The sequence below is a fragment of the Halobacterium salinarum DSM 3754 genome (assembly GCF_008124605.1).
Taxonomy (GTDB): domain Archaea; phylum Halobacteriota; class Halobacteria; order Halobacteriales; family Halobacteriaceae; genus Halobacterium; species Halobacterium salinarum.
Map to the genome: position 1 here is coordinate 111,483 of NZ_VRYN01000001.1, position 855,228 is coordinate 966,710.

Sequence of the window (855,228 nt, forward strand, 5' to 3'; positions counted from 1 at the left end):
CTGGCACCCAGAGCCTCGACGACGCCGTGAACTGGATCCTCGCCGGGCGCAACCGCGGCCGGGGCGCGCTCGTCATCGCCACCGACACCGCGCTGTACGCCCGGGACTCCTCGGGCGAAGCCACGCAGGGCGCGGGCGCGGTCGCGATGTGGATCACCGAGGACCCCGACATCGTGGAGCTGTCGACCGAGCAGGGCTACGGCTCCGCCGACGAAACCGACTTCCTGAAGCCCAACCAGCAGTTCCCGAGCGTCGACGGCAAGCGCTCGATGCAGGTCTACCTCGCGCGGATGCGCGAATCCCTCCAGGATTTCGAACGCGCGACGGGCGCGTCACACCCCGACGACTACGCGTTCATCCCGTTCCACACGCCGTTCCCGGGGATGGTGCGGAAGGCCGCCGTCCTGGGCTACCGCCACATGATCCGTGGCACCGACATCGAGGAGGAACTCGCCGCCGACATCGGCCGCCAGCCCCGCCGCGAGCGCTTCGACTCCGACGACGCCTTCGAGGACGCGATCAGCGAGTACGTCGACGGGCTCACTGACACCGACGCCTACCGCGAGTGGTACGACGCGGCCATCCAGCCGACGCTGTCGATCTCCAGCCAGGTCGGAAACTGGTACACCGGCTCCGTGCATCTCGCGCGGTTCAGCGCGCTCAAACACGCCGCCGAGAACGGCATCGACCTCGCGGGCAAGCGCCTCCTGGTGGCGTCGTATGGCTCCGGCGCACAAGCCGAGATCCACAGCGAAACCGTCCAGGACGGCTTCACGGAGGCCGTCGCGGCGTCGACGATTGACGAGCAGATCGAGCAGCGCTACGACATCAGCTTCGCCGAATACGAGCAGGTCCACGACCGCCACAACCACGAGAAAAGCGTGGAGCTTGAGCCGTTCACGCAGCCCGACGCCGAGTTCGTCTTCGACGGCTGGGGGCCGATGAACGAGCGCAAGTACACGTACGTCGAGTGAGCTACTGCGACGGCGACGCCCCGGCGGCGGTCAGCTCGGGGAACGACTCGACGTTGGCGTAGGCGACCGCCTGCTCGCCGAGCGTGCGGGCGCGGGCCGCGATGTCGTCGTCGGTGATCTCGCCGTCGCCGATCGTCGTGGCGGCGTTCGGGACGCCGACCTGGTGGGGCAGCGTCCACGCGTCGAGGGCATCACACACCCCGCGGAGGTGGCTCAGCGCCTGCCGTGGGAACCCGCCGCCGGCGACGCACACCAGCCCCACGGTCGTCCCGCCGAGTTCGTCGCGGCCGCAGTAGTCCAGGGCGTTCTTCAGCGGGGCGCTGTAGCTGCCGTGGTACATCGGGGTGCCGAGCACGAGCGCGTCGGCGTCGGCGACACGGGCGCGGAGCGCGGGCGCGTCGCCGGCGTCGCGGTCGTCGCCGTCCCGCGGCGGCAGCGACAGCTCCCGGAGGTCGATCAGGTCGGTCGTGACTTCCGTGTCGGTCACGGCGGTGGCACCGTCGAAGACGGTTCGCAGCGCGGTTCGCGTGCCGGAGTCGTCGCTGAGGCTTCCACAGATCGCAACGACGTGTGTGTCGACAGTCATCGTATCCCGCACGTACGGCGGGGGACGTATAAGCGCTCGCGGAACTGGGTTTTTGTAGCTCCCTAGGCGTGTTGGCGAAGCGACGCGAGCATGTCCTCGACCGGCATCTCGGTGACGGCCAGCGAGAAGCCGTCGCGCTTGGCGAGCGCCGGCGCGTGCTCCCAGAGGTCGTCGGGGGACAGCCCGTGGAGCAGGACGGCGCTGGGCGTTGGGTCCACGACCCGCATCGCGACCAGCGGGCTCTCCCCGCGGGAGACGTTCGTGAACCCGAGCACGCGGCTGGTCGACTGGCCGTAGAGCCGGTAGAAGCCGTCGCCGGAGAGGCGCTGGATGGCTTTGATCGAGTCGATGACGGTGTGCCCGGAGACCGTGTCCCGGTCCCCGGGAACGACTTCCGTGGCGTCGACGGCGTCGTAGAGGGCATCCAGTTCGACGGCGGCCGGGTATTCGCGGAGGTCGAGCACAACGTCGCTGTCGAAGCCCGCCGAGAGCACGCGCGCGAACTGCCCGATGTGGGTGCCGCCGCGGCGCTCGTCGATGTCGAGCAGCGCGTTCACCAGGCGGCTGACGAGCGCGATCCCGGGGCTCTCCCGGCGGCCGCTCTCGTAGTCCGAGATGACCGACGAGGACACGTCGAGTTCGTCCGCGAGCGCGGTCTGGGAGACGTCGAAGTCGGTGCGCCACTTCCGGAGCGTGGCCCCGGGGTCGTCGCTGAGCGTGACCTCCCCGGAGATGCGCACGGCAAGCCCCTCCCGTGGGTCGTCGTCGGTATCCATGCCCTCGGTTTGGCTGACGCCCGGGAAAAAACCATCCAAGACGACCCCAGCGCGGACAGCAACCGCTAACCCGCGGCGGCTGGAAGGCGCGGGCATGGTGGACGTGAGACCGTACACGCCGGCGGACGAAGCCGACCTCTGGGAGCTCAAACGGGCGTTCGAGCGCGGCCTGGGTGCCGGCACCGGGGACGAATCGAAAGCCAAGCAGTACGCGGACAAGCTCACCGCGGACTACCGGGCGCGGTGGCTGGACTGGGTGGCCGACTGCGTCGCGGAGTCCCCGGCGTGCGTGCAGGTCGCCGAGTCCGAGGACGGGCTGGTCGGGTACGTGTTCGTTCTGCCCGAGTCGTTGGCGTTCATCTGGGACGCCGCGGTTCTCAACGAGATTTTCGTCCGCGACGCGCACCGGGGACGTGGGGTGGCCGACGAGTTGCTGGCGGCGGCCCGCGAGGTGGTTGCCGGCCAGTCGCTGCCCCTGGACCGGCTCGTATTGGACGTGGACGGCGAAAACGAGCGCGCGGCGGCGTTCTACGAGCGCCACGGCTTCGAGCACTGGGGGGAGTTGGTCGCCCGGGACTGCTAGCGCGTGACGGCCGCGAGCGCGCCACCGGCCGCACCGAACACCGCGGGGTAGCCGATGCCGGCAACGAGCACGCCCAGCGCGTACTCGACGTGAACGGTTGCCGTGCCGGCGGTGAACCGGAACAGGGCGACCCCGAGCACCGCGGCGACGGCGTAGCCGGCGGTGACCCGCACGCCGACGCGCAACCCACGGTCCGCACGCGGGGTGCCGTCGTGTCGGCCGGCGATGAAGCCCGCGACGACCAGCAGGCCCGCGGGAACGAGGAGCAACACCAGGGGCGCGTTTCCGTCGATGATGAGGTTCCGAGAGAGCCGGCTGCCGCCGACCGCGGGTGTGGAGAACGCGACGGCGTGGGCGTTGTAGAACAGCCACCCGACGGCCGTCCAGGTGGGAATGGGGTCGCCGCCGAGCAGGGCGAGAACGGCGTTGTACGACTGGAGGGCGGCCCCGACGGCGTCGGACTGCCAGAGGTACGTGACAGCGTACCCCACCACGTAGGCGGTGATGCCGCCGATGGCGGCTGGGAGCGTGGCGGGGCGTGTCGTCGGCGCGGTTTCAACTGACTGCATACCAGCCCGTGGTGTCCCTGCCGGCAAGTCACTTCTGGGGACGGCGGGCTACGTGGTGGGTGGGGCGTCGGCGCGTGCGGTGATGGCGTCGGGGTGCAGCCGGAAGAACAGGAACTCGGTTTCGACAAGCGGCCGATCGAAGGTGTCCAAAAGCGGGATGTCGACGCGCCGGAGCGCGGAAAGCGCCGTGGTCGAGATGGCGTCGGCGTCCGTCGGCTGGAGGCGGCCGTGGGCCACCACGCTGCACCAGCCGTGGTCGGCCTCGTCGTGGACGACGAACGACACGTCAAGCGGCGTCGTTTCCGGGTCCGGCTTGTCGGTGTCGTCGCCGTAGGACAGCCGGAAGAAAAACGACTCGGTGTCGGGGTCGTAGCCGTACGAAACCGGAAGCGAGTGCGGTGGGCCGGCGTCCTCGCGTCCGAACGAGAGCACGCCGGTGCCGCCGGGCGCGAGGAACGCGTCGCGGTCGTCGGGCTCCAGGTGGACGGCGGTCGTGTCAGTCATGCCATGCGTAGCTACCGAGCGGTGGGGCAAAACTGTAGTGGCCGGTGCTCCGCAACACCTAACCCGAACTCCCGCGTACGGAGTGTCAATGGTAGATTGGACGGAGAAGTACCGTCCGGCGTCGCTGTCGGAGGTGCGGGGAAACGACACGGCCCGGGACGCGCTGGCGGAGTGGGCGGAGACGTGGCCCGACCACCGCGAGGCGGTGGTGGTTCACGGCAGCCCCGGCATCGGGAAGACGTCGGCGGCCCACGCGCTCGCGAACGACGCCGGCTGGGACGTCGTGGAGTTGAACGCCAGCGACCAGCGCACGGCCGACGTGGTCGAGCGCGTCGCCGGGGAGGCCGCCAGATCGGGCACGCTCACCGGCGGCTCGGGCGGCCGGAAGCTCGTGTTGTTGGACGAGGCGGACAACCTCCACGGGAACATCGACCGCGGCGGCAGCGCGGCGATCACGCGGCTGGTCGATGACGCCCCACAGCCCATCGTCCTGGTGGCCAACGAATACTACGAGATGAGTTCGTCGCTGCGCAGCGCCTGCCGGGAGATCGAGTTCCGGGACGTCTCGAAGCGGTCGATCGTGCCCGTGTTGCGCGACGTCTGCCGCCGGGAGGACGTGACCTACGAGGAGGACGCGCTGGCGGCGATCGCTGAGCAGAACGCGGGCGACCTGCGGTCGGCGGTCAACGACCTGCAGGCGCTCGCCGAGCAGGACCGCACGCTCACCGCCGACGACGTGGTGATGGGCGAACGCGACCGCACCGAGGGGGTCTTCGATTACCTGGACGACGTCATCGCGACGCACAGCGCCCGGGAGGCGCTGCAGGCGGCCTACGATGTCGACGAGACGCCCGACGATCTCCTGAGCTGGGTGGCGGACAACGTGCCCAAGGATTACCGCGGCGGCGAGCTCGCGGACGCCTACGAGTTCCTCTCGAACGCCGACGTCTGGCTGGGGCGCGTGCGGGCGACCCAGAACTACGCGTACTGGCGCTACGCCACGGACAACGTGGCCGCCGGCGTGGCGGCGGCGCGCCGCCACGACCACGGCGGCTGGACGCGGTACGGGCCGCCGAGCTACTGGCGGAAGCTCGGGAGTTCGCGGGCGACCCGGGAGAAGCGTGATTACGTCGCGCGCCACATCGCGGAGACCGCCGGCTGCAGCATGGCGACCGCGCGCAACGACGTCCTCCCGTTTCTCAGGGTGCTCACCCACCACTGCAAGAACCGCGAGCTGACGGTGGCGATGGCGGCCGCCTACGAACTGGACACCGAGCACGTGGCGTTCGTCACGGGCTCCGGGGAGACGACGAACAAGGTGGCGTCGATCGTGGCGGACGCCGAGGAGCGCCGGACGGACGCGGCGGTCGACCACTCGGAGGGGGCGTTCGCGGGCGCGGTCCGCGAGGACAACACCGACGAGGACAGCGCCGCCGACGAAACTACTGACGGCGACGAAGACACCGGAGCCGACAGCCAGCGCGGTCTCGACGAGTTCTTCTAGGCCGTGGCTGCCGTCGGCGGGGCGTGCGCGCGGATCCGCGCGGTCGCGACGAGGAGGGCAGCGATGACGACCGCGAGCGCGTAGTACGCCAGCTGGATCGTGGGGCCGAACGGGAAGAGCCCGACGCCCAGCAGCACCTGGGCGGTCGACAGGAGCGCGACACCGCCGGTGGCGGCGGCGCTGCGGGTGGCGTTGCGCCGGAGCGACCAGACGAACGCGGTGAACGCGGCCGTGAACAGCGCCAGCTCGAAGGTGTGGTGGATGATCTGGATCCAGGAGCCGTACACGGTGAAGATGGTGCCCCGGGAGAACGCCACCTCGAACGGGAGCACTGCGAGCGCCGCGAGCACGGCCGTTCTGACGCGTCCGAGGCCGATCCCGGCGGCGTCGCGCATGCGGAGCGCGGTGTAGGTGACGGTGCCCAGGATGGCCATGGCGGCGAGGTGGTGGACGGCTTGCGTGAGTGGCTGGTAGCCGCCGGGCACGAGCCCGCTGAACGTGACCGTCGTGCCGCCCAGGATCACTTGCAGGGGCAACAGGACGATCGCGAGGACGCCCGCGAGCTTGATGTCGCGGGCGTCGAAGTTCCGGTAGGCGGCCGCGCCGGTGCCCAGGATGAAGAACCCGACGACCATCGCGACCGAGCGGTGGAACTGTTCGATGAAGTCGTTGACTGGCAGGCCGAACGGGAGGAACTGGCCGCTACAGTCGGGCCATTGGAGGCCACACGTGGCTCCGGAGCCCGAGACAGCGGTGAACTCCCCGAGGAGAATGAGTGCGAACGTGAGCACGGCGGTCACGGCCGCGAGCTGGTAGGAGCGACGAGCCATATGGGAGGGTTTTGGGCGGCCGTACGTATGCGTGTCGGGTTCGTCGCCCCCGCCCCGAGTTCGACAGGTGACGAAGACGAATACGACGCGTTGGGACAGGTTTTTGCGGGACGCCAGCGCTGGGTCACGTATGGGACTCGATGATGACGCGCTGGACTACCACGCCAGCGATCCACCGGGCAAAGTAGAGATCTCGACCACCAAGCCGACGAACACCCAGCGTGACCTCTCGCTGGCGTACTCGCCGGGCGTGGCCGCGCCGTGTCGCGCCATCGCCGACGACCCCACGGAGGCGTTCACTCACACCACCAAGGGCAACATGGTCGGGGTCGTGTCCAACGGGTCGGCGGTCCTGGGGCTCGGCGACATCGGCGCGCAAGCCGCAAAACCCGTCATGGAGGGGAAAGGCGTGCTGTTCAAGCGGTTTGCGGACATCGACGTGTTCGACATCGAGTTGGATCAGGCGACCGCCGACGAGCTGGTTGCCACCGTCTCGGCGATGGAACCCACGTTCGGCGGCATCAACCTCGAAGACATCAAAGCGCCGGAGTGCTTCGAGGTGGAGCGCCGGCTCGGCGACGCCATGGACGTGCCCGTGTTCCACGACGACCAACACGGCACCGCCATCATCTCCGGGGCGGCGCTGTTGAACGCCGCCGAGATCGCGGGCAAGGACCTCAGCGACCTCGATGTCGTCTTCTCGGGGGCCGGCGCGTCGGCCATCGCCACGGCGAAGTTCTACGTCAGCCTGGGCGTCGACCGCGAGCACATCACGATGTGTGACTCCTCGGGAGTCATCACCGAGGACCGCGACGTCAACGAGTTCAAGGCCGCGTTCGCGCAGCCCGCCGACAGCGGCGGCGACCTCGCGGACGCGATGGCGGGCGCGGACGTCTTCGTCGGGCTGTCCGTGGGCGGCATCGTGAACCAGGCGATGGTGCGCTCGATGGCCGACGACCCGATCGTGTTCGCGATGGCCAACCCCGACCCGGAGATCGACTACGAGTCCGCGAAAGCCGCCCGCGAGGACACCGTGATCATGGCCACCGGGCGCTCGGACTACCCCAACCAGGTGAACAACGTGTTGGGGTTCCCGTTCATCTTCCGGGGGGCACTCGACGTGCGCGCGACCGACATCAACGAGGAGATGAAAGTCGCCGCCGCGACCGCGCTGGCGGACCTCGCCAAGCAGGACGTGCCCGACGAAGTGGTGAAAGCCTACGGCGACCAGCCGCTGCAGTTCGGTTCCGAGTACATCATCCCGAAGCCACTGGACCCACGCGTGCTGTTCGAGGTCGCGCCCGCCGTCGCGGACGCGGCGATGGAGACCGGCGTCGCGCGCACCGAGTTGGACCTCGTGGACTACCGGGAGGAGCTGGAGGCCCGCCTCGGGAAGAGCCGGGAGATGATGCGCATCGTCATCAACAAGGCCAAAAGCGAACAACAGCGCATCGCGCTGGGCGAGGGCGGCGACGAGAAGATGATCCGCGCCGCCCACCAGATGCACGAGGCGGGGATCGCCGACCCCGTGCTGTTGGGCGACCGGGACACCATCCAGGGCACCGTCGACGCGCTCAGCCTGGATTTCGACCCGGACGTCGTCGACCCCGACGAGGGCGACCACAGCGCGTACGCCGACACGCTCTATGACCTCCGCAAGCGCAAGGGCATCACGCGCAACGAGGCCGAATCCCTGGTCGCCAGGGACCCCAACTATCTCGGGTCGACGATGGTCGAAGCGGGCGACGCCGACGCCTTCCTCACGGGGCTCACGCACCACTACCCGTCGGCGCTGAAGCCGCCCCTGCAGGTCGTGGGCACCGCCCCGGACACCGACTACGTCGCCGGGGTGTACATGCTGACGTTCCAGAACCGCGTGGTGTTCTGCGCGGACGCAACGGTCAACCAGGACCCCGACGCGGACGTGCTCGCGGAGGTCGCACAGCACACCGCGGACCTCGCGCGCCGGTTCAACGTCGACCCGCGGGTGGCCGTGTTGTCGTACTCGAACTTCGGCAGTGTGGACAACGAGGGCACCCGAAAACCCCGGCGGGCGGCACAGCAGCTCCGCGAGGACGACGACATCGACTTCCCGGTGGACGGCGAGATGCAGGCCGACACCGCTGTCGTCGAGGACATCCTCCAGGGGTCGTACGAGTTCAGCGACCTGGACACCGCCGCGAACGTCCTGATTTTCCCGAACCTGGAGGCCGGGAACATCGGGTACAAGCTCTTGCAGCGGTTGGGCGGCGCGGACGCCATCGGTCCGATGCTCGTGGGCATGAACAAGCCGGTGCACGTGCTCCAGCGCGGCGACGAGGTCAAAGACATCGTGAACCTCGCGGCCGTCGCGGCGGCCGACGCACAGCAGCGCGAGGACTGACCGGCGGTCAGTCGCCTGCCGGGCGGTCCGAGCGCGACGGCGGCGGGATCTGTGGCTCCGTCGACGTGGTCGCGTCCGGCAGCAGGCAGCGGTCCGGTTCGTCGTTGACGTGGGCGTACTGGCTGGGCTCGTTCGCCAGCGCGTGCGCGGGGTTTCGACTGCTGTCGACTTGTGCCGCGCGTATCTCCGCGAACCCGGTGACGCGGGCGCGAATGCCCCGCCAGTGGTGGCGGGCGTCGCGTGGGGCCGAGAACGCACGCACCGGCTGGTAGTCGCGGCGTTGCGTCGCGAGCACGGCCGAGTTCACGTCGCCGGCGAGCGCGTCGTGGTCGACGAGTACGCCGACGCTTGCGTCCGGCGGGGTGCGCGCGGCCAGCGTGTCGAGGCCGAGATGCAGCGCCCGGTATTCGGCGACGTTGTTGTCCGGCGCGGTGTCGGGCACGGAGCGCCGCAGGACGCGGCTGCCGTCGCGGGTTTCGATGATCACACCCAGGCCGGCGCCGTCGCTGGCGTACGAGCCGTCGGTGGCGACGTAGAAGTCCCGCCGGTGGGTGTGTGGCGGGTGCGCGATGTGTGGCGTCGGCGCGTCGTCGAAGAGCTCTCGCAGGTTCGGTTGGCCCACAATGGCCATGCACGGTCTACCCGCCGCTGTGGTGTAAATCTGCCGGCGATGTCGGTGCCCGCGGCTGCTGTCGGCAAAACCGTACGCCCTCCGAAAGTATCAATCCGGTCTGGCGCGGAGTGCGGGCGTGACGAACCACCGGACTGCGGGCTTGTTTCTCGTGCTTGCGGGGCTGTGGGGGTCGGCGTTCGTCGCGATCAAGGCTGGGCTGGCGGCCGGCTTCCACCCCATCCTGTTCGCGGCCGTTCGGTACGACGTGGCCGGGGTTGTGATGGTTGCGTACGCCGCCCTCGTGGCCGACGACTGGCTGCCGCGGTCGCGGACCGACTGGACGACCGTGGGGATCGCCGCGGTGTTGATGATCGCGGCCTACCACGCGTTCCTGTTCGTCGGCGAGCAGACCACCAGCAGCGCCGTGGCGGCGATCGTCGTCAGCCTCAGTCCGGTGCTCACGGCCGGGTTCGCGCGTGCGGTCCTGCCCGGCGAACGCCTGTCGATCGGCGGCGTGGTCGGGCTCGGTCTCGGGCTGGCCGGCGTCGTCGTGCTCTCGAACCCGGACCCGTCGAACCTCGTCAGCTCCACGTCGCAGGGGGTGGGACTCGTGTTCGCCGCGACGGCGTCGTTCGCGCTCGGGAGCGTCCTCACCCAGCGGATCGACGACGCGCTCGACAGCGAGGCGCTCGAGGCGTGGGCGATGGTGTTCGGCGCTGTCGTGATGCACGTCGCCAGCATCGCGGCCGGCGAGCCACAGACGATCCCGTGGACCGCGGAGGCGGTGTTCGCCGTCGCGTACCTCTCGGTGGGCGCGAGCGCGGTCGGCTTCCTGATCTACTTCCGGCTGCTGGACAGCCTCGGCCCCATCGAGATCAACCTCGTCGGATACGTTGCGCCGGTGTTCGCGGCGGCCGTCGGGCTCCTGTGGCGTGGGGAGGCGATCACCACACCGACCATCGGCGGGTTTTGCATCGTCTTCACCGGGTTCTGTGTGCTGAAGCGGCGCGCGATCGCGGCGGAACTCCGGGCGCTGAGCGAGTGACCGGCGGCGCTGTCAGCGCCGGGCCGCGTCGGTGATGCGGTCGCGCTGGGTGGCGGTCAACTCGATGTTGGTGGCGGCCATGTTCTCGCGCAACTGGGCCGGCGTGCGCGCGCCGGTGATCGGGGCGGCCACCTGATCGTGGTGGCGCAGCCACGCCAGCGACACCTGCGCGGGCGTCGCGTCGACCGCGTCGGCGACGGCTTCGACGGCGTCCAGGGTGTCGAAGTTCGACGGCGTGAGATACGAGTCGACGAACTGCTGGTCGGTTGCGCCACGGCTGCCGGCGGGTGGCTCGGCATCCCGTTCGTATTTTCCGGTGAGGAAGCCGCCGGCGAGCGGCGACCACGGGACGACGCCGAGGCCGTACTCCCGACACATCTCCAGGTAGTTCCCGACGATCTCGCGGTTGACGGCGTTGAACCGTGGCTGTGCGACCGTGAACGGCTCGGAGCCGCGGCGGGCGGCGATCTCGTTCGCCTTCGCGATCTTCCAGGCGTTCGGGTGGAACGTCGAGGCACCCAGGTAGTGGACGGTGCCCTCGCGGACGAACCCGTCGAGCGTGCGCATGAGCGCGTCCGCGGGCGTGGCGTCGTCCCAGCGGTGGATGTAGAGGATGTCGATGTAGTCGGTACCGAGGCGGTCGAGGATGTTGTCGACGCTCGCCCGGAGGTGTTTGCGGTTCAGACCACGGCCGTTCGGGGCGGTGCTGGTCGGCCAGTAGACTTTAGAGGCGATGACGTAGCGGTCCCGGTCGCGGTCGGCGAGCCAGTCGCCGATGTACCGTTCGGCGCGGCCGCCGCCGTACATGTCGGCGGTGTCGATGAACCGGCCGCCGGCGTTGGCGTACGCATCGAGCAGTTCGTGGGCGCGCTGTTCGCCCACCTCGATGTCGCCGGCGTCTGTTTCGCGGCCGAAGCGCCACGTCCCGAACGCCAGCTCGGTGACGCGGAGTCCGGTGCGGCCCAGCGGCACAGCATCCAATCCCATGTGTCGGGGAACGGAAACGGGGCGGTTAAGCGACGCGGCTTCGCGTGGCACCGCCTCAGTTGGTTCGGTGCCGGTGGCCGACCAGCAGCGTGGCCGCGTGCACGCCGATCAGCGCGGCGAGTGCGGTTTGCACGGGAACCGACTGGGGGCCCATGATGATGAGGGGGAGATAGAGGAACGGGAGCGCGACGGCCAGCCAGAATCCGGCGACCTCCAGGGGCTTCAGCAGTGTTGCGGAGGCGGGCGTGGGGACGGCCCCGGTGGGCGACGACTGAGATGGGGTTGACATATGGAGTGGCACCTCGTGTACGCAACCGTATGTCCGCCCACCCCATATAGGGGGGCGACGGTTGGCCGCGTTTCACCATGGTTTATCGCGGTAAATGTAAAACAAACAACCCTTTATGAGGGGTTGAGATGTGCTTAGACACTTTATAGGTTGTTCTCGTGTCGTTACGGTGGGTCGCTGGTGAGTATGGGATGGGTGGTCACTCCACGGAGACATCACTCCAGTCATCGAAGACGTAGCTCCGGAGGTCGTACTCCGCGGCGAGCGACTGGGACAGCGTGTCACCACGGTAGTCGATGACGCCGTCTTCGAGCACGGTCACAGTGTCCGCGACGGTCAACCCGAACCCGACGTCGTGGGTGGCGATGACCGTCGTGATGCCGTCGGCGGCCAGCGAGGACACGAACTCCACGATCGTCCGGCAGCCGGCACCGTCGAGGCCCGCGGTCGGCTCGTCGAGCAACACGTACTCGGGGTCCATCGCCAGCACGCCGGCCAGCGACACGCGCTTCTTTTCGCCGCCGCTGAGCGTGTTACACAGCCGCTCGGCCTGCTCGCTGAGGTCGAACGTCGAGACGACGTCCTCGATGCGGTCGGTGTCCTCGATGCCGGCGTTCCGGGGGCCAAACGCGATGTCCTGTTGGACCGTCGGTGCGACCAGCTGGTCGTCGGGGTTCTGGAAGATGAGACCGACCCGGAGCCGGAGTTCAGTCAGCGAGTCATCGTCGTACGCGATCGGCGTGCCGCCCACCGAAACGGTGCCAGCGTCCGGCTCGAGCAGGCCGTTGAAGTGACGCAGTAGCGTCGACTTCCCCGCGCCGTTGCGCCCGAACAAGACGGTCACGTCGCCGGTTTCAGCAGTGAAATCCACACCGTCGAGCACGGTCGTGTCGCCATGCGAGAAGCGTAGGGTCGTTGTTTCAATCATGTGTAGAAGTCGGGTCCCGCGAACGGGGACTGGAGGCGTGCACGCCACCTGCGGTCACACGCCCCAACCGGTGACTGCCAACACCACAAGCACAGTTCCCACGTATCCGTAGCCCGTGTTTGGTGTTGTTGGTGTCGGCAGCGTCCCGTCGTAGGCGCGCGCCTGCATCGCGTCGTCGAGGGCGTCGGCCCGCGACAGCGAGCGCACGAACAGCGAGAACGCGAGGGCCTTCGACGTGGCAAGCGTCGTCCGGCGAGTGCGAAAGCCGAGCCGCGAGGACGCGGCCAGTTCGAGGCGCGCGAGTTCGTCGAACAGTGTTTGGATCGCGCGATACGTGAGCAGTGAGACGTCCACGACGAATCGGGGGCATCGAAGCGACTGGAGGGCCCCAACCACCTCCGGGACGGGCGTCGTCACGATCAGGTAGCTGAGGATCGTGACCGAGCTGAGCGACCGAAGGCCGGTCGTGAGCGTGCGCTGGATGCCCGGCCAGGACACCGCAAGCGGGCCGACACTGACGGCCGCCGGTCCGGGGGTGAACACTGCGATGAGCGCCAGCGTCGGGGCCAGAAAGTACACCGGCAGCCGGAGGACCCCGAGGTAGTCGCGGCCGCCGGCGTCGACGCCGAGCGCACCGAAGCACGCGAGCGCGCCGGCGTACGCCAGGCGGTGTGGGGCGGCGACGACCAACACGAGCGCGGCAACCGCGAAGTAGGCGTTCAACCGGCCGGTCACCCGGGGGGTTGCGGCGACCTGGATCTGTTCGATGGTCGTGTGATGCATGCGCTACGGCAGGTCGGAGCCCATGTCCTGTGACTGCCCGCGGGGCCGATCACGCCCGAGGTAGTAGCCGATGATGATGCCGCCGACGGCCGCCTGGATGCTGAACAGGAGGCTCTCGATCTCGCCGCTCGGGGGCGTCCACAGGCTCTGGAACCACGGCTCGTAGGACGGATTGATCGTCGTGATGGTGTCGCCGGCGACCCCGTCAGCACCACCCCACGCGCCGGCGCTCACGAACGAGAACACGACGAGCGCGCCCAACAGGATGCCACCGGCGGCGAGCCAGCGGTTCATGCTGTCACCCCCAGTCGCGTCTTGATGGACTGGCGCGACATGGCGATGTAGCCGATGAGACCGGCGGCGAGCGCGCCCTCAACGATGCCGATGGGGATCTGGGTGATCGAGAACACGCTGGCGAACCGGACGATGGAGTCGACAACGCCGGCGACACCGGGCCCGGACGGGAACGCGACGCCGAGTTGGATGGAGGTCACGAGATACGTCGTCCAGTCGGCGATGACCGCGGCCGCAAACGTTGCTTTCTGGAGGTCGAGATAGGGGTTCAGCGCGCGGAAGACGACCCAGCCGGCCACCGGGCCGACGACGCCCATCGAGACGACGTTCGCACCGAGCGTCGTGAGTCCGCCGTGACCCAACAGGAGGGCTTGGTAGAGCAACACGATCGCAGAGAGAAACGCCGTGACTGCGGGCCCGAACAGCACGACCGCGATGCCGGTCCCGGTGGGATGTGATGTGCTGCCCGTGACCGACGGGATCTTGAGGGCGGACAGCACGAAGATGAACGCGGCGGCGACGGCGATGTGTGATTTGTTTAGTTCGTCGTTGCGCGCGAGGCGTGCGGTTTTCAGCGCGCCGTAGCTGATGACGGGGATGGCGACGACGAACCACACGAGCGCCCAGATTCCGGGGAGGAATCCTTCCATGATGTGCATGTGTAGTGGTGAGTGGTTCGGCCCGACGCAAAACAATTATGGATTAGATAGAACAACTGAATTTGTATTCCAGTGGGTCCGTTCGGACCACGTCGCGCAGTACAAACACGAGGCCCTGTGATGACGTGCCGACGGCAAACCTACGCGTTTCCCACTCGTGCATATAATCACTGTGGCCGATTATGGGCGAGTGGCAACAGCCCAGGCGTGTTTCAACACTCACCCAGGTATGAGTGCTATGGGCCGCGCTCCAGACCGACGCACGTTCCTCCGTAGCGCCGTCGCCGGTGGGTTGGCCGCTATCGCCGGGTGTACTGATCGGACCACCACAGGGACGACTAACCAACAGCCAACGACAACCCACACCGAAACGCAGCCCTCGGAGATGAGTCTGCACGAATGGGTGACGAGCGCGAACACGCCGGAGAGCTGGACCGACCACCGCGGCGACGCCACAGTATCAATCGCAGTCGGTGGCCACGACCTCCCGTACGCGTTCCAGCCCGCGCTCACGCGTGTTGCACCTGGAACAACTGTTACGTGGGAATGGACCGGCTACGGCGGCGCCCACAACGTCATCGCTGTTGACAGTGCCTTCGATAGCGGGGACTCCACCGCCACCGAGGACCACACATTCACACACACGTTCACGGAGATAGGTACACACAGGTATGTCTCGGAGCCGGATCGTGAGTCCGGCATGAAAGGCATCATCGCCGTCGAAGAATATCCGACCAGTGGCTACCCGGACGTCGACCGCTGGCTTTCCCCGGTCCACGATTATGACGGAACGGTTGTCACCGACACCACGACAGTAACAGTGGGCGACACCAGCTCGGGCAGTACCCAGTTCGACCCGCTTGTGCTGAAAGTACCCGAGGGGACGACTGTCCAATGGAAGTGGGCGGGCGAGGAAAGCGGCGGCGCCCACAACGTTGCGTTCAAATCCGCGGCCATCGGGATTCAGGAGCTCCGATCTGAGCCCGGCGTTCACGTCACGCACACGTTCAACTCGACGGGTACGTATCGGTACTTCTGCTCGCCGCACTCGGAGCTCAGCGGCAGGGGGGCGATCATCGTCGAGTGACGGCTGGCGGCGATCTTCGAAATCAAACGGACGATGTTGCGACTACCAGGTTGCTGTATCGCAGGAGTGCCCGGGGAGGGTTTTGAACCCTCGATCTCCGCATGTCCCAGGTTCGAGGCTCGGCGGGCCTCGCGGACATGCTGAGCATCCACGTGGCAGTGGGATGCCGCACCGAAGCTCGATACCCTATGAGTGCGGCGCTATGACCAGCTAAGCCACCCGGGCTCGTCTTGCCGTATGGTGGTCCCGTTCTTTAACGTTCTCATCTGCGTCGACCACCCGCCGGGTTTAAGCCGAGCCGGTGGCTTCTGGCCTACATGGACGTACCTTCGCTCGTGCAGTCCTCACTCGGCGATGAGGACGTTGCAGCACACGTCTCGCTGAAGGGGGAAGACGCGCTGTTCGTGACGCCCACGCGCAGCCTGCTGTACACCGACGATGGGTTGCTGAGCGACGAGTCGGTCTCGGAGTATCCCCACGACGCCGAAGCGATCCGGGTCAGCGACGGCCGCCGCAAAGCAACCATCAGCCTTGACTACGGGCTGGACGGCGACGACTCCTTTTCGGTGCCGTCGGGCAGCCTCGACGACGTGTTGCATCCGATCCTCGCGGGCGTGCTGAACGCCGCCGACGTCACCGAAGCCGGGGAGACGGTGCGGCGGTCGTACCGGTTCAGCGAACTCACGCTCGTCGTCACCAGCAACCGCGTCGTCAAACACGTCGGGTCCGCCGTCTGGGGGCTCGACTTCGAGGAGATCGTCTTCGAGACGGTGACCGGGCTGTCGACCGAAGACGGCAACGTTTCGAGCCAGCTCGTCCTCGAAACGACCCAGCGAACGGAGCGCATCAAGGCACCCAACGACAAGTTCCGCGCCGTCCGTGAGGCCGTCGAGGACGCAGTGTTCGCGTACCACGACGTCACCAGCGCGGCCGAGTTGGCCGCCGCCAACAGCCCCGAACAGACCGACAGCGGCGGCGGAGAGGTGTCCTTCGGCAGTGGCGTGGACCCCATCGACACCAGCACCGTCGGCGAGGACGACGCCCCCGCGGCGGGCGCGAACGCGGCCCAGCAGGCCGGCGCTGCGGGCGCGATGGAACGCGCGGGCGGGACTGACGACACGGAACCCGCCGGCAACCGCAACGCCCGCGGGGCGAAACGCGGCGTTCAGGCCACCACCGACGACGCGGAGTTCGAATCCAGCGGGTTCCAGACGGCGGCCGCGAACGTCGAACCGGCGGTTGATCCGGACGAACTCGCGGCCGAACTCGCGGACATGACCGCGGTCGTCGACGAGTTCGCGGACACCATCGACAAGCAGCACGCGGTCATCGATGACTTCGCGGATACCATCGACCAACAGCGCGCGGTCATCGACGCCCAGCAGGCAGTCTTAGACGAGCAACGCGAACGCCTCGACGACCTCCAGGCGCTCATTCCCGACCAGTAACGATCCGGATACACGACGACCCGAACGGCCCGACTTCTCCCGCATCGAACTGGATGAAGTGTCCGGTCGACAGCGAGCACCCACAGCGCCGACACGAGAACGCCCCGTCTTTCCGGATCACGTCCGCGTCGAAGTCGACGTGTCCGCCACCCTGGGGGTAGATCCGCCCGGCGTCGCGTTCGATGAGCCCGCGCTGCTCGGCCGCGTCGAGGATCGCCCGCGTGGTCCGTGGGTTGGTGGTGACGGCTTCGATGCGGTCGACGGCGTCCGCCACGGACAGCGACTCGAATTCGAGGGCTGCGAGCAGTTCCACACCGACCTCAACCCGGTCGGTGTCCCCGTCTGATCCGCTGTGCCCGGGCATACCACCCACTCCGGGGACGGCGCACTTCAGGGTTGCCCGCTGGGGTGACACGGCAAGCCGGGCGCTTTTGTGTCCGTCACGGCTACCGCCTGGGGATGCGACGGTACGCAGCGTGGCTCGCGGTTGGCGGTGGTCTCGCGGCGGCTGCGGTGGTCGTCCGGCCGACGCGGGTGCTCGGTGCACTCCGACACGCGGCCGCCAGTCCCTGGTTTCCGGCTGTGTTGGTCGCGCTGTATGCGGTCCGGCCGTTCCTGGCGTGGCCGATCAGCGCGCTGTCCCTGCTCGTCGGGTTCAAATACGGACTGGTCGTGGGGGTTCCGGTCGCCCTGGCGGGTGCCGTCGCGACCAGCCTGCCGCCGTACCTGATCGGACGGGGTGCGCCCAGGGACGGGCGCGTGTTCGGCCGCCTCTCGGCGGGCAGCCGGCGGTATTTCGACGCCGCCGGCGGGCTGCGCGGGCTCGTCGCGGCCCGCATCGCACCGACGCCCGCGGAGCCGGTGTCGGCCGCTGCGGGCGCGGGCGGCGTCACCCCTCGCGTGTTCGGGATCGGGACACTGGTCGGGGAGTTGCCGTGGGTTGTCGGGGCGGTTGCGGTCGGCAACACGCTCGACGCGTTCGATCCGCTCGGCGCGTCGGTGACGCCGGCGTACGCGATCGCGGGCGGCGCGGTGGCGGCGGCGCTCCTCGCGCCGATCGCGTACCGGCGGCTCCGCCGGGCTTAGGACAGCCAGAACGTGTCCGCGCAGTCATAGACGACGCCGTGCTGTGGGCAGACGTACTTGCAGTGGCGCTTGAACAGGGCGGCGCTGCACCGCGGACACCCCGGAGCCTCGGTCGGCATACACGATCGCTACGTCGCGGCGAACAAAAGCGTGTTCGTCACACGCGGGCGGCTACTGCTGTGTCAGCACTCGCTCCAGCCACACGATTCACACGTCTTGCAGCCCTCGCTGTAGTACAGCGTCATCGCCCCACACTCGGGGCACTCCGGGCTCTCGCCGGCGTCGATCAGCGACTGGGTCGCGTCCTGGGACTGCTGCTGTGCGTCGGCGCTCTCGCCGGCACCGGTCGGTCCCTGGGGACCGCCCAGCGACTCGGCAGCGCCGCCGTCGGTCTCGTGGTGGGCGGCGTCGTCGGCGTCGATCTCGGTGAGGTGTTGTTGCTGGGGGTAGGCCGCACGGTCGACGTCGCCGTTGAGGTACCGCCGCAGCGCCGTTCCGAAGGCGTCGGGGATGGAGTTGACCTGTTCGCCTTTGTCCCAGGCCACTTTCGGCGACCGGATCCCTTGGAGTTTGTCCGCGATCTCGTCGGGGTCGACGCCGGACCGCAGCGCCACGGAAATGGTCTTCGCCAGCGCCTCGGTGAACGAGCCGGTGAAGCCACCGGAGTTGCCCGTGTTCGCGAACAGCTCGAAGGGGCGTTCGCGCTCGGGGTTCTCGTTGATGGTGACGTAGAGCTTCCCGTACCCGGTGTCGACGCGCTGCGTGACGCCGTGCAGGAGGTCCGGCCGGGGCTGCTTCTCGGCGAAGTCCTCCTCGTCGAAGGCGGCGTCGTCGCCGGTCGCGAACAGCTCGCGGAGGTCCGCGCCGAACGCGTCCTGGATGTCGTCGTTCTCCAGGAAGCCCTCGATGCCGCCGAACGTCTCCTGGATGGTGTCGACCATCGCGGCGGCGGCCTCCTCTTCGTCCAGCCCGGAGAACTCGGTGTTGTCCGCGCGCGTCGTCAACACCTGCTTGCTGCGGGTGCCGTCGCGGTAGACGGTGACGCCTTTCCCGCCGTTGTCGTAGATGTAGCGGTACACCTCGTCCATGTCCTCGACGGAGGCGTCGTTCGGGAAGTTACACGTCTTCGAGATGGCCGAGTCGACGCCGTTCTGGCAGGCGGTCTGGACGGCCGCGTGGTCCTTCCCGGAGAGGTCGCTGGTGACCACGAACAGCTCACCGATGGCGTCGGGCACCGTCGTCAGCCCGTCGACGCCGTCGAAGTCGTTGTTCGCCATCTGCGTTTGGGCCTCCTCTTTGACGGCCTGTACGTCGATGTCGTTGTCCTCCAGGGTGCGCAGGAAGTAGTCGTCGAACTCCACGAGCATCTCGTCGCCCTGCACGTCGTCGCTGACGTTCTTGTAGTAGGCGACGTTGTAGATGGGCTCACAGCCACCGGTGGTGTTGCCCACCATCGAGGTGGTGCCGGTGGGCGCGATGGTCGTCGTGTTGTGGTTGCGGATCGGGTAGCCGTCCGCCCAGTCGGCGGCGTCCTCGCCGGTGTGGTGTTCGAACCAGTCGGCGTACTCCGTGGGGGCCGCGAACTTGGAGTTGTCCCACTCGTCGAAGCTCCCGCGCTCCAAGGCGAGCTCGTGGCTCGCGGTCTTGGAGTCGTGGTTGATCGTCTGCATCAGCTGGCTGGCGATCTCGTTGCCCTCCTCGCTGCCGTACTTCACGCCGAGTTGGATGTACAGCTGGGCCAGCCCCATGACGCCCAGGCCGATCTTCCGCATCTCCGAGACCTTCTGCTCGATCTCCGGGACGGGGAAGTCGGACATCGTGACGACGTTCTCCAGGAACCGCGTGCCCATCTCGATGCGGCGCTGGAAGGCGTCGGTGTCCATGGCCTCGTCGAGGAACCGACTGACGCCCGCTTCGAGCGTGTCGAAGTCGTGGGTCTGGCTCCAGACCCGCCAGTCGGGGGCGTCCTGGGCGGCGAGCGTCGAGAGGTTGATGTGCCCGAGGTTGCAGGCCTCGTACTCTTCGAGGGGCTGCTCGCCGCAGGGGTTGGTCGCGAGGATGCGGTGGTCGGGGTGCTCCTCGACGTCGAAGGAGTGCTCGTCGTTGACGCGTTCGAGGTAGATCACGCCGGGTTCGCCGTTCTCGTGGGCACCCTCAACGATGCGGCTCCAGAGCTCCTCGGCGGGCAGCGTGAGTTCCTCGCCGGGCGTGACGTAGTGGCCCAGCCCGTACCGGGAGTACATCTCCTTGGTCTCTTCGGTGGCGATGTGGGCCTCGCCCGTGCGCGGGTTCGTGAACGTGTACTCCTCGCCGGCCTCAAGCGCCTCCATGAAGCCGTCGGTGACGCCCACCGAGATGTTGAAATTCGAGAGGTGCCCCTCGACGGCGTTCCGGAGGTGTTCGGGGACGCGGCCGTCCTCGTCGATGAGGTCGCGGGCCTCTTCGAGGGCCTCCGAGAACTCGGTGTACGTGTAGTCGTCGGGGTCGTTGAGCTTCAGCGTCTGGGCCAGCGAGACGTCCTTGTTCTTGGCGTGGATGAACTCCACGACGTCGGGGTGGCTGACGCGCATAACGGCCATCTGTGCGCCCCGCCGCGCGCCGCCCTGCGCGATGGTTTCGCACATCTGGTCGAACGTCTCCATGAACGTCAGGGGCCCCGAGGCGATGCCGCCGGTGGAGCCGACGGTGTCGCCGTACGGCCGGAGCTGCCAGAACGCGTACCCCATGCCGCCGCCGGACTGGAAGACCTCGGCGGCCTCCTTGGCGGTCTGGTGGATGTCCGTGATGTCGTCGTCCGGCGAGTCGACGAAACACGCCGACAGCTGCTGGAGCTCGTCGCCGGCGTTCATCAGCGTCGGCGAGTTCGGCATGAACGACAGCGACGCCATCAGATCCTGGAACTCCGCGGCGACGCCCTCAACGTGCTCGCGCACCTCGGGATCGTCGAGTTCCGGAACGACCGTGTCGTAGGCGAACTTGTTGATGTTGCTGTCGGTGAGCTCGACGGTCGCCGTCTCGCTGTCGGGATCGACGTCGGACCCGAACACCTCGGCGGCGAGTTCATCGCGGCGTGGGTGGTCGGGTTTGAGCTGGCTGGGCGTGGCCGTGACTGGGTCGTCTGACTCGAAGACGACCTCCGCGAGCGCGATGTTCTTCGCGACGCGCTCGAAGAGGTCCTCCTGGGATTCGACGTGCTCGCCGTCGGTGTCTTTCCGGAGATACCGCGCCGGGAGGATGTTGTGGTAGGCGTTCGCAGTGAGCCGGTCTTCGAGGCTGTCACCGGTGACACGCTTGACCGGCAGGGTGAGATCGTCCGCGGAGAGGTCCTCGGAGCTCATTGGCTATCACGCTGAACAACAGTCGGTGTTGTAGTGGATTCGGAATTCATGTATGACTGATCGTCGGGTTCGGGAACGACACACTGGTAGCCGGCACAGGGGGTTAGTAGTTGTGTTCTTTCGGCACCCCTGGCCGGGCCGCGTGCGCCACCCACTGCGGCGTGTCTCTGGCGTACGACGGGGCGGCCTATGAAGCCTCCCCAACCGGAGTGAAAGTGGTCGGTGTGTGCACCCACGAATCGGGTGACGGGACCACCCTTTCAGTTTCAACATCCACTCGAACGAAAGGGGTGTTCCCACAGACTTACGCCGACCCAGGTCGTGGCCCCCGGTATGTCCACTCCACTGTTGGCGCTGGCCGGGGTCACGAACTCGCCCTTAGGAACAGCGCTGCTGGCGTTGGGTGCGATGGCTGCCCTGGTGTTCATCGGACGGCTGCTGTTGAGTATCGCGTGGAAGCTGGTCGCCGCGGCGACAGTCGTCGTCGCCGGGCTCTGGGTGGTTTCGGTCCTCCTGTAGGCGTGTCAGTGAGCCGCGGCGGCGTCCAGGAAGTTCCCGATGACGTCGTGGCCCACGCCGGTGAGCACCGACTCCGGGTGGAACTGCACGCACGCCAGGGGGTGGTCGCGGTGGCGGATCGCCATCGGGAGCGACCCATCACGGGTCGTCGCCGTCACCGCGAAGCACGAGGGGATCGACGTGCAGACCAGGGAGTGGTATCGCGCCGCGGGAAAGTCCTGCTGGATGTCCGCGAAGATCCCCGTCTCATCGTGGGAGACGGGCGTCGTCTTGCCGTGCATCGGCTCGGCGGCGCGCCCGACGGTGCCGCCGTATTCGTGGACGGCGGCCTCCATGCCGAGACAGACGCCGAGCGTCGGCACGCGCGGGCTGACCGCGCGCAACACGTCGGTCGTCACGCCCACGTCGCGGGGCGTATCGGGGTGGCCCGGGCCGGGGCTGATGACGACAGCGTCGGGGTCGGCGGCCCGCACGGCGGCCAGCGACGCGGTGTTTTTCAGGACCGTCACGTCGGGGGCGTGGTCGTCGCGGGGCTGCGCGGAGAGGTACTCCACGAGGTTGTACGTGAACGAGTCGTAGTTGTCCACGACCACGACGTTCATCGGTGCACCGCCTCCCCGTCGTCGGTCGTCCGGAGTCGGTCCACGGCCGCGAGCACGCCGTCCATTTTCGCCTCGGTCTCCTCGTACTCGGCGTCCGGGTCGCTGTCGGCGACGACGCCCGCACCGGCCCGGACGGTGAGCGTGTCCTCGTCGCCGGTGTGGGTGATCGTCCCGGATCGGATGGTGATCGCGAGCTCCGCGTCACCGGTCCAGGAGAAATACCCCACGCCGCCGCCGTAGATGCCCCGCGGTGTGGCTTCGATGGCGTCGATGTGCTCCATGGCGCGGACCTTCGGCGCGCCCGAGAGGGTGCCCGCCGGGAACGCCGCGCGGGTCGCGTCGAAGGCGTCGGCGTCGGCGGCCAGCGTCCCGGTGACCGTGGATTCGATGTGCTGGACGTGGCTGTACTTCAGCACGCGCATGAACTCGGGCACCGAGACGGTGCCGGGCGCGCTCACGCGGCGCACGTCGTTGCGCGCGAGATCCACGAGCATCGTGTGTTCGGCGCGTTCCTTCTCGTCGGCGAGCATCTCCCCGGCGAGGCGGCGGTCCGCCACCGGGCTGGCGCCGCGCTGGCAGGTGCCCGCGATCGGGTTCGTGACGACGGTGTCGTCGTGGACCGCGACCAGCGTCTCCGGGCTGGCACCCACGACCGTGTGGTCCCCGTGCGCGAGCAGGAACATGTACGGCGAGGGGTTGACCGCGCGCAGCGCGTCGTAGAGCGCCCGCGGGTCGATGTCACCGTCAAGCTCGCGCGTGCGTGAAACCACCGCCTGATACACTTCGCCGTCCCGGACCGCGGTCGCGGCGGTCTCGACGGCGTCGGTGTAGGCGTCGCGGTCGCCGGCGCGCTCGGTGGTCACCTCGATGCCGGCGGTGGCGGGCGCGGTCGCGTCCCGAAGCACGGCCTGCACGCGCTTGGCTTCGGCTTCGAGGGCGTCGTAGACGTCCGTGGCGGTGTCCGCGTCGGCGACCGGCGTGCACACGAGCGAGACGGAGTCGGTGGCGCGGTCGAACACGAGCGTGCGCGTGGTCACGGCGAACTCCGCGTCCGGCAGCGGCGTCGGCGGACGCTCGACGCCGACCTCGTCGAGCCAGAGGTCGTAGACGGCGTCGTAGGCGAGGAACCCGACCAGGCCGCCATCGAGCAGCTGGCGGTCCTCGGTGGGGATGTTGCGGCGCGGGACCGCGGGCATCACCGACCGGAGGCGGTCAAGCACATCTCCGGTGGCGTGGTCGGGGGCGTCCAGCAGGTCGGTGATGGGGTCGTCGCGCAGCCGCGTGATCGTCGTGTCGTCGGGGTCGACGGTGACGACGGCCGCGGGGTCGTAGCCCACGAACGAGTAGCGGGCGTGGCGGGTCTCTTCGGTGGTCGTGTCGGGGGTAAACGCCCCGTCGGGGTCGCTGGCGGGGGTCTTTTCGGCGCTCTCAAGCAGGAAGGCGTGGTCGTCGGCGTCGGCAACGAGCGCGTCGTACGCCGTCAGCGGTGCCACGTCGATATCGAGGTCGGCGGCGACGCGCACGATCGCGGGGCCATCGTCGGCGAGTGCGGTGAACGTCTCGCGGTCGGTTTCGATCATGTGAGGGTGGGGTCGGGCGTGGCTGTGGCGCGCGCGACGAACGCCGAGACGGCCGCGTGGTCTTTCTCGCCGGGACGCGCCTCGACGCCGGAGGCGACATCCACGGCGAACGGGTCGACGGTGTCGACCGCGTCGGCGACGTTCGCTGGGGTGAGTCCGCCGGCGAGCACGACCGGCGTGTCGACACGGTCGGCGAACGCGCGGGTTGCGGCCCAGTCGTGTGTGCGGCCGGTGCCGCCGCCGGCACCGGCGTCGTCCGTCGGCGGGGAGTCGACGAGCAACGCGTCGACGACGTCGGCGTAGCGGGCGGCCGACTGGTCGCCCGCGGTGACCGCTTTGATCACCGGGCACGGCGTGTTCGCGGCGACGTACGCCGCGTCGCCGACTGGCAGATCGCCGTGCAACTGGACGGCGTCGGGCGCGACCGTCCGCACGAGGTCGACCGCGTGCTCGGGGGTGGCCGGCATCGTGACCAGGACACTGGTGACGAACGGTGGGGTGGCGGCGCGCAGCGCGGTGGCCGTCTCAACGCTGACCTCGCGGGGCGTCTCGACGGGGACGTCGGCGATGATGCCGACCGCGTCCGCGCCGGCTGCGACGGCCGCGGCGTGGTCGCGCTCGGTGGTCAGCCCGCAGACTTTCACGCGAGTCATTGCTGCACCGCGTGGGCGTCGGTGAGCGCGGCGAGCGTGTCCGCGGCGGCCCCGGAGTCGATGGCGGCGGCGGCGCGGTCGGCACCGGCCGCGAGCGAGTCAGCGCCACCCCCGACGTAGATGGCTGCGCCCGCGTTCGCCACGACGATGTCGCGTTTGGGGCCGGTGAGCTCGCCGGTGACGATGCCCCGGAGGTCGGCCGCGTTGGCCTCGGGGCCGCCGCCGGCGACAGCGTCGATCGGGGCCTCCGCGAGCCCGAACGTCGACGGCGAGACGGTGGTGGTGGTGACGGTGTCGCCGTCGACTTCCGCGACCGTGGAGTCGCCGTGGAGCGCGAACTCGTCGAGGCCAGCGCCGTGAACGACGAGCGCGCGGTCGACGGCCATGCGCGAGAGCGCACGCGCGAGCACGGGGACGAGGGCCGGGTCGTAGACGCCGACGACCTGGGCGTCCGCGCGGGCGGGGTTGGTGAGCGGGCCGAGGAGGTTGAAGATCGTGCGAACCCCGAGGTCACGCCGTGGGCCGATGACGGCCTCCATGCCGGGGTGGAACGCCGGTGCGTGCATGTAGCCGATGCCGTCGGTCTCGATGCGGGCTTCGACGGCGGCGGGGTCGGTGGCCAACTCGACGCCCAGGGCGTCGAGCACGTCGGAGCTGCCCGACGCCGAGGAGACGGAGTAGTTGCCGTGTTTGGCGGTCGGGATGCCCGCGCCGGCGGCGACCAGCGCGGCGGTCGTGGAGACGTTGATGGTGTCGTAGTCGTCGCCGCCAGTGCCACACGTGTCGACCAGCGGGGTGCAGTCGGGCGCGACGGTGATGGCGGCGTCGCGCATGCCTTGCGCGAAGCCGGCGATTTCGGCTTCCGTTTCGCCTTTCGCGCGCAGCGCGCCGAGCAGCGCGCCGATCTCGGCGTCGGTGGCGTCCTCGAACAGCGTCGTGACGGCGTCGCGGGCGGCGTCAAGCGAGAGGTCCTCGCCGGCCGCGACGCGCTCGATGTATTCCTGCATTGTGGTCACCAATGAACGATGTTGGGTTGTAGTGTACAAGACTGTACGCTAACTTAAGCGTGTCGTGGGGAACGGTACCGTGATCGCTCGGGGGGAGGACACCACGACGGAGCCCACGGCCGTCGTGCCTTCTGCGATTCGAAACCTTCAACTGTACCCCCGGGCTACGAAGGAATGCAGCGAGATGACGCGAGGGTTGGTGGTCTAGTCAGGCTATGACACCTCCTTGACATGGAGGAGGTCGGCGGTTCAAATCCGCCCCAACCCATTCACGCCGCGTTCGTTTCTCAAGGAATTGACCCCCGAGCCGCGCAGGGGTTCTGTCTAACTGTCGTTCTCAATTGAACCGCAGAACTGCTTTCCACACCCCATCACAGAACCGTGTGGCGATTCACTTTCAAGGACACGCTCCAACTCGTAGAATTTATCGGTTATTTCAACTGTAGGAACCTCTCCTTGCAGGTGTCGTTTTCGGAAGTGATGATATTGGTCGTTATACCAGGCGTTCCGAAAGAAGCGAATGGATGCATAGAGAGTGCTGATCATGTACGTGTTTAGCCCCAGTGAATTTCGGCACTGTCTCGTAGCAGGCGACCAATCGGGGAGATATGCACCCTCAGCAAGGGCTAATTGAACTTCTTCAGGGATGGTCTCCGCTCGGAGACCATCCCGGTGACCCTGCTGAGGTAACGCTGAGGTGGTCATAGTGGATAGGGATGACCTCAGCAAAGACGAACTTCTCTCACGGTTTCTCCAAATGGAAGAGCGAATCGACGAGTTGGAGGAGAAACTCGAGCAGAAGGACGAACGAATCGAAGAACTCGAAACACGTCTTCGCAAATACGAGAATCCACATACACCGCCGAGTAAGCGACGGTCGGGGACTGACGAGTCCCCGACCTCTCAAGACGACGAAGACGACGATGTCCGAACTGACGGCGGCACCCCCGGACGAAAAGACGGTCACGACCCGGAGTGGCGTTCTACAACTGATCCCGACGAAGAAATCGAAGTCACCTGTGACTGTTGTCCTGAGTGTGGCGACCACTTCGACGAGTCGGTGGGCGTCAGCCCCCGACTCGTCGAGGAGATCCCTGATCCGCAGCCCCCAGAAATCACCCGGTACAACCGCCACTACTACCAGTGCGATTCCTGTGGAACAGAGACAGTTGCGGCTCACCCCGACTGCCCCGATGAGGGGCAGTTCGGGGTGAACGTCATCGCTCAATCAGCTCTGTCACGGTACGATCACCGCCTTCCCTACCGGAAAATCGCTGACCGCTTCGAGCAACTGCATGAACTCGAACTCTCGGGTGCATCCGCGTGGCACGCGACCGAGCGCGCTGCGCGCGCCGGTCGCTGTGAGTACGAGCAGATCCGTCGAGAGATCCAAGATGCCGACGTGGTCCACATCGACGAAACAGGCATCAAACGTGACGGTGAGCAGGCGTGGATTTGGACGTTCAAGACCGCTCAGCATACGTTATACGCGGTGAGAGAGAGTCGCGGGAGTGATGTTCCCGCGGAAGTCCTCGGCGAGGACTTCGCGGGAACGGTCATCTGTGACGGGTGGACGGCGTACCCAGCTTTCAGCAGCAACCTCCAGCGGTGTTGGGCGCATATTCTTCGAGAGGCTGAAGACGCCGCCGAAAAGCAGGCAGAAGGTGAACCGATCTACCACGCTCTCAGACAGGTGTACGTCGCTCTCCAGGCCCGGCTGGAGAGCGACCCAAGTCCTCGTGAGAGAGCAGACCTCCAGCGTGTGGCGCGAAGAGAGCTTGAATCGCTGATTGAACGGTCAGTACCCGACGGACCAGTGGCAACACTGCTCGGGAAGATCGAAGGAGGTCTTGACCACTGGCTCACCTTCGTCGGTGAGCCAGCGGTCTCTCCGACAAACAATGCCGCAGAGAACGCGCTTCGTGAGCCAGTAGTTCTCCGGAAAATCATCGGAACGCTCCGCAATGACCGAGGAATGTTCGTTCACGAGACGGTCTTGTCCCTGCTGGCGACGTGGCGCCAGCAGGGACGCAATCCATACGAAGAGCTTCGTCGAGTCGTCAGCAGCAATGAGATGCTCTCACGGGCTCACGCTGTGCCGGCTGTCGAGACCTCGGGGTAAACACGTACCTGATCATAATACAACACAGAACTCCGTATCTCGGTTGTCCCACGAGTATGTGTGCTTAGCGTAACGTACCGAGTGGATACCCTATCGAGCCGGAAAGATTGAAACCGCCTCTATGAAGTAAACCAACTGGGTTGAAGAATTTCTCACTAACCGCGAGCAGATATAGGACAACTCAGCGTGCGAAATTTCCGGATGACCGTCAGCTTTCATCGAGTTATCCCAATATGGAAGAACCGTTGAAAAGTATGTTCGCAAAACCAGCGTGGAAGCAATAGCGCCTACCAATAGACCCCAATTGGTTTAATCTCGAACTCCACATCATCCTTTTTCTGCATATGGCCTTCCTCTCCAGTTATGATGTCCCAGAGAAGTTTGGCTTTCTCATCACTATCCATATCAACATTCAGTTCATCCAACACCTGTTCTAACTCTTCACGAGCTTCTGTGTACTCCTCAAACTCTGCACTTGGCGACATCCCGTCCGAAGTGAGTGATGTAAGATCGGAGCCGCCAAGTGTATGACCTCGACCCTCCAGGCCTTCTCGCAGATCAGACAGCATTTCTTCAAGGCTCTTCTCAACATCAATTGATATCTGCGACTTACCGCCCTCTTTCTCCAAGTTTAGGAGGGTAGTTTTCAACGCAATGTTCACTTGTTTCGCTTGATCCGGGAAGTGCTCTTCCAGGACTCGCGTAAGTCTGAGAGGGTTCCAGTCCACTTTATCTGTAATCACTCGACCGTATATCGTAAACTCGGTATCCTCTGAAAATACCGTTAGTGGGTCGTCCCACAGGGAATCCCTGTTGAGATACGCAACCATGGAAATCGGGTTGCCTTGTTCGACGGAATCAAGATTCTGAATATGTTCAACACGGTCCTCGTAAATCCTGTAGTTGACCGCTTCAACCGTTACTGGAATCTGATTACCGTATAATGAAGAGAGGAACCCGGAAATAGCTTCAAATTCCTCATTGGAGATGTCCTCAACAGAGTCTCCCAGTCCTTCCATGTCTTCAAATGTATCTACTAAATATTCGATGATTTTGAATATCCGGTACGATTTGGCTACGTTTACACAACCATCTAATTTGATTATTTCCCTTCTCTGAATGTCTTCACGATCAATCCCGTCTTCAGAAGGGAGAAGAAGTTGGTTCCTGCGGGATTCATAGAGTTCGTCAAACCGAGATTGAATTACTGACCTCTGGATGGTTTCAGATCCACTTCTTTCCAGTGTTTCCGACTCATTGACTCGGTTGTACCCCGTTCCTTTGACCGAGAGTCCCTTTTTACTCTTCCCCAGCTCCCGGTTTACTGACTCTGAACGAGTGATGAGACTCTCAGTAATCTCTCCCTCCAAAGAAGCAAGCAAACTCACAACGCTGGTTTCATCAAGATAAACAAACTCCCGTAAGTGGTCATTTTCTACTTCCTCCTCCTCCTCAGAAAATCTCGATTTTATCCAATCAATCAATCCCATATTACTCACCAGCCCCTTTGATAGCCCGAAAGAGGTCATCTTGCGTTACAAGATCCCCCTCTCGCCTTATCGATATCGTGACAGCACGGCTAATAACGCCTGATAGGTCAGCTCCCGTCCATCCATCAGTAGATTCAGCAAACAATTGTAGGTCAACTGACTCTCCGAAGTCAACGTCTTTTGTGATCTTTTCTATGATCTCCATTCTCTCGGTTTGAGTGGGCTTCGAGAACTTGATTTTTCGGTCAAAGCGTCCTGGACGGATGATTGCAGAATCGACTTCATTGAGGGCGTTGGTCGCGCCAATCACGACAACATCATTCAACGGTTCAAACCCATCTAGTTCAGTGAGAAGCTGAGCAACTATTTTTCGCTGAAATTGTTTTGTATCACCGCGGTCAGGGGCAATACTGTCTACTTCATCAATGAAAATGATTGCACGCTTTTTCTTCTTTGCATTAGAAAATATTTCTCTAATTATATCTTCCGTCTCCCCATACCATTTGCTTATTATTTCGGGCCCGTTGACAAGATAGATGCTGGAACCGGTTTCCTTTGCTACAGCCTTCGCAAGCAGAGTCTTTCCAGTTCCCGGTGGCCCGTGGAAAAGGATTCCCGTATCCGGTTCAACTCCGTGTTTGTTGAATCTATTTGTTTCCTTATCTGACTCTCGAAGTGGAATCTCCACCACATCTTTCACTTCCTCTATCGTGTCTGTTAATCCGCCCACATCATCATACCCTGAATCTACCTCGCTAATCTCCTCAGGGTCTTTTAGATACGCTTTTGATCGATTCTGTTCTCCAAACCGATCTTCTATCCCTTTCGGAGCGATTACTTCATCAGAAATCGTTGCCGTGACCTTGCCTCCGTATATCTTAACTGTCGCACCTTCCTCTGGATTCTCAGCGTCGAGAGATTCACATACCTCAACTCGACCATTTCGCTCAACAAGATATTCGTTTCCGCCAATCGCCTCCCGAATGACCCCAACGGAGGGCGATGCTCGGCCAACCTCTTCCACCGCCACTCTTCCGCCTTTATCGATCCAAACTTCCACAAGATCTCCAACAGATCTATCGCCCTCAGTATTGTCTTCTATTGTGACCGCCTGGCCGTCTATTAGAACATCTAATGTGCCTTCAGAGGAGTTTGTCGATCTAACAGTTGCAAAATGAACATCCATGATGAGGTTCTCGTAGGTGGATATATTTGGGAGGAATGCGTGAAGTAGTTTAGCATCCTATAGCTATCGAAGTGATAAACTCATGCTCTGCACGAAGGGATATGCGAATCTAACTCCCCGCTATCATACAACTCAATCATACCGGAAGAGAACACTTTACTCCCGAATGGTCCGACCCCCCTATGCAGCCCTACTCTGGTAGTTCTCGCCGTCCCGTTCTCACACACGGCCATCAGGGGAAGTCGTCGCGGAGATCATCGCAAGCACAGTCCTGGTGGTCCACTTCATGGACGACAGGGGTTTGCTCAGACGTCACTCCAGTTACTGCGCCACCGTCAGGGCGGAGTTTCTCCGATAATGGTTGCGTAGTGGTTTCTCCGGTGACCACGGTGGAGGTCTGATAGTCAACAGCAGCGTTGAGGACGACTGGACCGCCGACTAACGCAAGTTCAACCTTGTTCTTACAGTCGTAGTCCTCGCGGCACTGTCACCTTACACCCACACTCAGCCGGGACAGCGACGCCGCCGCGCGCCGTGCGCATGTGTGTTCCGCGGCGATTCTTGCTTCCGACGCTTCACAGCGAGCGTGTAGCGACGCAGATCCAAGCGCAACAAGCAACATCTCCCTGCGGCGCGGCTATGTTGCCGGCGCTATCGGTGTTCTCGACTGTCGTTGCCGTCACCGGTTAGCTTCCGCACGACGAGCGAGATGCCGATCCCGGTGGCGAGAAGGATAACGAGGTTGAACGCAGCGCGGAACAGCGCGCGGTACTCGCGGCCGACCCACTCGTTGATGACGGCGGTGGTGCTGGTGTAGAACTGGAAGAGCGCGACGATGGCGACGAACCCGAGCACCGCGAGCGCGCCCCGGAGGATGAGGCGACGAACGTCGCTCGTGTCGTCGCGCGCTCGGGTGTGGCGGCCACTCCCGGTGGCGTCGCTGGTGTTGGTGGTCGTGGTGTTCCTGTCGGTGTCGGTGGGCTGCTGGGCGTGGTCTGTGTCACTCATGCTGACTGCCTCCGTGCGGCGGCGATGGTGGTTGCGACGACGGCGATGAGGGCGACAGCCGGGCCGAACCCGGGGATGCCGCCGCCGGCTGACTGCTCGGGGTCGGTTCCGGAGTCCGGTTGTGTGTTGTCGGTTGTCTCGAAGTCTTCGACCTGCAGGCCGGTGTCTCGGACGGTCGTGTTCGCCTCGATTCGCTCTTGCGGGTCGAGATTGGCGGCGCTGCGCGCAGTGCCGACGATGACGCCGTCCTGTCGGAGGACCGCGTCGAGATAGTAGTTGTACGCCGATGGCACGTCGACCGTCGCGTTGGGCGTCACCGTCGCTCCGGGGGCGACATCGTCGACCGGAATGGTCGTTCGTGCGGCGACCACGTTCGAGTCGGCCTGCCGAACGACCAGCTCCACGGAGACGTCCTCCGAGGGCGCCGCACCATGGTTCGTGAGATACGTCGACACGTCCAGGGCCGTGGTGTCACCGTCGACACTGGCGACGGAGTACTGGACGGCGGGGAGGTCGGCACCGAACCGGTGGAAGGTCATGTGGCCACCGGACTGCACGCTGCCGACGCCGCGGACGGACTTGGAGACCGTGGCGACGCGCTGGCTGTCGGCGCGGAGCACAGTCTCGATCCGGTAGCCGCCGTCACGGGCAACCGGGATGTCGACCGTGACCGGGACTTCACGGTCGCCAGTAATGGTGTCGATGGCGGTGCTGCGGGTGGCCTCGACCAGTCCGGATTCCAAGCCCACCGCACGCACGGTGACGGTGACGTTCTCCGAGTCGCCGCCCCGGTGGCTGAGGTATGCGGTGGTCGAGAGGTCGACGGTTCCCGACGACGTGCCGTTGGCCGCGATCGTCGTTTCTTCGACATCGACGCGGCCGGGGTGGACGTCGTCGCGGTCAGCGTCGGCGACGACGCCGGGTATCACGACAGCTGTGACTGCTGACGCCAGCACGACGACGGCGATGCCGACGGCGAGCAGCCGTTCGCGGTCCATAGTTTCCTGTGCCGAGATAATAGTCAAGTATCTTGTGGTTCCGCAGGGGAAATAGATTGCTTCGGGCCGAGGCCATCGGGGGGTGTCGGCACGGGTAGACAGAAGACCCCTGCGTTCGTACTGCCTGGTATGTACACGGGGAAGACGGAGCAGCCGTGCTGTCTCTGCGACGACCCGGACACCGTCACCCGCATCGATCTCCCGCCGGCTGCTGTGCCCGAGATGGCGAACAGCGGCCCCATCGCGTGGCAGGACATCGAGGGGTCGGTCTCGATCCACTTCTGTGACAGCGATTGGGCGGTCGTGCGCGATCTCGTGCTCAACATGGGCCAGAACCCCCTCGGGAAGTGCAACGTGGCGCGGGCGTCGTTCGTCCTGCGGGAGGATTTCGAGGCGCTGTTGAACGACGTTCGCGACGAGCCCGATCACAGCGGCGTCGAGGCGGAGCTGCTGGCCGACAGCGAGCGTGTGCGTGCGGCGGCCGAGGAGGCGACCGATAGCGAGCGCGTGCAGGCGGCGCTCGTGCAGTGGGTGTTGGACGAGCGGGCCGAACCGCAGCGGGGCGACGACTGAGTCAGACGGCTTCCCCGACGTTCACGAGTAACACCGGGACGGGGGATTCGCGGACGACGCTTTCGGAGATGCTCCCGAGGAGGTCCCGGGATTCGCCGCTCCGGCCGGCGGTCGCCATCACCGCGATGTCGATCTCCATCTCGGTGACGTACGTCAGGATCTCCGTGGCGGGGACGCCGCGAGTGACCGTGGCTTCAACGGACGTTACGCCGGCGTCCTGGGCGCGCTTGACGATGCGATCGACGGCCTTCTGGCCGGCCTCCTGGACGCGGTGCAGCGGGTCGTCGTCGGGGGTCTCGTTCGAGCGCGTCGACTCAACGACGTAGAGGGTGTGGAGCGTCGCGCCGTACTGTTCTGCGATGTCGATTGCGTGCGTGACTGCTTCGTTGGTGCCCTCGGATCCGTCGGTCGGGACCAACACGCGGTCGTACATGTCGCAGGGTTGGGGGACCGTCCAGATCAGTTCGCGGTTACCAGACGTAATCACAGTTGGCGCTGTCGGCGTCCGTTTCGCTCCCCCAAAACATGTGTATAAATAACATACCACAAGAAGAGAGTGTTGCCGCTTGCTCGGCGCGAACCAGGCAATAGCTGTCAACTGTCCGTAGCAGGGCTTACAGTCGTTTTCATCCCTGAGAACTGCGGCCCCAACCTTATGGAGGGATCTGATAACTAGTGGCTATGACAATCGCATGGGCGCGCCGTCGATACGGCGTTAAACTCGGGCTGGGGTATATCGCCACCGCCGGCCTCCTGGTCGGGGTCGGCGTCACCACAAACGACGTCCCCTCGACCATTGTCGCCGGAATCGCCGGGTTACTCACGCTCGGATCGATCAACGCCGCCGAGACCGTCGCCAGCATCAAGGAGATCGCCGCACAGACCGAGCGCGTCGCCAACGGGAACCTCGAACAGGAGGTGACCTCCACCCGAACGGACGAGTTCGGATCGCTTGCCGACTCCATCGAACAGATGCGCCAGTCGCTTCGTGGCCGACTGAACGAGATGGAGCGCACCCGCGCCGACCTCGAAGAGACGCAGGCCGAGGCCGAGACGGCCCGCGAGGAGGCCGAGCAAGCCAAGCAGGAAGCCCAGGCCGCGGAGCGCGAGGCCCGCGAGCTGGCAGCCACCTACCAGGACACCGCCAAGCGCTACGGCGAAACCATGGAGGCCGCCGCCACGGGGGACCTCACCCAACGGGTCGACGTGGACACCGACCACGAGGCGATGGAGACGGTCGGCACCGCGTTCAACCAGATGATGGACGACCTCCAGGCGACGGTCCGAACGGTCACCACGGTCGCCGACGAGATCGAAGCCAAAACCGAGCGGATGTCCGAGACCAGCGCCGACATCGAGGCCAGCGCCGGTGACACCGTCGAAGCGGTGTCGAAGATCGAGTCGCAGGCCAACGACCAGCGCACGGAGCTCGACTCGGCGGCCGACGACGTCCAGCAGGTCAGTGCGTCCGCCGAGGAGATCGCCGCCACCATCGACGACCTGGCGTCCCGCAGCGAGGACGTAGCGACCGCCAGCGACGCGGCCCGCGACTCCTCGAAGTCCGCGCTCGACGAGATGTCCAGCATCGAGACCGAGGTCGACGACGCCGTCGGCCAGGTCGAACAGCTGCGCGACCAGGTCGCCGAGATCACCGACATCGTGGACGTGATCACGGACATCGGCGAGCAGACGAACATGCTGGCGCTGAACGCGTCCATCGAGGCCGCCCGCGCCGGCGGCAACGCCGACGGGGATGGCTTCAGCGTCGTCGCCGACGAGGTCAAGGACCTCGCGGAGGAAACGCAGGACCGCGCCAACGAGATCGCCGCAGTGGTCGAGAAAGTCACCGCCCAGACCGAGGACGTCACCGCGTCCATCCAGCAGACCCGAACCCGGGTGGAGTCCGGCAGCGAAACCGTCGAATCCACGCTGCGGGACATCCGCACGATCGCGGACTCCATCGCTGAGGTCTCGAACTCGATCGACGAGATCCAGCGCACGACCTCCGAGCAGGCCGAAACCGTCCAAAGCACCGCCACCTCTGTGGAGCGTGTCGCGGGACTGAGCGACGACACGACGGCGTTGGCGAGCGACGCCGAGTCCGCGGTGATCGGGCAACGCGAGAGCGCAGAGGAGATCGCGGCGTCCCTCGAACAGTTCCAGAACACGGCCGTCGAGCAGCTGCAGTCCCGCGTGGCGTCGTTCACCGTCGCCACCGAGGACAGCGAGACTGCGGGGGGTAGCGTGGAGCAGCCAGTCATGCGTGCCGGCGCTGACGGGGGTGGTGCGTGATGGACGCCGTCGCAACCGCCTACCTCGGCGGCGCGGTCGCGCTCATCGTCGGTGTGGCGTTCGTCTGGTTGCTGTACCGGTCGTTGGATGGCTCCCCGCATCAGTCGGCGCTCGCGCCGCTGGCCATCATTCCCGTGTTCGCGGGCCTGTCCTACGTGGGGATGGCGTACGACATCGGAACGGTGATCGTAAACGGGAACCAGATCGTCGGGCTGCGGTACATCGACTGGCTCGTGACGACGCCGATCCTCGTGGGGTACGTCGGCTACGCCGCGGGGGCGTCCCGTCGCAGCATCATCGGTGTGATGGTGGCGGACGCGCTCATGATCGCGGTGGGCGCGGGGGCGGTGGTGACTGACGGCACGCTCAAGTGGGCGCTGTTCGGCGTGTCGTCGATCTTCCACCTGTCGCTGTTCGCGTACCTGTACGTGATCTTTCCGCGGGTCGTGCCCGACGTGCCCGAGCAGATCGGGCTGTTCAACCTGCTGAAAAACCACATCGGGCTGCTGTGGTTGGCGTACCCGCTGGTGTGGCTGTTCGGCCCGGCCGGCATCGGGGAGGCAACGGCTGCCGGCGTCGCGCTCACGTACGTGTTCTTGGACGTGCTCGCGAAGGTGCCGTACGTGTATTTCTTCTACGCGCGGCGTCGCGTGTTCATGCACTCGGAGTCGCCGCCGGCTCCCGAGCAGGCGACCGTCGAGGCGACGGCGGCGGACTGACGGGCCGTCCCCGGTGGTGGTGTGACCCCGGCTCCGTCCAGCAGTCTGAGAGCCGCAACAAGGTTCAAGACACTGGTGGGCTTCTCTTCAGGTGAAGGTCCATGGATATCTCTGACATTGCGGCAAACGACTACGTGGAAGTCGACGCCGAACAGCGACTCGGGAAGGTGCGGTCGCTGTTCGAGCGTGAGAACCCCAAGGGCGTCATCGTCACCGAGGCCGGCGCGTACGACGGCGTCATCACGGAGCGCCAGCTCATCCAGTCGCATATCGGCGACGACACCAGGGTCGCGGCCATGGTCACGGACGCGCCGAAGGTCAGCCGGACCGAGGACGTGCGCGAGACAGCGCGCATGCTCGTCGAGGGCGGCACGAAGATCGCGCCCGTGTTCGAGGCCGGATCGCTGTGGGGCGTGATCACTGAGGACGCCATTCTGGACGCCGTGCTAGCGAACCTCGACGCGCTCGATGTCCGGGATATATACACCGAACACGTGGTGACGGTCGACGAGGACGACAGCATGGGCCGCGTGATCAATCTGTTGCGCGAGCACGGCATCTCGCGGCTGCCGGTCGTCGACGACGCCGGGCTGCTGTCGGGGATCGTCACGCGCTACGACATCGTCGATTTCGTCGTGCGTGACACCGAGAAGACCACCGTCGGGGATCGCAGCGGCGAGATCGAGCGCCTGCTCGATCTCCCGGTGTCCGACGAGATGACGAGCCCGGTCAAGACGGCGAGCTTCGACGACTCGGTGCGGGACGCCGTCGACGACATGCTCGCACACGACTACTCGGGGGTCATCGTCACGCCCGACGACGACGAGCGCGCGGTCGGCGGCATCCTCACGAAGACCGACGTGTTGCGCGCGCTGTCGTACACCGAGGAGGAACACCTCGACGTGCAGATCACGAACATCGACCTGCTGGACACGCTGTCCCGCCAGGAGGTCCGCGAGCGCATCGAGAACGTCGTCGCGAAGTACGGGGATATGGACGTCCATCACGCCCACGTCCGGCTCTCCAAGCACAAGGAGAAGCTCCGCGGGACGCCGCTGATTCAGTCACAGATCCGGCTGCGCACGAACAAGGGCCAGATCGCCGGAACCGGCGAAGGGTACGGCGCGGACAACTCCTTCCACGTCGCCCTGGACAAGCTCGAACGGAACGTGCTCGAGCTCAAGGGGATCGAGCACGACGAGGAGTACGAGGGCCAGCTCCTCCGGAAGCTCAACGACCTGTAGGCACCGCCGTCGGGCGTGCTTATATGAGCACGCCCGTCGTAGGGCATCGCGCATGAGGTTTGATTTCACACGCGCGGTCGGATTGCTCGCTGCGTTCGTGGCCGTCGGCATGATCGGGCTCTCGGCGGCGGACGTCATGCCGGCGCGCGTGATGTTCATGATGGTGTTGCCGTCGATGATCGTGTTCGCGGCGATCTCGTTTCTCATCGGCATGAAACACGGCGAGCACCGCATCACGGGGTGACGCGCCGTCAGTAGTCGTCGGCACTGGCGGCGTCGATGCCCCCGTCAGTGATCTGGAACTGGGCGTGTTCGCCGTCGGGCTTGGCGCGGTGTTTCTCCAGCGTCGCGCGCCGGGTGCCGCCGCGGAACCGGTCGAGCCGGAGGACGGTGCCCGTCCAGTGTGCGAGCGTGTGGCCGCCCAGCGGGCGGGCGCGGTCGCTGTCGTTGTCGACGTCGGTGAACACCTGGTTCGTGACGACGACCGCGAGGTCGTGTTTGCGCGCCAGCGACAGCAGGTGTGTGATCTGGTCGGCGACCTGGCGGAGCGCGTCGCCCGTGGTGTCGTCGCCGCCGCGGGCCAGCCGGTAGAACCCGGTCACGGAGTCCACCACGATGAGGTCCGCGCGGTCGGCGAAGTCGGCGGTGTCGCGGACGGCTTGGGCCTGTTCGTCGAAGTCGTGGGCGTCGGAGACGATGACGTTCGCGGACGCCGCCTCGGGGTCGGTGGCGCGCGCCTCCAGTAGCTGCTGGAAGCGCGCGAGCGAGAGGCCTTCGGTGTCGACGTAGACGGCGAGGCCGCCGGCGGCGGCGGTGGTCACGGCGGTTGTGAGCGCGACGTTCGTCTTGCCGGCGGCGGGTGGCCCGTACAGCTGCGTGACGGTGCCGCGCTCGACACCGCCGCCGAGCAGCTCGTCGAGTGCGCCACAGCCGGTCGGGAGGTGGGTGTCGTCCTCGCGCACGGGATGTCGTTGGCGCGCCGCTGGGTAAACACCCGTGGTCGATGCCCGGCGGGCGCGAGAACGAGAGGCGTGTTGGCGCGGTCAGCGGCCCGGAGGCCGGTTAGACGGCGTCCTGGGGCGGGCTGACAGTGGCGTCGAGGAGCTCGGTGAAACGCGGGCCCGCGAGCGACCGGTCGCGGGCGATCTCCGTGTCACTGGGGACGGCGGCCGGCGTGAGGTCGGTCGTGTCGACGCCGAGGGCAGACAGCACGCGTTCGTGGAGTTCGTAGACGCTGAGCCGCGGCCCGGGGGCGTGGAAGACGCCGGTGTGGTCGGTCTCCGCGAGCTCCGTGATGGCGTCGGCAACGTCGGTGACGTGGACCGGGCTCCGATAGACGTCGTCGTGGCGTTGACAGGCGCCGCCGTCGAGGGCATCCCGGGCGGCGGCGAGCTGGGGGGTGAGCGGGTCGGTCGCGTAGCAGCTGCTGACCCGGAGGACGACGCCGTTGTCGGTGTCGTGGCGGTCGACGTGGTCTTCGAACACTTGGATGCGGCGGCCGGTGTCGTCGCAGGGCGTGCGAACGTCGTCGGGGCGGTAGTCGCCGTCGGTGCCGTCGAACACCGCGCCGGTGGACGCGTAGACGAGGCGGCGGTCCGCGCAGGCGTCGACGAGCGCGCTGACGGCGTCGACGTACGCCGGGATCGGCACGTCGGCGGTGTGGACCGGTGCGGTGACGATGACGGTGTCTGGGTCGTGGGCGGCGATGTGGGCAGCGGGGTCGTCGGCGAACACGTCGAATTCGGTCGGGTGTGAGGTGGCCGTGACGCCGGCGCGTGCGGCGAGGGCGGCGTCAAGCGGGCCTGTGTCGCCGACGACGAGCGCGTCCATACCTCACGTCCACAACTGCAACTGTAAAAAGTTCTCTCTCAGGCCCGGGTGGCGGCGGTGGAATCCGGTACATCTTTCACCCATCGCTTAATAGTTATTCACACGGACGAGTGCGTGGCGGTTGACAGAAAGTACTTCTGTTGGGCCGCCGCACTCGAAACCAACCCCGGAGTCTCCAACCATGAACGAAGTCCAACTGGAGGTCGCGAAAGCCTACCCCAACGATTCGGGACGGGGGATCGCGCGCCTCGATCCAGACACGCTGTTGCATCTCAAACTCAGCCCGGGAGACATCATCGAAATCGAGGGGGCCGAAACCACGGCCGCGAAGGTCTGGCGAGCCGACCGCCAAGACTGGAACACGGACACCATCCGGATCGACGGGTTCACGCGCCAGAACGCCGAGGTCGGCATCGGGGAGCGCGTGAAGATCCGGAAAGCCGACGCGGAAAAAGCGGACACGCTCGTCCTCGCACCCCCCGAGGAAGCGAGCGTGCAGTTCGGCAGTGACGCCGCCGGCATGGTCAAACGCCAGATCCTCAAGCGGCCGGTCGTCGCCCGCGACATCGTTCCCGTGATGTCCTCGACGAACCACCCGTTCATGCGATCCCCAGGCCAGGCGATCCCATTGATCGCCGTCGAAACGGAGCCTGAGGGCGTCTGCCTGGTGACCGAGGACACCGACGTCGAGCTGCGCGAGGAGCCGATCAGCGGCTTCGAGCGCACCGGCGGCGGCATCACGTACGAGGACATCGGCGGCCTCGAAAACGAGATTCAGCGCGTCCGGGAGATGGTCGAACTCCCGATGAAACACCCCCAGATCTTCCAGAAGCTCGGCATCGAACCGCCACAGGGGGTGTTGCTGCACGGGCCGCCGGGCACCGGGAAGACCCTGCTGGCGAAAGCCGTCGCCAACGAGACGTCGGCGAGTTTCTTCTCGATCGCCGGTCCCGAGATCATCTCGAAGTATTACGGCGAATCCGAGCAGCAGCTCCGGGAGATCTTCGAGGACGCCAAAGACGACTCGCCGTCGATCATCTTCATCGACGAGCTGGACTCCATCGCGCCCAAGCGCGAGGACGTCACCGGCGAGGTCGAGCGCCGTGTGGTCGCCCAGCTGTTGACGATGATGGACGGCCTGGAGGGCCGCGGGCAGGTCATCGTCATCGCGGCGACCAACCGCGTCGACGCCGTCGACCCCGCGCTGCGGCGGCCGGGGCGTTTCGACCGCGAGATCGAGATCGGCGTCCCCGACGAGATCGGGCGCGAGGAGATCCTGAAGATCCACACCCGGGGGATGCCGCTGTCCGACGACGTGAACCTCTCGACGCTGGCCGACGACACCCACGGGTTCGTCGGCGCGGACATCGAGAGCCTCAGCAAGGAGGCCGCGATGCGGGCGCTGCGCCGGTACCTCCCGGAGATCGATCTCGACGAGGAGGACATCCCGCCGAGCCTGATCGACCGCATGATCGTCAAGCGCGAGGACTTCAAGGGCGCGCTCAGCGAGGTGGAGCCGTCCGCGATGCGGGAGGTCCTCGTGGAGCTGCCGAAGATCACGTGGGACGACGTCGGCGGGCTCACGGAGGCGAAAAACAACGTCAAGGAGTCCGTTGAGTGGCCGCTGAACCAGCCCGAGAAGTTCACGCGGATGGGCGTCGAGCCGCCCGCCGGCGTGTTGCTGTACGGGCCGCCGGGCACCGGGAAGACGCTGATGGCGAAGGCCGTCGCCAACGAGACGAACGCCAACTTCATCTCGGTGCGGGGGCCACAGCTGCTGTCGAAGTGGGTCGGCGAAAGCGAGAAGGCGATCCGCCAGACGTTCCGGAAGGCCCGCCAGGTCGCGCCGACCGTGATCTTCTTCGACGAGCTGGACAGCCTCGCGCCCGGCCGCGGGCAGACCGGCGGGAACAACGTCAGCGAGCGCGTCGTCAACCAGCTGTTGACCGAGCTGGACGGCCTCGAGGAGATGGAGGAAGTGATGGTGATCGCGGCGACCAACCGCCCGGACATCATCGACCCGGCGTTGATCCGCAGCGGGCGCTTCGACCGCCTCGTACAGGTCGGCCAGCCGGGGATCGAGGGCCGCGAGCAGATCCTGAAGATCCACACCCAGGACACGCCGCTGGCGGCGGACGTCTCGCTTCGGGAGCTCGCCGAGCGCGCGGACGGCTACGTGGGCAGCGACCTCGCGAACATCGCCCGGGAGGCAGCCATCGAGGCGCTCCGGGACGACGAGGACGCCGACGACGTCGGCATGGCGCATTTCCGGGCGGCCATGGAGAACGTCCGGCCGACGATCACCGACGACCTCATGGAGTATTACGACCAGGTCGAAGACCAGTTCAAGGGCAGCCAGGGCCCCAACGTGAACAGCCGCCAGGGCAGCGAGCACATCGGCTTCCAGTAGCCGACACGGCGGCGTGTTTCCGCCGTGCGGTCGCGACAGGCTGCGCTGGGCGATGCGAATACGGCACCCCCTGAGAAGACCAGCTACTCGTCGACGCGGGTGGCGTTCACTTGGCCGTCCTGGCCGGGGCGGGAGGTGACGCGGGCCGTGCCGGCGTCCGTTTCGATGATTGCGCCCTTCGTGATGATGTTTCGGCGGGCGTAGTTGGGGTTGGCGTCGTTGGCGCTGACGTCCTCGATGGTGGCGCGTTCGGCGCCGGAGTCGGTGGCGACGTTCACGACGTTCGTGGAGAGCACGCGCACTTTCTCGGCGTCGCCGCGCACGTCGACGGTTCGGAACCGGGGTTCGCCGACGGTCGTTTCGGTGGGTTCGCGGCCGAGTTCGCTTTTCGACTTCTTCGAGCGCGGTCGGAGTCGCGCGCCCGTCTTCGAGCGCTTCGAACGGCCTTGGTATTGCATACCCGAGACCAACACCAGGACGCACTTGAAAGGCTCGGTTAGGCGACAACGCAGGGTTTAGGCGCGTGCCGGCGCTACGCGCAGCCATGAGTCTCCGGGTTGCGACGGCCGCGCCGTTCAAGCAGAAGGGACGGACGCAGGTCGCCGAGCAGGCGTTCGTGGTGGCGTTGTCCCTTGACCGGGAGTGGATGAGTGCCGATCAGGCCAAGCGCCTGTTGGACATGGCGGACGCGGAGGGGCTCGTCGAGCGGGTCGCGGACGGGGACGTGGCCGCGACGTTCGATCCCGGCGCTGTCGAGATCCCCGAGGGGTTCGTGCCGGACGCGTCGTTGTTCCAGGAGCGGTCGGGTTTCGAGCGCGCGCTGGACGCGCTGGTTGCGGCGGGGTTCGACCGCCAGGAGACGGTGGCGGCGGTCAACGACCTCCAGCAGGCGGTGGGCGTGACCGCGGACGCGGCGGCAGTGGTGTACGCGCGCCAGCAGGGCGTTGCGGCGTCGGGTGCGGCGGAGGCGGCACAGGAGGGCGTGCTGGATGGTCGCTGACCGGATCACGGACGGGACGCGCATCGCGGAGCTGTTGGCGAGCGAGGTGACGGGCCACGAGCGTGCGCCCTACGACCGGACGAGCGTCGTGGACGCCGCGCCGGACGTGGAGCCGACGGCCGACGGCGCGCGCGCCTACGACGTGGCCCACGACGGGACGGTGGTGGCGCGCGTGTTCGTGCAGCCCGAGCGGATCCGGGTGGCGGTGTTCAGCGGGCTGGACGCCGCCGACGCGGCCGCCGAGGACGCCGGGCTGCGGGCGCGGCCGGTCGCGAGCGACCCCGCGCGCCTCGTGGTGTTCGTCGCGTCCGGGGCGGCGACCAAGCGCGCGCTGGACGTGCTCGGTGCGGCGGTCGCGGCCCGCGAGGACTGAGTGTCGGCTGGCGGGCACGCGGTGCAGGACGAACGCTGTGGTTTCGGTCCGTGCGGAAGCGAATCGCTTTTGCGGGTTTGCCGGCACGCGAACGTATGAGCTTCGTCGAGGAACTCGGGGCCCGCATCGAGGCGGCTGACTCGGTGGTGAGCGTGGGTCTCGATCCGGACATGGAGCGGCTTCCGGAGGACGTACAGGACGCGGAGCTGCCGCGGTGGGCGTTCAACCGCCGCATCATCGACGCGACCCACGAGCACGCCGCGGTGTTCAAGCCGAACGCGGCGTTCTACGAGGACAGCGACGGGTGGCGCGCGCTCCGGGAGACGGTGGCGTACGCCCACGGCAAGGGCGTGCCCGTGTTGTTGGACGCGAAGCGCGCGGACATCGGGAACACGGCCCGCCAGTACGCCGAGATCCTGGCGCACGTCGACGCCATCACCGTCAACCCGTACCTCGGGGAGGACGCCCTGCAGCCGTTCCTCACGCAGGACGAGGCGGGCGTGTTCGTGTTGTGTCGCACCTCCAACGAGGGCGGGATGGATTTCCAGCATCTCGAACTCGCGGCCTACGACCGCCGGCTCTACGAGCACGTCGCCGAGCGGGCGGCCGAGTGGAACGCCCAGTACGGGGATGTCGGGCTGGTGGTGGGCGCAACCGCGCCCGACGAGCTCCAGGCCATCCGGGAGCGCGTGCCGGAGCTGCCGTTCCTGGTGCCGGGCGTGGGCGCGCAGGGCGGCGACGCCGAGGCCGCCGTGGAGTACGGGCTCAACGACGACGGCGTCGGGCTGGTGAACTCGACGCGCGGCGTCATCTTCGCGGGCGAACACGGCTCAGCGTGGGCGGCGGCGGCCGGCGACGCGGCGCGGACGCTGCGCGAGCGCCTGAACCGCCACCGGTAGTCAGCGGCGGCCCGGAGCCGGGTGGTCGCCCGCGTCGGGAGCGCAGTCAGTGCAGACGCCGCGTGCGTCGTGGTGGGTGTCACAGACGACGCTCCCGCAGCGGTCACAGACCCGCTGTGCACCCGGGGCGCGACAGATCGAGCAGACGCCGGTCACGCTCATACCGGGTGTACGGGCCGGGCGGGCGTAACCGTGGGGGAGGCAAACACCCTTGATGGTGGACTGCGTACGACCCGGTGTGCGACCCAATCGGAGTCTCGTGTGGGGGCTGGCGGTCGTGTTCGGCGTGTGCAGCGTCGTTTTCGGTGTGCTCGCAGTGCTGTACAGCCCGGTTGCGTTGTCCGTTGCGGTGCCGTTCGGCGGGGTTGCAGGGCTGTTCTACTACCACGCCTCCGGGCGGCTTCGGCGGCGGACGTTCCGCCGGCAGGCGGGGCGGGCGCGGTCGGCGCGGCGTGGCCGGACCGCGGGCACCGGGCCACGCGGGGGGCGGTCCCGGGACCGCCAGCAGTCACGCGGGAACCGGGAGTTCACCGACGGCGTCGCCGACGACCAGCCGCGGCGCTCCGATTACCGGGTGTTGGACCTGGAGCCGGGCGCGGACGAGGAGGCCGTGACTGCGGCCTACCGGGAGAAGGCACAGGAGTTGCATCCGGACCGGGGCGGGGACACTGAGGCGTTCGCGCGCGTGAACGAGGCCTACGAGCGGCTCCAGGGGGACGCGTAGGTTTACCGTCCCGGGAGTGTAGGGGGAGTGTGCGCGCGATCTATTTCGATCTCGATCGGACGCTGATTCACACCGAGCCGTCGGTCACCGCTGCCCTGGAGGACGCCTTCGAGCGGGTGGCCGGTGAGAGTCCACGGGCGTGGCTGGAGGCGTACGGCGACGGGTTCGTCGAGCGGTTCCAGGCGTGTGCGCCCGCGCCGTACCGGGGCGGCGTCGAGCACGTGCGTGCGGAGACGGAGTTCGAGTGCGGTGTCGAGGAGACGGTGGGCGCGTTGCTGGACGCCGAGGTGGCGGCGACCGAGCCGACACCGGACGCGGCGGCAACGCTCGAACGCGTGGCGGCGGCCCATCCGGTCGGCGTGTTGACCAACGGTGTGCCGGAGTGGCAGCGCGCAAAGCTCGCCGCCGCGGGGCTGGCGGGCCACGTCGACGCGGTCGTGACGGCGTACGAGGCGGGCGCACACAAGCCCGCGCCGGAGCCGTTCGCACTGGCCGAGCGCCGCCTGCCGGCCGACGGGTACGCGCTCATCGGGGATTCCGACGCGGACGTCGACGGGGCGGCGAGCGCGGGGTGGCGTGGCGTGCGATACGACGGCGGGACGCTCGCCGACGCCGTCGACCGGATCGACTGGCCGCAGTGAGAGGGGTGCGTGTGGCGTCCGGACGGGGTGTCACTCGGAGAAAGCTTTTGGTCGGTAACGCCTAACCCCAGGGCATGGGACGCGACCGCGCCCGACTGGCCGCCGCACTGGAGCGCGGCGAACAGGAGGGCGGCAGCGTCGAGTTCAAAGAGCGGTTCAGTCGTGACATCCACCTCGCCGAGGGGCGCTTGGAGAGTCTCACAGCACAGCTCCGCCACCGCATTCTGTCGGGGGACGGGGAGGCCGAATACGTGCTCGGGGTGACCGACGACGGCGGGCTGGCGGGCGTCAGTCAGGCGACGTTCGCCGAGACCATGGACGTGTTGAGTCTGCTCGCCGACGAGGCGGGCGCACACATCGCGGACGTACAGACGTGGGGCATCGACAGCGTCGGTGACGCGCCCGCCGGCACCGACGGGATCGTGGGCGTCGCGACGGTGCAGGACGGCGACGGGCTTGCGGCCGGCGACGACCACATCATCGTCGGCACCGCCGGCCACGTCGACCACGGGAAGTCGACGCTCGTGGGCAGCCTCGTGACCGGTGACGCCGACGACGGCGACGGTGCCACGCGCGGGTTCCTGGACGTCCAGCCCCACGAGGTCGAGCGCGGGCTGTCGGCGGATCTCTCCTACGGGGTCTACGGGTTCGACGGCGACGGCCCGCTGCGGGTGCGCAACCCCGACCGGAAAGACGAGCGCGCGGCGGTCGTGGAGGCCGCCGACCGCGTGGTGTCGTTCGTCGACACCGTCGGCCACGAGCCGTGGCTGTCGACGACCATCCGCGGGCTGGTCGGCCAGAAACTCGACTACGGGCTGTTGACGGTGGCCGCCGACGACGGTCCCACGAAGACCACGCGCGAACACATGGGCGTGCTGTTGGCGACCGAGCTGCCGACCATCGTCGCGGTGACGAAGACGGATCTCGTGGACGACGACCGGGTTGCGGCCGTCGAGCGCGAGGTCGAGGCGTTGCTCCGGCGCACCGAGCGCGCGCCGCTGCCGGTCGCCCGCCACGGCGTCGACGCCGCCGTCGACGAGCTCGGGGACGGCGTGGTGCCGATCGTCCGGACCAGCGCGGTGACCGGGGACGGACTCGCGGTCCTCGATGAGCTGTTCGCGCGGCTCCCGAAGACCACGGCGGCAAGCGGGCCGTTCCGGATGTACGTCGACCGCACGTACAGCGTGACCGGCGTGGGCGCTGTCGCGTCCGGCACGGTGAAATCGGGGACCGTCGAGGACGGGGAGACGCTCCTGTTGGGGCCGTTTCCGAACGGCAGCTTCCGGACCGTTGAGGTGCGGTCGATCGAGATGCATTACCACCGCGTGGACAGCGCGCAGGCCGGCCGGATCGTCGGGATCGCGTTGAAGGGCGTCAGCGAGGAGGCGATCGAGCGCGGGATGGTGTTGCTGCCGGGGGACGCCGACCCCACGCCGGTCCGGGCGTTCGACGCCGAGGTGATGGTGTTGAACCACCCCACGCGCATCGACGCCGGCTACGAGCCCGTGGTGCACCTCGAAACCATCGGGGAGGCCGCGCGGTTCACGCCCGCGGACGGCCAGCTGCTGCCCGGGGATGCCGGCCACACCCGCGTCCGGTTCAAGTTCCGGCCGTATCTCGTGGAGGAAGGCCAGCGGTTCGTCTTCCGTGAGGGGTCCAGCAAGGGCGTGGGCACGGTCACCGATGTCGTGGAGTGACGGGGTTTTCCTGCCTCCGGCGTCCAGGCCGCGTATGAGCAGCCGAAACACCTTGGAGTTCGCGGTCGGCGTGGTGGTGGCGGGCGTGGTCGCGGGGGCGCTGTCGGTGCGCTTGCGGACGGCGTCCGCGCTCGTGCTCGGGCTCGCCGCGGCCATGCCGTCGCTCGCACGAACGAGCACGCACCTCGACCGAGCGGCCTACGAGGCGGGCGCGTCGAGCCGCCGCCAGATCATCGACGGCGCGCTGGCGGCCACCAGCACAGCCGTCGCCGGGGTCGCGAGCGGGTACGCCGCGCTCGCGGTGGCGGACAGCGCCGCGGTGACGATCGCGGCCGCGGCCACCGCCGGCGTGTTCGCCGGGCAGGCCGTGTTCTACGCGCGAACCCGCCAGTACGTGGCGTAGCGCGCTCACGCCCGCCGATAACAGGGGGTGTCGTCGACACGAACCGCCTGCCCGAACAGCGCCGCCCAGTCGAGGCGGCGGCGCACGCGACCGGTCCAGAACGCCTGCCAGTTGTCGCGTTTCGCGCGCTCCCAGGGCGGGACCTGCTCGCGCACGGCGTCGAAAACGTCGCGTGGCTGTGCCGGCGTGTCGTCGAGCGCGTCCACGACGTCGCCGCCGAGGAAGACGTTCTCGCGGAACCCGGCGGCGAGCGCCTCGCGGTCGTCGACGCCGACGTCGCCGCGGCGGGCGTATCCGGCGTCGTCGTCGACGAGCACGCCGACCGCGGACAGGAACACCAGCCACGCGGACGCCGTGCCGCGGTCCTCGACGCCGGCGCGCTCGATGAGGCGGCGACAGCAGTCGTCCTCGGGTTTGGGCACGAGCGGGGTGGCGTCGCGGACGTCCCCCACAGCCGCCAGCGAGGACGGTGCCGGCGGAACAGGCTTTCGCTGCATGCGCGGATGTCGGTGTTGCGTTGCCTTCAGTCGTTTGGAGGCGGACGACCGGGCAGCTTGCACCGTGTTTTTTCTTCTCTCAACGCATACGCACGTGCAATGACGACGGGGCGCGCCAGCAGCCCGCGTGCCGCGGGGAGTCCGCTACATGGTCGAGAAAACACACATCACGACGAGTAAGGCGATACAGCGCCGCACCGGGAAGACGTTCCACCTCGCGACGCGGTTGCTTCCCACGCGGGTGCGCCACGCCACGTACGTCCTCTACGCGTTCTTCCGCGTGGCCGACGACGTGGTCGACACGACCGCGGATCGCGATCCGGGCGTGCAACGCGAGGAGCTGGAGGGGATCCGGGCGGCCGCACTGGGGGCCCGCGACCCCGAGTCGGTCGCCGCCGACACCGAGGTGCTGGCTGCGTTCCGGGAGCTGGCCACCCGCCACGGCATCAGCGACGAGGACATCCACACGTTCATCGACGCGATGCAGGCCGACCTGGAGAAGACGCGCTACGAGTCACACGCCGAACTCGAGGAGTACATGCGGGGGTCGGCCGTCGCGGTCGGCTACATGATGATGGACGTCATGGAGGTCGCGGAGCCGGAGACGGCGGCTCCCCACGCCGCGGCGCTCGCGGAGGCGTTCCAGCTGTCGAACTTCCTGCGGGATGTCGCCGAGGACGTCCACGAGTACGACCGCGTCTATCTCCCCGCGGAGTCGCGGGCCGACCACGGCGTGACCGTCGAGCAGCTCCGCGCACGCACGGTGGATGCGGGGTTCCGGGAGGCGATGCGGGAAGAGCTGGCGTACACCGAGCGCAAATACCGGACGGGCGTCGCCGGCATCGAATACCTCCCCGAGGACTGCCAGTTCGCGGTGTTGGTGTCGGCCGTGTTGTACGCCGACCACCACCGGGCCATCCGGGAGCGGGACTGCGACGTGCTCACTGCGACGCCGTCGCTGTCGACGCCGCGGAAGCTCTGGCTGGTGGCGAAAACGCGGGCGTTGTGGGCGTTGAACTCCAGCCCGGAGGCGGTGTTCTATCGGGCGACGGGACTGGCGGAAACCGGCGATAGCCGCCGCCGCCACGGCGATCCGCAGCCGACGCCGTCACGGTAGCGCGGGGCTACTGCCGCGTGCCGGGGCCGCGATCACGCAGCACGGCGAAGTCGAAGCGGTCGGTTTGCAGCAAGCCGACGCCCAGAGCGGCCGCGGCGGCCGCGGGGAGGAGGTTGCCGAACGCGAGGTTCACCGTCCCCCAGAGGATGACGAAGCTCACGAGGTCGTCGAGGAGGTACTCGCAGTCCGCGACCCGCGCCTGGATGCCCGCCCGCGAGAACCCCCAGTCGAGCAGGCTCACGGAGACGACCGCCGACAGCACCCAGCCCGCGTAGTTCGACAGCGGCACGCCGTAGTACGGGCCGCCGGCGAAGTACCGCCAGAACCCGAGGCCGACGGCCGCCGGGTCGAGGACGACGTCCATCCAGACGACGGTGGCGGCGACGGCGGCCAGCCGCAGCAGCCGGTTGCGGGCGCGCGGCCCCAACAGCAACACGACGAGCAGGTAGCTGTTGACGACCAGTGGGAAGAAAAACACCGGCAGCCCCAGTGGCACCTTCCCGGCGAGCATCGGCCCGAGTTCGATGCGGTACGCGAACTCCCCGTACGGCCAGCCGGCGGTGACGCCGAGCAGTTCGATGCCGAAGGCGTAGGCGGTGAGCACCGCCACCGCGACGGCGGCGCGCCGGTCAACGAGCGGGGCCAGCCCGGCGACCAACGGCAGCCGCATCACGACGGTGCCGAACAGGATGAAGTAGGGGTTGAACGAGAGCGCGGGCGGCAGCCACCCCCAGGCGGAGGCGAGCAGCGTCACCGCGCCGACAACGGGGAACACCACGGCGATCTCGAAGCGGTAGGCGGCGACCAGTTCGTGGAGGCGGGCCTCGACGCGGGCGCGATCAGCCATGCACGACCCCCCAGAGTCCGCCCAGCGTGAACACCATGCCGACGAGCGTGTTCACCGCGGGATACCACCAGTACGCGCGCCCGACGGCCACCTGGAGGCGGCGAATCCCGAACACCAACACCGGGTACGCCAGCAACAACAGCCCGAACCGGACGTCGACGAGCGCGAAGACGGCGGCCGACAGCAGCCAGATGCCCGCGCAGTACGCCAGCGCGCGGTCCGCGCCCAGCGCGGTCGCAGTGGTCTGGATGCCGGCGGCGCGGTCCGGCTCGATGTCGGGGATGGCCGAGAACGTGTGCATCCCCATCGCCCACAGCCAGCCGCCCGCGACCGCCAGCAGCGGCGGGTGGGTGCCGGAGACGCCGGCGTAGGCGGCCGCGGCCGGCAGCACGTAGAGGCCGTTTGACAGCGAGTCCAACACCGGCGTGGTTTTGAACCGCAGCGGGGGTGCGCTGTACTCCGTCGCCAACACGAACCACGCAGCCAGGTACGGCCACGCCTCGGCCGGCAGCGGGGCGGCGACGAACCCCAGGAACACCCCGCAGACGGCGACGATGACCGCGACTGCGGCCCCGCCCCGGTAGCGCGACTCCCGGCCGTCCTTTTTCGGGTTCGTCTCGTCGACGTCGCGGTCGAAGACGTCGTTGATGCCGTAGAGGTAGATGTTCGCGGGCAACAGGAAGTAGCTGAACAGCACCACCGCGGGCGCGCTGAACAGCTCCCCGACGGTGGTCGCGCCGTAGGACACGCCGACCAAGACGGGGCCGGCGAGGTACAGCCAGAACCGCGGCCGGGACAACACGAACAGATACCGGAACATGGTGTGTCAGCGCGCGTCGGCGAGCACGTTGTTGGCGGTCACTTCGCCGCTGATCAGACACATCGGGACGCCGATACCGGGGGTCGTGTTCGCGCCCGTGAAGTAGAGGCCGTCAAGGGCGGTCGACCGGTGTGGCGGGCGGAACAGCGCGGTCTGTCGCAGCGTGTGCGCCAGCCCGAGCGCGGTGCCCTGGTGGCTGTTGTACCGGTCGGCGAACTCCGAAACCGAGAACCGCTCCTCGACGACGATGCGGTCCCGCAGATCGACGCCCGTGTTCTCGGCGATGTCGTCGAGCACGAGGTCGCGGTAGGACTCACGGACGGCCGGGGTGTCGTCCAGCCCCGGGGCGACGGGAACGAGCGCGAAGAGGTTGCTGTGCCCGTCGGGCGCAACGGTGTCGTCGGTCTTCGAGGGCACGCAGAGGTAGTACGCGGGGTCGTCGGGCCACGCGGGGTCGTCGAAGATCTGCGCGAAATGCGTGTCCCAGTCGGACGGCAACACGAGGGTGTGGTGGGCGAGTGGCTCCACGTCGCCCTCGACGCCGAGGTACAGCAGGAACGCCGACGGCGCGTACGTCCGGGCGTCCCAGTAGTCGGCGTCGTACTGGCGCTTTTGCGCGGGGAGCAACGCCTGTTCGGTGTGGGCGTAGTCGGCGTCGGAGACGACGACGTCCGCGAGCACGGCGTCACCGGGTTCGGTGTCCAGCTTGAAGCCCCCCCGGCGGCCCTTGATCGCCGACACCGGGTGGCCGGTGCGGAACTCGACGCCGAGTTCGCGCGCGAGGGCCGTGATCCCGTCGACGACACCCCCCATGCCGCCCTCCGGATAGTAGACGCCGAGCCCGAAGTCCACGTGGCTCATGAGGTTGTAGAGCGCCGGCGTGGTGTCCGGGGAGCCGCCGAGGAACACCAGCGTGTACTGCATCACCTGCTGGAGCTTCGGGTGGTCGAAGTACTGCTCGACGTGGTCCTGCATCGACCCCAGCAGCGTGAGGCCGCGGGCGTACTCCGCGAGCTTCGGGTCCATCCAGTCCCGGACCCGGGGGCGGTCGGTCTTCACGAAGTGCTCCATGCCGACCTCGTAGTTCTCCTTGGCCTGCGCGAGGTAGTCGTCGAGCACGTCCCCAGCGCCCGGCTCGTAGGCGTCGAACACCTGCTTGACCTGCTCGCGGTCGGGCGTCACGTCGATGGTGTCGCCGTCGGTGTCCACGTTCAGGCCGGGGGCGTCCCGGCCCGGCCGCCGCCCCTCGTTGTCCTTGAAGAAGATGCGGTAGTGGGGGTCGAGGCGCGTCAACCCGTAGTAGTCGCTGGGGTGGCTGTCGAACGACGCGAAGAACTCCTCGAAGACGTCCGGCATCAGATACCACGACGGCCCCATGTCGAACCGGAACCCGTCGCGTTCCAGGGTGCTCGCACGGCCGCCGATCTGGTCGGTTTTCTCCACGACGGTCACGTCCGCGCCGGCGTCGGCGAGATAGCAGGCCGTCGAGAGCCCCCCGAAGCCGGCACCGATGACCGCCACCGATGTCCCCGCGAGTTCGTCCATGGCAGTGCCGTGGGCCGGACGCCAGATAAAACGCCGCCTTCCGGCGTTACGACAGCCCGAACCCGTCGGCGAGCACGTCCTCGCGAACGGTGCCGAACGCGTGGGTGGGGCCGCCGACGACGTCGACGGTGAGCTGGGCGGGACCGAACACGCCGTTGTCCACGTCGCCCGCATCCCAGTCGTCGGTGCCGACGACCTCCGCGAACGGGTCGTCGTAGCGGGCCGCCGCCGAGGACACCACCGCGTCGAAGGCGTCGAAGTCCTCCGCGACCGTGAGGTGGACTCGGCCCCCGTGGGCGAGGGCGTCGTTGGTGCGGCCGATGGCCGTCTGTTCGTCGCCGGCGACCGGTGCGACCGGTGCACAGCCCGACGCCGAGAGGACGTCCGTGGGGTCGTAGCCGAGCTCGTAGAGGCGGAACACCGCCAACTCGACGGTGCGGGCGGCGGCGGAGACGCTGCCGGCGACGCTGGCCGTGCGGTACGTCGGCAGGAAGACGCTCTCCTCGGTGACGCCCGCCCGGGCGGCGACCTCACTGGCGGCGGCCGTCGTCGGGAGGCCGGTGCTCTCCAGGGTCAACACCGCGAACTCGAAGGCGTCGACGTAGTCGATGGCTTGGAACTCGCCCTCGGTGGCGACGAGCGCGCGGGCCGGCCCGCTGCCCAGCGCCTCGTAGTCATCGACGGCGAGCTCCCAGCCGGCTTTCTGCGCGCCGAGCATCGCCACGGCGGGCTGGTCGCAGGCGACCTCGACGTGGGGGAACGTCGCGTCGCCGACGGTGTCGACGCGCGTTTGCACAGTCGCCAGCCCCGCGGTCTGCAGCTCCGCCAACAGCAGCCCGGCCTCCAGGCCGCCGTCGTGCTCCACGCCGAAGTCGATGACCGTCGTGCCGGTGTCCAGCTCGAAGGCACCGATGTCGAGTTCCTCGGTGAACTCCAAGGCCTCGTCGGCGAGTTCCAGGGCCATCCGGTTGAGACTCTCCATACCGCGGGGTTTGGCGTCCCGATACAAGAGGGTTCGCAGTAGCGGCCGGCGCGCGGTGGTCACTCGCCGGGCGGCGGCTGGTAGTCCGCGCGGACCGGCGGCCGGAGCACCCACAGCAGCGCCGCCCCGACCAGGAACACGCCGCCGAGGATGGCGACGGCGTCCACGGCCGAGAACGCGTCGGCGAGCACGCCGCTGGCGAACCGGAACGGCGCACCGACGACCTGCCGCAGCATCGCCACCGCGGACAGCAGCGTTGCGCGCCCGACGGACGCGACGTTGTCGTTGAGGTAGCGGTTCTGGATGGGGCGCAGCAGCGACCCCCCGCCTTTCAGCGCGAAGAACATGGGGAACACGACCCAGGGAACCAGGCCCGCGAGGACGTACGTCGCGGCGATGGCGGCCGGGACGACGATGAGGGAGGTCCGGACGCCCAACAACCCTTCGAGGTCGCCGGCGTAATCGCTCGTGACCGCCGAGAGCAGCCGGAACGCGCCGTAGAGGCCGCCAACGAACAGAACGGCGGGCTGCGGGAGGGGGAGTGACTGCAGCAGCGGGAGGAACGTCGCCTCGATGGCGTCGCGGGCGATGGGCTGAATCCACATGTCCATCGTCCAGATGGTGCCGCTGATGAGCGAGACGTAGACGACGAACCACCGCAGCCGGGGGGTGGTCAGCTGGTCGGTGATGACCGGGAGCGCGTCGGCGACGGACATGCGGTCCTGTTCGACGGCGGCGCTGTCGTCGTAGGCCTCGTTCTGCGGGAGGCGGAGCACGAACGCGGCCGCGAGCGCGGCGGTCACGATGCCCGCAACGAACGGATACGAGCGGTCCACCGTGTACAGAACGGCCCCGAGAACGACGCCGACAGCGCCGACGTAGAGTCCGATGGCGCGCCCGCGCCCGCTGATGCGCGTGAACTCGTCGGCGCTGTCGTGCTCCTGGAGGGTGTCGTAGAGCCACGCGCTGGCGGAGCCGGAGATGAACGTGCCGCCGAACGAGAGCGTGACGAAGGTGAACGTGAACCCGATGAGGTCCGTGGCGACGAGGTAGCTGGCGTTCGACACGAGGAGGATGGCGGCACCGACCGCGAGGCTGTTCCGGCGGCCGATGCGGTCGCCGACGTAGCCCGTGGGGACCTCGGACGCGACGACGACGATCGACTGGATCGAGGCGATGAGTCCGATCTGGGTGTACGACAGCCCGTTGAACAGCAAGAAGAACGTGTAGATGGCGTAATGGAAGCCGGGGCGGGCGGTGGCTCTGTAGAGGTAATACCGGCGGATGACCTGTGACTTCGAGAGGCGACTCATGTCAGCGGGACAGCTATCGGTTCCCGTCGGCGTTCAAGTATGCTTCGAGACCGAGCGAGCGCACAGCCGACGGCAGGCTATCGGACACAACGACGGTGAGAAATGCGCTGGCTGGGATTTGAACCCAGGTTGTGACCATGGCAAGGTCACGTGATACCACTCCGGCGCAAGCGCCTGAAAGCGGCATCCTTTGCCGAGTAAGCCAGTTTTCGTCGTCTAATCTACGATAGAGCCACATCCTCTTATAACCACCTATACGTCGGTTCTTACAAGCGCTAAGAAATCGTATGACATGGCTACAACTTTGTCTTGGAATCCACTACCAGAACTCTCTAAATAACGTGTGAGAGACTCCTTACAATACCCATTATACAAAGTACGACCCCGACGCCGAGGAGAAGTCCAGTGATAATGCGGAGTCGGTTCGTACTTTCACGCTTTCCAAGTAGCTGTGTGAATCCATCTATACCACCCGGAATCAGGAGAATTCCGCCCAGAATAAGAGACGGTTCAGGATTGAGTGGAAGGGACCATACCAACGTAACCAGGACGGTAAGAATTCCACTTGTGTACATACCAGTACATCGGGCACACAGTCCGAAGTATCGCCCACGATAGCTCAGTGACCTATCTGGTCGGGAATGACAGAGCGGATATGGTCGAAGGAACTTATTTGAGAGGCGAAAAACGCTGTCGAGAACTTCAGCCATCAATCTCCGAGTTCCGTCCCACAATCTATGCAGTAGTTATTCGTCTGCTCGTTTTGCCAGCCGCAAGACGAACATATCCTTTTGCGCGAGGAGTTGACGGTTTGTGTATTAGTACTTGATTTAGAAGCTGAGTCCAGATTATTCAGCCACTCTAACCCAGATTCAGTGAGAATCGCCCAGAGAGGTACTGAAACAAGCCCGCCAAACACCATAAACGAAAGCCAATTGCTGTAAGGGACAAACAGCATACTGGCAATACCACCAGCGAAGAACGCACCAATCACAATAACCCAAGCAGATACAGTGTTTATCTTCTCATGGAGAGGACCGTCATCATCATAGCTCGTTTCAATTTTCTCCCCAGTCTCATCCTCCTCTGATGTGATGTCTCCTCCGTCTTTCTTGGAGTTGTTTCTATCACTCATTAGATGGTTTCAATTCCTTACCACAGTCGTTACAAAAATTATTTGATTGGAGGTTCTGCCAACCACAATTTTGGCAGATAGCGTTCCGCTTTGATGACTTTGAACCACTCTCCTGTTGTTGGCCTGCCACTCCGCCAGATTGCTGTTTAAATTCCTTCATAAACTGAAGGCCAGGTTTGGTCATATGTGCAGAAGCAACCAGAGTTATAATAACTCCAAATATAACTGCCCCAATAGTACTGAAACCAGCAAGACCAAAAACACCTGCACCAATAAGTGCAGAAATCAAACCGCTACCAAGAATAAATGCATATCTTTTGTAATCCTCCATTTCTTGTATATCCTCCTCCATCTTCTCCCATTTCGAATTATAATATTTTTCTCGGACTTCCTCTATTGCGTCTGCCGTCTCCGAGATTCCTCTGTCTGAGTTCCTAATGCGCTCAGCTTCTTCCTCAAACTTTTCTCTGCGGTCTTTATTGGTGTTCTCAGTCATCAGATTCCCCAGAGTCAGGCTTAAATGAGAAACCGCAGTCTCCACAGTGGTTTGCCTCCGAAGGATTCTGCATACCACAGTCCGGACAGATTCGTTTCGGCTTGGAACTACTGTTGTCAGAAACCGTAATCTGTTGTTGCTGTTGCTGCTTAGAGCCACAGCACCCGACCACCCCGACGCCGAGGAGTGCTAATAGGGCTGTTGTAGCTCCTGTAATCTCAATAAACATGACGTAGAGTGTGTCAACTCTCTCAGGAGTATGGATAAAGTCTACGATGGCGTTTCAGTTATCGAAATCGTGAAGACTACTCCCGAAAGAATGTCTGACAGATTGGGTTATCGTCAGGGCGTCATGTTTTGTTCGGCCTCCTGTTCATAGACGCGGTCGGGGTCTGGTTCCTTCTCTGGGTCTTCGTCGCCAATATCGCCGAGGTGTGCGGGGTCGCGTTCGAGCGCCATTACTGTCCCTCCATGTACTCGAAACAATCGAAGCACGGTAGGCTATCGCCGTTCGAGCCATCACACCAGTCGTTATCGCACTCTCCCCGTTTCGACGCATCGAGTGGCGGAGAATCATCGTCGGATTCGGCGACAATACCACCGTCTGCTGCGGCACGAACAGGATTGGTTGAGGTATGCGTGCCGAGCTGGGGGTCGATGGCGTCGGCGTTCGTCCACTCGGGAATGAGCGTTTCACCAGTCGCGTAACGTACACGGCGTTCGTGCTTACACGAGTCGTCGGCGGCGAGGTTATGGCGGGCGTCCGGACAGTCACACGCGCCCTCACGAGCGTCTACGAGGTACTCCGAACCGCTTTCGGATACGACGAGGTAGAGGTCGTCTGCGTCGTTGACTCTCCCTGTGTCGGGGAGAACGGTCATTTTCTCGGTGAGCGCGCGGATTGCACGCTTCGGTAGGTCGGTGGGATTTTCACCCGTCAGATTGTAGGCTGTCATGCTTCTGAGTCCCAGAAGCGCGGTCGTGTGTACCAGCACACGGCCATTTCTGCGATGGCGTGCCGCGCTTCCTACTCACAAGTATATGCGCCATGCACTTAATACTTCCCGTATATGGGAACGTTCCCTAATACGGACACCACTAAGTGTCGCACGCACGTAGGTTGGCGTATGGCGAGACGCGCCCTGCTAACCGACCGAGAGCGTGAACTCATCGAGGGCGGAGACGACGTTGATGAAGACCTCCGCTATCAAGCCATCTCCCGAGTTCGACGGAAGATTAACGAAGAACTCACGACCGATGTCGAAGTCCTACAGGAGCAGCACCCACAGTTGCTTGAAGAACTCCGAGAAGTAGTGTGTAGCCAGCCAAGTGAACAACCCGAGGATTCGAACGCATAGAGGTGCAGCGGGCTACAACACCCTCTATGCATTTAAACACCCGGCCAGAACATTAGACGGCGCACGCGAGCGTATGATAAGTGGCTTCGTCTGCGAAATTTCTCACTGAGAGCTGCGTTTCTACCACGTGGTATCGCGGTGAATCAACCGATAAGCAGACTTACGGTATCCTCGCCGTATGCCCTGCAATCCCAGTGAAATAAAGCAGAGACCGTTCCTGGTAGCTCGATAAAATGAACTGCGAACAGCTACTCCTTACGACCGGTCATCAACCGACCGCATCGCGTGGCTCTCCGAGCGAGTATCCCCTACCGACTGATTGTGTTTCCCATCGTGGTGAATCGGGATGTTCGGCTTGGACTTGTAGTTCGGTTTCGAGACAGGCGCTTGGTGCTTGAGGAGAGCCTGATAGTGACCGCCCTCATTACGCTTTACGACGAACTTGATTTCGTCACCCTTGCTGATGTCCGTGTCGTCGTCGATAATGACGATTACCTGAGCGTCCCACTCGTCGTCGGTAATCTTCGGGTTTCCCGCGTTACTGAAGTCGTTTACCCGACGTTCATACGTCGAACCGAGTGAGGGTTCTGACACGAATAGAACAAGAGAGAGTAAGCACTTAAACCCCAAACCTCACGGCAATCTGAAATCCTGGGTAGAGGTACACTTAACTGATTCCTCTTAGACCACTGATTGATGGGAGATAAACGGCATGTGGATGACACTGATTCTCCGATGGCAAATATCCACAACCGTCGCGATGGAGAACTACTCTCAAAAGAGGAAGCGGAGAAATCCGTAGAGGATGACTCCTCCGAGACCCACCGTCAGCGTGAACCGACTGAGGATGAAGAGGAATTAGATGAAGAGGAGAAGAAGGAGAAGATTGCAGCAAAGTATGCAAAACGATATTCTAAGCACTGGTAGGACGAGCAATTACGGGATTCTTCGGATAGCTAAACTCTCGGCTTGAGGGATATAATGGCGTCTCATCGTCCCTTCAAGTGCCATCGGTAAGTCCGATTCCCGTAGTCATCAACAGACACCTATTCGGCGGTTTTACAATCCAGCTGAGACGCCCTAATCACCAGCCAGGAATACAGCGAGACCCAGAGCATGGGGACTCCTAATAGCGTCCCTCAGCCACCTCACGGGGTTACACACCATACCGCCGGGGAATCATCACATAACATTTGAGCGGCGTGACCGGCCTACTGTTGGCGCGTGCGGACTGTGACAATCGACGTAGGATGTTGGACGCTGGAACCCCCGAATTCGTTTATAAGTAATATCGACAATCGCCATAGTTACCCCGACGCCGTGTTGCGTTCTCGCAACATAACTTAGTGGTCGGTGGCCGGTTGTTGTTGTGTGGGACGGGGAGCAAGGAGTGTAATCATTCATCGAGGTAGGGTAGAGTAGTCATGTTCTTCGGGGATGGTGAACGCACTCTATGTACTCGTTCACGAGAGTTGAAACGCGGGTGTCACGTGGGTTTGGGAGGAACGTCCACGTCGTCATACTTTTCGAAATCGGGGTTCTCGACAATCCCTTTCAGATTCCTCCACGTGACCTCTGGCTTGAACGTTGAGCCGAACTGCTCCTCGAACCACTCCCACGTTGGTTGCCAGCCATTCTGAAGGAAGCGGCACGCAAGACTCACCTTCTCCCCGCGCGAGAGCGTGTGAATGTCTCCCTGTTCGGCTTTCCACTGAAGGGCTTCCACGTCATTACCCTGATTCTCACGAGCGGGCCAAATCGTCCCAATTTCGTTGCTGTACTCGCCAGACCTCGATGCAGTTGTCTCCCTCGAGCTGGACGTGGCGGAACCAGACGCGCCAATATCGTATCCCTGCTCGGCGAGATAGTTCAGCGCCATATCTCGCCCGTCCTCATCGCGTCTGAGTGCGTGGCCGACCTCGGTGGCTTCCCGCGAGGAGACGCTGAATATTCGGGAACTCCCGCTTTTCCCACCGATAATGACGACCTTCTCCCCCGGTGAGTAGTCCCACTTTCGGTAGTCCATCTTCGACAACTGGAGCGGCGCGTGAACGTCGTGTTTCGTGAATCCGCCGTTGCATCCGATAGCACCGTAGAAGTACGCCGGCACCATCGTCGCCGCACCACGCTTATCTCGCCGTGCAAACGCTCCGTCTTTCACGCGAAGCGCCGCGACACTCCGCGGGTTTCCCGAGGCGAGAGCATACGGGGAGAACTCTTGAGTGTTGTACATCGACCACTCTGGAACGTCAGCAGGGTCTTCGGGATGCTCATCAACGCGCTCGATAAGGGGAGTCTCGATTTCGTCTTCCGACTCGTCAGGCTTGAACTCCAAGAGCGTCTTATCGGAGGCGTGTTCCTGAAGCAGATTCTTCGAGGCGTCCATGTCAGGGCCGCTTGTACCGGCGGTTAGGCGTGCCTGACCGAATACATCCCACAGTACATCCGCATACGTTGCAGGCGTGCTTGGGGTCGCTCCGTTCGCCTCACGGAAGATGCGGGTTCTGTCCCATTCCGTTTCAATTTCGACCTTCGGGATGCCGGTCTTCGCGTGTTCGACGCCCGGAATTCGGAATATGCGCTTCTCTGAGTACAGACCCAAATCGAGGTTTGCACCAGTCTCCCTGCAGTACGACTTAGCCAGTTCCTTCAGCCGCTCCCTGTCGGCTTCACCGGACACGAACCGAGGAACGTGAACGTGGATGGAGCGTCTGCCCGAGAAGTACAACGTACACGTGTCAAACGGAACGTCGAGGTAGTCCTCCACGAACTCTCGGAACCACGAGAGAAGCGTTTCAGGCCCCTCCTCATGGTACACGTCGGATTCGATGTGAATGGGGTAGAGGACACGGTCGTCAGCCTGACATTCATCCTGTATCTCTGTGGCCTTCATCTTGTAGCCGCCACCCACTCGGTAGGGATTTTCCATATCGCGTTGGTACTCGTACTGTTCTCTCGGGATTTTGTAGATAGGACTGACAGTCTCCGCACCATCGGGAATCGGCTCGGAAATCATCTGGAGTCTGGGCGCTCGATGTGGTCCCTTCCCGTCCGGGAATCCGTACTGAACGCACAGCAAGTCGTTGTTATTCGATGTTGTCGCTGTGCTGGTCGAAGACGTAGATGTATCTGTATTCATAGGTCAGAGGATAGCGAAGGCTCTCAGCGGAAAGTCAAATCTCGCCCTCCATGCGTTTAGTCAGCCGAGAGAAACGCGATGGTCACGACTGCTCAATTGTGGAGTCCCGCGAGAATCTGCCTTCACCGTATAGAGGGGTCCCAAGCGGAAATAGATGCCGATGTTCGCGTGATGGCGTCGAGGTCGGCCAAGAAGAATTAAAGAGATGCAGGGTGGTTCTCGGTGGTCAAACCCTGGGGGCCACAAGTCGAAACCCGCGTTAAACCGCTACCACTTCGAGTTGATTTTGTTGTGCCGGCTCTCCGTTCCCGAATGGGCGTACCCCAGCGTCGTCTCCACCTTCTTGTGGCGCAGCTGCTCCTGTGCGTCGTGGATGTTTTCCTCGTCAGCCCAAACCGTAGCACACCCATGCCGAATGGAATAGAATGAAAGGTCGCGACCAGCAGGCTGAATCCCTGCCGCGTCTATGAGTTGATTCAGCAGGTAGTTCAGCGAGGACGAACCGTAGGCGTTCCCTTTCTCGTTGAGCCATAACTCGTTGCGACCGTCATACTTCTCGTACCGGGAACGTTCATCGCTCCACCTCCGTAAGGCACGAACGCTCTTGTTCGACAGAACGCACTTCCAGTTGTCTTCGTTCTTGCTGGACTCCTCTTTCGGAATGTCAAGCGTCGAGTCCTTGAAGTTCACCCAACTGGTTTTCGCACGCCCAACCTCAATAGGTCGGAGTCCACAGTCCAGAGAAACAGAAACGAGAGAAGGTATCTTCATCGAGTTTGCTTGTCCAAAGTCCTCTGGCCCAACGTCTTCCTTCGACTTTTCGAGACGCTGTGCGAGGTGCGCCTTCAGTTCGTCGCGCTCCTCGGGAGAACACGAGTGGTAGTGTTTCACGGTTCCGTGCGCGAGTGCGGCCTCGTAGAGTGGGCGGAACTCCTCTTTCTTGAAGTAGTCCCGGTTGGTAACAGACGGTTCGTTTAGGTCGATGTTGCACTCCCACTCTATGTGCTTCCCCTTCTCGTGGTTGTAGTACGCGAAGATTCGCTTGATGGTCTTCACGAAATTGTTGAGGTTCGCATCGGTGTACTCGCTGTACCGACCGAGTTCCTTCATCAGTTCGTCGGCATCCTCCTCAGTGAGTTCCGTCGTATATTCATGCTGGTTCCACAGCCAGCGCATGATTTGGTCGATTTTGTAGTTGGAGTTACGGAGCGTTTCCTCTGAGTATCCGCGTAGCCGGTCGGGGTCCTTTCCCTCGAAGTAGAGCCACTCCAGAAGGTCGCACTTCCAAACTTCGTAATCATTCTGCGCGCGTGCGTGTTGATTAGAAAGCCGCTCTATGGTTTCGTCTGCGAGGATGGGAAAGTCGAAGTCAATATCCCGTGCTTCCTCCTCGAAGTTCATGCGTGGGCCTCCTGTCGCGTAATTACGGCTACTGGACGGTCGGAACGATTGAGTGGAATCGGGATAGTCATGGTCGTCTCTGTTTGGTTTTGGAGACGACGAAAACGGGTGCGAGAGGCGCTTTAGCGCCTGAAGTGCGCTGGCGGGGATTTGAACCCCGGTTGTGACCATGGCAAGGTCACGTGATACCACTACACTACCAGCGCCCTTCGCATTCTGAACAACGACGCGGGTGTATATAAATCCGTTCTTTGACGGACGCTATGAGTACGGTAGTCAGTCCCACGGATCGCGGATGCGACTGCCGCGGACGGATCAGCACGCGAACCGAAACGATCCGGGGCGTGAGTGCGTGCGACGGCGACACACGGCCGGTTCGGAAACGCCACCCTTTTTAGGGAGTGATCTGTACGTATGCTACAGTCTCGTGACGAGACACGGACGCGACACGGCATGACACGGAGCGTACTCGTGCCGTCGTCCCTCGTCCGGGAAGCCGAGGACAAACGCGAGGCAACTCGCAAGCTCGGTTACGTCGCCCGCGCGGCGGCGGTGTTCCGGATCGACCGCGTCGTTGTCTTCCCCGACGAAGACGGCGAGCGGCAGTGGGGCGGCGGGTTCGTCGAAACGGTGTTGCGGTACGCCGCAACGCCACCATACCTCCGAAAGGAGGCCTTCGATACGCGCGACGAACTGGCGTACGCCGGTGTCCTGCCCCCGCTCCGTCTCTCGTCATGGACCGGCTCAGACTCGAGCGGGTCTGGGTCGTTACGACAGGGAATCGTGACCCAGGTCGGATCTGAAGGGCGCGTTCGGGTCAATTGCGGCATGCAACACCCGATCTCCCTCCACGAACCACCAGGAATGGCGGTCTCGGAAGGAGAGCGCGTGACCATCAGGGTCTCTTCGCGACGACCGGTCCGTGCGAAACTGGTCGACGACCCCCTCCCGGGGTTTTCGGTCGAACGCACGGGTCTCGGTGACGCTTTAGACCGTTCCGACGCGGGCGTTCGCATTGCGACCTCCCGGCACGGGGAGCCGCTTTCGGTGGCTTCCCTCGGTGGGTACCGCGAACGCATCGCCAGGGACGGCGTGACCGTTGCGTTCGGAGCACCGGAACGTGGGCTGCCGCCCATGCTTGGTGTTTCGGCGGACGCGGTCAACGAGTCGGTCACCGACTCATCCGCAGACGCCCCCGCGCGATTCGACGCCTGGCTCAACACCATCCCCGATCAGGGGAGCGAGGTCGTGCGCACCGAAGAAGCGGTGCTCGCGACACTCGGCTCCCTGACGCTCACGGAGTGATACGATGCCACAGCCAAACCGACCACGCAAAGGCTCGATGGGGTTCAGTCCCCGCAAGCGCGCGGAGAGCGAAGTACCGCGCTTCAACTCGTGGCCCGCCGACGACGGTGAAGTCGGCCTCCAGGGCTTCGCTGGCTACAAGGCCGGCATGACCCACGTCGTCCTCGTTGACGACAAGGCCAACGCACCGACCGAGGGCATGGAGACGACCGTCCCCGTGACGGTCGTCGAAACGCCGCCCATGCGGGCGGCGGCCGTCCGCCTCTACGAGGACACGCCGTACGGCAAGAAGCCGCTAACGGAAGTCTGGGCGGACGACACCCACGAGTCGCTCGACCGCACGCTCTCTGTCCCCGACGAGGGCGGAGATACAGACGAACTGATCGAGGCGCTCGACACCGAGGAAATCGCCGACATCCGTGTCATCACGCACACGGTCCCCGGCGACACCGCAGGCGTCCCGAAGAAAAACCCGGACGTGATGGAGACTCGCGTCGGCGGCGGCACGCTCGCCGACCGACTGGAGTTCGCTGCCGACCTCATCGAGGACGGCGGCGTCCACGCGTTCGGCGATGTGTTCCGCGCCGGCGAGTTCACCGACGCCGCGGGCATCACCAAAGGCAAGGGCACCCAGGGCCCCGTCAAGCGCTGGGGCGTCCAGAAGCGAAAGGGCAAGCACGCCCGCCAGGGCTGGCGGCGCCGCATCGGTAACCTCGGCCCGTGGAACCCCTCTCGGGTTCGCTCGACGGTTCCACAGCAGGGCCAGACCGGCTACCACCAGCGCACCGAACTGAACAAACGCCTCATCGACATCAACGATGGGGACGAGCCGACGCCGGACGGCGGCTTCCCGAACTACGGCGAAGTCGACGGCCCGTACACGCTCGTGAAAGGCTCGGTGCCCGGCCCGGAGCAGCGCCTCGTGCGCTTCCGGCCGGCCGTCCGGCCGAACGAATCGCCGCGCCTCGATCCGGAGGTGCGGTACGTGAGCACCGCATCCAACCAGGGATAATTTATGCAGGTAACCGTACGCGACCTGGACGGCGACGACGCTGGCACGCTTGACCTGCCGCGGGTCTTCGAGGAACCGGTCCGCCCGGACCTCGTGAAGCGAGCCGTGCTCGCCGCTCAGGCCAATCGGACACAGGAGTACGGCGCGGACGAGTACGCCGGCCTGCGCACCACCGCCGAGTCACAGGGGAGTGGCCGTGGAATGGCCCACGTGCCGAAAGCAAACGGGCAGGGTGCCCGTGTGCCCCAGACTGTCGGCGGCCGGAAAGCGCACCCGCCGAAAGCCGAGAAAGACCACGGTCTCGACGTCAACGACAAGGAGCGCAAGGCCGCCGTTCGGGCCGCTGTCGCGGCGACCACGGACAGCGAGCTGGTGGCCGACCGCGGCCACAACTTCGACGACGACGTCGAGTTTCCCCTCGTTGTCAGCGACGACTTCGAGGATCTCGTGAAAACCCAGGACGTCGTTTCCCTCCTGGAGGCGCTTGGCGTCCACGCGGACATCGAGCGCGCAGACGAGGGCCGCACCGTTCGTGCCGGCCAGGGGACGCTGCGCGGCCGCAAATACCAGGAGCCGACGTCGATCCTGTTCGTCACGGCCAGCGAGAGCGGGCCGTCGACGGCCGCCCGCAACCTCGCGGGCGTCGACGTGGCGACCGGTCGTGAAGTGAACGCCGAGGACCTCGCGCCGGGCGCGGAGCCGGGCCGACTGACGGTGTGGACCGAAAGCGCCGTCGAGGAGGTGGCACAGCGATGAGTTCGATCATCGACTACCCACTGGTGACCGAGAAGGCGATGGACGAGATGGACTTCCAGAACAAGCTCCAGTTCATCGTCGACATCGACGCGGCGAAACCCGAGATCCGGGATGTCGTCGAGTCGGAGTACGACGTCACGGTCGTCGACGTGAACACACAGATCACGCCCGAAGCCGAGAAGAAGGCAACGGTGAAACTCTCCGCGGAGGACGACGCCCAAGACGTCGCCTCCCGCATCGGGGTGTTCTGAGAATGGGACGCAGGATCCAAGGGCAGCGACGCGGGCGCGGGACGTCGACGTTCCGTGCGCCGTCGCACCGATACAAGGCCGAACTGTCGCACAAGCGAACCGAGGACACGGACGTGCTGGCCGGCGAGGTCATCGACGTGGAACACGACCCGGCGCGCAGCGCGCCGGTCGCCCGCGTCGCCTTCGAGGACGACGACCAGCGCCTCGTGCTCGCCAGCGAGGGCGTCGGTGTCGGCGACACCATCGAGATCGGGATCTCCGCCACGATCGAGGAGGGCAACACCCTCCCGCTGGCGGAGATCCCCGAGGGAGTGCCGGTCTGCAACGTCGAAAGTCATCCGGGCGACGGCGGCAAGTTCGCCCGCGCGGGCGGCGTCAACGCCGACCTGGTGACCCACGAGCGTGACGCCACGATCGTGGAGCTGCCGTCCGGCGAGACGAAGCGCCTCTCCCCGGACTGCCGCGCAACCATCGGCGTGGTGGCGGGCGGTGGCCGGACCGAGAAGCCGTTCGTGAAGGCTGGCAACAAGCACCACAAGATGAAGGCGCGCGGGACGAAGTGGCCCCGCGTGCGTGGTGTTGCGATGAACGCCGTCGACCACCCGTTCGGTGGCGGTGGCCGCCAGCACCCGGGCCGACCGAAGTCGGTCTCCCGGGACGCAGCACCCGGCCGCAAGGTCGGAGACATCGCCTCCAAGCGGACGGGCCGCGGGGGCAACGAGTAAACCATGAGTACGGAATACCGAACCGGCCGTGAGGGGGAGTTCACCTACCGCGGCCACGACCTCGACGAGCTGCAGGAGATGAGCCTGGAGGACGTCGCGGAACTGCTTCCCGCACGCCAGCGGCGAACCATCACCCGTGGCCTCTCCGAGGAGCACCACAAGGTGCTCGCGGAGGCACGCGAGTCGGGCACCGAGGAAACGGCGAACAACCCGATCCGAACGCACCTGCGTGATATGCCGGTGCTGCCGGAGTTCGTCGGCCTGACGTTCGCTGTGTACACCGGCCAGGAGTTCGAGCGTGTCGAGGTCCAGCCCGAGATGATCGGGCATTACCTCGGCGAGTTCCAGCTCACGCGGTCGTCGGTCGAACACGGGCAGGCGGGCATCGGCGCGACCCGCTCCTCGAAGTTCGTGCCGCTCAAATAAACCATGGGAATCAGCTACAGCGTGGACGTGGACTCGGAGGCGTCGGCGAAAGCCATGCTCCGAGAGCGCTCCATCAGTCTGAAGCACAGCAAGGCCATCGCCCGCGAGATCAGCGGGGAAACGGTCGCCGACGCGAAAGAGTACCTCCAGGCGGTCATCGACGAGGAGCGATCCGTGCCGTTCAAGCAGCACAACAGCGGCGTCGGTCACCGGAACGACATCGACGGCTGGGACGCCGGGCGCTACCCGGAGAAGGCCTCGAAGGACTTCCTGAAGCTGCTGTCGAACGTATCGAACAACGCCGACCAGCAGGGGTTCGACGCCGACGAGATGGTGATCGAGCACGTCGCCCCGCACAAGGTCGGTGAGAGCCAGGGCCGCAAACCCCGTGCGATGGGGCGCGCGACCACGTGGAACGCGACGCTCTGTGACGTCGAGATCGTCGTGACCGAGACCGAGGAGGTGACCGCCTGATGGCGGACGAACTCGAATTCATCGAACAAGGACTTCAGCGCAGTCAGATCGACGAGTTCTTCGCTGAGGAGCTGGCACGCGCCGGCTACGGCGGGATGGAACTCGCGCCGACGCCGATGGGCATGCAGATCGTCCTGAAGGCCGAGAAGCCCGGGATGGTCATCGGGAAAGGCGGGAAGAACATCCGGAAGATCACCACACAGCTCGAGGAGCGATTCGACCTCGAAGACCCACAGATCGACGTGCAGGAGGTCGAGGAGCCCGACCTGAACGCGCAGATCGTCGCCGACCGGCTGGCGAACGCGCTCGAACGTGGCTGGTACTTCCGGAAGGCCGGCCACACCACGATCGACCGCATCATGGAGTCCGGCGCGCTCGGCGCGGAGATCGTGCTGAGCGGGAAGGTCACCGGGAACCGCGGTCGCGTCGAGAAGTTCAACCGCGGCTACATCAAGCACAACGGCGAGCCCGCCGAGGAGATCGTCGACCACGGCAAAGGCGTTGCCGTGATGAAGCTCGGCACCATCGGCGTGAACGTGAAGATCATCCCGCCGAACGCCGAACTCCCCGACGACTTCGAGATCCAGGAGGACGCGGACATCGAAGACCTCGTCGTGGACGAGGCCGAGGCCGGCGAGGACCTCGAAGAGCTGCTTGAGGGCGAGGACGCGGACGCCGAGGACGCCGACGCCGATGCGGCGGCCGAACCGGAGTCCGAGCCCGCCGACTTCGAGGACGAGGAGGTCATCGAGACCGACGACGACGTCGAAGAGGAACTCGACGAGCTCGCCGACGCGGTCGAAGGCGAGGACGAGGACGACGAGTTCAGTGACGTCGACGACGAGGCCGCCGACACCGCCGAGGACCTCCTCGATGAGATGGACGACGAGGACGGAGGTGCCGAATAATGGCGATCCTCTACACGAGCGAGATCCGTGACATGACGCCGGCGGAGCGTGAGGCCGAACTCGAGGAGCTCCGGACCGAGCTCTTGAACTCGAAAGCCGTGAAAGCGGCCGGTGGCGCGCCGGACAATCCGGGCCGCATCAGCGAGCTGCGGAAGACCATCGCCCGCATCAAGACGGTGCAGCGAGAGGAAGGCGACCTCGCGGACGACGAATAACGACAGATATGACGACCATCACACCCGAATCGCTGCCGCGACACGAGCTGCTGGGCCTGCACGCGCGGGTCGCTGCGGACACCGATCAGTCGCGGGTGGGGATCGCCGGACGCGTCGTCGACGAGACGATGCAGACGGTGGTACTCCGGACTGCGTCGGGTGTGGCACAAGTCCCCAAGAAGGGGGCGACATTCGAGTTCCGTCTCACAGATGAAGCTGCGGCCCCGGACAACGGGGTCGGGACCGCGTTCAAACCTGCAGGTGGCGAGACACGCCAAACCACTGGCGAGAGCGTGGCCTACGTTACGGTGGATGGAGGACGATTGCTCTCACGACCCGAGCGGCGCTCCGAAAACGGAGTTGATTCGAAATGGCGATAGGACTGAACGTAACAGAACCGGAGGGCACGTGCTCCGACGAGGACTGTCCGTTCCACGGGAATCTTTCCGTGCGCGGGCAGGTCTTGGAGGGTGAAGTGGCGTCCACAGACATGGAGAAAACCGTTGTCGTCGAACGCGAGTACGACGTGTTCGTGCCGAAGTACGACCGCTACATGAAGCGGCGGTCGCGCGTTCCGGCACACGCACCAGAGTGCTTCGACATCAGTGTCGGCGACACGGTGAGCATCGCAGAAACCCGACCGCTTTCGAAGACCAAATCCCACGTGGTCGTCGAGATCACGGACGGAGGTGACGCCTGATGGAAGCCATCAAGGCGGACATCACCCAGGGATTGGAGAAGGGCTCGCTGATCACGTGCGCCGACAACACTGGCGCACGCGAGCTCAAAATCACGAGCGTGATGGGGTATCAAGGACGAAAGAACCGCCACCCGAAGGCTGGACTGGGCGACACGATCACCGTCTCAGTCACCAAAGGGACCCCGGAGATGCGTCGGCAGGTGCTTGAGGCCGTTGTCGTGCGCCAGCGCAAGCCCATTCGACGCCCGGACGGGACTCGCGTGAAATTCGAGGACAACGCCGCGGTCATCATCGACGACCTCGGCGAGCCTCGCGGGACCGAGATCAAGGGCCCGATTTCGCGTGAGGTGGCCGAACGGTACGGGACCATCGCGAGTACCGCGACGATGATCGTATAGAACCATGAGCGAGCAACCACACAAACAGCGAACTCGCACGAAGCGCGCGTCGCTGCACGAGAAGCAAGACCAAGTGCGGGCAACGCTGTCCGAGGAGCTCCGCGAGGAGTACGGCCAGCGCAACGTCCGCGTGAACGTCGGCGACACCGTCGAGGTCATGCGTGGCGACGACGCCGGTGAGGACGGCGAAGTCACCGACGTCGACCTGCGGGACGCCGAGGTCTTCGTTGAGGGTGTCACGGTGGAGGCCGCCGACGGCGAGGAGACGCCGCGGCCGGTGGAGTCGAGTAACCTCCGCGTGACCGACCTCGATCTCGATGACGACATGCGCGTCGAGCGACTGGAAGGTGACAACGAATGACGAATCACCAGAAGCGACTTTCGGTACCGAAATCCTGGCCCGTCGAGCGGAAGACGGAGACGTTCACCGCGAAGGCCGGGGCCGGCCCGCACGGCGAATCCGGCGTGCCACTGGTCGTTGTGCTTCGGGACGTCCTGGAGTACGTCGACGACACGAGCGAGGCGCAGTACGCCATCAACACGGACGGCGTGCTCGTCAACGGCGACTCGGTCGGCGACGTCAACCGTCCGATCGGGATGTTCGACATCCTGGCGTTCCCGGACCGCGACGAGTACTACCGCGTGTTCCCCGACGAGGGCGGTCGACTCGGCCTCACGGAGATCGACGCGGACGCGGCCGGCAGCAAGCTGAACAAAGTCACTGACAAGACGACCGTGTCGGGCGGTCGCACACAGTTGAACTTCCACGACGGCTCGAACCTCGCCCTCGATGAGGACGCGTACGCGGGCGGGGACTCGGTCGTCGTCGACACCGACACCAACGAGATCGTCGCGCACTTCCAGTACGAGGAGGGCGCGCTGGTCACCGCGGTTGCCGGCCAGCACGCCGGCGACATCGGTGAGATCGCCGAGATCAACGTGCAGCCGGGCAGCGCGAGCAACACCGTCCGGGTGGACGACGAGAACGGCGGCTTCGAGACGATCGCGGAGTACGTCGTCGTCATCGACGAGAACTTCGTGGAGGAGGATGACGAATGAGCGAGACTGACAGCACTGACTTCCACGAGATGCGGGAGCCCCGCATCGAGAAGGTCGTCGTCCACATGGGCGTCGGCCAGGGTGGGGTCGAGCTCCAGAACGCCGAGACGATCCTCGAAGCGATCACCGGCCAGCAGACGGTTCGTACGAAGGCCAAAAGCCCGGAGCCCGAGTTCGGGCTGCGGCAGGGCGACCCGATCGGCGCGAAGGTCACGCTGCGCGACGACACCGCAGTGGATTTCCTGGAGCGCGCGCTGCCGGCCGCTGATCTCGACCGCCGGCAGTTCGACAACACGGGGAACGTGAGCTTCGGCATCGAAGAGCACACCGACTTCCCCAGCCAGGAGTACGACCCGAACATCGGAATCTACGGGATGGACGTGACGGTGAACCTCACGCGTCCCGGCTACCGGGTTGCGAAGCGCGACCAGGGTACGCGACAGATTCCGTCGAATCACCGACTCAACTCCGAGGACGCGGTGTCGTTCCTCGTATCCAACTTCGACGTGGAGGTCAACGAATGAGCGAGACGGACGGCGAAGCCGAAGAGACGGGTCAGACACACGAGTGCCGACGCTGTGGCCGCGAACAGGGCCTCGTCGGCAAGTACGACATCTGGCTGTGTCGACAGTGCTTCCGAGAGATCGCCCGTTCGATGGGCTTCAAGAAGTACAGCTAACAATGACGGCAAACGATCCACTGTCCGACGCACTCTCCGGCATCGATAACGCCGAGAGCGTCGGCCATCTCACACACACGGTAGCGCCCGCCTCGAACATGGTTGGCTCCGTCCTCGAGGTCTTCTACGACCGCGGGTACATCGACGGCTTCGAGTTCGTCGACAACGGGAAAGCCGGCCGATTCGAGGTCGAACTGAAAGGTGCCATCAACGAGTGCGGTCCGGTGAACCCACGCTACTCCGTGGGGGCGGACGGCTTCGAGCAGTGGGAGAAGCGATACCTCCCGGCTCGGGACTACGGCTCGCTCGTTGTGACGACCAGCCACGGCATCATGAGCCACTACGAGGCCCGCGAGGCCGGCATCGGTGGCCAGGTCATCGCGTACGTATACTGAACCATGGCACGAGTCGAAATCGAAATTCCGGATGACGTGACGGCCGAGGTCGACCACCTCGATCTCACCGTTGAAGGCCCCGAGGGGTCCGTAACACGGCGCCTCTGGTATCCTGACGTTGACGTGTCCGTCGAGGACGACGCTGTCGTCGTCGCCAGCGAGGTCGACGACGCGAAGACGGACTCGACGGTCGGGACCTTCGAGAGCCACGTGGCGAACATGTTCCACGGGGTTAGCGAGGGCTGGGAGTACAAGCTCGAAGTGCATTACTCTCACTTCCCGATGCAGGTCGACGTGGAGGGCGAGGAAGTCGTGATTCAGAACTTCCTCGGCGAGAAGGCAGCCCGTCGCACACAGATCCGTGGTGACACGGACGTGGTCGTGGACGACGAGGAGGTCACGCTCAGCGGCCCGAGTATCGAGGACGTCGGCCAGACGGCGGCCGACATCGAACAGCTAACGCGGGTCACCGACAAGGACACGCGCGTCTTCCAGGACGGCGTCTACATCGTCGAGAAGCCCGCGAAAGGAGGTGCCTGATAGATGAGCGACGAGAACGACACACCCGAAGAACTCGCCGATATCTCCGGCGTCGGGCCGTCGAAGGCCGAGGCGCTTGCGGAGGCCGGCTTCGAGTCAGTCGCGGACGTGCAGGCGGCCGACCAGAGCGAGCTCGCCGAGGCCGACGGAATCGGGAACGCGCTCGCAGCGCGCATCAAGGCCGACGTTGGTGGCCTGGAAGTCGAGGCCGACACCGACGCCGAAGTCGAGGAAGTCGGCGGCGACGACGAGGCGGACACCGACGCGGACGTGGAGACCGAGCTGCGGGCCCGCGGGCTGACCGAGAAGACCCCGGACCTCAGCGAGGACGAGCAGCGACTGCTCCAGAAGCGGCGCAGCGTCAACACGCCGCAGTTCAACCGCCAGGACTACCACAAGAAAAAGCGCACCCCGACGTCGTGGCGGCGACCGAAGGGCACGCTGTCCAAGCAGCGCCGCGGCATCAAGGGGAAAGGCGACACCGTCGAAGCCGGGTTCCGAACGCCGACGGCGGTTCGCGGCAAACACCCCAGCGGGTTCGAGGAAGTGCGCGTGCACAACACCGACGACCTCGCGGGCGTGGACCCCGACACCGAGGCGGCGCGGATCGCCTCGAAGGTCGGTGCTCGCAAGCGCGAGCGAATCGAAGAGCACGCCGAATCACAGGGCATTCGTGTCCTGAACCCGACGTACGTCGAAGTGGAGGTCGAGGACAATGAGTGATCTGAGCGCACAGAAACGCCTCGCGGCTGACGTGCTGGATGTCGGCGAGAACCGCGTGTGGTTCGACCCTGACGCCCAGTCCGAGATCGCCGACGCGATCACGCGCGAGGACATCCGTGAGCTGGTCGCGGACGGCACCATCGACGCCGAGGACACCCAGGGCAACTCTCGGGGTCGCGCGCGAGAGCGCGACGCCAAGGAGTCCTACGGGCACAAGAAGGGCGCTGGCTCCCGGAAGGGGAAAGCCGGCGCGCGGCAGAACGAGAAGCGCGAGTACGTCGCTGGCATCCGTGCCCAGCGACAGCAGCTCCGGGAGCTGCGCGACGACGGGACGCTGTCCCCCGCGCAGTACCGCGAGATGTACAACATGGCAAACGGCGGCGAGTTCGATAGCGTTCGGCGCTTGACGAACTACGTCGAAGAGAACTACGGTGATAGCTAATGGCGACAGGACCTAGATACAAGGTGCCGATGCGGCGCCGCCGCGAGGTCCGGACGGACTACCATCAGAGGTTGCGCCTCCTGAAGTCGGGGAAACCCCGGCTTGTCGCTCGCAAGAGCAACAAGCACGTCACGGCGCAGCTGGTCACGACCGGCCCGGACGGCGACGAGACAGTTGCAAGCGCACATTCCAGTGACCTCGACGCGTACGGCTGGGCGGCTCCCACGGGGAACCTGCCGGCAGCGTACCTGACGGGGCTGCTCGCTGGACAGCGCGCGGTGGACGCGGGCGTCGAGGAGGCGGTCCTCGACATCGGCCTGAACACGGCCACCCCGGGTTCGAAGGTGTTCGCCATCCAGGAGGGCGCGATCGATGCCGGCCTGGACGTTCCGCACAACGACTCCGTGCTGGCGGACTGGAGTCGCACCCGCGGCGAGCATATCGCGGAGTACGCTGAGAGTCTCGACGAGCCGCTGTACAGCGGTGACTTCGACGCAACGGCGCTTCCCGCGCATTTCGACGAAACACGGGAAGCCATCATGGAGGACTAACACATGAGCTACAACGACACCTGGCAACCGAAGACCCGCCTCGGCGGCCTCGTGCAGGACGGGGAGGTCGAGGACATGTCGGAGGCCCTCGACACCGGGCTGCCCCTGAAGGAGCCAGAGATCGTCGACCAGCTCCTGCCGGGGTTGGACGACGAAGTGCTGGACATCAATATGGTGCAGCGGATGACCGACTCCGGTCGCCGCGTGAAGTTCCGATGCGTCGTTGCGATCGGGAACCGCGACGGCTACGTCGGCTACGCGGAGGGCCGCGACGATCAGGTCGGCGGCGCCATCCAGAAAGCGATCGAGGTAGCGAAGCTGAACATCATCGACGTCTCCCGCGGCTGTGGGTCCTGGGAGTGTGGCTGTGGGCGTCCCCACACCGTCGCACTCAAGTCCACCGGCAAGGCGGGCAGCGTCGACGTGGAGCTGATGCCGGCACCCCGCGGCCTCGGGCTCGCGGGCGGTGAAACGGTCCAGCACGTGCTCGAGCTCGCTGGCATCGACGACGTGTGGACGCGGTCCTCGGGGAAGACGCGCACGACGGTGAACTTCGCGAAGGCGACGTTCAACGCGCTGCGTGAGACCTCCGAAGCGCGTGTGCCACAGCACGCACGCGAGGAACGCGAGGTGATCGAGTGATGCAGGCACTCGTTCAGGTTCGCGGTCCGGTAGACATGAGCCGCGACATCCAGGACACCCTGGAGATGCTGAACATCCACAGCGTGAACCACTGCGCGCTGGTCCCCGAGACCGACACGTACTCGGGGATGGTTGCGAAGGTGAACGACTACGTGGCGTTCGGCGAGCCGAGCGAGGCCGTGTTGACGGACCTCATCGAGAGTCGCGGCGAGCCCGCCAGCGGGGCGGGCGACGTCGACGACGCGTGGGTCGCCGAGCACACCGAGTACGACGATGTCGCCGACCTGGCGGGCGCGCTGCTCGCCGAGGAGACGACGCTTTCGGACGCCGGCCTCGCGCCGGTGATTCGGCTGCATCCGCCACGGGGCGGCCACGACGGCATCAAGACGCCCGCCAGCGACGGTGGGCAACTCGGGAAACACACGACCGAGGAGATCGATCACCTCCTCACCGACATGCGATAGAAACCATGACCGACAAGAAACGACGACAACGCGGCTCCCGCACGCACGGCGGCGGTACGCACAAGAACCGCCGCGGCGCCGGTAACCGTGGCGGCCGTGGCCGCGCGGGCCGCAAGAAACACGAGCAGCACAACTACGAGGACGTCGGCAAGAGCGGGTTCAAACGACCGGAGAAAACCGACCGCGACGTGGCGGTGCTCTCCGTGCAGGAACTCGACGAAGACATCCCCGTACTCAGCGAGTCCGGCGTCGCCGAAGAAACCGAGTTCGGCTACCGTGTCGACGCACGGGACGTCGTTGACGACGGCTGGGACGCCGACGTGGTGAAGGTGCTCGGTGGCGGCCAGCTCTACGAGCAGCTCGAAGTGACCGCGGACGCGTTCAGCGACGCGGCCGTCGAACTCATCGAAGGCGAGGGCGGCGACGCCGTCGTCTCCGAGCGCGCAAGCGAGGACGACGAGGAGTAACCCATGGGCTGGAAGGAGGCTGCTGCACCGGTTCTCACGCGGATGCCCGCGGTCGAACGCCCGGAGGGACACGTGCCGTTCCGGCGGAAGATGTACTGGACAGGCGGCGTGCTTGTGCTGTATTTCTTCCTGACGAACGTTCCCCTGTGGGGAATCCAGACTGCCGGCAACGACTTCTTCGGACAGTTCCGGAGCCTGCTCGCTGGCGGTCAGGGTACCGTACTCCAGCTCGGCATTGGGCCCATCGTCACGGCGAGTATCGTGTTGCAGTTGCTTGGCGGCGCGAACCTGCTTGGCCTGGACACGGACAACGATCCCCGTGACCAGGCGATCTATCAGGGCCTCCAGAAGTTCCTCGTGGGCGTGATGGTCGTCCTGACAGGGGCACCGATGGTGTTCCTGGGGAACTTCCTGCAGCCGAGCCAGCAGCTCGCGCAGTCGATGCCGGGCGGCGCGTTCGGCGTCGAAGTCCTGATATTCGCCCAGATCGCGGCCGGCGGCATCCTCCTCCTGTTCATGGACGAGGTGATCTCGAAGTGGGGCGTCGGCTCCGGGATCGGGCTGTTCATCGTTGCCGGTGTGAGCCAGAGCCTCGTCGGCGGGCTGGTCTTCTGGGAAGGCGGTGTTGGAAGCCAGGGGCTGCTCCCGACGTGGTTCGACATCATCGTCGGCAACGTCTCGAACATGCCGCCGCTGCTGTCCGGCAGCGGGATCGAGTTCCTGTTGATGCAGGCGGGCATCCTGGGACTGCTAACGACGTTGTTCATCTACGTCGTGGTCGTGTACGCCGAGAGCGTGCGCGTCGAGATCCCGCTGAGCCACGCGCGTGTGAAAGGCGCGCGTGGTCGCTTCCCGGTAAAGCTCATTTACGCCAGCGTCCTGCCGATGATCCTGGTGCGCGCGTTGCAGGCGAACATCCAGTTCCTCGGCCAGATCCTGAACTCGACGTTGGCGTCGATGCCGACGTGGCTGGGCGTCTATGGCGGGAACGGCCAAGTCACGGGTGGGCTGTTCTACTACCTCGCGCCCATCTACAGTCCGAACGCGTGGATGTGGTGGACGAGCGGCGCGACCGCCGCGAGGTGGCAGGTCCTGATCCGGATCGCGATCGACCTGTCGTTCATGATCATCGGCGGCGCCATCTTCGCGATCTTCTGGGTCGAGACCGCGGACATGGGGCCGGACGCGACCGCCCGCCAGATCCAGAACTCGGGGATGCAGATCCCGGGGTTCCGGAAGAACCAGGGCGTCATCGAGAAGGTGATGGAGCGGTACATTCCGCAGGTCACCGTGATCGGTGGGGCGCTTGTCGGGCTGCTCGCCGTGATGGCGAACATGCTCGGGACGATCGGAAACGTCTCCGGAACCGGGCTGCTGCTGACGATCTCGATCACCTACAAGCTCTACGAGGAGATCGCCGAAGAGCAGATGATGGAGATGCATCCGATGATGCGCGAGATGTTCGGCGGCGGCGATTAACGCCGTTCCACGACCCGTTTTTCTTCGGCGGCGTTGGATCCGAACGCTTATCCTGTTTTAGGCTAGCCTAAACCCATGGCCGGGGAAGCAACCAGACGCCGCTGCTTGGGGCACGTCGCGGCTGGAGCCGCACTTCTGGCCGGCTGCACCAGCCACAGCGACACCAGCACGTCAACCGAACCGCCCGCGAGCCACCACGCGGCAGTGGCTCCGGTCGGGGATCTCACCCTCACTGGGGTGCCCGACCGCGCGTTCGTGGTGTTCCCACAGTACGCCGACATGGCCGTGGCGCTCGGCCACGGCGATGCCGTCAACGCCATCTACGTCCCCGAGATGAGCGGCCCCACGATGAACGCCTACTACGACCGGCTTGACGGCGTTGACTTCGACTACGGTGGGCTCCCCGATCCGCTCACCGACGGCTTCACGCCCGAGGAGTGTTACGCCCTCGACAGCGACGTGCATTTCGTCGACCCGGCGTACGTCAGCACACAGGACGCCTGGGACGCGCGCGACATCGAAACCATTGCGTCCGACGTCGGCCCCTGGTTCGGGAACTTCTACAGCGGGACGCGTGCCGACCCACCACAGGGCTACCGAGACGGATACGACTACTACACGCTGTGGGAGTTGTTCGGGCGGGTCGCGGACGTGTTCCAGGAGCGCGCCAGGTTCGAGGCGTTACGTCGCGTCCACGAGACCCTCGTGGCGACCATCGCCGACCGCCTCCCGCCGAAGCGGGACCGGCCGACGGCCGTGCGTGTGACCTACGACGAGGGGTCGTTTTACACCTACCACCTCAACGAGCCGGGGTATTGGCTGGCGGACACCCGGCCGCTGGGCGCGCGGGACGCGTTCGCCGACGCGGACTGGGCGAGCCTCTGGGGGACCGTTGGCTACGAGACGATGCTGGACGCCGATCCGGACGTGATCCTGCATCTCTGGGGGGCGACGCCGAACTACGAGATGGACGCCGTCCGCAGCCGCCTCCGGGGTGACGCGGTCGGCGGGCGGCTGTCCGCCGTAGCGAACAACCGCGTGTACGCGTCGGGCATGCGGTATCAGGGCCCGATCATGAACCTCTTCCAACTGGAGATGACCGCCAAACAGCTGTATCCGGATGTCTTCGGTGCGTGGCCGGGGTTCGAGGACGGCGGATCGTATCCCGCGCTGCCGGCGTCCGAGCGGCTGTTCGACCGCAGCCGGGTCGCCGCCATCGTCACTGGAGACGCCCAGTAGCCGGGCGTGGGTCCCGCGGGGACGAACTTCGCGCTCGTCTGGCAGGCGCTCACCGGAGACGACGAGTTCAGGGTTTACGCGGGCGTCGTGGGCGTGTTCACGAGCGTCTCGAAGCTGGTGCTGGTGGGGTTAATGTGGGTGGGGCGGTTGGAGATCCTGCCCGTGCTCGTGTTGTTCACGGGGTCGTACTGGCGGGATTAGGGGTCGAGGCCGGAGATCGCGGCGCGCGCGAACACCAACACGGGAATGATCTCCAAGCGCCCGATCCACATGTTGAACAGGAACATGGCTTCTGCGATCGGTGACATGTCCGGGCCGGTGATGCCCGAGGACAGCCCGACGTTACCCTGGGCGCTGGCGACCTCGAACAGGGCGTCCGCGTAGCTGAACGACGGCCCCGCGAGGTTCACCAACACGAGGCTGGTGGCGAACAGCAACACCACCCACAGCAGCGCCACGATGGCGGCTTCGCTGAACTCCTGTTCCATGGCGTCCCGATCGAGCGTGCGGCCGTCGATGCGCGCCGTGACGACCGCGTTCGACGGCAGGAACACCCGGGAGAACTGCCAGATGAACCCGCGAACGGCGGTGTACGCGCGGATGATCTTGATGCCGCCGACCGTCGAGCCAGCGGCACCGCCGATCGTCATCGCGCCGACAACGAGGATCTTCCCGCCGGCGATCCAGTTGCCGATGGGAGCCGACTGAAAGCCCGTGCAGGTGAGTGCGCTCACCCACTGGAAGGTCGCATCGCGGGCGGCGTCGGCCTGTGCGGGGGACAACACCGGAACGTCACCGATCGCGGGCGTCCACTGCGTGACAGCGTCGGGCGTCACGGGCACGGCGGCAACGTTCTGTGCGGCGAGCACGACGACGCCGCCGCCGAGGAGCACGAACAGCCACCGCGTCTGGAGGTCCCCGCGGAGCACACCGTGGTCGCGGTCGGCGAGCAGCCGGTAATGGATGGGGAACGCGATCGCGCCGGCGACCATGATGGGCAGCAGTGCCGCCTCGATCACGGGGGCGTCGTAGGTCGCAATGGAGTTGTCGGTGACGCTGAACCCGCCGGTTGTGAGCCCGGTCATGGTGTGGTTGAGCGCCTGCCAGGCGGCGTCCCACACCGGAAGCGCCGCGCCGTAGTCGCTGGCGCGGATCGCGACGAACAGCACGGCCACGCCCACGACGGTGTATCCGACGACGAGCTTCCAGACAGTGCGGACGGTGGACACCACGCTGGGGTGGATCTTCTTCTCGCGGGCTTCGCTGCGGTAGAGCGCGTAGCTGCCGGATCCGGGCCGCGCGAGGATGGAGACGGTGAGCACGACGACGCCGACGCCGCCCACCCACTGGGTGAGCGACCGCCACCACTGGATGCTGCGGGGCAGGGAGGGCTCGTGGATCGCCATCGTGAGCCCGCTGCCGGTCCACCCGCTCATGCTCTCGAAGAGCGCGTGCAGCGGCTGGCGGAAGTACGCCAGACTCGACAGGGTGGTGGTGTTGCCGACGCTGACGGCCGTCCAGGTGGCATCGGTGGGCACGAACCGCGCCATGGCTGCTGGCGGCGTCAGCCACGCGGTAAAGAGGAACGGGAGCGCGCCGACGACCGCGATCGCGAACCAGCCGCCGGCCGCGATCACCATGCCGTGTTTCATCTTGGGAGCGGGGGCGTCCGCGAACCGGCGGCGCGCGAGCCCGCCAACGGTCGCGCTCAGGCCGCCTGCAAGCAGGAACCCGAGGGCGGCGTACCACTCCTGGAAGCCGGCGGCGACGAGCACGCTCGCGGACATCAGGCCCGCGGCGATGAGAACGAGGCCGCCGACGTCTCTGGCGATGGTGGCGAGGTCGCGTCTGCGGTTGGCGTTCGCGCGTGACATGCGTTGTGGGATGGCACCGCGGTGCGGATCGTGGCGTATGTCGACAGCGGGGATGGAAAAGTGCCCCGCTTGCGGTAGCGGCGGGCGTTGGCGGGGTGTGGCTCAGATTTCGACGGCCCAGAGCTCGAAGTCGGCGGGCAGTCCGTAGACCGCTTGGAAGACGGTGTCGACGAACTGCCCGACGCGATCGTCGTCGGCGCGCGCGTCGATGCGGACGTTCGTGCCGGGTGATTCCTCGGCGGTGTCGGGCTCCACGGTGGTTCGGTCGGCGATGGTGAACGCGCCGTACCGGCTGAGCGTCGTGTGCAGCGCCTCCAGTTCGCCGTCCGTGCAGTCGAGGTTCAGCGTGCCGTCGGCGAACTGCACCCACGGCGGGAGGGATTCGGGGGTGTCGCTGGCGTCGGCCGCGGCTTCGAGGGTGCAAAACTGGCTGTCGCGGTCGCGGTGTGCGGCAACCGTGTCGGCGACGAGTTCGATGCGGGCGGCTTCGGTGTCGGCGTCGAATCGAGTCATGGTGGTGTTTGCGGGCGCACCCACAAAGCAGGCGGGGTGTGGCAACCGGGAACGACACGCCCTTAATCGGGGCCGGTGAAAGAACGCTATGAGCCATCCGAACGTACTGCTGTTGGGTGCACCGGGCGCTGGAAAAGGCACGCAGAGCCGTCGACTGGTCGACGAGTTCGGCGTCGAACACGTGACCACCGGGGACGCGCTGCGCGCGAACAAGACGAAGGACATCACCCACCTCGACGTGGAGTACGACACCCCGGGCGCGTACATGGACGCCGGCGAACTCGTGCCCGACGCGGTCGTCAACGAGATCGTCAAGACCGCCTTGGACGACGCCGACGGGTACGTCCTCGACGGCTACCCGCGCAACGAGAGCCAGACGGAGTATCTGGACTCGATCACGGATCTGGACGTGGTGTTGTACCTCGACGTCGACGAGGACGAGCTCGTGGGCCGGCTGACGGGGCGACGGGTCTGTGAGGACTGCGGGGCGACGTTCCACGTGTCGTTCAACCAGCCCGAGACCGAGGGCGTGTGTGACGCGTGTGGCGGCAGCCTCTACCAGCGCGAGGACGACACCGAGGAGACGGCCCGCGAGCGCATCACGGTCTACGAGGAGAACACGGCACCGGTCGTGGAGTACTTCCGCGAACAGGGCGTGCTGGCGGAGGTCGACGGTGAACGGACACCCGACGAGGTCTGGACTGACGTGGCGGCCGCCGTCGACGAGCGCACGGCGTAGCGTCGGCGCCTGGGCCGGCGTTCCGTAAGCGATTCAAGCCGCCGTCGCTAACACGGCCACACGATGGCACGAACCGCGGAGAAAGTACAGTCGTTGGTTCGCGAGGACCCCGAGATGGCGACGATCCTCGAAGACCTCCTGGACCATGACGGCGACCTCCAGTGGCAGGACGTCAGCGACGACGTTTCGAGCGGCCAGTGGGGGCGCCTCCTGGAGAAAGACATCCTCGTCGAGGGCGACACGGGGTTCGAGGTCGGTGACCCCGACGGCGTCGAGGAGGGGCTTGCACCCGACGACGACGGCGACGACGACAGCCCCGAGGGCACGTCGTGGTCGACGTACGACAAGCTCGCGGGCGTCGGGGCCGTCGGCGCGATGATCGGGTACAGTTACTCGCCGATCAAGAACGCGATCGGCGGCACGATCAACGTCGTGTTGGGGCCCCTGGACTCGATCATGCCCTTCTACGTCGTGATCCTGGTGTTGGCGGTGCTGACTGGGTTGTACACGACGATCCTCCAGGCGAACCTCACGGACATGGAGAAGATGTCGAAATACCAGGAGCAAGCCCAGGAGCTCCAGGACAAGATGTCCGCGGCGAAAGAGCGCGGCGACGACGCCGCGGTCGAACGCCTCCGCGAGGAGCAGATGGAGGCGTTCGGCGATCAGGCCAGCATGATGAAAGAGCAGTTCCGCCCGATGGTGTGGATCATGCTGCTGACGATCCCGGTGTTCCTCTGGATGTACTGGAAGCTGGGCACGGGCACGATCCCGCAAAGCGAGCTCAACATGGTGTTGCCGTTGCTGGGTGAGATCGATCTCAACGGCGGCCGCGTGCTCGTGTTCCCGGCGTGGATCCTCTGGTATATGATGTGCTCGTTCAGCTTCTCGAACATCATCCGGAAGGCGCTGAACATCCAGACGACGCCCACGTAGCGCGCCGGCAGCCGCGGTTCAAAACCTCTTTGTCCCGGCCACCCCCAGGTCGGATATGTTGGTCACAATCTCCGGACCGCCGGGGAGCGGGAAAAGCACCGTCGCGTCGACGCTCGCCGATCACCTCAGTTACGAACACATCTCCGGTGGTGACATCTTTCGCGGACTCGCGGAGGACCGGGACCTGACGCTCGCGGAGTTCAACGAGCTCGCCGAGGAGGACCCCCAGATCGATAAGGACCTGGACCGCCGCCTCCGGGAGACCGCCCGCGGGCGCGACGACATCGTCCTGGAGTCCCGGCTGGCCGGCTGGATGGCCGGCGAGTACGCCGACATCAAGATCTGGCTGGACGCCCCGATGAGCGTGCGGGCGCGCCGCATCGCCGAGCGCGAGGACAAGACGCCGGCGGCGGCCCGCGCCGAGACGGAGGCCCGCGAGGAGTCCGAGACCCAGCGCTACGAGGAGTATTACGCCATCGACTTCGACGACATCACCATCTACGACCTGTCGGTGAACACCGCCCGCTGGGGGCCCGACGCCGTCACGGACATCGTTTTGGACGCCGTCGACGCCTACCAGGCCGAGCGCGACGAAGGCCCAACACCCATTGAGAACGTCCGCTATCAGTTCTAACATGGGGATTCGACCGCCACCCGGCGAGCGCAGCCCGGCGGCAGTGCTGTCGTTTGGCGTCGTGAACCTGGACAAGCCACCGGGGCCGTCGGCCCACCAGGTGTCGGCGTGGATTCGAGACCTCGTGGGCGTGGAGAAGGCCGCACACGCCGGCACGCTCGATCCGAAGGTCACGGGCTGTCTGCCCGTGTTGACCGGGACCGCGACCCGGATCGCACCCGCGCTCCTGGAGGGGTTCAAGGAGTACGTCGCCGTCCTGGAGCTGCACGACGACCCGCCGCGCATCCTCCCGGACGTGATCGAGGCGTTCACCGGCGAGATCTACCAGAAGCCGCCGAAGAAATCCGCGGTCGCGCGCCGCCTGCGCACCCGCACGGTCTACGACCTCGACGTGCTCGACGTGGACGGCCGCCAGGTCCTGCTCCGGATCCGGTGTGAGTCGGGCACGTACATCCGGAAGCTCTGCCACGACATCGGCCGCGCGCTCGGCACGAACGCCCACATGGGGCATCTGCGCCGCAGCGCCACCACGCCGTTCGACGACACCGACCTCGTCACGCTGCACGACCTCGCGGACGCGGTGGCGTGGCTGCGCGACACCGACGACACCGAGCCGCCGGACGCACCCGCGGACGCGCTGCGCGCAGCGGTCCAGCCCGCCGAGCGCGCGCTCACGCACCTGCCGCGGCTCACCATCGCCGACTCGGCAGCCCACGAGGTCGCCACGGGTGCGCCGGTGTACGCGCCGGGCGTCATCGACACCACGGCCCTGCCGACACCGCCGGCGGATGGGGCGCTGGTGGCGTGTTACACCGCAGGCGGGACGGCGGTCTGCCTCGGTCGGCTGGTCGGCGATCCGGACGCGGACGCCGGCGTGGTCGTTGCCCTCGAACGCGTGCTCGTGTAGCCCGCCGCCGAAACGAAGGTCTTAATGGTGGACCGCGCCTCCACCCAGATACGGGACCGTGGGGTAGCGGTATCCTCGGCGCATGGGGTGCGTCGGACTCGAGTTCGAATCTCGACGGTCCCACTCAAAATAAGGTCGGATTCCGGTACCGGCGTTCTTACCGGGTCCGCAGTTCAGTTTTCGCGTAGCTACGACGGTACACAAGTCGCGTCTTTATCAACGCGGTGGTCGGCGTGAGCGCCCCCACCGCAGACACCTCATATCTCGGAGAGGTCTGTGAATACTGCGGGTTCCACATCGACCACGAAGACAAACGCTACCCCGCCCTCGACAACGGGAGGTGCCAGCCCTGACGACGGGCTGTCTCGTCTTAATCCCGCTCAATCAGTGAGAGAGAGGTTTTACGCTGGAATTCTACTGTCCTCAAAATCTTACGCTGTTCTCGAATAGTTCGCCACCACAAGAGAACTTTCTCCAACGAGTTCGTATCTCACAGAACGATCTACTTGATCGAATAGTTCTGTGTCCCTTCCTGCGCCTCGGAAGCAGTCAACAAAGCCGCGACCCTCAAACCCAGAGGGTAACGCTTCGCACAAACGGCGACCATCATCGTGTCGCTCGTCGCCCGAACACAAACACTAGCAGGGCGAGGAGAACCACGCCAGCAGAGGTCTCGGAAATGGCGAGAATCTGTCCGATTTGGCTCGCTGGCCGAAAGTCGCCGTACCCGAGCGTCGTGAACGTCATGGTCGAGAAGTACATCGCGTCGAAGAGCGAAACCGGTGGCAACGACTCAGTCGGGGCTTGAGCTGTAAGGTCCGGCTGAATTAAGTCGAACCAGTAGTAGAGGCCGCCAAAAGAAAGCACGATAAGCGCAACCGTGGCGAGAACACGGTACGGGCTCTCCCCGTAGCGGGTGACGACATTCGACAGCCATGAAAGTGCCCACGAGACGGGTTGCCGACTGTTCCCCTCGCCTTCGCCGCTTGAGAGGCGCTTTCGCTCCATGTCCTTGCGCCACGTGAAACAGGTGCTTGCGAGCGACGAGGCGGCGTTATCTTCGGCAAGCGATTCGAGCTTCTGGTACACCGTGGCGGCACGGGTGACATTGCTGATTTCGTCCTCGTCCGCTTCACAGTGTGGTTCGGTACGCGGGTCGTAGATGACGGTCTGTGGCTCAGCAAAATCCACCTTCGGTAGCCTGTTGAGATATCCGACCACTCGTCGGTGAGATACCCACCTGTTACCTCGTTCGACGAACGTGGTGGCGTGGCTGATGTGGGCGTCCCCGAATATTGCCCCATGGAGGCGGGCGTCCCTGAAGTCCGCTCCGTAGAGCTGGGTACGGGTGAGGACAGCATTTTCGAGGTCCGCACCACTGAGATCTGCGTCCCGGAGATCCGCGCCCTCAAGCTCGGTGTTCCTCAGATAGCTGTTCGAGAGATTAGCGTCCTGAAAAACCGCCTCATCAAGTTCGACACCCATGAAATTCACCATGTCGTCGAATCTCGTGCTATTTAGGCTGGCGCTGTTGAAGGTCACTCCGCCGTTGAAGGCCGCATTCCGGAATGCCGCCCAGCCGTCGAAGGTCGCACTCTCGAAGAGCGCTTCGTCTCTGAAATTCACGCCATTGAAATCCGCACCGTCGTCGAAGGTCGCATCCCCGAAGATCGCCGTATCGTCGAAAGTCGCGGATTCGAAGATCGCCCTATCGTCAAAGGTCGCATCCCCGAAGAACGCCTTGTCGTCGAAGGTCGCACCCCCGAAAGACGCCGTATCGTCGAAGGTCGCATGCCAGAAAGACGCCGTATCGTCGAAGGTCGCATTTCCGAAGCTCACCACGCTCCGAAACACCACCTCTCGAAACTGGACACGGTCTCGAAAAGAGACGCCGTGTACGTCACAATCACCCTCAACCACGGCCCCAGCCGCGTCAAGCTGCGCGTCTACCCCCCGGATATCCCACTTCATCTCTTCAATCCGGGCGTGTCGCAGATCGATGGCCGCACCGTCTCCAATCTGTTCCCGGTCCAGATTGAGATTCTCGAACGTCGCGTCGATGAACCGCGCCGGTCGTCGTCCCTTACCCTCAACTACCTCGCGCTCACCCTGAACGATGGCGATGAACTCCTCAACGGGGTTGATTCCATTCGGCCGTTTCTCTTTTCGGAGATGAAAGATGCACCTATCTTCTCCGTCGTGTTCCTCAACGGCCTCGTGAGGGCAGCGCCACACCGTCTGGCCGTCGACCTCCTCCAAAATCTCGGCGTCATACTCTGGGTCGACCTGGCACTCTGCATTGTGTTCGCTCTCCCACGTTTCCGGATTGAGTGTGTAGCTGCACCGGCTCGCTTCTTTCATCCAACTGCCGGATCGTTGTAGCAGTGCTCCATAACGATGTTCCCTCAGGACAAGTGGATATATCCTCAGAAGCGCCTATCTGAATTCTAGTTGAAGCGAAGAGATTTTGCGACCGCTTCGCGTACCGAGTGTGTCCTCTGTCTGTATCAATTCGGCCGTTTCAGCTTCAAGGAGTCGTCTGAATGAAGAAATAGCGCTAGGGGCGTCAGTCGTCGGCTTCCAGTTCCGGGTTCGTCGTGGCGGGTCGTGACGTGTCGACGTCCAGTTCGTAGTCGTCGCTGTCGACGGTGAAGCCAGTGAGGACGTCCTGGAGGGTGTCCGCGCGATCAACGAGGCGCGTGACGCCGTCGGTGACATCCGACAGCGACGCGGTCTGCTGTTGGGCGGCGGCGGAGACGCTGGCGGCCTCGGAGCTGTTCTGCTCGCTGATGTCCTCGATCTCCTCGATCATCGAAACGGTGGTGTCGGCGGACGCCGCCTGTGCGTCGGTCGCGTCGTCGATCTGTTGGACGGCTTCGTTGACATCGGTGACGTGGTCGCCGATCTCTTCGAGCGCGGTCAGCGCGTTTTCGACGGTTTCGGTGCCCGAGGAGACGGTGGCGGCCATCTGCTCGGAGTCGTCGACGACCGACTGCGTGGACGACAGGAGGTTGTCCACGAGCGTCTCGATCTCGTCGGTTGCCTCGTTGGTCTCCTCGGCGAGTTCCTTGACCTCCGCGGCGACGACGGCGAACCCGTCGCCGTCCTGGTCGGCGCGCGCCGCTTCGATGCTGGCGTTCAGCGCCAGCAGGTGGGTTTGGTCGGTGATGTCGTTGATGAGATCGACCACGCGGCGGATCTCCTGGGCTTCGGCGGCAAGCGCGTTGGCCTCCGAGACGACGGCCTCGGTCTCGGATTGGATGTCGGTCATCTGTGTGACCGCCGCGGCGGCGTCGTCGCTGCCCTGGCGGCCGCGGTCGGCGGCTTGGTCGGAGACGTCGGCGACCTGGCTGGCCGAGGCGGCGACTTCTTCGACGGCGCCGGACAGCGATTGGAGTTCGTCCGTTGCGTCCGCGAGGCGGGTGTGTTCGCGGTCGGTGCCGGCCGAGATCTCCTGGACGGATTCGGCGACCTGTTCGCTTGCGGCTTCGATTTCGTCGACGCTGGCGTGTATGTCGCGGCTGTTGTCGGCGACGTCGCCGGCGAACTCGCGGGTGCGCGCAACCATCTCCTCGAAGGCGGCGATCATCTCGTTGAACGCCTGCCCGACTTCGGTCATCGCGTCGCTGTCGCTGCTGGAGTTCGCGCGCACCGTGAGGTCGCCGCTGGCTGCTTTCTCCATGACCGAACTGTATTCGGAGGCTTTCTTCGAGAGCTGTGCGTCGCGTTCGGCGGCGCGCTCTTGGAGCTTGGCGGCCAGCGTCTCGGCTTCCTCGCGGGCGTCTTGGGCTTCGGCTTTGGCTTCCTGTGCCTGCGCGCGTTGCTCGTCGGCGCGGCGTTTGGCTTGTTCGGCGTCCTTGCGGCGGCGGTGGGCGCGTGCGTTTGACGTTTTCAGGTCTTCAACGATCGAGATCGTGCCGGTGGACGAGATGGCGACGACGCCGATGAGTACGGCCAGCAGGGACGTGCTGAACGCGTCCATGACGGGGCCGGCGACGCCGATCCATTCGAGCGCGACGACCCCCGTCCAGAGGAAGCCGAGCCCGCAGATGTACGTGTAGTTCACCCAGAAGCCCGCGATGTCAGTGGTGTCGCGGTAGGTCTGGATGCCGACGCCGATGGCGGCGACGTAGGCGGCGACGGCGATGACGTCGAACAGCACGATGAGGTGGTTCATTGGTCGTCACCCTCGGCGGCCGGGGCGGCGTCGCCGGTGGCTGCGTCGTCGGACTGGGGGTCGAGGATGGTCTGGCGGCGGTAGTAGCCCGCGACGAGGAACGCGATCCCGGAGCCCATGAGTCCGAGGGCGTGTTCGGTGCCGTTGAGCACGTCCCCGAGCACGATGTTTTCGAGGTTGGTTGCGAGCGTCGCAACGGCCAGCAGGCCGTATCCGACGACGAACCACCGTGATTCGGTCCGGTATCGCGCCACAACGGGAACGAGTCCGATGAGTGCGATGAGTGGGAGCACAGCCTTCGGCGGATCAAGCACCTCCAGGATGCCCATCATGAACGCAGTATTATGTGATGTGAGTGAATAGTGTGTCGGCCGTACACATCAGGCAATACAATCGCTCTGACAGGCGCTCGTGGTGGAAAAATGGGCTGGTGCGTCGGAGCCCACCCAACAGTTATCACGGTGCCAGGCGTGGCGCAAGGAGATGGCAGCCATCGCGGGACTGTACGTGTATCCGATCAAAGGCCTCGACAGCGAGCACCGATCGACCGCAACACTGCGAACCCACGGGCAGCTACACCACGACCGGACGTTCACGCTGGTGGACTCCGACACGGGGTCGATCGTGACCGCGAAACGCCGCCCCGCGTTGCACGCGTTCCGCACCGACTACGAGCCCGAAACGGGAACACTGACTGTGACGGACCCCGACGGGCAGCGGGCGTCGTTCTCGCTTGGCGACGACGAGGGGCTGTCGGCGGCCGGCGACTGGTTCGACAGCCGGCTGGCAGTCTCAGTGTCGATGCGCAGCGATCCCACTGGGTTCGTGGATCGGTCAGACATGGGGCCGGCAGTGGTCAGCACGGCCACACTGGAAGCCATCGCGGACTGGTTCGACTCGATGACCGTGGCCGGCGCGCGGCGACGGCTGCGGGCGAACATCGAGATCGAGGGCGTCCCGGCGTTCTGGGAGGACCGGTTCGTGGGCGATGGTGCGCCGGCGTTCGAGGTGGGCGGTGTTCGCTTCGAGGGCGTGACCCCGTGTAATCGGTGCGTGGTTCCATCGCGGGACCCGGACACGGGTGAGCAGCTGCCCGAGTTCCGGAAAACGTTCTGTGCGAACCGCGAGCGGACGTTCCCCGAGTGGGCCGACGGCGACGCGTTCGACCACGAGTACGCTGCGATGATCCTGGCGCGGGCCCCCGACATCTCGGGGGGAGAGACGCTCGCAGTCGGTGACGGCGTTGCCGTCCTCGACGAGGCGGCGTGAGCGCGCCGGGAGCGGCGACCGAAACCGGCTTGCGTGCCCCGCAAGCACCCTCCGGCATGGACGCGACCGTCGCCGTCGTGCATTACCCGGAAGGGGCCGGCCACGCCACGCGGATGCTGGCGATCGCCCGCGAACTCCAGTCCCGGGGGGCGACCGTGGAGGTGGCGGGCGGCGGGCCGGGCGAGCGCTTCGCGGCGTTGCTCGGCTACGAGGAGTTCGTGCCGACGGCCGTGGACTTCATCGGCGATTACCAGGGCGCGGACGGCTCGCTGGCGGACGTGCTCACGGGAAGCGTGCCGGATGCCGTCCGTCGGGTGCGTGATGTCGCCCGGTGGCTGGGGCGGGTGGACGCCGACTGCGTGGTCACCGACGACATGTTCGCGTCGGTGGCGGCGCTGCTGGCGCGTGTCCCCCAGTACGTCTGCACGCACAACACGCCGGGTTACTACGACGACCGCGCGGAGCGCGCGGGGGCCGCGCTTCTGACCCGCCAGCAGGTCACCGCCAGCCGCACGTTCTTCTATCCGGCGGTCTGGCCGGCGCAAGCCGGTGATCCGCGCGGTGTCGAGCGCGTGCCGCCGCTGGCGTTGGACGTCCCCCTGGACGGTGCTGTGCCGGACGTCGACGTGTTGGTCTCACCGAGCACCTACTCCGACGATCTCGGCGCGGTCGCCGGGCGGCTGCGCGAGCGGGGGCGCAGCGTGACCGTCGTGGGCGGCGACGACTGGACGACCGTTCGGTCGATGCTGCCGGTGTTGCGCGAGGCGAGCGTTGTCGTCTGTCCGGGCTATTCGACGGTGATGGAGGCCGCCGTGGCGGGCACGCCGTGTGTGGTGTACCCGTTCACCAGCGAGCAACGCGGCGTCGCGGAGTTCCTCGCCGCGGGCGATGGGTTCGCCGTCGCCACGACGCCCGACGAGGCCGTGGCTGCGGTCGCCCAGCCGCCGGCGGCGCCGTCGTTCCCCAACGGCGCGCCCGTGGTTGCGGATCGGGTCATGGGAGACCGTGCGGCGTGGCAAAAGACGTAAGCGCAGACCGTGCGAGGGGCGTGGTATGGCGACGATACCGTTCGGGATCTCGCGGCTGGACAGCCGCATCGGGGGTGGGGCACCGGAGGGCAGTGTCGTGTTGCTGTCCGGGGAGGCCGGCGCGGGGGCGCGGGAGTTCCTGTACACGGCGGCGATGATGAACGCGGTTGCGACCGCGGACCCCGAGCTGTTCGACCTGCATTACGGCAGCCCTCACGGGAGCGCTCGACAGCCCGAGGAGATCCATTACGTGTCGTTCACCGCGAACGAGGCGGAGTTACAGCGCGAGATCGCGTTCACGATGGACGAGGAGATCGTGGCGGCTGGCGCGGACGCCGTGACGTTCGCCGACCTGTCACCGGAGTACTTCCAGTTGAGCCCGGTGCCGCGGTCGTGGTACGCCGACAAACACCAGACCGTGCGCGATCTCGGGAACACCGGCGAGGACACGCGGGACGTACTGGAGCGGTTCGCCGACTACCTCGACGAACACGCCAGCGGCAGCCTCGTGGTGGTGGATTCGTTGAACGACCTGATCGGGCGGCGGTCCTCTGACATGGCGTTCTCCGACGTGGTGATGACGCTGAAGGGACTGCGGAAGGCCGCGCGGGACTGGAGCGGCCTGATCCTGTTGCATCTGACGCGGGATGCGGTGCGCAGCGAGGAGTTCGGGAGCCTGATGTCGTCGGTGGACGGCACGGTGCAGTTCGCGTGGGAGAGCGGCGGCAACGAGCGGGTTCGAACGATGTTCGTGCGGGAGTTCCGTGGCGTCCTCGGGCGGCTCGAAGAGGACGACATCGTGCAGTTCGAGACCGAGATCCGTGACAGCGGCTTCGACATCAGCGACGTGCGGAAGATCAGGTAGGCTGCCCCGAACCGTTAAGACCACCGCACAGTAAGTTCGAACGAATGCCCGACGGCACGTCGGATGGCGTCGAGAGCGTGACTCTGGAGGGGCCGGCCGCCGCCTGGTTGGCCGCGCGCGCCGAGGAGCTGGGCCACGAGGAGGACGCGTTTCTGAAACGCGTGGTGGCCGCCTATCGGAGCGTCGAAGACGGCGAGCTGGCAGCCGACGAGGGGGTCGGTGACCGGCTGACGGAGGTGACGAGCCGCGTCGATGAGCTGGAGGCGCAACTCGACGACCACGAGGCGACAGTCGACGAGTTGGTGGAGGACATCCGGGAGCGCGTGGTGCAGGTGAAACGCGAGACCGACGGGAAAGCCGACGCTGGCCACGGCCACCCCGAGTTGGCGGCCGACATCGAGGCGGCGCTGGCGGCCGCCGAGCACGCCGAGGGGACCGTGGACGCGGTGGCGGAGGACGTGACCGCGGTGACCGAGCGCGTCGACGCGGGCTTCGAGAACTTCGAGGCGGTGGCCGAGTCCCTAGACGAGGAGGCAGCGGGGCTCTCGGAGAAGGTGTCAACGCTCGCGCAGGCGGTGGTGTCGATGCGGGAGGCCGTGCGGAGCGTCGGCGCGGCCGAAGCCCGGCGGGCGCGGGTGGACGCCCTGAAGCGTGCGGCGAACGTCGCGGGCGTGCGGACGGCGGACTGCGAGGGATGTGAGCAGGCCGTGGACGTCGCGCTGCTGACGGCCCCGGAGTGTCCGTTCTGTGGCGCGGCGTTCGCGGACGTATCACCGGACCCGGGCTGGTTCAGCAATCACACGCTGGAAACCGGCGAGACGCCGGCGCTTGCGGCCGGCGGCCCGCAGGGCAACGGCGAGGGGGAGGACTCCGATCAGTCGTGGCTCGGGGCGGAGACGGAGACACTGGAGCGGATGGCGTCCGCGGGTGATTCCCGCGGGGACGGCGACGGGCCGATGGAGCCGTCCGAGGTGCTCGACGCCGACGCCGAGGACGCCGGCAACGACGGTGGTGGGGCGTGAGCGACGACGAGACCGACGAGCCGCTGGCCGACGTGCGCCGACGGATCGACGAGCGCCGCGACGACGACGACGACGGCGGAGCCGATGTCGCGGCGTTGTTCGAGGAGATGTCGGTCGCCGAGATCGACGAGGACGCGGTGTGGACGGCGCTCGCGACGGACGCCGACAGCGCGGCGGCGGCACCGTGGAGTGCAGCCGCGACCGACAGCGCGGCGGCCGACGACGGGGAGACGACCGTCGTGGAGTCGAGTCTCTGTCATGGCTGTCCGCACTTTGCCGCGCCGCCGGAGATGGGCTGCACCCACGAGGGCACGACGATCGCGGCGATGGTGGACGTGGATCATTTCCGGGTGGTTGACTGTCCGATCGTCGCCCGGCGGGCGGGAGACGACCCGAGTGATTTTTCCGCCGACCACGAGTAATCGGGGTATGCAGTTCTGCGACGAGTGTGGCTCGATGATGCACAAACAGGACGGCGAGATGGTGTGTGCGTCCTGTGGCGCGAGCGCCGACAGCGAGGGCAGCGAGGGGTTCGTGGAGACCGCCAGCCAGGACACAAGCGATGTCATCGAGACCAGCGAGGACGCGGCCTCCGAGGGGAAGCCGACCGCCGAGGAGACCTGTCCGGAGTGTGGCCACGGCGAGGCGTGGTACACGATCAAGCAGACCGGAAGCGCCGACGAGCCGCCAACGCGATTTTTCAAGTGCCAGGACTGTGGCAACCGGTGGCGGGACTACAACTGACCGACCCGGAAGACGCCCGCAGTTGTCGGATTGGGGTGTAGCTACTGCAGGAGAACCCACGCCGCGGCGACCACGGCGGCACCGAGGCCGGTGGAGGCAACGGCGTGGAGGCGCAGGCGGTCGAGCAGGGCGTGGTCGTGGTCGTGGGCGGAGCGCGTGACCGCGTCGTGGACGTCGCTGCCGGTCTCGCAGTGCGGCAGGAAGTCCATCGCGACGTGCAGGAAGATGCCCGCGGCGAACCCGAAGACGACCGCCCGGAAGACCGGGGCAGTGGGGAACGAAACGACGGTGACGGCGAGCGCGGCGATGCCGACGCCGGCGGCGGGCAACAGCAGCATCGCCGGGGAGCGGTCGGTGCGGGCGAGGCGGCGGGCGGCGGCGTAGCCGGCGGGGCCTTTGTGCGAGACGATGGCGAGACCGAGGAGGGGGCCGAGGCCGGGCATGGCGGTGTAGACGACGCCGATGATGGAGCCGGCGGCCAGCGAGTGCGCGGAGAGTTCGGCGGTGGTGCGGTCCAGCGGGAGGTCGAGGTGCGAGAGCCGGTGGCCGATGGTGTGCGCGCCGAACCCGGTGAGGATGCCAGCCGCGACGCCGAACCCGCCCGGTTTGGCGGCGTAGCCGATGGCCTGCGGGAGGAGGAACGCGGCAGCGCTGGCGATCATTGCGCCGCTGGCGAGGCCGTACCCCCAGACGAGCCCACGGGGGTGGTCGGCGGTGGTGTGGCCGCCGAGCGCGGCGGCGCCGGCCATCGCGGTGAACGCCACCCAGGAGATGCCCACCAGTTTGGGGGCGTCTCCGGTGCGAGAGACGTACGCTGAGAGGGCGAGGAAGGCGATGGCGCTGGCTGCGCCGAGCCGGATCGTGCGGGCGCGTGCGCTCGACGTGGAGTGTGAAACCGACATTCGATTATTAAATCTGTACCCAGTATTAACAACCTGTCGGTTGGCGACAGCGCCAAGCTGCCGGCGCACGAACCCGCTGGTATGGACGTGCTATCCATGCGGTGGGCCGACGTCTTGGTGGCGAGCTGGCCGGTCGACCCCGAGGTCGTCGCCGACCGACTCCCCGACGGGGTCGACGTCGACACCCACGACGGCGACGCGTACCTCTCGGTGGTCCCGTTCGTGATGGAGAACATCCGTCCTCGCGGTCTCCCGTCGGGTGTCGGCCGCACCTTCGGGGAGCTGAACCTCCGCACGTACGTCACGGTGGACGGCCGCCCCGGCATCTACTTCTTCAACCTGGACGCCACCGACGCCCTGGGGGTCCGGGTCGCCCGCCGGCTGTTCGGGCTGCCGTACTACACCGCGGACATGCGGATCGAACGCCGCGCGGGCGGCGCGCTCGCGGTTCGCAGCACCCGCACGCACGCCGGCCAGCCGTCGCTTGCCTTCGACGCGACGTACGAGCAAGCGGGCGCGTGCTCGCGCGCCACCCCCGGATCGCTGACCGCGTTCCTCCTGGAGCGGTATCGGTTTTTCGTCGCCAGCGAGGACGGCACCGTCTACCAGGGAGCGGTCGACCACGACCCCTGGCAGCTCGCCGACGCCACCCTGGACGTCCGCCGGAACGACCTCTTCACCGCCAACGGGTTCGAGCAGCCCGCCGGCAGCCCCCACATCGCCTACAGTCCTGGCGTCGATGTCACCGCTGGCCTGCCCACGGTGGTCTGATCACCGGGTCGCCTGCTTCCAGTCTTTCAGCCCGACCACGCCGCCGTCGAGGGTGTCGGGGACCGACGCCGCCCACGTGAACAACCCCCCGACGTCGGCCGGATCGCGGCCCCCCATCCCGTGGAGTTCGGTGTCGACCGCGCCGGGATCGACGCAGCCGACAGCCGGCTCGCAGTCGACCGCGAACTGCCTCGCAACCCCCTCCGCGGCGGCTTTCGACACGGCGTACGCGCCGAAGCCGGGTTTCGGGTCGGTGGCGACGCTGCCGGTTGGGACGAGCACGCGGCCGTCGCTGTCCATGTGCGGGAGCGCCTCGCGCACGGTCGCGAACACCCCGCGCACGTTCGTCCGGATGGTGTCGTCGAACGTGCTGTAGCCCGTTTCCCCGAGCGGCGTGTGTCCGGCGTCGCCGTGGTAGACGGCGGCGCACGGAACGACCACGTCGATGCCGGAGGAATCACCCGCCCGGGAGGCCGTCTCCATCAGTCGCTCGGCGTCGAACTCGTCGCGCGCGTCGGCCCGCAGCCACTCCGCGCCGATCTCCGCGGCGAGCGTTTCGATGGCGTCCCGGTTCCGGCCGCCGAGCACGACGGTGGCGCCGTCGTCGGCGAACGCGTGGGCTGCTTCGCTTCCGATACCGCCGGCCGCCCCAGTCACGACGACTGTCTCGCTCATACGCCACCGTGGAGCGCCGCCAGCGTAAAAGCGCCGGTGCCACAGCGGTGGGTCTGTCCCGGGTTCGCATACGGGCCGCAGGTAGCAATCCGTTTAGGCGAGAACCCCCTGCCGGTGATCAATGAGCTATCGCGTCGGCCTGGTGGGCAAGCCCTCGGTGGGCAAGTCCACGTTTTTCAACGCAGCGACGAACAACGACGTGCCGGAGGGCGCGTACCCGTTCACCACCATCGACCCCGCGGTCGGCGAAGCGTACGTTCGTGTAGAGTGTGCCGCTCCCGAGTTCGGTGAGGAGTGCACGCCGGCAACGGGGTTCTGCGAGGACGGCACGCGGTTCGTCCCGACGAAGCTCGTGGACGTCGCGGGCCTCATCCCGGGCGCTCACGAGGGCGCGGGTCTCGGCAACCAGTTCCTCACGGACCTCAACGAGGCGGACGTGCTCATCCACGTGGTCGATTTCTCCGGCACGACGGACATCGAGGGCGAGGCGACCGAGGGCCACGACCCCCGCGAGGACATCGACTTCCTCGAAACGGAGCTCGATCAGTGGTACCTCGACGTCCTAGAGAAGGGCATCGAGCGCTACGAGGGCCAGCACATGGCGGACGCCACCCTCGAAGTCGAGTTGGCCGAGCAGATGAGCGCGTTCCGCACGAGCCCCGAGGAGGTCAAGCAGGTGCTGTTGGCCCTGGATCTGGCGTTCGACCCGGACACCTGGGACGACGCCGACCGCCTCGAACTCGCCCGCGAGATGCGCACCCGCACCAAGCCCATGGTGGTCGCGGCGAACAAGATGGACACCCCGGAAGCCCAAGCCAACTGGGCGGCGATCACCGACGACGACGAGTACGACCACTTGGAGTTCGTGCCCGTGAGCGCGCACGCCGAGCAGGCGCTCACGCAGGCCGACCAGGGCGGCGTGGTCGACTACCGGTCGGGCGACGACGCGTTCACGATCGTCGGCGAGCCAAGCGACGACCAGCGCGCTGGCCTGGAGTCGATCCGGGAGTTCGTCACCGAGTACGGCGGCACCGGCGTGCAGTCCGCGATCGAGGCGGCGCTGTTCGACGCGCTCGGCGTCAAGCCCGTCTTCCCCGGGTCGGCGAACGGCCTGGGCACCGCCGACGGGCGCGTGCTGCCCGACGTGTTCTTGCTTGAACCCGACGCGACCGCCGAGGACTTCGCGTACGCCGTTCACTCCGATGTCGGTGACGGCTTCCTGCACGCCGTTGACTGCCGGGCGAACCGCCAGATCGCCGCCGACCAGGACCTCGACTCGCGGGCGGTCATCGAGATCATCTCGACGAACTGACCGACGCCGGCGGCTACTGCGGGTCGACGGCGCGCTCGGAGTCGCCGACGGCGTACTCGTGGGCTGCGTCGAGCAGCGACCGGATGCGATCGTGGTCGGGGTCCGCCGACGCCATCTGGGAGATGGCGTCCTCGATGTGGGTGGCCGCGCCGGCGAGTCGGTGGCGGCGCTCGTAGGCCGTGGTGACGTCCGCAACCACGGTCAACACGGTGTCGGCGTCCGTGTCCGGGTCGTCGAACGGGAGCTTGTAGACTTCCTCGACGCGATCGTCGCCGATGACGCGGTCGTCGACGTGCTGTTCGGGGATGTGCAGCGCCTCGTCGTCGGCGATGACCTGTTCGTCCTCGCGGTGGAAGCGTTCCACGAGGTCCGGTGGGAGGAACTCGTCCTCGCGGTGCCCTTCGACGGCGTCGGGGTCCAGCCCGTAGTTCGACGCCCCCGAGTCGTTGACGAGGAGGTACTCGCCGTCGAGTGTCTTTTCGAGGACGCACTGTGGCAGCGAGTCGATCACCCGCCGGAGCCGGCGCTCGGTGTGTGACATCGACTCGCGGTCGCGTCGCCGCTCGACGGCGGTCCGAACGCGGTTCGCGAGCACCCGGGCTGTGTCCCCGTCCGGCCGGGCACGCACGTGGGCCGTCGCCCCGGCGTCGATGGCCGATCCGGCAGCAACACTGCCGTCGGGGTCGTCGACCACCACCACGGGAACGTCGGCGTCCGCGAGCCGCGCCACCACGGAGACGATGTCAACGCCGTGGAGACCGGTTTCGGCGACGACACAGCCGGCGTCGTCGGAGACCGACATCGGGTCGGTCGTGGGTGTGACGGCGATCGGGACGTCGCCGGCAACGCGTTCGAGGCGGGCCGCGGTGCGCTCGCCGGCCCCGCCGCCGCTGCCGAGGACGTACGTCACGTTGATCGCGTCCGTCACAGCCTGTCGTTCGTCCAACTCGTCTGTGCGGGAATCCATGTCTCGGGCCACACCGACGAGCCACAAATACGTTGGCCCCGACGCCGCGGTACTCAGTCCTCGGTGACCGGGACGGTCAACACGGGTGTTTCGGTCGACTCGACGACATCCCGGGAGACGCTGCCGAGCATGGACTGCTCGAAGTCGCCGCGCCGCGTCCCCATCACGACGAGGTCCGCGCCGTCCTCGGCGAGTACCGCGAGGATTTCATCCGCGGGGTCGCCGTCGCGGACGTACGTTTCGGTGTCAACCCCCGCCTCCGAGAGGCGGTCGGCGGCGTGTTCGACGGCGCGCTCGCCCTGCGTGCGGAGCTGCGCCGTGGCTTCGTCCTGCATGCCGTCGTCGAGCGTGAGGAACGCCCGATCGTCGAGGACGTACAGCACGTCAACGGTGGCGTCCCGGCGGCCGGCCACGTCGGCGGCGTGCTCAACAACGCGGTCCATCGAGTCACTGTCGTCCACCGGGAGCAGGATCCGGTCGTACATGGCTGGCGCTACGGGGACACGCGGTAAAACCGCCGCGGAATCAGCGTGTGGCCGCGGCCCGGATCACGCGTCCCCGTCCAGGGCCGCTTCGAAGACGCGCTGGGCGCGCTCGTAGGCGTGATCGCGGTCGACGATCGGGTGGTGGTAGTCGGGCGCGAGGCGTTCGCGCTGGGAGTGGCGCAGCGTCGGCCAGTCCACGATGGTCTCGGGGTCGACGCCGCGCAGCTCGGGGACGTACTCGGTGACGAACGCCGCATCGGAATCGTATTTCGCCATCTGGCTGACCGGATCGAAGATGCGGACGGCGACCGTGTCCGTGCCGGTGGAGGCGGTCCACTGCCAGTTCGCGGCGTTGTTCGCGGGGTCGTAATCCACCAGCCGGTCGGCGAAGTGGCGCTCGCCGCGCCGCCAGTCCACCAGGAGGTGTTTCGTGAGGAAGCTGGCGACCACCTGCCGGGGGCGGTTGTGGACGTACCCCTCCGCGCGGAGCTGGCGCATGCCGGCGTCCACCAGCGGGTAGCCGGTCTCCCCCCGGGTCCACGCCTCGAAGTGGTCGTCGCTGTTCTGCCACGCGATCGGGGCGTCGAAGCTGACGTAGTTTTCCGTCTGGAGGCGGGGGGTGTGGTACAGCAGGTGGTAGTTCTGCTCGCGCCAGGACAGCTCGTAGCGGTATTTCCCGATGTTCCGCGCCGCATTCCCGGTGGCGTCGTCGTAGGCGTCGGCGACGGCCGCCCACACCTCCCGGACGCCGATGTTGCCGGCGGCGAGATACGGCGACAGCCGGGAGACAGCGCTGGCGGGGGCGTCGACCGCCGCCGCGAGGTCGTCCCGGGTGTCGTTGTACGACGCGATGCCGTCGTCGAGGAACGCCGCGAGGCGGTCGGTGGCGGCCGCGTGCCCCGCATCCGGGAGCGGCGGCTCGGGGGCCGGGACCGAGAGCGTGTGGTCGTCGTGGACGTCGGCCAGCGCGTCGGCGTCCGGCGCGGGCACCGGGTCGGGTTTCGGTGCCTGCTGCCAGTCGTCGTAGAACTGGCTGTGAGAGGGGTAGGCGTCGTCGAGGGTCGCGGGGTCGACGAGCGTGTGGTCGACGTGGCCCGCGGTGTCGACGCCTGCGGCGGCGAGCGCGTCCGCGACCCGCGTGCGGCGGTTCCGCCGTGCGGCGTCGTAGTGGGCGGCGTGGAACACGGTGTCGGCGTCGAACTCGTCGGCCAGCGCCGGCAGCACGGATTCGGCGTCGCCCTCACGGACGAGGAGGTCGCTGCCGCGCTCGCGGTACGCCGCCCGCAGTGCGCGCACGCCGGCGGCGAGGAACGCGCGCTTGGGGCGGCCCACCTGGGAGAGCACGGTGTCGTCGAAGACGTAGACGGGCACGACGGTGTCGCCGTCGGTGGCGGCGTGGAGGCCGCGGTTGTCGGGAACGCGGAGGTCGCGTTGGTGCCAGTACAGGTGCATGGTCAGTCGGCCGTGGTCGGCGTGTCGAAGTTGAACTCCCCGGGGACGGCCAGCGGGTCGGTCGAGCCCGACGCCGCGGGATCGTCGTCGATAACGGCTTTGGTGACGTGCTCGCCGCTGATGAGACACATGGGCATGCCGATCCCGGGGTTCGTGTACGCGCCGACGTAGTAGTGGCCGTCGGGGCCGTCGCGCTTTCCCGGGCGCAACGGCCCGGTTTGGAACAGCGTGTGCGCCAGGCCAAGCGCCGTCCCGCCGGGGTCGCCGAACTGCTCGCTGAACTCCGAGACGCAGGCGGACTCCTCGACGACGATGCGGTCCCGGAGGTCGACGCCGGTCTGGGCCGCCAGCGTCCCCAGCAGGCGGTCGCGGTACTGCGCCCGGATCTCGGGGGTGTCGTCGAGGCCGGGCGCGATCGGGAGCAGGATGACCACCGCTTCGTGGCCGTCGGGCGCGACGGTGTCGTCGGTCTTCGACGCCACCGAGAGGTAGAACGCCGGATCATCGGGCCACCCCGGGTCGTCGAAGAGCTGGGCGAAGTGGCCGTCCCAGTCCGGGGGCAACACCAGCGAGTGGTGCGCGAGTGGCTCCACGTCGCCCTCGACGCCGAGGTAGAACATGAGCGCCGACGGCGCGTACGTCTGGTCGTCCCAGTAGTCGGGGGCGTGGTCGCGGCCGCCGGTGTCGAGGAGTTCGCGCTCGGCGTACGCGGGGTTGGCGTTGTTCACCACGAGGTCCGTGGTTCGTGTGCCGTCGTCGGTGGCGAGCGTGAACTCGCCGCGGCGGCCGCTGATGGCGTTGACGCCGACTCCGGTTTCGATCGTTGCGCCCTGCTCGACGGCAAGCTCGGCGAGCGCGTCGACGACCCCGGCGATGCCGCCCTCGGGGTAGAAGACGTTGCCGTTGAGGTCGACGTGGCTCATGATGGAGTACAGTGCGGGCGTGTTGTGCGGTGCACCACCCAGGAACACCAGCGTGTATTCGAGGAGCTGGCGGAGCTTGGGGTGGTCGAAGAACCGCGAGACGTAGTCGTCCATGTTCCCGAACAGCCGCAGCCGGGACGCCAGCGGGAGCATGTCGGTGCTCGCGTAATCCCGGAACGCCGTCCGGTCGGGGTAGACGACGCGGTTCATCGCGAGATCGTAGTTGGTGGCGGCGCGGTCGAGGTACGTCGCGAGCGCGTCGCCGGCGCCCTCTTCGTAGGACTCGAACAGCTCGTGGGCGTTGCGCCGGTTGGGTTCGATCGTCGCGCTGTCGCCGTCCGTCCAGAACACCCGGTACTGGGGGTCGAGGCGGGTGAGCTCGTAGAAGTCGTGTGGGTCGTGGTCGAAGTGGTCGAAGAACCGCTCGAAGACGTCGGGCATCAGATACCAGGACGGCCCGGTGTCGAACCGGAACCCGTCGCGTTCGAGGACGCCGGCGCGGCCGCCGACGGTGTCGTGTTGTTCGAGTAGTGTGACGCTGGCACCGGCGCGGGCGAGGTAGGCCGCCGCGGCGAGCCCGCCGAAGCCGCCGCCCACGACAGTCACGTCACGCTCACCGGGTAGGCTCCCCTGCATGGAGTGGTGTTGGATCGCCGGCAACAAAAAGCCGGGTTGTGACTGATGGGGCATCGCGGGGGACCGCGCCCTTTTACTGTGGCGGGCGCGTAGGCAGCGTGTGAGCGATGAGTCAGGGCGGCGGAACCTCCGAATGCCCAACGACGACGAAGTGTTTGCGGTCGTCAAGCGACACGACGGCGGGAACCACGTGACGCTGCAGTGCGAGGACGGCAAAGAGCGGATGGGACGCATTCCCGGCCGCATGAAATACCGGACGTGGATCAACGAGGGCGACGTCGTGCTCGCCGAGCCGTGGGACTGGCAGGACGAGAAGGCGAACGTCGAGTGGCGGTACTCCGACCAGGACGCCGATCAGCTCCGCGAAGAAGGCCACATCGAATAACCGCGCCCACAGCAGGCCGCGCCGCGACCGCTTCTCGCCCCGCATAGCTGTGCTTCTCGTCGCGCGATCGGAGAGTCCGCGCTGCGTGCCAGTCGATGCCACCTGATCCCGTGCACGCGTCCGGACGCAAAATCTTTCACTGGAACGTGTGTGAGAGAGTACCGTTCGGGTAACATTCCTACGTTCTCGGGAAGTAAGTGTGTGCAATGGCAGCAATTGGGGCGTTCGGTGTTCTGGAAGTCGTGGGATTGATCGTGGCCGTGCTGGGGTTGTTCCCGGTGGTGAGCCAGTACAAGGAGAGCACGAAGCTGTTCACGGTCGGCTACCTCCTGCTCGTGGTCGGGATGGTGGCGACCAACCTCGAAGCCGTGGTTCTGCCGGTCGTGTTGAACGCCACTGAGCACGTCGTCGGCATCGGGCTCGCGGGCGTGACGTTCCTGTTCGCGGCCTACCAGCGCCGGCAAGGGATGACGGCAACGGAGGACACGGCATGAGTGGTGCTGCCGTCTTCGTTGACGCGGTCGTTGCGCCCCTCGGCGACGCGGTCGGCGCGATCGGGTTCGGTGCCGCGGCCGCGCTCGGCTACCGGAACTACCGGGACACGGACGCCGAAGCGGCGTTCTGGATGGCGTTCACGTTCGCCTCACTGCTCGGCGTGACGTGGACGGTGTCGCTCATGCTGGAGAAAGCCGGTGTCGCCACGCAGATCTTCAACCTCGCGACGGGGCCGCTGATGGCGACGACAGTGGCGGTGTTCGCGATCGGCGGGACTGCGACGCTGGCCATCGTCGAGGACATGGAGGCGCTGGTCGAGGAGCGCGCCCAGCGCCGCCAGGAGGCCGAGGAAGAGCGCGCCGAGGCGGAGCGCGCCCGCGAGAAAGCCGAACAGAAACAGGCCGAAGCCGAGCGGCAAACGGCCGAGGCCGAATCGGCCAAACAGGACGCACGGGAACGCAGCGCGGAGATCGAGCAGTTGGCGGCGGACCTCGAATCCCAGGCGACCGAAGTCGGAGCGACGCTGGAAGCGGCGTCGGACGGGGATCTGACCGCCAGGGTGGATGCCACGACCGACAACGCGGAGATCGCCGAAGTGGCAACCGTCGTCAACGACATGCTGACGACGATGGAGCGCACGATCGACGAGATCCAGGGGTTCTCGACGAACGTCACGACGGCCAGCCGGGAAGCCACCGCCGGCGCGAAGGAGATCCAGGACGCCAGCCAGACGGTCAGCGAGTCCGTCCAGGAGATCGCCGCCGGCACCGACGACCAACGCGAGCAACTGGAGTCGGTCGCCGAGGAGATGGATTCATACTCCGCGACCGTCGAGGAGGTGGCGGCGACCGCACAGAGCGTCGCGGACACCGCAGCCGACACCACGGACGTCGCGACGGCGGGCAAACAGACCGCCGAGGACGCCATCGACGCGATCGACGCCGTCCAGGAGACCATGCAGACGACGGTCGCCAACGTCGACGCGCTCGAAGATCTCACGACCGAGATCGACGACATCGCGGAGCTCATCAGCGACATCGCCGAGCAGACGAACATGCTGGCGTTGAACGCCAACATCGAAGCCGCTCGTGCGGGATCGGGCGGCGGTAGCAACGGGGACGGCTTCGCCGTGGTCGCCGACGAGGTCAAAGAGCTGGCCACCGAGAGCCAGCGCTCGGCCAAGGACATCGCGGAGCTCATCGAGGAAGTGCAGTCACAGACGGCCACGACGGTCGAGGAGATCCGGGTCGCCGAGCAGCGCGTCAACGACGGGGCGGCGGCCGTCGAGGAGACCGTCGACGCGTTCGGGGCGGTGACCGAGAACATCCAGGAGACGACCGACGGCGTCCAGGAGATCAGTCAGGCGATGGACGAGCAGGCCCAGCGCTCCGAGCGCGTCGTTTCCAGCGTCGACGACATCGCCACGATCAGCCAGGCAACAGCCGATCGCGCCGAGAACGTGTCCGCAGCCTCCGAAGAACAGACCGCATCGATCACCGAGGTGACCAGTAGCCTGCAGTCACTGGCCGCGCAGGCGGACACCCTCGAAGACCGGTTGAACGAGTTCCGGACCGAGGCCACCGGCACGGCACACGGCGAAGCAACCGACGCGCCCGCCGGACAGTCGGACTGACCGGCTGCGGTCTGGTCAGTCGGTCTGCGTGGGCGTGACGTCCCGGTCGGCATCGACCTCGAACTCCGACAGCAGCGCTTTGAGCTGTTCGGCCTGGCCGCTGAGCGACTCGACGCTGTCGCTGATCTCGGACATCGACGCGGCCTGCTCCTCTGCGGCGGCGGAGACGCTCTGTGCCTCCCCAGCAGTGGAGTCACTGAGATCCGCGACCTCCTCGGTCATCGACACCGCCTCCTCGGTGCTGGCGGCCTGATCGTCGGTGGTGTCGCTGATCTCCTGGACGCCCGTGTCGGTCTCGTCGGCGTGGTCGGACACTGCGGTGAACGCGTCCACGACCTCCTCGACCGCGTCGATCCCCGCGTCCATGGACTCCTCGGCGGCCCTGGCTTCGGCGACAGTGGCGGTCGTCTGGGACTGCACCTCGGTGATGCGGCGCTCGATGTCGCCGGCTGACTCCTGGGTTTCCTCGGCGAGGTCCTTGACCTCGTCAGCAACGACCGCGAAGCCGTCGCCGCTCTTGTCGGCGCGGGCGGCCTCGATGTTGGCGTTCAACGCCAGCATGTTCGTCTGCTCGGCGATGTCCGAGATCAAGTCCACGATCTCGCTGATCTCCGCCATCTGGTCGTCGAGGGCCTCGACGTTCTGCACGGTCGCGTCGATTGCCTCCTGCACCGTCAGCGAGCGCTCGATGGCGTCCTCGGCGGTCTGCTCGCCGTCGCGCGCGATCTCGGCGGTCTGGTGGGAGTGCTCGGCGACCGAATCGGCGGACGCCGCCACCTCCTCGATGGCCGCCGACAGGTCGGTCATCTCCCCGGACACCGTGTCCAGCATGTTGCGCTGCTCGTCGGCCGCGCCGGCGATCTCCTGGACGGATTCGCTGACCTGGCCGCTGGCGCGCTCGGCGTCGGCGGCTCCGACTTCGGCCTCCTCGCTGGCGGTGGCGACCGCGTCGGCGAACTCCTGGATGTCGATGATGGTGTGCTCCCACTGCGCGAGCATCTCGTTGAACGACGCCGCGATCGCCGCCATCGCCTCGTTGTCCGTGTCGTCGGCGGGCATGCGGCGGGTGAGGTCGCCGTCGGCGCACGCCGCCATCACGTCGCTGTACCGCTCGGCCTGCGCTTCGAGTTCGGCCGCCAACGCTTCCGCGTCGGCTTTCGCGTCCTCGGCGCGCTCCCGGGCGTCCTCGGCGCGCTCGCGCTCCGCTTCCGCGTCCTGCTGGGCCTCCGTGGCCTGTTCGCGGGCGGCCTCGGCCTCGTCGATCTGGGTGACCAACGCGTCGCGCATGCTCCCGATGGACGCGAACAGTTGCCCGATCTCGTCCCGGCGAGAGCTCGCCACGTCAACGTCGTAGTTCCCGGCCTCGATCTCCGCTGCGGCCGCCGAGAGGGACTGCACCGCGGCCGCGGTGTTGCGCCCGATGGTGCCACCGACCAGGACCACGCCCACGAGCGCGACCAGAATGAACCCGAGGATCCCGGTGCGGATCTGGTTGCTCAACGCGAACGCGCTCTCGGAGGGCGCGTGCTTGACGACCACCCAGTTCTTCCCGGGCACGGTCGTGTACGCGGCGACGTACTCACGGTCGAGCACGCTGTCTTTCGTCGGGGTGTTCGTGAACTGTCCCTGCTCGGTGGCCGAGTCGAGCGCCGGGATCTCGGACTGCGACCGGTCCGGGATGTAGGGCTGCCCGACGGCGTCAGTTCCGGCGTCCGAGAACAACACCGCCGTCGCGTCCGAGGTCGGACGCACGACCTGCGTGAACGTGCCGTCGATGCCGGCACCGAACTGGTCGCTGAGATCCCCCGCGGTGTACTCCACGACGAGAACGTGTGTCAGGTCCGCTGCGACGCTCATCGAGCTGACGACCCGCTGGCCGCCGGCGGTCCGGTAGGGGTTCGTGGACACCACGGTGTCGCGGCCGATGGATCGCGTGCGGTCCACCCACGGGTGGGTGTCCGCCGATACGCGCGTGCCACGGGCGTCCTCGTCGGTGCTTGCAACGATGCGCGCGTCGCTCGCCCCGCCGACGGTGGGGTCAGCGACGTGGACGTCGGCGATCCGATCGGCGTCCAGTTCGGCCGCCACGAGCTGTGTCACGTACGCCTGTTTGTCGGCGGCCGTGGTGTTGAACCCGAGCCGCGGGTTGTTCGACGCGATGAGCACGGACTGCTCGTTGCGTTCCAGCCAGTCGCCGATCTCGGTCGCATCGGAGACGGCCTCCTGTTCGAGTTGTTGTTCGGTGTTCGCCTCCAGCGTCGCGGTGGCGTCGGCTTGCACCCAGAATCCGCCGGCCGCGATGATCACGAGGATCACCAGCAACGCGACCGCGAACTTCACCAGGTACGACCGCAGCGGCAGCAAGGCGATGGCTTTCACGCGATCCAGCGGGGCCGTGTCTGTGGACGACGGCGAGTTGTCGCCGGCGTCGGCCGTGGGTTCGGACATGGGGTCAGATGAAGTCGTTGTTCTGCAAGTGGTCGGCGGCCGCCTGCTGGTTCCCGCTCGCAGCGGCGCGACTGTTCAACGCCTGCATCGTCTCCGCGTCGGGGATCGCGTCGGGCATCGTGTTCAGCGCCGCCACCACCGCGTCGGTGGCAACGTCCTCGTGAACGACGCCGACGGGATGGAAGAACGGCCAGAAGTTCCGGTCGTCGTCGAGCACACGAACGCTGTCGACGTCGGTGAGCCAGGCGCTGGTGCTGTACCCGACCCCCAGATCGGCGTACCCTTCGTCGACCGCAGTGCCGGCGGCCTGTGCGGACGCGGTCTCCAGGAACTCGCGCTCGGACGCCCACGCGGTCACGCGCTCGGGGTCGAACTCGTAGTAGTCGAGCAGCGCGTCCAGGCCGTCACTCCGGGAGCGGAACCCGTCGCCGAACGCGGGCCTGATGTCGTAGTTTCGGCTGTTGACGTGCGCCGCGAGGTCGCTGATCGACTGGATGCCCGTACCTTCGACGGCGCGCTCGGCGACGAACACCGCCCACGTGTTCTGCCAGTCCGCGCGATCCAGGATGCGGATCGGGTGTTCGGATTCCATCTCCGATTTCAGCGCGTCGTACTGGGCGTCCGGCGTGTCGAAGTCGGCGCTGTCGTGTTTCGGCGGGTGCGACGACCACAGCGACCCCATGTAGTCGTAGTAGGCGTGGACGTTCCCGGTCCGGTACGCCTCGGAGATGGCTGCGTTCCCCCCGAAGCCGGTTTCGTCGACGAGGGTCGCGTTCGTGGTGTTTGCCAGGAGCTCGTAGGCGACGTATCCGAGCGTCACCTGCTCGCCGTACCCCTTCGAGCCGACAACGATCGACGACGAGCCACTGTCGCCGCCGCCGGTGGATGTGGTGTCACCACCCCCGGTGATCGTGGTACAGCCAGCGACTGCGGTCGTCCCCCCTGCCGCCAGCATCCCGAGCAGCTGCCGCCGGCTGCTGGTGCTGGCGTGTTCTGGTGTGTCCATCATGTCCGGCTCTAGCCGGACTGTGTCAAAAGTCCGTTGGCGATAGTATCAACGGTGATACTCCCATGTGACACAACAATTAGACCTCACAATGATCCGAGAAAGAATGACAGGCATGGACAGCCAGCGGATTGGATGCTTGACGCCGAGTCACATCTAGTGTCAGTCAGAGATCCCACGCCAGTGGCAAGCGATAGCGCGGGGACGGGCCGAAAGCTTCCTGACGTGCGGATCCACCACACACTCTCAGTCGGTTCTGCAGGACTGAACTCCCCTGCCTTGTGCTGGTTGCTGGAATACTAAAACTAATAGCCGGGTTGAACGGTGAAACGCACTGCAATAGCCATAATTCGATCATTGTGGACAAGTGAAGGGCAGTCCTTTTCATGCGACAGATGTCATCCCGTGACATTTGACGAACATCAGAGACCAAACCGGCGAACGGTACTGAACTCATTCGGCGTGGGTGCTGCAGGGATGGCAACGATTCCGGGATTTCGCACATGCACAGCAACAGGATGGCCTGGCAACGGAGATCCAAGCCGACACGAGAAAATATCAATTTCTGGTACCGCCACCGCGTCCAGCGAGGAAGATCGGGACGACTAGGTTCCCGACGGGAGTACGGATCGGTATCACGAGTTCCCGAAGATGGGTGGCTACAACGTGCGTCCGGGGAACGTGAAGTTCACACACGACGTACGGAAAGCACCTGATCGTCCACGTGGCGGAATCTCTGGGTCGGTTTGCTACAGTAGTAGAGCGTGTCATAGAAACCGTTCTCAGCGAAGGCAGCAGTTGCACTTGTGTTGGACACACTTCGCGCGCCCTGCTGCTTCGCACGTGCCGCTTTTCTATGACACGCTCCTGAAAAGGAAAACGAGGTCGTAAACTAGAACTACCGCCATACCAAGACCGACTGAGACGAATATTGTCCTTACAAAAAATGGGAGTGATATAAAAGTCTGGAACTGTGTCACGGCAATGATTGCAAGCCAACCGAGTATTTGGTACTCTGAAGGCGTTATTCCTCGTTTAGATCGTAATAAAATGACTACCGTCGGGGCGACGACGCTAAATCCAATTACGATCCCGTAGTTCATTGTTATCTCAATATCTGGAGTATATTGGTTCGGCGAAAAATCTATTCACTTACGAGAGTACGATAATCACTCACACTAGGGGACCGCAGTCGCTGTCATGCCTTCCGGATCGCTAATACCGGTGTCAGCGAATAGATACGCATAGCGGACAGTACAACCCACAGCATCCTTAGCGAAGTGGTTGATAGCCGCAGAGATCATACATCCCGCCGTAACTACCTGCAAACGTAATTGCGACCGGAGATGCAGCAGCGGCGACTGCCGACAAGCCCGCTCCGAGCGACTGCGAACAGGACGGAACGCAGAGAGAAAGGGTGGATCGAACGGTTCTGTGGACCTGGTTTGAGTCGATTGCCGGAGGATCATATCTCAGAATAGTTCGTCGGTTAGCCGGAGAAGAGTCGATCTCAAAGTTCGATCCGCAGGAAAGAACGTACCCAGGGACAGGCCACGCAGTTGACCCGAAGACAGCATGCGAATCTCAGAAGGTAGGATTCTAAAATACTGTTTATAACTCCGTTAGACAATAGTGCAAATCGCACGTAAGTTCCAACATTAGTTATGAGGCCTCGGCACTCATAGGGCTCGTCGTCCCACGGGAGCCACCCCGGGTCGGCCCGGTGGTGTCGTCATCGGCCAGTCGATAGCACGGCGGACAGCGGAAAGACGTTGCTGGTCTGGACCCGCTGGTCGTTAGTCGCCGTCCGGCGTTGGTTCCGCGGTGGCCGGCGCGGCGGCGTCGGCGGCGACCAGGCGGCTGACGGCGTCGGCACCGAGCACGGCGAACGCCACGAACGCGACCTTCGAGATGAAATCCAGGTAGACCACGACGATGGTGTACATCTCGGTTTGGAGGATGCCGATGCCGGCCGGGGACAGCAGCCAGACCACGGGGTACAGCGTCCAGAGGACGACCGTGATGTTGCGAAGCGTGACGAACAGCGAGCGCACGCGGGGGTCGTCGCCGAGCGCGCGCGGCAGCGTCCCCAGGAGGCCGTACAGGAGCGCGGCGTAGCCGGCAGCGCCGACGGCGAAAAACAGCCAGCGCTGCACGCCCGTGGTGAGCGCGGCGGCGATCCCGGCGGCGATGACGAACACGTCGGCGGCGAGCAGCCAGGCGGACGTGCGGTGGCCGGGGCGGGCGAGCATCGCGAGGTACAACACGATCAGTGGGGTTGTGACCAGCCAGTCGATGTACCGCGCGAGGTAGACGGTGCGGTCGCCGACGGTGGTTGCGGTGATGCCCAGCCCCATCGTGGTGTACGCGATGGCGGCCAGTCCGGTGATGCCGGCGAGTACGAGGTCATAGCGGCGATGCGATGGGTGTCGGATGCAGTCCCGGATCGGGAGGACGGTGCCAGCGAGCATGCCGACAGCGCCGACCCAAAACCATGTCGTGAGTGCCATATCAGTAGTCCTCCGGTTCGGTGTCGTCGTGGGCGTCGAACTCGGCGAGCAGGTCGTCGAGGGCTGCGGCGCGGTCCGCGAGGTCGGCGGCGGCGTCGTCGACCGACGACAGGGTGTCGGTTTGGGTGGCGGCCGAGTCGGCGACCGCAGTGGCCTGGGCGGCGGTTTCCTGGCTGATGCCGGCGACCTCGTCGACGGCGCTTGCGACGCGGGAGGCGGCGTGTGCTTGGCGGTCGGTGGCGGCTCGGATTTCGCCGGCGGCGGTGTCCGTGTCGGCGACGAACGAGACGACGTCGTCGAGTGCGGTTGCGGCGTCGCCGACCGTCGCTCGGCCGTCGGAGACGGTGTCGCTTGTGGCGCGCATCTCGTCGGCGACGTCGCTGACTTGGCCTTGGAGCGCGAGGAGCCGTGATTCGATGTCTTCGGCGGCGTCCCGGGATTCCTCGGCGAGCGTTTTGACCTCGTCGGCGACCACCGCGAACCCGTCGCCGTCAGCGCCGGTGCGGGCGGCCTCGATGGAGGCGTTCAACGCCAGCATGTTGGTCTGGTCGGCGATGTCGGCGATGACATCGACGATCTCCCCGATGTCGGCCATCTCGCTGTCGAGGGCGTCCATCGCGTCGGCGGCGGCTTCGGCGTCGTCGGCGACGTCGTCCATCGTCTCGACGGCGTCCTCCGTGGCCTGGCGGCCGTCGTCGACCGCGCTGGCGGCCTGCCCGGCGGTGTCGGCCAGTGAGGCGACCGTTTCGGCGACTTCTTCGGCGCTGGCCGAGAGGTCATCGACTTCACCCGCGACCTCGTGGAGGCGGTCGGTCTGCTCGGTTGCGCCGTCGGAGATCTCGTCGACGGCGGTCGAGACGTCCGTTCCGGCGTCGATGGCGTCGCCGGCGTCGGCTTCGACCCGTTGGGCGGCGTCCGAGACGTGATCCGAGAACGCCGTTGCGGCGGCGACGCTGGTTTCGATGTCGTCGAGCATGTCGTTGAGGGCGTGGCCGATGCGCGCCATTGCGTCGTGGTCGCGGCTGGCGTCGACGCGGCGCGTGAGGTCGCCGTCGGCGACCGCCGTGAGCGCCTCCTCGTAGTCGGCGGCCGCGGATTCGAGGGCGCGAGCCGTTTCTTGGGCGTCCTTGCGGGCGGCTTCGGCGTCTTCGCGGGCGGCTTCGGCGTCGGCGCGCTGCTGTTCGGCGTCCTCACGGGCGTCCTCGGCGCGTGCCGTCGCGCGTTCGGCGTCAGTCAGGGATTCCGACAGGGAGTCCCGCATGGATCGGAACGACTCCGCGAGGGTCCCGAACTCGTCGTTGCGGCTGGTGTCGATGTCGGTGTCGAGGTCGCCGGCGGCCATTTCGTCGGCGCGCCGGGAGAACTGCCGGAGCGCGGTGACCGTGGTCGAGCCGACAGTGACACCGATCAGTGAGAGGCTCACGATCGTGATGAGCACGAGACCGACGAGGCTGGACGCCACGAAGTCACCGAGCGCGAACGCGCGGTCGTGTGGAGCGCGCACTAGCACCGACCAGGGCGCGCCGTCGACGGGGGCGGCGGCCGTCACGGTGCCGTTGGCGTCGATGTAGGCGGGCTGTGTGCGCGACTGGTTGAGGAGCCGCGATGGGCCGTCGTGGCCGGTGAGAACGCGGTCCTGGTCGGGGTGTGAGACGTACGTGCCGTCGGCAGAAACGACGGTGGTGGTGCTTCCCGCGACGTTCTGCCCGAAGTCGTCGGTGAGCGTGTTCACGTTCACCATGTAGATGAGGGCCTTATCCGTGGTGCCAGGGATCGGCGAGAGCACCGAGAGCACGGGGAAGTCGGCCGCCGGAACGGTGAACGGTGCTGCGACGACAACGTCGCTGGTGGTCGCAAACGACGGCGGGTCGGTGGCGAACGGCGCGCCCTGCTCGCGGGGGTTCACGCCGGTGAACGCGTCGGCGGAGCTGGCCTCGATGGTTGTCGTCGAGGTGTTGTAGACGTGGGCGGCGACGACGCCATCGGGGCGTTCGTCGCTTGCCGCAAGCCCTTCGAGATAGCGTGTGATGGCCGTGTCGTTGCCGGATGCGAGCACGGGATGGCGTGATGCCAGTTGGGTCTGCCCGCGGGCGTTCGACAGCCACGCGTCGAGGTGATCGGCGCGGGCGTCTGCCGACCCGGTGAGGTCGGCCCGAACGTCGGTTTCGAGTTGCGTTGTCGTCTGCTGGTAGACGAACGTCCCCACCCCAACAGAGAGCACAACAACGACGACCAGCGCGAGGGTGAGCTTCGTGCCGTAGCTCCCCCTGATTCGTGCGACTAATCCGGACCCCATGTACTGGGTATTAGGTGTATACTGGCAAAAAGCGTTTACACTTCGTGTGCCGTCTCAGCGGCCACAGCCGGCAATATTCGCCGCGATGGCTACAGGCCCGTGGGGTGACTGATGAACCGGGTCTCGACTCCCCAGTCGTCGGCGACCGCTTCGAGCGCACGCACCCCACCCGTTTCGGTCGCGTAGTGGCCCGCCAGGAACACTGACACGCCGGCTTCGCGGGCCTCGTGGTAGAGTTTTCCTTTCCCCTCGCCGGTGACGAGCGCGTCCACCCCGTTGGCCTCGGCCTCCCGCAGCCAGTCCGCGCCGCTGCCGGTGACGACTGCCACGTCCGTCAACTCCGCCGGCCCGACGTCAAGCACCTGTACCGGCTGGTCGCCCGTGGGCAGCGCAGCGGCGAGCGACTTGGAGAGCGCGGGCGCGCTCGTCGGGTCCGGGAGCTGGCCCTGGAGACCGATCTGCTCGCCGCTGTGGTCGCCGAACGGCGAGCGCTGTGTGAGGCCGAGCACGTCGGCCACGTGGGCTGCGTTCCCGAGTTCCGGGTGCCCGTCGAGGGGGAGGTGGGCGGCGTACAGCGCGCACTCGCCGTCGACGAGCGCGGCGATCCGGTCGTACTCGCGGCCCGTCACCGCGTCCAGGCCGCCCCAAGCGACGCCGTGGTGGACCACCAGAAGGTCCGCCCCCCACTCGACGGCGTCGCTGATCGTGGCAGCGGCGGCGTCGACGGCGAACGCGATGCGCTCAACACTGCGATCCCCGGGGCCGACCTGGAGGCCGTTGGTCGCGGCGTCGGCGTAGTCGGTGACACGCAGTCGGTCGTTGTATCGGCTGGTGACGTCGGAAACGTCCATGCGAACCCAACCGGCCGCCGGGGTCTTTTACCCGTCGGCGTGGTGCGTGTGCACGAACTCGCGCAGCAGCTTCGCGCCGAGGGTGGGGGCCTGGCCGTCGTCCCGGTCGTTGACCTCCACGACATCGAACCCGACAGCGTGCGGGGCGACTGCGCGCACGGCCGCCCGGAGCTCCCGTGGCGACATCCCGAACGGCTCCGGCGTCCCGGTGCCCGGCGCGTACCCCGGATCGGCGGCGTCGATGTCCACGCTCAGGTACACGTCCGCGTCGCCGAACGCCGGCGTCCAGTCGGCGACGGCGCTCGGCTCGATCACGGTCACGTCAGAGTCGGCGGCGCGCTCCCACTCCTCCTCGGAGCCGGCGCGTGCGCCCACGACGATCGCTTCGTCGGCCACGTCGAGGGCGTGGCGCGTCACCGTCGAGTGGCTCAGCGGATCACCGTCGAGGGCAGCGCGCAGATCGAGGTGGGCGTCCAGGGCCACGAACACGTCCGGGTTCAGGGCGCGAACCGCCGCCACGGTCACCGTGTGTTCGCCGCCGACGAGCAGCGGCGTGGCGTCGTTCCACGAGATGTCGGTGACGACGCCGTTGAGGTATTCGAGGTACGCCGGCACGTCGTTCCACGCGCGCACGTCGCCGTAGTCAGTGACCGAGAGGGCGGAGAAGTGCGTGCCCGTCCGGTGGTGGTAGTCCTCGAAGGTCGCGGCGTACGTCCGGAGTTCACCGGGGCCGAAACGGGTGCCCGGCTGGAACGACGTCGACACGTCGAGGGGCGCCCCAACGACGACGTAGTCGGCGTCGGCTCCGGGGTTCGACTCGTCGGCGGTGCTGGCGCCAGGGAACATGCGCTACTCCTGGAGGATCTTGCGCTGCCCCTCGAATTCGAGGTATTCGATGTTCTCGTCGGCCTGAATGTCGAGCTCACCGGGGATCTGCATGGTCACCGTCTCGTAGGTTTCGAGGTCCATGACCTGCGCGACGGTGTCGGACTCCTTGGAGACGATCTGGCCCTGCTTTCGGTTGACGATCGGCACCCAGATCTTCGCGTCGACGGGCTGGCTGAGCGATCGCTTCTTGCCGTCGAAGACGCCCTCGGCTTCGATGCGGGCTTTCGCGCTGCCGTGCTTGCCGGGTTTCGCGGTGCTGTACGCGTTGATCTGGCAGGCGGCGTCCTCCATCATCACGTAGTTGCCTTCCTGCAGGTCACGCACTTCCTTCTGCTCTTTCGCCATGCCCCGGGATTCTCGCCTACGTAGTATAAACCTCTTGGAACGGACTGGCGACGGAGCGGGCGGCTACCAGGCGGTACACGCGATTCGGTGGCCGGCCGTGGTCACGTCGAAACGTGGGGCTCGGGCAGCAGGTCCGCGAACGCCTGTGCGTCCAGCCACTCGCAGAGCTGGACGAGCTGGTCGCTTGCGGCCTCGAACAGGCGTTCGCCGGTCTCGGCGGTGGCGTCCGTCTGGTCGCCGAGCACGCCGTTGTCGGTGTTGTCGATGGCGTCGTAGAACGTCCGGGAGCCGTGCTTGATCGTGTCGGCGTCGGCGACGCTGGCGACGCCGCCGTCCCGGGCGTCTTCGAGGCGGTCGTCGTGGACGTGCTCGCCGTCGAGGTACTGCATCAGCGCCGTCTCCTTGGGGCCGCCGTGGGGGCCGTTCTGGTCGAAGACCTCGTCGACGAGCTCGGGGATGGATTCGTCCCACATCCACTCGACCGCGTAGAGGGTGCCCTCGTCGCGCAGCCGGCGGCCGACCTCGCGGAGGTGCGAGACGTTCCCGCCGTGGGCGTTCACGAACACGACGCGGTCGATGCCGTGGAACGCCAGGTTGCGCGTGAACGACGCCACGTAGTCCCGGAACACCGGTGGCTCGACCCACATCGTCCCCGGGAACTGTCGGTGATGGGGACTGACGCCGACGTTCACGGGTGGCGTGCAGAGAACGCCAGTGCGGTCGGCGACCGTGCGGGCGAACGCCTCCGCGATCCGGTGGTCGGTGGACTCCGGCAGGTGGGGGCCGTGCTGTTCGGTCGAACCCAGGGGCACGAGCGCCAGCGATTCCGCGTCGAAGTAGTCACCGAGCTCGGGCCACGCCTCATCAGCAAGGTACACACGTTGTTCGGGGCTCGCTGGAAGCAAGTATCCAGCGCTCCCGGCGATCAGTCGCCGTTCGTCGCTGTGCCGGCGTCGTCGGCCTCGATCTGACTGCCGCTGCGCGCCAGCGCCGTCCCGCCGTCGTCTCCGTCGCCGTCGCGCTCCCGGAGGTTCTGGCGGGTGAACTGCGGGCTGGCCTGCAGGCCGTTGCGTCGCCGGAACGTCTTGTAGAGTGCGGCCCCGACGGCGGCGGTGAACGCCCCCGAGATGGCGGCGGCGGTCACGTCCGCCGTCACGTAGAGAAACGCCGTCGTGGGGACGCTGGTCGCCAACACGAGTCCGAGCACGACCCGCCGCGCCAGCGCGTCGATGACGCGGTTGCTGTCCTCGAGGTCGGCGCGCACGTAGAGGTCTTCGCGTTCGACCTTGTCGAGTGCGCGCTCCAGCTTCGGGGGCACTCGCAGCACCGACGTGGCCGCCGCCTGGAACTCCTCGGCGGTGCCCGCGGCGAACTGCCTGATGGACTCCTCCCGGTAGCCCTGTTCGGCGAGGTAGTCGGTGGCGACGGTGATGAAGTCGAACTCCGGGTCGAGCGTGACGCACACGCCCTCGACGACGGTCGCAACACGGAGCACGAGCGCGAGGTTCGGCGGCAGCCGCAGTGGGAACTCGTAGATGGTGTCCTCGACTTTCCCGACGATCTGCTGGACGCGGTAGGTCTCGATGTTCTCCCCGCGGGCGTCCTGGATGGCCAGCTCCATGACATCAGCCATCACCGCACGGTCGGCCTCCGGGGACAGCGTGCCCATGTCGATGAGCGCGTCCAGGATGGCGTCGATGTCCTGGTTCGCAACGCCCACGTAGAACTCCACGATCTTGTCCTGGATGAACGAGTCGACGCGCCCGCTCATCCCGAAGTCGTAGAACACGATGCTGCCGTCGTCCTGGACCGCGAGGTTCCCGGGGTGGGGGTCGGCGTGGAACACGCCGTCCTCGATGATCATCTGGAGGTACGCGCGTTCGAGCGTTTCCGAGACCTGCGAGCGGTCGACGCCGCGGCGCTCAAGCGTGTCTACGTCCGAGATCTTCGTCCCCTCGATGTACTGCATCGTCAACACGCGGTCGCTCGAGTACTCCTCGTAGACGGTCGGGATCACGATGTCGGGCTCGTCCGCGAAGTTCGCGCGGATCTCCGTGAGCATGCGGCCCTCGCGGCTGTAATCCATCTCCTCGCGGATGGTTTTCGCGAACTCGTCGGCCAGGTTCTCCAGGCTGAACGCCTGGCCTTGGCCGACGAACCGCACGACGATCGGGATCGACCACCGGATGGCGCGCAAGTCGGCTTCGACGAGCGATTCGATCCCGGGGCGGCGGACCTTCACCGCGACCTGCTGGTCGTCCACGTCGGCAGTGTACACCTGCCCGAGGCTCGCGCCGCTGATCGACTCCCGGTTGAACGCGTCGAAGACGTCGTCGACGGGGCCGAGTTCGTCCTCGATGACGCGTTGGGCCTCCGCCCAGTCGGCGGGTGGCACGCGGTCCTGCAGCTCCGCGAGTTCCTCGATGTACTCGGTGGGCAACACGTCCGGGCGCGTCGACAACAGCTGCCCGAGCTTGATGAACGTCGGGCCGAGCGTCAACAGCGCGTCGAGCAGGATCCGGGCGCGCTCGCGGCGCATCTCGGCGGTGACGCGGCGGCTCCCGCCGAAGGCGACGAACCGCCGTCGGTCGCGCAGCCACCCCCACAGCAGGGGGAAGAACTGCCAGACCACGACAACGAACCGTCGGTAGGACCTGAGTACCGCCACCGGTCACCCCTCGACTGGAACGTGGTGGTCCGACGACGAGCGCTTGGGCAGCGACACGGTGAGCACGCCGTTCGAGACGGTTGCCGTTGCGCCGTCGGCGGTCGTGTCCGACGGCAGGGGGAGCTCCGCGTCGACGAACAGCGACCGGTCCTCGCGGCGGTACTCGAACGCCGACGGCACCGATTTGCGGCGGTGGGCCTCGATAGAGACGGTGCGCCCGGCCACACTCACATCGACGGTCGACGGTGTCACACCGGCAACGTCGACGACGTAACGGTACGCGTCGGCGCCCTCGTGCACGTCGACGAACACGGCGTCAGGCAAGTTCCCCAGCGCGTCGCGCAAGCGGGACATGCCAGACGGTTAGAACGGCGAAGCGTTAAACCCGGTGGTATCGGCGGGTGCGCGCGCCACCCAGGCGGGGCGCTCAGGCGTCCCCATCGCCGGACGGGAACACGTCCGCGAACGACGACACGCGGTGATCGCCGAGCACGCAGTGACCGCGCTTCCCGGGGGAGTGACGTTCGACGTGAACCGCGTCCAGGCTGGCGTTTTTCGCCGCGCCAACGTCGCTGACGGCGTCACCGGCGTACACGCCGGCCGCGTCGGGCTGCGCGTCGAGGCCGCCAAGCGCTACCCGGAGCGGCTGTGGGTCCGGCTTCCAGCCGGTGTCGTCGGTGCAACTCACCACCACGTCGAACCAGTCCGCGATGTCGAGGTGATCGAGAACGGGGTCGGTGAGAAACGACTGGCAGTGGGTCACCACGCCGGTCGGCGCATCGAGGCCGCCAAGCGGGCGTGCGTCCTCGTAGAGATACGTGGCTTCGGCGCGCGCCATCGGATCCTCGACGGCGTGGAACGCCGGCCAGAACGCCTCGGGGTCGATCCCCCACGCCCGGAGGTAGTGGTCGCGGGTGCCGCCGATCCCGTGCCAGAGGCGTTCGGCGTGCTGGTCGGTGAACTCGACGCCCAGTCGGTCGCCGACCTGATCGAACACGGACCGGGTGTACGACCACTCCGTGTCGACGAGCGTCCCATCGAGATCGAACAGCCACACGTCGTAATCGTCGACTGGCGGTGCCATCGGAGCCGGGGGTATGGACCCACGCCCGAAGAGCGTTCCGGGGCCGGCTGTGGCTACCGGCGGTCGTCGGTTCGGCGCGCCAACTCGATGTCCTGGCTCGTGACCCCGCCGGCCTCGTGGTCGGTGAACCGCACTTCGACCTCGTCGTACCGGATCGTGATCTCGGGGTGGTGGAACGCCTCGTCGGCGAGGTCGCCGACCTCTGATGCGAACGCCACGCCGTCCAGGTACTCCTCGAACGTGTACGTGCGGGTGATCGCGTCGCCATCGTGGATCCAGTCGTCCGGCAGCCGGTCGCTGATCGTGTCGTCGTCGAGTCGGTCGGACATACGGATCGACGAACGCCAGCCAGCCCTATAACCCTACGCGGACAGGAGACCCACCAGACAGTGTCAGTCCTCGGATTCGGCGGACGCCGCGTCCCCGCCGCGCGACGCGTCGAACGGCATGCCGTCCTCGAATTCGGGGTTGAACAGTTCGAGCGCGGTCGCGATCGTCGACCAGTCGTCCTCGGCGGCGGCGTCCCGGAGGCTCTTCGTCGGGGCCGCAAGCAGCTGGCTCACCAGCGCGTCCGCCATCGACTCCACGACCTCGCGCTCGTCGGCGGACAGCGACCCGGATTCGGCCTCCAGGCGGTGGACCGCGGTCTGTACCTCCCGGCTTTTGAGGCGGTCGGCGCTCTCGTACATGCGCGCGATCACCTCGTCGGCGCGCTTGCGCTTGTACTGGGTGAGCAGCCGCTCGAACTCGGTTTCGATCATCGCCTCGACCTCGCGGGCGGCGTCCTCGCGGCGCTCGCGGGTCGCCGCCGTCACCGCCTCCAGGTCGTCGAGGTCGTGGACCGCAACGCCGTCGTGGCCGCCAGCGCCCGGCGCGACATCGCGGGGCTGTGCGAGATCGACCACCACGGTGTCACCGGCGTCCGCGAACGCGCTGGCGGGGAGCACGTGCTCGGGGCTGCCGGTGGCGGTGACCACGACGTCCGCGGCGTCGAGACGCCCGCGGGCGTCGGCCAGCGTCGTGGCTTCGGCGGGCACCGACACCATGTCCGCGACCCGGACGGCGCGGGCCGGCGTGCGGTTGGCGATCACGATCTCCGCGACGGTCGCGCTCGCGAACGCCTTCGCGGCGAGCGCGCCCATCTCGCCGGCACCGACGACGACAGCCCGGGCGTCGGCCAGCTGCGTCTTCCGCTCGGCGAGGCGCACGGCCGCCGTGCCGAGCGAGGTCGCGCCCTCGTTGATCGCGGTTTCGGTGCGCGCGCGCTCCCCGACGTGCATCGCCTTGGTCACGGCTTCCCGGAGCACGTGGTCGATGCCGCCCGCGTCTTTGGCGGCGTCGTAGGCGTCTCGGAGCTGTCCCAGGATCTGGTCCTCCCCGACCACGAGCGATTCGAGACCCGCCGCCACGCGAAGCAGGTGGCGGAGGCTGTCCTCATGCCCCATCGAGATCGCCCCGCCCCCCGCGGGGTTGAATCCGGCCCCACCGAGCGCACGGCGACCCGACGCCTGATCGGCGGTGACGACGTACGCTTCCACGCGGTGGCACGTCTGGAGCACGAACGCTTCCTCGACTGGTGGCTGCTCCAGCAGCGCGTCCAACGCCGCCTCCGTGGACGCGGCGCTGGCGGCAGCCAGTTCATCTAGTGAGGCCGTCTCGTGCGAGACGCGAACGCCAGAGACGACACCAGTGTTCCCATTCATGTCGACCAATCTACGTCGCCGACGGCTCGCGCAACGGCGGCCTCGGCTCTCACTCGAGGGTTGGCATCTCCCGTACGTAAAGCCTTCCAAACCGGCGTCGAGCGGACGACGGCGCGCACTGCGTCCCGTCGCTCAGCGGGTGATAACCCTGTCGACCGAAGGTCGTCCCGGATGCGCCCGGTCAACACCGCCATCCCGCCGGCCCCCGCGAACTCCTCGTCGATGCGCTCCCGCAGGTGCTTGGACAGCGCGGGGCTGCGCCCGCCGGTCGACACGGCGATCGTCACCGGCGGATCGCCGGCCGTCGCCGGGACGACCACGTCGCCGCTGTGGTCCCGATCCCCGGCGACGTCGGCGCGGTTCACGAGCGCGCCCGCGTCACGGGCCGCGGCTGCGAACGCCGCGTTCACGTCGCTGTCGCTGGTCGCCGCGACCACCAGCGCCGGGTCGACGCGGGCCACCCAGTCGGCCGCCCCATCGGGGTCGGGGGCGGCCCGGACGCGGTCGGCGTCCCCGAACTCGCGGTCGCCGAACGCCGGCGACACCACCACGACCCGGTCGGCTTCGGCGGCGAACCGCCGGGCCTTCCGGGCGCCGACGGCTCCGCCGCCGACCACCAGGACCGATGCCCCGTGGAAGTCGTGTAGTAGCGGGATCATGGCGCGGTCACTCCGTGTTCGCGTCCGCGCGCTCGTCCAGCCGGATGCCGGTTTTCTTCAGAATGCGCGTCGAAAAGAGGGTGTCCCAGTCGTCGTCAGTGACGTCCCAGTGGTCGTCCATCACCGACCGGACACGCTCGACGCGCGCCTCGCTTTCGGCCTCGCTGCGGCCGTGTGTCATCGCGAAGAAGTTGTACTCCCAGACGCCGTCGTGGCGGGGGCGCTGGTAGCAGTGGGTCACGAAGTCCAGCCCCGCGACCGCCGGCCCGACGTCGTCGACGGCGTCATCGGGCACGTTCCAGACGGTCATGCCGTTTTCCGTGTACCCCAGCGCGTAGTGGTTGGGGATCACGCCGACGCGGCGCACCATCCCGGATTCGTTGAACCGGCGCAGCGTCGCCACCACCCACTCGGGGTCGCGGCCGATGTCGTCGGCGACCGCACAGTACGGCGTCTCCACGACCGGCAGCCCGTCCTGAACGGCCACCACGAGGTCGCGCTCGGCGGGGGTGAGCGTGTCCCGGCCGGTCGGCTCGGGGGTCGTGCCGAGATGCGAGAGGTCGACGTCGCCGTCCGGGATGGGGCCGTCGACGAGGAACTTGGCTTCCACGCGGAACTCCTGTTGTTTCGGGAGGTTGTACGTCTCCTGGCCGGTTTCGGCTTCGATCTCCGCGAGCACGTCCGCGACCTCGCGGTCGGCGACCGACACCACGAACCACATGTTCAGGTGCGGGTGTTCGCGCTCGTAGTTGTGCGCCACCGCCTGGATGTCGTTGACGGTGTCCGCGATCTCGTCGAAGCGGTGCTCGGGCGCGTGCATCGCCACAAGCGAGGCCGCGCCGCCGATCTCCTCGGCGTTGATGAGCGCGCCGAACCGCGTCAATACCCCGTTCTCGTCGAGTGTCCGAACCCGGTCGCGGAGCTCCGTCGCGGAGAACTCAACCCCCCGGGACCGGAGCGCCTCGGCCGCGGGTTCGAACGGGCGCTGCACGACCGGGAACCCCCCCTGAAACGCGTTCAGGACGGCGCGATCCCGGTCGTCCAAATCCCCGATATCCATGCCCATACGTCAGGAGTCGCGGTAAATAAACAGCCCGACTCCATCCCGGATCGCTGGAATCGGCTACGCCTCGAAGCCGTCCTCGGTGACGGCGACGACGGACGTCACGCCGTCGCAGTCACGGATGCCGTCCAGGATGGCAGCGTGGTCGTCGGTGGCCTCCCAGTACAACACGACGGCGAACGCCCCGTCCCGGAGGAGTTGCTGGCACTCCCAGACGAACGCGTCGTCGTCGAGGATGCGGCCCTGGTGTTGGTTGACGCCGAAGTCGCTGTCGTCGTTGCCCGAGTACACGTACGTGTCGCCGTCCGCGACGTGGTCGGCGACGACCTGGCCGGCGTCGAGCGTGAGCTGGTGGAGCTTGCTCTCCTCGTCGTTGTCGTACGTGGTGTGGATGACTGCCCCTGCAAGCGTCACGTCGCCGGGCTGCAGCAACGCGACGGTGTCGCGGTAGAGGTCTGCGTTCGCCGTCTCGCTCATACCACACGTGTGCCGTGTCTCGGGCTTACGTGTGGCGGTTGCCGGCGCGCGCCGTGGTCGTCGGGCGACGCCACGCCCGGGCGTGTGGCGCAGCGAACAGAAGGCTCATACGTGAGAGTGCTGTCGTCTCTTGGTAATGCGAACTCGGCTGTGGGACGCCGCCAGCGCCGTCTACGAGCGTCTCCTGACCAGAGAGATCGACGGCGCGCCGGCCCACGTCGCGGTCATCCAGGACGGGAACCGGCGGTACGCCCGCGAGCACGGCGACGACCCGACCGACGGCTACCAGTCGGGCGCGCGGACGACCGAGCGCGTCCTGGAGTGGTGTTCGGACCTGGGCGTCGAGGAGCTCACGCTGTACGCGTTCTCCACGGAGAACTTCGAGCGCCCGCCCGACCAGCAACAACACCTGTTCGACCTGCTCGAATCGAAGCTCCGGGAGTTCGCGGACGCCGACCGCGTCCACGCCGACCGCGTGCGGATCCGTGCCATCGGCGACACCGGTCGCCTCCCCCAGCGCGTCCGGGACGCCATCACGTACGCGGAATCCCGGACGGCGGGCTACGACGGGTTCACGCTGAACGTCGCGCTGGCGTACGGCGGCCGCGACGAGCTGCTCACCGCCGCCCGCGGTGTCGCCGACGCGGTCGCCGCCGGCGACCTCGACCCCGCGGACATCGACGCCCAGGCCATCGAATCCCGGCTGCACACCAGCCCCGTCCGGGACGTCGACCTCATCATTCGCACCGGCGGCGACGAGCGCACGTCGAATTTCCTGCCGTGGCACGCCAACGGCAGCGAGGCCGCCGTCTTCTTCTGTACGCCGTACTGGCCGGAGTTCTCGAAAGTCGATCTGCTGCGCGCGATCCGCACGTACGAATCCCGGGCGGCGTCCTGGCGGCAGACCAGAGCGAAACGCGCGCTCGCACTGGTTCGCGCGCTCGGCAGTGAGGTGGGTGAGGCGCGCCGGGTCCTCGACCGGTTCAAGGGCGCGCTCCCGGATCCGCCCGAGGATGTCGAGGCGGAGACGCAGTCGGCGGACTGAGTGCGGCCGAGGGGGCGTTTCACCGCCCGAACCGCCGCTGGCGGTTCTGGTAATCAAGCACCGCCCGCAGGTAGTCGCGTTTCCGGAAGTCCCGCCAGTTGACGTCCGTGAAGTAGAGCTCCGAGTAGACGGACTGCCAGATCATGAAATCCGAGAGGCGTTCGGCGCCGGTCTTGATCACGAGGTCCGGTTCAGCCGGGAACACGAGTTCGGACTCGATCACGTCCTCGTCGATGGCGTCGGGGTCGAGGTCACCGGCGGCGACTGCGTCGGCGACGCTCCGCACGGCGGTCGCGAACTCGTGTTTGCCGCCGTGGCCGACGCTCACTTGGATCGGGGCGTCGGCGCGCTCGTCGTCGTCGGGGCCCCGCACCGCGACCTCGCGGGGCGCAGCGACGTTTCCAAGCTCGCGTTCGAGCGTCGGGACGGCGGCGGCGTCGAGCACGCTCACGTAGACGGTGATGCGGTCGACGCCGGAGTCGAACGCCCACGCGTAGAAGTCCGCGAGCGTGTCGTACGCGCCGGCCTCCAGGAGATCGCGTTCCGTGATGACGACCGCAGTGTGTGCGGGTGCCTCGGCGCTGTGGCGGCGCACGCGGGCGGCCAGATAGTAGTCGTACAGGCCCACGTGTTGGCCATGACGCGCCGCCGTGCAAAGCGTTGTGGGTCGCGGCTTCGGGGAAGTTAAGTGCGGGGCCGGCAAATCGGAGGCAGACGTGCATTGGAGCCTGCGGCGCGCACTGGCGTTCGCGCTGGTGTCGACGCTGTCACTTGCGGCCCCCGCGTTCGGCCGTGCAGCCGCAGTGCCGTTCGTGGCCGTCGCCGCCGGGGCGGCGGTGATCACCGACGGCTGGCTGTTCGACGTGTTGTCGACCGTGCGGGACCGCAACGCGGGGCGACTGCACACGCTCGTGGCGTTCGCACTGGCGGCGGCGATCGCCGCCGTGTTGCTGCCGGCGTTCGGCGCGCCCGCCGACGTGTTCGTCGCGGCCGTGCTCATCGTCGGCTACGGCGACCTCGGCCGCCGGCTCGTGTTGGCGGTGCGGGAGAACCGCACGCTGTCGATGTGCGGGTTCGTTGTCGCGGCCGCCGGCGCTGCCTTCGCGGGCCAGGCCGTGGTCGCCGCGAGCGCCGGTGCGCCGGTGGGACAGCCCCAGTTCGTGTTTCTGGCGGTGAGCGGGGCGCTGCTGGCGGGGATCATGCGGACACTGTTTGCGCTCCGGGACGCCCCGCTGGTGTTGGGATCGGTGGTCGTTGTGTTGTGGGTGGTCACGGCGCTGGCACCGCTGGCCGGCGTCCCGACGGTGGCGGCCTGGGAGCGCGTGCTCGTCGCGCTCGCGGTCACGACGGCGTTCGGGTGGGTGTCGCGTGCGCTCGGCGCGACGTCGATCGCGGGCATGCTCACGGGCGTCTTTCTCGGGTTGCTTGCCGTCGTGCTCGGCGGCTACGGCTGGTTCGTCGTGCTCGTTGCGTTCTTCGCGGTCGGCAGCTTGGCCACGAAGTTCAAGTACGAGCTGAAGGCCGACCGCGGTGTTGCGGAGCCGAACGACGGCGCGCGCGGCACAGCCAACGTCTTGGGGAACTCGGCGGCCGCGCTCATCGCGTTGGTGTTGTATGCGGCGCACGCACACGTGCCGTTCGCCGACACGGCGTTCCTGTTCGCGTACGCCGGCAGCGTTGCGACGGCGCTGGCTGACACGCTGTCCTCGGAGGTCGGCGGGCTGTTCGACACCCCGCGGCTGGTGACGACGTTCGAGCGCGTCGACCCCGGGACCGACGGCGCGGTCACCTGGCAGGGCGAGCTCGCGGGCGTCGTGGGGGCGACGATCATTGCGGTGCTGTCGGTCGCGGTGTTCGGCGTGACGCTGCGGGGCGGCGGCGTGGTGGTGGCGGCGGGCGTCGCCGGGATGACCGCCGACAGCCTCGCGGGCGCAACCATCGAAGGCCGCGTGCTCACCAACCAGGGAGTGAACTTCCTGGCGACGCTGACCGGCGCTGCGGTCGGCGGTGCGCTCGCGCTCGCTGTCGGCGTCGCGTGAGTCAGGTGCGGGCGTCGTCGAGGGTGCGAACGCGCGTGGCAAGCGGCTGTTTGACGAACTCGTCGGTGTCGGCACCGATCAGCGACGCGACGCCGCGCTGAGCGGCGACATCGAGCAGGCGCTGGGTGATCGTGGCGTCCACGACGACGACCGCCGGCACGGAGTCGGCGTCGGCGACGGCGTCGACGACCTCAGCCGCTGGGACCTCCCGGATGCGGGCGAGCGCGTCGTCGAGAAGGCGTGCGGTCTCGGTGTCCGCGACCGCGCGGGCGTGCTCGGCGAGCGTCGGCGGCGCGGCCGCCTCGGTGTCGTCGCCGTCGCTGTCCGGAGAGGGCGCTGTGTCCGGCGCCGGCTCGGGGGTGGGCGCCGGCGTTGCGCTGCCGTCCGTGGCGGCGGTTTCGGACTGGGTGGTGGCGATCGGGGCGGCGGCCGACGCCGGGGTTTTGTTCCGGAGCGCGGAGTCGACGGTCCGCCGGGAGAGGTCCTCGACACACTCCCCCATCGGGGCGCGCGCGACGAAGTCCAAGCTGCCGACCTGTCCGAGTTCGCGCAGGATCATGTCGCCGCCACGGTCGCCGTCGAGAAACGCCGTCGCGGTCTTCTCCCGGGAGAGCGCCGCGATGGCGTCGGGGATGTTGGTGCCTTCGACGGCGACGGCGTTCTTGATGCCGTATTTCAGGAGGGTGACGACGTCGGCGCGGCCCTCCACGATCACGACGGCGTCGCTGGAGTCGACGTTCGGGCCGGCCGGATAGCCGTCGTAGTCGGTGATGTCGTCGACGCGAACGCTCTCCCGGACCTCGTCGAGGATGTCGTCGGCGTTGATCGCGCCCTCGTCGAAGGCGGTCGCGAGCAGTTCTTTCGCGCGGTCGACGACTTCGCGGCGCTTGGCGGCGCGCACGTCCTCGATGCGGTCGACTTCGACGTCGGCGCGACACGGCCCGATGCGTTCGACGGCTTCGAGGGCCGCCGCAAGCGTCGCGGTTTCGACGCGGTCGAGACTGGATGCGATGGTGATGTCGCCAAACGACTGGCCGCCCTCGCTGTCCACGGAGACGTCGATGCGGCCGAGCTTCGCGGAGTCCTGGAGGTCGGGGATCGCGAGGTCGTCGCCGAGCAGCCCCTCGGTCTGCCCGAACGCGGCACCGACGACGTCGCTGCGCTCGACGACGCCGTCAACGACGAAGTCCGCGTGAATGAGGTATTTGGCGGTGTCTTCCATCGGTTTCGTGTTGCATTGTTGTATGACGGGGGTCGTCAAATACCTGTCGTGAGCGGCATGAAACCGGCGTCCTGGCAGCCACCCCCGGAACCCAATGATTAACCCGGGATGGGACGCGTACCATGATTCCATGCGAACATGGCGCGCGCTCGGCTGGGGTGGCTGTTTCGTCGTGTTGCTCGGGCTTGCCGTCCCGTGGTTCCTCTGGCGCAGCGACACGCTCGTCGCTGGCCTCCCGGTCTGGCTGTGGTGGCACATCGCCTGGATGGGCGTGACCGCGCTCGCGTTCGGGGCGTTCGCGCGCCGCGACTGGGGGTTGTTCGTGACGGGTGAGCGACAGTGAGCGGCGTGGCCCTGGAGCTCGGTGTGGTGGCTGGCTACATGGTGGTGGCGCTGGCGGTCGGTCTCGTCGCGTACCGCGTCACCGACCGGGACGCCGAGGACTACTACCTCGCCGGGCGTGGCCTGGGCACCGGCGTGCTCCTGTTCACCACGTTCGCCACGCTGCTGTCGGCGTTCACGTTCTTCGCCGGGCCGAACATCGCGTACGCCAACGGCCCCGAGTGGATCCTCGTCATGGGCCTCATGGACGGCGTGCTGTTCGGGCTGCTGTGGTACGTCCTGGGCTACCGACAGTGGCTGCTGGGCAAGGCCAACGGCTACGTCACGCTCGGCGAGATGCTCGGCGACCGCTTCGGCTCCCGGGGCCTGCGCGGGCTGGTCGCGGGCGTCAGCATCTTCTGGCTGTTCCCGTACGTGATGCTCCAGCAGATCGGTGCCGGGGAAGCGCTGGTTGGCCTCACCGGTGGCGCGGTCCCCTACTGGGCGGGTGCCGGGTTCATCACGCTGTTCATGGTCGTGTACGTCGCCATCTCCGGGATGCGCGGCGTCGCGTGGACGGACACCCTGCAGGGCGTGTTCATGCTCGGCATCACGTGGGTGGCGTTCGTCTGGGTGGCCGCCGAGATCGCGGGCACCACCGGCGGGCTGGCGGGCGCACTCCCCACCGAGTTCCGCGCGCTCGGCGGCGGCGCGTACTCCCCGCAGTGGATGCTCTCCCAGGCCATCGGCATCGCCGTCGGCGTCTCGATGTTCCCGCAAGTGAACCAGCGGTTCTTCGTTGCGGACTCCAAACGCACCCTCAAGCGCACGTTCGCGATCTGGCCGCTGCTGGTCGTGTTGCTGTTCGTGCCGGCGTTCCTGATGGGCGCGTGGGCCAACGGCGTTGGGCTCCCGCTGCCCGACGGCGAGAACATCGTCCCCATCCTCCTCAGCGAGTACACGCCCGGCTGGTTCGCCGCGCTCGTCGTTGCGGGCGCGCTCGCCGCGATGATGTCGTCCAGTGATTCCATGCTGCTGTCGGGGTCGTCGTACTTCACGCGGGACATCTACCGGCCGTTCGTGAACGCCGACGCCACCGCCCGCCGCGAGGACACCCTGGGCCGCGTCGGCGTTGCGGCGTTCGCCGTCGCGGCGTTCGGCGGCAGCCTCCTGCGGCCCGGCAGCCTGCTTGAGGTCGGCTCAACCGCCTTCGGTGGGTTCGCCCAGCTCGCGCCGCCGGTCGCGTTGGCGATGTACTGGCGCCGGACCACGAAAGCCGGGATGTTCGCCGGCGTCCTGGGCACCCAGGCGTTCTACCTCGCGACCGTCTTCGGGCCGCCGGTCACGCTGGCCGGCGTCCCGATCATCGCGTCGTCGTACTTTGGGTGGTTCGCGCAGGTCGTCGGCCTCCCCCTCGGCGTCGTGTTGACCGTCGGCGTCTCGGCCGTGACGGCGCCCAGCGACACGGAGAACGCGAGCGCGTACGTCGACGCGTTGCGCGCGGACTGAGTCAGTCGTCGAGGTAGTCGGCCACCCAGGCGTGGTGCTCCCGGAGCCGGCGCTGGCCGGCGTCGGTCAACAGCAGCCGGTCGTGGAGGCCGTCGCGTTCGCGCTCGATGATGCCCGCGGACTCCAGCTTGCGGATCACGCCCACGAAGCGCTGGGGGTCGATGCGGTCGTCGTGTTTGCGTTCGACGGCGCGTTTCACGGACTGCTGGGTGGGGGACCCCTCGCCAGCCACCACGACGCAGACATCGCGTCGCAGCCCGGACGCCAGCCACTTGCTCATGGTCGACGGTGGGAGCGCGCGGGTATTACTGCTGGCGGTGTCCGCCGCGTTCGCAGGCGACGACGCCAGCCACAAGATACACCTGGGTTGGGGCTCCGTCTCCGGACAGATGGACACGGACGACGACAGACGACTGACCAGGCGCCAGCTGCTCGGCGGCGGCGCCGCCGTCACCGCCGGCGCGTTCGCGTACGGCACCGACAACCCCGTCCACCGCTCGTCGGTAGCGGAGACGGCCGCGCGCTCGGCGGACGAGCCGCCGGAGCCGGGCGCGTCCTGGACCGCAGTCCACTCGCCCGACCTGCCCGGCGCGGACGTGACACAGCTGGTCGGTGTCCGGTACATCGGCGACGACGTCGGTTCCGCGAAGGAGGTGGGCGTCGACGTGCTCGCCGTCGCGGTCGGCCGGCGGTCGACACCGTTCGGGAGCGGCGGCCTGCTCGACACTCACCGCCTGGGCGTCCGTGGCACCGGTGCGTCGGGAACTCGTGGCATCGACTCCGGCCACGGCTGGAAGCTCGCGAGCGGCCCGGTACGGCCGCCCGACTCGGTGGCCGACGCGACGGGACTCGACCCGGCCGCGCTCGACGACCCGGATGCGGTCCGGGAGCGCGTCCTGCCCGACGGCGAGCCCAAAGCGGACCGCGACCTGGCGCTCGCGCGCCCGCTACTGGCGGCGGCCGAGGGCTCGCCGTCCGCGGACCGGCTGACACTCGCGGGCGTCGTCCACGCGGTCCAGACCGACGACACGAGAGCGCGCAAGGGAACCCGGAAATACGAGGGGGGCGGGGAGACCTACCGGTGGCCCCTCGACGGCGTGGTCGCGCACGCGGTCCGCTACCGCCAACTCTACGTCTACGTGAACGACGGGCGAGCCGGGCTGAAGGTGGCGTCAGCCGTCCCGCGACCGAGCCTGCTCGGGTCGCCCCGCATCGAGGGCGCGCTTAGCGTGTCGTTCCCGGCGTAGTCGCGCGGCCGCCACGGTAGCCTTTTGCCGCCGATGCTCCAAGCCGAAGGCATGCAGACGCACGTCGTCCCGGTCGGCTTCGACTACGACCGGCTGATCGCGCCACTGGTGCGCGAGCAGTTACAGGTCGACCGCGTGATTCTCCTGGAGGGGGCCGTGGGGAGTCAGGCGAACGTGGAGTACAGCCAGCGCATCTCCGAGAAACTCGAACAGGACTTCCGGAACCTACTGGGCGCGGACACCGACCGCGTGTCCGTGGTCGACGTGTACGACTACGACGCGGCCTTCGAGCAGGCGTTCGCGCTCATCGACGACGTTCTCGACGCCGACCCCGACGGCGAGGTGTGGGTGAACATCGCGTCGATGCCCCGCACCGTCTCGTTCGCGTTCGCGACGGCCGCCCACTCGATGATGGTCGAACAGCCCGAGGACCGCGACCGCATCCACACCTACTACACGGCCCCCGAGAAGTATCTGGAAACCGAGCTCGCCGAGGAGTTACGCGCCAGCGCCGCCCTGCTTGAGTCGGTGGCCGACGGCGACGTCGACGCGGACGCGGTCGACGAGCGCCTGACCGCGGCCCGCGATCTGCTCGCGGAGTTCGACGAGCGCGGCACCACCATCGGCGCCAAGGAGATCGGGGGCAGCCACATCGTGGAGTTGCCCGTGGCGTCGTTCTCGAACGTCAAGCCCTTCGAGGAGGTGATCCTGTTCACCCTCGGCGAGCACGGCACCTTCGAGTCGGTCAGCGAGCTGGCGGCGGCGCTGGCCGACGACCTCAACGAGGAGTACACCGACAGCTTCCGGTCGAAGGTGACCTACACCGTTGACAAACTCGGACCGGGCGGGAAGGGGTACGTCGAGCGCGAGGAACACGGGAAATCCTACCGGACGTGGCTGTCCCGCATCGGCCAGCTGTGGGTGCGCGCCCACGAGAACACCGGCACCGGGGAGTGACGGCAGGGTTATGCGGGCGTCACTCCAACCACGCGGTGTATGAGCAGTCAGTCCGGTGTCGTGGTGCATATCACGGCGGAGACGGTGTCGGGGTGGACGATGGCGTTGCAGAACCTCGCGAACCTCGTGCAGGACGCGAGCGTCGAAACCCCGCCGGAGGCCATCGAGGTGGTCGTCAACGGGCCGGGAGTCCGGTTCTTGCGCGCGTCAGCACCCGAAGCCGAGAACGTCGCGCAGATGCTCGCGGCGGGCGTCACCGTGGCCGTCTGCGAGCGCTCGGTGGCGCGCTTCGACTACACCAACGCCGAGTTCGTGTCCGGCGTCACCGTGGTTCCGTCCGGCGTCGCGGAGGTGCTGCGCGCCCAGGAGGACGGCGCACGGATGTTGAAGCTGCCGTGAGTCACCGGCGGTGCTCGGTGGCGTGGATGTGGGTGGCGAGCGCGAGGTAGGTCGCGAGCATGGTGAGCGCCACCGCGCAGGCGGCCGCGATGTCGTGGGCGTACAGGGCGTGGGGAGCTTCGGCCCCGAGTTCGGCGCGCAGGAGCGTGTGGTGGGGGCCACCGAGCACACCCAGGAAGTAATCGAGGAGGTCGTTGATGCCGTACCACGCCAGCGCCACCCCGACGGCGGGCACCGAGAACGTCGCGTAGCGGTGGACGATGAACGCCTCGACGGCCATCCCGAAGTGACTGAGCACCAGGAACCAGTACATGCCCCACCAGAGCGCGCCCTGGCCGTTCACGACGAGTTGGACGAACGGCGTCCACAGGCCGAGTTTGAGACAGCCGAAAAACGCCAGCGCGTGCAGCCAGTCGGCGTCCCAGTCGAGCTTGTACGCCACCAACGAGGCCGCGATGAACAGCGTTGCCGTCGGGCTGTCGGGCACGAAGATCCAGGCCGCCAGCGGCGTGTCCGCGAGCTGTATGCGGTAGTACCAGAACCCGAAGACGGTGCCTGCGACGTTGATCGCGGCGATGACCCACGCCAGCCGGAGCGCGAGGTCCTCCAGTCGCGTCGGGAGCGGGGCGACGTACCACGGGAGCGTGTCGTCGGGCGTCGTCTCGGCGGCGTCACGAGTCGGCATCGGTACGTGGCGACGGTCGCGCGGTCGCCGCATAGCGCTTGCGGTCCGGGCGGGTGCCAGTGGCGGTCACACGGCCGTCAGCGCCGGGGAAGCCGGCCGCCGGAGCGAGCGGTGTCGGGGGCGTGCTGGCGGCGTGACGCTGCGTTCAGGTCGTTCCGCAACCGGCCCAATTAAGCACTCCCAAACCAACGGTATGGTATGGCAACGGAAACCGACCTCGAGGAACTGCGGCGCGGCAGCGAGCTGGTGAAACGCGGGTTCGCGAAGATGCAGAAGGGCGGCGTCATCATGGACGTTGTGAACCGCGAGCAGGCGCGCATCGCTGAGGACGTGGGTGCGGTTGCTGTGATGAACCTTGAGGCCGTGCCGGCGGACATTCGGAAGCGCGGCGGCGTGGCGCGGATGGCCGACCCGGCGAGCCTGACCGGCATCATCGAGGAGGTGTCGATCCCGGTGATGGGGAAGTCCCGGATCGGCCACCGCAAGGAGGCCGAAATCCTGCAGGCGGTGGGCGCGGACATGATCGACGAAAGCGAGGTGTTGACGCCCGCCGACGACGAGTACCACATCGACAAGCGCGAGTTCACCGCGCCGTTCGTCTGCGGGGCGCGCAACCTCGGGGAGGCGCTGCGCCGCATCGACGAGGGCGCGGCGATGATCCGCACCAAGGGGGAGGCCGGCACCGGTGACGTCAACCAGGCGGTCCACCACCAGCGCAACATCAAATCCGCCATCCGCAAGCTCGAAGGCATGGATTACGAGGAGCGGGACATGTGGGCCCGCGACCACGAAGCCCCCCGAGAGCTCGTGCACGAGACCGCGGAGATGGGGCGGCTGCCGGTGGTCAACTTCGCGGCGGGCGGCATCGCGACGCCGGCCGACGCGGCGCTGATGATGCATCACGGCTGTGACGGCATCTTCGTCGGTTCAGGGATCTTCGGCGCAGAGAACCCCGAGGCCATGGGCCGGGCGGTCGTGGACGCCGTGAACAACCACGACGACCCCGAGCGCCTCGCGGAGATCGCGTCGAACATCGGGGAGGGCATGCAGGGCGACCCGAACGCCGACCTGCCCGAGGACGAGCGGATGCAGGACCGCGGGAACTAGGCGCCGCGGCTACTGCGAGGTCGCGTTCGAGCCGAGCACGGCGGCCGGCTCCGTGAGTGCCGTCGTCGTCGGCCGCGTGGGATCGCCGCCGAGGTTGTGTGTCCGGTCGGTGACCGGCGTCGTGGTGAATCCGACGGTCGTATCCAGTGCATCGGTGAGCGGCGCGAACCGCACCAGCGCGTCGGTGTCGGCCGCCGACCCGATGAGGATGACAGCGCCCCCGGCGTCGGCGAAGTCGGCGACAGCGCGGCGCTCAGCCGCCGTGAACGCGGTCGTGGGCGACGAGACGATGAGCGCGCTCGCGGCCGGCGTGCCGTCGTCGTGACAGAGCGCCGGCCCGGTGTCGTGGGGGAGGGTGGTGACGCCGTCCAGATCCACGCCGGCCGGCGACCAGCCTTCGAGGAACCGCTGGAAGTACGCCACGTCCTCCGCGGAGAGCGCGGCGTCGCTGCCGAACTGGCCGTGGCCGCCGTCGACGAGCACGGGCGCGGACAAGCCGTCCGCAGCGAGGCAGTCGATGAGCTCGGCGACGAACATCGAGACGTCGTGGCCCTCGTTCGTGGCGGCACCGTCGGACTCGGCGGGCTCGAACCCCTCGTCGATGAGCGGGCCGCCGACCGCGGCGACGCGGGCGGCAGCATCGGCGGTGACGAGGGGCGTGCTGTCGGCCGACGCGACCACTGTCTGGCCGCCGGTCACCGCGACCGGATCGGGGAAGAACAGCGACTCGACGGATCGACTGTCGGGGCCGTCGATGGCGGTCGGATCCGAGAGCTCCCACAGCCCGTCGCCGGCGGCCCGGGCTGTGGCTTCGGCCGCCCAGTAGTCGTCGTACTGGGAGAACGCGGAGGCGTAGACGCGCGCCATGCCGTCGGCGACGGCGCGGCGGTTGTACGTGGTGCCGTCCGGGAGCGTGAGATACCCCAGGAGGCGGCCGTAGTCGCCGCGCGCTGGCCCGCCCGCATCGAAGGACAGCGTGACCGTCTGTCCGCCGAGCGCGTCCCGTGCGTACGCGGTCGCGGCGTCGCCGCGGGCTTTCAGCGCGGCGGCGTCAGTGATGCCCTCGTATTCGGCGACCCGCTCGGTCGTCTGGCCGGTTTCCGGTGTGTCGATGCCGACGATGCGAACCGTGTCGGTCGTGCCGTCTCGGAACCGCACGTCGACAGTGTCGCCGTCGGTAACCCGAACCACGTCGACGGTGTACGTTTCGTCGGCGGTGATCGTGACATCGTCGGTCCCGTCAGTGCGAGCCGCCAGCAGCGACGCGTAGTCGTCGCTGGGGAACGTCGCCGTCGTCGGCGCGAACGCCGCGCCGGCGTTGTGCTGGTCGTCGGTGACCTGCGTGTCGTTGAACCGGATGGTGGTGTCGATGCCGTCGGCGAGGTCGTTGAGCGATGCCGTGGCGTCGTAGTTCTTATAGTCCGACTGGCTCATCAACACCACGAGCCCGCCGTCGGCGGCGAACGCCGCCAGCGCGTCCTGTTCGGCGGCACTGAACGGGTCGGCGGGGGACGTGACGACGGCCGCGGCGGCGTCCTCACGGGTGACCGCGTCGGCGATGTCGGTCGTCGCGGCGACCGTGTGGCCCGCGGTGTCGGCGCGCGCGGCCACCGCCGAGTGCGAGGCGCGGTCGTAGAACTGGTCGTGGCCGTCGTCCCAGTAGATCGTGCCCGCGTCGGCGTAGGCGTCGAAGACGTTCAGCAACACGTCCTCGTTGCCGTACGACCCGGCGTCGCTGTCGTCCGGGGCAAACGGCGCGGCGAACGCGACCACGGAGCCGTCGACGGCCATCAGTGGGATCGTCTCGCCGTCGGGGTACGCGGTGGTGTCGTCGTTGCCGTCGCGGTCGACGGTCGTTGCGGTCGGCTCGGCCGCGGCCACGATCTGGGCGTCCGGGAGGAATCCCGGATCGCCGCCGTCAGTGCGGGGGGCGGCCAGGAGGCCCGCCGACGAATCGAAGAGGAGTTCGTCGACACGGTCGTCGGCCGTCGCTGCGGTTGTGTCTGTGATGACTGTGCGCGCCCGGGTGGAAGACCCGACTGTGGCACCACCGAGGGAGATGCCAAGCCCGGTCAAGAACTGCCGTCTGTGCATTGGTGTGGATGTCTCTGTGTGGGCTGAGACGTGCCATCCGTCGTCGGCCCGGCTGCGATGCGCCGCCGCCCGGATACCAGTTACGCCGCTCCAAACCAACAAAAAACCCCGGTGTTTGGGTTGGGAATACGTCTCAAGAGTCGCTCATACCCGTGTTTTCTTGACAATATAACTATAGCGGACTCCGGAGCGCGCCCGTGGCTGCCACCAGTCACGGCGCGCGGTCGTCACCATCGGCTGCCAGCCGTGTGGCACCGTCGCCGATGCGCGTCTGGTAGGCCGACGCAGCGACCCCCGCCGAATCGAAGCCGTCCACGAGCGCGGCGGCGACGCGCTTGCGGTCGCGCCGACGACAGACCGCCACAACGCCCGGCCCGGAGCCGCTGATCGTCACGCCGGTCGCACCGGCGTCGCGGGCGGCCGCGGACGCCGCCTCGTACCCGTCCATGAGTCGGGCACGCGCCGGCGTGACGAGTGCGTCCTCGACGCCGCGGCCGACCCGCTGTGGGTCGTTTTCACACATGCCGAGCGTGAGCGTGGCGGCCGACTCCACGGTGGAGACAACGGCCTCCATGGCCGCCGACTCGGGGACGACGCCGCGCGCATCGCGCGTTGAGACGGTCGTCTCTGGCAGGCAGACCGCAAGCGCGAGGCTGGCGTCGACGTGCTCGATGCCGTCCTCGCGGACGATGGTGAACCCACCGAGAATGGCGGGAGCGACGTTGTCGGCATGCGCGACGCCGGACGCCGCCGCCTCCCCCTGGGCGGCCGCGCGAACGAGCGCGTCGTCGTCGAGCGGGCGGTCGTACAGCTCCGCGAGCGCGACGGTCGCGGCCGCCGCGCTGGCCGCCGACGACCCCAGCCCGGAGGACGGCCGCACGCCCTTGTTGATGTGGATCGTGGCCGGCGCGTCGAGCGCTGCGGCGACGACGCCGGCGGTGTTCTCCTGTGGGTCGGTGGGCACGTACTGTGCGCCCGCCCCGGTGACAGTGATTGTCGTTGTGTCGGCGCGCTCGACTCGAACGACATCGGCGGGCTTCGACAACGCGACCCCGAACACGTCGAACCCGCTGCCGAGATTCGCGCTCGTCGCGGGCGCACGCACCGTGACAACCATGCTGGCGTAACGTCGGCTGTGGGCGAGGAAAACGCTGACGGGGGGAACCAACGTCTCACACGGACGGCGGCGTGGCGGTCGACCGTAACGCTGACCCCGGTTGCCACGCGACCCCAAGGTATGATTGCTATCGTTGGCGGCGGCATCGCTGGCCTCTCGGCTGCGCGACGCCTCCAACAACACGGCGTCGACGCCCGCGTGTTCGAGGCGTCGGCCACCGTCGGAGGGCTGGCGGCCACGCACGAAACAGCCGGCGACCCCATCGAAGCGTTCTACCACCACCTCTCGGCCGCCGAGGAGACCATCATCGACCGCATCGAGGAGCTCGGGCTGGGCGACGACCTCCGGTGGCCCATCGGGAAGAACGCCTACTACGTGGACGGCACCGTCCACCCGATGGACACGCCCTGGGAGATCCTGGCGTTCCCGCATCTGTCCCTCTACGACACCGCCCGGCTGGCGATGCTGACACAGGAACTCGACGTGCGGGGCGGCCTGCCGTCGTTCGACACCTACGAGGACCTGACGGACTTCGAGCACGTCGGCGTCGAACAGTTCCTCTGCGAGCACACGACGCGGGGCGTCTACGAGCAGTTCTTCGAGCCGCTGTTGGAAGCGAAGTTCGGGAGCCGGATGGACGACGTGAGCGCGGCGTGGCTGCTGGGCCGCATCAAGTTCCGGGGCGAGCGCGACCTGCTGCGCGGCGAGCCGTTGGGCTACCTCGACGGCGGGTTCGGCCGGCTGCTGGACGCGCTCGTTGAGGACGTGGGCCGCGAACACATCGAAACCGGGGCGCGTGTCACCGCCATCCAGCGCGACGACGCGGGCGATGTCACGGGCGTCACTGTCGACAGCGAGGCGGGCACCGAGCGCGTCGACGCCGACGGCGTGATCGTGGCGGCGATGCCCACCGTGCTCGAATCCCTGACCGGCTACGAGTGCGACATCACCTTCCAGGGAACCGTCTGCTCCATCGTTTCGATGGACGAGGCGCTGACGGACACGTACTGGCTGAACATCGCCGACGACGCGCCCTTCGGCGCGCTCATCGAGCACACGAACTTCATCGACCCGGCCCGCTACGGCGGCGAACACCTGCTGTACGTCCCGAAGTACGTCCAGAGTCGCGACGACGAGGTGTGGCAGATGAGCGACGAGGAGGTCCGCGAGCACTGGCTGTCGGGCATCGAGGCGCTGTTCCCCGACTTCGACCGCGAATCGGTGAACTGGGTGGAGACGAACCGGAACCCCCGAACGGCACCGGTCTACGAGCGCGGCTACCTCGACATGGTGGTGCCCTACGACCTCGCCAGCGAGGGCCACGACGGCGTCTACTACGCGGGCATGGCGAGCCGCGCGCAGTACCCCGAGCGGTCGCTGAACGGCGGCATCGTCGCCGGCAACGAAGCCGCCGACCGGATTCTGGACGGCGCGTAGTCCCGCTCGGCCGACTGCACGAGCGGCGAACTCACACTGGTCTTTTTTATCGTCGCTGCCGTCCGCCGCCGTATGGTCCGACGCAGCCCCGACGACGGTCGACTCTCCGAGACGTGGCGGGACGCCCTGTTCGGCGGCGTCGCGTCGATGCCCGTGACGGCCGCGCTCTACTGGCTGTCCGGTGGCGGCCGCGAGTTCCCGCTGGACGCCGTCGCGGTCGCCGGACTCGTCGCCGGGTACCTGGCCGCCGGTCGCGCGTTCGTCGTCGGAGCCACCAGCGCGGCCGCAGCGCTCGCGCTCGCGCTCGCCGCAGTCGTCGGCGTCCTCGGCGCGAGAGTCGGCGGCTGGGTCGCGGCCCGACGCGGCCGACGAGTCGACCACGCCGGGTGAGCGCCGATTCCGCGGGGTGTGCCGGCTACCCGTCTTCGGCGAGCGCGTGGTGGTAGTCGAGCGTGCGGTACGCCACGTACAGAACCGCGTTCAGGACACCGACGAAGCCGAACACGACATCGAGCCCGGGGAACGCCGTGAGGCCGTACCGGAAGAACCAGGTCAACACACCCCAGACGAGGAGGATGCCGGCGATGCGAGCACCGTCTTCGAGGTACGTCGTGACGGTCTCCGGGGAGGGCGGGGCTGTCACGTCAGGCTGGTCGCCCGAACCCCACTTAGCTCTGGTGGCTTCGACACGGCTGACCGGCGACAGCGCCGGTGGCTTCGAGGTCGTCACGACCCCCAGCCCGGTCGGGCGGCGGTGCTCGACTACTCGGCGAACGGGCTGTCCTCGGGGTCGACGTCGTCGGGTTCGTCGACACCGCCCTTCTGGATGCCGTCGTCGGTTTCGACGTACACGTCGTCCTCGAAGCCGGCGGCGGCGTTCTCGAAGTCGGCGTCGGCGAGCTTCTCAGGGGTTGCCGGGGCGTCCGGGATGCCGTCGGCCGGCTGGAACGCGCCCAGCGGGTTGTCGATGGTGATGTCGTGCTCGTCGAAGAAGTCGGCGTGGCGGTCGTAATGGTCGCGGAGCTCGTCGCCGGGGAACTCCATCATCTCCGTCCAGCCGTGGTTGTAGAAGTCGAAGTTGGCGACGATATGCGTGATCTCTCGGGCCTGGGCCTCCGGAAGCCCGGACTGCAACGCGACGAGATACATCTCCATCGACGCGTCGAAGAACCCATCGAGGTGGGCTTCCCGCTCGTCGCGGCGCGCCTCGGTCGCCTTATCGAGGAAGATGCTCGTGTGGATGTCGACGAGCTTGTCGTGGACGACGTCGCGCAATCCCGGCACTTCAAGCGCCTTCTGTGAGGCGAAATGGCGAAGGTTCTGGCGGAGCTTCATGCACGCCTGTACGGCGGCCGGACTCAAGAACGTCCCGACACCGGTGGCCGCGCGGTCACTCGACGTACGCCACGTCGGCGTCGCGGGTGGGTTCGGCGAACGGCACACGGGTGACTTCCTTGAGGTATGTCACCCGTAACAGTCCTGGCGTGCTGGTTGGTTGCACAACGGGATCGGCTTCCGCTGGACACGGCAGGCTGTCGCCGGCGCGAACGAGTGTGGAGACGAGACGATAATCCTGTGACATCGGTACTCAGTAGGCCCGCGGTGACCGCGGCACCTAGCCCTACCCCCCATACGTGGTCAGTCACAAAGACCGTTTCGGGTCCCGGGGGATCGTGGCACGGTCGCCCGGAAAAAACGCGGCGTGTGGTCGGCTGGCTGGCTACTGGAAGGCGATCTCGTGTTGGCGCTCGGCCTCGTCTTTCGGCACAGTGACGTGACAGACGCCGTCGACGTGCTCGGCCGTTGCCTCCCCGGGATCGATGTAGTTGGGGAGCGTGATGGCGCGCTCAAGGCGATCCGGGCATTCCCGGAGCAACACGTTGTCGTCGCCCTCGATCCCCATCTGTGGGTCGTTCGAACGCTCGGCGGTCACGTAGAGGTTGCTCGCGTCGGCCTGGACCGTGATCTCGTCCTTGGAGAACCCCGGGACTTCGATCATCACGACGACCTCCGCCTCGGATTCGATGACGTCGACGTTGGGCGTGGCGGCGGGCGGTTGCTGGTCGATGGTGGCAGCCTGGCGCTGGCTGGCCCCGTCCTGCACCGGCTGCTGTTGGGGCATCTGGGGCTGCTGGCGGGGCATTCCCGCCGCGCCGACCGGTGCGGCCTGTTCGGGCGCGCTCCAGGTGGCGGCTGCACGCGGCGCGTCGTTGACGAGTCGGGGGTCGTAGCTCATTGGATTTCGGTGGTCGCGGACTCCGGCTGGCTCACTGGCTGGGGCGCGTCGGCGACGGACTCCGAACGGATCGGCTGGCTGTCAGCCGACCCCATCAGCTGTGGCTGGTGGCGCGACTGGGCGCTGCCGAGCGCAACGTCGAGTCGCGGAACGGCCTGTGAGAGCTGCTGGGTGGTGAGACCGAGCCGGCGCGCGAGCGTCTCCACCAGCAGTTTCGTGTTCGCTGATTCGACGGACTGCTGGGGCTGGCCGCGCATCGACGGGGCGCTTGCCGGTGCGGTGAACTGGCTGGCGGGTGCCTGCTGGGCGGGCTGGGACTGCGACATCGGGGACTGCTCGAACGCCGGCCGCTGGGGCTGGGCGCTGGGCTGCTGGATCGCAGGCTGGCTGAACGCCGACTGCGCGGGCTGTCGGAACTGTGGCTGGCGCGGCTGCGACTGCTGGGCCTGCCAGGTACTGGGGGTCCGCTGCGCGTTCGGGTTGGCGGCGGCTGACTGGGCAGGGATCGAGCGCGCCGGCTGTGCGGATGGCTGCTGGGCATAAGGCTGCCGTGGCGCTGCCATCTTCGAGTTCGGGGCGCGTTCGGCCGGCGGCTGCTGGCGGGGCTGCTTGTATGCCTGTTGTGCGGGCTGCTGTGCGGCGGGCTGTTGCTGGGCTACCGGCTGCGGGCGGGCCATGGGCTGCTGTTGGGCGATGGACTGCTGTGCCGGTTGCTGTTGGCGGACCGTTCCGGACTGGGCGTATCGTGCGTCGACCGGGCGTGCGCGCTGTTGGGCTGTCGATAGCTGCTGCTGGCGGAATCCTGACTGGTCCTGCATTGGTGGTCCGTCTCCGGTGTGGAGACATGCGGACTGTCGTCGGGACAGGTAATAAACTAGCATTATAGTTTATCTGAATTATGCGCAGGAATCGACACCAGAGTGCAGAACTGGCGGTATAGAGGGCGTGGGAACGCTATATAGCGGTCGGATGGGCGGCGTGTTCCCCGTGACCCCATCCGGCGGAACGGCGAGGCGGCGGTGTCGTGTGCTGGCGCTGCGGCGTGGGACTGCTGGGGCGACGATACGGCGGAATTCCGGCCGGCGAGGAGATGGCAACCCACATTAACCCTGGAGGCGTGACCCCCCAGTATGAGCGCATCGTACGTGATCATTGGAGACGGCATCGCGGGCAGCTCCGCCGCCGAAGCCATCCACGAGGAGGCTCCGGACGCCGACATCACTGTCCTCACAGACGAAGGGGAGACGTTGTACAACCGGATTCTCATCAAGGAGTACGCGAAGGGCAAGCTCCCGGAGGCCCCGATCAGCATTCACGATCCGGAGTGGTACGACGAGCGCGACATCGACATCCAGTTGAACACGCTGGTCACCCGGATCAACCCGGACGCCCACACGGTCGAAACCCACGAGGGCACCGAGATCGAGTACGACAAGCTGCTGGTGGCGGCGGGGGGCACGCCCAACGACCTCCCCGTCGAGAACGCCGACGCCGACGGCGTCCATCACTTCTGGACGTTCGAGGACGCGCGCCGCATCCGGGAGCACGCCGAGGCGGCCGACACCGGGGTTGTGGTCGGTGCGGGCCTGCTTGGGATCGACCTGGCGGCGATCTGTGGTGGCCAGGACGTCGACGCCAAGTATCTGATGCGGGGGAACCGCTGGTGGCGGTACGCGCTCAGCGAGGCGGGCGCGGAGATCATCCACGAGGGGCTCCGCGAGAAGGGCGTCGAGCCCGTCTTCGAGTCCGGCGTGGATCACTTCGAGGTCGACGACGACGGCGCACTCGCGGCCGCCGTCGACGGGAACGGCGTCCGCCACGACGCCGACTTCGCCGGGGTGGCTATCGGCCTGGATTTCAACGTGGAGATCCTCCAGGACACGGACGCGACCATCGAGAACGGCGTCCACGTCGACGAGTACATGCGGACCGAGGTGGACGACATCTACGCGGCCGGCGACATCACACAGTACTGGGACACGATCCTCGACGAGCGCGCGCAGAACGGGTCGTGGGGGTCCGCGAAGCAGCAGGGTGCGCTCGCGGGGCGGACGATGCTGGCTGACAGCGGCCACGACGTGGAGATCGAGCCGTTCCGCTGGGTGTCGTCGTACTCGATCACGCACTTCGACTTCCCGTTCCTCTCGTTTGGCTTCCCGACGATCGGCGACGAGACCTGCGAGCGGTCCTACGGGGACAACGAGTGGCGGCGGCTGGCGTTCAAGGACGGCCAGCTCGTCGGCGGCGTTCTGATCGGGAACCTGGCACCGCAGTCGAAGTACAAGCAGCTCATCAAGGAGGAGGCGGTCGTGGCGGACCAACAGGACGTGTTGCTCCAGGACAACTTCGAGATGGACGAGCTCGGCGCGGCGACACAGCAGTAGCGGGCGTCGCCGGTGCTGTGTCGTGTCCGACGGGGCGTTTCTGTGTGGCGGATGGCGTGTGAACGGCCAATAGAGTTAAGTCATTGAACTATGTATGGTAACTTGGCACACGCGTGCCGGTGACCGGATGAATCCAACGATCCACGCCACGAAAGCCGAGTCCCCCGGTGCAGCCGCCACCGACGGCGGTACGCACGCACCCGTTCGGGACTTCGACGAACTGGACGACCACGCACAGGACACGCTGCACGAGGCCGCCACAGGCGGCGCGGTCCACCTCGACGACGACGACGCAGCGGCGTTCACGGACGGCGAGGTCGTACGGTTCACCAGCTACTACCGGATCACCGTCGCGCGCTGACTGGTCCGAGCCACACCCCTACCCCAACCGAAGCCGTTTTTCCCGTCCGCACCCCATTCCCCGGCATGAGCCAATCCGGCGGGAGCACGGACATGACACTCGCCTTCGAGCTGTCTGCACTCAAGCAGCTCGCCAAACCCGGGACCGCGTTCGCCGGCGCTCGCCAGTGGACCGAGTACGTCGGCGTGGTCTCCGACGAGCCGACCTACGTCGTCACCAACTTCACCCGCAAGCGGCGCATCCGTCAGGACTTCTTCTCCGGGCCGAAGAGCCGCGCCGACAGCCTCCAGTCGGTCAAAGAGCAGTTCGACACGGAGCGACACGTTTTCGTCGGGATCGACGACGAGGACCGCGAGCTCGCCGAGCGGGTCGACTGGGAGTATCTCACCCTGGAGGCCGCCGCGGAGAACGCCGACTGGGAGATCGCCGAGGCAGACGAGCCCGACCCGATGCCCGACGAGCCCGAGCGCGACGACTGGCCGTAGCCCCTGTCCGGGCGCGGTCCGCGGCGCTTATTCGGTGCCGACGCCAACACCCACACGATGACGGAGCCACGCGTCCCCGGAACGGAGCAAGCCGACGACGACTGGGTGGACCTGCCGTGTGGTGAACAAGCGCACATGAAGGATTTCGACATGGGGATGCGGAACTACGCGTGTGCGTGTGGCGACACACACGCCGTCGTGATGGATATGCATCCGCCGTCGCGGTGGGTGCCAGAATCCATCGTGGACGTGCTCAAGGACGCCGTTGAGCCGGCTGACGGCGACGACTTCGAGGAGTTCGGCACCCCGCACTTGATGGGGGCCGTGCTCGAAGAGCTGCCCGAGGATATCACCGCTATCGACGCCAGCGAGAACGGCAGCGTTGGGTACGCGATGTGTTGGGTGACGGACCTCGACGCCCGCGAACTCCACCGGGTCGTCGTCGAGCTCGTCGTGGAGCTGATGGACCACGCCGTCAGCCACGCTGAGGTGGAGTCCTCGAAGACGGAGTTCCAGGAGCAACTGGAGGCGTTCGACGTCGAGGAGTTCGTGGCCATCTACCGCGAGCAGCGGGACTTCGAGGACGAGTACGACACGGCGGTCTGAGCCGCTGCTCTCGTCGCCGTCGGTGCCAGTCAGCCGGCTACTCGTCGAGCGGCCGCGCCCGGGTCGTCTCGGGGAGGAACGCGAGCGCGTCAAAGGCGACGGTGTAATCGTACGTGACGAGTTCGGCTGCGGGGCTGGTCGGGTCGAACGTTGCGCCGGTCTGGAAATGGGGCCGTTCGGCGAGCCAGCCGGCCAACCGGTCGTCCGCTCGGGCCTGTCGGAGCGACAGCACGGCGGGCGAGCCGACTGCGTCATCCAGCGCCGTTTCGATGGTGTCGTCCAGCGGGTCGTCGAGTTCGTGGCCGATGAGTTCGTTCTCGGTGTCTTCGGCAGTGTCGATGGCCTGGAAACCGCCGCGCGCGAAGGCGGACCCGATCGCCCAGTAGTCGTCGCCGTGGCGGGCGGCGAGGTGCTGGCCGAGCGAGGGGACGCGCTCGCCGTACTGGAGGCCGGTGCGGGCGATGTGCGCGTCGTGTGCCCAGACCGGAAGGATGTCGGTGCCGGTGAACTCCCGCACCCACTCGGCGTTCTCGGCCATCGCTTCGTCCCGGACTCGTGCGTGGGTCAGCGTGTCGGCCTCCCGGAGGGCGTCGGGAAAGTGGCGTTTGCGTTCGGTCGCCTGTTCGAGCACGCGGCAGTGCCGTCGTGCGAGTGCCACGCGGTCGGCGCTGGTTTCGGCGGCGTATTCGGTGCGGTGCGCATCGAGGCGGTTCCGAATTCGAGGAGCGAGGCGGTCTACTGCGGCGACCTGCGTGTCGATCGCGTCGTCTTGCTGTGGTGGGGTGCCGTCGTCGGCGGCTTCGTCGAGGTTGCCACGCACGGTGCCGAGGAACGCGGGGTCCACTGTGTCGAAGAACGCGCGGAGCGCATCGACCGCGCCCTGCGTGTACTGGGCGTCCACGCCGAAGAACCGAACCCGGTCGCCGACGGGGCGGTCGGCGTTGAACGCGCGCAGCCACTCCACGAGCGCGAGGACGCTCTCGACGTTCCACGTCCAGAAGTAGATGCCGTCGAGTGCCTCGCGTGGGTCGCCGTCCCCGTGGACGACGTAGTCGTCGATGGCGAGCGTCTCCGAGAAGTTGGCTTCGAGCGCGAACGCCCGGCAGCCGAGCGCGTCGACGAGGAATCGGACGATCCGGTGTTTGAATTGGAAGCACTCGCGAGTCCCGTGGGTAACCTCACCGAGGCCGACGAACCGGGCGTCGGTGAGGTGGGCGCGGAGTGCGTCGAGGTCGTCAATGGGCCTGGTGGGGTCTGTTCCGTGCAGTTCGGTCGCGTGGGCTGCGAGTGCGGTGGTTCGGTCGGTGTGCTGTGCCGTCGTCGTGGTGGTGTCGTCTGTCATCGTCGGTGGTGTGTGGTGTTACTGCGGCCACGGTAGCCGTCGCTGGGCGGGTGAGAACACGGGTGGCCGGTGCTACCGCGCCGTGCGGGCCCGGCGGGGCGACCCCAACGTTACCAACGAGCGACTTTCATCGCGTAGGTGTCACGGGTACAAGGTAAAGCCGTTTGGGTAGCGTGGTGAGATCCGACTCATCGTCACGAGGTCAATTCTACGATATTCGCAACTTGATTCCGATAGTCGAACGAGTCCGTGTGATTTATTACGATGACCGTACGCTAGCTGGGTAACACATGACCGAGGACAGCCGGACGATACTGCTCATCGGGAGCGGCCCCATCCAGATCGGCCAGGCAGCGGAGTTCGACTACTCGGGCGCGCAGGCTTGTCGCGCGCTCCAGGAGGAGGGCGCGCGGGTTGTGCTCGTGAACTCCAACCCAGCGACCATCATGACCGACCCCGAGATGGCCGACGCGGTCTACATCGAGCCCATCGAGCCCGACGCCATCGCCGAGGTCATCGAGCAGGAGGACCCCGACGGCGTCATCGCCGGGCTGGGCGGCCAGACCGGCCTGAACGTCACGGCAGCGCTGGCCGAGCAGGGCGTCCTCGACGAACACGACGTCGACGTGATGGGGACGCCGTTGGACACCATCTACGCGACCGAGGACCGCGACCTGTTCCGCCAGCGCATGGCGGACCTCGGCCAGCCGGTGCCGGCCTCGACGACCATCGCGCTCGGCGACGACGAGACGGCAACGGACATCGACGAGGGGGCGCTGCGAGAGCGCGTCGACGACGCGGTCGAGGCGGTCGGCGGGCTGCCGGTGATCGCGCGGACGACGTACACGCTGGGCGGCAGCGGCTCCGGTGTCGTCCACGACTTCGAGGCGCTCGTGGACCGGGTGCGCACGGGCCTGCGGCTCTCGCGGAACGCCGAGGTGCTGGTCACGGAGTCCATCACCGGGTGGGTCGAACTGGAGTACGAGGTGATGCGGGACGCCGGCGACTCCTGCATCATCGTCTGCAACATGGAGAACATCGACCCGATGGGCATCCACACCGGCGAGTCCACGGTCGTCACGCCCAGCCAGATCATCCCGGACGACGGCCACCAGGAGATGCGCAACGCCGCCGTCGCGGTCATCCGCGAGTTGGGCATCCAGGGCGGCTGCAACATCCAGTTCGCGTGGCGCGACGACGGCACGCCCGGCGGCGAGTACCGGGTCGTCGAGGTCAACCCGCGCGTCTCGCGGTCCTCGGCGCTGGCGTCGAAGGCGACCGGCTACCCCATCGCGCGGGTCACCGCGAAGGTCGCGCTCGGCAAGCGCCTCCACGAGATCGACAACGAGATCACCGGCCAGACCACGGCGGCCTTCGAGCCGGCCATCGACTACGTGGTGACGAAAGTGCCCCGGTGGCCAAACGACAAGTTCCCCGAGGTGGACTTCGAGCTGTCGACGGCGATGAAGTCCACGGGGGAGGCGATGGCCATCGGGCGCACCTTCGAGGAGAGCCTGCTGAAGGCGCTGCGCTCCAGCGAGTACGATCCGAGCGTCGACTGGGCGACCGTCAGCGACGACGAACTCGCCGCCGACTACCTCCAACGCCCGAGTCCCGACCGGCCCTACGCCGTCTTCGAGGCGTTCGAGCGCGGGTTCACTGTCGGCGACGTGAACGACCACACGGGCTTCCGGGAGTGGTATCTGCAGCGCTTCCAGAACGTCGCCGCGGCCTCCGCGGCCGCAAGCGAGGGCGACGTTGCGACGCCGGCCGCGCTCGGGTACACGAACAGCGCGGTCGCGGCGTTGGCGTCGGATGGCGGTGACGTGGCCGTCGACGACGTGGCGGCGACAGCCCCCGAGCGGACGTTCAAGCAGGTCGACACCTGTGCGGGCGAGTTCGCGGCCTCGACGCCGTACTACTACTCGGCGCGCTCGCAGGGATCGACGGGAAGCGACGTGCGGGCCGACCGGGACGCCCACAGCGTGGTCATCGTCGGGGGCGGCCCCATCCGCATCGGGCAGGGCGTGGAGTTCGACTACTGTACGGTGCACGCCGTGCGCGCGCTCCGCGAGGCGGGCATCGACGCCCACGTGGTGAACAACAACCCGGAGACGGTGTCGACGGACTACGACACCTCCGACGGGCTGTTCTTCGAGCCGATCACGGCGGAGGAGGTCGCGGACGTCGTGGAGGCGACGAACGCCGACGGCGTGATGGTGCAGTTCGGCGGCCAGACCAGCGTGGACGTGGGCGCGCCCCTCGAAGCCGAGCTGGAGCGCCGCGGCCTCGACTGTGAGATCATGGGGACGGACGTGGACGCGATGGATCTCGCGGAGGACCGCGACCGCTTCAATCGGCTGCTCGACGAGCGCGACATCAGCCAGCCCGACGGGGGGTCTGCGACCAGTGTGGCGGGCGCGCTGGAGCTCGCCGCCGAGGTCGGATATCCGGTGTTGGTTCGCCCGAGCTACGTGCTCGGTGGGCGCGCGATGGAGATCGTGCACGACGACGACGAGCTCCGCCGCTACGTCGAGGAGGCCGTCCGGGTCAGCCCCGAGAAGCCGGTTCTCGTCGACGAGTTCCTCGCCGACGCCGTCGAGCTCGACGTGGACGCCGTCAGCGACGGCGAGGACGTGCTGGTGGGCGGCGTGATGGAGCACATCGAGAGCGCGGGTGTCCACTCCGGGGACTCGGCGTGCGTGATTCCGCCACGAGGGCTCGGCGACGACATCCTCGCGCGGGTTCGGGAGGTCACCACCGAGATCGCGCGGGCGCTGGACACGGTGGGACTGTTGAACGTCCAACTCGCCGTCCAGGACGGCGAAGTGTACGTCCTCGAAGCGAACCCGCGGAGCTCGCGCACCGTTCCGTTCGTCTCGAAGGCGACCGGCGTCCCGATCGCGAAGCTCGCGGCGAAGGTGATGGCCGGCGAGTCGCTGGCCGACCTCGACGCAAGCGAGGGCGTACCCGAGCAGTACAGCGTCAAAGAGGTGGTGTTGCCGTTCGACCGGCTTCCGGGGTCGGATCCGCGCCTCGGCCCGGAGATGAAGTCCACGGGCGAGGTGATGGGCACCGCCAGCGATCCGGGGATGGCCTACTGGAAGGCCCAGGTGGCGGCGTCCAACGCACCCGTACCCGGGTCGACGGCGGTCGTCGACCTTCTGGTCGAGGGGCTTGGCGAGCGGTTCGAGGTCGTGACGGTCAAAGACGTGCCGGCGGCGATCCGTCGCGGCGAGGTCGAGTTCCTCGTCAGCGACGACCGCGACGCGCTGACCGCGGCTGTCGAGGCCGAGATCCCGTACGTCTCCACGGTGGCGGCCGCGGAGGCGATGCGTGAGGGGATCGCGGCGGCCGACGGTGCCCGTGAGGCCATGCCGGTCGCCGACCGGCCGGTCAACGACGAGACGTGGGGGTGACCGGTCGCACGGGGTGAGACCCGGCCGGTGGCGTGTTGAGAGCCGAGAAACGAGGGGCGCTGGGGCGGCCTCAGTCAGCGGTGGCGGGCGTGTAGGACGCGTCAGCCATCGCGAGCACGTCGTCGAAGAACCCGCGCGTGTCGTGGGGGCCGGGGTTGGCTTCGGGGTGGTACTGGCGGGTGAGAACGTCGAGGGGCGCGGAGTCAAGCGCCTCGGGCGTGCCGTCGTTGACGTTGACTTGCGTGACGGTGAGGTCGCCGGGGTCGGCGACGGTATAGCCGTGGTTCTGTGTGGTCATGACGACGCGCCCGGAGTCGTGGTCGAGGACCGGCTGGTTGACGCCACGGTGGCCGAAGTCCATTTTCTCGGTGTCGCCGCCGAGCGCGCGGGCGACGATCTGTTGACCCAGGCAGATGCCGGCGATGGGGACGGTGCCGATGTACTCGTCGACGAGGTGTTCGGCCGCGTCGAAGTTCGCGGGGTCGCCGGGGCCGTTGGAGATGAACAGCAGATCGGGGTCGACGGCAGCGATGTCGGCGGGCGTGGCGTCGTAGGGGAGCCGGTGGACGGTCGCGCCGCGGGCGACGAACGCGTCGATGATGGAGCGTTTCGCGCCGCAGTCGACGAGCGCGACGGTGGTGTCGCCGTTGCCGTGGGTTTCGGCGGTGTCGACGCTGACGTGGGCGCCGATCTCCGTGCGGGCCGAGAGCCGTGGGCAGTCGGCGAGTTGGGCGCGGGCGGTGGCGGGGCTGGCGTCGGGGCCGGCGGCGATGCCGACCTGCATCGCGCCGCCGTCGCGGATGTCCAACACGAGGTCGCGGGTGTCGATGCCGTCGACGGCGGGCACGCCCTCGGTGCGCAGCCAGTCGGCCACGTCGTCGGTGAGCTCGCGGGCGACGACGGCGCTGGGGTGAACGCGGTCGGATTCGGTGCGTTCGGGACGGACGCCGTAGTTGCCGATGAGGGGGTAGGCGAACGTGAGCACTTGGGCTTCGTAGGACGGGTCGGTGAGGCTCTCCTCGTAGCCGGTGTACGCGGTGGTGAAGACGAGTTCGCCGCGCGCCATCCCCGGGGCGCGGGCTGTGGCTTCGACCACGTCGCCGGTTTCGAGCGCGAGGTACGCGTCGGACATTACGACATTGCCACGTATTCGCCGAGTATAAATCTTTTCTTCGTAGCTTAGTTACGAAATTCGTAACTCTTTTGCGGTGCGTGGCACAACACCAGTCATGGACGACATCGACCAGCAGATCCTCGACACGCTGCGGCGCGACGCCCGCACCCCCTACACGGAGATCGCCGACGACATCGGCGTCAGCGAGGGCACCATCCGAAACCGCGTCGACCAGCTCGTCGACGACGGCGTCATCGAGCGGTTCACGGTGTCGACCTCGACGGGGAACGTCAAGGCGATGATCGAGATCGGGGTCGCGATGGACGCCGACACCCACGTGGTGGGTGACCGAATGGTCGAGTGGGACGCCGTCGACTTCGTGTGGCAGGTCTCGGGGGAAGACGACATCGTGCTCATCGTGGACGCCGCCGACACCAGCGGCGTCAACGATCTGATGCGGCGAGCCCGCGAGCAGGACGTGGTGGTGTCCACGCGCACGCGGCTGATCCTCGACGAGAAGCTGGGGTGAGTCGAAGCGCTATTAGGCAGGGTGGTCATGCGTGACAGCATGAGCGAAGCCGACCGAAGCAGCCCCGGGTCGGGGAAGACCGACCGCGAGGACGAGACCGCCGAAAACGCCACGCAGGACGTGATCGCAGTCACCCCCGACGACGAGCGCACGGGGCTGGCCAACCGCCTCGACGCGCACACCGGCGACGGCGTCCGGCATCGCGCGTTCACGTGTCTGCTGTTCGACGAGGACGGCCGCGTGCTGCTGGCCCAGCGCGCCGACCGCAAGCGCCTCTGGGACACACACTGGGACGGCACGGTCGCCAGCCATCCCATCGAGGGGCAGAGCCAGGTGGACGCGACCCGCCAGCGCCTCGCCGAAGAGCTCGGGATCGAACCACACCAGTACGACAAGTTGGAGATCACCGACCGGTTCGAATACAAGCGCCGCTACCTCGACGAGGGCCTGGAATGGGAGGTCTGTGCGGTCCTGCAGGCGACGCTGCACGACACCAGCTTCGACCGCGACCCCGAGGAGGTCGGCGGCGCGATGTGGGTCGACTACGAAGACCTCTACGAGAACCCCCGGTATTACCGCCAGCTCCGGCTGTGCCCGTGGTTCGAGATCGCAATGCGGCGGGACTTCGAGGGCGACGCCGACCCCGTCCCCGACGGCACCCGGGCGTAATCCCACACACCACCGCGACTTTTGTACTGGCGTGCCAAACGCGAGCCGTGTTCGTCCTCACGAGGGAGGGCTATGACTCAGTGCTCGATCACGCACAGGCGGACACGCCCCGTGAGGCGTGTGGCGTGTTCGTCGGCGAGCGCGACGGCGACCTGCGGCGCGTGACGGCGGTCCGACGGGTGCCGAACGTCGCTGACGCGCCCCGCGTGCGGTACGAGCTGGACCCCGAGGCGACGCTGGCAGTGTTCGACGAGGCCGCCGCAGTCGGTCGGGAGGTCGTGGGGTTCTATCACAGCCACCCGGTCGGGCCGGGCCGGCCGAGCGCGACCGACCGCGAGCACGCCCAGTGGCCCGACCGTGTGTACGTCGTGGCGTCGCTGGCGGCGCGGCCGCCGATACTGGACGCGTGGCTGTGGACCGGCGAGGCGTTCGAGCGCCAGGCGGTCGCCGTGCGCTAAACGGGAAGCCGGCCGATCCCGTGCCGGTCGAAGCGTGGCCGCGACCGTCGGGTCAGCCCCGAACGGCCGTCCAGACGCCGACCACACCCAAGAGGACGGCGGGAATCATCGGGATCGTGAGGTAGGTGTCACGGAACCCCAGCCCGAAGCTGCCCGCGCCGGCCCAGTAGATGAACGCGGGCGCAGCCAGCCCGCAAACGGCGAGCGCGGCGACGAGTAGCCACTGGGACCGCTTGCTCATGTCGTCTGTACCGGCGGCCTCCTGGGGTTCGTGGGTCTGGACCATCAGTCGAGTTCGTTGTCCGGTTTAACGACTACTTTCCCAAAGCCCTCTCGGTTCTCCAGCAGTTCGTGGGCGCGGGCAGTCTCACGCATCGGGAGCACGTCCCTGATCCGGACGTCGAAGGTGCCGTCCCAGACGTGTTCGAGGGCGGCGTCGGCCTCGCCCGGCGTCGCCATCGTCGACCCGAGGATGTCCAGTTGGTTCCAGAACACGCGCTGGACGTTGGTCTCCGGGCGGCCGCCGGTGGTCGCCCCACAGGTGACCAGACGGCCGCCCTTCGCGAGAGAGCGCAGGGAGTCGTCCCAGGTCGCCTCGCCGACGTGATCGACGACGACGTCGACGCCGCGCTTGCCGGTTCGCGCGCGAATTTCGTCGGCGAAGTTCGTCTCGGTGTAGTTCACGACGTGGTCGGCACCGAGCTCCGCGGCGTACTGGAGCTTCTGCTCGGTGCTCGCCGTCGCGAACACCTCGGCCCCGGCGTGGGCGGCGATCTGGACGGCGGCGTGCCCGACGCCGCCGCTGGCACCGAGCACGAGCACGGACTCCCCGGGGGACACGTCCGCCCGCGTGTTGAGCATGCGCCACGCCGTCTGGAACACCAGCGGTGCGGCCGCTGCCGTCTCCCAGTCGACGTGCTCGGGCACGGCGATCAGGTTGTCCGCCGGGACCGCCGCGCGCTCGCTGTGCACGCCCGGCACGTGCTCGCCGAGCACCCGAAACGACGCGCACAGCGCGGGCTCGCCGTGCCGGCAGAACTCACACTGCCCACACGAGACTCCCGCGAGCACCGCCACCCGATCCCCGGGTTCGAACCGGGTCACCGACGCCCCGACCGCCGAGACCACGCCGGCGGCGTCGCTGCCGGGGACGTGTGGCATCGAGAGGTCGATCCCCGGCATGCCGCGACGCGTCCACACGTCGAGGTGGTTGAGTGCGCCGGCGCGCACGTCCACGAGCACGTCGTCGGCCCCGAGATCGGGCTCCGGGACCGTCCGGTAGTCGATCACGCCGGTGCCGCCGTGGCCGTCGAAGGTGACTGCCTGCATATCGGCGTGGTCGCTCCCCCACGGCAAAACTGTACGCCCCGGCGACGCGCAGGCTCACAGTCTTATCACTGTGGCCGCCCACGTGGATGTATGGTCGACTTTCAGTCGCGGAACACGCGGCGCAACGATGACGACGACGACGCTGCAGAGAGCAGCGATGACGGCACGGCGGAGTCCACCCCCGACAACGAGGACTCCACTGACGCCCACCACGACGACGACGTCTCGCAGGTCGGCGTCGCCGTGGTGACGGTGTCGTCGTCGCGGTCGCTGTCCGACGACCCGGCCGGCGACGCCGTCGTCGCGGCCGTCGAGGCGGCCGGCCACGAAGTGGCGACGCGGGAGCTGGTGACCGACCGGTACGACCGCGTGCAGGGCGCACTCGACAATCTCACGGGACGTGACGACGTGGCTGCCGTGATCACGACCGGCGGAACCGGCGTGACCCCCGACGACGTGACCGTCGACGCCGCCCGCCCGTTGTTCGACATGGAGTTGCCGGGGTTCGGCGAGGAGTTCCGGCGGCGGTCGGCCGCGGACATCGGCACCAAGATCATCGGGTCGCGGGCCACCGGCGGCGTGGTCGGCGGGACGCTCGTGTTCTGCCTGCCGGGCAGCGAGCACGCGGCCACGCTGGGGACCGACGAAATCATTCTGCCCGAGCTTGCGCACCTCGCCGGACTAGCCGGCCACAACACTGACGCATGACGGACAAATACCGCCTCCGAGAGCGCGTCTGGGACGACCTCGAAGACAGCGGCGTGGCGCGGTTCCCGTTCCCGCCACACGGCCGCATCCCGAACTACGCCGGTGCCGATGAGGCCGCCGCCCGCCTCACCGAAACGGACGTGTGGCAGCGCGCTGAGACCGTGAAGGCGAACCCCGACGCCCCCCAGCTGCCGGTGCGGCGGGCGGCGCTGCGCGCGGGGAAGACACTGTACGCGGCGGTGCCGCGGCTGCGCGACGAGGAGTGTTTCCTGCGCCTCGACCCAACGACCATCGACGACATCGACGCCGCCACGACGGTGTCGGGGATCGAGGAGTACGGCGACCCGGTCGGTCCCGGGGACGTCGATCCCATCGACCTCATCGTGTCGGGGAGCGTCGCGGTCACCGACCGCGGCGAGCGCGTCGGGAAAGGGGAGGGGTACAGCGACCTGGAGTTCGCGCTGCTGCGGGCGTTCGGGCGCGTCGACGACGACACCGCGACTGTGACGACCGTCCACGAGCGCCAGGTCGTCGACGACGCTGTGCCGACCGCCGCCCACGACGTGCCGATGGAGTACGTGGTCACGCCGGACCGAACGATCACCACCACCCACGAGGATGACACGCCCAGTGGCATCGACTGGGACGCACTGGACGAGCAGCGCCTGGCGGAGATCCCGGTGTTGGACCGTCGCTCGCCGTAGGTCCGTCCCACGGGGCCGAATTTCAAGTGGGAGCGCGCCGTACCTGGCATGTATGTCGGGTTCACACGACGACGGTGCTCCGGCGGCGCTGTCGGCGGCGCTCGACGGCTGCGAGGGCGACCCCATCTGCGACCGCTGCCCGAAGCCCGCGGACTACTTCCTGTACGAACCGGGGCGGGTCGAGACGTTCGTCTGCTGGGAGCACGTCAGCCCGGTGTCGGCCGCCGTCGACGACCCCGCCGACGCCCACCCCGGGCGGCCGCTGGCGCTCTCGCTGTGAGACGCCCGTGTCACAGCCCGAAACCGTCGGGAGAGGAGTTAGGCAGCCAGCTCTTCGGCGACCGCGGTGGCGTCCAACAGGGCGGGATCGACGGTCAGATCCAGGACGCCCTTGATGAACTCGGGGACGCCGTCGCCCGTGTACGCGACAGTTCGGATGTCGGGGTTGTGCTCGTGGGCGACCGGGACCGCGGTCGCCTCGTTGCTGTCCGCGACCACCAACAGGTCGGCGTCCGCGACGCCGGCGTCTTCGAGGCGGTCGCCGGACACCACGCCTTCGAGGCGGGTCACGTCGACGCCCTCAGCTTCGAGCGCGTCCGCGATGTCGGTGCCAGCGCCACCGACGACGAGTGCGTGCATGCTGGTAGCTGGGGGCGGCGCGTTCAAGAACCTGCCGAGTCGCGGGGGCGGGTTACTCGTATTCGATCGTCGCCGGCGGCTTGTGGGTCACGTCGTAGACGACCCGCGACACCTCGTCGATGGTGCCGGCGATGCGTGACTGTAGCCGCTGGAGGGTCTCCCACTCCAGTTCCTGGGCGCGTGCGGTCATGCCGTCCCGTGACTCGACGGACCGCACGGCGACGACGTGGCCGTGCACCCGGTTGTCGCCCTTGACGCCGGTGGCGCGGCCGAGTACGGCGGCGAACGCCTGCCACGGCTCGTAGGCTTCGAGTTCGTCCTCGACGATGTGGGTGGCCTCCCGACAGACCGCGACCTTCTCAGGGGTGACCTCACCGATGACGCGCACCGCGAGCCCGGGGCCCGGGAACGGCATGCGCTCGCTGATGATCTCTTCGAGGCCGAGGTGGCGCGCGACCTCCCGCACCTCGTCCTTGTAGAGGTCGCGCATCGGCTCCACGATCCCCTCGAAACCGACGCGCTCGGGCAGCCCGCCGACGTTGTGGTGGCTCTTGATCGTGCCCTCGCTCTCGATGCGGTCGGGGTAGATGGTGCCCTGCACGAGCTGGGTGGCGTCGACCTCCTCGGCGACCGTCTCGAACTCCCGGATGAACTGCTCGCCGATGGCGTGGCGCTTCTCCTCGGGGTCGGTGACGCCGGCCAGTTCGTCGAAGAAGCGGTCGCTGGCGTCCACAACCCGGAGGCTGTCCATGTAGTCGAAGACCTCCCGGATCTCGTCGGTTTCGCCCTTCCGCATCAGGCCGGTATCGACGTAGACCGGGACGAGCTGGTCGCCGACGGCCTCGTAGGCCAGTGCGGCCGCCGTCGAGGAGTCGACGCCGCCGGACAGCGCGATGATGGCCGTCTCGTCGCCGAGCGCCTCGCTGATCTCCGCGCGGGCGTCCTCGACGAAGGAGTCGACGTCCACCATCAGTTCGTCACCTCCACGTCGGCGTCGCTGCCAGCAGGAGCCACGTCCGCCCGTTCGAGGACGGCGTCAAGCAGCCCGACGAACGGCGGGCTCGCTCGCGTCGGCCGCGACCGATACTCGGGGTGGAACTGCGTCCCGAAGAAGAACGGGTGGTCGTCGTGTTCGACGATCTCCATGCGGTTGCCGGCCTCGCCGGAGAACGTCAGGCCGTCGGCGGTGAGGTCGTCGATGTACTCGGGGTTGACCTCGTAGCGGTGGCGGTGGCGCTCCGTGCACGACGTGGCGCCGTACAGGTCGTGGGCCAGGGTTCCGGGTTCGATGGCGGTCTCGTGTGCGCCCAGCCGCATCGTCCCGCCGAGGTCTTCGAGGTCGTACTGCTCGGGCAGCAGGTCGATGACCGGGTACTCGGTGTCCTCGTCGATCTCCGCGGAGTGCGCGCCCGTCATCCCGAGAACGTTGCGCGCGTACTCCACGACCGCAAGCTGGAAGCCCAGGCACAGCCCGAGGAACGGCACGTCGTGCTCGCGGGCGTGCTGGATGGCGTCGATTTTGCCCGCCGTGCCACGCGAGCCGAACCCGCCGGCGACGACGATCCCGTCGGCGTCGGCGATGCGGCGCTCGTGGTGGTCGTGCATCTTCTCGGAGTCAACCCACAACACGTTCACTTCCACGCCGGCCTCCAGGCTGGCGTGCTTGAGCGCCTCGTGGATGCTCATGTAGGCGTCTTCCAGGGCGTACTTGCCGACGAGCGCGATGTCCACCTCGCCGGTGCGCTCGCGGGTGACGAGATCCCGCCACTCCGTCGACCGCTGGGCGGCCGGCAGGGCGTCCTCAACCATATCGAACTGTTCCATGACGTACTGGTCGAGGCCTTCCTCCTCGACGGTCAGGGGCACGTGGTAGATGTCCTCCACGTCGGGATTGGAGAACACGGCGTCCATGGGCACGTCACAGAACAGCGCGATCTTCTCGCGCACGTCGGGATCGAGGCGGTCCTCGCAGCGCCCGACCAGGATGTCCGGCTGGAGGCCGATCGACCGAAGTTCCTTGACGGAGTGCTGTGTGGGTTTGGTTTTCTGCTCGCCGTTTTTCGAGTACGGCACCAGGGTCACGTGTGTGAACAGGATGTCCTCGTCGTCCTGCTCGTGGCTGAACTGCCGGAGCGCTTCGAGGAACGGCATCCCCTCGATGTCGCCGACCGTGCCGCCGACCTCCACCAGGCAGACGTCGCTGCCTTCGGCGGCCTCGCGCACGCGGCGCTTGATGTCGTCGGTCACGTGCGGGATGATCTGGACGGTCTTCCCGAGGTAGTCGCCCGAGCGCTCGCGCTCGATGACGTCCTGGTAGACTTTCCCCGTGGTGACGTTGTGATCCGAGGTCATGTCCTCGTCGAGGAACCGCTCGTAGTTCCCCAGATCGAGATCAACCTCCCCACCGTCATCGAGGACGTACACCTCCCCGTGCTGGTAGGGGTTCATGGTGCCCGCGTCGACGTTCAGGTAGGGATCGATTTTCACCGCAGTAACATCGAACCCCGCGTTCGAGAGCAGTCGCCCGAGACTCGCCGCCGTGATGCCCTTCCCCAGCCCGGACATCACGCCGCCGGTCACGAACACGAACTTGCTCCCCAGAGAGGGGTCGTATTCGGTCTCTGTCGGCATACTGTGTGTGCGGCTGGCGCGGCAAAAACGGTTTCGGAGCGCACGTTGCGCGTCAGGAGGTGGCACAACGTGACTACGAGCGCCGTCTACTATTTCGGTGTGGCTTTGATTTCCGCGTTCCACCGGATGTCGTACGCCCGGTCTGCCGGCCACTTCATCACGCAGGTCGCGTTTACACCTTGGACGGAATCGTACGCGCCAGTCCACGTGGCCCCGTAGCCGCCGGCGTCCCCGATCTCCGTTTTTTTCGCCGCGTACTCAACTTTGCCAGCGTGCAAGGGGAATTCTATCGTCGGCCCATCGGGGCCAGGTGTAGCAGGTGTATTGAACGAAACGGGGACCGGCCCCTCGGTCGCGGTACTCGCAGGGTCGTATCGGCGCATGTCGTCCGAATCACGAACGAGATGGATCGACGGGCGGATGGCTTCGAGTTGGGAGGACGGTTCGGGCACTGCGCCACTCCAGAGCCACGCCCGATAGAACTGCTCACCGTCCAGTTGCAATCCGGGAAGCCGGTATAGAACAAGGAGGTGGTCGGACGTGAACGCAGGTTCGTCGTCTGTCCGGTGTCCGATCGCTGAATCCTGCCACGCACCGACGTATTCGAGTCCGTGATCGGGTTCGCTTGCTGCCAGCCCCCAGATACCGTTTTCGCCGTACGTCTCCCGAGTGTTGTCAACCGCTACCGCAAAATCACTGCGCGACATCGACCCAGATTCGGGAGAGAGCGATCGTTCAGTGCTCGCCGTGACCGGCTTTTTCGAAGGTAAACCGAACGCACTGCAGCCGGCTATCATCGTGGCTACTCCGATACCCCCGAGTGTCGTTCCGAATTGCCGCCGGGAACAGCAGTCGTCGTTTCTCATTTCCTAGCATAGATAAAAGGTCAATACGAAAGCGTGTCGGTTAGTGGACGACTGGACCAGCTCGAACTGTCTGATTCCGCCCCCGTCGGCGCTGGCGCTGGACTCCTGTTGGGTTCGACGGCGAGGCCACGACCGGTTCGACCGGAGTCGGTACGCGGCCGGAACCGGTGGCTCAGGGATAGCAGTGCGTGTAGCGGAATGGTCCCGTTCGCTGCCCGAGTTCCCGGATTGCGCCGGACGTAGGGCGAGGCGCTATCGACCCCGGCGATGCCCGACCAAGAACTCGCCGACCGTCGCGGCCACCGTTCCGTGCTTGCCGACGAAGAAGTGGTCGGCGTCGAGTTCGGCGACCGTCGTCTCGGGGTCGCTGCGGGCAGCCTCGACGACGGGCTCCCAGTCGGCGGTGGTGTCGCGGGTGGCGTACGCGACCTGGACGGGCGCGGGCACGTCCGTGAGCGCGGCCGCGGCGTCCAACCCCGCGGCGAGCTCGGCGGTGGGCGCGAGCAGCGACGCCGCCCACAGGTCGTGCTCGGTGGTTGCGGCGGCGAGCGCAGCGATGCTGCCGCCGAAGCTGAACCCGAACACGGCGGTGTGGGCGTAGCGCTCGCCGGCCCAGCGGATGGCGTTGCGGGCGTCCTCGCGTTCGCCCATGCCGCCGTCCCAGTCGCCGTAATCGAAGCGCAGACACGCCAGACCGTCCTCGACGAGCGCCGCCGCCACCGCCTGCAGCCGGTCGTCGCCGCGATGCCCACGGTGCTGTGGGTGGGGCGGACACGCCACGACGCAGGCCGTCGCGTCGCCGTCCGCCGGCTCGTCGAGGGTCGCTTCCACGTCCCGAGCGCCCGGCACAAGCACGGTTTCCTGATGCATGCAGCGGGGTTGGGGCTCCGAACGGTTAGCGCCACGGCTGTCTCCCGGCCGCGCCGGTAGCGTTATCAGCAATGACACAGATACACCGAGTATGCGCTGTGAGGGTGCACGCGCCCCCGCGTTCGAGCTGCCGGGCGTATCGGACGGCACACAGACGCGGTTGGGACTCACGGACGCGCTCGCGGACAACCGGGCGGTGGTGCTGTTCTTCTACCCGTTCGACTTCAGCCCGGTCTGTGCAACGGAGCTGTGTGCGATCCAGAACGCGCGCTGGTTCGACTGCACGCCCGGGCTTGCCGTCTGGGGGATTTCGCCGGACAGTACGTACGCACACGAGGCGTTCGCCGACGAGTACGCGCTCACGTTCCCGCTGCTCAGCGATCACGCGGGCGCGATCGCGGACGCCTTCGGCGTGCTCCAGGCGTCGGCCGAAGACCACGACCGCGTCCCCGAGCGTGCCGTGTTTCTCATCGATGCCGACCGCGTGATCCGGTACGCCTGGGCCAGCAGTGACCTCTCAGAGAGCCCGGATCTCGGGGCGGTGAAAGCCGCCATCGACGACCTCCAGCCGGACACCGCGGGCGTCGCTCCGCGAACCATCTCGGACGCCCACGACGACGGCACCACCGACGGCTGAGCCGAACGGAGCGCCGCCGACGGGGGGCTGTCAGTCGAGGAAGTCGGGTTCGGTGCGCTTGCCGTCGACCTCGCTGTCGAGGTGGGCACGGAACTCCGCGAGGTCGACGCCTTTGCCCTCGCGCTCCTGGCGGTCCCGCACCGAAACGGCGTCGGCGTCCTCCTCGTCGTCACCGACGACGAGCATGTACGGGACGTTGTCGTCGTGGGCCTGCTGGATCTTCTTGCCGACCGTCCAGTCGCGGTCTTCGACCTCGACGCGGTAGTCGCCGAGCTCGTTTTTCACGCGGTGTGCGTACCCGAGGTTGTCATCCGTGACCGGGAGGATGCGGACCTGCTCGGGCGCAAGCCAGGTGGGGAACCGGCCGTTGTAGTGCTCGATGAGCACCATGAAGAACCGCTCGTAGCTGCCGTAGAGGGCGCGATGGATCATCACCGGCTGGTGGGCGTCGTTGTCGGAGCCGGTGTACTCAAGGTCGAAGCGGTCGGGCATGTTGAAGTCCAGTTGGACCGTGGGGCCGTCCCACGAGCGGCCGAGCGCGTCCTCGAAGCCGAAGTCGATTTTCGGCCCGTAGAAGGCACCGTCACCGGGTTCGACGTCGTAGTCAACGCCCTGCTGGTCGAGCACCTCCCGGAGTTGGCGCTCGGACTGCTCCCAGATGTCGTCGCTGCCGACGGATTTCTCCGGGCGGGTGGCGAGCGCAACCTCGTAGTCGAGGTCGAAGGTGTCCAGGACCTCCGTGATGGTGTCCATGAGCCGCCGGACTTCCGCCTCGATCTGGTCGGCGCGCGCGAACACGTGTCCGTCGTCGATGGTGAACGCCCACACCCGGCTGAGCCCGGAGAGCTCCCCGCGCTGCTCCTTGCGGTAGACTTTGCCGTCCTCGAAGTACCGCACCGGGAGGTCACGGTAGCTCCACGACCCCTCGTTGAAGATGGTGGCGTGGCCCGGACAGTTCATCGGCTTCAGGCCGTACTCCTCGTCGTTGACGTCGAGGAGGAACATGTCGTCGACGTAGTTGTCGTAGTGGCCGGACTGCTTCCAGAGTTCCGTGCGGAACAAGTGTGGGGTTTCGACCTCGTCGTAGCCCATCTCGCTGTTCAGGCCCCGAACGTACTCCGAGAGCTCCCGCAGCACCGTCTTGCCGTTGGGATGATAGAGGGGCAGCCCCGGCCCCGTAACGTCCGGGATGGAGAACAAGTCCATCTCGCGGCCGAGCTTGCGGTGGTCGCGTTCTTTGGCCTCCTCGCGGCGCGCCAGATACTCCTGGAGGTCGCTCTCGGTGGGGAACGCCGTGCCGTACACGCGCGTCAGCGTCTCGCGCTCCTCGTCGCCCCGCCAGTAGGCGGCGGACGTCTCAAGCACCTCGAAGCCGCCGATCTCGCCCGTCGAGTCGACGTGTGGGCCCTTGCAGAGGTCCTCGAAGTCGCCCTGCGTGTAGAAGCTCACCGGCCCGTCGCCGGCCGCCTCCGCGTCCAGGATCTCGCGTTTGAACTCGTTGTCCGCGTAGTGCTCGCGGGCGTCCGCGCGGTCGTATTCGACGCGCTCGACGTCGAGGTCGTCGTCGATGATGGACGCGGCCTCGGCCTGGATCTCGTCGAGGTCGTCGGCGTCCAACTCGACGTTCGCGATGTCGTAGTAGAACCCCTCGTCGGTGTAGGGGCCGATGGTGAGTTTCGCGTCGGGGTGGTGGCGGCGGATCGCCTGCGCAAGCACGTGCGCGGCGGTGTGCCGGAGCACGTCGAGATACTCGTCGCTCTGGTCGGTGACGATCTCGATTTCGCAGTCCTCGGAGATCGGCTCCTCTTTGGCCACCAACTCGTGATCGATCTTGCCCGCAACTGTGTCACGGCCGAGGCCAGGCCCGATTTCGTGCGCTACATCCTCGACCGTCGCGCCGGACGCCACCTCAAGCGTGGAGCCGTCCGGCAGCGTCACAGTGACCGAACTCATGATATCACTGCTTCGCTCGGAGACATTCATAAGCTTGTTGTGACGGTGTGAACATGCCGCCCCACACGCGCGGAGCGGTCGCCGCGCAGGTGTCACAGTCGGCCGCTGCACCCGAGCGGGGTGGAGGCACTGCACAGCCGATGCTGCGATCCATGCTACCGTGACTCTCGGAAGTGTTATCCCGTAGTCGGCCCAACGGTTGATTGCAATGGCATCCGGTAAGGTTGACTTCTTCAACGACACGGGCGGCTACGGTTTCATTTCGACTGACGCAGACGACGTCGATGACGACGAGGACGTATTCTTCCACATGGAAGACGTCGGCGGTCCGGACCTGGAGGAAGGTCAGGAAGTCGAGTTCGACATTGAATCATCCCCGAAGGGTCCGCGCGCGACGAACCTCGTTCGCAACGAGTAACGCCGCCGCCCGTCGTATCTGACGACGGCTGACGCTTCACTATCACTACTCTTACGCTCCGGCGTCGTGGCGTTCGATTTCGGAGCAGCAATCACCCACCCCACAGCCGGTGGCTTCGCGGACGGCTGGTTATTCTCGTGCGCCAGTGCCGGGGCCGTCGATCGCGGCGAGGTCGATGTGGCCGGCTGGCATCGGGACGCCGTCGAAGTCGTCGTCGGCCAGCAACAGCGACCCATCGAGGTCCGCGTAGTCGAGCAGCGGCGCGAGGTGGGCGGCCGCGGCGATGCTGGCGTTCGATTCGATCATGCAGCCACACATCACGTCCAGGCCGTGGGCGGTGGCGGTGTGGATCAGCCGCATGGCCGCGCGGAGCCCGCCGGTCTTCATCAGTTTGAGGGTCACGATGTCACACTTGTCGGCGAGCTGTGGGATGTCGCTGGCGACCATGCAGGACTCGTCGGCGGCGATGGGGAGCGCGGCGCGCTCGTGGACGAACTGCAGGCCCGCCGGGTGGTCGGCCGGCACGGGCTGTTCGACGAATTCGACGCCGTAGTCGGCCAGCCGTTCGATGTTCCGGACGGCCTCGCGGGGTGTCCATGCTTCGTTGGCGTCCACGCGGATCGTCGCGTCCGGCGCGGCCTCCCGGACCGCTGACAGCCGCTGTTCGTCGCGGGGCGTCCCGAGTTTCACCTTCAGCGTGCCGAAGCCCGCGTCGACGGCCGCGCGAGTTTTTTCTCGCATCGTCTCGGCGTCGTCGATGCCGATGGTGTAGGAGGTTTCGACGGTGTTCGCCGGGTCCAATCCCCAGTACTGGTACAGCGGGCAGTCGGCGCGTTTCGCCACGAGATCGTGGCAGGCGATGGAGACGGCGGCTCTGGCGGCCGGATTGCCGCTGACAACGTCGCGCAGCCCCGCCTCGATGCGGGCGAGGTGCTCGGGGGCGTCGACGCGTTCGACGACCGCGAGCAGGTCCGGGAGCACGGCGTCGACGGTGGCCGCGGTTTCGCCGTAGTGCGCCGACGGTGCGGCCGCGCCGACGCCGGTGGTGCCGTCGTCGTCGCTGACGGACACGGTCACAACGGTGGCGGTGTCTTGGGTGCCGCGGGCGATGGTGAACGGGTGTTCGAGGGGGAACTGGCGGCGTTCGAAGTCGGTGTTCATCGGATCGCCTCCAGGACGGCGTCGGGGCCGAACCGCACGGGGTCGGTGGCGGGCGCGTCGATGGCGGTGGCGTAGTCGGCGACCGCGTCGTGGGCGTCGGCGTCGGCGTCGATGTGGCGAGTGTTCAGCATGCCGCCGACCACGTCGCTGTCACTGACCGGGGCGGCGAGTCGCTCGTAGCGCGCCGGGAACGATTCGATCGGGGGGAGCGTGGTGTCGTAGCCGTGGACCGACCCGCGGCCGGCCTCGTGGCAGAGCACGAGGTGGTCGGGGGCGGAGCCGTGGAGGACGCTCGTGGTCACGCCCGAGTACGCGGGGTGGACGATGCTGGCCTGTCCTTCGACGAAGACGTAGTCGTGGTTGGCGGCGGCGGCGGTCACCGCGTCTTCGACGGCACCGGCGGCGAAGTCGGCGACCACGCGATCAACGGGCACGCCATCGCTCTCGATGAGGATGCCGGTCTGGCCGGTGGCGACGAACCCCGCGTCGAGGCCCACATCGCGGGCGGCGGCGTAGAGTTCGCGGGTGGCGGTCATCTTTCCGACCGAGCAGTCGGTGCCGACGGTGGTGACGACCGTGGCGTCGACATCGCGTGCGGTTCCGTCGGCGACCCCGAGGTCGTCCGGTGGGCGGCGGATATCATGGAGTTCGCAGCCGTGCTCGGCTGCGAGGCTGGCGAACTCCTCGTCGTCAGCGAGGAAGGCATGGAGGCCGGCGGAGACGTCGGCCCCGCGTTCGAGGGCGGCCCGGACGTCGGGCCGCCAGGACGGATCGAAGCCGCCGCCGATGGGCGCGATCCCGATGATGAGCGCGTCGACGGCGGCGTCGACGGCCGCCATCGAGGCGACGATGGGGGCGTCCTGTGTGCCAGTAATGTGGTCGGCGACCTGGGTGCCCGCGGTGTCGCGGTCGAGCACGGCGGCCACGTCGTAGTCGGCGTACCGGAGCACGCCGACCGCGGTTTTCGCGCGGTCGGGGAACTGGCCGTGAGCGAGCAAGGCGACGCGCATGCCACGTGGGTGGCACTGTGGTGTGGTAAGTTTACTGCTGGGGTGATTCGTTGACGCCACAGACGTGGATCTTGTGAACACGCCACAGCGTATTTGATCGTGGGTGGTGTACTGACACGTATGGCAGCGACACAGCGAGGAACAACCGCGCTCGATCGGATGCGCAGCCGCCTCGAACGCGTCGACGTGACGTGTTCGGGCTGTGGCTACGAGGACGAGGCGGGGTGCTGGGAGTCCGTGACCGACGGGAGCCACATCCGGTACCGGCGCGTATGTCCGTGCTGCGGGCGCAGTCACGACGTGACCTATCGGCTCTGAGCCGCCGCTACAGCAGCGACAACGGGAGCGTCCAGAAGTCAGTGTGGGCGTCGGCCAGCGCGTCGGCGGGGTCGCCGGTGGCGTCGACGGCGGCGGTCGCGTCGGCGTCGAACGCGTCCAGCAGCGTGTCTTGGCCCACGACGAACAGCCGGTCGGCGTCGATGTCCGCGAGCGCGCGCTGGCATTCTTCGAGGTGGGCCTGGATCTGTTCGTCGCGCAGTCGCTCGAAGCGCGCCTGGGAGAACCCGCCTTTCGAGTGGTCGCTTTTCACGTTGCTGGTGAACCCGTCGAAGGAGCGGCGGTCGCCGTCACGGTAGACGCCAACCGCGAACAGGTCCGCGCGCACCACGGCCAACGCGTACCGGCCGGTGGGCGCGAGCCAGTCGCGTTCGATGCGCGCCGTCTGGCCCCACTCGCAGAACGGCTCGGGTGGGTTCGGCGGCCGGAGCGCCGTGGAGACGATGCCGTCGCGGTCGTGCACGACGAGGCAGGGCGCTGCGCGCGCGACCAGGGGCGCGCGATCTCCGAGGGCGTCCCGGAGCTGCGCTGGCGGGTCGTCGGCGACGTACGCCGTGAGCACGCCCTCCGGGCCGGCGTCGAGGCTCTCTAGGAGGGCGAGGACGCGGTCGCGGCGGCGGCCGGTGAGGGCGATGCGGTCGCGGAACTCGGGGGCGGCGTCGCCGGAGTCCGTGCGGTCGAGTCGGTCCTGGAGTTCCTCGATTTTCGTTTCCAGTTCGTTGGCGCGGCGCTCTGCCGCCTGGCGCTTGCGGGCCGCCTCGCTGCGGCGGTCGGCCTCGGCGTCCAGTTGCTGCTGGAGGGAGTCGGCCTCGGCTTCGAGGTCGTCGATCCGGGCCTTGAGTTCGGTGCGCCCGAGGAGGTCGTCGAGCATGGAGTGATCGCGGGGGGCTGCGAGTATAGGCGTTGCGCCGCGTGTCAGACGGCGCCGATGTCGAGCAGGCGGGCGGCGTGGTCGCGTTTCGCGAGCAGGACCTCCGAGAGCGTCGGCGGGTTGTCGACGTTCAGGTCGTCGAGGCGATCGGCAGGCACTGCAAGCGTCTGCTGTGGGACGTCCGCCTGGCCGTCGACCGCGAGGTGGGCGCCCCCGAGTTTCATCACGAGCGGGAGGTCGGTCCGGGAGACGCCGGCCGCGGTGGTGTACAGCTGTTCGTTGACCCGCTGGTGGTGCGACCGGTTGATGGCGGCCCGGCCGGTGTCCGCGGGTTCGACGTACAACCGTCCGAGGTAGTAGCCGCTTGAGAACGCCTCGAACATGCATGTGTATGTTTGTCACACTCACAGATAAGTGCATCGCCCAACCCGGCACAAATTGCTGGTTCAGCCAAGCAGACACCCTTTTCAGCGCCGGCGATCAACCAGGAACTGTATGGACTCAGGGGCATTGCTGGATCTGCTCGGCAACGAGAACCGCCGACGCATCCTCCAGTTGCTCGCACGCAAGCCCTGCTACGTCACGGAGATCTCCGAGTACATCGGCGTCAGCCCGAAAGCCGTCATCGACCACCTCCAGCAGCTCGACGACGCCGGCCTCGTCGAGTCCCGGGTTGACGACCAACGCCGCAAGTACTTCCACATCGCCGAGAACCTCCGCCTGGAGGTGCAGCTGTCGCCGTTCGGGTACGGCGCGAAGTCGGCATACCCCGCGAGCACGGACCTCGATCTGGCGCGGTGCCAGTACGTCTCGGTGCGCATCGAGGAGCGGGACTCGAACGCGGAGGTCAACGAGCTCGCCGCGAAGCTCAAGGAGCTGAACGAGCTCGAACGCGAGCTGTCGATGGCCCAACGATGGGTGCAGGGCCAGCTGGCCGACGTGCAGGCGGCGCTCGGCGACGCGATCGGTGACGGCCCGGACCGCCTCTACGCCGACGTGCTGGCGGCGCTCGCCGACGACTCGCGGACCGCTCGCGACGTCGCGGAGGCGCTGGAAGCACCCGTCCCGCTGATCGACGGCGTCCTGCAGACGCTGGCCGACCGGGGGTTGGTCGTGGAGCGCGCCGACGGCGAGTACGCGATCGCGGAGTAGCAACCTTTTCCTCCGGTGGTGCGGTACTGCGGCGTATGACAGCAGACCCAGGGGATCGCGTGCGCGTCACGCACGGTGACGCCAGCCACGAGGGCGTGTTGGTGCCGTCACCGTCGGACGACCATCTCGTCGTGAAACTCGACTCGGGGTACAACGTGGGCGTCGACACCGCCGACGCGGACATCGATGTCCTGGACGCCGACGCCGTCACCGTCGACGGCGACACCGGCGAGGACGCGGCGGGATCGACCGTCGAGTTCGACGACGACCTGCCGACGATTGCGCTCATCTCGACGGGCGGCACGATCGCGTCGACGGTCGACTACCGGACCGGCGCGGTCACCGCACAGTTCGACGCCGAGGACGTGTTGCGGGCGGTGCCGGACCTCGCGGGCCGCGCCAACTACCGGGGCCGCGTCGTCGCGAACATCCTCTCGGAGAACATGGAGCCCTCGATCTGGCAGGACCTCGCGGCGGCCGTCCGCGAGGAGATCGAAGCGGGCGCGGACGGCGTGGTCGTGATGCATGGCACCGACACCATGCAGTTCTCCGCGAGCGCGCTCTCGTTCATGCTTGAGACGCCGGTCCCGGTGGTGTTCACGGGCAGCCAGCGGTCCGCCGACCGGCCGTCCTCGGACAACGTGATGAACGCCGTCTGCGCCGTCGAAGCCGCGAAAAGCGACGTCGCCGAGGTCATGGTCTGCATGCACGCCACCGAGAGCGACGACCGGTGTGCGCTCCACCGCGGCACCCGCGTGCGCAAGACCCACACCAGCCGCCGGGACGCCTTCGAGACGGTGGGTGCGACCCCGCTGGGGTACGTCGACTACGACGCCGCCAGCGAGGCCGCGACCGCGGACGCCCGCGGGGTCACCGTCGAGGGCGCACACGCCGCCCGCGGCGACGCCACCCTGGACGTCGCGTCGGCGCTGGAGCCGGCGGTGGAGCTGGTGAAGTTCACGCCCGGGATGAACGAGTCGCTGCTGGCGGCCTGCGAGGGCAGCGCCGGCGTGGTCATCGAGGGCACCGGCCTGGGCCACGTCCACAGCGACCTCACGGACACCATCGGGTCGCTGGTGGATGACGGCACGACGGTCGTCATGACCAGCCAGTGTCTCGAAGGGCGGGTGTGTGACCGCGTCTACGACACGGGCCGGGATCTGCTCGCGGCGGGCGTCGTGGAGGCCGGCGACACCCTGCCGGGGACGGCGAAAGTGAAGCTGATGTGGGCACTGGCGAACGCCGACGACCCCGAGGCGGCGATGCAGGAGTCGGTCGCTGGCGCGCTCACCACGCAGTCCCGCCCATGGACGGCATGAGCGGGGAGTTGACCGTCCGGCAGGCGAGGCTGTCCGACCACGAGGCCGTCACGGCGTTCACCAGCGACACGTGGGCCGAGCGCCGCGACAACGGCGACTACATCCCCCAGATCTTCGAGGAGTGGGTGGCCACCGACGGCCCCCGCCAGCGCACGTTCGTCGCGGACGCCGGCGACGACATCGCGGGCATCGTGCAGTTCGTGCAGCTGTCGGCCCACGAGGCCTGGGCACAGGGGATGCGCACGAACCCCGAGTACCGGGGGTCGGGGGTCGGCCTGCAACTCGTGCACGCGGGCTTCGACTGGGCGCGCGAACAGGGCGTGGCCGTCGCCCGGAACATGGTGTTCGAGTGTGGGTGCGAGCAATACAGTGCAAAACAAGCCGCGTAACCACCCGACGGCTCCCCCGTCGTCTTTACCTCGCGGGTAGGTTCCCTACTCTCCACGACAGGGGGTGGGTGTCCCCGCCCCATGCGTGGGGAGTGAATCACGCATATATGGGGACGCCCCACCCCCGTATCTGAGCCTCAAAAACTGTTATTCGCTCAGATTCTCAGTAAGGTTGCCCTCCCGCCGACGGATACGGCGGGCAACCAGTGCATCTACCTCAGTGAACATTTTTGTCACGACCTTATAGGCTACAAACAGGTTGAGCGGGAGGGCGATTATCGCCCCAATCACGCCAAGAGCCGCGCCCAGTATGATATTCACAATTCCCACAAGAATCCCCAGTCCGACCGCATATATCATGAAATTCTTGACGTGAGGCTTTACGATTGAATCGTCCTCCGTCATGGGAGTATCCGCCCACAAGTCCCGCAAAACTTGTTTCGTGTCTGCCATACATAGAGCCGATAAGTCACATCATGAAATAAGTTCCCATACCGCCCCGCCTGTCGGGAGCGGTCGGGCTACGCCCTCCCTCCACAACGGAGTACAGCAACCCGTCTGAGCCGTCCCACAACTGTCCTACAATCATTCGTCAGTACGGTATACACGGGAGGAGTGACTCCGCTCCGATGACCAACTGGTTGCCTGTGCCTCAAGCGCCAGTGCGACCACCGAAAGGGAGTCTCCCATCCGACATTTGTCGGCGCGGCCCACGGGAGCCGACGTGTTGAAATCCCGCCGTACATCTCCCGTCTATTCTTTCGAGGTTTTCGAGGCAACCCCTTGGTACACTTCAACACCCGCCAGCCTTGGGTGTGTCAATCGCTACACGGGGGTGGGCCGCTATACCCTCGGCTACCCCTGATTAAATAACGTAAAAAGAGCCGCAGAGGGTGGTGAGACGCCGCTTATGCGAAGTCTTCGGCGTTCACCGTCAACCCGTCTGAGTCGCTACCCTCCGAACGGTCGAACGTGGTCCCGCCGATACGGCCGTCCTTCTCCGCAAAGGCTTCCTGCTGTTCCTCACGGGTACGACCCTCCAGTAACCCAACGGTCTTGAGAGTGTCCCGAACGTGGGCGGGCCGAACGTCCCCCTCTACCTCCTTGGTGAGGGTGTCCGCCACTTCCTCCACGGATAGGCCAAGGAGGTACAACTCCGCCACCAACACGGGGTTGTCAGGGCGTACCATGTCCTCGGGCGGGCGGTAGCCAAGAAGGGACGTGAGACGGTCCCCACCCCCTTGCTCCCGTTCGTCCTCACCCTTCGCCGTGAGGGTGTCCACATCCAGTCCGTGGGCGTCGGCGGCCGCTTCGAGGGTCCCCAACCAGTCCCCGAGGGTGGCTGTATCGTTCGCGCCAGTGAGTTCCTCCACGGCGCTATCCAGTCCATCAACTTGAGGGTGGGCGAGAAGGTCCCGAAGGAACTCCCCACGGTCGGGGTTGCTCAGTTGCTCCCTCGAAGGGTAATCGGCGTAAGCGTCGCCCACAAGCGGCTCCCCGACGCCGTACCCGAGTTCGGCCCCCTCAAGAGCCTCACTGATAGCCTCGGGACGGTCGGCGTCGGCGTCGCCACCACGGTCCCGCGCTTCCTCCACCGTATCGGGGTGAATATCCACCGTCATGCCTCACCCTCCACGCCGTAAGCGTCGGCGGGTACGGCCGCCACTACCACACCCTCACCGACACTCAAGACCACACTGTCGTTCGGGAGTTCGACAGTGGAACTCTCGCGGTAGTTGAAGACCGCAACGACGTACTCCACCGTATCCGCGTTCTTGGGATACACGGCCGTGAGCCGCCCATCGGCGTAGTTGACACGGCCGTCTGGCGCGAACTCTACGCGGCTCAGTGGCTCCACGCCAGTATCCACTACCTGAAGTTCGCTCACAGTCGGACACCCCCATCGGTGTCCTCAGTGTCCTCTACCAACTGCTCGCAGGCATACCGCGCGGCAAAACCGAGGGCTACCTCCCCCGAGAATTGTTCTTCTTTCACTTTCTTGATAGCCTCACGGTCCTTCGAGTTGATGCGTAGCCAACGGTCACGCGGCTCAGGCTCCTCAGACATCTTTCCTCTCATGTTAACCGTACTGACGAGTACGTACTACGTTCGTTGGACGCCGCCCATACTGGCGTACATCGGTGGTAGGCGCGTTCTCCCGCCAGTCTCGGCCGATTTTGGTACTGTCCTCCGTGCAAGGCCGAGATGGGGGCAACTGGGTATCGGCAACCGATTTTTGCGCGGGATACCTGACCAATCCACTGGGACGGCCTTGTCTTGTGCGCGTGCGCGTATAGGTTACCTTTGGGATAGGCGAAGTTATGCACAAACTTGTCCAAAATCTCGGATAGGCCCCGAGAAAGCCAAAATCGGGATTAGGGCGCGGGTACGCGGGTAGGAGCCGCAACCGAGGGACCGCATAGGGCCGTCGGCGTCTCACCGCCAGCGCGGGCGGTGGGAATCGGCTCTGCGAGCCGCCCGACCGCCCATAGGGGAGCCGTGTCAACTACCCGCATGGACCGCCCGCAGTGGTTGTGTAAGGAATCTGGTTATTCTGCAAAGATGGAATCGGCTAAGGCGTCTGGTATCGGCGGGAAGGGGCTTCAACACGCCCGTATCACTTCTTACGCGCGCAAATATATACGTCCGTGTAATATTCCCCACGTTCGTTGCCATGCGGTAATGCTACGAACGTGGACCGGAGACGCGCGTGTGCGCCCGCCCACGCCGCTCGAAGCGAACAGACGGCCCAACCATCGGCGTCACACCGAACGCGCTTGAGCCGCCCACACGTTCGTCTGAGCGGCCGTAGTATTACCGTGGCTCATGTTTCAGTCACGGCTCTCAACTACCTCCGATTACCCCGATATTGGGCCGTCGGCGTCTCTACCCGCCACAGACGGGCCGTAGAAGCGTTTTACCCTCACCCGACAGAGACGGCTTGAGACTGCGGATACTGAGCGGTAGAGACGGAGGGGTGTTTAGTCCGCGCTACCCCTACCCTCAAGGCGGGCCGATACCTATTCCTCGGGGTTTTAGTCTGAGCGATTCCGTCGAATAGTGGCGGCTTGAGTAGTTGAGTCGGCTACGAACGGCAAAAGAGCAACTGTGTACGGCGTCGGCGGCCTACCAAGTGTTCCGCGCTTTCTGTGCTAAGTCGTCGTCGCCCACGTCTAAGTACGTCTCAGTGGTCTTGATTGATTCATGCCCGAGTAGTTTCTGAAGCGTCCGCAAGTCGGCCCCGTTTCTCCCGTCGTCGTCGTCGCTCCACCGACGGACGGCCCCACTATGCCGCAGTGTGTGGGTAGTTATCTTCTTCTTCTCGTTGCCCTTGGCGTCGGTGTATAGCGTCTCTTGTAGGCCCGCGTTCTCTGCGGCTTGCCGAACGATGTCCCCGACGTGAAAACGGCTCAAATGCTCCCGCTCGTTGCTCAGGAACAGATACGGGGAATCACTGGCAAGCGCGTAACTCTCGCGGTCCACATCTATCCAGAGATTCATCAACTGGTCCAAGTCCCGCATATAGTAGACCGTCCGACTCTCGCCGTTCTTGGCTACCTCTGAGCGGATAGTGATACTCCGCGCCTCACGGTCTATATCGCTCAGTTTGAGCCGTGACACCTCTTTCCGCCGTAACATCCCTTGGTAGGTGAGTCGAACCAGTAGTTCGTTTCTGACAGTGGGCGACGGGACGGATTCGGCTAACTCATCCACCTTCTCGGGCGGGAGTCCGTGGCGGTCGTCTGTTCCCTCAAGCGCCTGTTCCTTCTTGGTTTTCGTCGTCGTCGTTACGTCGTTTAGGCTTACGTCGTCTACTGGATTCTCGGGCGGGAGGGTGGCGTCTAACCGTCCGCCGTCTTGCAGTTTCTCCGCCGTCTCAAAGAACTTGGAAAGGGCGGATTGATGGACACTCACCGTCTGATACGCGTACCCTTGGTCGTTGCTCAAGTGGAGAAGGTAATCCTCCACATCCAGTGGCGTCACGTCGAACGCATCATGTGGGCGGTCGTTGCACCACTTGGCATAGACACGGATAGAGCCACCGTAGCGGGAGGCAGAATCAGGCATGGTCCGCCCGATACGCTCAATCACGGCGTTAACGCGGTCCCCGACGGGTGAGGCAGTTTCAGACATGAGTTACACCTCCTTGAACCAAAGCGGGTTACGGCGTTTCACGGCGTCTCTCGCTCCCTCTATGGGAATCTCTCGGCCTTGCCACGTTGCCGTAACCGTCCCGTCGTCGTCTGGCTCCCCCAAGTCCTCGAACTCAATTCGTTTCACGGCCGCCGTCTCCGCCAGTTGCTCAAGGGCAACGCGGGCCGTCTCTGGCTCCACATCGGTCCCTGCGGCTACCCCCTCCGCAGTAGTGGCGTGTTCGGCCCCTTCGGGTAGCGCCGTCCATACCGCCGTAGTGGTTTCCTCAGACACGGACGTACCGCCAGCATACATAGCGTCGGTGGCGTCTGCCAGCGTACCCTCAAGGTCCTCTATACGTCCCTGCATCCCCTCCACGGCGGTTAGCAACTCACCCACGCGTTCGTCCGTCTGAGCCGTGGTTCCACCGCCGTCACTGTCGTAAGCGCCCGCAAGTTCCCGCTCCACAGACTTGCGGATAAGGTGGGTGAGACTGTCGTATTCCTCAGATTCCTCCACGGCGTCTTTCCATTTCTGTTTCTGTTCCTTGCTGTTAGCGCGGATAGCCACCGTCGGTTTCTCGCTCATACCTCACTGTCATGGAGCCACGACCTTAGTTGTTTTGCACTGTTTTGCTCAGAGTAGCACTTGAACATGGTGTTCTCCTGGAACGTGATGGGGCTGGGGCACTCGCGGGCGTCCGGGTTCGCGCCGGCGACCGAGTTCCGGTGGGTGCACCCCACGCCGGACGCCACGGCGACCCCGAGCCGGGCCGTGACCGGTGATGTCAACGCGGCCTGGCGGTTCTGGCAGTCGAGTCGCGCCCGCGACCGCCTCCAGGGGCTGGCGCTACACACCGACGAGTCGTGGGCGCTGGCGGAGCTCACGCGCGACCGGCTGGCGGCGGCCAGCAGCGAGCGCGACGCCCTCCTGGTGGTGCAAGACGACGCCGCCGGCACGGAGGGGTTCACCTTCCGGGCGCGAACCTACGACCGGGAGAACGCCGACGGCGTCACCGAGACGTGGGCGGAGTACGGCGTCGCCGGCTGGACTGACGCCGAGGCCTGCCGGGACATCCTGGCGGCGGTCGCGCGCGACGCCGCGCGCGTCGACGCGGATCGCACCCGGGTGTTGCTCCCCGAGGACGTGGGCATGGTCAGCGACGTGGCGGTGACCCGCACGGACATCGGCGACACGCCTGATTTCGTGCTGGCCGCCGACCTCACGAGCGACTACCGGGCGTAGTCACCACGTGGTGGCCACCACTCCGGGGTAGTCCGCGAGCACGCCGTCCACACCGGCCCGCCGGCAGCGCGTGGCGTCCAGCCAGGTGTCGACGGTCCAGGCGTTCACCGTCAGGCCGGCGTCGTGTGCGCGCGCCACGAGCGAGGTGTCCTCGATGCGGTCGACGGGCGGGTGCAGCGCCGCACAGTCGGCCGCGGCGGCGCGAGCCAGCCCGCGCTGGCCGTCGACGCACAGCGCCGCGCGCGGAACGCCGGGGGCGGCGTCCCGGGCCGCGGCGAGTGCGCCGTCGAAAAACGACGAGAACATCACGGGCGTGTCGGCGACCGCGGCGGCCACGCTGTCGACGAACGGCTGCCAGCGCGACTGCGGGGGGCCGTCGGTTCCGGGCGTGGTCACACACCCGGGGGATTTGAGTTCGACGTGCAGCGTGGTGTCGCCGGTGACGGCGTCGGCGATGGCGGCGAGCGTCGGCACGCCCGCCCCGGACCCGAGCACGTCGGCGTCGGCCAGCGCGTCCGGGGTGGCGTCCCACACGGCCCCGGTGGCGTCGGTGATCCCGCGGGCACCGTCGGCGTCGTCGAGGCGGTGGTCGTGGAAGACGACCGGCGTGCCATCGCGGGCGGGTTGGACGTCGACCTCGATGCCGTCCGCGCGGTCGACGGCCCCGCGAACCGCGGCGAGCGTGTTCTCGGGTGCGACGCCGGCGAACCCGCGGTGTGCGAGCAGGCGCATCAGCCCCCACTGACCGGCGGGAACATCGCCAGTTCGTCGCCGGCAGCGATCGCGGTGTCGAGGTCGTCGGCGTCGACGGTGACGCCGTTGACGAGCACGTTGACGTGTGCTGCGAGGCTGCCGTCGGCGGCGAGCACGCGGTCGCCGAGCGCCGGGTAGTCGGCCACCAGCGCGTCGAGGGCGTCCTGTACGGTGGGGTCGTCGGTGGGCACGGCGACGGTCACGGTGTCGTCGCCCGCCACCTCCGAGAGGTCGGCGAACAGCTGCCACTCCATACCACTACGTCGTCGGCCGCCCGGCATATGTGCTGCGGGGTCGCCACAGCCCGGCGGCGTCGCCGCGCTTATTACGTGGGGCGTCGGCGTAGCCGTATGGACGGCGCCGAGCGCGTGCCCGGGCGGCTCGCGGTGGCGTTGACCCTGGTGGTCGCGGTGTTGTCCGTCGCCACCGGCGTCGTCGGCATCATCGACCCCGGCACGGGGTTCGGGCCGGTGGCGGAGTACGTGCCGGCGTGGGTCAGCCAGGCCGCCGGGTTCACGGGCGCGCTCACTGGGTTCCTGTTGGTGGTGAGCGCGGGCGGGCTGCGGCGCGGGCTCCGGGCGGCGTGGTACTCGACGGTGGTTCTGCTGCCGGTCACCGCCGCCCAGGGGCTGTTGCAGGCGACGCCGTACTCGGTGCCGCTGGTGGTGGTGTCGGTGGGGTCGCTTCCCGTCGTCGGCGTCACCGCCGGCCGGTTCACGGGTCGCACGCCGCGGTCCACGAGCCAGCTCGCCGTCGGCACCGGACTCATCGGGGTGCTGGCGTACGGCACCGTCGGCACGTACGCGCTCCGCGGCGACGACGGCTTCCGGGCGGTGTCGACGGTGCTCGACGCGTTCTACTACACGCTGGTCACCGCCACCACAGTCGGGTACGGCGACATCACACCCACCACGCAGGCCGCGCGGCTGTTCTCGCTGTCCGTGCTCGTGAGCGGCGCTGCGAGCTTCGCGGTTGCGCTCACGACCCTGATCGGGCCGGCCCTGGAAGCGCGCCTCGCGAACGTCCTTGGACGCATGACACAACGCGACCTCGACGCCCTCAACGATCACGTGGTCGTTGCGGGGTACGGCGATCTCACGGAACCGATTCTGACAGAGCTCGACCGCGGCCCCGGCGAGTACGTCGTGGTGACCAGCGACGACCGGAGCGTGACCGCGCTGCGGGAGCGCGACCTGCACGTGCTCGTGGCGGAGCCGGCCGACGACGAGGCGCTGACGCGGGCGGGCGTCGACCGCGCTCGCGCCGTCGTCGCGGCGACCAACGACGACGGCGAGGACGCACTCGTGGTGTTGACCGTGCGGGAATCCCACCCGGATGTGGCGGTGGTCGCGGCCGCCAGCGACCAGGAGAACGAGGCGAAACTCCGGCGCGCGGGCGCCGACACCGTGATCAGCCCGGCGGTCATCGGCGGTCGGCTGATCGCGCAATCCGCGCTGGGCGACCGCGACGCCGAGCGCAAGGCCCACGACGTGGTCGGGGACGCCGCCGACCCGTAGCCGGCCGGGTCACCCCATGTGGACGAGCGCGACGTCGGTGTCGAGGTCCGCGACGCGCTCGTAGGTGGGCCGCGAGAAGAACTTCGAGGCGGCCGACCGGTCGGTGCTGGCGCCGAGCAACACCAGATCGTAGTGGCTGTCGTTGCGTTCGATGAACGACTCCACGGACGACCGCGAAACCCGGGTTTCGCAGCTCGTGTCGACGACGTCAGTGAGGCTGGCGAGCGACGACTCCGCCCGGCGGCGGTCGCGCTCGGACTCGACACACGAGCACGCGCTGACCGTGCCGTCGTGGCCGGCGAGGCGCGCGGCGTAATCCAGCATCGCGTGTGCGACGTCTGACGCCGACCGCACGGGCACCATGATGCGCTTCCAGTCGGTGGTGTCGTCGCCGGCCTGCAGCGCCACCACGTCGACGGAGGATCCGAACAGCGTCGTGACGAACGGCGACAGCCCGCCGTCGAAGTCGCCCGCGTCGTCGCCGGCGGCGAGCGGCGTCACGACCAGATCGCAGTTGGCCTCGTCGGCGGTTGCCAGCACGGTCTTGGCGGGGTCGTTGTCGGCGACCGCGACCACGACCTCACACTGCACGCCGACCGCCGTTTCGACGCGCGAGGCCTGGGTTTCGAGGCGCTGGGCGGCGGTTTCGGCGGCGTCCTGCTCGGCGGGCGAGGCGGCGTTCTCGACGCGCGCGTCGTCGTCGGGTGCGGTCCGGATGCAGTTGCGCCGCGCGGCCGCCACGTCCGCGTCGTCGACGATGTCGAGCAACACCACTTTGCCGGCGTCGTGGGCGGCCGCCAGGCGCGCGCCCAGCATCGCCGCCTTCGAAGCCCGAGGCCCGCGCATCGGGACGACGACGTGGTCGTCGGCCGCCGTGGTGTGGTAGAGGTAGCGGGCGCGCTCCTCGTAGACCTGTCTGCGCCAGACCACGAACACCACGGCGACCAGCGACGACGACAGCGCGACACCGGCCACGTACGCGACGCCGGCGTTCCCAGTGAACAGCGCGAGCAGCGCCGTCGAGAACGCCGTCGGGAGCTCCAGGCCCAGCAGCCACGTCGCGCCGCCGGTGGCGAGCACGGCGAGCGCCGCCGCCCCGGCGTCGACGCCGACCGCGGAGGGGGCCACGTCGTAGACGGCCGTGGCGACGACCGTGACCGCACCCCACCCACAGAGCGCGCCGACGGTCATGCCAGCCACGAACGTGACGGGGTCGGCGTACTGGCCGTCGGGGTCCGAGAACAGCGTGTACGTGCCCGACGCCAGCGGCGGGAACAACAGAAACGACACCGCGCCGATGGTGTTCGACAACAGCGTTACCAGCCCGACGAGCAGGGGCACGAACAACAGCACCGACGCGTGCAGGAGGTTGCTCGTGGTTTCCAGCCACCGCCGGAGCTGGCGGAGTTCGCGCCGCTCGATGCGCGCAACACGGCGGCGCGCGGCGGCGAGTCGACGGCGGACCTCCGGGAGCACAACACCACAGCAGTCCGGTCGGTGACTGTTTGTGTGTTTCGCTCCCGCACGCCCGCGAGCTACGACAGGGCGACGACCGCGTCGAGGGCGATGTCGATCGCCCGCGAGACGTTGTTCTGTGCCTTCTCGGGTAGCTCGTCGTCGCTGTCGGCGCCCTTCTGAGTGCCCGCGACCAGGTTGCCGTCGACGGTACAGATCGCGCCCGCGGCGAGGCCGCGCCGCCGCGCCAGCGAGAACACGGTCGCGGCCTCCATCTCGATGCCCAGCAGGTTCGCGGCCTCCCAGTCGGCGACGTAGTCGTCGCTCTCGTTGTAGAAGGCGTCGTCGCTGACGATGGGGCCGACGTGGACCGTCGCCCCGGCGGGACCGTCGGCGGCTGCGGACTGCTCGTGGTCGCCGACACCCTCGGTGGCTTCGGCGGCGTCGACGAGCTCCGCGAGCACACTGTACGCCGGGACCGCGGGGTACGTCGCGGACTCGTAGCGCTTGCTCGTGCCTTCGGCTTTGGCGGCGCCGTTGGCGACGATCATGTCACCGACCTCGACGCCGGCCTGGAGGCCCCCGATGGTGCCCACGCGGATGACCGTCTGGACGCCGACTTTCGCGAGCTCCTCGATGGCGATGGCGGCGCTCGGGCAGCCGATCCCGGTCGAGCAGATCGTGAGCGAAACCCCCTCGTAGGTGGCGTTGACGACCTTGTACTCGCGGTTCTCCGCGACGACCTCGCTGTCGTCGCAGTGGCTGGCGATGCGGTCGACACGCCCCGGGTCCCCGGGGAGCAACGCGACATCATTAACATCGCCGTCCTCGACGAGCAGGTGGGGTTGTTTGGCCATACGCGGGGTTGTGCTGGTGGCGAGAAAAAGCCGTGGATCCGGTGGCGGTCAGAACTGGCTGTCGAGAAACGACGCGGCGTCGGCGCGCGTCGGCGCGGTGCGCGCGCCCTCGTGTTGGGCGGCGAGCGCGCCGCAGGCGTTGCCGAACTCCAGGGCGCGCTCGTGGTCGCCGCCGTCAAGCACCACGGCGACGAACCCGGCGGCGAACGCGTCGCCTGCGCCGGTCGTGTCCACGGGATCGACCGCGAACCCGGGGTGGGTGACCGACCCGCTGGGGGTGTGGACGGTCGCGCCCTCGGAGCCGTGTTTGACGACGACGACGCGGTCGCTGTCGGGGGCGGTCGGGCCGCCGTCGTCGTCGAGGACGGCGCCGGCTTCGTTGTCGTTGACGAACAGGATGTCGGTGCGGGCGAGCGCGTCGCCGTAGTCGCGGTCGCGGAGCCGACGCCCCGGATCGAAGGAGACGGTGGCGTCGTGCTCCCGGGCGAGGGCCGTGAGGCGGGCGGCGGTGGCGGGGCGCTGGCTCGTGAGGTGGACGTGCTCGCAGTCCGCGCCGACCACCGCGGGGTCGAGGTCACCGGGCGCGACGGCCTCGTTTGCGCCGTCGTTGCCGAGCACCATGACCTCCCCACGGCTGTCCACCAGGAGGTATTTGACGCTCGTTTCGAGGCCGTCGACGACGCGCAGGCCGGCGAGGTCGACGCCGGCGGCCTGGAGTTCGCGCTGCGCGAGCAGGCCGTGTTCGTCGTCGCCGACGCTCCCGACGAGGCCGGCGTCGATGTCGAAGCCGGCGAGCGCGCACGCGACGTTGGCGGCGCTGCCACCGCCCGAGCGCCGCTGGGAGACGATCTCGGCTTCCCCGTCGGGTTCGGGGAGCGCATCCACGCGGAGCGTGACATCCCAGTTGACGTGGCCGGCGGCGACGACGCGGCTCATACCAGCGGCCAGCGGCCGCGGCGGCTAAAAGCCTGTGGGGTTGGCGGCGATGAACAACACTACGTTGTGCACGCCGGGGCCGAGCCCGACCGCGGCCACGAGCCCGAGGATCGCGGTGCCCTCCTGGGGGCGGTCGCGGACCGACTCCGCGAGCAGAACGACGACGCCGGCCGCCAACGCCAGTTTCACGACCACGAACAGCCAGCCGCCGCCGACGACGGGCGCGGTCGGCAGCGCCCGCGCGAGCTCGATGATGGCGGTCGACAGCGGGGTTTGTTCGCCGTACCCCAGGGCGTCGACGCCGACGGCCGTCGAGGTCGCGTCGAGGGCGTGCCCGAAGACCGCGAGCACGCCGGCCACGCCGACCGCGCGCGTGTCAGTGGGGCGGATGCGGGCCAGGAGCCGCCAGCTGCCGGCGGTGAGCACCAGCGCCGCGCCGACCGCGCCCAACGGCCACGCGAGCGTGAGCGTGCCGGCGGTCCAGCCACGCGCGAGCGCGGCGGTGATCGGGACGGCAGCGGCGACAGCGCCGACGCCAGCGAGCAGCACTTGCGGCCGCGCGCCGAACCGGCGGACGGCCAGCCACGTCGCGCCGGCGGCGGCGGCGGTGGTCGCGTAGACGATGGGCGACCCGAAGACGGGGGCGACGGCCGACGGATACAGCCCGAGTTGGTGGCAGGCGTAGAGGCTCGATCCGGCGACCATCCAGGGCGCGAGCGCGAGCACGGCCCGTCCGTCGACGGTTGGCGGGTCGCGTCGCAGCCCCACGAGCACGGCGGCCGCCAGCGCCGCGACGGCGAGGAGGTGTGGCAGCGGCGGGAGCGCGAACCCCGAGGGGAGCACGGCGATGGTGTCCATACGGGGTGGCGTCACGCTCGCGGTGAAAGTGTTGCCTTTCGGGTCAGTCCTCGGCCCACGGTTCGGTGGTGCCGTCGCCGTACAGCTCCCGCATCAGGGTGACGATGCTCTCGGGGGGGAACTGCCCGCGCTCGGTGACGATGGCGTCGACGTACCGCGGGGGCGTCACGTCGAACGCGGGGTTCTCGACGTCGGGCGCGCCGAGTTGGTGGCGGTCGGCGGCGGCCAGCACCTCGGTTTCGTCGCGCATCTCGATCTCGACGGTGTTGCCGGTGAGGGTGTCCGGATGCAGTTTCAGCGTTTGGGCCGCAACCATCACGGGCACGCCGCGCTCGCGGGCGACCACGGCGAGCATGCTGGTGCCGATCTTGTTGATGACCGAGCCATCGGCGGCGATGGAGTCCGCGCCCACGAGCACGTGGTCGACGGCGTCGAGGTAGCGACGCCCCGCGTTGTCGACGATCAGCGTCACCGGCACCCCCCACTCGCGGAGCTGGTCGGCGGTGATGTGGCCCTGCTTGCGGGGGCGGGTCTCCTTGACCACGGCTTCAATGTGTTTGCCGTCGTCGAGGGCGGCTTTCACGCACGCCAGGGCGTCCGTGGAGTGGCAGTGGGTCATCACGGTGTCGCCGTCCCGCAGCCGGTTGGCGCCGATCGCGCCCAGGTCGTCCTGGGCGCGGTCGAGTTGCTGGCGGAAGGCGTCGGCGGCGTCGGTGACCGACGCCCGCAGCGCGGCCACCGTCTCCCCGTCGGTGTTGCCGAGCACGTACCGGAGGGCGTTCGGGAGGCTCACCGCCGTCGGGCGGGTGTCCCGGAGGTGGCGGGCCGCCGCCCGAAGCTCCGCGCGGAACGCGGCGGGCGAGTCGGCGTCGCTGTCGGTGGCCTGGGATTCGAGCGCGTCGGCGGCCGCCCGCGCGATGGTTGCCGCGCCCCGGATCTCCATGTCGGCGATGTCGTCGGCGGTCGCCCGCACGTCCTCGGTGACCATACTCGGGCTACGCGCCCACGAAGAAAAGGGTTCGGCGACGCGTCAGTTCTCGTCGGTGTCGGCCGACGCCGCGCGCGCGTCGAACTGATCGAGCAGGTCGTTGAGCGTTGACACCTGGTCGTCGAGGTCGTCGGCGCGCCCGGCGACCTCCGAGACCGACGCCGCCTGTTCCTCGGCGGCCGCCGACACCTGCTGGGACTCGGTGGCGGTGCGGTCGCTGAGGTCCGTGACCTCGTCGATCATCGTGACGACCTCCTCGGTGGAGGCCGCCTGCTCGTCGGTGGCGTCGCTGATCGACTGCACGCTGCCGTTTGCGGCCTCGACCTGGTCGCCGATGTCGTCGAGCGCCGCCAGCGCCGCCTCGATGGTCTCGCTGCCGGCGTCGACGCGGTCGCCGAGTTCGGACATGTCCGCGACCGTGTCCGCGACGTCGGCCTGCACGTCGTCGACCAGCGTCTCGATCTCCGTGGCCGATTCTTTGACCTCATCGGCGAGGTCCTTGACCTCGTCGGCGACCACCGCGAAGCCGTCGCCGCTCTTGTCGGCGCGGGCGGCCTCGATGTTGGCGTTCAACGCCAGCATGTTCGTCTGCTCGGCGATGTCCGTGATGACGCCGGTCACGTCGCCGATGGCGTCGACGGCCTCCTCCAGGGCGGTCACGCGCTCGACGGCGCTGTCGGCGGTCGCCTCGATGCGTTCGAGTTCGGCGACGGCGTCCTCGCCGAGCTCCTGGCCGCGCTCGCTCTCGGTGGCGGCCTGGTTGACCGTCTCGGCGACGTCGTCGGCGCTGGCCGCGATCTCCTCGACGGTCGCGGACAGCGACGTGACCTCGTCGCCGACCGTGCCGAGGCGGTCGCGTTGCTGGTCGGCGTCCGCGGAGATGTCCTGGACGGATTCGCTGACCTGGTCGCTGGCGCTGCGGATCTCCGCGGCGCTCGTGGACACGTCGGTGCTGGCGGCGTCGACCGCGTCGGCGATCGACCGCACCTGTGCCAGCGTGGCTTCCACGTCGCCCATCATGTCGTTGAACGCCTCGGCGATGTCCTGCATCGGCTCGCTGTCGACGTCCTCGTCGAGGCGTCTGGTCAGGTCACCGGCCGCCGCGGCCGCCATCTCGTCGCTGTACTCGGCGGCGCGACGCTCCAGGCGCTCGTTCAACCGCTCCGAGGCTGCACGCGCCTCTTCGGCGTCTTTGCGCGTCTGCTCGGCGTCCTCGCGGGCCTCATCGAGGTCCGTGATGAGCGCCTCCAGGCGCGTGTGCATCTGTGAGAGTGACGCGCCGAACGCCCCGGGGAGATCTTCGTCGAGCACGTCCGCGTCGAAGTTCTGGTCGGCGAGCGCGTCGGCCTGGCTGGCGGCCGTGGTGAGATACGTCTGCATCTCCCCGAACGCCCCGACGAGCTGTCCGAGCTCGTCGGTGCGGTCGGTGTCGGGGATCGTGGTGTCGAGGTCGCCGTCGGCGATGGCGGCCGCGACGCCCGCCAGCTCGTCGAGGGCGCTGGACGTGCGCCGCCCGACAGTCAGCCCGACCAGCAGCAGGCCCACGAGTGCCACCACGACGAGGCCGGCGAGGTTCTGCGTGACCTCCGACTGGAGCGCGTACGCCTGCCCGCGGGGGACGTGGTAGGTCAACACCCAGTCGGTGCCGGCGACCGGCGTGTACGCAGTGGCGTACCGGCCGTCGTCCATGCCGGTGCGTTCGGGTTCGGTGTTGTAGACGGTCTGGCCGCTGCGCGCGGTCGCAACCGCAGCCGGAACGTTGCCCGCGGTGTCAGTGTACTGTTCCAGCAGCGCGCGGTTCCGGTTGTCGAGCGTGATGACGCCGTCGCCGTTGACGACTTTCACGTCGCCGGTGGCGATCGGGGAGTTGAACGACTGGGAGTGTTGGGCCAGCGACATGGTCATCACGAGCACCCAGCCGGGTTTGTCCGTGGGCGCAGTCATGGCGACCACGGGGGAGTCGTCGACCTCGTAGGGGTCGGAGACGGACACGTCGGTGGTGCCGTCCTCGATGGTGGACAGCCACGGCGCGTCGCCGGCCTGGAGTGTCGTCCCGGAGCGCGCGTCGTCGGTGCTCGCGACCACGGTGTCCTGGCTCGTGGACACCACGTGGATGGCGCGCACGTCCTGTTGGAGGGTTGCGAGCTGGCGTTCGAGCTGTGGTTTGACGTCGCTCGTCCGGACCGCATCACCCCCGATGTTCGAGGCCAGGAACGTCGTGGTTGATTCTTTCTGTGTGAGCCAGTCGTGCAGCGTTGCGGCCTGTTGTTCGGCGATACCCGACACGCGGCGCTCGGTGTTCTCGCCGACTGTCGACTGGGTTTGGAGGTGGATGTAGCCGCCGGCGGCCGCCACGATGATCACCACCACGAGCAACAACACGTTGAACTTCGCCGCGTAGCTGCCCCGGATGCGCGCGGGGAGCACGCGCTCGAAGAGTCCGCGGTCGATGTCGCTCACGCGTCACCACCGTCCGTGAAGTATCCGGATTTCAGCAGCTCGCGGGTCTCGATACCGGCGTCAGTGAGCTGTTGGATGAGGTAGCCGGTGACCGGTTCGAGGGCGGCGGTGAGGTCGACGTTCCCGGTGGCCCCGTTGTAGTTGAGTTCGCGGCCGGCGTCGATGAGGTCGGTCGCGCGCCCGAAGTCGCCGACGGTGATCGAGTGACCGACGCCGCCGGAGACGGACTGGAGCGCGCCGGCGACGGCGCGCGGAGTCGGGTCGCCGCTGTAGGACGCCGCGAGCAACGCGAGCGCGGCCGCGTCGTAGGCGTTCTCGGTGTACGGCTGCAGCGGGGTGGCGTCGCTGAGGGCGCGCCGGAGGCGCTTGGTACCGACGGTGCTGGCGCTGTTGACGGTCGCGGTGTAGGCGCCGTTCCAGCTGGGTGGCGAGGACGCCGACGCGAGCGCGGAGCTGAGTGCGATTTCGCCGCCGTATTCGCGGCCGACCAGCTCGTCGATGACGCCGCTCGAGGAGCCGGGCGAGCCGATGAACGCGACGGCGTCCGGGTCGGGCGCGAGCGCGTCGTCGACCGGCCCGCCCGGGGTGTCGGTCCCCCCCTGATAGGGGACCGACGCCAGCAGGTCGGCCCCGAGGCGGTCGGCGAGCACGTCGGCCAACGCGGCCCCGAACGCGTTGTCGACGTAGAGGATGGTGGCCGTGTCGGCGGCGGCGTACATGTCGTCGTCGACGATCTTCGCCATGACGGCGGCCTGCTGGCTGTCGTTGGGGCAGGTGCGGGCGACGAACTTCTGGCCGTCGCTGCGGCCCGCGGTGGCGATCGCGGGCGCGGTTGTGGAGGGGCTGACGAGGAGCTGTGCGTCCGCGGCGGCCTGCTCGGTGAGCGCCGTCGTCACGCCGCTGAGCACGGGGCCGACGATCGCCAGGGGGGACTCGTCGGCGGCGAGCGTGGCGTACCGGTCGGCCGCCACCGACGGGTCAGCTTCGGTGTCTTTCGAGACGTGGACGACATCGCGGCCGTTGATCCCGCCGCCGCGGTTGGCGTGCTCGACGGCGGTGTCGATGGCGCGCTGGTGGTCGGCGGCGAGGGCACCGAGTGAGCCGGGGCCGGACAGCGGGAGCAGCGAGCCGACGGTGACGGGCTGGCCTGCCCCCCCGACGCCGGCACAGCCAGCGAGCCCGGTGGCTGCGGTGGCTCCGATCGCGCCCAACCATTCTCGTCTGGTCGTGCTATGCATACTCAATCACTGCTAACTGTCGCATTTCAACCTTCGGGTGGCGTTATCAGCGAAGAGAGCCACGGAATATTTCCACGCGCCGGGCTGTTGTCCGGGTATGGACCGCGAGACACTCGCCGCCCGCATCGACCACACCGTGCTGGGACCGACCACGACACGCGCGGACGTGTTGAGCGTGGTCGACGACGCCGAAGCCCACGGGATGAACGTCTGTATCCCGCCGTGTTACGTCGCCGACGCCCGCGACCACGCGTCCGCCGACCGCACCATCGCCACCGTGATCGGGTTCCCACACGGCACGCAGGCAACCAGCGTGAAGGTCGCGGCCGCGGAGCACGCGCACGCCGACGGCGCGGACGAACTCGACCTCGTGATCCCCATCGGCCGACTGAAAGGCGGCGACCACGAGGCGGTGACCGCGGAGATCGCGGCCGTGAACGACGCCACGCCGCTGCCGGTGAAAGTCATCATCGAAACGCCGGTGTTGACCGACGCCGAGAAACACGCCGCCTGCGAGGCGGCGGCCGACGCCGACGCGGCGATGGTGAAGACGGCGACCGGCTTCACCGACGGCGGGGCGACGGTCCCCGACGTGTCGCTGATGAGCGAGTACCTCCCGGTGAAAGCCAGCGGCGGCGTCGGGACGTACGCCGACGCCGCGGCGATGTTCGACGCCGGCGCGGTGCGCATCGGCGCGTCTTCGGGGGTCGACATCGTGGCGTCGTTCGCGGAGTAGGCGCCATCACTGGCGACCGCATGCCTTTTTGCTGCGCGCGGGCAACACATGTACAGCGATGGCCCGCTACCACATCGAAACATACGGGTGCACCTCGAACCGCGGCGAGAGCCGCGACATCGAGCGACGCCTCCGCGACGCCGGCCACCACAAGGTGGAGACGGCGGCTGACGCGGACGTCGCGATCCTCAACACCTGTACGGTCGTCGAGAAAACGGAGCGAAACATGCTCCGGCGGGCCAAAGAACTCGCCGACGAGACCGCCGACCTCATCGTCACGGGCTGCATGGCGCTGGCCCAGGGCGAGGCGTTCGCCGACGCCGACGTGGACGCACAGGTCCTCCACTGGGACGACGTGCCCGAGGCGGTGACGAACGGCGAGTGTCCGACGACGACGCCGGACGCCGAGCCGATCCTGGACGGCGTGGTGGGCATCCTGCCCATCGCGCGCGGCTGCATGAGCAACTGCTCGTACTGCATCACCAAGCAGGCCACCGGCCGCGTGGACTCCCCGCCGGTCGAGGAGAACGTCGAGAAGGCGCGCGCGCTGGTGCACGCCGGCGCGAAGGAGATCCGGATCACCGGCCAGGACACGGGCGTCTACGGCTGGGACACCGGCGAGCGGAAACTCCCCGAGTTGCTGGAGCGCATCGCCACCGAGATCGAGGGCGAGTTCCGGGTGCGCGTGGGGATGGCCAACCCGGGCGGCGTCCACGGCATCCGGGAGGAGCTGGCGGCGGTGTTCGCCGAGCACGACGAGATCTATAATTTCCTACACGCGCCCGTCCAGTCCGGCAGCGACGACGTGCTCGCGGACATGCGCCGCCAACACGAGGTCAGCCAGTACCGCGACATCGTGGAGACGTTCAACGACACCCTCGGGGAGTGGACGCTGTCGACGGACTTCATCGTCGGCTTCCCGACCGAGGACGACGACGACCACGAGGCGTCGATGGACCTCCTGCGGGAGACCCGCCCGGAGAAGATCAACGTCACGCGGTTCTCAAAGCGCCCGGGCACCGACGCCGCCGAGCTGAAGGGGCTGGGCGGGCAGACGAAAAAGGACCGCTCGAAGGCGATGACGGAGCTGAAAATGGACGTGGTTGGGGAAGCCCACGAGTCGATGGTTGGCACCCGGCGTGACGTGCTCGTCGTCGAGGAGGGGACCGGCGACTCGGTGAAATGCTACGACGGCGCGTACCGCCAGGTGATCGTGCAGAACGCCACCGACCACGGACTGGAGCCCGGCGACTTCGCTACCGTGGAGGTCACCAGCCACCAGACCGTCTACGCGTTCGCGGAGCCCGTGGATGCCGCCGCGGTCGACGACGGCCCCGCCGAAACGACCGCGGACTGACCGTTCGCAGGCGGCGCGCTATTCGGGCGCGGTGTCCGCGTCCTTCCATTCGCCGAGTTCCTTCGGGTCGACGTGGACGAACACGTCGTCGACCTCCGGGATGGATTCGAGGTCGAGGATGAGGTCGGTCTCGATGTCGTGGGCCTCGTGCAGCGTCATCTCGCCCTCCACCTCGACGTGAAGGCTGACGTCGATCTCGGGGCCGACGTAGTGGGCAACCACGTCGTGTGCGCCTTCGACGTCCGGATTGTCGAGGGCGCGCCCGAGGATCTGCTCGCGGAGGTCGGCGGGCGGCGCAGCGCCGACCAGGTAGTTGACGTTGTCCCGGACGATCTCGTAGCCGGTGTGGAGGATGCCGGCGGCGACGACGAACGCCGCAAGCGGGTCCAAGACGGGGTAGCCGGTGGCGGAGCCGAGGACGCCGACCAGCGCCGCGCTGGCGGTGAGGATGTCGTTGCGGTTGTCGAGGGCGGTGGCGCGCAGCGCCGGGGAGCGATGATCGGCAGCGACGCCGAGGACGTACCGGTAGAGGGCGTATTTTGCGACTGCGGTGCCGACGAGCACGCCGACCGCGGGGAGGCCGGGAGTGGGGCCGTAGTCGCCCGCGGCCACGGTGGTGGTGGCCTGCCAGAGCACAGCACCGCCGGCGGCGAGCACGCCCAATGCGACCACCAGGGAGACGAACGGTTCGATGCGTTCGTGGCCGTGTGGGTGTTTGAAATCCGGGGGTTGCGTGGTGAGATAGAGGCCGCCGAGAACCACCAGCGAGTACGCCACGTCGGCGAGGCTGTTGATCGCCTCGGAGCCGACCGCGAGGCTGCCGGTCGCCCACCAGGCAGCGCCCTTGGCCGCGACGAGCGCGAGGTTCGCCGCGAGCACGAGCGCACCGACGCGCCGCACTGCGCGCTTGCGCTCCATTGGTCACGCGTAGTGTGGCGGGCAGTATCGAGGTTTCGATTCAGTTGAAATCAACGAACACAGCCCCGGTTGGGGCTTCGGTGGCGTCCGGGCGGGCGAGAAACGCGTCGTGGAGCCGGTCGTAGGTGTCGTCGAGCGCTTCGACGATGACTTTCGTGTCGCTGATGACGGGCATGAAGTTCGTGTCGCCGTTCCAGCGGGGCACGACGTGGGTGTGGAGGTGGTCGCCGATGCTGCCGCCGGCCGCGCCGCCGCCGAGATTCAGCCCGGTGTTGAACGCGTCGGGGCCGAGCGCGGCGTCCAGGGCGTCGAGGGTTGCCTGCTTGAGGCGGGCGTGGTCGAGCAGCGTGTCGGCGTCGAGGTCGCCGTAGTCGCCCGTGTGGACGTCCGGGATGACCATGCAGTGGCCGGGGTTGTACGGGTAGTTGTTCAGCATCACGGCGGCGTGGTCGGTGCGCGCGACGACGAGGTGTTGGCGGGCGTGCTCGCGGCCGGGGAACGCACAGAACACGCAGTCAACGTCGTCGTCGGTCGTGTCGTCGCGTTCGACCCACTCGATGCGCCACGGCGCGAACACCTGTTCCATACGCGGCCCTGTGCGTGGCTGGGCAAGGAGTGTTTCGGTGCCGGTATCAACTATCTATCATGGTAACGATCCACACACATATACGTTCGGGAGGTGTAGGTACTCACACGGGACTCACCGATGGCGAGCAAAACACCGGGCTTCGAAGGGGTGACGGAGTACTGCGAGCGCTGCGGTCAGACCACGACCCACCAGGTTGCGGTTGAGCTCCGAACGGAGAACACGAACACCGAGAACGCCGCGTTCTCCCGGGAGCCGTACCGGGTCGCGACGTGCTGTGAGTGCGACGCCGAACACGCACAACGAATGAACAACGCCTGACGGCCCCGCCCGTCGCACGGCCCGGTTCCAGTGGCGGCTACGCAGTCACGACCTCGCAGCCGTCCTCCGTGACGATGAGCGTGTGCTCGTCCTGCCCGACGAGTTCCCCATCTGCCTCCTTCAGCACGGGGTACGACCGCACGATGTCCGCGCGTTCGAGGCGCGTCAGACTCATCTCCGCGCGCGCGCCGTCGAGCCAGCGGGCCGCGAACGGCAGCCCGTCGAACTGTTCGAGGTCGTCGAGCAACTGGCGCGCGCGCCGGTCCCGGACGGTCCCCGAGGACACCACCTCGTAGATCTCCGTCGCCGCACCCTCGGTGACCTTCCCCGTGCCGGTGGTGACGAACGGCTCGATGGCGACCACGTCGCCGACCGCAAGCTCGGCCCCGGAGTCGACCCCGCGGTTGGGGACCGTCGGCCCCGTGTGGGCGTCGAAGACGTCCATCCCGTGGCCCGTGAGGTTGACCACCGGGTTGTAGCCGTAGGCCTCGACGACGTCCTGGATCTCCGCGCCCAGCGCGCCCGTCTGGACGCCCGGCTCCACCATGTCGATGGCGGCCGCCAGCGACTCCTCGGCGGCCTCCACGAGCTCGGGAGTGCCCGAGAGGTCGACCGTGGTGGCGGCGTCCGCGATGTGCCCGTCGACGTGCACGCCGACGTCGAGGCACACCATGTCCTCGCCGAACTCGGTGTCGTCGTCCGCCCCCGGCGCGGCGTGGCTCGCCTCCTCGTTGACGCTGATGTTCACCGGGAACGCCGGCTCGCCGCCGAGCTCGCGGATGCGCTCCTCGGCGAACGACGCGACCTCCAGGTGGGTCGCCCCGACCGTAACGCGGTCGGCGGCCTCGGACAGCACCGTCGTGAGGATGTCGCCGGCCTCCACGTACTGCTCGTAGGCGTCCGAACCAACCGTCACGCTGTCTGTCATACCAGGAGGTTACCCCGAACGCGGCAAAGAGGTTGCGGGTTGGGCGTGTTACTCGCCGGCGGTGACCGCCGACACCACGTCGCCGGCGGTCATCGCCACGGCAAGCACCACCGCGAGCACGAACAGAACCAGGGTTGCGATCACGTTCAGCTTGGGCGCGGTGCCGTACGCCAGCAGCGCGTACATCTCCGTGGTGAGCACGTCCGTGGTCCCGGACACGAAGTACGCGCGCACGAACTCCTCGAACGACCGCACCCACGCGAACAGGAACCCGGACGCGACCGCGGGCGCGATCGCCGGCAGCGTCACATCCCGGAACGCCACGAGCGGCGAAGCACCCAGGTCGCGGGCGGCGTCCGCGAGCGTGTCGTCGACGGCCGCCAGCCGGGCGGACACCAACAGCACCACGAACGGCAGCCCGTAGACGGCGTGGGTCAGCACCGTCGGCACGAACCCGGGCGTGATCCCCGGCAGCGTGCGGATGGAGATGAGGACGCCGATGCCAAGCACCACGCCCGGCACCACCATCGGGAGCACGACCGCGACCCGGAACGCGTTCGAGAGTGGCACGTCGTACCGAACGAGCGCGACGCTTGCGGGCACGCCAACGGCCGTCGCCAGCACCGACGCCAGGGTTGCGATGGTGGCGCTGTTGGCGACGCTGCCCAACAGCGCGCCGTCCTGAAGCGTGGCCTGGTAGTGCGCGAGCGTGACGCCGGTGAACGGCAGGATCGTGGCGGCGTTCTCCGCGACGGACAACACGATGATGACGACCAGTGGTAGCCACAGCACCGCGAGCACGGCGACAGTCCACGCCGACAGCGCGTGCCCCAGGAGCCGACTGCGGGTCGACGGCGACGCCATCAGTGGTCACCTCCGGCCGACGCGTCGGTGTAGCGCGCGGCGACGCCGAACGCGGCGGCGATCAGCACGACCACCACCGTCGCGGCGGCGCTCGCGCTGGCGATGTTGAACGAGTCGATGCGCCCCGCGATGAGCTGCCCCACCAACAACACGGTGGAGCCACTGAGGAACCGTGGCGCGACGAACGACCCGAACGCCGGCACGAACACGAACAGCGACCCGGCGACGACGTTGGGCAGCGTCAACGGCAAGAGCACGTCGCGGAACACCGCCCGCCGGGACGCCCCGAGATCGCGGGCGGCCTCCAGCACGTCGAAGTCGACGGCCTCGATGCCCGCGTACAGCGTCAACAGCATGTACGGGAACTGGGCGTGGGCAAGCCCCACGACGATGGCCGGCACCCCGAACCCGAAGGCGTCGACGGGGCCGACCCCCAGGACGGTGGCGATGTCGTTGAGGACGCCGCCGTCGCCGAACAGGAGATACCACGAGTAGACGCGGACCAGGTACATGGTGAAAAACGGCAACAGGACCAGGAAGAACACCACCCGCCGGCCGCGGTCGCGGCGCGCGAGCGCGTACGCCACCGGGTAGGCGGCCACCAGACAGACCACCGTGGTGGCGGCCGCGATGCCAACCGACAACAGCAGCGATGTGACGAACGGCGTCGACCAGAACGGCGTGGCGTCGACGAGCGCGGTGTAGTTGGCCGCGGTGGGGTGCCAGATGATCCGGGAGGCGTCGCTGACCCGCGCGAACGACACCGCGACCATGAACGACAGCGGCGCGAACAGGAGCGCGACCAGGAGGCCGCCGCTGGGTGCCAGCAGCGCCGCCAGGCGGGCACGGGGCGACCCGACGAGACGGCCGAGCACGGAGTCTGTGTCGCCCATCTCAGGCGGTCTTGACGCGCTCCCAGGCGGCCCGCCACGCGTCCTCGTTGGCGACGGCCTTCGACGGGATCATGTCCGCCAGGCGGGCCGGGTCGATCGCCCCGTAGAGCTCGGTGCGGCGCTCGGAGAGGTGGGCTGTGGTCTCCGGGTTGACGCTCGGCGCGTGCCCCTCACGGGCGAGCGTGGCCCCGGTCTCGGGGGCGATGTACTCGTTGACGACCTCCCACGCGAGGTCCGGGTGGTCGGTCTGCGTGGAGACCACGGCGGCCTCGAACCAGGAGAGCGCGCCCTCCGTGGGGGTCGCCATCTCGATCCAGTCGGTGCCGTCGGCGCGCATGTTCGTGACGTTCATGCGGCCGGTGTGGCCGACGTGGAAGTCGCCTTTCGTGATGCCTTTGACGAACGACGCGTCGCCCGCGATGTATCCCGAAAGCAGGGACTGCTTCTGGTCGATGAGGGCGTCCGTGACCGCGCCCAGCTGGGACTCGGAGAGGGTGATGCGGTCGCCGTCGAAGGCGTCCCGGAATCCAAGGTGGAGCGCCGCCGCGGACATGGCCTTGAAGTGGTTGTCGTAGAGCGCGACCGCGCTGCTGAGATCGACGCCGTCGATGCCGTCGAACAGCACGCTCCAAGAGGGGTCGTGGTCGGGGACGGCCCGCGAGTCGTAGCCGTAGCCGTAATACCCGAACCGGATCGGCACGCCGTACGGCGTGCCGTCGACGGCGAGTTGGGTGTCCATCGCGTTCTTGAAGAAGTCGTAGATCGCGGGGTAGCTGTCGAGGTCCGAAACCGGAACCGGGGCCGCAAGCCCGGCCGCCGCGAACTTCGGGACGTAGTTGTTGTTGGGGATGGCGATGTCGAACTGTTGGTCTTTCCCGGCCTGCCAGCCGGCGAACATCTTCTCCGAGGAGATCGACTTCGTGACGTTCACCGTGGCGTCAACGGCGTCCTCGACGGCGGCGGCCACGTCGTCGCGGGCGTAATGTTCCCAGGTGAGGACGTTGATCGTTGGGGTGCCCGTGGTGCCGCCGAGACAGCCGGCAAGCGTGGTGGCGCTGGCCGCAGCGCCGGTGGCGGCGAGAAACGACCGCCGGCCCACGGTCGAGTGGGGGTGGCCGGCGTCGCTGGTGGTGTCCGCAGGAGCGTCCGCGTCAGAAGCGTCAGGCTGGCGTGGAGACATGCGACTGTTCGACGGAAGTCGTGGTCGACTGAAAAACCGCGCGATACCCGCAGGTACCGCGGGAAGGCGGGGCCGCGAGTGGAACCGGCAATATCGACGGGATGCGTCGGCCCGATACCCCGGCCTGAGCTATGCCGGAGTAATGACTGCACGAGCGGGGGCCGAGACACCCCCATCTGGGGGCGGGCACGACGACGGGGAGGCGGCCGCGCTGGTGCGGCTGGACGGCGTCCGAAAGACGTACGGTGACACCACGGCGGTCGCGGATCTGACGCTGACGCTACGCCGGAACGAGCTGTTCACGCTGGTGGGGCCGTCGGGCTGTGGGAAGACCACCACGCTCCGGCTGATCAGCGGCTTCGAGTCGCCGACCGAGGGCACCATCCGGATCAACGGCGAGCCCGCGACCGGCGTGCCCCCGGAGCGACGCGACACCAACCTCGTGTTCCAACAGCACGCCCTGTTCTCGCACATGAGCGTCGCCGAGAACGTGGGGTACGGCCTGGAGAAAGACCCCGACGTGGGGGCCGACGAGGTGGCGCGCCGCGTCGAGTCGGCGCTGGACCTGGTGAACCTCACGGAGTCCGGGGAGCGATCGCCGGGCGCGCTGTCCGGGGGCCAACAGCAGCGCGTGGCGCTGGCGCGCGCGCTCGTCAACGAGCCGGCGGTGTTGCTGCTGGACGAGCCGCTGTCGAGTCTCGACCGCACGCTCCGCAAGCAGATGCAGGCGGAGCTTCGGCGGCTGAGCGACGCCGTCGAGGGGTCGTTCTGTTACGTGACACACGACCAGGAGCTCGCGATGGCGGTCTCCGACCGCATCGGCGTGATGCGGGACGGCGAACTCGTGCAGGTCGGCACCCCGGCAGCCGTCTACCGGAACCCGGCGTCCCCGTTCGTCGCGTCGTTCATCGGTGACACGACGCTCGTCGACGGCACCGTCGAGCCAGCGGCCGGGGGCGCGCCGACGCTCACGGTCGGCGACTGGGTGACCGTTCCCGTGGCGACGGACGCGACGGGCACGGTCACCGCCTCGATCCGCCCGGAGATGGTCGCCCGCACCGACGACGCTGCCGCCGACCACGCCTTCGAGGCCGTCGTCCGCGAGCGAACCTTCCAGGGGGAGGCGGTCCGGTACCGGCTCGCACCCGTCGGTGCCGCCGAGGGCGTGACGCTGGCGGCGTCGATCCGCGACACGGACGCTCCGCTGTCGGCGGGCGAACGCGTCACCGCCGCGATCACCGGCGATCCCGTGGTGTTCGACGCCTGACGCGAGTCAGTGCCGTGCGGTCTGCATCGCGGCGGCGTTGTGTGCTGTGCCGCACCCGCCGTCGCGGTCCACGACAATGACGCCGGCTGACGCCCCCGTGAGTTCGCTGAACTCCTCGATGGCGCGGTCGGCGGCCGCCTGCGCCCCCAGCCCGGCTTCGAGGTGCCGGACCGCGCGCCGCGAGAGCGTGGTTTTCGCGATGGCCTCGCCAGCGCCGGTGGCCGACGCCGCGCCCGCCGGGGCGGCGTAGAACCCGGCCCCGATCTGGGGCACGTCGCCGACGCGCCCGGCGAGCGCGAGCCACCGGCCGCCCGTCGAGGTCGCGGTTGCGAACCGGTCGCCGTCGGACGCCACCGCGCCCACGGTGTCGTGGTCGCCGGGCGGCGACTCGCGGCCGCCGGGGTCAGTGCGTCCGAACCGCTCCCGCACCCAGTCGCGGTGGTCGGTGGGTGACCCGTCGGGATGGGAGTCGAGGTCGTCCCAGCGGGCACGGGTGTCGGCGGTCCAGAGATCCGACTCGACAGGGATGCCGGTGTCGGCGGCGAAGTCGACGGCGTGCACGCCGCTCAACAGCACGTGCGGGGTGTCCGCCATGACCGCGCGGGCGACGGCGACCGCGGCCTCGACGCCGGGCATCGAGGCGGCTGCGCCGGCCGCGCGGTCGCTGGTCATCATGCCCGCGTCGGTGCGGATCACGCCATCCGATTGGGGTGTCGCGCCGGTGCCCGCGTTGAACGCGGGGTCGCGCTCCAGGACGCGAACGGCCGCCGTGACTGCGTCGACGGGCGTTGCGTGCGATGCGCCGGTGTCGGCTGCCGTCTCCAGGGTGTCTTGGCGGGGTGCGGGCGCGTCGGGGGGAGCCCCGGCACCACCGTGAACGAGCACGCGCATGCGCTCCCGTACCGCCGCCAGCGGGGAGTGCGTTGGGGGCGGCGGCGACGGCGCAAACAGTAGTCCTTTTAGGCGTCTCGCGTGAGGTGTAAACGACAATGAGCTACGACAAGATCGAAGTCCCCGAGGGCGGGGCGAAAGTCAGCTACGACGAGGCCGCCGACGAACTCGACGTCCCCGACACCCCGATCATCCCCATCATTCACGGGGACGGCATCGGCAAGGACGTCGGTCCCATCGCCCAGGACGTGCTGAGCGCGGCCGCCGAGGCCACCGGCCACGACATCGAGTGGATGGAAGTGTACGCCGGCGAGTCCGCCCGGGAGATGTACGACGAGAACCTCCCCGAGGAGACCGTCGAGGCCATCCGCGAGCACCGCGTCGCGATCAAGGGGCCGCTCACGACGCCGGTCGGTGCCGGGTTCCGCAGCCTCAACGTGGCGCTGCGCCAGACGCTTGACCTCTACGCGAACGTGCGGCCGACCTACTACCTGGACGGCGTCCCGTCACCCATGAAGGCCCCCGAGGAGATGGACATGGTGACCTTCCGGGAGAACACCGAGGACGTCTACGCGGGCATCGAGTGGGAGGCCGGCACCGACGAGGCGGAGCAGGTGCGTTCGTTCGTCGAGGACGAGATGGACTTCGACGACGTGATGCACGACGGCGACATCGGGATCGGCCTCAAGCCCATCTCGGAGAAGGGCTCCAAGCGCTTGGTACGGGAGGCCATCGACTACGCCATCGAGAACGACCGTGACACGGTCACGCTCGTCCACAAGGGCAACATCATGAAGTTCACCGAGGGGCAGTTCGGTGACTGGGGGATGGAGGTCGCCGAGGAGGAGTACCCCGACGACGAGGTGTTCGCCGCGCCCGATTCGCTGTGGGAGGAACAGGACGAGGTCGACATCCCGGAGGACGCCGTCATGGTCGAGGAGCGCCTCGCGGACGCCATGCTGCAGTGGATGCAGCTGCGCACCGACGAGTTCGACGTGCTCGCGATGCCGAACCTCAACGGCGACTACCTCAGCGACGCCGCGGGCGCGCAGATCGGCGGCCTCGGCATCGCGCCGGGCGCGAACTTCGGGGCGGGGCGGTGTCTCGCGGAGCCGGTCCACGGGTCCGCGCCGAAGCGCGCCGGCCAGGACAAGGCGAACCCGACCGCGCTCATCCTCTCGGGCCGCCTGCTGTTCGAGTACATCGGCTGGGACGACGCCAGCACGCTCGTGCGCGACGCCGTCGAGGACACCATCGAGTCGGGCACGGTCACCTACGACCTCGCGCGCCAGCGCGACGACGCCGAGGAAGTGTCCAGCACGACGTACGCCGAGGCCGTCATCGACCGCATCGAGGACCTCGCGTAACGCCGCCAGCGCCGAGCACCGACCACCGCGGGCCGGTTTTTTGAGCCGTCGTGTTTATCCTGGCCGACGCCCCATGATCGGGTGATGTCGTACGCTGTCGTCGGGTGTTCGGACTGCAACGCGCTGTGGGTGGTCGCGGGCCGCCCGGAGACCACCAGCTGTCCGCGCTGCGAGACGCGCCACCAGTTCGGGACGCTCAAACAGTTCGTCACCACCGACGACGAGGACCACGCCCGTGAGGTGCGGGCGTCGATCCTCGCGAACAAGGCGGGCTACGGGGAGGCGTTCGCTGACATGGACGGGTTCACGGCGCTCGGCGAGGACGCCATGGCGGCGGGCATCGACGACGACGACTACCTCGACGCGGCCGGCGTCGACGCGGCCGAGGCGGCGGCCGCCGGGGAGCGCGCCGAGGGCACCCGGCGCAGCCGCTCGCGACAGGACACCGTCAGGGCGGCGCTGCGGGAGTTGGACGAGCCGACGGAGCGCGAGGTGGCGGCGTTCGCCGCCGAGCACGGCGTCGGCAGCGAGTACGTCGCGGACGCGCTGGCGAAGTTGACGCGGGCGGGCGAGGTCGTCGACGCCGGGGACGGCTACCGGCTGCTGTGAGCGCGCCTAGCGCCCCAGGTCGGCGTGGGCCGCCGAGAGGCGGCGAGAGGCCAGCGCCGCCAGGAGGTTGATCTCGCCGGCGAGCGCGCCCACTGCGATGATCTCCGCGAGCGCGTCGGCGTTCGCGCCCGCGGGGTCGCCGCCGCCGCGGACGCCGAGCACGTCCAGTGCCTCGCGTTGGGTCGGGAGTGTGGTGCCGCCGCCGACGGTGCCGACTTCGAGGCTCGCCAGGTTCACCGACGCGTAGAGGGCGTCGTCGCGGGCTTCGACGGTCGTGATTGCGTTTGCGCCCTCGACGACCTGGGCGGCGTCCTGGCCGGTCGCGAGGAAGACGGCGGCGACGACGTTCGCGGCGTGGGCGTTGAACCCGAGGCTGCCGGCTTTCGCGGAGCCGATGAGGTTCTTGCGCGTGTTGGCCTCCTCGATGGCGGCCGGCGTCGTGTCGAAGCGCTCCTCGACCACGTCCTGGGGGATGGTCACGTCGGCCGTGACCGTGCGGCCCCGGCCCTCGACGGCGTTGATGGCGGCCGGTTTCTTGTCCGTGCAGAGGTTGCCCGACACCGCGACGAGCTCCGCGGGGGTTTCGTCCTCCACGAGCTCGCTTGCGGCCTCGGTGGCGATGGTGGCCATGTTCATCCCCATGGCGTCTTTGGTGTCGTACCGGAACCGGAGGTAGACGTTGTCCCCGACGACGTACGGCGTCACGTCGGTGAGTTCGCCGTGGCTGGTCGTCGATTCGGCGGCCGCCGCCAGGGCGTCGGTGTTGTCGTCGGCCCACTGGGCGACCTCCGCGCCCTCGGTCACGTCCGCGACGCGGAACACCGGGGCGCGCGTCATCCCGGTTTTGGTGACGCGGGCGTTCGCGCCGCCGGCCGCGGTGATCGCCGAGCAGCCGCGGTTCACGGACGCGACCAGCGCGCCCTCGGTGGTGGCCATCGGGAGGTAGTACTCGCCGTCGGCGGCGCCGCCGCTGAGGGCGACCGGGCCGGCGACGCCGAGCGGGAGTTGCGCGCCGCCGGTGAGGTTCTCGACGGCGGTGTCGGCTGCCTGATCGGCGTCGAAGGCGAACGCGCCGAGCGCGTCGGTGTCGGCGTCGGTTTCGCGTTCGAGGACCGCGCGGCGTGCCGCCGCGGCGGTGTCGGCGTCGGTCTCGTCGTCGAGTTCGTACAGCCGGAGGTCCCCGGCCTGTACGCGGTCGGCGAGGTCGCTGGCATCGTCGGGCATGCCCGGGAGTCGGCGGCCCGCCGCCCTGAAGGTTGTCCTTCGACACCGGGCACCGAACAGTGGGTTATATGAGTTGGTGATCGGCTAGCCGGGGTATGACAGTGACGGCGATGCTTTCGGTCGCCCCGGTGGACAGCCCCGGCGTCGATTTCGACGCACAGATCGCCAGTGCGGTCGACGCGCTGGAGGAGTTCGACGTGCGGTACCGAACACACCCGATGGAGACGACCATCGAGGCCGATGACATGGCGGAGTTGATGGCGGCCGTGACCGCCGCCCACCAGGCGGTCGACGCGCCCCGCGTGGGCACCACGCTGAAGATCGATCACTACCGCGAGGAGGACCTCGCCGTCGAGGAGAAAGTCGACCGCGTCGAGGATCGTCTCGGACGGACGGCCGCGAGCGACCGATGACCTCCCGGCGACGGTTCGTGGCGGCGGTCGGCAGCGCGACGGCCGCCAGCCTGGGGCTCGCCGGATGCGTGGGCGACCGGGAGACGACAACCGCGACAGAAGAAACGACAACCACGACAGAAGGGACGACAACCACGACAGGCGGAACGACCGCGACCCAGCAGGGGACGCCCCCACGGCTCAGAATGGGCGCGAGCGAGACGTACGTCAACGCCGTGTCGACGAGCGCCGGCAACTGGGTGAAAGACGCCGTGCAGTCGGAGTACACCGTCGATTTCGACTGGGTGGTGGCCGAGAACGGCGTCACGGAGTTCATGCGCCGCGCGCAGCAGGGCGTGGACCTGGGGGCTGACGGCTACGTGGGCGTGACGGCGGCGGATCTGGCGCGCGCCGACCGCGAGCTCTCGGCGCCGCTGTTCGCGGCCTTCGACACCGACGCCGTCGACAACACCGACAACGTCCACGACCGGTTCTGGATCGACGGGACGGACCGCATGCTCCCCACGGGGGCGTCGTACGTCACGATCATCTACGACGAGACCGTGGTGGACGCCCCGGAGACGCTGGCGGCGCTCACCACCGACGAATACAGCGACGGCATCCTGGTTCCGAACCCCCAGAACACCGCGACAGGGCTGGCGTTCGTGCTGTGGACCGTGGACGCGTTCGGCGAAGACGGGTTCCTGGAGTACTGGCGGCGACTCGCCGACAACGGCCTCCAGACGGCGGGGTCGTGGAACGCCACGTACAGTGCGTACTCGGGCGGGGAAGCGCCGATGGTGATGTCGTACAGCACCGATCAGGTGTACGCCAGCCAGGATCCGGACGTGGACATGGCGCGCCACCAGGTGGCGTTCCCGGGCGACAGCGCCTACACGTACGTCTCGGGCACGACGAAGTTCGAGAGTGCAACGAACCCGGCGCTCGTGGACACGTTCGCGTCGTTCATGCTGTCGGGGGACACCCAGCGCATCGTCGCCGAGAAGAACGTCGGCATTCCAACCGTGACGAACGCCAGCCTCCCCGCGGAGCTCCGGGAGTACGTCCACGTTCCGGAGGCGCCGATCAGCCACTCCGCCGAGACGCTGCGTCAGCACGCCGACGAGTGGCGGGCGGCGGTCACCCGCCAGATCGCCAGCCAGTAGGCGCAACCGGTTCCCGAACGCCTAAGCCGGCTGCGGTGTGGCGTACACGTATGACAGCGGCCGCAGACCTGATTCTCTACAACGGCGACGTGCACGTGCTCACCGACACCGCGACGCCCGCGGACCCGGCGCATTCGGCGGTCGCCATCCGGGACGGCCGCATCGTGGGGCTGTCCAACGATTACGACGCGGCGTTCCGTGCGGACACGGGCACCCGGGAGGTGGATCTCGGCGGCCGGGTGGTTGTGCCGGGGTTCGTGGACGCACACACGCATCTGGCGGTGCTCGGGAAGCACGGCGTCCACGCGGACCTCCGGGGGGCCGACAGCCCGGCGGCGGCGACAGCACGGCTGGCCGAGCGCGCCCGCGAGACCGACGCCGGCTGGGTGCTCGGGTTCGGGTACGACGACAGCCAGTGGAGCGCGGCGCTCTCGACGGCGGATCTGGACGCCGTCAGCGAGGCGCGGCCGGTGGCGGCGATCCGGGAGGACATGCACACCGCGACCGTGAACGGCGTCGCGCTGGCCGAGCACGGCGACGAGATGCCGGCCGCGGACGTGGGTGAGGACGGCCGCATCGTCGAGGACGCCGTGGAGGCCGTCTACGACGCCACCGATCCGGATCTGGCGGGGACGAGGCCGCTGATCGAGGCCGCACAGCGGGAGGCCAACGAGAGGGGGGTGACCGCTGTCCACGAGATGGTGCGGGACTCGCATGCGCCCCGGGTGTACCGCGAGCTGGACGCGGCTGGCGAGCTCTCCGTGCGGGTGCGGCTGAACTACTGGGCGGACCACCTCGACGCCGTCCTGGAGACGGGGCTGGTGACGAACCACGGCGGAGGGATGGTCACCGTCGGCGGCATCAAGACGTACACGGACGGCAGCCTCGGCGGGCGGACGGCGAAGCTGTCCGAGCCGTACGCCGACGCGCCCGGCGAGACCGGACAGTGGGTCGTCGATCCGTCGGCGCTGGCGGCCCTCGTCGAGCGCGCCGACGACGCGGGGTTGCAGGTGGTCGCGCACGCCATCGGTGACGCCGCGGTCGACGCGGTGCTCGACGCCTACGAGGACGCGGGCGAGCGCCGCCACCGCATCGAGCACGCCGAGCTCGCGTCCGACGACGCCATCGAGCGGATGGCCGACCTCGGCGTGGTGGCGTCGGTGCAGCCGAACTTCCTGAAGTGGGCGGGCAGCGGCGGGCTCTACGCGGACCGCCTGGGCACCGCGCGCCGGGAAGCCAGCAACCGATTCGCCGACATGCTCGACGCGGGCGTGGACGTGGCGTTCGGCAGCGACTGTATGCCGCTGGCCCCGCTCGTGGGCGTTCATCACGCGGTGACCGCGCCCGCCGACGCCCAGCGGCTGTCGGTCACGGCGGCGCTGCGGGCGTACACCAGCGGTGGCGCGCGCGCCGGCTGCCGGGAGGACGAGCAGGGCGTGATTCGGGAGGGCGCGCTCGCCGACCTCACGGTGCTTGACGCGTCGCCGTGGGAGCACGCCGACGCGATCGCCGACGAGGTCGGCGTGTCGATGACCGTCGTGGACGGAGCGGTGGTGTACGACGGTCGGTGAGGCGGGTGTCAGGCCGGCGTGTTGACTACGGTGAGTCTCCCAGTGGCAGTATTGAAGAACTAATCTTTTCATTGTGGAGTTCTGAAGTGGTTATTACACTGGTGAACTGAACGTGGCACAAATGGACACGTCGTCGTTCGAGACCGACCTGAGTCTCTTCAAATACGACGACCTCGAAGCACTTCCCGATGAGTACCGTGAGTTGACACCAACAGCGCGCACCGAGCGCATCGAGGCGGCGCGCGCCGAACTCGGCGACGACGTCGTGGTGTTGGGCCACAACTATCAGCGCCGCGAGATCGTCGAGCACGCCGACTTCGTCGGCGACTCCTACCAGCTCTCGAAGGAGGCCGCCAACGCCGACGCCGACTACGTCATCTTCGGCGGCGTGACGTTCATGGCCGAGAGCGCGGACATCATCACCGACGACAGCCAGTCGGTGATCCTGCCGTCGATGGAGGCCTCCTGCCCGATGGCGGGGATGGCCGAAGCCCTCCAGGTGGACGCCGCGTGGGCGGACATCACCGCCGCCGCCCCCGACGAGACCATCATCCCGATCACGTACATGAACAGCTACGCCGACCTGAAGGCGTTCTGTGCCGAACAGGGCGGGCTGGTCTGTACGTCCTCGAACGCGCACCGCGCCTTCGAATGGGCGTTCGAGCGCGGCGACAAGGTGTTGTTCCTGCCCGACAAGCACCTCGGCGAGAACACCGCCCACCGCCTCGGCATGGCGGACGCGACCGTCGAGTGGGACCCCTGGGCCGCCGAGGGGAAGACCGCCGAGGAAGTCGCCGACGCCGACATCGTGCTCTGGGACGGCTACTGCCAGGTCCACGAGCGGTTCACGCCCGAGCACGTCGCCGAGGTCCGGGCGGACCACGAGGACGCCAACGTGGTCGTCCACCCCGAATGCCGCCGGGAGGTCGTCGAAGCGGCCGACGTCGTGGGGTCGACCGCAACGATCACCGAGACCGTCGCGGACGCCGACCCGGGGGAGACGTGGGCCATCGGCACCGAGATCCACCTGGCCAACCACCTCCAGCGCTGGCACCCCGAGGTGAACGTCGTCCCGCTGTGCGGGGACGCCTGCATGGACTGCAACGCGATGCGCCAGATCGACCCGAACTACCTCGCGTGGGTCCTCGAAGAACTCGTCGAAGGCCGCGAGCGCAACGTCATCGAGGTTGACAGCGAGGAAGCGGAGTTGGCACAGGTGGGCCTCGACCGCATGCTTGAACTCTGACGATGACCGACGCCACCACCACCGACGTACTCGTACTTGGATCGGGCATCGCGGGGTGTGGGGCCGCGCTGGCCGCCGCCCGCGAGGGCGCGAGCGTGCTCGTCGCGACGAAGGCCCAACAGCCCGCTGACGCCAGCACCGACTGGGCACAGGGCGGCATCGCCACCACCCGTGACGACCCCGAGTCGCTGAAACGGGACATCCTGGCGGCCGGCGACGGGGAGGCCGACCCCGAGGCCGTGGACGCACTCGTGGGCGACGCCGCCGCGGCCGTCGAGGACGTGCTCGTGGACACGCTGGGCGTGCCCTTCGATGGCGAGGAGGGGTTCGACTACGCTCGGGAGGCCGCCCACTCGGCGGCGCGCATCCTGCACGTGGACGCCGCCACGGGCCACCACATCCTGGGGCCGTTCCTCCGACACCTCGACGCCCACGAGAACGTCGACATGCTGGAGGACGCCGCCGCCCTCGATCTGATCACCGACGAGGGGGCGGTGACCGGCGCGCTGCTCGACCGCAACCCCCGAACGGGCGACCGCGCCGAGACTGGGGTGCCGGTGTTCGCCGGATCGACGGTGCTCGCGACGGGCGGCATCGGCGACCTCTATCGGCGCTCGACGAACCCGCGCGGATCGACGGGCGACGGCGTCGCGATGGCCGCGCTGGCCGGGGCCGACGTCACCGACGCCGAGTACGTCCAGTTCCATCCGACCGCCTACGACGACGCCGACCCGTTCCTGGTCTCGGAGGCGGTGCGGGGCGAGGGCGCGCTCCTGCGGAACGCCGACGGCGAGCGGTTCATGCCGGACTACCACGAGGACGCCGAGCTCGCGCCCCGCGACGTGGTCGCGCGTGCCGTGGCAGCCGAACGGGACGCCACGGGCGAGGTCAGGCTGGACGTCTCCCCGCTCGCGTTCGCCGAGGAGTTCCCCGGGCTGGCGGAGGCCTGCGCGGACCGCGGCGTCGACTGGGAGACCGGCATCCCGGTTGCGCCCTGCGAGCACTTCCTTTGTGGCGGCGTGGCCGTCGACACGGTGGGACGGACGAGCCTCGACCGGCTGTTCGCGGTCGGCGAGTGCGCCCGCACGGGCGTCCACGGCGCGAACCGGCTGGCGTCCACGAGCCTGCTCGAAGGCCTCGTTTGGGGGTTGCGCGCCGGCGAGACGGCGGCCGGTGACGATCGCGCGCCGGCACCGAGCGAGCCGCCCGAGCTGCGGGACCGCGACCCCGACCTTCCCGACGGGTTCGCCGCCGAGAAGTTCCGGCGGCTGCGCCGCGTGATGGACGAACACGTCGGCCTCCGGCGCACCGGCGCGGACCTCCAGCGCGCGCAGGGCGTGCTCCGCCGGCTCAAAGGCGAGGTCGATTCGTACGCCCGCACGCGGACGAGTCGTGACCTCTACCAGCTCCGGAACGCCGCCGTCGTCGGGCTGCTGATCGCGCGGGCCGCCGGTGAGAACCCGGAGAGCGCCGGCTGCCACCACCGCAGCGACGAGGCTGCCGCCGAGGAGGCCCCCGATGCCGGTCACTGACGCCGACGTGGAGCGGTGGCTGCGCGAGGACCTCGGCCACCACGACGTGACCAACGACGTGCCCGGCGAAACCACGGGCCGACTGGTCGCCAAGCAGGCCGGCGTCGCCGCCGGCCTCGACGCCGCCGTGCGGGTCTTCGAGTATCTCGGCTGCGAGGCCGACGCCCCCGCGGCGGCCGGCGACCGGATCGACGCCGGCGACACCGTGCTCCGGGTTTCGGGGGCCGCACAGAGCGTGCTCCGGGCCGAGCGCGTCGCCGTGAACGTCGCCGGCCACGCGTCCGGCGTCGCGACGAAGACCCGGCGCGCGGTCGCCGCCGCCCGCGAGGCGAGCGACGACGTGGCGATCGCGGGCACCCGGAAAACCACCCCCGGGCTGCGGGGCGTCGAGAAGCGCGCGGTGGTCGCGGGCGGCGGCGACACCCACCGCCTGGACCTCTCGCACATGGTGATGGTGAAGGACAACCACGTCGCCGAGCTCGGCCTCGAAGGAGCCATCGAGCGCTTCCGGGCGGCGAAGAGCTTCGCGACGAAACTCGACGTGGAGGTCGAGACCCCCGAGGACGCGCCCCGGGCCGCCGACGCCGGCGCGGACATCGTCCTGCTGGACAACATGACGCCGGCGGAGACCGAGCGCGCCGTCGACCTGCTCGACGGCGCGGCGCTCGCGGAGGCCAGCGGCGGCATCACCGTCGACGACGTGCCCGCGTACGCGGCCACGGGGGTCGATGTCATCTCGATGGGGGCGCTGACCCACTCCGCGCCCACCCTCGATCTCTCCTTCCGGACGTAGTCAGCGGAGCGCGGACAGCGTCTCGGCGCGCTCCCACGCCCGCTCGAAGCGGTCCTGCAGCCGCGCCAGCAGGGCGTCGTCGCGGAGTTCCACCGCGCCGAGGCGCTCGCCCTCGTCGAGAGGGTGGGGCACGTGGAGGTAGACGCGGTCGTCGTCCACGATATCGAAGGTCGCAGCGAGGGCCGTGGTGACGCGCAGCGACACGGCCTCGCGGTCGAGGTACGCGTCGCGGACCGCCGCCGGAACCGTGTCGAGGACCGGCGCAGCCACGAGCACGCGCACCGACTGCTCGGTTGGCAGCGTCTCGTCGAACGCCGCGATCTCGGCGTCGTAGCGGTCCCAGGGCGCGCCGACGTAAGGGCGACTCATGGCCGACCGGACCTCGTCGCTGGCGTCTTCGAACACCTGGCGGGTGAGCGAGACGGCCGTCTCGCTGCCGAGTGGGGCGGTCCAGAAGCGGCTCTCGGTCGGCGGGACGGCCGCGAGTTCGTCGCCGAGGGCGGCCGCGAGGCGTTCGTAGCGGTCGGTCTGCTCGGCGAGTTCCCGCTTGCGCTCCGCCAGCAGCCGGTCGGCCGCCGTCTCGGGGTCAACCGCACAGTACCGTGTCGGCTCCCCCGGCCGCGTCTCGACGAGGTCGCGCGCCGCGAGGCCGTTCAGCACGTCGTAGACGCGTCCCATGGGGACGCCGCTGGCGTCCGAGACGGCGCGCGCCGTCGACGGGCCGCGCGCCAGCAGGGCGCGGTAGCACTGCTCTTCGTACCCCGAGAGCCCGAGTTCGGCGAGCCGCGACATACCGGGCTGCGGGCGGCCGGACCGCAAGTAGCTGCCGGAAACGCGCTACAAGTGGCACCACGTTCGGAAACGCACTTTCCCCGGCCGAACGACACAGCGGTCGTGCATCCATACGCGTATCTGGCGGCGGCGATCGCCGCGGAGGTGGCCGGCACGACCGCGCTGAAACTGTCCGAGGGGTTCTCGAACCCCGCGCCGAGCGTCGTCGTGCTCGTGGGCTACGTGAGTTCGTTTTACTTCCTCGGCCTCGTCCTGGAGGAACTCCCGGTCGGGGTGGTGTACGGGACGTGGGCGGCCGTCGGCATCGTCGCGACGGCGCTCGTCGGCGTGGTCGTGTTCGAGGAGTCGGTCGACGTGGCCGGTGTCGTCGGGCTTGCGCTCATTGTCGCGGGCGTCGTCGTGTTGAACGTCGCCTCGGACGCCTACACGCCGGCGCACTGAGGTCACTCCAGCAGCGACGCCCCCGTCATCACGGTCGGCCGGTCGATGCCGAGCACGTCCAGCAGCGTCGGCGCGATGTCCCGGAGCGCGCCGCCGTCGCGGACGGCCGCGGTGTCGCCGGACGCGGGCGGAAGCGAGACGAACGGCACGGGGTTGAACGTGTGGGCGGTGTGTGGGTCGGCGGGCGTCCCCAGGTCGTCGGCGTTGCCGTGGTCGGCCGTGAGGAAGGCGTGTGCGCCGGCGTCGTTGAGCGCGGGCACGAGGCGGCCGAGTTCCCGGTCGACGGCTTCGACGGCCTCGATGGCGGCGTCGAAGTCGCCGGTGTGCCCGACCATGTCGGGGTTGGCGTAGTTCAACACGAGCACGTCCGGGTCGTCGCCGGCCAGCGCGTCCAGCACGGTGTCGGTGACCGCGGGCGCGCTCATCGCGGGCTGCTCGTCGTAGGTCGGCACGTCCGGGCTGTCCACGATCGTCCGCGTTTCGCCGTCGAACGCGACCTCGCGGCCGCCGTTGAGGAAATACGTCACGTGGGCGTACTTCTCCGACTCCGCGACCCGGAGTTGGGTGTGGTCGTGGGCTGCGAGCACCGCCCCGAGCGTGTCCGTGGGCTCCGCGGCGGGGAACGCCACCGGGCAGTCGAACGTCTCGTCGTACTCGGTCATCGTCACCACCGGCACGGCCGGCGGGTTCGTCTCGATGCCGTCGGCGTCCCAGTCCGCGGGGTGGATGTCCGCGAGCAGCCGGGTGAGCTGGCGGGCGCGGTCCGCCCGGAAGTTCGCGAACACCACGGCGTCGCCGTCGCTGAGCGCGGCGCCGCCCTCGATGGTCGTGGGTTCGACGAACTCGTCGGTGTCGCCGCGCTCGTAGGAGTCGGTGACGGCGTCGACCGCGGCAGCGGCGTGATGGGCGACCCCGTCGGACCGCGTGATGGCGTCGTACGCGCGCTTCGTGCGCGCCCAGTTCTGGTCGCGGTCCATCGCGTAGTACCGCCCGGAGACGGACGCCACGTCGCCGGTGCCGTGCTCGTCGGCGACGGCTTCGAGGTCGGCGAGGTAGTCCTCGCCGCCGGTCGGCGAGGTGTCCCGGCCGTCGGTGAACGCGTGCACGGCCGCCTCGACGCCGCGTCCGGCGGCGCACTCCACGAGCGCGTGGATGTGCTGTTGGTCGGCGTGGACGCCGCCGTCCGAGACCAGACCCATGACGTGCAGCGTGCCGCCGGTGTCGGCGACGTGGTCGAGTGCGCCGGAGATGGCGTCGTTCCCGCAGAGGTCGCCCGCGGCGATGGCGTCCTCGATGCGCGTGTACGCCTGCTTCACGACGCGGCCCGCGCCGATGGTGAGGTGGCCGACCTCGCTGTTGCCCATCTGGCCGTCGGGCAACCCCACGTCCCGGCCGGACGTGGTCAGCGTCCCGAACGCGCCTCGTTCGGCGTACTCGTCGAAGGTCGGGGTGTCGGCGGCCCGGACTGCGTCGCGTCTGTCGTGGTCGCCGAGGCCCCAGCCGTCCAGAATCACAAGCGCGGCCTGCATGTACGGGGCTGTGGCAGCCGGGAGTATGTAGGTGTCGTGTCGCTGCCCGCCGCGAGCGTGGCCGCCCAGTCGACGCGGCTTCGGAACGGCGTTCGGGACGAGCGCGTCCAGCAATCGTTACGCGTCGTCAGCGGGGCGCTCGTCGTTGTCGAACTCGGCGCCACACTCGCCACACACCATGTGGTCGGTGGGGGCGGTGCGCTGTGGGGCGACGACGCCGCAGTCCGGGCAAACGCTGTAGGGGCGTTCGTCTGCGGGGGCGCCGGGGTCGACGTCGACGTGAATCCAGGCGTCGGGGTTGGTCTCGTCGTAGAGTTCGACGCCGCTGTCGGTGCGCCGCCAGTTCACCGAGTTCGCGCGGTGTTGCTGCATCCACCGCTGGCTACCACGTCCGAGTAGTTAACAATTCTGACAAAAGTTGCTTCGGTCGCGAGTAAAGGATAAGGAGCGCCCGGGTAGTGTTCACGCCCGTACCACGTTACGTCGTCTTGTTCACGTGACGAATCGCGGTTTCGTTCACGTGGTACAGCGAACGGACGGGAACGCCGTCGGCACTCCTGTCCGGTGTCCCATAGGAGTACGACCCGTCAATCCTCACGTAAAGACCACCATCACTTCGGTTTAGGACAGTTACGTTTACTGGCTGAAGATACCCCAGTTCGAAGTACGTAAGTTCGTATTGGTCTCGAAGTTCGTTCTGTAGTCGAGCCGTTTCGAATGCTACAACAGCCTGCTTCACGGTTTCATTGGTCGGGTTTTCCGGGGCATCAGGGTACGTCGCCTGTGGTATGGTGGTAGACGCAGTGGTGGTCGAGGCTGATGCAGTTGTCTGGTTCCGGACGGGTTCCATGATTGGAGAGCCCAGACAGCCTGCTGCCGCAAGTAGAGCGATCAGAACGAGGGGTATGGTTGCGGAGCGGACCATGTTTATACACCCTCGCGTTATCCTTAATAATTTTGTTATGATACAACTACTGATTTTACTCTTGTTTTCTTTCTATCTCCCACTGTATTATTTCTAGTTATAGCAAGTTATAATATAGGACGAGATTATTCACGACGGGACTTGTTGACGGCAACAAGTACTGCTCTAGCCGTTAAGCTAGCAACTGGAACTGCAACCGCAAAAGAAAAAGGCGGAGAAAAAGGGCCCGCGGCCCACCTTTCTGCCCTAGATGATATAATCATCAGAGGAAGCCCGGAGTCTAAACAACCCCTCAAAGTAAAATTATAAATAATCAAGAAGTGAAAGAAACCATTGAGAAAGGGGACAACGATCGCCAGAACGCTAAAATCTATTCCAATGGTTCAATCAAGGCACCTCAGGGTAGAAATAGAATCCAAGTGATTATCGGTTCATCATTAATTGCAAAAAAAGAATTCAGACTTCAAAGCTCAGGACTGCCAGATCACCTCGGTTTCTTAATGGATTATAACAAGGAGAGGGAAAAATGCAGAAATAATGGAACGAGAATCGTAATTAGTAATTAGCAAATTCCTATCCTAAACGAACTAAGTGTCAAATAAGGCCAGTACAGAAATAGCAATACTAAGGATGGTTTTCCGGGTGGCGGCGCCTATGATGAAAAATCGCTATGCGGAATTGAACGCGGAACAACCGTAGGACGATAAATATAGGAGTTGTCAATTATTTCCTCGGTGGGATATTGTTGTCTTTCGTGATGTTGTTAGTGAGTTGGCGTGATTTGAACCATCTAATTCAGAGGCTTATCAGTTGAAGACCCCATCAACATTCTTAGTTCGAGTAACACTGACCGATGGAATATTAGGAGGTCCGCCCCCGAGCCGTGAGCATGACTCTCGACCCCGTCCACTTCGACGGCATCGCGGCCCTCGCCGCGCACATCACACACGAGGTGGACGCCGAGGAGCACCGGGATCTCGCCGACGAAACGTTCCGAGAGTTCCTCGACCCGCTGTACGGCGACGACGGCCCCGTCCTCGAACCGCTGGACGACCTCGCGAAACACGCCGCCCCGATCGAGGACCTCGCGCTCCAGCCCGACGCCTTCGACACCGCCCACGGCCTCGACTCCGGCACGATCAACCCTCGGACGTTCACCAACGGCCTCGTTCTCGACCTCGCGCAGGCCGCGATGAGCGCGACCCCCTCGGAGTTGGACTGCCACCGCGCCCGCACCACCATCACCAGCGTCCACTCCAACGACGCCAGCGTCGACACGAGCACCGACTGGCAGACACACGACGAGGGCTACTGGCGGGGCCGCATCGTCCACACCACCCCGCTGGCCCGCGACCAGGAGCGCGTCGTCCACGGCCTGGCGCTCTACCTCGCGGAGAGCCATCACGCTCGCGAACACGCCCATCGCGTCGGGGACCTGCTGTTGCTCGACGGTCCCGTCTATCCCAAACAGCTCGTGAACTGGGCCGACCGCCACGCCAGCCTCGCGGACCTCGTCACGCAGAACGAACTCGTCGGCGAAGTGCTTGAGAACTACGTCCGGCTCGTCGAGGACTTCGCCGACCGGGGTGTCCCGCTGGCCGGCTTCGTGAAAAGCCCCGCGAGCCAGGCGCTCGTGCGCGCGCTCCGCGACCGCGGCCGCCCCACGCCGTGGGCCACCGACGCCGCGTTCTTCGGCCAGGTGCTTGAGCGCCGCGAGTTCGACGGGGACGACCACCACCGACGCACCGACGAGCTCACGTGGACGTGCTGGTTCACGTCCACGCTCGGCGCGGACGGCGTGTTCGCCGACGCCGACGCACTCGGCGTCGACCGCGAACTGAACGCCGCCTGTTACGAGGTGGCGTTTTTCGTCGTCTACGACCCCCGCACGGATCTCGTGCACAGGGTCGAGGTGCCCCGCGTGTTCGCCGACGACCCCGACTGCCGGGCGGCGGTCGAGCGCTACGTCACCAGCCAGGTCGCTGCCGAAGCCGGCCCCCCGAAACCAGTGGGGAAAGCCGACGAGCTCGCGCGCATCAGCAGCGACGAGAAACAGGAGCTCGTGCGCAAGCTCGAACGGGTCGTCGGCAGCCGCGAGGACCGGAACTACGACGACCACCGCTGGTAGCCGGCGGGCGGTTTTATACGGCCGGCCGGAGGACCGCCGAACGATGACCGACCGCGCAATCGAAGCACGCGCCCTCACGAAGCGGTACGGTGACACGACAGCCATCGAGCGGATAGATCTCGCGGTCCCCAGCGGCTCGGTGTACGGCTTCCTGGGGCCCAACGGGGCCGGGAAAACGACGACCATGCGGATGCTCACGACGCTCGTGGAACCGACCAGCGGCACCGCCACCGTCGCCGGCGTTGAGGTAACCGACCGAGCGTCGGTGGTTCCGAACATCGGCTACCTCCCCGAGGAGCCGCCGCTGCACGCCGAGCTCACGGCGCGCGAACAGCTCCGATACATCGCGGGGCTCCGGGATATCCCCGACCCCCGGGCCGAACAACGCATCACGGACCTCCTGGAGCGGTTCTCGCTGGGCGACGACGCCGACCGCCGCATCTCGACGTACTCCAAGGGGATGAAACAGAAAACCGGCATCATCCAGGCGATGCTCCACGACCCCGACGTGCTCTTCTTGGACGAACCCACTTCGGGACTCGACCCGCGCGCGGCGCGCACCGTCCGGGACACCATCGCGGATCTCACCGCCGGCGACGCCACCGTCTTCCTCTCGACGCACATCCTGCCGGTCGTCGACGACCTCGCGGACACCGTCGGCGTGCTCTACGACGGCAGCCTCGTCACCGAAGGCCCGCCGGACGCCCTCAAGCAGCGCGCCGAGGCCGGCGACGAGCGCACCCTCGAAGACGTGTTCCTCACCGTCACCGGCGGCATCGACGGGGCGGCGTAGATGCCCGGCGTTCCGAACACCCACCACGCCGCCCGCATCGCAGCCACCCAACTCCGCATCGGCTGGCGGAAACTCCGCGGGAAGAGCGTCACCCACCACTTCGCGGTCGGCCTCGCCGTCGTCGCCGTGACCGCCATGACCCCGGGGATCACCTGGGTGGTGTACGCCAATGCGCAGTCGGTTGTCGACGGGGCCAGTGCGATCGGCACCCTCGTGCCCGCGGGCATCGGCGTGGTCACCGTCGTGATGACCGCCTACCTCACCGTGCTCCAGATCGGTGACATCGATGTCCGTGACGGCTACCTCACCACCGTCCCCGCCCGCGACGTCGTGGGGGGGCTGCTGGCCGCGGGGTACGTCCGCGTCGCGGGCATGTTCGTGCCGCCGTTGCTCGTGGCCAGCGTCGGGCTTGCAGGCGGCGTGGGGCGGCCGCTGGCGCTCCTCTCCGCGCCGATCGCCGTGCTCGCGCTCACCACGACCGCGTACCTCGTCGGGTTCCCCATCGGCATGGTCATCGCGTACGCCCTCGGGCAGTCGGCGTTCGTCGACCGGTACAAGGGCGCGCTCGGTGCGGGGGCGTTCGTCGCGTACCTCGCGTTGCTGCTCACGGACTCCCTCTGGACCGTCGCCGGGCCGGTCATCGAGGCCGCGCGTGCGTCCCCAGTGGCGTGGTACACCGACCTCGCGCTGATCACGGTCCCAGGGGCCGACGCCAGCGCGCTCCGCGCCGGGGCTGTCCTCGCCGGATCGGTGGGTGTCGCCGCGCTCGGCGTGCTCGCAAGCGTTCGCGTCTCGGAGCGCCGCTGGTACGACGACGGCGCGCACGCCGACATCCGCACGACCGACTCCGCACGCGGCGGCCGCCTCGACGGCGTGCTCGGCCGCCCGGCGGCGTGGGTAGCACGCAAAAGCTGGCTGCGGGCGCGCCGCGCCCCGATCAAGCTCCTCTACGTCATCTACCCCGTGTTCGTGCTGTTCGGCCCCATTCAGAACAGCATCGCGGCGGGGCGGGTCACGGCCACGCTGCCCGCGACGCTCACCCTGTACGCCGCCTGGGCGACCGGCGCGCTGTTCGCCCTCAACCCGCTCGGCGACGAGGGCGCGGTTCTCCCGGTCACCGCCACCTCGGGCGTCGCCGGCCGTGAGGTCGTGGCCGGCCTGGTCGCCGCCAGCGCGCTCGTTGGCACCCCCGTCTCGATCGTGCTCGCGGTCGTGTTGGGCGTCCTCAGCCCCCTGTCGTCGGTCGCGGTCGCGTGCCTCGCCGTTGGCGGCGTCGTCCTCCCGGCGCTCGCCGCGACGGTCGCCGCCGGCGTCGGCGCGTCCTTCCCGAAGTACGAGGCCACAAGCATGACCCGCAGCCGGGAAGTCGTCGTCCCGTCGCTGTGGTCGTTCGGCGTCTACACGATCGTCTTCCTGCTGTCCGCGGGCATCGCCACCGGCGCTCAATCCCCCGCGGTCGGGAGCGTCCTCGGTAGCGTGCTCGGGGTCTCGACGGCGGTCGTCCACGTCGCCGGGCTCGCCGTCGGCCTGGCCGTCGCCGGTGCTTGCGCTGTCGTCGCCGGCCGCAACGCCGTCCGCGCCTTCGACGGCTACACCGCGGACGGCTGACCCGCGCTCAGAACTCGGCGTCGGCCTCGTGTTCCTGCACCACTGTCACGTCAACCGTCTCGGGGTCCACGCCGATGCGCGCGAACTGCGTGCGCACGTGCTCGCGGGCCGCCTCCAAGGCCGCGTCCCGCGTCTCGAACCCCCGGGGCATCGGCGACTCGAAGGCGACGTGCACGTCCTCGCCGTCGACGCGCTGGACCTGCCCGCCGCTGTCGACTTCGTAGAACTCGTCGCACACCCAGACGTAGGGTGCCGCCTCGTCGGGCGCTCCCTTGAACGACGGCGCGGTCTCCCCGCGCTCGTACAGCGTTCCCGTCAGGGCGGTTCCGCCCGCCGACCCACGAACCAGCAGCATGCCGGCGCTAGCACGGCGACACACAAAAGACCGCGGGCCACCGGGGGCTGAGCCGCGCGGGCAGGGGAAAGCGGTTAGTCCGTGCGCCGCCACGGCCCGTCCATGAGCGACCTCGGGGACTTCGCGGACCACGGCCGCGACGACGACGAGCGTGGTGGCGACGACGACCCCGCCCCAGCGGACGACGACTTCGACCGCCCGACACTCGAAGCCACCGGGAGCGACGACGGCCTCGGCGCGCTCGCCGTCTCGGAGGGGCTGCGCATCCACGAAGACGGCCAAGAGACGGCGTTGAAGGCGTACGTCACCGCCGGCAACCGGGCTGCGGTCCGGCTGGGAACCTACCTCGTCGCGCCCTATCCGGGCGGGGAGACGCTGTTCTGCAAGATCACGGGCCTCGAATACGTCCAGGCGTTCGAGAGCGACGACGCCACCGAGATCCACGCCCGGCGTGCGATGCGCTCGGACGGCGTCGACGAGGCGGACTACAAGTTCCTCGCTGAACTCGATCCGGTCGCCGTCCTCTCCGACGAGGGCGACGACATCACGCGCCGGATGCCCGACCGCGTCCCGAAACCCGAAACCGTGGTTCGGGCGGCCGACGACGCGGCCGAGATCAAGGCCGGGCTGAAAATCCCCGCCGACGGCGTGTTCCTCGGGCACCTCTCCGTCGGCGGGGAGAAGGTCCGGACGGCGGCCGACCCGCCGACCATCGACTACCGGGTGAAAGACGGCTACGAGGCGGGCGACCCGCTCGTGTTTCGTCACACCCTCATTGCGGGCGGCACGGGCTCCGGGAAGACCCACGCTGCGAAGAACGTGCTCCGGCAGTACCTCCACGAGGACCGCCGGTACCCCGTCGACTCCGGCGGCCCCGAACGCCGGATGGCGGTCGTCCAGTTCGACCCCCAAGACGAGTACGCCCAGATGCACGACGACAACCCCGACGCCGACGCCAGCGACCGGCGCCAGTGGGAGACACAGGGGCTGGCCTACGGCGGCCACGACGACACCGTCGCGTTCGTCCCGACGGTCGGCTCGGCGTCGTACGCCGCCGACCACCACGCCGCCGAACAGGTCGCGTTCACGGTGCCGTTCTCGATGGTGCGGGACAACCCCTGGCTGGTCGCCTCCAGCGGCCTCAACGACAACCAGTACGGCGCGCTTCACCTCCTGCTCGACCGCTTTTTCGGTCAGTACGGCGAGTCCGGCACCTACCGCGAGTTCTGTGCGTTCCTCGACGACCCCGCGCTGAAGGAGGAACTCGACGAGTCCGGGCGCGTCCACGAAGCCACCTACGAGGCCGTCCTGCGCCGGGTGAACGGCATGCCCAACGGCCTGTTCGACCAGGACGCGCGGTCCATCACGGCCCTCGTCGAGGACCGCGAGTTCGTGCAGCCGGGCCGCCTCTCGGTGGTGCCGACCTACCACATCAGCAACTCACGGGCCGCCGAAACGGTGGTGCTCGCGGTGTCCAGCCTGCTGGTCGATCAGAAGCTCTCGAACGACCCCCGGTACGACGCCATCAAGCGGACGCCGCTGCTGGTGGGGATGGACGAGGCGCACAACTTCCTCTCGGATGCCGACAGCGTACAGGCCCGGAAAGTGGTCGGGAAGTTCACCGAGGCCGCCAAGCAGGGCCGCAAGGAACGCCTGGGGCTGTTCCTCATCACCCAGGACCCCCAGGACATCGCTGGTCCCGTGTTCAAGCAGGTGAACACGACGGTCGTGTTGAACCTCGGCGACGAGGACGCGATCCAGGCGGTGAACATTCCGGCCACGTTGCAGTCGAAGGTGCCGTACATGAACACCGGGCAGATGGTGGTGTACTCGCCGGACAACTCCGAGCCCGTGGAGGTCCAGGGGCTGGCGACGTGCGTGACGCGCCACGGTCGCGACTGATAGGAACGAGCCTCGGTGTTTATGCGTTCGGCAGCTGAATCCCCATGCATGCCCCGAGTTTTGGTGCCGATCGATGGATCGCCGCAGGCGGAAACCGCGATCAATCACGCCCTCACGGAGTTCGATGACGCGACGATCACCGTGCTGAACGTCATCGACCCGATCGAGGCCGGATACACCTCGCAGGCGGCGGTACCAGGATACTCCGAGGAGTGGTTCGAGCAGTCGAAGGCCGCCGCCGAGGAGCTGTTCGCTGACGCGCAGGAGGCCGCCGACGAGTACGACACGACCCTGGAGACCGCCACGGAGGTCGGGCGGCCCAGTCGCACCATCGTCTCCTACGCCGAGGAAAACGACATCGACAAGATCGTGATGGGGAGCCACGGGCGCTCGGGCGTGACCCGGATCCTGCTTGGGAGTGTCGCCGAAAACGTCGTTCGGCGGTCGCCGATTCCGGTGACGATCGTCCGGTGACGCCGCGGCCGCCACGCCGAGGACCGCGGGCCCGCAGCTAGAAGATGTTGGCCTGCCGGTAGACCGAGATCCCCTCGTGGGTGATCTCGTAGGGTTTGGTCTCCCGGGAGTGGTTTGCGTCCCGGATCTTCTGAATCTCGACGGCCAGACGGGTTTCGCGGAAATCCTCCGGGCGGATGTAGCGCAACACCACGACGGCGTCAGTGAGGTACTCGATGACGCCGTACCGGGAGGCAAACGGGTTGTCCTCGCTGGCTTCGCTGGTGAGCATCGTGGTGACGCCCGCCTCCTTCAGCGCCGTGGTGAAGTCGTAGATCTCGGTGCGGCGCGTGGACTGGTCGTCGTACATCATCTCCAGCAGGGAGACCGAATCCAACACCAGCCGGCTGGCACCGAACTCCTCGACGAGCCGCGGGAGTTCGTTGCGGATGCTGGTGAGGGAGTTCGCCATCTCGATCGGGTCGATGTCCACGACCGCGAGGTTCCCGCGGTCGGCGTGCTCGGAGAACGCCCACCCCTTCTCGTCGGCGCTCTGAATGACCCGCCCCCGGGACTCTTCGAGCGTGATGAAGACCGCGCGCTCCCCGTTGGAGAGCGCCTCGTGGAGGAACTGCAGCCCGAACGTGGTTTTGCCGGTGCCGGCTTCGCCGACCGCAACCAGCAGCGAGCGCTCGGGGACGCCGCCCTGAACCATCTCGTCGAGCCCCTCGATGCCGACGTTGATGCGTGGGATGTCGGAGTCGAACTCCGGATCCTCGAAGTCGCCGCCGCCGCCGGGGGCGTCGGTGCCCTCGACGTCGAACCCGAACGTGCGCGTGCCGCCGCTGTTGTCGTCGGCCAGCCCGTCTGGGGGCTGTGCGGGCGTGCTGTCGGCACCGGCGAACGCGTCGGCGAAGTCGTCGTCGAAAAGCCCCTCCTCGCTGCCGGGGCCGTCGCCGCTGGGCGTGTCGTCTTCGGTCCCGAAGGCGGTCGCAAACGTCTCCGGGTCCGCCGAGTCGGCGTCCGCGGCGGTGCTGGGTTCGTCTCGGGCGCGCCCGATGTCGGCGTCCGCGGCGGTGCTGGGTTCGTCTCGGGCGCGCCCGATGTCGGCGTCCGGCGGTGCGTCGGCGTCCACGTCGCTTGCATCGTCGGTCTCGCTGGCGTCGTCGTCGTCGGCTGCGAACGCGGCTTCGAACCAATCGCCGTCGGACCCATCGTCGTCGTCGTCGTCGCTCCCGGCGGCGGTGTCGTCAGCCACAGTGTCGCCCCCGGGCCGTGCCCGAACGCACTGTCGGCGTCATGTTTCGGGCGAAGACGGGGAGGGAAAAGTAGTTTCCGCCGCCCGCGGGTTTTTCAAGTGCCGGCGTCCCAGGGAGACGTATGCACGTCGGCATCGTCGCCCAGCGCGGCAACGAGCGCGCAACCTCGCTTGCGGGGGAGATCCGCGAGCAACTGCGGGCGCTTGAGGTGACCGTCTGGGTTGACACGGCGACCGCGGAGGCGCTCGCCTGCGCGGGCGAGTGCGGGCGGGACACCACGGCGTTCACGGACTGCGATCTCGTGGTGTCGATCGGCGGTGACGGAACGTTTCTGTTCGCCGCGCGGGGCGCGGGGGCGACACCGATCCTCGGCGTCAACCTCGGTGAGGTCGGGTTCCTGAACGCGGTCGCGCCGGCCGACGCCGTCGAAGCGGTCCGAGAGGAGGTCAACCGCTACCGGGAGACGGGTGCGGTCCGATGCCGGGAGGTCCCCCGGGTCGTGGCGGCCGGCGACGGCTGGGCGAGCACGCCCGCGCTCAACGAGGTGGCGATCCAGGGCGAGCAGCGCGGCCACGGCCACGGCGTGGCCGTCGATGTGCGCGTCGACGGCTCCCAGTACGAGGCGACGCGCGCCGACGGCGTGCTCGTGGCGACGCCGACCGGCAGCACGGCGTACAACCTCAGCGAGGGCGGGCCGCTGGTGCAGCCCAGCGTGGACGCGCTCGTCGTCACGGAGATGTGTGGGGCTGACGCGCTCCCGCCGCTGGTGACCGGGCTGGACAGCGAGATCCGGATTCGCGTGGAGACACTCGACGACGGCGGCGAGGGGCGCGTCGTCGTGGCCAGCGACGGTGGGCGACTGACCCGCGTGGACCCGCCCGTGGAGATGACCGTGACGGCGGCCGACGAGCCGGCGCGAGTGGCCGGGCCGGCGGCGGATTTCTTCGAGGCGCTGAGCAAACTGGAGTGAGTGCCGGAACGGAAAGTGGTATTGAGCCTCCCGACGTACGCCCGGCCAATGAGTCAGCAGCTGCCGGACGTGCAGGCAACCGAGCCTGACGTATCAGTTGGCCTGAGCGAAGTCGGCGTCACGGGCGTGGAGAAACTCGTCGAGATCGCGCGCGAGGACGACCGCCCGATCGTGCTGATGGCGGAGTTCGAGGTGTACGTCGATCTGCCCCGGGGACGGAAGGGCATCGACATGAGTCGGAACATGCGCGTGATCGACGAAACGCTCGAAGACGCGGTTCGGGAGCCGATCTACCGCGTCGAGGAGATGTGTGGGGAGGTCGCCGAGCGGCTGCTTGAGAAACACGACTACACGACGACGGCGACCGTCGAGATGAACGCCGAGTTGATGCTGCGCGAGGAGACGCCGGCGTCTGACCTGCCGACCCAGGGCACCATCGACATCATCGCCTCGGCGACGGCCCAGGAGGACGCGCCCACCCGTGAGGAGATCGGCGCGCGCGTCGTCGGCATGACAGTGTGTCCCTGCAGCCAGCAGATGATGAGCGAGACCGCGCGCCGGAAACTCGCCGAGCTCGGCGTCGGCGAGGACGCCGTCCGGGAGTTCCTGCGCGACGTGCCGCAGGCGGGGCACAGCCAGCGCGGCCACGCCACGCTCACCGTCGAAGCCGGTGGCGATCCGGACGTGAACCTGATGGATCTCGTGTCGGTTGCGCGGGACTCGATGAGCGCGCGCATCTACAACACCGCAAAACGCCCCGACGAGGACCACATGACCTACGAGTCCCACGCGAACGCGAAGTTCGTCGAGGACTGCGTGCGGTCGATGGCCCGCGGCGTCGTCGAGGAGTTCGACCACCTCCCCGAGGACGCAGTCGTGACGATGAAGCAGTCCAACGACGAGTCCATCCACCAGCACAACGCCCACGCCGAGCGCGTCGCCGAGTTCGGGCAGCTCCGCGAGGAAGTCGGCAGCGGCGAGTAATCGGCGAGTCGGCCGGCAGCCAGTTCTACTTCGTCCGGTCGTCGGCCTCAGGTGAGTCGTTCGATGACGGACGCGGCCAGCGGGTACGACCACGGAGCCCCCATGGCTGCTCGCCACGTGGCGAAGGCCGCGAGGGGGATGGTCGCGACGACCGCCAGCAGCGCCACCACGACGAGCGCGACCGACCCGGTCTTGGCGGCCGCGTCGAGCGCCGGCGGGAACAGGGGCCCGGAGACTGTGTATCCGTAGAACTGGCCGTCCATCGCATAGAGGAAGCTCGGGACGGCCAAGACCGTCGCGAACGCGAGCACGGACAGCGACCAGTTCAGCGCGTTCCGGGCGTTCGCTCTCGTGAACGAGTGCTCGCTGGCCGCGAACACCACGGCGGCGACACCGCCGAACGCGAGGGCGGCGCCGGCGATGTCCGACGTCAGTACGTAGGCGCCAGCGGCGGCGGCGAGCGCGAGCACGTGGACGGAGACACCGGCGACGGAGCGGGCGGTGGCGTCGCCACCTGCAGCGGGTTCCGGCCCGGCAGCGGCGGTCCCGCGGGTGGCGGCATAGAAGCGCCGGCCGAGGTACGCGACGCCCACCAGAACGACGGCGGCAGTGGTGTTACTGGCCACCAGGTAGGCGGCAAGTGCTGCGAGTGCGCCACCGCCGACCCAGAGCCAGCGGGACGGCGACCACGGGTCCGCACTGGCGCGCGCGACACCGATGTCGACGTACAGCGCCGCGAAGAACACCGGCACGAGGAGCGTCTGCAGGACGACGAACAGAACGAAGCCGACGAGCGCGAACGGGCCCGCCGTGAAGATGTCCAGAGCCCAGTTGGCGCTGATCACGTCCAGGGCCAGCGAGAGCAGCGTGACAGCGGTGATGACGAACAGCGAGCGACTCGAACGCACGCGGGGAAGGTTCCCGCAGACTCCGATAAAACTTTCTTTGGAACACAGGGCGAGATAATCCGCCTCGGCGTGGCACCGGCCCGCGGGGTGTACCCGCCGACGGACTCAGCCGAGCGTCGTCGAATCGCCCCAACTCTCCTCGAAGGCGGCGCGGACGTCGGCGGCGAACTCGCGGTCCTGGAGGTCGATGGTGGCGAACGCTTCGCCGGGCTGGACGGGGTTCGAGACCTCAAGGCAGACTTCCGCGCCGTCGATGATGGTGACGTTGCCGTCGATGCTGTCGCCGATGCGGACCTCGTAGGTGGGGTCGTCGGCGAGCGCGTCGATGTATCGCTCGTTGACGTCGTGTGGCATGCAGTCCGCGAGGTCCGACGACAACAGCACCGAAACGTCGACGCCGCGCTCGACGGCGACCGCGAGCCGGTCGAACACCTGGCTGGATACGTCGTCGAGGTCGAACCCGGAGGCGGGCGTCCCCGAGACCAGCGTGATCGTGTCCTGGGCGGCGTCGATGCGCTCCAGCCACAGATCCAGCGCGGCCGCCGGGCCGAGTTCCGCCGTCCAGAAGCCGTCTTCGGGGGCTTTCGGGTGGTCGAGTTCGCGCGCCAGCGTGTCAACGACGTTCTCGTACTGGGTGGCTTTCTCCTGGAGCTCGCGCTTGCGGTCCTCAAGCAGTCTGTTGAGCGCCGTCTCGGGTTCGACGGCGACGTATTTCTTCGGCCGGCTGGCGGCCTGGCTGCGCACGAGGTGTTGGGATTCGATGCTGCCAAGCACGTCGTAGATGCGTCCCATCGGAACGCCGCTGGCCGACGACAACTCCTTGGCGGTTGCTGCGCCGATGCGCAACAGGGATCGGTAAGCGTTGGCCTCGTACTCCGAGAGCCCCAAGTCCCTCAAGTCGGACATGGTGCGTCAATTCAAGACACGCCGTGAAAAACGCTCCGACAGTTTATAATCGGCAGCACTTGCCGGGACTGGGCGGCGTATGCGGCGTCACGGCCTGGCGCGCCAGACAACGACGTACGGGAGATCACCGAGGAGTTCGTCAACGTCCGGGGCGGTGTCCGAGGGGGAGCCGGGCTCGTCGTGGGCCATCACGTAGCGGATCGGTCGCCAGCGACTTGAATCCCGCTCCAGAGGCCTATATAGCGGGCAAGAGACCGGAAACCGCCGGCGACCGCCGGGCGGCGGGATGGCTACTGCGCCGTGTCGGCAACGAGCGCCGCGAGCGCGCTCGGGGTGGCGACCGCGTCGGTGTCGCCGTCGGCAGTGTCGAGCCACGCGGTCCCCGGGTCGCCGTCCACACCGACGGCGACCACCTTCTCGTGGTCGGCCATGCGGAGCGCGGCCCGATGGAGCTCGCTGCCGGGGTCGTCGGCCACCCGGATCACCAGCGGGCGAGTGCTGAGGCGGGCGGCGGCGGTCGCGTACCCCGCAACTTGGACGCCCATGCGCTCGGCGGCCCCCGCGAACGCGGCGATGGCGTCCCGCGCGGCGTCCCGGTAGCGCGCCTCACCGGTGAGGTAGGAGAGGTCGACGAGCGCGTCCGCCATCGCGGCCGTGTCGTCGATGGGGCGCAGCGGCTCGTCGAGCAGCCCGGCACCCGTCTCGGGGCCGTCGACGAACGCGCCGGTGTCGTCCTGGAGGTCCGCGATCGCGCGGTCGGCGACCGCGCGTGCCGGCTCCAGGTACGCCGGATCCAACACTTGCCCCGCCGTCGTGAGCGCACCAGTGACGCGCGCGCGGTCGGCGAGCAGGCCCACGGGCGCGGCCGCTCCTGCGTAGTGTCGAACCGTGTCGTCCACGAGCAGTTCGTCGGCGATGTAGTCCAGGGTACGCTCGGCGTACCGGGTTGCACGGTCGTCGCCCGTGTACGCGGCAAGCGACAGCAACGCGTCGGCGGCCAGCGCGTTCCCGTCGGCGTACGCGGCGTCGTCGACGCCGCCGTCGGGGGTTTCGCCCGCGCCGAACGCCGCGCCCGTCCAGAGCGTTTCGGTGAGGTAGTCCAGGACGCCAGTGGCCGCCCCGCGGTACTCGTCGTCGCCGGTGGTGAGGTAGGCGTGCGCGAACGCCGCGAGCATGCCGGCGTTCACCGAGAGGGTGCGCTCCGTCTGGGGGTCCGACCAGTCGCGGCCGTGCGCGAACCGGAAACACCCGCCGTCGTCGCCCACGAGATGGCGGCGGATCGCGTCCAGGGTGCGCAGCGCGCGGTCCCGGTCGCGCTTCAGCGCGAACGACACCGTCTCGGGCAGGGGGAACTTCTCACTGGACCCCCAGCCGGCGTGCTCGCTGTCGTACTGGTCGGCGAGCTGGCCCGCGACCAGCCCCTCGATGTCGCCCGAAAGCGGCGCCGCCGGTGGCTCGCCACCGGACAGCGCGCGCGGCACGCTGCCCGCGTCCGCGCCCGCGTCGTCCCAGGTTTCGCGCACCCGCTGGAGGACCTGCCGGAAGCCATCCGGTTCGAGGAACGTCGCGCCCGCGATATGCTCGCCGTCGGGGGTGACGAACACCGTCGACGGGAACCCCCCCATGTTGTACCGCTCGCGCACTCTGGGGCGGCGGGCGGCGTTCACGCGCACCGGCACGAAGTCGTCGTTGATGTTCGCCGCGATCCGGGGTTCGGCGTACGTGCGCTGGGCCATCGCCCGGCAGGACTCGCTCCACGTGGCCACAACCGACACCAGCAGGGGCACGCCGCGCTCGCGGGCGTCCGCGAACGCATCACTCCCCCACTCGCGCCACTCCACGCGCGTTCGGTCGTCGCTGGCGTCGCTCATACGGCAGTACTCCGCGTCGCCACCGGGAAACGGTTTCGGACCGCCGAACGGCACCGGCGGGAGCAGAAAGGCTATCAGGCATGCCCGGCAACCCTCGGGCATGCCTCGCTTTCGGTCGGTATTTCTTGCGTTGCTGGTGGTGCCGCTCGTGGACGCCGTCTTTCTGGTGTTCGTGGCGGGTGAGCTCGGCTGGCAGCTGACCGTGGCGCTGGTGGTTCTGACTGCCCTGCTGGGGACGCTGTTCGTGCGGGCGGAGGGGCGTGCGACGCTGTCGCGGCTGCAAGCGTCGGTCGCGCGCGGCGACCCGCCGACGAACGAGCTCGTCGACGGCGGCCTGCTGATCGCGGCCGGTGCGTTCCTGCTCACGCCGGGCCTGGTGACCGACGCGCTTGGGTTCCTGATCGTGATCCCGGTCACGCGTGTGGCGTTCCGCTGGGGGGTCAAGCGGTACGTCACCCCGAAGCTCGACGCGAAAACCGGCGGGTTCGTCTCGGGCAACGTCTACACGTTCGGGTTCCCCGGGGGAGACGGCGGGGCCGGCGGCGACCCTCGATCCGGGTTCGGCGGCGGCGCGGGCGACGGCGACGACGACACCATCAACCTCGGCGACGACGCCTACGACGTCTCCTTCGAGGACGACGCTGACGGCGACCAGTGAGCCGTGGGACCGGCTGCCGTCGTCCGGTCGAAAGGAAACCCTTAATTGTACCACCGGACTACCTCGAAGTGCGCGGGTCAGTAGCTCAACTAGGTAGAGCGCCACTCTGATAAGGTGGAGGCTTGCGGTTCAAATCCGCACTGACCCACTAGCGGTTCGCGCGGCAGGGTTCTTCCGCCGGTGGTTCGAGTCCGTAGCGCTGTCGTTGGTGGCGTCATGCGGTGGGGTCCGCTGAACCCAGGGCTGCACAACTCGGTATCGCGTCCCGCTCGGGAGGTGTGGCCGCCGTCGGGGCGTGGGCACCGAACTGTTTTGACCGCGGGCGTCGATGGTCGTGGTATGAGTGACGGGGGCAACGAGTACGGGAGCGTGAGCGCGGTGGTGGACGAACTCCACGCACGGGCGGCGTCGCTGGCCGAGAACGGGGACGCGCTGGGCGTGGTGTTCCCGCCGTCGTTCATGCAGCGACACACGGACGCCGAGAGCTTCGAGGCGTTCATGGCGGCCAGCCAGTGGTCGGTGTCGTCGCGGGCGGAGTTCGCGGCGATCCCCGAAGCGGCGTTCGACGAGTACGTGGCCGCACGGACGTCGTTCAGTGATTTCGAGGCGATGCTGGGGCAGGCCGGCGAGGAGTGGATGGCGCGCCAACTCGGCGTGTGAACGGCGCGGCGTTTGCACGCGCTGCAACTGCGGCTGTGGGTTAACAACGGTCGGGGCGCCACGGTCTCGTGGGTTCCGCTCGGAGCCCGTGTCTCTGACCGCCCGGGGTGCCCAGTCCGTCAAGCGTGATCCCCCTGCCGACCCCGGTGCGGCTCCCCCTGTACGGAACGCACACAGTGCCATCGCGACCGGTCACGAACCGGGACATTCAGGCGGCTCGAGCCCGAACAGTGACGCGTGAACGACCACGTGAAACTCGCCGCAGTGCTTGCTGGTGGGGTTGTCCTCCCCGGGGTTGCGAGCTATCTGGTCGCGCAGTCCACCACGGGACTGGCCGACGAGGCGGTGTGGGCCGGCGGGTACGGATTGATGGTTCTGACGGTGTGGTACACGTGGATTCGCCCCCTCGATCTGTCCCGGACGGAGGGCGGAACGGAACCTTAAAGAGGATTTCGCGGCCAAATTCGTTCAAAGGATGGTGTTCACGCCCCTGCCGTTGGTCGACAACTTCCTACAGAACTACCACATCGGGCACGTGCTTGCGGTGTTGCTGATCGGCTCCGTGGTCGGAACGCTGCCGCTGGGCAGTCGGAAGATCGTCGCCATCAACACCACCCTGTTCGGGGTGTTGTTCCTGGCGACGCCGGAGTCGCTGCTCGGCGAGACGCCGTTCATGTTCCGGTTCGTCGGCATCGCGTTGCTCGTGATCGCGCCGATCCTCTTCGTGACGGCGCGCGAGTAACCGCCGAAACTACTCGGCGGCGTCAACCAGATCGTCGTAGCGAGCGCCGGTCTGTTTGAGCGTGCGCTTGCTGTACAGCCGCTCGTGTTCGAACGGGAGTTCGGTGGCTGCGAGTTCGTCTATTTTCTCGTCGACAGCGCTGCTTTCCCGACCGTGGATCATCGTGAAGAGGTTGTACTGCCAGTCCTGGTCGGGTCGCCGCGGCCGGTGGTAGCACAGCGTCACGTAGGGGAGTTCGCCGACGGCGACGCCGCGCTCGTCGAGTTCGTCGTCGGGGACGTCCCAGACGACCATGCAGTTGGCGTCGAACCCGGTGACGACGTGGTTGACGATGCAGCCGACGCGCTTGATGCAGCCGTCGGCCAGCAGGCGCTCGACGGCGTCGAGGACGGCGCTGACGTCCGCGTCGATGTCGGCGGCGATGTCCCGGTACGGCGTGGCGGACAGCGGGAACCCGTCCTGGATCGCAAGCAGGAGCTCGGCGTCGAGGGTGGCGAGGTCGCCGGTGGCGGTTTCGCTGATGCGTGTGGCGTCGACGGCGGTGTGGGCCAGTGACTCGCGGGCGAACCGGTCGGAGTTCACCACGGGGAACTCCAGGTCGATGTAGTAGTCCGTGAGCATCGGGAGGTTCAACACCGCACAGCCGGTGCGGTCGGCGATGTCCGCGAGGATGCTGTCGCGTGTCTCCCGGTCGCCGGCGGTCACGACGAACCACTGGTTGTAGCGGTGGGCGCGCTCGTAGTTGTGGTTCACTTGCTGGTAGCCGTTGATGACGTCGGCCACCTCGTCGAAGCGGTCGTCAGGCGCTGCGACCGCCGCCAGCGTCGAGGAGCCGATAACCGGCGGGTTCAGGACCGCGCCGAAGCGCCGGAAGACGCCGTCGTCACGGAGGCTGCGAACGCGGTCGAGGACGTCCGACGGGGTCGTATCGAGGTCGTCGGCCAGCGCCTCGAAGGGGCGTTCGCGGACCGGGAAGCCGCTCTGGTAGTCGTCGATCAGGCGTGCGTCGGTGTCGTCGATGTGGTCGCGCCAATCACCCGAAACCATCACGGGGAGCTACGACCGCCCGCGGTTACTGTGTACCGGTTCCGGTCGGGCGTACCACGATCTGGGAGGAAGTGCGTGGATTTACCCCGGTGTACGCCCAACCGGCGTGTATGGCAGACGAGTACGGCGAGTGGCCGCTGAAGCGCCTGAACACCGAAGTCGTTGCGTCCGGGCCGAAATCCGCGGGGGACATGGACCGCGAGCAGGCCCGCGAGGCGTTCCAGCGCATTCTGGACCTGAAACCGGATCAGACAACGCTCGGCGCGTTCTGGCTGGCGAACCGCTGGAAGAAAAACAACCCCGAGGAGCTCGGCGCGTACGTCGACGTGATGTACGAGGAGAGCCGGCACACGGCGGCCCCGGACGCGGACCCCGTGGACTGCGGGGCGAACTACGACGGGAAGGCGCGGTCGGCGGTGCTCGGCGTTGCTGCGGGCATCGTCGCCGCCGCCGCCGGAACGCCGATCGTCGTGCATTCCGGGGATCACGTCCCCTCGCAGAAGGAGGTCGCGTACAAGCACGTCCTGGACGCGCTGGGCGTGCGCACCGAGCTCACGCCGGAGGCGTCGGCGCGGATGGTCGACGAGCACGGCTTCGGGTTCTACTACCAGCCGGCGTTCAACCCGACCGTGGACGCCCTGTGGGATCGCCGGGATAAGATGGGCGTACGGACGTTCGTCAACACCGTCGAGACGCTTGCCAACCCCGCCGACGCGGCCGTCCACCTGGGGTCGTTCTACCACCTGGCGTTCGCCGAGAAGATGGTCGAAACCGTCCGGGAGAGCGAGCACGCCGGCTTCGAGCGCGTGCTCATGTTCCAGGGGCTTGAGGGGTACGACGACGTCCGCCCGGGGTCGACGACCGTCGCCGAGTGGGACGCCGGCAGCGACCTCGCGGATTTCACCATCGAAACCCCCGAGTACGGCATGGACTTCGAGACCGAGGACCTCCACGTCGAGGACGTGGCCGCCGATTCGGCGACGATCACCAAGGACGTGCTGTCCGGCGAGCGCACCGACCAGTTCCACGACGCCGTGCTGGTGAACGCCGCGCTGCGGCTGTACGCGCGCACCGACGTCGACACGCTCGACGAGGGCATCGAGGCCGCCGAGCGTGTCATTTCCGACGGCACCGCGGAGGCGCTGTTGGCCGACCTGCGGGCGTTCTGAGCGCCGCCACGCGGCGGCGGTCGAGTCGGGAGGGTTTTTCATGCGGCGCGCCGACTGTCGAAACACGATGCCAGTCGACGCCACGGTTCACACGAGCGAGGGCGAATTCGACATCGAACTGTACGACGAGCGGGCCCCCCGCACCGTCGAGAACTTCCTGAACCTCGCGCGCCACGAGCCCGCGGCGGACGCCGACCCGGCGCCGGACACCGTCACCTGGGAGGACCCCGAGAGCGGCGAGATCCGCGGGGATTCGCTGTACGCGGGGGTTTCGTTCCACCGCATCATCGAGGGGTTCATGATTCAGGGCGGCGACCCGACCGGCACCGGCCGGGGCGGCCCCGGCTACGAGTTCGCCGACGAGTTCCACGACGACCTCACCCACGACGGCCCCGGCGTGCTCTCGATGGCGAACTCCGGGCCGGACACGAACGGCAGCCAGTTTTTCATCACCCTGGACGCCCAACCGCACCTCGATGGCCGCCACGCGGTGTTCGGGGCGGTCACTGACGGCATGGACGTCGTCGAAACCATCGGCGATGTCGAGACCGACGCCAACGACGCGCCGGCGTCCGAGATCACCATCGACCGCGTCGAGATCCACGAGTAGACCGCCGACCGAAAGCCGAAAGACCGGTCACGCCCAAGTGTGACCCATGAGCGACGCCGACACCGCGCCGGACCCGAGCGACATCGGCGAAACCGACGCGCCGCCGATCGAGGACGCGCCGTACAAGATCATCTTCGAGGCGAACAAATGCTTCGGGGCGGGGAAATGCGCCGCTGTGTCGGCCAACTGGGAGATGGACATCGGCACCGGGCTGGCCGACCCGGTGGCGTACTTCTTCGACGAGGACGACCTCCAGCACAACATCGACGCCGCCGACGCCTGCCCCGCGAAGAAAGGCGACGGCGTCATTCACGTCGTCGACCGCCGCAGCGACGAGGAGATCGCGCCCGACCCCAGCGGGGACGGCAGCCTGTCCGTCGACTGGTAGCGGCGGACGCGGGCAGCGCCGTGCTCGCGCCGCCGCGTGACCGTAACCCACTTCTCCGCGCCCCCACACTACGGAGATGCGAGGGTGGCCGAGCGGCCAAAGGCGGCGGGCTTAAGACCCGCTCCCGTAGGGGTTCGTGGGTTCGAATCCCACCTCTCGCACTCGTTTTGCGAGCGCTGCCGGCGGCGAGCGCCCCAGCCTTCATCGGGGAGCGCTGCGACGGTGCCGACATGTGGAGCACGGAGCCCGAGGACGTGGTCGACCGCCAGATCGCGGCGTACAACGACGGTGACGTGGCGTCGTTCGCCGCGGAGTTCGACGACGACGCCGTCGTGACGACGTTCGACGCACTGGACGGCGACGGCGACCCGATCGCGGTGGGGACGGCGGCGATCGAGGCGGCGTACGGTGAGCAGTTCGCCGAGGCGGCCCCGGAGATCAGCGTCGTGGACCGGGTGAGCTGCGGGTCGTACGTCGTCGACCACGAACACATCACGAACACGGACGGCGGGGAGCGCGATGCGCTGTGCGTCTACACGGTCGTCGAGGGGCTGATCCAGCGGCTGTGGCTCGCCTACGAGTAGCGTCAGGGGATGGTGTCGATGAATCGGTCGGGGTCCTCGTGGAAGATGTCACCCACCACGACCGCGTCGGCACCGGCGTCGAGGATCGCCCGGGTTTGGGTGCCGTTCTGGATGCCGCCGCCGTAGAGCAGCGTGGTGTCTTCGAGGTACTGGGCTGCGGCCTCGACGTCCGCGGGGCCGCCGTAGGTGCCGGAGTATTCGACGTAGAACACGGGGAAGTCGAAAAACGACTCCGTGGCGAGGGCCGCGCCGGCGACCTGCTCGGGCGTGTAGAGGGTGTCGACGCCGGACTCGGCGGCGGCCTTCGAGTCGAGGTTCTGGACCACGTATCCCTCCGCGAGCACGGCGTCGGTGAGGTCGGTGACCGCGTCTCGGCCCTTGGACTCGACGATGTCGCCGACCAGCGGGAGGTTCGCCCCGGTGAGCTGCGCTGGCTTGCGGGCGGCCTGCGTGAAGAAGTCGACGTGTTTGTCGACGAAGTTCGCGGAATCGCCGTTGTAGACGGCTGGAACGGCGACGTTGTCGACGGCTTCGATGGTGTCTTTGGAGACGTGGCTGCCGCTGTAGGGCTCCTGCCACACCGGGATGTCGGGGGCTTCGGTGGCGATGCGTTCGATCGTCGCGAGCGTGTTCGACTCCGTGACGCCGTCGGAGCCGCCGACGATCACGAGATCCGTGTGCCCGAGCACGGACGCGTCGTCGGGCAGCGGATCCGCGGGGTCGACTTTCGTGATGTGGGTGACTGACCCCCAGTCGATGGTCATTACCGCGGGTTTGCTGGGGCGTGGGCTTCAGTCCTCCGACCGCGGGGTTGTCACGCGACCAGCAGCCACGCGAGCGCGACCGCGAGCCCGGCACCCAGGAGGTTGCCGAGGGCGTGGCCGGCGGCCGCCACCGGGCGGTCGGCGTCGACGAGCGCGACCACGTCGACGCTGAACGACGCGAACGTGGTGAACGCGCCACACGCGCCCGTGCCGAACAACAGCATGGTGTCGGCGTCGGCCGCGGCGAACGTGAGCGCGGCGAGCACGAACGACCCGACGACGTTCACCACGAGCGTGCCCGCGGGGTACTCCGTGGTGGGCGTGGCGGCGACGACGCGCCACCGGAGCACCGCGCCGAGCGCGCCGCCGGCGGCGACGAGCACCGCCGGCGGAGCCACCGCGCCGGTCATCGCCGATCACCCCGCGCTGTGGCGGCGATTGCGCGCCCAACGAGCACGCCCGCGAACCCGAGGGCGTATGTCGTGGCGACGTTCGCGGCCATCCAGCGCGGCGCGAGGCCTGCGGTCTGGACGGCGAACGTGCTGTACGTCGTGAACGCCGACAGGCAGCCGGTCCCAAGCAGCGTGTGGGCGTCGGCGGAAAGCACGCTGTCGGTGGCGGCGGCCTCGTAGGCCAGCGCGCCGAGCGCGAGGCTCCCGGCGGCGTTCGCGGCAAGCGTACCCAGCGGGCCGGCGATCGCCTGCGCGACGGTGTATCGGAGCACTGCGCCGACGGCCCCGCCAACGGCGACGAGCGCTGTCGACCGCGCGTCGATCCGGAGTGGGATCCCCATCGTGGTCCGATTGCGGGTGGGCGCGCGTGTAGCTGTCGAAGCACCGCGCCGCCAGCGCAACGTCCAAACGGCCCGGCACCGTAGGGGCGGCCAATGGACGAGATCGCCGGTGAGTTCGAGTCTCACGGTCGGTTCCGGGCGGTGGCGGAGAGATCGTTTGCGCCGACGACGAACGACTGGGAGGCGGTGGTTGCCGTGGAGCCGCCGGGCGTCGAGATCGCGGTCGTGGTGCCGACGCTGGACGCGGCGACAACCGAGCAGGTCGCGGACGTGGTCAGCGACGGCTGGTACGAGACCTTCGAGCGCCGCGTGCGGGACGCTGACAGCGTCACGCGCGCCGAGGACGTGTCGGTGTCGGCGGTCACGCGGGCGGGCGGCGAGATCACGGTGACGTTGACGATGGCACCGCGCTCCGGGATGGCCGCCGACGACGCGCTGGCGCTGGTGAACTACGTGGAAGGAACGTGGTTCCAGGGGATCGTGCCGGGCTACGACTACATCGAGGCGGTGCGGGCGATGCGCGAGCAGGCCGCCCAGAACGCGCAGGAAGCCGGCGGAACGCCGCTGTAGATGGGGTTGGCCGGCCTACATGGAGATGTAGGTTTCGGTGTCTTCGACGCCGCGGCGGTTCTGGATGGGGGCGGTGACGATTTCCTTGACGTCGGCGGGCGTGTCGACGTCGACTTTCGCGATGAGGTCGACGTCGCCGGCGACGATGTGGGCGTTGACGACGCCGTCGATGGTCGCGATCTCGTCGAGCAGTTCCTCCGCACGGCCGGTGTTGGCTTTCACGAGGACGTAAGCGACGACCATTCAGGCCACCTCCGTTGGCGGGGCGTTGCCGACGAGGATCTGGCGGACGCTGTCGAGGGTGTCGAACTCGGCGAGGACCGCGATCCGGTCGCCGGTTTCAAGCGTTTCGCTGGGCAGGGGTAACGCCAGCGAGGCGTCGTGTTTCCCGAACGCGAGCAGGCGCGCGCCCGCCGGGAGCTCCAGCTCGCTGATGCTGTAGCCGCGCATGGGGGCCTCGTCGGTGACCGTGAGCTGGACGACCTGGAGGTGTTCGGCGAGGTCGGCGATGGCGGTGACGTTGCCGCCCAGAAGGGCGTTTTTCGCGCCGATCGCGCCGAGGCGCTCGGGGTAGACGATCTCGTCGACCTCGTCGGCGTATTTGCGGTAGATGTCCTCGCGGTAGTCCTCGTCGATCCGGAGGACGGTGCGGCAGTCGTGGTGGTTGCCCACCATGCAGGCGATGAAGTTCGTGTTGAGGTCGCTGGTGAGCGCGCCGATCGCGTCGGCGGTGTCGATGCCGGCGTCCAGCAGGGTGTCCTCGCTCGTGCCGTCGCCCTCGACGACGTCGAAGCCCTCGGTGCGGGCGCGCTCTGCCCTGTCGTAGTCCTGTTCGATGACGGTGACGGCGTGGTCCTCGTTCGTGACGACCCGGGCGGTCCGGGAGCCGACGCGTCCAGCCCCGACGATAACGATGTCCATGTGTTCCAGTACGATGTGCCACAACAAATAAGTTTGTGTGATGGTCTCATGCAGCAATGCTTTTGGTGTGTGCCACGGTAAAGAGAGGCATGACACGCGCATTCGTCATGGTGAGCGCCGGTGCAGGTGCTGTCGCGGACATCTGCGACGCAGTCACGACAATGGAGGGCGTGACCGATGCCCGCGTCGTGGCGGGCAACTACGACGTCATCGCGGAGGTCGGTGGCGAAGACGTCGTCGATCACATCCTACAGAACGTGTCGACGGAGATCGGGACGATAACCGGCGTGACGGACACGAAGACGTACATCACGCTGGCGACGGCGTGAGCGCGGCGGACGCCGCGCTCAGAACTCCATCTCCTGTGGATCGTGGGTCTCCAGCCACGACTCCAGCCACGCCTTCTGGTCGTCGATGCGGGGCGTGCGCTCGGCGTAGACGTGATCGAACAGCTCGTCGACGGCGGGCGCGCCGGCTGCTTCGGCGGTTTCGACGGCGTCGTCGATCTCGTCGGCGGCCGCGTCGAAACACTCCTCGACGAACCCGGCGTCGATGACGCCCTGGTCGTGGAGGTAGTCGGCGTACCGGTCGACCGGATCGGCGGTCCGCCACGCCGGCAGGTCCTCCTCCTCGGGGCGGTACCGGTCGGGGTCGTCGCTGGTCGTGTGTGCGCCCTGCCGGTAGGTCAGGCTCTCGACGAGAATCGGGGTGCCGTCGCGGGCACCAGCCAGCGCGTCGGTCACCGTCTCGTAGACGGCAAGCGGATCGTTGCCGTCGACCTGCACGCCCTCGAAGCCGTAGGCGTCGGCCTTCGCCGCGATGGAGTCGCTTGCCGTCTGGCGTTCCCGGGGCAGCGAGATCGCCCAGTTGTTGTTCTCACAGAAGAACACCACGGGCGCGTCGAACACGCCCGCGAAGTTCATCCCCTGGTGGAAGTCCCCCTCGGAGGTTGCGCCGTCCCCGAAGTACGCCAGCGACGCCTGCCCGCTGTCGGTGTAGGACATCGCCATCCCCGCGCCGACCGCGTGCGGGATCTGGCTGGCGATCGGGACGGCCTGCGGGAAGACGTTGTGGTCGTGGTCGGAGTGGAACTCCGCGCGCCCCCGCCGGAAGAGCAACAGATCGCTTGCGGGGACGCCACGGGCGAGCTGCATGGCGTTGGAACGATACGTGGGGAACAGCCAGTCGTCGCCGGCGAGAGCGTGTGCCGCCCCGACCTGCGACCCTTCCTGTCCTTTGAACGGTGGGTATCCGGGCATCCAGCCGCGGCGTTGGAGGGCAAGCGCGCGCTCGTCGAAGTGCCGGGCGCGAACCATGTCCCGGAGAACAGCGCGCGCTTGCTCCTCACTCACGTCGACAGCGTGGAGATCACGGGCCCCGATGACGCGGTGCATATCCGGCCGGACTGTGGGCAGGTACTTACCGATAGCGAAAAGCCCCACGAGGCAGTACACCCGGTATGGTTTCGGCCGCCACCGCTGCCGGTGTTGCCCTCATCGTGGTCGTGCACGCGGCGATCGCGGCGTTCGCCGCGCGGTTCTTCCGCATCACGCTGAACACGCGACTGGGGGCGGTGATCTACACGCTCGTACTCGTGCCCGTTGTCTACGTCGTCACGACGATCCTGTTCGGAGTGCTGGGGGTTGGCGCGGGCACGTTTTCCGATCCCGGATCGCTGATCGTCACCACGTGGGCGTTCCCGTTCTTCCTGGGGTGGTCGGTGCATTTGTTCTGGCTGCCGCCGGTCGAGGAGTTCAGCGACCGCCCGGAGAACACCCGACAGTAGGGCGGCGCGCTCACGCCCAGGCGTCGTCCGGCAGCGCGTCGGCGAGCGCCGCTTCGGCGTCCGCGATCACGGCCTCCGGGGACTGTGTGGCGTCGATGCGGACGAACCGCTCGGGGGTGTAGTCGATGAGCTGCTCGTAGTTCGCCCGGACGTCGGCGAGGAACGCGGCGGTCTCGAACTTGTTGGTTGCGCCGGACCGCGCAGCCCCCGTGTCGGGGTCCACGTCGAAGTAGAGGGTCACGTCCGGGGGGCGCGTCCAGGGCTGGTGGATGCCCCGGACGTACTCCATGGCGCGCGGGACGGTGTCGGCCAGCGTCGCGCCCTGGTAGGCGTACCGGGAGTCCGAGTAGCGATCCGAGATCACGACATCCCCGCGGTCGAGCGCCGGAGAGACGACACGCGAGAGGTGGTCGGCGTGGTCGGCGGTGAACAGGAACAGCTCGGCGATCGGGTCGGCGTCGGCCGCGGATTCCGACCGCCGGACGGCCTGGCCGTACTGCGAGTCCGTCGGCTCGGCGGTGAACGTGACGCCGTCGTCGTGGGACGCTCGAAGCGACTCCCAGACCGTGGTCTTCCCGCTCCCGTCGAGTCCCTCAAGCGTGACGAGCATACCCGAGGTGACGACCAGCGGCGTACAAACGCCCTTCGGATCGGCGGTCGGCGGCGTCGTTGCATACTTTTACGATGGCCGCGTGTGTGTGTGACAGTATGGACGTGTTGGTTACTGGCGGGACGGGGTTCATCGGCACACACCTCTGTCGAGAGTTGGACGATCGCGGCCACGACGTGACGGCGTTCGCACGGGAGCCGGCTGACGCGGCCCTCCCGGCGGACGTCACCCGCATCGTGGGCGATGTCACGGTCAAAGAGACGGTCGCGAACGCGATCGACGGCCACGATGCGGTGGTGAACCTGGTGGCGTTGTCGCCGCTGTTCAAGCCCTCCGGCGGCGACAGCCGCCACCTCGACGTGCATCTCGGCGGCACCGAGAACGTGGTTGCAGCGGCGTCGGAGGCCGGCGTGGAGTACATCCTCCAGTTGTCAGCCCTCGACGCCGACCCCACGGGACCGACCGCGTACCTGCGGGCGAAGGGGCGCGCCGAGGAAGCGGTGCGGTCGTCGGATCTCCACCACACGATCGTGCGGCCGTCGGTCGTGTTCGGTGACGGCGGGGAGTTCGTCCCGTTCACGAAGCAGCTCACGACGCCCTACGTCACGGGACTGCCCGGCGGCGGCGCGTCGAAGTTCCAGCCGATCTGGGTCGGTGACCTCGTGCCGATGCTCGCGGACGCCCTCGGCACGGAGGCCCACTGGGGGGAGACCTACGACATCGGCGGCCCGGACGTGCTGACGCTGGCGGACGTGACCCGGATGGCGTATCGCGCGGCCGGGAAGTCGGTGCGCGTGCTTCCGGTGCCGATGCCGTTGGCTGCGGTGGGGCTGACGCTCGCGGACCCGCTGCCGTTCGTGCCCATGGGTGCCGACCAGTACCGGTCGCTGAAACTGGACAACACCACCAGCGCCAACGACGTGACCGCGTTCGACGTGGACCCGTCGACGCTGCGGACGCTGGCAGCGTACCTCGGTGTCGAGTGATGGGAGGACAGTTACATGAATGCCGTCTGATGCGGGGCGACGGCGGGCGACCAGAACGGGCGTGTAGCGGGCGTACTGGGCGTCCAAGCGGGCGTCTGACGCTCGTCTGCAAAAGCCTTATACAGCCGTTGGCGCTTTACCTTGGCAAGGATTCCGCATGAAACTGGCAATGATCGGGTTCGGTCAGGCGGGCGGGAAAATACTCGACAAGTTCATCGAGTACGACGAGCGCCACGGGTCGGACATCGTGCGCGCCGCCGTCGCCGTCAACACCGCCAAGGCTGACCTCATGGGCTTGGAGCATATCCCCGAAGAGAACCGCGTGCTGATCGGGCAGTCGCGCGTCAAGGGACACGGGGTCGGAGCGGACAACGAACTCGGCGCGGAGATCGCCGAGGAGGACATCGACGAGGTACAGGGGGCCATCGACTCCATCCCCGTCCACGAGGTCGACGCGTTCCTCGTGATCTCGGGGCTGGGCGGCGGCACCGGCTCGGGTGGGTCGCCGGTCATCGCGAAACACCTCAAGCGCATTTACACGGAGCCAGTCTACGGGATCGGCGTGCTGCCCGGGAGCGACGAGGGTGGCATCTACACGCTGAACGCGGCGCGGTCGTTCCAGACGTTCGTGCGGGAGGTGGACAACCTCCTGGTGTTCGACAACGACGCCTGGCGGAAGTCCGGGGAGTCCGTGCAGGGCGGCTACGACGAGATCAACGAGGAGATCGTCACCCGGTTCGGCATCCTGTTCGGCGCGGGCGAGGTCGAGCAGGGCGGCGATGTCGCGGAGTCCGTCGTCGACTCCAGCGAGATCATCAACACGCTGGCCGGCGGCGGCGTGTCCACGATCGGCTACGCCTCCGAGACCGTGGACAACAACAGCGGCGGTGCCGGCAGCGGGCTGTTGTCCCGGTTCACCGGCGACGACGACGAACTCGAGGACACCGCCTCAACGACCAACCGCATCACCAGCCTCGTGCGGAAGGCCGCGCTGGGGCGGCTCACACTACCGTGTGAGATCGAGGGCAGCGAGCGCGCGCTGCTGGTCACGGCCGGCCCGCCGAAGTACCTGAACCGGAAAGGCATCGAGCGCGGGCGGAAGTGGCTCGAAGACCAGACCGGATCGATGGAAGTCCGGGGCGGCGACTACCCGGTGTCGAACTCCGATCAGGTGGCCTCCGTGGTCCTGTTGTCGGGCGTCAACGACGTCCCGCGCATCAAGGAGCTTCAGGAGGTCGCCATCGAGGCCCAGGACAACATCGACGAGATCCGAGAGGAAAGCGAAGATAACTTAGAAGAGTTAGTCGAAGACGACGAGGATGAGCTCGAGCCATTATTCTGAGCTCGGGGCTGTCCTCGCTGTCGTGGCGCTGCTTGCAGTGGCGGCGACACCGGCGGCTGCAGTGTCGGTCAGCGGGGACGAGCCGAGCACGGCGCAGGTCGGCGAACAGCAATCGACGACGTTCGAGGTCGCGGAGCCGTTCAGCGACTACGAGGAGTGGACGCTGCGCGCGGAGACCGACCTCGAAAACGTCACGTGGACGATCCAGACGTTCGACAACGCCGGCAATCAGGTCGACGAGGAGACGCTGACCGGACAGGCCATAGAGTACGACTTCGACGCCGCGACGGCGGTGACGCGTGCGGACGTCCAGATCGAGGGGACGACACCGGGAACGGAGACGTTCCAGTGGAGTTACGACCCCGAGCAGACGGTGACCTACGCGTCCTTCGAGCAGACCCAGCGCGGGGGCTCGACGAGCCAGATCGGATCGGCCTTCGAGACGCGGCCGTACACGACCGACAGCCGGGAGGCTCGCAGGGCGATCGATGACGCGGAGGCCGCGGTCGAGCGCGCGACCGACGCTGGCGGAAGCGTCACGGGCGCGGAACGCGACGTTCGCGACGCCATCGAGTTCTACAACGCCGGCGAGTTCAACCAGGCGGTCACGAACGCCAACGAGGCCGAGAGCGCCGCGAGCAGCGCACAGAGTTCGGCCAAGCGCACCCGGCTGTTGATGTACGGCGGCGCTGCGGTTGTGGTGTTGCTGGTGCTCGGTGGGCTCGGCTACTGGTATCTCCAGCAGCGGGACACCTACGACAAGCTGGGGTGATGCGGACGGTCGTGCCGTTCGACCCTCGGGATCCGAAGTCGCGGCTTGCGGAGTTCTTTGCGGACGCCGAGGAGCGGCGTGGGTTCGCGTACGCAATGCTTGCAGACGTGCTTGGGGCGGTGCGGGACGCGGGCGGCGACCCGGTGGTGGTTGCGACGGCTCCGGTGTCGCGGCCCGTCGACGCCCCAGTGACCGTTGACGACCGCGCGCTGTCGACGGCGGTGGCGGCCGCGATCGCCGACGGGCCGCTCCCGACGGCGGTCGTGATGGCGGACCTCGCGCTCGCCACGCCGGACGCCATCCGGCGGGTGTTCGCCGCCAGCGGGGACGTGGTGCTCGCGCCCGGCAGCGGCGGCGGCACGAACGTGGTGCTCGCGCGGACGGCCGACGTGCCGGTGTCGTATCACGGCGTGTCGTTCCGGGATCACGTGACGGCGGCCGAGCGCGCCGGGTTGACGGTCACCACGGTTGATTCGTTCCGGCTGGCGGCCGACGTCGACGACGCGTCGGATCTCGTGGACGTGTTCGTGCACAACACGCGCCGGACCCGGGAGTGGTTGATCGCCGGCGGGTGGCGGCTCGCGGTGGACGACGGCACGCCAACCGTGGTCCGGGAACCCAACGACTAACCGCGCGACGGCCGGACGCGTTGGCATGAAGTGGCGTCTGGATGTGGGGGTGTGCCGTGACTGAGACACAGTTCGGCGGCGACGAGTACGACGTGTCAGTGTCGGTCTCCGAGGCCGCCGTGGAGCGCGCCCTCGACGTGCGTCCGGCGGACGTGGCGCCGGCGTCCAGTCTCACGTTCGCGCGCAACGTCTTCGTGCCGCTGACGACGGCGTGTCGGTACACGTGTACGTACTGCACGTACTACGACGTGCCCGGTGAGGCGTCGTTGTTGACGCCGGAGGAGATCCGCGAGCAGTGCCGTGTTGGGGCCGATGCGGGCTGCACCGAGGCGTTGTTCACGTTCGGCGACCAGCCCGACGACCGCTACACTGCGATCCACGAGCAGCTCGGCGAGTGGGGCTACGACTCCATCCACGAGTACCTGCGGGCGGCCTGTGAGATCGCGCTCGAAGCGGGGCTGTTGCCCCACGCCAACCCCGGCGATCAGACGCGCGCACAGATGGCCACCGTGGCCGACGTGAACGCGTCGATGGGGGTGATGTTGGAGACAACGGCGGACGTACAGGCCCACGGCGGCCCACGCGCGAAATCCCCCGAGCAGCGCCTGCACACGATCGACGTGGCGGGCGACCTGGGCGTGCCCTTCACCACGGGCATTCTCGTGGGGATCGGCGAGGACTGGCGGGACCGCGCCGAGAGCCTGCTCGCGATCCGGGCGCTGCACGAGCGCCACGACCACGTCCAGGAGGTGATCGTGCAGCCGGTGCGTCCGAACGCGCGCTGGCAGGGCGAGCCGCCGGGCGCGGAGACGATGCGTCGCGTGGTGGCGATGGCGCGGGCCGTGCTCCCGGCTGAGGTCGGGGTGCAGGTGCCGCCGAACCTGACGGACGTGCGCGGGCTGGTCGACTGCGGCGTGGATGATCTGGGCGGCGTTTCGCCCGTGACCAAAGACCACATCAACCCGGACTACGCGTGGCCGGCCCTCGACGAGCTGTCGGCCATCGCCGACCACGCGGGGGTGCCGTTGCGCGAGCGCCTGCCGGTGTACGAGCGGTTCTTGCCCGCCGACGGCGGGACCGCCGATGACGGCTGGGTGAGCCAGCGCATCTGGCGCGCGATCGAGGACGGCGACCGGTACGAGGCGGTGCGCGCGGAGTAACGGCGGCTAGTCGCCGGCGCTGTGGGGTGGCGTGCCGGCGCGCTCGGACACCAGGGGGGTGCCGTCGGCGTTCGGTCCGACGTGGGGGCCGATGGTGTCCGCGTCGGGGTTGATGACGTGCCGGGTCGTGTAGTCCGTGGAGCGCTCGACCGGCGTGCGGCCGATGGCCGAGATCATCTCGGCGTAGTCGGCGACCGACCGGAACTCGCCGTGTTGGCCGCCGGCGCGCTTCGTGATTTCCTCGCTGAGGATCGTGCCCATGAAGTCGTCGGCGCCGCAGTTCAACAGCGCCAGTCCCTTCGCGTCCCCGAACTTCACCCACGACGACTGGATGTGGTCGATGTTGTCGAGGAACAGCCGCGAGACGGCGATCATGAGTTCGTCTTCGGCGTCGCTGGCGCCGCCGTCGACGACGCCGCGCTCGTAGAGGGGCGTCTGCTCGTGGATGAACGACAGCGGGACGAACTCCGTGATGTTGTGGGTGCGGTCCTGGAGGGCGCGGATCACGTCGAGGTGGTGGATGCGGTGGGCGGCGTTCTCGACGTGGCCGTACATGATGGTGGCGGTCGTTCCGAGGCCGGCGTCGGCGGCGGCTTCCATGGCGGCGACCCACTCGTCGGTCGTCATTTTGCCGGGGCAGATGACGTCCCGGACTTCGTCGACGAGGATTTCGGCGGCGGTGCCGGGAACGGTGTCGAGGCCGGCGTCGGCCAGCGTCTCGTAGACCTCGTCGTAGCCCCAACTCACCCCGCGCTGGGCGTGGTGGGCTTCCTCGGGCGTGATCGAGTGGACGTGTGCGCCGGCCTCGCTCATCGCCGCGATCTGCGCGGCGTACGTCGTCGGGTCCGTGTCGTACGCTTCGGGGGGCTTGTAGTTGTGGTCGGGGTCGTCGGGGTCGAGGGCGTCGCGGTGGGCCTCGTTCAGTCCGAACGCCGGGTGCAGCCCCGAGACCGACGTGACCTCGGAGACGCCGCGTTGGATGGCGTCCGCGACCGTGGCTTTCGATTCGGCGGGCGTCTTGGTGAAGCCGCCGTGAGCCGCCTCGTGCTCGGTTTCGAAGCGGTGGGCGGTGTCTTTGAAGTTGCAGAACAGGCAGCCGGTGTTGCAGGCCGTGGTGACGTTGTTGTTGAGGTTGGCGACGAACGTCACGTCGTCGCCGACCACGTCGGCCCGGCGGCGGTCGGCGGCCTCCAGGACGAGTTCCTTGCGTCGCGGGTCGATGCCGTCGGTGTCGGTGCCCGTGGTGATGAGTTCGATGCCGTCGGCGACGGTGAGGCGGCGGCCGTCACGGGCGTTCGCCAGCGCGTTCTCGAACGACTGGTCGGTGCTCGGGACCACGTCGAAGTCGAGAGCGCTGGCGTCGGTCATTGTCGATGGCACCGGTTGCACGGGCAAAAACCCTGCCACAGCGGCAGCCGGATCCGTACGCAAATTCGTGGGCAGACTGCGCGCAGACGAGTGGCGTGTACGCACGCAAGTGAAAGATTGATGGGGTGGGGTCCCAGGCATAGTGGTATGGCGAGCGTCAAAGACCGCCGCGTCGAGTCACCAGCAACGGACACTGACCTCGGGCGGGGTGTCTTCGAGTTCAGCGACCGGTATTCGGTGTTCGACTGGGGGGAGATGCCCGACCACGTTCCGGGCAAGGGGGCCAGCCTCTGCACCATGGGGGCGTACACGTTCGAACAGCTCGCGGCCGCGGGCGTCCCCACACACTACCAGGGCGTGCGGACGCCGGACGGGGAGACGGTGCGCCTGGCGGACGCCCCCGAGGCACCCACCCAGATGGTGATCGACCTCACGCAGGTGCCCACGCTCCCGTTCGAGGACGGGAGCTACGACTACGACCGGTACCACGACGCCGGCGGCAGCAACTACCTCGTGCCCCTGGAGGTGGTGTTCCGGAACGCCGTGCCGGTCGGCTCCAGCCTCCGGACGCGGTGTGCCCCCGCGGACGTCGGGATCGACGCCGACGAATGGCCCCAGGGACCCGTCGAGTTGCCGGAGACGATCGTGGAGTTCTCGACGAAGTACGAGGAGCAAGACCGCTATCTGTCCCGGTCGATGGCCGACGAGATCGCGGGCGACGCCGACATCGCGGAGCTGGACGCGCTCGCGCGCCGCGTGAACGAAACCATCACCGACTGCGCGGCCGACGCCGGCTTCGTCCACGACGACGGCAAGCTCGAATGCGTATACGTCGACGGCGAGGTGCGGGTCGCGGACGTCGCCGGGACGTTCGACGAGAACCGCTTCCGGTTCGACGGCCGAGAGGTCTCCAAGGAGGCGGTGCGGCAGTTCTACAAGCGCTCGGACCCCGAGTGGGTCGGCGCTGTCAAAGACGCCAAGCGGGCGGCAGACGAGCGCGGCGTCGCCGACTGGAAGTCCCTCTGTGAGCCGTCCCCCGACCCGCTGCCGCCGGAGATCCTGCAGGCCGCGGCGGACCTGTACGCCGCGGGCGCGAACCGCTACACGGCCCGTGAGTGGTTCGACGCGCCGCCGCTCGGCGACGCGCTCGACGCCTTCGAGTGATGCGGCGGCGGTCGTCGCGGTCGCGGCGTCCGGTTTCGTGCTCGCCACGTCGCTTGTCCCGATCCCAGACGGCGATAGCGTTCCTACCAGGGCGGACAAGCTCCTCGACGCCGTCGGCTACGCGGCGATCACGTTCGCCGCCCACATGCGTCGCGAGCACCGCGTCGGCGGGTGGCTTCGCGGCGTTGCTGGAACCCGAGCGTACATCACTCCGGAGGCCCGAGCAGTGCGCGTACTGAGTATGTTGAAGCACGCAACAGTCATCGGCGCGACCACCGGCCGGAGTTCGCGAATCGGCGTCCAGACGCCCGACGACGAGGACGACGAGGACGAACAGCGGGCGCGCGGCGTCGGCTGGCTCCGGGCGGTCCGTCGTTGGTTCGGCGTCTGAAGCGCTCCGGTTCGTCGGTTTCCCGGGCGGACACCGACAGACGAAGCCGCTTTACGCCCGCGAGTCCTCGTCGCGGGCAATGAGCGAGCCGAGCGCGGACGTCTACGAGCAGGGGCGCGGGATGGACGCCCACAACAAGGTGATGCGGGAGTTGCGGGACGAGAAGGGCGCCAAAGACTACGACCCCCGGGAGCCGACGCGGGTCTGGCTGGACGAGGACAACACGCCGGACGGCGTCTACAACAGTCTCACGATCATCCTGAACACGGGCGGGTGTCGGTGGGCGCGGGCCGGCGGCTGCACGATGTGCGGGTACGTCGCCGAGTCCGTCGAGGGCGGCTCAGTCGCCCACGAGGACCTCCTGGCGCAGATCGACGAGTGTCTCGCCCACGAACGCGCGGAGGGCGACGAGCAGGCCGGGCTCATCAAGATCTACACCAGCGGGTCGTTCCTCGACGAGCGCGAGGTGCCCGCCGAAACCCGGCGGGCCATCGCCGAGACGTTCGCGGACCGCGAGCGCATCGTCGTCGAGAGCCTGCCGGATTTCGTGGATCGGGAGAAGATCACGGATTTCACCACGGTCGGCCTGGAGACGGACGTGGCCGTCGGCCTGGAGACGGCGACCGATCGGGTGCGCCACGACTGCGTGAACAAGTACTTCGACTTCGAGGACTTCGAGGCCGCCTGCGCGGAGGCGCGCGCGGCGGACGCCGGCATCAAGGCGTACCTCCTGATGAAGCCGCCGTTCCTCGCCGAGTCGGAGGCGATCGCGGACATGCAGTCCTCGATCCGGCGGTGTGCGGCCGTCGATGGCTGTCACACGGTGTCGATGAACCCGACGAACGTCCAGCGGTACACGATGGTCGACCAGCTGCATTTCCGCGGTGGCTACCGGCCGCCGTGGCTCTGGAGCGTCGCCGAGGTCCTGGAGTCGACGGCGGACGTCGACGCCATCGTGGTCTCGGACCCGGTCGGTCACGGCAGCGACCGGGGGGCGCACAACTGCGGGGAGTGCGACGACCGCGTGCAGAAGGCCATCAAGGACTTCGACCTGCGCCAGGACCCGTCGGTGTTCTCGGAGGTCGCCTGCGAGTGCGAGGCCACGCACGAAGCGGTCGTTGAACGGGAGACGGCCTACAACCTCCCGCTGGCGGAGTGAGCGCGGTCAGAGTGACAGCGCCGACTCGCCGGCCAGCAGCCGGTAGCTCTCCAGGGTGCCCGCCATCGAGGGGGCGTCGTCGTCATCGTGCCGTTGCGTGCCGTAGTCCATCCACTGGCCGCGCGTGTAACTGTACATCTCGAAGCCCGTGGCCGTCTCAACGACGACGTCCACGACCGCGTCCGCGGGGGCGTCGTCGGGAACGACTGTGGAGCGGACGCCGTCATCGTGGTCCATCACCCAGACGGCGCGGGCGTCCGCGGTGTCGTCGAGGCGGGCGCGGGCTTCGTCGGGTGACAGCGGGCGGGCGGGCCAGTCGTCGCCGGCCGGTTCTGGGGCGTCCATGCGCGACCTACGTGGGGATGCCGTATCGGCGTTTCCCCGACGGCGTTACTCGGCGAAGTAGCTCGTGAAGAACCCCGAGAGGAACGCCGACACCGCGACGGCCAGCGTGACCTGTTCGAGGTCCCAGGGGCCGTCGTCGGCAGCGTACACGGTGGCGGCGACACTGACGACGAGCGAGACGATACCGTTCGTGACGTGTTTTTTGACTGCCATATGTGGTATTGGGGGGACCAGGGTCTACACTGTTTCGGTGGCGGGTGGAAGCGCTACGCGAACGCGCCGAGGATGCCCTGGCCGTCCGTGGCACCGAGCGCCGGGAGCGTCGCGCGCTCGGGGTGGGGCATCATGACCGCAACGTGGTCGCGGTCGCCCGTGACGCCGGCAACGGCGCCCGTCGATCCGTTCGGGTTCGCCGCCTCGGTGACCTCGCCGTCGGCGTTGCAGTACCGGAAGAGCACGCGGTCGTCGGCCACGAGGTCCGCGTAGGCGTCGTCGTCGATTTCGAAGCGTCCCTCGCCGTGCGCGATGGGGATTTCGAGGACGTCGCCCTCGCTGTAGGCGGCCGTCCACGGCGTGGTGGCGTTCTCGACGCGGAGGTGGACGCGCTCGCACTGGAAGCGCGCGCTGGCGTTCGTCGTGAACGCGCCCGGCGCGAGGCCGGCCTCGCAGCCGATCTGGGCGCCGTTGCAGACGCCGAGAACCGGGACGCCGTCGGCGGCGAGCGCCCGGACCTCCGCCACGACCGGCGACTGGGCGGCCATCGCACCCGCGCGGAGGTAGTCGCCGTACGAGAACCCGCCGGGGACGACGACGCCGTCGGTGTCAGCGGGAAGCCCGTCGTCGTGCCAGGCGACCGCGGCGTCGACGCCGAGGTGGGCGAGCGCCCGGACGGCGTCGCGGTCACAGTTCGAGCCGCCGAAGCGAACGACTGCGACCGTCATTCGCGGGCTTCGACCGCCACGTCGTAGTCGTGGATGGTCGGGTTGGCGAGGAGTCGGTGGGCCATCTCGTCGGCGCGCTCGGCGGCCGCCTGTTCGTCGTCGGCGTCGAGGTCGATCTCGAAGCGGTCGGCCGACCGGAGCGCGTCGAGTTCGAACCCGAGGCGTTCGAGGGCTTGCTGGGTGGTTTCGGCCTCCGGATCGAGGACGCCGTGTTGGAGTCGGACCGTCACTGTGGCGGTGTACGCGGTCATCACATCGGTGTGGACTTTCGTGTGCAATCACTCTTTTGGAACGCTACGATAATACACGTTCGTGAGTTGCGAGAGGGCCACTCACGTGGGACACATCTATCCGTATCGACGACCTCCGGGCGTGTATGTCCAGCGAACAGCACTCCCGCAGTGTCGCCGAAAACGACTACACCGAAGTCACGGTGGTCGGAGCCGACCGCACCGGGATCGTCGCTGCGGTCACGGGACTGCTGTTCGAGCACGGCGCGAACATCGAAGACGTCGAGCAGACCGTCCGCGACGGCGTCTTCCGCATGACGCTGCTCGCGGATTGTGGGTTCGCAGACGGCGCGGATCCGGTCACCGACCGCGCGGCCTTCCAGGCGGCGCTTGACGACACCGGTGACGAGCTCGGCGTCGACGTGCGGGTTCGGTTCCCCGACGAGCGCGACGACGGCATCGCGGTCCTCGTCACGAAAGAAGACCACTGCCTGCGCGCGCTCCTTGAGGCCGACCTGGGCGCGCCCGTGAACGTCGTCATCGGCAACCACGACACCCTCGAAGCGGTCGCCGACGAGCACGACGTCCCGTTTCACGACATCGGCGACGACACGGGCACCCCCGACGAGGAGCGCCTCCTGGAGTTGCTCGCGGCGTACGACACCGACCTCGTGGTGCTTGCGCGATACATGCGCATCCTCAGCCCGGACGTGGTGTTCCGGTACGCGGGCCACATCGTGAACGTCCATCCAAGCCTGCTGCCGGCGTTCCCGGGCGCACAGGCCTACCGGCAGGCCGTCGAGGCGGGCGTGCGTGTCGCCGGCGTCACCGCACACTACGTCACCACCGACCTCGACCAGGGGCCGATCCTCACCCAGCGCGCGTTCACCGTGCCGCCGAACGCGTCGGTCGCTGCCGTCAAGGACCGCGGCCAGCCCCTCGAAGCGGACGCGCTCGTGGCGGCGGTGCGCGCGCACCTCGCCGGCGACACGACGGTGCGGCGCGGCGCGGTCGCGGTCGACGGCCCACACGAGTACGGCGCGCTGGCCGACGACTGAGCCGGGGCGTTTCACAGCAATCTTATACGTTCCAGTCGTGGCTGCCGGCGTGAACAACGGAGACAGTGTGCTGCGGAGGGGACGATGATCTCGGACCTCGCGGCAGCCGCCCGCAGCCTCCGGTACGCCGGCTTCGACGCGGTCCGCGAGTTCGCCTCGCGGACGTACTACGGGCTGCGATCACACAGCACCCCGGACCCGATCCTGGACGCGGAATGGGACATGCTGGTCGTGTTGGATGCCTGTCGGGCGGACGTGTTCGCCGACGTCGTCGGCGGCGGGGAGTACGACTTCGACAGTGGCGGAACGGCGACATCGCCGGCAAGCACGTCGACGGAGTGGCTCACCGCGGTGCTCGGGAGCGCCAGCGACGACGCCCTTGCGGACGTCTCCTACGTGACCGGGAACCCGTACTCCTCGCGCACCATCGACACGAGCCGGCTGGGCGGCTACGAGGCGGTCTGGGAGTACGGCTGGGACGACGCCCAGGGCACCATCCCACCCGGCCCGGTGACCGACGCCGCGATCAGGGCGGGGCGCACCCACGACACCGACCGGCTGATCGTCCACTACATGCAGCCCCACTTCCCCACCGTCTTCGACGCCGACAGTGGCGGAGTCGCCCTGGACGACTGGGGCGACCAGCCGATGTCCGTCTGGGAACAACTGCGGTTCGGCCGGCGCTCCGTCGCGGACGCCTGGCGGGACTACGAGCGCAACCTCGAAGTCGTCTTAGAGGACGTCGCGGTGTTGCGCTCGAACGTCGACGCCGACAGGACCGTGCTCACCGCCGACCACGGGAACGCGTTCGGTGAACACGCCATCTACGGCCATCCCGGCGGCGTCGATGTTCCGGCGCTTCGGGAGGTGCCGTGGTGTGAGACCACCGCCAGCGACGAGCGGACGCGCGAACCTAGCGGTGGTCGTGGCGGGTCCGTGGAGGCGACCGACGCGTCGGTCGTCGACGACCGACTCGAACAGCTCGGCTACAAGACCTGACGCAGTCAATCGGGCGTCTGCTCCCAGGCCGTGCGTTCGCGGAGCGCGTGCTCGGCGTCGGCGTCGAGGTGATCCCGGACACCAACCAGATCGGTAGTGGTGACGATGCCGACGAGGTCGAGGCCATCCGCGACCGGGAGGTGACTGACGCCGGCATCGCGGAGGGTGTGTGCAGCCCGGTTGGCGGTCGCAGACAGGGACACCGTCTCCAGGGGCCGGGACGCCGCGGCGTACACTGGGATTTCGTCGAACGGACGGTCGTGTTCGTGGCCGGCGGCGACGAAGTCGTGCTCGGTGAGGATGCCCGCGGGGTTGTCGTCGCGGGTGACGACGACGCTGCCAACACCGGTCGCAAGCATGCGGTCGGCGGCGTCGTGTAACGACGCGTCGGCCGGGACCGCCACGACGGCGGTGGTCATGATGTCGTCGACGCGCACACGCAAGGGTACAGCGGCCGGGAACTTGGTGATTACGTCACACACCCAACAGTTGGGCGGGGAGCGGTGTCACTCGACTTGGCGGGTGAGCGCTTGGACGTCGTGCATGTCGAATTTGCCGTCGCCCGTGACGTCGAAGGCAGTGGTGCTCTCCGGGACGGCGTTGCGGAGCGCCAGCTGGTAGAGGAGTTCCACGTCGGCCATGTCAACGACGCCGTCGCCGTTGACGTCCTCGTAGACGCCGTCGTCGTCGGGGTCGGCGGGGTAATACGTGGTGCCGTCGAATTCGAGGCCGCCCGGGAACGGGATGGGCTTTTCGACGGCGCGTTGGATGTCGATGTGGCCCGCGCCGCGGAACGTCTCGGAGGCGTAGCGGTCTTCGAGGGTGCCGTTGTCGTACGTGTCCGGGGTGGTGTCGCCGGCGCTGAAGTAGTCGACCTGGTAGTTCGACCGGACGTGGGCGGCGGTGTGTTTGATGTGGGCGATGATCTGGCGCGTGGTCGCGCCGGGGTTCTGTGCCGCCACGACGGCGGCGAGGCCGGTGACGTGTGGTGCCGCCATGCTGGTTCCGTGCAGCGTGCCGTACATCCCGGAGCCGGCGTAAAGCCCCGAGCCGCCGCCGGGGCCGGTTCGCGCGAACCCGAACGAATCGACGGCCGGGGAGAGCGTGCTGAACACGCCGTCCCAGAGCGAGCCCGACGACCCGACGTTCCCGCCCGGGGCGCTGACGTCGACGGAGTCCGGGCCGTAGTTGGTGTAGACGGCGGGCGTGTGCGTGGGGCTGTTCGTGCCGAAGTCCGGGACACCGTCGCCGTCGGCGTCCGGGGGCTGGGCTTCGAGCGTGGGGACCGCGCTTCGTGGTCCGGTGCCCGAGACGGAGATCCATCCGGGGTGGCTGCCCTTTCCGGTGTTCGTTACCTGCGGTTCGAAGTCGTCGATGTTGGTGTCGGCGTTGCCGGCGGACTCGACGAGGACGGCGTCGTTGTCGACGGCGAGCTCGCCGATGCGCCGGTAGGCCTTGACGCTCAGGTGCTGGCTGACGCTCGGCGACACCGGGCTGGACGGCCCGAGACTCAGGTTCACTGCGTCCGCGCCCGCTCGGATCGCCGTTTCGGCGGCGTTGAGGATCGATGCGCTGGATTTGAACGGGAACACCTTCATGTCCAGGAGCGTCGCGTCGGGCGCGACGCCGACGGCGTATGGGCCGCCGCTGGACGCGCGAGCACCGGTAGCCGCCGAGATGCCGGCGCAGTGCGTGCCGTGACTGCTGTCGGCGCTGGTTCCCAGTGAGTCATCGAGGGAGAAGTTGCCCGAGCGGCTGGTGTCGACGGTGAGATCCGGGTGGCTGGCGTCGATCCCGGAGTCCACGATGGCGATGGTCGTGCCCTCGCCGGTGACGTCGTTGTCGTGGATGGCGGCGACGTTCTGCTCGGCTTTCGACCACTGGAGTGGGTGTGGCTGTGGGATGTCGTCGTCAGTGGTGTCGAAGGAAGCCGACTGTGCGCCGTCGGGGAGCTCGTCGGGCACGTCCGCGGGGGAGACGCCAGTGATCGTCGGCGGGTCGATGGAGAGTTCGAACTCCGGGGCGAAGTCCAGGCCGTAGCCGGTGAGGGCTTGCTCCGAGCCGGAGACCGACGCGAAACCGACGGACTGGGCTTCGTCGATGACGTCGACGGCCTCTCGCCAGGCGTCGCTGGTGGCCGACTGCGTGTCGACGAGGAACTGGTCGTCGCGGACGCCCTCGGCGGTGACGGGCTGTGTCGTGGCTGAGAGGCCGCCGATCGCTGCGGCGGCTGTCTTCATGAACGTTCGCCGGGTCTGCCTCATAGCATCCGTATATACTACCAGTATACAAATAACTACGCCATCTCCAGCCACCGAGCGCGCGGCGGCATGGTTATCGCAGCCGGCCAGCCAGCAGCGCCGCCGCAGCCATGCCGCCCAGCGTGATGACGCCCCCGAACCCGGGGACGGTCCCGCTGGACGCGTCGTCCGTATCGCGTTCAGTTGTGGTCGTTGATGCTGTCGGTGCCGCCGTGCTCGTTGCCGTCGACGTGTCGGGCGTCGTGGTCGCTTGGGTGGTGGGGCGGGAGGTTGTCGTCGTTGTCGGCGTTTGGGTCGCGGCGTTCACCGTCGTCGCGTCCTGGCTCGCGCTCCCGGCAGCGACACTACCGCCGCCAGCACTGCCACCGCCACCGCCTCCACCACCCGCCTCGTCGCCACTGCCGTCGGTGTCGCCGTCTGTGCCACCGCCACTGTCGGTGCCGTCCTCGACGTCGCTGCCGCCCGACGGGCCGAGCGTGAACTCCACCTCTGTCGACCCGGCCGCGGTCCACTCGAACTGGGCGGACTGGTTGCGGGCGGTCACCGTCACGGACCGCCCCGCAGAGACGGCGTCAGCGGGAACGGTCAGATCGTAGTATCCACTGTCGGCGGTGGTGTTCGAGGCGACGACGGAGCCGTTGTGTACCACCTCGACGGTGACGTTGCCGGCGGGGTGGCCGTCAGCATCACTGACAGTGCCGAAAAACCGGTGTGGCGGTGTCGGTGGCGACGACGCCGCGGCTGCGGTGCTGCCCGCAGCGGCCAGCGCTGCGATCACTGCGACGGCTGTGACGACGACTGCTGTTCGCCGGATCGTGGGTCGTATCGTGTCCATGGAATCAAACATCGCGTGGCGGAGGTGTGTTAGTTGTCGGCGGGCGCTGCGGTGTAGGCTTCGTCCTCACGGACGAAGACCCAGTAGCCCTCGCTGCGCTCCATCGTCTCGAAGTCGCCGGCGGAGTGGGAGGTGAACGCCACGCCGTCGGCGGTCTCGTCCTGTGCGAGGACGCTGTACACGGCACCCTCAGAGACCGAGGACAGCGCGGTGTCGACTGGCTGCTCGAAGGCCCGGTACTGGCCGACGAGGTTCCACCCCTCGCTGAGCGATTGGGCGGTCGGTGCCGGCGCGCTCGGGTCCGCGCCCGCGGCGGCGCCAGCGATGTTGTAGACGTTCACCGGAACGGTGGACGCGCGATCCATGACGAAGACGTAGCCCGCGCCGCCTTCGAGCGCGGTGAGGCTGTTCTCCCTGGCGTCCGGATCGTATGCGTCCCAGGCGTCGGCTGCGGCGTCGTAGGCGTAGATCGCGTCGACCGCCGACGTGTCGATCTCGGACAGCGGCACCGCGCCGCTGGTGGCCGGCACCGATACGTAGTTCTGGCCGCGATCCAGCCGGAGGACGTCCGTGTGCACGACGGTGCTGGCGCCGGTCGCGCCTTGCGTGCCGGTGCGGTCGGTGTAGCTGTCGCCGTCGATAGTCACTGCCGGGCTGGTGCCGGTCTGGATGTGGCCCTCGACGACGACGCTCACGCTGCCGAAGAGGCCGCCGTCTTGGACAGCCACGATCTCGCCGTTGAACCCGTCGATGGAAACGTCGCGGGGCGTGATGTCGCCGGCGTCGATTGGCTCGTTGAACAGCACGCGGACCCGGGTGGTGTTCAGCGCGTCGCCGGGTTGGGCCTCGCTCGTGACAGTGTGGAGCACGGCGTCGGTCGGGCGGGGTGGCGTCGTGTCGATCTCGGCGGTCCGCGAGAGCACCCGCCCATCGACCGTCCCCGACACCTCGTAGCGGCCGTCGGCGACGGCTCCGTCGGCGTGTGGGACCGTGACCGACGCCTCGTAGACGCCGGCGTTGATCTCGGTGAAGTCGTCGGGGCTGAGCGTCGCGGTGAACCGGTCGTCGAGGGTGAACTCCTCAAGCGACGCGAGCTCACGGGTGGCCTCGGTCACGGTGAGGCCGTTCCCGACGGCGGCCTCGATGTCGTTCAGCGTCGTGACCCGGAGCGTTATCGTGTCGCCAGCGGTGGTGGTCGTGAGCCCGAGGTCGATGCCGAACGTCGTCGACGCCGCCGGCATCACGTTGCCGCTGGTGTCGACGACGCTGTCGGCGGTCACCGAAAGCGAGTCGTCGACCAGGTCGGCGGCGGTCAGCGCCTCGTCGAGCGTGATCTCGACCGTCTGGGGGTCGAGTTGGGTGGCGGCCGTGATGGTGCCTGCCGACGCGTTGTTCCCGTCCTCGAACGTGAAGTCGGCGGCGGTGAGGCCGCTGCCATCGGGTGCGCTAACGATCTCGTCGAATCGAACGGTCAGCGTGGTGGCCCCCGGCTCGGCGACCACCTCCTTGAAGCCGGGCGTGTGCTCGGGCGCTGCGGTGCCGGTCGTCTCCGTGTCCGCCAGCGGTGCCGCGTTCGCGACCGGGTGGCCGACGGTGTCAGTGACGCCGGGCGCGCGGACCTGTACAGACTCCGAGCCGATGGCGTCCACAGCGACCGACCGGTTCAACAACAGGACGGCCTCGTTGTCGGCGGTGAGGAACTCCGGGAGGACGTCGTCGATGGCGTAGTCGTCGCTGGTGATCGCGAGGTTCTGGGCGGAAACGGACGACCCGTCGACGGGCTCGGAGAACAGCACGGTCACGAGCCGCGTCTTCCCGCCGGCGTCCGGGCTCGCGCCGGGGTTCGCTGCGGCGGTCGTGATGGTCGGGACGACGGTGTCTTTCTGGACCGTTTTCGTGGTGGAAACCGTGTTCTCGGCGGCGTCGGTCAGGGTCACCGTGACGTCGACAGCGCCGCGATCGAGCGGGGTCGCGTCGAACGTGAACGTCGCGTCCCCGGTGACGTCGGCGGCGGTCTTCGAGCGGGTGGTGCCGCCCGATCCGCGGAGGGTCACAGCGGCCCCGACGGGCTCGTCACCCGTCGTGATCGAGACGTCGTAGCTGCTGACGGTGCGGTTGTTGATCGGGCCGGCATCGGCGCTGCGAACGGTCGGCGCGGTGGTGTCGGCGACCACCGCCGAACTGGCGGGGACGGCGCGCGGATCAGCGTCGTCGGTGTCGGTGAACGCGTCGGCGCGAACGGAGACGGCGTCCGTGCCGATGTCGGCGGTCGTGACGGCGCTGTCGAGTGTCAGGTCGATGGATGCGGGGCCGCTGGCGGTGGCTGCCGTGATGGCGCCCGCGCCGTCGTTGGTGGCGTCCTGGTAGACGAACTCGTTCGGGCTGGGGTCGCCGTCGACGGCCGCGACGCGTTCACTGAACGTCGCGGTGACCGTCGTGCTCCCGGTGTCGGTTTCCACGCCGTCGAGGGTTGGCTGCGCGGCGTTCACGTCCAGGGTAGCACTGGCGACGGTGCCCTCGATGATCGGTGTGGCGCTCGTGTTGAGGTTCGTGAGTCCGCGTTCGTCGGTGGCGGTCACGTAGACGGTGTAGTTGCTGTTGTCCGTGACTTCGCGGACCCACCGGAGGTTCACGTCGACGCGCTGTTTGCCGGGGGCCATATCGATGTCCTTCGACACGCTGGCGGCCGACGCGTTGGCGAGGTCACCGGCGGTGAAGTTGCCAGCGTCGGCGGCGGCGACGAAGTGGACGGTGGCGCTGGTGGCGTTGGTTGCGTCGTCGTAGGTGTAGTTGACGGCGACGGTGTCGCGTGGTGAAACGTCCGTCGAGGCGTTCAGGGACACCGCCGAAACGTCCGGGGGTTCGTCGTCGATGACGACGACCGGATCGGTCGTCCGTGTGACGGGGCTGCCGGAGCCGTCGTCGACCGTGACCGACAGCGTGTACACGCCGTCGGCCAGCGGGGCGTTCTCAGCCAAGTCCAGCGTGAGGCGCTGGGTCGCGTTCGCCACCAGTGGGCTGTCGGAAATGTCGAACGTGGCGTTTTCGGTGCCGTTGGCCGCTGCCAGCGTCATGCTGACGTCGGCGCTGCCGCCGGAGACCGGCTGGTTGTAGCGGTACGCCACGTCCAGTGCGTCCGTGGACTGGTTGACCGTGCGGGTGGACGGTGTGACGACCACCAGTGGGGGTGTGTCGGTCGTGGCGTCGGCCGTGATGGCCATGCTGGCTGCGGATACGGTCGTGGGTGGTGAGTCGGTGGTGCGGAGCACACCGGACTCGACGCCCACGGTGTCGACGCCGAGGTCGGCGGCGGTGACGCTCTCGTTCACCGAGACCGCGACCTGGGTGTCACCGTCGAGGTCGCGCACGGCGGTGACCGAGCGGTTGCCGGTGTCGTTGGCGTCGGTGTACGTGACGTTGGCGGCGGTGATGCCGCTGTCAGTCGCCACAACCGGCTGGCTGAACGTCAACACCACCGTTTGGTTGGTGGTGTCGCTGCCGTCGAGTTCGACGCTGTCGAGGCTGACCGTCTCGTTGTCAGTGGGAGCCGTGTCCGCGGCCAGGGTTTCGGGCGCGCCGTCGGTGGCGGGGTCAGTGGTGCCGGTGGTGTTGCCTTCGACCCAACTCGCGCGTGTGTCCAACGCCAAGGTGGCGTTGGACTGGGTTGCGTTGGCCGCGACCGTGGCCTGCACCCGGAGTTCGGTTGTGGTGTCGTCGGGGATGGTGCGGTTCGTGATGTCGAGTTGTTGTGGCGAGGTGAACGCCGCGGGGGCCGTGGTACCCAACGACGTCCCGCTCCCGTCGAGGATCTCGATTTCGGAGATGTTCGATGCGGAGACGGTGTTGCTGGTGGCCCCCGAGAGGGTGAGCCCGGTCAGGACGGTGTCGGCGTCGTCGTCGCCACCGTCGGCGTCGCGTGCATCAATCGTCTGTACGACTGCGGTTTCGTTTGGCGTGAGGTCCCCGGCGTCGGTCGCTTGGTCCTGGAACGCCTCCGGGCCGGCGTTTGCGGCGGCGGCGGCAGCGCCGGTGAACGTGGTGGCACCGGCGAGCACGGAGAGAACCAGCAGCGCAGCGAGGGCGACCGCGCGCAACTTGGTGGTGGGGGTGTGGTCTGTCATGGTAGGATCGGCTGTGTCGTGGCGTGCAGTCGGCGGCGGCCCCAGCGGGGGGCGGATGCGGCGGTGCTGCCAACTACCCACATATACTGTCAGTATATACCAGTTGCCGTTAAATTAGTTACGGAGCACGGAACAGCGGAACCGACGGGCGGTATCGAAACACAGCACCGCAGCAGGACAGCGTGCGGGCCGAAAACGAGGCGGGGTTACGCGACGGTGGCTTCGACGCGCGCCTCGAAGTCGTCGTCGTTCTCGTAGGCGTCCCGGTGGGTCAGCGCCGCCTGTCCTTTCGCCGTGATCGCGTACAGCCCGCTTTTCGGGGCGGGACCGATGCGCTCGACCAGGCCGTAGTCGGTGAGGATGGGCAGCCGGGTGTTGATGTACGCCCTGTTCTTGTCGAGGATATGCGAGAGGTTGACGGCGTTGTTGCGTTTTCCGTCGGAGAGCGCGTCGAGAATGTCGAAATCCGTCGGTACTGCGAGTTTCATGGCTGCTACCTCACGGCCGGATCTGATATATGCTAGGATATTGTCGTGTACTGGTAGTATATGCCATGGGTGGCAACGACTGGTTCGGGCGTACACCGGTGTCGGTGCACGACGGCACGCAGTCGCCGACGGCGGCGATCAGGGCAGGGCGGTCGGCAGTGGGGTCTGGCGGGCGTTACTGCTCGGCGTTCAGCTCGCTGATCGCGTCCCTCGCGAGCTCCAGTTCGGTGATCGTGCGGCGCTGGGTCTCGATGAGGTCATCGAGGTGCGCCGCGAGTGCGTCGGCAGGGAGGTCGTCGATGCGATCCGTCGCCGCGTACAGCATGACCGTTTCGAGCGCGTTCGTGGTGGCGGTGTTCGTCTCCAACAACGACTTGACCACTACCCACGTCGGATCCTCGATGTCGGCTGTCTGTCCGGCGGTACTGCCTGTCGGTTCGTGGACCGTGTTCCCGTTAACCATTATGTAACCTATGTGCTAATGGCGAATGAGTAACTTTAAGCTACTGATATGAGTGAAATTTCTTTCGGTGTTGTGATACGAGTGCGAGACAGCACCACGACCCCGCGAAAACGTGACCGGAGACCGCCGGCTCAGCGGATCCAACGACGGGGTGTTATCGTTCGACGCAGTGCCGGACCTGCACCGCCATGCCGCGGGTGGCGTCGGCCATCGCCGGCCCGGGCATCCGTGCGCGCCCGACGGCGAACGCGGCCGGCCCCTCGATGACGACTTCGTCGCCGACCCGGATGTCGTCGCTGGCGTCGATCACCCCGGGCGCGAGCACGCTACCCTGGGGCACGAAGCCGTCGATCTCGACGCGCTTGGTGGGCGCGTCGCTGGCGACCCACTGGCGGGCACCCGCCAGCGTGAACGACAGCGAGCCGTACTCGGGGACGAGCGCTGCGAGCTGGTCGCCGGTGTCGGCGTCCAGCGCCTGCAGCTTGGGATACCGGCCCTGCACCTCGATGTCCGCGAACACCGCGTCGCCCGCGCCGTCGCCCAGATAGTAGTCCGCGACCGCCTTCAGCGTGGCCGCCTCGCGCTCCTGGACCCAGATCTTGTCCTCGCCGGCGAGGGCGGCGTTCAGTTCGCCGAGGCTCTCGTCGGTCGTGGGATGGTCCGCGACGGTGAACTCGAAGGGCACGTCGACGTCGCCGGCGACGCGCTCGCAGATGTCGCGGTAGCCCTCCGGCGGGACGTGCGCGATCACGCGGGAGTAATCCGTGCGTTCGAGGTACCGGCGGAGCACGCGCGCGACGAAGTCCTTCTCCTCGGCGCTCCAGCGCCCCGTCACCACGGAGTCGTAATGCTGGGCGGGATACGTGAGTTCGAGTTCCTGGGGGACGACGCCGATGGGCGACGTGATCGACGCCACGTGCGCGCGGTAGCTGGCGGCGTCCTGGAACTGGCGGTGGCTCTGGGAGTCGCTGTAGGGTTTCCGCGCCGAGCACGGCACGAGCAACAGCGGGTGGCCGTCCAGGCGCTTGCGGTACCGGCTGGTGACGCGGTCGGCGAACCGCTGGATCTCCACGCGGTGCAACGCGTCCTGGGTCGAGGACAACAGCAGCGAGTCCCGGAACGTCGGCGTCCGCTGTTCGACGTAGCCGTACTGCTGGTCGAGCTCGCGCATCGCGGCCGTGAGCCACGCCGTGTGGCGGGCCTGCCCCTCGACGTAGTCCCGCAGGCGGCCGTCCCGGATGCGGCGGCGGACCCGCGCCAGCTCGGCTTCGAGGGCGTTCACGTTGTGGTCGACGCAGTCGGTCCGGTCGAAGTCGGCGGCCGGCTGCTGGCAGGCGGGACACGAGCACGGCAGCTCGTCGAGGTCGGCGAGGTCGTAGGCCCCCTCGGTGGTGAGATAGCGCCCCTGCGTCCCGCGGACCACGGCGCGGTCGGCGTTCACGAGGTCGACGCCGGCGTAGACGAGCATGGCGACGTTCCGGGGCGTGGCGACCCCCGACAGGGAGAGCGCGGTGTCGTCCGGGATCGCGGCGCGGGCCTCGACGATGGCGTCCGCGAACGCCGACCCGTGCCCGACGATGCCGGGCGCGCCCGACAGCACGTAGGCGTCGGCACCGAAGTCCGCGGCCGTCGACGGCGACACGACGGCCGCGCTCGGGAACGCAACGTCCGGGTAGTCGGGGGCGAACGACGCCTGTACGTCGTCGGCGGTGCCCGACGGGAACCCGCGGTGGGGGAGCACTGTCAGCGCGGCGTCGTCGCCCTCGGGCGTCTCTCGGGGCTGTGTCCACCGGCTGCCCGCGTCCGCGATCACGTCGTCCGTGAGCGTCGGTGTCGTCACGGGCTCCGAGAGCCGGAGTTCGCCCACGCGCGCGGCGGCGTCGCGCTCGTGGATCTCGAAGTACTCAGTCATACTGCGCTGTGGGGGGCGCGCGCTCAATTGCCTTGCCTTTCGCCGACACCGCAGGTGGCGGGTCTACTCGCCGCGCACGGCGTTGTACAGCGAAACGCGCTGTGGCACCGCTTCGAGCGCGCTCTCGGGCCAGTCGTCGTGGGCGAGCGTGAACGCGGTGTCGGGGTTGGCCTCGGCGAGCCGGCACACGCCTTCGGCGGCCGCCTCGTAGCCCGCGCGATCCATCCGGGCGGGCGTTTCGGCGGTCAGCGGGTAGGTGGTGGCGAGCGCCGAGGGGTACGGGCCGAACGGCGGCAGGACGTTCCAGGACTCGTCGTAGCGGTGGTTGCTGTCGCCCTCGGTCAGCAGGACGTCGTCGCCGTCGACGTCCAGCCGGTCGAGGCGCTGGTGGTGGCGGTGGACTTCGGGGCGGCGCGCGCTGCCCGCGCCCGTGTAGAAGAACGCGTCCTTGCTCGCGGGGTCGCTGGCTTCGAGTTGGTCGCTGTGGTCGAGCAGGGCGCGGTAGCCGTCCAGCGTGCTGGGGTGGGCGTGGGCGCGCGCGGCGACCAACTCCATGAGCGTCCCGGACTTGATCGCCTGCTTGACCCGGCGGATCTCCCCGAACGAGACGTGGAGGTTGTGCTCGGCGAGCAGGCGCTCGCGGTCGCCGGCCGCCATCCCCCGGACGGCCTGGGGGCTGTGCTCGGCACAGACCGGACAGTCACAGGGGAAGTAGTGGAGGTCGTCGAGGTGCTCCGTGCCCGATACGGTGAGGTAGCGGTCGTCGCGGGCGTAGATGGCGTAGGCCGCCGAGTCGAAGAGGTCACAGCCCAGCGCGGCGGCGAGCGCGAACATCATCGGGTGGCCCGCGCCGAAGAGGTGGACGGGCGCGTCGCGGCCGAGTCCGCGCTTGGCGGCGAGCACGGCCTCGGTCATGTCGTCGTAGCGGTACTGGTTCATCAGGGGGACGACCGCACCCACGGGGAACAGGTCGAGGGCCGTGCCGTAGGCGTGTGCGCCGGCCTGCTCGCGGAGGTCCGGCTGGGTAGCCCCCTGGACAGGTGCGTTCACCAGCATGTCGCCGACATCGACCGTTTCGGCGAGTTCCAGGCGCTGTTGGGTGGTTTCGAGTTCGGCCGCGGCCTGCTCGCGGTCGGCGTCCGGCGGCGTCGGGATGTCCACGGGCGTCCCGATGTCGCTGCCGATGTCGTGTTGGAACCGGAGGATGGCCTCGGTGTCGGTGTCGATCTCGCCGTACTCCGCGAGCTGGAAGCTCCCCGAGTCGGTCATGATCGCGCCGTCGAACCCCAGCATCTCGTGGAGCCCCTCATCGAGCGCCCGCTCGCGGAGGTCGTCGTCGCTGTTGATGATGTAGGAGTTCGTGATGAGCAGTTCCGCGCCGAACTCGTCGACGAACCGGGACGGCTCGACGGTGATCAGGTTGGGGTTGACGACCGGCATCAGGGTCGGCGTCTCGACGGTGACACCCGCCCGTGGTACGTCGAGTTCGCCGATGCGCGCGAGGCCGTCCTGTGCGCCGACCTCGAAGACGTCTCTCATTGCACCGGCGTAGCGACCGTGCGCGCTTGAGGCTTGCCTTCGGCGCTCAGGACTCCTGCTCGACGTAGAACACGCGCTCCCGGGGGATGCGCCGAACCGTCCCGTCGCCGGTTTTCACGAGCCAGTGCTCGGTGGCTTCGTCGTACCGGAGTCGGTCGTCGTCGGTCGGCCACTCGGTGACATCCCCACGCGGATCGTCGTAGACGATGACGCCCATAGCGGCACGCAGGCCGGCAGTCCCAATAAACCTACGCGAGTTCGTGCTGGAGCACGCCCAGCGCGGTGCGGCCGTCCCGGATGTCGTCGTCCCGGACGGCCGCCACCAGATCGTCGTACGGCTCGGTGTCGACCCGGATCGTCTCGTCGTCGTCCAGGGTCTGGCTGGCGGTGGGCGTACAGTCCGTCGCGCGGAAGTAGTGGTGGACGGCGTCGCTGATGCCGTTGGCCGGCTCGTAGGTGGCGTACTGCTCGATCGTGGCGGGCTCGTAGCCGGTTTCCTCGCGGAACTCCCGGCGGGCGGCGGCCGCGAGGGATTCGCCGGGCTCGACGCTGCCGGCGGGGAGCGCGCGGTTCACGCGCCCGACGGCCTGCCGCCACTCCTCGATGAGCACCACCTCGTCGCCGTCGGGCGTGAACCCCAACACCACCACCGCCGGGCCGTCGTGGAGGTAGTCGTAGTCGGTTTCAGTGCCGTCGGGCAGCCGGGTTTCGTCGCGGCGGATCACGAACCCCGGGCAGTCGTAGGCGGTCGTCGTGGCGGTCGTCTCCCACGCGAGGTCGTCGGTCGGCATGCCTCCGGGTTGGGCGGCGGGAGCGAAAAAGGCTGGCGCGGCGGGCTCAGAGGAGGGCCACGAGTTGGCTGCGCGTGGCGTCGCGGTCGCCGGAGTTGTCGATGATCCCGTGGTCGTTGCCGGGAATGGGGTCGAACTCCTCGCGGAACTGCTGGTGGATGGCGAAATCCGCGTCGCTTTCGTCCCCCGAACGCGCCCGGATGCGGTCGCGAACGACCGCCTCGGTGCACTCCACTTTCACCAGCTCGAAGCGGACGCCGACGCTGTCGGCCAGCTGTCGCGCGGCCGCCCGGCGCGCGTGGTTCTTGAACGTGCCGTCGAGCACGACCGAGTCGCCGTCCCGGAGCGCCGCGCCCGCGCGGTCGAGCAGCGCGTCGTAGACGGCTGCGACCTCCGCCGGCGTGTAGTCGGGCTCGGGGAACAGATCCGTGCGGACGACGTCGGTGCGCAGCAACTCGGCGTCGAGGGTCTCGGCGGCGTGTCCGGAGACGGTGGTTTTCCCGGTGCCTGGCAGCCCGCACACGACCACGAGTCGTTGCTCGGCCCCGTTCGTCGATCTGGTGTCTGAGACGGGCGTCCCGCTCACGGTAATCGAATGAGAGACGGCCCGCCGGCAATATGAACCTGTGGAATCGGCGCGCCGGCGGCTACGCCCGCGCTCGGAGCCGGCGGAACGCCGTCGGCGCGAACCGGACCGCAACACGGCTCGGGGGGCGGCCGGCCGAATCGGTGGTGGTGGCGCGCACGCGCTCGACGATGCCGTCGCCGGACAGCTCGTACAGCAGCCGCGTGACCGTGCTCTGGGACAGCGATACGCCGGGGGTGGCCGTGACCGCGTCGGCGGCCTCGGTGACCGACCCGTGGGTGGCGTCGGTGTCCAACAGCGCCGCCAGGACGCGCTGTTTGGCGTCCGAAACCGCGAGCGGACGCCCGAGAACGACGCCGCCGCGAGGCACGTCCTGGATGCCCGCCTCGATGTCGGCGTCGGTGAGCCGGCTGCGGCCGGCGCTGTCGGCGGCGTGGGCGGCGACGGCCAGCGCCGCCAGCGCGTCGTGGGCGTTGCCGTCGCTCCAGGCGGCGATGCGGCGCGCGTGCTGTTGGGTGAACGCGTGCTGGCCGAGGGCCAGGGACGCCCGCGTGGTCACGACCCCGACGAGCGTCTGGCGCTGGTAGGCGTCGATGCGGAGGTCGCGATCGGTGTGGGCGGTCAGCGCGGCGTCGGACGGCTCGGATCGCCCGACCGCGAGCCACCGGGCGCGATCCGGGAGGGCGGTCAGCAGTTCGGCCACGGGGGCGGCGGTCGTGGTGTGGTCGACGGCGACCACGACTCCCGTTGGGTGGGCGGCAACCGCGTCGGCGAGTCGGTCCCGGATCGCGGCCGTGCTCACGCCGTGGGTCGGCACCGACTCCGACACCAGCGCGTCGAGGACGGCGTGGGAGAACGCGAACGGGGTGGTGGCGGTCCGGCGATCGACGTAGACGAACGCCGGCATCGCCGACGCCGGGGTGGACGGCTGTGGGGTGCCGGCGCGCGTGCTCGTGTGGATGACCGCGTCCCCGGTGGCGTGGCGCGCGAGCCGCGCGAACAGCGCGGACACGACCGCCGATTTGCCCGCGCCGGGCGGCCCGTGGAGGTAGGCGTTCGGCGGGAGCGCGCCGTCGAAGGCGGGGCTGAAGTGGTCGAGCAGGCGCTCGAAGGCGGGGCCACGGTCGGAGGGCTCGGTGATGTGGGCGACCGGCGAGAGCGGCTCGAAGTCGGTGATGAGTGCGGCGTCGGTGCTGCGGCGCTGGCGGCGCGTGATTCTCGCGTCAAGGTCCATGCTGTAGTGGGGTTGTGTCGCGGTGAGTGGTGTGGCTGCCCCGCCTAAACGGCGGGCGGCGACAGCAACGCGGGCGTTACAGGCCGAGGTAGCTGCTGGTCGGCAGCAGTCCGAGCTGGAAGGCTCCGCCGATCACCAACATCAGGGTGGCGATCGCCATCGCGGGCGGGTCGACGTGGGTGCCGGAATGCGAGTAGAGGATGCGTTCGCCACACTCGCCGACGAGCGCGCTCAGGACGCCGAAGCAGCCGGCGGCGACGACCGCCAGCAGGGGGCTTGCGAAGACGCTGAACCCGAGCACGCCGCCGACAGCGCCCAGCAGCGTGATGTGGTGTGTGACCGGGAAGTTGGGCACGTCGAACTGCAGGAAAACCAGGCTCGCGGCCGAGAGGCCGTACCCGAGGAAGACGCTGTCCGTTTGCAGCCAGAGGAACCCCGCGAGCACGCCGAAGATCGCGCCGATGAGCGTGACGCCGGTCCACGTGTACTGCTGGGGGAGCCAGGGCTCCGTGGCGGGGCGGCCGGCGTGTTCGGCGGCGCCGCCGTCCGCCGCCGGGTGTGGCTCGTCGCGCTCGAACGGTCCCATGTCGAGGAGGCCGGAGCCGGACGGCGAGCCGACGATCGGGTAGCCGAACACTGGTCGGGCGATCAGGGCGGTCGCCACGACGGCCACGGCGATGTTGTCCGTGGGGATGCCGAGCGCCGTGACGACTTTGGCGATCAGCATGCCGAGCGCGCCGAAGACCGCGCCAACCGCCAGCACGTCGGGTTTGGTGCCGAACGCGTACTGGATGTTCTTCCCGAAGTGGTAGTCCCAGCCGTCGGGCGCGAGCTCGGGGTATCGCGTGCCGGCGTACGCGGAGGCGGCGACGCCGCCCGCGAACGCGATGTGGGGGCCGACGATCGGCCCGAACCCGATGGCGTTGGTGAGGCTCACGGGCAGGTCGCCCGGGAGCAGTGTGAGCGATTCGCCGATGAGGACGACGAATCCCGTGAAGATGAACGAGGGCAGCGCGCCGATGGCCGCGCCGAACGCGCCCCCGGCAAGCGCCGTCAGCAGGAGGACGGCGAACGGTTCGGGGGCCATGTCGACGACGGGGAGCGTGGCGAGAGTGAGTCCCGGCATCGTCAGTCCTCCGTGGCCCACGCCAGCGAGCGATCAACGGCGTCCTCCCAGCGGCCGTACTTGCTGTCGGCCTCGCTGGGGTCCATCTCCGGCTCGAACGACCGGTCGACACGCCAGTTCTCCCGGAGGTCGTCCAGGCTGTCCCAGTAGCCGACCGCCAGGCCGGCCGCGTAGGCCGCCCCGAGCGCGGTGGTCTCGTCGACCTCCGGGCGCGCGAGGTCGGTCTGGATGATGTCCGACTGCAGCTGGCAGAGGAAGTTGTTCTTGACCGCGCCGCCGTCGACGCGCAGCGTCGTGGTGGACACCCCGGAGTCGGCCTCCATCGCCGCCGCGATGTCGCGGGTCTGGTAGGCGATCGATTCGAGGGTCGCCCGAACGATGTGGGCTTTCCGCGTGCCCCGCGTCATGCCGACGAGGGTGCCGCGGGCGCGGCCGTCCCAGTGTGGCGCGCCCAGCCCGGTGAACGCGGGCACCATGTAGACGCCGTCGGTGGTGTCGACGGAGCTGGCGAGTTCCGCGGTCTGGGCGGCGTTGTTGATGAGGTCGACGTCTTCGAGCCACTCGATCGCCGCGCCCGTGACGAAGATCGACCCCTCGAGGGCGTACTGGACGGGCTCCCCGGAGAGCTGGAACCCGATCGTCGTGAGCAGGCCGTGCTCGGAGGAGACGGCGTCCTCGCCGGTGTTCATGAGGTAGAACGAGCCGGTGCCGTACGTGTTCTTGGCGTCGCCGGCGTCGAAACACGTCTGCCCGAAGAGGGCCGCCTGCTGGTCGCCCAGCGCGGCCGTGACGGGAACTGCCGCGCCGAGGAAGCCGTCGGGGTCGGTGTGCCCGTAGACGGCCTCGTCAGAGGACGGCCGTACTTCCGGCAGCATCTCCCGGGGGATGTCGAACTCCTCCAGCAGCCAGTCGTCCCACTCCAGGTCGGTGATGTTGTACAACATCGTCCGGGAGGCGTTCGACACGTCCGTGATGTGTTCGCCGGTGAGGTTGTAGATGAGCCAGGAGTCGATGGTGCCCATGAGCAACTCGCCGTCGCGGGCGCGATCCCGGAGGCTGCTGGCGCGCGCCGAGGAGAGCTTCAGCGGCTCGGCTTCGTCGAGCAGCCACTCGGTTTTCGTGGCCGAGAAGTAGGCGTCCGCCTCCAGGCCGGTTTTCTCGCGGATGCGCTCGATCTTGCCGTTTTCCTCCAGGGATTCGACGCGGCTGGTGGTGCGTCGGTCCTGCCAGACGAGGGCGTTGTGGATCGGGCGGCCGCTTGCGGCGTCCCAGACTACGGTGGTCTCGCGCTGGTTCGTGATGCCGATCGCGGCGAGGTCATCGGCGTCCAGCCCGGCGGCCGAGAGCCCCGCCGTGACGACGCTTTTCGTGTTCTCCCAGATCTCCAGGGGGTCGTGTTCGACCCAGCCGGGTTCGGGGTAGTGCTGTTCGTGTTTCTCGTAGGTGTTCGCGACCACGTCGCCGTGTTGGTCGAATACGATGAACCGCGTGCCTGTCGTCCCTTGGTCGATCGCGCCGACGTATGCGTCTGTCATAGCTGTGTCAACCTCGTTGCGCGGTTGTCTTACCGTCAAGACCGCGTTACCGGTACACAATATCATAACCCGTAATAAAAATCCCTGAAACTCCGCGAAGAGCCCTGAATGTGTCCTTTCACGCCGGACGGAATGCCCCGACCGCCGACACGACCCGATTGTTTACGCGTCGCTGCGGGACCTTCGATGAGGTAAAGGCGGTCGCCGTGTAAGGCGTCGTATGGCGCAGGAACCGCACGTGGTTGTCGTTGGGGGTGGGTCGACCGGGGCCGGCGTCGCCCGCGACCTCGCGATGCGTGGCCTTGGGGTCACGCTCGTCGAGCAGGGCAACCTCACGCATGGCACGACTGGCCGGATGCACGGCCTCCTCCACTCAGGGGGCCGGTACGCAGTCAGCGACCAGGCCAGCGCGCGCGAGTGTATCATCGAGAACCGCGTGCTCAGAGAGATCGCAACGCACTGCGTTGACGAGACAGGCGGGTTGTTCGTGAAACGGCCCGAGGACAGCGAGCAGTACTTCCAGGAGAAACTCGCGGGCTGTGAGGCCTGCGACATTCCCACGAAGGTGCTCTCCGGGGCGGAAGCCCGGCAGCTGGAGCCACACCTGGCCGACGACGTCGAGAAGGCCATCTGGGTGCCCGACGCCGCGATCGACCCGTTCCGCCTGGTGGTCGCAAACGCCGCGAGCGCCCAGGAGCACGGCGCGCGCATCGAGACACACTCGACGGTCACGGACGTCGTCGTGGAGGACGGCGCGGTGGTCGGCGTGGAAGTCGAACACGCGACCGGCGCGGGCAAGCGCGTGCACGGCACCGAGGGCGGCACCGAGGTGATCCGCGCCGACCACGTCGTGAACGCCGCCGGCGCGTGGGCGGGCCGCCTCGGTGAGATGGCGGGCGTTGACGTCGAGGTCCGTCCGTCGAAGGGCGTGATGACCGTGATGAACACGCGACAGGTCGACACCGTGGTCAACCGGTGCCGGCCGAAAGGCGACGCCGACATCGTGGTGCCCCACGAGACCACCTGCATCCTGGGGACGACCGACGAGGAGGTCGCCGACCCCGAGGACTACCCCGAACAGCAGTGGGAGGTCGACATGGTGATCGACGAGTTGGCGGAGCTCATTCCGATGCTCGACGACGCCCGCACGGTGCGGTCGTTCTGGGGCGTGCGGCCGCTGTACGAGCCCCCGGACGTCGACAGCGACGACCCCACGGACATCACGCGGGACTACTTCCTGCTCGCGCACGACGACCGCGACGACCTGCCCGGGATGACGACCATCGTCGGGGGGAAGCTCACGACCTACCGGATGATGGCCGAGGAGATCACCGACCACGTCTGCGAGCGCCTCGGCGTCACCGCGGACTGTCGGACCGCGGACGTCGCGCTCCCCGGGAGCGCCGACAACACCGCGCTCGACGACTACATGACGGAGTTCGGGCTGCGGTCGCCGGTCGCCCAGCGCAGCGTCGACCGCCTCGGCTCGCGGGCCGGCAGCGTGCTTGACACGGACGACCCCAACCCCACGATCTGTGCCTGCGAGGCGGTCACGCGGGCGGAAATCCAGGACGCCATCGAGCAGTCCGGGACAGACTTGAACGCGGTGCGGATCCGCACGCGGGCGACCATGGGGAACTGCCAGGGCGGGTTCTGCGCGCACCGCCTGGCGAACGAACTCCACACCGCCGGCTACGACGACGCCACCGTGCGGGCGTCCTGGGACGAACTGCTCGCCGAGCGGTGGCGCGGCCAGCGCCACGCCCTCTGGGGCGACCAGCTCTCCCAGGCGATGTTGAGCTACGCGCTGCACGCGACCACGCAGAACCGCGGCCACGACCCGGCCGACGCGGACACTGAGATCGACTTCACGGCGTTCGACGCGGGGCCGCTGGCGGCCGACGGCGGCCCGGAGGGCGCGCATGGCAATTGAATCCGAGGTGCTCGTGATCGGCGGCGGGCTGGCCGGCATCACGAGCGCGCTGGCGGCCGCCGACGCGGGCGCGGACACCCGACTGGTGTCGTACAAACAGAGCACGCTCCGGAACGCCAGCGGGCTCGTCGACGTGCTCGGCTACACGCCCAGCGGGGACGGTCCCGTGGTCGACCCCTTCGACGCCATCCCGTCGCTGCCCGACGCCCACCCGTATCGGACCGTCGGCGTCGACACGGTGCGCGACGCGATGGCGTTTTTCGACGCGCACGCGCCGCGCTACCAGGGGCACCACACCGACGCCAACGCGCTGGTGCCGACCCACGGCGGCACCGTGAAGCCGACCGCGCGCTATCCCGCCAGCGCCGCCGCCGGGCTGGCGAGCGACGACCGGGACACGCTGCTGGTCGGCTTCGAGACGCTGCCGGATTTCAACGCGGACCACGCGGCCGCCCACCTCGAATCGGCGGGCGTCCCCTTCGACGTGCGCGGTGTGACCGTGCCGTTCCCGGGCGACCTCCGGGCGGGCGCGAAGGTCACCCGGTACGCGGGGCTGCTGGACGCGAACCCCCAGGTGTCGGTGGACGGCACCGAGCGCCCGCTCCGCCTGGCGCTTGCCACACGGGTCGCCGACGCGGCCGCCGACGCCGACCGCGTCGGCTTCCCGGCGGTGCTGGGCGACGACGATCCCGCGGGCGTCCGAGACGCGCTCGCGGACCACCTGGGGGCTGCGGTGTTCGAGGTGCCGATGGGACCGCCGTCGCTGCCCGGGTTGCGGCTGTCCGATCACCTGTTCGGCGCGCTGGAGGCGGCGGGCGTGCGCATCGAAACCGGCAACCCCGTGGTGGACGCCGACACGACCGCCGGCGGCGTCGAGACCGTGTACGTGGAGAAAAACGGCGCGCGCATCCCGAACAGCGCCGACGAGTACGTGCTCGCGACCGGCGGGCTCGTGGGGAAAGGCATCGACTCCGACCGGGACGCGGTCTACGAACCGATCTTCGACTGCCGGATCGCGCACAGCGACGACCGGTACGCGTGGTTCGACGACGACGCGTTCGGCGACCACGCGTTCGCGCAGTTCGGCGTGCGGACCGACGACACACTGCGGCCACGCGACGACGACGGTGCCGCCGCCCACGCGAACCTGCGGGCGGCGGGCGCAGTGCTTGGCGGCTACAACTTCGCAGCGGAGCACTCCGGCAGCGGCGTCTCCATCGCAACGGGGTACGCGGCCGGAACGGCGGCAGCGGAGGCGATCCACGATGAGTGACTCAGAATCCGATTCCACGACGACCACCGCGGAGAATCGCTTCGAGCCAGCCACACCGAACGTGGGCGAGAAGTTCGACCCGGTGGCGCTCCACGACGACACCGACGACTTCGACCTGCGCCCCGAGTCGGACTCCTGTTATAAGTGCTCGACGTGTGACACCAACTGCCCGGTCGCGGAGGTCGACGACGACTTCCCCGGCCCGAAGTTCCAGGGCCCCGAGCAGTGGCGGCTCAAAGAGCAGTCCGACGACGAGGACCACGAGATCGACGACTCCATCACCGAGTGTTCGAACTGCATGCGGTGTGACTCGGCCTGTCCGTCGGGCGTGTCGCTGTCACAGATGCACAACACCGCGCGCGGCGAGTACGTCGACGACCAGATGTCCAAGCGCTCGCTGAAATACTGGCGCAACCGCATCCTCGCGAACTACCGCACGTCGGCGCGCATCGCCAGCACGCTCCCGCGGCTCGCGAACGCCGCGATGAACTTCGGGCCGGCGCGCTGGGTGATGGAGAAGACGCTGGGCGTGACCAGCGAACGCGAGTTCCCCGCGTTCGCGACCGAGACCTTCCGGGAGTGGTGGCAGGCGCGGGGCGGCGCGGCCGCCTCCAAGGAGCGCGCGCAAGCCCGCCGACGTGAACGCGGCGAGCCCGTGGACGCCGACAAGAAGGTGGCGTACTTCCATGGCTGCTACGCCAACTACAACACCCCCGAGGTCGGGCAGGCGATGGTGCGCGTCTACGAGCATTTCGGCTACGAGATCGTCGTCCCCAAACAGGGCTGTTCGGGCACCCCGATGTTCGCCAACGGCATGCTCGACGACGCCCGCCGCCACGCCGACATCACGGTGTCCTCGATGAGCGACCTCATCGAGGAGGGCTACGACGCCATCGCCTCGTGTACGTCGTGTTCGATGGCGCTCCGACAGGAGTACCCCGAACTGTTCGACATCGACGGCATCGAAACGGTGGCGTCGAACACCTTCGAGGCCGTCGAATACCTGCGCATCCACGAACCCCTCCGGGAGACCGTGCAGTCGGCCGACATCGACGGCGAGCTCGCCGACGAGTTCGCGTACCACGCCCCCTGCCACGCCCGCAGCCAGGGCCTAGACCGCCAGGCGGTGGAGCTGTTCGGCGACCTCGACGGCGTCGGCATCGACGACGTGGGCGACTCGTGTTCGGGGATCTCGGGCACCTACGGCTGGAAAGAAGAGAAATACGAGACCTCCATGGAGATCGGCGACGACATGTTCGATCACATGGAGTCCGCGGAGGGCGACACCGGACTCACGGAGTGCCCGACGTGTGCGATGCAGATGGAGCACGGCACGGGCTACGAGGTGCGCCACCCCCTGGAGCTGCTGGAGGCCGCGCTCGTCGACTGACGGCCCACCAGCAGGAGCCGGCGTGTCCGGTCCGGGCAGCGGTGCTAGATATACGGTTCGACTTTGAACACTTCTTCGCCGGTTTTGTCGTACTTGTCCAGGCCGTTTTTGAGTGCCTCGTCGGGTGCGCCGTTGTTCAGCCTGTCGTCCCAGATCTTCAGGAGGTAGCCGTAGTCACCCGGTGGCGCGTCGCTGGAAACAGGCCATTCGAGATCCTGGGAGACGGTGTCATTGGCGTCGACGCTGACGGCCACGTCCGTGCGCTGGCCGTTCTCGTAGAACCCGTCGTTGTAAACCGAGTAGCCGACGTACACCGTCTTCGATTCGTCCTCGTAGTTCTCTATGTCCGCGGTTACCGTTACCGTGTCGCCGACCTCGTACACGTCATTTGGCGGATCCTCGACGTCGCCAAACCGCACGTCCGGATCATCTCCGTCGTCGGACCCTGCAATGGCCGTCCCGGATAGTATGGTCGCTCCTGTGACTGCCGATCCAACCGTGGCGATGTACGTTCGTCGGTCCATGTGTTCACTAGCCACCTGCAAATCATGATTCATTTCGGGATAGTAAATAAATTCTGTTGGGTGTCTAACATACTGGTCTGTGGGTTTCACTGGCGATGGGGCAATAATCGACGTGTCCGCAAGGGGAACATCTCGTATGTGGTGTCTGAGCATGGCATAAACAGGGCCTGAGCGGAGCGAAACGCATTCACACGGTCACAACGAATACTATCACGAGCCCACCAATGCGAGCAGCCACGTCAGTCACGGCGGTCGTTCTCATGGTCGCCGTCGTGGTGGTCCTTGCAGGGACAGTCGCGGTGTTCACCCTCGGGTCCACGGACACCATCAGCAGTCCCGCGCCGCTGATCGGGCAGACGAGCGGCGAACTCGTCCGGGACACGGCCGGCGGCGGCGATCAGATCGTTCGACTCACCCACATCGCGGGCGACGATGTGGCGGTGTCCGACCTCGACGTCGTCGTGGATGCGACTGCCGCCTGCGGGAAGCGGGCCCGGATCGTGGACCTGCCCACGAGCACGCTGGGCCCAAGCACGTACGACGGCGACAAGCTGTTCGATTTCTACAGCCCGGACGGCGGGGCGTTCGACGCGAACACGGACGGCGTCTGGCGGCCCGGCGAGACGGCCACGTTCCGGATCGCAAACCGGGACTGCTCGCTCGACAGCGGCGACACTATCACGGTCCGGGTGGTGCACACGCCGTCGGAGACGGTTGTGATCGAGGACACGCTGACCGCCTCGTAGGCGGGTGGAGCCAACGAAGCGGCGGCCGGCGAGTGAGCGACGACTGTGGGGAGAAATGGGCTGGCGGGAATTGAGCATGATCGACTGCGCCGGCGTCTCAATGGCTGTTCTCTTGGAAGCGTAGTTACTGGCTGTCGTCACGGCACGTCGCTTGGATGTTCCCCATCGACTACCACATCCTCGAATTCTACGAAGATCACGACATTCAGGCTTCGCCAAAGATTGTCGCCGCGAATATCGATTATGACCGCCAGTATACTGGTAGACGGCTGAAAGCACTTGCAGAAGCAGGACTATTCAAGCGTGAAGGAGACGGGATCTACTCTCTCAGCGACCTCGGTCGTGGCTTTCTATCTGGGGAAGTCGATCCAAACGAGCTTGAAGAGTAAACCAGAGCCTCCTCTGCCCGGGGCTAGTCCGAAGTAAGACGCACCCTAGAACTTATTTTCAAACAGCGGCGATCATCGGTATGCAAGAACGACTCTATCCTAGCTCCGTAGATGAGTGGGATGTGGAAACCTTAGAGGGGTTGGTTGAACATAGCGTGGCTGAGGACCAATATCTCGAATACAAACAATATCTCAGGTATCCGGACCACAGAGAACCAGAGCCTTCGAAATCGGAGTGGAGAAAAGACATTGAGCGAGAATTTGCGGCCTTTGCGAACGCAAGTGGTGGGGTTATTCTATTCGGCATGTCAGACGATATTGAATATAATCCAATTGAGGAGCCCGAAAACGAGATTGGGAGACATGTCACACCATATATCAAGGACTGCACCCCAGTCCCGAAAATAGAGGTCTCAAATCCCTTACAGCCGTTTTCATCTGATTCAGGAAGGATACTTGTAGCGGTCAGAGTTTACGAAGCAGAGAGAAAACCGATTTCCACATCTGACTCATCTTTCTATGTTCGGATTAATGACCAAAAGCACCCCATGAGTAGAGAACAGATTGAATCAATGTTTATTGAGGCAGACAGACGCCAACAAGCGATACGAAGTTTAGAGGTTGAGATAGCTCGATTACGCTCCGTATACAAAGACCAGATAGAGGGCCTGCCAGATCTATCAAATGTCCCTCCGCTAAGTGCGGTTGATGAGTCGGGTATCAGAAACGCCCTGCAGCGAAATACCTATCTATTCACCAATGAAGATACGGAAAGTATAGTCGTGCGAGTAATGGAGATATTAGATGAAATTGCGTCATTGAAGCGATTATTTGAAGAAGGCACTAGGAATATGGGGAGAGTTTCCTTTAGAAGGTATGGAGATTTGAACGAACATATTCAAGAGAATCTGAAATCAAAAACCGAGCGCTTAATTGAGTTGTTCGAAATGCTCGAAGACCAAACACAGATTTCACATCCGGGCAGACGATGAAATAGGTGGTAAAATGATAATTCAGATATTGGTCGCAATCATTTCGGGATTCTTTGGTGCGCTATTGAACGAGTACCTGATTAGCCCAATCAGAGGGTTCAGGAACACCCGATTGAAGATATCTAAAGACTTAGTGAAGTACGGGGATGTAATTGGTAACCCTGGGTCTCCTGAAGTCAGCCAAATATCTGAAGCAAAGACGGAGCTGAGGACAGATGCGGCAAAGTTGCACGCGATACGAGACGAACTACCACGGCCTATATTCCACCTCCCATACATATTACCATCAGAGGAAGAAATCGAATCAGCGGAAAAATCTCTCATCAGACTTTCGAACACCGTCCAAGGGATAGATATTGACTCGAAAGATGATGTTGAGCTGGCTAATTCCGACCGTCAAGAGGTGAGAGATGGATTGGGTCTGAGCGGTTGACTTTCCGATAAACCCCTAGTTTTTAATATCTAAATTGAAGCTAGCCACTCCCACATAGAATAACACGGATCCCCCATGAGGTTTCACGCTCTCAGGATTCGATTCCGAGGTATGCACACGAGGGCGCGAACCTCGTGTGCATAATTCCGCACTCGCAGTCTCAACGAGCTGGTCGAGGCCGACGTGACTGGGGAGATCGTCCCGAATCCCGGGCGTTTCACCCCATCCAGTAACTCAAAATCACCCGCTTCTCGCGGGTCGTGTGTACGAGCGCGGCTTCGCGCTACGCGTATTGTATACATGCTCGGGGCGGTCCCGGCCGCACGCGGCCCATCGGGCGCGAGTCTCCACGCGATGGGCTGTATGTAAAGGGGGTTGGTTGCACTTTCATCTGTACACCCCTACGCTGTCTGCCAGTTTTACGGCACCCGCTTGAAATCAGATTCCCGACTCCGCGAGGCTCTTCGAAGAGATACGCCCTCGATTTGGTCATCTGAGGACGTCCCTACCGCGAACAGACGCCTTCAGGTCCGGTAGTCTGTCTTCGTATACTAGTCCGCAGGGGGTGTATGGACACGGGCACGTGGACACCAGACCGCCGTCCAGTGATTCAAGGCTCTTCACTGTCCATGCCATGGCCGGGTTCGTCGACTGCCCGCAGGGTTGTCCATGGACGCTCCTCAACCCGGAGCGTCACGCCCAACACCCTACAAAGCGGCCGCTAAGTGTTTGAAAATGCGGGAAACGGGGTAAGTGTGTAGTGGGCCGGCGCGAATTCGAATCGCGGTTACGGCCACCCGAAGGCCGAAGGATACCAAGCTACCCCACCGGCCCGCACGTGAGAGAATGGCCGTTGTGGATTTAACGGTTCCGGATCGGGGAGCAGGCGTGACCCGCCGGCTGCCGTGGCCGTCGCCGTCAGTACGCGTCGAACCCGGCGGTGTCGAGGTGGTTGTGCGCGACCGTGATGGCGTGGTCGGCGTGCAACACCGTCGGGCCGACGCGCACGCGGTGGTCGCTGGCGTCCGCGAGCAGGCTGGCCTCGGCGGCGGTGAAATCGCGGTGATCCGACAGCACGAACACGGGATCCGCAAGGGGGTCGACGGCGGCGAGCGCGTCGCCGTCCTCGTGTAGCGCCACGACGGGCCCCGAGACGGCGTCCAGCACGGCCTCGAAGCCGCGCTTCGAGACGTGGATGCCCGGCGACGACGACGCCTCCTGGTGGCCGATGGCCTCGGTTTTCGCGTCGAGGGCTTGCTTCAGCAGTCCGGCGACGTTGCGCTCGTCGGGATGCATGTACTGGACCGCCCCGGCGTCGATGCGGACCGTCACCTCGTCGCCGAGGACGAGGAACACCTCGACGTCGTCGCGGATGCCATGCGAGACGAACAGCGCCGCACTCACGCACCGACAGAGGACGTCGAGCCGGCCGGCAGCGCCCGGCAGGTCGTCGAGCGGGAAGTCGGGAGTCGTCGGGGCGTCGTGCCCGAGGACGACGAACTGTCTCATGCGTGGGTAGTCGGGCGTGGGTGGCTTACGTGCATCGGGTTCGGGACTGGGCGGCGAACCACTCCGACCGCCTCGGCGCGTGCAGTCCTCGGTGAGCCCGATGTGTCCGCCGGCCGACTGCGCCGACGAGATGAGGCGGGACGGGCTGCTCTCGACGCGCCGGTTGTTCGCGCCCGGGTGCCCGCGAGCGAGCGGCCACGCGGACGCCCCGTGACGGCTAGCGGGAGCGCGGACTTGCTCGGACGGCACTGGCGAGCGCCGCCGGGTCGGCGAGCGCGCTGAGGCGGACGTCGTCGCCGCCCTCGCGTTCGACGACGACGGGATACGTCTCGAACGGGAGCACGTGGACGAGGCCCAGGATCGTCCAGCCGAGCGGGTCGTCGCCGACCGAGACCGAACTGATGTCCTCGACCGGGACGACCCATTGCGGCTCGTCGAGCAGCGAGTCGTAGGCGACCAGCGCGTCGTCGTAGACCCGGTACTCCTCGTTGGCGTGCCCCAGCCAGACCACGGCGACCACGGTGAGGACGGCGACCGGCGGCGCCGCGAGGAGCGCTATCGCGACCGCCCACAGCGTGACGCGCAGCGACCCGGAGCCGAGAACCGCGACAGTCCCGAGGAATCCGGTCAACGAGGTGGCGAAGAGGACGGCGTACGAGAGGGCGTCGTGGACCGCCCACGCGCGGACGACGCCGCGGTCGTTCTGGACGGTCGCGCGCGGCGGTCCGTCCGGGATCGAGAGCGGGTCGAGTGTCGCGCCGCCCGCGGGGTCGAAGGTCAACGGCCACGGGCCGACCCCGCACTCGCGGCACTCGAAGGCGAACTTCGGGAGGCAGAACAGCGCCGTGGCCGCGGTCACCTGCGCGGGGTCCGAGGGCGTCCTGGAGAGCGACCAGACGGCGACGCAGGCGACGACAGTGCTGTAGACGATGTCGCGGCTCGGCCGGACGGTTCGCGCCGACGCGGTCGCATACCGGCCGGCCGCAGCCCACGTCTGCACGATGCGGTCGTGTTTCGCCGCGACGAGGAGGACGGCCGGAAGCAGTGTCGGCCCGAGCCCGCCCTCGAACGGCTCCAGCGCGGTCCACGCGAGCACGACCACGGAGAACACGGCGAAGCAGACGACCCACTGGTCGACGACGTACGGGAGGTTCCGCGGTGACACCGACGGAAACCGGGCCGCGACTCGGACACTCCCGCGTTTGTCCGCCACCATCTCGTACAGCGGTTCGAGGAACCGGAGCGGCGTCATCGCGGGCGGCGCTGTCGACGCCCGTTCGGCCGCGAGCCGTTCGTAGAGGAGGCGGGCGATGCCGGCGACCGCGTCGAGCGCGAACACCACCGCGATCGTGAGTGCGCGCTCCGAGAACAGCGCCCCGACGACCAGGGTCGCGTTCAGCGCGAGAACGACGCCGACGAGCCCGGCTGTCCCGCGTCGCATCCGAGGGTAGTTCCGGGAGGGTTCTCTTGAGTCTACTCATTGCAGCGCAGGGTTCGCCCGGGCGCGGTCCGGCGCGTGTGGCCGGCGGCGCGCCGCCGGGAGCGGTCGCCTCCCGCCGGCCGCGGGGGTCGTGTGGCCGCGGACCGAAGAGTACGTACCACCGGCCGCCTACGAAACGTCCATGACCATCCTGGAGGATGCACGCGCGGTGCTGGCGGAAACCCCGGTGTGTGACGCCTGCCTGGGGCGGTGTTTCGCGGAACGGAGTTTCGGGCTGTCGAACGCCGAGCGCGGGCGGGCGCTGCGGACCGCCGTGGCGCTTGCCGACGACGAGCCCTACGAGGAGCCCGAGGAGCCGTGCTGGGTGTGCGAAGGGGCGTCCGGGCGGTTCGACGAGTTCGCGGACCTCGTGGTCGACGCCGTCGCGGACGCGTCGTTTGACACCTACCAGGTGGGGACGCAGGCGCCGCCGCTGGTCGAGGAGAACGAGGCGATGCTGCGGGACCTCGCCGGGCTGGCTGAGGACGCCGGCGAGCCGTTCAAATCCGAGTGCAACCGCGAGGTCGGGAAGCGCGTCGGCGATCGCACGGGCACCGAGGTGGACTTCGGGCGGCCGGACGTGCTCGCCGTGATCGACGTCGAAGCCGAAACCGTCGACGTGACGGTGAACTCGGCGTTCGTCTACGGCCGGTACCGCAAACTCGAACGCGGGATCCCCCAGACGAAATGGCCGTGCTCGGACTGCAACGGCAGCGGGACGCTCGTGGATTCGCCGTGCCCGCACTGCGACGGCACGGGCTTTCTCTACCCGGAGAGCGTCGAGCAGCTCACCGCGCCGCCGGTCGTCGACGCGATGGGCGGCACGGAGGCGTCGTTCCACGGCGCGGGCCGCGAGGACATCGACGCGTTGATGCTGGGGACGGGGCGGCCGTTCGTCATCGAGGTCGCGGAGCCACAGGACCGCCACCCGGACGCCGACGCGCTGGCGGACGCGATCAACGACTTCGCGGACGGCAAAGCCGAGGTCGAGGGCGTCGCGGTCGCGGGCTACGAGATGGTCGAGCGCGTGAAGGAACTCGACGCCCGCAAGCGCTACCGGGCTGACGTGGAGTTCGACGCGCCGGTGGGCGACGACGACCTCCGGGACGCGATCGACGAACTCGACGGCGCGACCATCGAGCAGGAGACGCCGAACCGCGTCGACCACCGGCGCGCGCATCTCGTCCGCGAGCGCGATGTCTACGACATCACGGCCGACCGCGAGGACGACACGCACGCCACCGTCGAAATCGAGGGTGAGGGCGGGCTCTACATCAAGGAACTTGTGTCCAGCGACGACGGCCGGACGAATCCGAGTCTCGCGGGCCTGCTCGGCGTCGGGGCCGTGGTGACGGCGCTCGACGTGGTCGCTGTAGCGGGCGAGACCGAGGCCTTCGAGGACACCGAGCATCTCCCCTGAGATGGCGCGGTTCGGCGTCGACGAGGCGGGGAAAGGGCCGGTTCTCGGGTCGATGTTCGCGGCGGCGGTGGCCGGCGACCCGGCCGCCGTTCCGGACGGGGTCGCGGATTCGAAGCGCCTCAGCGCCGACCGCCGGGCGGAGCTCGACGACCGCGTTCGGGCGTCGATGCGGGTGGGTGTCGCGGAGGTGCCCGTCGACCGCATCGACGACCCGGAGACGGACATGAACACGCTCACCGTGGCGGCCCAGGCGGACGCGCTCGGGCGGGTGGTGGCCGACGGCATGGCGGGGTACGTTGACGCCGGCGACGTGAACGAACAGCGGTTCGGCCGCCGGGTGGCCAACCGGGTCGCGGCCGACGTGGCGGTGACCGCCGAACACGGGGCCGACGACGAGTACGATCTGGTGGCGGCGGCGAGCATCGTCGCGAAAGTCGCGCGGGACGCCCACGTCGACGCGCTCGCCGCGGCGTTCGACGCGGACATCGGGTCCGGATACCCCAGCGACTCGACGACGCGGGAGTTCCTGGCGGCGTACGTCCGCGAGCACGGCGAACTCCCGGAGTGCGCGCGCGCGAGCTGGCAGACCAGTCGCGACGCGCTCGGGGCGGCCGAGCAGTCCGCGCTGGACGAGTTTTAGTCGTCGGGGTCTGCGCTGGGGGAGCCCGACTGGACGGGGCTGATGTCGCGGCGTCTGGCGTCGAGCTCCGAGAGGGCGTAGACGAGGACAACGAGCGCGAGCGCGCCGACGGGCAGCAACGCCCACGGCGTGATCCGGGTGACCCCCCAGACGGCGAGCAGCACCGCGGTGACGGCGATGACCGTGCCGGCGTAGTACAGCTGCGTGCGCACGTGGTCGATGAGGTCCGCGCCGGTGAACGTCGCCGACAGCACGGTTGTGTCGGAGATCGGGGAGGCGTGGTCGCCGAAGATGGCGCCCGAGAACACCACACCGACGACCGCGGACACCATGGTGTGGGTGCCGGCGAGGTTCCACGCGACCGGCACGGCGATGGGGGTGACGATGCTCATCGTCCCCCACGAGCTGCCCGTAGAGAACGCGACGAACGCGGCGGTGAACATCACGACAACCGGCAGCAGCGCCGGCGTGAGGAACAGCTTTGCGATGCCGCTGACGTACCTTGCAGTGCCGAGCGCGTCGACGACGTTGCCGATCGACCACGCCAACACGAGGATCGTCACGGCCGTGAGCATGATGCCGAAGCCGTCGACGGTCGTGTCGACGCTCTCACCCAGTGAGAGGATCCCGTACGTCAGGCCGAGGACGTACGTCGAGATGACCATCGCGAACGAGCCGACGATGAGCGCCACTGCGTAGTCCGCGCCCACGACCATGTCGTAGAGGGTCGTGTCGGGTCCGTAGCCGGTGTACAGTGCGGTGGCGATTGTGACGGCGATGAGGACGGCGACCGGGACGAAAAAAGAGACCAGCGAGGGGTTTTCCGCGCTGGGCTCCCCGAGTTCGCCCTTGACGTCCTGCATCGGGGTCGCGTCCTCGCTGGTGACCGCGCCGGTTGTCGTCGCGCGGTGTTCGGCGGTCAGCATTGCCCCGTAGTCGCGGCGCGAAAGCACGATGATCGCCACCATCACCACGGCGAGAATCGAGTACATGTTGAACGGGATGGCCTGCAGGAAGATCTCGAAGTTCTGTGGGCGGCTGGCGGCGGACACGCCGGCGGTCTCGTAGCCCTTCTCGATCATGGAGAGCTGGAACGCGACCCACGAGGAGATGCCGAGTGTCGCCACGGGCGCGGCGGTGGAGTCGACGACGTACGACAGCTTCTCGCGGGAGAGGCCGAGGTGGTCGGAGACGTCTTTCATCGTGGAGCCGACGATGGCGGTGTTGGCGTAGTCGTCGAAGAACAACAGCACGCCCAGCAGCCACGCGACGACGCCCGCCGAGCGCTTGCTGTCGATGTGCGTGAGCGCCCAGTCGCGGACGGCGTGCGAGCCGCCGAGGCGCCAGATCATCGCGACCGATGAGCCAAGCAGCAGCGTGAACACGATGATCTGGGCGTGGAACACCGACCCCTCGGCGTTGGGTTCGACTTGGGAGATCGACCGGACGACCCAGCTGAACGTCTGCTGGATGCCGAGGCCGCCTGTGTAGATGATCCCCCCCGACCACACGCCGAGGAACAGCGAGAGAATGGCTTTCCGCGTGATGATCGCCAGCGCGATTGCAAGTAACGGCGGGACAACGGAGAGGACGCCGAACTCCGACATACCGCCTGCATTCTGTCCCAGAGACTTAAACCCAGCTTCGCACCGGCGCGGTTCACACACGACGGAGCGCCGACAGGAACCACCGGGAAGTCGGGCGTTTAACCATCGCGGTGGCCTGCACACCCATAGAATGACAGTCGAGAGAGTGTCCGCGCCGACGCCGGCGGCGTTCGTCGACGCGGCCAACGCGGCGTTCCGGAACGGCGCAGTGCTGAGCGTGCAAGCCCGCTGCGAGGTCGAATACAACGGGCGGACGAGTGGCTATCTCGGCGACGGTGATCGGCTGCTCGTCGCGAAACCCGACGGCACGTTTCTCGTGCATCAGCCCACGGGCCACAAGCCCGTCAACTGGATGCCAGGCGGCGGCACCGTCGAGGCGCGCACCAGCCAGGGCGACGCGGTGTTGCTGGCGCGCCGCAGTAACCCCACCGAGCGCGTCGAAACCAGGCTGCATGAGGTCTACGGTGTCACGCGGTTCGACGCCGAGGACGGCGCGACCTACGAGGAGTCCGGAACCGAGGCGGAGATGCACGAGTACATCGAGGCCAACCCCGACGCCCTCGAAGCGGGGCTGCGCATCGTCGAGCACGAGCGCGAAACCAAATACGGGTTCATCGATTTCTACGCCGTTGACGGGGACGGCACGCCGGTCGTGATCGAGGTCAAACGCATCCAGGCGACGCTGAACCACTTCGACCAGCTCAAGCGCTACGTCGACCGCTACGCGGAGACGAACGATGACGTGCGCGGGATGCTGGTCGCGCCGTCGGCGTCCGAGCGGGTGACCCGGGCGCTCCGGGACAACGGCCTGGAGTTCGTGGCGCTCGCCGAGTTCGGCCTGGACGCGAAGGGTGCGACCGAGGCGAAGCTCACGGACTTCTGAGGCCCGCTCAGGTGTCTGTCGTCAGCAGCCGCCGGAGCACGTCACCGTAGGCCGGCCGCGTGACGAGCACCCCGATGAGCACGCCCAGGATGGTGACCAGCGCGAACCCGCGGAGGTCGCCGAGACTCAGCACCGCAAGCGGGCTCATCGCGAGGATGGTGGTGGCGGCGGCGGCACCGATCACCCACAGCGCCTTCCGGAAGCGGCTCTGGAAGATGCGCGACGACGACACCTGCTCTGTCATCACCTCGTCGGCGATGATGACGAGGTCGTCCACCCCGGTTCCGATCACCGCGATGAACCCGGCGAGGTGTGAGAGGTCAAGCGCCAGCCCGGAGACGGCGGCGAACCCGAGCAGGATGACGACCTCCGCGAGCGCCGTGAACACCATCGGGATCGCGATCTTCGGCTCGCCGTACCGGAGCAACACCATGATCGCGACCGCGATCGCGGCCGCGAGCCCGGTCACCAGCGAGAGCGGTTTGTACTTCTGTGCGAAGCTCGGCGCGACGTAGTAGGAGTTCTGGACGGTGATCTCCGCGGGCAGCGCGCCGGCCTGCAGGTTCACCTGCAGGTTGCGGGCTGCCGTCATGGAGTTGGCCGTGATCCGGAACGACGGGTTGTTGACGAACTTCCCGGAGCTGAGGGTCCGCGCGAGCGTCGGCCCCATGCTGGCGTTGTACACTTCCTCGCCGTCGAGTTTGGTGAGCAGACAGTATCCGCCGTTGGGGAACCGACAGTTGCTGATGCCCGCCTGGGAGGTGAACCCGTACTGGGTCATGTCGCCGGTGAACCGCTGGGCGGCCTCCGCCGAGAGCTGTACCGGGACGAACGGCCGGCCGTTCTGGTCGCGTTTGGGTTGGTCGACTTCGACGAGCTCGTCGCCGCGCAGAACGGTGGCGTTGACGTTCGTCCCGTTGGATCCCGGATAATACGCGTCGAGGGTGACCTGGCCGCGTCCCTGGATGAGCGACTGCACCTGGGAGGCGTTCTGGCCGGGCACTTCCACGACGATGTAGTGGGCCTGAGCGCCGGCGCTGGTTTCGATGTCTTTGACTTCCGCGCCGCCGAGCCCGGTGGCGTCGATCTTCGAGCCGATGATGGAGACGATGTTGTCCCGTGTGGCCTGCGTGACGCCGCGGCGAACCGAGTCCGGCGAGTAGCCAGCGTCCTCAAGCGTGGTGCGCAGGCTGCTGGTGGAGACGTTCTGGTAGACTTCGACGCTGCCGGTGGCCGGGCGGGCACGGACGTCCCCGCGGTCGACGTCGAGGGCGGTGCTGATGCGGGTGGCGATCTCGCCTTCGTTGTCCGGAGTGACCGACACGCCGTCGGCGGTGACGCCGGTGACGGTCGTGCGGAGGCGGACCCCACCGGAGAGTTCGAGGCCGTAGTTGAGGTTCGTCGGGTCACCGGTTGCGGCCTGCTGGCCGCTGGTGTTGGCGCTCGCGCCGATGCCGGGCGCGAACAACGCGACGGAGCTGGCGACGACCAGGACGACGAGGGCTGCGATCCGCCAGTTCTCGCGGAACCAGCTCATTTCGCCACCCCCTCGAACTTGTACCAGCGAAGCAACGTGACGTTCAACATGTATGTGTTCATGAGATCAGTGACCAGCCCCATCACCAACACGAGGCCGATCGAGGACATCAGTGTGATGCCGAAGATGTAGGAGACGATCGTCATCACGACCATCGCGGCGATGGAGGTGAGTGTCATCGTGACACCGGTGTTCATCGCGCGGTCGACGCTCTCCCAGAACCCGCCCGACCGCCGGAGGACGTGGTTGTTCAGGAGGATGTCGGAGTCGACGGAGTACCCGATCAACATCAGCAACGCAGCGACCGTTCCAAGCGAGAGCTTGATTTCGAAGACGTTCATCAGCGCCACGGGCACGACGATGTCGCTGAACGCTGAGACGACGACCGCGATGCTGGGGACGAACGTCCGGAACAGCGCGAACACGAGCACGCTCATGCCGAGGAATGCGGCCGCGACACCCAGCAGTGCCAGTCCCTGGGTCGAGGAGCCAAACGTGGGTGAGACTTCCTGGGACTGCACGATTTCGATGTCAGCGGTGTCCCCACTGATGCCGGGGGCGTTCTCACTCTGGAAGGTCGCGAGGTACCGGTTGCCGTTGGTGCCGACCGAGCGGAACGACGTCGGCTCGGCATCGAAGGCGGCTTTGACCTGTGCGGACGGCGCGCTTGATTGTGCGACCACTTCCGACCCGCCAGTGAACTCAATGCCGGGCGACACCGGCGCGCCCGTGGCGGCCATCCACCCACCGATGACCGCGAGGGCGACGACCAACACGGCAAGCGGCGGCGCAACGAGTTGCCGCATTGAGTACTGGCTGAGGTCAACGTCCGGGACCTCGAACCATGACATGCCTGGCGGTGGGATGCGACGCTGGTTAAGCCTTCTTATCCGGACGCCGTGGGTTCGAGAGCTGGTACAGCGGGACGCACTCACACGACGTGACCGCGCCGGTGGGGGCGCGACGGGAGGGCAGGCCCGGGGCTACGGCAGATATCGGACGCTGATGAAGTCCGCGCCCGCCCGCACCTCCACGCGATTGATGCCGATGCGGGCGGCCCGCGAGACGGTCTGGTCGTCCGCAACAACGTCATCGACGGCGTCTGAGACGTTGTCCGCGCCGACCGAGAGCACGTGGATTTCGCCGACGCCGGCGCGCTCGGCGGTCGCGAGCTCGCCACGGGGGAGGTCGGCGGCCAGATCGCGAGCGTTCGGGGTGGGGGTTTCGTCGCTGACGGTCACCGGGATCTGGGTGTGTTCGGCGACGGACGCGACGCTGTACGTGACGTGCATCGGTGGGTCCGGCGTGATGGTTGCGTCCAGTACGTCGCCGGCCGAGAGCCCGGGGTTCTCCGAGAGGGTGTGCACCTGTGCGTCCGAGACGTCGGTGAGGATCGCGGAGTCCTCGCTGGCGTCACTGACGAAGAACGTCGCGGTCTTGGATCGGGCGTCGGTCATGCCCGCCCGTAGGCCGGCTCCCCGGTTCACTGTTACTGTTCGGCGGTTCACGCGCGCAGCCAGCGATGCGTGGCGTACACGAGCACCGCGCCGGCCAGCGGCACCACCGGCGAGAACTGCGGCGGGATGCCGTACAGCGCGGCGATCAGGGGTGCAGCGACGCCGCTGGGTGGCGGTCGGGACGCGAGCTCACCGGCGACCCGGTAGGTCGCCGGCATGGACGCCACCACGCCGAGGTACACTGACACCACGAACAGATAGCCGGCGGTCGAAACGCCGGCGTCGTAGGCGGGGTTCACGGACAGTGCGCGCCGGTGGCGGCGCGCGACGAACAACACGGGAGAGACCAACGGCAGGAACACGAACAGCCCGAGCACGACGTAGAACGTGCGGGACAGCGTCAGCGAGCCGCCGCTCCCGCCGGCAGTGTTGGAGATGAGCACGACGAGTGCGCCCGCCATCAGGAACGCGAACAGGCCACCGAGCACGGCGCTGACGACGGCGTAGCTTTTGAACAGCCGGGAGTCCGATTCGCGGAACGCGTACGGGAACGCCGACAGCAGCCCGGAGTAACTATCGAACCGGCCCATTTGTGTGGCCTGCGGGCGCGGCGAGCAAAAGCCCGGCGACTCCGCGCCGACCCGGGGCTCGCGGAACTAGCCACCCTGAAGTGGCCGGCAGACCCCCCTCCGTGTATGCGAATCGACATCGGCGCTGCACTCGACGCGACCGCCACGCCGGGCGTGCCGCCGGACGCGCTGGACCGACTCGACGACCGCGTCGCCCACGCACACGATCGGATCACCGCCGGGATGGATGGCGACGAGTTCGGGTACGCGGCCCTGAACCTCCCGCGGACGGTTGACGTGGACGCGATCACGGCGGCCGCCGACGCGGTGGCGGACGCCGACACGCTGGTGACCGTCGGGATCGGCGGGAGCGCGCTCGGCGCGGCGACGCTCGTGGACGCGCTGGGCGACGACGACCTGGACTACCACGCGCTGGACAACGTCGACCCCGCGCACGTCACCCGGTTGCTGGACCGGATCGACCTCTCGACGAGCGCCGTGCACGTGGTGTCGCGGTCGGGGACGACCGCCGAGACGCTCGCGAACTTCCTGGTTGTGCGGGACGCCATGGACGACGCGGGCGTGGACTGGACGGCGCGCACGCTCGTCACGACGGGCGACGACGGGCCGCTGCGGGCGCTCGCGGACACCCACGACTTGCCCGTGCTTGACGCCCCGAGGGGCGTTCCCGGCCGGTTCGCCGCGCTGTCGACGGTCGCGCTGCCGGCCGCCGCGATCGCCGGCGTCGACGTCGGCGAGCTGGTGGCGGGCGCGGCCGACGGGCGGGCGGCGCTTGCCGGCTCCCTGGAGGACTGCTCCGCGTACGCGTACGGCGCGACCGCGTACGCCCTCGATCAGCGCGGGGCGGGCGTGAACGCGATGCTGCCGTACGCCGAGCGCTTGGAGACGTTCGCCGAGTGGTTCGCACAGCTCTGGGCGGAGAGCCTCGGGAAAGACGGCGTCGGGCAGACGCCGGCGCGGGCGCTGGGCGCGACCGACCAGCACAGCCAGCTCCAGCTCTACCGCGCCGGCCCGCGGGACAAACTCGTGACCATGCTTCGGCCCGCGTCGCGGCCCGACTGTGCGATTCCGGAGGCGGAACTGGCTGACATCGACTATCTCACCGGCGGCGACCTCGGGGCGCTACTCGACGCCGAGTTCGAGGCGACGGCGGCCAGCCTCGCGGCGTCCGGTGTCCCCACTGTGCGCGTGGAGGTGCCGGCCGTCGACGCGCGGTCGGTGGGGCGGCTGCTGTTCGACTTCGAAGCCGCCTGCGTGCTCGCGGGCGAGCTCTACGGCGTCGAGACGTTCACCCAGCCCGCCGTCGAGTGGGGGAAGAACGCCGCCCGCGAGCTGCTCCGCGGCGAAGACCCGCTTCCGGAGACGGAGACCCACATCGTGGAGTGACCGCGGCCATGCCAACACCTCCTGTATCCGACCGGTACGCGTCGACTGTCGGGTTCGTCGTCGCGGGCGTCGGGCTGGCGGCGACGCTGCTCGACTGGGCGCCCGCCGCTGACGCGGTGGCACACGCCGCCACCGCGTGCGCCGCCGTCGCCACGCTGGCGTTCGCGGGGCGTCGCCACGGCACCGGCCCCGCGTGGTTGTCCGGCGTGGGCACCGGGGCCGGCGGCGCGCTCTCGCTGACGGCGGCGGCGGCGCTGCTGTCCATGACCGGGCCGGTCACCGCCGGACCGGCGGTGGCGCTGTTCGCGGGGATCGGCGTGATCGGGGCCGGGCTCGCCGCGGTCGCCGGCGTGGGTGCCGACGGCGTGCGCGCCCGGGAGCGGGCGGTCGGCGTTGCTGTGGTCGTGTCCGCCGGCGCGCTCGTCGCGAGCAGCCTGCTTGCAGCCATCGCCGCGGGCATCGCGCCGGACGCGCCGACGGTCGCGTACCCGGTGCGGGCTGCGGTGTCAAGCGTTGGGTTGGGGATCATGGGCGTCGCGTTCGTGCGGGCATCGGACGTCGCCGGGATCGACACCCCCACCGTCACCCGGCGTGACGTGGGCGTTGCGGCTGGCGGCGTGGGCGCGATCTTCGCGTTGCATCTGGGGTTGAACGTGGTCGTGACGGCACTCGCGTTGCCACAGACCCAACACGGCCTCATCGAAGCCGCGCGGAAGACCCCCGCGATGCTGGTGCCGCTGGCCGTCGTGTCGCTGGTGTTCGTCGCGCCGGGCGAGGAGCTGCTCGCGCGCAACGCCGTGCAGAAATACCTCTACGACGCGTATTCGCGGCGCAGCGCCGTAGTCGTCGCGTCGTTCGTGTTCGCGGCCAGCCACCTGCTGGCGTACGCCGGGACAGCCGCCCCGGGTGCCGTGATGGTCGCGCTCGCGCGCGTGTTCGTCGTCAGCCTGGTGCTCGGCGTCGCCTACGAGCGCACCGACAACCTGCTGGCACCGATCGTCATCCACGGCGTCTACGACGCGGTCCAGTTCGGACTCGCGTACTGGCAGTTCACGTAGCCTACGACGGGTTCTTGCGTTCGAGGGGGCTGCCACAGACGGGACAGCGGTCGTGGTCGGTGTCGTCGAACTCGCGGCCACACCCCTGGCATTGGAGGCGCCAGTCGCGGCGCTCGGTGATGCCGTCCTGGGAGATCGACTCGACCGTGACGGCGAGCTCGGCGGCGACGTTCTGCATCGCGTAGTCGTCGCTGACCAGCGTCCCGTCGAGTTCGTGGGCGGTCGCCAACAGCCGGCGGTCGGTCTCGGAGAGCACGTCGGCGTCGCCGGTCGTGGCCGCGGCCTGGCGCACGGCCTCGCGGGCGTCCTGTGCGGGAACGTGCACCCGCATGCCGCTGCCCGCGGCCGCGTCGAACCGGAACGCCGCGGCGTCGGTGAGCTCGTCGCGGACCTCGGGGACTGAGGCGGTCGGGTCCGGGGCGTCGTACTCGTCGATGAACGCGGTGGCGTCGAGGACGTGCACTATCGGCGAACGACGATGTAGTCTTTGACTGCTTGCACGCGGCTCACCGGAACGCGGTACCGGCCGTCGTCGCCGATCGGGAAGTCAGCGGCGACGGACTCCTCGGTCTGCTCGACGAGCAGGTGCTCCAGCGTGCCGGATTTGAGGTCCATCGTGATGTTGTACAGCATGCCAAGCTCCGTGCCGTCCGACCCCATCACGGCCTTCCCGGAGAGGTTTTCGGCGAGGATGTCGGCCATACCCGGTTTCACTGTCGGGATTCACATAAACCCCGGGGGGATGTCCGACGGGCGTGCGACAGCGAAACCACCACACAGCGAGTGGACAGCGCTACACGCGACGCCGGCCGAATGCGGTCGGCCCATCGGCGTCGCCGTCGCCGCCGTGACGATGGAATTATAGGCTACCGCGCGCTCCATTGGGGTAACGACCGTTCTCTCGGAGGATTCTACTATGCCCGACGCAGACACCACCGACGACCCCGGGGACTTGCGAACGCCGATCGTGGCCGTGCTCGGCCACGTCGACCACGGCAAGACTAGCCTGCTGGATAAGATCCGCGGCTCGGCCGTCATCGAAGGCGAAGCCGGCGCGATCACCCAACACATCGGCGCGACAGCGGTCCCGCTGGACACCGTCTCGGAGGTCGCCGGCAGCCTCGTCGACCCCACCGAGTTCGACCTGCCGGGGCTGTTGTTCATCGACACGCCCGGCCACCACTCCTTCTCGACGCTGCGCTCGCGGGGCGGCGCGCTCGCGGACATCGCCATCCTCGTGGTGGACGTCAACGACGGCTTCCAGCCACAGACGGAGGAAGCGATCCGCATCCTGAAGGACACGGGGACGCCGTTCGTCGTCGCCGCGAACAAGATCGACACGACGCCGGGGTGGAACCCGAACCCGGACGCGCCCGTGCAGGGCACTTACGACGACCAAAGCGACCGCGTGCGCTCGGACCTCGACGACGCGCTGTACGAACTCATCGGCGAGATGTCCGACGCGGGGTTCTCCTCGGACCTCTACTGGCGGGTGCAGAACTTCCAGAAGAACGTCGGGGTCATCCCCGTCTCGGCGGAGACCGGTGAGGGCGTCCCGGATCTGCTGACGGTGCTGATGGGGCTGGCCCAGCGGTACATGAAATCCGAGATGGAGGTCACCATCGACGGCCCCGGCGCGGGCACCGTCCTCGAAGTCAAAGACGAGCAGGGCTTCGGGACGACCGTCGACGTGATCCTCTACGACGGCACCATCCGGTCGGGGGACACCGTCGTGGTCGGCGCGCAGCCCGAGCCCATCGTCACGGACGTCCGCGCGCTGTTGAAGCCCGGCGACCTCGCGGAGATGCGGACGGAGAAACGCTTCGGGAACGTCGACCGAATGCAGGCCGCCGCCGGCCTGAAAGTCGCCGCGCCGGACCTCGACGACGCGATGGCCGGCGCGCCGATCCGCGTGGTCGGCGATCGTGACGTCGCGGACGTCGTCACCGAGGTGGAGGCGGAGCTGGCGGAGGTCGCGGTCGAAACCGGCGAGGAGGGGATCGTGGTGAAAGCGGACACGCTGGGCAGCCTGGAGGCGCTCGTGAGCGCGCTCGAAGAGGCCGAGATCCCCGTGATGTCGGCGGAAGTCGGCGACGTCGCGCCGCGGGACGTGGCGATGGCGACCACCGTCGACAGCGAGAAACACCGCGTACTCTTGGGGTTCAACGTCGACGTGCTGCCGGCCGCCGCGGAGAACGCCGAACGCGAGTCCGTGCGCGTGTTCAACAGCGACGTGATCTACCAGCTCGTCGAGGACTACGAGGCGTTCGTCGACGCCCAGGAGCGCGAGCAGAAAGAAGCGGTCTTCGACAACATCGTGCGCCCGGCGCGGTTCCGCATCCTGAAAGACCACGTGTTCTGCCAGAACGACCCCGCGGTCGTCGGCGTTGAGGTGGTGTCGGGCACGCTCAAGCGGAACACGCCGGTCGGCGGTATCGAGGGCAACGACCTCGACCGCGCGGGCATCGTCAAGGGCATCCAGGATCAGGGTGAGGACGTCGACGAAGCCCGCGCGGGCAACCGCGTCAGCGTCTCCATCGACGGCCCGACGGTCGGCCGCGACATCAAGGAGGGCGACGAACTCTGGGTTGACCTGCCCGAAAAGCACGCGAAAGTGTTGGACCAAGAACTCACGTCTGACCTGCCCGCCGACGAGCGCGAGGCGCTGAAATCCTATCTGGACATCATGCGCAAACGCGACCCCTTCTGGGGGAAGTAGGCGGTCTGGGGCCGGCAGCGGATACGGCTGTAAGCTCTGGTCGACTACCGAATTTGGCCCGTGAGAACCGGCTGAACTATCGCGCTGTTTCGGGAACGTCGTCGCCGAGGGCGTGTTTGACCTGCAGCGCCGCACTGGCGGCGAGCCCGCGAGCGACCTCCTCGCGGTCCTCGGTGGGGATCAGGTCGTCGTCGGCGAGATCCTCGAACTCGGGCGTGAACCCGGCGCTGACCGGGTTGCCGGCGGGCGGGCGAACCGCAACCGTGACCTGCACGCCGCTGGACCCGTTCGTGACCTCCGAGCCGACCACGTACTCGTCGGGCAGGAACTCGCGGGTCCGGGACGCGATCTGCGCGATGCTCGTCTGGAGCGCGCGACGTTGCTCGCCACTGAGGTCGCCAGTGGCGTCCGCCGGCCCGCTGTACGGCGCGTTTCCATGCATGACACATGGGTACGTGGTGGGAACGTATAACCCTTCTACTGTCGGGTGATCTTACTGGTCGAAAACGGGGTCGCTGTCGCCGTAGGCCGCGATGACGACGGCCGCGGCGTGCTCGCCGGCGTCGGCGGTGACCGTCTCGGTCCGCACGGACGGCTCCACGCCGTCCCAGTCGCGCACGTCCATGCCGGCCGTGATGCCGGTGGTGACGCGGTCGGCGACGTCGTCGGGGGTGGTCTCGTCGGCGGCTTCGTAGAAGAGACCGGGCGCGCCGTCGCGGGGTGCCCACGCCAGCCCGGCGCTTGCCTGCCCCGGCCCCGCTGTTTGGCCGCGGGCTTCCACGACGGTGAGCGTGTTCCCCGCCGGCCCGAGGTCGGGCGCGGTGTCGACCGGGGAGACGGTTGCGTCGGCAGGAATGACCGACGAGACGCGAATCAGGTTGTAGTTGTGGACGTTGGCGTCCGCGAGCGCGGCGTCGTAGGCGGCCATCTCCGTCGGGGCGACACCGCTCCCCCACGCGATTCGGATGCGAGGCATACGGTCGGCGTACGCCGTCCGGCGTCCTATACTTACTGAATGTAGCTCGGGTACCGCGGGCCGCTGGACTCGGTGTCCCCCTCGGCGACGAGTTTCTCGTAGGCGTCGTCGAAGTCCTGGCGGTGGACCTCGTCGCGGTCGTCGCGGATGGCGAACATCCCGGCTTCCGTGGCGAGGCTGGCGAGCTGCGCACCGGAGAACTCCGCGGTGTCGGCGGCGAGATCCGAGAAGTCGACGCTGTCGGCGACGTTCATCTCGCCGGCGTGGATCTCCAGGATGCGCTCGCGGGCGTCCGGGTTCGGGTTGGGGACTTCGATGAGGCGGTCGAAGCGGCCGGGCCGCAGGATCGCGGAGTCCAGCATGTCGAAGCGGTTGGTGGCGGCGATGATGCGGATGTCGCCGCGCTCGTCGAAGCCGTCCATCTCCGAGAGCAACTGCATCATCGTGCGCTGGACCTCGGCGTCCCCGCTGGTCTTCGAATCCGTGCGCTTGGCGGCGACGGCGTCGATCTCGTCGATGAAGATGATCGCGGGGTCTTTCTGTTCGGCGAGCTCGAAGAGATCCCGGACCAGCCGGGAGCCCTCGCCGATGAACTTCCGCACGAGCTCGCTGCCGGCCATCTTGATGAAGCTGGCGTCCGTCTGGTTCGCGACGGCTTTCGCGAGCATCGTCTTGCCGGTGCCGGGCGGCCCGTGCAACAACACCCCACTCGGGGGTTCGACGCCGACCGCGTCGAACTTCTCGGGGTTGACCAGCGGGTCCTCGACGGCTTCCCGGACTTCCCGGAGCTGGTCGTCGAGGCCGCCGATGTCAGCGTACGTGACCGACGGCGACTCGTCGACTTCCATGGCCTGCGCGCGGGCGTCGGTCTCGTCGTCGAGCACGCGCTGCACGCTGAACGAGTCGTTGATCGCGACCCGGTCGCCGACCTCCAGGGTGTCCGCGAGTCGCGGCGACAGCTCGGTGAGGACCTCCTGGTTGTTGCCGTGCTGTTTGATCACGGCGCTGCCGTCTTCGGGCAGGTCTTCGACGGTCGCCAGGTACAGCGACGCCGTTTTCAGCGTCTCGTTCTCGCGCTGGAGGCGGTTGACCTCCTCGCGGAGTTCTTCGCGGCGGGCTTCGACATCGTCGAGTTGCGCCTGCAGCTCTCCGTTGACCGCCACGATATCCACGTAGTGGTCTTGGAGCGCGTTGAGGCGTTCCGCCGGCGTCGACTCGGGATCGACGTCGAGCGTCGGCCGGTCCGGCAATGAGGGGCTACGCGACATTCGTTGCCGTCCATAGGGGCCGCGCGTAGAAGTTCCTTTGGGTAGGCTACACTGTCCGTGCGCGGGACGCCAAACGGGGGTGTGGCGGCGCGGCGTTAGACGAGGTCGTCGGCCTCGTCGAGGTAGTGGTCGTAGACGCCGATCGCGCGCTCGATGGGGGCGCTCGTGGACATGTCGACGCCGGCGTCCTGGAGGAGTTCGATCGGGTACGCGCTGGACCCGCGGGTGAGGAACTCCCGGTAGCGGGCGGCGGCGTCGGGCTGGTCGTCGTCGAGGATGTCCTCGACGAGCGCGACCGCCGCGGAGATGCCGGTGGCGTACTGGAAGACGTAGAAGTTGTAGTAGAAATGCGGGATGCGCATCCACTCCCGTTCGATGTGGTCGTCGATGGTGGCGTTGGCGTAGTACGCGCGCTTGCGGTCGCCGTACACCTCGTCGATGCGGTCGGGCGTGAGCGCCTCGCCCGCCCGGGTGAGCTCGTGGAGGCGCTGTTCGACGTCCGCGAACAGCGTCTGGCGGTAGAGCGTCGACCGGAAGCGTTCGAGGTACTCGTTGAGGATGTGCCGCCGGAAGTGGTCGTCCTCGACCGTGTCGAGCAGGTGGTTGACCAGCAGCGCCTCGTTGACCGTGGACGCGACTTCCGCCACGAAGATCTCGTAGTTCGAGTAGACGTAGGGCTGGTGTTCGCTGGTGTACTGGCTGTGGAGGCTGTGCCCGAGTTCGTGGGCGAGCGTGAACATCGAGGAGATGTCGTCCTGGTAGTTCATCAGGATGAACGGCTGGGTGTCGTAGGTCCCGCCGGAGTACGCGCCCGAGCGCTTCCCGCGGTTCTCGTAGACGTCCACCCAGTTCGAATCCAGGCCGTCGGCGACACGCTGCTGGTAGTCCTCGCCGAGCGGCGCGACCGCCTCGATGACGTGCTCGCGGGCGTCGGCGTACTCGATGTCGGGGCCTTCGGAGTCCACGATGGGCATGTAGAGGTCCCACATCTCCAGGTCGTCGACGCCGAGGGCGCGCCGCTTCAGGTCGGCGTGGCGCTGGAGCGTGTCGAGGTTGTCGTCGACCGTGTCGACGAGCGTGTCGTACACCTCGACGGGGATGTTGCCGCTGTCCAGGGCGGCCTGCCGGGCGGTGTCGTAGTTGCGCGCCTCGGCGAGTTTCACGTCCCGTTTCATCTGGGTTTTCATCGTCGACCCGATGGTGTTCCGGACGCCGCTGATGGTGTCGTAGAACTGCTCGTGGACGGTCTGTCGGAACGCCCGGTCCGGGGTCTTCAGGAGGTTCGTGAAGTTCGACTGCGAGATCTCGACGGCATCGCCGGCGGGGTCTTCGACGGTGGGGAACTCCAGGTCGGCGTCGGTGAGCATGTTGTACGCGTCGCTTGGCGCGCCGAACACCTCACCGAGCTCGCTCAGGAGCCCCTCGACCTCCGCCGAGCGCGTGTGCGGTTTCATCCGCAACACGTCGTCGAAGTAATGCTCGTACGCCGCAAGCTCGGGCGTCTCCTCGATCATCGACTGCAGTTGCTCGCGGGTGCAGGCCTGGAGCTCGGGGTCGAAAAAGGACGTCGCCGAGGACACGTCGGTCATGAGGCTCGCGCCGCGCGCCTGCAGCGCCTGGTACTCCTGGTCGCGGGTGTCTTCGTCCGACCGCATGCTGGCGTACGCGGACACCGTCTTGGCGTCCCGGTAGACCGCATCGCGCAACTCCAGGGCCGCCAGCAGCGTCTCGCCATCCTCGGTGAGCCGCCCCTCGTAGTCGTTGAGCGCGTCAAGCTCGGCTTGGACGTCCTCGAAGGCCGCCTCCCACTCGTCGTCGGTCTCGTAGATGGACGCCAGCGCCCATTTGTACTCGTCCGCCACGTCCGCCCGGTCGGGGACACTGCTCATATGCCCCAGCGTTCGCGTGCGTCCGGTTAAACGTTCGCAAACAACCGGGTGATTGCCGGCGACGGCCCCCGAAATTAACCCGGTGCCCGACGTAGCGGGCGGCATGGACGCTGTGCCGCGGGCGCTCGGACAGGCATGGACCGATGACACGCCGTGGGACGTGCTCACGGCGCTCACGGCGCTCGACTCCCGGATGGCGGGCCACGCCGGCGACCGCCGGGCCGCCGAACACGTCGTGGACGCGCTGGGCGAGGCCGGGGTTCGTGACGCGACCACCGAGCCGTTCCCCCTCCCGGTGTGGACGCGCGGGGACTGCGCGCTGCGCGTGACCGCGCCCGACGAGCGGGCGTTCGACGCCATCGCGTTGCCGTATGCGCCCGCCGGCACGGCGACCGGGCGACTGGTCTCGGCGGGATACGGCGCGCCGGCCGGTTTCGACGGGGTCGACGTCGAGGGCGCGGTCGTGGTGGCGTCGACGGGCAGCCCGCCGGGAGGCGAGCGCGTCCACCGCATGGAGAAGTACGGCCGGGCGGTGGCGGGCGGGGCAGCGGGGTTCGTGTTCCACAACCAGCGCGACGGCCAACTCCCCCAAACGGGTGCGCTCCGCGGTGGCCGCGTGGGCGAGCGCCCCGCCGCCAGCGTCTCCGGGGAGGTGGGGTCGTGGCTGGAGGCGTACGCCGAGCGGGGCGGGGCGGCCGAGCTGACCGTCGACGCGCACACCGAGCCAGGGACGGGCGTCAACACGCACGGCGTGCTCGGGCCGGACACGCCCACGGAGGTGGTCGTGATCGCGCACCACGACGCCCACGACATCGGCGAGGGCGCACTCGACAACGGCTGTGGCGTGGCCACACTGGTGGCGGCCGCGCGCGTGCTGGCCGCGATGGAGTCCGTCCTGGAGACGCGCGTGCGGCTGGGCACGGTCAGCGGGGAGGAAGTCGGGCTCGTGGGCGCGAGCGCGCTCGCGGACAGCCTCGACACCGACGCCGTGCGCGCGGTGGTGAACCTCGACGGGGCGGGCCGGTATCGGACGCTGCGGGCGTTCCTGCACGCCACCCCCGCGTTCGCGGACGTGCTGGCGGCGGTCGAGGACGCGGCCGGGCACCCGATCGACGTGGTCGACACGCTGCACCCGTACAGCGACCACTGGCCGTTCCTCCGGGCGGGCGTCCCCGCGGTGCAGTTGCATTCGGTCACCCCCGAGCGCGGCCGCGGCTGGGGACACACGCAGGCCGACACCCGTGACAAAGTCGACGCGCGGACGCTGCGCGAGCACGGCATGCTCGCCGCGCTGCTCGTCCGCGAACTCGCGCGCGAGGACACGACCATCCCCCGTGCCAGCCAGGCAACGCTCCGCCAGCGCCTCGTCGATGCGGGCATGCGGTCGGGGATGGTGGCCGCGGACGTCTGGCCGGCCGCCTGGGACTAGATCGAGGCGAGGTGGCCGGCGACGCGGGCGCGCTCGTGGTGGTCCGCGCGGGCTGCGCGGAACGTGGTTCGCGCGCGCTCGGCGGCGTCCTCGTCGACGGTGAACGAGAGGCCGTCGTAGGCGACGGCGTGAAGCACCAGGGGGTGTGGGTCCGCGGGCGGCACGCCGTCCGGGCCGGCAACCGGCTCGTCGCCCAGCACGGTGTCGATCCGGTCGGTGTCACCGGTCTCGGTGACGAGCTGGACGAGCGAGACGACGCGGCGAACGAGCTCCCGACAGAACCCGCCGGCCCGGACGGTGATGACGCGAAACGCCCCGTCGCGGTCCAGGGTGGCGTCCAACTCGCGGACGGTGTTGGTGGTGTTGGGGGTGAGGTTGTGGAAGTCGTGTGTCCCGGTGAGCCGGTCGAGCGCCCCGGCGGCGCGATCGTCGGTGGCCCGACTGTCGGGGGCGTACCAGTAGTAAACGTAGGTGCGCGCGACCGCGTCGTGGGTGGCGTGGAACTCCGGCGGCGCGTCGGCGTGCGCCCACACCTGGATGGGGTCCGGGAGCGCGCCGGTGAACGCGTCGGGGGTCAGCCACGCCGGCGCGTCGAAGGCGACCGTCTGGGCGCGCGCGGACACGCCGGCGTCCGTCCGCCCGGCGGCGGCGTACCCCGGCGGTTTCGCGCCGTCGAAGACGTCCAGGCGGCGCAGCGCGCCGAACAGCTCGCCGGCCACCGTGGAGACGTCGGGCTGGCGCTGGAAGCCGTGGTATGGGCGGCCGTCGTAGGCGACCCGGAACGCGCGACGCGGCATCCGGTTACGCGAAGTCCTCGACCCGCGGCGCGTCGTGCGCGCCGGGGAACGCCGCGATCGGGGCGGTCGTCTGCTCGCCGGACGCCATGTTCTTGATGGTGACGTTGCCGTCAGCGAGGTCCTGCTCGCCGACGATCACGACGGTGTCCGCGCCGACGTTGTCGGCGTAGTTCATCTGCGCGCCGAAGCTGCGCCCGGTGATGTCGGTGTCGACGCGGTTGCCGCGCTCGCGCAGCGCGCTCGCGACGTCGGCGGCTTCGGCGTCGGTGTCCCCGACCTGGAGCACGTAGTAGTCGGGCGTGAACTCGTCGTCGGGGAGCACGCCGGCGTTCTCCAACAGGAGGTTGAGGGTGGCGTGGCCGGGCGCGACGCCGACCGCCGGCGTGGGCTGCCCGCCGAAGCGCTCGATGAGGTCGTCGTACCGGCCGCCGCCGAACACCGCGCGCCCGACGTCGCCCGTGGAGTCGAAGCACTCGAACACCACGCCCGTGTAGTAATCCAGGCCGCGGGCGGTCGTCAGCGACACGTCGCAGTACTGGCGGACGCCGAGGGTTTCGGCCGCATCGAGGACGTTCCGGAGGTTCGCGACCGCGTCCCGGACCCGGTCGGTGCCCGCGAACGACACGAGCGCGTCGAGGTCGTCGCCGTCCAGGAGGTCGTCGAATTGCTCGGCCTGATCGTATGACAGCCCCGCCGCCGCCAGGTCATCGAGGTACGCCGCGCGCTCGATTTTCTCGCGTTTGTCGACGGTGCGGATCGCCGCCTCGGTGTCCACCGTGGCGTCGAACGCGGCCAGCAGGCCGCCGAGGATGTCCCGGTGGCTCACCCGGAACTCGAAGTCCGCGCCCGTGAGCCCGAGCGACGTGAGACCGTCGGCGGCGACCGCGAGCACCTCGGCGTCGGCGCGCGGATCGCTCGTGCCGAAGATGTCGAGGTTGGTCTGGTAGAACTCCCGGAACCGCCCCTGCTGGGGCTCCTCGTAGCGCCAGAACGGCCGCGAGGAGTACCACTTGATCGGCTTCGAGAGGGCCTGCTGTTTGGCCACCACCATGCGCGCGACGGTCGGCGTCAGCTCCGGGGTGAGCGCCACGTCCCGCCCGCCCTGGTCGGTGAACGAGTACAGCTCGTCGACGATTTCCGCGCCGGACTTGTCGACGTACATCTCGGTGCGCTCCATGGCGGGCGTGCCAACCTCACGGAACCCGTAGCTGGCGGCGGCGTCCTCGATCGCGTCGATCGCCGCGCGCCGCGGCCCCATCTCCGCGGGGTAGAAGTCACGAAACCCCTTGAGTCGGTCGTACATGGAGTGCGGTTGTCGCGTCCGGCGCTTCAAAGCTTCCGTTCGACGCCCACCCTAGTTGCGGAGCCCGTGCACGTACGTCTGGTCGTGCTCGGGGAACACGTCGCTGATCGCGGTGTCGTCGCGGTCGGCCGCCAGCAACGCCCGCAGCTCCGCCTCGTAGTCCGCGCGCGGGATCTCCTCGCTCGGGCCGGTTTCGACGTCGAGTTCGGCGGCCACCAGTCGGTCGATCGCGCCGCGTCCGAACCCCGACAGCGGGGAGACGTAATCCACGCCGTGGCGGTCTTCGAGGCTCTGGGCGTGCGCCCGCGACACCGTCGGCACGCGGTCGTCCCGGCGCGTGCCGTCCGCGACCGCGTCGAAGCGCTCCGCGACCGCCTCCAGGGCGTGCTCGTGGACGTGCTGGATGCCGTTTCGCGGATAGCCGTCCTCGACCATCAGCGCCACCGCGTCGTCGGCGACCCCGCGGTCCAACTGCAGTGCCTCGAAGTCGAAGTCGGTCTCAGCCGCCGCAGCGCGGGCGTGGGCGTGCTCGTCGGTGATGCCGAAATGCACGGTGACGAGCGTGATGTCGTAGAACCGATCGAGAACGAGGGCGGCCAGCGTGGAGTCTTTCCCGCCGCTGTAAAGCAGGCCCAGTTCCATCGCTTATCGGCGATTGATGTTGAAGCTCTGGGAGTCGGGCTTGAGTTCGCGGAGGATCTCTTTCATCTGATCCTCGTCGATGCGGCCCTGCACGCGTCCGGACTGGGCCAGTGCGAGGACCTGCTGTTCGGCCTGCTCGGCGAACTCCGGCTTGCTCATGCGGATCGTGTTCAGGCGCTTGCGCGCGCCGTCGGTGAGGTTCTGCTTGAGCATCGCCTGCTTTTGCTGTTCGGCCTGCTGGGCCTGCTGCTGTTGGGCCTCACGCTCCGCGTCGCCGCCCTGCTGTTGTTGCTTGAGCTGCTCTTTCTTTCGCTGGCGAAGCTCCTCTAGTCGGTCGTCGTCAGGGTTCCCACTCATACTGGATGACAGTTGGCCGCGAGTCGTGTTAATTGTTGTGCACAGCGTCGACTGCTGCCGGCGCTACCCGAACGAGAAGTGGCGGCGTCGCGTCGGCGAGCGTTACGCGTAGCGTTCGAGCTCCGGGCGATCGAGGGATTCGATCACGTCGCCGGCGGTCTCGTCGAGGAGGCTGCGGCCGTCACCGGTGACGACGCGGCCGTGGTCGTGTTGTTGCTCGACGAGGCCCTCGGCTTCGAGTTGCTGGAGGATCGTGCGCACGATGTTCCGGGAGCCGGCGGTCGTCGTCGACGGCGCGACGACGTAGCGGTTCGAGCCCGAGGTCGTGGAGCCGTAGGCCTCCGAGAGGCGCTTGACACCGATCGGGCCGTCGATGGCGACCTTCCGCAGGAGGCTGGCCGCGCGGGTCGCCCAGAAGTCAGACTGCTCGGGGGGAAGCTCGCGGCCCGCGCCCGTCTTCGCGTAGTTCGCCCAGTCCGGCTCGTCGAGTCGCGTTTCGAGGTCCGCGGCGAGCTCGTCGATGAGCTCGTCCACGGGGGCGTCGTAGAGAGTTGCCATTGCAGGCACGTCGTCCCTGATTCGTTTAAAGGCATCGTTAGGCGGCGCGAGGCGGCCACACCGGCGTGCGTGACCGCCCCCCCGGCGGCAGCGGCCGGGTGCCGTGGCGGCTTTCCGGGGGCTTATCACCGGTGGTTGCCAACCGCGTGGTATGGATGAGCGTGCGGCCCTGGAGCTTGTCGGCGGGCTCGTCTCACGCGCCGGCGACGACGCCGCAGTCGTCGGTGACACCGCCCTCACGATCGACATGCTCCACGACGCGACGGACTTCCCGTCGGGCACCACCAGGTACACCGCGGGCTGGCGGTCGGTCGGCGCGTCGCTGTCGGACGTCGCCGCGACGGGCGCGACCGCGACCGCCGCAGTGGCCGCCTACGGCGCGCCGGGCTTCGACGACGACGAGCTGGCCGCGTTCGTGACCGGCGCACGCGACGTCTGTACGGCCGTCGGCGCGGAGTACGTGGGCGGCGACCTGGACGGGCACAGCGAGTTCACGGTGGCGACGGCGGCGATCGGTGACGCCGACCACCGCGTCACGCGCAGCGGTGCCCGGCCGGGTGACAGCGTGGTCGTGACCGGGTCGCTGGGGCGCAGCGCGGCCGCGATGGCGCTGTTCGACGCCGGCGACACCGAGCGCGCCAACGACCTGTTTCAGTTCATGCCCCGGGTGGCCGCCGGGCGGGTACTCGGCGCGCACGCGACCGCGATGATGGACGCAAGCGACGGGCTGGCGCGGTCGTTACACCAGCTCGCGGCGGCCAGCGACTGCGGGATGGCGGTCGACAGCGGCCGCCTCCCGGTGGCGGACGCGCTCGCGGAGGTGACCGCCGACCCCGTCGAGCGCGCGGTGTCCTTCGGCGGGGACTTCGAGTTGGTGGCGGCCGTGCCGCCCGAGCGCGTGGAAGCGGCGCGGGCGGCGGTCCCCGGATCGCTGTCGGTCGTCGGGCGCGTCACCGCGGCGGCCGACGGCGTGCGCCTCGACGGCGACGCGCTGGCCGACGACGGCTGGACGCATTAGCCGAGTTGGATGGGGACCGGCATGAAACACAGCGCGCCGAGGACGAACGTCACCACGCCCAGCGCGACGCGCCGGCGGTCGAGTGGCCGGTCGTCGACCGGCGTGACGGTGCCGGACAGCGACACCACCGACGCCAGAACACCCCACAGCAGCCAGATGCCGGCGGCGTTCCCGGCGTCTCGAACGATCCAGAGGTAGGCCCCCAGCGAGAGCAACGCGGTCGGCACGAGCGGCGCGAAGCGACCGGCGGTCTCGCCGACCAGCGACCGGAGGATGTGCCCGCCGTCGAGCTGGCCGACCGGCAGCAGGTTCAGGAACGTGACGAACATGCCGATCCAGCCGCCCATCACGACGGGGTTGACGGCTGTGCGTGGGTCCGCGTACGCGAACTGCTCGCCGAGCACGGCCGCGATCCCGCGCAACAACAGCGGGTAGCCGAAGTCCACGTGAACGGCGCTGGCCGAGTTCGCGACCCCCGGGGGCACGGTCACTGGCGGCAACACGAGCCCGATCACGGAAACGACGACGGCAGCGACGAGACCCGCCAGCGGCCCGGCTGCGCCGATGTCGAAGAGGGCGTTGCGGCTGGGCATTCGGCCGCGCATCCGGATGACCGCGCCCATCGTGCCGAACAGCGACGGGAACGGGATGAAGTACGGCAGCGTCGCGTCGACGTCGTGGTGTTTGCTCATCACGTAGTGGCCGAGCTCGTGGGTGCCCAGCACGCCCATGACCGCGAGCGTGAACGGGATCGCGCGCACGACGGCGGGCGAGAACGGGTCGACGTAATACCAGTTCGCGCCCACGAACAGCGTCGAGGCGAGCGTTGCCAGGAACAGCGCGACGTTCGTCCACGGCACCCCGGTGTCGGTGTCAGCGGCGTCGGCTGGCGTGGCGACGAGCACGCGCTCGCCGGTGCGGTCGGTGAGCCTGACGTCGTAGCCGTGCTCGCGGAACAGCGGCCAGAGTTCGCGCTCGATCGTGGCTCGGTCGGCACCGGGCTGCCCGAAGTAGAGGAGTTCGCCGTCCCGGTGTTGGACGTCGTACACGTCGAAGCGGTCGCCGAAGGCGGCCGGAGAGGGCGCGTCCGCTGGCGATTCAGGCGGCATTGAAGCGTGGTAGCGGCTACAGCCGCTTAACCACTATGGGTGTTGCACGGCGAGAACGGGGACGCAGTGGCGGGGGAAGGGTGTTATGCGGGCTGGACGCGCCACGTGGTGGCGCTGGTGTACGACCACTTCTCGACGGTGATGTCGGTGGCGGACTTCGAGAGTTTCACCATCAGAGCGCCGATCTCCTTGGGGGAGAGATCGACATCGTCGGCGATGAACTTGCTCTTGAAGTAGAGCTCGCCGTCGTCGGCCTTCTCGCGGAGGTAGGACTTCAGGCGCGTTTCCTTGTCCTGCGACTCGGCCTCACTGGAGGGGGAGTTGGGTGCGCTCATGGTGTCTGGCCTCGCTTTCGTGTACCGCCCAGGATGGGTTATAACAGAAGGAACGTTCGGGCTGATTTCGGCCGTTTCACCCCGTGAACTGAGGGGTTGCGTACAGTTTATAACGTGCTTAGAACCAATCAGACAGTTTATACTCGTGTTTCAGAGTTTATTTTGGGTGGGAGACGACAGCATCTCATGGGCCGGGTGACAGCGGGGGCTGTCATCGACACGTCAGACGATCGGGAGGTGACAGTGCCGGCAGTCGTGGCGCGCGCGCACCGGAGCTAGACGGTCCCGAACGTCGCAGGAGTGTTTCTTCCGGCCGTCTAACGGCTGCACGCGCGATCAGTTGACAACCCTTAAGCACGCCACCGGGCTACCGGGCTGTAGTATGCGAGTGGTGGTTTCTATCGGCGGCAGCGTGCTCGCGCCCGGCTTGGACGCCGACCAAGTCGACGCCCACGCCGACGCCATCAACGAGTTGACCGACGCCGGCTGTGAGGTCGGGGCCGTGGTCGGTGGCGGCGGCGTCGCACGGGACTACATCGGAACAGCGCGCGAGCTCGGCGCCAACGAGATCGAGCTCGACGACATCGGCGTCGACGTGACGCGGCTCAACGCCCGGCTGCTCATCGCCGCGTTGGGCGGTGACGCAGCGCCCAGCCCGGCCGAAGACTACGAGGACGCCGGGGAGGCGATGCGGCGCGGCGACATCGCGGTGATGGGGGGCGTGGTCGCCGGGCAGACGACCGACGCCGTGAGCGCCGCGCTCGCGGAGTACACCGACGCCGACCTGCTGTTGTACGCGACCAGTGTGCCCGGCGTGTTCTCCGCGGACCCCAACGAGGACGCCGACGCCGAGCACTTCACGCGGATGACGGCGGGCGAGCTCGTGGACATCATCGCTGACATCGAGATGAACGCCGGATCGTCGGCACCCGTGGACTTGCTGGCGGCGAAGCTCATCGAGCGCTCCGGCGTCCGCACCATCGTGCTCGACGGGACCGACCCCCGCCGCATCGTGGACGCGGTGCGCTTCGGCGAGCACGACGGCACCGACGTGATCCCCGACGGCACCGACAACCAGATGACGTACTGGGCCGACAACCAGGAGTAAGACCATGCATCCTGACGACGACCCGTACGCAGACGACGGCAGCGGTCGCCTGTTCTGGGCTGACGCCGCCGCCGACCGCGTGCTCGACGGCGACCCCGAGGAACCGATCGTGATCAAGGGCGGGATCTCGCCGTCCGGCGTGCCACACCTCGGCAACATGAACGAGATCATGCGCGGGTATTTCGTGGCGGCGGTGTTGCGCGAGCGCGGCCACGAGGTACGCCAGGTGTTCACCAGCGACGACCGCGACCCGCTGCGGGGGCTGCCCCGGAAGCTCGCCGACCTGGACGGGGAGGTCGTTGCTCTCGGGGACGTGAACGCGGGCGCGCTCGGGCAGAACCTCGGCGCGCCCTACACCGAGATCCCCGACCCCTTCGGGTGCTGTGACTCCTACGGCGCGCACTTCTCGAACCTCATTCAGTCCTCGGCGGACCGCCTGGGCGTGGACGTCGAGATGGTCTCGAACACGGAGACCTACGCCAACGGCGGGTTCGAGGAAGTCACGCGGTACCTCCTGGAGCACGTCACGGCGGCCCGCGACGTGCTGGGTGAATACCAGGACAAAGTCGACGAGGAGTACGTGCCGTTCAATCCCATCTGTGAGGCGTGCGGGAAGGTGACCGAGACGGTCACCGACGTCGACGCCGACGCCGGCACCGTCGAGTACGTCTGCACCGACATGGACGCCGGCGACCAGACCATCGAGGGGTGTGGTCACGAGGGCACGGCGACCCTCCGCGAGGGGAAGCTGCCGTGGCGCTTCGAGTGGCCGGCGCAGTGGCGCACGCTGGGTGTGGACTACGAGCCGTTCGGGAAAGACCACGCCGAAGGGTCGTGGCCCTCCGGGACGGACATCTCCCGGAACGTGCTCGGCGACGAGCCACCGACCCCGATGGTGTACGAGTGGTTCACGCTCGACGGGGAGCCGTTCAGCTCGTCGGCCGGCCACGTCATCCTCGTCCAGGACGTGCTCGCGTTGCTGGAGCTGCCGGTGGTGCGGTATTTCTTCAGCAAGGACCCCCGCCGCGCGCGGGACTTCTCCATCGAGCACCTCGACCAGCTCGTCGACGAGTTCGATCGCATGGAGCGCGTGTACTTCGGCGAGGCGGCCGACGCCAGCGAGGACGAACGCGAGCGCGCCGCCCGCGTGTACCCGCTGCTCGTCGACGACATCGACGCGGATCGCGTGCGCATCCCGTTCACGTTCGCGGCGGTGCTGGGGATGACCGAGGACTCCGCCCTGCGCGAGGAGATCGCGCGCCGCGAGGGCCACATTCCCGCGGACGCTGACGCCGACACCGTCGCGGACGCGCTCACGCGCGTTGAGCGCGCCCGAGAGTGGGCGCGCCGCACGAACAACGAGTTCAACTACCGGCTCGCGCGCGCCGAGATCCCCGCACACGACTTCGACGACGCCACGGCGGCAGCCCTGGACGAGTTGGCGGCGTTCCTCGACGACGAGGACCCCGACGGGGAGGCGCTGCAGGGCGAGATCTACGAGGCCGCCAAGCGCCACGACATCGACATCGGCGCGTTCTTCGCGGCGGGCTACCGGCTGTTCTTCGACGAGGACCAGGGGCCGAAGCTGGGGCCGTTCCTCGCGAAGCTCGATCGCGAGTTCGTGGTCACGCGGCTCCGCCGCGAGGGCTGAACGCCGCCCCGTGGACGGCGGTGGAGCGGGCGATCCATCCCCGAACTCCTTTTGACCTAGACCCCCGAAGCAACGGACAATGGAAACCTGGCAGCTGCTGTTGGTCGGGCTGCTCGCGTACTGGGCGGCGGTGTCGTGGGCGCAGAGCCGCGGCCTGCTGCCGTCGTTCGTGCACACCAGCGGCCCGATAACGACCCTCCACACGAAGCGCGGGAAGCGGTTTCTCGACTGGATGGCGACCCCCAAGCGGCTGTGGCGCGCGTGGGGGAACTTCGGGTTGGGGCTGGCGTCGGTCGTGCTGGTCGGCGTGCTGATCGCGCTCGTCCTGGTGGCCATCACGACGCTGCTGAATCCGCCGGAGCCAACGAGCATCAGCCAGCCGTCGAACGTGCTGGTGATCCCGGGGGTCAACGACTTCCTGCCGTTGTCGGTTGCGCCGGAGATCATCGCCGGGCTGTTCATCGGGATCGTCATCCACGAGTTCGGCCACGGGCTGATGTGTCGCGTCGAGGGCATCGACGTCGAGTCCATGGGCGTGGCGCTGCTGGCGGTGTTGCCCGTGGGCGCGTTCGTCGAACCGGACCAGGACAGCCAGGCGGACGCCGACCGCGGGTCGAAGTCCCGGATGTTCGCTGCCGGCGTCACGAACAACTTTCTCGTTGTGGTGGTGACGCTGGCGTTGCTGTTCGGGCCGGTTGCGGGCGCGGTCGCGGTTTCGGACGGCGGCCTCGTCGGGGAGGTCCACGACGGGACGGCGGCCGCCGCCGCCGGGTTCTCCGGGGGGGACCGCATCACCGCGGTGGGTGGCGCGCCGGTGGCGAACAACACGGCGTTCAGGCAGGCCCTCGACGAGTACGACGACCCCACGGTGCCAGTGACCCTCGCCAGCAACGAGACGGTGCGCGTCGAGCGGCAGCTGTCGGTGGTCGCGAACGCGTCGAACTCGCCGCTGTCGATCACCACGAACGACACCATCACGGCCGTCAACGGCACGACGGTCAGCACCGAATCGGAGCTGCGGGCGGCGCTCGCCGACCGCGAGGTTGCGGCGTTCGAACTGAACGACGGCGCGGCGACCGCGACCGGGCCGGCGGGCGCGCTCGTGACGACGATCCCCGACGCGCCGGCCGCCACGGACGGCCTGTCGGCGGGCACCAACGCGGTCGTGGTTTCGGTCAACGGAACACGGGTGCCCACGTACGACGCGCTCAGCGGCGAGCTCGACGCCCGCGACCCCGGTGACACGATCAGCGTCGGGGCGTACGTCAACGGGAGTCGGACCACCACCGAGATCACGCTGGGCGAGCAGTCCGACGGCTCCAGCTACATGGGGATCGCGCCCGCACGCGGCGTCAGCGGGGTGGCCGTCGACGGCTTCGGGGCGACACTGTATCCGGCCGACACCTACCGCGGACTGCTCTCCGGGGAGACGTCCGGGTCGGCGTACCTCAGCACGCTGTTCGGCGGCGCAGACGACCCCATCACGGGCTTCCTGCAGGCGGTCGTGATCGCGCTGTACCTGCCGCTGATCGGGCTCGTGGATCCGACCCTCGGGTTCAACTTCGCGGGGATCGCGGGGATGAACGCGAGCTTCTATCACGTCACCGGCGTGCTGGGCGTGTTCCCGGACTGGGTGACGTTCGGCGCGGCGAACGTGTTGCTGTGGACCGGCTGGGTGAACCTCAACCTCGCGCTGTTCAACTGCATCCCGGCGTTCCCGCTTGACGGCGGCCACCTGCTGCGGTCGGCCGCGGAGGCGGTGACGGTGCGACTGCCCTTCGAGAGGCCGGAGACGGCGACGCGCGCGATCACGACCGGGATCGGGTTGCTGATGCTGTGCAGCCTGTTGTTGATGCTGTTCGGGCCGGAGCTGCTGTCCTAGTCGTCGGGGCCCTCGATGCCCATGCGGTCGGCGAACTCCGCGGGGGTGTCGGGGACGCGCTCGAACTCCGAGAAGTAGTGTTCGTGGTGGCGCACCACCTGTTCGACGATCCACGCCGAGAACGCCTCGTCAAAGCGCCACCCGGTGCCTTCCGGTGGGTTTTCGACGTCGAAGCGGTCGTCGGTGCCGAGCACCGCGAACATGTGATAGAACCCCAGGATGACATCGAAGAGGTCCGTGCCCGCCGTGCCGACTTCCTCGCGTTTCGCGGCGAGTTCCTCGCGGCCGGCGTCGGTCAACTCGAAGTATTTCCGGTCGGGTTCGTCCTCGACGTCGAGGCGTTCGGCGTACCCGTTCTCCTCGAACTTGTAGAGGATGGGGTAGACCGACCCGTAGGACGGCTCCCAGTGGCCCCCGGAGAGGGATTCGATCTCCTTGAGGATCTCGTAGCCGTACCGGGGTTGTTCGTCAAGCAACTCCAACACCAGGTAGGAGACGAGCCCCTTCGGCGGCCCACTCTTTCGCATCTGCGTCCACCTTCCGGGGGTCGCAGTGAAAGGGTTTCGGTCGGTGGGCCGCCGTCACACTGCGGGCTGCTTTGGGAAAACCCTTCTACGCCCGGTTCGAACGCCGATGTATGGCAGACGCTCCGCCGACAGACGAGGGATGGTTCGTGCTCCACGACTGCTACACCGTGGACTGGGATGCATGGCGTGACGCGCCGGAGCGGGATCGGACGGCGGCCCTCGACGACGCGGCGTCGTTCCTCGCGGACCGCGAGGCGCTTGCGGACGCCGACGAGGGCGAGTCGGGCGTGTTCTCGATCACCGGACAGAAAGCGGACCTGCTGTTCGTGCACTTCCGGGAGAGCCTCGACGAACTGGATCGGATCCAGCGGGCCTTCGAGCAGACCGCGTTCGCCGAGTACACCGAGCGCGCGCACTCGTACGTCTCCGTGGTCGAGATCTCGGGGTACACCGCGCCCGACTACTTCGAGGACCCCGACTCCGTCGACGACGGGCTCCGGCAGTACTTCGAGAGCAAGCTCACGCCGGAGATCCCCGACGACACGTACGTCTCGTTTTACCCGATGAGCAAGCGCCGCCAGCCCGAGCAGAACTGGTACGACCTGCCCATCGAGGAGCGCGCGGAGATGATGGACGTCCACGGCGACCTGGGCAAGCAGTACGCCGGGAAGGTCAGCCAGGTCATCGCGTCCTCGGTGGGCCTCGACGACATGGAGTGGGGGGTAACGCTGTTCGCCGACGACCTCACCGACATCAAGGACATCGTCTATGAGATGCGCTTCGACGAAGTGTCCGCGAAGTACGGCGCGTTCGGCGACTTCTTCGTCGGCCGCCGGTTCCCGCCCGCGGATCTGCCGGCGTTCATGGCCGGCGAGAGAGTGCCCGCCCCCGAGGGCGGGGCGGACGCCCACGGTGAGGGCGAGCGTACGCACCACCACGGTGACTCCGACCACCACGACGGCGACGACGGCGAACAGCACCACCACAGCACCGGCGACGAGGCCGACGACGGCATCCGCGGCGAACTCGCCGACGAGGACATCTACGCCGGCCAGCCCCACGGCGAGGACGTCTACGCGACGGTGCTGTACTCGGAAGCCGGCGCCGACGACCTCTTCGAGGAGGTCGAGGGGCTGCGGGGGAACTTCGAGCATTACGACACGCACGTGAAAACCGCCGTCTACGACGGCCACGAGGCCGACCGGCGCGCAGTGGTCTCCATCTGGGACACCGCCAGCGCCGCCGACACCGCCGCCGGCTTCCTCGCCGACCTGCCCGAGGTCGTCGAGCGCGCCGGCGAGGAGTCCGGGTTCGGCACGATGGGCATGTTCTACGAGACCAAGCCCGAACACACCGCGGAGTTCGTCGAGAAGTTCGACACCGTCGCCGGCGTGCTCGCGGACATGGACGGCCACTTCGACACCGATCTGATGGTGAACGTCGAGAACGACGACGACATGTTCATCGCCAGCCAGTGGCGCTCCCAGGAGGACGCCATGGCGTTCTTCCGCAGCGACGACTTCGGGGACACCGTCGACTGGGGTCGCGACGTGCTCGCGGACCGCCCGCGCCACGTCTTCCTCGCGTAAGGAACCGCGCACCCCGACCACTGTCCGGGTGGTACCCGCGGGAGCACTCGACAGCGGGCCGTCAGGAGACGATTCGGTGGAGACCGATCACTAACAGCATGTTGACCGCGACCGTGCCGGCCGGCAGGAGGTCCAGGCCCGCACTCACGTAGAGGAGCACGAGGGCACCGAGGGCCAGCCGGTCGGCGGCGGACAGCGACCGCGGTGTGGCTGGGTCGGTGGAGTCAGGCACACCGGGCGTTCAGTCCCGCACAGAATATAGGTTGGGATCAGTCGGCCGATCCGAGGATGCCTGCGTCCCGGAGATCGTCGCCGTCGACGCTCGTGCGGTAGTCTTCTTTCTCCATGCCGTCGAAGCGGTCGACGCCGAAGTTGTCCGCGTAGAGCTCCGCGACGCGCTCGCGCTCCGCGTCGCTGAGCGCGGGCGTCTCGGAGGCGCTCGCCCACGCCTCGATGTCTGCTTTCGAGCGGAACGTCGGCGTGACGGTCGCGACCTCGTCGAAGCTCAGCAGCCACTGGATGGCCGCCTGCCCCATGGTGCGCTCGCCGTCGCGTTCGAGGAAGCGCAGCGCGTCGACTTTCTCCCAGCCGGTCTCGTACCACTCCTCCGGGCGGAACCCGCGGTGGTCGCCCTCGCCGAGTTCCGTGTCGGGGGTGACCTGCTCGTTCAGGAGGCCCGACGAGTGCGGGACACGGGGGATCAGGGACGTGGCCGCGCCCCGCTCCCGGACGGAGTCGACGAAGTGGTTGTGGACGTCCTGTTCGAGGACGTTGCCGACGTACTGCACGGAGTCGAAGGCCGCCTCGATGGCGTGATCGCCCTCGGCGAGCCAGCCGATCGAGGGGCCGAGCGCGACGCCGATGGCGTCGGCACGGCCGTCCGCGCGGAGGTCGTCAAGCAGATCCAGGACATCGGGCGTGAGTTCGTCGACGTCCGGGTTGTGCAACTGCAGCACGTCGACGTGGTCGACGCCGAGGCGGTCCATGGACTTCTCGACGGCGTCCCGGAGGTAGTCGACGCCCATCTCCTTGGGGAGTTCGCCGTGGCCGGCCTGCGGGTTGTTGTAGAAGTCGTAGCCGACCTTGGTGGCGACGGTCATCTCGTCGCCGTGCTCGGCCAGCGCCTCCCCGAGCAGCTCCTCGCTGCGGCCGTGGCCGTAGACGTCGCCCGTGTCGAAGTACGTGATGCCGTGGTCGAGGGCGTACTCGACCATCTCCAGGGCGTCGTCCTCGTCGCGGTCGCCCCACCAGTCCGTGCCGACGACCCATGCGCCGAACCCGACTTCACTGACCTCAACGCCGGAGTCACCGAGCTCCCGATGTTGCATGTGTCAGGGTTGGGTGTTGTGCCACTTAGCGCCGACGGTTCCAGCGACAGGGATACGGTTTCGTCGCGTGGATTCGACAGCCACGAGCATGGACGACGCCCTCCAACGCAGGCTGGACCGACTGACGGTGCTGGGAGTAGGACTGCTCGTCGCGGTGGTCTCGCTCGGACTCACGACGGCCGGGGAGGAGTCCCTCGTGTCGCTGGTCAGCGTGCTCGCGGTCGCCGGCGTCGCCGCGGTGCTGCTGTCGTCAGCCACCGACTGACTCCCAGCGAGACCCGTCGCGGCGGCAGCTTTCGGGACGAAAACCACTATGCCGCTGGCGGCCCACGGAACGGCATGACCAAGCGACACGTCTCGCTGCCCGCGGACGCCAAGGACGTTCGTCGGGCGTTCGTGTCGGGCGTCGACGAGCGGCTGTCCGCCGCGGAGACGCCCGACGAGCTGGCCACGGCCGTCACGGGGACGCTCGCGGACCTCCGCGGCGAGCGGGACGCCTACGAGGCCTGGCGGGACGGCGACGACGTCCGGCCGGCCGCGGCGGCGCGGCTGGCAACCCTCGACCCCCGGAACGCCAGCCTCGAATCGGAGTATTACGCCGAGAAAGACGAGGCGGCGTTCGCGCGCTCGAAACCCCTGCAGTGGCTGTGGCGGCAGTTCGACACCACGCCGCTGGCGGACAACGTCGACGTCGCGCTCCCGTTCCGCCGGATGCTCGCGGGCCACCTGTTCGCCGGCGTCGGCGAGGACGTGCGGCTGTTCAAGGGCATCACGATGACCTACGGCCACAACATCGAACTCGGTGACAACGCGGTCGTTCACGACGGCGTGCACCTCGACGACCGCGGCGAGCTCGTGGTCGGGGCGCGGGCCAGCGTGAGCAACGGCGCACACCTCTACACGCACGACCACGACGTGGTCGACCAGACCGACGTGACGAACTACCGCACCGAGATCGGTGCCGACGCGCGGGTGACCCAGGGCGCGCTCGTGCGGGCGGGGGTCCGCGTTGGGGAGAACGCGCTCGTCGGCTCCCGGTCGGTCGTACAGGGCGACGTGCCGGCCCACCACATTGCGGTCGGGAGCCCGGCGGAGAGCGTGCGCGTGAAGCCGGGGTGGGAGGCGGTCGCCGCGCCCCTGGATGCGGGCGGCGAACGCCGGCAGGCCGAGCGCCGACTCGACGACGCGGTGCCGGCCGACGCCGCCGTGTACGACGAGTTCCAGCGGGACCGCTCGCCACCGGGCGAACGCTAAAGAGCCTGGCCGTGGTAGCACGGCGCATGGAGTGGGCGCCATTCCTGCTCGCGATGGTCGTGGTTGCGGTGCTCCAGATCGCGGTGTGGCGGCGCATCCAGCGCGGCGACATCGGTGTCACCGAGGTGGCACCACAACCCCCGGACCGGGACGCCAACCAGCGCGCGGACGACGACCCGACCCCGACCGCGGCGACGTGTCCGGCTTGCGGCACGGAAAACGACTCCGGATACGACTTCTGTCGGCGCTGCGTGCGGTCACTACAGCCGTGACCACAGGAGTCGCGATCAACGTCGCCGCGAACACGAACCAGCCGGGGTTCCGCGGGCCGCTGCGAGCCGACGGCTCGTTCGTCTACGTTCCTATCCCCGAGCCCGAACCGACCGCCGGCTCGGTGCCGACGTACGCCGACCTCGATCTCCCGATCACGATCCCGCCGGACCTGCGGGATACGCCCGTGCACCTCGATCCGTCGTTCGCCGAGTACCCGTGCTGTGAGCGGTACACCTACGGCGACCCGCATGACCTGAAAGCCCGGCCGCTGCTGGAACTGTCGGCCGGCGACGACGTCTACTTCTACGCCACGCTGGACGCCCCCGACGACCCCGCCGCCTGGATGGCGGCCGACTGGGGGGCGTACCTCATCGGCGAGTTCGCGCTCGCCCGCGACCCGCTGCCCGGCGACGAGTACGCAGCCCTGTCGGCCGACGAGCGGGCGGCGTTCGCGGGGAACGCTCACTGCCACCGTGACCCCTTCGACGCCGCGGTCCTGCTCGCTGGCGACCCCGACGCCTCGCGGCTGTACGACACTGCGGTCCCGTTAAGCGGGGCGCAAGGCACTGAAGCGAACCGAGCGGTCACCGAGTGGTCGGCGGACTCCGGGCGGGGGCCGTGGTGGCGTCGCCCGCTCCGGTACGACACCGCCGGAGCCAGCCGCCTCCGCGAATGGATCGGGCGTGACACGTATCCCGCGGTGCGGTGATCGCCTCCAGTCTCGGCTGCCCCACGGCAGCCGTGCGCGGCTACCTGACGGACGCCTCGACGGCCACTCCGTCGCGGCGCTCGTAGCGGTTCGCGTCGGTGAGCGCGAACACCCGCAGTTCGACGACCAACCGGCCGGCGTCGAGTGTCGCCCGCAACACCGGGCCGCGGCCCGTCACGACGACGTACGGCGGTGCTGCCACCGGCTCCGCTGGCAGCTCGCCGCCGGCCGCCGACACGGCCGCGGCAAGCACCCCGGGCAGCGAAGCAAGCACGCCGCGGTCGGTGAGCCGCGACTCCAGGGCCGCGCCGAGTCGGGGGCCACTGGACGCGGCGGCTGCGTCGACGGCGTCCGCAGCGGCCCCGACGGCCGCGAGCACGTCGGCGTGAGCGGTGCACACGTGCTCGCGGGCAGCGCTGGCGTCAAGTGCCATGACGCATCGTCCCAGCGCCCGCGACAAGAGGGTTCCGGCGTGGGCGACCGCCACAGCCACAGCTATCGGGGGTCAGTCGGCGCTCGGCAGAACCGGGCGCGTGAAGGATGCGCTGGCCGGGAATTGAACCCGGGCTATGAGCTTGGGAAGCTCATGTCCTACCACTAGACCACCAGCGCGCGCCGCGCTCGAACAGCGGTGATCCATCGTTGACTGTGGTGGCACTTCAACGTAGCGTTTGGCGGACGCCGGCGTGTGGACGAGTGACTAGCCGCGGGGATTTTACTGCTCGGGCCAAACCTAGAGACGATGAGCGCCCCAGACACCGTTTCGCCACTCGACCTGCGGTTCTCCGCGGCCGAGCTCGCCGAGCGCCGCGACCGCATCCAGTCGTTCATCCGAGACACCGTCGCGGCGGCGGGCGCCGAGCGCTGCGTGCTCGGGCTGTCCGGCGGCATCGACTCGACGACCGTTGCACACCTCACCGTCGACGAACTCGGTGCCGACGCCCTCCACGGGCTCGTGATGCCGGGCGCGGTGTCCCGCGACCAGAACATGAGCGACGCCGAGCGGGTCGCCGAAGACCTCGGCATCGAGTACGACGTCGTGGAGATCGATCCGTTCGTGACCCAGCTGACCGACGTGTTCCCGGACGCGGCCGGCGACGAAGTCGCGGTCGGGAACGCGCGAGCGCGGACGCGCGCCGTGATCAACTACTTCGTCGCGAACCACGGCGACGGTGTCGTACTCGGGACGGGCAACCGCGCGGAGGCGATGACCGGCTACTACACCAAGTACGGCGACCAGGCCGTGGACTGCAACCCCATCGGGAACCTCTACAAGATGCAGGTGCGACAGCTCGCCCGCGACCTGGGCGTGCCCGAGGACCTCGTGACGAAAGCCCCGACCGCGGAGCTGTGGGCCGACCAGACCGACGCAGGGGAGCTCGGCGTTGACTACGACACCATCGACGCCGTGCTCGCGGTGCACGTCGACGGCGGCCTCCCAGCGAGCGCGACGGCCACCCACCTCGACATCGACCCGTCAGTGGTCGAGACCGTCCGGGACCTCTACGGGGCCAGCAAACACAAGCGCGCGATGCCGCCGGCCCCCTAACGCGGCTCCGCGTGGAGTCGGCCGAACGCCGCGGCCTCCCGTTCGTCGGTCGCCGCTTGGCTGCCGTTCTGGCCCAGCAGTGCCTGCAGCTCTCGCAGCGCGTCGGGGTCGTTGGCGGCGATCTCGTCGGCGACCGCGCGCGGGTCCTCGACGATCCGGGACACCAACCCCATCGCACGGGCGTCGGCGGCGTCGACGGTGCGCCCGGACAGCGAGAGGTCGGCGGCGTGCGTGGTGCCGACCGCCTGCCGGAGGCGTCGCGTGCCGCCCCACGCGCCGAACAGCCCGAGCGTCACGCCGGTCTCGGCGAACGACGCGGCCGGCGTGCAGACGCGCACGTCGCAGGCGAGCGCGAGCTCCACACCGCCCCCGCGGGCTGGACCGTCGACCCCCGCGACAACCACGGCGTCGGCGTCCGCGATGGCGTTCATGGTTCGCTGGCCGCGGCGGGCGAACGCCGCCCCCGTGTCGCCGTCGAGGTCCGCGACGACATCGAGGTCCGAGCCCGCGCAGAACGCCGTGCCGGCTCCATGCAGGTAGACCACCGGCTGGGAGGCCGCGGTCACTGCGTCGGCCAGCGCCGTCACCCCCTGGCGCGTGAGCGCGTTCCTGGCGTCGGGCCGGTCGAGTGTGATCTCGCGGACGGCGTCGCCGTCGGTGATCGAGAGCATGCCAATACGTGGTAGTACTTTCCAAAGGTCTTTGCCGTTCGCTCCGCTAGGCGGGTGTGATGGAGGAGGCCGAACAGGCACGTGCAGCCGCCAGAGAGGCCATTACTGACGTTACGCCGGACGGGCTCCAAACAGTCATCGACGACCACGTGGTGTCGTCGTCGATGCTTCCCGGGGTGTTGACGCTGCTGAGCGCGCGTGTCGTCGACGGCGCTGTCGACGAGCACGCCATCGCCCAGCGCGCGGCCGGCGTGCAGCTCATCTACGACGGCCTCCGGGTGACGCGAGGCCTCGTGAGCGCGGAGCCGTGGACGGCGGCCGACGCACCCGACGACCCCGGCGACGACCTCGACATTCTCGCCGCGGACGTGCTGGTCGCCCGGGGCTTCCGGCTGCTGGCGCGCACGGAGGCCGCCGACCAGGCGGTCGAAACAGTGCGGGCGTTCGGCCGCGAGCAGACCGACAGGCACGCCGACCGCGCGCCCACCGACCGCTGCCTGGAGGCCAACGTCTTCGAGTTGGCGGCCATCGCGGGCGGGTCCGCGACGGGCAGCGACCCGCCGGTGGCGCTCCGGCAGTATCTCGTCGGCCTCGCGGACAACCACGGCGAGCCGCTGCCGGCGGCCGCGGACGCGCTCCCCGAGCGCGTCGCGGAGATCATGGCGCGCGTCGGCTCCGTGCAGTCCGACGATCGTGTCGGCACGCCGCCAGGTATCGAGCGCTGAATCGAAACGCATAAAGTCACTTCCGGACCTTCAATCGTAATGCGTGCCTGGGTAGCTTAGCGGTAAAGCGCGTCCTTGGTAAGGACGAGACCCCGGATTCAAATTCCGGCCTAGGCTTTTCCTGCGGGCGACGAAGCGAGTGCGTAGCCGTGGCTCTGGACCCACCGGCTCCGGGGACGACGTGCAGGTCTGGGACCTCGTGAGGTGACACGCCGTCGTTGAACGCTCAAGTGTGGGGCTGACGTACCCCCGGATATGGACGCCGAAACTGTCGAAGCCTACAACGGGAACACGGTGGAGATCGCGCCCCAGCGGCCCCTGGAGTCCGGCGGCGCGCGCGTCGAGGTGACCGACGCGGACGGCACCGAGTGGGAGCTGGACGTCGAGCGCGACGGCAGCTACGAGGTGGTGGCGTCCTGGAACGCGGACGGCGACCTCGCGGACGTGGCGGTGCCGGCGTACGTCGAGGATCTGCTGTCGCGGCTCGGCTAGAAGAGGCGCGCGAACTCGTCGCCCAGCGCGTCGGTGGACGTGCCGGCGGCGTCGAGTGCCGCGTCGGCGGCCTCCGACAGCGTGGCTTTGCGCTCGCGGAGGCGCTGGTATTCGTCGTTGTCCGCGAGCGCGCGCTCCGAGAGCTGGGCTTCCAGGGTGGCGAGTTTCTGCGTGACGCGGTAGAGTTCGTCGATGGAGTCGTCGTACTGGTTGAGCGTGCGCAGGCGCGCAACCACGTCGTGGAGGGTGTCGCCGTCGACGGGCTTCTGGATGTACTCGTCGAAGGGCATCTCGACGATGTCGAAGTCGGGGTCGATGCCGGTCACCATCGCCACGCGGATGTCCAGGGCGCGCTCGCGGAGCGCGGCGAGCACTTCGTCGCCGGTCATGGTGGGCATCTGGCGGTCCAGCAGCGCGACCGAAACGTCGTCGTCGGCGGCCTCCAGTGCGGCCGCTCCGCTGGTGGCTGTGCGGACCTCGTAGTCGTCTTCGAGCCAGAGCGCGAAGGCTTCGGCGACGCGTGGTTCGTCGTCGACAACGAGGACGACGGGCTCGGTCGAGCGCATCTCGGACTGGTCGGGGTGTGTCTCGGTCATTGTGTGTGGATCGTGAATCGCGCGCCGCCGCTGTCGCTGGTGGTTGCGTCGATCGTCCAGCCGTGTGCGGTGGCGATGTCGCGGACGATGCTGAGGCCGAAGCCGGTGCCGTCGGTGTCGGTCGTGTATCCGTAGTCGAACAGCTGTGCGGTGTCGGTGTCACCGAAGCCGTCGCCGTCGTCGGCGACGAAGAACCCGCCGCTGTCAGCGCCGGTGAGCGCGCCGACCGTGACCGTGACGTCGTCGCCGCCGTGTGCGACGGCGTTCCCGAAGAGGTTCTCGAAGAGCGTGCGCAGGCGCTCGGGGTCGGCGTTGAGCGTCGGCAGATCCGGGGCCGTCGACAGTGACGCGGTGGGTGCGCCGGCCGTCGACCACGCGTCGGCGGCGACCGACGCGACGGGGACGGGCTCGGTTTCGCCGACCGTCTGGCCGTGTTTCGCGAGCGTGAGCACGTCCGCGATGAGCGCGTCCATGCGGTCGAGGGCGGCGGTGAGATCCGTCAGCGCGTCGTCGTCGCCGGCCTTTGCGAGTGCGACCGTGGCGCGGGCGGTCTGGAGTGGGTCCCGGAGGTCGTGGGAGACGATGCTGGCGAACCGTTCGAGCTGTTCGTTCTGCCGTTCGCGTTCGGCTTCGCGCGTGGCGCGTTCGAGTGCGGCTTGGGTGTTCGCGGCGAGCAGTTCGATGAGGCGGCTGGTGTGGTCGTCGAACGCCACGTCGTCGGTGTCCCCGACGAGGAGGACGCCGTGCTCGCCGAGCGGGGCGGCGTACTCGGCGATCATGGGGCCGTCGGGGTCGTGGACGGGGGTGGTGGCGTCCGCGTCGGCGTGGTAGACCGCCGAGTCGTTGGTCTCGAAGGCATGCCAGGCGAGCGAGCCCGCTGAGAGGGCGGGTGGGTCCGCGAACAGCGCCGCCGCGGCGTCGCTTTGCGCGACCGGTCGGAGCACGCCGGTGGCGTCGTCACACCGGTACAGGGACGCCACCGGGAAGCCGATGATGTCGACGGCGGCTCCGACCACGTGGTCGCCGATGGCACCGGGGGTGCGGGCCTGCATGAGGGTGTGCGTGATGTCTTGGAGCGATTCGAGCGTGGCTGCGTAGGCTTTCTGGCGGGAGACGTCGCGCATGATCCCGGAGAAGGCGCGGACCCCGTTGTGGACGTGTTCTTCGAACGTGATGGACAGCTGGATCTCGTGGCCGTCGGCATGCTGGCCGGGCATTTCGATGGCGTTCCAGTCGAGTCGGCGATCCCCCGTTTCGAGGTAGTGGTCGACGGCGTCGAAGTGGGCGTCGTGGAACCGCGGTGGCATGATGGTCGTGAGCGAGTCCCCGATCAGGTCGTCGGGGCGGTAGCCGAGGACGCGGTGGACGCCCTGGTTGGCGTACCGGATGGTGCTGTCGTCGTCGATGGTGACGATCGCGTCCGAGCCGTGTTCGACCAGCGAGCGAAAAAACCCGGCGTCGTCGACGAGCGCGTCGAGACCGGTATCAGTGTCGGCGGACGGCCCGGGGGCGGCCATGGGTGGAGTGGGTGCTGGATGGTTGTAAAGTTACGGACAGCGGTGCGTGTCGATGCAGTCGTCGCCAAAAGCGGGAGTGGGAGAGTGTTGGACGCGCGGGGGGAGGGAGGGGGTCGCGCGTCCGCTTGAATCCTACACTGCGACCCCCCATAAATCCACGTCAGACAGACGACAGCCCAGAGTCTGAAATACGCGAGATACGGGAAGACAGCCGCGTGAGAACGTCAGCAATCGGACTGGAAATACGAATAAATGTAACTAAACGTACGTCTTGGTGGGCGATCGTAATGTACAGCCACACCGGCGGCTAAACTGGCCACAACATGCATACAGCCGAACCCCCGACGCGGTGTATGCATCGTCGCAGCTTCATCGGGGGAGTGAGCGCTGCCGGGCTGGGCATCCTGGGGGGATGTTCGGCTGCGGTGGGGACCGTCGCGCCGCCGGACGTGTCGAGCGACGCCTTGGACGCGGGCGGCTGGGAGCGTGCCGACCGCAGCGAAGAGACCGTGTTCTCGGAGTCGTACGGCCCGGTCGAGGTGGCGGGGAAGGCGGTCACGCTGACGTACCGGAACGCCGAACTCGCGGCCGCCGTCGCCGAGGACACCGGTGGGCGGGTCGACGCCACGCTCGGCGTCTTCACCGCATCACACATCAACTTCGACCCGCCACTGAACGACTTGCCGGGGAACGTCGGCCGCGCGGAAGTCCTCGACAAAACCACGGCACAGGCCCGCAGCCAGTTCCGCCGGCGCATGCGCGACCGCGGCGTGACGAACATCACCGAGACCGGCGTGGAGACGCTGACGACCGCAACCGGTCAAGAGCCGGCGATGGCGACGTTCCAGGGCGACTACCGGGTCGGTGACATCGAGTACGAGACCGGCGGCGACACCGTCACCATCGACGCCGGAGGCATCGCGGTTGCTGGGGACCTCGCGGTGTGGAACGAGGGCGACGACGTCGTCGTTGCCGGGGGCGCGTACCCCGCACAGAACTACACCAAGACGGCGACCCGAGAGCTCTCGGACGCAATCACTATCACCATCGACATCGATCTGGGATTAACGCCCGCCGACTACCGGGCGAACGTGCGACAGCTGATGGCCACAACACAATGACAGCCTGGCAGACCCTCTTCGAGCGCGGCGCCGACGCCGACGTATCGCGCGCTGACATCCACGCGGAACTCGACGCACGCCGTGGCGAGTAACCCCGACCCCGCGGCGGTCGCCGCCGACGCGGACGTGCTCGCCGCGGACGTGTTCGTCGACGGGCACGCGCGCGCCGCGCTGGACGTGGTGCGCGCCCACGACTGGGTGACACTGGTCGCCAGCACGCCCCTCTTGGACGACGCCCAGGCGGTGATCGCGGCCCTGGGTAGTGACGCGCTCGCGGCCGACTGGCGGGACCGCATCGCCGACCGCGTCACCACCGTCGAACACCCTGAGGGCGACCAGCCCGCGCTCGCGGCCGCCATGCGCGGCGGCGCCGCCCACGTGCTCACCCACGACGACGACCTCCAGTCGGCGGCCACCGGCGCGGCGCTCGCCGGCCGCGTCTCCGTGAGCGTGAAATCGCCGCGGGCGTTCGCCCGCCTGTTCGATCCGGCGTCGCTGTACCCGGTGGTCGTGGGCGGCGACTACCCCGGTCCCGACCGCGACCCACGCGCGTAGTCCGCCCGCCCGGCTCAGTCCGCCCGCTCGGCGAGCCAGTCGGCGAACGTCGCGAGCGCGCGCCCGCGATGGCTGAGCGCGTTCTTCCGGTCCGTGGGCATCTCCGCGAACGTCGTCCCGTCGTGTTCGAAGATCGGATCGTAACCGAAGCCGCCGTCGCCCCGCGGCGCAACCATCGTTCCCTGGACGGCCCCGGTGAACGTCTCCACGGTGTCGCCGTCAGTGTACGCCACCACGCACCGGAACGCGGCGTGCCGGTCGTCGAGATCGCTGGCGAGTTCCCACACGCGCTCGATACCGAGCGTGTCCTCGACGTACGCCGAATACGGCCCGGGGAACCCCGACAGACCGCGCACGAACAGCCCCGCGTCGTCGACGATAACCGGGGTGTCGTCGTCGGTCTCCCGGTAGGCCTCTCGGGCGCCGTGCGTGGCGATCGCCGCCAGGTCATCGGACTGGAGTTCCGCGTAATCGTAGTCGAGTTGCTCAACCCGCCGGAGGCCGTCGAGGTAGGACGCGGCTTCCTGTACCTTCCCGCTGTTCGTCGTGACGAACCGGAGCGTAGACATGTACGCCAGCGGTGGGGCTGCGGGGAGAAGATGGCGTCGGTTAGTCGTCGACCACGACTTCGACGGCGTCGTCGACGGCCGACTCGGCGTCCTCACTGGCGGCGTCGCTGCCCTGCTGTTGCCACAGCAGAACGCCCGCGACGCCGAGCACGATCCACGACCGCCAGTTCGCGAGGTTCAACGTGTACCCGATCCCGAACGGCTTCTCGACGAGCATGCCCTCGCCGGGCTGCCAGTACGCCGACAGCATCGCGGAGAGTTTCGGACGCTCGAAGTTGTACGGCACACCGAACAGGCTGCCGCTGGTGGGTTTCTCGACCATACGCCGTCTTCGGCGGCGGCGGACATATCAGTTTGGGAGCGCCCCGGACTACGCCGTCTCGGGGTCGTCCTGGTAACGCCCCCGGCCCTCGACGGCGCGCAGCTGGTCGAGCACGCGCCCGCTGGCGGCGGCCTCCTCGTAGGCGTCCTCGAAGGCCGCAACGAGAGCGTCGGCGTCGGCGGCGGTGCCGACGAGGCTCTGCTCGAAGACGTGGCAGTCCATGGCGTAGTCCTCGACGGCGTCGGTGTAATACCCCAGCCCGAAGTCGATGAGGAACGTGCGCTCGGCGCCGACGCGCACGTTGCGCGTGGTCGGGTCGCCGTGCACGAACCCGCCGTCGTGGATGGTCGCGAGATGCCGGCCGACGGCGCGAACGCGGGCGGGCGAGAGCGCGTCCCGGAGGTCGGCGTCCCCGACGTGCTGGAGCGTGATCGTCGCCGCCGGCACGTCGACGTCGCGGACGAGCGGCGTCGGAACGCCCTGCCGGCGGGCGTCGCTGGTCAGTCTGGCCTCCAGGACGGTGCGGTCTCGGCGCAGGCGGTCGTCGAGGCGGTCGTGACGGTAGGCCTTCGGCGCGCGCTCCTTGATCACGGCGTCGTCGGCGAACGTGACGGTGGCTTCGGCGCCCTGGCGCACGGCGTCGGCCCCCGGGTCGCGTGCCGGCGACTCGGGGTCGCGCCACGTCACCGACACCTCGTCGGGGCGGAACTGGGAGTTGATCGCGGAGTCGGCCACGGGGATCGTCGCCCCGGCGGCCGCCATCTTCGCGCCGAGCACCGCGATCATGCCCGCGTTGTCCCGCAGGAACCGCGGCTCGGGCGCGTGAAACGACGCCCCGCGGGCCGCACACATCGCTTCGAGCATCCCCCGCAGCCGGTCGTTCTGGCCGACGCCGCCGCCCAACACGAGTTCGTCCCGGCCGGTGAGCGCGAGCGCGCGCTCCGCGACCTCGGTCAGCATCGCGAACATGGTCTCCTCCAACCCCCGGCAGACGTCGGCCACCGGCACGCCGTCGTCGACGGCGTCTTTGGCGGCGCTCATGATCCCGGAAAACGAGAAGTCCATGCCCTTCACCACGTAGGGCAACGCGGTGTACTCGCCGTCCCGGGCGTGCGTTTCGACTTTCGGCCCGCCGGGGTGCTGCCAGCCGACGTGGCGCGTGAACTTGTCGATGGCGTTCCCGACGCCGGTGTCCATCGTCTCCCCGAGCACGCGATACCGGCCGTTGCGGTACGCCAACACGTGGGCGTTCGCGCCGCTTGCGTTCAGGCAGACGGGCTGCTGGAACCCAGACTGGTGGCGGCCGATTTCGAGGTGCGCAACCATGTGGTTGACGCCCACGAGGGGTACGTCGAGAGCCTGGGCGAGCGCGCGCGCCGCCGATCCGACGATGCGCAGACACGGCCCCAGGCCCGGCCCGCGGGAGAACGCGACCGCGTCGATGTCGCCGTCGGCCGCCCCGAGCACCGTCTCGATGACTGCGGGGATCGCCTCCCGCATGTGTTCGGCGGCCTCGCGCGGATGAATGCCGCCGCTATCGGGCTGGTACGCGTCGGATTCGATGACGACAGAATCAGCAGCAGCGTCGGCGTCGTACAGCGCCGCGCTCGCACACCACGCTGTCCCTTCGACGCCGAGCACGCGCATCTATACCGTTACTCCCACTCGGTGTACCCGCAGCGCCCACACACCTGGCGGTCGTCGTGGGCCGCGAGGAACGTGTCCCCGCAGCGCGGGCACATCTCCTTGTCCGTCGTGCCGTCGTCGCTGTAGTAGTCACCGCGCGCCATTTTACTCGGCCTCCTCGGCGTCGGCGTCGTCGGCGCCGATCTTGTTCCGTTCGAGCATGTGATCGTGTTCGACCTCGGCGGCCTGGGCCGGCGAGTCGTACACCTTCGCCCGGCCACGCGTCTTCCGCATGCCGAACTTCGTGTCGAGCTCGTGCACGACGACTTCCTCGGAGTCTTTGTCGAGCTTCGCCGCGAGACTGTCGCGCACGGACAGCCGCGACGGAGTGGCGTCGTCGTGCACGATCTTGAACTGGACGTCCGTCCGGTGAAGCAGGGGATTGTCCTCCTGCCCCAGAATCTCGATTTCCATGGTCAGTTAACACGTACTTGCGCGGGAAATCTGTAAAAGCATTTCGAACGCCGCATCAGTCCACGAGTCGCCAGAACGCCGCCGTCGTCTCCAGGCGGTCGGCGCGCTCGCGCATCTCCGCGCGCCCCGCGTCGGTCACGGGCACCCGCACCATTCCCTCGCCGGGCTGGCCGTACACCACGGTGGCGTCGGCGGGCGCCGCCAGCACCGCGGGGACAACAGCGAGGTCCTCCTCGCCGTCGACGGACACCACGGTGGCGTCGGCGTCCGCGATGGCGTCGACGAGCGCGCGCACCAGCGACACCGACACCGTCCCCGGCTCGCTGGCCACGGTGAGATCGGGCTCCGGGATCGCGTCCCGAACGGCGGGCCGAACGGCGTCACGCTCGGTGCGCCCGTCGACGACCGCCACGGCCGGCGTCTGCCCGGCATCGACGAGGTGGTACGTCACCACGTCACCGACCGCAATGATCGGGGGCGTGGCGTCCGCCAGCAGCGCCGCCGCGTCCGTGTACACGGGCCCGATGGGGGATTTGAACGCGTCCCGAGCGTCGGCCGGCAGCGTCGCCGCTGCGTCCGTCTCCGACACCGTCCTCACCGAACCTTCAGCGCGAACTCGCCGGCCTCATGCACTTCCATCTTGTCCGCGATCTCCGAGGTGTCGGGGTGGGTGATCACCACGTAGCCCGCCCAGTCCTCGGTGAGACTGTTCGACGAGCAGTACGGACACATCTCCTCGTCGGGCTCGACGATCCGGTGGCAGTCGTGGCACGCGAGGCGATTCGACGCCATCTACTCGCCCTCGCTTGCCGCGTCGGCCTGCTCGCGGTCGGCCTGCAGCCAGCCGTGCTTTCCGAGGCCGGGCTGTTTCGCTGTCAGGCCGATCTTCGACTCCCGGGGGTTGCGCTCGTCGATGCTCTTCGTGACGATGCGCGCCCGCACCGAATCACCCGTTCCGAGCACCTGATTCGACTCCCGGGACGCCAGCTGCTGGTTCTCCTCGTCGAACGCGAGGTATTCGTCGCTGATCTGGGAGACGTGCAACAGCCCGTCGACCGGGCCGATGCCGACGAACGCCCCGAAGCTGACGACTTCGACGACCTCGCCGTCGACGACCTCCTGCATCTCGGGTTCGAACGTCACCGCGTCGAACTCCGCCTCGTAGTAGACGCCCGGACGGTTCGGCAACACCGCGCCCTCACCGAGGTCGTGGACCTCAGTGACGGTGACGATGCTGCCGACGTCTTCGTCCATGCGTCCTTCGAGTTTGTCCTGTAGTAGCCGCTTCACCAGGTCCGGACCGACAGCCCCGAGATACTCGGGGGGGACCTCTATCGTGTCTTTCAGCCGTGCTCGCTTGTACATCTTCTATGGTCGAGTGATGGTGAGTTGCGTCCGGCCCCGTAAATGAATTACCGGTGTGCCCGCGTCGAGCACGCGCTCTTTCAGGGGGCCGTCGTTCGTCACGACCGCGTCCACGTCCTCACTCACCGCAAGCGCGTGGAGCGCGTCGTCCGCATACGATACGTCTGTCCGGAGCGTGCCACACCGGTCGGTCGCCAGATCCACGCCGACGCTGGCCGCCGACGCCGTCTCTCCCGCGCCCGCCGCGAGCGCCACGAGCTCGTCGTGGACCGCCTGGGGGACAACGGCGTCGTAGTCGCCGAGCAGCCGGTCGAGCTCCTCGAAGAGCCGGAGCGGCTGCGTGGCCGGCAACAACAACGCGTTGGTGTCGATGGCGACCGCCTGCATGCGTCTACTCGGACTCCGTCAGCGTCCCGACGCCGATGAGTCGCCAGCGCGCGCCGACGCGACGGTTGATCGCGATCTTCGCGCCGGCGGGCGCACAGACGGGCCGCTTGAGTGCGACCTCGCACTCGCCGTCGCGCGCGCTCGTCACCGAGCCGACGGTGGTGGCGGTGCCGACCGTGAGCATCAGCGGCTCACCCGTCGAGATGTCGTCGATCTGCTCGCCGTCGGCCGCGCCGACGAGCCGCTCGAGCAGATCCACGTCCATCTCGAAGGACTCCCACGTCGGCGGCAGGCTGCCGGGCGGCCCGGCGACCTGGCCGGCGAGCGCGTCGCCTTTCGTCAGGCTCGGGTCGAGGCCCGTGCCCACGCCCAGGAGGCCACCGGGGCTGGCGCTGTCGACGTCCTCGCCGCCGGCCTGGAGGCTGCGGACGTCCGTGGTGACCGGCCGCCACTCCGTCTTCCCGCCTTCCTCGACCTCGCGGCCGGGCCGGAGTTCGAGTTCGTCGCCGGCTTCCAGTTCGCCGTCCACGAGGCTGCCGCCGATGACACCGCCGAGGAGGCCGCCCCACTCGGTGCCGGGGCGGTTGATGTCGAACGATCGCGCGGCGTACAGCAGGGGATCGGCGCTCGGGTCGCGGTCGGGGGTCGCGATCTCCGTCTGGAGGGCGTCGATAACGAGATCGACGTTGATCTCCTGTTCGGCGGAGACCGGGACGACCGGCGCGTCCTCCGCGACGGTCCCCTCGACGAACGCCTGGATCTCCTCGTAGTTCTGTCGGGCCTCCTCGGCGTCGACGAGGTCGACTTTGTTCTGTGCGATGACGATGTTCTCGATGCCGATGATGTCCAGCGCCATGAGGTGCTCCTCGGTCTGGGGCTGGGGGACCGGCTCGTTGGCACCGACGACGAGCACCGCGCCGTCCATCAGTGCGGCGCCCGACAGCATCGTCGCCATCAGCGTCTCGTGACCGGGGGCGTCAACGAACGAGACTGTGCGCTCGATTTCGGTGGCGGTGTCGTGCTCGGGGCACGTCTCCGCGACCGTGTAACACTCCGGTTCGTCGCAGTCAGGGCACCGACGCAGCGTGGCGTCGGCGTACCCGAGGCGGATGGAGATCCCGCGTTTCATCTCCTCGGAGTGCTGGTCAGTCCACTCACCGCTGAGTGCGCGGACCAGGGTCGTCTTGCCGTGGTCGACGTGGCCGACCAGTCCGATGTTCACCTCCGGTTGACGGTGTTCGTCTGCCATGTTCACAGAGTAATCTTGCGTGAATTTCGCCCCGAGCGACTGATAAACCTACTGTTACGGAGTCGTCGCCGGAACCCCATGGGCAACGGTTTCCCGAACGGGTGCCGTACGCGGGGGTAGCCGTGCGAGAGTACGCCTTCGAACTGCGGCTGTGCGCGCACCTCGAAGCCGACGGAGTGCCCGGCGTGGGGGAGGCGGGCGTCGTCGCCCGGCAACTCGGGACGAGCGTGCACGCCACGGGCGGGCGCATCGTGGACGCCGTCTGCGTGCTGCCGGGGCCGGCGTTCGACGCCCGGATGGCGCTCACCAGCGACACCATCCCGCGTGCGGTGCTCGACGCGCCCGTCCCCGTCGGGACGTACGAACGCGTGACACGGGTGTTCGACGGCCCGCCGGAGCGCGCGCGAGCGGTCGCCGACGCGGGCGCCGAAACCGGGTTTCTGGACGTGACACGCCGGGACGGCCAGCAGGTCGTCCGCCAGCCCACACGCTACCCGGAGTGGATCGGCGGCCTGGTCGGCGTGGAGAACAAACCCGACCTGGAGCGGCCGGGCGGCCTGTCCCGCCAGCTGCGCCACGACGCCAGCCTCGGCGTGCTCGACTACGCCGTGGTGGCGACCGAATCACACGTCACTGGCGCGCACCTGAACCGGCTGCCCGACGCGGTGGGGGTGTGGCGCGTGGATTTCGACCGCGAGCGGCCGATCCGGATCGTCCGGGAGCCCGAGCGCCTCGACGCCGCCGGCCCGGGCCTGGAGGTGCTCGACGAGCACGCGGCGCGCACCGACGTGCGGCCCGTGAGTGGCGCGGCGAAGGCGCGCCAGCGGCGACAGATCGCCGAGCGCGCGCACGGCAAAGGGTGGCGGACGTTCGGCCTGCCGGGCTGCGCCCGTGCGTCGACCGGCGACGGCGGTGTCACGCTGCCGTACTGCGAGCACTTCGATCGAGTGGTCGACCCGGCACGCGAGTGTGGCACCGACTGCCCGGGGTTCGCCGACGCGGATCCGCCGGCGGTCGCCCTCGACGCCGAGCGCGAGCGCCGAACGCGCTGGGAGCGCGACGCCGGTGGCCGCCACCGGCAGGCCGGCCTCGACCAGTTCTGAGCCGGTCAGAGGCGGATCGTCTCGCCGTCGACCGCGATCTCGTCGGCGAACGCTTCCTCGACGGGGTAGTAGTGGGCGGCGTGGACGACCCGCGTCCGGTCGGCGTCGAGGTCGTCGCCGAGCGCGAGCGCGCCCTCTCTGGTCATGTGTTTCGTGCCGAACGTCCGTGGGACGCCGTCGGCGTCGGGATGGCGGCCGCCTTTCGGGTGGTGGTGGGTGAGGTGTGCCGGCACGATGCCGTCGGCCACCAGCAGGTCGGGGTCGCGCATCGCGTCCCGGGACGCCTCGGGGATCGCGTACGTGGTGTCCCCGGAGACCGCGAGTTTCGCGCCGGCGCGCTCGACGACGACCCCGTAGCAGAGCAGGGGCGGGTGGTCGACCGGAACCAGCGTGACGTCGAAGCCGGCGGCCGCAAACGAGCGGCGTGGGGCGACGCCACGGAGGGCGATGCTGTCGAGGTAGTCGTACTTCCCGGCGACCGTCTCGGCGACCGACTCGCCGGTGGTGGGGTCGGTGTCGGTGGCGGCGTACACTGGGAGGTCGTCGAACAGCCGGTAGGCGTTCCCGAGGCCGTCGAGGTGGTCGAAGTGCACGTGCGTGACGACGCCCGCGTCGGGCAGCGACAGGGCGTCCGTGCGGAGGAACTGGGCGCGGAAGTCCGGGCTGAAATCGATCAGCAACGCGTCCCCGGACGCCTCGTCGGCGACGTGAACCGAAAACCGGGTGCGCTCCACGCCGCGCTCGCGGGCGGCCTGACAGGTCGCGCAGTCACAGCCCGGCGTCGGCGTGCCCGTGGTGTCACCGGTCCCCAGCAGCGTCACCTTCATTCCGGATTGGGAGCTGGATGGTCGTCGTGGGTGTGGTCGCTGTGGGTGTCGTCGAGGGCGTCTTCGAGGGTGTCGAGGTTGCGGAGGTGGTCGCGGTCCTCGAACTCAGAGATGGCGGCCATGAGGTCGTCCTGTGTGAGTTCCGTGCGGTCCTCGACGAGCGCGTCGAGGACGGCTTCCCGGAGCACCAGCCGGAGGTCGCTGCCGGTGAGGCCACTGGTTTCGGCGGCGAGCGCGGCGGGATCGAAGTCGGCGATGTCCACCTCGCTGGTGACCAGCGAGATGATGTCCGCGCGCATCCCCTCGTCGGGCCGCGGGAACGAGAGGATCTCGTCGAAGCGCCGCCACGCCGCCGCGTCGAGCTCGTCGGGGTGGTTGGTCGCGCCGATGAGCAACACGTCATCGGTGACGAGGCTGATCTCGTCGATGGACTTCAGCAGCGTGTTGACCGCGCGCTTGATGGCGTTGTGCTCGTCGCCGGTCCGCGTGGTGGCGACGAAGTCGAACTCGTCCATGAAGAGGATGCACGGCGACAGCCGTTTGGCCACCTCGAAGACTTTCTCGACGTTTTTCGCGGTTTCGCCGAGATACTGGCTGGTGATCATCGAGAGCTTGACCTCGACGAACGGCAGGTCGAGTTGGTGGGCGAGCCCGCGGGCGGTCGAGGTTTTCCCGGTGCCGGGCGGCCCCACGAACAGCAGCTTTCCGACCTCGTTGAGGCCGATCGTCGCCAGGTAGTCGCGGTGCTCGATGGCCTTCGCGACCTTCGACATCTCCGCTTCCTGGTCGTCGGTGAGCACGATGTCGTCGAGGGACACCGTGAGTTCCGCCGGCGACCGCACGTCCACGAGGTCGAGCATCTCCTCGTCGTCCTCGTCGAAATACTCCTCGAGCAGCCCGTCGATCCACTGCGGGTCGGCCTGAACCGGCCGGTTGGCGTCGCGGGCGGTCTCGTAGTCGACGCCGAACTCGTCGCCGAACACGAACGCCAACACGGGGTTGGCGCTGATGCGGTCGGCGGCCGCGCGGTCGACGAACCAGTCGATCGCCATGTCGTCGTCGACCAGCGTGATGCTGCCGGCGAACGCGTCCCGGTCGGTGAACATGAGCTCGGACACCGCCTCCCAGGGGTCGGCGATGCCGGTGGCGTCGCGGGTTGCGTCCTCGGTGGTTTGTGGCGGTCGGGGGACGCCGTCGTCCCCCCAGAGCGCGATCCGGTGCGCCGGTGGCAGGTCGTTCTCGTCTAAGTCCTGGTGGCGGTCGTAGACGCGGGCCGTCAGCAGGAACTCCACGACATCGAGAGCCTCGGTCACTACCCAAGAACTACCGTCGCATCCCGTTTAAGCGCGTCGCAGTCGGGCCGAGATGTGGGGGCCGCGCGGTCACTGCTGGGCGGCCGGGACCGCGGTCGTGTCGACGTATATCACGAGCGTGTTGTGGCCGTCCGTGAGATACCGGGGGTAGGTGTGGCGCTCGTACTGGCTGTTGTCCGCGGCCGCGAGCAGCGCCGCGAAGTCGTCTTCTTCGCTGACCACCGAGATGACGACCGGCGGCGGCGTGTCGGGGACTTCGGCGGCGGTCTGGACGGTGGTTGCGTTCGCGCCCACCTGTGAGAGATACCAGGGGAACGGCAGGCGGTCGTGCCACCCCGACGGCGGGCCGGTGGTGACGTTGAACGTGCCGTCGCCGGCGTCGCTGAATTCGAGGCCGTCGTCGGCGGTGTCGTTGCTGTCACCGTAGTACAGCACGTCGAGGCCGCTCGTGGCGGTGGCGGCCCGCTGGATGTCGTCGATGGTGGGCTGCATGGTGCCGCCGGGCTGGGCGTACTGCACGAGCGGGTTGCTGGGGGACTGTGGGTGTGCGTAGGTGGTTTCGGCGGCGACGGCACCCATGCCGGCGGCCGAAACGACGAGCACGGTGACCGCGAGCCGGACGGCGGCGGTGTCGCCGGCCGCGGCGCCGCGGCGGCCGTATCTGACGACGGCACCGACGCCGACGGCCGCCGGGATGGCGAGCGGGACGAGGGCGTTGACCGCCGTCCAGGCGGCGGCGATGTCCACGACCGCGGGGTATCCGAGCACCGAGAACACGCCCCAGTAGAACGCGAACGACACCAGCGGGCGTGGCGTCTCGGTGGCGTAGCGGTTCGCGAGGTAGCCGACGACTGCGGCGACGGAGACGACGGTCCCGCAGGCGACCAGCACGCTCAGGTCGTGGCTGAGGAACGCGACGTAGGAGTGGGCGACCGTGCTCGTGGACGCCCAGAGGTCGGCGAACTCGTGGTAGGTGCCGATCGTCGCGGCTTCGAGGACGGCGGGCGCGCGGCCGGGCTGCTCGAACAGGCGGTAGAGGTCGGGCTTGGGCGCGTAAAACGAGACGACGATGACGGCGGCGGTCAGCGCGCTGCCGGCGAGTGCGGCCTTCGCGCGCCAGGCGCGGTGACGGATGCGGGCGGCGGCGCGACGGACGACGGCGAGCCGGCTGGTGTCGGTCGCGCCCGCGACGGCCATGCGGTCGTCGGTCACGAGCGCGAGCGCGCCGAGCCAACAGAGCGGATACAGCAGGCTGTTCTCCTTGGTGGTGAACGCCAGCGCGAACGGGACGGCGCTGGCGTAGAGGTATCGCGCACGATGAGTGTCCAGGAACCGAACGAACAGCCCGACGGCGGTGAACATGAACCCCGCGAGCAGGAGGTCGTTGCGCATGAACCGCGAGTAGTACAGCACCACCGGGTTGGCCGCGAGCAACACCGCCAGCGCGCCGACTTCGACGTCCGAGAGGCGGGTTCGGTAGAGCCACGCCGTCAGCGGGAGGAGGCCGCCGACGACCGCGACCACCAGTCGCATGGTGAAGTCGGTCGCGCCGAACACGTCGAAGACCACGCCGTTGACGTGTGGGAGGAACGGCCCGTGGATGATGGGGCGGTACTGCCACGCCCCGAGGTCCATGTACTGCAGGGTCCAGTCGGCGACCCGGGCTTCGTCCTGGTGGGCGACCCGCCAGCCCAGCGCCCACAGGCGGGCGAGGAGAGCGGCGGCTGTGACGGCCACGACGGCGGCCGCGACGCGGGGGGACGAGTCGTCGCGGGAGCGACGCATGTACACGCGGTTGCGGGGACGGGAGTAAACGCTTTCTGGATGCGGGCTGCGGGATCGCGGCCAGTAAACCGCTGGCTGGATGTCGGCCGTTGTGGGAGCTTTAAGGAGCGGGGCGCGCTCGCGTTTGGTATGGCAGCCACCACCACTCCGGTCATCGCTGCGGCCTACCGCACTCCACAGGGAAAGGACGGCGGCGTGTACGCCGACACGCGCAGCGAGGACCTCTCGGTGACGGTCATCGACCACATCCTCGCGGAGACGGGGTTGACCGGCGACCACATCGACGACCTCCAGTGGGGGGTCGCCCAGCAGCGCACCGAGCAGGACAACAACGTCGCGCGCGTCATCGCGTTGCTCTCCGAGCTCGGTGAGAACGTGCCGGCGGCGTCGATCAACCGCTGGTGTGCGTCCTCCATGGAGGCCATCATGCGGGCCGCGGACGCGGTGCGGGCGGGCCAGCGGGACGCCGTCATCGCGGGCGGCGTCGAGAACATGAGCCGGGTGCCGATGGACGGCGACTCGTACGCCCACCTGCATCCGGGGCTGAGCGAGCAGTACAACGTCCCCGAGCTCGAGATGGGGATGACCGCCGAGGAGGTCGCCGAGCGCCACGGCATCACACGCACCGAGCAGGACGAGTACGCCCTCCAGAGCCAGCGGCGGGCAGCCGAGGCGACCGACGCCGGGCGCTTCGACGACGAGATCGTACCCGTACAGACGGACAGCGGCCTCGTCGAAGAGGACGAGGGGATCCGCCCGGACACCACGCTGGAGGCGCTCGGGGAGCTCCCCACGGTGTTCAAAAGCGACGGGTCGGTGACGCCCGGGAACGCCAGCCAGATCTCCGACGGGGCGGCGGCGACGCTCGTGACGAGCGAGGCGTTCGCGCGCGACCACGGCCTCGACGTGCTGGCGCGCGTCGGCGACCACAACGTCGCGGGCGTCAACCCCGAAGTGATGGGGATCGGGCCGGTGCCGGCCACCCGCGGCCTGCTCGACCGCACCGGCGAGGACATCGACGAGTTCGACCTCGTGGAGTTGAACGAGGCGTTCGCCTCCCAGACGCTCTACTCGCGGGACGAACTCGGCATCGACAACGACCGGTTCAACGTCAACGGCGGCGCGATCGCCGTTGGCCACCCGCTCGGTGCCAGCGGTGCGCGCCTCCCGGTCACCCTGATTCACGAGATGAACAAGCGCGACGCCGGCAAGGCGCTGGCGACGCTGTGTGTCGGCTTCGGCCAGGGCGCAGCGATCTCCTTCGAGCGATAACCACCCGGTGCGGTGGCGTGGTGGACCGAAACCACGAAACTGATACCACCGTCCCGTGTTCGTCCGGGTAATGACCTCCGTCGGCATCGTCGTCCCGGCCTACGATCCCGACATCGACCGCCTCACGGCGTACCTCGACGCCCTCCGAGAGACGTTCGACCCCGCCGCGCTCCGCGTTGAACTGGACGCCGCCGGCCCCGGGGTCGCCGACCGCATTCGGGACGCCGGGGTGACGGTCGCCGAGAGCACTGGCCGCCGCGGAAAGGGCGCGGCCATCACCGCGGGGTTCGAAGCGCTCGACACCGACGTGGTGGCGTTCGCGGACGCCGACGGCGCGACGCCCGCGGGCTCGCTGGCCGAGGTCGTCGCCCGAGTGACCGACGGGGACGCGGACCTCGCAGTGGGGTCGCGGCGGCATCCGGACGCCACCGTCGAGAGCCACCAGACGGTCGTCCGGCGACTGCTCGGCGACGGGTTCGCGTGGCTCGCGGGCACCCTGCTGGCGGTGGACCTCCATGACTACCAGTGTGGGGCCAAAGCGCTCACCGCCGCGGCCTGGGAGCGCGTCCGCGAGCACCTCTACGAGGCGGGGTTCGCCTGGGACGTGGAACTGGTCGCGGTCGGGGGCGCGCTGGGCTGTCGGGTTGCGGAGGTCCCCATCACGTGGGAGGACCAGCCCGGATCGACGGTGTCGACGGTGCGCGCGCCGGTGGGGCTGCTCGGGGCGCTGGTGCGGGCGCGCCACCGCGCCAAGCGGCTCGGCGACAGCCGCCTGCACGCGGCGCTGGCGGCGCGTGGCAGCGATGATCGTGCGCTGATCGACCGCCCGGGCAGCCATGAGTGAGCGCCGCGACCGCATCCGGGCGGCGGTGCCGGCACGGATCAGCGCGCTGGCGTCGCGCGCCCGGTTCGGGAAGTTCGTCTCCGTGGGTGCCGTCGGCGCGGTCGTCGACGTGACGACGCTGCTGGTGTTGACCGAGGCTGCGGGCGTGTGGGCGGCCGCCGCGAACGTCGCCAGCATCGAAGCGGCGATCCTCGTGATGTTCGCGGTGAACGACCGGTGGACGTTCGCGGACGCGGGCAGCGGCTCCGTGGGGCGGCGGCTGGTGCGGTCACACGTCGTGCGGGCGGGCGGGTCGACGCTGCAGTACGCGCTGTTCGTCGGTGTGTTCTACGGGGTCACCGTCGACGCCACCGTCTTCGGGGTTGACTGCTGGCTGATCGCCGTGAAAGGCGGCGCGATCGCGGTGGCGATGCTCGTGAACTACGTCTTCGAGAGCCTGTTCACCTGGCACGTCCAGGAGTGAGCGGGCGCGACTACCCGTCGTCGGGGTGACACCAGTTGAGGGCGTCACGGACCGCCTCCTTGCGGCCGAGGAACGTGAGGTGGTCGCCGTGCTGGATGGTGAACTCGGGGTTGGGAACCTGGTTGTCGCCGTCGCGGCCGGCGAGCGCGATGATGACGCCCCCGGGGAGGTCGTCGTCGAGGTCGGCGATCGTCAGCCCGACGAGCTCCTCGGAGGTGACTTCGACCTCTTGGACGTCGCCGCTGCGGCCGATTTCGGTCATCCAGTTCGAGAGCGCGGGGCGCTCGATGATGTTGTCGATGCCCCAGGCGGTCGCCAGCGACGACGAAACCGTGCTCACGCCGAGGTCTTCGAAGGCGTCGATGTTGTCCGGGTTGTTCGCGCGGGCGATGATGGTGTCGATGTCGAACTTGGAGTCCGCGAGCTGTGCGACCAGGAGGTTGACGTCGTCGTCACCGGTGGCCGCGGTCAGGATCTTGGCGTTCTCGGCGCCGGCCGCCCGGAGTTCGTCGGTGTCGGAGCCGTCGCCGCTGTGAACGGTGTACCCTTCGTTGCGGGCGCGCTCGACGGCTTCGGGGTCGTCTTCGACCAGCACCACGTTCTCCCCGCGGTCTTCGAGGCGTTCGGCGAGCGCGCGACCCACGGTGCCGCCGCCGACGATGATGACTCGCATGGGAATCACGTTGAGCGCCTGGGCGATGTGTCTGGCGAAACCGCCCTCGAAGACGACCGTCAGCAGGATCGTGAGAAACACCGTGCCGACGAGGACGTTTGCGGCCTGGGGCATGCCGTAGCCCTGGAGTTCGACGGCGAACAGGGTCGCGACCGACGCGGGGATGATGCCGCGCGGCCCGACGGCGCTCATGAACACGCGCTCGGCGGACGTGTACCGCGAGCGGGCGGTGGACGCGAACACCGCAAGCGGGCGGATGACCAGCGCCACCAGGACCGCGACCGCAAGCCCCGCGACGCCGAGATCGAGCAGCGTCTGGAAGGACAGCAGCGCCGCCAGCCCGATGAAGACGAACGACAACACGACGAGCGTGACGTCGCCTTTGAACGCCTCGATCTCCTTCTCGTAGGGGAGGTCGGCGTTCCCCAGGAGGACGCCCGCGGTGGCGACGGCGGCGATCCCGGCTTCGCTGTAGAGGGTGTCCGCCGCCCCGTACGCGACGAGCGCGCCGGCGAGTACGACCAGGCGCGCGTTCTGTGGCGCGTTGCCCTTCGAGAGATCGATCCGGCGGAGGATATACCAGACAACGGCGGCGACGACCAGTCCGACGAGGACGCCGGTGCCGAGTCGCGTCACGAAGTCCTGGAGCACCACGTCGACGGAGCGCTGGGGGTTCTCGACGACGCGAAACACGACGATGGCGAGGATGGCGGCGGTCACGTCGTTGACCACGCCCTCGGTTTCGAGGGCGGCGCCGACGCGGTCGCGGACCGGCACCACGCTCAGGATGGGCGTGATGACCGTGGGGCCGGTGGCGACGAGCAGGCTGCCGATGAGGAACGCGACATCCCAGCCGGTCCCGAGCAGAACGCGCACGACGATGGCCGTGCCGAACAGCGCGATGGCTGCGCCGACGGTCACCAGCCGGAGCCACGCGCCGGGGGCTTCGCGGAGCTTCTCCAGTTTGAGGTGGAACGCCCCCTCGAAGACGATGACGGCCACCGAGAGCCCGACGATCCCGGCCAGCGTGTCGATGCCGCCGAACGACGACAGCGTCACGACGCCGAGGACTTCGGGGCCGACGACGATGCCGGCCAGGATGAGGAACAGAACGCTGGGGACTTGGAGCTTGTCGGCGACGACCTGGGAGAGAACGCCGAGTGCGATGATTGTCGCAACGACGGGAATGATTCCGGAGCTCATTGCGCAGCCTCCAGTCGTATCACGTCTTGCTCGTTGTCGCGCGAGCATAAATCACCATGGGTATCGGCCGAAACGACAGCGTCGGCGGTGTGTTAGGTGCTGAATTCGGAGTCGTCGTAGACGTCGCCGACCGCGTCCGCGAACCGGTCACGGATGTGGTGGCGTTTCTTCTTCATGGTGGGTGTGAGGAGGTCGTTCGCTTCCGTGAACTCGGTCGCGACGAGGCGGAACTGCTTGATCCGCTCGTAGGGCTCGAAGCCGGTGTTGACGTCGTCGACCGCCGACTGGATGCGGGCGCGGACGCGCTCGTCGCGGCAGATCGCGTCGCGGTCGTCGGGGAGCGCGATCTCCTGGCTGGCGGCCCACTCGGAGACCGCGTCGAAGTTCGGAACCAGGATCGCGGAGACGAACTTCTGGCCGTCCCCGACGACCATGGCCTGTGCGACCAGCGGGCTGGCGGCGAACGCGTCCTCGATGGGGCCGGGGGCGACGTTCTTGCCCGTCGAGAGGGTCAGCAGTTGCTTGGCGCGTTCGAGGAACCGCACGTAGCCGTCGGGGCGGAGTTCGACCACGTCGCCGGTGCGGAACCACTCTTTGCCCTCGCGGGTGACGAACGCGGCGTCGGTGGCATCGGGCAGCCCCCAGTAGCCGTCGAACACTTGTGGGCCGCGCGCGAGCAGCTCGCCGGCGGCGCCGTCACAGCGCTGGCGTTGCTCGGGGCTGGCGATGGTCTCGTCGACGGTCAGCTCGGTGTCCGTGACCGGCGGGCCGATGGTGCCGACGATGGGGTCCTCGTAGGGGTTGACCGCGAGCACCGGGCTGGTCTCGGTGAGGCCGTAGCCTTCGAGGATGGGCAGCCCCATGCCGTGGAACAGCGCACACAGCTCCGGGGACAGCGAGCCGCCGCCGGAGATGAAAAACTCGATCTCCCCCCCAAGGGCGTCCCGGATGTCCGAGAACACGAGCGTGTCCGCGAGGGCGTGTGCGGCGCGCAGCCCGATCCCGGGGTCGTCGGTGGTGTGGGCGGCGCGGCCGACGCGGGTCGCCCACTCGAAGACGCGCTCGGAGACCGGGGAGTCGGCGGCCTGCTCGCGGATGGTGTCGTAGAGCTTCTCGTAGACGCGGGGGACGCTGGTGGCGCTGGTGGGTTCGAAGAGGCCGAAATCCTCCCGGAGCGTGTCCGGAGATTCGGCGTAGCAGACCTGCGCGCCCGACGCCAGCGGCAGGAAATGCCCCGAGAGCCGCTCAAGCACGTGTGCGAGCGGGAGAAACGAGAGGTGGCGGCTGTCGCTGGTGACCGCGGGGGCGTCGCCGCGGTCGGGCCGGGGCCCGAATCGCCGCCGGGACTGGTTGAGGTTCGCGTGGAAGTTCCGGTGTGTGAGGGCGACGCCCTTGGGCGTTCCCGTGGTGCCGGAGGTGTAGATGAGGCTCGCCAGGTCGTCGGGATCGCGGTCGTCGATCCAGCCCTGGTAGGCGTCCGGGTCGAAGGCGTCGCGGCCGCGGTCGTAGACCGCTGACAGCGGGCGCGTGTCGTCGCTGGGGGTGTCCATCGTGGCGACGAACTCGAGGTCGTCGAGGTCGGATTCGACCTCGCGGACGCGCTGGCGGAGGGCGTCGTTCTCGACGACGACGCCGACGGCGCCGCTGTCGCCGAGGAGGTGGGCGATCTGCGCCGGGCTGGAGCTGGCGTAGACAGTGGTGACCGCGCCGCCGGCGGCGAGCACGGCGAGGTCGCATTGCGCCCACTCCATGCGGGTGTGCGCGAAGACGCCGACGCGGTCGCCGGCCGTGACGCCGAGGTCCCGGAAGCCGGCGGCGAGCGTGCGAACGATGTCGCGGAGGGCGTCGTAGCTGAGCGTTTCGACGCCGCCGTCGGGCGCGGGGTCGACCACCTCGGGGGCCAGGCTGCGGTCGTAGACGCCGCCCTTGTACGCCTGGGCGGGGCTGTCGGCGTGGCGTTCGGCGGCGTCCTCGAACGTGCGTGAAAGTGTCTGGCGTGCGATGACGTGGTCGTCGTACTCGCGTTCGGCGTCGCGGGGGTCCATGTCGGCTTCTCTCAGGCCCGGGTGTTAAGATACCGGAGAACGCCACGAACGTTCATTTTGGTTTCCGCGCGGGCCTTGTGCTCGCCCCAGACGTCCTCGACGGTCGTCGTGGCGGCGAAGTGGTCGATGGCGGCCGCCTCGCTGTGGCGCTCGATGACCTCGCGTTTGACCGCCGCAACCCAGTCTCGGAGCACGTGCTCGTACTCTTTGAGGACGGCGTCGGTGTCCGCAGGCCCCGGGCCGAAATGCGCGTACAGCAGCGTCTCGGGGTCGAGGCGGCGGATCATCTCGACGTCGTCGATGCACTGTTCGAGGTCGAAATCCGTCGGCGGGCTGGTCTCGCGCACGCGGTCCTGGGCGCGGACCCAGATGCCGGCGGCGTCGGCGGTGAACACCGCATCACAGGAGTGATCCTCGAACACCACCTGGTGGGGTGTGTGTCCGGGGGCGTGGTGTGCGGTGAGCGTGCGGCTCCCGAGGTCGACGGTGTCGCCGTCGGTGAGCTCCACGACCCGGTCTTCGGGGACGGGCGTCGGCTCGACGTAATACTGCCACTGGTCGCCGACCGCCTGTTTGGTGCCCTCGACGAGCCGCTCGGGGTCGACGACGTGGCGCGCGCCGAGCTCGTGGACGTACACGTCGGCGTTCGGGCACGCCTCGGCGAGCAGGCCAGCGCCGCCCGCGTGGTCGAGGTGGACGTGGGTCAGCAGGACGGCCTGGAGGTCTGCGGGCTGGATGCCGTGTTCTTCGAGGGCGTCGAGGATGCGCTCGTAGTTCGTGCCGGTGCCGGTGTCGACGACGGCGGGCCGGTCGGCGTCGATGACGTAGACCGAACCGTACTCGGCGGTGTCGTACATGCCGGTGTCGACGAACGAGATGCCGGGACAGCCGGACACGTCGAAGACGTCGCCTGCGCTCATACACGAACGGGGAACGGCAGCCGGGAAAAGCGTTGGCGTGGCAGCGACACCGCCCGGCGTGACTGCATCACAGGGATGCGATACGTTCTTGCCGCGGCCCGGCGAACCCGGACGCAAATGCTGTCCCGACAATTCGTCCGCGAGCACCCCGAGAAAGTGCGGGACGCCCTCGATGCGAAGGGCGTGGACGCGGACCTCGACCGGATCCTGGAGGTTGACGAGGAGTGGCGCGAACTGAAAGCGCGGGGCGACGAGCTCCGCCACGACCGCAACGAGGTGTCCTCGAAGATCGGCGAGCTCAAGCAGGCCGGCGACGAGGACGCCGCCCAGGAGGCAATCGAGCGCTCGCAGGCGCTCAAAGACGAGTTGGCGGACGTCGAGGCGCGCGCCGACGACCTGGAGGCGGAGCTCGAACGCCTGCTGTTGACGCTGCCGATGGTGCCCGACGAGGACGCGCCGGTCGGCGACAGCGAGGCCGAGAACGTCGAGCGCCGCCGCGAGGGGTTCGACGACCGCCGCGATCTGCCCGAGTCGGTGGTGCCACATTACGACCTCGGCGAGGAGTTGGACATCCTGGATTTCGAGCGCGGCGCGAAGGTCTCCGGCGGCGGGTTCTACTTCTCGAAGGGGGCGGGCGCGCGCCTGGAACACGCCCTCGTGCAGTTCATGCTCGACGTGCACCGCGAACAGGGTTACGAGGACGTGTTCCCACCGATGCCGGTGTCGGCGCGGTCGATGGAGGGCACCGGGCAGTTCCCGAAGTTCGTCGAGGACGCCTACCGCATCGGCGGCGAGAACGACGCGGACTACGACGACGACGACCTCTGGCTGCTGCCGACCGCGGAGGTCCCGGTGACGAACATGTACCGGGACGAGATCCTGCTGGACGACGACCTCCCGGTGAAACACCAGGCGTACTCGCCGAACTTCCGCCGGGAGGCCGGCGAGCACGGCACGGAGACCCGGGGGATCGTGCGCGTCCACCAGTTCAACAAGGTCGAGCTCGTGAACTTCGTGCGCCCGGAGGACTCCGCCGAGCGGTTCCACGGCCTGCTGGACGAGGCGGAGGCGGTGTTGCGGCGGCTCGATCTGCCGTACCGCGTCCTGGAGATGTGCACCGGTGACATGGGGTTCACGCAGGCCAAAAAGTACGACATCGAGGTGTGGGCGCCCGGCGACGACATGGACGGCGGCCCCGAAATGGGGGGCCGGTGGCTGGAGGTGTCGTCGGTGTCGAACTTCAAGGACTTCCAGGCGCGGCGGGCCGACATCCAGTACCGGCCCGAGCGCCACGAGTCCGCCGAGCATCTGCACACCCTGAACGGATCGGGGGTGGCGGTGCCCCGCGTGCTGGTGGCGATCCTGGAGTACTACCAGAACGACGACGGCACGGTAACGGTACCGGAGGCGCTGCAGCCGTACATGAACGGCCAGACGCGCATCGAGGGCTCCCGGAAGGTCGGCGAGTCCGCGCTGGGCGACGGCGACCGCGAGGCGTGAGCGCAGCGAACGCCGCGGGCTGCGGAACGGAACGCAGTGAGCCGCGAGCGCCCGCGGGCAGCAGTCAGTCGACGTACGATCGGAGGCGACTGACGCGCCCGGCGGCGGTCAGCTCGAAGACATCGACGAACGCGAACATCGGTCCCTCGGGCGCGACGAGGCGGCCGCGGGCGGCGACACCGCGGGCTGGGCCGGCGTAGACGCCGTCGAGGACGTGGCGGGTGTCCACTCGGGGGCGGTCGTCGCGCATGAACGAGACGAACGCGTCCGGGGAGTCGTGTGTCATGTCCGGGCGCTCCTGGGTGAAGTCGTCGGCGAGCACGCCACGCAGTGCGTCGTAGTCGCCGTCGTCGATGGCGTCGTAGTACGTCTGGACGGGGTCGGTGGCGTCCATGGCGTGGTGGTTGGCGCGCGCGGTGAAGAAACCACAGGGCGAGTGGCTTTTGCCGGCGACCGCCGAACGGCATGATGACACCGTGGAGTTACACGTCCGGTACGAGGGCGACGACGACCCCGAGAAGTGTACGGCGCGGAAGCTCGCGCGCTTCGATCTGGCGGCGCTGCATCGGACCGGCCGCGAGACGCCGGCCGGCGTGGTGTTGAACCCGCACGCCGAGCGGGCGCTGTCGCCGGCCGACGACACAGACATGCTGGTCGCACTGGACTGCTCGTGGGAGACGGCTGGCCGTGCGATGTTCGAGATCGACGGCGAGCACCGCGCGCTGCCGTTCCTGGTGGCTGCGAACCCCGTCAACTACGGGCAGCCGTTCCAGTTGAACACCGTGGAGGCGTTCGCCGGCGCGCTCGCCATCCTGGGGCGCTGGGAGCGCGCCGAGGAACTGCTGTCGAAGTTCACGTGGGGGCATACGTTCCTCGAATTGAACGAGGAACCGCTCCGGCGGTACGCCGACTGCGAGGACTCCAGTGAGGTGGTGGCCGTCCAGCAGGCGTACCTCGACGCCGGCGAAGACTGACCGGCGTTCCGAACCGCTTAAACGCGGTGGCGCCGAACCCGGGTGCATGAGCGAGACCATTGAGGACCGACTGCTGAACAAGCAGGTCTGCATGCGGTGTAACGCACGGAACCCGACGGACGCCGAGAGCTGCCGGAAGTGCGGGTACAAGAACCTCCGCACGAAGGCCTCCGAGCGTCGCTCCGCGTAACTGACCGGCGGTCTTCTGCAGCACGCTCACGGCCGACAGCGGCGGCTGTGTCGCTGACAGCAGTGGGTCAGGTGACTTCGACGCCGTCGCCGTGGCGGGCGTGTGCGATCCAGTCGTCGCTGGGATGGAGGTCGGTGGGGTACTCGCCGGGCTCGAAGAAGTCGACGGCAGTCGTCTCGTCGCCGTCCGGTTCGGGGTCGCCGTCGACCCACGCACAGCGGAAGACGTGCGCGAGATACTGCATGGGGCCGTCCGAGGTGTCGAACAGTTGCGTGGCCGGGTCGGTGTAGACGCCGGTGAGTTCAACGTCAGGGGCAACGACCAGCCCCGCTTCCTCGCGGACCTCCCGGCGGACGGCGTCCGTGACCGACTCACCGGGTTCGACGCGTCCCATGGGGAGCAGCCACCGGTCGCGTTTCGTGTCCTGGACGAGACACACGCGTCCCTCGTCGTCGGTGACGACGGCGACGACGGCGGGCACGAGCTCGGGGGGCGTCACTGGTCGCGCCACTCGGATTCGAGGACGCCGTAGCAGTGCACGTCCAGGTACTCGCCGTGCAGGAACATCGCGTCGCGGTGGGTGCCTTCGCGTTCGAACCCGAGGCGCTCCCAGACGCGCATCGAGGCCTGGTTGTCCTCGAAGACGCGGGCGAAAACGCGGTGGCGTCGGTGCTGATCGAAGGCGTACGTGGTGGCGAGCCGACCCGCCTCGGTGCCGTACCCCTCGCCCCAGTGGTCCTCGGCGAGGAAGACGCCGAGCTCGGCGCTCCCGTTCGTGTCGTCGACGCCGTGCACGCCGAGACTGCCGATCGGAGCGCCGTCGACGGCGACGACGAAGTTGACCGTGCCGTTGTCCGCGCTGGCCTGCTCCTCGTACCACTCGCGTTCCTCGCGCTCGGTGACGGGCGTGCGAGCGCCCACCGGGGGCCAGACGGCGGGGTCGTTGATCGTGTCGTGGAGGAAATCGACGTCGTCCTCGCTGACCGGACAGAGGTCGACGCGCTCGCCGGAGATGAACGGACGGCCGGGCATACTCGACGGTTCGACGCCGCGAAAATAAGCGTTGTCGTGGTGTGGCAAGCCCGCGCACTACTGGTCGTCCGGATACTTCGGGTCGCGGCGCTGGGCGCGGTCGAGCGCGCGCTCGGCGACCGCCCGGACGTCGCCCTCGAAGACGCCGCCGTGGCCGGCGTAGAACTCCGAGACCGAGTCGGGCATGCGGGCCAGCAACTCCCGGAGGCTGCCGATGAGGCGCTCCCGCGACTGCCCCGGCATGTCGGTGCGGCCGAAGCTGCCGTCGTCGAAAGCGCCGTCGTCGTGAACCACGACGTCCCCGGCGAACAGCGCCGTCTCGGTGACCAGCGAGACGTGGTCGGGGGCGTGGCCGGGCGTGAACACCACGTCGGCGGCCTGGTCGCCGACCTGGACGGTGTCGCCGTCGGCGAGAGCGTGGGTGCGCAGCGGGTGGTCGGCGTAGGCGTACACGTCGGGGCCGTCGAAGGCGTCGACGACGGCGTCCAGCTGCTGGACGTGATCCGTGTGCTGGTGGGTGACCACGACCTGATCGAGGGCGTCGACGTGCGCGCGGATCTCGTCGGCGACGCCGTCGTACGCGCCCGCGTCGACGAGCGTAGTGGTGTCCCCGACGACCAGGAAGGCGTTGCAGGTGAACGACGCCGCACCGCTGGTGACGACTCGTACGGACATACACGCCCACACGGGTGGTTCGCACCTAAACCCGGCGAGAAATTTTAGTGGCGCAGTCGCCTACACTCACTCGCTTATGGGCTTCGGGAGCTACGACGAGTCCGAGCAAGACACCCAGTCCATCGACTCCGAGGACGTCGCTGCCGCGGACGAAATGGACACGGCCGAACACGAGCACGACGGCGGCGTAGATTACGAGATCGGCGCGTCGAACGACGAGCTGCTGGATCGATTGCAGGAGATCAAAGACCAGTCCTCGTGAAGCGCGGCACGCGCGCGCTCGGGGTTGCGGTCTCGAACCGCGGTGACGGCGGTCACGCGACGGTCGGAGGGGCGGTGGTGCGCGCCTCTCGGGTCGTCGACGGCGTCTCGTTTTCGGCGTGCACGGTCGGCGGACTGGACAGCACCGCCGCCGTGAGTCGGTGTTACGAGCGCCTCAACCGCGAGGACGTCCAGTACGTGCTGCTCGCGGGGATCGCGCCCGCGTGGTTCAACGTCATCGACGTGCGGGCCGTCCACGAGCGCGTCGACCGTCCGGTGCTTGCGGTGTCCTTCGAGGAGAGCCCCGGGCTGGGAGAGCCGATCAACCGCGAGTTCACGGGGCGCGAGCGCGACGCCCGGCTGGCGGTCTACGAGTCGCTGCCGGAGCGCACGCCGGTCACGGTGAACGACCACCGCGTGTTCGTGCGCAGCGTCGGCTGCGATCGGGCCGCTGCTGTGGTGCGCGCGTTCACGCCCGCGGGCGGCCGTCCCGAACCCCTGCGGGTTGCGCGGCTGGCGGCACGGGCCGGCGACGACTACGCTTAACACGGCGCGGGCCCGTCAGGTCAGGGCATGGACGAGCCCAGCCAACGGGACGACACCATGGACGGGGCGGCTGTGACGGCGTGTTGCACGCGGTGTGACGCGCTCGTGGAGTCACGCAGTCAGGTCGTGAACGGCGACGGCCCCAGCGACGCCGACGTGTTGTTCATCGGGGAGGCGCCGGGCGCAACCGAGGACGACACCGGCGTGCCGTTCGTCGGGCGCAGCGGCGACGTTCTGGACGACGAGCTCGCGGCCGCCGGGCTCGCCCGTGAAGACGTCCGCATCACGAACTGCGTCCGGTGTCGGCCGCCGGACAACCGCGATCCGCACAGCGAGGAGCTCGCGAACTGTCGGTCACATCTCGTGGCCGAAGTCGACAGCGTCGACCCCGCGGTGATCGTGACGCTCGGCAAAGTCCCCAGCGAGCACGTCCTCGAACGGTCGGTCGCCGTCACCGGCGAGGCGGGCAGCGTCGAACGGGTGTCACTGGGCGGCACCACCCGGGATGTGGTGGTGTGTCTGCATCCGGCTGCAACCCTCTACGACGCGAGCCAGCGGCCGGCGTTCCGGGAGACAATCGAGCAGGCCGCGACGATGGCGGGCGCGGACGGCGGGCAGGCCCGGCTCGGCGACTACTGACCGTTACGTGAGCGCCTCCCGGGTTTTCGACGGGAACTGCTTGATCGTCCGCACGAACAGCCGGAGGACGCTCGTGCTCTCGTTGCCCCGGATGCGGGAGCGGATGCGCTGGCTGAGCATTTCGACTGACACCACCAGCACGAAGATGACGATGATGGTGGCCATCATGTTGTGCCAGCTGCGGGTCTGGCGCTGCAACATCAGGATCTCGCCGATCCCACCGGCGTTGATGAGGCCCATGGTGACCGCCACCCGCACGTTGATTTCGAGGATGTACATCGACCACGCGATGAACGGCCGCACCATCTGTGAGAGCATCCCGAAGAGGATGACCTGGGGCCGTGACGCGCCGGTCGACTCGACGCCCTCGATGGGGCCGTCCTCGACTTCTTCGAGGGCGTCCGTGAACAGCCGCCCGAGGTTCCCGATGGTGTCCGTGCCGATGGCCAGCGTCGCCGTGAACGGGCTGAGACCGCCAAGCGGGATGAAGATGAGCGCCCACACGAGCGCGGGGATCGACCGGATCGAGCTCATCACGCCACGGAACAGGAAGTTGAGCGGGAACGGCGTGACGCGCTCGCTGCCGAGCACGCCGAACGTCAGCGCCAGCGGCGCGCCGAGCACCGTGCCGGCGAACGCGATGCCGAGCGTCTCAACCGCCGCAAGCGGAATCGAGGGGTTTTCGTGGGCCGCCAAAAACGAGTAATACTGGCCCACGTCGACGAACGGCACCACGCCGAACAGCGAGGTCAGCGGGAAGAAGTCCCGAAGCGACCCGACGAACTGCGACCAGTACGCCGAGATTTCGAGCAGCGAGAAGTTGACCAGTTCCAGCGCAACCTCGAACAGCACGAGAAAGGCGATCAGGGCGAGCGCCCAGATGATGCGGTTTTTCGTTCGGTTGCGCTTGATCCGGTAGAGTCGCGCTTCGTATTTGTCGTCCGGGTCGACACCGAAGCCGAAGCGGGCCAACAGCCCCTCGTTGGGTTTCGTGCTCATGACAGATGTGGGTCGGATGCGGGTTGTTGGTCGGGGCCGCCGGCGGCGTCGGTCCCGCCGTCGCTGCTGGTCGTGGGGGCCACGTCAGCGTTGGCGTCGTCGCCGGTGCGGATGGCGTCGGTCTGGATGTTGCCGTAGATGTCGTCGATGACGTCGAACGTGAGGTCGTCGCGGTAGCCGTCGAAGATGACGCGGCCGTCTTTCATGCCGATGAATCGCTGGCCGAACTCGCGGGCCAGATTCACCTGGTGGAGGCTCGCGAGCGTCGTGAGGTCGTGCTGGTCGGCGGCGTCCTTGATGTACCCCATGACTGATTCGGCGCTCGCCGGGTCGAGGCTGGCAACGGGTTCGTCGGCGAGCAGCAGGTTCGGGTCCTGCACGAGCGCGCGCGAGATGCCGACGCGTTGTTGCTGGCCGCCGCTCATGCGGCCGGCGCGCTGTTCGGCGTCGTCGAGCAGGCCGACGGTGTCGAGCGCGCGGAGCGCGTCGAGTTTCTCCTCGCGGTCGTTCCACTGGAAGAGGCTGCGCACCAGCGAGGTGCGGTTGAGCGACCCCGAGAGGGCGTTCGTGTACGCCGTCATTTCTTCGATGATGTTGTGCTGTTGGAAGATCATCCCGACGTCGTCGCGCGGGCCGTTGACCGGCTCACCGTCGATCTTCACGGAGCCGGTGGTGGGTTCTGTGAGGCCGTTGAGACACCGGAGGAGCGTCGACTTCCCCGCTCCGGACTCGCCGAGGATGACGACGAACTCGCCGTCGAGGATCTCGAAGGAAACGTCCTCGAGGGCGTCGACGTCGCCGTACGATTTGTGCAGGTTGGTGACCGTTATGTTGCTCATCTGTCTTGGGTGCCGTTGCCGGCGGTGGGTGCGTCGAAGGGAGTGATTCGATGCCTAAAACAACTCGGAATCACGGCTGCTGGCCGGCTAGTTCCCAAACTTGAGATTGAGCGTGTTCTTGACGTTCCGGATCGGCTCGTAGTCGTCGATGGTGGCCTCCGCGACGCCGGTGAACCAGAGTTCGTCGCTGGCGTTGCTGCCCTTGAGGTCGGACTCCGTGGCGTCGAGCAGCGCCGTCTGCACGTCGGAGCGAACGCTGCCCTCCCAGCTGCGGCGCGCGAGCAGCGGGGCGCGCGGGATCGGATCGGAGGCAGCCAGCAACTGGAGCTCGGGGTCCTCGGTGCCGGCGGTGTCGGCGTCCGAGGAGATGTTCATGACCTGCTCGGGGAGCTGTGACTGCGGGACGTGTGGGAGGGAGACGAACGCGCCGGTGCCGGCGGCCATGTACTCGTCGCGTTCGAGCAGCTGCTCGATGGCGGTGTTGTGGTCGTTGGACCATTTCCCGGTGAAGTCGGTGACCTCCCCCTCGGGAGCGTCGCCGACGTCGAGGCCGGCGTCGGCGAGCATCTGCAGCGGGAACAGGGAGCCGGACGTGGAGAGGCGGGCGCCGAAGACAACCGTTTCGTCCGCGAGATCCGACAGCGAGTCGATGGGGCTGTCGGGCTGGGTGGTGATCGTCGAGAAGTACCGCGATGCACCGTACGCAACGCGGATGCCGACGACGTCGGTGACGCTGGCGTTGTCGCCGACGACCGCGAGCGTCGGCGAGGCGTCGGCGATGTCGGCCTGGTCGTTCTCCAGGGCCTGCAGTACGGCCTGGTGGTCGGCGGCCACCTTGGGTTCGATCGACGCGCCGGTCTCGGATTCGAGGTAGTCGAAGACGCCGGCGTACTGTTCTTTGACGTTCACGTCGGATTCGGCCGGCGTCAGCACGAACCGGACGTCGGCGTCTTCGCCGCCGCCACCGAGGACTCCCAGGCAGCCCGAGAGGCCGCTGATCCCGATGGTTCCGGCTGCGCCCGCGGTTTTGAGGAAGTTGCGTCGGTCCATTGGTGTACGGGTTACAGTTCGATTATTGAATCAAAAAGGATTTTTCATTCTATTTGCGGAGACGGACCACAGCGGGCGTTTGCGCGTGCGTTGCGGCGGGCCACCGGTGGAGACGAAAAAGGCCTTTGGCGTCGGTGGCGAACGGACGGCCATGGATACGACGGGCACCGGGCAGCGTGGGGCGTCGATCGTGGTCGTGGACTACGGCCTGGGGAACCTGCGGAGTGTCACGCGGGGGTTGGAGCGCGCGAGCGCCGACGTTTCGATCGTCGGGGACCCGGGCGCGTTGGACGACGCCGATGGCATCGTGTTGCCGGGGGTCGGCGCGTTCGGCGACGGCATGGAGAACGCCGGGCCGTTCCGGGACGCACTCACCGACGCGGCCGACGAGGGGCGGCCCCTGTTCGGCATCTGTCTGGGGATGCAGATGCTGTTGTCTTCGAGCGAGGAGGCCGACCACGAGGGCCAAGGCGACGCCAGGGGGCTGGACCTCATTCCGGGGAGGAACGTCCGGTTCACCGGCACGGTGAAAGTCCCGCATATGGGCTGGAACGAGCTCGCTGTCACTCGCGACCACCCGCTCGTGGGGGGCGTCGACGGCGAGTACGCCTACTTCGTGCACTCCTACTACGCCGCACCGGACGACCCCGGTCACGTCGTCGCGGAGACCGACTACGGCGAGCGGTTCCCCGCGGTCGTCGCCAACGACGCCGGCAACGTCTTCGGGACGCAGTTCCACCCCGAGAAGTCCGGGGCAACCGGGCTGCGCATCCTCCGGAACTTCGTCGACTACTGCGCCGACCAGTAGCCGACGCCGCGTCCTCGACGCGCCTCGGCGACGCGGCCGCCGTCTCTGACGGCGCGACTGCCAGCGGCCGAGCGCAAGCGCGGCGGCTCAGACGAACTCGCGGACGTCGCTGTAGAACATGTCGTGGTGGTCGACGGCGCCGACGCGGGCGGCGATGGCGGCGGCGAGGGCGTGCCAACAGGATTCGTCGGGGCCGAGGTTGTACCGGGCGTCCTGGCAGTTGCAGGCACCGCCTTCGATGATGTACTCGTCGCCGTGGCCGACGACGACCGTGAAGTCGGTGTACTGTTTGACGCGGCCTTCGCTGGCGGCTTCGATGGCGCGGCGGCCGCGGTCGCCGTGCGCGTCGAGGATGCGACGCGTGATCTCGGGGGTGAGCGCCCCCGTCTCGGCGAGGGTCTCCTGCCAGCCGGTGCTGTTGGGGCCTCCGTCGTCGGGCACGTGCTGTGCTTAGGGGGCGGGCGGTTTAGCAGTTCGGTTGCGCGGGTGGCGAGTCCGGGTCGTTTTTGCCGTGTGGCCGCCGACGGAGCGTATGGACGTATCTGAGGGGGGTGTGACGGTTTCGGTGCCGACCGCGTCGGGCGGCGGTGAGGGTGCCGCCGACGACGTGTTCTTCAACGCGACCCAGGAGTTGAACCGGGATCTGACCGTGGCGACGCTGGCGGCGTTCCGGGAACGGGAGCCGCGGGCGGCGTCGTATTTGGACGCGATGACCGCCAGCGGCATCCGCGGCGTGCGGGCGGCGAACGCGGGCTGGGACGTGACGATGGCGGACGTCGACGCCGACGCCGTCGAGTTGGCGACATCGAACCTGGCGCGCAACGGCCTGGACGGCGAGGTCGTCGCGCGGGACGCCAACAGCCTGCTGCACGACCACGACCGCGTGCTCGACGTGGTTGACATCGACCCGTTCGGGTCGCCGATGCCGTTCGCGGACGCGGCGTTCGCGAACGCGCGCAACCTCGTGTGTGTGACCGCGACGGACACCGCGCCGCTGTGTGGCGCGCATTTCGAGTCCGGCGTGCGGAAGTATTCGGCGACCCCCCGGAACACGAACTACCACGCGGAGATGGGGCTGCGGATCCTGCTGGGGGCGTTGGCGCGGACGGCGGCCCGGTATGACGTCGGCGTGACGCCGATCCTGAGCCACGTCAGCGACCACTACGTGCGGACGTACCTCGAACTGGATCACCGGGCGACCGACGCGAACGCGGCGGTCGAGCAGGTCGGGCACGTGTATCACTGCCAGCAGTGTCTGTCCCGCGACCACGAGTACGGCCTCGTGGCCGCCCCGCGGGCGGAGTGTCCACGGTGTGGCGGCCACCAGGTGTTGACCGCCGGGCCGCTGTGGCTCGGGCCGGCCCACGAGGAGGCGTTCGCGGCGAGCGTGCGCGAGCAGTTGACCCGGGAGATGGGGGAGGCCTCGCAGGCGTTCCACCTGCTGCAGACCATCGAGGGCGAGCTCCACGAGCCGACCCACTACGACCAACACCGGCTGTACAGCCAGTGGGGCGAGCCCGCGGTGGGGATGGCGGAATTCCTCGATCAGTTGCGGGACGCGGGCTTGCGGGCGTCTCGGACGCATTTCGGCGGCACGACGTTCAAGACCGACGGCGGGCTCGCGGAGGTCGAGGCGGCGGTCCTGTAGCGTGGCGGCATCGTTATGACAGTTGGGGCGGTACTCAACGCCGTGCCGTCGGGACGAACTGACAACGAGAGCGACGAGGAGACGCGAGCACCGCCCTCGGAAGCGCCGGACGTAGCGGCCCTCGGAGCCGAGGTCGAGGCGCTCCGCGAGGACCTCGATGCCAAGACCGTCAGCCGAGCGGATCTTGAAGCCGAGCTGAAACAGTACGTGCGCGCCCGCCAGCGCCGCGGAAAAGCACGGGGATGGGGGCCGTATCTGGTGTTGTTGTACGGCACCGTGATGACGCTGGGGGCGTTCGTGTCCCTCTCCGGGGGGTGGGCGATCCTGGCGATGATCGTGGTGTGGCTCTCAACGCTGGGGCTGTACGCGCTGATGGTCGTGGTCGGCGTGGGTGCGAGCGCGCTGGGCGCGCCGGGCCGGCTGGTCGACCGCGTGCGGTCCTGGCGGGGGCCGTGACGGGGCGGGGCGTCGGCGTCACCGACGCGATCGCGGGGAGCGTGCCGGACCCGCTGGTCGGCGCGGTCGTGGTGCTGACAACGCTCGGCAGTGGGTACGTCGTCGCAGGCGCACCGCCAGTGGCCGCCGTGCTCGGCGCGCGCGCTGGCGTGCTCGGGCGGCGTGACGGGGCGCGGTTGCTGGCCATGGTGGGCGTCGGACTGGCGGCCATCGTGCTCCTGAAAGGCATGTTCGCCGCGCCGCGGCCGCCCGCGTCGGTGGCCCACGTGACGGCCCACGGAACCGGCTTTCCGAGCGGGCACGCCATCGGGTCGGCCGTGCTGTACGGCGGGCTGGCGGCGCTGCTCGATGTCGGCGGGCGGCGACAGCGGTACGCGGCCGGCGCGGCGATGGTGGTGGTCGTGTCGGCAACGCGGCTCGCGCTGGGCGTCCATTACCTCGTGGACGTCGTGGCTGGGGCGGGCGTGGGCGTCGCAGTGGTGGGCGGAGTGCTGGCCGTGACGCGGCGGCGCGTCGGCTACGGGTTCGGACTGGCTGTGATACTGGCTGCGGGGGCGGTCGCCGTGGCCGGGCCGACGACCGACGCCGTGGCGGCGCTCGGCGGGGCGGCCGGCGGGCTGGTGGGATGGCGGATCGTAGCCGCGCGTGGTGCAGTCGGACGCGCGGTTCGCCCGGTGGCTGGCGTGGGCGCAGTGGTCGCCGCCGGGGGTGTGGCCGCGGCGTCGGTCGGCGTGGGTGCCGGGGCGATACCGGTGTTCGGCGCGCACGCTGCCGCCGGCGCGGTGTTCGTCGGGCTACCCGCGGCTCAGAACTTCTCGAGGTAGCGGTCGGTCTCCCACTCCGAAACGGACGCCTTGTACTCGGCGTACTCGTGGCGTTTGGCTTCCGCGAACTTCTCGCAGACGTGCTCGCCGAGCGCGTCCTGCATCACGGGGTCGGATTCCAGGGCCGTCACCGCGTCGCCGAGGTGGCCCGGGAGCGTGTCGATGCCGTAGGCGTCGCGTTTGTCCTCGTCGAACTCGTAGATGTCCTCGCGGACGGCGTCGCCGGGATCGGCGTCGGTGTCGATGCCGTCGAGACCGGCGGCGATGACGGCGGCGAGCGCGAGGTAGGGGTTACACGAGGGGTCCGGCGACCGGATCTCGAAGCGCGCGGAGACGCCAGCGGCGTCGGGCACGCGGATGAGCGCCGACCGGTTCACGCCGCTCCACGCGATGTAGACGGGCGCTTCGTAGCCCGGAACGAGGCGCTTGTAGGAGTTCACCGTGGGGTTGGTGACGGCGGTGAACGCGGGGGCGTGTTCGAGCACGCCACCCATGAACTGGTAGGCCGTCTCCGAGAGGTTGAACTCGTCGTCGTTGTCGGCGAAGACGTTCTCGCCGTCCTCGTCGAACAGCGAGATGTGGCTGTGCATGCCCGAGCCGTTGATCTCGCCGATGGGCTTGGGCATGAACGTGGCGTGCACGTCGTGTTGTTCGGCGACGGCGCGCACGACCGCGCGGAACGTCGCGATGTTGTCGGCGGTGGTGAGCGCGTCGTCGTACTTGAAGTTGATCTCGTGTTGGCCGCGCGCGACCTCGTGGTGGCTGGCTTCGATCTCGAAGCCCATCGCTTCGAGCGTGAAGATGATCTCGCGGCGGATGTCCGACGCGAGGTCCTTCGGTGCGAGATCGAAGTAGCCGCCCTGGTCGTGGGCGGTCGTGGTCGCGTTCCCGTCGTCGTCCTTCTCGAAGAGGAAGAACTCCGGCTCGGGGCCGATGCTGACGGAGTACCCCATGTCGTCGGCGCGCGCGAGCACGTTCTTCAGGACCTGCCGGGGACCGCCGGCGAAGGCGTTGCCCTCGCGGTCAACGACGTCACAGATGAGGCGGGCGCTGCCGCCGTCGCCGTTCGACCGCCACGGGAGCACGGCGAACGTCTCGGGGTCGGGGTCGAGTCGCATGTCCGACTCCTGGATGCGCACGAACCCCTCGATCGAGGAGCCGTCGAAGTAGATCCCCTCGGTGAACGCCTTTTCGGCCTGGTGGGCCGGAATGGAGACGTTTTTGACTGTGCCGAGGATGTCGGTGAACTGGAGGCGGAGGAAGTCAATGCCCTGCGCCTCGATGTCGTCCAGTACGGCCCGCTCGTTGTCGGTGAGCGCGCTCGATGAAGAATCTCCGTTCGTCATTTCGATGTACGGTACGTGTTGTTCACTGCATGGATAAATGAGTATCGCTCGGTGTAAGTGATTGCGATGCGAGACAGAATTGGACGTTCGTAAACTTCTATACGGTGGAGACGGTAGCCGGACGCATGACCTACGAGAACCTCGACGTGAAACTGGTCAACGAGCTACTCGGAGACGGCCGCGCGAGCCTCCGGAGCCTCGCCGACGACCTCGACGTGTCGGTCACCACGGTCTCGAACCACCTCCAAACTCTCGAAGACGAGGGCGCTGTCAACGGCTACACGCCGGTCGTCGACTACGAACGCCTCGGATACGACGTGACGGCCATCCTCCAGTTGAAAGTCGACGGCACCGCGCTCCCTGAAATCACTGGGACGCTGCGGGGCCACAAGCAGATGGTGTCCGTCTACGAGATCACCGGCGACTACGACGTCCTCGCCATCGGGAAGTTCACCGACACCGACGACATGAACACGCTCATCAAGGAGCTGCTGGCGGACGCCGACATCAACGAAAGCAGCACCAGTGTCGTGCTCAACGCGGCCGCCGAAAACGAACAGTTCGAACTCGACCTCGACGGCGACGCGTAACCACCCCTCCGGGAACGCGACCGGACACAGCCGTGGTCGCCGCCGGCGGCACCGCTGGTGCAGTGGAGATCGCGCGCAAAGAACGTCGGCGTCGGTCAGCGAGCGGTGCATGCGGGGTGTGGTGACGGCCGGGCTTACATCATGCCGCCCATGCCACCGCCCATACCGCCGCCCATGCCGCCGGCACCGCCGTCGTCGTCGCCCTTGTCCGTCGAGAGATCGCCGGCCGAGATGATGTCGTCGATCTTGAGCACGAGGTTCGCGGCCTCACTGGCAGAGGTCACGGCCTGCTCTTTGGCGTGTGCGGGTTCGACGACGCCGGCCTCGAAGGTGTCTTCGAGGTCGCCGGAGAGGACGTTCAGCCCGATGTGTTCGTCGTCGTCGTTCTCGTGGGCCGACCGGAGGTCGACGAGCGTGTCGATGGAGTCCAGGCCGGCGTTCTCCGCGAGGACGCGGGGCACGAGCTCCAGGGAGTCGGCGAACGCCTCGACGGCGAGCTGTTCGCGCCCGGAGACGGAGTCCGCGAAGTCACGCAGGCGGCTGGCGACTTCGACCTCGGTGGCGCCGCCACCGGGGAGGACGCGGCCGTCCGAGAGCGTCTGGGCGGACACGTCGAGCGCGTCGGAGACGCCGCGTTCGAGCTCGTCGACGACGTGGTCGGTCGAGCCACGCAGCAGGAGCGTGACGCCGTGGGCCTGCTCGCTCTCGCCCTCGACGTAGAACAGTTCGTCGTCGCTGTCGCGCGTGACCGAGCCCGCGACCACGTCAGCCTCGGAGGCGGCGTCGAGGTCCGTGACGACCGACGCGTCGAGGACGTTCGTGAGGAACTCGATGTCGGATTTCTTCGTGCGGCGGACCGCGAGGATGCCCTCCTTGGCGAGGTAGTGTTGGGCCATGTCGTCGATGCCCTTCTGGCAGAAGACGACGTTCGCGCCGGTGTCGGCGATCTGCTGGACCTTCTCCTTGAGCTGCTTTTCCTCCTGGTCGAGGAACGACTGGAGCTGGTCGGGGCTCTCGATGTTGACCGAGGTGTCGGCTTCGGCTTCCTCGACTTCGATGGCCTCGTTCAGCAGGAGGACGTCGGCGTCCTCGACTGCGGCGGGCATCTGGTCGTGGACGGGGTCCTTGCTGATGGCGGCACCGCGGAGCAGCTGGGACTCGTTGACGCCGTGGCCGGTCTGGGTCTCGATGTTGATGTTGGCGGCGTCGACGACGATCCCGCCGTCGTTGGTTTCGACGGCGACCTGGTTGACCGCGTCGTAGATGATGCTCGAAAGGAGCTCCTTGTCGAGTTCCGCGCCCTTGCCGGTCATCGAGGTCTCGGCGACGCTGCGGATGAGGTCCTTGTCGTCGGGGTCGACATCAACGGCGACGTTGTCGACTTCCTCGCGGGCCTGTTCGGCGGCGAGGTTGTAGCCCTTGATGATGGCTGTCGGGTGGATGTCCCGCTCGAGGAGGTCCTCGGCGTTCTTGAGGAGTTCGCCCGCAATGGCGACCGCGGTCGTGGTGCCGTCGCCGGCTTCGTCTTCCTGGGTTTCGGCGACTTCCACGATCATCTCGGCGGTCGGGTTGTCGATGTCCATCTCCTGGAGGATGGTGACGCCGTCGTTGGTGACGGTGACGTCGCCCATCGAGGAGACGAGCATCTTGTCCATGCCCTTCGGGCCGAGCGTCGAGCGTACTGCGTCGGCGACCGCGCGGGCGGCCGAGATGTTGTGTTCCTGGGCGTCGCGGTCTTTCACGCGCTGTGCGTCGTCGCCCATGATGATCATCGGCTGTCCCTGCATTCGCTGTTGCTGAGCCATGTTCAGTAGATAGATTGATTGCCATTCTATATAAATCCTTTGAAATCGTCTCGGATCGGAGGGCAGCGAAACGGCCGCGACACGCCCGGACGGCAGCCCACACCACAGTATACACGAGCCACTGTGCCGTACAGACACACGACGAGCCGGACATAGCCCTGGGTTTAAGTTCCGACTGACGCCACGGCACCAACAACTTTTAGCAGCCGCCACGACGGTGACAACGCATCCGCCGCGTCGCGGACACGCCACACACATGACCACCAAAGGCTCCCCGACGGCACCCACGGACCGCATCATCGGGCTGGACGCGCTCCGTGGCGTGGCGTTGCTGGGCATCCTCGTCATCAACGTCCGCGCGTTCTCCATGCCCGAAGTCGTGCTGTTGAACCCCACCGCGTACGGCGACTTCACCGGCATGAACTACTGGGCGTGGCTGGCCGGCCACCTCCTCGTGAAACAGAAGTTCATCACCGTGTTCACGCTGCTGTTCGGCACCGGGGTGGCGATGTTCGTTCGCAACCGCGAGCGCGACGGCGACCCGGCGGTCACGCTGCACGTCCGGCGGTCGCTGTGGCTGATCGCGTTCGGCCTCGTACACGCCTACGTGCTCTGGTACGGCGACATCCTGGTGGCGTACGGCGTCACCGCGCTGTTCGTCGTTGCCGCCCGCAACTGGGAGACACGGGACCTCCTGCTCGCCGGCACCGCGCTGCTCGCCGTGCCCACGCTGTTGACCCTGTTGTCGGCGCTGGTCGCCGATCCCGGTGTCTTCGCGAGCAGCTGGCAGCCCGCCGATGGCGCGCTGCAGGCGCAGATCGAGGCCTACCGCGGGGGCTGGAGCGCCCAGCTCGCCCACCGCGTCGACTCCGCGCTCGGCCGCCAGACCACCGGCTACATCGCCAACACCGGCTGGCGGACCGCGGGCCTGATGCTGTACGGGATGGCGCTGTTCCACACCGGCGTCACCACCAACGACAGATCCCGGGCGTTCTACCGGCGGCTGGTCGCCGTCGGCGGCACCGTCGGGCTGGCCGTGACCGCCGCCGGCGTCTGGTATATCACGGCCGCCGACTGGGCCGCGTCCGCCGGGCTGCTCTGGGGGCAGTTCAACTACTGGGGCAGCGTTCCCCTGGCCGGGGCCTACCTCGGAGCCGTGATGCTGGTCGCCAAGCGCTGGCCAACGGGCGTCGTCACGCGCGGGCTGGCCGCCGTCGGCCGCACCGCGTTCAGCAACTACATCCTCCAGACCGTCGTCGCCACGGCGATCTTCTACGGCCACGGCCTCGGGCTGTTCGGCCGGGTCTCCCGGGTGGCGGCGCTGGGTATCGTGGCCGCCGTGTGGGTGGGACAGATCGCGCTGTCGGTGCTCTGGGTGCGGTACTTCCAGTATGGCCCCCTGGAGTGGCTGTGGCGCGCGCTCACCTACCGAACCCGGCCGCCGATGCGCGCCACGGACTGAGGCGGGGCGGCGACGCCGCCGCTGGGCGCTCGGAGCTATCGCGAGAAACGCCGGGACAGGGATTTGAACCCTGAACCCCGTAAGGGGACACGCTTTCCAGGCGTGCGCTTTGCCATTCGGCCATCCCGGCCCAGTCCTCCGTACCGGGGTCGTGCGTTTAAACCCTTCTGTTCGGGTCAGTCGCCGACTCGGATCCGCGCAGCGCGGCCGGTGGCGGCGCCGACGGCGAACACGACGAGTGCAACCCCGAACAGCGGGGGCAACGGAACGGCAGCGCCGGTCACCAGCACGTACGCCTGCGCGAGCACGAGGAACGCGAGCGCGGCGATGCAACCCCACAGCAGGGTGTCGGTCGTGCGGGCGGCGACCATGCCTCAGTCGCGCTGTGCGGCGATGGCTTCGATCTCGACGCCGACGCCCTTCGGGAGGGCGGCGACTTCGACGGCGGAGCGCGCGGGCGGGTTGTCCTGGAAGTACTCCTTGTACGCGGCGTTCATGGCGTCGAAGTCGTCCATGTCGTCCATGAACACGGACACCTTGAGCACGTCCTGCATGTTCAGCCCCTCCGCTTCGAGGATGGCTTTGACGTTTTCGAGGCTCTGGCGGGTCTGGACGTCGATGGGCTCGTCGGCGATGAGCTCGCCGTCGGGCGTCATCGGGATCTGACCGGCGGTGAACACGACGTCACCGTCGGTGGCTGCCTGACTGTACGCGCCGACCGCGGCGGGCGCATCAGCGGTTTCAATCGGGCGCTTCATGCTCGTGACGTGGCACCCCCACGTCTTAAACCTACGAGGTCCGGGCCGCGTCACTCGCTGACGATCTGGGGGCCGTTGAGCACCGTGACGTCGAAGCCCTCGTCCTGGATCCGGGTGAGCAGCCGGTCGACGTGTTCGGGGCCTCGCGTTTCGAGGTCGAGTTCGACCTCGGTGGCGTTCATCGCGATGTCGCGGTTGGTGCGGTCGTGCTGGATGGCGTAGATGTTCGCGCGCTCCTCGGCGGCGGTCGCCAGCAGGTCGTTGAGGCTGCCCGGGCTGTCCTTGAGCACGGTGCGGATCTTGACGTAGCGGCCCTGGTCGACGAGCCCGCGAACGATCACCGTGGTGAGGAGGTTGAGGTCGATGTTGCCACCGCAGAGCGCGGGCACGATGGTTTCGCCGTCCGCGTACTCGAATTTGTCCTCCAGGACGGCCGCGAGCGCGGTGGCGCCGGCACCCTCAACGAGGGTTTTCCCGCGCTCCAGCAGCAACACGAGCGCGGTGGCGATCTCGTCGTCGGAAACGGTGACGACCTCGTCGACGTACTCCTGGATGACGGGGAACGTCTGCGCCCCGACCTGCCGGACGGCGATGCCGTCCGCGATGGTGTCGACGTGATCGACGGCCTGTGGCTGGCCCTTGTCGAGGGACCGCGCGACCGTCGAGGCCCCCTCTGCCTGCACGCCGATGACGCGCACGTCGTCGAGTTCCCCCTTGAGCGCGGTGGCGACGCCGGAGATGAGGCCACCGCCACCGATGGGGACAACGACGGTGTCAACCGTCGGACAGTCCGCGGCGATTTCGAGGCCCAGGGTGCCCTGGCCGGCCATGATGTACTCGTCGTCGAAGGCGTGGACGTACGTGCGGCCTTCGGCGGCTTCGAGTTCGTGGGCGTGGGCCTGTGCGTCGTCGTAGTCGGCGCCGTGGAGGACGACTTCGGCGCCGTAGCTCTTGGTGGCCTTGATCTTCGAGATGGGCGCGGACTCCGGCATCACCACCTTCGAGTCGACGCCCGACCGGGAGGCCGCGAGCGCGACGCCCTGGGCGTGGTTGCCGGCCGACGCGGTGACCACGCCGGCGTCCTGCTGGTCGGCGGAGAGCGTGCGGATGCGGTTGGTCGCGCCACGGATCTTGAACGAGCCGGTGCGCTGGAAACACTCCAGCTTCGGGCGGACGTCCGCGCCGGTGAGATCGGAGAACGTATGCGAGTACTCAAGCGGTGTGTGGCGGGCGGTTTCGGAGACGCGCTCGCGGGCGTCCCGAATGTCGGACAGCGAGAGCATACTCGCTGGTATGCGTGGTCCGGGTTTAACCGTTGGTGGTGGGCGGCGAAGAACGCGAGAACGGAGCGTGTGACAGCTATCGGTAGGACGCCCACGAACATAAAACCGATCGAAGCGGAGTGAAAGTGAAACTTCGAGTGGGGGCTTGGTTAGACGGGGCACGCGTGTGCCGGTTCCGCAGTCGCGACTGCGAATCAGGTGGTCGATCGTGCCGTGAGGGATCGGTCTACGCAGCACAGGACACCGAGAAAGCATTTACCCGATCGGGGAGCACACGCAGCCATGTCCGAGGCCCGGACCCGGCGGCGCTTGCTTTCGAGTGTGGCGCTCGCCGTCGTCGCAGGACTCACCGGCTGTTCGACGGACAGACAGTCGGACACAGCACCGAACGAAACGTCACTGACGGATTCAACGGCCAAAGAACGGGCGCTCGCTGCCGAAGCGGAGTATCTTCGGTCCGAACTCTCCGGCGCGAGTTGCCTCCACAACTGGGGAACCAGTGCGACGGCGGTTCGAAAGAACGCGACGGTCACGAACCGGACAGCGGACGGCGTTCGCGTTGCGGTGGTTCATCCGTACTGGAGCACGGAATCGTGGACCGAACCAGCGTCGAACAGGTCGCATAAGACACACACGGACGGTGGCTCACACGCCCACTACCTCGTGACGCCGGCGACCGTCGAGCGTGTCGACGGCGACTCGCTGGCTCCGTGCTGAGTGTGCAGCCGGGGTGGCTCCGAGCGGAGCAGCCGAGCGAGCAGTGACAGTTACCGCTCGTCGAGGGGCGTGCTGTCGCGGTCCTCGGCACCCACGTATCGCGCGCGCGGTCGGATGAGGCGATTGTCGTCGTACTGTTCGAGGACGTGGCCGACCCAGCCGCCGACGCGGGACATGGCGAAGATCGGCGTGTAGATGTCGACGGGGATCCCCATCTGGTAGTACGTCGACGCCGAGTAGAAATCAACGTTCGGCGCGAGGCCCTTCTCATCAGCCATGTAGTCCTCGATGGCGACGCTCATCTCGTACCATTTGGTGTCGCCGGCGGCCGCACCGAGCTCCTCGCTGCGCTCGCTGAGGATGTGCGCCCGGGGGTCTTTGACGTTGTAGACGCGGTGGCCGAAGCCCATCACGCGCTCGCCGTTCGCTAGGGCGTCCTGGACCCAGGACAGCGGGTCCTTGTCGCTGTCGTCGACCTCCTTGAGCATCCGCATGACGTTGGCGTTCGCGCCGCCGTGGAGGCTGCCCGAGAGCGTGCCGATCGCGGACGTGACCGCGGCGTGGACGTCCGCCAGCGTGCTTGCCGTGACCATCCCGGAGAACGTGGACGCGTTCAGGCCGTGGTCGGCGTGCAACACCAGCGCCTGGTCGAAGACGTCCGCGAGCACGTCGTCGGGCGCCTCGCCGTTCAGCATGTACAGGAAGTTCGCGGCGTGGCCGAGGTCGTCGCGGGGCGCGACCACGTCGTCGCCGTTCCGGAGGCGCGTGAACGCCGCGACGATGGTGGGGAGTTTCGCGGTGATGCGTTTCCCTGACTCGCGGGCGTCGTCGGGGTCCGAGCCGCCGGCGGTGTCGTCGTGCGCGGACAGCGCCGAGGCGGCGGTTCGGAGCGCGGCCATCGGGTCGGCGTCGGCGGCCGCGAGGTTCTCGATGAGCGCGAGGACGTCGTCGTCGATCTCGCGGTGGCTCGCCATGTCCGCCCGGAAGGCGTCGAGTTCGGATCGCGTCGGGAGGTCGCCGTGCCAAAGCAGGTACAACACTTCCTCGTAGCTGGCGGTGCGCGCGAGGTCCTCGATGGCGTATCCGCAGTACACGAGCTTGCCGGCGTCGCCGTCGATGAAGCTCAGGTCGGATTCGGCCACGAGCACGTCTTCGAGCCCCTTCTTGAGTTCGTCGGACATGCTATAGGCTCACCCACGCCGGTCCTAATGGGTATCGGTTTTTTGTGTGAAATAATCGCTCGGGGCCGAGTACGCCAACGTTTAACGCAACCGGGGGCGAAGCCGGGCGTATGGGTGGCCGCGTCGAGTACGAGCCGGCGAGCGCGAAAGACCTCCTCGTGGAGCTGAAAGACACCGCCGAGTTGCTCGTCGATCTGTCGTTCTCGGCGGTGTTGCACGGCAGCGACAACGTCGCCGACGAGGTGCTCCGCCTGGAGAAGCGCATGGACGTGCTCCAGTTGCGCGCGCGAATGACGCTACTGTTGGCGGCACGCAGCCCCGCTGACGCCGAGTCGCTTGCCCCCGTCTTGGGGGTGGTGGCGGCGACCGAGAAGATGAGCGACGCCGCGGGCGACATCGCGAAAGTCGTTCGCGAGGACGTGGGGCTGCCCGACGCGATGCAGGGCGCGCTGCCCGACGCCGCGGAGTCACTGGTCCGGGGGCGCTTGGTGGCCGATTCGCGGTACGCCGACCGGACGCTTGGCGACGTGGACCTGGAGACGAACACCGGCGTGCGGGTGATCGCCGTCCGCCGCGGCGACGGCGACGCGGGCGACTGGCTGCCGAACCCGGGGCCCGAGACGACGCTGCGGCCCGCGGACGTGCTCCTGCTCCGGGGTCCCACGACCGGCGTCGAGGGCGTCTACGAGACGGTGACGGGGACGGCGTACGACCCGCCGGCGCCCAGCGAGCCGGCGGTCGCGGACCTCGGGCGCGCGGTCACGTCGGTGGCGTTGATGAAGAACATGAGCGAGCTCGCCGTCGATCTGGCGTACGGCGCGGTGCTGTTCGACGACGACGGGCTGGCCGAGGAGGTCGTCGAGTTGGAGGCGGAAGTGGACGCCCTGAAATCCCGGTTCGAGGCGTGGACGCTGCGCGCCGCCACGGACATCGCCGATCCCGTGTCGCTGCGCGGGCTGATGCAGATCGCCACGGCGACGGAGGTCATCAGCGACGCCGCCGTCGAGATCAGCGAGGGGGTGCTCCGTGGGCTTGACACCCACATCGTCGTCCAGGAGGCCGTCGAGGCCTCCGACGAGGTGGTGGTGCGGGTGCCCGTGGGCGCGGGCGGCGAGCTTCCGGGGACGACACTCGGCGACCAGCGCGTGAAAACCAGGACCGGAATGCGAATCATCGCGGTTCGACGGGGTGCCACATCGGACACCGGTGACGTGGCGGCGGCGGGCAGCCGGGACGGACACCGCAGCCCCGAGGACGCGTGGGTGATCGAGCCGGGGCCGGAAACCACTGTCCGGGCGAGTGACGTGTTGCTCGCGAAGGGGACGCGCAGCGGCGCACAGAAGCTGCGGGAGCTGGCCGGCGCTTAATCGGAGTCCGGGATGTCGACCGTCTTCGAGACGCGGTAGGCAGCGCCCAGCGTAAACACGGCGGTTGCGAACATCGCGACCGTGAACGCCAGCACGAGCCCCATGCCGGCCAGATACGGGGTGGGGTAGGCGGAGCCGCCGGCTGACACCACGAACAGCCAGTAGGTTCCGATCGCGACGAGCGCGCCGACGACGGCACCGCGTTTGACCTGCGTGGCCACGTTCAGCGCGTCTAGGAGGTTCTGTACGCCGGGCCGTTCTGGCATAGACGGGTGTTGTGGCGGCCGGGCTTTAGCCCCGTTGGTTCGGCGACCGAATCGCTGAAGGGACGGCCGGTGGAACCGACACACAATGACCAGCCTTGGCACCGCGTCGGCCGCACCCGGGGAGTTCGACAGTGGCCGCCTCACGGTCGGCGAGACGCGCGACGGCACCACGCTTGGGTTGCCGGTCGCGGTCGTGAACGGCGCGCGGGACGGCAAGACGCTGTACATGCAGGCCGCGAGCGACGGCGACGAACTCAACGGCGTGGGTGTGGTGCGACGCGTCGTCCCGCAACTCGACCCCGCGGAGATCGCGGGGGAGATCCTGATCGTGGGCATCGCGAACCTGCCCGCGTTCCGGGTGGCCGAACACCGCAACCCCATCGACGACACCAAGCTGAACCGCGCGTACCCCGGGACGGCCGATGGATCGTCGAGCGAGCGCATCGCGCATGCGACGTTCACGGCCGCCGAGAGCGCCGATCTCGTCGTCGACCTCCACCAGGGGTCGACCTCCCGGATGATCAACGAGGTGCGCGTGCGGTGTGGCCGCCACCACCGCCTGCACTCGCAGTGCCTGGAACTCGCGAAGGTGTTTGGCACCGGCCACGTGCTCGATCAGAAGGGGCCCGACGGGCAGCTCGCGCGCGCCGGACCGAACACGGGCGTGCCCACCATCGACCCCGAACTCGGCGGGTGTGTCGGGTGGGACGCCGACTCCATCGAGTACGGCGTCACCGGCGTGTTCAACGTGTTGCGGCATTACGGCTTCCTGGATGGGGACGTGGACACGACCGAGCAGGTGCGCGCGCGCGAGTTCGACCGGTATGGGTCGCCGGCCGGCGGGCTCGTGGACTACGCCGTGGAGCTCGGGGATCGCGTCGACGCCGGGGACGCGCTGTTCGACGTGACCGATCCGTTCGGGATGCTGAAAGCGACGGTGACCGCCGACCGCAACGGGATCTTCTGGCGGTCCCGCCGCAAACCCCAGGTGGCGACCGGCGAGTACGTGTGTTCGGTGGGGGCGCGGGTGGACACGTACTAGCGCGACACCGCTGGGCTGACGTGGCGGGGCGGCGATGAACACCGTATGCTTGTGTGCCGGTCGTGTGGCGCGACGTACGAGACGGGTCCCGAGGAGCCGTGGCGCTGCCGGGCGTGTGAGCACGCCGTTGATTTCGCCGAGCGCCCACGGGCGACCGGGGACCCGACGGCGGTCGATCCGACGGCGGGGCTGTGGGCGTTCTCGGAGTTCCTGCCGGTGGCCGCCGACGATGCCGTGTCGCTGGGGGAAGGGTGGACGCCGTTGGTGTCGGCGTCCGAGTGGGACGCCGAGTTCAAACTCGATTACGTGTGTCCGTCGGGCAGCTACAAGGACCGCGGCGCGGCGGTGCTGATGACGCGGGCGGCGGCGCTGGGTGTGGATCGCGTCGTCGAGGATTCGTCGGGGAACGCCGGGGCGGCGGTCGCGCAGTACGCCGCGCGGGCGGGCATCGACGCGGAGATCTACGTGCCAGCGGACGCCCCGGCGGCGAAGCTGGACGCGATGGAGGCCGCCGGCGCGACGACCGTGCCGGTGGCGGGCGGACGGCGTGCGGTGACCGAGGCGTGCGTCAGCGAGGCCGTCGGGAGCGACGCGTGGTACGCCAGCCACGCGTGGTCGCCGTCGTTCTACGCCGGGACGGCGACGGTCGCCTACGAGATCGCCGCCCAGCGGGGGTGGCGTGCGCCGGACGCGGTGGTGGTGCCCGTCGGCCACGGCACGCTGCTGTTGGGCGCGTACCGGGGGTTTCGGGCGCTCGCCGCGGGCGGCTGGATCGAGTCGATGCCACGACTGCTGGGCGTGCAGGCGGCTGGCGTGGAGCCGGTCGCCGCGGCGGTCAACGGGTCGGCATCGGACGAAGACGCGGTCAACGAGGCGGCCGACGGGATTCAGATCCGGTCGCCGGCCCGCCTGGATCAGGTGGTGGCTGCGGTGGCGGCGACCGACGGCGACGTGGTAGCGTGTGACGAGTCAGCGACCACGGACGCGCTGGCGTCGCTGCACGAGGCCGGACTGTACGTCGAGCCGACGAGCGCGGTGGCTGTCGCGGGGCTTGCGGCGTACCGAGCCCGTGGCGTGGTCGGTGACAGCGATGACGTGGTCGTTGCGTTGACCGGCAGCGGCCTGAAGAAGCCCTAACGCCACTCCGAGAGGGCGGTGAACGCGTCGTCGGCGGCGGTGATCCACGTCGTGACGAGCGTGTCCGGGTCGGCGTCCGCGGGGAACAGCGTGCACTCCTCGTGGCCGTCGGTGGCCGTTTCAACCCGAGCGAGCACTCGGCCGGACGCAGCGCTCGTCGGCTGTTCGTCCGGCGTTACGGCGTCGTCGTCACGGTGAGTGCGACTGCCCGGTGACATACGCGGAGTTTCGACAACGAGACGGTAAAATGTGGGGGTGGACTACGGCTGCACGAAAATCGGCATAAAACACTTATCTATCGCTCCGGATGAACCGCCGCGTCCCAGTCACCGCGGACCAGTGGCTGTGCGATGTGGCGGCGCGCGCACGGCGGCACCTCGTACCAGCCGGGGTCAAGCGCGCGCTCGATGAGCCGGTGGGCGGTCCCGGGGGCGGTCGTCGAGCAGTCCCGGCACCGGTAGCCTTGGGTTGCGCCCGCGCTCTCCATGGTCGTCCCGCAGTCCGGACACACCGGGGTCGTCGGCGTGGTGCGTGTGAGGCCGCGCACGGCGAACTTCTCCAGTTTGAGCGTGCCGTCGGCGACCTCCCCGCAGGCGGTGATGCGGTCGCCGGGGCGGAGGTTGCGGACGTGGTCGCGGAACCGCTTGGTGGGTTCGAACGCCACACAGGCCAGCGTCGCCTCGCCGTCGGTGATCGGCACGAACACGTGGCCACCCTCCCGGGTTTCGGGGTGGTCGGCAACGACGCCCTCGACGCGGTAGCCGCGGCCGTCGCGGGCGTCCGCAAGCGGTGCGTCGGCGAGGTGGGCGTCGGTGCCCTGGTTGGTGACGAACAGCTCGCGCGCGTGGGGCGGCTCGCTGTCGATGTCGGCGGCGACGGCCTGGACCGCGTCGGCGTCGTCGCCCCGGATGCCGTAGAGGATCGGGCCCGGCGTGTGTGGCACGCAGACGAGGTCGTCCTCGACGTGGTCGACGGTGTCCCAGGCGGCGGGGTAGGCGTCGTCGGCGGCGGCGAACACGCTGTCGGCGTCGACACGCCGGGTGGTCCCCCAGCGGTCGCGGGGGCGATACTGGATGCACTCGTAGGTCCAGTCGGAGAACGCCGTCCACGCGCCGACGGCAGCCAGCGCGCCCACGACGCCGCGGCCGGTCCCCCAGCCGGCGGTTCGGTAGCCGTGGGCGGCCGCCAGCGCCGCGGCGTCGGCGGGGTCGATGTCGGCGCGGAGCGCGCGGTGGGCGAACGCGGCGACCGGAGCCGGCGCGTCGGCGTCGTGAGCGACGACGACCCCGGGGTTGGTGCGGTCGTCGTCGATCTCGGCGTGCGCGTCGACGACCCGTCGCGCGGTGTCGAAGCCGACCTGCGGGTCCACGTCGGCGTGCACGGCGAGGGCGGCGTTCCCGCGGGTCTTGTACGCGACCGCGGGGTTCAGGCGCACGAGGAGCACGCGGTGGACGGTGCAGCCGGCGGCCCGGAGTTCCTCGGCGACGAGGTGGGCGGCGTACGTCGTACACATCCCCGCAGTCCGGGAGTCCGTGTCGTCCAGCGCCACGACGGTCATGGCGCGCCCTACGCGGGTGGCCGTCTTCGACGTTGCGGTCACGGCGGTCGAGCCGAGCGCGGAGTAGAAACAGGGCCAGCGGCGCTGGCACCGTCACAACGCATATATGGTGGCAAAGACCTATCACCGTGGTATGTCACGGTCGGCTCTCATCGAGAACGTCACCGCGATGCTCGCAGACGCGGGCTTTTCGGTGAGCGACCGGTGTGCGACGCGGCCCAAGAGCTTCGACGTCGCCGCGCGGCGCGGCAGCGACGTGGTGTTGATGAAGGTCCTCGTGAACATCGACGCCTTCGACGCTGAGACGGGCGCCGAGATGCGGCGGCTGGGAACGTATCTCCACGCGACGCCACTGGTCGTGGGACTGCGAACGCGCGACGAAGACCTCGATCCGGGGGTGGTGTACTTCCGCCACGGCGTCCCCGTGTTCAACCCCGATACGGCGATGGAACTGTTCGTCGACGGGATCCCGCCGCTCGTGTACGCGGCACCCGGCGGGCTGTACGTGAACATCGACGGCGACGTGCTCGCGGACCGCCGCGAGGACGAACGGTTGAGCCTCGGCCAGCTCGCCAGCGAACTCGGCGTGTCACGGCGCACGGTCTCGAAATACGAGGACGGAATGAACGCGAGCATCGAGGTGGCGATGCGCCTGGAGGACCTCTTCGGGGGTGAGCTCACGGCACCGGTCGACGTGATGGACGGCGCCGAAGACGTCCGGGACACGGATCCGACCCCGGACGATCCGGAGGCGGCCCCCGAGGACGTGCCCGTGTTGTCCGTGCTCGCGCGAGTGGGGTTCGAAGTGCATCCGACGGTGCAAGCGCCGTTCAAAGCGGTCGGGGAGGCGGGCGCGGGCCACGACCGGCTGCTGACCGGGCACTCGGCGTTCACCGAGGCCGCCGTCAAGCGCGCCCGCATCATGAGCTCCGTCGGCGAGGTCACGCACACGCGGGCGGTGTACGTCGTCGACGAGGCCGGCCGGGAGTCCGTCGACGACACCGCGATCGTGGAGCGCGAGGAGCTGGCGAACGTCGACGACTCCGAGGACCTCCGGGATCTGCTGGCCGACCGCGGCGACCTCCAGGAGGCCTAAGCCTGGAGGCTGTCGTCCTCGGTGAGGAGCTGGCGGTGGGGGTACGGGATGTCGATGTCGGCGTCGTCGAGGGCTGTTTTCACCGCGCGCACGACCGCCGCGGTTGCCATGCTGCGTTTGGCGGGACTCGGGTGGGTGATCCAGAACCGACACTCCAGGACGATCGCGGAGTCACCGAGCGCCGTCGGCACGACCTGCGGGGCCGGCGTATCGAGGATCCGCGAGACGTCGGTGATCGCGTCCTCGATGACGTCCTCGGCGGTTTCGATGTCGGCGTCGTAGTCGACGCCGACAGCAACGGAGAGCCGAAGCCGGTCGAGGCTCGTGCGGTTCGTGATCGTCGCGTTCAACACGTTCTCGTTGGGGATCACCACCTCCTCGCCGCTGGGGTTGCGGACACGGGTGTTGACCACGGTGATGTCGGTGACGGTGCCCTCGGCGTCGGCGAGCGCGATCCAGTCGCCGATCTCGAAGGGGCGCGCGACCATCAACACGAGCCCGGCGATGAGCGAGCCGATGGTGGTGCGGGCGGCGGTGCCGATGACGATCCCGAGGAACCCCGCGCCGACGAGGAGGCCGCTGGGATCGACCCCCCAGATCGTGAGCGCGGCGATCCCGGCGGCGACGAGCACGGTGATCTGTAACACGCGGAATACGACGCCCTGTTGGTGTTGGGTGAGGGTGTCGGAGGCTTCGGCGTAGGCGGTGATGCGTGCGTCGACCACGTCGAGAGTGACCAGGGCGGCTCCGGCGATCCCGAGCGTGACCGCGAGCCGGACGGCCACGGGCAGCAGGTCGGCGAGGCTCGCCACCGTCAGCATGACGAGGTCGACGTACCCCCAGACGAGAAGCGCCAGCAGCGCGGCGGCCGCGAGCAGCACCGCCTGAGTCAGTCTGACGACGATCCCGGTCGGGAAGTCGATCGAGAACGCCGTGGGGTCGCCGGGGATGCGGTCGTCGGTGAGCACGCGAGCGGTGAGCTGGCGGTGGACGCCGCGAATGATGCGGGGGGCGACCAGCCACGCGGCACCGACCGCGACGACGGCGAGCGCCGCGGTGACGGCGAGGCGTGCCTGTGTCGATGCCAACGCGTCGATGATCGACTGCACTCGGTGAGCCACGCGCACGGATGTACCGACTGACGCGCGCAGTGCTCAAAAAGTCAGTGGCACCTGCCAGCGGGCAGTTACTCGGCGTAGTGCTGTTCGAGGTGGGCGACGATGTCGTCGCTTTCGGGCATGCCGTCGATGTCGTGGTCGGGGTCGACGAGCACCGGCACGCCGGTCTGTCCGCTGACCGATTCGACGGCGTCACGGTCGCTGTGCGAGCTGGGGACCTCGTGTTCGACGTAGTCGAGGCCGAGCTCGTCGAGTTTCGTTTCGACTTTCGCGCAGTACGGGCAGCCCGGGAGCTTGTAGAGTTCCAGCGACATACACCAGTGTACGGGGCAGCGAGTGAAGAGTGCGGTGGACCGAGCAGGAACAGCCGGTTCGCGGATCAGACGGCGGCGGCGAGGACGCCGCTGGTGCGGACGTAGAAGTAGACGATGAACGCGGCGGCCAGCAGCCACTGGCCGATGGCGACCTCGTCGGCGTCGCCGGTGGCGACCTTGACGACGGGGTAGGAGACGATGCCGGCGGCGATGCCGTACGCGATGGAGTACGTGAACGGCATCACGATGATGGTGAGGCCGGCGGGAATGGAGTGCGTGATGTCATCCCAGTCGATCGCCGTGACGTTCGCGAGCATCAGCAACGCGACGACGACGAGCGCGATGTGGCTGGCGTACTGGGGGATGGCGGCGGCGAGCGGGACGACCAGCAGCGACAGGAAAAACAGGACGGCGACGACGAGCGCGACCATGCCGGTGCGGCCGCCTTCCTCGACGCCGGTCGCGGATTCGATGTAGGTGGTGACCGTGGAGGTGCCGATGATCGCGCCGAAGGTGGTGCCGATGGCGTCAGCCATCAGCGGTTCGTCGGCGTCGGGGAGGTTGCCGTCGGTGTTCAGGAAGCCGCCGGCTTGGCCGACGCCGACGAGCGTGCCGGCGGTGTCGAAGAAGTCCACGAAGAAGAACGTGAACACGATGAGCGCGAAGCTGAACGCGTCGATGTCCTGGAAGCCGGCGAGGAACGCGCCGACGAGCGGCGTGATGTCGTATTGGGCGTGTGGGAGGCGCTGGGTGGCGATGCCACCGGTGCGGACGAAGTCCCCGATGAGGACGCCGGGGTCGACGACGCCGGCGAACGTGAGCACGCCGCCGGTGGCGGCGGTCGCGATGATGCCCAGGACGATGCTGCCGGTGACGCCGCGGGCGTGGAGCGCGATGGTGAAAAACAGGCCCAGAATGGAGACGACGGCGACGGGGTTCTGCGCGAGGTTGCCGAGCGCGAGGATGGTGCCGGCGTCGCCGACGACGATGCCCATGGCTTCGAGGCCGATGATCGCGAGGTACAGCCCGATGCCGGTTCCGACCGCGAGCTTGACCGGTTCGGGGAACAGTGTGATGACGTATTCGCGCGCGCCGACGGCCGTGAGCACGATGAACAGCAGCCCCTCGGTGAAGACGGCGGCGAGCGCGGTCTGCCAGGGGACGCCGAGCGTGCCGACGACGGTGAACGCGAAGAAGGCGTTGAGGCCCAGGCCGGGCGCGAGCGCGAACGGGCGGTTGGCGTAGAACGCCATGACGAGCATGGCGACGCCGGACGCCAGGAGCGTGACGACCGCCAGCATTTGGACGGTTTGGTCGTGGCTGTAGTTCGCCAGCGCGATGCCGGGTTTGACGACCTCGCCGGCCCTCGTGCGTTGTGTCATGACGACGGGGTTGACCAGGACGATGTACGACATCGCCAGAAACGTGGTCAGCCCGGCGACGAGTTCCGTCCGCAGGTCGGTGTCGTGGTCGTCGAATCCGAAGTACTCAGCGAGCCCCATGATGCACGTTTGGCCACATCCCCAGGACGTACTTGAGCCTTGTTGTACACGTTCGACGCTCGTGGTTGCTTATGGGAGTTTGTGGTGAAAATAATGCACAATTACGGATAGAATCCGGCTAGAGGTCGTCCAGATCGGTGAGCGCGCCGACCGGGGCGTCGGTGCGTTCCCGGGCACGGTCGACGCCGGTTTCCCCGGCGGCGATGAGCGCGAACACGCCGGTCACGTCCGCGCCGGCGGCGTCGGCGATGTCCAACAGCAGCTCCTGGGTCTCCCCCGATCGGATGAGGTCGTCGACGACGAGCACGGTGTCACCGTCGTCGAGCGCCGACGCCGGCAGGTAGTACGTGAACTCGATGCCGGATTCGAGGCGTTGGCGGGCTTCGACGAACTCCTCGACGGCGGTTTCCTTGGACTGCTTGGCGTACGCGCAGTCGGCGCCGTAGTAGCCAGCCAGCGCCGCCGCCAGCGTGATCCCGTCGGTGGCGGCCGTCAGCACCACGTCGGGCGCGTCGAAGTCGAACGTTTCGGCGGCGACGGGCGCGACCAGTTCGAGAAACGACTGATCGAAGACGATCCCGGAGTTGTCAACGTAGCCGTCGTCGTCGACGTGCACGCGGGCCGCGAGTTCCGCCTGGAGGAGGTCCGCGCCGGCGTTCTGGACGACCTCACGGGCGCGGTCGGCGCTTGGCAACACGTGGCCGTTGACGTAGCGGTTCAGGTCGCCGGCGGGGAGTCCGGTGTCGGCGGACAGCTCGTCGTAGGTGCGGGTCTCCTTGAGGGTGCGGAGAACGTCGACTGCCTGCAGTTGGAGAGTGGCTTTCTCAGCTCGGTTCATACCGACCCACACGGTTCCACAAACTTGAATACCGCGAAGCGGGGCGCAGGCGGACCGTGCTCAACCCTGACAGCCGGGTTACTCGGCGTCCAAGAGGTCGCTGGCGGTGACGAGTGCCGCCATTTCCACGCCGTGCTCGGCCAGCAGTTCGCGCCCGCCCTCCTCGCGGTCCACGACGATGAGCGCGCGGTTCACGGTCGCGCCGGCGTCCCGGAGGGCGTCGACGGCGTCGACGGCCGACTGGCCGGTGGTCGCGATGTCCTCGACGACCACGACCTCCTCGCCGTCGTCGAGCCGGCCCTCGATGCGGTTGGCGGTGCCGTACTCTTTGGCCTGCTTGCGCGCGATGACGTACGGCACGCCGGCCTCGGTGGCGGTCGCGGCGGCCAGGGGCACGCCGCCCAGCGCGACGCCCGCAAGCGTCGTGTCCTCGTCGATGCGGTCGGCGAACGCCGCGGCGATGGCCGACAGACACTCGGGGTCGGTCTCGAAGAGATATTTGTCGACGTAGTACTCCGACGTGCCGCCGTGTGAGAGCTCGAACTCGCCGAACTGCACCGCGTCCGCGGCCCGGAGTGCGGACACGAGGTCGTCAGTTGCACTCATCGGCGCAAACGGGGTGCCGGCGGGACAAAAGCCCCCCGGTCCGGGCGGCGGCCCGCTACCAGGGTTCGTCCTTAACGCCGAGGGCGTACGCGATGCCGTTGGTGAGGAGATGGAGGGCCGGCGTGAGGACGGCGACGGTGACGAGCACGGGCAGCCCGAAGGTGTCGCCGACCCACGCGGGGACCGCAAGCGCGGTGAGCGCGAGCGCGACGACGACGAAGTCCAGCTGGTCGACGACCGGGAAGGCGGCCCCGCGCCGGCGGCCGGTGCGGCGCTTCAGGAAGGAGGCGGCGATGTCGCCGACCATCGCCCCGAACGCGAGCGTGCCCATCGCCGCGGGCGGGAACGCGGGCAGCACGACGCCGAGGGCGTCGGCGGCGGCCGGCCGGAGCGCGTTGAGCGCGACGGCGAGCGCGACGCCGGCGGCGGTGCCGACGGCGGTGCCACGCCACGTCTTCCCGTCGCCGAGGAGGCGGCGATCACCGAGGCTGCGCCCGCCGTCGATGGGGCGGCCGCCGCCCGCGAGCACGGCGGCGTTGTTCGGGACGTACGCGGGCAACATCGCCCACACGGCGACGACAACGGTGCCGACCAGGTCCATGCGGGTCGGTGGTCGCGCGCCCGGCAAAAACCCGCGGATTCCGAGAGGCCGGGTGTTTAAGACATGTGGAGAACGAGAGGTTGGTATGATACCACCCATCGCGAACCGGTTCGTCGCGGGGGAGACGCCGGCCGAAGCCATCGAGTACGCCGCGGACCTGAACGATCGCGGCGTGACGGCGATCCTGAACCTGCTGGGCGAGCATTACCACGAGCGCCCGCCGGCCGACGAGGACGCGGCGGCCTACCGGCGACTCGTGGCCGACGTCGGTGACAGCGACGTGGACGCCTGTGTGTCGGTGAAGCCCTCCCAGATCGGGTTGGACGTCGGCCCCGAGGTGTTTGCGGAGAACCTCGAAACCATCGCGGCGGCGGCCGCCGACCACGACGTGTTCGCGTGGGTCGACATGGAGGACCACGAGACGACGGACGCGACGATGGACACCTTCGAGTCGCTGGCCCGGACCCACGCCGGGAACATGGGGTTGTGTGTGCAGGCGAACTTAAAGCGCACCGAGCAGGACCTCGACCGGCTGGCGGACGTGCCGGGGAAGGTGCGGCTCGTGAAGGGCGCATACGACGAGCCCGACGACGTAGCCTACCAGGACAAACCCGATGTCAACGAGGCGTACCGAACACACCTGGAGTTCATGTTCCGGGAGTTCGACGACGGCGTGGCGGTGGGCAGCCACGATCCGGCGATGATCTCGTACGCCGCCGAGCTCCACGAGGAGTACGGCACCGACTACGAGGTGCAGATGCTGATGGGGATCCGGGAGGACGCACAGACGGAGTTGGCTGCCACGGGGGTCCCCACCTACCAGTACGTGCCCTACGGTGGCAAGTGGTTCTCGTATTTCTATCGGCGAGCCATGGAGCGCAAGGAAAACCTGGTGTTCGCGCTCCGTGCGGTCCTCGGACGGTAGTTTAGTGGGGTTTTAGCGGCGCTGTGACGCCTCGAAATCACTATACGTGACCGGTTTCTGAACTATACTATATGGGTTCCTGGAAGCGGGACTTCGCAAGCGGGCTGATCGTTCTCGTTCCGATCGTGGTGACGCTGTACGTGATCTACTGGCTGTTCGGATTGCTCTCGAACATCACCCTGTTTACGCAGTTGACCGACACGCAGTACCAGGCGGTCGCCGCGACGCTTGCGGTGTTCGTGCTGATCGTGTTCTCGGTGGGATACCTGATGCGGACGGCCGCGGGCAGCATTCTGGAGGCACTCATCGATTACGTGATGAACCGGCTGCCGGTGTTGCGGATCGTGTACAACGCCTCGAAGATGGCCGTCGAGACCGTGTTGTCCGACGGTACCGGGGAGTTCCAGCAGCCGGTGCGCGTGGAGCCATGGCCGGGGATGCGACTGACCGCGTTCAAGACCGGCAAGAAAGCCCCGGACGGCCGGGAGGTGGTGTTCATGCCGACGGCGCCGAACATCACCACGGGGTTCGTGATGGAAGTCGAGCCCGAGGACCTGGAGGAGACAGACGAAAGCGTCGAAGACGCGTTGACGCGCGTGCTGAGCGCCGGGTTCGGCGAGAACGACGACAGCGAGGTGGCGATCGACGAGCTGCTCCCGGAGGACGACGACGACGAAAACGAGGAATGAGCGCGGCGGTCGGTTCAGGCGGGTCGCGCTGGCGGCTTCAGACGTAGTGGAACCACTCCTCGCGGTCGCCGGCCTCCACGAGGTCGAAGAACGCGGTCTGGAGCTCTTCGGTGACCGGGCCGCGGGTTCCGGAGCCGATTTCGACGTTGTCGACTTGCTTGATCGGCGTGACTTCGGCGGCGGAGCCGGTGAAGAAGAGCTCGTCGGCGGTGTGGAGTTCGCCACGCGAGATCGAGACGTCGTCGTGGACGGTGTAGCCGCGCTCCTCGGCGAGCGTGATGACGGTGTCGCGGGTGATGCCGTCGAGGATGCTCTCGGAGAGGCCGGGCGTGAAGAGTTCGCCGTCGCGCACGAGGAAGATGTTCTCGCCGGGGCCTTCCGCGACGTTACCCTCTTTGTTGAGGACGATGGCTTCGGTGAAGCCGTTGCGCCGGGCTTCCTCGCCGGCGAGCATGCTGTTGACGTAGAGGCCGGTGGTTTTGGCGTTCGTCGGGATCTGGCTGGAGGCGTGCTTGCGCCACGTCGACACCATCACGTCGACGCCGTTTTCGAGGGCGTCGTCGCCGAGGTACGCGCCCCACGGCCAGGCGGCGATGGCGACGTCGGTCGGGCAGTCGCCGGGGGAGACGCCGAGTGATTCGTAGCCGTAGTACGCCAGCGGGCGGATGTAACAGGACCCGAGGTCTTGGCGCTGGATGAGCTCGACGGTGGCGTCGGTGAGTTCGTCGGGCGTGAACTCGATGTCGAGGTCGTAGGGTTTCGCCGATTCGTAGAACCGCTGGAGGTGGTCGTCCCACCGGAAGATCGCGGGGCCGTTGTCGGTGTCGTAGACACGGACCCCCTCGAAGATGCCGGACCCGTAGTGGAGTGCGTGGGTGAGGACGTGTACTTGTGCGTCCTCCCAGTCGACGAACTCGCCGTCCATCCAGATGGTGTCGACGTCCATCTCACTGAAACTGGGCATGTGCGGACTGACGAACTGATCGGTGATAAAACCACGAGTGACGGATCCCCGACGCGTCTGGACACCGGCAAGAATGTCCTGAGATAATCTAACCGCAGAGCTTAATTACCGATGTGAATTATCGGTGGGTGATGAGCGACTTCACGCCGCTTGCCTACGAGGACATCGACGACGCACGGAAACCGACGCTGACCGAGGCGCTGGTTCCCGTGCTGGTTGTCGTCGTCTCGCTGGGCGTCGGCTCGGGCTACCTCGGGCTTGCGCCACACGCGCCGCTCCTCTGGAGCATCACGTTCACCGGGCTGTTCGCGCGCTACCACCTGGGCTACGACTGGGAACGCGTCTCCGACGCCGCGCTGGCCGGCCTCAGGATGGGGCTGCAAGCCATCCTGATCCTGTTCGTCATCTACGGGCTCATCGCGACGTGGACCAGCGCCGGCACCATCCCCGGGTTGATGTACTACGGCCTGGGGGCGCTCACGCCCGCGGTCTTCCTCCCGGTGACGGCGATCCTCGCCGCCGTCGTCGCGTTCGCCATCGGCTCCTCGTGGACCACCGTGGGCACGCTCGGCGTCGCGTTCGTCGGCATCGGCTCCGGGCTGGGCATCCCGCTACCGATGACCGCCGGCGCGATCGTCTCCGGGGCCTACGCCGGCGACAAACAGAGCCCGCTGTCGGACACCACGAACCTCGCCGCGGCCGTCACGAACGCCGACCTCTACGACCACATCAACGGCATGCGACTCGGGACCGCCATCGCGTTCGGCCTCTCCGTGCTCGCGTACGCGGTGCTGGGCGTGCTCATCGTCGATGGCGGTGCCGCGAACGTCACCGCGATCAGCGGCCCCCTCGCCGGCAGTTACGCGCTCGGCCCGCTGGTGTTCCTGCCGCTGGTCGTCACGTTCGGCCTGGCGTTCCGCGGCTACCCGGCGCTCCCCTCGCTGGTCGCGGGCGTGTTCGCCGGCGCGCTCACCACGATCGCCGTCCAAGGCGCCTCGTTCACCGCCGCGTGGAACGTCTTCCTCAACGGCACCACCCCCGAGACCGGGAGTGAACTGGTCAACAACTTGCTCACCACGGGCGGCATCGCCGGGTCCGCGTGGACGATCGCGGTCGTCGTCGCGGCGCTCTCGCTCGGCGGCCTGCTCGAACGCACCGGCGTCCTCCCGACGCTCACCCACCACCTGACGCGCGCCATCTGGTCGCCCGAATCGCTGGTTGCCGGCACCGGCGTCGCCGCCATCGCGACGAACGCGTTCTCCGCCCAACAGTACATGAGCATCGTCGTCCCGAGCGTCAGCCTCCGCACGCTCTACGACGAATACGACCTCAACGAGCGCGACCTCTCACGGGCGGTCGAGGCCGCCGGTACACCCACGGGGCCGTTCTTCCCGTGGCACGCCGGTGCCGTGTTCATGACGGGCGCGCTCTACACCAGCCAGCCCGGAGCCATCTCGTGGTGGTGGGCGCCGTACTACTTCTTCGGCATCCTCTCGCCGCTGGTGCTGTTCGGGCTGGTGCTTGCGGGCCGCGGCTACGACCGCGCGGGTTCGGCCACGCAGCCCGCCGCCCCGGCCGCCAACGCGGCCGCAACTGACGACGACTGACCTACCCGCCCAGCGCCGCGAACACGAACACCAGGGACAGATACAAGAGGACGATGCCGACGGCGGCCACCGGCACCAGGGAGAGGTAGTCGTAGCTCGTGGCGGCGGCGGGCAGCGAGAGAGTGCCGTTGGCGGCCGCCTCGCGGTCCGCCTCGTCGACGGCGTCGGCCCGCGGCATCACCTCGGGCAGTCCCTTCCGGCGGGTGTCGAGTTTGTTCAACACCACGACAGCGCCGAGCGTGAGCACGGTCGCAAGCGGGAGCGCGACCACGGGTGACCGCAGGCCGACCGCGTACAACACCAACATCACGATGGTCACGCCCGCGGCCGTCGCCGCGAACGGGATCTGGGTGGTGACGTGGTCGATGTGGTCCGACCCCGCGAAGATCGACGACATCACCGTGGTGTCGCTGATCGGGGAGGAGTGATCGCCCCAGATCGCGCCGCCGAACAGCACGCCCACGAGGACCGGCAACACCGCCGCGCCCGCGAGGTTGTACCCCAGCGGGATCGCGACCGGCGTCAGGATGGCCATCGTCCCCCACGAGGTGCCGGTGGTGAACGCGACGAACATCGCGGCGAGGAACACGAGCAACGGGAGGAAGCCCGCCGGCACGCCGCTGCCGACCAGCGTGGTGACGATGAAGTCAGCGGTCCCCACCTTCTCGGCTGCCATCCCGATCCCCCACGCCAGCACGATGATCGCGAGCGCGATGTTCATCGTCTTGAACCCATCGACGATGGTGTCCGTCGCGCCTTCGAGGTCCATCGTGCCGTACGCCAGCGCACCGACGAAGCCCGAAACCATGAACGCGAACGCGCCGTGGAGCAGCCCCATCGCGACGTCGGTCTCCTGGAGGGCGGTGGCGATGTCGACGCCCGGCTTGTAGCCACCGCCGAGATACCACATCGACCCCAGACCGACGGCCAACAACACGGCGATCGGCCCGAAGAAGTTCAACAACGAGGGGTTCGCCCTGCTGGGGTCGCCGACGTCGTTGGAGACGTCAGACAGCGGCGTTGCGCCGTCGGCGATTGTGTCACCGGTGGTGCGGGCGCGCCACTCGGCGTCCAGCATCGGCCCGAAGAACCGCTGGGTGATGGTGATGAACCCCACCATGAAAAACGCCATGAAGCAGTAGATGTTCCACGGGATCGACTGCAAGAACAGCCCGAACGGGGTGGTCCCAAGCTCGGCCGCGGAGACCCGAGCCGCCTCCAAGCCCGCGATGATCATCGACACTTGGTAGCCGATCCAGTTCGACACCGGTCCGAACGTCGTCACGGGCGCTGTCGTGGAGTCGAGCACGTAGGCGTGCATCTCGCGGGAGGAGTCGGCGTCCTGGGCGAGCTCCCGGGTGGCGTTGCCGGTGACGACCGTGCTCGTGTACGAGTCGAAGAAGATGAACACGCCGATCAGCCAGGTCAGGATCTGTGACTCGCGTGCGGTCGAGATGCGGCTGCCGATCCAGCGTTCGAGCGCGAGGATCCCCCCGGAGCGGTAGATGAACGCCGCTCCCGCACCCATGAACAGGATGAGCACGATGAATTTCGTGTTGAACGGCGTTCGAACGACCGCGACCAGCCAGTCCATCGTCAGTGCGGTCGCGGCAATCGGGTTCCACTGTGCGACGACCAACGCGCCGGCCCAGACGCCAGCGAACAGCGACACCAACACCTGTCGGGTGGTCATCGCGAGCACGATCGCGAGCAGCGGCGGAACAAGCGCCAACACGCCGTACGATGCCATGGGTGTACGTAGCCCGATGATGGGGTGATAAGCGTGCTGGGATCAACTGCGAGTGCCACACCGGATCGTGGCGGTGCTACTGAAACGCGGCTACCAGATCGCTGCCCTCGACGTACGGGATGTCGTGGCGGCTGGCGTACCGTTTGGCGTCGGCGACCGAGCGCGCGCCGCCGGTGTCGGCGTCGAGCATCTCGCAGACGACGACGGCGGGCGGGACGCCGGCCGCACCGGCGAGCGCGATGCCGAGTTCGGTGTGGCCCTGGCGAGCGGACAGCGACGGCGCGGCGCGAAGCACGTGTACGTGCCCGGGCGCGCGGAACGTCGCCGGGAAGTCGACGGCCGCGGGGTCGGCGGCAGCCTGGCCGAGTTCCGCGATGGTGAGCGCGCGGTCGTCGTCGGTGATCCCGGTGTAGGTGTCGCGGTGGTTGACTGTCAGGGAGAACGACGACCGGTCGTCGTAGCCGAGGTGGCCGTGGTCGGCGGCGGGGTGATCGAGTTCGTCGGCGATGAACGGGAGCGCGAACGCGTCGGCGACGGCGTCGCCGAGCGCTACGCAGATGAGGCCGCCGGCGTCGGTGCGCATGCGTGCGACGGCGTCGGCGGTGACCGCGGGGGCCGGATAGATCAAGTCGACTTCGCCCTCGCGGTCGGCGGCGTCGTGGACCAGCACGGGCTGGCCGTCCCGGAACGCGTCGACAGCCCGACCAACGCCTGGAGCGTGGGCCGCGTTGCTATGCTTCGACACGGATGGTCACCTCGTCGTCGTCGAGCAGGCCGAGTCGCTCCCGGAGCTTGACCGGGGCGATGATTTCGAGTTGGTCGTCGTCGTGGTGGGTGCGGTCGGGGATGATGACGTGTGCGCCGTCGAAGTCGGTGCCGTCACCCACGACGGTGCAGGCGTAGCAGGTGGCCGACCCGTAGGTGCGGTCTTCGTCCTCCCAGGCATCGATGTCGACGCCGTCTAGGGCTTGTATGCCGGCGCGTGCGCGCTGACCGTCCGGGGGGAGATCGACGTTGAGCGTGCCCGGGTACGGCTCGTAGCCGAGCTTCTCGGCGAACTGGCGGTTGTACCCGGGGAGGCTGATGTAGTGGCGGCCTTCGCCCATGCCGCTGGTGACTGTCCCCGCCAGCGCGAGCTCGCCGGGGTCCTCGAAGATGCGGCGGTAGTCCTCGTATTCGTGTTTGAGGGCGTGTCGGCCCGCGTCGGTGACGGTGATCCACTGGCCGTCGCTGACGAGGTCACGGGTGACGTGGTCGGCGTCGTCGAGTGCTTGCAGCCGCCGGGAGGCGGTCTGGCTGGAGGCGTCGAGGCGGCTTGCGAGGTCGCCACACGACACTTTCACCTCGCCGCGGTGTGCGCCGTCGAGCGCGAGCAGTTTGAGCACGGCGAGTTCGTCGTACCCGACGTCGCCGGTGCTCGTGGCTCCTGACATGGCTGGGGGTTGGCCCGCGCCCCGCATAAGGATACCGAAAGTGGAATGCGTCTCGGAATTGAGCTAGTCCGCGGTGGGGCGAGCGCCCTCGGTCCAGAACGCCGACTCCGGCCGCAGGTCCTCCACCCACGTGTCCTCATCGCGGGCGAGCAGCGCCACCCGCGAGGCGGGCTGCTCCCGGAGCACCGAATGCGGCAGGTGTGTTTTGACCGCGCGAGCGAACGCGAGGACGTCCTCGTGGTCGGGCATCGCCGCCCGCCCCAAGCGGTCCCGGCTATCCCCGACGTGCATGTACGCCTTGAGCTCCACGAAATCGGGGGCCGCACGCTCGAAGAACCCGGCGTACCAGTCCGGGTTCGCCATGTTCTGGCCGCCGACCAGCGTCGTCCGCAACACGGTCCTGGTGTCGTCTTTCGCGTGCAGCACGTCCATCGTGTCCACGAGGCGCTCCCAGGCGTCGTCCTCGGTCGCCCCCACCACGTCGTCGAACGTCGCGCGCTCGGGCGCATCGACGGAGACGTACAGCTGCGTCGGATCGCACTCCCGGAGCACCGCCGGGCGGGTGCCGTTGGACACCAGGAACGTCGTCAACCCCCGGTCGTGGAACGCCTCGATGAGTTCGGGCAGGTGGGGGTACAGCGTCGGCTCGCCGTCCAGGGAGATGGCGACGTGGCGGGGCTCCATCGCCTCCTCGAAGCGCTCTCTGGGCACCTCGTCGTTGCCGCCGAACCCCGACAGCAGCTTCCGCTGGAGGCGGATCGAGGCGTCCACCACGGCCTCGGGGTCGTCCCACGCCACGCCGTCGAGCTCGTAGGTGTGCCCGGAGTGGTCCCGCCAGCAGAACACGCACCGCTCGTTGCACCGCACCACCGGCGTCATCTGGATGCACCGGTGGGACCGGATCCCGTAGAACGCGTGCTTGTAACACGTGCCCTCGCCGCGCATCGCGTTCGCAGTCCAGCCACACGTCTGGGCGGCCGTGTGGTTCTCGTGGTGGTAGTCCGGGTCGTCCACCTGTTTCGGACCGTCCGACTCGCTCATTACCGATGGGGTCGGACGTGACACGCATAACACCACGGAACTGGACCGCCACCGGAGGGCAGTCCAACCCACCGACCGGAAGCGAGTCCGGCGGTGGCGGCATTGGTTCAACTATCGGCGGTCTCGTGGGTGCGATGGGGGCGTGCCTCTGTCGAGTCCTTCTGGAGGGCGGGTGACGGACAAACAGTGTGGAGTCGCCGGCTACAGCGGCGCGCCGACGTACGCGAGCACGCCGTACGTGACCCCGAGCACGACCAGCACGTAGAGCAGCAGCCATCCAGTTGACATTGAATCGCGTTCCGTTGGCATACCTGAGTGTCGGAGGACGCTGTCGCTTAACGCTTCCCGTTCGACCCGAGCAACCCACCGGTGAGCCGCCACAGGATCGAGGCGTCCCGTGTCTGGTCGTCGCCGGTCGCCGCGCCGGCACCGCTGCCGTCGTCGGTGGGCGCTTCGGACGGCGCGGATGCAGCCATCAGCCCCGAAGCGGCGTCACCGCTGGCGTCCCCATCACGGAACGACACCGGCAACGGCTCGTCGAGCAGCGTGTACGCGAGCTCGCGGTACGCCTGGGCGGCGGGGCTCTCCGGGGCGAGCGAGACAAGGGGGGTGCCGGCGCGCTCGCTGTCGGCGACACGGCTGTCCTCGGGAATCAACCCCAGGATGTCCGTCTGGAGCGTGGCGGCGGCGGCGTCCCCGTGACCGGCGTCGGCGCCACCGGCGTCGTCGGTGACCCGCGTCACGACAGCGCCGGCGACGTGGCCGCCGACCCGCTCGACGAGGGCGCGGGTTTTCGCGGTGTTGGCCAGGGCGGCCGTCTGGCGCGTGGACACGAGCACTGTCTCGTCGGCCAGGCCCAGCGGCACGGTCGTGTCGTGGCTGAGTCCGCCGCCGGTGTCGACGATCACGCAGTCGTAGCGGTCACGGAGCGTCGCCGCGACGTCCGGGAGTGCGGACGGATCCGCGCGCCCGAAATCCGTGATCGCGGTGCCGCCGACGATCACGTCGAAGCCGGCGGGGGCGGCCGCGGTCGCGTCCGTGAGCGCGGCGTCGTCCGCGAGCACGTCGTGGAGGGTTGCAGTCGCTGACTCGTCGCACGCCACCACGTGATCGACGTTCGCCATCCCCAGGTCGGCGTCCACGAGCACCACCGACCGATCGGCTTCCGCCATCACCGCGGCGACGTTTACCGCAGTCGTCGTCTTTCCGACGCCACCCTTCCCGGAGGCGACGGCGAACACACGGCCACTCATATGGTTCCATCTTCGCACACCGTCACATAAAGCGTTTGGCGGTGCCGGATGCCCCAGCCACGGCGCTCTACAGGGTCAAAGCTTACTTACCGGCCGGTCGGCTATGTCAGTGCAATGAGCGAGCAGGACGAGGTACCGTCCGAGGACCGACGCAAGTACGAGTTCCGCAAGGTCATCGAGGAGCTCAAAGACTACGAGGGCAGCGGCACCCAACTGGTCACCATCTACATCCCCCCGGACAAGCAGATCTCGGACGTCGTGGCCCACGTCACCCAGGAGCACTCCGAGGCCTCCAACATCAAATCCAAGCAGACACGCACCAACGTCCAGGACGCCCTCACGTCGATCAAAGACCGACTGCGCTACTACGACACGTTCCCCCCGGACAACGGGATGGTCGTGTTCTCGGGCGCGGTCGACTCCGGCGGCGGCCGCACGGACATGGTCACGGAAGTCCTGGAGTCCCCACCCCAGCCCATCGAGTCGTTCCGCTACCACTGCGACTCGGCGTTCCTCACCGAACCCCTCGCGGAGATGCTCGGCGACAAGGGCCTCTACGGGCTGATCGTCCTCGATCGCCGCGAGTCGAACGTCGGCTGGCTGAAGGGCAAGCGGGTCCAACCGGTGAAATCCGCGGAGTCCCTGGTGCCCGGAAAACAGCGCAAGGGCGGCCAGTCCGCCCAGCGGTTCGCCCGGCTGCGCCTGGAAGCCATCGACAACTTCTACCAGGAGGTCGCGGGCATGGCCGACGACCTCTTCGTGCCGAAGCGCCACGAGATCGACGGCATCCTCGTGGGCGGCCCGTCACCAACGAAAGACGAGTTCCTCGACGGGGATTACCTCCACCACGAGCTCCAGGACAAGGTCCTGGGGAAATTCGACGTGTCGTACACCGACGAGTCCGGGCTGTCGGATCTGGTCGACGCGGGGCAGGCGGCGCTGGCGGAAGCCGACCTGATGGACGACAAATCCGACATGGAGGAGTTCTTCGAGGAGCTCAACGGCGGCAAGCTCGCCACCTACGGGTTCGAGCAGACGCGCCGAAACCTCATCATGGGCTCGGTCGACCGCCTGCTGGTCTCCGAGGACCTCCGCGAGGACGTCGTCATCTACGAGTGCCCCAACGACCACGAGGAGTACGAAACCATCGACCGCCGGAACACCAGCCCCGAGCACACGTGTTCGGACTGCGGCGAGGAGGCCACCGAGGTCGACCGCGAGGACGCCATCGACCACCTCATGTCGATCGCCGACCAGCGCGGCACGGAGACGCATTTCATCTCCACGGACTTCGAGAAGGGCGAGCAGCTGCTGACCGCGTTCGGCGGGTACGCCGGGATTTTGCGGTACTCGACCGGCGTGTAGGCCGCCACGCCGGTCGGTTAGTCGTCGACGTGTGCCTGCTCGAAGGGATACGGCGGCAGCCGGAGTTCCGCCAACCCCGGCAGGTGTTTGACGTTGTAGACGACGCGCAGCTCCGGCGACAGCGGGACCCCGTTGCAGGACAGCCGGAACCCCTGGTCGATGAGGTCGGCAGTGAGGATGTGGTCGGTGGGCATCGACAGCGCCCCGTCGGTGACGGCGACCGCGCAGTTCGCACACGCACCACCCCGGCAGGCGTACGGCCACCGCCACCCACGGCGTTCGGCGGCCTCAAGCAGTGATTCGCCTGGCTCGACGGTGAACTCGCCGTGGTCGACGGGGTCGAGGTCGGCGGCCGCGGCGTTCGCGAACAGGTCGTCGTCGTCGAGCGCCCAGCCCGCGTCCGCCGCGACCGCGTAGTTCAGGTATTCGACGGTCGTTTCCGCGGATTCCGGCGCGCGCTCGAAACCCCCGTCGCCGGGATCGGTGTCGACGTCGGCCTCATCGAACCCATCGGCGTCGCCGGCTTCGATGGCGTCGTAGGCGGCCCGCACCAGCTGGAAGCGTTCCCGGGAGCCGCCCTGGTCGGGATGCGTTTCGACGATGCGGCGGCGGTACGCGCGTTCGATGGCCGCCTCGTCCGCGTCAGGGGACACGCCGAGAACTTCGAACGGGGAGTCCACATCCCGTGTTGGGCGTAGAGCATCAAAAGTCTCCCCGCCGGCGTGGATGTCGCCGGGGACTCGCGGCCGGCGGCGCTCAGATGAGCTGTGCCAACTGTGTGCGCCGCCGGCTCACGTCCACCGCCGGGGTGACGGCTGTGTCGGCTGCGAGGCGGTCCAAGAACAACAGCACGTCGACGCCGTGGCGTTCGGCGACCCCGGCAACGGCGTCGGCGTCCGCGCGGTGGAGCGCGAGCCGATCCACGAGCGCGAGCAAGCACGCAAGCACCGCGGCGGTCTCGCCGTCGGCGGGGAAGGCGTCGCTCGCGCGGGCGAAGTCGGGGTAGTCGTCGGGCGGGTCATCGGTGGGCGCAACGCGCAGACACTGCGTGCAGAGCACAGCGCCGGGCCGGTCGTCGGGGAGGCAGTCGCTGACCGACGCTGGGATCGGAAACGACACCACCGGACACCCGCAGTTCGAACACGTCATGGCTCAGTCGACGGCTACGCGCCCGTCGACTCCGCGGCCGCGGCCTCGTCGGCCGCCTCCTCTTGGGCTTCTTTCTTGTCTTTGACCTTCTTCATCCGGAACATCTCCTCGCGTTCCTTCTCTTCGAGTTTCTGGTCGATGTACTCTTTGCCCTCGTGGAGTTCGGGCAGCAGCTTGAACTCCAGTGCGTTCACGCGGCGCTTGGTCGTCTCGATCTCGGTGAGCATCTTCTTCATCGCCGTCTCGACCTCCGCGGCGAGCACGATCGACTCCAACAGCTCCTCGTAGGCGTCTGCGGCCTCGTCGATGCGCGCGCTCGTGCCGAGGATGCCGTAGCCCCGCTTGTCGAAGGATTTCTTGACTTTCGTCGATTCGATCTGGGGGACGACGACGCCCATGATGTTCATCGACTCGACGGTGATCTCGGGGTACTCTTCGAGCGCCGCGGCGGCCCCGCTGACCGCGACATCGCCCTCCATGGCGCGCGCCATGTTGATCTTCTGCTGTGCGGTCTCGTAGTCGCCTTCCAGACCCGACCGGACGTCCTGTGACTGATCCAGGATGTCCATGAACTCCATGATGAGTCCGTCACGCTTCTGTTCGAGCGTGTCGTGGCCGCGCTCCGAGAGGTCGATGCGGTCCTCGATCTCCATGAGGTTCTTTCGGGTGGGCTTGATGTCCTGAGCCATGCGGGGTTCTTAGCCCGGTGTTCGGCCTCCGGGGAGGTAAACGTTTCCAGTCGGGCTCAGAGGACGCCCTGCACGCGGTCCATCCACGTGACCACGGCGACGTGTGGCAGGGTGAGCACGGCGATCAACACGAGGTAGAGTGCGGCCCCGGATTCGAGCGTGGTCGGCGGGTTGGGTACCGCCCACCACAGCACGCCGCCCAACGCGAGCGCGGCCGCCGTCATCGGCGCGGCCTCCACGCCGAACCGGGCCAGCGGTCCGAGGATGTCGCCCGCGCGCAGCGACGGGTGGACCGAGCCGTCGACGGCGATGGCGCGCGCGACGTGCCGGACCGAGTGCCAGACGCAGAAGTAGACGCCGACGGCGAACACCGGCGGCACGACGAAGAAGAACACCCACAACAGGAGGGTTTCGGCGGCGTCGACCCGCCACGCGCCGGGGGAGTGGGTGCGGCGTCTGCCCGCCGCGAGCACCGCGACGGTCGCGGCTGCGAACGCGACGCCCAGCCACAGGCGGACGCGCGGGTCGAACACCGCGAGGTCGCCGACGGAGCCGCCGAACGGCGCGGCGAACGCGTCGACGACGCTGCGGTACCGCTCCGGGAACCCGAGCAGCGGCACGAGCATCGGGAGGCCACCCCGGATCAGGACCGTCGCCGCGCGCCGCGGGCGCGTATCGAGGTAGTCGACATCAAGGAAGTCGAGCAGCGGGTAGAGGTCGCCCTGCCCCCAGTGCAGCCACGTGATCGCGACGAACGCGAACGCAGCGGGAACGGGCGCGAAAAACCACGCGGCGGCGTAGCCACCACCAAGCACGAGGTAGAGGACGCCGACGACCGCCAGCCACCGCACGGTGACGGTGCCCGTGACCGCGCGGGGCAACGCGAGGTAGTCGATCGCGCCGTGTGGCATGCCGAACACCACCGCGCTGGCGACCAGCGGGGCGTACCGTGCGGTCGGCGAAAGCGACACGCCGGTGATCGCGGGCAGGGCAGCGATGCTGATCGCCACCCAGCCCAAAGCCAGCGCCGGACGGGCCAGCGTGCGACGCGCCCGCGCCGTGAGTGGCGTCAACGCCACCGGGCTAGCACCCACGCGTACAGGATGAGGCCCTGGCTCACGAACACGTTCGTCACGAAGAAAAACGCGCCCTCCTCGATGGGCAGCCCGAGCACCGTGATTCCGGTGGTGTACTGGCCGGCCAGGATCCAGATGCCGTCCGCGATGGCGTACCGGTCGGCCGCCGACAGGAACAGCGTCGGCACCAGCACGGCCGCGGCGAACACCCGGCGGCGGCGCCACAGATACCGCCAGCCGACCGCCCACTGGAGCGCGAGCACGGGTGCCGCCCACGCGAGGATCGCGCCGATGTAGAACGTCGCGTCGACGGTGAGCAGCACAGCGCCCCCACACCCGACGAGCACGCCCGCGAGCGCGCCCAGCACGGCGTCACGCCGGGTCGGCGAGAAGCCGGCGGTCGGGCGCAGCGGGAGGGCTTGCACCCAGAGCCCGGTGAGCAGCGTCTGCGTGATGACGAACAGATACTCCTCGATGGGCATCTGCCAGAGCCGCCCCACGACGGTGCCCTCGCCGTACCACCAGACGCCCGTTGCGATCAGGTAGTTGTCCCAGGGGGTCGTGTATGACAGCGCCAACACCAGCAGGATGCCGACGCCGGCGGCCCGGGCGCGGTCGCCGTCCCAGCGAGCCGCGCGCACCACGCCCAGCGCAACCAGCGGCGGGCCGACGACGACAGCCAGGAACGTGAGGTAGCTCGTCGTCACGCCGTCTCCCCCCGAGAGTGCGCCGTGTGGGCGGCGCGAGCCGCGGGCTGTCCGACCGAGCGCGCCCCACAGCCCGCGGTGTCGAGTCGGACACGCCACAGCAGCACCGACGGCGAGCCCAACGGGTGCCCAGCAGCCACGTTGTGTATGCCATTTTGCTGCCCGTACGTAACTGTGGGGGGCAACACACGCGGTGTCCGGGCGGCGGCATGTGACAGGCACACAGCCCACTGGCTGGTGGTGCGAGCGCCGCGGAGTGCAGCGAAAAAGACCGTCGCAGCCGGACGGCGCTAGTCGGCCGTGGCTTCGTCGGCGACGTCCTCGACGTAGTGGTCCTCGATGAGGTCCTCGTCGACGCGGTTCAGCTCGGTCTTCGGGAACATCGACAGCAGTTCCCAGCCGAGATCCAGCGTCTCCTCGATGTCGCGGTTGGTCTTGAACCCCTGGTCGATGAACTCCGCCTCGAAGCGATCCGCGAAGTCCAGGTAGCGGTTGTCCCGCTCGCTCAGGGCCTCGCGGCCGACGATGTTCACCAGGTCGCGCAGCTCCTCGCCCTCCGCGTAGGCGGCGTACAGCTGGTCGGACACGTCACCGTGGTCCGCGCGCGTGAGGCCTTCGCCGATGCCGTCGTCCATCAGCCGGGAGAGGCTCGGCAACACGTTCACCGGCGGTGTGACGCCCTGGCTGTTCAGATCACGGTTCATCATGATCTGGCCCTCAGTGATGTACCCGGTGAGGTCCGGGATCGGGTGTGTGTCGTCGTCGCCCGGCATCGTGAGAATGGGGATCTGGGTGACAGAGCCCTCCTTGCCCTCGATGCGGCCGGCGCGCTCGTAGAGCTGCGCCAGGTCCGTGTACATGTACCCGGGGTAGCCACGCCGACCGGGCACCTCCTCGCGGGCCGCGCCGATCTGGCGGAGCGCCTCACAGTAGTTCGTCATGTCCGTCAGGATGACGAGCACGTGGTAGTCCTTCTCGAAGGCGAGGTACTCCGCCGTGGTCAGCGCCATCCGCGGCGTCACCGTTCGCTCGACGGCGGGGTCGTCGGCGAGGTTCATGAACACCACCGAGCGCTCCAGCGCGCCGGTGCGCTCGAAGTCGTCCATGAACTCGTTGGCTTCCTCGGCCGTGATCCCCATCGCGCCGAAGACGACGGCGAACTCGCTGCCCTCGTCGTCGTCGTCGGTCTCCGCTTCTTCCTCGGGCACCGACGCCTGGCGGGCGATCTGGAGCGCCAGATCGCTGTGTGGCAGGCCGGAGCCGGAGAAGATCGGGAGTTTCTGGCCCCGCACCAGCGTGTTCATGCCGTCGATGCCGGACACGCCGGTCTGGATGAACTCCTCGGGGTACTCGCGGGCGTGGGGGTTGATTGCCTCCCCGACGATGTCGACGCGGTCGTCGGGCACGATGTCCGGCCCGCCGTCGATCGGGTTGCCGGAGCCGTCCAGCACGCGACCGAGCAGGTCCTCGGTCACGGGCATCTTCAGGGTCTCACCGAGGAACCGCACCGAGGCGTCCTTCCCGACGCCCTCGGTCCCCTCGAACACCTGGATGGCGACGAACCCGTCGCTTGACTCCAGCACCTGTCCGCGCTTCACGTCGCCGTTCGGCGTCTCGATCTCGACGATCTCGTCGTACCCGATCGGCTCGTCGGTTTCGACGTACACCAGCGGGCCGCTGACTTCAGTGATCGTCTGGTACTCTTTCATTGTAGTCAGTAGAGCTCCCGAAGCTGCTCGGTAATCTGCTGTTTGATCTCCGCGACCTCCGCCTCGTGCTCGTCGTCGGGCGTCGTGCCGAGACGATTCAGGCGCGGCGCGGCGTCGATCGACGTGATCTCCTCGACCGGCACACCGGCGTCCAACGCCTCGAAGGACTCCTCGTGAAGCGTCTTGATGCCGGAGAGGATGGCGTACGTCTTCTCGGGCGGGCAGTAGCGATCCACGTCGTGGAGCGCGTTCTGCTGGAGCCACGCCTCGCGGATGTACCGCGCGACTTCCAGCGTGAGCTGCTGGTCCTCGGGCAGCGCGTCCTTCCCGACGAGCTGCACGATCTCTTCGAGTTCGGATTCCTCGTCGAGGATGTCGACCGCCCACTGGCGCTGCTCGGCCCAGTCGTCGACGACGTTGTCCGTGAACCACGGGTCGAGTTGGTCCTTGTAGAGGCTGTAGGACTCGTCCCAGTTGATCGCCGGGAAGTGTCGGCGCTCGGCGAGGTCCGAGTCAAGCGCCCAGAACGTCTTCACGATGCGCAGCGTGTTCTGGGTGACCGGCTCGGAGAAGTCCCCGCCGGGCGGCGACACCGCACCGATGACCGAGATGGAGCCCTCGGTCCCGTTGAAGTTCTCGAAGTAGCCGGCGCGCTCGTAGAACTCCGAGAGGCGCGCGGCCAGGTACGCGGGATACCCCTCCTCGCCGGGCATCTCCTCGAGTCGCGAGGAGATCTCCCGCATGGCCTCCGCCCACCGCGAGGTGGAGTCGGCCATCAGCGCCACGTCGTAGCCCATGTCGCGGTAGTACTCCGCGATGGTGATCCCCGTGTAAATGCAGGACTCACGCGCCGCAACCGGCATGTTCGACGTGTTCGCGATGAGCGTGGTGCGGGCCATCAGCGGGTTCCCGGTCTGGGGGTCGGGCAGCTCCGGGAAGTCCTCGATGACCTCCGTCATCTCGTTGCCGCGCTCACCACAGCCGATGTAGACAACGATGTCCGCGTCGGCGAACTTCGCGAGGGACTGCTGGGTGACCGTCTTCCCGGACCCGAACGGCCCCGGGATCGCGGCCGTCCCGCCTTTCGCGATCGGGAACAGGCCGTCGAGGATGCGCTGGCCGGACACCAGCGGCTCCGTCGGCGTCTGCTTGTCGACGGTGGGGCGCTGGCGGCGGACCGGCCACTCCTGGTGCATCTGGATCTCCTCGCCGGTGTCCAACTCGACGACCGTGTCGTCGACGGTGAACGTGCCGGATTCGACGGCGACGACTTCGCCGCCGTCACTGCGGGGGGGCACCAGGACCTTGTGTTCGATGCTGACCGTTTCGTCGACGGTGCCGACGACATCGCCGGCCGCGACCTCGTCGCCCGCCTCGACGGTGGGCTCGAACTCCCAGTCGGTGTCGAGGTCGATGCCGGGTGCGTCAACACCGCGATCGAGGAACGCCCCCATCTCGTCTTCGAGGACGTCCAGTGGACGCTGCACACCATCGTAGATGGAGTCCAGCATCCCCGGGCCCAGGTCCACGGTGAGCGGTTCGCCCGTGTTGTCGACGGGCTGGCCCGGCCCGATGCCGGACGTCTCCTCGTAGACCTGGATGGTGGTTACGTCGCCTTCGATCTCGATGACCTCGCCCATCAGACCCTCGTCGCCCACGTAGACGACGTCGTTCATCTGCGCGTCGAGGCCCGTGGCGGTCACGACCGGACCGCTCACGCTCTCGATTTCGCCGGTGTCAGTGATTGCTTCAGCTTGACTCATTCGAATTAGTCACCTGCCTCCGTGTCGGCAGCACTTGCATCGTCGTCGTCGTCCATCAGGTCGATGCCGATGGCGCGCTTGATCTGGTCTCGGAGTCCGCTTGCACCGCTTGCACCGCCACCGATGGTCACGAACGTCGGCTCCACGCTGGCCTCGACGGACTGCCGAACGCCCCGTGAGAGGTGCGCGAGGTCGTCGTCGTGCATCACAGCGATGCCGACGTCCTCGTCGGCGAGCACTGCTTCGACGGCGGCGTCCAGGTCATCGTCTTTCTCGTCGTCGGCGACGTTCTCGACTTTCCGGACGCCCGCAAGCTGGAACCCCGTCGTGAACGCGGGACTGCCGATGACAGCGATCTCCTGGCTCATAGCATGACCAGCTCCGCCTGGATTTCGTCCTCGCTCATGCCGGCTTCCCGGCCGCGAGCGATGGCGCGAATGTTGTCTACTTCGCGTTCCTTCGCGAGCACGTACGCCAACACCGGACACACAGACGTGGGGTAGACGTACGAGAGGTGATCCGAGTACGACAGCAACGCACGGTCGAGGGCGTGCTCGAATCCGATCAGTGAGTCGGACTCCTCGAGGGCGGTCAACGCGGTGGACAGCTCGTCGCCGTACGTGCTGTCCTGGATCCGGGAGACGAGATCGGATTGGCGTTCGACCAGCGTCGTCATCTCCGAGGCCTCGAACAGCGTGCCACCCTCGATGAAGTACGCCGCCGGATCAACGGAGACGCCCGAGCGCGCGAGCCGCAACGCGTTTCTGGCGTTCCGGAAGTCGATCTCGGCGGTCAGGAACTCCGCGTACAGCGCTTCGGGGCTGTCCTGTGCCGCCGTCGCCGGCTGCGACGGGTTCAGGTTCTCGTAGTACGCGCGGTCGACGGCGTTCTCCAGTGGCACGAGCGAGTCTTCGGCCTCGTAGTCCGCGAACGCGGGTTCGAGGTACGTATCGAAGATCGTGCCGGAGAGCGCGTCGACGACCGTCTCGACGGAGTCCGCCGAGAGCAACTCGTCGAGGAACGCCGCGTCGAACTCGCCGGCGTCGACGAGGTCAGCGCGGACGGCGTCGGTGTCGGCGTGCGAGTACAGCCCGCGGAACACTGTCTTGACGTTCCACGCGTCGAACTTCCGGAGGTATTTGGCGAGCTGATCGTACAGCCGCCCTTCGCTCCAGGAGAGCAGCGCGTCGAACTCCGCGGCCAACCCCTCGTTGAGCGCGTACTCCACGAGGTCCATCCCACGGTGCCGTGAGGCGAGCGAGTCCACGGCGTCCTTGTACGTCGAGTCCTCCATGAAGCGCGCGATCTCGCCGGTGCCCATGCGGAGGAGCTTCCGGTACTCGTCGTCGCCGAAGAGGCCGGCGCGGCGGTGGCGGATCCGGGCGACCACGTACTCGTAGTTGGCCGGTCCGGACGCGCTCATTGCTCCTCGTCGAACAGCCGGGCGCTGATTGCTTTCAAGTTGTTCTCCCAGGCGTCCGCGAGGATCGAGTCGAACGTGTTGTTCACGCGGATCCGGGACGCATCGCTTTCAACCACGACGCCGCCGAGACAGTCGTACTCGCCGGCGTACTCGTAGCCGTCGTAATCGTCGAGGATCTCCGAGATGAGGGCCTCGTCGTCCGCGCGGCCGAACACGCGGACCGTGTCGGCACCGTCGAACTCCGTGCTGGCGGCGTCGAGCAGCTCACGGGTGAGCTCCTCGCGCTCGTCGCCGTCGAGGGCAACGATGCGATCCTCGACGGCCGATCGCACGGATTGGAGCGCGTCCCGGCGTGCTTCGAGGCGCATCTGCTTGGCCTCGAGTTCCGCGCTGGAGAGTTGCTGCTCGCGCTCCTGGTCGATTTCGGCGGTGACCTCGGCCTCGGCGTCGGCGATGATGTCATCGGCGTCGGCTTCCGCCTCGGCGACGATCTCATCGGCGCGCTCGTCGGCGTCGGCGCGAATCTCCTTCGCGCGCTCGCGGGCCTCGTCTCGAATATCCTCAACTACTGTTTCCAGACTCATAAGTGAAGGCTGCGGGGGGTGATTAGAACGGAGTCGGGACGACGAAGACAACGACCAGCGCGAGGATGACCAGTGTCTCCGGGAGAACGGTCAGGATGAGCCCGGTTCCGAAGAGGTCGGGGTCTTCGGCGATCGCACCGACCGCTGCGGACCCGATCCCACGCTCGGCGTACCCGGCGGCGAGGGCTGCGAGGCCGACCGCGAGCGCCGCGGCGGCTTTCGGGGTGATTGCGGGCATATTGCTACCGGTCTCTGCCAGGATCGTGGACAGCTGGGTGAAAGTTTCGAACATTTTAATTTTACTTAATCCTCAGTGGTGTAGTTTCGTGTGTAACCGAACGGGTTGTACTTCTCTCCACCGCCTTCATAAAACTTGTTAAAGAATTCCACGTATTCGAGGCGCAGCGCCTGTAAGCCCGCGGATGTGACGCCAAGCGCGAGCACCAGCGCGTGGCCAACAAGCAGGACCAACACGCCGATCAGGATGCCGGCCGCACCCATATGCATCAGGCCGGGGAACAGCACTTCCCCGTGGGCCTCGCCGCTGAACAGCATGAAGTGTGTCTCATGCTCGATGGTCGTGGAGAACAGCCCGAACATGTAGTCGATCGTCTCGGGGTGTTCGAGGTGGGTTTCGTACGCGCCGAATACGAGCAGGTTCACGACGTACGCCATGCCGGCTTTCGCGAGCAGCACGGCGGCGATTCGGGTGTACGAGACGGTGTTGACGAGCGCGTACGTCGGGCTCTCGAGGAACCCGGCGGCGCCCTCGCCGAGGGTGACCAACACGAGCCCGACGGCTGCAGCCGCCAGGCCCGCCTTGCCGACGATCGGCGGTAGCGCAACGACGCTGTACAGCAACTCGGGGCGGGGGCCGCCGCCGGACTGCATATGCGTGCTGAACAGCCACACGCCGACGCCGGCCATCAACAACAGCTGGCCGCCGCTCTCCAGGGCGGCGTCTTTCAGGCCGTGGGAGCGCGATTCGTTGACGAAGCCGAACACGTAGCCGATGGCGAGGTGCGCGATCCCGAACACCAGGCTCGCCGCGAGCCAGAGTTCGGCGAACGCGCTGACGTGTAGGCCCTTCTTGAGGGGCGCGTCGGCGAGTCCGAGCGCGCCGTGCCAGAGGTATTCGGTGACCAGATGCAGGCCGAACACCTCACCGTACAGCACGCCGAACAGCGCCGTGAACCCGCCAGCCCACATGGCGACGCCGCCGAGCTTCGAGATCATCTCGCTGTCGAAGCTGCGGGACAGCCAGAACCCGAGGAGCGCGTACAGAACCCCGTACCCGAGGTCGCCGATCATGAACCCGTAGAACGCAGGGAACGTCAGGAACAGGACGACCGTGGGGTCGATCTCGGTGTACTGCGGGCGATTGATGACTTCCGTGAGCGATTCGAACGACGACACCGGCCCGGGGTTGTCTTGGATGACCGGCGGGCTGTCGGTTTCGTCGAACGACGCGGTGGTGCCGCCGTCAGTGGCGGCGTCCGCGCCGTCGTCGGCGGGCACGTGCTGGTCGTGGCCCGTCGGCTCGTAGTCAGCGCGTTCGAGCTCCTCGACGAGTACGTGGTCGCCGACGGCCGACTCGATGGCGTCGGTGAACGCGTCGTACTCGCTGGTCGGCAGCCAGCCTTCCGCGACGAACGCGTGGCTGGTGCTGGCGAACTGCAGCGGTGCTTCGGACTTCTGGACGTCGATGGCGAGGCGCTCCTCGGCCGCCAGCAGGAAGCCGGCGTGCTCGTCCCGGAACGCGGCCAGTTCGTCGTCGACGTCCTCGATCTCGGCCTGGATCGTGTCGCGCCGTTCGCGAAGCTCCGAGACGTACTGCTCGGGGCTTCCATCCGCGTCGGGGACGTCGAGGCGCGTGAACGGGACGCCCACGAGGGCGTCGTCAAGCGCCGCGTCGTCGTCGGCGGCCGGGTAGGCGAACACGCCGATGGTGTCCTGGCCGGTGAACGTTTCGAAGGCGCTGATACGGTCGGACTCCGCGAGCGCCGCGTCGATGGCGGACTGGTCGCCGGTGCCGACCGCGACCTGCAGGGAGTCGTACCCCGACAGCAGGTCGAGGTCGATGCCGAGGTCGGCGAACGGTTCGGCGGCGTCGATGCGCTCGGTGACCGCCCGGAGATCGTCGGTGAGCTCGCTGCGGCGGTCGTCGAGATCGGTGGCTTCGACGCGGATGGATTCGAGTTCGGTGTCGAGAGCGTCGTCGGTGACGATGCGTGTCGGACCCGCGTCCCCCTCGGAAACGTCGAGGAGGGACTTCAGCGACCGCACGGTCACCAGCTTCTCGGCGGCCTCGTCGGCTCCCGTCATCGGGTCGCCGTTGTCGAACCCGTCGATGCCACCGTCGTAGTCCGAAAGGTGGACCAACTCGGCGTCGTGGACCGCTTCGATGACGGGCGTCAACACGTGTGTGGACCCCGCCACCGAGACCTTGCTCATCTGCTCAGGTCTGAGCATGTACCGCCTCCATGAACCGGTCGAGCGCGAACGCCACGGCGTCGTCCTCGTTGGCGTCGGCGTCGGCGAGCAGCGCCTCGCGATCGGACTCGCCGTCCGCGAGCACGGCGTCGCGCTCGGAGTCGATCTGTTCTCGTGCGTCGGAGAGCTGTTCGTCTTTCAGTTCGCGGGCCGCGTCCTCCGCGTCGGCGCGGATTTCGTCGGCCCGGGTGCGGGCGTCAGAGAGCCGCTGCTCGCGGTCCTCCTCGGCCTCGGCCACGATGTCGTCGGCGTCTGACTCTGCCGATTTGATGTCTTCGAGAACCTCTGGCCTTGGCATACGCTCTAACCAGGTGGGGGTTAGCGGACGTGCTATATGGTAGTTGCGAAGTCCCTGGGCCATCGGAAGCTATTATGCGTGTTCAGGCCAACAGTCGGTCGATGGGAGTCCTCGAAGACAAGGCGCGGGCCCGCACGTTTTACAAGTACCTCTCGAAGGTGTACGACCGCGTCAACACGTTCATTTGGACCGAGGAAATGCGCGCGGAGGCGCTGTCGATGCTTGACATCGACGCCGAGGATCGCGTGCTCGACGTGGGCTGTGGCACGGGGTTCGGCACGGAGGGGCTGTTGAAGCACACGGAGCACGTCTACGGCCTCGATCAGAGCCCCCACCAGCTCACGAAGGCCTGGGAGAAGTTCGGGAAACACGATCCGGTGGCGTTTCACTTCGGGGACGCCGAGCGCCTGCCGTTCAAGCCCGACAGCTTCGACGTGGTGTGGTCGTCGGGGTCCATCGAGTACTGGCCACACCCCGTGCAGGGGTTGCGGGAGCTGCGGCGCGTCGCCAAACCCGGCAGCCAGGTGCTCGTCGTGGGGCCGGACTACCCCGCCTCAACGGTCTTCCGGAAGCTCGCGGACGCCATCATGCTGTTCTACGACGAGGACGAGGCCGACCGGATGTTCCGGGAGGCGGGCTACGAGGAGATCCAGCACCGCGTGCTCCGGAAGGAGCCAAACAGCCCGCCGGCGATCGTGACCGTGGCGCGCGCACCGGCGGCCGACGACTAGGCCGGCGTTGCCGTGGTGTCGGCGACAGCGACGACGTGGCCGCGGACTGCCAGCGTGACGCGGACCGGGTCGCCGGCCGCCGGCAGTGGATCGTTCGTCGGGGCGATCACGAGCGTCGTGGTGGTGCCGACACGCCAGCGGCCGGCGCTGGCGGCGTTGAACGCGCCCGTCGGCCCGCTGTAGAAGCCGGTGGCGGAGAAAAACGGCACGGGGGGCTGGTGGGCGAGGTCGGTGCCGGCCACGCGAACCCGCAGTGACACCGCCGCCGGGTCGATCGGCGGCCCGGAAAGCAGCGTCACGGCGACAGTGCCGTCGGCGGCGGCCGAAACGCTGACGCCGCGCTGTGGCGGCGGGGGTGTCGTCACCGACGGCGCGACAGCGAACACGGCGGCCCCGGCCAGGACCGTGATCGCAACGACGGCCACCACGGCCACGACGGGGGCGGAGCCACGCGGCACACGGCCAGGTGGCTGGGGCCTCCGGTAAGAACGTTCGGGGGTGTCTACCGGGGCAGCGTGGTGGTTGTGTTCCCGCCGGGAGCGGGCGGGTGTGGGTCCGCAGTGACGGTCGTCGTGACCCTGTCGCCGCCGACCGTCGCCGCGACGGTGTACTCGCCGGCGGGGCTGACGAACCAGCGGTCGCCGCTGTCGCCGGTCGCGCCGACGACCGTGCCGTTGACACTGATTGTGGTGTCGACGGGCGTGCCGGTCGCGGTTTCGACGCGCACGTTCACCGGGCCGCCGGCGTACGGCTCCGAAACGCTGAGTGTGGCCGTGTCGGTGGCGTTCACGGTGGTGTACGAGGCGGGCGTCTGTGGGAGGCGGCGGGTTTGGCGCTCCACGAAGACGTGGGTCGTGGAGGGGTCGTAGTACAGCGACAGCTCGCCGTGGTCGTGGCTCGCGGAGAACAGGACGGCGTACTGGCCGAGCAGCGAGTACGAGACACCACGGGAGTGGTTTTTCGTCCACGGGTAGGTGGCACCGATGAACGCGATGGGGTCGCCGTAGTCGGCGGTCGTGGCGGCGTCGAGGTTGCCCGGGACGACCGTCTCGCGGACGTAGGTATCGCCGTCGCGGGTGGCAAGCATGACCCCGTCGCCGACGGTGACGTGGACGCGGACGGCGTCACGGTCACCGTCGACGACGGCAGCCAGGCGCTCGCGGACCGGGCCCTGAACGGTCTGGAGGCGGGTGTTGACCTGACTGATCCGCGTGGTGAGGTTGCTGTAGGAGCCCGCGAGCGTGTACAGCGCGCGGTTGTCGTCGGGACCGCCGAGGAACCCTTCGATGCGTGTGGCGGCCGCGTGAACGGAGCCGACGACGGTGAGGAACTCGGTTGTGGTGATGGTGCCGGCGGCGTAGGCGTCCCTGGCGTCGCGTTCGCGCTGGACGAGCGCGGTCGTTCGGTTCGTCGCCCAGTCGAGTTCGGTGCGGATGCGCGCGCGGCGCTCGGCGTCCGTGTTGGCGACGGACAGCGCGGTGTCGAGGCGTTCGAGGCGGTAGGCTGTGGAGATGCCGGTGGCACCCGCGGCGAGCGTGCCGGTGACCGAGAGGGCGGGCGTCCCGAAGGCGGCGGCGTCGGCGCTGGTGAGCCGGAGGACGCGCGTCGTGTCGGGGGAGGGGCCGACCGCGGGGGACTGCTGTGAGGCGGTGGGCGGTCCCGGGGCGGCGAGCCCGGTCGCCGCCATGGCGGTGGCGACAACCACGAGGGCGGCGACGGCGAGGGGAGCGCGGGACATGCCCCATGGTTTGCGGAGGGTCGTCAAAAACGATGTGGAGCACTCGCAGTGCCGACCCGTGGGATAGAAAGGACTTTGCCCGAGCGTCGACCACGAACGGTGTATGCGGCAGGCCCTCCTCCTCCTGGTCGCGCTGGCGTGTCTGGTCGCGGTCCCGGTTGGAGCCGGGGGCAGTGGGCACGGGCCCGCGCCGACAGCCGAGACCACGGCGATGCCGGCAGCCACCGGTAGCGGCCCACAGAGCACGGTCGATATCACGGTGGAGGTCACGGACACCGGGGATGCACACTGGAACGTGTCCGCGACCTACCCGCTGGGGGACGGCAACGGGTCAGTGGCGTTCGACCGGGTTTCGACGGCGTTCGAGGCCGGTGAGACCTCCGCTGGGTTCTCCGCGGAGACGTTCAAGGCGGCTGTGCCCGGGGCGAGCGCGCGTGTCGGCCGTGAGATGTCGGTCACGGACGTCCGCCGGGCGTCCCGGATCGTCGAGCACGACGGGAACGAGACGGGTGTGCTCACGCTGCGGTTCACGTGGACGAACTTCGCGGCGGTCGACAACGAGACCATAACCGTCGACGCGTTCTCCGGGTCGTGGTTCGGTGACCTGCGTGCCGGGCAGCAGTTGCGGGTTCGTCCACCGGAGAACTACCAGGCTGACGACGTATCCCCGAACACGAACGTCGTCGGGGGAGCGTACCAGTGGGAGGGCGGCCAAGCGTTTGCGGCCGACGAGCCGTCGCTGGTGTTCGTGCCGTCGCCGGGCCTGTCGGGGACGGGGATCCCGGCGACGACTGTGGGGGCGGCGGCGATCGTTCTGGGGGCGGCGGGCGTGACCGCGTGGGCGTACAGCCGCTCGACGCTGACGCTGCCGGGCACCGGCGGTGACGACAGCGAGGGGGCCACGGGACCGGCGGTCGACGCCGGCGATGGCGGTGAGTCGCCCGCGCCGACAGTCGACGATCCGGAGCCCGATGACGGCGGCGGCGACAGCGCGGCCGAACGCGAGGACGAGCGCATCGACCCGGAGCTGTTGAGCGACGAGGAGCGCGTCGAGCGGCTGCTCACGGACAACGGCGGGCGGATGAAGCAGTCCCGGATCGTGGAGGAAACGCGGTGGTCGACGGCGAAGGTCTCGCAGGTGTTGTCCGGGATGGACGAGGACGGCCGCGTGGAGAAGCTGCGGATCGGCCGCGAGAACCTGATCTCGCTGCCCGGCGAGGGCGTCGACAGCGACACGCTGGCCGGCGAACACGACGAGGCAGAGTGAGGACAACCCCCAACACCGGGCGTACGGTTCCGAAAACGTTTACGTACAGGGGGCTCGATTCCTCGGGTGATGAAGGTTCTCGTCACCGTCAAGGAGGTGGCTGCCGTCGAGGACGACTTCGAGATCTCGGGAACGGAGATCGAGAGTACGTACCTGGATTACGACCTCAACGAGTGGGACGACTACGCCGTCGAGGAGGCCGTCCAGCTTGCTGAGGCCGGCGACGACGTCGAGGTCGTCGCGGTCACCATCGGCCCGGAGCGCGCCGAGGAGACGATCCGGATGGCGCTGGCGAAGGGCGCGGACCGCGCGGTCCGGGTCTGGGACGACGCCATCGAGGACACCGAGCTGCTCGACGTGGAGACGAAGGCCCGGCTGCTGGCGGCCGTCGTCGAGGACGAAGACCCCGAGCTGGTGTTTTCCGGGGTGCAGGCCAACGACGACAGCTTCGGCGCGACCGGGATCGCGCTGGCCGAGACGCTCGGCGTCCAGTGGGCGGCGGTCGTGAACGACCTCGACACCGCGGGCGTGCTCGACGAGGGCGTGGCGTCGGTGCGCCGCGAACTGGAGGGCGGCGTCGAGGAGCTCACCGACGTCGAGTTGCCGGCGGTGCTCACCATCCAGACGGGGATCAACGAGCCGCGGTACGCGAGCCTGCGTGGCATCCGGCAGGCGCAGTCCAAGGAGATCGCGCCGAAGAGCCTCGACGACCTCGGGCTGGACGCGGACGTCGTTGCGTCCAGCCTCGACATCACCGCGATGTACGAGCCCGAGACCGAGAGCGACGCCGAGTACATCGAGGGCGACGCCGGCGAGCAGGCCAGTGGCGTGGCTGACGTGCTCCGCGACGCGGGGGTGGTCGGCGAATGAGCGTGCTCGCCGTCGCCGATCACCGCCGGGGCGAGCTGCGGGGCGTGAGCTTCGAGTTGCTGACCGCGGGCCGGGAGCTGGCGGACGCGATGGACACCGAGCTTCACGCCGCGGTGGTGTCCGGGGACACCGACGGGTTCGCCGACGAGTTGAACCGGGCGGGCGTCGATCACGTCCACGCCGTCGAGCACGGCGCGGAGTTCAACCACGACGTCTACGTGCAGGCCGTGGCGGCGCTGGCCGGCGATCTCGACGCGGCGGTCGTGCTCACGCCGAACAGCGTGAACGGGCTGGACTACGCGCCCGCGGTGGCGACCCGGACGGGGCGCACGTACGTCTCGGACGCCATCGGCCTGGATCACGGCGACACCCTGGAGGTCACGCGGGAGATGTACGGCTCGAAAGTCGAGACCACGATGGAAGTGAGCGACGGCCCGTACGTCGTCTCCATCCGGGGCGCGGAGTGGCCGGCCGCCGAGGGCGTCGGCGACGCCGAGATCTCGACGTTCGACGCCGACATCGACGAGGACGCCATCGGGGCCACGGTGAACGGCTTCGAGGAGGTCGGCGGCGGCGACGTCGACATCGCGGACGCGGAGTTCCTCGTGTCCGTCGGGCGCGGCATCGAGGAGGAGGAGAACATCGCGTTGATCGAGGCGCTGGCCGAGACGACGGGCGCGACGCTGTCCTCGTCGCGGCCCATCGTGGACAACGGCTGGCTGGCGAAAAACCGCCAGGTCGGGCAGTCCGGCAAGCAGGTGACGCCGGACGTCTACCTCGCGGTCGGCATCTCCGGGGCCGTCCAGCACGTCGCCGGGATGAAGGGCGCGGACACCATCATCGCGGTGAACACGGACCCGAACGCACCGATCTTCGACATCGCCGACTACGGCATCGTCGGCGACCTCTTCGACGTCGTCCCGGCGCTCATCGAGGAGTTCGGCGGCGAAGCGCCGAGCGTCTGAGCGCGGGCGCGAGCAGCACGCAGTTACGGCGCGTGTGACCCGACCAGCTGGGTCGCTGCGAGCACGTGGCCGCGCACGGCGTTGCCGACGGTCCGCTCGGTGGCGTCCTGGGGGAGTATGAGGGTGGTGTCGAGGGCGTACAGTTTGAACCGGTAGAGGTGCGTGTCGTCGGGGGGTGCCGGGCCGCCGTAGTCGCGCTCACCGAAGTCGTTGGTGCCGACCGTTGGCTCCGTAGGCGTCCAGGCGGCCGGGATCCGGGTTCTGGAGGCGGGGATGTTCCACACCAGCCAATGCAGCCACACCTCGCCAGCGGGGTCGACGGCGTCCGGGTCGTCGACGACCAGCACGAGCGTGGCGGCGTCCTCGGGGACGCCGGCGATCGACAGCGGCGGGTTCACGTCCGCGCCGCTGCGGGTGTACCGGTCGGGGATGGCCGCGCCGTCGGCGAAGGCGCTGCTCGCCAGTCCGAGCCCGCCGAAATCGGGCGATGGGCCCGCGATCGGGATGTCGTCGGTGGCCGTGGGCGTCGGTTGTGTCTCCGACCGGGGCGTCGGTTCGGGTGTGGTTGTCGTGGCGTCGCCGTCGGTGGTGTCGGTGCAGCCGGCGAGTGCGGACACGGCACCGCCACCCACGAGCGCGAGGACTGACCGGCGGTGAACGGGTTGGCCGCGCATGTGCGGGTCGTGCGACCGCGGGCGGTATAACTACCGGGGTGTGCGGGCAGACTGGTGGAAACCGCCCGGTGGCGGCTGTTCGCCGTGGGATGCCGTCAGGTACTTGCCCGGGAAACCCCGACTGAGTGGTGATGGAGTACGTGGAGGCGCGCCGGGCCGCCATCGAGCAGCGCATCACCGAGGCGGTCGGCGGTGTCGAGCCGACGGAGCTCGGCGACCAACTCGAACACGTCGTGTTGGCCGGCGGCAAGCGCGTCCGACCGACGCTCACGGTGCTCGTGTGTGAGGCCGCCGGCGGTGCCGTCTGGACGGGGGCCGACGAAGCCGCCGCGGTCCGGGAGAACGCGGCGCTGTCGGCCGGCGGGGAGGACGCACTCGATTACGCCGTCGGCGTCGAGTTGGTGCACAACGCCTCGCTGGTCGTCGACGACATCATCGACCGGTCGGAGCTGCGCCGGGGCTCGGCGAGCGCGTGGGCGGAGTACGGCTACGGGCCGGGGATCGTCGCGTCCGACGGCCTGCTGGGGGAGGCGTTCGCGCTGTTCTCGCGTGACCCGCGCGCGATGGAGTGTGTGACTGATTCGCTGGTGGAGCTCGGCGAGGGGGAGGCCATCGAGCTCGTGGCCCGGCCGGAGACCGAGCGCGAGTACATGGAGCTCGCGCGCCGGAAGACCGGAGCGCTGTTCCGCGCGGCGGCGGAGCTGGGCGCGATCGCAGCGGACGCCGACGGGCGGGCCGTCGAGCGCTTCGGCGAGTACGCCGAGCGCGTCGGCGTGGCGTTCCAGATCCGGGACGACGTGCTGGACGCGACCGCGGACAGCGACGCGCTGGGAAAGCCCGCGGGGGTCGACGAAGCCTTGGACCGCCCCAGCATCGTGCAGGTCACGGACCGGTCGCCGGACGCGTTGAACCGGTTGGCGGGCGAGCAGTCCGAGCGCGCGCTGGGGGCACTGGCGGAGCTGGAGCTGCCGGACGGCGAGGCCAAAGACTACTTGCAGTATCTCGCGGAGTTCGTCGTCGAGCGGGACGCGTAGCTCAGGACCCTTCGGGGGTGGCGCGCCACGATTCGACGACCGCGAGCGCCAGCGTCGACAGCACGCTCACCAGCGTGCCGGCCGTGAGCACCGCGGCGAGTTCGGTGAGCGTGACGTACTCCAGGAAGAACCCCGACAGCGTGTACAGAACGGCGGCGATCGAGAGCACGTAGAACGGCGCGTTCAGATACCGCCAGCGGAACCGGTCGGCGAGGTATTCGTCGGTGACCTGGCCGAGGCTGGTCGTGAGACCGGCGGCAGCGAACCACCGGACTGCGCCGTAGGTGAGGGCGGCGACGACGGTGCTTGGGGCGAGCGCGCCGTCGGCGTGTGCGCGCACCGCGTCCAGTCGTGCGGCGCCTTCGACGCCGCCGATGACGAGCAGCGCGGCCGCGACGACGTACGTGATGAGTGTGACGCGGCCGGTGTAGAGGCCGTCACGGAGGCGGTTGACGGCGTCGTCGGCGACGCGTTCGAGGCCGAGCCCTCGGAACAGGGCGTAGAGGCCGACGGCCGCCGACGACACCCCGAGCACCGCGCCGGGGAGCCCGAGCACGTCGGCCAGCACCGCCAGCGGGTAGATCAACAACAGGATGCCCAGCGGAACCAGGATCGTGCCCCGCGTCTCGGGATCGTTCATCACCTGCTTGAGCGTATAGTACATCGACTCCAAGTCCTGGGCTTGCCGGACAACGACGCGTTTGAGCGCCTCGATGGGGACCCGCGAGCGGATCACCGGCACCACTGATTCGTCCTGCGCGCCGTCGGTGACGACGACGGCGCGCACGGGGTCGGTGGGCGACAGCGACGCCAGGACTTCGTCGACTTCCCGGCCGACTGCGCGGTTGGCGGCCACGTCCCCGCGGTCGACGCCGGTGACCGCCGCCACCACGACGTCCTCGTCGTCGCTGTACCGGTCGTGGAGATGGACGCCCTCGAAGAGCACGTTCACGTCGCTGTCCTCGGGGTCGGCTTCGGCCAGCGAGACGGCGGCGTGCTCGACGTCGTTGCGCCCGACGACAGGTGTCGGGACGCCCGTTTTCCGGCCGAGGTCGTCGTCGAGGTCCACGCACAGGACCAACAACATCTAGGCGGTGGTATGCGACCCCCCCATATTTGTCTTCGGGGGGAGGCAGCGCTCACAGAAACACCGGTGGCGGTTGCGTTCCGCACGGTTTTTGAGGCTTCACGCGGTACTAATGCGTCACCAGATGATCTCAAAGGGCTGCGAGCAGTGCGCGGAAGGGGGAAAGATGGTCCTCTTCGTGTATGGGTACTGTGACCAGCGTGACTGTTTCTACTGTCCGCTCGGCGAGAACCGGAAGAACGTCCAGCAGGTGTACGCCAACGAGCGCCCCGTCGAGGACGACGAGGACATCATCAGCGAGGCGAAGCTGATGGACGCGCTTGGCACCTCGATCACGGGCGGGGAGCCCCAGGAAGTGCTCGACCGCACCTGTCGGTATCTGCGCCTGCTGAAAGACGAGTTCGGCGAGGACCACCACACGCACCTCTACACGGGGATCACGGGCGGCCGCGAGAACATGCGTCGGCTGAGCGAGGCGGGCCTCGACGAGATCCGCTTCCATCCGCCCTACGAGCTGTGGGGGGATATGCACGGCACCGAGTGGGAGGAAATCCTCTACATCGCCCGCGAGGAGGGACTGACCCCCGCCTTCGAGATCCCCGGGATTCGGGCCGAGGACGAGTTCCTGGAGTTCCTCGACGAGGGCGCGGCGGACTTCTGTAACATCAACGAGTTCGAGATGAGCGACGGGAACTACGAGCGCATGCAGGAGGCGGGCTACGAGCTCCAGGAGGGCCACATGAGCGCCGTCGACGGCTCGAAGGACGCCATCCTCTCGGAGATGGCCAACCACGAGCAGGTGTACTTCTGTACGAGCGTGTTCAAGGACGCCGCCCAGCACCGCTCGCGGCTCAAGCGCATGGCGCGCAACGTCCGCCGGGAGTTCGACGAGATCACCGACGACGGCACGCTCGTCTACGGGAAGACCACGGTCGGCGCGGGCCGCATCCGCGAGTTGGGCGTTCCCGAGGAGTACTACACCGTGAAGTCCGACCACGTCGAGGTGGCGTGGTGGCTCCTCGAAGAGATGATCGACGACGGCGACATCGACGACGGGGAGATCGTCGAGCAGTATCCGACCTACGACGGGCAGGTCGTCGAGCGGACGCCGCTGGCGTAGCCGCGGTTTTTGCGTCGCGAACACCGTGTACGGGGCGCGTGCCAGCAGCCAGGTTACTCCGTGGTGGCGCTGAACACCACAACAGTGCGGTCGCCGATGTCGTCGAGAGCGTGTGTCTCGCGCTCGTAGCCAGCACCGATGGCGGCCCCGACCTGTGATTCCAGCGCCGGGGTCGTGATCACGACGGGCGGCGGGGTGTCACCGACCGCCGTGGGGTCGTCGACGCTTGCGACGTCTGCCTCGAGGGATTCAGTGTACCAGGGGAGCGGCATGCGGGCGTGCCACGCGCCGGTTGCCGGCGGGCGGTCGACGCGTGATTCGGTCATCGCGAGGGGGGCGCCGACGTAGAGGACGTCCGTGTCCGAGCCGCCGCTGGCGGCCGCGCGTTCGATGTCGGTGACGACCGTGCGGAGGTCCGCGGGCGCTTGTGCGTAGTAGATCACGTCGCTGCCGGGGCCCCCTCGCGGGCTCTCGTGGGGGGCCTGGTAGCTCGTCTCGATCAGGGTTGCGCCGCCGGCGGCGACAGCCGACAGGAGGACGGCTGCGGCGAGCACTGCTCGGACGGCGTGCATCGGGGTGTGTTCGCTGAGGATCGTGGGTTCGCGGGCGGGAAGACGGCTACGGCCCCAGCGGTAGACGACGGCGGCGCCGACGGCCGCGGGAACAGTCAGCGGCACGATGGCGTGGACCGTCGACCACGGAACCGGGAAGTTGTTCGCGAGGGGGTACCCGACGAGTGCGGCGACCCCACAGTAGAAGTTGAACGCAACCAGCCCCCGGGGGTGGGCGCCGGCGTAGCGATCCCAGAGGAACCCCACGACTGCGAGCGCGGCGACCCCGGACGCGCCCGCGATGACGGTGTCAGCGGTGTCCGTGAAGTACGGGAGGTAGGCGTGGCGCTGGATGCTCCCCGTTGCCCAGTAGTCGATGGCCTTGTGCAGCGATCCCAGGGTGGCCTCGCCGACGACGGCGGGGAGGGTGGCGAAGTCACCGGTGAGGGCGCGCCAGAGCCCGATCTCCTGGCCGAGGCCGGCACGGGGGGCGTAGAAGTACACGACGACACTGAGGAAGACGGCGGCCGCGAGAACGCCGTGGTGCCACCAGTCGCGTGCGCCCGCGACGGCACGGCGGAGCAGCGATCGGAGGGCACCGAGAGCGTCGCCGTCGGTGTCGCGGGCGCGCAGGAGGTGGCGATCGAGCACGAGCACGCTCGCCCCGAGCCACGTCACCATCCAGAGGAGGACGCTCTCCTTCGTGGCGAACGCGACCCCGAGCGTGACGGCGCTGGCGTAGAGGTAGCGCGGTCGGCGGGTGTCGGACGCGCGAACGAGGAGACCGAGCGTGAGCAGCATGCACGCCGCCAGCGGGAGGTCTTTGCGCATGAACCGCGAGTAGTAGACGAGCACGGGGTTGCACGCGAGGGCGGCGCCGAGCGCGATGAGTTCGGCGTCGCGGAGGCGGGTGCGGAACAGCCACGCCGCAAGCGGGAGCAGCGCGCCCGTGAGCGCGACGACGAGGCGTGCGGTGGCGTCGGTTGCGCCGACCACGCCGAAAACCAGCGAGTTGACGCGCGCGAACAGCGGCCCGTGGAGGATGGGGCGGTACTCCCAGGCGCCGTGTTCCATGCCGCGGAGGACCCAGTAGCCGAACCATGCTTCGTCGTAGTAGAAGACGCGGTCGCCGAGCGCCAGCAGGCGGGCCGCGAGGCCGATGACGGTGGCCGAGAGGAGTGCACTCGGTACGCGGTGGACCGAGAGGGCGTCGCGGATCGTCACGGGCCGACAGACCGCCGGTGTTAGTAAATCCCTTGTGATGGATGGGTGATTGGTGGCGTCGGGGCTGGTGGGAGTAATGCAGAGGGAATGCTTTTAGAGCGGCCGCCACCAGTAGGGAGTATGGCCGACTGCCCCATCGCCGACGAGTGCCCCAGCTTCCAGGAACAGATCGAGGGAATGGGGTGCCAGCATTACGGCGACCGCGGCGGGATGGAGTGGTGCCAGCATTACAGCCAGCCGATCGAGGACCTGCAGACCGCGCCCGTGGTGCCCGGCGAGGAGGTCGTCATCGAGGTGGACGACATGCACGAGAGCGGGGCTGGCGTTGGCCGCCAGGAGGAGTCGGGGTTCATCGTGATGGTCGACGGCGTGTTGCCGCCGGCCCGCGTGAAAGCCGAGGTGTCGACGGTGAAGCCCAACTACGCGCGTGCGGAGTTGATCGAGAAGCTCCCCGACGAGCCGGCGGACGCCGACGACGACGACGCGGCGGGGGGCGACGACGAGGACGCCGACGACGGCGGGCACGACGACCGCGAGCGGTTGGGCAGCCGGGACAACTTCTGGGGGAGCTGACGGGGCGGCTGCGAAGCAGCTTCCCCGGTGCGGTGCGAAGGCGTCGGTATGGAACTCGGACTCGATGGGGACGTGGCGGTTGTGACGGCGTCGTCGAGCGGGCTTGGAAAGGCGAGTGCGGCGGCGCTGGCGCGCGAGGGGGCCGACGTGGTGGTGTGTTCGCGCGACGAAGAGCGCGTTGTGGCGGCGGCCGAGGAGATCGGCGCGGACGCCGACGGCTCGGTGCGTGGGGTCCCTGCGGACATCACCGACGGGGCGGACGTTACGGCAGTGGTAGAGACAGCCGTCGAGACGTTCGGCGGCCTCGATCACGTCGTCACGTCCGCCGGCGGCGTACCCAGCGGGCAGTTCACCGCGGTCACCGACGACGACTGGACGGACGCCTTCGAGTTGCTCGTGATGAGTGTCGTGCGGACGCTTGACGCCGCCCACGAGCACCTGGTGGCGGGCGACGGCGGCACCGTGACGTGTATCACCTCGACCAGCGTGAGCGAGCCGATCGAGGGGTTGGTGTTGTCGAACGCGGTGCGGCGTGGTGTCGTCGGGCTGGCGAAGACCGTCGCCCGCGAGTGGGCACCGGAGGTGCGCGCGAACGTCGTTCAGCCGGGGCCACACGAGACCGCGCGCATCGAGGAGTTGGTGTCGGCGGCCGTTGCGCGCGGGGAGGCTGACAGCTACGAGGCGGGGCTGGCGGGGTGGAGCGAGGAGGTCCCCCTGGATCGGCTCGGGGAGCCGAGTGAGCTCGGCGACGTGGTGGCGTTTCTCGCCAGCGACCGCGCGAGCTTCGTGACCGGTGCCAGCGTGCCCGTCGACGGCGGCCGGCTGTGGGGGTAGTGGCCGGCGATCAGAACGGGGCGTCGAGGGCCGCAACCACGTCGCGGACGCGCTGGGCGTCCGCTCTCGGGACGACGAGCACGCGGTCGTCGTAGGCCGCGACCACGAGGTCGTCGACGCCGACGACCGAGACGTGTTTGTCGTCGCTTGCGAGCACGTTCCCGGTGGCGTCGATGGTGGTGGCGTCGCCGAGCACGGCGTTCTCGCCGTCGAGCAGGCGACCGAGGGCGTTCCACGCACCGAGGTCGTCCCAGTCGAAGGCGGCGGGGACGACGCGCACGTCGGCGGCGCGTTCGAGGACGGCGTAGTCGACGCTCACGGGGTCGACGCGCTCGAAGGCGGTGGCCGGATCGGCGTCCGTTGCGAGGGCGTCCACGAGGGGGTCGAGTGGGCCGCTGCGGGCGGCGTCGAGGAAGGCCGTGGGCGTCCACGCGAACATCCCGGCGTTCCAGAGACAGCCGCGGTCGACGAGCCGGCTGGCAGTCTCGGCGTCCGGCTTCTCTCGGAAGACCGCGACCTCGCTGTGGTCGCCGTGGTCGTCGCCGGGTTCGATATACCCGTAGCCGGTGGCCGGGCGGTCCGGCTCAACGCCGATCGTGACGAGGCCGTCGGTGCGGGCGGCGACATCGACGGCGGTCTCAGCCGTCTCCTGGAAGCCGTCACCAACGACGTGGTCGCTGGGCAGACAGAGCATGACGGCGTCCTCGCCGAACCGCGCCCGCACCTCGCTGGCGGCGTACGCGAGCGCCGGCCCCGTGTCCTTGCCCGCGGGCTCCACGAGGACAGTAGCCTCGGGGAGCTCGTCGCGGACGCGGTCCGCGTACGCCTCGCGGGTGACCGCCAACAGGTCGTCGGCGAAGGCCGCGCGGTCTGCGGTCCGGCGGAGCAGGCTGCGGTCGTCGTCGCCGAGCGCGAGCAACTGCTTGGGGCGGTGGCTGCGGCTCGCGGGATACAGCCGGGTGCCGGTGCCGCCGGCGAGCAGGGCAGCGACAGTGTGTGTCACGGCGCGCTCACCCGGAGGGTGGAGTGCATGCCGGCGGGTTCGACGCCGCGGCCCAAATGCCTGTCTCCGGGGGGGCGAGCGACCGCGTTCACCCCGGGTGCGGAGATTTAAAGGGGGTTGGGAGCAAACACCGATACGTCTCCCATCGAAACACACGCGGAGACGGATACACGACCATGAGCGACCTTTCAGACACGGCTCAGGAGGTCCACGACGACCTCTCGGAGCACGTCGACGCGACCGTCGACGACGTGGAAGCACGGCTGGAGAAACTGGTTTCTGAGTACAAAGTCCCGGTCGACGAGGCCCGCCGCAGCGTCGAGAACCACTACCTCGACGAGGCCGGCCTCGACCGCGACGACCTCGCCGGCGGTGGCGGCAACGACACCGTCGAAGTCGAGGACGTCGACGAGGCCGAGCAGTGGGTGGACATCACGGCGAAAGTCGTGGAACTGTGGGAGCCCCGCTCGGACTCCGTCGGGCAGGTCGGCCTGCTGGGCGACCCGACCGGCACGATCAAGTTCACGAAGTGGGCGAAGTCGGACCTCGAAACCCTCGACGAGGGCCAAGTCTATCGCCTCGGGAACGTCGTCACCGACGAGTACCAGGGCCGATACTCGGTGAAGCTGAACAAGACAACGTCCATCGAGGCGGTCGACGAGGAGTTCGAGGTCGGCGACAACGAGGACGAGGTCGCGGGCGCGCTCGTGGACGTACAGTCCGGCAGCGGGCTGATCAAGCGCTGCCCCGAGGAGGACTGCACGCGCGTCCTCCAGAACGGCCGTTGCAACGAGCACGGCGAAGGCGACGGGGAGTTCGACCTCCGCATCAAGGGGGTGCTCGACGACGGCACCGACGTCCACGAGGTCATCTTCGACGAGGAGGCCACGGAAGCCCTCACTGGCATCGGCCTGGAGGAGGCCAAGCAGATGGCCAAAGACGCCCTCGACACGACCGTCGTTGCCGACGAGATGCGCGCCACGATCCTCGGGAAGTACTATCGGGTGACGGGGCCGACGTTCGGTCGGTACGTGCTCGCCAACGACACCGAGTTGCTTACCACCCGGCCGGACACTGAATCCGTGCTGATCCGCGCGAGGTCGATCTGAAATGAGCGGCGCACCCACCCGCGAAGTCGCACGCCGCGTCTTCGCGGCCGAGTTCAACGACGCCACGTTCACGTTCAAGGAGTCCGACGACGAGCGCGCGCCGCTGTACGCGTTGCTCCCGACCGGCGAGCGCGCGAACCGCGTGTTCGTCACCGGGACGCTCACCGAGACCGAGGACATCGGCGAGGACGCGGAGTACTGGCGGGGCCGCGTCGTCGACCCGACGGGGACGTTTTTCGTCTACGCGGGCCAGTACCAGCCGGAAGCGGCGGCGGCACTGCGGGACGCCGAGACGCCGACGTACGTCGCCGTGGTCGGGAAGCCACGGACCTACGAGACCGACGACGGGTCCGTGAACGTCTCCCTGCGGCCGGAGTCGATCACGATGGTCGAGGAGAGCGTTCGTGACCGCTGGGTGGTCGAGGCCGCCGAGCGCACGCTCGACCGCATCGAGGCCTTCAACGAGGAGGGCAACGAGTACGCCGAGCGCGCCCGCGCCGAGTACGGCGCGGATACCTCGGCGTACCGGCAGGCGGTCGTCGACGCGCTGGCGGAGTTCGACGCGCCGGGGTGAGGGCGACAAACGCTTAAGCTGCTCCGGGCGCGACTGTCCGGTACATGGGGAACAAGAACAAGACCATCTCGTTCCGGGTGAACGAGGAGGCGTTTGACGCGCTCAGCGAGATCGCCGAGGAGCGCAACATCTCCCTGTCGGCGGTGTTCCGTGATTACGTTGACTCGCTTGTGACCCACGACGGGAAGGTCCGGGTCGTGCCCGAGGACAGCACGAGAACGCGAGACGGCGACGACGACGACTTCCCGCCGACCGTCGAGGTGTCGAAGAGCTTCGTGCGCGAACACGAGCGCCTCGAACTGGAAGCCGAACACCTCCGCGAGCAGCTGGACGAGCAGAAGGCGTACATCGACCACCTCCGGAGTCAGACCGACAGCGAAGACGAGATCGGTGACGTGGTCAAGTTGGAGGAACTGGATGACGACGACGAACCCTACCAGCTCGGATAGCGAGTCGTTCCCACGGCGGGGGTAGCCTTTTTGCGGCGGGTCGTGAACGACCAGCTGTGATGATCGAGTCATGCCAGGGGTCCGGTCGGGCCCGTGGACGCGTTCCGGCAGGCGCATAGCGGATTCTCGCAGCAGATGCGAGCGACGACGACCACCAGCGACCGCGACGCCGCGAACGGAGGTGGTCGGCGTGCGGCGTAGCGACCTGTTCCTGCCCGCGACCCGGGAGACGCCCGGTTCGGGGTCCAATGCGGCGAAGCTCCTGGTCCGCGCGGGCCTGATTCGGAACTTCGGCAGCGGGCTGTGGGCGGTGACACCCGCCGGCCAGCGGGTCCGGGAGAAGCTCACCGAGCGCGTGGTCGCGGCGATGGACGCCATCGGCGGGCAGCGCGTCCGACTGCCCGGGCTCCAGTACGCCGACCGCTGGCGCGAGAGCGGGCGCTGGGGTGGCTTCGAGGACGAGATGTTCACGCTGGAGAACCGCGACGGGCAGGCGATGTGTCTCGCACCCAGCCACGAGGAGGGCGTCGTCCACTTGCTCGACGGCCGGGTGCGCAGCCACGCCGACCTCCCGCTGCTCGTCTATCAGGTCGAGTCGAAGTTCCGCGACGACCACGCGAGGAACGGGCTCGTGCGCACGAAGGAGTTCACGATGCAAGACGCGTACAGCGTCGACGTCGACGAACCTGGGCTCCGAGAGACCTACCGCGAGGTCCGGGCGGCCTACGAGCGCGTCCTCGACGACGTCGGTCTGGAGTACGCTATCGTCGAGGCCGACGCGGGCGTGATGGGCGGCGCGGCCTCCGAGGAGTTCGTCGCGCCCGTCTCAGACGCCGGCGGCGACAGCGACCGGCTCGTCCACTGCACGGCCGACGGCTGTCGGTTCGGCGTCACCGACGAACACGACGGCTCCGACGCGCACGCGACCGGAGACGCCTGCCCCGAGTGCGGTGGCGACCTCGCGGCGAGCGACGGCATCGAGGTCGCCCACGTGTTCAAACTCGGTACCCGGTACTCCGAAGCGATGGGCTTCACCGTCGACACCGGCGACGGAAGCGAGCGCCGCGTCGAGATGGGGAGCTACGGGCTGGGCGTCGACCGCCTGCTCCAGACGCTCGCCCAGCAGCACGGCGACAGCGACAGTCTCGCGTGGCCCGTCACAGGCTGGGGGAGCGCCGCGCCCTACCGCGCCGCCGTGATTCCCGTTGGCGAGGACAGCGAGGTACTGAACGTCGCCGAGCGCATCCACAACGACTGCGGCCGCGACGACGTGTTGCTGTACGACGACCTGAGCGTCGGGGAGCGCTTCGCCGAGAGCGACCTGCTCGGTATCCCCGCCACGGTCGTGGTCGGGAACACGTATCGCGAGAACGGTGTCGTCGACGTGGAGACCGAAACGGGAACGGAGGAGCTGGCCGTCGAGGCGGTCGCCGAGTGCGTCGAGCGTTTCGCCGCCAGTGAGGGCGAGCATCGAGTCGGGAGCGGCGCTACCGACTGAGTTCGCGCTTCTTCCGGCTGGCGCGGTCGGCCTCCTCTGGGCGGCCGTCCACGTCGGCGAGCTCCTCGACGGCTTCCAGGGTGCGGATGGCGTCGTCAAGGAACGAGTAGAGGTCGCCGGGGTAGGCGTACACCATGTAGTCGTCGGTCATCACGTCCACCATCGACTCCGGGTCGAGGCCCTGCGCGCGGAGGTCCAGCAGGTACTCGACGAACTTCTCCTCGGGGTGGCCACAGTAGGGGTTCGAGTCGCAGTCGCAGTCCAGGAAGTCCTCGGCGAACTCCAGGACGGTGTCACGGGTGGCGTCGTTCAGCGCCGAGAGATCCCCCGTGAACAGGATGTCGAGGGTCGCGCCGCTGAACGCCGACTTGGGGAATCGGGTGTCGAGCTGGGAGGCGATCTGGCGGTGGTTCTTGACGTAGATTTTGTCCGTGATGGCCACAGTCACCCCGTGATACGGCGGGTTAGTGGAAAAGCGTATCGTCTGCCCGAGGTCGTAACGTATTTGTCTGCGAGCACGCTACGACAGGATGCAGTGTCCGGGGTAGGGTAGTGGACTATCCTTCAGCCTTGTGGAGGCTGAGACGCGGGTTCGATTCTCGCCCCTGGACCTTTTCGCGACGACCGAAGTGCGAAGCGGGAGGTCCGTCCCGGCGAGCGCTGCCGGTCACGGCACCCGAGCACAGCGAGGGTGACCGCTGGCGCTGGTTCAATGCTCCCGTCTGGCCCGTCGCCGAGACTCGAACCGCGAGCAACACGTAGGAATTAATAAGGGACGCGAGCAGAGAGCACGACGTATGCACCGACGAGCCCTCCTTGGCGGCGTCGCGGCTGCGGCGGCAGCGTCACTGACCGGCTGTATGGGAGCCCAGTCCGACGACCAGTACGAGGAGACGCGGGATGTCGAGTTCGACCTGCCCGCCGAGGACACGGCCGTGAGCGTCAGCGGCAAGCACGGCGACGTGGCGGTATCAACACACGACAGCGAGCAGGTGGCGGTAACGGCACGGCTGTCGGGCCCCAGCGAGGAGCGCGTCGACGGCGCCGAGGTCGCCGGGCAAACCGGCGCCGATGGGCTTTCGGTCGCGCTCGCGGGAACCACCGACGGCGTGAGCGCGGCGTTCGACGTGCAGGTGCCGGCCGGGACGGCGGTGGGCGAGCTTGAGACGAGCAACGGCGACATCGACGTCCAGGACGTCGCGGGCGTCGAGTCCGCGACCACGGACAACGGCGACGTGACAGTGCAGTCGGCCGGCCCGGTGTCGGCGGCGGAGACGACCAACGGTGCGGTCACCATCGACGAGCCAGCGCCGTTGTCCGGTGACGTGACCGCCGTGTCGGACAACGGGGACGTGAGCGTGTCACTGTCCCCGGACGCCGACGCCGAGGTGGTGGCACGGACCGACAACGGCGAAACCGGCATCGAGGACCTCGAGCTGTCGGACCTGCGTCGCGACGGCGACGGCGGCATGGTGCGTGGCGTGCTCGGCGAGGGGACGCACGAGGTGGTCGCGGAGTCGGACAACGGTGACGTCGAGTTCGACGCGCTCTAGGCGTCCCCGTCGTCGGTCCGGGTGACGCCGTCGAGGTCGGTGACGAAGTCGGCGCCGAAGGCGGTCGCGGGCGTCTGGTAGCCGGGCGGGGTGTCGCCGTCGAGGGTGCGCTCGGCGGCGGTGGTGGCGGCGTCGACGGTGAACGCGTAGGTCTCGGGCGTGACGAGCCGGGAGACCGCCGTCTCGCCGGTGGCGTCGGAGCTGACTTCACCCCAGATGTGTGCGCGGCCGGTTGCGCGTTCGTCCGCGTCGGGACCGTCGACGAACCGCGTGATGAGCGATCGGAGAGTGTCCTGGACGGGCGCGGCGTCGAAAAGCGGCGCGAGGTGCCCGGACGCGCGCAGCGCGCGGCGCGCAGCCGACGGCATGGGGATGTACACCTCGACGTTCGGGATGCCGGTCGACCGGAAGGCGGTGGCGACGTCGCCCCAGGGGAACGTGACCGCGGTCCGGGTGCCGGTGCCGAAGTCGATGCGGCGCTGGCGGTGGGCGGGCGGCACTGAGAGCAGGCGGCCGTCGCGGCGGACGGCACCACCGTCGCCGAGTTGGCCGACCGCGGTGGCGGCCGTGCCCGGCGAGATGCCGCCGTGTGGCTCGAAGCCGAGCGCGAGGTGGGTGGCGTCGGGGAGCCGCTGGGCGAGGTGGGCGGCGAGGCAGTCGGTCGGCACCACGTCGAAGCCGACGCCCGGGAGCAGCGTCGCGTCGGCGTCGCGTGCGTCGTCGTCGCGGCGCGCGAGCGTCTCGAAGACCGGGATCTCGCCGGTGATGTCGAGGTAGTCGACGCCGGCGTCCAGGCAGGCGTCGGCCAGCGGGGTGGCGGTCTCGGTGAACGGGCCCGCACAGTTCAGGACGACGTCGACGCCGTCGAGGTGGGCGGCGGCGGCCCCGACGGGGAACGCGCGCGTGTCGCAGCCCAGGCGGGTGCCGATGCGGTCGAGTTTCGTGGCGTTCCGGCCGGCCAGCACCGGGTCGTGGCCGCGCGCACAGAGTTCCGCGGCGACCAGTTCACCGGTGTAGCCGTACGCACCGTAGACGAGCAGGGCAGTCACGCACTCGTGTAGCACGCCCGGGGTCTTGGCTGTGGAGGTCGCGGCGAGGGTTAGCGGCGGCTGAACAGCCTGGCGTCGGCGTGGTCGGCGAGCGTGTCGTAGAGGTCGGCGTACACGTCTGCGCAGCTCGCTGCGGGGCTGCGGTGGCTGGCGGGGTCGGTGAGCGTCGCCCAGTCGCCGACCAGCGAGAGGTGGCGGCGGGCGCGTGTGAGCGCGACGTTCAGCCGGCGTGGTCCCGCCGCTGGGTGTTCGAGGAAGCCCGCGTCGTGGGCGTCGTTGCTGCGCGCGAACGAGACGACAACGGCGTCGCGTTCGCCACCCTGGAAGGAGTCGACGGTGTCGACGGTGAGCGCCGGGCGGTCGAGCCCCCGGTCGGCGAGCACGCCCCGGATCGCCGAGACGTGGTCGCTGTACGCGGCGATGACGCCCAGATCACCGGGCTCGACGCCGGCACGGCGGATCGTGTCGACGCGGTCGGCGACGACCGACGCTTCGGCGGCGTTCCGGACGCTCGCGCCGCGTTCGTCGCGGCGTTCCTGGCCGGCCACGTCGACGACGGCGACCGGGGGAAGGCCATCAACGGCGCGGTCGGCGGCCACCGCCGCGGTTTCGAGGCGGCCGCCGTAGAACGCCTCGTTGGGGAAGCCCGCGATGGCGTCGTGCATCCGGTACTGGCGCGCGAGCAGAACGGCAACGTCGTCGCCGTAGCGGTCGATCAGCGTCTCGAACAGCGACGGCCGCATCTCGCCCGCCCCGCCCTCCCGGACGCCGTACGGCGGGAGTTGGCGGTGGTCGCCGGCGAGCACCAGCGTGTCGGCGGCGTTCACGGCGATGGCGGTGGCGGCCCGGGAGGCCTGTGTGGCCTCGTCGACGACCGCGAGGTCGAAGGCGTTCTGGTCGAAGGTGGCGGCGCCGTTCGTCGTCGCGGCAACGACGTCCGCGGCGTCGACCCCGCGCTGGCGGTAGTGGTCGTCGACGACGCGGTTCCGGGAGTGGCGGCCGTGGCGTGCGATGTCCACCGTGGGGTCGTCGCCGAGCACGCCGTGCAGGGAGCCGTCGTCGGCGGCGTCGAGCGTGCTGTCGCCGACGAGGAGGGTGTCGACGGCCTGGTTGGAGTGGGCGGTCACGAGCACGCGCTCGCCGCGGGCGACCGACTCGGCGACGACCGCGGCCAGCGTCCGCGTTTTCCCGGTGCCCGGTGGGCCGTGGATGCAGGCCACGTCGTCGGCGGCGACCGCCCACGCGAGCGCGCGCTGCTGGTGGTCGTCGAGCGCGAGGTCGGCGCGCCGGTGGTTCGGCGGCCGCGAGAACGACAGGGGGCGCTGGCCGGTGAGCAGCCGGCGCTTCGCGGGCGTCTCCCAGACCGCGTCGATGGCGTCCAGGCGGCGGGTGTACGGCACGGGGTTGAGGAGGCCACGCAGCCAGAACGAGTCGGCGTCCGCGAGCGTCGCGGCGACGCCCTCGGGGTCGGTGACGCGCTCCCAGGTCGGCTGGAGGGTCACCAGCGGGCCGTCGACGCTCGCGACGCGCGCGGGGAGCGGGAGGGCGTCGTGGAACGCGTCCACGAGCACGCGGTTGTCCGGGTAGAGGTCAAAGGCGGCGACGAGGTCGATGTCCGCCGGCGCACCGTCGGCGGGCGCGTACTGGACGCGGACGTCCGCCGGCCGGTCGGAGTGGGCGGTCGTCGACACGAGCACGAACGGCCCGTCGACGGCGTGCTCGTCGACGAGTCGGCCGAGATCGGCGTCGGCGTGCGCGTCGCGGGTCTGGTCGCGTTCGGCGGCTCGTTCGCCCCGGACCGTGTCCCGAAGCGTGTCGAAGAACGCCCGGCGGTCGCGGCCGGCGATCGGGTCCGTTGGGGGAACGCCGTCGGGCACGGTGGCGGCTGCAAGCGGGCCGTCCGGGTCGGTGTCGCCGCCGGGGGCGCGCGCCGGGGGCCAGAACCGCACCCGGTGGGCGATGGCCGTGGCGACCACGTCGTCGAGGGGGACGCGGCTGTGCGCGCCGCTGATGCCGAAGCTCTCGTCGAAGTAGCCGACGGCGTCGCTGTCCGGGTCCCAGACGACGTACTCGTCGGTCGGCTCGGGTGTGTCCGGGGCGTGCAACGGCACAACCGTCCCGCGGCCGTCCTCGGCGGGCACGTCGACCACGTCGGCGGCCTGCGTCAGGCACGCGCGGAGGTCGTCGTGTTCGAGGCCGAGGTAGCGGCTGCGCGCGCGCAGGTCGCCGGTGGCGTACCGGTCGGCGCCGTGCAGCGACCACGCCTCGTAGAGGGGCGTGACATCGGGGGCGTCACCGTCGGGCATCGTGGACGAGCCGATAGCGCGAGCACGGCGAAGAACGTACCGGTCGACAGTCAGGGGCGGCTGGGGAGATCGAGGGACTCCCGGGAGACCGCCGCCCCGGTGGATTGGATGATGCCGAAGGCGTCCATGAGGTCGCTGCGGGTGATGAGCCCCACCATCTCGCCGTCGGCGTCGACGACGAGCAGGCGCCCGACGCTGTGTTCCTGGAGGGCGTCGAGGGCGTCGGTGGCGTCGGCGGAGCCGGGGATGGTGTAGACGTCGTCGCTCATCACGTCCGCGACGCGCATCGCGTCGCGCTCGACGGCGCGCACGGACCGGGCGTCGTCGAGAGTCACCATTCCGACGGCGGTGGCGTCCCGGAACACCGGGTAGCCGGTGTGGCGGTGTTCCAGCATGCTGTCCATGAGGTCGGCGACGGAGGCCGTGGCAGCGACCGTGTGCACGTCGCTTGCGGGCGTCATCACGTCGGCGACTGTCACACCCTCGAAGGCGGCGTTCATGGCCGTGCGCTGGGCTTCCCCGGCGGCACCGATGTAGATGAAAAACGCCACCCCGATGAGGATGACGTTGAACGAGAGCAGGCCGGCGATCCCCAGCACGAACGCGAACAGCTTCCCGACTTCGGCGGCGATCTTGGTGGCGCGGGCGAACGTCCGGGTGCGGGCCAGCAGCGCGCGCAACACGCGGCCGCCGTCCATCGGGAACCCCGGGAGCAGGTTGAACGCGGCGAGCGCGAGGTTCATCAGCGCGAGGTAGCCGAACACGAACCGCACAGTGTCGAGCGACGACGGGAGCACGACAAGCATTCCGTAGGCGACGGCCGCGAGCGCGACGCTGACGGCGGGACCGGCGAGCGCGATGCAGAGCTCCTGGTCCCACTCCTCGGGCTGGTCGGTGAGGCTGGCGACGCCGCCGAGCACCCACAGCGTGATGGCGTCGATGGTGAAGTCGTACCGCATCGCGACGACGGAGTGGCCGAGTTCGTGGAGCACGACGCCGACGAACAGCCCGACTGCGGCGGCGGCACCGAGCACCCACCGGACGGAGCCGGCGGTCAGCGCTGTGGCGTCCAGGCCGGCGGCGAACGGCGCGCCGTTCAGCGTCGAGACCCACACCTCCAGTTGGGTGCCGATCAGGTAGGCGAACACCGGGAGCACGAGCAGGAACGTGACGTCGAGCTTGATCGGGATGCCGAACACACGCCCGATGCGGAACCCTCGCATAGTGGAGCGTACCGGAGGATGCGTGTTAAGTCCACGGCCACCCGGGTTCCAGCCCGGCTACCAGGCGGCGTCGAGGATTTCAGTGGCGTCGGCGCGCGTGAGCGGGACGCCGTCCGGCGCGTTGTCCACGAACGGGTCGGCGACAGCAGCGGCGGCGACCGCCTGAAGCTCGCTGCGGGCCGGGCCGTCGGTGTCGCGGAGGCGGGCCGGCAGCCCGAGGGCGTCGCGCACCGCCGTGACGGCGTCGATGACGGCGGACGCGGGGTCGGGATCGTCGCCGACGTCCAGGGCGGCGGCGAGCCGGTCGCGGCGGCCGTCGGTGCTGTCGAAGAGGTGCGCGAGCACGTGGGGCGTGACGACGGCGTGGGCGACGCCCTGCTGGATGGGGCTGGCGCGGGACAGCGCGTGGCCGAAGGCGTGGGTCAGCGAGAGCGTGGTGGCGTCGGGCCGCGAGATGCCGTACTCCACCAGCAACAACCCCCGCAGGATGGGGGCCATCGTCTCCGGCGTGGGATCAGCGGTCCCGAGCGCTCGGAGGCCGGCGGCGAGCGTGCCGACGCCGTGGCTCGCAGTGGCGTCGGTGATCGGCGTGGCGGTGGCAGCGTAGAGCGTCTCGATGCCCTTGTTGAGGCCGTTCATCGCCGACCCCGCGAGCACGGATCTGGGTGTGGTTGCGGCGAGCACGGGATCGGCGACGACGCTGGCGGGCATCAGGCGGCGGTCGTCGGCGACGGCGCTGTGGGTGTCGTCCACGACCCCGGCGTCGGGGTGGGCGGCGATGCCCGCGCCCTGTGAGATGTCGGCACCGGCGAGCGTCGTGGGGACGACAACGATCGGTGGCAGCGCGCCGTCGGGGATCGGGACCGTCGCGGTGTCCCGGACGGTCCGGGCGACCGCCGCGCGCGACTGCGTGGTGCCCGTGAGGGCGGCGGCGACAGTGGCCACGTCGATGCTGCTCCCGCCGCCGACAGCGACGATCGCGTCGGTGTCCGTGGCGGCGACCCGCTCGGCGGCGTCGAACGCGGTCGTGAGGCGTTTCTCGCCGGTGGTCTCCGCGAACACGCCGGCCAGCCGGTCACCGAGCCCGTCACGCACGGGGTCCATGACGGCTGGGGTGGTGCCGACCGTGGAGCCGGTGACGACGAGCGCGGTGTCGGCGTCGTGGGCGTCGAGGCTGGCGTCGAGGTCGCGCACGCTGTCGGGACCGAACCGGAGCGCGGGCGACTCGTAGTCGAAGCGAAACGCCGCAGGGGACTGTGGCATGGACGCGGATAGCCCGGCCACGTCCCTATGTCTGTGCGCTCCGGCACCGCCGGCCGCGACTCCACGGGGATGGCCGAGCCAGTTATGTGGCGGGTGGGCGTGGTGGTGGCCATGGGACAACAGCCGACGCCGCTGGTTCGGCGCGCCAGCGAGATCGACTACGCGGACGTGAGCGCCGGCGACGGCACCAGGAAGGGCGTGCTGATCGACGGCGAGGACGGCGCGCCGCATTTCGCGATGCGCCGGTTCGAACTCGACCCGGGGGCACGCGTGCCCGAGCACACGAACGCGGTCGAACACGAGCAGTACGTCCTCGCCGGCGAGTACACCGTCGGCATCGAGGGCGACACCCACGAGGTCAGCGCCGGCGACAGCCTCCTGATTCCGGCCGGTGCCGTCCACTGGTACGAGAACGACGGCGACGAGCCGGGGGCGTTCATCTGCGTGGTGCCGAACGGCGACGACGACATCCAGTTGGTCGCGGACGAAGCGTAGCGGGCCTCAGGCCTCGAACTCGCCGTCGACGATGCTCGCCGTGACCGCCGCCGTGTAGTCCAGCAGCGGCTCCCAGTCGGTGGGCTCGCCGGCCGCGACCCGGCGGGCGTGGCTGTCCTCCCAGACGGCGGCGAGCCCGAGCGCGGCGTGTGCCCGGTAGAACCGGCCGTGGTCGAAGGCGAGCCCAGTCCGTGCCTCGTAGCGCTCGATCAACTCGCGACGGCTGGGGCTGCCCGGCCGGTTCGCGTACCGGTAGAAGCCGTGCTCGGCCGCTGCCGCCACTTCCGCAACGGCGTCCGGGTGGTCGTCACCGTAGCGCGCTCGGATGGCGTCGAGGCCCGGCGTTGGGTCGCCGTCGTCCCGCCAGTAGAACAGGAGATACCCGAGTTCCGTCCGGGGGTCGGCGAGCGCCGCGGTCTCCCAGTCGAGGACGCCCGTGATCTCGGGCGGCGTGCCGTCGGCGAAACAGACGTTCCCGGAGTTGAAGTCGCCGTGCGTGAGCCGGGTCTCGTGTTCGGGCGGCGCGTGCTCGCGGAGCCAGTCGACGACGCGCCGGAGTTCGGGCACGTCGCGGCCGCTGGCGTCGGTCGCCCGGTCGAGACGGTCAGCGAACTGCTCGACCTGTTCGAGGGGCTCGTAGCGCTCGCAGACGCCCTCGAAGGGCTCGGTGGGGACCGAGTGCACGTCGGCGAGAGTGTCGACGAGTGCCTCGCCGACGGCCCGCCGGCCGGCCGGCGTCTGGAAACGCTCGGGGAGCGACGAGCCGACCGACACCGGTTCGCCCTCGCGGTACGTCGTCACGGCGAACGGGTCGCCGAGAACCGACTCGTCCTCGCAGTACACGACTGGCGCTGGCGCGGGAACGTCCGTGTCCGTCAGCGCCGCCAGCACGCGGTACTCGCGGTCGAGGTCGATGAACAGGCCGCTGTCTCGCATGTCGCTGGCCTGCCGAACCACGTAGGCGTGCTCCGTGGACTCGGTAGAGACGGCGACCACCGTGTTCAGCGCGCCGTCCAGCACCTCGGTGTCGGTCACGCGCGCACCGAGTTCGTCGGCGAGGTACGCTTCGAGGTCGGCAAGCGGGAGGGCGTCGGCGGTCATCGTCGGGGAGTGGACGGCGACAACCAAACCGTTCCCGGTACCGTGAGACACTGCCAGCGCGCGCTGGCGGCGGCATCGGGAAGCCAAGCGAACGGCTGAAATACCGGCGTCCTGTATGTGTGGTCGTGTCTGAGCAGGTCCAGCGCGTGGACACGTTGTTCCTCCACGAGACGGGCGACGACTACCTCGCGGTGGCCAACCGCGACGGGGACCGGCTGTTCCGCGCGAAACTAGAGGTCGCGGAGAAGAGCGCCGGGCCCCGTCCGGCCCGGTTCCGGCGGAAGACCGACGGCGGCGAGGAGCCACGCAACCCCGAGGAGTTCGTGGAGATCGCGCGCCGCGCCGGCCGCATCCGCATCAGCCAGCAGACGACGGCCGCGGGCCGCGAGGAGGTCCAGGCCATGCTGGACGCCTACCAGCTCGCCGCGAAGGTGGTGCGGACGTGTCGGTACTGCGCGGGCCGCGGGCGGTACTCCCCGCTCACCGCGGAGACCGCCATCGAGACCGACGGCGAGTTCATCTGCCGGGACTGCGCGGTCGAGGAGCTGGAGCGCGAGCTCTCCTTTTCCGGGGCGGTGTCGGGGGCCGCACAGGACCGCCTCGAAGAGCTGCTGTTCGCCGAGCAGGACCTCGAAAAGGTCACCGGGCTGCTGGGTGGCGAGCTCGACCCCGACCTGACGAAATACGACGAAGTGTCGGCGACCACCGACGACGTCGACCCCGTGGCCGTCTCGGAGTTGGACCTGCATCCGGACGTCCAGGGGCTCTTCGAGGACCGCTTCGAGGAACTGCTGCCCGTCCAGAGTCTCGCCGTCGAGAACGGGCTCGTCGAGGGCGACGACCAGATGGTGGTGTCGGCGACGGCGACCGGGAAGACGCTGGTCGGCGAGATCGCGGGCCTCCACCGGCTGCAGTCCGGCAACGGCAAGCTGCTGTTTCTCGTCCCGCTGGTGGCGCTGGCCAACCAGAAACACGAGGACTTCCAGGACGAATACGGCCACCTCGCGAACGTCACCATCCGCGTGGGGTCCTCTCGGATCCGGGACGACGGCCACGCCTTCGACCCCGCCGCGGACATCATCGTCGGCACCTACGAGGGCATCGACCACGCGCTGCGGACGGGCCGCGACCTGGGCGACATCGGCACGGTCGTCATCGACGAGGTGCATACGCTCAAAGAGGACGACCGCGGCCACCGCCTCGACGGCCTCATCTCGCGACTGAAATACTACTGCGAGCAGCGCCGCGAAGAGCGCGCGGGCTACGACGGCGCCCAGTGGGTGTATCTCTCCGCGACCGTCGGCAACCCCGGCGAGCTGGCGGGGAAGCTGCGCGCGAACCTCGTGGAGTTCGAGGAGCGCCCCGTGCCCATCGAGCGCCACGTCACGTTCGCCGACGGCGCCGAGAAGCCCGACATCGAGAACACGCTCGTCCGCCGGGAGTTCGACCAGGAGTCCTCGATGGGGTACCGCGGGCAGACCATCATCTTCACCAACTCGCGGCGGCGCTGCAACGAGATCTCGCGCAAACTCGACTACCCCTCGCGGCCGTACCACGCCGGCCTCGACTACGGCGAACGCAAATCCGTCGAGCGACAGTTCGGCGACCAGGACCTCGCGGCCGTCGTGACGACGGCGGCGCTCGCGGCGGGCGTCGACTTCCCCGCCAACCAGGTCATCTTCGACACGCTGGCGATGGGCATCGAATGGCTCTCCGTCCAGGAGTTCGAGCAGATGCTCGGCCGCGCCGGCCGTCCCGACTACCACGACCGCGGGAAGGTGTACGTGCTCGTCGAACCCGACGCGTCGTATCACTCCTCGATGGAGGGCACCGAGGAGGAAATCGCGTTCACGCTCCTGAAAGGCGACATGGAGAACGTGGTCACGCATTACGACGAGGACGCCGCCGTCGAGGAGACGCTGGCGAACGTCACCGTCGGCGGCACGGCCGCCAAACGCCTCAACGACCGCATGGTCGGGGACATCCCCACGAAACACGCCCTGGGGAAGCTACTGGAGTACGAGTTCATCGACGGCCTGGAGCCGACGGACCGCGGGCGCGCGGTCACCACGCACTTCCTGGATCCGGACAGCGCGTTCCGCATCCTCGACGGCGTGCGCAAGGGCCACGCGCCCGGCCGCATCATCGCGACCCTGGAACTCCGCGAGGACGACCAGTAGGGGCGATCGAACGAAACGCTTACCACCACCACCACAGTAGGTGGTGATACGGGACTGTAGGGTAGCTTGGTATCCTTCGGGCCTTGGGTGCCCGTGACCCCGATTCAAATTCGGGCGGTCCCATACTGTTTAATCTATAGACGGCCTGTATTGCCGGTTCTCGGCCGCCATACGAATCCAAGTAGCGCCGGCTCTCGATAGTCGGATAACTGGAATCGCAGAGCGCCGTTACGGGATTCTCCGGGCCGCTGACAGTTGGACGGCGACATTGAGGATTCAGACAACCACGACGTACTGTAATCGTTTTCTGAGAAGAGGCAGAGCTTGTTCGTCTGAGTTTTGATCCATACTCTCGCCAGCAGGTGTCTACCGGAATGAGGAGAGTCGCAATTCTTATCTCCGAACCAACGTGAACCGGATTCATCGAATGCGTCGTCTGCGGTGCTGCGCTGTCTGCCGCGTCGAATCAACAGCGGCTACCGGCGGTGGTCGACCGCTTCATCGAGGAACACGACATGGAGGTCTCTGAGGAGTAGTAGTCTATTGCTAAGGGCGCATCACTTCCTGATTCAGAAATCGGTTAGATGCCCGTTGAGGCACGTGACCTCAGTTCGAGACGTGAGGCATCACGATGTCGTGCAGGAACTGCACGAACTCTGTCGTGTCTACGTTGGAGTCGTAGATGTCGACGTACCCGCTTTCCGTGATGAGGAAGTCGAGTGACCGGCCGTTGTACGAGAAGTTCTCGATTCCGAGCCGATTGATTTTCGCGGAGTCGATGTTCTCCCGAGCGTGTTCGTCCTTGTTCAGATGCCCGATGCTGACTTCCTTGTCAGCAGCTGCGTCCCTGTCGTAGAACCCGCCGAGCGAGTACTTCACCTCCGGGTAATCGTTGACGAATCCTCGCAGGTCGAGACGAGTGTCGACGACCTCGCCGCCGGTCGCGTCTTCGACCAGAGAGTGTGCGAAGTCGCACTCGGTGTTCTGGGTGACGATGAACTCGTCCTGGACATGGAGGACGTCCGTCACCTCGGCTCGAACTCGTGTCCCGTCAGTGCCGACATCGATTCTCCCATCGCGGTGAATCTCTGTCGACTTCGCGTCCTCGACGTGTTCCTTGGCAGCTCGACCTCGATTCCATCGGATTGACTCTCCGTCCGTGTACGCGTCGAAGGTGAGCACCGTCGGGTTGCGGACTTCAAGTGACGACAGAAGTTTCTCTCCATCCTCGTAGTGAGGCTTCGGGAAGCCACTGTCGTCGATTTCGCCGCTGGCGTCGGCGAAGTGGGCGATTGCGCCCCTATTCATCGGCTGATACCTCCGTTCTGGGTAGTAGTGCGTTCGATCATCGTTGTTACTGATGGCTGCGACTTCCACCCAGAGGCAAAGATTTACCAGCCAGGCATCCGGTTGTCCGGATGCAGACGCGAGACCTCTGAGAGGTCAGCCGGTGCCTGCTATGGACAGTCACCGGGTCGCTAACCTTCTGCGCTCGCCGGTCATGGCGAACGTGATACCTTTTACTACTGCCCCGGGCATGAACCCTCCCAAAGCGTGGTGAAAGTGAAACAGAGTGATGGCCAAAACCGCTGGAAGGCAGAACAATTCCAGTTCCACCCTCCAGACGAACGCAGGGGGTTCGAAAAGGAGCTATTCACCGAGGAATGCAACCTGTTCCGCTGAACAAATCCGACTATAGAAGCCGCTGCAACCGTGGTTTCGGCTGGTCCCGTGCGTCAATCTCTCCGTCGAGATACTGCTGCCCCCACGTCGTCACGTCGAACCAACCCTTTCCAGTCATCCCGGCCAAACCGGCGTCGGCAAGCTGGAGACAGCGCTCCCGAATCTGCCCGCTCGATATCCCTACCTCCTCGAATCGAGGATGCTCGGCCATCAGCATCGGGTTCGATTCGCCGGCTTCGTGCAGGTGTTCGAGTAGCCGTTCGTCCAGCGCTCGCAGCCACGCGGCGTGCTTCCTGACCATCGGTAGACGACTGGTGGCGACTTTTCTCGCGTCCGGTGCTACGCGCCGTTCGTACTGCGCTCTGCCTGCTCGTCGGAGGGGTCTTCTCCCTCGTCACGGACGGACTGCCCGGAACTCGCGTCGTACTCGCCCTCAAGGTGGGCGCGACCGTCGTCTGTGACGACGTAGACGCCGGCGAGTTCGGTGGCGGTGACCTGCGTGGTGAACTCGTCGTCCTCCGGCACGGCGTCGTCGGCGACGACAGTGATGGCTTCGATGGGGTCCCGGCGGAGGAACGCGAGCAGCCGCTGGATACGGGTCGGGGTGCCGCCCTTCCGGCAGACGAGGATGTAGCGGTCGGCGGCCAGTGATTCGAGCGCCGGCTCCAGGTCGGCGTCGGCGTGTTCCTCCGGCGGCAGGGCGTGAATGACACTCGCGGTCAGTGTCTCGGGCACACCGTCGTGTGTGGGTGCCGGGGGGTTGAGTGTTGCGCGTCGGGGACGTGGCAAGATAGCACACGGCCAACAAGGCCATATACATACGTGGGCCGAAGGTAGGGTGCATATGGCCCGGGCGCCGTCCGACGAGCGCGCAACATCCCCAGCCACTGGTGTGGCGGTGATGTTCGTGCTTGCGGTGCTGATCGCCGCCGCGGTCGGCGTCGGTGCGTTCACGAACAACGAGGAGGTGACCGCAACGGTGCAGGTCGCGGCGACGGACGGCGGGGCGACCGTGCTGTGGACCGATCAGGGCACGGCCAACTACATCGAGGTGACGACGGGCAACGCCCTGGGGAACACGACCATCACCGAGGTCGGCGGGACGGCGGAACTCCCGAAGGACGTGGGGCGAACGGGGGAGACAACGCTCGTCGTGCGCGCGGTGAACAACGAGAGCGACCGCGTCATCGAAGAGCAGGACGTCGAGTTGCGCTAGGGGTCGGTGAGCGCGATGGGCGCGGGATCGGTCGTGATTTCGAGGCGCACGCCGTCCTCGTAGTCGGGATCGACGCTGACCGTCCAGCCGTGGACGCGGGCCAGCGTCTGGACGTTCGGCAGATGCATCCCGGCTTCGGTCGTGGGCACGGCGTCGCCGTAGTCGAAGAACCGCGTGGTGTCAGTGACCGACGGCGTGGCGCCGTTGTCCGCGATGGAGAAGCCGTTGTCGTGGATGGCGACGGTGACGGCGGTGGCGTTGTTGTCGGTGGTGAACGCGAACGCGGATTCGAAGAGGTCTTCGAGGCGCACGCGGTCGGCGGAGACCGTCGTGTCCCCGGTGACGGTGAGCTCGCAGTCGCCGGTGTCGGTGGTCTGCCAGCCGGCGCGGGCGGCCGCCGCCACGTCGACGGTGGTGGTGTCCCGGAGGGTCCGGCCGTGGCGGGCGAGCGTGGACAGGTCGTTGACGCGGTCGGCCATGCGGTCGACGGCGTCGGAGACGCGGGCCAGTGATTGCTGGGCGTCGGTGACGTTCTCGGATTCCAGCGCGCTGGCGGCCTGCGCGGTGTAGCCGGACGCGACCTGGATGGCGTTGCGGAGCTCGTGGTTGACGCCGGCGGCGAACCCTTCGAGTTGGGCGTTGTGGCGTTCGACCTCGCGGCGGTGGCGTTCGGTTTCGGTGATCTCCGTGAAGACGATGACGCGGCCGAGGTTGCTGGCACCCAGCGAGAACGTGGATTCGGCGACGAGGTAGTATTCGGTGTCGTCGCTGTGGCGCAACGCGAGCACGTCGTCGTCGCCGTCGACGTGCTCGGCGATCGCTGGCGCGGCGGTGGACAGCGGGACGCCGGTGGCGTCCCGGAGAGTGGGGAAGCGCGACCGGGCGGTGTCGTTGACCGCGCGCACGCGGTCGTCCTCGTCGAGCAACGCGACCGGCTCGGCGATGTCACCGGTGAGTTGCACCGCCAGGAACCGGTCTTCGTGGATGAACAGGACGCCGACGGCGAACACGGCGACGCCGAGCGGCGAGTGGATCAGGTCGACGAGCGTCGAGCTGGCGAAGCTATAGACGTCTAAGATCGCCGGCAGCGCCATCACGGCGACGAGTCCCGCCAGCGGCCGGGTGCCGTAGTCGGCTTCGCGGAACAGCTCGAACAGCATGAACATGCCGATGGCGGCCAGCGCGTACGACAGGCCCGTGACCGCCCAATGGAAGATGCCGTGCTCGACGACGACGGCGGGGAAGCTGGCGGGCTGGTAGGTGGCGCGGTAGTAGAGGTGATGGAAGGGGTTGGTGAGTTTCACCGCGACGACCGAGAGGTACGCGAGGATGCTGCCGCGGACGACCCAGGTGTCCCGGTGGAGGACACGGCCGGTGTACGCCGAGCAGAAGTAGAGCCACGCCCACACGGTCGAGAACCCCAGGATGAGGCCCGCGAGGTACGCGACGTTGGCGATCAGCTGTGATGGTGCCAGCAGCGTCACGACGTGCGTGACCGACCAGCCGCTGGCGGTTGCCAGCAGCGCGATCAGTCCGTGGCGTGTCTCGCGGTCTTCGATGCGGGTTGCCTGCAGGATGCTGGCGGCTGTCAGGACGGCCCCCAGAACGAACAGTCCCGCGTACAGCGAGTCAATCAGCGTGAGCCCGAGAACAGTCTCGGGCACTACGCACCCTCCCTCATGCAGACTCAATACAGTCCTGAAGACTCCTAAGCGTTGGCTTCTCGGACAGCAGCGTGGTGTGCGATGGCGACGGCGGGCCGGCCTGTGTGGCGGTGGTTTGCGAAGGTTCTTACGCCAGCGAGCAGTATTCTGGAAGGACAGAATGGCCCAGGCCGCCAACCAGGAGCTCGTTGACCAGTTCGAGGAGTTCTACCGGCGATACTACAGCGACGAGATCGGGAACCTCGCACGCCAGTATCCCCGCGAATCGAAGTCCCTCGAGTTGCACTGGCGGGATCTCTACCAGATGGATCCGGACCTGGCCGACGATTACATCAGCCATCCCGACCAGCTCCAGGAAGCCGCCGAGGAGGCGTTGCGGGTGTACGATCTGCCCGTCGACGTGAGCCTCGGGCAGGCACACGTTCGCGTGCACGGGCTGGCCGAGCACACGGACATCCGGGCGATCCGCGCCGAACACCTCAACACGATGGTTTCGATCCAGGGGATGGTGCGGAAGGCCACCGACGTGATGCCGAAGATCCAGCGTGCGGTGTTCGTCTGCCAGCGCTGTGGCACCGACACGGAGGTGCCACAGGGGGATGCGGGGTTCCAGGAGCCGTATCAGTGTGAGTCCTGCGAGCGCCAGGGACCGTTCAAGCTCGACCCGGATCGGTCGGAGTTCGTGGACTCCCAGAAGCTGCGCATCCAGGAGTCACCCGAGGGGTTGGGCGGCGGGGAGACGCCACAGAGCATCGACGTCCACGTCGAGGACGACGCCACCGGCAACGTCACGCCGGGCGATCACGTCACCGTCACCGGCGTCCTCCGGCTCGACCAAAGCGAGGAGGCCACCGACTCGCCGGTGTTCGAACATTACATGGAAGGGTCGTCGGTCGTCATCGAGGACGCCGAGTTCGACGAGTTGAACATCTCCGAGGCGGACAAAGAGGAGATCGTCGCGCTCTCGGACCACGAGGAGATCCACGAGGAGATGGTGGATTCGATGGCGCCGGCGATCTACGGCCACCGCGAGGCCAAGCTCGCGATGATGCTGCAGTTGTTCTCGGGCGTCACCAAACACCTCCCCGATAAGTCCCGCATTCGGGGCGACCTCCACATGCTGCTCATCGGTGACCCGGGAACCGGGAAGTGCGTGCGGGGCGACACCACGGTGGCGCTCGCCGACGGCAGCGAGCGCGAGATCCGGGACCTCGTCGAAGCGAACCTCGACGACCCGCGGCCCGTCGATGACGGCGTCTGGGACGATGTGGACGTGGCCGTCCCGTCGCTTGCAGCCGACGGCAGGCTCGTGCAGCGCCGCGCGACGAAGGTCTGGAAGCGCGAAGCCCCCGAGACGATGTACCGCGTGCGGACGGCGGCCGGTCACCGGCTCACCGTCACGCCGAGCCACCCGCTGTTCGTCGCCGGGTCGCACGGCCCGGACGCGGTCCGAACCGAGGAACTGGAGGTCGGACAGCTCGTCGGGGTCGCCCCGGACGGCGACGGCTCCGGGCAGGTCGCACCCGACGGGGGCGTTATCCGGGACGCACAACCAGCGCCGGTGGGGAACGCCGAAACCGTCGCGTGGAGCGCCATCGAATCGATTACCGAAGTCGAACCCGACGAAGAGTGGGTGTACGACCTCGAAGTTGAGGGGACCCACAGTTACCTCACCGACGGCGTGGTCTCGCACAACTCCCAGATGATCTCCTACGTGCAGAACATCGCGCCCCGGTCGGTGTACACCTCCGGGAAGGGGTCGAGTGCGGCGGGGTTGACCGCCGCGGCCGTTCGCGACGACTTCGGTGACGGCCAGCAGTGGAGCTTGGAGGCGGGCGCGCTGGTGCTTGCGGACAACGGCGTGGCGGCCGTCGACGAGTTGGACAAGATGGCCGACGACGACCGGTCGGCGATGCACGAGGCGCTCGAACAGCAGAAGATCTCCGTCTCGAAGGCGGGCATCAACGCGACGCTGAAGGCGCGGTGTTCGCTGTTGGGCGCGGCGAACCCGAAGTACGGGCGGTTCGACCAGTACGAGCCGATCGGCGAGCAGATCGACCTGGAGCCGGCGTTGATCTCGCGGTTCGACCTGATTTTCACCGTGACCGATCAGCCCGACCCCGAGGAGGACGCGGCGCTGGCGGATCACATCCTGCAGACCAACTACGCCGGGGAGTTGAACACGCAAAACGAGGAACTCGCGAACGCGAACTACTCGGAGGCGGAGATCGAGAGCCAGACCGAGGACGTTGCGCCGGCGATCGAGCCGGGGTTGTTGCGGAAGTACATCGCGTACGCTCGGCGGACGTGTTTCCCGACGATGACCCCGGACGCGCGCCAGGCCATCGAGGAGTTCTACGTGGATCTGCGATCGAAGGGCGCGGACGAGGACGCGCCGGTGCCGGTGACCGCGCGCCAGCTGGAGGCGATCGTGCGGTTGGCGGAGGCGTCGGCGCGGCTCCGGTTGTCGGATTCCGTGGAGAAAAGCGACGCCGACCGCGTGATCGGGATCGTGCAGTCGTGTCTCCAGGACATCGGTGTGGACCCCGAAACAGGCGAGTTCGACGCCGACGTGGTCGAAACCGGGCAGTCGAAGACCCAGCGGGATCGTGTGAAGAACATCAAGGCACTGATCGGGGAGATCGAAGAGGAGTTCGACGACGGCGCGCCGGTCGAGGAGGTCCTCGATCGTGCCGAGGAGATCGGGATGGACGCCGGGAAGGCCGAACACGAGATCGAGAAGCTCAAGGAACGCGGGGAGCTCTATCAGCCGAACACGGACCACTTGCGCTCGATCTAGCCGACGGCCGGGCTCGGGGGTTGTTCGAACCGGAACGCCTTTTTTGAGTGCGTTGGAATGTCAACGTAATGTTGTTAGCAGTGGCGTATTCGCGGGCGGCTCGCCGGCAGTTGTGGAACACCTGTGACGCCCATCCGGGGTGTGTCGTGGACCGGTTCGGGCGGGCTGTGCTGTTCCGGGAGACGGAGTTCAGCGCGTTGCAGGTGTTGCGGCTGCGGGCGCGACACGGCGGCCACGTGGCCGTCAAGCAGACGGCACCGTTCAACGAGTTCAGGGAGGTGCCCGAGCGGATCAGGACCGCTGCGGAGGCGTACGAGGGCCGGGCGTCGCGGAGCACACCGTATCGGAAGTTCGCGTCGGGGACCGAGCATCCGGATCCCGAGGGGTTGCGTGGCGTGCCGCTATGAGGGTGGCGTTCGGCGAGCGCGTGCGGCGCGGGCGCGCCGTCGACCTCCGGAACGAGGGCGTGCCCGCGTCGGCGGTGGTGGCGGCGATCACCGACCCCGATGACGGCCGTGTGCGCGGACAGCGGCCGGCCGCGGTCCACGAGCACGTGGGCGTGCTGTGCGAGGGGACGACGCTGCGGGTGGGAGTGGCACTGGCGGCGGCGGCGCGGAGTCGGGGCGCGCGGACGACACACGACGACGAGCTGGCGGCGGTGACAAGACAGCTCGCGGGGTTGTCGACACCGGACGTGGATCTGGCGGCGGCGCGGGAACGGGTCGCGGCGGCTGAGGTGGCGGTCGGTCACATGCGCGAGCGTGCGGCACGGGTCCAAGGGCGGACCCAGCCGGGGGATGGGGAGCCGGTGGTGGCCGTGACCAGGGCGCTGACGGCAGTGGAGACGGAGTGGCACGCCGCCAAAGAGCGGTTGCGGCGGGCGCAGGCCGCGTGGGCGGACGCCCGCCGCCGGCTCAGCCTCGAAGACCGGCGGGCGAACCTGGAGCAGGCCGCCCGGGACGCGCTGGTAGCGCGCTGGAGTGACCGGTTTCGGCGGGCGATGGACGCGCTGGCGGTGCCGGCGAGCGTCCCGCCGTCACAGCCCCCACGGCGGTTCAGCGGGCCGCCGTGGGCTGGCGCGGCCGCGATCGCCAGGCTGGCCGCGCCGGGCGCACCCCTGGTTGTGAGCGCGGCGGTGTGCGCGGACGCGCTGGCGGCGAGTGCGGCGCTGGATGCGCCGGTCGTGGTGGTGGCTGATTAGGCGTCAGTGAGGTTCTGGTAGGTCGCGCGCAGCGTCACCGGGGTGACGTCGGCGACGGCCGCGGCGGCCGACTGCGTGACGGCGTGGTCGGTCTCGGTTGCGGCGGTGTAGAGGCAGCCGGCGGCGACGCCGCTGGGGTTTCGGCCGGCGACCAGGCCGTCGGTTTCGAGTGCGGCGACGAGTTCGCGGGCCTGGCGCTCGATGCGGGCCGGCAGGGAGAGGGCGTCGGCGTATCGTGGGAGGTATTCGCGGGGGTCGATGGGGCCGGTCGGCAGCCCGAGATCACGGTTCATGGCGTCGTAGGCGGTGGTGAGTTCGGGGCGGGTGGCGCGGGCGGCGGCGGCGATTTCGTCGAGGGTGCGGGTGACCCCGTTGGTCCGACAGGTGGCGTAGACGCCGGCGGCCGCGAACCCCTCGATGGTGCGGCCGTGGAGCAGGCCCGCCGTTTGGGCGGACGCGAACAGCGTGCAGGCCTGGTCGCGGAGCCCGGTGCCGATGCCGAACGTGCCGATGAGGCGGCGGATCTCCGTGAACCCGTAGATCCGGTTGTAGTCGGCTTTCGAGGGGATCGTGGCGCGCTTGTGTTGACGGCGGAGCCGTGCGAACTTGCGGCGTTTGCGGCCCGTGAGCCGTGCGCTGTAGCCGATCTCGGTCGAGAGGCCGCGGTCGTGGCGGGAGCGGGTGAGCGGCGCGCCGGTGCGCTCGGGTGCGTGGTCGGGGTCGTCGGAGAACGTCCGCCACTCGGGCCCGTGGTCGATGGGCGCGTCCGTGACGACGAGCCCGCAGTCGGCACAGACGTGTTCGGTGTCGGTTTCGCGGATGGTGCCGTCGCATTCAGGGCAGCGGTGTGGATGCTGCATTGCGTGTGTGCGTAGGGGCCAGAGGAGTGTGTAAGCACCGGCGAGCGAGCGTCGAGACGGGGCGAGACGGGCGCGAACGGGTGGATAGTCGATACGTTCGCTGGGCTCGGCGGGGGCTGTGGCGGCAGCGAGTGCGTACATTTACGTTCGAGTGGGGTGCCATCGCGGTCCATGGGATTGGCGGAGATCGCCGACGGCATCACGACGACAACCACACAGCAGCGGGAACGTGGGGTGGCGAGCGTGGACCACACGCGGGCACCGCTGGCCGACCGATTGGGGACGTACGCCGACCGGCTGCCGTGTACGGCGGCGCAGGCGGCGGCCGTCGCCAAGCAACACGCCAGTGGCGCCGGCGAGCAGGCAGTGAGCGACGCCGTCGGCGTCCCGCCGACGACGGTGGCGAAATGCCTGCATCTGCTTGGCTTCGACGACGTGATGCCGCTATCGGAGCGACAGCGCGAGCCGGTGGCGGCGTGGCTCAAGGGGCAACGAACGCGGGTCGATGCGGTGGCGGCGGCCGACGGAACCGAACGCGAATGCATGCTGGCCGCGTACATCATGACCCACGACAGCCTGCCCGGCGCTGCGGACGTGGTGGTGAGCGCACTGTCCCCCCAGCAGGACGCGATGGTGGCAAAACGGGACGCGCTGGCGGCGACGCTGCCGGGATCAGGTGAGGCGGGCGTGGACGGCGTCTAGGACCGACCCGGTGGAAAGCGACGCGGCGACCGCGGTGTCGAAGACGGCGTCGGCGAGGGCGGCAACCGCGGCGGTGAACGCGCCGGTGCCCGAAAGCGGGACTGGTGTGTCGGGGACGCCGGTGGTGGCGTGAGTCGGCACCGCGTGTGTGGCCGCCCGCGGTGTGTCGGCGGCGCGGTTGGCGACGACGTGGGTGCAGTCAGTGCCGATGTCGGCGAGCCGACCGCGGGCACGCTGGAGGGTGTCGACGCCGCGGTCACCGGGCGGAACGACCGCGACGACGGCGTCGGTGGCCGTGACGGCGGCGACCGCCTGGTTGGCGGCGATCGGCGGGGTGTCGACGAGCACGTAGTCGTGTGCGTCCGCGAGCGTGTCGACGACGCTGCCGAGGCGGGCGGCCGCCGCGGGTGTTTTCGCGGCGGCGATGCGCTCGAAGGCGGCGAACGCGGGGTAGGCCGTGAGGGCGGCGTCGGCGTCCGGGGCGATGGCGTACCGGGCGGCCGCCGGGGCCGCGTCTGTGGTGATGACCCGCGTGACGTCGGTCGTGATGCGGCCGGGAACGTGCTGTGCGAGGCCTTGGGTGGCGAACGCGGCGTCGAGAACCGCGACGTTTGCGCCAGTGCGTGCGAGGACAGCCCCCGTGGCGACGGCGAGCCGGGTGGCACCTGCGCCGCCGGCGGTTGCGGTCAGTGCGGCCGTCCTGGCTGGTGAGTCGGACACGGTCGGGACTGCCGCGCCATCGCATAAGAATGTCAGCGGGGGTCAGGCCAGGCGGTCGGTGATGTCCGCGGCGGTGGCGTCGAGGTCCGCGTCGGAGACGTCCGGACGGGTGCCCGCGGCGACGTGCAGCGGGCCGCCGTCGTCGTCGGCGAATCGCGGGATGATGTGGCCGTGGACGTGGGGGACCTCCTGGCCGGCGGCCGTGCCGTTGTTGAACCCGATCGTCGTGGCGTCGGCATCGACCGCGGCTTCGACCGTGGGCGCGAGCGCGTGCAGCGTCTCGAACACCGCGGTGGCGTCGTCGCCGGGCGTGTCCGCGAGCGTGGCGGCGTGGGTTTTCGGGATGACGAGCGTGTGGCCGGGCGCCATCGGCGTGGCGTCGAGGAACGCCAGCGTGTCGGCGTCCTCGTGGACGACGCGGGCGGGGATCTCGTCGGCGATGATCTGGCAGAAAACGCAGTCGTCGGACATGGCTGGTCGGACGCGCGGCAGCCTCTTAAGCGTGCGTACGCGAGGTGTTACTCGATCAGCGGCAGCAGGATGCCGAACAGGAACGGGCAGACGACGATGCCGAGCACGCCGAGGATCTCCAGGTCGAACAGCATGGACGCCTCCCAGCCGGAAACCACGCCGGAGCCGAGGACCGTGCCCGCCGCTCCGACGCAGATCATCGCCGCGCTCGCCGCCGTCCCGTACTTCGCGAGGTCCGGGTAGTCGATGTTCGCTGTGTTACTCATACCGGGGGTGGGGCGTGGCCGATGGTAAGTCTTCCGTGTCGAACGGAAGGCATACAACGCGCAACTTCCTCACGGCGTGTATGATTGAATCCGTGCCGGAGCTGTTCGACCTCGTGACCGCACCGCTGTTGACGCTCGCGGGCACGACGCTGGTCGGTGGGGGGCTGTTCGCGGAGCTACAGAGCGCCACGGCGCTGGCCGGCGACGGCGGCAGCATGGTGTTCGGGCTGTGGCTCGCCGTGATGGGCGCAGTGGGCGTCATCGGCGGGGCGAAGGTCGTGCGCGACGCCGTCACCGGGCAGCTGTCGTAACCGGGACTGTACAACCGATTGTTCTTTGAGGTGCGAGCGGGACGGTACCCGTATGAGTGGATTCGGTGACGTGCCCGACCAGTACGATCCCGCGGGCGTCGAGGAGCGGGTGTTCTCGTACTGGGAGGCCGTCGACGCGTACGAGCAGACGGTGGATCATCGCGCCGACGCGGAGACGTTCTTCTTCGTTGACGGCCCGCCGTACACCAGCGGCGCGGCGCACATGGGCACCACCTGGAACAAGACGCTGAAGGACGCCTACATCCGCTACCACCGGATGCAGGGCTACGACGTAACCGATCGGCCGGGCTACGACATGCACGGCCTCCCGATCGAGACGAAAGTCGAGGAACAGCTGGGCTTCGAGTCGAAAAAGGACATCCAGGAGTTCGGCGAGGAGGCGTTCATCGAGGAGTGCAAGCGGTTCGCCGACGACAACCTCGACGGGCTGCAGTCGGACTTCCAGAGTTTCGGCGTCTGGATGGACTGGGACAACCCCTACAAGACCGTCGACCCGTCGTACATGGAGGCGGCGTGGTGGGCGTTCAGCGAGGTCCACGACAACGGCCTCGTCGAGCGCGGACAGCGCTCGATCAGCCAGTGCCCGCGCTGTGAGACCGCCATCGCGAACAACGAAGTGGAGTACGAGGACGTCACCGACCCCTCGATCTACGTCAGGTTCGACCTCGACGACCGCGAGGGCAGCCTGGTGGTGTGGACGACGACGCCGTGGACGATCCCCGCGAACCAGTTCGTCGCCGTCGACGAGGACGGCGACTACCAGCAGGTGCGTGCGACGACGCCGGACGGCGAGACGGACGTCCTCTACGTCGCGTCGGAGTGCGTCGAGGACGTGCTGTCGGCGGGCGGCTACAGTGACCACGAGGTCGTGGCCGACCACTCGGGCAGCGACCTGATCGGGTGGTCGTACACGCCACCGCTGGCGGACGCGGTGCCGGCGAACCCGACCGACGCCGACGGCACCCACGAGGTCTACCACGGCGACTGGGTGGAGGCCGACCGCACCGGCTTAGTGCATTCCGCGCCCGGCCACGGCGAGGAGGACTTCGAGCGCGGGGCGGAGCTGGACCTGCCGGTGTTCTGTCCGGTCGGCGAGGACGGCGTCTACACCGACGCGGGAGGCAAGTACGCGGGGGCGTTCGTGCGGGACGCCAACGACGACATCATCGCGGACCTCGAAGCGCGGGACGCGATGCTCGCCAGCCAGACCGTCGAGCACAGCTACGGCCACTGCTGGCGGTGTGACACCGGCATCATCCAGATCGTCACCGACCAGTGGTTCATCACGATCACGGACGTCAAAGACGAGTTGCTGGCGAACATGGACACCTCCGAGTGGCACCCCGAGTGGGCGCGCGACAACCGGTTCCGGGATTTCGTGGAGAACGCCCCGGACTGGAACGTCAGCCGGCAGCGCTACTGGGGGATTCCGGTCCCCATCTGGACGCCCGAGGACTGGAGCGGCGACGCCGAGGACGTGCTCGTGGTCGGCACCCGCGAGGAGCTCGCGGCGCTCGCCGACCAGGACGTCGACCCCGCGTCCGTGGACCTCCACAAGCCGACCGTCGACGACATCACGATCACCGAGGATGGCACCGAGTACACGCGCGTGCCGGACGTCTTCGACGTGTGGCTTGACTCCTCGGTGGCGTCCTGGGGCACCCTGAACTACCCCGAGCAGGAGAACGACTTCGACGAGCTGTGGCCGGCCGACCTCATCATGGAAGCCCACGATCAGACCCGCGGGTGGTTCTGGAGCCAACTGGGCATGGGGACCGCCGCGCTCGGCGACGTGCCCTACGAGGAGGTGTTGATGCACGGCTACGCGAACATGCCCGACGGCCGCGGCATGTCCAAATCCAAGGGCATCACGATCGAACCGAACGAGGTCATCGACGAGTACGGCGCGGATCCCATGCGGATGTTCCTGCTGTCGGTGACCCCGCAGGGCGACGACATGAGCTTCTCGTGGGACGAGACCGAGAACATGCAGCGGGACCTCAACATCCTCTGGAACGTGTTCCGGTTCCCCCGCCCGTACATGGCGCTCGACGACTTCGACGCCAACGTGCCGGCTGCGTTCGGCGGCGACGACGCCGGTGTCGGGATCGCCGACGCCGACCTGGAGACCGTCGACGAGTGGCTGCTGTCCCGGCTCCAGCACGTGAAAGCCGACGCCACCGCCCACTGGGAGGACTTCGAGCAACACCGTGCGCTGGACGCCGTCCTGGAGTTCGTCGTCGAAGACCTTTCACGGTATTACGTCCAGGTGGTGCGCGAACGCATGTGGGAGGACGACGCGTCGGCGTCGAAGACCGCAGCGTACGCCACCATGCAGCGCGTCCTGCTCGAAGTCGTGGCGCTGCTCGCGCCGTACGCGCCGTTCGTCACCGAGGAGCTGTACAGCCACCTCACCGGCGATCGGGGCTACGATACGGTGCATATGGCCGACTGGCCGACCGTCGAGGAGTCGCTGCGCGCGCCGGCCCTGGAGGCCGACGTGGCAGTGCTGCGCGCCGCCGAGGAGGCGGGCAGTCACGCCCGCCAGCAGGCCGGCCGGAAGCTGCGCTGGCCGGTCACGCGCGTCGTCGTGGACGCCGCCGAGGACAGCGTCGTGGACGCGCTCGACGCCCACGGCGACCTGCTCGCGGACCGCCTCAACACGCGCGCGGTCGAGGTCGTCGAACCCGGGGCGGCCTGGGACGAGCTGGCGTACAGCGCCCGCGCGGACATGAGCGAGCTCGGGCCGGCGTTCGGCGACGACGCCGGCGCGGTGATGAACGCGCTCAACGACGCCCACGTCACCGACAGGGACATCGACGCGCTCGCCGAGCAGGTCGCCGCCGACCTCGGGAGGGACGACATCGAGTTGACCACGGAGATGGTCGAGTTCGTCGAAGAAACGCCCGAGCACGTCGCCGGCGCGGCGTTCGAGACGGAGACGGCGGCGGGAACGGTCTACGTCGACACCGAGTTGAACGAGGACGTCGAGAGCGAGGGGTACGCTCGGGAGGTCGTGCGCCGCGTCCAGGAGATGCGCAAGGAGATGGACCTGGCGATGGACGCCGAGATCCGCCTGGACGTGCTCGTGTTCGACGAGCGCGTAGGCGAGCTGGTCGCGCGCCACGAGCCCCTCATCACAGAGGAGACGCGCGCCCGGGAGCTCGGGGAGGTCGAGGACGGCCACCGCGAGGAGTGGGACGTGGAAGGAACCACGATGATCCTGGAAGTCGAGGCGGTGTAGGCGGCCGCTCTTACCGTTTGACCGGAACGTTGCCGAACCGGACCGTGTGGCGAGTGAGCCGTTCGCCGCCGCCGTCGACGTAGTCGACGCCGACGATGGTCATCGTCGCGGGTGTTTCGCCGTCCGGCAGCGCGTACGTCGCCGACAGGGTGGCTGACTCGCCGACGCCGAGCCGGTCGGTGGCCGCGGTGCCGTCCACGCGGCTGCCGTTCTGGGTCGTGACGGTGCCCAACCGGAGTTCGTAGGGTCGGTCGCCGGTGTTTTCGACGGCGACCGTGAGTGCGAACCGCCAGCCGTCGGTGGCGGCGTGCACGGTGGCGTCCGAGAGCGTGGCGCTGCGGGCGGACGCCGCCAACAGGTCGTCGCCAGTGCCGACGGGTGGTGGCCCGGAGGTGGTTGCTGTCGGGCCGGTGATCGTGGCGGCGTCGTCGCCGTCACCGTCACCGAACAGCCCCGATTTGAGGAGGCCGACGAGCGTGCCGCCTTCGATGACCACCGGGATGCCGAACCCGATGCCGACGAGCGCGCGGATCAGCCAGCGACGCGGGACGCCGTCGTCGGTGTTGTCGGTGTCTGAATCAGCCATGAGTGAACAGGTGGGTGTGTGGGTTACACCGGGAAACCGGGGCTGCCGGGGGCGAGAACGCCGTCGGCGAGCATGCCGTACAGCGGGAGCCCGTACGCGATGATCACGAGGACGACCGCGATGGCCGTCCAAACCTTGAGGTTGTCGAGGATGCGGGGGCTGTCGGCGGGGCCGGATAACGCCGACGGGATCGAACCGTTGACCGAGAGCCGCCCCATGCCGGGTCGTGACAGCCACGTGCCCACCATCACGGCCAGGAACAGCGCCAGCGAGACGAACAGCAGCGTGCCGCCGATCGCGATCTGGAGTTGCATCTCGCTGATGGTGCCGACCACCGGATCAAAGGGGGCCGCCCCCTCACCGCGGAACAGCGGCTTGGCGGTGCGCCGTGGCAGCCCGGCGAGGCCGCCGCGGTGCATGGCGTTCGACATCAGCGTCATGCCGATCACCCAGACGAACGGCTGGATGGCCGCCAGCGTCCGGTGTTGGAGGCGTTTGCCGGTGATCTGGGGGACCAGCCAGTACGCGACGCCCATCATGGTCAGGGCGAACGCGGTGCCGACGGTGAGGTGGAAGTGGCCGGGCACCCAGATGGTGTTGTGGATGAGGTAGTTGATGTTCATGCCGGCGTTGATCATGCCGGAGAACCCGCCGGCAGCGAACACGAGCCCGGCAAGCGCCATCGCCGAGAACGACGGCTTGCCCCAGGGGAGCGCGCGCAGCCAGCCGATGTAGCCGCTGCCGCCGCGCTGGCGGGCGCCGTGTTCCAGGGACGCCACGACCGTGAACGCGGTCAGCAGCGACGGTAACAGCAGCATGAAGGTGTTCGTCATCGCGATGAATTTGAACCCTTCAGCGATCCCGGGGTCGGTGTACTGGTGGTGGAAGCCGACCGGCGTCGACAGCAACACGAACAGCACGAAGACGACGCGTGCCAGCGGATCACTGAACAGTTTGCCGCCGGCGAGCTTCGGGAGGATGGTGTACCACGCCAGGTAGGCGGGCAGCAGCCAGAAGTAGACGACGGGGTGGCCGAAGTACCAGAACAGCGTGCGGGTCAACAGCGGGTCGACCTGGCTGATCCACCCCATCGACCACGGGATCAGGAACGCGACGACTTCGACGGCCACGCCGGCCGAGGAGAGATACCACATGACGAACGTCGCGAGCACCATGAACGTCTGGAGTGGGATGCGCTTGTCGGGGTTGTCCGCGCGCCACGCGCGATACGTCAGGAAGTAGTCGGCGCCGACGATCCAGGAGCCGACGATGAGCAGCGCCGCCCCGACGTAGAAGGCGGGGTGGGCTTGCAGCGGCGGATAGAACGTGTACAGCACGTTCGCGGAGCCAAAGGGCAGCTCCGGCGCGAACCCGTTGAGGATGGTGATGGCGGCCAGCGTGGTGCCGACGACCATCGAGATGAACCCCGTCCAGACGAGCCGTGGGTGCGAAAGCGGGCGGTCGAGGCTGCGTGTGACCGCCCACACGAAGAACCCACAGATCAGGAACGTGGTGAACACGAGCGCCAGCAGCACGCCGTGGCCGGTCAACACCGTGTAGTACTGGGCGGCGTTGATCGGGAGCAGCGACCGGAGGTGCCCGGTGCGGTAGAGCGCTTGCACGAGGCCAAACAGGCCGCCGATGGCGAGCGCGACGAACCCAACGCCGAAATGCCATCTGACGAGCTTCGCTTCGGTCGGGAACTTGTCGATGAACGTCACGTATCAGTCACCTCGGATTGGTCGGCAGCCGCCTGCTGTGGGGGTGTGAACTCCGACTGCGGGACGACTTCGATGGAGCCCTCCATGGCGTGGTGGGCTGGCCCACAGTACTCGTGGCAGACGATGTGGTGTGTGCGGGCTTCGTCGAAGTTGACCGTGAGCTGTGCGACCTGCCCCGGGATCACCATGGTGTTGACGTTCGTGCCGACCAGCTCGAAGCCATGGGTGACGTCGCCGCTGGTGACGTGGAACGTCACGTTCGTGTCGGCGGGTACGCGGATCGGCTCGCTCGTCCCGGGAGAGAACGCGAACTGTCTGGCTTCGACGTACACGTCGTAGCTGTCGTCGTCGGCCTGGTAGACACCGGGGTCGCGGAAGTTGTCCGCGGCAGTCGGGTTGTCCGGGTTGACTGTGCCGCCGTCGTCGCCGACCATCGCAACGCCCGGGCCGAGTGAGCCGTAGACGATGGTTGCGATGAACGCAACGATGAGTACGAACGCCGCGCCGAGCCAGAGTTTTTCGAATCTGTGAATCCTCACGTGAGTCACCCCATGATCGTCGGTCCGTTCCCGAGGAACTCGATGAAGTACGTGAACGCCCACATCCCCACGAGAATGAGGAAGTAGACCGCAACGATGGAGAGCGTTCCAACCGGGTCGTACTCGTCGTGCCCGAGTTCGGTGTCGGGTTCGAAGGCGTCGGCCTCGGGGATCGCAGGTTGGTCGTCCGTGTCGCCGCCCGGCTCGTAGTCGAACGCCCCCGATGAGTCCGGGGCGGGCGTGCGCCGGTAGTAGCTCACCGCAACCGGGACCAGCATCGCAACCCCGACCGCGCCGGCGAACACGGCTGTCCAGAGGGTGCTGGCCGGAGAGACGCTGCTGCCGGCCGCCCCGCCGCCACCACCGCCAGTGGTGCCACTCGGGGGCGCGCCGACGACGATAGCGCCTTTCATCCCCATCGTGAGATGGGGGTTGCAGTAGTACGTGTACACGCCCGCCGTCTCGAACGTATGCGTGTGGGTGAACCCCTCGTTCTCGATGGGTTCGTGGCCGCCCCAGTCGGCGCCGTCGGGCTGGGCTTGGACCAACACGTTGTGCGTGTTCGAGGTCCACTTGAACGTCACCGTCGTGCCCGGATCGACCCGCACGGCTGCCGGCCCGAACCCGTACGTGCCGCCGTTGGCGTCAGCGCCGACCTCGACGGTCACCTCGTCGGTGCCGGTTTTGTCCGTGGTGTCGCCGGTGTAGTTCCCGGTCGCGCCGCCGTCGGCGCTTTTGGTGAACCAGTCGCCGTAGTCGGCCGCGACGGTCGGCTGATCGGAGCCGCCGCCACCGCCGCCGCCGCTGTCGCCGCCGACGACGATCGCGCCTTTCATCCCCATCGTGAGATGGGGGTTACAGTAGTACGTGTACACGCCCTCGGTGTCGAACGTGTGGGTGTGCGTGAACCCCGTGTTCTCGATGGGGTCGTGGCCGCCCCAGTCGGCGCCGTCGGGCTGGGCGTCGATCAGGATGTTGTGCGTGTTCGACACCCACTCGAAGGACACCGTCGTGCCCGGGTCGACCCGCACGGCTGCCGGCCCGAACCCGTACGTGCCGCCGTTGGCGTCCACCCCAACGTCGATCGTGACCTCGTCAGTGCCGGTCCGGTCAACAGTCGTTCCGTCGTAGTTGCCGACGGCGCCGCCCTTGGCGTCGCCGGAGAACCATCCATCGTACGCTTGAGCCGCGGCCGCCCCGGTCGCCGCCGTGCCGGCCGCGACCGCCGTCGCAGTGCCGGCAGCGGCGCGCAGGACGCCGCGGCGTGAGAGCGCTGTGTCATCTAGTCTGGTCATCGTATGCACCTCGCGTTGGTCCCGTCACCGCCACAGGCGGCAACGAGAGTGCGTTGGCACCGGGCAGCAGCCGTGGGACCGTGGCCGCCCTCCCCGTGTCCGTCCACGTCCCCGTATTTCGAAGGTGTCCTTTAGCAACGCTCGGTGATTCCAAGCGCGTAGGAATTCGTCAAAGCGTTTAGGGGCAGCGCTGGCAACGAGCGCGTATGAACGTGCGACCACAGGTTATTGCGACCGTGATGCCGCTGTTATCGCTGGTGCCGGTGGCATTGTACGCGGCCGGACAGAAAGCGATCGCGGCCGTCGCGCTCGGGAACGTTCTCATCGTCGCGGGGTGTCTGTACTACATGTTCTCGACCGCGGAAGCCGACGACGCCGGGCACGGCGTCGCACACTGACCGCACACCATGCCGGGCGCGGCCGTGGGCTGGTCCGCCGGCAGCATCGCCGAGACCGGAGCGGCGGCCACGCCCGACGCGGGGGTGGTCGTGTTCTTCGTGGTTGGGCTGCTCGGGGGCGCACACTGTCTGGGGATGTGTGGGCCGCTGGTGACGATGTACGCCGACCGCATCGGTACCGACGACCAGCGAGGGCCCTCGACGCGGGCGCTGCGCCAGCACGCCCTGTTCAACGGCGGCCGCACGGTGAGCTACGCGGCCGTCGGCGGCCTCATGGGTGCAGTTGGGGGCGTGCTCGTGGACGCCGGCGGGGTGCTTGCGGTGGCCCACCTCGTCCGGGGGGTGGCCGGCGTCGTCGCCGGCGCGGCCATCGTGGCCGCGGGCGTGGGGTACGCGGCCGGCGGCGGGTCGCGGCTGGCTGCGGGGGCGGTGCCCGGGCTGGGACGGGCGTTCAGCGCCGTCACCGGCCGCCTCACCGACCACGTCGACGACTGGGCGACCGGCCCCCGGATCGCGGTGTTGGGGGCTGCCCACGGCGCGCTGCCGTGCCCGCTGATCTACCCGGGATACGTGTACGCCGTTGCCACCGCCAGCCCCGTCGAGGGCGCGGCGGCGCTGGGCGCGCTGGGGCTCGGAACGTTCCCCACGCTGTTCGCGTACGGCACCGCCGTGGACGCCGTGAGCGCGACGACGCGGCGGCGGGTCCACCGCGCGCTCGGCGTCGCGTTCGTGGTCGCCGGCACCATCCCGCTGGCGAAGGGGTTGGCCGCGCTCGGCTGGCCGGTCCCGCAGGTGCCGTTGCCGATGCCGCCGCTGCCAACATAGCATGACACGAGACAGTTGCACGTTGTGTGGGTTGCCCACGCCGGAGCCGCCGGTCACCGGCGGAGACGACGTCGACGGCGCGTTCTGCTGTCGGGGCTGCATGGAGGTCGCGCGTACGCTCGAAGACCCGGCGGCCATGGACGCCGCCGGGGCCGCCGACAGCCTCGACACTGGCGCGGACACGACGGACGTGGACGGCGAGGCGGCGTTTCTCTCCGTGTCGGGGATGCATTGTGCGACCTGCGAGGCGTTCGTGGAGGCCCAGGCGACCGACACCGAGGGTGTGCGGGCGGCGTCCGCGAGCTACCCGACGGAGACGCTGAAAGTCACCTACGACCCCGAGACGGTCGACCGCGAGGCCGTCCGAGCGGCGGTCGACGGGCTGGGGTACAGCGCCACCGAGCGCGACGGCGACGCCGCCGCCGACGACGACGAGTCGGAAGTGGGGCGGCTGCTGGTCGGGGGCTTTTTCGGGATGATGACGATGCTGTGGTACGTCCTGTTTCTGTACCCCGCGTATCTGGACGTGCCGTCGGCCGCCCAGCTGCTCGATCTCGGGGGGCTGGCGGGCAGTTATCTGCTGGCGAACGTGTGGCTGATGGCGACCGTGGTGTTGGCGTACACCGGCTACCCGCTGTTCCGGGGGGCGTACGTGAGCCTGCGCGCCGGCCACCCGAACATGGATCTGCTGGTGGGGATCGCCGCGGGCGCGGCGTACGTCTTCAGCACGGCCACGATCCTGACCGGCGGCCGCGAGGTGTACTTCGACGTCGCCATCGTCGTGGTGCTTGCAGTCACCGTCGGGGATTACTACGAGGGGCGGGTGAAGCGCGCGGCTGCGGGCCGGCTGGCGGACCTCACCGAGGAGCGCGTCGACGACGCCACCCGCCGGCGCGCCGACGGCACCACGGAGACGGTCGCCATCGAGGAGCTCCAGGCGGGCGACGAAGTGGTGGTCGGCACCGGCGAGCGCATCCCCGTCGACGGCGTCGTCACGTCCGGGTCGGCGACCGTCGACGAGTCGCTGGTGACCGGGGAGTCGACGCCCGTCGGGGCGACGCCGGGCGACGACGCCGTCGGCGGGGCTGTGGTCACCGACGGCCGCCTCGTCGTCGCGGTCGGCGACGACGCCGCGAGCACGCTCGACCGCGTCGTGCGCGTGCTCTGGGACGTGCAGAGCGCGCGGCCGGGCGTCCAGCGCCTCGTCGACCGCGTCGCCGCGGTGTTCGTGCCGCTGGTGGTTGTGCTCGCGGGGGTGGCCGGCGGCTGGCACCTGCTCGCGGGTGGCGCGGCGGCGAACGAGGCGTTGCTCGTCGGGCTGTCCGTGCTCGTGGTGTCGTGTCCATGCGCGCTCGGGCTGGCGACCCCGCTGGCGGTCGCTCGTGGCGTCCAGGAGGCACTCGACGGTGGCGTCGTGGTCACGGACGTGTCGGCGTTCGAGGCCGCGCCGGCGGTCGATACGGTGGTCTTCGACAAGACGGGAACGCTCACCACCGGCGAGATGCGCGTGCGGGACGTCGTCGGCGACGACGGCGTGCTCGCGCGGGCGGCCGCCGTCGAGCAGTACGCCGACCACCCGGTGGCCGCCGCGATCACCGACGACGCCACGCCCGCCGGCGACATCGACGACTTCGAGCGCGTGCCCGGCCGCGGGGTCGCCGGCAGCCTGGCGGTTCGGCCCGACGGAGCGGCCGCGGCGGCGGACGCGCCCCGGGTGGTGGCCGGGAACCGCGCGCTGTTCGACGACCGCGACTGGCGGGTCCCCGAGGCGTACGCCGAGCGCGCCGGCGACGCGCGGGCGAACGGCAACGTGCCCGTGTTCGTCGGGTGGGACGGCGAAGCCCGCGGGGTCGTGGTGGCCGGCGACCGGCCCCGCGACGAGTGGACGGACGTTGTCTCCGCCCTGGACGCCGACGGCCGTGACGTGGTGGTTGTGACCGGCGACGACCCCGAAGCGGCCGCGCGGTTCCGCGACCACGACGCGATCGCGGCGGTGTTCGCGGGCGTCCCGCCGGAGGGCAAAACGGAGGCAGTGCGGTCGCTGCGGGCCGACGGCGAGACCGTGGCGATGGTGGGCGACGGCGTCAACGACGCGCCCGCGCTGGCGGCGGCCGATCTGGGGGTGGCGCTGGACCACGCGGCGCTCGCCGCCGACGCCGCCGACGCCGTCGTGACCACCGAGGACCTCGGGGCCGTCCCACGGGTGTTCGCGCTGACGGACGCGACCAACGGCCGCATTCGCCAGAACCTCGCGTGGGCGTTCTGCTACAACGCCATCGCGGTCCCGCTGGCGGTTGCGGGCGTGTTGAACCCGCTGTTCGCGGCGGGCGCGATGACGGTGTCGAGTCTGCTGGTCGTCGGGAACTCCACGCGCTCGCTGCTGGACGACGGGGTGGCTGGCCCGTGAGCGGCGCGCTCACGGCCCGGCCGCGTCGCGAGACGGTCGGCGTGCTCGCAGCGCTCACGCTCGCTGAGCTCGCGGCGCTGGCGGCGTACCTGGCGTCGGTGCCGGTGGCGGTCACCAGCAGCCGGTACCTCCTGTACCCGTTCGTGTGGCTGAACGTCGGCGCGATCGCCGTCTGGCGGGTTTCGCCCGGGCCGGCCGGCCGGCGGCGGCGCTGGCTCGCCGCGGGGACCGGCGCGGCGTATTTCGTCGGGCTGGCGGCCGTCAGCGGCGTCATGGCGGTGGGGACGGGCAGCGGCGTGACCGTCCACTGGGCGCTACCGCCGGGGTGGGGGCCGATGGTGATGGGGTACGTCGGCCCGCTGCGGGTCGCCGCCGCCCCCTACCGGATCGGGGGGTATCTGGCGCTGGCGTATCTCGTGTACGCCACGCTGGCCGACGCCGAGGCGTCGCTTGTGGGCGGGCTCGTCGGGGTGTTCACCTGCGTGAGCTGCACGCTACCGGTGGTCGCGGCGGTCGTGTCCTCGCTCGCGGGCGGCGCGGTCGCGGTCGGCACGGCGTCGGCGCTGTCGTACGACGCCGCGACGGCGGTGTTCGTGCTCGCGGTCGGGCTGCTCGCGTGGCGGCCGGACGCCACCGTGGGGCGGTGGCTGCGCTGAGCGGGCGCACTCAGAGGGCGTCAGCGATGGCGGGCGCGGCGGACACCTCGGAGACGGCGCACTCGATGGTGTCGGTGCCGTAGACGGCCTCAACGCCGGCGCGCGCGAGCTTCAGGCGGGCGTTGCCGGCGAGCAGCGGGTGGACGGTGGCGACGAACACGCGGGCGGGGTCGTCGAGCGCGGTGATGGCTTCGCTCATCGTGGTGCCGGTGGCGACGATGTCGTCGGTGACGACGACGTCGCGGCCGGCGGTCTGGATCTCACTGGGTTCGATGGTGACATCGCTGCCGGAGTGTCTGACCTTCTGGAAGTGATCGGTGACGCCGGTGCCATAGGCGTCCCGGACGCTGGTGGCGAGATCGGTCGCGCCGTGGTCGGGGGAGAGGAACACGGGGTCAGTGAGATCCGCGGGCAGCGGCGCGGCGAGCTGTGGCGCGGCGTCGACGCCCGCGGCAGGCACGTCGAAACACTCCAGGACGCCGTCCTCGTGTGGGTTGACCGTGAGCACGCGGTCGGTGCCCGTGGAGATGGCACGAGCGACCGCGCGCGCCGACACCGGCTGGCCGGGGTCGAAGGCGTCGTCCTGGCGGGCGTACCCCATGTACGGCAGGACCGTGATGATCTCGGACGCGCCGGCGTCGCGGGCGGCGTCCTGGAGTTGCAGCACCTCGATGTGGGCGTCGCTGGTCTGCGTGGACGCCACGATGACCGCGCGCTCGCCGTCGACGGCCGGGGGAACGGTCACCAGCTGCTCGCCGTCCGGGAACGAGTCGTAGGTCACATCGCCGAGCCGCTCGCCGGTTGCGGCGGCGAGCGCGGCCGCGAGTGACTGACTCGAGGACCCGCTGAGTAACATACGCGAGTGGACTCGGGCCGGCGGCTTACACGTTTCCTTTGGCTGCCTGCGCGACCGCCGGGCGCGGGCTGCGCCGCGGTGTCGGTGCTTCGGCGTGGGTCTCTAATGGCGCGCTTGCCCCCCATGCGTTTCGGGTCAGAAAACCGCGAACGAGCGGAGAGTAGTAGAACGTGGTACTCGTATGGACGCGGAGGAAACGCGCGTGATCGTCGGAACCTGATGGTTGCGTCTGCCAGCGGCTGTGAACGTGCTTGAGCGAGATAGAGCAAGCGCAGCAAAAACGACAGCGTCGCTAATAACCGCGCGTATGACGGAACCGCGGAACCGTTCGCTTAGGAACGCGAGGAACGGACCAACTCTGTTCGGGAGACTGGTGAGAGAACAACGAGCAGAGTGCGCTCGATACCGTAGACCATATCTTTGATCGGCGAGCAGATCAAATTGATGACTGAATTAACAGGCGCAGGGGCGTCATTTTCGGGTATCGGGATTCCGAAACGAAAGTAGGAAAGTAGAATTTTTACTCGTATGTCATCAGAGAAAACTCTCGATATTATCGCCACCCTGAGTGTGTTGGCGATGGTGGCTACGTGGGCGCTTGAGGGGAAAGATTTGCTCCTGCTAGTAGCAGTAGCCTCTCTTATATTAGGACACATTACACGTAAATTTCGGACCCAGGCTTCTGATAAGTGAGCGACACGACTCCCGGTTAGGATACCATAACTGGACGTGCGGCCGAGAGTAGGGGATTGACTGAAGCGTCTCGGATAGCATCAAGAAACGCGCGCGATCGTCGGAACCGTCTGATTTCGTCTGCCAGCGGCTGTGAACGTGCTTGAGCGAGATAGAGCAAGCGCAGCAAAAACGACAGCGTCGCTAATAACCGCACGTATGACAGAACCGCGGAACCGTTCGCTTACGAACGCGAGGAACGGACCAACTCTGTTCGGGAGACTGGTGAGAGAACAACGAGCAGAGTGCGCTCGATACCGCAGACCATATCTTTGATGCGCGAGCGGATCAAATTGATGACTGAATTAACAAGGGTAGAGGCGTCATTTTCGGGTGTCGGGATTCCGAAACGAAAGTAGGGAACTAGAATTTTTTACTCGTATGCCATCAGAGAAAACTCTCGATATTATCGCCACCCTGAGTGTATTGGGGATGGCAGCTACGTGGGCGTTGCAGGGGAAAGAATTCCTCTCAGCAGTAGTGATAGGTCCGATTATCTTATACCACATTATACGTAAATTTCGGACTCAGGGTTCTGATGAGTGAGCGACACGATCCCCAATTAGGACATCATAACTGGATTCGCGGCCGAGAGTAGGGGATTGGCTGAAACGTCTCGGATAGCCCCCGGAAAACGTACCTGATCGTCGGAACCTGATGATTGCGTCTCGACCCTCACCGGTCGGGAGTGTGCCCGACGACCGTGACGGCGGCGGCGTCGGGCAGCCCGAGGCTGCGGTGGCGGGCGTCGCCGTCGCCGTCCACGACGATCAGCGTCCCGGCTGCGGTGAGCAGGATCGTCGTGTCGACGGCGTACGTGGCGTCGACGACGCGGGCGGCGTCCGAGGGCGCGATGTCGCGACAGGGCTGCCATGCGTCGGTGCGGTGTTCGAAGCAGGCTTCGGGGGTGGCGGCGTGGGCGACGCCGGTCGCGCCCGGCGCGGCGGAGGCGGGGTCGGCGGCGACCGTGCGGAACGCCCCGGTGGCGGCTTCCCGCCAGCCGTTGCCCAGCGCGAACAACCCCTCGCTGGTGGCCGCGTGTGGCACGCCCGGGGCGGACACGTCGTATGCGTCGTCCAGGCCGGCGTCGGCGAGACCGGCGTCGGTGAGCCGGTGGACGCCGTCGGTGGCGGCCACGAGGTCGGCGTCGAGCGCGCGAACGGTGGCGTCCGTGAGGACCGCGCGGTCGGTCCACGCGCCGGCGTCGGGGTCGTACTGGGCGATCCGGCCGTCCTCGTCGGCCGCCAGGACGGTGCCGTCGAAGCCGGTGACCGCGACGGCGGCGGGGAACCCGATGTCGGCGAACGAACTGTCCGGCGGTGCCGTCGACAGCACCACGCCGTCGGCGGTGGCGGCGGCCACGCCGAGCCGGGTGGCGGCGACGTCGCGGGCGTCACACCGGTGTTCGAGCGCGAACTCGCCGACAGTGCTGGCGCCGATGTGGGCCGCGGTGATGCCGAGGCCGGCGGCGATGTACGCCACGTGGGCGTCGGTGTCCTCGACGAACACGTGGTCGTCGCGAATGGCGGGCATGCGTACAGCCGGGGTGGCTGCACGCTAAGTGGTTGCGGTTCTCTCGAAAGCGCTTTGCAAGCCCGGGGGGACTACTGACGTATGCGACGACGAACAGTGCTTGTGGGCGTCACCGGCGCGCTGTTCGGGGTGGGCGGCGGCTGTCTGACGATGGGAGCCGACGAGACCGCTCGCGTCCGCGCGAAGCGCCCGTCGGAGTCCGCTGGGGACGGTGAGACACACGTGTGCACGCTCTCGGAGGCGTTCGTGACCAACCACCAACCCCTGGAGCGCGTGGCGTCGGCGACGGTGGAGAACGCACCCCGCGGCGAGTGGGTGACCGAGGACGTCACCCGGGAGGCCGGCGACGCGCTCGCCGACGACCTCCGGGAGCACTGTGATGCCACGGAGGGGCCCTACCGCTACCAGGACACGACGCTGGTCGTGGAGGTTCGCGTGCTCGACGGCGACGGGAACGTGGGTGACCCGCTGTTCCCCGTGAACGTGACGCGTTCGGAAGCGATTAGAGGCGGCCGCACGCAGGAGGATGCATGAACGTCTTCGGGTCGAGCGGAACGCGGGGCGTGGCCAACGAGGAGCTCACACCGGGGTTCGTGTTGCGCGTCGCGAAGGCGGCCGGCTCGGTGTGGCGCGCCGACCGCGTCGCGGTCGCACGGGACACCCGAACCACCGGCCGCATGCTCGAAAACGCGGCCGTCGCGGGCCTCCAGAGCATCGGCGTGGACGTCGACCGGCTCGGGGTGGTTCCGACGCCGGCCACGCAAGCGTACGCGGAGCGCGCCGGCGTCCCGGCGGTGATGGTGACCGCGAGTCACAACCCCAGCCAGTACAACGGCGTCAAGCTCGTCGGCAGCGACGGCGTCGAGCTGGCGGTTGCCGACCTGGAGCGCGTGGAGCGCGCGTTCACCACCGAGCAGTTCGACAACGCCGCCTGGGACGGTGTGGGAGCCGACCGGGAGGTGGCGTCCGCGGGCCGCGACTACCGCGCACAGCTGTCCGACGCCGTCGACCGGGCGGCGATCGCGGCCGCCGACCTGACGGTCGCCCTGGACCCGGGCCACGGCGCGGGCGCGCTCACCAGCCCGACGTTCTACCGCGAGCTCGGGTGTGACGTCGTCACCGTGAACGCCCAGCCGGACGGCCACTTCCCCGGCCGGGAGCCCGAGCCGGTGCGCGAACACCTCGGCGACCTCGGCGCACTCGTGCGCGCGGCCGACGCCGACGTGGGGATCGCCCACGACGGCGACGCCGACCGTGCCATCTTCGTCGACGAGACCGGCGAGTACATCGAGGGCGACGCCACGCTCGCGGCGCTTGCGGAGGCCGAGCTCGACGCCGGCGACACCACGGTGTCCGCGGTGAACGTCAGCCAGCGCCTCGTGGACGTCTGCGACCGCACTGGAGCGACGCTTGAGCTCACGCCCATCGGCTCCACGCAGATCATGACCCGGATCCGCGAGCTGGAAGCCGAGGGCGACCACGTCCCGGTGGCCGGCGAGGGTAACGGCGGGATCATCTTCCCGGAGTACCGCATGACCCGCGACGGCGCGTACACTGGCGCACGGTTCCTCGAACTGCTGGCCGACGGCACGCCCGCAAGCGAGGTCGTCGCGCCGTACGACGACTACCACAACGTCCGCGTGAACGTCGACTACGACACGGAAGCACAACGGGGGGCGCTCCTCGACGCGGCGGAGGCGCGCGCGCTGGACGCGGACGCCGACCGCACCACCATCGACGGCTACCGGCTGGACTACGGCGACGCCTGGGTGCTCGTGCGGCCGTCGGGCACGGAGCCGGTCGTCCGCATCTACGCGGAGTCCACCGACCACGAGCGGGCCGAATCCCTCGCGGAGGCGTTCGCCGCGGATCTGCGCGCGGCGCGGGCCGACGCCTAGTACTCGTCGAGCGCGTCACGCAAGCGCTGTTCGCGGGCTCGCGCCCGCTGAAGGTCGTCGGCGACGCCGGCCGCGATGCGCTGTTTCTCGTCGGCGGTCAGCTCGTGGGTCGCGACGGCGGCGTCCCGCAGACGGTCGTAGTCGTCGCCGCGCACCCGCCGCCGGACCGCGTGCAGCGGTTCGAGGACGTCGTCGCCGGCGAACCGCGCGACGACCGACACCAGTTCATCGAGCCGGTACTGGAGCGCCGCGGCGGGCGCGGGCGGCCACCCCACGAGGAGTGGGTCGGCGTCGAGGCGTTCGAGGTACGTGCGGTTCCCGCCGACGGCGCGCTTCAGCGTGCGCGGCGCGGCGACGTAGTGGTCCAGCTTCGACGGCGAGTAGCCGGCGTACTCGAGCAACTGGGGGATCGGCTCCGTGCCGGCCGCGCGGTCGGCGACGAAGTCAGCGAGCCCCTCGGGCGCGGGCTCGAACCCCACGAGCGGGTAGGCCTCGGTGGTCCGGACGAACGCGATGACCTCGCGGGCGGGCGCGTCGCGGCGGAACGACTCGAACGCCGACCGGACGGCGTCGTCGTAGGCGTCGATGGGCTGGCGGAGGGTCTCGACGGGCGCGTCGAGGTCGGCGTTCCCAAGCCGTTGGAGGCGCTCCAGTTCGGCGACCGTGTCGGCGGCGGCGTCGGCGGCGTCGGCCACCCGCGAGCGCGCCGCCCGGTAGTCGTCGTGGGCGTCGGCGCGGTCGTCGAGGTGGCCGACGAGGTCGCGGGCGTCCTGGAGGCGACGCCGCGCCGTCGCGAAGTCGTCGGCGGACAGGCGGCGCTTCTTGAACAGTTCCAGCAGCGACTCGAAGGTGTCGCGCTCGGGCAGGTCGTCGTCGAACCCGTCGACGAGCGCGACGAGGTCGTCCTGGAAGTCCAGATACGACTGGAAATCACCGGTGCCGGTGGCGTCGCCCTCGTACTGGTCGAACAGCCGGTTGAGATCCGCCAGCGCGGTTCGGAGCGCTCGAAGCCGATCAACGCCGTACGTTTCGACGGCGGCGTCGGCGTCGGCGGCCGCGTCGGCGGCGTCCCGGAGCGCACCGACCAGCGCGTCTGGATCCGCCTCCGGTGCGGGCTGCGCGTCGGACATACGCGACAGAACGAGTGACCGCGGGATAGGCCTTCTGTCACCCCACCCGGACTACACGCGCGCCGAGTCCAGATCGATGTCCAGCTCCGCGAGCACGTCACGGGCCGCCTCGCGGTTTTCCTGGTGGGTTTCGAGGAACTGTGCCATCAGGTCGGCGGCCTGCTCCTTGCAGCCGCCACAGAGCCGGTCGCCGTTGGCGCACTCGGCGTAGACCTCCTCCGCGAGGGCGTCGTCATCGCCCGCGAGCAGGTAGGCGTACAGCTCGTACACCGGGCAGTCGTCGGGCTCGCCGCCGCGCTCGCGCTGCTCGGCGGCGGTGTCGCGGCCGCCGGTGGTGGCGGCGGCGACCTTGTCGGCACCCGTCTCGGGGTCGTCGAGCAGGCTGATGTGGCTGGCCGGCTCCGAGGACGACATCTTCCCGCCGGTCAGCCCCGTCATGAAGCGGTGGTAGACCGACGACGGCGGCACGAACCCGTAGCCGCCGTGGTCGACCTCGACGGCGAGCGCGAGGTCCCTGGCGGTCTCGGCGGACAGCTCGAAGGCGTCGACGTGCCCCTCGAAGACGCGCTTCTCGCCGGCGATCTCGTCGATGAGCGCCGTGAACGCCTCGTCGGTGGCCTGCCGGTCGAAGAACCGAACCCGGGGACGCAGCGGCTCCATGCCCGCGTTCTCCAGTTTCTGAACCACCGATTCGGCGGTGGCCGCGTCGACGCCGTCGGCGGCCGCGGGCTCGGCCGCGAGCCAGTCAGCGGCCTCCGTACACCGGGGCTGGTCGGTGTCCGCGGCGTACTGGCTGCGGGCGTCGTAGGCGGCGCGGACGAGCGGGCGCTCGTCGTCGTCGAACGCCACGCTGGCGAACGCCTCGGTGACCTTGAAGTAGCGCGTACGCTCGGCGAGGTCGCGGGCGAACCGCACGTGGGGGTCCTGGTCCGGGCCGACCGGGATGACCGTCGGTTTCGGCGCGTCGAGTTGCGGGTAGAGGATGTCGGCCATCTGCGTGACGACGCTTTGCATGTGGGACACGTCGGTGTCGCCGCCGAACCCGTAGATGGCTTCGAACTCCGAGGTGTTGGCTTCGATGCCGAGCTCGAACGCGAGGTCCTGGAGTTCGCGGTTCGTGGACTGGCGGTAGAGCTCGCCCTCGTCGGCGTCGAAGCCGAGCGCGAGCAGGCTCAGCAGGTAGTCCTCGGCGTGCTCGTCGATCTCCGCCCAGTCCAAGCCCCGCGCCGAGTGCGCCTCCAGGTCGGCGATGAGCGCGTACGCGTCCCCGCCCTGTTGTTGGTGCCAGATGAGCTCGTCGAACACCATCTTGTGGCCGATGTGTGGGTCCCCGGTGGGCATGAACCCGGACAGCGCCGCGAACGGCTCGTCGTTGCGCATCGCCGCCGCCACCCGGCGGTAGTCGCGGTGTCCGAAGATGATCGCGCGCCGCATCAGCGAGTGGGGTGTGGGCACGCCGTCGAGGACGTCCTCGAAGGCTTCGATGCCGAACTCGTCGAAGAGCGCGCGGTAGTCCGAGATGGTTGCCGACCCCCAGGGGTCGAGTGCAACGTCGTCAGCACCGGCCGTGTCGTCTGTGTCGTCGGATGTCATGGCGTCAATCGACTCACCGAAAGCCAGCGAATCGTGTCGTCTGTGTCGTCGGTAGCCGCAAAAACCATTCGCTTGCGGACGCCGTGGGCCAGTCGCACGTCGAGCGAGAGGTCCCCCGGGGAGAACACGTGGGTGTCGGTGATCACGCGCACCAGCAGCTCCGAGTGCCCGAGGTCGTCGACCGACGACACCGCCGAGTACACGCGGAAGTCGGCGCCGAACTTGAATCCGGTTTTCGGGACCGCGCCGGCGTCACGGAGCGCGCGATAGACGGCCAGCCGGCAGTCGAAATGCTCGCCCTCACCGAGCCGCCCGCGGGCACGAACGTCGTCGATGGTGGCGTCGGTGAGCCTCAACACGCCGGCGTCGATGAGGTACGCCGCCTCCACGAGCGACAACTGGAGGGCGTCGTGGTCGGCGGCGCGCCCGCCGAGGGGCTGGCCGTAGAAGCCGGCGTTGTGCAGGCGCTGTGGGGGCTCCCAGACGAGCACGCGGTCGTCCAACAACACCCCCGGGACATCGGTGGGGCGGTCAAGCGTCGTCTCCCCGGTGGGGGTTTCGGGGGCGATGTCGAGGTAGGTGATCTCGCTTTCCTCGTCGACGACCGCCAGCACCGACTCCGAGAGCCCGTCGACGGGGAGGGTCGTGCGCTCGTCGACCACGCGCACCCGGTGTTTCACGACGCCGTCGCGGCGCGTGTTCCCGCGCGGGAACACCACGAAATCGCCGTCGCCGGGGTCGCGCCACCACGGGTCGCGGTCCGGCACCAGGTAGAACCCCCGATCCCGGAGGTCGACGTAGACCAGAAACCGGGCGGCGAACCCCGCCTCGCGGTCCGTGAGAAACGCCCGAAACCCCATGCCGTCGACGGAATCGAGGTCGCCACGGAACAGGAGGTGGGCGGCCTCCACGAGCGACACCGCGATGTCGTTGCCGCCCAGCGGGTAGCCGTACCCGCGTGCGTCGTGGAATCGCTGGCGGGCGTCGCCACCGATATGCACTGTATCCCCGCGCAGATCGCCGTCCATACCCCACGGACACGGCCAGCACTCAAAGCGACTGCGGTGCGCGCTCGCAGTCGCCGTCCAGACACCGAACGCCGGTGGCGGTCCTGATCGCGGGCAACCCACACCCACAGTCGCCGGCGGTCGTCCCGTGGGGAAGCCGGAACCGCGCCCCGCAGGACTCGCAGGCGGCGTGCAGTCCGCGCTCGGACGCCACCCCGAGCGCCGCCCCGCAGCGACACGTCCAGTCGATGGCGTCGGCGACCGCGGCCGCGATCGGCTCGCAGTCGCGGTCCACGCAGGCGGTCACCGTCACGCCGCGCGCCACCCGGATCCGCGGCAGCCCGCAGGCCGCACACGCGTCGTCGACGACCGCCACGTCGCGCGGGATCGAATACTGGTCGCGGCAGTCCACACACACCACGCGGCCGCCGTCGCGGACGAACGCGCCGCCACACTCACAGCGCCCCACGGGCGGCCCCGCGGGCGACACCGGATAATGGGCGTCGCCGTGCTCGGTCGCGCTCTCGACGACGAGGCGCTCGTCGCCGTCGGCGGCGTCGATGCGGAACCCGCTGGCGTCGCGCGTGTACCGCACGACACCGGGCCTGGTGAGCCACGCCGCCGGCTGGTAGCCGTCGGCGTCGTGCACCAACACGGTGTCGTCGGGTTTCACCACGACCACCACGTCGCCGCGCAGCACGCGGTCGGTGGACGCGTCGTTCTCGTAGCGCACCGCACACTCCCCGGCCAGCACTCGGATGGCGTCCTGCATGCGTGTGGGTGGCCGCGGTCTCCGGTTTCAACCCTCGGCTACACCACGTCGACGGTGCGCGTCTCGGTCACGGGTGGAAGGGGTAACTCCGCGAACGCGACCGTGACCTCGAACGTGAGCGTGTCCGCGTCGGGCGCGCCGAACATGCCCACCGGCACCGACAGCGCGCCGTCCAGGTAGCTGGTTTCGGTGGTCATCTCGACGCCGTTGACCGTGACCGTGACGCCGGCGTTGGCCCCGCCGCCGTGGTTGCGGACGGTGACCTCACGGAGGTCGTTGTCACCGGCGGGAACGGAGTCCGGGAAGTCGCCCCAGTCGACGGCGACAGCCGGCAGGCCGGCGGCCTGTTCGTGGACGCTCTCGGCGACGCCCGGCGCGAGACCGGCGTCCACGAGCCCGGAAACGCCCGCATCACGGACATCTCCCGGGGTGTCGATGCCCTCGTCGTGGAGTTTGTGCGCGCGCCCAGCGGCGACGCCCTCGATGGCTGTCAGGCCAACGGCGGCCTCGGGGACGCCGGTGTCGATGCGGGCCTCCAACCGGGCCGCGGCGTTCGCACCCATGGGGTCGTCGTATCGGTCGAAAAACGCCCCCAACGCCGCCAGCAGCCGGAGCGCGTTCTGCGTGATCACCCACGCGTCCGACCGGAGTTCCGAGGGGACTGCGCCCCGCATGCTCGCGCGCAGGATCGCGTACACCTTCCGCGAGCCGTCGGCCATCTCGTCGCCGCTGTGGCCCAGGACGGTGTGGATCGCGTCCTGCTCGGAGTGGCGGGCGCTCACGGAGTCGAACTCGCCGGCGGCAGCCACCGCGCGCAGGATGGCGCGGTCGTCGGCGGCGTCGTCGATGACGGCGCGGAACTCGCGGGCGGTGTCCAGGCGGAGGTAGTACGTCGACGCCAACACCCCCAGCCGGGTCGCCGACAGCCCGAGATCCGCGTCGGTCTCCACGAACCCCTGGTCGATGAGATCGTCGAGGGTCGCCCGGACGCGATCGCGCAGCGTCGAGAACTCGTAGGCGTCGGGCGCGGACTGCGCGCGCTGGTAGTAGAACGTCGTTTCGAGCCACGCCATCACGTCGCCGAGGTCACGGATCGTCCCCATCGCGATCTCGGCGTTCAGATGCTCGGCGAGGTTGCCGTCGAGTCGGCTCTCGATCTCGTGGCCCTCGTCCAGCAGCGTCCGATAGGTGTCGGCGTCGCTGGTGTCACACACCACCCAGCCGTAGCCCACGTCGTCGTAGCCGGGGCGGCCCGCGCGACCCAGCATCTGGAGGACGTCCAGGGGGCTCATGTCGACCTCTCCCTCCAGGGGGTCGTGGAGTTTCGTGTCCCGGATCACCACGCAGCGCGCCGGCAGGTTCACGCCCCACGCCAGCGTGGACGTGGAGAACAACACCCGGATCTTGCCCTCGCGGAACCACTGCTCGACGTGGCTTTTGTCGGTGGTCGACAGCCCCGCGTGGTGGAACGCCACCCCGTCGAGCACGGACTTCCGCAGCGTCTCGTTGTCGAGCGCCTCGGTGGCCGTGTGGAAGTCGTAGTCGCCCCGCGACCCCACCGGGATGTCCCGCTGTGCGATCTCGTCTCTGGTCTTCTTGGCTGCCTGCACGGTGTCCTGGCGGGACGCCACGAACACCAGCGACTGGCCGTCCTCCCGGAGGTGTGGCTCGGCCAGATCGAGCGCCGTGAACAGCCGCCGGTACTTGTCCGCGAACGGGTTGTCACCGTGGTCGTAGGTGCGAACGCCGGCGTGGAGGTCCACCGGCCGGTAGTCGTCGTCGAACTCGAAGGTGGTGTCGGGGGTGGCGTCCAGCCAGTCCGCGACGTCGCCGATGTTCGGCATGGTCGCCGACAGCGCGACCACTCGGGGGTCACAGAGCCGCCGCAGCCGCGAGACCACGACTTCGAGGACGCTTCCCCGGGTCTCCGAATCCAGCAGGTGGACTTCGTCGATGACCACGCACTCCACGTCGGTCACGAACGCGTACCGCGGGGAGTCGTGTTTGCGGGTGGCGGAGTCGGCCTTCTCGGGGGTCATCACGAGCACGTCGGCGCGCTCGGCGCGCCGCGGGTTCAGGTCGCGCTCGCCGGTGACCACGTACACGGAGTATCCGAGCGCCTCGAAGCGCTCCCACTCGTCTTCTTTCTCGTTGGTGAGCGCGCGCAGCGGCGCGACGAACAGCGCCGTCCCGCCGTCGGCGAGCGTCTGGCAGATCGCGAGCTCCGCGAGCGCCGTCTTCCCGCTGCCGGTGGGCGCGGACGCCACCACGTTCGCGTCGGATTCCAGCAGCGCCGGCACCGCCTCCCGCTGCATCGCGTTGAACTCGTCGAAGGGAAACGCCTCGGCGAACTCCGGAACGACCTCGGCGACATCCATCGCTGAAGGGGAGGGGCGGCCGGCGGATAGGCGTTTCTAGTCCGACGCGGCGGCGGTCGCGGCGCGCTCGATCAGGCCCGTCGCGCCGCTGGTCTGCGCCCAGAAGTAGGCCGTGACGCCGACCGCGCACGCGACGTTCGAGGCGGTGATCGCCCAGAACGCGGCGTGGACTGGCACCGAGAACACCACCACGTACGCGCCGAGGGCGGCCACGGGGAGCCGCACCCCCCAGTACTGCAGCAGCGTGGCGACCATCGAGACGGTGGTCTTGCCCGCGCCGTTGAACCCGCCCTGGATCGGGTAGATGAGGCCGAACGCCCAGTAGCCGACGGCGAGTATCTGGAGGTACGCGACGGTGTACGTCAGTTCGATGCCGGAGAACGTGGGCGCAAACACCGACACGATGGTGGCGGGACTGCTGTACTGGGCGACGCCGAGGACCGCCATCCCGGCGGTGGTGGCCCCGGCGGCCAGCCAGGTCGCGCGCGTCGCCCGATCGGGGTTGCCCGCGCCGACGTTCTGCCCGACGATGCTCGACACCGCGCTCCCGACGGCCGCCGCGGGGACGAACGCGACGGTGGCGATGCGCGCGCCGATGGTGTACGCCGCCAACCCCGCGCTGCCGGCGACGCCGGCGACGATGGCGACAACCAGCAGGCGCGCGATCTGGCGGCCGGCCTCCTGGCCGGCGTGGGGGACGCCGACCGAGAGCAGGCTGCGAACGGTGTCACGGCTGACCCCCAGGTCGGCGCGGCCGATAGTGAAACTGGTGCTGTCGACGCCGAGCCCGGCGACTGCGACGGTGAACCCGGCGACGTAGCCGATCGCGGTGGCGAGCGCGGCGCCGAAGATGCCGTAGCCGGCGAACCCCGGAAGCTGCCAGCCGACGACCAGAAACGGGTCGAGGACGACGTTGGTGAGCACGGCGACGACGTTGATGAGCATCGACATCCGGGAGTCACCCCAGCCGACGAACCCGGATTCGATGGTGTCGCTCATGCCGCCGAAGACGCGGCCGACGGTGGTGACAGTGAGATAGGTGGCGCCGAGTTGTATGACCGCCTCGTCGGAGAGCAGAACCCCAACGAGGTCCGGTGCCAGCCAGAGAACCACCACAGCCAACAGGAGGTTGGCAGCGCCGACGAGCACGGTCGCATGGAACCCAGTGCTGCGGGCCGCCGCGGCGTCGTCAGCGCCGACGTGTTGGGCGACGAGCACCCGGCAGCCGATCGTGGCGACGCTGGTGGCGAGGGCGAGTAATCCGATGAGCGGCGCGACCAGACCAACGGCGCTGACGGCGTTGCGGCTGACCCGCCCGAGCCAGAACACGTCGACGATCTGCTGGACGACGACGACGTACTGCTGGACGACGAGGGGGGCAGTGAGCACCAGTAGCGCGCGGGGGAGTGACCCGCCGGTGATCTCGTCACGTGAGAGATCAAACATGAGTGGGGTGTGTTACCGATTGGTTTTCCAGCGCCGTGGCATTAATCTATGTGTCTGTGCGGCGTATTGCCGGGGCAACAATCCCCAGCATTTTTGCGGCTGGTCCCGAAGGAACTGGCATGAGTAGCCGCCGGAAGCCGGAGTGGCTAAAGATGCGGCCGCCGTCCGGGGAGCGGTTCACGGACATCAAGGAGACGCTCCGCGACAACGACCTCCACACGGTCTGCGAGGAGGCGTCGTGTCCCAACATGGGGGAGTGTTGGAGCGGCCGTGACGGCCCCGGCACGGCGACGTTCATGCTGATGGGGGATCGCTGCTCGCGTGGCTGCAACTTCTGTGACGTGAAAACCGGCGGCATGGAGCCCCTAGATCCCGATGAGCCGGCGAACGTCGCGGAGTCCGTGGCGGAGATCGGGCTGGACTACGTGGTGTTGACGTCCGTCGACCGCGACGACCTCGACGACCAGGGGGCCGGCCACTTCGCGCGGACGATCCGGGAGATCAAAGAGCGCGACCCCTCGATCCTGGTGGAAGTGCTGATTCCGGATTTCCAGGGCGAGAAATCGCTGGTTCAGAAGATCATCGACGCGGGGCCGGACGTGATCGCGCACAACATCGAAACCGTCGCGCGCCGGCAGGTCCCCGTGCGGGACCGGCGCGCGGGCTACGAGCAGTCCCTGTCGGTGCTGGAGTACGTGACCCGGGAGTCGGACATCTACACCAAGACGAGCATCATGCTGGGAGTCGGCGAGTACGACCACGAGGTCTATCAGACGCTTGGAGACCTCCGGGAGGCCGGCGTGGACGTGGTGACCCTGGGGCAGTATCTCCAGCCGTCGCGGTCACACCTCGACGTCGCGGACTACGTCCACCCCCAGAAGTTCGAGACGTGGCAGCGCGTGGCCGAATCCGAGTTCGGGTTCCTGTACTGCGCGTCGGGACCGATGGTGCGGTCCTCGTACAAGGCCGGCGAGCTGTTCGTGGACGCCGTGCTGCGGGAGGGCAAAAGCGTCCAGGAGGCCCGCCGGAACGCGCGGCGTGCGGCGTCGGAGTGAGGCCACTGGCGGCGATCACCGTCCGACCGGTCGCCGACGACGTCCGGGCGGCGTCGGTTCGATTTCGTATTTTTCCCGGGAATGGCGCTCGTTCTACCCAATCAGTCCACTGAGACTGGACAGTGGGTTGAAATTCGATGGCAGCGATCCCCATGGAAACGATTGTTACGAAAATCATATAGTCGCAGGGGTAGATCCTCCGCACATGTCAGGACGGGGGTACCCGTGACCGAGACCATTCATCGAGCACCCGACGACACCTACCGGGTGCTGGACGAGAACGGCGAGCTGGTCGACGGCGCGGAGGTACCGGACCTCACCGACGACGAGCTCGTGGAGATGTACCGCTACATGAAGCTCGCGCGGCGCTTCGACGAGCGCGCGGTGAGCCTCCAACGGCAGGGTCGGATCGGCACCTACCCGCCGCTGTCCGGCCAGGAGGGCGCACAGATCGCGTCCGCGATGGCGCTTGCCGACGACGACTGGATCGTGCCCAGCTACCGCGAGCACGGCGCCAGCCTGGTTCGTGGCCTCCCACTGAAAGACACCCTGCTGTACTGGATGGGTGACGAGCGTGGGAACGCGATCCCGGCCGAGGAGAACATCTTCACGGTCGCGGTGCCGATCGCCAGCCAGATCCCCCACGCCACCGGGATGGGGTGGGCGTCGCAGCTCAAAGACGAATCCGACACGGCGTTCATGTGTTACTTCGGGGACGGCGCGACCTCCGAGGGTGACTTCCACGAAGGGCTGAACTTCGCGGGCGTCTACGACACGCCGAACGTGTTCTTCTGTAACAACAACCAGTGGGCGATCAGCGTCCCGCGCGAACAGCAGACAGCGACGGACACGCTCGCCCAGAAGGCCGCCGCCTACGGCTTCGAGGGCGTGCAGGTCGACGGGATGGACCCGCTTGCGGTCTACCAGGTGGCACACGACGCCATCGAGAAAGCGAAAGACCCCGACGAGGACGAAATGCGGCCGACGCTCATCGAGGCCGTGCAGTACCGGTTCGGCGCGCACACCACCGCCGACGACCCGTCGGTCTACCGCGAGGAGTCCGAGGTCGAGGCCTGGAAGGACAAGGACCCGATCCCGCGTCTGGAGACGTTCCTCGTGGAGACCGACCGCCTCGACGACGCGGCCATCGAGTCCATCGAGGCCGACATCGAGGACGCGGTCGCTGACGCCATCGAGGCCGCCGAGGAGACGCCGCGGCCCGACCCCGCATCGATGTTCGAGAACGTCTACGCGGAGATGCCACAGCGCCTAGAACAGCAACTGGAGTATTTCCAGTCGATCCGAGACGAGTACGGCGACGAGGCGCTCCTGGAGGACTAACGATATGAGCGAGAATCTGACGCTAGTGCAGGCGGTACGGGACGGCCTCCACGACGGGATGGCCGAGGACGACGACGTGCTCGTGATGGGCGAGGACGTCGGGCAGAACGGCGGTGTGTTCCGGGCGACCGAGGGCCTCTACGAGGAGTTCGGCGACGACCGGGTCATCGACACGCCGTTGGCGGAGTCGGGGATCATCGGGTCGGCGGTCGGCATGGCCGCCTACGGCCTGAAGCCGGTGCCGGAGATCCAGTTCTCCGGGTTCATGTACCCGGGCTTCGACCAGGTGGTGAGCCACATGTCGCGGCTGCGAACGCGCTCCCGCGGCCGGTTCACGCTCCCGATGGTGCTGCGTGCGCCGATGGGCGGCGGGATCCGCGCGCCCGAACACCACTCCGAGTCCAAGGAGGCGTTTTACGCCCACGAGGCCGGGCTGAAGGTCGCGATGCCCAGCACGCCGTACGACGCCAAGGGGATGCTCATCGCGTCCATCCGGGACCCGGACCCCGTGGTGTTCCTCGAACCGAAGAAGATCTACCGGGCGTTCCGCGAGGACGTGCCCGACGACCCCTACGAGGTCGAACTCGGCGACGCGGCCGTCCGCACGGAGGGTGAGGACGTGTCGGTGTTCACCTGGGGGGCGATGACCCAGCCCACCGTTGAGGCCGCCGAGAACCTCGATCGGATCGACGTCGAGGTCGTGGATTTGCGGAGTCTGAGCCCCATCGACTTCGACACGATCATCGAGTCGTTCAAGAAGACCGGGCGCGCCGCGATCGTCCACGAAGCCCCGAACACGGGCGGCCTGGGCGCGGAGATCACGGCGACCATCCAGGAGGAGGCGTTGCTGTACCAGGAGGCCCCCGTCGAGCGCATCACCGGCTTCGACGTGCCGTTCCCGCTGGCGGCCCTGGAGGACTACTACCTGCCCGAGCCCGCGCGCATCGCGGCCGGAATCGAGGAGGCGTTCGACTTCTAAGATGGCCCGCGAATTCACGCTACCTGACGTCGGAGAGGGCGTCGCGGAGGGCGAACTCGTGCGGTGGCTCGTCGACGAGGGCGACACCGTCACCGAGGATCAGCCGGTCGCGGAGGTCGAAACGGACAAAGCCCAGGTCGAGGTGCCCGCGCCGGTCGACGGCACGGTCCAGGAACTCCACTGGGCGGAAGGCGACGTGGTGCCGGTCGGCGACCTCTTCGTGACGTTCGACGTTGACGGCGAGGCGTCGGCCACCGCGGACGACGGCGACGAAAGCGGCGACGAGGCCGCGTCGGCGACCAGCGAGGCCAGCGGCCGGACGTTCGCGCCGCCGAGCGTTCGCACGCTCGCCCGCGAGCTGGGCGTCGACCTCGACAGCGTCGAGGGGAGCGGGCCGTCGGGGCGCATCACCGACGGCGACGTGCGCGCCGCCGCGGAGGGCGGCGAGGACACCACGGAGCCGGCCACCGAGGCCACGTCCGCGACGGAACGCGTCGACGAGGACGACACCGCGGCGAGCGCCGGCAGCCAAGAGCCGGCGGGCCGCGAGAAGACGCTTGCGGCACCCGCGACCCGCGGGGTCGCCCGTGAGCTGGGCGTCGACATCAACGACGTGCCGGCGGTCGAACAGCGCGACGGCGAGGCGTTCGTCACCGCGGAGGCGGTCCAGGCGTACGCCGAGGGCGGGCAGGCCGCGCAGGGCGAGGCGGGCGGCGCAGCCACCCGCGAGTTCGTCGCCGGCGGCGAGACCACCGAGCCCTACCGGGGCATCCGCCGCACCATCGGCGAGCAGATGGCCGAGTCGAAGTACACGGCGCCACACGTCACCCACCACGACACCGCCGTCATCGACAGCCTCGTGGAGACGCGTTCGAAGCTGAAAGCGCGCGCCGAGGCCGAGGACGTGAAGCTGACGTACATGCCGTTCGTGATGAAGGCGGTCGTCGCGGCGCTCAAGGAGTTCCCCGTGTTGAACTCCGAGCTCCGCGAGGACGACGAGGAGATCGCGCTCAAGCAGGATTACAACATCGGCGTGGCGGTCGCGACCGACGCCGGGCTGATGGTGCCGGTCGTCGAGCACGTCGACCAGAAGTCGATGCTTGAGATCTCCACGGAGATGAACGACCTCGTCGAGCAGGCCCGCGAGCGCTCGATCGCGCCCGCGGACATGGACGGCGGAACATTCACGATCACGAACTTCGGCGCGATCGGCGGCGAGTACGCGACCCCGATCATCAACTACCCCGAGACGGCGATCCTGGGGCTGGGCGCGATCGACGAGCGCCCGGTCGCCGAGGACGGCGACGTGCGGGCGGCCCAGACGCTGCCGTTGTCGCTGTCGATCGACCACCGCGTCATCGACGGCGCGGAGGCCGCGCAGTTCACGAACCGCGTGATGGAGTATCTGACTGACCCCGAACTACTACTACTCGAATAATCATGGTTGTCGGAGACATCTCGACTGGGACGGACGTCGCGGTCGTTGGCGCTGGCCCCGGTGGCTACGTGGCGGCGATCCGCGCGGGACAGCTCGGCCTCGACGTGACGCTCGTCGAGAAGGACGCCTACGGCGGCACCTGCTTGAACTACGGCTGCATCCCGTCGAAGGCGATGATCACGGCGTCGGGCGTCGCCCACGAGGCGGGCCACGCCGAGGAGATGGGCGTGTACGCCGACCCCGACGTGGACGTGGCGGAGATGGTCGACTGGAAGGACGGCGTCGTCGACCAGCTCACGGGCGGCGTGGAGAAGCTCTGCAAGGCCAACGGCGTGAACCTCATCGAGGGGCGCGCGGAGTTCGCGGGCAGCGACAAGCTGCGGGTCGTGCACGGCGGCGACGGCCAGGGCTCGGAGACCATCGAGTACGAGCACGCCATCGTGTCGACGGGCTCTCGGCCCATCGAGGTGCCGGGCTTCGACTTCGGCGACGACCCCGTGTTGGATTCGCGGCAGGCGCTGGCGATGGCGGAGCTGCCGTCGTCGATGGTGATCGTCGGCGGCGGCTACATCGGCATGGAGCTGTCGACGGTGTTCGCGAAGCTCGGCGTGGACGTGACCGTCGTGGAGATGCTGGATGGCATCCTGCCACAGTACGGCGACGACATCGCGCGCCCCGTGAGACAGCGCGCCGAGGAACTCGGCATCGACTTCCACTTCGGCCTCGCGGCCGACAGCTGGACGGACACCGACGACGGCATCGTGGTCACCGCCGCCGACGAGGACGGCGAGGAGACCGAGTTCGAGACCGAGAAGGTGCTCGTGGCGGTCGGCCGCCAGCCAGTCACCGACACGCTGAACCTGGACGCCGTCGGCCTCGAACCGAACGACGATGGGCGCCTGGAGACCGACCACGAGGCCCGCACCGACGTCGAGAACGTCTTCGCGATCGGCGACGTCGCGCCCGGCCCGATGCTCGCGCACAAGGCCAGCAAGGAGGGCGAGGTCGCCGCGGAAGTCATCGCGGGCGAGCCGGCGGCCCTGGACTACCAGGCCGTGCCGGCGGCGGTGTTCACCGACCCCGAGATCGGGACCGTCGGGCTCACCGAGGACGACGCCGCCGCGCAGGGCTTCGACCCGGTCGTCGGGACGTTCCCGTTCAACGCCAGCGGGCGCGCGCTCACCACGGGCCACGACGACGGCTTCGTGGAGGTCGTCGCCGACGAGGAGTCGGGGTTCCTGCTGGGCGCGCAGATCGTCGGCCCGGAGGCCAGCGAGCTCGTCGCCGAGCTCGGCCTCGCGATCGAGATGGGGGCCACCCTGGAGGACGTCGCGTCCACCATCCACACGCATCCGACGCTGTCCGAGGCCACGATGGAGGCCGCCGAGCACGCGCTCGGCCACGCCGTCCACACGCTGAACCGGTAACCCACACACCCCCGACGTGTTTTTCCCGTCGCCGTGGGTATCCGCGGACATGGATACGGTGACGCTGGGACCGGCGGGGACGTACTCACACCGCGCCGCGAGCGCTGTTTCTGCCGGCGACGTGTCGTTCATGGAGTCCGTGCGCGACATCGTCGATGCGGTTGCAGTGGGTGACGCCGACCGCGGCGTCGTGCCCATCGAGAACAGCATCCAGGGGTCGGTGACCGAAACGCTCGACGCGCTCGCGGACACCGACGGCCTGGCGGTCGTCCGGGAGGTGGTGACGCCGATCCGGCACGCGCTGCTCGCCCAGGACGACGGGTTCGACGCGGTCGCCAGCCACGCGCAGGCGCTCGCGCAGTGTCGGGAGTACCTCGACGCCACCCACCCGGCGGTCGACCGCCGGGCCGTCGCGTCGACCGCGCGCGGCGTCGAGGTGGCGCGCAACGACGAGACCACGGCCGCGATCGCGCACCCGGACTCCGCCGACGGCACGGAGCTTGACGTGCATGGCTCCGGGATTCAGGATCGCGCCAGCAACGAGACGCGGTTTTTCGTGGTGGGGCCGGCGAGCGAGCGCACGCCGGCCGGCGGGAAGTCCTCGATCATCGTCTACCCGAACGCGAACCACCCCGGGCTGCTGTTGGAGCTGCTGGAGCCGTTCGCCGACCGCAACATCAACCTGTCGCGGGTCGAATCCCGGCCGTCGGGGGAGCGACTGGGCGACTACGTCTTCCACGTGGACATCGCGAGCGGGTGTTACGAGGAGCGCACCCGGAACGCGGTCGCGGACGTGGCGGAGATCGCGGCAGCCGGCTGGGTGCGGCGGCTGGGGTCGTACGACACCGAACACGTGGCGTGAGTGTCAGTCGTCGGCTTCGTCGACGTGGATCGCCGGCCGCCCCGGTTCGGCCTTGTTCGCGACGCTGTCGGCGGCGTCTTCGGCGGCGAGCACGCGCACCGGCGCGTCGAACTCGGCTTCGAGCAGCCACACGGCGCGCCCGAGCGCGTCGCGTTCGCCGTCCGGTCCGAGCACGTCCGGGAACGCGGGCGCTTGGGCGGCCAGGTCCTTGGCGTAGTCGGCGGCGTCCTCGCCGTGCTGCTGGAGGGACTGGTCGCTCATCACGGAGCCGACGACGTTCCCGTCGGCGGCTTTCGCGCGGGCGAGCACGTCGTACATCCACTCGGGGGCCGTGACGACGTCGACGCCGGTGGGGTTCTCGATGCCCGCGGTGTCGACGATGTCCCGGACGTCCTCGCGGGTCTGCTCGATCAGGCTGGTCGCGCGGTCGTGGTCGCTGACGTCGCGGTCGGGGGTGGGCCACGCGGCCTCGGCGACGAACCCGTCGCCGCCCAGCGCCGTCCAACACTCCTCGGCGACGTGGGGGGCGATGGGCGCAAGCAGCTTCACGGCGGCCGTAACGCCGCGCGCGACGACCGCGGGCGCGGCGTCGTCGCGGTCCCGGTACCGCACCAGCAGCGACACCAGCTCGTCGACCGCCTGCACGGCGCGGTTGAACTCCATGTCGTCGAAGTGCGTGGTGGCGGCCTGAACGGTCGCGGCGGTCTCGCGGGCGACGTACTCGGCGGCGGGATCGAGGTCACCGTCGGCGGTCGCGTCGGCGTTGACCGCCCGCGCCATCGAGAGCAAGCGCTCAAGGAAGGTGTGACTAGAGCGAACACCCTCCTCGCTCCACGGGAAGGCCTTCGACGGGCGGGCCGCGCGCAGCGTGAACAGCCGCGCGGTGTCGGCGCCGTACTCGTCGACGATTCGCTCGGGCGCGACGCCGTTGTCCTTGGATTTGGACATCTTCGTGCCGTCCTCGCCCAACACCATACCCTGTGTGGTCAGGCCGGCGAACGGCTCGCGGTGCTCAAGCATGTCGAGGTCCGCGAACGCCTTCGTCACGAACCGCGAGTACAGCAGATGCATGACGGCGTGCTCGTCGCCGCCGACGTACTCGTCGACGGGCAGCCAGTCGTTGGCGCGCTGGGTGTCGAAGGGCGCGTCGTCGAACGCCGGGGAAGCGAACCGCAGGAAGTACCACGAGGAGTCCAGGAACGTGTCCATCGTGTCGGTCTCCCGGACGGCGGGCGCGCCGCAGTCGGGGCACGTGGTCTGCTTCCAGTCCTCGGCGGCGTCGAGCGGGTTCCCAGTGGTGTGGACGAACTCCGGGAGCTCCACGGGCAGGTCGTCGTCGGGGACGGAGACCGGCCCACACGACTCGCAGTGAACGATCGGGATCGGGGTGCCCCAGTAGCGCTGCCGGGAGACCCCCCAGTCGCGGAGCTGATACTGGACGGCGGACGCGGCGCCGTCGATGTCCGCGGTCAACTCCTCACGGGCGGTTTCGCTGTCCAGGCCCGTGTAGTCGCCGGCATTGACGAGCACGCCGTCCGCGGTGTAGGCGGCGGCCTCGACGTCGGCGTCCTCGTCGCCCGCGGGCGCGACGACCTGCCGAACCGGGAGGTCGTGGGCCTGGGCGAACTCGTGGTCGCGGTCGTCGTGGGCGGGCACCGCCATCAGCGCGCCGGTGCCGACGTCCGACAGCACGAAGTCCGCGACGACGACGGGGATCTCCGCACCCGTCGCGGGGTTCGTGGCGGTGAACTCCGTCTCGACGCCCTGTGGCTCGTCGCCGTCGGGATCGGCGACCTCCTCGACGAAGTGTGCCACGTCGTCGTCGCGGTCGGCCGCGGCCTCCGCCAGCGGGTGATCCGGTGCCAGCGCGAAATACGTCGCGCCGTGGATGGTATCCACCCGCGTCGTGAACGCCACCACGTCCTCGTCGCCGTCGGGCGTGTGCACGGTGAACGGTACTTCGACGCCGTCCGTGCGGCCGACCCAGTTGCGCTGCATGTCCCGGACGTTCGACGGCCAGCCGTCCAACTCGTCGAGGCCATCGAGCAGTTCGTCGGCGTACGCGGTGGTCTCGAAGAACCACTGGTCGAGGTCGCGCTCGGTGACCGGCGTGTCACACCGCCAGCACAGCTCGTCGTCGCCCTCGACTTGCTCGTCCGCCAGCACCGTCTCACAGGACGGACACCAGTTCACCGTGGCGGCCCGGCGGTCCACGAGCCCGGCGTCGCGGAACTCGGTGAACAGCCACTGGTTCCACTTGTAGTAGTCGGGGTCACAGGTGGTGATCTCGCGCTCCCAGTCGTAGCCAAAGCCCAGCGCCTCGAACTGGTCGCGCATCTGGTCGATGCAGCGCTCGGTCCACTCCCGGGGGTTGGTGTCGCGCTCGTTGGCGGCGTTCTCCGCGGGCAGCCCGAACGAATCCCAGCCCATCGGATGCAACACGTCCTCGCCGTCCATCCGGCGGTAGCGGGCGAACGCGTCGGTGATGGCGTAGTTCCGCACGTGGCCCATGTGGAGCTGACCGGACGTGTATGGGAACATCGCCAACACGTACTCCGGGTCGTCGGCGTCGTCGGGCACCCGGAAAACGTCGGCGTCGTCCCACTCGCGTTGCCAGTGCTGCTCGATGGCGTGGTGGTCGTAGGTGGCTTGCTCTCCCATGTGTCTCTCTTGGCGGACACTGCGTGACCGACCGACAAATGCCTTTCAGTACGGCAGTCCCCCCGACTCGGACACGAGCGACCGCCCACCATGCGGGTGATGGGTGTCGAAGTAGCGCAGGGAAAAGCCGCTAGACGCCGAGCAGATCGAACTCGTAGCCGTTGTCGTGCTCGCTGGCGTGCTCGTAGACGACGTGGGCGGCGGCGACGTCCTGGATCGCAAGCCCCGTCGAGTCGAAGACGGTGACGCCGTCGCTGTCGGTGCGGCCGTCGGCGTTCCCGACGACGATTTCACCGATCTCGGCGTCGATGTCGTCGTCCGCAAGCGTGTCCTCGTGGTACGGGACGTTGATCTCCCCGGAGTGGGTGGTCTGGGCGTGGTCGTCGATGACGAGCGTGCCGGCAAGCAGGATGTCGTCGGCGAGCTCGTGTTTCCCTTCGGCGTCGGCGCCCATGGCGTTGATATGCGTGTGGTCGCCGACGTCCTCGGCGGTCACGATGGGGTCCTCGACGGGCGTGACCGTCGAGAGGATGTCGCAGTGGCCGGCCTCGCTGATGGAGCCACCGCGCACGTCGAAGCGGTCCGAGAAGTGATCGACGTACTGCTGGACGGCGTCGTCGCTGACGTCGCTGACGACGACCTCCTCGATGTCCCGGATCTTCGAGATGGCCTCCAGTTGGGTGTACGCCTGCACGCCGGCACCGACGACGCCGAACGAAGTGGCGTCCGCGACGGCGAGGTGGTCAGTGGCGACCGCGGCCGCCGCGCCCGTGCGCTTCATCGTGAGTTCGGTGCCGTCCATGAGCGCCAGCGGGAACGCGGTCTCGGGGTCGGAGTAGACCATCGTGCCCATGACGGTCGGGAGGTCGTGGTCCGCGGGGTTGTCGGGGTGGACGTTCACCCACTTGATGCCGGCGGCGTCCCAGTCGCCGGCGTCCATGTACGCGGGCATCGAGCGGAAGTCGCCGTTGTACTGGGGGAGGTCGACGTAGGACTTCGCGGGCATCTGGGCGTCGCCCGTCTCGTAGGCGGCGAACGCGTCCTCGATGGCCGAAATGAGGTCCGCCATCGGGGTGTTCTCGTCCACGTCGTCCTTGTTGAGTAGCAGCGTCTCCATACACGCGATCATGTCGCGTGACACTTAGACCCTCCTTTTACTGGCTGAACACGCCGAAATGGTTGAATTGAACACAGTTGTGGCGGCGCTGCCGCTGGGTGGTGGGGCGTCGAAAGAAACGTGTCGGATGGTGAGCGAGCGGTGCAGACTGGCTGGAGTGGTGTCGTGTGGCCGAGCTTACATCGCGCCGCCCATGCCACCCATACCGCCCATGCCGCCCATGCCGCCGCCCATGCCGCCAGGGCCGCCAGCGGGGCCGTCGTCGCCGTCGTCGTCGCCGACCTGGCCGCCGGCCAGGTCGCCCGCGGCGATGACGTCGTCGATGCGAAGGATCATCGTCGCCGCCTCGGTGGCGGACTCGATGGCCTGCGTTTTCACGCGCAGCGGCTCGACGATGCCCTCGGACTCCATGTCGATGACGTCGCCGTTGTAGGCGTCGAGGCCCGCTTCGGTGTCGCCGCCGTCGTGCTGACTGCGGAGATCGACCAGGGAGTCGATCGGGTCGTGGCCCGCGTTCTCGGCGAGGGTGCGCGGGATGACTTCGAGCGCGTCCGCGAACGCTTCGACGGCGAGCTGTTCGCGCCCACCGACGGAGTCCGCGAAGTCCCGAAGCTGCATCGCGAGCTCGGTCTCCGGCGCGCCGCCGCCGGGCATGACCTGGCCGTCTTCGAGAGTGACGCGCACGACGCCGAGGGAGTCCTCGATGGCGCGCTCAACCTCATCGACGACGTGCTCGGTCCCGCCGCGGAGGATGAGGGTGACGCTTTTGGCTTCCTCGACGTCCTCGACGAAGATGCGCTCGTCGCCGCCGATGTCCTTCTGGGCGACGCTGCCGGCTGCGCCGAGGTCCGCGGCCTCGATGTCGTTGACGTTCGAGACCGGGGTTGCGCCCGTGGCGCGGGAGAGTCGCGTGAAGTCGTCGGATTTCGCGCGACGGACCGCGAGGATGCCCTCCTTGGCGAGGTAATGCTGGGCCATGTCGTCGATGCCGGAGTCGGCGAAGACGACGTTGGCGCCGGCGTCCTTGAGCGCGTCGACCATCTCTTTGAGCTGCTCTTCTTCCTGGTCGAGGAAGTTCTGGAGCTGGTCGGGGTCGGTGACGTTGACCTCGGTGTCGATCTCGGTCTCCTGAACCTCCAGGCCGTCGTCGACGAGCGCGATGTTGGCGTCCTCGACGGCGTACGGCATGTTCTCGCTGACGCGTTCCTTGTCGACGATGACGCCCTCGATGAGCTCGGAGTTCTCGATTGCGCCGCCGGTGACCTTCTCGACTTTGACGTTGTCCGTGTCGACGTCGTTGTCGTCGGCGACCGACTGAACGGCGCGCACGACGAGATCCGAGAGGACGCCCTTGGCGTTCTCCGCGCCCTTGCCGGTCATCGCGGTCGCGGCGATCTTCTCGAGGGTCTCCGTGTCGTCGGCGGAGACGTCGATCGCGGCGTCGTCAAGCAGCTCCTTGGCTTTCTCGGCGGCCTGTCGGTACCCCTGTGCGAGCGTGGTGGCGTGGATGTCCTGCTCGAGGAGGGTTTCGGCCTCGGAGAGCAGCTCGCCGGAGACGACGACCGATGTCGTGGTTCCGTCGCCGACCTCTGTCTCCTGTGTTTCGGCGACTTCGACGATCATGTTGGCCGCCGGGTGCTCGATGTCCATCTCCTTGAGGATGGTGACGCCGTCGTTGGTGACGACGACTTCGCCCGAGGAGTCAACGAGCATCTTGTCCATGCCTTTCGGGCCGAGCGTGGTGCGAACGGATTCGGCGACGGCCTTGCCGGCGGTGATGTTCATCGACTGTGCGTCCTCGCCTGAGGTGCGCTGACTGTCCTCGGAGAGTACAATCAGCGGCTGGTTACCCATCTGCTGCGCCATAATCACTCTTTGATTGAATGCGATTCTATTTAAAACTTGTGTGACAATCAGTACCATGTGTGGCGAGCAGGCCCGAACCGCCGCCCCACGGCCGAGCTCGAAACCCCTCCCCGGCTACTTATGTACGTGAATTGCTGTCACAGAAAACCACCGGCGTCGCCACACGCTCCGAAGCGGCGTTACCCGGGGAACTCGTGGTACTCCATGCCCTGCTGTTTCAGCTCCTCGCTGCGCTTGCGTTCGAGGAACGAGTACACCGACCCGTGGGGTGCCCCGTCAAGCAGCATCTCCGCCGCCGACCGCGCCACGTCAACCTCGGAGGGCTGGCCGATGACGCCGAACGTCGACCCGTAGATGACAACGGACGCACCGGTGAGTTCCTCCATCAACTCCCGCGTGCGGCCGTTCTCCCCGATGAGTCGGCCCTTCTTCCGGCGGAGGTCGTTGTCGTTGCGGGCGGCGCGCCCGATGTCGATGGTGTCGAACATCCGCATGTCGTCGTCCAGCAGCGTCAGCGCCTCGTCGGGCTTGAACCCGCGGCCGATGGCCTGCACGATCTCCGGTGCCTGCATCCCCCGCACGGGGTCGCCCGTGCGCTCGATGGCGACCGCACCGTCCTGGGAGTCGACATCGATGTCGACCTCGGCGGCGGCCTCGATGCGGCGCAGCGTCTCGCCCCCGTCGCCGATGAGCACCCCGATCCGGTCGGTCGGAATCTTCACGTGTTTCATGCTGCAGTCTATTTGTCGCTCGCGTAAAAGCCTTCGTCACCTGCGTCAGTCGGTCTGCGCCCGATCCACGGCAGTGACGGCGAGGTCGTCGGTGACAGTTACCCGGAGGCGCTCGTCGTCGAGTCTGACCTCGACGGTCGCGCGGTCGCCCGCCGCTCCGTCGACCCACTCGGCGTCCGCCAGCCAGTCGAGGTGCCACAGCGCGGTGTCCCGCACGCTCCGGTCGTGGTCGTCGTAGAACGACAGCACTGCGGGGTGGTCGACGGCGACCCACGCCGCCAGCCCGGAGAAGGAAATGCCACAGCGCTCGCAGTTCACGACGGCCTGCGGGCCGTAGTCGTTCTCCGCCAGATGACCCGCCGTCGGGCCGCTGCAGGTCGGACAGAAGCCGTCGAGGAGCGACCGGGACGTCGTTCGCACGTAGCCGTCGATGGCGGCCGCGAGGTCGTCCTCCCGACCGTCGACGAACGCCGGCGGGACCCCGGTCTGGATGATCGTCACCTCGCAGTCCGTGCAGTCGACCTTCCCGACCTGGTCCTCGTAGACGGCTTCGAGGTCACTGCCGCAGAGGACACACGTTCCGTCGACGGACTGAGGGCCGACCATGCCGCCGGTCTCCGTGTACACTCCCGAGTGCAGGCTGCCGACGAGCTTCCGACCGGCGAACCGAAGGTCGTAGCCGTCCTCGGTCTGCTCCACGAACAGTCCGCGGAGCTCGCCGAGGTGGTAGTTGAACCGCCCCGAGTCCTGGACATCGACACACTCGCGCAGTTCGGAAAAGGAGAGTGGGTCGTCGGCGTCCCAGAGCTCGCGGAGGATGCGCACGCGGAGTTCGTCCGCGACCGCCGAGAAGGCCGCCTCTGCGTCGTCGGTCATGGCCGAGTGGACGGCGAGGGGAAACTTAGGCTTGGGCCTAGTCGAGCGTGTCGATGTCGCCGACTGGCGGGAGCGTGCGGAGCGCGGGGACGGCCAGCCAGTACGCGGCGAGCAGGAGCGCCGCGCCGGCGAGCACGTAGATGGCGGCGACTGGACCGAACGCGCCCGCGACGGCACCGCCCGCGAGCGTGCCGAACGGGATGGCGAACTGGGAGGCGGACCCGACCAGGCTGGACACGCGGCCGAGCTTGGACTCGGGAACGGCGGCCTGCACGACTGACGAGAGGAGGACGTTTCCGACGCCGACGGGGATGAACGCGAGGGCGAACAGCGCAACCACGACGAGGAGAGGTGCGCCAGCGGTGGCGGCGACTGCGGCGGCGGCGACGAGTGTGCCGTTGACCGCGAACACGGCGACGTTCAGTTTCCCGAACGGAAGGTGGTCGAGGCGCGACGCGACGAGTGCGCCGCCGAGGTTCCCGGCGGCGAAGCCCGCCATCAGGGTGCCGTAGGCGCCCGCGCCGCCGACGGTGTCCGCGAACGCGGGCAGCGACGCCATGGTCGCGCCGGAGGCGAAGTTGACGACCGCGGCCCCGGCGAGCACGAGCACGAGGAAGGACCCTCGGAGGACGGTGAGGCCAGCACGGAGGTCCGCGAGGTATCCGTCGGGAGCGGTGCCAGTGGTTGCATCGTCGACGGTCCCGGTGGCCGCGTCGTCGTCAGCCGACGACTCACCGCCGTCGGTGGCGGCCACGTCAGCGGGCGGGTCGCCCGCACCGTCGGTGCCGGCGGTCGGCTGCTCGTCGGCGGCGACCGGGATGTGCACGCCGGCGAAGAGGAGCGCGGCGGCGACGAACGTGAGCGAGTCGACGGCGTACAGCGCGACGGCACCGGCGAGCGCGACGACAGCGCCAGCGGCGGCGTTGAACACGAGGTCAACACCTTGGTAAGCGAGGCTGAACGCGGAGTTGGCGTCCACGAGGTCCGCCTGGTCGACGATGCGCGGGAGGGCGGCGCTCTGCGCGGGATAGACAAGCTGGTTGGCGAGCGCGAGCAGCGGCATCACCGCGAGCACGACCCATACGGAGAGGTGGCCGGTGTAGGCGGCCAGCGGGATGGCGAGCACGAGCACAGCTTGGAATGCCTGGGTGCCAATGAGGACGCGACGGAGCGGCCAGCGGTCGACGAGCGGTCCGAAGAGGAACTGGAGTGCGCTCGGCCCCATGGTGAGGAAGCCGGCGACCCCCGAGTAGAATGGGTCGTGGGTGAGCTCCCAGACGAGCCACATCGCGGCGACGTAGTAGAGGCTGTCCCCGGCGTTCGTGACGAGGCGGCCGGTGAACAGTCGACGGAAGTTCGTGTCGGTGAGCAAGTGGCGCATGCACTGTCACAGGCCGGATGTCGACATAAGTGATTCCAGAATGATGGTTCTGTCCGGTTCGGGACAGAAGTTCGGTTCTGTCAGTACCCGAACCCGACCGCGTCGCGGGCGCGCTGGCGCTCGTCGTCGGTGAGCCGGAACGCGTCGAGTGCCTCGGTGACATCGCCGAGTGCCGCGCGCCGCCGCTGGTGGGCCGCGAGGAACTCGGTGATGCGGTCGGCGGCGAGGTCTTTCAACTCCCCGGAGAGCAGGTCCCCGGCCCGGTACTCGCGCTCGATGCGCGCGAGTTCGGCGTCGTCGGGCTCGAAGAACGCCGAGAGGTACTGGAAGGGCACGTCCTCCGCGGGGACGCCGCCCTTCGCCCGGTGTTCCTCGACGCTCGCGCGGCCGCCGGTGTAGGCGTGCGTGCGAACCTTCTCGCGGACCGTGTCGGGGCTGTCTGTGAGACGAATCGAGACGCCCGCCGAACTGCTCATCTTCCCGGGGCCCGCCAGCGACGGCAGGAACTGCATCAGGAGCGCCCCGGGCTTCCCGACCGGGTAGCGGGCTTTCGCAGCGACATCCCGGCTCACCCGCACGTGGGGGTCCTGGTCGACGGCAATGGGGACCAGCGTCTCGTGTTCGCCGTGGACGAGCTGCGGGAGCAGGAGGTGGGCGGTCTGGACGGCCGGGTAGAACGCCTGCCCGACGTTGTCCGGCTCGCCATAGACGTTCTGGAGCGTCGCGTGCCGCACGTCCCCCGCGAACGCGGTCGCCAGCGGGTAGAGCACGTCCGCGTCCCGCGTGTCGACGACGATGCGCGTCAACTCGGGGTCGAACCCGACCGCGAGCAGGTCACGGAGGTTCGCTCGCAGATAGTCGCCCGTCTCCGCGGGCGTCTGGTCTTTGAACCAGTACTTCTCGTCGTCGGAGAGCGGAACGTAGACCCGGGCGCCGAACTCGTCCTGCAGGCGTCTCGCGAAGTAAAACACCATCGCGTGCCCGAGGTGCATCGGCCCCGACGGCCCGACGCCGGTGACGATGGACTGTTCACCGGCCGTCAGGAAGTCGTCGACGTCCCGGCCGGCGTAGAACAGCCCCCGGTTCACCAGTGGGTGGTCGGGGAACCGGGCGCGCTGGTCGTCGGTCAGTTCGTCGGCGCCGAAGCGAGCGAGCAGTTTCTCGTAGTCGAGGTCGTCGCTCTCGACGGCGTACGGCGTCACGGCGTTTCCGTCGGCTGTCATGTGTGTTGGTGTGGGTGCGTGGCTGGTGGTCGACGCGCAGTACGGGAGAACGGCGGGACCGGAGTGAGCCACGCCCCCGACCCGAGCGGGTGACGCCCGTCAGGCCGCGGCGGCGAAACTGTCCGCTCCCCGGACGCGCCAGCGCCAGCCACAGGGAGCAGACTGCATACGCGCGAGTGCGGCGACCACGTTCAAAACAGTTTCTGTCCGGTCCGTTCAGGCGTCGTCGGCGTCGCTGCCCCGGTCGAGACTCCCCTCGGTGCCGTCGCGGTCGCCCGCCGCCGTGTCCGCCTCGGCGCGCGGGGTCGCGTGCTCGTGGACGTACGACAGCAGGTCGTCGGGGTCGGCGTCCGCGCCCTGCCGCGCGAAGAAGTTCGCGACGTTCCGGCAGTCCCGTTCGAGGAAGGTCGCGCTGTTGGGGTGGTGAATAGTCACCGCCTGGCCCACGTCGATGACGACCAGTTCGCCCTCGTAGACCACAACGTTGTACTCCGAGAGGTCGCCGTGCACGAGGCCGGCGTCGTACAGCCGCCGCACGTACTCGCGGACGACCTCGTAGGCCATCTGAGGGTTCTCGATGTCAACGTCGCTGAGCGTCGGCGCGGCGTCGCCCTCGCGGCCGATGAGCTCCATCACCAGCACGTTGCGCTGGACCGCCAGCGGCGCCGGCACCCGCACGCCGGCCGCCTTCGCGCGGCGTAGGTTCGAGAACTCCTTGCGCGTCCAGGACAGCACGACCGCCTTCTTGTCGCCGCGCAACCCCTCGAAGCGCGGGTCGCCCTCCAGGTACGCCCGCATCTGCTGGAAGTTCGACGCGTTGATGCGATACACTTTCAGCGCCACGTCGCCGCCCTCGGCGTCCAACGCCTCGTAGACGTTGGCCTCCTTGCCCGTCGAAATGGGGCCCCCCATCGCGCCCATGTGGTCGTCCTCGACGAGCTTGTAGATGGCCGCATACGTCGCGTCGTCGAACGCCCCATCGTCGAGCTTGAACTGCTCGGTGTCCTTCAGGCGCTTGCGGAACTCCGCGAACTCGCGGTCTTTCGTGCGCGCGATCTTGTCGGCTTCCGTGTCCCTGACGTCGATTTCCTCGAACTCGTCGCCGGGCGCGCCCGCCGTCTCCTCGGTCAATCCGTACTCGTCGTCGGTCACTGCCGGTCCACCGCAATCATTCGATGTGCCCTTCCTCGCGGAGCTGGTCGGCGTCGCTTTTCTCGTAGCGCCACGTCACGTCGGCCTTGTCGTCCTGCCAGTCCCAGGGCTCCACGAGCACGATGTCGTCCTCGCGGATCCAGATGCGCTTTTGCATCCGGCCGGGGATGCGCGCCGTCCGCTCCTCGCCGTCCGCACACCGCACCTGCACGCGGTTCGCGCCGAGCATGTCCGTGACCTCCGCGAACACCTCGTCGTCCTCGGGCATTCGCAAGTTCTTGCGTCCGCCGCCGTCGTCGCTCATACGCCGCGGTTGAACAGCGAACTGTTTAAACCCCACCACTCCACGGCACTCGACCGCCGACCAGCAGGCTTACTACGGCCGCTGAGCGTGCCTGCGATATGTTCGACAAACTCGGGCTGTCGGGAGTCTTCGGACTGATGTTGATGGTCGTCGGCGTCGCCGTCGTCGCGTGGAAAGCGCCGGTCGTCGCGGCTGGCCTCACGGCTGTCCTCGTCGGGCTCGCGCTCGTCGCCCGTGGCGCCATCCAGTCCGTCATGGGCGTGTTCGGGATGGCGTAATCGCGTCCACAACACGCAGCGGGAACGCAGGCCCGCGGCAGGACACGAAGTGCGCCCCTCGCTCGCCGATCGCGGCCGGCGAACCGCGAGCGCGCGGCAATCACATGCAGTCGTCGGCGAACGCGGCCGGGTCGGTGAGTGACTCGGTCGGGTCGGCGCTGGTCGACGTCGTGGCCGCGATGCGTTCGATGTCGGCTGCGACGATCTCGGAGGCGTCGTTGGGCGCGGCGTCGCGCCACGCGAGGTCGGCGTCGTCGGCCTCGCTCTCGGGGTCGTCCGGAATTCGGGTGTTGGAAGTGGCCCACAGGAGGACGGTCCAGACCGCCGTCTCGCGGTCGTCGCCGTCGTCGGCGACGGTGAAGGTGCGCCGGCGGGCGTGCAGGACGCCGTCGATGGAGAGCGTTGTTCCAGTGAGCGTCTCGAACCCACGGTCGGCGACGGCGAGGGCGTCCTCGTCGTCACCGATCTCGAAGGCGGGCGGCGTCCAGCCGTGGTGGCCGTCGTCGTGGAGGAGGACGCCACGGTCGTCCGCGACGCCGACGACGACGTGGTCGGTCCACGCCTCGGCGGCGTCGAAGTCGGCAGCGTCGATCGGTTCGGTGTGCGTCTCGACAGCGAGGTCGGGGTGGTCGAGCAGCGATGCGGGGTCGGACAGCGAGTCGACGTGGACGGGTGAGTCTGAGCCTGGCATGGGTGGTCGGAGCCTCCGGAGTCGCCAGCGGTGTGGCGGGTCGTCCGTGGGTCGAGCGGCGGTGCTCGGACGGCAGCGAGGTGATCGGGAGTTGACAGTGCAATCGTCGTCGCCGTCTGGAGCGACCACGGTGACGGTCGCCCCTCGCCGCACTCGAATCCGCTCGGCTTGGAGCCGGAGCAGCAGCTACACGGAACTGTTAGAAAAAATTACCGATTTAATTACGGGAGTTTCTGTACATCATAATACTCGGCATGTGTACAAATGTCTTTTTCCGATTTCGCGGACAGATCTGCGGTGGCGACCCGCTCCGTCCCGGCCGCCTTGCCGTGCTCGTCCAGCGCCACGCGGAGCGCCGTCTCGGCACCCCCGGTGGCGTCGTTACTCGCCGCGGATCTCTCGGAGCCGCTGCCGCCCTGGCTCGATGAGTTCGTCCAGGGCGGCGGCGAGCGCGCCCTTCGCGTCCGCGGGGTGGAGCTCCCCCGACTCCAGGTCGTCGGCGAGGTCCTCGTAGGCCTCGTAGACGAGGTCGCCGCCGTACTCGTCGGGGCGCTGTACGACGACCTCGTCGAACCGCGGGAAGACGTGGTACTGGAACAGCTCCAGCACCGGGTTGACCGTCTCGCCCTCGGGGTCGCGGGTCTGGGGGCAGAACGCCCCGGTGACCTTCTCCTCGATGTCCGCCGTGGAATCCTCCATCGAGATGGTGACGCCCTCGCTGGAGGACATCTTCCCGTCGCCAGTTCCGAGGTCGCCGATGATGGGCGTGTGCAACACCGGGCGCTTCTCGTAACCGACGCTCGGCAGTTCCTCGCGAGCGAGCATGTGGACCTTCCGCTGGTCCATCCCGCCGATGGCGAGGTCCAAATCGAGGTACTCGATGTCCAACGCCTGCATCAGCGGGTAGACGACGTGGCTGACCTTCGGCGTCTCCCCGCTCTGAATCTCGGCCATCGCGCGCTGCGCGCGCTTGAGCGAGGTCTCGACCTGCATCGCGTGCAGGTCGAGTTCGTAGTCCTCGTCGAGCTGGAACGACGACCCGAGGACGAACTCGGTCTGATCCTCGTCGAGGCCGTACGCGAGGAACTGTGCTTTCATCTGGTCGGCGGTCGCCCGGATCTCCTCGAAGCTCCCCTTGTCGTTGAGGTAGGCGTGGACGTCCGCCAGCAGCACCACGACCTCCATCCCCGCTTCCTGCAGGTCGATCAGCTTGTTCGCCGTCAGCAGGTGTCCGAGGTGGAGCACGCCGGAGGGCTCGTAGCCGACGTACACCCGCTTGCCCTCGGGGTCCTCGGCCAGTTCCCGCACCTCTTCCTCGGTCACGACCTCCGCCGTGTTCCGAGTGATGCGCTCGTACGCGTTCATACGCTCGGAGACTCGGGCCGCGGGGTTAAGCGGTGCGGAAGTCTGTGAACGGTTCGAACGGACGAGTCCCGACACGGCAGTGGACCGAGCCCCCGAAAGCCGTAACAGGGCAGTCGCCGAACCACGACCGATGAACGACACGGTCGCCGCGATTGCGGAACGCGACCTCGGCGCACCGCCAGACGCCGTCGCGCCGGTCGCCGAAGGCCTCCAGCACGAGACGTACGTCCTCACGGTCGACAGTCGAGGCTACGTGCTCCAGTTCGCGGCGTCCGAAGACGGGCGAGACGTGGACTCGCTCGCCCGTGGACTCCACTGGTACGTCGCACTCCGGGAGACCGATATTCCGGTCCCGCGAGTGGTCAGCGAGCGCGTCGCCGAGTTCGACGGCCGGCGGTACGTGCTCGTCGAGAAGCTCCCGGGGACGAGCGGCGAGCGGGACGTTTCCCCGGCGCGCACGCGGAACGCGGCCGGGTACCTCGCGACGATTCACGACCACGCCGCGTTCGACACCGCCGGCGCGCTGGTGGGAGAGGGAAGCGAGCTGTCCGTCCGAGCGTGCGGCGACGCAGCGTTCCGCGAGTGGGCCCAGCGCGAGGTTTCGGAGAGCGCAGGGCACCTCAGAGACGCCGGTCTGGGGTCGATTGCCGCCGGACTGGAGCGCGTCCTCGACCAGTTCGCCGACCGCCTCCCGGAGTCGTTCGACCCGGTGCTCTGCCACGGCGACTTCTCACCGGACAACGTGCTGTTCAGTGACGACGAGGTGGTCGGGGTGCTGGACTTCGACCGCGCCCGCGCCGGCCGCGCCGAGTGGGACCTCGCGGCGGCCGCGAACGCGTTTTGGATGCACGACCCGACCGCCGACTGGTGCGTCAGGGAGACATTCTACGAGGGGTACCGGGCGGTGCGGCCGGTCGCCGGGTCTTTCGACCGCTGCGAGCCGCTGTACCGGGCGGCGACGCTCGCTCGACTCGTCGCGGGCATGCTCGCGCTCGACGAGCTATCCGCGTACGAGCGGGATTTCTACGCCGAACGCCTCCAGAACGCGGTTGGACGGGCGAGCCGAGAACTAGGCAGGCAGTGAGTCTGTGAGCGGAGCGTTGCGGTCGAGCCGAGACAGTCAGTCCCTATCCGCGCGGTGTTCGGAGATAATGGAGTCGACCATTGTCTCCTTCTGCTCGCGTTCACGCTCGGCCTTCCGCTGCTTCCAGTCCTCGACGACGGACTCCACTTCGGACTCGTTGGCGATGGCGAGTTCGTCGACTTCGCGGATGGTGACGCCGTCGGCGGGGCCGACGGGAATCTCGTGGTCGAACAGCACCTCGTCGGCGGCGTCAGAGAGGCCGCCCGACCGCAGGACGACGCGGGGGTCGAAGCCGGCGAGGAGTTCGGCGGTGCGGCGGCCCGCGCCGGAGGCATCCCGGAGGTAGACCACGTCGCCGGCAGCGATGCCGTACTCGTCGTCGGCCGTCTCGATGGCGTCGACCGTGAACTGGTCGACGGGCTTGACGGCGACGAGATCGCGGCCCTCGCCGCCGACGTCGCCGAGGTTCGAGTGGTCGAGCTTCCAGAGGTCCTTCAGGCGCTCCAGTTTGGCTTCGAGGCTGTCAGCGCGCTCGCGCTGCTCTTCGAGTTCGGTCTCCAGTCGGTCGTTCTCCCACTCCAGTTGGGTGACTTCGCGGCGCTCGCGGGCTTCCTGACGTTCCTCGCGGCGGGCCTCCGAGAGCTCGTCCTCGTACTCCTCGATCGTGGCCTCTTTCGCGTCGAGTTCGGCGTCGAGATCGGAGACGTGGGCCTGCAGGCGCTCGACCTGTGCTTCGAGGTCTTTGATGCGGCGCTCGTCGTCGGTGAGCTCGCGGGGGTCGTGGGTGGGCTCGTCGGGTTCGGGGTCGTCGGTCTCTTCGAGGTCCGAGAGGACGGCCTGAAGCGGTTCCCCGTCGAGCACCCGCGCTGCCACGTCGCCCTCGTCGAGGGTCGGCGGCGTCTCCCGGGTGGCGCGCTCGATGGTTTCTCGGTAGTGGTCGTAGGCGTACAGCGCGGCCGCCATCGCGTCCCGCTGGTGGTCGTCGTCGTAGCCCTCCTCGCGGGTGCGGTGTTGTTTCTCGTCGACCGGGAGGTCGGTGTCCGGGTCCCACGTCGGTGCGTCGAAGCTGGCCGCGATCTTCTCGACGGTGTCGGGCATCGGCGTGACGTCGGCGGCCACCAGCGCCGGGCGGCCGTGCTCGATGATCCACTCGATGACATCGCCGGTGTCGGCGGTGCGCGTGCTCATCACGTCGAGCACGTGGCCGTCCAATCCAACGAGCGCGACGGCCGTCGTGGTCCCCGGGTCGATGCCGACGAGCACGCGGTCCCGGCGGCGCGCCAGCGGCCGGAACTCGATGCCGTCGCGGCGCACGGGCTCAACTTCCACCCGGGTGTCGCCGGCGCGGTGCTCGCTCACGGGGATGTTCTCGGGGCGCGCCTGCACCGTGAACACGGCGTTGGCGTAGCCGCCGTACTTCTCGGTGACCTCCCGGTCGTAGTCGAGGCCGGCGTCGTCGAGCGCTGATTCGACGGTGCGGGTTTCCCGCTTGACCGAGCCGTGGATGCGCCGCGTGAAGCGATCCGCGCTCCACCCACCACCGCCACCCGTGGACCGCCCGCGGGCGACCTTGAGCTCGGTTTCGTCGGTGAACGCCGACACCTCGTAGCCGACGTTGTGGGCGGCCAGTCGGGCGGCGGCCTCCGCTTCCTCCATCGCGGGTTTGCCGTACGGGACGCCGTGGCGTTTGGCCACCCTGGAGAGGGGTTCGGGGCGTTCGTCGCCGGTCACCTGCACGAGCGTGGTGGAGTCGGGCAGCCGCCGCAGCAGGTGGACGAGTTGGTCCTTGTCGGCGGCGAGCTCGTACATGTTGTCGGTGGCGACGATGGCGGGCTCGCGGTCGGCCACCAACCGCAACAGCTTCCGGCGCGTGACAACGTCGCGCTCGACGGTCTCACCGTCAAAGCTCACAAGCGCGTAGGAGGGCGCGTCACCGCGCACGTCACCGCTTTGCACGTCGACGCCGAACACGAGAGCGTCGAGGGCGCTCGTGCGTGTACTCACGCCCGAACGTACGACGTGAGCACGCATAAGTGCACGGCGGCGCGGTCAGTCGGCGTCCGGGAACGGGATTTCGTGGGTCAGGCCGTCGTGGGCGACGAACGCCTCCCCGTCGAAGCCCGACGCGCCCGCACTGATTTCGCTGGCGTCGCCCGCGTACCGCGAGGAGACGTGCGTGAGCGCGAGCGCCTTTGCGCCCGCCTCCGTCGCTACATCCGCGGCCTCGCCGGCCGTCGAGTGCCCCGTCTCGGCGGCGCGCTCGCTGGCGTCGTTGGCGAACGTCGCGTCGTGGATCAGGAGGTCCGCGTCTTCGGCGGCCGACACCACGGGGTCGTGGGGCCGGGTGTCACCCGTGTAGACGAGTGTGCGGCCCGGCCGCGGGTCGCCCACGACCTGCTCGGGGCTGACAACGGTGCCGTCGTCGAGTTCGACCGGCTGGCCGTCGTGGAGCGTCGAGAACTTGGGGCCGACCGGGACGCCGAGTTCCTCGGCGCGCGCCCGGTCGAAGCGACCCGTCCGGTCGTCCTCCACGAGCGCGTACCCGACGGAGGCGGTGCTGTGCGCCGTCTCGAACGCCCGCACCTCGTAGTCGTCGTGGGAGCGCACGACCGCGCCGGGGGTGGCCTCGGTGATCCGGACCGGATAGCCGACGTCGCCGCCGGCCGAGAACACGAGGTCCTCGATGTCGCCGCGCAGGCCGCGTGGCACGTGGATCGTCAGGGGGTCCGTGCGGTCGTTGAAGTCCCAGGTGTGAACGAGCCCCGGCAGCCCGAAGACGTGGTCGCCGTGGCCGTGCGTGATGAACACGTCGGAAACCCCAAACCCGGTCTTGTACCGCATCATCTGGCGCTGCGTGGCTTCGCCGGCGTCGAAGAGGAACGCGTCGCCGTTGCGGCGCACGAACACGGAACTGGGGTTGCGTTCGGTCGTGGGGACGGCGCCACTCGTCCCGAGGAAGGTGACCTCCAGAGTCATGCCCGAACCTGGGCGGGCCGCGCGCAAAACCTCACCGATGCGGTGGAGGCGCACCGGCGACCGGCCCTTTCTTTGTCCCGTGGCGGGTAGCAGCGGGTAGCAATGGACGAGCCGCTGTGGATCGACGAGCACGCGCCGTCGCTGGCCGACCTCCCGCAGGCGAGCGTGCGCGACCGGCTCCGGGACGCCGTCGACGAACCCGTGAACCTCGTGGTGTACGGGCCGTCGGGCGCGGGGAAGACCGCCGCCGTTCGCGCGCTCGCAGCGGCCGCCCACGACGATCCGGAGACGGATCTCGTGGAGGTGAACGTCGCGGACGTCTTCGGGATGACGAAAACGGAGATCAGCGAGGACCCCCGGTTCGCGTCGTTCATCGACGCCAAGCGCCGCCGGAACTCCTCGAAGGCCGACCTCGTGAACCACGTCCTGAAAGAGACCGCGAGCTACTCGCCGGTTTCGGGCGGCTACAACACCATCCTGCTGGACAACGCCGAGGCCATCCGGGAGGACTTCCAGCAGGCGCTGCGGCGGGTGATGGAGCGCCACCACGAGGCCACGCAGTTCATCATCGCGACCCGCCAGCCGTCGAAGCTGATCCCGCCGATTCACTCGCGGTGTTTCCCCGTCTCAGTGCGCGCGCCGACCGACGACGAGGTCGTCGACGTGCTCCGGGAGATCGTGGCCGCCGAGGGCGTCGACTACGAGCCGGACGGCCTGGAGTTCGTCGCGGGGTACGCGGAGGGCGACCTCCGGGAGGCCGTGTTGGGCGCGCAGACGACCGCCGAGCAGGAGGGCGAGGTGACGATGAACGCCGCCTACGAGGCGCTGCAGGACGTCGGCAGCGACGCCGCCGTGGAGTCGATGCTCGACGACGCCGAGGCCGGCGCGTTCACCGACGCACGGTCGACGCTGGACGACCTGCTGGTGGACGAGGGGATGAGCGGCGGCGAGGTGCTCGATGACCTGCTGGAGGTCGCGCGCTCGCGGTATTCCGGCGACGACGTGGCGGAGCTGTACGCGCTTGCGGGCGACGTGGAGTTCGATCTCACGCGTGGCACCAGCGACCGCGTGCAGCTCGGGCGGCTGCTCGCGGAGCTTGGCCGGTAGGCTTTTATCTGGATGCGGGTTCGGTCAGAGCATGGAGCTTGCGGAGTACTTCGAGCGCGCCGGCATCGTTGTCGGGTCGATGTTGATGGTGTCGCTGCCCGCGTCGCTGGTGCTGTGGGTGGTGACCGGCCCGGCGACGCCGTGGTGGGAGACGGTGGCGCAGCTCGCACCCGGCTTCGTGATCGGATGGTGGGTGGCTGTCGGGCGGGCGCCGGTCGAGTACGCGACCGTCTGGTTCACCAGCCTGTTCGGATACCTGGTGGCGTCGGCGGTGATGGCCGCCCTGAACGTCCGCCCGGTCGGTGCCAACCGGGTGTGGGCACTGATCGCGGTCATCGGGTCGCTGGCGGTCGTCGGGCTCGTCGACCACTACCGGTCGTGACTACGCCAACACGAGGACGTGGCGGACGAGCGACCGGTGGACGCGGCGCTGGAAGCGTGCGTCGACGGTCCAGCCCGCGGCGGTGGCTTCGGCGCGCCAGTCGCGGTCGGCGACGAGCACGCACCGGCCGGCGGTGACGCGGGCGAGCTCGTCGAGTGCCCCCCCAACCAGGTCGGCGAGGTCGTGGGTGGCGATCTTCGACTGGCGGCCGTAGGGGGCGTCGAGGACGGCGGCGTCGATGCTGTCGGGGGGCAACGGCAGCGCGGTGGCGTCGGCACGCCCCGTGGTGGCGTCATCGACGTAGTGGGTGAGGTTGCGGCGCGCGCCCGCCGCCATTTTCGCCTGGGCGTCCGTGCCGATGGGGTGTGCGCCGAGCAGCCCGGCTTCGATGAGCACGCCGCCGGTACCACACATCGGATCGAGGACGCGGTCGCCGGGGGTGACGCGGGCGAGGTTGCAGGCCGCGCGCGCCAACAGCGGGTCCATGCTGCCCGGCTGGAAGAACGGGCGGTCGGTGGGTTTGCGGGTGCCGTAGTCGCGGACGGAGTCGGCGACGTGCCACCCCAGAAAGCAGTCGTCGGCGGTGAACAGCGCGCGCAGTTCGTGGTCGGGGGCGTCGAGGTCCACGTCGAAGCCGGCGTCCACGAGGACGGCGCCGAGGTCGCGTTCGGCGCGCTGGGTGTCCACGCCGGTCGTGTGGCGCACGTCGCGGGCGCGCACGGCGACCGACCCCGTGCGGTCGAGGGGCGCGTCCCGGAGCGCGGCGACGGCCGCGGGGACGGTGGCGGCGGCGGTTGTGAGGTGGTCGGCGGCGCGGTGCGTGTACGCTAACCCGGCTAGCGCGTCGGTGTCGAGGCTGCTGGCGGTGGCGACACCGGGCGCGACCACGGTGGCGTCGGGGGCTGCAGTGCGGGCTTCGGCGGCGGCGAACGCGTCGGCGTCGTCCCCGCCGAGTTCGAGCACGAACACGCACGACCTGGACGCCCGCCGGCAATCAGGCTGCCGGTGACGCTGGGTATTTGAGGCACCACTCCCCGGACTACCAATCTTTATAAAGGTTAAATACGTGGTTTAAGTCGAACGATGACCGACCCCAAGGAAACCATCAACATTGAAAACGTGGTCGCCTCCACCGGCATCGGGCAGGAGCTCGATCTCCAGAGCGTGGCGATGGACCTCGAGGGCGCTGACTACGACCCCGAGCAGTTCCCCGGCCTGGTCTACCGCACGCAGGACCCGAAAAGCGCCGCACTCATCTTCCGCTCGGGCAAGATCGTCTGCACGGGCGCGAAATCAACCGACGACGTACACGAGAGCCTCCGCATCGTCTTCGACAAGCTCCGCGAGCTCTCGATCAAGGTCGAAGACGACCCCGAGATCGTCGTCCAGAACATCGTCACGTCCGCTGACCTCGGCCGCCAGCTGAACCTCAACGCCATCGCCATCGGGCTGGGCCTCGAAAACATCGAGTACGAGCCCGAGCAGTTCCCCGGGCTCGTCTACCGTCTGGACGACCCCGAGGTCGTGGCGCTGCTGTTCGGCTCCGGGAAGCTCGTCATCACCGGCGGCAAAGAGCCAAAGGACGCCGAGCACGCCGTCGACAAGATCACGTCCCGGCTCGAGGAGCTGGGGCTCCTCGACTAGGCGGGCATGGTGGCGACCGTCGAACCGGTCGCGGGCACGCCGCTGCAGTATCTCGCCACGTTCGTCGGTGGCTGGCTGCTGTTCGGGTTCACGGCCCACGCGGCCGCGACGTACATCCTCGGGGACGTCCCCTGGAAGCGTGGCTTCCTCGTCGGCGTCGCGCCAGCCGTGGTGACGCTCGTGCTCGTGCGGTTCAACCCGCTGCTCATCGTCGCCGTCGGGCTGGCTGCCGACGCTGCCGCCGTGCGCGCCGTATACCGGGTTCGCTACCGGACGACGGTGTTCGTCGTGGTGATGCATTACACCGTGTCGCTGGCGGTGGTGTTGCTGGTTGCGAACCTGCTGGCGGTGTTGTCGACGGCGCCCGGCTGACGGTCGCAGCCGGAGAGAACGCGCACCGCGATTTTTACCCATGGGCCGTGCAGTGACGCGCATGGACGAGTACGACCAGCGCGCACTGCGCGCCAGCGTGATGGCGCTCGGCGCGGCGGTGCTCGCGTACGCCGCCACCTACGTCCACCGGCCGGGGCCGGACGTTGCTGCGGTGTTCGGCCTCGGTGCCGTGGTGTCGCTGGCGGCCTACTACATGCTGGGTCGGCCAGCGTCGCTTGCCGACCGGTGGCTCGCGCCGGCCGGCGGGGCCGCCGTTTCCCTGGCCACGACCACCATCGGGGAGATGCGGATCGCGGCGATCGGGCTTGCGGCCGCGGGCGTCGTGGGCACGATGGCCTACCCCGCCGGCGGGACGGCGGTCCGACTCGTGGTCCGCGCGACCCGCCAGGTGGCCGGCGCGGAGGAGTGAGGTCAGTCCACGAGGCGTTCGATTTCGGTGACGAGGATGCCGGACGCGCCGACGGCTTTGAGCTCCGAGATCGCCTCGAAGACGTCGCGCTCGGGGACGACGGCGTGCACCGCAACCGTCCCCGGTTCGTCGACATCGAGCACCGTCGGGCCGCCAAGCCCCGGCAGCACTGCCTTCACGTCGTCGAGGCGGTCGGCGGGCGCGTTCAGCATCACGTAGCGCTTCCCGTGGGCGTCGAGCACGGATCGGAGCGCGGTTTCGACCTGCTGGACTTTGGGGTCGTCGTGGACGTCCTCGTGGGCGAACAGCCGCACTGACGAGGACAACACCTCGTCGACGACCTGGAGGCGGTTGACGCGGAGCGTCGTGCCCGTGGACGTGATGTCGACGATGGCGTCGGCCATCTCGACGTGGGGCGTGAGTTCGGTCGCGCCGGTCACCTCCACGATCTCCGGGGTGGCGGTGGTGTCCGCGAAGTACGCGCGGGTGATCGTCGGGAACTCGGTGGCGACGGTCGCCCCGTCGAGGTCGGCGGGGGCGGTGACGTCGCCGTCCTCGGGGGCGGCAAGCACCAGTCGACACGACCCGTAGTTGAGATCGAGGCGCTCCTCGACGCAGTCGACGCCGGACTCCCGGAGTTGGTCGTGGCCCGTGATCCCCGCGTCCGCCGCGCCGTCGGCGACGTACTCGGGGATGTCGGCGGCGCGCGCGTACAGCACCGTGAGCGCCGGGTCGACGGTGTCGGCGTACAGTTGGCGGTCGGCGCCGTCTTCGACGCCGATGCCGGCGCGGTCGAGCAGCGCCAGGGTCGGGTCGTGGAGGCGTCCCTTGTTCGGAACGGCGATGCGCATGCCAGCCGGTTCACCGGGGGTGCGGAACTAGCTTTGGGTGGCGGCGACGGGGCGGGGTTTGAAGCACGCGGGCGTCCCACCGGAGGGTATGCTAGATCGGACCCGGGAGTACGCGCCCGTCGGGTTGGTGCCGCTGGCGTGGGGGTTCACCGCTGCCGCCCACCTCGGATACGTCGGGTCGCACGCGCTGTTCGTCGCCCACGTCGTGATCGTGGGGCTGCTGGTTGCGTTCGGGGCGGTGTCCTGGACGGAGATGGACACGGGCGCGCTGCAGGCGTGGCGCGGCGTCATCGTTGCGGGCGTCGGCGTGACGCTGCTCGGCGTGGCGTCGTTCCGGGTGCCCGCCGTGCCGGGCGGCGTGTTGCGCGCGGCGACCGTGGTCGGGTGGATGTTGCTCCCCGTGCGGGCGCTGGCCGTGACCGCGCGCCGAACGCCGGCCCCGGGGCTGGCGCGGGTCTACCTCGGCGCGGCCATGGCGTCGGTGGCTGGCGGTGCGGTGACGGTGGTGGGGCTTGCGGCGCCGCTGTCGGCGGCGTCGGGGTGGCTCGTGCTGGCGGGCATCGGGGCCGTGGGCGTGGGCCAGACCGCGAGCATCGCGGCGGCCGCCTGGGAGTCGTCGCGTCCCGACAGCTTTTCGCCCGGGTCGGGCGAACACGCGATATGAGCGACACGCTGCGGGTTGCCGGCGGCGCGGTACTGCATCCTGACTTCACCGTGAGCGACGGCGACGTGCTGGTTGATCGGGACGCCGGGGAGATCATCGCGGTCGGGGACACGCCCGCGGGCGACGAGACGGTGGACGCGGCGGGCTGTCTGGTGATGCCGGGGCTGGTGAACGCCCACTGTCACGTGGCGATGACGCTGCTGCGCGGGTACGCCGACGACAAGCAACTGGACGCGTGGCTCCAGGAGGACATCTGGCCGGCGGAGGCGGAGTTGGCGGACGGCGACATCCGCGCGGGGGCTCGGCTCGGGCTCGTGGAGATGATCCGCGCGGGCACGACGGCGTTCGCGGACATGTACTTCGAGGTGCCGGAGGTGGTCGACGCGATCACCGAGTCGGGGCTGCGTGCGCGGGTGGGCCACGGCGTGGTCACCGTCGGGAAGGACGACGCCGACGCAGTCGCGGACAACGAGGAGGCGCTGTCGGTCGCCCGCGAGTTCAACGACGCCGCCGACGGCCGCATCACGAGCGCGTACATGCCCCACAGCCTCACAACGGTCGGCGAGGAGTATCTCCGCGAGTTCGTCGCGGCGGCCCGTGAGGCCGACGTGCCGGTGCATTTCCACGCCAACGAGACCGAGCAGGAGGTCGAGCCGATCGTCGACGAGCACGGCAGCCGTCCCCTGGAGTACGCCGCCGACGTGGGGCTGCTTGCGGAGGATGACTTCCTGGCGCACGGCGTGCACACCACGGCCGGCGAGATCGAGTTGCTCGCGGAGTCGGGGGCAAGCGTCGTGCACTGCCCGGCGTCGAACATGAAGCTGGCGTCCGGGATGGCACCCGTCCAGGCGATGCGGGAGGCCGGCGTGACCGTTGCGCTCGGGACGGACGGGGCGGCGTCGAACAACGACCTCGACGTGTTCGACGAGCTGCGGGACGCGGCGATGCTGGGGAAGCTACAGACCGGCGCGGCCGACGCCGTGCCGGCCCGGGCGGCCGTCGAGATGGCGACCGCGGGCGGGGCGGCCGCCCTGGGGTTCGACTCGGGGCGCATCGAAGTGGGCGCCAACGCGGACCTCGCGGTCGTGGATTTCGACGTGCCACACCTCACACCGGTCCACGATCACGTCTCGCATCTGGCGTACGCGGCGACCGGCCAGGACGTGCGGCACACGATCTGTGACGGCGAGGTCCTGATGCGGGACCGCGAGGTGCTGCCGTTCGACGAGGCCGCGGTGCGGGAGCAGGCCGCACAGCGCGCGAGCGAGCTGGCAGCGCGCGCCGGCGAGTAGCGCGGCGTGCCTGGTGGTGCCACGGGGACGCGTGTGGCGGCTCCGGTAGCGTTTTGAGGTCGGTGCCCGTGAGTTCTGGTATGACAACTGCACCGGCGATCAGCAGCCGGCTCGATGATCCCGAGTCGGCGCGCGAGACGGGGCGCGCGAAGATCGATTGGGCGTTCGAGCATATGCCGATCCTGTCCGCGCTCCGCGAGGAGTTCGACGCCAACCAGCCGCTGGCCGGCGAAACCATCGGGATGGCGATGCACGTCGAGGCCAAGACGGCGGCGCTGGTCGAGACGATGGCCGACGCCGGGGCCGAGATCGCGATCACGGGCTGCAACCCGTTGTCGACACACGACGGCGTGAGCGCGGCGCTCGACGCCCACGAGTCGATCACCTCGTACGCCGAGCGCGGCGCGGAGGGGGAGGCGTACTACGACGCCATCGACGCCGTGCTGGCCCACGAGCCGACGGTCACGGTCGACGACGGCGGCGACCTCGTGTTCCGCGTACACGAGGACCACCCCGAGCTCATCGACACCATCATCGGCGGCACCGAGGAGACCACCACGGGCGTCCACCGGCTGCGCGCGATGGACGACGACGACGCCCTGGAGTATCCCGTGTTCGCGGTGAACGACACCCCGATGAAGCGGCTGTTCGACAACGTCCACGGCACCGGGGAGTCCGCGCTGGCGAACATCGCCATGACCACGAACCTCTCGTGGGCGGGCAAGGACGTCGTCGTCGCGGGCTACGGGGACTGCGGCCGCGGCGTCGCGAAGAAGGCCGCCGGCCAGAACGCGAACGTCATCGTGACCGAGGTCGAGCCGCGGCGCGCCCTGGAGGCGCACATGGAGGGCTACGACGTGATGCCGATGGCCGAGGCGGCCGAGGTCGGTGACGTGTTCCTCACCACGACCGGGAACAAGAACGTCATCACGCGAGCGCACTTCGAGCGCATGGACGACGGCGTGGTGCTGGCCAACGCCGGCCACTTCGACGTGGAGGTCAACCTCGATCACCTCTCGGAGCTCGCCGTCTCCGAGCGCGAGGCCCGCGAGGGCGTCCGCGAGTACGAGCTGGCCGACGGCCGCCGCCTGAACGTGCTGGCGGAGGGCCGCCTGGTCAACCTCGCGTCGCCCATCGGGCTGGGCCACCCCGTCGGCGTGATGGATCAGAGCTTCGGCGTGCAGGCGGTCTGCGTGCGCGAGCTCGTGGCGAACCGCGAGGAGTACGCGGCCGGCGTCCACAACGTGCCCGACGAGCTAGACATCGAGATCGCGGAGATCAAGCTGGCGGCCGAGGGCGTCGAGTACGACGCCCTCACCGACGATCAGGCGGAGTACATGGACTCCTGGCAGCACGGCACGTAAGCCGGCAGCGCCACCGGACTGTGGCACAACGCACTAACCGGCCGGCGGCCTACCGTGGCGCATGATCGCGACGCAGGGCGCTGGCGTGCACGGGGGCATCCACCATGGCTAACTCCAACGCCAAGGGCAACCGGCGCGAGCGCGAGCTCGTGAACGCGCTCGACGAGACGGGGTTCGCCGTGATGCGCGCGCCGGCGTCGGGGGCGGCGACCAAGCGCGACCTCCCCGACGTGCTGGCGGGCAACGGCGAGGAGTTCTACGCCATCGAGGCGAAATCCTCGGCGGGCGACCCCATCTACCTGGACGGCGAGGAGGTGGAGTCACTGGTGTACTTCGCGCGGAACTTCGGCGCGAAGCCACGCATCGGCGCGCGCTTCGACCGGGAGGACTGGTATTTCTTCCACCCGGCGGACCTCCACACCACCGACGCGGGGAGCTACCGCGTCAAAAAGCAGACCGCGCTGGCCGACGGCACCGAGTTGGAGACGCTCGCCGGCGGCCCCGAGCGGACCGGCCTCGACGACTACTAGCGTCCTCGGTCGGGCGTCGGCTGCTTCGAAGCGCTTTTCCAGTGGCCCGTGGAATCGCAAGCCATGTCAGACGCGCTCGACGCCCGCGTGGAGGCCGGCATCGCCGTCCTCGCGGTGCTTGTTTTCATCGCTGTGCTCGTCGCCGCAGTGTCGGTGGGAGCCGGCGGGTTCGGAGCCACGTCCGGGTACGCAGTGGTCGCTGCGATAGTCATTTTCATCCTGTTGATGGCGGGGATCGGCTACTGGATGTCGGGCAAGCAGGGCTAATCGGGGCTGTCGTCGTCCTCGCGGTCCCGCCAGTCGGCGAGGTCGTCGTCGTCGCCGTCGTCGAGTTTCACCTCGTAGTAGGACAGCGGATGGTTGATGGCGTCACAGAGGTCGTCGGGGTTCACGCAGTTCCCGTAGGCTTTCATCGTCGCACACGACGGCGCGGTGTACTCGGTGGGGCTTGAGTCGCCCTGAATGTGGTCGGTCTGGTAGCGCGTCATCTCCTCGCCGAACCCGGGATTGACCTCGTAGATGTCCACGATCTCGTCCGTCGACAGCCCGACGTTCGAGAGGAACGACGTGATGGCAAAGCGGGCGTGGTGTGGGAGGTGGTCGCCGCGTTGCACCTGGTCGAGGAGGTGTTTCATGCACGGCGGGAACAGCTCCGGCACGACGGTGTCGATCTCGCGGGTGAGATCCAGGTCCGCGAGGGCGTCCTGGATGGCGGCCACCGGCTCGTCGAGGGCGTCGGCGATCTGGTCGGGGACCGAGAGGGGCAGGCCGTCCGCGACGCGTTCGCGGATGGCTTCCCGGATGAGGGTGTCGAGTTCGGCGTCGGTGACCGGCACGCGACCGTCGTCGAGCGCGCGGTTGACCAGCCGCCAGTCGTCGTCGCGAAGCGATGACGCGAGCAACAGGTACGTCGGCACGTCCACCGTGTGGGCGTCCGGTGTGGCGTGAACGTGTGCCCTGAGATCGAACTCACTGAGGAGCGTGTCACGGGAGACGCGTGTGGTGTCGGAGACGCTTTTCAGGTCGGTGTCGGTGGACTCGTCGGCGGTGAACCGGTCGTAGGCCGCGTCGGCTTCGGCCGTGGCGTACTTGCGCACGAGCACGGATTCGTCGACGATGGACACCAGCACGCGGGCGACCGGATAGGACAGCACTTCGACGCGGGTGCTGACCGTGGCGGCCGGCTCGCCGATCGTGCCGTCCGTGAGCGCGCTGACGACGCGCTCGCGGGCGCGCTCGACGACGGCGTCGTCCTCGGTAACGACGCGAGCGAGGTCCACGCCAGCTTCCTCGACGGCGTCGCGGGCGTCCCCCAGGAAGGGATAGCGGGCGTGGCGGGCGTTCATGCTGGCCCGTGTTTGCGAGCGGACGCCGATAAGCACCCCGGCTTGGACCGACACGCTCACACGCCTTGCCCCCGACGCGTCGAGTGTGCTTGCGCGCGGCCCCTGGACGTGGAAGTACGCCCTGCCGCCCGCAGTCGTCGGTGTGGCGGCGCTCGCGGCGTCGTCGCCGTGGGGCGTCGTCGGCGTCGCGCTGGCCGCGTTCGTGGTGTGGTTCCATCGTGACCCCGACCGCAGCCCGAACGGCGCGGGCGTGGTTGTGCCCGCCGACGGCACGGTGTCGGTGATCCGAACGCGCGACGACGGACGGGTTCGCGTGGGCGTGTTCATGAACGTACACAACGTCCACGTGAACCGCGTGCCGGTGGCGGGGCGCGTCGAGAGCGTCGTCCACGAGCCGGGCGGCCACCGGCCCGCGTTCAGCAAGGAGTCCGCGCACAACGAGCGCGTCCGCGTCGAGACGGCGGAGTGGACGGTGGTGCTCATCGCGGGCGCGTTCGCCCGACGCATCCATCCCTACGTCGAGGCGGGCGAGGACCTCGCGCGTGGCGACCGCCTCGGCCACATCTCGTTCGGGAGTCGCGCCGACGTGGTGCTTCCGCCGGCCTACGACCGCGGGGACGTCGTCGTGGAGTCCGGGCAGACGGTGCGGGCCGGCGAGACGGTCCTGGCCCGGTGACCGCTCGGAGGGCACGAGCCGGCGGCTGGACAGGTCCGGACGCGATCAGAAACGGAGCGGGCGGTGGCGTCAGTTGGACTGGATGCGCGGGGCCAGCATGTACGTGACGTGGCCTTGTGCGTCGGCGATGTCGAAGTGCAGCTTGATGGGGAACTCGTCGCCGAGTTCGAGTTCGACCTCCGCGGTCGTCGGGATGGCCTTGTTCATGTCCTTGAGGTAGTCGAGGCTGAACAGGCTGTGGGCGTCGCCGGCGTCGAGGTCGATGAGCTGGTCGGGCGCGAGTTCGAGGTGAACGTCGTCGGTGTCGCCTTCGGCGTTGACGTAGAACAGGTCGTCGCCGGTGTCGACGCCGAGCGCGATGTGGTCGGAGACCATGTCGGCGGCGGTGACCGCGCGGTCGATGTCGCGGCCTTCGATGGCGACGTGCGCGGGCAGATCGAGGTCCGGGATGTCCGGTTCCTGGCGGATCGAGTCGGGGTCGATGAGCGCAAGCGTGTATTCGAGGCCGTCGATCTGGATGTGGAGCTTGCGGGTTTCCTCGTCGAGTTCCAGTTGGATGAGCTGGCCGGCGTCGGCCATGCCCGCGATGTCCTCCAGCCGGGAGAGATTGACGCCGATGAGGCCGCCGTCGGCTTCATAGGATTCGAACGCAGTGGCGGCGAGATCGAGGTCGACCATGCCGACGCTGGCGGGGTCGACTGCGCGAATGGAGAGGGTGTCGTCGTCGAGGTGGATCTTGCACTCGTCCACCAGCACGCTCACGGAGTCGAGTGTCTCCTGGAGCGTGTCGGCGCTTACTATCGCCTTGAACATTATTGCAGACGGCTACGCAAGCCGCCCGTAAAAAGCCCCCGCTACGGGCGCGCGCGTGGGCGCTGGCATTGGCGGCGATCACACCCGAATCAGCCCGACGACCCCGAGTGTTTCCCCGATGATCCAGGCCACGAAGCCGAGGTATGCAACGAGGAGGGCGTACGACTCGGCGTCGGTGAGCGACAGCCCCGTGCGGAGCACGGTGAACAGCAGGACAGTGGCGAGCGTGAGCACACCCATCAGGGGGGCTGCGACGGCGAACGACACGGGGGCGCGCCCGGCGATGAGGACGCCGATCGGGATCGCAACCAGGAGATCGAACGTGTTCGACCCGAGGACGTTCCCGAGGCTGGTGACGCCGTGGCCGCTGCGCGCGGCCCGAACGCTCACCAGCGCGTCCGGGAGGCTGGTGGCGGCGGCCAGAATGGTCACGCCGGCGAGAAACGACGGGATGTCGAACGTGGCTGCCAGTCCCGTGACCGCGCCGACAAGCAGTTCGACGGCCACCGAGATGGCGGCCAGCCCGGCCGCGAGGCGCGCCCATGCCCGGGGCACGTCCACGTCAGTGGTGTCCGTGGTGGGGTCGTGGTCGCCCACGTCCTGCCACTGGATGAACAGGTACAGCCCGTAGAGGAGCAGCGGGACGAGCGCCAGCGGGCGCGTGACAGCGCCGTCGAGCGGGTCACCACCCGGGATGGGGGCGTAGATGACTGCCAGCGCGAACGTGAGCAGCAGCGTGGAAACCGCCAGCATGTAGAACTGGGCTTCCTTGTAGACGACCGTCCGGGTGGCGTCCAGCGGCTGGGTGGTGGTGATACCGGCCAGCCCGGGCACCACGAGGATGTTGAAGATCGCCGACCCGACGATGGCCCCGACGCCCAGTCCGAACGAGCCGTCGAGGGCGGTGACGAGCACGCTCAGCAGCTCCGGGAAGCTGGAGCCGATGGCGACGACGATCGATCCCTGCACGACGGCGGGCAGTCCGTAATGCGCCGACAGCTGTTCGGCGGCGGCTTCGAGCCACGAGCTGCCGGCCCAGATCAGCAGGGTGGCGACGACGACGACCGCGACGTGGCCGGGGGTGGAGCCGACAAGAGCAGACGCCGCCCCCATCACGGACTCCCCCGCAGGGGTGTCCTAGCGGCTGCGGTTGGAGGGGCGGTGGCGACCGGGGGCGTGGGCGTCCGGTGGTGGGTGAGCACGCGTGTCGGCGGCGACGGCAACGAGGTGGAAACTGGTTTCGGTTGCTGTGAGCGGGCGTGAACACAGCTGAATTGCCGGCCGGTTTTTTGGGGTGCGGTCACGTATCACGTCACATGGTCGACGTGCCGCGACTGATGAGCACGCAACATCCGGACAACGCCACACTCCCGTTCTTCACCGCCGGCGACGTGATCGAGGGCGAGGACGAAATACAGGAGGCCTACTACGTGTACTCGCATCTGGGCTGCGACGAACAGATGTGGGACTTCGAGGGCAAGGAGGGCGACGAGTACGCCGTCAAGAAGCTGCTCTCGCGGTACGACGAGTTCTTCGCGGACCACCAGTTGGGGACGGACGTGCGGCTGACCGTTCGCGGCCCGAACCCCGACGTGGAGGGGTCCGAGGCGAAGATCCTGCTGGAGATCCTGGAGAGCATCCCGCGGTCGTTCGACGCCGCGCGGCGCTTCGCCGTCGAGTACGGGCTGGAGACGACCGCGCCGATCTTCGAGGTCATCGTGCCGATGGTGACCGACGCCGACCAGCTCAACGCCGTCCACGAGTATTACGAGCGGTTCGTGACCGGGAAGGCCGACGAGGCGGTCTGGGACGGCAGAACGGTCGAGGAGTGGGTGGGGGAGTTCGATCCGGCGTCGATCACGGTCATCCCGTTGATCGAGGAGCGGGAGGCGATGCTGGCGGCCGACGACATCGTCCGCGAGTACGCGACCGCCCACGACCAGGAGGCCGTCCGGGTGTTTCTCGCGCGCTCGGACCCCGCGTTGAACTACGGCTGTCTGGCCGCCGACCTCATCAACAAGGTCGCTCTGCAGCGCCTCTACGAGATGAGCGAAGCCACCGGCGTCGACGTCCACCCGATCCTGGGCGCGGGGTCGGCGCCGTTCCGCGGGAACCTCACCCCCGAGCGCGCGGCCGCGACCGCCGACGCCTACAGCGAGGTGGAGACGTTCACCGTGCAGTCGGCGTTCAAATACGACTATCCCGTGGAGACGGTCCGCGACGGGGTCGCCACGCTCCGTGACGCGGACCTGGGTGCGCCCCCGTTCCCCATCGACGAGGCGCGCGCGCTGGCCGTCATCGACCGGACCGCGGACGCGTACGCCGACCAGGTGGACGCCATCGCGGGGACGGTCAACCGGCTGTCGTCGTACGTGCCCGACCGGCGCGCCCGCAAGCTCCACGTCGGGCTGTTCGGCTACGCCCGCGAGGTCGGGGAGAACGCGCTCCCGCGGGCCATCGGCTACACGGCGTCGCTGTACGCGGTGGGCTGCCCGCCGACGCTGCTGGGCGCGCACGCGCTCACCGACGACGACGCGGCGTTCGTGCGCGAGGCGTTCCCGGCGTACTTCGACCACCTCGCGGACGCCGCGCGGTATTTCAACCCACGGTGTACGGACGTGCTCGACCTCGACGACGACACGCTGGCGGCCGCCGTCGAGCGGGTGGACGTCACCCCGAACAGCGAGCACCGCGCCGCCACCGACGACGCCATCGACGCCCTCCAGCGCGGCGACGACGCCCTGCGGTCGGCGATCCGGCGGGGGGCGCGTGAGCGACAGTTCCTCGGGTGAGCGGCTACTCGTTGGTGGGCTCGGTGGGCCGCGAGCACACCAGACAGAGGGTGCTGTCGGCGATCCAGTTGACGTGGCGGGAGCCACACGCCGGACACTCGTGGTGGTCGGTGGCGTACTCGGTCGTCCCCCGTGGCGCGGCGAGGTGGCCGTCGTCGACCGCCGCCTCGACGAGCCCGGGGAGGCGCTGGCGTTTGTACGTCGCGCGGTGTGCGAGAAACGCCCCTGGGTCGCCGGGGTCCCCGCCGTGGAGGTCGTCCCAGGACACCGCGATCTCGCCGTCGGCCTGTCCGCGGGCGAGCTGCTTGACGGGGACGGCTGCGGCCTCGAACAGCGGCGTCGTCGCGAGCGTTTGCGGGGACGCAACCGATCCGGCGGCCTCGCGGTGGGCGGCGGCGGCGTCCTCGTAGGCGTCGCCGACGCCGTCCAGGCCGCCGAGCGCGTGGAAGTCAGCGATGAACTCGTCGAAGCACGCCGCCCGCGCGGGATGGGTGTCGGCGTACGCGCGCCGGAGGTCGCGGGCGGCCGCGACGCCGTGGACGGCGCGGTCGGTCGCCCGGGCGGGCGTGCCGGCAACCCGGGCGGCCGCGGTGCTGGCTGCGAGATGCGCCAGCCCCGAGCCAACCCATCCTTTCTCCCCGGGGTCGAACGGTGCAACGTCGGGGTCGTTGCGGGGCGCTGACAGCACCCGCCAGCCCGCGCGAGCGTACGCATCGCTGGCGTGGTGGTAGTCACGGGCCGCCAGCGCGGTGACCGCCTCGGCGCGGAAGCCGCCGTCGGTGGTGCGCATATCCGACCCAGGAGCGCCAGCGACTCAAGCGTTCCCGTCGACCCCACCACCACAAGTAGCGGGCGGCCGAACGGGGAAGGATGCAGCCCGACGACAGGGTTTGTGTGGTGGCGGTGCGGCCGGCGACGTTCGAGCGCTGCCAGGGACGCGGCCTGTACCCGATTCCAGCGGGGTACAGCCGCGCGACGGCGGCCTACGACCACCTCGCGATCTATCGGCCGGCACCGGTGTCGGCGGTGACGCACGTCGCGCCCGTGATGGACCGCGTCGAGCAGACGCGCGGCGGCCCCGGACCGATGCGGGCGGGCGACTGGGCGGCGACCGTTGAGCCGTTCGCGGACACCGACCGGGTGACCGTCCTGGAGCTCGGCGACCTCGTGGCGCTGGCGGACCCGGTGGTGGCCGACGGAACCGGCGTCCGGGGGGCGTGGTACTGCACGATCGCGGACCTGCGCGCCGCCGACACGACCGCCGCACTGGCCGCTCGCGCCGGCGACTGAGCGGATCACGGCTCGCCGGCCAGCCAGTCCGCAACGGTCGAGGCGACCGCCTGGTGGCCCGTGGGCGTCGGGTGGACGCCGTCGCGGGTGCGGTCGCGCCACGCGTCGATCGGGCGGGCGACCGGGAGATGGGTGTCGACAGCGGCCGCCAGCGCGTCGTCGAACGCCAGCGCACGCTGGGGCTGGGCGGCGCTAAAGCCGACGCCGCCCGCGACGTCGAGCAGCGGGAGCAACCCGACGAAGGCGTGGCTGGTGACCCGGTCGGCGGCACTGAGGGCGGCGTCGAGGCGGGCGGCCGCCGCCCGGAACGCGTCGGCGGAGACGCGCGGGTCGCCGTCGCCGCCCACCTGTGCGTCGTTGTGGCCGGCGTGAACGAGGACGGTCACCTCGCCCGAGTCGCCGGCTGTGGCGGTGTCGGCTGCGTGGTCGGTGAGCGTCGTGCCGACGCCGCCACGGACGGTCACGGACACCGATTCCCCTGGGGCGTCGGCGATCCGGTGGGGCCACGCGGGGCTGTCGTCGGTGCCGTACCCGGCTGCGACGCTGTCACCGAGGACGCGGATGGAACGGGACACACCCACCGAGACGGGCTGCTGGTCCGTGAGTGGACGGGCTGACACCGGCGAACGACGAAACTATCCGTTCCGGTGCCCTCGCTGTCGACACCATGGGGAACCGGAAGGACCACTACTACAACAAGTCCAAGCAGGAAGGCTACCGGTCGCGGGCGGCCTACAAGCTCCAACAGTTCGACGACCGATTCGACGTGCTGTTCGGGGGTGCATCAGTCGTGGACCTGGGCGCGGCACCCGGGGGCTGGCTGCAGGTGGCCGCCGAGCGCGCCGGGGCACGCGGGAAGGTCGTCGGCGTCGACTTCCAGAGCATCACGCAGTTCGAGACGGACGCCGGCCTGGAGACGGTGCGCGGGGACATGACCGAGGACGAAACCAGACAGCGCGTCCGGGACGCCGCCAACGGCAGCGCCGACGTCGTGGTGTCGGACATGGCCCCGGACATGACCGGTGAGTACGACCTCGACCACGCGCGGTCCGTGCACCTCGCCCGCCAGGCCCTGGAGACGGCCCGCGAGCTGCTGGACGCCGGCGGCCACTTCGTCGTGAAGGTGTTCGACGGCCGGGACTTCCAGGACTTGCTGGCGGACATCGAAGACGAGTTCGCGTTCGTCGCGACGCACAGCCCGGACGCCTCCCGGGACGCCTCCTCCGAGCTGTACGTGGTGGGCAAAAACCACATCGTGGCTCCCATCGCGGAGGGCGACGAGCACACCGTCGAGATCGTCGACACGGGCGACGAGGGCGACGGGATCGCGCGCATCGAGGGGTACACCCTGTTCGTGGATGACGCCGCCGAGGGCGACACCGTTGACGTGACGGTGACCGACCTGAAGCCGAACTACGGGTTCGCCGAGCGCCGCGACGGCGCGTAACCGCCGGGTCAGTCGGCTGCGGGTGCCGGCGCGCCGAGCCCGCGTGAGCGGGCCGCGGCCACGACGGCGTAGACGAACGGCGTGTCGCCGACGGCGATGGCGAGTTTCAGGAGGTACTGGCCGACGATCAACGCGAGCAGCTGTGCGGGGGTTCTGGGTTGACCCACGCCCAACAGCACCGGTGCCGCCCAGAACGCGACGGTCACGAAGATCACGGTGTCGATGATCTGGCTGGTCGCCGTGGAGCCGATGTTGCGCAGCCAGAGGTGGCTGGCGCCGGTGCGGTCGCGGATGGCGTGGAACGCGATCACGTCCCAGTTCTGGCTGACGACGTACGCCAGCAGCGACCCAGCCACGATGTTCCCCGCGGACAACAGGACCGTCGCGAAGGCGTCCTGGCCGACTCCGGAGAACGGCGCGATGGGCGCGCGAACGGTGCTGTACACCAACGCGAGCAACACGAGGTTCATCACGAACCCGACGTTCACCATCACCTGTGCGTCCCGCCGGCCGTACAGCTCGGCGTAGCAGTCCGACGCGAAGAACGTCACGGCGTACGCCAGCGCCGCCCCCGGGAGCACGAGCGCTGCGCCGGTGACGGGCAGCGACACCGGCAGCTCGAACAACAGGAGTTTCGACGCCGTCAGCTGGGCGGTGACCAGCGCGGTTACGAACAGCCCGATGAGCGCGACCTGGGTCACGGGGGTGTCGTTACGCATCATCGGCTGTGGCGGCGTCCTGGAGGCGGCCGTGGCGCGCGTCGATGTCGTCGAGCACGTCGAGGGTTTTCCGGATGGACGCGCGGACGGCGTCGCTCCGGTTCACGAACTTGCCGTCGTCGCCGACGTGCTCGTCGAGATCGTCCAACAGCTCCTGGGGCATCTCAACGCTGATCTTGGGCATACTAACGGATGCGAGCCGTCGAGTATAAGCTGCGCGGGTTGGGTGGCTGCTCGGCCGTCGGGTTACGTCGGTGTGGACCGCGAGTCGCCGCCGCGTCGACCGCCCAGCGTGAGGGCGTAGAGGATGGCGAGCCCGAGGCCGTACATCGTGGCCACCGGGAGGGCCACGATGAACATCGTGTAGAGGCTGTCCGGCGTCGCCAGCGCGGCGAAGAAGAACGTGGCGAGCACGGGTACCCGCCAGCGCCGCCGCATGGTGTCGAACGAGACAATGTTTCCGTGGTTGAACAGCACCATCGTCACCGGGATGCTGGCGAGCAGGCCGATCCCGACGGTCAACAGGAAGACCAGCCAGGCGAACGTGCCGATGGTGTAGCTGATGACCATGCCCGCCTGCAGCGCGTCGCCGACGAGAAACGAGATGACTGCGGGCGCGATGTAGGCGTACCCGAGGTAGCTGCCGCCGACGAGGGTGACCGCGAGGCTGCCACCCCAAGCAAGGATGGTGCTGCGGTCGCCGGTCACCAGGCCGCGCTCGGAGAGCGACGGCCACAGGTAGTAGACGAGCAGCGGCACCACGGCGACGGCGGCGATCACGACCGAGAGCTTCACTTGAAACACCAGCGCCTCAACGGGGTGCAGCGTGATCGGCCAGGAGTTGGCGTCGGGTTGGATCTCCGGGGGGATGCGCGTGATGAAGTCGTAGCGCAGGGTCGCCAGGCCGCCGTAGTACAGCCAGCCGAACACGCCGACCATGACGAGCATGAACCCGCCGACGATGCGGAACGCCCGCGACCGGAGGCTGTCGAAGATGAACCGGAGGTCGTGGTAGTAGCCGCCGATGTCGTCCTCGGTGGTGTCGTCCTCGGTGAAGGCGTCCATCATGCCGGCGGCCGTGCGCTGCATGGTGGCTGACGACTCCGCGTCGGGGTTGTCGGCCTCGGACCCCGTGTCGTCGTCGTCGGCAGCGGCGGCGTCGAAGCGGTCGAGGACGAGTTCGGCTTTCCGGTCGTCGCCGTCGTCCATGGCTTGGGAGGCCGTTGCGAGCGCTTCGTCCTCGCTGAGTGCGGCGAACGCTTCCGGGGGGGCGGCCTCGATGCCGGCGGCGTCGAGAGCGTTCAGGTCGATGTCGGCGGGGTCGGGCCGGCGACTGCGGGGGCCGTTGCGGGCGGCCGCGCGGTCGACGGCGACGTAGAGGTAGTACAGCGTCGCCGCCAGCACCGCAAGCGCCGCGAACGCGGCGCCGAGCACGAGCACGGCGGTGTCGGTCGGCACGCCGAGTGCGCGCTCGACGGTCGGGACGCGGACCCCGGACCCGAGCGCCGCCAGCCCGTCGTTGAACAGCTGGATGCCGTTGTACTGTTCGACCGCGTATCCGGCCCCGAACCCGAGGACGACGACCCCGAGGATGCGGTTCCAGGCGGCGCGGAACACACCCCGCACGTCGATGTCGTCGCGGCCGCGTTTGACCGTCACGACGATCTTCGAGACGTAGAGGCTGAGCCCGTACAGCAACACCAGTGGGGTGGCCCAGAGGATCTGCGTGAACGGGTCCGGGGGGGAGAACAGCGCGCCGAAGGTCGCGATGGCGACGATCGCGTACCGCCACTTGTCGCGGAACGTCTCGTAGGCGACGATGCCCGAGTACGACAGCCCGGACATCAACAGCGGGAGCTGTGCGGCAAGCGAGAAGGACAGCGACAGGAACAGGATGAACTCGGTCCACTTGACGATGGAGTATTTCGGCGAGAGGCCGACCGTGTCGGCGTTCCCGGCGAGGAACTGGAACATCAGCGGGAAGAACGCGAAGTACGCGTAGAGCACGCCCAGCGCGGCCAGGCCGGCGGCGATCACGAGCACGCCGCCGAGCTGCCAGCGCGTGACGCTGATCGGCGGGACGATGTCGCGGTCCTGGAGGGGGCGTTTGGCGTGGTACGCCAACACCGGAAGCGCCGCCAAAACGCCGGCGAACAGCCCGATTTTCACCTGCATGAGGATGACCTCGAAGGGCGTCTGGGCGATGACTTCGGCGTTGGCTGGCAGCAGATCGGCCTCCAGGGTGGGCCAGATGAACAGCCGCATCACGAAGATGCCAGCGAGCAGCCCGACGACGAACGCGATGAAGACGTGTTGCAGGCGGTCCTGAGCCGTCGAAAGCAGGACGCCAATGGATTCTCGGCCGGAGTCGATTGCGCGGGCGGTGCCCGGGCTGACGAGATCCGAGCCGGAGCCACTCATTGCTACGCGATAGCCCGCTCGGAGTTATCAATCTTCTTGTCGGACGGTAAAAGAAAGCCTATAACGGCGCGGCCGCGAAGGATCGGACGAATGGCTGAGGACTCAGACGGCCGCCACGACGCCGCCTCCGAGGGCCCGCCGTGGGACGGCCTGCAGTCCGCCGTGCGTCGCGTCGGTGGCGGCGAGTCCGAGGGGGGTGAGTTCACGCGCGTCGACGACGACGAGCAGCCCTCGGCGGAGGCGTCCGAGCCGGAGTTGCTCCCGGAGGACCGCCACCAGACGGCCACGCCGCGCGACCACGAAGCCGGCGGTCCAACGGCGGCCACGCAGCCGACGCCGGGCGGCGTGGCGGCGGGCGCGAGCAGCGATCCCGACGCCGCCAGTGGCGGCATCGGGATGGACGCGCCGGAGTCCGACGAGGAGGCACCGCTGGGCGAGCACATCGAGGAGATGGTGACCCGATTGGGGATCGTTGTCGCCATCGCGGCGCTGGTGAGCATCGTCGTGTTCCCGGTAACGAAGCCGCTCATCACGTGGATGTGGAACTACGTGCTGCCGGGCGGCGAAGCGATCGATCCGCGGGTGTATCAGCCCTTGGAGCTCATCATCACCCAGGTCAAGGTGGCGAGCCTGGCGGGCCTCGTGGTGGCGCTGCCGGCGTTCGTCTACGAGTCGTACGTGTTCATGCGGCCGGGGTTGTACAGGAACGAGCGGCGGTATTATCTGGCGTCGGTGCCGACCAGCCTGGTGTTGTCCGTGGTTGGCGTGTTGTTCGCGTTTTTCATCGTGCTCCCGTACACGATGGGGTACTTCCAGAGCTACACCGAACCCACGGCCGACGTCGCGTTCGCGCTCGGCACCACGTTCAATCTGTTGTTGCTCGTGATGGGGTATCTGGCGGTCGTCTTCCAGATCCCGCTGTTCATCATGCTCGCGATCATGCTCGGGGTCACGACCCGGGAGTGGTTGGAGAGCCGGCGGCTGCTGTTCTGGGGGGCTTTCGCGGGGATCGCGTTCACGTTCAGCGCCATCGACCCGACCGGGATCGTGCCGGTGATCGTGGCGATCACGATGGTCGTGCTGTTCGAGGGGACGCTTGCGTTGTTGCGGTGGACCGGAAACTAGGGGGACCGCGAAAGCTCTTTGCGTGCGGGTGCGCACACCTCTCCCGATGGACCTGCAGGCGATCCCAGGTGTGGGCGCGAAGACCGCCGACGCGCTCGGGAGCCTCGACGACCCGGAGGGCGCGCTGGAGCGCGGGGACGTGGCGGCGGTGGCCGGCGCGCCCGGCGTGAGCGAGGGGCGGGCGGCCCGGATCGTGCGCAACGCGATCCGGGTGCGCCACGACGACCCCGGCGGGTTTCTGGCGACCGATCGGGCCGCGGAGATCCACGAGCGGGTGCTCGGGTTGCTCCAGGAGCGTGCCGTCACCGAGTACGCGCGCCAGCGGCTGCGGACGTTCTATCCGAGCGCGGCCGACTCGCGGATCGCGGAGGTCAACGCGTTCGTCGCCGATGCCATGCAGCGGACGCCACGCGACGACGTTCTGGAGGCGTTGGCGGGCGTGGAGCCGCTGTCAGCGCCGTCCGGCGTGTCCGTGCGAGAGCGCTGCGTGGCGACGACCGACGCCGAGACGTACAGCGATGCGGCGGCGGCGTTCCCGGAGCTGTCCGTGGAGATCGTGGGCGACGCCCGCGACCTGGCGGAGTTGGCGCGCGGGTACACGACGGTGGTGGCACTCGATGAGGCGTTCGTGGGCGTGGAGGTCGAGGGGGACGTGCGCGTGGAGCCCGACGCCATGGAGCGCCCGGCGGAGGTGGTGCCCGAGCGCGTGCTGTCGTTTTTCGCGGCGAACCGGGACCGCATCCGGGCGGCGGTCAGCGTGCACGAGGCCGCCGGCATCGACACCGACGTGGATTTGGACGCGTTGGACGGCGCGCTGGCGCACCTGGAGGGCGACGGGTCGGTGGCTGGCGACGACGAGTTGGATCGGCTGACGCGCGCGGTGAACGACCTCGATGCGGCGGTCAGCGACGCCGAGTCGGTGGCCAACGACCGGCTCCGGGAGGCGATCGGGGAGCAGGACGTGACCATCGAGGGGGCGGACTTGTTGAGCCTCGTCGAGCGGGGCGCGGGGGTGGACAGCCTGCTGGGCAGAGAGCTCGCCGACGAGTACGATGACGCCGTCGGGGCGGCCCGGGACGCGCTCGAAGAGCAGTTGGGGCTGCGGGGTGAGGCGGCGAAGCTGGCACGGCGGGTGTTCGGCGACGAGCCGACGTTCCCCGTGGCGCGCGACGACGACGCCATGGCGCGGGTGCGCGAATCGCTGACGGCGGCCAGGGATCGCCGGGCCGCCGAGCGCAAACGGGAGTTGGCGGCGACGCTGGCGGATCTGCGAGCGCCGACTGAGGCGCTGGTCCACGACGCCCTGGAGGTTGACGTGGCGCTTGCCGTGGCGCGGTTCGCGGCGGATTTCGACTGCGTGCTGGCCGAGCGCGGCGGCCGCGGGTTCCGCATCGAAGGCGGGCGCAATCCGCTGTTGGACGTTGCCTTCGCGGAGACCGAGCCGGTGGAGTACGGCGTCGACGGGGTGGCGTTGTTGTCGGGCGTGAACTCCGGGGGGAAAACGAGCACGCTCGATCTGGTGGCGGTGGTGGTGGTGCTTGCGCACATGGGGCTGCCGGTTCCGGCCGAGGCGGCGCGCGTGCCGGCGATCGCGGAGCTGCATTACTACGCGAAGTCCCAGGGCACGCTTGATGCGGGGGCGTTCGAGGCGACGCTGCGGGATTTCGCGAGCCTGACCGAGCGCGTGGCCGACGATGAGGGGAGCGAGGGGAGCGCGGCCAGCCGGCTGGTGCTCGTCGACGAGTTGGAGTCGATCACGGAGCCGGGAGCGTCGGCGAAGATCATCGCGGGGATCCTGGAGGCGTTGCACGAGGCGGGGGCGTCGGGCGTGTTCGTCTCCCATCTGGCGGGCGAAATCCGGGATCAGTGTGGGTTCGGCGTGACCGTCGACGGCATCCACGCGGCGGGATTGGAGGACGGCGAACTGGTCGTTGAGCGGTCGCCGGTGAAAGACCATCTCGCGCGGTCGACGCCGGAGCTCATCGTGGAGAAGCTGGCCGAGGCGGACGGGGCGGTGGGTGAGGAGTTCTACGAGCGGCTGCTGGAGAAGTTCTGACCCCGGTCAGCGGATCGCCGGGTTCGCGGGGTGTGCGGGCGTTTGCCAGCGGGTGGCGGGCCGTGGCGAACCGTTAAGTGGCTGCCAGGGCGTGGTGGATGTGATGGATGAGGACCCCGAAGAGGGGCTGCTGGGGTGGGGTGAGACCGTGTTCCGGGACGAGCACGTCTTCGAGATCGATTACGTCCCGGAGGTGTTCCGACACCGGGAGTCACAGCTGCAGACGCTGCAGTACGCGCTCCGGCCGGCCGTGCGTGGGTCCCGGCCGTTGAACGTGGTTGCGCGCGGGCCGCCGGGCACCGGGAAGACGACAGCCGTCCAGAAGCTGTTCGGCGAGCTCAGCGGTCAGCCCGGGGTGCAGACGGTGCGGGTGAACTGCCAGGTCGACTCCACGCGGTACGCGGTGTTCTCGCGGGTGTTCGAGGAGATCTTCGACTACGAGCCGCCGTCGTCGGGGATCTCGTTCAAGAAGCTGTTCGGACAGGTGGCCGAGCGGATCGCCGACGACGACGAGGTGTTGGTGGTGGCCTTGGACGACGTGAACTACCTGTTCTACGAGGACGAAGCCGGTGACACGCTGTACTCGCTGTTGCGGGCTCACGAGACCCAGCCGGGCGCGAAGGTCGGTGTCGTGGTGGTGTCGTCGGACCTGGAGCTGGACGTGATCGAGGCCTTGGACGGGCGCGTGCAGTCGGTGTTTCGGCCCGAGGAGGCGTATTTCTCGGCGTACGACCGGGCGGAGATCACGGACATCCTGCGGGATCGTGTGGAGGTCGGGTTCCGGGAGGGCGCGGTCGCGGAGCCGGTGCTGGATGCCGTGGGCGGGCGCACCGACGAGGCGGGCGATCTGCGGGTGGGGATCGACGTGTTGCGGCGGGCGGGGCTGCACGCCGAGTCCCGCGCGAGCAAGACCGTCGAGATGGAGGACGTCGACGCCGTCTACGAGGACGCGAAGCACGTGCATCTGTCGCGGACGCTGGCGGCGCTGTCGGACAACGAGCGCGCGCTGGTGCGGACGGTAGCCGAGCAGGAGGGCGACCGGGCGGGCGACGTGTACGACGTGTTCAACGACCGCACCGACCTGGGGTATACGCGGTACACGGAGATCGTGAACAAACTCGACGAGCTCGGCGTGATCGACGCGGCGTACGAGCAGCGGTCGGGGCGCGGGCGGTCGCGGACGCTGCGGCTCACGCACGACTCGGAGGCGGTCCTGGAGCGCCTGTAGGGAGTGCGGGTGGCTTTTTAGGTGGTGGCGTGCGAGCGTGTGCTATGAAACAGGCTGGCGGGAGCGCCGAGCAAAAGCGGCGGGCCGGGGAGGCGGCGGTGGCCGAGGAAGTGACCGAGGGGGCGGTCGTGGGGCTCGGAACCGGGAGCACGGTGGCGCACGCGATCCGCGCGCTGGGTGCGGAAGCGTCGGACGTGTCGGGGGTAGCGACGTCGTTCGAGTCCCGACGGCGCGCCGTCGACGCCGGGGTGACGGTAACGAGTCTAGAGGCGGCGTCGGTGGACGTCGCGATCGACGGCGCCGATCAGGTGGCCGACGGCGTGCTGGTGAAAGGTGGCGGGGCGGCCCACACGCGCGAGAAATACGTGGCGGCCAGCGCCGACCGCTTCGTGGTGGTCGCCGATCCGTCCAAGGAGAGCGACGTGGTGGACGTGCCGGTGCCGGTGGCGGTGGTGCCTGACGCCTGGCCGGTGGTCGTCGATCGGGTTGAGGCGCTGGGCGGGACGGCGACGCTGCGGGACGCCGAGCGGAAGGACGGGCCGGTGGTTACGGACACCGGGAGCCTCGTGGTGGACTGCGATTTCGGGGCCATCGAGACCCCCGAGGCGGTGGCGGCGTCGCTGTCTGCGGTTCCGGGCGTCGTCGAGCACGGGCTGTTCGTGGGGATGGCTGACGCCGTCTACGTGGGAACCGACGACGGCGTCCGCGTGCGGGACCCATAAGCGGGGTGGTGGTGGTGCACGCGGGGCTGTGCGGTGTGAAAAACTGAGAGAAGCGAGTGCCGAATTACAGGTCGCGGGGCTGCACCGTCTTGCGACCGTTGGCCTCGGCGCGTTCCGCGGCGTCGGCGAGGAGGTCGTCGACTTCCTCGTCGAGGGCCTCGTAGAAGTCGGAGGCAACGTTCTTGTCGTCGAGTGCTTCCTTCACAGCGGCCTTGACGATGAGGTCTGCCATACACGCTGGGTTTTCACTCCCCCGCTTATAAGGCTTCCCATAATCGGGCGCGTAACGGCCCGGTTACGGCGTGTACGTGGCGAACTCCATGTGACCAACCACCGCTCCACATGAAACGAACGTGGCCACTCGACGGCAGGTACGAACGAACAGAGATTCAGACTCTCGGAAAGTATGTTCGGGATTGGGGAAACTATTTTATTCGTGTATGGACTATACTGGGATGCCGACGCCAAGTCGGCAGCACCCCAATGCCTCGTTGCACTCACTGTGACGGCCACGTTTCCGATGATTTCGTTCGCGTGTTCGCGGGCGAAGACGGACAGGTTCGCGCGTGCCCGAACTGCTCGGCGAACGCGGGGATCGCTGAGGTATCCCGCGAGCGGGGCCGCCACGCCTGACCGAAAGTCCAGTATCCAACCCGCCGTTTCGTTCTCGCATGCATCACGTGTACGTCATCGAATGCAGTGACGGCACCTACTACACCGGCTACACGACCGACGTCCAGCGACGGGTCGCCGAGCACAACGCCGGCGACGGCGCGAAGTACACGCGGGGGCGCACGCCGGTGACGCTCAGGCACACCGAATCGTTCGACTCGAAGTCCGAGGCGATGCGCCGCGAGTACCGGATCAAGCAGCTCTCGCGGGCGCAAAAAGAGGCGCTGTTCTGACCAGCCCCCACGGACACCAGCAACCGGAGGGCCTTTGACGAGTCGCGGCGACGACCCGGGCATGGACGAGGTCATCAGTTTCGGCACGGACGGCTGGCGTGCACCCTTATCGGAGTTCACCAGCGACCGCGTGCGCATCGTCGCACAGGGGGTTGCCGACCACCTCGCGGCCGACGGCGGCGCGGGGGACACGGTCGCCGTCGGATACGACGCCCGCGACACGTCCGCGGGGTTCGCCGAGGACGCCGCGGACGTGCTGGCGGCCAACGGCTTCGACGTGGTGCTGCCCGAGCGGGACTGCCCGACGCCCGCGGTCTCACACGCCATCGTCGAACGCGACCTGGCCGGAGCGGTGGTCATCACGGCCTCGCACAACCCCCCCGAGTACAACGGCGTGAAGTTCATTCCCGCTGACGGGGCCGGCGCGCTCCCCAGCGACACCGAGGGGATCATGGCGAACCTCGGGACGCCGGCGGCGGGCGACCCCACCGGCGAGATCCGGCGGGTGGACTTCACCGGCCCGCACGTCGCGCACTGCCGCCGCCTCGTGGACGCGTCGCTGGACGGGCTGACGGTCGTGTACGACGCGATGCACGGCAGTGGCCGCGGCGTCACCGGTGACGCGCTGGAAGCGGCGGGCGCGGACGTGATCCGGCGGCGCTGCACCCAGGACGCCGCGTTCGGCGGCACCCCACCGGAGCCGACGCCCGAACACCTCGCCGGCCTCGCCGACGCCGTCGACGAACACGACGCCGACCTCGGCATCGCCAACGACGGGGACGCCGACCGCGTGGCGGCTGTCACACCCGAGCGCGGCGTGCTCGACGGGAACTGGTTCTACGTGCTGGCCTACGACTACCTGCTGGAGTCCGGGACCGGTCCCGCGGTCCGCACCGTCTCCACGACCGGCCACGTGGACGCGGTGGCCGCCGCCCACGACTGCGAGGTGGTCGAAGTCCCGGTCGGGTTCAAGTGGGTGGCGGCGGCCGTCGACGACCACGACGCCCTGTTCGGCGGCGAGGAGTCCGGCGGCTACACGATGCGCGGGCACGTCCGCCAGAAGGACGGCGTGCTGATGGGGCTGCTCGCCGCCGCGGCGGCGAGCGAAACCGCGCTTGACGACCGTATCGACGCCATCGAGGACGCCCACGGCGAGATCCACCAGGACAAGACGAGCGTCGACTGCCCGGACGACCGCAAACAGGCGGTGCTCGACGGGCTCAGCACCGCACTCCCGGACAGCGTCGCGGGCGTCGCCGTCGACAGCGTCAACGACACGGACGGGTTCAAGATCGTGCTCGCGGACGGGTCGTGGCTGCTGGTTCGGCCGTCGGGCACCGAGCCGAAGATGCGGGTGTACGCGGAGGCGGGCAGCGCCGCCCGCGTCGCGGCGCTGCTGGACGCCGGACGCGAACTCGTCGCGCCCGTCGTCTGAGGCGGTGGCCCGGGCTATCCGAGGATGCCCCGATAGCGCTCGCCGCGGCGCTCGCAGTCGAAGCCCAGGCCGTCGTAGAACGGCTTCACGCCGGGGTCGAAGTTCGCCGTGAGGGGACGCCAGCGGATCGTCGCCGCCCCGACGAGCCGGGAGCCGATGCCCTGGCCACGGCGACGCCGCCGAACAGCGACCGCTTCGACGTGCGCGCCCGTCTCGTGTCGGGGGACGGCGACGAGCGCGCCGACGATGCGGTTGTCGTGGTCGGCGACCACGACGGTCCCCGCTTCGATGCGATCCGCAACGGTAGCGGCGTCCACAGCCAGGTTCGCGCCGTCGAGCACCCGCATCACGCCGAGGTGGTCGCGTGGCCCCGCCGTCCGGACGACGGGCGTGGTGGTGTGGTCGGCCACCTCACCCACCCTGGATGAGGCGAAGCACGCGCACGAAATCCGCGTCCACGGGGTGGTCTTCGGGGACCGGCGAACCGTCAACCATCACTGCGACCTCGTGGGGGCTCAACCCCACGTCGGCGAGCAGGTCGGCGTACGTCGTCGGCGGCCCGGGTTCGGTGTCGGCGGCCGTGGTGACGGTGAACTCGTGGGTGTCCCCGCCGACCACGAACAGAGTCACGCGCATACTGGCGGTACTGCTGTGGCTGCCTTCAGCCCCGCGGTCGTCAGTTCGGAGCGGCGTCACGCGGCGGTTCGTCGCCGTGGTACTGCCCCCAGGCGACGCCCAGCAGGTGGACGCTGCGGTGGTGACGTTCCCACCGGGCCGCGCGCTGTCGGCAGTGAGCGCGTGCGTGGGGCTGTCTGTGGCTGCCGTCGCGCCGGAGCTGTCCGGGCGACAACGCCCACGGTGCGCGTTCGCAGCGCCAGCAACCGGATGGGTGGGTCTCGCGGCGTTTAAGTCCCGCACGCTCGTGGTGGCGAGCATGACCGACGCCGCGGGCGGCCGCCAGGAGATCTGGGTTGAGAAGTACCGGCCCGAACGCCTCGAAGACGTGGTTGGCCACCCCGACATCACCGAGCGCCTGCAGAGCTACGTCGACCGCGACGACCTCCCCCACCTCCTGTTTGCGGGGCCGGCGGGCACCGGAAAAACGGCGTCCTCAGTGTCGATTGCCAAGGAACTCTACGGCGACGACTGGGAGGACAACTTCCTGGAGTTGAACGCCAGCGACGAACGCGGCATCGACGTGGTCCGGGACCGCATCAAGGACTTCGCGCGGTCGTCGTTCGGCGGCCACAACTACCGCGTCATCTTCCTGGACGAGGCGGACGCGCTCACCGACGACGCCCAGTCGGCGCTGCGCCGCACGATGGAGCAGTTCTCGAACAACACCCGGTTCATCCTCTCGTGTAACTACTCCTCGAAGATCATCGACCCGATCCAGTCCCGGTGTGCGGTGTTCCGGTTCGCGCAACTCGGCGACGACGCGGTCGCCGCCCACCTCCGTGAGATCGCCGAGACGGAGGGGCTGGAACACACCGACGACGGCATCGACGCGCTGGTGTACGCCGCGGACGGCGACATGCGCCGCGCGATCAACGCCCTCCAGGCGGCCTCGGCGACCGGCGACAGCGTCAACGAGGAGACCGTCTACGCGATCACCGCGACCGCCCGTCCCGAGGAGATCGAGACGATGGTGACCGAGGCACTGGGCGGCGACTTCGCGGCCGCGCGAGCCACGCTGGACGACCTCCTCACGAACCGGGGGTTGGCGGGCGGCGACATCATCGACCAGGTGCACCGCTCGGTCTGGGAGTTCGACGTCGAGGAGGCGGCCGCAGTGCGGCTGCTGGACCGCCTCGGGGAGGCCGACTACCGCATCGCGGAGGGCGCAAACGAGCGCGTGCAACTGGAGGCGCTGTTGGCGTCCGTCGCACTGAACGCCGAGTAGGTGGCTGGCTACTGGTTGAGCGCGGCGGGCGGCCCGCCCGGCAACTGGTCGCGGTCGTGGGGCGCGAAGAACGCCGGGTTCGGGCCCGTCGGGACGAGGCGCTTGGGGTTGAGGTGGCCGTGGCTGCGGTAGTAGTGCTGCTTGACGTGCTCCATGTAGAGGGTGTCCGCGACGCCGGGGAGCTGGCAGAGCTCCCGAAGGTACGGCCAGAGGTTGTCGTGGTCGCTGATGCGCTTGCGGTTGCACTTGAAGTGCGTGTGGTAGACCTCGTCGAAGCGGTACAGGGTCGTGAACATCGCCACGTCGGCCTCCGTGAGCACGTCGCCGGCGAGGTAGCGCTGCTCCGCGAGCACGTCGTCGTAGTGCGCGAGCGCCTCGAAGAGGTCGTCGACGGCGTTGTCGTACGCGCGCTGGCTGTCCGCGAAGCCGGCGCGGTAGACGCCGTTGTTGATGGGGTCGTAGATGTCCTCGATGAGGCGGTCCACCTCGTCCCGGTAGCCCTCGGGGTAGAGGTCCACGTCGCGTGTGGCGTGGTCGTCGAAGGCCACGTCCAGCATCCGCATGATTTCCTCGCTTTCGTTGTTCACGATGGTGTCCGCGTCCGTGTCGTACAGCACGGGCACCGTGACGCGGCCCGTGTATTCGGGGTCGGCTTCGGTGTAGACGTCCCGGAGGTGGGTGCCGCCGAAGACGTGGTCGGGCGTGCAGCCGGGTTTTTCGGGGTCGAACGTCCAGCCCTGATCGTAGCGCACGGGGTCGACGACGCTGACCGAGATCGCGTCTTCGAGGCCCAAGAGCGCGCGCACGAGGAGCGTGCGGTGGGCCCACGGGCAGGCGTAGGAGACGTAGAGGTGGTAGCGCCCGGCCGCCGGGGGTACGTCGTCGCCGACCCAGTTCCGGAAGCTGGTGGTGTCGCGCTCGAAGGCACCGTCGTCGCTGTGTTCGTTCATGTCCGCCTCAGTGCGCCAGTCACCGTCGATCATGCGGCCCATGCCCGTCGGTACGCGAGCCAGCGGCTTAGCAGTGGGGGCGGGGTTTGATTCCACGGGGTATTTGACCGGCGACACCGAAACGCAGGCCATGCCACACAGACGGCGCGTGCTCACGGCGACGGCAGCGGCGGCGAGCCTGTCGCTTGCCGGCTGTCTCTCGAACGACGGCGGCGGCGACAGCCAGGCGTCCAGTTCCACGGACGCCGAGACGACCGGCGACGCAGCGTCGCTGGCCGACCACCCGGCGGCGGCGGGGCTGGACGCCCAGCCCGTGCTCGGCCCGGACCCGCTGTCGGCCGACACCACGGTGGTGGTGTTCTCCGATCCGTCGTGTCCGCACTGCCAGGACTTCGAGGCGGACGTGTTCCCGAAGCTGAACGCGAACTTCATCGAGCCGGGGTCGCTGTCGTACGTCTACCGGAACATGGCGTTCGTCGCGCCGTGGGCGACAGGCGCTGTGCACGCCTTCGAGGAGACCTACGAGCGAAACGCGGACGCGTTCTGGGCGCTCCGCGAGTGGGTGTACAGCAACCCCGACCAGGTCGCCGACGATCCCGGCGAAGCCATCAAATCGTACCTGGCGTCGGAGACCGACATCGAGGACCCCGAGGCGGTCCGGACGGCGGCCGCCGAGCGCACGCAGAGCGCGCAGGTCTCCCAGGACGAAACCGCCGCGAAGAACGCCGGGATCAAGTCGACGCCCGGGTTCGTGGTGGCTGCCGACGGCGTCGTCACCACGTCGTTCACCGGCGCGAAGCCCTACGACGAGTTCGTCGAGTTGGCTGGGCTGAGCGAGTAGCGCGTGGGGTGCGGTAGCGCTCCCGGAACTGTTTTACTCGCTCGCCGGCCACCTACGTCCAATGAGCGACCTCGAATCTGCCTACCGCCTCGAATACTTCGAGGAGGAGGGGTTTCACCGCCGGGAATGCGTGTCGTGTGGCGCGCACTTCTGGACGCGCGACGGCGACCGCGAGACGTGCGGTGAGCCGCCCTGCGAGGACTACCAGTTCATCGACAACCCCGGCTTCGATGCGTCGTACTCGCTGACCGAGATGCGGTCGGCGATGGTGTCGTACTTCGAGCGCGCGGGCCACGACAGCATCGACCCGTATCCGGTGGCGGCGAACCGGTGGCGCGACGACGTGCTGTTGACCCAGGCGTCGATCTATGACTTCCAGCCCCACGTCACGAGCGGGGCGTCGCCGCCACCGGCGAACCCGCTGGTGGTGAGCCAGCCCTGCATTCGGATGCAGGACATCGACAACGTGGGGAAGACCGGGCGGCACACGATGGCGTTCGAGATGCTGGGCCATCACGCGTTCAACGCCGACGAGGGCACCGACTACGCCTACGACGGGGAGGTGTACTGGAAGGACACGGCCGTCGAGCACTGCGAGGGGTTGCTGGCTGACGTGGGGGTATCCCTGGACGAGGTGACGTTCATCGAGGATCCCTGGGTCGGCGGCGGGAACGCCGGCGCGGCGTTCGAGGTCATCTATCGGGGCTTGGAGTTGGCGACGCTGGTGTTCATGAGCCTCGAACGGGATCCGGACGGCGAGTACGAGATGAAAGACGGGCACACGTACGCGGAGATGGACCGCCGCGTCGTGGACACCGGCTACGGCGTCGAGCGCTGGACGTGGATGAGCCAGGGCACGCCGACCGTCTACGAGGCGGTCTACCCCGACACCATCGACTTCCTCAAAGAGCAGGCGGGCATCGAGCACACCGACGAGGAGGCCGAACTCGTGCACCGTGCGTCGAAGCACGCGGGGAACCTCGATATCGACGAGGTGGCCGACATCGAGGACGCGCGCGCCGGGATCGCGGCCGAGCTGGGTGTCGACGCCGAGCGCCTCACCGAGCTTGTGGCGCCCCTGGAGGACATCTACGCGATCGCCGACCACTCCCGGGTGTTGGCGTACATGTTCGGCGACGGGATCGTGCCGTCGAACGTCGGCACGGGCTATCTGGCGCGGATGGTGCTGCGCCGCACCAAGCGCTTGGTGGATGACATCGGTGCCGACGTACCCCTCGACGAGCTCGTCGACATGCAGGCCGACCGGCTGGGGTACGAGAACCGCGACACGATCCGGAGCATCGTGCGGTCGGAGGTCGAGAAGTACGGGGAGACCCTCGAACGTGGGGGGCGTCGCGTCGAGCAGTTGGCCGAGGAGTACGCCGACCGCGGGGAGCCGATTCCGACCGACGAGCTGATCGAGCTGTACGACTCACACGGCATCCAGCCGGGGATGGTCGCCGACATCGCCGCCGACGTCGGGGCGACCGTCGACGCGCCCGACGACTTCTATTCGCTGGTGGCGGCCCGCCACGACGACGGCGACGGCGGGGCGGCGGGCGGCGACGGCGGCGGCGACGACCGGCTAGCGGATCTGCCCGAGACGGAGACGCTGTACTACGACGACGCGTACGGGTCTGAGTTCGAGGCCGTTGTCCTCGACGTCTTCGAGCGGGAGGGCGAGGACGGCGACGCCGCCTTCGACGTGGTGCTCGATCAGACGATGTTCTACCCGGAGGGCGGCGGGCAGCCGGCGGACACGGGCGTGTTGACCGGTGACGACCACACCGTGGACGTGATCGACGTCCAGGAGCGCGACGGCGTGGTGTTGCATCGCACCACCGACAACCCCGGGAAGGGGGAGTTCGTGCGCGGGCAGATCGACACCGAGCGCCGCCGCCGGCTGATGGCCCACCACACGGCGACGCATATTGTGGTGTACGCCGCCCGGCAGGTGCTGGGCGAGCACGTCCGGCAGGCCGGCGCGCAGAAGGGCGTCGACTCCTCGCGCATCGACGTCACGCACTACGAGCGCGTGGACAGGGAGACCGTCAAGGAGATCGAGCGCGTGGCGAACGAGATCGTGCGCGCGAACACGAGCGTGCAGTGCGAGTGGCCCGATCGCCACGAGGCCGAGGCGGAGTACGGGTTCGACCTCTATCAGGGCGGCATCCCGGCGGGAGAGCAGATCCGGCTCGTGCACGTCGACGACGACGTGCAGGCCTGCGGGGGGACCCACGTGGCTCGCACTGGTGAGATCGGGTCGATCAAGATCCTGAACGCCGAGCGCGTGCAGGACGGCGTCGAGCGGCTGACGTTCGCTGCGGGGGCGGCCGCCGTCGAGCACGTGCAGGGGCAGGAAGACGATCTGCGGGCGGCCGCCGAGGTGCTCGATGTGACGCCGACGGAGGTCCCGGAGACTGCCGAGCGGTTTTTCACCGAGTGGAAGGACCGCGGGAAGACCATCGACGACCTCAAAGAGCAGCTCGCGGAGGCGCGGGCGTCCGGCGGCGGTGCCGGCGAAGAGGTCGACGTCGCCGGCACGACGGCCGTCGTGCAGCGCGTGGACGGCGACATGGACGAGTTGCAAGCGACCGCGAACGCGCTGGTCGACGGCGGACAGGTCGCGGTCGTCGGCTCCGGTGCCGACGGCGCGCAGTTCGTCGTGGGCGTCCCCGACGGTGTGCCCGTGAACGCCGGCGAGGTCGTCGGCGAACTCGCGGCTATGGTGGGGGGCGGTGGCGGTGGGCCGCCGGACTTCGCGCAGGGCGGGGGACCGGACGCGGAGCGCCTCGACGACGCACTGTCGCGGGCGGCCGACGTGCTCGGTGACGCCGCGAGCGCGGAGTAACGCCGGATCGGCGGCTCAGTACGCGTCGTCCGGGTCGAAGACCTGGTCGCCGACGGTGTCGCCGTCGAGCGTGCGGTGGAAGCAGGATTCGTGGCCGGTGTGGCAGGCGCCGCCGGTCTGGGCGACGAGATACAGCAGGGCGTCGCCGTCGCAGTCGACGCGGATCTCGTCGACGGATTGGGTGTTGCCGCTGGTTGCGCCTTTCTCCCAGAGTTCGTCGCGGGACCGCGAGTAGTAGTGCGCCCGCCCGGTGGTGGCGGTTTTCGCGACCGCCTCGCGGGTGGCGTACGCGAGCATGAGTACGTCGCGGCTGTCGGCGTCCTGGGCGATCACGGCGACGAGGCCGTCGCCGTCGTCGGTGTGGCCGGCACCGCCGAAGTCGAGGTCGACGTCGAACTCCTCCATACTGGCGACTGGGTTCCCCGGGGGTTAGTGGTTGTGCGTGCCGGGTCAGGCCGCCGCGAACCCCAGAGCGTCCAGCACGTAGAACAGCACGTCGCCGAACGTGAGCGCGACGACGAGGCCGGCGAACAGCGGCAGGAGGAACGGGACGCCGGGGGTGACCCAGACGTCGTCGTGGTCGGTGATGAGGTCGAGGCCGTCGCGGAGCTGGGCTGGGGTGGTGCCGTACGCGGAGTGGTCGATGTCCGCGAGGAACGCGGCGGCACCCCAGGGGTCGCCGCTGCCGTCGGTGGCGACTGCGCCGTCGGTCGGGTCGCCGGGGGTATCGGGGAGCGTGTCCGGGTGTCGGAGGCCGGGGTCCGAGCGGAGGTCCGCGAGCGTGCAGTCACGCCATCGGAGATACATCCGGAGGGCGTCCAGGTCGAGGCCGCTGCGCGTGAACCCGCCGGCCGAGGATTCCAGCAGGCTGCCGTGGACCGTGGCGAGGTCGTCGGCGGCGACCCGCCGGCCGACGAACATGACCACGGAGACGTTCCCGGTGAGGGCGTTCCGAGCGCCGAGCACGAGCGGGTACGCGAGTGCGAACAGCACCGTGTTCGTGAGGACGGTCAGCGAGAAGACGCCGAGCGTGGTGGAGACACCGGGGAGTGCGTAGCCCGCGAACTCGTAGGCGGGGTAGGTGGGGAAGAGGACGGCGAGCACCATGAACGCGCGGGCGTCCGCGCCGCCGAAGCCGCCGATATACCAGAAGCCGTACGCCAGCGGGATGACGAACAGGAGGCTGAACGCGGTTCGGATGGCGAACGGCGTGAGCCCGCCGGGGATGCCGAGTGCGACGAAGCCGTCCCACAGCAGGAGGAGCACGCCGAGGAGCGCCAGTGGCCCCCAGAGGGTGTTCGAGACGCGGCGCGTGTGTATGTCGCGGACGGCGGCCCAGCCGAGCGCTGGCACTGCAACGAGCCGGAGGAGATCCGGTATCGAGGCGTCGACCACTACCGGGTGAGGGACCTACGGTTGCTTAGCTGTTTTGCACGTGGTCGGCCGGGCTGTGTGGACACCGCGCGAATAAGTAATGAACTTTTATGAAGGATGGGGGCGGAGCGTTCGACACGGATGCTCCCCCGACAGCCCGGATCGGCCCGCACAGCGTCGTTGTTTCAGATCCCTGTAATCGCCAATACGTTTATTGTCGATGTCTGTTTCGACTACTAACGAACAATGAGCGCCACAGATCCAACCGTCGTCCTCGGAACGATCGGTTCAGACGCCCACGCGGTCGGCATCACGCTGCTGGATCACGCGTTGCGGGAGGCTGGGTTCACCGTCCACAACCTCGGCGCACAGACGGCCAAAACGGAGTTCGCGACGGCGGCCGCTGACCACGACGCCGACGCGGTGTTGGTGTCCTCGCTGTACGGTCACGCCCAGCAGGACTGTGCGGGGCTCCACGATCAGTTGGCGGCGGCGGGCGTGGACGCGACGACTGTCGTGGGCGGGAACCTCGCGGTCGGCCAGACCGACTTCGAGACGGTCAAACAGCGCTTCGAGGAGATGGGCTTCGACAGGGTGTTCAGCGCCCAAACCGGCTTCGAGGCGGTCGTCGATGCGGTCAAGACGGAACTGGACGTGGACGAACGCAGCCCGACAACCACCACCCTCGGCGCGTAACCCCCGATGATCGAAGACAAGCGACTCACCGACACCGAACTGGAGGCCATCACGGACCGGATAACCGGCGACTGGGTATCGAGGGCGGCCGTGGACTTCGCGGACGCCGTGGCGTTCCACGAGTCACTGCCGCCCCACAAGCGGTTCGCGGCGGTGCTTGAGAACGCCGAGGCGGTGTTGTGCCAGCCCCGCGCCGGCGTGCCCCGCCTCGACGAGCACGTCGAGTTGCTCCAGCACCTCGACGAGGAAGGCGGCGCGGACCTCCTGCCGACCACCATCGACTCGTACACCCGGGACAACGCCTACGAGAAGGCCGCCGAGGGGCTGGCGCGCTCCCGGGAGACCGACAGCAGCGAGCTCAACGGCTTTCCCGCCGTCAACCACGGCGTTGACGGCTGCCGCGAGGTCGTGCGCCGGGTCGACGCGCCCGTGCAGGTCAGACACGGCACTCCCGACGCGCGCCTGCTGGCGGCGGTCACGCTTGCGGGCGGGTTCCAGAGCTTCGAGGGCGGGCCGATCACGTACAACCTCCCGTACACGAGTGCCTACGATCTAGAGACGACCATCGAGTACTGGCAGTACGTCGACCGGCTCTGTGGGGCGTACACGGAGCGCGGGGTCACGATCAACCGCGAGCCGTTCGGCCCCCTCACAGGGACGCTCGTCCCGCCGTCGATCGCCATCGCGATCGTCACCATCGAGGGGCTGCTGGCGGCAACCCAGGGCGTCCGCAGCGTCACGCTGGGGTACGGCCAGGTCGGCAACCTCGTCCAAGACGTCGCTGCGGTGCGCGCGATGGCGGCCATCGGGGCCGAGTACCTGCCCGACTCGGTGACCGTCACGACAGTGCTCCACCAGTGGATGGGGGGGTTCCCGCGCGACGAGGCGCGGGCCCACGGCGTCATCGGGTTGGCCGGCGCGACCGCTGCGCTCGTCGAACCCACGAAGGTCATCACCAAATCCCCCCAGGAGGCGGTGGGCGTGCCGACGGCGGAATCGAACGCGGCGGGCCTGCGCACGACCGAGCAGGTGCTGCGGATGCTCGACGAGCAGTCGATCACGCTGGACGGCGTCGACAGGGAGCAGGCGTTGATCGAGCGGTCGGTGCGATCACTGCTCGATGCGGTGTACGAGGCCGGCGACGGCGACATCGCGCGTGGCACGGTGCGGGCGTTCGACGCGGGGACGCTTGACATCCCGTTCCCGCCCAGCGACGCGGCGGCGGGTGACGTGCTCCCGGCCCGCGACGACGACGGCCGGGTTCGCCTGCTGAAGTTCGGGGCGGTGGCGCTGGACGACGAGACGAAGCGAATCCACCGCGCGCGACTGGACCGCCGCGCGGACACCGAAGGCCGGGAGCTCTCGTTCCGGATGGTGGCCGACGACGTGTCGGCGGTCAGCGATGGGAGGCTCATCGGCCGCCCGGGGGACGACTGATGCGGATCGAACGCGTCACCGCGACGCCGGGGGTCGCGGGGTTTTTCTTCGACGACCAGGCCGCGATCACCGCCGGTGCTGACGCCGACGGGATGGCGTACGCGGGCAGCCCGCGGACGGACGGCTACGAGCGCATCCGCGAACCCGGGGAGGCGCTCGTGGTCGAGGTGGTGTTGAGCGACGGGCGGCGGGTGCGCGGGGACTGCGCGGCCGTCCAGTATTCCGGCGCGGGTGACCGTGATCCGCTGTTCCGGGCGGCCGACCACAGGGCCGTCGTGGAGGGCGCGGTGGCCGAGGCGCTCGTGGGCCGGGATGCGGCGTGTGTCGCGGACAACGCGGCGGTCGTCGAGTCACTCGCCGACGAGCGAGGGCTGCACACCGCGGTCCGGTACGGCGTCTCGCAGGCGCTGGTGGCCGCCGCCAGCGCCGCGCGCGCGACCACGCAGACGCGGGTCCTCGCGGACGCCCTGGGTACTGAGCCGGCGACGGAGCCGGTGCCCGTGTTCGGGCAGTCCGGCGAGCAGCGCCGCCGCGGCGCGGAGGCGATGCTGCTGAAGCGGGTCGGCGTGTTGCCCCACGGGCTGTTCAACAGCGTCGAGGCGGTCGGCCCCGACGGCGTCCGACTCGTCGAGTACCTCGACTGGCTGTCCGAGCGCGCCGCCACCCTGGGCGGCGACGGCTATCGGCCGCGGTTCCACGTCGACGTGTACGGGATGCTCGGGGAGCTGTTCGGGCCGCCGTACGACCGCGCGGCGGTCACGGGGTACGTCCGCGAGCTGCGGGCGGCGGCCGCCCCGTACCCGCTGCAGGTCGAGGGGCCGATGGACGCCGGGAGCCGCGAGGCGCAGATCGACGCGATGGCGGAGCTCCGGGACGGCCTCGCGGACGCCGGCGTGGCCGTCGACATCGTCGCCGACGAGTGGTGTGACAGCCGCGCGGACGTCGAGGCGTTCGTGGACGCCGGCGCGGCGGACGTCGTCCAAGTGAAGACCCCGGACGTGGGCGGCCTCTTGGAGAGTGGGCGGGCAGCCAGATACTGCGCGGGCACCGACACCCGGGCGTACGTCGGCGGGACGTGCAACGAGACGACGGTGTCGGCGCGGCGGTGCGCGCACGTCGCGTTGGCGACCGACGCCGCACAGGTGCTTGCGAAGCCCGGCATGGGGTTCGACGCGGGGTACGCGGCGGTCAGCAACGAGATGCGACGCACGCTCGCGCGTCACCGGGCGGCAGTGGGTCCTGGTGACGCGGCATAGGCGGCCTGCGGGCGGACTCGGGGAATCGCCAACCGAACACCGACACACAGCCACAACGATGCCACAGGACACGACGAACCCGTCTACGGGAACGGCCGAGCAGCGCACAGCAACCGACACGACCGTCCAGCTCCGGGCGGGCTGGCAGGGGCGGTTCTACGAGGATTTCGCGGTCGGCGACGTGTACAAACACCCCTACGGCCGGACGGTCACGGAAACCGACAACGTGTGGTTCACGAATCTCACGATGAACGCGAACCCGATGCATTTCAACGCGGCGTACGCGTCCGGAACCGAGTTCGACGAACGCCTCGTGAACGGGCTGTTCGTGATCGCGCTCTCGGTGGGGATGAGCGTGGTTGACGTGTCCGCGAACGCGACCGCGAACCTCGGGTACGACGACATCCAACACCACGCGCCGGTGTTCCACGGCGACACGCTGTTCGCCGAGAGCGAGGTGCTCAGCAAGCGCGAATCGGAGTCCCGGCCCCACGTCGGGATGGTGACCACGGAGCTGCGGACGTACACCCAGGACGGCGAGTTGGTGTTGTCCCTGGAGCGCACGCCGATGGTGCGCAAGCGTGGGGCCGCGGACCCGTCGGCCGCCCGGCCACCGGGATGGCCCGCGGGGGTCGGCACGCAACCGGACGCCGAGCGCACGGTCCCGGACGGGGAGTCACGATGACAGCACCGCGGACGGCCGGCGTGGCGGGGCGCGTGAACGGCGACTGTCCGGTCAAAGACGCCACCACCGTGGCGGCCGGCATCGCCGACGACGCGACGCTCGCGGTGTCTGGGTTCGGGAGCGTCGGCGACCCGAAGGCGGTGCCACGGGCGCTGGCCGCGGCCGCGCGCGACGGCCGCGACCTCGCGCTCACCGTCGTCTCCGGGGGGAGCGTCGGCGACCCACTGGACACCGATCTCGTGGCGGCGGGCGGCGTCGCGCGGCGGTACCCGTATCAGGCGACGACGGCCGCGCGGACGGCCGCGAACGACCGGGAGTTGGCGTTCGCGGATCGCGGGATCGCCGGGCTGAGCGACGAGGTGCGGTTCGGGCGGCTGGTGGACCCCGACGTGGCGGTCGTGGAGGCGGTGGCGGTCGGGCCGGGGTGGCTGATCCCCTCGACGTCCGTGGGGCAGACGCCGGCGTACGTGCGGGCGGCCGACGAGGTGGTGGTGGAGGTCAACGACGCCCAGCCGATGGGGCTGTCGGCGTTCCACGACGTGGTGGTGCGTGACCCGCCGCCCGACCGGGGGCCGCTGGCGGTGTCCGCGCCGGGCGAGCGGGTGGGCGAGTCGGCCGTGCGATTCGACCCCGAGAAGCTGCGCGCGGTCGTGCGCACGGACCGCCGTGATGATCCCTACGAGTTCCGCGATCCGACGGCGACTGACCGCCGCATCGCCGACAACGTCTTGACCGTGTTGGAGCGCGCCGTCGACCGTGATCCGGTGATCGGAGCGGCACCGACGCTCCAGTTCGGCGTCGGCAGCCTCGGGAACGCGTTGATGGGCGCGCTGTCGGGGTCGTCGCTCGCCGACGGTGAGCTGCGGTATTACGGCGAGGTGATCCAGGACGGCCTGTTGGACCTGCTTGCGGACGGCGACCTGGCGGTGGCGAGCGCGACCTCGCTGGCGCTCTCAGTGGACGGGCAGGATCGCGTGTTCGACGCGCCCGAGCGGTACGCCGAGGACGTGGTGCTCCGCCCGTCGAACGTCTCGAACGCGCCGTCGCTGATCGACCGGTTCGGGGTGGTCGCGGTCAACAGCGCGGTCGGCGTGGATCTCTACGGACACGTCAACTCCACACACGTCGCGGGGGCGCGGCTCATCAACGGCATCGGCGGCAGCGTCGATTTCAATCGGAACGCCCACCTCACTGTGGTGGCGCTGCCCGCGACCGCGGCCGGCGGGGACGTGTCGACGGTCGTGCCGCTGGCGAGCCACGTCGACCACACCGAACACGACACCGACGTGGTGGTGACCGAGCACGGCGTCGCGGACCTGCGCGGGAAGCCACCCGTCGCGCGCGCCGAGGCGATCATCGAGTGCGCCGCCCCCGCGTTCAGGCCGGATCTGCGGGCGTACCTGGATCGCGCCCGGGAGTCATCGGGGCACCTCCCACACGACTTGTCGACGGCGTTCGACTGGCAGTCGTAGCCCGGCCACGAACACCACCGGCGGCCGGTCAGTCGCCACTGGCTGGGGTGTGGGCGGTGGTGAGTGGAACGTGGCGGCCCGCGGTGTGGATGGTACACCACACGAGTACCGCCGAAAGGCCGAGGAGGGGAACGGAGGCAACGGACAAGACGGGGGCGACGACAGCGAGGACGGCGTGGCTGGCTGTCGACGGTGCGCCGAGTGACGCCAGGCCGGCCGCGACGTGGGCGGGCTGGACGGGGAACGCCATGGCGGCGGTGCCTGCGAGCAGCAGCCAGCGCTCGCGGCCGCCGGGATCGAGGTACAGCAGGCACACCAGCGGGAAGTAGGCGTACATCACGTAGAGGGCGTTCGACGCGGGTGAGACAAGCAGCATGCCCGCGACGACGGCGAGGTACGTCGTCAGTCGGTCGGTGAGGGTGTGCTCCCGGCGAGCGACGAACCACACCGCGGGTGCGACCGCCAGGAGTGCCAGCGGGCCGTACAGCCGGGGGTCGACGGTGCCCAGGAGCTGCGAGAGCGGGCGGTACAGCGACATCGCGAAGAAATCCGGGGAGACGGTGCCGGCGAACTCAGACACCCGGCTGCGGGCGGCCAGCACGTGGACGTACCGGATGTAGGCGTCGACCCCGAACCAGAGCCCGCCGGCCACGAGCGCGCCGGTCGCCGTGGCCACCGCGACCCCGATCGCGTGCCAGGCCCGCCGGAACACGAGCCACAGTCCGAGGACGACCGGGAACACCTTTACCAGGGCGGCGGCGGCGATGACGACGCCGGCGATCCCCTGGTGGTCGCGTTCGAGCGCGACGAACGTGCCGGCGAGCGCGAGCGCGATCAGGGTGTCGACCTGCCCCAGGCCGAGCGCGGACAGGACTGGCGCGCTGGCGACGCAGAACCCAACGACGAGCAGCCGGTCGATGTCGTCGAGTCGGCCGCGCCGGGCTTCGATGGTGTGAACTGCCAGGGCTGCAAGCCCCAGCGCCGCTGCGACGTTGCACGCCGACTGGATCGCGAACGCGGTCTGCCAGCCGCCGGCGGCCGCTTGGGGCACGAACAGCGCGACCGCGACCGGTGGGTAGACGTATGAGACGCCCGGCAGCCCGGTTTCGATGCCGACGAACGGGTCGCCGTGGAGCGCGGCTTCCGCGGCCGCGTGGTAGGCGCGGTAGTCCCAGGCGAGGTGCGAAACGTCCGCGAGCACGAGAAAGTAGACGGGAACCAGCACGCCGGCAACAGCGCTCCAGAACAGCACGAGGCGGCGGGCGTCGAGGCCGGCCGGCAGCCACGACGGTCGAATGGCGGATAACCGCAGGGTGCGCGACATTGCCACCGGCTTCTCGGTTGGGTGGTTTAGTGTAAAGGGAGTAGTTTCACAACGAGAGAATGCGCCGAGGCGGAACGCACAGGGCGGCCAGTAGTGGGCCGGCGCGGCAGGCAGGCTGGCGGAGCCGGGGCTGCGTGGCGTGTGCGCGAAGAATCGGGTGAGCTAGCGGCGCGTCACGGGCTGTCCCAGACCGGGCGCGGGGCCAGTTCAGATGACGCGGTTCTGCAGGTAGTCGAGGTGCTTGGCGTTGTAGACGATCTTGACCTCGTCGGCTGCGGGCGAGCCGATGCAGGTCAGGCGCACGTCCTTCTCCTCGACTTCCTCGTCGCTGAGGATCTGCTGCATGTCCATGTCGATTTCGCCCTCCTTGACGATGGACGCGCAGTTCGCACAGGCACCGGCGCGACACGAGAACGGCCAGTCGTAGCCCTGCGCTTCAGCGGCTTCGAGGATGTACTCGCCCTCCGCGACCTCCATCGTGCCGTAGTCTTCGCCGTCGAGACCGGCGTCGGCGGCCTTCTCGAAGAGGTCGTCGTCGTCCATGTCCCAGCCCTGGTCGTCCAGCGTTTCGTAGTTGAGGTATTCTACCGTCGGCATCACTGCAGAGTTCGGCTTCCGAACGCATAGTAGTTGCTGTTCGGGCCAGCGTACTGCCACGAAAGCCCGGGTGTGACCGCCATCACGACGCTGCCCGCGGCGTCAACGAGGGGTTTTATCCACGGCAGCCCATGGTGGGGGTATGACATTCGAGTCGTTCACGGTGCTGCCGGCCGTCGACATGCAGGACGGACAGGTGGTGCAGCTCGTGCAGGGGGAGCGTGGGACCGAGCGCACGTACGGCGACCCCGTGGACGCCGCGACCGACTGGGTGGCCGCGGGCGCCGAGGCGTTGCACCTCGTGGACTTGGACGGCGCCTTCGAGGGGGCGCGCGCGAACGCCAGCGCCGTCGAGGACATCCTCGACGCGACCGACGTGTCAGTGCAGGTCGGTGGCGGCATTCGGAGCGCCGAGGACGCCACGGCCCTGCTCGACCGGGGCGTCGACCGTGTCATCCTCGGCACCGCCGCCATCGAGACCCCGGACATCGTCGGGGAGATCGCGGCCGCGTACAGCGACGGCGTGCTCGTGAGCCTGGACGCCAAGGACGGCGAGGTGGTCGTGGAAGGCTGGACCGAGGGCACCGGCATGGACCCGGTGGCGGCCGCCCAGCGGTACGCCGACCTGGGGGCGGCGGGCATCCTGTTCACCGACGTGGACGTGGAGGGGAAACAGGAGGGCGTGCGAACCGACCCCGTTCGAGACCTCGTTGACAGCGTCGACATCCCGGTGATCGCCAGCGGCGGCGTTGCCACTGTCGACGACGTGCGCGCACTCAAAGCCGCGGGGGCGGCCGGCGCAGTCGTCGGGACCGCGCTCTACGAGGGGAATTTCACGCTTGCGGACGCGCAGGCGGCCGTCGAGGACTGAGCGCCGCCGGGAGCACAACGACCATGTGGGCGGCGCGCCACTACCGCGGTGATGACAGACCGGACAGCCGCAGTGACGCGGGAGACGGCCGAAACCGACGTGGCGGTCACGCTGGACCTCGACGGCGACGGCGAGCACACCGTCGACACCGGGATCGGGTTCTTCGATCACATGCTGGCGGCGTTCGCGAAACACGGGCTGTTCGACGTGACCGTGCGCTGTGACGGCGATCTCGACGTTGACGACCACCACACCGTCGAGGACGTGGGGATCGCGCTCGGGGCGGCGTTCAGCGAGGCGGTCGGCGAGAAGCGCGGCATCCAGCGGTTCGCCGACCGCCGGGTGCCCCTGGACGAGGCGGTGGCGTCCGTGGTCGTGGACGTGTCGGGGCGCGCCGTCTACGAGTTCGACGGTGGGTTCAGCCAGCCGACGGTCGGCGGGCTGACGAGCCGGATGGCGGCGCACTTCTGGCGGACGTTCGCGACGCACGCCGCGGTCACGCTGCACTGCGGGGTCGACGGCGAGAACGCCCACCACGAGATCGAGGCGCTGTTCAAGGGGGTCGGGCGGGCGTTGGACGACGCGACCCGCATCGACCAGCGCCGGGCGGGGGAGACGCCCTCGACGAAGGGCGACCTCTGAGCGGGGCGGCGCTGGCGTGGGAGTCGGGCTAGGTGCGGCGCAGTCCGTCGCCGTCGGCGGCCACGTCGCCGTTCTCGATGGCGGCGTCGACGGCGGTCTGGAAGGAGTCCGCAGTCAGCCCGTAGGCGTTCGTCGCGAGCGCGCGCAGGTCGCCGCGTGGCATGTCGTCGTCGCGGTTCTCCAGCAGCCGCAGGACTTGGGCGTAGCCGTCGGGCCGCGAAGCGGCGGCGTCGTCGGTGGAGTCCTCGATGGTGATGCCCGTGGCGTCGCTGCTGGCGGCTTGCGGGGACGTCGGCGGGGCGGCGGGAGAATCGGCGGCCGGGTCGGAGCCGGAGTGGTCGGTGTCCGTGGCCGCCCCGTCGTGGTCGTCGGCACCACGGAGCGGGTCGGTGACCGTCTCCAGCGTGGTTTTGCAGCCGTCACAGAGCGCGAGCCGCACCGGACCGCTGGGGTTGGCCGCGGGGACGACCTCGAAGACCCCATCCGGGGCGTCGCCACAGAAGTCACAGGTGTCTACTTGACGCATACGTTCCTGGCTGTGGCTGGCAGCCCCAAAAGCCTGCTCGGTGTTGGGTTGGGTGGCCGGACACCGGCTGGCGGGGTGACTGGGACGCGAACGGTTTTCAGGCGCGTCCACCTGGCTTGGACCATAATGTTCGACGAGATCATGCAGAAGTTCGAGGGGAGTCCCGGACAGCAGGCGGTGATTCGGCTGTTGCTCGAACGCGGGTTCTCGGTGAACGACGGCGGCCGCGTGGTCTCCGGGGGGATCGAGATCCCGTACACGCAGGTCGCCCAGGAGGCGGGCGTCGACCGGCGGGTGGTCGATTCCACGACGGAGGCGATCCTCGATGACGGCGAGCTGACGCGCATCTTCCAGAACATCAGTCAGATCCCGAGCCTGATGGATCTGGCACCCGTGCTTGACCTGCACGTGGTGACGGTGGCCGTTCAGGACGCCGACGAGCCGGGGATCGTGGCCGCGGTGACGGGACTGCTGGCCGACCACGGGATCCCGATCCGGCAGACGATCAGCGAGGACCCGGAGTTCACCGACGAACCGCGGCTGTACGTCGTGACCGACGAGGAGTTGCCGGGGGCGGTGTTCACGGCGCTGGCGGAGATGTCGGCGGTGCGATCGGTGGAGCTGTCCTAATCCCGGAAGAGCACACTCGCCAGGATGAACACGTAGCCGACCGTTGTCAGCGCGTAGTTCACCGTGAGCAGGAGGATGGCGTTCTCGAAGTCCTGTGCGAACGCCGAAACGGTGGTGGCGATCGCGGCCGCAACGACGACACAGAACCCCAACGCGAGGTACAGCATTTCCCGGCGTTCGGTTTGGAGGAACGCGTTGGCGGCGAACGCGACCATCGCGATGCCGGAAAGCGAGAGCAGGGCGCTGGCGGCGGCGTACAGCAGTTCGAGGTCAGTGAGTCCGGCGAGCTGGCCCGGGAGCGAGGGGGTGAGTCGGGAGAGCGTGAACAACAGGTCGCCGGTCGTCAACGCAACCATCTGTCCCGGGTTTGCGCCGACGAATGCATAACCCTTGTGGGCAGAACCGCAAGCGGCAACCCCCTGCTCAACCAACGAGCGCGTGTGACCGACGCCTACCGCACGCTTGCGGGCTCGGGGCGGGACAGCTTCGAGGTCCGGGGGTCTGAGTTCATCGGGTATGCGGGGCCGGCAAACACCGTTGCGGCGGCCGAGGCGTTCATCCAGGAGGTCCGGGAGCGCCACGCGGATGCCACCCACAACGTGCCGTGGTATCGGGTGCGCGTGACCGGTGGTGGCCCGGGCGGTGGGCATCTGTTGCGGGAGTACCAGAGCGACGACGGCGAGCCGACTGGGTCCGCCGGGAAGCCGGCGTTGAACGTCGTCCAGCAGCGCGACGTCGAGAACGTGGTGGGTGTCGTCACGCGCTATTACGGGGGGACGAACCTGGGCGTTGGGGGGTTGGCGCGGGCGTATTCGACGGCGGTCAAGGACGCCGTGGATGCGGCCGGCGTGGTCACCCAGCGCCCGCAGGCGCGGTTCGTGGTGACGGTTGCATACGATGATTCGGGCACCGTGCGGGGGATTCTGGAGAGCGCTGAGTGTTCGTTCGACGCCGACTACGAGGCCGACGTGACGTTCGAGGTGACGGTGGCTGTGGCCGACGCCGACGCGCTCCGGGAGCGCATCGCGGACGCGACGAGCGGCCGGGCGGAGATCGCGTAGCGCCGGCGGAAAACCGAAGCGCACAAGTAGTTTTAGGCTGGCCTAAACCCATGCGAACGCGCAGACAGTTCCTCGCCACAACCACGAGCCTCACAACCGTCGGGCTGCTCGCGGGCTGTGCGCGCAGCCCCGACAACACCGACGAACGCGGCGCCGAGAACACGTACACCGCCTCGATCGCGCCCGTCGGGGATGTCGCGTTCGACGGCGTGCCCCAACGCTGGGTCACGAGCAACGGCAGTTGGGCGGATATGGGCGTCGCGCTCGGCCTCGATCCGCCGGCCGCGGTCACGCTCACGGACAGATACCACACCCACTACTACGACGACATCCCCGGCGTCAGCGTCGACGACAGCGACATGGTGTCGCTGTACCAGGACGGCGTCAACCCCGAGCGCTTCTACAACCTCGACGCCGACATCCACGTGATCGACCCGAACTTCCTCGAACACCGCACAGAGAACATCTCCCAGGCGGACATCGAGGACATCGGATCCCGGATCGCCCCGTTTTTCGGGAACTGCAGCTACGCCCACCACTACGAGTGGCACGACGACTACCGCTACTACTCGCTGCTTGGCGCGCTCGAACGGCTTGCGGCGGCGTTCAAGCGCCGAGACCGCTACGAGGCGATCAGGGCGCTGCACGCCGACGCCCAGTCGACGCTCGAATCGGTCGTTCCCGCGCCGGCCGACTGTCCCGCCACCGCCGTGGTCTGGGGGGTCGGGGACGCCCCCACTGAGTTCTACCCCTACACCATTGGCGGCGGGACCGGATTCAAGCACGTCCGCGATCTGGGCGTCCGGGACGCCGTTGCGGCGAGCGGCGTGCCGGACTTCCACGGGTCGCGGACCGCCATCGACGCCGAAACGCTGCTCGACATCGACCCTGAGGTGTTGCTCCTGCGGGGCTACGAGGACAAGACCGCAGCCGAGTTCCAGGACGCCGTCGTGTCCCCGCTACAATCCCACGCGGCCGCGGGCCGCGTCACCGCTGTCGAGAACGGCGACGTGTATCGCGGCGGCGGCCTCTATCAAGGCCCGATCACAACCCTCGTGCTCACCGAGCGACTGGCTGGCGACCTCTACGGGTACGACGGCGAGCTGTTCGACCGCCAGCGCGTCGCGGACATCGTCGCGGGGGCGATCTGACGTGGCCGAACCGATGCCCACCCAGGACGGCGAGCGCCGTGATGTCGTCATCGTCGGCGGCGGCCCCGCGGGCTGCGCTGCGGGCGTGTTCACCGCGCGCTACGGCCTCGATACGGTCGTCTTCGACCGCGGGAACGCCGCGCTCCCGCGCTGTGCGTTCGTCGAGAACTACCCCGGATTCCCGGGCGGGATCGACGTGCCGACGCTGCGAGGGCTGTTCCACGACCACGCCGAAACCGCGGGCTGTGACCTGATCGCGGACACCGTCGAATCGGTCGACCGGCCGAGCGACGACAACACCGGGTTCGTCGTCGAAACGCAGGACGGCCGTCGGGTGCACACCGACACCGTGCTCGCCGCGGCGTGGTACGACGGCTCGTACCTGCGGCCGGTCGTCGGCGACAGCGCCTTCGAAACCCACGACCACCACGGCGAGTCGCGCGAGCGCTTCGACGACGCGTACGCCGACGCCGACGGCCGCACGCCCGTCGACGGCCTCTACGTCGCGTCCCCGGGCGGCCAGCGCAGCGCACAGGCCGTGATCGCGGCGGGCAACGGCGCGCACGTCGCGCGCTGTCTGCTGGCGGACCGAAAGCGCGCCCGGGGATACCCCGAGGGCGTAGCCCCACACTACGACTGGAAGCGCCGCGAGTCGGATCTCAGTGGGGAGTGGGCCGACCGTGACCGCTGGCGGGAGTGGTTCGCCGCCGAGGCCGGCGACGACCACGACCTCGACGACGACGAGTTCGCGGCGCTGCGGGCGGCGCACCTCGATCGGACGTTCGACGCGACGCTGTCCGCGGACGCGATCGAGGAGCGCGCCGAAGCGGGAGCACACCGGCTGCTCGATCACATCGACGACGACCACATCGCGTCGTACCGCGAGCAACGGGACTGACTGGCGGCAGACAGCCACGGGGGGTACCCGAACCGTTTTGCGAGCGCCGGGCGACCCCCCACTATGCAGCCAGTCGAAGCCAGCGATTACTGGGAGCTGGCGCGGCTCAGCCAGCCGGCGGTCTCCCCGACCGGCGACCGCGTGGCGTACGTCCGAACGACCGCTGAGCGCGACGGCGACACCGGCCAGGAGACCGCGTCAGTCCACATCACGCCGGTCGGCGGTGGCGGTTCGCGGCGTTTCACCGCCGCCGATGGCACCGACGCCGAGCCGGCGTGGAGCCCCACCGGGGACCGGCTGGCGTTCGTCTCCACCCGCGGCGACGCTGGCGGGGGTCGCCCCCAGCTGTGGGTGGTGCCCGTGGACGGCGGGGAGGCAACGCGAATCACCGACGTGATCGGCGGCGTCTCGAACATCGCGTGGGGACCCGACGGCGACCGGGTGGCGTTCCTGCAGGCGGTGCGGCCGGCGGAGCGAGCCGAGGAGCTGGACCGCGAGCACGACGGCGAGTACGAGCGCGACACCCCCGATCCGCGCGTGATCGACCGGCAGATGTACCGCGGCCACACGAGCTACCGGGACGGCGCGCGCCGGCACGTGTACGTCGCGGACCTCGCTGCGGGGCGCGTCGACCGAGTGACCGCGGGTGTCGCCGAATGCGGCGGCCCTGCGTGGGGCGACGACGGCACGCTGTACTATCCGATCCGGCGCGGGCTGGACGCCGACGACCGCCTGGAGTGGGCGATCGAAGCCGCGACGCCGGCGGATTCGGCTGACAGCACCGTTGTGACGACCGTCGAGGGGATGGGGCCGACGCTGGCCGTCCACGGCTCCCGGGTCGCGTACACGACGACGCCGGCCGACGACCCGACGCTGACGCAGACGGCCGTCGAGGTCTTCGACCGCGACACCGGGGCGACCGACCGCCTCACGGACGGCGTCGACCGCACAGTCGCCGAGCGGACTGCGGGCCACGCCCCGGAGTGGGGACCCGACGGCGAGCACCTGTACGTCTGCACGCCCGACGAGGGCGGGTACGTCCTGCGGCGGGTGGCCGCCGACACCGGCGACGACCGCGTGGTGCTTGCCGGCGACCGCCACGTCCACGCGTTCTCGGTGTCCGCGGACGCGGTGGCCGTCGTGCAGTCCGAATGGGACCACCCCGGCGAGGTCGTGGCGGCGACCCCGATGGGTGGTGAAGAGGTCACGCTGACGCGCGCGAACCGCGACTACCTCGACGAGCGCGCCGTCTCCAAGCCCGAGTCGGTGTGGATCGATGGGCCCGCGGGCGACATCCAGGGGTGGGTGCTCACGCCCCCGGAGTTCGACCCCGAGGAGACGTATCCGCTGGTCGTGAACGTCCACGGCGGCCCCCACCTGATGTGGTCGACCGCCGGAACGATGTGGCACGAGTTCCAGACGCTTGCGGCCCGCGGGTACGTGGTGTTCTGGTGTAACCCCCGGGGCTCGACGGGGTACGGCCAGGAGTGGCTGCGCGCCGTCGAACGCGACTGGGGCGCGGTCACGCTCGCGGACGTCATGGCCGGCGTGGCGGCGGTCACCGACCGCGACTACGTGGACGCCGACAACGCGTTCATCACGGGGGGGAGCTTCGGCGGGTTCATGACCGGCTGGGCGGTCGGCCACACCGACGCGTTCGCCGGCGCGGTCGCGCAGCGCGGCGTCTACGACCTCACGGGGTTCTACGGCACGACGGACGCCTACGCGCTCGTTGAGGGCGAGTTCGACACCGACCCCGTGCGGGACAACGCGTTCCTGTGGGCGCAGTCCCCGGCGGCGCACACCGACGCCGTCGACACCCCCACGCTGCTCGTGCACTCGGAGGCCGACTACCGGACGCCGGCGAACACCGCGGAGCTGTTCTACCGGCTGCTGAAGAAACACGGCGTTGACACCCGGCTGGTTCGGTATCCCGGCGAGGGCCACGATCTCTCCCGGTCCGGTGATCCGGGCCACGTGGTCGACCGCATCGAGCGCATCGCTGCCTGGTTCGACGGCTACAGCGACCACCACGAGGCGGCCCCGGTGCTGGAGACCGACCGCCCCGGGGCGGCCGCCGACGAGTAACCCCCTGCGGTCAGTCGACGATGATGTCGGTGCCGCCGTCCTCGCCGTCGGCCGCCGCGGCTGCGTCGTCGTGTCGGGTGTCGGCGCGCATCTCCGTCTCGTAGCGATCCACCCATTCGGCGAAGCACTCGGGACAGAGGCGCTGGCTGTCGATCTGGGAGCGGTCGACGGAGACGCGAACCGTCCGCGATAACGGGTTCGCAACCGCGTCGCCACACCAATCACAGGGCTCCGCGTCGGCGTCGCTCATACGCGCTGCCTTGCGGGCGAGCGTCTTGAACGTGGCGGGGCCGCCGTCAGGTCGTGCGGAACGCGCGGTCGCCGGCGTCCCCGAGTCCGGGCACGATGTAGCCGTCGTCGGTGAGCGTGTCGTCGATGGCGACCGTCAGCAGGTCCGCGTCCGGGAACTGGTCGCCGACCCGCAGCAGGCCGTCCGGGGCGCTCACGGCCGACAGCACGAACAGGTCCTCGACGCCCGCAGCGGGCATCTCGTCGGTGACGTGGTCGAGGACGGTACACATCGTCGATCCGGTGGCGAGCATCGGGTCGGCGACGATGACGGTGTCGCCCTCCGAGATGTCCGGGAGTTTCACGTAGTCGACGGTGATCGGGAACTCGCCGTCGGCGTCCATGCCGGCGTCCTCGTCGCGGCCCGCGCTGATGACGCCCTGTTTCGCTCGCGGGAACGCCTTCAGCAGCCCCTCGACGAACGGGGTTGCCGCACGGAGCACGTTGATGATGACGACGTCGTCCAGGCCGGTGACGCGCTCGCCGGTCGTCTCGGTGAGCGGCGTTTCGAAGGCCGTGAACTCCGTCTCCATCGCGCCGTCGATGATCTCGTAGCCCGAGATGCGGCCGAGTTTCACCAGCCCCTTCCGGAAGCTCACCTGCTCGGTGGTGGTGTCCCGGAGCCGGGAGAGGGTGTGTTTGGCGAGCGAATGCGTGATCACGTGTGCGTCGCCGCGGTCCTCGATGGTCATACGTGAGGTGGGACTGCGCGTCGGCTTGAAACCTACTATGACACGCCGGTATCGACAAGAGGTTTATGCGATGCGGGCCTAGATCGGGCAGCTATGGAGGAGAGCGTCGCGGGGTTCAAGCAGCGGGGCACGTGGGGCGACGTGGTCGAACACGGCGAACGCATCACGACCGCGCTGCGGGAAGCCGGTGCCGACGAGGCGTTTGCGGACGCGTTCGCGGAGTGGGACGACTGGCGGCCGAAGTCACACGAGCGCATCGGTGACGAGGTCAACGAGAAGACCGCCGATCAGGCCAGCGTCGCGGAGGGCAAAGGCGAGAAGGCCGGCGCGTCCGCCGACGAGGACCTACAGAAGGCCGGCGAGCAGCTGTCGGCGTCCTACGAGAAGCTCGGCGACGGCGACGGCGGTGACGCCGTCGAGAAGTGGCAGTCGTCCCTGGACCACGTCAAGCGGGCGGCGGACACGGCCGGCCGGAAGGCCATCCGGAAAGTCGAGGACGCGGTGTACCGGAACGTGATGACGCGGATCGCGCCGTACTACTTCGACAACGCGTTGGTGTCCGCGAACATCCAGCGCGTCCGCAGCCAGGAGGAGTTCGTCTTCGAGGTGAACATCAACGACGACGACCTCAAGTCGGCGGTCCAAGACCACCTCTCGTCGTTCGAAGCGCTCGACCGCTGGCACGTGGACACGGAACGCGAAACCGACGTCGCGGAGGCCGCCGAGGGCGTCGACCCGCCGAAACAACGCGAGGACGCCAAATCGACCACGAACTGAGCCCGGCTGGGCGACGCGTGCCGGCAGCCTCTTTGCACCGCCGCGCGGATAGTGACTAACGAATGGTTGGTGCTGAAGCAGCGACGTTCGTGGTGGCGGCGGTAGCGAGCCTGTTCATGGCGTGGGCGATCGGTGCCGGGTCGTCGGGATCGACGCCGTTTGCACCAGCCGTTGGCGCGAACGCGATCACGGTGATGCGTGCGGGGTTCGTCGTCGGGATCCTCGGGCTCGCGGGCGCGGTGTTCCAGGGTGCGAACGTCTCGGAGGCGGTCGGCAGCGATCTCATCGTGGGAATGCCGCTGTCGCCGCTGGCGGCGACGATAGCGCTGTTGACGGCGGCGCTGCTGGTCGCGGCGGGCGTGTTCGCCGGATACCCGATCGCGACCGCGTTCACCGTCACGGGCGCGGTTGTCGGCACCGGGCTGGCGATGGGGGGTGGGCCGGCGTGGCCGAAATACCAGCAGATAGCGACGCTGTGGGTGCTGACGCCGTTCGTCGGCGGCGGCACGGCGTACGTGACCGCGCGGAGCCTCCGGGACACCGCCCACGAGCGCGTGCTCGTGCCGGCGCTTGCGGGCGGCGTGGGTGCGATCACCGCCAACATCGAGTTCGCGTTTCTCGGCGGCCCCGACGCCGCACGGTCGATCGCGTGGTCGCTCGCGAGCGTGGCCGGCACGCCGTCACTGGTGGGGCGTGGGGCCGCGACGCTGGCGGTGGCGGCGGCGGTCGCGGGCGCGCTCTACTGTGACAGCGCGGGCAACGCCAGCCGCGGGCAGCGCCACTTCCTGCTGGCGCTGGGCGGGCTGGTGGCGTTCTCCGCCGGCGGGAGTCAGGTCGGCCTCGCTGTGGGGCCGCTGTTGCCGCTCATCGGCGGTGAGATCCCCCTGCCGTACGTGTTGTCGGGTGGTGGCGTTGGACTGCTCGTTGGGTCCTGGACGGGCGCGCCGCGGATGATCAAGGCGCTCTCACAGGACTACTCCTCGCTGGGGCCGCGGCGGTCGATCGCCGCGCTCATCCCGAGTTTCGCCATCGCGCAGTCGGCGGTGTTCTTTGGCATCCCGGTGTCGTTCAACGAGATCATCGTCTCCGCGATCATCGGCTCGGGGTACGCCGCCGCGGGCGGCGGCGGTGGCGGCGTCAGCGGCCGGAAGATGGCGGTGACGGTGCTGGCGTGGGTGGCGTCGCTGGTGGTCGCGTTCGCAGCCAGCTACGGCGTGTTCGCGGCCGTCAGCGCGGTCATGTAGGCGGTGGGAACGCGCTACGCGCCGTTCCCGGTGGAGTCCGCGGTCAACACTTCGGCGTTGGCGTCGGCCTCGGCCGCCGAGTCGAGGCGCTGCACGCGGGCCTTCATGATGCGCGTGTTCTCGACGTGCTCGACGGTGAGTTCGATGTCCTCGAAGCGGAACGCCTCACCCTCCTCGACGAGCCGGCCGGCGCGGTTGAAGATGAACCCCGCGATGGTTTCGAACTCCTCGCCCTCCGGCAGGTCGATGTTCAGGGCCTCGTTGACCTCCTCGATGTTCACCTCGCCGCGCACGCGGACGGTGTCCTCGTCGACGGAGTCGATCGGGAGGTCCTCGCCGCCGTCCAGGATCTCGCCGACGATCTCCTCGGTGATGTCCTCGGCGGTGAGCAGCCCCTCCGTGGTGCCGAACTCGTCGATGACGACGACCAACTGCACGCGTTCGTCCTGCATCTCCTGGAGGAGGTCGTCGACGTTCTTGGACTCGGGGACGTGGAGGGTCGGCTCGATGAGGTCGTCTAGCTCGGCGTCCTCGGTCTCCCCGTAGAGGGATTCGCGGACGAGATCCTCGAGGCTGACCACGCCGATGACGTTGTCGAGTTCGCCGTCGTAGACGGGCACGCGCTCGTGGCCGGCCTGCGTACACGTCTGGATGGCCGCCTCGATGGTGTCGGTCTTCGAGACCGCAACGACGTCGAGGCGCGGCGTCATGACCTCCTTGGCGATGGTGTTGTTGAACCGGAAGATGCGCTGGAGCATCTCCCGTTCGTCCTCCTCGATGACGCCCTCGCGCTCCCCGGTCTTGATCATGTCCTGGATCTCGGAGCGCGTGACGTAGCTGGATTCGATGGCCGCCCGACCGCCGGTGAACTGGTTGACCGCGCGCGTGAGGTAGTCGAACAGGACGACCAGCGGATACAGGAATCGCTCGCTCCACTGCAGGGGTTTCGCGATGGACAGCGCCCAGGATTCGGAGTTCTCGACGGCGTAGGACTTCGGCGCGCTCTCCCCGAACAGCAAGACGAGGGCGGTGACGCCGAAGGTGGCCGCGAGCACGGCCTTGCCCTGCGACATGGAGGTGGCGAACAGGCCGGTGGCGATCGAGGACATCGCGATGTTCACGAGGTTGTTCCCGACCAGGATGGTGATGAGCAGCCGGTGGGGATCGCTTTTCAGCGCTGCGACTGCGTCAGCGCCCGAACGCCCCTCCTCAACGAGTGCGTCAATGCGGTGGCGCGGGATCGAGAACATGGCGATCTCCGAGGAGGAGAAAAACGCCGACAGTACCATCAGGACGGCCAGCGTCGCGACTCCGGCGCCGATGAAGGCGTTTCCGGAAACGTCGGTCCCGAACGCCGACACAGCAGTCAGAGGCGGTGAGATGCCCATTCAGATGTGGTCTTACTCCGCACTCCTTTTAATTCTTTGCTGACCGAAGCTGCGACAGCCGCCGCGGGCGAAGCGTTTACCCGGGATTCCGCCGAACACCTCGTACATGAGTGCTCCCGCAGCGCCACCACGGCCGCCGCACAGTGACGCCCACATCACGCTGTATCGGCTGCAGGCGTGTCCGTTCTGCGAGCGCGTCGTGAACCGCTTGGAGGAGCTCGGGCTGGCGTATCAGTCGCGGTACGTGGAGCCGATGCACTCCGAGCGCGACGCCGTCAAGCGCATCGTCGGCGCGCGCACCGTGCCCGCCATCGTGGACGACGAGACCGGCGTGGCGATGGCCGAGAGCGCGAACATCGTCGCGTATCTCGACGCCACCTACGGGGGTGGGGAGTGATGGAACTGGACTTCGACGTCGTCGACCTCCCGGCGGTGGACCACGTGGCGGCGGGCGACGACGCCCCCGACTTCATCCGCCCGCTGGTGACCGACGAGTACTGGGCGGACGTGGCGCTGGCGGACCTGCTGGCGGAGGGCCCGGTCGTGCTGGTGTTCACGCCGATGGACGGCGCGTTCCCCGCGACGGACATGTACTCCGAGCTGCGGGAGCGCGGCGTCCACGAGCGCGCCCAGGTGGTCGGCGTCTCCATCTCGACGCCGTACGAACACAAGACCACCATCGAGGACCGCGGCATCCAGGAGTTCACCGGCCTCTTCAGCGACCCGCAGGCGGGCGTCGCCGAGGCGTACGGCGTCGAGCACGACCCCGACGGCATGGCGGGTGTCGTCGAGCACCGTCCGGCGACGGTCGTCATCGACGCGGATGGCACCGTCGAGTACGCGTGGGTGGCCCAGCAGTGGCCGGAGTTCCCCGCGTACGACGAGTTGGAGGCTGCGCTAGACGAACTGTAGTCGCATCCGGTGTCGCGCGGTTCGTGGTTCCGGGGTTCGCTTAGCGCGGTCAAAAGTTCCTTTTCGAGCAAGCGTGTAGTCCCGCTATGAGTACGGACGACGCCCTGGCTGAGGCCGCCGAAGCGCTCCGTGAGGGCGGGCTGGTGGTCTTCCCGACCGAGACGGTGTACGGACTCGCCGCGGACGCCCTCGATCCGGACGCCATCGAGGCCGCCTTCGAGGCGAAACGGCGGCCCCGGGAGAAGCCGCTGTCGTTCGCGTTCCCGGACGTCGAAGCCGCCGTCGAGCACGTCGCCGTCGGCGAGACCGAGCGGGCGTTCATGGCCGAGTTCCTGCCCGGCCCCGTCACGGTGGTCTGCGAGAAGCGCGATTCGGTCCCCGACGTGCTGACCGGCGGCCGGGACCGCGTCGGGGTGCGGGTGCCCGACAGCGAGGTGGCGGTGGCGCTGCTGGAGCGGGTCGCGCCGTTGACGGCGACGAGCGCGAACGTCTCCGGGGAGCCAAGCGTCACGAACCCGGCGGCTCTCGACCCCGCGTTCCGGGCGCGCGTCGACGCCGTGGTGGACGCCGGGGAGTCACCGGGGGGGACTGGGAGTACAGTGGTCGACGTGGCGCGCGGCGAGATACTGCGCGCGGGCGCGGTCGGCGACGCCGTCCGGGAGTGGCTGGCCGAGCACGCCTGACTACGCGTCGTCGAACGACAGCAGCGACCGGAGGCTGCGGGTTTCGGTGCCACACGCCTCGCGGTAGTCGCAGGCCCCGCATTTGGCGTCGTCGTGCAGCCGTGGCGGCGGGCCGTCCAGCGAGCGCGCGGTGCGGAGCGCGCGCTGGTAGGCCGCTTTCTTCCGGGTAGTGAGGGCGACGCGCCGGATCACGCCGTGGCGGGCGTACTCCACGAAGGCGTGGTCGACGGGCGTTTGCTCGCGCCACGACAGGGCTTTCGCGGCGGCGACCGCCCGGACTGCCTGCGGTTCCCAGACCCCCGCTTCGGGTGGGCTCCCTGGGGTCACGAGCGAGGGGGCGAATGGGTCGTGGTGGACTTTCGCCGCCGTGCCGTGTGCGTCCTTCCCACGCAGGTAGACGGCGGTTTCGGCGGGGTCAGAAACGGAGTGGACGGCGAGGCTGGCGGCGAGGTTCGACTGGAACTCAGGGGGTGAAACGGCGAGGTCGTGGGCGGCCAGGGTCGACGCATCGGCGGTCGAAAGCGCGCCGTACTGGGCCGCGAGTTCGCGGGCGGCGTCGTGTGCTGGGGGCGGGTCCCGGTCGTCGCGGCGTGCGTAGTAGAGCTGGCGGGGACAGTACGCGGCGGTCGCGAGATCGCTGAACGGGACGCGGTCGTCGGCGGTCACGGGCCGGGGTGGGCGCGGCCTCGTATGTGAACGTTGGCGTGCTACTGGCGCGAGCGCCACCAGGCCGCGACGACTTCGGCGACGCCCGTGAGGTGGGCCTGCCCGAAGACGGCGACCACGAGCGCGCCCAGGGAGTTGTACATGAAGTCGTGCATCGTGTCCGCGAGGCCGTGTTGGGCCAGCGGCATCGCCAGTCCGGTGGCCGTGGCGAGTTCGTCGAGACCGAACTCCAGGAGCTCCCAGACGACGCCGAACGCGAGCACGACGACGAAGATGTAGACGAACGCGATCTCGCGTGGCACGGTGATGTCGTCGTGGTGGCAGTCGACGGCGCGCGCGACCGTGTATCCGGCACCCGCGACCAGGGACGCCGACAGCGCGTGCGTGACGTGATCCCACCAGGGGATGGAAACGTACAGTCCGGACGATCCCAGCGAGTGGAGGAACGCCGCCGCGGTGATCCAGAGCACGAGCCACGGATCCATGGGGAGGCCGTAGTTGCGTTCGAGCGCGCCCGGCACGAGCGTGATGAGCAGTGTGACGGTGCCGTTGACGACGGCCTTGGAGTTGCCGTCGAGGAAGCCGAAAGCCACCATCACGACGAGCACAGCCTGCATGGCGCGTGTGAGCAGGCGCTGTGTCGCTGCCGACGGCCGGGGGAGCAGCGTCACCGCTCGGTCACCCGGCTGGTGGCGCGGCGCAGCCAGCGGGTTCGCCGTCGGAGCGCGAGGGCGAACAGGACGCCGGCGGCGAGGCCCGCAAGCGTCACCCAGACGAACTCGGTCATCAACGCGTGGTTGGTGGTGAGGTATGCGGTGCCGAAATGCTGGTCGGCGGTCCAGCGGAAGACCGCCCACACCGCCCCCGAGGCCAGCGTCACCAACACGACCAGCACGGCGGCGAACCAGTGCGTGACCGCCAGCGACGTGAACGTGTGCAGTTCGCCGACGACGACGAGTGCAACGGCGGCCAGCGAGACGTAGACGGCGAACGTGCCGACGGTGCCGCCGAACAGCCCCCGCACCAGGATGGGCAACAGCCCGACACACAGCAGTTCCCAGGGCAGCATCGTGCGCCACGACCGGAAGACGACCGGCGGCACGGCGACGATCACGCCGACAGCGCCGGTGAACACCAGCCACCGGAGATCGACGTCGAGGGCGCTGTCCAGGACGACGCCGCCGAGCACGGCGACCGCCAGCCACGCGATGACGGCGTTGACGGTGCTGTTCCGGAACAGGAAGGCGAACGCGTCGTCGACAGCGGCGGGGATGTCGGGGTCGAGAGGGCCGTCGCCGCGGCTACCGCGTGCCATTGACTGACGTCTCGGGGGGCACAGTGAAAGGGGATTCGATGGGGACCGCGGGTCGGCGCTGGCGCGTCAGAGGTCGACGTCGGTCTCCTGGCCGTCGGTGGCGTCGTCGAGGCCGTCCTCGTGGACGGTCGCGGTGAGGCGTTCGGTGAGCGCGCGGTCGCGGAGGACGTTCTCGAACTCGGCGCGGTAGCGGTCGTTGGAGCGCTGAATGGCTGTTTTCGCGCGGAGCACGTCGCAGGCGGCGGCTGCGTCCTCGGGGGCGGCGTCGAGGGCGTCCGCGACGGCGTCGGGGTCGGGGTCAGTGGGGTCGGCGACGGCGTCACGAACGGCGTCCAGGGGCAGCGGTGTGTCCGCGTCGTCGTCGCGGACGAGGTGGAGGTCGAGACGGGCGTGGCGGACCGTCCGGGCGTCGATGTCGGCGGCGGCGGCGATGGCGTCGTCGGCGTCCCCGGCGTAGAACTGGCGGACAACCGTGACGAGGGTCGCGGTGTCGAGGTCGGTGTGGAACGCGAGGCGGTCCCGCATCGTGGTGATGGTGTCGCGGAGCGTCTCCTCGACGGCTGGTTCGGCGGTGAGCGAGCCGTGGGTGTCGGCCTGTGATTCCGTGATGGTGTCGTTGTCGGTGACACTCTGGAAGATATCACGGAGTTCCTCGGTCTTCTCGTCCATTGGGGTACTGTGAGAGTCTGTGTGCCCGTGGTGAAATGTCTGCTGGCTCCCAGCGCCGTCGTAAACCAGGCGTTTGAATACAGTTGACGACACACGGAACGCAAGCATGCAAACCGAAACAGACGGCGTCGAGCTGGTCGGCGACCAGACCGTCGAGAACATCGCGCGAGCCGCCGTGTTCGCGGCGCTGACCGGAGCGATGGCGTACGTGTCGTTCCAGAACCCCGTCTCGCCGGCACCGGTGACCCTGCAGGTGCTGGGGGTCTTCCTCGCGGGACTCTACCTCGGGCCCGTCTGGGGCGGCGCGTCCATGGTGCTGTACCTGATCGCGGGCGGCGTCGGCGCACCCGTGTTTGCCGGCGGCGGGAGCGGGCTCGGCACGTTCGTCGCGCCGACCGGCGGCTACCTCCTGTCGTACCCGTTCGCGGCGGCTCTGACCGGGCTCGTCGCACACGGCACCACCGAACTCGCGGACCCACGGGACGTGGGGGTGGCGAAACTCGTCGCCGCGATGGTCGCGGCCACCGTCGTCATCTACGCCGCCGGCACGGTCGGGTTCGCCATCGTACAGCGCCCCAGCCTCGCGGCCGCGTTCGCTCCGTCCACGCTCGTGGACGCGTTCCTCGTCGCGGGCGCGGCATTCATCCCCGCTGAGGCGTTCAAGATCGCGGCCGCGATCGGCATCACGCGCAGCGACCAGCTGAACGCCGCCTGATGCTGTCGGTCCGGAACCTCGTTCACCGCTACGGCGACACCGTCGCCGTCGACGGCGTCAGCCTCGACGTCGCTGACGGCGAATGCGTGGTGGTGACGGGCGCGAACGGCTCCGGGAAGACGACGCTCGTCCGACACTGCAACGGCCTCCTCGAACCGGACGACGGCGAAGTGCTCGTGAACGGCACCCCCGTTGGTGAGGATCTCGTGGCCGCCCGCGCGAGCGTCGGGATGGTCTTCCAGAACCCGAGAGACGGCTTCGTCGGCGCGACGGTGGGCGCGGACGTGGCGTTCGGCCCGGAGAACCTCGGCCGCCCCCGCGAGGAGATCGACGCCCGCGTCGCGGACGCGCTGGACGCCGTCGAACTCGGCGGGCGGCGCGACGAGCGCGTCGCGGACCTCTCGGGGGGCGAACAGGAGCGGGTGGCCATCGCGGCGGCGCTGGCGATGCGCCCCGACCACCTCGTGCTCGACGAGCCGTTCACGGGCCTGGACTGGCCCGCACGGCAGTCCGTCCTCGACCGGCTGCGGGCGCTACACGCCGCGGGAACGAGTCTGATCGTCGTCACCCACGACCTCCGGGACGTCTGGACGCTGGCCGACCGCGTGGTGGCGATGCGGGACGGCGAGATCGCGCTCCGGGGCGACCCCGCGGACGTCCGGGGCGCGCTCCCCGACGCGGGGGTGCGGCCGCCGTGACGCTGGCGTACCGGCCCGGCGGCGGCGTCCTCCACCGCCTAGATCCGCGGGCGAAGCTCGCGCTCCAGGCGGGGTTCGCCGCCGCGGCGTTCGCGCACACGACGATCCTCGGGCTGGCGGCGCTCACGCCGGTTGCGGTGGTGGTGCCACGACTCGCGGGGGCGTCCGTGCGGGACGTGCTCGGCGAGTTCCGGGCGGTCGCGCCGTTCCTGCTGGCCGCGCCGGCCGTGGCGGGACTCACGCTCGGCGAGCCGTGGTTCCGGATCGCCCCCGCCGCCCGCGTCGCGCTCGCGTCGTACCGCGTGCTGTTGGTGTTGCTCGTCGCGGCCACCTACGTCTACAGCACGCCCGTGCGGGACTCCCGGGCGGCCGTCCGCTGGCTCCTGCCCGGGAAGCTCGGGGCCGCGACGGGCATCGGCGTCGCGCTCGTGTTCCGGTTCCTGCCGGTGTTGCAGGGCGATCTCACCGCCCGCCGGGACGCCGTGAACGCGCGGCTCGGCGGCGAGCGGTCGATCCGGGAGCGCATCCGGCTCGTCGCGGTGGGTGGGCTGGGGCGCGCGCTCTCGCGGGCCGACCGCCTCGCCGTCGCGCTGCGCGCCCGGTGTTTCGCCTGGAACCCGACGAGCCCGCCGCTGGCGTACGCCCGCCGCGACTGGCTGGCGACCGCCGCCGCCGCCGGACTCGCCGGAACCGTGCTCGTGTGACCACCCCGGATGCGGTGGTCGCATGGTTGACAACCTTTATCTGGATCCTGTCCCGGAATACTGGTATGTATTCGACCGTGCTGGCGCAAACGGGGGGCGAGACCACACGCCCCACGTTCTGGCGCATCAGCCACGTCGGCGAGGCCATGTTCTACGGGCTCGCCGCGATGGCCGTCGCGATCTTCCTGTACGGCGTCTACCAGCGGTTCGCCACCTACGCCCGCGGCAGCGAGGACCCGACCGAGCGGCTGTCGAACCTCCCCGGACGCGTGGTGTCGGCCGCGAAGCTCGTCGCGTCCAACGAAAAGCAGTTCGACCGCGACCTGGTCGCGGGCCTGATGCATACGTTCATCCTGTGGGGGTTCCTGACGCTGCTCATCGGCACCACCATCCTCGCGATCGATATGGACGTCTGGACGAAAGCGCTGGGCCAGTCGTCGTTTTTCGTGGGTGAGTTCTACCTCTCGTACTCGCTGGTGATGGACGCCATGGGGCTGTTGTTCGTCGTCGGCGTCGGGGTCGCCATCTACCGGCGGTACTGGGTGCGCAACCAGCGCCTCTGGGGGAAACACACCAGCCGCGAGGACGACGCGTTCGTGTGGGCGCTGTTCCTGCTTGGGGTCGGCGGCTACGTCACGGAAGGCGTTCGCATCCTCGGCACCGGCTTCCCCAGCTTCGAGACCGTCTCGTTCGTCGGCTGGTTCGTCGCGGACGTGCTGTCGGCCGCCGGCGTCGACGGATCACTGGCGGCCGCGGCCTACCCCGTCATCTGGTGGAGTCACTCGATCCTGGCGCTGGGGTTCGTCGCCGCGGTCCCGTACGCCAAGCCGTTCCACATGATCTCCAGTTACGCCAACCTCGTCGCCCGCGACGCGGACGCCGGCCGCCGGCTCCCCCGCGTCCCCGCGGACGCCAGCCCCGAGGAGATCGGCCCGTCGGAGATCGAGGACTTCTCCTGGAAGCAGCTGCTCGACCACGACGCCTGCACGAAGTGTGGCCGCTGTTCGTCGGTGTGCCCGGCGAAGGCTGCCGGCCGCCCCCTGGACCCGCGGGACGTGATTCTGGACTTGAAATCCTACCGCGAGGGCGTGGCGTCCGGCGACCGCGAGGAGGTCGACATCGTCGCCGACGGCGGCACCTCGGTCATCGACGCGTCGACGATGGAGTCCTGCATGTCCTGTATGGCGTGCATGGACGCCTGCCCGGTGGACATCGAGCACGTCACGCAGTTCACGGAGATGAACCGCCGGCTCACGGAGTCCGGACAGATGAACAAGAACGTCGAGGACGCCGTGATGAACGCCTTCCAGAAGGGCAACACGTTCGGTGAGCCGGACCGCACGCGCCCGGACTGGGCCGACGACCTGGACTTCGAGGTTCCGGACGCCCGCGAGCAGTCCGTGGAGTACCTCTGGTACGTCGGCGACTACCCGAGCTACGACGAGCGCAACCAGCACATCGCACGCTCCCTGGCGACGGTCTTCGAGACGGCGGGCGTCGACTACGGCATCCTCTACGAGGACGAGCAAAACGACGGCAACGACATCCGCCGCGTGGGCGAGGAGGGACTCTACGAGATGCTCGCCGAGGACAACATCGCGGCGTTCGACGACTGCGATTACGAGAAGATCGTCTGCACGGACCCCCACTCGTACAACACCTTCTCCAACGAGTACGACCAGTTCGGCTTCGAGAACGCCGATTCGGTCTACCACTACACGCAGGTCGTCGAGGGCCTCGTGAACGAGGGCGCGCTCGGACTCTCGGGCACGGAGCTCGACGACACCGTCACCTACCACGACCCCTGCCATCTGGGGCGGTACAACGGCGAGTTCGAGGCCCCCCGTGAGGTCGTGCGCGCCACGGGCGTCACGCTCGACGAGATGCCCCGGAACCGCAGCGACTCCTTTTGCTGTGGCGGCGGCGGCGGCGGCCTCTGGATGGATTTCGACGAGGAGCCGAAACCCAGCGAGGAGCGCATCCGGGAGGCACTGGAGGACACCGACGCGGGGCCGGACGTCGACCGGTTCGTCGTCGCGTGCCCGATGTGCATGACGATGTACGAGGACGGCCGCAAGACCGGGGGCTACGAGGACGACATCGAGATCACGGACGTCACCGAGTTGCTCGTGGAAGCCATCGAGGCGAGCGGCGGTGCCGCCGCGAGCGGTGTCAGCGAGACACCGGCGGCTGCCGACTGAGTGCCATCGCACGACTGAACTGGTTCGCGCGTCGGAGGCCGGTGTGGTCGCCGCGACACCAGTCGACGCGCCGACTCAGTCGTCCAGCCACTCGTGGTCGAGCAGCCCGTAGGTGTAGGTGTCGACGTACTCGCCGTCCACGATGGCGTCGTCACGGCGCTGGCCCTCGCGCTCGAACCCCAGTTTCTCCAGGGCCGCCTGCGACGCCTCGTTGGGGGCGAGTACGTGGGCGTCGACCCTGTGGAAGCCCCGCTCGCCGAACACGTAGTCGAGGAACAGCGTCGTGGCCTCGGTGACGTAGCCGTTGCCCTGGTGGTCGGGCGCGATCCAGTACATCAGGCTGCCGTGCTCGCCCGCCTGGCTGACCCACGCGAACGCCACCTCGCCGACCGGCGTCGGGTTGTCGGCGTCGCTGCTCGCGGGCCCGTCCGTCGAGTCGTCACGGTCGTCGACGCAGATGAGAAAGCGATCGTCCGAGTCCTCGACTGACTCCGCAACGTCGTCGAGGGTGCGGATGTCGGTGTCGGTCAGCGGCACCCGCACGTCGGGCTGGTTGCGGCCGTACTGGATGAACTCGTGGTCTTCGTCCTCGATCGGGTGGAGAGAGACGGCGTCGCCGTCCGCGAATGCTGGGCCGGGCATGGTAGACAGTGACGCCGGCGGGCTGTTATAGCTTCGCTGAACGGGATTTTACTCGGCGGACTGACAGTCGGTCCGTGGCGGTTCACCGCGAGGTCGCTGAACGGGAACCCCCGGATGCGGGTGTCGTCGGCGTCCAACAGCACCCAGACCACGACGAACAACACGGCGGGCACGTCGAAAACGGGGTCGAGGCCGTAGCGCTCATAGAGCACGCCGGCGGTCGCGAGTCCGAGCAGCGAGGCCGCGAGACGTACAGCGCGTAGAACTGGAGGTGGTTCCCGTCCACACGCCCCGGAGATGTGACACCGCCAACCCGGTTGTGGAATCCGGCCGGCGGCCTGGGGGGTGTGGGCATCCTGGTAGCGGTCAGGACCGATGGTTCCGCGAACGCTTTTGCGGGGCCGGCCGGAGGACAACACATGGAGCTTCCACACCGACCGCGGCGACTCCGCCGCGACGGCGTCCGTGATCTGGTTTCGGAGACGACGTTGACCCCCGCCGACCTGGTTGCGCCCGTGTTCGTGGACGCGACGGCGGACGAACGCACCCCGATCCCGTCGATGCCCGGCCAGGAGCGCGTCCCGCTTGCCGACGCCGTCGACCGGACCCGGGAGATCCTCGACACCGGCGTCGAGGCCATCGTGCTGTTCGGCATCCCGGCGTCCAAAGACGACACCGGGAGCCGGGCGTACGCCGACGACGGCATCGTGCAGGAGGCGACGCGGCGCATCACCAGCGAGACCGACGCCTACGTCATCACCGACGTCTGTCTGTGTGAGTACACCAGCCACGGCCACTGCGGGGTCGTCGAGGCGGACGCCGACACCGACCCCACGCTCACGGTCAAAAACGACGAGACGCTGTCGCTGCTCGCGGAAACGGCGGTGTCGCACGCCGAGGCGGGCGCGGAGATGATTGCGCCGTCGGCGATGACCGACGGCATGGTAGATGCGATCCGGACTGCCCTCGACGACGCGGGGTTCAGCGACGTGCCGATCATGAGCTACGCCGCGAAATACGAGTCGGCGTTCTACGGGCCGTTCCGGGACGCCGCCGACGGCGCGCCGTCGTTCGGTGACCGCCGCCACTACCAGATGGACCCCGCCAACCGGCGGGAGGCCAGCCGCGAGGTCGCCCTGGACGTCGAGCAGGGCGCGGACGTGCTGATGGTCAAGCCCGCGTTGCCGTACCTCGACGTGGTGAGCGACGTGCGCCGCGAGTTCGACCGCCCGGTCGCGGCGTACAACGTCTCCGGGGAGTACGCGATGTTGCACGCCGCCGCCGAGAAGGGCTGGCTGGACCTCGAATCGGTCGCCCACGAGAGCCTGCTGTCGATCAAGCGCGCGGGCGCGGACCTCATCATCACGTACTTCGCCGAGGACGTGGCCGAGACCCTCTGACGGCGGATGGACTGGGTGGTCGTCCTGGGCGGCCTCGCGCTCTCGCTCGGCGGCTTCGAGGCGGTGTCCCGACTGCAGGACCGGCTCGGGCGGCCGAGCGACGGCCTCGAACCGCACGTCTGGAAGTGGCTAGTGCCGGCCGCCGTCGCCGGCTACGTCCTCGCCGTCGAGGGACGGCCGCTCTCGTCCATCGGCTGGACGGTCGCCGGCCCGCTGCCGTTCGCGTACCACACCGCCGTCGGCCTCGCCGCGATGCTCGGCAGCGCACTCCTGTTCTCGCCGCTGTGGGAGGCGCTGGGCACGGCAGACGCGATGCGGGACGGGATGGCGGCGTTCACGGACCGCTCGGTGGCCGAGCGACTGGTCGTCGCCGGGACGGCCGGTGTCACTGAGGAAGTCCCCTATCGGGGGTACGCCGTCGAGCGCGTGACCGCGCTCACCGGGAGCCCGCTGCTCGCGGCCGCCGTCTCCCTCGTGGCGTTCCTCGCCGCCCACGTCGGCGAGCACTGGTCGCGGGCCGCCGCCGTCCAGATGGCCCAACCGACCGTCGTGTTGCTCGCGCTCTACCTCTGGACGCACAGCCTCCCGGTCGTGATGGCCGTCCACGCGCTTAACGACGCGGTCGGCCTGCTGCTGGCCGGCGACACCACGGCGCGCCCAAGCGAGTGAACACGCCGGTGCGTTCGCCTGCGAGAACGGTGGTCGCCGCCGGATCGAGCGCCGAACCCGACACCTATTTTCGGGGACCGGCCCAACCCGAGGGCATGAACCGCGAGACGTCCCGGGAGCTCTACGACCGGTCGCTCGACGTGCTCGTCGGCGGCGTAAACTCCACCGTGCGAGCCGCGCCACAGCCGTACCCGACGTTCGTGCAGTCCGGGGACGGCGGCCACGTCATCGACGCCGACGGCAACCGGTATATCGACTGGGTGATGGGGCTCGGCCCGCTGCTGTTGGGCCACGACCTCCCCCAGCCGGTCACGGCCGCGATCCAGCGCCGCGCCAGCGACGGCCCGCTGTTCGGCACACCGACCGAGATCGAAGTCGAGCACGCCGAGTTCGTGGCGCGCCACGTCCCCAGCGTGGAGCTGCTGCGCTTCGTGAACTCCGGCACCGAGGCGACGGTGTCGGCCGTGCGGCTCGCCCGCGGCTACACCGGCCGGAACAAGATCGTCGTGATGCAGGGCGGCTATCACGGCGCACAGGAGTCCACGCTCGTGGAGGGCGACGCCGATCACCGTGGCCCCTCCTCCGCGGGCATCCCGCCGGCGTTCGCCCAGCACACCATCCCGGTGCCGTTCAACGACGCCGACGCTGTCACTGAGGTGTTCGAGACCCACGGCGACGACATCGCCGCCGTGCTCGTCGAGCCGATCCTGGCGAACAAGGGCATCGTCGAGCCGGTCGCGGGCTACCACGAGACGCTGCGGGACCTCACCCACGACCACGGCGCGCTGCTGATCTGGGACGAGGTCATCACGGGCTTCCGGGTCGGCGGGCTGGGCTGCGCGCAGTCCGAATTCGACATCACCCCGGACGTCACGACGTTCGGGAAGATCATCGGCGGCGGCTTCCCGGTCGGCGCGATCGGCGGCCGCACGGACGTCATGGAGGAGTTCACGCCGACCGGCGACGTGTTCCAGGCGGGGACGTTCTCCGGGCATCCGGTGACGATGGCGGCCGGCCTGGAGACGCTCCAGTACGCCGCCGAAAACGACGTCTACGAGCACGTGAACCGCCTCGGGGGGCGGCTCCGCGAGGGGTTGGCAGCGGTGGTCGCCGAACACGCGCCCGCGTACACTGTCGTGGGCCGTGATAGTATGTTCAAAGTGGTGTTCACGCGCGATGGCGACGCGCAGTCGGGCGCGTGCACCGACGGCTGCCGCCAGGAGCCCGACTGTGAGCGCCACGCCGCCTGCCCGAAAACCGGGGCCGACGTCGGCGACGCCGCCGTCCAGCGCTGGAACCGCGTGTTCCGCCCGCAGCTGCTGGACGCCGGCGTGTTGCTCTCCCAGAACCAGTTCGAATCACAGTTCGTCTCGTACGGCCACACCGAGGCGGACGTCGACGAGACCATCGAGGCGTACCGGAACGCGCTCTGAGGGGGTCTGCGGCGGGGGTTTTTCTCACAGCACGTCGAACGCCCCGGCATGGTGTCCGACCGCGGCGACGATGCGGACGGCAGTGGCGGCCGCCGAAGCGACCCGATCACGCCGGGCGGCGGCGGCCCGGATCACGCCCGAGAGATCGGCGAACAGCCCGACGGAGTGGACTCGGAGTGGTGGTACTGGGTGGCGGCGGTGCCCGCCTACTGGGTGGTGGGTTCCGCCGTCGGGGTCGCGTTCGCGGCCGTGGTGGGAGTGCTTCTGGTCACGGGCGTGGTTGCCGGCGGGCCGGCCGTACGCGTCAGCGCCGGGTTCGGCGTCGTCAGCCTCGCACTCATCGTGGTCGCGGTGCTGCTTGCGTTCGTCGGGATGATCGTCTCGCTGGTGTTCCCGGTCGCCGTTTTCCGCGACGCCGAGGCGGTCGCGGCCGTGCGCGGCGACTGGCAACCCGACCCCGCGAGCTACGGCCTGGTCGGCCTCGTGGGGGTCGTGGTGCAGCCGCTGCAAGTGGCGCTCGCCGTGTACTACCTGTATAAGAGGCACGAGTCCATAGGCCGACCATGAGCGAGCATCGCGTGCGCTCCCGGTCGTGGTACTGGATCGGTGCCCTCCCGCTGGTGGTGGCGCTCTGGGTCGTGGCCGCGGCCTGGATGGTTGGCATCATCGTGGTGGTGCCGGAGGCGTACGCCTCGGTGGAGGCAGCCGTCTACCTGCCGGCGGTCGCGTTCGGCGTGCCGGCGGTCGGAGTCTACCTGGCGTTCCCGATCGCGGCGTACCTGGACACGCGGGCGATCCGGAACGCGACGGACGCGACGCTGCTGGGGATGGCGCGCACCACGCCGCTGCTGGCGACCGCACCGCTGCTGGCGACCGCCGTCGATGTGGTGTTGGTGTACGGGCTGGTGGCGCTGTTCCGCGGGCCGTCGCTGAGGAGCGGGTCACCGCGGGGCGGCGTGTTGCTCGGTGCTGCGGTGGTTGGCGGGACCGCGCTCGCCATCCTGTACGTGCGCGCCCGCCGCGGAGTGGTGGTGATGCCGTCGGGGTTCCGGGAGTGGCGCGCGGAGTTCCGGGAGAACGAGCGCGTGTAGGAACGCCGCCGCAGCGGAACGCAGAGGGTTTCAATCGGGAGCGCGGAGGCTGAGACATGAGCAGCCAGCAGATTCGACTCGCGACACGGGGGTCTGACCTCGCGCTCCGGCAGGCCGGCGAGGTCGTCGACACCCTCGAGGACCGCCGCCACGACGTCGAACTCGTTGAAGTGGAGACGGAGGGCGACCGCGTGACCGACGCGCTCATCAGCGACCTCGGGAAGACCGGCGCGTTCGTGCGCGCGCTCGACCAGGAGGTCATGGAGGGCACCGTCGACGCCGCCGTGCACTCGATGAAAGACGTGCCGACCGAGGTTCCCGAGGACCTCGTTGTGGCCGCGGTGCCCCACCGGGAGAACCCCGCGGACGTGCTCGTCACTCCGGGCGGCACCGATCTCGAAGACCTGCCGGCCGGCAGTGTCGTGGGCACCGCGAGCCTGCGGCGGGGCGCGCAAGTGCAGGCCCACCGGCCCGGCCTCGACGTCGAGCCCATCCGCGGGAACGTCGGCACGCGCGTGGAGAAGCTGCTCGCGCCGGCGCTGCACCGCGAGCACGAGCGCCGCACCGAGGCCGAGAAGGAAGCCCAATCCCGGGACGCCCGCGAACAGCGCCGCGGCGACTACACCGCCGACATCGAGGCGGGCGTCGAGAACCTCGACACCGAGGACGGCGAAAAAAGAGCCCCCGACGACGGTGACGACACCGCGTCGAGCAGCGAGTTCGAGCAGTCGGTCACGGAGTGGTTCGACTCGCTGACGCCGCTCCAGCAGTCCGCGATGGAGCGCGACCCGGACACCGAGTACGACGCGCTGGTGATGGCGCGCGTGGGCTTGGAGCGCACCGGCCTGCTGCACCACGTCGGCATCGAGGAGCTGTCGACGGGCACGCACGTGCCGGCGACGGGGCAGGGGGCGCTCTGTGTGACCGCGCGCCGGGACAGCGACGTGGTCGACACGCTCCGGGACGCCCTCGAACACGTCCGGACGCGCGTGGAAGTGACCGCCGAGCGCGTCGTGCTCGAGGAGCTTGGCGGCGGCTGCATCGCGCCCATCGGCGTGCACGCCCTCGTGCAGGGTGACACCATCCGGACGGCCGTGCAGGTGTTCAGCCAGGACGGCAGCGAGCAGGTCGGGGAGACCCGCGAGCTGGACGCCGAGCAGTACGCGACGGACGCCCGCGAACTCGCCGCCGACCTGCGCGATCGGGGTGCCGCGGACCTCATCGAGGACGCGCGCACGGAGGCCTGAAATGACCGGCACAGTCTACCTCGTGGGGAGCGGCCCCGGTGATCCGGAGCTGCTGACGGTGAAGGCGACGCGGCTGCTGGAGGCGGCCGACGTGGTGTTACACGACAAGCTCCCCGGTCCGGAGATCCTGTCGTCGATCCCCGAGGGGAAACGCGAGGACGTCGGGAAGCGCGCGGGCGGCGAGCGCACCCCCCAGTCGGAGACGAACGCGCGACTCGTCGAGCTCGCCGAGGACGGCAACGACGTGGTGCGGCTGAAGGGCGGCGACCCGTTCGTGTTCGGGCGGGGCGGCGAGGAGATGCTGTACCTCGCCGAGCACGGCGTCGACTTCGAGGTCGTGCCGGGCGTCACGTCGCCGGTTGCCGCGCCGGCGGCGGCCGACATCCCGGTCACGCACCGCGACCACGCCTCCTCGGTGTCGTTCGTCACCGGCCACGAGGACCCCGGCAAGGACGAATCCGCCGTCGACTGGGGGGCGCTGGCCGACACCGGCGGCACCATCGTCGTGTTGATGGGCGTCGGGAAGCTGCCGGAGTACACCGCCGCGCTCCGGGACGCGGGGATGGACCCCGAGACGCCGGTTGCGCTCGTCGAGAAGGGAACGCGGCCCGGCCAGCAGGTCGCCACGGGCACCCTGGCCACGATCGTTGCGGCCCGCGACGAGGCGGGGATTTCGCCGCCCGCGATCACCGTCATCGGCGGCGTCGCTGGCCTCTGGGACGGGGTGGAGGGCGAGCCGTGAACGCCGCGGTGTTCCGGCCCGACGACGACCGCATCGCGGACGCCGTCGCGCTGCTCGACGACCTGGGCGCTGTGCCGGTTCCGGATCCGATGCTGGCCGTCGACCCGACCGGGGCTGTCCCCCGCGGGGACGGCGCTGTCGTCGTCGTCACGAGCAAGACCGGCGTCGAACTCGCCGCCGACAGCGGGTGGACGCCGGGCGGCGGGCGGCTGGCAGCCATCGGGCCGGCGACCGCCGACGCCTGCCGCGAGGCGGGCTGGACGGTCGACGTGGTCCCCGAGGAGTACACCAGCGCCGGGCTCGTCGCCGCGTTGGACGGCGACATCGACGGCGCGCGCGTCGAGGTGGCGCGCTCGGACCACGGCTCGGCGGTGCTCACTGACGGGCTGGCCGAGGCCGGCGCGTACGTCCACGAAACGGTGCTGTACGCGCTCACGCGTCCGGCGGGCGCGGGTGACTCCACGGAACTCGCCGCCGCCGGCGATCTCGACGCGGCGCTGTTCACGTCCTCGCTGACCGTCGAGCACTGGCTGGCGGCCGCCCGCGAGCGCGGCATCGAGTCGGCCGCCCGCGAGGGGCTCGCCGACGCCACGGTGGGTGCCATCGGCCCGCCGACGGCCGAGACGGCCGCCGACCACGGCATCAGCGTCGACGTGGTGCCCGACGACGCCGGCTTCGAGGCGCTGGCGCGGGCCACCATCGAGGACGCGTAGGCGGACGTTTTTACGCGAGTGCGCGCTATCCGGGAGTGATGGACACCGACGGCCCCCCCGTGCCGGCGCTGGCCGAGCGCGCAGCGGCCTGCGCGGACGCCCTGCGGGACGCCGACAGCGTCCTCGTGGCGTCGCACATCGACGCCGACGGCCTGACGAGCGCGGGCATCGCGTCGACGGCCCTGGAGCGTGCGGCCATCCCCCACGAGGTCGTGTTCTCGAAGCAACTCGACGACGAGGAAATCGCCGACATTGCGGGCGCTGACCACGGGACAGTGCTGTTCACCGACTTCGGCAGCGGGCAACTGGACGCGATCACCGCCCACGAGCGGGCGGGCGAGTTCACGCCGGTGATCGCCGACCACCACCAGCCCGCCGAGAACGCCGCCACCGACTACCACCTCAACCCGCTGCTGGAGGGCGTCGACGGCGGCACCGAGCTGTCCGGTGCGGGCGCGACCTACGTGCTTGCGCGGGCGCTGCTCGGAGCGGACGCCACGGATCTGGCGGCGCTGGCTGTCGTCGGCGCGGTCGGCGACCGCCAAACCGTCGACGGCGAACTCGTCGGCGCGAACACCCGCGTCGCGGCCGACGGCGTCGAGGCGGGCGTGCTGGACACCGCCACCGGGCTCGCGCTGTACGGCACGCAGACGCGGCCGCTGCCGAGGCTCCTGGAGTACGCAAGCGAGCTGTACATCCCGGGCATCACGAACGACCACCAGGGCGCGATCCGGTTCCTCGACGCCCTCGATGTCGACCTCCACGACGGCGGCGACTGGCGGACGTGGGCGTCACTGGACCACGACGAGCGCCGAACCGTCGTCAGCGCGCTCGTCAAGCGCGCCGTCCGGACCGGCGTTCCCAGCGCGGAAGTGACGACCCTCGTGGGCACGACGTACACGCTCACCGACGAGGAGCCCGGCACCGCGCTGCGGGACGCAAGCGAGTTCGCCACGCTGCTGAACGCGACGGCGCGCTACGAGCGCGCCGACGTCGGGCTCGCGGTCTGCATGGGGGACCGCGGTGACGCGCTTGAGCGCGCGCGGTCGCTCCGCGAGGAACACCGGCAAACGCTCTCCGAGGGCGTGTCGTGGGTGACACGGGAGGGCGTCACCGTCGAGGACGACCTCCAGTGGTTCCACGCCGACGACCGCATCCGGGAGACCATCGTGGGCATCGTCGCTGGGATGGCGCTGAGCGGCGACGAAACCGAGAACGACCGCCCCATCGTCGCGTTCGCGGCCAAGGACGACGAGCCCGCGGTGAAGGTGTCGGCGCGCGCCACCGCCAGGGTCGTCGACGCCGGCGTGGATCTCGCGGTGGTCGTTCGAGAGGCCGCGGCTGCGGCCGGCGGCGACGGGGGCGGCCACGAGGCCGCCGCGGGTGCAACCGTGCCGGCGGGCAACGAGCGGGCGTTCCTGGACGCCGCCAGCGGCGTGCTCGCCGCCCAGCGCGGCGGCGACTAGCACCGCGGTCAGGGATCGGTCTCGAACTCGAAGCGCGCGCCGCCGTCCGCGCCCGCCGTCACGACGACCGCCCAGCCGTGGGCTTTGGCGATGTCCTCGACGATCGACAGCCCGAACCCGGTGCCGGCGTCGCTTGAGGTGACGCCGTGATCGAGCACGTCGCCGCGCTCGTCTTCGGGGATCCCGTCGCCGTCGTCGGCGACGTAAAACCCCTCGCGGTCGGCGAGCTGGCCGACCGTCACCGTGACAGCAGCGCCCCCGTGTTCGACGGCGTTCCGGAACACGTTCTCGAACAGTTGGGTCAGTCGGCTGCCGTCGCCGGACACAGTGCGGAGGTCGTCGCGGACGCACAGCGTCGCTTCGGCCGTGTCGACGTAGCCCCACGACTCGGTCGTCACTGCGTGCAAGTCGACGCACTCGGCGTCGGTGACCGTCGACTCGCCGCTGGCCAGCGTGAGCAGGTCGTCGATGAGCCGCGCCATGCGGTCGTGGGCGGACTCGATCCGGTCGAGGTACTCCAACTCCCCGGTGTCCGCGACGATATCCAGGAACCCTGTGGCGACCGAGAGGGGGTTCCGGAGGTCGTGGGCGACGACGCTCGCGAACTGATCGAGGCGCTCGTTTTGTCGCTGCAGTTCGGTCTCGCGGGTCGCGCGAGCGAGCGCCGCTGCCACGGTCGACCCCAGGATCCGGAACAGATCAACGTCGGTGTCCGAGAACGTCTGCCCGGCGGTCGCCCCCACACCGAGGACACCGAACCCGCCGAGGGGCACGAACAGGCCGCTTTCCAGGGGGGTCCCCGACGCCACCAGATCGGACTGGTGTTCGAGGTCGTCGTACACGTGCAGCTCCGCGGACTCGAAGGCGTCCCACGCGAGGCTGTCGCCGGACTGCAGGGTCGGGATGTCGTCGAACGCCTCCCGCGTGGCGCCCGTCGCGGCGAGTGGCACCAACGACGCCGACTGCTCGTCGTGCTCCCAGACGGCGGTGAGGTCGTACCCGAGCACGTCGGCCGCCACCTCGACGGCGATCTCACCCACCGCCGCGCTCGACTGCGCGCTCGTGAGCCGCCGCGCAGTCTCCTGGAGGGCGCGCAGCTTCGCCTCCAGTTGCTTCTGGGGAGTGATGTCCTCAAGCACGGCGAGGAGGCTGGTCGTCTCCCCGTCAGCGCCCGGGACCGGCGCGGCGGACAGGAGCACATCCAGGTCGCCACCCGACTTCGTCTGGCGGCGCAGCTCCATCCCGCGGATCCGCTCGCCGCCCAGGACGCGCTGACGGTGGTCCTCGAACTCGTCGCGCTGGCTGTCCGGAACGACCGGATTGAACTCGCCGACCACCTCCTCGCGGGTCCACCCGAACATCGACTCGGCCTCGTCGTTCCAGCGCGTGACCGTGCCGTCCGGGTCGATCTCCATCACCGCAAGCGGGGTTGCCTCGATGAGCGACTCCAGGCGCTGGTTGGTTGCTTCGAGGCTGCGCTCGCGCTCGACCTGGTCGGTGACGTTGCGCGCGATGCCGACGATGCGAACGATCTCGCCGTCGACGACCACCGGTGCCAACCCCGTATCCCAGAACCGGGCGTCCGGGCCGACATCCAACTCCTCGCGGTACGAGATCGGGGCGCACTCGTCGACACAGCGGCGGTAGTTCGCGGCGACCTCGCTGCCCTGTTCGTCGCCGAAGATCTCCCGCGGCGTCTTCCCTTTGACCGCCGCCGTCTCCAAGCCGGTTTGGGCCTCGTAGCCGGGGCTGAGCCGCGCGAACTCGAAGCGCGGCTCGTCGCCGGTGGTGTCGACGTCGAGCAGGAAGATCGCGTCACCGGACGTCTCCAGGAGCGCCTCGTACTCCTCGGCGAGCGCTTTGTGCTCGCGCTCCCGGGACTTCCGCCCGGTGATGTCCTGGATCACTCCCCGCAGCGTCCGAGCACCGTGCTGTGGGCTGTCGACGCGCTCGCCCCACGCGCGGACGTCACGCACCACGCCGTCCGGACGCACGATCCGGAGATCGAGGTCGTACGGCTCCCCCTCGTCGAGTGCACGGTCGACGGCCGCTGCGATCGTCTCCCGGTCGTCGGGATGGTAGGCGTCGATCGCGTCGTCGAACGACGGCTCGTACCCCGGATCGACGCCGTGGATCCGGCGGACGCCGTCGGACCACTCGAGCGACCCCGTCGACGGGGCGTACTCGAACACACCGACGTTGGCGGTCTCCTGCATGCGCTCGAAGAGGAACTGGCGACGCTGGAGTTCCGCGCGGTCGCGGCCCCGGGAGAGTTCCGCGCTGACGAGTTCCGCCAGCAGCTCGACGAGCGTCTCCTCGATCGCGTCGAAGTCGGCGACCCGCGTGGCCGGACTGGAGAAGTTGATCGTCCCGTAGCGGTCGCCGTCCACGATCAGCGGCGCGCCGACGTACGACTGGAGGCCGAGCTCCTCGTAGGCGGGGTGGGTCTCGCGCCCGTCGGCGGTGGCGTCACTGAACGAACAGACGGTGTCACTGCGGACGACTGATTCACAGTACGTCGTCGCCAGATCGAACTCGTCGCCGGGCGCGATGTCGACGCCGGACGTGTGTGCGGCTTTGACGGTGTACTGCTCGCCGTGGATGTGGGACACGATCCCGATCTCCAGGTCCAACGCCTGACACCCCACCGCCAGCAGCGCTTCGAGGCGTTCGTCGACGGACAGCTCCGTCTCAGCCACGACGCGCTGGATCTCCCGGAGTGCGTCCCGCTCGCGTTCGAGGTGTCGCCGCACGTCGCTTTGCTCGGTGATGTCTCGCCCGACAACCAGGACCTGGCGGTCGACCGCAGTCCGGAACGGCGTGAACCGAACGTCGAGCGTGCGGGTGTCGTTGCCGGCGTCGAAGTCGATTGGCAGGTTGACATCGTAGAATCCGGCGGTGCCGCCGTCGCTTTCGAGTTCCGCCAGCGTCGAGTCGATCGCGTCCGAAACGCTCGTCGCGTCGGCGGTGCTGCCGCGGTCCTCGATGATCGTCGGCAGGTGGTGACCGACCAGCGGCGCGGACTGTGTGCCGCCGATCACGCGCTGTGCGGCGGCGTTGGCGAACTCAACGACGCCCGCATCGTCGACGACGAAGACGACATCGTGGATGTGGCGGAGGATCGTCTCGCTGCGCTCCAGCGCCAGGGCCTGCTCGCGCTCGTCGGTGATCTCCTGGGAGAACACGGTCAACCCGTCGTCGTCGGGGAACGCCCGAACGTCGACCCAGTAGTCGAAGGGCGCGCCGAGGCGCTGTTCGGACGACACCGACTCGCCGGTTTCCATCGCCGTGCGGTACTGTTCTTCCAGGGGCGTCCCGACCAGCGAGGGGAACTCCTCCCAGAGTACGGTGCCGACCACGGCGTCACGATCACAGTCGATGCGGTCGGCCATCGTCTCGTTCATGTATTCGATGCGCCAGTCCTCGTCGACGGCGTAGACGGCGTCCGTGGAGCGTTCGAGCGTCCGTCGGAACCGGTCCGACATCTCCTCGGCGACCGTCTCCTTGCGGGCTGCCTCGGCGAGCGTCCGGACGCGGCGCGCGAGCAACTCGAAGCTGCGCTGGCCGGCATGAATCGGGAGGTAGTCGGAGACGCCCGCGCGCGTCGCCTCGCTTGCGATCCGCTCGCTGCCCCGGCCAGTGAACAGGATCGTTGGCGGATCGTGGTCGGTGTCGTGAATCCGTTCGAGGAGGTCGATCCCCGTGGTGTCCGGCAGCGAGTACGACGTGACGACGCAGTCGATTGCCGATTCGTCGAGCCGGGCGAGTGCATCGGCTGCGGTCCCCACCGTGGTGACGGTAAACGATGCCGGCGCGCTCTGGAGCTTCCTGCGAGTGAGTTCAGCGAAGTCGTCGTCGTCGTTCACGTACAGCACGTGAACCGGGCTGGCTGCACCGGCGTCCAGCGTGGTCATCTGCGTCTGTACGTTGTGTAGTTATATTAACTATGTGCTGGCGGCCGCTGTGGACGGCCAGCGTAAGGCGGGCGGCCGCCGCCACGAGACCCCCTCTTTGAGGGTGGCCCGGCTGTTTGGTGCCGTGTGACTGAGCTGCTATCCCTCAGGATCCCGATCATTGAACTCGTGAACAACTGTGCCACGTGAGTTCTGTATTGCAGTATGTGCTTTATTGTAGTGGCGGGCCGGGATGGCACGGTGACTACGATGGCAACCGTGCGCGGTCAGGAGTCCAACCGAGGGGATCGCAGCCCGCCAGCACAGGTGCGCCCGGCGTCCGAGTGATGCTGCGATCAGGCCAGCGACGCTCGGGGTGCACCCGAGCCACCGGTCGGCAAGACGCAAGTACCGGGTTGGAGCCACCCACGTGGGGACTGGCTCCCAGTCGAGCATGGCGAACGCGACTGCGACCAACGGCGAGCCATAAACCAATTTCTACGATACAGAACGATCCAACGGGGGGGCAGAACACGACCAGTCGTGCGAACGGATGATGGCTGGATGCGACGGCCGCCATCCACGCCGAAAACTGGATCGCACCCACTGGCGGGCGCGCTGTGTGCGGGAGGTTCCGACGGGCACTTGCAGGCGGGCGTCCAAACGGCGAGTATGAGCGATCTCACGGCCGAAGAGTTCGAGGAACAGAAGTACGTCGACTACTTCCCGAAGCTCGAAACCGCCTACAAGCGGGCGTTCGACGACATGAACGGGACCTACGACCGCAAGCTCGTCCACGCCATCGACCAGCAGGTGCTCTCGGAGAGCGAGCCGTTCTACGAGGCTGACAGCGGGTTCAGCGTCGAACTGCCAGCGGACCCGCTGGACCGGCTGGCGGGCGTCCAGGTCGATGCCGACCACGCGCGCGACGTGATCGACGAACACACCGACCGCATCTGCGTGCACCTCCGCGACCAGTTCGGGATCGGTGGCCAAGCCGACGAAAAGGCCTAAGCGGGGTGAGTGCCAACCCGGACACATGAGCGCAGAGAGCCAGGACGGGTCGGATCTAGAGGAGCGCGTCGACAACTTCCTCCGTCGGAACTTCCCACAGATTCAGATGCACGGCGGCACCGCTGCGGTCCAGAACATCAACCGGGAGGACGGCGTCGTGGACCTCCAGCTCGGCGGTGCGTGTTCGGGCTGCGGGATTTCACCGATGACCATCCAAGCGATCAAGTCCCGCATGACCAAGGAGATCCCCGAGATCGATGTCGTCAACGCGGGCACGGGCATGGGCGACAGCAGCGGGATGACGCCGTCGTTCCCGGGCGAGGACGGCGACACCGAGGAGAGCGCCGAGGACGAAGGCCCACAGGCCCCGTTCTGAGCGCGCCGCGCGCGGCGAGCGCCGTGGTCACATGAAATCGGAGATGCCGCTTTGCTTGTTGGTGTCGTCCTCGAAGACGGATTCCAGGCGTCGGTCCATGATTTCGAGGCGCTGTTTCGTGTACTCCCGGCAGTCGTACTCGGTGGCGACCCGCATGGCGGTGTCCATGTACTTGTTGACGGAGCCCTCGTGGACCGTGAGGTTCACGCGCCCACCGCACTCCCGGCAGTCGCCGCTGAGCGGCATGCGGCGGTATTTCTCCCCGCAGTCCAGACACCGGGTTTCCTGGCGGCTGAACGCGCGCAGGTTCCCGATGAGGTCCGGGAGGAAGTGGTACTCGATGACGCGTTCGGCGACGTCGGTTTCGGCGACCGACCGGAGTTTGCGGGCCAACTCCAGTTGGGCGTCCATCTTGTCCATCATCGACCCCAGGGTCTTGTACGCCGACAGCGACGGCCCCAGGTGGATGTTGGAGGTGGCGTGGGTGTGCCCGAAGCCGGTGTACTCTTCGTCGGTGCCGACCGTCGACTCCGCGAGGGTGATGAGGTCCGCCACGTCCTCGGGGTCGGCCAGCTCCCGGGTCGCCTCGTAGAACTCCCGGGGGTACTCGCGGTCGATGTCGATGTTGTGGGCTTCGTCGTCGATCTCCGCGGGGTCGATGCGGGAGGACATCACCAGCGGCGCGTCCATCCGGCCGCCGCGCTTGTCCGGCAGGTACGACTTCGAGAAGTTGATCAGGCCGTCCATCAGCAGCATCACGCAGTCCTCGTCGCCGTCGCACTGCCCGGTGAACAGGCCGTTTGCGACGAGCGTGTTGGTCTCCGCGACGGTCAGGGAGTACGTGTGGTCGACGCTGGATCGGACCGGTTCGACGGACACGACCTCGTCGGTCCGGACGCTGCCGCCGTCACCGAAGCGTCGCTGCGGGTGTGTGCCGTCCAGGGACTCGGAACGCGGATCGGACGTCGCCGTCTCGTCGTCGCCCGGAACCTGTGTCGGTGCGGGAAGAGCGTCGCCCGCCGTCAGTTCCCGGGCGTCGACGCGTTCGATGCCGTCCCCGGTCCACCGACGCATCGAGTGGTCGGGGGTCACGGTCAGTTCCCGGCCGCGTTTCGTCTCAACCGCGAGGAGGTGGTCCGGGGCGGGGTGTTTGGAGACGGCTTCGACTCGCTGGAGGGTCTCCTCGTCGTCCTCGGTCACCGAGGGCACGAACACGTCGCCGTCGAGGGCCTGCACGAGGGCTCCGAAGTCGTCCTCGTCGGCCGTGTCGGGATCGAGTCGCGCCTCGACGAGTGTCTCGATCGGGTCGTGGTGCCACTCCCCGGACTCGTCGCGGAACCAGACGTTCGTCTCCGGGTGGAAGCAGTTCCGGCGTTTCGCGGCGTGGAAGTAGGGGTGGGCGTAGCCGACGGACGCGGAGGTGAAGCCGGCAACGCGGCCGACGACGGCGGCCGACGTGTGGGGTGCCATGCCGAAGACGAGTTCGCCGACGAGATCGTCGCGGTCGTCGAGGTCGTAGAAGGCGTCGAGGCCGTAATACTGGGTGAGGAGGTCGTCGACGAAGTCCGCGGTCTTGAGCATGTGGTCGGCCGCGCCGTCGGAGAGCACCACGTCCTGCACGCGGAGTTCGACCAGTTGGTCGTCGTGTTCGAGGGGGTCGCCGTGGATGTCCTGGTCGTAGCCGAGTTCGCGGAACTGCCCGGCAGTGACGTCGAGCTCCGCGGGTGTGACGGCGGTCACCGGGAGGTCGGTCATGTCGTAGCGGACAGTGCCGTCCTTGAACGCGGTGACGTCGTGTTTCGCGCGCAGGACGCCTTTCGCCATGGGTTCGGGGGTTTTCTCCGCGGATAACAGTCCCTTGACGCCTTTGAGTTGGTCGAAGGCGTTCTCGCGCTCGCCGACGGCGCGGAGCGCGCCGTGGTATTCGTCGTTGATGTCGATGACCTGTGTGGTGACGTTGTCGAGGTCCCGCCCGCAGTTCGGGCATTCGACGCGCCCGGACTCGTCGGGGGTGGCGACGGCACCGCAGTCCCGGCACTCGTAGTGGGGGTCGGTCCAGTCCCCGCAGTCGGGGCACCGCGATTCGTAGGTGTGCTCGTCGCAGGACGGACAGACGCGGTCGCCGACCCGGACGGGGATTTCGCCGGGCGTGTCGGACATGTCCGGCGCGTACCGCGCGGCGTCGGCGACGTCGCGCTGGCTGCCGCCGGCGTCGCCGATGGGGAACAGGGTGTGGACGGCCGGCGAGAGATCGCGGGATTCGGATTTCTCGGGGCGGCCCATGCGGTTCCCGATGCGTGTGGGGGCGCGCTCCTGGACGCTGAACGGCGCGACTTCGTTGACCGCGCGGACGGCGTTGGGCCACTCGGCGGCGGCCTCAGAGAGCGTCTCCCACTCCCGGTCGAGCGATTCGGTGACGCCGAGCGAGCGCGCCAGCGGCAGCCAGTCGTCGACCCGGATGGTGTCGTCGCCCTGGTGGTGGGTGACCAGGAGCGCTTCGAGCGTCTCGCGCACGGTGGTGGTGTGATCGAGCACGAGCACACCGCGGTCGTCGTCGTCGCTGGCGTCGGTGTGGGCGTCGGCGACGGCGTCGGCGAGCGCGCGGAACTGCTCGACGTCGATGTCGTGCCAGAGGTACGTGTACGCCGGGTGCAGCGGGGCGTCGTAGTCGGTCGCCCACGCCATGGCTTGATCGGCGGTGGGGGCGGTGAGATCGACGTACGGCGAGTCCCGGAGGGCTTGCACGTCCGCGCCCGCGGCGTCGAGGTCCTGAATCCACCACTCGGGGGCGTACGAGGCGGGCGCGAGCTCGTGGTTGTTCTCCACGAACTCCCCGTAGTTCACGAGGTATTCGCCGACGTCGAGGATCTCCGCGACGCCGTTGCGGACGTCGAGGGCGTCCGCGGGGTCGTTGATGTGGCGGACGTCGCCGTTGGCGAGTTTCACCGTCGGCCCCTCGATGGAGTCGACGGGGACGATGCCCGCGGCCTTCCCGGGGCGTTCGGTCTTGATCTGGGTGCCCGTCGCGAGGAAGTCATCGAGCAAGTGCATCGTCGCCGGGTGGACGCCCGCGGTCGCGTTCCCGTGGTTTCGCGCACGCCCGTAGCGCAGCCTGAACCCGCCGTTTTTGGAGGGATGGCCGAACACCGGCCGGCCCGCGATGAGGTCGCGGAGGAACTTGTCCGAGGGGTCGGCGCGGGGTGGCTCCTCGGTGTCGGTGCTCGCACTGGGGGCGTCCCCGTCGTCGGATGCGTCGCTGTCGCTGCCGGCGTCCGGGGTGTCTTCGTCGGCGTCGTCGGCGCCGATGGTGCCGTCGATGAGGTCCTGGAGCCACGGCCACGCGACTTCGTCGAGGTTCCGGGTGTAGCGCTGGATCTTGGGGGCTTTCAGCGCGATGCCCTCCGCGAGCACGAGACACATGCCGCCCCGCGGGGAGTTGGTGTCGATGCGTTCGAGATCGCGGAACCCATCGACCTCCTCGTTGCCGGTTGCTTCGCCGTCCAGCATCACCGGACAGTGTTCGGTGATGAACGTGGTTTCGGCGTCCTTCGGGGAGTACTGGAGACCGGTCTCGGAGTCGTAGAGATCGACCTCCTCGGCGTAGCGCTCGATCTCGTCGTCGCGGGGTTTGAACGCGTCGATGCCGAGCATCGCACGCGCGTAGTCGGCGACGAGCACCGAGAGCGCCTGCGCGGTGCCGCCGGCCGACCGGATGGGGCCGGCGTAGTAGACCGCGACGTACTGGGTGCCGTCGTCGTTGTCGTTGACTTCAACGCGGTCGATCCCCTCGATGGGGGCCGCGACCACGCCCTCAGTGAGCAGTGCAACCGCGGTGCGGACCGCGCCCTCGATCTTGCCGGCGTCGGTGTCGTAGTCGCCGACGCGGCCGTCGACGAAGTCCGCGACGAGCTCCAGCGCGGCCTCCTCGCGGCTCATCTCGCCGTCGAGATCGCGGACGCGCTCGGCGACGCCGTCGATCCCGAGGATGTTCTCGACGCGGTCGGCCATGTCCTTTGCGACCGGGATTTCGACGTTCGGCGTCGGGTCTTCGCCGCGTTCCCGGGCGGCTTCCGCGACCTCGAAGGCGTCGTCGAGGCCGGTTTCCAGCGTTTCGAAGTAGGTTTCGTCGGTGGGCCGCATTACAGCCAGCGGTCGAGGTCGGTGGCGGCGTCGTGCTCGCGAACGAGGTCGGCGTCGAGTTCGCGGACGTACAGTTCGCCGGCGAACACGGTCGCGCGTTCGAGGTGGCCCGCGAGGGCTTGCCCGGAGCGCCGCGACAGTGTCGCGTGCGTGTGCGCGAACGGCTCGCCGTCGAGGGTGGCGATGTTGCCGACGCAGGCGGCGACCTCGAGGGGTTCGTCGAACTCGGCGGCGGTGTATTCGAAGTCGTCCTGGTCGTAATACCAGAGTTCCGCGTCCTGGACGGCGCCGAGACCGGTGAACCAGGCGGCGGTGATGTCCTCCGTGGCGGCCAGCGTTTCGAGTTCGGTGCGCCACTCCGAACCGGGGTCGAGGCGGACGACGAACTCACGGCCACCCGTGACTTCGCGAGCGTTCATGCTCGTCTCAAGGATGCGGGTGCGCAAAAGTCCTGGCGTTGCGGTGTCGGGAACGCCGTTACCGCCACGCCGGAAGCGGGGTGGCGTGGGCCTCGGTTACCGACATCCACGCGTCGTCCGTGGAGATGTCGGCGATGACGAGTCGGGCGCGTGGGCCGTCGTCGTCCAGCGAAGCCATCACGTCGGTCCCTGCGTGCGCCGCGGGCGTGGCGTCAGTCGACATGACGTATGCTACAACACCACAGGAAGTACTTAACAGCGTCGAAGCTGTCGGCGGGTTGACTCGGTGCCACGTCGCCGGCGAACGCGGACTGTCGTCGAGTGCCGTGGGAAAAGCTTTCACTGTGGGCGGTCTGGCACCCAGTATGGACCAGCAATCCCGCGGTGACGGGCCAGCCGCGAACGGAGCCCATCTCTCCGAGACGAGCGAGTCGGTGAAGACCAACTGGGAGCGAACGCTGCAGGACATCGAGGCGATGGCCGCCGACCGCGAGGAAAACGGGTTCACGACCTGCACCATCACCGCGGGGAGTACGGCGCCGGTCCCACCGGCGGAGGGGGCCGACGACGAGTTCGGGTTGACGTTCATCGTCTCGAAGGCCGACGGCGAGACGTTCGAATCCCACTACGACAGCGCCGAGTTCACCGAGACGGCCGTCTACCAGCGGACACAGGAGGGCCACGTCTACGTCGTCGTCGAGCAGCTCGACATGGACGCCGAGGTCGTGGTGTTTCTCGCGGGAACGTTCCGGATGCGGGACGCCACCGATCTGGTGCGGGCGGCGACCGACCGTGAGGAGATGCACACACGCGTAAAAGCGATCGATCACACCGAGTACGGTGCGTTCACACACGACGACGTGTCGGCGTTCTTCCCGGAGCCGGCGGCGTACTACGCGTACGACCGCCAGCCCTGAGGCCACCGCCGTGCCTACATGTTGACGAACAGGTAGACGCCGACCGCCACCAGCAGCGCGTAGAACACCATGCCGATGGTGCTACCGCCGGAGATCGCGCGCGTCAGGCTCGCCACGGAAACGTACGCGACGAACACGCCGACGAACTTCCGCAGAACCCAGCTGATGACGAACCGCGGTGCGGACGCCGTATTCGTGGTCATATGTGTACAATCAACACCGACCACATAAACCATGCGAAATCCGGGATGAGCGCCGTCACGGGCTCGCAACGGAGATTCCCAACACGAACTCCATGAACGCCGACACCGCGAGCACGACCAGGCCGGTCACGAGCAGCTTCCAGTTGCGGCTGATGCGGTCGGGGTGTCGCAGCGGCTGGCTGTCCAGCGGGGGAATGGTCTGGATCCAGCGCTCGACGCTGGTCTGGGACTGCGAACTCACGGACACGAGCTCGTCCTTGTGGGGGGCTGCGGGCGCGGGCCGCACAGCCATGAAACCGAGACCCGAAAGCAGGACGCCGACCACGAAGAGCGCGAACTTCGCCGTCACGAGCGACGCCCCCAGCAGGGTGGTGGCGGCGAGCGTGGTGGCGACGAGCGCACCCGACACGAGCCCTGCCGAATAGACGAGGTCGATCAGTCGAAGCGCGCGCTCGTGCATGACAGTGGTTACTCGTGGGACCGGTCGGCGAGCGTGTCGGCGACCGAGTCGTACTCCGAATCGTGGCGGTGGCAGTAGCTCAGCCGGCCGGCGTCACTGACCTGGTGCATGTCGGGGCGCTCGGTGTCACAGACGCCGCCGAACTCCCGTGTGAGGGCGTCGTGTGCCTCGGTTGGACGGCCGTCTTTGACTGCTTCGATGGCGGTGTCAACGGTGTCAGTGATTCCCGCTGGGAGGTCGACGTCCGCGAACAGGTCGTCGGCGGCCTCCTCGATGTCGTCGTACTTCGAGAACGTGCCCAAGCGACGTTTCACGCGGTCACGAACCCCCATCTGGTCGCGGGTGCGCTCACGCACGACCTCGCGGAACTGCTCGATGCGACTCCACGTGTCGTCGTCGATGTCGGCGTACGCCTCGGGCCGGATCTTCGCCGGGCACCGGGTGCTGAACTGACACCCCGCCGGCGGGTTGCGGGGACTGGGCGGGGCACCGGGAAGCGTGATTCGGTTCCGGTCGATGGTGGGGTCGGGCCGTGGGATCGCGGACAACAACGACCGCGTGTAGGGGTTTTTCGCGTCGGCGTACAGCTCCTCCGTCTCGCCGATCTCCATGATCTTGCCGAGATACATGACTGCGACGCGGTCGCAGATGTGACGCACGACCGAGAGGTCGTGGGCGATGAACAGGTACGTAAGCCCGAACTCGTCTTGGAGGTCCTCCAAGAGGTTGAGGATCTTCGCCTGCACGGAGGCGTCGAGCGCGCTCACCGGTTCGTCGAGGACCATGAACTCCGGCTCCAAGGCGAGTGCGCGTGCGATGCCGATGCGCTGGCGTTGCCCGCCGGAGAACTGGTGGGGATACCGGTAGTAGTGGTCCGCCTGGAGGCCGACTGAGGACAACAGCTCCTTGACGCGGTCCCGGCGCTCGGCGGGTGAGTTCCAGTCGTGGGCGTCCAGGGGCTCGCGCACGATCTCACCGATGGTCATGCGGTCGTTGAGGCTTGAATCCGGGTCCTGGAAGACGATCTGGGCGTTCTTGCGCCACTGCTTGAGGTCGCTGCCGGTGAGCTTCGTGATGTCCCGGCCGTCGAAGGAGACGGTGCCCTCGGTCGCGGTTTCGAGCTGGATGAGCGTGCGCCCCAGGGTCGTCTTCCCGGAGCCGGACTCACCCACCAGCCCGAGGGTCTCGCCCTCCTGGATCTCGAAGTTCACGCCGTCGACGGCCTTGACCGGCGGGCCGCTGAACCGGCCGCCGTCGCCGTAGTGTTTTTTGAGGTCGGTGACCTCCACGAGTGGCTGGCTGTGCTGGTCGGCGTCCGCGGTCGACTGGATCGATTGCTGGCTCATTCCTGGGCACCTCCTTGTGTGTCGGCGGGGGCCTGCGAGCGGTGGTGTTCGACGCGCTCGGTGCGCGATTTCCCCTCGGGGTACAGCAGGCACGCCGTCGAGTGGTCGTGGGTGTCGGACACCGAGACGTGTGTCGGATGAACCTCGGTGCAGTCCTCGAACGCCTTGGGACACCGGGGGGCGAACCGGCAGTCGGTCGCGGGCTGGTTGGGCGTCGGCACGTCGCCCTCGATGGTGTTGAGCCGCTCGTCGTCGACGCTCGTTCCCGGGATGGCGTCCAACAGGCCCTGCGTGTACGGATGTTTGGGGTTTGCGAACAGCTCTTCGACCGGTGCCTTCTCGACGAACTCGCCGGCGTACATCACGTTGACGCGGTCGCTGATCTCCGCGATGACGCCCATGTCGTGGGTGATAAAGAGGATCGCCAGGTCACGCTCGGCCTGGATGTCCTGGAGGAGTTCGACGATCTGGGCCTGGATCGTCACGTCGAGTGCGGTCGTGGGTTCGTCGCAGATGAGCACGTCGGGGTCGCACGCGAGCATCATCGCGATCACTGCGCGCTGTCGCATCCCCCCGGAGAACTCGTTGGGGTACTCGTCGAGTCGCCGCTCGGGGTCGGGGATCGCGACGTCTTCGAGCAGGTCGATGGCGACGTCCGTGGCCTCCTGGCCGGTGATCCCGCGGTTGATCCGGAGGGCCTCCCGGATCTGGTTGCCCACCGTGTAGACGGGGTTCAGGGATTTCAGTGGGTCCTGGAAGATCATGCCGACGCCGCTCCCGCGGACCTCCTGGTACTGGTCGGCGCTGAGCTCCGTGAGCTCGGTGCCGTCGAAGACGATCGAGGACTCCGGGAGGACTTCGCCCGGCGCGTCGACCAGCCCCATGATCGACCGCGCAGTGACGCTTTTCCCGGAGCCGGATTCGCCGACGATCCCGAGCGTTTCGCCGGGCGAAATCGACAGCGAGATCCCGTCAACGGCGCGGATGTGTTCGTGGTCCGTCCGGAAGACCGTCTGTAGGTTCCGGATGGACAGGATCGATTCGCCCCGCGGGTCGTCGTCGGCTGTCGGTGTCGTGGATTGCATCTATGCACCACCTCCGGTGGCCGCAGCTTCTTCCTCGGAGCCGCCTTCGCTCTCGGGGTCGATCGCGTCACGGATGCCGTCCCCGAGCGCGTTCGCTCCGGTGACCAGGACGACGATGATCAGGCCGGGAATGAGGGCGATGTGCCACGACGCCGACGACACGTAGGGCTGCCCCTGGGAGATGGCGCGGCCCCACGCGGGCGTCGGCGGCGTGATCCCGAGTCCGTTGCCGAGGAACGACAGGGACGCCATCGCGATGACGATGCCGCCCACGGTCATGGACGCGTAGATCAACAGATACCCCAGCACGTACGGCAGCATGTGTTTTCGCATCGTGACCGTGGGTTGCTGGCCGAAGCTCTTCGCGGCGTCAACCCACTCTTCTTCGGCGACCTGCAACGCCGGGCCACGGAGCGAACGCCACAGGACCGGCCACGTCGTCAGCCCGAACACCAGCGCTAACAGCAGCCCGCCGTTGAACACGGACTTGAGCCAGTGGTCCTGGAACACGACACTGACCATGATCAACAACAACAGCTGGGGGATCGAGACGATCCCGTCGGCGAGCGTCAGCACGGAGAGGTCCACCGTCCCCCCGTAGTACGACGACACCAACGCCAGCAGCGCGGCGATGAACCCCGCCATCCCGATGGCGATACCCGTCACCATCAGCGTGGTTTCGGCACCACCCATCATATACGTGAACAGGTCACGGCCGTTGGGGAGCGTGCCGAACGGATGGAACCGCCCGTAGTCGTCGTACGTCATGACACCCACGTTCTGTGCGGGGTTGCCCTTTGATTTCGAGTTGAAGTTCGCTTCCCCGACGGGGATCGTCTCCACGGCGCCGGTGTCGTCCGAGACGTACTGGACCTCGTTGCCGTACGAGGCGGTGATGTTCTGCTGAACCGTCGAGGGCGCGAGCGTCGTTCCGAACAGCGACATCGTGAGGAACAACACCAGGACGACGATCCCGAACTTCCCCCAGGAGTGGTTGCGGAGCCGATTGACCATGTCGTCGCGGGGCGTCCAGCCGGCTCTGCGGTAGTGGGTGCGGAACGTGAGCCAGCCGCGGTACAGCCAGTAGAAGGTGAACAGCGAGTACGCGAGTGTCAACGCCATCCGGATCGCCCACGCGGCGGCGGGCGACAGTCCCAAAAACGGCCCGGTCCAGGCGTTGTACGACAATCCCAGGAACGACCGCACGGTCGAGGGGTCGTTGTACCCCTGGTTGGGAATGACATCGCGGCTGAGAAGCGTCGGGAGGCTCTGTGCCGTCGACCGAACGCCCTCGATGAACGTGCTGAGCGCCAGTTGGACGTCGACGACTCGGCCGGCCAACGCCGGTGAAACCAGTCCGACGATGACATCGATGAGACCGGTGACACCCATGACGAGGGCGTCAACGAGCGTGAGGATTCCGCCGGTAAGAGCACCCAGCTCCAGTACGACCAGCACTGCAGCGACGACACCCCATCGGAGGGCCGGCTGGGGGTTGGTGCGGATGCGGGTCCAGAGACCGTCGGTGCTGCGGCGTGTGGTGTCTCGTGTGTCGTCTGCGTGAGTGGTGTTTGCGGCCATTGTGTTACTCGGTCGTGTCTGACAGCGTGATTCGCGGATCGATGTACGTGTACAGCACGTCCTGGAGGAGGTTGAACAGGATCTGCATGAGGATGAAGATGAACACCAGCGACATCATCACCGGGATGTCGGAGTTGAACGCGGCGCGGATGAAGAGGTTCCCGATCCCGTTGATGCTGAAGACCTTCTCGACGAGAACGGAGCCGCCGATGAGCAAGTAGAACTCGCCCATGATGACCGGGAGCAGCGGAATGACCGCGTTTCGGCCGATGTGTTTCACGATGATGCGTCGCGGGGAGACGCCTTTGGCTTTCGCGGTGTCGACGTATTCGGACCGGAGGCTTTCGAGGACGGCAGTCCGGCCGATGCGGACTTCGTTACCCATCGATGAGGACCCGAGAACGAGCGCGGCCGGCAGGATCCACTTGAACGCTTCGGCCATCGGGCCGAGGTTCGGAACGGGGATCCAGAAGAACTCCAAGACGGGCACGCCGGCGAACGGGTCGATCCCCGAGAACAGGTGTTGGAGCGCGTTCGAGGTGCCGACAACGTCGGTTTTGATGAGGAAATCACCGTAGCCATCGAGCACGCCGCCGGCCGTGAGCAGCCCGGACAGCATCACTGCCAGCCAGAAGTTCGGCATCGCACGCCAAACGATTCCCCCGAAGGAGGCCGCGTAATCGCTCCACGAGTTGGAGTTGAGGCCCGCGTACAGGCCGACCGGAATGCCGACGAAAAGCGCAACCAGCACTGACCAGAAGCCGAGCCAGATGGTTGCGGGCAGGCGGCCGACGATCATGGCGGCCACGGGCTGGTCTCGGGCGATCGCCCAGGACGTCCCGAAGTCGAACGTCACCATGTTGACGAGGAAGTTCTTGTACTGCACCCACAGTGGAACGAGGCTGCCGTTGGGGTATCGGATCCCCAGGGAGATCTCCAGGTTGCGGGCGGCGGTTGGGGTTGCGTCCTTCCCGAGGATGGCGAGGACGGGATCGATCGGCCCCAGGTACAGGATCAGGAAGGTGAGTGTGAGACCGAACAGGAGGACCGGGACACCGAGAAGTAACCGCTTCGCGATGTATAGTGGTCGGTTCATTGTGTATCACCACGGACTGTTGTTTCGGCGGCGTACATAGTTGATATCCGCTAGGGTGTCGCAAGCGTGCGGATGTGACTCAAGGGTTGAATTAGGTAATAAAAAAAGGTTCGATTTACTGACTCAGCCGGTTACTCGCCCTGGTAATGGTTGTTGTACCCCTCCTGGCCGTCACTGAACAGCTGTGGCGGCTGCAGGTGGAAGGCACCGACACCACGGCCCTTGAACACGTCCGAGACGAACTGCTCGCGGTTGATCACGTACGCCATCGCCTTGCGCACCGGCTTCGGGACCTTGGTCATGTTGAAGCCGACGTAGTACGTGTCGATCGTCGAAACCGACGAGGAGTTCACCGTCTTGTCGTTCTCCATGGGGCCGTAGGTGCCGAGCTTGCGGCCACCGGGGAGCGTCTCACCGCTGGAATGCAGTGATGGATCGTATTTCGAGGTCGGGATGCCGGCGAGGTCGGCGTTCTCGTTCAGGAAGTAGTTGTATCGTGCCGTGTCGTCCGAGATGATGGTGTCGTCGATGCCGTCGATCGCCGGCGCGCCGTCGTGGTAGTCCTCGAAGGCATCCGCGGAGTACGACCCGCCGTTGCCGGAGTCCCACTCCACGAACGTGAACGGACCGGTGCCGACCGGGTTCGACGCGGAGAACTCCGGATACGGCATGTCGCCCTCGTAGCCCTCGATGTCACCGACGATCCCCTCCGGAACCACGGAGAACGCACCGTACGTTAGCACGTCGAGGGCGTACGGGAACGGCGATTCGAGTGTGAGACGAACCGTGTAGTCGTCGACAGCTTCGACGCCGGTGGCGCGTTTGACTGCGCCGTTCTCGTCGACCTCGTGTTCGATGCCCAGCGTGGAGATGGCGAACGACTGGTTGGTGGAGTTCGTCGACTCCGCCAGCCGACGGATCGAGTACACGACGTCGTCGGCGGTCATCTCGCCGTAGTCGCCGTGGAACTGCACGCCCTCCTTGAACGTGAGCGTGTACTCGGAGAGGTCGTCGTTGGTCTCGTAGTCGGTGATGAGGAGGTTCGTGATCTCCGTCCGACCGTTCTCGTAGTTGGTCGGCGCGTCGAACAGGTCCATCACCTTGGCCCCGCTTGCGGTGTTGCCGGAGGCGACCGGGTCCAGAGAGTTGAACGTGGACGAAATGCCGCTCAACCGGCCTTTCCCGTCGATGCCGGCGACAGCATTGTTCGTCTTCTGTTTCGAGGAGTCCATCGCGCCGGGTGGGTTGTAGTCGAGCCGGTCGTACCAGAAGGATTGGGCGAGGTTGTGGTACACCGGAATGAGGGCAGCCGACTCCCAGATCCCTTCTTCCATGTTGGTTGCGGCGTCCTTCCGAGTTTGGATCGCGTCCTCTGATTGGCCGGGGTTGCTGACGAGCCGCTCGTACTGTTCGGTCATGAACTCCCGAACGCCGGGATCGGAGTTGGCGTCCTCCTTCCAGTAGAGGCGTGCGCCGTTGGCCGCGGTTTCGCCGCCGTAGATCGTGTTGTCCGGCTGAACGAGCTGCATGAAGTTCCGCGGCCGCGGATAGTCGGCAACCCATCCGAGGGTGAACGCCTCGTGCTCGCCCTGCTTGGTGGTTTCAAGCAGCGACGAGAAGTTGGCGTCGTTGATCGTCATTTCGATGTGGGCCTGTTCGAGCCGGGCGCGGATGGTGTTCGCCATCTCCTTCCACGTCGGGCTCTGGTACTGGAGCCAGTTGAGCTCGTACTTGTTGTCGGGGCCGTAGCCGGCCTCCTCCATGACCTTGCGCGCTTCCGCGACTTTCGTCTCGTCGATCCCGTAGGGGTATTTGTCGAAGTCGGGCTGGTAGTCGGTGCTTTCGCCGGTGGTCGTTGGCGCGTCAGTCGGCTCGCTGCCGCCGCTGCCATCGGCGTCGCTGGTGCTGTCGCTGCAGCCAGCGACGGTGGCAGTGAGGGCTGCCGCGCCCGTGGCTTTCAGGAACCGACGACGACTCGTGTTGGACATGCCGTCACCTGTCATGGTCATAGGTGACAATAGCATGTACTTAAGCTCTTCGTCAAGTCCGCGCGATCGTGGTCGATGTAACGCGACTAGCGCGTGGAAACTGTGTGCACGCGTACGCATACCGAGAGTGGCGATACCAGCGGCCGACACGACAGCTTCGTGATTGGTGTACGCACTGTCTCGTGTTGTGCGTGCGCGCTGTGCGTCGGCGTGGCGGTCGCCGCGGTCGGCCTGCGGTGGCTCCGTGGATCGTCAGCGTAGACCCGTGAGTCGGTGACGCAAGCTGTCGTAGCCTACAAATGGGTGGGGCAAGTACGACGCCCACATGAACGTCGCTGACGCGATGACACCCCGGGACGACGTGGTGACGGTCGAGCTGCCCGGGACGCGGGACGACATCCTCGAATACCTACAGGAGCGGGCGTTCTCCGCGGTGCCCGTGGTGAAGGCAAGCGAGGACGGCGAGCGGTATCGCGGACTCATCTCCCGGGACGACCTGATCGAGCGCCCCGAGGAGGACCAGTTGGCGTTGCTGATGCGGGACGTGCCGACGACCACCCAGGACACGACGGTCCCGGAGGTGGCGTCGCTGATGGTGGACTCCGGGACGCGACGCGTGCCGGTCGTCGAGGACGAGCGCCTGGAGGGCATCGTCACGGTGACCGACGTGGTGCGTGCGATCGCCGACGGGCAGGCCGACGGCGACACCGACGTCGGGGGGCTCGCGCGCCGCGACATCAACACGACCTACGAGGGCGCGCCGCTGACGGTCGCCGAGCGCAGCATCTCGTACGCCAACGTGCCGTACTCGGTGGTGCTCGGGGAGACCGGCGACATGGCGGGGATGGTGACCGAGGTCGACATCATCGACGTGGCGCGCGTCGTCGAGGGCGAGGACAACACCGGCGATTCGATGGCGGCCGACGACGACGACTGGAAGTGGGAGTCGATCAAGGCCGTCGGCAGCCGGTATCTGCCGACGCGGAACGTCCAGATCCCGGCCGAACCGGTGCGGGAGTTCATGACCAGCGACGTCGTGACCGTGACCGGCAAGCGGACCTCCAGGGACGCCGCCCAGACCATGCTCGACACGGACATCGAGCAGCTCCCACTGATGTCGGGCGACGAGCTCACCGGTATCGTACGCGACGTTGACCTGCTGGCTGCGCTCACCGATGAGTGAGACGGTGAGCGAGCTCGCGCGCCGGCGCGGGTTCTTCTTCCAGGCGAGCGAGGCGTACGGGGGCGCGGCGGGGTTTTACACGTACGGCCCGGAGGGCGCGGCGCTGAAGCGCAACATCGAGGACGCGTGGCGCGACCGCTTTGTCACCCGCGAGGGGAACATGGAGATCGATTCGCCGACGGTGACGCCGGAGCCGGTGTTCCAGGCGTCCGGCCATCTCGACGACTTCGACGACATGCTCGTGGAGTGTCCGGACTGCGGGGAGAGCCACCGCGCCGACCACGTCATCGAGGACAACACCGACGTCGAGGACGCCGAATCCATGCCGACCGACGAGGTCGAGGCGCTCATTGCCGACCACGAGTTGGTGTGTCCGGCGTGTGGCGGCCCGCTGGCCGGCCAGTCGGTGACCGGCTTCAATCTGATGTTCGACACGACCATCGGGCCCGGCGACGGCGACCCGGGGTATCTGCGCCCGGAGACCGCCCAGGGGATGTTCACGGAGTTCCCGCGGCTCAAGGAGTACGCCCGCAACCAGTTGCCGTTCGGCGTCGCCCAAGTCGGCACGGGGTATCGCAACGAGATCAGCCCGCGCAACGCCCTGTTGCGGACCCGGGAGTTCACCATGGCGGAGCTGGAGTTCTTCGTGGACCCCGCCGGCGACGGCCCCGCCCTCGACCGGGTTGCCGACGTGGAGTTGCCGCTGTACCCGGTCGACGCACAGCAGGCAGCCGGCGAGGAGTACCTGCGGCTGACGCCCCAGGAGGCCCTCGCCGAGGGCGTGGTGGGCGGCGAGTGGGTGGCGTATTTCCTCGCGCGCTCCAAGCAGTGGTTCGAGCGCGTCGGCGTGGACATGGACCGGTTCCGGTTCCGCCAACACCTCCCCGGCGAGCTGGCGCATTACGCGTCGGACTGCTGGGACGCCGAGGGTGAGGTCGACGGCGACTGGGTGGAGTTGGAGGGCGTGGCGTCACGGACCGACTACGACCTCTCGAAGCACGACGAGCACGCCGACGACAGCTTCACCGTGTTTCAGGCGTACGACGAGCCCAAGACCGTCGAACGCGCGAGCGTCGACCCCGAGATGTCGTATTTGGGGCCGGAGTTCGGCGGGGCTGCGGGCGACGTGGCCGACGCGCTGGCGGCGCTGGCGGCCCGTGACCGGGCGGCCTTCGACGGCGACGAGGTCACGGTGGACGTCGACGGCGAGGCGTACACCGTGCCCACCGAGCGGACCGGCTTCGAGGTCGCCGAGGAGACCGAGTCGGGCCGCCACATCATCCCCCACGTGGTGGAGCCGGCGTTCGGGATCGGGCGGGCGGTGTACACGGCGCTGGCGCACTCCTATGAGGCCGACGAGGTCGACGGCGAACCACGGGACGTGTTGCGGCTGCCCGCCGAGGTCGCGCCGACGACGGTGGGCGTGTTCCCGCTGATGGACAAGGACGGCCTGGGCGAGCGCGCCCGGGAGATCGCGGCGGAGCTGCGGGCAGCCGGGCTGGCAGTGACCTACGACGACTCGGGGAACATCGGGCGGCGGTACCGCCGCCAGGACGAGGTCGGCACCCCGTACTGCGTCACGGTTGATTACGAAGCCCTCGAAGAGGGCGCGGTGACGCTGCGGGATCGGGACACCACAACACAGGTTCGCGTGCCGATCGCGGAGGTGGCGGAGACGCTGGTCGGGCTTCGAGACGGCGAGTTGCGTTTCGAAGCGCTGTGAGCGAACTCCGCCGGCGGCTCGTGCACGCCAGTGGCGCGGTCATTCCGGCGGGGTTTCTCGGTGGCGTCGTGTCGTGGCGGGTCGTACAGGGGTTGTTCGTGGTGGGCGCAGCCATTGCGGTCGTGTTGGAGGTGCTGCGGCTGTCCGGGCGCGTGAGCTGGCGGGTGTACGACGCGCTCACGCGAGAGTACGAGCAGGACAACCCCGCGGGGTACGCGCTGTACATGCTCGCGGGGGCGGCGACGGTGGTGGTGTTTCCCGCGAGCGTGGCGGTGCCGGCGGTGTTGATGTTGTCGATCGGCGATCCGGTCAGTGGGTTGTTGTCGGGGAGCGGCACGGGGCTCAAGCAGGGGTGGGTGTTGTTGGCGACGTTCGGGGTGTGTCTGGGGATCGCGAGCCTGCTTGCGGTGCCGCTGTCTGCTGGGGTGGCGGGCGCGGTGACCGCGACGCTGGCCGACGGCACGACACCGGTCGTTCGCGGGTACGTCATCGACGACAACGCCTCGATCCCGCTGGGGTCGGCGGCCGCGATGTGGCTGGTGGCGGCTGTCTGAGCGCGGGACGCGAACGCTTAACCGAGCGACCGACGTACTCGTGGGCGAATGTCGGAGGAGATGGGGTACGTCGACCACCCGATGCTTGCTGATGGTGTGATCGAGGCGCGCCAGTACCAACTCCAGTTGGCGGCGGCGGCCCGACAGGGGCACACGCTGGTGTGTCTGCCGACGGGGCTGGGGAAGACGACGGTGAGCCTGCTGGTGACGGCGTATCGGTTGGCCGACGACGCGGGCGGGACGGCACTGCTGTTGGCACCGACGAAGCCGCTGGTCGAACAGCACGCCGGCTTCTACCGGGAGGCGCTGGCGATTCCGGACGACGACGTGGTGGTGTTCACGGGGGAGACGCGACCGGACGACCGGCGTGCGGCGTGGACCGACGCCAGGGTCGTGGTCGCCACCCCACAGGTCGTCGAGAACGACCTCGTGGGCGGCCGCATCGACATGGACGACGTGGTGCATTGCACGTTCGACGAGTGCCACCGGGCGACCGGTGATTACGCGTACACGTACGTAGCCGAGCGGTATCACGCCGATGCGGCCGCTCCGCTGGTGACCGCGATGTCCGCGTCGCCGGGTGGCACCGAGGCGGAGATCCGGACGGTGTGTGAGAACCTCGGCGTGGGGAACGTGGAGGTGATGACCGAGGACGACGCCGATGTCGGCGAGCACACCCACGACACCGACGTGCAGTGGGAGCGCGTCACGCTCCCCGAGGAGATCCTGGAGATCCGGGACGCGATCAACGATGTGATCGAGGATCGCCTGGCGAAACTCCGAGAGATCGGCGTGACGAAGGCGTCCAGTCCGGACATCAGCCAGAAAGACCTCAACGAGATCCGGGGGCGGCTCCAGCAGCTCATCGACGACGACGACAGCGACGGCTACCAGGGGATGAGCGTGCACGCCGAGGTGATGAAGCTCAAGCGCGCCGTCGAGCTCGTCGAGACCCAGAGCGTGGAGTCGGTGCGGCGGTATTTCGAGCGCCAGCGCAACGCCGCGAACACCGCCGGGGCGTCGAAGGCCAGCCAGCGGCTGGTGAGCGAGCCGGCGGTCAAGCGGGCGATGCGGACCGCCAGGGAGTTCGACGGCCTGCATCCGAAGTTCCGGCAGGCCAGGATGTTGCTGGCGGAGACGCTGGGCATCGAGGACGGGGACCGGGTCATCGTGTTCACGGAGTCGAGGGATACCGCCGAGGCGCTGACGGCGTTTCTCGGCGAGCATTTCGACACCCGGCGGTTCGTCGGGCAGGGGGATGCCGACGGCAGCGACGGGATGACCCAGACCGAGCAGCGCGAGACGCTGGCCGAGTTCCGGAGCGGTGACTTCGAGGTGCTGGTGTCGACGAGCGTCGCCGAGGAGGGGTTGGACGTGCCGGAAGTCGATCTCGTGTTGTTCTTCGAGCCGGTGCCGACGGCGATCCGGTCGGTCCAGCGGAAGGGCCGAACCGGCCGCCAGACGGCCGGCCGGGTCGTGGTGTTGCTGGCGGAGGACACCCGCGACGAGGCGTATTTCTGGATTTCGCGCCGCCGCGAGCAGGAGATGACCGAGGAACTGCAGTCGCTGAAGGGGCGTGCCGACGAGTTGGAGACCGAACTCGGTGGGGGCGACGCACAACAGGCCCTAGACGAGTTCGGGGACGCCGAGGCGGCCGGCGAGGAGCCGGCGGCACCGGCTCCCGAGGACGTGTCCGACGGCGAGGACACCGAGGGCGTGGCGGCGCGTGTAGACGGTGCCGGCGAGGCGGTCGAGGTGGTGGTGGATCAGCGCGAGCTGGATTCGACGATCGCGCGCGAGCTCTCGAAGCGTGACGGCGTGGAGACGCGCCTGGAGACGCTCGCGGTGGGGGATTACGTGGTGTCGGATCGCGTGGCCGTCGAGCGCAAGTCCCACAGTGATTTCATGGACACGCTGCTGGGGAGCGAGCGCTCCATCTTCGAGCAGGCCAAGGAGCTTGCGCGCCAGTACACGCGGCCCGTGCTGGTGGTCGAGGGAGACGGCGACCTCTACGCCGAGCGGAACGTGCACCCGAACGCGGTTCGGTCGGCGATGGCGTCGCTGGCGGTTGATTGGGGGCTGAGCGTCATGCACACGAACGGCGAGGGTGATACCACGGAGATGATCGAGACCATCGCCGAGCGCGAGCAGACCACCAACGACCGCGCGGTGAGCGCGCACGGCGAGAAAGCTGCGAAGACGCAGGGCGAGCAACAGGAGTACGTGGTGTCGTCGATCACCGACGTGGGGCCGGTGACAGCGCGCTCGCTGCTTGACACGTTCGGGAGCGTGGAGGCGGTGATGACAGCCAGCGAGGACGAGCTCACGGCGGCCGATGGCGTCGGGGCAGTGACCGCCGAGCGGATACGCGGGGTCGTTGGGACCGAGTATCAGCCGGAGTGAGCGCGGGCAGAATATCGTTTCGTTGAGAGGTCTGTGTGGCGGCTGTGTTCGGTGAAGCGCCGGTGGGGCGCGCTCAGCCGCGGTTCGGCGTGCTGGGCGATCAACCCCGGTCGTTGGATCGGCGCAGCCGTTTCTCACGACTCGTCGTGTGGGCATACTGAGCTATCATGGGAAACATATATACCACATGTATTGTATGTGTGTGCCATGGCAAATAGAGACACGCATGCGAGACCATCACGACCAAACACGGATCAGTCCACCAGCGAGGCGCACTCGCGGCGACGGGTGCTGAAAGCGCTCGGCGCGACCGGGGTTGCGGCGGGCGTCGCGGGCTGTCTGGGCGGCGGCAGCGACGACTCGGCGGCGACCGCGACCAGCGAGGAGACGTCGTCGCCGGACACCGAGACGCTGCAACCCGAAAACATCCCGCGAGGTGGGACGTTCAAGGTGGCAACGACGTCGACGACGAACGGCTTGAACGCGTTCCGGATCGGTGACGGAGAGACCTCCGCTCGCGTCGAGGCAGTGATGGATGCGGGGTTCTCGCGGACCGGGGAGGCGTACGAGGACATCCTGCCGCTGTGGTTCGAGGACTTCTCGGTGTCCGAGCCCGTCGACCAGATCGAGATCACGCTCCGGGACAACCTCGAATACGGCAACGGCTACGGGGAGTTGACCGCCGACGACTACCTCTGGAACGTCAACAACCTCTGGCGGCCGGACTGGACGGCGTTCACCTACAGTCACCTGTTCAACGTCGGGGCTGACAACACCCCGATCACGTTCGAGAAAGTCGACAAGTACACGATCCGAGAGACGATCCCGGAGCCGCGACCGTTTTTCCCGTACAACGAGCCCCTCGGCGGGATGTTCCCGATCCCGAAAGCGCTCGCGAAGCCGTACGTCGAGGCCGAGGACGCCGACGGCCTCGAACAGGACGAGGAGGTGATGCGGGCTGCGTTCAACGGCAACCTCGGGCTGTGGGACCTCAAGCGCTGGTCCCAGCAGTCGGTCATGGCCTTCGAGCGGGCTGAGGACTACTACCTCCGGAAGTGGGCGAAACGCGACGATCGCGTGCCCGAGGTGATGGCGAACGCGCCGTATTTCGATGAGTACCACGTGCAGTACTTCAACAAAGCGAGTACGGCTCGTGAAGCGCTGAAAGGCGGGGAGATAGACCGAGTGAGTATCCCCTCCACGGACGTCCCGGAGTTCCGCGACCAGGGCGGTATCGAACTGTATAAGAACCCGTACCGGTCGTGGTCCGGGTATCTGGGGATCAACCACCGTGCGAACGGCTGGACGCAGCTCCGGAACAAGAAGGTCCGGCACGCGATGGCGCACATCTATCACAACGAGTTCATCGTCGAGAACATCCTCAACGGGCGGGCCGGCGTCCAGAACACGCTCCATCCGACCTGGGGGCCGTACGCGACCGAGAACCTCACGACGTTCTCGGGGTCGCTGGACGAAGCGCGCCGCCTCCTCAAGGAGGGCACCTCGAATGACTACGGGTACAGCGGCGACACCTTCGTTGGACCGGACGGCAACCAGGTCGAGTTGACCATCGTCTACCAGTCCGGGCAGACCGACGACCTGCGGGCGGCCTACCTGAAAAAGCGCCTCGGGAAGGTCGGCATCAAGCTGAACCAGGAAACGACGTCGTGGCCGAACCTGATGAGTAACTACTTCAAAACGACGGAGACGGCACCAGGCTTCTCGGGGGAGCCCGGATACGGCGACGAGAACAGGCAGCCGTCCGACTACAACCGCGGCCCACAGGACGAAGCGGTGTCGGCCCAGCCGTGGGACTTCATGCTCACACTCGGCTTCGACTATGGACCGAACACGCCCGCCCAGACGATCACGAACCTCTTCGGCACCGAACAGTCGTTCAACTCCTACGGCTATGCGCCGGATAGAGACCTCGCCGGAATGCGTGATGCGGCCCAGACGGCTGCGAGTCGCGACGCCGCGAAGGCGAAGATCACGGAGATGCTGGAGTACCTCTCCGAGGAGCGGCCGGTGATCTTCGAGTACAACCCGTACAACTTCTACGCGTACAACGACAGCGTCGAGAACATTCCGGACAGCCCCGCAAACGACTACTACGTCGAAGAGCGGTATTCGGAGATGTACTTCTCCGACGGAGCCAGCGGCCGCTAAGCCACCAGTTCAGAGGGATCACAACTATGAAATGGTACATCGTGAAACGCGTGCTCTGGACGTTCGTGGTGATGTGGATCGCGTTGACCCTGACGTTCGGGCTGCTCGTCGCGTCGCCGGACACCGGACAGACGAAGTCGGTGATGAGTTGTTCGGCGTCGGGCGGCGACGCACAGCAGTGCAGAGAACAGTACCGTGAACGGCAGAACCTGGACAAACCCATCACCGAGCGGTACGTCAACTACGTGACGAACATGGCGACGCTGAACTGGGGGTGGTCCGAATCCCGGTCGCAGTCGGTGATGGCGGCGATCTCGGAGGCGTGGCCGTACACCGCCCAGTACGCCATTCCCGTGCTCGTGGTGTCGACGATACTCGGGTACGGACTGGGGCTGTATTCGGCGTACAAGCCGTACACGAAGGCGGACTACCTGGGATCGTTCGTCGGGTTTTTCGGCATCAGTATTCCGAACTTCTGGTTCGCGCTCGTGCTCATCATCCTGTTAGGAACGCACTTCGAGTTCATCTCGACGTACTACCAGAGCGGCATCCCGATAAACCAGGGGTGGGCCTCGATGGCGAACATCACACAGCTCCTGATACCGAGTTTCGTCCTGCTCACGGCCTCGCTGGCGTGGCAGATGCGGTACTCTCGGGCGCAGGCCATCGAGCAGATGAACCAGGAGTTCGTGAAGGTCGCGAAGGCGAAGGGGGCCAGCCAGTGGCGGCTCATGATACACCACGTCTTCCGGATGGCCGCGGTGCCGCTGACGACGAGTTTCGTCAGCAGCCTGCTGGCCATCTTCTGGTCGGGGTCGGTCATCATCGAGCAGATCTTCTCCATTCCCGGGCTGGGGTTGATGACGTTCACCGCGATCACCGAGCAGGACACGACGCTCGTGCTCGCAACCACGATGATCACCGTCTTCCTGGCGATCATCGGGAACCTCATCGAGGACGTGTCGTACACCATCCTTGACCCACGGATCGACTACGGTGATCGGTAGTATGGCCGCCGAAGACGCCGACACCGCTACCTTCGAGGACATCGACTGGGACGCCCAGGGCATCTCGACGCTGGGTGTCTCGCGGGCCGGGCTCGCGGAGCTGCTGTCGTATCTGGGCCTGATCGCGGCGTTCGTCTATGACTACACGTGGAACACTGGGCCGCTGGTGTTTCGCTGGGACGTGTTGAGCGTGGAGTGGCTGTTCATCGGGACGCTCATCGCCATCGTCTTCCACGCGGTGATTCCGCTCTCCCAGAAGCCGCGGCTGCGGGCGTTCTACTGGCAGCGGTTCAAGAAGAATCAGGTCGCCGTGGTGGCGCTGGGCTGGCTGGCGGTCATGTTCGTCGTGGGGGTCCTCGGGCCGCTGCTCATCGACCCGCCGACGACCCAGTTCACCAACCAGAGCGTGCCGCCGGTTGGCATGAGCACGACCGTCGGTGGCGTCGTGAAAACCGGCACCTGGCAGTACCCACTGGGAACGTCCGCGAAAGGCCAGGGCATCCTCACGCTCGTGGTGTACGGGATGCGCGTGAGCATGGAGGTCGGGCTCATCGCGACCATCTTCTCGGTCATCATCGGGTCGGCGGTCGGTGCCGTCGCGGCGTTCGCGACGTCGGTCGGCCGCGGCCGGATCGACGAGTTGCTGATGCGGTACGTCGACGTGCAGTCGGTGTTCCCGGATTTCATGCTGTTGTTGTTGTTGACGTACTTGTTCGGGAGCGAGCTGTGGATGATCATCCTCCTGTTCGGGTTCTTCAGTTGGGAGGGGATCGCTCGAACCGTGCGCGGGGAGGCCTTGCAGCGCGCCTCCGAGGAGTACATCACGGCCGCCGAAGCCTCGGGTGCGAACATGCTCTACATCGTGCGCCAACATCTCATTCCGAACTCGGCGAACAGCATCATCATCAGCGCGACGGTCGGGATTCCGGGGTTCATTCTCGGCGAGGCGTCACTGGCGTTTCTCGGGTTCAGCGACCCGACCACGTACTCGTGGGGGCGGACCATCGCCACCGGGCAGGTGAACCTCGCCAGCGCGTGGTGGATCGCGACGATCCCCGGCGTGTTCCTGTTCCTGACGGTGCTGTCGTTCTACTACGTCGGGGAGTCGTTGCGTGACGCCATGGACCCCCGCCAGGAGGTCGACGGAGGTGGGGGGCTGTGAGCGAGCCGTTGCTCTCGGTGTCGGACCTGGAGACGCAGTTCCACACCGACGCCGGCACGGTGTTTGCGGTGGACGGAGTGAGCTTCGACGTCGACCACGGGGAGACCGTGGCGATCGTCGGGGAGAGCGGCAGCGGGAAGACGGTCACGAGTGAGTCCATCACGTCGATTCTCGACACGCCGCCGGGGGAGATCGTCGGCGGGACGATCACCTTCGATGGGATGGACCTCACGACGCTCTCGGAGACGGCACTCCAGGACGTGCGCGGGAAGCGCATCAGCCACATCTTCCAGAACCCACAGAACGGCCTGAACCCGGTGTATACGGTTGGCCGCCAGATCGGGGAGGCGATCCGGATCCACGACCACGGCGACCCCGAGGTGCCGGTTCAACGGCAGGTCGTCGACCTGCTGGATAAGACCGGGATTCCGGAGGCGAGCGCGCGCGTCGACGACTATCCACACGAGTTCTCCGGCGGGATGAAACAGCGCGTGCTCATCGCGATGGCGCTGGCCTGTGATCCCGACCTGCTCATCGCCGACGAGCCCACGACGGCCCTCGACGTCACCATCCAGGGCCAGATCCTGCGGTTGCTCGAAGACCTCCAGGCCGAACACGACATGGGGATCATCTTCGTCACCCACGACCTGGGGGTGGTCTCGGAGATCGCGGATCGCGTCGTCGTGATGTACGCCGGGAAGGTCATGGAGACCGGGACCGTCGAGGACATCTTCCGGAACCCATCGCATCCGTACACGCGGGCGTTGATGGACTGTCTGCCGGGGCGTGGCGGGTCGATGGATCGGATCGAGGGGTCGCTGCCCGACGTCACGGACCCGCCGGCAGGGTGTCGGTTCTCGCCGCGCTGTGAGCACGCCACCGAGGCGTGTCGGAGCGGCGACCAGCCGCCGTTGTGGGGCGTCGACAACGGCGACACCCACGAGGCGTCGTGTGTCTACTACGACGCCGAGCACGACGAGGGGGAACTGGCCGGCGGCGAGGGCGCGACTGGAGGACACCAATGAGCAAGCAGATCGTGAACACGGAGTCGAACGCCGCGGAATCGTTGATGCGAGTGGACGGCCTCAAGAAGCATTACCCGATCACGGAGGGCGTACTGCGGACGGAGGTCGGACGGGTTCGCGCGGTGGACGGGGTGTCGTTCGAGGTGCGGGCGGGCGAAACCCTGGGGATCGTGGGGGAGTCGGGGTGTGGGAAGTCGACGGTGGCGGAGTCCGTGCTCCGGCTCACGGACCCGACCGCCGGCAGCGTCTACTTCGACGGGGAAGACGTCACCGCGTACGACGACACGGCGTTGAAGCGGTTCCGGCGGGAGGCCCAGATGATCTTCCAGAACCCGGATTCGAGCTTCGACCCGCGGATGACCACCGGCGAGTCGGTCGCCGAGCCGCTCAAGATCCACGGCGTGGGGCCACGCAGCCGGCGCTTGGAGATCGCGCGGGATCTCCTCGAACGCGTTGGAATGAGCGGTGAGGACGCCGCCCGGTATCCTCACGAGCTGTCCGGCGGCCAGAAGCAACGGGTTGCGCTCGCCCGGGCGCTGGTGGTCAACCCGCGACTCATCGTCGCCGACGAGCCGGTGTCGGCGCTCGACGTGAGCGTGCAGGCGGAGGTGTTGACGCTGCTGAACGACATCCAGGCGGAGTTCAACCTCGGAGTGCTGTTCATCAGCCACGACATGGGGGTGGTGCGCGAGGTGTGCGATCGGGTTGCGGTGATGTACCTGGGTGAGATCGTGGAAATGGGGCGGACCGAGGACGTGTTCAACGACCCCGAACACCCCTACACGCGGGCGCTGCTTCGGTCGATTCCGACGGTCGGGGTGGAGTCCCGGGGGACCGATGCGGGGCTTCGTGGGGAGGTCCCGCCGCCGTCCGATCCGCCGACGGGCTGTAACTTCCACACGCGGTGTCCGGAGGTGATCCAGCCCGACGGCTACGACTTCGAGCAGGCGCATTGGCGCGGCGTGATGAACCTCCGGGTTGCGGTGGAGCGCCACGGCGTCGACGTTGCGGGGCTTCGGGCGTTCGTCGGCGTGGAGGACGACGCGTCGGTGTCGCCGGCGGACGCTGACGCGATGAAGGCGGAGCTGCGCCGCGAGCACGACATCCCCGAGACGCTCACCGATCCGTCGGCGGAGGCCACCCTGGAGGCGGCGCTGGACGACATCGTGCGCGGCGACGTCGAGGACGGGCGGGCGGTGCTCGCCGAGGAGTTCGAGACCGTCTGCGAAGGGGAGTCGCCACCGTTGGACGAGGATGGGACGGGGCGGCCAACCGCATGCCACCGCGACGGCGCGGCGGCACCAGGAGGGGACGACTAGGGCCGGAGGGTGTCGAGGGCGGCGGCGGCTTCGTGAGCCGCTTCGAGGTATTCGCGGGCGGTTCGGGGGTCGTCGGCGTCGCTCGCGCGGCGCGCGAGCGCGGCGATGGTGGATTCGAGTTCCTCAGTGGCTGGGGTTGTGGGTTCGGCGGTGGGGGCGTGTTCGGGGCGGTCGCGGGCGGCAGCCGTCGGGACGTCGTCGGTTGCAGCGGCCGTGCTGGAGGAGGTGTCGGGCGTCGTGGGTGGCGAGGACGGTGGCGTTGCCTGTGGGTCCGCGGGGGGTGAGCGGTCGGGCGCGGACTGCGTCGTGGCAGTGGGTTCGTCGTCGTTGTCGTCGTGTTGGCACGTCGGGCAGAACGTCTCGCCGTCGTGTCGGAACAGGGGGGTGCCACAGCGGTCGCAGTGGTCGTTGGTCATGGTTGCGCCCTGCAGGAGGAGGTCGCTCATGCGTGCGGTTTCCTCGCGGTCCTGTTGGTCTGCGTTGTATTTCTCGCGGAGTTCCTCGCGGGCGGCTTCCTTGTCGAAGCCGTCGTCGGTGTTGCTCATGGGTGGCGTATCGGTCGGGAGCGTCGAAAAGGCTGCGGGCGATGGCGGACACCACCTGTATTCGATGCGTGTCGAACCATGATTCGGTGGTTGTCGGGCTTTCGGGCGGTGTTCGTGGCATCACGCCGGGGGTATCGAAGCGCTTAACGGATTCGCCGGTGGTGAATTACGTGATATGACGAAAGTCAGCATTGTGGGTGCGGCCGGAACGGTTGGTGCTGCCGCAGGCTACAACCTCGCGCTCCGCGACGTGGTCGACGAACTCGTGTTCGTGGACATCCCCGACAAGGAAGAGGAGACCATCGGCCAGGCGGCCGACGCCAATCACGGCGTCGCCTACGACGCCAACACCGACGTCGTGCAGGGCGATTACGCGGACACCGCCGGCTCCGACGTGGTCGTCATCACGGCCGGCATCCCCCGCCAGCCCGGCCAGAGCCGCACGGACCTCGCGGGCGACAACGCGCCCATCATGGAGGACATCGGCTCGTCGCTGGCCGAGCACAACGACGACTTCGTGACCGTCACCACGTCGAACCCCGTTGACCTCCTGAACCGCCACCTCTACGAGAGCGGCGACCGCGACCGCCACTCGGTCGTCGGGTTCGGCGGCCGCCTGGACAGCGCGCGCTTCCGGTACGTCCTGGGGCAGCGCTTCGATGTCCCCGTCCAGAACGTCGACGCGACCATCCTCGGCGAGCACGGCGACGCCCAGGTGCCCGTGTTCTCGAAGGTACGCGTCAACGGCACCGACCCCGCGTTCAGCGCCGATGAGCGCGAGGAGATCCTCGCGGACCTCCAGGAGTCGGCGATGAACGTCATCGAGAAGAAGGGCGCGACACAGTGGGGGCCGGCGACCGGCGTCGCCCACATGGTCGAAGCCATCCTCAACGACACCGGCGAAGTGCTGCCCGGGTCGATGGTGCTCGACGGCGAGTACGGCCTCGACGACGTGGGCCTGGGCGTCCCGGTGAAGCTCGGCTCCGACGGCGTCGAAGAGGTCGTCGAGTGGGAGCTCACGGCCGACGAGCGCGACCTCCTGGACGAGGCCGCCGGGAAGCTCTCCGCGCAGTACGACGAGATCGCGTAACGCCCGACTCCGGCTGATTCTGTGGTCAGGGGACGACTTGCTCGCCGTCGTCGTCGTAGACGGTGATGGCGTCGACCGGACAGGTGCGGGCCGCGAACTTCGCGTCCAGTTCGTCGCCGTCGGGCACGTCGACGGCGAACACGTCGTCCCCGATCGCGTCGCCGTCGACGAGCACCGCCTTCCCGGCGTCCATGTCTTCGTCGAAGCCGTCGCCCCATTCCGCGACACACTGGAACATCCCGATGCAGGTGTCCCGGTCGAATTCGACTCGCATACCCGGACGTGGACGCGGCGGGTGTATATTCCTGCCGGGGCCGGCCCGACAGTTTAAACCACGGGACGAGCCTACTGCGGGCCAATGAGAGTTGCGGACGTGCCCGGGCTGCCCGGCGGTGTCGCCGACCACTTCGAGGGCGAGGGCGTCGAAGAGCTGTACCCGCCACAGGCCGAGGCCGTCGAGAGAGGCGTCACCGAGGGCGCGAACCTGGTGGCCAGCGTGCCGACGGCGAGCGGGAAGACGCTGATCGCGCAGTTGGCGATGCTGTCGGCGATCGCCGAGGGCGGTGACAGCCCCACGTTCTCGGGGGACGGCACCGCGCTCTACATCGTGCCGCTGCGGGCGTTGGCGGGGGAGAAAGCCCAGGAGTTCGAGGCCTTCGAGCGGTTCGGGCTCTCGGTGGGCGTGTCGACGGGGAACTACGAGCGCGACGGCGCGCGGCTGGCCGACAACGACATCGTGGTGGCGACCTCCGAGAAGGTGGATTCGCTGGTGCGGAACGGGGCCGGGTGGATCGACGATCTGTCCTGCGTGGTCGCCGACGAGGTCCATCTCGTGGACGACGACCACCGCGGGCCGACGTTGGAGGTGACGCTGGCGAAGCTCCGCCAGCAGGTGGCCGATCTGCAGGTGGTTGCGCTGTCGGCGACGGTCGGGAACGCCGGCGAGCTTGCGGCGTGGCTGGACGCCGAGCTGGTGGATTCGGACTGGCGGCCCATCGAGTTGCGGACGGGCGTGCATTACGGGCAGTCGCTGCATTACGACGACGGCACCCAGGCCGAACTCTCCGTGGGGTCGGGCAGCCAGACGGCGGCCGTGGTGGCGGACACGCTGGCCGACGACGGGTCGACGCTGGTGTTCGTGAACTCGCGGCGGAACGCCGAGGCGTCGGCGCGCCGGCTGGCCGATGTCACCGGGAACGCGCTGTCGTCGGCCGAGCGCGAGCGGCTGGCGGACATCGCCGCGGAGATCCGCGGGGTCAGCGACACCGAAACCAGCGACGAGCTGGCCGACGCCGTCGCGTCGGGAGCGGCGTTCCATCACGCCGGCCTCGCGCGCGAGCACCGCGAACTCGTTGAGGAGGCGTTCCGGGATCGGCTGGTGAAAGCCGTGTCGGCGACGCCGACGCTGGCGGCGGGCGTGAACACGCCCGCCCGGCGGGTCGTGGTGCGGGACTGGCAGCGCTACGACGGCACGGCCGGTGGGATGCAGCCCCTGGACGTGCTTGAGGTCCACCAGATGTTCGGGCGTGCCGGCCGGCCGGGGTTGGACCCGTACGGGGAGGCCGTGCTGTTGGCGAACAGCCACGACGAGTTGGAGGAGCTGTTCGACCGGTACGTGTACGCCGACCCGGAGCCGGTGCGGTCGAAGCTGGCGGCCGAGCCGGCGCTCCGGACGCACGTGCTGGCCGCCATCGCGACCGGGTTCACGACGACCGAGGACGGCCTCCACGAGTTCCTCGGAGGGACGCTGTACGCCACGCAGACCGACGACACGGGGCGGTTGCGGTCGGTCACGGGGGACGTGTTGCGCTACCTCGACCGGAACGGGTTCGTGGAGCGCGACGGCGCGGCGTTGCGTGCGACCGCCACCGGGCAGTTGGTGAGTCGGTTGTACGTCGATCCGATGAGCGCGGCGACGATCATCGACGGGCTGCGCGATGCGGCGCGGGACGCCACCGAGACCGACGATAAGGGGGCGTTTCGGCCGGCCAGCGAGCTGGGCGACGACGCGGCGCTGCCGGCGGACGCGAGCGTGGAGCCGACGCCGCTGGGGCTGTACCACCTCGTGAGTCGGACGCCGGACATGTACGAGCTGTATCTCCGGTCGGGGGACCGCGAGCAGTACACGGAGGTCGCCTACGAGCACGAGGACGAGCTGCTGGGGGCGACGCCCCGCGAGGAGCAGGCGGAGTTCGAGGACTGGCTGTCGGCGTTGAAGACGGCGCGGCTCATGGCGGATTGGGCGTCGGAGCTCGACGAGGAGCGCATCGCCGAGCGCTACGACGTGGGACCGGGGGATATTCGGGGGAAGGTGGAGACCGCGGAGTGGCTGTTGAACGCCGCCGAGCGGTTGGCGGGGGAGTTGGACGTGGAGTGTGGGCCGGCGGTCCGTGAGGCCCGCAAGCGCGTCCAGTACGGGGTCCGCGAGGAGTTGTTGGGGCTCGCGGGGGTGCGGGACGTCGGGCGGAAGCGCGCGCGGCGGCTGTACAACGCGGGCGTGGAGTCGCGGGCGGACCTCCGGAACGCCGACAAAGCCGTGGTCCTGGGGGCGGTGCGTGGGCGGGCGGCCACCGCCGAGCGGATCCTGGAGACCGTCGGCCATCCCGACCCCGGGATGGATGGCGTGGCCGCCGATACGGATGCGGCCCCGGAGTCCGGCGGTGAGGCGGGCGGCGACGAGGGGCAGGCGAGCCTGGGTGATTTCTCGTGAGGATCGTCGAGGGCGTCGCGGTGGTCGAGGACGTGGACGCGTTCGTGGCGTCGCTGGGGGCGGTGGGCGACGAGCACGGGGTGGCGGTGCAGGCGTTCGACGCGGCGTACGTCGCCGGCCGGGAGCACGTGGAGAGCGCGGTAACACACGCTGCGCGGGCGTTCGATCGCGGGGCGAACGTCGCCGACGAGCGCGCCGTGGAGATCCTGTTGTACGCGGCCGGCCGCCGGCAGATCCGGCGCGCACTCGACATGGGTGTGGACGAGGGGCGACAGCCGGTGTGTGTGGTGGTGGCTGGTGGGGGCGACGAGGCGGCGGCGGCTGACGCGGTGGCGGCGATGTTGGCGTCCGTGGAGCCGGTGGTTGGGGCGGCGAGTGAGCCGGCGGTGTTGCGGGCGTTTTTCGACGTGAGTGAGGCGGAGATGGCGGCGGTCGACGGATCACTGGCCGGCGTGGTGCGTGAGCGGGTGGCGTTGCTGGACGTGGAAAAGTAAGCAGGTTCCAGTTGAAACAAAGGGGTTGTGACTGGCCGCCGTCCGGCGGTTTTCGCGTTCGGAATGTGGAGCGGTAGCGTGGGCGACCCCGGGGTAGGGGTGTCGTGTACGCCAGAAGTAGTCCCGGGAAGATTCGAACTTCCGTCGAAGCCCCCAGAAGGCTTCAGGATTGGCCACTACCCTACGGGACTGCGTGGCTGCACCAGACAAAACGGGTGTGGTGGTTATTAGTGTTGCGAAGCAGCGCCGACAGCCGCGGGCGAGCCACCCACAGCGTATACGTGGGTATATCGACGCCTATTTGCGGCCCGAGAATGCACGGACGCGTATGTACATCGGACGGTTCGTCGTCGTGGGGCCGTCGGTTGCGGCGTACCGCGTGTCCTCGCGGTCGTTCCCGAACCGCAAGCTCATCGAGCGCCCGGCGGGGCTGACGGTGGTGCCGACGGCCGACGCCGAGGAGACGACCAACCCCTACGTGTCGTACAACTGCGTGCGGACGGCCGGCGGACACGCCGTCGTGGGCAACGGCAGCCACGTCGACCCGATCACGGAGAAAGTCGAGCGCGGATACCCGCCCCGGGACGCGCTCACGGAGGCGTTGCTGGCCATGGACTACGAGAAAGACGACTACGACACACCCCGGATCGCGGGCGTGCTGGCGTCCGACGGCACCGCGTACGTCGGGATCGTGCGCGCGGACGCAGTGCTCGTGCGGGCGGTCGAGGAGCCGACGCTGGTCGCGACCTACGAGAAAGACGCGCCCGAGGCGATCGGCTTCGACGCCGCGACGGCTGCGGACGCGGCGCGTGAGGCGTACAGCGCGGCGTTCGAACACGCGGTGTGTGCGGCCGGCGTCAGCCGGCGGGGCGTGGGCGACGGCTACGACACCGCCGTGGTGAACGATCCCTAGCGGGGCGACCGGAGAACTAAGACCGGGGACGACCGAGACGTACGTATGCGAATCGGCGTTGTCTCGGACATCCACTCGAACCTGGTTGCATTGGAGGCCGTGCTCGCGGACATGCCGGCGGTCGATCAACTCGTGTGCGCGGGCGACGTGGTGGGCTACAATCCGTGGCCGGCCGCGTGTGTCGACACGCTGCGGGAGCGCGGCGTGCCGACGGTGATGGGCAACCACGACCGGATGGTGGCGACCGGGCAGAACTTCCAGGGGAACGGCATGGCGCAGGCCGGCATCGAACACGCCGTCGAGGAGCTACACGACGTCCAGCGGACGTGGATCGAGAACCGGCCCGCGGAGCAGCGGCTCGCAGACGGGCGCGTGCGCGTGATCCACGACCACCCCGAGTTCCGGGACAAGTACACCTACCCCGACGAGTTCGAGCCGTCGCTGCTGGGGCGTGGCACCGACGACGACACCCCGATCGAGGACGTGTTGATCCTGGGACACACGCACGTCCAGCACCACGAGACGTACGCGGCAGGCATCGTGATGAACCCGGGCAGCGTCGGACAACCGCGCGACGAGGACCCGCGGGCGGCGTACGCGGTCGTGGACGTCGACGACCTGTCGGTGACCGAGCACCGCGTCGAGTACGACATCGACGCTGTGCAGGCGGCGGTCTCGGATGCGGGGCTGCCGGCCCGGACTGCCGACCGGCTGGCGAGCGGCCGGTAGGCGGGTTACGCGACCGGCTGGAGGGCCGCGGAGAAATGCCGGAGTTCGGTCAGTTCGGGTTCGGAGACGATCTCCAGGCCGGTGACGTCGGTGCCACGCTCGCAGACCGCGGCGGCGGTGTCGGCGACGTGGTCGAGGTGGTCGGGACCGTACGTGCGGCGGGGGAGCGCGAGCCGAACGAGGTCGCGGCGGTCGGTGTCGGGGAACGCGAACCGGCCGAGTTCCACGGCGCGAACGCCGCCCTCGCGGTAGAGCTCACAGACGAACGCCTGCCCGGGGAACTGCTCGCGTGGGAGATGGGGGAGCGCGGCGTTGGCGTCGATGTAGACGGCGTGGCCGCCGGCCGGCTGGTAGATGGGGACATCGCGGTCGGTGAGGGCGTCCGCGAGCCGCTGGACCTGGGCGACGCGTTCGGCGACGTACGGCGGTTCGACGGCCTCCCGGAGGCCGACGGCGAACGCCGCCATGTCGCGGCCGGACATCCCGCCGTACGTCGAGAAGCCCTCGTAGAGGATGCCGCGCTGGCGGCACTGCTCGTGGAGGCGGCCGTCGTCGTGGAGGCCGACGAACCCGCCGACGTTGACCAGGCCGTCTTTCTTCCCGCTCATGACGCAGGCGTCGGCGTACGAGAGCTGCTCGCGGGCGATGGCGGCGACGGAGTCGTGCTCGTAGCCGGGTTCGCGCTGCTGGACGAAGTGGGCGTTCTCGGCGAACCGGCAGGCGTCGATGACGAACGTGGCGTCGATGTCGTCGGCGAACGCGGCGACCTCGCGGGTGTTCTCGATGCTGACCGGCTGGCCGGCCATGGAGTTGTTGGTGATGGTGAGCACGACGACGGGGACGGCGTCCGCGCCGACGTCGTCGACGACGCGGCGGGCGCGTTCGACCGAGAAATTGCCCTTGAACGGGGCGTCGGTGTCGGGGTCGCGCGCGCCGTCGACGGGGCAGTCGACGGGCGTGGCGTCGTTGGCGGCGACGTGCGCCCGCGTGGTGTCGAAGTGGGCGTTGTTCAGAACGGTGTCGCCAGCCGAGAGCACCGCCCCGTAGAGGACGTTTTCAGCGCCCCGGCCCTGGTGGGCGGGGATGATGTGCTGGAACCCCATCACGTCCTCGGCGGCGGCCGCGAGGTCGTCGAAGCTGGCGCTGCCGGCGTAGGCTTCGTCGCCCTGCAGCATGGCCGCCCACTGGTCGTTGCTCATGGTTCCGGTTCCCGAATCGGTCAGCAGGTCGACGGCCACGTCGTCGCTTGCGAGTTCGAAGACGTTGTGGCCGGCGTCGGCGAGCGCTGCCTCGCGGTCCGCCCGGCTGGTGTCCTCGATGCGGTCGACCATCGTGGCTGTGTGAGAACGCATACGAAACCGGGAGAACGGCGACCGCCATAGGTCCGGCGTGAGAACTCCGTACGGCGGTGTACAACTGCGTGCGGTGGTGTGGGGTTGGCTACGAGCCGAAGCCGTTCTGGACGACATCGAGGGCCGGCTCGCGGTCCGCCCAGGAGACGAAAACCGCGACGGAGGTGGCCGAGGAGATGATGTCGATGACGTTGATGTTGCGGTCGGCAAGCGGGTCGATGATGCGACAGAGGACGCCCGGGCGGTTGGGGAGTTCGCCGCCGAGCACGCGGATCGCCGCGATGTCGTCGGTGACGGTGACCGAGGACAGCTCGGAGACGGCGATGACCTCCTGGTGGAGGATGTTCTCGGCGCGCTCGGCCACCGACTCGTCGACGTAGAACGTCATCGAGTCCATGCCGGAGGCCACGGCGTCGACGTTGATGTCGCTGTCAGAGAGCGCCGTCGAGAGCGCGGACGTGATGCCGGGGCGGTTGCGGATGGCACGCCCGGCGACGGTCAGACAGGCCAGCGGCGAGTCCCGCATGTCGATCATGCTCTCGAAGGTGCCCTCGATGCGCGTGCCCCCGGACAGCAGGTCGCCGTGCTGGTAGTGGATCACGCGGACGTCGAGGGCGTCGTCTTTGAACGAGAGCGCGGACGGCGCGATGACTTCCGCGCCGCGAAACGAGAGGTTGCGGAGTTCGTCGACGGTGATGCGGCCGACGTTGCGTGCGCCCTCGACGACCTGGGGGTCGCCGGTCATGATGCCCTCCACGTCGGTGACGATGACGACCTCGTCGGCGTCGAGGTACCGCCCGAGCATCACCGCGGTCGTGTCCGAGCCGCCGCGCCCGAGCGTGGTGACGTTGCCCTGTGGGTCCTCGGCGAGGAACCCCGTGATCACGGGGACGGTGTCCCCGAGCCGGCCCGCGAGGCGGTCAACGCCGGCGGCCGTCGCGTCGGCGTCGACTTCACCGCGCTCGTTGGTGACGATCGGCCAGTCGGTGGTCCCGGGTTCGAGGAACGTCGCGTCGACGCCGCGAGCGGCCAGCGCGGCCTTCAGCATGCGCACGGACGTGCGTTCGCCCATCGAGACGATCTCCGCGCGGTCGGGTTCGTCGGCGTCGAACGTGATGTCGTCGAGCAGTTCGTCGGTGGTGTTGCCCATCGCCGACGCCACCACCGCGATCTCGTGGCCGGCCGCAACGGCGTCCGCGATGGAGTCCGCAGCGCGCTCCACGCGGTCGCCGCTCCCGAGGCTGGTGCCGCCGAACTTCGTGACTACGCGCACCGGCGGTCACCCGTACAGCGTCCCGTACTCATTGCCGCCGGCTATGGGAGCCACCGTAGATAACTGCTTGCATGGGTGAGAAGGTTGCCGGCCGGCCCGCACACGAGTTTCAAGAGGGCGGGCGGTGTAGGCGTGTGTATGCACGTTCGGGACGCGACAGCCGGCGACACGGCTGCGGTGGCGGGGCTCGCGGCGGCCGACATCGACGCCGCCCGGCTCATCCGTGACCGGACCGTTCAGGTCGCGGTGGCCGACGACGGCGACGACGAGGACGTGATCGGGTTCCTGTCCTACGAGACAGGACGGGACGCAGTACACATCACGCGCATCGCGGGAGACGCCGAAGCGGTCGAGGCGTTGCTCGACCCGCCACAGACGTTTGCGACCCGGGAGACGTTGCCGGTGGAAGTCGTCCGGCCGGCCAACGGAACGGACGACATCACGGCAGCGCTGGTAGCTGCGTCCTTCGAGAGCGCCGGCCCGGGACCGGTGTTCGCCGGCGAACCGACGACCCGGTACCGGTGGGAGCCGTAGTCTAGAGGTCGCGGGTGTTGAACCGCCAGTAGCCGATCGCGGGCACACCGAGGAGCCACGCGATGGCGATCACGAGGAGGACCCACTTGCTGGTGGCCAATGCGGCAGGGGTGTTCATTACACTCGTGAACCCCGCACGGGCAGTGGTAATCGCGTCCGTCGGCGGGATCTGGTTGAGGAATTGACGCCGTCCAGGGGTGAGATTAAGAATGGAGTCCTCGGACGTGGTGTACGCGACGACGGACAGGATCAGCGGCCAGACGAAACTGAGCAGCGTGTAGAACCCGGCGGCGATGATGGTTGACCGTGATGTGGAGCGAGCGAGCGCCGATAGCCCGACGCCGATCGAGGTGTAGACCAGCGCAAGCAGGAGCGCGAACACGGCGAATCCCAGGTAGTTGATGGCGTCTACGGTGGTGTACACGGCGAACACGTATGCGCCGGCGGACATCACACCGATGAAGACGGCGATGAGCATGACTGCGCTGCGGCCGACGATCTTCCCGATGACGACGTCGCGGCGGGTGTGCGGCAGCGACAGCAGTAACTTCGACGTGCCGGATTCGAGTTCGCCGCTGATCGAGTGGATCGTGGCGAGGAGGGCGGTGATCGGGATGAGGAAGTTGACCGGACCCGAGAGAACGGTTAACAGCCCGAGGGTGCTGGTGTCGAAGTAGTATCCGTACCCGGCCGCAGCACCCAGCATGAACACCACGAACAACGCCGTGAGCGCCCAGAGGGCTTTCGATCGGACGGCGTCGCTGAAGTCCTTGCGTGCGATCGCGGCCCAGCTCATGCGGGCATCTCCTCCGTCGTGTAGGCGGAGAACACGTCGTCCAGGGACGCGTCTTCGGTGGCGAAGTCCTGGACGGTCGCGCCGGTGGATTCGATGGCGTCGAGGACGTCCGTTTTCGACGCGTCGCCGGTCCGAACGACCAGATCGGAGGCATCGACGGACACCTCCGAGACGCCGGGGATGGCGTTGGCGGCGGCGACGGCGTCGTCAGTGACCGCGTCCAGGGTGACCGTCAGCGTGGTGGTGGCGTCGGTGGCCTCCCGGAGCGCGTCGATGGAGTCCTCGGCGACGAGCGTGCCGTTCTGCAGGATGCCGGCGTGGTCACAGATGGCCTCAACCTGGCCGAGAATGTGACTGGAGAAGAACACGGTCGTGCCGCGGTTGGCTTCCTCGGTGAGGATCGACCGCATCTCCCGCGCGCCGTTGGGGTCCAGCCCGGAGGAGGGTTCGTCGAGCAGCAGCATCTCGGGGTCGCCGACGAGCGCGATGGCGAGCCCGAGGCGTTGTCGCATTCCCGTCGAGAACCCGCCGGCTTTGCGGTCGGCGGCCTCCGGGATGCCGACGCGGTCGAGCAGCGCATCGGGGTCGTTGGTGGCGTTCTTGGAGTCGATGGCGAACTCCACGTGTTTGCGTGCGGTGAGGCGGTCGTAGACCGAGAACCCCTCGGGCAGCACGCCGATGCGCTGGCGGATCGCCTGGGAGTTGGCCTGCGCGTCGTACCCCATAATCGTTGCGCTTCCGGTGGTCGGCCGCACGAAGTCCAGAAGGATGTTGATCGCCGTCGATTTCCCCGCCCCGTTGGGGCCGAGGAAGCCGTATATCTCGCCCTCGTCGACCGTTATGTTGAGGTCTGTGAGGGCGGTAACGTCCCCATAGCGCTTGGAGACGCCGCTGAGTTCGATCGCTGGCATACGTTTGCTCCGATTACACGTGTTGGTAAATCGGTTGGGGTGGTTCTCAGCGCCAGCGAGCGCGGCGTTACACCGTGTCGTCGGGGTCGTGCTCGTCGCGCATGCGGGACGCCTCCGTGCCGTAGCGGTCGACATCGGCGGGGTCCTCGACGGGGTCGAGGTCGTCGGCGGCGACATCCACGGCGGCGGTGGGGTCGCCGGCGTTCAGCGAGCGCTGTTTGCGGTGGACGTGTTCGCCGTCGGGCGTGGCGTACGTCAGGCTCAACAGGCCCTTGTCGGTGTATTCGCGGAAGACCAGCCATGCGCGCTCGGTGTCGCTCATGCGTGAGGGTTCGGTGAGCGACTCCTTGAAGCGTTCGTCGTGGCGCGGAGCGCGACGGCGCTACGAGAGCAGTCGGGCGGCGAACCCACCGACGGCCGACAACACGACGTTGATTGCGACGGTCAGGAGGAGGGAGATCAGGACAACGATGATGAGGAAGGGGGTGCCGGCGGCGAACGTGCCGGCGGCGATGGCTGCCCAGATGACGTAGCTGGGCGCGCCGAACACGGCCCCAGCGAGTGCGCCGTCGAGGGTGGGGCTGCGTGTCGAGGCAGTGCCGGCGACGGCACCGCCGACGAGTTGCGAGAACGGGATGAAGGAGATGGCGGTGGCCACCAGCCCACCGAGCAGCGGGGCGTGCCAGCGCGGCGGGCTGTCACCGACGGCGATCAGGTCGCGGACGCGGCCCCGGTACCGGAAGAACGAGGCGGCGATGAGGACGGTGCCGACGCCGGCGACGAGGAACCCGATGGCAGTCCACGTGAGGAGGGTCTCAATGGCGGCGGCAAGCGCCGGTTGGGAGATGGAGAACGTGAACTCCGGGTCCGCGGTGAGTTCGGCGGCGAGATCGGTGGCGAAAGCACTGCGGTCGAGGTTGACGAGCAACAGCCCGATGAGGGCGATGATGAGCCCCTGAACGACGAGCAAGGCGGCGATGACGTAGTCGAGTTTGGTGTCGTACAACAGCGACGACTCGCGTGGGGTGTTCGGCGTGGCCATTGTCAGTGGCGTCCACTGGGTGGCCCGTAAGTCCACCGGTGGATGGGGTGGGAGACCCGGTGGTTGAAAGCCGTCGCGGGCGTACGTGGGTGTGATGAACGGCGACGAGGTGCGGGCGCGCGCGAGCGAGCTGCCGGCGGAGCCGGGCGTCTACCAGTTCGTCGCGCGCGACCCAGATGGGACGGCCGACGGGGAGCGAGTGCTGTACGTGGGGAAGGCCGTGGACATCCGCGACCGGGTGCGGTCGTACGGCGACCCGCGCAGCGAGCGCATCGCCGGAATGGTGGCGCGCGCCGACGACGTGACCGTGGCCGTGACGGACACCGAAACGCAGGCGCTGTTGCTCGAAGCGAACCTGGTGAAACGCCACCAGCCGCGGTACAACGTCCGCCTGAAAGACGACAAGTCCTATCCGCTGGTGCAGGTGACCAGCCACCGGGAAGCGCCACGGATCGAGGTGACGCGGGACCCGGACCCGGGGGCGGCGGCGTTCGGCCCCTACACCGACAAGGGGGACGTGGAGACAGTCGTGAAAGCGGTGCGGTCGGTGTACGGGCTGCGTGGGTGTTCGGAGCACAAGTACCGGGACCGCGAGCGGCCGTGTCTGGACTACGAGATGGGGTTGTGTGCCGCACCGTGCACGGGCGCGATCGGCGAGCGCGAGTACCGCGAAGCCGTCGAGAGCGCGACGCGGTTCTTCGAGGGGGAGACGGGCGCGCTCGCGGATCCACTCCGGCGGGAGATGGAGGCGGCGGCGCAGGCCGAGGCGTTCGAGCGCGCGGCGAACCTCCGGGATCGGCTGGCGGTCGTCGAGGGGTTCCACGTGGGCGGCGGCGCGGCGGTCGCCGCCGGCGACGCGGACGCCGGGGCGTCGACTGACGTGCTGGGCGTCGCCGTGGAGGGCGACGCCGCGACGGTGGCGCGGCTGCACGCCGAGGGCGGGCAGCTGGTCGAGCGCGACCAGCATCGACTGGACGCCCCGCAGGGCGAGGATCGGGTGGCGGCGGTGCTGGCGGCGTTCCTCGTGCAGTACTACGCCGAGCGCGACCTGCCCGAGCGCATCCTGTTGCCCGAACCCCATGGCGACGACGAGGTGGCGGCGTGGCTGGACGCCGCGGACGTGGCCGTTGGCGTTCCGGGTGCTGGCCGGGAGGCGAGGCTCGTGGAGTTGGCACTGAAGAACGCGCACCGCCGGGCCGGGGGCGGCGACGAACTCGGGGCGCTGGCTGACGCGCTGGGCGTCCGGCGGCCCGAGCGCATCGAGGGGGTTGACGTGAGCCACGCCCAGGGCCGGGAGGTCGTCGGCAGCAACGTCTGCTTCGTGGACGGCAGCGCGGAGACGGCGGACTACCGCCGCAAGAAACTCGACGAGGAGAACGACGACTACGCGAACATGCGCCGGCTGGTGGGGTGGCGGGCAGAGCGCGCCGTCGACGGCCGCGACGACCGGCCGGACCCGGACGTGTTGCTGGTGGACGGCGGCCGGGGGCAACTGGACGCCGCGCTTGACGCCGTTGAGGCCGCCGGCTGGGACGGCCCCGACGCCGTGATCGCGCTGGCGAAAGACGAGGAGGTCGTGGTGACGCCCGACCGCACGTACGACTGGGGGAGCGACGCCCCCCAGTTGCACGTCCTGCAACGCGTCCGCGACGAAGCCCACCGGTTCGCGGTGGCGTACCACCGGACGCTGCGCGACGACGTGACGACGGCGCTGGACGGCATCACGGGCGTCGGGCCGGAGCTGCGGGCGCGGCTGCTGGGGCGGTTCGGGAGCGTTGCGGGCGTGCGACAGGCGTCGGTGGAGGACCTCCGGGATGTCGCGGGTGTCGGCGAGGCGACCGCCGAAACCATCGCCAAGCGGCTGTGAGCGTGGCGGTCAGTCCCAGTCGAGGGAGCCGCCCTGCTGGTACTCCGAGACGTTGCGCTCGACGAAGTTCGTCTCAGTGTTCAACTCGGCCTGCTCGGTCATCCACGGGAAGGGGTTGTCGGTGCCGTAGACGGGGTCCATGCGGAGCTGCTGGACGCGTCGGTCGGCGAGGAGGTCGTTTTCCCGGCTGTCTCACCAGTCCTCGGTTTCGGGTGCGACGCCGCCGGGGTCCTCGGGGGCGTCGCCGCCGTCGAGGTCGAACGCCTCGCGGAGCTCCCGCATGCGGTCGCGGATGTCGGCGGCGAGTTCGAACTCGAGGTTGCTCGCGGCGTCTTCCATGCGTGCTTCGAGGTCCTCGACGAGCAGGGCGGCCTCCTGCTCGTCGCTGGGGGCGTCCCCGGCGACGTCGGCGGTGTCGGTCTCAGCACCGGGGAGGTTCATGTCGCCGACGGCTTTCTCGATGGTGGTCGGTGTGGTGCCGTGGTCCTCGTTGAACGCCCGCTGGATGCGGCGGCGGCGCTGGGTTTCGTCGATGGCGGCCTGCATCGCGTCCGTGGTCTCGTCGGCGTACAGGACGACCTCGCCGTTGACGTTCCGGGCGGCGCGCCCCATCGTCTGCACGAGGCTGGTCTCCGAGCGCAGGAACCCCTGCTGGTCGGCGTCGAGGATCGCCACCAGGCTGACCTCCGGGATGTCCAACCCCTCCCGCAGGAGGTTGATGCCCACGAGCACGTCGTACTCGCCCAGTCTGAGCCCGCGCACGAGTTCGTGGCGCTCCAGGGTGTCCGTCTCGTCGTGCATGTACTCGACGGCCACCCCGGCTTCTTCGAGGTATTCGGTGAGATCCTCGGCCATGCGTTTCGTGAGCGTCGTGACGAGCACGCGCTCGTCGCGGGCAACGCGCTCGTCGATGCGGTCCATGAGGTCCTCGACCTGCCCGGTGGCGTCGGCGATCGAGATGTCGGGGTCGACGAGGTGTGTGGGGCGCACGATCTGCTCGACGACGTTCGCGGACTGCGCGCGCTCGTGGTCGCCCGGCGTCGCGGAGACGTACAGCGTGCGGTCGGTTTTGTCCGCGAACTCCGCGAAGGTCAGCGGGCGGTTGTCGTAGGCCGTCGGCAGCCGGAAGCCGTTGTCCACGAGGCTGTCCTTGCGTGATTTGTCGCCCTCGTACTGGCCCTTGATCTGGGGGACGGTGCGGTGGGACTCGTCGATGACGGTGAGGAAGTCGTCGGGGAAGTAATCGAGCAGCGTGTAGGGGGCGTCCCCGACCTCGCGGTCCGAGAGGTACACCGAGTAGTTCTCGATGCCCAAACAGTAGCCGGCCTCCGCCATCATCTCCAGGTCGAAGGTGGTGCGCTCCTCGATGCGCTGGGCGGCCACCATGTCCCCGGTGCGCTCGAAATGCCGGACGCGCTCGTGCATGTCCGTTCGAATCCGCTCGATCGCCTGCTCCATCTCGGCGTCGGGCACCGAGTAGTGCTCGGCGGGGTGGAACAGGACCGCCGGCTCCTCGCTCTCGACGGTGCCCTCCAGGGGGTCGAGTTTCGCCATGCGGTCGATCTCGTCGCCCCAGAACTCCACCCGCACGGGGTAGCGGCCGTACATCGGGTACACTTCGACGGTGTCGCCCCGGACTCGGAAGGTGCCCTGCGTGAAGTCGACGTCGTTACGGTCGTAGTTCAGGTCCACGAGCTTCGCGAGCAGCTGGTCGCGGCCGATGGACTGCCCGCGCTCGACGCGCAGGCTCATCTCCTCGTAGTTGCGCGGGTCCCCGAGCCCGTAGATCGCGGACACCGACGCCACGACGATGACGTCGTCGCGGGTCAGCAGCGACCGCGTCGCGGAGTGGCGCAGCCGGTCGATCTCGTCGTTGATCGAGGCGTCTTTCTCGATGTACTTGTCGGTCTGCTCGACGTACGCCTCGGGCTGGTAGTAGTTGTAGTAGGAGACGAAATACTCCACGGCGTTGTCGGGGAACAGCGACCGGAACTCCTCGTAGAGCTGTGCGGCAAGCGTCTTGTTGTGCGCGATGACCAGCGTGGGCTGCTGGAGTTCCTCGACGACCCACGAGACGGTGTTGGTCTTCCCGGAGCCGGTCACGCCGAGCAGCGTCTGCTGCTGTGCGCCCTGCTCGTAGCCCGCGACCAGTTCCGCGATGGCGTCGGGCTGGTCGCCCGCCGGGTCGAAGGGCGCTTCGACGCGGAACGGCACGTCGGCCTCGGGTCGGTCCGGCTGGAGGGGGCCGCTGGCGTCACTCATTACACCGGGGTACGTGCGGGGCGCACTTCAGGAGCGCGCCCGGCGGGCTAGCAGACCGGCTTGGGGTTGACGCCCATCGACTCCAGCTGGGCGGTGTACTCGTCGTAGGCCGCCTGGATGGCGGCGTCGGCGGCGTCACTGGCGGTCTGCCAGTCGTCGTCCGCCGCACAGACGGCGTCGAGGAGGTCGAGCGTGCGTTCTAGCTGGTCGTCGAGGTCGCCCTTGAGGTCGCGGAACAGCTGTGCGGTCTGGGGGTCGGCCTGGCCGACGAAAAAGCCCGTGAACTGTTCTTTTGATTTCTCCGTGGCGAGGATGCGCCCCAGGAGGCCGCCGAGGCGAGCGGCAGTGGTGTCGAGGCCCCGGAGGTGGGTGTGCATCGCGTTCGCGTCGTCAGAGGCGGGCTCGTGGGCGTCGAGTTCCCCGCGGACGGCGTCGTAGTGGTCGCGTTCCTCGCTTGCGGTGGTGGCGAACGCCGCCTGGGCGTCGGCGTGGGGTTCGGTGTCCGCCCACGCGGCGAACGTTTCGGCGGCGGCGTATTCGGCGTCCGCGGCGGCCACCAACACCGGGTCAGGGTCCATCTCCCCGCCGGTGTCGGCGTACAGCGACTTCGAGGAGCCGAGCCGCGAGAGCGCGGTGTCGTTGGCCGTGCGGACTGCGTCGTGAAGTTCGCTGGCGTCCATGCTGAGGCGTTGGGGCGCTGGCGGCTTGTATGCTGGCGTCGGCGATCCGGGCGGCCGGCTGCGGGGCGGGTCGCGTCGGTCAGTCGGTGACGCTCACTCGCCGGTCTCGACGGGCGCGCCGACGAGGTTGCCCCACTCCGTCCAGGAGCCGTCGTAGTTGACGGTGTTGTCGTAGCCCAGCAGCTCGTGGAGCGCGAACCACGCGATCGAGGAGCGCTCGCCGATGCGGCAGTACGCGACGGTGGTTTCGTCGCCGTCGATGCCCTGGTCGGCGTACAGCGATCGGAGTTCGTCGGCGGACTTGAACGTGCCGTCGGCGTTGACCGTGGCGGCCCACGAGATGTTCTCCGCGCCGGGGATGTGGCCGCCCCGCTGGGCGGTCTCCTGGAGGCCTGGCGGCGCGAGGATCTCGCCGCTGAACTCCTCGGGCGAGCGCACGTCGACCAGCGGCAGGCCCTTGTCGATGGCGTTCTCGACGTCGTCGCGGTACGCCCGGATGCCCTCGAAGGGGCCACTGGCGTCGTAGTCGGTCGCGGAGAACGACGGCGGCTCCTCGCTGGTCGGGTAGTCGTTGTCCACCCAGTAGTCCCGGCCGCCGTCGAGGAGTTTCACGTCGTCGTGGCCGTAGTATTTGAACTGCCAGTAGGCGTAGGCGGCGAACCAGTTGGAGTTGTCGCCGTAGAGGACGACCGTGGAGTCCTCGGTGATGCCGTGGCTGCCCAGCAGCGATTCGAAGGCGTCCTTGTCGAGGATGTCCCGGGTGGTCTGGTCCTGCAGTTGGGTCTCCCAGTTGAACCCGATGGCACCGGGGGCGTGTGACTCCTCGTAGGCTTCGGTGTCGACGTCGACCTCCACGAGTCGGTGGTCGGGGTCGTCGCTCCGGAACTGGTCGAGGCGGTCGTCGACCCAGTCGGCGGTGACGAGTACGTCGGTGGCGTAATCTGCCATACGCAATGGGTGAACGCCCACGTACATAACTCTCGGTGCCGGCGGCGAAAACCCCCCATTCGTGTGGGGTCGTGGTGCCGGAGGCCGGAGTGCTATACGCCGGCGGCTCGAACGGGTGAGTGATGTCGGACAACTGGGTGGTGACACCGGACTGGCTCGACGAACAGGACGACGCGTCGGTGCGTGTGGTGGACGTGCGCGACGCCTGGGAGTACGACGGCATCGGACACGTGCCGGGCGCGGTGAACGTGCCCTTCGATGCGTTCCGGAGCGCGGACGGTCCACAGGGGATGCTGCCGCCGGCCGAGGAGTGGGCGGCGGTGCTGTCGGCGGCGGGCGTCGAGCGCGGGGACACGCTGGTGGCGTACGACGACACCCACGGCGTGTTCGCGGCGCGGTTCCTCGTGACGGCGCTGTACCACGGGCACGACGACGTGGCGGTGTTGGACGGGGATTACAGCGCGTGGGTGCGCGAGCACGAAACCACGACCGGGACGCCGGAAGTAGAAGAAACGACGTACGAGCCCGGTGAGCGGGGCGTTGACGTGTTCGTGGGGACCGAGGCGGTGGCTGACGCGGCCGCCAGCGATGCGGCCGTGGTCGTTGACACGCGGGACCCGGCGGAGTTCGCCGACGGCCACATTCCGGACGCGGTGAACGTCACGTGGACGGCGTTCGTCGACGACGACACGCGGGGGTTGAAATCCCGGGCGGCGATCGAGGACGTGCTGGCCGAGCACGGCATCACGCGCGAGGACCGGGTGGTGTTGTACTGCAACACGGCGCGCCGGATCAGCCACACGTTCGTGGTGTTGCGGTCGCTGGGGTTCACCGACGTGTCGTTCTACGAGGGGAGCGTGCGGGCGTGGACGGCGGCCGGCCGGTCGCTGGTGTAGCGCGGCCGACGGCCGGGTGTGGAGCGACGGGCTTAACCACAACCCTATTTAACAACCCGGTAATGAGACGCCGTGACTACCTGCGGGCGGTGGGTGGTGGGGCCACCGGAGTGGCTGCCGCGGGCTGCCTGCAGATGGGCGGCAACAGCGCGGAGACGCTGCGGGTCGGAACCTACGACTCGTTCGTCGGCGAGGGGGCGGCGGGCCGCTGGCTGAAAGCGCAGTGGGAGGCCGACCACGAGACGACCGTGGAGTTCACCACGCCGACCGCCGGCGTCAACGAGTTCGTGAACAAGAAGCGCAACGGCGTGGGGATCGACGCGGATCTGTTCGTCGGCCTGAACACGGGGGAGCTGGTGCGCATCGACAACGAGCTCGGGGACGACACGCGGTTGTTCGACGGGCTGGCGGCCGACGTGTCCCGCAGCAGCGAGATCAAAGAGGCGCTTCACATCGACCCGGCGGGCCGCGCGCTCACCTACGACACCGGCTACATTTCGTTGGTGTACGACGGCACGGTCGTGGACGCCCCCGAGACGTTCGAAGCGTTGACGACCGAGCCGTACGCGGGGACGCTGCTCACGCAGACCGCCCAGAACAGCGACCCAGGGCGGGCGTTCCTGCTGTGGACGATCCACGAGTTCGGCCCGGACGGCTACCTGGACTACTGGACGCGCCTGGTGGACAACGACGTGCGCGTGCTCAACGGCTGGTCGGAGTCGTACACCGCGTTCACGGAGGGTGAGCGCCCGATAGTGGTGTCGTACTCGACGGATCGAGTGATCTACAACGACCCCGACGACCTCCCACATCACCGGGTGGGCTTCCTGAACGATCAGGGGTATATCAATCCCGAGGCGGTCGCGCGGTTCGCTGACACCGACACCCCGGAGGTCGCGGCGGAGTTCGTGGAGTTCATGCTGTCGCCGGAGCGCCAGCAGGGGATCGCGGAGCGGAACGCCCAGTTCCCGGCGACCGAAACCGCCAGCCTGCCGGCGGACGTCGCGGAGTACGGCTACGAGCCGCCGGAGCCGGTGCGGTTGACGTACGACGAGCTGGCTGGGAGCGTCGCGGAGTGGACGGAGACGTGGGCCCAGCGGATCGCCACGAACGTCGAATGAGGCGGCAGTCCGGCGTGAGCGTCGTCGACCGGTACGCGGTGCCGGCTGCGGGTGTGGCGACGCTTGCCGTGCTCGCGGTGGTGTTTTACTATCCGGTCGGCACCGTGTTCGCGGCGGCGCTCGGCCCCGACAACCCCGTTTTGGCGGTGCTCACGTCGGAGTTCTACATGGGCGCTGCCCACGGCGTGTTCGCACACCCGCTGTCGGTGCCGGGGGACGTGGCTGCGTGGGCGCACGCGACGGACGTGCGCGTCGGGTGGAGTGGGTGGCTGCCCGCGATCACGGTCGTGCATCCCGGTGTCAGCCTCGGGCTGGTGGGGTTCACGGCGTACCAGGCGGTGCTGTCGACGGTGGCGAGCGTGGCACTGGGGCTGCCGGGTGCGTACGTGCTTGCGCGCTTCGAGTTCCCCGGGCGGCGGACGCTGCGGTCGCTGACGATCCTGCCGTTCGTGTTGCCGTCGATCATGGTGGTGGTCGGGTTCGTGGCGACGTTCGGACAGCACGGCACGGTCAACGACGCGCTGGCAGCGCTGGGTGTCGGACGCGTCCAGTTCCTGTACACGCTGCAGATCGTGGTGGTCGCACACGCGTTCTACAACGCGCCGCTGGTCACGCGCATGGTGGCCTCGGCGTGGGAGACCGTCGACGCCAGCGCCGTGGAGACCGCGCGGTCGCTGGGGGCCAGTCCGCTGCGGGCGTTCCGTGACGTGGTGGTCCCGCAGTTGGTGCCGGCGATCGCCGCCAGCGCGCTGTTGACGTTCGTGTTCACGTTCATGTCGTTCCCCATCGTGCTGGCGTTGGGCGGGCTGAAGCTGGCGACCGTGGAGGTGTGGCTGTACGCCCGCATCCAGCAGTTCGACTACGGCACGGCGGCGGCGCTCGCGACGCTCGAAACCGGGCTCTCGCTGGCGTTGATGTACGTGTATCTGCGGTACGAGGGCCGGCAGTCGGCCGCGAGTGCCGGCGGCAGGTCCCGCCCCCGCAAGCGCCTGTTGGGGGCGTCGGGGGGACGCGAGTGGGCGCTTCGGCTGGCGGGAGTGGGCTACGCGGTGGTGGTGGCGGTGGTGTTCGTCGCGCCCGTGGTGTCGATGGTGGCGGCGAGCGTGGGCGGGGTGACGGACCCGACGCTGCGGTGGTGGCGGTTCCTGGGCACGCGACAGGCCAGCGGCCGCACGCAGCCGGCGACCGCCGTCTGGTATTCGATCGTCTTCGGCGTGGGGGCGCTTGCGGTTGCGCTGCCGATGGGGGTGGTCGTGGGGGCGTTCTCGGCGCGGGGCGGCCGCGGGCGGCGGCTCGTGGACGCGGCGCTGATGGCGCCCGTCGCGGTGTCCGGGGTGGTCGTCGGCTTCGGACTGTTGCAGTCGCTCGCGTTCGGGGTCGACATCGCCGGCACGCGGGTGCAACTGGTTGGGCCGCTGGTGGTGGTGTGCGCGCACGCGATCGCGGGCTATCCGTTCGTGGTGCGGAACGTCGCGCCGATGCTGGCGGCGGTCGACAGCCGGGTGGTGGAGTCCGCGCGGGCGCTGGGTGCGAGCCGGGGGCGCGCGCTGTGGGACGTGGAGTTGCCGCTCGTGTGGCCGGGCGTGGTGGCGGGCGCGGCGTTCGCGTTCGCGATCAGCATCGGGGAGTTCGATTCGACGGTGATCCTGGCCAACGAGTCCGTGTACACGATGCCGGTGGCGCTCAAGCGGTTCCTGATCGATCGGACCGCGGGGCCAAGCACCGGCCCGGCGGCGGCGATGGGGACGGTGTTGTTGGTGGTGACGGCCGCCAGTTTCGTGGTGATCGACCGCGTCGGGGGTCGATATCAGCCATGACGAGCGTGGAGCTACAGGGGTTGGTGCGTGCGTTCGGGTCGACGACGACGGCGGTCGACGACGTCTCAGTCTCCATCGCCGACGGCGAGTTCTTCACGTTGGTGGGGCCGTCGGGCTGCGGGAAGACCACGACGCTGCGCCTGATCGCGGGGTTCGAGACGCCGGACCGCGGGGAGATCGTGTTCGGGGATCGGTCGGTGGGTGGGGTGCCGCCCGAGGACCGCGACGTGGGGATCGTGTTCCAGAGTTACGCGCTGTTCCCGCACATGACCGTGCGCGAGAACGTCGCCTACGGCCTGCGGTTCCGGGAGCCACCGGGCGGGGCGTCGACCGAGGAGCGCGTCAGCGAGTTGCTGTCGCTGGTCGATCTGGCGGGAACCGGCGACCGGGAGCCGGCGGCGCTGTCCGGCGGGCAACAGCAGCGCGTGGCGCTAGCGCGCGCGCTCGCGCCAGGGCCGAGCGTGTTGCTGTTGGACGAGCCGATGAGCGCGCTGGATGCGCGGCTGCGCGACCGGCTGCGTGGCACGATCAAGGAGATCCAGCGCGAACTCGATATCACGACCGTCTACGTCACGCACGATCAGGCCGAGGCGTTGTCGATCTCCGACCGCGTGGCGGTGATGCGTGACGGTGCGGTGGTCCAGGTCGGCACGCCGGAGGCGGTCTACCGAGAGCCGTCCTCGCGGTTCGTCGCGGAGTTCGTCGGCGAGAACAACGTCGTGTCGGGGACGGCGGTTCCACTCGAAACAGGGGGGTCGAGTGTGTCAGTCAATGGCGTGACGTTCGAGCTGTCGGAGTGCGTGACGGGGGACGTCGCCGTCGGTCTGCGGCCGGAGGCGTTGTCCTTCGGTTCGGGTGGAGTCGGGTTCGATGTCACCGTCGAGCGCACGGCGTTCCGGGGTGACACCTACACGGTGTACTGTGACTGGGCCGGCACTGAACTGCTCGTCACCACGCCCGACCCGCCGGACCGCGGCCCGGCGACCGTGAGCGTTGCGTCCGGGGGCATCGACGTGCTTCCGGAGTAGCTGTCAGGGAGCCACGCCAACCGTCAACAGCGTGCCGAACGTGCGGTAGCGCTCGACCATGTCCGCGCGGCTGTCGAAGCCCTCGTGGGGGAACTCGCTGGCGGCGGGGATGTCGATCTCCGTGTCCGCGATCAGGTCCTGCGCGGCGACGTGCAGGCCCGCCCCCCGGAACGCCTCGCGGTACGTGGCGCGATCCCAGCGGGTCATCTCGACGCTGATGGAGTCCTGCCAGTCGTGGCTGTGGACGTTCTCCTCGTAGTAGTTCACGCCGCAGTAGAACGTCCCGCCGGGGTTCAGGACGCGCCGGATCTCCGCGAGGGTTTCGCGGGGGTCGCTGGCGTAGTAGAACGCTTCGAAGCTGAACACGTGGTCGATGGCGTCGTCGGCGAACGGCAGGCTCCCGAAGTCACCGACGACGTACGCGAGGTCGTCGTCGTCGGTGTACGTGCGGGCGTTGGCCGCCATCTCGGGGGCACCGTCGAGGCCGTACCCACGGGCGACGCCGCGCTCGCGGAGCGCGCGCACCGCGTACCCGCTGCCGGTCCCGAGATCGAGGACGGTGTCGTCGTCCTCGACGGGCATCCGCGCGAGCACGTCTTTGGCGGTGTGCCAATGGCGGTCCTCCATGCCCTTGTCGCGGCCCGAGGCGGCCCACTCGTCGAACTCCTCGCGAACACTCATAGGAGTGGCATGCACGCCGACCGGCAAAACGCCACCGGACGGCATTTGGCCGGTGGCCGCGAACGCACCACGAGATGAGTGGAAACCGGTACGCGTACGCGGACACCGTCCAGCAGGTCGTCGGCGGGGTCCTGCTGGCGGGGCCGTTTGTCGTCACCGAGGAAGTGTGGCTGCTTGCCAGCCGGATGCAGTGGTATCACAGCACCATCGTCGTGGGGGTCGTGGCGGCCATCGGGTACAGCGCCCTGTACACCGCCGACGACGGCCGCGACCCCGACCGGGAGGTCGACGTGGTCGGCGTTCCCGTGCGGTTCGTCTCCCTGATGGTGGTGTCGTTCGGGTCCGTGCTCGCGCTGTCGGTGGTGCTCACCGCACCCACGACGTTCGCCGCGGAACTCGGCGTCGGGTCCAGCGTGGCCGTGGTCGGCGTGTTGGCTGCCAAGGCGGCGTCGGTCAGCGCGCTGTTCAGCGTCGTGGGCGCGGCCACCGCCGACAGCCTGCTGTGAGCCGCCAGCGGTGGGGCGGGTCGCCGGCCATGCGGTGTGCACCCGTATGATTAAGATGACGGGTGCGCTTCGCCACGGTATGGACTACGAGCTCGCCATCGAGGGCACCCCGGACGCAGTGCCGGGCGGCACGGTCGCATTGCTCATTCATCCGTCCACCGGTGCGACCGACCGCATGGACACCGACTTCCTGAAAGCCGACACCGATCACTTCCTCGTGGTGTCGACGCGCACCACTGCCCGCGAGGTCACACAGAAACTCGAATACTACGACGTCGACGAGGACCGCGCGGAGATCCTGGACACGCTGTCCGTCGAACACGGCTACTCGCGGCGAGCCGCCTCCCACATCCGGTACGTCTCCCGGCCCGGGGACGTCGACGGGATCCTGGCGTCCATCGACGAGTTCCTCACCGACACCGACGGCAAGCGTCGGGTGAGCTTCGACTCGCTGACCGAGCTCGCGTACTACGCCGACGAACACCAAGCTCTCGATGCGTTGCAGCGGCTGCGTGGGATCGTGGAGCGCCACGACGCCACCGCCCTGGTGCACGTGTCCGCGGAGGTCCACGACGAGGACGCGCTGAGCCGGTTCCGCGACGCCAGCGATCTCGTCGTCGAACTCGACGCCGACGGCACCGTGAGAACGGACCGCTGACGGCCGCCTACGCGTCGGTGTCGGCCGCGAACAGCTTTTCGGCCCACGTGACGGCGTACTCGCTGCCGTGGCGTCGGAACGCCGGCGAGTCGAGCGCCGCGAACGGGGTGGGCACGTCGACATCGTGTTTGACGGCGCTGCACGCCAGTTCGGCGGCGTCGGCGAACGACGTGGTGCCGTGGGCGAGCTCCCCGGACAGCCCGTCGAGCCGCGGCCGAATGCGCTCGCCGGCGTCCACCCAGGCGTCGTACAGGCGGGGGAAGTCGGCGTCCCAGGTCTCGAACTCGGGGCGCGTGTGCAGCCCGCGGAACGCGGTTGCGGCGGCGGCGGCGGTCTGGTAGACCGCCACCGGGTCGCCGTCGACGGCCGCGGCGAACGCCGGATACGCCGAGCCGAAAAGCCCGAGGAACCGCTCGGGCAGTCCGAGACCGGCCGCGACCAGCGCCTCCGCGACGAGGAAGTCGGCGAACTCGCTGGGGGTGCCTTCGATGCGGGCTTTCACGAACACCACCGGCGGCTCTGTCTGGGTCGTCCACGCGACGGCACCGTCGCCGGGCATTCCAACGACGAACTCCCGGGTGGCCAGCTGCGTCAGCAACGCCGGGCTGTCGGCGGGCAGCCAGTCGGTGTCGTACTCGTGTGGCGTGAGATCGTCGATCACCGGGAGCACGTCGTCGCGGTGCTCGGGGGACAGCGTCTCGAAGTCCGCGTCACAGTCGAGGACGACGGCGTCCGGGGCGTAGGCGTCCCGGACGGCCGCGAGCTCGCCGTCGAGGGCGCGCTCGGTGAACATTACGCCACGTTCACCAGCACGAGCAGGGAGAGAACGGCGGCGATAGCGACGGTCGACACGACGACTTTCGTTGGCGTGCTCATGGAGTGACGTTCGGCGTCCATTCCTTAAATCCGTGGCGTTCGTGGGTGTCAGTCGGCGGCCGCGGTGGGGGTGCCGTACGCCCGCCAGGCGCCCGACCGGAAGCGCACGAAGTTGACCGCGGCGCGCGTGTACATGTCGCCGACGATCGCGAGGAAGATCGCGGCGAACCCCCAGCCGAGCCCGGGGGCCACGGTGAAACCGGGGATGGTGAGCACGCCCAACGCGATCGTCGGCGTGGTGACGGGGCCGACGGAGAGCGAGTGCACGGTGGCGTCGATCACCCACGGGCCGGCGGAGACGACCTGGCCGGGGTCGAGCGCCAGGAACGCCAGCGGGAGGCGGACGATGTACGTCCCGATCAGTCCGCCGTACAGCGGCCAACGGGTGTCGCCGGCCCCGCGGAGCGCGCCGCGGAGCGTGCGCGCCACGGAGAACCCGGCGACGCTGAGCCCGAAGATGCGGATGAACGTCACGGTCAGGGAGAACCGATCGGGGGTGAACGCGGACGCGATGGGGCCCGCAGCCACGAACAGCAGCGCGCCGATGATGAGTTGGGTGGCCAGCGCGACGCGCAGCGTCTGCCAGCCGTAGGCGGCCGCCTCATCGGGGTCGCCGGCGCCGAGTTGCTGACCGACGAGCGTCGATGACGCCGTCGAATACCCCCACGCGGGCATCAACGCCAACAGCATCACGCGGCGGCCGATGGCGTAGGCGGCGACCACCTGGTGGCTGAACAGCCCGAGGACGAACAGGAACGGGAACCGGCCGAACGTCCGGGAGAGCCGGGTGCCCGCCAGCGGGAGGGAGACGCGAACGATCTCGCTGGCGACGCCCCAGTCCCACTGCTTGCCGCTGAACGAGAGGGTGACATCCCAGCGCCCGGAGAGCAGGACGGCGAAGAACACGATGCCGGCGACGGCGTTGGCGATCGCGGTCCCCCAGGCGGCGCCGACGACGCCCAGCTCGGGGAACACCCAGATCCCGAAGATGAGCACCGCGTTCAACGCGATGTTCGTGGGGAGGGTGATGAGCCGAACGTACATCGGCGTCCGGGTGTCGCCGGCACCGGCGAGCGCCCGCGACGCCGTCATCCCCCAGAACCGGAACACGACGGTCAGCATCACCACGCGGAGGTACGCCGCACCCAACTCGATGATCTCGGGGTTGCTGTTGAGCAACCCGATCATCGAGTCGGCGTACACCCAGGTGCCGGCGGTGATGGGCAACGACACCAGCAACGCCAGCCACAGCGACTGCTTGATCGCGAAGTTGGCGCCGGCGTGGTCGTCAGCACCTTTGAACCGGGAGACGACACTGATCGTGCCGGACGTGAGCGCGAGCGCGAGCCCGAACGGAATGAAGTAATACTGGAAGCCGATTTCGAGGGCGGCGACCGCGGTCGAGCCGGTGGCGATACTCACCATGAAGAAGTCGGCGGTCCGCAGCAGCGTCCGGAGGCCGCCGGTTACCATCGCGGGGACAGCCAGATCGAAGGCCTCCTCGCCCCTGCGACGGTCGACGAGACCGAGACGCGCCAGGAACGCTGGGAACAGCGCCAGCAGTGCCTGCGCGCGGTTGCGAAGAGACATGTGTGTAGGCTGGCGGGCTACAGGGCAAAACAACTTCTGCACTCGGCAGCACTGCGGCGTGAAAACTACGGCGTGCGACCGTGAAACAGTCGCATACTACCGTTTCACGGTGTGGTCTGTCGGGCAGGACGCGGGTGGGACTGCGGGCTATTCGACGTCGGTCGGATCGGCTGCCTCCCAGGCGTCCGGAACCTCGATGACGTACTGGCCGTCCTCCTGGAGCGCGATGATGTACTCCTGGCGGTCGTACAGCTCCATGAGGTTGAGCTCGTACTGGCCGGGGGCGACGATGCGGATGGACTCGAACTGGTCGTTGAGTTCCTCGCGGAGGTCTTCCAGGTCGGGCTCCGCCTCGTCGGTGTCGGGCTCCTCGACGACGCGGCCGTCCGTGGGTTGGTCGGGAAGCGTGGACACGTCGACGACCTCGCTGCGGGCGGTTGCTTGCGCGCCGTCCTCGTCGTCGGGTGTTGCGGCGCGAACACCGGGGTCGGCGTCGGGCGCGGTCGCGCCCGGACTGTCGGCTGCCGGGTCGGACTGCGTGTCGCCCTCGTCGTCGGGTGTCGGATCGTCGGCGGGTGTGTCTGCCTCGGCGACGGCGTCACGGACGCGGTCGGCGGCGCGGCCGACAGCGCCCGAGACCGTACTGGAGTCGGCGTCCGAGCCGTCGGATGGCGTGGGGTCACCGCTGGGACTGTCCGCAGGGATCTCGCTGGGATGGTACTGGAACTTGTTGCCGCCGCAGTCCGGACACCCCGACAGCATCTCCTTGGAGCCGTCCGCGAAGACGTGCCCGCAGTTCGTGCATTGGTGGGGCATTACTGGCGGGAGATGAGCGCGCTGATCAGCGTCTCATCCTTGTGGAGGGATTGGATCTGGTTCGCCGGCCCGATGACGGTCAGTTTCGACGTCTCCTGGGCACCCATGAGCCGCCCGAGGAGAGTGGTGTTCGAGGTTTCGGACTGGGGGAAGCTCTCGATCTCGATGCCGGAGAACCCGTCGGGGTTGATCTCGCTCATCGTGACTTCGATGAGCTTCGACTCCTCGTCGGGGGTCAGTCCGGACTCCAGGACGACGATGTCACCCTCCCGGACGCTGTCGAGGATGAGTCGGATCTTCTCCATGGAGGTCTTGCCGTTCATCCGCTCGGTGCTGATGAGGTCGACCTGAACGCCGTCCTGTGGTCCGTCGCCGCTGCTGCTGGTTGTTTCTGGCATGTGCGGTCACCCGAAGTACGCCGCGATCTTGTCGTAGACCTCGTCCATGTTCTCGCCCTCCAACGCCGACAGCGGGATCGTCTCGTGTTGGGGGAAGGCGTTGGACACGCGTTGGATGTTGGCGTCGTCCAGGTCGGTTTTGTTCGCGAGGATGAGCACGGGCAGATCTCGGCTCTCGATGATGCCGATGAGCATCGTGTTCACCTGCGTGAACGGGTCGTTGGTGGCGTCGAGCACGTAGATGACGCCGTCGACGTCCTCCCGCAGCCAGTGCATCGCCTCGGCGACGCCTTCGGTGGCCTCCCGAGAGCGCCGGACGGCCTCGTCTTTCTCCATGTCGTGGTCGAGGAACTGCGAGTAGTCGACTTTCGTCGTCACGCCGGGCGTGTCGACGATGTCGATGGTGACCGTCTTGCCGTTGCGCTCGATTTCGACGTTTTCCTTGCGGCGGGCGCGCCGCGTCTCGTGGGGAATGTGGCTCTCCGGACCGACGGCGTCACCCGTCCAGTCGCGGGCGATGCGGTTTGCAAGCGTTGTTTTCCCGGCGTTGGGCGGTCCATAAATCCCGATTCGTTTCGGCTCCGAGTCGTCGGCGAACAGACTCGCCGTGACCCGAGAGACGCTGTCGCGTAAGTCTGCGAACAGTCCCATCCTTGCTCTCCATTCGCACCCCATGCCTTGTATGTTTGACGCAGGACGTGTCTGGATGCGTATAAAACCCCAGTGAGAGGGCGTAAAATCCGTCAGACAGGGGTCTGACCGTGGTCAGATCGAACCCCGGCTCTGGGACTGACATCAAAACGAGAGTGCACCCCGTCAGCCACGATGTAGCCACACCCACGTCAGACGATATCAACACACACGAACATCCACAACCCCCCACCCCTTCGTTTCGGGTGGAACTCCAGAACAGGGACGGCCCCGACCCACCCGCCAGCCAAGATCAGCGCCCAAACGCAACTAGAACTAGACAACTACCGTATTCTGCTTCTAGTTTTTGCTAGTTTGCGGTTGTTGTTTTGATTGTAGGGACTTAGTAGTACCGCTACTCTAGAAGGGGGGGTGGGGACCCCCCACCCCACAGAAGACTCTCGTTCCACTCGAAACGAAGGGGTGGGGGGTTGGCCGCCACGTTTGACCTCAACCTCTGTTTCAGGTGGAACGGCGATTCATCGTCTTTCTCCGCGGGTCGCCCCGGCTGGTTCCGGACCGCATCCCTCCCCCCTCTAACCGGCGGGACATCGGATGGCGGGGGTCCTGGTATCGGGTTGCTGTGATCGTGCCTGCCCGGAAGCGTCCCCGCTATCGTAACTTATTAGTCCGACTCGGACCCACTGTTTCATCTGCATCAACTGGAACGCTGTCGGAGCGGGGACGCTATACCGCCCGCTGATGGCCTTGCTGGCCGTTCTCTCTCCCCGACTGCGTATTCCACCCGAAACAAGGGGGTGTGCGTGAATACATGAAAGACGATCGGTCGACGGACGAACGGCGAACCGCGGACCGCGACTTCGAAGTCGACCTCGACGACGTCCTCGACGACGAGGACGACGACGAGGGACTCTTCGATGACCTGCTCAGCGGCGAGCCCATCTTCGAGAACAAAGAGGTCCTGCGGCCGTCGTACACGCCCCACGAACTCCCACACCGAAACGACCAGATCAACAACATGGCGACCATCCTGGTCGCGGCGCTCCGCGGTGAGACGCCGTCGAACATCCTCATCTACGGGAAGACGGGCACCGGAAAGACGGCCAGCGCGAAGTTCGTGAGCCAGGAGTTGGAGAAGACCTCCAAGAAGTACGACGTTCCCTGTGAGGTCGAATACATCAACTGCGAAGTCACGGACACCCAGTACCGGGTGCTCGCACAGCTCGCCAACACGTTCATCGATCAAAACCGGGCGTTCGTCGACGCCCGCATCGCCGACCTCTCGGACCTCCGGGCACAGGCCGACGACGACCCCACCGCACTCGAAATAGGGGGGTCGCCGGGAGACGATCGTACAGGCGACGAATCGAGTGAGGGCTCCGACGTTTCGGACAGCTTTTCGGATCTTCGGGAGCGCTTCGACTCCGTCGCGGAGATCGACGACCGCATCGACTCCCTGGAAGCCGACAAGGCCGAGATGGAGCAAGTCCCCATGACAGGGTGGCCCACCGACCGCGTGTACGCGACGTTCTTCGACGCCGTCGACTACGTCGAGCGCGTCGCGGTCATCATGCTGGACGAGATCGACAAGCTCGTCGAGAAATCCGGCGACGATACGCTGTACAACCTCTCCCGCATGAACTCTGAGTTGGACAACTCCCGGGTGTCGATCATCGGCATCAGCAACGACCTGAAGTTCACCGACTTCCTCGACCCCCGTGTCAAGTCCAGCCTCGGCGAGGAGGAGATCGTGTTCCCGCCGTACGACGCCAACCAGCTGCGGGACATCCTCCAGCACCGATCGGACGTCGCGTTCAAAGCCGACGCGCTCTCGGACGACGTCCTCCCGTTGTGTGCGGCGTTCGCCGCCCAGGAGCACGGCGACGCCCGTCGCGCCCTTGACCTGCTGCGGACCGCCGGCGAGCTCGCGGAGCGCGACCAGGCCGAAAACGTCACCGAGGACCACGTGCGCCGCGCCCAAGACAAGATCGAGCTCGACCGCGTCGTGGAGGTCGTCCGAACGCTGCCGACACAGAGCAAGCTCGTGCTCTACGCCATTCTCCTGTTGGAGGACAACGGCGTGCACAACGTCAACACGGGTGAGGTGTACAACATCTACAAGACGCTGTGCGACGAGCTCGACGCCGACGTGCTCACGCAGCGCCGGGTCACCGACCTCATCAGCGAACTCGACATGCTCGGCATCGTCAACGCCGTCGTCGTCTCGAAGGGCCGGTACGGCCGCACCAAAGAGATCTCGCTGTCGGTTCCGGTCGAGGAGACGGAGGCGGTCCTCGAAGCGGATTCGCGGCTCAGCGACATCGAAGACATCACGCCGTTCGTGCAGGCGCGCTTCGAGAACAATTAGTGGATGCTAGTCGCCGGCGGTCGCCCGTTCGCTGTGCTGTGACTGCCCCCGCACCGGGGTTGCGAGTTTGTACACTGCGTACACGAACAACACGAGCAGCGCCGCCAACACCAGCGCTGCCCGTACGTTCGGGGCGACCGCGGCCGCCGTCAGCACCTCGCCACTTTCGGTCGTCGGTACGTACGGCGGGCCCGCCAGGAACTCCACGAGGCCGCCGCCCACGACGCCGAGCATCATCAGTCCGCCGCTGAGTCCCATCACCGCCTTGTCGAGTGTGTCAGTCATGTCGTGTCACCGTGTTATCCGAGGAGGTATTTGAGCCGCGGTGCCCCCTGAACGAGGCCCGTGCGCTCGACGATGCTGTCCAGGCCGTAGTAGCGGCCGGCGCCGAACACGATGATCGTGGTGAACAACAGCAAGCCCATGAAGTCACTGTTGACCACCCCGTGTGCGTATTCGGCGTTCCCGATCCAGAACATGGTCATGAACATCACACCGCCGAACGACGCGAACCGCGTCAGGAGCCCGACGATGAGCGCCAGCCCGATCAGCGTCTCGAAGATCACGACCATCGGGCCGATGATGCCGGGGTAGCCTGCCAGCGTCGTACCGACGGGTGCCAGCACCGTTCCCGCCATCCCCTGCAGGTAGCCCGACGGATCGAACGTCAAGCCGCCTTCGAGCAGCTTCGTGAAGCCCGCGTGGAAGAACCACCAGCCGGTCAGCACGCGCACGACCGCGATCCAGTACGCCGGCCAGGTGCCGGCGGCTCCGTAGCCAGCGCCGGACTCCGTCCCCGCTCGTGTGTTGTATTCCATCGCGTTCACCTCGTGTCATCATCCACAGTCACATTACTTAAATGACAGACGTGGTTCCTGGCTCCTGGCGTCGGTTCTCAGCGCATGGGAAGCACCGGCCGGTCACAGCGGAATATGAAACGAGTTATACGCCGGGGTTCCCGAATGCCAGCATATCCATGCGCGCTCCCTTCGATTCGGACGACGCTCCGGATCTCCAGGATGTCCTGGATGCGCTGGATGACGCGGGCTGTCGAGACATCATCGAAGCGCTCGACGAACCGCGCACCGCCAAGGAGATCTCCGACCGAAGCGGCGTCCCGATGTCCACGACCTACCGGAAGCTGGATCTGCTGACTGACGCGGCGCTGCTCGAGGAGCGCGCGGTCTTACAGGACGACGGCCACCACACCACCGAATACGTGGTCGCCTTCGAGGACGTCGTTATCACCCTCGACGACGACCGCACGCTCGGTGTCGGCATCCACCGCCCGCCGACGTCGACCGACGAACGGCTCGAAACGCTGTGGACAGAGGTGAGCAAAGAAACATGATACACTACGAAGTCGTGGTCGCGCTGAAGACACTCACGCTGGCGCTCGGCGGTGCCGTCACGTATTTCGCCGCGAAGGCGTGGCGGCGCACGAGCTCGCCGGCGCTCCGGTCGTTGACGATCGGGTTCGGGTTCGTGACGCTCGGCTCGCTGCTGGCGGGGGGGATCGACGTGCTGTTGAACCTGCAAAGCAATTTCGCCGTGTTGACCGAGAGCGCGCTCACCGCGATCGGGTTCGCGGTGATCGTCTACTCGCTGTACGCCGAGTAGCCGGCTACGCCTGGCCCAGCGCGCGCTCGCCGCCGAGCGCCGCGCCGCCGGGGCGCGCCACGGTGGCCTCCCCGGAGATCACCAGCCGCACCCAGCCCGCGAACGGCACCCGGTACTCCGCGGTTCCCCGCACCCAGCCGGGCTTGACCGGCTCCGACAGTCCGGCCGACTGGTCGTAGTAGCTGTTCGATCTGTTGTTGTCGCCTTTCGTGATGAAGCCGGCGTGGGGTGCCGGACAGTTCCGCAGCTCGCTGCAGCTGTCCGCGGCGACGATCGACTCGTCCGCGCGGTCGTACCAGTTCTCCTCGTTGTCGACCCAGAACCGTGCGCGGTGAATGATCGGGACTGCCCTGCTGTTGCCGTCCGGTTCGTAGACGATCACGTCGCCGGTCCCCCCGATCTTCTCGTAGCCGTGAGCGGTCGCAGTCCTGTGCGGGACAACGCCCGTCTCGCCGGACGCGTACTCCGGACTGAGGCGGTGTTCCTCCGTGACGAACACCAGATCTCCCTTCTGGAGGTTCGGCTGCATGCTGCCGGATTCGACCGCCACCAGTGGCGGCCACACACCGCTCACGGAGAACAACAACAGCCCGACCATCGACACCACGAGCAGACTCGAGAGGGCTTCCCGGACGAACAGCACGCCCGCCCGATCAGTCGACCAGAACCACCGGACTGCGGCCCGGGGGCCGTCGGTCGGATCGGGGACATCGTCGCCGGTCATTGCATACCGGTTCGGTCGTACCGCGTTTCAACGTTGCCCTCCCGTCGGTTCCGGTACCGGCCCGCGGTCATCTCGCCATGCTTATCTCCTCGTCGCGCCTTCGAGTCCGGTGTGCCATTGGAGCCATCGGTGCGCGTGGTCCGCGAGTTGACGAGCCGCGGATACAACGCCGACCGGGAGGCGGTGACGCTGCTCGCGGGCGCTGACGACCCGGGTGCAGCAGTCGAGCGCGCGGTCGCCGCCGCCGCAGCGGACGCGGCGACGCTCACCGTCAGCGACGTTCGAGCGGTGCTCGATGCCCACACCGCTTCGAGTGCCGCGCAGACGTCCGCGCCGGCATCGACGCCTCCCGACGAGCCGACGACACACACCGATCCGTCGGCCACGGACACACCACCCAACCACGACGGCGGGCGCGCGGCCACCGCGGACGCGCGCAGCGTCGAGATCGACGGCGACATGACGGGCGCGTCCACGGGAACCGGCGAGTACCAGGACTTCGTGTCGGTGTTCCGCGACCGGTACGACCGCCTCGCCGCACAGCTTCGGGGTCGCGTCAACCACCGGCCGACCAGCGCGCTCGCCTCGATGCCCGGGGGCAGTGACGCCGCCATCGTCGGCATGGTCAACGACATCCGGTCGACCACCAGCGGCCACTGGCGCGTCGAGTTGGAGGACACCAACGGCGTCTTCCCGGTGCTCGTGTTGAAAGACCGCGACGTCTCGGATCTCGTCGACGACCTCCTGTTGGACGAGGTGATCGCCGTGTCGGGCACGCTGGCCGACGACGGCACCATCCTCTTCGCCGACGACATCTACTTCCCGGAGGTTCCCCGCACGTACTCACCGAGCACCGCCGACCGCAGCGTGCAGGCCGCGCTCATCTCCGACGTGCACGTCGGCAGCCAGGAGTTCGCCGCCGACGCCTGGAGGTCGTTCGCCGACTGGCTGCACACGCCCGCCGCCGAGTCCGTGGAGTACCTGCTCATCGCCGGCGACATGGTTGAGGGCGTCGGCGTCTACCCGGGCCAAGACGAGGAACTCGACATCGTCGACATCTACGACCAGTACGAGACGTTCGCCGAACACCTCAAAGACGTGCCCGGGGACATGGAGATCGTGATGATTCCGGGCAACCACGACGCCGTCCGGCTCGCCGAACCGCAGCCGGCGTTCGACGAGGAGCTGCGGTCGATCATGCGCGCCCACGACGCCCGCATCACCAGCAACCCCTCGACGGTCACCATCGACGGCGTCTCGGTGCTGTTGTACCACGGGGTGTCCCTGGACGAGGTGATCGCCGAACACCCCAGCGACGACGTCACCTACGACGACCCCCAGAACGCGATGGAGCTCCTCCTGAAAAAGCGCCACGTCGCCCCGCCGTTCGGCGGCCGCACCCGGCTCGCGCCCGAGGCCGAGGATCACCTCGCCATCGACACCGTTCCGGACGTGTTCCACACCGGCCACGTCCACAAGCTCGGCGTCGGCATCCACCACAACGTCCGGCTTGTCAACTCCGGGTGCTGGCAACACCAGACGGCGTTCCAGGAGTCGGTGAACATCTCGCCGGACGTCGCCACCGCCCCCATCCTGGATCTGGACACCCTCGACATCACGGTGCACAAGTTCTCGTAGCCACGGCGGCGAGCCTTGCACCACCCGCCGTGTTTATGCCCGCGCGCGCCGACGCTCCCGTATGCGAGAGGACTTCCTGCTGTTGAATCCCGGCCCCGTTCCGGTCGCCCGCGAGGTACGCGAGGCGATGAGCGCGCCGATGGTGTCCCACCGATCGGCGGCCTTCGAGGCGGTCTACGAGCGCGCCCAGGAGCACGTCGAGTACGTCTTCGAGGAGTCGACGCCGTCCGGGGACACGACGTCTGCCGGCGGGACGGCGCTGTTGTTGAACGGCACCGCGACTATGGGCATGGAGGCCGCGGTCGGCAACCTCGTTGGGGACGGCGGCGAGGTGGTGGCCGTGGTGAACGGGAAGTTCGGGCGGCGGTTCGCGCGCGTCGCCGAGCGGTACGCCGATGTCACGCGGGTGACCGCCGACTGGGGCGCGCCCGTGGACCTCGACGCCGTCGCCGACGCGGTCACCACCGAGACGGACGTGGTGACGATGGTGCACAACGAGACCAGCACCGGGCTGTTGAACCCCGTCGACGCGGTCGGCGATATCGCCGCCGACGCGGACGCACGCTACGTCGTCGACGGCGTCACGAGCATCGGCGGCGACGAGTTCCGGATCGACGACTGGGGCGTGGACATCGCGGTGACCGACGCCCAGAAGGCGTTGGCCGCACCGCCCGGGTTGAGCGCGGTGTACGTCACCGACGACGTGGTGCCGGCGTTGGACGGCGAGGCCGCGCCGTTCTACGAGGACATCGAGTGGCATCTGCGGAAAGCGGAGTCGAACCAGACGCCGTTCACGAGCGCCGTCCCCCTGTTCCGTGGGCTCGCGGCGGCCGCCGCGCGCATCCGCGAGGAGGGAATGGCCGACCGCATCGCCCGCCACCGCCGGCAGGCGGCGGCGTTCCGGGACGGGTTCCACGAGATGGGGTTGGCGTCGTTCCCGGAGTTGAACGACGCCGCGGCGTACTCGAACACGCTCACCGCCATCCGGCTGCCGGCGGGCGCGCGTGGCGCGGACGCCGCCGCGTTCATGGACGCCGTGACGGCGCGTGGCGTCTCGATCAGCGGCGGGCAGGGCCATCTCGGCGGCGAAATCTTCCGCGTGTCGAACATGGGCCAACTCACGGCCCAACAGGTGGTTCGGGGCGTGCGCACTGTCGGTGACGCACTCGACGAGGTCGGGGTTGACGTGGCCGTTCACGACGGCGTGGCCGCCGCACAGGCAACGCTCGAACAGTAGGCGCGCTCGCTACTCGCTTCGGCGGTCCCGCAGCGCCAGCAGCGCGGGCAACGCGACGGCCGCAAGCACGAGTTCAGCGCCGCCCGCGATCGCGAACGCGTCCTGGAAGCCGCGGCGGTCGGCGATCCAGCCGCCACCCACGATGCCCGCCAAAAACCCCAGTGAGCCGGCGATGTTGAACCCCGCCATGTGGACGCCGCGCTCGGTGTCGGGCGCGATGTCGGTGACCAGCGCCATCGTGGCGGGTGCCATCAGCGCCCCTAGCACGCCGACCGTGACCATGCCGGCTTGTGCGACCCGCAGCCCGGGCGCGACCCCCACGCCGGCGACCGCGACGCCGTACAGCGCGGACCCGGCGGCGATGGGGATGGTGCGTCCGATGCGATCCGAGAGGCGGCCGAAGGGGTACTGCAGCAGGGCGAACGGCGCGAAAAACAGCGCGAGCGTGAGCCCGGTTGCGCCGGCGTCGAGGCCGAACCTGGACTGGAAGTACAGCGTCCCGACAAGCGCGAAGAACCCGGCGGTGAACCGGTCGATGAAGCCGAACGCGTACGGCACCAGGACCGCCGGCGTGTCACGCACCGCGAGCACGGCCGCGGACAGCCGCGACTGGGTGGTGGTGGGGGCGTTGTCCGGGAGCCGGACGGTGACGGCGGCGGCGACGGCGAGGGCGACGCTCCCGACGACCAGTGGGGCGCGCGGCGCGAGTTCGGTGAGCTGGCCGCCGATGGGCGCGCCCAGCGCGGTGCCCAGCCCGATGGCGATGCCGGCCGCCCCCATGTCCGCCCCGTGGTCGGCCGAGAGGTCCATGAGCATCGTCATCGCCAGCGAGAACGCGCCGATCGTGGCCGCGCCCTGTGCGACGCGCAACGCGAGCGCGCCGCCGAGCCCGAGGGGGGCCACAGCGAGCACGGCGTAGCCGAGGCTGCCGGCGGCGGCACCCGCGGCGATGAACGGGGTGCGGCGGCCGGCGCGGTCGCTTGCGGCCCCCCAGACGCCGGCGAACGCGACGAACGCGCCGAACTCGGCGGCGAGAAACCACCGGCTCGCGGTCTCCGGGGCGGCTGCGCCGTAGGCTTCGACGAGGTCGGTCGCGCCCGGATAGACGAGCACCTGTGCGAACAGCACTGCGAACACGACCGAGGCTAAGGCCGCGCGCTCCCGGGTGGCCATTCGGCGAGGGTTGGGATCGAAGCATCAAGAGCGCGGCGGCTGTGGCGGAACCCGCCCCGGCGGCCGCCTCTCGTGTGGCCCGCGGCGCGATGGCGGCGGCCCTTGCCGTGATTGCTGTGCATAATACGGTGGCGAAAAATTACTATCAAGTATGCACCGACGGGGGACCGATGCCGACCACTGAGCTCGACGGGTTCACCTTTGCCTGCGGTGACACCGTCGACAGCCTCACCGTCGCCTACCGCACGTACGGCGACTACACCGGCTCGAACGCGGTGCTGGTCTGTCACGCGCTCACCGGCAGCCAGCACGTCCGCGGGCGCGCCGACGGCGACGATCGAGGCTGGTGGCCGGACATCGTCGGCCCCGGACGCCCCATCGACACCACCGAGTACTTCGTCGTCTGCGCGAACGTGCCCGGCTCCTGCCACGGGACCGACGGTCCGCCGGCCGACGGCCCCGGCGGCGACCCCTGGGGCACCGCCTTCCCCCCCGTCACCGTCCCGGACTGGACACGCTGCCAGCGCCGCCTCCTCGACACCCTCGGCGTCGACCGCCTGCACGCCGTCGTCGGCGGGAGCGTCGGCGGCATGAACGCCCTCGACTGGGCGCGGCGCTACCCCGACGACGTACACCGGATCGCCGCCGTCGCCACCGCACCACGCCTCGACGCCCAATGCCTCGGCTTGAACGCCATCGCACGCCGCGCCATCCGCGGCGACCCGAACTGGAACGACGGCGACTACTACGGCGGCGCACACCCCGACCGGGGACTGGCGCTCGCCAGACAGCTCGGCCACGTGATGTACCTCTCGAAGGCGTCGATGGCCGACAAGTTCGGTCGCCGGACCGCCACCACCGACACCGCCCTCCCCGCCGACCCCGCGGCCGAGTTCTTCGCCACCCGGGACGTCGAATCCTACCTCGACTACCAGGCCGACACGTTCGTGGCCCGCTTCGACGCCAACAGCTACCTCTACCTGCTGCGCGCCATGGACGCCTACGACCTCGCGGCAGGGCTGCCCTCCGTCGCCGACGCGCTGGCGGCCTTCGACGGCGACGCGCTCGTGCTGTCGTTCACCGGGGACTGGCATTTCACCGCCGCACAGAGCGCGACCGTCGCCGACGCCTTCCGGGCGGGCGGTGCCGCCGGCGTCGCCCACCACGTCGTCGACTCCGACTACGGCCACGACGCGTTCCTCGTCGACTCCGCGGCCGTCGGCCCGCCGCTGGCGGACTTCCTCGCCGCCGGCACCGACGGGGCGGCGGTCACTGACGCCACCGGTGGTGTGTGACACTCCCGAAGCCCGGCAGCACCTGCAGGTGTCGGCGCGGTTTATACCACTGGTGCCGTACTCCCAGTCATGGGCCACGACCACGGACTCCACACCAACAGTGTACACGCCGGCCAGCGCGTCGACCCGGCCACGGGCGCTCGCGCGCCGCCGCTCTACCAGACCACGTCGTACGCCTTCGAGGACAGCGCCGACGCCGCCGGCCAGTTCGCCCTTGAGCGGGACGGCTACATCTACTCGCGGCTGATGAACCCCACCGTGGAGACCCTCCAGGACCGCCTCGCAGCCCTCGAAGGCGGCGTCGGCGCGGTCGCCACCGCGTCCGGAATGGCCGCCCTGGATCTCGCGACGTTCCTGCTGGCACGCGCCGGCGACTCCGTCGTCGCCGCCAGCGACCTCTACGGCGGCACCGTGACGTACCTCACGCACAGCGCCCAGCGCCGTGGCGTCGACACGACGTTCGTGGACGTCCTCGACTACGACGCCTACGCCGACGCCATCGACGCCGACACCGCCTACGTGCTCGTCGAAACCGTCGGCAACCCCAGCCTGATCACGCCCGACCTCGAACGCATCGCCGACATCGCCCACGAAAACGGCGTTCCCCTGCTGGTGGACAACACGTTCGCGACCCCCGCGCTGGCAACCCCGATCGACCACGGTGCCGACATCGTCTGGCACTCCACCACCAAATGGATCCACGGTGCCGGCACCACCGTCGGCGGCGCGCTCGTCGACGCCGGCAGCTTCGACTGGGACGCCCACGCCGCCGACTACCCCGAGATCGCCCAGGAAAACCCCGCCTACCACGGCGTGACCTTCACCGATCGCTTCGGGGACGCCGCGTTCACGTACGCCGCCATCGCCCGCGGGCTGCGCGATCTGGGCAACCAGCAGTCGCCGTTCGACGCCTGGCAAACCCTCCAGAAGCTCGAAACGCTCCCGCTGCGCATGCAACAACACTGCCGGAACGCCCAGCTCGTCGCCGAACACCTCCGGGACCACCCCAACGTGTCGTGGGTCAACTACCCCGGACTGGCCGACCACGACACCCACGACAACGCAACCACCTACCTCGATTCGGGCTACGGAGGCATGCTCACGTTCGGCGTCGAGGACGGCTACGACGCCGCCCAAGCGGTCACCGAGGAGACCACGCTTGCCAGCCTGCTGGCGAACGTCGGCGACGCCAAAACGCTCGTGATCCATCCCGCCTCCACCACCCACCAGCAGCTCACCCCCGAAGCCCAGCGCGCCGGCGGTGTGCGCCCCGAGATGGTGCGGGTGTCGGTCGGCATCGAGGACCCCGCCGACATCGTCGCGGACCTCGAAACCGCCATCGAGGCCGCGGTCGGGTCGGCGTAGCGCCGTCCCGCCACGCCGCCGTGGACTGACCACCACCGCATAACACGCCACACCCCCTACGGTCGACGATGGCAACGCGCGACCTCCGCTCCGATGACCCGTCAACCGACCCCGACGCCGATTACGACTACACCAGCGACAGCGTCGAGCGCCCCGGGCTCGTCGACGACCTCCGCGAGCGCGTCGACGGCGACGTGCGCTTCGACAGCTACACGCGCCAGCTGTACGCCACCGACGCCAGCATCTACGAGGCGCTCCCGGTCGGCGTCGTGTTCCCCACGTCCACCGACGACGTCGCCGCCGTGGTCTCGTACTGCGCCGACCGCGGGATCCCCGTGCTCCCCCGCGGCGGCGGCACCAGTCTCGCCGGCCAGGCGGTCAACGAGGCCGTCGTCCTGGATTTCAAACACGCGATGAACGGCTTCGTCGGGTTCGACCCCGAGGCCGAGACCGCGCGCGCCCAGCCCGGGATCACGCTCGCGGCCCTCAACGACGAACTCGCCACCCACGGTCTGAAGTACGCCCCCGATCCCGCGTGGGGGGACAAGAGCGTGCTCGGCGGGGCCATCGGCAACAACTCCACGGGCGCACACTCCCTGCAGTACGAGAAAGCCGACGGCTACCTCGAATCCGCCGAGGTCGTGCTCGCGGACGGCACGGTGACCACGCTGGGCTGGGTGGACACCGACGACCTCGACGCGCTCGCGGACCCCGACGGCGACCTCGAAGCCCGCATCTACGCCGACCTCCGGCGGCTCCTCGACGAGGAAGCCGACCGGATCCGCGAGCGCTTCCCGGACCTCAAGCGCAACGTCTCGGGGTACAACTACGACCGCCTGCTGGCGGACGCCGAGGCCCACGGCGCGGTGAACGCCGCCCGCCTGCTCGCCGGCAGCGAGGGCACCCTGGGCATCATCACCGAGGCGGAAGTCTCCCTGGAGCCGGTCCCCGCGGAGACCGCGGTGGCGATGCTCACGTACGACGACGTGCGCGACGCCATGCAGGACGTGGCCCCCGTTCTCGATCACGACCCGTCCGCCGTTGAGGTGATGGACGACGTGTTCCTCGATCTCGCGCGGGACACCGACGAGTTCGCCGACGTCGTCGGGCTGCTGCCCGACGGCACGGACTCGACGCTGCTGGTGGAGTTCTACGCCGACAGCCCGGCCGAAGCCCGCCGCCGCGTGGCCGACCTACTTGCCGACCGCCTGCCCACCGCCACGCCGGCCGCCGACCCACCCGGGGCCACCACCACCGACGCCCCCGTGCACGCGGTGGACGCGCTGGAGGCCTACGACGACGACCGCCAGGCCCACTTCTGGAAGATGCGCAAGGCCGGCCTCCCCATCCTGTTGTCCCGCACCAGCGACGAGAAACATTACCCCTACATCGAGGACACCGCCATCCCCGCCGACCACCTGCCGGCGTTCGTCGCGGACTTCCAGGCCATCCTGGACGACCTCGACACGGTCGCGTCCTACTACGCCCACGCCGGTCCCGGCGTCCTGCACGTCCGCCCGCTCGTGACCCTCGCCGACGAGGCGGGCGTCGCGAAGATGGCCGAAATCGCCGACCGCGTCACCGACCTCGTCGTGGAGTACGGCGGCGCAGTGTCCGGGGAGCACGGCGACGGACGCGCGCGCAGCCAGTGGAACCGCAAGTTCTACGGCGAGGACCTGTGGGCGTCGTTCCGCCGCACCAAGGCGGCCTTCGACCCCGACTGGATCCTCAACCCCGGGCCGGTCTGTGGGGACGCCGCCGGCGAGATCGACATGACCGACCACCTGCGTGTCGCCCCCGACGACGAGTTCGACGCCGGGTTCGATCCCGCACTGAACTGGGACACCGAGAACGGATTCCGGGGCATGACCGAGCTCTGTCACGGCTGTGCCGGGTGCACCGGCCACCAGGACACCACCGGCGGCGTGATGTGTCCGACCTACCGCGCCGCCAACGAGGAGACACTCAGCACGCGCGGGCGTGCGAACATGCTGCGCTCGGCGATGAACGGCCACCTCCCCGCCGACCCCCTCGACGACGAGTTCCTGACGGAGGTGCTGGATCTCTGTGTGGGCTGCAAGGGCTGCAAACTCGACTGCCCCAGCGGCGTGGACATGGCGAAACTCAAAACCGAGGTGAAACACGCCAGCCACCAGGCCGACGGCGTCGGCGTCCTCGACCGGCTGTTCGGCCACACTGAGGCGCTGTTCCACCTGGGGTCGGCGCTCGCGCCCGTCTCGAACTGGGCCACGGCGCTGCCGGGTGCCGGCGCGCTCGCCGAGAAAACCCTGGGCATCGCCGCCGAGCGCGACCTCCCGACGTTCCGGCGGGAGAGCCTCCGGGCGTGGTTCGACGCGCGCGGCGGCAGCCGGGTGCCCGAGGCAGCCGCCGAGCACACGGTCCTGCTCGCGCCCGACCCGTACACCAACTACAGCACGGTCGCCGTCGGGAAAGCCGCGGTGCGCGTGCTGGAGGCCGCGGGCGTCCACGTCGCGCTCCCCGACGGCGTCGGCACCAGCGGGCGGCCGGCGTACTCGCGGGGGTTGATCGACCGCACCCGCCGGATCGCGCGCGAGAACGTCGCGGCGCTCGCGCCGAAGGTCGCGGACGGCTGGGACGTGGTGTACGTCGAACCCTCCGACGCGGTGATGGTCCAAGACGACTACCACGACCTCCTGTCCAGCGCCCCCGCGGCGTCCGTCGCCGCCAACACGTACGGGGTCTGCGAGTACCTCGACCGTCACGGGCTCGACGCGGCCGCCGGCTTCGACGCCGACGGCGAATCGCTGGCCTACCACGGCCACTGCCACCAGAAAGCCCAGCAGCGCGACCACCACGCCGTCGGCGTCCTTCGGCGCGCGGGCTACGAGGTCGACCCGCTGGATTCGACGTGCTGTGGGATGGCCGGCAGCTTCGGCTACGAGGCCGAGCATTACTCGATGAGCCAGGCCATCGCCGACATCCTCGCCGATCAGGTCGCCGACAGCGACGCCGACACCGTGACTGCGCCGGGGTCGTCGTGTCGCAGCCAGCTCAGCGAGCGCGACGACGTCGACACCGACGGTGCCCCGCCACATCCCGTCCAGAAGCTCGCCGACGCGCTGTGAGCCCGGCGCTCACGCGATGCCGTGGTCGTCGAGCACGCGCCCGAGCGCGTCCATCGACGAGACGGTGTGATCGCAGTGGGCGTCGACCCCCGGCTTCGGGTCGACCCCGATCGCGGTGCCCGCGGCGTCCAGCATCGGCACGTCGTTTGCGCCGTCACCCACGGCCACCGCGGCCGCGGGCGTGGTCCCAGCCGCCTCGCAGGCGTCCCGGAGCGCGTCGTCTTTCGTGCCCTCGACCAGGGGGCCCTCGACCGCGCCGGTGAGCTCGCCGTCGGCGGCCACGAGGCGATTCCCGACTACGCTGTCGGCGGCCACGCCGGCGGCGTCGAACGCCGCGGCCACGCCCGGCTTGAAGCCGCCGGTCAACACCACGACCCGAACACCCCCATCGCGGAGCTTCGCCACCAGATCGCCCGCGCCGTCACGCAGGCGGACGCCGTCGTAGACAGCGGCGGCCGCCGATTCGGGCAGCCCCGCGACCAACTGGGCGCGCTCCCGGAGGCTGTCGGCGTACGACAGCTCCCCGCGCATCGCGCGCTCGGTGATGGCAGCCACCTCGTCGCCGACGCCCGCGCGCGCCGCGATCCGGTCGAGCATCTCCGACTCGGCCAGCGTGCCGTCGAAGTCGAACGCCACCAGTGTCATGCCCGGAGTTGCCCTGCGGCCAGCATAAACACCCCACATCCGGCAGTATTTCGGCGCCGACCAACACAGCATCGTGCATCACTTTCGGGTGCGGGCTCCGGTAGCTCCCCACACACATGCGGAAACGCTTATCGGCGCGCGCGCTGACCCACTCACATGCGAGTTCTCGTCACCGACCCCATCGCGGACGCCGGCCTCGACCGGCTCCGGGACGCCGGCCACGAGGTCACAACCGCCTACGACGCCACGGGCGACGCGCTCTTAGACGCCGTGGGCGACGCCCACGCGCTGATCGTGCGATCCGGCACCGCTGTCACCGACGCCGTCTTCGAGGCCGCCCCCGACCTCGTCATCGTCGCCCGTGCCGGCATCGGCGTCGACAACATCGACATCGACGCCGCCACCGACCACGGCGTCATGGTCGCCAACGCCCCCGCGGGGAACGTCCGCGCCGCCGCCGAGCACACCGTCGCGCTGGCGTTCGCGGCCGCGCGCTCGATCCCGCAGGCCCACGCCCGCCTCGACGCCGGGTCGTGGGCGAAAGACGACTACCTCGGCACCGAACTCTCCGGCAAGACGCTCGGCGTCGTCGGCCTCGGACGCGTCGGCCAGGAGGTCGCCACGCGCCTCGACAGCCTCGGCATGGACCTCGTCGCCTACGACCCCTACATCGGCGAGGACCGGGCGGCACAGCTCGGCGCGGAGCTGGTCGACATCGAGACCTGCGTCGCGCGCGCGGATTTCCTCACGATCCACGTCCCACTCACCGACGAGACCGACGGCCTCATCGGCGAGGCCGAACTCGCCCGGATGGACGGCGGCTACGTCATCAACGTCGCCCGCGGCGGCGTCGTCGACGAGGACGCGCTGGCCGACGCCGCCCAGGACGGCGTCATCGCGGGGGCCGCCCTCGACGTGTTCCGCACGGAGCCGCTCCCGGCGGCGTCCCCGCTCCACGACGCCGACAGCATCATCACCACGCCACACCTGGGCGCGTCCACGAAGGCCGCCCAGGAGAACGTCGCCACCGACACCGCCGACCAGGTCGTCGCCGCGCTCGCCGGCGATCCGGTGGTGAACGCGCTGAACGCGCCCAGCGCCGAGCGGTCGGCGTTCGACCGCATCCGCCCGTTCGTCGACCTCGCGGAGACCGCCGGCACCGTCGCCGCGGCGCTGTTCGACCCCCGCATCGAGCGCGTCGACGTCACGTATCAGGGCGAGGTCGCCGACGAGGACGTCGCACTCGTCACGGCGGCCGCCCAACAGGGCGCGTTCGCCGGCCTGGAGTGGCAGGTCAACGCGGTCAACGCCCCCCGGGTGGCCGAGGAGCGCGGCATCGCCGTGACGGAGACGAAAAACCACCGCAGCGAGGCCTACCAGAGCCTGGTCTCGGTCACGGTGGGCAACGACGACGCGGAGCTCACCGTCTCGGGCACGCTGTTCGCCGGCGACGACCCCCGGCTCGTGGAGATCGACGGGTTCCGCGTCGAGGCCGCCCCGAACGGCCACATGCTCGTCGCGCGCAACCACGACACGCCCGGCGTCATCGGGTTCATCGGCGGCGTCCTGGGCACCGCCGAGGTGAACATCGCGGGCATGTTCAACGCCCGCGAAGCCCGCGGCGGGGAGGCGCTCACCGTCTACAACCTCGACGCCGACGTGCCCGCGCGCGCCCTCGACGAACTCGCCGGCGACGACCGCATCGTCGACGTCACCAGCATCGAACTGAACGGCGAGTAGCCCACTCGGGCCGCCGACGGCCCACACCAGCCGTTTTCCGGCTGGCCGCCCTCCGTGTGGTATGGGTTCGATCAGCGACACGTTCATGGAGAACCGCGAGCGCGTCCAGCCCGACGACACCAACAACTACGCCTCCGCCCACGGGGGCAACGTCGTCAAGTGGATGGACGAGATCGGCGCGATGGCGGCGATGCGCCACGCCGGCAAGACGTGTGTCACCGCCCGCATCAACAGCCTCGACTTCGAGCGCCCCGTCCCACAGGGCGACATCTGCGTCATCCAGGCGTACGCCTACGACACCGGCCACACCAGCATCAAGGTGCGGCTGCGGGCGTTCCGCGAGGACCCGCGAAGCGGCGAGACCGAACCGACCACCGACTCCTACTTCGTGTTCGTGGCCGTCGACGACGACATGCAGCCGACCGCAGTCCCGGACCTCGACGTGGGCAGCGAGCGCTGCCGGGAACTCCGTGAGGCCGCCCTGGCGGGCGAACACGACGAGTAGCCGACTGCCGGGGGGTTGAATCCTGCCGATTTCAGCGCCCTCAAATGCCCGCCAGTCCTCCACGACAACAGTGACATCTCCCAGCGACGACGGCCTCGTTCGTGGATACGCCGGGCGGCTGCTGGTCGCCATCTCCACCGGCTGGTTCGCGATTCAGGCCGGCCGCCTCGTCCTGTCGCCGATGCTGTCGGCGCTCACCGCGGACATCCACATCACCAACACCAAGGCCGGGTTCGCGTTCACGACGCTGTGGGGGTTGTACGCGCTGTTGCAGTACCCGAGCGGCCGCCTCTCCGACGCCCTCTCGCGGAAGACGCTGCTGGTCACCGGGCTCGGGATGGCGTCGGGTGGGTTCGTCGTCCTCGCAACCGCGCGCTCGTACGCCGCGTTGCTCGTGGGGGCGGCCATCGTCGGCACCGGTGCAGGGCTCTACCCCACCGCCGCCCGCGCGCTCGTTGCGGACCTCTACTCGACCAAGCAGGGCCGGGCGTTCGGCCTGCACACAGCTTCCGGCGATCTCGGCGGGATGTCGGCCGCCGGCATCGCCGCGGTCGCGCTCGCGCTCCTCAGCTGGCGGTACGCGTTCGTCCCCATCGTCTGTCTCACCGCCGCCGTCGCCATCGCGTTGCACGTCTGGAGCCGCGAATCGTACGTCTTCGAGCGCCGGTCGCTTGCCGTCCGCGACACCGCCGCCCGCCTCCTCTCGGGGACCCAGTTCCGGTGGATCCTGGTGGCGTACACGCTGTACGCGTTCACCTGGCAGGCCATCGCCGCGTTCCTGCCGACGTTTTTCACCGACGGCAAGGAGTTCGCGCCGGTGGTCGGCACCGTCGCCTTCGGCGCGCTGTTCGCCGTCGGCGCCATCGCCAAACCCACTGCAGGCACGCTGTCGGACACGATCTCCCGGCGCGCGCTCGCCGTTGGCGCGCTCGTGTTGGGCGCGGCCGCGCTCTCCGCGGTCGTGGTGGTGCCGTCCCCCGTGGCCGCCGTCGGTGCGGTGGTGGTGTTTGCGGCGGGACTGCTGGCGTTCCCGCCGGTGATGCAGTCGTATCTGATGGACGCGTTCCCCCCGGAGTCCGCCGGCGGCGACCTCGGCGCGATGCGGACCGTCTACATCGGGCTGGGCGCGCTCGGCCCGACGTACGTCGGCGCCGTGTCGACCGCCGCCAACTACGAGATCGCGTTCTGGGGGCTGGTCGGCGCGCTGATCGTGGCCGCCGTGATCATCGCGCGCGTCACCTGACGCTCAGAGCGCGTCGAGGACGCCGTCGGCGTCCGCCGGCACCGGCGTGGTGTCGCCCCCGGCGGCGGCCGCGGCGGCCGGGTCTTTCAGCAGGTGGCCGGTGGTCAGACAGACCACGCGCTCGTCGGCGCTGATTTCGCCGCGCTCGCGGAGCGCCAGCAGGCCCGCGACGCTGGCCGCCGACGCCGGCTCCACCCCGATGCCGTCGCCGGCGAGCATGCGCTGGGCGTCCGTGATGCGGTCGTCGGAGACGGCGACGGCGGTGCCACCCGTCTCGTAGACGCCCGGCAGCGCTTTCGGCGCGTTCACGGGGTTTCCAATGCGGATGGCGGTCGCGCGCGTCTCGACGTCCGTCCAGCGCTCGGTGCGCCCGCGGCCCGCCTCGACGGCTTCGACCATCGGTGCCGCCCCCGCGGCCTGCACGCCGGTGAGCGCCGGCATCTCGTCGTCGGTCATCGCGCCCGCCGCGACGAGTTCGCGGAACGCCTTGTAGAGGGCCGCCGTGTTCCCGGCGTTCCCCACCGGGAGCACGATGCGGTCGGGCCACTCGCCGGTGGCCGTCCGGGACTGCTCAAGGATCTCGAACGCGATGGTCTTCTGGCCCTCCAGGCGGAACGGGTTCAGGCTGTTCAGGAGGTACGCCTCCCCGCGGGCGGCGAGTTCGGCGACCACGTCCAGGCAGTCGTCGAAGTTGCCGTCGACCTCGCAGATGCGTGCGCCGTGCAGCGCCGCCTGCGCGATCTTCCCCGCCGCCACCTTGCCCGCGGGGAGCAACACCAACACGGGGGTGTCGGCGCGCCCGCCGTACGCCGCCAGCGCCGCCGAGGTGTTCCCCGTCGACGCGCACGCCAGCCGGTCGACGCCGAGGCGCTCGGCGACCCGGACGCCCACGGTCATCCCGCGGTCCTTGAAGCTCCCCGTCGGGTTCATCCCCTCGTGTTTCACGCGGACGTCGGCCACGCCGGCCGCCGCCGCGACGTCGGGTGCCTCGTACAGCGGCGTGTCGCCCTCCTGGACGGAGACGCCCGCGTCGACCGGGAGCGCGTCGGCGTACCGCCAGACCCCGCGCCCACTGAACGCCTCGAATCCCGGGTAGTCGGCGTACCGCGCCTCCAGCAGGCCGCTGCACTCCGGGCACCGGTACACCACGTCCGCGAACGGTGCCAGCGTCCCACCACACTCCACGCACGCCAGCCAGACGTCGTCGGTCGCGCACGCCGGCGTCTCGCCCGCCAGCGAGAGGTCAGTCATGGCTCGGTTTCCGTGGGCGACCCACAAATACCAGGCGGGTGGTGTGAGTATTGCCACCGACCTCCGGGGGTCAGTCCGACACCACGTCGCTGCGCCAGCCGGGGTCGTGGCCGCCGGCCAGCAGGTCAGCCCGACACGCCGGACAGTAATGCGGGGGTTTCGTGGCGCTCTCGGGGACGTAGACCGCGCCGCCACACGTCACACACGCGTCGTCGACGACGGTCACGCAGTCCGCACAGAGGTTGAAATCGTCGACTGTCAGCTCGCGCAGCCCGTCGAGTTGTTTGTCGAGGGTGTACTCGTCGATGACCGACTGACAGTTGTGGCACGGTTGCATTGCGATACGTCTTGATGGTCGTTCTCATGGCACAAGAAGTTGTCCCCGACGGCGACACGGCACCCGCCCTCAGGCCAGCGTCACGGCGGTGCCGTACGCGATGACCTCCGAGCCGCCGTTCGCGATCTCCGAACTCTCCAAGCGCACGTTCACAACCGCGTCAGCGCCCATCGACCGCGCGTCCTCGGCCATCCGATCCAGCGCGTCGTCGCGGGCGTCGGTCAACAGCTCCGAGTACGCCTTCAACTCGCCGCCGGTGATGTTCCGGATGCTCTGCGTGATGTCCCGGCCGACGTTCCGGGCTTTCACCGTGTTCCCGCGCGCGACGCCCAGCGACTCCGTGATCTCGCGCCCGGGCACGGTCTCGGTCGTAACGAACTCCATACTCCGGGGTTTCGGCCGCTGGAACAAAAACCTCAGCCCCGCACGCAGCCACTGCGATCCGGCCCGGGCTCACCCGCCCACCGACGGCGTGACCCGGATGCCAGCCCGTCCGTTGAGCCCACGCACCACCGGATCACGCCGCCCCCCGTCGACCACCACCGCTTCCGCGACCCCGCCTGCGACCGCCGCCTCGGCCGCCACCACCGCCTCCGACACGCCGTCGGCGTCCGCCACCACCACCAGCGAGGCGTCCAACGCCCCGGCGATGGCGGCCGCCGCGCGGTCGACGTCTCCCGACACCACGGGCACGCACCCGGCGTCGCACTCCTCGGCCAGCACGGCCGCACTCACACACTCCCGGTCCCCCGCCAGGACGGCCGCCTCGTCGAGCGCCACGCCCGGTACGCCGACCGCCCGGAACGCCGCCAGCACGTCCTCCGCGGCCACTGCCCCGCCGCACACGACCACGACCGCCTCGCCGTTCGCCGCGAGATGCGCCACATCGGCCGCCGCCACTCCCGGATCGCCGGCCGCACTGAGCGCCACGACGACCGTCATCCGCCCCGCCCCCACTCACACATACCCCGACACCTCCGCGGCCAGCGCGTCCGCAGCGTCCGCCAGCGACGCCCGTTCGGCCGCCAGCGCCGCCTCGTCGGCGTCGATCCCGTCGCGCACGTCCGCCACGGCGGCCTCGACGGCCGCCGGTGCCGGGCCGCCCGCCGAATCCCTAGCGGCGACGCTCTCCACGGGATCCAGCGCGTCAGCCACCGCCGCCGGCTCCACGACCGCGGACAACGGCTCCCCGGTCACCGCCTCGGTCGCGGCCGCCACCGCGTCCAGGGTCGCCCCCTCGCCGCCGCGCTCGGCCGCCAGCGCCACGACCTCGTGGGCCGTCCGGAACGGCAGCCCCCCCGCCGCGAGCGCGTCCGCCACACCGGTCGCGGTCGAAAACCCCTCGCCCGCCGCGGCTTCGAGGTCGTCAGCGGGCCAGCCCGCGGTCGCCACCACGCCCGCCGCCACCTCGACCGCGCTGGTCACGCCATCCACGGCGGTCCACGCGTGCCCGGTCGCACGCTGCAGGTCGCGGTTGTACGCCCGCGGCAGCCCCTGCAGCGTCGTCGCGAGGGCCTGCTGCGCGCCCACCGCGTCGCCCGCGGTCGCGCGCACCAACTCCATGGTGTCCGGGTTCTTCTTCTGGGGCATGATCGACGACGTCGACGCGTAGTCGTCGCTCACCTCGACGAACCCGCGGTTCGCGAAGAACACCACGTCCGCGGCCAGCCCCGAACACGTCACCGCCACCGACGCCAGCGCGCTCACCGCCTCCAGCAGGAAATCACGGCTGGCGGCGGCGTCGGCCGCGTTCGCCACGACGCCGTCGAACCCCAGCAGGGCGGCCGTGCGCTCGCGGTCGACGCCGAAGGTGGTGCCGGCGAACGCCGCCGCGCCCAGCGGCGACTCGTTCGTGCGCCCGTAGGCGTCGCACAGCCGGCCGGTGTCACGGGCGAGCGTCCCCGCGTACGAGAGCGCCCAGTGCGCGACGGTCGTCGGCTGTGCGGGCTGCAGGTGCGTGAACCCCGGCATCACCGTCTCGGCCTCCGCCGCCGCGACGTCGGCCAGCGCACTCCGCAGCGCCACCACGGCCTCGACGGCGTCCAGCAGGTCCGCGCGCAGCCGGTACCGGATGCACGCCGCCACCTCGTCGTTGCGCGACCGCGCGGTGTGTAGCTTCCCGCCGTCACGCCCGACAGCCTCCACGACCGCCGTCTCGATGGCCTCGTGCACGTCCTCGCCCGGGGGAAGCGCGTCGAACCCCGCCGCCTCAACGTCGGCCAGCGCGCCCAGGATCGCCGCCGCCGCCTCGTCGCCGATAATATCCTGCTCGGCGAGCATCACGACGTGTGCGCGGTCCACCGCGAGGTCCGCCTCGAAGATGCGGCCGTCGCCGTCCATCGACGAGAGGAACGAGCGTGCGGGCCCGCCGCTGAACCGGTCGCGGCGCACCACCGGATCGCCGCCCCCGGTCATTTGTTGCCGTCGAACGCCGCGTTCGCCAACCGCGACTGGAAGCCGTGGTACTTCGCGACCCCCGTGGCGTCGGCCTGCTCGATCCCCGCCACGGTCTCGGTGTTGAACGACGCCGCGTCCGCGGAGTACACCGCGTGCTCGCTCTCGCGGGCGATCGGGCGCGCCCGCCCGCCCTCGAAGGCGATGGTCACCGTGCCACTGACCGCCGACTGGGTTTCGTCCAGATACCCGTTCAGCGCGTCCATCAGCGGATGCTCGACGACCCCCTCGTAGGCCTTTTGCGCCCACTGCTGGCTCACCGCCGCGGTGAAATCCCGCTCGGCCTTCGTCAACACGAGCCCCTCCAAGGCCTTGTGGGCCGCCAGCAGCGTGGTCGCGGCCGGATGCTCGTAGTTCTCGCGGACTTTCAACCCCAGCATGCGGTCTTCGAGCATGTCCGTGCGGCCGACGCCGTAGCTCCCCGCGCGGTCGTTCAGCGCCTCGATGAGCGCCACCGGCTCCATCGCCGTCCCGTCGACGGCCACCGGCACCCCGGCCTCGAAGGTGATGTCGACGGTGCCCGTCTCACCGCTCGGCGCGTCGGTCCACGCGTAGATGTCCGCGGGCGGCTGGTAGTCGGGCTCCTCCAGGTGGCCGCCCTCCACGCTGCGACTCCAGAGGTTCGTGTCGATGCTCCACTCGCCCTCGTTGCCCGCCTCCACCGGGAGGTCGCGCTCGGCGGCGTACTCGATCTCCCACTCGCGGGTCAACCCGAGCTCGCGGACGGGCGCACACACCTCGTGATCGCTGGCGCGCCACACCGCCTCGAAGCGCAACTGGTCGTTTCCCTTCCCCGTGCAGCCGTGGGCCAGCGCCGCACAGCCCTCGGCTTCGGCCACCGACAGGATGGCGTCGGCGATGATCGGGCGGGCAAGCGCGGTGCCGAGCGGATACCCCTGGTAGGTCGCGTTGGCACGCACGGCGTCGAAACACAGCGCGGCGAACTCGGCCGTGGCGTCGACGACGTGGTGCTCGACGCCCAGCGCGGCGGCGGTCTCCCGGGCCGCCGCGAACTCGGCGTCGGGCTGCCCGACGTCGACGGTGACGCCGATCACGTCGTCGTAGCCGTACTCCTCTTTCAACAGCGGGACACAGACTGTCGTGTCGAGCCCGCCCGAGAAGGCGAGCGCGACGGTTCCTGATGGCATTGTGTATGTAGCGTATCGCAGTGGTCGAACGGCGGTGCGGTCGACGACGAACGGTAGAACAGGGCTAGCTATAGGGGGTCACGGGGACCCCGTCGTCGTCGGCGCTGCGACACGCCAGCCGCGGCGCTCCCGGCGGACAGCGGCGACCGCACGCTGGTGGGAGCCGGCGGCGTCATCTACCTCCGAGAAACGCAGCCACCGAGTTAAACGTTTCCTGGCAACTAGTCACATGGAAGTCGGTAGGCTCTTAGTCGTCGTCACGCAACCCCTCCCATGCCCCGCGCACGCGGCGCGCTCGACACGGACTCGCTGGTGAAAATCGCCCTCGCGCTGGTCGTCGTCTGGCTCGCGATCGAAGTCCTCGATGCACTCCTCGGCGCGCTCACCGCCGCTCTCCGGCTCGCACGCCCACTCATCGCGCTCGTGATCGTCATCGTCGTTGCCCTCTGGCTGCTCGACGAACTGTAGGAACAACGTCAGGGCTTTCACGATCCACGCCCGACGGACGGGCGTGTACAGCGTGAACGCGCCGGTTCCGCCCGCCGTCAACGAGATCGCGGCCGACCTCCGGCCCGCGCTCACCGAGTTCGATCGCGTCCGCCAGCGCCACGAACAGACGCTGCTGGTCAAGCGCGTGCCCGCCGACACCCGCAAGGAAGCGCTGGCGGCGTGGCAGACCGCCCAGGACGCCCTCCAAGGCGCGCCCGCCGCCCAAGCCCGCATCTCGGAGATCGACACCTTCCAGAACCCGCCCAACGGCTCCAGTCCGGTCGTCTACCTCGCCGTCGAGAGCCCCGGCATCCACCACCTCCACGACCGCCTCTGTGACCCCTTCGACCCCGTTCCCGTGATGGAGGGCGGCGACGACTACGACCCCCACGTCACGCTGGCCCGCGACGCCGACGGGTTCCGCGGCCAGCGCGCCGTCGACGCCATCGACGGCCGCGCGGTCGGCCCCGTCACCTGGACCATCGACGAACTCTCCCTCTACGACGCCACCGTCGGCGAACCCGTCGACACCGTCTCGCTGCCGGCGTAACGCCGCCTACGGAGTCGGCGGATCGCCACCGTACGCCCCCAGATCGCCGTAGAAGTTCAACAACGAGAACCGCAGCTTCTCCGGATCGACGTCCACCATCTCCGCGCGCTCGCTCGGCGGGAACGTCGGGTTCACCGAATACTTCTGCATCCCGGTGCGGCTCGCGGCCGTGTACCGCCGATCGACCAACATCCGCACGCCGAAGTCCTCCGGCGACCGAATCACGCGCCCCATCGCCTGGCGGGTCTTCCGCACGGTCGGGATCTCCACCGCGTACCGCCAGCCGGCGTCCTGGCGGTCGCTGCGAAGTCCCTGGTCGGCATCGCGGTCCGCGAACGCCTGGGCGTACGCGTCCTGGACGGCCTCGGTCCGCGCGTCCAGATGCGGGTACGGGACGCCGACGACCGCGACCGTCCGCGCGTCGTCACCGTCGAAGCTCACGCCCTCGGCCAGGGTCCCCCACAGCGAGGTGAACAGCGCGCCGTCCCCGTCGGCGACGAACGCCTCCCGGAGGTCGTCAGCCGCCACCCCCGGTTCGTCCAGATACCGCGTGGCGTCGCAGTCCGCCAGCAGGTCGTGGTAGCGCTTCGCCTCGGCGTAACTCGGGAAGAAAAACAGACAGTTGCCCGGCGTGTACGCCGCGGCGTCCCGGAGCGCGCCCGCGACCGCCTGCTGGGTCGCGCGGTCCTCGCGGTTCGAGGAGAACAACGGCTCGGTGTCGACGGCGAACGTCCGGCGGCGATCCTCGGGGAACTGCAGCCCGAACGCCAACTCAACGGGGTCGTCCAACCCCAACACGTCGCCGATCACGTCGAAGGGCCGCAGCGTCGCACTCATCAGGACGCTTGCGTGCACGGCGTCGAACAGGTCGGTGGTCACCTCCCGCGGGATGCAGGTGTAGCGCTCGGCCCGCCCGTACACCGCCTCGGTGCGGTCGTCGCGGCGCACCGCCGCCGTCGGATACTGCCCGAACTCGCCGCCGCGCTCGACGTACGCCTCTACGAACTCGGCGGCGGCCAGCACGTGGCACTCCCGGCGGGTCGTCGCGTCGCCGTTCCGATACGCGTCCTCGTACTCCCCGTCCAGGTACTCCCCCAACCCCAGGGCGTCGGTGACGTCCTCGGTGATCCCCGGGCCGGTGTACGACTGGAGGAACGCCAGCGTCAGGTCGTCCCGGCGGTCGTCGTTGGCGACCGGCACGTCCACCCAGTTCGACTCCACCGCCGACTTCGTGTCCGCCGGTCCATCACCGCCCGGACGCAGCGCGTCCTCGTAGGTCTCGACGAGCGCATCCCGGAACGCCCCGAGCACGCGCTCGGCGGCCGCTGCCCGCTGATCGCTCGTGTCCTGGAGCTCGTCCAGGGCGCTGTCGAGGGTCTGTTCGGTGAGCGTCTCGGCGGCGTGGTCGCGGGCGGCGTCCTCGATGTTGTGCGCCTCGTCGAACACCACCACCACGTCCTCGGGGTCCCGGCCCAACCAGCGGAAGAACTGCGCCCGAATCCCCGGGTCCAACAGGTGGTGGTAGTTGCAGACCGCCAGATCCACGCCCTCGATGCCGTCCTTGAGGAGCTCGTACCCGCAGAACCCCGCCTCCTCGGCGTAGCCGTAGATGTCCTCCGGGGTGCGGACGTCGTCGTACAGCCACTGGTAGAACTCGTCGGTGTTCCCCACGAGGTTCTGGCGGTAGCGCTCGCAGACGTTGCCGTCCTGGAGGGCCGCCAACTCCGACTCGACGGCTTCCAGCTCGTCCATGACGGCCTGCCGGGCGTCGGCGGCCTCGGTGTCGCCGTCCTGTGCCTCGTCGAGCAGAGCGCGCTGGCGTTCTTCGAGCTGGCGTTTGTCCCGGGTGGCGTCCACGAGCTCGTGGGTGTTGTCCCGCAGCACCTGGCACTCCTCGTAGTCCACGTCGATGTGACACATCGACCCCTTGCCCTTGAACACGACCGCGCGGATGGGTTCGGTGGCGTGTATCTCGCGGGCCTCGCGCACGAACTGGCGCATCTGCTGGTGGACGTTGGTCGTGATGACGACCGTTTTGTCCTCGGCCTGGGCGTGCGACAGCGCCGGCGCGAGCGCGGCAAGGGTTTTGCCCGTTCCGCACGCCCCCTCGAACAACACGTTGGTGCCGCCGTCGAGCGCGTCCCGGATCGCGTCCATCGCGGCCCGCTGGTTGTCGTACGGCGACGGCTTCGGGAAGAACTGCATGTAGTCGGGGGTGTCGTCTCTGCGTGCGGCCACGGTGTCCCGGAATACGAACGGCTTGCAGTATAAACCTCCGGCTCAGCGCGACGACCGCCACAAACGCCCTGTTTTAGGCCGACCAAAACACATATGATAGCACCGCTGCATAGGGCCTGATATGCCAGTTACGCGGGACGCTGACGACGACACCGAAGACCGCCTCACCGCCCTCCAATCTTCGCCGGAGCGAACCGTATTCACCGAGGATGGCAACGCCGACGGCTGGCTCTCGACGGACCTCACGGTAGACGTCGAACGCTAGTCGCGAAAGAACAGTGGTGGGTTCTCGCCGGCTTACTCCAGGGCGCCCTGCGTGACGAGCGTGTCGTCCTCCAGGTAGTGCTCGATGTGGTGGGCGTCGTCTTCGAGCTCGATGAGCCCCTCACGGAGCATGTGTGCCGTCGCGTGGTCGCCGAGGTTCTCCGCGAGTTCGGTGTGTTCGCGGGTGGCCTCGATGATGTCCCCGTAGATCGCCATGTCGTTCGCCAGCGACGTCCGGATGTCGTAGACGTCCTCGTCCTCGACGTCGACGGACGCCTCGGCCTGCAGTGTCTCGGGGCTGGCGTGGGGCACGCCACCAAGCGCTTGCACGCGCTCGGCGAGCTCGTCGGCGACCTCCTCGGCCGTCTCGGCGGCCTCACCGAGGAACAGGTGCAGGTCCCGGAACTCCGCCCCCTCCACGTTCCAGTGGTGCTTCTTGAGCTGGTGGTAGAGGACGTACACGTTCGCGAGATCGGCGTTCAGGGCGTCTACACACTGTTCGGCGCGGTCGGCGTCCATCCGCAGTGCGTCCGACCCTTCGACTTCACCGGCGGTCGCTCGCGCGTTCTTTTGCGTGCTCATAACGATTACACGTTGGACCGCCTGCCACTTAAAGCTTTCCGCTGCATCCAAATTTTGTTTGGCGTAGCAAAAACAAATTTCTTCGATAGCCGTTGTTATTCTCTGTGATTGCGTACTCGGGGCCACCCAAACACCACGCACAGCCGAGTGGGCCTCCCCACCGGCCGCAACGCTCACACGCCCCCACACACTACGCCACACCGATGATCGCCGTCCTCGCGGACACACACAGCGACACCGACCACGCGCTCACCGGCCACGCCCGTCAGGCAGTCGCCGACGCCGACACCGTCGTGCACGCCGGCGACTTCACCACCGAATCGTCCCTGGACGCCTTCCACGACGCCGCCACCCGCCTCCACGCCGTCCACGGCAACGCCGACTCCCCCGCCGTCCGCGACCGCCTCCCGCCGGCCCGCACGATCACCACCGCCGGCCTCCGCATCGCGCTCACCCACCGCGAACCCGGCGGCGACACGGCGCTGTCGCTGTTCGGCCGCGAACGAGGCGCCGACATCGTCGTCTCCGGGCACACCCACACCCCGACGCTCACCACCACGCCCACAGCCGTCCTCCTCAACCCCGGTAGCCACGCCGACCCACGCGGCTCCCCGGCTGCACACGCGACTCTCCACCCAACCGACCACGGCGTCCGCATTGCGATCTCCACCCGCGACGGCGACACCATCCGCTCGACCCACGTCTCACGCGACTAGCCTCGCACACTCGTCTACAGGCCCTTCAAGACGAGTGCCACGGGGTGGGTTCACCAGGCCGCCCTCGCCTTTGCGATCACGGCACCGACACCAAGCCCCACAACCAGCAGCCCACCACCGGCCACCACCGCCTCGCGAAGCCCATACCGCGCCACCTGCATCAGCGTCCACACGGCGTCCCAACTCGTGGCCGCCCCCGGAGCCGCCTGCGCCGCCGCACCGGTCCCGATCTGTACGCCGCTTGCACCGCCACCGCCGACGTGTTGCACCGCAACGGTCGCCAGACTCACCGCGCCGATCCCGCCGAACAACCCCGACAGCGCCGCCCGAACGCTCTCGCCGTCCTCTTCGCTGCCCGCGAACAACACCACCGGCGTGTCGCGCGCCCCGTACACGCTCATCTCCCGTCCCTTCGAGGAATACCGCGTGTCACACTCCTGGACCAACGCCGCGCCTTCGAGGCGATCGAGATGGTACTGGATGTTCTGCAGGGAGGTCTCCATGTCCGCGGCGAGTTCCGACGGCGTCGATGGCGTGTCGTGGACGGCCGCGTAGATGTCCCGCGCCGTCTCGGACCCCAGCGCCGACAGCAGCTGGTCCGCATCGTCGGAATCAACCCCGACAACCCGTGGGCCATCACTGGACGCCGACGGCTCCGACGCCGATGGGAGGAGCCCGGTCATTACGAAACAGTATCACCAATCTATGATTAATGTTTTGTTACCTTGCGTGTGTATTCTTCCCGACGACCCGAAACCACTATGCCACACGCCATGCATCACTCCCTCATGGCCTCGCTCGGACCCGTCTTCTACGTCTTCGCGGCTGCGCTCCTGCTGTTCGTGTTCTTCACCTTCCTGTTCATCCGGCGCACCGTCGCCAGTTTCCGCGACGGCGTCGAGAACAGCAACCGGGATTAGACGACCTCCCCCGCCGCCGACACCACCGCCGCGATGTCCGCGCCCCCGATGTCGCGGTGCGTGCAGAACCGGACCGTGTACTCGCCGTCCGCCGTCCCCAGCACGCCCTCTTTCTCACAGCCCGCCAGGAACGCCGTGGCGGTCACGTCCGCGTCCCGGGTGTCCACGAGCACGATGTTCGTGTCCGGTTCGGCCGCCGTCACCCCCGGGAGCGCGTCGAGGTCCTCGGCCAGCCGACGCGCGTTCTCGTGGTCCTCGTGGACTCGGTGGCGGTTCTCCAGGGCGCACACGCCCGCCGCCGCGACCATGCCTGCCTGCTGCATCCCACCCCCGTACATCTTCTGCACGCGTCGGGCCGACGCCACGAACGACTCGCTTCCCGCCAGCACTGCCCCCATGGGTGCGCCCAGCCCCGTCGACAGACACACCGCCACCGAATCCACCGGCGAAAGCAGCGTCGCCGCATCGACGCCCAGCGCGGTCGCAGCGCTGAACACCCGCGTCCCGTCGACGTGCACCGGCACGTCGTGCTCGTGGGCGGTCTCCACGGCAGCCGCGAACGCGTCGACGGGCGCCACGACCCCGCCGTTCGCCCCGTGTGCGATCTCCACGCACGCCAGCCCGACCTCCGGCCGGTGCCCACCCCCCGCCGTGATCTCGGCGGCCACCTGCTCCGCGGTCGGACAGCCGGTTTCGCCGCCGTCGAACGCGCGCGCCTGCAGCCCAGCGTGTTGTGCCAGCCCGCCACTCCCCCGCCTGTAGCTGTGGCTGGCCCGCTCGACGAGCACGCTCTGCCCGCGGGCGGTGTGTACTTGCGCCCCGATCTGGTTGGCCATCGTCCGGCTCGGCACGAACACGGCCGCCGCCATGCCCACGGCGTCCGCCGCCGTCGCCTCCACCGCTGCCACAGCCGGGTCGTCGCCGTGCTCGCCGTGCTCGACCGGCGCCTGGGCCGCCGCCTCCCGCATCGCCTCGGTCGGCGTGGCGACCGTGTCGCTGCGAAGATCGATCATATCGGGACATCCACCCCCAGGGGGAAAAGTCATCCTGCCAGTTACGTTCCGAAACATCCAACAGGCAGTTCCGACCACGTGACAGCATGGATTCACGCATCCGCCAGCACGCAGCGGTCATCGTCGACCGATGCATCGACCTGCAGCCCGACGAGAACGTCGTGGTGAGCCTGCCGCCGGTCGCCGAGGACCTCCGCGTCGCCCTCTACGAGAAGATCGGTGAAGTCGGCGCGAACCCCGTGATGCTCGCCCGTGGTGACCGCGGCATCGGCACGGACCGCGCGGCGCGCGCGTACCTCCAGGCGATCGACGCCGAGGACCTCTCCACGCCCGAACACCTCCTGCAGCTCTACGAGCACGCCGACGCCGCCGTCGTGGGCCGACCACACCGCAACGTCACCGAACAGAGCGACGTGTCCACGGAGCTGGGGGCGGCGTTCGCGGAAGCCCACCGCGACGTGCTCAACGCCCGGCTGTCGACGAAGTGGTGTCTCACCCAGTACCCCGCCCCGGCCGACGCCCAACTCGCGGGCATGTCGACGGCCGCCTACGAGGACTTCGTCTACGACGCCGTGAACAAAGACTGGGACGCCGTCGAGGACCACCAACAGCAGATGGTGGACATCCTGAACCCCGCCGAGGAAGTCCGCATCGTCTCCGGGGACACCACCGACGTCACGATGAGCGTCGCGGACATGACGACGCTGAACGACTGCGGGTCGAACAACCTGCCCGCCGGCGAGGTGTTCACCGCACCCGTTCCGGACTCCGTGGAGGGGGAGGTCGTCTTCGACAAGCCGGTGTACCATCAGGCCCGCGAGATCCAGGGCGCAGCGCTGACCTTCGAGGACGGCGAAGTCGTGTCGTTCAGCGCCGAGCAAAACGAGGACGTGCTCGCGGCCATCCTGGACACCGACGACGGCGCACGGCGGCTGGGCGAGCTGGGGATCGGGATGAACCGGGACATCGACCGGTTCACGTACAACATGCTGTTCGACGAGAAGATGGGCGACACCGTCCACATGGCCCTCGGGCGCGCGTACCCCGAGACGGTCGGCGAGGGCGTCGAGCAAAACGACTCCGCGAAGCACGTCGACATGATCGTGGACATGAGCGAGGACTCGTTCATCGAGGTCGACGGCGAGATCGTCCAGCGCAACGGGACGTTCGTCTTCGAGGACGGCTTCGACGCGTAAGCGGGCGGTCCCCCGAGGCCGGTTCCGATGTCGTCCGGCTCGCACGGTGGCCGACTGCCATAGCCGTGTTCTATGGTATCATTTGACATCATTGATTTTAATATGTTTGGGAATATATCAATTATCCGTGCCTAAGCTCGATTGTCCGGACTGCGGTCGCTCCATCGCGATGCACGAACTCGAAACCCGGACGGTCGCACAGACCGCCGGCTTTGAAACGAGCTATCGCTGCCCGTTCTGTCGCACCGACTTCCAGGAAGTCACGCAGCTCATGTAACCGCCGCTGGCGGTGCTCGTTCTCAGTGCCACGCCCCGCCGCCAGCCGACGCCACGGGCACGAGGGGATTCGAACCCCCGACATTTCGGTTAGAAGCCGAACGCTCTGTCCGGACTGAGCTACGCGCCCGCATCCGGCAGTACCACCGGGTGGCGTAAAAATCGACTGGATGACAGCCACGGCTCACACGCCCGGCAGCCACACCGAAGCACACACGTGGCGGGGTCGCTTGCAGTCTACCAATGAGAGTCATCGGGACCGTGGGCATGCCGGGCTCCGGGAAAAGCGAGGCCGCGACGGTGGCCGCCAACGCCGGCATCCCCGTGCTCGTCATGGGTGACGTGATCCGGCAGGAGTGTCGCGACCGGGGCCTGGATCCCGCCCAACACCACGGCCGCATCGCGCAAGCGCTCCGCGACGAACACGGCCCGGGCGCGATCGCCCACCAGTCACTCCCCATCATCGAGGACCACCTCACCGACGCCACGACGGTCCTCGTCGACGGGATCCGCTCGGACGTGGAAGTGACCACGTTCCGCGACGCGTTCGGCGACGACTTCACGCTCGTGCACGTCTCCGCCCCCCGAGAGTTACGCAAAGCCCGTATCGAGGACCGCGACCGACCCGGCGATACCGACGGCGAACCCCTCGACGCCCGCGAGGACCGCGAACGCGGCTTCGGAATGGACGACGCCATCGACCTGGCCGACGTCCGCATCGAGAACACCGACAGCCTCGACGCGTTCCACGACGCGGTCCGAGACCTGCTCGCCGCCGACACACCCCACACTGAGGTGCCCGACAACCATGACTGACACCACCGACGTGACCGTCCGCGTGACCGCGCCCGTCTACCCCACCGAACCCGACGACCGTGTGGCCGACGCCATCCTCCGGCTGTTCCCCGACGCCACGGTCACCGTCGAGGACGACCGTGCGGTCGCCGAGACCGACACGACGGCGTCGTTCCGCGAGCAGCTGTTCGACCAGCGCATCCTCGACACGGCGCGCGAACAGTTCCAGGCCTCCCAGACGGACGCCGGGTTCAGCTTCGACCTCAAAAAGCAGGCGGCGTTCAACGGCACGGTCAACTTCGCCGTCGGGAACCCCGACGAGCTCGGCGACCTCCACGTCGAGGTCACGGTCGCCGAGCCGGCCGTCCAACAGTTCATCGACCACCTCGCACCCCCCACCGACGGCGGCGAGCCCCTCGAAGACCCCTGACCGCGGTCACACGAGCAACACGGCGATCGCGGCCGAGATGAACACCACTTTTGCGGCGATGTTGACGGCGATGACCTTCGACCCGAAGCGCGCCCCCCAGATGCCGTACTGGAACGGGATCGAGCGCTTGAACGTCGACACCGCGAACGACACGATCCCCCCGACGAGCATCGTGGCGACCGCCTCGCCCGCGGTGAACTCCCCGGGGACGTGTGGCGCGATGAAGATCGCGCCGGTCGTGGTGTCGACGGCGAACGTCGCGACCGCCGGCACCGCGACCCCGGGCAGCCCGAGCACCGACGTGAGCGGCTCCGCGGCGGCCGTGAACGCGGTCACGTCGTAGGTCTCGGTGAGGAAGACGACCGCCGCGTACACCACCGCCAACCGGGGCACGAGGGTTTTCAGCTTCCCACCGGTCTTCGTGAGCGCGCCGGCGACGGTCTCCCGCGTCGACTCGTCGGCGGCGTCCTCACCCGGCATCGTCACCCCGGCGTCCGACGCCGACGCGACGTCGTCCTCGGACAACACCACCGCACCCGCGAGCACGCCCGCGGCCGTGATCCCGAGGCTCACGGCGGCGCGCGCGCCGACGTACATCAGCCCCAGGCGGAGCCCCAGAATCGGGAGCAACACCGGCGCGTAGAACGTGAAGATGTGTTGCACGAAGCCGAAGAACGTGTTGATGGTGATGGCGACGAGCGTCGCCCGATCGCTGAGCACGCCGGCGTCCCGGTACTCCTTGAGCATGCCGTAGCCCGCCGTCGGGGACGCGGTCGTGGCCAGGATCGCGGTGCCGACCTCGTCGGGCAGGTTCGCGGGACCGGTCAGCGGCGTGGCGAACCGCGCAACGTAATCAACCGCGCCGAACGCCACGGCGAGGTTCGCCAGTGTCAGTCCCACCGCGATCGCGGCAGCCACGCCCACCACTCGGGGTGCGACCGCCCACAGCAGCGCCACCAGTTGCACGCCGCCCGCTTCGTGACTCGTGGAGTTACTGGTGTCGGTTTCGGCGACGCACGCCACCTGCTGACGGCGCTCACACGAGCACCTCGACCGCGCCGAACAACACGACCACACCCAGCACGTCACAGGTGTTCGTGACCACTGGAATCACCACGTCGTCGGGGTCCAGTTCGAACCGGTAGGCGGCGTACGTCGCCAGCAGCGTGACCGCGACCGCAAGCACCGCAAGCGACGCGCCCGCCACCGCCGCCACGGCGATGACAACGTCCACCGGGAGGCGAACGCTGCCGGTGGCCGCTGCCACCCCCCACGCGCCAGCGCCCACCACGGGGAACACCGTGATCGCCAGCATCACGGTCGCAACGACGTTCCCCGCCAGGTCGTCGTCGCCGGGATCGAACGACAGCGTCCCCAAGTGGAACGCCGTCGACAGCCGGGACGCCAGAATGCTCCCGAGGTTCCCCGCCGTTCCGATCGTCACCGGCACCAACACCAGCAGCGACGGATACTGCAGCAGCGTCGCCTCAAACGTTCCGAGCACGAGCCCGCTGCCGACCTCCACGACCGTCAGCGCGAGCAGGATCGGGAGGCTGGCACGCGTGATCGCCCGCACCGACCACGTCCGGGGCACTCACACACCCCCCACGATCAGCCGCACCGCAAGCACTAGGAACGCCAACCCGAACAGGTCCCCGGTGGTCGTCACCAGCGGCCCGACCAGCGTGTCCGGGTTGTAGCCGCGCCGATACCCCGCGAACACGACCGCTACCACCGCGCCCGTGAGCGCCACGCCGGACAACAACCCCGCGACGAGCGCGACCCCGACCAGCGTCGCCAGCCCAGCCACCGGCCGCCCAAGCGCCGTCAGCACGCCGAACGCGACGGCGGCCGCGAACCCGCTCGCAAGCAGGCCGTTCCCCATCGCTGCCCCGACGGCCGCCCGCAGTCGCCGGTCCCCGGCGGCGACGTGTGGCTCGATTATGCCCTGGTGGAGGCCGGTGGCCAGGCGCGCGCCGAACGACGCGTACACGTTCCCCCGTGTCGCCAGCAACGCCGGCACCACCACAAGCAGCCCGTCGACGGCCTCCAGTTGCGCACGCATCCCGCCCAGGACCGCGCCCGCAAACAGCCCGCCCAGGACGCTTGCCGCCAGCGCTGGCGCGGCCTCACGGTAGGCGGTGGCAGCCACGCGCCGAACGCTCATACTCCCCGAATCGAGGCCCGCGCGTATAAAAACCCGGACGCACGCCGCCTCAGAACATGCCGCCGAACCCGCCACCGCCGCCACCGCCCTGCTGTTGCATCTTCGACATCATGCGCTGCATGTCCCCGTCACCCATGCCCTGGAACTGCTGCATCGTCTGCGCCATCATCTTATGCTGGTCGAGCAGCTCCCGAACGCGGTCCTCGGGCTGCCCGGACCCGCGCGCGATGCGGCGGATCTGTGACGCCCCCACCGAGCGCGGGTCGGCCATCTCCGCCTCGGTCATCGAATCCATGATGACCTCGAAGCCCCGCATGCGCTCCTGGGTGACGTCCATCGCGTCGTCGGGGAGCTCGTCCATCAACCCACCCCCCATGCCGGGGATCATGTCCATCACCTGATCCAGTGGCCCCATGTTGTCCATCGCCTGCATCTGCTTTTGCATGTCGTGGAGGGTGAACTCCCCCTTCATGAGGTCCTCGGGGTCCCAGTCCTCGTCGTCGTCCTGGGTTTCCTCCATCGCGCGCTCCACGCGCTCGGTGAGCTGCTTGAGATCCCCCATCCCCAGCAACCGCGAGATGAACGAATCCGGCTCGAAGCGCTCGATGTCCTGGACGGTCTCCCCGGAGCCCAGGAACGCGATGGTGGAGTCGGTCTCGTTCACGGCCGTCAGCGACCCGCCGCCCTTCGCGGTTCCGTCGAGCTTCGTGATCGCAACCCCGTCGATGCCGACCGACGCGTCGAACTGCCGGGCCTGCTGTTTGGCGCCCTGCCCGATCGCGGCGTCCAACACCAGCAGGCTCCGGTCCGGCTCGACGACGCCCTCGATCTCCTCGATCTCCGCGATGAGGTCGTCCTCCAGCGCGTGGCGGCCCGCCGTGTCCACGATATGCACGTCGGCGTCCGCCGTCGCTGCAAGCCCGTCGCGGGCGATCTGCACGGGATCGTCGCTGTCCGGCTCCCCGTAGAAATCGACCTCCGCGCGGTCGGCCATCTCCGCGGCCTGCTCGTAGGCCCCCGGCCGGAACGTGTCCGTCTGCACGATCGCCGGCCGCAGCCCCTTCTTCGAGAACCACCACGCCATCTTCGCGGCCGTGGTCGTCTTCCCCGACCCCTGCAGGCCCGCCAGCATGATCGTCTGCTCCTCCAGGGGGATCGGCGTCGAATCACCCACGAGCCCGACGAGTTCCTCGTAGACGATGCGCAACACGTGATCGCGGGCGCTCGTTCCGCCCGGCGGCTCCTCCTCAAGCGACCGCTCCGTGATCGACTCGGAGAGATCCATCACGAGGTCCACGTCGACGTCGGCCTGCAGCAAGGAGCGCTGAATCTCCTTGACGACCTTGTCGACGTCCTCCTCGGAGATGCGGGACTTCCCGCGGAGCGTGTCCAGGGTGCCCCGCAGCGAGCTCCCAAGGTCGTCGAGTACCATGATTGGTCGCGACTACGCGACCGCCCCCTAAGAGCCTTGTTCCACGCAGCGCCACCGCGTATGGCAGCTGGCACCCTCGACTAGGGGAACGCTCAACCCGCCGGCGGGCGTATGGGCGTGCATGCCACCCGTCTACGCCACCCGCGCGCTCGTTGCCGTGCTCTGTGAGCTCGCGGCCGACGCCGACCCCGACTCGGTGTCCGTCCGCCTCGCAGCGACGCCCGCCCGGGATCTCGACGCCGGCGACGAGACACACACCCTCGACCCCGACACACCAGTGCTGTCGGACTTCTATTTCCCCAGCGCCGGCGACGCGCTCACCAGCGTGTTCGGCGTCGACCTCGCCGCCCCCGCCGGCCAGACCGCCGGCCGGTTCGTCTCACACCCCAAGGGCGACCACACTGTCACCCTCGCCGACGACCTCCACGCGCAGCTCCTCGTTGGGGTTCCACCATGGGAGCCCGGCGAAGTCCGCGCCCACAACCGCCACGGCACGCGCCGGGAGTTCGTCGTCGTGGACGCCGACCCGCCGGCCGCCGACGCGCCCTAATCGTCGGACGCAGCCAGCAGGTCGTCGACGAGCGCGTCCGGATCGAACGGCTCCAAGTCCTCGTACGCCTGTCCAGTTCCCAAAAAGAGGATCGGCTTCCCGGTGACGTGGGACACGGAGATCGCGGCCCCGCCCTGGCTGTCCGCGTCCGCCATCGTCAGGATCGTGCCGTCGACCGCCGACGCCTCGTCGAACTCGCGGGCGCGATTCACGGCGTCCTGGCCCGCGACCGCCTCGTCGACGAACACCGTGACGTCCGGATCGACGACCCGGTCGAGCTTCTCCAGTTGACTCATCAAGTCGTCGGAGGTGTGCAGCCGGCCCGCGGTGTCACCCAACACGACGTCCACGTCGTTGGCGTCCGCGTACTCCACGGCGTCGTAGACGACCGCCGTCGGATCGCCGCCCTGCTCGTGGGTGATGCATTTCACGCCGAGCGCCTCGGCGTGTTCCTCGATCTGCTGGTTCGCCCCCGCACGGTAGGTGTCGCCGTTCGCCAGCACCGACGAGAACCCCTCCGATTCGAGGTACCGCGCCAGCTTCGCGATCGTCGTGGTCTTGCCCACGCCGTTGACGCCCGTGAACACGATCGTCACCGGCTTCGATGCGGACTCGATTTCGTCCACGAGATCGAACTGCCCCACGTCGATCACCGACAACAGCGCCTCACGCAGCGCGTCCTCGATGAGCGTGTCCGTCGACTCGGTGAACTTCCGCTCCTCGCCGACGAGATCCCCCCGGATCTGATCCAGGATCTCCTCCACGACGCTCATCTCCACGTCGCTCTCCAGGAGCGCGAACTCCAGTTCGCGAAGCGGCGCCTCCAGATCCGCCTCGTCGATGACGACGCGGCCGCGAGCCATCGACGCCGCCCGGCTCACGAACCCGGCCGACGACTCCTCGTCGTCGGCGTCGGGCTGCTCGCCCGCCGGCTCAGTCGCCGGTGCCGCGGCATCCGCGGTCGCCGGCGCGTCTTCGGGAGCGCTGTCCGCGGCGGCTGCCTCCGTGTCCGCCGCCTCGTCGTCCGGCTGGTCGGCAAGCTCTTCGGCGTTCTCCTCGGCGACCTCCTCGGCGTCCTCCCGAAAATTCGAGAGTTTGTCCTTCAACCCGTCGAACATGCTGACCTTACTGCTCGCCGTCCTGGGGCTGCTGTTGGGCCTGCATCTGCTGTTGCATCATCTGCTGTTGGGCTTGCTGGGCCTGCTGTTCGAGCTGCTCGGCCTCCTCGCTGAGGTCAGCGATCTCGGCCTGCACGTCGTCGATGCGGCCGTCGATGGTGGCCTTCTTCTCGTCGAGCACGCTCGCCGCGGCGTCGCTGTCCTGCTCCGCGGCGTACCCGCCGCCGAGGCTCACAACGACCTCGTCCATGTCCTTGACCTCGGCACGAACGTACGCGTCGCCGCCCAGCGGCACCTGCACGGTCGCGCCCGTCTCCAGCACGTCGAGGGCCTCTTTGGCCTCCTCGATCTCCGTTTGCTCCTGGCGCAGCGACGCCACGTCGGCTTCGAGCTCCTCGACCTCCTCCTCGATTGCTTGAATCTCCTGGGACAACTGCTGTAGCTGCTGTTGACCGCCGCCTCCAAGACTCATGTCACTCACTGCGGCAGCAAGGGGGAAGTATCTTCCCTTCCCAGCCACGCCGCTGAGCGAGCACCGCAGCCACGAAAAAGCCGTCAATCGGGCGTCTGGCCTCCCGCGTGGAGGACCGCACAGGTGGGCAACGAAGGCGTTCTTACTCGATGTAGCCGAGCGTGTCCTCGATCCGGCCGATCTCCGGCCCCGTCGTGTCGTCACCGACGAGGTAGCCGTCGTCGGCCGCCACGAGCCCGGAGCCGACCAGCGGCGCCCCGTAGTTCACGGTGCCGACGTCGGCGTACACGCCCAGCGTCTCCTCGATGCGCTCCAGCTCCGCGTCCGTCGCCTTCGGATGACAGAGCACGCCGTCAGTGGTCGCGACGGCGGCCGTGCCCACGGTGTCGACGCCCGCGAGCTGGCCCCGCGTCGCCGACACGTCGAGGGTCTCCTCGACGGCCGCGACGGCGTCGTCCGAGAGCCCGCTGTGGACGTACGCGCCGTCGTCGTTGGCGACAACGACGTTCCCGGCGGCGTTGACCGCGCCGGGAAGCTCGCCGACGGTGACGCCGGCGGCCTCGATGCGGTCGCGCTCCCGCTCCCGGATCCGGTTGCTCACAAGCAGCCCGCTGCTGTTCCCCGCTGCCAGCGACCCGACAGTCGAGGACCCGCCGACGGTGGTCTGTACGGCGGGCACACCCAGCTCGTCGGCGATCGAGTCGACGAAGTCGTCGTCGAGGTCCGGGCGAACGAGCACACAGCTCTCGGTGGCGCGAGCGAATACGCCGATGTACGCGGACCCACGGAACGCAGCGCGTAGCAAGCTTGTCAGCCTTCGTAGTCGGCTTCCACGACTGTCTCGCCGTCCTCGGCGAAGCTCCCAGCGTGCACACGGAGCTTCCGGGGCGGGTTGTTGTTGCCCTCGCTCCAGACGGCGTCGTTGATCGAGGGGTCCAGGCGGACCGCGTCCTCGTCGACGGCGAACTGCTTTGCGAGGTGCTGGCGGATGATGTTCATCGCTTCGCCGGCGCGCTCGTGACTCGGCACCTTCGTCACGTCACGCAGCGGCACCGTTACGAAGCGGTCATCGAATTCGCTGGCGCTCATTATTCGTCGGTGTCGTTACGCCGCCAGTTGCGGCGCTTCGGGTTGCGCTGGACGTCTCGGTTCGTCTTCATCATGACCCACGCGGGGACGCGGCTGTTCTGGCGCTCCAGTTTGGCCAGCCGCTTTTTCGAGGCCTTCGACTTCTTACCCATAGTGGACGCGAGTACCACCGCCGTCGTTAAAACGTTGTTCTTCTGTCGGTGCGCTCGGCCGGCGTCGCGCAGGCGGCTCACACGCACGCGGCCGGGTGCGGAGGCCTTAACCCCGCGGCTCGCCAACCACGCCGTATGACAGACCGCAGCGAGGACGCCGACGGCGAGCCCGCGCCCGAAGACGCCGCCGGGCTCGACGACGACGCCCTCGATCACGAGTTCTCCGAGGGCGCGGGCTTCGACGACCCCTACGCGGGCTTCGACCTCGACCCGCCGGAACTGGACGTCGACCCCGACACGGTCGACCCCGTGGACAGCCGCGTGGTCGCGGACACCCTCGACGAGCGCACCCTCGACAACGACGCCGTCGACGCCGACGAACTCATCGACGTCGGGTTGAGCTACATGGGCATCAACCGCAACGAGCAGGCCGTCGACACCTTCGAGCGCGCCGCCCAGTACACCGACGACGACAACCGCGAACAGGAGGCCTGGGTGAACAAGGGTATTGCGCACGGCGAACTCGAGGAGTGGGACGCCGCCGTCGGCGCACACCGGGAGGCGCTGTTCGTCGCCGACGACGGGGACTTCGAGGCGGCCGCCCACACCAACCTGGCGTACGCGCTCTGGGAGTTCGGCGAGGACGAACAGGCCTACGAGCACGCCGAGGAGGCGGTCCGCGTGGACAAGCGCCTGCCACAGGCGTGGTACAACCTGGGGTTCATCGAGAACGAGCGCGACCGCCCCGAGCAGGCGCTCGACGCCCTGGACAACGCGATCCGCCTGGGCTTCCAGCAGGCCGACGTCTACGAGGAGAAAACCCGCGCGCTCGAGGCACTCGGCCGCGACGAGGAGGCCGCGAAGGTCGCCGAGCAGGCCGACGAGATCCGCAGCCAGCAGGAACGCGAACTCGTCGACGAGCGATGACCACTCCGTCGCCGTTGGTGATGCGGGAGCGACACACCGACCGGGGGCTGCTGGTTGCGGCCTGCGACCGTGACGTGCTCGGGGAGACCTACGACAACGGCGGCACCGAGTTCACCGTCACCGAGTCCTTCTACGACGGCGAGGCCGCCGACGCAGACGCCGTCCGGGCGGCGCTGGCTCGCGCCACCATCGGGAACGTGGTCGGTGACACCGCCGTCGGCATCGCCATCGACGCGGGACACGTCGAGGCTGCCAACGTGCTCGAACTGGAGGGCACGGTCCACGCCCAGTTCATGCAGTTCTGAGCACCCCAGTCGCGGCCGGATTTCGGCCCACCGAAGAACAGTAGTGGCCCGGCTCCCTACACCGTTTCAATGGAAGCCACCGAACAGGGCCCGATAGACGTCGAGGCCGTGCGCGCCGACTTCCCGATCCTCGAACGGGAGGTCGCGGGCGGCGAGGATCTCGTCTACCTCGACAACGCCGCCACCTCACACACCCCTGAGCCAGTCGTCGACGCCATCGCGGACTACTACCGCCGGTACAACTCGAACGTCCACCGCGGCCTCCACGAACTCAGTCAGGAGGCGTCCGTCGCCTACGAGGACGCCCACGACAAACTCGCCGCGTTCGTCGGCGGCGAGGACCGCGAGGAGATGGTGTTCACCAAAAACACCACCGAAGCCGAGAACCTCGTGGCGTTCGCGTGGGGACTGAACGAGCTCGGCCCCGGCGACGAGGTCGTGCTCACGCAGATGGAGCACCACGCCAGCCTCGTGACCTGGCAGCAGGTCGCCGATGAAACCGGCGCCGAGGTGAAATACATCCCCATCACCGACGACGGCTACCTCGACATGGACGCCGCCGCGGACATGATCACCGACGACACCGCCCTCGTGAACGCCGTCCACATCTCGAACACTCTGGGCACGGTCAATCCCGTGGGCGAGCTCGCGGACATCGCCCACGACCACGGCGCCTACATCTTCGTCGACGGCGCGCAGGCCGCGCCGACCCGCGCTGTCGACGTCCAGGAGATCGACGCCGACTTCTACGCGTTCTCCGGACACAAGATGCTCGGCCCGACGGGCATCGGCTGCCTCTACGGCAAGCGCCACCTGCTCGCGGAGATGGAGCCGTTCCTCTACGGCGGCGACATGATCGAGCGCGTCTCCTACGAGGACGCCACGTGGAACGACCCGCCCTGGAAGTTCGAAGCCGGGACCCCGGTCATCGCCCAGGGCATCGCGCTCGCCGAAGCCGTCGACTACCTCCAGGACATCGGCATGGACGCCATCCGAGCCCACGAGGAGGCGCTCACCGAGTACGCCTACGACCAACTCACGATGACCGACGACGTCGACGTGTACGGCCCGCCGGGCGACGACCGCGGCGCGGTCGTGTCGTTCAACGTCGACGGCATCCACGCCCACGATCTGTCCTCGATCCTGAACGACTACGGCGTGGCGATCCGTGCCGGCGACCACTGCACGCAGCCGCTGCACGACACCCTCGGCGTCCCAGCGTCGGCCCGCGCGTCGTTCTACCTCTACAACACCCGCGACGAGGTCGACGCCCTGGTTGCGGCGGTCGACGAAGCCCGCCAGATCTTCGCGCCCTGATCGGTCAGCGCCACGGAACGTTTTTACGCCGTTCTGCCCTACCAGCAAGCAATATGAGCATGGGTTCGGACATGTACCGACAGCAGATCCTGGATCACTACCGCAACCCCCGCAACCAGGGCGAGCTCCCCGAGCCGTCGTTCACCCACGAAGGATACAACCCCTCGTGTGGGGACGAACTCGAATTCGACGTTGCCCTCGACGACGACGGCGAAACGATCGCTCACGTGGCGTTCCGCGGCGACGGCTGCGCGATCAGTCAGGCCTCCGCCAGCATGCTCTCGGAGGAACTCCCGGGCATGACGCTCGCGGAGGTCGACGCCCTCGACCGGGATGACATCCTGGACATGCTCGGCGTCGAGGTGACGCCGATGCGCATCAAGTGTGCGGTGCTCTCGGAGAAGGTCGTCCAGGACGGCGCGGAGATCTACACGGGCGACGGCGACGAGGCCGACCGGACGACCACCGAAGACGACGCCTGAGACCGCGGGCCGCTTATTCGGGCTTCAGGCCCTCGTCCTGTACCCGCATCACGGCTTCGCCGTCCGCGAGGTTCGGCGCGTCGACGAGCTTCACGATGCGCTTGTCGTTTTTCGACTTCCGGAGATACATCCGGAACGTCGACTTGTGCCCGAGGATGTTGCCCCCGATGGGTTTCGTGGGGTCGCCGAAGAACGCGTCCGGGTTCGACTGCACCTGGTTGGTGACCAGCACCGCGGCGTTGTAGAGGTTCCCGACTTTTTCGAGGTCGTGGAGGTGTTTGTTGAGCTTCTGCTGTCGGTCCGCGAGCTCGCCGCGGCCGACGTACTCGGCGCGGAAATGCGCGGTCAGCGAGTCGACGGTGAGCATCCGCACCGGCCAGTCGCCGTCCTCGTGTTCGCTGGCGATCTCCTTGGCCTTCTCCGCCAGCAGCATCTGGTGGTTGGAGTTGAAGCCTTTCGCGACGTGGATCTTGTCCAGGAACGCGTCCACGAGCTCCGTGAGGGTGTCCTCGTCGTCGGTGCTGCCCTCGATCTCGTGGGCCTCCATCGCCGCTTGGAGTGTTTCGTCGGAGAGGCCACGCACCATGTCGTCGATGCGCTCGGGGCGGAAGGTGTCCTCGGAGTCGATGAACACCGCGCGGCCGTGGAGGCCGCCGTATTCGGTCGGGAGCTGGACGTTCACCGCGAGCTGGTGGGTGACCTGGGATTTCCCCGCGCCGAACTCGCCGTACACTTCGGTGATCGACTGGGTTTCGACGCCGCCCCCCAGGAGGTCGTCGACTTCGGGGATGTTCCAGGTGAGCTTCCCGATCTGCTCTCGGCGCTCCAAGACGGTCGCGCCGGTCTCGAAGCCGCCCACGTCGGCGGCCTCGCGTGCGGCCTGGATGACGTCCGCAGCGGTGCTTTCGCCGATGTCGGCGGTGTTCGAGAGTTCGGCGCTGTTCGCGACTGCGAGGCTCTGGAACGCGTCAAAGCCGTTGTCGCGGAGCTTCTCTGCGGTTGCCGGGCCGACGCCGGGCAGCTCTTCGAGATCGGATTCAGGCATGTATCTCCTGGTTGTGCCGCCCCACGCATAAAGTCTCGTATACAGCACACTGAAAGTGAAACTGGTCGCCGCACTCGGCCGCCGCCGTGACGGGGTACTTAACAGCCTGCGAGCGCTATCCCGGCCCATGACCGACGCAGGCAGCAGTTTCTGCCCCGAGTGCGGCGACCCCGTTGACTCGGCCGGCGGTGACGGGGCGACGCGCCGCGAGCAGTCGCTGTGCGACTCCTGCTACTTCGCGGCGTTCGATCTCGTGGACGCCCCCGACACCATCGAGGTGATGGTGTGTGCCCGCTGTGGGGCCGTCCACCGCGGGAACCGCTGGGTGGACATCGGCGCCGACGACTACGTCGACGTCGCCGTCGCGGAGACGACCGAGGCGCTCGGCGTCCACCTTGAGGCCGAGGACGTCGACTGGGAGGTCCGCCCGGAGAAACTCGACGACAACACCGTCCGGATGCACGCGACGTTCACCGGCGTCGTGCGGGACACCCACCGCACCGAGCAGGTCGCCGTCACGGTGAAAGTGAGCCGCCAGACCTGCCAGCGCTGCGGCCGCATCGCCGGGGAGTCCTATGCCTCGACGGTGCAGGTGCGGGCGGTCGGCCGGGACCCCACAAGCGAGGAGACCGACCGCGCCGCCGAGCTCGCCCACCGCATCGTCGCCGACATGGAGGCCACCGGCGACCGGGAGGCGTTCGTCACCGAGATCGGCGACGCCGAATCCGGCACCGACATCAAACTCTCCACGACCAAGATCGGGCTGAAACTCGCCCGCAAGCTCGTCGAGGAGTTCGGCGGCGACTTCGAGGACCACGAGACGCTCATCACCGAGGACGACGACGGCAACGAGGTCTACCGCGTCACCTACGCCGTCCGGCTGCCCGAGTTCGTTCCCGGGGATGTCGTGGACATCGCCGCCGACGACGGCGGCCCGGTGCTCGTGCAGTCCAACCACGGCAACCTCAAGGGCGTTCGCGTGACCACGGGCGAACCCTACGAGGCGAGCTTCGAGGACGGCGACAGCCCGGACGCCCGCAAACTGGGCGCCGTCGCGGACGCCACCGAGGCGACGGTCGTCACCGTCGAAGACGACGCGGCCATCCAGATCCTCGACCCCGACACCTACGAGGCCCAGACCGTGGCCCGCCCCGACTACGTCGACCCCGACGCGTCGACGGTCCCGGCGCTCAAATCCCGCGCGGGCCTCCACGTCCTCCCCGATGCGTAGCCTCGCCGTCGTCGTCCCGAAACCCGACAGCCAGACCGCCATCGACGGGCTGGAGGACGAAGGCGTCTACGACGACCGCCGGAAAGTCCGAGAACACGACGCCGACCACGTCGAACTCCCGGTCACCGCGGAGCCCGACGCGGTTCCGTTTGAGCGCGCCATCGCCCAAGCAGACCCCGATCCTCGCGCCCCCGACCTCGGCGACCGCCTGCGCGAGCGCGGCTGGTCGGCCGCCGAGCGCGAGCGCGCCCCCTCGTCGTGGGCGGTCCTCGGCAGCGTGATCCTGGCGGACTTCACCGACTGCCCCCGGCCCGGTGAGGTCGGGGCCGCGCTGCTGGAGCTCCACCGCGAAGCCGACACCGTCCTCGACCGCGGCGACGGCGTCGCCGGCGAACACCGGACCCCGGACGTCTCGGTCGTCGCCGGGGACGGCGACACCGAAACCGTCCACGTCGAGCACGGCACTCGGTACGCGCTGGATCTCGCTGCTGTCATGTTCTCGCCGGGGAACAAGGCCGAACGCGCACGCATGGGCGACGCCACCGGCCCCGGCGAGCGCGTGCTGGACATGTTCGCGGGCGTCGGCTACTTCGCGCTCCCGATGGCCCGCGCCGGCGCGACCGTCACCGCCGTCGAGAAAAACCCCACCGCGTTCCGCTTCCTGGCGGAGAACGCCCAACTCAACGACGTCGCCGAGACGCTCGACACCATTCTCGGGGACTGCCGCGAGGTCGACGCGCCCGCCGACCGGATCGTCATGGGGTATTACGACGCGCTCGGCGGCGGTCCCGTCGGCGACGCCGCGTCCACCCCCGGCTATCTGGACGCGGCCCTCGACAACCTCGTTTCCGGCGGCGTCCTCCACGCCCACAGCGCGGTTCCGGAGGCGGAACTCTGGGAGCGCCCGCTCTCGCGGCTCCGCGCCGGCTGCCAGCGCGCCGGCCGCCCCGCCCCCACGGTGTTGGACACGCGGCGCGTCAAATCACACAGCGAAGGCGTCTTCCACGTCGCCATCGACGCCCGCGTTCCCTAGTCGCCGTCGTTTCTCGGAACCACACGCCCGTGGTACGCGAGGTGTGCGCCCGCCAGCAGCGACGCCACCCCGAGCCCCCGCACCCGCCACGCCGTCGTCGGCCCGGGCGTGAACTCCGCGTCCAGGCCGACGTCGTAGGCTGTCGCCGCCCAGTCGAGCAGCCGGTTCGCGCCGAACAGGTGCAGCAACCCGGACGCGAGCAGTCCAACACCGAGCAGTCGTGTTCGGAGCACACCGCCGCGTTCACGTGGCTCCGACGAAAGCCCACCGGTACGCCTACCCGTCGCCGGCAACAGGTGTGTGCATGGACCGCAACCAGTACCGCGCGATCGTCCTCACGATCCTGCTGCTCGGGTCGTCGGTCGCGTACGCCGTCTCGCTGCTCTGATCACTCGGTGTTCCAGACGTCCGCGACCGGCGATCCCTCGCTGTCCCGGTCGTCGCGGCTCGCCGCCCGATCGGGCTGTGTCTCGCCGGTCGACCCGCGGCCACCGGTGTCCGTTGAACGGGTGGCGGCCTCGACCTGCTCGACGCCGGCAGTCGTCTCCCCCAGCGCGGCCGCCGGGTCCGGCTCGGCGAGGTCGGGCGTCGTCATCGCGTCCACCTGCGCCGCGAACCACGGCGGCATGTCCCCACGGGCGCGCTCGAAGACGTCCAGAACGCTCGAATCCGCGATGTAGGTCGCGCCGTAGTCGTCGGGCGCACGCACCACCCGGCCGCAGGCCTGAATGATCGTCTGCAGCGCCGTCCGGTAGTACCACGCCCACTGGCCGTCCGCGAGACGGGCGGCCACCCGGGAGTCGTTCGTGTTCAGAAACGGCGCCTTGCACAGCACCTGCCAGCGCCCCAGGTCGTGGGCCAGATCCAGGGCTTCCTCCATTTTCACGGCGACGAACACCTCGGGGTCGTCGCTTGCCTTCCAGCGCTCCAGTTCGGCATCCCGGGTGTCGGCGTCGTGGGTGCGCACACGGTCGCCGACACCGGCGTCCGCGAGACGCGCCGCCAGGTTCTCCGCGATGTCGTAGCTGTGGGCGTGAACGATGCCCTTCTCGTCGGGATGGGTCGCCATCACGCGGACGACGGTGTCCGCCAGCTTCGGCAGCGTCTGCGCGCGGTTCTCGTAGGTCATCTTCCCCTGGGTCACGTCGTACAGCGGCCGGTTCGCCACGGGGAACGTGTGCTCGACGTCGACCAGCGCGACGGTCGACGGATCGAGACCGACGCTCCGACAGAACGCCGCCTTGTTCAGGATCGTCGCCGACAGCAACGCGTGCTTGTTCGCGCGGTCCCAGACCGTGTGCGACAGATACCGCTCGGGGTCCATGGGTTTGATCGTGACCCCCTCCTCGTCGGCGTCGACCACCCACGTCGTCGCCGATTCGGGGTCCCGGTAGTCCTCGATGAACCAGTCCAACTCGGCGATGAGCTCCTGCAAGCGGTCCCGGCGCGCCACCGCCTCCGTGGTGAGCTCGTCCTGCCCGAGCAGCTCGTCTTTCACGCCCTCACAGACCCCCTGGAGGTGGTCGGCGAAATCAGCCGTCCGCTCGGGGTCGCCGTCGAGGCCGCTCGGAACCCGGACGTCCTGCCAGACGGGCACCCGCTGCTCGTCGAGGTCGATAGTCGCGTACATCTCCGCCCACTCGGCGAGCCCATGGGCTTCGTCGATGACACACACGTCGCGCTTCCGGAACACCTCCGACCCGGCGGTGCGCATGAAGTACGCCAGCGTCATCGCGGCGAACGCCCGCGAGGACGCGATGGCGCGGTCCGCGAAGTACGGACACCGGTGTTTCACCGCGCAGTCGTAGCCGCGCTCGCGGGCGCACGGCGCGCGGTCCACGGGCGTCGCCTCCTCGCCGGGGAGGATGCACGTGTAGTTCGACTTCCCCCGGATGAGCTTGAACTCCTCCAGCAGGTCGTCGGCGGCCACGTCGTCGAGCTGGCTCACCTGCGGCGTGGTGTAGTAGGCCCCCACGGCGTCGCTGGGGTCGGCGTCGGCGGCCCGCCGCGCACACCCCATGATGGCCCGCGCGAGCAGGCTCTTGCCGCTGCCAGTGGGTGCCCGCACCAACACCACGTCGTTGCCGGCGTCGAACGCCGCCTGGATGTCCGCCAGCGCCTGCCGCTGGGCGCCCCGGAACTCCGGCGCGGGGAACTCCTCGACGACGCGACCCGGTTGCACGCACGACGCGAGGGCTGCCGCGCGGAAAACCTCATCCCTTCAGCGCCTCCACGTCGGCGGCCGTCGGCGCGTCGGGCAGCGCCTCGATACAGTCGAAACACAGGAAGTGCTCCGTGCCGTCGTCGAACTCCAGCGTCATCCCGCCCGTGCGGACCGGCTCGCTCGCCCAGATGTTCGCGATGCCGCCGGCCAGCCGCACGTCGTCGCCGCAGGCGTCACAGGCCTCGCTCATACGCTGCCTTCGCGTGCCGGAGGGATACCAGGTTCGCCGCCGCTACCGCTGTGCGCCCACCGCCATCCGGAGCGCGACCGCAGCGATGGCGGCACCGCAGTCCGCGGTCCCCACCAGCCCGTCAAGCGCCCGAACTGCCACAGCCGCCGTGCTCGGCGTTCGCATCGCGGCCGCGTCGTCGTCGAGCGCCGCGCGCTCCACGCAGTCGGCGACCCGGCGGACGCGCGCACACTGCCGGCGCGCGTCGTGCGCGCTCGGCACCCGGCTCGACCCGCCGACCGCCTCCACGAGCGCGTCCGTCGCGGCGTCCACGCTCGCACACGCGTCCTCGCTCACCCCACGAAGCACCCGCGCAACGTCGTCGTCCAGGCTCCCGGCGGCGCGCTCCCCGACCGCCGCAACGTCGCCCGCACGAGCAGTGGCGCGCTCCAGCGCCCGCGCCGCCGCAACGCAGCCGGCCACCTGGGGCCGTGACACCGCAAGCGCGTCCAGCGTCGACCGCTGTGCCAGCCCGCGGTTCCCGTACCGCTCGATCAGCCGCACGGTGCGATCGGCCGTATGGCACCGGTCTTCCACGCGCTCGATCACGCCGCCGCCGGACTCGGTGACGGCGTCGATCGCGGCCTCGTGGGCCGCCAACGCGTTGAACCGCAGCCGCATGAGCGACCGCCGGATGGAGACGTCAGCCGCGTCAAACAGCCCCCGGACAGCCACGTGGTCGGCCGACGACGCAGCCACGTCAACCCCGGGGAGGGTGCGCGCCCGGTCGATCACTGCGTCCCGCTGGGCGGCTGTCGGGCCAGCAGTGCCACTCCCGTCGCCGTCACCACGGGCCGACTGCGGTGCCGACACCGCCACCTCCGCCGCCGGCGGCGGCGACGCCGCCACCCCACTCACGTCGATCTCCTCGAACCCGGCGACGTACGCGGCGTCCAACGCGTCCGCCGCCGCCCGTGGCGGAGCGTCCGACGGCACCGGCACACGGGTCGACGCCAGCGGGCTGTCGGCCGCCTCACCCCACCGCACGACGAGCGACCCGTCGCTGTGTGGGTAGAGATACGCCGTGTCGCCCGCGCTCACGCCGTGCTCGGTGGCCCACCACCCCGGCAGCGACACCGTGTACGTGCCGCCGCCGACCTGCTGGATCTTGCGCGTTTCCACGCGCTACACCCCCGACCGGACGCCGCGAGCGGTCGCCCTGTGGCCGCCCGGCTGCGGCCGCCAACTGAACCGATCCATCCGTCGGCTACCCGAACTTCCCGGCGACGTAATCCTCGACGCGCTGGCTCTGGGGGTTCTGGAAGATCGCGTCGGTTGCGTCGTACTCCGCGAGCCGCCCGCCGGTGAGAAACACCGCCGTCTGGTCGCTGATGCGGGCGGCCTGCTGCATGTTGTGCGTGACCACCACGACGGTGTACTCCTCGGCGAGCTCCTCGATGAGGTCCTCGATCTTCGCCGTCGCCACCGGATCCAGGGCCGACGCCGGCTCGTCCATCAGGATCACGTCCGGATCGACGGCCAGACACCGCGCGATACAGAGGCGCTGCTGTTGGCCCCCGGACAGCCCCAACGCGTTGTCGCCCAGGCGGTCGCTGACCTCGTCCCACAGCGCCGCGCGCCGCAGCGCCCGCTCGACGAGGTCGCGCTCCGCGTCCCGGTCGTCGCGCCCGAGCAGCCGCGCAAGCAGCCCCGTTTCGAGGTCACCATGCTTCCGGGGCCCGTAGGAGATGTTGTCCCTGATCGACTTCGGGAACGGGTTGGGCTCCTGGAACACCATCCCCACCTGCCGGCGCAGCTCCACGAGGTTCACGCCGTCACCGTAGACGTCCCTGTCGTCGAGAGCCACCCTCCCTTCGACGCGCGCCCCCCTGATCCGGTCGTTCATGCGGTTCAAACACCGCAGGAACGTCGACTTCCCGCAGCCCGACGGCCCGATGAGCGCGGTCACGCTCTCGGCGGGGATGTCCAGGGAGACCGACTCCAACGCCCGCTCCTCGCCGTAGTACGTATCCAGGTCGGACACGCTGACCTTCGCGTCCCCGTCGAACTCGTAGTCGGTCCACGCGTCCTGCAACTGTTCGTCGCTCTCGCCGACCGTTCTGGCGACCGCCGGTTCGTCGCCGTCGACCCCACCGGGCCCGCCAGGCGGGCCCGCGATACCGCCCGTCTTCGACGAGACGGCGGCCGCGGCTGCGTCTGTGCTGCCCGCCGCCGCCGCCGCGGTGGCGTCGTCGGCTCCCGAACGGTCGTCGCTGCGTCGTGGCTCCGATTGTGGTGTGTCACTCATGATGTAGCTTCCTCCTGAAGTACCGACGGCTGGCGATGCCGACCGCGTACAACCCGATCACTACCGCCAGCAAGACCAGTGCAGTCCCCCAGCCGAACGCCGCCGTGGTGAACTCGTCTTTGGGGAACACGCCCGCGGTGATCGTCGTGTACAGCTGGTAGGGGAGCGCGCTGGCGGGCGCCAACAGCGCGTCGTTGGTCACGAACGGCGGCTGGGCCATCAGCGAGAAGCTGCCCAGCACGTCCGGCGTGTTCGACGGGTACGGTGCCCCACCGAACACCAACAACAGCGGCGCGGTCTCGCCCGCGATGCGCCCCACCCCGAGGATCACGCCCGTGATCGTGCCCGGCATCGCAGCCGGCACGACGACGCTCCGGATCGTCTGCCATTTCGTCACGCCCAGCGCGGCGCTGGCGTCGCGGTGCGCGTCGGGCACCGCCAGCAACGCCTCCCGACAGGTCAGCAACACCAGCGGCAACAGCATACACCCCAACACCAACTGGCCGACCAGGATCGAGTTCCCGCCGCTGAGCCGCGGCACCAGGAACGCCAACCCGAACAGGCCGAACACGATGCTGGGCGTGCTCCACAACCCGTTCGTGGCGACCTCGACGAGTTGCGTGAACCGACCGCGCTCGGCGTACTCGGTGAGGAACACCGCCGCCCCGATGCCCAACGGCACCGCGGCCACGACCGCACCGAACACCAGCCAGAGGGTGCCCACGAGCGCCGGGAACACCCCCGGAATGGTGACGTAGAGGCCGCCGGTCTGGTTGGTCACGAACGGCAGCGTCGGCCACGGCACGGCGGCGTCGACGAACGGCAGCCCGAGCGTGCCACCGGTCAGGCTCGCGCCCGTCAGCACGGGCGTTATCCCCTTCAACACGACGAACCCGACGAGCAACACCAACACGGAAAGCGTCCCGACGACCACCGCACCGACCAGCGCGTACGCCCCCGCTTGCCGCCCCTCAGCGCCGAAGCCAGCGTGTGCGCTCGCGCCGCTCCACGCCGCCAGCAACGCACCGCCGACAGCCACCACCGGCACGATCTCCGTGCCCGGGAACACCGCCGACGACCACGCCGGTGCCCACGTCCAGCCACCACCGCCGCCGCTGGCCGCGATCGCACCGCCCCACCCCACGATCACGGCCGCGGCCGGCAGCGTCGCACCGGCGTCCTCGCGGGGCAACACGGTCGCCAGCGCCCCCGCCACGCCACCCACCACGGCGACGGGCAGCCACGCGTCCCCACCGCCGACGGCGACCGTCGTGGCGACCCCACCGCTGACCGCCCACAGCATGCCGACGACACAGCCGGCGGCCAGACTGGTCGCACGGGAGGGCGTGGTTTCGATGTATCCGAGCCGCGACCCGGCGCCCAACACCGCGATCCCGCAGCCAGCGACGGCCAGCCCGCCGCCCAACAGCGTGGCGACCGGGATCCCGACCACAGCCCCGCCGGGCGCAACCCACTGCATGAGACACGCCACGGCCAGGACGACGGTCGCAGCCGTCACCCCGAGCACGGTGCGCGAGGTGACCGCACCCACCACCGACTCCCCGGTGGCCAGTGTGGTCTTCGTCGCGGTCCCCATCAGGTCTCACCCCCGAGCTTGCGGTGCATCCGCCACTCGACGTACTGTGACCCGACGCTCAACGCCATCACGGTCACGAACAACACGACGCCACCGGCGAACAGCGCACTCATGTGGACGCCGCTGGCGTTCCCGCCCTCGAAGGCGATGACCGTCGTCAGCGTCTCCCCGTACTGTGAGAACACGTCGAACACCGGCGACGGGAACCCCTTCGTGTGCGTGAGCATCACCGTCGCCGCCATCGTCTCCCCCATGGCACGTCCGACACCCAACAGCACGCCCGCGGACACCCCCGACAACCCCGCCGGCAGTGTCACGCTCTTGGTCGTCTGCCACGGCGTCGACCCCATCGCCAGCGCCCCGCTTTTGACCGACTCCGGGACCGCAGCCAGCGCGTCCTCGGAGATGGTGACGACCGTCGGCAACGCCATCACGCCGATCATCGCGCCCGCGGCGAGATACGACCCGATCGTCGGCGTGCGGAACTCCGCGTAGAAATACTGGTTCAACACCGTCAACCCGATGAACCCGTACGTGATCGACGGGATCCCCGCCATCAACTCGATCCCGGGCTTCACCACGTCACGCACCCGCGGGGGCGCGATCTCGCTGATGAACACTGCGCCCGCGATCCCGACGGGCGTCGCGATCACCGTCGCGATGCACGTCGTGATCGCGGTCCCGACGAGCATCGGCGCAAGCGAGTACACGCCGCCGTCGCGGGCCGCCCACAGCGGGTCCGCGGTGCGCCCCAGCAACCCAACGCCCATGTGCTCGACGGCCGGCACCGACCGCACGAGCAAGAACGCAACGATCAACGCCAACACGCCGACGGTTCCGACCGTCATCAGAAACGTCACCGCCTTGCCGGTGGCGGCCTGCTCGCGTCGCCACCCCACGACTGTCGTCGCCAGGAACACGCCCGCCGGGAAGACGGTCCACTGCGATCCCACCAGGAACGCCACGAACGCCGCCCCTAGCGACCCGCAGATCACGGCCTGCACGGCAACGGCCGTGTCACCGGTCCGGGAGCGGTACTCGCGCGCCGACCGCGCCACACCCACAACCGGATCCGTGACGCGGGCCGCCACGGTCCGCTTGACGCGCCGCATCATGGCTGGCGCCTCCGAGCCGCCGTGCCGTGCCGGCCGCTCCGGTTCACGTCTGGTAGTTCGACGCCGCGACCTTCTCGCGCTCCGTCGACAGCCGGGACTCGGGCAACGCGAAGTAGTCGTTGCTCGTCACGAACTTCTCCTGGCCGAACTCGCTCAACAGGAAGTTGATGAACGCGGCCTCCTTCCGCGAGGTGTCCTGCCACGTGTACGCGTGGAGGTCACGCGACAACGGGTACTCCTCGGCGCCCAGGTTCTCCCCGTAGGCGTACGTCGTCCCGTCGATCTCCAGGTCAAGCGGCGGGGTGTCGCCGTCCGGCTGCACGAACGCCAACGCGATGTACGCGATGGCGTTGTCCGCCTGCCCGATGGCCTGCTGGAGTTGCTGGTTCTGGCCGTAGCGCTGGTCGGGACTGATCGCCGCCTCGGGATCGCCGAACACGTTCGCCCGGAACGACGTGTCCGTGCCCGACCCCTCTGCGCGCCCCAGCGCCAGGATGTCGCGGTCCGGGCCGCCCAGCTCCGACCAGTTCGTGATCTCCTGGCGGTAGATCCCGCGCAACTCCTCGATGGTGATGGTTTCGACGCCGCCGTCAACGACCTCACGGCTGGCAACGATCGGCTGCCCGTCGACGCCCACGACGTGGTCGACGAACCCATCCAGGGTGTCGCTGTCCGCGTCCGGCAGCTCGTCGGCGGCGGACGCCGACGCGTCACCGATATCGACGCGGTCCTCCATGACGCCCTCGATGCCGGTGCCGGAGTGGCTCAACGCGATGCTCACCCGGAACGGCGGGCTCGACCGTTCCCCACCGGCCTCGTAGCCGTACTCCGACGCGAAATAATCAGCGAGCCGCATCTCCGTGTCGTACTCGCTGGCCCACTCCTCGGGCCAGTAATCCTCGTCGCCGGCCTCGGGGTTCGAGTTCCAGTAGCTCGATCCCTCGTTGGTGATCGGGAACACCGTCGAGGAGCCGTCACCGGTCAACACGCTGGTGTCGAGCTGGCTGGACTGGCTTGCCGTCTCGTCGCCGTCCTGGCTGGCCGCCTCCGTGCCGTCGCCCCCGCTGCCGTCGGTGCTGTTGGCGCAGCCGGCAAGCGCCGCGACACCCGCAGTACCGGTTGCGGCCACGAACGCTCGCCGAGACACTGGTCCGCTGGCCCCGTCGTCTGGGTCTGAGTGCATCGCTTGGAATGCCACCCGGAACCAGTAAACCCGTTTATAATATGGCTACGTGGTGGCTGCCATCCCTCCATAGGACTGTGTGTGCTATATATCACTGGTGAGACCACCAGTCAGCCGGCTGAACACTTAACCAGGTGACGCCCCAATCGAACCTATGGGAGTTCTTGTCACGGGAGCGACCGGGTTCATCGGCGGCCGCCTCACCCCGGCGCTGGCCGGTGCCGGCTACGACATCCGGGCGCTCGTCCGCGACGCCGACGGCTACGACCCCGACACCAGCGTCGACGTGGCCGAGGGCGACCTGCTCGACCCCGCGTCGCTGGCGGGCGTCTTCGACGGCATCGACACCGCCTACTATCTCGTGCATTCGATGCGCGCCGGCGACGACTTCGCGGAGCGCGACCGCCGCGCCGCCCGCAACTTCGCCGCCGCCGCCGACGCCGCGGGGGTCGACCGCGTGATCTACCTCGGCGGCCTCGGCGAGGAGGGCACCGACCTCTCGGATCACCTCGAATCACGCCGCGAAGTCGAAGCCGTGCTCGCCGGTGCGGCCTTCGACCTCACGACGCTTCGCGCAGCCGTCGTCGTGGGCGCGGGCAGCGCCAGCTTCGAGTTGGTGTTCCAGCTCGTCGACCGCCTCCCCGTGATGATCACGCCCAAGTGGGTGCAGACGCCCTGCCAGCCCATCGCCGTCGCGGACGTGATCGCGTACCTGCGTGGCGTGCTCGAAACGCCGGCGACCGCCGGCAACACGTACGAGATCGGCGGCCCCGACGTGCTCTCGTACAAGTCGATGCTCGAACGAACCGCCACACTTGCGGGGCAGCGCCTCTTGCTCGTTCCCGTGCCAGTGTTGACGCCGACGCTCTCGACGTACTGGGTTGACCTCGTGACCGACGTGCCCCGGAGCGTCGCCCATCCCCTGATCCACGGCCTCAAACATCCGGTCGTGGTCACCGACGACCGCATCCAGGACCTCGTCGACGTGTCGCTGACGCCGTTCGACGACGCCGCCGCGAACGCGCTGCGCGAGCGCGGGGTGGCCGCCGATGAGTGACTCCCGCGACCCCCCGCCCAGCGACTACCAGGAACCCACATCCACCGCCCACGCCGCCGGCGGCGTCTACGGCGAAACCTGGGTGTACGAGAGCATCGTCGGTGCCATCCCCGGGATCGACATCTCAGACCGGCTGGCGGTCCTCATCCAGTTCGTGCTGTTCGAAGTCGGCGTCCTCGTGACCGCCGCCGTCTACGACCTCCCCGGCGCGATCCTCCCCGGCACGGCCGCCGTGCTGGTGGCGGCCGCCGGCAGCGCGTTCATGCTCGACATCGGTGCCCGCGCCCGCGGCCCGGGTGTCCCCGCCAGATACCGCCAACTGCTGTTCGCGTCCAGCATCGAAGTCGTCCTCGGCGTGGTGTCGTACGTGCTCCTCATGACGTACCTGTTCGTCTGGGACCCCCGCGACGGCGCGACGCTGGTCGCCGGCCTGCTCGGCGAGCAACCCCCAGTGATCCCGTCGGCACTCGCGTTGCTCGTGCTTTGGGACGTGTGTTACCGCATCGGGACCGGCTGGTGGGCGGCCGTCGTCGCGCTGTGGCGGTCGCTCACCCAATCCCTCCAGCCCGCCACCGCCTCCCGCATGGCCGGTGTGGACAAACGCACGCTCGGGTTCGGAACCGCCCAAGCGGTCCTGCTCCCGTTCGTCTGGGGGCATCCGCTGCTGGTCTTCGCCGTCGCCGGTCACGTCGTTGCGGTCATCGTCGTGACCACCGTCTCGCTGTCCGTCCTCAGGAACTAGTCGCTCATCGCTTTGAACTGCGCGAGCAACTCCTCGGTCGACTCGTCGGTGGTGAACTCCACGTCGCCGTCGTACGCCGCCCGCTCGTCGTCGTCCGCGGAGACGTCGACGCTATGTTTCGCCTCCCTGCGCTCGTGTTCCGCCTCGTCGTAGGCACCCATTGACATGGTAGATGTGTACACGGTAGTTCTTCGCTCTCACATTTCAAACTATCGGTCATTGCGGTGTGTTGTCACACACTGCTCAAAACGAGACCGGATCGCTGCCCTCAACGCCCATCGGATCCGGGTCACGGTCGGTGTACCCGATCCTGCCGACCGCCGCCGCCGGCAGCGCCCCATACACCGCAAACGTCGCCTCGGTGGCGGACGCGAACTCGTCCACGCCGGTGCGCGCGATCACCGTTCTGAGATCCTCCCCGCCGGCGGACTCCAGTTCCACGTCCCCACACGCGGCCGCGATCGCCGACGCGCTGGCCGGATACTCCTGTGCGTGCAATACGTCCGCGGCCTGTTTGAACGTCATGATTGTACACATCGGGCTCGCTCCACAAGAGTATTCTGGGTGGTCGATCATGAACGTTCGTCCGCTGCACCGACCACGACGTTTAGGTGCCGCGCCCACCGCCTATCCGTATGGTTCACGCGGATCTCCACGTCCACACCACCAACTCCGATGGCACACTCACCATCGACGCCGTCCCCGACGCCGCCCACGACGCGGGCGTCACCGCCGTCGCGATCACCGACCACGACCGCCTCCACCCCGCCCTCGACGCCCCGGTCACCGTCCGCGACGACATCACTGTCATCCACGGGATCGAACTCCGCGTCGACACCGGCCCCCAACGCGTCGACCTCCTCGGCTACGGCGTCCACGGCACCGACGCCCTCACCGCCGAATGCGACCGCATCCAGCGCGACCGCCGCGACCGCGGCCGCCGCATCATCGACCGCGTCGAAGCCAGACTCGGCGTCTCACTCCCGCTGGAACCGCGGCCCGGCCTCGGCCGCCCCCACATCGCGCGCGCCATCACCGCCCACCCCGACACCGACTACGACACCATGGACGCCGTCTTCGACAGCCTCATCGGCAACGACGGCCCCTGCTTTGTCGCCCGCGACGTCCCCGACTTCGAAACCGGCGTCGACCTCCTCACCGACGCCTGCGGCCTCGTCGGCCTCGCGCACCCGCTTCGATACGACGACCCACAGCACGCGCTTGCGCTCTGTGCGGCCCTCGACGCCGTCGAAGCCCACTACCCCTACGACCGCCCCGTCGGCACCGCCCCCGACGACGGCGCTGCACTCGTCGCCGACGCCATCGACACCCACGACCTCATCCCCACCGGCGGCACCGACGCCCACGACCACACGCTCGGCACCGCCGGCCTCGACCGCGACGCCTACGCCGCCGTCCGCACACGCCTCGCCGACTAACACCCGCCAGTCGTGTCACTGTCGTGGGGTTCAGGTGGCTCCAGCCCCAACGATCCTTCATGCAGTGTCACTACTGCGACCGGGACGCCGACCTCACCGTCGAGAAAAGCGGCCTCAAAGTCGGCGTCTGCGAGCAGCACTTCCAACAGCGCCTGGAAGACATCTCCGACAGCGACGCGCTCCAGCAGCTCCGCGACCAACTCGAGATCGAGCGGTCGTAACCCCGCCCTAGGCGCGCCCGGCATCGACGTCGATCGCGTCCACCGGACACACGTCCACGCAAAGCATACAATCGATGCACTGCGTCTCGTTCGCCGGGTCGGCTTTCCGCTCGCTTTCGGGGTGGTCGGGCGTCTCCACCCACTCGAAGACGTCCACGGGGCAGTCCTCCAAGCACGCCCCGTCCGCCAGGCAGATGTCGAAGTCAACCGCCACGTGGGTGCCGTGCACCCCGAGCTTCTCGGGTTCCTCGACCGGCCCCCAGACGTCGTGTCCCTTGTGGGTGTCTACTTGCGCTCGGTTCTCCGTGAACTGCGGGTCGATTGCCATACCCACGCTGGGGCCGCAGCCGGTATGAATCCCTCGGGCGACACGCCACCGACCCCGCAGGCTTATGCGCGTGACACCCCCACTCCCGCGTATGCGGACAGTGCGCCTCGACGACCTCGACTCCCGGATGGGCCCGGCCGCCCGCAGCCTCCCGCTGACGGACGCGCTCGGCCTCTCGGACGCCGCGATGAACGTCTACGAGCTCGCGCCCGGCGACAGCTTCTCGTACGGCTTCCACGCCCACGCCGCCCAGGAAGAAGTGTTCTACGTGCTCACCGGCACGGTCACGTTCCGCACGCTCGACGGCGACGTCGCCGTCTCCGCGGGCGAACTCGCGCGCTTCGGGCCCGGCGAATTCCAGCGCGGCGTCAACGAGGGCGACGAACGGGTGCGGGCGCTCGCCGTCGGCGCTCCACAGGACGCCGGCGACACGGAAACGCTCCGCGAGTGCCCCGACTGCGGGGGCGAAACCACCCAGGAAATCACGCTCGCGGACGCCCGCGACGAGATCCACACGGTCTGTGAATCATGTGGCACGATCACGGGGCGGTTCGACTAACCACCCATGGCACCAACACACGACCACCCACCGCGGCTGGTGTTCGACGACGACTGCGGGTTCTGCACGTGGTGCGCGAACGTCGCCGCCCGCCACGGCGACGTGGCCCTCGTCGGATTCACCGAGCTGTCCCCCGATCAGCGCGCGCGGCTGCCCGAGGACTACGAGAACTGCGCGCACCTGCTCACCGACGACGCCGTCTACTCCTGTGGGGAAGCCATCGAGCGCACGCTCGCCCACGACGTCCCGGCGCTCCAGCCGGTGTTCGGCGCGCTCGGCTCGGTGCCCGGGTATGCATCGCTTCGCGAACGCCTCTACCGAGCGGGCGCTGACCGCCGGGCGCTGCTCGGCAACATCGTGCGCGACGACCCGCCGGCGCGGGACTGATCGCGCCTACTGGTAGGCCTGCATGCCCGTGAGGTCCTCGCCGAGAATCAGCGTGTGGATGTCGTGGGTGCCCTCGTACGTGTAGACGGTCTCCATGTTCGCCATGTGGCGCATCGGCGGGTAATCCGTCGTGATGCCGTTCCCGCCCAGCATCTCGCGGGCGACACGCGCCTGATCGCGGGCCATCCGGACGTTGTTGCGCTTGGCCATCGAAACGTGCTGTGGCCGGAGGTCACCGCGCTCCTTGAGCCCGGCCAGCCGGTGGGCGAGCAACTGACTCGTGGTGATCTGTGTCGCCATCTCCGCGAGCTTGTCCTGTTGCATCTGGAACCCCCCGATCGGCTGGTCGAACTGCTCGCGGTCGGTGGCGTACTCCCGTGCGGTCTCGAAGCAGTTGCGGGCCGCACCCACTGCCCCCCACGCGATGCCGTAGCGGGCCTGCGTCAGACAGGACAACGGCCCCTTCATCCCCTCGACGCCGGGCAGCCGGCTCTCCGCCGGCACGCGGACGTTCCGGAGGCTGATCTCGCCGGTGATCGACGCGCGCAGCGAGAGCTTCTCGTCGATCTCGTTGGTGGTGACGCCGTCGCGGTCCGTCTCCACGAGGAACCCCCGGACCGGCGTGCCGTCCTCGCCGTGGTCCCTGGCCCACACGACCGCCACGTCCGCGATCGGCGAGTTCGTGATCCACGTCTTCGACCCGTTCAGGACGTACTCGTCGCCGTCCGGCTCCGCCGTTGTCTCCATCGCCGACGGGTTCGAGCCGTGTTCGGGCTCGGTCAACCCGAAACACCCCACCGCCTCCCCCGCACCCAGGGCCGGCAGCCATCGCTCCTTTTGCGCCTCGCTGCCGAACGCGTGAATCGGATACATCACGAGCGCCCCCTGGACGCTCGCCATCGACCGCAGCCCCGAATCACACGCCTCCAACTCCTGCATCAGGAGGCCGTAGGCCGTCTCCGACACGTTCGGCAGCCCGTAGCCGTCGAGGTTCGGCGCGTAAAACCCCATCTCGCCCATCTCCGGGATGAGCTCCGTCGGGAACGTCCCGTCCAAGTAGTGCTCGCCGATGTCGTCCTGCACGTGCTCGTCGACGAACTCCCGCGCCGTGTCCCGGATCAAGCGCTCCTCGCTGTCGAGGTCCGCCTCCAACCCCACGTAGTCGAGCATACGTGGTACTCAGACCCAATGCGTAAAAAAACCCTGCTAGTTTTTGGCTCCGCCGTCTGCGCCCCGCCCGAGCCGCCGTGTGAAGTTCTCGAACAGCCGCTTGGTCTCGCACGCCGCCGCGTACGCCCCCGGCGTGATCCCCGCCAGCACTGCGTCCCGGCGCGCCTCCGAGACGTCCTTCTCGGTGGCGATGCGCTCGGCGGTCTCCGTGTCGTACTCCGGATGGAACTGCACGCCGACCGACTGCCCCACGCGAAACGCGTGGATGCCGTAGTCGTTCTCCGCCAGCAGCGTCGCCGCCGCCGGCAACTCCGTGACCACGTCGCCGTGGGTGGTGAACGCGGTCATCGACTCCGGCAGCCCCTCGAAGAGCGGGTCGTCGGCGACGCGCTCGACGGTTCGGTATCCCAACTCGAACCCCGACATGTCCTCGACGGTCCCCCCAAGCGCCTCGGCGAGCACCTGATGCCCGAAACACACGCCCAACACCGGCACCCCCGCAGCGTGCACGTCCTCGACGTAGTCACACAGCGCCTCGATCCACGGCTCGTCCCAGTAGACCGACGACTTCGACCCGGTGACCACCACCCCATCGAACTCCGTGTGCCCCGGCACCCGCCCGCCCTTCGCGTGGAACTCCACCAGCTCAGCGTCCAACTCCCGGCGGAAGTTCCGCGCCGTCTCACCCGGCTCGTGTGCGGCGTTCACCAACGCAATGCGCGGCCGATCCATGCCCACAGCTATGCGGCGTCCACGCAAGCCCGTTTCGACACCGTGTCGAACCATCTTTGACGCCGCCCCACCACGCCCCGGACGAATGCGCGCCATCAAGGACAGCGTCCACGACTACATCGAAGCCGACGGCGTCGCGGCGGCGCTGCTCGACACCGAACCCGTCCAGCGGCTCCGCCACATCAAGCAACTCTCCACCATCCGCCTCGTCTACCCGTCGGCCAACCACACCCGCTTCGAGCACTCCCTGGGCGTCTACCACCTCGCCGACCGCGCGCTCGCCCACCTCGACATCTCCGGCACGCGCGCGGACACCGTCCGTGCCGCCGCCCTCCTCCACGACATCGGCCACGGCCCCTACGGCCACCAGACCGAGGGCATCATCCAGCGCCGCCTCGACCGCCACCACGACGACGTCGCCCACCTCGTCTCCAACGGCGAGCCCGGTGCCGTGCTCGCGGCCCACGGTCTCGACCCCGACCGAGTCGCCGCCCTCGTCGCCGGACACGGCAAACTCGGCCAACTCGTCGCCGGGGAACTCGACGTCGATCGCATGGACTACCTGGTGCGGGACGCCCACCACACCGGCGTCCCCTACGGCACCATCGACCACGGTCGGCTGCTGCGCGCGCTCACGTTCCGGGACGGCGACCTCGTGCTCGCCGAGGGCAACGTCGCCACCGCCGAGAGCGTGCTCGTCGGGCGCGCGCTCATGAACGCCACCGTCTACCGCCACCACGTCTCCCGCATCGCGGGCGCGATGCTCGACCGCGCGAGCGCCCGCCTGCTCGACACCACTGACCTCGACGCCGAGACGTTCGCGCGGTTCACCGACGCCGACCTCCTCGCCGTGCTCCGGGACTGCCCCGCGACCCAGGACGCCGCCCGCCGCATCCGCAACCGCGACCTCTACAAGCGCGCCGTCTGGACCGAACGCGACGCCGTCCCCGACGACGTTGCCACCGCCGACTACCGGACCGTCCGCGACCTCGAATCCCAGGTCGCCGACGCTGCCGGCGTCCCCGCCACCGCCGTCGTCATCGACACGCCCGGCGCGCCCTCGATGCCGGAGTCCTCGGTCCGGGTCACCGTCAACGGCGACACCCGCCGGCTCGACGAACAGAGCCCGCTCGTCGACGGCATGCTCGCCTCCCAGCGCGCCCAGTGGCGCTTCGGCGTCTACACCCCGGACGACCACGTCCCCGCGGTTGCGGCGGCCGCCGAACGCACGCTCGGGCTCGGCCCCATCGACGATCCGCCAGCGTAACCCACCCCCGACGGAACGCTTTTCCCCACCGCCCCCGTCGCCCCGAACATGGTGCCCGAACCCCAGATCCGATGCATGAGGCCCGAAACAGCGCCGCATCCCGGGTTCGGATTCTTCTTCGACGCCTAACGCGTCGTTGCCCCACCGACAGGGGACCGCTGTCGTTCGGAACCGATAACTGACTGCCACGCACGCCTACACGACATGCAACTCCCAACACAACAGGTCGCGGTGCTCGACGCAGCGAGCACCGACGACCCCCAACGCATCGAGGCCCTCGCGGCGGACACCGACTACCCGCCGGAGACGATCGCCGGCGCGGCCCTCGCCCTCGAAGCCGAGGGCTTGGTCGCCGTCACCGAGACCACCACGACGACGGTCTCGCTCACCGACGAAGGCCACGCCTACGCCACGGACGGACTCCCGGAGGTCCGCCTCTACCGGGCCGCCCTCGACGCGGGTGCCGACGACACTCCCGTCGAGATGGGCCACGTCATCGGCGCTGCCGGACTCGACGGCGCTCAAGTCGACATCGCGTTGTCGAACTACGCCCGGAAGGGATACGGCACCATCGATTCGGGCGCACTCGCCGCTGACCCCGACGCAAACCCCGACGACGATCCCGAAGCGAACGCCCTCGCCACGCTCGCCGCCGGCGACACCCTCGCCGACGACGCCGTCCTCGATCAGCTCGCCAGCCGTGATCTCGTGACCGTCAGCGAGCGCACGGTGCGCTCAGTGACGCTCACCGAGGCCGGCGTCACGGAACTGATGGCCGGCGTCGAAGCCACCGACGAGGTCGGCGCACTCACCCCCGAGTTGCTCGCGTCCGGCGAGTGGGCGGACGTCGAGTTCGCGGACTACAACGTCGCCGCCGACGCCGCCGCCCACACACCCGGGAAGCCCCACGTCCTCCGGCAGGCCGCCGAACGCGTCACTGACGTCCTCGTCGGGATGGGGTTCCAGGAGATGGACGGCCCCCACGTCGACGCCGACTTCTACATCAACGACTGCCTGTTCATGCCACAGGACCACCCCGCCCGGAACCACTGGGACCGGTTCGCGCTCTCGAACCCCGCGCGGATCGACGAACTGCCCGACGCCCTCGTCGAGCGCGTCGAACGCGCGCACCGCGAGGGAGCCGGTGACGACGGCGACGGCTACCACTCGCCGTGGGACGAGGACTTCGCGCGTGCGCTCGCGCTCCGCGGACACACGACGAGTCTCACCGCCCGCCACCTCGCCGGCCTCGCGGACGCGGACGTCGAGGCCCCCGCCCGCTACTTCAGCGTCGAAAAGGCCTACCGCAACGACACTCTCGACGCCACCCACCTCCTGGAGTTCTTCCAGATCGAAGGCTGGGTGCTGGCCGACGACCTCTCGGTGCGGGACCTCATGGGGACGTTCCGGGAGTTCTACAGCCAGTTCGGCATCCACGACCTCCAGTTCAAGCCCACGTACAACCCCTACACGGAGCCCAGCTTCGAACTGTTCGGCCGCCACCCCGAGACCGGGGAGCTCATCGAGATCGGGAACTCCGGCATCTTCCGCCCGGAGATGCTCGACCCGCTGGACGTCGACGGCGACGTGATGGCGTGGGGGTTGGCCCTCGAACGCCTGCTCATGCTGATGACCGGCTTCGAGGACATCCGGGACGTCCACGGGACGCTGTGTGACGTTGGGTTCCTGCGGAACGCGGAGGTGGTGTACTGATGCCCGTCGTCGACATCGACCCCGACGAACTCCGCCGGCTCACCGGCCACCGCAGCAAGGACGACGACGAGCTCCGCCAGGACCTCTTCGGGCTCGGCATCGAATACGAGGGCGAAACCGAGGACGGCGAGTTCAAACTCGAGTTCGAAGCCGACCGCCTCGACCGCCTCTCCGTCGAGGGCATCGCGCGCAGTCTGCGCTACCACGCCGGCGACGACCGCGGGGTCGACATCCCGGACACCAACGCCCCGGAGTGGGCGATCGACGTCACCGACGTCCCCGCGGATCGCCCGTACGTCACCGGCGCCGTGATCCGGGGCGTCGACCTCGACGCGGACGCCCTGGACTCGCTCATCCAGCTCCAGGAGAAACTGCACGCCACGATGGGCCGCAAGCGAGCGAAGGGCGCCATCGGCATCCACGACCTCGCGATGCTCAAAGGCGACACCGTCGACGGCGACGGCACCGCCGCACGCTCGCTCACGTACACGGGCATCGACCCCGACGGCGACACGTTCGTCCCGCTCGACGACGACGCCGAACGCACGCCCGCCGACGTGCTCACCGAACACCCCACCGGCGAGACGTACGCCGACCTCCTGGCCGACCACGACACCTACCCAGCGATCTACGACGACATCGGGCTGTTCAGCTTCCCGCCGGTCATCAACGGCCGCCGCACCGAGGTCACCACCGACTCCCGGGAGCTGTTCGTCGAACTCACCGGCACCGACCAGTGGACCATCGACCGGATGTGCGCCATCATCTGTTACGCGCTGGACGCCCGTGGGGCGACCATCGAGGACGTCACCGTCGACTACCCCGACCGCGAGCTCCACCGCCCCGACTTCGCGGTCCGCACCAAACACGTCAGCCACGACCGGATCGAGACGCTGCTCGGCGTCGAGTTCACCACCGAGGCGGTCGTCGATCTCGCCGAACGCGCCGGCCTCGACGCCACCCCGACCGACGACGGCTACGACGTCGAAATCCCGCCCTACCGCGTCGACGTCCGCCACCCCGTCGACGTCGTCGACGACCTCGGGCGCGCGTACGACTTCAACGACCTCACGCCCCGCTATCCCGACGTCAACACCATCGGCGGCCGCACCGAATCCTCGCGCCTCGAACGCTCGGTGCGACAGGCGCTCGTCGGGCTCGGGTTCGAGGACCTCCTGAACTTCAACATGACCAGCGAGGCCGAGAACTTCGACCGCATGCGGCTGACCCCCGACCACGACGCGGTCGGCGCGGCCCAGCCGGCCACCATCGCCGAACCCTACAGCCAGGACTTCACGATCCTTCGCACGTGGGCGCTGCCCTCGCTGGCGATGGTTCTGGAGACGAACACCCACCACGCGTATCCGCAGGACCTCGCCGAAGTCGGGTTCGCCGCCCACGCCGACGGCGACACCCAGACCGGGGTCGCCGAACGCCGCACCGTCGCCGCCGTGCTGGCCCGCAACGACGCCTCCTACGAGGACGCCAAGGCCCGCCTCCAGGCGCTTTGCGACGAGTTCGCGGTCGCCCTCGAAACGCCGCCCACCACCCATCCGTCGTTCATCGACGGGCGCGCCGCCACCATCGAGATCGACGGCCAGCCGGCCGGCGTCATCGGTGAACTCCACCCCGGCGTCATCGTCGAACACGACGTCGAAGTGCCGGTCGCCGGCTTCGAGTTCGAACTCGACGCGCTCCGTTAGCTACAGGTCCGCACCGACGGCGTCCTCGACGCTGTCGAACCCGTCGCGTTCGAGCAACGACACCAACCCCTCGTTGATCCGTTTTGCAACCCACGGCCCCTCGTACACCAACGCCGTGTACAACTGCACCACGCTTGCGCCCGCGCGGATCTTCTCGTAGGCGTCCTCGGCCGTCGCGACGCCCCCAACGCCCACGACCGGCTGGTCGGTGCGCTCCGCGACGAACCGCACCTGCTCGGTCGCGCGCTCACGGATCGGCGCTCCGGACAGCCCGCCCTGCTCGCCGGCGTGTGGGTGGCTCAACGATTCCGGGCGCTCGGTCGTCGTGTTCGTCGCAACGATCCCGTCGAGATCGAGGTCGTTGGCCAACTCGACGGCGTCAGCCACCGCGTCCTGGTGGAGGTCCGGGGACAGCTTCACCAACAACGGGCTGGCACCAGCGTCCTGCAAGGCCTCCAAGATCGCCGCCAGCTGGTCGCGGCCCTGCAACTCCCGGAGACCGGGGGTGTTCGGGCTGGAGACGTTCACGACGACGTAGTCGACGGCGTCGCCGACACGGCTGAACGTGTACGTGTAGTCGTCGGGGGCGTCCGCCAGCGGCGTGGTCTTGGATTTCCCGATGTTCACGCCCACCGGAACGTCGGGCAGTGGCTCGGCGTCCAACCGCGCCCCTACGGTGTCCGCGCCCTCGTTGTTGAACCCCATTCGGTTCACCAGCGCGTTGTCATCCGGCAGGCGAAACAGCCGTGGCCGGTCGTTCCCCGGCTGTCGCTCGGCGGTCACCGCGCCCACCTCGATATGCCCGAACCCCAGCCCGGCAAGCGCGCGCGGTATCTCGGCGTTCTTATCGAAGCCGGCGGCCATGCCCACGGGGTTCGGGAACGTCTGCCCGAAGGCATCGACCGACAGTCGCGGATCGGTGACGGTGAACTGTTTCGCGTACGCACGGTGTGCGCCCACGCGTTGTGCAACCCGGAGGGCACTCGTGGTTATCTCGTGTGTGGTCTCCGGTGGGAGTCCGAACAGTGCGGATTTTAGCAGTCCATACATTGGGGGCGTTCTCACCGTCGTCTGCGTCGGCGACTTGGTTGAATGCTTCGCCTCCCGTGTCTCCGGGTGGGGCTGGCCGACGCCCGTCGATCCTGTTGCGTTGTGGCCACGCATCCCCCCGCCGCGTGCCGATCATTCCGGCCTGCTTATAAGCGAACGCCAAGAATCGCCGACATATTTATCCTCCGGCCTTGTGTTTGCATCCCACGAAGAAACCATGGTACGTGAGGACGGCAAGCGGAACTTCGCACTCCGCACCGACGACGGGACCGAGCCCAGTGTCTTCAGTGGAAACACGCCGCGACAGGCAGCACTCAAAGCGGCGCGTCGCCTCGACGATGTCGGTGAGTCGGAGTCCGAGGCCGACCGCAACCGAATCGAACTCCGGGAGAAGGGGACCGACAAGATCCACATCTACGAAGCGTGGGCGTGGGAGGAAACCGCTCCCGACGACAAACCCGACTGGATGCCGGGCGACATCACCAAGGCAAACGTCTCCAAGCAGGGCATCGACCACCGCGAGACGTAGCTCCGGCGAAACTGCTTACAACGCCCCAACCCAACACGCACCCGCGTGGGTACCACTCGGCCCGACCGAACGCACTCGCGCGGGATGACCGGCCGACCTCCGCCTACGCAATACGCTGTGGCGTGTGTCCCTGGTGTGGGCCGCCATCACGAAGCGCTGCTGGTTCGACGGTGTTTTATGTACCCCACCACTCGGATGAGATGCGAACGACGTGAGGTGGCTCGGTGCACCCGACGCCACTGATTGACGCCCCCTCGTCCCGTTCGGACGGAACCCGACTGGGTTCAGTCCGATGCCCTTAAGTACAACAGGGTACTTCGGTGGAATGCGAACGACAATGGGGCCGCCCGGTTACACGGGTGGCCGACGCATGACTCCGCCGATCGGTTCGGCGTTCGGCCGAACTCGATTCGATGCCCTTAAGTAATAACGGGTGTTCTGATGAGATGCGAACGACAATGAGGCTATCCGGTTCGTCCGGGTGGCTGATGCATCTCTTCGACGCTCTCCATGGTGTCGGTCTCACTCTCAGTGAGTGTGATCCGATGCCCTTAAGTAATAACGGGCGTTACGAGGAATTGCGAACGACAATGTGGCTGCCTGGTTCTCCCAGGTGGTTAACGCGTGTTCCTCGCCGCCCTGGTGGGCAAACGTCACGCTCGATTCGAGCGTGATTCGATGCCCTTAAGTAATAACGGGGCGTTCGGGGAAATGCGAACGTCGTCTTGGACTGATCGGAGTCCGATGGGTTTATGACCCGTCGAACTCTACGATCTGGTCCGAAGGAATGAGGATTCCACACCTGCGGTCCGCCGTAAAGATGGAATCTGATGTTAGCCTTGATGGTTTGGTGACATCCAACTGGCCACGACGATACGTCGTGTGCTAAGGGACACATTACGTGTCCCCGCCAAACCAAGACTTGATAGTCTTGGTCGCTGGGAACCATCCCAGCAAATTCCGGTTGATCCTGCCGGAGGCCATTGCTATCGGAGTCCGATTTAGCCATGCTAGTTGTGCGGGTTTAGACCCGCAGCGGAAAGCTCAGTAACACGTGGCCAAGCTACCCTGTGGACGGGAATACTCTCGGGAAACTGAGGCTAATCCCCGATAACGCTTTGCTCCTGGAAGGGGCAAAGCCGGAAACGCTCCGGCGCCACAGGATGCGGCTGCGGTCGATTAGGTAGACGGTGGGGTAACGGCCCACCGTGCCCATAATCGGTACGGGTTGTGAGAGCAAGAGCCCGGAGACGGAATCTGAGACAAGATTCCGGGCCCTACGGGGCGCAGCAGGCGCGAAACCTTTACACTGTACGAAAGTGCGATAAGGGGACTCCGAGTGTGAAGGCATAGAGCCTTCACTTTTGTACACCGTAAGGTGGTGCACGAATAAGGACTGGGCAAGACCGGTGCCAGCCGCCGCGGTAATACCGGCAGTCCGAGTGATGGCCGATCTTATTGGGCCTAAAGCGTCCGTAGCTGGCTGAACAAGTCCGTTGGGAAATCTGTCCGCTTAACGGGCAGGCGTCCAGCGGAAACTGTTCAGCTTGGGACCGGAAGACCTGAGGGGTACGTCTGGGGTAGGAGTGAAATCCTGTAATCCTGGACGGACCGCCGGTGGCGAAAGCGCCTCAGGAGAACGGATCCGACAGTGAGGGACGAAAGCTAGGGTCTCGAACCGGATTAGATACCCGGGTAGTCCTAGCTGTAAACGATGTCCGCTAGGTGTGGCGCAGGCTACGAGCCTGCGCTGTGCCGTAGGGAAGCCGAGAAGCGGACCGCCTGGGAAGTACGTCTGCAAGGATGAAACTTAAAGGAATTGGCGGGGGAGCACTACAACCGGAGGAGCCTGCGGTTTAATTGGACTCAACGCCGGACATCTCACCAGCCCCGACAGTAGTAATGACGGTCAGGTTGATGACCTTACCCGAGGCTACTGAGAGGAGGTGCATGGCCGCCGTCAGCTCGTACCGTGAGGCGTCCTGTTAAGTCAGGCAACGAGCGAGACCCGCACTCCTAATTGCCAGCAGTACCCTTTGGGTAGCTGGGTACATTAGGTGGACTGCCGCTGCCAAAGCGGAGGAAGGAACGGGCAACGGTAGGTCAGTATGCCCCGAATGGGCTGGGCAACACGCGGGCTACAATGGTCGAGACAATGGGAAGCCACTCCGAGAGGAGGCGCTAATCTCCTAAACTCGATCGTAGTTCGGATTGAGGGCTGAAACTCGCCCTCATGAAGCTGGATTCGGTAGTAATCGCGTGTCAGCAGCGCGCGGTGAATACGTCCCTGCTCCTTGCACACACCGCCCGTCAAATCACCCGAGTGGGGTTCGGATGAGGCCGGCATGCGCTGGTCAAATCTGGGCTCCGCAAGGGGGATTAAGTCGTAACAAGGTAGCCGTAGGGGAATCTGCGGCTGGATCACCTCCTAACGTCCGAGACTGGAGCGACGCTCCAGCTCACCGAACGACGCCGTCGTGCCCAGTTGGGCACTTACAAACCATCAAGGCTAACATACCCTCCCAATCGGGAGGTGGGCCCATAGCTCAGTGGTAGAGTGCCTCCTTTGCAAGGAGGATGCCCTGGGTTCGAATCCCAGTGGGTCCATCCCGTTCGGGGTTCATCTTGGATCGTGTCCCTTAAGTGGGAGACGGGGCAACGATGAATCGCGACGAAGACTGATGCACCACTCCGCGAAAGTGCGAGTGGGAAGGGTCGATGCACGCTCCCTGTTCACCTAGGGACGTGCGATGACGGCCGTGTGTAAGTGCAATCCAGGCGCTCACTGGACTCGACCACCGTGGTCGAGTACCGACTGTTAGTCACATCCGTGACTTAACAGCGCTCACCCATTGTGTGGTGAGCATTCATCGTCGTTGGCTGTTTACAGCCAACATCTCGACCACTTCGTGTGGTTGAGTACCATATTCGTCGACTGCTTTGCAGTCGACAACCAACGTGGCTACTGTGCCACCTGGTGGATAGCTCGGCTCGGATGCCGACGAAGGACGTGCCAAGCTGCGATAAGCCTGAGGGAGCCGCACGGAGGCTAAGAACTCAGGATCTCCTAATGGGAATCCCTATAACAATTGCCTTGCGCAATGGGGAACGGCCGGAATTGAAGCATCTCAGTACGGCCAGGAAGAGAAATCGAATGAGACGCCGTTAGTAATGGCGAATGAACGCGGCACAGTCCAAACCGAAGCCTTCGGGCAATGTGGTGTTCGGACTGACTTTCATCGTTTGACCGTTCGTGTGAAGTCTCCTGAAACGGAGCGCGATACAGGGTGACAGCCCCGTATCACGGACCAGTACGACGTGCGTCAGCTCCAGAGTAGCGGGGGTTGGAAATCCCTCGTGAATGTGGCAGGCATCGACTGCCAAGACTAAGTACTCTCCGAGACCGATAGTGAACAAGTAGTGTGAACGAACGCTGAAAAGCACCCCACAAAGGGGGGTGAAATAGGGCTTGAAATCAGGTGGCGATGGAGCGACGGGGCATAAAAGGCCTCTCTGGGAACGACTTGAGTGCAAACTCATGGTAGGACCTGAGAGGAGCCGATGTTCCGTCGTACGTTTTGAAAAACGAGCCAGGGAGTGTGCCTGTTTGACGAGTCTAACCGGAGTATCCGGGAAGGCGTAGGGAAACCAATATGGCCGCAGCATTGCGAGGGCCACCGTGTTCAAGCGCGGGGAGTCAAACGGGCACGACCCGAAACCCGGTGATCTACGCGTGGGCAAGGTGAAGCATGGCGAAAGCCATGTGGAGGCCTGTTAGGGTTGGTGTCTTTCAACACCCTCCCGTGACCTACGTGTAGGGGTGAAAGGCCCATCGAACCGGGCAACAGCTGGTTCCAACCGAAACATGTCGAAGCATGACCTCTGCCGAGGTAGTTCGTGGGGTAGAGCGACCGATTGGGGAGTTCAACTCCGAGAGGAGTTGTCTCCCCTGTCAAACTCCAAACCTACGGACGCCGTCGACGCAGGGAATCCGGTGTGCGGGGTAAGCCTGTGCACCGTGAGGGAGACAACCCAGAGTTAGGTTAAGGTCCCAAAGTGCGAGCTAAGTGCGATTGAAGGTGGTCTCGAGCCCTAGACAGCCGGGAGGTGAGCTTAGAAGCAGCTACCCTCTAAGAAAAGCGTAACAGCTTACCGGCCGAGGTTCGAGGCGCCCAAAATGATCGGGGCTCAAGTTCGCCACCGAGACCTAACGGCACGGGTAACACCGTGATCCAGTAGGTTGGCATTCTGTTCGGGTGGAAGCTCGGGTGAGAACTCGAGTGGACCGAGTGGAAAAGAAAATCCTGGCCATAGTAGCAGCGTTAGTCGGGTAAGAATCCCGATGGCCGAAAGAGCAAGGGTTCCTCGGCAATGCTTATCAGCCGAGGGTTAGCCGATCCTAAGGCCCGTCGTAATTCGAGCGGGTCAAAAGGGAAACTGGTTAATATTCCAGTGCCACCGTACATTGAAAGTCGACGCCTCGGAGCAGCTTGAGCCGGGCATTCGCCCGGTCGAACCGTCGAAGTTCGTGGAAGCCGTAATGGCAGGAAGCGAACGAACGTCGGAACAGGGAAACTCAAGTCAATCTGGGGCCCGTGAAAAGGCGAGTACGGTGTTCGTACCGAGATCCGACACAGGTGCTCTGGCAGAGGAAGCCAAGGCCTGTCGGGAATAACCGACGTTAGGGAATTCGGCAAGTTAGTCCCGTAAGTTCGCGATAAGGGATGCCTGCCTCGCAATGAGGCAGGTCGCAGTGACTCGGAGGCTCCGACTGTCTAATAACAACATAGGTGACCGCAAATCCGCAAGGACGCGTACGGTCACTGAATCCTGCCCAGTGCGGGTATCTGAACACCCAGTACAATGGGGCGAAGGACCCGTTAACGGCGGGGGTAACTATGACCCTCTTAAGGTAGCGTAGTACCTTGCCGCTTCAGTAGCGGCTTGCATGAATGGATCAACGAGAGCCTCACTGTCCCAACGTTGGGCCCGGTGAACTGTACGTTCCAGTGCGGAGTCTGGAGACCCCCAAGGGGAAGCGAAGACCCTATAGAGCTTTACTGCAGGCTGTCGCTGGGACACGGTCGCTGATGTGCAGAGTAGGTAGGAGACGTTACACAGGTACGTGCGCTAGCACGCCACCGAGTCACACATGAAACACTACCCGTCAGTGACTGTGACCCTCACTCCGGGAGGAGGACACCGGTAGCCGGGCAGTTTGACTGGGGCGGTACGCGCTTGAAAAGATATCGAGCGCGCCCTAAGCCTATCTCAGCCGAGTCAGAGACTCGGCGAAGAGTGCAAGAGCATAAGATAGGCTGACAGTGTCCTACACAACGAGGGACGCTGACGCGAAAGCGTGGTCTAGCGAACCAATTAGGCTGCTTGATGCGGCCAATTGCTGACAGAAAAGCTACCTTAGGGATAACAGAGTCGTCACTCGCAAGAGCACATATCGACCGAGTGGCTTGCTACCTCGATGTCGGTTCCCTCCATCCTGCCCGTGCAGAAGCGGGCAAGGGTGAGGTTGTTCGCCTATTAAAGGAGGTCGTGAGCTGGGTTTAGACCGTCGTGAGACAGGTCGGCTGCTATCTATTGGGGGTGTTTTGGTGCTTGACAGGAACGTTCGTATAGTACGAGAGGAACTACGAACGGGTGCCACTGGTGTATCGGTTGTCCGAGAGGGCATGTGCCGAGCAGCTACGCACCACGGGGTAAGAGCTGAATGCATCTAAGCTCGAAACCCACCTGGAAAAGAAGCACCACTGAGACCGCTCGTAGAAGACGAGTTCGATAGACTTGGGGTGTACGCGTCGAGGCAACGAGACGTTTAGCCCGCGAGCACTAACAGGTCAATGCCACACACTCATGCACTCACCACATACGTGGTCGAGTCCAGGCGTTTACTGGATTGCACTTACATACGGACGTCCGCCGACGTCGGCGTACAACGGTTCGATTCCGTTGGTCGGTATTAAGGCGGCCATAGCGGTGGGGTTACTCCCGTACCCATCCCGAACACGGAAGATAAGCCCGCCTGCGTTCCGGTCAGTACTGGAGTGCGCGAGCCTCTGGGAAATCCGGTTCGCCGCCTACTATTCATACTCTCGTTCATGCTTCGAACAGCAGCGGTGCTGTTCGGGGCTTTTTGCAGTTTTGACTGGAGACCGCTACGTTTATTGGCGGGACACCGGTACGTAGTCGTGTGCCAAGGTGGCAGAGTTCGGCCTAACGCGGCGGCCTGCAGAGCCGCTCATCGCCGGTTCAAATCCGGCCCTTGGCTTTTCAGCAGCGAGCGACGGTTCGAGTGGCAACACAGTCGGCAGTGGTCGTGGCGCGGTGAATCGGGTGGCTATACCCGGGGTGTTCGGCCCGCGCGTGGGGTGGCTCGTTGTGGCCGCGGAAAGTAACGATTATACGCACCCCTCCCAAGGGTTCGAGTATGCAACGACGTGCTGCGGTGGTATCCGTCGCGATTTTCCTTGTGTTTGCGGTGGGGTCGTACACGTTACTTGGGGCGGCAGAGCAGCCGTCCGTGTCGCTGGATGATCCGGAGTACAGCATCACGCAGGGCGAGCAGCGCGTGATGTCGGGGACCGAGTATACGTTCTCGGAGGTGTCCGCGCAGTCCGCGACAGCGACGTGGGAGAACGAATCGGCGCGATACACGGCGACGTGGAGTGCAAACGATTCGGTGGCGGTGTCCGGGCAGAACTATACGGTGCGTGTGACGAACGCGTCCGTGGGGGCGTTCGAGCTGCGGGAGGTGCAGTCGGTCGATCGGCCGACCGTCGAGCGCAACGGGACCACGTACGTGATCGTGCCCGAGGGGGAGACGCAGACGCTCGTGCCCCGCGAGGAGTATCTCCCCGAGCAGGACGTCTTGGCGTTCAGCGTCGGTGACGCGGTCACCTACGATGGCAACGACAACGAGACCGCGGTGGCGTCGGTGTCGGAGTCAGCGGTGACCGTCGAGTGGTTCGCGCCGCGGACGAACGAGCTGGAGTTCGGCAGTGGCGAGACCACTGACGTGCAGGACACCGAGTATACGGCGTACATCGAGTCGGGGTCCAGCGGCGAGCCTGTGCTTGAGTTGACGACCGATCACGAGGATTACGCGAGCGATGTGGAGGCACAGGAGTATTTCGCCGAGCGCATGGACGGACTGCGTGGGGTTACGATCTTCTCCGGCGCGGCCGCGGTGTTGCTGGTCATGTTCTCGTTCCTCCCGTCGCGGTACTGAGGGCGGCGATCCGTCAGGGTTAACCTAATCGGTGGTGACTGGGTCGGTATGAACGGCGCTGCAGACACGCTAGATGTTCTGGGAGTTAGTGTCGGGGCGTTCGTTGCGCTGGTCGGCGCAGCGACGCTTGTCGGGATGCCGTGGCAGTACGGTCCCGGTGGTGCGGTGACAGCGTTCCAGATCAGTGGGGCCGTCGCCGCGATCGCAGTTGGTGTGGGTGTGGCGTGGCTGACGCGCGCGAACTGAGTCGGTCACGGAGAACAGCGGTCGAACGGGCCGAGAGGGATTTGAACCCTCGACCGTCTGGTTAAAAGCCAGACGCTCTGCCGGGCTGAGCTATCGGCCCACGAGTACACGTGAGGGCGTGGTGCGGTTAAACGTTTACCATCTGTGGCGGATCAGCGGTCGGGGTCGGCGGCGTCCGCCCGGTGACCGGAGAGCCGTTCCCAGATCTCCGTGCAGCCAGCGCCGTCCTCGACGTCGTCGAGGTGCGCGCGTTCTTCGCTGGCGTCGTGTTGACCGTCGGTCATGTCTGCGGGGTATGCGTGGCCGCAAGTTAAGGCTATGCTCGGCGTTCTTAGTGGTTGTCAGACCGGACAGGTGTTGTCCCGTTCGGGGGCACGTGCGGTGAACCCTGCGTCACGAAGGGCGTCCGCGAACGCCGCACAGTCGTCGCCGTGGTTCACGAGCACGGTGGCGTCCCGGTAGTCGTCGAGGAAGGCGCGCAGGCCGGCGTGGTCGGCGTGCGCGGAGAAGTCGTACTGTTCGACCTGTGCGCTCACGGGCAGCACTCGGCCGTCGATCTCCGCGCGCCCCGAGTCGATGAGCGACCGCCCCGGGGTGCCGGCGACCTGATAGCCGGTCATCGCGATCTTGTTGACGGGGTTCGATCGGATCTCGGGGATGTACGTCATCGCGGGACCGCCAGAGAGCATGCCGCTGGTCGTGACGATCGCAGCTTGCTGGTCGGCGATGCGTTTGCGTTGTCCGTCCCGGCCCGTCACGAACCTGGCGTGGGACTTCGCGCGCCGGAGCGCATCGCCGTCACGGACGAACCCGGGGTATTGGAGGAGCATCTCGGTGACTCGTTTCCCCATCCCGTCGACGTAACAGGGGATGTCGTGGGCGTCACAGACGAGCAGCAGCTCCTGGGTGCGTCCGATGGCGAACGCCGGGACGACGACCGTGCCCCCCTCCCACAGCGTCGTCTTGACGCTCTCCGCGAACCGCGCCTCGACGCTGTCCCGGTCGTCGTGGGTCACGTCGCTGTACGTGCTTTCACAGACGACCACGTCGGCCTCGGGGCGTGCGGTCGTCCCCGAGACGAGGCGTTGATCGGTCGTGTGGAAATCCCCCGTGTAGAGCAGCCGGGTGTCGCCGTCGTCAACGAGGACGTGCGCGCTGCCCGGAACGTGGCCCGCGTTGTAGAACGTGACTTCGTAGCCTGCGGCGTCGAAGGGGACGCCGTACCCGTGGGTGCGGGAGACCTCCGTGACGCGCTTGATGTCGTTCTCGATGAACGGACAGTGGTACGTTCCGCCGTGGAGCTTCAGGGTGTCGCGCGCGAGTGTGAGCGCGAGCTCGTACGTCGGTGGCGTCCAATGGATCGGGGGCCTGTGCGTGCCGGAGAGCAGTGCGGGGATCGTGCCGACGTGGTCGAGGTGGCCGTGGCTCGCCACGACGGCGTCCGGCGTGGGCGTCGACACCGGGAACTGGGGTGGCGTGTCGGCCTTCGTCCCGAAGTCAAGCAGGAGGGACTCGTCGACGAGCAGGGCACTCCGGCCGACTTCGCGTGCGCCGCCGAGGAACCGAAGGTCCATCGTGGGAGTGTACTGCCGGGCGCTGCTTGGGTGCGTCGGTGGGTCGAAGTGTGGTTCGCGCTTCAACACTCGGTATCCGCCGCGGGGCCAAGGGTTAGGGTGGCTCGTCCCCAATTACACGTTGATGTCCGACCTTGACTTCGGTGACGTCGACTGGAACGTACAGTACATCGACGGTGAGTACGTCCCGCCGGGAGATCGGGGGACGCTCGAAGTCGATGACCCATCGACACGCGAGCTGTTCACTGAGATCCCAGCCGGGACGACTGACGACGTCGACGCCGCCTACGAGGCCGCCGCGGACGCACAGACGGAGTGGGCTGACACGCCGCCCCAGGAGCGTGCGCGCATCGTTGCGGCGGCGAGCGAGATCCTCGCATCCCATCGCGACGAGGTCGTCGACCTGCTGGCGACGGAGTCCGGAACCACGTACACGAAGGGCGCGGCCGAATTCGAGGCGTCGGTCGGGATCACCGACGAGGCGGCGTCGTTCCCGACGCGGATGAACGGCGACCACAAGCAGTCCGTGGTTGAGGGCAAGGAGAACATCGTGGTGCGTGAGCCCCAGGGCGTTGTGGGGATCATCTCGCCGTGGAACTTCCCGCTGAACCTCTCGATCCGCGCGGTCGCGCCGGCGGTTGCGGCCGGCAACAGCGTCGTGCTCAAGCCGGCGTCGAACACGCCGGTGACCGGCGGCCTGCTCATCGCGAAGGTGTTCGAGGCTGCGGGGCTGCCCGAGGGCGTGTTCAACGTCGTCACGGGGAAGGGCAGCGAGATCGGTGACCGGATCGCCGGTCACCCCCACGCCGACGTGATCTCGTTCACTGGGTCGACCGCGATCGGCCGCCAGGTCGCTGCGACAGCCGGCGAGAACCTCGCGCTACCGGCGATGGAGCTCGGTGGGAACAACGTCCACATCGTCACGGAGGACGCGGACCTCGACGACGCCGTGGACAGCGGGGTTTTCGGATCGTTCCTGCACTCCGGGCAGATCTGCATCTCGATCAACCGCCACGTCGTCCACGAGGACGTCTACGACGAGTACGTCGAGCGCCTCACGGAGCGTGCGGCCGCGTTGCCGACCGGGACGGCCCACGACGCCGACACGGTCGTTGGCCCGATCATCGACGAGAGCCAGCGCGATCAGATCCTGGACTACATCGAGCGGACCGTCGACGCGGGCGCGACGCTCGAGACCGGCGGGGACCACGACGGTCTCGTCGTCGAGCCGACCGTGCTCTCGGACGCCACCAACGACATGGCGGCGGCGTGCAACGAGCACTTCGGGCCGGTCGCGCCGGTGATCCCGTTCTCCGATGACGACGAAGCCGTGGAGATCGCAAACAGCACCGAGTACGGGCTTTCGGGCAGCGTGCACGCGGGCGACACCGGTCGGGCGCGTGACATCGCCGACCGCATCGACACCGGCATGATCCACATCAACGATCAGCCCGTCAACCAGGAGCCCCACCTTCCCTTCGGCGGGTACAAGAACTCCGGGCTCGGCCGGTACAACGGCGAGTACGTCCTCAACGAGTTCACCCAGGAGAAGTGGGTGAGCATTCAGCGCGAGACCCGCGACTACCCGTTCTAAGCTGATCCGACGGGTGTCGTGGTGTCGTTTGCGCCGCCGCGGCGCGACACGACCGGTGCGTTTCACCGGCCGCTTCTCGGGGTGATCCCCCGGCAGTGTGTCTGAACCCCGTTAGCGTCGCTCCTGGGCGGCTTCGACGGGTTTTTGAATCACGCCGGACTGGTTGCACGCATGGCTACGTTCCAGGTCGCCGTCGCCGACCCCGAGTCGGGACGCACCTACCAATTCGAGGTTGACGGACAGGACGCGAACCGATTCATCGGTCGCGAGATCGGCGCTGCGGTTGATGGCGGTGCCGTCGGCCTCGACGGGTACACCGTCGAAATCACGGGCGGCAGCGACGACGCCGGCCGGCCGATGCGGGAGGACGTCGACGGCAGCGACCTCATGGAAGTCCTGCTGGAGGGGGGCGCTGGATTCAACCCCGACGAGGACGGCGAGCGCAAGCGCGTCACCGTCCGCGGGAAGGAGGTCTCGGAGGCTGTCGCGCAGCTCAACGTCGCGATCGACGAACACGGCGAGGAGCCTGTCGCGGAGCTGCTGGGCGCTGACGGCGACGACGAGTAACAACGCCACGCTTTTTCGCGGTCATCGTGTATCCTGGCGCGTGAGCGACTACGACGCCTATCTTGCGGGCGACCGCACCGACCACGTCGCGCTGTATCTCGCGGAGTCGTACGTGTCCGACGCTGAGACGCTGGCCGACCGCGCCGACGCCGAGCGCGTCGCCGACATCCGGGGCGCCCAGTCGGACACGCCGGGCGTCGTGCTCGTCGTCGACGGGGAGTCCGGCCGCAGCGTCTTCGAGACGCTGACCGGCATGCAGGCCATGGAGTTCGGATCGACAGCGATGCAGACGCCCGGTGACGTCGACGCCGCGCTCGTCGACGGGCGCTGTCCGAACGCCGTCGACGGGCCGGGTGAGGACCACACCGTTCAGTTCGTGTTCTCGTTCGTGGAGGCCCAGAACGAGGAGGTGGGTGGGCTCTACGCCGACGGCGACGTGATCCACGCGTACGCCTACTGTTCGTGTGGGACGGCGTACTCGGACAAGTGGCTCGCGGGAGCCCACGACCAGTAGGTCCGCATGGCCGCTGTTGTCGCCGTTGGAAGCGCGGTGCTCGATCGCGTGTACGGGCTGTCGAACCTCCCGGCTCCCGACGGCGGCGCGTTCGTCCGTGACTACACCGAGCGCGCGGGCGGTGTCGCTGCCAACGTCGCGTGCGCGCTTGCCGCCCTCGATCACGACGCCGCGGTGGTGTCCCGGGTCGGCCGCGACGACGCCGGGGATCGGGTGCGCGCGTCGCTGGCCGAGTGGGGCGTCGACGCCACCCGGGTTCGGCGCGGCGACGACGCCACGTCGTACGCGCTCGTGCTTCGTGGCCCGGAGGGCAATCGCATGATCGTCGCCGGTGGGGGCGCTGTCCCGGGGGTGGCGCTCACGAGCAGCGATCGGGACGCGCTCCGGGCGGCCGACTGCGTGTTCACGAGCGCGTACGCGCCCGACAGCGTGGTCCGCGACCTCGTGGCGCTGCGCCGCAGTGGGGCGGTGTCGGCGCTGGCGTTCGACCTCGCGGGGCCACGCGCCGAGCTCGACGGCCGCGGGGCGGCAGCCGACACCGTTGCCGCCGCTGCGGCGACGGCTGATCTGTTCGTTGCGAACGCGGGCGCCGCCGACTCCCATGTGGGCGTTGGCCCGGAGCGCGCGGCCAGTGAGTTCGCCGCCATGGGGGCGTCCCGGGTCGCTGTCACCGACGGGAGCGACGGGGCGTTTCTCGCGACGCCCGCGACCACCGTTCACGCGCCGGCCCGTGCCGTCGACGTGACCGACACGACCGGCGCCGGGGACGCGTTCACCGCGGCGCTGGTTCACGCGTGGGTCCTCGGCGACGCCGGCGTTCGTGACGCGGGCCGGATCGCCGCGGCAGCCGCCGCGCAGAACTGCACCCGCGAGGGTGCGCGCGGTGGGCTGGCGTGCCCCAGCGACCTCCCGGATTAGCGGGCTGCGTCCACGAGCGCCCGGACGCGGTCGCCGTCGACGGGCGCGGTCGTCTCGCCGTTCTCCTTGAGCGCGGTGCCGACGATCGCGCCGTCCGCGAGGTCCAGCGTGGCGCCAACCGTCTCCTTGGTGACGCCGCTGCCGACGAAGACGGGGGCGTCGGCGTCCAGGCGGTCCCGCGCGTCGACGACCGCTTGGAGGTGGTCGTGGTCGGTGGCGTGGCCGGTGCCCGCGCCGCTGGCGATCACGCCGTCGGCGTGGCCGCGCTCCAGCAGCTCGGCGACACCCTCGCTCAGCGGGCGCTCGGCCAGCGCCGCGGAGTGTTTCACGTCGATGTCGGCGAGCATCGAGACCTCGGCGGCGTCCAGGCGGTCCCGGAGACGGACTGTTTCGGCGGCCTGGCCGTCCACGACGCCTTGATCGGTGAGTCGCGCGCCGGTGTGGACGTTCACGCGCACGAAGTCGGCGTCCGCGGCGGCAGCGATCGAAACCGCCGCTTCGGCGTCGTTGCGCAGCACGTTCACGCCGACCGGAATCTCGGCCTCTCGGGTGATGTCACGGACGAGCGCCGCCATCGACGCCACGACGTGCTTCGGCACGTCGTCGGCGTAAAAGGGTGCGTCCCCGAAGTTCTCCACGAGGAGGGCGTCGACACCACCCGCTTCGAGGCGGCTGGCGTCCCGGAGCGCGGCGTCACGGATGGCTGGGCGGTTGCCGTCGTCGTACCCGGGCGCGCCCGGCAGGGGGGAGAGGTGTACCATCCCCACGACGGGGGTGTCGGCGTCGAAGTCCAGACTCATGTCTGAGCGGACGGCGGCGGCGCCGAAAAACGCCCCGACAGCTACTCGGCGTCGGCCGGCTCGTCGGGGAGCGCGCGGAACGCGTCGAGGATGACCTGCTTTGCGGTCGTGCCCTGGCTCGTCCAGTGGGCCGCGTAGTCAAGCATGTCGTCGTAGATGTCGGGCTTGCAGCCCGCGGCCTTCGGGTGGCCGCCGCCGTTCACCTGCCCGGCGACCTCGTGGGCGCGCTCGAACGTCTCCGTGCCGCGGATGCTCGCGCTCCCGGAGGGTTTGACGACGACGGCGGCGTCAGCGCCCTGCTCGCGGAGCGCCTCGGCGACCTCGTTCTGCGAACACCGGCCGTACGTGACGCCGACGGTCCACTCGTCGATCTGCTTCATCGACGCGCGGTCGACCGCGCGCTCGATGAGTTCGTGTTTCTCCACGCGGCGCTGCTCGATGTACGCCAGCACGTCGTCGGGGAAGTCCGCGCCGTACTCCTGGATGGTGTCCATGTACTCGTCGGTGTCCGCCCAGTAGGAGTAGTCAGCGAGGTCGTCGCTGCGGTCGTCGTCTTTCAGCCAGAGGTCGTGATCGCGGGTGACTTCGGCGAGCTCGCGGAAGCGCTCGGGGATGTCGGCGTCGAGGCTGCGAACCGTGACGTCGGCGGTGCATTCCTCCTCGGAGTCGCCGACCACGAGGTCGACGCCCGCGTCCCGGACGGCGGCCGCCGTCTCAGCGGTCCACTGGTGGTGGTCGAACCACCGCAGCTCGCTTGCGTGCTCGGTGGCGTCCGCGAGCTCGGTTTCGACGTACTCGAAGCGGTCGGGGCAGACGTCGCAGACGAACAGCCGGCAGTCCTCGTTGCCGTACTCGACGGCACGCCGCAGTCCGTCCTCGATCTCGTGGGGGCCGGCGGGGATGAGCGCGGCGTCGCCGTAGACCTCCCGCAGGATGGCGGCGCACGCCAGGCCGTCGGCGTCGGGGTCCGCGACCACGATCACGTCGGCGCCCTCGACGCGCTCGCGGACCGCGTCGTCTTTCCGTGCCTCGTGGATGTCGTCGGGCACGAAAAACCCGCGTCCGGGGAGCAGGCTCTTGCGTTCCAGGGACAGGTCCTCGTCGTCGATGACCCAGTCTTCCATACACCAGCCTGGGGTGCGCTGGTGAAGAACCCCGCGGTTAGGGCGCGCTGTGGCGGCGATTACGCGGTCGTCTGCTCGGCGTCGGTGTCCGCCAGCTGCCGAACGGTCAACACCGGGACCGGGCAGGTGCGAACGACGCGCTCGGCCACGCTCCCGATGAGAAACCGGTTCTCGCCGTGCCGGCCCCGGGTGCCGGTTGCGACCGCGTCGGCGTCCACATCGCGGGCGTACTGGCTGATCTCCGCGGGCGGCCGCCCCGCGCGGACGGCGGTCGTCACGGACACGTCGGCGCGGTCGGCAACCGCGCTGACGGCGTCCTTGCCGCGCTCTTCGAGGGCGTCCCGCATGTCCGTTCTGACCTCGTCGGGGGCCGACTCCACGTCGCTCGCCTCCAGCACGTAGAGCGCGTGGACGGCGGCGTCGAACCGCGCCGCCACGTCCAGGGCCACGTCGACAGCGCGCCCGACGCTCTCCGAGCCGTCGGTCGCGATGACAACCGTGTCTATCATGGCCGTGTGTTTCCCGCGGGGCATCTTAAACCCTCACGCGGAGCGCTTTAGTACCCCGACGGCGCACGCTCACGTATGCCCCTCACCGTCGACACCGTGCTCGCCCCCGTTGATGGCACGGACGCCTCGGTTACAGCCGCCGAGTACGCTGTTACGGTCGCCGACCGGTACGACGCCGACGCTCACGCGTTGTACGTGCTCGGGGAGACGGTGACCCGCGCCATCGGAACCGGTGACGTCGCCGAAGACGACGTGGCTGCGGGCACGAACACGTTCCTCAACGAGATCGCAGCCCTCGCCCCGGACGGCGTCGCCGTCGACTCCTCGATCGCGTACGGCTTTTCGACCTCGCGCAAGCGCCAACACCCCGGCAGCGTGATCCTCGACGCGGCCGCAGACATCGACGCCGACTTCGTCGTGATCCCCCGCGAGGGGATGCGCGAGGAGACCGGGGACGTCCTAGAGCGGGCCGCCGAGTACGTCCTGTTGTACGCCAGCCAACCCGTGTTGTCCGTCTGAGCCGCCCCGACCGGCTACCCGGTGTCGTCGTTCAGCCGGATCGCCATCTCCATCTCGAAGCTCTCGGCGGACGCCGTCTCGAAGCCGACTTTCTCGTAGAGCGCGACCGCCGGCCGGTTCCAGCGCTCCACGCTCAGCCACACGAGCGCCGCGCCGCTCGCTTGCGCGTGCCCCAGCAGGGCGTTGATGAGCTCGGTTCCGATGCCGGCGCCCTGGTAGGTCTGGTGGACGAAGATCGCCAGCTCGTAGGTCGCGTCGTCGTCCGGGACGAGCGTGGCGTGACCCGCGATCTCCTCGCCGTGCCACGCCACCACGTCGAACCCGTCCTGCTCGAGGAGGCTGGCAACCCACTCCCGGATGCGCGACTCACCGACCGGCGGCACGCCCTGTGCGCGATCCTCCGGGTCGAAGTCGTCGTACATCGCGACGAGCGCGTCGATCTCCGCGTCGGCGTCGCCCGTGAACGCGTCCACGGTGATCTCGCGGCCGTCGCTGTCGGTGATCCGGAGCGGTGGTGTCGGGAACGAGCCGGCGGCGTCCTCCGGGTAGACGCGCTCACCCGGCATCGTCACGCACCAGCTTCACCGAGGTTCGGGAGTTCAACAACACGAACTCGGCGATGTGTCCGAGCTTGATCTTCCCCATCGGGCTCCGCTTCCCGCCGCCCAGCACGATCTGGTCGAAATCCTCCGATTCGGCCACCTCGACCAACGCACTCCCCGGATCGCCGGACAGCTCCCGCACGTCCGTCGGGAGCCCGGCGTCGGCCAGCGCCGCGGTCGCGGCGTCGACGAGCGCGCTTGGATCCCGGTTGCTCTCCGGGTTCGCGACCACACCGACGGTCAGCGAGTCCCCGGTGTCGACGGCCCGGCGCACGCTCTCTTCGAGCGCAACCAGCGAGTCGTCTGCACCCCCAATCCCGACCAGCACTTTCATATCGTGAGTGTCACCATCCCTCATCAAAAACGTTCGGCACTCCGACCGGTCGGTGACGGCGACACGTTTTTGCGCGAACCACAGCAAACCCGGACCAGTATGCCAGATCAGCGGCCGTCACCAGACGAGTGGGACGCCGAACCGGTGGCCGTGCCCGTCGACCACGGCGACGGCGAGTCCGACACCACGGAGCCGCCCGCCGACGTGCGGACCTACGACCGCTTCTCGAAGATGGACGGCGCGCAGTACGACCGCGTCAACGACTTCCTCCGGGAGCGCACGTACATCACCGCCCGCGAGTGGGCGATCGCGCGGCTGTGCGCGGACTTCCGCACGGAGACCGGCGTCGAGATGACGAAGATCGGACGCAACCTCCCGGACCTCGTGTCGTTCATGACCGACACGTACAGCCCGCAGGCGGTCAACCAGGCGCGCGCGTCCTTCGAGGAGAAAGTCGAGCTAGCGGGTGCGACGTTCCTCTACGGGGCGATGTGTGATTTCTTCACCGCGGACGAACTCGACGACCTGATGTACGAGGTGACGGAGGTCGCGAAATTCCTCCTGGAGGTCGAAGGCGTCGACCTCGCGGTCGACGACGAGCTCGCGGCCGAGGAGCGGATCTCGTCGGTGATGCGCGACGTGCGCGCGGCAAGCGATGCGCTCCGCCACGACGGCGTCGAGTGCCCGAACTGCGGGCACACGATCGAGCACGGTGGTTAGTCCCCGTCGGGGAGCAACAGCTCGGGGGCGTCGTGTGCGAACGTGAGGACGCGGCGCTCGTCGAGCGGGCGGACGTGGAGGCGCACGCTGCCCGCCGCCGAGCGCAGGTGTGTCGTGAACGACTCGTGTTCGGGTGGACTGTAGTAGGCGGGCACCAGGACGGCGGTCTCCGTGGCCGCCGCCTCCACGGCGGCGACGAAGAACACCGTGCCGCTGGTGTCCGCGCGGAACACGCGCGTGGTGTCGAAGCCGTCGGCGGCGTCGAATGCGGCCGCCACGGGCTCGAACTCGTTGTCCGGCACCAGCAACTCGATGCCGCCGCGCCCGGCGGCGTCGTCCGTGGGCGCGGAGACGTTGACATCGCCCGGGTGGAGTTCGTGGGCGCTCCAGCCACGATCGCGGTAGTCGTCGGCGATCGCGGCCATGTCGTCCATGAGCGCGTCCCAGCTTGATGGGGGGTCGGCTGCGGCCGACGGGGACGCGCCGGCGTCGCTGGTGTCGTGTGGTGGCATTGGCGGTGGGTCTGCGTGTGAGACGAAACCCCACACGCAAAACGCTTCCGTCTCGGTGTCTGGCGGAAGCTATATGCCTCCGCTTCACACAGTTGGCGGCCAATGAGTGACATCCTCTCTCTCTCGAATCTCCGCACCCAGTTCGACACCGACCGGGGCGCGGTGAAGGCCGTCGACGGGGTCGATCTGGACATCAGTGACGGGGAAACGGTCGGACTGGTCGGGGAGAGCGGCTCCGGGAAGAGCGTCACCGCGCTGTCCGCGATGCAACTCGTCGACGACCCGGGGGACGTTGTCGGCGGCGGGGTCACGATCACCGACCCCGACATCGCCGCCAGGGTGCTCGCGGCCCACGCGGACGCGGCCGCCACCTATCCGTTCGCCGTCGTGTCCGCGTGCCGCGAGCTCGCGGCCGATCTCTGTGGCGACGACGCCGTCGACGCGGCCCCACGCGAGCTCCGCGGGATCGCCGCCGACCTCGAAGCCGACCCCGGCGGCCTCGGTCCACGACTCCACGAGTTCGCCGACCGAATCGACGCCTCCGGCCCCGACGACGACACCAGGGCCATCGGCGACGAGTTGGACGCGGCCGTCCTGGACGCCCTCGATGGCTTCGTGTTTTTCACCGCCGCCACCGTGGACACCGACGATCCCGCCGTCGACGCCTCCGCCGACCCCCTGGACGTGCTCCGCGACCGGCCGGACGGCGCTGCGCACGTCCGACTCACGGATGCGCGCGTCGACCTCACTGCCGCCCCCGAGCGCGCCATGCGGGATCTCCGCGGCGGCGAGATGGGCATGATCTTCCAGGACCCGATGACGTCGCTGAACCCGTCGCTCACCGTCGGCGAACAGGTCGCCGAGAGCCTCCGCCTCCATCGCTACGGCGAACAGCCCACTGACTCGTGGCTGAACGGCCTCCGGGCGGCGATCTCGCGGGGCGACACCGACGAGCAAGTGGTCGCCGACGTCGTCGACGTGCTGGACGCGGTGGGCATCCCGGAGCCGGAGACGCGCCTCGACGAGTACCCCCACGAGTTCTCCGGCGGGATGCGCCAGCGCGTGCTCATCGCCATCGCGCTGGCGTGTCGCCCCCGGCTGCTCATCGCCGACGAACCCACGACCGCCCTCGACGTCACGATTCAGGCCCAGATCCTGGACCGCATCAGCGACCTCCAGGACGAGTTCGGGATGTCCGTGCTGTTCATCACCCACGACCTCGGCGTCGTCGCCGAGACGTGTGATCGCGTGGCCGTGATGTACGCCGGCGAGATCGTCGAAGAGGGGCCCGTCGAGGAGATCTTCCACAACCCAAGCCACCCCTACACGTACGCGCTCTTGGAGTCGATTCCCCGCGACGACGCCGACCGCCTCCACCCCATCGAGGGGAACGTCCCGGACCTCATCGACCTGCCCTCGGGGTGTCACTTCGAGGCGCGGTGTCCGTGGGCCAGCGACGCCTGCGTCGGCGACGACATCCCGTACATGGAACACGGGCCCGACGACGTATCCCACCGGTCGAAATGCGTCGAGGAGTCGTTCGACACCGACGCCTACGGCGTGGACGACGGCGCCGTCACCGCGGCGTCGGCGTCGTTCGACGGGGAGCCGTTGCTGTCCTCGCGGGGGCTCGAAAAACATTTCTCGCGGGCGGACGGCTGGCTGGACTCGGTGCTGGGCGGCGACCAGGAGCCGGTGAAGGCCGTCGACGGGGTCGACCTCGACGTCTACGAGGGCGAAACGCTCGGGCTCGTCGGGGAGTCCGGCTGCGGGAAATCAACCACCGGGCGGTCGATCCTCCGGTTGGTGGAGCCCACCGACGGCAGGGTGGTGTTCGCCGGCGACGACGTCACCGACCTCGGCGACGACGAGCTGCGCGCGACGCGCACGGACATGCAGATGATCTTTCAGGATCCGCTGTCATCGCTTGACCCACGCCAGTCGATCGGGGACACCATTCTCGAACCCCTCCAGATCCATGACCTCCCCGCGAACCCCGGCGCGCAGTCCACCCGGCAGGCGCGCCGCGACCGCGTGATCGATCTCATGGACGCCGTCGGTCTCGACCCGTCACAGTACGACCGGTATCCCCACGAACTCTCCGGGGGGCAGCGCCAGCGCGTCGGGATCGCTCGGGCACTGGCCGTCGACCCGGATTTCATCGTCGCCGACGAACCGGTGTCCGCGCTGGACGTCTCGGTGCAAGCACAGATCCTCAACCTCCTGGAGGACCTCCAAGACGAGTTCGATCTCACGTACCTGTTCATCGCCCACGACCTCTCGGTCGTGCGCCACATCTGCGACCGGATCGCCGTGATGTACCTGGGCAAGATCGTCGAAACGGCGCAGACGGCACAGCTGTTCTCGACCCCGAAACACCCGTACACGAAGTCGCTGCTCTCCTCGATTCCGGACCCGGACCCGCTGGCGACCACCGACGACCGCATCATCCTGGAGGGCGACGTGCCCAGTCCGATCGACCCGCCCTCGGGGTGCCGGTTCCGGACGCGGTGTCCGTCGGTGATCCCGCCCGCGGATCTCGACATCGAGCAGGACGCGTTCCGCGCGGTGATGGACTTCCGGGAGTCCGTCGCCGACCGCGACATCCCACTGGACGCGGTCTGGGCCGACGCCGCGGCGGCCTCGTCGCCCGACGGCGCGGCCGCCGGCGTGCCGTCCGATGGTGGGCGGGCGGCCGACCGCGCGGCGTTCGTGGACGCGCTCTGGGACCGCGAGTTCGATACGGAGCCCAGTGGCGACGCCCGCGAGGTCGTCGCGACCGCGTTCGACGCGCTCGCCAGGGCCGACTGGGACGCCGCCGAGGACGCGCTCGCGGCCACCTTCGAGAGCCCCTGTGAACGCACTGAGCCGGGGCTCTCGGGCGACCAGCAGCCGGTCGCCTGCCATCTCTACGACGACGCGGGCTCGGCGTAACTCGCGGTCCGCTGTCGTCGGGTGATTCGCCGAGCGGCGCGCTCCGATATGTTTAAGTACGCCATCGTGCCATACAGTCGTATGTCAGACGATACCGTGAGCCGCCGTGGCTTCCTGAAAGCCGCCGGTGCGGCGACTGTTGTGGCGACTTCGACGGCCGGCTGCACCGACTCAGGGGGAGGCGGCGACGGTGGTGGCGACGAGCTCGTGTACTCACGGGGTGACCACCCACAGAACTACGACCCCCAGCAGACAACCAGCGGGGAAGTGTCGAAAGTCACCAACCAGATCTTCGACACCCTGATCCAGTTCAAACCGGGCACCAGCGGCGAGCTTACGAGCGGCCTCGCCGACGACTGGACGCTCGATGGAACAACCGCCACCCTCACCCTCCGTGAGGACGCCACCTTCCACTCCGGCGCTGACCTCACGGCGACCGACGTGAAGGCGACGATCCGCCGGTTCATCGACGACGAGTACGACTACTACCTGGGGTCGGACCGCTCCGGGTACGCCTCGATCACGTTCGGCGACTGGGTCGACAGCGTCGAGGCAACCGGCGACTACGAGGTCACGATCGACCTCACCCAGCAGTACGCGCCGTTCCTCCGGAACCTCGCGATCTTCGCGGCCGCGATCCTCTCCCGCGACCAGATCGAGAGCCTGGGTGCCGACGCCCAGCCGGAGCTGGGCACCGACCCCGTGGGCACCGGCCCCTTCGAGTTCGACCAACTCGACAACGAAACCCAGCGCGTCCGGCTCACTGCCTTCGACGACTACTGGGGTGGGGCCCCGAGCGTCAGCGCGGTCATCTTCAAAACCACCGGCTCCAACCAGACCCGCGCCCAGGGGCTGATCAACGGTGACGCCCACATCACCGACAACCTCGACGCCCAGTCCATCCAGAAGGTCTCGTCCGCGGACTCGGCGAGCGTCCGGCAGAAAAACGGCATCAACGTCGGCTACATGGCGTTCAACCACGACCGCAAACCGGCGTTCCGCGACCCACTGGTCAAGCGCGCCATCTCCATGGCGATCAACCGCGACGAGATCGTCGATTCGATCTACCAGGGGTTCGCCGCGTCCGCCAACCAGCCCCTTCCGCCGGACGTGTTGGGGCACAACGACGACATCGACTCGTACCCCTACGACCCCCAGCAGGCCGAGTCGATGCTCGCGGACGCCGGCGTCACCGACCTGTCCTTCGAGCTTGCGACGTTCTCGAACCCGCGGGGCTACAACCCCAACCCGATCCAGACCGCGACCCAGGTGAAATCCGACCTCGCCGAGATCGGCGTGGACGTCGAGATCAATCGGTTCTCGCAGTTCAGCGCGTACCTGGAGTACACGTACGACGGCCGCCACGACGCCTGCCTGAGCGGCTGGTACACCGACAACGCCGACCCGGACAACTTCATGTACGTGCTGTTGCATCCCGGCACGGACATCGACGACGTCCCGGCCGACCAGAACTACATCGCCTGGGAGGACAAGAACAACGTCTCGAACGTCTCCGCGTGGGTCGACACCGACTACATGGAGTTCGTCGACAAGGGCCAACGGACCTACGACGACGCCGCCCGCCAGCAGTATTACCATCAGGCCTCACAGATCGCCCACGATCAGGCGCCCTGGGTGTATCTCGACTACGCCGACCTCATTCGCGGCGTCAACGAGGCGGTCGTCGCGGAGTCGTACACGCCGACGTCGGTCGGCGGGCCGTTCCTCGACCGCGTCGAGCTGGCGTGACCGCGCCCCGGGCGGCCGACTGACACACTGACGCCACTCATCTGACACGCTTCATCCATGGCTTCCAAGCGCTTCATCTTGAAACGGCTGCTGTTGCTCGTGCCGGTGTTGTTCGGCGTGGCGACGTTCGTCTTCGTGATCCTGCATTTGGCGTCCGGCGACCCCGCGCGGGTCATCCTGGGGCAGCGCGCCCCCCAACAGCAGGTCATCCAACTCCGCCAGGAGCTCGGGCTGAACGACCCCGTCTACGTCCAGTACGCTCGGTTCCTCGTCGACGCCGCCCAGTTCGACTTCGGACAGTCGTACTCGGTCGCACAGGGCACCGCCGTCCGCAGCGTGCTCGCGGACAAGATCCCGGTCACCCTCGAGCTCGCGCTCTACGGGCAGGCCATCGGCATCCTGCTGGGCATCCCGCTGGGCGTGATCTCGGCGGTCGAACAGGACACGCTCACCGACCATTTCGGTCGCATCGGCGCGCTCTCAGGGATCTCGGTGCCGATCTACTGGTCGGGCCCGCTGTTGATCCTGGCGTTCTCGACGTTCCTGGGAGTGTTCCCGGCGTCCGGACGCATCGAGTCCACGATCTTCCTGGCGGACTCCTGGTCGCTGTTCGGTGTCACGCTCCCGCTGACCGGCATGCTCACCGTTGACACGCTCCTGTTGGGGAACGTCTCGGCGTGGGTGTCGGCGGTCATGCATCTGATCCTGCCGGCGGCGACCATCGGCATCTACTCGATGGCGCTCATCTCCCGGATGATGCGGTCGTCGATGCTGGAAGTCGTGCGCCAGGACTACATGCGGACGGCGCGCGCGAAAGGCCAAGGCTCGAAGATCACGATCATGAAACACGGCTTCCGGAACGCCCTGGTGCCGGTGATCACGGTCATCGGCATCCAATTCGGCAGCCTCCTCGGCGGGGCCGTCCTCACGGAAACCGTCTTCGGGATCGAGGGCATCGGCACGATCCTCGTCAGCGCGATCAACGCCAACGACTACCCGCTCGTCCAGGGCACAGTGTTGACGTTCGCGTTGCTGTTCACGCTCGTGAACCTGCTCGTCGACGTCACGTACAGCTACCTCGACCCCCGCATCCAGCAATAACGACACATGAGCACGAACACCGACCAATCCACGGACGACGGCGCGCTCGCCGACCGGTCGCTGCTCGACCGGCTGCGGTCGTCGCAGTTCCTCTCGAACCTGCTGTCGAATCGGCTCGCAATCATCGGGCTGACGATCATTCTGGGGATGCTCGCCGTCGCGATCATCGCGCGGGTTTCCTACGACCTGAGCGCGCTGCGCGCGTCCAACCTCGGCACCGTCGGGGACCGGTTGGCCCCCGGTTGGGCCGGCTCCGGCGGTGCCACCCAACACCTCTTCGGCACGGACGCCGCCGGCCGCGACATCTTCAAGCGCACGCTCTACGGGGCCTGGATCGCGATCAAGTACGGCACCGTCACGGTCGCGGCGTCGACGTTCTTGGGCGTGGCGCTCGGCATCATCGCGGCGTACTACAGCGACCTCACGGACAACGTCATCATGCGCACGATGGACGTGCTGTTGGCGTTCCCGTCGTTGCTGTTGGCGCTGGCGCTGGTCGCCATCTTCGGTGCCGGCCTCTGGAAGGTCGTCATCGCGTTGACGCTCGTGTACACGCCGCGGTTCGCGCGCGTCGTCAGGGGGGCGGCGCTGAAAGTGCTCGAAGACGAGTACATCGAAGCCACCGAAGCCCTCGGCGCGACCGACGCCCGAGTGCTCGCCAGGCACGTGTTCCCGAACACGCTGGCGCCCGTGACCGTGCAGTCGACGCTGAACTACGGGCTGGCCATCATCGACTTCGCGGCGCTGTCGTTTCTCGGGTTCGGCGCGGCCCCCGGGGTGCCGTCGTGGGGGCTGATGCTCTCGAACGGCGTGACAAACGGCCTCCTGACCGGGAAGTGGTGGATGTCGTTGTTCCCGGGGTTGTTCCTCGCGATCCTCGTGCTCGGATTCAACCTCCTCGGGGACGGCATGCGTGACGCCTTGGACCCCCGGATGCGGGAGGCGGTCGACTGAGATGTCACAAGCGGGCGTCGAGGCGGCGGGCCGCGACTGGGGGCTGTTCGCGCGGGCCGCCGGCTACGGCGCTGTCACGGCGTTCGCGCTGTTCTACGCGCTCCACTTCGGCGTCGGCGTGAGCCCCCGGCAGGCGAGCGGCGTCGCGTTCCCGCTTGCCGCCCTCCCGTTCGCCGTCGGTCTCATGGGGTGGTCGGGCGTGCTGCTGTCCGGGGACGCCGTCGAGGGGTTCTCGCGCGAACTCGGCGTCTCCGACACCTGGACCGCCGAGAGCGGGCGGCAGGCGATGGCGCTGGTGATCGCGTTCGGCGCTGGCGGGATGGTCGGGGCAGCGATCGCGGGCGCGCCCTACGGCGTCTGAGCGGCTACTGACGGACGTTCCGACCGTCGAACGCCGACACCGTGTCGCCGTCCCAGACGGTCGTCCCACGGACCAGCGTCATCGCGGGGAACACGCCGACGTGTCCCTCGAAGGGCGTCCACTCGCAGTTCGAGTGCAGGTCGTCGCCGTGAATCTCCCGTGCATTGTCGGGATCGACAAGCACGAGGTCGGCGTCACGGCCGGCCGCGATGTGGCCCTTCCGCTCCAGGCCGAAGACGTCCGCGGGGTTCGCGGCCGTCACGTCGCGCACACGTTCGTAGCTCAGCTCACCGCGGTGGGCAGCCCCCAACAACAGCGGGAGCGCCGTTTCGACGCCCGGCACACCCGAGGGGGCGTCCCAGATGTCGGCGGCTTTCTCCGCGCGGGTGTGGGGGGCGTGGTCGGTCGCCACCACGTCGATGCGGCCGTCGGCGAGCCGCTCGAACAGCGCCTCGCGGCGGGGGTCGCTTCGCAGCGGCGGGTTCATGCGGCCGAACGTCCCGAGGTCGTCGAGGTCGTCACGGGAGAGGAAGAGGTGGTGGGGGGTCGCCTCGCAGGTCGCGCCGCCGGCCGCCGCGGCGTCCACGCCTTCGGGTGTCGACGTGTGCGCGATGTGGATCGTCGCGCCCGCTTCGGTCCCGACTTCGACCGCGCGCTCGACGGCGGCGGCCTCTGCTTCGGGCGTCCGGTACGCACTCCACGCGTCGGCGTCACTCCGCGACTTCGCCGCGGTGTCGAACCGGTCAGCGTCCTCCGCGTGGACGGTGACGACGACGTCCTCGCTGGCCGCCCGCTGGCAGGCGTCCCGGAACAACGCGGCGTCGATCCCCATGTCGCCCGTGGAGTCCGCGAGGAACACCTCCCCGAGCGCGAACAGCGACCGGTCGAACAGCGACGCCGGATCCCACTCTCCGGTGACCCCGCCGTTGACGCCCCAGTCCACGACGCTGTCGGCGGCGGCGTGGGCCGCCTTCTCGTCGACGGCGTCGCCGGTCACCGTCGGCGGGGCGGTGTTCGGTTGGTCGACGACGGTCGTCACGCCGCCAGCGGCCGCACTCCGCGACCCACTGGCCCACGTCTCCTTGTGCTCGAAGCCCGGCTGCCGGAAGTGCACGTGCGCGTCGATCATCCCCGGCAGCACCCGATAGTCCGCGTTCGCGTCCACGAACAGTTCGCCGTCGAGGGCGGTCCCGACGGCGTCGATGCGCTCGCCGTCCAGTCGGATGTCCCTGACGCGCCCGTCAGCCAGCACTGCGTCCCGGATGACTCGCATACTGTGGACTCGCCGCCGCCCAGCCTAAGTGCTGTGGACTGCGTCGACCGTGGGATCGTGGTCGCCGACGAGCGCGCGCTCGACGGCGTCCCGAGCGTCCGCGGGGTCGCCGCCGGCGGCCCGCACGCTGCCCACCGACTCAGGATCGAACGGCGCGCCGAGCGCGCCGTACACCGCGTCGAGCACGTCCGCGATCACCCGTCGGTCGTCGACCACGAGCACGCCCGACGTGAGCGCCGCGCCCCGGGTGACGCGCTGGGCGACCCCCGCGAGCTTCCCGCAGTCCGCCTGCACGGAGTGATCGCCCGGGCAGAACGACGCCGCCGGCTCGCCCGGCCTGGCTCCCGTCGCCCCGACGGCGTGCAGCGCGTCGATGACATCCCCCACCATCGCGTCGTATCGCGCGTCCAGCCCGGTGCGCATGTCCTCGGCCGGCGTGATGCGCGCGAACGCCAGCGTGGACTCCGTGTACGCCACCGCGCGCCCGCCGACGCTGCGCTCCACGGTGGGGAACTCGCGGTCGCGGGCAGCCGCGACGGCGTCCGCGTAGCCGGCCTCGTTTGCGTCCCGGCGACCGAACGCGACGACGCGGCCGGGCGGCCACACGCGCACCGCCGGCTCGCTGTTGGCCCGCACCCACTCCAGGAGGTCGCGGGTGACGGCGGTGTCGGCGTCTCGTCCGGGTGCGCGCCCTCGAACCACTCGCATGGGGTCGGGTTGGAACCGAACCGAGTAATCCCTCTCGGTTCCAACCACACCCGCATGGTTGTCCTCGACGGCAGCGTGCTCTCGCGGCTGTACCCGCGCGTGTCGCGGTATAACTCCCCGTACCCCGCCCACGACGCCGGCTGCGCCGTGGACCTCTATCCGGACGGCAGCGACGGCCCCGACGGGCGCGCGCTGGCCGCGCCCAGCCCCGTCGCCGGCGCGGTCGTCGACACCCGCACCGTGGCGTGCCCCCAGCGCCCGTACGCCACCGACACCGACCACCTCATCGTCGTCGACACCGGCGCGCATCTCGCGCGCATCCTCCACGTCGAGCCCGCGGTCAGCCCGGGGGACACGATCGCCGTCGGGGAGTCGCTCGGCAGCCTGGTTCGGTCGGGGTTTTTCGCGCCCTGGGTCACCAACCACATCCACCTGGGGTTCCGGGAGCACGGCCAGAACGCCGTTCGCGCCTCGGGGTCGCTGCCGGTCACGCTCGACGTTGCAGTGCGGCCGGCACCCTGGGACGGCACGGCCACGGTTACGGCCGTCGGCGACACGTGGGCGCGCCTCGACGCGCCATCCCATCCGGCACCTGGCGACGGGTACGCCGGCCTGGCAACCGACGGCGGCGGTGTCGTCGACGGCGGCCTCCCCCACTACGAGACCGGCTACGCCACCACCGACGCCGACCCCGTCGCCGTCCTGGGGCGTGCGGTCGGTGACCGGGTCAGCGAGCGCACGGTCGCGTGGCGGGACACCGTCGGTGTGACCGTCGACGACACGGCCGTCCAGGGGCTGTCGCTGTGGCTCGGGCGCGACGAACTCGGGTGTACGGTCGTTGCACCCGGCCACGACCACGCCGTCGGTGACCGCGTCGCCGTCGCCGTGGACACGCACGCAGCCGATACCGAATGAGTTTGGGTGGCAATTCGTGCGGGTGGCCCGCGGGCGTTGTGTATGGACGTCGAAGCCCACGTCGAACTCACCGAGCGCCTCATCGGCGGCGTCGAGATCGTCGCCGCCTACGTGCTCGTGTTCCTGTTCGCCGTCGGCGTCTTCGACCTCGGACTCACCATCGGCGGGCTCATCCTCTCGGGGGCGATCACCAACGCCGGGGAGGTCGTCGCGCTCGTCGACACGGTCCTGTTGCTGTTCATCATCGTGGAAGTGTACCGAACCGTCGTGGCGTACACCCGCGAGCAAAGCGTTCTGCGGATCGTCGTCGCCACCGCCGTGATCGCCGTCACCCGCCGTGTCATCGTGTTCAAACCGGGGGACTTCTCGTCCTCGCGGGCGGCGCTGTCGGTCGCCGTCGGACTCGCGGTGTTGATCGTCGCGTTGGTCGGCGCGCTCTACCTGCTCTCCCCCGAGGAGGGCACCGACGCCGGCGTGCTCTGACGGATTACGCGAACGCGATCGCCGCCCGGTCGGCGACCTCGCCGAACAGCCACTCGGCGTGATCGAGGGTGTACTCCTTGTGTGACGCCTCGATGTAGCCGACGGCGTCGGCCGCCAGGATCGGGCGGTAGTCCCGGACGCCCGCCGAGCCCGCCGTGTGAAGCACGCAGACGTTCGCGAGCGTCCCACAGAACACCAGCTCCGTGATGCCGTGGGCGGTCAGGTAGCCGTCGAGTTCGGTCTCGTAGAACGCGTCGTAGGTGTGTTTCTCGACCACGTGGTCGTCGGCCGCGACCGTGAGCCCGTCGTGTAACTGTGCGTCCCAGGACCCCGCAGTCACGTGTTCGCCCCACCGCTCGAACTCGTCGTAGTGGGTGGTGCGCTCGAACTGTCCCGGCGGATGCACGTCTCTGGTGTATACGATCCGCGCGCCGGCGTCCCGGGCCCGCGACACCAGCGCCGTCACGGCCGCGAGTGCGTCCTCGCTCGCGGGCGCGTGGAGGCTGCCGTCCGGGTGGCAGAACCCGTTTTGCATGTCCACGACGACGACCGCGGTGTGTGCTGGATCGACATCCATGGTCGCGTGTTCGCCGCCCCCGGCCAAGTACCTACACGTCGCGGCGATCCTGTCGACACGCCGCCGGGCCGGGTTTCCTGTTCACCTGAATTTATAGTGATCGACACCGAGGATTAGCCGATGGCACGGCGACTACTCGCTGTCGCAGTGGTGTGCCTCGTGGTGCTGGCCGGCTGCCAGGGTGGCATGTCCGGCGACGCCACGACGGACCCAACAACGACAGCGCCGACTACCGAACAGATGACCGACGCGGCCGGGACCACGACACAACCCGGCGCGAACGCATCGTTTAGCTACGACGACCCCGACGCCGACACGCTCGGCTGGGAGGGCGGCTACTGGTACAACGAATCGATCAGCGTCGACAGATCCGACGGCCTCAACGACTCCGAGCTGCACACCGTCGTGAACCGGTCGATGGCTCGCGTCGAGGTGGTTCGTGGCCTCGAATTCAACCAATCAGTGCCCGTCGACGTGATCTCCCGCGAGGAGTTCGCCAACGACACGGCGGCCTCCTACGAGAACGTCACGCGCAACGGCACCCTCCACCAGAACGTGAAATGGGAGGCGATGTTCATGGTGGGCGAAGACGAGAACGCCATCGACGTGCTCGCGTCGAACCGCGCGGGCTCCGTGCTGGGCTACTACTCCCCCAGCGAGGACCGCATCGCGATCGTCTCCGAGGACACCGAGTCCCCGCAGATGGACGAGATCACGCTCTCACAGGAGCTGTTCCACGGCCTGCAAACCCACCGGTTCAACACCTCCGAGTTGAACCAGTCCACGCAGGAACTGCACAACGCCAAAGACGGCATCATCGAGGGCGACGGCAACTACGTCGACCACCGCTACCAGCAGCGCTGTGAGCGCGACTGGGACTGCCTGCGGCCGACCGACTCCGAGTCGCCGTCCGGCAGCGACCGCCACACCGGCATCGCGCTGACGCGGCTCCAGCCGTACAGCGACGGCCCCGTGTTCGTCGAGCAACTCTACGAGTCCGGCGGCTGGGACGCGGTCAACGACGTCTACGAGAACCCGCCGGCGAGCACCGAGCAGACCATCCACCCCGACCGCTACGGCGTCGACGAGCCGACGCCGGTGTCGGTTGCCGACACGTCCACTGACGCGTGGACGGTGCCCGAGATGGGCAACGACAGCGTCGACTTCGCGTCGTTCGGCGAGGCCGGCCTGTTCACGATGCTGTGGTATCCGAGCTACGTCGAAACGCAGGCCACCGGTCAGCCGGCAGACGTGGTCATCCCGACGGCCCACCTGCTGGCGCCCGCACGGAACAACGACACACTCGACCTCTACAACTACAGCCACCCGTACACCGACGGCTGGGACGGCGACAAACTCGTCCCGTACGCGGCCAGTGACTCGCTGAACACCAGCGAGACCGCGTACGTGTGGGCGTCCACGTGGGATTCGGCCAGTGACGCCACGGAGTTCGCCGACGCCTACCGGGAGCTCCTCCAGTACCACGGTGCCGAACGGGTCTCCGACGCCGGCCCGAACGTCTGGCGCATCCCCGACGACAGTGACAGCGGCTACGCCGACGCGTTCCGCGTCACTACCACCGAGGGTCGCGTCACCATCGTCAACGCCCCGACCGTCGACCAACTGGACGCCGTTCACGATTCGTCGTAGTCGGACGGCTCCGGATTGCGGACTGCTTTTTCGCCGTTGTGGGAGTGCCAGCGCAACTGGCTTCGAGGGGAGGGTTTTTCGCCCGGGCGGTTGAACGCGAGTGTATGCTGCACTCGTGGAGGGTTGCGCCGTGACCTTCGACATCGTGGGCGCTGACGCCATCAAGCGCGGCCGGGCGACCGACGCGTACTTCGACCGCACGCTTGAGGCATTGGAGCACGCCGACCGCAACCCCCAGGTGGTCGCAGAGGTCACCGCGGACCAGTTCCCCACCGGGGAGTTCGAAGTACTGGCCGGCCTGCAGGACGCCGCCGAGCTGCTCGCAGACGTCCCCGTCGACGTGCACGCGCTGCCGGAGGGCACCCTCTTCGATGGCGGGCCGGTGATGCGCATCACCGGCCCCTATCAGTCGTTCGCGCGCTACGAAACGGCGCTTTTGGGGTTCCTGTCCCACGCCTCCGGGATGGCGACCGCGGCGCTTGCGGCGCGCCGAGCCGCGCCCGACAGCCACCTGTTGAGCTTCGGCGCGCGCCACGTCCACCCGTCGATCGCCGCGGTCGTCGAGCGCGCCGCCCTCATCGGCGGGTTCGACGGCTTTTCACACGTCGCCGCCGGTGACGTCCTCGACCGGGAGCCCGGCGGCACCATGCCACACGCGCTGGTGATCTGTTTCGGTCGCGGCAACCAGGAGGCCGCGTGGCGGGCGTTCACCGACGGCGTCGGGGACGACGTCCCGCGGATCGCGCTGTGTGACACGTACAGCGACGAGAAAGACGAGGTGTTGCGTGCGGTCGACGAACTCGGCGACGACCTCGATGCGGTTCGCCTCGACACCACGTCCTCGCGGCGCGGGGATTTCCGCCACATCGCGCGGGAGGTCCAGTGGGCGCTCGACGCCGGCGGGAACAGCGACGTGTCGGTGTTCGTCTCCGGCGGCTTGACACCCACTGACCTCCGCGGCCTCCGGGATGTCGTCGACGGGTTCGGCGTCGGCGGGTTCGTCTCGAACGCCACGCCCGTGGACTTCGGGTTGGATATCGTCGAGGTCGCGGGCGAACCCGCCGCCAAGCGCGGGAAGCTCTCGGGCACGAAGGCAGTGTACCGAACCCCCGACGGCGGCCACCACGTCGCGCTGGCGAGCCAGCCGGCCCCCGCGGACGCAACCGCGTTGCTGGAGCCGCTGCTGGTGGACGGAACGGTCAGCATGGCGTTCGACATCGATGACGCCGCGGCGCGCGCGCGTCAGGACGCCCGTGCCGTCTCGTTCAGGCAGTAAGTTCTTCGACGGGGTCGTCCTCGTCGCCGGTCTCTCGGAACACCTGGCCTTCGAAGAGTGTCACCATCACGTCCTCGTCCTGCCACGCGCCGTCCGGGAGGTTCGCCTTCCGGCACGTGCGGTCGAGGTATTCGAACACGCTCCAGTCGTTCTCGACGGGGAGCGTGGGGTACATCCAGCCGTGTTGGCCGTCGCCGTCGATGGCGACGCCGTGGACGCCGAGCTCGATGTCCTCGATCGGGTCGTCAGTCAGTACGAGATTCGAAACCGTGCAGACGGAGACACGGATGTTCGGCAGTTCGGCGTCTTCGACCTCGGAGCCACAGGACGCCTCCGACGCCGCCTCGATGGCGGCCTCGACGATCGCGTGCCCGAGTTGCTGGTCGTGGTTGCCGAGTTCATGGATGGAGCCGTGAGCGCCCGCACAGCCGCGCAGTCGACCCCGGCCCCTGGTGGATTCGAGGCGCACGAACGCGCTGGTGCGGTTGTAGAATGCGTCTCGCATGCTCCCTGGCTGTTCCCGTTGGCCGTTCTGGACGAACGCTTCCACGGACTCCCGCGCGAGCTCGACCGTTCGAGCGCCGTCTTCGAAGGAAAGGATTACTGACTGGCCTTGGCCCATACGAAGCCTATTACGCCAACCACGGACTTCAAGCCTTCCCTTGGTACTCAAAACCGTGAACAATTCCTATCTGGTATCTGTTACTTCTTGACGGAGTAAATATCCGACGACTGGAGAAGGGTGGTCGACGTTTGATCCCGATACTGTTTTCTTCCAGTTCATTCTTCCTTCATATTTTTTGACGTGGTTGCGCCAGCCGTCCGGCTCACGGAACCGAACTGCTTAACGACACACCGCTCATACACTGACTGGGCAGAGGGAGCCCGGCTCCCGTGCCGTGAGGCATGAGGAAAGTCCCCCCACCCGTTCGGGCACGCGGCCGGACACACGTCCGGGGCGGGAGACCGCCGGCACTGGAACAGACACGACACGTCCCTCCCACACCGATGAGGCGCGCGACCCACCCCGAAAGGGACGGCAGTTAACCCGCCGAGGGCGTGGCCGCCACACCGGCGGCCACGGACCGGTGATCGACACCCCAATGGGAGGGGAGCGATGGAACGGCCAACCCCCGCCGGTGCAAGTCCACGCGCGCATGGTAGCCCGAACCACCCGAAAGGGGCCGCGTGGACGCTCAGCCGAATGCCGGGCCGAACAGAAGGGGGCTTACTCCCCTCAGCTCGTATCTCTTACAGTGGCGAGCCACCGGCTCGCCGTCGTAAAACCTACGCCAAAAACCGCGACGGCGACCGGCCACGCACGCTCGCGGTACTGCGGACAGGCCGGCTCCCCGCTGTGGTCCGGTAAGCCTGCCTCACTCGCTGAATCCGTCCTCCCAGCGGAAGGTCCCGTTTCGCTGGACGATCTCGCCGTCGACTTCCATGTACGAGTCTTCGCTCACGTCGGTAATCATGTCCACGTGGACCGCGGACTCGTTGGCCTCGTCCTCGCTGCCAGCAGGGAAATTCGACTCGTAGGCGCGACCCAGCGCCAGGTGAATGGTGTCCCCCATCTTCTCGTCGAAGAGGATGGAGTCGGTGAACTGATCGATGCCGCGGTTCATGCCGATGCCGAGTTCGCCCAGGCGCTTCGCGCCCGCGTCGGTCTCCAGGATCTCGCCGACGACGCCCTCGTTTTGGGCGGCCGCGTAGTCGACGACCTCGCCGTCCTCGAACGTGAGGTGGACGCCCTGCACGCGCTCACCGCGGAGCGTCATCGGCACGTCGAAGTGCACCTCCCCCTCGGTCGCCGTCGGCGCGGTGAACACCTCTCCGGACGGCAGGTTGTGCGAATCGTAGGCGACCGACGCCGCGGAGTTCACGGCCTGCCGCCCCGCGATGCGCATGGTGAGGTCGGTGTCCTCGGTCACGAGCCGGACCTCACTGCCCTCGTCGAGGATCGTCTTCATGTTCGCCATCCGGTCGGCGAGCGCCTCCCAATCGCGCAACACGGCGTCGTACACGAACTCCTGGTACGCCGCAAACGACATGTTCGCCTGCTGGGCCAGCGACCGCGTCGGGTGGACGGTCTTCACCCAGTCGGTGTCCATCCGGGCCTCGCGGATCTCACCGTGGGCCGTGTTGTAGGCCTCCCGGGTCGTGGCGGGCACGTCGGCCGCTGCGCTGGTGTTGCGCCCGCCGCCGATGAACAGACAGACGTCGGCGTGCTCCACGAGCGCGCGCTCGTGAGCGGGGTCCGCGTCGAAGTCCCCCTCGTGGCCCAACTGGTAGGCGCGATCGATCTCGCCGGAGGCGTACGTCGTGACGAGGTTCGCGCCGCGCTCGCCGACCCGCTCGGCGACCGCAACGGCGAGCTCGTGGGCGTCCGGACCGACGCTCAACACGACGTTGTCGCCGGCCTCGATGCGCGCGCTCCAGTCGACCAGTACCTCGGCGTGTTCCTCGACGCGGGGGTCCATACTCGCAGTCCGTCGGCCACCAGAAAAAGCGGTCGGGTTCCGGGCGATGGCGGTGGTTACTCGTAGATAATGACGGTGCCGAACGACGCCTCGATGACGGTCACTTCCTCGCCCGAGGACGCTCGATACTCCTCGGTGACGGTCAGCCAGTCGGCGTCCAGGTCGAAGGACTCGCCGTCGGCCTCGACGGTGACGGTGTCACCGGAATGGATCTGCGCCTGGATCGCCGCCGGGTCGGCCGCCGCGATGGCTTCCATGACGGTGCCGGCGTCGCTGCGGAACTCCGGGCCGATCTCCGAGTCGTCGCCGTCGACGTCGACGGGCACGAGTTCGACGCCCGGCCGCCCATCGATCAGTCGGATCGGGGCGTTGACCGTCTCGCTGAGGTCGTAGGTGTCCAGCCTGGCGGCGTCGTCGTCGCTGTCGTCGAAGTACAGCTCCACGCGGTCGAGGTCCGCGTTCAACGGCATCCCCTGGTCGGATTTCCAGGCGCGGATCTCGCGGGCGACCTCCGCGATGCGTTTGCCCGCCAGCTCGGCGTCGGCGTCGCGGTACTCGACGCTCGGGAACGTCGCGGCGTGCACGCTGCCCTCGGTGCCCGGCAGCGACTGCCAGATCTCCTCGGTGGCGTGCGGGCTGAACGGCGCGAGCAGTCGCGTGACCGCCGTCACCGCCGTGTACAGCGTGTGCTCGGCGGCGGCGCGCTCACCCGGGCGGCCGTTGTACAGCCGCCCCTTCACGAGCTCGACGTAGTCGTCGGCGAGGTCCTCCCAAGCGAACTCCCGGAGGCTGCGCAGCGCCCGGTCGAAGCGGTACTCGCTCATGGCTTCGTCGACGTCCTCGCAGACCGTCGACAGCTCCGAGAGCAGCCAGCGGTCGGCGTCCCGGTAGGCCGGGTCCTGGATGGCGGGCGTGTCCTCGTCGAAATGCCCCGTCGAGAACTTCGTGATGTTCCAGAGCTTCGTCAGGAACCGGGAGGCGGATTTGACCTCCTTCCACTGGAACTGCACGTCGCTTCCCGGGCGGCCCCCGAGCGCCAGCGCCTGTCGCACGGCGTCCGCGGAGTACTCCGCGATCGCCTCGTCGGGCTGCACGAAGTTCCCCCGTGACTTCGACATCTTGTTGCCGTCCTCGCCGAACACCATGCCGTTGACGAGCACGTCGTCCCAGGGCTGTTCGTCGGTGAGCGCGCCCGTCCGCAGCAGCGTGTAGAACGCCCACGTGCGAATGATGTCGTGGCCCTGTGGTCGGAGATCAACCGATTCGAACTCGTCGAGGGTGGTCCCCTCGGGCCACCCCGACAGGTGTAGGGGCGTGATCGAGGAGTCCATCCACGTGTCCATCACGTCCGTCTCACCGGCCCAGTCGTCACCGCCACACTCCGGGCAGGCCTCGACAGCCGGATCGTCCTCGGTGGGGTCGACGGGTGCCTGTTCGCGGCCGGCGATCTCCCAGTGGCCACACTCGTTGCACTCCCACGCCGGGATCGGGGTGGCGAAGACCCGCTGCCGGGAGATCACCCAGTCCCAGTCCATGCCCTCGGTCCACTCCACGAGCCGCTCGTGCATGTGCTCGGGCACCCACTCCGCGTCCGCCGCGGCGTCCAGGATGCGGTCCTGGTCGACCTCCACGAACCACTGTTCTTTCGAGAGGATCTCGATGGCGGTGTCACAGCGCCAGCAGGACCCGACGCTCTGCTCGGTGGGTTCCGTGTCGTTGAGATACCCCTGGTCGTCGAGTTCCTCGGCGACCTGGGTTTTCGCGTCGTCGATGGCGAGCCCGGCGAACTCCCCGGCGGCCTCGTTCAGGTGTCCGTCCTCGGTGAACACCGTGCGGAGGTCGAGGTCGTGGTCCATCCACCACTCGACGTCCTGTTTGTCCCCGAACGTACAGACCATGACCGCGCCCGATCCGAAGTCAGCATCGACGTCGTCGTCGGCGAGCAGTTCGACGTCCTGGCCGAACAGCGGCACCTCGAAGGTGTCCCCGATGCGGTCGGCGTAGCGGTCGTCGTCGGGGCTGACGACGATCCCGACGCAGGCCGCCAGCAGCTCGGGGCGGGTCGTCGCGATCTCGATGTCGCCGTTGTCCACGCCGTCGAACGTGACGTAATGCAGCGTTCCCTCGCGGTCGATGTTCTCGACTTCCGCGTCGGCGATGGCGGTCTCACAGCGCGGACACCAGTTCACCGGATGTTCGTCGCGGTAGACCATGCCGGCGTCGGCCATCTCCGAGAACGACTCCTGGGTTTTCCCCCAGTACTCGGGGTCCATCGTCCGGTACTCGGAGTCCCAGTCCTGGGAGAACCCGAGTTCCTGCATCGTCGCTTTCATCTCGTCGATGCGGTCCTCGGTCCAGTCGATACACATCTCCCGGAACTCGTCGCTGGGGACGTCCGTGCGGTGGATGTCGTTGACTTCCTCGACTTTCACCTCCGTGGGGAGGCCGTGGCAGTCCCATCCCTGCGGGAACAGCACGGCGTCGCCTTTCAGGCGGCGGTATCGGGCGACGAAGTCGATGTACGACCACCCGAGCGCGTGCCCGAGGTGGAGGTTCCCCGAGGGGTACGGCGGCGGCGTGTCGATGACGTATTGGGTGTCCGACTTGCTGGGGTCGAACCGATACACGTCGCGTTCCTGCCACTCGTCTTGCCACTTCGGTTCGATGCTGTTGGGGTCGTAGCTGTCCGGAAGCTCTGTCATGGGTACCTAGCGGGGCGTCGGTCGCGCTGCTGGCCGGTGTGTCGGGTTCGCGGCCCGAGAAATCGATTTACACACGTACTACGGTGGAACCGACGCGCATACCTCCGAAGTGCGGTGGCGCGGTGATAAACCTTCCCGTCCGTGTGCGGTTCGCCGACGGATTCGGGCGGTTGGGCTGTTGGCAGCGGTGTCTGCCGACGCTGCGCGCAGCGTTTGTGTGCGCGCTCGTGTCCCCGTTCGAAAAATCGACGCGCTTTTGTATTTTAGGTGGGCCAAAACCAATATGCAACGACGAGCGTTCCTCAAAGCGGGCAGTGCCGCAACGCTTGCGGGTCTCCTCGCGGGCTGTTCGAGCCCGGATTCCGACGCCGAATCCACGTCCACGGCAGCCGACTCCGCCACGGCCACCGCCGACGAAACGACCGCCGGCTCCGGGTCGTACTCCGTCTCGATGGAGCCGGTCGGCGACGTCGAGTTCGACGCCGTCCCCGACACGGTCGCCGTCTACGAGTCCGGCTACGCCGACATGGTGGTCGCGCTCGGACACGGGGACGCCCTCACAGCCGTCGGCAACAGCGACCGCTTCCACACCGACGCCTACGACGCCCTCGACGGCGTCAGCGTCGACACGTCCGCGCTCGTCGATCTCGTCGACGCCGGCGTCACCCGTGAGACGCTGCTCGACCTCGATCCGGACGTCTACCTCATGGATCCGAACTGGCTCACGAGCACCTTCGAGTTGGACCGCGGGGACATCGACTTCCTCACCCAACGGTCCGCACCGTTCCTCGGAAACACCATCTTCCGGCGCACCGACGCCTGGCACGACTACGACTACTACTCGCTGTACGAGGCCTTCGAGACGGTTGCGGAACTCTTCGACGAAACCGACCGGTTCGACGCCTTCCAGTCGTTCCACGACAGCGCGCTTGACCGCCTCGAAACCGCCCTCCCGAGCGAGGGGCCACGCGGCGCGCTCGTCTGGGGCGGCTCCAACGAACCGACCTCGTTCTCGCCGTACCTCCTCAGCGGCGCTGGTACCAACAAAAAGCCGTTTCACGACCTCAACGTCCGTGACGCCATCGCCGACTCCGGCATCGACGCGCTCTCGCAGAGCCAGCGCTCGGAGATCGACGCCGAAACGCTGCTCAACGTCGACCCTGACGTGTTGTTCGTGCGCGGCCACGAGGACAAGACCGCAGCCGAGTTCCAGGACACCGTCGTCTCGTTCCTGCAGAACCACGACACCGCGGGCCGCATCACCGCCGTCGAGAACGGCGACGTCTACCGCGGCGGCCCCATCTACCTCGGCCCCATCCAGCACCTGTTCCTCACGGAACGCCTCGCGACCGCCCTCTACGACCAGGTCACCACCACACTGTTCGACCGCACCGAACTCGCGTCGATAATCACCGACTAGCACCACGATGTCACGCCAGTCCCGCACGCGAACCGGCCTCCGTCCCAGCTTCGACGGGGCCCTCGCCGGCATCGCCGTCGCCAGCACGGCCGCCGTCGTGCTGGGCGCGCTCGTGCAAGTCCGCTACGGCGGCTACCAGATGCCGCTGGAAACGGTGTGGCGGGCGCTGTTCGACCGCGCCGTCTGGACGAACCCCGACGTGCTCGCAACCATCCTGCTCGGCGACGGCCACGCGGAACTCCTCGGCGTCTACCACGACACCGCAGTGCTCTCGGACGCGACCGCCGTCGTCTGGACCCAGCGCCTCCCGCGAGTCGTCGTCGCCGTCTTCGTCGGCGCGAACCTCGCCGTCGCCGGCGCGATCTTCCAGGCCATCACCCGCAACGAGCTCGCCAGCCCCTACATCCTCGGCGTCTCGTCGGGTGCCGGGTTCGCCGTCGTCATCACGATCGTGTTCTCGCTTGGCACCTCCCTCCTGCCGGTCGCGGCAGCCCTCGGCGGCACGGGCGCGTTCCTCCTCGTATACGCCGTCGCCTGGCGCGGTGGCACCACGCCCGTCCGGCTGGTGCTTGCCGGCGTCGTCGTCGGCACCGTCTTCAACAGCCTCCAGACCGGCGTCTTCTACTTCATCGACTCCAACGGCGCGATGCGCACCGCCGTCTCCTGGCTGGCCGGCACCCTCACGGGCGTCGGCTGGACGGACGTCGAATTGATCGTCGTTCCCACGCTGCTCGTGGTGCCGGTCGCGCTCACCGCGGCCCGCCATCTCGACGTGCTGTTGCTCGGGGAGCGCCGCGCCCGCGCGCTCGGCATGCGTGTCGAAACCATCCGGTTCGGGCTGTCGGTACTCGCCATCCTCGCGACAGCCGCCGCCGTCTCCGTCGCCGGGCTCGTCGGGTTCGTCGGGCTCGTGGTGCCACACGCCGTCAGGACCGTCGTCGGCAGCGACTACCGCCGGCTGCTGGTGGGCTGTCTGTTCGCCGGCCCCGCGCTCGTCGTCGTCGCGGACGTGATCGCGCGCCTGGGCCTCGGCGGCGTCCAGGTCCCCGTCGGCGTCGTCACCGGGCTCGTCGGCGGCCCGTACTTCCTGCTTTTGCTCCGCCGCACCGAATCATTCAACGAGTTCTAACCATGCCACAGCGACCACACACCGACACCGACGAAGACCCCGTGGAGTCGGCCGCAGTGCTCGGCACCGACCTCGAACTCGGGTACGGCGACACCACCGTCGTCGACTGCGCGGACATCGTCGTGCCCGCCGGCGAAGTCACGGCGCTCGTGGGCCCCAACGGCTCCGGCAAATCCACGCTGCTGAAGGGGTTCTCCGCGGAGCTGGCCCCGGACGCCGGCACCGTTCTGCTCGACGGGACCGCAGTCCACGACCGCTCGCCGAAACAACTCGCCAGCGAACTCGGCCTGCTCGCACAGGAGAACGACGCGCCCGGCGGGCTCACCGTCGGCGACCTCGTCACCCACGGCCGCTACCCCCATCGGGGGTTCCTCGACGCCCTCAACGACGCCGACCACGCGGCCATCGACCGCGCCATCGACCTCGCCGGCGTCGAGCACCTCCGGGACACCGCGCTCTCGGAGCTCTCCGGCGGCCAGAAACAGCTCGCGTTCGTCGCCATGGCGCTGGCACAAGACACCGACGTACTGTTGTTAGACGAACCGACGACGTATCTGGACCTGCACCACCAACTCCGCGTGATGGAGGTCGTCCGCACCCTCAACGAGGACCGCGATGTGACCGTCTGTGTGGTGCTCCACGACCTCCAGCAGGCCGCGCGGTTCGCGGACTACCTCGTCGCCCTCGATGACGGCACCGTCTACGACTGGGGGCCGCCCGAGGACGTGGTCACGGAGGACCTGCTCGCGGACGTGTTCGGCGTCGACGCCGCCGTCAGCTACGACGACGAACCCCGCATCGTGCCGCGCCGGGCGCTCGACTGACACTCCAGTTCGTCGACGCGGCCCCGGCGTTCTCGGAGTCCGTCGTGCAAGTCAGCCGGAGACGGCGGGCTGGTGTCTGCGGCTGTCACGCCGGCGAGCGCGGTGAGGGGCGCGGTCAGCGCGGTGGCGGCGCCGAGCACCAGCCCCCACATCGGAACGTTCGCATCCCCGAGGGCTAACGCGTCCCGGCCGTAGTTTCGCTGTGTGTCGCGACCAACCGCAACCCCTACTTACCGCGCCCGGAACTGCTACCCATGGAACTCGGAGTCGTCGGCCTCGGCCGCATGGGGCGCATCGTCGTCGACCGCTGTCTCGACGCCGGCCACGACGTGGTCGCGTTCGACATCGACGCGGCTGCGCGCGAGGACGCGGCTGACGCGGGCGCGACGCCCGCCGACACGCTGGACGCACTCGCCGCGGAGCTCGGTGCCGAAAAGCGCATCTGGCTGATGGTGCCGGCGGGCGACCCCGTTGACGCCGCCCTCGATGAACTCGCGCCACGCCTCGATTCCGACGACGTCGTCGTGGACGGCGGGAACAGCCACTTCGAGGACTCGACGCGCCGCGCCGAGGAACACGACTTCGCGTACCTCGACTGTGGCACCTCGGGCGGCCCCGCCGGCGCGGAACTCGGGTTCTCCCTGATGGTCGGCGGCCCCGAGTGGGCGTACGACGACCTCGTGCCCGTCTTCGACGCCGTCGCCACCGGCCCGGACGGCCACGACCGCATGGGGCCGGCAGGCGCCGGCCACTACGTCAAAATGGTGCACAACGGCGTCGAGTACGCGCTCATGCAGACCTACGGCGAGGGGTTCGAGTTGCTCCACGAGGGGCGCTACGATCTCGACCTGGAGGCCGTCGCGCGAACCTGGAACAACGGCGCCGTGATTCGGTCGTGGCTGCTGGAGCTCTGCGAGGAAGCGTTCCGCGAGGAAGGCAGCGATCTCGGCACCGTCGCCGACCACGTGGCCGGCGGCTCCACGGGCACCTGGACCGTCCAGGAAGCCCTCGAACAGGAGGTCCCGGTGCCCCTCGTCTCCCAGGCGCTCTCCGAGCGGTTCGGCTCCCGCAGTACCGGCGGCGACACCGGCCGGTTCGCGCGCCGCCTGGCCAACCGGCTGCGCTACGGGTTCGGCCGCCACGAGGTCGCCCGCACCGGCGACGACGCCTAGTACGTCGACGCGTACTCGATCTCCGTGGCGACCTGTTCCGCCAGCCCCGCCGAGCACTCGCGCTCGACGACGTGCAACGCGAGGTCGATGCCCGCAGTCACGCCCGCCGCCGTGAGCACCGTGCCGTCGTCGACGTACCGCTCATCGCGCACGTCCACGTCGTACTCCGCGAGGTCATCGGCCGCGCTGGCGTGCGTGGCCGCTGGCCGCCCGTCGAGCAACCCCGCGTCCGCCAGCAGCATCGCGCCCGTGCAGACCGAGGCGATGGTCGCGCCGCCGCCGTGAAGGGTGTCGAGTCGCTCGGGCAGGGTTTCGTTTTCGACCTCCGACCACACGCCCGGCCGATCACGGTCGGTCCACCCGCCACCCGGCACCACGACGAGATCCGGCACCCCGAACAACACGTCGTCGGGCGCCACCGTGAGGCCGTGGCGCGCGGTCACGCCTTCGTCGGGCACGAGCGTGCGCATCGACACGTCGAGGTCGCCGCCCAGTTCCGCGGCCGTGCGGAACACCTCGTACGGGCCGATGGCGTCCAGTTCGTCGAACCCCTCGAACAGCAGGACTGCAACGTCCATACCCGCCTGTCGACCCACACCCTCAAAATTCGCCCGGAGAACCGTGGTCGCGCAATCACAATACTGTTAAACTGCGCTTCCATACCGCTACGCATGGTTACCACACTGGGTGTCACGCTCGGCCTGGGGGTGACACTGTTGTTCGTCGTCCTGCATCTCGCGAAGGGCTCATCCAAGCCGCCCGCGGAGGACATCGCACAGGACGTCCTCGAGCACCGTGCGTCCACAGTGCCGGAGACGGACTTCCCTGAGCCGTACAACCGCTCCATCGGGGGTGGCGGGGGCGCGGGCGCTGTCGCTGGCGGTGCCGAGTCGGAACTCGAAGACGGCGAGGAGGAGGACGACGGCTTCGATCCGGACGCGATCGCCGACGACGACGTCGAGTACTACGAGATCGAGTACGTCAAGGAAGGCGAGACCATCGAGGTCGCGAACAACGAGAGCATCCTCGATGCCGGCGTCGACGAGGGCTGGGACCTCCCGTACGCCTGCCAGCAGGGCCAGTGTGTCTCCTGCAGTGGCCGCGTCGCTGACGGCGAGGACGCCGCCGAGTATATCCGCCACTCGAACAACGAGTCGCTGGGTGACGCCGAGATCGAAGAGGGATACATGTTGACCTGTACCGCGCACCCGACGGCGTCGTTCTCCATCGAAACCGACGAGACGCCCTGACGCACGCGGCACCCGTTTTTCCCCCGCCGCGTCGCGCCCGGGTCGACTCACAACGGTTATACCGACCACCCTGCTATGTGCACGTGTGGGCGCGTAGCTCAGCGGACAGAGCACTTGGTTCCGGACCAAGATGTCAGGGGTTCAAATCCCTTCGCGCCCGTGTTCTGCGTTCCATCGCGGCTCCTCCACCAGCTTCGGTGGTCCGCGCCCGGTGGTGTGTCACTCCCTGCTGGAGCGGTTGCTGTCCACCGCGTGCCCCGTCCGGAGACACCGCTCGGCGATGCCCACAACCACGAGCACCACGAGGAAAAACGGCCACGCCTCGTAGTACAGGCTGGTGAGCGATTCGGATGGGGGTGCTGTGATGCCGTTCCAGAGACACGCCCCGGTCAACACGCCCGTTGCAAGCAGCGGACAGACCGCGCCGTGGTCGGCGTACATGTGCGTGGGGATAGCGCCCAGCAGCCACGGCCCGACCAACACCAGCGCCCAGATCCCCAACACACCGAGACCACCGGACTGGTCCGCAGCGGCGGTGGCGATGATCGGCTGGCTGTGCAGGGTCATGACAGCGAGGTTCAGCACTCCGCCCGCGACCGCGATCAGTAACAGTCATAATCTATCACGTGGTTCACCATTTTCCACCCATAGGTGTTTCTGTTTACCACGGCTGGGACACTCACACCAGCCGGTGTGCACGCCCCGGCCCCGGATCACGCGCCTGCACCGCGCCCACAGTGGGGTCCGCATCCGCCGCCCTCACTCCGCGGGCGGTGTCCCGCCGTCCGCAGCGGTCTCCCGGGTGGGCGTCCGGCTCCCGGGCGCGTGCTCGTGGTCGGTGCCGTCCTCGTCGTGCAACGCCTCAATGGGCACCACTTGCATGCCGTGGCTGGTGGTCGACACCGTGGCTTCGATGTCGAACACCGTTCGCAGCGTCTCTTTCGTGACGACGTCGGCCGGCTGCCCACGGGCGTGGATCGTGCCGTCCTTGAGCGCGATCACGTGGTCGGCGTAGCGCGCGGCCTGATTGATGTCGTGTAGGACGACCACGACCGTCGTGTCGTGGTCGTCGCGTAGCGCCTGGATGATGTCCATCACTTCGAGTTGGTGGTGTGGGTCCAGGAACGTCGTCGGCTCGTCCAGCAACAACACGTCGGTGTCCTGGGCGAGCGCCATCGCGATCCAGACGAGTTGCTTCTGGCCGCCGCTCAGGCTCCCCACGTCGCGCCCGCTGAGGTGGTCGACGCCGGCCACGCGGAGCGCGTCCGTGACGGCGGCGCGGTCCGCGTCGGTCAGCGAGTCGAAAAACCCCTGGTGGGGGTAGCGGCCGCGCTCGACGAGTTCGCGCACCGAGATCCCGCCCGGCGTGACGTTCTCCTGGGAGAGCAAGCCGAGTCGCCGCGCGAGCTCCTTGGAGCCCAGTTCGTCGATGGTGTGGCCGTCCAACAGCACTGTGCCGTCGGCCGGGCTGTGTTTGTTCGCCAGCGCGTTCAACAGCGTGCTTTTGCCGCTGCCGTTCGGCCCGATGAGCGCGGTCACGTCGCCGACCGGCACGGTCACGGACTCGCCGTCGATGACGGGGTCGTCACCGCCCGGATATCGCACCACGAGGTCCGTGCCGCTGAGTCCGCGATCGGGCGTGTCGGTTCCAGTCGCGTCGTTCGCGGGTTGTCGTGTCATGAGTCAGATGTCACCGAGGTTCTCCGTTCGCCGCATCAGGTACAGGAAGTACGGGCCGCCGACCAGGCCCGTGATGATGCCGACGGGCAACTGCACCGGGTCCAACGCGAGGCGCGCGCCGACGTCCGCGCCAACCAGCAGCGCCGGGCCAAGCACCACGCAGCCGGCAAGCAGGTCGCGGGTGTCGTTCCCGACGATGTTGCGCACCATGTGGGGGACGATCAGGCCGACGAAGCCGATGAGGCCCGCGACGGCGATCGCGGCCGCCGTCGAGAGGATGGCGATCCCGGCGACGCCGAACCGCACTTTCTCAACGGGCATGCCCAGCGACTCCGCGGTCTCCTCGCCGAGCAACAGCACGTCGAGTTCGTTGGTCACGAGGAACGCAAGCGCCAGCGAAAGCACCGTGAACGGCAACGCGATGCGGACCTGCGCCCAGTCGGTCCCCAGCAGTGATCCCGACAGCCACGTTTGGGCGGACATCACGACCCCGAGGTTGTCGATGAAGAAGAACAGCGCGCGCTGCACGGAGCCGAAGACGGTGCTGACGACGACGCCGGCGAGCACCAGCCGGACGGGGTTGGTGCCGTTCTTCCACGCGATCGCGTACACGATCAGGAACGCCACTGCGCCGCCCAGCGCCGCCAGCAGCGGCATCACCGGGAGCAGCCCCGAGAACAGCGTGAGCGTGAGCAACACGACCATGCCCGCGCCGTTGCTGACGCCGAGGATGTAGGGGCTGGCGAGCTCGTTGCGGGTGACGATCTGGAAGATCGCGCCGGACACCGCGAGGTTCGCGCCCACCAGCGTGCCGACGAGAATGCGGGGGAGTCGGATGTTCCACACGACGACCTGCCGGCGGGACAGCCACTCGGGGAGCTGGCCGCCCAGCAGGAACGTCCGCCAGACGCCCGCGCTGGACCAGATTTCGGGGTCGAAGACAGTGTGCCACGCGTCCGCGATCGGGATCGGGTACGCGCCGAAGCTCACCTGCAGCAGCGTCGCGGCAAGCACCACGAGGAGGCTGCCAGCGGCGAGCGTGGCGAGCCGCCGCGTGGCCGACGCGTCCGTGTTGGCTGTCATCGCTGCCTACAGCCCGACGCCGTTGATGGCGTCCGCGACGCGCTGTCTGTCGAAGAGGCGCTCGGACGCGGGGATCTCCGTCGGTGAGCCCGGCCACGAGCCGAAGGCGTCGGGGTAGACCATCTTCGCGAGGGCCTCCGTGGAGAACAGGTCGACGATCGGTCCCATGAACTGGCCGCCGGTGCGCACGAGGTTCCCGTTCTCGACGGCGGTGAGCTGCTGCCCGTTGGGGTTGGCTTCGAAGGGCTCGACGACGGTGTCGACGAACTCCGCGTGGGTCTGGGAGGTGAGCCCGCCGACCGCGCCGATGTAATCCGGGTCGACGTCCAGCAGCTCCTCGTAGCCGATGGGGCCATCGGGGACGGCGCCGGCGAACGCGTCCTGCATCCCGAGGCGGCGGTAGGTGAGCGTGTTGTTCTGGTCGGGATCGAGGGGCGCGATCCGGAACTGCCCGGCGTCGGGACGGACGCCGCGCCAGATGGCCGCCACCGTGGGGCGGTCCGACTCCGGGGGGAGGCCGTCGCTGATGGTGTCCATGAGGTCGGCTTTGATGGACTGCCAGGCCTCGAAGCGGGCCCGGCGTTGGAAGATCTCGGCGGCCTTCTCGAAGGCCTCGTAGAGGTCATAGAAGGGGCCGTCACCGACGGCCGAGGAGGACGCAAACCGGATGCTGGAGCCCATGAACGGACCCGCACTGGACTCGATCGCTGCGATGTCGTCGTCGGTCCAGTTCGCGTAGAACTTCAGCATCCGCGGGTCGATGAGGTGGACGTCACAGTCCGCGGCGTAGAAGTTCTCCTTGTCGTAGCCGGATTCGGAGTCGCTCGCGAGCTGTTCGATCTCGGCTTTGTGGAACGCGACGTCCGGCAGCGCGTCGTAGAACTTCAGCGGGGCGCGGCCGAGGCTGGCGGTGGCCGACGGCTGGATGCCCAGCGCCATCCCGATGTCCATCCAGACGCTGGGGATCGCGGCGTAGGTTTCGGGCACCGACTCGAAGGTGTGTGGGGGGTTCGGTTCGACTGTCACCGTGTACGAATCGGACCCCGCGTCCGTCTGGGTGGTCGAACCGTCGTCGGTCGGCGATTGGCTGGACGTACAGCCGGCGAGACTAGCTGCAATGAGGCTCGCGCCCCCGGCGAGGATCTGCCGTCTTCGCGCCATATGTTTAGGCCAACCTAAACAGCCTTAGTGATTCCTCCTGCACAGTCCATCACGCCGCGAACACTGTTCACACCGTGTTGCGGCCACGGTCAGTCATCGGCACGCGCGGCCTGCGACAGCGGGACCGCTCCCGCCTGCATGGACTCGATCGTGGCGTGGGCCCACGCAACCACGTCCGGGTGTGTCGACCGCAGAACGTCGAACCCAGCGTCCTGGTGGCGGTTCACAGTCAGAAACACCGTCTCCCCGTCGATGAGATCAACACTGCACGGGACACGCTCCCCGATCCGGTAGTACGTGGTTCGGTCGGTGCCCGCCTCGATGGCCTCCCAGCGCTCGCGCAGTGCCGCGTCCTCGGTCATGGTGGCCGCCACCTCGGCATCCGCGATCACCGTCACCGACGGCGCTGTGCCCTTCCGGACGGCCTCCCCGAAGGTGTACATCGGCAGCGAAATGAACGTCCCGAGCAGCGACCGACACGAGTCCGCCGCCCCCACCGCCCCCGCAACGACGCGCGCGGCGGCCAGCGGGTCGGCCTGCTCGGTGCCCACGTGCTCGCTGCCGGCGAGACACTGCAGGTCGAAGCCGAACCAGTCGACGGGCAGCCTGTTGATCACCGACGGCAGCGCTTGCCCGACCGCAACGGTCCCCAGCAGCCGGTCGAAGTCCCGGTACACCAGCGCGCCGAACTGCGTCAGTGTGTACGCGTTCGACGACGGGTCGTGTTCGATCAGGCTGCGCTCGGTGAGATCGTTGAGCACCCGACTCAGCGTCACCCGTGTCGCGTCGGTGTGGGCTTCGAGGTCACTCCGCGTCTGCGCGGTGCCGTCCAGCAACGCGAGGACGCCGAGTCGGTGCTCGGAGCGTGCCAGAAACGCCACCGTCTCCAGCGTTTCACCGGCTATCCCGCAGTCGTCGTGTGGTGCTGTGCACGCGTCCGTGGTGTCGTTCATAGGTCACGGCCCGCCCTAGTTTAGGGCCGCCTAAACACCTTTGTACTTCCCACACGGCGGTGTCAGCGGCGCGTGGCACTGTCCGACTTCCCACTCGGGCCCCCGCGTGGCCGACTGTCCGACGCAGTCCGGCCGGAACGCCAACCCTTATCGTGTGCCGGTCCGCTACCTCCCAGGTGACACATCCGTCCGTCTCCCGCGCCGCGCACACTCGGGGTGACCGCAACGCACAGCATGCCCAGCCAGACCCATCGTGACACCGGATGCACGTCGCCGTAGACACAGTCGGCCGCGACGTCGGCCGCATCCTCCAGGCCGTGTCGCTGCTGTCGGCCGCCTCGGTCGCCGTTGTCGCGGTCAACGGCGAGTTCTTCGCGATCCCGGCGTTCGTCGTCTCCGCAGCCGTCATGGGCGGCATCGGGACCGGGCTGGCGCGGCTCTGTCGGGGCGCCCGACCGCCGAAAAAACCCGACGCCATGGTGACCGCGGCCACCGCGTGGGCCGTCGTCGGGGTCCTGGGCGCGCTACCGTTCGTCCTGGTGGCGTGGACGATGCGCCTCCAACTGCTGCCCGGGCTGACACCGCCCCTGAACGCGACAACGCGGGTGTTCTTGCACCCGCTGAACGCCGTCTTCGAGACGATCAGCGGGTTCACTGGAACCGGCCTGACCATGGCCACCACCGAGGGCGACCTCCCGCGGGCACTCCACTGGTGGCGGTCGCTCACCGAGTGGGTTGGCGGCGTCGGCGTCATCGTGCTCACCGTCGCCATCCTGCGCCGGGGCGACGGAAGCAGCGGCTCGTACACGCTCTACGAGAGCGAGGCGCGCTCGGAGAAGATCCACCCCAGCATCATCACCACGGTCCAGGAGATCTGGCGGCTCTTCGTCGGCCTCACGCTGGGCGCGATCGCGCTGCTGCTCCTGGCCGGCATGCCACCCTGGGACGCCATCAACCACGGCATGACCGGGATCGCAACCGGCGGCTTCGCGGTGCGCGCCGGCTCCATCGGCGCGTACAACTCCCCCGCAATCGAGTACGCCACCGTCCCCATCATGATCGCGGGCAGCATCGCGTTCCCCGTCCACTACCTGCTGTTCACGGGCGACCTCAGAAACGTGTACGCGGACCTCCAGACGCGGTGGGTCGTGGCCTGGTTCGCCGTGGGGGCGGCCGTGCTGTCGGCGCTCCTGTTCTACACCGGCCAGTACGACTCGCTTGCGGCGTCGTTCCGTATCGGCCTCTTCCAGTTCGTGTCCGCCACCTCGAACACCGGGTTCGGAACCACGACGATCGGCCACGGCACCGAACGCGTCTGGCAGACCGGCCCCACGCTGTTCGCGTGCCTCGGGATGCTCACCGGCGCTGCCGCCGGCTCGACCGTCAGCGGCATCAAGCTCATCCGCGTGATCACCCTCATCAAGGGGACGGCCTGGCAGATCCGGGACGTGTTCCGCCCGGCGTCCGCGATCCGGTCACTCCGAATCGGCGACCGGAAGCTCAGCGAGCACCAAGCCCAACGCGAGTACGCCGAGGCAACGCTCGTGTTCGTGCTGTGGCTGGCGTTCCTCGCCATCGGGGTTGCCGTGTTACTGGCCGCGCTCTCACCACAGCACCCGCTTGAATACGTACTCTTCGACGTGATGAGCGCGCAGAGCAACGTCGGACTCGATGCCGGCATCACCAGCCCGGGCATGCCCGCCCTCGCGAAGGGCATGCTCATCATCAACATGTGGGTCGGCCGCCTGGAGATCATCCCCATCGCGGTGCTCATCAGTGCCGTGCTCCGACACGGCGACTTCTACCGGTGAGGCGTTCGCACACGCACTCCGCCGGCCCCGGGTGTGCGGTTGGCGGCCGCTCCGAGCGCGCTCTGGCGTTCTTTCATCGTGTTGCTAAGCTTTATGAACGAACCGTGCACACACAATTCATGAGAATGGTCGGGGGTTTGTTATACACGCGCCGCCAGCCCGCCGGCTTCGGCTCCGGGATGCTTGCGGCCGCCGGTGCCTTGGATCGGTGTGGACTGCACGCACTCCCCCTGCGTCACCGCGTCGCCGAGTCGCTGCGACCGCCCCACAGGTGTGCCGCCACACCCAACTGGGGGTGGACGGTGTAACCGTGCCAGCGGCCAGTTGCCTCGAGATGATCGTTCCGCTGTCCGACGGCCACACCGGCCTGGCGCTGAACGACAACATCTACAACCGACGCGTCGTCATGCGCACGCCGACCCGGGTCGCGCCGACGCCGACGGATCCGTCCACGTTCCTCTTTCCCGTCGAGGAAGCCGCGCGCGTCCACACCGACCGGCTCACTACCGCCAAGCCGAGCATGGTGTTCATCCGCGATGACGCCACGGGCGACCCCCTCGACGCCCTCACTGAACCCCAGTCGGTCACCGTCTCACACGACGACCCACGCCTCCTGGAGTTCCAAACGCCGGTCCGGACGTACGTCCGAGTGCCCGGCGGGACGACTACCACGGTGACGATGACACTCGACGACGTCACGGTCAGCTTCCCGGACGCACACGACCTCCAGATCGGCGTCCGGAGCCAGCACTCCCACCCGATCGGCGAGATCACAACCACCACCGACCCGGTGGACGTGATGGCGGCAGTCGAACAGTTCGGCGCGGCCCTCCAGACGCCGTCGCCAGAGCGGTCGTGGCCGACGCTTCGGGGCCACCCGCCCCGACTGACCGTCGGCCAGCCCGACTCGACCGCCCACAGCCTGTCCCGCCCGGACGTGGACGTGACTGTCGGCGTGCCGCCGGAGATCGGTGCCGTGTACGCGGTCACGCCGCTCGCGTTCTATCTGGGGGCCCGCGTCGAACCGTCGTCGACGCCGTCCGTGACCGCCGGCGGGCACCAGATCGCGACGTTCCCGCGGGACACGCTCGGCCGGGCCGCCGGGGCCCTCCTCAAGCACGTGTTCACGCTGGACTGCGTGGTTCGGTCCGTCGGGCTCTACGACCTGGACACGCCCGCCCGAGACACGCTCACGGCCGCCTTCGACTGGACGCGGGACGACCTGCAGCGGCTCTATGACATGCCCCTGGCCGCTCGCCTGCAAGCGTACACCGAGTACCCCCAGGAGACGGTGCTCGCGGCGGCACCCCGGTGGCGCCATACGGTCATGGTCGCTGACGACCCTCGCCCCATCGAGCATCTGTCCTTCCTCGCGAACGACCTGGCGGTCGTCCGCACGCTTCCCGACGCCACGCCGGACTCAGCGCCCGCGCTCTCGGCGGCCGTCGACGAGTTCATGCGCTCCACGACCGACACCGCATCGGACACCCGCGGCCACGGTGTGGTCCCCGACGAGTTCGTCGCGGTGCCCGAGACGGACACCATGGAGACGTCGTACATCGGCCCGGGGGTTCCAGTCGGCGACACGAAGCTGATCGCCGACGCCTACGACGCCCGGTTCAGCCACTCTTCGACCGACTCCGTCTCGGTCAACGTGGTGTGCAACGAGGACGACATGTGGGACGAATACAGCGAGTTCTCGCTGTACGGGAACCGCGACGGCCTCGAATTCGACGTTTCGGTTACGCGCAACGCTACCCGGGCGGAGCTCGCCGACGTGCTCACGTCAATGGGTGACACCGATTTCTTTCACTACATCGGTCACGTCCGGGACGGCACCCAGTTCGTGTGCACGGACGGCGCGCTCTCGTTCGATCAGATCGCCGCCACGACGACGCCGCCACGCGTGTTCCTGTTGAACGGGTGTTCGTCGTACGAACTCGGCCGTGCGTTCATCGACGCGGGGTCCCAGGCGGGGATCATCACAGTGCGCCCGATCGGCAACGACGCGGCGATGCTCATCGGCCAGAACATCGCCCGGTTCGTCAACCAGGGGTTTTCGCCCCGGTCCGCGCTCGCGATCGTCCAGCGGTACGGGCGTGCCGACGATAAGTACATGGTTCTCGGTGATGGGGGCTATCAGGTTGCACAGAGCAAGAGCGGCATCCCAGTGGTTGCTCACTTGACTACGGCCTCCTCAGACAGCTCTCAGCGGTATCGGTTCTCCGTTGAAATGTTCCCCTCAGAGCACGACAGCCTTGGGGGTATCTACAGCCCGAACTTCGATGCACTCTCTCAACAGCTCTACGCCGGCTGTACTCCTACCGTTACAGCGGCTGCACAGGAAGTGCAGTCGTTTCTCGATCTAGATAGTCAGATGCCGGTTGTACTGGATGGGTCCCTCCATTGGGCCCCTCCACTCGAGGTCTCTCCGTGCTCTACGGACCCTTAACCACAACTCCGTTCGCGGTGTGCTCGGGCGTGTTCGCTCGCTTCTTTCGTGCCGTGCGGGGGGTGTCTCGTGGCATTGCAATCGTTAGTATCCGGTCCACGTAGTTGAAATTTTCTATATTAGACTACTCAAAACTTACTTTCATTTTGCGTGCAATTATACCTGGCCAACTGATCCACTACAGCCACAGCCCCCAGTCGCGTTTCGACAAACGGGTCTCCGCCGCTTGTGCTGTGACTCACCATCGAACACGCACGCTGAAGCAGAAGTCTGAAGTACAGCCACCGGCTCAACCAGTATGCGGGCTCGTAGATCAGCGGTAGATCGCTTCCTTCGCAAGGAAGAGGCCCTGGGTTCAAATCCCAGCGAGTCCATCCTTCTCCCATCCCATCGCCCACCAGCGCCGCCATTGTTCGGCACTGGGTCGCACACGCCGCCCGCAGTCCACAGCCGAGTGGCCCAGGGGCTACGACGTGGTGAACGTGAAGTGATCGCGGTGGCCGTTGGTGTCGACGACGATCCGGGTCTCCGTGTTCGGTGCCAGATCAACAGTCACCTCCACGCGCAGCAGCGTGCCCGGCCGCCAGGTGTCAGCGTTCGCGCTCACGACCGTCGTACTCGCGGGTGTTTGATACTCCCCATCGACGAGCACAGTGATGTCTCTGGGGTCGCTCAGGGGCGTGCTGTCCCCCGTGTTCTTCACGAGGATCGTGAGCGTATCCGTGGTGTCGTTGTAGACGCTGTTCGGCGCACCCGGATCGCTGACGACGCTGAACGCGGTGTTGGCGTGTGCGGCGTCGGTGTCGGCGGCGTCGTTGACGCTGTCGCCGATGATGGTGGCACTGTCCGTGAGCGCACCGGCGAGCGCGGCCGAGAACAGGATCGCGGCGATAAACAACACGAGGTGGGCCGAGGAGACGGAGGCCATCAGTCGCTCACCCCTGTTGCCGCGGGTCGTGCCATCGTTGTTGTTCTGCAACCCGATCGGCTTGAATGTTCGTTCGCGCGCGACATCGCACGCCCAGCGTCACGCTAATGCATACTGTTTGACAAGCTTTACATTCCACCGTTGACACGCTTGCGGTAATGACTGGCATGGGAGGGGAATGCAGACCACGGGAGGCAGACGCTGTGATCGTGACCGAACCGGATGTCACTGCAGTCGACGCGGACCCACGCACGGCTTCGACGGCCGTCGGTGTGACCTACGCCTTCGACGCCGAGACCTGGATTCGCCGGTGGGGCGCGAACAAGGACCGCGTCGCCGCAGTGACCGCCGGCAGTGGGGACGTGCGCACCGCGACCGCGCGCTCCTCGCCCGCAGCGCACACGGACGCCGCCCCGATTCAGCTTCCGGCCACGCCGCCGAACGGCTGCGACATGGCCACGGTTGGCGTCATCGTCCACGCGTATCTGGGTGCGTGGGAAACACACGACCCCACGGTGTATCTCGACGGACTCGAACGCAGCGTGGCTGTGACCGACCCTGAAGCGGTGTTCCGATTCCTCCACGCGCTCGTGGCCCGGGCGCGAGCCGTCGACGGCCGGCTCGTCGCCTCCATCGCGGCGCACGATCTGCCCGCGGACACGGTCAAGACGCTCCTCCCACTGTTCGACGAACGCGTGTGACTACTCGCCAGGACGGGTGTCCGTGCGCTCGTGCTGGTAGCTCCCGTCGTAGGTGTTTTCGTGGTCTCCGGTCGCCAACACGAGCTGGGCGACGCGTGCGCCACGCGCGATCGTGATCTCGTGGTGCACCTCGAACAGGCCTTCGCCGCGGCCGGTGTACCCGGCGTCCCACACGGCCGAATGCAGCATACAGGAGTTCCGCATCAGCGACGACCGTGGATAGACGAACCCAACGTGGTTCTCGGGGATGGTGATGGTCTCCGCGTACTGGAGGATGTACGTCCCGGGTTGGATCGTGACCGTGGTGTCGGTGCTGTCCTCGTCGGCGGTCGGCGTGACCGGGCTGCGGTCGCCGATGGTTTTGCCGTCGGTGTCGATGCGCCCGGGCTCGGTCTGTTCGAGGACGGCATCGACTGTGAGGTCGACCCCGTTCGGCTGGATCTGATCGTCGGCAACCGGCTCGACGTGGTCGGCGACGAACGCCCCCCGTTCGTACATGCCTGCCGTTCGGTGGGGCCGCCTGGAATCGGTTTCGATTCCACTCTTCGCCTGTTCATTTCAATTTATAACTATATAAATCACAGTTTCTAGCGAAAAATATTAAGTAAGTGTACACTGTTCTGGCGAGTGGGATGGCAGACAATACCAACGTCACGAGGCGTAGTTTCCTGACCGCGACCGGTGCGGCCGCCGGGTCAGTCGCACTGGTCGGCGTCAGCGCCGGGGAGTCCGACGACCCCTGGAACTCCGACCGCAGCGAGTACATCGTCGGCGTGTCCAACGTCGAAGACGACCCACAGCAGCACGTCGAGCAGTATCTGCAGGGCCAAGAGCAAGTCGGCAGCGTGCAGGAACGGCTCAACACCGCCGTTGTGGGCCTGCCAGCCGACGCCCCCGAGTCAGTGCGCAAGCAGTTCGTCGACCGACTCGAATCGCGTGACACAATCAAGTACGTCGAGCAGAACGTCGAACTGCAGGCACAACTCGTGCCCAACGACCCACGCTTCGGCGATCAGTACGCCGACCAGCAGGTCAATGCCCCCGAGGCGTGGGACACCACGACCGGCGATGCAGGCGTCACGATCGGCGTCGTCGACCAGGGTGTAAAATACGACCATCCGGACCTCGACGGCAACATCGACCGCTCGGTGTCCAACGGTGGCCGTGACTTCGTCGACGACGACGGCGACCCGTATCCGGACTCGCTGAACGAGGAGATCCACGGCACGCACGTCGCCGGCATCGCCGCTGCCGAAGTCAACAACGGCAACGGCGTCACCGGGATCGGGAATTCGAGCGTGATCGCCGGCCGTGCTCTCTCCGAGCGTGGCTCCGGATCCACGGCGGACATCGCCGACGCAATCACGTGGGCGGCCAACGAGGGCGCTGACGTCATCAACCTCTCGCTCGGTGGCGGCGGATACACGAACACGATGCAAAACGCCGTCACGTACGCGGCCAACCAGGGCGCACTCGTCGTCGCCGCGGCCGGCAACGACGGGAGCGGCTCGGTCTCGTACCCCGCCGCGTACGGCGGTGTGCTCGCCGTGAGCGCGCTCGACCCCGACGAGTCGCTGGCGTCGTACTCCAACTACGGGCCGAAGATCGACCTGGCCGCCCCCGGGACGAACGTGTTGTCCACGTGGACGGCAGACGACTACGAATCGATCTCCGGCACGTCGATGGCCACACCCGTTGTCGCCGGTGTTGCGGGGCTCACGCTCGCACAGTGGGAGCTTTCGAACGCCGAACTCCGCAATCACCTGAAGGCAACCGCCGTCGACATCGGGCTGTCCGACCGCCAGCAGGGCGCTGGTCGCGTCGACGCCGCCAACGCCGTCAACACCGATCCCGGCTCCGGTGGTGGCGGCGGTGGCGACTCGACGTCGTCGAGCGTCTCCGGCTCGCTGCGCGGCCGTGGGGACAGCAACTGCTGGTCGTTCTCCTACGAGTACAGCAACCCGAGCCAGGTCGTCATCGAACTCGATGGCCCGGGGGACGCGGACTTCGACCTGTACGCGAACACGAGCACCAACGCCTGTCCGACCACGTCGAGCTACGAGTTCCGGTCGTGGACGACCGGCTCCCAGGAGTCGATCACCATCGACAACCCGGACACGTCCGTGGATCTGAACGTGCTCGCGTACGCTTACAGCGGCCGCGGTGACCTCACCGTGACCGTCACCGAGTACAAGTAATCGACCGGACGCGATTCTGACTGTCCTCGGCGGGGGGCGTTCCCCCGGTGCTGCGTTCTTTTGTGGGTTGTGCACATGATCCAATTAAGGACGCTCCGTGTGTATTAGGACGGACGCTAACGCCTGAAACACACGGGATTTATAATCGTAGACGGACCATTTTAGGTCGCTATGGGACAGACGCTTACCGAAAAAATTCTCGATGACCACCTCGTCGAGGGCGACCTCCAGCCCGGCGAGGAGATCGGCATCGAGATCGATCAGACGCTCTCCCAAGACACCACTGGGACGATGGTCTGGCTGCAGTTCGAGGCACTCGAAATGGACGAAGTCCAGACCGAGCTCGCCGCGCAGTACTGCGACCATCAGACCTACCAGTTCGACTTCAAGAACACCGACGACCACCGCTTCCTGCGGTCGGCCGCCGGCACCTACGGCGCGTATTTCTCCCGGCCCGGCAACGGCATCTGCCACAACGTTCACAAGGAGAACTTCGCCGCGCCCGGCAAGACCCTGCTCGGGTCCGACAGCCACACGCCGACCCCCGGCGGTCTCGGCCAGCTCGCCATCGGCGCGGGCGGCATCGACATCGCCGTCGCGATGGGCGGCGGCGCGTACTACGTCGAGATGCCCGAGGTCGTCAACGTTCGGCTCGAAGGCGAGCTCCCCGAGTGGGCCACCGCCAAAGACGTCATCCTCGAGCTCCTGCGCCGCCTCTCCGTGAAGGGTGGCGTCGGCAAGGTGCTCGAGTACACCGGGCCTGGCGTGGAGTCGCTGTCCGTCCCGGAGCGAACCACCATCACGAACATGGGCACCGAGCTCGGTGCGACGTCCTCGATCTTCCCGACGGACGACCGCACCGAAGACTGGCTCGCCCGGTTCGACCGCGAAGACGAGTTCGTCGACCTCCAGGCCGACGCCGACGCCGAGTACGCCGACGAGATCGTCGTCGACCTCTCGGATCTCGAACCGCTCATCGCAGAGCCGTCGATGCCCGACAACGTCGTCCCGGTCCGCGAGGTCGCGGGCCAGGAGGTCGAACAGGTCATGGTCGGCTCCTGCACGAACGGCGCCTACGAGGACGTCCTGCCGGCCGCCAAGATGCTGGAGGGCCGCGAGGTCTCCAAGCACACCGAGATGATCGTCGCGCCGGGCTCCAAGCAGGCCTCCGAGATGCTCGCCCGCGAGGGCTGGACGGCCGAGATGATGGCCGCCGGCGTGAACTTCAGCGAGGCGACGTGCGGTGCCTGTATCGGCATCGGTCACGTGCCGGCCTCCGATTCGGTGAGCCTCCGGACGTTCAACCGCAACTTCGAGGGCCGGTCGGGCATCGAGGACGACTCCGTGTACCTCTGCTCGCCGGAGGTCGCGACCGCGTCGGCGATCGCCGGCGAGATCGTCGATCCGCGCGACCTCTCCGATGACCTCGGTGACCTCGAGGCCCCCGGCTTCGAGATGGGGACCTCGTACTCCGGCGGCTACGGGGCGGGCGACACCGACATCATCACGCCCGAGGAGTCCATCGACGACGACCTCATCAAGGGCCCGAACATCTCCAGTGTACCGGTCAAAGACCCGCTGGGTGCGGACGTACGTGGTGAGACCCTGCTGAAGATGCAGGACAACATCACGACCGACCACATCATTCCGGCGACCTCCGACATCCTGAAGTTCCGCTCGAACATCGAGCGGCTCTCGGAGTTCACCCTCTCGCGCATCGACGACACGTTCGCCGAGCGCGCGAAGGCAGCCGACAGCGGCGTGCTCGTTGCCGGGGAGAACTACGGGCAGGGGTCCTCCCGCGAGCACGCGGCGATGTGCCCGATGTTCCTCGGCGTGGAGTCCGTCCTCGCCCAGAGCTTCGCCCGCATCCACAAGGCGAACCTCTTCAACTTCGGGATCCTGCCGCTGAACATCGACGAGGAGACGTACGCCCGCATCGAGCAGGGCGACGACGTCGAGGTCGTCGACGACGTTGCGGCCGCCGTCGCGGACGGCCAGGAGGAGTTCACGGTCCGCGTGAACGACGACTGGGAGGCGACCGCGACCCTCGACGCCTCGGAGCGCGAGCGCCGCACGCTCGCCGCCGGTGGCAAGCTGTCGCTGACGAAGCAGCGCCACAGCGAGGGCTCGGGCGCCGCGCCCGCCGACGACTGACTGCCGGTAGTCGGTCCACAACGCGTTTTTCGACCACGTGTGTCGGCCGTAGGTGATAAGCCCAACCGTGACGTATGCCGCGGTGTGACGGCGGTTCAACGCGGTGATCCGGACGTGTGGGTTCGGCAGGCGACGCGCGCGGACCTGCTCGCCATCGTTCGTATCGAGCAGTCCGTGTTCTCGCATCCGTGGCCGTACGCGGCCTTCGAGCGGCAGCTGGACACGGCCGGGTTCCTGGTGGCGGCCGAGCAGTCCGGGCTGGACAGCGTCGCGGGCTACGTCGTCGGGGACACCATTCCGGGCCACGGGCGGCCGCTCGGCCACATCAAGGACATCGCCGTGCGCTCCACGCGCCAGGGCGACGGCATCGGGCGGCTGTTGTTGTCGCGGGGGGTGGCGGCGCTGGCGGGGCAGGGCGCACACACCGTCAAACTCGAAGTGCGGGAGAGCAACGAGGTGGCTCGACACCTCTACGAGGAGTTCGGCTTCGAGTACATCCGGCGGCTTCCGGAGTATTACGCCGACGGGGAGGACGCCGGGGTCATGGCCGTGCGCCTGGCGGACCGTGACGGGTTTTAGCGGTGAGCCCGACGGGTGTGGTATGGGATACCTGTGTCCGGTCTGCGGCGTCGAGACGGCCGACGGCGAGCACCTCGCGAACCACCTGGCGTTCACCGCCCTGACGCGGGGCGGCGACCACGAGGCGTGGCTCGACGAGCACGCCCCCGAGTGGGCGGACAGCGGCCCCGCGGAGCTGGCCGACACTGTGGTCGGCCACGCCACCGAAACCGACGCCGAGCCGGTGTCCGAGGCGCACACGCACGACACGCCCGCCGGAGCGCGCGCTTCGGTCGACGCCAGCGCTGCCGACAGCGATGACGTGCTGGCGGAGGCGCGCGAACTCACGGCCGCGATGTACGCGTCGTCAGCCGACGACAACGGCGACTCCGAAAACGAATAAGTGCCGGCCGCCGGGAACGTAGGTATGACCGAGACGCGCGGCGTGTTCGCACCGGAGACAGTTGCCGACGCGAAAGCACGGTTCGAGGCGGTCGGACCCGCCGCCCAGGCAGTCACGAAAGCGACGGCCCGCGAGATGGAGTTCTCGAAAGCCGAGTACGACGACCGCGTCACCAGCAGCGTCGTCGAAACCGCTCGGGAGGCGGTGTTCGCGTCGCTGCTCGTGGTCGCGGTCGGCTCCTACGAGGAGTTCGCGGCGGCCCGCACCGAGCATCCCGACGCCGAGGTCGTCCAGCACGGCAGCCAGGACGTGGCCAACGCGGTCTGGCATTACGTGCCGTTCGCGGACGCGATCGTCGCGGCGACCTTCGAGGCGGAGGCGGACGCGGCGGTGGCGACGCTGCGGCGGATCGCGTTCGGCGAGTACTACCGGGAGGCCGTGGAGTAAACCGTACACTCGGGCAGCCGAACCGCCGGCGCCCGGCAGCCCCCCTCACACGGGTGGTCGATGTGTTCGCGGAGCGCGGCCGCGGCGTCCGCCGACAGCGCGCCGCCCAGCTCATCGGCGGTGTCGGCGGGGAGGTCCAACTCGTCGGCGCTGAAGTGGTGTGCGAGACACCGCTTCCAGGCGAGCGTTCGGGCGATCCGCTCGCCGCGGTCTGTCAGTGTCGCGCCCTGGTAGCGCTCGTAGTCGACGAGGTCGCGCGCCGCGAGGTCACGGAACCGCTCGGTGACCGTGCTGGGAGAGACGTCGAGTTCGGCCGCGACGGCCCCGGTCTCCGCGCGGCAGTCCTCGACCGTCCCGACGACGAAGATGGCTGTGAGATAGCGATTGTCGGCCCGCGACACTGTCGCTGCTGGCATATATTCGTCTTCTCAGACTGACGTAAAAATCTGTGCCTGACGTGCGTGGGGCTTAGTAACTGGGTCGTGATGGTCGCCGTATGAGCCACGACTGGCCACTCGTCGAATCCCGCACCGAGTACGAGACGACCTGGTACGACGGCGGGTACGACCGCGTCGAACAGCCCGACGGCACCGAGAAACAGTATTACTGGGCTGACCTGCCCCCGGCAGTTGTCGTCGTCGCCGTCGACGACAACGACGTGCTCTTCGTCGACCAGTACCGTCCCACCATCCGCAAGCAGTGCATGGAGCTGGTCGCGGGCATCGTCGAGGAGGACACCGCCGACGCCACGCCGACCGACGCCGTTGCACCGCACCCAACCCGCGAGTCCTACGTTGCGGCGGGCCGCCGGGAACTCCGCGAGGAAACCGGCTTCGAGGCGGACACCGTCACGCTCCTGGAGGAGTTCTGGACGGCCACCGGCGTGCTCCGTCACAAGCGCGGCATCGTCTTCGCCGAGGACCTGACGGCGACCGACCGCGACCTCGACGACAACGAGTTCCTCTCCGTCGAGCGCGTCCCGGTCGCGGAGGCCCTGACGGTCGCGCGCACGCCACCCGCCAACGACGCCACCATCGAGGGGCTGTTGCTGGCCGACGCCGACGGCCACCTGTAACCGCTCTCCTCGCCGACCGATTCACACTCCAAAGCGCGGCCCGGGGCGTGGCTGTGGATTCTGAAGGGAAACCGCGAAAAACACGCCGGGCCTACACCACACTGTATGACAGAGCTGACCGTCACCGACATGTCCTGTGCGCACTGCGAGCAAACCGTCACGGACGCGCTCACCGACCTGGACGGCGTCACGGACGCGACAGCCGACGCCGACGCCGACACCGTCAGCTACGAGGGGACCGCCGACACCGACGCCGTCGTCGCGGCCATCGACGACGCGGGGTACACAGTAGCGCCGTAACCCGGTCGCCACGACCGGAAGCCATACGTCCGCGGACCGCCGATCCCGAGGGGATGGACGGTGAACTCTCCGCGGACGACCTCGCGGCAGTGCTGGACGACGACGCGCTCCGGATCGTCGACATCCGGACCCCGCCGGCGTTCGCCCGCGGGCACATCCCGGGCAGCGAGAACATCCCCTTCCAAGAACTCCCCCAACGGGTCGACCAGCTGGCGGGCGCCGACCGCGTCGTGACAGTCTGCCCGCACGGCAAATCCAGCAAGCAGGCCGCCCGCTTGATCGCCTCCTACGAGGGCGTCAGCGCGGACACCCAGGTCGAGAGCCTGGCGTGTGGGATCGACGGCTGGCCGGGCGACCTCGAACAGTCCTCCGACACCGCCGCCGACGAAGGCCCCGAGACGGACGCCCCGTTCTGACGGCGGCCCGGTCCAGCCGCTGTGGCGTCGGTAACTGAACGAAGAAGCGAGCGTCGACGTGGGGTTAGGCGACGTTAAAGCCCTTGTTTCGGAGGAAATCCTCCACGCGACCCGAGTGGTTGCCCTGCAACTCGATTTCGCCGTCCTCGACGGTCCCCCCGCACGCGAACTTCGATTTGAGGTCCGAGGACAGGCTGTCGAGGTCGACATCCTTCGGGTCGAATCCTTCGATAACGGTAACTTCTTTCCCGTAGCGGCGCTCGTCGATGCGGATTTCGATTTGCTGGGACTCTTTGGCGACGTCTTCACAGACGCAGAGTTCCTCGGGCAACCCGCACGTCGAGCAGACTTCCGACATTACACGAACGGGTACGAAATCCGTATATTAAACACTATCGGCGACGAGACGGCACGCGGCTGTATTCGCCGCCGTCGACCGCCCACGGTGATCGGTGGGCGGGGGCCACGCGGTCCCGGAGGACTCAAGACGCCAGCCACCCCAGTCGACGTATGGTCTGGATCATCGACAACCTCGTCACGATGGTCGAACATTTCACGACGGCTGCCACCACCGACCCCCTCTCGGCGATCGGCATCCTCTTCGGCGCGCTGTTCGTGACCGCCGCCGCGGGCGCGTTCGGCGCGCTCGCCGTCGGGGGGCTGATTTCGCCGCTCGTTCCCGACTCCGCGACCACCCAGCAGCGCCGCTAACGTCGCCGCTCACGCGCCGTCGAACGTCCAGTCGCGGAGCGCCTGCCGCACGAAATCACCGTCGACCGCCCGGAACAGCTGCTCGCTGCCGTCGTGGTCGCCGAACTCGAACTCCCGCACGACGACCACCGGCGTTCCGTCGTCGCCCTCGCCGGACACGAGGTTCGCGGTCGCCGCCAGCTCGTCCACGACTGCTTCCACCGTCACCGCCAGCTCGTGGCCGTCGCGGTCGGTTTCTCCGCGCCAATCCCGGGCCGCAGGCAGCCCCGCCCAGCCCAGCGCCACGCCGCGCTGTCCGTGCCTGAACGGCCGCCCCGACGTATCAGTCACCACCACACCCACGTCGGCCGCGAGCCCCGCCTGAATCCGCGCGGCGCTCTCCGCCGGCCGTTTGGGCAACAACAGCAACTCCGCACCCCCGGTGTTCGAGCGGTCGATGCCGGCGTTCACGCCGACGTGTCCACACGTCGTTTCCGTGAGCAGGAACGGCGCGTCCATGATGACCTCGGTCGCCTCCTCGATGACGGCCTGCGCGAACCGCGGGTCCTTCTGCTCGCCGGTCACGTCGGCCAGCCGCGCGGCGATCTCCTCGGCCCGCGGTCCCGGCGTGAACTCCGCGAGCGCGGCCGTGCGGCCTTCGGCTTTCGACACGACCGTGCTCGCCACGCACACCACGTCCCCGTCGGTCAGGTCGGCGCGCTCGGCCACCAACGCCGCGAGATCGTCGCCGGCGTCGATCTCCGGCAGTCCATCCACCGCGAACGCATGCATGGCTTGGCGTTGCACACACCGCCCAAAAGCCCCAGCGATACACTCGCCACCCCGGCCAGGAGTGAAAGGGTCTTGTCCACGGCCCCCCAAACCGGCGAGCGTGGGCGACGGTGACGAGGAGTTACCCCCTCCGAGCCCCTTGTGACGAGGCCGTTCTCCCGAGTCGCCCACTGTACGACTCGGCAGCGCCGGCTAACTGAAGAACTGCTTGAGGTCGTCGCGCTTCGCGGCGTCGAAGTGGCTGTTCACGGCGTCCTCCAGCGCGGCGATGCGGTCTTTCTTGGCCGTGATCGGCGCGATCACGTCCTGCCACTGCTCCCAGGGCGGGTACAACCCCAGGCGGTCGGCGATGTCGTTGAGCCGCTCGTCGCGGTCGTTGACCTTATCCATCTTGTTCACCGCGACCACCGGCTGGACGCCCAACTCCTCGAGCAGGTAGTACAGCTCGACCACGTGGGGGATCTCGTCCCCGCCGCTGTGCCGGTCGATGATGTCGACGGCGGCCTTCCCATCCAGCACGAGCACGCCCACCATGATGTTGTCGGCGTGCGACTCGACGTACCGGACGACCTCGGTTTTGATCGCTTCCTCGTGGCCGTCCTCGACGCCCTGCATGTACCCGAACCCGGGCAGGTCGGTGAGCATGAAGTCCTCGCTTGCCCAGTCGAAATGGTTCGGCTGGCGGGTGACGCCGGGCTTCTGGCCGGTCGGCACCTGGTGGCCGGTGACCGCCCGCATCAGTGTCGACTTCCCGACGTTCGACCGTCCGACGAGCACGACTTCGTCGCTGCGGTCGGGCCGATCCTTGAACATACCGTTGGTAGCCCGCCAGCCCGGTTAAGTAATGCGTCCCACGCCAACAGTCAAAGCGGTGTTTGAGTCTCGGGAGAACTCAAGCCCCAGCCCCGCCAAGCCGGATCCGCAATGAACGCTCGATCCACGCTCAGTGTGTGTGCCGTCGCCGCCGTCCTCGTTGTCGCCGGGATCGCGGGCGCGACCGCCCTCGGCATGGGGCCGGCGTCGGCCGACACCCACACCACCGACTCGAAAGCGATCACGGTGTCGGCCGCCGGCACCGTCGACGCAACCGCCAACCAGGCGGTCATCGATGTCGCCGTGACCGCCAGCGGGAACGACTCCACCGCCGTCCGGGAGTCGTTGGCGGCCGACGTGCAGTCCGTCCGCGACGCCCTCGCCGCCGACGGCGTCCCCGCCAACACCGTCCGCACCACGAACTTCGACATCCGACAGCAACGCGACCGCACCCCGAACGGCGTCGAATACAGCGGCTACCGCGGCGTCCACGACCTCGAAATCACGACCAACGACACGTCCGCGGCGGGCGAACTCATCGACGTCGCCGTCACCAACGGCGCGGACACCATCGACGGCACGTCGTTCACGCTCTCCGACGCCAAACGGGACCGCCTCCACAACGACGCCCTGAACACCGCGATGGCCAACGCCAGACAGCGCGCCGACACCCTCGCGTCCGCCGGCGGGCTCGGCGTTGCCGGCGTCCACGCCATCGACTCCGCGGACACGACCGCCCATCCTCGCGCCGAGGCCGGCGGGATGGTTCCCCAGAGCACCACCGCCACCACCATCGACTCCGGCCCGGTCACCGTCACGGCCTCCGTCCAGGTGACGTACAACGCGACGGCGTAACGCCATCAGCGAAGGCTTTTCTCCGCCGGCTGGCAACTCGATGGCGTGCGACTCGTCCAAGTCACGGTGCCAACCGGAAAACGCGACGCGGTGCTGGCCGCCCTCGACGACGAGGGCGTCGACTACGTCGTCACCCCCGAAACGGCAAGCACCGAATACACCGCCGTCGTGCATTTCCCGCTGCCCACCGCCGCGGTCAGCGACGTCCTCGACGCCCTCCAGGACGTGGGGCTGTCACAGGACGCCTACACCGTCGTCGTGGACGCCGAAACGGTCGTCTCCCGGCGCTTCGACGAACTGGACGCGCGCTACAGCGCCGACTCCGACGCCGCCGACGACCACATCGCCCGCGAGGAGCTGGTCGCGCGCGCCGCTGACCTCGCGCCCAACCGCGTGACGTACGCCGTGCTCACGCTCGTCAGCACCATCATCGCGACCGCGGGACTGCTGTTGGACTCGCCGGCCACCGTGGTTGGGTCGATGGTGATCGCGCCGCTGCTCGGCCCGGCGATGTCCGCCAGCGTCGGCACCGTCGTCGACGACGACGACCTGTTCGCGCGCGGCATCCGACTGCAGGTGGTCGGCGTCGCGCTCGCGGTCGTGGGCGCGGCCGCGTTCGCGTTCCTCGTGAAAACCACACACCTCGTGCCCCCCGGCCTCGACGTGTTGTCGCTGTCCGAGGTCCGGGAGCGACTCCGCCCCGACTTCCTGTCGCTCGTGGTCGCGCTCGGTTCCGGGGTTGCCGGCGTCTACAGTCTCATGTCCGGCGTCTCCTCGGCGCTGGTCGGGGTCGCCATCGCGGTGGCGCTCATCCCGCCGGCGGCCACCGTCGGCATCGGGATCGCGTGGGGGGTCCCCACACTCGCGGTCGGGTCCGCCGTGCTGGTCGCCGTGAACGTCCTCTCGATCAACCTCGCCGCGCTCGTCGGGCTCTGGTACTCCGGGTACCGCCCCCAGCGGTTCTTCGCGGTCGGCGACGCCCACGCCGCGCTCGTCAAGCGCGGCGTCACACTCGCCGTCGCCATCGCCGTTCTCTCGGCGTTCCTCGGCGGCGTTACGCTCGCCTCCGTCGAGGCAGCCGACACCGAACAGGCCGTCGACCGCGCCATCGACGACGTGACCGCGCAGGCCGCTCACACCTCGGTCGTCGACGTCCAGTTCCAGTACGACCGCGGCCTCGTTTCGCGCCAGCCACACACAGTCATCGTCACGCTCGGCATCCCACCTGGCCAGCAGTATCCCGCGCTCGCGCAGTCGCTGGCCAAGCGCATCGAGACCGACACCGGACGGGAGCTCGCCGTCGAAGTCCGGTACGTCGAAACCCAGCGGGTCGCGCCGTCCCGCCCCAACGAGTAAATACCGGCACCGAGTACCGCGGCGCATGCGCACGGAAACAGACGAGTCCCAGGACCCGACCGCCGCGACGCTCCGGCGCCGAGTCGCGGCCACACTCGACCGCGAGTTCCCCGACCTCAGCCGCGGGACGCGAGTGGTCCAGCGGGTGAACGCGGAGACCGGCCTCGTCACGCTGTCGTTCGGCTGTGGGTGTTCCGACGGCGTCTCGCCGGACACCGAGCGCGCGATCGAGGCCACGCTCGTCGCGGACCTCGACGCCGTCACCGGCATCACAACGGACTCGGGCTGTGGCTGTGGGTCCACGGACACCAGCACGGACGACGCTGGCCCCACGGCACCGTTCTAGCGCGCGCAGTCCGCGGTTCGCGCTCGCTTCGCTCGGTCCGTCCCCGCTACTCCTCGAACGGCAGTTCTGGCTCGTGGCCGACCGCGTCGACGGCCGCGGTCAGCGTCTCCGTGACGCCCTCGCCGCCCTCGACGCTCATGTAGCAGTCCGCCTCGATCTCCGCCGAGAGGTCGGTCTTGCTGCAGACGGTGACCAGCGGGGCGTCGCCGAAGCGGTCGCCCACCTCCGCGCGCAGCGCCTGCTGGTCGGCGACCGGGTAGCCACACGCGGCGCTGGCGTCCACGAAGAACAGGATCACGTCCCCCACGTGCGTGAGCGCCGACACGGCCTGGTCTTCGATCTCGTTGCGCTCGTCGGCCGGCCGGTCGAGCAGCCCCGGGGTGTCGACGAGCTGCCACGTGACGTGGTCGCGCTCGAAATGCCCGATGTCCACGGACTTCGTCGTGAACGGGTACTCGGCGGTCTCGATGCTGGCGTTGGTCACGGCGTTCACGAACGAGGACTTCCCCACGTTCGGGTAGCCAGCGACCACCACGGTCGGCACGTCCGGCTGGATCTCCGGCAGGGTCTTGAGGGCGTCACGGGCCGCGCCGACGGCCTCCAGGTCGTCTTCGACCTGGTCCATCACCGACCCCATGCGGCCGAACCCCTGCTTGCGGAGGCTGCGGGCTTTCTCGGCGTCGTTGGGGAGCCGGCCGATGTACTCGCGGCCGAGGTCGTGGGTCTTCGAGGACGCCCACGACAGCTCCGAGAGGTGTTGGCGGAGCTCGTCGATGCCGTCCTCGCTGGCGAACTCCTCGCGCAGGATGGCGTCGGCCAGCTCGCCGTAGAACGGATCGACGTGGTCGAAGTCCGGCCACTCGGTGACGACGTTGTGGAGGTTGTCACCCAGGATGTTCGACGCCGTCTGGAGCATCGACTGCTGTGCTTCCACGCCCTGTTTCGCGCGCCCGGCCCGGGCCGCTCGCGAGAACGCCTGGTCGATGAGTTCCTCCGACGTGGGCGTCGTCGGCAGGCTCTCGAAAATCATGCAACTGGATTCGCGGGCGAGACGTAAAAGGCCACGTATCCCCACGCGAGGGTTTTTGCGCCGCCCCCGCGTGGCGGGCACATGGTCAACTGGCGTGCGGTCCTCACCGGGTTCGGCGTTTCGTTCGTGCTCGGCGTGTTCGCGTTCGCGCTGCCGGGCATCGGCCACGCCGCGGCGGGGCTGGTCGGCGGGTTCGTCGCCGGCTGGATGGCCGACGACGGGGCCTGGAGCGGCGCGGTGCATGGCCTCCTGGCGGGCGCGCTCGGCGGCCTGGTCGTCGTGTCGCTGATCCTCGCTGCCAGCCTCGCCGGCGGGCTGCTGTTCGTCCCCATCGGCGTGCTCGGCGTCGGGGCGGCGCTCGCCGCGCTCGCCGTCTTCCTGGCGCTCGCCGTCGACAGCGCCGTCGCCGGTGCCATCGGCGGGCTGCTCGCCTGACGGGGCTCTCGATGGCCGACGCCGCTGTGGACCTCCACCATCGGCGGCGCACGTCTCGCGACTACCGGCGGTCGTCGAGTTCGGCCAGCAGCGCCTCGACGTCCATGTCCTGTTGGGCGAGCACGACGAGCATGTGGTAGACGACGTCCGCGCCCTCGTGGGCGAGTTCGTCGGTGTCGCCGTCCTTGGCGGCGAGCAGGAACTCGGTGGCTTCCTCGCCGACTTTCTCCAGGGCGGCGTTCTCGCCTTTCTCGTCGTCGGCCAGCAGACTGGCCGTATACGAGTCCTCGGGCATTGTTTCCTTGCGATCCTCGATCACGTCGAACAGCTCGCGGAGCGGGTCACTCATCTCCCATCACCTCCCGGATGTCCCGCAGCTCATCAAACCCGTCGGGCGAGCGCGCACCCTGTGCGAACACGTCGTCGGCGACTGCGATCGGGGCGTTCGTGCGCGCCGCAAGCGCCAGCGAATCGCTGGGGCGCGCGTCGACCACCGTGCTCCCGCGGGGCGTCTCGACGTGCAGATCCGCGAAATACGTGCCCGCTTCGACGCTGGAAATCACGACCCGGTCGACGCGCCCGCCCAACTCCTCGACGAGGTCGAGGGTCACGTCGTGGGTGAGCGGGCGGCCGATGTCGACCGCGTCCAGGCCGCGCGCGATGCTCGCCGCCTCCTCGAAGCCCACGAAGATCGGGAGCACGTCGCCGCTGTCGTCGGCGTCGTCGCGTGCCAGGACGACCACCGCAATCGTGCCGTCGGGAGTGTCCGCCACTCGCACCGCGTCGATGTCGGCGTTCATGCGTCACCGGCCTGTGCGGACGGTGTTCGGTCGAAAAACGCGAGTTCGTGCAGCCGCACGTCGGCGGTCAGCTCCGGGTGGAACGACGTCGCAACCACGGGGCCGTCCCGGATCGCAACCGGACGCCCGTCCCAGGACGCAAGCACCGTCGCGTCCGCGCCGACCTCGTCGATGACCGGCGCGCGGATGAACACCGCGGGGAACGGGTCGGCGAGCCCGTCGACGTCCAGGGGGGCTTCGAAGGAGTCGACCTGGCGGCCGAACGCGTTCCGATCGACGGTCACGTCGAGCACGTCAAGCGTTTCGACGCGGTCGTCGTTGGCGTCCGTCGAGGACACGATGAGGCCCGCGCACGTCGCCAGCAGCGGCTTGCCGGCGGCGACGTGGCTGCGGATCTCGGCGTCGATGCCCTCGCGGTCCAGCAGCCGGGAGATGGCCGTCGACTCCCCACCGGGCAACAGCAACACGTCACACTCCGGGACGACCCCCGCGGTCCGGATCTCACGCACGTCGGCGGGCTGGCCGTGAGCGTCGGCAGCGCGGCGGATCGCGGCGGCGTGTTCGGAGACGTCGCCCTGCACGGCGACAACACCGGCAGTCAGTGTCATACGCTGCCATATGCGGCTGCCGTGAAAAAACGTCTCGCTACGCGAAGAACTGTGCCAGCAACACCACCAGCCCGAAGAACGCCCCGACCGCAACGACGGACCGCGGGTCGATTTGGAGTGCGTTGGAGTCCTCGGAGTCGAAGTAGCGGACGAGGCCCGCACTGGACATCAGGCCGCCCGAGTTTTGACCACTGCTCATGGGTCAGTACTGTCAGCGCGCCCGCCTAAACCTTTCGAGTTGTCGCACCTCCGGCAACAGACGTGCCGTGAGAAACCCTTAACCACGAAGCCCGCCAATTCGGAGTATATCGATGACTGTCACCCTGAAAGACTTCTACGCGGACTGGTGCGGGCCGTGCAAGACTCAGGATCCGATCCTCGAAGAGCTCGAGGCGGACTACGACGAGGACGTGTCCTTCGAGAAGATCGACGTCGACGAAGCCGAGGACGTCGCAAACGAGTACCAAGTGCGTTCGATCCCGACCATCGTCGTGGAGAACGACGACGGCGTCGTCGAGCGGTTCGTCGGCGTCACGCAGCGCGAACAGCTCGAGGACGCAATCGAGTCCGCGGGCGCCTGAGCGCGCACACGTCACGCCGCCTTTTCCGCCGGCTTCGGTCGCGCCCAGCGGCGCCGCTGCATCCGTTCCGGTAGCCTTTCAATCGTTCCGTCTGACCGTGGCACCATGTCAGCGGTGTCACCACCCGTCGCGCTCGCCGCCGGGGTCTCAACGGACGTGCTCGTCGTTTTCGGCGTGGTGGTGGGCGCGCTCGTGTTGTTCGTCACCGAGTGGCTGCCGATCGACGTCACCGCCATCCTCATCATGGTGGTGTTGGCCGTGCTGGAGCCGTGGACGCGGGTGTCGACGGCCGAGAGCCTCTCGGGGTTCTCGAACAAGGCGACCATCGCCGTGCTCGCAATGCTCATCCTGTCGACGGGCGTCAGCCGGACCGGGCTCGTCCAGCTCGTCGGCCGGAAGCTGTCGGCGTTCGCCGGCGAGAACAAGTCCCGACAGCTCGGCGCCACCATCGCCGCGGGCGGCCCGGTGTCCGGGTTCGTGAACAACACGCCCGTGGTTGCGATCCTCGTGCCCGTCATCTCGGACCTCGCGCACAAGGGCAAAACCAGTCCGTCGAAGCTGCTGATGCCGCTGTCGTTCGCGTCGATGCTGGGCGGAACGCTGACGCTCATCGGCACGTCGACGAACCTCCTGGCGAGCGAGACGACCGCCCGACTGGCCGACCAGCAGGGGATCGCGGGCCTGCACGCGTTCTCGATGTTCGAGTTCACACATCTCGGCGTCCTGGTGTTGGCGGTCGGGTCGCTGTACCTGTTCGTCGTCGCCCCCCGGCTGCTCTCCGATCGCGTCCCCGTCGAGGACGACTACCTCACGGAGTACGCGCTCGGCGACTACCTCTCGGAGGTCGTCGTCCGGGAGTCGTCGCCCATCGTCGGGCAGACGGTGCGGGCGGCCATCGACGCCGACCGGTTCGACGCCGACGTGTTGGGGCTGGTGCGCGACGGCGAGCGGTTCATCGAGCCACTCGGGCAGAAGGTCGTGCGTGCGGGGGATACGCTCACGATCCGCACCGGCCGTGAGACGCTGGCCGACATCGCGACCGTCGACGACCTCTCGCTGGCGGGCGCGCCCGACGACGAGCGCGACCTCGAACCCACCACGCAGGACGAGCAGGCGCTCGTGGAGGTCGTCATCCACTCGGGGTCGTCGCTCGCCGGGCAGACGCTGTCCTCGTCGTCGTTCCGCGACCGCTACGACGCCAACGTGCTGGCGTTCCGGTCACGGGGAGAGACGGTCCACGAACGTATGGACGACCGGCGGCTCCGCGTCGGCGACACGCTGCTCGTGCAGGCACCGCGCTCGGGGATCGACAGGCTGTCGGCGAACCCCGATTTCATCGTCGCCCACGAGCCCGACGAGCCGGACTACCGGACGGAGAAGATCCCCCACGCCATCGGCATCGTCCTCGGGGTCGTGCTCGCGGCGACGGTGACCCCGTTTCACATCGTCACGACCGCGCTGGGCGGCGTCGTGGCGATGGTGTCGACCGGCGTCCTCCACCCGTCGGAGGTGTACGACTCCGTCGACTGGGACGTCATCTTCCTGCTGGCGGGCGTCATCCCCCTGGGCATCGCGCTCGAACAGACCGGGGCCGCACAGCTGCTCGGGGAGGCGATGGCCGCCACGGCGACGGTGCTTCCGGCGCTGGGTGTGCTGTGGGTGTTCTACCTGTTCACGGGCGTCATCACGAGCGTCATCTCGAACAACGCCAGCGTCGTGTTGCTGATTCCGGTCGCCGTCGAAGCCGCCGTCGAACTCGGCGCGAACCCGTTCGCGTTCGTGCTTGCGGTGACGTTCGCGGCGTCAACGGCGTTCATGACGCCCGTGGGCTACCAGACGAACCTCTTCGTGTACGGGCCGGGCGGCTACACGTTCAGTGACTTCTTCCGCGTCGGGCTCCCGCTGCAGTTGCTGTTGTCGGTGGTCACGGTTGGTGGCATTGCGGCCTTCTGGGGCGTCTAAGGCGGATATTTCTCGACGCGCCACTTGCCGTCCTCGACGTTGAAGCTGAACGTCCGCGAGCCCTTATCCGACTGCACCATGAGCTTCCCCCCGGAGACGCTGTACCGCGTCAACATCTTCAGTTCGAGTTCCTCCCGTACCGTCTCGAAACACACCATGTGGCGGCCGTCGGCGACGTAGAACCCGATGTCCGTGAGCATCTGTTCGTCAGTCGACTGGAACTCCGCTCGCAGACGCGTGTCCGTCGCCTCGATCACTTCACCGCCGCCGCGATCGACCCACGCGGTGAACGCGTCGTTGAACGCGGCCGAAATGCTGTCGTCTGCCCACACTTGTTCCATGCGCGAAATCACGGCCGGGTGTGCTTAGCGTTTTGGGCTCTCACGGGAACCCAACGCTTAATTATCTAGTTGTACCATGTAGTGGTATGACGTTCGACTCATTCGCTGACGCAAACGAAGCCGAAGTCACACGCGCGATCACACGCCAGTGGACCGACGAGTTCCTCGACGACACGGAAACCGACGTGATCATCGTCGGCGGCGGTCCCTCCGGCCTGATGGCTGCCAAGGAGCTCGCCGACCGGGACGTAGACGTCACCATCATCGAGAAGAACAACTACCTCGGCGGCGGTTTCTGGCTCGGCGGGTTCCTGATGAACAAGCTCACCGTCCGGTCGCCCGCCGAAGCAGTCCTCGACGACCTCGGTGTGCCATACGAGTACGACGAAGAAAACGACGGGCTCGCGGTCGCTGACGCCCCACACGCCTGCTCGGCGATGATCACGGCCGCCTGCGATGCGGGCGCCCGCATCCAGAACATGACCGAGTTCACGGACATCGTCGTGCGCGACGACCACGCGGTCGCCGGTGCCGTCGTCAACTGGACGCCTGTGCACTCGCTGCCCCGTGAGCTCACCTGCGTCGACCCCATCGCGCTGGAAGCCGACGTGGTCGTCGACGCCACCGGCCACGACGCGGTCGTTGTCTCCAAGCTCCACGAACGCGGCGTCCTGGAGGCCGACGGCATCGAACACGTCGAGGAGCACGCCACTGGCATGGACCAGTCCGGTGACGGCGAATACGGCGCGCCCGGCCACGACTCCCCCGGCCACGACTCCATGTGGGTCGCCGACAGCGAGGACAAAGTCGTCGAACAGACCGGGAAAGTCCACGACGGTCTCGTGACCGCCGGACTCTCCACCGCGACCGTCCACGGCCTCACCCGCATGGGACCGACGTTCGGCGCGATGCTGCTCTCGGGGAAAGTCGCCGCCAACGCCGTCATGGACGAGCTCGCCGTCGACGAGCCGCGCGTTGACCTCCCCAGCACGGCCGCGCCCGCCGCAGACGACGACTAATGCACCCCGTTGCGCTCACGATCGCGGGCTCGGACAGCGGCGGCGGCGCCGGCATCCAGGCCGACCTCAAGACGTTCGAGGCCGGCGACGCCTTCGGCACCTCGGCGATCACCGCCGTCACGGCCCAGAACACGCACGGCGTCACCCACAGTGACATCCTTGCGCCCGAGACCGTGCGCGCGCAGATCGACGCCGTCACCACCGACTTCGACGTTTCCGCGGTCAAAACCGGGATGCTCGGCGACGCCGCCGTCGTCGACGCCGTCGCCACCGCGCTCGCGGAGACGCCGGCACCGGTGACCGTCGACCCCGTGGTCGTCTCCCAGTCCGGCGACCGGCTGCTCACCGAGTCGGGGATCGCCGCCGTCCGCGACGAGTTGCTCCCCCGCGCCACGCTCGCCACGCCCAACATCCCCGAAGCCGAGCTGCTTGCCGACACCGAGATCACCGACGAGACCGATCTCCGCGCGGCCGCCGAGGCGGTCTGCGAGCTCGGGCCGGACGCCACACTCCTCACCGGCGGCCACCTCGACGGCGACCCCGTCGACGTGTTCGCCGGCGACACCACCAGCGCGTTCACCCGCCCCCGCATCGAGACGCCCACCACGCATGGCTCCGGCTGCACGCTCTCGGCCGCGATCACTGCGCGCCTCGCCCACGGCGACGCCCTGCGGCCGGCGGTCGAGCGCGGTATCGACGCGGTCGCAGCCGCCATCGACGGCGACCTCTCCGTGGGCGGCGGCGACGGGCCCGTCGACCACCGCCGCGCCACCGCCACACCCACCACGGGAGTCGGCGCCGGGATCAGGGCTGTCCGGGACGTGGTTGCGATGCTCGAAGCCGAGTGGCCGCCCGCCCTGGTGCCGGAAGTCGGCATGAACGTCGCGGTTGCACCCCCGGCAGCCACCACGCCCGCCGACGTGGTCGCCGTTGATGGCCGCCTCCACGCCACCACGCGTGGCGTCCGCGCCGCCGGCGGCATCGAACCGGGGGCGTCGAGTCATATCGCCCGCTTCCTCCTGGGCGTGCGCGCCCACGACGCCGACGTGACCGCCGCCACCAACGTCCGGTGGAGCGCCGCCCGCGAGGACGCCCTGGGCGACCACTGGGACACCGTCAGCGTCGACCGCACCACCGAGCCCGCGGACGCCGACGGCACGATGGATTGGACCGCACAACGCGTCATGGCGGACCGCGACAGCGCGCCCGACGCCGTCGTCGACTCCGGCGCTGTCGGCAAGGAAGCGATGGTGCGCGTGCTCGCCGCCGACGCGGACGCGCTCACCGCGAAGCTCCGCACGGTGGCCTCACTCGAACGTGACGCCGACGTCGCGTAGGTCGTCGTTGTACCGCGCGAGGTTGATCAACAGCGGCGTCAGCGACTCGACCTCCGCGGCGTTCTCCGCCGGCCCGGCGTCCAGCGCGCGCAGCCCCGTGATGTCGTCTGCGAGCTCCGCCACGCGCGTTCGCGCGCCCTCGTCGTCACCCACAACGAGCGTGTCAGCGTCCAGTTCGGCGTCCAGGTCCGCGAGCCGGTCGGCCGCGAGGTTGTGGAACGCACCCACCACGTCGACACCGTCGGGTGCGGCGTCCGCCACCAACGCCGTGACGCTGCCCGCCGACGGCGGGTTGTAGTGGAGGCCGCGCTCGCCGCTGGCGATGCCGACCGCCGGCGAGATCACCAGCGTGTCCGCGTCGAGCCTGTCCGCGACAGCGCCCATGACATCGGTGACGTGGTAGGCGGGCACCGCCACCACTACGACGTCCGCGCGGTCGGCCGCCATCTCGTTGGCGAACCCCGTGAGCTTGCGGTCGACGCCTTGATCGGCCAACGTGTCCTCGTACGCTGCCGCCGTCTCCCGCGCCTTCTCGGGGTCCCGTGACCCGATCACGATGTCGTGGTCGCTGTCGGTGGCCCACCGCAGTGCTAGTCCCGCGCCGATGTCGCCGGTTCCGCCGAGCAACGCGATTCGCATACGCCGACGGTCGGCCGGCACCCGAATAAGGATTGCGTGGGCGTCTCACACCACGGCTTGACGGCTGGTCGCCAGCCGCCCGCCCGTGTCACTGCCCGAGAAGCGCCGGCAGATCGTTCACGGAGTCCAGAACGTGGTCGGCACCGGCGGTGTGGTATTTCTGGCGGCCGGCCTCGCCGGTCAGCCCGCCGGTCAGCACGCCCACCGCGTGGTACTCGCGGCCGGGGTCCGCCTCGCGGGCGTTCAGCGCCGTCGCCACGTCGTCGAGGGTGTCCCCCACGAACACCACCGAGTCCGCCCCGGTGCGCTCGGCGAGCGCGATCAGCGCCCGGGGGTTCGGTTTGCCAGCCGCCCAGTCGTCCATCGTGAAGCGGCGCTCTCCCGGGATGTCCAGGCCGACGCGGTCCAAGGCCACGTCGGCTTCGTCGCTGGGCCGCCCGGTCAGCACGCACACCGGCCAGTCGGCGGTCAGCGCGTCGCCCGTTTCGGGCGCGAGCAAGCGGTCCTCGTCGTGGATGAACCCCGGCGCGGCCAGGTCGGGGTCGCCGCCCTCGAAGCGGCGGTAGTACTCGGTGCCGAGATACAGCTGCTGGAAAACGTCCCGCAGCCGCTCGGGCTGCCAGGCGTCGCGTACGCGCTCGACGGCGGCCGGGCCGAGGCTGGCGTCCACGACCGCCTCTGCGCCCGCCAGCCCGCCGCCGTGCTCGGCGATCGCGTCGGTGAACGCGCCCACGCCCCCGATGGTGCCGTTCTCCCGGGACGCCAGCACCCACAACGCAGCCGCGTCCGTCACCGTCCAGTCGTTGTTGAACCCGCCAGCGTCCTTGAACTGCTGGATGTCAGCCCGCTCGATGGTGTCGCCGTACACGTGCTCGACGGCCTCCACGATGGCGCGCCGATACGACTCAGCCACGTCCACGAGCACCCCATCCACGTCCAGGACAACCGCGTCAACCTCCATACGCCGGCTGTCGGGCGCACCCGGCAAGTCAGTTACGCGTCCCGCGCCACGAACAGCGTCCCTGACGCCACCGTTCGTCGCTCGCTCACCGGGACAACGACCGGCTCACCACCCAGCGTCGTGAGATAACACGCCGCGCCGACCGCCCCGGCAACGTCCACGACCGCCCGCTGCAGCTCGGGCGGACACCGCAGGGCGTACACGGCGTCGGCAGCCTCGTATACGGCCCGCTCGGGGTCCGTGACGTCGTCACGCACGAACCGGACCGTCTCGGGCACTGTACACGCCTCGATGTCGGTTGCCGTCACCGCACACCCGCGCTCCGCCAACGCCGCCGCGACGTCCGGTCGCGCTCCGATCCCGACCTCCACAACGCGGCTGTGGGCCGCCAACACCGCGGCGACCGTCGGTGGCTGTGTCACGGCGGGATGTTTATGCCATCCCACGCTTAACGGTACCCCATGCGGGTAGACATCGTCCCCGTCGGCGACGTGCCCGCGCACGTCAAACGGCAGGCATCGTCCAGCCTCCGCTCGGTCTACGACTGCGAGGTCGTCGTTGCCTCCGAACAGGACGTGCCGACGGCGGCGTACGACGAGGCCCGGAGCCAGTACCGTGCTGCGGAGTTCATCGACACCGCAACCCGGGCCACCAGCGGCGACAAAACCATCGCCATCACGCCCCACGACCTCTTCTACCGCCGCCGCAACTACGTCTTCGGGCTGGCGTATCTCGACGGCCGCGGCTGCGTCGTCTCCACGTACCGCCTCCAGACCTCAAGCGACGGTGGCTTCTCCAATCGGTCTTCGAGCGACGTCTTCGACGACCGCGTCCGTAAGGAAGTCGTCCACGAACTCGGCCACACGCTCGGCCTCGAACACTGCGACAACAACCGGTGTGCGATGAACTTCTCGCCCACCGTCCGCGAAGTCGACCGCAAGGAAGAGAACCTCTGTGGGAGCTGCCAGCGCACCGTCTTCTAACCGCCCTCGGGGCTGGTCAGTCCTCGTTCAACTGCTCGGCCCGCCCCGTGGCCTTCGCGGTGACCTCCGGCCGCGCTTCGAAGCTGAAGGCGATCCGCTCGCCGTAGTCCGGCTCGTGGACCGTTCCCCGGTCGTGGCACCACGACACGAAGGCGTTGCCGGCATCGGTGTTGGGCACCGACAGCGAGACGCGCCTGCGGTCCGGCAGCGCGTCGGTGAGCCGGTCCCGGAGCGCGTCTAATCCCTCGGCCTCCGTCGCGCTCGTGACGACCGGCGCGTGCCCGGCGTGCTCGGCGAGCAGCCGGCGTTTCGCGTCGAGGTCCGTGGCGGCGTCCCGCTTGTTCAGGACGGGGACGAGTGTCCCCTCGGCGTCCGCCAGTTCGTCGCGGCTCGCTTCCACCTTCGCGCGAATCCCCTCGCGGTCGTCGGTCGCGTCCACGACGAGGAGAACGGCGTCGGCCTCCCGGGCGGCCGCGAGCGTCGTCCGGAACGACGACAGCAGCCAGCGCGGCAGGTCGTCCACGAACCCGACCGTGTCCGTGAGGAGGACGCGGCGCTCGCCGACGGTCGCCCGGCGCGTCGTCGTGTTCAGCGTCTCGAACAGTCGGTCGCGGGAGGCTGCCGTGTCGGTGCGGTCGCCGTGGCCGTCGTTCTCGTCGACGGCGAGGTCGTCCGCGAGCCGCCTGAGGAGGGTGGACTTCCCGGCGTTCGTGTAGCCCGCGAGCGCCACGAGGTCGAAGCCCGACTCCCGGCGGGCCTCGCGGAGGCCGTCGTCGGCGTCGTCGAGCCGGTCCAGTTCCGCTCGACGGTCCGTGATGCGCTGGCGGTAGTCCGCCTTCAGCTGTGCGGCCGGGCGTTCGCCGCCGCTCCGGAACCCCTGTCGGCCCTGGGTCTCGCCGCGCTCGACGCGGGCTTGCGCTCGCGGGAGTTCGTACCGGAGTTCGGCGAGCCGGACTTCCAGCCGGGCGCGCTTGGTCTCCGCGCGCTCCCCGAAGATGTCCAACACGAGGCGCGCGCGGTCGACCACCTCCGCGCCGACGGCCTCCTGGAGGTTGTGCGCGCGCCCCGGGTCGAGGTGGTCGTCGACGACCACGAGGTCGGCGCTCCGGCGCTCGACCAGGCCTGCGATATCGGCGACCGCGCCGTCGCCGAGGTCGTAGGTCGGGTCGCGGGGCCGCGCCTGCGTGCGTTCCGCGACGACCTCGACGCCCGCCGCCTCGCAGAGCGCACGGATCTCGTCGGTCTCGATGGGGGTGTCTGTTCGTCGCTTCGCGACGACCGCTGTCGAATTCCGTCTGTCTGTCATGTACGCGTGGGTGTCTCGCTGGGTCAGCAACCGGTCCCCGTCGTGACGCCCGCACGCGGCAGCCGCCGGCCGCCGGCGGCGGCCGGGTCGGACGCCCGGCTATCGGTCGAGCACGGTCATATGAACGCCAGCGGCGCCGACCAACAAAACCCTACCGGCCGCTTAGAACCGACGCCGTCACCCGAACGGGGCTCGCACGCCCCGGCCCGCATTCAGGTCGTGTAGTAGTACTCGCCGTCGCGTTTCTGCTGTTTGTCGAGCTGGCTGTCGGGTTTGTTGATGCGCGGGCGGCCGAGGCGCTCGTCGCGCCGGAACGTCACGTCGAGGTTCGCGAGGAACTCGTTCATCCCCGAGCGCATCGCCTGGGGGGGCGACGCCTGCCCGTGTTCGGCGGGCTCGCCGTCGAACACCATCAGCCGGTCGCTCACCAGATCGATCATGTAGATGTCGTGGTCGATCACCATCACGGTGCTCTCGTTGTTCTCCGCGAAGCGCCGGATGGCGCGGGTCGCGAGCACGCGCTGCTCGACGTCGAGGTGCGCGCTCGGCTCGTCCAACAGATAGAGGTCGGCGTCCTTCGAGAGGGTCGCCGCGATGGCGACGCGCTGGCGCTCCCCGCCGGAGAGGTCCGGCAGGCGTTGCTCCATGATCGGATCCAGTTGCAGCGGATCCGCGATCTCGGTCTGCCAGTAGCTCGTCCCCACGTCGTCCGTGACCGACGAGAGGAACGCGTCGACGCGCATCTGCTGGTCGGCCTCCACGTACTGGGGCTTGTACGCGATGTCCAGCCCCACGTCGAGGGATGCGCCCGCCTCGCCGCCGACGCTCGACGGCTCCAGGCCGCCCGCGAGCAACTGCGCGAACGTCGACTTCCCGATGCCGTTCGGTCCGACGACGCCCAGCACCTCGTTGCGGTTGATGTCGCCGCCCTCGACGGACAGCGTGAACTCGCCGTCGCCGTAGGACTTCGTCATGTCGGGATACGACACGAGCGTGTCCCGGCGGCTGGCCGACCGGGGGGCGTGCTCCTCGAACTCGATGGCCTCCGGGCGCACGCGCATGTTCTCGTTTTCGAGGTATCCGCGGAGGTACTCGTTGATGCCGTTGCGGACGCTTTTCGGCGGCGTCACGACGCCGTAGACGGACGGCTCACCGTACGCGACGTGAATGGAGTCCGCCAGCATGTCCAGGACCGCGAGGTCGTGCTCGACGACGAGCACGGCCTTGTCGGCGTCTTCGGCGAGCTCCCGCACGAGGCGCGCCGCGGTGACGCGCTGGCCGATGTCCAGGTACGGCGTCAGCTCGTCCACGAAGTAGAAATCGGCGTCTCGCGCGAGCGTCGCGGCGAGCGCGACGCGCTGGAGCTCCCCGCCCGACAGCGAGTCGATCGCCTGATCCATCACCGGCCGGATCGACAGCCGGTCGACGAGGTCATCGAGCACGCCGCGCTCGTCGGTCGCCTCCAACAGCTGGCGGGTGTTGCCGTCGAACTGTGCGGGGATCTCGTCGACGTACTGGGGCTTTTTGGCGACGTCGACGTCGCCGTCCCGGACGGCCGCCAGGTAGTCCTGGAGCTCGGTCCCGCGGTATTCGTCGACGACCTCGTCCCAGTCGGGCGGCGACTCGTGGCGGCCGAGGTTCGGCGTCACCTCCCCGGCGAGCAAGTCGACGGCCGTCGACTTCCCGATGCCGTTGGGGCCAAGCAGGCCGGTGACCTTCCCGGACTCCGGCACCGGCAGCCCGTACAGCGAGAAGGAGTTCTCCCCGTAGCGGTGGGTCGGCTGGTCGTCGAGCTCCTGGGGGAGGTTGATGATCTCGATGGCGTCGAACGGACATTTCTCGACGCAGATCCCACAGGACTCCCCGAGACAGATCTCCTCGCTGATGTGGACTTGGTCGGGGTCGCCGTCCCCGGCGTCCTCGCCGCGGAGCGTGATGCACTCCTTGCCGGTGCGGTTCGGCGGGCAGTAGTTCGAACACTCGTAGTTACACCGGTCCGGCTGACACCGATCCAGGTCGACGACCGCGATGCTGTCGTCCGCCATCGTTACAGGCTCACGCCGGCGGTCAGGAGCACGCCCCACGTGACGAACCACAGCGCGAACGTCATGAACGCGACGTAGAAGTAGTCTTTCGCGGAGAACTCTCCGATGTCGACGCCGAACGCCCGCATGAGACCAAGCTCGACGATAACCAGCCCGAGCAACACGAGCAAGCCCATGCGGCTGGTCGGGTCGGAGACGGCCACCTCCGACACGAACGCCGCCACCACCCCGCCGAGCGTGGCGATGGTCGTGACCGTCAGGCTTCGCCGATGAGCGGCCGTCGGGTCCAGGTTCTCTGCCATACGGTGGTGTGTGGTGGCCGCGCTCAAAAGCAGTTCGCTTGCCGGATGACGCCCCACCGACAGGTCACGTGAACAGTTCCCGTGAGACGACTTCCCGGTGCTTTAAGCGCGTGGAGTGTTTCGAATCGTAATGATGGCTGCAGACGACAGCGTACTCGAAGACCTCCCACCGAGCGCCAAACTCGTCTTCAAGGTCCTCGAATACGACGGCCCACTCACACAGAAACGCATCGTCGAGGAAACAATGCTCTCGGCGCGCACCGTCCGGTACGCGCTCGAACGGCTCGAAGACCGTGACGCTGTCGACGAAGACATCTACTTCGCCGACGCTCGCCAGAGTCTGTATGATCTCACTCCGGACGCTGCCCCGGAGGACGCCGACGCGGACGCCGAAGCAGCCTGAGAACTTCGTTCTGACGCCCCACACGCGGCGTCACTGCTGGTCGACGCTACGCGTTCGGCACGACCGTGATCATCCGCTCGGTGTCGATGGCGCGCTCTAACTCCTCGGCGATGGTCGACCCACGCGACACCTTGATGTCGCCGCCTCGGCCCACCGTCGCCGTGAACAAGTACTCGCCGTCGGCCTGCACTTCGACGGTCTCACCGGCGCGGTCGTCGCCCATCGGGACGATGATGTGTCGACTCGTGATCTCCGGGGTCACGATCTCCCCCGCCTGCGCGTCGTCGGTGTCGCTGTCGGGGTCGGCCGCCGACTCCGTGGGGCGCTCGTCGAGCGTGCGCACGTCGATGTCGATGCCAAGCCGGTTCTCGATGTCCGCGATGCGGCCCCCGCCCTTCCCGATGACGTGGCTGATGTCGTCGTCGGAGACGTAGACGACCGCGTCGTTTGGCCCCCGAATGTCGACCGCCACGCGGTCCCGGGTGGCGGCCTGGATCTCCCGTTCGACCTCCTGCTTTGCGAGCTTGTCCACGCCGGACTCCCCGGCGCCGCCGCTTTCGCCGTCGAGTGGCACGGTCACGACCTGGCGGTTGAACGTGTACAGCTCGTACGCCGGCACGTTCGTCTCGAAGTCCCGCACCTGGATGACCGGGCGCGCGAGGTCCTCTTCCATCAGTCCCTCCGGCACCTTCACCTCCGTGGTCACGTCGTAGACGGTCTCGACGTTGCCGGCCTCGATGTAGACGACGGTGTCCACGATCTGGGGGATCATGCCCAGCTCGACGCGCCCGACGAGCCGCTGGAGGGCGTCGATGGGGCGGGTGGCGTGGACCACGCCGACCATCCCGACGCCAGCCAGCCGCATGTCCGAGAACACCTCGAAGTCGTCGGTCTTCCGGACTTCGTCGTAGATGGTGTAATCCGGCCGCACCATCAACAGGGAGTCGGCGGTCTTCTCCATGGACCCACTCAGTGCCGTGTACTGCGTGACCTCCTCGTCGAGTTGGAGGTCCCGCGGTTTCTCCATGGTCTTCACGACGTTGCCGGCGTCAGCGAGGAACTCCGCGACCGCCTGCGCGAACGTGGATTTCCCCGCGCCGGGGGCGCCCGCGATGAGCACGCCGCGGTCGCGTTCGAGCAGGCGCTCACGGAGGGCGTCGGCCTGCGTGTAGTCGTCCATCGTCGTCTTCACGATCGGCCGCACGGCGGTGATCTCGACGCGCTCGCTGAACGGCGGCTCCGAGATGGCGATGCGCAGATCCCGCACTTGCGCGATGGTCATGCCGTCCTCCGAGAGCTCAATGAAGGCGTCGTCGGCGCGCTTCGCGGTTGAGACGATCTCCGTGGCGTACTCCCGCACGAGCGATTCGTCGAGGGCGTCCTCGCCGATGGCCTGGTATTCGATTTCGCCCACGTCACCGCGCTTGGCCTTCGGCACCATCCCCGCTTTCAGGTGGAGGCTCATCGTGTCCTCGTCGAGGTACTCCTCGATGGCGAGCGCCTCGAAATCCGGTTCCAGGGGTTCGAGGAACTCCACGTCGATGCCCTTGCCTTCCGCGACCTCCGCTTGCACGATGTCGCTGGTGACGAACGTCGCGTCGTGGGCGGCCGCCACGTCGCGGATGATGGCGTCGATGGCGCCCGCCGCCGCGCGCTTGATGTCGTCTTCATCGGCGCGCTCGCCGACGTACTCGACGGTGATCGCTCCGTCGTCGGCGAGTTCGACGAGCCGCTGGAGTTCTTCGAGGGCGTCCCACCCGGTCTGCCGGCCGCCGTTGGCTTGTGCCTCGACTTCGCCCACGACCGCTTCGGGCACATACACTGTCGCGCCTTCGTAGGTCCCGTCCTCGACGCCCCGCGAGATGCGGCCGTCGACGACGACGCTCGTGTCCGGAACGACGTTCATTTCACTGTCCGTAGTCTCGGCGCACGGATAAGGGTGTTTGGCCGCGACCGGTGAGATCACTCCGCTGCCCGGCAGGCCACCGCCGAGCGCGGCCGCTGTGGGGTGGCAAGCAGTGAGATGGGACGTGCCCAGGTCCCCGACAAGTCCGGTGTGATGGACGGTGCCACTGACAGCGCCCCCGAGCGTGACCGCAAGCGTGGGATGGCGTGCGCGCCGTGGGGGTGCGGGATGGATTCGACTGGCGCCGGTCTACGGTGGCGCCGATTTCTGGTAGGCGCGCCGGACGTAAAAGTTGTATGGTGTATGTTAACATGCACATGAATTTCGATGACACACTGCGGCACCCCGTGCCCCCGCGATCCCACTGCGTTCCGCGACACGAACGCTGATAGTACCCCGGTGTCGATGCACACACATGGCACACGCCACACAGTCTCCGGACGCCTACGACGCCCTCCTCGATCACTACGAAACCATCACCGGCCTCGGCGGTGCGGCCGGCATCCTCAGCTGGGATCAAGAGGTCATGATGCCCGAGGGTGGCACGCCCGCCCGTTCGACGCAGAAATCAGCGGTGTCGACGGTCAGACACGACCTGCTGACCGACCAGCAGGTCGCCGATTGGCTCGACGACCTCGCCGACGCCGACCTCACGGACGAACAGGCGGCGGTCGTCCGCGAGATCCGCCGCGAGCACGAACGCGCCGCCCGCGTCCCCAGCGACCTGATCGCCGACCTCTCGGAGAAGACCTCCGAGGCCCATCCCAAGTGGAAGCAGGCCCGTGAGGAAGACGACTTCTCGATCTTCGCGCCGGTCCTGGAGGACCTCATCGACCTCAAACGGGAGTACGCTAACCACATCGACCCCGACGCAGACGCATACGAGGTCCTGTTCGCCGACTACGAGCCCTATCTCGACCTCGACACCGCAGAGCGCGTGCTCGAACGCCTCCGGGACGAACTCGTCCCGCTCATCGCGGACATCCGCGACAGCGACGTGACCCTCGCGGACCCGTTCGCGGGCAGCCAGTTCGACGTGGACACCCAGGAGGACCTCGCCCGGGACGTGCTCGACACGCTCGGCTACGACTGGGAGCACGGCCGGATCGACACCGCCCCCCATCCGTTCTCCTCGGGCACCCCCTTCGACGCGCGCGTCACCACCCGCTTCGACCCCGAGAAACCCGTCGACGCCCTGCTGTCGACCATCCACGAGTTCGGCCACGCCCGCTACACGCTCGGGCTCCCCCGAGCGGAGTACGGCACCCCTCTCGGCGAATCACGCGACCTGACCGTCCACGAGTCACAGAGCCGGCTCTGGGAGAACCACATCGGCCGCTCGCCGGCGTTCTGGGAGGCGTTCCTGCCCGAGATGAAAACCCAGTTCCCACAGGTCGAGGACGCCACCCCACAGGCGGCCTTCGAGGCCGCCAACGAGATCTTCGAGGACAACCTCATCCGCGTCGAGGCGGACGAACTCACCTACCACATGCATATCGTGGTGCGCTTCGAGATCGAGCGCGAACTCATCGAGGGCGATCTCGACGTCGCGGACGTGCCCGAGGCCTGGAACGACAAGTACGAGGAGTACCTGGGCGTCCGCCCCGAGACCGACGCCGAGGGCTGTCTGCAGGACATCCACTGGAGCCAAGGGTCGATCGGTTACTTCCCGACGTACTCGCTGGGCAGCGTGCTCGCCGCCCAGATATTCGCCGCGCTGGAGGCCGACATCGGCCCCGTCGACGAACGCGTCCGCGAGGGCGACTTCGATGTCGTCGGTGACTGGCTGGAATCCAACGTCCACCAGCACGGCGCCCGCTACACCACGCCCGACCTGGTTCGTGAAGCCACCGGTGAGGCGTTCACGGCCGACTACTTCCTTGATCACGTCCACGAGAAGTACGGCGAGCTGTACGACCTCTGACGCCGCGTCAGGCGGTGCGAACAGCCGGTAGTTATTTTATCGCGGCGACTACCACGACATGGTCACCTACGGGGTGCTGCGTGAGGAGTGGGCAGCCCGGCAGCCCACACTGTGAGGGGCAGCCGTTTATCTGGCTGCCCACCGTCGGGACGAGTATGCGCGCAGCCGTCTATCAGGGACCCGGCGAGATCGCCGTCGAAGAGGTACCGAAACCCGACATCGAGTCGCCCGACGACGCCGTGATTCGCGTGACCCACACGGCGGTCTGTGGCTCCGACCTCTGGTTCTATCGGGGGGACAGCGACCGCGAGGCGGGGTCGCGGGTCGGCCACGAGCCCATGGGCATCGTCGAGGAAGTCGGCGACGACGTGACCTCGGTCGCGCCCGGGGACCGCGTCATCGCACCGTTCGCCATCTCCTGTGGGGAGTGTGAGTTCTGCCGGCAGGGCCTGTACACCTCCTGCGTTGAAGACGAGTCCTGGGGCAGCGAGGCCAACGGCGGGGGCCAGGGCGAGTACGTCAAGTGTCCGTTCGCGGACGGCACGCTCGTTCGGGTGCCGGACCGCTACGCCGACGACGAGGACGTACTCGAATCGCTGCTGCCGCTGACCGACGTGATGGGCACCGGCCACCACGCCGCCGTCAGCGCGGGTGTCGGCGAGGGTGACACGGTCGTCGTCGTCGGCGACGGCGCGGTCGGGCTGTGTGGCGTGCTCGCCGCCCAGCGCCTCGGTGCCGAGCGCATCATCGCGATGGGCCACCACGAGGACCGCCTCGAACTCGCCACGGAGTTCGGCGCGACGGACACGATCTCGGCGCGCGGCGACGACGCAATCGAGCGAGCGCGAGACCTCACGCACGGCGGCGCGAACCACGTCATGGAGTGCGTGGGCGCGGCGTCCGCGATGGACTCCGCCATCGCCATCGCGCGGCCCGGCGGCACCGTCGGTTACGTCGGCGTGCCCTACGGCGTCGAGGACGGCGGGCTGGACGTGTTCACGATGTTTTCGGACAACATCACCATCCGGGGCGGAGTCGCGCCGGTTCGGGCGTACGCCGAGGAGCTGATGGCCGACGTGCTGCAGGGGACGCTTGATCCGTCGCCGATCTTCACGAAGACCGTCGACCTCGATGGCGTCCCGGAGGGGTACGCGGCCATGGACGACCGGGAGGCGATCAAAGTGCTGGTGAAGGCCTGACCGGTCCACCAGCCGGCGGCGGTGTCGTGGACGCGACTCCTGTGTGTGGTACTACCTGACACCTTGCAGTAGCTTGAAGTGATGGCGCGGTGTACCATGGCATGCATGTCGAGCGCACAGACTTCGGACGACTCCCTGCTGGACGAGTTCCTCGAAGACCGCGGCCACGACACCCGGACGTGGGACGAGAGCTACAACAAAAAGCAGTGTCCGGAGTGTGGTGGGCTCCACGACGTAGACGCACGAACCTGCACAGTCTGTGGCTGGGGACCGAACTAACGCCGGTCACGCGCACCGACCCGCGACCATCGGCTTGCGGTTCTGTCGAGAGCATCGTACGCCGCTGCGCGCGCTACCCACCCCCGTGTGTGGCCGCTCCGGCGGCCGACGAAACCGGGTGGGTTTGACGCCCGGTTCGGAGTGGCAGAATTTCAATCGGTTTATACACCATTAGCTCCTCTAGTGCTGCAATGACGGACTCGGAGCCGGAAGTCACGCGGCTGTTCGGTGGTCCGGGGAGCGGGAAAACGACCGCGCTCCTCGACCACGTCGAGGAAATCCTCAGCGAGGACGACGTCTCGGTTCGAGACATCCTCGTCGTGTCGTACACGCGCGCTGCAGCCGCCGAGGTCCGGGAACGACTCGCCGAGCGACTCGATATGAACCCGCGATCCCTGCGGGGGAACGTCGCCACGATGCACGCCAAAGCCTACGAACTCCTCGGGTTGTCCCGTGGGGACGTTGTCGGCGAGAGCGACAAGGAGGCGTTCTGTGAGGAGTACGGCATCTCCTTCGAGGACGAGTACGCCTCCGGGTCGCGCCGGACGGCGCGCTCGACGACGCTGGGGAACAAGGTCATCGCCACCTCACAGTGGCTCCAGCGAACCAGCCGGGACGTCTCGGAGTGGTACGACGTTCCCTTCCGCTGGGACGACGAGGAGGTCCGCCTCCCCCCGGAGATCGACGAGAACGCACAGGTCGGGAACAAGTACACGCCGACGTGGCCGTCCAGCGACGAACGCCACGACATCCCCGAGGCGATCCGGGCGTGGCGGACGTACAAAGGCGAGAACGAACTCGTCGGGTTCGCGGACATGCTCGAACGCGTCGAGCAGCGCTCGCTGCTGCCGAACGTCGAGTACCTCGTCATCGACGAGTTCCAGGACATCACGAGCCTCCAGTACGACGTCTACGAGGAGTGGCGGCCCCACATGGATCGCGTCCTCATCGCGGGCGACGACGACCAGGTGGTGTACGCCTGGCAGGGCGCCGACCCCCGCCTGCTGCTCGACACCACGGTCACCGACGACCAGGTGTTGCCCAACTCCTATCGGCTCCCCTCCCAAGTGCTTGAGATCGTCCAACAGGAGATCAGTCACATCGACACCCGCCAGGAGAAAGACCTGAAACCCCGCAAGGAGGGCGGCAGCGTCGAAGCGATCGACAGCCCGTCGATGCTGGATCTCGTGCGGAACGTTCGGCGGACCGTCGAGGCCACCGACGACGACACGGTGATGATCCTGTTCCGGGCGCGCTACCAGCTGTTCGACTTCGTGGACGAGTTCATCGGCGACGGCATCCCGTTCCGCGCGCTCACCGACCAGCGGATGTGGACCGACCGCCTCCAACAGTACATCAACGCCGTCGAAGCCCTGGAGACCGACGACGACGTCAACGGCCTGGAGGCCCGCCGGCTCATGGACATGCTCCAGGATTCGGCGTTCGGCACCAACGACCGCAGCGATCTCCGGGAGGCCATCGACGAGGCCCAAGGCGAGAGCACCGACCTCACGGAGCTGACGTTCCCCGCGGAGTTCATCCGGGACTACGTGCCGTTCGTTCCCGGGCCGTCGGCGGCCGCCGACATGCTGCGGAAGGTCACGCGCTACCAGCGCCGCAGCATCGACGCCTACTTCGAGGGTGACTACCGTGGCATGGATCCGGATCGGGTGCGCGTCGGCACGATCCACTCCGCGAAGGGCCGCGAGGCCGATCACGTCTTCTTGGCGACGGATCTCACGGAGAAGGTCGTCGAGCAGATGGCGGCGACCGCCGACCCCGAGACGGTGCCCGACGACGTGGAGTTCACGAGCAAAACCAGCCCGGTGCCGATCCTGACTGACAACGAGCGCCGCGTCTTCTACGTGGGGATGAGCCGTGCCCGCGAGCGCTTGGTACTGTTGCAGGACCTCGTCGGCGGCGCGCCGACGCTCCCCATCGACGTGTTGCTGTACGGCGAGCGGACCGGACAGACGCTTGCGGACGCGCTGGACGCCGATACGCCGGTGCAGATCCCGTAACCAGAATGCGCGCTCCACCTTTCGCCACCGCGCTGGCGGACGCCGACGCCGACGCGTTCGTCCACGTCGGCCCGCCGGATGATCCGGTGGTGTCGTATCTCGCCGGCACACAGCTGCCGTGTCGCGCGGCCGTCGTGTACGGCGGCCGGGTCGCAGTAGTGCCCGAGCGCAGCCTCCCCGGGGCGTCCGGGGTTCCGGCCGAGGTCACCGTCCTGGACCCGCATTCGGTGCCCGCCAGGCGGCTGCCGGGGTTGGCGTCGGACGCAGTGCTTGCGCCCCGCATGCTGCCCCACGACGCCGCGTTGTACCTCGAAGAAGCGGGCATCGACGTGTCGTCGACGGTCGTCCACAAGCACGCCCGCCGCAGCAAGACGCCCGCCGAGCAGAAAACGTTGCGGGAGGCGGTCGCCGCCGCCGAAGCCGGCCTTGGGGCCGCCGGCGGCTTGCTCGCCGACGGTGTTGCGGACGACCTCGGGACGCCCGCGGCCGTGCGTCGTGCGGCCAACGCCGGGATCGCTGACGACGGCGCGGTGCCGGCGACGACCGTGCGGCCGGCGTCGGCGGAGCCGGACACGCCGCTGCGCGTCACGGCCACTGCCGTCGTCGACGGGTACCACGCGCCCGTCCGCCGGACGTTCGTCGCGGGCGCGGACGGCGGCTGGGATCGCCGCGCCACGCTGGGCTGTGAGTACGGCGTGGACGCCGCCATCGACGTCATCGAGGCGGGGGAGACGACCGCCGAGCGCGCCGGTGAGGAGGCGACCGCCGAGCTGGCGTCGCTGGGGTTCCCGCCCGAGGACACCACCGTCGACGTTCACGGGGTCGGCCTGGAGCGCCGGGAAGCGCCGACCGGGGAGGCGACGCTCGCCGAGGGCGCGGTCGTGTCCGTGTCGGCGGGCGTGACCGACGACGGGCGCACGGTCGGCGTGTCGGATGTCGCTGTCGTCGGCGCGGACGGCGCCGAGCGCGTCGGGTCGTTCCCGCGCTCGGTCGTGCCCAAAGCCGATTACTGAGCGTCGTCGCTGTCGTCGTCGTTGTCGGGTGGGTTGGCAACCACCGTGGCAGCGCTCTGCGCGATGAGCGCCGGGATCTCGGTGGGCGTGTAGACGTAGCGGTCGCACGCCAGGATGGCGGCAGCGAACCCGAGGAAGACCCAGCCGGTGTGGTCCCCGGCGAGCAGTGTTTCGACGCCCAGCATCCCGGCTGGCGCTGCGAACGCGACCGCGACGCCGAGGCTGACCGCATCGAGCAGCTTCACAGGGTGGCTGTGCGTGCGCAGGCGAAAAACAGTTGTCGTCGCCACGAACCGGTACGTTTTCGTGATGCGTCCCGAATCTGGAATCGTGTTCACGGGAATCATCGAGGAGACGGGCACCGTCGAGCGTGTCGTCGACGACGACGACGGTCGCCGCCTCCGCATCGCAGTCACGGGTTTCGGCGCGTTCAGCCACGGCGAGAGCATCAGCGTCGGCGGCGTCTGTCTCACCGTCGAAGACTGGGGCGAGGACTGGTTTTCGGTGTTCACCGCCGCCGAGACGCTGTCGAAGACAACGCTGAGCGCCGTGTCGTCGGGCGACCGCGTGAACCTGGAGCGCGCGCTGCCCGCCGACGGCCGCCTCGACGGCCACGTCGTGCAGGGACACGTCGACACCACCACCGAGGTCGTCGACATCGAGCAGGTCGGCGAGGACTGGACGTTCACGTTCGCGCTCCCCGACGGCCACGCCCAGTACGTCGCGCCGAAGGGATCGGTCGCCCTGGACGGCGTCAGTCTCACTGTCGCCGGCATCGACGACGAAGCCGGCACGTTCTCCGTCGCCGTCATCCCGACGACCTACGAACTCACGTCGCTGTCCGAGCGCAGCCCCGGCGATCGCGTGAACGTCGAGGTCGACGTGCTCGCGAAGTACGTCGAGCGGATGGCCAGCTACGACTCCTCCGTGGACTCGGTCGGCGGCGCGCTGGACGCAGCCGAGTAATCCTCGGGGTCGACGCCCACACCGTCGTCCGCGATCCGCCGCACCGCCGGCTCGAGCGCGTCGCCGTCCCAGGTTGCGGCGTGCGCCGCGACCGCCGACGCCCCGGTGTGGTTGTACGCCGCCCGGTAGGCCCGGAGCTTCTTGCCGAGGACCGCCAGGAAGACGCCGTCGTAGGCGATGACGAACACCAGGAACGCGACCCCTTGGGCGACCCCGACGAACTCCGCGACCGGCTTGAGGTTGGTGACCGCCGTGTTGTACGTCGCGTGAATGAACGTCGCGGTCACCAACCCCTTCACGACGATGGGGCCGGCGTCGTCGGGGTTGAACTTCGCGAGGCCGAGGTAGTAGCCCGCGAACGCCGAGTAGATCACGTGGCCGGGGCCGGCGAGCGTTCGCAGCGCCGCCACCTGGAACGCCACCTCCGTGGCCTGCTGGCCGCCCGCGGTCTGCATGACCGACATGACCTCCCGCAGGATGTAGATCGCGTTCTCGACGGTGGCGAACCCCAGGCCCGCCATCGCACCGTAGACCGCGCCGTCGACGACGGTGTCGAACTCGTCGCTGCGGAAGACGTACAGCCGCACCGCCAGCCACTTCACGATCTCCTCGACGGGGCCGACGACCAGGAAATAAAACAGTGCGGACGTGGCCACGGCCGTGCTCCCCGTCATGGGGTCGCTCGACCCGAACAGCACGACCGAGGACATCGCGTTGATGGCGGCCGCAAAGCCCGCGAACAGGAACCCGAACACGAACGTGGCGACGAGCAACTCGATCGGCTCTTGGCCGGTCGCGTCGGCCAGCCAGATGTAGCCGGCGACGGCCAGCGCGGGCGCCACCGAGAGCAACACGTAGGCCCCGACGACGGGCCGGTCGAAGAACACCAACCCCGTCGCCGTGGCGAACTGCGCGACGATGATGAGCGCCGCGACAACCAACACCCCGGGGCGAAGCCCCGTCCCGAGAGCGTTGTAGAGCCACGTAGCCGCGTAGTCGAGCCGACTACGGGGCTCCCACGTGACGACATCGTAGAGGTCCATGTCGTCGTCGGCAGCCCGCTGCACCGGGTCCTGGTCAGCGGTCATGTGTCCCGTCTTTCGCATCCACGTCCTTCATCGTTCCTTCCGACCCGACGTGTGTCAGTACTTGCCTCGACGATAGGTTTTGTGTGCTACCAAATCGACGCCACAACCATGGCATACAGTCACAGCCGCGGCCTGTTGTACACCACCCCAACCGACAGCGACCACTCCGACACGACCCCCGCACAGCCCGCCGACGACTGAAACCCTGATACCGGTACGGGCGCAACCACCGCGTATGCAGCGCCACCAGCCCACCACCGCCGCCCACTCGCACGTCCAATGACCCGGGTTCGCGTCCGCGGCATCTACGCCACCGCGCTCACGCAGTTGCTCCGGAACGCGGGCCTCGACGTCGTCGCCGCATCCCCGCCCATCCGGGCACGGTTCCCGGACGCCGACCTCGGTGCCGCCGAACCCCACGCCGACATCCGGATGACGCCCGACCGCCAGGGCGTCGGCATCACCGCCCACGGTGACGACCACGCACGTGCCGTCCGCGCCGTCGTCGCCGACCTCCCCCGAGACACCTTCGTCTGGCCCGATCCCGTCCCTCGCGGCGCGGTCTTCGACGCCGCCGTCGACCACACCGTCGGCGGCGGCGCGATCCTCGACCTCGGCGACGACCGCGAGGCCTACCTCCCGTTCGGCGCCGTCGACGACCACGTCACCGACGGCGACACCCTCCGGGTCGCCATCCGTGATCCAGCCCCGCCCTGGCACGACGACCGCCCCAGGGCCACGGCCACGATCACCGTTTCGGGCGCGCTCGCGAGCCTCGACCGCGGCGTCGACGCGCTCGTCGCCGGTGCCGCCACCGACCGCGCCGAGCTCGCCCGCGCGACGGAGCTCCTCGACCCCGACATCCCCGACAACTGGGGTGTCTACTGGGAGTACGACGGCGCCGACGCGAGCCTCGACGCCCGCGGGACCGCCCTCGACACGCTGGCCGCCCGGGCAGACCGGCTGGAGGCCACACTCGCCGACGCAGACGGGGGCGATACCCCCGGCCTCGTGGCCGCTCCGGACACCACGCTGTGGGCGTGGTTCGGCCGCGAAACCCGGTGTGCGCTCGACGACCACCGCCGCACGGTGGCAGCGACGATGCCGGGCCACCACCGCATCAAAGCCGGCAGCGACGCCGCCAGCGACGCCGTCGACTTCGCGGAGGCGCTGGGGGCGTCCGTCGACGAGTTCCCGTTCGGCGCGGTCACGGACCAGTTCGGCCCCAGCGTCGGCGCGTCGATCGAGATCCAGCACGGCAAACCCGACGGCGCGCTCATCTCGCTTGGCCGCGGCGAAGTCACCGATCGGTCCGCGGAGAACGCCCGCATCACCGTCGAGCGCGAGATGACTGGCGGCGGCACGTACGACGCCCTGGGTGTCGCCCGCGAGGCCGGCGACACCGCCACGACCCGGTTCACCGAGGGCAACTGGTGGTATCCGACTGTCTACCGCAGCGAGGACGGCGAACGCAAGGGGACGTATCTCAACGTCTGCACGCCCGTGGAAGTGTTCCCGGACGCCGTCCGATACGTCGACCTCCACGTGGACGTGATCAAACACGCCGACGGTGCCGTCGAGATCGTCGACCGCGAGGAACTGCAGGACTGCGTTGCCGACGGCCTGGTCTCCGAGGAACTCGCCGAAAAAGCGCTGTCGGTCGCCGAGCGCGTGCAGTCAGCCGTGGCTGAGTAACACGCTCCTTAGAAGTGTGCGTCGGAGCTGGGGCTGCCCTCGCCGCGACCGCCGCGGCCGCCCTCGTTGCGGTCGATCCCCATGAAGCTCTCCGCCTGATCGCCGCCCCAGCCGCCGCCGTCGCCGTCGGTGAACCGCACGACGACATCGTCGACCTCGTCGAACTCCGCCGCGAGGTCGGTTTTGATCCGTTGTGCCGTCCGCGGGCTGATCCCACACCCGGAACACGCGCCGCCCAACTCGACGACGACTTCGCCGGCCGTCGCGTCGGCCTTCCTGACGGCGCTGGTCCCCCCGTGGCTCCTGATGATCGGCATCTGACCGACGAGCCAGGTTTCGACGCGCTCGTGGAGGTCTCCCGCGGCCGCTGTCTCGCTCATACCCGCGGATACACGCTCGATGCATGGTATACCTTCGGTTACTGCTCTTTCACGCCGCCCGCCGGTAGACCGCGCGCTCACGGCGCGTGAGTGCTGTCACCGGTCCCGCCCGTGAGCGCCGACGCGATCGCGCCCTTCAGCACCACGTCGTCGCCCAGCGTCGTCAGCCGGATCTCCGGGACGTTGCTGAACACGCGCTCCTGGATGTAATCTCGGATCGGCCCAAGCACCTGCTCGGGGTTGTGCAGCGCGACCGCCCCGCCGACGTACACCACCAGCGGAGCGTACGCCTGGACGAGGTTCGTCACGCCGATCCCGTTCCACACCCCGAGTTGCTCGACGACGTGGGCGGCAAACGTGTCGCCGTCGGCCGCACACTCGAAGACGTCTTTGGCGGTGAGCCCCCCGCTGTCCAGGGGCAGTGCCGTCTCCACGCCGTCGGCGTCGTCGGCCAGCAGGCGCGCGTACTCGGGGATGTTGTTCCCCGAGCAGTACGCCTCCCAGTGGCCGTCCCGGCCACACCCACACGTCCGCCGGCCGCGCGGGTCCACCACCATATGCCCGAGCTCGCCGGCGTTGCCGTCCCACCCCCCGATCACGGTTCCGTCGACGGCGATCCCCGCGCCGATCCCCGAGGAGATCGTGAGATACGCCATGTCGTCCGGCGTGCGGTCGGCGTAGAACCGCTCCCCGATGACGCCGGCGACCGTGTCGTTGTGCAGGAACACGCGTTCCGTGTCGACCCCCAGCAGGTTCGCCAGCGGGCCGACCAGCGGGATCGTCTCCACCGACGCCGGCATGTTCGCCGGGGAGTCGATGGCACCGTTCGCGAGATCCAGGGGGCCGATGCTGCCGATGCCCGCGGCCTCGATCGCCGTCGGCGCGACGCCGGCGTCCGCGGCCGCCGCGCGCATCACTGCCAGCACGGTCTCCGTGACCGCGATCCCGGTCGGGCCGCTGGGCGTCTTCCGCCGGTCGACGCCGACGATGCGTCCCGATTCGTCACTGACCGCCCCACGCACGTTCGTCGCCCCGAGGTCGACGCCCGCGTAGTGCATTCACGTGTAGCGGCGGGTTCCGACCACTTAACCACTCAGTTTTCACGCAGGATCGTGTCCGCCCGCTCACCGGGTCGCAACCCACACCGTGCCCGGCCCGTGGAACCGCCCCACCGACGCCGCGTCCTCCATCGCGGACACGCGCTCGACAGCCACGCGCACGCGGTCCTCGAACGCCACGACGTTCGCGGCCGCGACCACGCGGCTGTCCCCCTCGGCCAGTGCCACCCGTTCCACGCGCCCCCGTCCGGCGACGTACACGGTTCGTTCGCCCGTGAACTGCGTCATCAACAGCCCCATGCCCCGCGTCGGCGCGTTCCCGATGCTGCGCGCACCCACGCTGACGCCGACCGGCGCCGCAACGAACCCGTCCCACGCCACCGACACCCGCCCCCCGGCAGCGCCCAACTCACAGGCCGCGATCTCCCCCGGGTAGTCAGGTGCGAACCGCACCACTGCCCCGCCACCGACCGCGCGCACCCGGACCGGCGTCACCTCGCGCTCGCGGGCGGTGTTCGCGACCGACCGCATCGCCCCCGCCCGCGACCGGTCGATGCGCACGTCCCCCGTGTGATCCACGAGCGCGCCCGCAGCGGCCAACACCGCCTCCTCGGCGTCCAGTGTGACCTCCAACAGCCCCCCCATCCCGTCGCCGACCGACGCCTCCATCATCGCCACCTCGGTCCGGGACCGCGACCACCGCCCGTCCGCCGCCGAACACGCATCATACGCGGTCGTGGCCCGCGACCAGCATAAGCATATGCCCGCCGCCCGCAGGTGCGCACATGCACGCCCCCGACCTCGCCGGCCGGACTGTGCTCGTCACCGGGAGCGCCCGCGGGCTCGGCCGCGGCCTCGCGCTCTCGCTCGCCGACTGCGGTGCCGCCGTCGCCATCCATTACCACACCAGCGCCGACGCCGCCGACGAGGCCGCCGCCGAAGCCCGGGCGCTCGGCGCACCGGCAGTCACGACGGTCCGCGGCGATGTCACCAGTCCCGACGCCGTCGACCACATCTTCGACACGGTCGAAGCCGACATCGGTCCCGTCGACGTGCTCGTGAACAACGTCGGCGCGTTCGCGCCCACGCACTGGACGGAGATCGACGCCGACACCTGGCACACCGTCCTCGACACCAACCTCACCGCGCCCTTCCTCACCGCCAAGCGCGCGCTCCCGGGGATGCGCGCCCGGTCGTGGGGTCGCATCGTCAACGTCGGCTACGCGTCCGCCGAGAAGGGACTGGTCAATCCCACGAACTTCCCGTACTTCGCGGCCAAACAGGGGCTGTTGATGTTTACCCGCATGCTCGCCGCCGACACCCAAGACGACGGCATCACCGCCAACGCCGTCTCGCCGTACGTCGTCCAGAACTCCGACGAGTTCCCCGCCGACGCACCACGTGGCCGGTGGGCGACCGTCGAGGACATCGCGAGCGTCGTCCGGTTCTTCTGCGACGCCGACAGCGGTTACGTCTCCGGCGAGAACGTCAACGTCGACGGCGGCTGGCTGCCCGAGCACGTGTAGCCGCCGAACCGGCCGCTACTCGCCCCGCTGGCTCCACGGGCCGACGCCGGCGAACCGCCCCAGCGCCCAGCCGGCGGCGAACGGCGCGACGACGGCCAGACACGCCAGCCCCACCCACCGACCAGGCGGCGGCTGCATCGCGAGGAACACGAGGTAGGCGACGCCGACCACGGGCAGCGACCGTGCGAGCAGCGAGCGCGACTCCGATGGCATCGCCTCGGTGTTTGCCCGCACTCGCTGAAGAACCCCGTGCTCGCTGCCGGGCACTCACTGGTTTTCGAGCGCGTCGATCACGCAGGCGGCGGCCACGACACCCTCCTTGGGGATGGTGCGTGCGTCGTCGATGGTGACCGTGTACGTGTCCTTCACCGAGAACTGCCCCTCGATGGCGCCGACCGCCCGCCCCTCGGGGTCGTAGATGTCGTATTTGTTCGGCACGAGGTTCACCACGCCGATGAGGTGGCGGAGCGCCGACAGCACCGTGCTCCGTGACTCGATGGTGGCAAGCGCGTCGCCGGTGTCGGGGTCCCGGATCGTCCAGTTCTCCGCGAACAGCGAGTAGTCCTCATCGAGCACCACCACGTCCTCGCCGGTGGTGTCGTCGACGATGGTGTACGTGCCGCCGATGTCGAGTATGCCCCCCGCCGCCACGGTGAACGCCGGGTCACCGTCGTCGGTGACAAACGGGAACTGCTCTTTGAGCTTGAACAGCTTCTGTTTCGCTTTCAGCACCACCTCGCCGTCGGCGTTCCGGACGTCGTACTTGTTCCGCACGAGCGCCTGCCTGACCTCGAAGCTGTCGCCGTCGAGGTCGACGGCGGCAATGTCGTAGTCGGCCATGTCGTGTGCTGTTTCGGCCCACTGAAAAGCCTTCCCTGCGTTCGCTGGGACCGATAGACCTTCCGTGGTCGGTCCCCTGTGCTCTCCCAATGAGCGAAGAGTACATCGAGGTCCGTGGCGCCGAAGAACACAACCTCACGGACCTCGACGTGGAGCTTCCCCGCGAGTCGCTGAACGTCGTCACGGGGCTGTCCGGATCCGGGAAGTCGTCGCTCGCGTTCGAAACGATCTACGCCGAAGGGCAGCGCCGGTATATCGAGAGCCTCTCGGCGTACGCGCGCAACTTCCTCGGGCAGATGGACAAACCACAGGTGGAGTCCGTCGAGGGGCTCTCCCCGGCGATCTCCATCGACCAGAAGAACGCCGCGAACAACCCCCGGTCGACGGTCGGCACCGTCACCGAGCTCCACGACTACCTGCGACTGCTGTACGCCCGCGTCGGCACGCCACACTGCCCGGAGTGTGGCCGCGAGGTCGGCGAGCAGTCCGCCCAGCAGATGGTGCGGCGCATCTTCGACCTCCCCGCGGGAACGAAAGCGAAGCTGCTCGCACCGGTCGTGCGCGACCAGAAGGGTGCCTTCGAGGACCTCTTCGAGGACCTCGTCAACGAGGGGTACTCGCGGGTGGCAGTCGACGGCGAGTCCTACGACCTCGCGTACGACGACCCCGACCTCGACGAGAACTACGACCACACGGTCGACGTGGTGGTCGACCGCGTGACCGTCACCGAGGACGCCCGCTCCCGGATCACTGACAGCGTCGAAACCGCCCTCGACGAAGCCGACGGCGTGCTCAAAGTCGTCGTTCCGGACGCCGGACCCGACACCGAACTCGGCGGCGCGACGGCGCGCTCGACCGGCGACCTCGCCGACGACGCCGCCGACGACCGCCTCGTCGTGGAGTTCAGCGACGCCCTCGCGTGCACGCATTGCGGCATCGACATCAGCGAGATCGAGACGCGCAGCTTCTCGTTCAACAGCCCCCACGGGGCGTGTCCCGAATGCGAGGGCATCGGGAACACCAAGGAGGTCAGCGAGGACCTCGTCGTCGTCGACACCTCCAAGCCGATCAAAGACGTCTTCGAGGCGTGGAGCTACCAGCGCTCGTACTACCGCACGCGCCTGGACGCCGTCGCCGCGCATTTCGGGGTCAGCGTCGACACGCCCTTCGACGAGCTAGACGACGCCGTCCAGCAGGCGTTCCTCTACGGCACCAGCGACGAGGTCGTCTTCGAGCGCTCCACGAAAAACGGCACCCGCCGCAAGGAGAAGCGCTTCGAGGGCGTCATCCCGAACCTCGAACGCCGGTACGTCGAGACGGATTCGGAGTCCACCCGGGACCACATCGAGACGTACATGTCCGTGACGACGTGCCCGGCCTGCGACGGCACCCGCCTGAAGCCGTCCTCGCGGGCCGTCCTCGTCGACGGCACCCCGATCACCGACGTCAACCGGATGAGCATCGGCGACGCCCTCGCACACTTCGAGGGGATGGAAGCCGAGCTGGACGCCCGGGACACCAAGATCGCCGCCGAGATCCTCAAAGAGATCCGCGCCCGCCTCGGGTTCATGACCGAAGTGGGCCTGGAGTATCTCACGCTGGACCGCGAGGCGTCGACGCTCTCCGGGGGGGAATCCCAGCGCATCCGCCTCGCCACCCAGATCGGGTCCGGGCTGGTCGGCGTACTGTACGTCCTCGACGAGCCCTCCATTGGACTCCACCAGCGCGACAACGACCGGCTGTTGAACACCCTCGAAGAGCTGCGGGATCTCGGGAACACGCTGATCGTCGTCGAGCACGACGAGGAGACGATGCGCCGCGCCGACACCGTCGTCGACATGGGACCGGGGCCGGGCCGCCACGGCGGCGAGGTCGTCGCCAACGGCAGCGTCGCCGACGTCATGGCCGCCACCGACTCCATCACCGGCGACTACCTCGCGGGCCGCGAGCAGATCCCCGTCCCCGACGAGCGCCGCGACTACGACGACACGCTCACCGTCACGGGTGCCCGCCAGCACAACCTCCGGAACCTCGATGTCGACCTCCCGATCGGCGCGTTCACCGCCATCACGGGCGTCTCCGGCTCGGGGAAGTCGACGCTCATGCACGACATCCTCTACAAGGGGTTGGCCCGCGAGATGAACGACAACACGAGCGTCGACCCCGGCGACCACGACGCCATCGAGGGCACCGAACACGTCGAGACGGTGCGGCTCATCGACCAGAGCCCGATCGGCCGCACGCCCCGCAGCAACCCGGCCACCTACACCGGCATCTTCGACTACATCCGGGAGAAGTTCGCGCAGACGAAACTCGCCACGCAGCGCGGCTACAAGAAGGGGCGGTTCTCGTTCAACGTCAAAGGCGGCCGGTGTGAGGCCTGTGGCGGCCAGGGAACCCAGAAGATCGACATGAACTTCCTCTCGGACGTTCACGTGCCCTGCGAGGAGTGTGGCGGCGACCGCTACAACGACGAGACGCTCGACGTCACGTTCAAGGGCAAGACGATCGCCGACGTGCTCGACATGAGCGTCGAGGAAGCCCACGACTTCTTCGAGGCCGACAGCCGGCTCGGCCGCCGCCTCCAGTTGCTCGAAGACGTCGGCCTCGACTACATGCGCCTCGGCCAGCCGTCCACCACGCTCTCCGGGGGGGAAGCCCAGCGCGTCAAGCTCGCCGAGGAGCTGGGCAAGCAGTCCTCGGGGGACACGCTGTACCTCCTCGACGAACCCACCACCGGGCTCCACAGCCACGACGAGCGCAAGCTCATCGAGGTGCTCCAGCGGCTCACCGACCGCGGCAACACCGTCGTCGTCATCGAACACGAGTTGGATCTCGTGAAAAACGCCGACCACGTCGTCGACCTCGGCCCCGAGGGCGGCGCGGCCGGCGGCGACGTCGTCGCCACCGGAACCCCGGAGGCGGTCGCGCGCACCGACGACAGCCACACCGGCCGCTACCTCCGCGATAAGCTCCCGGCGGTCGACCGCGAGGGGCCGCGAAGCGGCCGCGAGAAACCGGCGCTGAGCGACGACTGATCCGCCCGCGAACTCAAACGCGCGTTTGAACCCGCCAAGCCGTAATACCGCCGCCCCGCGTACGGCCGTGTATGCACCGCCGACCGTTCCTCTCGCGGCTCTGTCTCGGGGCTGTGGCCGCAACCGCGGGCTGTCTCTCTCGGCGCGACGACCGCGACCACTCAGCCACGTCACGCACCCGATCGACGGGCACGGATGCGTCGCCCCCGCCCTCGGCTGACCGCACGCGCGTCGCGGCCGGCGACACCGCCCGCCGAACCGTCGGCACCGGCAGCCTCGATGCGGGCGGGCTCCGGCGGCCGGCCCGCATCGCGTTCACCAACCCCACGAGCGAGCCACACGACGGCACGCTCACGATCTCCCGGCGCGGCGAGCGCGTGCTCGACGAGCCGGTGACCCTCGCCGCGGACGCGAGCCTGGTCGCATCGCTCACCGACCTGGGCGCCTACACCGCGCGGGTGTCCGGCCCCACGCTGCGCGGCAAGCAAACAGCCACGCTGCTTCCGGGCGCGTTCACCTGCAACGCCACGAGCACCGCCATCACCGTCCAGGACGACGCCACGCTTTCGTCCACGCGCGTCTCGACGCGGATGGCGTGTCCGGGGGTCGTGACCGACAACGTGGCGGCCGGCGACACCGCGACTGAGACGGTGGGCGCAGCCGGTGCGGGCGGCGACTACGCGTTGCGCCTCCGGAACGCCACCGCGGCGTCGTGGACAACGCGGCTCCGCGTCGACACCGACTCGACACCCCGCTTCGACGGCGTCTACACCCTCGCCCCCGACAGCACGGCGGTCGTTCGGCTGCGCGACCGCCGCGCGTACACCGCCTCGATGCGAGTGCTCGGGACGGAAGCCACGGCGACCGCTCGGGTCACGCCGGCCGACTTCGACTGCCCCAGCGCCGCAACGCGGGTGTCGATCGACGCCGCCGGCAGCCTCTCCGTTGCCCGTGACCCGTCGGCGTCGTGCCCCACATCGTCCGTGTAGCTGCCGTACGCAGCCGCCAGCCGTGAGGGAGAAGACCTTTGCTGGCCACCGGACTACCACGCGATGATGTACGACTTCGTGGTCGTCGGTGTCGGCCCCGCCGGCGCGCGGTTCGCCCGGCGCGCGGCCCAACAGGGCTACGACGTGATCGCGTTCGAACAAGGAGACCTCGGCACGCCGCTCGCGTGCTCGGGCCACGTCAGCCTCGACGTCTGGGAGTTCGTCCCCGACGAACACCACGACGCCCTGTTCCAGAACGACATCCGGGGGGCGCGCTTCCACCTCGGCGGCGCGGACTCGTCCGCCCACCCGTTCTACAAATCCACCCCGATCTCGAACGCCATCGACCGCGTCCACCTCGACGAAGTCCTGGCCGAGGCCGCCCGCGACGCCGGTGCTGACGTCCGCGAACACCACACGGTCACCGACGTCACCGAACACCGCAACCGGGTCACCGTCACCGCCCGCGGCCCCGACGACTCCATCGACGTCACCGCGAAGATGGTGGCCGGCAGCGACGGCCCGCGCTCCCGCGTTCGGGACGCGCTCTCGCTGCCGGAGCCCGACGAGTTCCTGCACGGCGCGCTCGCGTTCGACCCCGACCCCGACCACCAGGACTTCGTGGACGTCCACCTCACCGTCCCCGGGTTCTTCGCGTGGCGCATCCCCCGCGGCGACGCCGGCGTCGAATACGGGCTCGCAGCCGCCCCCGGCGAGGACGTCGCCGGTCGCTTCGACGACCTCGTCGCCGACTACGGCGTCGACGTCGAACACCGGTGTTCCGGTCTCATCCCCATCGGCCCGCCGGACACTGTCACCAGCCACCGTGGGTTCCTGCTAGGCGACGCCGCCGGGCAGACCAAACCCTTCACCGGCGGCGGCATCCGCTACGGGATGACCGCCGCCGACGCGGCCGCCCGCGAACTCGACCCCGACCGCCCGGGCACCCTCGCTGGCTACGAGCGCGCCTGGCGGGACGCCCTCGAACGCGAGATCACGCTCGGCCACCTCGTGCGGGCGGGCTACTCGATGCCGACGCCCATCCAGTCCGCCGGCCTGCGGCTGTTCTCCGGGGAGATCGCGGTCGACATGGACAAGCCGACCAGCCTGTTCTCACTCGACCAGGCGCGGGCCCTGCTCCGGTAACACAGCCCTACAGGTAGTCGAAGGCCTGCTCGCTGCCCGCGTCGAATCCGAGCCGCTCGTGCGCCCAGTCGAAGACGCCGTCGTCGGCGCGCGCCTGCAGGAACTCGACGATCTCCTCGCCCACGTCGGCCCCGTAGAGTGCCTGCCCCGACCGCATGCGCTCGCGGACGTCGTCGGTCTCCGCCACGTGGGTGATCATGTCCGCGACGAACGCGCCGCTTGTCGGGGGCACCAGGAGGTTCGTGTTCGCGTCGAACACCGTCTCCGGGCGGTCCGTGCTGAACCGCGCCGTGAGACACAGCGCCGCCTCGATCTCGTTGAGCTCCTCCTGCATGCTCCCGGAGTCGGTGAACTCCGCGAAACACTGCCCGGATTCGAGGAACTCGTAGACGTGGGCGTGTTTCTTCCACAGCCCCGTGAACAGGAAGTTTTCCCGCTCGTCGGCCAGCCGCTGGAGGCGCTCCCGGTAGCCGTAGTTCTCCAACGCCCGCTTGGTGGCGTTCAACTCCACGAAGTTGACGTTGTAGCCGCGCTCGACCAGCTCGATGACGCCCTCGACGATGGCGGTGAACCGCTCGGGCAGGAGGTTCGCGCGCCGGTGGATGTCCACGCGCAGCCAGTCGTCGCGGGCCTCCAACACCGGATACACGTCGAACACGCTCTCGCCGTCGTGATCGCGTTTCATCTCGATGGCGTCCACGACCGAGTTCCCGACCACCGGCATCCGCTCGTGGCCGTCGACGCTGCGCGGATACCCCTCGCGTTCGAGGTGCTCGCGGTTCAACGCCACGGGCGCGAACTGGTAGATCGACGCCGCCGAACCGACGAACGTGTCGTACTGCTCGGGGAACGGCTCGGTCCGCTCGACGTGCCAGTCACCGCGCCACTGCTCGCGGATCACGGCCGCCGGGTCGTCGGTGGTCTCGTACGCCGGCGCCATCCCCCGCAGCCCGGCCTCGTTGTGCGCGACCTGCTGGTTCGTGGCGAACATCCACGCCTGCGGGAAGACGCCGGCGGCGTGTGTGTCACCGTGCACCATCGGCAACACGGTGGTGTCCGGCCACGCCTCGAGGCGCTCGGCCAGCGTTTTCACCGCCAGCATCATCTCCGCGGTCTTCTGGGTCAGATCGCCCCTGATCCCCAGGTCGGCCGCGATGTGGGGCTCGATCCCGTACTCTTCGAGCCCGTGCCCGAGCACGTCGTCGTAGTGCTGGCCGGTGTGAATCACGAAACACGGCACATCGTTGGCTTCGGCCGCGGCAACGACGGGGGCCTGCTTGTAGAAATCCGGCTTGGTCGCTGTCACGACCGCGAGCACGAAGTCGCCGCGGTCCATCTGGGCGGCCAACCGGTCCTCGTAGATCGTCGGGGCTGCGTCCATGCCAGCGCGTTCGCCGAACACGGTAATAACAGTCGTGTTCTCGAGCCCGCCGCCGATCCGCCAGCCGCCTAGTACTCGGGCCGTCGGCGCGACCGCTCGCCGGTGTCGACGAACGGCGGCTCGACCACCGCTGCATCGACCCGGTCCCCGTCCGCCGCGACCGAAAGCTCGCCGTGCCATTCGCTCACCACGGCGAACGCCAGCGGGTCGCCCCGCATCGGACTCTCTGCCGCCCGCGTCACCTCGCCGACCCGCGATCCGTCGGCGTACACGGCCGCCTCGGAGGCCGGCAGTGCGTCGGGCGCAAGCCCCACCAGGCGGCGGTGGGGCTCCCCGGCAGCCGCGGCGTCACTCCCGTCGAGGCGCGCGAGCCCGAGCGTGGCAAGCGTTCGACCGGCGAGCTCGGACGCGAACAGCGGCGTCCCGGCTTCCAGCGTCAGCGTCTCCCAGGTCTCGCGGCCGAACGGCACGGCGTTCAATCCGCGAACCAGCAGCGTCTCGAACACGTCGTCGGCGTCTTCGGCGGCGCACACGACCAGATATCCCTCCTCGCCGGCGAGGTCGTCGTCGCGCACGACCGTCACGCCGCCCTCCATCTCCCCGCGGACGAACCGCAGGCGCTCCTCGGGGGGGCTTGCCCGGTGCAGCACGCTCGCCACCTTCTCAGTGGCCTGTGGGCCGTGGACGCCGAACGTCCCGAACTCGCCGGTCGACAGCGTGACCGCGGCGTCCCGGTTGCCGGCACGCTCGCGCCACCGGCTGGCAACCCCGTCGCCCTCGCCCGCCGGCACGAGACCCAACAGCCGGTCGTCGGTCGCAAACACGTATCCGTCCGCGCGCACACGTCCGTCGTCGCAGACGACCACGTACGCGCCGCGCCCGTCCTCGGTCGGTACGCCACCCGACACGCCGGCCGCAACGACCTCGTGGGCGTCCTCGCCGGTCGCCACGACAACGTCGAACGCGTGTTCGGTCACCCCGGCCGCGTTCCTGACGGCGCGATGCGTGCGGTCGGGGCGGCCGTACTCGACGGGCACCGCCCGCCCCGCCACCTCGCGGAACGTCGCACCGTGCGCCTCGTGGGCCGCCCTCACCACAGTCATATCCAGTATCTCGCCGCCCGCAGGGGGTAAACCCACCGCATCGATCAGAGGCCGATCCGCCGCCGGATCGCGTCCAGGACCGACGACTCGTCGGTCGCGTCGTCAGTCGGGCGTGCCACAACGCGCTCGTCGACTCTGAACTTGGTTCTGCCCTCCGCTTCCTCGGCGTGCACGAGTCCCGCGGCCGTCAGCGACGCCAGCGCGGCCTCGATGTCGTCGATGCTGACATCCACGCCCGTCCGCAACTCGAAGACGGTCATCCCGTCGCCGGGGCGTTCAGCGAGCGCATCGAGGACCGCAACCTCCGTCTGGGGGCGGTCTCGAAACTCGCGCTTCGCAGGCATACGTTACCGAACGGTCCCCGGTGTCTTAGCCGTGTCCCTGAACGGTAGTCTTTTGCCGTTGGGCTGGGTACGACGCTCCCAATGGGTATCAGGTGTTCCCTGCTCGGGCACGACTACGGTGAGTCGTTCGTCGAGCGGGACCGCGAGGAGCGCGGAAACGAGGTTGTGGTGACAGAACGCGAGCTCCGGGAATGCCAGCGCTGTGGGTCCGAACACGTCACAAGCGAGAACACCGAAGTGCGGCCGCTTGCGGACTCCCAGTCGACACCTGACTCCGCGGAGGACGGCGACACCGACGCCACGCAGGCAGCCGATGGCACCAGCAGCGCCGCGTTCTCGACCGCCAGCGAGGCCGTCGATCACACGACCACCGACGCATCGGCGTCCAGCAACACCACACCGGCGGACGGCAGCGGCGCCGACGACGCGGTCATCCTGGAGGAGTCCACGGCCGACACCACGGCCGACGAGGACAGTCCCGGCCGCGACCAGTGGACGGAGCCGGCCGACCCCGAGGTCGATCCGGACAACCCCACAGCGGCGGCGTCCGCCGACCCGGACGATGAGGCCGTCGAGTTCGTTGACGCCGACCCGGACGCCGACGACGATGCCGCCGGCGTGGACACGTCCCAGGCGACCGCCGACGCGACCACGACCGCAGCCGACGACGCGCCGGCGGACCGCGACCACGGCGAGTGGCCCGAGCCCGACGGCGAGGACGAGGGGTTCGATGCAACCCCCGACCGCGGCACGGACCCAGCCGGTGACGCCGATGTCGTCGCGCCGACCGAGACCGACGCCGACACCAGCACCTTCGAGTTCGAAACGACGGCGGACCCCGACCCGATGGACGAGACCGAGTTCACAAGCCCCGGAACCGTCGACACCGACGGCAATGACGACCTCGATTTCACGCTGTTCTGCCCGGAATGTGGCTTCGAGCAGTACGCCGCCGGGGCCAGCCTGCGCGCCGGCGACATCTGCCCGGAGTGCAAGCGCGGCTACCTCGGTGAGGACCGCTGACGGCACACGAAGGGACTAAAACCCTCGCTGCCGTTCTCGCGGTCATGAAGGAGTACAAGATGCGGCGGGGGGAGTATCTCGACGAACGCGTGTCTGATATGCTGGCGACTGTCGAGGAGTATTTCGGCGACGTCACCGACACGAAACGGTTCAAGGACAGCGACCTCTACGTCGTCGAAGACCCCGACAACCCCGTGTTCAAGCGCATCGTCGCCGGAACCGTCGAATACGCCGGGAAAAAAGACAAGCTCGGCGTCCAGTTCGAGGAACGGCCCGCCGAGGACGTGATCGCCGAAGGCAACGCCGACGCGGCCGCCGACGCCGTCGACGCGAAAAACGACTTCCTGCTCGAGGCGACGGGCCGAGACGCCAAGTCCCGCCGCGACTCCATGAAGCGCAGCGTCGAAGACGACGCCGAAAAACCCGACACCGTCTAGTCGACCGCCGTTCTGCCGTCCTCTCCGTGGTCACAGCCGCCGCCGACGACACACGCATCGGCGCGGCGGTCCGTACGGCACCACTCGACCGCCGGCTCTGCCGAGCAGTCAGGGCCGGTTGAGCTTCTCACGGCTGATCCCGATCCCGTTCGGCGTGACGATCAGCTGGTCGTCGCCTTTCTGCACGATGTCGCCGCCGACCTCCCTGGCGACCTGGCGCAGCTCGTCGATGACGTGTTCGACGGTCCGATCCTCCGTGCGAAGGCGCGTGATGTCCGCGACGACGAGATCCCCGTCGTACACCGCGTCCTTGATCGCGATGACGTCTTCCTGGCCGTCGATCTCCGCGATGTGCACGGCCACGCTCGCCTCGCCGGCGTCCGCATTGAAGTCGTCCGCGTCCAGCTCGACGTAATCCTCGGTGGAGCTGCCGTTCCCACGGAGGATCTTATTCATGAATCCCATACGGTAGACACCAACCCGCCGCGTTCATAGTTCTTGCGTCAGACGGGGTGAACTGCCCGGTTGCGCACGCTCGCGCCGCCTCACCCCCGATCACGGTGGGGTCGACTGCCGGTTCGATCAGGTCTTTGCTGCTGCAGGCGCTCGCCCCGAGCGTGACGTTCAGCATCTGCGTTCGAGAACCCTACACCGCCGACGGCGACCAGCAGTACCGTTTCGGGGTTGCCGTGACGACCCGACTCCCCGGGGTCGGCGTCCCCTGTCCACACGTCAACGAGCACGGCGCGGTCGCCACGCAGAGCGTGACCAACCCCCGACTGGGGTCGGCGGGCGTCGACTACCTCGCCGACGGGCTCGGCGTCGAAGACGCGCTGCAGGCACTCCTCAACGCCGACGACAACAGCTCCGAGCGACAGCTTCACGGCGTCGGCCGCACCGGGTCGTTCGCGTTCTCCGGCGACGACTGCAACGGCTGGTACGGCGACCGTGCCGGCGAGAACTACACCGTCGCCGGCAACCTCCTCACTGGCGACGCGGTCGTTGAACGCACCGCCGCGGCGTACGAGGACCAACGAGTCGACGGTGCAACCGACGCCGAAGACGCCGACCCGCTTGCCAGCCGCCTCATCGACGCCCTGGGCGCGGGACAGGCCGCTGGCGGCGACAAACGCGAGGCGCTCACCGTGCAGAGCGCGGCGGTCACGGTCGTCGACACGGGCGCCGCGGAGTCACCGTACTGGAACGACCTCCGGGTCGACGCCAGCGAGGATCCGATCGTCGACCTCCGGGAGACGTACCGGCTCGCGAAAGCGGGCTACGAGGACGCCATCGAACTGTACGACGACCCCGACGACGAGGACGCCCCGGCGACGGGAACCGACTGACGGACCCGGGTCACCCCGACGGTCAGACCGAGAACTCGAACAGCTCGTCGCCGACGTGATGCAGCGACGACACGACCTTCCCGGACTCACCGTCCATCTCGGTGCCGTCGACGAGCGCCCGCCCCACGGCCAGCGTCTTGCCGTGTGCTGCCTCCTGGATCACGACCAGGTCGCCGGCAGTGATCTCCGGCGACGCCGCCGTGATCCCGGGCCGCATCACGTCTGCACCGTCGCTCACGAACGACACAGCACCGGCGTCCACAGTCACGACCCCCGTCGACGGGTCGGTGCGGTTCGCGCCCGCGACCGTGACGAACGGCTCGCCGTCGGGATACCACACCAGGGGGTCGCCGTCGACGAGCACGATCTCGAACTCCTCGTCGGCGAACGTCACGCGCTCGTAGGCGTCGCCATCCAACTCGACACCCAACCCCGTTCGGAGCGCGTCGCCGATCTCGTCGATGTCGTCGCTTCGCAAGTGGTGCCGTGAAGACACGTCCATACGTGTCCTCGGGGCGCCTCCAGCCATAAATCGACCGCTGTCTGCCCAACGGATAAGTGCCCGCCCGGTGAACAACCGCGTGATGTGGGGCGACCACGATCCCGTCACCTGTATCGCGTGCGGCGACACCACCGCACGCAGCGACGCCCGCGAGTACGACAAACACGGCGACCGCTGGACGCGCACGGACAAGGAGTTCGAATACCTCTGTAAACCCTGTTTCCGTCGGCTCACCAAACACGCCCGCGATGGCCTCGAAGCGGCCCTCGACGACGCCGGCGCGGGTCGCGTCCCCGACGACGAGTTCCTCGCCCGGTTCCTCGACGCCACACGCGAAGACACCGCCGAACGCGAGTAGGGTGGCGACACCACTAACTACGCCACCCGGCTACTGGTAGCCATGAGCGATTCTGAACCCGCCCAGGGGTCCATCGAGGACCAGGGTCCCGTCGAAATCTCGCCCGAACTCGCCCGCCAACTCGAAAACAAACGCGACGACCTCTTCGAGAAGTTCGACCTCCACGACGAGTTCCCGCCGGACGTCGTCGCCGAAGCCGAAGCCCGCACCGAAGACGTCCAAGCGGAGATCCAGGCGGAAATCGAGGACCGCGCGGACATGCGCCCGCTGCCCACGTGGACCGTCGACCCCGTCGACGCCCAGGACTTCGACGACGCGATCTCCGTGCTGGAACGCGACGACGAGTACGTGCTCTGGGTGCACATCGCCGACGTCACCCACTACGTTCACCCGGACTCGGAGATGTGGGCGGAAGCCATCGACCGCGCGAACACTGTCTACCTCCCCGGGTACACCATGCACATGCTCCCGCCGGTGCTCGCCGAAACGGTGTGTTCGCTGGTGCCCGGCGAGGACCGCCTCGCGCACACCGTCGAGATGCACCTCGACAAGGACGACCTCTCGTATCAGACCATCGAGATCTACAAGTCCGTCATTCACAGCGACGAACGGCTCACCTACAAGGACGCCGAACAGCGCCTCGACGACGAAACCGCGCCCCTCCACGACGACCTCTCGCTGGTGTTCGATCTCGCCGACCAGATGCACGAGCAGCGCAAGGCCGAGGGGAGCCTCGTGCTCAACCCCCGCCGCGACCGCGCCCACACCATCATCGAGGAGTCGATGCTCAAGGCGAACAAGGCGGTCACCCACGAACTCATGTGGAACCGCGGCGTCGAAGCCGTCTACCGCGTCCACCCCCAGCCGTCCCCCGAGGAGTGGGACGACGCCCTCCAGGAGATCCAGGAACTCAACGGCGTCTCCATCCCCGGCGACGCCTGGGACGACCCCCGGAAGGCGGTCAACGCAACCCTCGAACAAGCCCCCGAGCGCCAGCTCGGCAAGATCCAGTGGGCGGTGATGAAGGTGATGCCGCGCGCGCGATACATGAACGACCCCTTCGGCGGCCACCACGCGCTCAACTTCGAGATCTACGGCCACTTCACCAGCCCCATCCGCCGCATGAGCGACCTCGTGAACCACTGGATCGTCTACCAGAACGACGTTCCCGAAACCCTCATCTCGCTCTGTGACCGCGCCAGCGACAAACAACAAGCCGGTGAAACCGCCGAACGTGAATACCGCGACTTCCTCGAAGAGGTCGGCCTCGACCCCGACGCGGTGAACAACCGCGGCGTCACGGTCGTCGACTCACCGACGACCTCCTCGTAGCCACCACAGACGGTGCCTCACACCGAGCCAGGGGGCCGGACACAGCTGTAACTGTTCTCTCTCGACTCGGCACCACGACACTACGGACCGACGCGTCGCTTTGCGGGCAAATACAGGAGTGGACTCGCTGGGATTTGAACCCAGGGCCTCTTCCTTGCGAAGGAAGCGATCTACCGCTGATCTACGAGCCCGCGACTGCGCAGAAACGACCGCGCGGCGAGGTCGAACATCGAAGACGATGCGAGCCGAAAACGGCCCTCACGGGGCCACGGTGGCGGCTCAGTCTTCGAGGACGATCTCGATGTTGACGTCGTTGGGAACCTGAATCCGCATCAGCTGGCGGAGCGCGCGCTCGTCCGCGTCGATGTCGATGAGACGCTTGTGGACGCGCATCTCCCAGTGCTCCCAGGTCGCGGTCCCCTCGCCGTCAGGGGACTTCCGGGACGGCACTTCGAGGGTCTTCGTCGGCAGCGGGACCGGACCGGAGACTTTCACGCCGGTTTTGTCCGCGATCTCCTGGACTTCGCCACAGATGTTGTCGAGGTCGTCGGGATCGACGCCGGCGAGACGAACGCGTGCCTGCTGCATGGATTAGGCTTCGTCGACGTCCAGAACTTTCCCGGCCGCGATGGTCTGACCCATGTCGCGCACGGCGAACGAGCCGAGTTCCGGAATCTCCGAGGACGGCTCGAGGCTGAGTGGCTTTTGCGGGCGCACGGTGACGACCGCTGCGTCGCCGGACTGGATGAAGTCCGGGTTCTCCTCCTGGGTCTCGCCGGACGCCGGGTCCATCTTCTTGTCGATGGATTCGATGGTACACGCGACCTGTGCGGTGTGCGCGTGGAAGACCGGCGTGTACCCGGCGGTGATGACCGACGGGTGCTGCATCACGACGACCTGCGCTTGGAAGGTGTCGGCGACCGACGGCGGGTCGTCGGCCGGACCACAGACGTCGCCGCGACGAATGTCGTCCTTGCCGATGCCGCGTACGTTGAACCCGACGTTGTCACCGGGCTCCGCGTTCGGCACTTCCTCGTGGTGCATCTCGATGGTCTTGACCTCGCCACCGACGTCGCTGGGCTGGAAGCTGACGTTGTCGCCGGTGTTCATCACACCGGTCTCGATGCGTCCGACGGGAACGGTACCGATCCCGGAGATCGTGTAGACGTCCTGGATCGGGAGCCGGAGATCGGCGTCCGTCGGCGGCTGTGGCACCGGAAGCCCGTTGAGGGCCTCCAAGAGGGTGGGGCCGTCGTACCACGGTGTGTTGTCCGAGTGGTCCGAGACGTTGTCGCCCTCGAACGCGGAGGTCGCGATGAACTTCGCGTCGTCGGGGTTGAAGCCGACCTGCCCGAAGAGGTCCTTGACGCCGGAGACCACTTCGTTGTATTTGGACTCGTCGTAGTCGACGACGTCCATCTTGTTGACAGCGACGATGAGCTCGTCGATGCCAAGCGTTCGCGAGAGGAAGACGTGCTCTCGCGTCTGGGGCGCGACACCGTCGTCAGCGGCGACGACGAGGACGGCGTTGTCGGCCTGGGACGCACCCGTAATCATGTTCTTCACGAAGTCGCGGTGGCCAGGACAGTCGACGATAGTGAACTCGTACTCGTCGGTGGTGAACTCCTGGTGGGCGATGTCGATGGTGACACCGCGTTCGCGCTCCTCGGCGAGGTTGTCCATGACGTAGGCGAACTCGAAGCCGCCCTTGCCCTTCTCCTCGGCCTCTTCTTTGTGCTGTTCGATGACGTGCTCGGGTACGCTCCCCGTTTCGTAGAGGAGGCGCCCGACCATCGTGCTCTTGCCGTGGTCGACGTGGCCGATGACGGCCAGGTTCTGGTGGCGGTTGTCGCTCATATTCGGATAATGCGCTGAAGACGCGCTCTGTGAAGTCTATTCGTCAGTTCGCATTAAAACCATTTCGGTACGCGACCAGGGATCAGCCGCGACAGTCGCTGATACCATGCCTTGCAGTACCACGCCGCTGGGAATTTTTGTCAGGAAACCGGCGTTACTGTTGGTCGGCGATGTGATCGACGTCCGCAAGCACCGCCGACGCCGTTGCCGCCCCGCCAGCACCCTGTCCGGACAGGTTCAGCCGCCCCGCGTGCTCGGTCTCCAACTGCACGATGTTCGTGGTCCCGGACACCGCAAGCGTCCCGTTGGCCGGCACCAACCGCGGCCCGACCCGCACGTGATCCGGCCCCACCTCCCCGATCAGCCGTATCGTCTGCCCGTCGGTCTCGGCCAGCTCCAGCGCCGACGGTGCCACCCCCGTGATCCCGTCGACGCTGACGCTGTCGAGGTCGTACTCACGGTCGCCGATCACGTTCGCGAGGATCGCACACTTCAGCGCCGCATCCGTGCCGTCCACGTCAAACGTCGGATCCGCCTCCGCGACCCCCACCTCTTGTGCCTCCGCCAGGACGTGCTCGTACCCCAGTCCCGCCGCCGCCATCCGCGACAACACGAAGTTCGCGGTCCCGTTCAGGACGCCACGGACAGCACGCACGCGGCCGGCGCCGATGCGCTCGATGGTCGCCATCACGGGGATCGCACCCCCAACAGTCGCCTCGAACCGGAGGCTGCCCGCGCTCGCCGACGCCAGCTCGCACACCCCAGCGTAGCGCTCGGCGACCGGGCCCTTGTTCGCGAGCACGACGTGGCGGTCCGCACTCAGCGCGCGCTCGACGTGCCCGAAACCGGGCTCGGCGTCCCCCAGCGTCGTCGGCGTCGCCTCCACGAGCACGTCGTAGTCGGCGGCCAACGCGTCACTCGGCGCTCCCGCCCCGATCTCACTCGCCGCGTCGCGCTTGCGCGCACACACCGCCGCCGCGTCCACCCCCGAACCGTCGACGACCGCGCTCGTCGAGTCCGCCACCGCAACCACAGTGTGGCCGTGGGACGCGGCCTGGTCGACGACCGCCTGCCCGACCGCTCCCGCCCCCATGACGGCCAGTCTCATCGCCGATCACCCGCCAGCGGCTCGATCACGCGGACGCCCGCCTCGGCGGCCACCGCTCGCACGGCCGCCAGCGCGCGCTCGGCTGCACCATCAGCCACCCCCATCCGGAGGCGCGCACTCGCCTCGTGATCCACCCCTGGCTCGTCGGTCAACGCGAACTCCACCACCGAGGCGGCTTCACACTCCTCGACGGACGCGAGCAGCTCGGACAGATCAGTGGCCACCAGATCCCCCACCAGCAGCACCGTCACCGCGTCCGCGTAGCGCTCCGCGGTGGCGTCGATGACGGTGACGCCCGCGTCCTCCAACGCCCCCACCACCGTCTCGAACCGGTCGGGCTGACACTCCACGGTCACCTCCACGGGGATGCGGCCGCGCGGCGTCACCGACCCGCGCTCGTGGAGGACCGACAGCAGGTTCCCCCCTGCGTCCGCGATCGGCGCAAGCGCAGCCAGCAACGCGCCGGGCTCGTCGGCAAGCTCCAGTCGGAGCACGTGGGTCCGATCCGCGGGCGCGGTCACGGCCACCCCACCCCCTGCGTGGCACCCCGCCGGACGCGTGTTGTCGGCCACGAGCCGGACTGCAGTCGCTCGGTGCCGACCCCGCAGCTCGGATCGCGTCCGCCTGCGAACATGAGTTGCAGTCGGACTGCTGGCTGTTATAACGCTTCGGCCGAGTCAACTCCTGCCGGCGTCGCCGAGCGCGCGACCGGCCGTCGACGCGCCACGAAATCGAACCCCCCGCGAGAACGGATTAGAAGTGCGTGATGCTCTCGGGCAGCTCCGTCTTCATGCCCTTGCGCTCGCGGATCTCCATGATGATCTCCCGCTGGAGGTTGTCCGCCATGACGCGGAACCCAGCGTTCTCGGTGTTCCAGGACGCCCGCCCCTCGGTCGCCGAGCGGATGTCACTGGAGAACCCGATCATCTCGTCGACCGGTGCGATGCCCTCGACGACCATGAGGTCGCCTTCCTGGTACATGTCGTCGACGCGACCGCGCCGACCCTGCACCTCGCCGGACGCAGCGCCCATGTGCTCGGACGGGACGTCGATGCGGACGTCCTGAATCGGCTCCAGCAGCCGGATGTCGGCGTCGATGAGCGCGCGGTGGACGGCGTCCCGAGTCGCCGGGATGACCTGCGCCGGGCCGCGGTGGATGGCGTCCTCGTGGAGGCGCGCGTCGTGCAGGCGGATGAGCGCACCCTCGACGGGTTCGGCCGCCAGCGGGCCGTCCTCCAGGGAGTCGGTGAGGCCGTCGACGACCAGCTCCATCGTCTCGTTGAGGTGCTGAATCCCCTTCGTGTCGTCGATGAAGATGTTGCGCCCGATGATGTTCTCGACGTCCTGTGACGTCTCCTTGTCCATGCCCGCCTCCTGGAGGACCTCGCGGCGCTCCTGTTCGGGCATGTCCATCGACACCTCGCCCAGGCGGATCTCCTCGAGCACGTCGTCGCTGAGCTGCTCGACGGTGATGTAGAACTTGTTGTGGCGGTTCGGCGAGACGCCCTCGACTTCCTGGGAGTCGCTGGTCGGCGTCTCACGGTAGACGACGATCGGCTCCCCAGTCGTGACCGGGATGCCCTGGTTGCGCTCGATGCGCTGGGTCTGGACTTCCAGGTGGAGTTCGCCCTGCCCCGAGATGAGGTGCTCGCCGGTGTCCTCGTTGATCTCGATGGAGATCGTGGGGTCCTCCTTCGAGACTTGTCGCAGCGTCTCGATGAGCTTCGGGAGGTCGTCCATGTTCTGTGCCTCGATGGACTTCGTGATGACCGGCTCGGAGATGTGGTCGATGGACTCGAACGGCGTCATCTCCTCGCTGGAGACGGTGGAGCCGGCGATGGCGTCCTTGAGGCCGGTGACCGCGGCGATGTTGCCTGCGGGGACTTCGTCGACCTCCTCGCGCTCGCCGCCCATGTAGATCCCGACGCTCTGAACGCGGTTCTTGCCGGCCGTCCCGGACACGTACAGCTCCTGCCCCTTCTCGAGGGTGCCGGAGAACACGCGCCCAGCCGCGATCTCGCCGGCGTGCGGGTCGACACCGATGTCGGTCACCATCAGGACGACTTCGCCGTCCTCGTCGACGAGGCGCATCGACTCCGCGATCTCGGAGTCGGCGTCACCACGCCAGACGGTCGGAATACGGCGGGGCTGCGCGTCGATGGGGTTCGGGAAGTGCTCGGCGACCATGTCGAGCACGACGTCGGCCAGCGGCGTCTGCTCGTGCAGCTCCTCGCGCTTGTCCGAGCGCTCCAGGTCGATGATATCCCCGAAGTCCATGCCGGTGCGCTGCATCGACGGCATCGAAACGCCCCACTTGTAGAGCGCGGACCCGAACGCCACGGTGCCGTCCTCGACGGACACCGTCCAGTCCTCGATGTCGTCTTTCTCCTCGGTCATCCCGCGGATGAGCTCGTTGACGTCGCCGATCACCGAGAGCAGGCGCTCCTGCATCTCCTCGGGGCCCTCCTGGAGCTCCGAGATGAGGCGATCGACTTTGTTGATGAACAGCGTCGGCTTGACGCCCTCGCGGAGCGCCTGCCGAACGACTGTCTCCGTCTGGGGCATCGCGCCCTCGACGGCGTCCACGACGACGAGCGCGCCGTCGACGGCGCGCATCGCGCGGGTCACGTCACCGCCGAAGTCGACGTGGCCCGGCGTGTCGATGAGGTTGATGAGGTGGTCGTCGCCCTCGTACTCGTGGGTCATCGAGACGTTTGCGGCGTCGATGGTGATGCCCCGTTCCTGTTCGTCCTCCTCGGTGTCCATCGCCAGCTGCTGGCCGGCGGTGTCCTCCGAGATCATCCCCGCCCCCGCGAGCAGGTTGTCAGTGAGGGTGGTTTTTCCGTGGTCGACGTGCGCGGCGATGGCGATGTTCCGGATCTGCTCCGGGTTGTCCATCAGCCGTTCGCACTGTTCGACAATCTTCTTTCGTCGGCCCATTGGACATTCATACTGCCAGCGGGTTCAAAAGGATAGTGCTTTGCCGGTCGCATGGCACCCGAGACGCGTGGTGTCACCCCGGAACGCGTCGGGTTCCGGGCCGTCGTTGCCCGCCGACCACCGACTTCGGAGGACGCGGGGCCTGCTGGGGGCGTAAGAGTCTTTGTCACCACTCCGCTGTGAACTATTACCATGGAGATTCGTGTGTCCGGCGCTGGCCCGGCTGCCCCCTTCTTCAGCGCCCGAGACGTCTTCGAACCCAGCCACGACCTCGACCTCCCGGTCGACGTCCACATCCGGTCGAACCCCGACGAGCGAACCTGGGCCGGCCACTACGACGACCACCACGTTCTCAACATCTCCCAGCAGGCCGCAACCTCCGTGATGGCCCGCGAGCTCGCGCTCCACGAGTTCGCCCACATGCACCGTCACGAACGCGGCCACCCCAGCCACACCCTCTCGATGGACGAAGTGCTGTTTCTCGCGCTCACCGGCCGCGAAGTCGAACAGCGCGTGCTCACCCACTGCTACCAGATCGCCAACCACGTCAAAGACATCTACGCCGACGACATCACGCTCTCGGTCGGCCCCACCGACAAACTCCGCTCGTTCCTGGAATCCGAGCTCGCGGCCGCCATCGCCGACCAGCCGGCCGACCGCCAGCAGGCCGGCCACCGACTCACCGCCGGCGCCGACCCCTCGATGACCGCGGTCAACGCCGCGTTCGCACTCGCACTCCTGGAACGCCACGACGCCATTCCCGGCGACCACCGGCTGTACGACCTCGCACACGCGGCCGGCCAGGACGCCCCCGAGATCGACGTCGACGGGTTCCGCCGCCGGTTCGCCACGCTCGGCCCCGACCCCGACGAGAGCGACTGCCGGCGCGGCCTCGTCGATACGATCCGCACGTACGCCGACGCCCAGACCACCACCACGGGCCCCGCCGCCGACTGACCACGCGTCGCTGTCCACCCGAGAGCGCGCCAAGCGGAATCACCCGACTCGGCGAAAATCGAAACCCGCCCGCGTCAGCGTGCCGCTGCAGCGACGCGTTCTTTCTCCTTTTTCTGGCCGATGGCGTACGTCTGGACGTTGTAGTCCGCCGCGCCAGCGAGCTGATTGGCAAGCGCCTCCGCGGCGTCGGTGGGCGTCTTGAACGACGCCGAATGCGCACCGTCCGCGAGGAACTTCAGCGCCTGATCGACGCGGCGCTGCGGTGCCGTGTCGACGGCCTGGGGGACCGAGATCCCGCCGTACTTCAGGCGCACGGTCTCCTCCCGCGGGGCCGCGTTCTCGACGGCGCTCACGAGCACCTGAATGGGGTTCTCGTCGGTTCGCTCGTGGACGATGTCGAACGCGTCACGAACGATCTTCAGTGCCTGCTGTTTCTTCCCGGCGTTCGCGCCCGTCTTCATCAAGCGGTTGGCGAGTCGCTCCACGATGGAGATCTCGCTTTTCTTGAACTGCTTTTGGGCGTGTCGCCCCATCGTGTGCGCGACCGGCGTCACTGCGAGGTAGCGCCGCGTGCTCGGGTCCTCGTAGTGGATCTCCGCGACGTCCCACTTCCCGAACAGCTTCGCGTTCGCCGCGACCTCCTGGGTGTCCTCGGATTCGGCGGCTGCCTCCTCTGTCTCGTCTTCGGCTGGTTGCTCGTCGCTCATGTGTTATCGCACCGGCTTCTCAGCGTTCCCGCGAACCAGTTCGATGAGGCTCACGCCGTTGACCTTCTCGACCTTGTAGTTGACACCGGAGAGGTCGCCCATCGCGCGACCTTTCGCCCCACCGATCCCGGCGATGGTGACCTCGTCGTGCTCGTCGATGAACGAGATCGCACCGTCACCGGGGCAGAACGCAGTCACCTGCTTGCCGTTCTTGATGAGCTGCACCCGAACACACTTCCGGATCGCGGAGTTCGGCTGCTTCGCTTCGATGCCGACCTTCTCGAGTACGATGCCACGCCCCTGTGGGGCTCCCTCAAGGGGGTCGGACTTCTTACCGAGGCCCCGCTCTCGCCGCGCGTACTCAGAATCGGACCACCGGCGCTGCTGGCGGTCCTTCTTGAGTTTGCGAGCGGCGTACTTGCCGTTCGTCATACAGCCGAGTATCCCGCGGAGGCACTTAAGCCCGACCTTTTGCCCTGCGCTCGGTCGTGTTACCCACTCGTCTGTCCACGGCCGGTGACGAAGCGAGCGGCAGGAAAGCGGAGTGCTTTCAGCGCAGCCCTTGCCAGCACCCGAGAGAGCGCAGCGAACGGGACTACGTCAGCTGGATGTCGTCGATGTCGAAGTGGCGGGCGGCCAACTCCTTGGCGGTCTCGATGTTCGTACCGTCAGCACCGATCGCGACGCCCTTGTCCTCGTGGGCGACTTCCGCGTACGCGACCGTCGTGTCGTTCTCGCTGACCGTGACGTTGTAGACCGCCGCCGGCGAGAGCGCGTTCGCCACGAACCCCTCGGCTGTCGGGGCATCCTCGACGAGCACCACGCTGCGCCCGAGCGTCGCTTCAAGCGCGTCGACGCGGCTCCCGCCGTCGCCGATGGCGGCCCCCATCTCGCCCGCAGTGACGACGTACACCACCCGGTCGTCGTCGGGCAGGCAATCGACGGCCGTCGCGTCGGTCTCCGTCTCGAAGACGGCGATGAGCTGGCGCGCCTCATCTGAGAGCCGGATGGTCATCAGTCCGACGTCTGTGTCGCGCCCATCCGGAGGTCAACGTCACCAGTTCCGAGCCGAACCGGCTTCCCGACGATCACGTTCTCGATGACGCCGTCGAGGTCGTCGCTCTCGCCGTGGATCGCCGCGTCCAGGAGGTGGTTCACCGTCACCTCGAAGGCGGCCCGCGCGAGCACGGAGTTCTTGTTCCCCGAGATGCCGTGGCGGCCGATCGACTCGATGGTGCCGTCGTTGGTCATGATGTCGGCGACCAACATCAGGTGGCGGATGTTCACGTCGTCGAGGCCCTGCTCTTCGAGGGTGGTCATCGTCTCGTTGATGATCGCCTCCCGAGCGGCCTCGATGCCGAGGGTCTTGTGCACCTCGTGGATGTTGTTACACGACGTGCGCGTGGCGTCGACGCCCTCGATCTTGAGCGCCTTCTTGAACGCCGACCCCTCGGTGTAGAGGACGAACTCCTCGCCGCGGTCGGTTTCTTCGCGCCGAATCACGACCCGGGACACCTCCTCGATGCCCTTGAACACGATGTCCCGGAGCTGCTCGACCAGCTGCAGGAGCTCCCGGTACGACGGCTCGCTCGGTCCGAACTCCAGGATCGTTCCGTCCTGGGTCACCGTCACACCGAGGTTCCCCTCGATCGTCTCCGCGACCTCCCCCGCGATCTGCGTCGTGGAGTCAACCCGCGGCCACCGCTCCTGGAGCGTGTCCTCGTTGAGGTCGATGCGAACGACCATGTCCGCGACGTTCGTGGAGATGTCGCCCAGCGCGAGGATCTTCGTAGCCTCGATCTTCCAGACGACCTCGTGGGCGCGCTCGCGCTCCTCGGCGTACTCGTCCTCCAAGTACACCTCCATCACCGGCGTGTCCGGCGTCTTCCGGGCGTCCACGAGCTCGATGAGCCGCGGCAGCCCCTGTGTCACGTCCATCTCCGCGACGCCCGCGTAGTGGAACGTGTTCATCGTCATCTGCGTCCCCGGCTCCCCGATGGACTGTGCGCTCACCGTCCCCACTGGGTCGAGCGGGTCGACGCGCGTGTCCAAATATTGGGCCTCAACCGCGGTGGCGATCTCGTTCGCCTGGGACTTCGTGACCCCGCGCTCCTCGGCGGTCGCGAGCACCTCGTCTTTCAGCCGCCGTGGCAACTCGGTGTCCTCGATCACGTCGTGGACGCCGTCCGTCACGTCGAACTCAGTCATCCGATTCCACCTCCCAGGCGGCGCCGTGCTCGGAGAGGTTCGTCGGCGGCTCCTCGACCTCCAGGAACTCGGCCTTCTGGGTGTCGCTGTCGAACTCCGAGTTCAGGATGCGGTCGGCGACGTGCTCGACGTCGATGTCGACCTCCTCGTTGGAGGACACCTGCACCGGACTGGTGCCGTCCTCCCCGAACTCGAACTGCACGATCGTGTCGCTGGTGTCCCGCACGGTGCCGTCGTACTGCGTCTCCAGCTCCGACAGCGCGTTGATCAGCCGGCGCTGCAGGTAGCCGGACTTCGACGTCCGGACTGCCGTGTCAACCAGCCCCTCGCGGCCCCCCATCGCGTGGAAGAAGAACTCCTTCGGGGTCAGCCCGCTGGTGTAGGAGTTCTCCACGAAGCCATGGGCCTCACTGGAGAGGTCGTTGGGCGCGAAATGGGAGAGCGTGCGGTCCTCGTAGCCGCGGTTGATGCGCTCGCCACGAACCGCCTGCTGGCCGACACACCCCGCCATCTGCGTGAGGTTCAACATCGACCCACGCGCGCCGGAGTTCGCCATCACGACCGCGGGGTTGTCCTCGTCGAAGTTCTCCTCGGCGACGTCCCCCGCGGAGTCCCGAGCCTTTCCGAGCGTCTGCATGATCTTCATCTCCAGGGTCTCGTCGACCGTGCGGCCGGGCAGGCTCTCTAGGTCCCCGTTCTCGTAGGTCTCGATGAGTTCCTGCACGCGGTCGTACGCCGACTGGATCGCCTCGTCGATGCGCTCGCGGGCCTCCGTCGACACCGTCTCGTCGTCGATGCCGATCGAGAACCCGAAGTGCATGATCGACCGCATCGCCAGCGACGCGACCTCGTTGATGAAGATGCGGGCGCGCGTGTTCCCGTGGACTTTCGTGATGGTGTCCACGATCTCACTGCCGTACTCCCCGACCTCGTCGTCGGCGATGGTGCCCTCCAAGAGCTGGCCGTCCTCGATGACGACGGTGTCACCGGTCGTGCCGGTGAACTCAAGCGAGAGGTCGTCGGGCAGCAACTCGGAGAAGATCTGGTGGCCGGTCCAGTACTGGTCGCCGTCCTCGTCGGTGCCGGCGGCCGCCGGCAGCTCGTCGATCCGGGTCTGCCGGAGCAGGTCCGACGCCTGCGTCTCGTTGAACCGCGGATTGTCGTTCGTGAGCAGGTACGTCCCGGAGATGTGGTCCTGGATCGCGCCGATGATGTTCTCCCCGAACCGCGGGGAGAGGATCTGCTCTTGGACGCGCATCAGCACGCGCGCCTCGGCCCGCGCCTCCTCGTTCTGGAGGGCGTGCATGTTCATCTCGTCGCCGTCGAAGTCGGCGTTGTACGGCGGACAGACGACCGTATTCAGGCGGAACGTCTTGTACGGCATCACCACGACCTCGTGGGCCATGATCGACATCCGGTGCAGCGACGGCTGCCGGTTGAAGATGATGATGTCGCCGTCGATGAGGTGGCGCTGGACCTCCCAGCCGGGCTCGACGCGCTCGGCGAGCTCCTCACACACCTTCTCGGTGACGCGCACGCGACGGCCGTCGGGCCGGGTGACGTAGTTCGCGCCCGGATGCCCCTCGGGGCCGTTCCGGACGTAGCGTCGGGCGCGCTCGAGGTTCTGCTCGTTGACGACCATCGTCTGTGTCATCTCCGTCGCCACCCGATCCGGCACCCCGACCTCGTTCAGCGACAGCGTGGGGTCCGGCGAGATGACGGTCCGGGCGGAGAAGTTCACGCGTTTCCCCGAGAGGCTGCCGCGGAACCGCCCCTCTTTGCCCTTGAGGCGCTGGGATAGCGTCTTCAGCGGGCGGCCGGACCGGTGTCGCGCCGGCGGCGTCCCGCTGATCTCGTTGTCCATGAACGTCGTGACGTGGTACTGCAACAGCTCCCAGAGGTCCTCGATGATGAGCTGTGGCGCACCCGCCTCGCGGTTCTCCATGAACCGCTGGTTGATGCGGATGATGTCCACCAGCTTGTGCGTGAGGTCGTCCTCGCTGCGCTGGCCGTTGTCAAGCGTGATCGACGGTCGCGCCGTCACCGGCGGCACCGGTAGCACCGTCAGGATCATCCACTCGGGCCGACTGCGGTCCGAGTTCACGCCCAGCGCTTCGAGGTCCTCGCCGGGGATGTCCTCGAACCAGTCCCGGATGTCCGACGGCATCAGCTTGTTCATGTCCTCGGTGGTGAGGTCCGCGCCGATGGCCGTCTCGATGGCCTCACGGTCCTCGCGGCGCGGCCGGAACTCCCCGGAGAGGATCTCGTTGATCCGGCTGATGTCGATGTCGGTCTGCTCGGCGAGCTCCTGGGGGCTCACGCCAGCGTCGTCCTCGTCCTCGTCGGGCTGCATCGACGCCGCGATGCGCTCGCTGTAATCCGACGCCAACACCTGCTGGACCTCGTAGTACGTCGTCGGCTTCTCGTGTTTGACGTCGTACTGGACCTCCCCGCAGTGCGGGCAGTGGTCTTTCTTGCGGGCCTCACGGATCGCCGCCGTCATCACGTCAGAGACGTCCTGGCGGAGGCTCCGCGTCCGATCGAGGTTCTCCCGGTACTCGTCTTTCTCCTCCTCGGTGAGCAGCAGGCTCGCGCACTCCCGACACGTCCCACGCAGGAGCCGGCGGATGAGCTTCGAGAACCCCACGTGAATCACCGGGGCCGCGAGCTCGATGTGGCCGAAGTGGCCGTTGCAGCCGCCCGAGCGCTGCCCACACGTCTTGCACTCCAGGCCCGGATCGATGACGCCCAGCCGGGGGTCCATCAGCCCCATGTCGATCGGGAAGCCGTCGTCGTCGTACGTGTCCGCCGTGATGACTTTCGTGGCGGACATGTCGCGGTACTCCTCTGGGTCCATCAGCCCGAAGCTGATTTCGCCGATTTCCTTGGGGGCTTGTCCTGCACTCATTACACTGCCTCCTCCAGTTCCAGGCGCGGCGCGATGCCGAGCGCCTTCATCTCGTCGAGTAGAAGCTTGAATGCGTAACTCATCTCGATGCTGTGTACGTCGGTCTCCTCCTCGCAGTTCGGACAGTACACCCGGCGCTGCTCGTAGTTCTCCACGGCCGTCATGCCGCAGTTCCCACACACGTGGATCTCCTCGCGGTCCGAGGAATCAAGCAGGCGCTCTTTGAGCACCATCGCCGCGCCGTGCCCGATGACGGTGTCACGCTCCATCTCACCGACCCGCAGTCCGCCCTCGCGGGCGCGACCCTCGGTGGGTTGTCGGGTCAGCACCTGCACCGGCCCCTTCGACCGGGCGTGGAGCTTGTTCGACACCATGTGGTAGAGCTTGTGGTAGAAGATCGTCCCCACGAAGATCTCGGCCTCGATTTTCTCCCCGGACACCCCGGAGTACATGACCTCCTTGCCGGAGGATTTGAAGCCGCGGTCTTCGAGCGTGCCACGGATCTCGTCCTCGCCCTCGCCAGTGAACGGCGTGCCGTCGACGGACCGCCCGTCCAGCGACCCCGCCTTCCCGCCGAGCATCTCCAGCACGTGGCCGACCGTCATCCGCGACGGCAACGCGTGGGGGTTCAACACGAGGTCCGGCACCACGCCTTCCTGCGTGAACGGCATGTCCTCCTGGGGCGCGAGGTGGCCGACGACGCCCTTCTGGCCGTGTCGGCTCGCGAACTTGTCGCCGAGTTCCGGGATGCGCTCGTCGCGCACGGAGACTTTCGCGAGCTTCGAGCCGTCCTCGCCCTCCATCAGCGTCACCGTGTCGACGACGCCGTCCTCGCCCGACCGCATCGTCACCGACGTCTCGCGGCGCTTCTGCGGGCTCAGCCCGCCCATGTCCTCGGGTTCTTCGAGGAACCGCGGCGGACTCGTCTTCCCCAACAGCACCGACGAATCGTCGACTTTCGTCTCGGGGTTCACCAGGCCGTCGTCGTCGAGGTGCGTGTACGCGTCCTCACCGCGTGCGCCCCGCACGTCGTCGCCGGGGATCTCGAAGCGGTCTTCCTGGCCGCCAGGGTAGCGGCGCTCCTCGCCCTCGTACGTGCGGAAGAAATGCGACCGGGAGAGCGCGCGCTCCACGGACCCCTTGTTCATGACCAGGGCGTCCTCGATGTTGAACCCCTCGTAGGACATCACGGCGACGACGAAGTTCTGGCCCGCCGGCCGGTCGTCGTAGCCGATCTGCTCGGTCGTCTGGGTGTTCACCATCGCCTTCTGCGGGTAATGCAGGAGGTGTTGGCGGGTGTCCGGCCGGATGCGGTAGTTCGCCGCCGGCAGCCCCAGACTCTGTTTCATCATCCCCGCCCCCATCGTAATCCGGGGGCTGGCGTTGTGCTCGGGGTACGGGATCATCCCCGCACCGATCCCGAAGATGAGCTGCGGGTCGATTTCGAGGTGCGTGTGGTCGGCCGTGAGCTCCTCCTCCTCGACGCCCACGAGGATGTCCTCTTCCTCCTCGGCGTCGATGAACTCGACTTTCCCAGCCTCAACGAGGTCCTCGAAGTCGATGTCGCCGTTCTTGACGGCCTCCACTTCCTCCTGGGTGACCACCGGCTCGCCGTTCTCCACGACCAGCAACGGCCGGCGCGCCCGGCCAGCGTCCGCGTTCACGATGACCTCACCGGTGCGGTCCCTGACCGAGACGTTCACCATCTCGGAGACCTCACCGCGGCGGCGCGCCTCCCGGATCTGTTCTGCTAACTCTTCGGGGTTCTCGTGTGTTCCAACCAGACTCCCGTTGACGTAGACTTTGGCTTCGCGTTCCGTACTCATGTTAGTCGTCCGCGGACGTCGTCGATGTCGTTTCCATGCTGATGCCGGGGATTCCCTCCACACCCATCGAGGACAGCTCCTGTTTGAGGTCCCGCTCGTCGTCGACGTCCTGTGAGAGCTCCATCGCCTGCGCGAAGTTCTTCACCAGCCCACAGTTCGGGCCTTCCGGCGTCTCGGACGGACAGATGCGCCCCCACTGGGTGGCGTGTAGGTCCCGCGCTTCGAAGTGCGGCTGGGAGCGGCTGAGCGGACTGCGCAGGCGGCGCAGGTGGCTGAGCACACCCATGAAGTCGGTGCGGTCGACGAGCTGACTCACGCCGGACCGCCCACCAACCCAGTTCCCGGTCGCAATCGGGTGTTCGAGGCGCTCGGTCAACACGTCGGACCGAACCACCGTGTTCACCGTGAGTTCGCGGTTCCGCATGTTCGCGCGCTCCAGCTGGTATTTCACGTCACGCGCGAGCTTGTTCAGCGCCGTTCGGAACAGGTCTTTCATCAGGTCTCCGGAGACCTTCAGGCGCTTGTTCGCGTAGTGGTCCTTGTCGTCGGCCTCGCGGCGGCCGAGCGCCAACTCGAAGCACGCCTCGGCCATCCGGCAGAGGTAGTACGCCTTGTTGATGCGTGTCTCCTCTTCCTCGACGCCGTCCTCGTGGAGGTGTGGGAGGAGATAGCGGTCGATGACGTAGTTCGCGCGCTTGAGCTGGTAGTTCTTTCCCTGCCCGGAGGCGACGCGCTGGCCCAGGTCCTCGATGGCTTCCTCCTGGGTCTGGACGTCGGCTTCCTCCAGGTTCTCCAGCATGAACTTCACGATCTCGGGGTCCTCGCTGACCCGGTGGACGATCTCCTCGTCGGACTCCAACCCGAGCGCGCGCACGAGCGTTACGAAGCTGATCGACCCGGAGACTGACGGGAACGACACCTCAAGCAGGCCCTCGCGGTTGCGCTCGACGAGCACGAGCGCGCGGTAGCCGCGGCGCTGGCTGAACGTCTTCGCCACCTGAATTTCGTCGCCGTACTTGGAGTCGTACTCGGCGAGGATCTTGTTCGGCGCGAGGTCCTCGCTGGTCATCAACACGCGCTCGCTGCCGTTGATGATGAAATACCCCCCGGGGTCGGCCGGGTCCTCACCGATCTCGATGAGTTCCTCGTCGCTGAACCCGGAAATGTTGCATTTGTCCGAGCCCACCATGATGGGCATCCGACCGACCTTCGTTTCGGTCGTGTCGAGGACACGCTCCTCTTCTTCCTCGCCACCACGCACGATGCTCATCTCCATGAACACGGGCGCCGAGTACGTGATGTTCCGCAGCCGCGCTTCCTGTGGGTACAGCAGCTCCTCGCTGCCGTCGGCCTCCCTGACGCGGGGCGTGACGGCTCGAACGTCACCGAGCTCAACCCACACCGGCTCTTCGTCCTCTTTGTCGCCGATGTCCGTCTCGATGCGTTCTTTCTCGGTGACGACATCCTGCATGCCGTGTTCGAGGAACGCGTTGTACGAGCGGAAGTGGTGTTCGGCGAGGCGTTCTTTCGAGAAGTACGATTCGGACAGTTCGCGTTTGTCTTCCTGTAGCATCTATTCGATCACCAGTCGGTACACGACGGCTTCGTCTGTGGTTCGCGAGTCCCGAACGATCTCCACGACGTCCCCGATTTCGGCGTTGTCGGGCAGCGCTGGATCCTTGTATTTGATCTTCGGAAGCTCCGTGCGGTCGATGTCGTAGTCCGCAAGCACTCCGTCGAGTGTCTCCTCATCGAGGACGGTGTGCTCGGGTACGAGTTCGTGTTGGCTTACGTCTACCATGGGTGCACCTGCGTGGGGGGAGAACTGACTCTCACGAGATACTACAGGCCAGTTGCTGCCCACAGCATTTAAGCCTTGTCAACCACGGGGCGCGCGAACGGCGACACGACAGCGATACACACACAGCCCGCGATTGGAAAGTCTTAATACTATACCCCGGATACGAATGAGTGCAGCCAGCCCGGATGGTGTAGTGGCCCATCATACAACCCTGTCACGGTTGTGACGCGGGTTCAAATCCCGCTCCGGGCGCTTTCTCCGTTCCGCTACTCGAACAGCGCCGCGTCCGTTCCCAACCCCTCCTGTCTCGATCCACGCCAACCGACGGGACCAGGCCGGGCTAGCGGTCGCCGGCGAACCGGCCCGTGATGTCGTATTCATTGCCGGTGAGAACGAACGCCACGTCCTCGATGACGCCGCCCAGCTCCGGCACGATACGCAGCAGCGCCAGCGTCAACACGACGAGCACCACGACAGACAGCGACTGCGCAAGCACGCGATCCGCGAACAGATACGACACCCGGTTGGGGTTGTCCGTCGGGAACAACGCAAACACCACGCCTTCGATAACATCCCCGCCGAACCACTGGTTGCCGTGTGCGATCGCGATGAACACGACACGCACCAGGTTCATGCCGTAGATCAGCGGGATCGCCACCCCCAGTGCGCGCAGCCTGCGCCGCATCGGCGCGTCGACGGCCGCCACGAGCCCGCCGACGATGCTCATGCTTCCGATCCCCGTACACGCCAGTAGCACTGTCGTGGGGAACCCCCAGGGTTCGCCGGTCACGACGTTCGTCCCGTGGAACGCGAACTTCGCAGGGTAGCCGTGGTAGCTCGTGGCGACCTCGATCGCCGGGTGGTAGCCGAGTTGGCCCATGATCCACGCGGCGTGGTGTGTCGTCGTGAGGATCGCCCACCGCCGCAGCGGCTCGATCGTCTGGAACGGAATGTAGAGCAGCCCCATGACCGCGATCGCGCGGGTCAGTGTCGCCAGCGACTTCCGGCCGCTGGCCACGAGGTACGCCGTGTAGAGGCACGCGGGCACGGCCGCTGCAGCGAGTGCGCCCTCGATGAGTGACTGCTGCACGAACAGGAAGTGTTCGATGAGCAGGCCCCAGAACAGCCCGAACACGGCCCACGCGCCGACGGCGGCGTACCGCCGCAACGCCTCGTGGTCGTCGCTGGCCGCGTCGATCAGGGCGCTCGTTGCGAACGCCGCGACGACAACCCATGCGAGCGCGTCTGTCGCTGCAGTCATGGTTGCTGGTCCGAGCGAAACACGCCCCGTCTATAGGCGTGTTGGTGTCTGTGGGTGGCCAGTCGCTGCGGTCGTCTCGTCATCGACCATTATCATAACTTGGCTTATACATAGCTTTTTCTACAGGCATCCATATCTCAGTTATACGACCTTTCATAACGTATCACGATGGATGCTGAATAATTCCAATTCTACACCATCTCAATAAAATCAACATTTATATATTGTTAGGTTGTTGTCCGGGATTATGATGGGAAACAGCCACATGGATTCCCGCGCGCTGAAAGCGTTAATTATGACGGCCGTCGTCTGCCTGTCGGCCGTCGCGGCTGCTGGCGTCGTGTCCGCAGACAACGGCCTGAAAGTCACTGTTTCAGACGTGACCGTCTCTGATGACGAGCCTGAGACTGGTGACACGATTACTGTCACGCCGACCGTGCGCCACTCCAGTTCCAGCGATGGAGCGTTCGAGATCACGCAAGTGACCCTCTCCGGCGACGGCGGAAACCTGGCAAAGGTCAGTGATTTGGGAACGATCGCCGGCGGCGAGTCGATCGACGTGCCGCTTCGCACGTCCTTCGACTCAGCTGGTGACAAAGAACTCACAGTCACCGTTCGCGGTGTCCAGACCGACAGTGACGGGGTCACCCGCAGCATCGATTCCGTCGACTACCCGGTGTACGTCTCGGTCTCGGAGCCGTCCTCGTCGTCACCACCCGAACCTCGCCTTCAGATCGACGCGCAGTCCGCGGTCGCGGGCACCGACACGCCGGTCACCGTTACGGTCTCGAACGGCGAAGAGGACCCGCTCACGGACCTGTCGCTCGACCTCGAAGCGACCAACCAGAACCTCGACACTGAGACGCGCCTGAAGCCGGTGCTCGGCACCGAGAACATCACCCAGTTCGAATTCGATATCCGGCCCGAACGCACCGGGACGATCGACCTCAAGGCATCGCTTGAAACCAGCGACGCCGCAGTCAACACGTCGAAATCCATCGACGTCGATGCGCTCCGAACCGACGTCCGCGTCGACGCAACAGTCATCGAAGAGAACGACTCGAAGTTCCTCCAGTATCGCCTCATCAACCTCGGTAACGCAGCCGTCAACGACGTGACCACGGTCGGCACCGACGACGTCGGTCCGGCACCCGCGGCCGCGTTCGGGACCGTCGACGCCGCCCACTCACAGACGGTGACTGTTCCCACTACGCTGGACGCCGACACCACGCTCTCGCTTCACACTGAGTACCAGGTCGGCGGGGAGTCCTACGACAGCTCGCAGTCCGTCCAGGTCTCCAGCTCCTCGATGTCGATCGCACCAGCCACGGCCCAGCCGAACCAGTCGGCACAGCAGTTCTCGCTGACGCCCGGCTCTATCACTTCGCTGTCCGGCTCTGTCGCCGCGCTTCTCGTGTTGGGATCGCTGGGCGGGCTTGGCGTGATCGCGTTCCGCCGGTTCCGCGACGGCGAATAACCGCTCCTCCTGTTTTCTGCCGTCCTGTTCCGTGTCCCGCTACTCCGTCGCGTACAAGAACACGGCACACGCCGCCAGCACGGCTTCGGCTGCCTTCGAAATCACGGCCGTCGTATTGAGTGTGTTGCCCATGTAGAAGGCGTCCACGCTGAACCCCTGGAACACGAACAACGAGACGATCGTGGTGAGCGCGTACGCCGCCGCCACGAGATACAGCGCCTCGCGCCAGTAGCTGCTCACGTAGACGGCGCCGCCAGCCAGGAACCCGACGCCGTTCAACACGAACAGGATCGCCAACTGCTGGTTCAACCCAGCGATCTGATTGCCCAACTGGAGATGGATGACCCCTGTGACGATCGCCGCCAGCAGTGCGAGGTAGCCGACCGCGTGTGTCGGGAGTGCGATGATCGACGCCGCCTCCCGGCTCGCCGTGCGTGATTGCTGTGACATACCCACAACGTGTTGCCCGTTCTATGTAATAGTTTGTGCGCCACGTAGCACGCACGAGCAGGGTTACGCCACTAACACCGCTTCGAGATACGCGTGGGTCGCTTCCCGCACCGGCGTCAGGTCAGTCGTCATCGTGACTCGGCGTGTGAACACGCCGGTCAACAGCGTCGAGATGAACGACGCCACTTGCGTCGGATCGACGTCGCGGAACTCTCCCGCGTCCACGCCACGCTGGATGATCTCCGCGATGTGCTCCTGTTGGATCCGGTCGATCGTCGTGATCTGTTCGCGGTAGTCGTCGTCGTGGACTGCCTGCGCGCGGATCTGAATGAACGCCCGGATCGTCCCATCCGTCGGCGGCGACAACGCCGTGGCATCCGATCCGGCGTGGTGTCCGAACACCACCTCGTCGATGAACCGTCGCAGCTGCTGGAGAGGATCCTCGTCGTCGGACTGAACGATCCGGTACCGAAGCTCCTCGACGACGTAATCGACGAGCGCGAGCAACAGCGTGTCTTTCTCCGCGTAGTGATGGTAGACCGACGCCTTCTGCAGGCCGACCTCCTCGGCGATCCGATTCATCGACAGCCCAGCGTAGCCGTCCCGCTGGAGCACGAGAAACGCCGCCCGGAGGATCTCCTCGCGTGTGTCTTCTGGAGGCCCCGCAAAGGGACTATCGCCGTTCATACTGATAGTTACGAGAGTAGTATTTTGAAGGTGCTGATTACCGACCCCCACGTTCGCCCCTGCCCTCGTCGCTGTCAGGTCTGTTCTCTGTCGGGTTGCCGTCCGCTCCGTCGTTGTGGCCGACTGTCGGCGGGGTTCCGAGCGCCCAAAGTATTTACCCACCCGACTGCGTCCTCTAGATATCCCCTCTCACGGACGACCGCGCCCGTCCGCTGCGGCTCCACAGATGGACACGATCAAATAACAGGGCCGCGAACCACCGCACTAGATCGGGTGGCGCACCTGGAGACGCTCTCATCCATGACACGCACTCCCTCGCTCACGACGACACTGCGCGCGACCGCCGTTTCCATTCTCGTCGTGGCTGTCGTCTGCACGCCGGCCGCTGTGACAGCGGCTGCGGCCACGGATCACGCCCCGACAGCGGCCGCCGGCGCGCCCCCGGAATCGCCTTCGAACAGCACCGACGACGCTGGCTGGCAACACACCGAGCACACACGGCCCGCGGGAGACATCGTTTCGCTCTCACTGACACTGCCCGACCGCATTCCCAACGATCACCCCGTCTATATTCACGTCGGCGGCGCCGATGCCGGTTTCCTTGATGTCGTTCGCGCCGTCGACACTGACGCCGACGGCACGATCACCCTCGGAATCAACACCAGGACACTCGGGACCAGTACGAGTCTCAGCCCGACGAACACCGAGAACGTCTATTACAGCGGTGGTGACACCGTCACAAGCGGCGTTCACGGACGCCTCGGCGGCGACCCCGGGCCGCGGTTCGTCGGCCCCGACGGCACCCAGGTCGACGGATTCGCCGACTACCTGGCCACGGTGGGGCTGATCCGGAGCGCCGACCGCGAGCGGCCGACAGCCCAACTCACTCGCCCCCTCCAGCCCGGCACGTACACCGTGACGGCGACCACCAACCGAACCATCAGCGCGCAGGCACGCACCGACGGCGCGACGACCGCACTCACGTCGTCACCGGCCGACGGCGGATTCGACACCGCGACGGTCTCACTGACAACCCCGGGCGTCCACAACATCACGGTGAACACGGCCCCCGCCGGCGCGGCAGACGCGGCTCCGAACGCGACCGCGCTCGCGGCGTCGATGACCGACCAGCGACCGCCCACGACGACCGACCGGGTTGTGATCGCGGCCAACGCGACCGGAATCTACGGCCATCTGGCAGCCATCGCGGGCGGGCCGGACGCGCTCGCCTCGGGTGTCGCCCCGAGTACCCTCTCCACACTCGAAGCCCGAACCGGCGAAGGCGTCCAGTTCGCGGTCGAGGCCACCAACAGCCCTGTCGTCAAGGGCCCGGACTCACCGCCCGGCATCGAGTCCCCACTCGAAATCCTCGACCTATCCGGTGCGGATCCGGCCGCGGCCTCAGTGTACGCCAACGCGTCACGCGGGCGACTGTACGTCGTTGTCGATCCACAGGCGGTTGCTGACTTCCAACCATCCAGCGGGACCGACTTCCAGAACCTCTCGGCGTCGCTCACCTACGAGACCGACCCCGCCGACGCGTTCCAGTTCGACCGTGGGGACAACAACATCCAGACGTATTACCGCAGCCTCCTGGGTGGCGCTGGCGGAGACATAACGATCCCGGCGTTCCCCTATCTGGCTCCCGGCACCAACGAGACCGCCAGCGACGACTTCCAGGTCGTGACGCCACGCACGCGCTTCGATCTCCGAGCCGACAGTGGTGACGGGCGGCTGCTCACACGCGCACAGCCGACACGCGTCTCGGGTGTGACGAACCTCGCGCCGGGAACCGAGGCGACGGTTCGCGTCTCGTTCGCCGAATCGAACGGATCGTTCGGCTACATTCAGCGGTCCACTGCGACCGTGGCCGCCAACGGCACGTTTACCGGCACTGTCGATCTCCCGGTTCCAACCGTCGGGGAGACGGTGACACTGACGATGTTCGTTGCCGACGATACGGTTGCGCACACGACGGCGACGGTCACCGACCCGACACGCACGACCACGGCAGCCACGACGACGCCCGAGACGCAGTCCGAAACGACGACCACGTCGCGCGAAACCGGCGGTCCAACGCCGGGGTTCACGGCCGTGGGCGCACTCGTGGCGGTTGTCATCGTGTTCGCTGGTGTGGGCCTGCGCCGCCGCGAGTAACGTTGCCCGCTACCCGCGGCGTTGCTGGACGACCAACAAGAGAATCACGACCAACAGCAGCCCCACGATCGGGAGCGCGTACTCGCTCACCAACCCGGTCAGCGTTCCCAACGGCCCCGACTGATCGGCGGTGCCCGGCGACACCGCCGGACTGGATTCGATGTTCCTGAGCGTTGTCCTGTCGGCCTGATCGCCCTCGCCACCGGCCGTTTCGGTTTCCGTTCCCGCTCCTTCCACCACCACTTCGTCGACCGGTTCTGACTGGGACAACTCGATGGTCTTCGTGTGCTCGGTCCCCGTCACGTCAAGCACGCGCACGCGCACGGCGGCCGGGTACGCCTCTGCATCCAGCAACTCCTGGAAGCTGACGTTCTCGGTGACACCACCGCTGTACACCGAGTTGATGTCGATCGTTTCACCGTCCGGCGTGAGCGACTCAACGCGCACGCGTGAGATCTGCCCGTCGTAGACTCGCCCGACCGCCTGGACGCGCTGCGCCCCCGCCGTTCCGGTGAGTGAGTTGTCGAACTGGATCGCCGGCGTGACCAGCTCGCTGTAGTTCACCGCGAGCTCGCGGGTGGTCCTGTGGTTGGCCTGGTCGGTGGCGATGAGTGTGATCGCCTTCGTACCGTCGAGGATCGGGACGGTCGTCGTCACCGTCTTCGAGAACGGGCGCTGCAACGGCTGGCGTTGCGTGAACAGGAAATCCTGGCCGGCACCAGTTACCGGGCCGTCACGAACGCCAATCGTTGAGATTCCCACGCTGTCGGTCACCTCAGCGGTGACCTCCACCGCCGAGCGCGTTGCGACTGGCCGCCGATCCAAGACGTTGATCTCGGGTGCGGCCGTATCGTTGACCGTGATCTGGGTGTGGTACTGCCTGACGTTCCCGTATTCGTCTGCGACTTCGATCTGAAGCCGGTTGGCGCCGCTGCCGACGCTCGGACGCCCCGGTCCGAGGCGCAGCTCCTGGGAGAACGAGTCCCCCGGATCTCGAATCTCGATCTCGCGCTTGGCGTCCGCCTCCGCGTCCGGTCGGTATCTTCCCCCCGGGCGGTAGTTGTAGTACCGCGTGATCTCCATGTACTCCACGGCCGACTGGTCCTGGATCGTCCCCTCTAGGGTGACGGTGGCCTGATTGACGGTGTAGTTGTTACCGAGGGGCTCGTACTCGTTGTCCGGGCCGACGAACCCGGCCGACATCGGGGCCTCGAACGTGACGAGTGGCGCGTTCGGGTCTTCGGTGATCGTCCCGGTGTACGTCGTGGTCCCGTTCGCAGTCCTGACGACCGTGGTCAGGTCGTGCGTTCCCGCATCCAGGTCCAGCCTCGTGGATTCGTTGAACGCAGTGGCGTTCGGGACGTACGACCGCCGCGTGTTGTCGTTGATGCGCACCGAGATCACCTCGATGGTGGCGTTGCTGGTCACGTTCATCGCCAGCCGGGGGTTGTCGGCAGTCGTCACCGATCCACCATCGGGCAGCGGTGTGCCCGCAACAGTGAGGTTCGTGGTGAGGTTCAGCGCCTGATCGGTGGCGAACGGAGCCCCCGCATGGATGTTGTTACCCGCGCCGTCGCTCGCCGCGACGGCTGGCTGTGCAGCGACACCGCCCGCTGGTACGACGAGCCCGGCGATGAGAACACAGACGCCGACGACGAGGCACTTCCGTGGCCCACTCCCGCTCATTGCGGCTTCGGTTCGAACTGGGGCATCTTTAACCCCCGTTTTCGCCGGACGGCACCGTGCGTGATGTCGCCGCTCCGCCATCCACGTTTCATGTGAGCAATACACACCCAAATCGGTGTTCTGACGGCGGCTGACGCGCGAAAAGGCAGAAAGCATTTACCAGTGGCCGGGTATAGTCTGGAGCACCCCTACCCGAAATGGCGGCTGCAGAAACCCACGATTCACCGTTTCGGCGGAATCAGGTGGATGCGGTCGTCTGGTTGGACTGACACCGTAGTTCAGTCACTCAGTAAAAATGACAGACACAACAGGCAAACTCCGCGCAGTCCTCCTGACGGCGCTGATGGTCGGTTCCGTAATCGGAGCCGGCGTCGCGTTCACGGGCGGGGCTGCTGCGGCGAATGCAGACCAGGTCCTGGATTCCAACGATCGATACAACCAGGACTTGGATTTCGGTGCAGAGGAGTACAAAACGTCAAATTCCATTGGTAGCGTTGGCGACGGAGCGACGCTCTTCCAGGGCGAGGAAGACGTCACATTCTACAACGCTTCTGACGAAGAACAGTACAACGCGGTTGAGCTCTCTCGAACCGGCGGATCCGACGAGGGACTCCCGCTTCAGATGCCACTTCCCGAGGACCAGGCGACCGGTTCCTACGACGCCAACGGTCCTGACAGCGGCAAAAACGGGTTCGCTGTCACGGTTCAGAGCCCATCGGTGACGATGCTCGAAGTCCGCAACAACGCGGACAACGACGTCACTGGCGGAGTCCTGAACACACAGCAGGACGAATCTCGGGTCGCCGTTGATTACAACTACTACGCCGCTGAGGACATCGAGCTGACCGTCGAAGACGAGGACGGCCTCGATGTTACCGACGAGATCCTCACCGGCCCCTCGGACACCCGGAACAACGGAACCAACACGGCGTACTTCGACATCAACCCGAACAACGTTGACGCGGGCGACTACACGTTCTCTGTTGAAGGTGTCGAGGACCTGGACTTCGGTGACGCCACCGAGTCCGTCTCCGTGACGATTTCCTCCTCGAACAAGGCATCGCTGAACCTCGCCGAGGACGAAGTCGTGCAGGGGTCGAACCTCAAGTACACCATCGAGAACAGTCCGGAAGGTAACTACCACGCTGTCACCATCGACAGCAGCGACTTCCGCGACAACATCAACTCCGAGGAAGCCGCGAAGGTCATGCGCAGCGTTGGTGACACTGTCGACACCGGTCTCGTCGTCGACAACGGCAGTACCACCGAAATTGTAGACGACTATGAAAACACCTCGATCTCGGACGTCGACTACGCGTACGCCATCGTCGAGATCGACGACGGAAACGGCGTCGGGTCCGTCGAGACGCAGTACCTCGATGACTCCAGCGCCGACATCGATCTCTACCCCGCATCCAGTAACACTGACGACGGCGAAACTGAGTACGTCAAAAGCGAAGAACTCGATAACGTCACCGCTCTGAACGAGCGGTCGACTGACGACGACACTGACTTCGACGTCACGCAGGGCGACATCACCCTCGACAACCCGACCGGCGCGTACGTTGTCGGCTCGGAAGTCGACATCAACGGGACCGCTAACGAGGGGACCGACGACGTCGTGCTGTACGCTCGCGACAACAACGACTTCGAACTCGTCACCATCGACGACGAGAAATCGATCGAAGTCGATAGCGACGACACGTTCGAGGAGGAAGACATCACGCTCTCCGCGGGCGACAAGGGCGGTGACGACATCCTTGGTCTCCCCGGTACGTACCGCCTCGGCATCATCGACAAGCGCGACGCCGTCGACTCGGAGGGTGAGATGAAGGACAACATCGACACGTCTACGTTCAACCAGGGCGTCAGCAGTACGTCCTCGATCCGTGTGACTGACACGGAGCTCACCGCGTCCTTCGAGACCTACAACGGGCAGGTCGCCGACGACGACAACCAGATCGACGTTGAGGGGACCGCCCCCGGGAAGGACAACGTTGCCGCCATCATCATCGGCAACCGTGGCAAGGTCAAGTTCCAGTCCATCTCCGTCGACAGCGACGACACGTTCGACGAGGAGGACATCGACATCTCGGAGCTCCGACAGGGCAGTGCTTCCGCACACGTCCTCTCGTCGGGTCGTGACGGGAAGTTCGGTGAGGACACCGCCAGCAGCATCAGCGATCTTGAGGACGAAATCGGTAACTACACCTCGGGTTCGCCGACTGGCGACCAGATCCGCGACCGCATCCTCTCGAACACGGTCGACGACACCGCCAGCGACGACCTCATCGTCACGCAGCAGTTCCGTCTCGTTGACGGACTGACCACGATCGAAGCCACTGAGGGTGGCGAAGCGGGCGGCACGCTCACCGTCATGGGGACGACCAACCGGAAGGCCGACGACAACACCATCACGGTTGAACTCCTTCAGGGCGACACGTCCGTCGAGATCAACAGCACCGATGAGTGGAACAGCGACGGCCAGTGGTCGGTTGATGTCCCGCTCTCGAACGTCGAGCCGGGCAACTACACGGTCGAAGCTGACGACGGTGACAACACCGACCGTCAGAACGTCGAAATCGTCGAGGAACTCGAGGAGCCTGATCAGACGACCGTCGATCAGCCCGAGAACAACCAGACGATGACGACGACGATGACCGAGACGACCACCGAGACGACCACCGAGATGACTACCACGCAGGAGGACACCACCGAGAACGGCTCGGAGGGCACTTCCGATGGCGAGTCAGGCGGCAGCATCCCCGGCTTCGGTGTCGGTGTTGCGCTCGTCGCGGTCCTCGGTGCGGCGCTGCTGGCACTCCGCCAGAACTGATCGACCCACTGAATCACGTCTGACCGCGCGTACGCGGTCACTTGCGGTGCCGTTTTCTTTGTTACCGACGACCGACCAGCGACAGCCACCGCGTGCTCACTGCCACCAAAAGAGTCATATCACAGCCGACCAGTTTCTGGAACGTTCCCGATACTGGAACGGTCCTAATGCAGTATCCCACTCTCCTTCCATCGAGACCGGTCGAATCACGCCGCCAGCCACTGTCCGCCAGTCGGCCAGAATACCGATGACTCGGCGGTCTCGTGTCGGTGCCGGCCTCGCAGTCGTCGTACTGGCGCTGGCCGCGGTGTCGGCTGTTGCCCCACTTTCCGGGGCGCAGTCCGCCGGCAGCGGTGCGGTCTCAGTCACCATCGGCGACGTGGCCGTCTCGCCTGCGAACCCAACGACGGGCACGCAGGTGTTGATCACCCCGTCGATCAACAACTCCGGATCGGCAAGCGGGTCCGCGCGCGTCAACGAGGTCACACTGCGCGGCGACGGTCTCCTCGCAACAGAAGACAGCCTGGGGAGGCTTGGGGCAGGTGACTCCATTGAGGTTCCGCTGTCGCATACGTTCGCCGAGCCCGGCGACCACCAGTTGAGCGTCCACGTACGGGGGCTGAACCCGGATGGCAGCGTCTTCTACGTGCAGCGCAGCGTGTACGTCACCGTCGACGATCGCACTTCAGACGTGGGCGTTTCCGCGCGCACGACAGCAACCAACGGATCGACGGACATCCAGGCCACGATCACGCAGTACGGCACTATCCCGATCAAGTCCGGCGAGTTGCAGGTCGTGTCCGAGGGGCGCATCGTCGAGCGGGCGCCAGTCGCCAACGTCTCGGAAAGCGACAGTGCGAACGTCACCTTCGACGGGGCGTCGATCCCCAGCGGCGAGCTAGTGATCCGCGGCGAGTACACCCTCGACGACGAACACAGCACGCACACCACGAACACGACACTCACCTACCAACCACAGCGCTCCGCAGACGTTGCGCTCACTGGTGTTGAGGCATCAGGTGGGGGGACCACGTACACGATCAGCGGCGACGCCGCGAACCTTGGCAGTGCGGACGCTGCGTCGGTGCGCGTCAACGCCGTCGGTGATGGGCTGTCCGCCAACGGCGGGTACTTCGTGGGAAAGATCGAAACCAGTGAGTTCGCAACCTTCGATATGACTGTGCAGGCGGACTCGGCTGTCGACGAGATCCCGATAACGGTGAACTACTCCGCCGACGGGCAGCGCTACTCGGACGTCGTGACCGTCGACGTGAGCGGCGCGTCCAGCGGGAGCGCTACCCCGCGCGCGCCGGGCCAACAGCAGAACCGCGCGCCCAGCCCGTCCAACGGCGCGAGCGGTGGCGGGTTGCCGCTGTTCAAGATCGGGGGCGCTGTCGCTGTGATTGCGATCGTCGTCGTCGTTGTTCGACGCTGGCGGAACCCATGAGCATCATCGAACTCGAAGGCGTGGTCAAACGGTACGAAACCGGTGCCGAGACAGTCGAGGCGCTGAAAGGCGTTGACTTCTCGGCGGCGCGCGGCGAGATGGTGACCGTCGTTGGGCCGTCCGGCTCCGGCAAGAGCACGATGCTGAACATGATCGGCTTGCTTGACTCACCCACGGCGGGCAGCGTCATCCTCGACGGCCAAGACGTGACCGGGTTCAGTGAGGACGAGCGCACCGAGGAGCGCCGCGCTGAACTGGGGTTCGTCTTCCAGTCGTTTCACCTGCTCCCGATGCTGACGGCCGTGGAGAACGTGGAACTGCCGTCGATGTGGGACACCTCCGTCGACCGCCACGACCGCGCGGTCGATCTCCTGGAGCGCGTCGGGCTCGGGGACCGTCTTACACACACTCCGGGCGAGCTCTCCGGTGGCCAACAGCAGCGCGTCGCGATCGCGCGCTCGCTGATCAACGAACCCGAGATTCTGCTGGCCGACGAGCCAACTGGCAACCTCGATCAGGAGACCGGTGGCACGATCCTCACCGAGATGCAGCGCCTCACCGAGGAGGAGAACATCGCCGTGGTTGCGATCACTCACGACACGCAACTCGAGGAGTTCTCCGACCGCGCAGTCAACCTCGTCGATGGGGTGTTACACACGTGAGTGTGCTCGCTCGGTTCCCCAGCGTGTTGATGGCGTGGCGGAACCTCGGGAGGAACCGCGTGCGGACTGCGCTGGCCGCGCTCGGGATCGTGATCGGTGTGATCTCGATCGCATCGATGGGGATGGCGAGCGCCGCGATCAATCAGCAAGCCTCCGCCCAGCTCGGTGATCTCGGCAACAAGGTCTCGGTCAGTGCCGGTGAGGACGCCGAAGAGAACGGGGTCACGCAGACGCAGGTCGAACGAATTGATGACTTGGTGAGCGCCGGCACCGTCGTCGAGCAGAAATCCGATACCACGTCGCTTTCTTCCCGCGCTGACACCGTTGACGTGGTCACCGTCACCGCCGTGACCGAGGTGGCCGAGCCGTACAACATTACGTCGGCGAATCCACCCGAAACCCTTCACTCGGGCGCGTTGCTCACCAACCAGACCGCCGAGACGCTCGGTCTCGGGGTCGGCGATCCCGTCAAGTACGACGGCAGTCTGTACCGGATTCGTGGTATCATCACCACCACCTCTCGGTTCGGCGGGTTCGCCGAGCTCGTCGTGCCGCTGTCCGCGATGGCCGATCGGGACGAGTACGACACCGTCGATATCTACGCCGACTCGGGCTCTGATGCGGCCCGGATCGCTGACCGCCTCGACTCGGAGTTCAATTCCTACGGCCGCACCGAGGAGAAAATCCTCGAAATCCGGAGCACTTCAGATGCCCGTGAGGGCGTGAACAAGTTCATGAGAACGCTCAAACTGGGGTTGCTCGGCATCGGCTCGATCTCACTGTTGGTGGCGAGTGTGGCCATCCTCAACGTCATGCTGATGAGCACGATCGAGCGCCGCGGCGAGATCGGCGTGCTGCGCGCGGTCGGCATCCGTCGGGGAGAAGTTCTCCGCATGATCCTCACCGAGGCGATGTTCCTGGGCGCTGTCGGTGGGTTAGTCGGCTCGCTTGCGTCCCTCGGCGTGGGTGCGTTCATCTTCGACAAAATCACGCAAAACGCCATGGACGTGCTGGTGTGGCCGAGTTCGAAATACCTCGTCTACGGGTTCCTGTTCGCGGTCTTCGCCAGCCTGCTCAGCGGGCTCTATCCGGCGTGGAAAGCAGCCAACGATCCGCCCGTCGAGGCGCTCGGCGAATGACCGCGCGCCCGTGTGGGCGTCGCGGAGTCGAAACACATTAGCCCGCTGGCTGGCGTGACAAAAACGAATGAGTGACGTGCGCGCGGCGACCACCGCCCTCCTCGCTGACCGTCCGGCGCTCGCCGACGCCCTCGAAGCGCTCGTCGAGGTCGATCGGAGCCAGGACACGTGGACGTTCGACGACGCGCCAGTCGACTCCGGGGTGTTCGGCGAACTCGTGGGCCGCGGCATCGTCGTCGAGTCCGGCGACGGCTACGTGCTCGCCGACCGGCAGGCCGTCCGGGCGGCGCTCGGCGACCCGGATGCCGACCCGTCGGACACTGACGAAGCAGCGGTATCGCTTCGTGACCGTGTTCCCAGCCTGTCGGTCTCCTCGCGTGCGGCCTGGTTCCTCGCCGCCAGCTTGTTGGTCGTCGTTGCGTTGCGTGTGTTCGTCTTCCCGCGGGTGTTCCGGGCCGGACACGTCGTGTTGCTCGGCAACGATCCCTACTACTACCGGTACCTGGTGTCGGCAATGCAGCAGTCGGGGGCCGGGCTGCTGGACGTTCCGGCCCGTATCACTCGCGGCGAACCACTGCTGGTGGTGGTGCTGGTCGGTGCCACGCGGCTGCTCGGCGGGAGCGCGAACGCCGCCGCACACGTCACTGCTTGGTATCCCGTGGTGGCGGCAGTCGTGACGGCGGTAGCGTGCTATCTGCTGGCGACCACGCTGTCCCACGACCGCCGGGTCGGGATCACAGCCGTGCTTGTCTTGGCCGTGTTGCCCGTGCACGCCTACCGGACCGCACTCGGGTTCGGCGACCATCACGCGCTTGATCTCGTGTGGCTCTCGCTCACCGTGCTTGCGGCCGTCCGTCTGCTCCCGGGGGCCGGTGTCGCCGTTCCCGACGACTCTGGCTGGCGACGCCACCTCCCGTGGGGCTGTGTGCTCGCTGGCAGCGTCGCCGCACAAGCCCACTCCTGGAACGCCGCGCCGCTGCTGTTCGTCCCGCTTGTCGTGTACGCAGTCGCACGCAGCGCCGCGCTCGTCGACGGCAAGTCGCCGCTCGCAGACCTCCCGCTCGCCGCTGCACTCACCGCCGGCGGCGTGCTCGCAGTCGCCGGCCATGTTCTGCTCGGGTGGCAGTCGCCCGTAATCGTTGCGCCACCGCTGCTGGCCGGGCTCGGCGTCGGTGCTGCCGCTCTCATCGCGGCCGGCGTCCGACGCGTGGGGGTGCCATCGTGGACGGCCCCAGTGCTCACCACAGCCAGCGGCGTCGCCGCGTTCGCCGTCGTCGCGACGATCGACCCCTCGTTTGTCGCGGAGCTCCAACAGGAGGGGGCGCGATTCGTCGGGCAGTCGGGAAGCTCCATCGTGGAGACGAAATCGCTGTTCAGCACGACGTACGGACTGTTCGCCGGGCCGATCTTCTTCTACGGGACGGCGTTGCTGTTCGCGCTGCCCGCGGGTGCGTGGGCGATGTACACGGGCGTGGCGCGCTCGCGGCCACGATGGCTGCTCACCGGCTGTTACGGCACCGTGTTGTTCGCGTTCGCGGTAACACAGGTCCGATTCTCCGGGGAGCTGTCCGTGTTCGTCGCCGTCTTCGCTGCGGTCGCGTTCGTGTACTTCCTCTCGGTGGTCGACCTCGCGGATCCGCCGCTTGACTTCTCGGCCCGACCGTCGGATCGCGAGCGCGTGCGCTCGCTTGCGATCCCCACCCGGTCGCGCGCGCTCCGCATCGGGGTTGCGTTCCTGCTGGTCGGCGGGCTCGGCGCAGTCATGACGCCGCTGCGCACGAACACGCTGGTGCAAAGCGACGACGCGTACCACGCGGCCACGCACGTCGAAGCGGCGCTCAACGCGCCTGACTGGACCGACGACACCACGTACGTGTTCAGCCGGTGGTCCCGAAACCGGCTGTACAACTGGTTCGGATCCGGTGACGGCCGCAGTTACCGGTACGCTCGATCGAACTACGACGACTTCCTCCGCTCCACGACCCCGGGTAAGTGGAACGACCGGCTCCAAGATCGCGCCGCGTTCGTCGTCTTCGACGCCAACTCCGTCCCCGACGGTGCCACCGGGACGATCGGCTCGGCACTCACCGCCTGGGGGTCGGGGCTGGCGCACTACCGCGCGGTCTGGGCCGGCGACGCAAAAACTGTCTACCGCGTCGTCCCGGGGGCGACGGTCACCGGCACCGCCGCGTCGAACGCGTCGGTCACGCTGACACACGAGGGCACGGTCTCCGGGCAGGCGGTCACGTACACTCGGACCACGACCGCCGCGGCCAACGGGACCTACACCGTGACGGTGGCGTACCCCGGCGCGTACTCGGTTTCGACCGGCGGCACGGTCACCGTGCCGGCGGCCGCCGTGGGCAACGGGACGACAGTCACTGCGTAGCGCTACTCGACGGTCACGCTCTTCGCGAGGTTCCGGGGCTTGTCGATGGGACGCCCCTTCTCGTTGGCGATGTGGTACGCGAACAACTGGAGGGCAACGTTCGCCACGACCGGCTCCAGGGGGCCACACGCCGGGAGCGTGATCGTGACGTCGGCGTGGCGCGCGGTCCCGGCGTCGCTCGCGAGCCCGATGACGTCCGCGCCCCGGGACTGCACCTCTTTGACGTTGTTCGCGGTTCTCTCCGGTGCCGCGTACTCGGTCAATACCGCCACCACGGGCGTGTTGTCCGTGACGAGCGCGAGCGGGCCGTGTTTGAGCTCGCCCGCACTGAACCCCTCGGCGTGGTCGTAGGAGATCTCCTTGAGCTTGAGCGCGCTCTCCAAGGCCACTGGTCGGCCGGCCCGCCGCCCGACGTAGAAGAACGCGTCGCTGTCGGCGTACTCGCGGGCGATCGACGCGATCTCGGGGGCTTGATCGAGGACCTGCTGGACCGCCCCCGGCAGGTCGCGGATCGCGTCCCGGAGCGCGGCGGCGTCGCTCGTGCTGATGGCGTTGCGGGCGCGCCCGATGTGCATGGTCAGCAGTGCGGCGGTCGCCACCTGTGAGACGAACGTCTTCGTGGCAGCGACGCCGATCTCGGGGCCGGCGCGAATGAACAGCGCGTCGTCGGCCTCCCGCGTGACCGTGCTGCCGAGCGTGTTCGTCAACGCGAGCGTGGGTGCTCCCTTCTGGGCCGCGCTCCGGAGCGCGGCCAGCGTATCCGCTGTTTCCCCGCTTTGGGTGATCGCCACCACGAGCGTGTCCTTGGGGCTGCGGCCGCCCCGAAGCTCGTACTCGCTTGCCACGTGCACGGTCACCGGCAGGTCGGCGTGGGTCTCCAGGAGCTCTTTGGCGTACAAGCCGGCGTGATACGACGTGCCGCAGGCAACGATCTGGAGCTCCGCGACGTTCTGCAGTGTCTCCGTGGACAGCTCCATGTCGAGTGTCACGTCCGTCCCGAGATCGCTGATGCGGCCGGAGATCGCCTGCCGGAGCGCGCGTGGCTGCTCGTGGATCTCCTTGAGCATGTAGTGGTCGTAGCCGCTTTTCCCCGCCGCGTCGGCGCTCCAGTCGAGCGCTTCGATGTCCCGTGAGACGCGCGCGCCGTCGTTGTACACCGTCCACTCGGTCTCGGTGAGGTGCGCGATGTCGCCGTTCCGGAGGTACGTGACCCGGTTGGTGTGCTCGATGAACGCGGTGGCGTCGCTGGCGACGAACGTACCGGTGTCGCCGTGCCCGAGCAACAGCGGGCTGTCCGACCGCGCCACCACGATGCCGTCGTGGCCGGCGGCGGTGATCGCGAGCGCGTAACTCCCGGTGAGGCGCTCGGTCGTGCGCTGCACGGCCGTCAGCAGCGACACGCCGTCGGCGAGGTGGGTTTCGATGAGGTGTGGGACGACCTCGGTGTCAGTGTCACTGTGGAAGACGTGGTCGGCCCGCAGTTCGTCGGCGAGCGCGGCGTAGTTCTCGATGATGCCGTTGTGCACCACGGCTACGTCGCCCGTGCAGTCCGTATGCGGGTGGGCGTTCTCCCGCGTCGGCTCGCCGTGGGTGCTCCAGCGCGTGTGCCCGATGCCACGCGTCCCGTCCTCGCGGGACGGCACTGGGAGGTCGCCGACCTCGCCGCCGGTCTTGTGCACCGACAGCGAGCCGCCGCCGGCGAGCGCGATGCCAGCGGAGTCATAGCCGCGGTATTCGAGGTTCTGCAGTCCCTCGTGGACGATGCGTCCCGTCGGATCGGTGCCGATGTAGCCCGTGATTCCACACATAGTCAGCCTCTCGTAACGTGCGCCTGGTCGTCGACGCGCCCGGTGACGACCGTGGCGCTGTCGACGACCGCGCTGTTCCCGACGATCGACCCGGGTGCGACCGTCACACCCGAGCCGACCTCGGCGTTGTCGCCCACCAACGCCCCGAACCGAACCCCCTGGTGGACCGTGTCACCAAGCACCACGTCTGTTTGGCCGCCCTCCACGGTCGTGTTCGCGCCGATGGTCGCGTTCGCGCCGACGATGCTGTCGTTCACTACTGCGCCTGGGTTGACCGTCGAGTCAGGTAACAGTATCGACTGTTCGATCACTGCGTTCGCACCGACGGTCACGTTGTCGCCGAGCGCAACGCCGTTCCGGACCACTGCCTGCGGGTGCACGATAACGCCCTCGCCACAGACGGTCCCTCCGCCAACCGGTGCCTGCTGATCGTCGCCCGGCACGCTCCCTCGGGGCTTGCGCCGCTCCACCGGCGGGTCGAAGCGCTGGTCCGTGATGAGCGCGCTGTTGGCCGCAACCAGATCCCACGGCTCGGAGACGTCGAGCCACCGGCCGTCGTACCGCACGGCCCGCAGCTCGTGGTCCGCGAGCTGTTCGTCGAGGGCGTCCGTGAGCGCCAGCTCGCCGTAGCTGTCGGTCCGCCGGATCGCCGCGAACACGCTCGGGCCGAACGCGTACACGCCGGCGTTGATGTACTCCGACGCCACCAGCTCGGGCACCGGCTGCTCGTCGATGTCGGTGACGGTCCCGCCGTCGAGATCGACCACGCCGTACGCGCTCGGCGTCTCGACTTGGGTCACGCCCATCGCGGAGTCGCCGCTCTCACGGTGGCACTCCCAAACGTCCTCGACCAGCGACGCGTCGATGACGCGGTCGCCGTTCAGCGCGACAAACGACTCCCCCACCACGGACTCCGCCTGCGCGAGCGCGTGGCCCGTGCCGAGCTGTCGGTCCTGGACCACGTAGGAGATCTCGATCCCCCACCGCGAGCCGTCCTCGAAGTGCCGCTGGACGCGCTCCCGGTTCGACCCCACGACCAACATCACCCTCGTGACGCCCGCCGACACCAACGCGTCCACGATATGCTCCAGGATGGGCTGGTTGGCAACCGGCACCATCGGCTTCGGCCGGTTCTCCGTCAGCGGCCAGAGCCGCTCTCCCTTCCCCGCCGCCAGCACAACAGCCTGCATTGACTGTGTTCTCTCAGTCACGGCCCTTATCAGTTGTCACGACCGCCCCGAGTGTTGTTCGCGTCCCCGTTCCCAGCGTCACGCCCGCGTTCAGGCTCGTGTTGATCCCGGTCTTGGTGTCGTCCCCGACGACGACCCCGAACTTCCGGCGGCCCGTGTCGACCAGCTCGCCGTTCACCTGCACCTGAACGGGGGCGTCGTCGTGGCGGAGGTTCGCGACCTTCGTGCCCGCACCGAAGTTCACGTCCGCCCCGAGCACGCTGTCCCCGACGTACGCGTGATGGCCCACCGCCGTGTCAGCCATCAGAATCGAGTTTTTCACCTCCACGGCGTTCCCAACCCGGACGTCTGGTCCGACAACGGTCGCGCCGCGAACGTAGGCGTTCGGCCCGACATCCGCACCCGATTGGATGACGACCGGCCCTTCGATGTATGCGCCATCGCGAACCCGCGCGCCGTCCTCGACGACGACGCGTCCCGTCAGCGTCGCGCCGTCCGCCACCGTTCCGTTGATCTCGCGCTCCTGTTCCGCCAGGAGCGCGCTGTTGGCCGCGAGCAACTCCCAGGGCCGCCCCACGTCCAACCACGGGCCGTCGTAGGACACCGCCGTCACGCCGCCGTCCTCGCGGTCGATCGCCCGCGCGAGCGCGTCCGTCAGCTCGTACTCGCCGCGCTCGCTGCGCTCGACGGTGTCGATGTACTCGAACACTCGTGGCGTGAACCGGTACAGCCCGAGGTTCGCGAGATCCGTCGGTGGGTCCGTCGGCTTCTCGACGACATTGGTCACCCGGCCGTCGTCGCCGCGCTCCACCACCCCATACGACTGTGGGTCCGCAACCGGCATCACCGACATCGCCGTCCCGTCCGCGCCGGCCAACGCCTCAACCAGCGCGCTCGTCACGTAGACGTCCCCGTTCAACACCAGACAGGGCCCCTCGACGTGTGGCTCCGCACAGCCGACAGCGTGCGCGGTCCCCTCTTGGGTGTCCTGCTCGGCGTACACCACCGGCGTCCCGGCGTACGACGCGCCGATCCGCTCCCGGATCTGGTCGCCCCGATACCCCACCACGATCACGTACTCGTCGACGACCCCGGCCGCCGCATCCAACACGTGCTCAAGCAGTGTCGCGCCCGCCACCGGCACCAGTGGCTTCGGCCGCGTCTCCGTCAGCGGTCCCATGCGCGTTCCGCGCCCCGCCGCCACGACGATTGCCTGCATCACGTTCCACTGTCGCCGCTCGGGCGCTTAAGTCCACAGGAACTCGCTACTGGCGTGCACTCCCCGGGCGAAGTCGGAGTGCTTAACCGCTCGCCCCGCCCACCACTCAGTGATAGACGATGCTTGGCGGGTGGCGGTACCGACTCGGGAGTATTGCGGGGGTCTGCCTGCTCACCGCGCTCGCGGTCGGGGTCGCCAACAGCCCTACCGGCCAAGCACTCACCGGGGCGCTCCCGGTGTTCGCCCAGCTCGCGGCCGACCCGCCGGGCGTCGCTGAAGGACTGCTCGAAGTCAGTACCACGGTCTGCGTCGTCGCCGTGGCCTGCCTCCCCCTGTACAAACCCCGTCCCCGTCGCGTCCTCGACGTGGTGGTGCTCGCGCAGAAACGCGTCGTCGTCGCCCTGTTCGCGCTCGCTGCCATCGGCTACTTCGACTACACGTACCGCCTCCCCAGAACGACGCTGCTCGCGGTCACGCCAGTCCTCCTTGTTGCGGTGCCTGCGCTGTTCGTTTGGATCCGCCGCCGTCCTACCCCGACGGCAGCATCCCGCACCATCGTCGTCGGCGACACGCTCGACGAAATCGAGCGCCTCGTCGCCGACATCGACCACCCACTCTACGGCTACGTCTGCCCCACAGTCGTCCCACGCACCCCGGACGCCGCCCCCCCACACCCCGCCGTCGCGGACGGCGGCAGTGATGCACGCGCGCTCAACGACCACGACCGCCTCGGCGGCCTCTCCCGCATCGAGGACATCCTCGTCGAGTACGACGTCGACACCGTCGTGCTCGCGTTCGAACACACCGACCGCGCAGAATTCTTCGGCGCGCTAGACGCCTGCTACGAACACGGCGTCGACGCGAAAGTACATCGCGACCACGCCGACCAAGTGTTGACCGCCGAGGGCGACGTCGGAACGCTTGTCGAAGTAGACGTCGAACCCTGGGACGTCCAAGACTACGCCCTGAAACGCATCTTCGACGTGGCGTTCTCCGGGATCGGGCTAGTCGTGCTGAGCCCGGTGATTCTCGGGATTGCGGTGGCAATCAAGCTCGACGACGGCGGATCGGTGCTGTACCAGCAAGAGCGGACGGCGGTATTCGGGGAGACGTTCGCCGTGTACAAGTTCCGATCGATGAGATCGAAGGGTGAATCTGCGGAGCCAGTCGACGACGAGGACAACGACCGGATCACGCGCGTCGGCCGCGTGTTACGGCAGACGCATCTGGACGAGATCCCACAACTGTGGTCGATTCTGGTGGGAAACATGAGCGTCGTCGGTCCGCGGGCAGTGTGGACCGAAGAGGAGTCGCTGTTAGAGGCCGAGGAGCAGTCGTGGCGCAAACGATGGTTCGTGAAACCCGGACTGACAGGGTTAGCACAAGTGAACGACGTCAAGAGCACCGAACCCGAGGAGAAACTACGCTACGACCTCCAGTACGTCAAACAGCAGTCGTTCGGATACGACGTGAAGCTGGTTATTCGACAAATCTGGAAAGTCGGCGTTGACGCCGTAGACACCCTGCGTCAGTAAGGGGGGTCGTTTTTCTGGGAGGGCGTTCCACGGACTATTAACATCACTGACAGTGTGCGGCGACGAATGGGGTACTCGCATGACCGTGGCGACGTCACGCGCTTCCTTGTTCAGGGTTCGGAGGATGTTATGCCGACGTGCTGGGTGTTTCCGTACTTTTGTTAGTATTTTCCCTAACACTTATCGGAACGGCGTGCCTTGGCACAGGTGTGGATGAGCGATGATGTCACCGTACTCGAAGACGAGATTGAAGCCTACGCCGACGGCACCGTTGCGCGGGTGCGCGTGCTCTCGGTCCCGACCTCAGACCGATTCGAGGACGGGATCAAGTACACCTACCACTACAGCGAAGCCGGGGCGGACGACCCGATCATCCGGTTCGATAACCACCACGGCGTCCACGAGCTCCATCTCGGGGGCGAGACCTTCGAGATCGACTACCCCGGCCTTGCAGAGATCTTCCGTGCCTGGCGGGCAGCCCTCCCAGAAGAGAAGCGCGACGACTGGTAGCTCGTCCGAGTACGGTGACCGAGGAACTAGTCCTCGACCCACCCACAACCAACAACAGATTGTGTATTCCCAATGACCCAAACACTCCACGTTCAGATTAAGTCCGCCGACCGTAGCGACCTCGAAGAGCATCTCAAAGCGATCGACACTGGCGAGGATGTCGACCCCAGCGAGCCGACGCTCTCGATCGAGAACCTCGAAACGTTCGGCCGTGTCTTCCGCTCAACCAACCTCGAGCTCTTGAAAGCGATCGTCGAACACGAGCCGGGAAGTATCCGCGAGCTTGCGCGCCTCGTTGACCGAAACCCGCCAGAGGTCCTCGAGAATGTGAACGAGCTGGCCGACTACGGCCTCGTCGAACTCGAAGAAGATGGCCGGGCGAAGCGGCCGGTCGTGTGGTACGACGAGATCGACGCCGACATCCCGCTCACGACTGAGTCAAGACAGGAGCGGAAGGCGAACGCCTGATTGACATCCTCCACACGGCTGAAGCCGTGGGATTCCTCGCGTTGGGGGTCTGGCATTAGCGCCACCCCCTACGGAGGCAACGTTCTCCTACGCCGACCGTAGGATACTCTGGTCGGAGTCACCACGCTCTCATCGTTCCAAAGAACAGCGCACAGACCCGAGTACCGTCCACCACAACGGGAATGTTGCCTCCGGGGACTCTGAGACCGGCTGAGACTCCCACGGCGGAAACCCCGGCGTTCACGCGGGGGAGGATGTCATTTGGCCGATGAGCTGCCACTCTCGGTTACGCCAGACTTCTTCGATACGCTGCCACTGGTCGTCGTGGTTAGATTGGGGAACGAACCGGATGCGGCGTCGTGTCCCGGATTGGTCGGTGAACTCCAGAATTTGTTCACGGCGAGTGCCAGGGGTCATTGGCTGCGTTGGCGTCGCGGTGCTCTGTGGTGTGGTACAACTCGTGTGAATCGCCTCGGGGTCAAGCTCCAGGGAATTCTCCTCGACCGCCTGTAAACGGCGGGGGAGGGGATTCTCTCTTCGCAGAAAGATCGGATAGTCGAAACAACATAATTTACCTTGGGGAAATACTATATTTCTCCGTGGCGTGGTGTAGCGTATGGCCGACTCTCATGATGGGGACGACCAACCGGCGTATGTCTCCCGGTGGAAAGAAGCAACCACGGGATTCGACCGAGTACGATCGGTTGCGTCATCGCTTGAGAACCCACGGACGGCTGGCTGGATCGCTGATGAAGCACATGTTTCTGAGCCGACGGCCAGGAATCATCTTGACCGGCTCGTCGACCTCGGTGTGCTCGTCACCGACGAGTCACCACAGGGCAAAACGTACTATCCGGACCCAGTCTACACCCGCCTGACTGCAATCCAAGAACTCGTCGCAGAGAACTCAGAAGCGACTCTCAGCCAACAGGCCACAGCGATCCACTCTGATATTGCGACCTGGAAAGCGGAGTACGATGTCGAATCACCACGGTCGCTTCGAGCGTCCGTCACGAACGAGATTTCGGTTGCGGAAGCGCAAAAGCGGCTTCGTATCGCAGCAGATTGGGAGTCCGCACAGTATCAACTCTCACTGCTTCGGGACGCGATTGACCACTACGAGACCTATACCGCTCGCCCACCGACCTCTGCATGACCGACACGGGCGATGATGATAACGGAACGGAGCACCCTCCCGTCGATAGCGGGCTTGACCGCCATTTACAGCGACCGGATGGCGGCTGGAAGTCGACGCAGGACGTCGCTGAGAAACGCCACCGCATTCTGCGATCACTGCGCGAGCAACTCGAACGCCATCCAGCCATCAGCTCTGCGTTGGGGAGCCCGGATGGGCAGTATGCTGAACTTGAGGCGGACGTCGACCCGGCACAGTTTGGGCGTAAGAGTGAATCGGCGTCGCTACGGGTGACGTGGCAGCCAAATCCCCATATTCCACCAGCGGCGACTCTGGATGACCGCCACCGGACATCGCTTACGTCGAATTTCAAAATCCACTATAGTGAATCATCGGGGTTCGACTGTGGCGTCCACCTTGAACCAAATCCACACGTCGAGGGCCATCTCCATTTCCAGGAGCGGACCGCACCGAGCGACGACTACAACTACGAGGAAGTATCGCTTGCCGCGACAGCGCCGACCGGTGTGCTCTGGGAGACCCTCGAGATCATCGCCAATCGACTACAACGGGCGTGACGACGTGAGCCAGATTCGAGAGAACGGCTCTAGTGAATCACTAGAGGGCGGCGGCTTTGACAGTGAAGACACCCAGCTCAGGCCGCCACTGAGAGTGACATTGTGGAGTTATTTTCGAAAATCGACGGCATAATCTCGCAGTCCCCCCCCCCTCTCAGAGCAACTCGGATTGGCCTAAACCCGTCGCTGTATAGCGATTCACCAAAGCCGAGAGAACGAAATTAGGGAGACTCGGAACGCAGTTGACGCCGCTACGCGTGAACAATGCGGATTCCGTACTGGTGTCGCCAGTATCTGATGTCCCGGGGATTTCTGGGGCATGGTCTTCGAGTGCGGCGAGCGCACTGTAATCAAACGGTGCGTTCGTGAACTCACACTCCCCCACCACCATGGTTCCGCTTGTCGTGAACCCGACGACGTCTACCTCGTGTTCTTTGTATCACCAGCGGCTGATATTGAGGAACGTCTCCTCGGGAAGCAGATTCGGCAGTGTATCCTGGCAGAGGTTCTCGAATGCTTGGCTCACGAAGTCAGGAGTTCTGGTTCGATGACCGCCTCGTAGACGTCTGGACCCCGTCGTTCGTATCGGTCTTCTTTGCCGTAGACTCAAGGTGGTGACGGGCTTCACGCTCGGGGTCAGGTGGTTCGAGACGCCGACGGCGTCTCGTCATCACGGAAGACGGAGTCTTCCGTACGACCCCGATTCACTCGCCCTGCTCCGCCTGTAGACAAGCAAATACTCCACCTGCGGTACGGGAAGCCTGGTCGTTCACGACGGGGAGAATGCCACGGCAGCGAATCGATTTCCCGCTGGTCGCTTTCGAATCCTTCCCCAACTGACGGCCCCATCGAAACTCCACAGATTCAATTCCACTCCCACCGATTTACTTATACGTATATCGGTTAAATTGGAATTCGTGAGAGAAACGGCGCTACAGATTATCGGCTACTTGCGAGACCAATCGTACGCCATCGGTGAGTTAGCTGATGCTATCGGCAAAAGTCAAAGCTGGACGTCGGAGCTCGTGAGTGATCTTGAAGACGCCAATCTCATCGACCGAACTAATGGCGTCCGGCTGGCTACCACCTACGAAGCGACGCTGCTTGCAGACCTCCTCGAACAGTATACACTCGAAAACGTGCTGGTGGGGACGAAAGAAGAGATTCTGGGTGAGCTTCTCGACGGGTCGAAGACTATCTCGGAGTTACAACAACAAGGGTTTGCGAAATCGACGCTCTACCAGCACCTGAACGAGATCCGTGAGACCGGGGCGATTGCACAAACGGACGATGGCTACACCATCACCGATGACACGCTTCAGTCCTTTCTAGAGGCTAGAAATCGGACCACGCCATTCGAGACGGAGTTCCGCGCACAGGGCGAGCGACTGGTCGTGACGACCAAAGACGACGTCGACGGCACGCCAACTGCGTTCTCGGCGTTTACTCGCTACGGCGTCGACTATCACCCAGCGAAAACCTACGTCTACCAGGGTGATCGCTCGCTAGAACTCGAAGCGGTGCTAATCCATGCGGTGACTGTTGCTGAGACCAAGAAACAGATGGCGATGGTTGGCGTGTTCTATCTGACACATCGCGCGACCCTCGACGCCAGCGACCTGTGGCGGCTCGCGAACCGGTGGGAGTCCGTTGAGAGATGGGCCGATCTCTTTGCATACATCGATCAGCGGGAGGTCCACCACGAGGCGCTCTTTCTCCCGTGGGCGGAATTCATCGATTTCGCGAACGACTATGGGGTCTATCCGCGTGGCCACCATCCGGAAGATAGCCTTCGACGGGGGCTCGAAGAGCTTGGCGACCATCTGGAGACATCCGTCGACGTGTATCTTCTTGGGGGTGGCAATCTCATTCTGCGTGGGTTAAAGGATTCGACGAAAGACGTCGACCTTGTCGTTGCGGAGGGACAGACGTTCTTTACAATCGCCGAATCACTGCAGGACCTGGGATACGAGGAGCGTCGTGACTTGGAAGCGGCATACAACCAGCTTGATCCCAGTATTGTGCTGGAGAAGGAGGGGTTTCCGCGCTGGGATATTTTCGTGGAGGCGGTCGCCGGCCAGCTCCAGTTGACGCCGGCGATGATCGAGCGGTGCGACCAGTCATTCGAGTACGGCAATCTTCACGTACATCTGCTCTCACTGACTGACATTTTCGTGTTCAAATCGATCACGGAACGCGAAGGCGATCTCGAAGACGCCGCACTGATTGCCAGACAAGCCGAACTCGACTGGGGGAGTATCTTTCAAGAGATCAAGACCCAGGAGGCCCGTACGGGGCAGTTCTTCTCGTTTGCTGTGCTCGATACGCTCGATGTCCTCGAGGAGCGGCACAATATTGTCGCGCCAATCACGGACCAGCTCGTCTCGTACTGTCTTGAGAACGCGTTGCTCGTCTCGCTGGAAAACCCAAAAACGATCGAAGACCTCCGCGAAGAACTGGACTTCCCCGACCACCAGATCTACAACAAACTCCGAAATCTCGAGGAGGACCGTGAGATCACTGTTGATCGGAGTGGGCGGCTCAATACGTACCAGCGAACGAAATCGACCGACCGGTAACTACAGGATGACCGCCAGCCAGTTTTCAGCACGTTACAGCGGTAGCGAGGCGAAAGCCCACCCGTTCACGGGTGGGATGAAGCCGACAACTGGGAATCTTTCCACGCTCGTAGGCACGGCTGGGGTTGAATGTCTGCGTAACATCTTTCGGTGAGTGACTTCTACATAGTGACGATGCCTCGTGGGTTCGACAGGGAACGTACCAACGTCCACAAACTCCAGTACCACTTCATCTGGTGCCCGAAGTACCGCAAATCGGTGCTTGAAGGCGAGGTACGTGACCGTCTCGAAGAACTCATCGAGGAGAAAGCCGACGAACTCGGGTTGGAGATACTGGAGTTGGCAATTCGCCCCGACCACGTACACCTGTTCATCACAGGCGACCCGACCCTTGCCCCGAACAAGATAATGCAACAGGTCAAGGGCTACTCCTCGCGCCACCTCCGAGACGAGTTCGACTTCGGCTTGCCGTCGCTGTGGACGCGCTCGTACTTCGTCTCAAGTGCGGGCGACGTATCCAGCGAAGTCATTGAGGAGTACATCGACGCCCAAGCAGGTGAGTAGTCATGGCTCTGGTGAATCACTAGACGGCGTCGGTTTCGACCGTCAGAACTAGTGGAATGAAGCGGGAAATCGGCGATGATTCATGTCGAAGATCTCCCGCTTCACGAAGAAAGCGGTCACGTTAGCTAAAAATGCTGTTGGTGGTCGAGGCGAAGTCGCCGCCCCCGAAGGGGGTGGCGGCTTCGCCGACTACGCGGTCGTGTCGCTGCACTGTCTGCGGGTTTACTTGGAGAAATCGTACCGGGAAACACTCGATCTGCTGAGCGAGATGCCACAAATACTGGCCGAGATCGGCCTCAGCGAGGGCGATCTCCCCGACCACTCGACGTTAGTGAAGGCGTTTGACAGACTCAAGACGGCGCTGTGGCGCGTGCTGCTGCGCCTGTCGGCGCAGCTGCACGACCCGAGCGGGCACGCCGCGATCGACGCGACGTTCTTCGACCGCGAAACCGCGAGCAAGCACTACTGTCGCCGGACGAATTACCGCGTTCAGACGCTCAAAACGACCGCTCTCGTTGACACAGAAACGCAAGCGATCCTGGACGTTCATTGCTCGACCGGGAAACCGCACGACACGCAGCTCGGCTGGCAGGTCGCCCGCCGCAACGCGGGCGACCTGACCAGCCTCGCCGCCGACAAAGGCTACGACTGGATGGAATTACGTGAGAAACTTCGGGAAGACGGCGTGAGGCCGCTGATCAAGCATCGGATCTTCCGGCCCATCGACCACGCGCACAACGCGCGGGTCGATGGGCCTCGCTACCGCCAGCGATCAATGTGTGAGACCGTCTTCTCGTCGATCAAGCGCACGCTCGGTGACGCCGTGCGTGCGCGAGCGTGGTTTCGTGAGTTCCGGGAGATCGTCTTGAAATGTGTCGTGCACAACATCAAGCGAGCCGTCACACCGTGAAATCAACCGCAGTATGGCGATTCACCAGAGCCGTAGTCATGCAACGGAACGTCTCAACCACGGTGCGGGTCAAACTCCACTCGCTGACCAACAAGAAAGCTGACCTGCTCGCCCGTGAGTACGAGGCGTTCCAGACTGAGGTTCACGGCGGAGACGCCAACCTCTACTCCGCGACCGACCAGCAGGCGTCGAAGGTGCAACGACAGAAAGACCCGAACCCCGACACCGAACAGCCCGTCGTTCTCCGCAACGACGTGTTGGACGTGTCCTACGACGAGGACACCGTTCTCTCGTCGTGGTGGGTCAAAGTCCCCGTCTACGACCCCGAACGGGGACGAGGAAACTCCATCTGGTGCCCTGCCCACGTTCCGCACAAAGACGAACAACTCGTCCGCAAGGGTGATATTCGGGACAGCGAACTGGTGCGCCGTGACGGTGACTGGTACGTCCATCTCGTCGTGAAGCGGTCTGTGACCGTCCAAGACGAGTACGACGACGTGCTGGCTATCGATATGGGCACACGGTGGGTCGCTACCTGCGCGTTCCTCTCCGACCGCAAAACCACCTTCTACGGCGAGGACGTGCGCCGTATCCGCGAACACTACAAGCAACTCCGCAAGTCCATCGGGAAATCGAAACCCCGACAGGGACAACAGGTGGTCGAGCGTATCGGTGACGCTGAAACGCGGAAGGTGGACGACCGCCTCCACAAAATTGCTCGGCACATCGTGGAGGATGCCGAGGAACGGAACGCAGTCATCGTCGTGGGCGACCTCGGCGGAATTCGCAAGGACAACGACAAGGGACGGTACGTCAACGACAAGACCCACAAGATGCCGTTCGCCCGCCTGCTCAACTACATCGAATACAAAGCCCACGACGCAGGCATCGACGTGCAGTTGGTCGAAGAATACGACACGTCGCAGACGTGCAACCGCTGTGCTTGCGAGGGTGTCCGTGAGACGCAGGGACGCTTCGAGTGCACCGAGTGCGGGTTGGACGACAACGCGGACAAGAACGGTGCGCTCAACATCGGCAAACGAGCCTTGGGCAAGTTCGAAAGACCGCTGTCCGAGGCGGGGGTCGTACTGGCACGGCCCGAAACGCAGGTCATCGTCCACCGTGACGACGAACCTGCGAACCTCTCCGTATCCGTGGGTTCAACCCCCAGTGGGGGAACCCCACGGCTTTAGCCGTGGGAGGATGTCAGTGGATGTAGCTCCCCCAGTGTCTTTCTGAAAGCTTGGTCCTCGAGGAGTTGGTGGTTTTCTGTCTCTCTTGCGTTGCGGTACCCCCAACGGTGCTGTTGTCGCTGTCAGTGAACCCGCCTCCCAAACTAGCGACGAAACGGCTGCATCTGTGGTTCTCCGGCCCGTTCTGTGATGGCGACCTGCTGGCGTTGTTCTACAGGGGCGTTGGGGGGAGTCCAACCTTGTGGAGTGCGGCCGACACTCCGACTACACAGCAAATGCCGTCACAACAAGCCCCAGTCGCTTGGACTGACCTGTCCGGCCCAGCGCGCACACTCCTCTATACCATCGCTCGACGAGAACGCGATGGAGAGTCAACGACCCGCAGCGACATCCGAGCGGCACTCACTGGCCCACAGCACCCGCGGCTCACCGACCAAGAGCTCCTGGGCAGCTTCCAGGCCCTCGACGAAGCCGGCCTGATCGAGGCTGAGATGCCGCTGGATCCATACGAGGTGACGACTGACGGCCGCGACCGCCTCACCAGCCAAGCCCTCCGCCTAGAGAGCACCATCGACACGCCGGCAATCGATGACGGTGCTTCGCTGGCTGTGTGTCCCCGCTGTGGCAAGCCAATCACCGAACTCACGACCACCCCAACTGGCGATCTCACCACGTCATTCTGTGAGTGCCAGCTCTCAAGTCAGTCACTCGACTCAGTCGTTGCCACGCTCCTCGATACCTATCCCGGAATCGACGATCCGGATGCCGCCTACTATCTGCGGCAAGCCATCTATCTGGTGCTCCCCCGGGCGGATGAGTGACGATCTGCCGGGGATTGTCGTTCGTCCCGGGCTCAAACTGGAGGATGTGCGTGAGCAATTCGACGGCAATGAGCCCTACGGCCGGGGGCGTGAAACTGCAGCGCCACGCGGCTACAACGCCGAGCGACTCGCCACTGCCCTCGTTAGCGAGACTGCGCGCTTCGAGAAGTGGTCGCCAGGCCCCTGGGTGGATGCGTTCGTTCCGAGTCCATCCGGAATCAGTTGCTATCTTGAGGTCAAAACCACAATCGACCAGTATCCATCCCAAACCCCCGGACGGTTCCGGATCTGGGGACCACACCACCACCGGTTGCTTGCCAGCGCAGACGTCTACGAAGACACCAACCGCCTCCATCTATACCTCTTCGTCGTCTACACCATCGACTCGGGAATCGAGCGAGAAATCGGGAAACTAGTCGTCCCCGCCATCCGTGTTGATGACCACATCGATACCTGGGCGCTGACCGACCACGACACGATGGGCGAACAACTCACCTACACCATCTCCTGGCGTGCTCTCTTGGACGCACTTGGCGTCTCGCACACGGCGTTCATCAACACGGACACTACCGATCTGACGGTTGACTCAGAGAACCTGCAGCGAGCCCGAAAACACACTGAGGCTTGATCCCCCAACAGATGCAGCTCTGGGGTGTGAACCGCCTCGGGGTCAAGCCCCGAGGCACTCGCCTTGCTTATCTGTAGATTTCACCCTCGTGTTCGGTGGCCACTGTCGCTGCTCGTTCCTGGAGCCAATCGGTGTCCTTGACGAGTGCGATGAAAAAGTCCGTGTCAGCGTAGGGCATTAGTTCTGTGCCTCTGTGACCTCCTCGATGGCGTGTTCACGTGCGTCGTCGCGTGCCGCTTGTTTGATCTCTGCGATCGATCTCCCGTCGAAGGCATCACCGATAGCATCGCGGAGCCCCTCGAGGGGGTCGTCTTTGAGCGGGAGTAGCTCAACCCGGTCGTCGAGTTCGACGATACGATATCGGTCCCCGTACTTTTCGCGAATCTCGTGTGGAATGACGATCCGCCCACGATCGTCCGCCTTGGCTGTCTTACTCACGCTACCACGTCCTACACAGGGAACACATAAAATACCGTTCACGAGAAGGGATGCTCTCCCCCGGATGGCGGTGCGGGTGACGAAACCAGCGTATCGACGACCGCCTTGAACGCCACGGAATGCGCGGAGCCGACCCCGCCATTTACTTAAAGTTTAAGTAGATACCAGAACGATACAGTAGTTATGCAAAACAATTCGAATACGATTGTCTCGGGGATGACGATCACGCTCGATATCCCTGCTCCTGCGGCGGGATTATTCAGGAGTGAGGCAGTACACGACATCCTCTCTTTTCTGGCCCGGTATCACACCGACGAGTTCTCGATCACAGAGCTGACGGACGCTGTTGCGTATTCTCAGCCAACGATCTCGAAGAACGTCGATACGCTGGCTCGCAACGACCTCGTCGTCGACCGACGAGAGGGAGCCGCGCGACTGGTTTGTATCAACGGAGGCCGTCTGTCTCGTCCGGATGATCCGGTCCTCCAGATTCCCCAGGCAGCGTTCCATCGGCCAGTTCGAACAGCTATCGACGAGCTCGTCACTGGCCTCGAGGACGTGCTCGGGATTGTGCTCTACGGAAGTGTCGCGCAGGGGACGGCTGATCGGCGGAGTGACATCGACCTCTGGGTGCTCGTCGCGGACGACCGAGCCCCGAACCAGCGGGCCGCGAACGAGGTGAGACAAGACCTGGAAGCCCACCGGTTCGACGGTGACCGCTACGAGTTCCATATCGACGTTGAGGCCCTCTCGGCTGTTCCAACCTACAGCGAGGACTTACAGGAGGTCCTACGCGGGGGGCTCGTCGTTTACGGGACTGAGAAGTTCGAGACTGTTCGGAATATGGTGTTCCACGGCGATCTCAATGGGTGAAACAAGTCGGGTCGGCGTACACATCAAAGCGGTGCGCCGAATGTGGGTTTACGGCAGACGAGAATCGTCCGACTCGCAACGACTTCCGGTGCGTGAAGTGCGAGTCGGAGGCGAACGCGGACTACAATGCGGCAAAGAACATTGGGATGCGGTATGTCCGTCGGGGCCAACAGTCGTCTCGGCGGACGGGCAACAGTCAGCTCGTCCTAAAATCTGGAACGGTGACGCAGAACGCCGGATTTACCGGCTACCCCGATGGGTTCGAGGCCGAGTTCACGGACAAGCCCCACCCTCCACGAGCGAACCCGTCAGGGTGAGCGAAGTAGGGTAGGGTAGTTGACGTTACCGTCTCCGCCCTGTAGGTCGGAGCTGTCGGTAGACTCCTGTTTTGGCTGATTTTCCTGGGTGGTACTCGGGTAGCTGTCACGATTGGGTGTGGGGTTGGTGGGTGAGACCAACTGATAGGATGTGGAAGATGGGGTGGAACGATGGTCCGGGCGAAACTCCGTCCTGAGAGATATGGATTGCGTCAAAGCCCTCAAGGCAGTCTAAGTGGGTTCGCCGGAGACTTGTTCGGACTCGCTTTGTCTGCGTGGTCGTTGGATTCTCGAACTCGAAGGCTGCAATGGATTCAGCGAGGTCCCGCACTGGGATTGGGGTTCGTGGACTGAACGCGAGCACGCCGAGCACCCATCGGCGTCGACGATTCGCGAGCACATCAAAGACGGTCCAGGTATCACTCATCATCCCGGCCTCCAGGCCGTGATCCTGCTACTCGATACAGTCCGTAGAACACTGGTTCTCACTGGATACTTCCTCCACCACTCCTGGGGAGAGAAAAATCAGTCCACGACACATCCTTCTCCAGACGTGGTCTCTCCCTCGAGGGGGATATTTCGAATCGGCAGGATTGACCTGCGCGACCGACACCGAGTGGGAGTCCGTCACGCAGAGAAGCGGAAACGCACTCGCGCTCCATCGGGTGCGGCGGCGTGGTATCGTTCAGTCTTGGTCCTCGTGGTCATCCTCGGTTTCCCGGCCTGCAGTGGTCTCCTGGTTGTCGGTAGGCCAGTCGTCGCGTTCGTATTCGAGGTATTTGGTGCTCTCGGGGGTGCCATCGTCGTCGCCGAACTGCTGGGTGGCTTCCTCGCGAGTGAGCCGGGGGCCTTCGTAGTACTCGTGGTAGTGTTGATTCCAGGCATGGCGATGCTCGAGTGGGAGTTGGCGGTGCCACAGCCGGTAGGGTGGCTCGTCGACGCGGTGGATGTGGACGTGACAGCTCTGACAGAGCGGGATGAGGTTCTCGACGCGGTCGTCGGTGTCGTCGCCGTTGACGTGATGGAACGAGAGTCTCGCTTGCGTTCGTGAGCCGAAGTCCGTTTCGAGCCATTCCTCCGGCCGACGCCCACAGACCACACAGGCTTTCCCCCAGCGCTCGAAGACCGCTTCTACGAGTGACTTCGACACCATCAGACACACACCCCACGGCGTCGACGACCGGTGGTTTGCGGACGCACGAACCGCCTCCGGAAGGAGGCTGATTGGCGCGCACTCATCAGCACATCCTCCGTTCCGCTAGTGGACGAGGTCGTGCGTTGCCGCAGTGGGACGCGGATACCTCGGTGCTGTTGGTCGGCGAAATGATGCATCGACTGACTGTTCGCTGGCTGGTGGTTGGTTGCATTGTGTTGGGTTCGGGGCTGCTGGCAGCACCGCCAGAACCTCCACTGGCCGAGGTGTGGACCGCTGGCGGCAAACTGGCTATACAGGACGCTTTCTTGGTGCATATGGACTCGATGAAACGGTCGTCTGGATAGCGTGACGACGTGGTTCGAAGACGTGACTGGTTGGCCGTCCGATTCACTACGAGGTGTGTCTGGTTAGGCTGGGCGTGTCCAGTGGTCGACGTTGCCGACGGTGTCTTGGCCGACGAGCCGCCACTGCTGGTCGCGCCAGGTCTCCTCGATGCGCTGCCACTGGGTGTCGTTGCTGGGGTGGGGGACGAATCGGATACGGCGGCGTGTCCCTGATTGGGTGGTGAATTCGACAATCTGCTCACAGCGAGTGCCTGGCGTCATTGGTTGGGTGGGTGTCGCAGTACTCTGTGGTGTGGTACAACTGGCTGACGCGGATTCGTCCGCGCGTTCAGTACTTCTCGTAGGCATTCTACTCACGGGGGCACGCTCAACACGCACCCTCCACCCCTCTCGGGGGAATACAAACCAATCCAGCACCCCCACCCCACAGACAATCCCGAGACACCGCCTGTGGCCATCAACCTGTTTCGGGGTGGGATACAACTTGACTGGTCGGGCGTTGCGTGACTATGAGTCACGGTATCGAGCGTACGATCATGCCCCTACTCTCAGAGGGGTCAGAACCCAGTTCTCTTGGCTCCCCCTGGGAGGGAGTGCGACTTCAGGTCCAGTTCGATTTGGGGTGGCTTTGATACACCATTCCGGGATGGTGTAGGAATCTCGGTGGATGGTGTGTAGAATCACGCCGGCATTCCACACCAGATCGGGGGGCGTGACTCGGGGTACACCATTGCGGCCCGAGTAGTTAATAAGAATAAGAAGAAGGGGGGGAGTGGTTGTGCTGGGGAGGGGGGTGTGAGTATCGGGTGGTGGTTGTGGAGAATTTGAGGTGGGTGGTTGAGGCGGTAGCGTGGGGTGGGTGTTACTGGTTGTCTGGGGGTGGGTGCTCAGATGGATTTGAGGAAATCTTGGGTTGGGGTTCCTGTTGGGGTAGTTGGGGGGTGCCCGTGCGGGCGATTTCTTAACAGATTGTTTTCATTTTCTTTCGTATGTTTGTGTGTTTGTGTTCGAGTGTTGGTGGGTGTATTGGTGCGTTGTGGTTGGTGGGGTTATTGTTATTATTTACTCGGGATTTGGTGGTGTGGGCGTATCGCTGTCTGGTGGTTTGGTGTGTTGTGGTGTGTGGGGTCTGCGGTGGTGTATTGGATGGTGTAGGGGGTGGTGTAGAGCGCGACCCGACCAATATATGGATTTTAGTTGATGTTTTGAATGGGTGGGTGTGTCCGGGTGTATCGTGGTGGTGGTTTTGGTGGACGTGACTGCTGGAACTAGGGGGTGTCCTTGGGGGTGGTTCAGTGCTCGGGTCGGCGATCGGGTGTGTTCGGTGCGGAGGATGCTGGTGGTGGTTGGGGTTGTGGTTGGAATGTTCGGGGAGGATGTCTCGGGCTTCAGGGTGGGGGGCTGTCAGTCGTGTGTTGTGGTGTCGTCCGGGTCGGGGAAGGATGGGAGGTGTGGGGTGAGGCCAGGGGTGTAGTGCCAGGTGCGGTTGAGGAGTTTGCGCTCACGGCTGTCGGTGTCAGAGGCGTCGAATTGGTTGTCGAGGTCGCGGGCGAACCAGGAGTCCCCGGCTGTGTCGAGGTCGGTTTGGTGGTCGTGCCAGGCGTAGAATTCCTCGCGGACGGCAGGGATGAACAGTGATTCACTGTCGGCCTGGCGGGTGTGGCTGTTGATGAAGGTGTCGCGGGCGGCTTTGGTTCGCTTCCCGGATTTGGTCATGTGTTCACGCGCCCACATGGGTTGTTTGCGGTAGCGTTTGAGTTGGTTAGCGGTGTCGTCATGGTAGCGGATTTCGATGTGGTCGAGGTACGTGGTCTGGGTGGGGATGAAGGGGGCTTTGAGCTCGCTGAACTCCTTGTGGAGGGCTTTGATTGTTGGGTAGGTGGCGATGTGTTCGCCGGTGGCGTCCGTGACGATGTACTCGCCGCCCTGTTTGCGGTAGCGTGGCGTCGGGTAGGTGAGTTCGTGGAGTGGTGTTTCGGCGTGGCAGCTGACGTCCGGGTGGTCGTCGAGTGAGAGCGTGAGTTGGTCGCCGGTGAGATACCAGATTGCTGCACTGGCGTCTTGGGGGAGGAGGTAGGTGATGTCGCCGTCTTCGGTGGTGAGTGAGTCTGAGAGCGTGTAGAGGATGACGCCGCGTGCTGTGCTGTCGCGGTAGGGTTGGCTGGCGATGTTGAGTTTGTTGCTGCAGAGGTTGTTGTCTTCGGTGACGACGACGACGCGGTAGTCGTAGTGGCTGGCGCGTTCGAGGTTTTTCAAGTAGGCAGCGGGGTTGGAGTCATTGATTTCGGCTTCGAAGCCGGTGATGGTGTCGTTCTTTTCGGCGAGGATGTCGGGCTGGGAGTCACCCGGGAAGTATGGCTGCGTGGTGGGGTCGGGGTTGGTGAGGTCAGCGTCGATGGTGTCCTGGTCGACGGCGAGGATGGTGTAGCCTTGTTGGACGAGGAAGTTGATGATCGCGTTGACGAGCGCGCGGTGGGGTTTGGATTCGGACTGCGTGGTGTCGGTGGGATGATCAGCGTTGACGGTGGTGGTGCCGAGACGCTGGGGGGTTGAGGACGTGGTTGGGATGTGGGTGGTTGAGAATGATGGGCAGTCGGTGACGGCGGTGCGTTCCCAGGGAGAGTATTTGTAGTAGGCGGGGATGATGCCGGCGAGGTGGTGGACCGCGTCGCCGTGCAGCGGGATGCGTGCGTAGCAGTTGAAGTGGCGTTTGTAGCGCTCGTCGGCGGTGAATGATGCTGCGAGGAGGTTGTTGTACTCGCGGAAGGTGGCGAGTTCCTCGATGGGGAACGGGTGGTGCCGGAGGTAGATTGGGCGGCCGTTGATGCGGTAGCGCGTGCTGTTGGCGTTGTCGCGGACGTTTGTGAACCGTCGGATGGGGAGGTCGAAGTTGCTGGTGGTGTTCTGGTCGCGGAAGTACGTTGAGATACAGTACTGGTAGGGGGACGCGAGGTGTGCATCGAGGTCGTCGTCGGTGGCGACGCCGTATTCTTCGTCGAAGACGGCGAGACGGACGGTGGCGGTGTATTCCGCGTCGCTTTGGTTGGAGCCACGCTGGATGAGGAGCTGGTAGATGTGGGGGATGTTCTGGGTGATGAGTTCGTTGAGGAGTTTGATTGCGCGGAGGAATTCGGCGCCTTCCGTGGAGTCGATGGAGTGGTCCGCGTAGACGAGCAGGCGGCTGGTCGGCACCGGGAGGTCTGCGAGCGGGGAGAGATCGAGGTTGCCGACCTGGTAGTCGATCTCCGGGCAGTGTTCCTCGAGTGGGTTCGTGATGGCGTTCGTGGCGGTCTTGGTGGCGGTGTTTGCGTCTTCGTCCGGGATGTCGGGGGCGTCGAACGTGGATTGGTCGGGGTCAGTTGCCTTGATGGCGTCCGTGTTGGTGTCCGCGTCGGTCCGGGACGTGTCGTGGGCGCAGAGGTAGTGTTCCTGCTGGGCGACTCCGGCCTCGTCATCTGGGTTGTCCCCGGGCATCGTGAGAAACTCCAGGGTGTCGAGTGGGGTTGACTTGGCGAGCGCGTCGGCGAAGACGTCCTCGAGCGGGAGGAAGACCTCGAGTTGGGTCTCCGAGTCAATCCGGCCGGGGAGGATCACGCGCACTGCGTTATGACGGGTCGGTCCGGGCGATGTGTCCTCGTCGTCGTCATCGGTGGTGGTCGTGGTGGTCGGAGGCTCTGCATCTCGGGTCGTGTGCGTGGAGTTAGTTGCCATGTGAGTCGGATTGGGGATGGGTCGTAGCTGGGTCAGTCTGGGGTGGGATCGCCCAGGCGCGTTCGGGGAGGGTGATGCCGTCGGATGTCTCCTTGACGGGGCTGTCCAGGATGTCCGCGAGTCGGTTGCGATTCGGCGCGTTGAGTGCGTAATCGGCGTGCCCCTGGTAGTACCGCGACAGCCAGTGGTTGACGCCGGTGGCCGGTGGGGCCGATGATACTCGGGGGATGGTGTGGGTGTCGACGAACTTGCGGGCGGCATCGGGGTAATACCGCAGGATGCGATGGGGGTCGGTGTGTGGGAGCCAGGGTGGCGTCGGCCACACCGGCCGGAACGTCATCGAGTCGTACTCGAGGACGGTGGCGTAGTCGGCGAACGTCGGCCACTGGGGGATGACTGGCTGCTTGATCGGGCGCCACGGGTCGGCGACGGCGGTGAGCGCTGGGTATGTCGCACACACGTCGCCGGTCGTGGTGACGTGCGCGAAGCCGTCCGAGGTCTGCTCTAGGTACGGCAGCTCGAAGACGGTGGGCGTGGTGAGCGCGTCGAGGTGGCCGTGCGCGCGAACGTCGCCGTCGACGTGGACACCCCACTCGTTCGTTGGGGCGACCAGCCACGCCGTCTGCGTCGTCGTGTCCTCGAGCGGGATCCTGTTGTCGTCGAGTGCCCAGACGTCCGGGAGGTCATAGGGTTCACTCGTCTTCGTGTGGGTGGTCCGCCAGGGGGTATGGAGCGTCCGGTGAACCCACTGGCTGGTGGCCGCGTCCGCCGTGAGAACCCAGAGCGGCTCCCCGGCCGTGACGGCGTGATTCGCGACGGACACCAGGCCACCAGGCGTGCCAATGGGGGCGTCGCTGATCCCGGCGGCCTGGTCAGCGACCACCACAACCCCCGCTGTTGTCGGTGCGGTGGCGTGCGAGCCACCAATCGGGGCAGACAGGGTGTCGGGTTCGTGGTCGCCGGGGGACAGCCAGCCAGTTGCTGTTCGGAGGAACGCCTGCTCGGGAGTCGCCGCCGGCCACCCCTCCGGTGGTGTCGGGAGGAGGGAGTCCGAGTCGGTTCCGGTTGGTGGCTGTTCGACGGCTGTGCGGGCCAGCCGTGGCGAACGCCCCATCGTTGCCCGCCAGCTGGTGTCTGTGGGAAGCGGGAAGACGTCGAGCAGGCGCTGGAGGTCGGCGGCAGTGGCCGACAGCCGGGGCGCGCCATCAAGCCCGGTATAGGGGGTGGTGTGTTCGCGGGCCGCCAGGAAGCCACGGGTCTCGTGGGCCGTCGTGAGACACTCCCGGGCGTGCAGCGCCGCCGACGGCGGGTAGCCGTCGGTTTCCGGGACGTATCCGATTGTGGGGCGGACCGCGTCAGGGCCACCGCTCGCTCGCGCCACCGGGACGGTCTCCCAGTGGTTGTCGGCGAGCCTGCGGGCGGACGTGACGTCTGCCGGCAGCCCCACGTCGAGCGGTGAGGGCACGCCCTCCTCGAGGAGGGCGCCGAGTGCGGCCGCATCGGTCGGGGGGCGCTGGCCGAGTTGCATCGCCCGAAGGGTGACCGGGTACGTCGTGTCCTGGTGTGGCCGAATCAGGAGCTGGTAGACGAGGGGGCCGCGGCGCCGGGAGGCCGTCCACGTATTCATCACGTGGAATGGCTGCCGGGTGTTGGTCAGGCTCCACCTGGTAGTCGTTTCGATTGCGCGACCGGTCACTGCGTGCGCCGGCGCCAGCGGCTGCAGCCACAGCGAGCCCGTTTCAATCCCGAACAGCCCGGGCAGGTGGCGCTTCGCCGCATCCACGAGCATCCCGGTCGTTCGATGCGCCGCGGGTACTGGCGCTTGCGTTCGAGTTGTGGTCGAGGAGTGGGCGTGCAGACAGCATGTGTACCCAGTCTTGGTGGGGACCACGAGCACTTCGATTTGTTCGACGTTCGGGCAGTCCTCGAACGTTTCCTCGATGATTCGCATGAGTGGTGCGCCGAGTGACCGGTCCATGGCCGCCGCCGGATCCGCGTGGCCCGGCTGGACGAGGTGGACGATGCCGTCTCGGCCAAGCCACCACGACGATTCGTCGGAGCCGTATTCGTCCGTCATGCGTGCTGGAGTCCCGAGTGCATTCGGTGAGTGCACGCACTCACGGCGTGTCCGTCTCGGGAGTATGGTGGCTGGCTGGGTGTGTGCAGTCGGTGCCGGGTCGGCTGGAGTGAGTGTGTCATCCACCTATACCAATACACCCCAGCTGAGTGGACTTTGTCCGAACCGCCCACCGTACGACCCTTTTAAAGAACGAGGCGGTGGCGGCCGTCAACCCGAATAGTATAAAGCATGTCCGGAGAATCACCGGACATATGGCCGACAACTCGTTCGAACGGTCGCGGGGCATCCTCACGTCCACCGACCACCGCTGGCTCGCCGCCCAAACAAACCCCGCCCAAGACGACGAATTCGACCGGAAAGCCAACTACCGCCGCCGCAACGCCATCACCAACCGACTCGCCAACGCCCTCATCGACATCTCCACACTCGCCACCACACTCCCCGACACCCTCCGCAAAAACGCCTTCCAAACGCTCCACGAGAACACCAGCCACGACCTAATCCAAACAGCCAGCGCACCAATCACCCTCTCATACCTCGGACTCACCGACCTCGTAACCGACCCAGCCCACCACCACAGCCTCGAACCAGTCGACATCGCCGACACCAGCCTCGCCTTCCGCAAAGCACTCCGCCAAGGCATCAAAACCGGCAAACAACAGCATCCGCGAGCAAATACACCACCCGACACCATCCTCATCGACACAAATACGAACCTCCACGAATTCCCCGCACTCACCGCAAGCGACCTCCCCCAAGACCTCTACGCCAAATATGGCAAAGGCGCCCGCGACCGAGATGGCACCAAACTCACCGAACAACACAACTTCCCACCCAAGAAAGCCATCACACCCCTCCTTTTAGACTCCAAACTTTGGATCGACTGGAAACTCTACAACCACCGCAACAACGCCACCGAACCCATCAACCGACACGACACCAAACTAACCCACCCAGTAGTACGTTAACTCACAGCCCCTACAATCGAGGAGTTTCGAAGTGTACACTCGACGTCCCGCCTACAGACCCTCTACATCAGGACAAACGCTTCCTACACCACGTCAACGGTGACAACACCGATGACCGCGTCGGCAACGCGATTCTACAGGCGGAGCAGGCCGAGTGCCTCGGGGTCGTACGGAAGACTTTGTCTTCCGTGATGACGAGACGCCGTCGGCGTCTCGAACCACTTACCCCGAGGCGGTTCACGATGAGTACACGTCGCTGTGCAAGTCGGCCGCCAACACCGACGATCCGCTCAAGCAACGCTCTGTCCACAACCATCTCTCCGATCTCCACATGCTCGGCATTCTCTCCAAATACGAGAACCGCAGCGGCTCCCGAGGCAACTACTACAGCTACGAGTTAGATGTCCCATTCGAAAGTGCCGTCGACGCCATGGCCGACGTCCTCATGTTTGACGCTGAACTCGAGAAAATTCAGGGCGTCGCGTCCAGAAACAGCGTGCGGTGAATCGCCTCGGGGTCAAGTCCCGAGACACTCGGCCTGCTCCGCCTGAAGGCCGTGGCTCCACCGTCCTCAGTGCCTGAACAGCGGCGGGCAGAGCGTTAACCAACAGAATCCATCGCTAGCACGATTTGTTGGTTAACAGCACTGGAATGCTAGCTACTCGAAGACGGAGCATCCACCAGGGGACTTCGAAGATTCCGTCTGAGTTGTAGGTTCCGGCGCAGATCTGTTTGCACCCCACACTGTTGGAGGTTACAACGCCGGTTCTCGTACTCTCGTTTCCAGTGGAGGAACTCGTCTGCCGACCAGAACCATCCGGTCGAAGCGACCGCAAGTTGGTTCACACCGAGGACTGTTCTGTGCCCAGTTGTGGTGGTGTCGTCGTCTCTCCTCAAAGTGGTCGGAGAGAATTGAGAGCGAGACCGCGAGAGTGAGAGAGTACATTTCGTCTGTCTTCCAGTCGATGCCCTACGGGTCACGCTCGGTTTCGATTTCACGTCTGATGTCGAGAACGACGTCCGGGTCGAGATCGAGACTGTACTCGTAGTATCGGCCACCGCTTTCGCCACGATTCCGGTCTGTCCGCTGCAGGAATCCGAGCATGTGGAGGTCCGAAAGGTGGTTTTGAATGCTTTTGAGCGTTGTGAGCGGGTCTACGGCGTGTGAGTCTGCAACGGTCTCGTATCGGGTTTTGATTGTTTTCGAACGAGCAGGAGTTTCGTTCTGTTCTTCGAGATACGCGAGTGTTTCGAGGAGGAGCTGTGCGTGTTGGGTTTGGTCACGGATCCGATTCCGCAACCGACCGCGTTGAACCAGCTCCTGGGCCTCGATGATGTGTGAATCATCGACTTGGTCGTCGTCCTGACGTTTCGCCACTTCGCCGCCCACACGGAGGAGATCGATTGCTTGACGTGCGTTTCCGCGGTCTTTTGCCGCGATTGCTGCTGCCCTTGCGACGGCTGAGTCGTCGCAGACGCCATCGACGAATGCGTGATTCGCGCGGTCAGCGAGGATGGTTCTGAGTTCACTTGCGTTGTAGGGGCGAAAGGAGATTTCTGTCTCCATGAGCGTGTCCTTGACCTTCGGTGAGAGCTCTTGTCGGAATGTGTAATTGTTGCTGATTCCGATGACGCCGACTTTCGAATCCGTGATATGTCCGATCGATTTTGCGCGTGGAAGTTCGTACAGTAGGGTATCGATGTCGTCGAGATGATCGATTTCGTCGAACACGATCAGGTGTGTCCCGCCATGTCGATCGAGTTGGTTGTACAGTTCCTCGAAGGCGTCGGCGGTGCTGAGACCGCGTTTCGGGAACTTGCTTGCGGTTTCCGGGAGTAGGTCGTTGACGAGCGTGCGGACAACGGTGTAGACGGTCTTCTTGTTACAGTTCAGTTCGTGGACGAACAGGGTGTCGGCGTCGGGACGCTCGGCGACTTCCTTGCGAAGTGCGTCCATCATGTATTTGGTTACTGCGGTCTTGCCAAGCCCGGTTCGGCCGTACAGCATGATGTTCTGTGGCGTCCGACCGAAGAGCACGTCTTCCAGCGCGTGACGGTATTCATCGATTTCCTCGTCCCGTTCGAGGATTTGATCGGGTTGATAGTCTTCGGAGAGAATCTTCTTGGCGGCGAAGATCGAGCGATCGATATCGCTGAACGGTCCGGCCATCTGTCGGTCTATTTCTCCCTAACCACCATATATACTTAAAACCTAGTTTTGTTTGTCTCTTCTGTCTCGACTGTCGTGGAATACTCTCGAGTATGCGGAATTCACCCAAACTGTGCAGGACAAACGAAACCAACTCTCAGCACAATCACGGACAACTGGACAAGGAGCATCCTCCGATTTCCTACCAACTCAAGACATAGACAGACGAAACGTACTCTCTTTCTCCTGAGCTTTAAATAGGCCCTATATTGCACACATATAATACGAGCAAGTAGGTCGATGTGACGTTATCCATCACAGACGTAACAGTCGCCGCCCCCCAGCTGAGACAGACGAATCGTACTCTCTGTCCGGCTTAATTGGCTACCACCAGTCAGGTCTCCCAGAAGAGCGTATCATAGAATTCTCAGTTCATATAGTAAACATTAGAAGTAATTGCTCACATTAGGGACGGAGAGTTGGTCGAGAGCGGTATCAATCGCGGTCGTCAGCTCGTCGAGTGAGTCAAAGAAGCGGTTGCTCAGCGCCGCTTGAAGCTGTCTCCAGCACTCTTCGACTGGATTTAGCTCCGGCGAATACGATGGTAACGTCACGAAGGCGAGGTCGTCACGGGCCGCCAGGTCCGTGACGACCGACGCCTGGAAATACGACGCTCCATCAAGCACGACGATCAAGTTATCTTCAAATTCGTTGCATAGTGCTAAAATGAAATGTTTCGCGTGATCGGCGGTAACGTACTCGGTGAACCGGGAGAAAAAGCGATCACCGTTCTCGGTGATCGCGCCCAGCAAACACGTCCAGTCACGTTGACCTGAAAGCTCGACCGAGGGCCGCGTGCCGCGCGGAAACCACGCGGCACGCGGCTCAACTTGGACGGATTTCTTGGTTTGGTCGATGCAGACTACGGTGGCGTCCATCTCCCGCCGCTTTTTTTGAGCTCGTCGTGGAATTCTTCTTGGTCGTCTTCGTCGGCTTCGGCGGCTGAACGGCGCGGTTTTTGATAGCTCAATCCCGCTTCTTTCAGCAACCGCCGGCAACTCGGGATTGAGTACTCCACGTCGTACGTATCTTCGAGGTACGTGTTTACCTCGAGGATGCAACAGCCGGCACAGCCTGAGCTCGTGAAAGCATCTCGTTGTCCTGGACGACTCGCCTGAGTTCCTCGTAGGGATTGCGTCCCTGCTGGCGCCACGTCGCCAGCAGGGACAGCAGCGTCTCGTGAACGAACATACCGCGGTCATTACGGAGCGTTCCGATGAGCTTCCGGAGAACCACCGGCTCACGCAGCGCGTTTTCCGCAGCGTTGTTCGTCGGGGAGACCCCTGGCTCACCGACGAAGGTGAGCCAGTGGTCGAGACCTCCTTCGATTTTCCCGAGCAGTGTTGCCACTGGTCCGTCGGGAACCGACCGCTCAATCAGCGACTCAAGCTCCCTTCGCGCGACACGCTGTAGTTCTGCCCGCTCGCGCACTGTCACGTCGCTCTCCAGCCGGGCCTGGAGAGCGACGTACAGCTGTCTCAGAGCACGGTAGATCGGTTTCCCTTCATCCTGCTGTTCGGCTGCTTCTTCAGCTTCCCGGAGAATGTGTGCCCAGCACCGCTGAAGCGTCTCGCTGAAGGCTGGATACGCCGTCCACCCATCACAGATGACCGTTCCCGCGAAGTCCTCACCGAGGACTTCCGCGGGAACATCACTCCCACGACTCTCTCTGACCGCGTACAGCGTGTGCTCGTCCGTGGTGAACGTCCACAGCCACGCCTGTTCACCGTCCCGTTTGATTCCGGTCTCGTCAACGTGGACAACGTCGGCTTGCTGGATCTGGCGACGGATCTGCTCGTATTCGCAGCGACCGGCGCGCGCAGCGCGCTCGGTCGCGTGCCACGTTGATGCGGCGGACAGCTCCAGTCCGTGTAGTTGCTCGAAGCGGTCACCGATCTTGCGGTAGGGAAGCCGGTGATCGTACCGCGAAAGCGCTGACTGTGCGATGACGTTCACCCCGAACTGCCCCTCATCGGGGCAGTCGGGGTGTGAGGCGACAGTCTCGGTCCCACATGAATGGCACTCGTAGTGGTGACGATTGTACTGTGTGACTTCGGGCGGCTGTGGATCTGGGAGTTCCTCGACGAGTCGGGGGCTGACGCCCGCCGACTCGTCGAATTGTTCACCACACTCTGGACAGCAGTCACACGTGACCTCGATTTCTTCGTTAGGGTCAGGGGCATCACGCCATTCTGGCTCGTGTCCAGCTTTTCGGCCAGGCGTGCCACCGTCAGTACGTGGCTGTTCGTCGTCCTCGTCTCCATCGGACGAGGACGACTCCTCTTGGTCTGATTGGTCCTTGCTCGGTGGTGTATGCGGCCCTTCGTACCACCGGAGTTTGGCTCTGAGGCGTTGATTCTCCTTCCGTAGTTCCTCGACTTCTTGCTTGAGCTCAGCAAACTGCGTAAGAAGCTCTTCTTTGGACGGCTCGGACGACGTCATGAGCAGGCGAGACGGGATGGTCTCCGTCCCGGAGACCATCCCTCAAAGATGCACTCGTTCGCCTGCTGCATCGATCTACTGCACTAGTTGGACGACTCCTACGAGAGCCTACCGAAATCGTTCTGGGACTAAACACGTACTCTTCGAGATACTCTTGGGCGAGCGCTGGCGTCCACGCCGGCGCGTCGAGGCCAACTTCTTCAGGTGGGTCGTGAACAGTTGCTTCAAATTCGTTTTGCTGTGTTTCTGAGAGTTTTCTGTTTCTCCCAGTTCGTTTATCATCAGAAGCGGCGTGCTCAAGCGACTCGTCGGTGTCGAGTCGCGTGAGCCAGCTGTAGATCGTTCGCCGCTGAACGTCGTACCACTCGGCTAGTTCGGTCTGCGTCACACCGTTCTTGTACGCAATTGCGGCTAAGAGCCGTTGTGTCGGCTTCTTTCCGTCGGCGTTGTCGAGGGCGTCTTGCAGTTCTTCGACGGAGATATCGTCGAGATGCTTCACTAACTGCTACAAGACACTCTGAGTAAAAAGTTCTACTGGTTACTATAGCATCCCACCCGGTTCGTGCAATGACAACCTGTCGGCAGAACGCACCTGATACTGTACAACCGTCTACACACGTGGGGAACGGGGCAGATCACTACCAGACAGTCTCGGCAAGCGAGGACAGCGCCATAAAAGTCTCTACAAAATTCCGCGTACGCGCTCGAATGACTACCTCACGGACACGAAGCCAAGCGTTATCGGCATTAGCAACGACTTCGGCTTCCGCGATGACCCTTCCCTGAAAGTCAAGGACACACTCTCCGAGGAAGAAATCCACTTCTCACCCTACAACGCGCCCGAACTGTAGGCGATTCTCGAACGCCACCCTGAAGACGCACTCTACGACGACGCCATCGAATCCGGCGTACTCGCACTCTGTGCTGGAATTGCAGCACAAGACACGGGAAGTGCGCGTCAGGCTCTCGACCCGCTCTATCAGATCGCCGAAGACGCCGTCCACGACGCCCGGAACAAACTCGAACGCAGTCAGATCGAACACGGGATGCGCGAACTTACACGTCACGGCCATCTCTCGCTCGCAATCGAATCCACGGGCCCGTTTCGCGTGCGGAATATTTATCCACGTGACCCGTTAGTTCGACGCCGGATGCACGACCACCTCACGGATATTGCGATGCGTGGGATTCTTGATCGGACTTCTCGTAACGAGGGGGCCTCATGGGGCCAGTACTACGAGTATGACTTTGCTGTCGACCTCGGCTCGTGGTGACGGTCGTCAGCGAATTTGAAGTACTGGTGTTGCCGCGGCGCGCTCCGGAGCTTGTTCACTCCTTAAAGTGATTTTAACTCAGAATACTCGACATGTTAGGGTGGATGACTGTGATTGGTGTTTTCCCCATGTTGATATTCTATACGGTCGGATAGGGGAGAAGTGTATTTGATTATTCACACCGAAGACTATCACAGTCCTTCCATCCCAAATCTGGTCGGTCTTTTAGGAATACGTCTGCGACTTCGTCGAAAAAGGGCTCATTCGCGAACTTGGCAAGTTGGCGCATCTGATAGATGTGGAGTCGATGATAGTGATCTGGTACTAGATGTTTCTCTGTGAGGGCGTAGTAGCTTTTCTCTTCAGGATTTCGGTACTCCATCGCATGCTCCCGAAGCGTCGTTACTACTGCCTGTACGTACTCTTTAGCACTATCGTCACCAGTTACTAACCAATATTCATACGGGCCCCAGAGACCAATAATTGCTCCGTTTAGGACACGAAGCGGTAATCCTGGCTCAGGATATTCCGAGAGCCAAAGATGCTGCGAGTCATCACAGAAAGCGACCCATGCTTTGGGACTAATCGACCGGAGATTTAGGAAACACTGATATGTCTTCTCTGCAAACTCCTGAAAGCGCTGATCTTCGGTTGCTTCATATAATCGGAGGAAGGCAGACAAACCCGTACCCTGTGACATACAGGAAAACCATGGTGGTTGACGAGTGTAGTCGGTCTGGATTTGGAACTCAAATCCGTAGTTGAAATAGTATCCACCATCTAATTCAGTGGTATGCTCTGATATGAGATTGTCTGCGATTTCTGCGGCCTTCTCTAGATACCCTTCGTCGCCAGACATATGGTACCAGTCAGCAAGAGCACCTAACCGTCGAGTTGTTCGAAGAGGATGATGACCGGACTCGCCGCGGATGTCCTCCGTAATTGCGACAGTCCAGCTCTGAATTTCATCTGTTCCCGGAGGTTCTGGAGGTTTCTTGTATGGGTTCAGGAACCACTGTGGGCGGTTGTCATAGTTAACCTCTGAGGGTGTCATAGAAGTCTTCACACACTATGATAGAGTTTCTGACTGTTATAGAGAGTTACTAGCTTAGAAAGTCGTGCACTTGGTGCACGGTA

The 855,228-nt window shown here is 68.0% G+C and carries 889 protein-coding genes, 22 tRNA genes, 3 rRNA genes, 1 other RNA gene and 7 pseudogenes (1 of these 922 cut by a window edge); 447 read left to right on the top strand and 475 right to left on the bottom strand.

Translation table 11 applies throughout. The annotated features are described in order from the left end of the window. Nucleotides 1–974: the 3' portion of a hydroxymethylglutaryl-CoA synthase gene (gene hmgB / locus APQ99_RS00545; RefSeq protein ID WP_010903175.1), read on the top strand. It extends 364 nt beyond the left edge of the window; 974 of the gene's 1,338 nt are visible here — the last part of the coding sequence; the start codon falls outside the window, past its left edge; it ends in the stop codon at nt 972–974. 1 nt (nt 975) lies between these two features. On the opposite strand, the gene APQ99_RS00550 is transcribed toward hmgB, so the two are convergent. Both APQ99_RS00550 and APQ99_RS00555 read right to left on the bottom strand, forming a co-directional pair. After that, complete coding sequence (locus APQ99_RS00550; RefSeq protein WP_010903176.1) at nt 976–1,560, bottom strand: NADPH-dependent FMN reductase; 585 nt, start codon at nt 1,558–1,560, stop codon at nt 976–978. A gap of 62 nt (nt 1,561–1,622) precedes the next feature. Further along, nucleotides 1,623–2,336 carry a helix-turn-helix domain-containing protein gene (locus APQ99_RS00555; protein ID WP_012289362.1) on the bottom strand — a complete coding sequence of 238 codons (714 nt, stop codon included), beginning with the start codon at nt 2,334–2,336 and terminating at the stop codon, nt 1,623–1,625. Nucleotides 2,337–2,430: 94 nt separating this feature from the next. Between APQ99_RS00555 and APQ99_RS00560 the strand changes: the two genes are divergently transcribed. Continuing rightward, entirely contained in the window at nt 2,431–2,919 is a 489-nt protein-coding gene (locus tag APQ99_RS00560) for a GNAT family N-acetyltransferase (protein WP_010903178.1), read from the top strand. On the opposite strand, the gene APQ99_RS00565 is transcribed toward APQ99_RS00560, so the two are convergent. Then, a complete protein-coding gene (locus APQ99_RS00565) occupies nt 2,916–3,488 on the bottom strand; it encodes a hypothetical protein (protein WP_010903179.1) in 573 nt (190 codons plus the stop codon). The two genes, APQ99_RS00560 and APQ99_RS00565, sit on opposite strands and share 4 nt — an antisense overlap. Before the next feature lie 48 nt (nt 3,489–3,536). Continuing rightward, nucleotides 3,537–3,992, bottom strand: a complete 456-nt coding sequence (locus tag APQ99_RS00570; RefSeq protein WP_010903180.1) for a pyridoxamine 5'-phosphate oxidase family protein — start codon at nt 3,990–3,992, stop codon at nt 3,537–3,539. A gap of 88 nt (nt 3,993–4,080) precedes the next feature. On the opposite strand from APQ99_RS00570, the gene APQ99_RS00575 reads away from it, so the two are divergent. Then, a complete protein-coding gene (locus tag APQ99_RS00575; RefSeq protein WP_012289363.1) occupies nt 4,081–5,496 on the top strand; it encodes a replication factor C large subunit in 1,416 nt (471 codons plus the stop codon). On the opposite strand, the gene APQ99_RS00580 is transcribed toward APQ99_RS00575, so the two are convergent. After that, nucleotides 5,493–6,326, bottom strand: coding sequence for a COX15/CtaA family protein (locus APQ99_RS00580; protein WP_010903182.1), 834 nt, complete (start codon nt 6,324–6,326; stop codon nt 5,493–5,495). The genes APQ99_RS00575 and APQ99_RS00580 overlap by 4 nt on opposite strands. A gap of 130 nt (nt 6,327–6,456) precedes the next feature. Between APQ99_RS00580 and APQ99_RS00585 the strand changes: the two genes are divergently transcribed. Then, nucleotides 6,457–8,709 (top strand): NADP-dependent malic enzyme, encoded by a 2,253-nt coding sequence (locus APQ99_RS00585; protein WP_010903183.1) that lies wholly within the window; start codon nt 6,457–6,459, stop codon nt 8,707–8,709. A 7-nt stretch (nt 8,710–8,716) separates the two neighbouring features. Here the strand turns inward: APQ99_RS00585 and APQ99_RS00590 are convergent, their stop codons facing one another. Beyond that, nucleotides 8,717–9,340, bottom strand: a complete 624-nt coding sequence (locus tag APQ99_RS00590; RefSeq protein ID WP_010903184.1) for a hypothetical protein — start codon at nt 9,338–9,340, stop codon at nt 8,717–8,719. 118 nt (nt 9,341–9,458) lie between these two features. On the opposite strand from APQ99_RS00590, the gene APQ99_RS00595 reads away from it, so the two are divergent. Continuing rightward, complete coding sequence (locus APQ99_RS00595) at nt 9,459–10,367, top strand: DMT family transporter (RefSeq protein WP_012289364.1); 909 nt, start codon at nt 9,459–9,461, stop codon at nt 10,365–10,367. A 12-nt stretch (nt 10,368–10,379) separates the two neighbouring features. On the opposite strand, the gene APQ99_RS00600 is transcribed toward APQ99_RS00595, so the two are convergent. The 6 genes from APQ99_RS00600 to APQ99_RS00625 all read right to left on the bottom strand — a co-directional run bounded on the left by APQ99_RS00600 (nt 10,380) and on the right by APQ99_RS00625 (nt 14,307). After that, on the bottom strand, nt 10,380–11,354 hold the full coding sequence (locus tag APQ99_RS00600) for an aldo/keto reductase (RefSeq protein WP_010903186.1): 975 nt from the start codon (nt 11,352–11,354) through the stop codon (nt 10,380–10,382). A gap of 55 nt (nt 11,355–11,409) precedes the next feature. Next, nucleotides 11,410–11,643: a hypothetical protein gene (locus APQ99_RS00605; protein ID WP_010903187.1), complete on the bottom strand. Its 234-nt coding sequence runs from the start codon at nt 11,641–11,643 to the stop codon at nt 11,410–11,412. Nucleotides 11,644–11,842: 199 nt separating this feature from the next. Then, entirely contained in the window at nt 11,843–12,571 is a 729-nt protein-coding gene (locus APQ99_RS00610; protein ID WP_010903188.1) for an energy-coupling factor ABC transporter ATP-binding protein, read from the bottom strand. 54 nt (nt 12,572–12,625) lie between these two features. Next, the gene (gene cbiQ / locus APQ99_RS00615) at nt 12,626–13,354 is read right to left on the bottom strand and encodes a cobalt ECF transporter T component CbiQ (RefSeq protein ID WP_010903189.1); all 729 of its coding nucleotides are present in this window, start codon (nt 13,352–13,354) and stop codon (nt 12,626–12,628) included. 3 nt (nt 13,355–13,357) lie between these two features. Then, nucleotides 13,358–13,648, bottom strand: coding sequence for an energy-coupling factor ABC transporter substrate-binding protein (locus APQ99_RS00620; RefSeq protein WP_010903190.1), 291 nt, complete (start codon nt 13,646–13,648; stop codon nt 13,358–13,360). Beyond that, the gene (locus tag APQ99_RS00625; protein ID WP_010903191.1) at nt 13,645–14,307 is read right to left on the bottom strand and encodes an energy-coupling factor ABC transporter permease; all 663 of its coding nucleotides are present in this window, start codon (nt 14,305–14,307) and stop codon (nt 13,645–13,647) included. The genes APQ99_RS00620 and APQ99_RS00625 overlap by 4 nt, the downstream gene beginning before the upstream one ends. A 385-nt stretch (nt 14,308–14,692) precedes the next feature. On the opposite strand from APQ99_RS00625, the gene APQ99_RS00630 reads away from it, so the two are divergent. Next, nucleotides 14,693–15,394: a plastocyanin/azurin family copper-binding protein gene (locus APQ99_RS00630; RefSeq protein WP_231851027.1), complete on the top strand. Its 702-nt coding sequence runs from the start codon at nt 14,693–14,695 to the stop codon at nt 15,392–15,394. A gap of 67 nt (nt 15,395–15,461) precedes the next feature. Here the strand turns inward: APQ99_RS00630 and APQ99_RS00635 are convergent. After that, nucleotides 15,462–15,619 (bottom strand) — tRNA-Met (locus APQ99_RS00635). A gap of 92 nt (nt 15,620–15,711) precedes the next feature. On the opposite strand from APQ99_RS00635, the gene APQ99_RS00640 reads away from it, so the two are divergent. Continuing rightward, nucleotides 15,712–16,842: a DUF7115 domain-containing protein gene (locus APQ99_RS00640; RefSeq protein ID WP_010903193.1), complete on the top strand. Its 1,131-nt coding sequence runs from the start codon at nt 15,712–15,714 to the stop codon at nt 16,840–16,842. Here the strand turns inward: APQ99_RS00640 and APQ99_RS00645 are convergent. Next, nucleotides 16,826–17,206 carry a DUF5830 family protein gene (locus tag APQ99_RS00645; protein WP_010903194.1) on the bottom strand — a complete coding sequence of 127 codons (381 nt, stop codon included), beginning with the start codon at nt 17,204–17,206 and terminating at the stop codon, nt 16,826–16,828. The genes APQ99_RS00640 and APQ99_RS00645 overlap by 17 nt on opposite strands. A gap of 95 nt (nt 17,207–17,301) precedes the next feature. Between APQ99_RS00645 and APQ99_RS00650 the strand changes: the two genes are divergently transcribed. Beyond that, nucleotides 17,302–17,928, top strand: a complete 627-nt coding sequence (locus tag APQ99_RS00650) for a TVP38/TMEM64 family protein (protein ID WP_010903195.1) — start codon at nt 17,302–17,304, stop codon at nt 17,926–17,928. Here APQ99_RS00650 and APQ99_RS12910 read toward each other — a convergent pair. Further along, nucleotides 17,925–18,047 carry an HVO_2523 family zinc finger protein gene (locus tag APQ99_RS12910; protein WP_010903196.1) on the bottom strand — a complete coding sequence of 41 codons (123 nt, stop codon included), beginning with the start codon at nt 18,045–18,047 and terminating at the stop codon, nt 17,925–17,927. The genes APQ99_RS00650 and APQ99_RS12910 overlap by 4 nt on opposite strands. Nucleotides 18,048–18,110: 63 nt before the next feature. Then, nucleotides 18,111–21,266: an adenosylcobalamin-dependent ribonucleoside-diphosphate reductase gene (locus tag APQ99_RS00655; RefSeq protein ID WP_010903197.1), complete on the bottom strand. Its 3,156-nt coding sequence runs from the start codon at nt 21,264–21,266 to the stop codon at nt 18,111–18,113. Between the two features lie 333 nt (nt 21,267–21,599). Between APQ99_RS00655 and APQ99_RS00660 the strand changes: the two genes are divergently transcribed. Then, nucleotides 21,600–21,785 (top strand): hypothetical protein, encoded by a 186-nt coding sequence (locus APQ99_RS00660; protein ID WP_010903198.1) that lies wholly within the window; start codon nt 21,600–21,602, stop codon nt 21,783–21,785. Between the two features lie 5 nt (nt 21,786–21,790). Here APQ99_RS00660 and trpG read toward each other — a convergent pair whose 3' ends face one another. Genes trpG through trpD form a run of 4 tightly spaced genes read right to left on the bottom strand, consistent with a single transcriptional unit; the run spans nt 21,791 to nt 25,627 of the window. Then, a complete protein-coding gene (gene trpG, locus APQ99_RS00665) occupies nt 21,791–22,387 on the bottom strand; it encodes an anthranilate synthase component II (RefSeq protein ID WP_010903199.1) in 597 nt (198 codons plus the stop codon). Then, nucleotides 22,384–23,967 (bottom strand): anthranilate synthase component I, encoded by a 1,584-nt coding sequence (gene trpE / locus APQ99_RS00670; protein WP_010903200.1) that lies wholly within the window; start codon nt 23,965–23,967, stop codon nt 22,384–22,386. Before trpE ends, trpG begins: the two co-directional genes overlap by 4 nt. Next, the gene (locus APQ99_RS00675; protein WP_010903201.1) at nt 23,964–24,620 is read right to left on the bottom strand and encodes a phosphoribosylanthranilate isomerase; all 657 of its coding nucleotides are present in this window, start codon (nt 24,618–24,620) and stop codon (nt 23,964–23,966) included. Before APQ99_RS00675 ends, trpE begins: the two co-directional genes overlap by 4 nt. Then, nucleotides 24,617–25,627 (bottom strand): anthranilate phosphoribosyltransferase, encoded by a 1,011-nt coding sequence (gene trpD / locus APQ99_RS00680; RefSeq protein ID WP_010903202.1) that lies wholly within the window; start codon nt 25,625–25,627, stop codon nt 24,617–24,619. Before trpD ends, APQ99_RS00675 begins: the two co-directional genes overlap by 4 nt. A 193-nt stretch (nt 25,628–25,820) precedes the next feature. Here trpD and APQ99_RS00685 point away from each other — a divergent pair. Next, nucleotides 25,821–25,895: transfer RNA gene (locus APQ99_RS00685), tRNA-Val, on the top strand. Between the two features lie 489 nt (nt 25,896–26,384). Next, a complete protein-coding gene (locus APQ99_RS00690) occupies nt 26,385–27,749 on the top strand; it encodes an IS66-like element ISH10 family transposase (RefSeq protein ID WP_010890436.1) in 1,365 nt (454 codons plus the stop codon). A 287-nt stretch (nt 27,750–28,036) separates the two neighbouring features. On the opposite strand, the gene APQ99_RS00695 is transcribed toward APQ99_RS00690, so the two are convergent. From APQ99_RS00695 to APQ99_RS00710, 4 genes are all read right to left on the bottom strand, one after another. After that, nucleotides 28,037–29,239: a DUF6414 family protein gene (locus APQ99_RS00695; protein WP_012289367.1), complete on the bottom strand. Its 1,203-nt coding sequence runs from the start codon at nt 29,237–29,239 to the stop codon at nt 28,037–28,039. Between the two features lies 1 nt (nt 29,240). Further along, nucleotides 29,241–30,425 (bottom strand): ATP-binding protein, encoded by a 1,185-nt coding sequence (locus APQ99_RS00700; RefSeq protein ID WP_010903205.1) that lies wholly within the window; start codon nt 30,423–30,425, stop codon nt 29,241–29,243. A 651-nt stretch (nt 30,426–31,076) separates the two neighbouring features. Then, on the bottom strand, nt 31,077–31,433 hold the full coding sequence (locus APQ99_RS00705; RefSeq protein WP_010903206.1) for a hypothetical protein: 357 nt from the start codon (nt 31,431–31,433) through the stop codon (nt 31,077–31,079). Beyond that, nucleotides 31,430–32,431, bottom strand: coding sequence for a DUF7490 domain-containing protein (locus tag APQ99_RS00710; RefSeq protein WP_010903207.1), 1,002 nt, complete (start codon nt 32,429–32,431; stop codon nt 31,430–31,432). The genes APQ99_RS00705 and APQ99_RS00710 overlap by 4 nt, the downstream gene beginning before the upstream one ends. Before the next feature lie 129 nt (nt 32,432–32,560). Here APQ99_RS00710 and APQ99_RS00715 point away from each other — a divergent pair, with 129 nt between their 5' ends. Continuing rightward, nucleotides 32,561–33,004 carry a hypothetical protein gene (locus tag APQ99_RS00715; protein ID WP_010903208.1) on the top strand — a complete coding sequence of 148 codons (444 nt, stop codon included), beginning with the start codon at nt 32,561–32,563 and terminating at the stop codon, nt 33,002–33,004. A gap of 1 nt (nt 33,005) precedes the next feature. Here the strand turns inward: APQ99_RS00715 and APQ99_RS00720 are convergent, their stop codons facing one another. Continuing rightward, nucleotides 33,006–33,437 (bottom strand): universal stress protein, encoded by a 432-nt coding sequence (locus APQ99_RS00720; RefSeq protein ID WP_010903209.1) that lies wholly within the window; start codon nt 33,435–33,437, stop codon nt 33,006–33,008. Between the two features lie 248 nt (nt 33,438–33,685). On the opposite strand from APQ99_RS00720, the gene htr1 reads away from it, so the two are divergent. The 4 genes from htr1 (at nt 33,686) to APQ99_RS00740 (ending at nt 37,503) form a co-directional block, all read left to right on the top strand. Further along, nucleotides 33,686–35,296, top strand: coding sequence for a sensory rhodopsin I transducer Htr1 (gene htr1 / locus APQ99_RS00725; protein WP_010903210.1), 1,611 nt, complete (start codon nt 33,686–33,688; stop codon nt 35,294–35,296). Continuing rightward, a complete protein-coding gene (gene sop1, locus APQ99_RS00730) occupies nt 35,296–36,015 on the top strand; it encodes a sensory rhodopsin I (protein ID WP_010903211.1) in 720 nt (239 codons plus the stop codon). The genes htr1 and sop1 overlap by 1 nt, the downstream gene beginning before the upstream one ends. Nucleotides 36,016–36,116: 101 nt before the next feature. Beyond that, nucleotides 36,117–37,259: a CBS domain-containing protein gene (locus tag APQ99_RS00735; protein WP_010903212.1), complete on the top strand. Its 1,143-nt coding sequence runs from the start codon at nt 36,117–36,119 to the stop codon at nt 37,257–37,259. Between the two features lie 52 nt (nt 37,260–37,311). Continuing rightward, complete coding sequence (locus tag APQ99_RS00740) at nt 37,312–37,503, top strand: DUF7333 family protein (protein WP_010903213.1); 192 nt, start codon at nt 37,312–37,314, stop codon at nt 37,501–37,503. A 7-nt stretch (nt 37,504–37,510) separates the two neighbouring features. Here APQ99_RS00740 and radB read toward each other — a convergent pair whose 3' ends face one another. Further along, on the bottom strand, nt 37,511–38,221 hold the full coding sequence (radB, locus tag APQ99_RS00745; RefSeq protein ID WP_010903214.1) for a DNA repair and recombination protein RadB: 711 nt from the start codon (nt 38,219–38,221) through the stop codon (nt 37,511–37,513). 100 nt (nt 38,222–38,321) lie between these two features. Next, the gene (locus APQ99_RS00750) at nt 38,322–39,089 is read right to left on the bottom strand and encodes a sugar nucleotide-binding protein (protein ID WP_010903215.1); all 768 of its coding nucleotides are present in this window, start codon (nt 39,087–39,089) and stop codon (nt 38,322–38,324) included. 181 nt (nt 39,090–39,270) lie between these two features. Between APQ99_RS00750 and APQ99_RS00755 the strand changes: the two genes are divergently transcribed. Beyond that, complete coding sequence (locus APQ99_RS00755) at nt 39,271–41,499, top strand: CDC48 family AAA ATPase (protein ID WP_010903216.1); 2,229 nt, start codon at nt 39,271–39,273, stop codon at nt 41,497–41,499. 83 nt (nt 41,500–41,582) lie between these two features. Here the strand turns inward: APQ99_RS00755 and APQ99_RS00760 are convergent, their stop codons facing one another. Beyond that, nucleotides 41,583–41,957, bottom strand: coding sequence for a 30S ribosomal protein S8e (locus tag APQ99_RS00760; RefSeq protein ID WP_010903217.1), 375 nt, complete (start codon nt 41,955–41,957; stop codon nt 41,583–41,585). An 86-nt stretch (nt 41,958–42,043) separates the two neighbouring features. Here APQ99_RS00760 and APQ99_RS00765 point away from each other — a divergent pair, with 86 nt between their 5' ends. The 3 genes from APQ99_RS00765 (at nt 42,044) to pyrF (ending at nt 43,771) form a co-directional block, all read left to right on the top strand. After that, nucleotides 42,044–42,499 (top strand): DUF2240 family protein, encoded by a 456-nt coding sequence (locus APQ99_RS00765; RefSeq protein ID WP_010903218.1) that lies wholly within the window; start codon nt 42,044–42,046, stop codon nt 42,497–42,499. After that, nucleotides 42,489–42,872, top strand: a complete 384-nt coding sequence (locus tag APQ99_RS00770; protein WP_010903219.1) for a hypothetical protein — start codon at nt 42,489–42,491, stop codon at nt 42,870–42,872. The genes APQ99_RS00765 and APQ99_RS00770 overlap by 11 nt, the downstream gene beginning before the upstream one ends. 95 nt (nt 42,873–42,967) lie before the next feature. Beyond that, entirely contained in the window at nt 42,968–43,771 is an 804-nt protein-coding gene (gene pyrF / locus APQ99_RS00775; RefSeq protein WP_010903220.1) for an orotidine-5'-phosphate decarboxylase, read from the top strand. On the opposite strand, the gene APQ99_RS12475 is transcribed toward pyrF, so the two are convergent. Beyond that, complete coding sequence (locus APQ99_RS12475) at nt 43,772–43,933, bottom strand: hypothetical protein (protein WP_010903221.1); 162 nt, start codon at nt 43,931–43,933, stop codon at nt 43,772–43,774. 76 nt (nt 43,934–44,009) lie between these two features. Here APQ99_RS12475 and APQ99_RS00780 point away from each other — a divergent pair, with 76 nt between their 5' ends. The 4 genes from APQ99_RS00780 (at nt 44,010) to APQ99_RS00795 (ending at nt 47,236) form a co-directional block, all read left to right on the top strand. Next, nucleotides 44,010–44,495: a J domain-containing protein gene (locus APQ99_RS00780; protein ID WP_227970881.1), complete on the top strand. Its 486-nt coding sequence runs from the start codon at nt 44,010–44,012 to the stop codon at nt 44,493–44,495. A 29-nt stretch (nt 44,496–44,524) separates the two neighbouring features. Further along, nucleotides 44,525–45,136, top strand: coding sequence for an HAD family hydrolase (locus tag APQ99_RS00785; RefSeq protein WP_010903223.1), 612 nt, complete (start codon nt 44,525–44,527; stop codon nt 45,134–45,136). A 74-nt stretch (nt 45,137–45,210) separates the two neighbouring features. Beyond that, nucleotides 45,211–46,833 (top strand): GTPBP1 family GTP-binding protein, encoded by a 1,623-nt coding sequence (locus APQ99_RS00790; RefSeq protein WP_010903224.1) that lies wholly within the window; start codon nt 45,211–45,213, stop codon nt 46,831–46,833. A gap of 34 nt (nt 46,834–46,867) precedes the next feature. Next, nucleotides 46,868–47,236, top strand: coding sequence for a hypothetical protein (locus tag APQ99_RS00795; protein ID WP_010903225.1), 369 nt, complete (start codon nt 46,868–46,870; stop codon nt 47,234–47,236). A gap of 5 nt (nt 47,237–47,241) precedes the next feature. Here the strand turns inward: APQ99_RS00795 and APQ99_RS00800 are convergent, their stop codons facing one another. Next, the gene (locus APQ99_RS00800; protein WP_010903226.1) at nt 47,242–47,733 is read right to left on the bottom strand and encodes a hypothetical protein; all 492 of its coding nucleotides are present in this window, start codon (nt 47,731–47,733) and stop codon (nt 47,242–47,244) included. A 148-nt stretch (nt 47,734–47,881) separates the two neighbouring features. Between APQ99_RS00800 and APQ99_RS00805 the strand changes: the two genes are divergently transcribed. Next, the gene (locus tag APQ99_RS00805; RefSeq protein ID WP_010903227.1) at nt 47,882–48,850 is read left to right on the top strand and encodes a phytoene/squalene synthase family protein; all 969 of its coding nucleotides are present in this window, start codon (nt 47,882–47,884) and stop codon (nt 48,848–48,850) included. A gap of 7 nt (nt 48,851–48,857) precedes the next feature. On the opposite strand, the gene cruF is transcribed toward APQ99_RS00805, so the two are convergent. The 10 genes from cruF to APQ99_RS00855 form a co-directional block, all read right to left on the bottom strand. Next, nucleotides 48,858–49,697, bottom strand: a complete 840-nt coding sequence (gene cruF / locus APQ99_RS00810; RefSeq protein WP_010903228.1) for a bisanhydrobacterioruberin hydratase — start codon at nt 49,695–49,697, stop codon at nt 48,858–48,860. Then, nucleotides 49,690–50,517 carry a prenyltransferase gene (locus APQ99_RS00815; RefSeq protein ID WP_010903229.1) on the bottom strand — a complete coding sequence of 276 codons (828 nt, stop codon included), beginning with the start codon at nt 50,515–50,517 and terminating at the stop codon, nt 49,690–49,692. The genes cruF and APQ99_RS00815 overlap by 8 nt, the downstream gene beginning before the upstream one ends. A gap of 6 nt (nt 50,518–50,523) precedes the next feature. After that, nucleotides 50,524–52,062 (bottom strand): phytoene desaturase family protein, encoded by a 1,539-nt coding sequence (locus APQ99_RS00820; RefSeq protein WP_010903230.1) that lies wholly within the window; start codon nt 52,060–52,062, stop codon nt 50,524–50,526. A gap of 46 nt (nt 52,063–52,108) precedes the next feature. Continuing rightward, nucleotides 52,109–53,044: a methenyltetrahydromethanopterin cyclohydrolase gene (mch, locus tag APQ99_RS00825; protein ID WP_010903231.1), complete on the bottom strand. Its 936-nt coding sequence runs from the start codon at nt 53,042–53,044 to the stop codon at nt 52,109–52,111. Nucleotides 53,045–53,103: 59 nt separating this feature from the next. Next, the gene (locus APQ99_RS00830; RefSeq protein ID WP_010903232.1) at nt 53,104–54,357 is read right to left on the bottom strand and encodes an MFS transporter; all 1,254 of its coding nucleotides are present in this window, start codon (nt 54,355–54,357) and stop codon (nt 53,104–53,106) included. Between the two features lie 103 nt (nt 54,358–54,460). Further along, a tRNA-Gly gene (locus APQ99_RS00835) sits at nt 54,461–54,525 on the bottom strand. Between the two features lie 164 nt (nt 54,526–54,689). Next, a complete protein-coding gene (locus APQ99_RS00840) occupies nt 54,690–55,067 on the bottom strand; it encodes a DUF2085 domain-containing protein (RefSeq protein WP_136361502.1) in 378 nt (125 codons plus the stop codon). Beyond that, nucleotides 55,067–55,492 (bottom strand): zinc-ribbon domain-containing protein, encoded by a 426-nt coding sequence (locus APQ99_RS00845; RefSeq protein WP_136361503.1) that lies wholly within the window; start codon nt 55,490–55,492, stop codon nt 55,067–55,069. The genes APQ99_RS00840 and APQ99_RS00845 overlap by 1 nt, the downstream gene beginning before the upstream one ends. Continuing rightward, complete coding sequence (locus APQ99_RS00850; RefSeq protein WP_136361504.1) at nt 55,485–55,988, bottom strand: zinc ribbon domain-containing protein; 504 nt, start codon at nt 55,986–55,988, stop codon at nt 55,485–55,487. Before APQ99_RS00850 ends, APQ99_RS00845 begins: the two co-directional genes overlap by 8 nt. Before the next feature lie 458 nt (nt 55,989–56,446). Further along, nucleotides 56,447–56,944 (bottom strand): hypothetical protein, encoded by a 498-nt coding sequence (locus APQ99_RS00855; protein ID WP_209000307.1) that lies wholly within the window; start codon nt 56,942–56,944, stop codon nt 56,447–56,449. A gap of 171 nt (nt 56,945–57,115) precedes the next feature. On the opposite strand from APQ99_RS00855, the gene APQ99_RS00860 reads away from it, so the two are divergent. The 3 genes from APQ99_RS00860 (at nt 57,116) to APQ99_RS00870 (ending at nt 58,273) form a co-directional block, all read left to right on the top strand. Further along, a complete protein-coding gene (locus tag APQ99_RS00860; protein ID WP_136361505.1) occupies nt 57,116–57,346 on the top strand; it encodes a hypothetical protein in 231 nt (76 codons plus the stop codon). Nucleotides 57,347–57,736: 390 nt separating this feature from the next. After that, nucleotides 57,737–57,928: a hypothetical protein gene (locus tag APQ99_RS00865; RefSeq protein WP_136361506.1), complete on the top strand. Its 192-nt coding sequence runs from the start codon at nt 57,737–57,739 to the stop codon at nt 57,926–57,928. Nucleotides 57,929–58,042: 114 nt separating this feature from the next. Next, a complete protein-coding gene (locus APQ99_RS00870; RefSeq protein ID WP_136361507.1) occupies nt 58,043–58,273 on the top strand; it encodes a hypothetical protein in 231 nt (76 codons plus the stop codon). Between the two features lie 559 nt (nt 58,274–58,832). Here the strand turns inward: APQ99_RS00870 and APQ99_RS00875 are convergent. The 3 genes from APQ99_RS00875 to APQ99_RS00885 all read right to left on the bottom strand — a co-directional run bounded on the left by APQ99_RS00875 (nt 58,833) and on the right by APQ99_RS00885 (nt 62,092). Then, nucleotides 58,833–60,362, bottom strand: a complete 1,530-nt coding sequence (locus APQ99_RS00875) for a hypothetical protein (protein ID WP_209000308.1) — start codon at nt 60,360–60,362, stop codon at nt 58,833–58,835. 390 nt (nt 60,363–60,752) lie between these two features. Then, a complete protein-coding gene (locus tag APQ99_RS00880) occupies nt 60,753–61,886 on the bottom strand; it encodes a tyrosine-type recombinase/integrase (RefSeq protein WP_168731190.1) in 1,134 nt (377 codons plus the stop codon). A gap of 135 nt (nt 61,887–62,021) precedes the next feature. After that, nucleotides 62,022–62,092: transfer RNA gene (locus APQ99_RS00885), tRNA-Gly, on the bottom strand. A 247-nt stretch (nt 62,093–62,339) separates the two neighbouring features. Here APQ99_RS00885 and APQ99_RS00890 point away from each other — a divergent pair. The 27 genes from APQ99_RS00890 to APQ99_RS12770 all read left to right on the top strand — a co-directional run bounded on the left by APQ99_RS00890 (nt 62,340) and on the right by APQ99_RS12770 (nt 77,937). Further along, on the top strand, nt 62,340–63,191 hold the full coding sequence (locus APQ99_RS00890) for a putative RNA uridine N3 methyltransferase (RefSeq protein ID WP_010903233.1): 852 nt from the start codon (nt 62,340–62,342) through the stop codon (nt 63,189–63,191). Between the two features lie 4 nt (nt 63,192–63,195). After that, nucleotides 63,196–64,203 carry a 50S ribosomal protein L3 gene (locus APQ99_RS00895; RefSeq protein ID WP_010903234.1) on the top strand — a complete coding sequence of 336 codons (1,008 nt, stop codon included), beginning with the start codon at nt 63,196–63,198 and terminating at the stop codon, nt 64,201–64,203. Nucleotides 64,204–64,206: 3 nt separating this feature from the next. Next, a complete protein-coding gene (gene rpl4p, locus APQ99_RS00900) occupies nt 64,207–64,959 on the top strand; it encodes a 50S ribosomal protein L4 (protein ID WP_010903235.1) in 753 nt (250 codons plus the stop codon). Then, nucleotides 64,956–65,210, top strand: a complete 255-nt coding sequence (locus APQ99_RS00905) for a 50S ribosomal protein L23 (protein ID WP_010903236.1) — start codon at nt 64,956–64,958, stop codon at nt 65,208–65,210. The genes rpl4p and APQ99_RS00905 overlap by 4 nt, the downstream gene beginning before the upstream one ends. A 2-nt stretch (nt 65,211–65,212) precedes the next feature. Beyond that, nucleotides 65,213–65,935, top strand: a complete 723-nt coding sequence (locus tag APQ99_RS00910) for a 50S ribosomal protein L2 (RefSeq protein ID WP_010903237.1) — start codon at nt 65,213–65,215, stop codon at nt 65,933–65,935. A gap of 3 nt (nt 65,936–65,938) precedes the next feature. Beyond that, nucleotides 65,939–66,361 carry a 30S ribosomal protein S19 gene (locus APQ99_RS00915; RefSeq protein WP_010903238.1) on the top strand — a complete coding sequence of 141 codons (423 nt, stop codon included), beginning with the start codon at nt 65,939–65,941 and terminating at the stop codon, nt 66,359–66,361. A 3-nt stretch (nt 66,362–66,364) separates the two neighbouring features. Then, nucleotides 66,365–66,835, top strand: a complete 471-nt coding sequence (locus APQ99_RS00920) for a 50S ribosomal protein L22 (RefSeq protein ID WP_010903239.1) — start codon at nt 66,365–66,367, stop codon at nt 66,833–66,835. After that, the gene (locus APQ99_RS00925; protein WP_010903240.1) at nt 66,835–67,743 is read left to right on the top strand and encodes a 30S ribosomal protein S3; all 909 of its coding nucleotides are present in this window, start codon (nt 66,835–66,837) and stop codon (nt 67,741–67,743) included. The genes APQ99_RS00920 and APQ99_RS00925 overlap by 1 nt, the downstream gene beginning before the upstream one ends. After that, nucleotides 67,743–67,958, top strand: a complete 216-nt coding sequence (rpmC, locus tag APQ99_RS00930; RefSeq protein WP_010903241.1) for a 50S ribosomal protein L29 — start codon at nt 67,743–67,745, stop codon at nt 67,956–67,958. The genes APQ99_RS00925 and rpmC overlap by 1 nt, the downstream gene beginning before the upstream one ends. Before the next feature lie 8 nt (nt 67,959–67,966). Continuing rightward, nucleotides 67,967–68,338 (top strand): ribonuclease P protein component 1, encoded by a 372-nt coding sequence (locus tag APQ99_RS00935; protein WP_010903242.1) that lies wholly within the window; start codon nt 67,967–67,969, stop codon nt 68,336–68,338. After that, nucleotides 68,329–68,658 (top strand): 30S ribosomal protein S17, encoded by a 330-nt coding sequence (locus tag APQ99_RS00940; protein WP_010903243.1) that lies wholly within the window; start codon nt 68,329–68,331, stop codon nt 68,656–68,658. The genes APQ99_RS00935 and APQ99_RS00940 overlap by 10 nt, the downstream gene beginning before the upstream one ends. After that, nucleotides 68,658–69,056, top strand: coding sequence for a 50S ribosomal protein L14 (locus tag APQ99_RS00945; protein WP_010903244.1), 399 nt, complete (start codon nt 68,658–68,660; stop codon nt 69,054–69,056). Before APQ99_RS00940 ends, APQ99_RS00945 begins: the two co-directional genes overlap by 1 nt. 4 nt (nt 69,057–69,060) lie before the next feature. Then, entirely contained in the window at nt 69,061–69,417 is a 357-nt protein-coding gene (rplX, locus tag APQ99_RS00950; protein WP_010903245.1) for a 50S ribosomal protein L24, read from the top strand. Then, nucleotides 69,414–70,115: a 30S ribosomal protein S4e gene (locus APQ99_RS00955; protein WP_010903246.1), complete on the top strand. Its 702-nt coding sequence runs from the start codon at nt 69,414–69,416 to the stop codon at nt 70,113–70,115. Before rplX ends, APQ99_RS00955 begins: the two co-directional genes overlap by 4 nt. Then, entirely contained in the window at nt 70,112–70,639 is a 528-nt protein-coding gene (locus APQ99_RS00960; RefSeq protein ID WP_010903247.1) for a 50S ribosomal protein L5, read from the top strand. The genes APQ99_RS00955 and APQ99_RS00960 overlap by 4 nt, the downstream gene beginning before the upstream one ends. Next, nucleotides 70,636–70,794 carry a 30S ribosomal protein S14 gene (locus APQ99_RS00965; protein WP_010903248.1) on the top strand — a complete coding sequence of 53 codons (159 nt, stop codon included), beginning with the start codon at nt 70,636–70,638 and terminating at the stop codon, nt 70,792–70,794. The genes APQ99_RS00960 and APQ99_RS00965 overlap by 4 nt, the downstream gene beginning before the upstream one ends. Before the next feature lie 2 nt (nt 70,795–70,796). Further along, the gene (locus tag APQ99_RS00970) at nt 70,797–71,189 is read left to right on the top strand and encodes a 30S ribosomal protein S8 (RefSeq protein ID WP_010903249.1); all 393 of its coding nucleotides are present in this window, start codon (nt 70,797–70,799) and stop codon (nt 71,187–71,189) included. A 3-nt stretch (nt 71,190–71,192) separates the two neighbouring features. Beyond that, on the top strand, nt 71,193–71,729 hold the full coding sequence (locus APQ99_RS00975; protein WP_010903250.1) for a 50S ribosomal protein L6: 537 nt from the start codon (nt 71,193–71,195) through the stop codon (nt 71,727–71,729). A gap of 3 nt (nt 71,730–71,732) precedes the next feature. Then, on the top strand, nt 71,733–72,452 hold the full coding sequence (locus APQ99_RS00980; RefSeq protein ID WP_010903251.1) for a 50S ribosomal protein L32e: 720 nt from the start codon (nt 71,733–71,735) through the stop codon (nt 72,450–72,452). Beyond that, nucleotides 72,445–72,894, top strand: a complete 450-nt coding sequence (locus APQ99_RS00985) for a 50S ribosomal protein L19e (RefSeq protein ID WP_010903252.1) — start codon at nt 72,445–72,447, stop codon at nt 72,892–72,894. Before APQ99_RS00980 ends, APQ99_RS00985 begins: the two co-directional genes overlap by 8 nt. Next, nucleotides 72,894–73,445 carry a 50S ribosomal protein L18 gene (locus APQ99_RS00990; RefSeq protein WP_010903253.1) on the top strand — a complete coding sequence of 184 codons (552 nt, stop codon included), beginning with the start codon at nt 72,894–72,896 and terminating at the stop codon, nt 73,443–73,445. The genes APQ99_RS00985 and APQ99_RS00990 overlap by 1 nt, the downstream gene beginning before the upstream one ends. Before the next feature lie 3 nt (nt 73,446–73,448). Continuing rightward, nucleotides 73,449–74,087: a 30S ribosomal protein S5 gene (locus tag APQ99_RS00995; protein ID WP_010903254.1), complete on the top strand. Its 639-nt coding sequence runs from the start codon at nt 73,449–73,451 to the stop codon at nt 74,085–74,087. After that, nucleotides 74,087–74,551, top strand: a complete 465-nt coding sequence (gene rpmD, locus APQ99_RS01000; RefSeq protein ID WP_010903255.1) for a 50S ribosomal protein L30 — start codon at nt 74,087–74,089, stop codon at nt 74,549–74,551. The genes APQ99_RS00995 and rpmD overlap by 1 nt, the downstream gene beginning before the upstream one ends. Nucleotides 74,552–74,556: 5 nt before the next feature. Then, on the top strand, nt 74,557–75,018 hold the full coding sequence (locus APQ99_RS01005; protein WP_010903256.1) for an uL15m family ribosomal protein: 462 nt from the start codon (nt 74,557–74,559) through the stop codon (nt 75,016–75,018). Between the two features lie 3 nt (nt 75,019–75,021). Continuing rightward, nucleotides 75,022–76,497: a preprotein translocase subunit SecY gene (secY, locus tag APQ99_RS01010; protein WP_010903257.1), complete on the top strand. Its 1,476-nt coding sequence runs from the start codon at nt 75,022–75,024 to the stop codon at nt 76,495–76,497. 75 nt (nt 76,498–76,572) lie between these two features. Continuing rightward, nucleotides 76,573–77,736 carry an ABC transporter substrate-binding protein gene (locus APQ99_RS01015; protein ID WP_010903258.1) on the top strand — a complete coding sequence of 388 codons (1,164 nt, stop codon included), beginning with the start codon at nt 76,573–76,575 and terminating at the stop codon, nt 77,734–77,736. A 6-nt stretch (nt 77,737–77,742) separates the two neighbouring features. After that, nucleotides 77,743–77,937 (top strand): potassium transporter TrkG, encoded by a 195-nt coding sequence (locus tag APQ99_RS12770; RefSeq protein WP_049892514.1) that lies wholly within the window; start codon nt 77,743–77,745, stop codon nt 77,935–77,937. Here APQ99_RS12770 and APQ99_RS01025 read toward each other — a convergent pair. Both APQ99_RS01025 and APQ99_RS01030 read right to left on the bottom strand, forming a co-directional pair. Beyond that, nucleotides 77,934–79,610 carry a potassium transporter TrkG gene (locus APQ99_RS01025; protein WP_010903259.1) on the bottom strand — a complete coding sequence of 559 codons (1,677 nt, stop codon included), beginning with the start codon at nt 79,608–79,610 and terminating at the stop codon, nt 77,934–77,936. The two genes, APQ99_RS12770 and APQ99_RS01025, sit on opposite strands and share 4 nt — an antisense overlap. 102 nt (nt 79,611–79,712) lie before the next feature. Then, nucleotides 79,713–80,123 (bottom strand): hypothetical protein, encoded by a 411-nt coding sequence (locus APQ99_RS01030; protein ID WP_010903260.1) that lies wholly within the window; start codon nt 80,121–80,123, stop codon nt 79,713–79,715. A gap of 88 nt (nt 80,124–80,211) precedes the next feature. Between APQ99_RS01030 and APQ99_RS01035 the strand changes: the two genes are divergently transcribed. The 5 genes from APQ99_RS01035 (at nt 80,212) to APQ99_RS01055 (ending at nt 83,462) form a co-directional block, all read left to right on the top strand. Further along, a complete protein-coding gene (locus APQ99_RS01035) occupies nt 80,212–80,862 on the top strand; it encodes an adenylate kinase (RefSeq protein ID WP_010903261.1) in 651 nt (216 codons plus the stop codon). A gap of 63 nt (nt 80,863–80,925) precedes the next feature. Continuing rightward, entirely contained in the window at nt 80,926–81,798 is an 873-nt protein-coding gene (locus APQ99_RS01040) for a DUF106 domain-containing protein (RefSeq protein ID WP_010903262.1), read from the top strand. A gap of 55 nt (nt 81,799–81,853) precedes the next feature. Continuing rightward, complete coding sequence (cmk, locus tag APQ99_RS01045) at nt 81,854–82,432, top strand: (d)CMP kinase (RefSeq protein ID WP_010903263.1); 579 nt, start codon at nt 81,854–81,856, stop codon at nt 82,430–82,432. A 1-nt stretch (nt 82,433) separates the two neighbouring features. Further along, a complete protein-coding gene (locus tag APQ99_RS01050; RefSeq protein WP_012289369.1) occupies nt 82,434–83,339 on the top strand; it encodes an RNA-guided pseudouridylation complex pseudouridine synthase subunit Cbf5 in 906 nt (301 codons plus the stop codon). A 52-nt stretch (nt 83,340–83,391) separates the two neighbouring features. Continuing rightward, nucleotides 83,392–83,462 (top strand) — tRNA-Pro (locus tag APQ99_RS01055). A 483-nt stretch (nt 83,463–83,945) separates the two neighbouring features. Here the strand turns inward: APQ99_RS01055 and APQ99_RS01060 are convergent. The 3 genes from APQ99_RS01060 to APQ99_RS01070 all read right to left on the bottom strand — a co-directional run bounded on the left by APQ99_RS01060 (nt 83,946) and on the right by APQ99_RS01070 (nt 87,848). Then, entirely contained in the window at nt 83,946–85,700 is a 1,755-nt protein-coding gene (locus APQ99_RS01060; RefSeq protein WP_010903265.1) for a pentapeptide repeat-containing protein, read from the bottom strand. Between the two features lie 205 nt (nt 85,701–85,905). Further along, nucleotides 85,906–87,516 (bottom strand): methyl-accepting chemotaxis protein, encoded by a 1,611-nt coding sequence (locus APQ99_RS01065; protein ID WP_010903266.1) that lies wholly within the window; start codon nt 87,514–87,516, stop codon nt 85,906–85,908. Then, nucleotides 87,513–87,848 carry a hypothetical protein gene (locus tag APQ99_RS01070; protein ID WP_010903267.1) on the bottom strand — a complete coding sequence of 112 codons (336 nt, stop codon included), beginning with the start codon at nt 87,846–87,848 and terminating at the stop codon, nt 87,513–87,515. The genes APQ99_RS01065 and APQ99_RS01070 overlap by 4 nt, the downstream gene beginning before the upstream one ends. A 151-nt stretch (nt 87,849–87,999) precedes the next feature. Between APQ99_RS01070 and APQ99_RS01075 the strand changes: the two genes are divergently transcribed. Genes APQ99_RS01075 through APQ99_RS01100 form a run of 6 tightly spaced genes read left to right on the top strand, consistent with a single transcriptional unit; the run spans nt 88,000 to nt 92,444 of the window. Further along, on the top strand, nt 88,000–88,785 hold the full coding sequence (locus tag APQ99_RS01075) for an MOSC domain-containing protein (protein WP_010903268.1): 786 nt from the start codon (nt 88,000–88,002) through the stop codon (nt 88,783–88,785). Beyond that, a complete protein-coding gene (locus APQ99_RS01080; RefSeq protein ID WP_244288993.1) occupies nt 88,782–89,813 on the top strand; it encodes a glycosyltransferase in 1,032 nt (343 codons plus the stop codon). The genes APQ99_RS01075 and APQ99_RS01080 overlap by 4 nt, the downstream gene beginning before the upstream one ends. Nucleotides 89,814–89,838: 25 nt before the next feature. Then, nucleotides 89,839–90,678 (top strand): RAD55 family ATPase, encoded by an 840-nt coding sequence (locus APQ99_RS01085; protein ID WP_010903270.1) that lies wholly within the window; start codon nt 89,839–89,841, stop codon nt 90,676–90,678. Nucleotides 90,679–90,722: 44 nt separating this feature from the next. Next, on the top strand, nt 90,723–91,700 hold the full coding sequence (locus APQ99_RS01090; RefSeq protein ID WP_010903271.1) for a hypothetical protein: 978 nt from the start codon (nt 90,723–90,725) through the stop codon (nt 91,698–91,700). Next, a complete protein-coding gene (locus tag APQ99_RS01095; protein ID WP_012289370.1) occupies nt 91,697–92,122 on the top strand; it encodes a hypothetical protein in 426 nt (141 codons plus the stop codon). The genes APQ99_RS01090 and APQ99_RS01095 overlap by 4 nt, the downstream gene beginning before the upstream one ends. Nucleotides 92,123–92,129: 7 nt before the next feature. Further along, nucleotides 92,130–92,444, top strand: a complete 315-nt coding sequence (locus APQ99_RS01100; protein ID WP_012289371.1) for a transcription factor S — start codon at nt 92,130–92,132, stop codon at nt 92,442–92,444. A 41-nt stretch (nt 92,445–92,485) separates the two neighbouring features. Here APQ99_RS01100 and APQ99_RS01105 read toward each other — a convergent pair whose 3' ends face one another. Then, nucleotides 92,486–93,346 (bottom strand): ZIP family metal transporter, encoded by an 861-nt coding sequence (locus APQ99_RS01105; protein ID WP_010903273.1) that lies wholly within the window; start codon nt 93,344–93,346, stop codon nt 92,486–92,488. 81 nt (nt 93,347–93,427) lie between these two features. Between APQ99_RS01105 and APQ99_RS01110 the strand changes: the two genes are divergently transcribed. Next, nucleotides 93,428–94,117 (top strand): YqjF family protein, encoded by a 690-nt coding sequence (locus APQ99_RS01110; protein ID WP_010903274.1) that lies wholly within the window; start codon nt 93,428–93,430, stop codon nt 94,115–94,117. On the opposite strand, the gene APQ99_RS01115 is transcribed toward APQ99_RS01110, so the two are convergent. Next, nucleotides 94,118–94,792, bottom strand: a complete 675-nt coding sequence (locus tag APQ99_RS01115) for an SDR family oxidoreductase (protein WP_010903275.1) — start codon at nt 94,790–94,792, stop codon at nt 94,118–94,120. 121 nt (nt 94,793–94,913) lie between these two features. Between APQ99_RS01115 and APQ99_RS01120 the strand changes: the two genes are divergently transcribed. Beyond that, nucleotides 94,914–96,104 (top strand): redox-regulated ATPase YchF, encoded by a 1,191-nt coding sequence (locus tag APQ99_RS01120; protein WP_136361508.1) that lies wholly within the window; start codon nt 94,914–94,916, stop codon nt 96,102–96,104. A gap of 13 nt (nt 96,105–96,117) precedes the next feature. Here the strand turns inward: APQ99_RS01120 and APQ99_RS01125 are convergent, their stop codons facing one another. The 4 genes from APQ99_RS01125 to APQ99_RS01140 form a co-directional block, all read right to left on the bottom strand. Then, nucleotides 96,118–97,071: a PAS domain-containing protein gene (locus APQ99_RS01125; RefSeq protein ID WP_010903277.1), complete on the bottom strand. Its 954-nt coding sequence runs from the start codon at nt 97,069–97,071 to the stop codon at nt 96,118–96,120. 53 nt (nt 97,072–97,124) lie between these two features. Then, nucleotides 97,125–97,556 (bottom strand): universal stress protein, encoded by a 432-nt coding sequence (locus APQ99_RS01130; RefSeq protein ID WP_010903278.1) that lies wholly within the window; start codon nt 97,554–97,556, stop codon nt 97,125–97,127. A gap of 63 nt (nt 97,557–97,619) precedes the next feature. Then, nucleotides 97,620–99,008 (bottom strand): cryptochrome/photolyase family protein, encoded by a 1,389-nt coding sequence (locus APQ99_RS01135; protein WP_010903279.1) that lies wholly within the window; start codon nt 99,006–99,008, stop codon nt 97,620–97,622. A gap of 2 nt (nt 99,009–99,010) precedes the next feature. Continuing rightward, on the bottom strand, nt 99,011–100,567 hold the full coding sequence (locus APQ99_RS01140; protein WP_012289373.1) for a phytoene desaturase family protein: 1,557 nt from the start codon (nt 100,565–100,567) through the stop codon (nt 99,011–99,013). A 100-nt stretch (nt 100,568–100,667) separates the two neighbouring features. Here APQ99_RS01140 and APQ99_RS01145 point away from each other — a divergent pair, with 100 nt between their 5' ends. The 3 genes from APQ99_RS01145 to htr7 all read left to right on the top strand — a co-directional run bounded on the left by APQ99_RS01145 (nt 100,668) and on the right by htr7 (nt 103,080). Next, on the top strand, nt 100,668–100,952 hold the full coding sequence (locus APQ99_RS01145) for a translation initiation factor eIF-1A (RefSeq protein ID WP_049892515.1): 285 nt from the start codon (nt 100,668–100,670) through the stop codon (nt 100,950–100,952). A gap of 206 nt (nt 100,953–101,158) precedes the next feature. Further along, a complete protein-coding gene (locus APQ99_RS01150; protein ID WP_010903282.1) occupies nt 101,159–101,446 on the top strand; it encodes a hypothetical protein in 288 nt (95 codons plus the stop codon). Further along, the gene (htr7, locus tag APQ99_RS01155; RefSeq protein ID WP_010903283.1) at nt 101,443–103,080 is read left to right on the top strand and encodes a chemotaxis signal transducer protein Htr7; all 1,638 of its coding nucleotides are present in this window, start codon (nt 101,443–101,445) and stop codon (nt 103,078–103,080) included. The genes APQ99_RS01150 and htr7 overlap by 4 nt, the downstream gene beginning before the upstream one ends. Before the next feature lie 15 nt (nt 103,081–103,095). On the opposite strand, the gene cosT is transcribed toward htr7, so the two are convergent. The 16 genes from cosT to APQ99_RS01235 all read right to left on the bottom strand — a co-directional run bounded on the left by cosT (nt 103,096) and on the right by APQ99_RS01235 (nt 121,078). Then, nucleotides 103,096–105,528 (bottom strand): chemotaxis signal transducer protein CosT, encoded by a 2,433-nt coding sequence (gene cosT, locus APQ99_RS01160; protein WP_010903284.1) that lies wholly within the window; start codon nt 105,526–105,528, stop codon nt 103,096–103,098. 4 nt (nt 105,529–105,532) lie between these two features. After that, nucleotides 105,533–106,537: a glycine betaine ABC transporter substrate-binding protein gene (locus tag APQ99_RS01165; protein ID WP_010903285.1), complete on the bottom strand. Its 1,005-nt coding sequence runs from the start codon at nt 106,535–106,537 to the stop codon at nt 105,533–105,535. A 1,793-nt stretch (nt 106,538–108,330) separates the two neighbouring features. Further along, complete coding sequence (sop2, locus tag APQ99_RS01170) at nt 108,331–109,044, bottom strand: sensory rhodopsin II (protein WP_010903286.1); 714 nt, start codon at nt 109,042–109,044, stop codon at nt 108,331–108,333. Nucleotide 109,045: 1 nt separating this feature from the next. Then, on the bottom strand, nt 109,046–111,340 hold the full coding sequence (htr2, locus tag APQ99_RS01175) for a sensory rhodopsin II transducer Htr2 (RefSeq protein ID WP_010903287.1): 2,295 nt from the start codon (nt 111,338–111,340) through the stop codon (nt 109,046–109,048). Between the two features lie 89 nt (nt 111,341–111,429). Beyond that, entirely contained in the window at nt 111,430–112,191 is a 762-nt protein-coding gene (locus tag APQ99_RS01180; protein ID WP_010903288.1) for a Nif3-like dinuclear metal center hexameric protein, read from the bottom strand. 27 nt (nt 112,192–112,218) lie between these two features. Then, complete coding sequence (gene speB / locus APQ99_RS01185) at nt 112,219–113,037, bottom strand: agmatinase (RefSeq protein WP_010903289.1); 819 nt, start codon at nt 113,035–113,037, stop codon at nt 112,219–112,221. A gap of 3 nt (nt 113,038–113,040) precedes the next feature. After that, nucleotides 113,041–113,424 (bottom strand): translation initiation factor IF-5A, encoded by a 384-nt coding sequence (locus APQ99_RS01190; protein ID WP_010903290.1) that lies wholly within the window; start codon nt 113,422–113,424, stop codon nt 113,041–113,043. A gap of 101 nt (nt 113,425–113,525) precedes the next feature. Next, nucleotides 113,526–114,302 carry a creatininase family protein gene (locus APQ99_RS01195; protein ID WP_012289375.1) on the bottom strand — a complete coding sequence of 259 codons (777 nt, stop codon included), beginning with the start codon at nt 114,300–114,302 and terminating at the stop codon, nt 113,526–113,528. A gap of 47 nt (nt 114,303–114,349) precedes the next feature. Beyond that, nucleotides 114,350–116,092 carry an ABC1 kinase family protein gene (locus APQ99_RS01200; protein WP_012289376.1) on the bottom strand — a complete coding sequence of 581 codons (1,743 nt, stop codon included), beginning with the start codon at nt 116,090–116,092 and terminating at the stop codon, nt 114,350–114,352. A 3-nt stretch (nt 116,093–116,095) separates the two neighbouring features. Beyond that, a complete protein-coding gene (locus APQ99_RS01205; protein ID WP_010903293.1) occupies nt 116,096–116,446 on the bottom strand; it encodes an Hsp20/alpha crystallin family protein in 351 nt (116 codons plus the stop codon). Nucleotides 116,447–116,519: 73 nt separating this feature from the next. Beyond that, nucleotides 116,520–117,176 (bottom strand): HAD family hydrolase, encoded by a 657-nt coding sequence (locus APQ99_RS01210; RefSeq protein WP_010903294.1) that lies wholly within the window; start codon nt 117,174–117,176, stop codon nt 116,520–116,522. Nucleotides 117,177–117,229: 53 nt separating this feature from the next. After that, nucleotides 117,230–117,505: a 4a-hydroxytetrahydrobiopterin dehydratase gene (locus APQ99_RS01215; protein ID WP_010903295.1), complete on the bottom strand. Its 276-nt coding sequence runs from the start codon at nt 117,503–117,505 to the stop codon at nt 117,230–117,232. A gap of 63 nt (nt 117,506–117,568) precedes the next feature. Then, nucleotides 117,569–118,879 (bottom strand): glutamyl-tRNA reductase, encoded by a 1,311-nt coding sequence (gene hemA / locus APQ99_RS01220; protein WP_010903296.1) that lies wholly within the window; start codon nt 118,877–118,879, stop codon nt 117,569–117,571. Next, entirely contained in the window at nt 118,876–119,538 is a 663-nt protein-coding gene (locus APQ99_RS01225; protein WP_010903297.1) for a precorrin-2 dehydrogenase/sirohydrochlorin ferrochelatase family protein, read from the bottom strand. Before APQ99_RS01225 ends, hemA begins: the two co-directional genes overlap by 4 nt. Before the next feature lie 7 nt (nt 119,539–119,545). Then, nucleotides 119,546–120,604, bottom strand: coding sequence for a siroheme decarboxylase subunit beta (gene ahbB, locus APQ99_RS01230; protein WP_010903298.1), 1,059 nt, complete (start codon nt 120,602–120,604; stop codon nt 119,546–119,548). A gap of 57 nt (nt 120,605–120,661) precedes the next feature. Then, nucleotides 120,662–121,078 carry a DUF5778 family protein gene (locus APQ99_RS01235; RefSeq protein ID WP_010903299.1) on the bottom strand — a complete coding sequence of 139 codons (417 nt, stop codon included), beginning with the start codon at nt 121,076–121,078 and terminating at the stop codon, nt 120,662–120,664. Nucleotides 121,079–121,214: 136 nt separating this feature from the next. Here APQ99_RS01235 and uppS point away from each other — a divergent pair, with 136 nt between their 5' ends. Continuing rightward, nucleotides 121,215–122,123 carry a polyprenyl diphosphate synthase gene (uppS, locus tag APQ99_RS01240; RefSeq protein WP_010903300.1) on the top strand — a complete coding sequence of 303 codons (909 nt, stop codon included), beginning with the start codon at nt 121,215–121,217 and terminating at the stop codon, nt 122,121–122,123. A 19-nt stretch (nt 122,124–122,142) separates the two neighbouring features. Here uppS and APQ99_RS01245 read toward each other — a convergent pair whose 3' ends face one another. Then, nucleotides 122,143–122,751, bottom strand: a complete 609-nt coding sequence (locus tag APQ99_RS01245) for an undecaprenyl diphosphate synthase family protein (protein WP_012289377.1) — start codon at nt 122,749–122,751, stop codon at nt 122,143–122,145. An 88-nt stretch (nt 122,752–122,839) separates the two neighbouring features. On the opposite strand from APQ99_RS01245, the gene APQ99_RS01250 reads away from it, so the two are divergent. After that, nucleotides 122,840–124,162: a DUF92 domain-containing protein gene (locus APQ99_RS01250; RefSeq protein ID WP_012289378.1), complete on the top strand. Its 1,323-nt coding sequence runs from the start codon at nt 122,840–122,842 to the stop codon at nt 124,160–124,162. A 1-nt stretch (nt 124,163) separates the two neighbouring features. Here APQ99_RS01250 and dnaG read toward each other — a convergent pair whose 3' ends face one another. Next, nucleotides 124,164–125,384, bottom strand: coding sequence for a DNA primase DnaG (dnaG, locus tag APQ99_RS01255; RefSeq protein WP_012289379.1), 1,221 nt, complete (start codon nt 125,382–125,384; stop codon nt 124,164–124,166). A gap of 130 nt (nt 125,385–125,514) precedes the next feature. Here dnaG and APQ99_RS01260 point away from each other — a divergent pair, with 130 nt between their 5' ends. Together APQ99_RS01260 and APQ99_RS01265 are read left to right on the top strand one after the other, a co-directional pair. Further along, on the top strand, nt 125,515–125,727 hold the full coding sequence (locus APQ99_RS01260; protein WP_010903304.1) for a DUF3311 domain-containing protein: 213 nt from the start codon (nt 125,515–125,517) through the stop codon (nt 125,725–125,727). 38 nt (nt 125,728–125,765) lie between these two features. After that, nucleotides 125,766–127,214 (top strand): sodium:solute symporter family transporter, encoded by a 1,449-nt coding sequence (locus APQ99_RS01265; RefSeq protein WP_148889165.1) that lies wholly within the window; start codon nt 125,766–125,768, stop codon nt 127,212–127,214. A 1-nt stretch (nt 127,215) separates the two neighbouring features. Here APQ99_RS01265 and APQ99_RS01270 read toward each other — a convergent pair whose 3' ends face one another. Continuing rightward, nucleotides 127,216–127,494 carry a PadR family transcriptional regulator gene (locus APQ99_RS01270; RefSeq protein ID WP_010903306.1) on the bottom strand — a complete coding sequence of 93 codons (279 nt, stop codon included), beginning with the start codon at nt 127,492–127,494 and terminating at the stop codon, nt 127,216–127,218. Here APQ99_RS01270 and APQ99_RS01275 point away from each other — a divergent pair. The 3 genes from APQ99_RS01275 to APQ99_RS01285 are packed head-to-tail and all read left to right on the top strand — an operon-like array spanning nt 127,493 to nt 129,817. Beyond that, on the top strand, nt 127,493–128,461 hold the full coding sequence (locus tag APQ99_RS01275) for a hypothetical protein (protein WP_010903307.1): 969 nt from the start codon (nt 127,493–127,495) through the stop codon (nt 128,459–128,461). The genes APQ99_RS01270 and APQ99_RS01275 overlap by 2 nt on opposite strands. Before the next feature lie 51 nt (nt 128,462–128,512). Continuing rightward, a complete protein-coding gene (locus APQ99_RS01280) occupies nt 128,513–129,418 on the top strand; it encodes an HFX_2341 family transcriptional regulator (RefSeq protein WP_049892517.1) in 906 nt (301 codons plus the stop codon). Between the two features lie 39 nt (nt 129,419–129,457). Beyond that, nucleotides 129,458–129,817 carry a DsrE family protein gene (locus APQ99_RS01285; protein WP_010903309.1) on the top strand — a complete coding sequence of 120 codons (360 nt, stop codon included), beginning with the start codon at nt 129,458–129,460 and terminating at the stop codon, nt 129,815–129,817. 1 nt (nt 129,818) lies between these two features. Here APQ99_RS01285 and APQ99_RS01290 read toward each other — a convergent pair whose 3' ends face one another. Next, nucleotides 129,819–130,502 carry a DUF1405 domain-containing protein gene (locus APQ99_RS01290; protein WP_012289383.1) on the bottom strand — a complete coding sequence of 228 codons (684 nt, stop codon included), beginning with the start codon at nt 130,500–130,502 and terminating at the stop codon, nt 129,819–129,821. A gap of 198 nt (nt 130,503–130,700) precedes the next feature. Here APQ99_RS01290 and pdxS point away from each other — a divergent pair, with 198 nt between their 5' ends. Beyond that, nucleotides 130,701–131,609, top strand: coding sequence for a pyridoxal 5'-phosphate synthase lyase subunit PdxS (gene pdxS / locus APQ99_RS01295; protein WP_010903311.1), 909 nt, complete (start codon nt 130,701–130,703; stop codon nt 131,607–131,609). Nucleotides 131,610–131,618: 9 nt separating this feature from the next. Here the strand turns inward: pdxS and APQ99_RS01300 are convergent, their stop codons facing one another. Further along, nucleotides 131,619–133,703 (bottom strand): thermonuclease family protein, encoded by a 2,085-nt coding sequence (locus APQ99_RS01300; protein WP_010903312.1) that lies wholly within the window; start codon nt 133,701–133,703, stop codon nt 131,619–131,621. 211 nt (nt 133,704–133,914) lie between these two features. Beyond that, on the bottom strand, nt 133,915–134,820 hold the full coding sequence (locus APQ99_RS01305; RefSeq protein WP_010903313.1) for a homoserine kinase: 906 nt from the start codon (nt 134,818–134,820) through the stop codon (nt 133,915–133,917). 120 nt (nt 134,821–134,940) lie between these two features. Here APQ99_RS01305 and APQ99_RS01310 point away from each other — a divergent pair, with 120 nt between their 5' ends. After that, nucleotides 134,941–136,257: an NAD(P)/FAD-dependent oxidoreductase gene (locus APQ99_RS01310; RefSeq protein ID WP_010903314.1), complete on the top strand. Its 1,317-nt coding sequence runs from the start codon at nt 134,941–134,943 to the stop codon at nt 136,255–136,257. Between the two features lie 72 nt (nt 136,258–136,329). After that, nucleotides 136,330–136,647, top strand: coding sequence for a hypothetical protein (locus tag APQ99_RS01315; protein WP_010903315.1), 318 nt, complete (start codon nt 136,330–136,332; stop codon nt 136,645–136,647). A gap of 25 nt (nt 136,648–136,672) precedes the next feature. On the opposite strand, the gene APQ99_RS01320 is transcribed toward APQ99_RS01315, so the two are convergent. The 5 genes from APQ99_RS01320 to APQ99_RS01340 all read right to left on the bottom strand — a co-directional run bounded on the left by APQ99_RS01320 (nt 136,673) and on the right by APQ99_RS01340 (nt 139,311). Then, nucleotides 136,673–136,900, bottom strand: coding sequence for a hypothetical protein (locus tag APQ99_RS01320; RefSeq protein WP_049892518.1), 228 nt, complete (start codon nt 136,898–136,900; stop codon nt 136,673–136,675). A 119-nt stretch (nt 136,901–137,019) separates the two neighbouring features. After that, nucleotides 137,020–137,592 (bottom strand): DUF6149 family protein, encoded by a 573-nt coding sequence (locus APQ99_RS01325; protein ID WP_010903316.1) that lies wholly within the window; start codon nt 137,590–137,592, stop codon nt 137,020–137,022. A gap of 55 nt (nt 137,593–137,647) precedes the next feature. After that, nucleotides 137,648–137,839 (bottom strand): hypothetical protein, encoded by a 192-nt coding sequence (locus tag APQ99_RS01330; RefSeq protein ID WP_010903317.1) that lies wholly within the window; start codon nt 137,837–137,839, stop codon nt 137,648–137,650. Between the two features lie 138 nt (nt 137,840–137,977). Continuing rightward, nucleotides 137,978–138,493, bottom strand: a complete 516-nt coding sequence (locus APQ99_RS01335; protein ID WP_010903318.1) for an Hsp20/alpha crystallin family protein — start codon at nt 138,491–138,493, stop codon at nt 137,978–137,980. Then, on the bottom strand, nt 138,490–139,311 hold the full coding sequence (locus tag APQ99_RS01340; RefSeq protein WP_010903319.1) for a hypothetical protein: 822 nt from the start codon (nt 139,309–139,311) through the stop codon (nt 138,490–138,492). Before APQ99_RS01340 ends, APQ99_RS01335 begins: the two co-directional genes overlap by 4 nt. Before the next feature lie 312 nt (nt 139,312–139,623). On the opposite strand from APQ99_RS01340, the gene APQ99_RS01345 reads away from it, so the two are divergent. The 4 genes from APQ99_RS01345 (at nt 139,624) to APQ99_RS01360 (ending at nt 142,329) form a co-directional block, all read left to right on the top strand. After that, entirely contained in the window at nt 139,624–140,877 is a 1,254-nt protein-coding gene (locus APQ99_RS01345; protein WP_010903320.1) for an NAD(P)/FAD-dependent oxidoreductase, read from the top strand. A gap of 127 nt (nt 140,878–141,004) precedes the next feature. Next, a complete protein-coding gene (locus APQ99_RS01350; protein WP_010903321.1) occupies nt 141,005–141,238 on the top strand; it encodes a hypothetical protein in 234 nt (77 codons plus the stop codon). Between the two features lie 65 nt (nt 141,239–141,303). Beyond that, a complete protein-coding gene (locus APQ99_RS01355) occupies nt 141,304–141,723 on the top strand; it encodes a DUF7124 domain-containing protein (protein WP_010903322.1) in 420 nt (139 codons plus the stop codon). 57 nt (nt 141,724–141,780) lie between these two features. After that, nucleotides 141,781–142,329 (top strand): DUF5815 family protein, encoded by a 549-nt coding sequence (locus tag APQ99_RS01360; RefSeq protein WP_010903323.1) that lies wholly within the window; start codon nt 141,781–141,783, stop codon nt 142,327–142,329. A 37-nt stretch (nt 142,330–142,366) separates the two neighbouring features. On the opposite strand, the gene APQ99_RS01365 is transcribed toward APQ99_RS01360, so the two are convergent. After that, nucleotides 142,367–143,671 (bottom strand): erythromycin esterase family protein, encoded by a 1,305-nt coding sequence (locus tag APQ99_RS01365; protein ID WP_010903324.1) that lies wholly within the window; start codon nt 143,669–143,671, stop codon nt 142,367–142,369. Between the two features lie 290 nt (nt 143,672–143,961). Here APQ99_RS01365 and carB point away from each other — a divergent pair, with 290 nt between their 5' ends. Continuing rightward, complete coding sequence (carB, locus tag APQ99_RS01370) at nt 143,962–147,090, top strand: carbamoyl-phosphate synthase large subunit (RefSeq protein WP_010903325.1); 3,129 nt, start codon at nt 143,962–143,964, stop codon at nt 147,088–147,090. Between the two features lie 70 nt (nt 147,091–147,160). Here the strand turns inward: carB and carA are convergent, their stop codons facing one another. Then, nucleotides 147,161–148,222: a glutamine-hydrolyzing carbamoyl-phosphate synthase small subunit gene (gene carA / locus APQ99_RS01375; protein WP_010903326.1), complete on the bottom strand. Its 1,062-nt coding sequence runs from the start codon at nt 148,220–148,222 to the stop codon at nt 147,161–147,163. A 97-nt stretch (nt 148,223–148,319) separates the two neighbouring features. Between carA and APQ99_RS01380 the strand changes: the two genes are divergently transcribed. The 3 genes from APQ99_RS01380 to APQ99_RS01390 are packed head-to-tail and all read left to right on the top strand — an operon-like array spanning nt 148,320 to nt 149,860. Further along, nucleotides 148,320–148,733 carry an Lrp/AsnC family transcriptional regulator gene (locus tag APQ99_RS01380; protein WP_010903327.1) on the top strand — a complete coding sequence of 138 codons (414 nt, stop codon included), beginning with the start codon at nt 148,320–148,322 and terminating at the stop codon, nt 148,731–148,733. 39 nt (nt 148,734–148,772) lie between these two features. Beyond that, the gene (locus APQ99_RS01385) at nt 148,773–149,402 is read left to right on the top strand and encodes an isopentenyl-diphosphate Delta-isomerase (protein ID WP_012289385.1); all 630 of its coding nucleotides are present in this window, start codon (nt 148,773–148,775) and stop codon (nt 149,400–149,402) included. A 47-nt stretch (nt 149,403–149,449) separates the two neighbouring features. Beyond that, nucleotides 149,450–149,860, top strand: coding sequence for a desampylase (locus tag APQ99_RS01390; protein WP_010903329.1), 411 nt, complete (start codon nt 149,450–149,452; stop codon nt 149,858–149,860). Between the two features lie 52 nt (nt 149,861–149,912). On the opposite strand, the gene APQ99_RS01395 is transcribed toward APQ99_RS01390, so the two are convergent. Both APQ99_RS01395 and APQ99_RS01400 read right to left on the bottom strand, forming a co-directional pair. Next, entirely contained in the window at nt 149,913–150,146 is a 234-nt protein-coding gene (locus APQ99_RS01395; protein WP_010903330.1) for a hypothetical protein, read from the bottom strand. Further along, a complete protein-coding gene (locus tag APQ99_RS01400) occupies nt 150,146–151,189 on the bottom strand; it encodes a zinc-binding dehydrogenase (protein WP_010903331.1) in 1,044 nt (347 codons plus the stop codon). The genes APQ99_RS01395 and APQ99_RS01400 overlap by 1 nt, the downstream gene beginning before the upstream one ends. Nucleotides 151,190–151,279: 90 nt before the next feature. Here APQ99_RS01400 and APQ99_RS01405 point away from each other — a divergent pair, with 90 nt between their 5' ends. From APQ99_RS01405 to APQ99_RS01415, 3 genes are read left to right on the top strand one after another with little or no spacing between them, the layout of a single operon-like run. Beyond that, nucleotides 151,280–151,897 (top strand): MogA/MoaB family molybdenum cofactor biosynthesis protein, encoded by a 618-nt coding sequence (locus APQ99_RS01405; RefSeq protein WP_010903332.1) that lies wholly within the window; start codon nt 151,280–151,282, stop codon nt 151,895–151,897. Further along, complete coding sequence (locus APQ99_RS01410; RefSeq protein WP_010903333.1) at nt 151,894–152,601, top strand: 5-formyltetrahydrofolate cyclo-ligase; 708 nt, start codon at nt 151,894–151,896, stop codon at nt 152,599–152,601. The genes APQ99_RS01405 and APQ99_RS01410 overlap by 4 nt, the downstream gene beginning before the upstream one ends. A 52-nt stretch (nt 152,602–152,653) precedes the next feature. Beyond that, complete coding sequence (locus APQ99_RS01415; protein WP_010903334.1) at nt 152,654–152,881, top strand: hypothetical protein; 228 nt, start codon at nt 152,654–152,656, stop codon at nt 152,879–152,881. Between the two features lie 38 nt (nt 152,882–152,919). Here APQ99_RS01415 and APQ99_RS01420 read toward each other — a convergent pair whose 3' ends face one another. The 5 genes from APQ99_RS01420 to APQ99_RS01440 form a co-directional block, all read right to left on the bottom strand. Next, nucleotides 152,920–153,240 carry a DUF7126 family protein gene (locus APQ99_RS01420; RefSeq protein ID WP_010903335.1) on the bottom strand — a complete coding sequence of 107 codons (321 nt, stop codon included), beginning with the start codon at nt 153,238–153,240 and terminating at the stop codon, nt 152,920–152,922. A gap of 52 nt (nt 153,241–153,292) precedes the next feature. Beyond that, complete coding sequence (guaA, locus tag APQ99_RS01425) at nt 153,293–154,210, bottom strand: glutamine-hydrolyzing GMP synthase (RefSeq protein ID WP_010903336.1); 918 nt, start codon at nt 154,208–154,210, stop codon at nt 153,293–153,295. Continuing rightward, a complete protein-coding gene (locus APQ99_RS01430) occupies nt 154,210–155,871 on the bottom strand; it encodes a CTP synthase (RefSeq protein ID WP_010903337.1) in 1,662 nt (553 codons plus the stop codon). The genes guaA and APQ99_RS01430 overlap by 1 nt, the downstream gene beginning before the upstream one ends. 89 nt (nt 155,872–155,960) lie before the next feature. After that, nucleotides 155,961–156,737 carry a hypothetical protein gene (locus tag APQ99_RS01435; RefSeq protein WP_012289386.1) on the bottom strand — a complete coding sequence of 259 codons (777 nt, stop codon included), beginning with the start codon at nt 156,735–156,737 and terminating at the stop codon, nt 155,961–155,963. Nucleotides 156,738–156,989: 252 nt separating this feature from the next. Beyond that, the gene (locus tag APQ99_RS01440) at nt 156,990–157,607 is read right to left on the bottom strand and encodes an alpha/beta hydrolase (protein ID WP_010903340.1); all 618 of its coding nucleotides are present in this window, start codon (nt 157,605–157,607) and stop codon (nt 156,990–156,992) included. Between the two features lie 91 nt (nt 157,608–157,698). Here APQ99_RS01440 and APQ99_RS01445 point away from each other — a divergent pair, with 91 nt between their 5' ends. Next, nucleotides 157,699–158,244, top strand: a complete 546-nt coding sequence (locus tag APQ99_RS01445) for a redoxin domain-containing protein (protein ID WP_012289387.1) — start codon at nt 157,699–157,701, stop codon at nt 158,242–158,244. 30 nt (nt 158,245–158,274) lie between these two features. Here the strand turns inward: APQ99_RS01445 and thrS are convergent, their stop codons facing one another. Then, nucleotides 158,275–160,197, bottom strand: coding sequence for a threonine--tRNA ligase (gene thrS / locus APQ99_RS01450; RefSeq protein WP_012289388.1), 1,923 nt, complete (start codon nt 160,195–160,197; stop codon nt 158,275–158,277). A gap of 208 nt (nt 160,198–160,405) precedes the next feature. On the opposite strand from thrS, the gene APQ99_RS01455 reads away from it, so the two are divergent. After that, nucleotides 160,406–160,615: a cold-shock protein gene (locus tag APQ99_RS01455; protein WP_010903343.1), complete on the top strand. Its 210-nt coding sequence runs from the start codon at nt 160,406–160,408 to the stop codon at nt 160,613–160,615. A gap of 129 nt (nt 160,616–160,744) precedes the next feature. Here APQ99_RS01455 and APQ99_RS01460 read toward each other — a convergent pair whose 3' ends face one another. Further along, nucleotides 160,745–161,776: a dipeptide epimerase gene (locus APQ99_RS01460; protein WP_010903344.1), complete on the bottom strand. Its 1,032-nt coding sequence runs from the start codon at nt 161,774–161,776 to the stop codon at nt 160,745–160,747. Beyond that, a complete protein-coding gene (locus tag APQ99_RS01465; RefSeq protein ID WP_010903345.1) occupies nt 161,773–162,786 on the bottom strand; it encodes a DUF1611 domain-containing protein in 1,014 nt (337 codons plus the stop codon). Before APQ99_RS01465 ends, APQ99_RS01460 begins: the two co-directional genes overlap by 4 nt. A 120-nt stretch (nt 162,787–162,906) precedes the next feature. On the opposite strand from APQ99_RS01465, the gene APQ99_RS01470 reads away from it, so the two are divergent. Next, nucleotides 162,907–163,104 carry an HVO_0649 family zinc finger protein gene (locus tag APQ99_RS01470; protein ID WP_049892519.1) on the top strand — a complete coding sequence of 66 codons (198 nt, stop codon included), beginning with the start codon at nt 162,907–162,909 and terminating at the stop codon, nt 163,102–163,104. A 7-nt stretch (nt 163,105–163,111) separates the two neighbouring features. Here APQ99_RS01470 and APQ99_RS01475 read toward each other — a convergent pair whose 3' ends face one another. Both APQ99_RS01475 and APQ99_RS01480 read right to left on the bottom strand, forming a co-directional pair. Continuing rightward, nucleotides 163,112–163,993, bottom strand: a complete 882-nt coding sequence (locus APQ99_RS01475) for a Vms1/Ankzf1 family peptidyl-tRNA hydrolase (protein WP_012289389.1) — start codon at nt 163,991–163,993, stop codon at nt 163,112–163,114. 44 nt (nt 163,994–164,037) lie between these two features. Next, on the bottom strand, nt 164,038–164,376 hold the full coding sequence (locus APQ99_RS01480) for a DUF5802 family protein (protein ID WP_012289390.1): 339 nt from the start codon (nt 164,374–164,376) through the stop codon (nt 164,038–164,040). Nucleotides 164,377–164,488: 112 nt separating this feature from the next. Between APQ99_RS01480 and APQ99_RS01485 the strand changes: the two genes are divergently transcribed. Genes APQ99_RS01485 through APQ99_RS01495 form a run of 3 tightly spaced genes read left to right on the top strand, consistent with a single transcriptional unit; the run spans nt 164,489 to nt 166,853 of the window. Then, entirely contained in the window at nt 164,489–165,145 is a 657-nt protein-coding gene (locus APQ99_RS01485) for an ArsR family transcriptional regulator (protein WP_010903348.1), read from the top strand. A 35-nt stretch (nt 165,146–165,180) separates the two neighbouring features. Beyond that, on the top strand, nt 165,181–166,464 hold the full coding sequence (gene gatD, locus APQ99_RS01490) for a Glu-tRNA(Gln) amidotransferase subunit GatD (protein ID WP_010903349.1): 1,284 nt from the start codon (nt 165,181–165,183) through the stop codon (nt 166,462–166,464). After that, nucleotides 166,452–166,853, top strand: coding sequence for a GNAT family N-acetyltransferase (locus tag APQ99_RS01495; protein ID WP_394347165.1), 402 nt, complete (start codon nt 166,452–166,454; stop codon nt 166,851–166,853). Before gatD ends, APQ99_RS01495 begins: the two co-directional genes overlap by 13 nt. Nucleotides 166,854–167,000: 147 nt before the next feature. Here the strand turns inward: APQ99_RS01495 and APQ99_RS01500 are convergent, their stop codons facing one another. From APQ99_RS01500 to APQ99_RS01520, 6 genes are all read right to left on the bottom strand, one after another. Beyond that, entirely contained in the window at nt 167,001–167,306 is a 306-nt protein-coding gene (locus APQ99_RS01500; protein ID WP_136361510.1) for a hypothetical protein, read from the bottom strand. 455 nt (nt 167,307–167,761) lie between these two features. Then, entirely contained in the window at nt 167,762–168,475 is a 714-nt protein-coding gene (locus APQ99_RS01505) for a hypothetical protein (protein WP_136361511.1), read from the bottom strand. Then, nucleotides 168,472–168,741, bottom strand: a complete 270-nt coding sequence (locus APQ99_RS01510; RefSeq protein WP_136361512.1) for a hypothetical protein — start codon at nt 168,739–168,741, stop codon at nt 168,472–168,474. Before APQ99_RS01510 ends, APQ99_RS01505 begins: the two co-directional genes overlap by 4 nt. Beyond that, nucleotides 168,738–168,920 (bottom strand): hypothetical protein, encoded by a 183-nt coding sequence (locus APQ99_RS12725; protein WP_211356661.1) that lies wholly within the window; start codon nt 168,918–168,920, stop codon nt 168,738–168,740. Before APQ99_RS12725 ends, APQ99_RS01510 begins: the two co-directional genes overlap by 4 nt. Nucleotides 168,921–169,979: 1,059 nt before the next feature. Then, nucleotides 169,980–170,987 (bottom strand): tyrosine-type recombinase/integrase, encoded by a 1,008-nt coding sequence (locus APQ99_RS01515; protein WP_136361513.1) that lies wholly within the window; start codon nt 170,985–170,987, stop codon nt 169,980–169,982. Nucleotides 170,988–170,990: 3 nt separating this feature from the next. Then, nucleotides 170,991–171,575 (bottom strand): hypothetical protein, encoded by a 585-nt coding sequence (locus APQ99_RS01520; RefSeq protein ID WP_136361514.1) that lies wholly within the window; start codon nt 171,573–171,575, stop codon nt 170,991–170,993. Nucleotides 171,576–171,641: 66 nt separating this feature from the next. On the opposite strand from APQ99_RS01520, the gene APQ99_RS01525 reads away from it, so the two are divergent. Then, nucleotides 171,642–172,232 (top strand): hypothetical protein, encoded by a 591-nt coding sequence (locus tag APQ99_RS01525; RefSeq protein WP_244288994.1) that lies wholly within the window; start codon nt 171,642–171,644, stop codon nt 172,230–172,232. Here APQ99_RS01525 and APQ99_RS01530 read toward each other — a convergent pair whose 3' ends face one another. Both APQ99_RS01530 and APQ99_RS01535 read right to left on the bottom strand, forming a co-directional pair. Then, the gene (locus tag APQ99_RS01530; protein ID WP_010903351.1) at nt 172,233–172,964 is read right to left on the bottom strand and encodes a glycerophosphodiester phosphodiesterase; all 732 of its coding nucleotides are present in this window, start codon (nt 172,962–172,964) and stop codon (nt 172,233–172,235) included. Next, nucleotides 172,964–173,239 carry a ubiquitin-like small modifier protein 1 gene (locus APQ99_RS01535; protein ID WP_012289392.1) on the bottom strand — a complete coding sequence of 92 codons (276 nt, stop codon included), beginning with the start codon at nt 173,237–173,239 and terminating at the stop codon, nt 172,964–172,966. Before APQ99_RS01535 ends, APQ99_RS01530 begins: the two co-directional genes overlap by 1 nt. 96 nt (nt 173,240–173,335) lie before the next feature. Here APQ99_RS01535 and APQ99_RS01540 point away from each other — a divergent pair, with 96 nt between their 5' ends. Next, on the top strand, nt 173,336–174,502 hold the full coding sequence (locus APQ99_RS01540; RefSeq protein ID WP_012289393.1) for an NAD-binding protein: 1,167 nt from the start codon (nt 173,336–173,338) through the stop codon (nt 174,500–174,502). Nucleotides 174,503–174,511: 9 nt separating this feature from the next. Here APQ99_RS01540 and APQ99_RS01545 read toward each other — a convergent pair whose 3' ends face one another. The 7 genes from APQ99_RS01545 to basB are packed head-to-tail and all read right to left on the bottom strand — an operon-like array spanning nt 174,512 to nt 183,294. After that, nucleotides 174,512–175,978 (bottom strand): HPP family protein, encoded by a 1,467-nt coding sequence (locus APQ99_RS01545; RefSeq protein ID WP_049892520.1) that lies wholly within the window; start codon nt 175,976–175,978, stop codon nt 174,512–174,514. A 59-nt stretch (nt 175,979–176,037) separates the two neighbouring features. Continuing rightward, nucleotides 176,038–176,814 (bottom strand): nucleoside phosphorylase, encoded by a 777-nt coding sequence (locus tag APQ99_RS01550; RefSeq protein WP_010903355.1) that lies wholly within the window; start codon nt 176,812–176,814, stop codon nt 176,038–176,040. Between the two features lie 48 nt (nt 176,815–176,862). Next, a complete protein-coding gene (locus APQ99_RS01555) occupies nt 176,863–177,750 on the bottom strand; it encodes a carbohydrate kinase family protein (protein ID WP_010903356.1) in 888 nt (295 codons plus the stop codon). Nucleotides 177,751–177,774: 24 nt separating this feature from the next. Continuing rightward, the gene (locus tag APQ99_RS01560) at nt 177,775–178,599 is read right to left on the bottom strand and encodes a DUF63 family protein (protein ID WP_049892606.1); all 825 of its coding nucleotides are present in this window, start codon (nt 178,597–178,599) and stop codon (nt 177,775–177,777) included. A gap of 52 nt (nt 178,600–178,651) precedes the next feature. Beyond that, nucleotides 178,652–179,596: a ribose 1,5-bisphosphate isomerase gene (locus tag APQ99_RS01565; protein ID WP_010903358.1), complete on the bottom strand. Its 945-nt coding sequence runs from the start codon at nt 179,594–179,596 to the stop codon at nt 178,652–178,654. Between the two features lie 42 nt (nt 179,597–179,638). After that, nucleotides 179,639–182,056, bottom strand: coding sequence for a chemotaxis signal transducer protein BasT (gene basT, locus APQ99_RS01570; protein ID WP_012289396.1), 2,418 nt, complete (start codon nt 182,054–182,056; stop codon nt 179,639–179,641). Beyond that, a complete protein-coding gene (basB, locus tag APQ99_RS01575) occupies nt 182,053–183,294 on the bottom strand; it encodes a chemotactic signal transduction system substrate-binding protein BasB (protein WP_010903360.1) in 1,242 nt (413 codons plus the stop codon). Before basB ends, basT begins: the two co-directional genes overlap by 4 nt. A gap of 97 nt (nt 183,295–183,391) precedes the next feature. Between basB and deoC the strand changes: the two genes are divergently transcribed. After that, complete coding sequence (gene deoC / locus APQ99_RS01580; RefSeq protein ID WP_010903361.1) at nt 183,392–184,030, top strand: deoxyribose-phosphate aldolase; 639 nt, start codon at nt 183,392–183,394, stop codon at nt 184,028–184,030. 58 nt (nt 184,031–184,088) lie between these two features. After that, complete coding sequence (locus APQ99_RS01585) at nt 184,089–185,387, top strand: tRNA (N(6)-L-threonylcarbamoyladenosine(37)-C(2))-methylthiotransferase (protein WP_010903362.1); 1,299 nt, start codon at nt 184,089–184,091, stop codon at nt 185,385–185,387. Nucleotides 185,388–185,405: 18 nt separating this feature from the next. Here APQ99_RS01585 and APQ99_RS01590 read toward each other — a convergent pair whose 3' ends face one another. Both APQ99_RS01590 and APQ99_RS01595 read right to left on the bottom strand, forming a co-directional pair. Then, entirely contained in the window at nt 185,406–186,305 is a 900-nt protein-coding gene (locus APQ99_RS01590; protein WP_010903363.1) for a cation diffusion facilitator family transporter, read from the bottom strand. A gap of 40 nt (nt 186,306–186,345) precedes the next feature. Further along, nucleotides 186,346–186,891 carry an HIT family protein gene (locus APQ99_RS01595; RefSeq protein WP_010903364.1) on the bottom strand — a complete coding sequence of 182 codons (546 nt, stop codon included), beginning with the start codon at nt 186,889–186,891 and terminating at the stop codon, nt 186,346–186,348. Between the two features lie 120 nt (nt 186,892–187,011). On the opposite strand from APQ99_RS01595, the gene APQ99_RS01600 reads away from it, so the two are divergent. Next, nucleotides 187,012–187,212 (top strand): DUF7835 family putative zinc beta-ribbon protein, encoded by a 201-nt coding sequence (locus tag APQ99_RS01600; protein ID WP_010903365.1) that lies wholly within the window; start codon nt 187,012–187,014, stop codon nt 187,210–187,212. Nucleotides 187,213–187,249: 37 nt separating this feature from the next. On the opposite strand, the gene map is transcribed toward APQ99_RS01600, so the two are convergent. From map to APQ99_RS01620, 4 genes are read right to left on the bottom strand one after another with little or no spacing between them, the layout of a single operon-like run. Then, a complete protein-coding gene (gene map, locus APQ99_RS01605; RefSeq protein WP_010903366.1) occupies nt 187,250–188,140 on the bottom strand; it encodes a type II methionyl aminopeptidase in 891 nt (296 codons plus the stop codon). A gap of 48 nt (nt 188,141–188,188) precedes the next feature. Further along, nucleotides 188,189–189,004 carry an ABC transporter permease gene (locus tag APQ99_RS01610; protein ID WP_010903367.1) on the bottom strand — a complete coding sequence of 272 codons (816 nt, stop codon included), beginning with the start codon at nt 189,002–189,004 and terminating at the stop codon, nt 188,189–188,191. Then, entirely contained in the window at nt 189,004–189,897 is an 894-nt protein-coding gene (locus tag APQ99_RS01615) for an ABC transporter permease (protein WP_010903368.1), read from the bottom strand. The genes APQ99_RS01610 and APQ99_RS01615 overlap by 1 nt, the downstream gene beginning before the upstream one ends. Nucleotide 189,898: 1 nt before the next feature. Next, nucleotides 189,899–191,077 (bottom strand): ABC transporter substrate-binding protein, encoded by a 1,179-nt coding sequence (locus tag APQ99_RS01620; protein ID WP_010903369.1) that lies wholly within the window; start codon nt 191,075–191,077, stop codon nt 189,899–189,901. A 142-nt stretch (nt 191,078–191,219) separates the two neighbouring features. Here APQ99_RS01620 and APQ99_RS01625 point away from each other — a divergent pair, with 142 nt between their 5' ends. Beyond that, entirely contained in the window at nt 191,220–192,344 is a 1,125-nt protein-coding gene (locus tag APQ99_RS01625) for an ABC transporter ATP-binding protein (protein WP_010903370.1), read from the top strand. 6 nt (nt 192,345–192,350) lie between these two features. On the opposite strand, the gene APQ99_RS01630 is transcribed toward APQ99_RS01625, so the two are convergent. After that, nucleotides 192,351–193,235: an isoaspartyl peptidase/L-asparaginase gene (locus tag APQ99_RS01630; RefSeq protein ID WP_010903371.1), complete on the bottom strand. Its 885-nt coding sequence runs from the start codon at nt 193,233–193,235 to the stop codon at nt 192,351–192,353. Between the two features lie 98 nt (nt 193,236–193,333). Here APQ99_RS01630 and icd point away from each other — a divergent pair, with 98 nt between their 5' ends. Beyond that, on the top strand, nt 193,334–194,602 hold the full coding sequence (icd, locus tag APQ99_RS01635) for an NADP-dependent isocitrate dehydrogenase (protein ID WP_010903372.1): 1,269 nt from the start codon (nt 193,334–193,336) through the stop codon (nt 194,600–194,602). A gap of 84 nt (nt 194,603–194,686) precedes the next feature. After that, nucleotides 194,687–195,211, top strand: a complete 525-nt coding sequence (locus APQ99_RS01640; protein WP_010903373.1) for a DUF5817 domain-containing protein — start codon at nt 194,687–194,689, stop codon at nt 195,209–195,211. A gap of 6 nt (nt 195,212–195,217) precedes the next feature. Here APQ99_RS01640 and hmgA read toward each other — a convergent pair whose 3' ends face one another. Further along, complete coding sequence (gene hmgA, locus APQ99_RS01645) at nt 195,218–196,435, bottom strand: hydroxymethylglutaryl-CoA reductase (NADPH) (protein WP_010903374.1); 1,218 nt, start codon at nt 196,433–196,435, stop codon at nt 195,218–195,220. Between the two features lie 95 nt (nt 196,436–196,530). Between hmgA and APQ99_RS01650 the strand changes: the two genes are divergently transcribed. The 6 genes from APQ99_RS01650 to nadC all read left to right on the top strand — a co-directional run bounded on the left by APQ99_RS01650 (nt 196,531) and on the right by nadC (nt 203,135). Further along, nucleotides 196,531–196,848: an MTH1187 family thiamine-binding protein gene (locus tag APQ99_RS01650; protein WP_010903375.1), complete on the top strand. Its 318-nt coding sequence runs from the start codon at nt 196,531–196,533 to the stop codon at nt 196,846–196,848. Then, entirely contained in the window at nt 196,845–197,993 is a 1,149-nt protein-coding gene (locus APQ99_RS01655; protein WP_010903376.1) for a thiamine ABC transporter substrate-binding protein, read from the top strand. Before APQ99_RS01650 ends, APQ99_RS01655 begins: the two co-directional genes overlap by 4 nt. Nucleotides 197,994–198,043: 50 nt before the next feature. Continuing rightward, nucleotides 198,044–199,564 carry an amidohydrolase gene (locus APQ99_RS01660; RefSeq protein ID WP_010903377.1) on the top strand — a complete coding sequence of 507 codons (1,521 nt, stop codon included), beginning with the start codon at nt 198,044–198,046 and terminating at the stop codon, nt 199,562–199,564. Nucleotides 199,565–199,685: 121 nt separating this feature from the next. After that, nucleotides 199,686–200,810: a quinolinate synthase NadA gene (gene nadA / locus APQ99_RS01665; RefSeq protein ID WP_010903378.1), complete on the top strand. Its 1,125-nt coding sequence runs from the start codon at nt 199,686–199,688 to the stop codon at nt 200,808–200,810. 2 nt (nt 200,811–200,812) lie between these two features. Then, nucleotides 200,813–202,342, top strand: a complete 1,530-nt coding sequence (locus APQ99_RS01670) for an L-aspartate oxidase (protein ID WP_010903379.1) — start codon at nt 200,813–200,815, stop codon at nt 202,340–202,342. After that, nucleotides 202,329–203,135: a carboxylating nicotinate-nucleotide diphosphorylase gene (gene nadC, locus APQ99_RS01675; RefSeq protein WP_010903380.1), complete on the top strand. Its 807-nt coding sequence runs from the start codon at nt 202,329–202,331 to the stop codon at nt 203,133–203,135. Before APQ99_RS01670 ends, nadC begins: the two co-directional genes overlap by 14 nt. On the opposite strand, the gene APQ99_RS01680 is transcribed toward nadC, so the two are convergent. Beyond that, a complete protein-coding gene (locus APQ99_RS01680) occupies nt 203,136–203,927 on the bottom strand; it encodes a TrmB family transcriptional regulator (protein ID WP_010903381.1) in 792 nt (263 codons plus the stop codon). A 102-nt stretch (nt 203,928–204,029) separates the two neighbouring features. Here APQ99_RS01680 and hsmR point away from each other — a divergent pair, with 102 nt between their 5' ends. Next, nucleotides 204,030–204,368 carry a multidrug efflux SMR transporter protein HsmR gene (hsmR, locus tag APQ99_RS01685; RefSeq protein ID WP_010903382.1) on the top strand — a complete coding sequence of 113 codons (339 nt, stop codon included), beginning with the start codon at nt 204,030–204,032 and terminating at the stop codon, nt 204,366–204,368. A gap of 2 nt (nt 204,369–204,370) precedes the next feature. On the opposite strand, the gene gpmI is transcribed toward hsmR, so the two are convergent. The 3 genes from gpmI to APQ99_RS01700 form a co-directional block, all read right to left on the bottom strand. After that, nucleotides 204,371–205,897 carry a 2,3-bisphosphoglycerate-independent phosphoglycerate mutase gene (gene gpmI / locus APQ99_RS01690; protein ID WP_010903383.1) on the bottom strand — a complete coding sequence of 509 codons (1,527 nt, stop codon included), beginning with the start codon at nt 205,895–205,897 and terminating at the stop codon, nt 204,371–204,373. A gap of 117 nt (nt 205,898–206,014) precedes the next feature. Beyond that, nucleotides 206,015–206,269: an Rcat domain-containing protein gene (locus APQ99_RS01695; protein ID WP_010903384.1), complete on the bottom strand. Its 255-nt coding sequence runs from the start codon at nt 206,267–206,269 to the stop codon at nt 206,015–206,017. A gap of 106 nt (nt 206,270–206,375) precedes the next feature. Next, nucleotides 206,376–206,822 (bottom strand): hypothetical protein, encoded by a 447-nt coding sequence (locus tag APQ99_RS01700; RefSeq protein WP_010903385.1) that lies wholly within the window; start codon nt 206,820–206,822, stop codon nt 206,376–206,378. Between the two features lie 320 nt (nt 206,823–207,142). On the opposite strand from APQ99_RS01700, the gene APQ99_RS01705 reads away from it, so the two are divergent. From APQ99_RS01705 to APQ99_RS01720, 4 genes are all read left to right on the top strand, one after another. Beyond that, nucleotides 207,143–207,388, top strand: coding sequence for a hypothetical protein (locus APQ99_RS01705; protein ID WP_136361515.1), 246 nt, complete (start codon nt 207,143–207,145; stop codon nt 207,386–207,388). A gap of 323 nt (nt 207,389–207,711) precedes the next feature. Continuing rightward, a complete protein-coding gene (locus APQ99_RS01710; protein WP_010903386.1) occupies nt 207,712–208,950 on the top strand; it encodes a DNA double-strand break repair nuclease NurA in 1,239 nt (412 codons plus the stop codon). Between the two features lie 43 nt (nt 208,951–208,993). Next, nucleotides 208,994–209,743, top strand: a complete 750-nt coding sequence (locus APQ99_RS01715) for an ABC transporter ATP-binding protein (RefSeq protein WP_010903387.1) — start codon at nt 208,994–208,996, stop codon at nt 209,741–209,743. Then, nucleotides 209,744–211,351 (top strand): hypothetical protein, encoded by a 1,608-nt coding sequence (locus APQ99_RS01720; RefSeq protein ID WP_010903388.1) that lies wholly within the window; start codon nt 209,744–209,746, stop codon nt 211,349–211,351. A gap of 7 nt (nt 211,352–211,358) precedes the next feature. On the opposite strand, the gene APQ99_RS01725 is transcribed toward APQ99_RS01720, so the two are convergent. After that, nucleotides 211,359–211,706 (bottom strand): DUF7113 family protein, encoded by a 348-nt coding sequence (locus APQ99_RS01725; RefSeq protein ID WP_010903389.1) that lies wholly within the window; start codon nt 211,704–211,706, stop codon nt 211,359–211,361. A 102-nt stretch (nt 211,707–211,808) separates the two neighbouring features. Here APQ99_RS01725 and APQ99_RS01730 point away from each other — a divergent pair, with 102 nt between their 5' ends. Both APQ99_RS01730 and APQ99_RS01735 read left to right on the top strand, forming a co-directional pair. Further along, nucleotides 211,809–213,608, top strand: coding sequence for an ATP-binding protein (locus tag APQ99_RS01730; RefSeq protein ID WP_010903390.1), 1,800 nt, complete (start codon nt 211,809–211,811; stop codon nt 213,606–213,608). Between the two features lie 48 nt (nt 213,609–213,656). After that, nucleotides 213,657–214,082 carry a universal stress protein gene (locus APQ99_RS01735; protein ID WP_012289398.1) on the top strand — a complete coding sequence of 142 codons (426 nt, stop codon included), beginning with the start codon at nt 213,657–213,659 and terminating at the stop codon, nt 214,080–214,082. Nucleotides 214,083–214,119: 37 nt separating this feature from the next. Here APQ99_RS01735 and APQ99_RS01740 read toward each other — a convergent pair whose 3' ends face one another. Next, nucleotides 214,120–215,319: a KaiC domain-containing protein gene (locus APQ99_RS01740; RefSeq protein ID WP_049892523.1), complete on the bottom strand. Its 1,200-nt coding sequence runs from the start codon at nt 215,317–215,319 to the stop codon at nt 214,120–214,122. A 122-nt stretch (nt 215,320–215,441) separates the two neighbouring features. Here APQ99_RS01740 and APQ99_RS01745 point away from each other — a divergent pair, with 122 nt between their 5' ends. Both APQ99_RS01745 and mptA read left to right on the top strand, forming a co-directional pair. After that, a complete protein-coding gene (locus APQ99_RS01745; RefSeq protein ID WP_010903393.1) occupies nt 215,442–216,290 on the top strand; it encodes an NAD(+)/NADH kinase in 849 nt (282 codons plus the stop codon). A gap of 48 nt (nt 216,291–216,338) precedes the next feature. Beyond that, entirely contained in the window at nt 216,339–217,274 is a 936-nt protein-coding gene (gene mptA / locus APQ99_RS01750) for a GTP cyclohydrolase MptA (protein ID WP_010903394.1), read from the top strand. A gap of 47 nt (nt 217,275–217,321) precedes the next feature. Here the strand turns inward: mptA and APQ99_RS01755 are convergent, their stop codons facing one another. From APQ99_RS01755 to APQ99_RS01765, 3 genes are all read right to left on the bottom strand, one after another. Further along, nucleotides 217,322–218,182 (bottom strand): DUF4870 domain-containing protein, encoded by an 861-nt coding sequence (locus APQ99_RS01755; protein WP_012289400.1) that lies wholly within the window; start codon nt 218,180–218,182, stop codon nt 217,322–217,324. 105 nt (nt 218,183–218,287) lie between these two features. Beyond that, entirely contained in the window at nt 218,288–219,088 is an 801-nt protein-coding gene (locus tag APQ99_RS01760; RefSeq protein ID WP_010903396.1) for a TrmB family transcriptional regulator, read from the bottom strand. Nucleotides 219,089–219,378: 290 nt separating this feature from the next. Then, nucleotides 219,379–220,959 carry a DUF255 domain-containing protein gene (locus APQ99_RS01765; RefSeq protein ID WP_012289401.1) on the bottom strand — a complete coding sequence of 527 codons (1,581 nt, stop codon included), beginning with the start codon at nt 220,957–220,959 and terminating at the stop codon, nt 219,379–219,381. Nucleotides 220,960–221,059: 100 nt separating this feature from the next. On the opposite strand from APQ99_RS01765, the gene APQ99_RS01770 reads away from it, so the two are divergent. The 5 genes from APQ99_RS01770 (at nt 221,060) to APQ99_RS01790 (ending at nt 223,019) form a co-directional block, all read left to right on the top strand. After that, complete coding sequence (locus APQ99_RS01770) at nt 221,060–221,617, top strand: FxsA family protein (protein ID WP_010903399.1); 558 nt, start codon at nt 221,060–221,062, stop codon at nt 221,615–221,617. 74 nt (nt 221,618–221,691) lie between these two features. Next, nucleotides 221,692–221,765, top strand: a tRNA-Ile gene (locus APQ99_RS01775). A 191-nt stretch (nt 221,766–221,956) separates the two neighbouring features. Continuing rightward, nucleotides 221,957–222,277: a hypothetical protein gene (locus tag APQ99_RS01780; protein WP_227970882.1), complete on the top strand. Its 321-nt coding sequence runs from the start codon at nt 221,957–221,959 to the stop codon at nt 222,275–222,277. Nucleotides 222,278–222,514: 237 nt separating this feature from the next. Beyond that, nucleotides 222,515–222,721, top strand: a complete 207-nt coding sequence (locus tag APQ99_RS01785; RefSeq protein WP_012289403.1) for a hypothetical protein — start codon at nt 222,515–222,517, stop codon at nt 222,719–222,721. A 31-nt stretch (nt 222,722–222,752) separates the two neighbouring features. After that, entirely contained in the window at nt 222,753–223,019 is a 267-nt protein-coding gene (locus APQ99_RS01790; protein WP_010903401.1) for a hypothetical protein, read from the top strand. A gap of 9 nt (nt 223,020–223,028) precedes the next feature. On the opposite strand, the gene ahbB (APQ99_RS01795) is transcribed toward APQ99_RS01790, so the two are convergent. Further along, nucleotides 223,029–224,066: a siroheme decarboxylase subunit beta gene (ahbB, locus tag APQ99_RS01795; RefSeq protein ID WP_010903402.1), complete on the bottom strand. Its 1,038-nt coding sequence runs from the start codon at nt 224,064–224,066 to the stop codon at nt 223,029–223,031. Nucleotides 224,067–224,176: 110 nt separating this feature from the next. Here ahbB (APQ99_RS01795) and APQ99_RS01800 point away from each other — a divergent pair, with 110 nt between their 5' ends. The 5 genes from APQ99_RS01800 (at nt 224,177) to APQ99_RS01820 (ending at nt 226,817) form a co-directional block, all read left to right on the top strand. Next, the gene (locus tag APQ99_RS01800) at nt 224,177–225,235 is read left to right on the top strand and encodes an anthranilate phosphoribosyltransferase (protein WP_010903403.1); all 1,059 of its coding nucleotides are present in this window, start codon (nt 224,177–224,179) and stop codon (nt 225,233–225,235) included. Nucleotides 225,236–225,302: 67 nt separating this feature from the next. Beyond that, nucleotides 225,303–225,845 (top strand): peptidylprolyl isomerase, encoded by a 543-nt coding sequence (locus APQ99_RS01805; protein ID WP_012289404.1) that lies wholly within the window; start codon nt 225,303–225,305, stop codon nt 225,843–225,845. 46 nt (nt 225,846–225,891) lie between these two features. Next, complete coding sequence (locus APQ99_RS01810) at nt 225,892–226,233, top strand: ferredoxin (RefSeq protein WP_010903405.1); 342 nt, start codon at nt 225,892–225,894, stop codon at nt 226,231–226,233. Between the two features lie 78 nt (nt 226,234–226,311). Beyond that, nucleotides 226,312–226,394 (top strand) — tRNA-Leu (locus APQ99_RS01815). 69 nt (nt 226,395–226,463) lie between these two features. After that, nucleotides 226,464–226,817, top strand: a complete 354-nt coding sequence (locus tag APQ99_RS01820; protein WP_010903406.1) for a nuclear transport factor 2 family protein — start codon at nt 226,464–226,466, stop codon at nt 226,815–226,817. A 2-nt stretch (nt 226,818–226,819) separates the two neighbouring features. On the opposite strand, the gene APQ99_RS01825 is transcribed toward APQ99_RS01820, so the two are convergent. Genes APQ99_RS01825 through APQ99_RS01835 form a run of 3 tightly spaced genes read right to left on the bottom strand, consistent with a single transcriptional unit; the run spans nt 226,820 to nt 228,374 of the window. After that, nucleotides 226,820–227,581 (bottom strand): geranylgeranylglyceryl/heptaprenylglyceryl phosphate synthase, encoded by a 762-nt coding sequence (locus APQ99_RS01825; protein ID WP_010903407.1) that lies wholly within the window; start codon nt 227,579–227,581, stop codon nt 226,820–226,822. Between the two features lie 50 nt (nt 227,582–227,631). Next, nucleotides 227,632–227,991 (bottom strand): fluoride efflux transporter FluC, encoded by a 360-nt coding sequence (locus APQ99_RS01830; RefSeq protein ID WP_010903408.1) that lies wholly within the window; start codon nt 227,989–227,991, stop codon nt 227,632–227,634. Then, nucleotides 227,988–228,374: a fluoride efflux transporter FluC gene (locus tag APQ99_RS01835; RefSeq protein ID WP_010903409.1), complete on the bottom strand. Its 387-nt coding sequence runs from the start codon at nt 228,372–228,374 to the stop codon at nt 227,988–227,990. The genes APQ99_RS01830 and APQ99_RS01835 overlap by 4 nt, the downstream gene beginning before the upstream one ends. Before the next feature lie 93 nt (nt 228,375–228,467). On the opposite strand from APQ99_RS01835, the gene APQ99_RS01840 reads away from it, so the two are divergent. After that, entirely contained in the window at nt 228,468–228,944 is a 477-nt protein-coding gene (locus tag APQ99_RS01840) for a DUF5813 family protein (RefSeq protein ID WP_010903410.1), read from the top strand. Nucleotides 228,945–228,959: 15 nt separating this feature from the next. Here the strand turns inward: APQ99_RS01840 and APQ99_RS01845 are convergent, their stop codons facing one another. Both APQ99_RS01845 and APQ99_RS01850 read right to left on the bottom strand, forming a co-directional pair. After that, entirely contained in the window at nt 228,960–229,187 is a 228-nt protein-coding gene (locus tag APQ99_RS01845) for an Lrp/AsnC family transcriptional regulator (RefSeq protein ID WP_010903411.1), read from the bottom strand. Then, nucleotides 229,188–229,865 (bottom strand): potassium channel family protein, encoded by a 678-nt coding sequence (locus APQ99_RS01850; protein ID WP_012289405.1) that lies wholly within the window; start codon nt 229,863–229,865, stop codon nt 229,188–229,190. Between the two features lie 89 nt (nt 229,866–229,954). On the opposite strand from APQ99_RS01850, the gene APQ99_RS01855 reads away from it, so the two are divergent. Next, a complete protein-coding gene (locus APQ99_RS01855) occupies nt 229,955–230,194 on the top strand; it encodes an Lrp/AsnC ligand binding domain-containing protein (RefSeq protein ID WP_012289406.1) in 240 nt (79 codons plus the stop codon). Between the two features lie 18 nt (nt 230,195–230,212). Here APQ99_RS01855 and APQ99_RS01860 read toward each other — a convergent pair whose 3' ends face one another. Beyond that, nucleotides 230,213–231,259, bottom strand: coding sequence for a thiamine pyrophosphate-dependent enzyme (locus APQ99_RS01860; RefSeq protein WP_049892524.1), 1,047 nt, complete (start codon nt 231,257–231,259; stop codon nt 230,213–230,215). Between the two features lie 65 nt (nt 231,260–231,324). On the opposite strand from APQ99_RS01860, the gene APQ99_RS01865 reads away from it, so the two are divergent. Continuing rightward, nucleotides 231,325–231,651 carry a hypothetical protein gene (locus APQ99_RS01865; protein ID WP_010903415.1) on the top strand — a complete coding sequence of 109 codons (327 nt, stop codon included), beginning with the start codon at nt 231,325–231,327 and terminating at the stop codon, nt 231,649–231,651. Between the two features lie 10 nt (nt 231,652–231,661). Here APQ99_RS01865 and tmk read toward each other — a convergent pair whose 3' ends face one another. Next, complete coding sequence (tmk, locus tag APQ99_RS01870) at nt 231,662–232,261, bottom strand: dTMP kinase (protein WP_010903416.1); 600 nt, start codon at nt 232,259–232,261, stop codon at nt 231,662–231,664. 98 nt (nt 232,262–232,359) lie between these two features. Here tmk and APQ99_RS01875 point away from each other — a divergent pair, with 98 nt between their 5' ends. From APQ99_RS01875 to cofG, 5 genes are all read left to right on the top strand, one after another. Beyond that, nucleotides 232,360–233,247 (top strand): complex I NDUFA9 subunit family protein, encoded by an 888-nt coding sequence (locus tag APQ99_RS01875; RefSeq protein ID WP_049892525.1) that lies wholly within the window; start codon nt 232,360–232,362, stop codon nt 233,245–233,247. A 157-nt stretch (nt 233,248–233,404) separates the two neighbouring features. After that, nucleotides 233,405–234,589 (top strand): tubulin/FtsZ family protein, encoded by a 1,185-nt coding sequence (locus APQ99_RS01880; protein WP_012289408.1) that lies wholly within the window; start codon nt 233,405–233,407, stop codon nt 234,587–234,589. After that, nucleotides 234,567–235,361: a hypothetical protein gene (locus tag APQ99_RS01885; RefSeq protein WP_010903419.1), complete on the top strand. Its 795-nt coding sequence runs from the start codon at nt 234,567–234,569 to the stop codon at nt 235,359–235,361. Before APQ99_RS01880 ends, APQ99_RS01885 begins: the two co-directional genes overlap by 23 nt. Then, complete coding sequence (gene cofC, locus APQ99_RS01890) at nt 235,361–235,990, top strand: 2-phospho-L-lactate guanylyltransferase (protein ID WP_010903420.1); 630 nt, start codon at nt 235,361–235,363, stop codon at nt 235,988–235,990. Before APQ99_RS01885 ends, cofC begins: the two co-directional genes overlap by 1 nt. 41 nt (nt 235,991–236,031) lie before the next feature. Further along, complete coding sequence (cofG, locus tag APQ99_RS01895; protein WP_049892527.1) at nt 236,032–237,150, top strand: 7,8-didemethyl-8-hydroxy-5-deazariboflavin synthase subunit CofG; 1,119 nt, start codon at nt 236,032–236,034, stop codon at nt 237,148–237,150. 6 nt (nt 237,151–237,156) lie between these two features. Here the strand turns inward: cofG and cofH are convergent, their stop codons facing one another. Beyond that, a complete protein-coding gene (gene cofH / locus APQ99_RS01900; RefSeq protein ID WP_010903422.1) occupies nt 237,157–238,518 on the bottom strand; it encodes a 7,8-didemethyl-8-hydroxy-5-deazariboflavin synthase subunit CofH in 1,362 nt (453 codons plus the stop codon). Between the two features lie 147 nt (nt 238,519–238,665). On the opposite strand from cofH, the gene APQ99_RS01905 reads away from it, so the two are divergent. The 3 genes from APQ99_RS01905 to APQ99_RS01915 all read left to right on the top strand — a co-directional run bounded on the left by APQ99_RS01905 (nt 238,666) and on the right by APQ99_RS01915 (nt 241,232). Continuing rightward, complete coding sequence (locus APQ99_RS01905; RefSeq protein WP_012289411.1) at nt 238,666–239,682, top strand: phosphoribosylaminoimidazolesuccinocarboxamide synthase; 1,017 nt, start codon at nt 238,666–238,668, stop codon at nt 239,680–239,682. Then, nucleotides 239,630–240,073, top strand: a complete 444-nt coding sequence (locus APQ99_RS12775; protein WP_227970883.1) for a hypothetical protein — start codon at nt 239,630–239,632, stop codon at nt 240,071–240,073. Before APQ99_RS01905 ends, APQ99_RS12775 begins: the two co-directional genes overlap by 53 nt. Before the next feature lie 79 nt (nt 240,074–240,152). Next, nucleotides 240,153–241,232, top strand: a complete 1,080-nt coding sequence (locus APQ99_RS01915; protein ID WP_010903425.1) for an archaeosine biosynthesis radical SAM protein RaSEA — start codon at nt 240,153–240,155, stop codon at nt 241,230–241,232. Nucleotides 241,233–241,238: 6 nt separating this feature from the next. Here APQ99_RS01915 and APQ99_RS01920 read toward each other — a convergent pair whose 3' ends face one another. Genes APQ99_RS01920 through purS form a run of 4 tightly spaced genes read right to left on the bottom strand, consistent with a single transcriptional unit; the run spans nt 241,239 to nt 242,769 of the window. Continuing rightward, complete coding sequence (locus tag APQ99_RS01920) at nt 241,239–241,577, bottom strand: hypothetical protein (protein ID WP_010903426.1); 339 nt, start codon at nt 241,575–241,577, stop codon at nt 241,239–241,241. Nucleotides 241,578–241,622: 45 nt separating this feature from the next. After that, complete coding sequence (locus APQ99_RS12480) at nt 241,623–241,790, bottom strand: hypothetical protein (RefSeq protein ID WP_010903427.1); 168 nt, start codon at nt 241,788–241,790, stop codon at nt 241,623–241,625. Nucleotides 241,791–241,843: 53 nt separating this feature from the next. Then, entirely contained in the window at nt 241,844–242,518 is a 675-nt protein-coding gene (gene purQ, locus APQ99_RS01925) for a phosphoribosylformylglycinamidine synthase I (RefSeq protein WP_010903428.1), read from the bottom strand. Beyond that, nucleotides 242,515–242,769, bottom strand: coding sequence for a phosphoribosylformylglycinamidine synthase subunit PurS (gene purS, locus APQ99_RS01930; RefSeq protein ID WP_010903429.1), 255 nt, complete (start codon nt 242,767–242,769; stop codon nt 242,515–242,517). The genes purQ and purS overlap by 4 nt, the downstream gene beginning before the upstream one ends. A 125-nt stretch (nt 242,770–242,894) precedes the next feature. On the opposite strand from purS, the gene APQ99_RS01935 reads away from it, so the two are divergent. Together APQ99_RS01935 and APQ99_RS01940 are read left to right on the top strand one after the other, a co-directional pair. Then, nucleotides 242,895–243,806 carry a formyltetrahydrofolate deformylase gene (locus tag APQ99_RS01935; RefSeq protein ID WP_010903430.1) on the top strand — a complete coding sequence of 304 codons (912 nt, stop codon included), beginning with the start codon at nt 242,895–242,897 and terminating at the stop codon, nt 243,804–243,806. An 84-nt stretch (nt 243,807–243,890) separates the two neighbouring features. Beyond that, the gene (locus tag APQ99_RS01940; RefSeq protein WP_010903431.1) at nt 243,891–244,805 is read left to right on the top strand and encodes an alkaline phosphatase family protein; all 915 of its coding nucleotides are present in this window, start codon (nt 243,891–243,893) and stop codon (nt 244,803–244,805) included. Nucleotides 244,806–244,810: 5 nt separating this feature from the next. Here the strand turns inward: APQ99_RS01940 and APQ99_RS01945 are convergent, their stop codons facing one another. From APQ99_RS01945 to glpK, 14 genes are all read right to left on the bottom strand, one after another. Further along, nucleotides 244,811–245,242, bottom strand: coding sequence for a CBS domain-containing protein (locus APQ99_RS01945; RefSeq protein ID WP_012289412.1), 432 nt, complete (start codon nt 245,240–245,242; stop codon nt 244,811–244,813). Between the two features lie 69 nt (nt 245,243–245,311). Then, nucleotides 245,312–247,069, bottom strand: a complete 1,758-nt coding sequence (locus APQ99_RS01950) for a S8 family peptidase (protein ID WP_010903433.1) — start codon at nt 247,067–247,069, stop codon at nt 245,312–245,314. A gap of 70 nt (nt 247,070–247,139) precedes the next feature. Beyond that, on the bottom strand, nt 247,140–247,901 hold the full coding sequence (locus tag APQ99_RS01955) for a hypothetical protein (protein ID WP_227970884.1): 762 nt from the start codon (nt 247,899–247,901) through the stop codon (nt 247,140–247,142). A gap of 29 nt (nt 247,902–247,930) precedes the next feature. Next, nucleotides 247,931–252,022, bottom strand: coding sequence for a beta strand repeat-containing protein (locus APQ99_RS01960; RefSeq protein WP_010903435.1), 4,092 nt, complete (start codon nt 252,020–252,022; stop codon nt 247,931–247,933). A gap of 206 nt (nt 252,023–252,228) precedes the next feature. After that, entirely contained in the window at nt 252,229–252,510 is a 282-nt protein-coding gene (locus APQ99_RS01965) for a hypothetical protein (RefSeq protein ID WP_010903436.1), read from the bottom strand. Nucleotides 252,511–252,685: 175 nt separating this feature from the next. Further along, nucleotides 252,686–252,973: a hypothetical protein gene (locus APQ99_RS12730; protein ID WP_049892528.1), complete on the bottom strand. Its 288-nt coding sequence runs from the start codon at nt 252,971–252,973 to the stop codon at nt 252,686–252,688. A 154-nt stretch (nt 252,974–253,127) separates the two neighbouring features. Beyond that, nucleotides 253,128–254,885: an archaeosine synthase subunit alpha gene (gene arcS, locus APQ99_RS01975; RefSeq protein WP_010903438.1), complete on the bottom strand. Its 1,758-nt coding sequence runs from the start codon at nt 254,883–254,885 to the stop codon at nt 253,128–253,130. Nucleotides 254,886–254,948: 63 nt separating this feature from the next. Further along, nucleotides 254,949–256,424, bottom strand: a complete 1,476-nt coding sequence (gene tgtA, locus APQ99_RS01980; protein WP_010903439.1) for a tRNA guanosine(15) transglycosylase TgtA — start codon at nt 256,422–256,424, stop codon at nt 254,949–254,951. 46 nt (nt 256,425–256,470) lie between these two features. Next, nucleotides 256,471–256,641: a hypothetical protein gene (locus APQ99_RS12485; RefSeq protein ID WP_010903440.1), complete on the bottom strand. Its 171-nt coding sequence runs from the start codon at nt 256,639–256,641 to the stop codon at nt 256,471–256,473. Nucleotides 256,642–256,672: 31 nt separating this feature from the next. Then, nucleotides 256,673–257,215, bottom strand: coding sequence for an NUDIX hydrolase (locus tag APQ99_RS01985; RefSeq protein WP_010903441.1), 543 nt, complete (start codon nt 257,213–257,215; stop codon nt 256,673–256,675). Nucleotides 257,216–257,261: 46 nt separating this feature from the next. Continuing rightward, complete coding sequence (locus tag APQ99_RS01990; RefSeq protein WP_010903443.1) at nt 257,262–257,801, bottom strand: AAA family ATPase; 540 nt, start codon at nt 257,799–257,801, stop codon at nt 257,262–257,264. 61 nt (nt 257,802–257,862) lie between these two features. Beyond that, nucleotides 257,863–259,035, bottom strand: a complete 1,173-nt coding sequence (locus APQ99_RS01995) for an AAA family ATPase (protein ID WP_010903444.1) — start codon at nt 259,033–259,035, stop codon at nt 257,863–257,865. Between the two features lie 76 nt (nt 259,036–259,111). Further along, a complete protein-coding gene (locus APQ99_RS02000) occupies nt 259,112–260,161 on the bottom strand; it encodes a hypothetical protein (protein ID WP_010903445.1) in 1,050 nt (349 codons plus the stop codon). A 2-nt stretch (nt 260,162–260,163) separates the two neighbouring features. Continuing rightward, complete coding sequence (gene glpK, locus APQ99_RS02005; RefSeq protein ID WP_010903446.1) at nt 260,164–261,696, bottom strand: glycerol kinase GlpK; 1,533 nt, start codon at nt 261,694–261,696, stop codon at nt 260,164–260,166. Between the two features lie 220 nt (nt 261,697–261,916). Between glpK and glpA the strand changes: the two genes are divergently transcribed. Genes glpA through APQ99_RS02020 form a run of 3 tightly spaced genes read left to right on the top strand, consistent with a single transcriptional unit; the run spans nt 261,917 to nt 266,292 of the window. Next, nucleotides 261,917–263,629 (top strand): anaerobic glycerol-3-phosphate dehydrogenase subunit GlpA, encoded by a 1,713-nt coding sequence (gene glpA, locus APQ99_RS02010; RefSeq protein WP_010903447.1) that lies wholly within the window; start codon nt 261,917–261,919, stop codon nt 263,627–263,629. Continuing rightward, complete coding sequence (glpB, locus tag APQ99_RS02015; RefSeq protein WP_010903448.1) at nt 263,619–264,902, top strand: glycerol-3-phosphate dehydrogenase subunit GlpB; 1,284 nt, start codon at nt 263,619–263,621, stop codon at nt 264,900–264,902. The genes glpA and glpB overlap by 11 nt, the downstream gene beginning before the upstream one ends. After that, entirely contained in the window at nt 264,895–266,292 is a 1,398-nt protein-coding gene (locus APQ99_RS02020) for an anaerobic glycerol-3-phosphate dehydrogenase subunit C (protein WP_010903449.1), read from the top strand. Before glpB ends, APQ99_RS02020 begins: the two co-directional genes overlap by 8 nt. A 44-nt stretch (nt 266,293–266,336) precedes the next feature. Here APQ99_RS02020 and APQ99_RS02025 read toward each other — a convergent pair whose 3' ends face one another. Beyond that, nucleotides 266,337–266,816, bottom strand: coding sequence for a hypothetical protein (locus tag APQ99_RS02025; protein ID WP_227970885.1), 480 nt, complete (start codon nt 266,814–266,816; stop codon nt 266,337–266,339). A 224-nt stretch (nt 266,817–267,040) separates the two neighbouring features. Here APQ99_RS02025 and APQ99_RS02030 point away from each other — a divergent pair, with 224 nt between their 5' ends. From APQ99_RS02030 to APQ99_RS02045, 4 genes are all read left to right on the top strand, one after another. Next, on the top strand, nt 267,041–267,562 hold the full coding sequence (locus APQ99_RS02030; protein ID WP_010903451.1) for a type IV pilin: 522 nt from the start codon (nt 267,041–267,043) through the stop codon (nt 267,560–267,562). 155 nt (nt 267,563–267,717) lie between these two features. Beyond that, the gene (locus APQ99_RS02035) at nt 267,718–267,951 is read left to right on the top strand and encodes a hypothetical protein (protein ID WP_010903452.1); all 234 of its coding nucleotides are present in this window, start codon (nt 267,718–267,720) and stop codon (nt 267,949–267,951) included. A gap of 80 nt (nt 267,952–268,031) precedes the next feature. Next, nucleotides 268,032–268,943: an ATP-binding protein gene (locus tag APQ99_RS02040; RefSeq protein WP_010903453.1), complete on the top strand. Its 912-nt coding sequence runs from the start codon at nt 268,032–268,034 to the stop codon at nt 268,941–268,943. Between the two features lie 13 nt (nt 268,944–268,956). After that, nucleotides 268,957–269,376 carry a hypothetical protein gene (locus tag APQ99_RS02045; protein ID WP_010903454.1) on the top strand — a complete coding sequence of 140 codons (420 nt, stop codon included), beginning with the start codon at nt 268,957–268,959 and terminating at the stop codon, nt 269,374–269,376. 761 nt (nt 269,377–270,137) lie between these two features. Here APQ99_RS02045 and APQ99_RS02050 read toward each other — a convergent pair. From APQ99_RS02050 to APQ99_RS02060, 3 genes are all read right to left on the bottom strand, one after another. Next, nucleotides 270,138–270,210 (bottom strand) — tRNA-Pro (locus APQ99_RS02050). An 84-nt stretch (nt 270,211–270,294) separates the two neighbouring features. Next, complete coding sequence (gene trmY / locus APQ99_RS02055; RefSeq protein ID WP_010903455.1) at nt 270,295–270,885, bottom strand: tRNA (pseudouridine(54)-N(1))-methyltransferase TrmY; 591 nt, start codon at nt 270,883–270,885, stop codon at nt 270,295–270,297. Nucleotides 270,886–271,102: 217 nt separating this feature from the next. After that, nucleotides 271,103–272,326, bottom strand: a complete 1,224-nt coding sequence (locus APQ99_RS02060) for a hypothetical protein (protein WP_012289413.1) — start codon at nt 272,324–272,326, stop codon at nt 271,103–271,105. Nucleotides 272,327–272,507: 181 nt separating this feature from the next. Between APQ99_RS02060 and APQ99_RS02065 the strand changes: the two genes are divergently transcribed. Both APQ99_RS02065 and rnhB read left to right on the top strand, forming a co-directional pair. Further along, nucleotides 272,508–273,785 carry a tRNA pseudouridine(54/55) synthase Pus10 gene (locus APQ99_RS02065; protein ID WP_010903457.1) on the top strand — a complete coding sequence of 426 codons (1,278 nt, stop codon included), beginning with the start codon at nt 272,508–272,510 and terminating at the stop codon, nt 273,783–273,785. Between the two features lies 1 nt (nt 273,786). Next, nucleotides 273,787–274,425, top strand: a complete 639-nt coding sequence (gene rnhB / locus APQ99_RS02070) for a ribonuclease HII (RefSeq protein WP_010903458.1) — start codon at nt 273,787–273,789, stop codon at nt 274,423–274,425. Here rnhB and APQ99_RS02075 read toward each other — a convergent pair. Continuing rightward, complete coding sequence (locus tag APQ99_RS02075; protein ID WP_010903459.1) at nt 274,422–276,032, bottom strand: Na+/H+ antiporter NhaC family protein; 1,611 nt, start codon at nt 276,030–276,032, stop codon at nt 274,422–274,424. The genes rnhB and APQ99_RS02075 overlap by 4 nt on opposite strands. A 130-nt stretch (nt 276,033–276,162) precedes the next feature. Here APQ99_RS02075 and nucS point away from each other — a divergent pair, with 130 nt between their 5' ends. Beyond that, on the top strand, nt 276,163–276,915 hold the full coding sequence (nucS, locus tag APQ99_RS02080) for an endonuclease NucS (protein ID WP_010903460.1): 753 nt from the start codon (nt 276,163–276,165) through the stop codon (nt 276,913–276,915). 7 nt (nt 276,916–276,922) lie between these two features. Here the strand turns inward: nucS and APQ99_RS02085 are convergent, their stop codons facing one another. From APQ99_RS02085 to APQ99_RS02100, 4 genes are all read right to left on the bottom strand, one after another. Further along, nucleotides 276,923–278,452, bottom strand: a complete 1,530-nt coding sequence (locus APQ99_RS02085) for a preprotein translocase subunit SecD (RefSeq protein WP_010903461.1) — start codon at nt 278,450–278,452, stop codon at nt 276,923–276,925. Next, a complete protein-coding gene (gene secF / locus APQ99_RS02090) occupies nt 278,449–279,303 on the bottom strand; it encodes a protein translocase subunit SecF (protein ID WP_010903462.1) in 855 nt (284 codons plus the stop codon). The genes APQ99_RS02085 and secF overlap by 4 nt, the downstream gene beginning before the upstream one ends. 132 nt (nt 279,304–279,435) lie before the next feature. Next, complete coding sequence (locus APQ99_RS02095; protein WP_010903463.1) at nt 279,436–279,909, bottom strand: DUF5812 family protein; 474 nt, start codon at nt 279,907–279,909, stop codon at nt 279,436–279,438. A gap of 47 nt (nt 279,910–279,956) precedes the next feature. Beyond that, entirely contained in the window at nt 279,957–280,499 is a 543-nt protein-coding gene (locus APQ99_RS02100; RefSeq protein WP_010903464.1) for a hypothetical protein, read from the bottom strand. A 105-nt stretch (nt 280,500–280,604) separates the two neighbouring features. Between APQ99_RS02100 and APQ99_RS02105 the strand changes: the two genes are divergently transcribed. Together APQ99_RS02105 and APQ99_RS02110 are read left to right on the top strand one after the other, a co-directional pair. Further along, nucleotides 280,605–281,885: a glucose-6-phosphate isomerase gene (locus tag APQ99_RS02105; RefSeq protein WP_010903465.1), complete on the top strand. Its 1,281-nt coding sequence runs from the start codon at nt 280,605–280,607 to the stop codon at nt 281,883–281,885. An 8-nt stretch (nt 281,886–281,893) separates the two neighbouring features. Continuing rightward, nucleotides 281,894–282,943, top strand: coding sequence for a CPBP family intramembrane glutamic endopeptidase (locus APQ99_RS02110; RefSeq protein WP_010903466.1), 1,050 nt, complete (start codon nt 281,894–281,896; stop codon nt 282,941–282,943). Between the two features lies 1 nt (nt 282,944). On the opposite strand, the gene APQ99_RS02115 is transcribed toward APQ99_RS02110, so the two are convergent. Both APQ99_RS02115 and APQ99_RS02120 read right to left on the bottom strand, forming a co-directional pair. Next, nucleotides 282,945–283,406, bottom strand: a complete 462-nt coding sequence (locus APQ99_RS02115) for an NOB1 family endonuclease (protein WP_012289414.1) — start codon at nt 283,404–283,406, stop codon at nt 282,945–282,947. Next, complete coding sequence (locus APQ99_RS02120; protein WP_010903468.1) at nt 283,406–283,645, bottom strand: PRC-barrel domain-containing protein; 240 nt, start codon at nt 283,643–283,645, stop codon at nt 283,406–283,408. The genes APQ99_RS02115 and APQ99_RS02120 overlap by 1 nt, the downstream gene beginning before the upstream one ends. Before the next feature lie 214 nt (nt 283,646–283,859). On the opposite strand from APQ99_RS02120, the gene infB reads away from it, so the two are divergent. Further along, the gene (infB, locus tag APQ99_RS02125) at nt 283,860–285,662 is read left to right on the top strand and encodes a translation initiation factor IF-2 (RefSeq protein ID WP_136361516.1); all 1,803 of its coding nucleotides are present in this window, start codon (nt 283,860–283,862) and stop codon (nt 285,660–285,662) included. Nucleotides 285,663–285,738: 76 nt separating this feature from the next. On the opposite strand, the gene APQ99_RS02130 is transcribed toward infB, so the two are convergent. The 4 genes from APQ99_RS02130 to pepF all read right to left on the bottom strand — a co-directional run bounded on the left by APQ99_RS02130 (nt 285,739) and on the right by pepF (nt 289,795). After that, a complete protein-coding gene (locus APQ99_RS02130) occupies nt 285,739–286,104 on the bottom strand; it encodes a DUF5811 family protein (RefSeq protein ID WP_010903470.1) in 366 nt (121 codons plus the stop codon). A 51-nt stretch (nt 286,105–286,155) separates the two neighbouring features. Further along, complete coding sequence (locus APQ99_RS02135; protein ID WP_010903471.1) at nt 286,156–286,638, bottom strand: pyruvoyl-dependent arginine decarboxylase; 483 nt, start codon at nt 286,636–286,638, stop codon at nt 286,156–286,158. A gap of 32 nt (nt 286,639–286,670) precedes the next feature. After that, on the bottom strand, nt 286,671–287,906 hold the full coding sequence (pan2, locus tag APQ99_RS02140; RefSeq protein ID WP_010903472.1) for a proteasome-activating nucleotidase Pan2: 1,236 nt from the start codon (nt 287,904–287,906) through the stop codon (nt 286,671–286,673). 95 nt (nt 287,907–288,001) lie between these two features. Further along, entirely contained in the window at nt 288,002–289,795 is a 1,794-nt protein-coding gene (gene pepF / locus APQ99_RS02145) for an oligoendopeptidase F (RefSeq protein ID WP_012289415.1), read from the bottom strand. Between the two features lie 103 nt (nt 289,796–289,898). Here pepF and APQ99_RS02150 point away from each other — a divergent pair, with 103 nt between their 5' ends. Beyond that, entirely contained in the window at nt 289,899–291,224 is a 1,326-nt protein-coding gene (locus APQ99_RS02150; RefSeq protein ID WP_010903474.1) for a M28 family metallopeptidase, read from the top strand. Here the strand turns inward: APQ99_RS02150 and truA are convergent. From truA to APQ99_RS02175, 5 genes are all read right to left on the bottom strand, one after another. Then, nucleotides 291,221–292,021, bottom strand: a complete 801-nt coding sequence (gene truA / locus APQ99_RS02155; RefSeq protein ID WP_010903475.1) for a tRNA pseudouridine(38-40) synthase TruA — start codon at nt 292,019–292,021, stop codon at nt 291,221–291,223. The two genes, APQ99_RS02150 and truA, sit on opposite strands and share 4 nt — an antisense overlap. Nucleotides 292,022–292,025: 4 nt before the next feature. Then, complete coding sequence (gene hisS / locus APQ99_RS02160; RefSeq protein ID WP_010903476.1) at nt 292,026–293,324, bottom strand: histidine--tRNA ligase; 1,299 nt, start codon at nt 293,322–293,324, stop codon at nt 292,026–292,028. A 51-nt stretch (nt 293,325–293,375) separates the two neighbouring features. Then, a complete protein-coding gene (locus APQ99_RS02165; RefSeq protein ID WP_010903477.1) occupies nt 293,376–293,966 on the bottom strand; it encodes an alpha hydrolase in 591 nt (196 codons plus the stop codon). Between the two features lie 3 nt (nt 293,967–293,969). After that, nucleotides 293,970–294,323, bottom strand: a complete 354-nt coding sequence (locus tag APQ99_RS02170; RefSeq protein ID WP_010903478.1) for a DNA-binding protein — start codon at nt 294,321–294,323, stop codon at nt 293,970–293,972. 102 nt (nt 294,324–294,425) lie between these two features. Continuing rightward, entirely contained in the window at nt 294,426–294,881 is a 456-nt protein-coding gene (locus tag APQ99_RS02175) for a 30S ribosomal protein S19e (RefSeq protein ID WP_010903479.1), read from the bottom strand. A 151-nt stretch (nt 294,882–295,032) separates the two neighbouring features. Between APQ99_RS02175 and thiL the strand changes: the two genes are divergently transcribed. Beyond that, nucleotides 295,033–295,899 (top strand): thiamine-phosphate kinase, encoded by an 867-nt coding sequence (gene thiL / locus APQ99_RS02180; protein WP_010903480.1) that lies wholly within the window; start codon nt 295,033–295,035, stop codon nt 295,897–295,899. On the opposite strand, the gene APQ99_RS02185 is transcribed toward thiL, so the two are convergent. Then, the gene (locus APQ99_RS02185; RefSeq protein ID WP_010903481.1) at nt 295,896–297,008 is read right to left on the bottom strand and encodes a site-2 protease family protein; all 1,113 of its coding nucleotides are present in this window, start codon (nt 297,006–297,008) and stop codon (nt 295,896–295,898) included. The genes thiL and APQ99_RS02185 overlap by 4 nt on opposite strands. An 83-nt stretch (nt 297,009–297,091) precedes the next feature. Continuing rightward, entirely contained in the window at nt 297,092–297,343 is a 252-nt protein-coding gene (locus APQ99_RS02190; RefSeq protein ID WP_010903482.1) for a DUF7123 family protein, read from the bottom strand. A 382-nt stretch (nt 297,344–297,725) separates the two neighbouring features. Between APQ99_RS02190 and pyrH the strand changes: the two genes are divergently transcribed. From pyrH to APQ99_RS02205, 3 genes are all read left to right on the top strand, one after another. Further along, nucleotides 297,726–298,451 carry a UMP kinase gene (pyrH, locus tag APQ99_RS02195; protein ID WP_010903483.1) on the top strand — a complete coding sequence of 242 codons (726 nt, stop codon included), beginning with the start codon at nt 297,726–297,728 and terminating at the stop codon, nt 298,449–298,451. Nucleotides 298,452–298,455: 4 nt separating this feature from the next. Further along, nucleotides 298,456–300,102, top strand: a complete 1,647-nt coding sequence (gene lysS / locus APQ99_RS02200) for a lysine--tRNA ligase (protein ID WP_010903484.1) — start codon at nt 298,456–298,458, stop codon at nt 300,100–300,102. A 79-nt stretch (nt 300,103–300,181) separates the two neighbouring features. Next, a complete protein-coding gene (locus tag APQ99_RS02205; protein ID WP_010903485.1) occupies nt 300,182–301,984 on the top strand; it encodes a site-2 protease family protein in 1,803 nt (600 codons plus the stop codon). On the opposite strand, the gene APQ99_RS02210 is transcribed toward APQ99_RS02205, so the two are convergent. Further along, the gene (locus tag APQ99_RS02210; protein ID WP_010903486.1) at nt 301,981–302,511 is read right to left on the bottom strand and encodes a PadR family transcriptional regulator; all 531 of its coding nucleotides are present in this window, start codon (nt 302,509–302,511) and stop codon (nt 301,981–301,983) included. The two genes, APQ99_RS02205 and APQ99_RS02210, sit on opposite strands and share 4 nt — an antisense overlap. A gap of 110 nt (nt 302,512–302,621) precedes the next feature. Here APQ99_RS02210 and APQ99_RS02215 point away from each other — a divergent pair, with 110 nt between their 5' ends. Continuing rightward, nucleotides 302,622–304,100 carry a heme-binding protein gene (locus APQ99_RS02215; protein ID WP_010903487.1) on the top strand — a complete coding sequence of 493 codons (1,479 nt, stop codon included), beginning with the start codon at nt 302,622–302,624 and terminating at the stop codon, nt 304,098–304,100. A 61-nt stretch (nt 304,101–304,161) separates the two neighbouring features. On the opposite strand, the gene APQ99_RS12490 is transcribed toward APQ99_RS02215, so the two are convergent. Both APQ99_RS12490 and APQ99_RS02220 read right to left on the bottom strand, forming a co-directional pair. Continuing rightward, nucleotides 304,162–304,332: a hypothetical protein gene (locus APQ99_RS12490; protein ID WP_157849922.1), complete on the bottom strand. Its 171-nt coding sequence runs from the start codon at nt 304,330–304,332 to the stop codon at nt 304,162–304,164. A 37-nt stretch (nt 304,333–304,369) separates the two neighbouring features. Next, nucleotides 304,370–305,428, bottom strand: a complete 1,059-nt coding sequence (locus APQ99_RS02220; protein ID WP_010903488.1) for an aldo/keto reductase — start codon at nt 305,426–305,428, stop codon at nt 304,370–304,372. Nucleotides 305,429–305,495: 67 nt separating this feature from the next. On the opposite strand from APQ99_RS02220, the gene APQ99_RS02225 reads away from it, so the two are divergent. The 4 genes from APQ99_RS02225 to APQ99_RS02240 all read left to right on the top strand — a co-directional run bounded on the left by APQ99_RS02225 (nt 305,496) and on the right by APQ99_RS02240 (nt 307,664). Next, the gene (locus tag APQ99_RS02225) at nt 305,496–305,693 is read left to right on the top strand and encodes a hypothetical protein (RefSeq protein ID WP_136361517.1); all 198 of its coding nucleotides are present in this window, start codon (nt 305,496–305,498) and stop codon (nt 305,691–305,693) included. Between the two features lie 74 nt (nt 305,694–305,767). After that, nucleotides 305,768–306,682, top strand: coding sequence for an acyltransferase (locus tag APQ99_RS02230; protein WP_010903490.1), 915 nt, complete (start codon nt 305,768–305,770; stop codon nt 306,680–306,682). A gap of 26 nt (nt 306,683–306,708) precedes the next feature. Continuing rightward, nucleotides 306,709–306,954 (top strand): DUF7577 domain-containing protein, encoded by a 246-nt coding sequence (locus tag APQ99_RS12780; protein WP_010903491.1) that lies wholly within the window; start codon nt 306,709–306,711, stop codon nt 306,952–306,954. After that, nucleotides 306,951–307,664, top strand: coding sequence for an Nmad3 family putative nucleotide modification protein (locus tag APQ99_RS02240; protein ID WP_049892529.1), 714 nt, complete (start codon nt 306,951–306,953; stop codon nt 307,662–307,664). The genes APQ99_RS12780 and APQ99_RS02240 overlap by 4 nt, the downstream gene beginning before the upstream one ends. A 40-nt stretch (nt 307,665–307,704) precedes the next feature. Here the strand turns inward: APQ99_RS02240 and APQ99_RS02245 are convergent, their stop codons facing one another. Both APQ99_RS02245 and APQ99_RS02250 read right to left on the bottom strand, forming a co-directional pair. Then, nucleotides 307,705–308,097 carry a hypothetical protein gene (locus APQ99_RS02245; RefSeq protein ID WP_010903493.1) on the bottom strand — a complete coding sequence of 131 codons (393 nt, stop codon included), beginning with the start codon at nt 308,095–308,097 and terminating at the stop codon, nt 307,705–307,707. Nucleotides 308,098–308,205: 108 nt separating this feature from the next. Continuing rightward, nucleotides 308,206–308,276 (bottom strand) — tRNA-Gly (locus tag APQ99_RS02250). 130 nt (nt 308,277–308,406) lie between these two features. Between APQ99_RS02250 and APQ99_RS02255 the strand changes: the two genes are divergently transcribed. Beyond that, nucleotides 308,407–309,213 carry an NAD+ synthase gene (locus APQ99_RS02255; protein WP_010903494.1) on the top strand — a complete coding sequence of 269 codons (807 nt, stop codon included), beginning with the start codon at nt 308,407–308,409 and terminating at the stop codon, nt 309,211–309,213. Here the strand turns inward: APQ99_RS02255 and APQ99_RS02260 are convergent. Continuing rightward, complete coding sequence (locus tag APQ99_RS02260; protein ID WP_010903495.1) at nt 309,210–309,884, bottom strand: enoyl-CoA hydratase/isomerase family protein; 675 nt, start codon at nt 309,882–309,884, stop codon at nt 309,210–309,212. The genes APQ99_RS02255 and APQ99_RS02260 overlap by 4 nt on opposite strands. Before the next feature lie 59 nt (nt 309,885–309,943). On the opposite strand from APQ99_RS02260, the gene APQ99_RS02265 reads away from it, so the two are divergent. The 3 genes from APQ99_RS02265 to APQ99_RS02275 all read left to right on the top strand — a co-directional run bounded on the left by APQ99_RS02265 (nt 309,944) and on the right by APQ99_RS02275 (nt 311,101). Beyond that, nucleotides 309,944–310,609: a DUF7114 family protein gene (locus tag APQ99_RS02265; RefSeq protein WP_012289417.1), complete on the top strand. Its 666-nt coding sequence runs from the start codon at nt 309,944–309,946 to the stop codon at nt 310,607–310,609. Nucleotides 310,610–310,654: 45 nt separating this feature from the next. Next, nucleotides 310,655–310,726: transfer RNA gene (locus tag APQ99_RS02270), tRNA-Thr, on the top strand. 138 nt (nt 310,727–310,864) lie between these two features. Further along, on the top strand, nt 310,865–311,101 hold the full coding sequence (locus APQ99_RS02275) for a hypothetical protein (RefSeq protein ID WP_010903497.1): 237 nt from the start codon (nt 310,865–310,867) through the stop codon (nt 311,099–311,101). On the opposite strand, the gene APQ99_RS02280 is transcribed toward APQ99_RS02275, so the two are convergent. Together APQ99_RS02280 and APQ99_RS02285 are read right to left on the bottom strand one after the other, a co-directional pair. Then, nucleotides 311,098–311,667, bottom strand: a complete 570-nt coding sequence (locus APQ99_RS02280) for a response regulator (protein WP_010903498.1) — start codon at nt 311,665–311,667, stop codon at nt 311,098–311,100. The two genes, APQ99_RS02275 and APQ99_RS02280, sit on opposite strands and share 4 nt — an antisense overlap. A 26-nt stretch (nt 311,668–311,693) precedes the next feature. Next, the gene (locus APQ99_RS02285) at nt 311,694–313,214 is read right to left on the bottom strand and encodes a sensor histidine kinase (protein WP_010903499.1); all 1,521 of its coding nucleotides are present in this window, start codon (nt 313,212–313,214) and stop codon (nt 311,694–311,696) included. Between the two features lie 353 nt (nt 313,215–313,567). On the opposite strand from APQ99_RS02285, the gene APQ99_RS02290 reads away from it, so the two are divergent. Beyond that, nucleotides 313,568–314,335, top strand: a complete 768-nt coding sequence (locus APQ99_RS02290) for a DUF6517 family protein (RefSeq protein ID WP_012289418.1) — start codon at nt 313,568–313,570, stop codon at nt 314,333–314,335. Nucleotides 314,336–314,416: 81 nt separating this feature from the next. After that, nucleotides 314,417–314,890: a DUF7384 family protein gene (locus tag APQ99_RS02295; RefSeq protein WP_012289420.1), complete on the top strand. Its 474-nt coding sequence runs from the start codon at nt 314,417–314,419 to the stop codon at nt 314,888–314,890. Between the two features lie 14 nt (nt 314,891–314,904). On the opposite strand, the gene rdgB is transcribed toward APQ99_RS02295, so the two are convergent. From rdgB to APQ99_RS02345, 10 genes are read right to left on the bottom strand one after another with little or no spacing between them, the layout of a single operon-like run. Further along, nucleotides 314,905–315,459 (bottom strand): RdgB/HAM1 family non-canonical purine NTP pyrophosphatase, encoded by a 555-nt coding sequence (gene rdgB / locus APQ99_RS02300; RefSeq protein WP_010903503.1) that lies wholly within the window; start codon nt 315,457–315,459, stop codon nt 314,905–314,907. Between the two features lie 40 nt (nt 315,460–315,499). After that, nucleotides 315,500–315,781 (bottom strand): DUF5808 domain-containing protein, encoded by a 282-nt coding sequence (locus tag APQ99_RS02305; RefSeq protein WP_010903504.1) that lies wholly within the window; start codon nt 315,779–315,781, stop codon nt 315,500–315,502. Between the two features lie 48 nt (nt 315,782–315,829). Further along, the gene (locus APQ99_RS02310) at nt 315,830–317,428 is read right to left on the bottom strand and encodes a bifunctional N(6)-L-threonylcarbamoyladenine synthase/serine/threonine protein kinase (protein WP_010903505.1); all 1,599 of its coding nucleotides are present in this window, start codon (nt 317,426–317,428) and stop codon (nt 315,830–315,832) included. Between the two features lie 8 nt (nt 317,429–317,436). Then, entirely contained in the window at nt 317,437–317,571 is a 135-nt protein-coding gene (locus APQ99_RS02315; RefSeq protein WP_010903506.1) for a 30S ribosomal protein S27ae, read from the bottom strand. Between the two features lies 1 nt (nt 317,572). Next, the gene (locus tag APQ99_RS02320) at nt 317,573–317,881 is read right to left on the bottom strand and encodes a 30S ribosomal protein S24e (RefSeq protein WP_010903507.1); all 309 of its coding nucleotides are present in this window, start codon (nt 317,879–317,881) and stop codon (nt 317,573–317,575) included. A gap of 55 nt (nt 317,882–317,936) precedes the next feature. Continuing rightward, nucleotides 317,937–318,470, bottom strand: a complete 534-nt coding sequence (locus APQ99_RS02325; protein ID WP_012289421.1) for a GTP-dependent dephospho-CoA kinase family protein — start codon at nt 318,468–318,470, stop codon at nt 317,937–317,939. A 5-nt stretch (nt 318,471–318,475) separates the two neighbouring features. Next, nucleotides 318,476–318,673, bottom strand: coding sequence for a transcription elongation factor subunit Spt4 (gene spt4 / locus APQ99_RS02330; protein WP_010903509.1), 198 nt, complete (start codon nt 318,671–318,673; stop codon nt 318,476–318,478). Beyond that, nucleotides 318,674–319,246 (bottom strand): DNA-directed RNA polymerase, encoded by a 573-nt coding sequence (locus APQ99_RS02335; RefSeq protein WP_010903510.1) that lies wholly within the window; start codon nt 319,244–319,246, stop codon nt 318,674–318,676. 3 nt (nt 319,247–319,249) lie between these two features. Further along, complete coding sequence (locus APQ99_RS02340; RefSeq protein ID WP_010903511.1) at nt 319,250–319,633, bottom strand: hypothetical protein; 384 nt, start codon at nt 319,631–319,633, stop codon at nt 319,250–319,252. Between the two features lie 4 nt (nt 319,634–319,637). Continuing rightward, nucleotides 319,638–320,882, bottom strand: a complete 1,245-nt coding sequence (locus APQ99_RS02345; RefSeq protein ID WP_010903512.1) for a translation initiation factor IF-2 subunit gamma — start codon at nt 320,880–320,882, stop codon at nt 319,638–319,640. A gap of 122 nt (nt 320,883–321,004) precedes the next feature. On the opposite strand from APQ99_RS02345, the gene APQ99_RS02350 reads away from it, so the two are divergent. Further along, nucleotides 321,005–321,985 (top strand): DUF5787 family protein, encoded by a 981-nt coding sequence (locus APQ99_RS02350; RefSeq protein ID WP_049892531.1) that lies wholly within the window; start codon nt 321,005–321,007, stop codon nt 321,983–321,985. 5 nt (nt 321,986–321,990) lie between these two features. Here the strand turns inward: APQ99_RS02350 and APQ99_RS02355 are convergent, their stop codons facing one another. From APQ99_RS02355 to APQ99_RS02365, 3 genes are all read right to left on the bottom strand, one after another. Further along, entirely contained in the window at nt 321,991–322,812 is an 822-nt protein-coding gene (locus APQ99_RS02355; RefSeq protein WP_010903514.1) for an MBL fold metallo-hydrolase, read from the bottom strand. Continuing rightward, nucleotides 322,809–324,125 (bottom strand): ATP-binding protein, encoded by a 1,317-nt coding sequence (locus APQ99_RS02360; protein ID WP_012289423.1) that lies wholly within the window; start codon nt 324,123–324,125, stop codon nt 322,809–322,811. The genes APQ99_RS02355 and APQ99_RS02360 overlap by 4 nt, the downstream gene beginning before the upstream one ends. Nucleotides 324,126–324,194: 69 nt before the next feature. Next, nucleotides 324,195–325,910 carry a flippase activity-associated protein Agl23 gene (locus APQ99_RS02365; protein WP_010903516.1) on the bottom strand — a complete coding sequence of 572 codons (1,716 nt, stop codon included), beginning with the start codon at nt 325,908–325,910 and terminating at the stop codon, nt 324,195–324,197. A 129-nt stretch (nt 325,911–326,039) separates the two neighbouring features. Between APQ99_RS02365 and APQ99_RS02370 the strand changes: the two genes are divergently transcribed. From APQ99_RS02370 to APQ99_RS02380, 3 genes are all read left to right on the top strand, one after another. Continuing rightward, nucleotides 326,040–327,182 carry a thiolase family protein gene (locus tag APQ99_RS02370; protein WP_012289424.1) on the top strand — a complete coding sequence of 381 codons (1,143 nt, stop codon included), beginning with the start codon at nt 326,040–326,042 and terminating at the stop codon, nt 327,180–327,182. A gap of 70 nt (nt 327,183–327,252) precedes the next feature. Then, a complete protein-coding gene (locus tag APQ99_RS02375; protein WP_010903518.1) occupies nt 327,253–328,026 on the top strand; it encodes a glycosyltransferase in 774 nt (257 codons plus the stop codon). Then, entirely contained in the window at nt 328,019–328,489 is a 471-nt protein-coding gene (locus APQ99_RS02380; RefSeq protein ID WP_010903519.1) for a GtrA family protein, read from the top strand. The genes APQ99_RS02375 and APQ99_RS02380 overlap by 8 nt, the downstream gene beginning before the upstream one ends. A gap of 10 nt (nt 328,490–328,499) precedes the next feature. Here the strand turns inward: APQ99_RS02380 and APQ99_RS02385 are convergent, their stop codons facing one another. From APQ99_RS02385 to APQ99_RS02395, 3 genes are all read right to left on the bottom strand, one after another. Further along, a complete protein-coding gene (locus tag APQ99_RS02385) occupies nt 328,500–330,365 on the bottom strand; it encodes a cation:proton antiporter domain-containing protein (protein ID WP_012289426.1) in 1,866 nt (621 codons plus the stop codon). Between the two features lie 92 nt (nt 330,366–330,457). Next, nucleotides 330,458–332,410 (bottom strand): AMP-dependent synthetase/ligase, encoded by a 1,953-nt coding sequence (locus tag APQ99_RS02390; RefSeq protein WP_010903521.1) that lies wholly within the window; start codon nt 332,408–332,410, stop codon nt 330,458–330,460. Between the two features lie 11 nt (nt 332,411–332,421). Next, nucleotides 332,422–333,330: an MBL fold metallo-hydrolase gene (locus APQ99_RS02395; protein WP_010903522.1), complete on the bottom strand. Its 909-nt coding sequence runs from the start codon at nt 333,328–333,330 to the stop codon at nt 332,422–332,424. Nucleotides 333,331–333,447: 117 nt separating this feature from the next. Here APQ99_RS02395 and serS point away from each other — a divergent pair, with 117 nt between their 5' ends. After that, nucleotides 333,448–334,830: a serine--tRNA ligase gene (serS, locus tag APQ99_RS02400; RefSeq protein ID WP_010903523.1), complete on the top strand. Its 1,383-nt coding sequence runs from the start codon at nt 333,448–333,450 to the stop codon at nt 334,828–334,830. 64 nt (nt 334,831–334,894) lie between these two features. Here serS and APQ99_RS02405 read toward each other — a convergent pair whose 3' ends face one another. After that, entirely contained in the window at nt 334,895–335,224 is a 330-nt protein-coding gene (locus APQ99_RS02405; protein WP_010903524.1) for a nuclear transport factor 2 family protein, read from the bottom strand. A gap of 82 nt (nt 335,225–335,306) precedes the next feature. Here APQ99_RS02405 and APQ99_RS02410 point away from each other — a divergent pair, with 82 nt between their 5' ends. Beyond that, nucleotides 335,307–335,804 (top strand): DUF367 family protein, encoded by a 498-nt coding sequence (locus tag APQ99_RS02410; protein WP_012289427.1) that lies wholly within the window; start codon nt 335,307–335,309, stop codon nt 335,802–335,804. Between the two features lie 46 nt (nt 335,805–335,850). Next, nucleotides 335,851–335,994 carry a 50S ribosomal protein L40e gene (locus APQ99_RS02415; RefSeq protein WP_010903526.1) on the top strand — a complete coding sequence of 48 codons (144 nt, stop codon included), beginning with the start codon at nt 335,851–335,853 and terminating at the stop codon, nt 335,992–335,994. A gap of 67 nt (nt 335,995–336,061) precedes the next feature. Here APQ99_RS02415 and APQ99_RS02420 read toward each other — a convergent pair whose 3' ends face one another. From APQ99_RS02420 to APQ99_RS02430, 3 genes are read right to left on the bottom strand one after another with little or no spacing between them, the layout of a single operon-like run. Then, a complete protein-coding gene (locus APQ99_RS02420; protein ID WP_012289428.1) occupies nt 336,062–336,493 on the bottom strand; it encodes an NUDIX domain-containing protein in 432 nt (143 codons plus the stop codon). Further along, nucleotides 336,490–337,026 (bottom strand): GNAT family N-acetyltransferase, encoded by a 537-nt coding sequence (locus APQ99_RS02425; RefSeq protein ID WP_010903528.1) that lies wholly within the window; start codon nt 337,024–337,026, stop codon nt 336,490–336,492. The genes APQ99_RS02420 and APQ99_RS02425 overlap by 4 nt, the downstream gene beginning before the upstream one ends. A 57-nt stretch (nt 337,027–337,083) precedes the next feature. Further along, nucleotides 337,084–337,701: an MBL fold metallo-hydrolase gene (locus APQ99_RS02430; RefSeq protein WP_010903529.1), complete on the bottom strand. Its 618-nt coding sequence runs from the start codon at nt 337,699–337,701 to the stop codon at nt 337,084–337,086. Nucleotides 337,702–337,777: 76 nt separating this feature from the next. On the opposite strand from APQ99_RS02430, the gene APQ99_RS02435 reads away from it, so the two are divergent. Genes APQ99_RS02435 through APQ99_RS02445 form a run of 3 tightly spaced genes read left to right on the top strand, consistent with a single transcriptional unit; the run spans nt 337,778 to nt 339,147 of the window. Next, nucleotides 337,778–337,963, top strand: coding sequence for a DUF5786 family protein (locus tag APQ99_RS02435; RefSeq protein WP_010903530.1), 186 nt, complete (start codon nt 337,778–337,780; stop codon nt 337,961–337,963). After that, complete coding sequence (locus APQ99_RS02440; RefSeq protein WP_010903531.1) at nt 337,960–338,508, top strand: endonuclease dU; 549 nt, start codon at nt 337,960–337,962, stop codon at nt 338,506–338,508. Before APQ99_RS02435 ends, APQ99_RS02440 begins: the two co-directional genes overlap by 4 nt. Nucleotides 338,509–338,535: 27 nt before the next feature. Then, a complete protein-coding gene (locus APQ99_RS02445) occupies nt 338,536–339,147 on the top strand; it encodes a uracil-DNA glycosylase (RefSeq protein WP_010903532.1) in 612 nt (203 codons plus the stop codon). A 3-nt stretch (nt 339,148–339,150) separates the two neighbouring features. On the opposite strand, the gene phnE is transcribed toward APQ99_RS02445, so the two are convergent. The 3 genes from phnE to APQ99_RS02460 form a co-directional block, all read right to left on the bottom strand. Continuing rightward, on the bottom strand, nt 339,151–340,146 hold the full coding sequence (gene phnE, locus APQ99_RS02450; RefSeq protein WP_010903533.1) for a phosphonate ABC transporter, permease protein PhnE: 996 nt from the start codon (nt 340,144–340,146) through the stop codon (nt 339,151–339,153). Then, nucleotides 340,143–340,985, bottom strand: a complete 843-nt coding sequence (locus APQ99_RS02455) for a phosphonate ABC transporter ATP-binding protein (RefSeq protein ID WP_010903534.1) — start codon at nt 340,983–340,985, stop codon at nt 340,143–340,145. The genes phnE and APQ99_RS02455 overlap by 4 nt, the downstream gene beginning before the upstream one ends. 87 nt (nt 340,986–341,072) lie before the next feature. Then, nucleotides 341,073–342,035: a phosphate/phosphite/phosphonate ABC transporter substrate-binding protein gene (locus tag APQ99_RS02460; protein WP_010903535.1), complete on the bottom strand. Its 963-nt coding sequence runs from the start codon at nt 342,033–342,035 to the stop codon at nt 341,073–341,075. Between the two features lie 151 nt (nt 342,036–342,186). Between APQ99_RS02460 and hisH the strand changes: the two genes are divergently transcribed. Next, nucleotides 342,187–342,843 (top strand): imidazole glycerol phosphate synthase subunit HisH, encoded by a 657-nt coding sequence (gene hisH, locus APQ99_RS02465; protein ID WP_010903536.1) that lies wholly within the window; start codon nt 342,187–342,189, stop codon nt 342,841–342,843. An 87-nt stretch (nt 342,844–342,930) separates the two neighbouring features. Here hisH and APQ99_RS02470 read toward each other — a convergent pair whose 3' ends face one another. Next, nucleotides 342,931–343,284, bottom strand: a complete 354-nt coding sequence (locus tag APQ99_RS02470; protein ID WP_012289430.1) for a hypothetical protein — start codon at nt 343,282–343,284, stop codon at nt 342,931–342,933. Between the two features lie 91 nt (nt 343,285–343,375). On the opposite strand from APQ99_RS02470, the gene APQ99_RS02475 reads away from it, so the two are divergent. From APQ99_RS02475 to APQ99_RS02485, 3 genes are read left to right on the top strand one after another with little or no spacing between them, the layout of a single operon-like run. Continuing rightward, nucleotides 343,376–344,491 carry a tRNA (guanine(26)-N(2))-dimethyltransferase gene (locus APQ99_RS02475; protein WP_010903537.1) on the top strand — a complete coding sequence of 372 codons (1,116 nt, stop codon included), beginning with the start codon at nt 343,376–343,378 and terminating at the stop codon, nt 344,489–344,491. Between the two features lie 15 nt (nt 344,492–344,506). Then, on the top strand, nt 344,507–344,947 hold the full coding sequence (locus APQ99_RS02480) for a nucleotide exchange factor GrpE (protein ID WP_010903538.1): 441 nt from the start codon (nt 344,507–344,509) through the stop codon (nt 344,945–344,947). Continuing rightward, nucleotides 344,944–345,771, top strand: coding sequence for a phosphatase PAP2 family protein (locus APQ99_RS02485; RefSeq protein WP_012289431.1), 828 nt, complete (start codon nt 344,944–344,946; stop codon nt 345,769–345,771). Before APQ99_RS02480 ends, APQ99_RS02485 begins: the two co-directional genes overlap by 4 nt. Here the strand turns inward: APQ99_RS02485 and glnA are convergent. After that, nucleotides 345,753–347,117, bottom strand: coding sequence for a type I glutamate--ammonia ligase (glnA, locus tag APQ99_RS02490; protein ID WP_010903540.1), 1,365 nt, complete (start codon nt 347,115–347,117; stop codon nt 345,753–345,755). The genes APQ99_RS02485 and glnA overlap by 19 nt on opposite strands. A 125-nt stretch (nt 347,118–347,242) precedes the next feature. Here glnA and lrp point away from each other — a divergent pair, with 125 nt between their 5' ends. Continuing rightward, nucleotides 347,243–347,707, top strand: coding sequence for an HTH-type transcriptional regulator Lrp (gene lrp / locus APQ99_RS02495; RefSeq protein WP_010903541.1), 465 nt, complete (start codon nt 347,243–347,245; stop codon nt 347,705–347,707). Between the two features lie 134 nt (nt 347,708–347,841). On the opposite strand, the gene thsB is transcribed toward lrp, so the two are convergent. Next, a complete protein-coding gene (gene thsB, locus APQ99_RS02500; RefSeq protein WP_012289432.1) occupies nt 347,842–349,512 on the bottom strand; it encodes a thermosome subunit beta in 1,671 nt (556 codons plus the stop codon). 256 nt (nt 349,513–349,768) lie between these two features. Here thsB and APQ99_RS02505 point away from each other — a divergent pair, with 256 nt between their 5' ends. Further along, the gene (locus APQ99_RS02505; protein ID WP_010903543.1) at nt 349,769–350,974 is read left to right on the top strand and encodes a DUF418 domain-containing protein; all 1,206 of its coding nucleotides are present in this window, start codon (nt 349,769–349,771) and stop codon (nt 350,972–350,974) included. Nucleotides 350,975–351,022: 48 nt separating this feature from the next. On the opposite strand, the gene APQ99_RS02510 is transcribed toward APQ99_RS02505, so the two are convergent. From APQ99_RS02510 to ilvA, 4 genes are all read right to left on the bottom strand, one after another. Further along, nucleotides 351,023–351,104: transfer RNA gene (locus tag APQ99_RS02510), tRNA-Ser, on the bottom strand. Between the two features lie 46 nt (nt 351,105–351,150). Beyond that, complete coding sequence (locus APQ99_RS02515) at nt 351,151–351,345, bottom strand: hypothetical protein (RefSeq protein ID WP_136361518.1); 195 nt, start codon at nt 351,343–351,345, stop codon at nt 351,151–351,153. A 3-nt stretch (nt 351,346–351,348) separates the two neighbouring features. Beyond that, the gene (locus tag APQ99_RS02520; protein ID WP_010903545.1) at nt 351,349–351,732 is read right to left on the bottom strand and encodes a Rid family detoxifying hydrolase; all 384 of its coding nucleotides are present in this window, start codon (nt 351,730–351,732) and stop codon (nt 351,349–351,351) included. 50 nt (nt 351,733–351,782) lie between these two features. After that, nucleotides 351,783–353,015, bottom strand: coding sequence for a threonine ammonia-lyase (ilvA, locus tag APQ99_RS02525; RefSeq protein ID WP_136361519.1), 1,233 nt, complete (start codon nt 353,013–353,015; stop codon nt 351,783–351,785). 282 nt (nt 353,016–353,297) lie between these two features. Between ilvA and APQ99_RS02530 the strand changes: the two genes are divergently transcribed. After that, entirely contained in the window at nt 353,298–353,732 is a 435-nt protein-coding gene (locus APQ99_RS02530; protein WP_136361520.1) for a hypothetical protein, read from the top strand. A 50-nt stretch (nt 353,733–353,782) separates the two neighbouring features. On the opposite strand, the gene citZ is transcribed toward APQ99_RS02530, so the two are convergent. Next, a complete protein-coding gene (gene citZ / locus APQ99_RS02535) occupies nt 353,783–354,913 on the bottom strand; it encodes a citrate synthase (RefSeq protein ID WP_136361521.1) in 1,131 nt (376 codons plus the stop codon). Between the two features lie 110 nt (nt 354,914–355,023). Between citZ and APQ99_RS02540 the strand changes: the two genes are divergently transcribed. After that, on the top strand, nt 355,024–356,280 hold the full coding sequence (locus APQ99_RS02540) for a potassium channel family protein (protein ID WP_136361522.1): 1,257 nt from the start codon (nt 355,024–355,026) through the stop codon (nt 356,278–356,280). Here APQ99_RS02540 and APQ99_RS02545 read toward each other — a convergent pair. Next, the gene (locus APQ99_RS02545) at nt 356,277–356,546 is read right to left on the bottom strand and encodes a DUF7536 family protein (RefSeq protein ID WP_010903550.1); all 270 of its coding nucleotides are present in this window, start codon (nt 356,544–356,546) and stop codon (nt 356,277–356,279) included. The genes APQ99_RS02540 and APQ99_RS02545 overlap by 4 nt on opposite strands. Nucleotides 356,547–356,631: 85 nt before the next feature. Here APQ99_RS02545 and APQ99_RS02550 point away from each other — a divergent pair, with 85 nt between their 5' ends. Further along, nucleotides 356,632–357,588: a succinylglutamate desuccinylase/aspartoacylase family protein gene (locus APQ99_RS02550; protein WP_010903551.1), complete on the top strand. Its 957-nt coding sequence runs from the start codon at nt 356,632–356,634 to the stop codon at nt 357,586–357,588. 45 nt (nt 357,589–357,633) lie between these two features. Beyond that, complete coding sequence (locus APQ99_RS02555) at nt 357,634–358,725, top strand: threonine synthase (protein WP_136361523.1); 1,092 nt, start codon at nt 357,634–357,636, stop codon at nt 358,723–358,725. Here APQ99_RS02555 and APQ99_RS02560 read toward each other — a convergent pair. Further along, the gene (locus tag APQ99_RS02560) at nt 358,722–358,943 is read right to left on the bottom strand and encodes a DUF7511 domain-containing protein (RefSeq protein ID WP_010903553.1); all 222 of its coding nucleotides are present in this window, start codon (nt 358,941–358,943) and stop codon (nt 358,722–358,724) included. The genes APQ99_RS02555 and APQ99_RS02560 overlap by 4 nt on opposite strands. Before the next feature lie 77 nt (nt 358,944–359,020). After that, nucleotides 359,021–360,283 carry a tRNA(Ile)(2)-agmatinylcytidine synthase gene (locus APQ99_RS02565; RefSeq protein ID WP_136361524.1) on the bottom strand — a complete coding sequence of 421 codons (1,263 nt, stop codon included), beginning with the start codon at nt 360,281–360,283 and terminating at the stop codon, nt 359,021–359,023. A 133-nt stretch (nt 360,284–360,416) separates the two neighbouring features. Between APQ99_RS02565 and APQ99_RS02570 the strand changes: the two genes are divergently transcribed. Next, nucleotides 360,417–361,379: a transcriptional regulator gene (locus APQ99_RS02570; RefSeq protein ID WP_012289434.1), complete on the top strand. Its 963-nt coding sequence runs from the start codon at nt 360,417–360,419 to the stop codon at nt 361,377–361,379. On the opposite strand, the gene APQ99_RS02575 is transcribed toward APQ99_RS02570, so the two are convergent. The 6 genes from APQ99_RS02575 to APQ99_RS02600 form a co-directional block, all read right to left on the bottom strand. Then, entirely contained in the window at nt 361,376–362,488 is a 1,113-nt protein-coding gene (locus APQ99_RS02575; RefSeq protein ID WP_244288995.1) for a mechanosensitive ion channel family protein, read from the bottom strand. The two genes, APQ99_RS02570 and APQ99_RS02575, sit on opposite strands and share 4 nt — an antisense overlap. A 77-nt stretch (nt 362,489–362,565) precedes the next feature. Beyond that, nucleotides 362,566–362,811 carry a glutaredoxin family protein gene (locus APQ99_RS02580; protein ID WP_010903557.1) on the bottom strand — a complete coding sequence of 82 codons (246 nt, stop codon included), beginning with the start codon at nt 362,809–362,811 and terminating at the stop codon, nt 362,566–362,568. A 65-nt stretch (nt 362,812–362,876) separates the two neighbouring features. Further along, complete coding sequence (locus APQ99_RS02585; protein ID WP_136361526.1) at nt 362,877–364,313, bottom strand: NCS2 family permease; 1,437 nt, start codon at nt 364,311–364,313, stop codon at nt 362,877–362,879. A gap of 118 nt (nt 364,314–364,431) precedes the next feature. Beyond that, nucleotides 364,432–365,151 (bottom strand): phosphoribosyltransferase family protein, encoded by a 720-nt coding sequence (locus APQ99_RS02590; RefSeq protein ID WP_010903559.1) that lies wholly within the window; start codon nt 365,149–365,151, stop codon nt 364,432–364,434. A gap of 78 nt (nt 365,152–365,229) precedes the next feature. After that, nucleotides 365,230–365,757 carry an orotate phosphoribosyltransferase gene (gene pyrE, locus APQ99_RS02595; protein ID WP_010903560.1) on the bottom strand — a complete coding sequence of 176 codons (528 nt, stop codon included), beginning with the start codon at nt 365,755–365,757 and terminating at the stop codon, nt 365,230–365,232. Nucleotides 365,758–365,812: 55 nt separating this feature from the next. Beyond that, nucleotides 365,813–366,358 carry a CDP-2,3-bis-(O-geranylgeranyl)-sn-glycerol synthase gene (locus tag APQ99_RS02600; RefSeq protein WP_136361527.1) on the bottom strand — a complete coding sequence of 182 codons (546 nt, stop codon included), beginning with the start codon at nt 366,356–366,358 and terminating at the stop codon, nt 365,813–365,815. An 85-nt stretch (nt 366,359–366,443) separates the two neighbouring features. On the opposite strand from APQ99_RS02600, the gene APQ99_RS02605 reads away from it, so the two are divergent. Both APQ99_RS02605 and APQ99_RS02610 read left to right on the top strand, forming a co-directional pair. Further along, nucleotides 366,444–367,283 (top strand): proline dehydrogenase family protein, encoded by an 840-nt coding sequence (locus APQ99_RS02605; protein WP_010903562.1) that lies wholly within the window; start codon nt 366,444–366,446, stop codon nt 367,281–367,283. A gap of 71 nt (nt 367,284–367,354) precedes the next feature. After that, nucleotides 367,355–367,972, top strand: a complete 618-nt coding sequence (locus APQ99_RS02610) for a DUF502 domain-containing protein (RefSeq protein WP_136361528.1) — start codon at nt 367,355–367,357, stop codon at nt 367,970–367,972. 37 nt (nt 367,973–368,009) lie between these two features. On the opposite strand, the gene APQ99_RS02615 is transcribed toward APQ99_RS02610, so the two are convergent. Next, nucleotides 368,010–368,936, bottom strand: coding sequence for a branched-chain amino acid transaminase (locus tag APQ99_RS02615; protein ID WP_010903564.1), 927 nt, complete (start codon nt 368,934–368,936; stop codon nt 368,010–368,012). A 131-nt stretch (nt 368,937–369,067) separates the two neighbouring features. Here APQ99_RS02615 and arcD point away from each other — a divergent pair, with 131 nt between their 5' ends. Next, complete coding sequence (gene arcD / locus APQ99_RS02620) at nt 369,068–370,543, top strand: arginine/ornithine antiporter ArcD (RefSeq protein ID WP_136361529.1); 1,476 nt, start codon at nt 369,068–369,070, stop codon at nt 370,541–370,543. Between the two features lies 1 nt (nt 370,544). Here the strand turns inward: arcD and APQ99_RS02625 are convergent, their stop codons facing one another. The 5 genes from APQ99_RS02625 to APQ99_RS02645 all read right to left on the bottom strand — a co-directional run bounded on the left by APQ99_RS02625 (nt 370,545) and on the right by APQ99_RS02645 (nt 376,020). Continuing rightward, entirely contained in the window at nt 370,545–372,293 is a 1,749-nt protein-coding gene (locus APQ99_RS02625; protein WP_136361530.1) for a Na+/H+ antiporter NhaC family protein, read from the bottom strand. Between the two features lie 76 nt (nt 372,294–372,369). Further along, complete coding sequence (gene ribB / locus APQ99_RS02630; RefSeq protein ID WP_010903567.1) at nt 372,370–373,038, bottom strand: 3,4-dihydroxy-2-butanone-4-phosphate synthase; 669 nt, start codon at nt 373,036–373,038, stop codon at nt 372,370–372,372. Further along, a complete protein-coding gene (locus tag APQ99_RS02635; RefSeq protein WP_012289437.1) occupies nt 373,025–373,726 on the bottom strand; it encodes a DUF120 domain-containing protein in 702 nt (233 codons plus the stop codon). Before APQ99_RS02635 ends, ribB begins: the two co-directional genes overlap by 14 nt. Nucleotides 373,727–373,789: 63 nt before the next feature. Then, nucleotides 373,790–374,767 carry a 4-demethylwyosine synthase TYW1 gene (gene twy1, locus APQ99_RS02640; RefSeq protein ID WP_136361531.1) on the bottom strand — a complete coding sequence of 326 codons (978 nt, stop codon included), beginning with the start codon at nt 374,765–374,767 and terminating at the stop codon, nt 373,790–373,792. 335 nt (nt 374,768–375,102) lie between these two features. Beyond that, on the bottom strand, nt 375,103–376,020 hold the full coding sequence (locus APQ99_RS02645; RefSeq protein WP_136361532.1) for a MinD/ParA family ATP-binding protein: 918 nt from the start codon (nt 376,018–376,020) through the stop codon (nt 375,103–375,105). Nucleotides 376,021–376,134: 114 nt separating this feature from the next. Here APQ99_RS02645 and prf1 point away from each other — a divergent pair, with 114 nt between their 5' ends. Further along, nucleotides 376,135–377,385, top strand: a complete 1,251-nt coding sequence (prf1, locus tag APQ99_RS02650) for a peptide chain release factor aRF-1 (RefSeq protein WP_012289438.1) — start codon at nt 376,135–376,137, stop codon at nt 377,383–377,385. A gap of 17 nt (nt 377,386–377,402) precedes the next feature. Here the strand turns inward: prf1 and fer are convergent, their stop codons facing one another. From fer to ahaH, 13 genes are all read right to left on the bottom strand, one after another. Continuing rightward, nucleotides 377,403–378,065 carry a ferredoxin Fer gene (gene fer, locus APQ99_RS02655; RefSeq protein ID WP_136361533.1) on the bottom strand — a complete coding sequence of 221 codons (663 nt, stop codon included), beginning with the start codon at nt 378,063–378,065 and terminating at the stop codon, nt 377,403–377,405. A gap of 76 nt (nt 378,066–378,141) precedes the next feature. Further along, complete coding sequence (locus APQ99_RS02660) at nt 378,142–378,534, bottom strand: DUF6276 family protein (protein WP_136361534.1); 393 nt, start codon at nt 378,532–378,534, stop codon at nt 378,142–378,144. A 14-nt stretch (nt 378,535–378,548) separates the two neighbouring features. Continuing rightward, entirely contained in the window at nt 378,549–379,223 is a 675-nt protein-coding gene (locus APQ99_RS02665; protein WP_010903575.1) for a V-type ATP synthase subunit D, read from the bottom strand. A gap of 56 nt (nt 379,224–379,279) precedes the next feature. After that, nucleotides 379,280–380,317, bottom strand: coding sequence for a Brp/Blh family beta-carotene 15,15'-dioxygenase (locus tag APQ99_RS02670; RefSeq protein ID WP_229373364.1), 1,038 nt, complete (start codon nt 380,315–380,317; stop codon nt 379,280–379,282). Further along, nucleotides 380,293–381,006, bottom strand: coding sequence for a lycopene beta-cyclase (gene crtY, locus APQ99_RS02675; protein ID WP_136361535.1), 714 nt, complete (start codon nt 381,004–381,006; stop codon nt 380,293–380,295). The genes APQ99_RS02670 and crtY overlap by 25 nt, the downstream gene beginning before the upstream one ends. Nucleotides 381,007–381,296: 290 nt before the next feature. Next, nucleotides 381,297–382,715: an ATP synthase subunit B gene (locus tag APQ99_RS02680; RefSeq protein WP_136361536.1), complete on the bottom strand. Its 1,419-nt coding sequence runs from the start codon at nt 382,713–382,715 to the stop codon at nt 381,297–381,299. Nucleotides 382,716–382,720: 5 nt separating this feature from the next. Further along, nucleotides 382,721–384,478 (bottom strand): ATP synthase subunit A, encoded by a 1,758-nt coding sequence (locus tag APQ99_RS02685; protein ID WP_010903579.1) that lies wholly within the window; start codon nt 384,476–384,478, stop codon nt 382,721–382,723. 5 nt (nt 384,479–384,483) lie between these two features. Further along, nucleotides 384,484–384,846: a V-type ATP synthase subunit F gene (locus tag APQ99_RS02690; protein ID WP_010903580.1), complete on the bottom strand. Its 363-nt coding sequence runs from the start codon at nt 384,844–384,846 to the stop codon at nt 384,484–384,486. Then, nucleotides 384,843–385,901, bottom strand: a complete 1,059-nt coding sequence (locus APQ99_RS02695) for a V-type ATP synthase subunit C (protein WP_136361537.1) — start codon at nt 385,899–385,901, stop codon at nt 384,843–384,845. The genes APQ99_RS02690 and APQ99_RS02695 overlap by 4 nt, the downstream gene beginning before the upstream one ends. Continuing rightward, nucleotides 385,898–386,485, bottom strand: coding sequence for a V-type ATP synthase subunit E (locus APQ99_RS02700; protein ID WP_010903582.1), 588 nt, complete (start codon nt 386,483–386,485; stop codon nt 385,898–385,900). Before APQ99_RS02700 ends, APQ99_RS02695 begins: the two co-directional genes overlap by 4 nt. A gap of 22 nt (nt 386,486–386,507) precedes the next feature. Then, on the bottom strand, nt 386,508–386,723 hold the full coding sequence (locus tag APQ99_RS02705; RefSeq protein WP_010903583.1) for an ATP synthase subunit K: 216 nt from the start codon (nt 386,721–386,723) through the stop codon (nt 386,508–386,510). 65 nt (nt 386,724–386,788) lie between these two features. After that, entirely contained in the window at nt 386,789–388,957 is a 2,169-nt protein-coding gene (locus tag APQ99_RS02710; RefSeq protein ID WP_136361538.1) for a V-type ATP synthase subunit I, read from the bottom strand. Next, nucleotides 388,944–389,276, bottom strand: a complete 333-nt coding sequence (gene ahaH, locus APQ99_RS02715; RefSeq protein WP_010903585.1) for an ATP synthase archaeal subunit H — start codon at nt 389,274–389,276, stop codon at nt 388,944–388,946. The genes APQ99_RS02710 and ahaH overlap by 14 nt, the downstream gene beginning before the upstream one ends. Before the next feature lie 101 nt (nt 389,277–389,377). Here ahaH and APQ99_RS02720 point away from each other — a divergent pair, with 101 nt between their 5' ends. Next, nucleotides 389,378–390,007 (top strand): methyltransferase domain-containing protein, encoded by a 630-nt coding sequence (locus APQ99_RS02720; protein ID WP_012289442.1) that lies wholly within the window; start codon nt 389,378–389,380, stop codon nt 390,005–390,007. On the opposite strand, the gene APQ99_RS02725 is transcribed toward APQ99_RS02720, so the two are convergent. Further along, nucleotides 390,004–390,465, bottom strand: a complete 462-nt coding sequence (locus APQ99_RS02725) for a hypothetical protein (protein WP_012289443.1) — start codon at nt 390,463–390,465, stop codon at nt 390,004–390,006. The genes APQ99_RS02720 and APQ99_RS02725 overlap by 4 nt on opposite strands. 44 nt (nt 390,466–390,509) lie before the next feature. Next, entirely contained in the window at nt 390,510–391,745 is a 1,236-nt protein-coding gene (locus tag APQ99_RS02730; protein WP_136361539.1) for a DUF7094 domain-containing protein, read from the bottom strand. Between the two features lie 103 nt (nt 391,746–391,848). Here APQ99_RS02730 and APQ99_RS02735 point away from each other — a divergent pair, with 103 nt between their 5' ends. The 3 genes from APQ99_RS02735 to APQ99_RS02745 all read left to right on the top strand — a co-directional run bounded on the left by APQ99_RS02735 (nt 391,849) and on the right by APQ99_RS02745 (nt 394,847). Continuing rightward, nucleotides 391,849–393,012: a helix-turn-helix transcriptional regulator gene (locus APQ99_RS02735; RefSeq protein WP_136361540.1), complete on the top strand. Its 1,164-nt coding sequence runs from the start codon at nt 391,849–391,851 to the stop codon at nt 393,010–393,012. Between the two features lie 69 nt (nt 393,013–393,081). After that, the gene (locus tag APQ99_RS02740; RefSeq protein WP_136361541.1) at nt 393,082–393,882 is read left to right on the top strand and encodes an electron transfer flavoprotein subunit beta/FixA family protein; all 801 of its coding nucleotides are present in this window, start codon (nt 393,082–393,084) and stop codon (nt 393,880–393,882) included. Then, complete coding sequence (locus APQ99_RS02745; protein WP_010903590.1) at nt 393,879–394,847, top strand: electron transfer flavoprotein subunit alpha/FixB family protein; 969 nt, start codon at nt 393,879–393,881, stop codon at nt 394,845–394,847. The genes APQ99_RS02740 and APQ99_RS02745 overlap by 4 nt, the downstream gene beginning before the upstream one ends. Before the next feature lie 23 nt (nt 394,848–394,870). Here APQ99_RS02745 and APQ99_RS02750 read toward each other — a convergent pair whose 3' ends face one another. Next, entirely contained in the window at nt 394,871–395,521 is a 651-nt protein-coding gene (locus APQ99_RS02750; protein ID WP_136361542.1) for a YbhB/YbcL family Raf kinase inhibitor-like protein, read from the bottom strand. Between the two features lie 131 nt (nt 395,522–395,652). Here APQ99_RS02750 and APQ99_RS02755 point away from each other — a divergent pair, with 131 nt between their 5' ends. Next, nucleotides 395,653–396,555: a polyprenyl synthetase family protein gene (locus APQ99_RS02755; protein ID WP_136361543.1), complete on the top strand. Its 903-nt coding sequence runs from the start codon at nt 395,653–395,655 to the stop codon at nt 396,553–396,555. Nucleotide 396,556: 1 nt separating this feature from the next. Here the strand turns inward: APQ99_RS02755 and APQ99_RS02760 are convergent, their stop codons facing one another. Continuing rightward, complete coding sequence (locus APQ99_RS02760) at nt 396,557–397,642, bottom strand: DUF373 family protein (RefSeq protein WP_010903593.1); 1,086 nt, start codon at nt 397,640–397,642, stop codon at nt 396,557–396,559. 124 nt (nt 397,643–397,766) lie between these two features. On the opposite strand from APQ99_RS02760, the gene APQ99_RS02765 reads away from it, so the two are divergent. After that, nucleotides 397,767–398,762: a radical SAM protein gene (locus APQ99_RS02765; protein ID WP_136361544.1), complete on the top strand. Its 996-nt coding sequence runs from the start codon at nt 397,767–397,769 to the stop codon at nt 398,760–398,762. Nucleotides 398,763–398,815: 53 nt separating this feature from the next. On the opposite strand, the gene APQ99_RS02770 is transcribed toward APQ99_RS02765, so the two are convergent. After that, complete coding sequence (locus APQ99_RS02770) at nt 398,816–400,537, bottom strand: flippase activity-associated protein Agl23 (RefSeq protein WP_136361545.1); 1,722 nt, start codon at nt 400,535–400,537, stop codon at nt 398,816–398,818. A gap of 120 nt (nt 400,538–400,657) precedes the next feature. Here APQ99_RS02770 and APQ99_RS02775 point away from each other — a divergent pair, with 120 nt between their 5' ends. Then, on the top strand, nt 400,658–401,110 hold the full coding sequence (locus tag APQ99_RS02775; RefSeq protein ID WP_012289446.1) for a TRAM domain-containing protein: 453 nt from the start codon (nt 400,658–400,660) through the stop codon (nt 401,108–401,110). 48 nt (nt 401,111–401,158) lie between these two features. Then, nucleotides 401,159–401,944 carry an SDR family oxidoreductase gene (locus APQ99_RS02780; RefSeq protein ID WP_136361546.1) on the top strand — a complete coding sequence of 262 codons (786 nt, stop codon included), beginning with the start codon at nt 401,159–401,161 and terminating at the stop codon, nt 401,942–401,944. Nucleotides 401,945–401,954: 10 nt separating this feature from the next. On the opposite strand, the gene APQ99_RS02785 is transcribed toward APQ99_RS02780, so the two are convergent. Continuing rightward, nucleotides 401,955–402,947: a mannose-1-phosphate guanylyltransferase gene (locus APQ99_RS02785; RefSeq protein ID WP_136361547.1), complete on the bottom strand. Its 993-nt coding sequence runs from the start codon at nt 402,945–402,947 to the stop codon at nt 401,955–401,957. Between the two features lie 176 nt (nt 402,948–403,123). Between APQ99_RS02785 and APQ99_RS02790 the strand changes: the two genes are divergently transcribed. The 4 genes from APQ99_RS02790 (at nt 403,124) to APQ99_RS02805 (ending at nt 406,577) form a co-directional block, all read left to right on the top strand. After that, complete coding sequence (locus APQ99_RS02790; protein WP_012289447.1) at nt 403,124–404,056, top strand: replication protein A; 933 nt, start codon at nt 403,124–403,126, stop codon at nt 404,054–404,056. 1 nt (nt 404,057) lies between these two features. Continuing rightward, nucleotides 404,058–404,630 (top strand): RPA family protein, encoded by a 573-nt coding sequence (locus tag APQ99_RS02795; protein ID WP_136361548.1) that lies wholly within the window; start codon nt 404,058–404,060, stop codon nt 404,628–404,630. A gap of 44 nt (nt 404,631–404,674) precedes the next feature. Further along, complete coding sequence (locus APQ99_RS02800; RefSeq protein WP_136361549.1) at nt 404,675–405,079, top strand: ribbon-helix-helix protein, CopG family; 405 nt, start codon at nt 404,675–404,677, stop codon at nt 405,077–405,079. Between the two features lie 190 nt (nt 405,080–405,269). Continuing rightward, nucleotides 405,270–406,577 (top strand): aminoacyl--tRNA ligase-related protein, encoded by a 1,308-nt coding sequence (locus APQ99_RS02805; protein WP_209000309.1) that lies wholly within the window; start codon nt 405,270–405,272, stop codon nt 406,575–406,577. On the opposite strand, the gene APQ99_RS02810 is transcribed toward APQ99_RS02805, so the two are convergent. Further along, on the bottom strand, nt 406,567–407,019 hold the full coding sequence (locus APQ99_RS02810; protein ID WP_136361551.1) for a DUF5814 domain-containing protein: 453 nt from the start codon (nt 407,017–407,019) through the stop codon (nt 406,567–406,569). The genes APQ99_RS02805 and APQ99_RS02810 overlap by 11 nt on opposite strands. Before the next feature lie 96 nt (nt 407,020–407,115). Between APQ99_RS02810 and APQ99_RS02815 the strand changes: the two genes are divergently transcribed. Continuing rightward, nucleotides 407,116–407,188 (top strand) — tRNA-His (locus tag APQ99_RS02815). A gap of 186 nt (nt 407,189–407,374) precedes the next feature. Beyond that, nucleotides 407,375–408,130 (top strand): DUF4097 family beta strand repeat-containing protein, encoded by a 756-nt coding sequence (locus APQ99_RS02820; protein WP_136361552.1) that lies wholly within the window; start codon nt 407,375–407,377, stop codon nt 408,128–408,130. Here the strand turns inward: APQ99_RS02820 and APQ99_RS02825 are convergent. From APQ99_RS02825 to APQ99_RS02840, 4 genes are read right to left on the bottom strand one after another with little or no spacing between them, the layout of a single operon-like run. Then, complete coding sequence (locus APQ99_RS02825; protein ID WP_345944589.1) at nt 408,127–409,179, bottom strand: saccharopine dehydrogenase family protein; 1,053 nt, start codon at nt 409,177–409,179, stop codon at nt 408,127–408,129. The two genes, APQ99_RS02820 and APQ99_RS02825, sit on opposite strands and share 4 nt — an antisense overlap. A gap of 50 nt (nt 409,180–409,229) precedes the next feature. Beyond that, complete coding sequence (locus APQ99_RS02830; protein ID WP_136361554.1) at nt 409,230–411,485, bottom strand: AAA domain-containing protein; 2,256 nt, start codon at nt 411,483–411,485, stop codon at nt 409,230–409,232. Nucleotides 411,486–411,535: 50 nt separating this feature from the next. Then, complete coding sequence (locus APQ99_RS02835) at nt 411,536–412,708, bottom strand: CBS domain-containing protein (RefSeq protein ID WP_136361555.1); 1,173 nt, start codon at nt 412,706–412,708, stop codon at nt 411,536–411,538. Between the two features lie 57 nt (nt 412,709–412,765). Continuing rightward, complete coding sequence (locus APQ99_RS02840; RefSeq protein ID WP_136361556.1) at nt 412,766–413,971, bottom strand: iron-containing alcohol dehydrogenase family protein; 1,206 nt, start codon at nt 413,969–413,971, stop codon at nt 412,766–412,768. 111 nt (nt 413,972–414,082) lie between these two features. Here APQ99_RS02840 and APQ99_RS02845 point away from each other — a divergent pair, with 111 nt between their 5' ends. After that, a complete protein-coding gene (locus APQ99_RS02845; RefSeq protein WP_012289449.1) occupies nt 414,083–414,466 on the top strand; it encodes a cupin domain-containing protein in 384 nt (127 codons plus the stop codon). Nucleotides 414,467–414,472: 6 nt separating this feature from the next. On the opposite strand, the gene APQ99_RS02850 is transcribed toward APQ99_RS02845, so the two are convergent. Then, nucleotides 414,473–415,567 (bottom strand): phosphotransferase family protein, encoded by a 1,095-nt coding sequence (locus APQ99_RS02850; RefSeq protein ID WP_136361557.1) that lies wholly within the window; start codon nt 415,565–415,567, stop codon nt 414,473–414,475. Between the two features lie 125 nt (nt 415,568–415,692). On the opposite strand from APQ99_RS02850, the gene APQ99_RS02855 reads away from it, so the two are divergent. Then, nucleotides 415,693–417,747 (top strand): DEAD/DEAH box helicase, encoded by a 2,055-nt coding sequence (locus APQ99_RS02855; RefSeq protein ID WP_136361558.1) that lies wholly within the window; start codon nt 415,693–415,695, stop codon nt 417,745–417,747. 50 nt (nt 417,748–417,797) lie between these two features. Further along, a tRNA-Pro gene (locus APQ99_RS02860) sits at nt 417,798–417,870 on the top strand. Nucleotides 417,871–418,353: 483 nt separating this feature from the next. Here APQ99_RS02860 and APQ99_RS02865 read toward each other — a convergent pair. The 3 genes from APQ99_RS02865 to APQ99_RS02875 form a co-directional block, all read right to left on the bottom strand. Beyond that, nucleotides 418,354–419,124 carry a hypothetical protein gene (locus tag APQ99_RS02865; RefSeq protein ID WP_136361559.1) on the bottom strand — a complete coding sequence of 257 codons (771 nt, stop codon included), beginning with the start codon at nt 419,122–419,124 and terminating at the stop codon, nt 418,354–418,356. 316 nt (nt 419,125–419,440) lie between these two features. After that, on the bottom strand, nt 419,441–419,731 hold the full coding sequence (locus APQ99_RS02870) for a hypothetical protein (protein ID WP_136361560.1): 291 nt from the start codon (nt 419,729–419,731) through the stop codon (nt 419,441–419,443). 38 nt (nt 419,732–419,769) lie between these two features. Next, complete coding sequence (locus APQ99_RS02875; protein WP_244288996.1) at nt 419,770–420,165, bottom strand: DUF7526 family protein; 396 nt, start codon at nt 420,163–420,165, stop codon at nt 419,770–419,772. A 109-nt stretch (nt 420,166–420,274) separates the two neighbouring features. Between APQ99_RS02875 and APQ99_RS02880 the strand changes: the two genes are divergently transcribed. After that, nucleotides 420,275–420,646, top strand: a complete 372-nt coding sequence (locus APQ99_RS02880; RefSeq protein ID WP_229373367.1) for a hypothetical protein — start codon at nt 420,275–420,277, stop codon at nt 420,644–420,646. On the opposite strand, the gene APQ99_RS02885 is transcribed toward APQ99_RS02880, so the two are convergent. Continuing rightward, a complete protein-coding gene (locus tag APQ99_RS02885) occupies nt 420,643–422,310 on the bottom strand; it encodes a histidine kinase N-terminal 7TM domain-containing protein (RefSeq protein WP_136361562.1) in 1,668 nt (555 codons plus the stop codon). The genes APQ99_RS02880 and APQ99_RS02885 overlap by 4 nt on opposite strands. 160 nt (nt 422,311–422,470) lie before the next feature. Here APQ99_RS02885 and APQ99_RS02890 point away from each other — a divergent pair, with 160 nt between their 5' ends. The 3 genes from APQ99_RS02890 (at nt 422,471) to APQ99_RS02900 (ending at nt 426,311) form a co-directional block, all read left to right on the top strand. Beyond that, on the top strand, nt 422,471–425,110 hold the full coding sequence (locus APQ99_RS02890; RefSeq protein WP_136361563.1) for an ATP-binding protein: 2,640 nt from the start codon (nt 422,471–422,473) through the stop codon (nt 425,108–425,110). Between the two features lie 68 nt (nt 425,111–425,178). Beyond that, entirely contained in the window at nt 425,179–425,517 is a 339-nt protein-coding gene (locus tag APQ99_RS02895) for a DUF7855 family protein (protein ID WP_010903618.1), read from the top strand. Then, a complete protein-coding gene (locus tag APQ99_RS02900; RefSeq protein WP_136361564.1) occupies nt 425,514–426,311 on the top strand; it encodes a DUF7856 family protein in 798 nt (265 codons plus the stop codon). The genes APQ99_RS02895 and APQ99_RS02900 overlap by 4 nt, the downstream gene beginning before the upstream one ends. Here the strand turns inward: APQ99_RS02900 and APQ99_RS02905 are convergent. Then, nucleotides 426,308–427,171, bottom strand: coding sequence for a transcription initiation factor IIB (locus tag APQ99_RS02905; protein ID WP_010903620.1), 864 nt, complete (start codon nt 427,169–427,171; stop codon nt 426,308–426,310). The two genes, APQ99_RS02900 and APQ99_RS02905, sit on opposite strands and share 4 nt — an antisense overlap. A gap of 171 nt (nt 427,172–427,342) precedes the next feature. Here APQ99_RS02905 and APQ99_RS02910 point away from each other — a divergent pair, with 171 nt between their 5' ends. Beyond that, nucleotides 427,343–427,873, top strand: coding sequence for a DUF7858 family protein (locus tag APQ99_RS02910; protein WP_136361565.1), 531 nt, complete (start codon nt 427,343–427,345; stop codon nt 427,871–427,873). Here the strand turns inward: APQ99_RS02910 and APQ99_RS02915 are convergent. From APQ99_RS02915 to APQ99_RS02925, 3 genes are read right to left on the bottom strand one after another with little or no spacing between them, the layout of a single operon-like run. Continuing rightward, nucleotides 427,844–428,593 (bottom strand): AAA family ATPase, encoded by a 750-nt coding sequence (locus tag APQ99_RS02915; protein ID WP_136361566.1) that lies wholly within the window; start codon nt 428,591–428,593, stop codon nt 427,844–427,846. The genes APQ99_RS02910 and APQ99_RS02915 overlap by 30 nt on opposite strands. 42 nt (nt 428,594–428,635) lie before the next feature. Further along, on the bottom strand, nt 428,636–429,064 hold the full coding sequence (locus APQ99_RS02920) for an HIT family protein (RefSeq protein ID WP_010903622.1): 429 nt from the start codon (nt 429,062–429,064) through the stop codon (nt 428,636–428,638). A gap of 47 nt (nt 429,065–429,111) precedes the next feature. Continuing rightward, entirely contained in the window at nt 429,112–429,330 is a 219-nt protein-coding gene (locus APQ99_RS02925; protein ID WP_010903623.1) for a DUF7860 family protein, read from the bottom strand. Nucleotides 429,331–429,410: 80 nt separating this feature from the next. On the opposite strand from APQ99_RS02925, the gene APQ99_RS02930 reads away from it, so the two are divergent. Both APQ99_RS02930 and ileS read left to right on the top strand, forming a co-directional pair. Beyond that, the gene (locus APQ99_RS02930) at nt 429,411–429,641 is read left to right on the top strand and encodes a hypothetical protein (protein WP_010903624.1); all 231 of its coding nucleotides are present in this window, start codon (nt 429,411–429,413) and stop codon (nt 429,639–429,641) included. Nucleotides 429,642–429,693: 52 nt separating this feature from the next. Then, nucleotides 429,694–432,906: an isoleucine--tRNA ligase gene (gene ileS, locus APQ99_RS02935; RefSeq protein ID WP_136361567.1), complete on the top strand. Its 3,213-nt coding sequence runs from the start codon at nt 429,694–429,696 to the stop codon at nt 432,904–432,906. 10 nt (nt 432,907–432,916) lie between these two features. On the opposite strand, the gene APQ99_RS02940 is transcribed toward ileS, so the two are convergent. The 4 genes from APQ99_RS02940 to APQ99_RS02955 are packed head-to-tail and all read right to left on the bottom strand — an operon-like array spanning nt 432,917 to nt 437,047. Continuing rightward, nucleotides 432,917–433,492, bottom strand: a complete 576-nt coding sequence (locus tag APQ99_RS02940) for a hypothetical protein (RefSeq protein ID WP_010903626.1) — start codon at nt 433,490–433,492, stop codon at nt 432,917–432,919. Nucleotides 433,493–433,515: 23 nt separating this feature from the next. Beyond that, nucleotides 433,516–435,213: a b(o/a)3-type cytochrome-c oxidase subunit 1 gene (locus APQ99_RS02945; protein ID WP_136361568.1), complete on the bottom strand. Its 1,698-nt coding sequence runs from the start codon at nt 435,211–435,213 to the stop codon at nt 433,516–433,518. Beyond that, nucleotides 435,210–435,752 carry a cytochrome c oxidase subunit II gene (locus APQ99_RS02950; RefSeq protein WP_049892532.1) on the bottom strand — a complete coding sequence of 181 codons (543 nt, stop codon included), beginning with the start codon at nt 435,750–435,752 and terminating at the stop codon, nt 435,210–435,212. Before APQ99_RS02950 ends, APQ99_RS02945 begins: the two co-directional genes overlap by 4 nt. 5 nt (nt 435,753–435,757) lie before the next feature. Continuing rightward, nucleotides 435,758–437,047, bottom strand: a complete 1,290-nt coding sequence (locus tag APQ99_RS02955) for a halocyanin domain-containing protein (protein WP_136361569.1) — start codon at nt 437,045–437,047, stop codon at nt 435,758–435,760. Between the two features lie 206 nt (nt 437,048–437,253). Here APQ99_RS02955 and APQ99_RS02960 point away from each other — a divergent pair, with 206 nt between their 5' ends. Genes APQ99_RS02960 through APQ99_RS02975 form a run of 4 tightly spaced genes read left to right on the top strand, consistent with a single transcriptional unit; the run spans nt 437,254 to nt 441,333 of the window. Next, entirely contained in the window at nt 437,254–437,445 is a 192-nt protein-coding gene (locus APQ99_RS02960) for a hypothetical protein (RefSeq protein ID WP_010903630.1), read from the top strand. Nucleotides 437,446–437,454: 9 nt separating this feature from the next. Next, a complete protein-coding gene (locus APQ99_RS02965) occupies nt 437,455–438,270 on the top strand; it encodes a sulfite exporter TauE/SafE family protein (protein WP_229373370.1) in 816 nt (271 codons plus the stop codon). Between the two features lies 1 nt (nt 438,271). Further along, the gene (locus APQ99_RS02970) at nt 438,272–440,677 is read left to right on the top strand and encodes a heavy metal translocating P-type ATPase (RefSeq protein WP_136361570.1); all 2,406 of its coding nucleotides are present in this window, start codon (nt 438,272–438,274) and stop codon (nt 440,675–440,677) included. After that, complete coding sequence (locus APQ99_RS02975; RefSeq protein WP_136361571.1) at nt 440,674–441,333, top strand: DUF7546 family protein; 660 nt, start codon at nt 440,674–440,676, stop codon at nt 441,331–441,333. Before APQ99_RS02970 ends, APQ99_RS02975 begins: the two co-directional genes overlap by 4 nt. A gap of 10 nt (nt 441,334–441,343) precedes the next feature. Here the strand turns inward: APQ99_RS02975 and prs are convergent, their stop codons facing one another. Both prs and APQ99_RS02985 read right to left on the bottom strand, forming a co-directional pair. After that, on the bottom strand, nt 441,344–442,189 hold the full coding sequence (prs, locus tag APQ99_RS02980; protein ID WP_136361572.1) for a ribose-phosphate diphosphokinase: 846 nt from the start codon (nt 442,187–442,189) through the stop codon (nt 441,344–441,346). 1,407 nt (nt 442,190–443,596) lie between these two features. After that, nucleotides 443,597–444,454, bottom strand: coding sequence for an HVO_0234 family beta-propeller protein (locus APQ99_RS02985; protein ID WP_010903635.1), 858 nt, complete (start codon nt 444,452–444,454; stop codon nt 443,597–443,599). An 81-nt stretch (nt 444,455–444,535) separates the two neighbouring features. On the opposite strand from APQ99_RS02985, the gene APQ99_RS02990 reads away from it, so the two are divergent. Together APQ99_RS02990 and glmM are read left to right on the top strand one after the other, a co-directional pair. Then, entirely contained in the window at nt 444,536–444,988 is a 453-nt protein-coding gene (locus tag APQ99_RS02990; protein WP_010903636.1) for a hypothetical protein, read from the top strand. Further along, nucleotides 444,985–446,352: a phosphoglucosamine mutase gene (gene glmM / locus APQ99_RS02995; protein WP_010903637.1), complete on the top strand. Its 1,368-nt coding sequence runs from the start codon at nt 444,985–444,987 to the stop codon at nt 446,350–446,352. The genes APQ99_RS02990 and glmM overlap by 4 nt, the downstream gene beginning before the upstream one ends. Here the strand turns inward: glmM and APQ99_RS03000 are convergent. Genes APQ99_RS03000 through APQ99_RS03025 form a run of 6 tightly spaced genes read right to left on the bottom strand, consistent with a single transcriptional unit; the run spans nt 446,349 to nt 454,678 of the window. Continuing rightward, entirely contained in the window at nt 446,349–447,482 is a 1,134-nt protein-coding gene (locus APQ99_RS03000; RefSeq protein ID WP_010903638.1) for a DUF7118 family protein, read from the bottom strand. The two genes, glmM and APQ99_RS03000, sit on opposite strands and share 4 nt — an antisense overlap. Before the next feature lie 51 nt (nt 447,483–447,533). Next, nucleotides 447,534–449,075: a tryptophan--tRNA ligase gene (locus tag APQ99_RS03005; protein ID WP_010903639.1), complete on the bottom strand. Its 1,542-nt coding sequence runs from the start codon at nt 449,073–449,075 to the stop codon at nt 447,534–447,536. Beyond that, entirely contained in the window at nt 449,072–450,103 is a 1,032-nt protein-coding gene (gene endA, locus APQ99_RS03010) for a tRNA-intron lyase (RefSeq protein ID WP_010903640.1), read from the bottom strand. The genes APQ99_RS03005 and endA overlap by 4 nt, the downstream gene beginning before the upstream one ends. A 22-nt stretch (nt 450,104–450,125) precedes the next feature. Next, on the bottom strand, nt 450,126–450,854 hold the full coding sequence (locus APQ99_RS03015; RefSeq protein WP_010903641.1) for a PDDEXK family nuclease: 729 nt from the start codon (nt 450,852–450,854) through the stop codon (nt 450,126–450,128). A gap of 38 nt (nt 450,855–450,892) precedes the next feature. Then, on the bottom strand, nt 450,893–453,232 hold the full coding sequence (locus tag APQ99_RS03020; protein ID WP_010903642.1) for a DEAD/DEAH box helicase: 2,340 nt from the start codon (nt 453,230–453,232) through the stop codon (nt 450,893–450,895). Nucleotides 453,233–453,268: 36 nt separating this feature from the next. Beyond that, complete coding sequence (locus APQ99_RS03025) at nt 453,269–454,678, bottom strand: MATE family efflux transporter (protein ID WP_010903643.1); 1,410 nt, start codon at nt 454,676–454,678, stop codon at nt 453,269–453,271. A gap of 119 nt (nt 454,679–454,797) precedes the next feature. Between APQ99_RS03025 and lipA the strand changes: the two genes are divergently transcribed. The 6 genes from lipA to pheA all read left to right on the top strand — a co-directional run bounded on the left by lipA (nt 454,798) and on the right by pheA (nt 461,780). Further along, on the top strand, nt 454,798–455,733 hold the full coding sequence (gene lipA, locus APQ99_RS03030; protein ID WP_010903644.1) for a lipoyl synthase: 936 nt from the start codon (nt 454,798–454,800) through the stop codon (nt 455,731–455,733). Nucleotides 455,734–455,958: 225 nt separating this feature from the next. After that, on the top strand, nt 455,959–457,074 hold the full coding sequence (gene pdhA / locus APQ99_RS03035; RefSeq protein WP_012289462.1) for a pyruvate dehydrogenase (acetyl-transferring) E1 component subunit alpha: 1,116 nt from the start codon (nt 455,959–455,961) through the stop codon (nt 457,072–457,074). Between the two features lie 4 nt (nt 457,075–457,078). Next, nucleotides 457,079–458,053, top strand: a complete 975-nt coding sequence (locus APQ99_RS03040) for an alpha-ketoacid dehydrogenase subunit beta (protein WP_012289463.1) — start codon at nt 457,079–457,081, stop codon at nt 458,051–458,053. Nucleotide 458,054: 1 nt separating this feature from the next. Then, nucleotides 458,055–459,491 carry a dihydrolipoamide acetyltransferase family protein gene (locus APQ99_RS03045; protein WP_010903647.1) on the top strand — a complete coding sequence of 479 codons (1,437 nt, stop codon included), beginning with the start codon at nt 458,055–458,057 and terminating at the stop codon, nt 459,489–459,491. A 2-nt stretch (nt 459,492–459,493) separates the two neighbouring features. Then, nucleotides 459,494–460,918 (top strand): dihydrolipoyl dehydrogenase, encoded by a 1,425-nt coding sequence (lpdA, locus tag APQ99_RS03050; RefSeq protein ID WP_010903648.1) that lies wholly within the window; start codon nt 459,494–459,496, stop codon nt 460,916–460,918. Between the two features lie 49 nt (nt 460,919–460,967). After that, on the top strand, nt 460,968–461,780 hold the full coding sequence (gene pheA, locus APQ99_RS03055) for a prephenate dehydratase (protein WP_010903649.1): 813 nt from the start codon (nt 460,968–460,970) through the stop codon (nt 461,778–461,780). A 3-nt stretch (nt 461,781–461,783) separates the two neighbouring features. Here pheA and leuS read toward each other — a convergent pair whose 3' ends face one another. The 9 genes from leuS to eif1A all read right to left on the bottom strand — a co-directional run bounded on the left by leuS (nt 461,784) and on the right by eif1A (nt 473,091). Further along, nucleotides 461,784–464,441 (bottom strand): leucine--tRNA ligase, encoded by a 2,658-nt coding sequence (leuS, locus tag APQ99_RS03060; protein ID WP_010903650.1) that lies wholly within the window; start codon nt 464,439–464,441, stop codon nt 461,784–461,786. Between the two features lie 130 nt (nt 464,442–464,571). Continuing rightward, entirely contained in the window at nt 464,572–465,558 is a 987-nt protein-coding gene (locus APQ99_RS03065) for an alanine dehydrogenase (protein ID WP_012289464.1), read from the bottom strand. Between the two features lie 177 nt (nt 465,559–465,735). Next, nucleotides 465,736–467,424: a thermosome subunit alpha gene (gene thsA / locus APQ99_RS03070; RefSeq protein ID WP_012289465.1), complete on the bottom strand. Its 1,689-nt coding sequence runs from the start codon at nt 467,422–467,424 to the stop codon at nt 465,736–465,738. Between the two features lie 179 nt (nt 467,425–467,603). Continuing rightward, the gene (locus APQ99_RS03075; RefSeq protein WP_010903653.1) at nt 467,604–468,155 is read right to left on the bottom strand and encodes a KH domain-containing protein; all 552 of its coding nucleotides are present in this window, start codon (nt 468,153–468,155) and stop codon (nt 467,604–467,606) included. Between the two features lie 45 nt (nt 468,156–468,200). Beyond that, complete coding sequence (locus APQ99_RS03080; protein WP_010903654.1) at nt 468,201–469,031, bottom strand: ArsR/SmtB family transcription factor; 831 nt, start codon at nt 469,029–469,031, stop codon at nt 468,201–468,203. A gap of 37 nt (nt 469,032–469,068) precedes the next feature. Then, the gene (locus APQ99_RS03085) at nt 469,069–470,412 is read right to left on the bottom strand and encodes an MFS transporter (protein WP_010903655.1); all 1,344 of its coding nucleotides are present in this window, start codon (nt 470,410–470,412) and stop codon (nt 469,069–469,071) included. A gap of 80 nt (nt 470,413–470,492) precedes the next feature. Next, nucleotides 470,493–471,635 (bottom strand): tryptophan--tRNA ligase, encoded by a 1,143-nt coding sequence (locus tag APQ99_RS03090; protein ID WP_136361573.1) that lies wholly within the window; start codon nt 471,633–471,635, stop codon nt 470,493–470,495. Nucleotides 471,636–471,851: 216 nt separating this feature from the next. Beyond that, nucleotides 471,852–472,787, bottom strand: coding sequence for a serine/threonine-protein kinase Rio1 (gene rio1 / locus APQ99_RS03095; RefSeq protein ID WP_136361574.1), 936 nt, complete (start codon nt 472,785–472,787; stop codon nt 471,852–471,854). A 16-nt stretch (nt 472,788–472,803) separates the two neighbouring features. Then, entirely contained in the window at nt 472,804–473,091 is a 288-nt protein-coding gene (gene eif1A, locus APQ99_RS03100; RefSeq protein WP_010903658.1) for a translation initiation factor eIF-1A, read from the bottom strand. 98 nt (nt 473,092–473,189) lie between these two features. On the opposite strand from eif1A, the gene APQ99_RS03105 reads away from it, so the two are divergent. Continuing rightward, nucleotides 473,190–473,369, top strand: coding sequence for a DUF7470 family protein (locus tag APQ99_RS03105; protein WP_136361575.1), 180 nt, complete (start codon nt 473,190–473,192; stop codon nt 473,367–473,369). A gap of 100 nt (nt 473,370–473,469) precedes the next feature. Here APQ99_RS03105 and APQ99_RS03110 read toward each other — a convergent pair whose 3' ends face one another. Together APQ99_RS03110 and APQ99_RS03115 are read right to left on the bottom strand one after the other, a co-directional pair. Then, on the bottom strand, nt 473,470–474,060 hold the full coding sequence (locus APQ99_RS03110; RefSeq protein ID WP_136361576.1) for a hypothetical protein: 591 nt from the start codon (nt 474,058–474,060) through the stop codon (nt 473,470–473,472). Nucleotides 474,061–474,441: 381 nt separating this feature from the next. Beyond that, nucleotides 474,442–475,425, bottom strand: a complete 984-nt coding sequence (locus tag APQ99_RS03115; RefSeq protein WP_136361577.1) for a tyrosine--tRNA ligase — start codon at nt 475,423–475,425, stop codon at nt 474,442–474,444. Nucleotides 475,426–475,555: 130 nt separating this feature from the next. Between APQ99_RS03115 and APQ99_RS03120 the strand changes: the two genes are divergently transcribed. Continuing rightward, nucleotides 475,556–476,509, top strand: a complete 954-nt coding sequence (locus tag APQ99_RS03120) for a phosphotransferase enzyme family protein (protein ID WP_168731191.1) — start codon at nt 475,556–475,558, stop codon at nt 476,507–476,509. A gap of 36 nt (nt 476,510–476,545) precedes the next feature. Here the strand turns inward: APQ99_RS03120 and APQ99_RS03125 are convergent, their stop codons facing one another. Both APQ99_RS03125 and rnz read right to left on the bottom strand, forming a co-directional pair. Then, the gene (locus tag APQ99_RS03125) at nt 476,546–478,513 is read right to left on the bottom strand and encodes a DUF460 domain-containing protein (protein WP_168731192.1); all 1,968 of its coding nucleotides are present in this window, start codon (nt 478,511–478,513) and stop codon (nt 476,546–476,548) included. A gap of 45 nt (nt 478,514–478,558) precedes the next feature. Further along, complete coding sequence (gene rnz / locus APQ99_RS03130) at nt 478,559–479,485, bottom strand: ribonuclease Z (RefSeq protein ID WP_010903662.1); 927 nt, start codon at nt 479,483–479,485, stop codon at nt 478,559–478,561. Between the two features lie 102 nt (nt 479,486–479,587). Between rnz and APQ99_RS03135 the strand changes: the two genes are divergently transcribed. Together APQ99_RS03135 and APQ99_RS03140 are read left to right on the top strand one after the other, a co-directional pair. Then, nucleotides 479,588–480,592, top strand: a complete 1,005-nt coding sequence (locus tag APQ99_RS03135; protein ID WP_136361580.1) for an AAA family ATPase — start codon at nt 479,588–479,590, stop codon at nt 480,590–480,592. Nucleotides 480,593–480,623: 31 nt separating this feature from the next. Then, nucleotides 480,624–480,974 carry a hypothetical protein gene (locus APQ99_RS03140; RefSeq protein ID WP_136361581.1) on the top strand — a complete coding sequence of 117 codons (351 nt, stop codon included), beginning with the start codon at nt 480,624–480,626 and terminating at the stop codon, nt 480,972–480,974. Here APQ99_RS03140 and APQ99_RS03145 read toward each other — a convergent pair whose 3' ends face one another. Continuing rightward, nucleotides 480,975–481,943, bottom strand: coding sequence for a TIGR01177 family methyltransferase (locus APQ99_RS03145; protein ID WP_136361582.1), 969 nt, complete (start codon nt 481,941–481,943; stop codon nt 480,975–480,977). A gap of 114 nt (nt 481,944–482,057) precedes the next feature. On the opposite strand from APQ99_RS03145, the gene APQ99_RS03150 reads away from it, so the two are divergent. From APQ99_RS03150 to APQ99_RS03160, 3 genes are all read left to right on the top strand, one after another. After that, nucleotides 482,058–482,618: a TATA-box-binding protein gene (locus APQ99_RS03150; protein WP_010903666.1), complete on the top strand. Its 561-nt coding sequence runs from the start codon at nt 482,058–482,060 to the stop codon at nt 482,616–482,618. Between the two features lie 6 nt (nt 482,619–482,624). Beyond that, a complete protein-coding gene (locus APQ99_RS03155; protein WP_136361583.1) occupies nt 482,625–482,990 on the top strand; it encodes a DUF7473 family protein in 366 nt (121 codons plus the stop codon). A 61-nt stretch (nt 482,991–483,051) separates the two neighbouring features. Beyond that, nucleotides 483,052–483,420, top strand: a complete 369-nt coding sequence (locus APQ99_RS03160) for a hypothetical protein (RefSeq protein WP_227970889.1) — start codon at nt 483,052–483,054, stop codon at nt 483,418–483,420. 2 nt (nt 483,421–483,422) lie between these two features. Here the strand turns inward: APQ99_RS03160 and hisG are convergent, their stop codons facing one another. Next, complete coding sequence (hisG, locus tag APQ99_RS03165; RefSeq protein ID WP_136361584.1) at nt 483,423–484,271, bottom strand: ATP phosphoribosyltransferase; 849 nt, start codon at nt 484,269–484,271, stop codon at nt 483,423–483,425. Between the two features lie 88 nt (nt 484,272–484,359). Between hisG and APQ99_RS03170 the strand changes: the two genes are divergently transcribed. The 5 genes from APQ99_RS03170 (at nt 484,360) to APQ99_RS03190 (ending at nt 488,388) form a co-directional block, all read left to right on the top strand. After that, nucleotides 484,360–484,935 carry a hypothetical protein gene (locus APQ99_RS03170; RefSeq protein WP_136361585.1) on the top strand — a complete coding sequence of 192 codons (576 nt, stop codon included), beginning with the start codon at nt 484,360–484,362 and terminating at the stop codon, nt 484,933–484,935. Further along, nucleotides 484,932–486,227 carry an amidohydrolase gene (locus APQ99_RS03175; protein ID WP_136361586.1) on the top strand — a complete coding sequence of 432 codons (1,296 nt, stop codon included), beginning with the start codon at nt 484,932–484,934 and terminating at the stop codon, nt 486,225–486,227. The genes APQ99_RS03170 and APQ99_RS03175 overlap by 4 nt, the downstream gene beginning before the upstream one ends. An 80-nt stretch (nt 486,228–486,307) precedes the next feature. Beyond that, a complete protein-coding gene (locus APQ99_RS03180) occupies nt 486,308–487,591 on the top strand; it encodes an adenosylhomocysteinase (protein ID WP_010903672.1) in 1,284 nt (427 codons plus the stop codon). A 104-nt stretch (nt 487,592–487,695) separates the two neighbouring features. Then, nucleotides 487,696–488,121: a Holliday junction resolvase Hjc gene (hjc, locus tag APQ99_RS03185; protein WP_010903673.1), complete on the top strand. Its 426-nt coding sequence runs from the start codon at nt 487,696–487,698 to the stop codon at nt 488,119–488,121. 63 nt (nt 488,122–488,184) lie between these two features. Then, complete coding sequence (locus APQ99_RS03190; protein WP_010903674.1) at nt 488,185–488,388, top strand: DUF7472 family protein; 204 nt, start codon at nt 488,185–488,187, stop codon at nt 488,386–488,388. On the opposite strand, the gene priL is transcribed toward APQ99_RS03190, so the two are convergent. Further along, entirely contained in the window at nt 488,385–489,467 is a 1,083-nt protein-coding gene (priL, locus tag APQ99_RS03195) for a DNA primase regulatory subunit PriL (protein ID WP_010903675.1), read from the bottom strand. The genes APQ99_RS03190 and priL overlap by 4 nt on opposite strands. 85 nt (nt 489,468–489,552) lie before the next feature. On the opposite strand from priL, the gene APQ99_RS03200 reads away from it, so the two are divergent. Beyond that, nucleotides 489,553–490,143, top strand: coding sequence for a protein sorting system archaetidylserine decarboxylase (locus APQ99_RS03200; RefSeq protein ID WP_136361697.1), 591 nt, complete (start codon nt 489,553–489,555; stop codon nt 490,141–490,143). Between the two features lie 69 nt (nt 490,144–490,212). On the opposite strand, the gene APQ99_RS03205 is transcribed toward APQ99_RS03200, so the two are convergent. Then, entirely contained in the window at nt 490,213–490,956 is a 744-nt protein-coding gene (locus tag APQ99_RS03205) for a DNA polymerase sliding clamp (protein ID WP_010903677.1), read from the bottom strand. A gap of 78 nt (nt 490,957–491,034) precedes the next feature. Then, entirely contained in the window at nt 491,035–492,069 is a 1,035-nt protein-coding gene (locus APQ99_RS03210; RefSeq protein ID WP_010903678.1) for a sodium:calcium antiporter, read from the bottom strand. A gap of 203 nt (nt 492,070–492,272) precedes the next feature. Between APQ99_RS03210 and ppcA the strand changes: the two genes are divergently transcribed. After that, a complete protein-coding gene (gene ppcA, locus APQ99_RS03215; RefSeq protein WP_136361587.1) occupies nt 492,273–493,748 on the top strand; it encodes a phosphoenolpyruvate carboxylase in 1,476 nt (491 codons plus the stop codon). Nucleotides 493,749–493,752: 4 nt separating this feature from the next. Here ppcA and APQ99_RS03220 read toward each other — a convergent pair whose 3' ends face one another. Further along, nucleotides 493,753–494,538: a hypothetical protein gene (locus APQ99_RS03220; RefSeq protein WP_136361588.1), complete on the bottom strand. Its 786-nt coding sequence runs from the start codon at nt 494,536–494,538 to the stop codon at nt 493,753–493,755. Between the two features lie 80 nt (nt 494,539–494,618). On the opposite strand from APQ99_RS03220, the gene APQ99_RS03225 reads away from it, so the two are divergent. Next, a complete protein-coding gene (locus tag APQ99_RS03225; protein WP_010903681.1) occupies nt 494,619–495,038 on the top strand; it encodes a hypothetical protein in 420 nt (139 codons plus the stop codon). A 5-nt stretch (nt 495,039–495,043) separates the two neighbouring features. Here the strand turns inward: APQ99_RS03225 and APQ99_RS03230 are convergent, their stop codons facing one another. Further along, complete coding sequence (locus APQ99_RS03230) at nt 495,044–495,658, bottom strand: SGNH/GDSL hydrolase family protein (RefSeq protein WP_081422754.1); 615 nt, start codon at nt 495,656–495,658, stop codon at nt 495,044–495,046. Between the two features lie 47 nt (nt 495,659–495,705). On the opposite strand from APQ99_RS03230, the gene APQ99_RS03235 reads away from it, so the two are divergent. Next, the gene (locus tag APQ99_RS03235) at nt 495,706–496,485 is read left to right on the top strand and encodes a 23S rRNA (uridine(2552)-2'-O)-methyltransferase (protein WP_136361589.1); all 780 of its coding nucleotides are present in this window, start codon (nt 495,706–495,708) and stop codon (nt 496,483–496,485) included. An 8-nt stretch (nt 496,486–496,493) separates the two neighbouring features. On the opposite strand, the gene APQ99_RS03240 is transcribed toward APQ99_RS03235, so the two are convergent. The 3 genes from APQ99_RS03240 to tatC (APQ99_RS03250) all read right to left on the bottom strand — a co-directional run bounded on the left by APQ99_RS03240 (nt 496,494) and on the right by tatC (APQ99_RS03250) (nt 499,625). Beyond that, entirely contained in the window at nt 496,494–497,207 is a 714-nt protein-coding gene (locus APQ99_RS03240) for a queuosine precursor transporter (RefSeq protein WP_136361590.1), read from the bottom strand. After that, on the bottom strand, nt 497,197–497,388 hold the full coding sequence (locus APQ99_RS03245) for a ribbon-helix-helix domain-containing protein (RefSeq protein WP_010903684.1): 192 nt from the start codon (nt 497,386–497,388) through the stop codon (nt 497,197–497,199). The genes APQ99_RS03240 and APQ99_RS03245 overlap by 11 nt, the downstream gene beginning before the upstream one ends. 62 nt (nt 497,389–497,450) lie before the next feature. Further along, on the bottom strand, nt 497,451–499,625 hold the full coding sequence (gene tatC / locus APQ99_RS03250; RefSeq protein WP_136361591.1) for a Sec-independent protein translocase TatC: 2,175 nt from the start codon (nt 499,623–499,625) through the stop codon (nt 497,451–497,453). Between the two features lie 90 nt (nt 499,626–499,715). Between tatC (APQ99_RS03250) and tatC (APQ99_RS03255) the strand changes: the two genes are divergently transcribed. The 4 genes from tatC (APQ99_RS03255) to rpiA all read left to right on the top strand — a co-directional run bounded on the left by tatC (APQ99_RS03255) (nt 499,716) and on the right by rpiA (nt 504,756). Next, nucleotides 499,716–500,750, top strand: a complete 1,035-nt coding sequence (gene tatC / locus APQ99_RS03255; RefSeq protein WP_136361592.1) for a twin-arginine translocase subunit TatC — start codon at nt 499,716–499,718, stop codon at nt 500,748–500,750. 46 nt (nt 500,751–500,796) lie between these two features. After that, nucleotides 500,797–502,806 (top strand): endonuclease MutS2, encoded by a 2,010-nt coding sequence (locus tag APQ99_RS03260; RefSeq protein WP_136361593.1) that lies wholly within the window; start codon nt 500,797–500,799, stop codon nt 502,804–502,806. Between the two features lie 103 nt (nt 502,807–502,909). Next, nucleotides 502,910–504,034, top strand: coding sequence for an ORC1-type DNA replication protein (locus tag APQ99_RS03265; protein WP_010903688.1), 1,125 nt, complete (start codon nt 502,910–502,912; stop codon nt 504,032–504,034). A 44-nt stretch (nt 504,035–504,078) separates the two neighbouring features. Beyond that, nucleotides 504,079–504,756 (top strand): ribose 5-phosphate isomerase A, encoded by a 678-nt coding sequence (rpiA, locus tag APQ99_RS03270; protein ID WP_010903689.1) that lies wholly within the window; start codon nt 504,079–504,081, stop codon nt 504,754–504,756. Nucleotides 504,757–504,820: 64 nt separating this feature from the next. On the opposite strand, the gene APQ99_RS03275 is transcribed toward rpiA, so the two are convergent. Continuing rightward, on the bottom strand, nt 504,821–504,988 hold the full coding sequence (locus tag APQ99_RS03275; protein ID WP_010903690.1) for a DUF1931 family protein: 168 nt from the start codon (nt 504,986–504,988) through the stop codon (nt 504,821–504,823). Between the two features lie 251 nt (nt 504,989–505,239). On the opposite strand from APQ99_RS03275, the gene APQ99_RS13070 reads away from it, so the two are divergent. The 3 genes from APQ99_RS13070 (at nt 505,240) to APQ99_RS03285 (ending at nt 507,096) form a co-directional block, all read left to right on the top strand. Next, complete coding sequence (locus APQ99_RS13070) at nt 505,240–505,389, top strand: DUF7563 family protein (protein WP_012289473.1); 150 nt, start codon at nt 505,240–505,242, stop codon at nt 505,387–505,389. A 38-nt stretch (nt 505,390–505,427) separates the two neighbouring features. Continuing rightward, entirely contained in the window at nt 505,428–505,661 is a 234-nt protein-coding gene (locus tag APQ99_RS03280) for a GIY-YIG nuclease family protein (protein WP_010903691.1), read from the top strand. A 61-nt stretch (nt 505,662–505,722) separates the two neighbouring features. Continuing rightward, nucleotides 505,723–507,096 (top strand): phosphoglucomutase/phosphomannomutase family protein, encoded by a 1,374-nt coding sequence (locus tag APQ99_RS03285; RefSeq protein WP_136361594.1) that lies wholly within the window; start codon nt 505,723–505,725, stop codon nt 507,094–507,096. Between the two features lie 14 nt (nt 507,097–507,110). Here the strand turns inward: APQ99_RS03285 and APQ99_RS03290 are convergent, their stop codons facing one another. Both APQ99_RS03290 and samp2 read right to left on the bottom strand, forming a co-directional pair. Then, the gene (locus tag APQ99_RS03290) at nt 507,111–507,443 is read right to left on the bottom strand and encodes a GNAT family N-acetyltransferase (protein WP_136361698.1); all 333 of its coding nucleotides are present in this window, start codon (nt 507,441–507,443) and stop codon (nt 507,111–507,113) included. A gap of 64 nt (nt 507,444–507,507) precedes the next feature. After that, the gene (gene samp2 / locus APQ99_RS03295; protein WP_136361595.1) at nt 507,508–507,732 is read right to left on the bottom strand and encodes a ubiquitin-like small modifier protein SAMP2; all 225 of its coding nucleotides are present in this window, start codon (nt 507,730–507,732) and stop codon (nt 507,508–507,510) included. Nucleotides 507,733–508,030: 298 nt separating this feature from the next. Between samp2 and APQ99_RS03300 the strand changes: the two genes are divergently transcribed. Continuing rightward, nucleotides 508,031–508,999, top strand: a complete 969-nt coding sequence (locus tag APQ99_RS03300; protein WP_136361699.1) for a replication factor C small subunit — start codon at nt 508,031–508,033, stop codon at nt 508,997–508,999. 8 nt (nt 509,000–509,007) lie between these two features. Here APQ99_RS03300 and APQ99_RS03305 read toward each other — a convergent pair whose 3' ends face one another. Beyond that, entirely contained in the window at nt 509,008–509,991 is a 984-nt protein-coding gene (locus APQ99_RS03305) for a glutathione S-transferase family protein (RefSeq protein ID WP_136361596.1), read from the bottom strand. An 88-nt stretch (nt 509,992–510,079) separates the two neighbouring features. Here APQ99_RS03305 and APQ99_RS03310 point away from each other — a divergent pair, with 88 nt between their 5' ends. Then, nucleotides 510,080–510,790, top strand: coding sequence for a DsbA family protein (locus tag APQ99_RS03310; RefSeq protein WP_244288997.1), 711 nt, complete (start codon nt 510,080–510,082; stop codon nt 510,788–510,790). 61 nt (nt 510,791–510,851) lie between these two features. Next, complete coding sequence (alaS, locus tag APQ99_RS03315; protein WP_136361598.1) at nt 510,852–513,641, top strand: alanine--tRNA ligase; 2,790 nt, start codon at nt 510,852–510,854, stop codon at nt 513,639–513,641. Nucleotides 513,642–513,656: 15 nt separating this feature from the next. On the opposite strand, the gene hisI is transcribed toward alaS, so the two are convergent. Continuing rightward, the gene (gene hisI / locus APQ99_RS03320) at nt 513,657–514,046 is read right to left on the bottom strand and encodes a phosphoribosyl-AMP cyclohydrolase (protein ID WP_136361599.1); all 390 of its coding nucleotides are present in this window, start codon (nt 514,044–514,046) and stop codon (nt 513,657–513,659) included. Between the two features lie 45 nt (nt 514,047–514,091). Beyond that, on the bottom strand, nt 514,092–515,036 hold the full coding sequence (locus tag APQ99_RS03325; RefSeq protein WP_012289477.1) for a prepilin peptidase: 945 nt from the start codon (nt 515,034–515,036) through the stop codon (nt 514,092–514,094). A gap of 225 nt (nt 515,037–515,261) precedes the next feature. Here APQ99_RS03325 and mamA point away from each other — a divergent pair, with 225 nt between their 5' ends. From mamA to APQ99_RS03350, 5 genes are read left to right on the top strand one after another with little or no spacing between them, the layout of a single operon-like run. Beyond that, nucleotides 515,262–515,711, top strand: coding sequence for a methylaspartate mutase subunit S (gene mamA, locus APQ99_RS03330; RefSeq protein WP_010903701.1), 450 nt, complete (start codon nt 515,262–515,264; stop codon nt 515,709–515,711). Nucleotides 515,712–515,717: 6 nt separating this feature from the next. Next, nucleotides 515,718–517,148, top strand: coding sequence for a methylaspartate mutase subunit E (locus APQ99_RS03335; RefSeq protein WP_136361600.1), 1,431 nt, complete (start codon nt 515,718–515,720; stop codon nt 517,146–517,148). Then, the gene (locus APQ99_RS03340) at nt 517,148–518,404 is read left to right on the top strand and encodes a methylaspartate ammonia-lyase (RefSeq protein ID WP_136361601.1); all 1,257 of its coding nucleotides are present in this window, start codon (nt 517,148–517,150) and stop codon (nt 518,402–518,404) included. The genes APQ99_RS03335 and APQ99_RS03340 overlap by 1 nt, the downstream gene beginning before the upstream one ends. A 58-nt stretch (nt 518,405–518,462) precedes the next feature. After that, nucleotides 518,463–519,089 (top strand): MaoC family dehydratase, encoded by a 627-nt coding sequence (locus tag APQ99_RS03345; RefSeq protein ID WP_010903704.1) that lies wholly within the window; start codon nt 518,463–518,465, stop codon nt 519,087–519,089. After that, nucleotides 519,086–520,561, top strand: coding sequence for an acetyl-CoA hydrolase/transferase family protein (locus tag APQ99_RS03350; RefSeq protein WP_136361602.1), 1,476 nt, complete (start codon nt 519,086–519,088; stop codon nt 520,559–520,561). Before APQ99_RS03345 ends, APQ99_RS03350 begins: the two co-directional genes overlap by 4 nt. 28 nt (nt 520,562–520,589) lie before the next feature. Here the strand turns inward: APQ99_RS03350 and APQ99_RS03355 are convergent, their stop codons facing one another. After that, nucleotides 520,590–521,885 carry a glycosyltransferase family 87 protein gene (locus tag APQ99_RS03355; protein WP_136361603.1) on the bottom strand — a complete coding sequence of 432 codons (1,296 nt, stop codon included), beginning with the start codon at nt 521,883–521,885 and terminating at the stop codon, nt 520,590–520,592. 207 nt (nt 521,886–522,092) lie between these two features. Then, nucleotides 522,093–522,482, bottom strand: coding sequence for a ferredoxin Fer2 (gene fer2, locus APQ99_RS03360; RefSeq protein ID WP_010903707.1), 390 nt, complete (start codon nt 522,480–522,482; stop codon nt 522,093–522,095). 142 nt (nt 522,483–522,624) lie between these two features. On the opposite strand from fer2, the gene hisA reads away from it, so the two are divergent. Both hisA and hisB read left to right on the top strand, forming a co-directional pair. Continuing rightward, nucleotides 522,625–523,353 (top strand): 1-(5-phosphoribosyl)-5-[(5-phosphoribosylamino)methylideneamino]imidazole-4-carboxamide isomerase, encoded by a 729-nt coding sequence (hisA, locus tag APQ99_RS03365; RefSeq protein WP_136361604.1) that lies wholly within the window; start codon nt 522,625–522,627, stop codon nt 523,351–523,353. Between the two features lie 51 nt (nt 523,354–523,404). Next, complete coding sequence (gene hisB, locus APQ99_RS03370) at nt 523,405–523,995, top strand: imidazoleglycerol-phosphate dehydratase HisB (RefSeq protein WP_136361605.1); 591 nt, start codon at nt 523,405–523,407, stop codon at nt 523,993–523,995. A 28-nt stretch (nt 523,996–524,023) separates the two neighbouring features. Here the strand turns inward: hisB and APQ99_RS03375 are convergent, their stop codons facing one another. Next, nucleotides 524,024–524,521, bottom strand: a complete 498-nt coding sequence (locus tag APQ99_RS03375) for a hypothetical protein (RefSeq protein ID WP_010903710.1) — start codon at nt 524,519–524,521, stop codon at nt 524,024–524,026. A gap of 126 nt (nt 524,522–524,647) precedes the next feature. Here APQ99_RS03375 and APQ99_RS03380 point away from each other — a divergent pair, with 126 nt between their 5' ends. Further along, entirely contained in the window at nt 524,648–525,151 is a 504-nt protein-coding gene (locus tag APQ99_RS03380) for an amino acid-binding protein (RefSeq protein ID WP_012289478.1), read from the top strand. Here APQ99_RS03380 and APQ99_RS03385 read toward each other — a convergent pair. Further along, nucleotides 525,148–525,507, bottom strand: a complete 360-nt coding sequence (locus APQ99_RS03385) for a hypothetical protein (protein WP_136361606.1) — start codon at nt 525,505–525,507, stop codon at nt 525,148–525,150. The genes APQ99_RS03380 and APQ99_RS03385 overlap by 4 nt on opposite strands. Before the next feature lie 84 nt (nt 525,508–525,591). On the opposite strand from APQ99_RS03385, the gene APQ99_RS03390 reads away from it, so the two are divergent. The 4 genes from APQ99_RS03390 (at nt 525,592) to APQ99_RS03405 (ending at nt 530,349) form a co-directional block, all read left to right on the top strand. Beyond that, nucleotides 525,592–526,212, top strand: a complete 621-nt coding sequence (locus tag APQ99_RS03390; RefSeq protein WP_136361607.1) for an IMPACT family protein — start codon at nt 525,592–525,594, stop codon at nt 526,210–526,212. Nucleotides 526,213–526,262: 50 nt separating this feature from the next. Further along, entirely contained in the window at nt 526,263–527,363 is a 1,101-nt protein-coding gene (locus APQ99_RS03395) for an ABC transporter substrate-binding protein (RefSeq protein WP_136361608.1), read from the top strand. Between the two features lie 13 nt (nt 527,364–527,376). After that, nucleotides 527,377–528,261, top strand: a complete 885-nt coding sequence (locus APQ99_RS03400; protein ID WP_136361609.1) for an FAD-dependent monooxygenase — start codon at nt 527,377–527,379, stop codon at nt 528,259–528,261. 63 nt (nt 528,262–528,324) lie between these two features. Further along, entirely contained in the window at nt 528,325–530,349 is a 2,025-nt protein-coding gene (locus tag APQ99_RS03405) for a dipeptidyl-peptidase 5 (protein ID WP_136361610.1), read from the top strand. Nucleotides 530,350–530,359: 10 nt separating this feature from the next. Here the strand turns inward: APQ99_RS03405 and APQ99_RS03410 are convergent, their stop codons facing one another. After that, entirely contained in the window at nt 530,360–530,599 is a 240-nt protein-coding gene (locus tag APQ99_RS03410) for a DUF7569 family protein (protein ID WP_136361611.1), read from the bottom strand. A gap of 46 nt (nt 530,600–530,645) precedes the next feature. After that, nucleotides 530,646–531,329: a uracil phosphoribosyltransferase gene (upp, locus tag APQ99_RS03415; RefSeq protein ID WP_010903718.1), complete on the bottom strand. Its 684-nt coding sequence runs from the start codon at nt 531,327–531,329 to the stop codon at nt 530,646–530,648. Between the two features lie 93 nt (nt 531,330–531,422). On the opposite strand from upp, the gene APQ99_RS03420 reads away from it, so the two are divergent. Both APQ99_RS03420 and APQ99_RS03425 read left to right on the top strand, forming a co-directional pair. Beyond that, nucleotides 531,423–532,106 carry a DUF5828 family protein gene (locus APQ99_RS03420; protein ID WP_010903719.1) on the top strand — a complete coding sequence of 228 codons (684 nt, stop codon included), beginning with the start codon at nt 531,423–531,425 and terminating at the stop codon, nt 532,104–532,106. Nucleotides 532,107–532,168: 62 nt separating this feature from the next. Beyond that, nucleotides 532,169–533,350 carry an inorganic phosphate transporter gene (locus APQ99_RS03425; protein WP_136361612.1) on the top strand — a complete coding sequence of 394 codons (1,182 nt, stop codon included), beginning with the start codon at nt 532,169–532,171 and terminating at the stop codon, nt 533,348–533,350. A 14-nt stretch (nt 533,351–533,364) separates the two neighbouring features. Here the strand turns inward: APQ99_RS03425 and APQ99_RS03430 are convergent, their stop codons facing one another. Further along, nucleotides 533,365–534,738: a hemolysin family protein gene (locus APQ99_RS03430; protein WP_010903721.1), complete on the bottom strand. Its 1,374-nt coding sequence runs from the start codon at nt 534,736–534,738 to the stop codon at nt 533,365–533,367. A 106-nt stretch (nt 534,739–534,844) separates the two neighbouring features. Between APQ99_RS03430 and APQ99_RS03435 the strand changes: the two genes are divergently transcribed. From APQ99_RS03435 to APQ99_RS03445, 3 genes are all read left to right on the top strand, one after another. Beyond that, nucleotides 534,845–535,135, top strand: coding sequence for a glutaredoxin family protein (locus APQ99_RS03435; RefSeq protein ID WP_010903722.1), 291 nt, complete (start codon nt 534,845–534,847; stop codon nt 535,133–535,135). Then, nucleotides 535,135–535,650 (top strand): peroxiredoxin family protein, encoded by a 516-nt coding sequence (locus APQ99_RS03440; protein ID WP_136361613.1) that lies wholly within the window; start codon nt 535,135–535,137, stop codon nt 535,648–535,650. The genes APQ99_RS03435 and APQ99_RS03440 overlap by 1 nt, the downstream gene beginning before the upstream one ends. A gap of 86 nt (nt 535,651–535,736) precedes the next feature. Further along, nucleotides 535,737–536,333, top strand: coding sequence for an L-threonylcarbamoyladenylate synthase (locus tag APQ99_RS03445; protein ID WP_010903724.1), 597 nt, complete (start codon nt 535,737–535,739; stop codon nt 536,331–536,333). Here the strand turns inward: APQ99_RS03445 and APQ99_RS03450 are convergent, their stop codons facing one another. The 4 genes from APQ99_RS03450 to APQ99_RS03465 form a co-directional block, all read right to left on the bottom strand. Then, a complete protein-coding gene (locus APQ99_RS03450) occupies nt 536,334–536,999 on the bottom strand; it encodes a CRISPR-associated protein Cas4 (RefSeq protein ID WP_136361614.1) in 666 nt (221 codons plus the stop codon). 41 nt (nt 537,000–537,040) lie between these two features. Continuing rightward, a complete protein-coding gene (locus APQ99_RS03455) occupies nt 537,041–537,670 on the bottom strand; it encodes a hypothetical protein (protein WP_136361615.1) in 630 nt (209 codons plus the stop codon). Beyond that, nucleotides 537,667–538,314, bottom strand: a complete 648-nt coding sequence (locus tag APQ99_RS03460) for a hypothetical protein (RefSeq protein ID WP_010903726.1) — start codon at nt 538,312–538,314, stop codon at nt 537,667–537,669. Before APQ99_RS03460 ends, APQ99_RS03455 begins: the two co-directional genes overlap by 4 nt. A gap of 66 nt (nt 538,315–538,380) precedes the next feature. After that, nucleotides 538,381–538,983 (bottom strand): conditioned medium-induced protein 4, encoded by a 603-nt coding sequence (locus APQ99_RS03465; protein WP_136361616.1) that lies wholly within the window; start codon nt 538,981–538,983, stop codon nt 538,381–538,383. Between the two features lie 106 nt (nt 538,984–539,089). Between APQ99_RS03465 and APQ99_RS03470 the strand changes: the two genes are divergently transcribed. The 4 genes from APQ99_RS03470 (at nt 539,090) to APQ99_RS03485 (ending at nt 543,301) form a co-directional block, all read left to right on the top strand. Then, complete coding sequence (locus APQ99_RS03470) at nt 539,090–539,698, top strand: biotin transporter BioY (protein WP_136361617.1); 609 nt, start codon at nt 539,090–539,092, stop codon at nt 539,696–539,698. Beyond that, nucleotides 539,698–540,396, top strand: a complete 699-nt coding sequence (locus APQ99_RS03475) for an energy-coupling factor ABC transporter ATP-binding protein (protein WP_010903729.1) — start codon at nt 539,698–539,700, stop codon at nt 540,394–540,396. The genes APQ99_RS03470 and APQ99_RS03475 overlap by 1 nt, the downstream gene beginning before the upstream one ends. Further along, nucleotides 540,393–541,100: an energy-coupling factor transporter transmembrane component T family protein gene (locus APQ99_RS03480; RefSeq protein ID WP_136361618.1), complete on the top strand. Its 708-nt coding sequence runs from the start codon at nt 540,393–540,395 to the stop codon at nt 541,098–541,100. The genes APQ99_RS03475 and APQ99_RS03480 overlap by 4 nt, the downstream gene beginning before the upstream one ends. 65 nt (nt 541,101–541,165) lie before the next feature. Continuing rightward, the gene (locus tag APQ99_RS03485; protein ID WP_136361619.1) at nt 541,166–543,301 is read left to right on the top strand and encodes a (Fe-S)-binding protein; all 2,136 of its coding nucleotides are present in this window, start codon (nt 541,166–541,168) and stop codon (nt 543,299–543,301) included. A gap of 75 nt (nt 543,302–543,376) precedes the next feature. Here the strand turns inward: APQ99_RS03485 and APQ99_RS03490 are convergent, their stop codons facing one another. After that, on the bottom strand, nt 543,377–543,943 hold the full coding sequence (locus tag APQ99_RS03490; protein WP_136361620.1) for a GNAT family N-acetyltransferase: 567 nt from the start codon (nt 543,941–543,943) through the stop codon (nt 543,377–543,379). A gap of 74 nt (nt 543,944–544,017) precedes the next feature. Here APQ99_RS03490 and APQ99_RS03495 point away from each other — a divergent pair, with 74 nt between their 5' ends. The 10 genes from APQ99_RS03495 (at nt 544,018) to APQ99_RS03540 (ending at nt 552,704) form a co-directional block, all read left to right on the top strand. Then, nucleotides 544,018–544,206 (top strand): hypothetical protein, encoded by a 189-nt coding sequence (locus APQ99_RS03495; protein ID WP_136361621.1) that lies wholly within the window; start codon nt 544,018–544,020, stop codon nt 544,204–544,206. 156 nt (nt 544,207–544,362) lie between these two features. After that, complete coding sequence (gene hemB, locus APQ99_RS03500; protein ID WP_136361622.1) at nt 544,363–545,343, top strand: porphobilinogen synthase; 981 nt, start codon at nt 544,363–544,365, stop codon at nt 545,341–545,343. A gap of 6 nt (nt 545,344–545,349) precedes the next feature. Beyond that, nucleotides 545,350–546,012 carry a CPBP family intramembrane glutamic endopeptidase gene (locus APQ99_RS03505; protein WP_136361623.1) on the top strand — a complete coding sequence of 221 codons (663 nt, stop codon included), beginning with the start codon at nt 545,350–545,352 and terminating at the stop codon, nt 546,010–546,012. Nucleotides 546,013–546,107: 95 nt separating this feature from the next. Beyond that, nucleotides 546,108–547,445, top strand: a complete 1,338-nt coding sequence (hemL, locus tag APQ99_RS03510) for a glutamate-1-semialdehyde 2,1-aminomutase (RefSeq protein ID WP_136361624.1) — start codon at nt 546,108–546,110, stop codon at nt 547,443–547,445. A gap of 48 nt (nt 547,446–547,493) precedes the next feature. Next, nucleotides 547,494–548,012, top strand: a complete 519-nt coding sequence (locus APQ99_RS03515; RefSeq protein ID WP_136361625.1) for a hypothetical protein — start codon at nt 547,494–547,496, stop codon at nt 548,010–548,012. Next, nucleotides 548,009–548,536 carry a hypothetical protein gene (locus APQ99_RS03520; protein ID WP_136361626.1) on the top strand — a complete coding sequence of 176 codons (528 nt, stop codon included), beginning with the start codon at nt 548,009–548,011 and terminating at the stop codon, nt 548,534–548,536. Before APQ99_RS03515 ends, APQ99_RS03520 begins: the two co-directional genes overlap by 4 nt. Before the next feature lie 56 nt (nt 548,537–548,592). Then, on the top strand, nt 548,593–549,783 hold the full coding sequence (hemC, locus tag APQ99_RS03525) for a hydroxymethylbilane synthase (protein ID WP_136361627.1): 1,191 nt from the start codon (nt 548,593–548,595) through the stop codon (nt 549,781–549,783). 1 nt (nt 549,784) lies between these two features. Next, the gene (cobA, locus tag APQ99_RS03530) at nt 549,785–550,525 is read left to right on the top strand and encodes a uroporphyrinogen-III C-methyltransferase (RefSeq protein WP_010903739.1); all 741 of its coding nucleotides are present in this window, start codon (nt 549,785–549,787) and stop codon (nt 550,523–550,525) included. Further along, nucleotides 550,498–551,238 carry a uroporphyrinogen-III synthase gene (locus tag APQ99_RS03535; RefSeq protein ID WP_136361628.1) on the top strand — a complete coding sequence of 247 codons (741 nt, stop codon included), beginning with the start codon at nt 550,498–550,500 and terminating at the stop codon, nt 551,236–551,238. Before cobA ends, APQ99_RS03535 begins: the two co-directional genes overlap by 28 nt. Before the next feature lie 38 nt (nt 551,239–551,276). Continuing rightward, nucleotides 551,277–552,704 carry a DHH family phosphoesterase gene (locus APQ99_RS03540; RefSeq protein ID WP_136361629.1) on the top strand — a complete coding sequence of 476 codons (1,428 nt, stop codon included), beginning with the start codon at nt 551,277–551,279 and terminating at the stop codon, nt 552,702–552,704. Nucleotides 552,705–552,712: 8 nt separating this feature from the next. On the opposite strand, the gene APQ99_RS03545 is transcribed toward APQ99_RS03540, so the two are convergent. Further along, complete coding sequence (locus APQ99_RS03545) at nt 552,713–556,618, bottom strand: PAS domain S-box protein (protein WP_136361630.1); 3,906 nt, start codon at nt 556,616–556,618, stop codon at nt 552,713–552,715. A 651-nt stretch (nt 556,619–557,269) separates the two neighbouring features. Between APQ99_RS03545 and APQ99_RS03550 the strand changes: the two genes are divergently transcribed. Both APQ99_RS03550 and APQ99_RS03555 read left to right on the top strand, forming a co-directional pair. Beyond that, nucleotides 557,270–557,611, top strand: a complete 342-nt coding sequence (locus tag APQ99_RS03550) for a DUF5783 family protein (RefSeq protein ID WP_136361631.1) — start codon at nt 557,270–557,272, stop codon at nt 557,609–557,611. A gap of 25 nt (nt 557,612–557,636) precedes the next feature. Continuing rightward, nucleotides 557,637–557,987 (top strand): NifU family protein, encoded by a 351-nt coding sequence (locus APQ99_RS03555; RefSeq protein WP_010903744.1) that lies wholly within the window; start codon nt 557,637–557,639, stop codon nt 557,985–557,987. Between the two features lie 27 nt (nt 557,988–558,014). Here the strand turns inward: APQ99_RS03555 and APQ99_RS03560 are convergent, their stop codons facing one another. Genes APQ99_RS03560 through APQ99_RS12495 form a run of 3 tightly spaced genes read right to left on the bottom strand, consistent with a single transcriptional unit; the run spans nt 558,015 to nt 562,769 of the window. Beyond that, on the bottom strand, nt 558,015–562,127 hold the full coding sequence (locus APQ99_RS03560) for a DNA-directed DNA polymerase II large subunit (RefSeq protein ID WP_136361632.1): 4,113 nt from the start codon (nt 562,125–562,127) through the stop codon (nt 558,015–558,017). Next, nucleotides 562,127–562,546, bottom strand: coding sequence for a PPC domain-containing DNA-binding protein (locus tag APQ99_RS03565; protein WP_010903746.1), 420 nt, complete (start codon nt 562,544–562,546; stop codon nt 562,127–562,129). Before APQ99_RS03565 ends, APQ99_RS03560 begins: the two co-directional genes overlap by 1 nt. A 58-nt stretch (nt 562,547–562,604) precedes the next feature. Beyond that, nucleotides 562,605–562,769: a DUF7556 family protein gene (locus APQ99_RS12495; protein WP_012289488.1), complete on the bottom strand. Its 165-nt coding sequence runs from the start codon at nt 562,767–562,769 to the stop codon at nt 562,605–562,607. A 142-nt stretch (nt 562,770–562,911) separates the two neighbouring features. Here APQ99_RS12495 and APQ99_RS03570 point away from each other — a divergent pair, with 142 nt between their 5' ends. After that, complete coding sequence (locus APQ99_RS03570) at nt 562,912–563,463, top strand: DUF7529 family protein (RefSeq protein ID WP_136361633.1); 552 nt, start codon at nt 562,912–562,914, stop codon at nt 563,461–563,463. Nucleotides 563,464–563,477: 14 nt separating this feature from the next. On the opposite strand, the gene APQ99_RS03575 is transcribed toward APQ99_RS03570, so the two are convergent. The 7 genes from APQ99_RS03575 to APQ99_RS03605 all read right to left on the bottom strand — a co-directional run bounded on the left by APQ99_RS03575 (nt 563,478) and on the right by APQ99_RS03605 (nt 571,237). Next, nucleotides 563,478–563,666, bottom strand: coding sequence for a hypothetical protein (locus tag APQ99_RS03575; RefSeq protein ID WP_227970891.1), 189 nt, complete (start codon nt 563,664–563,666; stop codon nt 563,478–563,480). A 55-nt stretch (nt 563,667–563,721) separates the two neighbouring features. Next, the gene (locus APQ99_RS03580; RefSeq protein WP_136361634.1) at nt 563,722–564,126 is read right to left on the bottom strand and encodes a DUF7555 family protein; all 405 of its coding nucleotides are present in this window, start codon (nt 564,124–564,126) and stop codon (nt 563,722–563,724) included. Nucleotides 564,127–564,134: 8 nt separating this feature from the next. Further along, complete coding sequence (locus tag APQ99_RS03585) at nt 564,135–565,472, bottom strand: ABC transporter ATP-binding protein (RefSeq protein ID WP_010903750.1); 1,338 nt, start codon at nt 565,470–565,472, stop codon at nt 564,135–564,137. Further along, nucleotides 565,469–566,557 carry an ABC transporter ATP-binding protein gene (locus APQ99_RS03590; RefSeq protein WP_136361635.1) on the bottom strand — a complete coding sequence of 363 codons (1,089 nt, stop codon included), beginning with the start codon at nt 566,555–566,557 and terminating at the stop codon, nt 565,469–565,471. The genes APQ99_RS03585 and APQ99_RS03590 overlap by 4 nt, the downstream gene beginning before the upstream one ends. Next, a complete protein-coding gene (locus APQ99_RS03595) occupies nt 566,558–568,138 on the bottom strand; it encodes an ABC transporter permease (protein WP_136361636.1) in 1,581 nt (526 codons plus the stop codon). 4 nt (nt 568,139–568,142) lie between these two features. Next, a complete protein-coding gene (locus APQ99_RS03600) occupies nt 568,143–569,234 on the bottom strand; it encodes an ABC transporter permease (protein WP_010903753.1) in 1,092 nt (363 codons plus the stop codon). Nucleotides 569,235–569,365: 131 nt separating this feature from the next. Beyond that, nucleotides 569,366–571,237: an ABC transporter substrate-binding protein gene (locus APQ99_RS03605; protein ID WP_049892555.1), complete on the bottom strand. Its 1,872-nt coding sequence runs from the start codon at nt 571,235–571,237 to the stop codon at nt 569,366–569,368. 310 nt (nt 571,238–571,547) lie between these two features. On the opposite strand from APQ99_RS03605, the gene APQ99_RS03610 reads away from it, so the two are divergent. The 9 genes from APQ99_RS03610 to APQ99_RS03650 all read left to right on the top strand — a co-directional run bounded on the left by APQ99_RS03610 (nt 571,548) and on the right by APQ99_RS03650 (nt 583,767). Beyond that, the gene (locus APQ99_RS03610; RefSeq protein WP_010903755.1) at nt 571,548–572,405 is read left to right on the top strand and encodes a CBS domain-containing protein; all 858 of its coding nucleotides are present in this window, start codon (nt 571,548–571,550) and stop codon (nt 572,403–572,405) included. Beyond that, complete coding sequence (glyS, locus tag APQ99_RS03615; protein WP_010903756.1) at nt 572,398–574,128, top strand: glycine--tRNA ligase; 1,731 nt, start codon at nt 572,398–572,400, stop codon at nt 574,126–574,128. The genes APQ99_RS03610 and glyS overlap by 8 nt, the downstream gene beginning before the upstream one ends. Next, nucleotides 574,125–574,682 (top strand): diacylglycerol/polyprenol kinase family protein, encoded by a 558-nt coding sequence (locus APQ99_RS03620; protein WP_136361637.1) that lies wholly within the window; start codon nt 574,125–574,127, stop codon nt 574,680–574,682. Before glyS ends, APQ99_RS03620 begins: the two co-directional genes overlap by 4 nt. A 48-nt stretch (nt 574,683–574,730) precedes the next feature. After that, nucleotides 574,731–577,085 carry a DEAD/DEAH box helicase gene (locus APQ99_RS03625; protein WP_136361638.1) on the top strand — a complete coding sequence of 785 codons (2,355 nt, stop codon included), beginning with the start codon at nt 574,731–574,733 and terminating at the stop codon, nt 577,083–577,085. Between the two features lie 207 nt (nt 577,086–577,292). Continuing rightward, entirely contained in the window at nt 577,293–579,254 is a 1,962-nt protein-coding gene (locus APQ99_RS03630) for an ABC transporter substrate-binding protein (protein ID WP_136361639.1), read from the top strand. 26 nt (nt 579,255–579,280) lie between these two features. Further along, on the top strand, nt 579,281–580,261 hold the full coding sequence (locus tag APQ99_RS03635; RefSeq protein ID WP_010903760.1) for an ABC transporter permease: 981 nt from the start codon (nt 579,281–579,283) through the stop codon (nt 580,259–580,261). A 1-nt stretch (nt 580,262) separates the two neighbouring features. Beyond that, nucleotides 580,263–581,423 carry an ABC transporter permease gene (locus APQ99_RS03640; protein WP_136361640.1) on the top strand — a complete coding sequence of 387 codons (1,161 nt, stop codon included), beginning with the start codon at nt 580,263–580,265 and terminating at the stop codon, nt 581,421–581,423. Continuing rightward, nucleotides 581,420–582,448: an ABC transporter ATP-binding protein gene (locus APQ99_RS03645; RefSeq protein ID WP_136361641.1), complete on the top strand. Its 1,029-nt coding sequence runs from the start codon at nt 581,420–581,422 to the stop codon at nt 582,446–582,448. The genes APQ99_RS03640 and APQ99_RS03645 overlap by 4 nt, the downstream gene beginning before the upstream one ends. Then, nucleotides 582,445–583,767, top strand: a complete 1,323-nt coding sequence (locus APQ99_RS03650) for an ABC transporter ATP-binding protein (RefSeq protein WP_136361642.1) — start codon at nt 582,445–582,447, stop codon at nt 583,765–583,767. The genes APQ99_RS03645 and APQ99_RS03650 overlap by 4 nt, the downstream gene beginning before the upstream one ends. On the opposite strand, the gene APQ99_RS03655 is transcribed toward APQ99_RS03650, so the two are convergent. Beyond that, nucleotides 583,764–584,312 carry an Sjogren's syndrome/scleroderma autoantigen 1 family protein gene (locus APQ99_RS03655; RefSeq protein ID WP_136361643.1) on the bottom strand — a complete coding sequence of 183 codons (549 nt, stop codon included), beginning with the start codon at nt 584,310–584,312 and terminating at the stop codon, nt 583,764–583,766. The genes APQ99_RS03650 and APQ99_RS03655 overlap by 4 nt on opposite strands. Nucleotides 584,313–584,487: 175 nt before the next feature. On the opposite strand from APQ99_RS03655, the gene mdh reads away from it, so the two are divergent. Continuing rightward, nucleotides 584,488–585,402: a malate dehydrogenase gene (gene mdh, locus APQ99_RS03660; protein ID WP_136361644.1), complete on the top strand. Its 915-nt coding sequence runs from the start codon at nt 584,488–584,490 to the stop codon at nt 585,400–585,402. Nucleotides 585,403–585,427: 25 nt separating this feature from the next. On the opposite strand, the gene APQ99_RS03665 is transcribed toward mdh, so the two are convergent. Then, on the bottom strand, nt 585,428–585,676 hold the full coding sequence (locus APQ99_RS03665) for a ferredoxin (protein ID WP_136361645.1): 249 nt from the start codon (nt 585,674–585,676) through the stop codon (nt 585,428–585,430). Between the two features lie 84 nt (nt 585,677–585,760). Between APQ99_RS03665 and APQ99_RS03670 the strand changes: the two genes are divergently transcribed. Further along, a complete protein-coding gene (locus APQ99_RS03670) occupies nt 585,761–588,112 on the top strand; it encodes an ATP-dependent DNA helicase (protein WP_136361646.1) in 2,352 nt (783 codons plus the stop codon). Then, a complete protein-coding gene (gene cgi121, locus APQ99_RS03675; RefSeq protein ID WP_010903768.1) occupies nt 588,109–588,606 on the top strand; it encodes a KEOPS complex subunit Cgi121 in 498 nt (165 codons plus the stop codon). The genes APQ99_RS03670 and cgi121 overlap by 4 nt, the downstream gene beginning before the upstream one ends. 118 nt (nt 588,607–588,724) lie before the next feature. Here cgi121 and APQ99_RS03680 read toward each other — a convergent pair. Further along, nucleotides 588,725–588,797 (bottom strand) — tRNA-Gln (locus APQ99_RS03680). A 137-nt stretch (nt 588,798–588,934) separates the two neighbouring features. Between APQ99_RS03680 and purO the strand changes: the two genes are divergently transcribed. Together purO and APQ99_RS03690 are read left to right on the top strand one after the other, a co-directional pair. After that, nucleotides 588,935–589,519, top strand: a complete 585-nt coding sequence (gene purO / locus APQ99_RS03685; protein WP_136361647.1) for an IMP cyclohydrolase — start codon at nt 588,935–588,937, stop codon at nt 589,517–589,519. A gap of 45 nt (nt 589,520–589,564) precedes the next feature. Further along, the gene (locus APQ99_RS03690) at nt 589,565–590,248 is read left to right on the top strand and encodes a metallophosphoesterase family protein (RefSeq protein WP_010903770.1); all 684 of its coding nucleotides are present in this window, start codon (nt 589,565–589,567) and stop codon (nt 590,246–590,248) included. Between the two features lie 5 nt (nt 590,249–590,253). Here APQ99_RS03690 and APQ99_RS03695 read toward each other — a convergent pair whose 3' ends face one another. Both APQ99_RS03695 and APQ99_RS03700 read right to left on the bottom strand, forming a co-directional pair. Next, nucleotides 590,254–591,600: a tryptophanase gene (locus APQ99_RS03695; RefSeq protein ID WP_136361648.1), complete on the bottom strand. Its 1,347-nt coding sequence runs from the start codon at nt 591,598–591,600 to the stop codon at nt 590,254–590,256. Between the two features lie 88 nt (nt 591,601–591,688). Beyond that, nucleotides 591,689–592,873: an aspartate kinase gene (locus APQ99_RS03700; protein WP_010903772.1), complete on the bottom strand. Its 1,185-nt coding sequence runs from the start codon at nt 592,871–592,873 to the stop codon at nt 591,689–591,691. 138 nt (nt 592,874–593,011) lie between these two features. Here APQ99_RS03700 and APQ99_RS03705 point away from each other — a divergent pair, with 138 nt between their 5' ends. Then, the gene (locus APQ99_RS03705; RefSeq protein WP_010903773.1) at nt 593,012–593,407 is read left to right on the top strand and encodes a hypothetical protein; all 396 of its coding nucleotides are present in this window, start codon (nt 593,012–593,014) and stop codon (nt 593,405–593,407) included. A 1-nt stretch (nt 593,408) separates the two neighbouring features. On the opposite strand, the gene APQ99_RS03710 is transcribed toward APQ99_RS03705, so the two are convergent. The 4 genes from APQ99_RS03710 to APQ99_RS03725 all read right to left on the bottom strand — a co-directional run bounded on the left by APQ99_RS03710 (nt 593,409) and on the right by APQ99_RS03725 (nt 596,156). Further along, complete coding sequence (locus tag APQ99_RS03710) at nt 593,409–594,203, bottom strand: ABC transporter permease (RefSeq protein WP_136361649.1); 795 nt, start codon at nt 594,201–594,203, stop codon at nt 593,409–593,411. Beyond that, a complete protein-coding gene (locus tag APQ99_RS03715) occupies nt 594,200–595,114 on the bottom strand; it encodes an ABC transporter ATP-binding protein (RefSeq protein ID WP_136361650.1) in 915 nt (304 codons plus the stop codon). Before APQ99_RS03715 ends, APQ99_RS03710 begins: the two co-directional genes overlap by 4 nt. Before the next feature lie 67 nt (nt 595,115–595,181). Then, on the bottom strand, nt 595,182–595,436 hold the full coding sequence (locus tag APQ99_RS03720) for a hypothetical protein (RefSeq protein WP_010903776.1): 255 nt from the start codon (nt 595,434–595,436) through the stop codon (nt 595,182–595,184). Between the two features lie 60 nt (nt 595,437–595,496). Then, nucleotides 595,497–596,156, bottom strand: coding sequence for a DUF5518 domain-containing protein (locus APQ99_RS03725; RefSeq protein WP_136361651.1), 660 nt, complete (start codon nt 596,154–596,156; stop codon nt 595,497–595,499). 94 nt (nt 596,157–596,250) lie between these two features. On the opposite strand from APQ99_RS03725, the gene APQ99_RS03730 reads away from it, so the two are divergent. Beyond that, complete coding sequence (locus tag APQ99_RS03730) at nt 596,251–598,023, top strand: excinuclease ABC subunit C (protein ID WP_136361652.1); 1,773 nt, start codon at nt 596,251–596,253, stop codon at nt 598,021–598,023. Between the two features lie 9 nt (nt 598,024–598,032). Here APQ99_RS03730 and APQ99_RS12915 read toward each other — a convergent pair. From APQ99_RS12915 to APQ99_RS03745, 4 genes and pseudogenes are all read right to left on the bottom strand, one after another. Then, nucleotides 598,033–598,200: pseudogene (locus APQ99_RS12915) on the bottom strand (ribonucleotide-diphosphate reductase subunit beta); the annotation flags it as partial. Nucleotides 598,201–598,215: 15 nt separating this feature from the next. Further along, on the bottom strand, nt 598,216–600,285 hold the full coding sequence (uvrB, locus tag APQ99_RS03735) for an excinuclease ABC subunit UvrB (protein WP_136361653.1): 2,070 nt from the start codon (nt 600,283–600,285) through the stop codon (nt 598,216–598,218). Between the two features lie 47 nt (nt 600,286–600,332). Continuing rightward, on the bottom strand, nt 600,333–600,965 hold the full coding sequence (locus APQ99_RS03740) for a hypothetical protein (protein ID WP_010903785.1): 633 nt from the start codon (nt 600,963–600,965) through the stop codon (nt 600,333–600,335). A 93-nt stretch (nt 600,966–601,058) separates the two neighbouring features. Continuing rightward, a complete protein-coding gene (locus APQ99_RS03745; RefSeq protein ID WP_346265157.1) occupies nt 601,059–601,919 on the bottom strand; it encodes a sulfurtransferase in 861 nt (286 codons plus the stop codon). Between the two features lie 116 nt (nt 601,920–602,035). Between APQ99_RS03745 and APQ99_RS03750 the strand changes: the two genes are divergently transcribed. From APQ99_RS03750 to APQ99_RS03765, 4 genes are all read left to right on the top strand, one after another. Beyond that, the gene (locus APQ99_RS03750; protein WP_136361655.1) at nt 602,036–602,809 is read left to right on the top strand and encodes a sulfurtransferase; all 774 of its coding nucleotides are present in this window, start codon (nt 602,036–602,038) and stop codon (nt 602,807–602,809) included. A gap of 62 nt (nt 602,810–602,871) precedes the next feature. Then, a complete protein-coding gene (locus APQ99_RS03755) occupies nt 602,872–603,930 on the top strand; it encodes a thiamine ABC transporter substrate-binding protein (protein ID WP_136361656.1) in 1,059 nt (352 codons plus the stop codon). Beyond that, nucleotides 603,927–605,747: an ABC transporter permease gene (locus tag APQ99_RS03760; RefSeq protein WP_136361657.1), complete on the top strand. Its 1,821-nt coding sequence runs from the start codon at nt 603,927–603,929 to the stop codon at nt 605,745–605,747. The genes APQ99_RS03755 and APQ99_RS03760 overlap by 4 nt, the downstream gene beginning before the upstream one ends. Further along, on the top strand, nt 605,744–606,775 hold the full coding sequence (locus tag APQ99_RS03765; RefSeq protein ID WP_136361658.1) for an ABC transporter ATP-binding protein: 1,032 nt from the start codon (nt 605,744–605,746) through the stop codon (nt 606,773–606,775). The genes APQ99_RS03760 and APQ99_RS03765 overlap by 4 nt, the downstream gene beginning before the upstream one ends. 3 nt (nt 606,776–606,778) lie before the next feature. Here APQ99_RS03765 and APQ99_RS03770 read toward each other — a convergent pair whose 3' ends face one another. Further along, nucleotides 606,779–607,456, bottom strand: coding sequence for a class I SAM-dependent methyltransferase (locus APQ99_RS03770; protein WP_136361659.1), 678 nt, complete (start codon nt 607,454–607,456; stop codon nt 606,779–606,781). Nucleotides 607,457–607,530: 74 nt separating this feature from the next. Here APQ99_RS03770 and APQ99_RS03775 point away from each other — a divergent pair, with 74 nt between their 5' ends. Together APQ99_RS03775 and APQ99_RS03780 are read left to right on the top strand one after the other, a co-directional pair. Beyond that, a complete protein-coding gene (locus tag APQ99_RS03775) occupies nt 607,531–607,962 on the top strand; it encodes a DUF2391 family protein (protein WP_136361660.1) in 432 nt (143 codons plus the stop codon). Nucleotides 607,963–608,041: 79 nt separating this feature from the next. Beyond that, entirely contained in the window at nt 608,042–608,620 is a 579-nt protein-coding gene (locus APQ99_RS03780) for a DUF7090 family protein (protein ID WP_136361661.1), read from the top strand. A gap of 7 nt (nt 608,621–608,627) precedes the next feature. Here the strand turns inward: APQ99_RS03780 and APQ99_RS03785 are convergent, their stop codons facing one another. The 5 genes from APQ99_RS03785 to APQ99_RS03805 form a co-directional block, all read right to left on the bottom strand. After that, nucleotides 608,628–609,413 carry a DUF7089 family protein gene (locus APQ99_RS03785; RefSeq protein ID WP_010903794.1) on the bottom strand — a complete coding sequence of 262 codons (786 nt, stop codon included), beginning with the start codon at nt 609,411–609,413 and terminating at the stop codon, nt 608,628–608,630. A 131-nt stretch (nt 609,414–609,544) separates the two neighbouring features. Beyond that, the gene (locus APQ99_RS03790; RefSeq protein WP_136361662.1) at nt 609,545–611,086 is read right to left on the bottom strand and encodes an MATE family efflux transporter; all 1,542 of its coding nucleotides are present in this window, start codon (nt 611,084–611,086) and stop codon (nt 609,545–609,547) included. Between the two features lie 147 nt (nt 611,087–611,233). Beyond that, a complete protein-coding gene (locus APQ99_RS03795; protein ID WP_136360902.1) occupies nt 611,234–611,902 on the bottom strand; it encodes a Zn-ribbon domain-containing protein in 669 nt (222 codons plus the stop codon). Continuing rightward, entirely contained in the window at nt 611,902–612,300 is a 399-nt protein-coding gene (locus APQ99_RS03800; protein WP_012289500.1) for a DUF2073 domain-containing protein, read from the bottom strand. The genes APQ99_RS03795 and APQ99_RS03800 overlap by 1 nt, the downstream gene beginning before the upstream one ends. Before the next feature lie 6 nt (nt 612,301–612,306). Continuing rightward, nucleotides 612,307–612,951, bottom strand: a complete 645-nt coding sequence (locus APQ99_RS03805) for an Era-like GTP-binding protein (RefSeq protein ID WP_012289501.1) — start codon at nt 612,949–612,951, stop codon at nt 612,307–612,309. Nucleotides 612,952–613,762: 811 nt separating this feature from the next. Between APQ99_RS03805 and orc7 the strand changes: the two genes are divergently transcribed. After that, nucleotides 613,763–615,319 carry a DNA replication protein Orc7 gene (orc7, locus tag APQ99_RS03810; RefSeq protein WP_136360903.1) on the top strand — a complete coding sequence of 519 codons (1,557 nt, stop codon included), beginning with the start codon at nt 613,763–613,765 and terminating at the stop codon, nt 615,317–615,319. A 6-nt stretch (nt 615,320–615,325) separates the two neighbouring features. Here the strand turns inward: orc7 and APQ99_RS03815 are convergent, their stop codons facing one another. Together APQ99_RS03815 and APQ99_RS03820 are read right to left on the bottom strand one after the other, a co-directional pair. Beyond that, entirely contained in the window at nt 615,326–615,604 is a 279-nt protein-coding gene (locus APQ99_RS03815; RefSeq protein ID WP_136360904.1) for a hypothetical protein, read from the bottom strand. A 14-nt stretch (nt 615,605–615,618) separates the two neighbouring features. Then, nucleotides 615,619–616,137 (bottom strand): DoxX family protein, encoded by a 519-nt coding sequence (locus APQ99_RS03820; protein WP_136360905.1) that lies wholly within the window; start codon nt 616,135–616,137, stop codon nt 615,619–615,621. Nucleotides 616,138–616,295: 158 nt separating this feature from the next. Between APQ99_RS03820 and APQ99_RS03825 the strand changes: the two genes are divergently transcribed. Both APQ99_RS03825 and APQ99_RS03830 read left to right on the top strand, forming a co-directional pair. Next, nucleotides 616,296–616,670 (top strand): winged helix-turn-helix domain-containing protein, encoded by a 375-nt coding sequence (locus APQ99_RS03825; protein ID WP_136360906.1) that lies wholly within the window; start codon nt 616,296–616,298, stop codon nt 616,668–616,670. Further along, complete coding sequence (locus tag APQ99_RS03830; RefSeq protein ID WP_010903804.1) at nt 616,667–616,939, top strand: DUF7521 family protein; 273 nt, start codon at nt 616,667–616,669, stop codon at nt 616,937–616,939. Before APQ99_RS03825 ends, APQ99_RS03830 begins: the two co-directional genes overlap by 4 nt. Before the next feature lie 4 nt (nt 616,940–616,943). Here the strand turns inward: APQ99_RS03830 and APQ99_RS03835 are convergent, their stop codons facing one another. Further along, on the bottom strand, nt 616,944–617,663 hold the full coding sequence (locus APQ99_RS03835) for a S26 family signal peptidase (protein ID WP_136360907.1): 720 nt from the start codon (nt 617,661–617,663) through the stop codon (nt 616,944–616,946). Nucleotides 617,664–617,774: 111 nt separating this feature from the next. Between APQ99_RS03835 and APQ99_RS03840 the strand changes: the two genes are divergently transcribed. After that, nucleotides 617,775–619,301 carry a DNA-directed DNA polymerase II small subunit gene (locus APQ99_RS03840; RefSeq protein ID WP_136360908.1) on the top strand — a complete coding sequence of 509 codons (1,527 nt, stop codon included), beginning with the start codon at nt 617,775–617,777 and terminating at the stop codon, nt 619,299–619,301. A gap of 61 nt (nt 619,302–619,362) precedes the next feature. Further along, nucleotides 619,363–620,538: a pyridoxal-phosphate-dependent aminotransferase family protein gene (locus APQ99_RS03845; RefSeq protein WP_136360909.1), complete on the top strand. Its 1,176-nt coding sequence runs from the start codon at nt 619,363–619,365 to the stop codon at nt 620,536–620,538. A gap of 9 nt (nt 620,539–620,547) precedes the next feature. Here the strand turns inward: APQ99_RS03845 and APQ99_RS03850 are convergent, their stop codons facing one another. Then, nucleotides 620,548–621,711, bottom strand: a complete 1,164-nt coding sequence (locus tag APQ99_RS03850; RefSeq protein ID WP_010903808.1) for an MFS transporter — start codon at nt 621,709–621,711, stop codon at nt 620,548–620,550. 170 nt (nt 621,712–621,881) lie between these two features. On the opposite strand from APQ99_RS03850, the gene metX reads away from it, so the two are divergent. The 3 genes from metX (at nt 621,882) to APQ99_RS03865 (ending at nt 627,478) form a co-directional block, all read left to right on the top strand. Then, entirely contained in the window at nt 621,882–623,006 is a 1,125-nt protein-coding gene (metX, locus tag APQ99_RS03855; RefSeq protein ID WP_136360910.1) for a homoserine O-acetyltransferase MetX, read from the top strand. A gap of 69 nt (nt 623,007–623,075) precedes the next feature. Beyond that, a complete protein-coding gene (locus APQ99_RS03860; RefSeq protein ID WP_136360911.1) occupies nt 623,076–624,371 on the top strand; it encodes an O-acetylhomoserine aminocarboxypropyltransferase/cysteine synthase family protein in 1,296 nt (431 codons plus the stop codon). A 68-nt stretch (nt 624,372–624,439) separates the two neighbouring features. After that, nucleotides 624,440–627,478: an FAD-binding and (Fe-S)-binding domain-containing protein gene (locus APQ99_RS03865; protein ID WP_136360912.1), complete on the top strand. Its 3,039-nt coding sequence runs from the start codon at nt 624,440–624,442 to the stop codon at nt 627,476–627,478. A gap of 9 nt (nt 627,479–627,487) precedes the next feature. Here APQ99_RS03865 and serB read toward each other — a convergent pair whose 3' ends face one another. Continuing rightward, the gene (gene serB, locus APQ99_RS03870; RefSeq protein WP_244288998.1) at nt 627,488–628,123 is read right to left on the bottom strand and encodes a phosphoserine phosphatase SerB; all 636 of its coding nucleotides are present in this window, start codon (nt 628,121–628,123) and stop codon (nt 627,488–627,490) included. 156 nt (nt 628,124–628,279) lie between these two features. On the opposite strand from serB, the gene serA reads away from it, so the two are divergent. The 3 genes from serA to APQ99_RS03885 all read left to right on the top strand — a co-directional run bounded on the left by serA (nt 628,280) and on the right by APQ99_RS03885 (nt 631,611). Further along, nucleotides 628,280–629,863, top strand: a complete 1,584-nt coding sequence (serA, locus tag APQ99_RS03875; RefSeq protein ID WP_136360914.1) for a phosphoglycerate dehydrogenase — start codon at nt 628,280–628,282, stop codon at nt 629,861–629,863. Nucleotides 629,864–629,924: 61 nt separating this feature from the next. Next, nucleotides 629,925–630,368 (top strand): acyl-CoA thioesterase, encoded by a 444-nt coding sequence (locus APQ99_RS03880; RefSeq protein WP_010903814.1) that lies wholly within the window; start codon nt 629,925–629,927, stop codon nt 630,366–630,368. 70 nt (nt 630,369–630,438) lie between these two features. Next, on the top strand, nt 630,439–631,611 hold the full coding sequence (locus APQ99_RS03885; RefSeq protein ID WP_012289505.1) for an MFS transporter: 1,173 nt from the start codon (nt 630,439–630,441) through the stop codon (nt 631,609–631,611). 3 nt (nt 631,612–631,614) lie between these two features. Here APQ99_RS03885 and thrC read toward each other — a convergent pair whose 3' ends face one another. The 6 genes from thrC to APQ99_RS03915 all read right to left on the bottom strand — a co-directional run bounded on the left by thrC (nt 631,615) and on the right by APQ99_RS03915 (nt 636,801). Beyond that, on the bottom strand, nt 631,615–632,862 hold the full coding sequence (gene thrC / locus APQ99_RS03890; protein WP_136360915.1) for a threonine synthase: 1,248 nt from the start codon (nt 632,860–632,862) through the stop codon (nt 631,615–631,617). Nucleotides 632,863–632,932: 70 nt separating this feature from the next. Continuing rightward, a complete protein-coding gene (locus APQ99_RS03895) occupies nt 632,933–633,199 on the bottom strand; it encodes a DUF7571 family protein (protein WP_136360916.1) in 267 nt (88 codons plus the stop codon). Between the two features lie 69 nt (nt 633,200–633,268). Continuing rightward, nucleotides 633,269–633,583 (bottom strand): YbjQ family protein, encoded by a 315-nt coding sequence (locus APQ99_RS03900; protein ID WP_010903818.1) that lies wholly within the window; start codon nt 633,581–633,583, stop codon nt 633,269–633,271. Nucleotides 633,584–633,652: 69 nt separating this feature from the next. Continuing rightward, nucleotides 633,653–634,141, bottom strand: coding sequence for a hypothetical protein (locus tag APQ99_RS03905; RefSeq protein ID WP_136360917.1), 489 nt, complete (start codon nt 634,139–634,141; stop codon nt 633,653–633,655). Between the two features lie 15 nt (nt 634,142–634,156). Continuing rightward, the gene (gene argH, locus APQ99_RS03910) at nt 634,157–635,614 is read right to left on the bottom strand and encodes an argininosuccinate lyase (RefSeq protein WP_136360918.1); all 1,458 of its coding nucleotides are present in this window, start codon (nt 635,612–635,614) and stop codon (nt 634,157–634,159) included. Beyond that, nucleotides 635,611–636,801: an argininosuccinate synthase gene (locus tag APQ99_RS03915; protein ID WP_136360919.1), complete on the bottom strand. Its 1,191-nt coding sequence runs from the start codon at nt 636,799–636,801 to the stop codon at nt 635,611–635,613. Before APQ99_RS03915 ends, argH begins: the two co-directional genes overlap by 4 nt. A 273-nt stretch (nt 636,802–637,074) precedes the next feature. On the opposite strand from APQ99_RS03915, the gene APQ99_RS03920 reads away from it, so the two are divergent. Together APQ99_RS03920 and APQ99_RS03925 are read left to right on the top strand one after the other, a co-directional pair. Continuing rightward, nucleotides 637,075–637,269, top strand: a complete 195-nt coding sequence (locus APQ99_RS03920) for a DUF7554 family protein (RefSeq protein ID WP_012289506.1) — start codon at nt 637,075–637,077, stop codon at nt 637,267–637,269. 43 nt (nt 637,270–637,312) lie between these two features. Then, on the top strand, nt 637,313–637,840 hold the full coding sequence (locus APQ99_RS03925; protein ID WP_136360920.1) for a 2'-5' RNA ligase family protein: 528 nt from the start codon (nt 637,313–637,315) through the stop codon (nt 637,838–637,840). A gap of 6 nt (nt 637,841–637,846) precedes the next feature. Here the strand turns inward: APQ99_RS03925 and APQ99_RS03930 are convergent, their stop codons facing one another. After that, nucleotides 637,847–640,045: an ATP-dependent DNA helicase gene (locus tag APQ99_RS03930; RefSeq protein ID WP_136361663.1), complete on the bottom strand. Its 2,199-nt coding sequence runs from the start codon at nt 640,043–640,045 to the stop codon at nt 637,847–637,849. A 154-nt stretch (nt 640,046–640,199) separates the two neighbouring features. On the opposite strand from APQ99_RS03930, the gene APQ99_RS12500 reads away from it, so the two are divergent. Then, nucleotides 640,200–640,343, top strand: coding sequence for a hypothetical protein (locus tag APQ99_RS12500; protein ID WP_010903825.1), 144 nt, complete (start codon nt 640,200–640,202; stop codon nt 640,341–640,343). A 32-nt stretch (nt 640,344–640,375) separates the two neighbouring features. Here APQ99_RS12500 and dpsA read toward each other — a convergent pair whose 3' ends face one another. Next, nucleotides 640,376–640,924 (bottom strand): DNA starvation/stationary phase protection protein DpsA, encoded by a 549-nt coding sequence (dpsA, locus tag APQ99_RS03935; protein ID WP_010903826.1) that lies wholly within the window; start codon nt 640,922–640,924, stop codon nt 640,376–640,378. Nucleotides 640,925–641,127: 203 nt separating this feature from the next. Here dpsA and APQ99_RS03940 point away from each other — a divergent pair, with 203 nt between their 5' ends. Then, entirely contained in the window at nt 641,128–641,640 is a 513-nt protein-coding gene (locus APQ99_RS03940) for a metallophosphoesterase (protein WP_136360921.1), read from the top strand. Nucleotides 641,641–641,690: 50 nt separating this feature from the next. On the opposite strand, the gene APQ99_RS03945 is transcribed toward APQ99_RS03940, so the two are convergent. Continuing rightward, nucleotides 641,691–642,323 carry an ArsR/SmtB family transcription factor gene (locus APQ99_RS03945; RefSeq protein WP_010903828.1) on the bottom strand — a complete coding sequence of 211 codons (633 nt, stop codon included), beginning with the start codon at nt 642,321–642,323 and terminating at the stop codon, nt 641,691–641,693. A 105-nt stretch (nt 642,324–642,428) separates the two neighbouring features. Here APQ99_RS03945 and APQ99_RS12920 point away from each other — a divergent pair, with 105 nt between their 5' ends. Beyond that, complete coding sequence (locus tag APQ99_RS12920) at nt 642,429–642,560, top strand: DUF7859 family protein (RefSeq protein WP_260173106.1); 132 nt, start codon at nt 642,429–642,431, stop codon at nt 642,558–642,560. Here APQ99_RS12920 and APQ99_RS03950 read toward each other — a convergent pair. Next, complete coding sequence (locus APQ99_RS03950; RefSeq protein ID WP_136360922.1) at nt 642,557–643,573, bottom strand: threonine aldolase family protein; 1,017 nt, start codon at nt 643,571–643,573, stop codon at nt 642,557–642,559. The genes APQ99_RS12920 and APQ99_RS03950 overlap by 4 nt on opposite strands. Before the next feature lie 86 nt (nt 643,574–643,659). Here APQ99_RS03950 and APQ99_RS03955 point away from each other — a divergent pair, with 86 nt between their 5' ends. Continuing rightward, on the top strand, nt 643,660–644,769 hold the full coding sequence (locus APQ99_RS03955; RefSeq protein ID WP_010903831.1) for an aminopeptidase: 1,110 nt from the start codon (nt 643,660–643,662) through the stop codon (nt 644,767–644,769). A gap of 127 nt (nt 644,770–644,896) precedes the next feature. Beyond that, nucleotides 644,897–645,046: a hypothetical protein gene (locus tag APQ99_RS12505; RefSeq protein WP_157849923.1), complete on the top strand. Its 150-nt coding sequence runs from the start codon at nt 644,897–644,899 to the stop codon at nt 645,044–645,046. A gap of 54 nt (nt 645,047–645,100) precedes the next feature. Here APQ99_RS12505 and APQ99_RS03960 read toward each other — a convergent pair. Continuing rightward, nucleotides 645,101–645,175: transfer RNA gene (locus tag APQ99_RS03960), tRNA-Arg, on the bottom strand. Between the two features lie 113 nt (nt 645,176–645,288). Between APQ99_RS03960 and APQ99_RS03965 the strand changes: the two genes are divergently transcribed. Beyond that, entirely contained in the window at nt 645,289–645,861 is a 573-nt protein-coding gene (locus tag APQ99_RS03965; protein ID WP_010903833.1) for an AAA family ATPase, read from the top strand. Beyond that, a complete protein-coding gene (locus APQ99_RS03970; RefSeq protein WP_010903834.1) occupies nt 645,854–646,270 on the top strand; it encodes an RNA-binding domain-containing protein in 417 nt (138 codons plus the stop codon). The genes APQ99_RS03965 and APQ99_RS03970 overlap by 8 nt, the downstream gene beginning before the upstream one ends. 6 nt (nt 646,271–646,276) lie before the next feature. Here APQ99_RS03970 and APQ99_RS03975 read toward each other — a convergent pair whose 3' ends face one another. The 4 genes from APQ99_RS03975 to APQ99_RS03990 form a co-directional block, all read right to left on the bottom strand. Continuing rightward, nucleotides 646,277–647,236, bottom strand: coding sequence for a hypothetical protein (locus tag APQ99_RS03975; RefSeq protein ID WP_136361664.1), 960 nt, complete (start codon nt 647,234–647,236; stop codon nt 646,277–646,279). Between the two features lie 70 nt (nt 647,237–647,306). After that, nucleotides 647,307–647,864 carry a magnesium transporter gene (locus APQ99_RS03980; protein WP_136360923.1) on the bottom strand — a complete coding sequence of 186 codons (558 nt, stop codon included), beginning with the start codon at nt 647,862–647,864 and terminating at the stop codon, nt 647,307–647,309. Continuing rightward, entirely contained in the window at nt 647,865–648,437 is a 573-nt protein-coding gene (locus APQ99_RS03985; RefSeq protein WP_010903837.1) for a magnesium transporter, read from the bottom strand. It abuts the gene before it with no gap. 49 nt (nt 648,438–648,486) lie between these two features. Then, nucleotides 648,487–649,869 carry a signal recognition particle protein Srp54 gene (locus tag APQ99_RS03990; protein WP_136360924.1) on the bottom strand — a complete coding sequence of 461 codons (1,383 nt, stop codon included), beginning with the start codon at nt 649,867–649,869 and terminating at the stop codon, nt 648,487–648,489. A 121-nt stretch (nt 649,870–649,990) separates the two neighbouring features. Between APQ99_RS03990 and APQ99_RS03995 the strand changes: the two genes are divergently transcribed. Next, complete coding sequence (locus APQ99_RS03995; RefSeq protein WP_010903839.1) at nt 649,991–650,419, top strand: hypothetical protein; 429 nt, start codon at nt 649,991–649,993, stop codon at nt 650,417–650,419. Here the strand turns inward: APQ99_RS03995 and ftsY are convergent. The 5 genes from ftsY to APQ99_RS04020 all read right to left on the bottom strand — a co-directional run bounded on the left by ftsY (nt 650,416) and on the right by APQ99_RS04020 (nt 653,250). Further along, nucleotides 650,416–651,537 (bottom strand): signal recognition particle-docking protein FtsY, encoded by a 1,122-nt coding sequence (gene ftsY / locus APQ99_RS04000; protein WP_136360925.1) that lies wholly within the window; start codon nt 651,535–651,537, stop codon nt 650,416–650,418. The genes APQ99_RS03995 and ftsY overlap by 4 nt on opposite strands. 7 nt (nt 651,538–651,544) lie before the next feature. Continuing rightward, complete coding sequence (gene pfdA, locus APQ99_RS04005) at nt 651,545–652,009, bottom strand: prefoldin subunit alpha (RefSeq protein ID WP_010903841.1); 465 nt, start codon at nt 652,007–652,009, stop codon at nt 651,545–651,547. A 142-nt stretch (nt 652,010–652,151) separates the two neighbouring features. Next, the gene (locus APQ99_RS04010; RefSeq protein WP_010903842.1) at nt 652,152–652,814 is read right to left on the bottom strand and encodes a translation initiation factor IF-6; all 663 of its coding nucleotides are present in this window, start codon (nt 652,812–652,814) and stop codon (nt 652,152–652,154) included. Nucleotides 652,815–652,819: 5 nt separating this feature from the next. Beyond that, on the bottom strand, nt 652,820–653,098 hold the full coding sequence (locus APQ99_RS04015; RefSeq protein ID WP_010903843.1) for a 50S ribosomal protein L31e: 279 nt from the start codon (nt 653,096–653,098) through the stop codon (nt 652,820–652,822). Further along, nucleotides 653,098–653,250: a 50S ribosomal protein L39e gene (locus tag APQ99_RS04020; RefSeq protein ID WP_010903844.1), complete on the bottom strand. Its 153-nt coding sequence runs from the start codon at nt 653,248–653,250 to the stop codon at nt 653,098–653,100. Before APQ99_RS04020 ends, APQ99_RS04015 begins: the two co-directional genes overlap by 1 nt. Nucleotides 653,251–653,385: 135 nt before the next feature. On the opposite strand from APQ99_RS04020, the gene APQ99_RS04025 reads away from it, so the two are divergent. The 4 genes from APQ99_RS04025 (at nt 653,386) to APQ99_RS04040 (ending at nt 656,281) form a co-directional block, all read left to right on the top strand. Next, a complete protein-coding gene (locus tag APQ99_RS04025) occupies nt 653,386–654,177 on the top strand; it encodes a tetratricopeptide repeat protein (RefSeq protein ID WP_010903845.1) in 792 nt (263 codons plus the stop codon). Then, nucleotides 654,174–654,482 carry a DUF424 domain-containing protein gene (locus tag APQ99_RS04030; RefSeq protein ID WP_010903846.1) on the top strand — a complete coding sequence of 103 codons (309 nt, stop codon included), beginning with the start codon at nt 654,174–654,176 and terminating at the stop codon, nt 654,480–654,482. The genes APQ99_RS04025 and APQ99_RS04030 overlap by 4 nt, the downstream gene beginning before the upstream one ends. A gap of 69 nt (nt 654,483–654,551) precedes the next feature. Then, a complete protein-coding gene (locus APQ99_RS04035; RefSeq protein ID WP_136360926.1) occupies nt 654,552–655,799 on the top strand; it encodes an aminotransferase class V-fold PLP-dependent enzyme in 1,248 nt (415 codons plus the stop codon). A 53-nt stretch (nt 655,800–655,852) separates the two neighbouring features. Then, nucleotides 655,853–656,281 (top strand): iron-sulfur cluster assembly scaffold protein, encoded by a 429-nt coding sequence (locus APQ99_RS04040; protein ID WP_010903848.1) that lies wholly within the window; start codon nt 655,853–655,855, stop codon nt 656,279–656,281. Between the two features lie 13 nt (nt 656,282–656,294). Here APQ99_RS04040 and radA read toward each other — a convergent pair whose 3' ends face one another. Next, the gene (gene radA / locus APQ99_RS04045) at nt 656,295–657,326 is read right to left on the bottom strand and encodes a DNA repair and recombination protein RadA (protein ID WP_012289511.1); all 1,032 of its coding nucleotides are present in this window, start codon (nt 657,324–657,326) and stop codon (nt 656,295–656,297) included. Nucleotides 657,327–657,453: 127 nt separating this feature from the next. Here radA and APQ99_RS04050 point away from each other — a divergent pair, with 127 nt between their 5' ends. Together APQ99_RS04050 and APQ99_RS04055 are read left to right on the top strand one after the other, a co-directional pair. Continuing rightward, the gene (locus APQ99_RS04050) at nt 657,454–658,557 is read left to right on the top strand and encodes a 60S ribosomal export protein NMD3 (protein WP_136360927.1); all 1,104 of its coding nucleotides are present in this window, start codon (nt 657,454–657,456) and stop codon (nt 658,555–658,557) included. After that, a complete protein-coding gene (locus APQ99_RS04055) occupies nt 658,550–659,590 on the top strand; it encodes a class I SAM-dependent methyltransferase (protein ID WP_136360928.1) in 1,041 nt (346 codons plus the stop codon). The genes APQ99_RS04050 and APQ99_RS04055 overlap by 8 nt, the downstream gene beginning before the upstream one ends. On the opposite strand, the gene APQ99_RS04060 is transcribed toward APQ99_RS04055, so the two are convergent. After that, nucleotides 659,587–659,823, bottom strand: a complete 237-nt coding sequence (locus tag APQ99_RS04060; RefSeq protein ID WP_136360929.1) for a hypothetical protein — start codon at nt 659,821–659,823, stop codon at nt 659,587–659,589. The genes APQ99_RS04055 and APQ99_RS04060 overlap by 4 nt on opposite strands. 14 nt (nt 659,824–659,837) lie before the next feature. Between APQ99_RS04060 and APQ99_RS12510 the strand changes: the two genes are divergently transcribed. Further along, nucleotides 659,838–659,978: a hypothetical protein gene (locus tag APQ99_RS12510; RefSeq protein WP_157849924.1), complete on the top strand. Its 141-nt coding sequence runs from the start codon at nt 659,838–659,840 to the stop codon at nt 659,976–659,978. On the opposite strand, the gene APQ99_RS04065 is transcribed toward APQ99_RS12510, so the two are convergent. From APQ99_RS04065 to APQ99_RS04095, 7 genes are all read right to left on the bottom strand, one after another. Then, complete coding sequence (locus APQ99_RS04065; RefSeq protein WP_136360930.1) at nt 659,979–661,772, bottom strand: helicase C-terminal domain-containing protein; 1,794 nt, start codon at nt 661,770–661,772, stop codon at nt 659,979–659,981. 31 nt (nt 661,773–661,803) lie between these two features. Next, the gene (locus APQ99_RS04070) at nt 661,804–662,004 is read right to left on the bottom strand and encodes a DUF7561 family protein (RefSeq protein WP_136360931.1); all 201 of its coding nucleotides are present in this window, start codon (nt 662,002–662,004) and stop codon (nt 661,804–661,806) included. Between the two features lie 42 nt (nt 662,005–662,046). After that, nucleotides 662,047–663,165, bottom strand: coding sequence for a phosphate uptake regulator PhoU (locus APQ99_RS04075; protein ID WP_136360932.1), 1,119 nt, complete (start codon nt 663,163–663,165; stop codon nt 662,047–662,049). Nucleotides 663,166–663,250: 85 nt separating this feature from the next. After that, the gene (gene pstB / locus APQ99_RS04080; RefSeq protein WP_136360933.1) at nt 663,251–664,291 is read right to left on the bottom strand and encodes a phosphate ABC transporter ATP-binding protein PstB; all 1,041 of its coding nucleotides are present in this window, start codon (nt 664,289–664,291) and stop codon (nt 663,251–663,253) included. Then, nucleotides 664,284–665,888 (bottom strand): phosphate ABC transporter permease PstA, encoded by a 1,605-nt coding sequence (gene pstA / locus APQ99_RS04085; RefSeq protein ID WP_136360934.1) that lies wholly within the window; start codon nt 665,886–665,888, stop codon nt 664,284–664,286. The genes pstB and pstA overlap by 8 nt, the downstream gene beginning before the upstream one ends. Then, on the bottom strand, nt 665,888–667,003 hold the full coding sequence (gene pstC, locus APQ99_RS04090) for a phosphate ABC transporter permease subunit PstC (RefSeq protein WP_010903857.1): 1,116 nt from the start codon (nt 667,001–667,003) through the stop codon (nt 665,888–665,890). The genes pstA and pstC overlap by 1 nt, the downstream gene beginning before the upstream one ends. 43 nt (nt 667,004–667,046) lie before the next feature. Then, nucleotides 667,047–668,186 (bottom strand): PstS family phosphate ABC transporter substrate-binding protein, encoded by a 1,140-nt coding sequence (locus APQ99_RS04095; protein WP_136360935.1) that lies wholly within the window; start codon nt 668,184–668,186, stop codon nt 667,047–667,049. Nucleotides 668,187–668,340: 154 nt separating this feature from the next. On the opposite strand from APQ99_RS04095, the gene APQ99_RS04100 reads away from it, so the two are divergent. Beyond that, complete coding sequence (locus APQ99_RS04100; protein WP_010903859.1) at nt 668,341–669,243, top strand: NAD(P)H-binding protein; 903 nt, start codon at nt 668,341–668,343, stop codon at nt 669,241–669,243. Then, nucleotides 669,236–669,985 (top strand): DUF7530 family protein, encoded by a 750-nt coding sequence (locus APQ99_RS04105; RefSeq protein WP_010903860.1) that lies wholly within the window; start codon nt 669,236–669,238, stop codon nt 669,983–669,985. The genes APQ99_RS04100 and APQ99_RS04105 overlap by 8 nt, the downstream gene beginning before the upstream one ends. Here the strand turns inward: APQ99_RS04105 and APQ99_RS12515 are convergent. Together APQ99_RS12515 and APQ99_RS04110 are read right to left on the bottom strand one after the other, a co-directional pair. Further along, complete coding sequence (locus APQ99_RS12515; RefSeq protein ID WP_012289514.1) at nt 669,982–670,152, bottom strand: DUF5786 family protein; 171 nt, start codon at nt 670,150–670,152, stop codon at nt 669,982–669,984. The genes APQ99_RS04105 and APQ99_RS12515 overlap by 4 nt on opposite strands. 76 nt (nt 670,153–670,228) lie before the next feature. Further along, nucleotides 670,229–670,510 (bottom strand): DUF5789 family protein, encoded by a 282-nt coding sequence (locus APQ99_RS04110; RefSeq protein WP_070807660.1) that lies wholly within the window; start codon nt 670,508–670,510, stop codon nt 670,229–670,231. A gap of 110 nt (nt 670,511–670,620) precedes the next feature. On the opposite strand from APQ99_RS04110, the gene APQ99_RS04115 reads away from it, so the two are divergent. Next, complete coding sequence (locus APQ99_RS04115; RefSeq protein WP_136360937.1) at nt 670,621–671,424, top strand: PHP domain-containing protein; 804 nt, start codon at nt 670,621–670,623, stop codon at nt 671,422–671,424. Between the two features lie 59 nt (nt 671,425–671,483). Continuing rightward, a complete protein-coding gene (locus APQ99_RS12520; protein ID WP_012289516.1) occupies nt 671,484–671,645 on the top strand; it encodes a DUF6757 family protein in 162 nt (53 codons plus the stop codon). 7 nt (nt 671,646–671,652) lie between these two features. On the opposite strand, the gene APQ99_RS04120 is transcribed toward APQ99_RS12520, so the two are convergent. Continuing rightward, the gene (locus tag APQ99_RS04120) at nt 671,653–671,973 is read right to left on the bottom strand and encodes a 4Fe-4S dicluster domain-containing protein (protein WP_010903863.1); all 321 of its coding nucleotides are present in this window, start codon (nt 671,971–671,973) and stop codon (nt 671,653–671,655) included. Between the two features lie 91 nt (nt 671,974–672,064). Here APQ99_RS04120 and APQ99_RS04125 point away from each other — a divergent pair, with 91 nt between their 5' ends. Beyond that, nucleotides 672,065–672,532 carry a cupin domain-containing protein gene (locus APQ99_RS04125; RefSeq protein WP_136360938.1) on the top strand — a complete coding sequence of 156 codons (468 nt, stop codon included), beginning with the start codon at nt 672,065–672,067 and terminating at the stop codon, nt 672,530–672,532. A gap of 6 nt (nt 672,533–672,538) precedes the next feature. Beyond that, on the top strand, nt 672,539–672,919 hold the full coding sequence (locus APQ99_RS04130) for a thiol-disulfide oxidoreductase DCC family protein (protein WP_136360939.1): 381 nt from the start codon (nt 672,539–672,541) through the stop codon (nt 672,917–672,919). Between the two features lie 6 nt (nt 672,920–672,925). Here the strand turns inward: APQ99_RS04130 and APQ99_RS04135 are convergent, their stop codons facing one another. Continuing rightward, nucleotides 672,926–674,089, bottom strand: a complete 1,164-nt coding sequence (locus tag APQ99_RS04135) for an acyl-CoA dehydrogenase family protein (protein ID WP_012289518.1) — start codon at nt 674,087–674,089, stop codon at nt 672,926–672,928. Between the two features lie 36 nt (nt 674,090–674,125). Next, the gene (locus APQ99_RS04140) at nt 674,126–674,821 is read right to left on the bottom strand and encodes a type 1 glutamine amidotransferase (RefSeq protein WP_136360940.1); all 696 of its coding nucleotides are present in this window, start codon (nt 674,819–674,821) and stop codon (nt 674,126–674,128) included. Between the two features lie 85 nt (nt 674,822–674,906). On the opposite strand from APQ99_RS04140, the gene APQ99_RS04145 reads away from it, so the two are divergent. From APQ99_RS04145 to pheT, 3 genes are all read left to right on the top strand, one after another. Then, the gene (locus APQ99_RS04145) at nt 674,907–676,088 is read left to right on the top strand and encodes an HD domain-containing protein (RefSeq protein WP_010903868.1); all 1,182 of its coding nucleotides are present in this window, start codon (nt 674,907–674,909) and stop codon (nt 676,086–676,088) included. Between the two features lie 204 nt (nt 676,089–676,292). Then, nucleotides 676,293–677,801 (top strand): phenylalanine--tRNA ligase subunit alpha, encoded by a 1,509-nt coding sequence (gene pheS / locus APQ99_RS04150; RefSeq protein ID WP_136360941.1) that lies wholly within the window; start codon nt 676,293–676,295, stop codon nt 677,799–677,801. Continuing rightward, nucleotides 677,801–679,504 carry a phenylalanine--tRNA ligase subunit beta gene (gene pheT / locus APQ99_RS04155; protein ID WP_136360942.1) on the top strand — a complete coding sequence of 568 codons (1,704 nt, stop codon included), beginning with the start codon at nt 677,801–677,803 and terminating at the stop codon, nt 679,502–679,504. The genes pheS and pheT overlap by 1 nt, the downstream gene beginning before the upstream one ends. Here pheT and APQ99_RS04160 read toward each other — a convergent pair whose 3' ends face one another. Then, a complete protein-coding gene (locus APQ99_RS04160; protein ID WP_136360943.1) occupies nt 679,505–680,554 on the bottom strand; it encodes a quinone-dependent dihydroorotate dehydrogenase in 1,050 nt (349 codons plus the stop codon). 217 nt (nt 680,555–680,771) lie between these two features. Between APQ99_RS04160 and APQ99_RS04165 the strand changes: the two genes are divergently transcribed. From APQ99_RS04165 to APQ99_RS04200, 8 genes are all read left to right on the top strand, one after another. Next, nucleotides 680,772–681,083 carry a non-histone chromosomal MC1 family protein gene (locus APQ99_RS04165; RefSeq protein WP_010903872.1) on the top strand — a complete coding sequence of 104 codons (312 nt, stop codon included), beginning with the start codon at nt 680,772–680,774 and terminating at the stop codon, nt 681,081–681,083. Between the two features lie 957 nt (nt 681,084–682,040). Beyond that, nucleotides 682,041–683,513 (top strand): 16S ribosomal RNA (locus APQ99_RS04170). 105 nt (nt 683,514–683,618) lie between these two features. Further along, nucleotides 683,619–683,690: transfer RNA gene (locus APQ99_RS04175), tRNA-Ala, on the top strand. 346 nt (nt 683,691–684,036) lie between these two features. Then, nucleotides 684,037–686,950 (top strand): 23S ribosomal RNA (locus tag APQ99_RS04180). A 108-nt stretch (nt 686,951–687,058) separates the two neighbouring features. Beyond that, nucleotides 687,059–687,180: ribosomal RNA gene (gene rrf / locus APQ99_RS04185) — 5S ribosomal RNA — on the top strand. Together the 16S, 23S and 5S rRNA genes with 2 tRNA genes alongside form the textbook arrangement of a ribosomal RNA operon. Nucleotides 687,181–687,290: 110 nt before the next feature. Next, nucleotides 687,291–687,366: transfer RNA gene (locus APQ99_RS04190), tRNA-Cys, on the top strand. Between the two features lie 159 nt (nt 687,367–687,525). Continuing rightward, nucleotides 687,526–688,326 carry a hypothetical protein gene (locus APQ99_RS04195; RefSeq protein ID WP_136360944.1) on the top strand — a complete coding sequence of 267 codons (801 nt, stop codon included), beginning with the start codon at nt 687,526–687,528 and terminating at the stop codon, nt 688,324–688,326. 48 nt (nt 688,327–688,374) lie between these two features. Then, nucleotides 688,375–688,572, top strand: a complete 198-nt coding sequence (locus tag APQ99_RS04200) for a hypothetical protein (RefSeq protein WP_010903874.1) — start codon at nt 688,375–688,377, stop codon at nt 688,570–688,572. A 26-nt stretch (nt 688,573–688,598) separates the two neighbouring features. On the opposite strand, the gene APQ99_RS04205 is transcribed toward APQ99_RS04200, so the two are convergent. The 3 genes from APQ99_RS04205 to APQ99_RS04210 all read right to left on the bottom strand — a co-directional run bounded on the left by APQ99_RS04205 (nt 688,599) and on the right by APQ99_RS04210 (nt 690,146). Continuing rightward, nucleotides 688,599–688,672: transfer RNA gene (locus APQ99_RS04205), tRNA-Lys, on the bottom strand. A 52-nt stretch (nt 688,673–688,724) separates the two neighbouring features. Further along, entirely contained in the window at nt 688,725–688,856 is a 132-nt protein-coding gene (locus tag APQ99_RS12925) for a hypothetical protein (protein ID WP_274546374.1), read from the bottom strand. Nucleotides 688,857–688,913: 57 nt separating this feature from the next. Further along, entirely contained in the window at nt 688,914–690,146 is a 1,233-nt protein-coding gene (locus tag APQ99_RS04210) for an MBL fold metallo-hydrolase (RefSeq protein ID WP_136360945.1), read from the bottom strand. Between the two features lie 124 nt (nt 690,147–690,270). On the opposite strand from APQ99_RS04210, the gene APQ99_RS04215 reads away from it, so the two are divergent. From APQ99_RS04215 to APQ99_RS04230, 4 genes are all read left to right on the top strand, one after another. After that, nucleotides 690,271–691,740 (top strand): aldehyde dehydrogenase family protein, encoded by a 1,470-nt coding sequence (locus APQ99_RS04215; RefSeq protein WP_010903877.1) that lies wholly within the window; start codon nt 690,271–690,273, stop codon nt 691,738–691,740. A gap of 171 nt (nt 691,741–691,911) precedes the next feature. Then, the gene (locus tag APQ99_RS04220; RefSeq protein ID WP_010903878.1) at nt 691,912–692,307 is read left to right on the top strand and encodes a 30S ribosomal protein S6e; all 396 of its coding nucleotides are present in this window, start codon (nt 691,912–691,914) and stop codon (nt 692,305–692,307) included. Nucleotides 692,308–692,347: 40 nt separating this feature from the next. Beyond that, entirely contained in the window at nt 692,348–692,821 is a 474-nt protein-coding gene (locus APQ99_RS04225) for a DUF5807 family protein (protein ID WP_136360946.1), read from the top strand. 6 nt (nt 692,822–692,827) lie between these two features. After that, nucleotides 692,828–693,739 (top strand): carbohydrate kinase family protein, encoded by a 912-nt coding sequence (locus APQ99_RS04230; protein WP_136360947.1) that lies wholly within the window; start codon nt 692,828–692,830, stop codon nt 693,737–693,739. Here APQ99_RS04230 and APQ99_RS04235 read toward each other — a convergent pair. From APQ99_RS04235 to APQ99_RS04245, 3 genes are read right to left on the bottom strand one after another with little or no spacing between them, the layout of a single operon-like run. Beyond that, nucleotides 693,736–694,539, bottom strand: coding sequence for a BtpA/SgcQ family protein (locus tag APQ99_RS04235; RefSeq protein ID WP_136360948.1), 804 nt, complete (start codon nt 694,537–694,539; stop codon nt 693,736–693,738). The two genes, APQ99_RS04230 and APQ99_RS04235, sit on opposite strands and share 4 nt — an antisense overlap. 41 nt (nt 694,540–694,580) lie before the next feature. Next, entirely contained in the window at nt 694,581–695,663 is a 1,083-nt protein-coding gene (locus tag APQ99_RS04240; protein ID WP_010903882.1) for a DHH family phosphoesterase, read from the bottom strand. A 59-nt stretch (nt 695,664–695,722) separates the two neighbouring features. Next, entirely contained in the window at nt 695,723–696,172 is a 450-nt protein-coding gene (locus tag APQ99_RS04245; protein ID WP_012289521.1) for a universal stress protein, read from the bottom strand. Between the two features lie 75 nt (nt 696,173–696,247). Here APQ99_RS04245 and APQ99_RS04250 point away from each other — a divergent pair, with 75 nt between their 5' ends. Beyond that, nucleotides 696,248–696,691 (top strand): universal stress protein, encoded by a 444-nt coding sequence (locus tag APQ99_RS04250; protein WP_010903884.1) that lies wholly within the window; start codon nt 696,248–696,250, stop codon nt 696,689–696,691. Between the two features lie 14 nt (nt 696,692–696,705). On the opposite strand, the gene APQ99_RS04255 is transcribed toward APQ99_RS04250, so the two are convergent. Both APQ99_RS04255 and APQ99_RS04260 read right to left on the bottom strand, forming a co-directional pair. Then, the gene (locus APQ99_RS04255; RefSeq protein ID WP_010903885.1) at nt 696,706–697,257 is read right to left on the bottom strand and encodes a GNAT family N-acetyltransferase; all 552 of its coding nucleotides are present in this window, start codon (nt 697,255–697,257) and stop codon (nt 696,706–696,708) included. Further along, the gene (locus APQ99_RS04260; protein WP_012289522.1) at nt 697,247–697,627 is read right to left on the bottom strand and encodes a universal stress protein; all 381 of its coding nucleotides are present in this window, start codon (nt 697,625–697,627) and stop codon (nt 697,247–697,249) included. Before APQ99_RS04260 ends, APQ99_RS04255 begins: the two co-directional genes overlap by 11 nt. Before the next feature lie 99 nt (nt 697,628–697,726). On the opposite strand from APQ99_RS04260, the gene APQ99_RS04265 reads away from it, so the two are divergent. Next, a complete protein-coding gene (locus tag APQ99_RS04265; RefSeq protein ID WP_010903887.1) occupies nt 697,727–698,347 on the top strand; it encodes a DUF5806 family protein in 621 nt (206 codons plus the stop codon). Here APQ99_RS04265 and APQ99_RS04270 read toward each other — a convergent pair. Then, a complete protein-coding gene (locus APQ99_RS04270) occupies nt 698,344–698,859 on the bottom strand; it encodes a DUF7529 family protein (protein ID WP_136360949.1) in 516 nt (171 codons plus the stop codon). The genes APQ99_RS04265 and APQ99_RS04270 overlap by 4 nt on opposite strands. A 102-nt stretch (nt 698,860–698,961) precedes the next feature. Here APQ99_RS04270 and APQ99_RS04275 point away from each other — a divergent pair, with 102 nt between their 5' ends. From APQ99_RS04275 to APQ99_RS04295, 5 genes are all read left to right on the top strand, one after another. Further along, nucleotides 698,962–701,793: a dipeptide ABC transporter ATP-binding protein gene (locus APQ99_RS04275; protein ID WP_136360950.1), complete on the top strand. Its 2,832-nt coding sequence runs from the start codon at nt 698,962–698,964 to the stop codon at nt 701,791–701,793. A gap of 81 nt (nt 701,794–701,874) precedes the next feature. Further along, complete coding sequence (locus APQ99_RS04280; protein WP_136360951.1) at nt 701,875–703,542, top strand: ABC transporter substrate-binding protein; 1,668 nt, start codon at nt 701,875–701,877, stop codon at nt 703,540–703,542. A gap of 57 nt (nt 703,543–703,599) precedes the next feature. After that, nucleotides 703,600–704,643 (top strand): ABC transporter permease, encoded by a 1,044-nt coding sequence (locus APQ99_RS04285; protein WP_010903891.1) that lies wholly within the window; start codon nt 703,600–703,602, stop codon nt 704,641–704,643. A 6-nt stretch (nt 704,644–704,649) separates the two neighbouring features. After that, complete coding sequence (locus APQ99_RS04290; protein ID WP_136360952.1) at nt 704,650–705,597, top strand: ABC transporter permease; 948 nt, start codon at nt 704,650–704,652, stop codon at nt 705,595–705,597. A gap of 1 nt (nt 705,598) precedes the next feature. After that, entirely contained in the window at nt 705,599–705,958 is a 360-nt protein-coding gene (locus APQ99_RS04295) for a DUF7268 family protein (RefSeq protein WP_136360953.1), read from the top strand. A gap of 4 nt (nt 705,959–705,962) precedes the next feature. On the opposite strand, the gene APQ99_RS04300 is transcribed toward APQ99_RS04295, so the two are convergent. Both APQ99_RS04300 and APQ99_RS04305 read right to left on the bottom strand, forming a co-directional pair. Beyond that, entirely contained in the window at nt 705,963–707,231 is a 1,269-nt protein-coding gene (locus APQ99_RS04300; RefSeq protein ID WP_136360954.1) for a dihydroorotase, read from the bottom strand. A gap of 24 nt (nt 707,232–707,255) precedes the next feature. Further along, a complete protein-coding gene (locus APQ99_RS04305; RefSeq protein ID WP_136360955.1) occupies nt 707,256–707,939 on the bottom strand; it encodes a lipoate--protein ligase family protein in 684 nt (227 codons plus the stop codon). Between the two features lie 54 nt (nt 707,940–707,993). On the opposite strand from APQ99_RS04305, the gene APQ99_RS04310 reads away from it, so the two are divergent. Both APQ99_RS04310 and APQ99_RS04315 read left to right on the top strand, forming a co-directional pair. After that, entirely contained in the window at nt 707,994–708,854 is an 861-nt protein-coding gene (locus tag APQ99_RS04310) for a hypothetical protein (RefSeq protein ID WP_136360956.1), read from the top strand. Nucleotides 708,855–708,896: 42 nt separating this feature from the next. Beyond that, on the top strand, nt 708,897–709,337 hold the full coding sequence (locus tag APQ99_RS04315; RefSeq protein ID WP_136360957.1) for a phosphate-starvation-inducible PsiE family protein: 441 nt from the start codon (nt 708,897–708,899) through the stop codon (nt 709,335–709,337). Nucleotides 709,338–709,341: 4 nt separating this feature from the next. On the opposite strand, the gene APQ99_RS04320 is transcribed toward APQ99_RS04315, so the two are convergent. Continuing rightward, nucleotides 709,342–709,914, bottom strand: a complete 573-nt coding sequence (locus tag APQ99_RS04320) for a cysteine hydrolase family protein (RefSeq protein WP_136360958.1) — start codon at nt 709,912–709,914, stop codon at nt 709,342–709,344. A 120-nt stretch (nt 709,915–710,034) separates the two neighbouring features. Here APQ99_RS04320 and APQ99_RS04325 point away from each other — a divergent pair, with 120 nt between their 5' ends. After that, nucleotides 710,035–711,564 carry an Hvo_1808 family surface protein gene (locus APQ99_RS04325; protein WP_136360959.1) on the top strand — a complete coding sequence of 510 codons (1,530 nt, stop codon included), beginning with the start codon at nt 710,035–710,037 and terminating at the stop codon, nt 711,562–711,564. A gap of 130 nt (nt 711,565–711,694) precedes the next feature. Next, a complete protein-coding gene (locus APQ99_RS04330) occupies nt 711,695–712,840 on the top strand; it encodes a nicotinate phosphoribosyltransferase (protein WP_136360960.1) in 1,146 nt (381 codons plus the stop codon). On the opposite strand, the gene APQ99_RS04335 is transcribed toward APQ99_RS04330, so the two are convergent. Next, complete coding sequence (locus APQ99_RS04335) at nt 712,830–713,462, bottom strand: TIGR00296 family protein (protein WP_010903901.1); 633 nt, start codon at nt 713,460–713,462, stop codon at nt 712,830–712,832. The genes APQ99_RS04330 and APQ99_RS04335 overlap by 11 nt on opposite strands. A gap of 251 nt (nt 713,463–713,713) precedes the next feature. Between APQ99_RS04335 and rnpB the strand changes: the two genes are divergently transcribed. Continuing rightward, nucleotides 713,714–714,083: RNase P RNA component (rnpB, locus tag APQ99_RS04340), an RNA gene on the top strand. Between the two features lie 133 nt (nt 714,084–714,216). On the opposite strand, the gene APQ99_RS04345 is transcribed toward rnpB, so the two are convergent. Both APQ99_RS04345 and APQ99_RS04350 read right to left on the bottom strand, forming a co-directional pair. Then, nucleotides 714,217–715,320 (bottom strand): aminopeptidase, encoded by a 1,104-nt coding sequence (locus tag APQ99_RS04345; protein WP_136360961.1) that lies wholly within the window; start codon nt 715,318–715,320, stop codon nt 714,217–714,219. 56 nt (nt 715,321–715,376) lie between these two features. After that, nucleotides 715,377–718,022, bottom strand: a complete 2,646-nt coding sequence (locus tag APQ99_RS04350; protein ID WP_136360962.1) for a valine--tRNA ligase — start codon at nt 718,020–718,022, stop codon at nt 715,377–715,379. 283 nt (nt 718,023–718,305) lie between these two features. On the opposite strand from APQ99_RS04350, the gene APQ99_RS04355 reads away from it, so the two are divergent. The 4 genes from APQ99_RS04355 to APQ99_RS04370 all read left to right on the top strand — a co-directional run bounded on the left by APQ99_RS04355 (nt 718,306) and on the right by APQ99_RS04370 (nt 722,567). After that, nucleotides 718,306–719,442: an ABC transporter substrate-binding protein gene (locus tag APQ99_RS04355; RefSeq protein ID WP_136360963.1), complete on the top strand. Its 1,137-nt coding sequence runs from the start codon at nt 718,306–718,308 to the stop codon at nt 719,440–719,442. A gap of 7 nt (nt 719,443–719,449) precedes the next feature. Then, complete coding sequence (locus tag APQ99_RS04360) at nt 719,450–720,571, top strand: FecCD family ABC transporter permease (protein ID WP_136360964.1); 1,122 nt, start codon at nt 719,450–719,452, stop codon at nt 720,569–720,571. 2 nt (nt 720,572–720,573) lie between these two features. Continuing rightward, nucleotides 720,574–721,395, top strand: a complete 822-nt coding sequence (locus tag APQ99_RS04365; RefSeq protein ID WP_010903907.1) for an ABC transporter ATP-binding protein — start codon at nt 720,574–720,576, stop codon at nt 721,393–721,395. A 254-nt stretch (nt 721,396–721,649) separates the two neighbouring features. After that, on the top strand, nt 721,650–722,567 hold the full coding sequence (locus tag APQ99_RS04370; protein ID WP_136360965.1) for a decarboxylating 6-phosphogluconate dehydrogenase: 918 nt from the start codon (nt 721,650–721,652) through the stop codon (nt 722,565–722,567). Here the strand turns inward: APQ99_RS04370 and APQ99_RS04375 are convergent. Continuing rightward, nucleotides 722,564–723,145, bottom strand: a complete 582-nt coding sequence (locus tag APQ99_RS04375) for a DJ-1/PfpI family protein (protein WP_010903909.1) — start codon at nt 723,143–723,145, stop codon at nt 722,564–722,566. The genes APQ99_RS04370 and APQ99_RS04375 overlap by 4 nt on opposite strands. A gap of 93 nt (nt 723,146–723,238) precedes the next feature. On the opposite strand from APQ99_RS04375, the gene APQ99_RS04380 reads away from it, so the two are divergent. After that, nucleotides 723,239–723,817, top strand: a complete 579-nt coding sequence (locus tag APQ99_RS04380; protein WP_136360966.1) for a 2Fe-2S iron-sulfur cluster-binding protein — start codon at nt 723,239–723,241, stop codon at nt 723,815–723,817. An 87-nt stretch (nt 723,818–723,904) separates the two neighbouring features. Next, nucleotides 723,905–723,977, top strand: a tRNA-Arg gene (locus APQ99_RS04385). 59 nt (nt 723,978–724,036) lie between these two features. Here APQ99_RS04385 and APQ99_RS04390 read toward each other — a convergent pair. The 5 genes from APQ99_RS04390 to APQ99_RS04410 all read right to left on the bottom strand — a co-directional run bounded on the left by APQ99_RS04390 (nt 724,037) and on the right by APQ99_RS04410 (nt 728,694). Further along, complete coding sequence (locus tag APQ99_RS04390; RefSeq protein ID WP_244288999.1) at nt 724,037–724,384, bottom strand: hypothetical protein; 348 nt, start codon at nt 724,382–724,384, stop codon at nt 724,037–724,039. Between the two features lie 192 nt (nt 724,385–724,576). Then, nucleotides 724,577–725,497 (bottom strand): ABC transporter ATP-binding protein, encoded by a 921-nt coding sequence (locus APQ99_RS04395; protein WP_010903912.1) that lies wholly within the window; start codon nt 725,495–725,497, stop codon nt 724,577–724,579. Between the two features lie 3 nt (nt 725,498–725,500). Further along, nucleotides 725,501–726,580, bottom strand: coding sequence for a FecCD family ABC transporter permease (locus APQ99_RS04400; RefSeq protein ID WP_136360968.1), 1,080 nt, complete (start codon nt 726,578–726,580; stop codon nt 725,501–725,503). Between the two features lie 6 nt (nt 726,581–726,586). Then, nucleotides 726,587–727,741, bottom strand: coding sequence for an ABC transporter substrate-binding protein (locus APQ99_RS04405; protein ID WP_136360969.1), 1,155 nt, complete (start codon nt 727,739–727,741; stop codon nt 726,587–726,589). A gap of 89 nt (nt 727,742–727,830) precedes the next feature. After that, entirely contained in the window at nt 727,831–728,694 is an 864-nt protein-coding gene (locus APQ99_RS04410) for a helix-turn-helix transcriptional regulator (protein ID WP_244289000.1), read from the bottom strand. Between the two features lie 263 nt (nt 728,695–728,957). Between APQ99_RS04410 and APQ99_RS04415 the strand changes: the two genes are divergently transcribed. Continuing rightward, nucleotides 728,958–730,505 carry a TrkH family potassium uptake protein gene (locus APQ99_RS04415; RefSeq protein WP_136360970.1) on the top strand — a complete coding sequence of 516 codons (1,548 nt, stop codon included), beginning with the start codon at nt 728,958–728,960 and terminating at the stop codon, nt 730,503–730,505. Between the two features lie 140 nt (nt 730,506–730,645). Here APQ99_RS04415 and APQ99_RS12930 read toward each other — a convergent pair whose 3' ends face one another. Continuing rightward, nucleotides 730,646–730,774, bottom strand: coding sequence for a hypothetical protein (locus APQ99_RS12930; protein WP_268827834.1), 129 nt, complete (start codon nt 730,772–730,774; stop codon nt 730,646–730,648). 65 nt (nt 730,775–730,839) lie between these two features. Here APQ99_RS12930 and APQ99_RS04420 point away from each other — a divergent pair, with 65 nt between their 5' ends. After that, complete coding sequence (locus APQ99_RS04420; protein ID WP_136360972.1) at nt 730,840–732,957, top strand: caspase family protein; 2,118 nt, start codon at nt 730,840–730,842, stop codon at nt 732,955–732,957. 302 nt (nt 732,958–733,259) lie between these two features. Then, nucleotides 733,260–733,331: transfer RNA gene (locus APQ99_RS04425), tRNA-Ala, on the top strand. Between the two features lie 92 nt (nt 733,332–733,423). Here APQ99_RS04425 and APQ99_RS04430 read toward each other — a convergent pair. Continuing rightward, nucleotides 733,424–733,885 carry a flagellin gene (locus APQ99_RS04430; RefSeq protein WP_136360973.1) on the bottom strand — a complete coding sequence of 154 codons (462 nt, stop codon included), beginning with the start codon at nt 733,883–733,885 and terminating at the stop codon, nt 733,424–733,426. Nucleotides 733,886–734,043: 158 nt separating this feature from the next. Between APQ99_RS04430 and APQ99_RS04435 the strand changes: the two genes are divergently transcribed. Continuing rightward, a complete protein-coding gene (locus APQ99_RS04435; protein WP_010903919.1) occupies nt 734,044–734,586 on the top strand; it encodes a DUF7504 family protein in 543 nt (180 codons plus the stop codon). Here the strand turns inward: APQ99_RS04435 and APQ99_RS04440 are convergent, their stop codons facing one another. Beyond that, nucleotides 734,587–735,084 carry a deoxyuridine 5'-triphosphate nucleotidohydrolase gene (locus tag APQ99_RS04440; RefSeq protein WP_010903920.1) on the bottom strand — a complete coding sequence of 166 codons (498 nt, stop codon included), beginning with the start codon at nt 735,082–735,084 and terminating at the stop codon, nt 734,587–734,589. It abuts the gene before it with no gap. A 134-nt stretch (nt 735,085–735,218) separates the two neighbouring features. Here APQ99_RS04440 and APQ99_RS04445 point away from each other — a divergent pair, with 134 nt between their 5' ends. From APQ99_RS04445 to APQ99_RS04465, 5 genes are all read left to right on the top strand, one after another. Then, a complete protein-coding gene (locus APQ99_RS04445) occupies nt 735,219–736,784 on the top strand; it encodes a S8 family peptidase (protein WP_136360974.1) in 1,566 nt (521 codons plus the stop codon). Between the two features lie 171 nt (nt 736,785–736,955). Further along, complete coding sequence (locus APQ99_RS04450; protein ID WP_010903922.1) at nt 736,956–738,941, top strand: aconitate hydratase; 1,986 nt, start codon at nt 736,956–736,958, stop codon at nt 738,939–738,941. Between the two features lie 84 nt (nt 738,942–739,025). Further along, the gene (gene rimI, locus APQ99_RS04455) at nt 739,026–739,520 is read left to right on the top strand and encodes a ribosomal protein S18-alanine N-acetyltransferase (RefSeq protein ID WP_012289526.1); all 495 of its coding nucleotides are present in this window, start codon (nt 739,026–739,028) and stop codon (nt 739,518–739,520) included. A 22-nt stretch (nt 739,521–739,542) separates the two neighbouring features. Further along, nucleotides 739,543–739,902, top strand: a complete 360-nt coding sequence (locus tag APQ99_RS04460) for a DUF5810 domain-containing protein (protein WP_136360975.1) — start codon at nt 739,543–739,545, stop codon at nt 739,900–739,902. Nucleotides 739,903–739,926: 24 nt separating this feature from the next. After that, entirely contained in the window at nt 739,927–740,349 is a 423-nt protein-coding gene (locus tag APQ99_RS04465; RefSeq protein ID WP_010903925.1) for a DUF5809 family protein, read from the top strand. On the opposite strand, the gene APQ99_RS04470 is transcribed toward APQ99_RS04465, so the two are convergent. Beyond that, nucleotides 740,328–740,765: a metal-dependent transcriptional regulator gene (locus tag APQ99_RS04470; protein WP_136360976.1), complete on the bottom strand. Its 438-nt coding sequence runs from the start codon at nt 740,763–740,765 to the stop codon at nt 740,328–740,330. The two genes, APQ99_RS04465 and APQ99_RS04470, sit on opposite strands and share 22 nt — an antisense overlap. Nucleotides 740,766–740,845: 80 nt before the next feature. Here APQ99_RS04470 and APQ99_RS04475 point away from each other — a divergent pair, with 80 nt between their 5' ends. The 3 genes from APQ99_RS04475 to APQ99_RS04485 all read left to right on the top strand — a co-directional run bounded on the left by APQ99_RS04475 (nt 740,846) and on the right by APQ99_RS04485 (nt 742,140). After that, on the top strand, nt 740,846–741,424 hold the full coding sequence (locus tag APQ99_RS04475) for an NUDIX hydrolase (protein WP_136360977.1): 579 nt from the start codon (nt 740,846–740,848) through the stop codon (nt 741,422–741,424). 105 nt (nt 741,425–741,529) lie between these two features. Further along, nucleotides 741,530–741,724, top strand: a complete 195-nt coding sequence (locus tag APQ99_RS04480) for a heavy-metal-associated domain-containing protein (RefSeq protein ID WP_136360978.1) — start codon at nt 741,530–741,532, stop codon at nt 741,722–741,724. Between the two features lie 53 nt (nt 741,725–741,777). Next, a complete protein-coding gene (locus tag APQ99_RS04485) occupies nt 741,778–742,140 on the top strand; it encodes a rhodanese-like domain-containing protein (RefSeq protein WP_136360979.1) in 363 nt (120 codons plus the stop codon). Nucleotides 742,141–742,204: 64 nt separating this feature from the next. On the opposite strand, the gene yciH is transcribed toward APQ99_RS04485, so the two are convergent. Continuing rightward, nucleotides 742,205–742,498 carry a stress response translation initiation inhibitor YciH gene (yciH, locus tag APQ99_RS04490; protein WP_010903930.1) on the bottom strand — a complete coding sequence of 98 codons (294 nt, stop codon included), beginning with the start codon at nt 742,496–742,498 and terminating at the stop codon, nt 742,205–742,207. A gap of 152 nt (nt 742,499–742,650) precedes the next feature. Here yciH and APQ99_RS04495 point away from each other — a divergent pair, with 152 nt between their 5' ends. Further along, nucleotides 742,651–742,851 carry a hypothetical protein gene (locus APQ99_RS04495; protein WP_136360980.1) on the top strand — a complete coding sequence of 67 codons (201 nt, stop codon included), beginning with the start codon at nt 742,651–742,653 and terminating at the stop codon, nt 742,849–742,851. Nucleotides 742,852–742,860: 9 nt separating this feature from the next. Here the strand turns inward: APQ99_RS04495 and APQ99_RS04500 are convergent, their stop codons facing one another. Both APQ99_RS04500 and engB read right to left on the bottom strand, forming a co-directional pair. After that, nucleotides 742,861–743,622: a coenzyme F420-0:L-glutamate ligase gene (locus tag APQ99_RS04500; protein WP_136360981.1), complete on the bottom strand. Its 762-nt coding sequence runs from the start codon at nt 743,620–743,622 to the stop codon at nt 742,861–742,863. A gap of 192 nt (nt 743,623–743,814) precedes the next feature. Beyond that, complete coding sequence (gene engB / locus APQ99_RS04505) at nt 743,815–744,435, bottom strand: GTP-binding protein EngB (protein ID WP_136360982.1); 621 nt, start codon at nt 744,433–744,435, stop codon at nt 743,815–743,817. Nucleotides 744,436–744,546: 111 nt separating this feature from the next. Here engB and APQ99_RS04510 point away from each other — a divergent pair, with 111 nt between their 5' ends. The 3 genes from APQ99_RS04510 to APQ99_RS04520 are packed head-to-tail and all read left to right on the top strand — an operon-like array spanning nt 744,547 to nt 746,992. Beyond that, nucleotides 744,547–745,290, top strand: a complete 744-nt coding sequence (locus APQ99_RS04510) for an SIMPL domain-containing protein (protein WP_136360983.1) — start codon at nt 744,547–744,549, stop codon at nt 745,288–745,290. 45 nt (nt 745,291–745,335) lie between these two features. Continuing rightward, nucleotides 745,336–746,646 carry a TIGR00341 family protein gene (locus APQ99_RS04515; protein ID WP_012289527.1) on the top strand — a complete coding sequence of 437 codons (1,311 nt, stop codon included), beginning with the start codon at nt 745,336–745,338 and terminating at the stop codon, nt 746,644–746,646. Nucleotides 746,647–746,671: 25 nt separating this feature from the next. Further along, nucleotides 746,672–746,992: a hypothetical protein gene (locus tag APQ99_RS04520; RefSeq protein WP_136360984.1), complete on the top strand. Its 321-nt coding sequence runs from the start codon at nt 746,672–746,674 to the stop codon at nt 746,990–746,992. 46 nt (nt 746,993–747,038) lie between these two features. Here the strand turns inward: APQ99_RS04520 and APQ99_RS04525 are convergent, their stop codons facing one another. Then, nucleotides 747,039–748,022 carry an NOG1 family protein gene (locus APQ99_RS04525; protein ID WP_136360985.1) on the bottom strand — a complete coding sequence of 328 codons (984 nt, stop codon included), beginning with the start codon at nt 748,020–748,022 and terminating at the stop codon, nt 747,039–747,041. Between the two features lie 81 nt (nt 748,023–748,103). On the opposite strand from APQ99_RS04525, the gene APQ99_RS04530 reads away from it, so the two are divergent. After that, complete coding sequence (locus tag APQ99_RS04530) at nt 748,104–748,457, top strand: DUF5518 domain-containing protein (RefSeq protein WP_010903938.1); 354 nt, start codon at nt 748,104–748,106, stop codon at nt 748,455–748,457. 61 nt (nt 748,458–748,518) lie between these two features. On the opposite strand, the gene hisE is transcribed toward APQ99_RS04530, so the two are convergent. Genes hisE through APQ99_RS04550 form a run of 4 tightly spaced genes read right to left on the bottom strand, consistent with a single transcriptional unit; the run spans nt 748,519 to nt 750,064 of the window. Beyond that, nucleotides 748,519–748,806 (bottom strand): phosphoribosyl-ATP diphosphatase, encoded by a 288-nt coding sequence (gene hisE, locus APQ99_RS04535; RefSeq protein WP_136360986.1) that lies wholly within the window; start codon nt 748,804–748,806, stop codon nt 748,519–748,521. Further along, nucleotides 748,799–749,257, bottom strand: coding sequence for a bifunctional nuclease family protein (locus APQ99_RS04540; RefSeq protein ID WP_010903940.1), 459 nt, complete (start codon nt 749,255–749,257; stop codon nt 748,799–748,801). The genes hisE and APQ99_RS04540 overlap by 8 nt, the downstream gene beginning before the upstream one ends. Continuing rightward, complete coding sequence (gene pdxT, locus APQ99_RS04545; protein WP_010903941.1) at nt 749,254–749,865, bottom strand: pyridoxal 5'-phosphate synthase glutaminase subunit PdxT; 612 nt, start codon at nt 749,863–749,865, stop codon at nt 749,254–749,256. The genes APQ99_RS04540 and pdxT overlap by 4 nt, the downstream gene beginning before the upstream one ends. 37 nt (nt 749,866–749,902) lie before the next feature. Beyond that, on the bottom strand, nt 749,903–750,064 hold the full coding sequence (locus APQ99_RS04550; protein WP_010903942.1) for a preprotein translocase subunit Sec61beta: 162 nt from the start codon (nt 750,062–750,064) through the stop codon (nt 749,903–749,905). 112 nt (nt 750,065–750,176) lie between these two features. On the opposite strand from APQ99_RS04550, the gene trxA reads away from it, so the two are divergent. Then, nucleotides 750,177–750,446: a thioredoxin gene (gene trxA, locus APQ99_RS04555; RefSeq protein WP_010903943.1), complete on the top strand. Its 270-nt coding sequence runs from the start codon at nt 750,177–750,179 to the stop codon at nt 750,444–750,446. A gap of 105 nt (nt 750,447–750,551) precedes the next feature. Further along, on the top strand, nt 750,552–752,408 hold the full coding sequence (locus tag APQ99_RS04560; RefSeq protein ID WP_136360987.1) for an SLC13 family permease: 1,857 nt from the start codon (nt 750,552–750,554) through the stop codon (nt 752,406–752,408). Here the strand turns inward: APQ99_RS04560 and APQ99_RS04565 are convergent. Continuing rightward, the gene (locus APQ99_RS04565; protein ID WP_010903945.1) at nt 752,405–752,749 is read right to left on the bottom strand and encodes a hypothetical protein; all 345 of its coding nucleotides are present in this window, start codon (nt 752,747–752,749) and stop codon (nt 752,405–752,407) included. The genes APQ99_RS04560 and APQ99_RS04565 overlap by 4 nt on opposite strands. A gap of 86 nt (nt 752,750–752,835) precedes the next feature. On the opposite strand from APQ99_RS04565, the gene APQ99_RS04570 reads away from it, so the two are divergent. Next, nucleotides 752,836–753,768 (top strand): sulfide-dependent adenosine diphosphate thiazole synthase, encoded by a 933-nt coding sequence (locus tag APQ99_RS04570; RefSeq protein ID WP_010903946.1) that lies wholly within the window; start codon nt 752,836–752,838, stop codon nt 753,766–753,768. Further along, nucleotides 753,768–755,105, top strand: coding sequence for a bifunctional hydroxymethylpyrimidine kinase/phosphomethylpyrimidine kinase (gene thiD, locus APQ99_RS04575; protein WP_136360988.1), 1,338 nt, complete (start codon nt 753,768–753,770; stop codon nt 755,103–755,105). Before APQ99_RS04570 ends, thiD begins: the two co-directional genes overlap by 1 nt. Here thiD and npdG read toward each other — a convergent pair. The 3 genes from npdG to APQ99_RS04590 form a co-directional block, all read right to left on the bottom strand. Then, on the bottom strand, nt 755,076–755,744 hold the full coding sequence (gene npdG / locus APQ99_RS04580; protein ID WP_136360989.1) for an NADPH-dependent F420 reductase: 669 nt from the start codon (nt 755,742–755,744) through the stop codon (nt 755,076–755,078). The genes thiD and npdG overlap by 30 nt on opposite strands. A gap of 88 nt (nt 755,745–755,832) precedes the next feature. Then, entirely contained in the window at nt 755,833–756,705 is an 873-nt protein-coding gene (locus APQ99_RS04585) for a TIGR01548 family HAD-type hydrolase (protein WP_136360990.1), read from the bottom strand. 32 nt (nt 756,706–756,737) lie between these two features. After that, entirely contained in the window at nt 756,738–757,127 is a 390-nt protein-coding gene (locus APQ99_RS04590; protein ID WP_136360991.1) for a UPF0146 family protein, read from the bottom strand. Between the two features lie 39 nt (nt 757,128–757,166). Here APQ99_RS04590 and APQ99_RS04595 point away from each other — a divergent pair, with 39 nt between their 5' ends. Next, complete coding sequence (locus tag APQ99_RS04595) at nt 757,167–757,688, top strand: archaemetzincin family Zn-dependent metalloprotease (RefSeq protein WP_010903951.1); 522 nt, start codon at nt 757,167–757,169, stop codon at nt 757,686–757,688. A gap of 16 nt (nt 757,689–757,704) precedes the next feature. Here APQ99_RS04595 and hflX read toward each other — a convergent pair whose 3' ends face one another. The 3 genes from hflX to APQ99_RS04610 all read right to left on the bottom strand — a co-directional run bounded on the left by hflX (nt 757,705) and on the right by APQ99_RS04610 (nt 761,341). Beyond that, nucleotides 757,705–758,994, bottom strand: coding sequence for a GTPase HflX (hflX, locus tag APQ99_RS04600; RefSeq protein WP_136360992.1), 1,290 nt, complete (start codon nt 758,992–758,994; stop codon nt 757,705–757,707). A 212-nt stretch (nt 758,995–759,206) separates the two neighbouring features. Further along, complete coding sequence (locus tag APQ99_RS04605) at nt 759,207–761,039, bottom strand: ribosome biogenesis/translation initiation ATPase RLI (RefSeq protein WP_136360993.1); 1,833 nt, start codon at nt 761,037–761,039, stop codon at nt 759,207–759,209. 2 nt (nt 761,040–761,041) lie between these two features. Then, the gene (locus tag APQ99_RS04610; RefSeq protein ID WP_136360994.1) at nt 761,042–761,341 is read right to left on the bottom strand and encodes an EMC6-like membrane protein; all 300 of its coding nucleotides are present in this window, start codon (nt 761,339–761,341) and stop codon (nt 761,042–761,044) included. Nucleotides 761,342–761,471: 130 nt separating this feature from the next. Here APQ99_RS04610 and APQ99_RS04615 point away from each other — a divergent pair, with 130 nt between their 5' ends. After that, nucleotides 761,472–761,744, top strand: a complete 273-nt coding sequence (locus tag APQ99_RS04615) for a MarR family transcriptional regulator (RefSeq protein WP_010903955.1) — start codon at nt 761,472–761,474, stop codon at nt 761,742–761,744. Between the two features lie 46 nt (nt 761,745–761,790). Here APQ99_RS04615 and APQ99_RS04620 read toward each other — a convergent pair whose 3' ends face one another. Continuing rightward, on the bottom strand, nt 761,791–763,650 hold the full coding sequence (locus tag APQ99_RS04620) for a PINc/VapC family ATPase (protein WP_010903956.1): 1,860 nt from the start codon (nt 763,648–763,650) through the stop codon (nt 761,791–761,793). A gap of 415 nt (nt 763,651–764,065) precedes the next feature. On the opposite strand from APQ99_RS04620, the gene APQ99_RS04625 reads away from it, so the two are divergent. The 5 genes from APQ99_RS04625 (at nt 764,066) to APQ99_RS04640 (ending at nt 770,086) form a co-directional block, all read left to right on the top strand. Then, nucleotides 764,066–765,574, top strand: a complete 1,509-nt coding sequence (locus tag APQ99_RS04625) for a carboxypeptidase M32 (RefSeq protein ID WP_010903957.1) — start codon at nt 764,066–764,068, stop codon at nt 765,572–765,574. Between the two features lie 155 nt (nt 765,575–765,729). Continuing rightward, nucleotides 765,730–766,773, top strand: a complete 1,044-nt coding sequence (locus tag APQ99_RS04630; RefSeq protein WP_136360995.1) for a zinc-dependent alcohol dehydrogenase family protein — start codon at nt 765,730–765,732, stop codon at nt 766,771–766,773. Nucleotides 766,774–766,878: 105 nt separating this feature from the next. Next, the gene (locus APQ99_RS12525) at nt 766,879–767,052 is read left to right on the top strand and encodes an HVO_0416 family zinc finger protein (RefSeq protein ID WP_012289528.1); all 174 of its coding nucleotides are present in this window, start codon (nt 766,879–766,881) and stop codon (nt 767,050–767,052) included. A 191-nt stretch (nt 767,053–767,243) separates the two neighbouring features. Next, nucleotides 767,244–769,073 carry a UvrD-helicase domain-containing protein gene (locus APQ99_RS04635; protein ID WP_010903960.1) on the top strand — a complete coding sequence of 610 codons (1,830 nt, stop codon included), beginning with the start codon at nt 767,244–767,246 and terminating at the stop codon, nt 769,071–769,073. Nucleotides 769,074–769,078: 5 nt separating this feature from the next. After that, entirely contained in the window at nt 769,079–770,086 is a 1,008-nt protein-coding gene (locus tag APQ99_RS04640; protein ID WP_136360996.1) for a M24 family metallopeptidase, read from the top strand. On the opposite strand, the gene APQ99_RS04645 is transcribed toward APQ99_RS04640, so the two are convergent. Further along, nucleotides 770,080–770,331, bottom strand: a complete 252-nt coding sequence (locus tag APQ99_RS04645; RefSeq protein WP_049892579.1) for a DUF7533 family protein — start codon at nt 770,329–770,331, stop codon at nt 770,080–770,082. The genes APQ99_RS04640 and APQ99_RS04645 overlap by 7 nt on opposite strands. Before the next feature lie 85 nt (nt 770,332–770,416). On the opposite strand from APQ99_RS04645, the gene APQ99_RS04650 reads away from it, so the two are divergent. Then, nucleotides 770,417–771,052, top strand: a complete 636-nt coding sequence (locus APQ99_RS04650; RefSeq protein WP_168731194.1) for a riboflavin synthase — start codon at nt 770,417–770,419, stop codon at nt 771,050–771,052. Here APQ99_RS04650 and APQ99_RS04655 read toward each other — a convergent pair. Then, nucleotides 771,001–772,140, bottom strand: coding sequence for a PrsW family intramembrane metalloprotease (locus APQ99_RS04655; RefSeq protein ID WP_168731176.1), 1,140 nt, complete (start codon nt 772,138–772,140; stop codon nt 771,001–771,003). The genes APQ99_RS04650 and APQ99_RS04655 overlap by 52 nt on opposite strands. A 279-nt stretch (nt 772,141–772,419) precedes the next feature. Here APQ99_RS04655 and APQ99_RS04660 point away from each other — a divergent pair, with 279 nt between their 5' ends. After that, the gene (locus tag APQ99_RS04660; protein ID WP_136360999.1) at nt 772,420–773,835 is read left to right on the top strand and encodes an Rne/Rng family ribonuclease; all 1,416 of its coding nucleotides are present in this window, start codon (nt 772,420–772,422) and stop codon (nt 773,833–773,835) included. Nucleotides 773,836–773,843: 8 nt separating this feature from the next. Here APQ99_RS04660 and APQ99_RS04665 read toward each other — a convergent pair whose 3' ends face one another. The 3 genes from APQ99_RS04665 to APQ99_RS04675 all read right to left on the bottom strand — a co-directional run bounded on the left by APQ99_RS04665 (nt 773,844) and on the right by APQ99_RS04675 (nt 775,945). After that, on the bottom strand, nt 773,844–774,215 hold the full coding sequence (locus tag APQ99_RS04665; RefSeq protein ID WP_010903966.1) for a NifU family protein: 372 nt from the start codon (nt 774,213–774,215) through the stop codon (nt 773,844–773,846). 77 nt (nt 774,216–774,292) lie between these two features. After that, nucleotides 774,293–775,273, bottom strand: coding sequence for an ROK family protein (locus tag APQ99_RS04670; protein ID WP_136361000.1), 981 nt, complete (start codon nt 775,271–775,273; stop codon nt 774,293–774,295). 66 nt (nt 775,274–775,339) lie between these two features. Further along, nucleotides 775,340–775,945, bottom strand: a complete 606-nt coding sequence (locus APQ99_RS04675; RefSeq protein WP_010903968.1) for an AIM24 family protein — start codon at nt 775,943–775,945, stop codon at nt 775,340–775,342. Between the two features lie 113 nt (nt 775,946–776,058). Here APQ99_RS04675 and APQ99_RS04680 point away from each other — a divergent pair, with 113 nt between their 5' ends. Beyond that, nucleotides 776,059–776,799, top strand: coding sequence for an SDR family NAD(P)-dependent oxidoreductase (locus APQ99_RS04680; protein ID WP_136361001.1), 741 nt, complete (start codon nt 776,059–776,061; stop codon nt 776,797–776,799). A 15-nt stretch (nt 776,800–776,814) separates the two neighbouring features. Here the strand turns inward: APQ99_RS04680 and APQ99_RS04685 are convergent, their stop codons facing one another. Beyond that, nucleotides 776,815–777,012 carry a hypothetical protein gene (locus APQ99_RS04685; protein WP_010903970.1) on the bottom strand — a complete coding sequence of 66 codons (198 nt, stop codon included), beginning with the start codon at nt 777,010–777,012 and terminating at the stop codon, nt 776,815–776,817. 54 nt (nt 777,013–777,066) lie between these two features. After that, entirely contained in the window at nt 777,067–777,639 is a 573-nt protein-coding gene (locus APQ99_RS04690; RefSeq protein ID WP_136361002.1) for an LURP-one-related/scramblase family protein, read from the bottom strand. A gap of 89 nt (nt 777,640–777,728) precedes the next feature. Between APQ99_RS04690 and uvrA the strand changes: the two genes are divergently transcribed. The 3 genes from uvrA (at nt 777,729) to APQ99_RS04705 (ending at nt 782,812) form a co-directional block, all read left to right on the top strand. Continuing rightward, on the top strand, nt 777,729–780,677 hold the full coding sequence (gene uvrA, locus APQ99_RS04695) for an excinuclease ABC subunit UvrA (protein ID WP_136361003.1): 2,949 nt from the start codon (nt 777,729–777,731) through the stop codon (nt 780,675–780,677). Nucleotides 780,678–780,748: 71 nt separating this feature from the next. Then, the gene (locus APQ99_RS04700) at nt 780,749–781,666 is read left to right on the top strand and encodes a hypothetical protein (protein ID WP_136361004.1); all 918 of its coding nucleotides are present in this window, start codon (nt 780,749–780,751) and stop codon (nt 781,664–781,666) included. A 66-nt stretch (nt 781,667–781,732) separates the two neighbouring features. Further along, the gene (locus APQ99_RS04705; RefSeq protein ID WP_012289531.1) at nt 781,733–782,812 is read left to right on the top strand and encodes a geranylgeranyl reductase family protein; all 1,080 of its coding nucleotides are present in this window, start codon (nt 781,733–781,735) and stop codon (nt 782,810–782,812) included. A 7-nt stretch (nt 782,813–782,819) separates the two neighbouring features. Here APQ99_RS04705 and APQ99_RS04710 read toward each other — a convergent pair whose 3' ends face one another. The 3 genes from APQ99_RS04710 to APQ99_RS04720 all read right to left on the bottom strand — a co-directional run bounded on the left by APQ99_RS04710 (nt 782,820) and on the right by APQ99_RS04720 (nt 785,640). Beyond that, on the bottom strand, nt 782,820–784,193 hold the full coding sequence (locus tag APQ99_RS04710) for a UDP-N-acetyl glucosamine 2-epimerase (protein ID WP_010903975.1): 1,374 nt from the start codon (nt 784,191–784,193) through the stop codon (nt 782,820–782,822). 68 nt (nt 784,194–784,261) lie between these two features. Next, entirely contained in the window at nt 784,262–785,296 is a 1,035-nt protein-coding gene (locus APQ99_RS04715) for a glycine cleavage T C-terminal barrel domain-containing protein (protein ID WP_136361005.1), read from the bottom strand. A gap of 44 nt (nt 785,297–785,340) precedes the next feature. Continuing rightward, complete coding sequence (locus APQ99_RS04720) at nt 785,341–785,640, bottom strand: DUF6432 family protein (protein WP_010903977.1); 300 nt, start codon at nt 785,638–785,640, stop codon at nt 785,341–785,343. An 81-nt stretch (nt 785,641–785,721) separates the two neighbouring features. Here APQ99_RS04720 and APQ99_RS04725 point away from each other — a divergent pair, with 81 nt between their 5' ends. Continuing rightward, nucleotides 785,722–786,663, top strand: coding sequence for a DUF7093 family protein (locus APQ99_RS04725; RefSeq protein ID WP_136361006.1), 942 nt, complete (start codon nt 785,722–785,724; stop codon nt 786,661–786,663). A 44-nt stretch (nt 786,664–786,707) separates the two neighbouring features. After that, nucleotides 786,708–787,100: a DUF5611 family protein gene (locus APQ99_RS04730; protein WP_010903979.1), complete on the top strand. Its 393-nt coding sequence runs from the start codon at nt 786,708–786,710 to the stop codon at nt 787,098–787,100. 108 nt (nt 787,101–787,208) lie between these two features. Here APQ99_RS04730 and APQ99_RS04735 read toward each other — a convergent pair whose 3' ends face one another. After that, nucleotides 787,209–787,565 (bottom strand): cell division protein SepF, encoded by a 357-nt coding sequence (locus tag APQ99_RS04735; protein ID WP_010903980.1) that lies wholly within the window; start codon nt 787,563–787,565, stop codon nt 787,209–787,211. A 152-nt stretch (nt 787,566–787,717) separates the two neighbouring features. Here APQ99_RS04735 and APQ99_RS04740 point away from each other — a divergent pair, with 152 nt between their 5' ends. Next, a complete protein-coding gene (locus APQ99_RS04740) occupies nt 787,718–788,446 on the top strand; it encodes a DUF1028 domain-containing protein (RefSeq protein ID WP_010903981.1) in 729 nt (242 codons plus the stop codon). Nucleotides 788,447–788,468: 22 nt separating this feature from the next. Here the strand turns inward: APQ99_RS04740 and APQ99_RS04745 are convergent, their stop codons facing one another. Beyond that, the gene (locus APQ99_RS04745; protein WP_010903982.1) at nt 788,469–788,948 is read right to left on the bottom strand and encodes an RNA-binding protein; all 480 of its coding nucleotides are present in this window, start codon (nt 788,946–788,948) and stop codon (nt 788,469–788,471) included. An 82-nt stretch (nt 788,949–789,030) separates the two neighbouring features. On the opposite strand from APQ99_RS04745, the gene APQ99_RS04750 reads away from it, so the two are divergent. Both APQ99_RS04750 and APQ99_RS04755 read left to right on the top strand, forming a co-directional pair. Continuing rightward, nucleotides 789,031–789,306, top strand: a complete 276-nt coding sequence (locus APQ99_RS04750) for a DUF7562 family protein (protein WP_136361007.1) — start codon at nt 789,031–789,033, stop codon at nt 789,304–789,306. A 42-nt stretch (nt 789,307–789,348) separates the two neighbouring features. Continuing rightward, a complete protein-coding gene (locus APQ99_RS04755) occupies nt 789,349–790,638 on the top strand; it encodes an RNB domain-containing ribonuclease (protein WP_010903984.1) in 1,290 nt (429 codons plus the stop codon). Between the two features lie 119 nt (nt 790,639–790,757). Here the strand turns inward: APQ99_RS04755 and APQ99_RS04760 are convergent. The 6 genes from APQ99_RS04760 to APQ99_RS04785 form a co-directional block, all read right to left on the bottom strand. Continuing rightward, nucleotides 790,758–790,829: transfer RNA gene (locus tag APQ99_RS04760), tRNA-Ala, on the bottom strand. Nucleotides 790,830–790,917: 88 nt separating this feature from the next. Continuing rightward, the gene (rpsJ, locus tag APQ99_RS04765; protein WP_010903985.1) at nt 790,918–791,226 is read right to left on the bottom strand and encodes a 30S ribosomal protein S10; all 309 of its coding nucleotides are present in this window, start codon (nt 791,224–791,226) and stop codon (nt 790,918–790,920) included. A gap of 3 nt (nt 791,227–791,229) precedes the next feature. Beyond that, complete coding sequence (gene tuf, locus APQ99_RS04770; RefSeq protein ID WP_010903986.1) at nt 791,230–792,495, bottom strand: translation elongation factor EF-1 subunit alpha; 1,266 nt, start codon at nt 792,493–792,495, stop codon at nt 791,230–791,232. Nucleotides 792,496–792,649: 154 nt separating this feature from the next. Continuing rightward, on the bottom strand, nt 792,650–793,603 hold the full coding sequence (locus APQ99_RS04775; RefSeq protein ID WP_136361008.1) for a homoserine dehydrogenase: 954 nt from the start codon (nt 793,601–793,603) through the stop codon (nt 792,650–792,652). Then, nucleotides 793,600–794,124 (bottom strand): amino acid-binding protein, encoded by a 525-nt coding sequence (locus tag APQ99_RS04780; protein ID WP_136361009.1) that lies wholly within the window; start codon nt 794,122–794,124, stop codon nt 793,600–793,602. Before APQ99_RS04780 ends, APQ99_RS04775 begins: the two co-directional genes overlap by 4 nt. Before the next feature lie 232 nt (nt 794,125–794,356). After that, nucleotides 794,357–796,543 (bottom strand): elongation factor EF-2, encoded by a 2,187-nt coding sequence (locus APQ99_RS04785; protein WP_136361010.1) that lies wholly within the window; start codon nt 796,541–796,543, stop codon nt 794,357–794,359. Between the two features lie 192 nt (nt 796,544–796,735). On the opposite strand from APQ99_RS04785, the gene APQ99_RS04790 reads away from it, so the two are divergent. Beyond that, nucleotides 796,736–797,500, top strand: a complete 765-nt coding sequence (locus APQ99_RS04790; protein ID WP_010903991.1) for a DUF5781 family protein — start codon at nt 796,736–796,738, stop codon at nt 797,498–797,500. Nucleotides 797,501–797,574: 74 nt separating this feature from the next. Here APQ99_RS04790 and APQ99_RS04795 read toward each other — a convergent pair whose 3' ends face one another. The 8 genes from APQ99_RS04795 to APQ99_RS12735 all read right to left on the bottom strand — a co-directional run bounded on the left by APQ99_RS04795 (nt 797,575) and on the right by APQ99_RS12735 (nt 806,950). Then, the gene (locus APQ99_RS04795) at nt 797,575–798,207 is read right to left on the bottom strand and encodes a 30S ribosomal protein S7 (protein WP_010903992.1); all 633 of its coding nucleotides are present in this window, start codon (nt 798,205–798,207) and stop codon (nt 797,575–797,577) included. A 3-nt stretch (nt 798,208–798,210) separates the two neighbouring features. Further along, nucleotides 798,211–798,639: a 30S ribosomal protein S12 gene (locus tag APQ99_RS04800; protein ID WP_010903993.1), complete on the bottom strand. Its 429-nt coding sequence runs from the start codon at nt 798,637–798,639 to the stop codon at nt 798,211–798,213. Between the two features lie 163 nt (nt 798,640–798,802). Next, a complete protein-coding gene (locus APQ99_RS04805; RefSeq protein ID WP_010903994.1) occupies nt 798,803–799,222 on the bottom strand; it encodes a NusA-like transcription termination signal-binding factor in 420 nt (139 codons plus the stop codon). Next, on the bottom strand, nt 799,222–800,415 hold the full coding sequence (gene rpoA2 / locus APQ99_RS04810; protein ID WP_136361011.1) for a DNA-directed RNA polymerase subunit A'': 1,194 nt from the start codon (nt 800,413–800,415) through the stop codon (nt 799,222–799,224). The genes APQ99_RS04805 and rpoA2 overlap by 1 nt, the downstream gene beginning before the upstream one ends. Next, nucleotides 800,408–803,323, bottom strand: coding sequence for a DNA-directed RNA polymerase subunit A' (locus tag APQ99_RS04815; protein WP_010903996.1), 2,916 nt, complete (start codon nt 803,321–803,323; stop codon nt 800,408–800,410). The genes rpoA2 and APQ99_RS04815 overlap by 8 nt, the downstream gene beginning before the upstream one ends. Then, nucleotides 803,323–805,149, bottom strand: a complete 1,827-nt coding sequence (rpoB, locus tag APQ99_RS04820; protein ID WP_136361012.1) for a DNA-directed RNA polymerase subunit B — start codon at nt 805,147–805,149, stop codon at nt 803,323–803,325. Before rpoB ends, APQ99_RS04815 begins: the two co-directional genes overlap by 1 nt. Before the next feature lies 1 nt (nt 805,150). Further along, nucleotides 805,151–806,722, bottom strand: a complete 1,572-nt coding sequence (locus APQ99_RS04825; RefSeq protein ID WP_010903998.1) for a DNA-directed RNA polymerase subunit B'' — start codon at nt 806,720–806,722, stop codon at nt 805,151–805,153. After that, on the bottom strand, nt 806,723–806,950 hold the full coding sequence (locus APQ99_RS12735; RefSeq protein WP_010903999.1) for a DNA-directed RNA polymerase subunit H: 228 nt from the start codon (nt 806,948–806,950) through the stop codon (nt 806,723–806,725). Between the two features lie 179 nt (nt 806,951–807,129). Between APQ99_RS12735 and APQ99_RS04830 the strand changes: the two genes are divergently transcribed. After that, nucleotides 807,130–807,202, top strand: a tRNA-Asp gene (locus APQ99_RS04830). An 88-nt stretch (nt 807,203–807,290) separates the two neighbouring features. Here the strand turns inward: APQ99_RS04830 and artA are convergent. Beyond that, on the bottom strand, nt 807,291–808,211 hold the full coding sequence (gene artA, locus APQ99_RS04835) for an archaeosortase A (RefSeq protein WP_136361013.1): 921 nt from the start codon (nt 808,209–808,211) through the stop codon (nt 807,291–807,293). A 247-nt stretch (nt 808,212–808,458) separates the two neighbouring features. On the opposite strand from artA, the gene APQ99_RS04840 reads away from it, so the two are divergent. Continuing rightward, nucleotides 808,459–809,688 carry a transglutaminase gene (locus tag APQ99_RS04840; protein ID WP_136361014.1) on the top strand — a complete coding sequence of 410 codons (1,230 nt, stop codon included), beginning with the start codon at nt 808,459–808,461 and terminating at the stop codon, nt 809,686–809,688. Nucleotides 809,689–809,727: 39 nt separating this feature from the next. Here APQ99_RS04840 and APQ99_RS04845 read toward each other — a convergent pair whose 3' ends face one another. Beyond that, nucleotides 809,728–810,138: a DUF7475 family protein gene (locus tag APQ99_RS04845; RefSeq protein ID WP_136361015.1), complete on the bottom strand. Its 411-nt coding sequence runs from the start codon at nt 810,136–810,138 to the stop codon at nt 809,728–809,730. 63 nt (nt 810,139–810,201) lie between these two features. Then, nucleotides 810,202–810,825: a TetR/AcrR family transcriptional regulator gene (locus APQ99_RS04850; protein ID WP_136361016.1), complete on the bottom strand. Its 624-nt coding sequence runs from the start codon at nt 810,823–810,825 to the stop codon at nt 810,202–810,204. Nucleotides 810,826–811,125: 300 nt separating this feature from the next. On the opposite strand from APQ99_RS04850, the gene APQ99_RS04855 reads away from it, so the two are divergent. After that, a complete protein-coding gene (locus APQ99_RS04855) occupies nt 811,126–812,982 on the top strand; it encodes a BGTF surface domain-containing protein (RefSeq protein WP_136361017.1) in 1,857 nt (618 codons plus the stop codon). A 9-nt stretch (nt 812,983–812,991) separates the two neighbouring features. Here the strand turns inward: APQ99_RS04855 and APQ99_RS04860 are convergent, their stop codons facing one another. Next, nucleotides 812,992–814,668 (bottom strand): hypothetical protein, encoded by a 1,677-nt coding sequence (locus tag APQ99_RS04860; RefSeq protein ID WP_244289001.1) that lies wholly within the window; start codon nt 814,666–814,668, stop codon nt 812,992–812,994. Nucleotides 814,669–814,963: 295 nt separating this feature from the next. On the opposite strand from APQ99_RS04860, the gene csg reads away from it, so the two are divergent. From csg to APQ99_RS04885, 5 genes are all read left to right on the top strand, one after another. Next, on the top strand, nt 814,964–817,504 hold the full coding sequence (gene csg, locus APQ99_RS04865; protein ID WP_136361019.1) for an HVO_2072 family ArtA-dependent S-layer glycoprotein: 2,541 nt from the start codon (nt 814,964–814,966) through the stop codon (nt 817,502–817,504). A gap of 247 nt (nt 817,505–817,751) precedes the next feature. Continuing rightward, nucleotides 817,752–818,951, top strand: coding sequence for a CARDB domain-containing protein (locus APQ99_RS04870; protein WP_136361020.1), 1,200 nt, complete (start codon nt 817,752–817,754; stop codon nt 818,949–818,951). Next, nucleotides 818,948–819,613, top strand: a complete 666-nt coding sequence (locus APQ99_RS04875) for an ABC transporter ATP-binding protein (RefSeq protein WP_136361021.1) — start codon at nt 818,948–818,950, stop codon at nt 819,611–819,613. The genes APQ99_RS04870 and APQ99_RS04875 overlap by 4 nt, the downstream gene beginning before the upstream one ends. Before the next feature lie 29 nt (nt 819,614–819,642). Then, a complete protein-coding gene (locus APQ99_RS04880) occupies nt 819,643–820,752 on the top strand; it encodes an ABC transporter permease (RefSeq protein ID WP_136361666.1) in 1,110 nt (369 codons plus the stop codon). 67 nt (nt 820,753–820,819) lie between these two features. Continuing rightward, the gene (locus APQ99_RS04885) at nt 820,820–823,141 is read left to right on the top strand and encodes an STT3 domain-containing protein (RefSeq protein ID WP_136361022.1); all 2,322 of its coding nucleotides are present in this window, start codon (nt 820,820–820,822) and stop codon (nt 823,139–823,141) included. Nucleotides 823,142–823,143: 2 nt separating this feature from the next. Here APQ99_RS04885 and glmS read toward each other — a convergent pair whose 3' ends face one another. The 3 genes from glmS to glmU (APQ99_RS04900) are packed head-to-tail and all read right to left on the bottom strand — an operon-like array spanning nt 823,144 to nt 827,358. Next, nucleotides 823,144–824,949: a glutamine--fructose-6-phosphate transaminase (isomerizing) gene (gene glmS / locus APQ99_RS04890; RefSeq protein ID WP_136361023.1), complete on the bottom strand. Its 1,806-nt coding sequence runs from the start codon at nt 824,947–824,949 to the stop codon at nt 823,144–823,146. Nucleotides 824,950–824,951: 2 nt separating this feature from the next. Beyond that, nucleotides 824,952–826,139, bottom strand: a complete 1,188-nt coding sequence (gene glmU / locus APQ99_RS04895; RefSeq protein ID WP_136361024.1) for a bifunctional sugar-1-phosphate nucleotidylyltransferase/acetyltransferase — start codon at nt 826,137–826,139, stop codon at nt 824,952–824,954. 13 nt (nt 826,140–826,152) lie between these two features. Next, nucleotides 826,153–827,358 carry a bifunctional sugar-1-phosphate nucleotidylyltransferase/acetyltransferase gene (gene glmU / locus APQ99_RS04900; protein ID WP_010901949.1) on the bottom strand — a complete coding sequence of 402 codons (1,206 nt, stop codon included), beginning with the start codon at nt 827,356–827,358 and terminating at the stop codon, nt 826,153–826,155. 119 nt (nt 827,359–827,477) lie between these two features. Here glmU (APQ99_RS04900) and APQ99_RS04905 point away from each other — a divergent pair, with 119 nt between their 5' ends. From APQ99_RS04905 to APQ99_RS04930, 5 genes are all read left to right on the top strand, one after another. Beyond that, on the top strand, nt 827,478–828,893 hold the full coding sequence (locus tag APQ99_RS04905) for a sugar transferase (protein ID WP_136361025.1): 1,416 nt from the start codon (nt 827,478–827,480) through the stop codon (nt 828,891–828,893). A gap of 213 nt (nt 828,894–829,106) precedes the next feature. Continuing rightward, complete coding sequence (locus tag APQ99_RS04910; RefSeq protein WP_136361026.1) at nt 829,107–829,403, top strand: toxin-antitoxin system TumE family protein; 297 nt, start codon at nt 829,107–829,109, stop codon at nt 829,401–829,403. 72 nt (nt 829,404–829,475) lie between these two features. Beyond that, a complete protein-coding gene (locus APQ99_RS04915; protein ID WP_136361027.1) occupies nt 829,476–829,871 on the top strand; it encodes an HVO_A0114 family putative DNA-binding protein in 396 nt (131 codons plus the stop codon). A gap of 616 nt (nt 829,872–830,487) precedes the next feature. Continuing rightward, on the top strand, nt 830,488–831,027 hold the full coding sequence (locus tag APQ99_RS04925; protein WP_136361028.1) for a winged helix-turn-helix domain-containing protein: 540 nt from the start codon (nt 830,488–830,490) through the stop codon (nt 831,025–831,027). Further along, a complete protein-coding gene (locus tag APQ99_RS04930; RefSeq protein WP_244289003.1) occupies nt 831,024–831,584 on the top strand; it encodes a hypothetical protein in 561 nt (186 codons plus the stop codon). Before APQ99_RS04925 ends, APQ99_RS04930 begins: the two co-directional genes overlap by 4 nt. A 247-nt stretch (nt 831,585–831,831) precedes the next feature. On the opposite strand, the pseudogene APQ99_RS12975 reads toward APQ99_RS04930, so the two are convergent. Then, nucleotides 831,832–832,190 (bottom strand): annotated as a pseudogene (locus APQ99_RS12975) (DUF234 domain-containing protein); the annotation flags it as partial. Nucleotides 832,191–832,501: 311 nt separating this feature from the next. On the opposite strand from APQ99_RS12975, the gene APQ99_RS04940 reads away from it, so the two are divergent. The 6 genes from APQ99_RS04940 (at nt 832,502) to APQ99_RS04965 (ending at nt 838,279) form a co-directional block, all read left to right on the top strand. After that, a complete protein-coding gene (locus APQ99_RS04940; RefSeq protein ID WP_136361029.1) occupies nt 832,502–834,163 on the top strand; it encodes an ArsR family transcriptional regulator in 1,662 nt (553 codons plus the stop codon). A 174-nt stretch (nt 834,164–834,337) separates the two neighbouring features. Next, nucleotides 834,338–834,727 carry an IS200/IS605-like element ISHhu3 family transposase gene (gene tnpA / locus APQ99_RS04945; protein ID WP_136361668.1) on the top strand — a complete coding sequence of 130 codons (390 nt, stop codon included), beginning with the start codon at nt 834,338–834,340 and terminating at the stop codon, nt 834,725–834,727. Nucleotides 834,728–834,809: 82 nt separating this feature from the next. Then, entirely contained in the window at nt 834,810–835,637 is an 828-nt protein-coding gene (locus tag APQ99_RS04950) for an IS5 family transposase (protein ID WP_136361030.1), read from the top strand. Between the two features lie 38 nt (nt 835,638–835,675). After that, complete coding sequence (locus tag APQ99_RS04955; protein ID WP_148889164.1) at nt 835,676–836,830, top strand: RNA-guided endonuclease InsQ/TnpB family protein; 1,155 nt, start codon at nt 835,676–835,678, stop codon at nt 836,828–836,830. Nucleotides 836,831–837,105: 275 nt separating this feature from the next. After that, the gene (locus APQ99_RS04960; RefSeq protein ID WP_136361032.1) at nt 837,106–837,651 is read left to right on the top strand and encodes a hypothetical protein; all 546 of its coding nucleotides are present in this window, start codon (nt 837,106–837,108) and stop codon (nt 837,649–837,651) included. After that, the gene (locus APQ99_RS04965; RefSeq protein WP_136361033.1) at nt 837,644–838,279 is read left to right on the top strand and encodes a hypothetical protein; all 636 of its coding nucleotides are present in this window, start codon (nt 837,644–837,646) and stop codon (nt 838,277–838,279) included. The genes APQ99_RS04960 and APQ99_RS04965 overlap by 8 nt, the downstream gene beginning before the upstream one ends. Before the next feature lie 73 nt (nt 838,280–838,352). On the opposite strand, the pseudogene APQ99_RS12980 reads toward APQ99_RS04965, so the two are convergent. Then, nucleotides 838,353–838,457: pseudogene (locus tag APQ99_RS12980) on the bottom strand (type II toxin-antitoxin system VapC family toxin); the annotation flags it as partial. Then, entirely contained in the window at nt 838,457–838,717 is a 261-nt protein-coding gene (locus APQ99_RS04975) for an AbrB/MazE/SpoVT family DNA-binding domain-containing protein (RefSeq protein ID WP_136361034.1), read from the bottom strand. The gene APQ99_RS04975 and the pseudogene APQ99_RS12980, both read right to left, overlap by 1 nt. Nucleotides 838,718–838,900: 183 nt before the next feature. Here APQ99_RS04975 and APQ99_RS04980 point away from each other — a divergent pair, with 183 nt between their 5' ends. Continuing rightward, nucleotides 838,901–839,590: a nucleotidyltransferase domain-containing protein gene (locus APQ99_RS04980; RefSeq protein WP_136361035.1), complete on the top strand. Its 690-nt coding sequence runs from the start codon at nt 838,901–838,903 to the stop codon at nt 839,588–839,590. Further along, nucleotides 839,587–839,907 (top strand): annotated as a pseudogene (locus APQ99_RS04985) (zinc ribbon domain-containing protein); the annotation flags it as partial. The gene APQ99_RS04980 and the pseudogene APQ99_RS04985, both read left to right, overlap by 4 nt. Before the next feature lie 106 nt (nt 839,908–840,013). Here the strand turns inward: APQ99_RS04985 and APQ99_RS13075 are convergent. The 5 genes from APQ99_RS13075 to APQ99_RS05010 all read right to left on the bottom strand — a co-directional run bounded on the left by APQ99_RS13075 (nt 840,014) and on the right by APQ99_RS05010 (nt 847,195). After that, complete coding sequence (locus APQ99_RS13075) at nt 840,014–840,337, bottom strand: DUF7344 domain-containing protein (RefSeq protein ID WP_455583692.1); 324 nt, start codon at nt 840,335–840,337, stop codon at nt 840,014–840,016. 255 nt (nt 840,338–840,592) lie between these two features. Further along, nucleotides 840,593–841,060 carry an HNH endonuclease gene (locus APQ99_RS04995; RefSeq protein WP_244289005.1) on the bottom strand — a complete coding sequence of 156 codons (468 nt, stop codon included), beginning with the start codon at nt 841,058–841,060 and terminating at the stop codon, nt 840,593–840,595. Between the two features lie 410 nt (nt 841,061–841,470). Then, entirely contained in the window at nt 841,471–841,668 is a 198-nt protein-coding gene (locus APQ99_RS12785; protein WP_244289006.1) for a hypothetical protein, read from the bottom strand. Nucleotides 841,669–842,811: 1,143 nt separating this feature from the next. Next, on the bottom strand, nt 842,812–845,118 hold the full coding sequence (locus APQ99_RS05005) for a hypothetical protein (protein WP_136361037.1): 2,307 nt from the start codon (nt 845,116–845,118) through the stop codon (nt 842,812–842,814). Then, nucleotides 845,108–847,195: a serine/threonine-protein kinase gene (locus tag APQ99_RS05010; RefSeq protein ID WP_136361038.1), complete on the bottom strand. Its 2,088-nt coding sequence runs from the start codon at nt 847,193–847,195 to the stop codon at nt 845,108–845,110. Before APQ99_RS05010 ends, APQ99_RS05005 begins: the two co-directional genes overlap by 11 nt. Before the next feature lie 254 nt (nt 847,196–847,449). Between APQ99_RS05010 and APQ99_RS05015 the strand changes: the two genes are divergently transcribed. Further along, nucleotides 847,450–848,166, top strand: coding sequence for a hypothetical protein (locus APQ99_RS05015; protein ID WP_136361039.1), 717 nt, complete (start codon nt 847,450–847,452; stop codon nt 848,164–848,166). Between the two features lie 193 nt (nt 848,167–848,359). Further along, nucleotides 848,360–848,671: pseudogene (locus APQ99_RS05020) on the top strand (cell division control protein Cdc6); the annotation flags it as partial. A 227-nt stretch (nt 848,672–848,898) separates the two neighbouring features. Here APQ99_RS05020 and APQ99_RS12790 read toward each other — a convergent pair. The 6 genes and pseudogenes from APQ99_RS12790 to APQ99_RS05045 form a co-directional block, all read right to left on the bottom strand. Continuing rightward, a pseudogene (locus APQ99_RS12790) lies at nt 848,899–849,063 on the bottom strand (RNA-guided endonuclease TnpB family protein); the annotation flags it as partial. 73 nt (nt 849,064–849,136) lie between these two features. Beyond that, nucleotides 849,137–850,336: an orc1/cdc6 family replication initiation protein gene (locus tag APQ99_RS05030; protein WP_136361040.1), complete on the bottom strand. Its 1,200-nt coding sequence runs from the start codon at nt 850,334–850,336 to the stop codon at nt 849,137–849,139. Between the two features lie 425 nt (nt 850,337–850,761). After that, on the bottom strand, nt 850,762–851,346 hold the full coding sequence (locus APQ99_RS05035; RefSeq protein WP_244289026.1) for an IS630 family transposase: 585 nt from the start codon (nt 851,344–851,346) through the stop codon (nt 850,762–850,764). Continuing rightward, on the bottom strand, nt 851,238–851,528 hold the full coding sequence (locus APQ99_RS12985) for a helix-turn-helix domain-containing protein (protein WP_338035957.1): 291 nt from the start codon (nt 851,526–851,528) through the stop codon (nt 851,238–851,240). The genes APQ99_RS05035 and APQ99_RS12985 overlap by 109 nt, the downstream gene beginning before the upstream one ends. After that, entirely contained in the window at nt 851,420–852,817 is a 1,398-nt protein-coding gene (tnpC, locus tag APQ99_RS05040) for an IS66 family transposase (protein ID WP_136361041.1), read from the bottom strand. The genes APQ99_RS12985 and tnpC overlap by 109 nt, the downstream gene beginning before the upstream one ends. Nucleotides 852,818–852,956: 139 nt before the next feature. Continuing rightward, nucleotides 852,957–853,316: pseudogene (locus tag APQ99_RS05045) on the bottom strand (helix-turn-helix domain-containing protein); the annotation flags it as partial. 397 nt (nt 853,317–853,713) lie between these two features. Here APQ99_RS05045 and APQ99_RS13040 point away from each other — a divergent pair. Then, on the top strand, nt 853,714–854,091 hold the full coding sequence (locus APQ99_RS13040) for a hypothetical protein (protein WP_394347178.1): 378 nt from the start codon (nt 853,714–853,716) through the stop codon (nt 854,089–854,091). 172 nt (nt 854,092–854,263) lie between these two features. Here the strand turns inward: APQ99_RS13040 and APQ99_RS05055 are convergent, their stop codons facing one another. Beyond that, nucleotides 854,264–855,145: a D-glucuronyl C5-epimerase family protein gene (locus APQ99_RS05055; protein WP_136361042.1), complete on the bottom strand. Its 882-nt coding sequence runs from the start codon at nt 855,143–855,145 to the stop codon at nt 854,264–854,266. Nucleotides 855,146–855,228 lie beyond the last annotated feature (83 nt).

Bases quoted from the DNA above. Each gene is read 5' to 3' on its own strand.
- APQ99_RS00625 (WP_010903191.1), bottom strand. From the start codon at position 14,307: ATGCACATCATGGAAGGATTCCTCCCCGGAATCTGGGCGCTCGTGTGG.
- APQ99_RS04420 (WP_136360972.1), top strand. From the start codon at position 730,840: ATGATCGTTCCGCTGTCCGACGGCCACACCGGCCTGGCGCTGAACGAC.
- APQ99_RS03470 (WP_136361617.1), top strand. From the start codon at position 539,090: ATGCAAACCGAAACAGACGGCGTCGAGCTGGTCGGCGACCAGACCGTC.
- hflX (WP_136360992.1), bottom strand. From the start codon at position 758,994: ATGACAGACAGACGGAATTCGACAGCGGTCGTCGCGAAGCGACGAACA.
- ftsY (WP_136360925.1), bottom strand. From the start codon at position 651,537: ATGTTCGACGGGTTGAAGGACAAACTCTCGAATTTTCGGGAGGACGCC.
- glmS (WP_136361023.1), bottom strand. From the start codon at position 824,949: ATGTGTGGAATCACGGGCTACATCGGCACCGATCCGACGGGACGCATC.
- pheA (WP_010903649.1), top strand. From the start codon at position 460,968: ATGGATACGGTGACGCTGGGACCGGCGGGGACGTACTCACACCGCGCC.
- APQ99_RS04960 (WP_136361032.1), top strand. From the start codon at position 837,106: ATGCCGTCACAACAAGCCCCAGTCGCTTGGACTGACCTGTCCGGCCCA.
- APQ99_RS00720 (WP_010903209.1), bottom strand. From the start codon at position 33,437: ATGTACGACCGCGTGTTGGTCCCGACCGACGGATCCGAGGGCACCAAC.
- APQ99_RS04565 (WP_010903945.1), bottom strand. From the start codon at position 752,749: ATGGAACAAGTGTGGGCAGACGACAGCATTTCGGCCGCGTTCAACGAC.
- APQ99_RS03140 (WP_136361581.1), top strand. From the start codon at position 480,624: ATGGAGCTTGCGGAGTACTTCGAGCGCGCCGGCATCGTTGTCGGGTCG.
- APQ99_RS02905 (WP_010903620.1), bottom strand. From the start codon at position 427,171: ATGCAGCATCCACACCGCTGCCCTGAATGCGACGGCACCATCCGCGAA.
- glmU (WP_010901949.1), bottom strand. From the start codon at position 827,358: ATGCAGGCAATCGTCGTGGCGGCGGGGCGCGGAACGCGCATGGGACCG.
- APQ99_RS01165 (WP_010903285.1), bottom strand. From the start codon at position 106,537: ATGATGGACACACCAGAACACGCCAGCACCAGCAGCCGGCGGCAGCTG.
- APQ99_RS03670 (WP_136361646.1), top strand. From the start codon at position 585,761: ATGAGAGTTGCGGACGTGCCCGGGCTGCCCGGCGGTGTCGCCGACCAC.
- APQ99_RS01765 (WP_012289401.1), bottom strand. From the start codon at position 220,959: ATGAGCGACGCCAGCGACGACCGAACGCGCGTGGAGTGGCGCGAGTGG.
- APQ99_RS01365 (WP_010903324.1), bottom strand. From the start codon at position 143,671: ATGACAGACGACACCACCACGACGACGGCACAGCACACCGACCGAACC.
- APQ99_RS02985 (WP_010903635.1), bottom strand. From the start codon at position 444,454: ATGCCCGCCATTCGCGACGACCACGTGTTCGTCGAGGACACCGACGCC.
- tmk (WP_010903416.1), bottom strand. From the start codon at position 232,261: ATGCTCGTCACGCTTGAGGGACTCGACGGGAGCGGGAAGACCACGGTC.
- eif1A (WP_010903658.1), bottom strand. From the start codon at position 473,091: ATGAGCGACGACGGCGGCGGACGCAAGAACTTGCGAATGCCCGAGGAC.
- APQ99_RS04750 (WP_136361007.1), top strand. From the start codon at position 789,031: ATGTGGGGCGACCACGATCCCGTCACCTGTATCGCGTGCGGCGACACC.
- APQ99_RS13070 (WP_012289473.1), top strand. From the start codon at position 505,240: ATGCCTCGTTGCACTCACTGTGACGGCCACGTTTCCGATGATTTCGTT.
- APQ99_RS04840 (WP_136361014.1), top strand. From the start codon at position 808,459: ATGATGGGAAACAGCCACATGGATTCCCGCGCGCTGAAAGCGTTAATT.
- APQ99_RS04560 (WP_136360987.1), top strand. From the start codon at position 750,552: ATGTCAGCGGTGTCACCACCCGTCGCGCTCGCCGCCGGGGTCTCAACG.
- APQ99_RS04470 (WP_136360976.1), bottom strand. From the start codon at position 740,765: ATGCCAGCAGCGACAGTGTCGCGGGCCGACAATCGCTATCTCACAGCC.
- APQ99_RS04215 (WP_010903877.1), top strand. From the start codon at position 690,271: ATGTCCGACCTTGACTTCGGTGACGTCGACTGGAACGTACAGTACATC.
- APQ99_RS01215 (WP_010903295.1), bottom strand. From the start codon at position 117,505: ATGTCCGACCGACTCGACGACGACACGATCAGCGACCGGCTGCCGGAC.
- APQ99_RS02765 (WP_136361544.1), top strand. From the start codon at position 397,767: ATGATCTCAAAGGGCTGCGAGCAGTGCGCGGAAGGGGGAAAGATGGTC.
- APQ99_RS01640 (WP_010903373.1), top strand. From the start codon at position 194,687: ATGTCGTACGCTGTCGTCGGGTGTTCGGACTGCAACGCGCTGTGGGTG.
- APQ99_RS04290 (WP_136360952.1), top strand. From the start codon at position 704,650: ATGAGCACGAACACCGACCAATCCACGGACGACGGCGCGCTCGCCGAC.
- APQ99_RS04310 (WP_136360956.1), top strand. From the start codon at position 707,994: ATGGTTGTCCTCGACGGCAGCGTGCTCTCGCGGCTGTACCCGCGCGTG.
- glmU (WP_136361024.1), bottom strand. From the start codon at position 826,139: ATGCAGGCTGTTGTGCTGGCGGCGGGGAAGGGAGAGCGGCTCTGGCCG.
- APQ99_RS03970 (WP_010903834.1), top strand. From the start codon at position 645,854: ATGACTGACACCACCGACGTGACCGTCCGCGTGACCGCGCCCGTCTAC.
- APQ99_RS04345 (WP_136360961.1), bottom strand. From the start codon at position 715,320: ATGGACCCCCGCGTCGAGGAACACGCCGAGGTACTGGTCGACTGGAGC.
- APQ99_RS01595 (WP_010903364.1), bottom strand. From the start codon at position 186,891: ATGGAACAGGTGTTCGCGCCGTGGCGCATCGAGTGGGTCGAACGCGAC.
- APQ99_RS03595 (WP_136361636.1), bottom strand. From the start codon at position 568,138: ATGGCCGCAAACACCACTCACGCAGACGACACACGAGACACCACACGC.
- APQ99_RS13075 (WP_455583692.1), bottom strand. From the start codon at position 840,337: ATGATGAGTGATACCTGGACCGTCTTTGATGTGCTCGCGAATCGTCGA.
- APQ99_RS02390 (WP_010903521.1), bottom strand. From the start codon at position 332,410: ATGGACCCCCGCGACGCCGAACGCGAGTACGACGACCACGTCATCGCA.
- APQ99_RS03630 (WP_136361639.1), top strand. From the start codon at position 577,293: ATGGCAAATAGAGACACGCATGCGAGACCATCACGACCAAACACGGAT.
- APQ99_RS00600 (WP_010903186.1), bottom strand. From the start codon at position 11,354: ATGGGATTGGATGCTGTGCCGCTGGGCCGCACCGGACTCCGCGTCACC.
- APQ99_RS04570 (WP_010903946.1), top strand. From the start codon at position 752,836: ATGACGTTCGACTCATTCGCTGACGCAAACGAAGCCGAAGTCACACGC.
- lysS (WP_010903484.1), top strand. From the start codon at position 298,456: ATGCATCCTGACGACGACCCGTACGCAGACGACGGCAGCGGTCGCCTG.
- APQ99_RS12730 (WP_049892528.1), bottom strand. From the start codon at position 252,973: ATGGTTAACGGGAACACGGTCCACGAACCGACAGGCAGTACCGCCGGA.
- APQ99_RS03730 (WP_136361652.1), top strand. From the start codon at position 596,251: ATGAACGGCGACGAGGTGCGGGCGCGCGCGAGCGAGCTGCCGGCGGAG.
- cobA (WP_010903739.1), top strand. From the start codon at position 549,785: ATGACCGGCACAGTCTACCTCGTGGGGAGCGGCCCCGGTGATCCGGAG.
- APQ99_RS02600 (WP_136361527.1), bottom strand. From the start codon at position 366,358: ATGGACCTGGTCGGCACCGTTGTCGTCGCCGTGTGGGCGATGTTGCCC.
- APQ99_RS00995 (WP_010903254.1), top strand. From the start codon at position 73,449: ATGAGCTACAACGACACCTGGCAACCGAAGACCCGCCTCGGCGGCCTC.
- APQ99_RS00880 (WP_168731190.1), bottom strand. From the start codon at position 61,886: ATGAACTTCGAGGAGGAAGCACGGGATATTGACTTCGACTTTCCCATC.
- APQ99_RS02580 (WP_010903557.1), bottom strand. From the start codon at position 362,811: ATGTCGCTGGAACTCTACAAGCTCCCGGGCTGCCCGTACTGCGCGAAA.
- APQ99_RS03120 (WP_168731191.1), top strand. From the start codon at position 475,556: ATGAACGACACGGTCGCCGCGATTGCGGAACGCGACCTCGGCGCACCG.
- APQ99_RS00940 (WP_010903243.1), top strand. From the start codon at position 68,329: ATGGCGATAGGACTGAACGTAACAGAACCGGAGGGCACGTGCTCCGAC.
- APQ99_RS04145 (WP_010903868.1), top strand. From the start codon at position 674,907: ATGCGCGCCATCAAGGACAGCGTCCACGACTACATCGAAGCCGACGGC.
- serB (WP_244288998.1), bottom strand. From the start codon at position 628,123: ATGACACTGGTGGCGTTCGACTTCGACGGCACGCTGGCCGAGTCGGAG.
- rplX (WP_010903245.1), top strand. From the start codon at position 69,061: ATGAGCGAGCAACCACACAAACAGCGAACTCGCACGAAGCGCGCGTCG.
- APQ99_RS04450 (WP_010903922.1), top strand. From the start codon at position 736,956: ATGGGACAGACGCTTACCGAAAAAATTCTCGATGACCACCTCGTCGAG.
- APQ99_RS04825 (WP_010903998.1), bottom strand. From the start codon at position 806,722: ATGCTACAGGAAGACAAACGCGAACTGTCCGAATCGTACTTCTCGAAA.
- APQ99_RS01735 (WP_012289398.1), top strand. From the start codon at position 213,657: ATGCCCCGAGTTTTGGTGCCGATCGATGGATCGCCGCAGGCGGAAACC.
- trpD (WP_010903202.1), bottom strand. From the start codon at position 25,627: ATGCAGGAATACATCGAGCGCGTCGCGGCCGGCGAGGACCTCTCGCTT.
- APQ99_RS01330 (WP_010903317.1), bottom strand. From the start codon at position 137,839: ATGTCACAGGATTATCGTCTCGTCTCCACACTCGTTCGCGCCGGCGAC.
- APQ99_RS04025 (WP_010903845.1), top strand. From the start codon at position 653,386: ATGACAGACCGCAGCGAGGACGCCGACGGCGAGCCCGCGCCCGAAGAC.
- APQ99_RS00560 (WP_010903178.1), top strand. From the start codon at position 2,431: ATGGTGGACGTGAGACCGTACACGCCGGCGGACGAAGCCGACCTCTGG.
- APQ99_RS01555 (WP_010903356.1), bottom strand. From the start codon at position 177,750: ATGAGCCGCGTCGTCGCCGCCGGCCACGTCAACTGGGATGTCACGCTC.
- ileS (WP_136361567.1), top strand. From the start codon at position 429,694: ATGAGTGGATTCGGTGACGTGCCCGACCAGTACGATCCCGCGGGCGTC.
- APQ99_RS03440 (WP_136361613.1), top strand. From the start codon at position 535,135: ATGGAACTGGACTTCGACGTCGTCGACCTCCCGGCGGTGGACCACGTG.
- APQ99_RS04525 (WP_136360985.1), bottom strand. From the start codon at position 748,022: ATGATTTTCGAGAGCCTGCCGACGACGCCCACGTCGGAGGAACTCATC.
- APQ99_RS03550 (WP_136361631.1), top strand. From the start codon at position 557,270: ATGAGCGATCTCACGGCCGAAGAGTTCGAGGAACAGAAGTACGTCGAC.
- APQ99_RS04965 (WP_136361033.1), top strand. From the start codon at position 837,644: ATGAGTGACGATCTGCCGGGGATTGTCGTTCGTCCCGGGCTCAAACTG.
- APQ99_RS04585 (WP_136360990.1), bottom strand. From the start codon at position 756,705: ATGGAGGTTGACGCGGTTGTCCTGGACGTGGATGGGGTGCTCGTGGAC.
- APQ99_RS02040 (WP_010903453.1), top strand. From the start codon at position 268,032: ATGCAAGAACGACTCTATCCTAGCTCCGTAGATGAGTGGGATGTGGAA.
- APQ99_RS03945 (WP_010903828.1), bottom strand. From the start codon at position 642,323: ATGACCGGGCTCCTCCCATCGGCGTCGGAGCCGTCGGCGTCCAGTGAT.
- APQ99_RS00925 (WP_010903240.1), top strand. From the start codon at position 66,835: ATGGCGGACGAACTCGAATTCATCGAACAAGGACTTCAGCGCAGTCAG.
- APQ99_RS04275 (WP_136360950.1), top strand. From the start codon at position 698,962: ATGAGTGACATCCTCTCTCTCTCGAATCTCCGCACCCAGTTCGACACC.
- APQ99_RS04115 (WP_136360937.1), top strand. From the start codon at position 670,621: ATGGTTCACGCGGATCTCCACGTCCACACCACCAACTCCGATGGCACA.
- APQ99_RS02245 (WP_010903493.1), bottom strand. From the start codon at position 308,097: ATGGCACTTGACGCCAGCGCTGCCCGCGAGCACGTGTGCACCGCTCAC.
- APQ99_RS01805 (WP_012289404.1), top strand. From the start codon at position 225,303: ATGCCAGTCGACGCCACGGTTCACACGAGCGAGGGCGAATTCGACATC.
- dpsA (WP_010903826.1), bottom strand. From the start codon at position 640,924: ATGAGCACGCAAAAGAACGCGCGAGCGACCGCCGGTGAAGTCGAAGGG.
- APQ99_RS01855 (WP_012289406.1), top strand. From the start codon at position 229,955: ATGACACGCGCATTCGTCATGGTGAGCGCCGGTGCAGGTGCTGTCGCG.
- twy1 (WP_136361531.1), bottom strand. From the start codon at position 374,767: ATGAGCGAGTCGGACGGTCCGAAACAGGTGGACGACCCGGACTACCAC.
- uppS (WP_010903300.1), top strand. From the start codon at position 121,215: ATGCGAACTCGGCTGTGGGACGCCGCCAGCGCCGTCTACGAGCGTCTC.
- APQ99_RS04365 (WP_010903907.1), top strand. From the start codon at position 720,574: ATGCCACAGCGACCACACACCGACACCGACGAAGACCCCGTGGAGTCG.
- APQ99_RS04705 (WP_012289531.1), top strand. From the start codon at position 781,733: ATGTACGACTTCGTGGTCGTCGGTGTCGGCCCCGCCGGCGCGCGGTTC.
- APQ99_RS04955 (WP_148889164.1), top strand. From the start codon at position 835,676: ATGCAACGGAACGTCTCAACCACGGTGCGGGTCAAACTCCACTCGCTG.
- APQ99_RS01835 (WP_010903409.1), bottom strand. From the start codon at position 228,374: ATGGGGATCCCACTCCGGATCGACGCGCGGTCGACAGCGCTCGTCGCC.
- APQ99_RS00650 (WP_010903195.1), top strand. From the start codon at position 17,302: ATGCGACGGTACGCAGCGTGGCTCGCGGTTGGCGGTGGTCTCGCGGCG.
- APQ99_RS02930 (WP_010903624.1), top strand. From the start codon at position 429,411: ATGATTGAATCCGTGCCGGAGCTGTTCGACCTCGTGACCGCACCGCTG.
- APQ99_RS02230 (WP_010903490.1), top strand. From the start codon at position 305,768: ATGACCAAGCGACACGTCTCGCTGCCCGCGGACGCCAAGGACGTTCGT.
- APQ99_RS02380 (WP_010903519.1), top strand. From the start codon at position 328,019: ATGAGTGAGCGCCGCGACCGCATCCGGGCGGCGGTGCCGGCACGGATC.
- APQ99_RS04305 (WP_136360955.1), bottom strand. From the start codon at position 707,939: ATGCGAGTGGTTCGAGGGCGCGCACCCGGACGAGACGCCGACACCGCC.
- APQ99_RS02645 (WP_136361532.1), bottom strand. From the start codon at position 376,020: ATGAGTGGCCGTGTGTTCGCCGTCGCCTCCGGGAAGGGTGGCGTCGGA.
- APQ99_RS04440 (WP_010903920.1), bottom strand. From the start codon at position 735,084: ATGTACGAACGGGGGGCGTTCGTCGCCGACCACGTCGAGCCGGTTGCC.
- APQ99_RS03445 (WP_010903724.1), top strand. From the start codon at position 535,737: ATGAGTACGGACGACGCCCTGGCTGAGGCCGCCGAAGCGCTCCGTGAG.
- APQ99_RS04400 (WP_136360968.1), bottom strand. From the start codon at position 726,580: ATGACAGCCAACACGGACGCGTCGGCCACGCGGCGGCTCGCCACGCTC.
- APQ99_RS01600 (WP_010903365.1), top strand. From the start codon at position 187,012: ATGGCGAGCAAAACACCGGGCTTCGAAGGGGTGACGGAGTACTGCGAG.
- APQ99_RS02375 (WP_010903518.1), top strand. From the start codon at position 327,253: ATGACCTCCGTCGGCATCGTCGTCCCGGCCTACGATCCCGACATCGAC.
- APQ99_RS00605 (WP_010903187.1), bottom strand. From the start codon at position 11,643: ATGTCAACCCCATCTCAGTCGTCGCCCACCGGGGCCGTCCCCACGCCC.
- hmgA (WP_010903374.1), bottom strand. From the start codon at position 196,435: ATGCCCGACGATGCCAGCGACCTCGCCGACCGCGTACAGGCCGGGGAC.
- APQ99_RS02690 (WP_010903580.1), bottom strand. From the start codon at position 384,846: ATGAGCCAGGAGATCGCTGTCATCGGCAGTCCCGCGTTCACGACGGGG.
- APQ99_RS01030 (WP_010903260.1), bottom strand. From the start codon at position 80,123: ATGACTCGATTCGACGCCGACACCGAAGCCGCCCGCATCGAACTCGTC.
- APQ99_RS00565 (WP_010903179.1), bottom strand. From the start codon at position 3,488: ATGCAGTCAGTTGAAACCGCGCCGACGACACGCCCCGCCACGCTCCCA.
- APQ99_RS01285 (WP_010903309.1), top strand. From the start codon at position 129,458: ATGAGCAGTCAGTCCGGTGTCGTGGTGCATATCACGGCGGAGACGGTG.
- APQ99_RS02540 (WP_136361522.1), top strand. From the start codon at position 355,024: ATGGGTGGCCGCGTCGAGTACGAGCCGGCGAGCGCGAAAGACCTCCTC.
- APQ99_RS01780 (WP_227970882.1), top strand. From the start codon at position 221,957: ATGAGTGACGGGGGCAACGAGTACGGGAGCGTGAGCGCGGTGGTGGAC.
- pstB (WP_136360933.1), bottom strand. From the start codon at position 664,291: ATGAGTGACACACCACAATCGGAGCCACGACGCAGCGACGACCGTTCG.
- APQ99_RS12785 (WP_244289006.1), bottom strand. From the start codon at position 841,668: ATGACGCCAGGCACTCGCTGTGAGCAGATTGTCGAATTCACCACCCAA.
- APQ99_RS04350 (WP_136360962.1), bottom strand. From the start codon at position 718,022: ATGACAGAGCTTCCGGACAGCTACGACCCCAACAGCATCGAACCGAAG.
- APQ99_RS01310 (WP_010903314.1), top strand. From the start codon at position 134,941: ATGATTGCTATCGTTGGCGGCGGCATCGCTGGCCTCTCGGCTGCGCGA.
- metX (WP_136360910.1), top strand. From the start codon at position 621,882: ATGCCGACCACTGAGCTCGACGGGTTCACCTTTGCCTGCGGTGACACC.
- APQ99_RS04520 (WP_136360984.1), top strand. From the start codon at position 746,672: ATGCGCACGGAAACAGACGAGTCCCAGGACCCGACCGCCGCGACGCTC.
- leuS (WP_010903650.1), bottom strand. From the start codon at position 464,441: ATGGGAGAGCAAGCCACCTACGACCACCACGCCATCGAGCAGCACTGG.
- APQ99_RS03410 (WP_136361611.1), bottom strand. From the start codon at position 530,599: ATGAGCGACGCCGACGCGGAGCCCTGTGATTGGTGTGGCGACGCGGTT.
- APQ99_RS03180 (WP_010903672.1), top strand. From the start codon at position 486,308: ATGACAACTGCACCGGCGATCAGCAGCCGGCTCGATGATCCCGAGTCG.
- APQ99_RS03775 (WP_136361660.1), top strand. From the start codon at position 607,531: ATGAGTGGAAACCGGTACGCGTACGCGGACACCGTCCAGCAGGTCGTC.
- APQ99_RS03210 (WP_010903678.1), bottom strand. From the start codon at position 492,069: ATGGGGGCGGCGTCTGCTCTTGTCGGCTCCACCCCCGGCCACGTCGCG.
- APQ99_RS02775 (WP_012289446.1), top strand. From the start codon at position 400,658: ATGGCCGACTGCCCCATCGCCGACGAGTGCCCCAGCTTCCAGGAACAG.
- APQ99_RS03555 (WP_010903744.1), top strand. From the start codon at position 557,637: ATGAGCGCAGAGAGCCAGGACGGGTCGGATCTAGAGGAGCGCGTCGAC.
- APQ99_RS04735 (WP_010903980.1), bottom strand. From the start codon at position 787,565: ATGGGATTCATGAATAAGATCCTCCGTGGGAACGGCAGCTCCACCGAG.
- APQ99_RS01050 (WP_012289369.1), top strand. From the start codon at position 82,434: ATGGGGATTCGACCGCCACCCGGCGAGCGCAGCCCGGCGGCAGTGCTG.
- APQ99_RS03835 (WP_136360907.1), bottom strand. From the start codon at position 617,663: ATGACCGGCGACGATGTCCCCGATCCGACCGACGGCCCCCGGGCCGCA.
- APQ99_RS01985 (WP_010903441.1), bottom strand. From the start codon at position 257,215: ATGCCGACCGACGACCTCGCGTGGGAGACGACCGCCACGACGACCGCC.
- APQ99_RS01940 (WP_010903431.1), top strand. From the start codon at position 243,891: ATGATCTCGGACCTCGCGGCAGCCGCCCGCAGCCTCCGGTACGCCGGC.
- APQ99_RS02110 (WP_010903466.1), top strand. From the start codon at position 281,894: ATGCCAACACCTCCTGTATCCGACCGGTACGCGTCGACTGTCGGGTTC.
- cmk (WP_010903263.1), top strand. From the start codon at position 81,854: ATGTTGGTCACAATCTCCGGACCGCCGGGGAGCGGGAAAAGCACCGTC.
- rnhB (WP_010903458.1), top strand. From the start codon at position 273,787: ATGGCGCGGTTCGGCGTCGACGAGGCGGGGAAAGGGCCGGTTCTCGGG.
- hisS (WP_010903476.1), bottom strand. From the start codon at position 293,324: ATGTACGACCGACTCAAGGGGTTTCGTGACTTCTACCCCGCGGAGATG.
- APQ99_RS02720 (WP_012289442.1), top strand. From the start codon at position 389,378: ATGGGAGTCCTCGAAGACAAGGCGCGGGCCCGCACGTTTTACAAGTAC.
- APQ99_RS04715 (WP_136361005.1), bottom strand. From the start codon at position 785,296: ATGACTGTGGTGAGGGCGGCCCACGAGGCGCACGGTGCGACGTTCCGC.
- icd (WP_010903372.1), top strand. From the start codon at position 193,334: ATGAGCTACGACAAGATCGAAGTCCCCGAGGGCGGGGCGAAAGTCAGC.
- glmM (WP_010903637.1), top strand. From the start codon at position 444,985: ATGAACGTCTTCGGGTCGAGCGGAACGCGGGGCGTGGCCAACGAGGAG.
- rpmC (WP_010903241.1), top strand. From the start codon at position 67,743: ATGGCGATCCTCTACACGAGCGAGATCCGTGACATGACGCCGGCGGAG.
- csg (WP_136361019.1), top strand. From the start codon at position 814,964: ATGACAGACACAACAGGCAAACTCCGCGCAGTCCTCCTGACGGCGCTG.
- tnpA (WP_136361668.1), top strand. From the start codon at position 834,338: ATGCCTCGTGGGTTCGACAGGGAACGTACCAACGTCCACAAACTCCAG.
- APQ99_RS02480 (WP_010903538.1), top strand. From the start codon at position 344,507: ATGACAGTTGGGGCGGTACTCAACGCCGTGCCGTCGGGACGAACTGAC.
- cofG (WP_049892527.1), top strand. From the start codon at position 236,032: ATGTGGGGGTGTGCCGTGACTGAGACACAGTTCGGCGGCGACGAGTAC.
- spt4 (WP_010903509.1), bottom strand. From the start codon at position 318,673: ATGGCGTCGAATCGCCTCGCGTGCCACGACTGCCACCGGATCGTCGAG.
- APQ99_RS02265 (WP_012289417.1), top strand. From the start codon at position 309,944: ATGGAGGAGGCCGAACAGGCACGTGCAGCCGCCAGAGAGGCCATTACT.
- APQ99_RS03715 (WP_136361650.1), bottom strand. From the start codon at position 595,114: ATGCCAGCGATCGAACTCAGCGGCGTCTCCAAGCGCTATGGGGACGTT.
- APQ99_RS01300 (WP_010903312.1), bottom strand. From the start codon at position 133,703: ATGCACAGACGGCAGTTCTTGACCGGGCTTGGCATCTCCCTCGGTGGT.
- APQ99_RS03820 (WP_136360905.1), bottom strand. From the start codon at position 616,137: ATGGAATACAACACACGAGCGGGGACGGAGTCCGGCGCTGGCTACGGA.
- APQ99_RS01225 (WP_010903297.1), bottom strand. From the start codon at position 119,538: ATGATCCCGCTACTACACGACTTCCACGGGGCATCGGTCCTGGTGGTC.
- APQ99_RS12735 (WP_010903999.1), bottom strand. From the start codon at position 806,950: ATGGTAGACGTAAGCCAACACGAACTCGTACCCGAGCACACCGTCCTC.
- APQ99_RS03610 (WP_010903755.1), top strand. From the start codon at position 571,548: ATGAACGTCGCTGACGCGATGACACCCCGGGACGACGTGGTGACGGTC.
- APQ99_RS00675 (WP_010903201.1), bottom strand. From the start codon at position 24,620: ATGACTCGCGTGAAAGTCTGCGGGCTGACCACCGAGCGCGACCACGCC.
- APQ99_RS03260 (WP_136361593.1), top strand. From the start codon at position 500,797: ATGGACCTGCAGGCGATCCCAGGTGTGGGCGCGAAGACCGCCGACGCG.
- APQ99_RS02205 (WP_010903485.1), top strand. From the start codon at position 300,182: ATGGAAACCTGGCAGCTGCTGTTGGTCGGGCTGCTCGCGTACTGGGCG.
- APQ99_RS02280 (WP_010903498.1), bottom strand. From the start codon at position 311,667: ATGCGCTCGACCGAGCCCGTCGTCCTCGTTGTCGACGACGAACCACGC.
- tuf (WP_010903986.1), bottom strand. From the start codon at position 792,495: ATGAGCGACAACCGCCACCAGAACCTGGCCGTCATCGGCCACGTCGAC.
- APQ99_RS01820 (WP_010903406.1), top strand. From the start codon at position 226,464: ATGTGGAGCACGGAGCCCGAGGACGTGGTCGACCGCCAGATCGCGGCG.
- APQ99_RS01325 (WP_010903316.1), bottom strand. From the start codon at position 137,592: ATGAAGCTCCGCCAGAACCTTCGCCATTTCGCCTCACAGAAGGCGCTT.
- purQ (WP_010903428.1), bottom strand. From the start codon at position 242,518: ATGACGGTCGCAGTCGTTCGCTTCGGCGGCTCGAACTGTGACCGCGAC.
- APQ99_RS00760 (WP_010903217.1), bottom strand. From the start codon at position 41,957: ATGCAATACCAAGGCCGTTCGAAGCGCTCGAAGACGGGCGCGCGACTC.
- APQ99_RS12495 (WP_012289488.1), bottom strand. From the start codon at position 562,769: ATGTCGACTGACGCCACGCCCGCGGCGCACGCAGGGACCGACGTGATG.
- APQ99_RS01025 (WP_010903259.1), bottom strand. From the start codon at position 79,610: ATGTCACGCGCGAACGCCAACCGCAGACGCGACCTCGCCACCATCGCC.
- APQ99_RS02185 (WP_010903481.1), bottom strand. From the start codon at position 297,008: ATGCCGCCTGAATCGCCAGCGGACGCGCCCTCTCCGGCCGCCTTCGGC.
- APQ99_RS03340 (WP_136361601.1), top strand. From the start codon at position 517,148: ATGCGGATCGAACGCGTCACCGCGACGCCGGGGGTCGCGGGGTTTTTC.
- APQ99_RS01495 (WP_394347165.1), top strand. From the start codon at position 166,452: ATGGACGGCATGAGCGGGGAGTTGACCGTCCGGCAGGCGAGGCTGTCC.
- APQ99_RS03400 (WP_136361609.1), top strand. From the start codon at position 527,377: ATGCCCACCCAGGACGGCGAGCGCCGTGATGTCGTCATCGTCGGCGGC.
- APQ99_RS04095 (WP_136360935.1), bottom strand. From the start codon at position 668,186: ATGCACTCAGACCCAGACGACGGGGCCAGCGGACCAGTGTCTCGGCGA.
- APQ99_RS00990 (WP_010903253.1), top strand. From the start codon at position 72,894: ATGGCGACAGGACCTAGATACAAGGTGCCGATGCGGCGCCGCCGCGAG.
- rpsJ (WP_010903985.1), bottom strand. From the start codon at position 791,226: ATGCAGCAGGCACGCGTTCGTCTCGCCGGCGTCGATCCCGACGACCTC.
- APQ99_RS03625 (WP_136361638.1), top strand. From the start codon at position 574,731: ATGTCGGAGGAGATGGGGTACGTCGACCACCCGATGCTTGCTGATGGT.
- purO (WP_136361647.1), top strand. From the start codon at position 588,935: ATGTACATCGGACGGTTCGTCGTCGTGGGGCCGTCGGTTGCGGCGTAC.
- APQ99_RS02130 (WP_010903470.1), bottom strand. From the start codon at position 286,104: ATGCATGGAAACGCGCCGTACAGCGGGCCGGCGGACGCCACTGGCGAC.
- thiL (WP_010903480.1), top strand. From the start codon at position 295,033: ATGGATGAGCGTGCGGCCCTGGAGCTTGTCGGCGGGCTCGTCTCACGC.
- APQ99_RS01845 (WP_010903411.1), bottom strand. From the start codon at position 229,187: ATGGTCGTCGCTTACGTCCTCGTGAAAGCCAACACCGGCCGTGCGGAG.
- APQ99_RS00970 (WP_010903249.1), top strand. From the start codon at position 70,797: ATGACGGCAAACGATCCACTGTCCGACGCACTCTCCGGCATCGATAAC.
- APQ99_RS04335 (WP_010903901.1), bottom strand. From the start codon at position 713,462: ATGGGCCAAGGCCAGTCAGTAATCCTTTCCTTCGAAGACGGCGCTCGA.
- APQ99_RS03425 (WP_136361612.1), top strand. From the start codon at position 532,169: ATGGTTGGTGCTGAAGCAGCGACGTTCGTGGTGGCGGCGGTAGCGAGC.
- APQ99_RS02100 (WP_010903464.1), bottom strand. From the start codon at position 280,499: ATGGGCCGGTTCGATAGTTACTCCGGGCTGCTGTCGGCGTTCCCGTAC.
- APQ99_RS02710 (WP_136361538.1), bottom strand. From the start codon at position 388,957: ATGCTCAGACCTGAGCAGATGAGCAAGGTCTCGGTGGCGGGGTCCACA.
- APQ99_RS02750 (WP_136361542.1), bottom strand. From the start codon at position 395,521: ATGCGCGGCCAACCCGTTCACCGCCGGTCAGTCCTCGCGCTCGTGGGT.
- APQ99_RS03565 (WP_010903746.1), bottom strand. From the start codon at position 562,546: ATGAACGCTCGCGAAGTCACGGGTGGCCGTGAGTTCGTCGTCCGCCTC.
- APQ99_RS04860 (WP_244289001.1), bottom strand. From the start codon at position 814,668: ATGAGCGGGAGTGGGCCACGGAAGTGCCTCGTCGTCGGCGTCTGTGTT.
- APQ99_RS00645 (WP_010903194.1), bottom strand. From the start codon at position 17,206: ATGCCCGGGCACAGCGGATCAGACGGGGACACCGACCGGGTTGAGGTC.
- trmY (WP_010903455.1), bottom strand. From the start codon at position 270,885: ATGAGACAGTTCGTCGTCCTCGGGCACGACGCCCCGACGACTCCCGAC.
- APQ99_RS02530 (WP_136361520.1), top strand. From the start codon at position 353,298: ATGTCCGAGGCCCGGACCCGGCGGCGCTTGCTTTCGAGTGTGGCGCTC.
- APQ99_RS04710 (WP_010903975.1), bottom strand. From the start codon at position 784,193: ATGGACGCAGCCCCGACGATCTACGAGGACCGGTTGGCCGCCCAGATG.
- map (WP_010903366.1), bottom strand. From the start codon at position 188,140: ATGACAGACAGCGTGACGGTTGGTTCGGACGCCTACGAGCAGTACGTG.
- APQ99_RS03485 (WP_136361619.1), top strand. From the start codon at position 541,166: ATGTATTCGACCGTGCTGGCGCAAACGGGGGGCGAGACCACACGCCCC.
- APQ99_RS02830 (WP_136361554.1), bottom strand. From the start codon at position 411,485: ATGCCCGACGGTGACGCCCCCGATGTCACGCCCCTCTACGAGGCGTGG.
- APQ99_RS01875 (WP_049892525.1), top strand. From the start codon at position 232,360: ATGGACGTGTTGGTTACTGGCGGGACGGGGTTCATCGGCACACACCTC.
- ahaH (WP_010903585.1), bottom strand. From the start codon at position 389,276: ATGCCAAGGCCAGAGGTTCTCGAAGACATCAAATCGGCAGAGTCAGAC.
- APQ99_RS00715 (WP_010903208.1), top strand. From the start codon at position 32,561: ATGTACACGGGGAAGACGGAGCAGCCGTGCTGTCTCTGCGACGACCCG.
- APQ99_RS04020 (WP_010903844.1), bottom strand. From the start codon at position 653,250: ATGGGTAAGAAGTCGAAGGCCTCGAAAAAGCGGCTGGCCAAACTGGAG.
- APQ99_RS01770 (WP_010903399.1), top strand. From the start codon at position 221,060: ATGCCTCGCTTTCGGTCGGTATTTCTTGCGTTGCTGGTGGTGCCGCTC.
- APQ99_RS00920 (WP_010903239.1), top strand. From the start codon at position 66,365: ATGGGAATCAGCTACAGCGTGGACGTGGACTCGGAGGCGTCGGCGAAA.
- APQ99_RS01615 (WP_010903368.1), bottom strand. From the start codon at position 189,897: ATGGGCGACACAGACTCCGTGCTCGGCCGTCTCGTCGGGTCGCCCCGT.
- secY (WP_010903257.1), top strand. From the start codon at position 75,022: ATGGGCTGGAAGGAGGCTGCTGCACCGGTTCTCACGCGGATGCCCGCG.
- APQ99_RS04675 (WP_010903968.1), bottom strand. From the start codon at position 775,945: ATGATGGAGGCGTCGGTCGGCGACGGGATGGGGGGGCTGTTGGAGGTC.
- APQ99_RS12480 (WP_010903427.1), bottom strand. From the start codon at position 241,790: ATGGCAGTCAAAAAACACGTCACGAACGGTATCGTCTCGCTCGTCGTC.
- APQ99_RS04195 (WP_136360944.1), top strand. From the start codon at position 687,526: ATGCAACGACGTGCTGCGGTGGTATCCGTCGCGATTTTCCTTGTGTTT.
- APQ99_RS01150 (WP_010903282.1), top strand. From the start codon at position 101,159: ATGGCAGCAATTGGGGCGTTCGGTGTTCTGGAAGTCGTGGGATTGATC.
- APQ99_RS05010 (WP_136361038.1), bottom strand. From the start codon at position 847,195: ATGACGGACGAATACGGCTCCGACGAATCGTCGTGGTGGCTTGGCCGA.
- APQ99_RS03540 (WP_136361629.1), top strand. From the start codon at position 551,277: ATGGACACCGACGGCCCCCCCGTGCCGGCGCTGGCCGAGCGCGCAGCG.
- APQ99_RS03395 (WP_136361608.1), top strand. From the start codon at position 526,263: ATGCGAACGCGCAGACAGTTCCTCGCCACAACCACGAGCCTCACAACC.
- prs (WP_136361572.1), bottom strand. From the start codon at position 442,189: ATGTTACTCAGCGGGTCCTCGAGTCAGTCACTCGCGGCCGCGCTCGCC.
- APQ99_RS01720 (WP_010903388.1), top strand. From the start codon at position 209,744: ATGCCCGGCGTTCCGAACACCCACCACGCCGCCCGCATCGCAGCCACC.
- APQ99_RS04690 (WP_136361002.1), bottom strand. From the start codon at position 777,639: ATGGCCGACTACGACATTGCCGCCGTCGACCTCGACGGCGACAGCTTC.
- APQ99_RS01110 (WP_010903274.1), top strand. From the start codon at position 93,428: ATGGACGTGCTATCCATGCGGTGGGCCGACGTCTTGGTGGCGAGCTGG.
- pstC (WP_010903857.1), bottom strand. From the start codon at position 667,003: ATGATGCGGCGCGTCAAGCGGACCGTGGCGGCCCGCGTCACGGATCCG.
- APQ99_RS00755 (WP_010903216.1), top strand. From the start codon at position 39,271: ATGAACGAAGTCCAACTGGAGGTCGCGAAAGCCTACCCCAACGATTCG.
- trxA (WP_010903943.1), top strand. From the start codon at position 750,177: ATGACTGTCACCCTGAAAGACTTCTACGCGGACTGGTGCGGGCCGTGC.
- APQ99_RS04415 (WP_136360970.1), top strand. From the start codon at position 728,958: ATGCACGTCGCCGTAGACACAGTCGGCCGCGACGTCGGCCGCATCCTC.
- APQ99_RS02215 (WP_010903487.1), top strand. From the start codon at position 302,622: ATGGCAGACGCTCCGCCGACAGACGAGGGATGGTTCGTGCTCCACGAC.
- APQ99_RS01290 (WP_012289383.1), bottom strand. From the start codon at position 130,502: ATGCCGACTCGTGACGCCGCCGAGACGACGCCCGACGACACGCTCCCG.
- APQ99_RS01540 (WP_012289393.1), top strand. From the start codon at position 173,336: ATGGACGGCGCCGAGCGCGTGCCCGGGCGGCTCGCGGTGGCGTTGACC.
- APQ99_RS02740 (WP_136361541.1), top strand. From the start codon at position 393,082: ATGAAGGTTCTCGTCACCGTCAAGGAGGTGGCTGCCGTCGAGGACGAC.
- APQ99_RS03435 (WP_010903722.1), top strand. From the start codon at position 534,845: ATGAGTGCTCCCGCAGCGCCACCACGGCCGCCGCACAGTGACGCCCAC.
- pyrF (WP_010903220.1), top strand. From the start codon at position 42,968: ATGAGCTTCGTCGAGGAACTCGGGGCCCGCATCGAGGCGGCTGACTCG.
- APQ99_RS02870 (WP_136361560.1), bottom strand. From the start codon at position 419,731: ATGGTCAGGAAGCACGCCGCGTGGCTGCGAGCGCTGGACGAACGGCTA.
- APQ99_RS04845 (WP_136361015.1), bottom strand. From the start codon at position 810,138: ATGTCACAGCAATCACGCACGGCGAGCCGGGAGGCGGCGTCGATCATC.
- APQ99_RS01205 (WP_010903293.1), bottom strand. From the start codon at position 116,446: ATGTCCCGCTTGCGCGACGCGCTGGGGAACTTGCCTGACGCCGTGTTC.
- pdxS (WP_010903311.1), top strand. From the start codon at position 130,701: ATGGCAACGGAAACCGACCTCGAGGAACTGCGGCGCGGCAGCGAGCTG.
- APQ99_RS04620 (WP_010903956.1), bottom strand. From the start codon at position 763,650: ATGAACGTCGTTCCGGACACGAGCGTCGTCGTCGACGGCCGCATCTCG.
- APQ99_RS02520 (WP_010903545.1), bottom strand. From the start codon at position 351,732: ATGAAGCGCCCGATTGAAACCGCTGATGCGCCCGCCGCGGTCGGCGCG.
- APQ99_RS01005 (WP_010903256.1), top strand. From the start codon at position 74,557: ATGACCGACAAGAAACGACGACAACGCGGCTCCCGCACGCACGGCGGC.
- APQ99_RS04370 (WP_136360965.1), top strand. From the start codon at position 721,650: ATGGAACTCGGAGTCGTCGGCCTCGGCCGCATGGGGCGCATCGTCGTC.
- APQ99_RS01730 (WP_010903390.1), top strand. From the start codon at position 211,809: ATGAGCGACCTCGGGGACTTCGCGGACCACGGCCGCGACGACGACGAG.
- APQ99_RS04625 (WP_010903957.1), top strand. From the start codon at position 764,066: ATGGCACACGCCACACAGTCTCCGGACGCCTACGACGCCCTCCTCGAT.
- APQ99_RS01535 (WP_012289392.1), bottom strand. From the start codon at position 173,239: ATGGAGTGGCAGCTGTTCGCCGACCTCTCGGAGGTGGCGGGCGACGAC.
- APQ99_RS01355 (WP_010903322.1), top strand. From the start codon at position 141,304: ATGAGCCAATCCGGCGGGAGCACGGACATGACACTCGCCTTCGAGCTG.
- APQ99_RS02565 (WP_136361524.1), bottom strand. From the start codon at position 360,283: ATGACCGTCGTGGCGCTGGACGACACGGACTCCCGGACTGCGGGGATG.
- APQ99_RS01505 (WP_136361511.1), bottom strand. From the start codon at position 168,475: ATGACGGTGGATATTCACCCCGATACGGTGGAGGAAGCGCGGGACCGT.
- glyS (WP_010903756.1), top strand. From the start codon at position 572,398: ATGAGTGAGACGGTGAGCGAGCTCGCGCGCCGGCGCGGGTTCTTCTTC.
- yciH (WP_010903930.1), bottom strand. From the start codon at position 742,498: ATGTCGGAAGTCTGCTCGACGTGCGGGTTGCCCGAGGAACTCTGCGTC.
- infB (WP_136361516.1), top strand. From the start codon at position 283,860: ATGCCCGACGCAGACACCACCGACGACCCCGGGGACTTGCGAACGCCG.
- APQ99_RS02135 (WP_010903471.1), bottom strand. From the start codon at position 286,638: ATGCCTCGCATCCGAATCGCGTGGGGGAGCGGTGTCGCCCCGACGGAG.
- APQ99_RS04445 (WP_136360974.1), top strand. From the start codon at position 735,219: ATGGCAGACAATACCAACGTCACGAGGCGTAGTTTCCTGACCGCGACC.
- purS (WP_010903429.1), bottom strand. From the start codon at position 242,769: ATGACCGCGTACACCGCCACAGTGACGGTCCGACTCCAACACGGCGTC.
- APQ99_RS03770 (WP_136361659.1), bottom strand. From the start codon at position 607,456: ATGAGTGTTCGCGAGGAGTTCGACGAGTGGGCCGCCTCGGGCCGCGAC.
- APQ99_RS04500 (WP_136360981.1), bottom strand. From the start codon at position 743,622: ATGCATGCGTTCGCGGTGGATGGACTGCCGGAGATCGACGCCGGCGAC.
- APQ99_RS01660 (WP_010903377.1), top strand. From the start codon at position 198,044: ATGACAGCGGCCGCAGACCTGATTCTCTACAACGGCGACGTGCACGTG.
- APQ99_RS01480 (WP_012289390.1), bottom strand. From the start codon at position 164,376: ATGTTCGAGGCGTTCTCAAGCGGCTACTACCTCGGACGGTTGTACGTC.
- APQ99_RS02850 (WP_136361557.1), bottom strand. From the start codon at position 415,567: ATGACCGCCGACGCCCTCCCGCTTGCCGACCTCGAAGCGTACCTCGCC.
- APQ99_RS01190 (WP_010903290.1), bottom strand. From the start codon at position 113,424: ATGGCGAAAGAGCAGAAGGAAGTGCGTGACCTGCAGGAAGGCAACTAC.
- APQ99_RS04250 (WP_010903884.1), top strand. From the start codon at position 696,248: ATGCCCCTCACCGTCGACACCGTGCTCGCCCCCGTTGATGGCACGGAC.
- APQ99_RS00840 (WP_136361502.1), bottom strand. From the start codon at position 55,067: ATGGCTGAAGTTCTCGACAGCGTTTTTCGCCTCTCAAATAAGTTCCTT.
- APQ99_RS00935 (WP_010903242.1), top strand. From the start codon at position 67,967: ATGACGACCATCACACCCGAATCGCTGCCGCGACACGAGCTGCTGGGC.
- arcS (WP_010903438.1), bottom strand. From the start codon at position 254,885: ATGACTGAGTACTTCGAGATCCACGAGCGCGACGCCGCCGCGCGCGTG.
- APQ99_RS00845 (WP_136361503.1), bottom strand. From the start codon at position 55,492: ATGAGTGATAGAAACAACTCCAAGAAAGACGGAGGAGACATCACATCA.
- APQ99_RS01260 (WP_010903304.1), top strand. From the start codon at position 125,515: ATGCGAACATGGCGCGCGCTCGGCTGGGGTGGCTGTTTCGTCGTGTTG.
- APQ99_RS00740 (WP_010903213.1), top strand. From the start codon at position 37,312: ATGAGGTTTGATTTCACACGCGCGGTCGGATTGCTCGCTGCGTTCGTG.
- APQ99_RS02910 (WP_136361565.1), top strand. From the start codon at position 427,343: ATGGGATTGGCGGAGATCGCCGACGGCATCACGACGACAACCACACAG.
- nucS (WP_010903460.1), top strand. From the start codon at position 276,163: ATGACAGTCGAGAGAGTGTCCGCGCCGACGCCGGCGGCGTTCGTCGAC.
- APQ99_RS01180 (WP_010903288.1), bottom strand. From the start codon at position 112,191: ATGGACGTTTCCGACGTCACCAGCCGATACAACGACCGACTGCGTGTC.
- APQ99_RS04685 (WP_010903970.1), bottom strand. From the start codon at position 777,012: ATGCCATCGGAGTCGCGCTCGCTGCTCGCACGGTCGCTGCCCGTGGTC.
- engB (WP_136360982.1), bottom strand. From the start codon at position 744,435: ATGTTCAAGGATCGGCCCGACCGCAGCGACGAAGTCGTGCTCGTCGGA.
- pepF (WP_012289415.1), bottom strand. From the start codon at position 289,795: ATGAGCAGTGTCCCCGACCGGGCGGACGTGGCGGACGAGTACAAATGG.
- APQ99_RS03380 (WP_012289478.1), top strand. From the start codon at position 524,648: ATGTTCGACGAGATCATGCAGAAGTTCGAGGGGAGTCCCGGACAGCAG.
- APQ99_RS04655 (WP_168731176.1), bottom strand. From the start codon at position 772,140: ATGACCGCTGACCAGGACCCGGTGCAGCGGGCTGCCGACGACGACATG.
- APQ99_RS00850 (WP_136361504.1), bottom strand. From the start codon at position 55,988: ATGACTGAGAACACCAATAAAGACCGCAGAGAAAAGTTTGAGGAAGAA.
- APQ99_RS04315 (WP_136360957.1), top strand. From the start codon at position 708,897: ATGGACGTCGAAGCCCACGTCGAACTCACCGAGCGCCTCATCGGCGGC.
- pstA (WP_136360934.1), bottom strand. From the start codon at position 665,888: ATGGGGACCGCGACGAAGACCACACTGGCCACCGGGGAGTCGGTGGTG.
- APQ99_RS03815 (WP_136360904.1), bottom strand. From the start codon at position 615,604: ATGACTGACACACTCGACAAGGCGGTGATGGGACTCAGCGGCGGACTG.
- prf1 (WP_012289438.1), top strand. From the start codon at position 376,135: ATGAGCGAGCAGGACGAGGTACCGTCCGAGGACCGACGCAAGTACGAG.
- APQ99_RS03920 (WP_012289506.1), top strand. From the start codon at position 637,075: ATGCCCCGCGCACGCGGCGCGCTCGACACGGACTCGCTGGTGAAAATC.
- APQ99_RS03275 (WP_010903690.1), bottom strand. From the start codon at position 504,988: ATGGCAGACCTCATCGTCAAGGCCGCTGTGAAGGAAGCACTCGACGAC.
- APQ99_RS00915 (WP_010903238.1), top strand. From the start codon at position 65,939: ATGAGTACGGAATACCGAACCGGCCGTGAGGGGGAGTTCACCTACCGC.
- APQ99_RS01585 (WP_010903362.1), top strand. From the start codon at position 184,089: ATGGCCCGCTACCACATCGAAACATACGGGTGCACCTCGAACCGCGGC.
- APQ99_RS01085 (WP_010903270.1), top strand. From the start codon at position 89,839: ATGGCGACGATACCGTTCGGGATCTCGCGGCTGGACAGCCGCATCGGG.
- basB (WP_010903360.1), bottom strand. From the start codon at position 183,294: ATGCATAGCACGACCAGACGAGAATGGTTGGGCGCGATCGGAGCCACC.
- APQ99_RS00945 (WP_010903244.1), top strand. From the start codon at position 68,658: ATGGAAGCCATCAAGGCGGACATCACCCAGGGATTGGAGAAGGGCTCG.
- APQ99_RS01405 (WP_010903332.1), top strand. From the start codon at position 151,280: ATGGTCGACTTTCAGTCGCGGAACACGCGGCGCAACGATGACGACGAC.
- APQ99_RS02370 (WP_012289424.1), top strand. From the start codon at position 326,040: ATGGCAGCCACCACCACTCCGGTCATCGCTGCGGCCTACCGCACTCCA.
- APQ99_RS01065 (WP_010903266.1), bottom strand. From the start codon at position 87,516: ATGAACCACCTCATCGTGCTGTTCGACGTCATCGCCGTCGCCGCCTAC.
- APQ99_RS02685 (WP_010903579.1), bottom strand. From the start codon at position 384,478: ATGAGTCAAGCTGAAGCAATCACTGACACCGGCGAAATCGAGAGCGTG.
- APQ99_RS01380 (WP_010903327.1), top strand. From the start codon at position 148,320: ATGGACGACATCGACCAGCAGATCCTCGACACGCTGCGGCGCGACGCC.
- rnz (WP_010903662.1), bottom strand. From the start codon at position 479,485: ATGACTCTGGAGGTCACCTTCCTCGGGACGAGTGGCGCCGTCCCCACG.
- APQ99_RS04665 (WP_010903966.1), bottom strand. From the start codon at position 774,215: ATGAGCGAGACAGCGGCCGCGGGAGACCTCCACGAGCGCGTCGAAACC.
- APQ99_RS01525 (WP_244288994.1), top strand. From the start codon at position 171,642: ATGGTGTTCTCCTGGAACGTGATGGGGCTGGGGCACTCGCGGGCGTCC.
- APQ99_RS01715 (WP_010903387.1), top strand. From the start codon at position 208,994: ATGACCGACCGCGCAATCGAAGCACGCGCCCTCACGAAGCGGTACGGT.
- APQ99_RS03705 (WP_010903773.1), top strand. From the start codon at position 593,012: ATGCACGTTCGGGACGCGACAGCCGGCGACACGGCTGCGGTGGCGGGG.
- APQ99_RS04925 (WP_136361028.1), top strand. From the start codon at position 830,488: ATGGCCGACTCTCATGATGGGGACGACCAACCGGCGTATGTCTCCCGG.
- APQ99_RS12780 (WP_010903491.1), top strand. From the start codon at position 306,709: ATGGAGTGGGCGCCATTCCTGCTCGCGATGGTCGTGGTTGCGGTGCTC.
- ilvA (WP_136361519.1), bottom strand. From the start codon at position 353,015: ATGCTCTCGCTGTCCGACATTCGGGACGCCCGCGAGCGCGTCTCCGAA.
- APQ99_RS04295 (WP_136360953.1), top strand. From the start codon at position 705,599: ATGTCACAAGCGGGCGTCGAGGCGGCGGGCCGCGACTGGGGGCTGTTC.
- APQ99_RS04235 (WP_136360948.1), bottom strand. From the start codon at position 694,539: ATGAGTCTGGACTTCGACGCCGACACCCCCGTCGTGGGGATGGTACAC.
- APQ99_RS01500 (WP_136361510.1), bottom strand. From the start codon at position 167,306: ATGGCAGACACGAAACAAGTTTTGCGGGACTTGTGGGCGGATACTCCC.
- APQ99_RS02395 (WP_010903522.1), bottom strand. From the start codon at position 333,330: ATGAGCGCAGGCGACGTCTTCGACGTGTCCGGCTGTCCCGGCATCTCG.
- thiD (WP_136360988.1), top strand. From the start codon at position 753,768: ATGCACCCCGTTGCGCTCACGATCGCGGGCTCGGACAGCGGCGGCGGC.
- APQ99_RS01435 (WP_012289386.1), bottom strand. From the start codon at position 156,737: ATGAGAAACGACGACTGCTGTTCCCGGCGGCAATTCGGAACGACACTC.
- APQ99_RS04355 (WP_136360963.1), top strand. From the start codon at position 718,306: ATGCAACGACGAGCGTTCCTCAAAGCGGGCAGTGCCGCAACGCTTGCG.
- APQ99_RS03515 (WP_136361625.1), top strand. From the start codon at position 547,494: ATGGTGTCCGACCGCGGCGACGATGCGGACGGCAGTGGCGGCCGCCGA.
- APQ99_RS03305 (WP_136361596.1), bottom strand. From the start codon at position 509,991: ATGGGCCGCATGATCGACGGTGACTGGCGCACTGAGGCGGACATGAAC.
- lrp (WP_010903541.1), top strand. From the start codon at position 347,243: ATGACCTACGAGAACCTCGACGTGAAACTGGTCAACGAGCTACTCGGA.
- lpdA (WP_010903648.1), top strand. From the start codon at position 459,494: ATGGTTGTCGGAGACATCTCGACTGGGACGGACGTCGCGGTCGTTGGC.
- APQ99_RS12725 (WP_211356661.1), bottom strand. From the start codon at position 168,920: ATGTCTGAGGAGCCTGAGCCGCGTGACCGTTGGCTACGCATCAACTCG.
- APQ99_RS02665 (WP_010903575.1), bottom strand. From the start codon at position 379,223: ATGGCTCAGGACATCAAGCCCACCCGAAAGAACCTCATGGAGATCGAG.
- APQ99_RS02475 (WP_010903537.1), top strand. From the start codon at position 343,376: ATGGACGTATCTGAGGGGGGTGTGACGGTTTCGGTGCCGACCGCGTCG.
- APQ99_RS01955 (WP_227970884.1), bottom strand. From the start codon at position 247,901: ATGGACACGATACGACCCACGATCCGGCGAACAGCAGTCGTCGTCACA.
- APQ99_RS03850 (WP_010903808.1), bottom strand. From the start codon at position 621,711: ATGGCCACCCGGGAGCGCGCGGCCTTAGCCTCGGTCGTGTTCGCAGTG.
- APQ99_RS03080 (WP_010903654.1), bottom strand. From the start codon at position 469,031: ATGACCGACGACGCAGAGGCGGCCTTCTCGGCGGTCGCGGACGAACTC.
- APQ99_RS04980 (WP_136361035.1), top strand. From the start codon at position 838,901: ATGCAAAACAATTCGAATACGATTGTCTCGGGGATGACGATCACGCTC.
- APQ99_RS02310 (WP_010903505.1), bottom strand. From the start codon at position 317,428: ATGCGCGTGCTCGGCGTCGAAGGGACAGCGTGGTGTGCGAGCGCGGCG.
- APQ99_RS04725 (WP_136361006.1), top strand. From the start codon at position 785,722: ATGGGTATCAGGTGTTCCCTGCTCGGGCACGACTACGGTGAGTCGTTC.
- APQ99_RS01135 (WP_010903279.1), bottom strand. From the start codon at position 99,008: ATGCACCTGTACTGGCACCAACGCGACCTCCGCGTTCCCGACAACCGC.
- APQ99_RS02695 (WP_136361537.1), bottom strand. From the start codon at position 385,901: ATGAGCGCGTCCGGACCGGCCAACTACGAGTACGTGGTCGCCCGGATC.
- cofH (WP_010903422.1), bottom strand. From the start codon at position 238,518: ATGACCGACGCCAGCGCTCTCGACTTCGACGTGGTCCCGAGCACCGAC.
- APQ99_RS04375 (WP_010903909.1), bottom strand. From the start codon at position 723,145: ATGGACGTTGCAGTCCTGCTGTTCGAGGGGTTCGACGAACTGGACGCC.
- APQ99_RS04595 (WP_010903951.1), top strand. From the start codon at position 757,167: ATGCGGGTAGACATCGTCCCCGTCGGCGACGTGCCCGCGCACGTCAAA.
- APQ99_RS03355 (WP_136361603.1), bottom strand. From the start codon at position 521,885: ATGTCGCGCACCCTGCGGTTATCCGCCATTCGACCGTCGTGGCTGCCG.
- APQ99_RS04880 (WP_136361666.1), top strand. From the start codon at position 819,643: ATGGCGTGGCGGAACCTCGGGAGGAACCGCGTGCGGACTGCGCTGGCC.
- APQ99_RS03585 (WP_010903750.1), bottom strand. From the start codon at position 565,472: ATGAGCCAGCAATCGATCCAGTCGACCGCGGACGCCGACCAGCACAGC.
- APQ99_RS04660 (WP_136360999.1), top strand. From the start codon at position 772,420: ATGACCCGGGTTCGCGTCCGCGGCATCTACGCCACCGCGCTCACGCAG.
- APQ99_RS02605 (WP_010903562.1), top strand. From the start codon at position 366,444: ATGATACCACCCATCGCGAACCGGTTCGTCGCGGGGGAGACGCCGGCC.
- APQ99_RS03845 (WP_136360909.1), top strand. From the start codon at position 619,363: ATGCGAGAGGACTTCCTGCTGTTGAATCCCGGCCCCGTTCCGGTCGCC.
- APQ99_RS04905 (WP_136361025.1), top strand. From the start codon at position 827,478: ATGCTTGGCGGGTGGCGGTACCGACTCGGGAGTATTGCGGGGGTCTGC.
- APQ99_RS04055 (WP_136360928.1), top strand. From the start codon at position 658,550: ATGCGTAGCCTCGCCGTCGTCGTCCCGAAACCCGACAGCCAGACCGCC.
- APQ99_RS01430 (WP_010903337.1), bottom strand. From the start codon at position 155,871: ATGCCGACAGAGACCGAATACGACCCCTCTCTGGGGAGCAAGTTCGTG.
- APQ99_RS01060 (WP_010903265.1), bottom strand. From the start codon at position 85,700: ATGAAAGAAGCGAGCCGGTGCAGCTACACACTCAATCCGGAAACGTGG.
- APQ99_RS04200 (WP_010903874.1), top strand. From the start codon at position 688,375: ATGAACGGCGCTGCAGACACGCTAGATGTTCTGGGAGTTAGTGTCGGG.
- APQ99_RS00555 (WP_012289362.1), bottom strand. From the start codon at position 2,336: ATGGATACCGACGACGACCCACGGGAGGGGCTTGCCGTGCGCATCTCC.
- trpE (WP_010903200.1), bottom strand. From the start codon at position 23,967: ATGATCGAAACCGACCGCGAGACGTTCACCGCACTCGCCGACGATGGC.
- APQ99_RS02900 (WP_136361564.1), top strand. From the start codon at position 425,514: ATGAGGGTGGCGTTCGGCGAGCGCGTGCGGCGCGGGCGCGCCGTCGAC.
- APQ99_RS04485 (WP_136360979.1), top strand. From the start codon at position 741,778: ATGGACGGTGAACTCTCCGCGGACGACCTCGCGGCAGTGCTGGACGAC.
- APQ99_RS02955 (WP_136361569.1), bottom strand. From the start codon at position 437,047: ATGACCAGACTAGATGACACAGCGCTCTCACGCCGCGGCGTCCTGCGC.
- trpG (WP_010903199.1), bottom strand. From the start codon at position 22,387: ATGAACGTCGTGGTCGTGGACAACTACGACTCGTTCACGTACAACCTC.
- cruF (WP_010903228.1), bottom strand. From the start codon at position 49,697: ATGGCTGATCGCGCCCGCGTCGAGGCCCGCCTCCACGAACTGGTCGCC.
- APQ99_RS04410 (WP_244289000.1), bottom strand. From the start codon at position 728,694: ATGAACGACACCACGGACGCGTGCACAGCACCACACGACGACTGCGGG.
- APQ99_RS00550 (WP_010903176.1), bottom strand. From the start codon at position 1,560: ATGACTGTCGACACACACGTCGTTGCGATCTGTGGAAGCCTCAGCGAC.
- APQ99_RS02190 (WP_010903482.1), bottom strand. From the start codon at position 297,343: ATGAGCGCACCCAACTCCCCCTCCAGTGAGGCCGAGTCGCAGGACAAG.
- npdG (WP_136360989.1), bottom strand. From the start codon at position 755,744: ATGCGAATCGCGTTGCTCGGCGGAACCGGCGACATCGGCGCGGGACTA.
- rpoB (WP_136361012.1), bottom strand. From the start codon at position 805,149: ATGAGTACGGAACGCGAAGCCAAAGTCTACGTCAACGGGAGTCTGGTT.
- APQ99_RS01935 (WP_010903430.1), top strand. From the start codon at position 242,895: ATGTCCAGCGAACAGCACTCCCGCAGTGTCGCCGAAAACGACTACACC.
- rpoA2 (WP_136361011.1), bottom strand. From the start codon at position 800,415: ATGACTGAGTTCGACGTGACGGACGGCGTCCACGACGTGATCGAGGAC.
- APQ99_RS03160 (WP_227970889.1), top strand. From the start codon at position 483,052: ATGGACGAGTACGACCAGCGCGCACTGCGCGCCAGCGTGATGGCGCTC.
- APQ99_RS04615 (WP_010903955.1), top strand. From the start codon at position 761,472: ATGATGGCTGCAGACGACAGCGTACTCGAAGACCTCCCACCGAGCGCC.
- APQ99_RS03205 (WP_010903677.1), bottom strand. From the start codon at position 490,956: ATGTTCAAGGCGATAGTAAGCGCCGACACGCTCCAGGAGACACTCGAC.
- gpmI (WP_010903383.1), bottom strand. From the start codon at position 205,897: ATGCAGGCCGCGCTTGTGATTCTGGACGGCTGGGGCCTCGGCGACCAC.
- APQ99_RS02220 (WP_010903488.1), bottom strand. From the start codon at position 305,428: ATGCAACATCGGGAGCTCGGTGACTCCGGCGTTGAGGTCAGTGAAGTC.
- pyrH (WP_010903483.1), top strand. From the start codon at position 297,726: ATGCGAGTGGTGGTTTCTATCGGCGGCAGCGTGCTCGCGCCCGGCTTG.
- APQ99_RS00980 (WP_010903251.1), top strand. From the start codon at position 71,733: ATGAGCGACGAGAACGACACACCCGAAGAACTCGCCGATATCTCCGGC.
- APQ99_RS03800 (WP_012289500.1), bottom strand. From the start codon at position 612,300: ATGCCAGAAACAACCAGCAGCAGCGGCGACGGACCACAGGACGGCGTT.
- APQ99_RS03520 (WP_136361626.1), top strand. From the start codon at position 548,009: ATGAGCGAGCATCGCGTGCGCTCCCGGTCGTGGTACTGGATCGGTGCC.
- APQ99_RS02560 (WP_010903553.1), bottom strand. From the start codon at position 358,943: ATGTCACCGGGCAGTCGCACTCACCGTGACGACGACGCCGTAACGCCG.
- APQ99_RS04050 (WP_136360927.1), top strand. From the start codon at position 657,454: ATGACCGACGCAGGCAGCAGTTTCTGCCCCGAGTGCGGCGACCCCGTT.
- APQ99_RS12500 (WP_010903825.1), top strand. From the start codon at position 640,200: ATGCCAGTTACGCGGGACGCTGACGACGACACCGAAGACCGCCTCACC.
- APQ99_RS01140 (WP_012289373.1), bottom strand. From the start codon at position 100,567: ATGCAGGGGAGCCTACCCGGTGAGCGTGACGTGACTGTCGTGGGCGGC.
- APQ99_RS01515 (WP_136361513.1), bottom strand. From the start codon at position 170,987: ATGTCTGAAACTGCCTCACCCGTCGGGGACCGCGTTAACGCCGTGATT.
- APQ99_RS03350 (WP_136361602.1), top strand. From the start codon at position 519,086: ATGACAGCACCGCGGACGGCCGGCGTGGCGGGGCGCGTGAACGGCGAC.
- rpiA (WP_010903689.1), top strand. From the start codon at position 504,079: ATGAAACAGGCTGGCGGGAGCGCCGAGCAAAAGCGGCGGGCCGGGGAG.
- APQ99_RS03915 (WP_136360919.1), bottom strand. From the start codon at position 636,801: ATGCCATCAGGAACCGTCGCGCTCGCCTTCTCGGGCGGGCTCGACACG.
- APQ99_RS02065 (WP_010903457.1), top strand. From the start codon at position 272,508: ATGACCATCCTGGAGGATGCACGCGCGGTGCTGGCGGAAACCCCGGTG.
- APQ99_RS03580 (WP_136361634.1), bottom strand. From the start codon at position 564,126: ATGCACGAGCGCGCGCTTCGACTGATCGACCTCGTCTATTCGGCAGGG.
- arcD (WP_136361529.1), top strand. From the start codon at position 369,068: ATGAGCGACTTCACGCCGCTTGCCTACGAGGACATCGACGACGCACGG.
- APQ99_RS03135 (WP_136361580.1), top strand. From the start codon at position 479,588: ATGGACGAGCCGCTGTGGATCGACGAGCACGCGCCGTCGCTGGCCGAC.
- APQ99_RS00905 (WP_010903236.1), top strand. From the start codon at position 64,956: ATGAGTTCGATCATCGACTACCCACTGGTGACCGAGAAGGCGATGGAC.
- APQ99_RS04255 (WP_010903885.1), bottom strand. From the start codon at position 697,257: ATGCCGGGTGAGCGCGTCTACCCGGAGGACGCCGCCGGCTCGTTCCCG.
- APQ99_RS01130 (WP_010903278.1), bottom strand. From the start codon at position 97,556: ATGTACGACCGGATCCTGCTCCCGGTGGACGACAGTGACTCGATGGAC.
- APQ99_RS01725 (WP_010903389.1), bottom strand. From the start codon at position 211,706: ATGCTGCTGGTTCGTGGGTCGGCGGGCGGAACCGCCCTGACGGGAACG.
- APQ99_RS02285 (WP_010903499.1), bottom strand. From the start codon at position 313,214: ATGGCCGCCCCCGGGCCGTCCGCCGACACTGATACCGGTCTCGACGCG.
- APQ99_RS00620 (WP_010903190.1), bottom strand. From the start codon at position 13,648: ATGAACCGCTGGCTCGCCGCCGGTGGCATCCTGTTGGGCGCGCTCGTC.
- pan2 (WP_010903472.1), bottom strand. From the start codon at position 287,906: ATGTCGCGTAGCCCCTCATTGCCGGACCGGCCGACGCTCGACGTCGAT.
- APQ99_RS04230 (WP_136360947.1), top strand. From the start codon at position 692,828: ATGGCCGCTGTTGTCGCCGTTGGAAGCGCGGTGCTCGATCGCGTGTAC.
- APQ99_RS04950 (WP_136361030.1), top strand. From the start codon at position 834,810: ATGTCGAAGATCTCCCGCTTCACGAAGAAAGCGGTCACGTTAGCTAAA.
- carA (WP_010903326.1), bottom strand. From the start codon at position 148,222: ATGTCCGACGCGTACCTCGCGCTCGAAACCGGCGACGTGGTCGAAGCC.
- APQ99_RS00975 (WP_010903250.1), top strand. From the start codon at position 71,193: ATGGCACGAGTCGAAATCGAAATTCCGGATGACGTGACGGCCGAGGTC.
- rpmD (WP_010903255.1), top strand. From the start codon at position 74,087: ATGCAGGCACTCGTTCAGGTTCGCGGTCCGGTAGACATGAGCCGCGAC.
- sop2 (WP_010903286.1), bottom strand. From the start codon at position 109,044: ATGGCACTCACGACATGGTTTTGGGTCGGCGCTGTCGGCATGCTCGCT.
- APQ99_RS00705 (WP_010903206.1), bottom strand. From the start codon at position 31,433: ATGAGTGACACAGACCACGCCCAGCAGCCCACCGACACCGACAGGAAC.
- APQ99_RS04800 (WP_010903993.1), bottom strand. From the start codon at position 798,639: ATGACGAACGGCAAGTACGCCGCTCGCAAACTCAAGAAGGACCGCCAG.
- APQ99_RS02415 (WP_010903526.1), top strand. From the start codon at position 335,851: ATGAGCGAGACCATTGAGGACCGACTGCTGAACAAGCAGGTCTGCATG.
- APQ99_RS03720 (WP_010903776.1), bottom strand. From the start codon at position 595,436: ATGAGCGACACCGAGCGCGCATGGCTGGTCTTCCGCGAATACACCGAC.
- APQ99_RS03110 (WP_136361576.1), bottom strand. From the start codon at position 474,060: ATGCCAGGCTCAGACTCACCCGTCCACGTCGACTCGCTGTCCGACCCC.
- APQ99_RS02445 (WP_010903532.1), top strand. From the start codon at position 338,536: ATGGACGAGCCCAGCCAACGGGACGACACCATGGACGGGGCGGCTGTG.
- APQ99_RS04670 (WP_136361000.1), bottom strand. From the start codon at position 775,273: ATGCACTACGCGGGCGTCGACCTCGGGGCGACGAACGTGCGTGGGGCG.
- APQ99_RS03785 (WP_010903794.1), bottom strand. From the start codon at position 609,413: ATGTTCACCGAGCGCGCCCTCGACGGCGAGCTCGCGGCCGTCCGGGAC.
- APQ99_RS03225 (WP_010903681.1), top strand. From the start codon at position 494,619: ATGCAGCCCGACGACAGGGTTTGTGTGGTGGCGGTGCGGCCGGCGACG.
- ahbB (WP_010903402.1), bottom strand. From the start codon at position 224,066: ATGGTTTCGGGTGATTGGCGCGACCACATCGACGACACCGACGCACGC.
- APQ99_RS00895 (WP_010903234.1), top strand. From the start codon at position 63,196: ATGCCACAGCCAAACCGACCACGCAAAGGCTCGATGGGGTTCAGTCCC.
- APQ99_RS01015 (WP_010903258.1), top strand. From the start codon at position 76,573: ATGGCCGGGGAAGCAACCAGACGCCGCTGCTTGGGGCACGTCGCGGCT.
- APQ99_RS01265 (WP_148889165.1), top strand. From the start codon at position 125,766: ATGGTGGTGGCGCTGGCGGTCGGTCTCGTCGCGTACCGCGTCACCGAC.
- APQ99_RS01620 (WP_010903369.1), bottom strand. From the start codon at position 191,077: ATGTCTCCACGCCAGCCTGACGCTTCTGACGCGGACGCTCCTGCGGAC.
- APQ99_RS01120 (WP_136361508.1), top strand. From the start codon at position 94,914: ATGAGCTATCGCGTCGGCCTGGTGGGCAAGCCCTCGGTGGGCAAGTCC.
- APQ99_RS01210 (WP_010903294.1), bottom strand. From the start codon at position 117,176: ATGGCACCGCCAGTCGACGATTACGACGTGTGGCTGTTCGATCTCGAT.
- APQ99_RS01810 (WP_010903405.1), top strand. From the start codon at position 225,892: ATGAGCGACGCCGACACCGCGCCGGACCCGAGCGACATCGGCGAAACC.
- APQ99_RS01655 (WP_010903376.1), top strand. From the start codon at position 196,845: ATGACCTCCCGGCGACGGTTCGTGGCGGCGGTCGGCAGCGCGACGGCC.
- APQ99_RS01565 (WP_010903358.1), bottom strand. From the start codon at position 179,596: ATGGTCACCGAGGACGTGCGGGCGACCGCCGACGACATCGCCGACATG.
- APQ99_RS02345 (WP_010903512.1), bottom strand. From the start codon at position 320,882: ATGGCAGACGAACACCGTCAACCGGAGGTGAACATCGGACTGGTCGGC.
- APQ99_RS02505 (WP_010903543.1), top strand. From the start codon at position 349,769: ATGACCACCAAAGGCTCCCCGACGGCACCCACGGACCGCATCATCGGG.
- APQ99_RS03725 (WP_136361651.1), bottom strand. From the start codon at position 596,156: ATGGCCACGCCGAACACCCCACGCGAGTCGTCGCTGTTGTACGACACC.
- APQ99_RS04110 (WP_070807660.1), bottom strand. From the start codon at position 670,510: ATGACGTTCAAACAGGCCGCGGACGTATTGCACGCACAGGAGTATCCG.
- APQ99_RS04165 (WP_010903872.1), top strand. From the start codon at position 680,772: ATGGTACGTGAGGACGGCAAGCGGAACTTCGCACTCCGCACCGACGAC.
- APQ99_RS04730 (WP_010903979.1), top strand. From the start codon at position 786,708: ATGAAGGAGTACAAGATGCGGCGGGGGGAGTATCTCGACGAACGCGTG.
- APQ99_RS04480 (WP_136360978.1), top strand. From the start codon at position 741,530: ATGACAGAGCTGACCGTCACCGACATGTCCTGTGCGCACTGCGAGCAA.
- hisG (WP_136361584.1), bottom strand. From the start codon at position 484,271: ATGCGCATCGCCGTTCCGAACAAGGGACGCCTCCACGACCCGACCCTG.
- APQ99_RS03560 (WP_136361632.1), bottom strand. From the start codon at position 562,127: ATGCGGCCCACCGACGAAACCTACTTCGAAACGCTGGAAACCGGCCTC.
- APQ99_RS02660 (WP_136361534.1), bottom strand. From the start codon at position 378,534: ATGACGTGTTCGAACTGCGGGTGTCCGGTGGTGTCGTTTCCGATCCCA.
- APQ99_RS03285 (WP_136361594.1), top strand. From the start codon at position 505,723: ATGGACGAGGTCATCAGTTTCGGCACGGACGGCTGGCGTGCACCCTTA.
- APQ99_RS00710 (WP_010903207.1), bottom strand. From the start codon at position 32,431: ATGGACCGCGAACGGCTGCTCGCCGTCGGCATCGCCGTCGTCGTGCTG.
- APQ99_RS02570 (WP_012289434.1), top strand. From the start codon at position 360,417: ATGTCACGGTCGGCTCTCATCGAGAACGTCACCGCGATGCTCGCAGAC.
- APQ99_RS03950 (WP_136360922.1), bottom strand. From the start codon at position 643,573: ATGATCGATCTTCGCAGCGACACGGTCGCCACGCCGACCGAGGCGATG.
- APQ99_RS02425 (WP_010903528.1), bottom strand. From the start codon at position 337,026: ATGCCCGGCCGTCCGTTCATCTCCGGCGAGCGCGTCGACCTCTGTCCG.
- APQ99_RS02000 (WP_010903445.1), bottom strand. From the start codon at position 260,161: ATGCCGGGACTCACTCTCGCCACGCTCCCCGTCGTCGACATGGCCCCC.
- APQ99_RS02150 (WP_010903474.1), top strand. From the start codon at position 289,899: ATGGACGCTGTGCCGCGGGCGCTCGGACAGGCATGGACCGATGACACG.
- APQ99_RS03115 (WP_136361577.1), bottom strand. From the start codon at position 475,425: ATGAACGCGTACGAGCGCATCACTCGGAACACGGCGGAGGTCGTGACC.
- APQ99_RS02035 (WP_010903452.1), top strand. From the start codon at position 267,718: ATGTTCCCCATCGACTACCACATCCTCGAATTCTACGAAGATCACGAC.
- serA (WP_136360914.1), top strand. From the start codon at position 628,280: ATGCGAGTTCTCGTCACCGACCCCATCGCGGACGCCGGCCTCGACCGG.
- APQ99_RS12475 (WP_010903221.1), bottom strand. From the start codon at position 43,933: ATGAGCGTGACCGGCGTCTGCTCGATCTGTCGCGCCCCGGGTGCACAG.
- thsB (WP_012289432.1), bottom strand. From the start codon at position 349,512: ATGGCTCAGCAACAGCGAATGCAGGGACAGCCGATGATCATCATGGGC.
- APQ99_RS00985 (WP_010903252.1), top strand. From the start codon at position 72,445: ATGAGTGATCTGAGCGCACAGAAACGCCTCGCGGCTGACGTGCTGGAT.
- APQ99_RS02800 (WP_136361549.1), top strand. From the start codon at position 404,675: ATGGGGAACAAGAACAAGACCATCTCGTTCCGGGTGAACGAGGAGGCG.
- APQ99_RS00660 (WP_010903198.1), top strand. From the start codon at position 21,600: ATGTCCACTCCACTGTTGGCGCTGGCCGGGGTCACGAACTCGCCCTTA.
- APQ99_RS02590 (WP_010903559.1), bottom strand. From the start codon at position 365,151: ATGAACCGAGCTGAGAAAGCCACTCTCCAACTGCAGGCAGTCGACGTT.
- APQ99_RS00820 (WP_010903230.1), bottom strand. From the start codon at position 52,062: ATGGACGAACTCGCGGGGACATCGGTGGCGGTCATCGGTGCCGGCTTC.
- APQ99_RS03635 (WP_010903760.1), top strand. From the start codon at position 579,281: ATGAAATGGTACATCGTGAAACGCGTGCTCTGGACGTTCGTGGTGATG.
- APQ99_RS04540 (WP_010903940.1), bottom strand. From the start codon at position 749,257: ATGAACGCCGACATCGACGCGGTGCGAGTGGCGGACACTCCCGACGGC.
- APQ99_RS02635 (WP_012289437.1), bottom strand. From the start codon at position 373,726: ATGTCAGGAGCCACGAGCACCGGCGACGTCGGGTACGACGAACTCGCC.
- hisA (WP_136361604.1), top strand. From the start codon at position 522,625: ATGACATTCGAGTCGTTCACGGTGCTGCCGGCCGTCGACATGCAGGAC.
- APQ99_RS00890 (WP_010903233.1), top strand. From the start codon at position 62,340: ATGACACGGAGCGTACTCGTGCCGTCGTCCCTCGTCCGGGAAGCCGAG.
- mch (WP_010903231.1), bottom strand. From the start codon at position 53,044: ATGGAGAGTCTCAACCGGATGGCCCTGGAACTCGCCGACGAGGCCTTG.
- hemL (WP_136361624.1), top strand. From the start codon at position 546,108: ATGAACCGCGAGACGTCCCGGGAGCTCTACGACCGGTCGCTCGACGTG.
- APQ99_RS04530 (WP_010903938.1), top strand. From the start codon at position 748,104: ATGGTCAACTGGCGTGCGGTCCTCACCGGGTTCGGCGTTTCGTTCGTG.
- APQ99_RS03170 (WP_136361585.1), top strand. From the start codon at position 484,360: ATGCTAGATCGGACCCGGGAGTACGCGCCCGTCGGGTTGGTGCCGCTG.
- APQ99_RS03905 (WP_136360917.1), bottom strand. From the start codon at position 634,141: ATGACGGTCGTCGTGGCGCTCAGTGCGGCCGGCGATCCGGGAGTGGCG.
- APQ99_RS03985 (WP_010903837.1), bottom strand. From the start codon at position 648,437: ATGAGCGTTCGGCGCGTGGCTGCCACCGCCTACCGTGAGGCCGCGCCA.
- APQ99_RS02075 (WP_010903459.1), bottom strand. From the start codon at position 276,032: ATGTCGGAGTTCGGCGTCCTCTCCGTTGTCCCGCCGTTACTTGCAATC.
- tatC (WP_136361591.1), bottom strand. From the start codon at position 499,625: ATGAGTGGCTCCGGCTCGGATCTCGTCAGCCCGGGCACCGCCCGCGCA.
- APQ99_RS01760 (WP_010903396.1), bottom strand. From the start codon at position 219,088: ATGTCCGACTTGAGGGACTTGGGGCTCTCGGAGTACGAGGCCAACGCT.
- APQ99_RS02925 (WP_010903623.1), bottom strand. From the start codon at position 429,330: ATGAGTAACACAGCGAACATCGACTACCCGGACCTCGCGAAGTACGGG.
- APQ99_RS00610 (WP_010903188.1), bottom strand. From the start codon at position 12,571: ATGATTGAAACAACGACCCTACGCTTCTCGCATGGCGACACGACCGTG.
- APQ99_RS02030 (WP_010903451.1), top strand. From the start codon at position 267,041: ATGCGAGCAGCCACGTCAGTCACGGCGGTCGTTCTCATGGTCGCCGTC.
- APQ99_RS03235 (WP_136361589.1), top strand. From the start codon at position 495,706: ATGGGGAACCGGAAGGACCACTACTACAACAAGTCCAAGCAGGAAGGC.
- APQ99_RS02615 (WP_010903564.1), bottom strand. From the start codon at position 368,936: ATGCCCAGTTTCAGTGAGATGGACGTCGACACCATCTGGATGGACGGC.
- endA (WP_010903640.1), bottom strand. From the start codon at position 450,103: ATGGACGGCGATCTGCGCGGGGATACAGTGCATATCGGTGGCGACGCC.
- APQ99_RS00695 (WP_012289367.1), bottom strand. From the start codon at position 29,239: ATGGGATTGATTGATTGGATAAAATCGAGATTTTCTGAGGAGGAGGAG.
- APQ99_RS04245 (WP_012289521.1), bottom strand. From the start codon at position 696,172: ATGATAGACACGGTTGTCATCGCGACCGACGGCTCGGAGAGCGTCGGG.
- APQ99_RS02970 (WP_136361570.1), top strand. From the start codon at position 438,272: ATGACACGAGACAGTTGCACGTTGTGTGGGTTGCCCACGCCGGAGCCG.
- citZ (WP_136361521.1), bottom strand. From the start codon at position 354,913: ATGTCCGACGAACTCAAGAAGGGGCTCGAAGACGTGCTCGTGGCCGAA.
- APQ99_RS01035 (WP_010903261.1), top strand. From the start codon at position 80,212: ATGAGCCATCCGAACGTACTGCTGTTGGGTGCACCGGGCGCTGGAAAA.
- APQ99_RS00585 (WP_010903183.1), top strand. From the start codon at position 6,457: ATGGGACTCGATGATGACGCGCTGGACTACCACGCCAGCGATCCACCG.
- APQ99_RS01395 (WP_010903330.1), bottom strand. From the start codon at position 150,146: ATGGTCCAGACCCACGAACCCCAGGAGGCCGCCGGTACAGACGACATG.
- APQ99_RS01070 (WP_010903267.1), bottom strand. From the start codon at position 87,848: ATGATGGGCATCCTGGAGGTGCTTGATCCGCCGAAGGCTGTGCTCCCA.
- APQ99_RS02555 (WP_136361523.1), top strand. From the start codon at position 357,634: ATGCTTGTGTGCCGGTCGTGTGGCGCGACGTACGAGACGGGTCCCGAG.
- hisB (WP_136361605.1), top strand. From the start codon at position 523,405: ATGACAGACCGGACAGCCGCAGTGACGCGGGAGACGGCCGAAACCGAC.
- APQ99_RS02515 (WP_136361518.1), bottom strand. From the start codon at position 351,345: ATGGTCGCCGCCCGCACGACCGACACCCTGCTGTGGGGTTGCATCGCC.
- APQ99_RS04265 (WP_010903887.1), top strand. From the start codon at position 697,727: ATGCCAGATCAGCGGCCGTCACCAGACGAGTGGGACGCCGAACCGGTG.
- APQ99_RS01100 (WP_012289371.1), top strand. From the start codon at position 92,130: ATGCAGTTCTGCGACGAGTGTGGCTCGATGATGCACAAACAGGACGGC.
- APQ99_RS01470 (WP_049892519.1), top strand. From the start codon at position 162,907: ATGGCAGCGACACAGCGAGGAACAACCGCGCTCGATCGGATGCGCAGC.
- APQ99_RS02340 (WP_010903511.1), bottom strand. From the start codon at position 319,633: ATGCAGGCGGTCGCCATCGACACCAACGCGTTGTTGTTGCCGGCCACG.
- APQ99_RS03575 (WP_227970891.1), bottom strand. From the start codon at position 563,666: ATGACCACGAATACGGCGTCCGCACCGCGGTTCGTCATCAGCTGGGTT.
- APQ99_RS03065 (WP_012289464.1), bottom strand. From the start codon at position 465,558: ATGGAGACGCTGCTACTCAACAAGGACGACGTGGACGAGAACACCCCG.
- uvrA (WP_136361003.1), top strand. From the start codon at position 777,729: ATGAGCGAAGAGTACATCGAGGTCCGTGGCGCCGAAGAACACAACCTC.
- APQ99_RS04270 (WP_136360949.1), bottom strand. From the start codon at position 698,859: ATGCCACCACACGACACCAGCGACGCCGGCGCGTCCCCGTCGGCCGCA.
- samp2 (WP_136361595.1), bottom strand. From the start codon at position 507,732: ATGCGCGTGACTCTGTTCGTGGTCGGCGGGGACACCCACGAGTTCACC.
- APQ99_RS01745 (WP_010903393.1), top strand. From the start codon at position 215,442: ATGCACGTCGGCATCGTCGCCCAGCGCGGCAACGAGCGCGCAACCTCG.
- hisI (WP_136361599.1), bottom strand. From the start codon at position 514,046: ATGGAGGAGTTCGACGTCGACCTCGACTTCGGCGGTGCCGGCCACACC.
- APQ99_RS12525 (WP_012289528.1), top strand. From the start codon at position 766,879: ATGTCGAGCGCACAGACTTCGGACGACTCCCTGCTGGACGAGTTCCTC.
- APQ99_RS02170 (WP_010903478.1), bottom strand. From the start codon at position 294,323: ATGAGTGGGAACCCTGACGACGACCGACTAGAGGAGCTTCGCCAGCGA.
- APQ99_RS04380 (WP_136360966.1), top strand. From the start codon at position 723,239: ATGGTTACCACACTGGGTGTCACGCTCGGCCTGGGGGTGACACTGTTG.
- APQ99_RS00860 (WP_136361505.1), top strand. From the start codon at position 57,116: ATGGCGAGACGCGCCCTGCTAACCGACCGAGAGCGTGAACTCATCGAG.
- APQ99_RS03475 (WP_010903729.1), top strand. From the start codon at position 539,698: ATGCTGTCGGTCCGGAACCTCGTTCACCGCTACGGCGACACCGTCGCC.
- APQ99_RS04910 (WP_136361026.1), top strand. From the start codon at position 829,107: ATGAGCGATGATGTCACCGTACTCGAAGACGAGATTGAAGCCTACGCC.
- glpK (WP_010903446.1), bottom strand. From the start codon at position 261,696: ATGACAGACGCATACGTCGGCGCGATCGACCAAGGGACGACAGGCACG.
- uvrB (WP_136361653.1), bottom strand. From the start codon at position 600,285: ATGAGTGACGCCAGCGGCCCCCTCCAGCCGGACCGACCCGAGGCCGAC.
- APQ99_RS00590 (WP_010903184.1), bottom strand. From the start codon at position 9,340: ATGGCCATTGTGGGCCAACCGAACCTGCGAGAGCTCTTCGACGACGCG.
- APQ99_RS02730 (WP_136361539.1), bottom strand. From the start codon at position 391,745: ATGTCCCGCGCTCCCCTCGCCGTCGCCGCCCTCGTGGTTGTCGCCACC.
- APQ99_RS02960 (WP_010903630.1), top strand. From the start codon at position 437,254: ATGAACGTGCGACCACAGGTTATTGCGACCGTGATGCCGCTGTTATCG.
- APQ99_RS04785 (WP_136361010.1), bottom strand. From the start codon at position 796,543: ATGGGCCGACGAAAGAAGATTGTCGAACAGTGCGAACGGCTGATGGAC.
- APQ99_RS01460 (WP_010903344.1), bottom strand. From the start codon at position 161,776: ATGAACACCGACTTCGAACGCCGCCAGTTCCCCCTCGAACACCCGTTC.
- APQ99_RS03040 (WP_012289463.1), top strand. From the start codon at position 457,079: ATGAGCGAGAATCTGACGCTAGTGCAGGCGGTACGGGACGGCCTCCAC.
- APQ99_RS03900 (WP_010903818.1), bottom strand. From the start codon at position 633,583: ATGGAGTTCGTTACGACCGAGACCGTGCCCGGGCGCGAGATCACGGAG.
- APQ99_RS01995 (WP_010903444.1), bottom strand. From the start codon at position 259,035: ATGGACCTTGACGCGAGAATCACGCGCCGCCAGCGCCGCAGCACCGAC.
- APQ99_RS02680 (WP_136361536.1), bottom strand. From the start codon at position 382,715: ATGAAAGAGTACCAGACGATCACTGAAGTCAGCGGCCCGCTGGTGTAC.
- APQ99_RS01825 (WP_010903407.1), bottom strand. From the start codon at position 227,581: ATGACCATCGACTGGGGGTCAGTCACCCACATCACGAAAGTCGACCCC.
- APQ99_RS02405 (WP_010903524.1), bottom strand. From the start codon at position 335,224: ATGGACGCCACCGACCCCGTCCAGACGTACTACGACGCCATCGACGAC.
- cosT (WP_010903284.1), bottom strand. From the start codon at position 105,528: ATGTCCGAACCCACGGCCGACGCCGGCGACAACTCGCCGTCGTCCACA.
- APQ99_RS04680 (WP_136361001.1), top strand. From the start codon at position 776,059: ATGCACGCCCCCGACCTCGCCGGCCGGACTGTGCTCGTCACCGGGAGC.
- APQ99_RS02705 (WP_010903583.1), bottom strand. From the start codon at position 386,723: ATGCCCGCAATCACCCCGAAAGCCGCCGCGGCGCTCGCGGTCGGCCTC.
- APQ99_RS02095 (WP_010903463.1), bottom strand. From the start codon at position 279,909: ATGACCGACGCCCGATCCAAGACCGCGACGTTCTTCGTCAGTGACGCC.
- APQ99_RS03995 (WP_010903839.1), top strand. From the start codon at position 649,991: ATGCCACCCGTCTACGCCACCCGCGCGCTCGTTGCCGTGCTCTGTGAG.
- APQ99_RS00790 (WP_010903224.1), top strand. From the start codon at position 45,211: ATGGGACGCGACCGCGCCCGACTGGCCGCCGCACTGGAGCGCGGCGAA.
- APQ99_RS00805 (WP_010903227.1), top strand. From the start codon at position 47,882: ATGGTCGAGAAAACACACATCACGACGAGTAAGGCGATACAGCGCCGC.
- APQ99_RS00580 (WP_010903182.1), bottom strand. From the start codon at position 6,326: ATGGCTCGTCGCTCCTACCAGCTCGCGGCCGTGACCGCCGTGCTCACG.
- APQ99_RS04805 (WP_010903994.1), bottom strand. From the start codon at position 799,222: ATGACCATCCGGCTCTCAGATGAGGCGCGCCAGCTCATCGCCGTCTTC.
- APQ99_RS03155 (WP_136361583.1), top strand. From the start codon at position 482,625: ATGGTGGCGACCGTCGAACCGGTCGCGGGCACGCCGCTGCAGTATCTC.
- APQ99_RS03015 (WP_010903641.1), bottom strand. From the start codon at position 450,854: ATGCAGGACGCCATCCGAGTGCTGGCCGGGGAGTGTGCGGTGCGCTAC.
- APQ99_RS04930 (WP_244289003.1), top strand. From the start codon at position 831,024: ATGACCGACACGGGCGATGATGATAACGGAACGGAGCACCCTCCCGTC.
- APQ99_RS02175 (WP_010903479.1), bottom strand. From the start codon at position 294,881: ATGGCAACTCTCTACGACGCCCCCGTGGACGAGCTCATCGACGAGCTC.
- APQ99_RS04130 (WP_136360939.1), top strand. From the start codon at position 672,539: ATGGCACCAACACACGACCACCCACCGCGGCTGGTGTTCGACGACGAC.
- APQ99_RS04790 (WP_010903991.1), top strand. From the start codon at position 796,736: ATGGAGATTCGTGTGTCCGGCGCTGGCCCGGCTGCCCCCTTCTTCAGC.
- APQ99_RS01885 (WP_010903419.1), top strand. From the start codon at position 234,567: ATGAGCTCGAGCCATTATTCTGAGCTCGGGGCTGTCCTCGCTGTCGTG.
- APQ99_RS03665 (WP_136361645.1), bottom strand. From the start codon at position 585,676: ATGCGAGTCGAATTCGACCGGGACACCTGCATCGGGATGTTCCAGTGT.
- mptA (WP_010903394.1), top strand. From the start codon at position 216,339: ATGAGTCAGCAGCTGCCGGACGTGCAGGCAACCGAGCCTGACGTATCA.
- radA (WP_012289511.1), bottom strand. From the start codon at position 657,326: ATGCCTGAATCCGATCTCGAAGAGCTGCCCGGCGTCGGCCCGGCAACC.
- APQ99_RS01680 (WP_010903381.1), bottom strand. From the start codon at position 203,927: ATGTCGCGGCTCGCCGAACTCGGGCTCTCGGGGTACGAAGAGCAGTGC.
- APQ99_RS02260 (WP_010903495.1), bottom strand. From the start codon at position 309,884: ATGCTCTCGATCACCGACGGCGACGCCGTCCGCGAGATCACACTCGAC.
- APQ99_RS01465 (WP_010903345.1), bottom strand. From the start codon at position 162,786: ATGCGCGTCGCCTTGCTCGCTCACGGCCAGTTCCCCGACCGCGCGAAA.
- APQ99_RS02255 (WP_010903494.1), top strand. From the start codon at position 308,407: ATGAGCGCCCCAGACACCGTTTCGCCACTCGACCTGCGGTTCTCCGCG.
- APQ99_RS01385 (WP_012289385.1), top strand. From the start codon at position 148,773: ATGAGCGAAGCCGACCGAAGCAGCCCCGGGTCGGGGAAGACCGACCGC.
- APQ99_RS04430 (WP_136360973.1), bottom strand. From the start codon at position 733,885: ATGGCCTCCGTCTCCTCGGCCCACCTCGTGTTGTTTATCGCCGCGATC.
- APQ99_RS02165 (WP_010903477.1), bottom strand. From the start codon at position 293,966: ATGGAACTGGGCCTGCTTTACAGCGGCGGGAAAGACTCCACGCTGGCC.
- APQ99_RS12920 (WP_260173106.1), top strand. From the start codon at position 642,429: ATGGCCTCGCTCGGACCCGTCTTCTACGTCTTCGCGGCTGCGCTCCTG.
- APQ99_RS00700 (WP_010903205.1), bottom strand. From the start codon at position 30,425: ATGGATGTTCATTTTGCAACTGTTAGATCGACAAACTCCTCTGAAGGC.
- APQ99_RS03220 (WP_136361588.1), bottom strand. From the start codon at position 494,538: ATGCGCACCACCGACGGCGGCTTCCGCGCCGAGGCGGTCACCGCGCTG.
- deoC (WP_010903361.1), top strand. From the start codon at position 183,392: ATGGACCGCGAGACACTCGCCGCCCGCATCGACCACACCGTGCTGGGA.
- APQ99_RS01630 (WP_010903371.1), bottom strand. From the start codon at position 193,235: ATGCGCGTGCTCGTTCACGGTGGTGCCGGGGCTCCCCCCGACGCGCCC.
- APQ99_RS03765 (WP_136361658.1), top strand. From the start codon at position 605,744: ATGACGAGCGTGGAGCTACAGGGGTTGGTGCGTGCGTTCGGGTCGACG.
- APQ99_RS02020 (WP_010903449.1), top strand. From the start codon at position 264,895: ATGAGTGACTCAGAATCCGATTCCACGACGACCACCGCGGAGAATCGC.
- APQ99_RS02335 (WP_010903510.1), bottom strand. From the start codon at position 319,246: ATGTACAAGCGAGCACGGCTGAAAGACACGATAGAGGTCCCCCCCGAG.
- APQ99_RS01440 (WP_010903340.1), bottom strand. From the start codon at position 157,607: ATGCATCAGGAAACCGTGCTTGTGCCGGGCGCTCGGGACGTGGAAGCG.
- APQ99_RS03300 (WP_136361699.1), top strand. From the start codon at position 508,031: ATGACCGACGCCGCGGGCGGCCGCCAGGAGATCTGGGTTGAGAAGTAC.
- ahbB (WP_010903298.1), bottom strand. From the start codon at position 120,604: ATGGGCATGGATATCGGGGATTTGGACGACCGGGATCGCGCCGTCCTG.
- tatC (WP_136361592.1), top strand. From the start codon at position 499,716: ATGGCTGAGGACTCAGACGGCCGCCACGACGCCGCCTCCGAGGGCCCG.
- APQ99_RS00870 (WP_136361507.1), top strand. From the start codon at position 58,043: ATGGGAGATAAACGGCATGTGGATGACACTGATTCTCCGATGGCAAAT.
- APQ99_RS02105 (WP_010903465.1), top strand. From the start codon at position 280,605: ATGCGAATCGACATCGGCGCTGCACTCGACGCGACCGCCACGCCGGGC.
- fer2 (WP_010903707.1), bottom strand. From the start codon at position 522,482: ATGCCGACGGTAGAATACCTCAACTACGAAACGCTGGACGACCAGGGC.
- thrC (WP_136360915.1), bottom strand. From the start codon at position 632,862: ATGACTGACCTCTCGCTGGCGGGCGAGACGCCGGCGTGCGCGACCGAC.
- APQ99_RS04635 (WP_010903960.1), top strand. From the start codon at position 767,244: ATGACGGACTCGGAGCCGGAAGTCACGCGGCTGTTCGGTGGTCCGGGG.
- APQ99_RS03005 (WP_010903639.1), bottom strand. From the start codon at position 449,075: ATGACATCCGACGACACAGACGACACGGCCGGTGCTGACGACGTTGCA.
- APQ99_RS01915 (WP_010903425.1), top strand. From the start codon at position 240,153: ATGAGCGAGCCGAGCGCGGACGTCTACGAGCAGGGGCGCGGGATGGAC.
- APQ99_RS02835 (WP_136361555.1), bottom strand. From the start codon at position 412,708: ATGCGAGGGTTCCGCATCGGGCGTGTGTTCGGCATCCCGATCAAGCTC.
- APQ99_RS01445 (WP_012289387.1), top strand. From the start codon at position 157,699: ATGCGCTGTGAGGGTGCACGCGCCCCCGCGTTCGAGCTGCCGGGCGTA.
- APQ99_RS03090 (WP_136361573.1), bottom strand. From the start codon at position 471,635: ATGACAGCCGACGGAAACGCCGTGACGCCGTACGCCGTCGAGAGCGAC.
- APQ99_RS03640 (WP_136361640.1), top strand. From the start codon at position 580,263: ATGGCCGCCGAAGACGCCGACACCGCTACCTTCGAGGACATCGACTGG.
- APQ99_RS01670 (WP_010903379.1), top strand. From the start codon at position 200,813: ATGACCGACGCCACCACCACCGACGTACTCGTACTTGGATCGGGCATC.
- APQ99_RS03795 (WP_136360902.1), bottom strand. From the start codon at position 611,902: ATGCCCCACCAATGCACGAACTGCGGGCACGTCTTCGCGGACGGCTCC.
- APQ99_RS04745 (WP_010903982.1), bottom strand. From the start codon at position 788,948: ATGGACGTGTCTTCACGGCACCACTTGCGAAGCGACGACATCGACGAG.
- APQ99_RS04260 (WP_012289522.1), bottom strand. From the start codon at position 697,627: ATGAAAGTGCTGGTCGGGATTGGGGGTGCAGACGACTCGCTGGTTGCG.
- APQ99_RS04815 (WP_010903996.1), bottom strand. From the start codon at position 803,323: ATGAGTGCAGGACAAGCCCCCAAGGAAATCGGCGAAATCAGCTTCGGG.
- APQ99_RS02275 (WP_010903497.1), top strand. From the start codon at position 310,865: ATGGACGCCGAAACTGTCGAAGCCTACAACGGGAACACGGTGGAGATC.
- hemA (WP_010903296.1), bottom strand. From the start codon at position 118,879: ATGAATGGGAACACTGGTGTCGTCTCTGGCGTTCGCGTCTCGCACGAG.
- APQ99_RS02455 (WP_010903534.1), bottom strand. From the start codon at position 340,985: ATGAGCAACATAACGGTCACCAACCTGCACAAATCGTACGGCGACGTC.
- APQ99_RS03590 (WP_136361635.1), bottom strand. From the start codon at position 566,557: ATGCAATCCACGACACCGACAGCCGACGACGACCCGCGGGGCGAATCG.
- APQ99_RS02435 (WP_010903530.1), top strand. From the start codon at position 337,778: ATGGGCTTCGGGAGCTACGACGAGTCCGAGCAAGACACCCAGTCCATC.
- APQ99_RS04070 (WP_136360931.1), bottom strand. From the start codon at position 662,004: ATGAGCGAGGCCTGTGACGCCTGCGGCGACGACGTGCGGCTGGCCGGC.
- APQ99_RS01650 (WP_010903375.1), top strand. From the start codon at position 196,531: ATGACAGTGACGGCGATGCTTTCGGTCGCCCCGGTGGACAGCCCCGGC.
- APQ99_RS02700 (WP_010903582.1), bottom strand. From the start codon at position 386,485: ATGAGTCTGGAAACAGTAGTTGAGGATATTCGAGACGAGGCCCGCGAG.
- cofC (WP_010903420.1), top strand. From the start codon at position 235,361: ATGCGGACGGTCGTGCCGTTCGACCCTCGGGATCCGAAGTCGCGGCTT.
- APQ99_RS04125 (WP_136360938.1), top strand. From the start codon at position 672,065: ATGCGGACAGTGCGCCTCGACGACCTCGACTCCCGGATGGGCCCGGCC.
- APQ99_RS02060 (WP_012289413.1), bottom strand. From the start codon at position 272,326: ATGCGACGCGGGACAGCCGGGCTCGTCGGCGTCGTTCTCGCGCTGAAC.
- APQ99_RS04510 (WP_136360983.1), top strand. From the start codon at position 744,547: ATGAACGCTCGATCCACGCTCAGTGTGTGTGCCGTCGCCGCCGTCCTC.
- glpB (WP_010903448.1), top strand. From the start codon at position 263,619: ATGGCAATTGAATCCGAGGTGCTCGTGATCGGCGGCGGGCTGGCCGGC.
- APQ99_RS01105 (WP_010903273.1), bottom strand. From the start codon at position 93,346: ATGTCGGTTTCACACTCCACGTCGAGCGCACGCGCCCGCACGATCCGG.
- APQ99_RS03605 (WP_049892555.1), bottom strand. From the start codon at position 571,237: ATGACAGGTGACGGCATGTCCAACACGAGTCGTCGTCGGTTCCTGAAA.
- APQ99_RS12910 (WP_010903196.1), bottom strand. From the start codon at position 18,047: ATGCCGACCGAGGCTCCGGGGTGTCCGCGGTGCAGCGCCGCCCTGTTC.
- APQ99_RS04030 (WP_010903846.1), top strand. From the start codon at position 654,174: ATGACCACTCCGTCGCCGTTGGTGATGCGGGAGCGACACACCGACCGG.
- APQ99_RS01115 (WP_010903275.1), bottom strand. From the start codon at position 94,792: ATGAGCGAGACAGTCGTCGTGACTGGGGCGGCCGGCGGTATCGGAAGC.
- APQ99_RS01275 (WP_010903307.1), top strand. From the start codon at position 127,493: ATGGTCGACGGTGGGAGCGCGCGGGTATTACTGCTGGCGGTGTCCGCC.
- APQ99_RS03760 (WP_136361657.1), top strand. From the start codon at position 603,927: ATGAGGCGGCAGTCCGGCGTGAGCGTCGTCGACCGGTACGCGGTGCCG.
- hjc (WP_010903673.1), top strand. From the start codon at position 487,696: ATGGCTAACTCCAACGCCAAGGGCAACCGGCGCGAGCGCGAGCTCGTG.
- APQ99_RS04320 (WP_136360958.1), bottom strand. From the start codon at position 709,914: ATGGATGTCGATCCAGCACACACCGCGGTCGTCGTCGTGGACATGCAA.
- APQ99_RS04460 (WP_136360975.1), top strand. From the start codon at position 739,543: ATGGGATACCTGTGTCCGGTCTGCGGCGTCGAGACGGCCGACGGCGAG.
- APQ99_RS01235 (WP_010903299.1), bottom strand. From the start codon at position 121,078: ATGAGCGAGACGGCGAACGCAGACCTCTACCGCGACACCGTCGCGTTG.
- APQ99_RS03020 (WP_010903642.1), bottom strand. From the start codon at position 453,232: ATGGATGTCGCCGAGGTCGTTCCGGAGTTCGCCGAGGCGTTTCCCTTC.
- APQ99_RS01550 (WP_010903355.1), bottom strand. From the start codon at position 176,814: ATGGCCAAACAACCCCACCTGCTCGTCGAGGACGGCGATGTTAATGAT.
- APQ99_RS03600 (WP_010903753.1), bottom strand. From the start codon at position 569,234: ATGAACCGACCACTATACATCGCGAAGCGGTTACTTCTCGGTGTCCCG.
- APQ99_RS00795 (WP_010903225.1), top strand. From the start codon at position 46,868: ATGAGCAGCCGAAACACCTTGGAGTTCGCGGTCGGCGTGGTGGTGGCG.
- APQ99_RS02025 (WP_227970885.1), bottom strand. From the start codon at position 266,816: ATGGACCGACGAACGTACATCGCCACGGTTGGATCGGCAGTCACAGGA.
- APQ99_RS01610 (WP_010903367.1), bottom strand. From the start codon at position 189,004: ATGGCGTCGCCGTCGACCCGCAGTCGGCTCCTGGGGCACGCGCTGTCG.
- APQ99_RS03930 (WP_136361663.1), bottom strand. From the start codon at position 640,045: ATGCAGTTCTTCCCGAAGCCGTCGCCGTACGACAACCAGCGGGCCGCG.
- pyrE (WP_010903560.1), bottom strand. From the start codon at position 365,757: ATGAGTGCAACTGACGACCTCGTGTCCGCACTCCGGGCCGCGGACGCG.
- gatD (WP_010903349.1), top strand. From the start codon at position 165,181: ATGACAGCAGACCCAGGGGATCGCGTGCGCGTCACGCACGGTGACGCC.
- APQ99_RS00765 (WP_010903218.1), top strand. From the start codon at position 42,044: ATGAGTCTCCGGGTTGCGACGGCCGCGCCGTTCAAGCAGAAGGGACGG.
- APQ99_RS01040 (WP_010903262.1), top strand. From the start codon at position 80,926: ATGGCACGAACCGCGGAGAAAGTACAGTCGTTGGTTCGCGAGGACCCC.
- nadA (WP_010903378.1), top strand. From the start codon at position 199,686: ATGGACACGTCGTCGTTCGAGACCGACCTGAGTCTCTTCAAATACGAC.
- APQ99_RS03790 (WP_136361662.1), bottom strand. From the start codon at position 611,086: ATGTCTCTTCGCAACCGCGCGCAGGCACTGCTGGCGCTGTTCCCAGCG.
- APQ99_RS04915 (WP_136361027.1), top strand. From the start codon at position 829,476: ATGACCCAAACACTCCACGTTCAGATTAAGTCCGCCGACCGTAGCGAC.
- APQ99_RS00575 (WP_012289363.1), top strand. From the start codon at position 4,081: ATGGTAGATTGGACGGAGAAGTACCGTCCGGCGTCGCTGTCGGAGGTG.
- htr2 (WP_010903287.1), bottom strand. From the start codon at position 111,340: ATGGGGTCCGGATTAGTCGCACGAATCAGGGGGAGCTACGGCACGAAG.
- APQ99_RS03310 (WP_244288997.1), top strand. From the start codon at position 510,080: ATGCCACACAGACGGCGCGTGCTCACGGCGACGGCAGCGGCGGCGAGC.
- APQ99_RS00830 (WP_010903232.1), bottom strand. From the start codon at position 54,357: ATGAGTCGCCTCTCGAAGTCACAGGTCATCCGCCGGTATTACCTCTAC.
- APQ99_RS04795 (WP_010903992.1), bottom strand. From the start codon at position 798,207: ATGAGCGACGAGCAACCAGCCGAAGACGAGACAGAGGAGGCAGCCGCC.
- APQ99_RS01360 (WP_010903323.1), top strand. From the start codon at position 141,781: ATGACGGAGCCACGCGTCCCCGGAACGGAGCAAGCCGACGACGACTGG.
- APQ99_RS04640 (WP_136360996.1), top strand. From the start codon at position 769,079: ATGCGCGCTCCACCTTTCGCCACCGCGCTGGCGGACGCCGACGCCGAC.
- APQ99_RS04435 (WP_010903919.1), top strand. From the start codon at position 734,044: ATGACTGGCATGGGAGGGGAATGCAGACCACGGGAGGCAGACGCTGTG.
- APQ99_RS02365 (WP_010903516.1), bottom strand. From the start codon at position 325,910: ATGCGTCGCTCCCGCGACGACTCGTCCCCCCGCGTCGCGGCCGCCGTC.
- APQ99_RS01125 (WP_010903277.1), bottom strand. From the start codon at position 97,071: ATGGATTCCCGCACAGACGAGTTGGACGAACGACAGGCTGTGACGGAC.
- APQ99_RS03895 (WP_136360916.1), bottom strand. From the start codon at position 633,199: ATGCAACCGTGCCACAACTGTCAGTCGGTCATCGACGAGTACACCCTC.
- APQ99_RS04995 (WP_244289005.1), bottom strand. From the start codon at position 841,060: ATGGTGTCGAAGTCACTCGTAGAAGCGGTCTTCGAGCGCTGGGGGAAA.
- APQ99_RS03405 (WP_136361610.1), top strand. From the start codon at position 528,325: ATGCAGCCAGTCGAAGCCAGCGATTACTGGGAGCTGGCGCGGCTCAGC.
- thsA (WP_012289465.1), bottom strand. From the start codon at position 467,424: ATGGCGCAGCAGATGGGTAACCAGCCGCTGATTGTACTCTCCGAGGAC.
- pheT (WP_136360942.1), top strand. From the start codon at position 677,801: ATGCCCGTCGTCGACATCGACCCCGACGAACTCCGCCGGCTCACCGGC.
- APQ99_RS01800 (WP_010903403.1), top strand. From the start codon at position 224,177: ATGGCAGACGAGTACGGCGAGTGGCCGCTGAAGCGCCTGAACACCGAA.
- APQ99_RS03865 (WP_136360912.1), top strand. From the start codon at position 624,440: ATGGCAACGCGCGACCTCCGCTCCGATGACCCGTCAACCGACCCCGAC.
- APQ99_RS01090 (WP_010903271.1), top strand. From the start codon at position 90,723: ATGCCCGACGGCACGTCGGATGGCGTCGAGAGCGTGACTCTGGAGGGG.
- APQ99_RS03375 (WP_010903710.1), bottom strand. From the start codon at position 524,521: ATGCGTCAAGTAGACACCTGTGACTTCTGTGGCGACGCCCCGGATGGG.
- APQ99_RS01850 (WP_012289405.1), bottom strand. From the start codon at position 229,865: ATGGACATCGTTATCGTCGGGGCTGGACGCGTCGGCTCCCGGACCGCC.
- sop1 (WP_010903211.1), top strand. From the start codon at position 35,296: ATGGACGCCGTCGCAACCGCCTACCTCGGCGGCGCGGTCGCGCTCATC.
- APQ99_RS04885 (WP_136361022.1), top strand. From the start codon at position 820,820: ATGAGTGACGTGCGCGCGGCGACCACCGCCCTCCTCGCTGACCGTCCG.
- APQ99_RS03085 (WP_010903655.1), bottom strand. From the start codon at position 470,412: ATGCGCCACTTGCTCACCGACACGAACTTCCGTCGACTGTTCACCGGC.
- APQ99_RS05055 (WP_136361042.1), bottom strand. From the start codon at position 855,145: ATGACACCCTCAGAGGTTAACTATGACAACCGCCCACAGTGGTTCCTG.
- APQ99_RS02460 (WP_010903535.1), bottom strand. From the start codon at position 342,035: ATGGACCGACGCAACTTCCTCAAAACCGCGGGCGCAGCCGGAACCATC.
- APQ99_RS04630 (WP_136360995.1), top strand. From the start codon at position 765,730: ATGCGCGCAGCCGTCTATCAGGGACCCGGCGAGATCGCCGTCGAAGAG.
- APQ99_RS03955 (WP_010903831.1), top strand. From the start codon at position 643,660: ATGGATTCACGCATCCGCCAGCACGCAGCGGTCATCGTCGACCGATGC.
- APQ99_RS03460 (WP_010903726.1), bottom strand. From the start codon at position 538,314: ATGGCACGCGGTAGCCGCGGCGACGGCCCTCTCGACCCCGACATCCCC.
- glnA (WP_010903540.1), bottom strand. From the start codon at position 347,117: ATGACGAACGGAGATTCTTCATCGAGCGCGCTCACCGACAACGAGCGG.
- APQ99_RS01710 (WP_010903386.1), top strand. From the start codon at position 207,712: ATGACTCTCGACCCCGTCCACTTCGACGGCATCGCGGCCCTCGCCGCG.
- APQ99_RS02940 (WP_010903626.1), bottom strand. From the start codon at position 433,492: ATGGCTGATTCAGACACCGACAACACCGACGACGGCGTCCCGCGTCGC.
- APQ99_RS03695 (WP_136361648.1), bottom strand. From the start codon at position 591,600: ATGCGTTCTCACACAGCCACGATGGTCGACCGCATCGAGGACACCAGC.
- tnpC (WP_136361041.1), bottom strand. From the start codon at position 852,817: ATGACGTCGTCCGAGCCGTCCAAAGAAGAGCTTCTTACGCAGTTTGCT.
- tgtA (WP_010903439.1), bottom strand. From the start codon at position 256,424: ATGAGAGACGTCTTCGAGGTCGGCGCACAGGACGGCCTCGCGCGCATC.
- pfdA (WP_010903841.1), bottom strand. From the start codon at position 652,009: ATGAGTCTTGGAGGCGGCGGTCAACAGCAGCTACAGCAGTTGTCCCAG.
- APQ99_RS01920 (WP_010903426.1), bottom strand. From the start codon at position 241,577: ATGGACGCCCCAGAACCGGCCGGCGACGACTGGCCCGCCCGCCCGCTG.
- pheS (WP_136360941.1), top strand. From the start codon at position 676,293: ATGCAACTCCCAACACAACAGGTCGCGGTGCTCGACGCAGCGAGCACC.
- APQ99_RS01965 (WP_010903436.1), bottom strand. From the start codon at position 252,510: ATGAAACTCGCAGTACCGACGGATTTCGACATTCTCGACGCGCTCTCC.
- APQ99_RS04855 (WP_136361017.1), top strand. From the start codon at position 811,126: ATGACACGCACTCCCTCGCTCACGACGACACTGCGCGCGACCGCCGTT.
- APQ99_RS03490 (WP_136361620.1), bottom strand. From the start codon at position 543,943: ATGCCCGGCCCAGCATTCGCGGACGGCGACGCCGTCTCTCTCCACCCG.
- APQ99_RS02085 (WP_010903461.1), bottom strand. From the start codon at position 278,452: ATGAGCTGGTTCCGCGAGAACTGGCGGATCGCAGCCCTCGTCGTCCTG.
- APQ99_RS00855 (WP_209000307.1), bottom strand. From the start codon at position 56,944: ATGACAGCCTACAATCTGACGGGTGAAAATCCCACCGACCTACCGAAG.
- upp (WP_010903718.1), bottom strand. From the start codon at position 531,329: ATGACCATCGAGGACCGCGGCGACGCACACGTGATCACGCATTCGCTC.
- APQ99_RS03385 (WP_136361606.1), bottom strand. From the start codon at position 525,507: ATGGTTGCGTTGACGACCGGCGACCTGTTGTTCACGCTCTCCCGACTC.
- APQ99_RS02545 (WP_010903550.1), bottom strand. From the start codon at position 356,546: ATGCCAGAACGGCCCGGCGTACAGAACCTCCTAGACGCGCTGAACGTG.
- APQ99_RS05005 (WP_136361037.1), bottom strand. From the start codon at position 845,118: ATGGCAACTAACTCCACGCACACGACCCGAGATGCAGAGCCTCCGACC.
- APQ99_RS02845 (WP_012289449.1), top strand. From the start codon at position 414,083: ATGGGACAACAGCCGACGCCGCTGGTTCGGCGCGCCAGCGAGATCGAC.
- APQ99_RS04240 (WP_010903882.1), bottom strand. From the start codon at position 695,663: ATGGAAGACTGGGTCATCGACGACGAGGACCTGTCCCTGGAACGCAAG.
- APQ99_RS04610 (WP_136360994.1), bottom strand. From the start codon at position 761,341: ATGGCAGAGAACCTGGACCCGACGGCCGCTCATCGGCGAAGCCTGACG.
- APQ99_RS02795 (WP_136361548.1), top strand. From the start codon at position 404,058: ATGAGCGGCGCACCCACCCGCGAAGTCGCACGCCGCGTCTTCGCGGCC.
- APQ99_RS00875 (WP_209000308.1), bottom strand. From the start codon at position 60,362: ATGATTTCCGAGCCGATTCCCGATGGTGCGGAGACTGTCAGTCCTATC.
- APQ99_RS01880 (WP_012289408.1), top strand. From the start codon at position 233,405: ATGAAACTGGCAATGATCGGGTTCGGTCAGGCGGGCGGGAAAATACTC.
- APQ99_RS02735 (WP_136361540.1), top strand. From the start codon at position 391,849: ATGCGGCAGGCCCTCCTCCTCCTGGTCGCGCTGGCGTGTCTGGTCGCG.
- APQ99_RS03265 (WP_010903688.1), top strand. From the start codon at position 502,910: ATGGATGAGGACCCCGAAGAGGGGCTGCTGGGGTGGGGTGAGACCGTG.
- APQ99_RS01950 (WP_010903433.1), bottom strand. From the start codon at position 247,069: ATGAGGCAGACCCGGCGAACGTTCATGAAGACAGCCGCCGCAGCGATC.
- APQ99_RS04105 (WP_010903860.1), top strand. From the start codon at position 669,236: ATGAGTGACTCCCGCGACCCCCCGCCCAGCGACTACCAGGAACCCACA.
- rdgB (WP_010903503.1), bottom strand. From the start codon at position 315,459: ATGTCTACGCTCCGGTTCGTCACGACGAACAGCGGGAAGGTACAGGAA.
- APQ99_RS03075 (WP_010903653.1), bottom strand. From the start codon at position 468,155: ATGAAACACGTGAAGATTCCGACCGACCGGATCGGGGTGCTCATCGGC.
- hemB (WP_136361622.1), top strand. From the start codon at position 544,363: ATGGAGCTTCCACACCGACCGCGGCGACTCCGCCGCGACGGCGTCCGT.
- APQ99_RS02355 (WP_010903514.1), bottom strand. From the start codon at position 322,812: ATGAAGGTGACGCTGCTGGGGACCGGTGACACCACGGGCACGCCGACG.
- APQ99_RS01400 (WP_010903331.1), bottom strand. From the start codon at position 151,189: ATGCAGGCAGTCACCTTCGACGGCCACGGCGGCACCGGCGTGATCGAC.
- APQ99_RS01520 (WP_136361514.1), bottom strand. From the start codon at position 171,575: ATGAGCGAGAAACCGACGGTGGCTATCCGCGCTAACAGCAAGGAACAG.
- APQ99_RS02610 (WP_136361528.1), top strand. From the start codon at position 367,355: ATGGGTTCCTGGAAGCGGGACTTCGCAAGCGGGCTGATCGTTCTCGTT.
- APQ99_RS00770 (WP_010903219.1), top strand. From the start codon at position 42,489: ATGGTCGCTGACCGGATCACGGACGGGACGCGCATCGCGGAGCTGTTG.
- dnaG (WP_012289379.1), bottom strand. From the start codon at position 125,384: ATGGAAGACACCGCCAAATACCTCATTCACGCGGACTTCGTCGTTGAC.
- hemC (WP_136361627.1), top strand. From the start codon at position 548,593: ATGAGCAGCCAGCAGATTCGACTCGCGACACGGGGGTCTGACCTCGCG.
- artA (WP_136361013.1), bottom strand. From the start codon at position 808,211: ATGACTGCAGCGACAGACGCGCTCGCATGGGTTGTCGTCGCGGCGTTC.
- APQ99_RS02755 (WP_136361543.1), top strand. From the start codon at position 395,653: ATGGAGTACGTGGAGGCGCGCCGGGCCGCCATCGAGCAGCGCATCACC.
- APQ99_RS03965 (WP_010903833.1), top strand. From the start codon at position 645,289: ATGAGAGTCATCGGGACCGTGGGCATGCCGGGCTCCGGGAAAAGCGAG.
- serS (WP_010903523.1), top strand. From the start codon at position 333,448: ATGCTGTCCCGACAATTCGTCCGCGAGCACCCCGAGAAAGTGCGGGAC.
- APQ99_RS03650 (WP_136361642.1), top strand. From the start codon at position 582,445: ATGAGCAAGCAGATCGTGAACACGGAGTCGAACGCCGCGGAATCGTTG.
- carB (WP_010903325.1), top strand. From the start codon at position 143,962: ATGACCGAGGACAGCCGGACGATACTGCTCATCGGGAGCGGCCCCATC.
- APQ99_RS03710 (WP_136361649.1), bottom strand. From the start codon at position 594,203: ATGAGCTGGGCCGCGATCGCACGCAAGGACTTCAGCGACGCCGTCCGA.
- APQ99_RS02585 (WP_136361526.1), bottom strand. From the start codon at position 364,313: ATGGGGCTCGCTGAGTACTTCGGATTCGACGACCACGACACCGACCTG.
- APQ99_RS03190 (WP_010903674.1), top strand. From the start codon at position 488,185: ATGTCAGACGCGCTCGACGCCCGCGTGGAGGCCGGCATCGCCGTCCTC.
- APQ99_RS01455 (WP_010903343.1), top strand. From the start codon at position 160,406: ATGGCATCCGGTAAGGTTGACTTCTTCAACGACACGGGCGGCTACGGT.
- speB (WP_010903289.1), bottom strand. From the start codon at position 113,037: ATGTTCCCTGGCGCCAGCACCGCCGACGAGTCGAACCCCGGAGCCGAC.
- APQ99_RS03280 (WP_010903691.1), top strand. From the start codon at position 505,428: ATGCATCACGTGTACGTCATCGAATGCAGTGACGGCACCTACTACACC.
- APQ99_RS04875 (WP_136361021.1), top strand. From the start codon at position 818,948: ATGAGCATCATCGAACTCGAAGGCGTGGTCAAACGGTACGAAACCGGT.
- APQ99_RS04850 (WP_136361016.1), bottom strand. From the start codon at position 810,825: ATGAACGGCGATAGTCCCTTTGCGGGGCCTCCAGAAGACACACGCGAG.
- APQ99_RS02880 (WP_229373367.1), top strand. From the start codon at position 420,275: ATGGCCCGGGCGCCGTCCGACGAGCGCGCAACATCCCCAGCCACTGGT.
- APQ99_RS05030 (WP_136361040.1), bottom strand. From the start codon at position 850,336: ATGGCCGGACCGTTCAGCGATATCGATCGCTCGATCTTCGCCGCCAAG.
- APQ99_RS01700 (WP_010903385.1), bottom strand. From the start codon at position 206,822: ATGGTCCGCTCCGCAACCATACCCCTCGTTCTGATCGCTCTACTTGCG.
- APQ99_RS01865 (WP_010903415.1), top strand. From the start codon at position 231,325: ATGGTTTCGGCCGCCACCGCTGCCGGTGTTGCCCTCATCGTGGTCGTG.
- APQ99_RS04285 (WP_010903891.1), top strand. From the start codon at position 703,600: ATGGCTTCCAAGCGCTTCATCTTGAAACGGCTGCTGTTGCTCGTGCCG.
- APQ99_RS01830 (WP_010903408.1), bottom strand. From the start codon at position 227,991: ATGACCGGCGCGGTGGCTCCGCCGGCGGTGCTCGTCGCCGCCGGCGGC.
- alaS (WP_136361598.1), top strand. From the start codon at position 510,852: ATGAGCGACCTCGAATCTGCCTACCGCCTCGAATACTTCGAGGAGGAG.
- APQ99_RS01590 (WP_010903363.1), bottom strand. From the start codon at position 186,305: ATGGAGCGCAAGCGCGCAGTGCGGCGCGTCGGTGCGCTCGTGCTCGCG.
- APQ99_RS04775 (WP_136361008.1), bottom strand. From the start codon at position 793,603: ATGAGACTGGCCGTCATGGGGGCGGGAGCGGTCGGGCAGGCGGTCGTC.
- cbiQ (WP_010903189.1), bottom strand. From the start codon at position 13,354: ATGCATCACACGACCATCGAACAGATCCAGGTCGCCGCAACCCCCCGG.
- lipA (WP_010903644.1), top strand. From the start codon at position 454,798: ATGAGTAGCCGCCGGAAGCCGGAGTGGCTAAAGATGCGGCCGCCGTCC.
- argH (WP_136360918.1), bottom strand. From the start codon at position 635,614: ATGACCGGGGGCGGCGATCCGGTGGTGCGCCGCGACCGGTTCAGCGGC.
- APQ99_RS03000 (WP_010903638.1), bottom strand. From the start codon at position 447,482: ATGTCCGACGCGCAGCCCGCACCGGAGGCGGATCCAGACGCGCTGGTC.
- APQ99_RS04475 (WP_136360977.1), top strand. From the start codon at position 740,846: ATGAGCCACGACTGGCCACTCGTCGAATCCCGCACCGAGTACGAGACG.
- APQ99_RS01335 (WP_010903318.1), bottom strand. From the start codon at position 138,493: ATGAGCTACGACCCCCGACTCGTCAACGACGCGCCGCGTGCAGCCGCC.
- APQ99_RS03105 (WP_136361575.1), top strand. From the start codon at position 473,190: ATGTTCGACAAACTCGGGCTGTCGGGAGTCTTCGGACTGATGTTGATG.
- APQ99_RS03175 (WP_136361586.1), top strand. From the start codon at position 484,932: ATGAGCGACACGCTGCGGGTTGCCGGCGGCGCGGTACTGCATCCTGAC.
- APQ99_RS01280 (WP_049892517.1), top strand. From the start codon at position 128,513: ATGCAGACGCACGTCGTCCCGGTCGGCTTCGACTACGACCGGCTGATC.
- APQ99_RS02315 (WP_010903506.1), bottom strand. From the start codon at position 317,571: ATGGCGCGCGGTGACTACTACAGCGACGACGGCACGACGGACAAGGAG.
- APQ99_RS01350 (WP_010903321.1), top strand. From the start codon at position 141,005: ATGAATCCAACGATCCACGCCACGAAAGCCGAGTCCCCCGGTGCAGCC.
- APQ99_RS02920 (WP_010903622.1), bottom strand. From the start codon at position 429,064: ATGTCCGACGACTGCGTTTTCTGCCAGATCATCGCCGACGAGATCCCC.
- APQ99_RS04605 (WP_136360993.1), bottom strand. From the start codon at position 761,039: ATGGCGGACGACAGCATCGCGGTCGTCGACCTGGATCGGTGTCAGCCG.
- priL (WP_010903675.1), bottom strand. From the start codon at position 489,467: ATGAACGCCCGCCACGCCCGCTATCCCTTCCTGGGGGACGCCCGCGAC.
- APQ99_RS03990 (WP_136360924.1), bottom strand. From the start codon at position 649,869: ATGGTACTCGACGACCTTGGGAGCTCGCTGCGGGGCACCCTGGACACG.
- APQ99_RS02895 (WP_010903618.1), top strand. From the start codon at position 425,179: ATGTTGTTAGCAGTGGCGTATTCGCGGGCGGCTCGCCGGCAGTTGTGG.
- APQ99_RS04405 (WP_136360969.1), bottom strand. From the start codon at position 727,741: ATGGCGCGAAGACGGCAGATCCTCGCCGGGGGCGCGAGCCTCATTGCA.
- APQ99_RS04135 (WP_012289518.1), bottom strand. From the start codon at position 674,089: ATGCTCGACTACGTGGGGTTGGAGGCGGACCTCGACAGCGAGGAGCGC.
- APQ99_RS03830 (WP_010903804.1), top strand. From the start codon at position 616,667: ATGATACACTACGAAGTCGTGGTCGCGCTGAAGACACTCACGCTGGCG.
- APQ99_RS02780 (WP_136361546.1), top strand. From the start codon at position 401,159: ATGGAACTCGGACTCGATGGGGACGTGGCGGTTGTGACGGCGTCGTCG.
- APQ99_RS01420 (WP_010903335.1), bottom strand. From the start codon at position 153,240: ATGCACGCACTCGTCGTCGGTGGCGCTGGCACCGACATCGCGGACGCG.
- APQ99_RS00735 (WP_010903212.1), top strand. From the start codon at position 36,117: ATGGATATCTCTGACATTGCGGCAAACGACTACGTGGAAGTCGACGCC.
- APQ99_RS04550 (WP_010903942.1), bottom strand. From the start codon at position 750,064: ATGAGCAGTGGTCAAAACTCGGGCGGCCTGATGTCCAGTGCGGGCCTC.
- APQ99_RS04700 (WP_136361004.1), top strand. From the start codon at position 780,749: ATGCACCGCCGACCGTTCCTCTCGCGGCTCTGTCTCGGGGCTGTGGCC.
- APQ99_RS12515 (WP_012289514.1), bottom strand. From the start codon at position 670,152: ATGTCAATGGGTGCCTACGACGAGGCGGAACACGAGCGCAGGGAGGCG.
- mamA (WP_010903701.1), top strand. From the start codon at position 515,262: ATGAGCGCCACAGATCCAACCGTCGTCCTCGGAACGATCGGTTCAGAC.
- APQ99_RS02760 (WP_010903593.1), bottom strand. From the start codon at position 397,642: ATGTTGTTGGTCCTGTGCGTGGACCTCGACGACGACCTCGGCCGGAAA.
- APQ99_RS02790 (WP_012289447.1), top strand. From the start codon at position 403,124: ATGAGCGACCTTTCAGACACGGCTCAGGAGGTCCACGACGACCTCTCG.
- APQ99_RS03690 (WP_010903770.1), top strand. From the start codon at position 589,565: ATGCGAATCGGCGTTGTCTCGGACATCCACTCGAACCTGGTTGCATTG.
- thrS (WP_012289388.1), bottom strand. From the start codon at position 160,197: ATGAGTTCGGTCACTGTGACGCTGCCGGACGGCTCCACGCTTGAGGTG.
- APQ99_RS02840 (WP_136361556.1), bottom strand. From the start codon at position 413,971: ATGCCACAGTCCCCTGCGGCGTTTCGCTTCGACTACGAGTCGCCCGCG.
- APQ99_RS03245 (WP_010903684.1), bottom strand. From the start codon at position 497,388: ATGCCCAAGATCAGCGTTGAGATGCCCCAGGAGCTGTTGGACGATCTC.
- APQ99_RS01315 (WP_010903315.1), top strand. From the start codon at position 136,330: ATGGTCCGACGCAGCCCCGACGACGGTCGACTCTCCGAGACGTGGCGG.
- APQ99_RS04325 (WP_136360959.1), top strand. From the start codon at position 710,035: ATGGCACGGCGACTACTCGCTGTCGCAGTGGTGTGCCTCGTGGTGCTG.
- APQ99_RS03345 (WP_010903704.1), top strand. From the start codon at position 518,463: ATGCCACAGGACACGACGAACCCGTCTACGGGAACGGCCGAGCAGCGC.
- APQ99_RS01790 (WP_010903401.1), top strand. From the start codon at position 222,753: ATGGTGTTCACGCCCCTGCCGTTGGTCGACAACTTCCTACAGAACTAC.
- APQ99_RS02120 (WP_010903468.1), bottom strand. From the start codon at position 283,645: ATGGCCGACATCCTCGCCGAAAACCTCTCCGGGAAGGCCGTGATGGGG.
- APQ99_RS04140 (WP_136360940.1), bottom strand. From the start codon at position 674,821: ATGGATCGGCCGCGCATTGCGTTGGTGAACGCCGCACACGAGCCGGGT.
- APQ99_RS01410 (WP_010903333.1), top strand. From the start codon at position 151,894: ATGACGGACAAATACCGCCTCCGAGAGCGCGTCTGGGACGACCTCGAA.
- APQ99_RS04160 (WP_136360943.1), bottom strand. From the start codon at position 680,554: ATGTATGGACTGCTAAAATCCGCACTGTTCGGACTCCCACCGGAGACC.
- APQ99_RS03025 (WP_010903643.1), bottom strand. From the start codon at position 454,678: ATGTTTGATCTCTCACGTGACGAGATCACCGGCGGGTCACTCCCCCGC.
- APQ99_RS03420 (WP_010903719.1), top strand. From the start codon at position 531,423: ATGGAGGAGAGCGTCGCGGGGTTCAAGCAGCGGGGCACGTGGGGCGAC.
- APQ99_RS01345 (WP_010903320.1), top strand. From the start codon at position 139,624: ATGAGCGCATCGTACGTGATCATTGGAGACGGCATCGCGGGCAGCTCC.
- APQ99_RS00960 (WP_010903247.1), top strand. From the start codon at position 70,112: ATGAGCGAGACTGACAGCACTGACTTCCACGAGATGCGGGAGCCCCGC.
- APQ99_RS03240 (WP_136361590.1), bottom strand. From the start codon at position 497,207: ATGATGCGTAACGACACCCCCGTGACCCAGGTCGCGCTCATCGGGCTG.
- pdxT (WP_010903941.1), bottom strand. From the start codon at position 749,865: ATGACACTGACTGCCGGTGTTGTCGCCGTGCAGGGCGACGTCTCCGAA.
- APQ99_RS04210 (WP_136360945.1), bottom strand. From the start codon at position 690,146: ATGGACCTTCGGTTCCTCGGCGGCGCACGCGAAGTCGGCCGGAGTGCC.
- APQ99_RS01305 (WP_010903313.1), bottom strand. From the start codon at position 134,820: ATGGTTGTCACGGTGCGTGCGCCCGCGACGAGCGCGAATCTCGGCAGC.
- APQ99_RS00690 (WP_010890436.1), top strand. From the start codon at position 26,385: ATGGAAGAGCGAATCGACGAGTTGGAGGAGAAACTCGAGCAGAAGGAC.
- phnE (WP_010903533.1), bottom strand. From the start codon at position 340,146: ATGAGCACGAAACCCAACGAGGGGCTGTTGGCCCGCTTCGGCTTCGGT.
- APQ99_RS00955 (WP_010903246.1), top strand. From the start codon at position 69,414: ATGACGAATCACCAGAAGCGACTTTCGGTACCGAAATCCTGGCCCGTC.
- APQ99_RS03880 (WP_010903814.1), top strand. From the start codon at position 629,925: ATGGGTTCGATCAGCGACACGTTCATGGAGAACCGCGAGCGCGTCCAG.
- htr1 (WP_010903210.1), top strand. From the start codon at position 33,686: ATGACAATCGCATGGGCGCGCCGTCGATACGGCGTTAAACTCGGGCTG.
- APQ99_RS04390 (WP_244288999.1), bottom strand. From the start codon at position 724,384: ATGACCCTGCACAGCCAGCCGATCATCGCCACCGCCGCTGCGGACCAG.
- APQ99_RS01530 (WP_010903351.1), bottom strand. From the start codon at position 172,964: ATGCGCCTGCTCGCACACCGCGGGTTCGCCGGCGTCGCACCCGAGAAC.
- APQ99_RS03940 (WP_136360921.1), top strand. From the start codon at position 641,128: ATGATCGCCGTCCTCGCGGACACACACAGCGACACCGACCACGCGCTC.
- APQ99_RS03430 (WP_010903721.1), bottom strand. From the start codon at position 534,738: ATGGGCATCTCACCGCCTCTGACTGCTGTGTCGGCGTTCGGGACCGAC.
- APQ99_RS12485 (WP_010903440.1), bottom strand. From the start codon at position 256,641: ATGGGCGTCATCGTCTACGACGATCCGCGTGGGGATGTCACCGAGTGG.
- APQ99_RS02210 (WP_010903486.1), bottom strand. From the start codon at position 302,511: ATGCGAAAGAGTGGGCCGCCGAAGGGGCTCGTCTCCTACCTGGTGTTG.
- APQ99_RS00965 (WP_010903248.1), top strand. From the start codon at position 70,636: ATGAGCGAGACGGACGGCGAAGCCGAAGAGACGGGTCAGACACACGAG.
- APQ99_RS01625 (WP_010903370.1), top strand. From the start codon at position 191,220: ATGACTGCACGAGCGGGGGCCGAGACACCCCCATCTGGGGGCGGGCAC.
- APQ99_RS02385 (WP_012289426.1), bottom strand. From the start codon at position 330,365: ATGAGCTCCGGAATCATTCCCGTCGTTGCGACAATCATCGCACTCGGC.
- rpl4p (WP_010903235.1), top strand. From the start codon at position 64,207: ATGCAGGTAACCGTACGCGACCTGGACGGCGACGACGCTGGCACGCTT.
- APQ99_RS04720 (WP_010903977.1), bottom strand. From the start codon at position 785,640: ATGCCTGCGAAGCGCGAGTTTCGAGACCGCCCCCAGACGGAGGTTGCG.
- APQ99_RS01340 (WP_010903319.1), bottom strand. From the start codon at position 139,311: ATGCAGGACCAGTCAGGATTCCGCCAGCAGCAGCTATCGACAGCCCAA.
- APQ99_RS02890 (WP_136361563.1), top strand. From the start codon at position 422,471: ATGGCCCAGGCCGCCAACCAGGAGCTCGTTGACCAGTTCGAGGAGTTC.
- hisH (WP_010903536.1), top strand. From the start codon at position 342,187: ATGGATACGACGGGCACCGGGCAGCGTGGGGCGTCGATCGTGGTCGTG.
- APQ99_RS12925 (WP_274546374.1), bottom strand. From the start codon at position 688,856: ATGACCGACGGTCAACACGACGCCAGCGAAGAACGCGCGCACCTCGAC.
- APQ99_RS04495 (WP_136360980.1), top strand. From the start codon at position 742,651: ATGGTCTGGATCATCGACAACCTCGTCACGATGGTCGAACATTTCACG.
- APQ99_RS01485 (WP_010903348.1), top strand. From the start codon at position 164,489: ATGGACTCAGGGGCATTGCTGGATCTGCTCGGCAACGAGAACCGCCGA.
- APQ99_RS00750 (WP_010903215.1), bottom strand. From the start codon at position 39,089: ATGGACGCGCTCGTCGTCGGCGACACAGGCCCGCTTGACGCCGCCCTC.
- APQ99_RS04465 (WP_010903925.1), top strand. From the start codon at position 739,927: ATGACCGAGACGCGCGGCGTGTTCGCACCGGAGACAGTTGCCGACGCG.
- guaA (WP_010903336.1), bottom strand. From the start codon at position 154,210: ATGGTGGACGTCGACTCCTTCGTCGAGGACGCCCGCGCGGAGATCAGC.
- APQ99_RS04120 (WP_010903863.1), bottom strand. From the start codon at position 671,973: ATGGCAATCGACCCGCAGTTCACGGAGAACCGAGCGCAAGTAGACACC.
- APQ99_RS03860 (WP_136360911.1), top strand. From the start codon at position 623,076: ATGGGCCACGACCACGGACTCCACACCAACAGTGTACACGCCGGCCAG.
- APQ99_RS02320 (WP_010903507.1), bottom strand. From the start codon at position 317,881: ATGGAAATCGAGATTCTGGGGCAGGAGGACAATCCCCTGCTTCACCGG.
- APQ99_RS00800 (WP_010903226.1), bottom strand. From the start codon at position 47,733: ATGCAGCGAAAGCCTGTTCCGCCGGCACCGTCCTCGCTGGCGGCTGTG.
- APQ99_RS04870 (WP_136361020.1), top strand. From the start codon at position 817,752: ATGACTCGGCGGTCTCGTGTCGGTGCCGGCCTCGCAGTCGTCGTACTG.
- orc7 (WP_136360903.1), top strand. From the start codon at position 613,763: ATGAAAGACGATCGGTCGACGGACGAACGGCGAACCGCGGACCGCGAC.
- APQ99_RS01840 (WP_010903410.1), top strand. From the start codon at position 228,468: ATGGACGAGATCGCCGGTGAGTTCGAGTCTCACGGTCGGTTCCGGGCG.
- APQ99_RS01075 (WP_010903268.1), top strand. From the start codon at position 88,000: ATGGCAGCCATCGCGGGACTGTACGTGTATCCGATCAAAGGCCTCGAC.
- APQ99_RS03045 (WP_010903647.1), top strand. From the start codon at position 458,055: ATGGCCCGCGAATTCACGCTACCTGACGTCGGAGAGGGCGTCGCGGAG.
- APQ99_RS12520 (WP_012289516.1), top strand. From the start codon at position 671,484: ATGCAGTGTCACTACTGCGACCGGGACGCCGACCTCACCGTCGAGAAA.
- APQ99_RS02990 (WP_010903636.1), top strand. From the start codon at position 444,536: ATGCGACGACGAACAGTGCTTGTGGGCGTCACCGGCGCGCTGTTCGGG.
- APQ99_RS03655 (WP_136361643.1), bottom strand. From the start codon at position 584,312: ATGAGCAACACCGACGACGGCTTCGACAAGGAAGCCGCCCGCGAGGAA.
- ppcA (WP_136361587.1), top strand. From the start codon at position 492,273: ATGGTCGACGTGCCGCGACTGATGAGCACGCAACATCCGGACAACGCC.
- APQ99_RS01860 (WP_049892524.1), bottom strand. From the start codon at position 231,259: ATGCACCGCGTCATCGGGGCCCGTGATCTCCACGCTGTCGACGTGAGT.
- APQ99_RS02820 (WP_136361552.1), top strand. From the start codon at position 407,375: ATGCACCGACGAGCCCTCCTTGGCGGCGTCGCGGCTGCGGCGGCAGCG.
- APQ99_RS03290 (WP_136361698.1), bottom strand. From the start codon at position 507,443: ATGCGGGTGCTCGACGGCGCGAACCTGGCTGTGGACGCCGCTACCGTT.
- APQ99_RS04035 (WP_136360926.1), top strand. From the start codon at position 654,552: ATGGAAGCCACCGAACAGGGCCCGATAGACGTCGAGGCCGTGCGCGCC.
- nadC (WP_010903380.1), top strand. From the start codon at position 202,329: ATGCCGGTCACTGACGCCGACGTGGAGCGGTGGCTGCGCGAGGACCTC.
- APQ99_RS03505 (WP_136361623.1), top strand. From the start codon at position 545,350: ATGGACTGGGTGGTCGTCCTGGGCGGCCTCGCGCTCTCGCTCGGCGGC.
- truA (WP_010903475.1), bottom strand. From the start codon at position 292,021: ATGCCGCGTCGCGCGTTCCGGGTCGCCTACGACGGCCGCCCATACCAC.
- htr7 (WP_010903283.1), top strand. From the start codon at position 101,443: ATGAGTGGTGCTGCCGTCTTCGTTGACGCGGTCGTTGCGCCCCTCGGC.
- APQ99_RS04100 (WP_010903859.1), top strand. From the start codon at position 668,341: ATGGGAGTTCTTGTCACGGGAGCGACCGGGTTCATCGGCGGCCGCCTC.
- APQ99_RS01475 (WP_012289389.1), bottom strand. From the start codon at position 163,993: ATGCTCGACGACCTCCTCGGGCGCACCGAACTCAAGGCCCGGATCGAC.
- APQ99_RS02430 (WP_010903529.1), bottom strand. From the start codon at position 337,701: ATGTCCGTACGAGTCGTCACCAGCGGTGCGGCGTCGTTCACCTGCAAC.
- APQ99_RS01270 (WP_010903306.1), bottom strand. From the start codon at position 127,494: ATGAGCAAGTGGCTGGCGTCCGGGCTGCGACGCGATGTCTGCGTCGTG.
- APQ99_RS05015 (WP_136361039.1), top strand. From the start codon at position 847,450: ATGGCCGACAACTCGTTCGAACGGTCGCGGGGCATCCTCACGTCCACC.
- APQ99_RS03150 (WP_010903666.1), top strand. From the start codon at position 482,058: ATGACCGACCCCAAGGAAACCATCAACATTGAAAACGTGGTCGCCTCC.
- APQ99_RS03755 (WP_136361656.1), top strand. From the start codon at position 602,872: ATGAGACGCCGTGACTACCTGCGGGCGGTGGGTGGTGGGGCCACCGGA.
- APQ99_RS00815 (WP_010903229.1), bottom strand. From the start codon at position 50,517: ATGTTCCGGTATCTGTTCGTGTTGTCCCGGCCGCGGTTCTGGCTGTAC.
- secF (WP_010903462.1), bottom strand. From the start codon at position 279,303: ATGTCATGGTTCGAGGTCCCGGACGTTGACCTCAGCCAGTACTCAATG.
- APQ99_RS03780 (WP_136361661.1), top strand. From the start codon at position 608,042: ATGGACTACGAGCTCGCCATCGAGGGCACCCCGGACGCAGTGCCGGGC.
- APQ99_RS01415 (WP_010903334.1), top strand. From the start codon at position 152,654: ATGTCGGGTTCACACGACGACGGTGCTCCGGCGGCGCTGTCGGCGGCG.
- APQ99_RS02625 (WP_136361530.1), bottom strand. From the start codon at position 372,293: ATGGCATCGTACGGCGTGTTGGCGCTTGTTCCGCCGCTGCTCGCGATC.
- APQ99_RS03335 (WP_136361600.1), top strand. From the start codon at position 515,718: ATGATCGAAGACAAGCGACTCACCGACACCGAACTGGAGGCCATCACG.
- APQ99_RS02290 (WP_012289418.1), top strand. From the start codon at position 313,568: ATGCATCGTCGCAGCTTCATCGGGGGAGTGAGCGCTGCCGGGCTGGGC.
- APQ99_RS03750 (WP_136361655.1), top strand. From the start codon at position 602,036: ATGTCGGACAACTGGGTGGTGACACCGGACTGGCTCGACGAACAGGAC.
- APQ99_RS03825 (WP_136360906.1), top strand. From the start codon at position 616,296: ATGCGCGCTCCCTTCGATTCGGACGACGCTCCGGATCTCCAGGATGTC.
- APQ99_RS02305 (WP_010903504.1), bottom strand. From the start codon at position 315,781: ATGGTCGAGAAACCCACCAGCGGCAGCCTGTTCGGTGTGCCGTACAAC.
- APQ99_RS00655 (WP_010903197.1), bottom strand. From the start codon at position 21,266: ATGAGCTCCGAGGACCTCTCCGCGGACGATCTCACCCTGCCGGTCAAG.
- glpA (WP_010903447.1), top strand. From the start codon at position 261,917: ATGGCGCAGGAACCGCACGTGGTTGTCGTTGGGGGTGGGTCGACCGGG.
- APQ99_RS04280 (WP_136360951.1), top strand. From the start codon at position 701,875: ATGTCAGACGATACCGTGAGCCGCCGTGGCTTCCTGAAAGCCGCCGGT.
- APQ99_RS04220 (WP_010903878.1), top strand. From the start codon at position 691,912: ATGGCTACGTTCCAGGTCGCCGTCGCCGACCCCGAGTCGGGACGCACC.
- APQ99_RS03805 (WP_012289501.1), bottom strand. From the start codon at position 612,951: ATGGGACTGTTCGCAGACTTACGCGACAGCGTCTCTCGGGTCACGGCG.
- APQ99_RS02965 (WP_229373370.1), top strand. From the start codon at position 437,455: ATGCCGGGCGCGGCCGTGGGCTGGTCCGCCGGCAGCATCGCCGAGACC.
- APQ99_RS02745 (WP_010903590.1), top strand. From the start codon at position 393,879: ATGAGCGTGCTCGCCGTCGCCGATCACCGCCGGGGCGAGCTGCGGGGC.
- APQ99_RS04755 (WP_010903984.1), top strand. From the start codon at position 789,349: ATGAGCGATTCTGAACCCGCCCAGGGGTCCATCGAGGACCAGGGTCCC.
- mdh (WP_136361644.1), top strand. From the start codon at position 584,488: ATGACGAAAGTCAGCATTGTGGGTGCGGCCGGAACGGTTGGTGCTGCC.
- APQ99_RS04040 (WP_010903848.1), top strand. From the start codon at position 655,853: ATGAGCATGGGTTCGGACATGTACCGACAGCAGATCCTGGATCACTAC.
- APQ99_RS03740 (WP_010903785.1), bottom strand. From the start codon at position 600,965: ATGGACGCCAGCGAACTTCACGACGCAGTCCGCACGGCCAACGACACC.
- APQ99_RS03465 (WP_136361616.1), bottom strand. From the start codon at position 538,983: ATGGACGAGAAGACCGAGGAACTCCGTGATATCTTCCAGAGTGTCACC.
- APQ99_RS01905 (WP_012289411.1), top strand. From the start codon at position 238,666: ATGGCGAGCGTCAAAGACCGCCGCGTCGAGTCACCAGCAACGGACACT.
- APQ99_RS01960 (WP_010903435.1), bottom strand. From the start codon at position 252,022: ATGACAGACCACACCCCCACCACCAAGTTGCGCGCGGTCGCCCTCGCT.
- APQ99_RS00630 (WP_231851027.1), top strand. From the start codon at position 14,693: ATGAGTCTGCACGAATGGGTGACGAGCGCGAACACGCCGGAGAGCTGG.
- APQ99_RS00910 (WP_010903237.1), top strand. From the start codon at position 65,213: ATGGGACGCAGGATCCAAGGGCAGCGACGCGGGCGCGGGACGTCGACG.
- APQ99_RS04395 (WP_010903912.1), bottom strand. From the start codon at position 725,497: ATGACACGACAACCCGCGAACGACGCGACTGGAACCGACACGCCCGAT.
- APQ99_RS02550 (WP_010903551.1), top strand. From the start codon at position 356,632: ATGACCAGCCTTGGCACCGCGTCGGCCGCACCCGGGGAGTTCGACAGT.
- APQ99_RS04360 (WP_136360964.1), top strand. From the start codon at position 719,450: ATGTCACGCCAGTCCCGCACGCGAACCGGCCTCCGTCCCAGCTTCGAC.
- APQ99_RS01695 (WP_010903384.1), bottom strand. From the start codon at position 206,269: ATGCAGCAACACCGCGCGAACTCGGTGAACTGGCGGCGCACCGACAGC.
- APQ99_RS00570 (WP_010903180.1), bottom strand. From the start codon at position 3,992: ATGACTGACACGACCGCCGTCCACCTGGAGCCCGACGACCGCGACGCG.
- APQ99_RS03570 (WP_136361633.1), top strand. From the start codon at position 562,912: ATGGACCAGCAATCCCGCGGTGACGGGCCAGCCGCGAACGGAGCCCAT.
- APQ99_RS02045 (WP_010903454.1), top strand. From the start codon at position 268,957: ATGATAATTCAGATATTGGTCGCAATCATTTCGGGATTCTTTGGTGCG.
- hisE (WP_136360986.1), bottom strand. From the start codon at position 748,806: ATGAGTGACCCGCTCCGCGAGCTGTTCGACGTGATCGAGGATCGCAAG.
- APQ99_RS04015 (WP_010903843.1), bottom strand. From the start codon at position 653,098: ATGAGCGCCAGCGAATTCGATGACCGCTTCGTAACGGTGCCGCTGCGT.
- APQ99_RS04300 (WP_136360954.1), bottom strand. From the start codon at position 707,231: ATGCGAGTCATCCGGGACGCAGTGCTGGCTGACGGGCGCGTCAGGGAC.
- APQ99_RS03545 (WP_136361630.1), bottom strand. From the start codon at position 556,618: ATGACCACGCTGGACGCCGGTGCAGCCAGCCCGGTTCACGTGCTGTAC.
- APQ99_RS00640 (WP_010903193.1), top strand. From the start codon at position 15,712: ATGGACGTACCTTCGCTCGTGCAGTCCTCACTCGGCGATGAGGACGTT.